Raw genomic sequence first — 911,136 nt, forward strand, 5'->3', positions numbered from 1 at the left:
CCTTCGTCCTCGCCACCACCGACCACCCGGGGCTCGCCCAGGCACGAGCGGCCACCGCCGACGGCACCGCCACGGTCACCCGCCGAGGGCTCGACGCCGCCCACCGCCGCATCGACCGACACCAGCAGCCGCATTACGCCGAGTACGACCTCATCTGCGGACTGACCGGGCTTGGCGTCGTCCTACGCCGGCTCGGCGATCACGACCTGCTCCGCCAGGTCCTGGAATACCTCGTCCGGCTCACCGAACCACGGGGCGAACTACCCGGCTGGTGGTGCTGGAACGGGCCCGAACGCCGCCAGCCACCGCCCCCCGGCGGTCACGCGAATTTCGGCATGGCCCACGGCGTCACCGGCCCACTGGCACTGCTCGCCCTCACCCTCCGCGATGGCATCACCGTCGCCGGACACACCACAGCGATCACCCGCATCAGCCGATGGCTGGACACCTGGCAGCAGCACACCGACGGCACGATCTGGTGGCCGCAAACCATCACCCTCACCGACCTACATTGCGCAACACCGGCCCAACAAACCCCGCTCCGGCCGTCCTGGTGCTACGGCACCCCCGGCATCGCCCGCGCCCAGCAACTCGCCGCACAAGCCCTGCGCGACACCACCCGTCAGCACCTCGCCGAGACCGCATTCACCACCTGCGTCACCGACCCCGAACAGACTCGGCGGCTCACCGACCGAGGCCTGTGTCACGGCACGGCCGGACTGCTGGCCACCGCCCGCCGCATCGCTGCCGATGCCCTCACCCCCATACCCCTCGATCTCGTCAACGATCTCCACCGGCAGGCCACCCCCACCACCAACGAGGCCGACGGACTCCTCGACGGGAAGGCAGGAGCCGACCTCGTCACCACCGCCACCACCGCCTGGGATGCCTGTCTCCTCCTCACCTGACGAAAGAGTCACTGTGGACCACACCCCCTGGCACCAGGTCAACATCACCTACCCCGGCCAGACCGCCTGGGAGCGCGAGCAACAGGCACTCGGCCACCTCAGCCGAGTGCTTCCCGCCGCCGAGAACGCCGGCCTGATCACCTCTTGGTGGTTCATCCGCAAAGGCGCCTGGCGCATCCGCTACCTACCCACCAACAGCCCAGACAGCGGAGACCAGGCCCGCCGGCTACTCACCGAAGGAGTCACCTGGACCGGCGACATCTACGAACCCGAAACCCACGCGTTCGGCGGCCACGACGCCATGACCACCGCGCACTCGCTGTTCCACCACGACAGCCGCCACCTCCTCACCTACCTCTACCAGCACCCCACCACCCGGCGCGAAAACTCCCTGATCTTGTGCACTGCGCTGATGCGCGCAGCAGTACTGGACCTCAACGAACAAGGCGACGTATGGGCACAAGTCGCCGAGCACCGCGCAGCACACCTCAACCAGGCACCCCCAACCGATGCCCGCACGTGGGAGCGGTTCACCGGAGACGTTCGGAGCCTGCTGCTCGGCGTGCCTCACACCAGCGGCGCCTGGCACACCGCATTCGAGAACGCCGGCGCAGCCCTACACCGCCAACGAAAAACGGGCACCCTCACCCGTGGCATCCGGGCAGTGATCGCACTGCACGTGATCTTCCACTGGAACAGGCTCGGCCTACCCGCCACCACCCAGGCCACCATCGCCCAAGCGGCCCAGCACGCCATCTTCGGCCTGCCTGGCTCCTCACGGACCTGATGATCATCGAGTCCCGGCGTGCCAGCACGGCCGGACTCCTGCGCGTGCACACCAGCGACCACATCCAGCACATCAAGACCCAGAGCGACCTGCGTGGGGGAGGCGACGCCGGAGATGGCCTTTCCCCGGTTGGTCCCGGCAGCTACGACATCGCCCGCCGCGCCGCGCGGGCGGCCTGATCGAACTCGTCACGGCCGTAGACAACGGGACATCACCAACGGGTAGGCGCTCGACATCCGGCCCGGCCACCCCGTCGGAATTTGGCACCAGCAGATCACCGCCCCAACTGGTCGCCCGCCTGGTCGGCCGACGGGACACGGTCAGCGCTGTCGACGAGGACACCAGCTGCCTCCTGCCGGCTGTGGGTGTTTCAACCGTCAGTAGTCGCTGAAGTGGTTTACCCAGTCGGGTAACTGTTCGGGCGGAAGGAAGGCCTGGAGGTCCCCGACAGTCTGGGTTGCCGTGCCGCGCACCTCGTACGGGCTCCCGGCGCTGATGGGGGTGCGGTCGGTGAGCAGGCCGTGGAGCAGTTCCACGGTGGTGGCATCGACTCGGCCGTGGAGGCGGGCGGTGTGCATCAGGGCAAGCAGGCTCTGCCTGCGGGTCTCCGGGTTGGGTGAGCGCAGCCCTCGGGCGACCCTGGGTAGGACCGCGTCCGTGTCGGGGTGGTTGTAAACCAGGGCGATCAGCGCGACCCCGACGTGTTCCTCTGCACGGTCGAAGGCCGCGTCGACATCCCCGGGTTCCCGGCAGTGGTTGAGGTTGCCGCCCCGCTCCCAGTCGAGGTCGACGGACTCGACGTCGTCGTCTTCCGGGGCGCCTGCTGCCGCATGGATCACGTGTCGAGTATCAGCTGGCCGGTACGTCACCGCCAAGCAGTACGTGGATCAGGGGTTGAGGTCGGCCCACTGCGCCTGCGTCAACAGGTCCCCATGCTCCAGCCGGTGGGCGATCTTGGTCTTCGTGGCCGCGTCCAGTGTCTCGGGTAGATCCTCGAACGAGGCGGGCAGGACATCCAGCAGGGAGAAGATCTGCTGGCCGTCTTGCACCGTCAACAACAGCATGCACCGCCAGTGTGGCGAGAACTCGGGCCGGTGCCCCGCCCGGTGGACCAGCACCGGCCGCAGGTAGTGCACCGCTGCTGGATCGGCGAACTCCGCCAGCCATCCTGCCCCGTGATTGCGGTTCAGTCCGCATTCGATCGCCTCGGTGTCGAGCCCGATCAACTCCGACGTGTCGACTGCCTTGACAGTACGGGGAACACCTGAGCTCACGGCGCGAGTTTCCCATGCGAAACGAGCGCCCCAACACGCCGATCCCCGCCCGCCCGGCAACCGGCGAGGAAAGGTCAGCATCAACCCGCGCCCAGGACCAGCCGGAGATCCCGGGCGATGGCACGACCGCTCCGCCGAACGCCGGCACACGCCGACCTCGTGCCTGAGCCAGCGCTCGAACTCCGCGGACGGTTGCCGCCAAGCCCCGTTTCTGCCGGCTGGCGGCTCCCGTGCCAGGGAGCGGGCGGCACAACATGATCTTGCATGATGTGCGCGGTGTGTGCTCTCCAGCAGATGCCAACCCGGGTCAACCGGTGCCAACGCGGGTCACCGCGGCCGACCGCCGGTCGCAAACCGGGGTACGTGTGCTCGAGCTGTGGTCTGGGCTGGGCAAACAGGGGTCCGGCGAACATGGGTGAACGTGGGCCACTCCCTGCCACCCCAGGTGAACCCGCAGGTCGCTAGACTAGGCCCTCGCGCCCTCGTAGCTCAGGGGATAGAGCATCGGTTTCCTAAACCGTGTGTCGCAGGTTCGAATCCTGCCGGGGGCACCAGTTCAAGGCGCTGAACAGCAAGAACTTTGACAAGGTATAGATGTCCAGCTATGAAGTTTTGAGTCACCCCCCGAGAACCCCCCAGTAACGCAGGCGGTCGACCAGGTTCGGCAGTCTAGGCGGACCGCGACATGGGCCAGCGTGAGCGACGGCTGACATGGCGGTTGCTGGCGGGTTGGCCGCTTTTCCCACACCTTGATCTTGGTCCCACTCACCCCGCGCGAAACTCCGGGAACGTGTCGTACGCCCGCCGTAACATTGGCGCGGACATCGGAGGTCAAGGTGCCACGAAAGATCACCCCTGCGCAGTACAAGCGTATGGTCGACGACGAGAACCGCAGGCGGAAGAAGGTCGTCGATGACTACAACCGCCAGGTTCGGGCGTACAACCGTGAGGTGCAGCGGGTCGTCGACAAGCACAACCGCGAGGTGCGCGCGTACAACGCGCGGGTGCGTTCCAACCGGCAGCGACTCGCGACCGAGATCGCGCGGCTCAACCGTCAGCGGTCGGCGACCCGCTACGTCACGGTGCAGACCTCCACCATCGCGCTGCACTCCTGCTCGACCTTCTCGACCAACACCGAACCTTCACCACCGACCAGCTCGTCGACCTCGCCTTCGGGTCGGTCGGCCGTGCCCGCAACCGCCTCAACACCCTCCACGATCGAGACATCCTCGACCGGTTCCGCCACTACCAGCGGCCCGGCTCGCAATCGTGGAGGTGGACCCTCGGCCCGGTCGGCGCGGCCCTCATCGCTGCCGGACGAGACGAGACGCTGCCCCGTCCGGCCGTTGTGCGCGACGCCACCGCACGGCTGGCCATGTCTCCGACACTGGCGCACCTGCTCACGGTGAACGGGTTCTTCGTCGCGCTCACGGCTCATGCCCGTACGCACCCCGGGGCGCGGTTGGTGCGGTGGTGGAACGAGGCACGCTGTCGGGAGGCGTGCGGCAACCTGGTCCGCCCGGACGGACACGGCGTGTGGGCCGACAACGGGCGTGCGGTGCCGTTCTGGGTCGAGGCCGACCTCGGCACCGAAACCCTTGCCCGGGTGGCGGGCAAGCTGACCAGCTACGCCGCACTACCGCCCCGCCGCGCGTACCCGGTGCTGTTCTGGCTACCCACCACCGCCCGCGAGACTAACCTGCACACCCACCTCCAGCGGTCAGTGGTGCCGGACGGGCTGGCCGTGGCCACCGCCGCCGCCGACCACGCCGCCGCGTCCGGCGGCCCGGCGGGGCCGGTCTGGCGCATCGTGGGGCACCCCGACCGGGTGCGTCTGGCCGACCTACCGACACCGACCGGGGGCGGCGCGTCGTGGGACGGGTAGCCCTGTGGGTCGCGACCGGGGCAGCCGTCGCGCTGCTGCTGCTCACCTCCGCTACCGCCGGTGTCGTCTCATCCGTGTTCGAGGGCGGCGGAGGCGGGGGTAGCTGCGCCGGGGCGGTCACTGCACCGGGCGCAACCCCGGCGGGGTTGTCGGCGGAACAGGCCCGGTACGCCTCGGTGATCGTGACCGTGGGTGAGCGGATGCGGGTACCTGTGCGCGGGTGGGTGATCGCCGTGGCGACCGCCCTCCAGGAATCCTCGCTGATCAACCACGGGCACCTCGGCCCGAACAACGATCATGACTCGTTGGGACTGTTCCAACAGCGACCGTCGCAAGGATGGGGCACCCCGGAACAGATCATGAACCCCGAGTACGCCGCCGCCACCTTCTACGAGCGTCTCCTCGCCGTGCCGGGGTGGGAACGGCTACCGCTCACCGACGCGGCACAGAAGGTGCAACGGTCGGCGTACCCGGACGCCTACGCCAAACACGAGACACGAGCAACCGAGATCGTCGCCGCGTACACCGGCGGCACGCTGCCCGTGTGCGACGGTGCGCCGATCAGTGCCTCCGGGTGGACCCGCCCCGTGCCGGGAACGGCCGGTTCCGGCTTCCGCACGGCCGACCGGCCCGGCCACGACGGGGTCGACATCATGGCCCCGAAAGGCACCGTCATCCGTGCCGCGTCCGGTGGCGTCGTGGTGCGCGTCCGGTGCATCGTCGGCGGCGAGTCGTGGGAACCCACCGGCGGCCCGATGCCATGCGACAGCGACGGCTACCTCGGGCTCGGCGGGTGCGGCTGGTACGCCGACATCCGACACTCTGGCGACATCACTTCGCGCTATTGCCACATGGTCAGGCAACCCACGGTAACGGTCGGTCAAACGGTGATCGCCGGACAACCGATAGGCCACGTCGGAAGCTCCGGAAACTCCTCCGGCCCGCATTTGCACTACGAGATCCACGAAGGCGGCAGCAGTCCTGTTGACCCGGTGCCGTTCATGCGCCAAAGAGGCGTACCGCTGTAAAGCCGTGAAGTGATTTCCCGCACAATCTGAATGCGCTTACGTGAGGGCGTGGTGCTGCCGCGTGTCTGCCCTACCGGAGGAGCGGCGCCGTCGTAGACGCCCCGAAAACGGCATCCCGTAGGGCGGCGCGTGCGGCTCATGCCGCACCGACCCTAGGTGGGGTAGGGAGGTGTGCGGAACGTGGCGCAGCGTCGAATGTGGGCCGTTAAACGGCCTGTCATGTGGCGATAGGTTTTCTGAAAGGAGGGCCCCGGAGGGTGTGGTGTCGCCCCGGTAAAGAGTCTTGGGCGGCGGGGTTGACAACCATCGGGCATCGAGCGTCCATGGACGTGGGCAACAAAAACCGCCCGGCGGAACCGCAAACAATGCGCATCATGCGTACGCGGAATCGCTATTCGTCGACCCCATTTTGTGGAGGTGTATTGCCATGACCGCAAACATCGTTCTCACCCCCGGCACCGACGAGGCCCGGTCCGCCGTCGCCGAGGCCCTGCGCGACCACCCCGGCGTCACCGCCCGCAAGCTGGCCGGAACGGCGAACCTGCCGCTACCGGTCGTCACCGAGGCACTCACCGCCATGGAAACCGCCGGGACCGCCACCCGCACCCCCGACCCCGCCAAGGGCAACCGCAAGAGCGCCGACACCTGGCAGACCACCACCGCCGACCCGAGCGCCAACGACGAGCCGACGCCCACCGGCGACACCCTGGCCACCGGCCCGGCGACGGGCACCGCCGACGAGGAGGCCCCCACGGACGCGACGCCGGACGCGGCCGACGAGCCCACCGCCGACAACGACGGCCTGGCCACCGCCGACGAGCCAACGGCCGAAGACGCCCCGCCGACCGACCCGACGCCGGACACGGCCGATGACGAGGCCGGCACGGACACGACGCCGGACACGGCCGACGAGGCACCCCTGCCCGAGGCCCCGGTGTCCGGTACCCCCGTGTCCGGGGCACCGGTCGGCCCGCGTCAGCCCGACCTCAAAGTTTTGATCATGGCGGGTGTGTTGGGTGGGCACCCGGACGGCATCACCGCCGACGCGGCGATCGGGGAGAGCGGCCTGTCGGTGGCGATGGGTGACACGATCCTCGCCGCGATGGAGGTTGCCGGGGCCGCGCGCCGCCTGCCGGTTGACGACGACGGTAACGAGTTGTGGCTGATCGGAAACGGTGACCTCGCCACGGTGGACCTGGCCAACGCCCCGACGCACTCCACGTGCCCCACGTGCGGTCACACCCGCAAGATCCGCCGTCCCTCGGCCCGGCGCACCACCGGCACCGGCCGCACGACCGGCGAGATCAACAGCGACGGGTCGATGAAGCTGGCTAAGAACGAGTTGCGGCACCGGGTCGAGGCGTTCATGCGTGACCTCGGCACCGGCCACGACGTGACCCCCGGCACCGTCGCCCGTGAGATCGGCGGACGCAGCCCCGGCGCGGTCCGCAACGCCATGGAGAAGCTGACCGGGTTCGGGGTGCTGATCCTGACCCGTGAAGCCCCGGAAACCTACGCCCTCGCCGACAACCCGCCCGCCCCGACCGCCGAGGTCCGCGCGTTCATGGCCTCGCCGCAGACCGACACCACCCCACCCGCCGACGACGAGGCCGGCACCGATGAGGCCGCCGCCGCGCCGGTAGCGGCCTGACCGACCGCCCCGCCGGGGCCGGGCACCATGCCCGGCCCCGGCACCCGTATGCCCACCCACCAGCGCCACGGAAGGAACAGGCGATGACCACCTCCCACGACTACCTCAACCACCACCGCGCCGCCCATGGCCCGACGCACGCGCCGGGGTCGCTGCGCTGCCCCGAATGCGGGGAACCCGCCAGGACCATGCCGCCGCGTGACTGGCCCCTCGACGGGTTCGCCCCGCGCCCGGCCACGTCCCACCACGACGGCACCCCGCTATGCCCGGTGCCCGGCCCGAACGGCTCGCAACCGTCGGATCCGATCGGCGCTCCGGCACGTCTGACCACCCGTGCGGCTGGTGACTCGTGACCGGCCCATCGGCCACCGGCCCGGCTGCCAACGGGCCCGACATCCCACCCTCGCTGGCCGCGCGTCCTCACGACGCGCGGCGCGGCCTACCCATCCCGCCGGTCAACATCCACCCCAACCCTGGCGGCGGGTCGCACGTGGACTTCACCACGATCAACACCACCGCCTCGACCCGCCTCGCTGTCGAACGGAGGTGCTCGCTGTGCGGTGAGCCGATGGGCTATTGGGTGGCGTTCCTCGGCGGTCCGAGGGCCGCCGAGCTGATGCGTTACGCGGACCCGCCGGGGCACCCCGAGTGCATGACCGCCGCCCTGTCGCTGTGCCCGCACCTCGCGCTCGGTCGGCACCGCCGCGCCCGCGCCGACCGACCCGGGGCGGGCATCATCCCGCCGGGGTCGCACGGTGACAAACCCGACCGGTACCTGTTGGGCGTCACCCGCACCTACCGAACCCGGTTCATCCCCGAACACGGGTTCACCGTGTACCTACCGGCCCCGTTCACAACCGTCCGCGCGTACCTGTACGGGCCGGACGGGCGGCTACACCCGGCCACCGACACCCGGTAGGCCGCGCCCGGCGGCGGCCGTCAGATTCGCCGCAGAAACCTCCATCGACTCGAACCGATCGTCTTGATCGGCGGATAGAGGTAGGAAACATTGTTTGTGGCGGCACGGTCAGGGTTGGAATCCCCTGACCGTCCCGCCCAACCGAACACCACACGACCGGGAAGGGGTGCCACCGTGGCACACGAACTGGAAACCCTCGCCAACGGCCAGACGGCCTTCGCCTCCGCACGGTTGACCGCCTGGCACCAACTCGGCACCGTCACCGACGCCTGCATGACCGCACAGGAGGTCATGAGCAAGGCGTGGCTCGGGGGCTGGGAGGTCCGCAAGATCGCCCTTCAGGGCATCGAGGTTACCGAGCGGGGGGTGACGAAGGTTGACTGCCCCGACAAGTACATGACCGTCCGCACCAACCCGGCCACGGGCGAGACCGAGTACCTCGGCGTGGTCGGCGAGGACTACAGCGTGGTCCAGAACGAGCAGGTCGCCGAGACCCTCAACCTATTGGTCGACGCCTCCGGCGCGCACTTCGAGACCGCAGGCTCCATGCGTAAGGGCCGGTCGGTGTTCGTCACCATGAAGCTGCCCACCGCGATGCGCATTGCCGGGGTGGACGACATGGACCTGTACCTCGCGGCCACCACCTCGCACGACGGCACCGCCGCGCTTCGCCTCGACGCGACCCCGGTGCGGATCGTGTGCGCGAACACCCAGGCCCTCGCCTATCAGCGGTCGCGTAGCTCGTACACGTTCCGGCACACCTCGAACGTGACCAGCAAGATCGCCGAGGCGCGGCAGGCCCTCGGCCTGATGTGGAAGGCGTTCCACGACTTCGAGACCGAAGCCGAGAAGATGATCAACGAGTCGTTGACCATGGGCGAGTTCGAGAAGATCGTCGCCCAGGTGTGGCCCCTCGCGGACGACGCCTCCGACACCGCGAAGAACAACGCGAAGCAGCGCACGAACACGTTGCGATACCTGATCCGAGACGCGGACACGCAGAAGGCGATCAAGGGCACCCGGTGGGCCGGCTACCAGGCCATCACCGAGTACGTGGACCACTTCGCCCCCGCCAAGACCGACCTCGCCCGCGCCTCGCGGGCGCTGACCGGTGCCGGTGCGGACCTGAAGGCCCGCGCGTTCGAGTTGCTGGCGGTCTGAGATGCGCTGGCCATGGTTCCGACGCCGGAAGAAGAGGAACAAGCCCGGCCCTGTCACCGGGGCGCACCACGCCACCGGCACGGCGAAAGTCCGTACCGAGCCGGTCGTCGCGCCACCGCCCGCCTCGGTGCCCACCGACTCGGCCGTGATCGCGCTGGCCAACGATGTGTGTGCCCAGTTCGCGCGGGCTGAGGTCGCTCGCGCGTTGGCCGGACACTCCACCAGTCACGCCGAACACGCCACCCTGACTGAACGCGCCGCCCGATTCGACGCACTCGTTGACGAGCGTTGGCGGGAGCTGGTCAAGGCGATCCGCGCGGGACTGCCCCGCGCGGCGCAGGTCGAGCGGTTCATGCCGGTCCGACCGCTGACCAACGGTCACGTCGAGCTGCACGTGCACGACACCTCGGCCCGCCGCCTCGTCGTGCTGCTCACCGGCGCGCAGGCCCTCGCCGTGGGCGCGCACCTGACCGCGTACGGGGCAACCAGCCTCGACCGCATCGGGCAAAAGCTCGACCCCGGTCTGCCGCACGTGAAGGCCGCCCCGCCGTTCGTCCCGCCCGGAGTCGCCGCTCAACCGGCCACCCCGGACGGTTCCGCCGGTCAACCGCTCGCCTGGTCCTGACCGTTGCCGGTGTGCCGCGCGGCCAGGGTCCACCCCCACGGGCCGCGCGGCACACCACCCGACATCCCCTCTGACTCACCACGGAGTACCGATGTACCGATCCATGGAGTACGGCGACACCGCGCGAGTGATCAAGCCGGCCGACCCGGTCGAGTACCGCCTCGGCACCGTCATCGACGTCCGCTATTCCACCCCGCACACCACCTACGCCCGCCGCTACACCCTTCGATTCCCCAACGGCGACGAGCGCACCTACCCAGCCGCGCACGTCAAGCGAGCCACCCGGGCCGACGACCGCGCCGCCCTGGAGGCCGCGCTCACCACGGCGGCCGAGGCGGTACGCGACGCCTGCCGCATCGCCCACGACTACGACGCCGACCTCAGCACCGGAACCGCGAGCCTGCTGCGGCGGCTGATCGACCTCGCGAGCCTGCGCCTCGGACTCACTTTCAACCCCGCCAACCCCACCCGGCCGCAGCTCACCCGCCACCAGGACGGAGGCGACCAGTAATGCCACCGAATTCCCCGCCCCCCGAGGAATCCGCCCGACCTCCCGAAGTGGCAGCGCTCGACGCGAGCACGGGGCCGGTCCCGGAGTCGCTCTACTGCCGCCGCTGCCGTCGCGCACTCAACGTCCGCTTCAACAACCTGGGCATGGTCGTCGAGTACCTGCACGCGGCCGAGCAGCGCGGCCAACGCAGCGACCACCGCCCCGAGCCCGTACCCATCACCGAGATCCCCGATCCGATCATCGAGTGCGACTTCTGCTCCGCACCTGAGGCCGCCTGGATCTACCGGTGCGCCAACCAGATCACCGACGCCCGCCGAGTCACCGCACAGGTCATCGCCGTAGGCGACTACCAGACTCGACACCACGCGGCACGGGTACGCCGCACCGACACCGAGCATGCCTTCACCCAGGCGTGGGGCGAAGGCTGGTCGGCGTGCGACGGCTGCGCCGACTTCATCGAGGGCCGGGACCTTTACGGGCTGATCGGCCGGGTGGTCGAGTCCCTGCCCGTGAAGCTCACCCGAGGCAAACACCTCATGCGCACTCGGGGCCAGCTCCACGAGCGGTACTCCGAGGTGTTCGACACCCTCGCCCCCGGCCGAGGCCGGATCGCACCGGGCCACACCCTCGGCATCTGGACCCACCCGGCGGGGGAGGTGCCATGACCGACACCACGGGGCGCCACGGGTGGCCCGCCTTCACCCATGCGAAGGCCCGCCGCCGGATCGGGCCGGTGTGCGGCGCAGAGGGCGTGCCGTTGAGCCGCGTCACCGAGGACCCACACCTCGTCACCTGCCCGGACTGCGAGTCGCTGGCCGAGATCGAGGCGCTTCCCGACGACGCGACCGCTGGCGACCCTCGCGTCATCGAGCTGTTGCGGGAGGCGAGAAGCGGCAACTCCCGCAAGATCGACGGGGTGGTGGTGGACGCGACCACCGCCGCCGCGATCCTGACCGTCTATGACGCGATCAAACCCGCCACCCGCGCGAAACTCGCCGCACTACCAATACACCTGATGGCGCAGACAGCGTGGCGGGTGCTGCGTCCCCCGTCGTAACGAGGCGGGTCGGTGGCCGGCGGGCACACCCGAGGGTGCGTGGAATCCCCGACCGGCCACCTCGCCCCGCTGCAGGCCAACCTGCGGACCACACGACCGCTCCTGCCCGAGCCAGGCGTACCGCCGATCCTACGACCGCGCGCCCTGCCCGCCTCGCCTCGACCGCACGGCGCAGGCCACGAAGCACCCGGGGGAGGATGAACGGCGTGGCACGACACGTGATCGACGGACGGCCCGCCCTCGACCGGGCCGGAGTCGCCGCGCACACCGGCGCGGCGTACTCCACGGTCAACCACTGGCACCGCCACCGCGCCCGGTTCGGCTTCCCCGAAGGTTTCCCGCACGACGGCCGCGAGTGGTTCTGGCTCGACGACATAGAGGCGTTCCACGCCGCGCACCAGGTCGCGAAGCGGGCCGAGCTGACGAAGGTCGACCGCCGCGGCGACTCCGACGACCTCATCGGCTCGGGCACGGCGGCGAGGGTCCTCGGCTACGGCTCGTACCGCAACCTGCCCGACACCCTGTACGACCACCCCGACCGAGTCGAGACGCTGCCGGACGGGCGGGTGCGCCGACTATGGTTCCGGCGCACCGTGTGGGCCGTGGCCGACGCCCGTACGGGCCGCCAGTCCACCGGCCGCACCCCCGGCACCACCGGTGCCCGCAAACCGCACCCGTACGCCGACGACCCTCGACTTCCCGCCGCCATCGCTCTCCTGACCGAGGCCGACCGCGCCGGGTGCGACCGACGCGGCCTCGGCGTCGCGCTCGCTCAGCAGCTCAACATCACTGAACGCACGGCGCAGCGACTGCTTGCCGCCGCGTACGCGGCAAGCGGCACCTCTTCCGGGCAAACAGCCTGAGTACGGCAGGTGCCGCCGAGTCGGGTCAGCCCGGCCCGGCGGCATCCGCCGTACGAGCGGTTCAGTCTTCGTCGTCGTCCTCAGCGGCAGCCCGAGGCGTCGGAACCTCGAACAGGTAGCGCAGCGCGCCGTTGATGTCGGTGTCTCGACTGTCGGCCGTGCGCTTCAGCACGTCGTACACATCGTCGGCGACCTGGATCGTACGGAGGCCGGGCGTTGCGTCGGTCATGGTGATCCCTTCTGGCAGCGTTCGGCGTGCCCGTTCGGGCAGCCGTGCCTATCCACGCTGACCTCGACGACGCGATCAAGACCGCCGCCGGTGCCAGGTCGGGGTGCGGCTGAACGCTCTGTCTAAAAGTGCTAGGCGTAGCATTGGCGCCTATGGAAAAAGGCGAACGCGGCTACACGGGTGCCCCCGTGGTTGCGATTATGCATCGTGCGGTCGCTGATGCGGCCCGCGCAGTGTCGCAGCTCCCCTCCGAGCAATTGGCTGGTCTCGACGTGCGCGCTGGGGAACACTTAGCTGCTATCTTGGCCACTGCATTTCTGGGCGTTGTGCCGTTCAAAGTCGACACGGATGGCGATGTCGACCTGCGATTCCGGCTTCCCGATACCTCGGCATTCCCGCTACTGGCTAGCGGTGAGATCGCATTCGAAGTCAAGTCGACTCCAGGCCCGTTCCGTAAGTTCGATCACTCGATCGGTGTCGCTATTTCCCGCGGAGATGCTGATGGGTTGTCCATATCGGTGAAGGTGGAAAGCGCCGACGGTATCCTGGCCAGCAGTCGTCCCATGTTGGATCGAGCGCAGATCAGCTTGCAGAGGAAAACGTCAAATGATGTGTCACGTAACATATTCCTCGTGATTCACCCGTTTGACCGCTTTGCAGTGGAGATCTATGAATCACCGATTATCGGCCCCGCCCTCGCGCCACTGGATGTAGACGCCGACACCGTATGGGTGTTGTGGGTTCCCGACCATCTCGTGGTGTGGTCGAGAAGAGAAGGGCGTTGGACCGACCTGCTCTTTAACGGGATGGACAGAGATGAGATGACCGCGGCTAGGTCAGAGTCCCTCGCGGTTCTCCAGGAAGTGGAGTTAAAGTTCCTCGCTGATGTGGGCTACCAGGCCGGCTCGCCCTATTTATTTGGACTGGCGCAGCGTGGCGAGTAGTTGTGAGACAGCGCTGTTGCGTATTGAGTGGCCGTTCTGGCGTAGCCGCCGGGCGAGGGCATCCCGGCTGACGGTGTGGCCTTCGCGGGTCAGTTCGTCGCGGGCCGTGCGGGCGGCGGGTAGTAGCGGCACCAGGTCCCGGGCGAGGTCGACGTCGGTAACGTCGGATGGGCCGTCATCGTCAGGCTCCGCGCCGAGGTCAGCATCAGTCTCGCTGCCGTCTGCTTCCTGGGCGTCGTCCCGGGGCCCGGCAGCGTCAGGAGTCCTGCCGTGGGCAGATTCGTCGGCATCGGCATGGTGGGGAGATGGTTCCAACAGTGGACTCTGGCGGGGTGGCCTGGTGTCGCTGGTCCCAGGCGTGGGCTCGACGGGTGAGGATGCGATGGGCTGGCCTGGAGGTGGTGCCGCGGATACGTCAGCCGGCACGGTGTGTGGTTGACGTTCGGCTTCGCGGCGACGGGCGGCGAGTTCCACGAGCGATACCGACGCGACGACGATCAGCCCGTCCACCGAGAGCGGCAGGAGGTAGGGGACGGTGCCTGTTTCGCCGTACCGGGCGACGACTCCGACCATGTGGTGGTAGCTGATCCAGGCGGCGATGGCGGCGATGGCCGAAGCGGCGACGATCCGGATGACGCCGAGCGCACGGCGGTAGACAGGGATGCGGGTAACCAGCTCGACGGTGATCAGGAGGGCCATAGGCGGCCACGCCGCGATGGTCTGGGAGATCGGGTTCGGTTGGGCGTGCAGGATGTTCGCGGTGACCGAGGCGGCCACGCCCAGGGCCAAGGTCGCCCGCACCGCCCATTGCATCCGTTGGAGCTGACGGTGGTTCATGGCCGTCCTCCACCCGCGGGGGCGATGGGGCGGAGTTGGCGTTCGGCGATGCGGCGGGTGGCCTGGGACGGTTCGGCGTCGCCGAGGTCGGCGAGGCGTTCCTCCAGCCGGCTCAGGGTGCGCCGTACGGCGTCGGGTCGCTGCTGTCGGCCGTGGATGCGCATGATCCGCTGGTACAGCTCCTCGTTGACGGGGTCGAGGTCGGCGGCGCGTTCGAGGGCGGCAACAGCTTGGTCGGGGTGGTCGGGTTCGAGGATTTCGGCGATGCGGACGTAGGCGGTGAGGATCTGGTGGCGGTAGCTGGTGGCGCAGTCGGTGGCCCACGGGTGGTCGTGGCCTTCGGCGAAGTCACCTCCGTACAGCTCGGTGGCCCGGCGTAGCGCGGTGAGCATCGCCGTTTCGTCGTCGGTGGCGGTGGCCTGGTCGATGGCGGTGAGCATCTGCCAGAGGTCCACGGTGACGGTTGCGGGGTCGAGCTGGTATCGGCCGGTGGCCGGGTCGTAGACGATGAACATGGGCTCCTCGTGGCCGGTGGCGGCGCGCAGCACCCGCCGGGCGGAGGTGATGTCCGTGCGTACGCGTTTGACGGCGGCGGTCGGGTCGGCGTTGGGGTGCAGGTCGGCGGCGAGTTGGTCGAGGGTGCGGCCGGCGGGGTGGGCGGCGAGGACGGCGAGCGCGGTGTAGGAGCCGCTGCGCATTCCGGTGGCGATCGTTCCGGCGTCGGTGGCGACGGTGACCGGGCCGAGGACCCGGAGGCGGACCAGGGCCGCCGCGTCGTCGGGCTGGACCGGTACGGCCTCGTTTGTTTCGACGGTCACCGCGGCCGGCGAGGTCTCGGTGGGCGGGTCGTCAACGTCGGTACCGGCCTCGGGACGGGCTATCGCGTCGGTGAGCATGGAGAGGATGGCGGCGAGGTCGTCCGCGCCGAGGGCGGACAGCCGTCCCACCGAATGCAGTTCATTGCCGGTGGCGGTGCCCTCGGCGCTGATCTCGATGGTGGGGATGCCGTCGTGCGGGCCGAGGATGACGGGGTGCAGGTTCAGGGTGGCGCGGTGGGTGGCGACGGCGTGGAGGCGTGCGGCGTGCCGGGGGTTGGAGTCGATGAGTAGCACGTAGGGCGGCTGGGTCTCGGCGTGGTCGGTGCGGGCGTTGAGGTCGGTGATCGTCTCGGCGTCGAAGGTGTCCAGCAGCCGGCACCGGCCGATCATCTCCTCCTCGGCGTGGGTGACCGCCGCAGCGGTGTCGGCGAGCACGATGAGGCGTTCTCCGTCGTAGGCGGTGCCATCGGGGTCCAGCCCGACCGCCGGGGCGTTCTCGGGCAGGAGCCGGGCGAGTAGGTCGGCGGTGGTGACGACCACCGGGCGGGCGGCGGCGGACTCCACCGCGCCGCTGGTCAGGACGGACGCGAGGATGGCGCGGGCCGCTGGCACGGCTCCCTCGCCGTGCAGGGCCACGCCGGGACCGGGCAGGTGGAACAAGCTGATCTCGGTGCCGTCCGAGGCGACGCCGATCGGCGCCGCCACGAGAGGGCTGGCGGGGCGGTGGTCGCTGCTGCGGCCGAGGTAGCGGCTGCCGATCTTGTCGACGGGGGCCAGAGAGAGCGGCATCGGGGACGGTTGCGGCGCGGTGCTCACCGATGCGGGGAAGGCCAGTCGGGCGCGGCGGCGTCGTTGGAGGCGTAGCAGAGCGGCTACGGCGGCGATGGCGGCGGCCAGACCGAGGCTGATCCAGCCTCGCGTGGGCAGTGTGGCCCCCGCCTCGCCATACGGTGGCTCGTCAGCTCGATCCGAGTCCGGGGTGGGTGTGGTTGCGTCTGCTGTGCTGGTGGGGGTGCGGGGTGAGGCGGTGTGCGGCGATGGCGGGCGGGGTTGACCATCGGGCGTTGGGCTGGTGGGTGGCGCGGCGGGTGCCGTGTCGGGCGTGGGGGCGGCGGTGCCGGGGTCGGCCGTAGCGGGGTTTTGAGGGCTGGGAGAGGCGGGGGTCGGTGTGGCTTGGCGGGCGGGAAGAGCGAGCGTCCATCCGACGTGGAGGAGATCGGGGTTGGTGAGGGCGTAGCCGTTGGCCTGTTCGTGTCCCCGGTTGAGGGTGTAGATCTCCGGCCAGCGTTTCGGGTCGCCGAGGTGCTTCGCGGCGAGGTCCCACAGGGTGTCTCCGGCTTCGACGCGACAGGTCCCGCTTCGGGTGTACCGTGCCTCGGAAGGTGCGGTGGCACCGGTTAGGTGCGGAGTCGGCGGTGCGCTGGTCTGAGTGAAGAGGGACACAGGACGCGGTGTCGCTGAGGCTGGTGTTGCGGCGGTCGTGACGAATGACGTGTCGACACGTCCGTACTCGAAAGATGGGGAAGTGCCAGTTCGATCAGGTGTTGTAGGTAGCCGATCATCGTCAGCTTTGGTGCCTTTGCCCGCCGACGGTGGTGTCTCTGGTGGCCGGTCGGCGTCCGTTGTCGTCGTGGTCCCGGCGGTGGCGGGCAGCGCTGCGACGGTGCTGACGGCGGTGGTGCCCAGCAGCGCGGCCGTGAGAGTTTGCAGGGGCCCAGGTAGACGCAGCGTGAGCAGCCATCGCATGCGACGGGCGAGGTGGCGGTGGAGGTGATCGGCGATGGCGGCCACGAGGAGCAGCCACAGCAGCCAGGCCCCACCCTGCCCCAGCAAGGTGATGAAGCCGGCGGTCAGCGGTTGACTGTGCCACGCCAGTAGTTCGTTCATGGACAGCCCGTCGAGGGTGAGCCATCCTGCCAGGTAGAGCAGCACCGGCGGGGCCAGCGCGAGTACGGCGGTGCAGGCGCGCACGAAGGGTGCTGAGGCTCGTTTCGCCATGATCCGTCTCCCTCCGAAAGGCGTGGCGGTCGGTGAGAAGGACCGTAAGTGCGAGTCGCGTTGCTGATGCCGATGTCGGTGCTTACAACACCTCACACGTCCTTACACGGCTTTACACGCGCAGGTCACGGCCGTGCGGACTTGGTGGGTGATGGGGTGATGCCGCCGGGGCAACCTCGCGATCACTGCCAGGCGCCGGACGCAGCGCGCGTACCACCAACGCCGCTGCGAGTGCGGGGCGGTGACCGAACGCGGACGTTTTCCACAGGCTGTGGATAGATCGCGCTCAGATCCAAGAGGGGCCGGACGTCGTCGGCGGGCTGTCCGGGCGAAGGGTTCCTGGTGCGCCGTACCGGACTCCGCGCCTGTGCGGGTTGACCGTTTGTGGGAACGGGGCGGAGGCCTACTGCCGCCGGCTGGCGGTTCCGTGTTCGCGGTCGAGCGGGGGATGTGGGGTGTCGTCGAGGCCGGCGTGGGCGAGGTTCCGGAGGTAGCGGTGGTGCATTTCGGTGGCGGCGTGATGGTCGCCGTGGGTGATGAGGGCGTTGCGGGCGCGGGTGTGGAGGTTGGCGTTGTACGGGTCGATGTGGATGCCGGTCTGCAGTAGGGCGAGTGTGCGTTGTGGGTCGGGTTCGGTGTCGGCGAGGGCGACGCAGGTGTCGATCACGTGTCGGCGGATGGCTTCGCGTTGGGGGTCGAGCCATGGCCAGGTGCGTCCTGCTGCGAGGTCGGCGGGGTAGGCGTCGAGGATGGTTTGCCAGGCGGTGGTGGTGTCGGTGACGGTCGCGGCGGCGCGTTGGATGGCGGCGTGCAGGTGCCACAGGTCGACGTCGATGTGTGTGGGGTTGAGGCGGTATCGGTCGTCGGTGTGGTCGATGACGTGTAGTCCGGTGGCGGTGCGGATGCTGCTGCGTAGGTCGCTGAGGGTGGTGTAGAGCCGGCCGGTGGGTGAGCGGCGGGGTAGGCCCGGCCAGATGGCTTCGGTGAGTTGGCGGGTGTCGGCGCCGGTGGGGTGGGTGGCGAGGTAGACGAGGATTTGGAGGGCGGCGCTGCGGCGGATGGTGAGGGGCTCGCCGTCGATGAGCAGTGTGGGTTCACCCAGGATGCGCAGTTGCAGTCTCTGTCGGGGTGCGGTGGACGGTCGAGGCTGCTTCCCGCGTGTGGTCTGCCGTGGCAGGCGCGGTCCCGGCGGCATCGCCGGCGGGAGGTGGGGGCGCGGTGCGCTCAAGGCGGGTGGTGTCGGGTCCGGGTGGGCAATGATGGTGAGCAGGTCGGTGGCCGCCACCTGGTCCAGGACACACAGCCGTGGTCGGGGTGTTTCGGGGCGGGACGGGTCGTGGAGGTGGCCGGTGGAGTCGGCGTGCCAGGTCGGGCCGCCGGGCCCTTCTCCCAACACGACCAGCCTGCTGGCGCCCGTGGTGGCCGCGCTGATCAGGTGGGTCATGTCGTGCCGGTCGTAGTCGTCGGCGGCCAGGATCACGATCCGTGAAGTGTCTGCGGATTCGATGATCCGCGCAGCGTCGTCGAGGTCTTCCACGATCGTCAGGTGTGGCAGACGCCGACCGAGTGTTTCCGCCTCCGGGCCGAGGAGGCTGGTCAGCGTGGTCCGGGTGGTGACCAGCGTGGTGTTGGGGTGGCGTGGCCCGGCCAGGAGAACGGTGACAAGTAACCCCCGGCCAATGGGCAGGGCGCCGGGTCCGGTGAGGCCCAGGCCGCCGGCCGGAAGGATCCCGGTGAGGGCGGCAAGGCTGTCCGCTGGCATCTGCGCAGCCGGCGGGGCGGGAGCGTCGGCGAGGGCGGCTTGGACGGCCGTGACGGTGGGGGGTAGCGCTTCGGTGTCTGGTTCCTGGCGGCGGTGCGGGCCGGGTGGGCGAGGGACGTAGTCGCGGCGGCGGCGGAGCCAGATCAGCGCTGCGGCAGCAGCGACCTGCTCGGCTACCTCACGGGGCAGCCATCCGCCGGACACCACGATTCCGTCATCGCGTGCCGCGCTGTCGTCATGCAACGGGCTGGCCCGCTCGGGCTGCTCCGATACTCCCGTTGTCGGCGGTGGTGGTGGGGGCGGGGTGGTCGTGGCGGTGTTGGTGGTGACGCCGAAGACTGCCGCTCCGGCCATTCCGCTGGCCGTCGCCTGTAGTGGTGTCGGTAGGGGAAGCCGCCGGAGCCAGACCACGGTCGCGCGGAGGCGGGTCAAGACCCGTACGGCGACGGTGTAGGCGAGCAGCAGCCACAACAGCCACGCCCCGATCGTCAGCCCGGCGGTGAGGGTCTGCTCGGTCAGCGGTTCCTGCAACCACGCCCGCGCTTGTTCCCTGGTCGGCCATCCGCGTACGGGTGGGCCGATCAGAACCAGCAGGACCACGGGCGGGCCCGTCAGGAGCGCGAGGACGAACAGCAGCGACATCAGCTGTCGCGGCCACCGCACCTCATCCACCCCCGCCCGCAGCGGGGAAGGTCGTTGCTGGCGTCGTGGCGGCGGGGGTGATCGTGGGCGGACGGATGATCTGCGTCCACAACCGGCCCGCCCACCACACCGCCACGGCCACGGCGTAGCTGATGGCGAGGATGCGGGATGCCTGCATGCTGACGATCGCCGCGCTGATCACCCCGACCGGAGCGCAGAGGACGAGGCGGAACATCAGCGGGGTCACCAGCGCCATGACGATTCCGACACCGACCAGCAGCCCACCCACCCGACCGGCGATGTCGATCCACACCACCAGTTCCGGCCACCTGTCGGCGGTCAACGAGTACTGAACCAGCCCCATACCGAGCCCGGCGGCGATGATCGATCCGCTTGGTGCGGCCAGCAGCGCCGACCACCCGCCGGGCGGGGTGCGCCACTGCCGGGCGGCGACCACCGCCGTCGCCACCGCCAGCACCGTGAGGGGAGTGAGCGGCCACAGGGCCCAGCCGAGGAACGGGCCCACCGGCAGACCGAAGTACTCGCTGGTGACCACGGCGTACAGACCGGCGATCGCCAAACCCAGCGAGACCGCAGCGAGGATGCCGATGCTGACCTTCCCACCCTCGGTCCGCGTACTTGGTGTGGGGCTGCGCGCGGCAATCAGGGAACCGAGGACGGTACCTGCGGCGAGGCAGGCCAACAGAGCGAACACGGCGGCCATCGTGAACTCGCCCCAGTTCAGCTGCACCCAGTAGTGCACGCTCAGCGTGTTGTGCTGCTCCGCAGTCGACAGGCACTGCCAGATCAAGGCCAGGGACGCGAAGCCCGGCACCGCGATCGCCACCGCCCGCCGCACAGGCGGCACCGCAACCTCCACCACCTCCGCAGGCCCCGCGTTCGCTGCCCCCGCGTCCGCAGCGCCTCGGACCGCGACAAGCTGAGGATCGACCACGACTGTGGGGGCGATACCCGTGCGCTCGGCGACGACCGTAGCCAGATGCGGCAGATGCGCACTGCCGCCCACACAGTAGATTCCCGCCAGGTCATCGGCACCGAGTTCGGCCGCGGCGAGGGTCTCCCCGACCAACTCCGCCACACGTCGCACCACCGGCCCGGCAGCCTGGTCGAGCATGGCGCTGTCCGCGATGACCGGTGCCCGCCCGGCAAGCGGTACCGCAACGGCCGGGTGCGTCCCCAAGCTCTCCTTCGCGGTACGGACCACCTCCGCCATCGCCCAATCGCCCCTGCCGTCGCCGGCCACCCCCCGACCACCCGCGAGAGCGGCAGTCAAGGCCAGGTCAACGGCGGTGCCACCCGCCGCAGGATCGGCGAGGGTCGCCAAGACCTCGAAACCAGCAGCGCCGCGACGCAACACCGTCACCTCCGCGCCCGCCCCCACGTCACACACGACGATGAACGCCCCCACCGGAAACTGCACACCCGTGGCCAGCAGATGCCCGGCAACGGCTACCGGAGCCTCGACAAGACGCGGCTGAGCCAGACCCGCCCGGTGCGCGACCTGCCGCATCCACGTACGCCGACGAGGCCCCCACCCCGCCGGCACCACCAGCCGCACATCCCGCACCGGCTCACCAACGACCCGCTCCGCCTCGACCGCCACCCTGCGCAACGGCGCAGCCGCCAACGCCAGAGACTCCACACGAGCAGCACCCACCGTCTGGTCACCGTCAGAGGGGCGACGCGAGCTCGGGATCAACCCGCTCGGCTGCTCCCCGGCGGCCTGCCAGGCCCGCCTCCCGGTCCACACCTGCCCATCATCGGCCACGTAGACAGCGCTGGGCAGATACGGCAGCCCGTCGAACGACAACGTCGACGAACTGCCATCAGCCCAGGCCAGAACAGCCACGGTGCTGGCGCTACCGCAGTCGATCGACAGCCGCGCTTCCCCCGCCTGCATAGACACAGTCAAACATGAAGATCTGATTCACGTCACCTGTCGATCACGCACAGGTAGTCGAGCCGCGTCCCGTTCTGCCGCTGGCCCTAGCCCACCCTTACGGACCGGGACGGCGCACCAGCACAGCACGCGGATAACTCGCTGTGGGGCGCCCGAGGGGCGTAGCGCTTGCTCGGCGGTCCTTGAAACTGTGAGGAGCTGTGGATCGTCAAAGCTGGTGAACCGACCCGGCGACACGACCGCGGCCCGCCATGCCGAGCTGGATGGAGGATCGCGGTTGCTCGCCGGTCACAGGCCGGCCACAGCCGCCTCGACCTTTCTGGCCAGTGACGGCTTCACCTTCCCCGACACACGTACCAGCACCCGCCCCTGATCCGCCCGGTAGTGGTACTCGGTGCCCAACATCGGCATGTTCTTGAGCGTGTCCTGGATGAACTTCGACCGCCGGTCTGCGTCATCGGTGGTCGGCCATACCTCGATCACAAGGCCGCGGTCGATGCCGTACTTGTCGGTCTCGGTGTCACCTCCAGGCAGGTCGGCGGAGGCGCGTGTCGTGTAGCCGTTCGGGCGGCCGAGCAGGTCGTTGGGGTCGTTGTCCTCGTGCTGCACCGCGCCGTGGGTGGCGCCGAGTCTCGCGGCGGTCAGCTTCGCCAGTACCGCCTCCGCGTCCATCGGCGGGGCTGGCGCAGGCGTCATCCCCGCGCTGGTGGCCGCAGCGGGGCCAGCGGCCTGGGGGCTATTGGCGGAGTTGTCGCCGCAGCCGGCGAGCATGAGCGTGACGGCGGTGAGGATTACGAAGGTGTGTCGCAGTCGCATCGGACGATCATCCGACCAGCCGGGCTCGTTCGGTGGCCAACGACCGGGCGGCAGGGTGTCGTGTGGCCGACAGCTTCTATCCTGCCGAGCAGTTCCAGGCGACGGCGGCCACCACCGGCGGCGAGGCAAACCTGCGGTTACGTGCCTGTGAAGCGGACAAGTCATTTCTATCGATGATCTTTCATAATGTTCGGTGTAAAGATCATCGATTAGGAGGTCTTGCTTCTGTTGTGGAGGTCTCGCATCGGCTGAACGGTTGGTTTGGGTCGGTCGGGCGATCTTGGGCGGCGCCAGGTCTTGTGGTGGTTCCGTGGCCGTGACTACGGTGGCGAGCAATTTTTCATGATCGACGAGGAGTCGTTGTGGACGTTGCTGGTCGCCGTGGGGGCACCTCGTTCGATCGCTTTGGCGCGCGTGGGCGGGTGCGCGCGAGTGTGGTGGCGTTGGCGGTGTTGGCGGGGTTGTTGCCGGTGGTGCAGTTTCCCGCCGTGGCGGTGGCGTCGCCGGTGACGGAGCCGGGGGAGTCGGTTTCGGTGGGGGGTGTTCCGCTGCCGGCGGTGCGGCAGGGGCCGGATCCGGATGACGAGTTCGCGGTGACGGTGCCGCTGCCGGCGGCGACGTTCCCGCCGGCTGGCGAGGCGGTCCTCGACCTGACCGCCGACGCGGAGCAGCGTGAGGCGTTCGGGCTGACCGTTGAGGCCGCGACGGATCCCCAGCCCTCCGGTGCGAACGCGGGGGGTCTCGCGGACTCGGGTGTGGAGTCGGTGCGGGTGCGTGCCTTCGACAAGGCGTCGTCGTCGGCGTTGGGAAACTCCGGCCGCCTGTTCACCGTGGCCCGTGCGGACGGGGCCGCGTCGGCGTGGCCCGTGCGGGTCATGGTCGATTACGGTGATTTCGCGCAGGCGTACGGGGGGTCGTTTGCTGACCGGTTGGCGTTGGTGCGGTTGCCGGGGTGCGCGGCGACGTCTCCGGAGGTGCCGGAGTGTTCGGCGGGGCCGGTGCACGTGCCGGCGGTCAACGACCCGAAGACCCAGACTTTGACGGCGGTTGTTGACGCCGGTGGTGATGCCACGGCGACGCAGTCGCTTCGGGGCGCGTTCGAGGGTTTCGCGGCCGAGACCGCGGTCGCGTCGGCGGGTGTGTACGCGTTGACGTCGACGGCGTCGGGTGGGTCGACCGGTGACTACCGGGCCACGGACATGAAGCCGTCGGACGCGTGGCAGGTCGGTTTGAGTTCCGGGGCCTTCACGTACAGCTATCCGTTGCCGGAGCCTCCGCTGCCCTACGGCGGCGGGCTGGGGCTGTCGTTGGGTTACTCGTCGAGTGCGATTGACGGGGTCACGTCGGGGACGAACAACCAGGGCGGTTGGGCTGGTTTGGGGTGGAGTTTCAGCCCGGGGTTCATCGAGCGCACCTATCGGTCCTGCGCGGACGACTACCCGAGCGACCAGTTGCTGGCCGCGGAGATGTGTTGGCAGGCGCCGGACATGAACGACGGCGACAGCGCCACCAACGACGTCACGTCGGCGCAGATGACGATCTCGCTCAACGGGCAGTCGACGAAGCTGGTCAAGACCACCAGTGGGGAGTGGAAGACCAAGGACGACTTCGGTTGGCGGATCGACTGGCGTACCGGCGGTGCCGAGGCCGACGGCTACTGGGTGGTGCGTACTCCGGACGGCGCCTACTACCGGTTCGGGCACAACCGGGACGCGGTGTGGAAGACGAACTTCCTCGGTGACGACGCGGGTGAGCCGTGCCACGGGTCGTTCCCGGGTTCGTGTCGGGATCCGTGGCGGTGGAACCTGGACCGGGTTGTCGACAGCAACGAGAACATGACGGAGCTGTTCTGGACCCGGGAGACGAACCACTACAAGCGGGCGAAGACCGGCAGCATCCTGGAGTACGACCGCGGTGGCTACCTCGACCGCGTTGAGTACGGCCGCAACACCACCGAGTCGGGTGCGGTGCCGGTCGGGAAGGTGGAGTTCCACTCGGTTGGCCGGTGCGTCGAGTACACCACCCGCGAGGACGTGGTCGGTGACCCGTACCCGAGTGACCCGTGCCCGTCGATCTCGTCGAGCCCGTCGTCGTATCCGGACGTGCCGGCGGACCTGCTGTGCGGGTCGTCGTCGTGTGGCAACTACTCCCAGGCGTACTTCACCACAAAGCGTCTGGAGCGGGTTACCTCCTACAAGTGGAACACCAGTGGCAGTTGGGAGAACATCTCCCGGGCGCACATGCGGTACAAGTTCCTCAACCCTCCCGGCCTGACCGGCGAGGTGTTGTTCCTGGACTACATCCGGCCTGTCGGGCTGGCCGGCGCGGACGCCGACCAGATCGCACTGCCGGTGGTCAATTTCGACGCGATCGACGGTGAGCTCATGCCCACCTACCTTGATGGCCGCGTCGACTACGACGAAGGCCTCGGGGTGGCGGCGATGCGGATGCCTCGGGTGGTGCAGATCCACAACGGGTTCGGTGGCCGTATCGACGTCACCTACGGCAGGGACGACCCCTGCCCCGACGGCGGCTCAGACCAGCCCGGCTACACCACCTGGCACAACGGCAAAGACGGCAACTGGGACGCCAACAACGAGGACTGCTACCCGATCTTTCACGCCCCGGAAGGCAGCGAGGGCGGCTTCGGGATCTTCCACAAGTACCTGACGAAGAAGGTCGTCTACAAGGACCTCGTCGGAGGATCCCCGGACCAGGTCACCCGCTACGACTACTCGCCGTCGACGGCGACGTGGGCGAACCCGAAGGAGTACTTCGTCCCCGCGGACGAGGAGTCCTGGAGCGACTGGCGCGGCTACCGCACCGTGCGTGTCCTGCACGGCTCCGGCACCGACCCGTCCCGCTACTCCGTGTCGACGCACACCTTCTACCAGGGCATGTACCACGACAAGAACGCCGCCGGTGCCCTTCGCGGCACCATGATCACCGACTGGGACGGTGTCTCCCGCGTCGACCACCACGCGCTCGCCGGCCGCACCCTGCAGGTCCGTCAGTACAAGATGACCGCCTACAACGCCAACCCCGCCCTGGCGACCTACCAGGAAGTCGGCTCGAACCGCATCGAGCACGGCTACCAGTCGCTCGGCAACGGACCCGGCCTGAACAACCCCTACCGCGTGCTCCACCAGCTGGAGAAGAACCGCACGGCGGTCAGCGGCGGCTGGCGGTCCACCCAGACCCAAACCACCGCCAGAGACACCTACGGCTACCCGACCGTCGCCCTCTACGAGGGTGACCTCGCCACCACCACCGACGACACCTGCGTCGAGACCACCTACACCCAGCGCGTCGAGACCGACTGGTACATGGTCGGTTTCCCCGTCCGCGTCACCACCCGCGCAGGCACCAGCTGCGCCACGGCAACCCCCGGCACGGAACTCGCCCGCACCGTCACCTTCTACGACAACGCCACCACCGAAACCAGCCAGGGCCTCTACGACGGCAACGTCACCCGGGCCCGCGCCCACCGCGACGCCACCACTCACACCGACACCACCACCACGTACGACAACTTCGGCCGGGCCACCTCGACCACCGACCCGGCCGGACACACGACCACCACCACCTACACCCCGGCCGTGAACTGGCCCACCGACGGCATCACCACCAGCAACAACCTGCCCGACCCGCACGTCACGACCACCTACCTGTCGCAGTACAACGGCCGACCGCTGCGCATCGTCGACGCCAACAACAAGACCACCGAACTGGTCTACGACCACCTCGGCCGCATCACCGCCGTCTACCTGCCCGACGACCCCCGACCCACCGACGGCAGTCCCGGCCAGAGTTCACACAGCTTCGGCTACCACATCCCCTACGACGGAGCCACCGGCCAGCCGCACGCCGCCCCGTCAACAACCAGCAGCACCCTGAAATCCGTGAACGGGACCACCACGTCCCGGCTGTCGTCGGCCACGTTCCTCGACGGCACCGGACGCCCCCGCGAGACCCAGGCCAAAGGCCCTCACGGCGGCCGGATCGTCACGACCACCACCTACGACGCCCGAGGAAACGTCGCCGCCACCGGCGCCCCCGTCCACAACAGCGACAACACGTTCTCCGGGCTACTCAACCCGGCCCTGAACGACCTGCCGTCCTCGACCCGCACGACGTATGACCACCTGTCCCGGCCCACCCACATCTCCGACTACCGCCTCGACACGCTGTGGCGGACCACGACCCACGCTCACCACGGCGACTACACCGTCACCACCCCGCCGGCACCCGCCGAAAAGACCACCACCTACACCGATGCACACGGCCGGACCACCACGCTGGCGCAGTACACCAACGCCACCGACCACCTCGACACCCACTACGCATACGACCGGCTCGGTCGCCTGACGACCGTCACCGACCCCGACAGCAACACCTGGTCCTACACCTACGACTGGACCGGCGGGAAGAAGACCGCGACCGACCCCGACTCCGGCCTCACCACCACCGCCTACGACACCGCCGGCCGCGTCAGGTCCACCACCAACGCCCTCGGCGACACCATCACCCTCACCTACGACCAACTGTCCCGGGTGACCTCACGCTGGCACGGCGACGCCGACACCGGCACCAAGATCGCCGAGTACAGCTACGACACCATCGCCAAGGGCCAACCCACCGCGTCCACCCGCTGGCACGACGGCGCCGCCTACACCACCACGGTCACCGGCTACACCGACCGCTACCAGCCCACCGGCACGTCCGTCACGATCCCCACCACCGCCAAGACCAGCGCCCTCGCCGGCACCTACACCCACACCCACACCTACGACAAAGCCGGCGACCTCGCCACCAGCACCCTGCCCGGCGTCGGCGGACTCCCCGCCGAAACCCTCACCTACAACTACAACGGCAACGGCTACGCCACCACCCTGACCGGAGCCAGCACCTACGTCTCGGCGACCAGCTACTACTCCCACGGCCCCACCCACCAGGTCGTGCTCGGAGGCATCGGCAAACGAGTCCGCCTCACCCAGACCATCGACCAACCCACCGGCCGCCTCACCGCCACCAGCGTCGACCTGGAAAACTCCGCCCAAGGCGGGATGTTCAACTCCAAGTACGCCACCACCTACGGCTACGACGACAACAACAACGTCACCTCACTGCTCGGCGCCACCAACGGCACCGCCGACCAGGTCGAATGCTTCCGCTACGACACCCTGCGCCGCCTCACCGACGCCTGGACCGGTGACACCCCCACCACCACCGCCTGCGACCAGACCCCCCGCAGAGGCGGCACCATCGACCCCTACTGGCGATCCTGGCAATTCGACGACGTCGGCAACCGCAAACAACAAACCGACCACAACCCCACCGGCAACACCGTCTGGACCTACACCCACCCTGCCCCCGGCACCAGCCAACCCCACACCCTGACTGGTATCACCGCCACCGGCCCACTCGCCACCACCCCCACCCGCACCTTCACCCACGACACCGCCGGCAACACCGTCACCCGACACACCGACACCGGCACCCTCCAACACCTCGACTGGACCCCCGAAGGCCGCCTCGACACCCTCACCGAAGGCACCAACGAGACCTCCTACATCTACGACGCCGACGGCAACCGACTCCTGCAACACACCCCCGACAACACCACCCTCTACCTCGGCCCCACCGAACTCACCCTCACCACCGGCAGCACCCAACCCGACGGCACCCGCTACTACACCGCCGCCGGCACCACCATCGCCGTACGCACCATCACCGGCCTCACCTGGAGCGCAGGCGACCACCACGGCACCGAACACACCCAAATCGACGCCGCCACCCACACCACCACCCGCAAACGACTCCTGCCCTACGGCGAAAACCGCACCCCACCCCCAACCCCCTTCCTCGGCACCAAAGGCTTCGTCGGCGGCACCCAAGACCCCACCGGCCTCACCCACCTCGGCGCCCGCGAATACGACCCCACCACCGGCCGCTTCATCAGCCTCGACCCCATCCAAGACCTCACCGACCCCCAACAATGGAACGGCTACAGCTACGCCAACAACAACCCCACCACCCTCGCCGACCCCACCGGCCTCCTCGCCTGCGAAGACAGCGACTGCAAGCGAACCGAGCCAAAAAAGCCGCCGGGAGGCGGTGACGGCAACGGCGGTGGCGGGGGCAACGGCGGTGGCGGCAACGGCGGTGGCGGTGGCGGCAACGGCGGTGGCGGGGGCAACGGCGGCGGAGGCGGAGGCGGCGGACTCGGCAACTCCAGCCTGGGAGGTGAAGAAGGGGTCCGACAGATCTGGACACCCAACCACATCTCCTTCCACCTCTACGGAACATACTTCGACGACCTGCCCTCATACCACCAAAACGACGTGCTGCGCAGAGTCTGGTGCAACAACAACCCGAAAGCCTGCGCCAAAGCCGACCTGAGTGGATCCGCATCCGCATCGGAGTTCATGGCGCAAATCACCGGATACGCCGACGTAAGAGACTGCGCAAAAGGCAGTGGATCGAGCTGCCTATGGGCGGCAACAATTCTCATTCCCGGCGCCGGTGCCGCCGCCAGTACTATCCTGAAACTTGTAGCGAAAGCGCTGCGCGGCGCGGATAACGCCGTTGATGCAGCCAGACTCGCATGTAGTTTCAGCAGCGACACGAAGGTCTTGCTCGCGGACGGAACCGCAAAGGCCATCAGTGAACTGAAGGTCGGCGACACAATCTACGCAACCGACCCACAGACCGGAGAAAGCGGCAAGCGAAAGATCACCCACGTCTGGGTCCACGAAGACGACCTCCACACCCTCGGCATCGAAGGAACTGCCCTCGCAACAACCGAAGACCACCCCTTCTGGAATGAAACAGACCGCGAATGGCAGCCCGCCGAGGACCTCGAACCCGGCGATCGACTCGCCACCCCCTCAGGCAAGCTCGCAACGGTCACCCAGCACGTATCGGCAACCACATGGCGCGCCCTTGCCTACAACCTCACGATCGCAGACATCCACACGTACTATGTGCTCGCCGGCAACACGCCGGTCCTCGTGCACAATACGGGTCCGTGTCTTGGACCTGTGCAAAATCCATCGCGGGGCAGTACTGCGCGACGACCTCACGTTAACTGGGAGGAGGATTTGCTGCTGGAGGTGAGACACAATCCGGAAGCCGGTGAAAGATTGGTTAGGGTTCCGCAAACTGATCCGAGATGGCCGGCCGATAAAGGTTGGCAAAAGATGACTCAGACGATTGATGACGTGGAAATTCATTACCAATACCAGACTACAACAGGTGCAGTTGACGACCTCAAGGTGAAGGACTGGATTCCGGGAGCGGTCGACTGATGGTTATGCGTGTAATCTGTGTTGGAAATCGTGGCAGCGACTTGTCGGAATCAGCCCTAAGTCGAAGTGGAAACTTCAAGTCAACTAAATTTCAGTTAACGGTCGACGGTGCCTACGCGGTTTACGCAATGGCGATCAGTCGAGGAAGCCTTATGCTCCTTGTTCTGAATGACGGTGTTCGGCCGATCTGGGCTCACGTTGAACTGTTCGATTTTACCGATGCCAAACTTCCTTCTGGCTGGAGCTTCGTTAAGCGAGATGAAGGGATATTTGGAATTAGTGCACTGTGGGGGTATCGCAGTATGATTGAAAACCCTTCGCACAATGATGACTTGATGGAGCGTGAGCGTAGCGCGTGGAGGGACTTCCTGGCCGACAATGAACAGGCCTTCGAGGAAGGGCCGGATCAGGAGAAGATCCGGACGCTGAGCAAAGCATTCAACTCTGGTCTTACCTTTTCAAAGCCTCCCAGTGCGGGATAGCGTGTCGGGCCGATATTCGCGTTAACCCAGATTGAGATGCTTTTGTAACTGTCAAGCGGTGGTTTCTGCCGTGTGGGTGGCGGCCAGGGTCCGGAAGAGTTACCTGCTGATGTAGCGCTTGAGGTTGCGCATGACCTCGCGTTTGGTGCGGCCTTTGACGGTGCGGCGGGTGACGTAGGCCCGGGTGCGGGGTCGTGGCCCATGCGGACCAGGGCGACGGTGTAGAGGGCTCGGTTGAGGCGGCGGTCGCCGCCCGCGGTTGAGTCGGTGTCGGGTGGTGTTGCCTGATGAGGCTGGTAGTGGTGATGCGCCGGCCAGGGCAGCGAACGCGGCGTCGGAGCGGATGTGTCCGGGATGTGACCAGGCCAGCAGGACGGTCGCGGCGACTGCGGCGCCGACGCCGGTCAGGTCGAGCAGTTGCGGCGCCTGCATGGTGACGGCTTCGTGCAGGGCGGTGTGGTTGGCGGCGAGTTCGGCGTCGAGGGCCCTGATGCGTCGGGCCAGGCGGATGGCTCGGCTCGGCAGACGGCAAGGGCCGGATCCTCTCCTCGGGTGCGCCAAGCCGCGATGGGTGGTGATGGTCGTGGTGGTCAGGGCGCGACGGGCGTCGACGTTGAGATCGACGGTCCGCAGCAGGGCGGTCAACGCGTTGACGGCTCGTAGCGGTTGGGTTTGACGTGGTGTAGAACGAGGATGGCCTGCGCGATTGTGGTCGCACGCCGTGGGCAGCAGCGCAGCTTGTTGAGGATCTTGCAGGTCTTGAGGGCGGCGATCGCGCGTTCGCCGCGGGCGCGGATCTTCGCGTGGGCACGGTTCGCTCTCTGCTGGCGTGGCAGCTTCGGGCGGCAGCGGCGTCGCTTGAACGGAGTGCGCACGCTGCCGCGGGCTCCTTGGCAGCCCTAATGGGTTAGGGCCCCGGCAAAATCGCGGGGTGCCGGCTTGGAGTGGCTAGTGTGGACGCGCCCTTGCTGGTGGTAGCAGGGCGGGCATGACCGATTCAGATGATCATCGAGGCTCCGACGCCTCAAATGGTAGCTCGCTCGGTGAGCATCTTCCCCGCGCCACGGGGAAGAACGGGGTGCCGTGCGAACGTATGGTGGTGCCCGTGACCGACGTGACGTACACCCGCCACAGCGCCGAGGATGCCGCCAGCCTGATGGACGAGTTGTGCGAGGTGTACGCCGACGCGTACGGCCATGTGGCGGGTGAGGACACGACAGTCAAGGCCGCCGCGTTTCGGGACCGTGCCACCGGTGCGCTGGGTGCGCGCAACTACGAGCTGGTCGCGGCGCGGGCGGGTGGCGAGCTGGTCGGGTTCGTCTTCGGCTACAGCTTGCGGCAGGATCGCGGCTGGTTCGCCGGCCTGGAGCCGGCTCCCGAGGCTGGTTTCACCGACGAGTACGGCGGTGAGCGGACCGTCGTCCTGGCCGAGATCGAGGTCCGCAAGGCGTGGCAGGGTCAGGGGATCGGACGCACCCTGCACGACACGTTCCTCAAGGGCCGCCACGAGCAGCGTGCCACCCTGACGGCCAACCCGGTCGCGACGGCAACCCATGCACTTTACGAGGGATGGGGCTGGCAGCGGGTCGGCACTAAGCCTGGTAGGCCGGGCGCCTACTACCGCGAGTACGCGGTGTTCGTGCGACCGCTTCCACTACGTGGTGGGCGCTGAGCGGTAGGCTTCGATTGCTTGATCGAGTTGTTTGACGGCACGGCTACGCTTCCACGGGTCGAGGCCGCGACGGAGACCTTGTAGTCGTTGTTCGATTCGGCGCGTTGAGCTAAGCGAGGTCAGCTCGACTACCTCGGTGATGGTCTGGCACGCGAGCCCGATGTTCTGCTGACGTGTGAATGCCTCGGCTCGGTACAGCAACCGGAATGAGCGATTGTGCAGGTTGCCCTGGTCGCTGAGCTTGAGGGCCTTTTCTGTTGCGTCGAGTACCTGGGCGCTGTCGTGGAACTTGAGTGCGTTCTGGGCGCTGGTGCTCCAGAAGAAGGACTCGTCGTAGAAGTACCACCATGACTGGCGAGGGCTGTGGTCGGCGAGCGCTGCCTGCAGGGCTGTGTACTCGCGGTCGAGGGCGTCTTTCGACCTGTCTGCTTGGCCGTCGGCGGTGAGGGCGCGCACGGCCACGTCGGCGGCGTAGGCGCGGGCGTAGGGGCTGCCGCTCTGCTCGGCCCAGGCGGCTGCGGCGACGGCGTGATCGATGCCGACTCGTGGTTGGCCCTGCCAGGTTGCCAGATGGCTCATGGTGCAGAGGATGTAGGTCACCAGCTCGACTGCTCGGGCTTCGTGTGCGGCGCTGCGGGCGTCGTCGTAGAACCGCTGCGCGGATCTGTAGTCGCCCATGTTGAAGCACAGCCAGCCGGTCAGTTGAGTCAGCTCGGCGTAGGCGACCACCGCTCGGTCGCGGTGCTGGCCGTCGAGGGCGGCTTTGGCCTGCTGTTCGGCGATGCGCCGGTAGGCCAGTGCGCTGGGCAGGGTGGAGCTGGCCCCGAGGACGTCGCCTTGCTTGCGGAGGTTGGGCATCATGGCCTCGCAATGCGCGAGCGTGGCGGGATCGAACCTTCTGGACTCGACGAGCAGCGGTACGGCGTCAGCTCGCCCGGCTGCGCTCGCCAGATCGGTCAGTGGCGTTGCCGCTGCGACCGCCAACGCTGCGGTCAGTTTGCCCAGCATGTCCCTGCGGGCCCGGGAGTGCGGTATCCGTTGCATCCACATGACGATGACCTGCGCCAACTCTCCGAAGTCGACCTCCTCGGTCAGGCCGCTCAGAGCGGTGGTGTCCGCCTGTGACGGAGCACTCGCCTCGGTGTTAGGGCGCCGGCCGAGCAGGTCGCGAAGCAGGATCTCCGCTCCGCTCGGCACCACCGCAGATGTGCCTACTCTCGTCGGAATGCTACGTGAGCTGTCTCTGCGGCAGCGCGCATCGGATGAGCGCGTTCTGCAGCTCTTGGGAGGTTTGGCGAAATGATTGGGTGGCGCGACACGGTGCTCGGTGATGAGATCGAGCTGGCTTACGGCAAAGCGCTTCCCGCTCACTCCCGCCGGCCTGGAAACTATGGCGTCTACGGATCGAACGGGCAGGTTGGTGTACACGACGAACCCCTCATCAAGGGCCCGGGCATCGTGGTGGGGCGCAAGGGCTCGGTCGGTGCCCTCGCATACACGGTGGAGCCATTCTGGCCCATAGACACGACCTACTACGTCGTTGACAAGGGTGATCACAACTGGCGCTACCTTTACTACCTGTTGGGTAGTTGCGGGCTGACGGGCTTGAATAGCCACAGTGCTGTACCGGGACTGAACCGTGAAGATGTCTACTCAATCGCTGTCCGGATCCCGCCGCGCGATGTACAGGACGATATTGCACGAGTGCTGGACTGTGTGTCGGACGCCATTGAGCTCGAGCGTATAGCTCTGAGCAATGGCGAGGAACTGCTTCGAGCTGTGGCTGGCGAACTTTTCACCCGGGGCCTGCGTGGCGAGCCGGTCAAGGAGACCGCTCTCGGGCCATTGCCAGAGAGCTGGTCTGTCGTCGATTTTGCTGACGTTCGCGAGTGGCTCCAGTATGGGACATCGGTCCATTGCACGCTCGAAGAGCGTGGCTACCCGGTGCTTCGCATTCCGAATATCAAGACCGGTCATGTCGATCCATCTGAGTTAAAGTACGCCGATCTGCGCGAAGTCGACGCTGTGCGTTACCTCCTGAGGCAGGGCGACCTGCTTTTCATCCGCACCAACGGCGTGCTGGAGCGTCTTGGTGCTTGCGCGGTGTACCAGGATGAGCCGGCTGAAGCTCTTTTCGCCTCCTACCTAATTCGCGCTCGCCTCAAGGATTTTGTCGACCCGCGGTACGTGGCCTACTTCTATGGCTCCCCTGTGGGGTCGGCCATGGTTGCTGGCAGGGCGACGCCGGCGGCCGACGGAAAGTACAACCTCAATACCGGCACTATCGATGGTCTGCGGCTCCCGCTTCCGCCGACCAAGGAAGAGCAAGAGGAGATCGTGAGCGTCTTTGAGTCCGTTGATCACAAGATCAACCTGCACCGCAGTCGCCTGCGGGTCCTGGAGGAGCTGCTGTTGGTGATGACCCGTCAGATGGTGTTCGAAGAGGTCAGTCTCGGTGAGCTTGACCTAAGCGTCCTTCCGGCCATGGAAGTCAAGCTTGAGGAGGCGACCGTATGACCGTGCTCAAGATCAGCGAGGCGTACACCGCGCAGTTCCCGATGGTCGCCCATGCCGAGGAGGTCGGCTGGACGCCACTTTCGCCAGTCGACGCCGAGGTGTTCCGGCGTGGGCGCGAGACGATGCTCTTGACCTCGGTGCTCGAAGACAAGCTGCAGGCGTTCAACCCGTGGCTGACTTCCGACCAGGCGCGGGCCATCGTGGAGACTATCGAGGCGTTGCCGCCGACCATCGAGGGAAACTGGGAAATTCTGCGCTGGATGCGCGGCGAGCACAAGTGGTACGACGAAGGCGAGAAGCGCAACCGCTCCGTCCAGCTCGTTGACTTCAACACCCCAGACAACAACGAACTCCAGATCACCTGGGAGTGGAAGATCGAGCCAGTGGCCCGCAAGGGAAATCGCGCTGACGTCATCTTCTTGGTCAACGGTCTGCCGGTGACCATCGTGGAGCACAAGAACCCGACCTCAGGCGACGCTCTGACGCGCGGCATCACGCAGCTGCGGCGGTACGAGAAGGAGACGCCCGAGCTCATCGCCCAAACCCAGCTCTACAACGTGACCCACATGCTGGGGTACTGGTACGGCGTCACCTGGAACGTCTCTCGGCGCTTTGTCTTCAAGTGGAAGTACACCGAGGACGAGTCCTACAAGAGCGCTACCCAGGCGTTCTTCGAGCCGCACGCCTTTTTGCGTACCCTGAAGGACTGGATCCTCTTCTATGTGGAGGACTCCGAGACTCGCAAGTCGGTCCTACGCGAACACCAGCGCAAGGCCGTCGACAAGATCGTCGCTCGCTGCTCTGACCCCGAGAAGAACCGTGGCCTGATTTGGCACACACAGGGCTCGGGTAAGACCTTCACACTGCTGACCGCAGCCCGTCAGATCCTCGAAGACAAAGCGAGCTTCGACAACGCCACAGTCATCCTAGTCGTTGACCGCAACGAGCTGGAGGGCCAGCTCAAGGGCTGGGTCGACCGTCTACTCGGCGAGATGCAGGCCGCCGACATTAACGTCGAGCGGGCGGAGAGTAAGGCCGACCTCCAGCGCATCTTCGACTCCGACCGGCGCGGCTTGATCGTGTCGATGATCCATAAGTTCGAGAGAATTAAGGCCAACTCTTCGCTGCGGGACAACATCTTCGTCTTCGTCGACGAGGCCCACCGATCGATCGCTGCTGACCTCGGCACCTATCTCATGGCCGCAGTCCCGAACGCCACGATCGTCGGCTTCACTGGTACCCCGATCGGTGACTCCCAGGCAGGGTCGGGCTCGTTCAAGATCTTCGGCCGCGACGACGAGGACGGGTATCTCGACAAGTACTCGATCATCGAGTCGATCGAGGACGAGACCACCCTCCCGATCCGCTACAAACTCGCGCCGTCGAGCATGCGGCTTCCGGTCAAGGACCTCGAAGAGCAGTTTTACGCCCTGGCCGGGGAAGAGGACGTCACTGACGTCGATGAGCTCAACCGGGTGCTGGAGCGGGCAGTCAACCTGCGGGCGTTCCTCGGGGCGGTAGACCGGGTCGACCAGGTCGCTCAGTTCGTTGCCGGTCACTTCAAGGAGAACGTCCTGCCGCTTGGCTACAAGGCGTTCGTGGTGGCGGTCGACCGGGAGACCTGCGCCAAGTACAAGCGGGCGCTCGATCAGTACTTGCCACCGGAGTGGTCGGAGGTCGTCTACTCGAAGAACGTCAATGACGTCGTCGACCGTCCTGCCGTGGCTGACCTCCAGCTCTCCGAGACCCGCGAGCAGGAGGTCCGCAAGCTCTTCAAGAAGGCAGACCAGGAGCCCAAGATCCTGATCGTTACCGACAAGCTCCTGACCGGCTACGACGCCCCGGTGCTATACGCCATGTACCTGGACAAGCCGATGCGCAACCACGTGCTGCTGCAGTCGCTGGCCCGGGTGAACCGCCCATACATTGACGGCGAGAACGTTAGCAAGAAGGTCGGGCTGGTCGTCGACTTCGTCAGCGTGCTGGAGGACATGAAGAAGGCACTGACCCTCGATGCAGGGGCGATCAAGGGTGCGCTGGAAGACCTCGACATCCTCATGGTTGACCTGCATCAGAAGATCACAGCGGCTGCAGGAGAGTACCTCCGGGCCGACGGCGCCAAGACGCCCGATGCCCAACTGGAGGCCGCAGTCTTCGGTCGGTTTATCGACCCGGCCGCCCGGAAGGTCTTTTACGACGCCTATAAGGACATCGAGGCTCTCTGGGAGATCCTGTCGCCGGACCCGGGCTTGCGCGACCACATCCAGACCTTCAAGGATCTGTCCAAGCTCTACGCCGCTGTCCGGGCCAACTACTCGGAGTCGGGGAGCTTCCTCGGCGACTTGGAGCACAAGACCCGCAAGCTTATTGAGGACAGCGCTACCCAGGAAGGACTCGGCCGTTTCTCCAAGGTTGTGGACTTCGACGTCGAGACGCTGGAGCAGCTTAAGGGCGACGACGGTCCGGACGAGGGCAAGGCCTACAACCTACTTCGCGGCCTCCGGAAGGAGATGGAGGAGGATCCGGCCGGCGCCGTGGTGCTCCAGAGCATCAAGGATCGGGCCGACCGCGTCATGCGGAATCTTGAGGACCGCAAAATCAACGGTATCGCTGCCATGGTAGAACTCGAAGCTTTGGCTAAGGAGAAGGCGAAGGCCAGGCAGAAGGCGAAGGACAGCGGTCTCTCGGACGTCGGCTTTGCCATTTACTGGGTTATTAGCCAGGGCAGCGCCGCCGTGGCTGCAGCCTTCGACAGCATGGCCGCCTCACGGGAGATCGAGACAATGCTCGCCAAATTTCCGAGCTGGCGCGAGAACCCGGACGAGAGACGCCGTCTGCGAGCCAGTCTCTACAAGCCGCTGCTGACGCTCAACAAGGATGAACGCGCTGCCGTCATCGAGCGGATTGTGCTTGTGCTGGAGCAGGCGGCGTGAGGATGGCGCACATGTCGCTTTACCCTGAGCAGCAGCTCCGCCGGCGCGCCATGGGCTGGGCGGTCAAACTCAAGGTAAATCCTGAGCAGGTCCAGATCAAGCGGCTGCCAGGTAAGTGGGGTTCGTGTGCGCCCGGCGGCGTTGTGGCATTCGCCGATGACCTCGCGACCGAGCCTGAAGACTTTCAGGACTACGTCATCGTTCACGAGCTGCTGCACCTTCGCTACCGCGACCACGGCAAGCAGTTCAAGGCCATGATGACCGCACTGGTGCCGAACTGGCGCGAGCTGGAGCGGCGAAGCCAGCACACAACAGAGAGCGCCGGCCAGCGTCGGCAAGAGAAGGAAGACTGACAGGGGGCTCAAGGAGAGCCGGAAGCTGGGTTGGTGCCGACACCCCCCCGGTTGCTCCTCGTTACCTTCTCAATCAGTCCCCAGCCGGGGACTGATCGGTCGCCCGGCCCGGTATGACTTACTGCCCCTGTCGTACGCATGATCCGGGGGTGTCGTCGCCGGGTCGGGTGGCGTCGGCGGACCGCTGATAGGGACCGGGCCGCCCCGATCCACCCCCGCCCTGGAACGGGTCATCGGCCCGAAAGTGCCGCACAAGGCTGTCCTGGAGCTGCTGTCGCGCTGCGGCGGACCAGCAGGGCTACGTAAGGCCGGCCGCCGCATCCTGCTATCCATCGCCCCACCAGCGAGCGCTGCTGTGTTAACACTCTGAGTGTTAACAGGTGGGCGCTTCTTGCGACGTCGCTCGCTGGCATATCGCCAGTACAGGGGGCTGTGAAGTGCTTGCAATCGCAGAGTGATCATCGCTTCCCGCCAGTGCATATGGTAGTGCTCATCGTTGCGCGCGGCTGTAGCGCGTTCTAGCTTCTTCCTCGTCCACTGTGGCGAGTTGGAGGAACGATGCAACGGATTACGCGTGCGGAGATCGCTCGGTTGGCCGGAGTCAGCCGGGCGTCGGTAACTCAGTGGGGCAAGCGGCACGCCGATTTTCCCCGCCCAGGCGACGACAAGCGATTCGCGCTCGCCGACGTTCTGAGATGGCTGGAATCACGGCAGGCGGTCACCCGGACCCGGGACGCTGGTACCCGAGTCGACAGGTACGCCGATCGAGTCCGGCGCAACCTCGCCGCCGCCGCGCCGGTCGAACCGCCCAACTTGCAGCTGCCCGGTGACGGCCGGACAGCCCAAGCCGACAACCTCACGCTGCGCCTGGCACTGATCCTTCTACGTACTCGAGACCCGCAGGCCTGGGCCGAGGTGGACCGGTTGATTCCCCCGGACCTCACCGCCGTCGGTGCCCGATGGCTGCTCAAGCAAATCGCCGCGGCCGTCGCGCGGACCGCCCGGCGCGACGGCGTACGCCCGGAGGTCTTCGCTGCCCTGCAACGGCTGGCACCGGAGCGGGTCTCGCAGGTCCGGGGAATCATGGCTCGCTGCGCCGGGCTTGGCGCAGCGGATGTGCAAGCAATAGCCGATGAGTACGAGACCGCGCTGCCTTCAGGGTCCTTTCTGACACCGCGCGCGGTGGCGACCCTGCTCGCCGAGGCACTGATCGACGGCACCGCGGAGTCGATCTATGATCCCTACCTGCGTGGCGGCGAGTTGCTCGCCGCAGCGGCCGCAGCAGCGCCGAACAAGGTGAGTCTGTACGGACGCGGAGCCCAGCCCGCCGCGCTCAGCCTCTCCGGAGTCACCCTGCTCGCCCGTGGCGAAACGGCCGACCTGCGCGCTGCGGAACAGGACTTCCCTCCGCCGGTCACCCACATCCTGGCCAACCCGCCGTTCGGCGGTGACTCCTGGATCGACCAACTGCCCGACACTCAGTGGCGGCCATTTCCGGCACCGCCGGCACGGTCCGCGTTCCGGTGGCTGCTGCACTGTCTCCAGCGGCTGTGTAACGGAGGCCGGATCGCGATTATCATGCCGCCGACCGCCGCCACCTCGGCCAACACTCGCGAAAGCGGAATCCGCCGCCAGTTGATCGAGCAGTCCATGGTCGAAGCCGTGATCGCACTTCCGTCCGGCCTTTACGCCGGGAGCCACATCGCCACCAGCATCTGGATCGTCCGCCACCCGCCCGGCTCAGACCAGCCGATCCTGTTCATCGACGCCACGCACCCGCGGACCCCCGACGACCGCCCTGCCACCCTCGACGAAGCCCGGCACACCGACATCCTGCAAGCCTGGCGGTCGTTCCTCATCGACCGCGACGCCCGCCGATCCCACCCAGGCAGCGAACGTTTCAGCGTGGCCATCCCCAAAACCGACATCCGAACCGACACATGCTCACTCAACCCCGCCGAGTACGTGCGCCGCCGGATCGAATCGCCACCCGCCGGCCGCCACGACACCCGCACCGACCTCCACCAGCTCTACCAGCGCTCCTTCGACTGCCAGCTCGCCGCTGACGAAGCAACCGCGTTGCTGTCCGAGCCGTCCGGCGCCCGAACGGTCAATATCGGTGAGTACTGCGCGGTGAAGACCGGCTATTCGTACTCCCGCCTACCGGCCAAGGACCGTTCCGACCACGGGGTCCCCATCGTTCTGCCCCGGCACCTACGCGACGGCCGGATCGTGGCTGACGACCCGCCGTACGCCCCGCACCACCTCGCCGCAAGCCTGGTCGACTACGAGGTGCGTACCGGTGACGTGCTCTGCGTGCGAACCGGGGCGCTCACCCCGCCCGCCCTCGCTCGGCCCGCCGACGACGGCCGCCTGGTCAGCACCAACCTGCTCCGACTACGGGTCCACGACACTGACGTCCTTGACCCCTACTTCCTCTACGCCTACCTGCGGTTGGTCACCCAAACCAAGATGACGACGTTCGCACGTTCCACCGCGACCGCGTACGTTGCTGCCGCACACATCGCGCAGACGAAGATCCCTCTGCCGCCGCCGCACCAACAGCAGGCCATCGTCGCAGCCCTACGCGCCCTCGACGACGAGGTGACCGCCGCGCGGGCACTGGCCGTCGAAGCCACATCCGCCCGGGATGCGATCAACCGCAGGCTTCTCGGTGGTGCGTGATGACCGCACGTCCCCGACGCGCCGCCACGCAGCCTGAACCTCCGCGCGCCCGCCGTGTCCCCGCTAACCGAGAACCTCGGTCCCGAGATCGGGCTACCCATCAGTCCGGAAAGGTTCAGCCGTTGAACGCGTCCACTCGGCCCCTCTGGTTGGCCGTCATGATCCTTGTCAGTCTGATGGCCGGTGTCGCCGCGGGCGTGATTGCCTGGATCGGCAACCTCACCCCCCAAGCTGCGATCTTGGTGGGTGGCAGCACCTTCGGCGGCAGCGTCCTGCTCCTACTGGCCATGGCCGGTTTCCTCACGGCCGGATCCTGACTCTTGGCCCGGCGGGTACGCGCAGCTCGAACGAGAGCGGTCGGCGTAACGGTCACACGCTGGCGGCCGACATCGTGTGTGAGAGGTCGCAGCGCCGAGGAACCTCAGTGGACCCCTCAGTCGGGTGCCTGCCCTGCGTGGCTTCCGTTTAGTAACGCTGCGGTTCCAGCTCTGGTGTTGGCTTCCGATCTAGCTCTGCGAAGCTTGTAGAACAGGTTCGGCACGCGAGGTCCGTTACGGCGGAGTAGAAAAGCGGCGTCCTGGACCTCTCGACAGTTGCTGATGGCGAGTGTGTCGGGCTGGGTGACGTATGCCTGCCAGAGGTCGTCGATCTTGTGTTCGGCCTGTTGGCGCGCGTTGGCGTGTTGCCAGTGCTGTCGGGCGAGTTCGATGGTGTCGAGGAAGGCCGGGGCACTGGGCAGGAAGATTTTGATCAGGTAGTCGGCGAGGCTCAGGTCGCGTACGAGGGCGATGACGAGGCCGATGATGAACCAGATCACGCCGGTGGTCAGGATGGTGGCGCTGTAGGCGCGGTGTTCTTGGCGGCTCCACACCATGCTTTGGCGTTGGCAGAGCAGCACGTCGGCGGGCCAGGGTGTGGTGCCTAGGTCGACGCTGTACCAGTTGCGGTATTTGGTGTCGTCGGTGATGTGGCGGGCGGAGGCGGCCACGTCTTCGGGCGCGGGTTTGCGGCCGGCGAGGGCGGTGTTCCACGGTAGATGGAAGAGGTTGGTGTCGTAGAGTTCCTGGACTCGGGCGGCGTGGTGGGTGGCTCGTTGTTCCATTCCGGTTAGCAGGGTGCGGCCGAGGACGAGCCATCCGGCGCTGATGGCGGCGACCAGATCGGTGGTGGCCGGGATGAACAAGGAGATGAACGGGCCGACCGCGGCGAGCGCGAACGTGCCGAGGGCACGTGCGCGCCGCCATCGGTGAGCGATCTGGTAGTCGCGGCTGTAGGCGAGGAGTCGATTAAGGTGCTGTGGCTCGTCTTGGCGCTGGGTGATGCGGGCCGTGGCTCCTTCGGGTACTGGCCGGGCCGCATGGGTGCTGGTCATGAGAGCGGGAACAGTGGTCCGAACAGTGCGCGCCATGCGGTCAGGGCTTCGCCGGTGCGTCCGGTCCGGTCGAAGTTGATCGCGGCGGTGCAGGCCGCCTCGGCTGCGCGGAGCGCCTTGCGGGCGGTGTCCATCTTCGCTGGGTCATTGTCCACTACGTCGGAGACGTCAGGTCCGATGTTGGCCGGGTCCGGCCAGCCCTCGTCGATGCGGCTGGCGGCGCTGGCGAAGAACTGTCGTAGCTCGCGGGGGTGGCTGCCGGTCCATGGGCCGGTGATCAACTTCAGGGCCATCACCTCGATGAGGAAGGACGGCTCAACCGGGTGACCGGCGACCTGGTTCCATTTCTTGATCATTTTGACGAGCGGCTTCCACTGTTCCGCGAAGTCCTTGTTGGCGTCCCGTGCCGCGTCGTAGTGCAGTTCGGGGTTGGTGTGTACCCACTCGCCGGTGACGTCGTCGGGGATCAGATAGTGGTCGTCGTTGACGAAGGCGGGCACGACGTCGAAGGACACGACCTCGTCGGCGTCGCTGACGTCGTCGACAATCCTTACCCCGAAGTCCACCCGGACGGCGCGCCGGTCGCAGCACACCCGGGCTTCGCCGTAGTAGGGGACTAGCGCTGCCCGGACGACTTCGAGGATGTCGTGGGGGTGCCGGCCGAGGTACTCGGTGTTGCCCAGCACGATCATGATGTCGACGTCGCGCAGCGGTTTGGTCTTCGTGTGTCGGCGGTAGGCGCCGGTGAGGAAGTCCCTGGTGATGTCGAGGGTGTCGTCGGCGTCTAGCTGCTCCCGGATGCGTTTCTGCCGGGCGCTCGCGGACGCGTCCTCGGTGTCGGTGGTCTCCAGGTTGCTGCGGAACTTGTAGAACGCATCGTTGACGCTGATCATCCGTTGCTCCTGGTGTAGTAGTGCAGGCCAGCACCGAGGCTGCCGCCGCCGATCGCAGTGCCGACAGAGTGTCGGGTGAAGCCGGCGGTCGAGCGGAACGTGGTGGTGGACCAGCCGTCCACCGCTGGATATCCGGGGGCGGTGTCGGCGATCAGCCGGTAGCTGCAGCGCGACGGGTACGAGCCGTTCTTGAGCACGGTGTAGGAGACGGTGTCCGGGTCCAGCCACAACTCGCCGTCACCGTCGCCGTAGTAGCTGTAGTCGATGGTGAAGTCGAAACGCCCCGCCAGATCGTCGCCGGCGCGCTTGCCTGGGTCGTAGATCTCCAGCACCAAGCCGTTGAGGTGCCCGGAGTTGAGCCACGCAGCGATGCCCGCCTCCAGCACCGCCCAGTCGCCCATGATTTTGCTGGTGCTCAGGCCGCTCTGCTGGATGATCTGCTTCATCCCGCGCAGCATGTTCGTCGCGACGTGCGTGGTCGTGTGAGCGTAGGTGTTGACGCGGACGGCAGTGGTCACGACCGCTCCAATTCCGCATAGTCGATCACGACGTGACCGCTGGTACCCCGCTGCTTCGCTGTGCTAGCCGTGGCGATGCCCTCGGTGACATCGCGAACCTCGAAGTGCGGGTAAGGCTCCAACGCGGTACGGACATCGTCCAGGTCGGCTGCGCCGCACGGCAGCGAGATCCGCCAGCCGGCCTCGGCCAACGGCCAGGTCGCCAGAGCCGCTGGGTCCTCGGCCTCGACCGCGGCTGCGCCGTGCAGCGTGTAGATCCGCACCCGGTCGCCCGCGACCGGCATGACCACTATCGGAGCCTCGCGGGCGTACTCCTCGGCGATCAGCATGGCCACCGTGCTCGTGACCGCCTCCAAGTCAGCGCGAGCGCTGGCATCCGGTGGGGTGAGCAGGCCGATGATCGTGGTCCATGTGGCGACCGACGTGCGGACGGGCACGGACGGCACCTGCCGTGTTACGACGCTCATCAGTGGCCACCCTCCTCGCGCAGCACCGCCAGCAGATCCTGACCAGTCACCCGGTCGGGATCGCCCTGCGCTTCCGGCCGGTACGCGCAGGCGGTAGCGACAGCTTTGCGCAGCCGGCGGCCGTCGATGCCGGCCGCTTCCTCGGCGGCCGCGTCCAACAGCGCTGGTTCAAGCAGCCGACATGCTCCGGGGAACGCGGCGGCGACCGCCGCAGCGGCGTGCTCAAGGATCTGCCGGCGCGCGGCGCGATCCGGTAGCGGCACCTCGACGATCCAGTCCGCGCGCGAAGCCAACGCCGGATCGAGCGCGTCACTGAAGTTGGTCGTCGCCACGATCAGCATCTGCGGGTGGCGACGGGCGAGCCGATCAAGCCCGACGAGCGCGGCGTCCACCGCCCGGTGCACGTCGACCGGGTTGGCCTCCATCGACAGGGCCGCCCGGTCAGTGAATAGGGTCTCCACCTCGTCGAGCAAGACGATCATCGGGCCGGCGGCGGCGTGCTCGTTCAGCAGAGTGCCGAACAACTGCTCCACCGCACGCTGGCTGCGTCCCAAGGACGAGCTGGCCAGGCTGTGCGGATCGACCTCCACGAACAACCACTGAGCAGCGTGTGTGACCGCGCGCGCCACCTGGTTAGCCAAACCGCGCGCCACCGTCGTCTTGCCGACGCCGGGCTTGCCCGTCAGGAGAACGACCCCGTGCAACGGCAGCGCGTCGAATGGCACTGCCGCGCGTAGATGCGCTTCGGCGACCGCCGTCCGCAGCAACCGCTGCTTCATGTCGTCCGGCAGCACGATCGCCGACCACGCGGCAGCGAAGTCGTCGTTCGGCAGCAGCCGCGTGTCGGCCACCCCCGGTGCCGCATCGTCCGGCAGCCGCCTGATTTCAGACCCGCGAAGACTGCGCGTCATGGTCCCCCCAATATCCGCAACGAGCGCCAGTTGACGCCCCTCCCGCGTCGACTCGCGCATGGATGTAGCCCGACGCACGGACGCGTCGAGCTACGCTAACGTTGAGGACTGTACGGCATGTACCGATCAAGGTACAAGCGGGAGGGAGCGGGTGAGGACCGCACAATCTCCGCCCTCGCGTTCGCGCAAGTTCGCGGAAGAGATAGTTTGATCTCGACGGTCAGTCCAGCTCAGGCGGTGGAGGTGCAGGTGAACGACCCGATCGACATCGAGCTACTGGGGCGGCTCGTGCACGCCGAGCGCCTCAGGCGAGGACGGCTCAGCCTCCGCGCTGCCGCCGAGCAGGCCGAGGTGCCGTTCAACACGCTGGCCCGGGTGGAGAAGGGCGACCTACCCGACCTAGCGAACTTCCGGCGCATCGTGCACTGGCTCGGCCTACCGCCCGAGCGGTTCTTCCAGCCGCCCCGGATCAGAACCGAGAACACCCCCGAACTCATTGCCCACCACCTCGCCCGCGACCCGAATCTGACCGACGCCGCCGCCGAGAAGATCGCCGGGCTCGTCCGTGAGCTATACACCAGCCTTGTCGGCAAGCAGCAGCCGATACGCGTACACCTTCGGGCCTCGGCAACGTTCAAGCCAGAAGCCTCGCGTAAACTCTCCAGCCTACTTCAGCAGTTGCAGCAGAAGCTGGAATCCATGCCGCGAGCGGAACACTAGGCGGACGAGGCGGGACTTCAATGCGACGAGGCTTCAAGACCGAGGCCGAACGACTAGCCGACCGGACCCGAGCTGAACTCGGGCTTGAACCGCATGCTCACATGTCGATCCGTGACCTCGCCGCGCACCTCGATATCAAGATCTATCCTGCGGACCATCTCGTTGACCGTGCAGATCTTGAGGAGCTGGACGAATTGCAGCACGGGGCGTTCTCGGCGGCGACGTTTCACCTGCCCGGCGGCCGGACCGTCATCGTATGCAACCCGCTCAGCGAGATCGGGCGGACCAACAGCGACATCGCGCACGAGATCGCCCACGTGCTCCTTAACCATGAGGTCCGAGAGATCCAGCAACTCGCCGGTCACACCTTCTTCACCTGCAACCCCGAACAGGAAGAAGAAGCGAACTGGCTTGCCGGCTGCCTGCTTCTACCTAGGTCGCTACTGCTCCGAGAGGCGTATGCCGCGTCAACCCCCGACCTGATTGCGGCAAAGCATCACGTGAGTGTGCCAATGGCCAGATATCGCCTGAATGCGAGCGGTGTGCTCCTGCAAGTCCAACGCTCTCGCCCCCGCCGCAGTTCACGACAGTAGCATCAAGATCGGAACACTCGGGACAGGCGCAATGCCTTGCCCCGGCGGCATTCTGGGGTCTACGTCCCCCGTTTACCCCCCGAAAACCCCTGCCTACGGGTGACAAGAAGTGATCGCGAACGGTTATTGATCGCTCGTGTCTGAGCAGCTCAGCGCACAGTTTCGATAGCCAATGACAAGTCTGGCACCGCTACTTTCGGTAACCGTGTGTCGCAGGTTCGAATCCTGCCGGGGGCACCTCGAAGATCAGTCAGAACGCCGTCTGAGCAGCGAAGACGTTCCCGTGTCGATCGGGCGGCCTGCGCAGCCGAATGCCACCCGCCGAAGGTCACCCCGTCGCCGCCGCTTGCAGCCATGCGTGCAGAGACGGCGCGATCTTGGCCGCACGGGGACGGCTGTTCGTGCAGGTCAGCGCTCTGTCGAGGATTTGCTCGCCTTTGTGATCATCATCGACCCGCCAGGAGCCGGAGTTGCGGTACTTCCCGGCTCACCATGAGCGGCGCGGAGCAGTGCTGACAGGACCCGGATGAAGGCCGGACGAGGTTGGTCTGGGTGTGGAACTCGCCCGGGGTCTCTGTTTCGGGACAGTAGTAACCGAGGTGGAGCCGAATCCAGGGAACTCGGGTGAGGGCAGCGCCGGGCTCATTCCGTTTGGCGTCGTGGAACGGCGCCCACCAGTAGTCGACCACCGTACGCAGGCTGGTCTGGTCACGTTCTTCCGAACGATGTCTCGGCATGCCCGCGTGCCGTGGTCCCTGCCACAGCAGCGGCAGAAACCACGGCGCCCAGGTCGTCACCGCGACCGTCCAGATGATGACCCCGGTGTTCGCCTGCCTCAAGCCTGCTCGACGGCCATGTCAGCGCGGGTAGTAGACGACCGCGCGGCTGACACCCGGAACCAGGCGGATCGACGCTGCTATGCGGCCGCGGTCATCGAGGTCGACGACCTCGCCGTCCCTGCTGACCCCGGCGAGGCTGAGGTCGTGCAGGACGCCGCGCCGCCACAGCGCCGGGCGGGCGCTTCCGTCGGCGGCCTCGGAGGTGGCCAGGATCTCGCCGCGGTTGTTGATCGCCTGCAGTTGGGTGAAGCTGCCGCCGAGGGTGCCGACGTCCAGGGCACGGCCGTGCCGCCAGAGGATGCCGCGCACGGACTGATCGGACGAGAAGTGCCAGCCGATCATCCAGCCGCGGTCGTTGAGGGCGTACGTGTTGCTGCGGTCGAAGGGGCCGGCACCGAGGTCGGTGACCCGGCCACGGTGCCACCAGGCGGCGTGGAAGCCGCCTGGCACGTGCACCCCGCCGGAGACCTGGCCGCGCTCGTTGACGTCGGACACATCGCCGAGGGGCAGGGGCCGGACGCGGCCGTTCGTCCACAGGAAGGTGCCCGCGTTGGTGCGGCCCACGACCTGACCGCGGTCGTTGATCGCCGCGGGCAGGGCGGACGGGTCGCCCAGCGGCCGCAGGACACCGTGGTGCCAGACATACCCGCCGGAGCCGCCGCCGAGGTAGCCGACGACCTGGCCGCGGTCGTTCACGTCGACCGGGTACAGGGCGCCGAGATCGATCATCCGGCCGTTGCGCCAGAGGAAGCCGCGGTAGGTGCCGTCGGCGGTCTGGGCACGGCCCACCACGTCGCCGCGGTCGTTCATGGCGCTGGCGTAGCTTGTGTCGCCGCCGAAGGTGCCGAGGTCCACCAGGCGGTAGCCGGCCACGGCACTGGGCGCGGCGGACGCGGCGACTGCGGTGGGTGCGACGGCGGTGGGCGCGGCGGGTGCAGCCGTCAAGGCGGCCGCGAGCAGAGTGGTGGTGAGGATGGCTGGCATGGGACGGCTCCCTCCGGAGCGTCGCCGGGCAAACGTGCGCTCAGCGTAGGCGCGCCACGCCGCTGCGCCAGGATGCTGTCACACAGCCGACAGCGGAGTTGGCCGGTGACTTCACCTTCTCCGGGTGAGGCGGTGACGGCTTGTCAGAAGGCATGGTGGCTCTGAGGAGGGGTTGCGATGGCCGACGTCACGCAGGAGTTCTTCCGCAGCCTTGCGCAGCGCGGGCACGATCGCCGGTTGTCGGCGATCCACCAGGGCAGCGTGCGGTTCGACATTGGCCGGGACGGGCAGGTCGACCATTGGCTTGTCTCCATCGCGAAGGGCGACGTCACGGTCTCTGAGCAGGAAACGGGCGGGGACGCCGTCGTTCGGGCAAATCGGGCGGTCTTCGACCGCATCGCCAGCGGGGAGGCGTACTTCCTGACCAGCGTGCTGCGTGGCGAGGCGATCGTGGAGGGCAGCCCACGAATCTTCGCGGCCGTCCGGAGGTTGTTTCCGCCGCCGCCTGATTCGCTGGGCCGCGCGAGGCGGGGCGATGACCATGGCTGAGGACCAGGTCGGCATCCTCGACGGCACCACGTTCATCGTCTGCGACCGAACGGGGGACATCGTTCCGTCGGCGGACGCACCGCACGGCCTCTTCGCTGACGACATCCGACTGTTGTCGAAGTGGGTGCTGACAATCAACGGGGAGCGCCTGAGCACCCTCTCTATCGACGACGTCCACTACTTCGAGAACCGGTTCTATCTGGTCCCGGGCGGCCAGGACGTCTATGTCAACAGCACGGTGACCGTGCTCCGGACACACAACCTCAACACGGGCCTGTACGAGGATCTCGTCATCGTCAACAACGATCGGCGACCGGTCGACCTGACTCTCAGAGTCGAGGCGGACGCCGACTTCGCTGACATTTTCGAGGTCAAGGACGGGGCAACGCCGAAGAAGGGCCGGTACTATCGACGTACCGACGACGGACGACTGGTGCTCGGCTACGAGCGGGAGCGTTTCCGGCGGGAGACGATCGTTTCTTCCTCCGTGCCGGCGACAGTGGACGACGACGGCCTGACACTCGAGGTGCACATCGGGCCGCACAGCCAATGGTCTGCCCGACTCAGCGCCCTGCCGGACCTTCCCATGCCACGAGGGCTGGAGCGGCTCACGATTCCCGGCCGAGCAGTGCGAACGGGAAGAGACAAGCAAGGCGATCTCCTGGAATGGTTGGACCAGGCACCCCAACTGGAGTGCGCCTGGGAGCCACTGCGCGCCACGTACCGGCAGAGCCTCATAGACCTGGCCTCCTTGCGGTTCAGCCCGTTCCTCGCCGAGGACAAGAGCGTGCCCGCCGCCGGGCTGCCCTGGTTCATGGCGCTGTTCGGTCGCGACAGCATCCTCACCAGCTTCCAGGCGCTGCCGTTCGCGCCCGAACTCGCCGCCACCACCCTCCAGGTGCTCGCGTTCCGGCAGGGCAGCCGCGTCGACAACTTCCGGGAGGAGGAACCCGGCCGGATCCTGCACGAGCTGCGGTACGGCGAGATGACCATCTTTGAGGAAAGCCCGCACAGCCCCTACTTCGGCAGCGCGGACGCCACTCCGCTGTTCCTCGTGCTGCTCGACGAATACGAACGGTGGACCGGTGACGAGGACCTCGTCCGCTCGGTCGAACAGGAAGCCCGCACCGCGATCGACTGGATCGACACCTACGCCGACCTGACCGGCACCGGGTACATCTCCTACCAGCGGCGCAACACGAGGAACGGCCTGGAGAACCAGTGCTGGAAGGACTCCTGGGACAGCATCTCCTACCGCGACGGCCGCCTGCCGGACTTCCCTCGCGCGACCTGCGAACTGCAGGGGTACGCCTACGACGCGAAGAGGCGCACCGCCAGGCTCGCCCGCACCTTCTGGAACGACCCGGCGTACGCCGACCGGCTGGAGCGGGAAGCCGCCGACCTCAAGCAACGCTTCAACCGCGACTTCTGGATCGCCGACGGCGAGTACGTCGCCCTCGCCCTGGACGGTGACGGCCGCCAGGTGGACGCCATGTCGTCGAACATGGGTCACCTGTTGTGGAGCGGCATTCTCGAGGAGCCGAAGGCAGCGGCCGTGGTGCGGCACCTGATGTCACCTGCCCTCTTCAGCGGCTGGGGCGTGCGCACCCTGGCCCAGGGCGAGGCCCGCTACAACCCGATCGGGTACCACGTGGGCACCGTCTGGCCCTTCGACAACTCGTTCATCGCCTGGGGGATGCGGTGCTACGGCTACGCCGAAGAGGCGGCCCGGATCGCGGCCGGAATCCTGGACGCGGCGGCCTTCTACGACGGCCGTCTGCCCGAGGCGTTCGCCGGGAGCCCCCGCGCTGAGACGAGGTACCCGGTCAACTACCCGACGGCGTGCAGCCCTCAGGCGTGGTCCTCCGGGGCTCCGCTCCTCCTGCTGAGAGCGATGCTCGGACTCTGGCCGATCGGTGAAGACCTGGTGACCAGGCCTGCTCTGCCCGCTAAGCTCGACTGGGTGGCGCTGCTCGACATCCCCGGCCGGTGGGGGCGCCTCGACGCTTTCGGCAGAGGGCCGCGCGCCGGCCGTGGCCGCGGACACCAGCCGACGCCGCAACAGCTCTCCGCCCCCTGATAAGAGGGGGATACTTGCCCGAGATCGACCCGACACGGACGGCCGTCCTCGCCGTTCACTGGCAACACGAGGTCGTCAGTCCGGACGGACTGTTCGGCTCTCTCTTCGCCGAACAGGTCACCCGGCACCGTGTCCCGTCGTACGCGGCACGGATCGCCGACGCCGTCCGGTCCGGCGGGGGCCTCGTCGTCTACACGCGTGTCGCATACCGACCCGGCTATCCGGACCTCATCCCCAACACGCCCGCCTTCGCGTTGATCCGGGAGCAGAGGGCCTTCCTCGAAGGAAGCCCGAAGACCCAGATCATCGACGAAGTCGCGCCGCGGGCGGGCGACGTCGTCGTCACCCATGCCCGGCTCACCGGGTTCTTCGGCACCGACCTGGGTACGATCCTGCGCGCCCGGGGAATCGAGAACGTCCTCTTCACCGGCGTCGCCACCAACCTCTCCATCACCGGCACCGCCTTCGAGGCGGTCAACCACGGGTACCGCATCCTGATCGCGTCCGACGCCTGCACCGCGGCGACAGACGAGATCCACCAGGCGAGCCTGGCGACCCTGGGCCAGGTCGGTGAGGTGGCGAACGTCGACGACATCGTCCTCGCGGTCACCTGACCAGAGACCGGATCCTGTGGAGGACGCTTCACGTCCCGCACCCGGCGAGGTGGTGGCCTACGGCCCCACCGCTGGCTCAGCGGCCCCGTCACCCTGGTCGCGACGGGGCGCCGGGCGCCCCGCCGAACGGCGGGCCAGCGGATACGGCCCAGGTCCAACCGGGGGCCGGGGCGCGGGTCAGCGGTCCACCGACGCCACCCGTCCGGTGACGGAATTCCCGGTCAGCTCGCTCACGCCCAGCGCGGGATCCGGTTCGGGGATGGCCCATTCCCGGGCGGCCACGGTGACCGCCGCCTCGGTCTGTGCGGCTGCGCCGGCACCCCAGCCGCACAGTTCACCGACGAGCCGCGGCGGTACCAGGATCCGGCGGTGCACGGTGCCGGTCGCCGGGTCGGGCGCCGGCGGTCCGACGGTGGTGACCGCAGCCGCCATCCGGACCCGGGCCACCGGCCGGCGGCCGGGTTGGTCGTCCACCAGGTATCCGATGTGTACGGGGTCGGTCATCCCGAGCTGGGTCTCCTCGGCGACCTCCCGGATCGCGGCGGCGACGGCGTCCCGCCCTTCGTGCGGTTCGAGGGTGCCGCCGGGAAGACCGACCGTCCCGGCCACGTCGACGTAGCCGACGACCCTTCCGTCGGGGACGAAGAGCCACACCCAGCAGTGCCGGATCGGCAGCTCCGCCGGGACCGGTCCGGTGTGCCAGGTCCAGGCGGCGCCGCTGTGCAGTCGCGGGGCGATCCGGTAGCGGCCCATGGCAGCCAGCACCGCCGGCACCTCGCCCTGTTCCAGGTACGCCGTCGTGCCCCCGGCGCGGGCCCGCAACGCGGTGTCGATCCGGTACGCCTCGACGGGCGCGGTCCGGGTGGACAGTTCTCCCGGCGACACCAGGACCGCTCTCCCGCCGGCCTCGATCCGCCGGACCGCGGAGCCGCCGACGTCACCGCCGTCGAAGATCTGGTACGCGCCCTCGTTCGTCCAGTCGAGCAGGAGCGGGCCGCCGACGCGGGGGGTGAGCCCCACGGCCTCGTCGACCGCCCGGGTCGCCGTCTGGCGCGGCGACTCGCCGGCCGTCGGTACGGCGGTGGGCAGTGTCCAGTGCCCCGCCCTGGTGGGCACCAGGAGTATCCGGCCGTCGGGGTGGGTCACCAGGACGGCGACGGCCGGTGGGCCGGCGGGCCCGGTCATTCCGGCACGCCGACCGCGCCGATCTCCCGAAGGAGCATCGCGGTCGCCTCGGGCAGTCGCCGCATGTCCTGGGTGAGCCGGTAGCAGGGAACGGACGTCAGGATCTGGTCGATCAGCCGGCGACGGCGAACCGTGTCGGTCCGGGGGAACCAGTCGGCGAGGAACGGGTCGTACTTCGTGCCCTCCCGCTCGACGTGCTCGGCGAGGGCGTCGGCTGCGGCGGGTCGGCTCAGTCTGGTCAGCTCCGGCTCGCCGTTATCGGCGAACGTCGGAAAGACCAGGGCGTCGACAGCGGCGGTGGCCCGTAGCTCGGCACCGACGGTCGCCGCCAGTTCCGTGGCGCGTACCCAGATGGAGCCGGGCAGGCGGGTGCCGGTCTCCGTGTTGATCGACTCGACGGTGCGGTGCCGCCCCTCGAAGGCGTTGGTCGGGTGGCGGGCGTCGGCGAGAAGGCCGGCCAGGGCCGGGTACGTGCGGGCGAGCGCGAGCAGCGAGTCGGTGCGGACGTTGACGGTCCGAGGGGAGCCGTAGCCGAGGAGGCCGGATTCCGGTCCTTCGACGACGGCGAGGTCGTCGTTGGAGACGAAGGCTGCCCCACCGTGGACCAGTGCGCTCAGGATGCTCGACGTCTTGCCGGATCGCTTGCCGCCGACGAAGCCGACGCCCCGCCCGCCCGCGATCACCAGTCCACCGTGCAGCAGCAGGTCACCGGCGGCGTAGGCCTGCCAGCGCAGCAGGTGCCGGACGGAACGCAGCAGGTGCTGGGTACGCCAGTCGCCCGCCTGCCCGACCACGGTGACGGCCTGCCGCTCGTCGTGCACCCAGAGCACCCGGTCCGGCTCGTACGCGGAGGTCGTGACGATCCTTCGCCAGCCTGGTCCGGTCGGCGCCTCCCGGGTCACGTGCACCGACGGCAGGTGCGGTGATGGGTCCTGGTCAGGCACGAGGTCGACGAAGGGGCCGAACAGGGCGGCGAGGTCCGTCAGGTCGTCCGCCGGGGCGGTCACCTGCACCGCGCCGGAGACTGTCCGTGCCCGCGCAAGGAGGTGGTCGCTCACAGCGGCAGCGTCTCCCAGTGTCGGTCCCGGAAGATCATCGACTTGCGGGGACCGGCCGAGCCCTGGTACTTGCCGGAGTAGAGGGTGATCTCCCCCTGCGGCTTCCAGAAGCTCATCTGCGCGATCCGCATCCCCGGGTAGACCCGCAGGGCCAGGGTCGAGAAGAGTTGGAAGGTGATGGTCCCGATCGAGCCGATGTCGATCAGGTCCGCGGTCACGTGGACGAAGAGTCCGGCGCGGGCCGTGCTCGACTTGGCGTGCACCATCGGCACGTACCGGGTGCTGCCGACGATCTCCCGGGACGATCCGAGGCAGAAGCTCATCGGTTCCAGCAGCAGCCCCTCTTCGGGGATCTTGTGCTCGGTGACCTCCGGCTCCACCCGGGGATCGATGATCGGATCCCGGTAGCGCAGGATGGTGTCGTCCAGCGACAGGTCGATGCTGTTCGGGTTGAGGCACCCGGGGTCGAACGGCGTCACCGTGATGTGGTTCTCGTCGATCTGACGCCGGATCTCGTGGCCCGTGAGGATCACCGTAACCCCCGTACCTTCTCCTGGTACCGCACGTTCTCGTGCAGCTTCGACGGCATCGGTCGGTCGTGTTGCCCGTACCAGCCCTGGTAGGGCAGGACGTCCCCGGTGACGGACCAGAAGGACACCTGTCCGATGATCTGCCCGGGGTAGACGTAGATGTCCAGCGCGGGAAGCAGTTCGAGCGTCCACCGGTGTACCGCGCCGCAGTGCCCGAGGTCCGCCGAGAGCTGCACGAACAGGCCCAGCCGGCCGATCGAGCTGCGCCCGATCAGCGAGGTGACGTACCGGGTGCTGCCGATCCGCTCCAGTGTGTGGCCGAGGTAGAACCAGCCCTTGCGGAGCAGGAAACGACCGTTGGTCGGTTCCATCCGTTCCTGCTGTGGCCCCTCGCCGTCCTCGCTGCCGGAGCGGACCCGGTAGATCTCGGGTCCCAGCCGGTAGTTGTAGCTGTTCGGGTTGACCCGGGCCTCGTCGAAGGGGTCGATGACGATGTCACCCCGCGTGACAGCTTCGGTGATCGCCGAACCGGTGAGGATCATCGGCCCACCAGGGTCGCCAGGTTGCTCTCCACCAGGGCCCGGAAGTCCTCGTCGAGGGTGACCGGCGACCCCCAGTTGCGCCACTCGTGCTGTCGCTGTGGCTCCCGTACCGCGTAGAACGACAGGATGCCGAGCAGTGCCCAGAGCTCGAAGTGGGGTACCAGCTCAGCGTCGTGCGGGCACACGGTCCGGCTCGCCGCCGCCAGGAACGGCGCGTGCTGTTCGCGGTTGCGCAGGTGGGCGCTGATCGCACCGACAGCCTGCGCCGGGGTGGACCGCCCGGCGATCGGCACGTTGAGCACCACCAGCCGGCCGTCCGGCACCACGACGAAGTTCTTCAGGTTGGCGTCGATCGCCACGGTCCGGAACGGGGCGGGGTTACGGGCCGCCGCCGCCGCGAAGCCGCCGGAGAGCCAGTCGTCGACGGCCGCGCCGACCTTCGTGCCGTCGTAGAAGGGGCGCACCCGGCCCCAGTAGCGGTTGGCGTAGTGCTCGACGAACTCCCGGTGGGTGCCGAGCACCACCGGCTCCCGCTTGTACAGGCCGAAGCCGTCGTACATCTCGGGTAGTTCCCGGCAGGCGAGCGCGAACGCGCAGAGCTGGTCGACCAGCTCCGGCGTGGGTGGCACGCCCTGCCCGTCGGCGATCAGCGAGGCGAGGTCGCGCCCCGGCAGGTACTCGGAGAGCACGGCGTCGAACGGGTCCCCGTTGCCGACCTCCCACACCCGCAGGATCCGCTGCACCGGCACCAGACCGGCGAGCCGTTCGTTGGCCTCCGCGAGGTAGGACAGCGGGATGTCGGTGTCGGTGACGTGTTTGACCACGGCCACCCGTCCGGCCGTCGCCACCCGGTACACGACGTTGTTGGAGCCGCTCAGCTCGCTGACCTCGGCGTCGGGGAACTCCGCCTCGATGAAGGCCCGGAACGTGTCCACTCAGTCACCAGTCCCCACGGTGCGGTCGTTGCTCTTGGCGTTCGCCCACTTGGTGCCGACGTACTTGTGCGGCAGCATCTCGGCGAGGCGGACGAGTTCGTACCCGTCGCCGGAGCCGAGCACGACCCGGATCTCCGGGCCGTAGTCCAGGAGCAGTTCCCGGCAGAGCCCGCACGGCGGCACCAGTTTGATCTCACGGTGCGGCTCCGAGGGTTTCGGATGCCGTACGGCGAGCGCCACCCGCAGGTCCGTGACGCCCGCCTCGCAGGCCCGCCCCAGCGCCACAGCCTCGGCGCATATCGATGCCCGGCCGACCATCGCCTCCAGGTGGATGCCGGTGAAGACCCGACCGTCGCCCGCGACGAGCACCGCACCGATCTGGTGGCGGTTCTCGACGTACCGGGCGGAGATGGTGGCGCGGGCCCGCGCGACGAGCCCGCCCAGCCACTGGTCGCGTTCCTCGTCGCCGTGCGCCCGGGTGGTGTCGGCGACCAGCTTGTTCGCCAGGTCGGCCAGCTGGGCCCGCAGGTCGTCGAGGGTGCCGGAGTTGTCCACCTCGAAGTCCGCGACCACCGATTCGCCGCCTGCCTCGGTGGGGTGGTCGTCCTGCCCGGCGATCCGGTCGCCACGGCCGTACTTCCGTGTGCGGCGCAGCTCGTCCGGCGCGGTGATCCGGACGATCCGGAAGCCCTGCTCCGCCAGGCCGGGCAGGTCGACCGGCCTGGCGTCGTCGCAGAGCAGCGTGTCCGCTCCCGCCAGCAATGCGGTGCCGCACCGCTCGGTGAAGTCCGCCAGCAGGAATCCGGGTACGGCCCGGCGGAAGTGCGTGCCCAGGAAGTTGAGCAACGCACCGTCCTGCTGGCCGGGGTCGAGTGCGCTCCCGGCCCGGTCGTAGAAGCGCTCCTGCACGTCGTAGAGCGGGGCGGCGGTCTTCACGACAGCGACGGTGCGCCCCGTGCCGGCCAGGGCCTCGCGGAGCAGACCCGCGCTGGTCGACTTACCGGCCCCGGGCAGGCCGAACAGAGCGACCCGCAGCGGGGCCAGGAGAGCGGTGGTCATCGGTATCCCGTTCCTCAGGAGCAGACGAACACGGAGTTCTGCTTGCTGAGTTCGAAATAGCCCACTTCGGCGATGCGTGCCTTGACCTTCGCCTCGACCTCGGCGTAGAGCTGGTCGAACATCGAGTCCGGGTAGTCGTCCGCGGCCATCGCCCGGGCGCCGCAGAACCTGTGTCCGGTCGCGTAGAACGTCATGTAGGGCTCGGCTGACTCGAACCGCAGCGCATCGACGTACGGGCGCTCTTCGACCGTGCCGAACTGCCGGGACAGGATCTCCTGCGCGTTGTCGAGCACCATCTTGCCCCGTCGGGTGCGGGGCAGGCGTGCGATGAACTCGGCCGGGAATCCGACCGTCTCCATGGCGTCGAAGTGCATCTGGTACATCTCCGGCATCGAATGCCGGGCTTCGATCGTCACGATGGCGTGGCCGCCGGGCTTCACCAGTCGGGCGATCTCGCCGCACACCAGGTCGGGGTCCTCGATGTAGTGGAAGATGAAGTTGGCCATGACGCGGTCGAACGTTCCGTCCGGGTACCGCGACAGGTCCTCGGCCCGGCCCTCGACGAACTCCAGCGGGGCCCAGGAGATGGTGACGTTGCGCTGCGCCAGCTCCAGCATCGCGGGGGAGATGTCCACCGCCACGGCACGACCGCCGTAGCGCAGCCGGCTTGCCACGTCCCGGAGGATGAAGCCGTTGCCGCAGCCCAGGTCGAGCACGGCCTCCCGGCCGGTGAGGTCGAGGCAGTCGAGGATGTGGTCGACCATCGTGGCGCGGTTCTGCCGGTACACGTTGTGGGTCATCTGTTGCGTGTAGAGGGCCGTGTTGCTGCCGAAATGCACGCGGATGTAGTCGAGCCCGAAGTCAAAGAGCTGTGTCGGAGTCGAATGTGCATTATCGACGTTCATGGATCCTCGCTTCGTGTCGGGTCTGCGTGACGCGGAGGCCGCGTCAATTCCATCCGCGCATGCTATTGACGGAGGTATTACAGAACCACAAGACGGTTCGAGTCAAGGGCGCAACCGGCTGCCGTTGATCGTGCCGTCTTTGTGAATCCCCGCGAGCCGGCCAGCTCCGCCTGGCCGGTGGGGGCAAAGTGACCGAGACGCTAGCACCCGCCAACCCACCTCGGTACCCCCTATTGGTAGCCGACAATACTACTGGTCGGTAGGTCGGCCAGGTGTTTTAGGGGTGCGGGGTGACCGAGGTGGGGTCGCGGGCCGCCAGTGCCGGCGTAGGGTGCCTCTGTCGCGGCGTTTATGCAGGTCGCACAGGGACGGTGATCGGATGCGGCTGTCTGATTGACCGGCAGGGGGTACGAAAGTATGAACGAAGGGCTCGACGGAGCCGTGCTAGAGTCCCCGACTACCCCGGGTGGCGTGTTGCCCAATCGCAATGGCGTTGGGAACGCGACGTGATTCGGGATTGAGTGGGCGGGTTTCCGTGACGACGGGTCGACGCATACGACGGAAACGTTCTGTCGTCGCTTCGCGCAGCCCTGTCGGGCCGAACTGGGACGGAGGTGGGGAGAACTGTGCTCAGAATCGACAGCCTCTCGGTCACCTACGCCGACCGCACCGCTCTGCGGGACGTTTCGCTGACCATCGACCCCGGTCAGGTGCTGGGTCTGCTCGGCCCGAACGGGGCCGGCAAGACCACCCTGATGAACGCCGTGGTGGGGGCGGTGCGACCCAGTGCCGGTACGGTCACGGTCGATGGACTGGACGTGGCCCGACACCCGAGGCGGGCCCGCGGTCGCATCGGCTACGCCGAGCAGGAGATGGCGGTCTTCCCCACCCTCACCGCCCGCGAGAACGTCAGTGACTGGGCGGCGATCTGCGGAGTCGGCCGGCGTCAGCGGGCCGAGGCCGTGGCCACCACCCTCAGCGCGCTCCTGCTCGACGAGGTGGCCGACCAGCCGGTCCGGACGCTGTCCGGTGGTCAGCGCCGCCGGGTGCACTGCGCGATGGCGACCGTGGCGCGACCACCCCTGCTGCTGCTCGACGAACCCACCGTCGGCGTGGATCCGGCCACCCGTCGGGCCGTGCTCGGCCATGTGCGCGACCTCGCCGCCGCCGGCACCGCCATCTGCTACTCCACGCACTATCTGCCCGAGGTCGAGGCGCTCGACGCCGATATCGTGCTGCTTGCCCGGGGCGCCATCGTGACCCGGGGGGCGGTCGCCGAACTCATCGACCGGTACGGCAGCACGGTCATCGACCTGCGGCTGCTCTCCGACGACGGTGGGATCCGTGCGGTGTCCCGGCAGGTGACCGGGGCGGAGGCACTCCCCTCCGTCCTCCAGGAACTCGGTTCCGACCTCGACCACCTCGTCGGCGTCGAGGTGCGGCGGTCCACCCTGGACGAGGTCTTCGACCGCGTCGTCGCCACCGCCGCACCGGCGGACGGACCGCCCGGCGAACCCGCAGAGGTGCCCGCCGATGCGTCGTGACCTCGCCACCGCCGGCCTGCTCGTCGCCCACGAATGGCGGCTTCAGCGCCGGGACCTCGTTCCGCAGCTCATCCTCACCGTGATGCCCCTGGTGCTCATGGCGTTCCTGCTGCCCACCTACCGGGACGCGATGACGCTGGCCGGTTCGGCCCCCGGCCCCGGCCCCATCACCGGTGCGGAACAGGCGGTGCCCGGCCTGGCGGTGATGTTCTCGATGTTCCTCGTCGCGCACGTCGGGATGGTGTTCTTCCGGGACCACGGCTGGAACACCTGGAACCGGCTGCGGGCCACGGCGGTCGGTGTTCCGGTGCTGGTGCTCAGCAAGGCCGCCGTGCCGCTCGGCCTGCTGGTCGCCCAGTTCGCCATTCTCCTCACCGCCGGCCGGGTCCTCTTCGGCCTGCGGATGCGTGGTTCGCTCGTCGCCCTGGCCCTGGTCGTCGGCATCTTCGCCGCCTGCCTGGTCGCACTCGGTGTGCTCGGGTTCGCCGCCTGCCGGACGGTGGTGCAGATGACCTCTGCCGCGAACGTGCTGGCGCTGGTGATGGCCGGCCTGGGCGGCGCACTCGTGCCGCGGGACCTGCTGCCTGCGTGGGCCGCCCCGTTCGCTCCGGCCACCCCGTCGTACTGGGCGGTCCGTGGGCTCCAGGAGGTCATCTCCGGAGGGGCCGGCGTCGCAGGGGTGGCCACCGAACTGGCCGTCCTGGCAGCCTTCGCCACCGTCTTCGCGCTCCTCGCCCTCGTCATGCTCAAACCGGACCAGCGGAAGGTGTCGTGGTCATGACCGGTCAGGTCAGCGTCGAGCAGGCGCTCGGCGTCGTCGGGCTCACCCTCTCCGAGGTCGTCACGTTGGGCGGGACCGTGCTGACCGCCGGCCCGGCGTACCTGGTGGGATCGCTGGCCGGCGGGCTCGGCAACCAAGGCAGTGACGTGGACATCCACCTCCTGGTGCCCGGCATCGACAAGCCCAGCCCGGCGTTCCTGTTCTTCGCCGGCCAGACTCCGATCGACATCGAGCACTACCCGGAGAGCATGCCGGCCGCCATGGTCGCCGGTGCGCTGGCGTACCCGGCCCGGAAGCTGCCGATCGGGCCGGTCAGTCTCGCCCCGGCGCCCGGCCGGCGGACCCGCCGCACCGCCTCCCGATGGCTCAACGCGCTGCCGTTGGAGCCGGACCAGGGCCCGATCTTCGACCGGACAGGTGCCGAGGCGGTCCGCGCGGTCCTGGTCCGCGCCTCGCTCGACCAGGTGCTCCAGCTCTGGGCCATGGCCCGGCTGGCCACGCAGGTCGACGCCGAGGCCGCCGGCTACCTGTGGGGCAGGACCGGCCGGGAGGTGCTTGAGCTGCGCTGCCGGGCCCGGGGTGACGTGCTCACCAGCGAGAAGTGGCTACCGGACCGGGCCGCCCGGCTCGGGTTCGGCCCCGCGTTCAGCCGGTCCCACTACACCTGCGGCAGCGAAGCCGACCTGCGGGAACTCGTCGCCGACGCCGGTCTGGCCGACTGGGACCCGTGGCGGCTCACCGCCGGGCGGACCGAGCCGCAGCGGCGCCGGATCCGCCTGGGGCGGACGGACTACGCGTTGACCCGCCACGGCCGGCTGATCGCCGACGCGTTGACGGCCGAGACGAGCGTGGCCGACCTCGCCGCGCGGGTGCCGGCGCAGCGGCTCCTGCACGCCATCCGCAACGGCGAACTCGCGCTCGAGGTTTCCGGTGACGCACTGGGAGAGGTGCTCCATGACTGACGCCCGTGCCGGAGGCACCGACCTCACCTGGCTGATCACCCACGGCGCCGGGATGGCCTGGCAGTACGCCATGGCGGTCCAGACCGCGCTGACCGACATCGACGCGGCGTTGGCCGCCGAGAACCACCCGGCCTGCGTGGAGTCCTGCGCGGTGGCGCTGCGGGCGATCACCTACTGCGAGCAGGTCGGGGCCGGATACCTGGGGCGACCCACGCACGTCGAGCACCACGTGCACCTTGCCCTCACCGACTCACCGGCCGCGCGGGCGCTGCGGCGTCTCCCGCCGCCTGCCGGGGCGACCCGGGCAGAGGCGGAGGCGGCCCGTCAGGTCGTCCGCGAACAGGACGAACGGCTGCGAGCGTCGTTGCCGGTGGACATCCCGGTGCTCCGGACCGCGTCGGGGTTCTTCCCGACGGTGGGAATCGCGGGAGCGCTGGAGAAGCTGCGTACCGAGCACGGCCTGGGCCCGATGGACTGGGACCAGTGGGGGATCTAGCACCGACGACGGAGGACACATGCCGACAGTGACGACGAGCCACACCAGTGACGCGGATCCCGGCGAGGTGTGGAGCGCACTGCTCGACAGCGAGTCGTACGCGAGCTACATGGCCGAGGTACGCGCGATCAGCATCGTCGAGTGGACGGGCGACCGGCGGGTGAGCCGGTGGTCGGTGCTGCTCAAGGGCTCCGAACTGGAGTGGGAGGAAGAGGAGTTCATCGACCACGAACGCCGCCGGATCGAGTTCCGTCAGATCGACGGTGACCTTGCCTACTTCACCGGGCACTGGCAGGTCAGCACCGACGAGCGGGGCACCACCGCCGAACTGCACGTGGAGTTCGACATCGGCATCCCGATGATGAGCGAGATGCTGAATCCGGTGGCGGCCCGGGCGCTGGAGGACAACTCCCGGGCCATCCTGGAACACCTCGGGGACCGGGCCCGCGCCGGCACCGGCACCCAGGGGCAGCCGTGAGCGACCCGCGTACCGGCGACGCCTCGCCGGAGCGGCTCGCCCGGGAGACCTTCCGCCGGTTGCGGACGCACATGTCGCCCGCCATGGCGCTGGCCGGCCGCTTCGCCGGCCGGGGCGCGGTGGAGGTGGCCGGCGAGGGCTGTGTCGTGCGGCTCTCCGACGGCAGGCGGGCGCTGGACTTCGGGTCGTACGCCGTCACCCTTCTCGGCCACCGCAACCCGGCGGTGGTGGCGGCGGTGACCGAGCAGTTGACCACCATGCCGGTCTCCACCAGGGCACTGGGGAACCCGGTCGCCGCCGTCGCCGCCGAGGAGGTGGTGCGCTACCTCGGCGGGGTCCTGCCCCGGGTCTACTTCGGCACCAACGGTGCGGACGCGGTGGAGGTCGCCGTCAAGCTGGCCCGGCTGGCCACCGGCCGGCAGACGGTGCTGGCCGTGCGCGGCGGGTACCACGGCAAGACCATGGGGGCGCTGGCCCTGACCTGGCATCCGAGGTTCCGGGCCGGACTGGAGCCACTGCTCGGCGGGGCCGCCCACGCCGACCCGGCCGACCCCGACGCGGTACGCCGGATCGCCGCCGCGGGAGACCTGGCCGCCGTGATCTTCGAGCCGGTGCAGGGCGAGAACGGTGTGGTGCCGCTCGATCCCGCCGTGCTGGCACAGTGGACGACCGACGCGCACGCGGCCGGAGCCATGGTGATCTCCGACGAGATCCAGGTCGGTCTGCGCCGGGGCGGGGTCCGTTCGATCGCCCTCGACCTCAATCTGCACGTGGACGCGGTGCTGCTCGGCAAGCCGCTCGGCGGCGGCGTGGTGCCGGTCTCGGCGGCCGTCTGCGCCGAACGCCTCTACCGGCCGCTGATCGAGGACGCCTTCCGGCACAGCGCGACCTTCGGCGCGCAGCCGCTGGGCATGGCGGCCGTGCCCGCGGCGCTGCGGACGATCGAGGCGTACGCCGACGACGGCGCCCGGATCTGCGCCGCGCTGGCCGACGGGCTGGCCGGGCTGCGCACCCGCCACCCCGACGTGGTGACCGAGGTGCGCGGCCGGGGCCTCATCTGGGGCGTGGACTTCGCCACCGCGGAACACGCCGGTGAGGTCGCGTTCGGGTTGATCGAGCGGGGCCTGCTCGTTTCGCACTGCCTGAGCCGTCCCGAGACGCTGCGGCTGCTGCCCCCGATCATCACCACCGACGCCGAACTGGCGCAGGCCCTCGACGCCCTCGACGGCGCGGTCGGTCACGCCCGCGAGGCCGTGCTCACCGCCCGACCGGTCGCCGCCGACGCCGGGGTGACGTCGTGAGTGAGCTTCTCGACCAGGCCGACGACGGGTGGCCGGACGTCTCCGCCGACCTGCCGGCCGACGCGCTCGCCCAGATCGCCGCCGGGGCCGAGGAGGCCGACCGGACGGGCCGGCCCGCGCCCGGTTCGCTGGACCTGCTCCGGTCCCTGAACTGGCCGGGCCTGGCGGTGCCGGAGAAGTTCCTGGGCGGCGGGGCGGACCTGCTGCGCTGTTGTGCGCTGCAACGGGCCCTCGGGGCGGCCGACCCCGGCCTGGCGGTCGCCGTGAACATGCACCTGTTCTCGGTCGGCCTGATGGTCGAGCACTGGCGTCGCCGTGGCGACACCTCGTGGCTGCTGATGGAGGCGATCGCCACCCAGAACCGCCTTCTCGCCTCGGCCTTCGCCGAGCCGAACCTCGGCGGCTCCACCACCCGTTCGACGATGCGCGCCGCAGAGGTGGAGGGCGGCTGGCGGGTCTCCGGCCGCAAGCGGCCGTGCTCACTCGCCGGCGAGGCGGACCTGATCTGTCTCCAGGTGCAGACCGCGACCGTGCCCTCCCAGGTGCTCGTCGCGCTCCTGCCCACCACCGCACCGGGCCTGTCGGTGGTGCGGGACTGGGACGCGCTGGGCATGCGCGGCTCGGCCTCGGACACCCTGGTCCTCGACGAGTGCTTCATCCCGAAGGAACTGGTCTTCTACCAGGCCCGCGCGGGCTCCGAGGAGGACGACGTCTTCGCCGCCGGGGTGATCTGGTTCGCGTTGACCGCCACCTCCTGCTACCTCGGGCTGGCCCGCAGCGCCCTGCGGCACGCCGGCGGGTTGCTGCACCGGCTGCGGATCGCCCACCTCGGGCAGAGCCGCGCCGAACTTCCCAGCTACCAGGCGACCCTGGGAGACCCGGTGGCCGACCTGCTGACCCTGGAGGCGGCCTGCGCCGACGTGGCCCGCCGGATGGACGCCGGGGCGGCCCCGGAACGGCTGGTGGCCACCGCGCTCGCGGTCAAACAGCAGGCGGTCCGGGTCGTTCCCGCGCTGGTGGGCGCCCTCGCCGAAGCCTGCGGTGGTGCCTCGTACGCCCGGTCGCTGCCGCTGGAACGACTGTGGCGGGACGCGCAGGCCATCCGCTTCCACCCACCGACGCCGGCCGCCACCCGGCAGTACCTGGCCCGTACGGCGCTCGGCATCCCCTCCTCCCTGGACCTCGACGAGGCGGCGCCGGGCCTGCTGGCGCGGGACGACGAGAAAGGCAGCGATCATGCAGCGAGCTGAGCTGGCGGAGGTCGTCCGCGAACGGGTCGCCGGTGTGCTGGGTGTGCCGGTCGAGGAGATCGACGAGACCACCGACCTGCGTCAGACGTACGACGTGGACAGCCTGGAGTTGATGGAGATCGGCGCCCGGCTGGAGAACTCCCTGGACACCCGGTTGGCCGCCGAGGACCTGCTGGGGATGGAGAACGTCGGGAACGCCATCGACCTGCTGCACGAACGCCTTCGGGAGCGGCCGTGACCGGGCGGATCCGGGTCGCGGTGACCGGCATCGGGGTCAAGACCCCGGCCGGCAACGACGTCAAGGAACTGGCCGACCGGCTGGCCGAGGGCCGGTCGACCGCCGCCACCGTGCCGGAACTGGCCGCGCACGACCTGGCGGTGACGTTCGCCTGCCGGGTTCCCGAGTTCGACCACACCCCGTACGTCACGCTCCGCGAGCTGCGACAGCTCGACCGGACGACGTACCTGGCGGTGGCCGCCGCCACGGACGCGGTCACCGCCGCCGGGCTGAACCCGCTACCCGACCCCGAGCGGGTCGGAGTCAGCGTCGGCATCGGCGCGGGCGGTCTCGTCGCGGCCGAGGAGCTGATGGGCGAGTACGGCGACCGGCCCACCCGGGTGCCCGCGTACACGGTGCCCCGGATGATGGCGAACGCGGCGGCGGCCCGGGTGGCGATCCGGATCGGGGCGCGCGGTCCCGCCCTCACCTACGTGTCGGCCTGCGCCAGCGGCGCGGCGGCGATCGGCGAGGCGATGCAGAAGATCCGCTCCGGCGAACTCTCCGTGGTGGTCGCCGGGGGCAGCGAGGCCCCGGTCTCGCCCGTGGTCGTCTCCTCGTTCGCCCGGATGCGGGCGATGTCCGAACGCAACGACGACCCGGAGGCGGCGTCGCGGCCCTTCGACGCCGCCCGCGACGGCTTCGTGATGGGCGAGGGCGCCGCCTTCCTGGTGCTGGAGAACTGGACGCACGCGCGGGCCCGGGGCGCGGAGATCCTGGGCGAGCTGCTGGGGTACGGCGCCAACTCCGACGCCCACCACATCGTGGCCCCCCGGCCCGACGGGACGGTCGCGGCCACCTGCATGCGCCGGGCGCTGGCCGACGCCGGCCTCACCCCGGCGCAGGTGGGCCACGTCAACGCGCACGGCACGGCCACCCCGCACAACGACCTCGCCGAGGCACTGGCGATCGTGGACTGCTTCGGCCCGGAGGGTCCCCCGGTCACCGCGTCGAAGGGGGTGCTGGGGCACTCGCTCGGGGCGGCCGGCGCGGTGGAGGCGGTGGTGACGCTCCTGTCGGCCGTGTCCGGGGCGGTGCCGCCGGTGGCAAACTTCGTCCGCGGCGACGAGACCACCGCCCTGCTCGACGTGGTCTCCGGTGCGCCCCGGTCGATTCCACCGCAGCCGGCGCTGTCCAACTCGTTCGCCTTCGGCGGGCACAACGTGTCGCTGGTCCTCGCGCCGGCCGTCAACGGGGAGGGAAGCTGACATGCGAGTGTTGATCACCGGTTCGGCCGGTGTGGTCGGCCAGGAGGTGACCCGGGAGCTGGCCGCGCGGGGTGTGGAGTTGACCCGGGTGACCCGCCGTCCGGCCGGCCCGAACGACGTGGGCTGGACCCTGGGGGCCGAGGCGCCACCGGCTGCGGCACGGGGGCCGTGGGATGTCGTGGTGCACACCGCCGCGTCGACCCGCTGGAGCATGAGCCGCGACGAGGCGGTGGCGGCGAACGTCCGACCGCTGGAAGCCGTGCTCGACCTGGTCGACGACCGGACCCACCTGGTGCACGTCTCGACCGCGTACGCCGACGGGGCGGAGCCGGACGAACATCCCGTCCCCTCCGCCTTCGGCCGCTACCGCAACGGCTATGAGTGGTCGAAGGCGGAGTGCGAGACGTTGGTCCGGTCCGGTCACTCCGGGCCGCTGACCGTGGTGCGCCCCCCACTGATCATCGGGGCTCGCGCCGACGGGGCGATCGGCCGGTTCACGGGCCCGTACACCCTGATGCAGACGCTGGTGTCGGGGCTGGCCGCCGCGGTCGTCGGCGACCCGGACGGCTACGCCGAGCTGGCTCCGGTGGACCAGGTCGCCGAGGTGGTCGTCGCGGCGGTGCTCGGCGTGCCGCCGACCGGGCAACGGACCGAGGTGATCGCCGGGGGGACGGAGTGCCTGCGTCTCGGCGACCTGCTCGACATCGTCTGCACGACGATCAACCAGTGGCGTGCCGAACGGGGGATCTCCCCGATCGCGGCACCGCCGTTCATCGCCACCCGGCGGTGGCACCGCTTCTTCCTTCCCCTCGCCGAGCAGCACCTGTCTCCGATCCAGTTGCAGGTGGTGCAGCTCCTCGGGATGTTCGAGAGCTACACCAGCCTCGGTAAGCCGTTCGAGCCGACCCGGCAGGTCGAGGACCCGGGCGCGGTGCTGGCCCGTTCGGTCCGCTGGTGGGCCGACCGGAAGCCCCGGCTGGCCGCGCGCATCCCGGAGCCGTGGAAGCTGATCGACTGAGGGCCGGGGCGCCGGACCCGCTACGACGCGGGTCGGGCGGCGAGCTGGGCGGCGGTGCTGATCACCTGGTCGATCAGGCCGTACTCGCGGGCCTGCTCTGCGGTGAACCAACGGTCCCGGTCCCAGTCCCGCTGGACGTCGTCGATGCTGTGCCCGCTGTGCCGGGCGATCAGTTCCTGCATCGTCCGCTTCACGTGCAGCATGTTCTCCGCCTGGATGGTGATGTCGGCGGCGGTGCCACCCATCCCGCCGGACGGCTGGTGCATCATGATCCGCGCGTGCGGCAGCGCGTAACGCTTGCCGGCCGTGCCCGCGCACAGCAGGAACTGCCCCATCGAACCCGCCATGCCCAGCGCCAGCGTGGCGACGTCGTTGCGGACGAACCGCATCGTGTCGTAGACCGCCATCCCCGCGCTCACCGAGCCGCCCGGCGAGTTGATGTAGAGGCTGATGTCCCGCTTCGGGTCCTCCGCGGCGAGCAGCAGGATCTGGGCGCAGATCCGGTTGGCCGACTCGTCGGTCACCTCGGTGCCGAGGAAGACGATCCGCTCCTTCAGCAGCCGCTCGAACACCTGGTCGCCGAAGCCGCGCTGCCCCTCGTCGAACATCCTGATCATCGCTCCGCCCTCCGCCGCGCCGGCGGGCGACCTGGCGCCCGGCTACCGGCTTCCCCAAGCCTGCGTCGGTCGGCGGATGGGCTCCCAGCGATTCTGCCCGCGGCAGATCGGCCCACGGCAGAACCACATGGCCACCTACCGGGCGGTCAGACGGCGTCGGCCCGACCGGGCCCGCCGTCGCGCCAGCGCCCTGGCGGTACGCGGGCCGGTGCGCCCGCCCGCAGCGGAGGGGAGCAGCCGGACCCGCAGGCCGGTGGCACCCGCCAGGCCGATCGGCGCAAGGGACGGAACCGACCCGGGGGTGCCCGCAGGCGCCCCGCCCACGTGCAGCAGCCGACCGGTGGACACCGGCCACGGCAGCGGACCGCAGTCGCCGACCCGCGACGGCCCGGCCCCCACGTGTGCCGCCGGCCCGCCCGGATGGAAGCCGATCCGCAGGCGCGGGCCGGTGGTCCCGCCGCGGGCGGTGGGTACCCGGTCGACGGGGACGGCACCAGTTGCGTAGCCGACCGGGGCGCGCCGTTCCACCCGGCGCAGGTCGTCGCGCGCCTCCTCCAGCAGGTCGGACAGCCCGATCCCCAACGCGCGGCAGATCGCGGCCAGCACCTCCGAGGATGCCTCCTTGCGCCCGCGCTCCACCTCGGAGAGGTACGGCAGCGACACGCCGGCCGCCTCGGCCACCTCGCGCAGCGTGCGGCCCTGGCGCTGGCGCACCCTGCGCAGCACCTGACCGATCACCCGTCGCAGCAACGACATGCGTGCCTCACTCTCGCCGGTCGGCCGGTGACCCCTCCCATCATGCCCGCCCACCGGCCGGCACGTCGTCCCCGTCGACTCGCCACCCCGCCGTGTGCGACAGCGCGTACCGGCTATGTTGTGGGCGTGCAGGCGACGGAGGCGGGGCAGGTCCAACAGTGATCCACTTTCCCGCGCAGCGGCGAGGGCCGCTCAGCGCGCTGAGTCTGCGGTTGGCCGCCGCCCTCGGCCTGGTGCTCGCCGTGGTCGCGGTGGTCTACCTGGAACGGGACCAGTACGGCGACAACAACGAGGACGGCCTGACCCTGCTGGACTGCTTCTACTACGCGGTGGTGTCGCTGTCCACCACCGGGTACGGCGACATCGTGCCGGTCACCCAGGAAGCTCGGCTCGTCAACGTCCTGTTCGTCACCCCGGCCCGGGTGCTGTTCCTGATCATCCTGGTCGGCACCACCCTGGAAGTCCTGACCGAGCAGTACCGGACGGGCCGGCGCCTGTTGCGGTGGGAGAGAACCGTGAAGGATCACGTCATCATCTGCGGCTACGGGACCAAGGGTCGCAGCGCCGTCTCCGCCCTGATGGAGAACGGGCTGGAGAAGTCCCGCATCGTCGTCGTGGAACGCGACGGGCCGGCGTTGCGGCAGGCCACCTCCTCCGGCCTGGTCGCCATCGAGGGATCGGCGACCCGCTCGTCGGTGCTCAACCAGGCGCACGTGCGCACCGCCAAGGCGGTGATCATCGCCACCGACAGCGACGACGCGTCGGTGCTGGTGGCGCTGACCGTACGCCAGCTCACCGCCGGGCAGGTGCGGATCATCGCCGCCGCCCGGGAGGCCGAGAACGCCCCGCTGCTCAAGCAGAGCGGCGCCCACCACGTGATCGTCTCCTCGGCAACCGCCGGCCGCCTGCTGGGCCTGTCGACCTCGGCGCCGCCCCTGATCGACGTGGTGGAGGATCTGCTCACTCCCGGCCAGGGGATGGCGCTGGCCATGCGGTCGGCCGAGCGCCACGAGGTCGGCAGGTCGCCCCGCGAACTGGAGTCGCTGGTCATCGCCCTGGTGCGGCGCGGGAAGGTGGTCACCCTGGCGGACAAGGCGGGCGCACTGATCGAGACCGGCGACATGCTGGTGCACGTCCGCGACGACCGCCCCGCCAGCAACCCCACCTGACCGGCGTACCGGCAGCGCCACCACCACCTGACACCGACGCGACGGCCGCGCGCCCGGCCCCGCCCGGGGACGGCGCAGCGGCCGGCCCGACGTCGGGCCGGCCGCTGCGGGGGAGCCTCAGGTCAGTTGATGGTCCAGGTGTCGCCGCTGGCGAGCAGGCCGGCGAGCTGCTCCTCCGGCGTCCCGGTCGCCTTGGCCTTGGCAGCCTCGACCTGCGACTGCACCACGCTGTCGTACGAGGGCCGGTCGACGGAGCGGAACACCCCGATCGGCGTGTTGCGCAGATCCAGGCCCGGCAGCCGGGACAACGCGAACGCGTAGGCCGGTTCGGTGACCGTGGCGTCGTGCACGACGATCTGCTCGGCAGGGGTCGACGCGGTCTCGCGTACCTCCAGGCCGAAGCCGCCCGGCGGGTGCACCACGCAGAACTGCCCGTCCCTGCCGAAGGTGATCGGCTGGCCGTGTTCCAGCCGGATCAGGTGGTCGTCGCGGATGCCCGGGTCCTTGAGCTGGTCGAAGGCGCCGTCGTTGAAGATGTTGCAGTTCTGGTAGATCTCCACGAACGCGGAGCCGGAGTGCTCGGCGGCGGCCCGCAGCACCGACTGGAGGTGCTTGCGGTCGGAGTCGATGGTGCGGGCCACGAAGGTGGCCTCCGCGCCGAGCGCCAACGACAGCGGGTTGAACGGCGAGTCCGCCGAGCCGGCCGGGGTCGACTTGGTGATCTTGCCGACCTCGGAGGTCGGGGAGTACTGCCCCTTGGTCAGTCCGTAGATCCGGTTGTTGAACAGCAGGATCTTCAGGTTGACGTTGCGGCGCAGCGCGTGGATCAGGTGGTTGCCGCCGATGGACAGCGCGTCGCCGTCACCGGTGACCACCCAGACCGACAGGTCCGGCCGGGACACCGACAGGCCGGTGGCGATGGCCGGGGCGCGGCCGTGGATCGAGTGCAACCCGTACGTGTTCATGTAGTACGGGAACCGCGACGAGCAGCCGATGCCCGAGACGAAGACGATGTTCTCGCGGGGGATGTTCAGCTCCGGCATGAACTGTTGGACGGCCGCGAGGATCGCGTAGTCGCCGCAGCCGGGGCACCAGCGCACCTCCTGGTCGGACTTGAAGTCCTTGGCGGTGAGCTTGAGGGCGACGGGCTCAGACATTCTTCAGGACCTCTTCCAGCATCGTCTCCAGCTCGGCGGCGGTGAACGGCAGGCCGCGGACCTGGTTGTAGCCGATCGCGTCGATCAGGTAGCGGGCCCGGATCACGTGGGCCAGCTGACCGAGGTTCATCTCGGGGATGACCACCCGGTCGTACGAGCGCAGCACCTGACCCAGGTTCGCCGGCATCGGCGCGAGGTGTCGCAGGTGGGCCTGCGCGACGGACAGCCCCCGCTGACGCAGGCCACGGCACGCCGCGCCGATCGGGCCGTACGTGGAGCCCCAACCGAGGACCAGCACGCGGGCGTCGCCGTCCGGGTCGTCCACCTCGACGTCCGGCACGGGGATCGTCTCGATCCGGGCCGCCCGGGTACGCACCATGTAGTCGTGGTTCGCCGGGTCGTACGAGATGTCGCCGGTCTTGTCGGCCTTCTCCAGACCGCCGATGCGGTGCTCCAGACCCGGGGTGCCGGGGATGGCCCACGGCCGGGCCAAAGTCTCCGGGTCCCGCAGGTACGGCAGGAAGGTGGTGCCGTCCTCGCCGTTGGGCGCGGTGGCGAACTCGACCCGCAGGTCGGGCAGCGACTCCACGTCGGGCAGCAGCCACGGCTCGGAGCCGTTGGCGACGTAGTTGTCCGACAGCAGGATCACCGGGGTGCGGTAGGTCAGGGCGATCCGGGCCGCCTCGATCGCCGCGTGGAAGCAGTCCGCCGGCGACTTCGGCGCGATCACCGCGACGGGGGCCTCGCCGTGCCGTCCGAACAGCGCCATGTTGAGGTCGGCCTGCTCGGTCTTGGTCGGCATGCCGGTGGACGGCCCGGCCCGCTGCACGTCGACGATGAGCAGCGGCAGTTCCAGCGCCACCGCGAGGGAGATCGTCTCGCCCTTGAGGGCCACACCGGGGCCGCTGGTGGTGGTCACGCCCAGCGCACCGCCGTACGATGCGCCGAGCGCCGCCCCGATGGCCGCGATCTCGTCCTCGGCCTGCATGGTGACCACGCCGAGCCGCTTGTGCTTGCTCAGCTCGTGCAGGATGTCCGAGGCCGGGGTGATCGGGTAGGCGCCCAGGAAGACCGGCAGCCCGGAGCGCACCCCGGCGGCCACGATGCCCAGCGACAGGGCCGCGTTGCCGGTGATGTTGCGGTAGGTGCCGGGCTGCATCCTCGCCGGCTTGACCTCGTACCGGACGGCGAAGTCCTCAGTGGTCTCACCGAAGTTCCAGCCGGCCTTGAAGGCGGCCACGTTCGCCGCGACCAGTTCGGGGCGGGCGGCGAACTTGCGTTCCAGGAAGCGCAGGGTCGACTCGTAGGGCCGGGAGTACATCCAGCTCAGCAGGCCGAGAGCGAACATGTTCTTGGCCCGCTCGGCGTCCTTCTTCGACACGTCGTTCTCGGCCAGCGCGCCGACCGTCATCGAGGTCAGCGCGACCGGGTGCACGACGTAGCCGGCCAGCGAGTCGTCGTCGAGCGGGCTGGTCGCGTAGCCGACCTTGGCCAGGTTGCGCCTGGTGAACTCGTCGGTGTTGACGATGATGTCGGCGCCCCGGGGCAGGTCGGCGAGGTTGGCCTTGAGTGCCGCCGGGTTCATCGCCACCAGCACGTTCGGCGCGTCGCCGGGCGTGAGGATGTCGTAGTCGGCGAAGTGCACCTGGAAGCTCGACACGCCCGGCAGGGTGCCGGCGGGAGCGCGGATCTCGGCGGGGAAGTTGGGCAGTGTGGAGATGTCGTTGCCCAGTTGCGCCGTCTCCGAGGTGAACCGGTCGCCGGTGAGTTGCATGCCGTCGCCGGAGTCACCGGCGAACCGGATGACGACCCGGTCCAGTTGACGGATCTGCTTGTTCACTGTGCCACCTTCGTTCGCGACTGCGGGGCTTGCAAAACCGGCAGACTCCTCGCGCTCACGCCTGCACCTCACTTTGCTGCGCGCGATCGCGCGGGCGGCTGAACTCGATGATGACCTCGCCTTGCCCGGCCACGTGACCTCCTTGACGCGCCGCCGCAGCGGGCCGCCCCTGGGTGGCCCGCTGACCTTCCTCACTGAGAGCGTACGGCCAATCGCTCGTGGAACTTGCCCGTAGGTCCGCCGACTGGGATCGAAGGGTGCTGCCTTATGTCCCAGCTTAGGGTGTTACGCCCAGGACACCGTTAGGCAGATCACCGACTCGCGACCGTACCGCCGGCAGGTCCGGCAATCTGGAGGACGGCGGGGCCGACCCGGCGGGCAGCCTCAGTCGGCGGGGGTGGGACCCGGCCCGATCGGCGCGGGGGCCGACCGGCGGCGCAGCGAGGTGGTGGCCAGCGCCAGCGCCAGCACCACGAGCAGGATCGACACCCCGATGAGCGCGGCGGCCGTCCGCTGCGTCGAGGTCAGGCCCCCGCCGCCCGGATCCTGCCTGGCCACGGCGAGGACCCCCTGCGAGCCGGTCGGTGCGGGGGGCGACACCACCGGCGTGGCCAGGGCCGCGGCGGCGGTGATCCGGAAGGTCATCTGCACCTGCCTGCTCGGGCCCGCGCGCGGGTCGAGCCGCCCGACCACCCCGCCGGCCAGCGGGGCCGCCCGTTGGGCCTCGGGTGTGGCGGTCACCGGCAGCCGCAGCTCGGCGGACCTGCCCGCCGGCACCGTCCCCAGGTCGCAGCGGGTGCGGTCGTCCGCCGTGGTGCAGCCGGGCGGCGGGGCCGGCACCGAAACTCCCGCCGGCAGGACGATCTCCACCCGTCCGGCCGCGTCCACCGTCCCGGTGTTCCCCAGCCGGACGGTGAGGCCGCTGGTCGTGCCGCTGATGTCGAAGGTGACCTCGTCGGCCCGCAGCGCGATGCCGGGCACCGGGGGACCGGGCGGGAACAGCACCGCGAACCCCTCGTCGTCGCCGGCCGTGGCGCCGGTGCCGGGAGCGGTCGCGGTGACCCGCACGGTGCCACCCAGCGGCATCTGCCGCCAGGCGTCGCCGTCGACGCGTACCCGGAGCAGGGCGCTGAACCGCGCCCCGGGCGCGGCGCTCCACTCCCCGCAGCGGTGCTCGCCGCCGCCGGTGGCCGTGCAGCCCTTCGTGCCGGCGTCGGTCAGCCCCGCCGGCAGGGTGTAGGCGAGCCGGACCCCGGCCGTCGCCGCGCCCGTGTTGGTGACCGTGACGCGCAGCCGGGCCACGGTGCTGGGGGCGTTCCAGTAGGCGGCGGGCAGAGTGACGTCCTCGGTAGTCACCCGCACCCCGACCGCGACCTCCTGCGGTGCCGTGGTGCGCGTCGGTGGCGGTGGCAGCGCCGGCGGCGTCGTGCGGGTGGGCGCGGCCGAGGTGGGCGTCGGCACGCCGGGCGTCGCGGTCGGCACCGGTGCGGTGGTCGACGCGGGCGGGGTGGTCTCCGCGGGCGGCTCGACGGTCGGCGGCGCGGTGGTCGGCACCGGGTCGGGTTCCGTGGGTTCCGTGCTCGGGGTCTCGTCGGGTTCGGTCGCCGGCTCGGTGTACTCGGTGCCGGCCGGGGCGGCGCCGGCCGCCGGGGCGGCGGCCCAACCGGGCAGCGCCGCGACGGCGATGCCGGCCACCAGCGCAGCCACCAGCAGGCGGGCGGTACGCCGGTCGCGTCGCCGCCGACCGGGGCGTACGTCCGAGCGGGCCATGTGACCTCCGGTGCCGGGGGGATGTCGATCCCTCGTAACAATTGCCTGAGGACACTAGTCCCGTCGAGTAACAACTTCGTCATGAGCCCGGGGCGGGCGTCGGGCCGGTAGGCTCCCGGTCGTGACCGGTTACCTGGGCTCGTACGCGACGCTCGGGCTGTTGCTGCTCGCCAGCGTCCTCTTCTTCGTTACGGCGTTCTCGGCCAACCGGGTGTTACGTCCCGCCCGTCCGGCCGATCCGCCCGGCAAGCGTGCCAGCTACGAGTGCGGGGTGGACCCCGTCGGGGGTGACTGGGCGCAGATGCAGATCCGCTACTACGTGTACGCGTACCTCTACGTGCTGTTCGCCGTCGAGGCGGTGTTCCTGTTCCCGTGGGCGGTGGTCTTCGACCGCCCCGGCTTCGGGCTCGTCACCGTCGTGGAGATGGCGATCTTCGTGGCCGTGCTGGCCCTCGGCATCCTGTACGCCTGGCGTCGCGACATCCTCCGCTGGACCTGAGCCACCCGCCGCGCTCAGGCGAGGCCGCGTCGGGTCAGGACCGGCGGACGGTCCCCCCGGATCGAGGCGACCATGTCGAGCACCCGGCGGGTCGGGAGGACCTGGTGCGCACGGAACACCCGCGCGCCCAGCCAGGCCGACACGGCCGTCGCGGCCAGGGTCCCCTCCAGCCGCTCCGCCACCGGCACGTCCAGCGTCTCACCGACGAAGTCCTTGTTCGACAGCGCCACCAGCAAGGGCCAGCCCGTGCCGGCCAACTCGCCGAGTCGACGGGTGATCTCCAGCGAGTGCCGGGTGTTCTTGCCGAAGTCGTGCGCCGGGTCGATCAGGATGCCGTCGGGCCGTACGCCGAGGGCGACCGCCCGCTCCGCGAGCCCGGTCACCGTGGCCACCACGTCCGCGACCACGTCGTCGAAGGCCGCCCGGTGCGGCCGGGTACGCGGGGCGAGTCCGCCGGCGTGCGAGCAGACCAGCCCGGCCCCGGTCTCGGCCGCCACCCGGGCCAGGGCCGGGTCGGCCCCCGACCAGGTGTCGTTGAGCAGGTCGGCACCGGCGGCCACGGCCTCCACCGCCACCTCCGCGCGCCAGGTGTCGATCGAGATGACCACGTCGGGGAACGCCGCCCGGACGCCGGCGATCGTGTCGACCGTACGCCGGATCTCCTCGGCCACGTCCACCTCGGCACCCGGGCCCGCCTTGACCCCGCCGATGTCGACGATCCCGGCACCTTCCGCCACCGCCCGCTCCACGGCACGCAGGGCGCTGTCGGCGGCGAAGGTGGACCCCCGGTCGAAGAACGAGTCCGGGGTCCGGTTCACGATCGCCATGACCACCAGCTCGCCCGGCGCGAACGTCCGCCCGCCGAGCCGAAGCGCCCCGGCCATCCCGCCTCCTCGCGTGCGCGCCGTCGACCGGGCTGCCGCCGGTCGCCCCCGACGCTATCCGGTCGACCTCCGATGACCCGCTGCGGGACGCCGCGCCGGGGTGGGGGTCGCCCCGAGGGCTCCGCCGTGCCACGATCTGTGCATGGGTCAGGGTTTGCTCCTGCTGGTCGTGGCGTTGACCGTCGCGGCGGTCGTGTTCGGGGTGACGGTGCTGGTCTCCGGCCGGGATCCCGGCCTGGCGCCGGCCGAGCCGGACGATCGGGCGGTGCCGCTGCCCGGTGACCGGCCGCTGCGCGAGTCGGACGTCGGCGAGGTCCGTTTCGACACCGCGCTGCGCGGCTACCGGATGGCCCAGGTCGACCAGGCGATGCGGCGCGCCGCGTACGACATCGGCTACAAGACCGAGCTGATCGGCGTCCTGGAGGCGGAGGTCGCCGCGCTGCGCGCCGGCCGCACCGCCGACGCGGACGCCCTGCGCCGGTCCCGCGAGCAGGCGGCCGGTGCCGCCGCCGGGGCGGTGCCCGTCGACGGCGCGGCCACCCCGACGCCGGCCGGCGTCGACGTCGCCAGCCCTCCGGAGGTCGATGTCCGGGCCGCCGGCACGGTCACCGGTCCCGAACCGTCGGTCGCGTCCGGCGACCCGGACCGCGCGACGACCGGTCCCGACCCGGACGCACCCGGAACCGGGGCCCGCGCCGAGGTCACGACCGTGCAGGTCCGGCAGGCCGACCCGGGCGCCGACGCTCCGGGCGGGCAGGGTGCCGACGACCCGGCCGGTGGGGCCCGCACGGTCCGGTCGGAACCGGCGTGACCGGCGCGGACGAACCCGACGATCTGCGCGAGGCGGCGCAGCCCGGTGCCGGCGAGGTGACCGCCACGGTGATCGTCGACGCGCCCGCCGACCGGGTCTTCGCCGCCCTGATCTCCTGGGAGCGGCAGTCCGACTGGATCCCCTTCACCACCGTCCGGGTGGTCGAGGGCGACGGCGGCGAGGGCAGTCTGGTCGAGGCGGTCACCGCGATCGGCCCGGCGGTGCTGCGCGACGAGATGCGGGTCGTGCGGGTGGACGAGCCCTACGAGATCGGGGTGGTGCACTGCGGCCGGCTGTTGCGCGGTCCCGGCGTGCTGCGCTGCACCCCGGTCGAGGGCGGGCGGACCCAGGTCGTCTGGCACGAGTGGTTCCACCTGCCCGGCGGCCGGGCCGGCCGGGTCGCCTGGCCGGTGCTGTGGCCGGGCTCCAAGGTGAGCCTCACCCAGGCGCTCAGGAAGTTCGCCCGTCAGGTCGAGCAGGGCCGCCTGCCCTGAACCCGCTCTGAACCCGCTCCGGGCCGCTCTGAACCCGCCCTGGGCCCGCTCCGGGCCCGGCCGGTGGGTTCGGGCGTGCGCCCCCCCGTAGGGCGGTACGCCCGTCGGTGGGCGTGCGCTTCCGCTCCGGTCCCCCGCCGTGGAGGCACCGGCGCACGGGGGACACCGCGGGATGCCGTGACCCGTGCGGCTCGGCGCCCTCCGGGGCGGCGGTCGGTCAGCCGGTCGGCCTAGCCTGGACGACGTGACCAACCTGGTGATCGGCGCCGACGGGGCGCCCCGCTGCGGCTGGGGGGCGAGCACCCCCGACTACACCGTCTACCACGACACCGAGTGGGGTCGTCCGCTGCACGGTGACGACGCGCTCTACGAGCGGATGACCCTGGAGGCGTTCCAGTCCGGCCTGTCCTGGCTGACGATCCTGCGCAAGCGCGCCGCGTTCCGGCTCGCCTTCGACGACTTCCGGATCGCCGACGTCGCCGATTACGGCGAGGCCGACGTCGCGCGGCTGCTCGGCGACGCGGGCATCGTCCGGAACCGCGCCAAGATCGAGGCGGCGATCGGGAACGCCCGGGCGGCCCTCGACCTGCCCGAGGGGCTCTCCGCGCTGCTCTGGTCCTTCGCCCCGCCGCCCCGGTCGACGCGCCCCGGTTCGTTCGCCGAGGTGCCGTCGTCGACCCCGCAGTCCACGGCGATGGCGAAGGCGCTCAAGAAGCGCGGGTTCCGCTTCGTCGGCCCGACCACGGCCTACGCGCTGATGCAGGCCACCGGGATGGTCGACGACCACCTCGCCGGCTGTCACGTCGTGGCGTGATGGGATAGGCCCATGACGACCGACACCGCGCACCGGGTGAACGGGGCGAGTCACGCCGACGGCACGGGCACCTGGGCCGTGCTGCTGCCGGCCGACCGGTACGACGCCGAACGGCTGGTACACCACGAGACGCTGGAGCTGACCGGTCTGCTCACCGGGCCCCGGCCGCGCCCCGGTGACCAGGTGGCGGTGCTGGTCGACGCACCGCCCCGGCTCGTGGCGTTGGGGCGGGTGGCCGGTCCGACCACGCAGCGCCGGGAGGATCCGGACGACCCGCAGTCCGAGCCGGCCGACGGGTCGCTGGTGGTCACGTACACCCGGCGGTCCTTCGACGAGCCTGCGCCGGCCGACGCCCTCACCCTCGACGGGCCGGTGACCGCCCTCGATCCGGCGACGTTCCGGGCCCTCGCCGACCGCCTCGGGCCGCCGCCCGAGCGCCGATCCTGGCTCGTCAGCCTGGATCTGCCGATCGAGGCCGACTCGGCGGCCGAGGCGGTGCGGCTGTTCTGGTCGTACGTGCAGGAGTTGGGCCCGCGTGAACTGCCCGCCTTCGTCTCGCCCTCCGGCGACGAACTGGCGATGCAGGCGTTCGTGCTCGGTGCCGAGGCCAACCAGGATCCGGAAGAGGACGACTGACCGACTCAGCGGCCTTCGAAGGTGGGCTGCCGCTTGCCGACGAAGGCCATGGTGGCCGCTCGGTGGTCGGCGGTGGCACCGCAGATGGCCTGCGCCTGCGCCTCGGCGGCGAGCGCATCGTCGAGGGTGCCCGCGTCGGCGACGGACAACTGCCGCTTGATCGCCCCGTACGCCACGGTGGGGCCGGCGGCCAGCCGGGCGGCCAGTTCCTGGGCGGCCGGGAGCACCTGCTCGTCGCCGTCCACCACCCGGTTGAGCAGGCCCAGGCTGCACGCCTCCTCGGCGCGCACCGGCTCGGCCAGCATCAGCAGCTCGATGGCCTTGGCGTGACCGACCAGCCGGGGCAGCGTCCACGACGCCCCGGTGTCGGCGGCGAGGCCGACCCTGGCGAAGGCCATCAGGAAGCTGGTCGACGGGCCGCCGATCCGGATGTCGGCGAGGAAGGCCAGCGAGGCGCCGGCCCCGGCGGCCATCCCCCGCACCGCCGCCACGACGGGCTTCGGCAGGTTCGCCAGCCGGGCGGCGATCGGGTTGTAGTGGGCTCCGACGGTGTCCAGCGGGTTGCCGGTGGTGGATTCCAGGGTCTGCACGTGCTCGCGCAGGTCCTGGCCCGCGCAGAAGGAGCCGCCCGCCCCGGCGAGCACCACCGCCCGGCAGGAGCGGTCGGCCTCCAGCTCGGCGAGGGTGTCCCGCAGCGCCTCCTTGAGTGCCACGTCGAGCGCGTTCATCGCCGTCGGGCGGTTCAGCGTCAGGGTGACGACGGCGTCGGTGCGGTCGACGAGCAGCGGCTCGGTCACGTCTCTAACGACCCTTCTCTCGGGTGTGGCGGTTGCCACCGTCGAGGCACTGCTCGACGTAACGGTCGGCGGCCGGCCGCAGCCGGGCCGCGTGCCGGTCGAAGAAGCTGGCCGCGGCCGTGCCCGGCCAGCGTTCGGGCAGCAGTGCCGGAGGCAGCTGCGGATCCCGGAACAGGAACGTACGCCACGCGTGCACCAGCCGGAACCGGGCGGCGTACGCGTCCTCGTCGTTGCTGCGTACGGTGATCGAAGCCAGCAGGGGTCGCTGCTCGGCGACGAACTGCTCGTACGCCCGGCCGATCTCGGCCAGGTCCCAGGCGCGCCGGACCAGGCCCATCGCACCGGGGGTGCCGGCGGCGTGGGCGGCACTGAACCGCTCGAACCGCACGCCCGCCTCGGTGAGGAGCAGGTCGACGTCCTCGGCCGGTCGGGTGGCCACCCAGGTCTGCTCGTCGAGCGTGCCGTAGCCGAGGAAGGTCAGGTTGGCGGCGAGCCGCTGGCGCTCCCGGCGGGACGCGGGCCCGTCGAGCACCAGCAGGTCGAACCGGCCGTCCCAGGTGACCCGGCCGGTCCGGTAGATGCGGGCCGCCGCCTCGTCCAGCCGGCGGGCCGCCCTCGGCGTGATCGAGTAACCCGGCCCGGAGGCGAGTCTGAGGGGTTCGAGCCAGCCCTGACGCACCATCCGGGAGACCGCCGTCCGCACGGCGGGCGGGGCTATCCCGAGCGGCGCCAGCAGCTTGACCAGGGCGGCGACCGGTGCCCGGCCACCCCGCGGTCGGAGGTGGTCGCCGTACAGGTCGAAGAGTGCCGACCGTGCCTGCATGACCGCACATTGTGACAGGCCTTTCCAAGATAAGCTAGCTGCTGTTACATCAATGCTGCTCCGGTTTGGGTCCGGCGGTGTTCATCAGGGAAAATCGTCAGTCGACAGTCCCGCGAGGTTGCGGGTGGGTCGTGACGAAGTGGCTGTGGGGCAACCCACTCACCCTGGTGTAGGTCTGAGGGGAGACAACATGGCGGCGATGAAGCCGCGGACGGGCGACGGTCCGCTGGAAGTCACCAAGGAGGGCCGGGGCATCGTCATGCGGGTCCCGCTGGAGGGCGGTGGCCGGCTCGTCGTCGAGATGACTCCCGACGAGGCGACCGCACTCGGTGACGCGCTGAAGGCAGCCGCCGGCTGACGAAGAAGCGCCTCCGCCGATCAGCTCACCTCGGCGGACAGTTCATCGGACCCTGAGCCACCGGCCCGCCGGTGGCTCAGGGGCCTTCACCCTCTCGCGGGCACCGCACCCGCGACCTTTCCCGGGAGGTACGGCCCCGCGTGCTCGCCATCCGTCTGACCGCCGAGCCGGAGCGGCTCGACGTCATCGCCCTGCCCGTCCGGTCGGTTGCCGACTCGTCGGCCGAACCCGTGCCGGCGGGCGTCGCCCTGCCCGACGGGGTCGCCGAGGAGGCGGCTGCGCTCGTTCCGCTGGCCCGGCTGACCGGCCGGGCGGGGGAGACCCGGATGCAGCTGCGCCCAGGCCGGACCCCCGAGCGGCTGCTGCTGCTCGGGGTCGGGGAAGGGGACGAGGCGGGCTGGCGGGCGGCCGGGGCGGCGCTGGCCCGGGCAGCCGAACGTGAGACATATGTCACCCTCTCCCTGCCCGCCGGGGTGTCCGGTGCGGCCGTGCGCGGGCTGGTCGAGGGCCTGCTCCTCGGCTCGTACCGGTTCCGGCTGACCGACGCCGCCGACGACGCCCCCGCGTTGGCCGGGGTGGACGTGCTGGTCGCCGACCCGGACGCGTACGCCGGGGCCCTGCGGTCGGCCCGCACCACCGCCGAGATGACCCGGCTGGCGCGGGACCTCACCAACACCCCCTCCTCCACGAAGAACCCGCAGTGGTTCGCCGGTCAGGTCGCCACCGCCGCCGCCGGGGTGGCGGACCTGCACCTTCGGGTACGCGAACCCGAGCAGCTCGCCGCCGAGGGCTTCGGCGGAATCCTCGCCGTCGGCGGCGGCTCCGCCAGCGGGCCGCGCCTGGTCGAGCTGGACTGGCGGCCGGCCGACGCCCGGACCCACGTGGTGCTGGTCGGCAAGGGGATCACCTTCGACACCGGCGGCATCTCGATCAAGCCCGTGCAGGCCATGACGCTGATGCGCAAGGACATGGCCGGCGCCGCGGCCGTGGTCGCGGCCACCCTGGGCGCGGCGGCACTGCGCCTGCCGGTCCGGGTCACCACCCTCGCCCCGTTGGCGGAGAACATGGTCAGCGGGTCGGCGTTCCGCCCCGGCGACGTCGTCCGGCACTTCGGCGGACTGACCAGCGAGACCACCAACTCCGACGCCGAGGGCCGGCTGGTGCTCGCCGACGCGCTGGCGTACGCCGTCCAGGAACTCAAGCCCGACCTGCTGGTCGACCTGGCCACGCTGACCGGTGCCAACGCCGTCGCGCTCGGCAAACGCACCGGTGCCCTGTACAGCGAGAACGACCAGCTCGCCGCCGACATGCTGGCTGCGGTCGCGGCGGCCGGTGAGTCCGCGTGGCGGATGCCGCTGCCCGCCGACTACGTCGAGTACCTCGGCAGCGACCTCGCCGACCTGCACAGCGCCCCGACCCAGGGGGCCGGCTCCGTGCTGGCCGCTCTCTACCTGCGCGAGTTCACCGGTGAGCTGCGGGACCGCTGGCTGCACGTGGACATGTCCGCCCCCTCCTGGGCGGAGGCCGCCGACGCGGAGCTGACCCGGGGCGCCACCGGCTGGGGCGTACGCGGGCTGCTGCGCTGGCTGGCGACGCTGGCCTGACCGGCGGGCCGAGGTCCGCCCCGGCGGACCTCGGCCCGGGGTTCAGCACTTGACGGCGGCGAGCAGCCCGTGCCCGACGGGCAGCAGCGCCGGCACCCAGTGCTCCGACTCCCGGATCGCCTTCACCGTCTCCCGGACGGTCACCGTCTCCACGTCGCGGGCCGCCGGGTCGGCGATCCGCCCGCCCGCGAGGGCGCCGTTGAGCGCCAACACCCCGCCGGGGCGCAGCAACCGCTGGGCGGCGTCGACACAGGCGTGGAAGCCCGTCGCCTCCGCGTCGACGAAGACCAGGTCGTAAGCCCCGTCGGCGAGCCGGGGCAGCACGTCGAGCGCACGGCCGGTGATGATCCTGGTGCGACCGGTGGCGAAGCCGGCCTCAGCGAAGATCCGGCGGGCGATCCGCTGGTGCTCCACCTCGACGTCGATGGTGGTGAGCACCCCGTCGGCCCGCATGCCGCGCAGCAGCCACACGCCACTGACCCCGGTGCCGGTGCCGATCTCCACCACCGCCCGGGCGCTGCCGGCGGCGGCGAGCAGACGCAGCGCCGCACCGGCACCGGGCGTGACCGCGTCGAGGCCGACCTCGCGGGCGAGGCTGCGGGCGGTCCGCAGGACGAGGTCCTCGGTGACGTACGACTCGGCGAAGTGCTGGGCCGGGGTCGTCGAGGGGCCGGAACCGGCGACCGTGGCGATGGGACACCTCCGGGCGGCGCGAGTGGTGCGGGGCGATGGGCACTGTGAGCCTAGAGGCGACCCCGTTCGGGCGCAGCCGCGCGTTCCCCCGTGCGATCGCCGCGCGTCCCCCCGTGCGATCACGGAGGCAAGCGGTGACCCCCTGCGGCACATCCGTGCAATCCTGGAAGCGGTATCCCGCCGGCTGCCGCCGGGCGGCCCCTCGCCCCGGCGCGCGGGCGGGATCCGGGGACGGACTGGGAGGCACCGACGTGACCGACGGCTGGGACTGGCGCCGGCCCGGTGGGACACCGGCCTCGGCGGGGCAGCCGGGGCCGGGGAGCCCGTCGGCGAGTTCACCGACGGCACCGCACGGCACCGCGTACGGTTCGGCGTCGCCCTGGTGGTCCGACGCGCTGGCCGACCCGTGGCGCGACCCGGCCGCCCCGGCGGCGGTGGTGGTGCCCGCCGCCCCGGTTCCCGGGGCGCAACCGGAACCGGTGACCGACCCCGACGCCCCCGGCCGGCCGTCCCTGCGGCAGGTGCTGCTCGTCCCCCTGATCATCGCGCTGCTCGCCGGCTCCCTGGGCGGCGCGCTCGGGTACGCCTTCGCGGTGCGCGGCGGCGCGGCCACCGGCCCCGTCCTGGGTGCCGGCCCCGTCGACCCGCCGGGGCTGGCCCAACGGCCGCCCGAGTCGCTGGCCGGGGTCGCCCAGCGGGTGCTGCCCAGCGTGGTGACCGTGCGGGTGGCGAGCCTCGGTGGCACGAGCGAGGGGTCGGGCTTCATCGCCAGCGCCGACGGTCACGTGATCACCAACGACCACGTGGTGGCCGGGGGCAGCGGCAAGGCGTCAGTGATCTTCAACGACGGCAGCACCGCCGCGGCGACCGTGGTGGGACAGGACCCGGAGTCGGACATCGCGGTCATCAAGGTGGCCCGCACGGGTCTGCGGCCGGTGGAGTTCGGCAACTCGGACTCGCTGGCCGTCGGCGACCCGGTGCTGGCCATCGGCTCGCCCCTGTCGCTGGCCAACACGGTCACCGCGGGCATCGTCAGCGCCCTGGACCGCACCATGCAGGCGGGCGAGCCGGGCGGCCCGGTGCGCTACTACGCGGCGATCCAGACGGACGCGGCGGTCAACCACGGCAACTCCGGTGGCCCCCTGGTCGACGCGGCCGGACGGGTGGTCGGTGTCAACTCGACCATCAAGTCGCTGGTCGCCGACGGTCAGGAGGCCGGCAACATCGGCCTCGCCTTCGCCATCCCGATCAACCAGGCGAAGCGGATCACCCAGGACATCATCGGCACCGGCAAGGCCCGGCGTACGGTGATCGGCGCCCAGGTCGGCGGGCCGGGCTCGGCGGCCGGCGGCGCGGGCGTACGGCTGGCGGCGGTGGAGCCCTCCGGGCCGGCGGCCGGTGCCGGGCTGAAGGCCGGTGACGTGATCCTCAAACTCGACGGGCGGCCGATGACCGAGCCCACCGACCTGATCGCCCTGGTGCGCAAGTACGCACCGGGGTCGGTGGTGACCGTGGAGTACCGGCGGGGGTCCACCAGGCAGAACGCCTCGGTGACCCTCGCCGCGGACGCGAAGTAGGGCCGCACCCCTCCCGTACGGGTCCGTGACGTGCGTAGTCTTGGCGCGGGAGCCCGAGGAGGAGGCACGCGGTGCTGGAGAACCTGAACATGTGGGAGTTCGTGGGGCTGCTGCTCCTGGCGCTCCTGATCTTCGGTGACCGGCTGCCGAAGGTGATCGGCGACGGCATGCGTCTGGTCCGCAATCTGCGCAACATGGCCCGTAGCGCCACCACGGACCTCAGCAGGGAACTCGGCACCGACATCCAGTTGGAGGACCTGCACCCGAAGGCGTTCATCCGCAAGCACCTGCTCAGCGAGGAGGAGGAGCAGGCGATCCGGAAGCCGTTGCAGGGTGTCTACGACGATCTGCGGTCCGACGTGACCGGGGTGCACGACGAGCTGAAGGACGTGGCCGTCGCCGCCGACCCGCGGGGCACCGCCGGTCGTCCGGCCGCCACGTCCGGGACGGCCCCGGCCCAACGCGTCGCCAGCTACGACGACGCCACCTGAGCAAAGCCGACCCGACCTACCGAAAACCGCGGTGTCCCTGGCTCAGGACACCGCGGTTCTCCGTGTGTCGAGGTGCAACCGGCCGGGTACGGCGAGGTGAGACCGGGACGGCGGGCGTCAGCGGCCGGCCGGCTTGAGGCCCAGCGGCTTGCCGAGCAGCGACTCGCGGCGTACGGCGAGACGGTCGGCGACCTGACCCAGCGCCCGCGCGGCCGGGGAATCCGGCTCGGCCAGCACGATCGGGTTGCCCTCGTCGCCGGCCTCCCGGACCCGGGTGTCCAGCGGCACCTGACCCAGCAGCGGCACCTGCGCGCCGATGGTCTGGGTCAGCGAGTCGGCGACCGTCTGGCCGCCCCCCGAGCCGAAGACCTCCATCCGCGAACCGTCCGGCAGTTCCAGCCAGGACATGTTCTCGATCACCCCGACGACCCGCTGGTGGGTCTGCAGGGCGATCGCGCCGGCCCGCTCGGCCACCTCGGCGGCGGCGGCCTGCGGCGTGGTGACCACCAGGATCTCGGCGTTGGGCAGCAACTGGGCCAGCGAGATCGCCACGTCACCGGTGCCCGGGGGAAGATCCAGCAGCAGCACGTCCAGATCGCCCCAGTAGACGTCGGCGAGGAACTGCTGCAACGCGCGGTGCAGCATCGGGCCACGCCAGACCACGGCGGCGTTGCCGGCGGTGAACATGCCGATCGAGATGACCTTCACGCCGTGTGCCTGCGGCGGCATGATCATGTCCTCGACGCGGGTGGGACGGCCGTCGGCGCCGAGCATCCGGGGCACCGAGTGGCCGTAGATGTCGGCGTCGACCACGCCGACGGCGAGCCCGCGGGCGGCCAGCGCGGCGGCCAGGTTGACCGTCACACTGGACTTGCCGACGCCACCCTTGCCGCTGGCCACGGCGTACACGCGGGTGCGTGAGCCGGGCTGGGCGAACGGGATGACCGGCTCCTCGGTCGCGGTGCCGCCGCGCAGCTTCGCCTGGAGTCCCTGGCGCTGTTCGGGGCTCATCACCCCGAACTCGATCTCCACGCCGGTGACCCCGGCCACCGTGCCCAGGGCGGCCGTGATGTCGCTGCGCAGCTTGTCCTTCAGAGGGCAGCCGGCCACGGTGAGCAGCAGCTCCACCCGAACCACGCCGTCGTCGCCGAGCTCCGCGGAACGCACCATGCCCAGCTCGGTGATGGGCCGGCGGATCTCCGGGTCGTTGACGGTGGCCAGGGCGGCCTGGATCGCGTCGTTGACGGTGCTGACGGGTGCTGACATGCCCGCAATGCTACGTCGGTCCAGCCCGGTCCCCGCCGGCAGCGGGGTCGGGTGTGAGCGATTCGATGGGCGACGATCAGCCCTCCGACGACCGGGACGAACCGGATTCGCGGGGATGATCGCCGTCCAGCTCGTCGCGGGGTTCGTCCAACCCTTCCGCGCCGGTCCGGCGGGGGCCGCGCGTCTGGTGCCGGCGTTCCAGCCGCTGCCGCCGGGTAGCCGCCTCGTCCATCTCCTCGGCCAGCCGCGCCAGCTCCGAGCGCAGGAAGTCCCGGGTGGCCACCTCGCCGAGCGCGATCCGCAGCGCGGCGACCTCCCGGGCCAGGTACTCGGTGTCCGCCTTCTGCATGGTCGCCCGCCGCCGGTCCTCCTCCAACGCCACCCGGTCCCGGTCCGTCTGCCGGTTCTGCGCCAGCAGGATCAGCGGGGCCGCGTACGAGGCCTGCAACGACAACACCAGGGTGAGGAAGGTGAAGGTGTACGGGTCGAAGCGCAGGCTCGCCGGGGCCAGGGTGTTCCAGAGGAACCAGGCCGCGATCACCACCGTCATGTAGACGATGAAGTTCGCCGTCCCCATGCCCCGGGCGATCCCCTCCGACCAGCGCCCGAACGCCTCCGGGTCGAACCGGGGCAGCTTCAGTCGCCGAGGCTCACGTGGCTGGTCGAGCCGTTCACTCCGCCGCTGGTCGGCACGCCGCTGGTCAGCCATCCGCGCCGTCCAGCAACGCGTCGGCGGAGGCCGGGAGAGGCCCGGCGTCCCGGTCCCGCCAGTCGCGGGGCAGGGAGTGGTCGAGCACGTCGTCCACGGTCACCGCGCCCACCAGGCGGTTGTTCCGGTCGATGACCGGCATCGCCACCAGGTCGTACGTGGCCATCCGGCGGGTGATCTCCGGTAGCGGGGTGGTCGGGTGCAGCGGGTCGATGTCGTTGACCACCACCCCGCCGAGCAGATCCGCCGGGGGTTCCCGCAGCAACCGCTGGAAGTGCACCATGCCCAGGTAGCGGCCCGTCGGAGTGGTCAACGGGGCGCGGGTGACGAACACCTGCGCGGCCACGGCGGGGGACAGCTGCGCCTCCCGGATACGCGCCAACGCCTCCGCCACCGTCGCGTCCGGCGGCAGGATCACCGGCTCGGAGGTCATCACGCTGCCCGCCGTGCCGGGCGTGTACTTCAGCAACTGGCGTACCGGGTCGGCCTCGTCCGGCTCCATCAGGTCCAGCAGCACGTCCTGCTCCGGCGGCGGCAACTCGTTGAGCAGGTCCGCGGCGTCGTCCGGGTCCATCTCCTCCAGCACGTCGGCGGCCCGCTCCCGGTCCAGCGCGGCGAGGATCTCCACCTGGTCGTGCTCCGGCAGCTCGCTGAGCACGTCGGCCAGCCGCACGTTGTCCAGCGCCGCCGCGATCTCGTTACGCCGGGCGTCGGGCAGATCCTGCAACGCGTTGGCCAGGTCGGCGGGGCGCATGTCCTCCAACACCGCGAGCAGGTTCGCCGTACCCCGGGCGTCGGCGATGCCGCTGAGCCCGCGGACCTGGTCCCATTCGACCTGGTGCAGGTGGCCGCGGCGGGTGAGCCGACCGGTCTGCTCGCGGACCGCGACCCGGCTCAGCGACCACTCACCGCCCCGGCTGGCCTCCATGGCCACGTCCACCACCGACCCGGCCTGCCCGCCCGGCGCGATCTGCACCCGGCGGTCCAGCAGTTCCTGGAGCACCAGCAGCTCGTTCGGGCGCTTCTCGAAGCGGCGCAGGTTGAGCGTGCCACTGCCGAGCACCACCGCGTCGGCGTCGATCGTGGTGATCCGGTTGATCGACAGGAAGATCCGCCGGCGCATGGGCATCTCCGCGACCAGTCCCACCACCTCCGGGGGGCGCTGGGTCGGCCGCAGCCGTGCCACTGCGTCACGGACCCGCCCCACCAGGTCACCGTTGGGGTCGAAGACGGCGACTCCGGCGAGACGGGCGATGTAGACCCGGGTCGGCGTACTCACGGGCACCAGCCTAAGGGCCTAGTGTTTGTCACCATGTCGACCTTGTCCTACGAGATCGTGGACGTCTTCACCGACCGCCCGTTCGCCGGCAACCCGCTGGCGGTGGTGTTCGGTGCCGAGGGCCTGGCCACCGGCCAGATGCAGGCGCTGGCGCTGGAGTTCAACCTCTCCGAGACGGTGTTCGTGCTGCCGCCCACCCAGGTCGGCGCCACCTACCGGGCGCGGATCTTCACCCCGGTCGAGGAACTGCCCTTCGCCGGGCACCCCAGCGTCGGCGCGGCGGTGACCGCCAGCCGGCGCGGGATGTTCCCCGCCGGTCCGGTCACCCAGGAGTGCGGCGCCGGGGTGCTGCCGATCGAGGTGACCGGCACGGGAGCGACGCTCACCGGCGGCACCCCCACCCTCGGCCCCGAACTCGACCCGGAGCCGTTGCTGGAACTGGCCGGGCTGACCGCCGACGACCACGCCGGGCCGCCGCCCAGGGTGGCCGGCTGCGGGCTGGAGTTCCCCTACCTGCCGGTGCACCCGAGCGCGGTGGCGCGGGCACGGGTCAACCCGGTCGCGGCGGTTCGGTACGGAATTGCGCACGTCAGCGTCTTCTCCTGGGACGCCGCCGCGCAAACCGCGCACGCCCGGGTCTTCGTTCCGGGCCTCGGGGTTCCCGAGGACCCGGCCACCGGCTCCGCGGCGCTGGGCCTGGGCGTGTGGCTCGTGGCCAGCGGGCTGCTGCCCGGCGAGGGGCGCTCGTCGTACGCCGTGCGCCAGGGTGTGGAGATGGGCCGGCCGTCCGCCCTGGCCTGCACGGTCACGTCGGCCGACGGGGCGGCGGTCGGCGCGACCGTCGCCGGTCAGGTCGTGCCGGTCGCCCGGGGCGAGATCATCGCTCCACCGTTCGTCGGCTGAGAGGATGGTCCGGTGACCGACGCGAGCAGGTTCCTGGTGGACGAGGCGGCGAAGAAGGCCGCCGTGGCGTGGGTGGCCGTCGGCGGCGGTCCGGCGCGTGCGCTGTGGTGCGTGCCGCTGGAGGGCGCCCTCCTGGTGGTCTGCGGCCCGGGGGAGCAGTCGGCACCGGGGTTGGCCGACGCCGCGACGGCGCGGGTGACGCTGCGCGGTGACCACGGCGGGCGGGTGGTGACCTGGCCGGCCGAGGTGGCGCGGATCGCCCCCGGCACGCAGGAGTGGGAGACGGTCGCGCCGCTGGTCGGGGCGAAGCGCCTCAACGCGTCGGGCCCGACCGCCGATCTCGTCGCCCGGTGGGCCGCCGACGGCTGTGCCCTGGTTCGGCTCACCCCGGCCGGGGAGCCCGCCGCCGGGGCGGATCTGCCGCACGACTCCCTCGCGGAGCCGCCCCGCGAGTCGCCCGCCGTCCGGGTCACCCGCAGACCGTTCCGCCTGCACCGGGTCCGTCGCCGCTGAGGGCCCGCCCGCAGCAACCCGACGGGTCCGCGGTCATCGTGCGGTGCCCACCGGCCTCGCCGCCGGGTCCACCAGATCGAGCACCTCCGTCAGGGAGCGGAGCGCCGGCCCGCGCCAGGCCAGGTCGGCGTTGAACACCAGATGCCCCGCGAGGTCGGGCGCGGCGAGCCGGACGGCGGTCATCCCGGTCCGTTCGGCGCCGGTCAGTTCCTGACTGCCGCCGTCGCCGACGTAGAGGCAGTCCTGCGGCGCGAGCCCCAGCCGTCGGCAAGCGGCCAGGTAGAGCGCGGCGTGCGGTTTGCAGCGTCCCACCTGGACGGAGAAGACCCGCGCGTCGAGCAGCGGGGCCACGGGCAGGTCCGGCAGGAACGCCGGCAGCTCGTGGGTGCAGTCGCTGACCACGGCGGTACGCAACCCACGCCCGCGCAGCGCGGCCAGCGTCGGCACGGCGTCGGCGCGCAGCCGCGTGTCGGCGCGGATCGCGCGCTGCCGGGACGCCACCGCCGCGCGCACCGCGGCCTTCGACGGGTGTACGCCGACCTGCCGGCACACCCAGCGCAGGGTGGCTTCGGCCGAGCCGAGGCGGCCCGTGGCGCGGCGGTAGAAGGTGCGGTCCAGCACCTTCACGAGCCGGTCGACGGGGCAGCCGAGCAGGGCGGCGGTCTCGTGGTGGGCTGCGCCACGCTGGACGGCGCGGGTCAGCGTGCCGAAGAAATCGAACAGCACCGCCCGGAAGGTGGGCATGAAGGAGCGCCTCCGGGGCGGGTGAGGGTCGCCGGCGCGGACGAGCATGATCGTAACGGACCGTTGATGCGTTGCTCCGCTCGGTGTCGTGTGAGGATTGCTCTCCGTGTCCCTCGATGCGCACCGCCCGCAGCTCGACCCGCTGACCACCGGGGCGCTCGCCCTGGCGGTGGTCGCCGTGTCGTCGTCGGCCCCGCTGATCGCCTTCGCGGCGGCTCCGGCGCTCGCCGTGGCCTTCTGGCGCAACCTGCTGTCGGTCGCGGTGCTGGGGCCGGTGTCCCTGGTCCGGCGGCGGGCCGAGTTCCGGTCGTTGACGGTGGGCCTGGGCCGCCGGGAGGGCTGGTACTGCGTACTCTCCGGGGTGGCCCTGGCCGCCCACTTCGCCACCTGGATGCCGAGCGCGAAGCTCACCTCGGTGGCCGCCGCGACCGCTCTGGTCGCCACCCAGCCCGTCTGGCAGGGGCTCATCGCCCGTGCACAGGGTCGTCGCCTGCCGCTCGGGGTGTGGGCCGGCGTCGGGGTGGCCGTGGCCGGGGCGGTGCTGGCCACCGGGGCCGACTTCACGGTCTCGGGGCGGGCCTTCGCCGGTGACCTGCTGGCCGTGGTGGGCGGGATGTTCGCGGCCGTCTACACCGCCCTGGGCGAGCGGGCGCGGGCCACCGTCAGCACCACCACCTACACCACCATCTGCTACGGGGTGTGCGCGCTGATCCTGCTGGTCGTCTGCCTGATCGGCGGGGTCCGACTGACCGGCTTCGACGGTGGCACGTGGCTGGCGATCCTGGCCCTGGTGGCCGGTGCCCAACTGCTCGGCCACTCGATGTTCAACTACGCGCTGCGCCGGATCTCGGCCACCACGGTCAGCGTGCTGATCCTGCTGGAGGCTCCGGGTGCGGCCCTGATCGGCTGGGCCTGGTTGGGGCAGTTGCCCAGCCCGGTGACATTGCCCGGGCTGGGACTGCTGCTGGTGGGGGTGGCCGTGGTGGTGCTCGCCGGGGCCCGCGCCGCCCGTCGCGCGTCGGTCACCACCGCCGCGCCGGCCGACGCCGCTCCGTTGCCCGACTGATTCGCGGCGGCCCGACCGCCGCCTCGGTGGATGGATGATTGCGGTGTTTAGTCCCTATTGCGGCGATTGGCATGTAAAGGTCATTCTGCACCTGTTTGCAGTCCGGTGCGGAGGTCGTCGGTGTCGTGGCAGCGACTGCCGGGAACGCGCCATGAGAGGGCCAAGATCATGCCAGTTTCTCTGATCCGCCGCCGTCGGGGCCTCACGCTGTCGGCCATGACGGCCATCGTCGCCGCCGGCGTGGGCGTCGCTACACTGATCTTCAGTGCGACCGGTGCCAGTGCTCAGCCGGCGCCGGTCGGTCTGGGCACGGCGGCGAACTTCTCTGTGTTGGCCGGATCCACCGTCACCAACACCGGGCCGAGTTTCCTGGCCCAGGATCTCGGTGTCCATCCGGGTAACACGGCGACGGGCTTTCCACCGGGCATCGTCGCCGGTGAGGTCCATCTCGGTGATGCTGTGGCCCTGCAGGCCAAGGATGACCTGACCACCGCCTACAACGACGCCGCCGGGCGTACCCCGTTCACCAACCTTCCCGCGGAGCTCGGTGGTCTGACGCTGACACCCGGCGTCTACCGGATCGGTGCCGCGCAACTGACCGGCACGCTGACCCTCGACAGCCAGAACAACCCGGCGGCGGTGTTCATCTTCCAGATCGACTCCACGCTCACCACCGCCTCGAACAGCAGCGTGGTGTTCATCAACGGCGTCTCCGCCTGCAACGTCTACTGGCAGATCGGCAGCTCGGCCACGATCGGCACCGGCACCCAGTTCGTGGGCAACATCCTGGCGCAGACCTCGATCACCATCAACACCGGCGCCACCCTGCAAGGCCGCGCCCTGGCCCGAACCGGCGCCGTCACCCTCGACACCAACACCATCACCACCCCCCTCTGCATCCAACCAACCGGCACCCCCACGGCGACGCCCACCGCCACCCCCACGGCAACTCCGACGGTGACGCCCACGGTCACCCCCACGGCCACGCCGACCGTGACGCCCACGGTCACCCCCACGGCCACGCCGACCGTGACGCCCACGGTCACCCCCACGGCAACTCCGACCGTGACGCCCACGGTGACCCCGACGGTGACGCCCACGGCCACGCCGACGGTGACTCCGACGGTGACGCCCACGGTCACCCCGACCGTGACGCCCACGGTCACCCCGACGGTCACCCCGACGGTGACGCCCACGGCCACGGTGACGCCCACGGTCACGCCCACGGCCACGGCCACGGCGACCGTGACGCCCACGGCCACGCTGACGGGCGCTCCGACCGGCCAGCCCACGCGAGCGCCCACCGCGCGCCCGACCGCCACCCGCACGGAACTCCCGGTCACTGGTGGTAGCGGCAGCGGCACGCTGACCGTACTCACCGGCATCGGCGGGACCGCCGTCGCCACCGGTGCCGCCCTGCTGCTCCTCTACCGCCGCAGGACATCGCAGTCCTGACCGGATGGACCCCGGTGGCCGGTCACCGGCCACCGGGGTCCGCACCGGGTGTGACCCGGTCAGACCTCCCGCACCTCCAGCACCCGGGTGGTGGGGGCGACGTGTCGGTCACGGCGGGGAGTATCGCAGCGCCGCCCGCCGCCCGCCGCCCGCCGCCCCCGGACGCGGTCCTGCCGGATCAGCCGGGAAGACCGACGGCCTTCGCGCTGGCCGCCCAGAGGCGGGCGGCGAGCTGGGGATCGGCCGCCCTGCGCAGCGGTCGGCGCAGCCGGCGATCGTGGTAGTAGCCACCGTCGGTGAGTCGGGACCGGTCCTGGTGCGCGAGCCAGACCAGCGTCTCGGCGCCCTTCTCGGGGCTACGCAGCAGCGGCAGCATCCGCATGCCCCACTCCACCAGTCGGCTGTCGCTGCCGAACCGGGTCCGCACCACGCCCGGGTGGAAGCAGTACGCGCCCACGTCCGGCCAGCGTCGGGCCGCCTCGGCGGTGAACAGGATGTTCGCCTGCTTGCTGGTGCCGTACGCGCTCATCGGGCGGTAGCGGCGCAGCGGGGCGTTCAGGTCGTCCGGGTCGAGGCGCCCGCTGCGGTGGGCACCCGAGGCGGTGACCACCAGCCGGCCGACCCGGTCGGCGAGCAGGTTGCTGAGCAGGAACGGGGCCAAATGGTTGGCCTGGATCGACAGCTCGAACCCGTCGACCGTGGTGAGCGGCTGGAGCACGATCGCGCCGGCGTTGTTGACCAGCACGTCGATCCGGTCGTACGCGGTCCGAAGCCGCTCGGCCAGGCCGCGTACGTCGTCGAGGGCAGCGAAGTCGGCGCGGAACAGTTCGGGGCGCTCCCCGGAGACCTCCCGCACCTGTTCGGCTGCCGCCTGCAACCGGGCGGGGTCGCGACCGACGAGTACCACCTGGTCACCGCGGTACGCCAGGTCCACGGCGGCGGCCAGGCCGATGCCGGAGCTGGCTCCGGTCACCACCACGAGTCGACGCCCAGTGAGATCTTCCACAGGTCCATTCACCCCGGTCACGGCACGAGGTTACCGTGGCGTCACCACGCCCTTTGGGATCGTTAAGTTTCCGGAACCTCGTCTGTTTGGCGTCGGCGTGCCCGCCGGACGCTGGAAGGAGCGCATCCATGGCCGCAGTCGGTCGTCCCCGCCGGTCCTGCCTCGCCGTACCCGGCTCCAGCGTCAAGATGCTCGGCAAGGCCCAGGGGCTGCCTGCCGACCAGGTCTTCCTGGACCTGGAGGACGCGGTCGCCCCGCTGGCCAAGCCGGACGCCCGCAAGAACATCGTGGCCGCGCTGAACGAAGGCGACTGGGCCGGCAAGACCCGGGTGGTCCGGGTCAACGACCTCACCACCCCGTGGACGTACCGGGACGTCATCGAGGTCGTGGAGGGTGCCGGTGCCAACCTCGACTGCATCATGCTGCCGAAGGCGCAGAACGCCGCCCAGGTGCACTGGCTGGACACGACGCTCACCCAGATCGAGAAGACCCTCGGCCTGGAGGTCGGCCGGATCGGCATCGAGGCGCAGATCGAGAACGCCGCCGGCCTGGTCAACGTCGACGCCATCGCCGCCGCCTCGCCCCGGGTGGAGACCATCATCTTCGGCCCGGCCGACTTCATGGCCTCGATCAACATGAAGTCGCTGGTGGTGGGCGCGCTCATCCCGGACTATCCGGGCGATCCGTACCACTACATCCTGATGCGGATCCTGATGGCCGCCCGGATGCACGACAAGCAGGCCATCGACGGCCCGTTCCTGCAGATCCGGGACACGGACGCGTTCCGCGAGGTGGCCAAGCGTTCGGCCGCGCTGGGTTTCGACGGCAAGTGGGTGCTGCACCCGGGGCAGATCGACGCCGCCAACGAGGTCTACCAGCCGGCGCAGGCCGACTACGACCACGCCGAACTGATCCTCGACGCGTACGACTACTACACCTCCGAGGCCGGCGGCAGGCTCGGCGCGGTGATGCTCGGTGACGAGATGATCGACGAGGCGTCCCGCAAGATGGCGCTGGTGATCGCGGCCAAGGGTCGGGCCGCGGGGATGACCCGTACCTCGACCTTCACCCCGCCCGCCGAGTAGGGCCCGGACGTCGGTGCCGCCCCCGCTCACGGCCGGGGCGGCCGCCGTCGTCGCACAGGGGCGGCACCCGCCGTCTCAGTAGCTGCTCGTCGAGGAGGACGAGATGGCGAAGAGGAAGATCCCGACGTAGAACAGGATGAACACGACCAGCAGGGCGGTGACGATCCAGCCGACGATGATGGCCGCCTTCGCCAGCCCTTCGCCGCCCTCGCCCGTCTCGCGGATCTGCCGCATGGCGACATGTCCCATGATCGCGCCGACCGGGCCGGTGATGCAGGACGTGAACCCGACCAGGGACAGCACCAGGGCGGCGATGGCCAGGCCGTTGGTCTTCGGCGGCGGCGCGTACCCCGGGTAGGGGGCGTAGCCGGGGGCGGGGTGACCGGGGGCGGGGTAGCCGGGAGCCGGGTAACCGGAGGTGGGATAACCGACGGGCGGCGGGGGCCCGTCGACCTTCGCCCCGGCGTACGGGTCGACCGGCGCGTACGGGTCGGCAGACAGGTGTGACTCGACCGGCACGTGGGACTCGGCCGGCACGGGTGAGTCCGGTCCCGCCGGCTGGGTGGGGACGGGCGGACCGCTGGCCGGCAGGGTCGGGTCGACCGGCGGGCTCGGGGGCGGGGCCGACCACGGATCGTTGGTCGGCGGCGGGTACGTCATGGGGGCTCTCCGTTGCGTCGCGGGTGCGCCGTCAGGGTAGTCACCGGAGCAAAACCGGTGGCCCGTCCACCGGGTGCCGCGTTGCCCGGACCGCCGGCATTGGGCAGGATCTCGGCATGGCGATTGACGCGCGTGCGGCGGACCGTCCGGGGAGCCGGCCGAGGCGGGACGCGAGCCGTCCGGGGGTGGCTCGGCGCAGCCGCGCCTCCACCGGCCCGGCCGCCTCGTCCGACTCCGACCAGCCCGTCGCCCTGCCGGAGCCGGTGACCATGCGCCTCGACGGCAGGGTCGCGCTGGTCACCGGGGCCGGCAGCCCCGACGGCATCGGCTACGCGACGGCCCGCCGACTCGCCGACCTGGGGGCGCGGGTGGCGATCGTCTCCACCACGCGTCGGATCCACGAGCGGGCCGGTGAGCTGGGCGTGACCGGTTTCGTGGCCGACCTGACCGACGAGTCGGAGGTCGGCGCGCTCGCCGACGCGGTCACCGAGCAGCTCGGCGACGTCGAGGTGTTGGTCAACAACGCCGGTCTGGCCAGTCGCGCCTCGCCCGAGGTGCTGCGCCCGGTCGCCCAGCTCAGCTACGAGGAGTGGCGTGCCGAGATCGACCGGAACCTCACCACGGCGTTCCTGTGCAGCCGGGCGTTCATCGGCGGGATGGCCGAGCGGGGCTGGGGGCGGGTGGTCAACCTCGCGGCGACCGCGGGCGCGGTGAACGCCCTGCCCACCGAGTCGGCCTACGCGGCGGCGAAGGCCGGGGTGGTGGGGCTGACCCGTGCGTTGGCGATGGAGATGATCGCCGACGGGGTGACGGTCAACGCGGTGGCCCCGGGGACGATCCACACGGCCGCCTCGACCATGGCCGAGATCAAGCAGGGCCTCGGCACTCCGGTGGGCCGCCCCGGCACCCCTGACGAGGTGGCGGCGGCCATCGCTTTCCTCTGCTCGCCCGCCGCGTCGTACATCACCGGCCAGATGCTGGTGGTCGACGGCGGCAACAGCGTCCGCGAGGCGCAGTTCCGCTGAGCCTCACACGGTCCTCTGGTCCACTCCCACCCAGAACATCAGCGTCAGCAGGCCGCAGCACACCAGCAGGTACAGGGCGGTGACGACATAGCCGAGGACGAGACCCCACGTGGCGAGCTGGTCGCCGTCCTCGCCGCTCGTGCGCAGCTGCCGCTTCGCCAGGTGGCCGAGGACGATGCCGGCGGGCGCGAACACGAAGGCGAAGATCAGCGAGAGTACGGCCAGCACGTTCGTGCCGCCCCGCCTCGGCGGGGACGGCGGGCCGTACTGCCCGTAGGGGACCTGCGGCACGTACGGCGGCTGCTGCCCCCACTGCTGACCGGGTCCGTGCTGCTGCTCCCATCCCGACGGGCCGGGCTCGTCGGATGGCGGTTGCGCCCACGAACCCGGCGGCGGTTCGTACGGCGAGGGCGGCGCCTCCTGCGGGCCGGGCGGCTGGTCCGGGTCCGGCGGGAGGGGCGGCGGTGGCTGACTCATGGTCGTCCTCCTCCTGCCGGACGCTACCCGCAGCGGTGAACCTTTTCACAGCCGTTGTGTGGACTGGTCACCTTGGCGTCGTCGTCCGCACAGCCGATACTGACCGAGCGTTTAGTTACCCTTGAGTAAGGTGCCGATCCCCCGGAGGCTGAGATGGCTCGACTCGCCCAGACGCCCGGCCTGACCGACGAGCAGCGGTCGATCCTGGAGACTGTCCGGGAGTTCGCCGACAAGGAGATCATCCCGCACGCCCAGCGGCTGGAGCACGCCGACGAGTACCCAACCGACATCCTTGACGGGATGAAGGAGATGGGACTCTTCGGCATCACCATCGCCGAGGAGTACGGCGGCCTCGGTGAGTCCCTGCTGACCTACGCCCTGGTGGTGGAGGAGCTGTCCCGGGGCTGGATGTCGATCTCCGGAATCGTCAACACCCACTTCATCGTCGCGTACCTGATCTCGCAGCACGGTTCCGCCGAGCAGAAGGCCCGGCTGCTGCCGAAGATGGCCACTGGCGAGGTGCGCGGCGCCTTCTCGATGTCGGAACCCGAGTGCGGCTCGGACGTCTCGGCGATCAAGTCGAAGGCCGTCCGCGACGGCGACAACTACGTCCTCAACGGCCAGAAGATGTGGCTGACCAACGGGGCGTACTCCTCGGTGGTGGCCACCCTGGTCAAGACCGACACCGGGGCCGACTCGGTCTACGGCAACATGAGCACCTTCCTGTTGGAGAAGGAGCCCGGCTTCGGCGAGACCGCCCCCGGCCTCACCATCCCCGGCAGGATCGACAAGATGGGCTACAAGGGCGTCGAGACCACCGAGATGGTGCTCGACGGCGTCACCGTTCCCGACTCGGCCGTGCTCGGCGGCGTCGACCAGGTCGGCCGGGGCTTCTACCAGATGATGGACGGCATCGAGGTCGGCCGGGTCAACGTGGCCGCCCGCGCCTGCGGAATCTCGATCCGCGCCTTCGAACTCGCTGTGCAGTACGCCCAGCAGCGGAAGACCTTCGGCCAGCCCCTCGCGAAGCACCAGGCGATCGCCTTCAAGCTCGCCGAGATGGGCACGAAGATCGAGGCCGCGCACGCCCTGATGGTCAACGCCGCCCGGCTCAAGGACGCCGGCCAGCGCAACGACGTCGAGGCCGGCATGGCCAAGCTGCTCGCCTCCGAGTACTGCGCCGAGGTCGTCCAGGAAGCGTTCCGCATCCACGGCGGTTACGGCTACTCCAAGGAGTACGAGATCGAGCGGTTGATGCGCGAGGCCCCGTTCCTGCTCATCGGTGAGGGCACCTCGGAGATCCAGAAGACGATCATCTCCCGGGGCCTGCTCAAGGAGTACAAGCTCTGACCGGCCCTACCCGAAGCGCCTGCGGCCGTTCCCGGTACGCCTCGATCGCCGCCGCGAGGCGTACCTCCGGCACCGCCACGTCCCGGCCGCCGACCACCGGCGCGGGGGCCAGCGACCGCCACACCCGTGGGCGCAGCCGTACGCCGTTGAGCCGGCCGTCCTCGCGGTGCAGGCTGACCCGGTCGATGTTCGACCAGTCGTAGCGCCGGCCGCCGTGCCGGATTCCGCTCGCGGTCAACGCCAGCAGCCCGGTGAACCGAGCCTGCCGGTAGCTGGCGACGCCGACCGCCACCGCCGCCGCCGCTCCCAGGAACACCAGTCGTAGCGTTCGGGCCCACGGCGGGTCGGTGGGCAACAGTGTCGTCACGATCAGGGCCACCGCCACCACCCAGGCCGCCCTGACCACCTGGTCGATCCAGCCGGCCAGGGAGCGGCGGGCGACCAGGCCCGGCTCCACCCCGTCCACTCCGACCACCCGCTCCCGCCAGACCAGGCGGGAGTCCTGGTGTGGCCGCCAGCGGCGGAGCATCGCGGTCAGGATGACGAAGAGCCAGAGGACGCAGGCGAAGCTCTCGACCTCGAACCGGGGCACCCGGAGCAGCGCCAGCGTGGTCGCCACCGTCACCGCGCCGGCCACCGATGCGGCGAGCAGCCGCCGGGACCAGAGACCGTCGTCGCTCCTGGGCAGCGGACCGGTCCGCAGAGAGAACACGCTCGCAGCGTAGGGGTCGGGGCCAAAGGGGTCGGGCGTCCTGTCGAGCTGAGAGCGAGGACGGAGCACCCCCGGCCGCGTCCGCAGCGTCACGAGCGACGTCAGCGGCGGCCGGATCACGTCGGCGCCGGCCGGGCCAGGGCCGGCAGGGTCAGGCCAGGCGGGTCAGGCCGGCGGCGGCGCGTTCCACGATGAGACAGCGGTCCTCGACGTAGTCGACGCCGGCCTCCCGCGCGATCCGGCGTGCCTCGGCCGAGACGATCCCCAACTGCAACCAGACCGCCGGGGCGCCGATCGCCACCGCCTCGCGGACCACCTCGACGGCGTCGTCGGCCGGCCGGAACACGTCGACCAGGTCGACCGGGTGCGGAATGTCGGACAGTGAGCGGTAGACCGGCTCGCCGAACAGTTCGTCGGCGGTCGGGTTGACCGGGATGATGCGCCAGCCGTACCGCTGCATCTGCAACGGCACACTGTGCGCGGCCTTGCGCGGGTCGCGGGACGCGCCCACGACGGCGATCACTGCGGAGTCGGCGAGGATCTGCTGGGCGGAACGCATCCGTCGAGCCTAGCCCCGGATCGGGGTGCGCCGGCCCACCCGGGCGGGCGGCCGCGCCCTACAGGAGCGAGAGTTGTTCGGCGGCGGTCGGCGGCGGGGCCCCGGTCGGTCGGCGGTCGTCGCTCGGGTCGGCGCGGTGCAGTCCGTGCCGCCGGGCCGCGATCCGCACCCGCGCCGTCAGCTCCCGCTGGTACGACTGCGGCGCGTAGGCACCCGCCCGGTACAGCTCCCGGTAACGGGGCACCAGTTGCGGGTGCTCCCGTGCGAGCCAGTGGGCATACCACTCGCGGGCTCCGGGGCGCAGGTGCAGGGCCAGCGGGGTCACACTCACCGCCCCGGCGGCGGCGACCGCCGCGACGGTGGCGTCGATGGCGGAGTCGGAGTCGCTCAGAGCGGGCAGGATCGGTGCCATCAGCACCCCCACGCCGAAGCCGGCGTCAGCGAGCTGTCGCACGGCGTCGAGCCGGCGGTGAGGGCTGGGAGCGCCCGGTTCGACCGCCCGCCACAGGGACTCGTCGACGAAGCCGATGGAGAACGAGAGACTGACCCGGGTCGCCTCGGCGGCCTGCCGCAGCAGAGGCAGGTCGCGCAGGATCAGGGTGCCCTTGGTGAGGATGGAGAACGGGTTGGCGAAGTCGCGCAGCGCCTCGATGATCGGCGGCATCAGCCGATAGCGGCCCTCCGCCCGCTGGTAACAGTCGACATTGGTGCCCATCGCGACGTGCGAGCCCCGCCAGCGTGGTGCGGCCAGCTCGCGGCGCACCAGCTCGCCCGCGTTGACCTTGACGATCACCGTGCGGTCGAAGTCCGCTCCCGCATCGAGGTCGAGGAACGTGTGGGTGTTCCGCGCGAAGCAGTAGACGCAGGCATGGCTGCATCCCCGGTACGGGTTCACCGTCCACTCGAAGGGGACGCGCGAGGCGCCGGGCACCCTGTTGATGATCGACTTTGCGCGCACCTCGTAGAAGGTCATGCCCGCGAAACCGGGGGTGTCGAAGGTGCGCACGATCGCTCCGGGCAGCGCCAGCGGCAGGGGTGGTGTCGCTGGCGCTGCCCGGTCGGGAACGCCCTCCACCGGGGGAGCGGCGAGGTTGTCCCAGCGCATGACCATCATTCGAACATGCGTACGACCGGAGTGCAAGTGACGTGCCGGACACCGCTGCGGGCGGCCCGTCCGCTCCGGGGCAGGATGGGGGTATGGAGACGTCGACCTTCGTCTACGACGGCGACTGCGCGTTCTGCACCCGTTGCGCCGAGTTCATCCAGCGCCGGATCCCGACCGGAGCCCGCGTGGTGCCCTGGCAGTTCGCCGACCTCGACCGGCTGGGCCTGACCGAGGCGGAGTGCGAGGAGGCGGTGCAGTGGGTGGGAGCCGACGGCCGGCGTGCGGCCGGCCCGGACGCCATCGCCGCCCTGCTCCGCAGCAGCGCACCGCTCTGGCGGGCGGCCGGGGCCGGCCTGCGCTTCGGGCCGGTTCGGGCCGCGGCCTGGCCCGCGTACCGGTGGGTGGCCCGAAACCGGCACCGGCTGCCCGGCGGTACGGCCGCCTGTGCCCTGCCGCAGGAGACGCGGGAACGCCTCTACGGCCCGTCCGGGAGCTGATCGGGAGCTGACCGGGCCCCGGTCCGTGCCAGCCGGGTCCCACTGCACAGGCGTGGCCGGGCCGGCTCGGGCTGTGGCGCTGCGGGCCGGTGTGACCAGCCCGGCTACGGTCCTGCGGATCCGCGAGGGCCGGGCCGACCGGCTACGGCGTCGCGGGGTCCCGAACCGGTATGCCCGGGCCGGTCGACGCCGGCGGGCCCGGGGGGCCGGGATCCTCACCCACCCGGCCGGCACCCACGGGACGTGCCCGCCACCGGTGCCACAGGAGCCGTGCCCGGAGCACCGGGCGGACCTTCTCCAGCGGCAGGAAGCTGGTCATGGCGACCAGGTGCGGCGCGAACGAGATGGTGATGGTGGCCACCGTGACCAGGTGGAACGAGTAGAAGAACCCGACCGTGGCGATTCGCCACCGCTCGGGCAGCACGAACACCAGCGGGCTGAGCAGTTCGAAGGCGAGGATGCCGAACTGGGCGACGAGCAGCAGGTGGGGCACCTGGGCGACGAGGTCGGCGAGGTCGGTGCCGCGCCTGATGATCGCCTTCGCGAGCACCGAGCCGGTCGCCCAGTCCAGGCCGCCGAAGCGGAACTTCGCCCAGGCGGCGAGGAAGTAGGTGCAGACGACGGCGAGTTGGGTGACCCGTAACGCCCAGCCGCCGGCCTCGGTGCGGGTCGGATCACCGTGCCGGGCCCGGCCGGCGGTGGGCAGCACGGCCAGCGCGACGAGCAGGGCGAACCGGTCGTGGTCCACCTTCCCGTAGCTCATCGCGATGATCATCCACTCCAGGTAGAGCGCGAAGACCGCCCAGCCCGCCAGCCGGGGGGCCCGACCGGTCGCGGCGAGCGCAGCAAGCGCCAGCAACGCCCAGAAGATCACGCTCACCAGCGCCGGAGTGGGGGTCGGTAGCGGTAGCACCCGCCCGACGAACAGCGGCTGGTACAGGTCGCCGGGCACGTCGACCCGGGCCCGCACCCACGGGGTGAACACGACCAGGTCGCCGGCGACGAACAGGTAGACCAGGGTACGGAAGGCGGCGACACGCCCCCGCGGCACCGCCTCGGTCAGCCAGCGGCTCACGGCGTGGCCTGCCAGCGCACGACGGTCTCGTCGGTCCACCGTCCGGTGGGCCGGCGGTCGGTGATGTCGTGCCACCGGATCACGATCCTGACCTCGACCAGTGCCGGAGCGTCGGGTCGGTTCCGGGAGTACGCCTCGGCCACCTCGCGCAGCAGGGCGGGGTCGGCCGTGTAGCGGTCCTGCTGGCCCTCGATCTCGGCCCGGCGGATCCCGGTGACGGCCTCACCGAGGTCGACCAGATCACCGGTGACGTCGACTCCCTCCACCCGGGTGTCGGGGGCGTCCGCGTCGGGCGAATCCGAGGTGGAGTACATCCGGAAGGGGCCGAACGGGAAGTGGTCGTCCTCGCCGTAGAGCGTGCCGGCGAGCAGGACAGCCAGACCGAGCCCCGTGACCCCTACCCGGATCGCGCGGCCGCGGTCTGTCAACGCACCCACGAACAGAGAACATACGGCACGTCGAGGCCCCGATGCCGCCCCTGATCACGGTCGGTGGCCGTCGGGACCTCGCGCTGCCGGGCGGAGGCGGCCGGACACGCCGGTGGCCGGGCCCGGGGTGGGCCCGGCCATCGGCACCGGTACGCGTCAGTGCTTGTGGTCGGCGAGCTTCTTGCGGACGTCGTCCATGTCCAGGGCCCGCACCTGCTCGATGAGGTTCTCCAGAGCGGACTCCGGCAGGGCACCCGGCTGCGAGAAGACGATGACGCCGTCGCGGATCGCCATGATCGTCGGGATGGACCGGATGTCGAACTTGGCCCCCAGTTCCTGCTGCGCCTCGGTGTCCACCTTGCCGAAGACGATGTCGGAGTGCTTCTCCGACGAGCGCTCGTAGACAGGGGCGAACCGCTTGCAGGGGCCACACCACTCGGCCCAGAAGTCGAGCAGCACGATGCCGTCGCTCTCGGTCACCTCATCGAAGTTCGCCGTGGTCAGCTCAACGGTTGCCATGGAAGTCTCTCCGATCACGCGGAACAGCTACGTCTGGTGGAACGAGGGTGTACCCCGTCGCATTCCCGGACAGGTGACACCGAAACCCCGGCCGTGGTCGGCCCCGCCCCCGCGCGGTGGCCCGCCGCACCTCCGGCGGTGGCCCCCGCGCGGTGGCCCGCCGCAACCCGTCGGCGGCGCCCGGCCGGGGTGCCGCCGACGGCTGGCCGCACCCTCGGCGGCATCCCCGTCGGTGCCCGGGGTCGCGGCAGTCGATGTGACGAAACATGTTGGTGTGCCGCCGTCCTGCGTCACGCAAATGCATGACGCATTTGCGTGACGAGGGGTGATGGGAGCGTTTCCAGGGTGATCGGCGCGAAGGTGCGCTACGGGCCGGTAACTTGAACAGTGACTAGGGTGTATGCAAGCTGGAAAGATCGCCCGAACATTGGTTGATCATCACCCTCCGTAGTGTTACAAAACGATAAATGTGATCCCGGTCTCTGTCGACGTCGGACGTGCGTACGGCAGAATCTTGGGCATCAGAGCGTGGGCGGCGGGTGCCGGGGAGGGCCCCGCCGCTCATTGCGTCCGCTCCCGGTTTCCCCGGTCGGTGTGAGATTTCCACCCGCCGTGCGCCCCGACCGGAGCCTTAACCCTCGATAAGGCATGCTGTGCCGAACTCCATCGCCGCCCGTCGAAGGGGACACGAATGCAGTTCGGCCGCTACTACGAGGAGTTCGAGGTCGGCGCGGTCTACCGGCACTGGCCCGGCAAGACGGTCACCGAGTACGACGACCACCTCTTCTGCCTGCTCACCATGAACCACCACCCGTTGCACATGGACGCGCACTACGCCGAGACGGCGAGCCAGTTCACGCGCAACGTCGTGGTCGGCAACTACATCTACTCGTTGCTGCTCGGCATGTCGGTGCCCGACGTCAGCGGCAAGGCGATCGCCAACCTGGAGGTCGAGTCGCTGCGGCACGTCGCTCCGACCTTCCACGGCGACACCATCTACGGCGAGACCACCGTGCTGGACAAGCGGGAGTCCGGCTCCAAGCCCGACCGGGGGGTGGTGTCGGTGGAGACCCGCGGCTACAACCAGGACGGCGTGATGGTCTGCGTCTTCCGCCGCCGGGTGATGGTCCCGAAGAAGGAGTACGCGGCCGCGGCCGTGCCGGAGGGGGTCGACCCCGAGCGGCCGAGCTTCCCCGAGCCGCGCTGATCCGGTGGCTGGTCGCCGCAACCCGACGGTCCAGCCGACGAGCGGTGTTGGGCCCCTTCCCCCGGGTTCCGGGTGGTAGGGGCCCTTTTTGTGGTTTCGGGGCATATGCTGGCGCCGGAGGTGCCCATGAGCCACTCCCTCGCCGGAGAGCCGTCCGCTGCCGGTCACCGCGCCGTACCGCTGACCACCGCGCGCTACTCCGCCGCCGAATGGGATCTGCTGACCGGCCTGCCCGGCCGGGTGGTCGTGGCCGCCACCGCGCCGGCCCCGGGGCGATCCCACCGGGGGGTGTCAGCCGGGCTTGCCGGTCTCGAGGCGGTCGCCGCCGGCCGGGGCTTCGACAGCGATCTCGTCCGGGCGGTCGTCGCCACCATCTACGCCCGACACGACGGGGCCCCGCCGCGCGTCGAGCGCCTCACCGACGTGGTGGACCTGCTCGCCGCGTGCCGGGCGGCCGTGCGGGTCCTCGACCGGCGGGCCGACCCCGCCGACTCGGCGGCGTACCGGCAGTGGGTGCAGTCGGTCGCTGCCCGGGTCTGCCAGGCCGGCCCACCCGAGGCGCCGGCTTGCGACCGGCCGCTCGCGCCGGCCGACCGCCGCTTCCTCGACCGTCTCGGCGGCGCGCTCGGCCTGCGCTGACCGCCCTCCGGCCTCCCCGGCCCTCGCCCGTGCTTCCCGGCCCTCGCCCGTGCTTCCCGGCCCTCGCCCGTGCTTCCCGGCCCTCGCCCGTGCTTCCCGGCCCTCGCCCGTGCTTCCCGGCCCTCGCCCGTGCTTCCCGGCCCTCGGCTGGGCACCAGTTCGCGGCGCTGTCGCCGGCCGCGCTCCGGTGGCCCGGTGTGGCCGCGTACCCTGCGAGTCCGTGACCGGTGAGCAGCTCGACGTCGGCGTGGGACCGTGGCCCGGCGACCCGCCGGACGACCCGCGGTACGACCCCGACCTGCTCGCGCAGGGCGATCGCCGCAACGTGGTGGACCGCTACCGCTACTGGCGCCGGGAGGCGGTGGTGGCCGACCTGGACCTGCGTCGACACGACTTCCACGTGGCGATCGAGAACTGGCAGCACGACTTCAACATCGGCACGGTCGTCCGCAACGCGAACGCCTTCCTCGCCGCCGAGGTGCACATCGTGGGTCGCCGCAGGTGGAACCGGCGGGGTGCCATGGTGACCGATCGCTACCAGCACGTGCGGCACCACGAGAGCATCGAGGATTTCGTCGTCTGGGCGGCGGGGCTCGACCTGCCCGTGGTCGGCATCGACAATCTGCCGGGCTCCCGGCCGCTGGAGACCACCACCGTGCCGCGCCGCTGCGTCCTGCTGTTCGGGCAGGAGGGGCCCGGCCTGTCGGACCCGGCCCGCGCCGCCTGCGCGCAGCTGTTCTCCATCGCCCAGTACGGCTCGACGCGGTCGATCAACGCCGGTGTGGCCAGCGGGATCGCCATGCACGCCTGGATCCGCGCCCACGCCGGGCCACCACCGCCCTGAGGGCCCGTGTCGCTCGGCACCGCCCCAGGGTCGGTCGACGCCGAGCGGCACCCGACCGACATTTCGCCTGCCGCCGATCTGCGCGCTCCGCTTGACGTGCCGCTGGTGTGGGGTGACGGTGGAGTAGTGAGTGTCGCGGTGAGTTGTCCGAGATGTGGCGGTCCGGTGCGGCCGCCGGACCTGATGCACTCCGAGTCGCGCTGCCCCGACTGCGGGCCGGTGGCCCCGCTGCACGTGCCCGAGAACATCGGCGCGGACATCGTGGCCAGCGTGGTCGACCGGATCACCGCCGGGGCGGATCCCCCCCGCCGGCCGGTCGCGCCGTTGTGGTGCCCGTGGCCGCTGCCGCCCGGTTGGACCCTGACCGGAGTGGCGTGGGCGGGGGACGACCACACGGGGGTGCGGGCCACCGCGCTCTCCTGCGCCGGCCCGGAGCCGCTGAGCGGTGGGCCCGCCGACCTGGTCTTCGTGGCCGAGGAACCGGGCGTGGGGCTGGGCAGCCGCCTCGCCGGGGTGGCGGGCCCCGATCCGGGCCCGCAACTCGCCGAGGCGCTGGACGATCCGGGCCCCGGACACCCGGGCCACGTCGGTCGGGCGGGGGTCCGGGCGGCCGGTCACCCCACTCCACTGTGGTTGGTGAGTTCGCTGACAGATCGAAGCGCGTACGCCGGTGAGGCTCGGGGAATGTGGCTACATGCGATAGCCTGGCCGGCGGGTGCGGGGCATCTGCTCGCGGAGGATGTGGAACTTCACGACCTGACCGAGTGGACGCCGTCCGAACTCGTGTACGGCGCACCGTCCCCGTACTTGCACGGGAAGGCTTGACACGCCACCGGATTGTCGGGGAACGGACGCAGATCTTCACTGTACGACACCACACTGATACTCTGGGTGCCGCTGCGGTAATGGGACCCGGCGCCGCGCGAGAGGATGGCCCGCCATGGTCAAGAAGGTCCTCACCTGGGCCGGAATCGCTTTCTTGATCTTCTTCGTCGCCTATCGGCCAAACTCGGCGGCGGATGTGTTCAAGTCTCTGGGCGGCGGCATCGTGGACATCGCACAGGGCTTCGGCGACTTCTTCACCAGTCTCGTCGCCTAGCCGCCGATGGGAAGCCCCTCCGGCCCCCCCTTCGACCCGGACGACCCCGACCGGGAGCGGCGCGAGCGCGACACGGAGCCGATCCCCAGGATCGGCCCCGACGACGGCCCGGGCTACGGCTCCGGTCCGGGGTTGTCCGACGGTCCGTCCCTCTCGGACGACGCCGGCTACGGTGACGGCCCCGGCTACGCAGGTCAGGGTCGGTCCGGCAGAACCTGGGTCCGTGATCCCGAGGCGGGTTACCAGCCGCCGCAGATCTCGGAAGACGAGCTGGCCGGGCTGCGCGCCGACGCCGCCGGCATGGCCCCCCGCCGGGTACTGCCCCTGGAGGACGAACCGAGTTCCCTGGTGGCCCGCTACCTGTTCCCCACGGAGCGGTACCGGGGCGAGTGGAAACGACACTGGATCCACCTGTCCACTCCGATCCTCGTCGGCATCGCCGCGACCTTCGTGCTCGGCTACCTGTCCGGCTTCCTCGCCGGCCAGGACGTGGGTGCCCTCACCACCATCGCCGTGCTCGCCTGGTTCGCGGTGATGGGCTGGGTGGCCTGGAGGGTCGCCGACTGGTGGTACGACCGGTTCATCCTGACCAACAAGCGGGTCATGGTGGTCAACGGGATCATCACCCGCCGGGTGGCCATGATGCCGCTGGTCCGCGTCACCGACATGAAGTACGAGCAGACGCCGACCGGCCGCGCCCTCAACTACGGGACATTCGTGCTGGAGTCCGCCGGCCAGGAACAGGCGCTCCGCGAGATCAAGAACCTGCCCAACCCGAACGAGCTCTACCTGCGCGTCGTCGAGGAGATGTACGAGCCGCAGGCGGTCGAGGCGCGGCTGGGCAAGGAAGCCGACGAGGCCAAGGCCGACGACGGGGCCTGAAGGTTTTCGACCGAACATCGGAGCGATCGCGCACCTTTCGCCAATCGACCGCGCTCGTCGGTCGTGGCAGGCTGCCAGCAGGCCGGGGTTCGGAGGTGGCGGGTGACGGGCAGGGATCCTCTGGAGGAGGAGTTCCGGGATTTCGTCGCGGCCCGCTCCGGTGCCCTGCTGCGTACGGCGTACCTGTTGGCCGGGGACTGGGCCACCGCCGAGGACCTGGTGCAGACCGCGTTGACCAAGACGTACCTGGCCTGGAAGCGGCTCGGCGGCATCGAAGCTGTCGAACCGTACGCCCGCCGGGTCATGGTCAACACGTCGACCAGTTGGTGGCGGCGGCGCTGGCACGGTGAACGCCCCACAGAGGTGCTGCCCGAACGGGCCGGTGTCGACGAGATCGAGCACCAGCTCGATCGTGACCTGCTGTGGCGCCACCTTCGTGCGCTCCCGGCCCGGCAGCGGGCGGTGCTGGTCCTGCGCTACTACGAGGACATGTCCGAGGCGCAGACCGCCGCGCTGCTCGACATCGCACCGGGCACCGTCAAGAGCCAGACCTCCCGCGCCCTCACCACCCTGCGACAGCGGCTGGGTGCAGACGCCTCCGTCGACCTGCCGGTGGCGGAGCCGCCGCCCGCGCCGCGCCCCGGTCCCGGCGGCGGTCGCCGGACCGCTCCCGCCGTACCCCGGACACCCGCTGCGGCAGGCCCGCCCCTGCCGGGCGGCGGGTCCGCGACCGGGTCCGCCGCCCGGACGGACGACCGTGCTCCGGCCGACGGCCGTGCTCTGGCCGACGGTTGTGGCTCGGTGGACGGTCGTGCCGAGGCCGACGCAGCGCCGGTCCGGCCCGCCCCCGACGCGCGGCCGGCGGACCCGCCCGGGGCCGGCGAACTGGTCCCCGCCGGTGTCCGGAGTGCGCCCGACGGCCCCGGGCCGGGCCGATGAACACCTCGGCCGGTGCAGGCGACAACCGGAAGCCGGACCCGGAACGTCCATTCGACGTGCCGCAGACCCCGTTGGAACGTGCCCTCCGGCGAACCCTCGCCGACCGGGTCGCCGTGCCGCGACCGCTCGCCGCCGACCCGGCCGGTGTGGTGCTCCGCCGAGCGCGCGCCGTCCAGCGCCGCCGGGCCGTGGCCGGGGTCGCGCTGGCCGCCGTGGCCACCGTGCTGGTCAGCACCGGGGTGGCGCAACTGCACCGGGAACCCGGACGGAACACGCCCCCGGTCGTGGTGGTCGGCGACCCGGACCGGCCGGTCTGGCCGGCCCCCACGGCGTCGACGGCCCGGCCCGTGGGCCCGGACACCGTCCCGGCCGTCGCCGAGGTCGACCTGGTCGTGGGCGCGGTGATCGCCACCGCGCAGGGCCGCCGGGTCACCCTGACCGGGGTCGGCCCGGTCGAGCGGGCGCAACGGTTGCCCGACGGGGCGGGCTGGCTGGCGGTGGGCCCCCGGACGGCGGCCGGCCGGTTCCTCTGGCGGATCGCCCCCGGTGGCGCGGCCGAGGTGCTGCTGGCCGGTGCGGACGAGATCGTCGTCGACCGGGCGGGCCACCGGGTCGCCTGGCGACAGGGCGCGGAACTGGTCACCGCAGCCGTGCTGCGGGGGCAACTGACCGATTCGGTGCGGACGGCCGTACCCGCCACCGCCGACCCGGTCCTCGTGGTGGGTGAGGCCGTCCTGGTCCGCCTCGACCGGGGCCGGTCCGGTCTGGCGCTGTGGCGTCCCGACGCCGGTGCGCCGCGACCGGCGGTCGACCGGTCCGCCGTCGCCGTCGTCGGCGCACTGCCCGACGGGCGGGTGGTCGCCCAGCAGGCCGGGGCCCGCCCCTGTCTCGCCCTGCTCGACCCGGCCCGGAGCCTGGCGGCCACCCGGATCGGCTGCGTCGCCGGGCTGGGCACCGCCGGGCGGGGCGCGGTCTCGCCGGACGGACGGTGGGCCCTGGTCGACGGCACCTCGAACGGGCAGGCCGCGGCCCTCCTGGTCGACCTCGACGACCCGGCGTCGGCGCGAACCGCATTGCCGCCGGTGGCCGGTACCGCGGCCTGGACCTCCGACGACGCGGTGTTCTACCCGGACCCCGACGGCCGGCTCGTCCGGGTCGAGCCGCTCGCCGGAGCGACCGCCAGGACCACGCCGGTGGCCGGGCTGCCGTCGGGCACCCGGCCGGTCGTCGTCACGGGCAGCTGACCCGCAGCGACGTGACCCACGGGTGGCACCCGGCCCGGCGGCGGCAGGTCGGGCTGATCGCACCACCCGGCCAGGCCGCCGGTCCACGGGCAGCGCGGGGCCTGGTGGCGGCACGGCCACGGGTGGCAGGTCGCCCGGCGGCGTGGCCACGGGCGGGTTGACCCGCCGCGAGCAGCGAGCGCGTGCCGAGCAGGACGAGCAACCGGTAGCGTCGGGCGGTGACCTCGCCGCGCATCGACCTGCACACCCACTCCACGGCCAGCGACGGCACCCTCAGCCCCGAGGAACTGGTGCGCGCGGCCGCCCGCACCGGGCTCGACGTCGTGGCGATCACCGACCACGACACCACCGCGGGTTGGGAGCCGGCGCTGCGGGCGTTGCCGCGCGGGCTGCGCCTGGTCCGCGGCGCGGAGATCTCCTGCCGGTGGTACGGCGAACAGCCGGCCGTGCCGCTGCACCTGCTGGCGTACCTCTTCGATCCGGACCACCCCGACCTCGTCGCGGAGCTGGCCCGGGTACGGGCGGCGCGGGAGGAACGGGGCGAGCGGACCGTGGCGTTGCTGCGCGCCGACGGGGTCGACGTCAGCTGGCCGGAGATCCTGGCCGGCGCGGCCGGCGGGACGGTGGGACGCCCGCACATCGCGCAGGCGCTGATCCGCGCCGGACTGGTGACCACCACGACGGAGGCGTTCGGGCGGGACTGGCTGGGGGAGCGGTACCGGCTGCCCAAGGAGGACATCGACGTGTTCCGGGCGGTGCGGCTGATCCGGGCCGCCGGTGGGGTGCCGGTGTTCGCCCACCCCCGGGCCACCCGGCGGGGCCGGATCGTGCCCGACCGGCTGATCGCCGAGCTGGCCGAGGTCGGACTGGCCGGACTCGAAGCCGACCACGAGGACCATTCGCCGGCCGAGCGGGCGCACGTGAGGGCCCTGGCCGACGAGCTGGGCCTGCTGGTCACCGGCTCGTCGGACTTCCACGGCACGCACAAGACCGTCCGGCTGGGCGCCTGCACCACCGCCCCGGAAGCGTACGAACGGATCGTCGCCGAGGCGTCCGGAGTGACCGAGGTCGCTTCCGGCTGATCCGAGTTTCCGCCGCAGCCGGCGCGGCTACGTTGTCCGGGTGGATCTCAAGCTCTTCGGCGAGGTCTTCGTGACCCTGCTGGTCATCGTCGACCCGCCGGGCATGATGCCGATCTTCCTCGCGCTCACCGGTCCGCTGGCCGCCCGGGACCGTAACCGGGCCGCCTGGCAGGCGGTGGCGCTGGCGCTGGGCGTCATCGTGATCTTCGCGGTGGCCGGCCAGACGCTGCTCGACTACCTGCACGTCGACCTGCCGGCGTTGCAGGCCGCCGGCGGGTTGCTGCTCGTCCTCGTCGCACTGGAACTGCTGACCGGCAAGGCCGACGACCCGAGCCACCAGACCACCTCCAACATCGCCCTGGTGCCGCTGGGCACCCCGCTGCTGGCCGGGCCGGGCGCGATCGTGGCCACCATGCTCTTCGTGCAGCAGGCCGACGGCGCGGCGGAGTACGTCGCCATCGCCGCCGCCATCGTCGCCGTGATGCTCACGGTGTGGGTCGTGCTGCGCTACTCGGGCGGCATCGTGAAGGTGCTGCGCCCCGGCGGCATCGAGGTGCTCACCCGGATCGCCGGCCTGCTGCTGGCGGCCATCGCCGTGCAGCTCATCGCCGACGCTGTCGCCGCGTTCGTGACCCAGTACGCCACGACGACCTGACCGCCTGCGCGACACTGTCGGGGGTGGATGGCAGGATCTTCAGGCGTGCGACGACCCTCCCCACCCGGCCGGAACTCCGCGGCGGGCGGCCGGGCGCCCCGGCCCCGCGACGCCCAGCCCGAGCAGCTCGGCTTCGAGGGCATGCCCGAGCGGCTGTTCGTCTGCACCCCCAGCAAGCTGGGCGCGTTCGAAGACTGCCCCCGCCGCTACCGCTACGCGTACGTCGACCGGCCCGCGCCGCCCAAGGGCCCGCCGTGGGCACACAACTCGCTCGGTGCGAGCGTGCACACCGCCCTGAAGAACTGGTATGCGCTGCCCGTCGACCGCCGGCGCCCGGAGGTGCTGCCCACCCTGCTCAAGGGCACCTGGGTCCGCGAGGGCTACCGCGACGACGAGCAGGAGCGCGCCGCGTACCGGCGGGCGCTGGGCTGGCTGGAGGCGTACGTCGACGGGCTCGACCCGGCCGACGAACCCGTCGGCGTGGAGCGGGTGGTCGCGGTGAAGACGGGGGTGCTGGCGTTCAACGGCCGCACCGACCGGATCGACTCCCGCCCGGGTGAGCAGGGCTCCGAGCTGGTCATCGTCGACTACAAGACCGGCCGCACCGGGTTGGACGCGGACGACGCGCGCGGCTCTCAGGCGCTGGCCCTGTACGCGTACGCGGCGGAGCGGGTCTTCCGCCGGCCCTGCCGGCGGGTCGAGCTGCACCACCTCCCCACGGGCACGGTCGCCGGGCACGACCACACCACCGACTCGCTGGCCCGCCACCTGTCCCGCGCGGAGGGCGCGGCCCGCGACATCATGGCCGCGGAGCGGGAGGTCGCCGACGGCGCGGACCCGGACGCGGCCTTCCCGACCGCGCCCGGCCCGCGCTGCGGCTGGTGCGACTACCGGCGCGCCTGCCCGGCCGGCGCGCAGGCCCCGGGCAAGGAGCCGTGGGCGGCCGTCGAGCGGTTGGCGGAGCCGGCGGCCGGCGAGGGCTGACGCGCTCGTTCGGGACGCGGGAAGGGGTCAGGCCCGGAGGGGTGACCGGTTCAACCGGCGACCGTGCCGGTGAGACGGGCCGCCCGCTCCTTCGCGGCCTGCTGCATCGGCCCCTCCCGGTAGCGGCGGGGCACGGCGGCCAGAGCGAGCCGCAGCGTGCGGACGGTCAGGTCGGCGGACAGCGCGGTCGTGGGTAGGCCGAGCCCTCCGTAGAGCCGCCGGGCCCAGGCCGGCAGCAGCGCGAGGGCGGTCCCGGCGATGCCCAGGTACGCCCACCGGGGCGGCCCCAGGTTGAGCCCCACCCTGGCTGGCAGGCTGAGCTTCCACGGCAGCGGCGGAGCGGTCAGGAACAGTGCCGTCTCGGCGGCCTCGCGGGTCATCCGCAGTTCGGGTCGTACGCTGCCGTAGTAGGTCGCCACCTCGGCGGCGGTGCCCGGCACGCTGTCCGGGTCGAGACCGACCAGGGCGGCGGCACGGCGCTGCTCGCCGTAGTAGCGGTCCACCTCGTCGTCGGTCAGCGACAGGCCGGCCCGGCGGGCGGTGTCCAGGAACGATTCCACCTCGGTGACGTGCACCCACCGGAGCAGGTCGGGTTCGTCGACGCGGAACCGCTCCCCGGTGGCGGGATCGACAGCGGTCATCCGGGCGTGCAGCCGGCGCAGCCGGCTCCCTGCTGCCTCCGCCTCGGCGGTGGTGCCGTAGACGGTGGTGCCCACGTAGGTGGCGGTGCGCACCAGCCGGCCCCAGGCGTCCGTTCGGTAGTTGCTGTTCTGCGCCACCCCCGCCATGGCCCGGGGGTGCAGCGCCTGGAGGTAGAGCGAGCGCAGGCCGGCGACGATCAGGATCGGCTCCTCGTGCAGTTTCCACGTGACCGATCCGGGACCGAAGAGGCCGAGGTCGTCGGATTCCACCGCCCAAGCGTGCCACGCCCGCGGCGGGTCTGCCCGGCCTGCGTGGCCTGCGGCTGTCCCGACGGTCGACCGCGCGGCGGCGGGACCGGCCGGCGTCGCCTGAACCGTGCCCACCCGTGCTGCGGGTAGCCGGATGACGACTCTGGGCGGGGAGGCCGGTTCGCCGTACGCTGGCACCTCCGCGACCCGCGACTACCCCCGGAGATGGCGATGTTCGAACAGGTGTTGGGCCTACCGATGCACGTCCTGGTGATCCACGCCGCAGTGGTGTTCGTGCCGCTGCTCGTCGTCCTCGCCGTGGCGTACGCAGTGCTGCCCCGGTTCCGCAGGCGCCTCGACTGGGCGGTGGCGGCGTTGGTGGTGGTCGCGCCGCTGACCACGTGGGTGGCGGTGCAGTCCGGCGAGGCCCTCCACCGGCGGCAGATCGAGCGCGGTTTCTCCGGCGAGATCCTCGACAAGCTCGCCGAGCACCAGCGTTACGGCGACGCCCTGTTCCTCTACACCGTGCCGCTCGCGGTGGTGGTCGCACTGCTCCTGGTGGCGACCAGTGGGCACGCCCGGGTGCCGGCGCTGCCCCGGTGGGTCGTCCCCGTGCTGGGCGTGGTGATCGTCGTGCTGGGGGTCGTCACGCTGGTCCACCTCTACCTGACCGGGCACTCCGGAGCCGACGCGGCCTGGGGCAACACCTGGTGAACCGCCGTTCGGCCGCCTGGCCGGGCCGCCCGTCGCGGGCGCGTGCACGTGTCGGCCGTTGTCGGCCGTCTGGTCAGAAGACGACCCGGGTGCAGAGTAGGCAGAGCAGCCCCAGCAGTACGACGCCGGCGACCGCGCCGACGCTCCAGGTGAGCCGCTGGGCCCGCTGCTCGTCGGCGTCGAGCGCGTCCATGTCCTGAGCCGGCAGCCGGCGGGGCGGGGGGACCTGCACGTGCACCGGCGGACGCCAGCCGGCCGGCGGCGGAACACTGGCCGGTGGGCCGCCGTAGCCTCCGGACCCACCGCGGGGACCGTCGGGTGGGCTGCCGGTGGCTGTGGGGTGGAACCCGGAACCCGGAGCCCGGTCCGGGGATCCCGTGACGTGCGGCCCGTCCGCGTCGGAGCCGGGCCGGCGCCACGGGTCGTCGGGGGCCGGTTCGGGTCGGGGGGTCGTCACGCCGTCCGACGCTACCAACCGGGGGCGTCGCCCGGCCGGCGGTACGCGACCGCCGCGCCGAGCCGCCGTTGATCGTGCCCGGTCCCGCAGCGGGTGGTATCGGCGAGCGGGTGGAGTCGGCGCGACAATGTCCGGGGCGCCGGGTGGGCTGCGCTAACCTTGCCGATCGTGAGGACCGAGGATCCCGGGGCGCGCGGCGACGACGACCGCACGGTCGACCTGAGCGACGATTTCGTGGTGCTGCCCGAGCAGACCGCAGACGACACCGACCGTGGCTGGGGTGAACGCGTCGACGGCAACGACGACTGGCTGCTGGCCGAACGTCCGCCCCACTGGGGCTGACCGCCGGGTGCCTGTGGAACTGCTGGCGGCCGGCGTGCCTCAGGAGCTGCTGGCGGCCGCCGGTGCCTTGGCCGCCCCGCCGCCCGAGCCCGACCCGGATCCGCCCGACCCCGAACCGCTCGACGTCGAGCCACCACCCGAGCCACCCGACGAACCGGACGAGGCCGAGGACGAGGACGACGAGCCGGAGTCCCCGCCGGACGGGGCGTCGGACTTCGCGGGCTTCGCGCCGTTGCCCTTGCCGCCGTTCTCGGAACCGGAGGAACGGGAGTCGGTGCGGTAGAAGCCGGAGCCCTTGAAGACGACGCCGACGGAGTTGAACACCTTCCGCAGTCGCCCCTCGCACGCCGGGCACTCGGTCAGCGGATCGTCGGAGAAGGACTGCACCGCCTCGAGCTGGTTGCCGCACGCGGTGCAGGCGTACTGGTACGTGGGCACGTTCTCCTCCGGATCGGACGCGGCCGGTTTGGCACTCGACGTATTCGAGTGCCAATGGTGCGTCATTGCCCCCCGGTTCGTCCAGCGGACGTGTGGGGCACGACACCCGGCTTCCCGTTCAGCGTACGCAGGCCGTCGGTGGGGGTGACCACCGCGCGTACGGCACGGTCGTGCGGCGCGGCGGGAAGACGGTCGACCAGTTCGCCGTCGTGCAGGGGAACCACGGTGAGGGTGTCGGCCGGCACCCTCACCAGGGCCCGGTCGTAGGAGCCGCCGCCCCGACCCAGGCGCAGCCCGCGCCGGTCCACCGCCACCGCCGGCACCACGACCAGCTCCGCCCCGGCCACCGCGGTCATCCCCAGGCGTGGCCCGGCCGGTTCGCGCATGCCCCGCCCCGCCGCGACGAGGTTCTCGGGGCCCGTCCACGCCCCCCAGTCCAGGTCGAGGTCGTCGCGCAGCACCGGAAGCAGCAGCCGCGCCCCTGCCGGCAGCGCCCCGGCCAGCACCCCCGGCAGGTCCGGTCCGCCGGGCTCGGTGCCGACCGGCACGTACGCCGCGACCAGGCGCGGGCGCAGCCGGCGTACCAGGGCCACCAGCTCGGCCTGGACGCGCGCCGCCGCCGTCGCCCGCTGGTCGGCGGTCGAGGCCCGGCGGCGGGCGAGCACCGCGACCCGCACGGCCCGCTTCGCATCAGCGGTCACTTCTGCTTCTTCCGCAAATTCCGGCACGCAACACTCCTCACGCAACGCCTGTCTCGTGGTCGCGCTGTGTCAGCATCGCAGGCATCGGTCGCGCAACTTCCGGGGGGAAAGCGTTGACGCTACGCGGGCGGTTGACCGCAGCCTTCCTGGCTGTGGTGCTCGGCCCGGTGCTGCTCGGCGCGATCTTCATCGCCGCCACCGTCGCCGCCATCGACCGTGGCCGCGCCACCGAACGTCTCGCCGTCGCCGCCGGCGCCGTACGCACCTCGGTCGACGCCCTCTGCCAACAGCTCCGCGCCGCCGCCGACGCGGTGGCCCTCGCCGATGACCCGGCCAGGGCCGCCGGTCAGGTGGTCAGCCGGGGGCTCGCCGCCGCCGTGCTGGTCACCGACCCCACCGGGCGGGCCGTGCACGCCACCCCGGACCCCCCGCCCGCGCCCTGGCGGGACTGCGCGGCGGCCGGGCGGACCGGCGAACCGGTGGGGGCGCTCACCGTCCGGGTGGAGCTGCGCGACACCGCCGGCACCGCGCTGGGTGGCGTCGTCGTCGCGCAGCCGGTCGATCCGGCCTTCGTGGCCCGTCTCGCGGCGGTGACGGGGGTGGCGGTCACCCTCCTCGACCCCGCCGGGACGCCCGCCCGGGTCGCCCACACCACCGAGGCGACCGGGGCGCGCGAGGCCGTACTGGCCGCCGCCGGCACCCTGCGCGGCGAGCGCGTCACCGAGACCGACGACGGCCGGTACGTCCGCCTCGCCGGCCCGGTTGAGGGGCAGCCACTGCCGTTGGTGCTGTCGGTGCCCAGCGGCCAGCCGCCGGGCCTGCACGCCACACTGGTCACGCTGGTGCTGCTCGCCGCCCTGGCGGCGGTCGCCGTCGCCTGGCGGCTGGCCCGGGTGACCACCCGACCGCTGGTGGAACTGGCCGCCGCCGTGGACCGGGTGGCCGGCGGTGACCTGACGCCCCGCGTCCCGGTGCGCACCCACGACGAGATCGGTCGGCTCGCCGGGGCCTTCAACCGGATGACCCGGGAGACCGGCAGTTACGTGGCGGCGCTGACCAGCAGTCGCGACCAGCTACGGGGCCATCTCGCGGTGCTCGGTGACACCCTGGCCAGCACCCACGACCTGCAACGCATCCTGCGGGTGATCCTGCACAGCGCGATCGCGGCGACCGGCGCGCGGGCCGGTGCGGTGCTGCTCACCGACGACGCGGGGACGCTGGTCGCCCGCTGCACCGAGGGGCTGGACGACCGGCCGACGCCGGACGGGCCGGTCCGGGTGCCGCTGGGCAGCGGCGTGGTCGGGGTGGTCGCCACCACCGGGCAGCCCCGCCGGGGGCGGGTGGAGGCGTCCTCCGTCCCGGTGGGCGAGCCGACCTGCCGGACGTACATCGCGGTGCCGTTCGCCGCGCCCGGTGACGACCCGGCGGGTCGCGGCGGCGAGCCGGGCGGACCGGCGGACCCGGAGCCGACCGGGCGACGTCCCGACGTTGCGCCCGACGGCTGCGGCGGGGGGGCGCTGGGCGTGCTGGCGCTGTACGACCGGCTCGGGGCGGACGAGTTCGACGACGACGACCTCGTCACCCTGCGCACCTTCGCCGGGCACGCGGCCGTGGCGGTGGACAACGTCCGGATGCACGAGGAGGCGCAGCGGCTGTCGCTGACCGACCCGCTGACCGGGCTGTGGAACTACCGCTACCTGCGCGAGTCCCTTCGTCGGGAGGTGGAACGGGCGAGCCGGTTCGGCCGGATGCTCAGCGTCCTGGCGCTCGACCTGGACCGCTTCAAGCAGGTCAACGACAGCTACGGCCACGCGGCCGGCGACGCCGTGCTGGCCGAGTTCGCCCGCCGGGTACGCGGCGAGATCCGCGAGGTCGACCTCGCGTTCCGGCAGGGCGGCGAGGAGTTCGTGGTGCTGCTGCCGGAGACCGACGCCCGGGGGGCGGCCACCGTCGCGGAACGCCTCGGCGCGGCGGTCCGCGGCACGCCCGTACCCGTCGAGGGGCACGCGGACGCCCGACTCGCCGTGCCCATCACCGTCTCCATCGGCATCGCCGTCTACCCGGACCACGCCACCACCGGTGGGCAGGTGCTGGAGGCCGCCGACGAGGCCCTCTACGCCGCCAAGGCGGGCGGCCGGGACACCTGGCGGGTCGCCGCCGTCAGCGCCGCACCGCCGACCCGCGAGATCCCGCTGCCGACGGGGGCGCACAGCCCCGACGACGGGCTGCCCCGGGCCGGTGGAACGCCCACCACCGGCGGCGCGTCTTCCGGTCCTCACCCGCCGCGGCAGAGCCGTGGCCGATAGTCTCGCGACATGTCGGAGCACTCAGCGAACCCCTCAGCGGCCGCCGCGACCGGCCGCCCCCGCGCGGTCAAGGCCGTCATTCCGGCCGCCGGCCTGGCCACCCGGTTCCTGCCGGCCACCAAGGCGGTGCCCAAGGAACTGCTACCGGTGGTCGACCGGCCCGTGTTGCAGTACATCGTCGAGGAGGCGACCCAGGCCGGGATCGGCGACGTCCTGCTGATCACCGGCCGTGGCAAGACGTCGATGGTGGACCACTTCGACCGCCGACCCGACCTGGAGGAACGGCTGGCGAAGAAGCCCGAGCTGCTCGCCGCCGTCAAGCGGACGGAGGAACTGGCCGCCATCTACACCTGCCGGCAGCCCGAGCAGCTCGGCCTGGGCAACGCCGTCGGGTACGCCGAGTCGCACGTGGGCGACCAGCCGTTCGCGGTGCTGCTGGGCGACGAGTTCGTCAAGCCGTCCGAACCGCTGCTGCCGGCGATGCTGGAGTTGCAGGCCCGCACCGGCGGCGTCGTGCTGGCCTTCTTCGAGGTCGACCCGGCCGAGACCACGCGCTACGGCATCGCCTCGGTGGAGCCGGCCGAGGCGGAGCTGACCGACGTCGGCGAGGTCGTCCGGGTCACCGGCATGGTGGAGAAGCCGAAGCCGGAGGACGCCCCCAGCAACCTCGCCGTGCTCGGCCGGTACGTGCTCCCGGGGCGGATCTTCGACGCGATCCGGCGCACGGGGCCCGGCAGCGGCGGCGAGATCCAGCTGACCGACGCGATGGAGTTGCTGCGCAGCGAAGGCGTCCCGGTGCACGCCATCGTCTACCGGGGAACCCGCTACGACACCGGCATGCCGCTGGGCTACCTCCAGACCGTCGTCCAGATCGCCGCCGAACGCGACGACCTCGGCCCCGAGTTCCGCAAGTGGTTGGCCGAGTTCGTCAACACCGACGCGTCGGGCGGTCCGAGTAGATGACCGCGACGGCCGACGCCGAGGCGGCCGCGAACGAGTTGACGCCGCTCGCCGACTACCTGGGCAGTGTGCTGCGCAGGTTGCGCGCGCTGCCTCCGCTCGACCTCGACCTCACCCAGGCCCACGGCAACGTCCTCGCCGAGGACGTCGTGGCGCCGCACTCCTTCCCGGCGTTCGACCAGGCGGCGGTCGACGGGTACGCCGCCCGCTGGGAGGACATCGCCGGCGGGGGCCGGGGCGTCGGATACGTCCCGGCCCAGGCCGGTCGGCCGGCCCGCAGCGTACGGCTCAACGTGGTCGGTGACCTCGGCGCGGCGAGCTGGCGGCCGGTGCGGCTGACTCCCGGCTCCTGCTTCTCGGTGGCCGCCGGTGCGCCGCTGCCGATCACCGCCGACGTGGTGGTCCCCGTGGAGTGGACCGACCAGGGCATGGCGGCGGTGGAGATCTTCCGCGTCCCCAAACGGGGGTACGGGGTCCGCAAGGTCGGTGAGGAACTGCCGGCCGGCAGCCTGCTCGCCCGGGCCGGCACGTACGTCTCCCCGGCGCTGGTGGCGGTGCTCGCCGCCACCGGCATCGGGCACGTGGTGGTGCGGCCCAGCCCTCGGGTGGTCATCGTGGCCACCGGCGACGAACTGGTCGACGTGGGCCGGGGCAGCCAGCCCGGCCAGGTGGTGGACGCCAACTCCCACGCCCTGACCGCGGCGGCGGCGGAGGCGGGCGCGCTGGCGTACCGGGTGGGCATCTGCGACGACGACCCGGAGGGGCTGCGCGGCCTGCTGGAGGACCAGACGCTCCGCGCCGACCTGATCATCACGACCGGCGGCACCGGGACCGGACCGGGGGACATGGTGCGCCGGATCCTGTCCCGGCGGGACGGCGGCCGGGCCGGGCCGGTCGTGTTCACCGAGGTGGCCCTCTATCCCGGCACCGCCCTGGGTTTCGGCACGGTCGGCGCGGAGGAGGTGCCGGTGGTGTGCCTGCCCGGTGACCCGGGGGCCGCGCTGATCGGCTTCGAGGTGTTGGCCCGCCCCGCCATCAACCTGCTGGCCGGGTCGGAGCCGGTGTTCCGGCCCAGCGTCCGGGCCCACCTGCTGGAGACGGTCTCCTCGCCCGGCGGGCTGCGCGAGTTCCGCCCGGCACACGTCGCAGAACGACGCGGTGGAGGTTACACTGTGCAGCCGCTCAGCGGCGGGCCGTTCACCCTGTCCGGCCTGGCGGAGGCGAACGGCCTGCTGGTGCTCGGCGAGCGGGTGACCACCGCCGCCGCCGGGTCCACCGTGGACGTCCTGCTGCTGGACCGTCGCCGGTGAGCGCCACCGACGGCTGATGGAGGATGGGGCCAGGTGAGTCTGTTCCGGAGCCGGCGAACACCGGGCTGGCCGGCCGTCCTGGTGGACGGTCCGGTGCTGCTGCGGCCGTACCGACGTTCCGACGCGGCGGCCTGGTCGGAGATCCGACGCGCCAACCGGGCGTGGCTGGCTCCCTGGGAGTCGTCCCTGCCGGGCAGCTGGGACGAGCTGAACTCGCCGACGTCGTTCCGCTACGTCCATCGTGACCAGCGCCGATCGGCGCGCGTCGGCGAGGGGATGCCCTTCGCGGTCTGCCTGTACTCCGAGGGTGTCGAGCGGCTGGTGGGCCACCTCAACGTGGGCAACATCGTGCGGCGGGCATTCTGCTCCGGCTACGTCGGATACTGGGTCGATTCCCGGGTGGCCGGTCGCGGGGTCATCCCCACCGCACTGGCGCTCGCCGTGGACCACGCGTTCGGCCCCGGTGGCCTGCACCGGATCGAGGTGAACATCCGACCCGAGAACCGGCCGTCCCGCCGGGTGGTGGAGAAGCTCGGCTTCCGCGAGGAGGCGTACCACGCGCGCTACATGCACATCGACGGCGCCTGGCGCGACCACATCGGATATGCGATGACCTGCGAGGAGATCTCCGCAGAAGGCGGCCTGCTGGCCCGGTGGCACCGGCGGCGCGCGCACGCCGCGTGAGTCGTCCCACGCGCGTGACTCGGCGCGGCGTGTCCTTTGTCGGCCGCCCGTCCCCGTAACCTCAGGTAACTGCAAGCTGCGGCAAGCGCCGCCCGTCCGTAGGATCCTCGCACTCGGCCCCGCTCGGGAGAAGATCCTTCGACCGGGGGGTGGTTGCCCCGAACCAGGTGACGGGAGGGGTGAGGGTGCCGACGTCGGTGCTCCTCGCCGTCCTCGCCGCCGCCGGCCTGCTCGCCCTCGCCCCGGCGCTGGTCCGCCGGTACGACGCCACCGAGCGGTTGGTGGCGGAGCGGGCGCAGTCGACCGCGCGGGTGCTGCCGCGCCGTCGGCGGCGGCGCACCGTACCCGGCCGGCGGCCCGTCAACCCGTCCCGCACCCTGCGGGTCACCCTCGCCGAGAACGCCGGCGGCACCCTGGCTGCCCCGGTCTCCGGCCCACCCGTGCCCGGCGCCTCGACCGGCCGCCGGTCGCGCCGGTTACGGTCGGTGCCGCCGGCCGGCCGCTCCCGCCGCCGCCCACCCGCCGGCCGCCACACCCCGGCGATCTACCGCCGCCGCCGGGTACTGGCCGCTCTCCTCCTGCTCAACGCGGTCGAGCTGGTCGGCGTGGCGGTCGTCGGTCCCGGCTTCTGGATCAGCTTCTCGGTCACGGTCGCCCTCCTGGTGATCTATGTGGCCCGCCTGCGTGCGCACGCCCTGGCCGATCGTCGTCGTCGCCGGGCCCGCGCCCGCGAGGCCGCCTGGCTGGCCGCCCGCCAGGCCGAGGTGCGCCGCGAGCAGGCCCGCCGGGCGGCGGCCCGTCGGGAGGCGCAGCGCCGCCTGGCGGCCCAGCGCGAGGCGGTACGTCGTGCCGCCATGGGTCTCGACCGGCCCTCCGATCTGCCGGCCGCAGCCAGTGGAGGCTCGGTGTCGTACCGGCGCAGCGGCGGGCTGCGGGGCCGCCCTTACCAGTCGGGCCGTACCTCCCACCCGGCCTGACCGGGCCCGCACTGTGCCCGACGGGCGGGGGCGGGACGGGGCCGGGCGGGGGTGGTGTCGGGCAGGGCGGTGTCGGGCCGGGGTGATTCGCGGCGGGAGCTGTCGACCTGTTAGCCTTAGCGCCGGCCCGCCCGGTGCAAGCCGGGTGGGACCGATGCTGGTACGCCAGCGGAGGGGCTGTGGCGCAGACCGGTAGCGCACCTCGTTCGCATCGAGGGGGTCAGGGGTTCAAATCCCCTCAGCTCCACCCAGTTCAAAGGCCGTTCCCCATGATGGGGACGGCCTTTTGATCGTGTGACTCTCCCACGGGCGGTAGCGGGGGGCGGCCACGGCGAGCGGGTTCACGTGTGTGGTTGGTCGACCGGGCAGGCGTACGCCGAACGGCCACCCAGCTTCCACACCCGCACGGGCGCGGCGCAACGCCGGCACGTCTGCCGCTTGTACACCCACCGCTCGCCCGGCACCAGCGGGTCGCTGACCACCTGCCCGACGTCCCGGCCGAGGGCCAGGTGGCGCACTGCGAGGTCCCACAGTCGCCGCGCCGTGGCCGGCCCCACACCCCTGGTGTCCGGGTCGAGGCCGGCGAGGAAGAGCAACTCGGCCCGCCAGGCGTTGCCGATGCCGGCCCAGATCGCCTGGTCGAGCACGGCGGCACCGACCGCGCCCCGCACGGCGACGAGCCGGCGTACCGCCTCCGCCGGGTCGGCGTCGGCGCGCAGCGGGTCCGGCCCGAGCGATTCGCGCAGCGCCCGCTCGCCGTCGGGCGGCAGCGGCTCGCACCGGATCGGGGCGATCAGGTCGTACGCGACGGCCGCCCCGGCCAGCCGGAGCCGCACCCCGGAGCGCGGGGCGGCGGCGGGGTCGTCGTACCGCAGGAACATCCCGCGCATGCCGAGGTGCACGTGCAGGGTCGGGCTGTCGTCCAGGTGGTAGAGCAGATGCTTGCCGTACGCCTCCACCGCGCGCAGCCGCCGTCTGTCGTACGGGCCGGGGTCGAAGCGGCCCTGCGGGCTGGAGACGGCCAGCACCTGCCCGGCGAGCGCGGCGTGCTGCTCGCGGGCGTACCGGTGGATCAGGTGCCCCTCGGGCACGTCAGCGGCCTGGGCGGCGGGTGGCGGGCACGGCGGTGGCTACCCGGCGGGAGTGGCCGAAAACTCCGGTCATCGGTGGAATGAGGGCGGTAGGCCCGTATTTGTACCTGTTCGTGACCCACGCCGTCCCTCCCTCGCGGCTGCTCGACATCCGGCGGATCTTCGCGGAGCCGGAGGCGGCCGCGCTCCCGCGTGGCCGGCAGGTGCTGGCCCGGTTCCCCGACGCCGAGATCGTCGAGATCGACAGCCACACCCGCATCGCCGAGCTGTACGGCGACGAGACGAACGTGGCCCGCTGGGTGCGGATCAAGACCGAGACCCTCGTGCTCGGAGTGAAGAAGTCGCTCACCGCCCGGCCCAACGGCCGATCCAGCGACTTCATCGCCCCGTCGACCGCGAACGGCTGCGCCATGGCGTGCGCCTACTGCTACGTGCCTCGTCGCGGCCGGCCGGGTGCGCGACGTGGCACGATCACGAAGGTGACCGGCAGCTCCGCTTCGGAACAGCGCCTGCGCGACCTCGCGCGGCTGCGTCGCGTCCGGGACCGGATGGATCGGGAGTACGCGCAACCGCTGGACGTCGAGGCGCTCGCCCGTGGCGTGAGCATGTCGGCCGGGCACCTCAGCCGCCAGTTCCGGCAGGCGTACGGCGAGTCTCCGTACGCCTATCTGATGACCCGGCGCATCGAGCGCGCGATGGCGCTGCTGCGGCGCGGCGACCTCAGCGTCACCGAGGTCTGCTTCGCGGTCGGCTGCGCCTCACTGGGCACCTTCAGCAGCCGCTTCACCGAACTGGTCGGCGTGCCGCCCAGCGTCTACCGGCGCCAGGCGGCGCAGGCGCACACGCACACGACCGAGGGGATTCCGCCGTGCTTGTCGAAGCAGGTGACCAGACCGGTCAGGAATCGAGAAGCGCTGGTCACGGAGCCGTAACTAGCCTGGCTGACATGGACATCACCATTCACTCGACCTTCCTGCCGCACACCGACGCCGACGCGTCGCTGGCCTTCTACCGCGACACTCTCGGCTTCGAGGTCCGCAACGACGTCGGTTACAGCGGGATGCGCTGGATCACGGTCGGCCCCGCCGGCCAGCCGGGCACGTCGATCGTCCTGCACCCGCCGGCCGCCGACCCCGGCATCACCGACGCCGAGCGCAGCACCATCGCCGAGCTGATGGCCAAGGGCAGCTACGCCAGCATCATCCTGGCCACCAGGGATCTCGACGGCGTCTTCACCCGCTTGCAGGCCGGCGACGCCGAGGTCGTCCAGGAGCCGACCGAGCAGCCGTACGGAGTGCGTGACTGCGCCTTCCGCGATCCCGCCGGCAACATGGTCCGCATCCAGGAGCTGCGCTGAGCGGCCCGGCGACCCGACGGCGGGCCCGTCCGACAGATGGAGACATGATGAGTACGGCCACGAGGGCGGCGCGGCGGTCGGCTGCGCCGCATCCCGCCGACGACCATGATCTGATCCGCGTGCACGGGGCGCGGGTGAACAACCTCCGGGACGTCAGCGTCGAGATCCCGAAGCGTCGGCTGACGGTGTTCACCGGTGTTTCCGGCTCCGGCAAGAGTTCGCTGGTGTTCAGCACGATCGCCGCCGAGTCCCAGCGGATGATCAACGAGACCTACAGCGCCTTCGTCCACGGCTTCATGCCGACGCTGGCACGCCCCGAGGTCGACGTCCTGGAAGGGCTGACGACCGCGATCATCGTGGATCAGCAGCGGCTGGGTGCCGATCCCCGCTCCACGGTCGGCACCGTCACGGACGCCAACGCGATGCTGCGCATCCTGTTCAGCCGCCTCGGGCAACCGCACATCGGCCCGCCCGGCGCGTACGCCTTCAACGTCGCCTCGGTCCAGGCGAGCGGGGCGATCACGGTCGAGCGTGGTGCCGGCAGGACCAGAGCCGTGAAGCAGACCTTCAGCCGCACCGGCGGCATGTGCCCGCGCTGCGAGGGTCGGGGGACGGTTTCCGACATCGACCTCAGTCAGCTCTACGACGACTCCAAGTCGCTCGCCGAGGGCGCGTTCACCATTCCCGGCTGGAAGTCGGACAACTTCTGGACGGTGCGGGTCTACGCCGAGTCGGGCTTCGTCGACCCCGACAAGCCGATCCGCGCGTACACGAAGAAGGAACTGCACGACTTCCTCTACAAGGAACCGGTCAAGGTGAAGGTCGACGGTGTCAACCTCACCTACGAGGGGCTGATCCCGAAGATCAAGAAGTCCTTCCTGGCCAAGGACAAGGAGGCGATGCAGCCGCACATCCGGGCGTTCGTCGAACGGGCGGTCACCTTCACCACCTGCCCCGACTGCGACGGCACCCGGCTCAGCGAGGCGGCCCGCTCCTCACGGATCAGCGGGATCAACATCGCGGACGCCTGCGCGATGCAGATCAGCGACCTCGCCGCCTGGGTGCGGGGCCTCGACGAGCCGACGGTCGCCCCGTTGCTCGCTGCGCTGCTGCACACCCTCGACTCGTTCGTGGAGATCGGGCTGGGATACCTCTCGCTCGACCGGCCGTCGGGCACCTTGTCGGGCGGTGAGGCGCAGCGCACCAAGATGATCCGCCACCTCGGGTCGGCGCTGACCGACGTCACCTACGTCTTCGACGAGCCCACCGTCGGGCTGCACCCGCACGACATCCAGCGGATGAACGACCTGCTGCTGCGGCTGCGGGACAAGGGCAACACGGTGCTCGTGGTGGAGCACAAGCCGGAGGTGGTCGCGATCGCCGACCACGTCGTCGACCTCGGCCCCGGGGCCGGCACGGCGGGCGGCACCGTCTGCTTCGAGGGCACCGTCGAGGGGTTGCGGACCAGCGGCACCGTCACCGGCCGGCATCTCGACGACCGGGCCACCCTCAAGGAGAAGGTGCGTACGCCCACCGGCACGCTGGAGATCCGGGGCGCGACGGCCCACAACCTGCGCGACGTCGACGTCGACATCCCGCTCGGGGTGCTCTGCGTGGTCACCGGCGTGGCGGGATCCGGCAAGAGTTCGCTCGTGCACGGGTCGATCCCCGGCGGGGCGGGGGTGGTGTCGGTCGACCAGGGTGCGATCCGTGGCTCGCGCCGCAGCAACCCGGCGACGTACACCGGTCTGCTCGATCCGGTCCGCAAGGCGTTCGCCAAGGCCAACGGCGTCAAGCCGGCCCTGTTCAGCGCCAACTCCGAGGGTGCCTGCCCCACCTGCAACGGTGCCGGTGTCATCTACACCGACCTGGCGATGATGGCCGGTGTCGCCACCACCTGCGAGGACTGTGCGGGCCGGCGGTTCCAGCCGGCGGTGCTGGAATACCGCCTCGGCGGCCGCGACATCAGCGAGGTGCTCGCGATGCCGGTGACCGAGGCCGGGGAGTTCTTCGGCTCCGGTGAGGCGCGTACGCCGGCCGCCCACGCCATCCTCGACCGGCTCGCCGACGTCGGGCTCGGCTACCTCACCCTCGGCCAGCCGCTCACCACGTTGTCGGGTGGCGAGCGGCAGCGGCTCAAGCTGGCCACCCACCTGGCCGACAAGGGCGGCGTCTACGTCCTCGACGAACCGACGGCCGGCCTGCACCTCGCCGACGTCGAGCAACTGCTCGGCCTGCTCGACCGGCTGGTCGACGCCGGCAAGTCGGTCATCGTGGTCGAGCACCACCTGGCGGTCGTGGCGCACGCCGACTGGATCATCGACCTCGGTCCCGGCGCCGGCCACGACGGCGGCCGGATCGTCTTCGAGGGCACCCCCGCCGACCTCGTCGCCGCCCGCTCCACCCGCACCGGCGAGCACCTCGCTGCCTACGTCGGCACCAGCGGTTGAGACCGCCGGAGGTGCCGTGGCCCAGCCGGTCCGGATCTGGCGGCACGCCGCGACGGCGGTGACCACCCACGGGCCGGGCCGGTGGCCGCGTACCCCTGCGGGTGCGCGGCCACCGGGCCTGCGTCAGCGGCGCGCGGGCCTTCTGGTCAGCGCGAACCCGACGACACCCGCGACCGCCGCGAGCACCCCGCCCGCGGTGGTCCAGATCCACCGTGAGCCGGCGTCGGGCAGCCAGGCCGTGAAGCTGAACTCCTCGTCGTCGGCCTCCGCGGCGGCGGTCGGTTCGCCGGCCAGCACCTGCCCCGCCCTGGTGTTCGGCACCAGCGGTGCGGCGAGTTCCCCGTCCTCGCGGGACGCGCCGCCCTCGCCGTCGGCGGAGACCAGCAGCTCCACGTCGACCGGCTGGCCCAGGTCGGCCTCGGGCAGGTCGGTGACGGCCAGCCTGACGTAGTAGGTGCCGGGCAGCGGGTCGGCGGACCACGGCTCGGCCCAGGGGCGAACCTGGCGGAGCGTGCAGCCCAGGGCCACGCTGGTCGCGGCGGCCGTGGCGGTCGGGGTCTGTGCCCCGGCGGTGCACGCCTGCCGGCGGCGCAGCCCGTCGAAGACGTCGACGGTCCAGGTGGACGCGCCGCTGCGGCCCTTGCCGAAGGTGACGGTCGCGGTGATCTCGTGGGTCTGTCCGGCCGCCGCCGGGAACGACCAGTACAGGTGCTCGCCCGTCGACGCGCCGACCCGCACGGGCTGGCCGGCGGCGACGGTGGTGGCGGTGAGGAACGACGTGCCGGCCTTGGTGACGGTGGTCGCACCGGGCGAGGGGGTGGGCGCGGCCAGAGCCGTGCCCGGCGTCAGCGGCAGGCCGGCGGCGAGCAGCGTGGCGACCCAGACGGGGGTACGCATCTCAGTTCTCCCTCCACGTGGCGACCCACCAGCGGGTGAGCAGCCCGGCGAGCAGGCCGGTGAGCAGACCCGCCAGGGTCAGCAGGAGCAGCAGCGTCCAGCCCCGGCCGAGATCCGGCCCGTCCGGGGCGGGGGACGCGGCGACCACGTCGACGGTCAATTCGATCGGCATGCCGGGGCTGGTCTCGGTGCCCGGCCGGGGAGCGAGCGAGTTGCTGACCACCAGGCAGACGACGGCCGGCGCGGCGGCGCTGGCGCCCGGTGTCGGCCCCGCCTCGTCGGGTTCGGCCCCGTCGGGTTCGGCCTCGGCACCCGACCAGCGCAGACCCGCCGAGACGACGTCGGTACGCCCGCTGCCCGCGTCCACGCCCCGTACCAGTTCCCGCCCGTCGGGAGCGGTGGCTCGCAGCAGCACCCCGTGGTCGGGGTTCACCGGCCGGTCGACGGCCAGGCTGACCGAGGCGCGCAGCTCCTGCCCGGCCCGCACCGGCACCCGGTACCAGCGGTGCTCCGAGAACTTCTCCCGGTCCGTGTAGACACCGGGGGCGAGCAGGGGCGCACCCGCGCATGCCGCCGAGCCGTCGACCTGGGCGGGGGTCGCCGTGTACGTGTCACGGGCCCGGTCGACGAGCTGCTTGATCCGCCCGGTCAGCTCGTCGGCGCTCTGCGCCGCCGTGTACGTCCCGCCGGTGGCGGCGGCGATGCACAGCAGCTGCCGGCGTACCTTCTCGTCAGGGGCCAGGCCGAGGGTGTCGACCACCAGCCGGGTCCCCTGCGCGGCCAGTTCCCGGGCGACCTCGCACGGGTCCGGCGGGGCGCAGGTGTCCTCCCCGTCGGTGATCAGCACGATCCGCCGGGCGGTGCTGCCGGTGCCGAGATCCTTCGCGGCCTCCCGCAACGCCAGCCCGACGGGCGTGAACCCGGTCGGGCGCAGGGTGGCCACCGCTGCCTTTGCCCGCACCCGGTCCACCGGGCCGACCGGCACGATCTGCTGGGTGTCCCGGCAGCCCTGGGCCTTGTCCTTGCCCGGGTAGGTCGCGCCGAGCACCCGGATGCCGAGCTGGGTGCCGTCGGGCAACGCGTCGACCACCTCGCCGAACGCCTGCTGCGCCACGTCGATGCGGCTGCGCCCGTCGATGTCGCGGGCCCGCATCGAGCCGCTGACGTCGAGCACCAGCTCGACCTTCGGCGGCTCGGCGGGGGTCTCGTCCGGCTCGTCGCGGGCCGCGGCGGGCGCCGGACCGGTCAGTGCGGCGGCAGCCAGGAGTCCGAGGACGACGGCTGCCGATCGTCTCTTGTTGATCACCGGGGGCAGTGTAGTGACGTCCACTCTGGACGATCATCGGGGTGCGCCACCGACGCCGGACCCGCGCCGACGTGACCGTGCCCACCCCTGGCCCGGTCAGGGCTGCCAGGAACCCTCGGTCTTGAAGTTGTGCCGGTACTCCAGCGTGCCCTTGTCGTCGGTAACGTCGAAGGCCAGCGTGCCCGCCCGCTTGCTGCCGGCGCGCAGGTTGGTGCCGGAGCTGAGCGGATCGCCGCAGCCGGCGAAGATGCCAGCCAGCCCGTTGGTCGTGGTGCCGTCGTCGGCCACCCACTCGAAGAAGAACGGATTGATCGAACTGGTGCCCGTGGTGATCGTGGCGGTCACCTCGGCGATCAGGTAGAGCCCCTTCTTCGGCTTCGGGGAGAAGGACAGGCAGCCCTCCTTGACGGTACGGAAGCTCGTCACCGTGATCTCGATCGTGCCCTTGTCGTCCTCGATGATCAGGGTGTCGCCGGGCTTCATGCCGAAGGTCTCGCCCTGCGTGGCCGGGCGGGAGGGCTCACCGCCGCGCGGGGTCGGGGCGTCGCCGGGCGCGTCACGGGCAGGGCCCGGGGTGGGAAGCGCCTCGGCGGCCTCGTTGGCAGCCCGGCCGGCGACGAGGAGGGCGGCCACGCCGCCGGCGCAGCAGAGCAGCGCGACCACGACCGCCACGATCGCGATGATCAGGCCGGTCTTCTTCCCGCCCCCGCTCTTCGCGACCGGCGGATAGCCCGGTGCACCCGCAGGCGGGTAGCCAGGGCCGGGGTGACCGGCCTGGGGAGGACCGGGCGGGTACGGGGCACCCGAGGTGGGCGGGTAGTGGGGGCCGCCGGAGGTCGGCGGGTAGTGCGGGGCACCCGAGGTGGGCGGGTACGGCGCACCCGAGGTAGGTGGGTGATGCGGGGCGCCCGAGGTCGGGGGTTGCGGTGCGCCCGACACCGGTCCCCACGGTTGCCCGGACACCGGGGGTTGCGGTGCGCCCGACACCGGTCCCCACGGTTGCCCGGACACCGGGGGTTGCGGTGCGCCGGACACCGGTCCCCACGGTTGCCCGGACACGGGGGGTTGCGGTGCGCCGGACACGGGCGGCGGGGGAGGGGCCCAGCGATCGTCCGGCGACGGCGCGGCCCACGGGTCGTCGCCCTCGGCCGGCGACTGGGCGGCCGCCCAGGGGTCGCTCGGGGCATCGGTGGCCCACGGGTTGGCCTGGGCCCTGCCGGGGGCGGGCTGCCCGACCGGCGGCAGCGGCGTCCACGGATCCCCGGGCATCCCCGCCGTCGGTGCGGGCGGCTGGGCTGCCGGCGGCTGCGGTGCGCCGGACACGGGCGGCCGTGGTGCACCTGACGTCGGGGCACCCGAGGTGGGAGCGGCCGGCTGCGGCGGCGTCGGGGGGTGCGGCTGCTGCCCCGGGTGGGGCTGGTGGGGGTCCTGCGGGTGGCTCACCGTGCTCCTCGACGTGTGGCGACAGCGCGAACCGCCTGACGCTACCGTGCGCCCCCGCCGCCTGGCGCCCGCCGTCGGGGGGAGGCGCGGGTCAGCCGAGCAGCAGCGCAGCGGCCGTACGGACAAGGGTGGCATCGACCGCGAACCGTCCGGCCACCACCGGCGGCGGGTCGACCACGGGCGACTCGGCGAGACGGGCGGGGGCGATCCGGGCCAGGAACGTCCCGGCGTCGGGGTCGATCTCCACCAGAGCGTCGTGGAAGTCCAGCCAGGTGCCCACCAGCGGGTGCCAGACCTTGTAGACGGTCTCCTTGGCGCTGAACAGCACCGTCGGCCACGAGGTGCCCGCCGGCAGCCGGGCGCACCGGTCGTCCTCCTCCGGCAGGCAGATCAGCCGGCGGACGTCCGGCGTGAGGTCACGATGTCGTTCGGCGTCCAGGCCGACCGCCCGGACCTGTGCGGCCCGGGCCGCCGCCGCCGCACAGTAGCCACGGGTGTGGGTGATGGCCCCGACCACGCCCGCCGGCCACACCGGCGAGCGGTCCTCGGCGGAGGGCACGGCCACCGGGGGGAGGCCGAGGGCGCCCATCGCCCGGCGGGCGCAGACCCGACCGGCGGTGAAGTCGCGCCGCCGGCTCTCCACCGCGCGGGGGCTGAGGCAGTCCCGTTCGGCGGGAAGCAGGTCACCCGTCCAGTCGGCCGGGCCGGCCACCGCCACGGCCACCGCCGGGGGCAGCAGGTCATGCACCGTGGCCTCCCCGGAGGTACGCCAAACGGGCGTCGGCGGTCGGGCGTGACGCGTGCGGGTGGGTGGGGTGGGGCGACGGCGTCGGGGCGGCCATGGTTGGTCAACGTACCGCAACGATGTGACATCGGAGGGTCCGTGGACGCTGTAGGCGTCGTTACCAGCAGTGCGGCGATCGGTCGCTGTCGACGGACGGTGTCCACCCGGGACCGGGCGGGCCGGGAGGGAAGAGCGATGGCGGCGGATCGTTCGGAGGGCGGCGCGGCTCGGCCCGGTGACCACGCCCCGCTGACCCCCGGCTGGGCGTGCGACACCTGCGGCGAGGAGTGGCCCTGCGCCCCGAAGCGTGACCTGTTGCTGGCGGAGTACCGGCGGGACCGGGCGATGCTCAGCGTCTACCTGGGCGCGTGCCTGGCCGCCGCGACCCAGGACCTGCACGTCGGGGGTCCGGCCACGGTCACCTGTCTCCAGCAGCGGTTCATCGGCTGGCTACCCCGGCGGGCGAAGGGCTTCTGAGTCGGTACGCGGGTGGGCGGACGGCCGCCTGCCGTCCGCCCCGCATCGTCAGTACGCGTGGGTGACCGTGATCGTGACGTTGGAGCAGGAGTTGGCGAGGCTCGTCAGGGTGTTCTTCTCGGCGCTGTTGACGCTGAGCCGCCACCGGGTCTTCACCGCCGCCCACTCGCCCACGTAGCGGCACCGCTGGTTCGTCGGCAGCCACTCCGCCGGGTCCTGGTCCCCCTTGGCCTGGTTGACGTTGTCGGTGACGGCGACCAGGGAACGGACGTCGCCCAGGTCGTTGGCGAACGCCTGGCGGCGTGAGGTGGTCCAGTTCCGCGCCCCCGAGTCCCATGCCTCGGCCAGCGGCACCAGGTGGTCGATGTCCAGGTCGGACGGCTGGGTCCAGTAGACGTTGTCGTAGTACGAGTACCAGCGCCCGCCGGTGAGGTAGCAGCCGGAGCCGACACTCGGGCGGGTGGTGGCCTCGGCGATGAGCACCTCGTACCGCGTGTTGCAGCCGTCTCGGTCGGCGTCGATCCAGTGGGGGAAGAGGTCCCGGCTGTAGCCGGTGCGGACCTCGGTGGACACCGGCAGGTTGGCGACGAGGGTGCGCAGCGGCACCGAGATGGTGGCGGCGTGGGCGGGGGCGGCGCCGCCGAGTGCGGCGGCGGTCACGGCGGCCAGCAGGCCACCGATCCAGCGGAGGGGGCGGGTCATCGCGGGACTCCATCTGTCGGGTGGGTGTGACGACAGTGCAGTGGCGCCGGGTGTTGGCGGATTCGCCTCCGGGTGACCGGAAAGCGAAATCAATCGATACGATGGGGGAACTGGTGGCCCGGTGGCAAGAGGCTCCGTGGCGGGTGTGGTGCGCTGTCCGTCCGGGCCCCTCGCGATCGCCTCGCGGCGCAAAGTGCGCGAAAGGGCACCGAGCGGTGACCGTCGGACGGGCACCGTCCGACCGGGCGCGGATCGTCGGAAATCTGACCCGCGCCGCCCCGTTGTGCCTCTGGTCGAGGCTGGCTAAGCTTCAGGTGCGCGCCCCAATCGCCCGCTTCCCCCGTGGCAGGCGATCGGGGCGCGTCTTACTTTTCGCGAAGGGCCCGCACGCCGGTCGGCGTACTGGCCCTTCGTGCTGTCACCCACGTGGCGACGGCGGTCCGGCGGGTGGCCCGCCGGGACCGTCGCGTCAGATCCAGCGGCCGTCGAGCCACATCCGCGCCGACCACTCCGCGTACGGCAGCAGGGTGCCGACGAAGACCGGATAGAAGTACGCGAAGCAGAGCGCCACCAGCGACACGTACGCCCCGGCGATCACCCCGCCGACCAGCCGGCGGTCCCGGGTCGCCTGTTCGTCCACGACGGCGGCCGGGCCGTCCGGCGGCCCCGCCGGCGACACGATCGCCCCGAGCACGTAGACCACGGCCAGCACCAGGAACGGCAGGGCGGGCGCGGCGTAGAAGGAGAACATCGTGCGCCCCTGGAGGGCGAACCAGAACCAGGGCAGCAGGCCGGCGGCCACCGGCAGCAGGATCGCCCCGGCGCGCCAGTCCCGCCGGGCCAGGCCCAGCCAGGCCACCGCCGCCAACGCCGGCAGGAACGACCACCACAGCAGCGGGGTGCCGAGCAGCAGGATCTCCGCCGCGCAGCTGGACGCCCCGCACGACCCGTCGCCCGACCAGTAGAACGCCACCGGCCGACCCAGCAGCAACCACTGCCACGGCCAGGACTGGTACTTGTGCGAGTCGTCGAGCTGGTTGTGGAAGCCCAGCGCGGCGGAGTGGTATTCCCACAGGTTGCCCAGTGCGCCGATCACCGGCGTGTCGCTCAGCCCGGAGTTCGGATAGCGCTCGGCGAGCCGGTAGTAGCCGTCGTCGCCGAGCAGCCAGCCCGACCAGGTGGCCACGTAGGTGACCGCGATCAGCACGCCGGCCAGCACCAGCCAGGGCACCTCGTCGAGAAGGGTGTCCCGCCACGGGCGGCGTACCCCGGCCGAGCGGCGGACGCCGACCTGCCACAGCACGGCCAGCAGGGCGAACGCCGGCACGAAGTACAGGGCGCTCCACTTCACCGCGAAGGCGCAGCCCAGCAGTACCCCCGTCGCCAGCCGCCACCAGGGCCACGTACGCCAGCCGCCGGCCGGACGCCCGGCCCGGCCCGGCGCCGTGGGGTCGAGGCCCGCGTCGAGCGCCCGGGCCCACCGCCGTCGGCTGGCGTCCCGGTCGAGCACGAGGGCACCGAACGCGGCCAGCACGAAGAAGAGCAGGAAGATGTCCAGCAGTGCGGTGCGCGACAGCACCAGGTGGAAGCCGTCCAGCGCGAGCAGCAGACCCGCCGCGCAGCCCAGCACCGTCGAGTGGAACAGCCGGCGTCCGATTCGCACCAGCAGCAGCACCGACAGGGTGCCGATCAGCGCCGCCGAGAAGCGCCAGCCGAACTCCGGCGCGGTGGTCGTCAGGGCGCCGGGCACCGAGATGCCGTGCTCGGCGTCGGAGTAGCCGAAGGCCCACTCGCCGAGCCCGATGAGCCACTTGCCCAGCGGCGGGTGGACGACGTACGACGGGCCGCCGTCCTTGTAGTTCCACTCGACGCCCTTGTCGACCAGCCCCCAGGCGTCCCGCGCGTAGTAGACCTCGTCGAAGATCTTGCCCGGTGGGTGGCTCAGCCCGACGAACCGCAGGATCGCCGCGACGGCCACCACGAAGCCGGTGGCCAGCCAGGAGCGGCCGTCCAGGCGGGCGTCGACGGTGGCCAGCCGGCGGCGTACCACCCCGGCCACCCCGCCTCCGGCCGGGCCGGCACCGGCGGAAGAACCCCCGGCCACGCCGCCACCGGCACCGGGAGAACCCCCGGGCCCGTCGCCCGGCGGCTGCTGCGCCGCCGGCTCGCCCGCGCTCGCGCTCTGTGCTGTCGACGCACTCGTCACCCGGCGATCGTAGGCTGAGAAGGTGCCCGGTGGCGTCCACCGTCCCCGATACCGGTACGAACGTCGATGAAGGAGTGCCGATCCGTGGGTGACATGTCCGATAACGGAGGATTGGTTCTCCTGGGTGCGCCGCTCGGCAACCCCGCCGACGCCTCGACCCGCCTCCGGGAGGTGCTCGCCGTCGCCGACGTGGTGGCCGCCGAGGACACCCGCCGGCTCACCCGGCTCGCCCGGGACCTCGACGTGACGATCCCCGGCCGGATCGTCTCCTACTTCGAGGGCAACGAGGAACGACGTACCCCCGAACTGGTCGACGTGCTCGCCGCCGGATACCAGGTCGCGCTGGTCACCGACGGCGGCATGCCCAGCGTCTCCGACCCCGGCTACCGGCTGGTCCGGGCGGCACTCGACGCCGGCGTGCCGGTCACCGCCGCCCCGGGCCCCAGCGCGGTGACCACCGCCCTGGCGCTGTCCGGGCTGCCCTGCGACCGGTTCTGCTTCGAGGGGTTCCTGCCGCGCACCCCGGGTGCCCGCCGCGCCCGGCTGCGCGCCCTCGCCACCGAGGAACGCACCCTCGTGCTGTTCGAGGCGCCGCACCGGGTGGCGGCGGCGCTGGCTGACCTGGCCGCTGCGTTCGGCGACGACCGGCCCGCCGCGCTCTGCCGCGAACTGACCAAGACGTACGAGGAGGTGCTCCGCCGCCCCCTCGGGTACCTGGCCCGCTGGGCCGCGGAGGGGCAGCCGCGCGGCGAGATCACCCTCGTGGTGGCCGGTGCCCCGGCGGCTGCCGCCGAGCGACCCGACGACGACACGCTGCGCGCGGCGGTCGCCGCCCGCGAGGCCGCCGGCCTGACCCGCCGCGACGCGATCACCGAGGTCGCCACCGAGTACGACCTGCGCCGCCGCGACGTCTACACGATCGTCCACGCCTGAGCGCCCCCCGCACCGAACGAGCGGCGGCCCGGATCGGGCGCGCAGCCCCGGCGGCGGTCACCTGGCGGCCGTCACCAGGCGGCGGCGAGGAAACCGGCGGTGATCAGCAGGGGAGCCGTCACCGCGACCCCCACCGCCCAGCGGCGGTGCCGGGGGTCCGGCAGTCGGGTGGCCCCCGTCGCGCGGGCCACCCCGACCCCGCAGCCCACCACCGCCAACAGGCCGAGCAGCCAGCGCAGGTGGGCCCCGGCCCCGTCGTCGGCGTACGCGGTGCCGCCGTCCGGGCCGGTCATCCGCGCCGCCAGCCGCGCCCCCGGGACCGCCCGGTCACCCGGCACGCCGCTGACCCGCACCCCGTGTGCCAGGAAACCGTCGTCGGCGGCCCGGAAGATGCCCCGGCACCGCTGGGTCAGCCCACCCCCGGAGCAGTCCAGCACCACCACCGTGCCCGGCCGGGCGTGCCCCACCGCGATCCAGAACGGTTCGGCGCTGACCCAGGAGAAGAACGCCCCGGCCAGGCTCAGCGCCAGCAGGGCGGCCAGACCGCGTACCGGCTCCGGTGGGTGGGTCGCCCGTCGCGGCCGGACCCGTCGTGGCAGCCACCGCCGCCACCGGTCGGTCCCGGTGCGTGTCTCCTCGCGAACCGGGGTGCCGTCCCAGTGCACCTCCTCGATGGGCGCCCAGAACACGCCACCGTCGTCGTCCGGCGTACCCACCTCCCCACCACGGTCGCGGCGCACGCGCAGCGGCACCCGACGGGGCAGGGCGTCGACCGGCGCGCCCGTCGTCGGCTCCACCCGCGTCGCCGGGCCCGCCGCGTCGGGCGGCTGCCCCGGCGGGGCGGGCACCGCCCGGGGGTGGGGGGCCACCGCGCCGGACCGCGCCGGGTCGGGGCACCCGTCGGTGGGAAAGGGCCCGCCCTCGTGGTCCGGGGCGGCTCGTCTGCCAGTCACGGATGTCATTGCACACCGTGACCGGAGCGCGGCAGGGCAGGTCACGCCGCGTGTCGGCGACAAATCGGACCAGCTCGCGGGGGTGGTCGACCGCATCGCCGGCCCGTTGGGCCTGTTGGTTCGCAGCCGCCCGGCACGGGTCACTAGGCTTGCTGGTCATGAGTCACGTTCTCGCCGCGGTTGCCTGGCCGTACGCCAACGGCCCGCGCCACATCGGCCATGTCTCCGGTTTCGGCGTTCCCTCCGACGTCTTCGCCCGGTACATGCGCATGGCCGGGCACGACGTGCTCATGGTCTCCGGCACCGACGAGCACGGCACCCCGATCCAGGTGCAGGCCGACGCCGAGGGGGTGACCCCGCGCGAGCTGGCCGACCGCTACAACCGGGTGATCGCCGAGGACCTGAAGGCGCTGGGGCTGTCGTACGACCTGTTCACCCGCACCACCACCCGCAACCACCACGCCGTGGTGCAGGAGCTGTTCACCGGGCTGCACCGCAACGGCTACATCGTCCCCAGGATCACCACCGGGGCGATCTCGCCGTCGACCGGCCGCACCCTGCCCGACCGCTACATCGAGGGCACCTGCCCGATCTGCGGCTACGACAGCGCCCGCGGCGACCAGTGCGACAACTGCGGCAACCAGCTCGACCCCGTCGACCTGGTCAACCCCACCTCGAAGATCAACGGGGAGACGCCGGAGTTCGTCGAGACCGAACACTTCTTCCTCGACCTGCCGGCGCTGGCCGACGCGCTGCGCCGCTGGCTCGACACCCGTGAGGGCTGGCGGCCCAACGTGCTGCGCTTCTCGCGCAACCTGCTCGACGACCTCCAGCCCCGGGCCATCACCCGCGACCTCGAGTGGGGCGTGCCGATCCCCCTCGACGGCTGGCGTGAGCGCGGCGACAAGCGGATCTACGTGTGGTTCGACGCGGTGATCGGCTACCTGTCCGCGTCCATCGAATGGGCCCGCCGCACCGGCGACCCGGACGCCTGGCGCAACTGGTGGTCGGCCGACGCCGAGGGCAAGGACGCCCAGGGCCACTACTTCATGGGCAAGGACAACATCGTCTTCCATTCGGTGATCTGGCCGGCCCTGCTCGGCGGCTACTCCGGCGAGGGCACCCACGACGGCGAACCCGGTCAGCTGGGCCGGCTCAACCTGCCCACCGAGGTCGTCTCCAGCGAGTACCTGACCATGGAGGGACGCAAGTTCTCCTCCTCCCGCAAGGTCGTCATCTACGTCCGGGACTTCCTGCAACGCTACGACGCCGACGCGTTGCGCTACTTCATCGCCGTCGCCGGGCCGGAGAGCAACGACACCGACTTCACCTGGGCCGAGTTCCTGCGCCGCAACAACGACGAACTGGTCGCCGGCTGGGGCAACCTGGTCAACCGGTCGGTGTCCATGGCGGCGAAGAACTTCGGAGCCATCCCGCCCGTCGGGGAGGCCGGGCTCACCGAGGCGGACGAGGCCCTGCTCGCCACCGCCCGGGCCGGCTTCGCCGTCGTCGGCGACCTGATCGCCCGGCACCGGCAGAAGCAGGCCATCGGCGAGGCCATGAAGGTCGTCGCCGAGGCCAACAGGTACCTGTCCGAACAGGCCCCGTGGAAGCTCAAGGGCGCCGACGACAAACCGCGGATGGGCACCATCCTGCACGTCGCCCTCCAGGTGGTCAGCGACGCCAACACGCTGCTCACCCCGTTCCTGCCGCACTCCGCCCAGAAGATCCACGAGCTGCTCGGCGGCACCGGCGTGCACGCCCCGATGCCCGTGCTCGAAGAGGTGGACGACCTCGACGGCGGGCCCGCGTACCCGGTGCTCACCGGCGACTACGCGGTCGGGGCGCGCTGGGAGTCCGTACCCCTGGAGGCCGGCCGGCCCCTCGCGGCGCCCACGCCGGTCTTCCGCAAGCTCGACCCGTCGATCGTCGACGAGGAACTGGCCCGGCTCGCCGGCTGACCCGACCGCGACCGGCGGCCCCCGGGACCACCCGGGGGCCGCCCTCGGCTCAGCCCCGGACCGGCTCAGGCCCTCGCCATCGCCGGTGTCCCGATGAACTCCATGATCGCCTGGTTGACGTCCGCCGCGTTGGTCCAGGGGATGCCGTGCGGTGCGCCCTTCAGCGTGACCAGCCGGCTGTCGGCCAGCATCGGCTGCAACCGCTGACCCGTCTTCGGGTACGGCAGCACCGCGTCCGCGTCGCCCTGCACGATCAGCACCGGCACGTCGATGCGGGGCAGGTCTTCCCGGAAGTCGGTCTGCCAGGCGTCCACGCTGTCATGGGTGGCCTTCGCCGAGGCCTGGGCCCCGATCTGCCAGTGCGCGCGGAACGCCTCCTCGCTGACCAGCGTCCCCCGGTTCTGTTGGTAGTTGAAGAACGCCTCGCAGAAGGTCGTCAGATAGGCGAACCGGTCCTCCAGGATGGCCTGCTGGAAGCCCTCGAACAGGCTCTTCTCGACCCCCTCCGGGTTGCCGGTCGTCCTGAGCAGGTACGGCGCCAGCGGGGCCAGCAGCACCGCCCGGTCCACCCGGTCCGAGCCGTACGCGCCCAGGTAGCGGGTCACCTCGCCGGTGCCCATCGAGTGGCCGACCAGGATCACGTCCCGCAGGTCCAGTTCGGTCATCAGCACGTCCAGGTCGGCGGCGAACGTGTCGTAGTCGTACCCGAAGGCAGGTTGCGCCGACGCGCCGAAACCCCGCCGGTCGTACGTGATCGTCCGGTAACCGGCCGCGAGCAGCGCGCTGGTCTGTTTCTCCCAGGTCGCCCCGTTGAACGGGAACCCGTGGATCAGCACGACCGGTCGACCGCTGCCGTGGTCCTCGTAGTACAGGTCGATCGGTGCGGAGTTCTCCGTGCCGACGGTGATGAAAGGCATGTGGGCTCTCCTTGTCGGGCCAGGGGCGCGGAACAGCCCCGCGCTTTCCCACCCGCCGCGCCGCTATGCGCCCCTCAGAGCCGGTAGGGCAGGTCCAGCACCCGGTCGTCGGTCACCTCGGTAGCCGGGGCCCACGTCTCGTAGACACCCCGCTCGTGGCACTGCGCCCCGGTCGCGGCCACCGTCTCCGGCCCCGGCCGGCGCAGCCGCAGCCGCAGCCAGCCCGCCTCCTCCCGCAGCACCAGACAGCCCACGCCGCGCCAGTCGGCGAACCGCAGCCGCCGCGCCACCGCCTCCACCGGATAGCGGGCCGCCCGGGTCATCGCCAGCACCCGGAACCCGCCCGGCAGGTCCGCCACCGCCTCGTACTCGCCGCCCGCATAGGCCCCGACGAGCTGCGTCGCGCGGGGCGTCTCACCCGTCGGCACGTACTCCTGGTCGGGGGACAGGCCCGGCACCGCGGCCAGCAGATGCCGCCACTGCGGCCCCACCATCCGCAGCCAGCCGCGCTGCTCCGCCTGGTACGCGTACAGCACCACCTCCACGCCCTCCGCCGGATAGGCCAGCAGGGTGGCGTTCGCCGGCATCGGCAGGTCCGCGAAGTCGCGGGTGACGAACTCCGGGATCAGGTGGTTGCTGCTCGGCGTGAACCCGGTGCCGAGCACCGCCGCGCCCAGCCGGTCCCGCAGCGCCAACCTGGTCAGGCCCGCGTGGGCCGCCCCCACCGGCACCTCGTAGTCGGCCGGGTCGGCGGCCCGCCACCGCAGCGCGTACGTGACGTCGACGCCCTCGCGGCCAGCCTCGCCGTCGGTACGCAGCACACTCGTCGTCGCCGGGGTGCGCAGGTGTGCCACGTCGTGTTCCCGGTAGCAGAAACCGTGCGGCAGCCAGCCCCGCACGTACCCGGCGAGCTGCCGGGCTGAGATGATCTTCATCATCCGGGTGCCCCGACGCAGCCGCGCCGAGGCGCGGACCCCGGCCAGCAGCGGATCGTCCGCCGCCCCCGGCTGCTGGCTGAGCTGATGCACCCGGGCCCAGCCGTGCTCCCGGTGCAACGGCACCAGCAGCGGCGCCTCCGGCTCCTCCGCCGGCTCCGCCGCCCCGTGCACCGCGGTCACCTCCGTCGCGTGCACGAACCGACGCCACGGCAGCGCCGACCCCGGCCGCGGCGCCCACTCGAACCCGGCTGCCTCCTCGGCGCTGAACAGCTCGTAGGCGGCCCCCCGGGCAAGCTCCTCCGCCGGGTAGACGGCCCCGCCGTACGCCACCCGCAATCCGGTCCGCTCCTGGGCGGTGCCACTGGTCGCCGGGGTGACACTCACGTCGTACCACCTTCCCTGGGGCGTCCCCATCCGGCGACGGTAGAGCCGCCCGACGTAGGCCAGGTGAACGTCGGGTGGCGGGCCGGTGGAGCCGGCGGGTGTGTGATGCTGTCGGCGATGACCGAGCCGACCGAGTCCCGCCGGCAGCGCGCCGCCCGCCGCGCCGGGGAGTTCCCGCCCGCACCCGAGCCGTTGCCCCGGCCCGTGCCGGACAGCCACACCCACCTCGACATCACCGTCAGCGAGGCCGGCGTACCCAGGCCCACCGCCGGCCCGCCGGCGTCGCCCACCGCCCCGTCGGCAACCGCCACCGCCGCCCCGCCGGCCGGGGCCGCCGGTGGCCCTGCGAACGCGCCCGCCACCGACCCGGTGCCCGCCACCGACCCGGTGTCCGCCGCCATCGCGGTCGCCGCCGCCGTGGGCGTCGACCGCCTCGTCCAGGTCGGAGTGGACGTCGCGTCGTCCCGTTGGGGCGTCGACACCGCCGCGCGGCACCCGGCCGTCGTCGCCACGGTGGCCCTGCACCCCAACGAGGCGCCCCGCCTCGCCGACCTCGACGAGGCGCTGCGCGAGATCGAGACCCTCGCCGGCCACGACCGGGTGCGCGGCGTCGGCGAGACCGGAATGGACTTCTTCCGCACCGGCGACGAAGGCCGCGCCGCGCAGGAGGAGAGCTTCCGGGCCCACATCGCCATCGCCAAGCGGTACGGCAAGGCGCTGGTCATCCACGACCGCGACGCCCACGCCGACGTGCTGCGGATCCTCGACGACGAGGGCGCGCCCGACACCGTCGTGCTGCACTGCTTCTCCGGTGACGCCGAGTTCGCCCGCGAGTGCGTCCGCCGGGGCCACCTGCTCAGCTTCGCCGGCACCGTCACCTTCGGCAGCGCCACCGCCCTGCGCGAGGCCGCCGCCCTGACCCCGCTGGACCAGATCCTCGTCGAGACCGACGCGCCGTACCTGACCCCGATGCCGCACCGGGGGCGACCCAACGCGTCCTACCTGATCCCGCTGACCGTCCGGTCCCTCGCCGCGACCACCGGCGCGGACCTCGACGAGCTGTGCGCGGCCATCTCCGCCACCGGCGACCGCGTCTTCGGCCCCTGGCACTGACCACCCGCCGGCCCCTGGCACTGACCACCGGCCGGCCGTGCACCGGAACCCGCCCGCCCGGCCGACCGGGTCGCTGCGGCCCGTACGCTGTCGGGTTATGGCCGCAGACCTGCTCGGCCCGGCCGAGATCCGGGACCTCGCCGCCCGCCTCGGCGTGGCCCCCACCAAGAAGCTCGGCCAGAACTTCGTGCACGACCCCAACACCGTCCGCCGCATCGTCACCGCCGCCGGCCTCACCGGAGACGACGTGGCCCTGGAGGTCGGCCCCGGCCTCGGCTCGCTGACCCTCGGCCTGCTGCCCGTCGCCGCCCACGTGCACGCCGTCGAGATCGACCGGGCGCTCGCCGGGGCGCTGGCCGACACCGCCGCGCGACACGCCGGCCCCGACGCCGCCCGGCTCACCGTGCACCACGCCGACGCGCTGCGCGTACGCGCCGCCGACCTCACCGACCCCGCGCCCACCGCCCTGGTGGCGAACCTGCCGTACAACGTGGCCGTTCCCGTCGTGCTGCACCTGCTCGCCGAGCTGCCCAGCCTGCGCCACGGCCTGGTGATGGTGCAGAAGGAGGTCGCCGACCGGCTCGTCGCCGGCCCCGGCTCCAAGGTGTACGGCGTGCCCTCGGTCAAGCTCGCCTGGTACGCCCACGCCCGCGCCGCCGGCCGGGTGCCCCCGAACGTGTTCTGGCCGGTGCCCAACGTCGACTCCGGCCTGGTCGCCTTCACCCGCCGCGAACCGCCCCGCCCCGACGTACCCCGGGAACGGGTGTTCGCCGTCGTGGACGCCGCCTTCGCCCAGCGCCGCAAGACCCTGCGCGCGGCTCTCGCCGGCTGGGCCGGCAGCCCCGACCGGGCCGCCGGAGCACTCACCGCCGCCGGGGTCGACCCGGGCGCACGCGGGGAGTCACTCACCGTCGACCAGTTCGCCGCCGTGGCCGCGTCGGCCCCCGACCGCCCGACCGCCGCCCACTAGGCTGACGCCGGTGCCGGTGCGCGGCGCCGCCGGGCCGTCGCGCACAATCCGGGTGACGTGTACGCGTGACGGCGGTGGCCCCGACCACCGCCACCGTCTGACGGCGGCCGCCCTCCGGGCAGCCGCCGCTGCCGCCGAGGAGCTGACCGTGGAGATGCCGCTCGACATCCGGCTGCGTTCCCGGGGCGGCACCCCGTGACCGAGGCCTGGCGACCGGACGACGACGGGCGACGGGGCGCCGCCGGGCCGGTCCGGGTGCGGGTGCCCGCGAAGGTCAACCTGCACCTCGGGGTGGGGCCGCTGCGCCGCGACGGCTACCACGAGTTGAACACCGTCTACCACGCGATCTCCATCCACGACGAGCTGACCGCCCGCCGGGGCGACACCCTCGCCCTGACCATGGAGGGCGAGGGTGCCGGCGAGCTGGCGCTCGACGACAGCAACCTGGTCATCCGGGCCGCCCACGCCCTCGCCGGGTACGCCGGCGTGATGCCCCACGCCCGGCTGCACCTGCGCAAGCAGATCCCGCTCGCCGGAGGGCTGGCCGGTGGCAGCGCGGACGCCGCCGCCGCCCTGGTCGCCTGCGACGCCCTCTGGGGCACCGGGCTGTCCCGCGACGAGTTGGCCGGGATCGCCGCCGACCTCGGCTCCGACGTGCCGTTCCTGATCCACGGCGGCACCGCCCTCGGCACCGGCCGCGGCGAGGCGGTGAGTCCCGTGCTGGCCCGCCCCAGCTCGTGGCACTGGGTGGTCGCCATCGCCGACGGCGGCCTGTCCACCCCCGCCGCCTACCGGGAGTTGGACCGGCTCCGTGACGCCGGCACCGCCGGCGTACCCCTGGGCAGCACCGACGCGCTGCTCGCCGCGCTGCGCCAGCGTGACCCCCGGGTCCTCGCCGCCACCCTCGGCAACGACCTCCAGGACGCGGCGCTGGCCATGCGTCCCGCCCTGGCCGACACCCTCAAGGCGGGCGAGGCGGCGGGCGCGCTCGCCGGCATCGTCTCCGGTTCCGGGCCGACCTGCGTCTTCCTCGCCGCCGACGCGTCCGACGCCGAACGGATCGCCGGCGAGCTGGACACCGCGGGGGTGTGCCGGCAGGCCCGCACCGCACACGGCCCGGTGGCGGGCGCCCGCATCGTCTGACCCCAGCCGCATGCCACGGCGTGCGGGACGCGGCGGCGGGCGTGGCGTGCGGTGCGCGGTGGCCGGGGTCGTCGGGGCGTGGCGTGCGGAGCGCGGGTGGCCGGGGCCGCCGCGTACCCTGGAAGGCCAGGCGTCCCCAGGTGCCCGCCGGCACCCGGGACGCCTTGATCATGGAAGGTGGGGTCGTGGCCAACATCGTCAACCTGGACCGGGTGTCCAAGGGCTACGGCGCGGCCGGGCCGCTGCTCACCGAGGTGTCCCTCGGGCTCGACGACGCCGACCGGATCGGCGTGGTCGGCCTCAACGGTGCCGGCAAGTCGACCCTGCTGCGGCTGCTCACCCGCGGCGAGGAACCCGACGACGGTCGGGTCACCCACCGGCGTGACCTGCGGGTGCTCTGGCTGCCGCAGAACCTGACCCTCAGCCCCGACGCCACCGTGCGGGACGTGGTCCTCGGCACCGAGTGGCTCGCCGAGAGCATGGGCGCCGAACACGAGTGGGCCGGCGACGCGGGCGTGCGGGCCATCCTCGACGGCCTCGGCATGCCCTACCTGGGGCTCGACCAGCCCGTCGGCCCGATGTCCGGTGGCGAGCGCCGCCGGGTCGCCCTCGCCGCGCTGCTCGTCCGCGAATCCGACCTGCTCATCCTCGACGAGCCCACCAACCACCTCGACGTCGGCGGGGTCGACTGGCTCGCCCGGCACCTCGTCGCTCGCAAGGGCGCGCTCGTCGTGGTCACCCACGACCGGTGGTTCCTCGACGCGGTCTGCACCACCACCTGGGAGGTCGCCGACCAGACCGTCCGGGCGTACGAGGGCGGCTTCGCCGCCTGGACCCTCGCCCGCGTCGAGCGGGAACGCGTCGCCGCCGCCACCGAGGCCCGCCGGCAGAACCTGCTCCGCAAGGAGATCGCCTGGCTGCGCCGGGGACCACCCGCCCGCACCTCCAAGCCGAAGTTCCGCATCGACGCGGCCAACGAGCTGATCGCGGACGTGCCGCCGCCGCGCGACACCATGTCCCTGCAACGGCTCGCCACCGCCCGGCTGGGCAAGCAGGTGTACGACCTGGCGCAGGTCACCCTGCACGCCGGCCCGAAGGAGATCCTGCGGGACGTCACCTGGCAGGTCGGTCCCGGCGACCGGATCGCCATCCTCGGCCGCAACGGCGCGGGCAAGACCACCCTGCTGCGGATGCTCGCCGGAGTCACCCGCCCCGACGGCGGGCGCTTCGCCGTCGGCTCCACGGTGCGTCCGGCGTTCCTCTCCCAGGAACTCGCCGAACTCCCCGCCCACCTGCGCGTCCTCGAAGCCGTCGAGGAGGTCGCCCGGCGCGTCCAGCTCGGCGACCGGGAGATCTCCGCCGCCCAGCTAGCCGAGATCTTCGGCTTCGACGACCGGCGGCTGTGGACCCCCGTCGGGGACCTCTCCGGCGGGGAACGTCGCCGCCTCCAGATGCTGCGGCTGCTCGCCGGGGAACCGAACGTGCTGCTGTTCGACGAGCCCACGAACGACCTCGACACCGACACCCTCGCCGCGCTGGAGGACCTGCTCGACTCCTGGCCCGGCACCATCGTCGTCGCCAGCCACGACCGGTACCTCGTCGAACGGGTCGCCGACGCCACGTACGGCATGTTCGGCGACGGCCGGCTCGTACACCTGCCGGGCGGCGTCGACGAGTATCTGGCCCGGGCCGACCCGACCCCGTCGGGCGGTGCCGCGCCCGCCGCCCCCGGGGACCCCGCCGCGCCCGCCGCCGGCATGTCCGCCGCCGAGGCCCGGCAGGCCCGCAAGGACCTGGCCCGGCTCGAACGCCAGGTCGCCAAACTGGAGCAGAAGGAGCAGACGCTGCTCGGCCAGCTCGCCACACACGCCACCGACTACGCGAAGGTCGCCGAACTCGACGCACACCTCAAGGAGGTCCGCGCCGAACGCGAACAGGTCGAGGAGGCGTGGCTCGCGCTCGCCGAGGAGATCCCGACGGCCTGACCGGTGCGCGCGTGCGACCCGTGTGCGGCGTCACACGGCCACGTGCGGGAGAATCCTGATCGACCCCCCACCGAACGGTCTTGGAGACTCAGACATGGCCCACACCCCCGTCAACCACCCCGCGCGGCCGATCTACCGGGCGATCGGCGGGCTGACCGGTCTGTACCTGGTCGTCTTCGGGGCGCTCGGCATCATCGCCAGCGCCGGCAACGAACTGCTCGCCCAGGACGACACCCTGGTCCTCGGGCAGGGCACCAACCTCGGCTTCTCGCTGCTGAGCACGCTGCTCGGGGTCGTGGTGCTGGCCGGCACGGCCCTCGGCCGCAACATCGACGTCGCGATCAACCAGTGGCTGGCGTACCTGCTCATGGTGGTCAGTCTCGCCGGGCTCGCCTTCCTCCGCACCGAGGCGAACATCTTCAACCTCAACGTGCTGACCGTCGTCGTGCTCATGGTGGCGGGTCTGGTCCTGCTGATGGCCGGCATGTACGGCAAGGTCGGCACCGACGAGGAGAAGGAAGCCTGGCAGAAGGCCCGCCTCGTGCTCTGACCGCCCCGACCCGCGCCACGTCGTCCCGCCCCGCCGGCAGACCCACCGCCGTGCCGGGCGGGACGACGGCGTTCCAGGGCCCGTCGTGCCGGACCCGTCCTCCAGGGGCCCGTCCTCCATGGGCCCGTCGGGCCGGGGCCCGTCGCTCCAGGGGCCGGTCGGGCCGGGGTCCGCCGATCCTGCCCGGACGGTCTGCGGCGGTTCGGGCGACACCAGGCGGGCGGTGCGCGACAATTCGTCCCAAAGCCTGCACCCGGCCACAGGAGGGGCGATGCCGCACTTTCCGATCAACCATCCCGCGCGGCCGCTCTACCGGGTCCTCGCCGGCCTGATCGGCCTCTACATCCTGGTCTTCGGCGTGTGGGGGGTCGCCCAGACCCTGGGCGACCCTCTGTTCGACCGGGGCAGCAACTGGGTCCTCGGACTCCGCACCAACCTGGCCTTCTCGCTGGCGTCCGTGCTCTTCGGGGCCGTGCTCATCATCGGGGCGTCGCGCCGGGGCAACCTCGGCCACTACATGAACCTCACCGCCGGCGTGGTCTTCCTGGTCACCAGCATCCTGATGATGTCCGTGCTGCAGACCGACGCCAACATCCTGAACTTCTCGATGTCCACCGTCATCATCTCGATGGTCTTCGGCCTGGTCCTGCTCGGCACCGGCCTGTACGACAAGGTCGGCCCACCCGAGCACGCCGAGGAGGCACAGCGCCACCGCAGCCACCCCGTCTCCCAGGGCGAACGCTGACCGGAACTCAGCGCCCCCGAACCGTGATCAGACCCGGCTTCGCCTCCAGATGGGACAGCCCGTTCCAGGACAGGTTCACCAGGTGCGCGGCCACGGTCTCCTTGCGCGGCTTGCGCACCTCCAGCCACCAACTGCCCGTCAGCGCCACCATGCCCACCAGGGCCTGTGAGTAGAGCTCGGCCAACTTCGGGTCGTACCCCCGGCTCGAGAACTCCGCACCGAGGATGTGCTCCACCTGGTGCGCCACGTCGTTCATCACGCTGCTGAAGTTCCCGGCCGCCGACATCACCGGCGACTCCCGGACCAGCACCCGGAACCCGCTGGTCTCCTCCTCGATGTAACCGAGCAGGGCCAACGCGGCCTGCTCCAGCAACTCGCGTGGGTGCCCGGCGGTCAGGGCCGTGGTGATCCGGTCCAGCAGCGCCCGGACCTCCCGGTCCACCACCACCGCGTACAGGCCCTCCTTGCCGCCGAAGTGCTCGTAGATCACCGGCTTGGAGACCTTGGCGCGGGACGCCACCTCCTCGATCGAGGTGGCGTCGAATCCGCGTTCGGCGAAGAGCTGCCGACCGATCGAGATCAGCTGCTCGCGGCGTTGCGCCGCCGACATGCGTACCCGGGAGGTGGGCTTGGTCGCGGACACCGCCCGGCGGCGGCCCGCGGCCCCCTCGTCGCTGGGGACGTCCGCCATGTCGCCGCCTCGCCGGCGCTCGGTGACGCCCTGTCGTGGGATGTTGCCTGCGTCGTGCCCGGTCACCCGGCCATCCTGCCAGGTGGACCGACCGAACCACCGCCCGGTTCAGCCGCGCGGGGGCGGTTCCACCAGCTTGGCCGTGATCCGCTCCGGCTTCGGCCAGCGCACGTCCGAGGCCGCTCCCACCCTCTCGAACAGCCAGATCGTCCGGGCCGAGATGTCGATCTGACCACGCAGCACACCGTGCCGGGCGCTGGTGGGGTCGGCGTGGTGCAGATTGTGCCAGCTTTCCCCGAACGACAGGATCGCCAGCGGCCAGAAGTTGGCCGCCCGGTCGCCCTGCCGCACCGCGAACGGACGCTCACCGTAGACGTGGCAGATCGAGTTGATCGCCCAGGTCACGTGGTGCAGCAACGCGATGCGGACCAGACCCGCCCAGAACAGCGCCGTCAGCGCGCCCGACCAGGACCAGGTCAGCAGCCCGCCCATGGCGGCCGGCCCGAGCACCGAGACGGTCACCAGCAGCGGGAACAGCCGGTCGACCCGGCGGATGTCACGGTCGGCGAGCAGGTCCGGGGCGAACCGCTGCCGGTTGGACAGCTCGCGCCCGAACAGCCAGCCCACGTGTGCGTGGAACAACCCCCGGGTCAGCCCCCACACGCTCGCGCCGTACCGCCACGGCGAGTGCGGGTCGCCCTCCAGGTCGGAGAAGGCGTGGTGACGCCGGTGGTCGGCCACCCACTGGATGATCTCGCCCTGCACGGCGAGGGACCCGCATGCCGCCAGCGCCACCCGCAGCCACCGCTTCGCCTTGAACGACCCGTGGGTGAAGTAGCGGTGGTAGCCGACGGTGACGCCCAGCCCCGACAGCACGTACCAGAACAGGGCCACGCCCACGTCCGTCCAGCTCAACCAGCCGCCCCAGGCCACCGGGACGGCAGCCGCCAGGGCCGCGAACGGGACCGTCACGAACGCCCAGAGCGCGACCAGGATGCCCCGGGACTGGCTGCCCTGGGTGAGCGGTCGAGGGCCGGCGGAGTGGGGATCGAGCAGGGCGCTGGACATGGACACCTCGCAACGGGACGGTGACGACGATCACAAGCTACGCCTACGTCACCGTAACTTAGGGGCTCCGGGATCGCAGCGGACAGCGGCGGGAACGAATCTTGTCGTACCCCCGCCCTGGCCTGATCCGGTGACCGGTCCGCTCGCCGCCGAGGTCCGTCGCCTGCGCACCGAGAGCCAACTCACCGTCCGCGAGATCCGGGCCCGCACGGGGCCTGGGCCGCAACCGGGTGTACGCGCTGCTGCGCGGCGTACCGCCGCCGCAGCGGTCGCGCCGCCCGAACGCCAAGGACGAGTTGCGCGCCGAGGCGCTGGCGCTGCGGGCGACGGGGTGCTCGGTGCCGCAGATCGCGCAGCGGTGGGGGTTGAGCCGGTCCACGGCCTACCTGTGGGTGCGGGAGGTGTCACTGGTTCGGGACGGTGAGCAGGAACGGGAACGCCGTAGGGCCCATTCGGAGGTCATGACCGATGGGCATCTGGAGGATCGATGGGATCATGAAGGGAATGGGACATGGCGCGGCCGGTGGGGGGCGCTAGAGTGTAGGGGTTCGGCAAGCAGCTTTTGTCCGTTATAGACCGTCCCGGGTCGTCTAATGGCAGGACGTCAGGTTTTGGTCCTGATTATAGGGGTTCGAATCCTCTCCCGGGAGCTTCCGCTGATAAGCGGCTGATGTCTGGTTAGCATGGCCGCGAGACTGTCCGCCGTTCCGACTGGAGCCACGTCGTGTCCCAGCCCCACCTCCGCACCGTCGTCGTGCTCGCCGCCGGTGAGGGCAAGCGGATGAAGTCGGCGCTGCCCAAGGTGCTGCACCCCCTGCTCGGCCGCACGCTGCTGGGTCACGTGCTCACGGCGGCGGCGCCGTTGACCGCCGACCGCACGGTGGTCGTGGTCGGCCACGGCGCCGACCAGGTCCGCGCGCACCTCGCCGAGATCGCGCCGACCGCGACCCCGGTGCTCCAGGCCGAGCAGCTCGGCACCGGCCACGCGGTGCGGATCGCGCTGGAGGCCGTACCGGAGACCGCCGGCACCGTCGTGGTGATCAACGGTGACGTGCCGCTGCTGCGCGCCGAGACGATGGCCGCGCTGGTGGCCGCCCACGAGGGTGACGGGGCGGCGGCGACGGTGCTCGCCGCCGAGGTGCCCGACCCGACCGGCCTCGGCCGGATCGTGCGGGGTGCCGACGGGCGGCTGGAGCAGATCGTCGAGGAGCGGGACGCCACGCCCGCCCAGCGGGCGCTGCGCGAGATCAACGCGGGCATCTACGCGTTCGACTCGGCGCGGCTGCGCGACGCGTTGGGCAAGCTGTCCACCGACAACGACCAGGGCGAGGAGTACCTGACGGACGTGTTCGGGCTGCTCGGCTCGGCCGGCGAGCCGGTGACGGTGCACGTGGCGCCCGACCACACGGAGACGCTGGGCTGCAACGACCGGGTCGAGCTGGCGGCGCTGCGGCGGCTGCTGCGCGACCGGGTCAACGAGCGCTGGATGCGCACCGGGGTGAGCCTGCTCGACCCCGAGACCACCTGGATCGACGTGACGGTGGCGTTGGACCGCGACGCGGTGGTGGACCAGAACACCCAGCTGCGGGGCGGCACGGTGGTCGGCGGCGGTGCGGTGGTCGGCCCGGACGTGACGCTGATCGACAGCGTGGTCGGCCCCGGGGCCACCGTGCTGCGTAGCCACGCGGTGGGCGCGGAGGTGGGCGCGGGGGCGAGCGTCGGGCCGTACGCGTACCTGCGCCCGGGCGCGCGCCTGGCCGAGAAGTCGAAGGTGGGCACGTTCGTCGAGGTGAAGAACTCGGAGCTGGGGGCGGGCGCGAAGGTGCCGCACCTGTCGTACGTGGGGGACGCGACGATCGGGGCGAGGGCGAACATCGGCGCGGCGACGATCTTCGTCAACTACGACGGGGTGGACAAGCACCGGACGACGGTCGGCGAGGCGGCCTTCATCGGCTGTGACACGAGCCTGATCGCGCCGGTCGAGGTGGGTCCGGGAGCGTACGTGGCGGCGGGCAGCGCGATCGCCCAGGACGTGCCGGCGGGCGCACTGGGGGTGACCCGTGCGCCGCAGCGCAACATCGACGGTTGGGTGGCCCGCAGGCGGGCGGGTACCCGCTCGGCGGAGGCGGCGCAGCGGGCCCGGGAGAGTGCGACGGGCGGGGCCTCTGCCGCAAGGGAAGGTGAGGCAATCCACGACCGCGCCGAGGGGGGCGGACCGGCGTCCGGCGCGGGGCATACTGCATCCGACTAGTTCCCGGGCCACCACCACCGCGCGCCGGGCACCACCGACCAAACGGGAGCAGACGGGCCCATGGGCAGCATCGTCGCCGAAAACCGCAAGAGCCTGATGCTCTTTTCCGGACGTGGCTTTCCGGAGCTGGCCAAGGAGATCGGTGAGGTGCTCGGCGTCGCGCCGACGCCCACCGACGCCTACGAGTTCGCCAACGGTGAGATCTTCGTGCGCTACCGGGATTCGGTGCGTGGTTCGGACGCCTTCGTGGTGCAGTCCATCACGCACGGGGTCAACACCTGGGTCATGGAGACCCTGATCATGATCGACGCGTTGAAGCGTGGTTCGGCGAAGCGGATCACGGTCGTGCTGCCGTTCTACCCGTACTCGCGGCAGGACAAGAAGCACCGGGGCCGGGAGCCGATCTCGGCGCGGCTGGTGGCCGACCTGATGAAGACGGCGGGGGCGAACCGGATCCTGACGGTGGACCTGCACACCGCGCAGATCCAGGGCTTCTTCGACGGCCCGGTGGACCACCTGTTCGCGATGGACATCCTGGCCGAGTACGTGGAGCGCAAGTACGCGGGCCGGCCGATGACGGTGGTCGCGCCGGACTCGGGTCGGGTCAGGGTGGCGGAGCGGTGGACGGACCGCCTGGGTGGTTGCCCGCTGGCGTTCATCCACAAGACCCGGGATCCGTCGAAGCCGAACCAGGTGGTGGCGAACCGGGTGGTGGGTGAGGTCGAGGGGCGGGTGTGCCTGGTCGTCGACGACATGATCGACACCGGTGGCACGATCTGCAAGGCGGCCGACATCCTGCGGGAGGCGGGGGCGGCGGACGTGATCGTGGCGTCCACCCACGCCCTGCTGTCGGATCCGGCGACGGAGCGGTTGAAGAACAGCCCGATCAGCGAGGTCGTGGTGACCAACACGTTGCCGCTGCCGCCGGAGAAGCAGCTCGACAAGATCACGGTGCTGTCGATCGCGCCGCTGCTGGCCCGGGCGATCCGTGAGGTGTTCGACGACGGCTCGGTGACCACCCTCTTCGGTGGCCTGAGCTGAGGTCCGGGGCCGGCCTCCGGGCCGGCCCGGCACCCCTGTCGCGGCAGGGTGTTCACCGATGGTGACGGTGGTAGGGGACTGCCGGGAGGCCCGGAATCCGCTCGGGTAGACTGGTGCGGTTGCCACGGCGAGGGTGCCCTGCGGGCCGCTGAAAAGCACCGTACGGAGACACCGTCATCGACGCGGTGCTCCGGGCAGTCGTTCATGACGCATGAGCCCCCAGCGAGCCCCTCGCCCCAGCACCGCCAGACGACAAGCCGCCGCAGCGAAGCATCAGGAGTTTCCCCGTGTCCGAGGTAAAGATCAGCGCCGAGCCCCGTACCGAGTTCGGCAAGGGTGGTGCCCGCCGTACCCGCCGGGCCGGCATGGTGCCCGCCGTGCTGTACGGCCACGGCGAGAAGCCCCGTCACATCGCGCTTCCGGCGCGGGAGTTCGCCGCCGCGATCCGCAAGGGCGGCGCCAACCAGCTCTTCGCGATCGACGTCAGTGACGGCACCCAGGTGCTGGCCCTGCCGAAGGCGATCCAGCGTGACCCGATCAAGGATTCGTTCGACCACGTCGACCTGCTGCTGGTCCGCCGGGGCGAGAAGGTCACCGTGGAGGTCCCGGTCCACCTCACCGGTGAGGCCGCGAAGGACACGCTGATCGTGCACGACCACGACACCCTGTCGGTGGTCGCCGACGCCACCAAGGTGCCCGACCACCTGGAGGCCTCGATCGAGGGCATGGAGGCCGGCACCCAGGTAACCGCCGGCGACGTGGCGCTGCCGGCCGGTGTGGAGCTGGCCGTCGAGGCGGAGCTGCTGGTCGCCGCGGTGACCGCCGCGCCGACGGCCGAGCAGTTCGAGGCGAGCCTTCCCGAGGCCGAGGAGGCCGCCGAGGAGGCCGAGGTCACCGAGGAGGCGGCGCCCGCCGAGGCTCCGTCCGCCGAGGGCGAGGAGAAGGCCGAGGCCAAGACCGAGGCCTGACCGGTCCGTACGCGTTGCGACAGGCGTCCCCGTCTTCGGGGACGCCTGTCGGCGTACCGGGGGTGGTGGGCGCGTCGCGGCTTCGGTGGTGCGGCGCGTCGCGGTCTGGTGGTGCGCGCGTCGCGGTCCCGGTGGTGCGGCGGGTCGCGTGGCTTCGGTGGTGAGAGCGGAAGGGGCGGACGGTGACGGACGAATCGGGGCCGTGGCTGGTGGTGGGCCTGGGTAACCCGGGTCGGGAGTACGCCGGCAACCGGCACAACGTGGGTTTCATGGTGGCCGACCTGTTGGCGGCTCGTCTCGGTGCGAAGTTCGGCCGGCACCGGCGGGCCGTGGCCGAGGTGGCGGAGGGCCGGCTGGGTTTCGGTGGTCCGAAGCTGGTGCTGGTGAAGCCGTTGACGTACATGAACCTGTCGGGTGGCCCGGTGGCGGGGCTGGCCCAGTTTCACAAGGTGCCGCCGGGCCGGGTGGTGGCCGTGCACGACGAGCTGGACATCGGCTATGGGCAGGTGCGGGTGAAGTGCGGCGGCGGTGAGGGCGGGCACAACGGACTGCGGTCGATGTCGAAGTCGCTGGGCACGAAGGACTATGTGCGGGTGCGGTTCGGGGTGGGTCGTCCGCCGGGGCGGCAGGATCCGGCGGACTACGTACTGTCGGATTTCGGCGCGGCGGAGCGCAAGGAGCTGGAGTTCCTGGTGGACCGGGCCGCCGACGTGGTGGAGTCGGTGGTCGTGCGGGGTGTGGAGCCGACGCAGAACCTGTACCACGGCGGTTGACGGCGGCGCCGGCCCGGGTGCGGGCGGCGTGGGCCGTGGGGCCGGGCGGAAACAGTCGGCCGGTAGTCTGCGGTCCTGGCGGTGACCAGGGTGCGGGTGGGGGCCCGGGGCGGCGCGGGGTTCTGGCGAGGTGACGGGAGCGGGAGTGATGGGCAGTCCTCCGATGATCGACGGCGCGTTCGCCCGGTGGTTGGCCGACCGGGCGGGGCAGGCGCTGCTGGGTCTGCGGGCCGAGATGGGTTTCGCGGATCCGGGGGCGTTGAAGTCGGCCGGCGACAAGGTCTCGCACGACCTGATCCGCACCGAACTGGCCAGGTGGCGGCCGGGGGACGCGGTGCTGTCCGAGGAGGACGAGGGGTCCCGGCTGGCGTGGGCGGCGGACGTGAACGCCGAGGCGGTGTCCCGGCTGGCGGCGGACCGGGTGTGGATCATCGATCCGTTGGACGGTACCCGCGAGTTCAGCGAGGAGGGCCGCGCGGACTGGGCGGTGCACGTGGCGCTGTGGGCGCGGAACGCGGTGTCGCCGCACGGCCTGGTGGCGGGGGCGGTCGGGTTGCCGGCCCAGCACCGGGTGCTGGGCACCGACTATCCGCCGGCGTACCCGCCGATGACGGCGGCGACGGCGGGCGGCGGCCGGACGATCCGGCTGGCGGCGAGTCGGAGCCGGCCGCCGGTGTTCCTCACCGACCTGGCTGAGGACGTGGGCGCGGAGTTGGTGCCGATGGGGTCGGCGGGGGCGAAGATCGCGGCGGTGGTGACCGGCGACGTGGACGCGTACATCCACGCGGGCGGGCAGTACGAGTGGGACTCGGCCGCGCCGGTGGCTGTGGCGACGGCCACCGGGCTGCATGCTTCCCGGATCGATGGTTCTGCGCTGAAATACAACGAGGCGGATCCGCGCCTGCCGGACCTGCTGGTCTGCCGCAAGGATCTCGCCAGTCGGTTGCTTGCAGCGTTGCAGAAGCATTCCGGGTAACCTGACCGCTACTTCTTGGCATACCCGACCGGAAAGGTCTGGAACGGATGAGCGAGCGAATCGAGCCCGTGTCATGACCGCCACCGCCGCGTACCAGGTCTCCCACCTCGACGCTCTGGAGGCGGAGAGCATCTTCGTGATGCGCGAGGTGGTCGCGGAGATGGAGCGGCCCGTGCTGCTCTTCTCCGGCGGCAAGGACTCGATCGTCATGCTCCGGCTGGCGCAGAAGGCTTTCGCGCCGGCCAACGTCCCGTTTCCGGTGATGCACGTCGACACCGGCCACAACTTCCCGGAGGTTCTGGAGTACCGCGACCAGCGGGTGGCCGAGCTGGCCCTGCAACTGGTCGTGGCCAGTGTGCCCGAGGCCCTGGCCAGCGGGCTGGTCCGGGAGTCGGCCGACGGCATGCGCAACCGGATCCAGACCCCGGTGCTGTTGGACGCGGTCGAGAAGCACCGCTTCGACGCGCTGTTCGGCGGTGCCCGGCGTGACGAGGAGAAGGCCCGGGCCAAGGAGCGGGTGTTCAGCTTCCGCGACGAGTTCGGCCAGTGGGATCCGAAGAACCAGCGTCCCGAGTTGTGGTCGCTGTACAACGGCCGACACCACCCCGGCGAGTCGATCCGGGTGTTCCCGCTGTCGAACTGGACCGAGCTGGACATCTGGCACTACATCGCCCGGGAGCGCATCCCGCTGCCGTCGATCTACTACGCGCACGAGCGTGAGGTCGTCGAGCGCGACGGCATGCTCTACGCGGTCAACGAGTTTATCCGCCCCCGCTCCGGCGAGGAGCGGTTCAAGGCACGGGTGCGCTACCGCACGGTCGGCGACGCCTCCTGCACGGCGGCCGTCCGCTCGGACGCCGACACGGTGGAGAAGGTCATCGAGGAGGTCGCGGCGACCCGGATCACCGAACGCGGGGCGACCCGCGGCGACGACCGGGTCAGCGAGGCCGCCATGGAGGACCGCAAGCGGGAGGGCTACTTCTGATGACCACCGAGATCCGGCCTCCGGCCGACGCGACCGCGGCGCAGACCGAGACGCAGGCTCGGACGGCAGGTGGGGCCGGGCCGGAATCCCGGCCGATGGACCTGCTGCGCTTCGCCACCGCCGGTAGCGTCGACGACGGCAAGTCGACCCTCATCGGTCGGCTGCTGTACGACACGAAGTCGCTGTTCACCGACCAGTTGGCCGCGGTGGAGGCGGTCAGCGCGGCCCGGGGCGACGAGTACACGAACCTGGCGCTGCTGACCGACGGCCTGCGTGCCGAGCGGGAGCAGGGCATCACCATCGACGTGGCGTACCGCTACTTCGCCACCCCCCGGCGCAAGTTCATCATCGCCGACACCCCCGGGCACATCCAGTACACCCGGAACATGGTGACCGGAGCGTCCACCGCCGACCTGGCGTTGATCCTGGTCGACGCCCGCAAGGGCCTGGTGGAGCAGTCCCGGCGGCACGCGTTCCTCTGCTCGCTGCTGCGGGTTCCGCACCTGGTGCTGTGCGTCAACAAGATGGATCTGGTCGACTGGTCGCAGGAGGTCTTCGAGCGGATCGCCGACGAGTTCGCGGCGTTCGCGGCGAAACTCGACGTGCCGGATCTGACGGTGGTGCCGATCTCGGCGCTGAAGGGCGACAACATCGTCACCCGCTCGGAGAACATGCCCTGGTACGAGGGCCCGTCGCTGCTGCACCACCTGGAGCGGGTGCACATCGCCTCCGACCGGAACCTGGTCGACGTGCGGTTCCCGGTCCAGTACGTGATCCGGCCGCAGTCGACCACGGTCACCGACTATCGCGGCTACGCGGGCCAGGTGGCTTCCGGCGTGCTCAAGCCGGATGACGAGGTGATGGTGCTGCCGTCGGGCTTCACCAGCCGGATCGCGGCGGTGGAGACGGCTGACGGCCCGGTGGCCGAGGCGTTCCCGCCGATGTCGGTGACGGTTCGGCTGACCGACGAGATCGACATCTCGCGGGGCGACATGATCTGCCGGCCGAACAACTCCCCGTCGGTGTCGCAGGACATCGAGGCGATGGTCTGCTGGATGGACGAGACGCGCCCGTTGCAGGTCGGCGGCAAGTACGCGATCAAGCACACCACCCGGTCGGCGCGGGCGATCGTCCGTGGGCTGCACTACCGCCTGGACATCAACACCCTGCACCGGGACGAGGCGGCGGGCGAGCTGAAGCTCAACGAGATCGGCCGGGTGCGGCTGCGCACCACGGTGCCGCTGCTGGCTGACGAGTACCGCCGCAACCGCACCACCGGCGGTTTCGTGATCATCGACGAGTCCACCAACCGTACGGTCGGGGCCGGCATGATCGTCGAGGCCGCCTGACAGCCGCCCCGGGTCACCCCGGGGCGGCTGCGCGGGTCAGTCCAGACGGGTGACCCCGCCGGACGGGCGGACCGTGACGTGGCCCGGGGCGGTGAAGCCCCGCCGCGCGTAGGCGGCCGTGACGGCCGCCGCCACCGGGTCGGCCCCGTCGGCGTCGACCAGCGCCAGCACGCAGCCGCCGAATCCGCCACCGGTCATCCGGGCTCCCCACGCCCCGGCTGCCAGCGCCGCCTCGACCGCGGTGTCGATCTCCGGAACGGTGATCTCGAAGTCGTCCCGCATCGAGGCGTGCGAGGCGGTGAGCAGGGGCCCGACCTCCCGCACCCGGCCGGCGCGCAGCAGGGCCACCGTGTCGAGGACCCGCTGGTTCTCGGCGACGACGTGCCGTACGCGGCGGCGGATCTCGTCGTCGGGCAGCCGCTCCCACGCCTCGGTGAGGCCGTCGGCGGGCACGTCGCGCAGAGCCGCGACCCCGAGCAGCGCGGCGGCCTGCTCGCAGGACGCCCGCCGGGAGGCGTACTCGCCGTCGGCGTGGCGGTGCGGGGCGCGGCTGTCGACCACCAGCACGGCGAGCCCGGCTGCGTCGAGATCGAACGGGATGTGCTCCACGGACTCGTCCCGGCAGTCGAGGAAGAGGGCGTGGCCGGCGCGGCACCGGATCACGGCCGACTGGTCCATGATCCCGGTCGGTGCCCCGACGTAGTCGTTCTCGGCCCGCTGGGCGAGCCGGGGCTGCTGTTCCGCCGGCAGGTCGAGCCCGCCCAGGTCGACGAGTGCGGCCAGCACCGCCGCCTCCAGCGCGGCGGAGGAGGACAGGCCGGAGCCGAGCGGCACGTCGGAGGCGACCGCCAGCCGGGCACCGGGCAACCGGTGACCGGCCGCCCGCAGCGCCCAGACCACCCCGGCGACGTACGCCGCCCAGCCGCCGACGCGGCCCGGCTCGCTGGCGTCGGCAGCGGTGAAGGTGACCGCCTCGCCGGACAGCTCGGACCAGACGGTCCACTGGTCGTCGGGCCCGGGCGCGGCGGCGACGACGGTGCGCAGGGGCAGCGCGAAGGGCAGCACGAAGCCGTCGTTGTAGTCGGTGTGTTCGCCGATCAGGTTGGCCCGGCCGGGAGCCGCCCAGCGGCCGGTGGGCTCGCCGGCGTACCGGCTGCGGAAGCCGACGGTGGCGCGGTCCGCGACGTCGCCGGGTGGTGCCGAGGCGGCGACGCGGGCCGCCGGTGCCGGTGTGTCGGGGCGGTCGGCCGGGGCGGCGGGACTGCCGGCCGGGGCGGCGGGGCCGGTCATGACCGCCCCAGGAGGTGGGTGCGGTAGAAGGTCCACGCGTCGCCGACCATGTCGTGCAGGGTCGGCTTCTCGGGCGTCCAGCCCAGCCCGGTGCGGGCGAGCGCGGCGGAGGCGACCAGTTCGGCGGGGTCGCCGTCGCGACGAGGTGCGATCTCCACGGGCACCGGCTCGCCGGTGACCTCGCGGACGACGTCGATGACCTGGCGGTTGGTGAAGCCGTTGCCGTTGCCCAGGTTGTAGATGCGGTGCTGGCCGGGCGTGGCCGCGTCGAGGGCGAGCAGGTGGGCCCGGGCCAGGTCGGCCACGTGGATGTAGTCGCGGACGCAGGTGCCGTCGACGGTGGGGTAGTCGTCGCCGAAGAGTTGGAGTTTCTCCCGCCGGCCGGCGGCCACCTCCAGGGCGATGGGGATGAGGTGGGTCTCCGGGTCGTGCCGCTCGCCGAGGGCGACCCGGCCGGTCAGGTAGGCCCCGGCGACGTTGAAGTAGCGCAGCGAGACCGCTGCGAGCCCGTGCCCGACGGCCTCGGAGGTGAGTGCCATGTCGACGGCCAGCTTGGTGGCGCCGTACGTGTTGGTGGGGGCCTTGACCGCCGTCTCGGGGATCGGCAGTTCGGTGGGGTTGCCGTAGACGGCGGCGGTGGAGGAGAAGATCAGTTTCGGCACTGCGGCGGCGCGCACCGCGTCGAGCAGGGCCAGGGTGCCGACGGTGTTGGTGTGCCAGTAGAGCTCCGGCCTGACCATCGACTCACCGGCGGCGATCAGCGCGGCGCAGTGCAGCACGCCGTCGAAGCCGGCGTCGGGGGTGAGCACCCGTGCGGCGTCGTGGATCCCGGCCTCGACGTGCGTGGCGTCGGGGGCGAGCGCCTCGCGGTGGCCGGTGCGCAGGTCGTCGAGGACGACGACCTCGTGGCCGGCGTCGAGCAGCATCCGGGTCACCACACTGCCGATGAACCCGGCACCGCCGGTGACGAGCAGTTTCACGGTTGTCTCCTTCTCCACGGGCCCGGTGGTCACCCTATGGTGACGACGGGTGGCCACGCGTACCCTCAGCCCGCCATCATCCCACCATGAAACACCAACTATGAACAGAGTCGAACATCCGCAGCGCTGCCCAGCGCTGTCTACCATCTCTGTCATGGGCACAGACGGTCGCCCCCGGCTCCGCCGCCGCTCCCGGAGCAGACTCCGGCACGAGCCCGGGCCGGTGGCCCGCGTGGTCGCCCGGGTGGTGGTACGGGCCGCCGACGCCGCCACCCGACTGGTGACCCACCTGCTGCGGGCCGGGCCGGCGGCCGGCCGGGAGCGGATCAGCGAGGCCGAGCTACGCGACCTCGTCGCCGCCAACACCCTGCTCGACCCCGTCGAACGGGGCATCATCGACGAGGTGCTGGTCGCCGGTGCCAGCCTCGTGCGTGAGGTGATGATGCCCCGCACCGAGGTCGTCTTCCTCTCCGCCGGGCTGACCATCGCCGAGGCCCGGCGGGTGGTCCGGGAGGCCACCCACACCCGCTACCCGGTCGCCGACGGCACGCACGACGACGTCGTCGGGTTCGTGCACCTGCGGGACGTGCTGCTCCGCCCCGACACCGACCCGCGCACCACCGTCGGGGAGCTGACCCGCGAGGTCAAGCGGCTGCCCGGCAGCAAGCGGGTGCTGGCCGCGCTGAGCGAGATGCGCCGCGAGCGGCACCACCTGGCCGTGGTGGTCGACGAGTACGGCGGCACCGCCGGCATCGTCACGCTGGAGGACCTGATCGAGGAGCTGATCGGGGAGATCCACGACGAGTACGACACCGCCGAGGAACCCGCCCACGCGGGTCTGCCCGCCGTGGTGGACGGTCGGCTCAACCTCGCCGACTTCGCCGAACGCACCGGCGTGAGCCTGCCGGTCGGCCCGTACGAGACGGTCGCCGGGTACGTCATGGCGGCGCTCGGCCGGCTGCCGGTGGCCGGCGACGAGGTGGCGGTGGCCGGTGAACCCGCCGGGGCCGGGGGCGAGTCGGCAACCGGGTGGTCGCTGCGGGTGCTGGCCCTCGACGGGCGGCGGGTGGCCCGGCTCGCGGTCACCGCCGGCCGGCTGCCCGAGCAGCGCACCGTACCGCCACCGGCGGCGGGCCGGGCGACAGGCGCCCGCCGCGGGGCGGCGGGCCGGGCGGGTCGCGCCCGCCCCGAGGCGACGGTGCGGGCGCGATCCGCCGGCCCGTCATGACGGCCGCCGGGGGTAGCTGACAGAATTGCCGGCATGTCCGACGTCACCGCCCGCCCCCGCGTGTTCTCCGGCATCCAGCCGACGGCCGACTCGTTCCACCTCGGCAACTACCTGGGCGCGGTGCGGCACTGGGTGGCCTTGCAGGACAGCCACGACGCGTTCTACTGCGTGGTCGACCAGCACGCGATCACCGCCGGGCACGATCCGAAGGTGCTGCGGCAGCGCTCCCGGCTGGCCGCCGCGCAGCTGCTCGCCGTCGGGCTGGACCCGGAGCGCTGCACCCTGTTCGTGCAGTCGCAGGTGCCCGAGCACGCCCAGCTGGCCTGGGTGCTGGGCTGCATCACCGGGTTCGGCGAGGCCAGCCGGATGACCCAGTTCAAGGACAAGTCGGCCCGGCAGGGCAACGAGCGGGCCAGCATCGGCCTGTTCACCTACCCGATCCTGCAGGCCGCCGACATCCTGCTCTACCAGGCCAACGCGGTGCCCGTCGGTGAGGACCAGCGCCAGCACCTGGAGCTGTCCCGGGACCTGGCGCAGCGTTTCAACAAGCTGTTCGGCCGGACCTTCACCGTGCCCGCGCCGCACATCGTCAAGGACACCGCGAAGATCACCGACCTGCAGGACCCGACGGCGAAGATGTCGAAGTCGTCGTCGTCGCCGGGTGGCATCGTCGACCTGCTCGACGACCCGGCCCGCTCGGCCAAGAAGATCCGCTCCGCGGTCACCGACACCGGCCGCGAGGTCGTGTTCGACGCCGAGACCAAGCCGGGCATCGCCAACCTGCTCACCATCTACTCGGCGTTGAGCGGGCGGAGCATCGACGACCTGGTCGCCGCGTACGACGGCAGGGGCTACGGCGACCTGAAGAAGGACCTGGGCGAGGTGGTGCGCGACTTCGTCGGCCCGATCCAGGAGCGCACCCGAAGTCACCTGGCCGACCCGGCGCAGCTCGACAAGCTCCTCGTCGCCGGCGCGGAGAAGGCCCGACAGGTCGCCGTCGAGACGCTGGGCGTCGTCTACGACCGGGTCGGGTTCTACCGGCCGGTCCGTGGCGAGTAGTCGTCGCACGACGGACGGGTGGGGGCGGCAGCCGGTGGCCGAAGGGGCGGCGCGGAGCGTGGACGACGGTGACGGGGCACCGGTGACCGGCGAGACCATCCAGATCGGGATCGCCGTGGACATCCCGGAGCCCTGGGGCAGCCTGTTGACCCGGCGTCGACTGGAGGCCGGTGACCAGCAGACCGTACCCGCCCACGTGACCCTCCTCGGGCCCACGGAGATCCCGGTCGACGCGTTGCCCGCGGTGGAACGCCACCTGGCCGGTGTCGCCGCCACCCACCTGCCGTTCGCCCTGCACCTGCGGGGCACCGGCACGTTCCGGCCGGTCACCCAGGTGGTGTTCGTGGCCGTCGCCGCCGGGATCAGCGAGTGCGAGCTGCTGGCCGCCGCCATCAACGCCGCCCCCGAGCTGCGCCGGGAGTTGCGCTTTCCCTACCATCCACACGTGACGGTGGCCCAGGATGTCGCTCCCGAGGCGCTGGACCGGGCGTACGAGGATCTGGCCGACTTCTCCGCCATGTTCGAGGTGGAGGCGTTCACCCTCTTCTCGCACAGCGGCAAGACCCGGTGGCAGCCCCGGCGGGACTTCCGGCTGGGGGGCTGAGCGGTCCCGGTCCGGCTGTGCCGGGGTTACGCACGCGGCGACGACGACGGATCGGCGAGGATGACGACGTGAACCTCCTGGGTCGGGTGACGACGGGCATCGACCGCCGACTGAAGGCCGCCCGCCGCCGCTCCCCGGCCTTCAGCCACCTGTGGCGCGCCGTCGAGCTGTACGCCGACCTGCTCGGTGCCCGGCTCGCGGCGGCCATCGCCTACTACGGGTTCTTCGCGGTGTTCGCGCTGGCACTGGTCGCGTACTCGATCTTCGGCGCGATCCTGGAGGACAACGACGAGGTCAGCGCCGCCGCCGCGGACTTCCTGGAGGAGAACCTCCCCTTCATCGACCCGGCGCAGGTGGCCGAGAGCAGCGGCACGGTCGGGGTGGTCGGCCTGGTCATCCTGGTCTTCACCGGGATCGGCTGGGTGGAGGCGATCCGCTCCTCGCAACGCCTGATGTACGGCCTCAACCAGCAGCCGGGCAACCTGGTGGTCCGCCGCCTGGTCGACCTCGGCGTGCTGGTCGTCTTCTTCGTGCTGCTCGGGATCTCGGTGGCCGCCGTCGACACGCTGGAGTCGCTGCTGCGGTTCCTGCTGCGCAGCACCGGCTCGATCGGGCTGACCACGGTCAGCGCGGCGCTCAGCGTGCTGGTCAACGCGGTGCTCGCCACCCTGCTGCTGGTCGCGGTGCCCCGGCTGCGGATGAGCCGGGTCCGGCTGCGCCCCGTGGTGCTGCTGGTCGCGGTGGGCATCACGCTGCTCAACACGGTCGGACGGTTCTACGTGGTACGCACCGAGCGGAACCCGGCGTACACGGTGGTGGCCGGCGCGGTGGGCCTGCTGCTCTACCTCTACCTGCTGAACCAGTTGGTGCTCTTCGGCGCGGCGCTCGCCGCGACCAGCCACCGCGGCCGGGTGGTGGACCTCGCCGAGCAGCCGACCCCGCGCGATCTCGACGTGGACACCGGTCCGGGCACCCCGGGCGGCGCCGGGTGAGGGAGGACGGGGGAGGTGTCGTGCTGATCCCGGTCGACCCGGCGTCGCCGGTGCCGCCGTACGAACAGGTGCGCGGCCAACTCGCGGAACAGGTGGGCGACGGCCGGCTGCCGGTCGGCACCCGGCTGCCCCCGGTGCGGCAGCTCGCGGCGGATCTGGGTCTGGCGGTGAACACCGTGGCCCGCGCCTACCGCGAGTTGGAGGCCGCCGGGCTGCTGGAGACCCGGGGCCGGCACGGCACGTTCGTCGCCCCCGGCCGCGACGACGCCGTCGACCGCCTCCAGCGCGCGGCGGTGGCCTACGCCGCCGAGGCGATCCGTCTCGGCGTGCCGTCGGACACGGCCCTGTCCCTGGTCCGCGCAGCCCTGGCCGCCCCACCTCCGCCCCCGCGGTAGGGCGGGTCTCCCGAGCACCCGCCGGCTGCTGCCGACCGGGACGCCTCGCGCTGCTGCCGACCGGGACGACTCGCGGCCCCTGCCGGCCGGCGACGACCTGCGGCCCCTGCCGGCCGGGGCGTTGCCCGGCGGCGTTGGCGGTTCGGGCGTGGCCGGTCGGGCGACGGGCCAGGATGGGAACGTGGGGGCACTCGTGACGTTGGACCTGCCGGAAGACTCGCCGATGCACGACCTGCCGTGGATCATCACCTTCGGCCCGCTGGGTGACGTCGACGAGTGGGAGCCGGTGGTCTGCGGCCCCTACGAGCGGGGGCACGCGCTGTCGCTGGCCGAGGCGGTGGTGGCCGAGGAGCAGTTGATGGCGGTGGTGGAACCGATGCTGCCGGCGGTCTCCGCGGATCAGGTGCGGGGTGAGATCGCCGCGGCGCGGACCGCGGCGCGGGACGAGGCGGCCCGGGCGGAGCAGGCCGACCTCTACGGCGACTTCGAGGACGTGCGGGACGAGGAGTTGGCGGACTCCGCCGCCCGTGCGGAGCACCCGCCGCAGCCACGGGCCGCGCCGAGTGAGGCGGAGCTGCGGGCCGGGTTCGCCCGGATCGCCGAGCTGCTGACCGGCGAGCAGGTCGGCGGGCCGGAGGATGGCGGCCGGCGCCCGGGAGATCGGATTCTCCCGGGCGCCAGCGCCACCTCGCCCCCCACCACAAGGGGTCGGCAGGTCGGTCGCCCGGCGGCGCGGAGCACGCCGGACGACCAGGTTTCGTGACGAGTCACCCGGTCAGTGCCGGGCGAACCAGGCGGCCGAGTCGACCGGGAGCAGGTGGGCGGCGCCCTGGTCGGTGAGGGCCGCGCTGGCGACGACCGGTTCGCCGTACCCGTCGATCAGGACCGGCGCACCGCTGATGTTGACCACGCAGGTCAGCACGGCGTCGCCGGCGGAGCGGCTGAAGGCGAGCACACCGGGCTCGGTCTCCAGCCAGGTGATGGTGCCCGTGCCGGCCAGCGCGGGGTGCGTGTGGCGGATCCGCAGCGCCGCCCGGTAGAGCTCCAGGGTGGAGCCGGGGACGCCGGTCTGGGCGGCCACCGAGAGGGCCCGCCAGGTCGCGGGGGCCGGCAGCCAGCTCAGCTCGCTGCCCTCCGGGCCGAAGCCGTACGGGGCCAGCTCGCCACTCCACGGGATCGGCACCCGGCAGCCGTCCCGGCTCTCGCCGGTGCGCAGGAACGCCGGGTCCTGGCGCAGCTCGTCGGGGAGTTCCAGCACCTCGGGCAGGCCCAGTTCCTCGCCCTGGTAGAGGTAGGCGCAGCCGGGCAGGGCCAGCATCAGCAGGGCGGCGGCCCGGGCGCGGCGCAACCCGACCTCGCCGTCGCCGTAGCGGGTGACGTGCCGCTGTCGGTCGTGGTTGGACAGCACCCAGGTGGTCGGCGCGCCGACGATGGTCGACTCGGCGAGCGCGGTGTCGATGACCTTGCGGAAGGAGTCGGCCGACCACGTGGCGTCGAGGAAGTCGAAGCTGAACGCCTGGTGCAGCTCGTCGGGGCCGATGTAGCGGGCCAGTCGCTGCGGGGTCTCGGCCCACGCCTCGGCGACGGCCATCCGGCCGCCGGGGTAGCTGTCCAGGATCGGCCGCCAGGCGCGGTAGATGTCGTGCACCTCGTCCTGGTCGAAGTAGGGCAGCCGGCCCTTGCCGAGCAGCTCCGACTGGCGCTGGCCGGTGGTCATCGAGTTGAAGCCGACGTCCGGCAGGCCCTCGGCCTTGATCATGCCGTGGGCCACGTCGATGCGGAACCCGTCGACGCCCCGGTCGAGCCAGAAGCGGAGCACGTCCTCGAACTCGGCGCGCACCTCGGGGTGACGCCAGTTCAGGTCGGGCTGGGCGGGGTCGAACAGGTGCAGGTACCACTGGCCGTCGGGCAGCCTGGTCCAGGCGGGGCCGCCGAAGATGCTCTCCCAGTCGTTGGGCGGCAGCTCGCCGTCGTCGCCGCGGCCGTCGGCGAAGATGTAGCGCGCCCGCTCGGGGGAGCCGGGGGCGGCGGCGAGGGCGGCGGCGAACCACGGGTGCGCGCTGGAGGTGTGGTTCGGCACGATGTCGACGATGATCCGCAGGCCGAGCGCGTGGGCGTCGGTGATCATCGCGTCGAAGTCGGTGAGGGTGCCGAACATCGGGTCGACGTCGCGGTAGTCGGCGACGTCGTAGCCTCCGTCGATCATGGGGGAGGTGTAGAAGGGGGTCAGCCACAGGGCGTCCACCCCGAGGTCACGCAGGTACGGCAGGCGCTCCCGGATGCCCGCCAGGTCGCCCGTGCCGTCGCCGTTGCTGTCGGCGAAGCTGCGGACGTAGACCTGGTAGACGACCGCGGACCGCCACCAGTCGGCGTCGGAGATCGGCGGCGTGGCGGTGCTGACGGTCATCGGTGACTACCCCGTTCTGTGGCGCGGGACGGCGGCACCCGCGCGGTACGGGTGAGGGGAGCGCGGGTGTGACCAGAAGGATGCCGCCCGGGTGCTGCAAGAGTCAAGCAGTTCTTGCGCAAGAAGCGTCGGCGGCTGCTGCGGGTGCGGGCTGACTCACGCGGGAACGACGAGCGCCGGCGGCGCCGGACGAGAGTGTCCCGGGTTGCCGGGGGCGGGGCGGGCGCCGGCCGGCGGGGCGACCGCCGTCGAGCCGCGCACCACCAGTTCCGGGCGGAACACGTACTCCGAGTGCGGTGCCCCGTGGCCGTTGATCTCGTCGACCAGGGCCCGCACGGCGGCCACCGACATCCGGTTCACCGGCTGACGCATCGTGGTCAGCGGTGGGTCGGTGAAGGCCATCAGCGGCGAGTCGTCGTACCCGACCACCGACAGGTCGGCCGGCGCGGCCAGGCCGCGCTGCCGGGCCGCGCGGATCGCCCCGAGCGCCATAAGGTCGGAGCCGCAGACGATGCCGGTGACGCCGCGTTCGATCAGCCGCCCCGCGGCGGCCTCGCCGCCCTCCACGCCGAACAGCGACAGTTCGGCCAGCTCGTCCAGGTCGGCCTCGGCGACCCCCAGGCGACCCATCGCGGCCCGGAAGCCGGCCACCCGGCGCTGGACCGGCACGAAACGGTCCGGGCCGGTGATGAGGCCGATCCGGTGGTGCCCGAGGGCGGCCAGGTGGGCCACCGCCAGTTCGGTGGCCTCGCCGTCGTCGCAGGAGACGAAGGGCGCGGCGATGCCGGGGGCGAACCCGTTGATGAACACGACCGGCAGCGGCCGGGCGATCAGGGCCCGGTAGCGGTCGTGGTTGGCGGCGGTGTCGGCGTGCAGGCCGGAGACGAAGACGATGCCGCTGACCTGCCGGTCGAGCAGCATCTCGACGTACTCGTCCTCGGTGACACCGCCGGGGGTCTGGGTGCAGAGCACGGGGGTGTAGCCACTCTGGGCCAGCGTCGACTCGATGACCTGGGCGAAGGCGGGGAAGATCGGGTTGTCGAGCTCCGGCACGACCAGGCCCACGAGGCCGGCGCTGCGCTTGCGCAGTCGGGCCGGGCGCTCGTAGCCGAGCACGTCGAGGGCGGTCAGGACGGCCTGCCGGGTCTCGGGGGCCACGCCGGGGCGGTCGTTGAGCACCCGCGACACCGTGGCCTCGCTGACTTCGGCCTGCTGGGCGATGTCGGACAAACGAGCGCGCATGGCGGCACTTTAGCTTACGGGCAACTTCTTGCGTACGCTCCTGCAAGCCCTTCCATTCTCTGCAACCCCTTGCTAACGTCCCCGCAACATGCGAGAGCAGCGGCGCAGCAACCAGCGCCGGGCAGCAAGAACTTACAGAGGTTTCCACTGGCGGCCGCCCTTCCCCCGGCGGGCCGCCATGACGACAGGAGTACCGATGCGCATCCGTACCGCGGGTGTGGTCGCCGTCTTCGGCCTGGCGCTCGCCGCCGCCGGCTGCGGCAGCGACAGCAACAGCACCGAGCCGGCGACGTCCCAGTCCCCCCAGGCCGCCGGCGGCAAGCTGGTCATCTGGGCCGATGACAAGCGGACCGCCGCCCTCCAGCCGTTCGCGGAGAAGTTCGGCCAGGAGAACGGCGTCACCGTCGAGGTGCAGGCCGTCTCCAAGGATCTCCAGACCAACTTCGTCACCGCCTCCCAGCAGGGCAGCGGCCCCGACGTCGTGGTCGGCGCGCACGACTGGATCGGCAACCTGGTGCAGAACGGCGCCATCGACCCGGTGCAGCTCGCCGCCGACCAGAAGAGCGGCTTCAGCGAGAACGCGATCAAGGCGGTGACCTTCAACGGTCAGCTCTACGGCGTGCCCTACGCCCAGGAGAACATCGCCCTGATCCGCAACACCGAGCTGGCCCCCGAGGCGCCGAAGACCGTCGAGGACCTGGTCGCCGCCGGCAAGAAGCTCAAGGCCGACAAGAAGGCCAGCGAGATCCTCTGCCTCCAGGTCGGCCAGAACGGCGACGCGTACCACATCTACCCGCTGTACACCTCCGGTGGCGGCTACCTGTTCGGCACCACGGCCAACGGCGACTACGACCCGAAGGACCTGGGCGTCGGCAAGCCCGGATCGATCGAGGCGTTCAAGAAGATCGCCGCGCTGGGGGAGAAGGGCGAGGGTGCGCTGAAGCGCTCCATCAGCGGCGAGAACTCCATCGCCACCTTCACCGGCAAGAAGTGCGCCTTCCTGGTCTCCGGTCCGTGGGCGATCACCGACGTCAAGAAGGCCGGCATCTCCTACGACATCTCCCCGGTCCCCGGCTTCGCCGGCGGCAAGGAGGCCCAGCCGTTCATCGGCGTCCAGGCGTTCTACGTGGCGGCCAAGGGGCAGAACAAGGCCCTGGCGCAGGAGTTCGTCGCGAACTACACCACCACGCCGGATCTGGCCGTGGCCCTCTACAACGCCGAGCCGCGCCCGCCGGCGCTGACCGCGGCGCTCGACCAGGTCAAGGGCAGCGACCCCGACCTGGCGAAGTTCCTGGAGGCCGGCCAGAACGGCCAGGTGCTCCCGGCGATCCCGGCCATGGCCGCGATCTGGGACCCGTTCGGCAAGGCCGAGGCCGCCATCATCGGTGGCGCCGACCCGGCCAGGACCGTCACCGCCGCCGGCAAGACGATCGCCGAACAGATCAAGTAATGAGCACGCCGCTGTCCGGCCCGGGGTCCGCACCAGGGACCCCGGGCCGGGGGCCCGTCCGCTCCGGGCTCCCGCGCTCGTCCCGTACCGCGCGGAACCACGCGCCGATCACCGCCACCGGCCTCGCGGTCAAGGTGATCCTGCTCGGCCTGGTGGCCGGGATCGCGATCTGGGCGGCGTTCCCGCTCATCGAGGCCGAGTACTGGATCGGGCTGGCCCTGCTGCTCGGCACCACCGCCGGCCTGTTCTACCTGTACCTGACGCCGCGGCACATCCCGGCCAAGTATCTGATCCCGGGCACGCTCTTCCTGATCGTGTTCCAGATCTTCCCGGTGCTCTACACCGCGAGCACCTCGTTCACGAACTTCGGCGACGGTCACCGCGGCGACAAGCGGGACGCCATCGTCGCCATCCAGTCCGCCTCGGTCACGCAGGTGCCGGGCTCCACCGAGTACGCCCTGTCGATCGCCACCACCGGCGACGCGGCCACCGGCCCGCTGGTCTTCCTGGTCACCGACCCGGCCACCGGCGAGGTCTCCGTCGGTGACGCCGACGGCCTGCGCCCGCTCGACGCCGACGCCGCCACCGTCGCGCCGGGCGGCAGGGTCACCGCCGCCGAGGGCTACACCGTGCTCAACGTCGGCCAGGCCAGCCTGCGCAGCCAGGAGATCACCGACCTCGTCGTGCCGACCGACGACGGCGCGCTGCGCTCGTCCGGCCTGTCGCGCGCCTACGAGGGCAAGGCGGTCCGGGCGTACGAGCGGGCGTGCGACTGCATCCGCGACTCCGAGAGCGGCCGGACGTGGACCGCCGACGAGACGGTCGGTGCCTTCGTCTCCCCCGACGGCGAACGGCTGGCCCAGGGCTGGAAGGTCAACGTCGGGTTCGACAACTTCCAGCGGGTGCTGACCAACCCGGCGATCTCCGAGCCGTTCTTCTCCACCCTGGTCTGGAACTTCGCCTTCGCGATCGGCTCGACCGGGTTCACCTTCCTGCTGGGCATGGCCATCGCCCTGGCGCTGCACTCGCCCAGGATGCGCGGCACCAACTGGTACCGGGTCCTGCTGATCCTGCCGTACGCGATGCCGTCGTTCGCGATGTTGCTGGCCTGGCGGGACATGTTCAACACCGACTTCGGCCTGATCAACAACATGTTCGGGCTCGGGGTCGACTGGTTCGGCCAGCCCTGGTCGGCCCGGATCGCGGTGATCCTGGTGCAGCTCTGGCTCGGCTACCCGTACATGTTCCTGGTGGCCACCGGCGCGTTGCAGGCCATCCCCCGGGAGTTGACCGAGGCCACCTCGGTCGACGGGGCCTCGCCCTGGCAGTCCTTCCGGTCGGTGACCCTGCCGCTGCTGCTGGTGGCGCTGTCGCCGCTGCTGATCGCGTCGTTCGCGTTCAACTTCAACAACTTCAACGCGATCTACATGACCACCGAGGGTGGGCCGTTCCCGGCCGACAACACCACCGCCGGCGCGACCGACCTGCTGGTCACCTACTCGTACCGGCTGGCCTTCGGCGCGCAGGGCGCCGAGTACGGCCTGGCGGCGGCGGTGTCGATCTTCATCTTCGCGATCGTCGCCACGGTCTCCGCGATCAGCTTCCGGCGGACCCGGCAGCTGGAGGAGGTGTACTCATGACCGCGCTCACCGGTCCCCCGGTCGCGGCCGACCCCGCCGCTTCGGCCGCCAGGCGCAACGCCGACCGGCGCAGGAGGAAGCGCTGGTTCGCCCAGGTCGGCTGGCGGCACGTCGTCGGCGTGCTGGCGGTGGCGTTCAGCCTCTTTCCGATCATGTTCGTCATCTCCGCCGCGGTGAACCCGCTGGGCACCCTGTCCTCCACGGCACTGGTGCCCACCGAGGGCGTGTCGTTCGGCAACTTCGGCGAGCTGTTCGAGCGGACCGAGTTCGCCTGGTGGTTCCTCAACTCGCTGCTGCTGTCCGGCGTGGCCACCTTCGCGTCGATCTTCCTGTCGGCGCTGGCGGCGTACGCCTTCTCGCGGATGCGGTTCGCGGGCCGGCGGGTCGGTCTGCTCGCGCTGCTGCTGATCCAGATGTTTCCGCAGTTCCTGGCGATCACGGCGATCTTCCTGATCTTCACCACGGTCACCGACCTGTGGCCGGCCATCGGCTTCAACACCCCGTGGGGCCTGTTCCTGCTCTACATGGGTGCCGCCCTCGGCGCGAACACCTGGCTGATGAAGGGCTTCTTCGACACCCTGCCGAAGGAACTCGACGAGTCCGCCACCGTGGACGGCGCGAGCCACGCCCAGGTGTTCTTCCGGATCATCCTGCCCCTGGTGGCACCGATCCTCGCGGTGACCGGCCTGCTGGCCTTCATCGGGTCGATCAACGAGTTCCTGATGGCCAACGTGTTCCTCACCGACCCCGAGGCGAAGACCCTGGCGGTCGGCATGTTCGGCCTGGTGGCCGGCGAGCGCAACAACAACTTCGGGATCTTCGCGGCGGGCACCCTGCTCACCGCGATCCCCACGGTGCTGGTGTTCCAACTCCTCCAGCGCTACATCGTCTCCGGCCTCACCTCCGGAGCGGTCAAGGGCTGAGCCTCCTCGGCTCACGCTGCGGCAAGGGCGTCGGCGTCCGACGTACACCGGAGCAGTCACGGGCTGACCGCCGCGGCCGGGAGACCGGCCGCGGCGGGCGACCCCATCCTCTCCCTGTCCGGCCGACGCGAAAGGTCGCCCCATGTCCCTCACGCCGCACCACGACGGCTCCGCCCTGTACGTCCCCGAGCAGGAACCCGCCCTCGGCGACACCGTCGACGTCTTCGTCCGGGTGCCGGCCGGCACCGACGTCCGGCAGGTGCACGTGCGCACCACCGGCGACGGCGAGCCTCGGTTCGCCGAGGCCGTCGTGGACCGCCGCGACGGCGACGAGGTCTGGTGGCGGGCCCCGGTCGAGGTCCGCAACCCGGTCAGCAACTACCGCTTCCTGCTCACCGGAGCGCGCGGCACCCGCTGGCTCACCGCCGCCGGCACCGTCGACCACGACGTGCCCGACAACGGCGACTTCAAGCTCGTCAGCTACGCCCCACCGCCCGCCTGGGCCCGCGACGCGGTCATCTACCAGATCTTCCCCGACCGGTTCGCCCGCTCCGCCGCCGCCGACGCCCGCGCCGTGCCCGACTGGGCCGTCCCCTGCGACTGGGACACCCCGGTCGTCGGGCGCGGCCCGCAGACCCCGTACCAGTTCTACGGTGGCGACCTCGACGGGATCACCGAGCGCCTGGACCACCTCGACCGCCTGGGCGTCAACACCGTCTACCTGACACCGTTCTTCCCGGCCCGGTCGAACCACCGCTACGACGCGGCCAGCTTCGACGCCGTCGACCCGCTGCTCGGCGGGGACGCCGCCCTGGCCCGGCTCGCCGAGGCGGTGCACGCCCGGGGCTGGCGACTGCTGGGCGACATCACCAGCAACCACACCGGCGACGCCCACCGGTGGTTCACCGCCGCAGCGTCCGACGGGTCCGCGCCCGAACGGGAGCTGTACTACTTCGACGAGGCGACCGGCGACTACGAGTCCTGGAACGGCGTCCGGTCGCTGCCGAAGCTGAACTGGGGCAGCGCCGAGCTGCGCCGCCGGTTCGCCACCGACCCGGACTCGCTGCTGCGACGATGGCTGCGCCCGCCGTACGCCCTCGACGGCTGGCGGGTCGACGTGGCCAACATGACCGGCCGGCGGGGTGCCGACGCCCACACCCACGAGGTGGCGCGGCTGCTGCGCTCGGTGGTGGCCCAGACCCGCGCGGACGGTCTGCTGCTCGCCGAGCACGGCCACGACCACACGGGCGACCTGGACCGCGACGGCTGGCACGGCACGATGAACTACGTGGGGTTCACCGACCCGGTCTGGTCCTGGCTGCGCCACGGCGACGAGCCGCTGCCCCACTTCCTCGGCACCCCGACCGGGGTGCGGCGGCGGGACGCGCCGGCCGTGCTGGCGACCATGGACGCGTACCGGTCGCTGGTGTCCTGGCGGTCCTACACCCACTCCTGGCAGCTGCTCGGCTCGCACGACTCGGCCCGGATCCGCACGGTGGTCGGCGACGCCGCCCGCCAGGAGGTCGCGGCCGGGCTGCTGGCCACCATGCCCGGCACGCCGGTGGTCTTCGCCGGTGACGAACTGGGCCTGACCGGTGCCAACGGCGAGAGTTCGCGGACGCCGATGCCGTGGCACCGGCCGGAGAGGTGGGACGCCTCGACGTTCGCCGCCTACCGGGCGCTGCTCGCGCTGCGTCGGGGTGAGCCGGCGCTGCGCCACGGCGGCCTGCGCCGGGTGTACGCCGACGCCGACACCCTGGTGTTCCTGCGGGAGTCGACCGCCGGTGGCGTCCTGGTGCTGGCCCGGCGCGCTGCGGGTGCGCCGGTGCGCCTGCCGGGCCTGCCACCCGCCGAGAACCTGTACGGCGGCGCGCCCGCACTGCGCCCCGACCCGACCGGCGCGGTGACCCTGCCCGCCGACGGCCCCACCTTCCAGGTGTGGCGGTTCTGAGAACAGGGGGCCACGGCTCTGAGAACAGGGGCCACGGCTCTGAAACAGGGGGCCGTGGCTCTGGACAGGGGGCCACGGCCCACCGGTTCCGGACAGGTGGGCACGGCCCACTACTACATGACGTCGTTGATAGGGCAGGATGGTGGCCGTGGAAGCTCTGAGACTGATTCTCCTCTACGTGCACCTGGTCGGTTTCGCGCTGTTGCTCGGCGGCGCGGTCGCCCAGCTCGTCAGTGGCCCGATCCGGATCAACAAGGCGATGCTGTGGGGTGCGGTGGTGGCCCTGTTGGCCGGCGTCGGCCTGTCCGCACCGCTGCGCGACGGCGACGAGCCCGCCCCGGCGAAGATCGTGACGAAACTGGTCATCGCGCTGCTCATCTTCGTCATGGTCTTCTTCTCCCGGAAGCGCGACGAGGTCAACCGCGGGCACTTCCTCGCCATCGTCGGTCTGACCCTGGTCAACGCGGCGGTGGCGGTCTTCTGGCGGTGACGTTCCGGGGCGGGCGAGGGCACCCGGAACCGGACGTTCACGACACCCGTACGTATGCGTAACAGCGCCCGGGGTGATCTGCCCCACCCAAGGGTTACGTAGGGGTAACAGGCACCCAACAGTCGTGCACGATTGTCGGCCGGTAGGTGGGCGCGGGCGTACGCTCCCGTCCGTAACGTGGGACGCCGGCGGCACAGCGCAAGCCGGCTCAAGGGCTGCCACCGCGCAGGACGCGGTGTGCAATGGGAAGGAGACGTCTTGCGCTCGATGCGTGGGATGCGGATCGCCTCGGTCGTCGCGATGGGTGGGCTCGTGCTGAGCGCCGCCGCGTGCGGCGAGGCCCCCGATGAGGACAACAACGCCGGTACCGGTGGCGACAAGTACAGCGCCTGCATGGTGACCGACGTCGGTGGCATCGACGACAAGTCGTTCAACACCTCGGCCTGGCAGGGCCTGGAGGACGCCAAGGCCGAGAACGGCGACATCGACATCAAGTACGTCGCGTCGAAGGCGGAGGCGGACTACGAGGTCAACCTGACCCAGTACGTCAACCAGGACTGCGACTTCATCCTGGCCGTCGGCGGCCTGATGTCCGAAGCCACCAAGAAGATCGCCGAGGCCAACCCGGAGCAGCAGTTCGGCATCGTCGACGCCGACCCCGGTGTCGCCAACGTCTACCCGATGCAGTTCGACACCGCTCAGGCCGCCTTCCTCGCCGGCTACGTCGCCGCCGGCATGACCAAGACGGGCAAGGTGGGCACCTACGGCGGTCTGCCGATCCCGCCGGTGACCATCTTCATGGACGGCTACGCCGACGGCGTCGCGCACCACAACCAGGTCAAGGGCACCAACGTGCAGGTCCTCGGGTGGGACAAGGCCACCCAGAAGGGCTCCTTCACCAACGACTTCGTCAAGCAGGACGAGGGCAAGAAGGTCAGCGACGCGCTGGTGGCCCAGGGCGCGGACATCATCATGCCGGTCGCCGGCGGCGCCGGCCTCGGCACCACCAGCGCGGCCAAGGCGTCCGGCGGCAAGTACAACACCATCTGGGTGGACGTCGACGGCTGCAAGAGCACCCCGGACTGCTCCGTGATCATCACGACCGTGGTGAAGAACATCCCGGGCGCCGTCAAGGAGGCCGTGCTCAAGGCCGCCGGTGGCGAGAAGCTGGCGGCCGACCCCGGCTTCGTCGGCACCCTGGCCAACGACGGGGTGTCCATCGCCCCGTACAACGAGTTCGACAGCAAGGTGCCGGCCGAGCTCAAGGCCGAGGTCGACAAGCTGAAGGCCGACATCTCCGCGGGCACCGTCAAGGTCGAGTCCGCCGCGCAGCCGAAGTGACCTGTCGCCGGCAGCCACGGTGAGACGATCATCGCGGCGGCCGGCGCACGGTTCAGCACCACGTTCCGGCCGCTCCGGCGCCGCGCGGACCACTCCGTCGGCGACCGGGGCGGCCGGTCCACTCCACCGGCCGGCCACCCCTCGCCGGTACCGGGTCCGCGGCGGCTACGCTGCACCATCGCTTCGCACTCCAGGAGGTTGCGCTGAGACTCGAACTGCGCGGCATCACCAAGCGGTTCGGTGATCTGGTCGCCAACGATGACATCGACCTGACGGTGGAGCCTGGAGAGATCCACGCCCTGCTCGGCGAGAACGGTGCCGGCAAGTCGACCCTGATGAACGTCCTCTACGGGCTGTACCAGCCCGACGAGGGCGAGATCCTGGTCGACGGGAAGCCGTTGAAGCTGCGGGGCCCTTCGGACGCGATCGCGGCCGGGATCGGCATGGTGCACCAGCACTTCATGCTGGTGCCCGTCTTCACCGTCGCGGAGAACATCATGCTCGGCGCCGAGCGCACCCGGGGCGGCATCGCCGGCTTCCTGGACCGCCGCCGCGCCCGTCGCGAGGTCGCCGAGGTCTCCGAGCGGTACAACCTGCGGGTCGACCCGGACGCGGTGATCGAGGACCTGCCCGTCGGCCTCCAGCAGCGGGTGGAAATCGTCAAGGCGCTGACCCGCGACGTCGACCTGCTGATCCTCGACGAGCCGACCGCGGTGCTCACTCCGCAGGAGACCGAGGAACTGCTGACGGTCATGCGGTCGCTCAAGGCGGCCGGCAAGTCGATCGTGTTCATCACCCACAAGCTCGGCGAGGTCAAGGCCATCGCCGACCGGATCACCGTGATCCGGCGCGGGAAGACCGTCGGCACCGCCTCCCCGACGGCCAGCCGGGACGAACTGGCCGCGCTGATGGTCGGTCGCAGCGTCCGGCTCACCGTCGACAAGACCCCCGCCACCCCCGGCCGCCCCGTGCTGGAGGTCTCGGGCCTGGTGGCCGACGACGACCGGCAGTGCCGCGCGGTGCGCGGCGTCGACCTCACCGTCCGTGCGGGCGAGGTGCTGGGTGTCGCGGGCGTGCAGGGCAACGGGCAGACCGAGCTGATCGAGGCGATCATGGGGCTGCGGCCGGTGCTGGCCGGCTCGGTCACCGTCGACGGCCAGCGGATCGACGGCTGGTCGACCAAGAAGGTGCTCCGCGCGGGCGTCGGCTACGTGCCCGAGGACCGCAGCGTCGACGGCCTGGTCAAGGAGTTCTCCGTCGCGGAGAACCTGGTCCTCGACGTCTACGACCGCCCGCCCTTCGGCCGGGGCCTGGCGCTGCGGCCGGAGGCCATCGCGTCGTCCGCCCGGGAGCGGATCGCACAGTTCGACGTGCGGACGCCCTCCGCGGACTCCCCGGTCGGCACCCTCTCCGGCGGCAACCAGCAGAAGGTGATCGTGGCCCGGGAGCTGTCCCGGGAGCTGAAGCTCCTCATCGCCGCCCAGCCCACCCGCGGCGTGGACGTGGGCTCGATCGAGTTCATCCACGGCCGGATCGTGCGTGAGCGCGACCAGGGCACCGCCGTGGTGGTGGTCTCCAGCGAACTCGACGAGGTGATCGGCCTGGCCGACCGCATCGCGGTCATGTACCGCGGCCGGATCATCGGCGTCGTCGGCCCGGACACCCCCCGCGAGGAGATCGGTCTGCTGATGGCCGGCGTCACCCCGGACACCGCGCCGGCGGACCGCCCGTCACCGGGAACCGGGGCCACCACGGCCACCACGAACGGCGACGCGGCGACCACCACCGACGCCACGGCGGCCACCACCGACCGCGACGTCCCGGCCACCGACGGCGCGGCTCCGGCCCCCGAGGGCCCAGTCAACGAGGACAAGCGATGACCGACAACCCCCAGGCGGGCTCGCCGGACAAGGAGCCGGCGAGCGAGGAGCAGGCCGGGCGGACCGCGCTCGGCAACACCGAACGCGCCGAGGTGGCGACCACGCCGAAGCAGCCCACCCCCGAGGCCCGCCCGACTCTGGGCCGGCTGTTCCTGGACAACCTCTGGGCGGCGAACACCGTCACCGTGACGGTGCTGTCGCTGCTGCTGGCGATGCTCGTCGGCGCGGTGCTGATCATCGTGTCCGACCCGGACGTGCTCGGCACGTACAGCTACATCACCGCGCGGCCCGCCGACGCGATCAACTCCAGTTGGACGTTGGTCAGCGAGGCGTACGGCAACCTGTTCAAGGGCGCCGTCTTCGACCCCGACGCCGTCGGGTTCCAGGCGGCGATGAGCCCGATCTCGGAGACGCTCACCTACACCGCCCCACTGGTGTTCACCGGCCTGGCGGTGGCGCTCGCCTTCCGGGGCGGCCTGTTCAACATCGGTGCGCAGGGCCAGGCCACCATGGGCGTCATCCTGGCCGCCCTGGCCGGTTTCCTGCTGCCCCTGCCGCCCGGCCTGCACCTGCTGGTCGCGGTGCTCGCGGGCGCGCTGGGCGGCGCGATCTGGGGCTTCGTGCCGGGCATCCTCAAGGCGCGTACCGGCGCGCACGAGGTGATCAACACGATCATGCTCAACTACATCGCGGTGTACTTCCTGACCTGGATGATCGTGCAGAACGGCGTCCGCGACCCGGACCGCGCGGACGCGATCAGCAGGTCGGTGGACCCCTCCGCGCAGCTGCCCCGGCTGCTCGGTGACGGGCTGCGGGTGCACGCCGGCATCATCCTGGCGGTGCTCGCCACCTGGGCGGTGGCCTGGCTGCTCAACCGCTCCACGCTCGGCTTCGAGCTGCGCGCCGTCGGTGCCAACCCGGACGCCGCCCGCACCGCCGGGATCAGCGTCACCCGCACCTACGTGCTGGTCATGGTGTTCGCGGGTGCGCTTGCCGGGCTCGGCGGCTCGCAGATGGTGCTGGGCACCACCGCGAGCGCTCTCACCCCGCTGGTGGTCGCCCAGATCGGCTTCGACGGCATCCTGGTGGCGCTGCTCGGTCGGGTCAAGCCGTGGGGCGTGGCGCTGGCCGCCCTGCTGTTCGGCGCGTTGCAGGCCGGCGGCAACCGGATGCAGTCGTACTCGGGGATCTCGCTGGAGCTGGTCACCGTGCTCCAGGCGCTGATCGTCATCTTCATCGCCGCGCCTGCCCTGGTGAAGGCGATCTTCCAGCTCCGGGCCGCCCGCGCCGCCCGGCCGCAGACGAGCCTCGCGAAGGGCTGGTGACAGATGTCCACGATGGCTGTCGAGGACGTCGCGGTCGCGCCGGTCGACGAGGGATTCTGGACCCGTACCCGCAAGGTGGGCCTGGTGCTGGTCGGGCTCGGCCTGCTCGGCGCGGTGCTGTTCGGGGCCCTGGCCACCGACCAGCAGGCCCGCTTCACCCTCAGCGAGGACTCGGCCGGCGCCGCGCTGGAGGTCAACGGCACGATCGGCGCGATCGGATTCGGGATCCTCGCCCTCGCGGCCGGCGCGGCCATGCTGGCGGGCCTGCCGAAGCGCTGGTTCATCCCGGTGCTCGGTGCCGGTCTGGTCGCGTTCGTGCTGTCCTTCCTGTGCTGGCAGGTCTCCGCCGCGCCGGCCGGGCAGAACTTCATGCCCATGGTCAACATCATCCGGGGCACCTTCATCCTCGCCCTGCCGCTGATCTTCGGTGCGCTGGCCGGGGTGCTGTGCGAGCGCTCGGGGGTGGTCAACGTGGCCATCGAGGGCCAGTTGCTGATGGGGGCGTTCAGCGGCGCGCTGTTCGGCAGCATCTCCGGCAGCGTCTGGGTGGGCCTGGTGGCCGCCGCGATCGGCGGCGCGCTCATCTCGCTGCTGCTGGCCGTGTTCGCCATCCGCTACCTGGTCGACCAGGTCGTCATGGGCATCGTGCTCAACCTGCTCGCGGTGGGCGTCACCGGCTTCCTCTACGAGCGGCTGATGCAGACCGACGCGCAGCGCTACAACAGCGCGCCCCGGTTCAGCAACTGGGAGATCCCGCTGCTGTCGGACATCCCGCTGCTCGGTCCGGCGCTGTTCCGCGGCAACATCTTCCTCTACCTCGGCCTGCTGCTGGTCCTGGTGATCCACATCGCGTTGTTCCGCACCCGCTGGGGGCTGCGGACCCGCGCGGTCGGCGAGCACCCGACCGCCGCCGACACCCTCGGCGTCCGGGTGCTCCGGCTGCGGTACCTGAACGTGCTGGCCGCCGGCATGGTGGCCGGTATCGGTGGCGCGTCGTACACGTTGGCGCTGTACTCGTTCACCAAGAACATGATCGGCGGTAAGGGCTTCATCGCCCTCGCGGCGTTGATCTTCGGCCGGTGGAGCCCGACGGGGGCGCTGCTGGCGGCGCTGTTCTTCGGCTTCGCCGACCAGCTCGCCACCTACCTGAGCGCCATCAACAGCGTGATCCCCAGCCAGTTCCTGGCCATGCTGCCCTACCTGGCGACCATCCTGGCCGTGGCCGGGCTCGTGGGCCGGGTGCGCGCACCGGCCGCGGATGGTAAGCCGTACATCAAGGGCTGACGGGAGCTGGCATGGAGATCGACTGGGTGCGGCTGCGGGCCGCCGCCACCGAGGTGATGCGGCACGCGTACGTGCCGTACTCGAAGTTCCCGGTCGGGGCGGCGGCGCTCGTCGACGACGGTCGGGTCGTGGTGGGCTGCAACGTCGAGAACGCCGCGTACGGCGTGGTGCTCTGCGCCGAGTGCGGGGTGGTCTCCTCGCTGCACGCCACGGGCGGCGGGCGGATCGTGGCGCTGTCCTGCGTCGACGCCACCGGTGAGCCGTTGATGCCGTGCGGGCGCTGCCGCCAGCTGTTGTGGGAGCAGGGTGGGCCGGAGTGCCTGGTCGAGGCCGCCGAGGGCCCGCTGCGGATGGCCGAGCTGCTGCCGCACGCCTTCGACGTGGCCGACATCGAGGCGGTCACCGGGGCGCACCCGGTGCCGGAGGTGCCGGGCCGGCTCGCCGCCTGGCGCGGCCGGGGCACCGTGTTCGTGCACCCCGACCTGTCGGCCGGGCAGCAGGTCTGGACGGCGTACTGGGAGAGGTCCGCCGGGGACGACGCGGATGCCGAGACCGGGGTGCTGGAGGAGGGGCCGAGCTGGGGCGACCCGGCGGAGGCGATCGCCTGGGGACTGGCCCGTACGCCCCGCGTGGTCGTGGTGGACGCGGGCGGGACGATCTTCTGGGCCGGCGAGGGTGAGCCGCCGATGGAGATCCCGGTTCGTTGGAGCTGAGGTTCAGGCCGCGGGTCGGTATCCGTCATGCGACTGGGGGGAGATCTGTTCATGAGTAGTGGCTTTGCCGCTGTCGACGTCATCCGGGTGAAGCGGGACGGGGGAGTGCTGTCCGACGCGCAGATCGACTGGGTGGTGGACGCGTACACCCGGGGGGCCGTGGCCGACGAGCAGATGTCGGCGCTGGCCATGGCGATTCTGCTGAACGGGATGACCGGTGCGGAGATCGCCCGGTGGACGGCCGCGATGATCGCCAGCGGCGAGCGGCTGGACCTGTCGTCGGTGCCCCGTCCGACCGTGGACAAGCACTCGACCGGGGGTGTCGGTGACAAGATCACCCTGCCGTTGACGCCGCTCGTGGCGGCCTGCGGCGCGGCCGTGCCGCAGTTGTCCGGCCGGGGTCTCGGGCACACCGGCGGCACGCTGGACAAGCTGGAGTCGATCCCCGGCTGGCGGGCCGGCCTGGGTAACGCGGAGTTCATCGCCCAGCTGCGCGACGTCGGCGCGGTGATCTGCGCGGCCGGCGACGGCCTCGCCCCCGCCGACCGCAAGCTGTACGCGTTGCGCGACGTCACCGCCACGGTGGAGGCCATCCCGCTGATCGCCAGTTCGATCATGAGCAAGAAGATCGCCGAGGGGACCGGCGCTCTGGTGCTCGACGTGAAGGTGGGCTCCGGCGCGTTCATGAAGTCCGTCGACGACGCCCGCGAACTGGCCCGCACGATGGTGGAGCTGGGCGGTGCGCACGGCGTGCGGACGGTGGCGCTGCTCACCGACATGTCCACGCCGTTGGGGCTGGCCGTCGGCAACGCGGTCGAGGTCACCGAGTCGGTCGAGGTGCTGGCCGGCGGTGGCCCCGCCGACGTGGTCGAGCTGACCCTGGCACTGGCCCGGGAGATGCTGGACGCGGCCGGCCTGCCGGACGCCGACCCGGCGGCGGCGCTGCGCGACGGCCGGGCGATGGACTCCTGGCGTGCCATGGTGCGGGCCCAGGGTGGTGACCCGGACGCCCCGATGCCGGCGGCGGGCGAGGTCGAGGTGGTTCGTGCCGAGGCGGACGGCTTCGTGGCGTCGGTCGACGCGTACGCCATGGGGGTGGCCGCGTGGCGGCTCGGCGCCGGGCGGGCCCGCAAGGAGGACCCGGTCAGCGTTCCCGCCGGAGTGGTGCTGCACCGGCGGCCGGGCGATCCGGTGCGCGCCGGTGACCCCCTCTACGAGTTGCGCGCCGAGCGGGCGGACCGGCTCCCGGCGGCGCTGGCCGAGGCGGCCCGCGCCGTGACCGTGGCACCCGCCCCGCCGGCGACGGCACCCCTGGTCATCGAGCGGATCGGCTGAGCCCGTCCGGGCCGTGCCCCATGGTGCTGACCTCCGAGGAGCGCTATCCTCCCAGGCCAGGGGGGACAACCGGCGCCGTGCCGTCGTGAGCAGACAGGATTATCCGCCGTGATCGTTCCTGCCCCGGACCCCCGAGAGGTGCGCGAGGCCAGCCTGGACGAGCTGACCCGGCTGCACCTGCCCCTACCGCCGTCGCAGTTCCCCCTCGTGTGGGAGCCGGGCGACGAGATCGAGCTGCGCCCGACGGCGGACATCGAGGCGCGGATCGCCGTGCTGCACCTGATCCTGGCCCGTTGCTTCGGCATGCCCCCGCAGGCGGCGATGAGCTGGCTGCTCGCCTCGCACCTGGTGGAGAGGGTCACCCCGCCGGAGTTCCAGTTCGTCACCGGCGGCAAGGGCGACCACCGTTCGTTCGTGCTGCACCACGACGCGTTGTTCTCCCTGGCCTGGGTGCTGGGGCTGACGAAGATCCTGGACCCGACGCTGCCGGTGGACGAGCGACTGGTGGAGCGGCTGCCGCACATCGCCGCGGGGGAGACCTTCGGGCAGTGGCGCTCGCGCATCCTGACCGCTCCGCAGCACCCGGCCGACGCGGCGGCGCTGCTCGACCTGCACTACTGCCTCGACTGGGCGTACCTGGAGGTGGAGCGAGCGGGCCGGTCGCTGCCGGGACTGGTCGACGCCAACGCGATCGGCCAGCGCCGGTGGGCGCTGGAGTGGGCGGTGATCCTGCGCGGCCCGTACCACGACGAGCCGCCGGGCTGGGAGGAAGTCGACCTGTCGACCTAGCGGGCGCGTGGCGGGGGCGCCTGGCGGGGGCGGTACACGCCGAGCCGCACCGCCACGGTGACCCGGACGGGCTCGCCGAGGACGGCGATCCGGTCGGCCAACCCGGCGGGGTCGGTGTGCCAGGCACTCGGGCCCATCCCGACCAGGGTGGCGACCTCCGTGCCCGTCAGGGTCAGCTCCCGGCGGTGCACGGCCGTCGACTCCTCGGTGAAGTGCCCGCCGAGGCTGTCGGCCACCCGGTCGGCCTTGGCCGGGTCGACCCGCAGCAGGCCGAGCGCGGCGACGAGTTCGCCGAGGTGGTCCTCGGCGGGGGTGACGACCAGCAGCCGTCCGGCCCGGTCGAGCACCCGGTGGAACTCGGCGCCGTTGCGGGGGGCGAAGACGTTCAGCAGCACCGTCGCGGCGGCGTCCGCCAGCGGCAGCCGCTGCCAGGTGTCGGTCAGCGCCGCCGCCGCGCGTGGGTGGGCGCGGGCGGCGCGACGCAGCGCCGGCTTGGCGACGTCCAGCGCCAGGCCGACGGCGTCCGGCAGCGCCGCCAGCACCGCGGCGAGGTGCCGGCCGGTTCCGGCCCCGGCGTCCACCACCAGCGGGTACCCGTGTGCCGTGGGTGCGGGTGGCTGCGGGTGGGCTTGATCCGTGGCCGCCGTCGCGGCGCTGGCGTGCCTGGCGTGAACCGCGGCGGTGGCGAGGACGGCGGAGATCAGGTCGAAGTGCCCGGCGGCGAGAAAGTCGGCGCGGGCGGCGACCATCTCGGCGGTGTCCCCGGCGTGCGGGGCGCGCCCGGCCAGCAGGTTGACGTACCCCTGGCGGGCGATGTCGAAGCTGTGCCGGCGCGGGCAGCGCAGGACGCGGGCGTCGCCGACCTCGGCCAGCGGATCGTGGCAGACGGGGCAGCGCAGCCGTCCGACGACGCGGGGGTCCATCACGCCTCCCCGGGCCCGGTCGCGCCAGCCACCCCGGGGCCACGGCCCCGACGGGCCACCAGTTCCGTCACGCCGCCGAACATACCGGGCTGGTCGACGGGGAACGGCAGGCGTCCGTCCCGGTGACGAGCGTCCTCCGGCGGGCCGACGCCCTCCGCCGACCGGGTCGCACCGCCGCCGACTAGGGTCTTGGCATGGGTGCGACTATCCGGTACGAGGACATCGTCAAGGTCCCGAAGGCGCTGCTGCACGACCACCTCGACGGTGGTCTGCGGCCCGCGACGATCATCGAGCTGGCCGCCGAGGTGGGGCACGAGCTCCCCACCACCGACCCCGGGGCGCTGGGGCGCTGGTTCGTCGAGGCCGCCGACTCGGGTTCGCTGGAGCGCTACCTGGAGACGTTCGCGCACACCGTCGCGGTCATGCAGACCGCGTCGGCGCTGCGCCGGGTGGCCCGCGAGTGCGCCCTGGACCTGGCCGCCGACGGGGTGGTCTACGCCGAGGTGCGGTTCGCCCCGGAGCAGCACCTGGAGGATGACCTGACCCTCGACGAGGCGGTCGAGGCGGTGCTGGCCGGCTTCGCCGAGGGCAGCGCAGAGGCCGCCGGGGTGGGCACCCCGATCCGGGTGGGCACCCTGCTCACCGCGATGCGGCACGCGGCCCGCTCGCAGGAGATCGCCGAGCTGGCGGTGCGGCACCGCGACCACGGCGTGGTCGGCTTCGACATCGCGGGCGCGGAGGCCGGCTTCCCGCCCACCCGCCATCTGGACGCCTTCGAATACCTCCAGCGGGAGAACTTCCACTTCACCATCCACGCCGGCGAGGCGTTCGGGCTGCCGTCGATCTGGCAGGCGATCCAGTGGTGCGGGGCCGACCGACTCGGCCACGGCGTACGGATCGTCGACGACATCACCACCACCGGCGACGGGCCGGTGCTCGGGCGGCTGGCGGCGTACGTCCGGGACAAGCGGATCCCGCTGGAACTGTGCCCGTCGTCGAACGTGCAGACCGGTGCCGCGGCCTCGATCGCCGACCATCCCATCGGGGTGCTGCGCGATCTGCGCTTCCGGGTCACGGTGAACACCGACAACCGGCTGATGAGCGGCACCTCGATGTCGCGGGAGATGGCGCTGCTGGCGGACGCGTTCGGCTATGGCTGGAAAGAACTCCAGTGGTTCACCATCAACGCCATGAAGAGCGCCTTCATCCCGTTCGACGAGCGGCTGCGGATCATCGACGAGGTGATCAAGCCGGCGTACGCCAAGCTGGTGTCCTGATCATCGAGGGGTGGTGTCCCGGGCGCGACGGGGGTGGCCGGCGAGCAGGGCCGCCACCCCGCGCAGGACCTCGCGGGCCCGGGCCGCCTCCGCGCCGAGGCCGGTCTGGCGGCGCAGCACCGCCGGCTCGGCACGCAGCAGAGCCAGCCCGCGCCGCACCAGCACCCGGGGAGCCTTGCGCTGCTCGGCCAGGTCGCGGGACAGCCGCCGGAGGAACGTCGCCCCGCGTGGCCGACGCAGGGCGTACGCGCCGGCGAGCAGACCCCGTCGGCGACACTCCTCAACGATCTCAGCAGCAAAGATCCCTTCGGCGACGAAGAGTGGCGAACCGGCTAGTTCGAATGACCGGGTGGCCACCCGGCGATCCGCGCCGAGTTCGTAGACCGGGACGTCCGCCCGGCCCTGTCGGGCCAGCCGGGCGATGACCTCCACAGCGGCATCGGCGTCCCAGGACAACGGTGACTCCCAGTCAACCTGCCCGTTCCGTCGCGGCAACGTAGGGTCACTGCCATCTTTGTAGAAGTCGTCCAAACAGAGCACCGGAAGACCGGTTCGTTGCGCTATATACGACTTTCCGGAGCCGGAGGGGCCGGCGAGGAGGACAACGCGATGCGGATGTTCCATTACCTTCAGTAGCTCCGGACAGACGGAATGCGATCAGATTGTCTCAACATCTCATCACACCCCGAGCCGGGGCCAACCTGGGCTTTCTCTTTCCTCGGTGGCGTGATGGAATCTCGGATGGTCTGACCCGCCGGGTCGGCCGCTGGGTGTTGTCCGGGGTGACGCCCGGCGCGGAAATCACGAGGGCGGTGACGTGAGCAAACGGCCGAAGACGGCGGGTTCCTTCCTGTCGCGTCTACGCCGGCCCGCAGGTCGGCTCCGTGACATGCCGATCTGGTCCAAGCTCGGTCTCATCATGATCGTGCCGACCATCGCGACTGTGGTCGTGGGCACCAGCGGACTGATCGACCACCTGGAGTCCCTCAACGACGCCAACCGCGCCGGTGACCTCGCCGAACTCATCAGCTCCTCGGGCAACCTGGTCGACGGCCTGCAGGACGAGCGCACCACCGCCGTGCTGCTGCTCGGTGTGCCACCCCAGCAGGCCGGCCAGCCGGAGTCGGAGCCGAAGAAGAAGTACACCGCCCTCTACAACCAGGTCGCCCGCCGGGTGGACGACGTCAAGGCGCCGTACTCCCAGCAGCGGGGCGACCTGGAGGATCTGCCGGCCAGCCTGGAGAGCCTGCTCGACGAGATCGACCAGGGCCTCACCGACGTGCCGGGCATCCGCAGCCAGGTACTCAACGGCAAATACAAGATCGTTGAGGCCATTCAGCAGTACGACGCGCTCATCGACCAGCTGCTGTCCGTCCGTGACTCGGCCAGCCAGCTCGCGGGCGACAACGAACTCAGCGACCAGATGCGGGCGGCGGCCGCCGTGGCGCGGGAGAAGGAGGCCCTGGCGGACCGCCGGCTGGTGGTACACCGGGCGCTGATCGCCGGCGGCATGAGCGCGACCCTGCGCGAGGACTTCATCTTCAGCAAGACCGCCGAGCAGCAGGCCGGGCAGGCGTTCTCGACCGTCGCCGTCGACTCGCAGGAAGAGTTCCACGACCAGACCATCTCCGGCCCCGACCTGCGTCAGTCGATCCTCTACACGAGCCAGGTCGCCTCGGACAACTCCGACAACCTGGCCGGTGTCGACTTCAACGCCGACCAGTGGGACGCCGCCATGGCCGCCCACGCCGGGCTGGTCCGCAACGTCGAGGCCACCTTCGACCGGAACGTCGTGAACCAGGCCGCCGAGCTGCGCTCGGACGTGCAGCGCCAGGTGTTCCTGGAGACCGGCCTGCTGCTGAGCATGCTGCTGCTGGCCATCCTGTTCGCGTACCTGGTCGCCCGCTCCATGGCCCGATCGCTGCGGGACCTGCGGCAGGGTGCCCTGTCCATCGCCCAGTACGGTCTGCCGCACGCCGTGGCGCGGCTGCGGGACCCGAAGGTCACCGGTCAGCTCTCCCCGGTGCAGCTGGCCAACCAGATCGCCGAGCCGTTGCCGGTGCGGAGCAGGGACGAGTTCGGTCAGGTGACCGAGGCGTTCAACGCCGTCCACCTGGAGGCTGTCCGCACCGCCGCCGAACAGGCCGCGCTGCGCTCGTCGGTGTCCACCATGTTCGTCAACCTCGCCCGCCGCTCGCAGATCCTGGTCGACCGCCTCATCGGCCACCTGGACCGGCTGGAACGCGGCGAGGAGGACCCGGACCGGCTCGCCGAGCTGTTCCAGCTCGACCACCTGGCCACCCGGATGCGCCGCAACGACGAGAACCTGCTGGTCCTCGCCGGTGCCGACTCCACCCGCGTGCAGCGGGAGCCGGCCGCCCTGATCGACGTCCTGCGGGCCGCCCAGTCCGAGGTCGAGCACTACACCCGCATCGAGTTCGGGGTGATCGACCGGGACATCGAGGTCTCCGCCCACGCGGTCAACGACCTGGTGCACCTCGTCGCCGAGCTGTTCGACAACGCCACCGCCTTCTCGCCGCCCGACTCGCAGGTGCTCGTGGAGGCCCGCCGCGTCGGCGACCGCGCCTCGCTCTACGTCGAGGACCGGGGCATCGGCATCAGCGGCGAGCAACTCCACGACCTCAACGAGCGACTGGCCACACCGCCGCAGGTGGACGTCACCGTCTCCCGGATGATGGGCCTGGTCGTGGTGGCCCGGCTTGCGTCCCGACACGGGGTCAAGGTCGAACTGCGTCCGGGCGGCGAACGGGGCACGGTGGCGGAGGTCATCCTTCCCCTGTCGGTCCTGGTACCCCGCGCACTGTCCGGCCGGGCCGGGCAGCACGCCCCCGCCCTGCCCGGCGGCAGCGCCGCACCCTCCGGTCCGACGCCGGCCTTCGGCGCGCTGCCGGCGCTGTCCGGTGCCCCGTCGGGGCCCCGCCCCGGTGAATCCGGCAACCAGGTCACCCTCGGTGGCCGGCCGTTCGACCCGGCCCCGCGTAACGGTGCCGGCACGTCCGGCGCCAGCGGCGGTGCCCGGGCCCTGCCGGCCTGGTCGGACCTGACCGGTGCCTCGGCCGCGAACGGAGTCAACGGCGGCGGGTTCGCGTCCCGGCCGACCAACGGCCAGCCCGTCGACCCGCTGCCGCAGCGGCGGGCGTCCGACGACGACCCCGACACGACCGGCCAGCAGCCCACCATCCCCCGGCAACTGCCGAGCAGCCCCGAGGCCCGGACGTACACGCCGCCGGCGGTGTCGGCACCGCCGGTCCCGCCCGTGTCCGCCCCCCGGTGTCGGGTATGCCCGTGTCGGCGTCGCCGGTGTCCGGTCACCCCGTGTCGGGCGCGCCGGTCTCGGTGCCGCCGGGCAGCCCGCTGCCGCAGCGTCCGGTCTCCGCAGCCCCGGCCGCCGCAGCCCCGCCGAACACGCCGGCCCCGCCGGCCTGGCCGCCGGTCGCCGGTGCCGAGACCGCGCCCCCGCCGGTGCCCGAACGCCTGGCGGCGGCACTGGACATGACCACCGAGCTGCCCCGCGTGCCGCGCACCGCCGCACCGGTGGCCACCCCGGCACAGGCACCGGCCCGCCCCACCACGCCCGCCCCGCAGAACCGGCAGCGGTACGCGGACGAGACGATGGAGCTGCCGATCTTCCGGGAGCTGGAGTCGGCCTGGTTCCGCACCCGGCGCCCCGGCACCGAGGAGTCGGCCAGCGCGCCCCAGGCGGCGCCGGCGGCGGATGCCGCGGCGACGCAGCAGTTCGCGGCCGTGGACGTCACGGGTCGCCCCGCTCCGCAGCCCTCACCCCGCACGGTAGGGAACGCACCGATGGCAGACACCCCGACAGCCGCCGGCGCGCCCCAGGGCAACGGGTCGGCGGCGACCCGTGGCGCCCGTCCCGGCGCTCCCGAGACCCCGCACCGCCCGGCCCCGACCAGCGGTGGCTGGCAGACCGCGGCCGACGACGGCTGGCGCGCGGCCTCCGCAGCCAGCGAGGCACCGGTGTCGGGAACCACATCGACCGGTCTGCCGAAGCGGACCCCGATGGCACAGTTGGTGCCGGGTGCGGTGGAGAAGCCCACCACCTCGGTGCAGCGGCGCTCCCCGGAGTCCGTCCGTGGGCTGCTCTCCGCATACCACCGGGGCGTCCAGCGAGGGCGTAGCCACCCCTCGGACAGCAACTCGACCAGCCCGGAGGCGACTCCGGGAGGGCAGCAATCCTCGCAGTCTGGCTCAGGCCCGGTGGCCGGGAGCGGGCAGAAGGAGCAACAAGGATGACTACTACGCAGGATCTCGGCTGGCTGCTGGCCAACTTCGCCGACCGGGTGCCCGGCGTCGCGCATGCGGTCGCCGTCTCCGCGGACGGCCTGCTCCTCGCGTCGTCACGTGACCTTCCGCGGGACCGGGCGGACCAGTTGGCGGCGATCGCCTCCGGTCTGGTCAGCCTGACCCAGGGCGCGGCCCGCTGCTTCGAGGGCGGCGCGGTGCTGCAGACAGTGGTCGAGATGGACAACGGTTTCCTGTTCCTGATGTCCATCTCCGACGGCTCGTCCTTCGCCGTGCTCGCGGCCCGCAGCTGCGACGTCGGGCAGGTCGGCTACGAGATGGCCCTGCTCGTCGACCGGGTGGGTGACGCCCTGACCCCGCAGCCGCGTACGGCTGTGGGGATGATGGGCTGACCGTCGCGCCGACCGGTGGGTCAGGCGGGGTGGGAACGCAGCGAACGTGGGGAGTCGCCGGTGCGAACCGGTGCCGGGTACGAAGGAGGTGAACGGCGACATGGCCGATCGTGACGAGCCGACCGGAGCGTTGGTCCGTCCATACGCCGTGACCCGCGGACGTACCCGCCCCCGACTCGACATCGCGCTGGAGGCGCTCGTCGAGACCACGGTGCGCGGTCGGAACGCTGCCAGTGGCAATGGCGGCGGCCAGGGCCGTGAACACCAGTACATCGCCGCGCTGTGTGACGGACGCGTGCAGTCGCTTGCCGAGATCGCGGCGCGGATGCAGCTTCCACTCGGCGTGGCCCGGGTGCTCATCGCCGACATGGCGACGGACGGCCTGGTCGCGGTCCACGAGCCGACCATCCTGGACGACTCGGACGACGCGGTGGGCACTGAACTGCTGGAGAGGGTGCTGAGTGGACTTCGCAGGCTCTGACATGTCGCACCGCCCGCCGACCCCGAGCGGGCGCGTGACGTCGGCGAAGATCGTGATCGCTGGCGGTTTCGGCGTCGGGAAGACGACGCTGGTCGGCTCGGTCTCGGAGATCACGCCGCTGACCACCGAGGCCATCATGACCTCCGCCGGAGTGGGCGTCGACGACACCCGGCAGGTGCCGGGCAAGACGACCACCACCGTCGCCATGGACTTCGGTCGTATCTCGATCGACCGGGACCTGATCCTGTACCTGTTCGGTACGCCCGGTCAGACCCGGTTCTGGTTCATGTGGGACGAACTGGTGCGGGGCGCGATCGGCGCGGTCGTGCTGGTGGACACCCGCCGGCTCGCCGACTGCTTCGCGGCGATCGACTTCTTCGAGCATCGCCGGCTGCCGTACCTCGTCGCGATCAACTGCTTCGACGGGATGCAGTACCACGACCCGCAGGACGTCCGGGATGCGCTCGCTATCCCCGTCGACGTACCCGTGGTGGCGTGCGACGCCCGTAACCGGGAGTCGACCAAGCACGTGCTGATCTCGCTGGTCGAGTACGTGCTGACCATGCGCCGTTCGCGCGCGGTCGCACCCGCCTGACATCCCGACCGCAGCGCCCGGCGTCGACCTCGGTCGACATCGGGCGCTGTGTGCTGTGCGCGCCCTCGACTGGTCGGCGGACGACCAGGTCGTCGGGTGTCGCTGGCGGCGCTGTGGGAGTCCTCCGCAGCCGGCCGGGCGGCGGAGGTGCCGGCCCTGACCCGGAACCCCGTCCGGGCCCTGACCCGGAACCCCGTCCGGGCCCTGACCCGGAACCCCGTCCGGGCCCGAGCCGGCAGCCGGGCGGGGGCGAGAGGCGACGCGCGGCAGTCGGGGTGTCACCGGCCATGGGCAGCCCTCGACCCGGTGGGTGCCAGGCGGCCCGACCGGAGGCGCAGCGGAGTTCAGGACCGGTAGCCGGCCGAACGGTACTCGTACTCCCGGTCGTCGTCGCGGTCTCCGGTGTCCCGGGTGAAGTCCCAGCCGCCGGCGGCCTCCCGCCCGGGGCGGCCACCGACCGCGAACCCGCCGATCTCCTGTCCCCGACGCCAGCCACGGAAGTAGCCGGTGGTGTTCTCGGCGAGGCTGGCCGCGTCGCGCACGATCCGCAGCGGACGTTCCTCCCGCAGCGGCGAGCCGGGCACCAGGTTGGCCTGGGGCACCCGCTTGGGTAGACCGGCGGTGGTCTCCGCGCCGACGGCGGGCCGGGCGGCCTGCTCGGCGGCCTGCCAGCCGGTGTCGGCGGTGGTCGACCAGTCAAGGTCGTTGTCCTCGCCGTGGCCGACGAACCAGGCCGACTTCGCCTGCGCGAAGATGAGCAGGTCGCCGTCGCCCTCGTCGGAGACCGGCGGCGGTCGCCGCTCCACCGGCGGCGCGGGCCGGTGCTCGGCCGCCGGACGCTCCGGCCTGGGCGGGGGCTGTGGGCCACGATCGGCGTTCGTCCGGTCGACCAGTCGCAGCGGTGGCGTCTCCAGCTCGTCGGGCCGGGCCGGGCCGGGCCGGGGGGACCGGACGGGCAGCGGCGGCTCGACCAGCCGCAGCACCGGCGGCTCCGGCGGCAGGTCGTCGGCGAGCCACGGGGGAGTGACCCGGCGCTCGGCGCTCGGCTGCGTCGGCGCATCGGTGCCCCGACCGTCGCGTGCGGTGTAGGGCGGCGCGACCGGGTCGCGGGGGGCGGCGTCGGCCGGCTCCTCCGCGTTGTTCACCAGCGGCCAGTTGGCCCGCGAGCCCGGCGCCGGCGGCTCCTGCCCGGGGCGCTGGGCGGACACCGGCACGTTGAGGTCGGTGGCGCTGAAACCGCCGGTCGGGGGTTCGACGTTGGTCTTCGGCCGGGGCGGGATGACGGTGCGCTGCCGCTCCGCGCGGGCGTTGGCGATCGCCGCGGTGGTCAGCGTGGGACGGAACGGCTCACCCGCGTCGGCTGGCGGGACGGTTCCCCGCTGCGTCGGGGCGATCGGCGTGATGCCCGGCGGTGGGGGCGGCGGCGCCGAGACCGGACGGTTGGCGGGCGCGTCCATCCGGGACGGTGCGGGTTCGGGGCGCGCCGCCGGAGGACCGGCGACCGCGGCCGGCGCGACGGGCGGCGGGGCCACGGGCGGCGGAGCGACCGGCATCGGGGCCGTCGGCGGTGGACCCATCGGCCGGAGGGCCGGTGCCGGGGCGTTGCTGGGAACCGGCTCCGGGCGACTGCGCCGGCCGGTGGTGTGCTCGGGCCCGGCCGGCCGGAGCGTACGCAGTCCGGCGTCGGCCGTGGCGCTGTGACCGGGCAGGTCGCCGACGGGTTCGCCACGGCGGGCTGCGGCGCGGCGTCCCGGTGCTGGATTCGGCGCGGCGACCCGGGCGTCCAGGGCACCGACCAGGGCCTCGCAGCCCGCGTCGCAGGCGCGCACGGAGGCGACGGCCTGCCGGACGGTCTCCGCCACGGCAGAGGTCAGCGCCCGGTTCACGGTGGCCCGGCGGGGCGTCTCGGAAATAGCCACCCGCAGCGCGGTGACCGCCTCGTTGATCTCCTCCGCGTCGCCGAGACCCTCGGCGGCGAGGTGCGCCGCGACCGCGTCGGCGGCGACGGCCACCTCACGACCCCGGGCGACGGTGCCGGTCAGCATCCCGGGCTCCGGCAGGGCGTCCAGGACGGCCAGCGGGATCGGTTCGGCCGGGTCGGGGTAGGCGCGTAGCGCGGCAGGGTAGAGCTCGCGAAGGACCTCGCGCAGCGCGACCGCGGCAGAGTGCCGGCCGCTGGCCAGTGCGGCGTGCGCGGAGAGGACCTGCTTGTAGCCGGCCAGGTCGCGGGGTGCCGGCAGGGTGACTGCGGACAGGGCACCGGCCTGCAGGGCGCGGGCCAGGCCGACGGCCTGCCGGACGACCGGCGGCGCCTGCATCTCCTCCAGCGAGTCGTCGTCGGCGAACCGCTCGGCGAAGTCGTCGACCGAGTCGTCGTCGGCGATGGCCAGGGGACGGCCCGCGGCGCTGAGCAACGAGGTGACGGTGTGGTCGTCGCTGTCGGCGGCGATCGCCACGCCGCTCGGCCCGCCGGACCGCTCCACGAGCAACGTGACCAGGCGGGCGTAACCCGCCGCGTCGTCACCGACCTCGTGGACATGCAGCAGACGGCCTGCGTCGTCGACCACAGCGGACGTCAGCGTCGAACCGGCCGAGGCCGGTCGGTCGGCCGGATCCGCCGACGCCAGACCGCAGTACACGCGCACGAGCGCCACAGCGTCGTCCTCCTCCCGGGACACAGGTCCTTGCTCTGCCAGAGACTGATGCTCCCCGCTCGGGGTCAGTCGCGCCAGTCCACCACCGCAGAGATCTTCCCGACAATGGTGCGCCAACCCAAACTTGCGGTTTGTGCCCCGATTTTCTTGAGCCGCCGCCGGCCGAGGAAACCGCCGATACCGCCGTCGACGGTGGCCCGCAGGGCCTCGTCGAGGTCGTCGAGGCTGGACCCGGCGGAGAGCATGTCCAGCACCGCGGGCAGGCGCAGGGCGTACGCGAGGTCACGGGCGACCTCGCCCGCCTCGATCAGCAGCGTCGAATCCCACGTGTCGTGGCCGCCGCGCAGGTTCTCGACGACGAGGTCCAGCTCGTAGACGTCCTCGTCGAGCGGTGCCACGTCCGCCGGTTCCAACCGTTCGGACAGTTCATTCCAGCTGTCCAGCTGGGACATGTCGGTGGGGGCACCGGAACGGACGAAAGTGACCAGCGACTCCGGCGACTTGAACAGCAGGAGCCGGCCGCGGTGGCTGAGGAAGACGGGCACCTCCTCGTCGTCGGCCTTCTCGTCGTCCTCGTCGGCCTGGTCGTCGCGGGTGGACGCGTCGCCATCCGACGTGCGCCCGGCCCGCTCGTCCTCGTCGCTCTCGGCGAACTCCTGGGCGACCTCCTCGTCGAGGATGACGACGGACTCGTCGTCGTCCTCGTCGTCGGTCTCGACCACCTGGCGACGGGCCAGGAAGGGGTCGTCGGCGTCGCGCTCGGCCACGTCGGTCGGGGTGAGCTCACCTGCCGGCCGGTACGCCCGCAGCGTGTAACCCGTGCCGGCGGGGAGGGCGATCTCCACCGGGTCGATCCGCACGTCGTCCCAGAGCGCGCGGGCCGTCACGGCGGAGGCGGTTGCGGTGTCGGGCTCGGCGGTGGCGTCGTCGAGCTCGGGCTCGTCGGCGTCCGGCCGTTGGGGCGACTGGCGGGCCACGCTGACCTCCGTGTGCTTCGGGCTGCCCACCCGCCGCGTCCATGTCGGCGAGTGACTCTGGGCACATACCCTAGTGGGCGGCTCCGCAACGGTGATGCCCGCACCCCGGTCGCGGTCCGGGTTCAGCGTCACGATCGCTTGTTTCCTCGACATCGACGCCGGCAACGCCGCGCCCGGATCGTCCACCGATCCGCTGCGGCGACCCGCGGCGCCGGACCGGGTCAGGGGCGCAGCGCCAGGTATCCCCGCTCGGCCGCCTCCTGGAGCTGCCACTGGTCGCGGTACCAGCCAGGGGTGGCGACCAGGTCGGCGTGCCGGCCCCGCTGCACGATCCGGCCGGCGTCGAGCACCAGGATCTCGTCCAGGTCGGCCAGCCCGCTGAGCCGGTGGCTGATCACCAGCACCGAGTGCCCGGCCGGCGTGGCTTCCAGCGTCGAGGCGAGCACCGCGTCGGCGGCGGACGGGTCGAGGCCCTCCGTCGGCTCGTCGAGCACCAGCACGGCCGGCGCGGCGAGCAGGGCCCGGGCCAACGCCAGCCGCTGCCGCTGGCCGCCGGAGAGCTGTCCGCCCTCCTCGCCGACCACGGTGTCCCAGCCGTCCGGCTGCGCCCGCACCCAGTCCCGCAGCCCGGCCGCCGCGACGGCGGCGTCCTGCGCGTCCTGGTCCGCGCCGGGCCGGCCCAGCAGCAGGTTCTCCCGCACCGTGGTGTGGAAGACGTGGGCCTCCGCCAGCAGGCCGCCGACCAGGCGGGGCAGTTCGTCCGGCGGGTACGTCGACACGTCCCGGCCGGCCACGGTGATCCGGCCCTCGTCGGGGAGCACGGCACCGGTCAGCGCGGCGGCGAGGGTGCTCTTGCCGGCGCCGCTGGGGCCCACCACCGCGACCCGCCGCCCGGCGGGCAGGTCCAGGTCGAAGCCGTCCAGCGCGGGGGCCGCCCCGGGCCGGTAGCGCACCGTGACCCCCGCGAACCGCACCGGCACGCCGCCGGTCGGGGCGGGTGCCGGGCCACCGTCCCCGCGGCCGGTGGCGACCGCGTCCCGGGCCGCCGGGCCGGTGGGGTCGTCGAGCAGGGCGGCCACCCGGGCCAGGCCGGCACGCAGGCCGGTCCACTGTCGGGCGGCGCCCACCAACGCCAGGGCGATCTCCACCGCGGCGAGTGTGCCGACCGCGAGGACGCCGACCAGCACGCCGTCGACGCCGGCCCGGAGGGCGGCGAACACCACCGCCCCGGCGGTCAGCCCGGCCACCAGCACTCCGGCCGCGTCGACGGCGAATCCGGTGGCCGCGAGCCGGCGTTCCAGCCGGGCGAGCCGCCGGGCGCGGTCCCCGGCGGCGCGCAGGGCGTCACCCGTGGCCCCGAAAGCGGCCAGTTCGGCGGCGCCGTGGGTGAGGTCGACGGCGTCGGCGGCAAGCGCTCCGCGCAGCGGAGCCACCTCGTCGGCGGCCCGCCGGGTCAGGGCGGTGGCCAGCGCGGGCAACGCCACCCCGGCCAGCAGCAGGCCGAGGGCCAGCATCCCGGCGGCCGGCGGCGAGATCAGGGCGGCGAGGCCGACGGCCAGCACGCTGACCAGCGCCGCCGCGGCACCCGGCACCAGCGCCCGCAGCAGCAGGTCCTGGACCGCCTCCACGTCGGACACCAGCCGACTCAGGGTGTCGCCGGTCCGGGTCGCGCCGCGCCGGGCGGCGAGGGTCGCGAAGACGCGGGCGCGGACGTCGGTGACCAGTCGGAGCACCGCGTCGTGGCCGGCGAGACGTTCGGTGTAGCGCAGCACGCCCCGGCTGATCGCCAGGGCCCGTACGGCCACGATCGCCACCGTCAGCCGGTCCAGCGGGGGCCGCTCGGCGGCGCTCATCAGCAGCCAGGTCGCGGTGGCCATCAGGGCCAGGGCGGCGAACTCGGTGGCGGCCGCGAGCAGCCCCGCGCCGACCAGCCGGTTCAGGTACGGCCGGGCCAGCCGCAGGACCGCCCGCTCCGCGCCGAGCCGCCCGGCGACGTCGGGGAGCGGTCGCTGGGCGGTGGTGCCCGCCGAGTGGTCTCCGGGACCGGGTCGGCGGGTGCTCATCGGGTGGCCTCCCACGCCGGGGCGGGGGTGAGTTCGGTGACCCGACCGTCGACCACCCGCAGGACCCGGTCGGCGTCGGCCAGCAACGCCGGCCGGTGCGCCACGAGCAGGGCGGTCCGCCCCGCCACGAGCCGCTCGGTCGCGGCCAGCACCGTCGACTCGGAGGCGCTGTCCAGCCTGGCGGTCGGCTCGTCGAGCAGCACCACCGGGGCGTCCCGCAGGAACGCTCGGGCCAGCGCCACCCGCTGCCGCTGCCCGCTGGACAGGCCGTGGCCGCGCTCGCCGAGCACCGTCGCCAGCCCGTCGGGCAGCCCGGCGACCACCTCGTCGAGCGCGGCGGCGTGGACGGCGGCGCTGACGGCGGCCTCCGGGGCGTCCGGTCGGCCAAGCCGGACGTTGTCCACCAGCGAGGCGGCGAACAGGTGGGCCCGCTGTGGCACCCAGGCCACCTGCCGGCGCCAGGCGTCGAGGTCCGCGCCGGCCAGGTCGACCCCGCCGACGGTGACCCGGCCGGTGGTCGGCGTCACGAACCCGAGCAGCAGCGCGAGGAGGGTGCTCTTGCCCGCGCCGCTGGGCCCCACCACGGCGATCCGCTCGCCGGGCCGGACGGTCAGCGTCACGTCCCGCAGCGCCGTCGTACGCTCGTACTCGACGGTCACCGACTCGAACCGGATCTCGCCGCGGCCGTCGGGGACGGCCGCGGCGTCGCCGGTGCGGGCGGGCGGTGCGCCGGCGGTGAGGGTCAGCGCCTCGTCCAGCGCGGTCAGCCCCTCCATGCTGGCGTGGAACCGGCTGCCGGCGGCACGCAACGGCAGGTACGCCTCCGGGGTCAGCAGCAGCACCAGCAGCGCGGTCTGGAGCGTCAGGCCGCCGCCGAGCAGCCGCACCCCGACGGGCACCGCGACCAGCGCCACCGACAGGGTGGCCACGAGTTCCAGCACCAGGGCGGACAGGAAGGCGATCCGCAGGGTCTTCATGGTCGCCGTGCGGTGCCCGTCGGCCATCCGGCGGACGGCCCCGATCTGTGCCCGGGCCCGACCGAAGGCGCGCAGCGTCGGCAGGCCCGCCACCATGTCGAGGAAGTGCCCGCCGAGCAGCGACAACCGCCGCCACTGCCGCTCGGTGGCGGCCTGGGCCTGCCAGCCGAGCAGTGCCCCGAAGATCGGGATCAGCGGCAGGGTGAGGGCGATGACGACCGCCGAACTCCAGTCGGCCACGAACACCCGGGCCAGCACGGCCACGGGAACCGTGACGCTGAGCACGAGTTGGGGCAGGTAGCCGGTGAAGTAGGCGTCCAGGGCGTCCAGTCCCCGCCCGGCCAGGGTGGCCAGTTGCCCGGCGCGCTGGCCGGCGACCCAGCCGGGGCCGTGCCGGCCGACCGCGCCGAGCAGGTCGACCCGCAACGCCGCCTTGACCGTGGCGGCGACCCGTGCGGACACCACGCCCTGCGCCCAGGTCAGCAACGCCCGGGCGGCGACGGCGGCGACGAAGCCGGCCAGCGCGGGCCGGTCCAGTCGGCCGGTGAAGGCCGTGGCCAGCAGCGCGGCCAGCGCGGTGGCCTGGGCCAGGATCAGCCCGGCCGCGAGTACGCCGAACAGCGCGAGCACGCCGAGGTCGCGCCGGGCCGCGGGGACCCGGCGCACCAGACGCGGGTCGAAGGGGCGGCGGCTCACCGGTACACCGGTGCCCTGCCCACGGTCCGTTCCCGGAGAATCCGCCAGCACATCGCCTGGAAGCCTAGTAGGGCCGGAACGCGGCACACCGTCAGCCGACCCGTCCGGTGCCCGGAACTCCCGCCGACGAGGTGCGGCATGCGGCGGCGTCCCGTGCCCCGGGCCCCCTCGACCTCCTGCCGCCCGTCCCGCACGGTCAGCTCAGGAAGAGGGAGATCGGCAGGGCCACCAGGGCCGTCGCCACGGTCAGGGCGGCGGCCCCGAGCAGCCGGGGCGGCCGGTCGGCGACCAGCAGCCGCTGCACGCGCACGTCGAGGTCCCGGTCGCCCATGCCGAGGGCCCCGGCGGGGGTGACGTGGGTGCCGGCGGCGGCGAACCGCCGCAGCGCACCGGCCAGGGGCGCGTCGGCGTGCGTCTGTCGGGCCTTGTCGTCGGCCCGCATCTCGACCAGCAGGGCGACCCGCTCGTGGGCCTGGCGCACCCACCGGAACCAGGGCAGGGCCCGGCACAGGGCGGTGAACGGCAGCAACACCAGGTCGTGTCGCTCCCGGGCGTGGGCCCGCTCGTGGGCGAGCACCGCCGCCAGTTCGGCCCGGTCGAGGAGGCTGAGCGCCCCGGCACTGACCACCACGCGGGGCTTGACCCCCGGCAGGCAGTACGCCGCCGCGCTGGGATGGTCCAGCACCAGCGCCCCCGGCACGGTGGGGTCGCGTCGGGCGACCAGGGCGAGCAGGTCCCGGTGGCGGCGCTGGACGCGGACCGTGCCGTGGATGCTGCGTACCGTCGTGGTGAGCAGGACCACGCCGATGCCGAAGCCGACCCCGACCAGGCCGAGTTGTGCGGCGCCCACGCCGACCGGCAGCGTCCCGTGGGCCAGGTCGTCGGCCAGCGCCAGCAGGGCGCTGCCGGTGGCGCGGTCGTACGTGGTCAGGCCGAGCGCCATCGGCAGGCCCATCGCGGACAGCCCGACGGCCAACCCGACCGCCTGCCAGCAGAGGATCGCCACCCGCGGGCTGCGCCACGGCCAGGTGGAACGCGACAGGACCTGCGCGGTCAGCCAGCAGGCCAGCATCGAGGCGGCGAAGTGAGCGGCGTATGCCACGGTGGGCTCCCTACCGTTCCACGGCCTCGTCGGCCCGCCGGCCCGGCTCGGGCACGGGCGCGTCGACCCGGTCGGTCAGCTGTTCCCCGCCGGTCAACCCGGCCTCCGCGCCCAGGGCGGCGCGCAGCACCTCCGCCTCGGTGCCGGTGACGGATCGGGCGAAGCGCACCAGCGCCGCGTCCCGGCTGCCCCCCAGGTCGAGGGCGTCGAGCATGAGCTGGGCGATGTGCGCCTCGCGGCTGGCGGCGGCGCGGTAACGCCACGCCCGGCCCTCCCGCTGCCGTCGCACCATGCCCTTGCCGGCGAGGCGGTCCAGCACCGTCATGACCGTGGTGTAAGCCAGTTCCCGCCCCCGCAGGGCGTCGGCGACCTCGCGCACGGTCACCCCGTCGGACGTGGCGGGGACCGCGTCCCACAACACGTCCATCACCGCACGTTCGAGATCGCCCAGCCGAGTCACGCCGCCAATCCTACCCCCCGTAGTAGATCTCGGCCGAGGTCGGGACGGGCCTCAGCCGCCCTTCGGGTGCCAGACCGTCTTCGTCTCCAGCAGCGCCGTCATCCGGGTCAGCCCCGGGTCGGCGTACCAGTCGTGGTCCGCCGCCACCGGCCGGAGCACCCGCTTGAGGTTCTCCGCCGCCCTGACCTCCAGGTCGGCCGCCAACTCCGGATCGCCGACCCCGGTGAGGTCGATCGCGTTGACGTCCATGTGCGCGGCCAACGTCGGCACGGTCTCCGGCAGGCGGCCGGTGAGGATGTTGACCACGCCGCCGGGCAGGTCCGAGGTGGCCAGCACCTCGGCCAGCGTCACCGCCGCGAGGGGCCGCTCCGGGGAGGCCGCCACCACCACCGTGTTGCCGGAGACGATCGCCGGGGCGATCACGCTGACCAGGCCGAGCAGCGCCGGGGACTCCGGGGCCACCACGGCCACCACGCCGGTCGGCTCCGGCGCGGACAGGTTGAAGTAGGGCCCGGCGACCGGGTTGGCGCCGCCGTACACCTGGGCGAGCTTGTCGGCCCAGCCGGCGTACCAGACCCAGCGGTCGACCGCCGCGTCCACCTCGTCGCCGGTGACGCCCAGGGCGACGAACTGTTCGCGCCGCCCCTCCAGCATCTCGGCGGCCCGGTAGAGGATCTGCCCCCGGTTGTACGCGGTCGCCCCGGCCCAGCCCCTGACGGCGGCGCGGGCGGCGACGACGGCGTCCCGCGCGTCCTTGCGGGAGGCCAGGGAGACATTCGTGTCCTGCACGAGATACGACCGTCCCGATTCGCTGCGCGGGAACTTCCCGCCGATGAAGAGCTTGTACGTCTTGCGTACCGCGACCCGCTCAGACATCGAGGTATGCCTCCAGCCCGTGCCGGCCGCCCTCGCGACCGTAGCCCGACTCCTTGTAACCACCGAACGGCGAGGTGGGGTCGAACTTGTTGAACGTGTTGGCCCAGACCACCCCGGCGCGCAGCCTGTCGGCCAGCCAGAGGATCCGCGAGCCCTTGTCGGTCCAGATCCCGGCCGACAGCCCGTACGGCGTGTTGTTGGCCTTCTCGACGGCCTCGGCCGGGGTGCGGAAGGTGAGCACGGACAGCACCGGACCGAAGATCTCCTCGCGGGCGATCCGGTGTGCCTGGGTGACCCCGGTGAAGATCGTCGGCGCGAACCAGAAACCCCGGTCGGGCAGCTCGCACGGCGGCGACCAGCGCTGCGCGCCCTCGGCGGCGCCCGCCTCGGACAGCTCCCGGATGCGGGCGAGCTGGGCGGCCGAGTTGATCGCCCCGATGTCGGTGTTCTTGTCCAGCGGGTCGCCGACGCGCAGCCGGGCCATCCGCCGCTTGAGCGACTCCAGCACCTGCTCGGCGACGTTCTCCTGGAGGAGCAGCCGGCTGCCGGCGCAGCAGACGTGCCCCTGGTTGAAGAAGATGCCGTTGACGATGCCCTCGACGGCCTGGTCGACGGGGGCGTCGTCGAAGACGATGTTGGCGGCCTTGCCGCCCAGTTCCAGGGTGAGCTTCTTGCGGGTGCCGGCGACCGAGCGGGCGATGGCCCGGCCGACCTCGGTGGAGCCGGTGAAGGCGACCTTGTCGACGTCCGCGTGCTCGACCAGGGCACGGCCGGTGTCGCCGGCACCCGTGACGATGTTCACCACGCCGGCCGGCAGGTCGGCCTGCTGGCAGATCTCCGCGAACAGCAGCGCGGTCAGCGGGGTGGTCTCGGCGGGCTTGAGCACCACCGTGTTGCCGGCCGCGAGCGCCGGGGCGACCTTCCAGGCCAGCATGAGCAGCGGGAAGTTCCACGGAATGACCTGCGCGGCCACGCCGAGTGGCTGCGGGTCCGCGCCGCCGTGCCGGCTCGTCGGCCGCCGGCCGAACCCGGCGTACGCCAGCTTGTCGGCCCAACCCGCGTAGTAGAAGAAGTGCGCGGCGACCAGCGGCAGGTCGACGTCGCGCGACTCCCTGATCGGCTTGCCGTTGTCCAGCGACTCCAGCACCGCCAGTTCGCGGGAGCGCTCCTGGATGATCCGGGCGATCCGGAACAGGTACTTGGCCCGGTCCCGGCCCGGCATCGGTCCCCAGACCTGCTCGTACGCCGCTCGGGCGGCGCGGACCGCGCGGTCCACGTCCTGCCCGCCGGCCTCGGCGACCTCGGCGAGGACCTCCTCGGAGGCGGGGTTGACCGACTTGAAGCTGCCGCCGTCGGTGGGGTCGACGAACTCGCCGTCGACGAAGAGCCCGTACGAGGGCCTGAGGTCAACCACCGCGCGTGACTCGGGGGCGGGTGCGTATTCGAACATCGCGGTCAGTCCAGGGTGAAGTAGTCGGGGCCGGCGTAGACGCCGGTCGTCAGCTTGGTGCGCTGCATCAGCAGGTCGTTGAGCAGGCTGGACGCGCCGAACCGGAACCAGTCCGGGTCGAGCCAGTCCGGGCCGACGGTCTCGTTGACCATGACCAGGTACCTGATCGCGTCCTTGGTGGTCTTGATGCCGCCGGCCGGCTTCACGCCGACCTGCCGGCCGGTGGCGGCGCGGAAGTCGCGGACCGCCTCCAGCATCACCAGCGTCACCGGGAGGGTCGCCGCGACGGGCACCTTGCCGGTGGAGGTCTTGATGAAGTCACCTCCGGCCAGCATGGCCAGCCAGGAGGCGCGCCGCACGTTGTCGTAGGTGGCCAGCTCGCCGGTCTCCAGGATGACCTTGAGGTGCGCCGCCCCGCAGGCCTGCTTGACCGCGACGATCTCGTCGTGGACCTCGGTGTAGCGGCCGGCCAGGAACGCGCCCCGGTTGATCACCATGTCGATCTCGTCGGCACCCGCCTCGACGGCCGCCCGGGTGTCGGCGAGCTTGATCTCCAGCGGCGCCTGCCCGGACGGGAACGCCGTCGCCACGCTGGCCAGGTGCACGCCCGAGCCCCGCAGCACCTCGGCCACGTGCGGGACCATCGCCGGGTAGACGCAGACCGCCCCGACGTGCGGGCAGGACGGGTCGGCCGGGTCGGGGCGCAGGGCCTTCGCGGCGAGCGCCCGCACCTTGCCCGGGGTGTCGGCGCCTTCGAGGGTGGTCAGGTCGACCATCCGGGTGGCCAGGTCGATCGCCTGGGCCTTGGCGGTGGTCTTGATGGAGCGGGTGCCGAGCTGTGCCGCCCGCTGCTCCGCGCCGACCTGGTCCACGCCGGGCAGGCCGTGCAGGAAGGTCCGCAGAGCGGTCTCGGATCGTCCCAGCTCGGAGAGGTCCGACCGGGCCGACGTCGCTGTCGCCGTCATGCCCCGAAGTCTACGCACGCCCGAGTGGAGTGATCTTGGTCACGGGGGAGTGCCCGTCGTCGTACGTGAGCGTCGTCGCTGCCGGGCCGCACCCACCGTGCCGACCCCCGCGGACCGGTAGGTTGACCAGTCGTGGACGTACTCGTCATTGACCACCCGCTCGCCCAGTCGCGGCTGACCGCCATGCGGGACGCCCGGACCGATTCCGCCGCGTTCCGGGCGGCGCTGCACGAACTCACCACCATGCTGGTGTACGAGGCCGCGCGCTCCTTCCCGATCGAGACGTACCCGGTGCAGACCCCCGTCACCGGCACCGAGGGCACCCGGCTGGCGAACCCTCCGCTGCTGGTGCCGGTGCTGCGGGCCGGGCTCGGGATGGCCGACGCCGCGCTGGGGCTGCTGCCCGAGTCCTCGATGGGCTTCGTCGGGCTGGCCCGCGACGAGGAGACGTTCGAGCCGCGCGCCTACATGGAGTCGCTGCCCCGGGACCTGTCGGGCCTGCCGGTGCTGGTGCTGGATCCGATGCTCGCCACGGGCGGCTCCCTGGAGCACTGCTGCCGGCTGCTCGCCGACCGTGGGTGCACCGACATCACCGTGCTCTGCGTGCTCGCCGCTCCCGTGGGCATCGAACGGCTGGACCGCTCGGGTCTGCCGCTGCGCCTGGTCACCGCCTCGATCGACGAGGGCCTCAACGACCGGATGTTCATCGTGCCGGGTCTCGGCGACGCGGGGGACCGTCAGTTCGGCGGCATGCCCCGTTTCTGAACCGGGATCGGTTCGGCGGGTCGGTGTCCGGGCGGGCGCGCAGGCGCTAGCGTTCCGGGCCATGACTGGTGTTGCGCTCGCCGAGGAACTGCTGCTGCTGGCGTACGACGACGAGACCGGCAAGGCGACCATGCCCAGGATCAGCCTCGACCTGGGCATGGCCGCCGCCGTGCTGGTCGAGTTGGCCCTGGCCGGCCGGATCGCGTACGCCGACGGGAACCTGACGGTGACCGACCCGACGCCGGTCGGCGAGCCGGTGATCGACGGGGTGCTGGAGCGGATGGCGGCCGACGATCCGAAGAGCCCCTCCTCGTGGGTGCAGCGGCTGCGCCACGGGCTGCGGGACCGGATCCTCGGCGACCTGGTGTCCCAGGGGGTGGTCCGCGACGTCGAGGAGACCGAGCTGGGCTTCATCGTGGTGCACCGCTACCCGCTCGCGGACCCCGCCGTGGAGGAGGACACCCGGCTGCGACTCAGTGCCGCGCTGGCCGACGGGCAGCTCCCGGACGAGCGGACCGCCGCGCTGGCCACCCTGGTGGCGGTGCTGCGGATGGAGCCGGCGCTCGGCCTGACCGGCGAGGCCGCCGTCGACGCCCGCCGTCGGCTGGAGGAGATCGCCGGTGGCGCCGGGTTCTCCGGCAACGTCAGCCTCGACGACTCGGTGGTGCGGCCGTCGGTGGGCCTGGTCATCACCGCCCTCGGTCAGGCCGTCGACGCCGCCCTCGGCAAACGCCGCTGACGGGCGGACCGGCCGGGGCGGCGGGGGCGCCCAGGTCCGCCGTGGATGGTCCGCCCGGGCCGAACCGGTCGGCCCGGGCGGCACAGTGCGGCGTCGGGGCCGGCAGCGGCGTCAGAGGCCGAGGATGGTGGCGATCTCCGTGCGGAGGTCGGCGACAGCCGCCCGGGCGCGGGTACGGGCCGAGGCCACGTCACCTTCCGTCACCGGCTCCACCACCTCCAGGTACGCCTTCAGCTTCGGCTCGGTGCCCGACGGGCGGATCACCACCCGGGCCGAGGCGGTGCGCAGGATCACCACGTCGGCCTCGGGCGACAGGTCGCGCGCCCCGGTGACCGGCTGCCCGAGCAGCGCGGCGGGGGCGGCTGCCCGGACCCGGGCCATCGCCTCGGCGATCACCCGCAGGTCGTCGACCCGCACCGAGAGCTGGTCGGTGTGGTGCACCCCGAACTCGGCGGCCAACTCGTCGAGCCGGTCGGTGAGCGTCCGCCCCCGCGTCTTCAGCTCGGCGGCCAGCTCGGCCACCGTCAGGGCGGCCGTGATGCCGTCCTTGTCCCGGACGTGCTCCGGGGCGACGCAGTAGCCGAGGGCCTCCTCGTAGCCGAAGACCAGCGGCTCGGTGCCCCCGCCGGCCCGGACGATCCACTTGAACCCGGTCAGCGTCTCGTCGTACGGCAGGTCGCGGGCGGCGCACATGGCCTGCAGCAGGGACGACGACACGATGGTGGTGGCGTACAGGCCGGTCACCCCGCGTCGCATCAGGTGGTCGGCGAGCAGCACCCCCACCTCGTCGCCGCGCAGCATCCGCCACCCGCCGTCACGCACCGCCACGGCACACCGGTCCGCGTCCGGGTCGTTGGCGATCGCGATGTCCGCGCCCGTCGACTCGGCGAGCGTGACCAGCCGGTCCACCGCGCCGGGTTCCTCCGGGTTGGGGAAGGAGACGGTCGGGAAGGCCGGGTCCGGCTCGGCCTGGTCCGGCACCACCCCGGGCACGGGGAAGCCGGCGCGGGCGAACACCGCCGTCAGCACCGCCGCGCCCACGCCGTGCAGCGGGGTGTACGCCACGGCCAGGTCCCGGGGACCGTCGGGCGCGATCACCGCGACGGCCCGTTCCACGTAGGAGGCCACCAGGTCGTCGCCGAGCACCTGGCCGGGGGGACCGAGCGGCACCTCGGCCAGCGGCCCGACCGCCCGGATCGCGGCCTCGATGCCGGCGTCAGCGGGCGGCACGATCTGTGCGCCCGCGCCCTGCCGGCCGCCCAGCTCCGCGCCGAGGTAGACCTTGTAGCCGTTGTCCTGGGGCGGGTTGTGGCTGGCGGTGACCATGACGCCGGCCACGGCCGACAGGTGCCGCACCGCGTACGCCAGCACCGGGGTGGGTAGCGGGCGGGGCAGCAGCAGCGCCGGCCGGCCCGCCCCGGTTGCCACCCGGGCGGTGCGCTCGGCGAACTCGCGCGAGCCGTGCCGGGCGTCGTACCCGATCACGAGCGGGCCGGTGCCGCCCTCGGCGGCGAGCCACCCGACCAGCCCGGCGGCGGCCTGGGTGACCACGGCCAGGTTCATGCCGTTCGGGCCGGCGCGCAACGGGCCGCGCAATCCGGCGGTGCCGAAGGTCAGCGGCCCGGCGAACCGGTCGGCCAGCTCCGGCGCGCTCGCCGGCATCCGGTCGAGCACCGCCCGAAGCTCCGCCCGCGCCGCCGGGTCGGGGTCGTCGGCGAGCCAGCGTTCGGCCCGCTCGCGGATGGTGTCGATGTCAGTGGTGTCCGCCGCCATTGCCTCTTGATAGCACGGCGGCGGAGCACCGCGTCATTCCCCGGGCTCAGCCCGCCTCGGTGAGCTGGAACGACTTCACCATCTCGTCGAAGATCGGCTTGCTCTCGTCGAACCGCTCGGCGGTGGCGGTCAGGTAGAACGAGTAGGCCGTGCCGTCCTGCGCCACCCCCCGCCACACGCCGCGCCGCATGGAGTCGCCCTCGCCGCAGGTGTATTCCAGTTCGGCGGCCTGCGTACCCGCGTACTCCATCTCGTTCAACGCGACCTGCCTGTACGGGCGGGCGCAGACGTTCTCCCGCGAGCGCAGTCCGTCCGACGCCACCTCGGCCCACCGGACGGAGGTGGTGCTCCACTTCTCGGTGATGATCCGCACCTTGCGCCCGGAGTCCTCCGGGTCGACGTAGTCGACGTAGGAGCCTCCGGTGGCGCGCTTCCAGCCCTTGGGCACCATCACCCGCACGCCGCGAGCCGAGTGTTCCTGCAACGGGATGCCCGCGCCGGTGGGCTCGGCGCTGGGCGCGGCGACCGGGCCGGCGGGCGGCGGCTCGTCGCCGCCGGCCAGAGCCACCACGCTGATCAGCAACACCACCGCCAGGCCGCCGGCCGCCGCGAGCTGCACCCTGCGGGGCCAGCCCCTGACGGCGTCCACCAGTCCGCGTCCCGCCGTCCGGGCGCGGTCGAGCGCGCCGCCACCGGTGGGGGCCGGTGCGGCGGCCTGCGGGGTCCACGCCTGGCCGGTGCCCGGCACCGACCACTGCCCCCCGCCGTAACCGCCGCCGGCGCGCTGGTCGGCCTCGGGCCCGCCGAACCTGGCGGAACCGGCCGCGATCTGCTGGGTGGCGTCCGCCGCGCCGAAACCTCCCGCACCGACGCGCGGGGTCGCCTGGGGCCCGCCGGCCCCGATGCGTTGGGTGGCCTCGGGTGCGCCGCCGTACGTGTGGCCGGTCGCCGGGCCGGAGGATCGGGCCGGCGGGGCCATCACGCCGGTGGGGGTGTGCAGGGGGCCGGCGAGCGCGTCGGCGCTCGTGTCGTCCATCGCCGAGGTGCCGGCCACCGCCCGGCCCGGTCGTTCGCCCCGGCGCAGCGCGGCCAATCGGTCGGTCAGCGACTCGCCCGGTGCGAGCATCGCCCGGCCGCCGATCTGTCCGCCCGAGGTGGCCTGCTCGGCGGGAGCGGGCAGCGACACCGGCACGGGGCGCGGCACCGGCACCACCGAGTAGGGGTCGGTCATCGAGTTGACCGCCGCCGCGTTGCTGGTCAGCGGCCCGGCGAGCAACTCCCGCAGCATCGCGCGGGCGGTGTGCACGTCGAGCCGGCGGGCCGGGTCCTTCTCCAGCAGGCCCATGAGCACAGGCACCATCGGCCCGCTGCGTTGCGGCGGGGCCGGCGGATCCTCCACCACCGCGTGCATGGTCTCGATCGGGTCGCCCTTGTCGAACGGCGGCCGCCCCTCGACCGCCGTGTAGAGCGTGACGCCGAGCGAGAACAGGTCGCTCGGCGGGCCGAAATCCTGCCCCATGGCCCGCTCCGGCGAGATGAAGTGGGGTGAGCCGAGCACCATCCCCGGGGTGGTGAGCTGCACGTCGGTGGGCATCCGGGCCACGCCGAAGTCGGTCAGCACGCACCGGCCGTCCGAGCAGATCAGCACGTTGGCGGGCTTCACGTCGCGGTGCAGGACACCGATCGCGTGGGCCACCTCCAGCGCTCCGAGCAGCGCGATACCGATCTTCGCGACGACCCGCTGGGCGACGGGACCGTCCTCGATGACCATGTCGGCCAGGCTGCGGGCGTCGAGCAGCTCCATCACGATCCAGGGCCGGCCGCCCTCGGTGACGACGTCGTACACCTGCACCACGGCGGGATGCTGGATGGCCGCGGCGGCGCGGGCCTCGCGGAGGGTGCGCTCGTACATCGCGTCGCGGTCGCTGGGGGCCAGGCCCGGGGGTAGGACGACCTCCTTGACCGCCACGTCCCGGCGCAGCAACGTGTCTGTGGCACGCCAGACCGTGCCCATGCCGCCGTTGCCCACCGCCGAACGCAGCGAGTACCGGTCACCGATCGTGGTGCCGGGTGTCGCACGTCCGGTGGGGGGCTTGGATTGTCCGCCGCTCCACGTCGGGATCTGAGTCACAGAAAAGCCACCGGGGGAAATCGAGGGGGGCTGGGACACAACCCCCCTATCTTGCTGGGTCAGACGCCCGATGCGAAAGCCGACGCGGCGGACGTTTACCGTACCGAACGGTAGGTGGTCGATAGCTCACCGTCCGTCACTGTCGGCGGACGGAGTGTGCGGTATCCCTCACCCGCCGCCCGGCCCGCTCGTCCTACCATCCGGTGATGAGCGAACGGCGCAGCGAGTCCGGTTTCCCCATCAAGGGCGTCTACACGGCGGCCGACCTGCCCGAGGGCCTGGACTCTCGGCTGGGCGACCCGGGCGAGTTCCCGTACACCCGTGGGGTCTATCCCACCATGTACACCTCCCGTCCCTGGACGATGCGCCAGTATGCCGGCTTCGGCACCGCTACCGAGTCCAACGCCCGGTACCACCAGTTGTTGCGGGCCGGCACGATGGGCCTCTCGGTCGCCTTCGACCTGCCGACCCAGATGGGCTACGACTCGGACGACCCGATCGCCCACGGCGAGGTCGGCAAGGTCGGGGTGGCCATCGACTCCATCGAGGACATGCGGCTGCTGTTCGACGGCATCCCGCTGGACAAGGTCTCCACCTCGATGACCATCAACGCGCCCGGCTCGGTGCTGCTGCTGCTCTACCAGCTCGTCGCCGAGGAGAACGGGGTGCCCGGCACGGCGCTCAACGGCACGATCCAGAACGACATCCTCAAGGAGTACATCGCCCGGGGAACCTACATCTTCCCGCCGAAGCCGTCGCTGCGGCTGGTCGCCGACACCTTCGCGTACTGCCGCGCGGAGGTGCCGAGGTGGAACACCATCTCCATCTCCGGCTACCACATGGCGGAGGCCGGCGCGACGCCCGCGCAGGAGGTGGCGTTCACCCTGGCCAACGGTGTCGAGTACGTGCGGGCCGCGCTGGCCGCCGGGCTCGCCGTGGACGACTTCGCGCCCCGGCTGTCGTTCTTCTTCGTGGCCCGCACGACGCTGCTCGAGGAGGTCGCGAAGTTTCGCGCGGCCCGACGGATCTGGGCCCGAGTCATGCGCGAGGAGTTCGGGGCGAAGAACCCGAAGTCGATGATGCTGCGCTTCCACACCCAGACCGCCGGCGTGCAGCTCACCGCCCAGCAGCCCGAGGTCAACCTGGTCCGGGTGGCGGTCCAGGGGCTCGGCGCGGTGCTCGGCGGCACCCAGTCCCTGCACACGAACAGCTTCGACGAGGCCATCGCGCTGCCCACCGAGAAGGCGGCCCGGCTCGCGCTGCGTACCCAGCAGGTGCTGGCGTACGAGACGGACCTGACCGCGACGGTCGACCCGTTCGCCGGGTCGTACGTGGTGGAGGCGATGACGGCCGAGGTCGAGTCGGCGGCCGACGAGCTGATGGTGCGGGTGTTCGACCACGGCTCGGCCGTGGACGCCATCGAGGCCGGCTTCCAGAAGCGGGAGATCGAGCAGTCCGCGTACCGGATCGCGCAGGAGATCGACTCGGGTGAGCGGGTGGTGGTCGGGCTGAACCGGTTCGCGGTCGACGAGGAGGAACCGTACGAGCCGCTGCGGGTCGACCCGACGATCGAGGCCGCCCAGGCGGAGCGGCTGGCGAAACTGCGCGCGGGGCGCGACAACGCGGCGGTCGAGACGGCGCTGGCGGAGTTGCGGGGCGCGGCCACGGGCGACGACAACGTGCTCTACCCGATGCGCAGGGCGCTGTCCGCCAGGGCCACCGTCGGCGAGGTCTGTGGAACACTGCGCGAGGTGTGGGGGATCTACCGCCCGTCCGACCGGTTCTGAGTCGTCGCCGGGCGCTGCATGCCGGGCCGCTCACGGGCGGACGCGCCGCGCGGTGCGGTGTGCGCCCGGTGTCCAGCGGGTAACCCGTTCGGGTGATCCGGGACGCACACGGTGTGCGGTCGGCCGGTGTCCGTCCGTGTCAGCGTCTGCGGGTCCCGCTCGCCGCTGTGGTCGGGTAGTTGTCGGAGTGTCGGTTCATCGCACCGACTAATGCGACAATTCGGAACAGTGGCGGTGTGGGGTCGGCTCCGATTCGATGACGCCGGATCGCTACGCGGTGTAGGAGGTGTGGGTGGCATGGCAGCGTTCGACCGCGATCTACCTGCTGTCCCGCAGATCCAGGAGCGCTCTCAGCAGGGCGTTCGTGACGCTGTGCGCTCCGATCACTACCGTAACGATGTTGCGCAGCGTCACCGTCGGAGGTCTAGGCTGTCTGCTGTCCCGGAAGATCCATCCGTTTCTAGTGATCGAGAATTCGACGTGACGAGTGCGTTGACGCTGCCCACCGGCAGCCTGCTGGCGTCGTCCTGGCCGGAGACGCCGTCCGGTTCCCAGCCGCTGCCCTTCGAGCTGGACCACCTGCTCGCCCTGCGGGTACCGGGGCTGATCGCGACCCGACGCCACATCCACTCGCACCCGGAGCTGTCCGGCGAGGAGTTCGAGACCGCTTCGCTGATCGCCCGGGAACTCTCCCTGGCCGGGCTGCGGCCCCGGATGCTGCCCAAGGGCAACGGGGTCGTCTGCGACATCGACGGCCGCCCCGACGGGCCGGTGATCGCGTTGCGCGCCGACATCGACGCGCTGCCGCTGACCGACGTCAAGGACGTGCCCTACCGCTCCACCGTGGACGGTGTCTGCCACGCCTGCGGTCACGACGTGCACACCGCCGTCCTGCTCGGCGTCGGCATGCTGCTGGCCCAGCTCGCCGACATCGGCGAGCTGCCCGGCCGGGTCCGGCTGATCTTCCAGCCCGCCGAGGAGATCCTGCCCTGCGGCTCGCTGGAGGTCATCGAGGCCGGCGGCCTGGACGACGTCGTGCAGATCTTCGCCCTGCACTGCGACCCGAACCTGCCGGTGGGCAAGGTCGGCCTGCGGGTCGGCCCGATCACCGCCGCCGCCGACAACGTCACCGTGCGCCTCACCGGCCCCGGCGGGCACACCGCCCGGCCGCACCTGACCGTCGACCTGGTCGACGCCCTCGGCCGGCTGATCACCGAGGTTCCCGCGCTGGTCAGCCGCCGGGTGCCGGCCAACAGCGGACTGCTGCTGGTGTTCGGCCACGCCTCGGCCGGCACCCGCTACAACGTCATCCCCTCCGAGGCGTGCGCCTCGGGCACCCTGCGGGTGATGGACCGCGACACGTGGGAGCAGGCCCCCAAGATCGTCGCCCAGGTCGTCCAGGACGTGATCGCCCCTACCGGCGCCACCGTCGACCTGGAATACCTGCGCGGTCGCCCGCCCGTCAGCAACGACTCCCGTGCCATCGACGTGCTCACCGCTGCCACCGTCGAAGCGCTCGGCCCGGAGGGTGTCGCGGAGACCCCGCAGAGCATGGGCGGCGAGGACTTCTCCTGGTATCTGGAGTACGTCCCCGGGGCGCTCGCCCGGCTCGGGGTCGGTCGCTCCGCGCCGAACATCGACCTGCACCGGGCGTCCTTCGACGTGGACGAACGCGCCATCCCGGCCGGCGTACGGCTCATGGTGCAGACCGCGCTCCGGGCACTGGCGGCGGTGCGCTGACCGCCGCCTCCACCGGCGGCGTCGGCTGTTGACCGGGGGTGGGCCGACCCGCCGGGGCCGCGTCGGCCCGCAGTCGCTGCCGGCGGCGGCGGGTCACCCACCACAGCAGACCCAGCGGTACGCCGAACGCGAGCAGCCACGGCAGGACGGCCCCCAGCACGGTCAGCAGCACCGTCACCGAGGTCAGGAAGACCCGCCAGCCGGCGGACAACCCCACCAGGAAACCGGCCTCGTCCTCCTCGTCGCTGGTGGTGGCGTCCGGCCCGACCAGCGTCACCGTGATCGTCGACAGCGCGGTCAGGTCGGCCAGCCGCCGCTTCTTCGCCTCCAGCGAGGCGAGGTCGGACTCCCGCCGGGCCAGTTCGTTCTCCAGGGACACCAGGTCACTGATCGAGCTGGCCCGCGCCAGCAGTCGCCGCGCACTGTCGACCCGGGCCCGCTGGCTGGCGATCCGGGCGTCGAGGTCGATCGTCTCCTCGGTGACGTCCTGCGTGCCGATCTCCCGCCGCTGCTGGCGACCCAGCCCGGCGATCTCCTCCACCACCGGGGCGAACGCCGCCGCCGGCACCCGCAGCTCCAGGGTGGCCACCGCGTCGGCGGCGGTGCTGCGGCGCTGGTCGCCGCCGACGAAACCGCCGGCCCGGGTGGCCGACGAAATCGCTTCCCGGGCCGCGGCCTCCACGTCGTCCACCTCGACCCGCATCGTTCCGGTGTAGATGATCGCCCGCTGCTCCACCCGCGTGTCGGTCGCGCCCGAGCCACCCTGCTGGGCGGGTGCGTCCGCCCCGCCCCGCTCGCCCGCGCCCGCCCGGGAACCGGCGTCCTCCGCCGCCACGCCCTGTTCCGGCCCTGCCGCCGAGTCGACGCCGCCGTCCGATCCGCTGCCGCAACCGGCCAGCGCCAGCAGGGTGACCAGCGTCGCCACCGTCCATCTCGTACCGTGCCGTCGCACGCTTCGTCCGTCCATCCCCGTCCCTTCGTCGACGCCCCGGCTCCGGGGCGTCTGTCAGACGTGACACGTGGGCACGCCGGTTCCGGCAGACTGCGCTGGGGACATCACGATTCGATATGGGAGGAGTCACGATGCGGCTCACCAAGTACGCCCACTCCTGTCTGCGGGTGGAACACGACGGGGCAGTGCTCGTCGTCGACCCCGGGGTGTTCAGCGACGCCGAGTCGGCGCTCGACGGGGCGGACGCGGTGCTGATCACCCACGAACACCCCGACCACGTCGACGTCGCGGCGCTCGACCGGCACCTGCGGCGGCGGCCCCTCGTCGTGCACGCGCCGGCCTCCCTCGCCGGCACCCTGGGCGACGCCGCCGAGGCCCTGCGCCCGGTGGCTCCGGGCGAGCAGTTCACGGCCGCCGGCATCACCGTGCGCGCCTACGGCGGCCGGCACGCCGTCATCCATCCCGACATCCCGGTCGTCGACAACCTGGCATACCTGATCGGCGACCGCGTCTACCACCCTGGCGACTCCCTCGTGGTGCCCGAGGACGTGCGGGTCGACACCCTCTTCGCGCCCATCCACGCCCCCTGGTCGAAGTTCTCGGAGGTCGTCGACTTCATCCGGGCGGTCGCCCCGCGGCGGGCCTTCGCGCTGCACGACGCGCTGCTCAACGCCAACGGCCTCGGTGTGCTCGACCGGCAGTACACGGCCCTGTCGAACTGCGAGTACCGGCGACTGGAGCCGGGCACCCGGATCGACGGTTGAGCCTCGTGCCCGCTCCCGCCCGCGACGTCGTCCGGCAGCTCTACCGCACGCCTCCGGACCGGTTCGTGGCCGCCCGCGACGCGGCGGTCGCCGACGCCCGGCGCGCCGGGGACCAGGCCGCCGCCCGCGAGATCGCCCGGCTGCGCCGCCCCACGCTGGCCGCCTGGCTGGTGAACCTGCTGGCCATCGAACGCCCCGCACTGGTCGCCGACCTGACGCAGCTCGCGGAGGCGCTGCGGGCCGCCCAGCGTGAGCTGAGCGGGCCCCGCCTGCGGGAACTGTCCGCGCAACGGCGGGCCGCCGTCGGCGCGCTCGTCGCCGAGGTACGCCGGCTCGCGGCCGACACCGACGGTGCCCCGTCGGCAGGCAAGCTGCCGTTGGCCGAGGTCGAGGCGACCCTCAACGCCGCACTGTCCGACACCCGGGTCGCCGAGCAGGTACGCGCCGGCACCCTGTTGCGCGCCGTCAGCCACTCCGGGTTCGGCGAGGTGCCCCGCCCGCAGCTGCGCCTGGTCACCGGTGGGGAGGAACCGCCCGCCCCGGACACCGGCGAGCGGCGGGCAGACCGGGCAGCCCTGCGAGCCGAGCAGGCGCAACGCGCCGCCCGCGCCGAACGGGAACGCCGCCGCCGCGCACTGGAGAAGGAGCTGACCCGGGCGCGTACCGACGAGGAACGGGCGGAGGCTGAGCTGGCCGACGCGACGGCGGCCGAGCGGGACGGCAGCGCCGCCCTGTCGGCGATCGAGGCCCAACTGGCCGAGCTGGAACGCCGCCGGGCCGTCGCCGAGCAGGACCTCAGCCGGTCGCGGCTGGCCCGTCGGGCCGCCGAACGGACCGCCACCGCCGCCCGCCGCCGCACCGGCGAGGTCGAGGCGGCCATCGAGGCCGTCGACGCCGAGGAGGATGACGCCGGTGCCGACGCCGAGGGATGACGCCGGTGCCGACCGACCGGCAGACTGATCCACCATGGACGATCGGGTCGGCCACGGAGTGAACCGATGACCCCGGAACAGGTCGCCGCGGCCAGCAAACCCCTGGTGCTGGCGTTGGGCGAGGCGTACACCCGGTGCCCCACCACGCTGCGCCGGGCCCGGCTGCTCGGCATCTCCGGCTGGGCCTTCTACGTCGCCGGGCGGGCCGGTGCCCTCGGTGACGTCCGGGCCGGCACGGCCGCCGCGGCGCTCGGCTTCATCGCCCCCGACGCGGTCGCCGACGGGTGGGACGCCGCCGCCCGGACGGTCCGCCCCGCCGAGGTCGCCGCCGTGAACCTCGCCGAGTGCTGCCGCTGGGGCGACGAGCAGCTCGGCCGGCTGCCGGGAGTGGACCGCCTCGCGGCGCTGCTCGACCGCGCGGTCGCCGCCGCCGACGCCAGCGGACTGCCGTTGTTCGCCGCCTGGCGGGCCATGCCGGCCCCGGACGGTGGTCCCGGGGCGCGGGCCGCCGCCGCGCTGCGCCTGCTCCGCGAGCACTTCACCGGGGCCCACCTGCTGGCCGTCCGGGCCGCCGGGATGACCCCGCTGGAGGCGGTGCTGGCCGGGCCCGACGGGCAGTTCGGCGCCGCAGCGTGCGGTTGGCCGCCGCCGTACCCGGCGGTCGGCCCCCTGGTGCGTCGGCGGTTGTGGGCCGAGGCGGTCACCGACCGGCTCGCCGCGCCCGCCTTCGCCGCCCTCGGCCCGGCCGCCGGGGCGGAACTGGTGGAACTGCTGGCGGCGGCCCGCCCGCAAGCCCGGCCGGGCAGCCGGTCGCCCGGATGAACGGGCGGTGCCCGCGATGGGCGGCTGCACGGGCGGTGCCCGCGCCGGGCGGAGAAAAATTGGGCGGCGCGCGGGTCGCGCGGCTGCCAGGATCCCCCCGTGACTCTTCCCGCCGGCTGGTCGGCCCGCCGACCCACCCTCGACGACGTGCCCGCGATCCTGACCGTGGTGCACGCCGCCGACACCTTCGCGATCGGCCACCCCGACTTCACCGCCGAGGACGTCGCCGACGCCCTCACCGCCAACTTCCACGACCCGGCCCGCGACGCCTGGCTGGTCACCGCCCCCGACGGGGTGGTGGTGGCCTGGGCCACCATCGACAACCCGACCGGGGTGGGGCGGGAGTTCGTCGAGGTGTACGTCGACCCCGACCGGGCGGCGGCGCTGCGCGCCCCACTGCTGGATCGGCAGCTGCGCCGGGTCGCGGAACGCGCCGCCGAGCGGGGCCTGCCCGGGCTGACCGCGCGCTGCGCCCGCTACGCCCCGGAGGAGCGCTGGGCGGGGGAGCTGGCTGAGGCCGGCTTCACCCTCGTCAAGCGGTACGTGCGGATGACCCGCCCACTGGCCGACCTGCCCGCCGAGCCGCCACCCCCGGCCGGCGTCACCGTCCGACCGCTGCGCGCGGGAGACGAGGCCGACCTGCGGACCGTGCACCGGATCATCGACACCGCCTTCCGGGACACCGCCGACCACGAACCGCTGGACTTCGACCGCTGGCGGGCGAACATCCCGCACCACGGCCGCGACTGGGACGAGTGGTTCGTCGCCGAGGTCGACGGGCTGCCGGCGGGGGCGCTCCAGTCCACCGGGCAGGCGTTGGACCAGGACAGCGGCTGGGTGCGTGCCCTGGCCGTGCTGCCCGCGTACCGGCGGCGGGGAGTGGGGGCGGCCCTGCTGTGGCGGGCCTTCGCCACGTACGCGGCCAAGGGCCGGGCCCACGCCGGGCTGGGCGTCGACCTGAGCAACCCGACCGTCCCGGTGACGCTCTACCGTTCCGTCGGCCTGGCCGAGGTGTTCTGGACCGACATGTACGAGCGGTTCGTCCCCGCCGCCGGTGTGGGATTGGCGACCCCGACCGGGCCCGCCGGGACCCGGCCGGGTGCCCGGTAGCACACTGGACGGGTGGGAGACGCGCTACGCGGACGCGGTGCCGGTGGGGCGGGACCGCAGCTCGGTGACGTAGTCGTCCGGCGCGCCCGCCTTCTCGGCGGCGTTCGCGATCTCCGACAGGTACCACGAGGTGGGCAGACCGCCCTCGTAGCCGTCGAAGACGTAGACCCAGGCCGTGACGTCGCCCTCCAGCGTCGAGACGCGCACGGTGAGCCTCCGGTACGTGCCGGCGGTCACGCCCTCGATCTCGTCGAGCTGTGCGGCGTCGTACGGGTGGATGTCGTAGAGCGCCACGAACACCCGGTCGCCGGGCGATTCGACGACGGTGCTGACCGCGCCCTCCCAGCCGATGACGTCCTCGCCGGCGAACGTGAGCCGCCAGCCCTCCAGCCAGCCGGTGCCCACTATCGGCGAATGCGGACAGTAGGCCCGCATCCGGGCGGGGTCCAGGTTTGAGCCGTAGGCGGCGTAGTGACGCACGGCGATGACGATAGCCCGGTCCGCCGGTGGGGGAGAATACGACGGTGCGTGTCGGACGCGTTCGGGAGAAGAAAGTCACTGTGAGCATCGGTCGGGGGCGAGCGCGGTGAGCGCGAGGAGTGCAGCGGAGCGGAGCCCCGCAGTCGCGAACGAAAGGACGGCGCTGTGAGCCGGATCGTGATCATCGGCGGGGGACCGGCGGGCTACGAGGCGGCGTTGGTCGCCGCCCAGCTGGACGCCGACGTCACCGTCGTGGAGGCCGAGGGCGCGGGCGGGGCCTGCGTGCTGTCCGACTGCGTCCCGTCCAAGACCTTCATCGCCAGCTCCCAGGTGGTCACCGGCTACCGGGACACCGAGGAGTTCGGGGTGCACTCCGACGGGCTGGAGGCCGTCACCGTCGACGCCGCCGCCGTCAACGAACGGGTCAAGCGGCTCGCCCTCGCCCAGTCCGCCGACATCCACGCCAAGCTGGTCAAGGCCGGCGTCACCTTCGTCGCGGGCACCGCCCGGCTGGGCGAGGACACTCTCGGCCACACCCACCGGGTGGTCGTCACCCCGGCCGACGGCTCCGGCGAGTACTCGGTCGCCGCGTCGACCGTGCTGGTCGCCACGGGCGCCACCCCGCGCCAGCTGCCGACCGCCGTGCCCGACGGCGAGCGCATCCTGACCTGGCGTCAGGTGTACGACCTGGCCGAGCTGCCCGAGCACCTGATCGTGGTCGGCTCCGGCGTCACCGGCGCCGAGTTCGCCAGCTCCTACCTGGCGATGGGGGTCGAGGTCACCCTCGTGTCCAGCCGCGACCGGGTCATGCCGCACGAGGACGCGGACGCGGCCATGGCCATCGAACGGGTGTTCCGCAGCCGGGGCATGAGCATCCTCAACAACTCGCGTGCCGACGCGGTGCGCCGCACCGACGCCGGTGTCGAGGTCGAACTGTCCGACGGCCGCCGGGTGTCCGGCTCGCACGCGCTGATCGCCGTCGGCTCCATCCCCAACACCGCCGACCTGGGGCTCGCCGAGTACGGCGTCGAACTGGCCCGGGGTGGCTACGTCACCGTCGACCGGGTGTCCCGCACCAACGTCCCCGGCATCTACGCCGCCGGGGACTGCACGGGGGTGCTCCCGCTGGCCAGCGTCGCCGCCATGCAGGGCCGCATCGCCATGTGGCACGCGCTGGGCGAGGCCGTCCGGCCGCTGCGGCTGCGCACCGTCGCCGCGAACGTCTTCACCGATCCGGAGCTGGCCACCGTGGGGGTCTCGCAGGACGAGGTGGACGCGGGCCGGACGCCGGCCCGGCAGGTCATGCTGCCGCTGTCGGGCAACGCCAGGGCGAAGATGGACGAGGTGGTCGACGGCTTCGTCAAGCTGTTCTGTCGACCGGCCAGCGGCCAGGTCATCGGTGGAGTGGTGGTGGCTCCGAAGGCCAGTGAGCTGATCCTGCCGATCACCATGGCGGTGGAGAACAACCTGACGGTCAACGAGCTGGCCCAGACCATCACCATCTACCCGAGCCTGTCGGGTTCGATCACGGAGGCGGCCCGCCAGCTCATGCTCCACGAACTGGAGTGACCCCGCCTCCCGTCGGGCCGGTCAGTCGGCCCGGGTCTCGACGGTGCTCCGCTGACTGCGGGTGGCGACGAGGGTCATCGCCCAGCCGGCGGCGGCGAAACCGAGGGCGGCGACCCCCGCGATCAGCGCGAGCCGCCAGGCCGAGCTGGTCAGCGCCGTCCCGCCCAGGTGACCGACCAACCCCCCGTACGTCGCCCAGCCCAGCGCCGCCGTGCCCTCGTACAGCAGGAACAGCCGGTACGGGTAGCGGCTGCGCCCGGCGGCGAAGCAGGCCGCCATCCGGCCACCCGGCACGAAACGGCAGAGCAGGATGACCAGCGGCCCCGGACGGCGCAGGCCCCGGGTGACCCGGCCGGCGACCCGGCGGGCCCGGCCGACGGGGCCGGCTCGGGGCTCGCGTCGCCCCGGCGTCCCCCGCCCCAGCAGGTAGCAGGCCAGGTCGCCGGCGAACACGCCGACCGCGCCGACGGCTATGGTCAACGGCAGGTTCAGCCCGCCGTAGACGGTCAGGGCACCACCGGTGATCATCAGAAGCTGGGTGGGGATCACCGGCACGAAGGCGTCGGCGATCAGCAGGCCGAGCAGCGCGAGGTACGCCCAGACCGGCGACGCGACCTCAGTGAGTAGTTCGGGCACCACTGCCACCTCGCGGAATACGGCCGATCGGGCGTACGGAGCCTGACGGCATGTCCGGCGGCACCGGCGGCGACCCCGGCCCGTGGTGACCGTCGACACGGCGGGGGCCTCCCGCATCCGACGAACCGGTGACGGTCGCGGGTCGGCGGGTGCGTCCCGTGATCAACGAGCCGAGGTGGGTGGTGGTTGCGGGTCGGTGGTCGCCGGATCGGCGTGGCTCGGCGTACCGTGGTCCTCGCGCGGCCCCACGACGTCGGGTCCCCGTTCCTGACGGCCGGGCCGCCGGGCCGCCGGCAGGTCCCGTGCCGGCGGCCCTTCCCCTGTCCGGGCTGGGTCGTCGTCCCCGTGCCGACGCCCCGTTAACCGGGTGCGGTGCGGGCCGCCGCGCCGGTACCGTCGCCGCATGCGCAGCGCGGCCGTGACCACGACGTCGGGAGTCCCCGGCGCGCCGCACTGACACATCCGTCGACCAGGCCCCGGGGCGATCCGCCCCGGGGCCTCGCGCGTCCGGACCGGGTCGCCTTCGGGCCGTACCCGAACGAGGAGCGCGACATGATCGACCACCGGAGGCTCGGCCGCGAGCTGGAACTGTTCCTCTCCGACCCACTGGTCGGGGCGGGACTGCCGATCTGGCTGCCGGCCGGCGCCGCGGCCCGGCACGCCGTCGAGGAGTACGTCCGCGAACTGGAGCGGCAGGCCGGTTATCAGCACGTCTACTCGCCTGCGCTGGGTCGGCGGGAGATGTACGTGCGCTCGGGACACCTGGAGTTCTTCGCCGACGACATGTTTCCGCCGATGTCCCTCGGTGGCGACGAGGTGATGCTGCGTCCTTCGCTGTGCCCGCACCACGCCCTGGTGTTCGCAGCGCGCGGGCGTTCCTGGCGGGAGCTGCCGTTGCGGGTGGCGGAGCTGGGCGGCATGTACCGGGCCGAGCGGTCCGGCGTGCTCGGTGGGCTGTCCCGGGTGCGGGCCATCTCGCTCAACGACGCCCACACCTTCTGTGCCGTCGAGCAGGTGGGCGAGGAGGTCGAGGCCGTTCTCGGGCTGATCCGCGAGGCGCACGCCGCGCTCGGCGTACGCCCGGCCGGGTACCGGCTGTCGCTGCGCGGACCGGGCCGGCAGTACGTCGGCGACGAGGCCGGCTGGGCGCTGGCCGAGAAGCTGCTCCGGGCCGCGCTCGCCGGGCTCGACTACGCCGAGGCACCCGGCGAGGCGGCCTTCTACGGTCCCAAGATCGACATACAGATCCGCGACGCGGCCGGGCGGGAGTCCACCATCTCCACCCTTCAACTCGACTTCGACAAGCCCGAGCGGTTCGACCTGTCGTACACCGGCCCGGACGGGGCCCGGCGGCGGCCGGTGATGGTGCACCGCAGCCTGGTGGGCAGCATGGAGCGGTTGTTCGCGTATCTCATCGAGGTGCACGAGGGAGCCTTTCCCGCCTGGTACGCCCCGGTGCACCTGCGGGTGCTGCCGGTCGACGACGGGCAGTCCGGCGCGGCGGCCGACCTGGTCCGTCGGGCGGTAATCGGTGGCCTGCGGGCCGAGGTCGACCGGGGCGGCTCGCTGGGCGCGCGGATCCGCGACGCCGCCCGCCGGAAGACCCCGTACGTCGCAGTGGTGGGCCCGCGCGAGGCGGCCCGGGGGGAGGTCTCCCTGCGCCTGCGCGGCGGGCGTGCCCTCGACCCGGTGCCGGTCGCGGAGGCGCTCGCGCTGATCGGACGGGTGGTCGACACCCGCGCGGCGTCCCTGTTGCCGGCGGGCTGAGCCGGGCGGTGCCGGGGCGGCGATCCGGGGCTGCTCCCCGCCGGCCAGGCCCGTCACCCCGCCGGCCGGCGGTCGGCGGGGTGGCAGGCCCGGCGGGGGGTGGCGACGTCCATGACGTCAGGGTAGGCGCAGGACCGCCACGGACCCAGGGCAACCGAGCACGGCGTCACCAGCTCGTGGGCAGCGGCATGCCCTCGGTGTAGCCGGCGGTGCTCTGCACCCCGACCAGTGCCCGCCGGTGGAACTCCGCGAGGTCACGGGCACCGGCGTAGGTGAACGCGCTGCGCACCCCCGAGATGATCTCGTCGATCAGGTCCTCGACGCCGGGACGGGCCGGGTCGAGGTACATCCGGGCCGAGGAGATGCCCTCCTCGAAGATCGCCTTGCGGGCCCGGTCGAACGGGCTGTCGTCGGCGGTCCGCGCGCTGACCGCCCGCGCCGACGCCATCCCGAAGCTCTCCTTGTACCGGCGGCCGTCGGCGTCGGTGTAGAGGTCGCCGGGAGACTCGTAGGTGCCGGCGAACCAGGAACCGATCATCACGTTCGACGCGCCCGCCGCCAGGGCCAGCGCCACGTCCCGGGGGTGCCGTACGCCACCGTCGGCCCACACGTGCCGGCCCAGCTTCCGGGCCGCAGCCGCGCAGTCGAGCACCGCCGAGAACTGCGGCCGGCCCACCCCGGTCATCATCCGGGTCGTACACATCGCGCCCGGTCCGACGCCGACCTTGACGATGTCCGCTCCCGACTCGACCAGGTCGCGCACCCCGTCGGCGGTCACCACGTTGCCGGCCGCCACCGGCACGCCCGGGTCCAGCCCCCGCACCGTACGCAGCGCGGAGAGCATCCGCTCCTGGTGCCCGTGGGCCGTGTCCACCACCAGCGCGTCGACCCCGGCCGCCAGCAGCGCCGCCGCCTTGCCGGCCACGTCGCCGTTGATGCCCACCGCCGCCGCGACCCGCAGCCGACCCCGGTCGTCCACGGCTGGTCGGTACAGCGTCGCGCGCAGCGCACCCTGGCGGGTGAGCACCCCGACCAGCCGACCCTCGTCGTCCACCACCGGCGCGAGACGCCGCCGGCCCGCCGAGAGCCGGTCGAACCCGGAACGTGGGTCCGCGTCCGCCGGCACCGTGTGCAACTCCGTCGACATCACGTGCCGTAGCTGGGCGAACCGGTCCACGCCGACCGTGTCGGCCTCGGTGACCACGCCCACCGGGCGCCCGGCGTCGTCGACCACCACCACCGCGCCGTGGGACCGCTTCGGCAGCAGATGGATGGCGTCGCCCACGGTGTCGGTCGGACCGAGCGTGATGGCCGTGTCGTGCACCAGATGCCGCCGCTTGACCCAGGCGACCACGGTGGCGACCACCTCGATCGGAATGTCCTGCGGTATCACCGCCATCGCGCCCCGCCGGGCCACCGTCTCGGCCATCCGCCGACCCGCCACCGCCGTCATGTTCGCCACCACCAGCGGGATGGTGGTGCCCGTGCCGTCGGTGGTGGCGAGGTCGACGTCGAGGCGCGAGGCCAGCTCCGAACGGGCCGGTGCCATGAACACGTCGTTGTAGGTGAGGTCGTACGCGGGAATCGTGTCATTCAGGAAACGCACCCGGTCATCATTCCTGGCTACCGCCGCCCATGCCGCCGGTGGTAGCGGAAAGCACCCGCTCAGCCGAGCAGCAGCAACGCCGCCACGACCGCCATCACCAGCGCGATCGTGCCGTCGAGCACCCGCCACACGACAGGGCGGGCGAGCAGCGGGGCGAGCCGGTACGCGCCCGCACCGAGGGCGGCGAACCACACCACGCTGGCCGCCATCGCGCCGATACCGAACAGCCACCGGTGCGCGTGCTGCTGGGCGATGCCACCGAGCAGCAGCACCGTGTCCAGGTAGACGTGCGGGTTGAGGTAGGTGAACGCGAGGCAGGTCAGCAGCGTCGCGCCGAGCCGGGACGGGGGACGCTCGGTCGGCGCGAGTGTGCCGGGACGCAGCGCACGACGCGCGGCGAGGACCGCGTACCCGGCCAGGAAGGCCGCCCCGCCCCAGCGTAGAGCGGTGAGCAGCGCCGGCCGCCCGGCCACCACCGATCCGACCCCGGCGATCCCGATGCTGATCAGCAGGGCGTCGGACACCGCGCAGGTCACCACGACCGGCACGACGTGTTCCCGGCGCAGGCCCTGGCGCAGGACGAAGGCGTTCTGCGCACCGATCGCCACGATCAGGGCGACGGACAGCGAGAAGCCGGCGAGGACGGAGGTGAGCACGCACCGACGGTAGAAGTGTGGACCTGCACCAGTCCAGCTAATGATTCTGACGATGGTTAAGCTCAGCTTGTGACGGGACTGGACTTCACCCAGCTACGTACGCTCACCGCGGTCGTCACCGAAGGCAGCTTCGAGGCGGCGGCCCGGTTTCTGCACGTCACCCCGTCGGCCGTGAGCCAGCGGATCAAGGCGTTGGAGGAGACGGTCGGGCAGGTGCTCGTCCGACGGCACCACCCGTGCGAAGCCACCGAAGCCGGCCGCCCGCTGCTACGCCTCGCCGGGCAGCTCGCCCTCCTCGAGCGCGAGGCGCTGGCCGACGCGCGGGGCCCGCTCGGCGGCGGCCGGGGCCGCACGCGCGTCGCCGTGGTGGTCAACGCCGACTCGCTCGCCACCTGGTTCCCCGCCGCGCTGGCCCGCCTGCCCGCCCGGCCCGAGCTGTCCTTCGACATTCGGCAGGACGACCAGGAACACACCGCCGACCTGCTGCGCGCCGGATCGGTCACGGCCGCGGTGACCGCGCAGCGCGAGGCCGTGCAGGGCTGTCGGGTACGGCGGCTGGGCGCGATGCGCTACCGGGCGCTGGCCGCACCGGCACTGGCGGACCGATGGTTCCCCGACGGGCCCACCCGCGCCGCGCTGACCACGGCACCGGTGATCGTCTTCGACCGCAAGGACCGGGTGCAACACCGGTTCATCCGCTCGGTGACCGGGTGTGCGTTGGAACCACCGGTGCACTACGTGCCGTCGGTGCCGGCGTTCAGCGAGGCGGTGCGGCTCGGGCTCGGCTGGGGCATGGTGCCGGACCAGCTCGCCGCCGCCGACCTGGCTGCCGGGCGCTGCGTCGACCTCGCACCGGGCCGGACGGTGGACATCCCGCTGCACTGGCAGCACTGGCGGCTCGACTCGCCGGTGCTGACCGCGCTGACCGCCGCCGTGTGCGAGGTCGCCGTCGACGCGCTCCACTGACACCGCCCACGCGGCGGAGCCGTTCGGCTCAGGCGATGGTGCAGATCGCGGCACCGGCGGTGATCACCGCACCCACCTCGGCGGACAGGCCGCCGACCGTACCCGCCTTGTGGGCGTGCAGCGGCTGCTCCATCTTCATCGCCTCCAGCACCACCACCAGGTCACCCTCGGCCACCGTGTCCCCCTCGGCCACCGCGATCTTCACGATCGTGCCCTGCATCGGGGAGGTGAGGGCGTCTCCGCTGACCGCCGCGCCGGCCCGGGCCCCGCCGCCCCGGCGGGCCGGCTTACGCGCGGCGGGCGCCGCCGTGGTCGTACCCCCGCCGAAGCCGGTGGGCAGGCTGACCTCCAGCCGCTTGCCACCCACCTCGACCACCACGGTCTCGCGTTCGGCCGGACCCTCGACGGCGCCACCGGGCGCGGTGAACGCCGGCACGGTGTTGTCGAACTCGGTCTCGATCCACCGGGTGTGCACGGTGAACGGCTCGGCGGTGAACGCCTCGTCGCGCACGACCAGCCGGTGGAACGGCAGGGCGGTCGCCATCCCGTCGACGACCATCTCGTCCAGCGCCCGGCGGGCCCGCTCGATCGCCTCGGTCCGCGTCTCGCCGGTGATGATCACCTTGGCGAGCAGTGAGTCGAAGTTCCCGCCGATCACGTCCCCGGCGGAGATCCCGGTGTCCACCCGTACGCCCGGACCGGTCGGCAGCCGCAGCGCGGTGACGGTGCCCGGGGCGGGCAGGAAGTTGCGGCCCGGGTCCTCGCCGTTGATCCGGAACTCGATGGAGTGCCCGCGCGGCGTCGGGTCGTCGGTCAGCCGCAGCTTCTCCCCGGCGGCGATGCGGAACTGCTCGCGGACCAGGTCGATGCCGGCGGTCTCCTCGGTGACCGGGTGCTCCACCTGGAGCCGGGTGTTGACCTCCAGGAAGGAGATCGTGCCGTCCGCGCCGACCAGGTACTCCACCGTGCCGGCGCCGTGGTAGCCGGCCTCCCGGCAGATCGCCTTCGCGGACTCGTGGATCTGCCGGCGCTGGGCATCGGTGAGGAACGGCGCCGGGGCCTCCTCCACCAGCTTCTGGTGGCGGCGCTGGAGCGAACAGTCCCGGGTGCCGACCACGATCACGTTGCCGTGCTGGTCGGCGAGCACCTGCGCCTCGACGTGGCGGGGCTTGTCCAGGTAACGCTCGACGAAGCACTCGCCCCGACCGAACGCGGCGACCGCCTCCCGGGTGGCCGACTCGAACAGGTGCGGGATCTCCTCCATCGTGCGGGCCACCTTGAGACCGCGCCCGCCACCACCGAAGGCCGCCTTGATGGCGACCGGCAGGCCGTGGTCGACGGCGAAGGCCATCACCTCGTCGGCGTTGCCGACCGGGTCCGGCGTGCCGGGCACCAGGGGCGCGCCGGCGCGCTGCGCGATGTGTCGGGCGGTGACCTTGTCACCGAGGTCGCGGATCGCCTGCGGGGTCGGGCCGATCCAGGTCAGCCCGGCGTCGACGACGGCCTGGGCGAAGTCGGCGTTCTCCGAGAGGAAGCCGTAGCCCGGGTGCACCGCGTCGGCACCGGCCTTCGCGGCCACGTCGATCAGCTTGTCGATGCGCAGGTACGACTCGGCTGCGGTGTCGCCGCCCAGCGCGTACGCCTCGTCGGCGAGGGTGGCGTGCAGGGCGTCCCGGTCGGAGTCCGCGTACACGGCGACGCTGCCCAGACCGGCGTCGCGGCAGGCGCGGATGACGCGGACGGCGATCTCGCCACGGTTGGCGATGAGAACCTTACGCACCTTCGAGGCTCCTCCCGGGAGGTTACTGACCGGGAGTGTATCGGCCGCCCCGGTGACCCTAACGATCGCTCAGTGTGGGATGCCGCACTGTCACGCCACGCCCCGGAGGAACGCGCCCTGCCCCGGACGGAGTGGTGTCACACCGCTCTGATGGACTGGCAGCGACGATGGATGCCGACGACGGCGCGAGCGGGGAGCACGGATGATCGAGACCAGAGGGTTGCGGAAGTCGTTCCGCTTCCGGGCCGGTCGGGAGACGAAGACCGTCGACGCGGTACGCGGCGTCGACCTGACGGTGGGGGCCGGGGAGATCTTCGGCTTCCTCGGGCCGAACGGTGCGGGCAAGACGACCACCCTGCGGATGCTCGCCACGCTGATCGAGCCCGACGGTGGCGAGGCCACCATCGCCGGCGTCGACCTGCGCCGGGCCCCGGGTGAGGTGCGCCGCCGCATCGGCTACGTGCCCCAGGGCGGCAGCACCTGGGACGAGTCCACCGCCCGCGAGGAACTGGTGCTCCAGGCCCGGATGTACGGCATCGGCAAGGCCGACGCGCACCGCCGGGCCGCCCGCTCCCTGACGGCCTTCCAGCTCGCCGAGTTCGCCGACCGCAAGTGCAAGACCTACTCCGGCGGTCAGCGTCGGCGGGTCGAGATCGCCCTCGGCATCATCCACGAGCCGAAGATCGTCTTCCTGGACGAGCCCACCACCGGGCTCGACCCGCAGAGCCGGGCACACATGTGGGACGAGATCCGCCGCCTGCGCACCGACGGCATGACGGTCTTCATCACCACCCACTACCTCGACGAGGCCGACGCGCTCTGCGACCGCATCGCGATCATGGATCACGGCGAGGTGGTGGCCGAGGGCACCCCGGCCGGTCTCAAGCGGGAGATCTCCGGCGACGTGGTGCTCGTCGGCCTCGACGCGGCCACCACCCCGCAGGCCGCGTCGCTGCTCGACGGCGAGGAGTTCGTCAACAAGCTGGAGACCTCCGACGCCGGTGGCGTACGGCTGTTCGTCGACGACGGTGCCACCGCCATCCCGCAGATCCTGCGCCGCATCGACAGCGCCGGGATCGACCTGCGCTCCATCGAGCTGCACCGGCCCAGCCTCGACGACGTCTTCCTCACCAAGACCGGCCGCTCGCTGCGCGAGTCCTGACCGACGGAGCCCTGATGAAACTCGCCCGCGACACCTGGCTGATCTTCCAACGGCAGCTTCACCTGCTGCTACGCAACCCCGTCTGGGTCATGGTCGGCATCTTCCAGCCGGTGATGTACCTGCTGCTGTTCGCCCCGCTGCTCAAGCCCGCCCTCGGCGCGGCCACCCAGGCCGAGGCCTACAAGATCTTCGTGCCCGGCCTGCTGGTGCTGCTGGCCATCTTCGGTGGCCTGTTCCAGGGCTTCGGCCTGATCGCCGAGCTGCGCGCCGGGGTCATCGAACGATCCCGGGTCACCCCGGTCAGCCGCCTGGCGCTGCTGCTCGGCCGCTCGCTGCGGGACGTGGTGTCGCTGCTCGTGCAGGCCGTGATCATCACCCTGCTGGCGTTGCTGTTCGAACTGCGGGTGTTCATCGGCGACCTGCTGCTGGCCTACCTGATGCTGGCCCTGATCGCGCTGATGACCTCCGCCGTCTCCTACGGTGTCGCACTCAAGGTCAAGAGCGAGGACGCGCTGGCCCCCCTGGTTAACACGGTCGCCCAGCCGGTACTGCTGCTCTCCGGGATCCTGCTTCCGCTCACCTTCGCCCCGGGCTGGCTCCAGGGCATCGCCAAGTGGAACCCCTTCTCCTGGGCCGTCGACGGCACCCGCGCACTCTTCTCCGGTGACCTCGGCAACGACCGGGTCTGGCAGGGGCTGGCCATCATCGCGGTGCTCGCCGCCGCCGGGGTGGTCTGGGCGGCCCGGCAGTTCGCCCACAGCATCCGCTGACTGGTGGCCGGGCTTCAGTGCACCCGGGCCAACGTCAGCCCGTCGGCGATCGGCAGCATGACGGCCTCCACCCGCACGTCGGCCAGCACGTCGTCGTTGAACGCGGCGATCGCCCGGTCGTCGGCGTTCTGCGGCGCGATCACCCGGCCGTGGCGCAGCACGTTGTCCACTGCGATCACCCCGCCGGGGCGCATCCGTGGCACCAGCTCGGCCCAGTAGATCGGGTAGCCGGTCTTGTCGGCGTCGATGAAGGCGAAGTCCAGGTACCGCTCGTGCGGCAACTCCCGCAGGGTGTCGGCCGCCGGACCGATGCGGAGGTCGATCCGGTCGTCCACGCCCGCGCGGGCCCAGTAGCCCCGGGCGATGCCCGTGTACTCCGCTGAGATGTCGAAACAGGTCAACCGGCCGTCCTCCGGCAGCCCCCGGGCGATGGCCAGCGACGACAGCCCGGTGAACGTACCCACCTCCACCGCCTGACGAACGCCGAGCAGCCGGGTGAGGAAGGTCAGGAACGCGGCCTGCTCCGGGGCCACCTGCATCGTCGCCCGGTCGGGCAGCACGGCCAGCGTCTCCGCAGCGAGGTCACGAATGATCTCGTCGGGCGGGGAGCCGTGAGCCACCAGGTACGCGTGCAGGTCGTCGGTGAGCGGGATCGACTTGAGTGTCATGACCGGACGCTAGCCGAGCGGTTCGACCGTCTGGTTGCCGGGCGCGACCTTCGTCCACAGATCGGTGATCCGCAGGCCGAGTTCCGCCAGCAGCCGCCGCAGCAACGGCAGGCTCAGGCCGACGACCGTCCCGTGGTCACCTTCGATCCGCTCCACGAAAGCCCCACCCAACCCGTCGATGGTGAACGCACCGGCCACCGCGAGCGGTTCGCCCGTGCCCACGTACGTGGCGATCTCCGCATCGTCGATGTCCGCGAAGTGCACCACCGTGGACGCCACCGCCTCGGCGCGATGGCCGGTCACCATGTCGATCAGGCAGTGCCCGCTGTGCAGCACACCGCTGCGTCCCCGCATCCGCTCCCACCGTCGAGTAGCGTCCGCCGCGTCGACCGGCTTGCCCAGGATCTCGCCGTCGAAGGCAAGCACCGAATCACAGCCCAGCACCAGCGTCTGTTGCACTCTGCCCGAGCCGCCGACGGGCGTCGCACCGTTCGCGGTGGGCGGCTGCAGCCGCGTCACCACCGCCTGCGCCTTGCGCCGAGCCAGTTCCAGGCACAGGTCCTCGGCCCGCTCGGTCACCACCAGCGATTCGTCCACCCCGCTGACCAGCACGTCCGGCTCGATGCCAGCGGCTTGAAGCGTCCTGCGACGAGCGGGGCTCGCCGAGGCGAGCACGAGACGGAGCGGCAGCGATTCGGACATGCCGCCGACGTTACCGGCTCACCCCTCGCGTCGGTCCCGCGCCACCGCTGCCCTACGCCAGGAAGCCGGTCAACGACTGATCCGAGGTGGAGGATCATCCGCGCGGCGACGGCGGCGGGCGTAGAGGGCCCAGCCCCCACCCGCAGCCAGAACGACGCCGAGGGTGGCCCAGCCTCGTACCGTCCCACCGTCACCCCCGCCGTTCGAAGGCCCCGCCGCTGTGGTGGAGGTGGCAGCGGTGGCCGCTCCCGTCGGCGGTGACGTGAAACCCCTCGGCGGTACGTCCGCAGTCAACGCCGCCACCAGGTCGATGACGCCGTGGCCGTACTGGTCGTCGCGCCCGGGCGGTCCCTTGTCGATGGCTGTGGCGGTCAGGCGGTGTACGACCTCGTCTGCCGGCAGGTACGGATACTTCGCCCTGATCAACGCAACCGCCCCGGCAACAATAGCCGCAGAGTTAGATGTTCCACTGCTCCTGCGGTACTTCGCGCCGGTGTTGGTGCTGTAGATGTTCACTGCTGGCGCGACCACGTCAATTTGTGGTCCAGTAACTGATATCTTTGCGTGGTTTCCGTGGCGGTCGATGCCTCCTACTCCTACTACGCCGTCAGCGGCTGCTGGGAAGATCACGGTCGAGTCTTCTGGTATGTTGCCGGCTGCTGCGACGACAACGACATTGGCTGCTCGGGCGGCCTGTAATGCGCGGAAAAGATGCGGGCTTCCTGCGCCTCCGCCGGAGACGCTGACTACATCTGCACCCGCTGCAATGGCATACTCGATGGCGATTGCTAGACGGTCGGCATTTCCCTCGTTGGTGGCGGTGGAGGTCTTTAGTGGAATTATGCGCGCCTTAGGTGCTATCCCTAAGGCCCCGGTTTCGTCCGGTTGTCCATGAGCGCCTATGAGGCCAGCCATTGCTGTTCCATGTCCGTTTGGGTCCTTCATGCCTTCCTTGGCATCTCCTGGCAGGAAGTTGGCGCCGGGAAGGAGATTCAACCGAAGGTCCGGATGGGCATCGACGCCCGTGTCGGGAAGTGCCACAACCACACCTTCGCCCCGACTTATCTGATGAGCCTGCGCAAGCTTAAGAAACTGGAGATGCCATTGATCTCCACGAACCTGGCTGGTACCATGCGGTGCTGCCGCGTGGGCGCTTCCGCTGGCTGGCGTGGCAGTACAGACTGCGACAGCGAGAGTTAACAACACAAGGCTGCCCAACGCCCTGCGAATGGTCACCTGTTAAAGCCGATAGCGGGACCGGGGTCGATGGGACCGTCGTCCTTAGGTGGACGAACCACGGGATCCACCCCTTGGTTGGTCTCCCAAGGATGATCAGGGTCCCAGGTGCGTGGTTCGTCATCTCTGCGTTCGGGCCTCAACGGTCGGCCGCTATTCAAGCCTACTCCTGTACTGCCGGGAAAACCGCCGATTGGCGGAATTGCCTGAGCTCCTGGAAAGGATCTTCCGCCACCAGGGCGGGAACCGGCTCCGCCGGTAGGCGCAGTGCCTGCGCCGCCGCCTCCAATCACTCCACCGATCGGATTGACCCGACGCGGTTGAGGGCCCCCGGACGCAGGCTGGCCCAGGCCGGTGCCGGGGAGCCCACCGATTAATCCGCCCGGAGGCATCGCGCGAGACACATTCGTCCCTCGATGCGACGGATTATTGGCATCACCGACGGTAGGACGTCCGAGTGGGCCTGGGCCACTGCTGCTAGGCCTACCGCCTGTGCCGATCGGAGGGCTCGGCGGAACGCCTATGGCGGGCGGCGTGGTCGGCCCGGGCGGAGGAGGGCTAGGTAGGCCAGGATGGGTGGGTGCCGGAGCCAGGCCAGGGTTCGCGCCCCCAAGAACTGGGCCGACTGCAGGTGTTAGAGATGCGGGTACATGACGGGATGACTTCGGTCCAGTAGCTGAGGGGGATGCGACTGTCGGCAAGGGCACTGGCACAATGGGTGGAATCACCGGTATTGATGCGGCGCCATAAGGTTCTGAGAATTCAGGAGCGCGATCGAACTGTCGGGGTGATGTCGGGGGTTGGCGGAGCATTACTTGGGCTTGCTGAAGTTCACCGCTGAGCCCGTACATGATGCCGCGTGCCTGGACGTTCAACCGTTCCAGATCCGCATCCGTCACCGGCGGCTGGGAGGTCCGGCTTCCTGCGACCGCCTTCGGGTCCGCCGCCGTCTCCTCCCAGGCCAGCTTCTGTTGCCGCTTCGCGGCGTACTGGTCGAAGATCTCCCGGAGCTTGGCCCGGCTAGCGCTGATCGCCTGGACGGCCGCCGACAGGGCGGTGTAGTTGCTGGCGGCGGCGTCGTGCGTTTGCTGCACCTGTTCGATCAGCTCGTCCAGTTCCCGGATGTATGCGCGGGCCGCCTCGTTGGTGTCCGGTGGCCACGCGTCGGCGAGGCCACGGCGGTACTCCTTCAGGCGGCTCAGATGGGTGCCAGCCAGGTCGCAGATCTTGCGCCAGCCGGCCACCTGCCGCCACTGGTTCTCGGTCTCCTGGCCCTCCAGGCAGGCCCACATGCTGGCGACGTCCATCAGGTGCCAGTCGGTGCGGGCGGTGCCGCCGGTCCCGCCGACGCCCGGTTCCCTCACGGGAGCACCACCGGAGGCTCGTCGGGGCCGGTGGGATCACTGAGCACCAGGGGCGCGGGGGTGGCTCGGGGGGTGCCCGGGTGGGCGAGCGCCCGTTCGACGTCGGCGACACGGGCGGCGGAGAAGGCGTCGGTACCCGCGTACGTGCTGGCGACCGTCTCGGCCGCGCCGGCGAGCCGGCCGGTGACCGCACCCACGCCCCAGACGGCGTTCGTCGCCGCCTGCTGGGTCTCCCAGTGGGCGCGGAGGAACTGCACCAGTTCGAGGAACGCGTCGGCGGGGTTGGGCACCGGGGCCTTCATGTCGTGCTCGATGTATCGCAGGTGGGGTGCGTAGTTGCGCTCCACCTCGCCTCTGAGTCGGTCGGCGAACTCCCGCAACTGTCGGATGTCTGCCTCGATGCCACCGTAGCCGTGCAGCCAGGACGCTGGACGGTCCTCCTCGGGGATCATCGGCCCTCCCTACCTGTTACGGCGCCGTTTCCCTGAGTGAGGTTAGTGGCTGTCGCCCAACCCCGGCAGCCCTGCGTCCGTCGGTACTGGCCCCCGGGGCCGTCGACCAGCGGGTACGCGTACCCGAAAAGTCAGCGGGGCAGGCCAGAGGCGCGCCACGCGCCGGGACCGGCGGCGGAGCCCGCGCCGGCCGGGCGGCTGCTGCGGGCCCACGCGGACGCGGCGACCGGGGGGCGCGCGGCGGGACGGGACCGAACGATGACCGCGCCCACCAGCGCGGCCAGTTCCTCGGCGGTCGGTACGCCGCGGACGACCCGGAACAGCGGCTCTTCGGCAGACATGAGCCCAGGGTACGCGTCCCATGAGCTGGCCCACACCCACCGTGTGGCGTGCCGACGGTGTGAGCGTCGTGGCTGCCGGGTACGGTTCCAGCGATGTCCGACGCGCTTCCCCAACTCGTCGCCGACCGGTACCGGCTCCTCGCGCCGCTCGGTCAGGGTGGCATGGGCAGGGTGTGGAGAGCGCGGGACGAGGTGCTGCACCGCGACGTCGCGATCAAGGAACTGGTTCCACCCCCCGGTCTCACCGACGACGAGCGCCGGGAGATGCGCGAACGGTCGCTGCGTGAGGCGCGGGCCATCGCCCGGCTCAACAACATCAACGTCGTCCGCATCTTCGACGTGCTGCGCACCGATGGCGACCCGTGGATCGTCATGGAGTACGTGGAGTCGAAGTCCCTCCAGGACACTCTCGCCGATGACGGGCCCGTGCCGGCGGCCCGGGCGGTCGAGATCGGACTCGGGGTGCTCGGTGCGCTCAAGGCGGCGCACAAGGCCGGCGTGATGCACCGCGACGTCAAGCCGGGCAACGTGTTGCTCGGCACCGACGGCCGGGTGGTGCTGACCGACTTCGGCCTGGCCACCATCCCGGGCGACCCCAATGTCACCCGCACGGGCATGGTGCTGGGTTCGCCCGCGTACATCGCCCCGGAGCGGGCCCGCGACGGCACCGCCGGGCCGGAGGCCGACCTCTGGTCGCTGGGCGCCACCCTCTACGCGGCGGTGGAGGGCAAGTCGCCGTACGCCCGGTCCTCGGCGATCGCCACCCTCGCCGCGCTGGCCACCGAGCCGCTTCCGCCGGCCCGTAACGCGGGGCCGCTGAAGCCGGTGCTGAACGGGCTGCTGCGCAAGGATCCGCAGGAGCGGATCACCGCCGAGGTGGCGGAACGCATGCTGCGCCGTGCGGGCGGCAAGCGGACCCGCACGATCCCCCTGCTTGACGGCGTACGCCGGCCGGGGCCGAACGGGCCCCGGGAGCCGCGCCCGCCGCTGGTGCCTGCTCCGCGTCCAGCGGGGGAGACATCGGCCGCGACCGCCACCCCGCCGGCACCCCGCGCGCCGCAGGCGTCGGTCGGCACGGCTGCGGCCTCAGCCGCCGACGAGACCAGGGCGGAGGCCACCGTCACGGACGCCGCGCCGGCGGGCGTTTCCGCGCCGGCCACCGACACCGACGCCACGAAGGCCATGGCCGGGCCCGCGCCCACCTCCGCCGAGTCCACCTCCGCCGGGGCCGAGCCCACCACCAAGCCCGAGCCGGCAGCGCAGGCCGAGCCCGCCACGCAGTCCGGGCCGGCAGGGCAGGCTGAGCCGGCGACCACGGTTGAGCCCGCCGCGAAGGGTGACACCGGCGGCGCGAAGGGCGGGCCGGCCACGGATTCGGAGCCCACCGCGAAGGGCGAGCCTGCCGCGAAGGCGGGGTCCGCCGCGCAGCCTGCCGCCGTGAAGAGCGCGCTTTCGAAGCCGGCCGCCACGTCGGTGCTGCCGCCGGCCGCGCCGGTGAGTCCCGCGCCCGAGCGGGGCAGGGTCTTCGCCTCCGGCACGTCGTCGCGGGGACGACGCCACCGTCGGCTGATCCTGATCGGGGCGCTCGTCGGGGTGCTGTTGCTCGGGCTGGCCGTGGTCGTGCCGCTGCTGTCCGGCGGCGACGAGGACGACGCGGGCGACACCCCGCAGGGCGCCCCCACCGCCCCCACCGCCGCCCCGACCAGCGCCGCGGCACCGCAGACCTCGCAGCCGGCCGCACCACCGCCCACCAGCGCCGCGCCCAGCCCCACTCCGTCGTCCACGCCCCCGGAGACCCCCTCCGCGCCGGCAGATGGTCTGCTCCCCGGCTGGGAGCTGCGCAGGGACCCGGTCGGCTTCTCCGTTCCGGTGCCGCCGAACTGGCGTCGCAGCGCGGGTGACACCTGGGTCAAGTACGAGGAGCCGGACGGCGTCCGCGAGTTGGTCATCGACCGGACGGACAAGCCGCAACGGGACGCTGCCGCCGCCTGGCGGGCCATCGAGTCGGGCCGGAGCAGCATCGTCAACGACTACGAGTTGATCGGTATCCGGTCCGTCGACTGCGCCTGGCGGACGTGCGCCGACTGGGACTGGCGGGAGACCCGCGACGGGACGCGAATCCGGGTGCGCAACCGGGGCTTTGTCACCGCCAGCAACCGGGGGTTCGCCATCCGCTGGGAGGTCGCCGACAAGGACTGGAAGGCCAATCTCGACGAGTTCGAGATGATCTTCCGTGAGTTCGTGCCGGACCGCCGGGACTGACCTCTTCCCACCGCGACCACCCGTCCCCTCCGGGACTGATCCCGTCAGGTCAGGCCGGTCCGCGCCGGCCCGTACCTCCGAGACCGCCCGTGCCGTCCCGGACCGACCTCGTCGGGTCAGGCCGGTTCGCGCCGGCCCGTACCTGCGGAACCGCCGTACTCCGGCCGAGGCCGTCCCGGCACCGCAAGGTGGGCATGCCCCGGCGGTGGACGGGGTACGTGCTCTTCCACGATGGAGGGAGGCGCGACATGGGTCACCGTTACCGGGACTCCCGGCCACGCCTGGCACTGTGGATGCTGGTCGCGTTCGGCGACGTCGTCCTGCTGCTCGTCAGCGTGGGCCTGTCGGTGCTGGCCGCGCTGGTGTCGGTCCTGGCCGTGACGGTCGCCGGGGTGGCCGGCTGGTGGCTCGCCCGCCGCGCCGCCGCGGTCGGCGGGCCCGCGCTGCCGGTCCCCGCCGGCCAGTCGGCACCGTCCGCCGTCGGTCGGCGGCCGAGCCCCCGGCGGGCCTGAGCGCGGTACCGGCCGGCGTGGCACGCCGCCGGTGGCCCGTGTCGTCGATGTCCGGCTCCCGGGCTCCGGCACCATGGGCGGGCGGCGGCACCAGGTGGCTCGGCGAGGTGTTCGCCGCGACGGCCGGCGGCACCAGGTGGCTCGGCGAGGCGTTCGCCGCGACGGCCGGCGGCAGGCCCGGCCCGCAGGCCCGCCCCACCGCCGGCCACCGGGTCACCGCGTGTTGTTGGCCAGGGCGATCAGCCGGCTCCGGTCACCGTTCCAGTAGTTGCGGTCCACGGGCCCGCTGATGCCCGAGACCCGCCCCGAGTCGGTGTACTGCCAGAAGCTCCACACCGATGCGCCGGCCGGCAGGGTGCCCGGCGTGCTCGACCAGCGGGCCAGCCACAGCGGGTGGTTGGCCCACGGGCCGGTCCACCGACCGGTGCACTGGTTCCACCAACTGGTGGTGGTGTAGATGACCGCGTACCGGCCGGTGCGGGAGCGGTAGGTGTTCAGGAAGTCCTGGATCCAGTTGCGCATGCCCGTGGTGCTCAGGCCGTAGCAGTAACCGCCGCTGTACGGGTTCCCTTCGATGTCCAGCGCCGCCGGCAGAGTGCGGCTGTCCGCCGACCAGGCACCACCGTTGGAGGCCAGGTAGTTGGCCTGGACCGCGCCGGAGGAGATGTTGGGTCGGGCGAAGTGGTACGCCCCTCGGATGACCCCGGCGTAGTAGGCGTTGGTGTAGTTCGAGTTGAAGTTGGGGTCCTTGTAGCTCGTTCCCTCGGTGGCCTTGATGAAGGCGAACTGGACGCCCGAGTTGCGGACGCTCGTCCAGTTGATGGTGCCCTGGTAGCGCGAGACGTCGATCCCCGGCACGGTGGCGGCGGCCGCCGGCCCGGTGGTCGCGACCAGGGTGGCCGCTGCGGTGGCGAGGGTGGCGAGGCCCGCGGCGAGCAGCCGGCGAAGCGACGATCTGGTACGGCTCATGGCAGCCTCCCGAAGGTGTCTGTCGATTGACAGCCATCTTTGAAGGTGAATGCCTCTGCGCGCAAGAGCGATAGAGAAAACTTTCAGGGAGGGTGGGGTGGATGCTGCGGGCGGGTTCCGCCCGCCACCTGAACGAACGACGGCCGGGAAGCCGCCCCGAACAGCCCGGTAGGCTCCCCGCCCATGGTGTCGATCGACGGGTTGACCGCACTCTGGGACCGGCTGCTCGACGCGCAGCCCGATCCACCCCCGCTGCTGGTGGTGCTCACCGCGCTGGTCGCGCTGGTGGTGGTCGCCACCCGGCTGCCCTGGCAGATCGCCCGCAACGCGGTCACCATCGCCCACGAGGGCGGACACGCGCTGGCCGCCCTGCTGACCGGCCGCCGGCTGCACGGCATCCGGCTGCACTCGGACACCTCGGGGCTGACGCTGTCGGCCGGTCGGCCCACCGGGCCCGGCATGATCCTCACCCTGCTCGCCGGCTACCTCGCCCCGCCGTTGGTGGGCCTGGCCGGGGCCTGGCTGCTCGCCGGCAACCGGATCACCCTGCTGTTGTGGGTGGCCGTGGCGCTGCTGCTGGCCATGCTGGTCATGGTGCGTAACGCCTTCGGGGTGCTGTCGCTGGTGGTCACCGGAGGCGTGGTGCTGGTCGTCTCCTGGTACGCGACCCCGCAGGTGCAGGCCGCCTTCGCCTGGACCGGCGTGTGGTTCCTGCTGCTCGGCGGCGTACGGCCGGTGGTGGAGCTGCAACGGCTGCGCTCCCGGGGCCGGATGCCCGCCTCTGACGCCGACCAGCTCGCCGGCATCACCCCGTTCCCGGCGTTCTTCTGGGTCGCCGTGTTCGCGCTGGCCAACCTGGCGGTGCTCGGCACCGGTGCGCTGCTGCTCGCGGGCCCGATCCTCACCGAGGCCGGGATCACCGGCTGAGGGTGGTGCCCGCCCGCACTACTGCGCCCCGGTGCGGACCATGAGGTGCCCGGTTGCCGGGAAGTCCTCGTTCCCCTCCAGGCGACCGGTCTTCGTCTCCACGATCGTGAACCCCTCGGCCTGGTAGAGGGCGAGCGCGGCGTCGTTGCCGGCCAGGACATCCGTCTCGACCGGCCCGTCGCCGGCCGCGTCGATCGGCCCGGGAGACAACCCTGACGTTCCCGGTCCACGACGGGCCACGGGTGGTCGAGGTTCGGCTTCCGTCCGCAGTGGCTGGTCGTCCCGACGGGCTCCTCGGGCCAGCCGGCGCAACAGAAAGCTGTGGTGTGCAACCGGCGGGGCTCGCTGGCGCGTGTCTTTTGGGACCGCCACGGGGGAGGTAGCACGTGCCCGACGTCGACGGGTTCGACGAGTTCTACCGGGGCAGCCGGCAACGGCTGCTCGGATTCGTGTACGTGCTGACCGGGGACCTGACGGAGGCGCAGGACGCGGTGCAGGAGGCGTACATCCGGGCGTGGCAGCGGTGGTCCACCGTGGGCGGGTACGACGACCCGGAGGCGTGGGTGCGGGTGGTCGCCAGCCGGATCGCGGTGAGCCGCTGGCGCAGCCTGCGCAGTCGGGCCCGCGCCTACCTGCGGCACGGCGCCGTCGACAGCGTCCCCGGGCCGGGCACCGACACCGTCGAGGTGGTCGCCGCACTGCGCCAGCTGCCCGAGGAGCAGCGCGTCGCGATCGCGCTGTACTACCTGGTGGGCCTGCCCGTCGCCGAGGTGGCCCGGGAGACCGCCGCGCCGGTGGGCACGGTGAAGGCCCGCCTGTCCCGGGGGCGCGCCGCGCTCGCCGGCCTGCTCGCCGTTTCCGACCTGGGGGAGGCCGCCGATGCCTGACGAGATGACCTTCGCCGAGCGGGTGCACCGGGAGCTGCGCGACGTCCGCTGGGCGGAACCCGCCGAGCTGCGGGTCCGCGCCCGCCGCCGGGGCCGGCGTACGGGGGCGGCGACGGCGCTGGCCGTCCTGGCGGTCTCGGTGGTGGTGGTCGTGACGCTGCGCCCGGCGGAGGACGCCCCGCGACAGTCCGCCGCCGGGGTGCCGGTCAGCGTGTTCGCCGAGGTGCCGAAGGACGTCCTGCTGGACCCGGCCGAACTGCCGGTGTCCAGCGACGTCCGGTTGGGCGAGGCCGGGCTGGGTGCGGCGGTACGGGTCGACATCCTGCTGGACGCCTGCGCGACGTCGAAGGGCCTTCCCCGGGTGGAGACGGTGTCGCGCTACTCCCGGTCGCAGACCCTCCTGCAGAGCACCGCGATCACCGGGAACTCCGGCCAGTATCCGGTACTCAGCCAGGACGTGTACCGACTGTCGTCCGCCGCGGCGGCCGGCCGGTTCTTCGACGACCTCGACCGCAAGATCGCGGCCTGCGCGCAGTGGCGCACCGAGGAACGGCGGCTGGTCCGGATGGGCGTGACGGCGCAGGCCGAGGTGGTGCGCCACTGGCGGCCGGTCGTTCGTGACTTCGCCGGTGACCAGGCGGTGCTGTTGCGTCAGGCCACCGTTCAGCCGAGCGCGCTGACGACCGGCGAGCCGGTCGGCACGGCACCCGCAGCGGAGACGACGGTCGTCGTCCGGGTCGGGGACCTGGTCACCGTGATGAGGCCGGACGGGGAACTGGGCAGCGTCAGCCCCGGGCCGGAGAGGAAGGCTGCGCTGGCCCGGCAGGAAGAGGAACTGGTCAGCCTCAGCCGGAAGGCGGCGCAACGGATGTGTCCGGCTGCCAACCCGTCCTGCTGAGCGTCACCGGGCGGCCGGTGCGCCGCCTGTCAGCGGGGGCACCGGCCGCAGGGCCGTGGGCCGGGGCGGGCAGGCTGTCGCCGCCTCCCTGACGAGGGCGGCGACAGCCCCGACACCGGGATTCCCGGGCGTCTACAGCGGGATGTTGCCGTGCTTCTTCGGGGGCAGGGTCTCCCGTTTGGTACGCAGCACCCGCAGGGCCCGGACGATCTGGGTGCGCGTCTCGTGCGGCGGGATCACCGAGTCCACGTAACCCCGCTCTGCGGCGATGTACGGGTTGGCCAGGGTGTCCTCGTACTCGGTGATCTTCTCGGCGCGGACGGCGGCCGGGTCGGCGGCGGCGGCCAGTTCCGAGCGGTAGAGGATGTTCACCGCGCCCTGCGCGCCCATCACCGCGATCTGCGCGGTCGGCCAGGCGAAGTTCAGGTCCGCCCCGAGGTGCTTGGAGCCCATCACGTCGTACGCGCCGCCGTACGCCTTGCGGGTGATGACGGTGACCTTCGGGACGGTGGCCTCGGCGTACGCGTAGATGAGCTTCGCGCCCCGGCGGATGATGCCGTCCCACTCCTGACCGGTGCCGGGCAGGAAGCCGGGAACGTCCACGAAGGTCAGCACCGGAATGTTGAAGGCGTCGCAGGTGCGCACGAAGCGGGCGGCCTTCTCGCTGGCGGCGATGTCCAGGGTGCCGGCGAAATGCATCGGCTGGTTGGCGACCACGCCGACCGGGCGGCCCTCGACCCGACCGTAGCCGACGACGAGGTTCTGCGCGTACAGCGGCTGGACCTCCAGGAACTCGCCGTCGTCGAGAACGTGCTCGATGACCCGGTGGATGTCGTACGGCTGGTTGGCCGAGTCCGGGATCAGCGTGTCCAGTTCCCGGTCGAAGTCGGTCACCGTCAGCTCGGCCGGGGCGTCGAACACCACCGGCTCGTCGAGGTTGTTCGACGGCAGGTACGACAGCAGCGCCTTGACGTAGTCGATGGCGTCCTCCTCGTCGGAGGCGAGGTAGTGGGCGTTGCCGCTGCGCGAGTTGTGGGTGCGGGCGCCGCCCAGGTCCTCCATCGCCACGTCCTCGCCGGTGACCGTCTTGATCACGTCGGGCCCGGTGATGAACATGTGCGAGGTCTGGTCGACCATCACCGTGAAGTCGGTGACCGCGGGGGAGTACACCGCGCCGCCCGCACAGGGACCCATGATCAGGGAGATCTGTGGGATGACGCCGCTGGCCCGCACGTTGCGGAAGAAGATCTCGCCGTAGAGGCCGAGGGAGGCCACGCCCTCCTGGATGCGGGCTCCACCGGAGTCGTTGATGCCGACGACCGGACAGCCGATCTTCATGGCCAGGTCCATCACCTTGACGATCTTCTCGCCGAAGACCTCGCCGAGGGAGCCGCCGAAGACGGTGAAGTCCTGCGCGAAGACGCAGACCTGCCGGCCGTCGACGGTGCCGTAGCCGGTGATCACACCGTCGCCGTACGGGCGGGTGCGGTCCAGGCCGAAGTTCGTGGACCGGTGCCGGGCCAGCTCGTCCAACTCGACGAAGGAGCCCTCGTCGAGCAGCAGCTCGATCCGCTCCCGGGCGGTCTTCTTGCCCCTCGCGTGCTGCTTCTCCACGGCGCGCGCCGACCCGGCGTGCACCGCCTCGTCGACCCGTCGCTCCAGGTCCGCCAGCTTGCCCGCCGTGCTGTGGATGTTGATCCCGGTCTCGGTAGTCACCCAGGGAATATAACGATGGTTCAGGCCGCCGCCGCTGTGCAGTTCGCCTCAGTGCCGCCCGTAGGCTGGCGGGATGCCGGGTTCCCCGTACACCGATCTGGACCGCCCGCCGCTGTCGGCGGCCCGGCTGCGCCGCGCGCTGGTCTTCCCCCACGGACCGTGGACCCGGCTGGAACTGCACGCGGAGACCGCCTCGACCAACGCCGACGTGGCCGAGGCGGCCCGCTCGGGCGAGCCGGAGGGGCTGGTGGTGGTCGCGGAGCGACAGACCGCCGGTCGCGGCCGGCGGGGCCGGACCTGGCAGTCGCCGGCCCGGGCGGGCATCGCGACCAGCGTCCTGCTGCGGCCCGGGGAGGCGGTTGCGGAGCGTCGCTGGCCGGCGGTGCCACCCACCGGGTACGGCTGGCTGCCGCTGCTCGCCGGTGTCGCGCTGGTCGAGTCGGTGACCCGGCTGGCGGAGCTGGACGCCGCCCTCAAGTGGCCGAACGACCTGCTGGTGGGCGGCGCGAAGTGTGCCGGCATCCTCGCCGAGGCGGTGCCGGGGGGGTCACCGGCGCAGCCGCCCGCGATCGTGCTCGGCATCGGGCTGAACGTCACGCTGCGCGTCCACGAGTTGCCGGAGAACCCGACGGGTCTGCCGGTCACCTCGCTGCACCTGGCCGGCGCGGCGGCCACCGACCGCGATCCCCTGCTGCGGGCCCTGCTCCGGTCGGTCGCCGACTGGTACGACCGCTGGCGAACGGCCGGCGGCGACGCGGTGGTCAGCGGCCTGCGGGACGCGTACCTGGCGGTGTGTGCCACGGTCGGCCGGGAGGTACGCGCGTTGCTGCCGGACGGCGGTGAGCTGACCGGCACCGCGACGGGCATCGACCCGGACGGCCAACTGCACCTGGTCACCCCGTCGGGCGAGCACCGCCTGGCCGCCGCCGACGTGGTGCACCTCCGCTGACCCCGCCCGGTATCCGCCCGCTCCCCGCCGACCGTACGGGTACGGCCGCGTGGCGGATCCCGCCACGAGCGTGGACCGGTTACGGTCTGCGCGTCCGTTGTCTGCTGGAGGTTGCCGTGGCGTTTCCCGAGGACGTGCTCACCGAGGACGAGCACGTCGTACTGCACCTGCACCCGCACGGGAAGGCCCTGGTCCGGCCGGTGGCGGTGCTGGTGGTCGCGGTCGCGGCGGTGGTGGCCGGCGTCGTGTTGCTGCCCTCGGGGTCCGGTGGCCCGGTCGCCCTCGCGGTGATCGGCGGCCTGGCGCTGCTGGCGGTGCTCTGGCTGTCGCTGTGGCCGTTCCTGGTCTGGCGCACCACGCACTACGTGTTCACCAACGAGCGGGTGCTGCTCCAGCACGGGGTGTTCTCCCGGGACCGGCGTGACCTGCCCCTCAGCCGGATCAACGACCACGCCATGAACCAGCAGTTCGTCGAGCGGATGCTCGGCTGCGGCACGCTGACCATCGAGTCGGCGGGCGAGCGGGGCCGGTCGGTGCTGCACGACGTCCCCGGGGTGGACCGGGTGCAGACGACGCTCTACGAACTCGTCGAGGCCCACCACGACAAGCACTCGCTCGGTGACGGGGAGCTGAGCGAGATCATCGCCGAGTCGCGCGGGGCCGAGCCCGAGCCGAGATCCTGACGGGCCGGGCCGACACCCCGCGCGGGCCCGTGCGACCCGCCGGTTGACGGCGGTGCTTCGGTGCCGGGTGGCCGGTCACGGCCGCGCGTCAGGTCCGTACCCGTGCCGGGTGGTCGGTCAGCGGCGGCGGGGACGGCGGGTGACGGCCTGGAGTTGGGCGGCCAGTTCCGCCTCCAGTTCCTTGTCCAGGTTCGCCGCGAGCCCCGCGTCGAGCGGCAACGGTCGCGGCTGTGGTGGCGTGGCGGCTGTCGGCTGCTGCCGGCCGGGTGCCGGCTGGGCCTCCTCCAGCTCGGACACCGACTCGGCGAGCTCCGCCACCGGGTCCATGCCGGCCATGGTGTCCCACTCGTCGCGCGGCAGTCCGTGCCAGGTCCTGCCGTCCGTGGCGGTCGCCGGCGCCGCCGGTGCGGCCTGGAAGACGAAGGTGCGGTACGACCAGAAGCGGAACAGCGTCGCCAGCAGCACGCCCCCGGTCTTCGCCACGTTGAGCGCGAGCAGGCTGGTCACGCCGAGGCCGTACTTGGCGGCGGCCAGGACGCCCAGCTCGATCAGCAGCCCGGCCCCGTTGAACAGGAAGAAGAGGACGTATTCGCGCTGCATGGCCGATTTCGGCCGATCCCGGTACGTCCAGTGACGATTCATCAGATACGACGTGATCGTCGCGACGATGGTCGCGATGACGGTCGCCTTCAACTGGCCGTCGACGAAAACGGTCAGTGCGAGCGCATTGAACACGGCGTAATTGATGACGGTGTTGATGCCTCCCACAAGGCCGAATTTGAGCGCCTCGTGGACGAACTTCTGCCAGCGTTGCGGCAGCAGACGGACAAGACGCATGCGGAACACCTTAGGACAGGACGGGGCCGGCAGGTTCCGGCCGGACGGGGTGGGCGCGGTCACGCCCTGCGGTCCGGGTCGACGTCCGGAACGGGGGGAGTTCCCGCTTCGACGAAGACGAACCGTCGGTAGGACCAGAACCGGAAGAGGGTCGCGAACCCGGTGCCGACGACGTAGCTGGCGATGTTGTCGGCCAGGCGCGTCTGGAAGACCGCGGGCCAGATGCTGCCCAGCCCGTAGTAGCTGATGCCCAGGCAGGCGACGGTGATGCCGAGGCCGACGGCGTTGAAGAAGAAGAACAGGGCGTACTCGCGGGCCGGATGGGAGCGCTGCCGGTGGCGCCACGTCCAGAACCGGTTGCCGAGGAAGGCGAACGTCGCCGCGATGACGGTGGAGATCGTCTTCGCCGTGATGCGCTCGACACCCTGTGTCGTCAGCACGTTGAAGATGGCGAAGTCGACGAGGAACGCGAAACCGCCGACGGTGGCGAACTTGCTCATCTCCCGTACGAGGTGGCCGAAGCGGTCGATCAGGGAGCGGACGAGACCTCCACGGGTCTGCCCGGCACCGGGCTTACCGGTCATCGTCGCGGCCACCCCGCGAGCGTACCGGCTGTCGGCATCGGGCACGGGTAGTGACGGCGGTCGGAGTCGTCACGGACGTCACGGACGGGCGGAAGGCTGATGAGCCGAGCGTAACCGGGCGGCTGCGGATCCGGCGTGGATCGCCGTAACCGCCCACCGAGCCGCAGAACGCCGGCGGCTGTGCCGTGGGTCGCACGCCCACCGACCTTCCCCGAAGGATTTGCGTGAAACTGCGCGCGAAAGCGGGTATTAGCTCGTGATGCCGCAGCGTGGCCGGACCTTGTGCAGTTCTTCACAACCAGTACCACTGACTGGCGAGGGCCACCGGTTTACGCTGAGTTCAAATCCCAGGTTTCCACGAAGGCGACGCGCGACGCGCCGCTGAGACTCGTGCACTCCATAGACAGGTCAGCGTCGACCACAAGGAGATGTGTCATGGTTGCTCCGGCCACCGTTCGCGGTATCGATCAGGCCCCGACGTCCCACCCCGAACTCCTCGCCTGGGTCCGTGAGGTCGCTGAACTGACCACGCCCGACCGGGTCGTCTGGGTGGACGGGTCCGACGAGGAGTGGCGTCGCCTCACCGACGAGCTGGTCGAGGCAGGCACCCTCGTGCGGCTGAACCCCGAGAAGAAACCCAACTCGTTCTACGCCCGCACCGACCCCACGGACGTGGCCCGCGTCGAGGAGCGCACCTACATCTGCTCGGTCGACGAGGCGGACGCCGGCCCCACCAACAACTGGATGGCACCGGCCGAGATGAAGCGGACGATGACGGAGCTGTACCGCGGCAGCATGCGCGGGCGCACCATGTACGTCATCCCGTTCTGCATGGGGCCGGTCGAGGCCGAGAACCCCATGTTCGGCGTGGAGATCACCGACAGCCCGTACGTGGTCGCCTCGATGCGCATCATGACCCGGATGGGCACCGCGGTGCTGGAGGCGATGGGCGAAGACGCCGGGTTCGTGCACGCGCTGCACTCGATCGGCGCCCCGCTGGCCCCCGGCCAGCAGGACGTGGCCTGGCCGTGCAACGAGACGAAGTACATCTCGCACTTCCCGGAGACCCGGGAGATCTGGTCGTTCGGCTCGGGCTACGGCGGCAACTCGCTGCTCGGCAAGAAGTGCTACTCGCTGCGGATCGCCAGCGTCATGGGCCGGGACGAGGGCTGGCTCGCCGAGCACATGCTGATCCTCAAGATCACTTCGCCGGAGGGGCGGGTCTACCACATCGCCGGGGCCTTCCCGTCGGCGTGCGGCAAGACCAACCTGGCCATGTTGGAGCCGACGATCCCCGGCTGGAAGGTCGAGACGATCGGCGACGACATCGCCTGGATGCGCTTCGGCCCGGACGGCCGCCTCTACGCGGTGAACCCGGAGTACGGCCTGTTCGGTGTCGCGCCCGGCACCGACTGGAAGACCAACGCCAACGCCATGCGGACGCTGGACCGGGGCAACTCGATCTTCACCAACGTGGCCCTGACCGACGACGGGGACATCTGGTGGGAGGGCATGGGCGAGCCGCCGGCGCACCTGGTCGACTGGAAGGGCAACGACTGGACGCCGGAGAGCGAGAACCTCTCCTCGCACGCGAACAGCCGGTTCTGCACCCCGATCACCCAGTGCCCGATCCTCGCCGAGGACTACTACGACCCCAACGGCGTACCGATCGACGCGATCCTGTTCGGCGGTCGCCGTCGTGACACGATTCCGCTGGTGGCCGAGGCCCGCGACTGGGTGCACGGGGTCTACATGGGCGCGACGCTGTCCTCGGAGACCACCGCCGCCGCGTCCGGCGCGGTCGGGGTGGTGCGCCGCGACCCGATGGCCATGCTGCCGTTCATCGGCTACCACGCCGGTGACTACTTCCGGCACTGGATCGAGATGGGCAAGGGCGCCGACGGCGACGAGTCGAAGCTGCCGAAGATCTACTACGTCAACTGGTTCCGCAAGGACGCCGAGGGCAACTTCCTCTGGCCGGGCTTCGGCGAGAACTCCCGGGTGCTCAAGTGGGTCATCGAGCGGATCGAGGGGCGCGCCGACGCCGTCGAGACCCCGGTCGGCATGGTTCCCACCCAGGACTCGCTCGACGTCGACGGACTGGACATGACCCCGGAGGACGTCCGGATCGCGCTCAAGGTCGACGCCGAGGAGTGGCGCCGGGAGCTGCCGCTGGTGACCGAGTGGTTCGAGAAGTTCGGTGACAAGCTGCCCGGCGTGCTCTGGGCCGAGTTGGACGCCCTGCGCGCCCGGCTGGACGCGGAGCCCCAGAAGCAGGTGTGACGGTCGCCCGGCACGGGCACCATCGGATTCCATGAGGACGGCCGCCGAAACCCGCATCCGGCGGCCGTCCGCCGTCCGGGCGCTGATCGCCCTGCTCGCCACCACGGCGGCGACCACCGTCGTGGTCGAGGTGCTCAACTGGTGGTACGCCCCGGAGCAGGGCCTCGCCCTCGCTGTCCGGACGGGCTGGGCGATGCTGCGCTCGCTCGGTTTCCTGTTGCTGATCGGGCACGTGCGGCGCGGCCGGACGGTGGCCCGCCCGTTCGGGCTGATCCTCGCCGTCACCACGGTCTTCGCGGTCGGCCGGCTGGTCGTACCGCGTCAGGGTGTGCCGCCGCTGCCCGGCCTGCTCGGGTTCGGGCTGCTCACCGCGCTCTGCGCGGCGGTGGTGTGGTTGCTGTACCGGTCCTCGGCGCTCGCCGGGCACCTGGTGCGGCACCGCGCGCGCCTGGTCATCGACAGGTCGGGAATCTCCTGGCAGGAAACCCCGCCCCGCCGACCGGAGGTCAGCGGCTGGCTGCTCACCAGCCGGGTGGCCGCCTTCACCTACAGCCCGCTGATGCTGGTGCCCGCCCTGGTCGCGGGCGGCGAGATCCTGGACGGCCGGCTCGCGGCGGCGCCCGCTGTGCTGCTCTGGTTCGGCGCGGGCATCGCGACCAGCTACGCGGTGCTGTTCTGCACCGCCTTCCTGATGCGTGACAAGCGGTGGGCGCGCACCCTGCTCGTCGGGGTCACCGTCGTCGTGCTGGCCGTCGACCTGCCCCTGTGCTGGTGGCTGCTCGGCGTCGACGGCCTGGTCCGCGACGGTGCCCCGCTGGTGGCCGCCGCCGCCCTCACCGGCTACGGACTGTGGCGTGCCGCCCGTGCCGAACACGGCAACGCCCCGGTCTGAGCGCCGTCGTCGACCGACCGTCGTGCCGGTGCCCGCCCGGCCCGCGGCGCGGATCGACGGTTCGGAGGTGACCACCGGCGGCAGCCGGGTGGGCACCCCGGTGCGCACGGGCTCCGCCCGCTGCGCTGCCGCGACCCACGCAACGAATCCGCGCCGATTGCGTTGCGCTGGTTGAGGCAGCGCGGAGGCATGCTGGGAGGGTCCGGGGGCCGGCCCGGCGTTGGCCCCCGGGGCGGCCCGACCCGCCCGGTGCGGCGGCACGGCGCGTGGCCTCGTCGGCACGGTGCGCAGCCCGGCAGCCGCCGCCGGGCAGTGGTGCAGGGCGAGGGGAGGACGCGATGACCGACGAGTTCGACGTGGTGGTGGTCGGAGCGGGGCCGGCGGGGTCCGCCGCCGCGCTGGCCGCCCGACGGGCCGGGGCCCGGGTGCTGCTGCTCGACCGGGCGGACTTCCCACGGGACAAGGCGTGTGGGGACGGGATCGCCGCACACGCGCTGGACGTGCTGGCCGACCTCGGGGTGCCGGACGCGGTCGACGGCTATCCGCCGCTGCCGGCGTTGCGGCTGGTCGCGCCCGGCGGTGGCGCGGTGGCGCGGGCGCTTCCCCGGCCCGCGTACACGGTGCCCCGGGCCGTGTTCGACGCCCGGCTGGTGGCGGCGGCGGTCGCGGCGGGCGTGGTGTTGCGCCGCCGGGCGGTGCGTCGGGTCGAGCCGGGCGCCCGTGTGGTGGTGCTCGACGGGGAGATCGCCGCGCGGGCCGTGGTGGGGGCGGACGGCGCGGGCTCCGTCGTGCGCCGCGTGCTGGGACACCGGCCGAACCCGGACCGCCACCTGGCGCTGGCCATCCGGGGGTACGCCCCGGCACTGCCCGGACCGCCGGAGCAGCTCATCGTCACCTCGGCCGCCCGCTGGCCGGCGTACGCCTGGTCGTTCCCGATCGGTGACGGCCGCGCGAACGTCGGGTACGGGGAGGTGCTGCGGGGTGAGCCGCTGACGCGGGCGCACCTGGTGGAGCGACTGGGGGCGCTCCTGCCCGGCGGCGATCCGGCCACGGTCACCGGGCTGCGGGCGCACCACCTGCCGTTGTCCACCCACCGCCCGACACCCGGCCGGGGGCGGGTGCTGCTGGCCGGGGACGCGCTCTCGCTGATCAACCCGTTCACCGGCGAGGGCATCTTCTACGCCCTGCTGTCCGGGGCGCTGGCCGGGGCGGCGGCGGCCGGGGCGCCGGAGCAGGCTGCCCGGCGGTACGCGGCGGCCCTGCGCCGCCGCCTCGGCACCCACCTGCGGCACAGCTCGGTCGCGGCCTGGCTGGCCCGGCGTCGTCGGGTGGTCGACGCGGCGGTCCGCGCGGCGCGGCGCGACGAGCAGGTCTTCGGCACGGTCGTTGAGCTGGGGTTGGGCGACGGCCGGCTCGACGCGCGGACGCTGGGCATGATCGGCGTCGGCCTGCCCGTGCGGGATCGGCCACCGCGACACCGGCCCGGTTGACAGGTCGTTACCCTGCAAGGTGATGACTCTCCGGAACCTCCTCTACTCCGTCTACGAGCGCCGGCTGACGGCCCGGCTCGCGGGCCGGCCGGTGCCCCGGCACGTCGGCGTCATGTGCGACGGTAACCGCAGGTGGGCCCGGGAGATGGGCTTCGTCGACCCGAACGACGGCCACCGGATGGGCGCGGAGCGGATCAAGGAGCTGCTGCGCTGGTGCGACGCGGCCGGCGTGGGGCACGTGACGCTGTGGCTGCTGTCCACCGACAACCTCTCCCGGCCGGCGGCGGAGCTGGATCCGCTGCTCCAGATCATCGAGGATCTCACCACCGAGCTGGCCGAGGAGGGCAACCCCTGGCGGCTGCGGATGGTCGGGGCGCTCGACGTGCTGCCGGCGCACCACGCGGTGGCCCTCAAGGCGGCCGAGGAGCGCACCCGGGACCGTAGCGGCGGGGCCCAGGTCAACATCGCCGTGGGGTACGGCGGCCGGCGGGAGATCGCCGACGCGGTGCGGTCGCTGCTGCTGGAGCACGCGGCCAAGGGCGGCACGATCGAGGAGCTGGCCGGCACCCTCGACGTCGACCACATCTCCGAGCACCTCTACACCCGGGGTCTGCCGGATCCGGATCTGATCATCCGGACCAGCGGCGAGCAGCGGCTGTCGGGCTTCATGCTCTGGCAGTCGGCGCACTCGGAGTTCTACTTCTGCGAGCTGAACTGGCCCGACTTCCGCCGGGTCGACTTCCTGCGGGCGCTGCGCTCGTACGGCACCCGGCAGCGGCGGTACGGGGCCTGACCGGTCGCCCCGGTCAGGCCAGCTGGTGGACGGCGCGGGTGAGGAAGTCGCCCAGCGCGGCGGGGGACTCGATGGTGAGGTCGGCTGCTTCGGCGACCTCGTGACCGGTCTCCGGGTTGGCGACGGCGACGCAGACGCCGACGAACTGCGGGTCGGCGTCGGCCCGGGCGCGCAGTGCCGCGAACGCCTTGATGTCGGAGACGTCGTCGCCGAAGTACCAGGCACCGGCCGCGTCCCGGACCACCTCGTCGATCACCATGCCCTTGTCCCGGTCGACGGGTGGTTTGATCTCCAGCACCATGCGGCCGCCCTGCACCCGCAGCCCGAGCTGGTCGGCCTGCGCCCGGCCCCACCGCTCGACCGGCTCGGCGAGCTGCGGTGCGGTGCGCCAGTGCAGCGCCACGGAGAGCCGCTTGTATTCCACCAGGGCACCGGGGGGCAGCTCGGCGCGGGCGCGGTCGGCCAGCTCGACCATCGTGGGCATCCAGGGCAGCGCGGCGGGCTCGGTGACGGTGTCGCCACCGGAGTGCGAGTGCTCCAGCCCGTACAGGCCGTAGAGGTCGACGCCGGCGAGCGTGCCGAAGTGGGCACGCAGGAAGTCCACCGGGCGTGCGGAGACGATGGCGATGCGCCGTACGGCCGGAGCGAGCGCCTCGAGCGCGGCCAGCACCTTGGGCGCGGGCTGCACGGCGGTGGGGTCGTCGTCGACCGGCGCGAGCGTCCCGTCGAAGTCGAAGAAGAGCACGGTTCTGGCCGCCCGGTCGGCGGTGGCCCGCCATGCCTGGTCGGCGTCCAACGGGGTCCTCGGCTGCTGGTTGCCCAGATTCAACGGCGGCACGCGCGACAGCGTACCCCGCGCGGCGCGGCTCAATCCCGGCGCGGAAGCGACGTGCGGCGGGCAGGGGTCAGCGTTCGGCGGCTCCTCGTCCCCGGCGCCCGAACGGCACCACGGCCGCGTCCTGGCCGTGGCTGAGCAGGTAGCCCTCCACGAACCCGGTGTTCCGGTCGCCGGCGCGCTCCTCGATCTCCCGCAGTCGCTCCACCAGGAACTCGGTGAGCGCGGTGACCCGGTTGTCGAGCCGGTCGTGCAGTTCGGCGACGACTGCCAGGACGACCGCGGTGCCGGCGGTGGTGAGCGCGAACAGGTTGACGAGCAGCGGTAGCTGCCCGCCGTTCACCGCGAGGGTGACCACGTTCCCCGTCGCGCACAGTGTCATCGAGACCGTGGCGACCACGACTGTCAACCATTTGAGGGTCATGGACAGACCCCTCCTTCTGTCCCGCAGGGCTGGGTTCGGCCTTGTCCCGTCCCCCCGCCGACGACGAGCCCAAGCAGTACGAACAGGACGCTAGCGCGCCCGTTCCGGCCCCGGAGCGAAACGAATGGGTCTGACCTGCCGTCTTTCGCCATCTGAGAACTAGCCGGCCTGTTTGCCCCGCTTGCGGCTGTCGAGGGGCAGAGTCGGGCGGTACGCGAGATATCTGATTGTTTCCCGGATGTGGAACTTCTCCGCGTCGGAGACCTGCGGGTCCACCAGCCGGCGCAGCAGCGCCTCGACGTCGGGGTCCATCGGGGGCGGAGCGGCGTCCCGTGGTGCGCCGGCCCGGTCCCAGCCCAGCGCGGCGAAGGCTGCCGTGGGACTCAGGCCGAGCCCCTCGCAGAAGGCGACCACCCGCTCCGCCTCGGGATCGCTGGCCCAGTCCCCCCGGACCCAGCGGTTGATGGTCTGCCGCGAGACCCCGGTGCGTCGGGAGACCTCCGTGCCGCTCCAGGCCCGGGTCGCGCGGGCCTCGTCGAGGGCGCGGCGGACGAAGGTGGCGAAGGCGATCTTCCGTGCGTTGGTGGTCTCGGTCACCTCGTGACGGTACGACCAGGCGGGTCCGCAGGGCTGCCCCGGCACGCCCATGTCACGCCTGCGGGACGGAGGGTGCGGTGGGCGGGTAAACGATCCAGCGGCGCTTCTGAGGGGGTGTCACCTGGTCAGGATAGCTGGACGTGGGGGTGGGAGAACCGGACGAAAAGCTGATACTGTAACGCTCGTGGGACAATCTACGGTGTGTCACGTGCATGAGACGATCAGTGCTCACATGTGTCACGCTGCCGGTGCGAGGAGGGCGGGGTGACCGAACTGGCTACTCGTGCCCAGGCGTTCGGCCTGGTCGCGAAGGGGGTCGCCGCCGGGCTGAGCGCGCCGTGGCGCCTCTACCTCGCCCAGGGCTGCCGATTCCTCTCGCTCAGCGTCGCGGACCGGGCCGAGTGGGACGCCTGGCGCACCCACCTCGGCTGCCCGGAACTCAGCGTCCGGGTCTACGACGCCGGAGGTGAGATCCGCCGCGCCTCGGTGGCCGAGGTGGTGCTGGACAACTGCCGGATCAGCGTCGAACTGATCGAGGAGATCAGCACCGCCGACATCGACCGGCTCCTGGTCCCCGACCCGGTGGTCGGGCCGGAGGAGCGATGAGTCGTCCGAGACCGGCCGGGGCCGCCGGATGAGTCCCTTCCTCGCCCTCTTCCTCGTCCTGCTGCTGGGCGCGACGAGCTACGCCGCCGGCAGGCTGCACGGCCAGCTCAGTTACCGGATCGGCTACCGGTTCGGCTACCGGCAGGGCTACTTCGACGGCGACCGGGGCGCCTGGAACCGCCGCCGCCGCGACGCCCAGGCCGCCATCGCGACCGCCCTGTCGGTCACCGCCGCGCCGGCCTCCGCCCGGGTCACGGGCACGGTGGTGCGCGGTGGCACCACGTACACCGGATCGTCGTTCGCCACACCCGCCGCCCCCGTCACCGGGCGGCACCCGGCTGGCGCCCTCGCCCGCCGGACCGGCTGACGGGTCGGCCCGGCCCGGGAAGGCCCGGACCGGGCCACGCCGGATCGGTGACGAGATGGTCCACCGGCCGGGATGCGCGCAGGGGGCATGCATCCCGGCCGGTCCCGTGCGGGTGGTGCCGCGGGGCGGTTCACGTGCGGGTGGTGCCGCGCGGCGGATCGCGTGCGGGTGGTGCCGCCCGGCCGGTGGGACGCGCCGACCCCGGCTGCCCTGCCGTGCGCGCGGCGCACGACCACCCTCTAGTCGGGACGGGCTCCGGCGGCTAGCGTCTAGGCATGGCACGGGGTTGTCCCGGGCCAGCCGGCCCGCCCGGCCTGCGACCTCGCGCACGGGGCACGCATCCGACCCCGTTCCGCCGGGCACCGGAGGAGGCGGACCGCGGGTGGCCGGGTGCCCATCCGCCGGAGCAGGCCTGTGACGACTCGTCGTACCAATGCCGGGGCCGACCAGACCCCGACCGCGACTGCCACCCGCCGGAGCGCCCGCAGCCGCCGCGCCGCGGCCGCAACGCCCGCGGACTCCCGGGAGCCTCGACCAGCCGGCCAGGCATTCGTCCTGGACACCTCGGTGCTGTTGTCCGACCCGGCGGCCTTCCACCGCTTCGCCGAGCACGAGGTGGTCCTGCCTCTCGTGGTCATCTCCGAGTTGGAGGGCAAGCGGCACCATCCGGAGCTGGGCTGGTTCGCCCGACAGTCCCTGCGCATGCTGGACGAGCTGCGGGTACGCCACGGCCGGCTGGACCAGCCGGTTCCGGCCAACGAGGCCGGCGGCACCCTGCGGGTCGAGCTGAACCACACCGACGACGGGGTGCTTCCGCCCGGCTTCCGCACGGAGTCCAACGACGCCCGGATCCTCTCGGTCGCCCTGAACCTGGTTGCCGAGGGGCACGACGTCACCCTGGTCAGCAAGGACATGCCGCTGCGGGTGAAGGCCGCCTCCGTCGGCCTGCGCGCCGACGAGTACCGGCACGGGCAGGCCAGCGACCCGACCTGGACGGGGATGTCCGAGCTGGAACTGGCCGAGGAGCAGATCGGTCGGCTGTACGCGGGCGAGTCGCTCGACGTGGACGCCGCCGCCGGCCTGCCCTGCCACACCGGGCTGGTGCTGCACTCCTCGCGGGGGTCGGCCCTGGGCCGGGTGCTGCCCGACAAGACCGTACGGCTGGTGCGCGGCGACCGGGAGGCGTTCGGACTGCACGGCCGTTCCGCCGAGCAGCGGGTGGCGCTGGACCTGCTGCTCGACGAGTCGATCGGGATCGTCTCGCTCGGCGGCCGGGCGGGCACCGGCAAGTCCGCGCTCGCCCTCTGCGCCGGGCTGGAGGCGGTGATGGAGCGCCGCCGGCACAAGAAGGTGGTCGTCTTCCGTCCCCTGTACGCCGTGGGTGGCCAGGAGCTCGGCTACCTGCCCGGCTCCGAGTCGGAGAAGATGTCGCCGTGGGCCCAGGCGGTGTTCGACACCCTCGGCGCGGTGATCCACGAGAACGTCCTGGAGGAGGTGACCTCGCGGGGGCTGCTGGAGGTGCTGCCGCTGACCCACATCCGGGGTCGCAGCCTGCACGACGCCTTCGTCATCGTGGACGAGGCGCAGTCGCTGGAGCGGGGGGTGCTGCTGACGGTGCTGTCCCGGATTGGTCAGGGGTCCCGGGTGGTGCTCACCCACGACGTCGCGCAGCGGGACAACCTGCGGGTGGGGCGGCACGACGGCGTGACCGCGGTGATCGAGGCGCTGAAGGGCCATCCGCTCTTCGCGCACGTCACGCTCAGCCGTTCGGAGCGGTCCCCCATCGCCGCAATGGTGACGGATCTGCTGGAGGACATCCCGCTCTGATGCCCTTTTCGTGGGACTCCATGCGTATTATCTTAGTGACCCACATCACAAATGAGGCTCACCGTTTCCCAAGGGCCTCACTGTGCGCGATGGTGTCCTGCGGGCGCCCACGCACCGGGCACACCACCGCTGATCGTTCGTCACGCGACGAACGGGACGCCGGTGCCGGTGCGTCGACGGTGACCGGTACGCCGGTCACGGGCGCCCGCAGCGCGCGTGCGGCCCGCTCTCCGGGCCGTCCCGCGCAGTGCCCATGCCCCCGACGAAGGGACCACTCCGTGAGTCGGCTCTCCCGCCGGTTCGCCGCCCGCGCGGCCGCCGTGGCGCTGCTCTCCGTGGGCGTCGCCGGCGGCTTCTACCTCGGCGAAGACGACCGCGAGTCAACCCGCCCGGGCCCGGCCGAGCACGTCGCCGGTGCCGTCGCGCAGGTGGACGTCGACTACCGCCAGGAACAGCGGGTCTCCCGCCAGGTGCGCACCGCCCGGCAGCAGGCCGCCGAGGTCCGCCAAGCCGCCCGAGCCGCTGCCGAGAAGGCCCGCAAGGCCGAGGTGGCCCGCAAGAAGGCGGCGGCGGAGAAGAAGGCCCGGGAGGCTGCGGCCAAGGCTGCGGCGGCTGCCAGCAAGCCGTACGACGGCCCGATCCCCGAGTCGTGCACCGAGTTCAGCGGCAACCGCGAGGTCGGCTGCGCGTTGATGCTCAAGGCCGGGTTCGGCATCGACCAGTTCCCGTGCCTCGACAAGCTCTGGACCAAGGAGAGCGGCTGGAACCACAAGGCCCGCAACCCGTCGTCCGGGGCGTACGGCATCCCGCAGGCGCTGCCCGGCAACAAGATGGGCTCGGTCGGCAGCGACTGGCAGACCAACCCGGCCACCCAGATCACGTGGGGACTCGGCTACATCAAGGGCCGCTACGGCACCCCCTGCAAGGCCTGGTCCCACTCACAGAACGTGGGCTGGTACTGAGCCGGCCTGACTGCGATCGAGCCGGACCCGATCCGACGGGGGCGGGGTGTGGACGACGTCCACACCCCGCCCCCGTGTCGGAGGGCCAGCACACCGTCGCCACGTCGGGGACGACGGCCGCCGGCAGAAGTGGCGGTTGCGGCGGAATGCTGATAGCTCTTGACGGGTGACCCTGCAACCCGGAAGCGGTGACCCGCACCGGTTCGGCACCGAGGCCTTCTACGGGTCCCTCGGCCGGGCCTTCGTCGCCATGTGCGCCGTGGTGCCGGTCCTGTTCCTCATCGAGGCCGTCGACTACTGGCTGGGCGCCGGCTTCGACGCCGCTGCCGGCATCGCCCCCCAGCGCATCGACGGGCTCGACGGGGTCTTCTTCTCACCGTTCCTGCACCACGGCTTCGACCACCTCTACAGCAACAGCATCCCGCTGATCCTGCTCGGCACCTTCGTCCTCGCCGCCGGTGCCCGCCGGTTCCTCTGGTCGACCCTGGTGATCGTCCTGGTCAGCGGGCTGGGTGTCTGGTTCACCGGGTCGCCCAACACCGTCGTGGTCGGCGCCAGCGGGGTGATCTTCGGCTATCTCGGCATCCTGCTCACCCGGGGCATCGTCGAACGCAGCTGGTGGAACTTCGCCGTGTTCCTGCTGGTGGGTCTCCTCTACGGCGGCCAGTTGGTCGGGGTCCTGCCGACCGACGCGCGCATCTCCTGGCAGGGGCACCTGTTCGGGCTGATCGGCGGCATCGTGGCGGCGGTCATCTTCCGTCGCCGCCGCGACGACTCCGGGGGGCCCTACCGCTCGGAGTCCTCGCTCACCATGCCCTGAACCACGCCGTACCGGGATGTCCTTGCCCCCGGGCAGGTGTCGGCCCTACTGTTCTGAAGATCAGCGCACGTTGATCCGTGGAGCGAAAGCGACGGTACGCCCATGCGCGAGGTCGATGTCGCCGTGATCGGGGCCGGGCCGACCGGTCTCTTCGCCGCCTACTACGCCGGCTTCCGTGGGCTGTCCGTTGCCGTGGTCGACGCGCTGCCGGAGCCAGGTGGGCAGATCACCGCCATGTACCCGGAGAAGCTCATCCACGACGTGGCCGGGCTCCCCGCGGTCAAGGGGCGGGACCTGGTGGCCAACCTGGTCGCCCAGGCCGCCCCCTTCGACCCCACCTACCTGCTCGGCACCCGCGCGGAGAAGCTCTCCCACGTCGACGGCCGCCCGGTGCTCGGGCTGGCCGGTGGTGAGCAGCTGACCTGCGGGGCCGTGATCGTCACGGGCGGGTTGGGCAGCTTCACGCCCCGACCGTTGCCCTGCGCCGACGGCGTTGCGGGCAGCAGCATCGTCTACTTCGTGCCCCAGCCGGCCGAACTCGCCGACCGGGACGTTTTGATCGTCGGCGGCGGCGACTCCGCCTTCGACTGGGCGGCCACGCTCGTGCCGATCGCCCGCTCGGTCACCCTGGTGCACCGGCGGGAGAAGTTCCGGGCCCATGCGGCGTCCGTGGCCCGCGTGCTGTCCATGCCGGTGCGGGTGGTGGTGAACGCCGAGGTGACCCGGCTGCACGGCGAGGGCGAGATCACGGCCGCCGAGATCACCGTACGCGGTGGCGAGACCGAGACGCTGCCGGTCGACACGGTGGTGGCCGCGCTGGGCTTCACCGCCGACCTCGGGCCGCTGGCCGAGTGGGGGCTGCGCCTGGACCGGCGGCACATCCTGGTGGACAGCGCGATGGCGACCAATCTGCCCCGCGTCTTCGCCGCCGGGGACATCACCGAGTACCCGGGCAAGGTGCGGCTCATCGCCACCGGCTTCGGCGAGGCCGCCACCGCCGTCAACAACGCGGCGGTGGCCATCGACCCGTCCGCGCACCTGTTCCCGGGGCACTCCTCCGACGGGACCTGACGCCGACGACGGTGACCGGGCTTCCGGGCCGGCGAGGTGGCCTGCACAGCCGGGCCCGGCTGGGCGTCCGGAGCGTCGGCGACGGGCCGGTCGAGCGCTCAGCGGCGGATCCACCGGTGCCGGGGGCCGAGCGCCGCGATCGCGACGGCCATCAGGGTCAGGGCCGCGCCGAGCAGGGTCGTCGGCCCCGGGCGGGACGCTTCGGTGGGCAGGACGACGTCCAGCAGCACCGCGCCCACGATCTGCCCCGCGATGGTCGCCAGCCCCAGCAACAACACCCCGGTGAACCGGACGATCGCGGCGGCCACCGCGATGAACACGACGCCGATCGGCCCGCCCAGGTAGTACCAGAACTCGGGTGGCAGGCTGCCCGGCGGGCGGCCCCGGATCGCGAGGTCCACCGCGAACGCGACCAGCAGCGCCAGCGTACCGACGGTGAAGTTGACCAGCGTGGCGGTGAGCGCACTGCCGGCGGCCGCCCGCACCCGCCCGTTCACCGCCTGCTGCCAGGCGATCGCCACACCGGCCAGCAGCGGCAGTACGGCCAGCCCGAGGGTGCCCGGCTCGCCGAGGCGGTCACCCACGGCGAGCAGCACCGCCACCACGGTCAGCGCCGCGCCGGCCAGCCGCGATCCGGTGACCGGCTGGCGTCCCGCCGGACCGATGCCGGCCCGGTCGACGGCCAGGCTGCTGCCCGACTGGCCGGCCACCACCGCGACGGTGAACACCGCCACGCCGAGGGTGCCGACCGTGACTCCCTGGGTCACCACCAGGAACGCGCCGCACATCCCACCGAGGCACTGCCAGGGGCGCAACGCACCCGAGACCAGCGCACGACGCAGGGTGAGCACGCCGCGTCGCCCGGCCGGCAGGGCGGGAACCAGCACCAGCAGCAGCACCAGGCCCACCCCGAACGAGATCACCGCGGTGGCGATGCCGTCGCCCAGGCGTACGCCCAGTGCGCCGTTGATCCGGGACTGCACGGCCACGGCCACCCCGGAGGCGAGGGCGACCGTCACGCCGGTCACCCGGCGGGCCGCCGACAGGGGCGGCAGGGCGGTCGTCCCGGCGGTGATCACTCCTGTTCGGCCAGGGGGCGGCCGTCGAAGTCGACAGCCGAGTAGAGGGCCAGCTTCTCCAGGCGGTGGTAGGAGTCGATCACCCGGATGGTGCCGCTCTTCGAGCGCATGACGATCGACTGGGTGTACGCCCCACCGGCCCGGTAGCTCACCCCGCGCAGCAGGTCGCCGGAGGTGACGCCGGTGGCCACGAAGAAGCAGTTGTCCCCGGTGACCAGGTCGTCGGTGGTCAGCACGCGGTCGAGGTCGTGCCCGGCGGCCAGGGCCCGCTCCCGCTCCTGCGCGTCCTTCGGCCACAGCTTGGCCTGCAGCATTCCGCCCATGCACTTGAGGGCGCAGGCTGCGGTGATGCCCTCCGGGGTGCCGCCGATGCCCATCAGCACGTCCACGTCCGACTCGCTCCGTGCGGTGGCGATCGCACCGGCGATGTCGCCGTCGGAGATGAACCGGATGCCGGCGCCGGTACGCCGGATCTGCGCCACCAGGTCGTCGTGCCGGGAACGGTCGAGGACGCAGACGGTGACGCCCGACACGTCGGTGCCCTTGGCCCTGGCGATCCGCCGCAGGTTCTCGGTCGGCCCGGCCTCGATGTCGACCACGTCGGCGTACGCCGGACCCACGGCCAGCTTCTCCATGTAGAACACGGCGCTCGGGTCGAACATCGCACCCCGCTCGGCGACCGCGAGCACCGCCAGGGCGTTCGGCATGCCCTTGCTCATCAGCGTGGTGCCGTCGACCGGGTCGACCGCGACGTCGACCTCCGGGCCGGTGCCGTCGCCGACCTCCTCGCCGTTGAACAACATCGGCGCGTTGTCCTTCTCACCCTCGCCGATCACCACCACGCCCCGCATCGGGATCGAGTTGATCAGCTTGCGCATGGCGTCGACGGCCGCCCCGTCGCCGCCCTCCTTGTCGCCCCGGCCGACCCAGCGGCCGGCGGCCATTGCCGCCGCCTCGGTGACCCGGACCAGGTCGAGGGCGAGGTTGCGGTCGAGATCCTGCGGGGTCCGCGTCGTGGTGTTCGTCATGACGGCTCCTCCTCGCGACGATGCGGGGTAGACCGGACCGGCGGGGCTCGGCGTCGCCCTGCCGGCTTTGTCGCTGATCCTCACACGATCGCCGACGCGGGGTGGGGGCGGGGCGGCGATGGCGTGGATACCGCCGGTCGGACGGCTGCCAGAATGGCGAGGTGGAACCCGCACAGCCTGCCGACCGCGTACCCGCCGAGCACCCGTCGGCCGACGGCCAGCCGCCGGCCGACCGCCCGTCGCCGTCCGCGCCCGCCGACGGACCGGACCAGGCCGGCCCACCGGCCGCGCCCGGAGCGCTGCCGGTGGGCCCGGCGGAGACCGGCGAGTGGCCCGCGCCGCCACCCGCCGCCGACCGCGGCAGGTCGGAACGGTCACCCAAGGACATGGCGATCTCGCTGCTGGTGCTGCTGATCCCGATCGCCCTGCTGCTCGCCTTCTACCGGGGCTTCCTCGGCGGAGACCAACCGACCACGGTCGACCCGGCACCTGCCGTCGACCAGGCCCGCTCGGCCGGGGCGTTCCCGGTGAGCGTGCCGAGCGGGCTCGGTGAGGACTGGCGCACCGTGCGGGCCGCCTACCGGACCGCAGACGGCGGCGCCATCCTGCGGATCGGGTACGTGACCCCGGAGGGGCGCGGCGCCCAGCTCGTGCAGAGCGACGTGCCGCCGGAGCAGCTGCTGCCCGCCGAGCTGACCGACGCGGCGCAGCCGCAGGGGCAGACCGACCTCGGTCCGCGCACCTGGCAGCGGTACACCGCCCGGGGCAACGAACAGGCCCTGGTTCTCCTGGAGCCCGACCGTACCGTGATCGTGGTCGGTGACGCCCGGGACAACGAGCTGCGGGAGCTGGCCGGTTCCCTCGAATGAGACACGGCCAGCGGGCTCCCGGGCCGGCCGGTGGCCGCCGTTGGCTGCCCCTGGGCGTTCCGACGCCGGGACGCCGACCGCGCGGACCGGACGACGGGTGATTGCCCGACGGCCGGGCAGGGAACAACAGGAGGTGGCATTCTCCGGCGCCACCAGATGCGTCGGGTGACCTCCTTGGAGAAGCGCATGAAGGTTCGACGGCTGAGCGCCGGCCTGATGGCCGCCGCACTGTTCACTCCCGGCCTGGCCGCCTGCACCGCCGCCGACGACGGTCCGGCGGGCAGTTCCGCCTCGCCCACCACCGCCGCGCCCGCGACCGCGCCCACGTCGGGCGGACCGGTCGACGGCTCGGCCGAGCAGGCGCTGCTCGACTCGACCCGGGAGATCAGCAACGGCAACTTCCGGTTCACCATGTCGGCTCTGGGCTCCACCACCGAGGGGCAGGTGCACGAGCCGAGCCAGAGCGCCGAGATCACTGTCCGCATCGGCGAGCCGGGCGACGACCTGGCGATGAACCTCGACCTGATCCACACCCGGTCGGACAGCTGGGTCAAGGTCGACCTCGGTGGCGCGGCGGCCGGCAGCGTACCCGGCCTCGACAAGCTGAACCTCGGCAAGTACCAGCACCTCGACCAGAGCCGGATCAAGGGCGACCGGAACCTCGGCTTCGACTTCGACAAGGTCGACCCGGCCGGCAGCGACGTGCTGATCCAGGGCATCACCGAGGCGCGGCGGACCGGCGACGGCACCTACGCGGGCACACTGGACCTGTCGAAGGCCGCCGAGGCCGGCTCGCTGGACCCCGCCACGATCACGGCGCTCGGCGGGCAGGCACAGGCCGTCCCCTTCACCGCCGAGCTCGACCCGCAGGGTCGGCTCAGCGAACTGGTGCTGGAGATCCCGGCTGCCGGCCAGGTGGCGGCCCAGCAGATCCGGATGACCTACAGCGACTACGGCAACGCCACCGCGGCCCGGAAGCCGCCCGCGGACCAGGTCGTCGAGGCCCCGCCGGAGCTGTACAGCCTGGTGGACTGATGCGTGTGGGCCGGCCGCCGACACAGCGCGGAGCGCCGGCGGGCCCGCACCGGGCCCGTCAGGATGACCGGGCCCGTGAGGAGCACCGGGTTGCCGCTCGCGGCGGCGACCGACGCGGCGGGCGTGCCGTCAGGAGGCGGAACCCTGGCGGGCGGGGTCCTGGCGGGCGGCGTCGATCCGGGCCCGGGCGCCGTCGAGCCAGCCCTGACAGACGTCCGCCAGTTCCTCCCCGCGCTCCCACAGCGCCAGCGACTCCTCCAGCGAGGTGCCGCCCGCCTCCAGCCGCTCCACCACCGACGCCAGTTCGGCGCGGGCCTGCTCGTAACTGAGCCGCTCGTCCGGCCCGGCGTTCTTGTCGCTCATCCCACCCATCTCAGCACACCCGGCTCCAGGGCCGTGTCAGGCGTCGACGGTGGCGGTGAGTTCCCCGTCGGCGAGGCGTACCCGCAGGGAGTCGCCGGCCGCGACGTCGCCGGCCGCGCGGACGACGTCGCCGTCGGCGCGCTGGACGATGGCGTACCCCCGGTCGAGGGTCGCGGCGGGCGACAGCGCCCGCAGCCGGGCGAGGGTGTGGCGCAGGTCGTCGTCGGCGGCGGCGAGCCGGTGGTCGAGGCAGCGCCCGGCGCGCAGGCGCAGCCCCGTCACGTCGACGGCCCGCTGTTCCACCATGACCTGGGGCCGGGCGAGCACCGGTCGGGAGCGCAGCGCGTCGAGACGGTGGGTCTCCCGGTCGACCAGGTGACGGACGGCCCGTTCCAGCCGGTGACGGGCGTGGCCGATGAGGCGTACCTCCTCGGTGAGATCCGGCACCACCCGCTTGGCCGCGTCGGTGGGGGTGGACGCGCGGACGTCGGCGACGTAGTCGAGCAACGGGGTGTCCGTCTCGTGGCCGATCGCGCTGACCACCGGGGTACGACAGGCGAAGACAGCCCGGCACAGGGCCTCGTCCGAGAAGGGCAGCAGGTCTTCGATCCCGCCGCCGCCCCGGGCAATGATGATCACGTCGACGCCCGCGTCGGCGTCGAGGACCTTCAGCGCGTCGACGATCTGCGGCACCGCGCCCGGCCCCTGCACGGCGACGTTCACGGTACGGAAGTCCACGGCGGGCCAGCGGCGGCGGGCGTTGGTGAGCACGTCCCGTTCGGCGGCGCTCGCCCGGCCGGTGATCAACCCGACGCGGCGTGGCAGGAACGGTGGCCGCCGCTTGCGCGCCCGGTCGAACAGCCCCTCCGCGGCGAGCAGCTTCTTCAGTTTCTCCAGCCGGGCCAGCAGCTCGCCCAGCCCCACCTGGCGGATCTCGTCGGCCCGTAGGCTCAGCGTGCCGCGTGCGGCGTAGAACTCGGGTTTGGCGTGCAGCACCACCCGGGCGCCCTCCCGCAGCTCGGGCGCGCCGGTGTCGAGGACGTCCCGGTTGGTGGTGACGGTGAGGCTCAGGTCGGCCGACGGGTCACGCAGGGTGAGGAAGACAGTGCTCGCTCCGGGGCGGCGGCTGATCTGCGCCACCTGCCCGTCCACCCAGACCCATCCGAGCCGCGCGACCCAGGCGCCGATCTTCTGGCTGACCACCCGCACCGGCCACGGCTCGTCGGAGCTGCTCTTCCCGCCCGTCTCCGCCACACTCACCCGCCCACCCTACGGTCGCCGGCGGTGATCAAGAAGTTCGCGTCTCCGGTGGGCGGGGCGGGCCGGGCTTGTGGTACCGGTCGCAGGCGCTGCCGACCGCGCGGGGGGCACGTACGATGGGCGGGTGACCCAGGCTGAAGCGACCCCACGGACCGGTAAGCGCGTGCTCCTGGCCAAGCCCCGCGGCTACTGCGCGGGCGTCGACCGGGCGGTGCAGACCGTGGAGGAGGCGCTGCGGCTCTACGGTGCGCCGATCTACGTGCGCAAGCAGATCGTGCACAACAAGCACGTCGTGCGGACGCTGGAGGCTCAGGGCGCGATCTTCGTGGAGGAGAACGAGGAGGTGCCCGAGGGCTCCACCGTGATCTTCTCCGCGCACGGCGTGGCCCCGGAGGTCTACGAGCAGGCGAAGCAACGGTCGCTGAAGGCGATCGACGCGACCTGCCCGCTGGTGACCAAGGTCCACCAGGAGGCCAAGCGCTTCGCCGCCGAGGACTACGACATCCTGCTCATCGGTCACGAGGGCCACGAGGAGGTCGTCGGCACCGCTGGCGAGGCCCCCGCCCACATCCAGCTCGTCGACGGCCCGGAAGGTGCCGACAAGGTCACCGTCCGCGACCCGAACAAGGTCGTCTGGCTCTCCCAGACCACTCTGTCGGTCGACGAGACCATGGAGACCGTGGCCCGGCTCAAGTCCCGCCTGCCGCTGCTCCAGTCGCCGCCCAGCGACGACATCTGCTACGCCACCAGCAACCGGCAGCACGTGGTGAAGGAGATCGCTCCCGAGTGCGACGTGGTCATCGTCGTCGGCTCGCGCAACTCCTCCAACTCCGTGCGCCTGGTGGAGGTGGCCCTCGACGCGGGAGCCCGGGCGGGTCACCTGGTCGACTTCGCCCACGAGATCGACGACGCGTGGCTGGATGGCGCGGCCACGGTGGGCCTGACCTCCGGCGCGAGCGTGCCGGACGAACTGGTCCAGGAGGTGCTCGCTCATCTCGCCGAGCGCGGTTTCACCGACGTGGACGAGGTGGTGACCGCCAACGAGCGGCTCACCTTCTCGCTGCCGCAGGAGCTCAAGCGGGACATGAAGGCCGCAGCCGCCGCTTCCGGCCGGTGAGCCGGCGGGAACGGTTCGGGCCGGTCGTGCGTCTGAAGGGTATGAGAAGCCTTCGTATCGCCGCCACCGCGCTGATCGTCTGCGCCGCGCTCGCGGCGTGCGGCGGTCAGGAAGCGGGTAACGGCCCCACCGACCCGACCCCGACTGGAGCGCCCACGGTGACCGACCTGCCCACCCCGGATCCGACCGGTTCGGTCACCCCGCCCACCGACCCGGCCGACCCGGTCGACCCCACCGCGCCGGTGTCCCCGCCGGTCACCAAGCGGCCGGCGAGTCCGTCGGCCACGGCCGGCTCGATGCTGACCGGCACCGTCGAGTCGGGCGTGGAGCCCGGCTGCCTGCTGCTCGACGGGTACCTGCTGCTGGGCGGACCACGCGACATCATCACCGAGGGTGCCCGGGTCACGGTCACCGGCCGTCCCGAGCCCGGCATGTTGACCACCTGCCAGCAGGGCATCCCGTTCCTGGTGACGACCGCCAAGCGCGCCTGAACCCGGCCTGACCGCCCCGTCGCTGCCGCCGCGACCTGCTTGCTGCACGGCGTGCCCCTTCTTGGGCTGCACCGTGCGTGCGGCGGGTGCCGGCTGCTCCGTTTGTGCCCTCAGCTCGACAGGGGCCACTGTGAGCACCCGGGGCCGGAACCCCCGCCGCCGGCGCCACACCTGCACCGCCACACCGGCGCACACGGCTGGCACCCGCGACCCCGGCCGTCCGATGGCAGGAGCCCGCCCCCGGCGGACCGGGGACGGGCTCCTGGGGTGTTACCGAAGGGTCAGTTGACCGCGCCGATGGACACCGCGCCGCGGCCGACGACCGCGCCCTCGGTGGTCACCACGGTCAGCTCGCCGTAGAGCTCCCGGCCCGCACCCGGGGTGGACAGGGCGGTCACCGCACCGGTGAGGGTGCCGGTGGCGCCGTGCGCCAGGGTGAGCGGGGTGGCCGACGCCGAGAGGGTGCCCAGCGACGGGGAGGAGAACGAGTCGCGGTAGTCGTAGGCGGTGCTGCCACCGGCCCCGTCGACCGCGTACGCGTCCACCACGACCCGGTAGGTGCCGGCAACCGGGTTGGTGACGGTCACCGCCTCCTCCGAGTCACCGTCGGCCTGCTGCCCGACCAGGGTGGCACCCCGGTAGACGAACAGGTCCAGGTCGGCGCTGGCGTTGGACGGGTTGCCGACGCGGGCGGTGAAGCTGGTCGCCCCCTCCGGCACCTCGACGGTGAACTCCTGCTGCTCCAGCTCGACGATGGTCGGCCGCTCCGAGTTGACGCTGGACAGCGGGCCGCCCTGGCCGGTCACGGCGACCGGGCCGAAGGTGTTGGTCAGCGACCAGGTCACCGGGGTCGCCGCACCGGCGGCAACCGACGGCAGCTCGACGACGGCCGGCTCGACCGCGACGCCCTGCACCCGCGCCTGGAGCTGGAACGGGTTGTTCAGCGCCGGCGAGGTACGCCGCGACTCCACCTCGATCTCCCAGACCCCGGCGATCGGGTTCTGGTAGTCCCGCTCCTGCGGCTTGCAGGTGGCGGCGTTCGAGAAGTTGGTGAAGCAGACCAGGCTGGAGGTGCTCTCCACCGGGACGCCGTACGGGTTGAAGGCGATGAACCGGGTCTGCGACCCGGTGGCGATGCCGGAGAGGTTCACCTGCAGCGCACCGGCACCCGGGGGCACCGTCACGAAGTACGACGTGGTGCTGTTGCGGTCCACCGAGCCTTCGGCCGAGTAGGAGAAGGCCGGCTTCTTGACGTCGTTCGAGGCGATCACGACGGCGGACACCTCAAAGTCGATCATCGCGGTGGCCGGGTCGTCGATCGTCACGATCGTGCTGTGCGCGCCCGTGGTCTTGGGCTTGGCGGTGACGTTGAGCGCGACGGTCTGGTTCAGCGGCAGCGAAATGGACTTCCGCGTCGAGAACGTGCCGTCGTTGCCCCGCAGGCCGACGTTGTGCCTGATGGTGCCGGCCGGACCGCTGGTGCGGGTCAACTTGACCTGGTAGGTCTTCGCCTGCTTGACCTTGTGGCCGCCGTCGGCGGAGCCGCAGCGGTTGTAGATGCCGGTGCCCCGGTTCGGGGTGCCGAGCTGGCCCGACAGCACGGTGCAGACCGCCGCCTCGGAGGTGTACGACCGGGTGGTCAGGTCCTTGCGCAGCAGCTTCCAGGCACCCGGCACGTTGAACATGCCGTAGCCCTGGCCGTACGTCGGGACGTCCTTGATCGGCTTGGCCGAGGAGTAGATCGCCCGGCGCAGTGCGGCCGGCGTGATGCCACGGTCGGTCGCCTTCGCGGCCGACAGCAGCAGTGCGGCGCCGCCGGCGGCCTGCGGGGAGGCCATCGACGTGCCGTTGAACATCGAGTAGCCCGGCGGGAGGGTGTACCCGGCCTCGGCGACCGGGCTGCCCGGCTGCCAGGTCAGGGTGGTGGAGATCGCGGAACCCGGCGCGGCGATGTTCGGCTTGGCGCCGCCGTCCTCACGCGGGCCGCGCGAGGAGAAGTTGAACAGGGCGTTCTTCTTCCGCACGGCCGAGCCGTAGTTGGCCAGCCAGGTGTCCTTGCTGACGCTCGCCGCGACGCTGACCACGTCGGTCGACGCCGACGGGTCGCCGATGGTGTTCACACCCGGCCCGGAGTTGCCGGCCGAGATGAACATCTGCACACCGTAGGTGTTGATCAGGTTGTTGTAGAGCTCGGCGCGGGCGTTGTTGCCGTCGTTCAGGGCCGGCAGGCCACCGATCGACATGTTGATGACGTCCACACCGCGGTTGATGACCAGGTCGGCCATGCCGGTGGTGAGGGCGGCGTAGGTGCAGCCACCACCCCACGAGCAGGCCCGGGCGGAGACCAGCTTCGCGCCGGGGGCCGCGCCGTCGAACGCGCCGTTGCCCAGCATGTCGTTGGCGGCGGTGATGCCGGCGACGTGCGTGCCGTGCGCGCTCTCCACGAGGCCGATGTTGACGTAGTCGACCAGGCCCGGACCGCCGACCGGGGTGGTGTCCACGCCCTTGCGGTACTCGACCACGAACGACATCCGCTCGGCGATCGCGGTCGCCGGGTCGTCGGTGCCGAAGTGGCCGATGTCGAACTTCTCCTTGTAGGGCCGCATCACGGCCTCGTCGGTGAAGTCGTTGTCCTGGTCGGTGTCGACCCAGATGTTGTTGGTGGCCGGGTCGAACAGGATGCCCCACGTGTCGGTCTTGTCACCGTCGCGGTTGACGTCGCCGGCGGCATCGCTGTTGTTCGTGACCGACTCGCTGAACCGGTTGAAGCGGTAGGTTCCGGCCGGGGCGGTCCAGGTGGCACCGGCGGCGCTGAAGGACGGGCCGCTCACCTCGGTGATCATCGGACGCCAGGTGGCGTCCTCGAACGGGTCCGTCGCGGTGACCCAGTCGACGATCTTGCGCTCGCCGGTGGTGGTCTTCTGCAACGCCGGGTGTTCGAGGTCGACACCGGAGTCCATGATTCCGATGGTGACGCCGCGGCCGTCCCACTCCGGGTGCTGCTTGACGAACTTGACCGCGCCGATCTCGTTCGTCGGCATGTAGGGGTTGTTCGCCCTGGTGTCCTCGCCCGGACCGCTGAACGTGCGTCCCTGCTTGGCGCCCTTCCTGCCGCCCGGGGCGACCTCGGGCCTCGGCTCGGGCAGCTGGATCGTCTCGTCGAGGTCAGCCGCCGAGACGCCGGGCAGCGTCGCCGCCTTGACGGCCTTGCCGGTCGGCACCTTGGCCAGGACGTACCCGATGGTGTCGTAGCGCTCGGTGACGGCGGCGCCGAGTCCCTTGAGGTCCTCCGCGACGTCCTTGGCCTCGCCCTTCTCGGTGGCGACGATCATGGTGACGGTCGGGGCCTTCTTGGCCTCCGCCTCGGCGAGCAGCTTGGCGTCGTGCGCGCCCAACGCCTCGGCGGGGGTGGCCTGCGCGGCGTCGGGGTTGGCGGGAGCGGCACTCGCGGTGGCGGCACCACCCGCCACGGTCACGGCGCTGGCTGCCATGACCGACGCGAAGAGCGCGGCGGAGGTACGCCGGCTCAGGTTTCGGGGTTTACTCACGTTCTCTTTCCTCCAGAGAACAGGGCCCTCAGATACAGGGCACGCGTGAGCGAAATACTTCGCGCTCCCGACCTTCGATGTCACTACCGCTTGGTAGGTTGTGACCATCTCGTGATACGGGCAGGCGCGCATTGTCACATCGATAATGTTAGAAGAGTTGACCGGTTGACCGGCTTCGATCATCCATTTCGGACTCCGACCCGACCTCGACATCGTCGAGCAGCTCGGGGGCCTGCGGCTGCCGGGGCGCCAACTCCACCTGGGCCGGGCTCGCCAACTCCTGGTCGGAAACCCCCAGGTCGGCGAGCTTGCGGGCGCTGACCAGCACCCGAGCCTCCAACGACCCCACCGCCCGGTTGTACGCGGTCACCGCCCCGCCCAGCGACGCGCCCAACTTGCCGACGTGATCGCCGAGTGTGGACAGCCGCCCGTACAGCTCGCGGGCCAGGGAGTGGACGGCCACCGCGTTGCGGGCGAGGTGCTCCTGCCGCCACGACCACGCCACCGTGCGTAACAGGGCGACGAGGGTCGCCGGGGTGGCCAGCACCACATTACGCCGGAACGCGTGCTCAAGAAGCGTCGGATCACGTTGCAACGCGACGTCCAGAAACGGGTCGGCCGGGACGAACAGGACCACAAACTCCGGTGTGGAATCAAATGCCGCCCAGTAGGACTTCGCCGCCAGAGCGTCGACGTGTGCCCGCAGATGCCGGGCGTGGGCGTCGAGGTGACTGTCCCGACCCCGCTCGTCGCGGGCCTCCATCGCCGTCAGGTAGGCGTCGAACGGGGCCTTCGCGTCCACCACCACCGACCGGCCACCGTGCAGGCGTACCACCAGGTCGGGGCGTACCCCCGGTCGTCCGTGGCGGCGGTGACCTGCTCGTCGAAGTCGCAGTGCTCCAGCAGTCCGGCCGCCTCCACGATGCGGCGCAGCTGGTGTTCCCCCCACCGACCCCGCACCTGCGGGGCGCGCAGCGCCGCCACCAGCTGCTTGGTCTCCGTCCGCAGCTCACCCGAGACGGCACCCATCGCGCGGACCTGTTCGCGCAGCTCCGCGTACGCGTCCACCCGGTCGCGCTCCAACTCGGCGACCCGCTGCTCGTAACGGAGCAGCGTCTCGTGCAGCGGCGCCACCGCCCGCGCCACCGCCTCCTGCGACTGGGCGGTGGCCTCGTAGTTCAGGGCCCGCATCGACTGTTCCAGCCGACCCTCACCCGCGCGGGCGGCGCGCAGCGTGGCGTCCAGCCGGGCGATCTCGGCCGCCGCGCGGGACCGGGCCGCCAGCCAGCCCACCGCACCACCGGCACCGAGGCAGACGACCACCACGGCCAGCGTCGAGAAGTCCACCCCCGGAGCTTGCCAGAACATGGCGTACGCCGCCGGGAGCGCCGGCCCGACCGGAGGCGATCGGTCGGCCGCGTACGCCCCACCCGCCCTGGGTACCGTCAGGCCATGAGATATCTCCTGCCGCTCGTCCTCGTGGCACTGCTGGTGGGCGGGTTCGTCTGGTGGCGGCGGGAGAGCGCCGCCCGGCAGGCCCGGTCCCTGGCCGACGTGCGGGCCGACGCCCAGCGCTGGTACGAACGCCTCGGCGGGCAGGTGCTGAACCTGCACGGTGACGAGCCCGCCGTCCGTCAGGCGCTCGCCGACGCGGGTGAGCGGTACAACGCCGCCGGCGGCCAGCTTGAGCAGGCCCGGACGGTGCAGCAGTACCGGCTGGCTCGGGAGACGGCACTGGAGGGTCTCGTCTACGTTCGGGCGGCCCGGCTCGCCCTCGGCATCGACCCCGGTCCCGAACTGCCCCCGCTGGCGGCGGCACAGGGCGCCGGCGAGCTGACCGTGTCCCGGCAGGTCCAGGTGCAGGGGCAGACCCTGCGGGCCGGTCCGCAGCCCGGCCGGGACACCCCGTACTACTACCCGGGCGGGCGGATCCAGGGTCGGCCGGTGCCGGCGGGTTGGTACTCGACGCCCTGGTGGAAGACCGCGTTGGGCACCGGCGCGGGGGTGCTCGGCGGAATGCTGATCGCCGACGCCCTGTTCTCGCCGGGCTCTGCCGATCCTGGCCACGACGCCGGTCAGCCGGGGGACTTCGCCGGCGGTACGGAGACCGGGGACCCGGGCGGGGACTTCGGCGGCGGCGACTTCGGCGGCGGGGACTTCGGCGGCGGCGACTTCGGCGGCGGCGACTTCTGACCCCGCCGTCGGGGCGAGGCGGCGGCGACCGTGGCGACGGTGGCGACGGCGACGGTGGCGACGGCACGGAGATGACCGGAGCCTGCGATCATCCCCGTGCCGCCGAACACCGATGGGCCACGGCGGGCCCGGGGCGGACGTCGGTCAGCCGGTGTTGCGCATGCCGGCGGCGATGCCGTTGACGGTGGTGAGCAGGGCCCGTTCCAGAGCCGTACCGTCGCTCGGGGCCCGCCGGCCGCCCGGAGCGGTGGCCACCGCCCGGCCCGCCGCCCCCGACTCGCGGTACTGCCGCAGCAGCGCCACCTGGAGGTGGTGCAGCGGCTCCAGGTAGGTGTCACGCACCGCGAGGGTGCGCTGGAGCACCGGAGAGTTGTCCAGCAGCTCGGGGGAGGCGGTCACCGCCAGCACCTCGCGCCGGGTCAGCTCGTACTCCTCCTCGATCTTCGCGAAGATCGGGTGCAGCTTCTTCGGCACCAGCGTGTCGACGTACCGGCGGGCGATCGTCAGGTCGGTCTTCGACAGCATCATCTCCACGTTCGACAGGAACGTGCGGAAGAAGTGCCAGTTGCGGTGCATCTCGGCCAGCACGTCGGCGTGGCCGGCCTCCCGCGCCGCGGCCAGCCCGGAGCCCACCCCGAACCAACCGGGGACGATCTGCCGGGTCTGCGTCCACCCGAACACCCACGGGATGGCGCGCAGGCCGGCCAGGCCCGCCCCGGTGTTCGGTCGCTTCGCCGGCCGGGAACCGATGTTCAGCGCGCCGAGCAGCTCCGTCGGCGTCGACGCCCAGAAGTACGCCGGCAGGTCCGGATCCTCCACCAGCGACCGGTACGACCGGAACGCGGACTCGGACACCACGTCCATCGTCGCGTCCCAGCGCTCCAGCATCTCGGCCGGCTGCCGGGGCCCGGTGTGCAGCAGCGTCGCCTGGAGCACCGCCGCCACCGACAGTTCCAGGTTCTCCCGGGCCAGCGCCGGCAGCGTGTACTTGTCGGAGATGACCTCGCCCTGCTCGGTCACCTTGATCGCGCCGTCCAGCGTGCCGTACGGCTGGGCCAGGATCGCGTCGTGCGTCGGCCCGCCGCCCCGACCCACCGTGCCGCCCCGGCCGTGGAACAGCCGCAGCCGCACCCCGTGCCGGGCGGCCACGTCGCGCAGCGCCCGCTGGGCCCGGTGGATCGACCACTGGCTGGTGGTGATGCCGGCCTCCTTGTTCGAGTCGGAGTAGCCCAGCATCACCTCCTGCACGTCGCCCCGCGCCGCCACCAGCGCCCGGTACGCGGGCAGTGACAGCAGCTCGTCGAGCAGCTCACCGCCGGCGTTCAGCTCGGCCGGCGTCTCGAGCAGCGGCACGAAGCCGATCCGGGCCCGCCCGCTGTTCACGTCGACCAGGCCGGCCTCGCGGGCCAGCACCACCGCGGCGAGCACGTCGTCCACGCCCAGGGTCATCGAGATGATGTACGACTCGATCACCTCGGCGCCGAAGCGGTCCTGTGCCTCACGGATCGTGCCGAACACGTCGAACGTCTTGCGGGCGGACTCGCTCAGCGGGGTGTCGGCGGTGGACAGCGGTCGACGGCCGGCCAGCTCGTCGGCGAGCAGCTTGGTGCGCTCCAGCCGGCTCAGCGACGGGTAGTCGTCGACCTCGCCCACCGCCCCGTACAGCTGGGTGAGCACCTCGTGGTGCTTCTCGGCGTGCTCCCGCACGTCCATCGTCGCCAGGTGCAGGCCGAACGCGGACACGGTGCGGATCGTCGAGGCGAGCCGGCCCACGGCGGTGAGCTGACCGGAGTTGCGGGCCAGCGAGGCGCGCAGCAGCTCCAGGTCGGCGACCAGCTCCGCCGAGCCCTTGTAGTCGCGCCCCGGCACGTGCGGGGTGCCCTGGCGCAGCCGCGCCCGGGTGTTGGCCAGCTTCGCCCGTACGCAGCGGGCCTTGAGCCGGTACGGCTCCTCCGCGTTGACCCGGCGGAACCGGGGCGCCACCTCGGGCAGCGCGTCGAGGTCGGTGGCGAGGCTGGCGGACAGGTCCAACGACACCCCGCGCAGCCGGCGGGACACCGACACCTCGTTGATCAGCTCGTCCATCGCCGCCTCGGTGGCCGCGAGGCCGTGCTCGTGCTGGATCACCAGCACCTCGCGGGTCACCGAGGGCGTGACGAACGGGTTGCCGTCGCGGTCGCCGCCGATCCACGTGCCGAAGGTCAGCGGGCGGGCGGTGGGGGAGGTCTCCACGCCGAGGGTGCGCAGCGTCTCGGCCAGGTCGTCGAGCACCTGGGGCGCGGCTTCGGCGTACAGGTCACGCAGGTAGTAGATGGCGTTGCGGGCCTCGTCGGTCGGGTCGGGCCGGTCCAGTCGCAGCTCGTCGGTCTGCCACATCAGGTCGAGCAGTTCGGCGAGGCGGCGGTTGGCGGGGCCCTCGTCGCTGGCGCCGTAGAGGATCGCGTTGGCGGTCTCGGCGTCCAGCTCGTCGGCGATGGCGCGCAGCTTCGACAGGATCGACCGGCGGGCCGCCTCGGTGGGGTGGGCGGTGAAGACGGGACGTACGGCCAGGCGGCGGGCCGCGGCGGCGATCTCCTCCGCCGGCACCCCCCGCTCGGCGATCATCTTGGCGGCCTGGTCGAGCCAGCCGCCCTGGACCGCCCGGCGGCGACGCAGGTCACGGGCCCGGTGCACCTGCTCAGTGATGTTGGCCAGGTGGAAGTAGGTGGAGAAGGCCCGGGCCAGCTTCGTGCCGGTCGTCACGTCGAGCCCGCCGAGCCGCTGCGCGGCGGCCGGGGCGTCGGTGCGGACCTGGGCGCGGATCTCCTCGACGAGGTCGAGCAGCGGTCGGCCTTCCTGGCGGGCGAGGGTCTGCCCGAGGAGGGTGCCGAGGCGGCGGATGTCGGCGCGAAGGGCGGCGTCGGGGCCGTCGTGGTCGTGCTGGTCGGTCACGATGCGCTCCTTACGTGAGTACGAAGGACAGCGCTGTCCGACTCCCTCGATCGTATCCATGGTGACCCGGCTGTCAGGAGGGGCCCCGGGTTGTCGCCTTCGTCATGCCCCCAAGCGTTGACGCCGACTCCGTTCTGTGGGGGTGATTCGCGCGGGCCCGCCAGTCCCGGACCGGCAGCGCCCGGTTCGTGGCGGTTTCCGGCCCGGTGAAGCGGCTGCTCCCACCGCTTCTACCGGGTGGACGCCGACCCGAGGCGGCGGATCGGGTACGCGCTTCCGTCAGTCGACGACGGCGAAGGCGCGGACCGGGAAGGTGCCCATCCCGGCCACCCTCGGCGGGGCGGCGGTGAACCGGAACCCCTCCGGGGGCAGGGCGTCCAGCCCGGTCAGGTGCTCCACGATCGGGATCCCGGCCGCCAGCAGGATGCTGTGCGCGGGGCGCTCGCCGGCCGCGACCGGGCCCATGTCGTCGATGTTGATCGAGTCGATGCCCACCAGGGCGGCGCCCGCGTCGACCAGGGCACCGGCACCGGCACCGGTCAGGTACGGAGCCTCGGGTGCGCCGTAGCGCTCGGTGCCGAAGTGCGCCGACCAGCCGGTGTGCAGCAGCACCGCCCTGCCGGCCACGTCGTACGGGGCCAGCAGCAGCCGGTCCACCGCGCGGACGTCGGCCGGCACCCGGACCACGACTCCGGGCAGTTCGGCGAGCCGGTCCAGCGGGGTGCCGGTGAGGTCGACGCCGTCGGCGTAGCGGTGTGCCGGGGTGTCCACGTACGTGCCGGTGTTGGCGATCATGTCGATCCTGCCGACGTGGAACTCGGTGCCCGGCGCGTAGTTCGCCCGGGACGCCTCGAACGTCAGCCAGTCGGTGATCCGTGGCGCCGGCCACCCGGGCAGGGTGACCATCCCGTCGGTGACGGGGTGGCTCAGCTCGACCAGTCGAGGGGCTCCGCCGGGCGACCGGGTGCCGACGCCGCGACCGCCCTTGTGCGGTTCCTCGATGATCGTCCTGTTGCTGATCCGGACGTCGGCCACCATCAGCAGGCCGAGGTGCCGGACGAAGAGCGCGGCGAGGTCCGCCTCGTCGACGTCCCGCCCCGGGATGTCCAGCCGGAAGCCCTCGGTCCGCAGCCTGCCACCGTTGGCGAAGCTCACCTCCGCGTCGAACCGCGCGCGCCACTGTCCGCTCATCCCGCCAGCGGATCATGGGACGGTGGCCTGGTCAAGGTCCGTTGCCGCAGGTCCACCCGGGGAGCGGGGAGCTGCGGGCCTCCCCGAACAGGTCCGCCCACCCCCGGCCCTCCCGGGTCGACGTACCTCATTCTCGGGCTGGTCCGGAGCGTGGTCTTGAAGATCCTTGTTCGTTCCCCGAAGTTCGGGGGAGCAGCCGCGCTCAGGCGGTGAGCAGGGCGCGGAGGCGGGCGGGCGGGTGGCCCACGTGGTCACGGACGACCCGGGTCAGGTGGGCCTGGTCGGCGAAGCCGTACGCCGAGGCCAGCTCACGCAGCGGCGGCCCGTCCGCCTCGGCGAGCGTGTCGAGGACCGCCCGGACCCGCAGCCGGTTGCGGTAGGCGGTGAGGCTGCTTCCGGTGACCCGCTGGAAGACCCGGCTGAGGTGGTGCGGTGACGTGCCCAGCCGCTGTGCCACGTCGTTCAGGCCCAGCGCGAAGTCGCCGGCGGTGAGCACCTCCCGCGCCCGGTCGGCCAGCTGGCGGTGGGCCGCCAGGGTGGCGGGCCGGCGCCGCACCGTACGGTCCAGGGCCGCGTCGGGCGGTTCGCCGTCGCCGCTGCCGCCGCTGTGCTGCAGCAGCCGGTCGAGGAAGCGGTGCAACCGCTCGGCCATCTCGAAGCGGTCCACTCCGCGGCGCAACTCGGCGATCAGCAGGCGGTGCGCCAGGTCGAGCCGGTCGTCGGCGGACCCGTCCCAGCCGGTGCGGTGCAGCCAGCCGTCCGCGTCGGGCCGGGCGGCCAGCACCTCCGGGTCGACCTCCAGGCAGGTGTACGAGTCGCCGCAGCCCAGCGGATGGGCCACCGCCAACTCGTCGCCCGGTCTGAGCATCAGCACCGAGGTGGCGTCGGCGAACCGGGTGCGACCGTTGACCCGCCGCCGGTACGCGCCGGACCGACCCAGGACCACCTTGTGGCTCTCCTGCTCGGCGGGCTCGGACCAGCCGTGGTGCTCGACGATGCAGCGCACCTGGTAGGCCAGTATCCCGTCCGGGTGCCCCAGCACCCGCCAGCGGGCGGGGGTGGTGTTCTGGCGCGGGTCGCTGCCCACTCCCTCCGGCATTCCTGCCTCCCCGGGTCGTCGGTCGCGCGGCGACGTGTCGGTTCCACGCGGGTGGGGGTCACGCCGTGGACTGCGATGCGACGTCCCACCGGAGAGATAGTGTCGACCTTCGTGCCCCCCGTCCAGGCGGACGAGGGGCGATCGTCGTGTCCCCGCCTCGGAAGTGATCATGACTGCGCTGATCGGACTGTTCGCCGCCGCCCTGGCCGATCCGGGTCTGGCCCGGGCGCGGGACCTGGCGCGCTCCGGCGCGGCCCAGGTCGACGGCCTCGACCTGACCGCCCCGCCGGCGCTGCGCCCGTTCGCGGTCGCCGCCGTCGCGGCGGATCCCGGCGACGCGGCGGGCGGGGGTGCGGGCCGCCCGGTGCTCGCCGTCACCGCGACCACCCGGGAGGCCGACGACCTCGCCGCCGCACTGGGCAGCCTGCTCCCACCCGGGCAGGTGGCGGTGTTCCCGAGCTGGGAGACGCTGCCCCACGAACGGCTCTCACCCCGGTCGGACACCGTCGGCCGGCGGCTGGCCGTGCTCCGCCGGCTGGCCCACCCGGACTCCGCCGACTCGCACGGGCGCACCGGCCGGCTGCGGGTGGTCGTCGCCCCGGTCCGCTCGGTGCTGCAACCGCAGCTCAAGGGGCTCGGCGACTTGGAGCCGGTGCAGCTCGCCGCCGGCGAGGAAGCCGACCTGGAGGACGTGGCCCGCCAGCTCACCGGCATGGCGTACGCGCGGGTCGACCTGGTCACCAAGCGGGGCGAGTTCGCCGTACGCGGCGGCATCCTGGACGTCTTCCCGCCGACCGACGAGCATCCCTCCCGGGTCGAGTTCTGGGGCGACGAGGTGGAGGAGATCCGCACCTTCGCCGTGGCCGACCAGCGCACCATCGAGCAGGTCGCGCAGCTCTGGGCACCGCCGTGCCGGGAACTGCTGCTCACCCCGTCGGTGCGCCGGCGGGCCGCCGCGTTGGCGCAGGAACACCCCGAGCTGACCGAGATCCTCGACAAGCTGGCCGAGGGCATCCCCGTCGAGGGCATGGAGTCCCTGGCCCCGGCGCTGATCGGCGCGGACTCGATGGAGCTGTTGCTGGACTGCATGCCGGCGGGCACCCACGTGCTGTTGTGCGACCCGGAGCGCATCCGCACCCGGGCGCACGACCTGGTGCGTACCTCGGCGGAGTTCCTCGCGGCGAGCTGGGCCGCCGCCGCCGTCGGCGGCCAGGCCCCGGTCGACCTCGGCGCTGCCGCCTTCCGCACCCTGGCCGAGGTGCGCGCCGCCGCCGGGCGGCTGCGCCAGCCCTGGTGGACGCTGTCGCCGTTCGGTCTGGCCGAGCCCGACGCGGAGCCGACCCGGCAGCCCTGGGAGGACGAGCCGGAGACCGCCGACGTCATCCCCGACGACGCGGTCGCGGTGGCCCTGGCCGCCCAACCGGCTCCGCTCTACCACGGCGAGACCGCACGGGTGGTCGACGACCTCAAGCGGTGGACAGGCGAGGGCTGGTCGGTCGCGCTGGTCTTCGAGGGGCACGGCCCCGCCCAACGGGCCGTGGAGGTGCTCCGCGACGCCGGGCTGGGCGCCCGGCTGACCGAACAGGTGCCGACCGCCCCGGCCCCCGGTGAGGTGCTGGTCACCTGCGGCTCGCTGGCCAGCGGCTTCGTCGACGAGGCGTCCCGGTTCGTGCTGCTCACCGGCAACGACGTCACCGGCGGGCGGGGCACCTCCACCCGCGACATGCGCAAGATGCCCAGCCGGCGACGCAACACCATCGACCCGCTGGAGCTGAAGGCCGGCGACCACGTGGTGCACGAACAGCACGGCATCGGCCGGTACGTCGAGCTGGTGCAGCGCGTCGTCAACGGGGCCAGCCGGGAGTACCTGGTCATCGAGTACGCCGCCAGCAAGCGCGGCCAGCCCGGTGACCGGCTGTTCGTGCCCACCGACCAGCTCGACCAGCTCTCCCGCTACGTCGGCGGTGAACAGCCCACCCTGCACAAGATGGGCGGCTCCGACTGGCAGAAGTCCAAGGCACGGGCTCGCAAGGCGGTCAGGGAGATCGCCGCGCAGCTCATCCAGCTCTACGCGGCCCGCAAGGCGTCCAAGGGGCACGCGTTCGGGCCGGACACCCCGTGGCAGCGGGAGCTGGAGGACGCCTTCCCCTGGCAGGAGACCCCCGACCAGCTCGCCGCGATCGAGGAGGTCAAGGGGGACATGGAGCAGACCGTCCCGATGGACCGGCTGATCTGCGGCGACGTCGGGTACGGCAAGACCGAGATCGCGGTGCGCGCGGCGTTCAAGGCGGTGCAGGACGGCAAGCAGGTCGCCGTGCTGGTGCCCACCACCCTGCTCGTGCAGCAGCACTACAACACGTTCGCCGAGCGGATGAGCCAGTTCCCGGTGGAGATCAGGCAGCTGTCCCGGTTCCAGACGCCGAAGGAGGCCGAGCAGACCCTGGCGATGGCCGGCGACGGCACCGCCGACATCGTCATCGGCACCCACCGGCTGCTCCAGGCGGCCACCCGGTTCAAGTCGCTGGGTCTGGTCATCGTCGACGAGGAGCAGCGCTTCGGCGTCGAGCACAAGGAACACCTGAAGTCGATGCGGGCCTCGGTGGACGTGCTGAGCATGTCGGCCACCCCGATCCCCCGAACGCTGGAGATGGCGATCACCGGCATCCGGGAGATGTCCACCATCGCCACCCCGCCGGAGGAGCGGCACCCGGTGCTGACCGCCGTCGGGGCGTACGACGAGCGGCAGGTGGCTGCCGCGATCCACCGCGAGTTGCTGCGCGACGGGCAGGTGTTCTACCTGCACAACCGGGTGGAGTCGATCGAGCGGACGGCGCGGAAGCTGCGCGAGCTGGTGCCGGAGGCGCGGGTGGCGGTGGCGCACGGCCAACTGGGTGAGGAGGCGCTGGAGAAGGTCATGGTCGGCTTCTGGGAGAAGGAGTTCGACGTGCTGGTCTGCACCACGATCGTGGAGTCCGGCATCGACATCCCGAACGCCAACACCCTGATCGTGGAGCGCGCCGACCTGCTGGGCCTGGCCCAGCTGCACCAGATCCGGGGCCGGGTGGGCCGTGGGCGGGAGCGGGCGTACGCCTACTTCCTCTATCCGCGGGACAAGCCGCTGACCGAGCACGCGCACGAGCGGCTCGCCACCATCGCCCAGCACACCGAGCTGGGCGCGGGCATGTACGTGGCGATGAAGGACCTGGAGATCCGGGGCGCGGGCAACCTGCTCGGCGGTGAGCAGTCCGGCCACATCGAGGGCGTCGGCTTCGACCTGTACGTGCGCATGGTGGGCGAGGCGGTGCAGGCGTTCAAGGGCGAACGCCCCGAGGAGGAGACGGACGTCAAGATCGATCTTCCGGTCGACGCGCACCTGCCGCACGACTACGTCGCCGTGGAGCGGCTGCGCCTGGAGATGTACCGCAAGCTCGCCGAGGCGCGCGACGAGGAGCGGCTGCGCGAGGTGGCCGCCGAGATGACCGACCGGTACGGCGAGCCGCCCGCTCCGGTGCAGAACCTGCTGGCGGTGGCCCGGTTCCGGCTGCTGGCCCGCTGCTATGGCCTCACCGACGTCAGCATGCAGGGCAGGCACCTGCGGTTCGGCCCGCTGCCACTGCCGGACTCCAAGCAGCTTCGGCTCAAGCGTTACCACCCCGACTCGGTCTACAAGGCGGCCCTCGACCAGGTCAGCGTGCCCCGTCCGACCACCCGCCGGGTCGGCGGCGAACCGCTGCGCGACCAGGCTCTCCTGGACTGGTGCGCCCAACTCCTGCACGACGTCCTGGGCTCCCCCACCCCCGCCGGCTCTCGTCGATCATGAAGTTGTTCCGGTCCCGCCCGACGTGTCGCGGTCACAACTTCGTGGTCAGTCGGGGCCGGGTGGGGCGGGATGGGAAGGGGCCGGGGTGGGCAGGTGGGCGGGGGCGGGGTGGGGGTGGGTGGGGGGCATGAGAGAGTGACGGGCATGCGTGCTCGCCGTCTTGTCGCCGTCGCCAGCGTGGCGGTCGGCCTCGTCGCCCTCTCCGGTTGCCGTACCGAGCCCGGTGTCGCCGCGTATGTCGGCGATCACCGCATCACCGAGGACGCGGTCACCGCCGTCCTCGACGACGCGCGGGCGAAGAACCCGGCACCGACGGCGGCTCCCGAGAACGGGCAGCCGCCCCAGCAGCCGGTTCTGCCGGGGCGCAGCCAGGTGGTGACCACGCTGGTGCTCGCCGAGGTGTGTGAGCGGGTGTCGGCGGAGGAGGGCTACCAGCCGCAGGGCCAGGCCCCTCCGGGGCAGATCGCCCAGCGCTTCGGCCTGTCGCCCGAGACCGACTACGTGCAGCTCCTCGCCGATCTCGGCACCTGCCTGTCGGGCATCCCGGCGGGCCAGCCGGTCGAGCCGACGCCGCAGGAGCTGGCGGATCTGGTGGCTGCCGGCAAGCGGGCCAGTCCCGAGCTGGCCGCGCAGCCCGACGAGGCCGTGGCCCGGCAGCTCGACGTGCCGACCCTGCGCAACGCCCTGGGCAGCCGGGACTCCCTGGCCGCCGTGGTGGAGCGCTACGACGTCACCGTCAACCCGCGCTACCGTCCGCTGGAGTACCCGCTGCTCAACCTCACGGTGGACATCCCCGCGGTGACGGTGCCGCTGGGCGAGCCGGCGTCCGACGTCGTCACCGACGTCTCCACCCCGGATCCGCTGCCGGCCGGCAGGGGAACCGGCCCGACCGACGGCTGAGATGACTCCCCGGATCGTCCTGCTGGTGACCTCGCCCCGGTTGCCGGCCGGCCTGCTGACGGCCGCCGCCTGGGACGTCGTCCGCGCCGCGGCGGTGTTCGCCGGCGAGGAGACCGAGCTGACCACGGCGGTACGGGCGGCGGGCGCGCAGGTCACCGTGCCCGACGGGCCGGCGGTCCCGGTGCTGCTCGACGCGGCCCGGGGGAGTGGCACGGCCGTGTGGCTGGCCGGGCCGGCCGGTGACGAGTCCCTGGCCCGGGAGTTGGGCCTGCGGTTGGCCCGGGAACCGGGGCTGGCCGAGCTGGAGTTGATGTACGGCTCCTGGGATCCGCCGGGCGCCCGGCTGCTCGACGCGGTGGCGGTGATGGACCGGCTCGCCTCTCCCGGCGGTGATCCGTGGAAGCGGGCGCAGACCCACCGCAGCCTCGCCGGCTTCCTGTTGGAGGAGTGCTACGAGGCGTACGACGCGATCAGCGCCGACGACACCGACGCGTTGCGTGAGGAACTGGGCGACGTGCTGCTCCAGGTGGTGCTGCACGCGCGCCTGGCCGAGGAACTGCCCGAGGGCGCACGCTGGTCGATCGACGACGTGGCCGGCGGACTGGTCGACAAGATGGTGCGGCGCAATCCGCACGTCTTCGCCGACGACGCCGCCGACTCCATCGAGGAGATCGAGGCCAACTGGGAACGCATCAAGCGGTCCGAGAAGGCCCGCGACTCGGTGCTCGACGGCATCGCCCTGAGCCAGCCGGCCCTGGCCCTGGCCGCGAAGGTTCTCGACCGGGCGGCCCGGGTGGGTCTGGCGGTGCCGCCGCCACTGGCCGACTCCCAGGTTGACGCGGAGGCTCGGCTCGGCGCGAGCCTGCTGGCGGCCGTCGCCGCCGCCCGCGAGGCCGGGCTGGACCCGGAGGCGGCGCTGCGTCGCACGACCCTGGCGTACGCCGACGCCGTCCGCGCCGTCGAGCGGGGCGACACCGGCTGAGGCCGCGCACAGGCCTCGATCCGGCGGAGGTGCCGGCCGGGCGCTCGGGACGCTCGAGGACCTGCCCGCCGACGGCGGGGGCCCGCACGGGCCCTCGGCGGTACCGGAGCGCCGTGGCGTCGACACCGTTAAGGTCGGCGGATGGAAGAGTTCGCCCCTCTTGCCGAGCGGATCGTCGAGGCGTTGCTGGCGTCCCGGCCGCGCCTGGCCGCCTCGGCGGGAGATCACCGGTGGGACGACCGGCTGCCGGACCTGTCCGTCGAGGCGGTGGCGGCGGACCGGGCGATGCTCGTCGACGCGTCCGACGCGCTCTCCGAGGTCGACCCCGATGCGCTGGACGTCGACGAGCGGGTGGACCACGCCATGCTCAGCGCGCTCGTCGACCGGGAACTGTTCGAGGCGGACGAGATCCGGGCGTACGAGTGGGATCCGCTGGCGCACAACCCCGGCCCGCTGCTGCACGCGTTGGTGGCCCGGTCCTATGCGCCGCCCGACGAGCGCCTGGCCCGGCTCGCCGGTCGGCTGGCCGCCGTACCGGATGCTCTGGCGACCGCCCGGGCGACGCTGCGGGACATGCCGCGGGTGCACGCCGAGACGGCGGTGGGGCAGTTCACCGGCGCGGCGGCGCTGGTTCGCGACGAGGTACCGGCGCTGCTGGCCCAGGTGCCGGCGCTGTACGACCGGGTGGAGCCGGCGGCGACGGCGGCGATCGCCGCGTTGGAGGAGTTCGTGGCCTGGCTGGGTGCCGGCCTGGCGGCCGACGCGGGTCCCGGTCGTGACCCACGGCTGGGTCGGCGGCGCTGGGAGGCGCGGCTGTGGCACACCCTCGACACGGAGTTGGGGGCCGCCGAGATCCAGCGGCGGGCCTGGGCCAACCTGGACCGGGTCACCGGGGAGATCCGGGCGGCGGCCGTCGAACTGGTGGGCGGCCCGGCCGACGACGAGACGGTACGCCGCGCCCTGGGCCTGCTCGCCGCCGAGCATCCCGACGACCACACCATCGTGGAGTTGGCCTCGGTCACCCTGGACGAGGCGAGCGACTTCGTCCGCGCCCACGACCTGGTGACGGTGGTCGAGGATCCGTGCGTGATCCAGGAGATGCCGCAGTTCGCCCGGGGCGTGGCGGTGGCGTACTGCGACGCGCCGGGCCCGCTGGAGACGGCTGACGTGCCGACGTTCTACTGCATTGCGCCGACCCCGGCGGACTGGCCGGCGCACCGGGTCGAGTCGTTCTACCGCGAGTACAACGACCACATGATCCGCAACCTGACGGTGCACGAGGCGATGCCGGGGCACTTCCTCCAGCTCGCCCACGCCCGCCGGCACGCCGGCCCGACGCGGGCGCGGGCGGTGGCCCGTTCCGGCCCGTTCATCGAGGGCTGGGCGGTCTACACCGAGGAGCTGATGGCCGGGCTGGGCTTCGGCGGGCTGCCGGTGCGGTTGCAGCAGCTCAAGATGCAGCTGCGGATGACCATCAACGCGCTGCTCGACCAGTTGGTGCACTGCGATCAGATGACCGAGGCGGACGCGTTGGCGCTGATGACCGAACGCGGCTTCCAGGAGGAGGGTGAGGCGGCCGGCAAGTGGCGTAGGGCGTTGCTCACCTCGACCCAACTGTCGACGTACTTCGTCGGGTACAGCGAGGTCGCGGGGATCGCCGCGGCCCGGCCGGACGGCGTGTCGCACCGCGAGTGGCACGACGCGATGCTGGCGCACGACTGCCCGCCGCCGCGGCACCTGCGCACCCTGCTCGGCGTCTGATCCGCCGTTAGGACGGGCGACGGTCCACCGTTCCCGCCGGGTTGGACGGGCGGCGGTCGACCGGGCCGCCCAGGTCAGGACGGGCGGCGGTCCACCACGCCGGCGCCCGGCGGCACCGTGAAGGCCGCCGAGTCCACCGCCTCCTGGTAGCGGGTCAGCGCCACCTCGACGGGCTTGCCGTCGACCTCGCCGCGGAAGCTGCCCAGCGCCCCGTCGGTGGTGACGCAGGCGGTGAAGTCGTCGGCGCTGCGGCGCACCTCGACGCAGGTGGCGTGCAGCCCGGCCAGCGTGGTGTCGCTCTGGGTGATGACGGCGGCGGAGTCCAGGGCGGCGGTGGTGAGCCTGCCCATCACCATCGGTGGAGTGACCAGCCCCTGGCGCTCGACCTCGTCGAACACCACGACGGACGGCTTGGCGTTCGGCGCGGGTGGTGGCTCCAGCGTGCAGACGGTCCGGTCGTCGGTCGTCTCGCAGCGGGTGGTGGCCTCCTCGGTGACGGTCACCCTGCCGCCGGGCCAGGTGTACGCCGACCGCGCGGGTTGCTGCCCCTGGGTGATGGTGGCGGTCTGCCCGCCGGGTAGCTGGTAGTCGGCCGAGTAGGTCAGCGTCAGCGCCTGATCCATCCGGGCGGCGAGTTCGTTGACCACGTCAGCCCGTTCCAGTGCCCGCCCGGCGTCGTCGAGGGCCTGACACCCGGTGACGGTGAGCGACGCGATGACCGACAGGGCGAGCACACGGAGAGTGGTCGTGGCGGCGGGCATGGCGCCCAGCCTGATCGATCGCGTCCTCCGGACGCAAACCGGTTGTCGGTTGAGGCCCGAGAATACGGGAATGTCCGTCTTGGTGGGCCCCGGACCGTGGGCTGTGGCACGCCCGGGCACCGTGCCCGGCCGCGCGGACCGATACGCTGCGTTCAACACCTGCCTCAGCCGCACCGTCGCGGCCCATGCCGGACCGGACCACACGAACGAGGAGCGACTCAGTGGCAACCATCGAGGGAATCGTCGCCCGGGAGATCCTGGACTCCCGGGGCAACCCGACCGTCGAGGTCGAGGTCGGGCTCGACGACGGCACGATCGCCCGCGCCGCGGTGCCGTCCGGCGCCTCCACGGGCGCCTTCGAGGCGATCGAGCTGCGCGACGGTGACAAGTCCCGCTACCTGGGCAAGGGCGTCGAGAAGGCGGTCGCCAACATCGAGGACAAGATCGTCGACCAGCTCATCGGGTACGAGGCCAGCGAGCAGCGGCTGATCGACCAGAAGATGCTCGACATCGACGGCACCGACAACAAGGGCGAGCTGGGCGCGAACGCGATCCTCGGCGTCTCCCTCGCGGTGGCGAAGGCGGCGGCCGGCAGCGCCGAGCTGAGCCTGTTCCGCTACCTGGGCGGCCCCAACGCGCACCTGTTGCCGGTGCCGATGATGAACATCCTCAACGGCGGCGCGCACGCGGACTCCAACGTCGACGTCCAGGAGTTCATGATCGCGCCGATCGGCGCGCCGAGCTTCCGTGACGCGCTGCGCTCGGGTGCCGAGGTCTACCACGCCCTCAAGTCCGTGCTGAAGGCGAAGGGCCTGTCCACCGGCCTGGGCGACGAGGGTGGCTTCGCGCCGAACCTGCCCACCAACGCCGCCGCGCTCGACCTGATCGCCGAGGCGGTCGAGAAGGCCGGCTACCGGCTCGGCAGCGACATCGTCTTCGCCCTCGACGTGGCGGCCACGGAGTTCTTCGAGGCCGGCACCTACACCTTCGAGGGCACGGCGAAGACCGCCGAGGACATGAGCAACTACTACACCAAGCTGGCCGGCGACTACCCGATCGTGTCGATCGAGGACCCGCTGGCCGAGGACGACTGGAGCGGCTGGGCCACCCTGACCGCCGCGCTCGGCGACCGCGTCCAGATCGTCGGCGACGACCTGTTCGTCACCAACCCGCAGCGCATCGCCCGGGGCATCGCCGAGAAGGCCGCCAACGCGGTGCTGGTGAAGGTCAACCAGATCGGCTCGCTGACCGAGACCCTGGACGCGGTCGACCTGGCCCACCGGGCCGGCTTCCGGTGCATGATGAGCCACCGTTCCGGCGAGACCGAGGACACCACCATCGCCGACCTGGCGGTGGCCACCGGCTGCGGCCAGATCAAGACCGGTGCCCCGGCCCGCTCCGACCGGGTGGCGAAGTACAACCAGCTCCTGCGCATCGAGGAGGAGTTGGCCGACGCGGCGCGGTACGCCGGGGCGGGCGCCTTCCCGCGCTACCGTTCCGCCTGACGACGCCGAACCTCGGGGGAGGGGTGTGACGATGCAGCAGCGCCGCACACCGGGCGGCCAACGCCCCGCCCGCCGGCCGGGTCAGCCCGGCCGGCCGGGCGGGGTCCGCAGTGGACGGCCGTCGGCCCGGGACGGCGGCGTCCGCGCCGACCCCCGGTCGACCGCCGGTCGCGCTCCGGGCGCGGCCCGGGGTGCCGAGGGCGTACGCTCCGCGAACCGGCCCGCCGCCGCCCGGCGTACGGCGGCCGGGGGCACGGTCACGCGGCTCGCCGCACCCCGGTCCCGAGGTGTCACCGGGCGGGCCACCGTGCTGTTCGCGGTGCTGATCGCGCTGGCCCTGGCGTACACCTATCCCGTCCGGGTCTACCTCGACCAGCAGGCCGACATCGAACGGATGGAGGCGTCCCAGGCGGCCCAGCGGGAGCTGATCGCCGAGCTGGCCGCCGAGGCCGCCAAGTGGGAGGACGACGCGTACGTCGAGACGAAGGCCCGGGAGCGGTTCTTCATGAGCCGCCCCGGGGAGAAGATCGTGATCCTCCTGGACGACCCGGCGGGCGCCGCCCGGGACGCGGGTGAACCGGCCGGGCCGGCCGCGGCGGACGTGCCCGACCCCTGGTACGACACGCTGTGGTCGAGCGTGCGGGCCGCCAACGGCGAGCAGACCGACAACTAGGGCACCGAACGAGAGATGGGCACCGTGACTGTCGTACCACCGCAGGAGCCGGCGGCGGAATCCGTACCCCCGCCGGAGCGTGAACCGGCCAGCGAGGCCGACCTGGCCGCGGTGGCCGCGCAACTCGGGCGCCCGCCCCGGGGCACCCGGGCCGTGGCCCACCGGTGCCCGTGCGGCCTGCCCGACGTGGTGGAGACGACGCCGCGACTGGCCGACGGCACCCCCTTCCCGACCCTGTTCTACCTGACCTGTCCCCGCGCGACGGCGGCCTGCAGCCGGCTGGAGTCGGCCGGGTTGATGAAGGAGATGGCGGACCGGTTGGCGGCCGATCCGGAACTGGCCGCCCGCTACCGCGCCGCGCACGAGGACTACCTGGCCCGGCGGGACGCGATCGGCGAGGTGCCGGAGATCGCCGGCACCTCGGCCGGCGGGATGCCCGGCCGGGTCAAGTGCCTGCACGTGCACCTCGGTCACGCCCTCGGCGCCGGGCCCGGGGTGAACCCGTTCGGCGACGAGACCCTCGGGCTGGTGGAGAAGTGGTGGGCGGCCGGCCCCTGCGTGGACGTGCCGGCGGGCGGGTGAGCGCGGGTGAGATCCTGGTCCGCCGGGCCCGCACCTCGGACGTGCGGGGCATCCGGCGGCTGGTGGACACCTACACCGACGACCGGCGGCTGCTCAGCAAGGCCACGGTGACCCTGTACGAGGACGTGCAGGAGTTCCGGGTGGCGGTGACCGGCGGCGGGGCCGTGGTGGGCTGCGGCGCGCTGCACGTGATGTGGGAGGACCTGGCCGAGATCCGGACGGTGGCGGTCGACCCGACGTACCGGGGCCGCAGCATCGGGCACCGGATCGTCCGCGAACTGATCGACTCGGCGCGGGAACTGGGCGTGTCCCGGATCTTCGTGCTCACCTTCGAGACCTCGTTCTTCGGGTCGTTCGGCTTCACCGAGATCGACGGTGCGCCGGTGCCGCAACCCGTGTACGAGCAGCTGCTGCGCTCGTACGACGAGGGCGTCGCCGAGTTCCTGGACCTGGAACGCGTCAAGCCGAACACCCTGGGCAACACCCGCATGCTGCTGCGCCTCTGACCCGCTGTCGTAGGGTTGCCGGTGTGACGTCGCGCGTGGCCGCCATCGACTGCGGCACCAACTCGATCCGACTGCTGGTCGCCGACCTGCCCGACCCGGCGGCGGGCCCGCAGGCGCCGCTGACCGACCTGAGCCGCCGGATGGAGATCGTCCGGCTGGGGCAGGGCGTCGACCGGACGGGCCGACTCGCGCCGGAGGCGATCGAGCGCACCCGGGTGGCGTTGGCCAGCTTCGCCGCCGACATCGACCGGCTCGGCGCGGGGCGGGTCCGGATGTGCGCGACGTCGGCGTCCCGCGACGCGCAGAACGCGGCCGAGTTCCGGGAGATGGTGCAGCGGACCCTGGGTGTCGCCCCCGAGGTGGTCACCGGCGACGAGGAGGCGCGGCTGTCCTTCACCGGCGCGGTGCGCGGCCTGCCCGCCGACGCCCGGCCGCCGTACCTGGTGGTGGACATCGGCGGCGGCTCGACCGAGTTCGTGGTCGGCACCCGCGAGGGCGGGGTCGAGGCGGCGATCTCGATGGACATCGGCTGTGTCCGGATGACCGAGCGTCACCTGCACGGCGACCCGCCGGGCCCGGACGAGGTGGCCGCCGCGCAGGCCGACATCGCGGCAGCCGTGGACCGGGCGCTGGAGGCGGTCCCCGGGCGTTCGGCGGCCACCCTGGTCGGCCTGGCCGGTTCGGTCACCACCGTGGTGGCGATCGCCCAGGGCCTCACCGCGTACGAGCCGGAGCGCATCCACCACGCCCGGGTGTCGTACGACCGGGTGGCGGAGGTGACCGCCGACCTGCTGGCGAAGTCCCGCGAGCAGCGGCTGGCCATCCCGGTGATGCATCCGGGCCGGGCCGACGTGATCGGGGCGGGAGCCCTGGTGCTCCGCGTGATCATGGAGCGTTCGGGGCTGGGCACGGTGGTCGCCTCGGAGCACGACATCCTCGACGGCATCGCCTGGAGCCTCGCCTGACGGGTCGGCGAGGCGGCGGCACGCGCCAACCTGGGAAATGGCTGAACGGATGAGTCCGAGGGGACAGCGCCGGAAACGGCCGGTCGCTACGGTGTCGTCTGCTCATCAACCCCTCGGAAGGACAACTTCGTGTCAGAGCAGGTCGCACCGCCCCCCACTTCGGACGCTCCGCAGGCCCCGCCGGCCGTGCAGGCGCCGCCCCCGGCGGAGCCGGAGCACAGGTCCGGCGGCAAGAAGAAGGCGTTCGGCATCATCGGCGCGGTCGTGGTGTTCCTGGTCGTCCTGGGCCTCAAGTTCGGCCTCGGCTCCGTGCTCGGCAACGTGTTCAACGCCGACGAGACCGCCGACGCGAAGGCCGGCGACTGCATCGCCGAGCTGCCCGAGGTCACCGGCACCGCGCAGGAGGAGGTCGACAGCGCGAAGGTCGTGGCCTGCACCGACACCGACGCCGCGTACAACGTGGTCGGACGGGTCGACGGGCAGACCGAGGCGCAGGCCCGCTCCGGCGAGGCGTGCAACACCTTCTTCAAGGAGGGCGACGAGGGCTACGTCTTCTACAGCATCAAGCCGGGCAGCACCGGCTACCTGCTCTGCCTGACCAAGAAGGTCTGAGCAGGCTGGCGTACGACCCCGACGGCGGCGCGACACCCGCGCCGCCGTCGGTGTACCCGGGCCCCGACGGCAGCGCGAACAGGAGGTGAACGCCACTCCTACCTCGTCTTCCCGGCACGGTCACGGCGTGGCAGGCTACCGGCACGTAGCACCACTGGGCGACCAGCCAACGTTGACTGACCGCTAGGAGGACGGCCGATGGGCGACATGGTGACCTTTCCCGGCACGGGAATGACGAGCCAGGGGTACCTCGCGATACCCTCCACCGGTGCGGCCAGCCCCGCGGTCATCGTCATCCAGGACTGGTGGGGCCTGGTGCCCCACATCCGGTCCGTCGTCGACCGGTTCGCCGAGGCCGGATTCGTCGCCCTCGCCCCCGACTTCCGGCACGGCGGCCCCGCCGCGAAGCCGAGTGAGCCGCGGCAGATGCTGAACAGCGCGCAGCTCGACGAGGCGGCGGCGGACATCGCCACCGCCGCCGACTACCTCGCCGGCCGACCCGAGGTCACCGGCAAGGTCGGCTGCGTCGGGTTCTGCGCCGGTGCCAGCCTGGCGCTGTGGTCGGCGACCCGCACCGAGCGGATCATCGCCACCGCCGCCTTCTACCCGCGGCTGCCGTGGGACGGCATGCCGGCCCGGTGGCCCGCCTACGCGGGCAAGGCCGCCCTCGTGCACTGCGCCGAGGCCGACGGCACCTCCACCGACGACGGCGTCCAGGCCGTACGGGGGGCCGTCGAGGCCGCCGGCGGCACCTGCCAACTGCACGACTACCCGGGCACCGCGCACGCCTTCTTCAACGAGGACCGTCCGGAGCACTTCGACCAGCGGGCCGCCACCAGCGCCTGGGCCCGGACCCTCGAACACTTCCGGGCGAAGCTTGGCTGAGCCGCGTACCCCCGCAGAGGTGGTCGCCCGCGCGGCGCGGGCGACCGACGTGGCCGACCTCGACGCGGCCGTCGCCGACTGCTTCGCGTGCCCGCGCCTGGTCGACTGGCGGGAGGACGTGGCCCGCACCAGGCGGGCCGCCTTCCGCGACCAGCGGTACTGGGGCCGGCCCGTGCCGGGCTTCGGCGACCCGGCGGCCCGGATCGCGATCCTCGGCCTCGCCCCGGCCGCGCACGGGGGCAACCGCACCGGTCGGATCTTCACCGGCGACCGCTCCGGGGACGTGCTGTTCGCCGCCCTGCACCGGGCCGGGCTGGCCAACCAGCCGACCAGCGTGGCCGCCGACGACGGGCTCACCCTGACCGACACCCGGATCTTCTCCGCCGTGCGCTGCGCCCCACCCGACAACAAGCCCACCCCCACCGAACGGGACACCTGCGCGCCCTGGCTGCACCGGGAGGTCGCGCTGGTCAGGCCCACGCTGCGCGTCGTGGTCGCGTTGGGTGCCTTCGCCTGGGCGGCGTGGTGGCCCACCCTGCGCCATGTGTACGGCGTCCGCCCGCCCAGCCCGCGCCCCGTCTTCGGTCATGGGGCACACTGGTCCGGCACGGCCGCACCGGAACTGTTCGGCTGCTACCACGTCAGCCAGCAGAACACCTTCACGGGGCGGCTGACGCCAGGGATGCTGGACGACGTGTTCACCCGGGCGAAGCAGGTGGCCGGGGCGGACTGAGACTGCGGGGCGATGCTGATGACGGACGGGACACGCCGACCTGAGTCGCCGGCCCGCCTGGTGCGCGGCTGGTGGCCCGTCGTCGCCGTGGCCGCCCTGCTCGCCGCCGCCACCCTGGCCTCCGCATACTCCTCGATCGGCGCGAGCCGGATCCCGCCGGCCGTCGAGGAGGCCCCGTTCGTGCTGGAGTACCCGAGCGGGGAGGCCCAGCCGTCCATCCCCGCCGAGCCGAGGGAGGTCGCCGAGCAGACCGGTGCCCAGATCCCGGCCTGGCTCGGCAAGGCCGCGCTGGCGCTGCTCGGTGCGGTCCTGCTCGCCGGGCTCGGCTATCTGACCTGGGTGCTGGTACGCGGCGTCGCGAGCCGGGTCACCCGTCGGCTGCCCGCCGGGCGGCCCGCCCGGCCCACCCCCGAGGGCACCGCCCTTGAGGTCGTCGCCGCTCTCGACGCCGGACTGGTCGAACTGGACGACCGCTCGACCGACCCGCGTACCGCCGTGATCGCCTGCTGGGTTCGCCTGGAGGAGACCGCCGCCGCGGCGGGCGTGCCCCGGCTGGCCGGTGACACCCCCACCGACCTGGTCACCCGGCTGCTGCGTGGCGACTCCGCCGCCGGCGTGCCGGCCATCGTCAGCGCCGACGTGCTGGCTGAACTGGCCCACGTCTACCGGGAGGCCCGTTACGCCACCCGCCCCGTCGACGAGCACACCCGCGACCAGGCCCGCGCGGCCCTGCGTCGGCTGCGCGGTGAACTGACCGCGGTGGTCGCCGAGGGGGCGGCGTGAGCACCAGCATCGACGACCTGCTCACTTTCGAGGAGGAACGACCGTCGCGCCCCGAACGACGGCAGACCGGGCCCTGGTGGGCCCTGCTCCGCGGGGCTGCGATCGCCGCAGCGGTGGTCGTGGTGCTCATCGCCGGGCTGCGTGCCGTGGGACTGCAGGTGTCGCTGCTGGTGCTGGTCGCCGGGGTGGTCACGCTGCTGGTGGTCCGTCGGGTCGTCGGCACGCTCGCGCCGCCGCCCCGCTCGCCCGGCCGGGCCCGCCTCACCGAGGACGACGGCACCTGGAACTGGGCGCACCAGGACGCGCTGCGCGCCGCCATCAACGGCTGGGAACGGCCGCTGGCCTGGGCGGCCGGCGACCAGGACCGGTTCGGCGTGCGCATCCTGCCCCGCCTCGCCGAGCTGGCCGACGAACGTCTGCGCCAGCGGCACGGGCTGACCCGCGAGTCCGATCCCGTCCGGGCCCGGGCGCTGCTGGGCGATCGTCTGTGGACGTTCCTCGACACCCCGTCCCGCCGCCCCCTGTCGCCGCGCGACCTCGCGGCGATCGTCGCCGAACTGGAGAAGATCTGATGAACGACGTCGACCGGACTATGCCCGCCACCGAGGTCGGCCACCTCGCCCGGGCGGTGCTGGACGCGGTCGGCCAGGTCGTGGTCGGCAAACGGGACGCCCTGGAACTGGTGCTCGCCGGCATCCTCGCTGGCGGGCACGTCCTGCTGGAGGACCTGCCGGGCCTGGGCAAGACGCTGACCGCGCGTTCCTTCGCGCAGGCCCTCGGCCTGGACTTCCGCCGCCTCCAGTTCACCCCGGACCTGCTGCCCGCCGACGTCACCGGCTCGTTCCTCTACGACCAGCGCAGCGGCGACTTCGCCTTCCGCGCCGGGCCGGTCTTCACCAACCTGCTGCTCGCCGACGAGATCAACCGGACCCCGCCGAAGACCCAGTCGGCGCTGCTGGAGGCGATGCAGGAGAAGCAGGTCTCCGTCGAGGGCGTCACCTACCGGCTGGACGAGCCGTTCCACGTCCTCGCCACCGCCAACCCCATCGAGTACGAGGGCACCTACCCGCTGCCCGAGGCGCAGCTCGACCGGTTCCTGCTGCGGGTGTCGTTCGGCTACCCGGAGCACGAGGAGGAGTGGGAGGTGCTGCGCCGGCGGATGGCCCGCCGTCGCGAGGAGGCCGAGATCAAGCCCGTCGTCGACGCGGCCACCCTGCGCGCGATGCAGGCGGCGCTGGAGGATGTGGTGGTGGAGGACTCCGTCGGCCGGTACATCGTCGCCCTGACCTCGGCCACCCGGGAACACCCGTCGGTGCTGGTGGGCGCCTCCCCGCGCGGTTCGCTGGCGCTGCTGCTGCTGGCGCGCGTACGGGCCGTGCTCTCCGGCCGCGACTACGTGGTGCCCGAGGACGTCAAGGACGTCGCCGCCCCCGCCCTCGCCCACCGGATCACGTTGCGCCCGGAGATGTGGCTGCGCCGGGTCGATCCGTCCTTCGTGGTCGGTGAGGTTCTCGACGCCACCCCGGCCCCGGCCAGCGGGGCGTTGCCAAGCTACGCCGCCGGCCAGCCGGGGTACCCGGCGCCGTGACCGGCACGGACCGACCCGACGGCGGCTGGGCTCCCACCCGGGCGCTGGGCCGGGCCGTGCTCCTCACCGGCCTGCTGCTCGTCGCCGCGGTGCTGCTCGGCCGGGTCGACCTGGTGGTGCTGGCCGCTCCGTTCGCGCTCGGCACCGCGTACGCGCTGCGTCGCCGGCCCGCCGCGCCGCCCCAGGTGTGGATCACCGCCGAGGAGGCCCACCTGGTCGAGGGCGGCGAGGTGACCAGCACGGTCACCGTCGGCAATCCCGACGAGCTGACCTACGACGCGGTGGTGCTGCGGGCCCGCGTGTCGCCCTGGCTGCGGATCGAACGGGCCAGCCTCGCCGGCACCGCCCTGGCCACGGGCCGGCCGGGCGACACCGGCTCGGTGGCCGACCGGCCCTTCGTCACCTCGGTCGCTCCGGCGACCGCCGTCGACCTGGAACTGGCCGGCACCGCCCGGCGCTGGGGCCGGCATCCGGTCGGGCCCGCCGGGGCGCGGGTCGCCGCCGCCCAGGGGCTGCTGGTGTCCCGCGCCGTGTACGCCGAGCAGGCCCGCACCCGCGTGTATCCGAGGACCGAGCCGTTCGACGCGGTCGAGGCCATGCCCCGGGCCGCCGGGCTCGTCGGCGCGCACCACTCCCGCCGGCCCGGAGAGGGCGGTGAGCTGGCCGGGGTGCGGGTCTTCGCCCCCGGCGACCGACTGCGCCGCGTCGACTGGCGGGTGTCGCTGCGGACCCGGCAGCTGCACGTGGCGGCCACCCTTTCCGACCGGGACGCCGAGGTCGTGGTGCTGCTCGACGTGCTCGCCGAGGCGGGCCGCTCCGGCGGGGTGGACGGGGCGGCGTCGGTGCTCGACACCACCGTGCGTGCCGCCGCCGCGATCGCCGAGCACTACCTGCACCGGGGCGACCGGGTGGCACTGCTGGAGTACGGCCCCACCGCCCGCAGGCTGCGTCCCGCCACCGGTCGACGGCAGTACCTGACCGTCCTGGAGTGGCTGCTCGACGTCGAGGCCCGGTCCTCCCCGCACGAGCCCTACGACCAGGTCTTCGGCCCGCAACTGCTCTCGGCCGACGCGCTGGTGGTGGTGCTCACCCCACTGCTGGACGAACGGTCGGCGCAGATGCTGGCCCGGCTGGCCCGCTCGGGCCGCTTCGTCGTGGCCGTGGACACCCTGCCGGTGGACCTGCCGGCACCGAAGGACCGGGGCTGGGCGGAGGTCGCGTACCGGCTGTGGCGGCTCGACCGCGACACGATGGTCGCGCAGTTGCGTGAGCACGGCGTACCCGTGGTGCCGTGGGCCGGCGCGGGCAGCCTGGACCAGGTGCTGCGGGACGTGGCCCGCCTGGCCACCGCGCCCCGGGTCGGTGCCCGGTGATGTCCGCCGTCACCGGCCGGGTCCGGGCCGCCCGGCACGTCGCCGGCCGGATCAGCCTGACGCCTCTGCTGGTGCGCGTCGGCGTCTTCCTGCTCGCGCTGGCCGGCCTGCTGCTCGCGTACCCCGCGCAGGTGTTCACCGGGCAGACGGTGCTCGCCCTGGCGGCAGTGGCGCTGCTGCCGGCGGTCGCGCCGCGCCGGGTGTGGCCGACCTTCGCGGCGCTGGTCACCGTGGGCGGTTGGCTGCTCGCCACCGACGGGTACGGCCGGTCGGTCGCGTTGTGGCGGTTGTTCGCCGTGGCGGCCCTGCTCTATCTCACGCACACCCTCTGCGCCCTGTCGGCGATGCTGCCGTACGACGCGGTGGTCGACCCCGATCTGATGCTGCGCTGGCTGATCCGGGCCGCCGGTGTGCTGCTCGCCACCTGTGTGCTGGGCGTCCTCCTGGTGGGACTGGCCGACCTCGGCAGCGGTCAAGGGCTCCAGGCCGCCACCCTCGCCGGCCTGCTGGTCGCAGCCGTGGTGACCGCGTTGCTGGCGTGGCTGCTGCGTCGTCAGTGACCCCGTGGAGCTGACGTTGCGCAGGTCACAGGGGTTGTGCTCCGTCACAGAAGGGGGGCGCGAAGGGGATTAGCGCGGCCCCCGGGGGAAAGATGGAAGACGTGAATCCGAAGCGGATCCTTGTGGTGGGTGCCGGGCACGTCGGTCTCTATGCGGCCCTGCGCCTGTCGAAGAAGCTCAGCTCCCGTGAGGCTGAGGTCGTGGTGGTGGACCCGCAGCCCCACATGACCTACCAGCCGTTCCTGCCCGAGGCGGCAGCCGGCAACATCTCCCCGCGGCACTCGGTGGTGCCCCTGCGGCGGGAGTTGCGGCGGTGCAAGGTGGTGGCCGGCGCGGTGACGCGGATCGACCACGACCGCAGGACCGCCGTGGTGCAGCCGATCGCCGGCCCCGTCCGCGAGATCACCTACGACCACATCGTGGTGGCCCCCGGCTCGGTCTCCCGGACCCTGCCGATTCCCGGCCTGCACGAGCACGGCATCGGTTTCAAGACCATCGGCGAGGCCATCTACCTGCGCAACCACGTGCTGGACCGGCTCGACGTGGCAGCCGCCACCCCGGACCCGCACGTCCGCCGCTCGGCGTTGACCTTCACCTTCGTGGGCGGTGGGTACGCCGGCATCGAGGCGCTCGCCGAGATGGAGGACATGGCCCGGGACGCCCTGAAGTACTACCCGGAGCTGAAGCCGGAGGACATGCGCTGGGTGCTGGTCGAGGCCACCCAGCGGGTGCTGCCCGAGGTCGACCGGGACATGGGCGCCTACACGGTGCAGCAGCTGCTGAAGCGGAACATGGACATCCGGCTGGACACCCGCCTGGAGTCCTGCGTCGACGGGGTGGTGAAGCTCTCCGACGGCGACAGCTTCCGCTCCGACACCATCGTCTGGACGGCCGGCGTGAAGCCGTCGCCGATGCTCGACGCGACCGACTTCCCGCGGGACGAGCGTCGCCGGGTCACCTGCCTGCCGACCCTCCAGGTCGTGGACGGCGACCGGGTCGTCGACGGGGCGTGGAGCGCGGGCGACTGTGCGGCCGTGCCGGACCTGACGAAGGAGCCCGGCAACTTCTGTTCGCCCAGCGCCCAGCACGCGGTGCGGCAGGCGGCCCGGTTGGCCGACAACATCGTCAACGTGGTCCGTGGGCGTGAGCCGGTGGACTACAAGCACAAGCATGCCGGCAGCGTGGCCAGCCTCGGCCTGCACAAGGGCGTCGCCCAGGTGTACGGCATCAAGATGACCGGCTGGCCGGCCTGGTTCATGCACCGGACGTACCACATGAGCCGGATCCCGTCGTTGAACCGCAAGGTGCGGGTCGTGGTCGACTGGTCGCTGGCGTTCTTCCTCAAGCGCGAGGTGGTTGCCCTCGGGCAGCTGCACGACCCGCGGGAGGAGTTCGCCGAGGCGTCCCAGCCGGTCGGCGCCGGCCGCGTCTGACGACCGACGATCGGGGCCCACCGCGCGAGCGGTGGGCCCCGACGCGTCCGGTGGTGGTGCGGCCGGAAGGACTGCGGTCGTGTCGTGGGCAGATCAGGCCGGGTGCCCCGGCCCGGGGTGCCCGGTCAGACGCGCCAGGTCCAGGCGTCGGCCATCCGGGTGGCGGGGCCGTAGAGCTGTTCCAGGGTGAGCCGCAGGCTGTCCGCGTGGGGGGTGCCGACGGCCACCGCGACGCACGACGCACCCCAGAAGTCCGCGTCGGCTGCGGCCTGTCGGCGCTGCTCCGCGCCGATGACCGGTCGCAGCCCCGTCCGGGCCACGTCGTCCAGCAGCTTCGAGGTGGGGCGTTTGACCGTGCCCATCGCCGCCGTGCCGCCCCTGCCGTGCGGTCCGATGAAGAACCCCTCGGGCATCGCGAAGCCCGCGTCGGCGGCCGTCGCCCAGCGCATCGGCCACGGATCCTTCGGGGTGGCCAGCGGGACCGGCACCAGCACCCCGCCCGGCTCGACGCATCCCCGCCAGTGCCCGCCGGTGACGAACTCCGGCAGGGCCGGCCGGTCGGCGCTGGGCAGCGGGGTCGGGAACAGGGGCAGCAGCGCTACGGCCGCCGCCACCGGCACCAGCCGGCTGGCCCGCCCCGCGGACCGCAGCGCCCGGTCCACCGCCAGCACCAGGATCGTGGCGGCCAACGGCAGCACCGCGAGGGCGAACCGCATCGGCAGGGCACCGTCGACCACGGGCAGGCCGCCGAGCAGGGCGTACGGGCCGGGCAGGGCGGTGGCCTGGCCGTCGACCACCACCCGGGGACCGAGGGAGAGTGCAGCCATGACCAGCGCGGCCACCGCGCAGGCGAGCACCGCCGGGCGACGGCCCAGCCAGAGGGCGCAGCCGGCGGTGACCAGCAGCAGTGGCCAGCCCAGGAAGGTGTTGTACTCGGCGGGGCCGGTGGTCAGCCGGGCCGCCGATTCGCTGCCCGCCACCGACAGCGGTGACATCGCCGTCCAGCTGCGCAGGTCGGCCGAGAAGTAGTGCGGGCTGAAGAGGCCGTCGGCGACACCCTGCGGGCCGCTGAACTGGAACCAGAGCGGCCAGGCCAGGGCGACCAGGGCCAGCCCGGCGGCGGCGAGCAACCCGCCGGCGAAGGCGGGCAGGGCGCGGCGGGCCAGTCGCCTGTCGGCGGCCGCCCAGGTGAGCGCCATCACCATCAGGGTGACGGCGGTCAGGAACAGCACCTCCTCTCCGACGAAGACCTGCGCGGACACGACGGCGGCGAGCCCGGCGGCGGAGGTGGCCAGCCGCCGGAGGTCCGGGCCGCCGGTGCTGCGAGGGCCGGCCGTGCTGGCCGGGTCGGTGGTGCGGGTCGGCGGCCGGGTGCCGGCCGGCCGAGTGGCACTGGCCGGGTCGGCGGCGCGCAGCAGGCGGGCCACCAGCCAGACGATGACCGGGACCAGCCACTGCGCGGTCATGTGCAGGTGACTGTTGCTCTGCGACACCATGCCGGGGCCGAATCCGCACAGCGCCGCACCCAGGCCGGCGGCGACCGGGTGGGCGCGCAGCAGCCGGGTGTACAGCAGGTACCAGGCGACGGCGGTGCCGGCCAGGTTCGCGGCCACCAGGAGGGCGAAGGTGACAGGCGCACCCAGCAGGAGCGTGACGGGAGCGAGCAGCACGCCGAGCGCGACGACCGACGTGTTGGCCATCAGGTTGACCCCGTCCGGGGCGTTGAGCCGGTCGGTGAGCAGGCTGAAGTCGCCGAGCAGGGCACGCGAGTCGACGGCCAGGAACCACTCGTACAGGGTCTGGTCGGCCGGGTTGAGGGCCAGCGTGCGGGCGGCCGGGTCGGGCCACAGGCCGTGGGTGAGCCACCCGGCGAGCGCGACGAACAGCAGTCCCACGACCAGGTCCGTCCGGTGCCGCGCGGCAGCGGCGTGCAGTCGGGCCGGCCACGGCCGGGCCGGTCGGACGTCGGGGCGGACAGCCAGTTCGGGGCTGGCGTCGGGGGCCGCGGAAGCGGGGCTGCTCACGCCTGCGACCCTAGTGCGACCGGCGCGAGCGGGTACGCCCGGCGGAGGTGTACCCGCTACGGTGACACTGCACCGCGCGTGTCGGCGCGCCGGTGTCACCCGCCCGGGTGGTGGAACGGCAGACACGGCCGCCTTAAAAGCGGCTGCCGAGAGGCGTGCGGGTTCGACCCCCGCCCCGGGCACTCCCAGCTTCTCCTCAGCCTGGTGATCACCACGAACTGGCCGGTGCGTTTACTCTTGTAGCGCACGTTCACGTGCAACGACCCCCTGAGGGAGGCCTGACAGTGAAGACTTCGAACCCGGTGCTCGCCCGGCTCGGCCAGGCGGCCGAGCGGGAGCGCTCCGCCGGGTACGCCCCGACCGGGCCCTACGGACAGCCCGGCTACCCCCAGCAGTACCCGACGGGTGCCGGCTACCCGGCCGCCCCGCCGGCCGTCACCCCCATGTCGATCGACGACGTGGTGGTCAAGACCGTCACGCTCCTCGGCATCCTCGGCATCTCCGCCGCGGCGGCCTGGGTGCTGGTGCCCGACGCCCTGCTGGGCGTCGCCTGGATCGGCGCGGCCGTCGTCGGACTGGTGCTCGGCCTGATCATCTCGTTCTCGCGGATGGCGAACCCGGCGCTGGTCGTCGCGTACGCCGTCGTCGAGGGCGTGCTCGTCGGCGCGCTCAGCAAGTTCTTCGAGTCGATGTACGACGGCATCGTGCTCCAGGCGGTGACCGCGACCTTCGGCGTCTTCTTCGTGATGGCGATGCTCTACAAGGCGAAGGTCATCCGGGCGACCCCGAAGTTCGTCAAGGGCATGATCGCGATCATGGCGGGCCTCTTCGCCGTGATGATGATCAACCTGGTGCTGGCGTTGTTCGGGGTGAACACCGGCCTGCGCGACGGCAGCCCGCTGGCCATCGGCTTCAGCATCGTCTGCATCGTGGTGGCCTCGCTGAGCTTCGTGCTCAGCTTCAAGGAGGTCGAGGACGGCGTCCGGATGGGGCTGCCGCAGCGCTACTCCTGGGTGGCTGCCTTCGGCATCCTGGTCAGCCTGATCTGGCTCTACATCGAGATGCTGCGTCTGTTGAGCTACTTCCAGGGCGACGACTGATCCTGTCGCCCTCCGACCGCCGGCGCCTGTCCCCCCGGGGACGGGCGCCGGCGTCGTTTCGCTCGCCGTCGCGCCAGCGCCGTCGTCCCAGCGCCGTCGCCGTCACCCGTCGGCGGGAACGCGGTCCGTAGACTCGCTGCGGTGAGCGCAGGGGAGTTGGGGCGAACCGTGGATCTGCTGGTCCGTCAGGTGGGGCACTGGCAGCAGCCGCGCTGGGCGATGGCCGGCACCGCGCCCGGCGCGGAGTCCCGCGCGGATCTGGTGTACCGGCTGGTGCAGACGCTCGCCGACCTCGGGGCCGACGCGGAGGGTGGGCCGCGCCGTCACGTACCCAGGTTGGACAACGACCTGGTCCTGATCGACCAACTGCGGGTCGTCACGGCCGACCTGCTGGCTGCCGGCCCACCGGACGACGTGCTCGCCCGGGCCGCAGCCGCGACGGCGGCGACCCGCGACGCACTGTAGGGCCGAGGCGCACGATCGTGGCCGACGGCTCACGGACGCCCGACCCCCGACGGCGACAGGACGCCCGACCCCCGACGGCGACAGGAGAGCCGACCCGCCACGAGCGGACGGGCCGACCCTCCGACGTCAGCTGAGCCGCTCCAGCACCATCGCCATGCCCTGGCCGCCGCCGACGCACATGGTCTCCAGGCCGATGCTCTTGTCGTGCCAGTCGAGCGCGTTGAGCAGGGTGCCGGTGATCCGGGCGCCGGTCATGCCGAACGGGTGGCCCACGGCGATGGCGCCGCCCATCACGTTCAGCTTCTCCTCGGGGATGCCCAGCTGCCGGTACGACGGGATGACCTGCGCGGCGAACGCCTCATTGATCTCCACCAGGTCGACGTCGTCGATGGTCATGCCGGCCCGCCCGAGGGCCTGCTGGGAAGCCTCGACCGGGCCGAGGCCCATGATCTCCGGCGACAGGGCGGTGACGCCGGTGGAGACGATCCGGGCCAGCGGAGTGAGGCCCAGGTCCTTCGCCCGCTGGGCGCTCATGATGACCACCGCGGCGGCGCCGTCGTTGAGCGGGCAGCAGTTGCCGGCGGTGATCCGGCCGTCCGGTCGGAAGACCGGCTTCAGGCCGGCGACCGCCTCCAGCGTGACGCCGGCCCGGGGGCCGTCGTCGGTGCTGACGACGGTGCCGTCCGGCGTGGTCACCGGGGTGATCTCCCGGGCCCAGAAGCCGTCGGCGATGGCCTTCTCCGCGAGGTTCTGGCTGCGTACGCCGAACTCGTCCATGTCGGCGCGGGTGACGTCGTACACCTGGGCCAGGTTCTCGGCGGTCTGCCCCATCGTCAGGTAGATGTCGGGCAGCTCACCGGACTCGCGCGGGTCGGTCCACACCTCGGCACCGCCCTGCGCGCGGGCCTTCGAGCGTTCCTGGGCGGCGGCGAAGCGCGGGTTCTCCCAGCCGCCGCCGACCAGGGCCTGCGCCTCCGGGGGCAGGCCGTCGGAGTTGCCCCGGGCATACCGGGAGACGGTCTCGACGCCGGCGGAGATGAAGACGTCACCCTCACCGGCCCGGATCGCGTGCATCGCCATCCGGGTGGTCTGCAGGGAGGACGCGCAGTATCGGGTGAGCGTGGCTCCCGGCAGGCCGTCGAGGCCCATCAGGGTGGCCACCACCCGGGCCATGTTGAAGCCCTGCTCGCCGCCGGGCAGGCCGCACCCGAGGTAGAGGTCGTCGATTTCGGTCGGGTCGAGCTGGGGCACCTTGTCCAGGGCGGCCCGGACGACGGTCGCGGCGAGGTCGTCCGGGCGGACGTCGCGCAGGGACCCCTTGTGGGCCCGGCCGATGGGGGAGCGGGCGGTGGCGACGATGACGGCGTCGCGGGACGACTCAGTCGGCATGAACCAACGTTAACCCGCCGGTAACTTGGCGCGGAACCCGTGCCCGCGGCGGGAAATGTCACCCCGGCTGCCCGCCGTGGCGGACGGACGGGATCAGTTCCGGGACGCCACGGCGGCGGCTGCCGCCACCGCTGGCAGCAGGGCGTGCGCCCACACGCGGTATCCGTCCGCTGACGGGTGATAGCCATCGTGGCAGAGTGTCCCCGGGTCGGCCCGGAAGACCGGTCCCGTCTCCGTGGCCAGGTCGACCACCGTGCCGCCGGCGTCGAGCACGGCGGCCGTCTGGGCCCGCGCGACCTGCCGTCCGAACCAGCCGACCACCTGCCGCAGCGGCGGCGCGATGGCGCGTACCGCCCCGAGGTCGGGACAGGTGCCGACCACGACCTCCACGTCCGCGTCGCGCAGCCGGTGCACGGCCGCGCCGAGGTAGGCGGCGGCATCGGCCGGCCGCCGGGCGCTGGTGGCGTCGTTCGCCCCGACCAGGATGACAGCGACGTCGGGCCGCTCGCCGAGCAGCGCGCGGGCGACCTGGGTGGCGAGGTCGGTCGACCGGGAGCCCGAGACGCCGACGCTGGACAGGTGGACCCGCCGGCCCGTGGGCCCCTCGGCGAGCAGGTTGGCCAGCTGCCCGCCGATTGTGTCGTCGAGGCGCTCCACCCCCACGCCGAGGGCGGACGAGTCGCCGAGCAGCACCAGGCGCAGCGGCGGCGCGCCGGCCCGACCGATCGTGGCGCGCAGCGCCAGCCCCAGCTCGGGTTGGGCGTACCGCCGGCTGCGGGCCACGACCGCCTGCCCCGCGAGCACGGCCGCCCCGCCCGCCGTGCCGGCGAACAGGGAGATCGCCGCCGCGCGACCGAACCGGGCCACGAGCTGCCGGGCCACCGGCTGCCCGGTCACGCCGGCACCGCCTGGTGATCGACGCCCCGGCGCCACCACCTGATGATCCGCTCGGTCATGCCAGTCCCTCCACTGTGGGTGAGTCGGCCCGGGAGTCTCGTTGTGCCTCCGCGCCGACGCCGAAGAACCCCCGTCGACGCAGTTGCGCCCACCGGCCCGCCGGACCGCGTTCGTGCCCGCGGACCCGGGTGCCGCTGACCTCCGTACCGGGGTGCCGGGCCGCCTGCTGAGCGGCCTTCGGCAGCGACCGTACGCCCTCGCCGCGCTCCGGGGCCGAACGTCGCTCGGGCCTCGCCCCGAGTGCCCGCAGCACCGTCGGCAACAGCGCGGCGGCCGCCATCGCGTACCCCTCGGCCGACGGATGGAACCGGTCCCAGGCGAACATCCGGTGCGGTTCCGCGTTGAACCGGGGACCCAGCAGGTCGCCCAGCGACACCGTCCAGCCGCCCGCCTCGACCACCGCGATCGTCTGGGCCGCCGCGAGCTGCCGGCTCCACCGGCGGGCCAGCCAGCGCAGCGGTGGCTGGATCGGGCGGATCGCCCCCAGGTCGGGGCAGGTGCCGACGATCACCTCGCAGCCCACCGCCCGCAGCGCGCCGACCGCCTCGACCAGGTGGCGCACCGCCAGCGAGGGCGGCGTGCGGTTGGTCACGTCGTTGCCGCCGATGAGGACGACGGCGACGTCCGGGTGGGTGTCGAGGGCCGCCTCGACCTGGTATCTCAGGCCGGCTGAGATGGCACCCACCACGGCGAAGCGGTGCAGCCGCACCGGGCGTCGCAGGCGACGGGACAGGCCGGTGGCCAGCAGCGCCCCGGGGGTCTCCCGGCGCCGGTGCACGCCGTAACCAGCGGCGGACGAGTCGCCCAGGACGACCATGGTGACGGGTGGGCCGGGAAACTTGGCACCGTAGACCCCGTCGCAGCGCGGCGGCGGCGCCTCGGCCATCGGGATCGTCCGTCGTGCCTGGCGGGCCTGGCCGAACAGCACGCCACTCGACGCCACCACGGCCGCCGCGGTGGCACCCGTGCCGATCGCCGCCAGCCGGGCGACCCGGCGGGCGCGCTGCCAGCGCGGACCGGCGGGTACGACGGGAACAGGCATCACCCCCATGAGCCGACACTAGCGCGCCGGCCCGACACCCCGCTGTCGTCGTCGCCCCGGCACGGGGTGCCTGGAATCCGACGGTTCTGGGTACCACCTCCTCGCGGGTTGCGCCGGGGCGGCACCCTGCACGTGGAGAGGAGCGGACGATGGGGAAGTCACTGAAGCGCGGGGCGGCGTTCGCCGCGCTGGGTCGGGCCATGATGTCGGGAGCGCGGGGTGGGCCGTCGCTGGGTGCCCGCCTCGCGGCGCTGCCCCGGATGATCGCCGCGACGGCCCGGGGGGAGTACGACGGGGGCCTGCGCCTGGCGATGATGACGGCGGCGACGGCGTACATCCTGTCACCGCTGGACCTGGTGCCGGAGATGTTCCTGGCGGTGTTCGGCCTCCTCGACGACGCGGTGATGGTCACCTGGCTGGCGGGTGCGGTGCTCGGCGAGACCGAGCGTTTCCTGGAGTGGGAGACGCGGCGCAGCTCGACGGTCCCCGGCCACGTCGTGTCCTGACCCACGTACCCTGAGCCCGGGAATCCGCGATCCAGCCGCCCGGCGACCCCGGTGCCGGCGCCGGAGGAGAAGGGCACAACGAGGTGCAGTACTACGACAACGTCGTCGACATGATCGGCAACACCCCGCTGGTGCGGCTGCGCAACGTCACGGAGGGCATCCGGGCGACGGTCCTGGCCAAGGTGGAGTACCTCAATCCGGGCGGTTCGGTCAAGGACCGGATCGCGCTGCGGATGGTGGAGGACGCCGAGCGGGCCGGGATCCTGAAGCCCGGCGGCACCATCGTCGAGCCGACCAGCGGCAACACCGGCGTCGGCCTGGCCCTGGTGGCCCAGCTGCGGGGCTACCGGTGTGTCTTCGTCTGCCCGGACAAGGTCAGCCAGGACAAGCAGGACGTGCTGCGGGCGTACGGTGCCGAGGTGGTGGTCTGCCCGACCGCCGTCGCGCCGGAGGACCCGCGTTCCTACTACAACGTCTCCGACCGGCTGGCCCGGGAGATCCCCGGCGCGTGGAAGCCGAACCAGTACGCCAACCCGGCGAACCCGCGCTCCCACTACGAGACCACCGGCCCGGAGCTGTGGAAGCAGACCGAGGGGCGGATCACCCACTTCGTGGCGGGCGTCGGCACCGGCGGCACCATCTCCGGCATCGGCCGCTACCTGAAGGAGGCGTCCGAGGGGCGGGTCCGGGTCGTCGGCGCCGACCCGGAGGGGTCGGTCTACTCCGGTGGCACCGGCCGTCCCTACCTGGTGGAGGGCGTCGGCGAGGACTTCTGGCCGGAGACGTACGACCGGAGCGTCGCCGACGAGATCGTCGAGGTCTCCGACAAGGCGTCGTTCGAGATGACCCGGCGCCTGGCCCGCGAGGAGGGGCTGCTGGTCGGTGGCTCCTGCGGCATGGCCGTGGTGGCCGCGCTGGAGGTGGCCCGCAAGGCCGGGCCGGACGACGTGGTCGTGGTGCTGCTTCCGGACAGCGGCAAGGGCTACCTGTCCAAGATCTTCAACGACGCCTGGATGGCCCGGTACGGATTCCTCGACCACGGCGGCACCGAGCCGACCGTCGCGGACGCCCTGGACAGCAAGCCCGGTGGCCTGCCCGAACTGGTGCACGTGCACCCCACCGAGACCGTCCGGGACGCCATCGACTACATGCGCGAGTACGGCGTCTCCCAACTGCCGGTCCTCAAGGCCGAGCCGCCCGTGGTCACCGGGGAGGTGGCCGGTTCGATCGCCGAGAAGGACCTGCTCGACGCGCTGTTCACCGGGCAGGCGCAACTGCACGACACCATCGAGCGGCACATGGCCGACCCGCTGCCGATGATCGGTGGCGGCCAGCCGGTGCACGAGGCGGTCAACCTGCTGGAGAAGTCGGACGCGGCGCTGGTGCTGGTCGACGGCAAGCCCAAGGGCGTGCTGACCCGTCAGGACCTGCTGGCCCACCTCGGCGCCCGCTGACCCGCCGCTGCCCGCGCTCCGCCCGCTGGGGTCACAGCGGGCGGGCGTAGCGCAGTTGCGGGGTGCTCACCGGGCCGATCATCTCCGGCTGCTGCACCCCCGTCGGCTGCCAGCCACCACGCTCGTAGAAACGGCGGGCGTGGGCATTGTCCCGCAGCACCCACAGCACCGCGCGCCGCCAGCCCCGCGCCCGCATGTCGGCCAGGGCGTCGACCATGAGTTGCCGGCCGACGCCCCGGCCGCGTTCAGCCGGGGCGAGGTGGATGGCGCACAGCAGCCCCGTGTCGGGCTCGTCCTCGTCGTCGGGGCCGAGGTAGCTGAACCCCGCCAGGACGCCGTCGCGTTCGGCCACCGTCATCCGGTGGGTGCTCTGCTCCCAGACCCACCGCTCGACCCAGTACCGGCCCATCGCCTCCGGCGTCGGGTCGGCCAGGGCCTCGGGCGGCAGGAACGACGAGTACGCGGCGACCCGTGAGCGCTGGTGCAGGGCACCCACGGCCATCAGGTCGTGCGGTGTCGCGGAACGCAGCGTGACGGTCACCCGTCCGACGGTACCCGCCGGGGCGGGACCTGCACCGTGGTCAGATCCTCGGCGATCACCAGGTCGCCGTCGAAGTGGGCGCGGGCCTCGTCGGCGAAGCGGCGGGTGTCGGCGTACCGCTGGGAGAAGTGGGTGAGCACGAGCCGGCGTACACCCGACTCGGCCGCCACCCGAGCGGCCTGGGCGGCCGTGAGGTGACCGACCTCGGCGGCCAGCGCGGCCTCGGACTCCAGGAACGTCGACTCGATGACCAGCAGGTCGGCGTGCTCGGCGAGGGCGTACACCCCGTCGCAGAGGCCGGTGTCCATCACGAAGGCGAACCGCTGCCCCGGCCGGGGCACGCTCACCTCCTCGCGGGTGACGCGGCGGCCGTCGAGGTCGAGGTGACCGACGCGCTGCACCTCACCGACCGCCGGGCCGGCGATGCCGTACGCGGCCAGCCGCTCCGGCAACATCCGGCACCCGTCGGGCTCGACCAGCCGGTAGCCGTACGTCTCGATCGGGTGCCGCAGCCGGCGGGCCTCCAGCGTGCCGCGGCGCAGCGCGATCCGCTGCCCGTCCGCCCCGATCGGCTCGACGGCCAGTTCGGCGGTCTCGTGGAAGGAACTGGCGTGCCGCAGCCGGGCGAAGTAGTCGGCACCACCGGCGGGAAAGTGCACCGCCACCGGGTGGGGCACCCGGTCCAGTGAGAGCCGCTGGATCGTGCCGGGCAGGCCGAGGCAGTGGTCGCCGTGGAAGTGGGTGACGCAGATCCGGGTCAGGTCGGTGGCGGTGACCGTGGTGTGCAGCAGCTGCCGTTGGCTGCCCTCGCCCGGGTCGAAGAGGATCACCTCGTCGTCCCAGCGCAGCACGTACCCGTTGTGGTTGCGCGCCCGGGTGGGGGCCTGGCTGGCCGTCCCGAGCACCACCAGCTCGCGCATCGACACCTGGTCGCTCCCGCCGGCGGAAAGGGTCGACCCCCGGGGCTTCCGCGCTCACGCGCGGGCCGGCTGGACTGGGCCGGCACCCCGGGGGTCGGGTGGCTGTCGTGGTTTCGCCGCACCGCTGCCACACGGTCTCGACGATCGGTTCCTTGCTGCCCGCCCCGCAGGAGCGGACGGATCACTGTCGAGGACAGCGGCTAGCGGACAGCCACCTCACGAGTCCGATTGCTATACAAGTCTGGACCACCTCCTTTCCCGTGTACCGCCACGCTATCCAGCCCGCGGCGGCCTCGGCAACGGATTTCGATCACAGGACCGTCAGGAGGGGTCGGCGATGCCGATCGGGCCCTCCCGGGGGCCGTCCTCGCTGGCCGGCTGCACCGCGAGCGACGGGAAGTCCGCCAGGATGCCCTCCGGTTCGGCGTCCCACTCGGGGAACACCAGGTCGCTCTGGAGATACAGGCAGAGCAACTGGGTGAGCTGGCGCAGACCCTCGATGTGGGTGCGCTCGTGGCCGTGGGTGGCGTCCACGCCGAAGCCGAGCAGCGCCACCCGGGCGTGCGCCCCGGCCTCCACCGCCGCCGCCACGTCCGAGCGGTAGTACTCGAACACGTCCCGCACCAGATCCACCCCGTGCTCCCGGGCGATCGCGGCCAGGTTGCGGGTCAGGTGGTAGTCGAAGGGTCCCACCCCGTCGCCCATGGCGAGGGTGGCCGCGTCCTCCCGGGACTGCTGGCCGGGGGCGGCCACCGCCGCGTCCACCGAGACGATCTCCGCGACGTCCGGGTCGAGGCCGTGCGACGCCCCGTGGCCGATCTCCTCGGTGACGGTGACCAACAGGTGGGCGGTGACCGCCGGGGTGACACCGGCGTCGACCATCGCCTTGAACGCGGTCAGCACCGCCGCCACGCCGGCCTTGTCGTCGAGGTGCCGGGACTTCACGTACCCGGAGGGGGTGATCTGCGGGTTGGGCAGGAAGGCCACGAAGTCGCCCGCGTCGATGCCCAGCGCCCGCAGGCCCGCGATGTCGTGTACGGGCTCGTCCACCCGCACCTCGACCTGCTCCCAGCCGATGCCCTGGAGGTCGACGCCCTCGTTGTAGCGGTGCCCGCTGGCCTTGAGCGGCAGCACCTGCCCGGTGATCACCCGATCCAGGTCGTCGGTGAAGATCCGCACGTGGGCGCCCTCGGCGAACCGGGCGCTGTGTGTGCCGATCTGGTTCAGTTCCAGCCGCCCGTTCTCCTTCAGCCGCTTCACCATGCCGCCGATCGTGTCGGTGTGCACGACGATCGCCCGGTCGGCCCCGGTCTCCCGGGGGCCGGGCAGGCAGGCGCTCAGCGCACCCCGACGGGTGAGGGTGGAGCGGATCCCCAGGGCGAAGAGGCGTTCGCCCACGTACTGCTGCACGTGGTCGGTACGCCCCGACGGACTGGGGATCTCCAGCAGTTCGATCAGCACCTGCTGGAGGTAGTCCATGTCGAGCTTCAGTGGAGCGGGAACGGGAGTGCGAGCGGTCATGCCCCAGAGCTTGCCGCACCCGCCGGCGACCACAGCCGCTGAGGTGCCCGTGTCCCGGGGAAGAGCAGGTCGACGAAGCGCTCGGCCGTGGGCTGCGGCTCGTGGTTGGCCAGGCCGGGCCGCTCGTTGGCCTCGATGAAGACGTGCTCGGGCTGGTCGGGCGCGGGAACCAGCAGGTCCAGACCGGTGACCGGGATGTCCAGTGCCCGGCTGGCGGTCACGCACGCCTCGGCGATCACCGGGTGCAGTTCGCCGGTGACGTCGTGGATCGTGCCGCCGGTGTGCAGGTTCGCGGTCCGGCGTACCACCAGCAGCTGCCCCTCGGGCAGCACGTCACGCAGGTCGTACCCGGCCTCGGCGACCACCTCGCGGGTCATGTCGTCCAGCGGGATGCGGGACTCACCGCCCGTCGCGGCGGCACGGCGGCGGCTCTGCCGTTCGATCAGCTCGGCGATGTCGTGCACCCCGTCCCCGGTGATCGCGGCGGGCCGGCGCACGGCGGCCGCCACCACCTCGTGGTCGATCACGATCACCCGCAGGTCGTCCCCGGTGCACAGCTCCTCCAGCAGCACCTCGGGGCAGAACCGGGCGGCCAGCTCGACGGCGGCGGACAGCGCCTCCGGCGTCCGTACGCCGACGGTGATGCCGTTGCCCTGCTCACCCCGGGCCGGCTTGACCACCAGTTGACCCACCTCGGCGAGGAAGGCCGCGTCGGCCTCGTCACCGGTGGCGGTGCGCCCGCGCGGCACCGCCAGGCCGGCCTCGACGAGGATCCGGCGGGTGACCCGCTTGTCGTCGCACCGGCTCAACGCCACCGCCGAGGTCAGCTCGGACAGCGACTCGCGGGTGAGGATCGTCCGGCCGCCGTTCGACAGCCGCAGTTCCCCCCAGGTCGGGTCGGTCACCTCCACCCGGATGCCCCGGCGCATCGCCTCGTCGGCCACGATCCGGGCGTACGGGTTGAGCCGGTCGTAGCCCTCCGGCAGGGCCGGCAGGAACAGCCGCTCGTTGATCGGGTTCTTCCGCTTCACGCACAGCGTGGCGGTGCGGTAGAAACCGAGCCGCTCGTAGAGCCGGATCGCTCCGTCGTTCTCGGCGAGGACCGACAGGTCGACGTACGCGCGCCCCCGCGCGACCAGGCGGGTCGCCAGTTCGGTGATCAGCGCCTGGCCGGTGCCGGGTGGGGCCTGGTTGAAGTCGACGGTCAGGCACCACAGACTCGCGCCGTTGTCCGGGTCGTCGAAGACCGCCACGTGGTCGATGCCGGTGATCGTGCCGACGATCTCCCCGGTGGCCGATTCGGCCACCAGGTGCAGGAACCGGTCGGTGCGGGCGTTGTCGACGAGCACGTCGACCGGGGCGGTGACCATGCTGTTCGCGGCGTAGATCCGGTTCACGGCGTCGGCGTCGGCGGCGTCGCGGAGCCGGCGGATGCGTACCCCGGGCAGGTCGTTCTGGTCGCCGAGGGGGGCCGGGGTGTCGGCGGTGCCGGCCTCCTCGCTGGTCCCGCTGCCGGTCCCGGGGCCGCGCCGGGTGCCGCCCAGCGGCAGGCGGTAGGTCAGCGACGGGTCGATGAACAGCTCGTCAGGCAGCCGGGAGACCAGCACGTGCGGGTCGCGCAGGTAGATGCAGATGTCCCGGGCGCCGGCTGCTTCGGAGCGCAGCACGTCGGCGACGGCCGCCTGGTCGGCGAAGGTCTGCCCGAAGACGAGCCGCCCCCAGCCGCAGTCGAGCAACACGCCGTCGCCGCCGCTGCGGCGCGGACCGGCGGGGGACTCGGTGTCGCTGCTGGCGGCGATCGGATCGCCGCCCGGCCCGACCCGCTCGTACCGCCGGCCCTTGCCCCGGCTCCGGTCGGCGCGGGCGACCCCGGTCGCGAGGGTGTCGCTCACGGTCAGTCGATTCCGTGGCTCTGGAGCCACATTTCCAGGAGTCCGAGTTGCCACAGTTTGTTTCCGTTCAACGGGGTCAGTTCGGCGTTCGGGGCGTCGAGCAGGGCGTTGACGTAGTCGGCACGGAACAGATCGCGGCGGCGGGCTTCGGGCGCGGACAGGGCGTCGCGTACCCGGTCGAGGAGCTTGCCCTCCAGGTGGGTGAGACCCGGCACCGGGAAGTAGCCCTTCGGTCGGTCGATGACCTCGTGCGGCAGCACCCGGCGACCGATCTCCTTGAGTACGCCCTTGCCGCCCTGGGCGAGCTTCAGGTCCGGCGGGCAGGCGGCGGCCAGTTCCACGAACTCGTGGTCGAGGAACGGCACCCGGGCCTCCAGCCCGTGCGCCATGGTCATGTTGTCGACCCGCTTCACCGGGTCGTCGGTGAGCATGACCTGCGTGTCGAGCCGCAGGCCCGCGTCCACGGCGGTGTCCGCGCCGGCGCGGCCCAGGTGCGCGGCCACGAACTCCCGGGCCGGGTCGCCGTCGGCCAGCCAGGCGGGGTTGAGCACCCGGGCCAGCCCGGCCGCGTCACGGTCGAAGAACGCCTTCGCGTACGTCTCGACGGCCTGCTCGCGGCCGACGCCGGCCAGCGGCGGGTACCAGTGGTAACCGCCGAGGATCTCGTCGGCGCCCTGCCCGGACTGGACCACCTTGACGTGCTTCGACACCTCCTGGCTGAGCAGGTAGAAGGCCACGCAGTCGTGGCTGACCATCGGCTCGGCCATCGACTCGACGGCGGCCTCCAGCGGCGGCACCAGATCCTGCGCCGCCACCCGGAGCTGGTGGTGGTCGGTGTCGAAGGTCTTCGCCACCAGATCGGAGTAGACGAACTCGTCGCCCTCCCGACCACCGACGGCGTCGAAACCGATGGAGAAGGTCGACAGCCCGCGCTGCCCCTCGCCGGCGAGCAGGGCGACGACCAGGCTGGAGTCCAGGCCTCCGGAGAGCAGCACGCCCACCGGCACGTCGGCGACCATCCGCCGGCGCACGGCGGTGGTCAGCGACCCGAGCAGCGCGTCCTGCCAGTCCCGCTCCGACCAGTCGGCGTGCTCGGCCCGCCGGGTGAACGACGGATCCCAGTAGACCCGCTCCCGCATCCGGCCGTCAGGCTCGTAGACCCGGACCGTGGCCGGGGGCAGCTTGCGCACCCCGCGCAGGATGGTGCGCGGCGGCGGCACGATGCTGTGGAAGCTGAGATAGTGGGCCAGCGCCACCGAATCGATGGTGGTGTCGACGCCGCCGCCGGCGAGCAGCGCGGGCAGGGTGCTGGCGAAGCGGACCGTGCCCGGCGTCTCGGCGAGGTAGAGCGGCTTGATGCCGAGCCGGTCCCGGGCCAGCACCAGCCGGCCGGTGTCGCGCTCGGTGATCGCGACGGCGAACATGCCGACCAGGTGGTCGACGAAGTCGAGCCCCCACTCGGCGTACGCCTTGACCACGACCTCGCTGTCGCCTGTGGAGAAGAAGCGGTGCCCCTTGGCCTGCAACTCCGCGCGCAGCTCACGGTAGTTGTAGACGCAGCCGTTGAAGACGCCGGTCAACCCGGCGGCGGAATCGACGATCGGCTGGCCGCTGGCCGCCGACAGGTCGATGATCTTCAGGCGGCGATGTCCCAGGGCGACCGGCCCCTGGGACCAGACCCCGCTGTCGTCCGGGCCCCGGTCGCTCATGGTCGCCGCCATGCGCTCCACCACCGCGACGTCGGCCCGCGATCCGTCCCGTCGGAACTCCCCAGCCAGTCCGCACATGGCAATCGACTCTGCCAGACGATGTTGCGATTCGCCTGTTGAGACCATGACAGTCGTGTAACAGGGTTGCTAGAATCCGCGCCCGCGCGCCTGAAAGCGGGTGACGGGAACGGTGATCCACCGCCCACCCGATGGCTTTCGTGTCACCGGTCGTCACGCTGCGAGGATCCCCCCGGCCCCGGCTGTGTGACGAACGCCGCAGTACCGCTCACGTGGCGCCGGTCACGCCCGGCGCCCGGTCACGCCCGGCGACCGGCTACGCCCCCGGCGGCCGGTCACGTCCCGGCACCGGTCACGCCCCCGGCATCGGTCACGTCCCGGCGGCCGGGCCCGCCAGGGGGCCCGGCCGCCGGGAGACGGTCAGCCGGCGGTGCGGGCCACGCCCACCGGGCAGCTCAGCCCGTTCGGGCCGTGGTTGCAGTAGCCGTTCGGGTTCTTCGTCGGGGCCAGGTACTGCTGGTGGTGGTCCTCGGCGAAGTAGTAGTCACCCAGCGGCCCGATCTCCGTGGTGATCTCACCCTTGCCGGCGCGCGCCACGATCGGTGCGAACGCGTCCCGGGACGCCTGTGCGGTGGCGAGCTGTTCGTCGCTGGTGGTGTAGATCGTCGACCGGTACTGGGTGCCCACGTCGTTGCCCTGGCGCATGCCCTGGGTCGGGTCGTGGTTCTCCCAGAAGACCTTCAGCAGGTCCTCGTAGCTGATCGTGGTCGGGTCGTAGACCACCTGGACCACCTCGGCGTGCCCGGTGCGGCCGGAGCAGACCTCCTCGTACGTGGGGTTCGGGGTGTAGCCGCCCGCGTAGCCGACGGACGTGGTGACCACGCCCGGCAGGCCCCAGAACAGCCGCTCGGCACCCCAGAAGCAGCCCATCCCGAAGACCGCGACCCGCGACCCCTCGGGGAACGGGCCCTTCAACGAGCTGCCGAGCACCTCGTGCCGGTCACCGATCGGCATGGCGATCGGACGGCCGGGCAGCGCCTGGTCGGAGGTGATCATGTCGGCCTTCATGTGGCGCAGGAACACGGTGGGACTCCTCTCGTACCTCTCGCCGCGTGCAACGCCGGCGGGCCCCGCTTCCTTACCCGCCCCGCCGCCACTCAGCCACGGACAGCGGGGCGCCACGGACCTGACCGGGTTCCACCCCACCGCCGCCCGAGATCTTGGACGATCTCGGCCCCTCCCAGGGCCCTTTCCTACCAAGATCTCTCCGCTCACAGAACCACGGCGATTCCGCTCACAGAACCGCGGCGATGCGGTCGGCGTGGGTCTGCGCGTCGACGTCGTCGGCGTAGCGGGTACGGGGCCAGAAGAAGCCCCGCAGCCCGTCGCCCTTCGTCCGTGGCACCACGTGGGTGTGCAGGTGCGGCACCGACTGGGACACCTTGTTGTTCATCGCCACGAACGTGCCGCCCGCGCCCAGACCCGACTCCACCGCCACCGCCAGCCGCCGCACCAGCCCGAAGTAGCCGGCGAGCGCCTCGGGTGGCAGGTCGGCCAGGGTCACCAGGTGAGGGCGCGGCACCACCAGCACGTGACCCTTGAACACCGGCCGGGTGTCCAGGAACGCCAGCCCGTCCGGCTCGTCGGCCACCCGGAAGGCCGGCACCTCGCCCGCCACGATCCCGCAGAACACACACCCCGCCACCTGCTCAGGGTAGGGCGACGGTCCGCCGCCCGGCGACAGGCGTCCCCTCTCCACCGGGCCGACGGTCCGCCTGCGTGACGCCGGGGTGGGTTCCACCCGGTGGGAAGAACTCGACGACTAACGTCTGCGGAATGAGTCACGGCTTCGAGACGCTCGCCATCCACGCCGGCCAGGACCCGGAGGCCCGCACCGGTGCGGTGATCCCTCCGATCTACCAGACCAGCACGTACGCCCAGGACGCCGTCGGCGCGCCCCGGCTCGGCTACGAGTACAGCCGCTCGGGCAACCCCACCCGGGACGCCCTCCAGGAGTGCCTCGCCGCGCTGGAGGGCGGACCGGTCGCGCTCGCCTTCGCCAGCGGTCTGGCCGCCGAGGACGCCCTGCTGCGTACGGTGTGCGCCCCGGGCGACCACGTGGTGATCCCCGACGACGCGTACGGGGGCACGTACCGGCTGTTCGCGAAGGTCGCCGAGCGCTGGGGGCTCGCGTACACCCCGGCGAAGGTCTCCGACCCCGACGCGGTGCGGGCCGCGATCCGCCCGGGCAGCACGAAGATCGTCTGGCTGGAGACGCCCACCAACCCGCTGCTCGGCATCGCCGACATCGCCACCCTGGCGGGCGTCGCGCACGACGCCGGGGCGCTGCTGGTGGTCGACAACACCTTCGCCTCGCCATACCTGCAGCAGCCGCTGGCGCACGGGGCGGACGTGGTGGTGCACTCCACCACCAAGTACATCGGTGGACACTCCGACGTGGTCGGTGGCGCGTTGGTGGCCGCCGACCGGAACCTCGGCGAGGAACTGCGCTACCACCAGAACGCGATGGGCGCGATCAACGGCCCGTTCGACGCCTGGCTCACCCTGCGCGGCATCAAGACCCTCGGCGTCCGGATGGACCGGCACTGCGACAACGCCGAGCGGATCGCCGCGTACCTGGACGGGCACGCCAAGGTCGGCCAGGTGATCTACCCGGGCCTGCCCGCGCACCCCGGTCACGGGATCGCGGCGAAGCAGATGCGTCGGTTCGGCGGGATGATCTCCTTCCGCGCGGCCGGCGGAGAGGAACACGCCGTGCAGATCTGCAACCGGGCGAAGCTCTTCGTGCTCGCCGAGTCCCTCGGTGGGGTGGAATCCCTGATCGAGCACCCGGGCCGGATGACACACGCAAGTGCTGCCGGCTCGCCGCTTGAAGTTCCCGGCGATCTCGTGCGACTGTCTGTCGGCATCGAGACGGTCGACGACCTGCTCGCCGATCTGGAGCAGGCGCTGGGCTGACCGCTGGCTGGAGAGGGTGGCCGTGCAGGACATCATGCCGACCTGGGTCGGGGCGACAGCCAAGCAGATCGCCCGGGGCGTACGCCGGGGTGACGTCTCCGCGACCCAGGTCGTCGCCGACCACCTCGACCACGTCTCCCGGGCCGACGTCGACCTCGCCGCGTTCCGCACGGTGCGCGGCGGGGAGGCGGTCACCGAGGCGGAGAAGGTCGACGAGCAGGAGGACCTGGCCAACCTTCCGCTGGCCGGGGTGCCGGTGGCGGTGAAGGAGAACACCCCTGTCGCGGGTCTGCCCACCTGGAACGGTTCGGCGGCGGTGCGTACCGGCGTGGCGGAGGCCGACCACGAGGTGGTCCGGCGGCTGCGCGGCGCCGGCGCGGTCATCCTCGGGGTGACCCGCATGCCGGAGCTGGGCCTGTGGGGCCTCACCGACGACGACACCGCCGTCACCCGCAACCCGTGGGACACCCGGCGCACCCCGGGCGGATCGTCCGGTGGCGCGGCGGCGGCGGTGGCCGCCGGCCTCGTGCCGATCGCGCACGGCAACGACGGGCTCGGATCGATCCGCATCCCCGCGGCCTGCTGCGGCCTGGTCGGGCTCAAACCCGGGCGGGGCGTGGTGCCCTGCCAGCTCGGCGCCGAGGACTGGTTCGGTCTGACCGAGCACGGCATGCTCACCACCACCGTCGCCGACGCGGCCGTGGGCTTCCAGGTGCTCGCCGGCCGGCCCCAGGCAAAGCTGGTGCCGCCGCAGCGGCTGCGGGTCGGCGTCTCCCTGCGCTCCCCGGTGCGCGGCGTGTCGCCGGACGCGCCGAACCGGGACGCGGTGGCCGCCGCCGGACGGCTGCTCGCCGCCGCCGGCCACGACACGGTGCCGGCCGACCCGACCTACCCGACGGCGCTCGGCCTGCAGGGCATCGCCACCTGGTTCGCCGCCGCGGCGGCCGACGTGCGCGCCGCCGGGGTCGACCCGCGCGACCTCCAGCGGCGCAGCCGCCGGCACGTCGCGTTGGGCGACTGGGCGCAGCGGCGTGGGTACGTCCGCCAGTCCGACCGCGCGGCCTGGCGGCAACGGTCGATCGACTTCTTCGCCGACCACTCGGTGGACGTGCTGCTCACCCCGGCGCTGGCCGGCGCGCCGCCGGAGGCCGTCGGCTGGTCCGGCCGGTCCTGGTTGGCGAACATGAAGGCCAACATCCGGTACGCCCCCTACGCCGCGCCCTGGAACATCGCCGGGCTGCCGGCGCTGGTGGTGCCCGTGGGGCGCCGCCCCGACGGGCTTCCGTTGGCCGTGCAGTTCGTCGGGCCGCCCGGTTCGGAGCTGCTGCTGCTCGGCATCGCCGGCCAGTTCGAGATGGCGAGCCCGTGGCCTCGGCACGCCCCCGGTCACCCGCGGGTCGGAACGGGCTGGCCAGCCAAGGCGTGATCATCTACGCTCCCGGTGCCATCACCAGGGAGGACGTCGACCATGCGCTGCCACACCTGCGACACCGACCACGACGGACGCACCGGGGAATGCCCGACCTGTCGTACGCCGGTCGGATCGCCCGCTCTGCGCCCGGGTGTCCGGGTGCGCCCGGTCCGGGGGGTCGGTCGGGCCGCCTCGGTCGCCGTCGCCGCGACCACCCTGTTCCTGTTGCTGACGGTGGCGGTCCAACCGGTCAACGCGTTGCTCGCCGAGCGGGCGGCCGACTCCCTCGACAGCGAGGCGTTCCTGCTCACCGCGGGGGTGCTGGATCTGGCGGCGGGTCTGCTGTATCTGGTCGCGTTCCTGGTCGCGGTCGTGCTCGTCATCGTCTGGACGTGGCGGGCCCGGACGAACCTGGACGCCTTCCCGGGCACCGGGCCCACCAACTCCGGCGGGTGGGCGATCGCCGGGTGGCTGGTGCCGTTCGTCAACTTCGTGATGCCGCACCGGGTGGTCGCCAACATCGCCCGGGAAAGTCTGTGGCGGCTGAGCACCCCGCTGCTGGTGCACCTGTGGTGGGGCGCCTGGCTGGTGTTCCTCCTCGCGGAGCGGTTCATCGCGCGGTCCTCCGTCGCCGAGTACGAGGCGCTGCCGTTCCCACAGACCTCGGCGGACTTCCGGGCGTACGCCGACCACTACGCCTCGGCCACCGGTGAGTACCTGGTTCCGGCGGTGTTCTGCGTGGTGGCCGGGGTGTCGCTGATCGTGCTGATCCATCGGATCTCGGCGGCCCAGACCGCCCGGATCACTCGGTCGATGCCCACCGGCCCGATCCTGCCCGGCATGAGCATCGCGGAACCGGCGGCAACGTCCGGCATCGCCGCTGATCCGGCATCCGCCGCGTCGTCCGCACCGGCCGCGTCGTAGAACGTCACGCCGGTGCCGGCTGTGCCGGGCCGGTGCCGGGCCGCTGCCGGCCGGTGCCGGGGCCAGGCGTCGCCGGCGTCACCGGTACCGAACCAGGTCGCCGGTGCCGGGCAGGGCGGATGGCACGATCTAGGCATGACGGAACTGGTCAGCCTGGACGAGGTACGCGCGGCACGGGACCTGCTCGACGGGGTCGTCCGTACCACTCCGCTGGAGCCGTCCCGGCCGCTGAGCGCCGCGCTCGGCGGGCCCGCGTGGCTCAAGTGCGAGAACCTCCAGCGCGCCGGGTCGTACAAGGTGCGCGGCGCGTACGTGCGCATCTCGCGGCTGTCCGAGGCGGAGCGGGCCGGCGGGGTGGTGGCCGCCAGCGCCGGCAACCACGCCCAGGGGGTGGCGCTCGCGGCGGGGCTGGTGGGCATCCACGCCACGGTCTTCATGCCGGTGAACGCGCCGCTGCCGAAGGTCGCCGCGACCAAGGGGTACGGCGCCCAGGTCGAACTGGTCGGCAACACGGTCGACGAGTCGCTGGTGGCCGCGCAGGCCTTCGCCGAGCGCTTCGGCGCGGTGCTGATCCACCCGTTCGACCACCGGGACGTGATCGCCGGGCAGGGCACCGTCGCGTTGGAGATCCTCGAACAGTGTCCCGAGGTGCGCACCATCGTCACCGGCGTCGGCGGCGGTGGGCTGGTCTCCGGGATGGCGGTGGCCGCCAAGGCGTTACGCCCCGACGTGCGGGTGATCGGGGTGCAGGCCGCCAGCGCGGCGGCGTTCCCGCCCTCCCTGGCGGCCGGGGAGCCGGTACGCCTGCCGTCGTTCAGCACGATCGCCGACGGCATCGCCGTGGGGCGGCCGGGCGAGCTGACGTTCACCCACGTCCGCAAGCTGGTCGACGAGGTGGTCACGGTCGCCGAGGAGGACATCTCCCGGGCCCTGCTGATGCTGCTGGAGCGCGGCAAGCAGGTGGTGGAGCCGGCCGGCGCGGTGGGCGTGGCCGCGCTCATGTCGGGTGCGGTGCAGGTGGAGACGCCGGTGGTCGCCGTGCTCTCCGGCGGCAACATCGACCCGCTGCTGATGCTTCGGGTGATCGAGCACGGGCTGGCCGCCGCCGGACGCTACCTGCGGGTCACCGTCCGCTGCTCGGACCGGCCCGGTCAGCTCGCCTCCCTGCTCGGGGAGATCGCCGAGCACCGCGCGAACGTGGTCGACGTGGAGCACCAGCGGGCCAATCCGCACCTGCGCCTGGGTGAGGTGGAGGTGGCGCTGTCGGTGGAGACCCGGGGGGTGGCGCACTCGGACTCGCTGATCAGTGCGCTGCGAGCGAGCGGCTACCAGGTGGTCTTCGCCGCGGAGGTGTGACACCGGACGGTGCCACACCTCCGCGCGTTCGGTGCCGGTTCGGTCGTCGCGGGGGCAGCCCGTGCAGGGCGGCGCGGCGAGCAGCTCCACGCCGGTCCCCCGCGCCCCGCACCTTCTCCTCCCACGCCCCGACGACGTGTCGGTTCAGCCGGAGAACGGCTCGAAACTGACCACTGTCACCTTGATGTCCGCGCCGCTGGGCGCCGTGTAGGTGCAGGTCTGCCCGGCCCGGCCGCCCAGGATCGCCTGGCCAAGGGCCGACTCGGGGCTGTAGACGGTCAGCTCGGTGGTCGAGGCGATCTCCCGCGACCCGAGCAGGAATGTCTCGGTGTCGTCCTTGTCGTCGTCGAAGTAGATCGTCACGACCATGCCGGGGGCGACCGCGTCGGCGGTCGGCGCCTCGCCGACCTGCGCGGTGCGCAGCAACTCCTGCAGGTACCGGATCCGTCCCTCGGCCTTGCCCTGCTCCTCGCGGGCGGCGTGGTAGCCGCCGTTCTCGCGGAGGTCGCCCTCCTCGCGCCGGGCGTTGATCTCGGCCGCCATCGCCGGCCGGTTGGCGATCAGCTCGTCGAGCTCGGCCTGCAGGCGGTCGTACGCCTCCTGGGACAGCCAGGTGGCGGACGCCTCGTTGCCAGTGGACACAGGCGATCTCCCTAATGTGCGTGCTGGCTGACAGGTGAAATTCCAAGTTACCAGTGCCCCACGACACGGGGGTGTCCGTGATCACCATGAGCCCCGAGGCCGGCACCGGGCAGGAACAACACCCCGGGTGCGGCCACCCGGCGACGGTCGCCGGGTGTGGTTCCACCGGGACCGTGGTCAGCCGGCGGGCCGGCAGCGCACCACCTCGCCGATGAAGGGACGGGAGTCCGTGGCCAGCCGGTGCCGGGCGATGATCTCCCGCTCACCCTGGGCGGCGGCCACGGTGACGGTCTCCCGGCCGACCTCGGCGCCGTCGCGGTCGCGGGCGCGCAGCAGGCAGACCGCCGACCCGCCCGGCGGTACGGTCACCCGGAAGTCGACCACCACCTGGCCGTCCGTGATCTCGGTGTAGGTGATCACCTGGGCGTCGTAGGCCGGGTTCCCGTACTGCTGGTAGAGCCGCAACGAGACCAGGCCGAGGGCCGCGACGGCGGCCAGCGCCAGCAGCGTGGTCAGCACCGGCCGGCGGCGCCCCGGCTCGCGGCGGCGGCCGTACCGGCCGGGCGGGAACACCGGCGCGCCCGGCGGTACTGTGGCGTGCGTCTCGGTCACCGGCGGGTATCTCCTGGCGTGGTTGTCGGGGGCATCGGCAAGAATGGCTAGAGTCCATTCTCCCACCCGCCCGGTCGTCACAGCTGGCAGGCCCGCCCTGGCCCGCCCGCGAGCGGGGGAGGATTCCGACAGGTCAGCCGGGCGACCCGGACGGGCGACCGGTGGGCAGAGACGAGGAGCGCCGACGTTGGCAGAGCAACTGCGACTGATGGCCGTCCACGCGCACCCCGACGACGAGTCGAGCAAGGGGGCCGCGACCACGGCGAAGTACGTCGCCGAGGGGGTGGACGTCCTCGTGGTGACGTGCACCGGTGGAGAGCGCGGCAGCGTGCTCAACCCCAAGCTCGACCGGCCGGAGGTGTGGGCCGACATCGCCGAGATCCGCCGCGCGGAGATGGACGCGGCGCGTGCCATCCTCGGCATCGAGCAGGCCTGGCTGGGCTTCGTCGACTCGGGCCTGCCCGAGGGCGACCCGCTGCCGCCGCTGCCCGAGGGCTGCTTCGCGTTGCAGGACGTGGCGGTCGCCGCCGGTCCGCTGGTGCGCCTGATGCGTGAGTTCCGTCCGCACGTCGTCACCACGTACGACGAGGAGGGCGGCTACCCGCATCCCGACCACATCATGTGCCACAAGATCAGCGTGGCCGCGTTCGAGGCGGCGGGCGACCCCGAGCGCTATCCCGACCTGGGTGAGCCGTGGCAGCCCCTGAAGCTCTACTACGACATCGGCTTCTCCAAGGGCAAGATCATGGCGCTGCACGGGGGCATGCTGGCCGCCGGTCTCCAGTCGCCGTACGAGGAGTGGCTCACCCGTTGGGAGGACCGCCCCGACAAGGGGCCCCGAATCACCACCCGGGTCGAGTGCGCGGACTACTTCCCCGTCCGCGACGACGCGCTGCGCGCCCACGCCACCCAGGTCGACCCGGACGGCTTCTGGTTCCACGTGCCGATGGAGCTGCAGAAGCGCGCGTGGCCGACGGAGGACTTCGAACTCGTCCGCTCGCTGGTCGACAGCCCGCTGCCCGAGTCCGACCTCTTCGCCGGGGTGCGCGAGACGGCCCATGCCCGCTGACCTGGGGCCGGGCTACCCTGGGAGCAAACCAAGAGCCGAAGGAACGACATGCTGACCGCTGCCGAGGTGCTCGCGCAGAACAACTTCGGGAACACCCGCACGGGCGGCCTGGCCGGGCCGATGGGGCTGTTCCTGATCCTGGTGCTGGCCACCGCCACCGTCCTGCTCATCCGGAACATGAACGCCCGACTGCGCCGGCTGCCCGACCGGTTCCCCACGGAGACGGGTGCCGCCGACCTCGACCGGGTGGACGCCAGCGTCGTCGATCCGACAGACGGGACCGCCACCCAGGATTCATCCGGGAGCGCTCCTATCCGTTCCCAGCAGCGCCGGGACGGTTGATCGGGGCATGATTCACGTCGAAGCCGGTTGTCGACCCCTGTTGCGGCCACCGGCTTTGGCTTAGCCTTCCGCCGGGGGACCAGAACGTCCTCTGAGTCGTGCGCGGGAGGGGGCGCTGATGGCCGTCACAGTCGTGTCCGCCCGCCGTGCGTCCGGTCTCCCACCACACGTACCTCCGGCCGGCAGGGCCGCCTCCGCGGGAGCGGGTCGGTGACCTCCGGTAGGGCCGGTTCCCCGACAGATCGGCCAGAGGCCCGCGGCCTACCGCCCCGGGTCCTCGTGCTCACCGCCGCCGTTGCGACAACCGCCCTGGTGGCCGTGGTGGTGGGTCTGACGCTGCCCGTCCGGTTGCCCGCCGACGATCCCCTGGGCGGTCCCGCCCGGTTCGGCCTGGCGGTCGCCGTGCTCGCCGTGGCCCAGTTGGCCCGTCTGCGGTTCCGGGCCGCCGCCGGCATGGTCAGCATCACCTGGGGCGAGGCCGCCCTGGTCGTCTGCCTCTACCTCGCCCCGCCGGGCTGGCTGCCCGCCGCCACCCTGGTCGGGGTGGGGCTCGCCTGGACGGGCCTGTCCGTGTTCGGCGAGCGCCAGCCCGTGCTGGAGGTCGTCCGCATCGCGGCCTCGCTGACGGCGGCCACCGCCCTCGCCGTCGTGGTCACCACCGCGCTGGGCCAGCCGCTGCTGGCCACCGCCCCCACGCCCCCGGCCGCTGCGGCCGTGGTGGCCGGTGCCGTCACCTACCTGCTCGTCACCGCCTGGCTGGGCGGCGTGACGCTGTCGCTGCGACACGGCATCCCCCTGGGCCGGCCGCTGCTCGCCGCCCTGCACGGCAAGCTCAACATGTTCGTCGGCAACGTGGTCGTCGGGCTGGTCGTGGTGGCCCTGGTCGAGATCGATCCGCGCTGGCTGCTGCTGCTCCCACCGCCGCTGTGGCTGCTCCAACAGACCTACCGGCACCGGCTGCGCGCCGACCGGGAACGGCGGACGTGGCGGGCGTTCGCCGAGGCCACCGCCGCACTGAACCAGCTCGACGAGCGGGGGGTGGCCACGGCGGCGGTCAGCGGAGCCCTCACCCTCTTCGACGCCGAACTCGTCGACGTGGAGGTGATCCGGGGCGACGGTCGCTGGCGACGCTACCGGGGGGACGCCGGTGGCCAGGTGGTCGACCGGGAGACCACCCCGCCGGCCGACACCGAGCCCGATCCGCACGAGATCGTGCGACCGCTCACGGTCAGCGGAACCCAGGTGGGCCGACTGCGGATCCGGTTCCCGCACGCGGCGCCGCCGAGCGGGCGGGAGCGCGACGCCGTGGCCGCGTACAGCGACGCCGTCGCGGCGGCGCTGCACGACGCGGCGACCCACCGCGAGTTGCGTCTGGTCACCGCCCGGTCGTCGTACGAGGCCGTGCACGACCCGGTGACCGGGCTCGTCAACCGGGCCGCGATGCTGGGCAGGGGCGACGAGGCGTTGCGGCAGCTCGCCCACAACCACCCGGTGGCGCTCCTGCTGCTCGACATCGACCAGTTCAAGGAGGTCAACGACACGCTGGGGCACGCCGCCGGCGACCAGTTGCTGCGGCTGACCGCGAGCCGGTTGACCGCCCTGGCCCGCCCCGGTGACCTGCTGGCCCGCCTCGGCGGCGACGAGTTCGCCCTGCTGCTGACGTCGGTGCCGGTGGTGGACGACCGTGCGGCCCCCATGGCGTACGCGCTGCGCCAGGCGCGGGAGATCGCCGAGCGGCTGGCCGTTCCGACGGAGGTGGCCGGGGTACGGATGTCCGTCGAGGTCTCCGTCGGGGTGGTGGTGGCCGGGGCGGGCACCGCCGACCTGACGGAGCTGCTGCGCCGGGCCGACATCGCGATGTACCAGGCCAAGGAGGGCGGCGGCAGCGTCGCCACGTACGACAGCTCCCGCGACGCGGCCAGCACCGACCAGTTGGCGCTGCTCGCCGAGCTGCGGGAGGCGTTGAAGACCGACGACCAGCTGGTGCTGGCCCTGCAACCGGCGGTTGACCTGGCCACCGGTGCGCCGACGGGGGTGGAGGCGCTGATCCGGTGGCGGCACCCGCGCCGGGGTTGGCTCGGGCCGGCCGACTTCATCCGCCCGGTGGAGAACAGCGAACAGCTCGGCGCCTTCACCCGCTACGTGGTCGACAAGGCCCTCGGGGTGGCCGCCGGTTGGGCCAGGCAGGGGCTGACCGTGCCGATCTCGGTGAACCTGTCGGCCCGCAGCCTGCTCGACCCCCGGCTGCCCGGTGAGATCGCCGAGGCGCTGCGCCGGCACCAGGTGCCCGCGCACCGGCTGGTCCTGGAGATCACCGAGACGGTGGTGATGAGTGAGTTGGAGGTCATCGACCAGGTGCTGACCGCCCTGCGGTCGATGGGCGTGCAGCTCGCGGTGGACGACTTCGGCACCGGTTTCTCCTCGCTGACCTTCCTCACCCGGGTGCCGGTGGACGAGCTGAAGGTCGACCGGTCCTTCGTGATCCGCATGGCGGACTCGCCGGAGGCGGCGGCGATCGTGCGTACCACGGTGGGGTTGGCTCACGAGTTGGGCCTGCGGGTGGTGGCCGAGGGGGTGGAGACGGCCGCCCAGCGGGCCGCACTGGCCGAACTGGGCTGTACGGCGGCCCAGGGCTACCACTTCTTCAAGCCGATGCCCGCCGACAAGATCGGTGCGGTGCTGGGCTCGCTGCTCGACGAGGCCCGCCCCAACGTCTTCCCCCTCCGCGCCGACGGCGCCTCCTGAGCGCTTCCCGGCCCCGCCTGCCGCTCCTCCCGGCCGCCCGGGAGGAGCGGCAGGCGGGGTGGGTGGGAGGGATCAGGCGCGGGGGAGGAGGGTGGGGATGACCGTGGGCAGGGTCGCCCAGTCGGCCGAGGCGATGCTGGCGTGGCGGGCGGCCAGTTCGCCGACCCGGGCACGGGCCGCGTCCGGGTCGGCGCCGACGGCCGGAGGGACGTTCTGCGCGTCAGTCATGATCAGCAGGTAGTTGTTGGCGGAGTACCAGGCCGTGTCGATGCCACCGCCGACGTACGCGTTCGCGTCGCCGTCGAACATCACGAACCAGGGGCGCAGGCTCACGTCGGCGTACCGGCTGCGGGGGTCGCCGGCCTGGGCCCGGTGCACGGCGGGGAACGCCTGCGCCCGGGCCAGGGTGCCGGCGGCGGCGAGGCCGGCCAGGTGTCGGGCGTACTCGACGTCGGTCCACAGGGTGTCGGTCGGGTTGCCCTCCTCGACCGTGCCGGGGATCAGCTCCACGATCACCTTGCCGGCGAGCTGCCGCCGGGTGGGCCAGGCGTCGGCGCGGGCGGCGGCGTCCAGGGTGGCGTGCGACCCGCGCAGTTGGGCGGGGGTGAACACCCGGTCGCCGAGCCGGGCGGCGAGCAGCGCGTCGAGCTGCACCGGCCCCTGACCCGTACGGCTGCTGAATCCGGTCTTCAGTTCCAGCTTGAGGATCAGTGGTCCGGCGTCGGGGTGGGCGGTCAGCCAGAGCCGGATGTTGTCCAGGCAGTGTTCCAGGTTCTTGTTGCGGGTGCCGGTGTAGAGCTGCGCGGGGCTGGTGGCGGCCACGCAGTTGTTGTCGTTGCCGAAGGGGTTGGAGTGGCTGACCCGCCACTGCCGGGTGAAGATGTCCGGCCAGACGTCCAGCTCGATCAGGCCGGGGCGGGCGTCGAGCGACTGGGCCAGGTAGGTGTAGGTCGCCTTCTCGTACGCGTTGTGGGTGCCCACGCCCGTCGTGGCCGACACCCGCCGGTCCGGGTCGACGGCCGCCGTGGCGGGGGTGGGGGCGAGCAGCGATGCGGCGAGCGCGCCGGCGGCGAGGGCGGACAGGGCCCGGAGTCTGCGCATGGTGCCTCCTCGGTGGGGGTCCCGCCGGCGCCGGGCCGGCGGCCATGCACAGATCTAAATAGACGGAGGTTAATGGGGGAAGGCCTGTCGGCGTCGGGCGGTCGGCCGTGCCGCCGGCTGGATATGGTCGTCGGGTGAACCGACTCGCGAGCGCCACCAGCCCCTACCTGCTCCAGCACGCCGACAATCCGGTCGACTGGTGGCCGTGGTGCGACGAGGCGTTCGCCGAGGCGAAGCGTCGCGACGTGCCGGTCATCATCTCGGTCGGCTACTCGGCCTGCCACTGGTGCCACGTGATGGCCCACGAGTCCTTCGAGAACGCCGAGGTCGGGGCCCTGATGAACGAGGGTTTCGTGTCGATCAAGGTGGACCGCGAGGAGCGCCCCGACGTCGACGCGGTCTACATGACCGCCACCCAGGCCATGACCGGCCAGGGCGGGTGGCCGATGACCGTCTTCGCCACCGGCGACGGCACCCCGTTCTTCTGCGGCACCTACTTCCCGCGCCCCCACTTCCTGCGGCTGCTCCAGTCGGTCTCCACCGCCTGGCGCGACCAGCGGGAGGCGGTGGAGAAGCAGGGTGCCGCCGTGGTCGAGGCGATCGGCGGCGCGCAGGCCGTCGGTGGCCCCACCGCACCGCTGGACGCCGGGCTGCTCGACGCCGCCGCGGCACAGCTCGCCCGGGAGTACGACCAGACGAACGGCGGCTTCGGCGGGGCGCCGAAGTTCCCACCGCACATGAACCTGTTGTTCCTGCTGCGCCACCACCAGCGCACCGGCGACCCCCGCAGCCTGGAGATCGTCCGGCACACCTGCGAGGCCATGGCCCGGGGCGGCATCCACGACCAGCTCGCCGGCGGCTTCGCCCGGTACTCGGTCGACGCGCACTGGACCGTGCCGCACTTCGAGAAGATGCTCTACGACAACGCACTGCTGCTGCGCGTCTACACCCAGCTGTGGCGGCTCACCGGCGACCGCCTCGCCGCCCGGGTGGCCCGCGACACCGCCCGGTTCCTCGCCGACGAGCTGCACCGGCCCGGGGAGGGCTTCGCGTCGGCCCTCGACGCCGACACCGAGGGCGTCGAGGGCCTCACGTACGCCTGGACCCCGGCCCAGCTCGTCGAGGCCCTCGGCGAGGAGGACGGCCGGTGGGCAGCCGACCTGTTCGGGGTGACCGACGAGGGCAACTTCGACGCCCATCCCTCCTCCGGGTCGCAGCACGGCCCTGCGGGCGGTCACGGCGGGCAGGGGATGAGCGTGCTCCGGCTGGCCCGGGACGTCGACGACGCCGACCCGGAGATCCGCGCCCGCTGGCAGGACGTCGCCCGCCGGCTGCTGGCCGCCCGCGACGCCCGTCCCCAGCCGGCCCGCGACGACAAGGTGGTGGCCGCCTGGAACGGCCTGGCGATCACCGCCCTCGCGGATTTCGTCCGGCTGGTCGAGGTGCGCGGCTTCACCGGCGACGAGGCGGAGGCCAACCTGCTGGAGGGGATCACCATCGTCGCCGACGGGGCGATGCGCGACGCCGCCGAACACCTGGCCCGCGTACACCTGGTGGACGGGCGGCTGCGGCGGGCCTCGCGGGACGGCCGGGTCGGCGAGCCGGCCGGCGTGCTGGAGGACTACGGCTGCGTCGCCGAGGCGTTCTGCGCCCTGCACGAGCTGACCGGCGAGGGCCGCTGGCTGACCCTGGCCGGTGAGCTGCTCGACGTGGCCCTGGCCCGGTTCGCCGCGCCCGACGGCGGCTTCTACGACACGGCCGACGACGCGGAGCGGCTGGTCACCCGGCCCGCCGACCCCACCGACAACGCCACGCCGTCGGGGCGCTCGGCGATCGTCGCGGCGCTGGTGGCGTACGCGGCACTCAGTGGCGAGACCCGCTACCGGGAGGCGGCCGAGGCGGCGCTGTCGACCGTCGCGCCGATCGTCGGCCGGCACGCCCGGTTCACCGGGTACGCGGCCACGACCGGGGAGGCTTTGCTGTCCGGACCGTACGAGATCGCCGTGGTCAGCGCCGACCCGGCGGGGGATCCGCTGGTCGCCGCCGCTCACCGGCACGCCCCGCCCGGTGCGGTGCTGGTGGTGGGTGAGCCGGACCGGCCCGGGGTGCCGCTGCTCGCCGACCGGCCGATGCGCGACGGGCGCTCCACCGCGTACGTGTGCCGGGGTTTCGCCTGCCAGCGCCCGGTGACGACGGTGGACGAACTGGTCGCCCAACTGGGCTGACCCGTCTGCCCCGGCTGGGGGCCGCCCCGAACGAGGGGCGTGTCGGCCGGCACCGATAGGCTGGCCGCGCTATGGATTCCCGTACCGGTCTGCCCGTTGTCGGCATGGTGGGCGGCGGCCAGCTGGCCCGGATGACCCACCAGGCCGCGATCGCCCTCGGCCAGTCCCTCCGTGTGCTGGCGCTCGCCCCCGACGACGGCGCGGCCCTCGTCGCCGCCGACGTCCAGTACGGCGACCACACCGACCTGTCCGCGCTGCGCACCTTCGCCAAGGGCTGCGACGTGGTCACCTTCGACCACGAGCACGTCCCCACCGCGCACATCCGCGCCCTGGCCGAGGAGGGGGTGCGACTCTTCCCGCCGGCCGACGCGCTGCTGCACGCGCAGGACAAGCGGGTCATGCGGGAGCGGCTCGGTGCGCTCGGCGCGCCGAACCCCGCGTGGCGGCCGGTGGGCTCGCCCGACGACCTGGTCGGCTTCGGCGACGAGGTGGGCTGGCCGGTGGTGCTCAAGGCGGCCCGGGGCGGGTACGACGGCCGGGGCGTCTGGATGGTCGACGACGCCGCGCAGGCCGCCGAGCTGGCGACGACCCTGCTCGCCGGCGGCACGACGTTGATCGTCGAGGAGCGGGTGGCGCTGCGCCGGGAGCTGGCCGTGCAGGTGGCCCGATCGCCGTTCGGTCAGGTCGCCGCCTACCCGGTGGTGGAGACCGTGCAGCGTGACGGCATCTGCGTCGAGGTGCTGGCCCCCGCCCCCGGGCTGGCCGAGGAGTCGGCGGTGGCGGCGCAGCAGCTCGCCATCGACCTGGCCACCGCGCTCGGCGTGGTGGGGCTGCTGGCGGTGGAGCTGTTCGAGGTGGCCGACCCGGCCGCCCCCGGCGGTGCCCGGATCGTCGTCAACGAACTGGCGATGCGTCCGCACAACTCCGGTCACTGGACCATCGAGGGGGCCCGCACCTCGCAGTTCGAGCAGCACCTGCGGGCGGTGCTCGACTATCCGATGGGCGACACCGGGCTGACCGCACCGGCCGTGGTGATGGCCAACGTGCTCGGCGGAGCGCCGGGCGGCATGTCGATCGACGAGCGGCTGCACCACCTGTTCGCCGCCGAGCCGGGCGCCAAGGTGCACCTGTACGGCAAGCAGGTGCGGCCCGGCCGCAAGATCGGGCATGTCACGGTGCTCGGCGACGACCTGGACGACGTACGGGCGCGGGCTGCGCGGGCGGCCCGGTGGCTGCGCGAGGGCGAGGGAGAACCGGCATGAGCACCGTCGGACTGATCATGGGTAGTGACTCGGACTGGCCGACCATGAAGGCCGCCGCCGAGGTGCTCGACGAGTTCGAGGTGCCGTACGAGGTCGAGGTGGTCTCCGCGCACCGCACCCCGGTCAAGATGATCGACTACGGGCGGGCCGCCGCCGGTCGAGGGATCAAGGTCATCATCGCCGGGGCCGGTGGCGCCGCAGCCCTGCCCGGCATGGTCGCCTCCGTCACCCCGCTGCCGGTGATCGGCGTCCCGGTGCCGCTGAAACACCTCGACGGCATGGATTCGCTGCTGTCCATCGTGCAGATGCCGGCGGGCGTGCCGGTGGCCACGGTGTCGATCGGCAACGCCCGCAACGCCGGGCTGCTGGCCGTCCGGATGCTGGGCGTCGCCGAACCGGCACTGCTCGACCGGATGTCGGCCTACCAGGCCGACCTGGAGCAGCTCGTCGCCGAGAAGGACGCCGCCCTGCGGGCCTCCCTGCTCTGACCACGCCGCACGGCCGGTCTCATCTCATGCCGCGCAGGGCCGTCTGCAACCGCTCCTGGGCGCGTCGGCGGCGCTCGTTGCTCGCGCCCAGCACCAGCAGCACCAGGCCGACCGGGAGCAACGCCAGCCACGGCCCCAGACTGAACAGGGCGTGCACCGCCGCGACTGCCGTCACCACGGCACCCACGATCACCGGTGCCTGCTGCTGCGTCATCGAACCGAACACCAGCACCGTCACCGCGCCGAGCAGCAGCAGCACCTGTCGCAGGGTGCTCGAATCGGTGGTCAGCACGATCGCCAGGGTGGGCACGAACGCCGCCACCAGTGCCGGCCCGTACGCCACCCAGCTGCTCAGGTCGGCGCGCTGCCGCAGCTCCAGCATCCCGACCAGCAGGGCCAGCGCCGCGAACGGCAGCGTGTACGCCTCGGGCAGCGCCACGTCGGCCACCCGCATCAGGATCCACCAGGCGGTTATCTCGCACAGCACGACCCCCCAGAACAGGATGCGCCGCTCCGCCGGCCCGCGACCGGGCCGGACCGCCGCGAGGCCGAGGACCGCCCCCCAGGCCGCCAGGAGCGCGGCGACGTGCCCGGGCGAGTCGAACGCCAGCGCCAGGGCGATCAGCGCGGCGGCGTAGCCGCTCCACTCCACGGTGGCCGCCTCGCGCTGCGCCTCCGGACGGCGCAGTCGTGGCAGGGTCGCCGCGAAGACCTGGAGGACCGCGCCGACCGCGAGCACCCCGAACGCCGCCCACACGGCCGCGAGCCCGGCGACCAGTGCGGCGGTGAGGACGAACAGCTGGGCCATCAGCGAGGCGAACAGCCAGCCGAGGATGCGCGCCCGCTGGGTGCTGCCGAACAGTGCGGCCACCACCCCCACCCCGACGGCCCCGCCCAGGGTGAACAGGGTCAACTCCCGGGTGGCGAGGCTGCCGGCCAGCCCGGCACCGCCGGCGGCCAACCCGATCGCGAACACCAGCACCCTGGCCAGGCGCAGCGAGCGGGCCCGCTCCACCAGGGCCGGGGGCGGCGTCAGCGCCAGCCCCAGCATCGAGACCGTGAACACCGCCAGGGCGGCCAGGGCGCTCGCCGGCCAGCCGTTGCCCACCGCGATCGGCGTGATCAGCAGGGTGACCGCCGCGCCCGGCAGCACCACCGGCACCGCCCGGGACCGGCGCCCGCCGCTGAATCCGGTGGCCGCCAGGGCCGCCGTCGCCGTCAGCAGCAACGCCGTCAGCACGTGCGTCGGATCGGCCGCGTCCGGCGGCGGGATCCGCAGCTCCGGCGGCGGGCCCTGCCACACCCGACCGAGGGCGGCGTACGGCTCGACCAGCGCCACCAGCAGCGCCGGGGTGAGCGAGACCAGGGCCAGCAGGGTCGGCAGGGCGGCGGCGGCCAGCGCCCCGGCGGCCGGGCTGACCCCCCAGCGGCGGCGGGAGTCGTCCTCGGGCAACCGGCGCATGGCTCCGTCCAGCAGCACCGCCCAGTGGCGGACCGGCCGGGACGCCAGCTCGGGTGGTTCGGTGGCGCCCCGGACCAGTTCCGCGAGCACCCCGAGCAGGGCCGCCGCCGCCGCGTACACGCCGAGCGGCAGGCCGGACAGGACGGCGGCGACGGCGGTCACCGTCGCCCCGCCGACCACCGCCGCGCTGGCCCACGGCAGGAACTGCGGAACCTGCCGGCGCACGGCGGCCACGGCCGCGAGGCCGAGGCTCGACGCGGCCAGGCTGGCGGTGAGCACCACCTGTGGCGAGTGGCCGAACTCGGCGGCCAACGCGGCCACGGCACCGGGCAGCGCGAACAGGGCCGCCCCGGCGGCCACGCCGCCGATCTGGGCCAGGTGCGGTGGCATCCCCTCGGTGGACAGGTCGTCCACCAGAGGTTCGGCCAGCGACCGGGCCAGTGCTGCCACGACGAATCCGATCAGCGCGATGCTGCCGAGCGCCAGCGCGGTCGTCCACGGGCGGACCAGCCCCGCGCCGGCGGCGTGCAGCGCGACCACCCCGGCCACGGTGGCCCGGGACAGACCGGCCCTCGGGTCCACGGAGGCCACCGCAGCCATGCCGTACACCGTGGCGACCATCGCGCCCACCAGGACGGGCGACCACCAGGGCAGGTCGAACGCGGCCGGGGCGCCCACGGTGGCCAGCACCGCGGCGACCCCCGAGACGTCGTAGCGCCAGGGTGGCGGCAGCAGGATGCCGGCGGCGACGGCCAGCAGGGCCAGCGCGACCGGCGCCTGCCAGGTGGCGCCGCCGGTGGGTGCCGCCGGCCAACCGCTCAGGTCGCCCGCCCAGATCGGGCCCGGGGTGGCCAGCACCCCCAGCCCGCCGCGCAGCGCCATCCAGCCGGCCAGCACGCCGACCAGTAGTCCGCCCACGGCCAGGCCGAGTACCGGCCCGCGCCGCCACTGCTCGGGCATGGCGCGCGCCGCGACGGCGACGACCAGCACCAGGCCGGCGGCGACGGCGAGCTGACCACCCGGCGCCAGCACCGCCCCGATCCGCAGCAGGGCGGCGACCAGCGCGGCGGTCACGGCGGCGGCGGCCAGGTCGGAGCCGTCGAGGGTGAGATCGGAGCGACGGCCCGCGTCGATCGACGGGGCCAGGAACAGCAGCACGGCGGCCACCAGCAGCAGGGCGCCGACCCACGCGTCGGCCACCGTCGCGCCGGGCGCGCCGAACGCGGCGGCGGTGACCACGAGGGTGCCGAGGCCGGTTCCGGCGGCCAGCGGCATCGGAATGTGTCGCTGGGAGACCTGCACGACGGCGGCGTAGCCGAGCGTGGCGCAGACGGCGAGGAAGCTGGCCGCCAGCACCGGGACCGTCATCTCGCGCAGTTCCGCCGGGGTGGGCGTCGGGTGGGCCGGGACGGTCGCGGCGACGAAGGCGGCCACCGCGCCGGGCAGCGCGAAGGCCGCGCCGCCCGCCGCCCAGGCGGAGACCGTGTCGGCCGCCGCACCGGCGAGCCGGACCCGGGGCGCCACCGCCACCGCCACGCCGGCGACGAACAGCACGAGCAGCACCGCGCAGGTCAGCGCCGGGCGGGCCAGACCGGCACCGGCCCCGAGCAGGCCCACCCCGGCGGCAGCCACCGCGTGCGCCAGCGCGGCCCGGGTGGTGGCGGCGGACAGGCCGACCACGCCGATGCCGACGGCGGCCAGCACCATCGGCCACGGGGCGGCCGTCCACCCCAGGCCGAAGGAGGCGGGCACCGCCATCGCGGTCAGCGCCGTGCCGACCACCGCGAACTCCCGGCGGATCTCCGGCGGCAGGGCCAGTACGGCCGCCACGGTCAGCAGGAAGGCGCTGGCGGCGACCTGCCAGGCGGCGGGGCCCACGGCGGCGGCCAACTCCGCCGGGTAGCGGTCGAGGTCCGCCGCCCAGGCCGGCAGGGCGGCCCGGACCGGTGCCACCCCGGCGCGCAGGGCACCGCCCGCCACCACCACGCCGGCGACCGTCAGCGCGATGGCGGAGGCGAACTGGGGGCCCCGCCGGGCGGCCTCGGGCACGGCCCGTACGGCGAGGCCGGTCAGCGTGATCACCGCGGCGATCAGCAGGAGCGAGCGGCCCGGCAGCGCCACCGAGGCGACCCGCCCCAGCGCACCGATCACGGCCAGGGTGAAGACCGCCGCACCGAGGTCGGGCAGCGGCGGTCGGCGCAGCACCATGGTCCCGGCCAGGCAGACCCCGGCCGCCAGCAGGAGCGCCGCCCCGGCGCCGGTGGCGGCCGGCACGGTGCCGGCCCGCAGCAGGGCGGTGACCGCGTACGCGAGGGCGAGGGTGACCGCGACGCCGTGCAGCATCCAGGTCAGCTCCCGCAGCCACGGCACCGGCCGCGTCGGCGGTGCCGTCGGGGTTTCGCCCACGGTGGGGTCGAGCACCTCGCCGCGCTCCTCCGGTGCGCCTTCCGGTCGGCCGTCGCCCTGCCGCTGCCGGGGGGCGGCCGGGGAGACCGGGGCGGTGGGCAGGTCGGCCCGGACCGGCCGGTCGAGGGTGATCGCGGAGCGGGCCAGCCAGAGGTCCAGGACGGCGACCGTGGACAGCACCAGGGCCCAGCCGGCCGGTCCGGCGACCCGGTCGTACGCCAACAGCGGAAGCACGGGCTGCGCGGCCAGTACGGTGGCGAAGCGGGGTGCGCGCAGGCCCGTCCAGATGGCGTACGCGACGGACACACCCGCCGTCACCGCGAAGATCAACCCGGCGAACGTGGCCCCGGAGGCGTCGCCTCCGCCGATGCGGTCCACGGCCCACAGCGCGTACCCGGCCAGCGGCACCAGCAACAGGCCCACGGCGGAGATCGTCTCCGCGGTGCTGGTCAGGCCACGCCGGGCCAGCACGGGCGGGGCGAGCAGCAGCAGCACGGTGGCCAGCAGCAGGATGCCGAGGCGGGCGAGGGCGTCCATCGAACTGGTCGCCACCGCCGCGAAGACGACGGCGGCCACGCCGAGCAGCAGACCGCCCAGCCCGAGGGGGATGTTCTGCACCTCCCGCGAGGAGGCCTCCGGGGGGTGCTCGGGGTCGTCGGCGTCCAGCCAGGTGGCGGTCGGGTGGGGTGCCGGCTCGTCGGGCGGCGGCGGTGGGCCCTGCCGGGGGACGCGGGGCGGTCCGGTGGTCGTCGTGGTGGTGGCGTTCGGCGGCGGCCGGCGCCCCGCGCGTCGGCGCAGCACCCGGCGGGGCCGGTTGGCCTGCCTCAGCCGGTCGTCACCGGTCTGCCCGGCGTGCGCCAGGGTGTCCCGCTGGAACAGCGCCGCCTGCATCTTCGAGGCGATCTGCTTCTGTTCCTTGGCGATCGCGGCGTCCCGTGCCTTCAGTTCCGCGATCGAACGTTCGATGTCGGCCAGGTGGGCGGCCCACTGCGGCTGGTGCGCGCCACAGCGCGGGCAACGGACGGCCGGTTTGATCTCCCGGCCGCACGAGGGACACTGAAAGGTCGCCACGACACCCCTCCACCCGCACTGTGGACCTCCACTGTCGCAGCATGCCCAATGGCGGCGCGGATTTCGACAGTTGTCGGCGGGTCCCGCCGGGGTGTCCACCGGCGACGAGGGGCCATCGGGGCGCGGAGGTGTCGCCGGGCAGGTCGCCGCCGGGCAGGTCGGAGACGGCGGTGCGGTCGGTGGTGCCACGCGCCGGCCGGTCGCGAGAACGGGCTTCCCGACCGGCCGTCCGGCGTGTCGCCGGTCAGGGGCGGCCCATGCCGCGGTACTCCCAGCCGGCCTGGGTCCACAGTGGGGCGTCGAGGCAGTTGCGGCCGTCGACGACGCGGCGGCCGGCGACCAGCTCACCGAGGGTGACGGGATCGGCGTTGCGGAAGTCGGCCCACTCGGTGAGTACGCAGACGAGGTCGGCGCCGGTCACCGCTTCGGGGATGCCGGCCTCGTAGCTCAGCTCGGGTACGACGCGGCGGGCGTTCTCGATGCCCTGCGGGTCGTACACGTGCACGTCGGCACCCGCTTTGTGCAGGAGGGCGGCCACGGCGAGGGCGGGGGCGTCGCGGACGTCGTCGGTGTTGGGTTTGAAGGTGGCGCCGAGGACGGCGATGCGGGTGCCGGACAGGTCCGGGCCGGCGGGGCCGGAACGGCGGCCGAGTAGTTCCGCGGCGAGTTGGAGCACCCGGGTGCGGCGGCGCAGGTTGATCAGGTCGACCTCGTGCAGGAAGCGGAGGGCCTCGCCGGCTCCCAGTTCCTGGGCGCGGGCCTGGAAGGCGCGGATGTCCTTGGGCAGGCAGGCGCCCCCGAAGCCGAGCCCGGACTGGAGGAAGCGGTTGCCGATCCGTGGGTCGTAGCCGATGGCCCGGGCCAGTTGGGTGACGTCGCCGCCGGAGGCCTCGCACACCTCGGCCATCGCGTTGATGAAGGAGATCTTGGTGGCGAGGAAGGCGTTCGCGGCGACCTTGACCAGTTCGGCGGTGGCGAAGTCGGTGACCACCAGGGGCACCTCGCGGTCCTCGGTGGCGGCCAGGTCGAACACGCCCTTGTGCGCGGCGTAGAGCATGCCGTTGGCCCATTCGCTCTTGACCCCGACCACGATGCGGTTCGGCCGCAGCACGTCGTCGACGGCGAAGCCCTCCTGGAGGAACTCCGGGCTCCACGCCACCTCGACGCCCAGGTCGGTGGGGGTGTGCTTGCCGACGAGTTGCTCGACCCACTCGGCGGTGCCGACCGGGACGGTGGACTTGCCGACGATCAGGGCCTTGCGGGTCAGGTGCTGGGCGAGGCTGGTGACGGACGCCTCGACGTACGACAGGTCCGCGCCCATGCCGTCGGCCCGCTGCGGGGTGCCCACGCAGATGAAGTGCACGTCGCCGAACTCGGCGGTCTCGGCGATGTCGGTGCTGAACCGCAGCCGCCCGGCGGCCAGGTTGCGCTTGAGCAACTCGTCGAGGCCCGGCTCGTGGATCGGCACCTCACCCGCGTTGAGTTTGGCGATCTTGTCGGCGTCGACGTCGAAGCCGAGCACGTCGTAGCCCAGCTCGGCGTAGCAGATGGCGTAGGTCGCGCCGAGGTAGCCCGTGCCCAGGAAGGTCACCCGCGGCCGGGGAGCACCCGAGGGCGGCGTCACCGCGGCGATGACGGGCATCGGCTGGATGTTCGGGTACGGGATCGTCACGCCTGTCTTCTCCGCTCGCACTGGCGGCGCTTCTCGTCGCGTCGCATCTGCTCTGCGGCGCCTAACCGGGCACCGGAGGGAATTGTTCCGTCTGTCGTTCCATCGTCGCCGGTCGGCGTCGGCAGTCCGACGCCGAGGGGGGCCTACGCGCCGGTAACATCTTCTGAACCGTGGTCGCTATCCTTCAGTCTGCGCGGTCGGCGGTCAGCAGACGCTACAGACTGCGGATGATAGCGGTGAAGGGGAGGGGCCGACATGGCCGCAGAGCAGTCGTTCGACGTCTACCGGTTGCCCGAGGAGCACGAGGCGATCCGGGAGGCGGTCCGTGAGGTCTGTGAGGCGAAGGTCGCCCCGCACGCGGCTGAGGCCGACGAGACAGGTGAGTTCCCCAAGGCGTCGTACGACGCGCTGCGGGCAGCCGACTTCCACGCACCACACATCCCCGAGCAGTACGGCGGTGCGGGGGCGGACGCCCTGGCGACCGCCATCGTGATCGAGGAGGTGGCCCGCGCCTGCGCGTCGTCCTCGCTGATCCCGGCGGTCAACAAGCTGGGCACCATGCCCCTGCTGCTGGCTGGCTCCGAGGAGCTCAAGCGGGCATACCTGACGAAGGTGGCCTCCGGCGACGCGATGTTCTCGTACTGCCTCTCCGAGCCGGAGGCGGGCAGCGACGCGGCCTCGATGACCACTCGGGCGGTGCCTGACGGGGATCACTGGGTGCTCAACGGGGTGAAGCGCTGGATCACCAACGCCGGAGTGTCGGAGTTCTACACCGTCTTCGCCGTCACCGACCCGTCCGCCCGGTCCCGGGGGATCTCGGCGTTCGTGGTCGAGAAGTCCGACCCGGGGGTCAGCTTCGGCGCCCCCGAGAAGAAGCTCGGCATCAAGGGCTCGCCCACCCGCGAGGTCTACCTCGACAACGTCCGTGTCCCGGCCGACCGGATGATCGGCCCCGAGGGCACCGGCTTCGCCACGGCCATGAAGACCCTGGACCACACCCGCGTCACCATCGCCGCGCAGGCCGTCGGCATCGCGCAGGGCGCGCTCGACTACGCCAAGGGGTACGTGCGGGAGCGCAAGCAGTTCGGCAGGCCCGTCGCCGAGTTCCAGGGCATCCAGTTCATGCTCGCCGACATGGGCATGAAGTTGGAGGCGGCCCGGCAGCTCACCTACGCCGCCGCCGGCAGGTCGGAGCGCGGTGACGCCGACCTGACCTACTTCGGCGCGGCGGCCAAGTGCTTCGCGTCGGACGCCGCCATGGAGATCACCACCGACGCGGTGCAGCTGCTCGGCGGCTACGGCTACACCCGGGACTACCCGGTCGAGCGGATGATGCGGGACGCCAAGATCACCCAGATCTACGAGGGCACCAACCAGGTGCAGCGCATCGTCATGGCGCGACGGCTGCTCAACGACTGAGCCCGAGCGGGCGTCCCGCCCGCCCGGGCGGGCGGGACGCCCGACGTGCGGCTCCGGCACTCCGCCGCCGGGTTCTCGTGCGGGCCGGGGCCGGCCGGCTGGCCCGGCACCTGCCAGGGGCCGGTCAGCGCAGGTCGGTGGTGGTGTCCTCCGGCCGGCCCCCGCCGCGCGGCGGCGCCGACCAGGGAGACTCGCCTCCGACCCGCCGCGGCAGTGGCTCCGTCGGCGTCGGGTCGGGATAGCCCAGGCTCATCGGGGAGGTGTCCCGCTCCGCCGTGGCGGGCGACCAGTCGGTCAGGGTGTGGTCCTGCTGCTCCGGCCCCTCGGCCGGCGTCGGGGCGGTCGTGGTCGCCGCCGCCGGGCGGGGCCAGCGCCGCCAGCGCTGCCCGCTGAACGTGGCAACCACCAGCATCATGCCGATCAGGAAGAGCGTGCCGTTCTCCACGGGCAGCCACAGGGGCAGCGGGTCGCCCAGGAAGCTCCTGTCGGCGGGCACGGCCTCGCGCACGTCGAACGGCGAGACGAACAGCCCCGCGTACGGGGTGACCAGCAGCAGCCCGGCCACCAGCGGGCCGAGTGGGGAGATGCGCAGCGTGCCGAGCAGACCCAGCAGGATGCCGCCGACGGCCAGGTAGACGGCCGGTTCGATCAGGTTCGCCGTGTTGGCCGTGCCGATCTCCACCCATCGGGTGACAGCCCGGGTCGACCCGTCCTGCCCGAGGGTGAGCAGCACCCACGTGACCGGTGCCACCACCAGACCGGCGAGGAAGCTCCAGAGATGTCGCATCCGCGCACCGTACCGTTTCCGACATGACCGAGCACCCCTCCGCCGCTCCGCCGGGCAAACCCACGTCGTACTCCCGGGTCACGCTGAGCCGGATCATGACGGCTGTCGACGTCAACCTCTACGGCACCGTGCACGGCGGGGTGCTGATGAAGTTCGTCGACGACGTGGCCGGAGCGGCGGCGGCCCGGCACAGCGGCGGCCCCGCGGTCACCGCCGCGATCGACGAGATCGTCTTCTCCGAGCCGGTTCGGGTCGGGGACCTGGTGCACGCGTACGCCCAGGTGAACTGGACCGGGCAGACCTCGATGGAGGTCGGGGTGCGGGTGACGGCCGAGCGGTGGGACTCCGCGGACGCCGAATCCGTGCGGGTGGCCACCGCGTACCTCGTCTTCGTCGGCATCGACCTCGGCGGCGCGCCGCTGCCGGTCCGCCCGGTGCTGCCGGAGTCCGCGGAGGACGAGCGCCGCTGGCGGGAGGCGGAGATCCGCCGCGAGCACCGGCTGGCCAAGCGTCGCGCGATCCAGGCCCACCGGGCCGGCTGACCGCCGCGCCGCGCCGCCACCCGATCCGGCCCACACCCCCTTCCGGCGGGTCGTGTGGGTCGGCCACGCCCCGTCCCGGTGACCCGGTGCGCAGAATGGCGTCGTGAGGTAGGGCAAGATGGCGCCACGGCCCACCGCACAGAGTCGTGCCGGGCCGGGGGAGGGGTGGAGACAGTGGATCACGTGCTGTGGACGCCGCCGGCGGACGTGCGCGAGCGGTCCCGCATCGGTGCGTACCTGCGCTGGCTGGCCGAACACCGGGGCCTGGAGTTCGCCGACTACGACGCGCTGTGGCGCTGGTCGGTGACCGAACCGGCGGCGTTCTGGGGGTCGGTGTGGGACCACTTCGGCGTCGTCGCGCACACCCCGCCCACCGCGACCCTGGCCGACCGGACGATGCCCGGCGCGCGCTGGTTCCCCGGTGCCACGCTCAACTACGCCGAGAACGTGCTGCGGATGCCCGGCCGCGCCGACGACGACCCGGTGGTGATCGCCCACGGGCAGACCCGCGCCCCGGTCACCCTGTCCGTCGCCGAGCTGCGCGGGCAGGTCCGCCGGGTGGCGGCGGGGCTGCGTCGGCTCGGCGTGGGCGCCGGTGACCGGGTGGCGGCGTACGCGCCGAACATCCCCGAGACGTACGTGCTGCTGCTGGCCACCGCGAGCCTGGGCGCGATCTTCTCCTCCTGCGCCCCGGAGTTCGGCACCCGCAGCGTGACGGACCGCTGGCAGCAGATCGAGCCCACGGTGCTCGTCGCCGTGGACGGCTACCGGTACGGCGACAAGCCGGTCGACCGGCGCGGCGAGGTGGCGGCGATCCGGGCCGCGCTGCCGTCGCTGGCGCACACCGTGGCGGTCCCCTACCTCGACCCGGCCTCGGCGCCGCCGGAGGGCGCGCTGACCTGGGCGGAGCTGGCCGCCGACACCGACGAGCCGTTGACGTTCACGGCCGTCGACTTCGACCACCCGCTGTACGTCTTGTACTCCTCGGGCACCACCGGGCTGCCGAAGCCGATCGTGCACGGCCACGGGGGCATCCTGCTGGAACACCTGAAGATGCTGGCCCTGCACCACGACCTGGGCCCCGCCGACCGGTTCTTCTGGTTCACCACCACCGGCTGGATGATGTGGAACTTCCTGGTCTCGGGGCCGGCCGTCGGCGCGACGATCGTGCTGTTCGACGGGAACCCGGGCCACCCGGATCTGGGCGCGACGTGGCGGCTGGCCGAGCAGACCGGCACGACGTACTTCGGCACCTCGGCGCCGTTCCTGCTGGCCTGCCGCAAGGCCGGCCTGGTGCCGAAGGAGATCGCCGACCTGTCCGCGCTGCGCGGTCTCGGCTCGACCGGCGCGCCGCTGCCCGCCGAGGGGTTCACCTGGGTGTACGAGACGGTCGGCGACCAGCTCCAGCTCCAGTCCCTGTCCGGCGGCACCGACGTGTGCACCGGCTTCGTCGGCGGGGTGCCGCTGCTGCCGGTGCACGCCGGGGAGATCGCCTGCCGGGCGCTGGGCGCGAAGGTGGAGGCCCGCTCCACCGACGGCACCCCCGTGATCGGGGAGCTGGGTGAGCTGGTCATCACCGAGCCGATGCCCAGCATGCCGGTGGGGTTCTGGAACGACACCGACGGCAGCCGCTACCGGGAGGCGTACTTCGACCTCTACCCGGGGGTGTGGCGGCACGGTGACTGGATCACGATCAACGAGCGGGGCGGGTGCGTGATCACCGGCCGGTCCGACGCCACCCTCAACCGGGGTGGGGTGCGCCTCGGCACGGCCGAGTTCTACTCGGTCGTCGAGGGGCTGGACGAGGTGCTCGACTCGGTGGTGGTGCACCTGGAGGACGACGAGGGCGGGGCGGGGGAGCTGCTGCTGTTCGTGGTGCTCGCCGAGGGCCTGGAACTGGACGACCCGTTGCGGGCGCGCATCTGCCGCGAGCTGCGCACCGCCCTGTCGCCACGGCACGTGCCCGACGAGATCCACCAGGTCCGGGCCGTGCCGCGCACCCTGTCGGCGAAGAAGCTGGAGGTGCCGGTGAAGAAGATTCTCACCGGCACCCCGGTGGAGCACGCCGCCGCCAGGGGCGCGCTGGCCAATCCGGAGTCCCTGACGGCCTTCGCGCGGTTCGCCCAGCGCCGCTGACGCCCACCCGCGACGTCAGGGGACGGCGCGGGTGACCTTCTCCGTGGCCCGGCGGGCCGGCAGGCGGGCGGGGTCGGGGTTGGCGCAGAGCACCAGGGTCGCGCCGCCGGCGAGTGGGGCGAGCAGCCAGTCCAGGGGGTCGGGGTGCGCCGACACGTCGACCAGGAGGCGGTCGCCGGGGCGGATCCCCCACTGCGTCGCCCGGGCCGCCGCGCGGGCCCGCAGCGCCACGTGCCCGGGCCCACCCGGGGGGTACGCCCCGAAGTGGTCGCCGTGGGCGCGTACCTCGGTCACGTAGTCGGCGAAGCCGGCCGGCACCTGCCGCAGGGGCAGGGCGAACGGGTCGAGGGCGAGGGCGTACCGGTCGCCGGCCGACCAGCCGTCGACCTGCGCCGCCCGGTCGACGGCGGCGAACAGCACGTCGACGTCGGCCGGCTCCCCGGCCACGGTCAACCCCGCCGACCAGCAGCCCAGCAGCACGGCGGCGGTCTGCCAGTGCGGCGGCAGCAGCACCCCGGCGGTGCTGCCCGGCCCGAGGGCCAACTCGTCGACGAGCAGGTTGGCCGTCTTGGCCACCCAGTTCGCCAGCGTCGCCCCGGACAGTTCGGTGCGCTCGCCGGTGGCGTCGTCGTACCAGGTCAGCAGCGGGCGTGTCGGGTCGGGGGCGATCGCGTCGGCGAACACCCGCGCAAGGTTCTCGGCCATCGACGCGAAGGATACGCCCGGCCGCCCGGGGAAGATGACAACGACAACTCGGCACAGCGTCGGGTCGCGGTCAGCGTCCGCGGCGGACATCGGCGTAGGCTTGCCCGAAGTGTTGTTCCCCACAGGCCCGCCAGTGCAAGGAGTCGCCCCGTGACCGCCGGTCGCCCGCCCCGCGTGCTCATCGACGCCACGAGTGTCCCCGCCGACCGTGGCGGCGTCGGTAGATACGTCGACGGCCTGCTCGGCGCGCTCGGCACAGTGTGCGGTTCGGGGGTGGAACTGGCGGTGGTCAGCCTCCGCACCGACCTGGAGCGCTACAGCAGGATGCTGCCCGGCGCGGAGATCGTTCCCGCGCCCGCCGCCGTCGCGCACCGCCCCGCCCGCCTGGCCTGGGAGCAGACCGGCCTGCCGCTGCTGGCCCAGCAGGTCGGTGCTCAGGTGCTCCACTCGCCCTTCTACACCTGCCCGCTGCGGGCCGGCTGTCCGGTCACGGTCACCGTCCACGACGCGACCTTCTTCACCGAGCCGGAGCACTACGACAAGTCCCGTCGCACCTTCTTCCGCAGTGCCATCAAGACCTCGCTGCGCCGCGCCAACCGGGTGATCGTGCCCAGCAAGGCCACCCGCGACGAGCTGATCCGGCTGCTCGACGCCGACCCGACCCGCATCGACGTGGCCTACCACGGCGTCGACCACTCGGCGTTCCACGCGCCCAGCGAGGAGGAGAAGGCCCGGGTCCGCGCCCGCCTGGGGCTCGGCAACGGCAGCTACGTGGCCTTCCTCGGGGCGAAGGAGCCCCGCAAGAACGTCCCCAACCTGATCCGGGGCTGGGTCCGTGCGGTCGCCGACCGGCAGGATCCGCCGGCCCTGGTGGTGGCCGGCGGCCAGGGGCACGACGACGACATCGACTGCGCCGTGGCCGAGGTCCCGTCCCACCTGCGACTGCTGCGTCCGGGCTACCTGCGCTACGCGGACCTGCCCGGCTTCCTCGGCGGCGCGCTGGTGGCCGCCTACCCCTCGTACGGCGAGGGGTTCGGCCTGCCGATCCTGGAGGCCATGGCGTGCGCCGCCCCGGTGCTGACCACGCCCCGGCTGTCGTTGCCCGAGGTGGGTGGCGACGCGGTGGCGTACACCAGCGAGGACCCGGACCAGATCGCCACCGACCTGGCCGCCCTCCTCGACGACGAGCAGCGCCGGCATTCGCTGGCCAAGGCCGGTTTCGACCGGGCCAAGGAGTTCACCTGGGAGTCCAGCGCCGAGGTGCACATCGCGGCGTGGACCCGCGCCCGGGCGTGACCGGCCCGGCGACCGGCAACCGGGCGTCCGGGCGGAGCCCGTCGGGCATGATGTCCTGGTGATCTACGCCGTCATTCCGGCGGGTGGCAGCGGCACAAGGTTGTGGCCGCTGTCCCGCGCCGGCCACCCCAAGTTCCTCCACCCGCTCACCGGGACCACCGCGTCGCTGCTCCAGGCGACCGTCACGCGGCTCGGGCCGCTGACCACACCGGAGCACACCCTCGTGGTCACCGGCGCCGCCCACGCCGCGGCGGTGGCCCGCCAACTGGCCGGCGTGCCGGAGGAGAACATCCTGGTGGAGCCGTCGCCACGGGACTCCTGCGCCGCCATCGCGCTGGCCGCCGCCGTGATCGCGCGACGCGACCCGCAGGCGGTGATGGGGTCGTTCGCCGCCGACCACCTGATCGGTGACCCGGCCCGCTGGGTGGAGGTGGTGCGCGGGGCGGTCCTCGGCGCCGAGGAGGGGCTGCTGATGACGGTCGGGATCACCCCCACCCGCGCCGAGACCGGCTACGGCTACCTCCAGACCGGCGACCCCGTGGCGGGTGGACCGCTGCGGCCGGTCGCCGAGTTCAAGGAGAAGCCCAGCGCCGACGTGGCCGAGGCGTACCTGCGCTCGGGGCGTCACCTGTGGAACGCGAGCATGTTCGTCTGGCGGGTGGACGTGTTCCTCGCCGAGCTGGCCCGGCAGCAGCCCGCGCTGCACGCCGGGGTGCTGGCGATCGCCGCCGCCTGGGGCACCGACGACCAGGACGACGTGCTCGGCACGGTCTGGCCGACGCTGCCGAAGATCTCCGTCGACTACGCGGTCATGGAGGGCGCGGCCACCGCCGGCCGGGTCGCCACGGTGCCCGGCGACTTCGGCTGGAACGACGTCGGCGACTTCCACACCCTCGGCGAGGTGCTGCCCGCCGACGGCGACGGCAACGTGGTGCTCGGCGGCGACGCCACTCCGGGCGTGCTGCTGCGCGACAGCTCGGGACTGGTGGTGGTGCCGCAGTCGGGTCGGCTGGTGGCGACCGTCGGCGTCCGGGACCTGATCGTGGTCGACACCCCGGACGCGGTGCTGGTCTGTCCCCGCGACCGTGCCCAGGACGTGAAGAAGATCGTCGACGAGCTCAAGGAGCGGGGCGAAGAGGGCCTCGTCTGAGGGCGGTCAACCCCGGCGCGACGAGCCGGGCGGTCCCGCCGGCCAGCGGCTCGGGCAGCCGGTCCGGCGGGAACCAGCCCAACGCCTGCGACTCGGCGCTGACCCGTTCGACCGCGCCGGCCGGGGCGACGACGGCGAACCGCACGTCGTAGTGCAGCGAGCCGCCCTGGCAGGCCACCGGGTGGACGTCCACGTCGATCGGGTCCGGGTCCACCCGCAGGCCGGCGATGCCGGACTCCTCGGTCGCCTCCCGCAGGGCGGCGGCGGCCAGCGTCCGGTCGACGGCCTCGCAGTGCCCGCCGAGCTGCACCCACTTGTGGAACTTGCCGTGCAGGCAGAGCAGCACCCGGTCGCCGGTGGGATCGAGCACGAGCGCGCTGGCGGTGACGTGCCCGGCCCGGTGTTCCCTCGTCACGGCCACCGGCCCGGCGGCCAGCAGGGCCAGGGTGCGGTCCCGGGCCGCGCCGCCGGCCGGGCTGGTGGGCGTCCATCCGCGCAGCAGGGCCACCGCGTCGGCGTGCAGTGCGGTGTTCGGGGCGGGGCCGGTGGTGGGGGCGGTCCGGGTGTCGGGCATCCCGTCACTGTACGAGCGGACGCTTCGTACCCTGGCGCGGTGACCCTGCAACTGTTGGAGTTCGTGGTCGGCGGCAACGAGGCCAGCGACCTGCTGCCCGTACGCTCACCGGCGCTGTTGCGTGCCCACGGCGCCCGTCGGGGCTTCTGGACGGTGCTGGACGAGGGCCCGGTGGAGCACTGCCTGGCCCTGCTGTTGGAGTTGACCGACGGCCGTTGGACGGCCCATCACGTGCGCGCCGACGCGGGTGTGGAGAACGGCCGCACCGAGGACGGCGAGGCGCTGGCCCACCACGACGGCTGGGTGTACGTGTTCGGTTCGCACTTCGGCTCGAAGGCCGGGCCGCTGCGTCCCCGACGGGCGTTCGTGGCCCGGTTCCGGGAGGACGAGGCGGCGGGTGGCGTCGTGCCCGTACGGGTGGTGCGCAACCGGTTCCGGCTGCACCGGGCGGTCAACGACGCGTTGTTGAAGGCTCCGTTCGAGGCGCTGCCGCCCGGCGAACGGGTGCGGGCCCGGTTCATCGGGGAGACGGTGGCGCGGGGCACGGCGCGGGCGAAGGGCTGGGTGGACCGGCTGGTTCTCGACGACCTGCCGCTGAACGTGGAGGCGGCGGCCTTCACCCCACGCGGTTCGGTGCTGCTCGGGCTGCGGTTCCCGGTGACCACCGACGGCGAGCCGGTCCTGGTGGAACTGGCCGGCGTGGAGGGCATGTTCGAGCCCGAGGTGAGCTGGCCGACGGCCGTGGCGACGTACGCGCTGTCGGGGGTGACCCCGCCCGGGTCGCTGGCCGGGTTCCGGGCCATCGCCCCTCTCGGCGACGACGGGTACGCGGCGGTGGTCGGTTCGATCGACGCGCTGGGCAAAGGGTCGGTGCTGTTGGACGACCACCCGACCGGTGGCGAGGTCACCTCGCGGCACGTGCGGTTCCGGTTGCCGTCGGCCGGGCACGTGGCGGTCGGCGAGGTGGTGGCGGATCTGGCGCCGTTCCATCACGTGGAGGGCCTGGCCGAGCTGGACGGCCGGTGGTTCTACGTCACCGACGAGGACCACCGGGTGGCGCTGTGGGCCGGGTGACCTGACCGGGTCACAGGGCGAGGGTGGCGGCGGCGGTGGTGGCCGTGGGGGGCGGCAGCAGGACGGTGGGGATGTGTTCCGCCGCCAGGGCGGCCCGCAGCCGGTGCACGTCGCCACCGAAGCGGACCAGGTCCGGCGGGTTCACCGGGGTGGGCGGTGAACAGAGCACCAGTCCGCTCGCGTCGGCCGGCCAGCCCGGCACGGTGGCGACCAGGCCGGCGCGTACCCCGGCGTCGGTCACGTGGGTGAAGACCGTACCGGGCGCGACGGCCCCGGCCACCGCCGTGATCGCCCGCCCGACCGCCGCCGGGTCGGCCGGGGCCTCGCCCGTGCCGTCGGGCAGGGTCGCGGCGGCGCTCAGCCCGGCGGCCCTCGCCTCGGCGGTGCCCAGCGAGAACAGGTCCATCGAGGCGTCCCGGATCAGGGCCCGCGCACCAGTGTCGTCGTCGGTCAGGGGCGCGTTGAGGTAGCCGCGCACCACCGCCACCGGCACCTGGTCGCACTTGCCCTTGATCAGCTCGCCCGCCCCGGCCAGTTCGTCGACGACGGCCATCTGGGTGAGCTGGAGCTCGTTGCCGTACGGGTCGACCTCGCCCCGGTGGTCGCGGATGGCGGGCAGGCCCGCGACGCCGAGGGCCACGTCGGTGAGCCCGTTGCGCCAGGGGCGGCCCATGGTGTCGCTGACGACCACCGCGACGTCCACGCCGTACCGCTCGCGCAGGGCGGCGCGCAGCGCCCGCGCGGAGGCGTCCGGATCCTCCGGAAGCAGCACCAGGCGGGTCTTGTCGACGTTCGAGGCGTCGATGCCGGCGGCGGCCATCACGAAGCCGTGGTGGGTCTGCACGATCCGGGTCGCGCCCCGGGCGGCCACCACCCGGGCCGTCTCGGCGGCCAACACCTCGTCCCGCGCGGCCAGCCGCTCCGGCCCGTCGGCGGGGACGTCCACCAGCCGGCCCTCCGCCTTCGACACGATCTTGCTGGTGACCACCAGCACGTCGCCGTCGCGCAGCCAGGGTGCGGCGGTGCCGATCAGCACCGCCAGGTCGTCGCCCTCGGTCACATGGCCGATGCCCGGCACCGGCAGGATCTCCAGCCTCACGTCAGCTCCACCGCGGCGCGGACCATCGCCGCCGTCGTCGCCTCGTCGGTCATCCGCAGCGGAACCGCGCGGACCGTCACCTCCGGCACCACCGTTCCCGCGTCCTGCGGGTCGACCAGCCAGCCGTCGAGCAGGCCACCGGCCCGCCGGCCCCCGTAGAGGCGGCCCACGCCGGCCGCGCTGCACTCCGCGTCGATCACCGCCAGGCAGCGGTCCGCCATCCCGCGGACCGGCGCGCCACCGATGATCGGCGACACCCCGACCACGGGGGCCGGACCGTCGGTGACGGCCTCCCGCAGGCCGGGCACGGCCAGGATCGGCGCGACGCTGACCACCGGGTTGCTCGGCGCGATCAGCACCAGGTCCGCCCCGGTGATCGCCTCGACCACGCCGGGAGCGGGCTTCGCGGTCTCCGCGCCGACGAAGACGAACCGGTGGGTCGGAACCTGCGCTCTGTACCGTACCCACCACTCCTGGAAGTGGATGGCCTTCCGCTCGCCGTCGACGTCGGCCACCGCATGGGTCTCCAGCCGGTCGTCGGTGGCCGGCAGCAGCGGTACGCCGGGTTGCCAGCGCTCGGCCAGCGCCCGGGTGACCTGTGAGAGCCGGTAGCCGGCGGTCAGCATGGTGGTGCGGACCAGATGGGTGGCGACGTCCCTGTCGCCCAGGCCGAACCAACTCGGCTCGACGCCGTACGCAGCCAGTTCCTGCCCGACCGTCCAGCTCTCGTCGGCCCGCCCCCAGCCGCGCTCCGGGTCGGCCCCGCCGCCCAGGGTGTACATCACGCTGTCCAGGTCCGGGCAGACCTTGAGCCCGTGCAGGTACAGGTCGTCGCCGACGTTGACCACGGCGGTCACCTCGGCGTCCACCTCGCGGGCGTACGCCCGGACGCCGAGCAGGAACCGGGCACCCCCGATCCCGCCGGTCAGAACCACGATGCGCATGCCGACCATCCTCGCGTACCGGACGCCTCCGGCACGCCGCCGGACCGGGAGACTAGGCTCACGTCGGCATCCGTCCGCTTTCGCCCCCAGGGAGGGCCCGTGACCAGCCCCGCCGAGCCGGCGTCCACCGACGCGACGCCGGCCAGCAAGCTGACCAGGCCGCTACGCGAACTCGCCGCCCTCGTGCTGCTCGGCGCGAACGCGCTGTTCCTCTTCGTCGGCCTCATCCAACTGCTGGCCCCCCGGGGCTCCTACAGCACGCTGACCGGGCGTGCCGGGAGCGCCTTCTACGCGTTCGTCGGGATGGAGACGATCGTGCTTCCGGTGCTGGCCGTGCTGCTGGCCACGCACGTAAGCCCGGTGGTGTCGAGGGCGAAACTGGTCACCCAGGTGGCCCTGGTCGAGTACGCGGTCAGCGCCGGCCTCGGCGGGCTGAGCTTCCTGATCTGGGCCGTGGGCCGGCTGGCCGAGGCGGAACTGCTCGACGGGTTCCTCGGCACGCTCAGTCGGCTCGCGATGCTGGCCGTGTTCGCGGTGGCCGCGTACGTGGTGTGGACCGTCTGGTACTCGCTGTACCGTACGGCGAAGCCCAAACCCCCGCCGGGGGTGTACGGCACCCCGCAGCAGGGCTGGGGCCAGCCGGGCTGGGGTCAGCAGCAGCCCGGCCACCAGCAGCCCGGCCACCAGCAGCCCGGCCACCAGCAGCCCGGCCAGCCGGGGCCGGCCGGCGGCTGGCCGGTGCCGGGCCAGTACGCCCCGTCGGGCCAGCCCGGCACGCCGTTCGCGGGCGGGCCGCCGCCAGGGCCGCCGTACGGGCAGCCGCCGGCACCCCGGTCGGCTCCACCGTTCGGGCAGCCGTCGGCCCCGCCGTTCCCGGCCCCGCCGCAGTCCGCGCCGCCGGCCCCGCAGTCCGCGCCGCCGGCCCCGGCCCAGCCGGGCGTCCCGTCGTCGGAGCCGACCTTCCAGGCCCCGCCGTTCGGGCAGCCGCCGTCGGCCGACCCCACCCAGGCGATTCCCCGTCAGGGTGCCGAGCCCACCCAGGCCGTCCCGCGCGACGACGTCGACCGCACCCGGGCTGTCCCGCGCGACGACGTCGACCGCACCCGGGCTGTCCCGCGCGACGACGCCGACCGCACCCAGCGTTTCTCGTCGGACGAGCACCCCGACCCGCCCCGCTGACCGGCCACCGTCCCGAACCCACCACCGTCCCGGCCCCACCACCGTCCGGGGACGGTCACCGTCCCCGGTCCGGTCACCGTCCCCGGTCCGGTCACCGTCCCCGGTCCGGTCACCGTCCCCGGTCCGGTCACCGTCCCCGGTCCGGGTCCGTTTCGCGCCAGGCAGTGCGGTTCCCCACGGAGCGGTGGGGGTCGCGCGGAACAGCACCTAGGCTGAGCGGATGGTTGATCGCACCGAGTCCGGACCGGGCGAGGCGGGGCTGCGGCGGGCGTTGCGGCGGGCCGCAGCGGGGCGGGCGCTCGACGTCGACGAGGCCACGGCGCTGCTGGCCGCCCGGGGCGGGGCTCTGGCCGAGCTGCTCGCCGTCGCCGGGGCGGTCCGTGACGCGGGCCTGCGCGACGCGGGTCGGCCGGGCGTGGTCACGTACTCGAAGAAGGTCTTCGTCCCGCTGACCCGGTTGTGCCGGGACCGCTGCCACTACTGCACGTTCGCCACCGTGCCGCACCGGTTGCCGGCAGCCTTCCTCGAACAGGACGAGGTGCTGGCCATGGCCCGCCGGGGCGCCGAGCTGGGCTGCAAGGAGGCCCTGTTCACCCTCGGCGACCGGCCGGAACAGCGCTGGCCGGCGGCCCGCCGGTGGCTCGACGAGCGCGGCTACGACTCCACCCTGGACTATCTGCGCGCCTGCGCGGTCGCGGTGCTGGAGGAGACCGGCCTGCTGCCGCACCTCAACCCGGGTGTGCTGTCGTGGTCGGAGCTGCACCGGCTCAAGCCGGTCGCGCCGAGCATGGGAATGATGCTGGAGACCACCGCCAGCCGACTCTGGTCGGAGCCGGGCGGCCCGCACTTCGGCTCACCGGACAAGGAACCGGCGGTCCGGCTGCGGGTGCTCGACGACGCCGGCCGGGTGAACGTGCCGTTCACCACCGGCATCCTGATCGGTATCGGCGAGACCCCCGCCGAACGGGTCGACGCGCTGTTCGCGATCCGGCGGGCGCAGCGGGAGTACGGCCACCTCCAGGAGGTGATCGTGCAGAACTTCCGCGCCAAACCGGACACGGCGATGCGCGGCATGCCCGACGCCGAGCTGCACGACCTCGCCGCCACCGTGGCGGTGGCCCGGCTGCTGTTGGGTCCGGGGGCCCGCATCCAGGCCCCGCCGAACCTGATCGCCGGCGAGTACGATCTGCTGCTGCGGGCCGGCATCGACGACTGGGGCGGGGTGTCCCCGCTGACCCCGGACCACGTCAACCCCGAGCGGCCCTGGCCGCAGCTCGACGAGCTGGCCGCGCACACCGCCCGGGCGGGCTTCACCCTGCGCGAGCGGCTGACGGTCTACCCGGAGTACGTCCGGGCCGGCGATCCGTGGCTCGACCATCGGCTGTTGCCGCACGTGACGGCGCTGGCGGATCCGCGGACCGGGCTCGCCGTCGAGTCGGCCCGCCCGGAGGGCCGACCCTGGCAGGAGCCCGACGAGACGTACGGCGGGCGGGTCGATCTGCACGCCACCATCGACACCACCGGTCGCACCGGCGACCGGCGGGGCGATTTCGACCACGTGTACGGCGACTGGTCGGTGGTCGCCGGTGCGGTTCCGGCCCCGGCCGGCGGAGGGCGGCCGTCGACCCCGGGAACCGGCGACGCCGACCTGCGGGCGGGGCTGCGGTTGGCGGCGTCCGACCCGGCGGCCCTGCTGGAGCCCCGGCACGCCGAAGCCGCGCTGGCGCTGTTCGGCGCGGCCGGGCCGGCCCTCGACGAGCTGTGCCGGGTCGCCGACGACCTGCGCCGGGACGCGGTGGGCGACGACGTGACCTACGTGGTCAATCGCAACATCAACTTCAGTAACGTCTGCTATGTCGGCTGCCGGTTCTGCGCCTTCGCCCAGCGTGAGCGCGACGCCGACGCCTACCGGCTGTCGGTGGAGCAGGTCGCCGACCGGGCGCAGGAGGCATGGGCGGCCGGGGCGACGGAGGTGTGTCTGCAGGGCGGCATCGACCCGAAGCTGCCGGTCACCGTCTATGCGGACATCGTGCGGGCGGTCAAGGCGCGGGTGCCCGGGATGCACGTGCACGCCTTCTCCCCGATGGAGATCGCGACGGCGGCGGCCAAGGCGGGCGTCGGCGTGCGGGAGTGGCTGGCCGGTCTGCGGGAGGCGGGGCTGGACACCATTCCCGGCACCGCCGCCGAGATCCTCGACGACGAGGTGCGTTGGGTGCTGACCAAGGGCAAACTGCCCACCGCCGCCTGGGTCGAGGTGGTGACCGCGGCCCACGAGCTGGGCATCCGGTCCAGCTCCACGATGATGTACGGCCACGTCGACCACCCCGGGCAGTGGCTGGCACACTTCCGGGTGCTGGCCGGGGTGCAGGACCGCACGGGCGGGTTCACCGAGTTCGTGGCGTTGCCGTTCGTGCACACGAACGCCCCGATCTACCTGGCGGGCATTGCCCGGCCCGGCCCCACCTGGCGGGAGAACCGGGTGGTGCACGCGATGGCCCGGGTGCTGCTGCACGGCCGAATCGACAACATTCAGTGTTCCTGGGTGAAGCTCGGCGACGAGGGCACGGTGGCGATGCTGCGGGGCGGCTGCAACGACCTCGGCGGCACCCTGATGGAGGAGACGATCTCCCGGATGGCCGGCTCGGGCAACGGGTCGGCGCGCACCGAGGAGCAGTTGCGGTCCATCGCGGTGGCGGCGGGGCGGCCGGCGCGGAGGCGGACGACCGCGTACGGCCACATTGGCGCGTAGCTCCCACCGTCGTCGCCGCGAAGCGTCGGGTACCCGACAGAACGTTCCACAGTGCGGTCCACCAGCACGTTCCGCTGCGTGGCCCGGCCGACCTTCCGGGCCGGCCCACCGGCGTTCGTCCCGTTTGGTGGGACGATGATCGGTCGACCGTGAGGTCGTCGTGGCCGGTGGCGCAACTGCCGGACACGTATGCCCTGGCAGCTCATCAGCGAGTGCCGGCGGGCCGGCGGGGCCCGTCCGGCAAGCGTGCTGTGTCCACATCATGGGCGGGGCGCGGTCGGCGTCTGACGCTCGACGGGCGGTGGTGCGTGACAGGCGTTAGTCTTTTCCGTCAAGATCACTAAGTCTTGTCGGGTGATCTTCCGTTGGAGGTCGTTTCGCCGGCTCGGTCGGGCCGGTGGAGCGTGCGCCACGGGAGAAAACTCGGGCAACTCGCCGGAGAGGGCGTTACTCGGCCGGGGTCTGAATCGATTGGGCAGGTTGCGGGACCGGGTGGCCCGGATGGCTGTCCGGATGCGTGTCGGGAGGACGACTCCATTATCAAGTCTGGCTTGACGACGCACGTATGACACGCGTGTAATTTGAATGGGGTTGTTCGCACGGAACGCAGCAAAAGGGACCGGACGGACACGCACGCCTTTCGCGTGGGGGTTGCAGCGGCGACGACGCCGGTGCGCGACAAGGAGGCAACTGATGGACGGCCAGCTTGAGGTGGCCGACCTGCTCGGAAACGCGCCGGAGTGGCAGGAGCGGGCACTGTGCTCGCAGACCGACCCGGAAGCGTTCTTTCCCGAGAAGGGCGGTTCCACCCGCGAGGCGAAGCGGATCTGTTCGCGCTGCGAGGTCAAGACCGAGTGCCTCGAATACGCTCTCGGCCACGACGAGCGGTTCGGAATCTGGGGTGGACTCTCCGAACGGGAGCGGCGCAAGCTCAAGCGGCGGGCCGCCTGAGTGGACGTCAGGCCGGGGCGGTTGGGGGCCGCCCCGCTCGGACGCCTCACGGTGAAGGCCGCGGGCGTCGCGGTGGGGGCCGCAGGCGTCGGCGGCGGCCGGTGCCGCCAGTGGCAGGTGGTGCCGTCAGTGGCAGGGCCACCAGCGGCAGGTGGTGTCAGGCAGAGGTGGTGCCGGGCAGGTGGTCGTCAGGCCAGCTCGTCGGGGTCCACCCCCAGCAGGTTCGCGACCTGCTCGATGATCACGTCGTGCACCAGGTCGGCGAGGTCCTCACGGTCCATCGCGCGGAACTCCAACGGCCGGCGGTAGAGCACGATCCGGGGCGGCACCTCCTGACGACCCGGACGGCCGGGCAGCAGCCGGGCCAACGGCACCTCGCCGTCCTCCAGCACGTCGGAGTCGTAGACGTTCAGGTCGGGCGGCACGTCCTCCACCGCGAACTCGACCCCGGCCAACTCCTTGGCGAAGCGGCGCTCCAGGGTCTCGACCGTGTCCAGCACGAGGTCGTCGAAGATCTCCGCCTTGGTCCGCGCCAGCGGCACGGTTGCCGGCACCAGCCGCCCGCGCAGGCCGCGCCCGTGGCGGTCGCGGTGCGTCCGCCGGCCGGGGCCGGGTCGGCGGTTCTCCGGGCTTGTCATGAACGACAGAGTATCTTCCGGTGTGACCACCGCCGCGTCAGCGGCCGATCCGTGGCGCGCCGTACCCCGACTTCCGAATTGTGATCACGGTGACGGGCGTGTCGTAACGCGAAGCGGTGCGCCGGACCCGGTAATGGAGATACCCTGCGGCCGTGAGGTCACCACGGCGCTGCTCCCGTAACGGCTGCCCCCGGCAAGCGGTCGCCACGTTGACCTATGTCTACAACGAGTCGACCGCGGTCGTGGGCCCGCTGGCCGCCTTCGCCGAGCCGCACACCTACGACCTCTGCGAGCCACACGCCCGCAGCCTCACCGCCCCGCGCGGTTGGGACGTGGTGCGCCACGAGGGCGAGTTCGAGCCGCCGCCGCCCACCACCGACGACCTGGTGGCGCTGGCCGAGGCCGTCCGGGAGGCCGCCCGCCCGGCCCCCCGCCCCCCGCAGGACGACCAGGGCCAGCCCCCGGCACCCCCCACCTCGTCCCGCCGGGGCCACCTGCGCGTCATCCCCCCGACCCACTGACCCCCCCGGCGCAGCCGCGCGTGCCGACCTGACCCTCCGCTGCGCTTGCCGTGAAGGCCGACCGGGCATCGGGACAGCGCCCCGGAGGGCTTCGGGAGGTGCCGGATCCGCCAACTCCGCCACGGCCTTTGCCGGGCGTTTCACGGGCCTTCGAGACGTCCGCGAACCGCTTTCCCGCGACACGCCGGGCGACAGCCGACAGCTCTGCGCTCCGTAGCTAGCGTGCTCCGCAGTGTGCATCCGGTGGGCGGGAGGGTCCGGTGGCGAACGAGGTGCTGCGGGTCGCGATGGCCGAGGCAGGGGAGACGGTCGAGTCGCTGGCCGAGAAGGTCCGCGTCGACCCCAAGACAGCGGCGCGGTGGCTTGCCGCGGGGCGCATCCCGCACCCGCGTACCCGGCTCGCGGTCGCCGACGTCCTCAGGCGGGACGCCGCCGACCTCTGGCCCGAGGCGTTCCGCCGCCGCGACCTGCCCTGGTTCCGCCCCTGGGCCGAACTCGAACGGGATGCCACCGGCCTTCGGTGGTACGAGCCGCTGCTGGTGCCGGGCCTGCTCCAGACCGAGGGGTACGCCCGCGCGGTGCTGGGCACCGGCGGGCTGGTCCCGCCGTCCGAGGTGGACCGGATCGTCGCCGGCCGGATCGAGCGGCAGACGGTCCTGACCCGCGCCGATCCACCGCAGCTCGTGGCGGTGATCGACGAGGTGGTGCTGCGCCGGAGGGTCGGCGACCGCTCCGTGATGGCGGAACAGTTGGCCCACCTGGCGGCGCTCGCCGAGTGGGAACACGTGCAGGTCCGGGTGATCCCGGCCGAGAGCCCGTGGCACACCGGGCTGGCCGGGCCGTTCGTGCTGGGTCGGCTGCCCGACGGGACGGAACTGGCCTATCTCGACAACCAGCTTCGCGGTCAGGTCGTGACCGATCCCATCGACATCGCTAACCTGGGACGCAGGTGGGAGAGCGTCACCGGCGAGGCGTTCCCCCGACGCCGGTCGATCGAGCTGATCAGGGAAGTGGCCACGACATGGACATGACCGACGCGCGCTGGCGCACCGCCACCCGCAGCAGCAACAACGGTGGCGCGTGCGTCGAGGTGGCCGACAACCTGCCCGGCCGGGTGCTGGTGCGCGACAGCAAGGACCGCGACGGCGGTGCCCTCACGTTCGCCCCCGACGCGTGGCGGGCCTTCGTCGCCGCCACCCCGCGCCACGCGCCCTGACACCACCCGCACACCAGACCAGGGTGGGCCGGGCGGACCGGCCGATGGCCGGGCGGCCCGGTCAGACGATGTGCCGCTCCGGTGACCGCCGCAGGGCGACACATTAGGGCCTGGCGATCCGCACCGGCGCCTCACGTCTGCTTGCGCAGCTCCAGGCAGACGAACGTCTCGGTGGACAGCACCCCCCGCACCGCGCGCAGCCGTTGCAGAAGCTCCAGCAGGTGGGCGTCGTCGCGGCAGACCACCTCGGCCAGCAGGTCGAACGAGCCGGCCGTGATGACCACCCGGTCGACCTCATCGAGTTCCGTGAGGCGATCGGCGACGGCCGCCGGGTCACCGTCCGTGCGCAGACCGATCGTCGCCTGCCGGGAGAAGCCCAACCGGAGCGGGTCGGTCACCGCCACGATCCGCATCACGCCCGCGTCCAACAGTCGCTGCACCCGCTGGCGTACGGCCGCCTCGGACAATCCGACGGCCTTGCCGATGGCCGCGTACGGGCGGCGACCGTCCTCCTGGAGCTGCGCGATGATCTGTCGCGCCACGCCGTCGAGCAGGACGTGGCTGGCACTCTCGCGCACGGTGATCCGCCGTCCGCCGCTGCCCTGCTGCCGGTTCGTCATCGACCGCTCCCCATGTCCGTTGCCGGGCCGAGCCTAGTGCACCGGGATCTTTGCGCGATCCGTCGCTTGGTGCTGTCGCCGCAACGGAATCCCTTGTCGGGAGGAGTCACGATGTCAGGATCAGTCGCTCGTCGCCTATGATCCTCCCCGCCGGCGCGCCACCCGTCCTGCCGCCGACGATGACCCCGAGGAGTGGTCACATGCGTAGCAACCCCCGGCCCCTCACCCGGCGTGGGCTGCTCACCGGCACCCTCGGCTCGGCCGCCCTCCTCACCGCCGCCGGCACTCTCGCCGGGTGCGGCATCGAAGGCGGCCGGCAGACCGAGGCCGACTGCGTCAGCCGGGACCTGTCCGGCACGGAGAAGACCCTGGCGTTCTCCAACTGGCCCCAGTACGTGGACGTCAACGACGACTGGACGAAGCGGCCCAGCCTCGACGAGTTCACCACCCGGACCGGCATCAAGGTCACCTACACCGAGGACATCAACGACAACAACGAGTTCTTCGGCCGGGTGCAGAACCAGTTGGGCGCCTGTCAGGGCATCGACCGGGACCTCATCGTCCTCACCGACTGGTTGGCGGCCCGGATGATCCGCCTCGGCTGGATCCAGCAGCTCGACCCGGCGAAGCTGCCCAACGTCCACGCCAACCTGCTGCCCTCGCTGCAGAACCGCTCCTTCGACCCGGAGAACCGGCTCGCCATCCCCTGGCAGTCCGGCCTGACCGGCCTCGCGTACAACGGCAGCGTCACGAAGGAGATCCGCACCGTCGACGAACTGCTCACCCGGCCCGACCTCAGGGGAAAGGTGACGGCGCTGAGCGAGATGCGCGACACCATGGGCCTGCTGCTCCAGTCGAACGGACACGACCCGGCGAACTTCACCCCCGCCCAGTTCGACGACGCGCTCACCAAGCTCCGCCGGGCCGTCGCCGCCGGACAGATCCGCCGGTTCACCGGCAACGACTACGCCGCCGACCTGGCCAGGGGCGACATCGCGGCATGCGTCGGCTGGTCCGGCGACGTCATCCAGCTGGCGAAACGGAACGAGAAGATCCGATTCGTCACGCCGGACTCCGGGGGCCTCCTGTTCAGCGACAACATGATGGTGCCGATCAGGGCCACCCACCGGGCGAACGCCGAGAAGCTGATCGACTACTACTACGAACCCCCCGTCGCCGCGCAGCTCGCGGCCTCCGTCAACTACATCTGCCCCGTCCAGGGCGCGCAGGCCGAGATGGAGAAGCTCGACCCCGGCCTGGCCGCCAACCCGCTGATCTTCCCCGACGAGGCGATGCTGTCGACGTCGACGGTCTTCATGACCCTCGACGAAGCGGCCGAACGCGAGTACGAGCGCAAGTTCCAGCAGGTCATCGGGGCGTGACGGAGATGGCGGAGCCACCGGCCGGCGACCTTCGCCTGGTCAACCTCACCAGGACCTTCGGCAGCGTCACGGCGGTCGACGGCCTGTCGCTGACCGTTGCGCGGGGCAGCTACTTCGCCCTGCTCGGCGCGTCCGGCTGCGGCAAGACCACCACCCTACGGATGATCGCCGGGCTGGAGGAGCCGACCAGCGGGCGGGTGCTGCTCGGCGACCGGGACGTCACCCGGCTGCGGCCGTACAAGCGGCCGGTCAACACGGTGTTCCAGAGCTACGCGCTCTTCCCACACCTGGACGTCTTCGAGAACGTGGCGTTCGGGTTGCGCAGGCGTGGCATCCGCCACGACGACGAGGTGCCGCGGATGCTGTCGTTGGTGCAGCTCGACGGCTTCGGCCACCGCCGCCCCGCCCAGCTCTCCGGCGGCCAGCAGCAGCGGGTCGCCCTGGCCCGTGCTCTGATCAACCGTCCGCAGGTGCTGCTGCTGGACGAACCGCTCGGCGCACTCGACGGGCAACTGCGCCGCCGGATGCAGATCGAGCTGAAGCGGATCCAGACCGAGGTCGGCGTCACCTTCGTGCACGTCACCCACGACCAGGAGGAGGCCATGACCATGGCCGACACGGTCGCGGTGATGAACGCCGGCCGCATCGAGCAACTCGGCACCCCGGCCGGCAGCTACGAGTTCCCGGCCACCGCCTACGTGGCGAACTTCCTCGGCCAGTCCAACCTGCTCGCCGGGGACGCCGACGGCCGCAGCGGCGACCATGTCGCCGTCACCGCCCACGGCGCGCGCTTCTCGGTGCCCGTCGGCCGGTCCCGCGCCGACCGTGGGCCGGTCCACCTCGGCGTACGCCCGGAGAAGATGCACCTGGTCGACACGAGGGACCAGGTGCCCGGCGGCTGCCAGCACGTCACCGGGACGATCACCGACACCTCGTACGTCGGGGTGAGCACCCGCTACCTGCTGCGCACCGGATGGGGCAGCGAGCTGACCGTCTTCGTGGCCAACAACGGTGCCCACGACCCGCTGCCGCAGGGCGGCGAGGCGGTGGCGTACTGGCACCCTCGGCACGCGTTCCTGCTGCCCCGCGAGCCGGGCAGACACGACCGGGTCAACCCGCTGTTCGACGAGCCGGTCAGCGTCGGCTCGTGAACGCGGTCGCACACGCACCCGCCGGGCAACGGCCGGCAACGGAGCCGCCACCGGCCGCCAGGCGCCGGCGGCACCAACTCCTGCCGTACCTGCTGCTGCTGCCCGGCGCGGCCTGGCTGCTGCTGTTCTTCGCCGCGCCGATGCTCCAGCTCGGCGCCGCCAGCCTCTACGACCCCACCGGCTCGCTGTCCACCGGGTACGCGCTGACCTGGGCGTTCGGCAACTACCCGACGGCGTTGCAGGCGTACTGGCCGCAGTTCGGCCGGTCCTTCCTCTTCGCGGGAACGGCCCTGGCGCTGGCCCTGCTGATGGGCTACCCGCTGGCGTACGTGATCGCCCGGAAAGCCGGCCGGTGGAAGAACCTGCTGCTGGTCTGCGTGATCGCGCCGATGTTCACCAGCTTCCTGGTGCGCACCCTGGCCTGGAAGACCATCCTGTCCGACAACGGTGTGCTGGTCGGGCTGCTGCGTGACATCCACCTGCTCGGCCCCGACGGCCGACTGCTGGCCACCCCGCTCGCGGTGGTGCTCGGCCTGACGTACCACTTCCTGCCGTTCCTGGTGCTGCCGCTGTACGCGAGCCTGGAACGGCTGGACCACCGCCTGCTGGAGGCGGCCGGTGACCTGTACGCGAGCCCCCTGCGCACCTTCCAGAAGGTCACCCTGCCGCTGTCCAGGCCCGGGTTGACCGCCGGCATGCTGCTGTTCTTCATCCCCGCCACCGGCGACTACATCAACGCCGAACTGCTCGGCACGCCCAACGAATACATGATCGGCAACGTGATCGACTCGGCGTTCCTGGTCAGGCTGGACCACCCGCAGGGGGCGGCGCTGTCGTTCCTGCTGATGGCGGCGATCCTCGCGGTGGTCTTCGTCCACCTGCGCCGGGCCGGCACCGAGGACCTGCTCTGATGAGGTTCTCCCGCTGGTTCGCCGACCGCTGGGTCGTCGGCGTGGCCCTGCTGGTGCTGGGCTACCTGTTCCTGCCGATCGCCGTGGTGACCGCCCTGTCGTTCAACCGGCCGTCCAGCCGGCTGTCGTACGACTTCAACGAGTTCACCCTGGACAACTGGCGTAACCCGTGCGCCACCTCGGACATGTGCGACGCGGTTCTGCGCAGCGTGCAGATCGGGTTCGTCGCCACGGTCGCCGCCACCGCCCTGGGCACGCTGATGGCGTTCGCGCTGGCACGCCACCGGTTCCGGGGCCGCTCCGGCATCAACCTGCTGGTCCTCCTGCCGATGGCCACCCCCGAGCTGGTGCTGGGCACCTCGCTGCTCGCGCTGTTCGTCGCCGGTGGGGTGCCGCTGGGCTTCTGGACCGTCGTCGTCGCCCACGTCATGTTCTGCCTGTCGTTCGTCGTCGTGACGGTCAAGGCGCGCCTGGCGGGCATGGACCGGCGGCTGGAGGAGGCCGCGATGGACCTGTACGCCAGCGAGTGGCAGACCTTCCGCCGGATCACCCTGCCGCTGGTGCTGCCCGGCATCGTGGCCGCCGCCCTGCTGGCGTTCTCCCTGTCCTTCGACGACTTCATCGTCACGAACTTCAACTCCGGCACCACCGTCACGTTCCCGATGTACGTCTGGGGTGCCGCCCAACGGGGCATCCCGCCGCAGGTCAACGTGATCGGCACCGCGATGTTCGCGATGGCGTTGCTGCTGGTGCTGGCCAGCATGGTGCCCGGCCGTCGCTCACCCACGACCGTCAACTGCCCGACCCGGGGACGTGATCCGTGACCTGGACCTGACCGTCCCGGTAGTCTCCCGGCGTGACACCGAAGGGAACGGGAGTGCGGCCTGGCGGGCCATCTTCCACCAGATTCCCCAACCGTGTCGGCCTCGGCCGGCTCGGTGTCCACGGTGGTCGGCTGACCCGGTCCTCCCCGCTGGCCGCCGCCGACCTGACCGCCCGAGCCCGGTCGGCCCTGGAGCGGCACGGTTTGCTCACCGTCGGGGACCTGCTGGACGCCGAGCCCTCCAAGCTGACCAGGGCGAAGGGGGTTCCGGACGTAACCCGTAAGGAGATCCTCGCCCAGCCTCGGGTGCTGCGGGCTCTGCTGCCGGCTGGTGTCCGTGATGCGCGACTTCTTCCGGCGGCGTACCGAAAAACGTGGGTAGTCACCACCGACCGCCCCGGCAGCGGCCGGTGCGCGGCCGGCTCTACCGGTCGGCGGCGTCTGCGCCGCTGCGCCCCGCCCAGGTGCGGGAGCGGGTGTTCGGCACCACCCGGTTCGGTCGGCGTGGTCTCGACCCGGCGGAGGTGGCCGACTTCCTCGCGCGGGTCGCCGGTGACCTGGCCGGGCTCTACGCGGCGTTGGAGCAGGTGCGGGAGGAGAACCGCCGGATCAAGGCCGCGCTGCGGGAGTGGCAGAGCGAGCAGGCGCGGCAGCGGCCGCGGCACGTTAACGCGGGGAGGTACTGATGACGGAGCGCTTCGTGGTCCACCTGCCGGTGGTCGTCACCGACCTGGACTGCGCCCGGCGGATGGGCCGGATGGTGGCCCGGTCGATGAGCTTCCTGTCGCTGGTCGACCCCGGCGAGACAACCGTCTCCTACGAGGACGAGCAGGGCGTGCGGCATCGGGTCTTCCGCGACCTGCGACTGTCGACCGGCCGCCGCTGCCTGCTCGCCGCCAGCCACGACGGCGACTGCACCCGCCGGCTGCCTCGCTGACCCGTGCTACCCGTCAGCGTCGTCGACCGCTACGCCGGTGGCCAGTATTCGAGGAGACGCTTCGTGCTCGCCAGGCGGCGCACCGCACCGGCCTGGGTGGCTACCCCGCAATCGACGGTGACCGTTGCCTGTGGTCTGTCGTCGTAGTCGAACACGATCTGTCGTGCCATACCTCCGCCGAGGAGGCAGCCGGCGGCTTCTCCGTCTGCGGCTCGCCACTCGGGGAGGCCGTTGAGGTGGGAGACCAGCGAATCGACCCGGTCGCCAGGAAGCTCCGTCGACTCTGCCAGGGCCCAGGCTGTGCCCCCATCGGGCAGCGCGTATGTGCAGAGGAGCACATCGCGGGCACCTGCGGTCACGAGGTCGCCATCCCTCGTTTGGTGGGGCTTCTCGTCGAGCGGTTGGAAGGCCTCCGCGCAGACACCGGGGGCGGTGGTCGCGTCAGCGGCCACGGTGGTCGCCGGAATCGGTTCGCTGGTGCACCCGGTTGCGCCGATCAGCGTCGCGGTGGTGAGGAGAGCGGCCAGTGCCGTACCGACGCGGCGAGGCGTGGCGGAGCCCGTGGCGCTGATGTGCTGACGACCCGAAGTCATCTCGTCTCCATTTCCTCAACCATCGTCGCTTCTGCCCGCCGCCTCGCACGTAAGGGACAGCAGAGGCTTGCTCGGGAGTCTATCCAGTGTCGTGGGTGGTCGCGGCGCGGACGCGACCACCCACAAAGTCCGTCTGTCTGATCACGGAGTCCGCGGGTAGGCGCCCCAGAGTCGGATCACGTCAGCCCAATCCTGGAAGTACATCGTGCTTCCGCCACCACCGATCAGGATGCCCTTGGCTCGGACCCCTCCGGTCATCAGCGAGAACACCGGGCCGCCGCTGTCTCCACCGGCGGCAGCGGTCAGTCCGTCGACCTGGGTCGTCTTGATCAGGCCGTGCCGGTTGAAGCAGTCGCCGTCGGAGTCGCATCCGTAGAGCGCGTAGTCGCCACCGACGGTGCGCAGGTTGCAGCGAGTGCCGGTGGTAGCACCGGAGTGACACAGGTACTCGCCGGAAGCGTGGTAGCCCCAACCCATGACGTTCTTCGTGGTGGACGTCGTGGGGGATCCATCGAAGATCTTGTAGAATCCGCGAGCATTGATCAGGAGCAGATCCTTGTCCCAGTCCCCGGCGTGCACCCCGCCCATGAGTTCCAGCCGGTTGTCGAAGATCTGGTCTGGCGCGGTGGCGCAGTGGTCAGCGGTCAGCACGTAGGTGGTCGAGCCCTTGGTGACGCCGAAGCCGGTGGTGCACAGGTAGTAGGGGTTGGCAACGTCCGCGTCGGGGTTCAGGGTGCGGGTGCCGCCGTTCCAGGCTGACGTGTCGTCAAGTCGGCTGCAGGCACCCGCGCAGGCCAACAGGTCAAAGGGTGACGATGCCACCGTGACCTCGACCGGCACCCCGACGTCCGTCCCGTTGAGCTTCGAATTGACCTCGGCGAAGGGGCGGCCGTTTCGGGCGGCGTTCGCTCGGGCCGCCTCCACTCGAGCCGCCGGCATCTTCTCGACACCCAGTCCTGAGCCGTCGTGCTTCACTTCGATCGCCTGGATGTCGCTGCGACCGACAAGGTTCGCCTCAAGTCGAGCTGCGGCAGTCTGGAGTTCAGCCCGGGAGAAGCGGGCGGATTCGACGACGACCTTCCCATGGGCGCGCGCCTCGGTCAGTGCGTGCTGCATGCCCGCCGAGATTGCGCCTTTGTAGTACAGGGTGAGACCTTCGCCCTTGAAGGCCACGCCCGCATACCCCGACGATGTCGCGTGCATGGCTTCTTCGGTAAGGATCTTGACGGCGGGCTGGAGGGTGTCCTGCCGACGCATCTCCACCATGAGAGCTGGGTCGATGTTGTCGCTCGACTGCGGGTCGAACGGCGGCTGCTCGATGGCCGGACCGGCGAGTGCCGCCGAGCCGAGAGGTGAAAGCGAGATCAACAGGGTGACAGAGGCCAGGAAGGCAAGTCTTGGTCGCTGTATGAAGGCCCTGCGTCGGACTGGCGTCGGGCTGACCGCTCGGTGCACGCTGCTCCCTTGATGGTGATGAATGCGAACAGCCGGTCACCTTACGGAAGCCGAGAGGAACGCGGCGTCCGGGCTTCACAAGTGCCGTCCTTTAGATCAAAAGGATGTGCTGGAGCAAGCGCGGCATTGCAGACCTGGGCAGCAGTGACACGAGTAGGTCCATCACCCGGAAAGGCCACGGGCCCCACCACCGACCAGCGGGTCGCGGTGGCGACCGCCGCCGCGCGAGCCCGCCTCGAACCCCGCTTCGGTGGCGTCCCACCCACCCCGGACCAGGCCACCGTGCTGCACGAGGCCGCCGAAGCCTGGGTCTACCGCACCGTCGACGCCGGACCGGACGGTCGGGAGGAGGCGATGCGGCTGCTCCACCGCGCCGAGGCCCTTGCCGAGGAGATCAACGTCGGTGCACTGCTCGGCGGCTCGGCCGTGCTGCCCACCGGCTTCGTGCACCGGCTTCGGGCCTTCGCCGCCGCCGTCCGGTTCGCCGTACCCGCCGGTGACCTGGCCATCCCGACGCTGGTGGTGAAGGCGCAGCAGGCGCTCGCCACCGTCGAGGCACACCGGGCGGCCGAGCCGGAACGGGTGAAGACCGCGCGGATGGCGGTACGCCTGCTGCGGTGGCTCAGCACCTCCGACGACACGCCACCGGCGACGCTGCTCGAGGCGACGCGCCGGCACGTCCGGCAGGACGGGTGGGTCGACCGGGCCCGCTTGGACGTCCTCGCCGGGGACCGCGACGCCGAGGTCGCCGAGGCGTACCGGATGCTCTGCCACGCGGTGGATGTCCGTCGCTCGCGACACGATCGGCAGTTCGCCACTCTTCTCACGGAGGCCACCACCGCCGAGACGGATCCGGGGACGCTGCTGCATGTTGAGGACGTGCTGGACCGGGTGGTGCAGCCGATCCTCGACTGCGGTCAGCGGGTGCTACTGGTGGTTCTGGACGGCATGGGCGTCGCCGCCGCCACCGAGATCGCCGAGTCGCTCACCGAGAGCGGCACCTGGCTGGAACTCACCCTGCGGGGCGCCCCCCGGGAAGGGGTGCTCGCCGCCCTGCCGACGGTCACCGAGGTGAGCCGGTGCAGCCTGCTCAGCGGCCGGATCGTCACCGGCGGACAGCAGGCCGAACGAGTGGCCTTCCACCACCGTTACCCCGACGGTGTGCTGTTGCACAAGAGGCACCTGCGCGCCAGGGCCGGCGCGACCCTGGACCGGGAGGTGCTCGACGCACTCGACAGCCGTGAGGTGCCGCTGGTCGCGGCGGTCGTCAACACCATCGACGATGCGCTGGACCGCAGTGAGCCGGGAACCGTCGTGTGGGGCGAGGAGACCATCCCCGGCCTGCGGGAACTGGTCGCCTCCGTCACCGACCGGGTGGTCGTCCTCGTCTCCGACCACGGCCACGTCGTCGACCGTGGACCCGAATCGTCGGTCCTGCCCGAGGCGGCCCCGAACGGCGTGCCCGGTGGCGGCCGGCCACAGTGGCCGCCACCGAGTCGGAGGTGGCTGTCAGCGGCAGCCGGGTGGCACTCGGCGGCGGCCAGGTGGTCCTGCCATGGCGGGAGGACGTCCGGTACGGGCCGCGCAAGGCCGGCTACCACGGGGGAGCGAGTCCGGCCGAGGCTGTCATTCCGCTGCTGGTGTTCAGTCGGGGCGACGACCGGGTGGTGCCGGGTTGGGAGGGTGCCCCCGTCGCCAGCCCCGACTGGTGGCGGGAGCCGATCATCGCCGAGAACGGCACGATGCGGGCTCGTGTGAATGCGGCTATGAAGCGTGTACCGGTACGCGCCGCGACTCCACCGGAGAGCCTATTCGAGCTGGACACCGCCCAGGCGTACGAGCCCGCTGCCCTGGAGCCGGTCCGTGCCCGGCCAGATCTCGTCGACGCCCTGCTCTCCAGCGAACGGTATGCCCACCGTCGGGACGCTCGGCTCTCCCTGCCCGACCAGCGGGTGGCGGCACTGCTGCAGACGCTGCTCGCCAATGGCGGACGGGCCACCCTGGAGACACTCGCCGCCCGGTCCGGCGTACCGGCCCACCGGATCACCGGCACGGTGACCGTGCTGCGGCGGCTGTTGCAGGTGGAGGGCTATCCGGTCGTCACGCTCGATGCTGACCGGCGTACCGTCCACCTCAACCGTGAGCTGCTCGTCGAGCAGTTCGAGCTGGACCAGTCGTGACCGGGGACATCTCCGCCCGTCGTCGCCGGGACATCATCGACGCTCTCCGTCGCGGAGTCGTACCCACCAACGGCCTGACGCCCTGGCCGTCGGACTCGACCGGTTCATCACCACAGTCGACGACGACCTCGACCGGGTGGCCGGCGGCGGCAGCCTCTTCAAGGCCGTCCGGGGTAAGTACGGTGCCGGCAAGACGTTCTTCACCCGCTGGCTAGCCGAACGCGCCAAGCGGCGCGGGTTCGCCGCCGCCGAAGTGCAGATCTCCGAGCTGGAGACCCCGCTGCACCGGATGGAGACCGTCTACCGCCGGCTGGTCGAACACCTCAGCACCGAGCAGTTTCCGCCGAGCGCGTTCCGCCCGATCCTCGACGGCTGGATCTTCGCCCTCGAAGAGGACGCACTGACCGGCGGAGGGCTCGCCGAGGACGACGCGACAGCGCTCGACGCCGCCGTGACCGAACTGCTGGAACGCCGACTTGGCGACATATCTCGCAGCACCCCCGGCTTCGCCGCTGCCCTGCGCGGCTATCGTGGCGCAACCACAGCCGGTGACCACGGCAGCGCCGACGGGCTGGCCGCCTGGCTCGGTGGGCAGCCGCACGTCGCCGCTACCGTCCGGCGGGTCGCCGGGGTCAAGGGGGACCTCGACCACTTCGGAGCATTGAGCTTCCTCCAGGGGCTGCTCACCGTGCTGCGCGACAGCGGACACCAGGGGTTGCTGCTCGTGCTCGACGAGGTGGAAACCTTGCAGCGGGTCCGCTCCGACGTCCGGGACAAGGGCCTCAACGCCCTCCGGCAGCTCATCGACGAGGTGTACGCTGGTCGGTTCCCCGGCCTGTTCCTCGTCATCACCGGGACGCCCGCCTTCTTCGACGGTCCGCAGGGGGCCCAGCGGCTCGCACCGCTCGCCCAGCGCCTGGCCACCGACTTCGGCCCAGAACCCCGCTGGGACAATCCCGCGCAACCCAGGTGCGGCTGCCGGGCTTCACCCTCGACGCGCTGGTGGAGCTGGGCCGCAACGTCCGGCAGATCTACGCGAGCCCGGCGGTGACCAGCCGGGTCGACGACGACTACCTCGACCTGCTGGCCCGGGCGGTCACCGGTCGGCTGGGGGGTCAGGTCGGGGTGGCGCCCCGCGTCTATCTCAAGAAGCTCGTCGCCGACGTCTTTGACCGAGTCGACCAGTTCGCCGAATGGGATCCGAGGCGGCACTACGAGCTGACCCTGCGGGCCGACGAACTGACCGCCCTGGAACGCAACACCGCTGCGTCCGCAGGCGACGTCGACCTCCCCGTCTGACGTCGGTGCGCAGCCTTCACCCGGTGGTGGTGCACCACATCGTCAACACCCTGGGCTGGCCTGACCTGCGTCCCTTGCAGCAGGCCGCCGCCGGTCCGGTTGTAGGCGGCGGCGACGCGCTCCTGCTCGCCCCGACCGCCGGTGGCAAGACGGAGGCGGCGATCTTCCCACTGCTGTCCAGCATGGCCGGGCAGGACTCGAACGGCACATCCGTGCTGTACCTCTGTCCGCTGAAGGCACTGCTGAACAACCTCCAGCCACGCCTCGAGCGGTACGCCGGGTGGCTCGGTCGGCAGGTGGCTGTCTGGCACGGCGACGTGTCCGCCTCACGGCGGCGGGCGATCCTCGTCCAACGACCGGACGTGCTGCTGACCACCCCGGAATCTGTGGAGTCCATGCTGGTGAGCACCGGTGTAGACCACCGGCTCTTCTTCGCTGGCCTGCGGACGGTCGTGGTGGACGAGGTACACGCCTTCGCCGGCGACGACCGGGGATGGCACCTCGTCGCCCTGCTGGAACGGCTGACCCGGGTGGCCGGTCGGCCGCTGCAACGGGTCGGCCTGTCCGCCACTGTCGGGAATCCCGCCGAGCTACTGACCTGGATGCAGGGTTCGGGCGTGACCAGCCGACCCGGCCGGGTGGTGGCACCCGGGCTGACTCCGGCCACCGTACGGCCTGCCCCGGCCGGCAACATCGAGTTGGACCATGTCGGCTCCCTCGCCAACGTCGCCACCGTGATCGCCGCGCTGCACCGGGGCGAGAAGCGACTCGCCTTCTGTGAGTCCCGGCAGACCGTGGAGGAACTCGGCCAGTTGCTGCGGGCGAAGGGGCTGAACGTTTCCCTTTCCCACGCCTCGCTCTCCGCTGACGAACGGCGTCGCGCCGAGCAGGCCTTCGCCGAGGCAAGAGACTGTGTCATCGTCTCCACGAGCACGCTCGAACTGGGTGTCGACGTGGGTGACCTGGACCGGGTGATCCAGATCGACGCACCGGGGACCGTGGCGTCGTTCCTGCAACGGCTCGGCCGCACCGGACGGCGTACCGGTACCAGCCGCAACTGCCTATTCCTCACGCTCTCCGGCGAAGCGCTGACCGAGGCGGCGGCGCTGCTGCTGCTCTGGTCCAAGGGATGGGTCGAGCCGGTCGTCGCACCGCCCGAGCCGCGGCACATTGTCGCCCAGCAGATGCTGGCGCTCTGCCTGCAGGAAAACCGAATCGGCGACCGTCAGTGGATCGAGGAGTGGAATGGCCTGGAGCCGTTCGGCCGCAGCGCCGAGCCCGTGCTCCACCACCTGGTCGAACACGGCTACCTGAACCGGGACGAGGGGATGCTCTTCATCGGTTCGACCGCCGAGACCCACTTCGGTCGTCGGCATTTCATGGAGATGACAGCCGTCTTCACGGGACCGCCCGAATTCACGGTGCTACTCGGGAGATCGGAACTGGGCCGGATCGACCCCAGCCTGCTGACGGACGAAGTGCGGGGAGACCGCCGGCTGCTGTTGAGCGGCCCGAGTTGGCGGGTGACGTATGTCGACTGGCGTCGTCGCCGCTGTTTCGTGGAACCGGCAGACGATGGTGGACGGGCGCGCTGGTGGGGCGCGGGTGCGGCTGGCCTGGGCTTCGAGTTGACCCGGGCGGTCCGTGACGTGCTGCTCGGGGCGGATCCGCCGGTGCGGCTCACCGGCCGGGCAGTGGATCGCCTTGCCCGGGAACGCGAGGAGCGACTGCACCTTGTTCACTCCGGCGGCAACGTCATAGCTCGCGAACCGGACGGCGACCTGCACTGGTGGACCTTCGCTGGAAATCGGGCTAACGCCACATTGGCCGCAACTCTCAGTGCAGTCGTCGATCCGGTGAACCGTTACGACGACCAGGCCATGAAATTGCGGGAGAACCTCGCACCGGGCCAGTGGCGCGCGCTGGCAAGTGACGCCCGTGAACGGCTCTGCCTGCCCGGACTCGACGAAAAGGCGCTGACTGGACTCAAGTTCAACGCCGCACTGCCAAGGCGGCTGGCCCTGCGGACGCTGGCCGCTCGACTCGCTGACCTAGAGTCGGCCGCAGCAGTGTTCGCCGAGCCGACGCGCTTCGTCTTCACCTGACCACAGGTGAAAGCCGTTGCTGCCCTTTCGGCTTCTCCGCTGCTGTTGAGAAACGACTCCTGAAGCCGACCAGTGCCGGGCGGGCACCGCATTCCAACACATCAGGCGTCGACCACTTTGGATAAGCGGGCGACAGATGCCGACGATGGGACGGCGGGAGCCAGCGTCGAGTCCGTTGGTCAAGCTGAGCCGCCATCAAGCTCGCCTGATCAGTGCCGACTGCCGGCAGTCCGGTGGTTACCGGTCGGGCTGATGCTGACCACGGTCCATGTAGCACCCGACCATGTAGCCATGCGGGGCGACAGCAGCGCCGTGCCGGCTGTGCTGTTCCTTCCGACGATGCCACAGGCGCTCCCCCAACGTGAGCGGCGTCAGCCGTCGATGTGGTGCATGACGTGCTTGATCCGGGTGTAGTCCTCCAGGCTGTAGACCGACAGGTCCTTGCCGTGCCCGGAGTGCTTGAACCCGCCGTGCGGCATCTCGGAGACGAACGGGATGTGGGTGTTCACCCACACGCAGCCGAAGTCCAGCCGGCGGGTCATCCGCATCGCCCGGCCGTGGTCGCGCGTCCACACCGAGGCGGCCAGGCCGTACTCGACGCCGTTGGCCCAGCGCACGGCCTCGTCCTCGTCGGTGAACCGCTGGACGGTGATGACCGGGCCGAACACCTCCTCCTGGATGATCTCGTCGGCCTGCCGCAGCCCCGACACGACGGTGGGGGCGTAGAAGTAGCCACGGTCGCCCTGACGCGCCCCGCCGCTCACGATCGACGCGTGGTCGGGAAGACGGTCGACGAAACCGCCGACCCGGGCGAGCTGGTGGGCGTTGTTCAACGGGCCGTACCGCACGTCCGGGTCGTCCGGCGTGCCCGTCCTGGTGCTCCGGGCCTGCTCGGCCAGCGCCGCGAGGAAGTCGTCGTGCACGCCGGGGCCGGCGAGCACCCGGGTCGCCGCCGTGCAGTCCTGGCCGGCGTTGAAGTAGCCGCCCGTCGCGATCGCCTCGGCCGCCGCGACCACGTCCGCGTCGTCGAAGACCACCACCGGGGCCTTCCCGCCCAGCTCCAGATGGGTTCGCTTCAGGTCGGTCGCCGCCGCGGCGGCGACCTCCGTGCCCGCGCGGGTCGAGCCGGTGATCGACACCAGCTGCGGGGTGGGGTGTGACACGAGCGTACGACCGGTGTCCCGGTCGCCGCAGACCACGTTGAACACCCCCGGCGGGAGGAACTCGGCGGCGATCTCGGCGAGCAGCAGCGTCGACACCGGTGTGGTGTCGGACGGCTTGAGCACCACCGTGTTGCCGGCGGCGAGAGCCGGGGCGATCTTCCAGACCGCCATCATCAGCGGGTAGTTCCACGGGGTGACCTGGGCGCAGACGCCGATCGGCTCACGCCGCACGTACGAGGTGTGCCCGGCCAGGTACTCGCCGGCCGAGCGACCTTCGAGCAGACGAGCGGCACCGGCGAAGAAGCGGATCTGGTCCACCGTCGGGGGCAGTTCCTCCTCGGTGGTGAGCTGACGCGGCTTGCCGGTGTTGCGTACCTCCGCGTCGACCAGCTCGGCGGCCCGGGACTCCACGGCGTCGGCGAGCTTGAGCAGGGCCCGCTGCCGCTCGGCGGGAGTGGTGTCCCGCCACCCCTCGAAGGCGGTGGCGGCGGCCCGCATCGCGGCGTCCACATCGGCGGCACCGGAGACGGGGGCCTGAGCGAACACCTCGCCCGTGCAGGGATCGATCAGGTCGGTGTAACCGCCGTCGGCCGGCTCGACGTACCGGCCGTCGACGAAGTTGCGTAGCTGCTGTTGGTCACTCATGACAGCCTCCTGTGTGGTCTACGCTGCGGAGCGTGCAGCCCGTACCGTTCTTCGTCGCCGGCCGTCCCGACCACGGCGAGGGCGACCTGACCGTCCACCACCCGTACGACGGGCGCACCGTCGGTCGTACCACCTTCGCCACGCCCGCCCAGGTCGACGCCGCCGTCGCGGCAGCCACCCGGGTCGCCGCGGAGGCCGCGGCCCTGCCCGCGCACGCCCGCGCCGCCGCCCTGGACCACGTCTCCCGCCGTCTCGCCGAACGGGCGACGGAAATCGCGGCGTCGATCACCGCGGAGAGCGGCAAACCGATCAGGTGGGCGCGGGCCGAGGTGGGGCGGGCGGCGTCCACGTTCCGCTGGGCGGCCGAGGAGGCCCGGCGGTTCTCCGGCGAACTGCAACGCCTCGACACCGACCCCACCGCCACCGGCCGGATCGCGCTCGTGCGGCGCGTGCCGAAGGGAATCGTCCTGGGCATCACGCCGTTCAACTTCCCACTCAACCTGGTCGCCCACAAGGTCGCCCCCGCCATCGCCGTCGGCGCACCCGTCGTCGTCAAACCGGCACCGGCCACGCCGCTCACCGCGCTGCTGCTCGGCGAGATCCTGGCCGAGACCGACCTGCCCGAGGGCATGTTCTCGGTGCTGACGCTGCCCGACGAGCGTGCCGCCGACCTGGTCGCCGACCCTCGACTGCCGGTCGTGTCGTTCACCGGCTCCGGGCCGGTCGGCACGGCCATCCGCCGGGCCGTACCCGACAAGCACGTCACCCTCGAACTCGGCGGCAACGCGGCGGCGGTGATCTGCGAGGACTGGAACACCGACGGGGACCTCACCTTCGCCGCCCACCGGATCGCCACCTTCGCCAACTACCAGGCCGGGCAGTCCTGCATCGCCGTGCAACGGGTCTACGTGCACGAATGGCTCTACGACGCGTTCCTGCCCCGGCTGGTGGCCGCCGTACAGGAACTGCGCACCGGCGACCCCGCGTCGGAACTCACCGACGTCGGGCCGTTGATCTCCGTCGAGGCGGCCGAGCGGGTCGAAGCCTGGGTGGACGAGGCCGTCACCGCAGGCGCCACCATCGAGGTGGGCGGCCGGCGCGACGGCGCGACCTACCCGCCGACCGTGCTGACCGGGGTGCCACCGACCGCCAAGGTGTGTACGCGGGAGATCTTCGGGCCGGTGCTCGTCGTGGCCCGCGTCGAGGACGACGAGGCCGCGTTCGTCGCCGTCAACGACTCGGCGTACGGGTTGCAGGCCGGCGTCTTCACCCACCGCCTCGACGTGGCCTTCCGTGCCGGTCGGGTGCTCGAGGTCGGCGGCTTGATCGTGGGCGACGTGCCGTCGTACCGCGCCGACCAGATGCCGTACGGCGGGATGAAGGGCAGCGGCGTCGGTCGGGAGGGTCTGCGCAGCGCGATGGAGGACTACACGGAATCGCGGGTCGTGGTGTTGACCGGGGTGGCGCTGTAGGGCCGGCTCACCAGGTGCCATCGTCGCGGACCCGGGCCGGGGCTCGACCCAGCAGGAGAGTGGTCAGGGCGGCGTCGATGTCGTCACCGAGGAACCACTCGCCGGCCTGGTCGAGCGCGAAGATCCGCCCGTGCTCGTCGACGGCGATGATGCTGTCGCCGTGTTCGGAGCCCATCGGGAACAACCTCACGTCGAGCAGCGTGCCGAAGTCGGCGAGCGTGTCGGCGGAGTGCGCACTGCGCAGCGGATTCGTGGTGAACTGACTGATCCACACCTGTTGGCCAGGGCCCCGCCGGTGGCTGACGATGGATGGAAACTCCGTCAGCGCGCGTACCGCGGCGGCGAACGGTTCGTGCCGATGCAGGCGACCGGAGACGTCGCAGGTCTCCTGAATCGCCCCTCGGGCCAGCGCGGCGTTGAACATGCCCGCCTCCCAGCCCGCATCCATCAACGCGGCCGCCACCTCAGGTGGGAACCGGCCCGGATGATGAGGCTGCCCCGGGGACTGGGGGCGCACCACCGAGGTGAACGCCAGCTCGGCCCAGGGCAGCACGTTGACGTGGACGAGGAAGTTGAGGCAGCTGTCGCACGGGCGCTCTGCGCGACCACCCTGCGGGTCGCCCGCTTCCCGCACCCGGGTCACGTCGAAGCGAACGCGTCTCAGGAGAGCCTCCGCGTCCGCCGTGCCCATCGGGGCGATGCCTTCGGCGGCACGGCGGTGGTCGTACTCGTGCAGGACGTCGGAGACCACGATGATCTCGGCGTGCCGTTCGCCGCCACGCACCAGGTGCCCCGGTGGCAGGTCGTCGAGGTACGCCCGGACCAGCGGATGGTGATCGAGTTCGACGTCGCCCTTCGCGCCGTGTGCCGTGAAGATCTTCCCCTCCACGACCAGGTGCGCGGCGGTGGTGGGCGTGGGCAGGCGTCGTATCTCGCGGAGCAGTTGACTCGCCGGGTCGACCGTACGGGGCGGGCGCGGGCCGGTCGGCCGGCTGCGGCGCCAGAGCTGTTCCACCGTCTCCGGGGGCACCCGGGGCCAGGTGGTGACCTCCCCACTGGCCTTGTCGACCACAGTGGTCGGCAGGTCGCCGGGTAGCGCCCGGACCTGAGTGGACACGGTGGACGTGATGACGTAGCCGAGGTCGAACTCGGTGACCACGGGGGTGCATTCGTGGCCGAGGCGTAGCGAGTCGCGGCTGGCCCAGACGGCGGCGAGCTGCTCGGCCTGCTGGCGGTCGATCACAGCGACGAACCTACCGGACACCGGGATTCCGTGGCGCCCGGTATGGTTCGCCCTACCGAGGGTGATGGGGAGGATTGTCGGTGACCGAGGGGGTGGACCGGGCTGCCAACCACGCGCTCCGGGCACGGTTCGATGAGGTGTACGGGCAGTACCAGCAGCTCCGGTCCGGTTTGGACGAACTGCGTCGCCAACTCGCCGAGCTGCGGGTCACCGAACGTTCCGACGACGGCCTCGTCACGGCGACGGTGGGAGCCCGGGGTGAACTGGTGTCGGTCGACCTGCACCCGGCGGTGTACCAGGACCGCGACGCGAAGGCGCTGAGCCGGAAGATCACCGGCACGGTGCAACGGGCCGGGGCCGCCGCTGCGGCGGCCACGCAGCAGCTCGTCGCCGGCTACCTGCCAGCCGGTTCGGGGACCGCCGACTTTCTGCGTACCGGTGACTTCGGGTCGTTGCTCGGCCGGGCCGACGCGGTGCTGGGGCGCGGCGAATGACCGACGGTCAGCTGTGGCTCGATCCGACGCGGGCCCGGCGCGGCGGAGCCGACCTCATCCTCGCCGGGGAGGCCGTGACCGCGCGGCGGGCGCAGGAGGGGGCTGCGATCGCGGCGGCGAGTGCCCAGCGGCCGTGGGGTCGCGACGACATCGGGGCGGCGTTCGAGAAGCAGTACCGCGGCTTCGAGGAGACGGTGCTGCGCGCCTGGGCGGGCATCGGCCGGCGGGTGTCCGAACTGGGCACCGACGTGGTCCGCTCGGTCGAGGCCAACCAGCAGACGGACGCGGCCAGTTCCCGTCGTCTCGACCGGGTGGCCGATCAGCGTCACCAGCGGTGAGCGCCCCAGGAGAAGCCGATGACCCTGTTGCCGAGCCCGATCCCGCACCCGCTCGACTACTCGCCCTGGGAGCTGCCCGGCTGGGTCTACGAGGCGCTCGACTGGGTCATCGGGGTGGAGTGGCCGAACGGGAACGAGAAGGCGGTCTGGGACCTGGCCGACCAGTGGTACGCGGTTGCCTCCGTGCTCGCCGGCCCGCAGGCCGACGCCGGGGCCGCCGCGACCGAGGCACGTGGCGGGTACGGAGGTGTCGGCGCGGTCGCCGAGGCGTTCGACTCGGCCTGGCGTCGGGTCGCCGAGGGCGACGAAGCGCCACTGCCGGTGCTGCTGGCCGTCAGCCACGACCTGGGACGGTTGGTGGAGGAGTGCGGCTGCGACATCGAAGGTGCCAAGATCGAGGTCTGGATCGAACTCGGCATCCTCGTCGTCGAACTGCTGTCCCTGGCGGTCGCGGCAGTGCTCACCGCCGGCGCGGCCTCACCCGCCGCCGCGGGCGCGATCGCCGCCACCCGCTTCCTGGTGCAGCAGATCTTCAAGCGCCTGACGGCGCAACTGGCGCGCAAGAGCCTCAAGGCCGGTCTCAAGGAGGCCGGTGAGCGGGCGGCCAGCCAGGTCGCCGAGGGCGGAGTGCGGAGCCTGGCCCGCCGCGGCGCGATCGGGGGCATGTGGGAGGCCGGCCAGGAGGGCGGCGTCAACCTGGCGATCCAGACGCACCAGAACTCCACCGGGCGGCGCGACGGCGTGGACCTGGGCGACCTCGGCACTGCCGCGCTCGGTGGCCTGGCCGGAGGTGCCGCCGCACCCCTGGCCAGCCTGGGACGGCACGCCACCGGGCGCGGCGCGCAGATCGGCGAACACCTGGCCCGCGAGATGACCGGCGAGATGATCGCTGACCAGGCGGCGAGCCTCGCGACCGGTCAAGGGCTGACGTCCGTGGAGGATGCGGCACGAGCCGCAGCGTCCGGTGCCCGCGCATCCGCCACCGGCCAGCTCGACGTGACGCTCCAGACGCGGCTGGACGCCCAGCTGGGCATTCCCGGAGGTGCCGGCTCCACGACAGTGGGCCCGGACGCCGATGCTCGCAGTGCCCCGCCTCCATCACTCGCACCGCAGACTCCGTCAACCGCACCGCACGCTTGGTCATTCGCACCGCAGGAGCATCCGACGCACCAGGCAGCCGGATTGCTCGCGCCGGGCGTCCCGTCCACCGCCGATTCCGCTCCGCCGGCATCGTCGCGGGCGGAAAGCCCGCCGTCGGAGGTGCGTGCCGTGACGCCTGCGTCCATCCAGGCCAACCTCGATGGAGCGCCAACCACGGCGGGTCCCGTGCATCCGCCCGCAGGCAACTCCATGACGGACATCCCTGCCCCTCGTGGGGACACTCCGGCAGCCGAATCGGTCACCGACGGGTTGCCCGCGAAGGCACTGACGTTCTCTTCAGAACAAGTCGGTCCGGCATTGTCCGCGACCGCTGCGACGACCGCCGTCGCGGCACACGGCATGGCGGGTACGGATGCCGGGCATGCCGGTCATGCCGGTCCGGCTGGGCAGAGTTCGCTCGGCGTCACCCCCGCAGCGGGGTCGGCCGCCACGTCCACTCACCCCGCAGGTCAACCATCGAGCGTTCCACTGGCGGGACCCACGGTCACGGCCCCGTCCGCCGGCTCCGGCCCCATTCACCAGGTCGTTCGTGGTGGACCCGAAACAGAACCGGGCACGGTACCGCCAAGCGCGGAGAGACCCGCCGTCGGCAGCCACCGGCCTCGCAGCCCGGAGTGGTACGCCGCCCGCGCGGCGGCGGACCGGGAAGGACTCGAACGTCGCCGCTACCGGGGTCACCTCGATTTCCAGCGATCCAACTACGAGGAGAACCGACGCCGTGACACCGCTGCCCGGCTTCGGACGGCTGCGGAGTGCAGCTACGACGAGGCCAGGTGGCTGGTCAGCGAGAGCCGTCGTCTCGACGGCCTGAACCGGCGCGCAGCGTCCGAGCACCATCACCGCGCAGGGCGAGAGCGTGAGCGGCTGTCGCATGAGCAACGGGATCTGGCAGAGGCCGTGCTCTCCGGCACGGTGACGCCCCCGATCGTCCGGGTCGACGCATGGGAGGACTTCCACCAGATCAACGACGACGTCGGCGATCTGGCCCTCGCGGGCGTTACGGCGGATGACCGCTCCGCTCTCACCGGAGACGGTCAGCCCCCGCCCATCGACCGGTCCCGACGGTACGGGCTACCCGGGGGCCTGCGGCCACCGCTTGCCCTGCATCAGTCCGATGTCGAGCGGCAGATGCCCCGGGAATCCGACGGGAGTGTCACACGCACGGCCGATCCGCGTCGTGGAGCATGGTTTCGACTGCTCAACGACGGTGGTCCGAACGCTGATCCGACCAGGGGTATCAACTGCATCGACTGCACTCTGTCCCTGTTCGACACATGGGTCCACGGTCGTCCACGCGTTTCAGCTCCCCGCACCTTCGATGCCTATCTCCACGGTGACGTGACCCGTCCCATCGACGGGGAGTTCGACGGCATGGGTCGGATCGAGGACGTCACCGGGGGAAGATTCCAGCGGCTCTGCGACGGCAGTGGCACATCGCCGGGCAGCCGGCAGGCCGCTCTCGACACCGGTTATCGCAACCTGCACGACCAGTTGCTGCTCGGCGGCCACGGGAGCTTCGCCTTCGTCGCCAATCAGTGGGAGGGCGGAGGGGCGCACATCTGGGTCGCCCTCAATCAACACGGCACGGTCCTCTACCTCGACCCACAGACCGGAGCCGTCGCACCGCAGCCCCTTTACCGCCACCAGGGGCGGCCGTACCACTGGAACGCCGTCGACGCCGATGTCCTCATCCTGGATCCCCAGGGCCGGCCCATGCCCCTGGCGGGCTTGCGGCGGGGAAAGTACAGCTCGCGTGCGGAGCTTCCCGCATACCCGCCTTCGAATGCCGATCATGGATACGGCGAGCCGTACCTCAACCGGATGCATCTCCTGGGCACCCCCGGCGCAGCTCCGGCGAGTGACAGAGAGCGGCCCAGGACGGATGACGCGGTTCCTCAGACCGGCGACAAGATGCGGTCGAGTCGCATTCGGGCACAGGAGGCCAGGCGCGTCGGTGCCATGCCGGTCCGGCCCGTTCTCCGGGCCAGCGGAGAACTCGACGAGGTCTTCGCCGCAGGAGTGACGGCCGCTGAGTTCGTTGCCGAGGTCGACGGGTCGTCGCTGCGCCGCCTCGTGCCGACGCTCGACGAGCAGGCGGCGGACGATTTGGTGGAACTGTTCGCCGAGCCGCGCATCCGGGCAATGCTCGACCACACCTGGCGGGAGCCGCCGAGGGGCGAGCCGATGCTCGCCGAGACCCTGGTGCGTCAACTGGTGGAAAGTCCTGACCTCGTCCGGGTGATCCTGACGACGCCGGAGCTGACGGCCTCGCTGACTGCCCGCCCACTCACCCTGCATCATCTCGCCAACCATCGGGAGGCAATCGAACTTCTAACCGCTGCGCTCGCGGACCTGGGCCGACCCGACATCGTCGAAGCTGAGCCAACTCCACTGCCGGCGCGGTTGACTGAGCGGCAACGAGAAATCAGTAGCAGGGTCGCTGCTCGCGGGACCCTGCCCAGCCAGCCTGACTTCGACATCACCCGCCGACATGACGCGGCGTATAGGGACAGCTATGTCCGCGAACTCCGTGCGAAGGCGGTGGAGGCCCAACGCGAATTGAACCAACTAGCAGCTCGATCGGCCGGCGCCGGCGGCCGACCGGGCTGGCGTACAGCGCCAAAGGGGGATCGTCGAGTGCGCGACAAGCTTGTTGAGTATGACAACGACGCCTCTCGACTCAAGGATCTAGCGGCGGCGAAAGTTGAGTTCGACAGCCTCGATCATCTGTATGATGCATTGAATGCAATCAGCGACAGCTCCGCCGTCGTAGTGGTAGGGGTCAAGGATCGGTTCATCAACCCGCAAGGTAGTGGTTACCGAGATGTTCTGGTGAACCTGCGCATGAGTAACGGACATATCGCCGAGCTTCGGTTGCATTTAGCGCCCGTCGATGTGGTGGCGAAGTGGGAGCACGCCCTCTATGAGGTGCGCCGGGACATCGAGGCGTTGGCCGACGCGGCGGACCGTCCACTTACTGTCAGGGAGCGGGCGGTTGTGGACGGTTTGCTGCGAAGGTCGCAGGAGGCATACTGGCGGGCGATGGGCGGCGATGGAACTGGGGTGTCTGGATCATGAGTGCGCAAGCAGGGCTTGAGTTGCCCGCCTTCTATAGCTATCACGACGCGCCGGTCAAACTGGTTGAAGCTACCGATGGCGGTGTAACCGCATGGAAACTGTCGCGCGATTCCGGCGGCTGGTTGCCGGCGAACCATCTTATTCGGAAGTTGTTGTTTGAGAGTTCTGGTGAGATTGAACGCCTGACACGGGAGGAGTTTATCCAGCTTACCGAACACTGTCGAGGGTACTATCTTCGTGGCGACAGTGCGCTGCACGCACTCTACGAGACCGTGCGTGCGATAGAGGAAAACCAAGCCCGCGAGAGGCGCTATCCCACAGAAAAAGAGGTTTCACTCGTCCGTGAAATCCATCGTCGGACTTTTGTGATCTTTGAGGAGGGTCTGCTGGCCGGCGGAGATCCCGCTGCCGACCCGAGCCTCGGCGGTGCCGACACGAGGCGCTGAGGTGATGAGGCGATGTGTGGAGACCTGCCTGGTGCGACGAAGCGGACGTCTATGCCGAGGTGACAATCCGTGACTCCAGCTGCACGGGTGCGCGAGGCTCAACAGGCTTGCGTCGGGCCTGTGGACGCGTGAGGGTTGCACCATGACGCCTCCTGACGTGTCGACGACGCCTGTTGACGGGTCGATGTCCGAGCAGCCCGCGCGTGCCTTCGGCTGGTCGGACATGTTCGTGCATCCCGACGAGGACCCGCGTGCCGACGGTGGCTTCGAGGGGGAGCGGGGCACCCTCGTCGGTTACCTCCGCGACCAGCGTCTGACGCTGGAACTGAAGTGCGCCGGCCTCGACGCGGAGCAGTTGGCCCGCCGGTCCGTACCGCCGTCGACGATGTCGCTGCTCGGCCTGCTGCGGCACATGGCCGAGGTGGAGCGGGGGTGGTTCCGCCGGACGATGGCAGGTCTGGACGCCCCTCGGATCTGGTGTACGGAGGCTGATCCGGACGCCGACTTCGACGGTGCGGTGGCGGACCCCGAGGTGGTGACCGAGGCGTGGCGGGCCTGGCGGGCGGAGGTGGAGTTCGCCGAGCGGTTCGTCGCGGAGGCGGTTGACCTGGGTATCGCGGGCCGGCGGGGTGAGGAGGACCATCCGCTGCGGAGCGTCCTGGTGCACATGATCGAGGAGTACGCCCGGCACAACGGCCACGCCGACCTGCTACGCGAGCGGATCGACGGGCGCGTCGGGCAGTAGCGGCCCGTCGGCGGTGAGGCGGGGGCAGGGGCAGGGGTCTCTGTCCGACGGGACGGCGTACCCTCGCCCCATGTCGAACCCGGACAAGGACGACAGCAAATCCGCCCTGTGGGCCTGGCCCGTCGGAATCATGCTCGGCCTGGTGATCGGCCTGGCCGCGTTGGACGGTGCCGCAGGTGTCGGCGTGGGTGTCGGCCTCGGGGTCGCGTTCGCCCTGGCCTTCACCGCCGGCACCCGCAAGCGGCCCACCGGTGACGAGCCGGCGGCGGTTGATTCCACCGCGCCGCCCGGACCGCCCACCGGTGACGAGTCCGGGACGGGCAGGCAGGCCACGGGTACGTCCGACGCGGGCCGGCCCGTCGAGGACGCTCCCGATCCGGGGAGCACCGATCCGGGCCACCCCGACGTCGAACGCGGGCCGACGGACCGTCCGTGACGCTGGGATCCGGGGCCGGACCGTCCGTGCCGGTCGACTCCGGGGGCAACCCGTGAGGGTCGGTCACGAGCCGCCGGGCAGCGTCGCCGAGGCGATGGCCGTGCAGGACCGGCTGCGTCCGCTGGTGGATCTGGTCGGCCCGGGTCCTGACACCCCCGCGACGGTGGCCGGGCTGGATGTGGCGTACGCCGAGGGGGACGACCTGTTGGCGGCGGCCGTCACGGTGCTGGACGCCGGCACCCTGGCCGTACTCGACAGCGCGGTCAGGGTGGGCCGGCCGACGTTCGGGTACGTGCCCGGGCTGTTCGCCTTCCGTGAGTTGCCGGCGCTGCTCGACGCCCTGGACGGGCTGACCGTCCGGCCGGAGTTGCTGATCTGCGACGGGCACGGGCTGGCGCATCCGCGCCGGTTCGGGCTCGCCTGCCACCTGGGGGTGCTGACCGGTCTGCCGGCAATCGGTGTCGGCAAGACGCGACTGGTGGGCGAGTGGACGCCGCCCGGCCCGGCCAGGGGCGACGGGAGCCCGCTGCGGGACGGGGGTGAGGTGGTGGGGCGGGTGCTGCGAACCCGGGACGGTGTGCGGCCGGTCTTCGTCAGCGTCGGCCACCGGATGAGCCTCGACAACGCGTGTGCGCAGGTGCTGGCGGTGACGCCACGGTTCCGGCTGCCGGAGAGCACCCGTACGGCCGACCGGCTGTGCCGGGACGCGCTGACCGCCGCCCGGCGCTGACCGCCGCCCGCTGGCGCCCCCGGTCCCGCACCGCCCTCGACCGCGGGCACCCTGTCCCAGGTCGCCAGGTCGCCAGGTCGCCAGGTCGCCAGGTCGCCAGGTCGCCAGGTCGCCAGGTCGCCAGGTCGCCAGGTCGCCAGGTCGCCAGGTCGCCAGGTCGCCAGGTCGCCAGGTCGCCAGGTCGCCAGGTCGCCGGGCGGCTGGGCGCGTGGCGAGGCGCACATCTGGTCCGTTCGATGACCAGCCGGTCGACCGGCCCGGTAGTAGCCTGGCCGACGGTCCCCCCGCCGGGGGGAGGAACGGTGGGATGATCATGGCGGTACGGCGGCACGCGGCGCGGATCGCGACGGTGTGCGCGGTGCTGGGTGGTGTGGTGGCGTTCGGCGCGACACCGGCGCACGCCGACGGGGATCAGGTCCGGGCCCGCTCGGCGGGCAGTTTCACCGCGGGCCGTTCGGCGGAGGGCGTGACGGTCGAGGTACGCAAGCGCACCGACGGTTGCGTGCTGGCGCGTACCGCGCTCGGGCTGACCCTCATCGGTCTGCGTGCCGACCAGGTGGCCGTGCAGGCCAACGTCGGTGGGCGCTGGGTCGCGGTCGCGGTCAGCGGCAGCCGGGGCACGGTACGCACGGCTCCGGTCGTGCCGGCCAACGGGCGGCTGTGCAAGGGCAAGGGCCTGGCCGCCCGCTACCGGGTGGCGTTCGCCGCGACGGCCCCGAACGGCCGGCTGGTCGTGGTGGGTGAGGCCACCACCGCCCAGCGGCAGGTCATCGGCCGGGGTGCCGTCGCGTCGCGGGTGGTGGGTGGGGTGGCCTCCGCCTCGCCGACGCCGTCGCGCAAGCCGTCGCCGACCCCCACGCCCAGCGACACCGGGGAGCCGACCGTCGAGGGCACGGTCCCGGCTGTGGCGCTGGCGGACCAGGCAGGCGGAACCGCAGTGGCGCTGGCGGCGGAGGAGGGCGGGGAATCGTCGGGTGGACTGCCCCCGGTGATGTTCTTCGGCATCGGCATGGTCGCCGTCGGGTTCCTGTTGATCGTTCTGCTGGTGCGCCGCTCCCGGGAGGACCGCCGCCCCCGCGGTGACGTTCCCCCGCCCCCGCTGCCCCGTAACCCCGGTGGCACCACCTACCGCTCGGGGCAGGGGCCGGCCACCGCGCCGGTCCCGCCCGGCCAGGTGTACGGCCAGCAGCCCTCCGCCCGGCCGGCCACCCCCGGGGTGTACGGCGGTGGTGGCGCCCGCCCGTCCGGCAGCGTCTACGGGGCGCCGGCGGTCGACCGTACGCAGGCGATGCCGCCGGGCGGTCCGGTTCCGGGCGGTGCCGCGCTGCCGCTGGTCGTCCCCGGGCAGCCCACCGGGCCGGTGTCCGGGCCGCCGTCGGCGCCCGGGGCGATGCCGCTGGGGGACACGCCTGGGGCGATGCCGCCCGGTGCCGTGCCACCCGGCGCGACGACGCCGGGGCAGCCGGGTGCCGTACCGCCGCAGGGGCGGCGCGGCGAGCCGCCGGCTGAGGCGGGCGGGGGTGACCACACGGTGTTCATGCCCCGGCTCCCCGGCTGAGCCGAGACGGGCGTCACCCCTCCGATACGCTCAGGTTCGTCGAGCAGTTGCATGGAGGAGTGGAACCTGTGTCTGATCTGTCCCAGATCGTAAAGGCCTACGACGTTCGGGGGACGGTGCCGGACCAGTGGGACGAGCGCGTCGCCGAGGCGTTGGGTGTCGCCTTCGCGCAGGTGCTCGCCGCGTCGGGCGAGCCGGACGGGGCCGTCGTGATCGGGCACGACATGCGGGCCACCGGTCCGGGCCTCGCGGCGGCTTTCGCCGCCGGCGTCCGTGCCGAGGGCCGCGCGGTCGTCGAGATCGGGCTCGCCTCGACGGACATGCTCTACTACGCCTCCGGCGCGCTGGGCCTGCCCGGCGCGATGTTCACCGCCAGCCACAACCCGGCGCAGTACAACGGCATCAAGCTGTGCCGCTCGGGGGCCCGCCCGGTGGGGCAGGACACCGGCCTGGCCGAGATCCGGCAGCGGGCGCAGCGGATGCTGGACGCGGGCACCCGCGCCGGCGCACCCGTCGGCGCGGCGGAGCGCCGGGACCTGCTCGGCGACTACGCGGGGCACCTGCGCAAGTTGGTGGACCTGTCCGGCGTCCGGCCGCTGAAGGTGGTCGTGGACGCCGGCAACGGCATGGGCGGTTACACGGTGCCCAGCGTTCTCGGTGAGGCCGCGCTGCAGGCGTTGCCGCTGGAGATCGTGCCGCTCTACTTCGAGCTCGACGGCACCTTCCCTAACCACGAGGCCAACCCGTTGGACCCGCGGAACCTGGTCGACCTGCAACGCGCGGTGGTCGAGCACGGGGCCGACGTCGGGTTGGCCTTCGACGGCGACGCGGACCGTTGCTTCGTGATCGACGAGCGCGGCGAACCGGTCTCGCCGTCGGCCGTCACCGCGCTGGTGGCCGCCCGGGAACTGGCCAAGCATCCCGGTGCCACGGTGATCCACAACCTGATCACCTCCAGTGCCGTACCGGAGATCATCCGGGAGCACGGCGGTGAGCCGGTGGTGGCCCGGGTGGGGCACTCGTTCATCAAGGCGGAGATGGCCCGCACCAACGCGGTCTTCGGCGGGGAACACTCGGCGCACTACTACTTCCGGGACTTCTGGTTCGCCGACACGGGGATGCTGGCCGCGATGCACACCCTGGCCGCGCTCGGCGAGCAGTCCCTGCCGCTGTCGGTGCTGGCCGCCGAGTACGAGCGGTACGTCGCCTCCGGCGAGATCAACTCCACGGTGGCCGACCAGGCGGCGAAGGTGGCCGAGGTGCGTGCCGCGTACCCGGACGCGGAGGTCGACGAGCTCGACGGGCTCACCCTGCGCTTTCCCGACGGCGCCTGGGTGAACCTGCGCGCGTCCAACACGGAGCCGTTGCTGCGGCTCAACGTCGAGGCTCCCACCGTGGAGCGGATGACCGCCCTCCGGGACGAGGTGCTCGACCGGGTTCGCCGATAGGATCGCTCGGCCGGTCGGCACCGTCGACCGGTGACACCGCATACGTGGAAGGAGCCGCGCCGTGGCCCTGGACCCGCAGTTGCTGGAAATCCTCGCCTGTCCGGACACACACCACGCTCCGCTCGACTACGACGCGCAGGCGCAGACGCTGACCTGCACCGAGTGCGGCCGGATCTTCGAGGTCCGCGACGACGTGCCGGTGCTGCTGCTGGACGAGGCGCGACGTCCCGCGGAGCGGTCATGATCGACGGTACGGCCGGCGTCAGCGGCCACCGCCACGCCGACGAGTCCCTTCTCGACAACCCGGACGCGCTCGCCGAGCGGGATCCGGGAGGCATGCTGCGACACACCGCCTCGGGCGGCGCGCAGGTGCGTGAGTCGGCCGCGCTGGCCGCCGAGGCGAACCTCCAGGTGCTCGCCGACGACGGGCGGCCCCGGGCGGTCGTCATCGCCGGTATCGGCACCGCCGGCCGGACGGGGGACGTGCTCGCCACGGTCGCCGGGCCGCGCTGCCCGGTGCCGGTCATCCCGCACCGCAGCGCCGGCGTGCCCGGCTGGGTCGGTGCCGCCGACGTGGTCATCGCCGTCAGCGCGTCGGGGCGCAGCCCGGAGGCACTGGGCGCGGCCGAGGCGGCGCACCGGCGGGGGGCCCGGCTGGTCGCGGTCGGCGCGCCGGACTCGCAGTTGCAGTCGGTGGCCGAGCGGGCCCGCGCCCCGTTCATCCCGGTGCCCCGACGGGCTCCGGCCCGGGCCAGTCTGTGGGCGCTCACGGTGCCGGTGCTGCTCGCCGCCCGTGCGCTCGGGCTGGTCAAGGTCAACGAGGCGGACCTGGCGGAGACCGCGGCCCGGCTGGACGCGGAAGCCGACCGCTGCCGGCCCACCGCCGAGTCGTTCGTCAACCCGGCGAAGTCGCTGGCGCTGGGTCTGGCCGGTTCGGTCCCGATCGTCTGGGGCTCGTCACCGCTGGCCACGGTGGCGGCCCGCCGCTTCGGTGACACGCTGTCAGCCAACGCCCGCTACCCCGTGGTCAGTGGGGCGCTGGGCGAGGCCGGCCGGGGCCGGGTCGGTCTGCTCGACGGCGTCTTCGGTGGTCTGGCGGAGGGGGAGCGGGACATCTTCGCCGACCCGGACGAGTCCGACGAAGACGGCACCCGGCTGCGGTTGGTGCTGCTGCGGGACGGCGGCCTGAACGCCGAGGACGACACCGACGAGCCGCTGGCCGTGGAGGAGCGCCGCGCGGACGCGGTGCAGACCCTCGCCGAGCGGCGCGGGGTGCGTTGCGACGTGGTGACGGCCGAGGGCGGGTCGGCGTTGGAGCGCCTCGCCTCGCTGGTGGCCGTACCGGACTTCGCGTCGATCTACCTCGCCCTGGCCCACGGCCTCGACCCGATGGCGGTGCCGGCGATCACCGAGATGAAGGAGCTGGCCAACCCGTGAGCGCGCACGGCGGCACGAAGGCGGTCGTCGCCGCGCCCGGGAGTTGACGGGTGGAGTTGCTGCACGGCCCGATCAGGGACTACGCCTGGGGATCCCGCACGGCGATCGCCGCATTGCAGGAGCGGCCGGTGCCCAGCGAGGGCCCGGAGGCCGAGCTGTGGCTGGGTGCGCACCCCGGCGCGCCCGCGACGGTCGGGCGTGCCGGTGGTGGGGTCGCGCTGACCGACCTGCTGGCGGGGGAGCCGGGGCCGTGGCTGGGTGAGCGGGTGCTCGACCGGTTCGGCCCCCGGCTGCCGTTCCTGCTCAAGGTGCTCGCCGCCGACGCGCCCCTGAGTCTCCAGGCCCATCCGGACGCCGAACAGGCCCGCATCGGATACGCCGCCGACAGCGCCCGCCGCGACGGGGGGCCCCGCAACTACGTCGACCCGTACCACAAGCCGGAGCTGCTGGTCGCGTTGTCGCCGACGGAGGCGCTGTGTGGTTTCCGGGATCCGGCGGCGGCGGCGGAGGCGATCGCCGCGTTCGGCGTACCGGAGCTGGGGCCGGTGGTGTCGGCGTTGCGTGCCGGGCCGGCGGGCCTGGCCGAGGCGGTGCGCCGTCTGCTGACCTGGCCGACCGGGCAGCGGGACGCGCTGGTGTCGGCGGTGGTCGCCGCCCCGGTCGGGGGCGGGGACGCGGAGCTGGCGCGGACGCTGGCGGCGGCGTACCCGGGCGATCCGGGGGTGTTGGTGGCGTTGCTGCTGAACCGGGTGCGGCTGGCCCCGGGGGAGGCGATCTGGATGCCGGCGGGCAACCTGCACGCCTACCTGCGGGGCACCGGCGTCGAGATCATGGCGGCGAGTGACAACGTGCTGCGGGGCGGGTTGACGCCGAAGCACGTGGACGTGGCCGAGCTGCTGCGGGTGCTGCGCTTCGAGGTGCTCGACGATCCGGTGGTGCGACCGCGCCCGGAGGCGCCGGGGGTGGTGACGTGGCCGGTGCCGGTCGACGACTTCGCGTTGCGCCGGGTCACCGTGAGCGCGGAGCGGCCCGGGGTGACGGTGCCCGTGGTCGGCCCTCGGGTGGTGCTGTGCACGTCCGGCGAGGTGTCGGTGGGCGACGACGTCGCCGCGGTGGTGCTGCGTCCGGGGCGGGCGGCGGTCGGCGCGGCGGCCGGTGGGCCGCTGGTGGTCGGCGGCGTGGGCGAGGCGTACGTCGCCACCACCGGGCTGCACTGACCGCCACGAGTCCGACTTTTCCGGAATAGCTTGACTCGACAGTTGCCAAGTGTGACTCTATGGGTGCGCAGCGTTATCGCGACGACGGTCCGGGAACGCGCGGGGAACCAAACCGGGGGGATGCACGGGGCGGCCGGTTGGTGGACGACATCCGTTCACCACCGACCGCCCCGTGCGCTGTCCACGACCGGCCCCACCCGCCGTCGCGCGGCGCGCGTAAGGTGGGAGGTCGCGCAGCACCATCGTCCGACAGGAGCTTTCATGACCAGCACCCTCCCGGCGTCCGCCAGTGGCACGCCGTCCGAGGCCCGGCCGCGCACCCTCGCCGAGGGCGACTACAAGGTGGCGGATCTGTCGCTCGCCGAGTTCGGGCGCAAGGAGATCCAGCTCGCCGAGCACGAGATGCCCGGTCTGATGGCGATCCGCCGCGAGTTCGCCGACGCGCAGCCCCTGGCCGGGGCGCGGATCACCGGGTCGCTGCACATGACGATCCAGACCGCCGTGCTCATCGAGACCCTGGTCGCGCTCGGCGCGCAGGTCCGCTGGGCGTCGTGCAACATCTTCTCCACCCAGGACCACGCCGCCGCCGCGATCGTGGTCGGCCCGGACGGCACCCCCGAATCCCCGGCCGGTGTTCCGGTGTACGCCTGGAAGGGCGAGACGCTGGAGGAGTACTGGTGGTGCACCGAGCAGGTGCTCGCCTGGCCCGACGGGCAGGGCCCGAACATGATCCTGGACGACGGTGGCGACGCCACCCTGCTCGTCCACAAGGGTGTCGAGTTCGAGAAGGCCGGCGTCGTCCCGCCGGTCGAGTCCGCCGACTCCGAGGAGTACGCCGTCATCCTCGGTGTGCTGCACCGCAGCCTCGCCGAGGACGGTCAGCGGTGGACCCGGATCGCGTCCGGTATCAAGGGCGTGACCGAGGAGACCACCACCGGCGTGCACCGGCTCTACGAGATGCACCGGGCCGGCACGCTGCTGTTCCCGGCCATCAACGTCAACGACTCGGTGACCAAGAGCAAGTTCGACAACAAGTACGGCTGCCGCCACTCGCTCATCGACGGCATCAACCGGGCCACCGACGTGCTGATCGGTGGGAAGATGGCGGTCGTGCTCGGCTACGGTGACGTGGGCAAGGGCTGCGCGGAGTCGCTGCGCGGCCAGGGTGCCCGGGTCGTGGTGACCGAGGTCGACCCGATCTGTGCCCTCCAGGCGGCCATGGACGGCTACCAGGTCGCCACCCTGGAGGACGTGGTCGAGATCGCCGACATCTTCATCACGGCGACCGGCTGCTACGACGTCATCACCAACGAGCACATGGCCCGGATGAAGCACCAGGCCATCGTCGGCAACATCGGCCACTTCGACAACGAGATCGACATGGCCGGCCTGGCCAAGCGTTCCGACGTCGAGCGGGTCAACATCAAGCCGCAGGTCGACCTGTGGCGCTTCGCCGATGGCCACGCCATCATCGTGCTGTCCGAGGGGCGCCTGCTGAACCTCGGCAACGCCACCGGCCACCCGAGCTTCGTCATGTCGAACTCGTTCGCCAACCAGACGATCGCCCAGATCGAGCTGTACACCAAGACCGACGACTACCCGATCGGCGTCTACGTGCTGCCCAAGCACCTCGACGAGAAGGTCGCCCGGCTCCACCTGGGCGCGCTCGGCGCGAAGCTGAGCACCCTCACCAAGGAGCAGGCCGCCTACCTCGGCGTCTCCGTCGAGGGCCCGTTCAAGCCGGACCACTACCGCTACTGAGCCACACTGTCGAACCGGGCCGGCGCCGCGCGCCGGCCCGGTTCGCCGTCTCCCCGCCCGCCCGGTGATCGCCTCGCGTCGGCCGACTCGCGAGGTGCGGCATGTCGCGCTGTCCGAGGCCGGAGACAGCGCACCTTGCCGCATGTCGGATCGGCCGGAGGCACTGACACGCCGAGCTGCCGCAAGCGGCACCGTGCTGGCGGGTCAGGGACGGTGGTTCCGGCGGGCGGGGCGGACCCAGGTCCAGACGCACCAGGCCAGCCAGGCCAGCGACACCACCGTGGCCAGGGTGCGCAGCCGCAGCGCGCTGAGCAGCAGCACCACGGCCAGGACGGCCAGCCACGGCCCGAAGCCCCTCACCGCCGCCGCCCCTCGGCCACGCCCGGATCCGCCGGGGCGGCAACCTCGACCGGGTGCGCACCGCCGACCCCCGCCGCGCTGACCTCCGCACCGCCGACCCCCGCCGCGCTGACCCCCGCGGCGCCGACCTCCGCCGCGCCGGCTCCGGGTGGGCCGGCGGGATCGGGCGGGCCTCCCTGCGGCGGGCCGGCCGGGACGGACTGCGGGGGAACGGTCCGCTGCACACCGGATGCCGGCGGCACCGGGTGCGGCGGGACGGCCGGGCGTACCCACAGGGGCGTGGCGGGGGTGGGGGCCGGGTCGGGGGCGGGTGGCGGCGCGGGCGTCAGCTCCGGCCACAGTCGTGCCATCACGGCCCGCTCGTGGCCCAGCCGCTCGCGGGCCCGGCGGTGCCGCTCCCCGAGCACCGCGGCCAGGTACACCGGCTCCGGCATGCCGGCCGGGGGCGGCGGAGTCGTCACGGCGGCGACCTCCGTCCACAGCCCCCGGGCGAGCAGCCCGCGCGCCGGCTCGGCGAACTGGTGGATCCGCGCCAGGTACTGCCGGGCGGCGAGCGCCAGGGCGTCGTCGAGACGGCTCAGATCCAGGGTGTACGCCCAACCGGCCAGCGCCGGCACCGCCGTCGGCACCGGCCGCCAGGCCGCCGCCGTGCGAACGTGCACCACCTGGGTGCCGGCGACCAGGTCGCCGAGCCGGCGGCCACGCCGATCGCTCAGCATCACCGTCACCCCGGCCACCCACGACAGCAGCGGCAGGATCAGACCGGGCCACTCCACGGCCACCCCGACCAGGGCCCGGGTCAGGGACTGGCGCAGCCCGACCCGCGCGCCGTCCACGCTGACCACACGCAGTCCCACGGCCATCTTGCCCGGGGTCCGGCCGTCGTTGAGCCGCTCGAACAGCACCGGGTAACCGACGAGCACCAGGACCAGCCCGACCGTCAGCGCCGCGTTGCTCAGTGCGCCGTCGAGCAGCCCGTACGGCATCGCGGCGAGCGCCATCCCGGCGACCGCCACCAGCAGGAGCGCGGCCAGCGCCTGGAGCAGGATGTCGAGCAGCAGGGCGAGCACCCGGGATCCGATCCGGGCCGCCCGCACGTCCAACCCGACAGCATCCCCGCTGACCAGGCCGGCGTCACCCCAGCCGGGCACCGGCCGGGGTCGTGGTTGTGCGCTCACCCCGACAGTGAACACTATGATCGCGCAGACGGGGGTGGCCGGTGGATCTCGACGCGTACGTCGCGGAGCATGGCGGGCAGTGGCGACGGCTGGAGCACCTCGTCGACCGGGCCCGGCTCGACGCCGCCGAGGTGGACGAGCTGGTGGTCCTCTACCAGCGGGTGAGCACCCACCTGTCCGTGCTGCGCAGTCGTTCGCCCGACCCGGCGCTGGTCAGCCAGCTCTCCCAGCTGGTGCTGCGGGCCCGGGCCCGGCTGACCGTGCGACCCCGCGCGTCCTGGGCGGCGGTCGGCCGGTTCCTGCTGGTCGGCTTCCCCGGCGCGGTGTGGCGGGCCTGGCCGTGGTGGTGCGCGGTGGCGACCGGCTTCACGGTGCTGTCGTTCGCCCTCATCTGGTTCGTGGCCGACAACCCCGACGCCGTGCCCGCGCTGGTCGGCGAGGAGGCCGCCGCGCACCTGGTGGAGTCCGGGTTCGCCGGCTACTACACGGAGTTCTCCGCGCCCACGTTCGCCTTCCACCTGTGGACGCACAACGCCTGGCTGGCGGCCCAGTGTCTGGCGGCGGGGGTGCTGATCGTGCCGGTGGGCTACCTGCTGTGGCAGAACGCGCTCAACATCGGCGTCGTCGGCGGCGTGATGGTCGCCTACGGCCGGGCCGACGTGTTCTTCGGCCTGATCACCCCGCACGGGCTGCTGGAGTTGACCGGCGTGTTCGTGGCCGCCGGCGTGGGTCTGCGGATCGGCTGGTCGTGGATCGCGCCGCCGGCCCAGCTGAGCCGGGGGGCCGCGGTCGCCCGCGCGGGGCGGGACGGGATCGTCGTCGCGGTGGGGCTGGTCGGCGTGTTCGCGGTCTCCGCGCTGGTCGAGGCGTTCGTGACGCCGGCTGCCGTGCCCGTGCCGCTGCGCGTCGCCGTCGGCGCGGCCGTCTGGGTGGCCTTCCTGACCTACGTGGTGGTCCTCGGCCGGCGCGCCCCCGGCCCCGCCGACCACGACGGTGCCGACGTCCTCGACCCCGTCAGCGCCCGCTGACCGTACGCCTGTGCCGGGCGGGCGGCGGCCCGGCTCCGCTGCGCGGACCGGCGGTCAGAGGCGGCCCTGCGCCTTGAGCCGGAGGTAGGTGTCGGCCAGGGCCGGGGCCAGCGCCGGGGCCGGGGCGTCGACCACCGTCACCTGGTGCCGGGCGAGAGCGGCCCGTAGCCGGTCCCGCTCCGCCACGGTCCGCCAGGCCGCCGCCGCGGCGTAGGCGTCCTCGGGGCGGGTCGGCGGCGCGACCGTCAACGCGGTCAGCAGCGGATCCTGGATCCCCGCGACCAGCACGGTGTGCCGGGCCGCGAGGCGGGGCAGCACCGGCAGCAGGCCCTCGCCGAGCGGCCCCGGCTCCAGCGCGGTGAACAGCACGACCAGGCTGCGCGGGTGCCGGCGGCGCAGCAGCTCCCCGGCGATCAGCCGGAAGTCCGTCTCGACCAGGGCCGGCTGCAACGGCGCCAGCTCGTGCACCACCCGGGCGAGCCCCGCCCCACCCGCGCCGGTCACCGACGCGCGCAGCACCGCGTCGGCGGCGAGCAGGTCGACCCGGTCGCCGGCCCGGCCGGCCAGCGCGGTGAGCAGCAGCGCCGCGTCGATGGCGGTGTCCAGCCGGGGCAGGTCGCCGACCCGGACGGCGGAGGTGCGGCCCGTGTCGAGCACGCAGACGACCCGCCGGTCCCGCTCGGGTCGCCAGGTGCGCACCATCACGTCGGCCCGGCGGGCGCTGGCCCGCCAGTCGATGGACCGCACGTCGTCGCCGACCACGTACTCGCGCAGGGTGTCGAACTCGGTGCCCTGACCGCGTCCCCGGGTTACCTGGGTGCCGGCGATGACCCGCAGGCGGGCCAGCCGTTCCGGCAGGTGTCGGCGGGAGTCGAAGCGGGGCAGCACCCGCAGCGTCCACGGCGGGGTGGCCGGCCGGCCGGCGCGCTGCCGGAACGCCAGGCCCAGCGGACCCACCGAGCGGACGGTGACAGCGGCGGCCGTCCGGTCACCGCGCCGGATCGGGGTCAGCCGGCTGGGCAGGGCCACCGCCTCCCCGGGGGCGACCCGCACGAGCCGGTTCGGCGGCACGTCGGGGTGGGCGCCGGCCGACGGCGGCCACGCGTCGCGGACCCTGGCGCGCAGCGTCCGGCCCGAGGTGTGGTGCAGGACCAGTGTGACCGTCGCCGTGCCCCCCAGCCGCACCGTGCGGTCGCCGTGGCGCTCGGCGAGCACCGCGGCGGGCGGGACGGCCAACGCGTGGTCCACGGCGAGCAGCACCAGCAGGGCGGCGGTCATCACCGCCACCCCGACGAACGGCGACGGCCAGGCCGGCAGGGTCAGCGCGCCCGCCGCCAGCAGCGCCGCCGCCCGCCAGGTCATCGCGGTGTGGGCACGGTGGCCAGCACCGTGTCCAGCACGGCGTCGACGGCGACGCCCTCCAGTTCGACCTCCGGGCGCAGCCGTAGCCGGTGCCGCAGCGTCGGTCGCGCCACCGCCTTCACGTCGTCGGGTACGACGTGCTCGCGGCCGGCCAGCCAGGCCCACGCCTTCGCGGTGTTCAGGATGGCCGTGGCGCCGCGCGGGGACGCTCCCAACTCCAACGCGGGCGTGACCCGGGTGGCCCGGCACAGGTCCACGATGTAGCCGAACAGCGGCTCGGCCAGGTGCACCCGTGCCACCGCGGCCCGGGCCGAGGCCAGGTCGGCGGCGGTGGCCACCGGGCGTACGCCGGCGGCGGCCAGGTCGCGGGGGTCGAACCCGGCGTGGTGCGCCCGCAGCACACCCAGTTCCTCCTCGCGGCTGGGAGTGGGCACGGTGAGCTTCAGGAGGAAGCGGTCCAGCTGGGCCTCGGGCAGGGGGTAGGTGCCCTCGTACTCGACGGGGTTCTGGGTGGCGGCCACGATGAACGGGTCGGGCAGCGCGCGGCGTTCCCCCTCCACCGACACCTGCCGCTCCTCCATCACCTCCAGCAGCGCGGACTGCGTCTTCGGCGGCGTGCGGTTGATCTCGTCGGCCAGCAGCAGGTTGGTGAACACCGGCCCCTCGCGGAAGGTGAAGGCGGCCGTACGCGGGTCGAAGATCATCGAGCCGGTGACGTCGCCGGGCATCAGGTCGGGGGTGAACTGCACCCGCTTGGCGTCCAGGTCCAGGGCGGCGGCCACCGTACGCACCAGCAACGTCTTGGCCACGCCGGGCACCCCCTCCAGCAGCACGTGCCCCCGGCAGAGCAGGGCGATCACCAACCCGGTGACCACGGCGTCCTGGCCGACGACCGCCTTGGCCACCTCGGCGCGCAGCCGGTGCAGGGCGGCGCGGGGGTCGGCCGGGTCGGCGGCGGGCGGCTCCACGGTTCCGGCGGGTCGGGTCACCGGGGGTCTCCTTCGGGTCGGTGCGGCAGGGGGACGGTGCCCGGCGCCACCGTACGGGTGGTGCGGTCCAGCCGCTCGGCCAGCTCCACCAGGTCGCGGTCGGTCTCGGGCGGGTCGCCGTACAGCAGGTCGTGGGTGGCGTGGGGATTCTCGCCGGTGCGGGCGGCGACGGCGGCGGCCACCCCGGCGGGCGGGGTGTCGGCGGGCAGGCCCAGCCGGGGCAGCAGCCGGGCCCGGGCGGCGTCCCGCAGGGTCGACGCGGCGGCGTCGCGGGCACCGGCCCGCTGGTAGAGGCGGGCCCGGCCGAGCACCGTCTCGGCGTTGCGGACGGTCACCGGTAGCGCGTCCGGGGCGGGCGGACCGAGCCGGCGGGCCCGCCACAGGGCGGCCAGCACGGCCGCCAGGAGGAGTTGCGCCAGCAGCGCCCAGAACCAGGCCGGGAAGACGCTCCACAGCGGGTTCGGTGCGTCGTCCGGCGCGTCCGCCCGGCCCCGCCCGTCGTCGTCGCCGCCGTCACCGGGCCCGCCGTCACCGTCGGGGCCGCCGGGTCGCCCAGGGTACGCGTCGTCGGGCCGGTCCTCGCCCGACTCCCCGAACCCGGAGGGGTACGCCTCGGGTGTGCGCACCGGCGCGCTGAGCGTCGGCGTCGGCGGCGGTGGCTCCGGGCCGTCCAGGTCGAGCCACACGACGCGACCGGTGGTGCCGAGCAGGCCGGTGGCGAAGGCGCGGTTGTCCCACTCGTCGATCCGGTCGTTGCGGAACGGGTCGCTCGCGCCCACCACCAGCGTGTCGACGACGCCGGGCAGCAGGGCCACCCCGCCGGCGAAGCAGAAGTCGGTGTCACCGCCCGACGGGGGCTTCGTCGTCCACCGTTGCCGGTCGACGGCGGCGGCGCGGACCCGCGCGACCTCGGGCAGCAGGCAGGGCCGCCCGTACGCGGACGGTTCCACCGCCCGTGCGGCCCAGCGGCGGGGCCCCGGCGCCACCCGCAGGCCGGCGCCCTCCAGAACCCGGCGGGACGGGTCGACCAGCACCACCCGTCGGCCGGTGGGCAGCATGCCCAACCTGTCGAGGGAGGCGGGGTGCAGCAGGTCGGGCGCGGGTACGAGCAGGGTCGCCGGGCCGGAACGGGTCGCCCGCAGCGCCGCCCCGGTGTCGGTCTCCCGCCGCACCTCGACGCCGAGTTCCCGCAGCGCGTCGGCGAGTCGGCTGCCGCCGTCGGCCCCGGTGGCCGTGGGGGAGAGGAACCCGGGGGCGTCCTGGTCGGGCTGGTCGACCTCGTGCGTGACCAGGGTGGTGGCGACCAGCAGGACGGCCAGCCCCACCGGCAGCAGGATCCGGTGCCGGCGGCGGCGTCGCCGGGCGGGCGCGGCGGGATCGGGGCGGTTCGTGGTGGCCGGCGCGCCGCTCATCGGGCCCCCTCTCCCGGCCGCGCCGGCTCGTCGAGGATCCGGCGCAGGTCGGCGGCGTGTTCCCGCATCCGCCGGTCGTGGTCGGCCGTCGCCACGTGCTGGGCGTACCAGAGGTCGGAGAAGACCGCCCCGGCGGCGGCCAGCGGCGGGCCGGCCGCCGGGCGGGCGACAGCCGTCGCGGCGACCAGTTCGGTCACCGTCATCCCGGGCCGGACCCGGACGACCCGGCGGGCGGCCAGCTCGCCCACCATGCCGCGCAGGCGCTCCCGCACCGACTCGGCGTAGCGGCCCTCGGCGGCGAGCCGGTCGGCCAGGGAGAGGTGCACGGCCGGGGGCGGGTCGGGTTCCGCCGCCCGGGGCAGGGGCACGGCCGGGCCGGCCTTCGCGGGCCGGGGGGTGCGCCGGGGCCGGCGGAGGAGGGCCGGCCGGCGCAGCCGGGGCAGCCGGCGGGGCACCCAGGCCGGCCAGGTGTACCAGGCGGTGGCGACCAGCGCGGTCGCCAGGACGAGCAGCAGCGCCGCGAGCGGCAGCGGGAGCCGGTCGCCGAGGGCAGCGGTGGTCTCGGTCCACCACCGGCTGAAGCTCATCGTGGCACCGCCAGCAGGGTGGCCTCGGCGGCGGTGGGAGCGGCCCGCGAGAGGCGGATGTCCAGCCCTTCGGTGCGGGTGCGGGTCTCCAGGTGCAGCACGGCGTCCAGGCAGGCCAGCGCCGGGTAGGCCACCGCGTTCACCCCGGCCCAGATCGCCAGGGACAACAGGTCGCCCCAGCCCGGGTCGAACAGATCGAGACCCGTCACGGCGTACCAGACACCGAGGCCGAGCCCGATCCGGACGATCCACCACACCAGGTACGCCAGCAGGCGGATCCACCCGGCACGGCCGCCGAGGCGCAGCGCGAGGGTGGCCGACCGGACCGGGGCGCGCAGTGCGGGCACCCGGTCCACCACCAGCGCCGGGGCGACGGCCCCGAGCAGGGCGAAGCCCACGAACCAGGCCGGCCCGAACAGCGACATCCCGAACATCAGCACCCCGACCAGCGCGGCGAGCGCCCCGGTGACGCCCCACCGGGCGCCGGCGGGCCGCAGCAGGTCCCGCGCGGCGACCGTACGGCCGAACAGCGTGCCGGCGGCGGCCCGGGCGGCCGGGTTGCCGAGCAGGGTCACGATCACCGCCTCGGTGGCCGCGCCCACGGCCAGCAGCAGCCAGTACGCCCCGAACGAGTCCACCCGCAGCCACCAGGCCGGCGGCGCGGTGCCCGCGCCGAGGCGCAGCGGGAACAGCAGGAACTGCTCGGCCACGGCCAGCACGAGGGCGAGGGGGATCAACACCCGGGCCTGGTTGCGCAGCAGCAGGACGGCGGAGTCGAGCAGCTCACCGACGGTCAGCGGGCGGCGGGGGAGCACGACGGTCGGGCCTGCGTCGGGCACGCGTACTCCTGCAAGGGCTGACAGCGGTGGCGCGTGACGACGCACGCGGGGATCATGGTGTCACGCGCGCCCCGCTGAGGTGGACCCGCAGGCCCCCCGGTGGCGGCTCGCGCCCAGGTTTTGCTGGGCTGGAACCACCGACGGGCAATACCATGCCGAAGGTGAGGCGAGCCCACCGACGGACGGGATGACAACATTAACCCCATGAGAGCCCGGGTACTGGTGGTCGACGACGACCCCGCGCTCGCCGAGATGCTCGGCATCGTCCTGCGCAGTGAGGGCTTCGTGCCCTCCTTCGTCGCCGACGGTGAACGGGCGTTGGCCGCGTTCCGCGACAGCCGGCCCGACATCGTCCTGCTCGACCTCATGCTGCCCGGAATGAGCGGTATCGACGTGGCACGGGCGATCCGGGGTGAGTCGGGCGTGCCGATCGTGATGCTGACCGCGAAGAGCGACACCGTCGACGTGGTCCTGGGGCTGGAGTCCGGGGCCGACGACTACGTGGTCAAGCCGTTCAAGCCCAAGGAGCTGGTGGCCCGGATGCGGGCGAGGCTGCGCCGGGGCGAGGACGTCGCGCCGGAGATGCTGTCCATCGGGCCCCCCGACAACCAGATCACCATCGACGTGCCGGCCCACACGGTCAGCCGCAACGGCGAGGAGGTCAAGCTCACACCGCTGGAGTTCGACCTGCTGGTGGCGTTGGCCCGCAAGCCGCGCCAGGTGTTCACCCGCGAGGTGCTGCTGGAGCAGGTCTGGGGCTACCGGCACGCGGCGGACACCCGGCTGGTCAACGTGCACGTGCAGCGGCTGCGGGCGAAGATCGAGCCGGATCCGGAGCGGCCGGAAATCATCCTCACCGTGCGGGGCGTGGGCTACAAGGCGGGCACCGGATAGCCTGGTCGTACTGTGACCAGCTCCCCGCTCTCCGATCCCCCCGCCACCCCCGCCCGCCGGCGCGTCGCCGTGCGGGAGCTCTGGCGTGGCGTCACCGGCCGGGCCTCGGGGCTGGTGTCGGTGGTGCGCCAGACGTGGCGGCGGTCGTTGCAGGTGCGGGTGGTGACCATCACGCTGGTGGCCTCCAGTCTGCTGGTGGGCGGTTTCGCCTACCTCATCGCCGACAAGATCACGAACATCCTGCTGGAGAACGCCAAGAGCGACGTGCGGCAGCGGCTGACCAGCGGGGCCGACTACGCGGCCAAGCAGTTCAGCCTCTACAGCCAGCCGCAGGAGGCCCAGCTCCAGGAGACCATCGACGGCACGGTCAGCTACCTGGCCGGTGGCGACCCGCAGACCAGCGGTGTCGTGGTGGCGCTGACCGCCGACGACTGGGCCGGGGTCATCCAGCCGCGCACCTCCCCGTCGGTGGACGTCCAGCCGTTGATCAGCCCGCAGCTGCGGGCGGCGGTGGCCGACGGCAACGTGGCCACCCAGATCCGCACCGGCCGGCTGACCGGCGACAGCGACCGGAAGTACCTCGTGTACGGCTCACCCGTGCCGACCAGCTTCGGCCAGGTGGAGCTCTACTACTTCGTCCCGTTGACCCTGCAGGACTCGACCGCTGCCCAGGCCACGGCGACGGTGGTGGCCACGGGGGTGGCCCTGGTGCTGCTGCTCGGCCTGCTGGCCGCGTTGGTGACCCGCCTGGTGGTGACCCCGGTGCGGGTGGCCGCGCGGACGGCGCAGCGACTCTCGGCGGGCCTGCTCGACCAGCGGATGGCGGTCGACGGCGAGGACGACCTGGCACTGCTCGCCGCGTCGTTCAACCAGATGGCGACGAACCTCCAACGGCAGATCCTGCGGCTGGAGGAGATGTCGCGGTTGCAGCGCCGGTTCACCTCGGACGTCTCCCACGAGCTGCGCACCCCGCTGACCACCGTCCGGATGGCCGCCGACCTGATCTTCGCCGAGCGCGACGAGTTCGACCCGGCGGTGGCGCGCAGCGCCGAGCTGCTCCAGGCCGAGCTGGACCGGTTCGAGGAGCTGCTGACCGACCTGCTGGAGATCAGCCGGTTCGACGCCGGCTTCGCGGTGCTCGACGCCGAGCCGACCGACCTCGTGCCGGTGGTGCACCGGGTCGCGGACCGGCTGTCGGGGCTGGCCGACCGGGTGGGGGTGACCATCGAGCTGGACGTGCCGTCCGCGCCGGTGATCGCCGAGGTCGACCCCCGGCGGGTCGAGCGGGTGCTGCGCAACCTGGTGGGCAACGCCGTCGAGCACGGCGAGGCCAAGCCGGTACGGATCACCCTGGGCGTCGACGACACCGCCATCGCGGTGACCGTCCGCGACCACGGGGTGGGCCTCAAGCCGGGGGAGGAGAAGCTCGTGTTCAACCGGTTCTGGCGGGCGGACCCGTCGCGGGCCAGGCAGACCGGCGGCACCGGCCTCGGGCTGTCGATCAGCGTGGAGGACGCCCGGCTGCACGGCGGCTGGCTGGAGGCGTGGGGCGCGCCGGGGCAGGGCGCCCAGTTCCGGCTCACCCTGCCGGCGCGGGCCGGCGACCGGCTCACCACCTCCCCGCTGCGACTGGTGCCGGCCGACGCCGCGCTGCCGTTCGGCGGTCCCGACGACGACGGTGTGCTGGCCATCGAGCCGGCGAACGCGGGGGTGTTGGCGATCGGGCCGGCCCCGGCGGGCGAGGAACGACGGGCGGAGGTGGGCTCGTGATCCGGCGGCTGCTGGGCGGAGTGCTGCTGGTGTCCCTGGCGGCCGGGTGCGGCATCCCCGGCAGCACCGAGGTGCAGGTGGAGCAGCGCGGGCCGGCGGCGGAGACGAGCTGGTCCCTGGGGCGGGGCAGCGAGCCGCCGGCGCGGGCGGCCAGCGGCAGTGACGCCGGGGAGTTCGTCGAGAACTTCCTCGCGGCGGCGGCGGGCGAGCCGGACCGGGCGTACGACCGGGTGAAGCAGTTCATCGCGCCGGCCGACCGCAACGGGTTGCAGGAGAAGCAGGGCAGCGAGGTGGCGCTGTCGGTGGTGCGGCTGACCGACGCGCCGGTGATCGAACCGGACATCGACAGCATGCAGGTCACCATCACCGTGCAGCAGGTCGGTGTGCTGCGCGCGAACGGCACCCTGGCGACGCCGGTGTCCACCGAGCCGACGTACGAGTTCCGTCTGGTCAGCGCCGGTCCTCCCGGGCAGGAGGACGCCGGCTACTACGTCGCCGACCCACCGAACGTGCTGTTGCTCAGCGACGAGGCGCTCGACCGCTACTACCAGCGCGAGACGATCTACTTCTGGAACTCCGGTCGCACCCGGCTGGTGCCCGACCAGCGGTACCTGCCGCTGGCGGTACCGGCGGAGCGGCGGGTCAGCGAGGTGGTCCGCTGGTTGACGGCGGGCCCGTCGGACTGGCTCGGCTTCGCGGCGGCCCGCCTGCCCGACCGCACCGAGATGATCAACAATGCCACCGGCTCGGACGGCCGGTGGGAGGTCAACCTCGACATGCCCACCGCCGACGACCAGCGGCTGGAGCAGTTCGCCACCCAGCTCGCCTGGTCCCTGGCCGCACTGGAGGGCGAACTCGAGATCAAGATCCTGAACCAGTCGCGGATGGAGATCGACCTGGCCCGGCAGCGGCTGGCGAACCCGGTGTACGCGCTGGGCGACGACCCCCAGCGGTTCTGCGTGTACGAGGGGGCGGTCCACCCCCTCGCGTTCCACGACGGGATCGGCGGGCCGGTGCCGGTGGTCGAGGCGGTCAACCAGGACGCGCTCTCCGCCGGGATGATCCGGGTCGGTGACGAGGTGCTGGCCGCGCTGGTGGTCGCCGGTGACGACGGGAAGCAGCGGCTCAGAGTGGGCCGGGGTGGGGCGCCCCCGGAGGCGTTCCAGGTCAGCGAGGCGTACGGGGCGGTCGGCCGCCCGGTGTGGGTGCGGTCCACCGGTGACCGGCCACACGGACTGGTGGTCGCCGACCGGCGGCTGCACCGGTTCGACGAGCGCGGCGTCATGCGGCCGGTCCAGTTGACCGTCGCCGGCGACGTGACGGCGGTGGCGGCGGCGCTGGACGGGCACCGGGTGGCGCTGGTCGTCGGTGGCCGGCTCTACGTGGCGGCGGTGACCGCCGAGGGTGGCGTACCCGTGGTCGGTCCCACCCGGCCGCTGGTCACCTCCCTGGTCAGCCCGACGGCCGTGGACTGGCTGGGCGAGAACCGCCTTGTCGTGGCCGGTTCGGCGGGCCGGCCGGCGATCTACGAGATCAGTGTCGACGGGGCGTTGGAGACCGCGCTGCGCCAGGACGTGGGCACGCCGGTGACGCACCTGGCCTCGTACCCGGCCAACCCGATGTCCCCCCTGGTCTCCGGGGCGTACATGTACGAGGCCAACGGGGTGTCGTACCGCAGCAACCCGGTCGAGCGGATCCAGCGCGAGCAGGTCCAGCAGGTGACTCCGCCGCCGGCCGGGGCGCGGCCGGGCAACCCGACCGCGCCGTTCTTCCTCTTCTGAGCCGATGGGCGGCGTCGGCGGGCTCTGGGCGGACCTGACCGACCTGGTGCTGCCCACCGTGTGCGCCGGCTGCCGGGACCGCCGGGACGGGCTGCGCCACGGCGTGTGCCCGGACTGCGTGGCGGAGTTGTCGGCGTTGCGGCCCCGCCCCGTGCGGCCGGTGGCGGCCTCGGTGGGACTGCCGTCCTGCCACGCCCTCGGCCCGTACGCGGGGCCGCTGCGGGAGGCGCTGATCGCCTACAAGGACCACGGCCGGCACGGCCTGGCCCGCCCGCTGGGCGGCCTGCTGGCCGGGGTGGTGGCGACGGCCGTCGACCCGGCGCGTCCGGTGACGCTGGTGCCGGTGCCGGACACGGCTTCCGCCGCTCGGGCCCGCCACGGCGACCACCTGGCGCGGCTGGCCCGGCACTGTGCCCACCGGCTACGCCGGGCGGGCTGGTCGGTGCGGGTACGCCGGCCGCTGCGTGCCCTGCCCCGACCGGACTCGGTGGGGTTGGACAGCGTCGCGCGGGCGGCGGCGGCCGGGGCGGCCTTCCGGGTGAAGGCACGCGTGGGCGGCCCGGACGGCGCGACCGTCGTGGTGCTGGACGACATCGTCACCACCGGGTCCACCCTCGCGGCGGTGAGCCGGGCGCTGTTCGGCGTCGGTCTCGCGCCGGCCGGGGCCGCGGTGCTGGCTGCGACGGTGAAACGACACCCGAGGTGACTGTTCGTGTTTCCGTTTCACCCCTTGGTGTATGGCCTGTGAAAAATGTTTGGCCGGCTCGGCAACGGGGGGTGACGGCCGGGCGTACAGGGGTTAGCGTTTGGCTGTCGGGGTAGGAGGTTCACCCACCCGCCCCGGCGGTGAGAGGAGGCGTAGCCGCATTCAACGGTCGACGCCGAGTGGGGGCCAACCCCGGACGCGCGACCGGAGTCAATCCAGCACGACCGTCCGAACGAGGGAGGTCACGTGGACATCGTGGTCAAGGGTCGTAACGTCGAAGTTCCGGACCACTACCGGGTGCATGTAGCAGACAAGCTCGCCAAGGTCGAACGCTACGATCACAAAATTATCCGAGTCGATGTCGAGCTGTTCCACGAGCGCAATCCGCGCCAGGCCGACCACTGCCAGCGGGTGGAGATCACCTGCGTGTCGCGGGGTCCGGTGATCCGGGCCGAGGCCTGCACGAACGACTTCTACAGCGCGCTCGACGCAGCCATCGCCAAGCTGGACGCCCGCCTGCGCCGGGCCGCCGACCGGCGCCGCGTCCACCGGGGGCGGCACGCCCCGCTGTCGGTCGCCGCCGCCACCGCCAACCTGCCGGTCGCCGACCTGCCCGCCGCGCCGCTGGGTGCCGCCGGCGGGTCCGCCACCGCCGTCGCGGAGCGGGCCGACGAGGAGTACGACGAGCAGCCGTGGCACATCGCGCGGGAGAAGGTGCATCCCGCCGAACCGATGACCGTCGACGACGCCCTGTTCCAGATGGAACTCGTCGGGCACGACTTCTACCTGTTCCAGGACAAGGAGTCCGGTCGGCCCAGCGTGGTCTACCGTCGGCACGCCTACGACTACGGCATCATCTCGCTCGCCATCTGACCCGCCGGCGTGGGTCGGGGACGCCCCCCGACCCACGCCGCGGGCCGCAGCACGAACCGACCTCGCCGAACCGCGCCGCCCGCCCGGCACTCATCCGGTGCGGTGCCGCGCGAGCAGGCCGAACACCAGGTCGTCGATCCGGTCGCCGGCCAGCCCGGGCAGCGCGCCGCGCAGCAGCCCCTCCCGGCGGAAGCCCGCCCGCTCGAGCACCCGGTGGGAGGCGGTGTTGTCGGGCAGCGTGCCCGCCGTGAGGCGGCTCAGCCCGACCGGCCCGAACGCCCAGTCGCGCAGCAGGACGACCGCGCGGGTCGCCACGCCACGTCCCCGCGCCTCGGGCAGCAGCGCGTAGCCGACCGTGCCCTCTGCGGCGGCCGGCGTGGAGTACGTCAGGCCGCAACTGCCCAGCGGTCCGCCGGTGGCCGCGTCGAGGATCAGCAGCCGGGCGACCTGTCCGGCGAGCCATCCGCCCTCCGACAGCCGGCAGCGTCGCTCGATCGTCTCCCGGCCCGGGGGCACCGGCGGGGCCTGGTTGGCGTACACCTCCGGGAGGGTGTGCAGCCGGAACATCACCTCGGCGTCGTCGGGCGCGAGCCGGCGCAGGGTCACCACGCCGTCGGTGAGCGCACCGCCGGGCAGGTCCGGCAGCAGGCGCGGCGTCGGCCCCGGCAGGTCGTCGGCCAGGCGCGCCCACACCGTCAGGTCGCGCCGCCCACCCTGCCGGACCGGTCCGGCCTGTCTGCGTACCCCCTCGTGTCGGAAGCCGGCGGCGAGCGCGACCCGCTGGCTGGCCGGGTTCTCGGCGGCGGTCAGCAGTTCCAGCCGGGCGGTCCCGGTGGCGAAGGCGTGCGCGGCGAGCGCCCGGGTGGCGGCGGTGGCGACGCCCCGCCGACGCGCCCACGGCGCGACCCAGTAGCCGACCTCGGCCTGGCTCCGGTAGGGCACCGGGTTGCTGAGCCCGATGCCGGCGAGCAGCCGGTCGGTGGCCGGGTCGACGACGGCGTAGGCGCAGCCACCGGTGGCGAAGGCCGCCGGTGCGGCCTGCGTGATCCACTGTTGGGCGTCCGCCTCCGTGTAGGGGGCGGGCAGGCCGTCGAGTGACCGCTGGGTCACCGGGTCGGCGCAGGCCGCGGCCACGTCCGCCACGTCGTCCAGGCGGTACGGCCGCAGCCGCACCCCGTCGCCCTCGACGGTCGGGCCGGTCACGCCAGGTCCCCCGGCAGCAGCGCGGCGACCCACGCGTCCGTGCGTACGCCCCGGTGGTGCAGCGCGTCCCGGGCCACGCCCTCGAAGCGGAAGCCGGTCTTCTCGGCTGCCCGCCGGGAGGCGGTGTTGCCGACGTTGGCCCGCCACTCGATCCGGGCCAGGCCGAGCGAGGCGAAACCCCAGGCGCAGAGCGCGGCCAGGGCGGCCGGCTGGTAGCCCCGGCCACGGGCGTGCGGCGCGGTCATGAAGCCGACGTCGGCGACCAGGGGGTCGCCCGGGGAGATCCGCAGTTCCACCGAGCCGGCGTACGCGTCGTCGGGGCCGGCGATCGTGAAGTACGCGCCGGTGCCGCGCGCCCAGGCCATCTCGACGACGTCCCGGAGGAAGCTCTCGGCGTCGGCGCGCCCGTACGGGTCGGGGACGGTGGTCCACTCGACCGTGTGCGGGTCCCGGCAGGTCACCACGATGGCGTCGAGGTCGCCGTCCTCCACCGGGCGCAGCCGCAGCTCGGTGTGGTCGGCGTCGGCGAACAGGGTGGGCTGGGCGGTGCCGAAGACGGCGGCCCGCCGGGCGGGCAGGGTGCCGGGGCCGGCCGGCCCCGGTGTGCCGGGGGCGGGGACCTCGCCCGGCAGCAGCGCGCCGGTCCACATCGCCCGGCTGCCCGACCGGGTGGGTCCGGGCAGCCGCAGCTCGCCCTCCGGCCGGAAGCCGGCGCGGAGCGCGACCAGGCGGGAGGCGTGGTTGCCGACGTCGGCCCGCCAGGTCAGCCGACGCAGCCCCAGCGTGTCGAACGACCAGCGGGCCAGGGCCCGGGTGGCGCGGACGGCCACGGCCTGTCCGCGCGCCCAGGGGGCCGTCCAGTAGCCGATCTCGCCTTCCGTCGGGTCGAGCCGCACCAGGCCGCAGCTGCCGAGCAGGTCGCCGGTCTCGGCGTCGCAGACGGCCAGCGGCGCGCCCGTCGCGTCCCGCCACTGCGCGGCGGCGAACCCGGTGACGAACTCGTGGGCGTGTTCGGGCAGGTACGGGCGAGGTACGGTGGTCCAACGCTGGATGTCCGGATCCTGGCAGGCCCGGTGCACCGGGTCGGCGTCGGTCGCCCGCCAGGGGCGCAACACCAGACCGTCCTCGACGATCTCCACAGGCTCCATCGGGTCATGGTGCCGGATCGTTCGCCGATGGCGTAACGGGATAACGGGGACAGCGGCGCGTCGGTCGTGTGTTATGTCGGTTTCGCGATGACGGACCCCCGCCACCAGTGACCATCGCGCCGATGGAACGCCTACGATGGGTCGAGACTGTCTAGGGGAGCGTTGATCCGTGTCGATTCTGGAAAAGGTCCTCCGCGCCGGCGAGGGCCGTATGGTGCGCCGGCTGAAGGCCATCGCCGCCGCCGTCAACTCGATCGAGGACGACTACGTCAACCTCACCGATGACGAGCTGCGCGGCATGACCGAACAGTTCAGGGAACGGCTCGCCGACGGTGAGACCCTCGACGACCTGCTGCCGGAGGCCTTCGCGGTGTGCCGCGAGGCGGCTGCTCGGGTGCTCGGCCAGCGACCGTACGACGTCCAGGTGATGGGCGGCGCGGCGCTGCACTTCGGCAACATCGCCGAGATGAAGACCGGTGAGGGCAAGACCCTGACCTCGGTCATGCCGGTCTACCTCAACGCGCTGTCGGGCGACGGCGTGCACGTCGTGACGGTCAACGACTACCTGGCCCAGCGTGACGCGGCCTGGATGGGCCGGGTGCACGACTTCCTCGGCCTCACCGTCGGCGTGGTGCTGCCCAACCGGCCGGCCGCCGAGCACCGCGCGGCCTACGAGTGCGACATCACCTACGGCACCAACAACGAGTTCGGCTTCGACTACCTGCGCGACAACATGGCCTGGTCGAGGGACGACCTGGTCCAGCGCGGCCACAACTTCGCCGTGGTCGACGAGGTCGACTCGATCCTGATCGACGAGGCGCGTACCCCGTTGATCATCTCCGGTCCGGCGGAGCACTCGGCCCGCTGGTACGGCGAGTTCGCCGCCGTGGTGGCCCGGCTCCAGCCCGGCAAGGACGGCGAGGGTGACTACGAGGTCGACTACGCCAAGCGCACCATCGCCGTCACCGAGCGCGGTGTGGCCAAGGTCGAGGACCGCCTCGGCATCGACAACCTCTACGAGTCGGTGAACACCCCGCTGGTCGGCTACCTGAACAACGCCATCAAGGCCAAGGAGCTGTACAAGCGCGACAAGGACTACATCGTCAGCGACGGCGAGGTCCTGATCGTCGACGAGTTCACCGGTCGTATCCTGCACGGCCGCCGCTACAACGAGGGCATGCACCAGGCGATCGAGGCCAAGGAGGGGGTGGAGATCAAGCAGGAGAACCAGACCCTGGCCACCATCACCCTCCAGAACTACTTCCGCCTCTACGGGAAGCTGTCCGGCATGACCGGCACGGCCCAGACCGAGGCCGGCGAGTTCAACAAGGTCTACAAGGTGGGCGTGGTGTCCATCCCCACCCACCGGCCGATGGTCCGCCAGGATCGGGCCGACGTCATCTACAAGACCGAGAAGGCCAAGTTCAACGCCGTCATCGAGGACATCGCCGAGCGGCACCAGGCCGGCCAGCCGGTGCTGGTGGGCACCGTCTCGGTGGAGAACTCCGAGATCATCTCGCAGTTGCTGCGCCGCCGGGGCATCCCTCACTCGGTGCTGAACGCCAAGTTCCACGCCCGGGAGGCCGAGATCGTCGCCCAGGCCGGGCGCAAGGGTGCGGTCACCGTCGCCACGAACATGGCCGGCCGGGGCACCGACATCCTGCTCGGCGGCAACCCCGAGTACCTCGCCGCGAACGAGCTGCGTCAGCGCGGCCTCGATCCGCTGGAGAACGAGGAGGAGTACGCCAAGGCGATGGAGGAGGTCCTGCCGAAGTGGAAGCAGGCCTGCGACGCCGAGGCGGAGGAGGTCGGTGCCGCCGGCGGCCTGTACGTGCTGGGCACCGAGCGGCACGAGTCGCGCCGCATCGACAACCAGCTGCGCGGCCGGTCCGGCCGGCAGGGTGACCCGGGTGAGTCCCGCTTCTACCTGTCGCTGCAGGACGAACTGATGAAGCGGTTCCGCTCCGGGGCGGTCGAGGCGGTCATGGAGCGCTTCAACATCCCGGAGGACGTGCCCATCGAGTCGAAGATGGTCACTCGCCAGATCAAGAGCGCGCAGGCCCAGATCGAGGGCCAGAACGCCGAGATCCGGAAGAACGTCCTGAAGTACGACGAGGTCATGAACAAGCAGCGCCAGGTGATCTACGCCGAGCGGCTGCGCGTGCTCAACGGGGAGGACCTCTCCGACCAGGTGCGCAACATGATCGACGACGTGATCGGGGCGTACGTGGTCGGTGCGACGTCCGAGGGCTACGCCGAGGACTGGGACCTGGAGCAGCTCTTCACCAGCCTCAAGCAGCTCTATCCGGTGGGTGTCACCATCGAGGAACTGGAGGAGGAGGCGGGCGGCGCCCGCAGCGCCATCGACGCCGACTTCCTCCTGGCCCGCCTCCGGGAAGACGCGCACGCCGCGTACGGCCGGCGCGAGGAGCAGCTCGGTGAGGAGGGCACCCGCCAGTTGGAGCGGATGGTCCTGCTCCAGGTGATCGACCGCAAGTGGCGTGAGCACCTCTACGAGATGGACTACCTCCAGGAGGGCATCAGCCTGCGGGCGTACGCCCAGCGCGACCCGGTGGTGGAATACCAGCGCGAGGGCTTCGACATGTTCGCCACCATGATGGACGGCATCAAGGAGGAGACGGTCGGCTTCCTCTACAACCTCGAGGTGCAGGTCAACGAGCCGGAGCCCGAGGCCGAGGAGGTCGCCCTGCTCGACAAGCCGGTGGAGATCCGGGCCAAGGGCCTGGGCCGCGCGCCGCAGCAGCAGGGGCTCCAGTACTCGGCGCCGACCATCGACGGCGAGGCCGGTTCCGGTGCGGTCGCCGTGGAGCGGCCCGAGGAGCAGGCCCCGGCGCTGGGCATCGGCGGGCCCGCCCCGGCCGGTCGGGGCGGTGCCCCGGCCAACGGGCGTGCCTCGTCACCGCGCCGGCCCTCGCCCGGCGTTGGCGGCCAGGCCGCCGCGGCGGGCTCGGTCCGACGCACCGCGCCCGGCCAGGCAGCCTCCGGCAGCGGCCCGTCGCGCAACGCACCCTGCCCGTGTGGCTCCGGCCGCAAGTACAAGCGTTGCCACGGCGCTGCGGGCGGCGGCGCCTGAGTCTCGCTCGCCCGGTCTGACCGGGCCAGCCAACGGTCGAGCCGCGCACCCCGACGGGGTGCGCGGCTCGACCGTTGGTGCGCACAGTGCCGGCCGCACCCGCGCACCGGAGGGTGTGGTTGACGCACGTCCTTGCGAGCTGGGTGGTGTGAACGGAGGGGCGGGTTGGGCGGTCCAGTTGCGGCACCCTGCGGCATTCCCGGCACCAGATAGCCCCATCTGCCGCGAACCGTGTCCTAACCCGCGACCGGTGGGGAGTCAGGGGCCACAGGAATCGTGGGCCTGTCGCCGTCAGAGCACCTGGAGGGCGGTGCAGAGCCAGGTGCCCCGCCGCTGCTCCAGCCGCAGCGCCACCGCCCAGGTGAGACCGGCGGGGCCGGCGAGCACGGCGGCGGCCTCGACAGCCCTGGCGTGCGGTTCGCACACCCGTAGCCGCCGCAGGTGTACGCCGGGCCGGGTCGAGCGGCGTCGGGGGGCGCCCACGCGGCTGGTGGCTCGGGCGAGTTCGGCCAGCAGGTCGGCGGCCCGGGTGGGGTCGAGCAGGGGCCGTAGCTGCCCCGGCGGGCGGTAGCCGTTCAGCACCTCCAGCCAGGTGGCGACGAAGCGGTGCGCCACCCGCGTCGTGGTGGGCGTGGCCGTGGTCAGCGCGTCGGGCGGCAGCCTGGTCGGTTGGCCGGGGCGGCGGGGCAACGGCGCGGCCCGGTGCCGGCGGTCCGGTGGCCGGTCGTGGCGTTGACCGGCGAACAGGTCGAGGGCGAGTTGGGCGTGGCCGGGCCAGTTCGAAGGATCCTCGTCGGTGCAGGGCGGCTCGCAGGACGGGGCCGGACGGATCCGCACGGGCGGCCGGCTCGGCCCGGGACGTCGGGGGTCGGACATCTGAGGTCCCCTCGATCTTGTGTTTGCCTACGTTTGCCTTCGACAGTCTCGATTCTCCGGCATGGCAGAGCCGATGGTCAATACACGCGGATCACTCGGGCTCACGGTCGGTGAGCGGGTTGCCGCGTACCCACTCGGCGGTCTCCGCGTACTTGTGCTGGATGTACTCCTCCAGCCGTGTGCGCTCCACGCGCCACTGACCGCGCCCACCGATCTTGATGGCGGGCAGTTCGCCGCTGCGGACCATGTGGTAGACCTGCGAATCCGACACGTTGAGCTCCGCCGCCACGTCGGACAGCAGCAGGAACCTCGGCTCCACGGAGACTCCCCACGTTGACGTCGTTTGGTTCAGTTTGCCACCGACAGCCCGCACGGCCCAGTCCCGGCGAGGTGCGGGTGAGCGGCCGGAAGCCGGACCCACGGCGGGGGAACTTCCGCCAGGGTCGGTGCGGGGTGTATGACGGTCGGGGCGTACGGCATGATCGGCGCCCGGACCGGCGACGCGGCCGGCGGAGGAGCGACAGCGGGGAGACGACCGGTGACCGACGAGCGGGTCCGGGTGTACGTGCCGGCGACCGTCCCGATGCTGGCCCGGCTGCGCGAGCACGGCCTCGCCGCCGCCGAGGCACACGCCGTGACGCCCGGGCTGCGGGAGTGGTACGCCGAGGGCGACGAGGAGGAACTGGAGTACGTGGCCTTCACCCGGGCCGCGCAGGACGCCCTGCAACTGCTGCGGCACGACCCCGCCGCGCCCCGCCGCCGGGTGGTGGTCTCGGCCGACCTGCCCGCCTCGGCGCTCGGGCGGGGCGACGGCGAGCTGGGATCCAGCGTGCTGGACCTGGCGGGGCCGGTGCCGGCGGCTGCCGTGGCGGCGATCCACGTCGACGGTGCCGACGCCGTGGCCGACGTGGGCGCGGCGGTCGACGTGGTGCTGGAGGCGGTGGCGGGCGACGCCGACGCCCAGTTCACGGTCGACGGCGTCGAGGACCACGAGCTTGAGTGGTACGACCCCTCAGAGTTGAACGAGGTCCTGCGCGCCCTGTCCTGAGGCGGCCCTGGCGGGCTACTCCTCGTCCTGAGGCGGCCCTGGCGGGCTACTCCTCGTCGTCGGCCGGGGCCGGGCCGAGGGTCCGGCCGAAGGCGACCAGGGTGGTCAGCGCGCCGACGAACAGCACCCAGATGCCGTTGTCGACCCGCGAGGTGCCCAGCGACGTCTGGGCCACGGCGTCGGCTTCGCTCAGCGCGCTGGCCAGGTCGAGCAGGGAGCGCCCGCCGACCCGGATGATCACCTCGGCGAGCAGCAGCAGCAGGCCCGTGCCCGCCCCGGCGAACAGGTACGCGGGCCAACGTGGCGCGGCCGCGGCCGGGTCACGTCGCTGTGCCCGGCGGCTGGCCCAGGTCAGGTAGCCGAAGGCCAGCAGACCCGCCACCAGGCCGGCCAGCAGCGACTCCGTCCGCGACACCCACTTCGCCGCGCCGACCAGGGCCTCCTGGGTGCCCCCGTCGCCGCCGAACAGGTCGAACAGCGGGTCGCGGGCCCGGCTGAACGCCACCACGAAGAGCAGCGCACCCAGGGCCGCGGCGACCACCGCGCCGACCACGGCACCGTCACGGGCTCCGGCGAGCGCACCGCCGATGACCGCCGCCGCGGCGGTGGTGCCGGCGATCACGTTGGTGGTGGCGTTGTCGGCGTAGGTCAGGTTGATCGCGATCGCGGTGACCAGCCCGACCACCATGCCGACGCCGATGGCCCCGACGAACCGGAGCGTGGCCCGGTCGCCGTACCGTCGGGTCAGCGGTTCCGCCCCGGCCAGGGCGAGGGCCGCCCCGGCGACCAGTGCCGCGGAGATCACACCGGGCAGGGCGAACGCGGAGAGACTGACGGCGGTGACGCCGGCGGCGGCCGACTGGATCGCCTCCCGGGTCGACCACAGCATGGCGGCCAGCCAGCCGCTCGCCAGCAGCGCGAGCAGGGGGGCGAGGGGGGCGGCCGGTGTCCCGGGCGCGGTGCCGGCGGCCGGCTCGTCGGTGTCCGGCTGGTCCGGCTCCGCGGCGGTCGAGCTGCCGGGCTGGTTGCTCATCGTCTCCCCTTCGCCAGCCACCCGGCCCCTGACCGGCCGGGACGTTCCACGGCAACCCAGCGTACGCGCCCGCCGACCCCCACCCCCGAACCCTCGCCCACCTGTCTTCCTTCGGCTCGTCGATGCCTGCGGGTAAGGATCTGTGCCCGAAGCGGACGGAAACCTCGCGATCGACGGTGTGGCGGCCGGCGGGGCGTGCTGCCGGTGCGGGCGTCGTGGGAGAATCGTGCGGGGTCCCGCCGTGGGCGGGACCGGTTTCGCCACCGCTGTCGAGATCGCCAGGAGCCTTGATGGACGCCGTGTTCTCCGTACCCGAGCCGCGCAACGAGCCGGTCCGCACCTACGAGCCCGGCAGCGTCGACCGGGAACGGCTCCAGCGGCGGCTCGCCGAACTGGCCGCCGAGCGGATCGAGCTGCCGATGACCATCGCCGGCGAGCAGCGGATGGCCGGCGGCGACCCGATCGACGTGGTCCAGCCGCACAAGCACGCGCACGTGCTCGGCGTCACCGGGCACGCCACCCACGACGACGCCCGCGCCGCCGTCCGGGCGGCGGGGGCCGCCGCCCCGATGTGGCGGGGCCTGCCGTTCGAGGAGCGGGCCGCGATCTTCCTGCGCGCCGCCGAACTGCTCGCCGGCCCGTGGCGCGACACCCTGAACGCCGCGACGATGCTGGGGCAGTCCAAGACCGTCGTCCAGGCGGAGATCGACTCGGCCTGCGAGTTCATCGACTTCCTGCGGTTCAACGTGCACTTCGCGCGCGAGCTGCTGGCCGAGCAGCCGATGTCGTCGCCCGGCGTGTGGAACAGGTTCGACCACCGGCCGCTGGAGGGCTTCGTCTACGCGGTCACCCCGTTCAACTTCACCGCCATCGCCGGCAACCTGCCCTCGGCGCCGGCCCTGCTCGGCAACACGGTGGTGTGGAAGCCCGGCCCGACCCAGCAGTTCGCGGCGCACTTCACCATGCGGCTGTTCGAGGCGGCCGGCCTGCCGCCCGGCGTGATCAACATGGTCACCGGCCGGGGCGAGGAGGTCTCCGACGTGGTGCTGGCCGACCCCGACCTGGCCGGCATCCACTTCACCGGCTCCACCAAGGTCTTCCAGCAGCTGTGGCGCACGGTCGGCGACAACATCGCCCGCTACCGTGGCTACCCGCGCCTGGTCGGCGAGACCGGCGGCAAGGACTTCGTGGTCGCGCACCCCAGCGCTGACGTGGACGCCCTGCACACGGCGCTGATCCGGGGCGCCTACGAATACCAGGGCCAGAAGTGCTCGGCGGCCTCCCGCGCGTACGTGCCGCGCTCCCTCTGGGAGAGCGGTCTGCGTGACCGGCTGGCCGCCACCGCCGACTCGCTGACCTACGGCGACGTCACCGACTTCCGCAACTTCGGTGGTGCGGTGATCGACGACAGGGCCTTCTCCCGGCACACCGCCGCCCTGGAGCTGATCTCCGGTGACGACACGTGCCGGATCCTCGCCGGCGGCACCGCCGACGACTCCGTGGGCTGGTTCGTGCGGCCCACCCTGTTCGAGTGCACCGACCCGGCGCACGAGACGTTCACCACCGAGTACTTCGGGCCGATCCTCGGGGTGCACGTCTTCGACGACACCCGCTTCGACGAGGTCGTCACGCAGGCCGAGGCGATCGCCCCGTACGCCCTCACCGGGTCCATCTTCGCGACCGACCGTACGGTGGTCGACGCGGTGGCCGAGCGGATGCGGTACGCGGCGGGCAACTTCTACATCAACGACAAGCCCACCGGGGCGGTGGTCGGGCAGCAGCCGTTCGGAGGCGCCCGCGCCAGCGGCACCAACGACAAGGCCGGGTCCTGGCACAACCTGGTCCGCTGGATGTCGCCCCGGACCATCAAGGAGACCTTCGTCCCACCGACCGACCACACGTACCCCCACATGGGCTGAACCGGCGACGGCCGTCGGTGGCGCACGATGCGTCACCGACGGCCGGGTCGGTCCCTTGCGGAACCGTCTCCCGCCGACAGTGCACATAGGAAACCCCAACGGGTGGCGAAACTGTGAAATCCTGGACGCCGCGTCGGCAAAGTGGCAGCGTAAGGGGCATGGCGGAATCCGGAGTCAACCCCACGGCGGCAGCTCTGCTCGGGCTGCTCCACGAGGGCCCGATGACAGGCGGCCAACTGATGGCCGCCGCCGAGCGCCGGCTGGCGCCGTACTGGTCGATGACCCGCAGTCAGGTCTACCGCGAGCTGCCGGTGCTGGCCGAGCGCGGGTTCGTCCGGATGGGCAAACCCGGCCCGCGATCCAGCCAGCCGTACGCCCTCACCGCCGCCGGCAAACGGACCTTCTCCCGCTGGCTCGCGGAGGACCCGGGGCGCGACACCATCCGCAACCCGATCGCGCTGCGCATCGCGTTCGGGTCCCTGCACTCGCCCAGTCAGCTCAAGAACCTCCAGGCGGCGGCCAACGAATACCACACCGAGGCCCTGGCCCGGGTACGCGAACAGGTCAAGAACGCCAAGAAGGAGGGCGAGACCTACGACGCGTCCGCGCTGGAGTTCGCCGTGGCCTACCACAAGGCCGCCCTGTCCTGGCTCAAGAGCGCCCCGGTCGGCTGATCGGGTGACGCCTCCGCCCCACCCGCCGCGACCACCCCGCCATGATCGACGGCCGGGACTGCGGGGCTCGCAAGCTCACTCCTCTCCCGAGCGGGGTCGGTTTGGCTCGGGACTGCGGGGCTCGCAAGCTCACTCCTCCCCCGAGCAGTACCCTTGGCTGTCGTGACCGCTGCCGATTACGCCGAACAGCTCAAGGACCTCGACGCCACCCTGCGCAACATCGAGGCCGTGCTCGACCTCGACCGCCTGCGCGCGGACAAGGCACGGCTGGAGCAGGAGGCCTCCGCGCCCGACCTGTGGGACGACCAGGCGAAGGCGCAGCAGGTGACCTCCCAGCTGTCGTACGTCAACGGTGAGATCGACAAGCTGGGCAGCCTGCGTTCCCGGCTCGACGACGCCGGGGTGCTGCTGGAACTGGCCGAGGCGGAGTCCGACCCGGGGGTGCTCTCCGAGGTCGAGACGGAGATCACCGGGCTGGGCAAGGCCATCCAGGAGATGGAGGTCCGCACCCTGCTCTCCGGCGAGTACGACTCCCGGGAGGCGCTGGTCGCCATCCGGGCCGGCGCCGGTGGCGTGGACGCGGCGGACTTCGCCGAGATGCTGCTGCGGATGTACCTGCGCTGGGCGGAGCGGCACGGCTACCCGACCGAGGTCTACGAGACCTCGTACGCGGAGGAGGCCGGGCTGAAGTCGGCCACCTTCACGGTCAAGGTGCCGTACGCGTACGGCACGCTCAGCGTCGAGTCGGGCACCCACCGGCTGGTCCGGATCAGCCCCTTCGACAACCAGGGTCGCCGGCAGACCAGCTTCGCCGGCGTCGAGGTGCTGCCCGTCGTGGAGCAGACCGACCACATCGACATCCCCGAGAACGAGATGCGCGTCGACGTCTACCGCTCCTCGGGCCCCGGCGGGCAGAGCGTCAACACCACCGACTCGGCGGTGCGGATCACCCACGTCCCGACCGGCATCGTGGTGACCTGCCAGAACGAGAAGTCCCAGCTGCAGAACAAGGCCTCGGCGCTGCGCGTGCTCCAGGCCCGGCTGCTCGAACGCAAGCGGCAGGAGGAGCAGGCCAAGATGGCCGGGCTCAAGACCGACGCCGCCGGTTCCTGGGGTGACCAGATGCGTTCGTACGTGCTGCACCCGTACCAGATGGTGAAGGATCTGCGCACGGAGCAGGAGACGGGCAATCCGAGTTCGGTCTTCGACGGCGACCTGGACCCGTTCATCGAGGCGGGCATCCGCTGGCGCAAGCAGCAGCAGCTCGCCGGCGACGGTGCGTGACGGGTCGTTGGCGGAGCGCGCCGTCGATCTCCAGGTGGCGGGCCGATCCGATGACTCGCGCCGCAACGGCGGGGCGTAGGACTTGGCAGGTTGGTTACACCGCGTAGACTCACCACCCGTGATTCAGCTTGAGCAAGTGACGAAGACGTACCCGAAGGCGTCCCGGCCTTCGCTCGACAACGTGTCCGTCTCGATCGAGAAGGGCGAGTTCGTCTTCTTCATCGGTCCCTCCGGCTCCGGCAAGTCCACGATCATCAAGATGCTGCTGCACGAGGTCAGCCCCAACAAGGGGCGGGTCGTCGTGAACGGCAAGGACGTCACCTCGATGCGGTCCTGGAAGCGACCCCACTTCCGCCGCTCGATCGGCTGCGTCTTCCAGGACTTCCGGCTGCTGCCGAACCGCACCGCGTACGAGAACGTGGCGTTCGCCCTCGAAGTGATCGGCAAGACCAAGGCGGTCGCCCGCCGGGTCGTGCCGGAGGTGCTGGAGCTGGTCGGGCTCGGCGGCAAGGAGCACCGTTACCCGCACGAGCTCTCCGGTGGTGAGCAGCAGCGGGTCGCCGTCGCCCGGGCGTTCGTGAACCGTCCGCTGATCCTGCTCGCCGACGAGCCGACCGGAAACCTGGACCCGGACACGTCCATCGAGATCATGCGCCTGCTGGACCGGATCAACCGCACCGGCACGACCGTCGTGATGGTCACGCACGACTCCAACATCGTGAACCAGATGCGCCGCCGGGTCATCGAGATCGAGAGTGGCCGGATCGTGCGCGACCAGGCCCGCGGTGTCTACGGCTGACGCGGCCCACCCGCCGCCGAGATCTGACGACGAACACCTCACGCCGGAGAGCCGGAGGAAAACCCGATGCGCGTGAAATACGTCCTGTCCGAGGTACTGGTCGGACTGTGGCGCAACGTGACCATGACCATCGCGATGATCATCACGATGGCGGTCTCGCTGACCATGCTCGGTGCCAGCGGCCTGATCTACAGCAAGGTCGCCGACATGAAGGAGCTGTACTTCGAGAACATCGAGGTCTCGGTCTTCCTCAAGTCCGACGTGACACCGGAGCAGAGCGAGGCCATTCGCGCCCGGCTCGACGCCGACCCCCTGGTCGAGGAGGTCACGTTCGTCAACAAGGAGGAGGCGTTCAAGCGCTTCCAGGAGATGTTCCGGGACTCGCCGGACCTGTTGAGCGCGGTCAAGGCCGACGTGCTCCCCGAGTCGTACCGGCTGAAGCTGGTCGACCCGCAGCAGTACAAGACGATCTCCGAGCAGTACGGCGCGGTCGAGGGCGTCGACCAGGTGGTCGACCAGAGCCAGGTGCTCGACAAGATCTTCGACCTGTTCACCGCGGGGCAGAACATCGCGCTGGTCGCCGCGATCGCCATGGCCGTGGCGGCCCTGCTGCTGGTCGCGAACACCATCCAGGTCGCCGCGTACAGCAAACGGCGCGAGGTGGCGGTCATGAAACTGGTCGGCGCCTCCAACTGGTTCATCCAGGCACCGTTCGTGCTGGAGGCGGTGGTCGCCGGGCTGATCGGCTCGATCCTGGGGCTCGGGGCCCTGATCGCTCTCAAGGTGTTCCTGTTCGACGGCGCGTTGAGCACGTTGCAGGGCCTGTTCGCCCCGGTCAGCTGGGGTGAGGTGTTCCTGACCTTCCCGGTGATGGCCGGTGTCGGCGGCCTGATCAGCGCGATCACCGCCTGGGTCACCCTCCGCTTCTACCTGCGGGTCTAGTCGCCGGTACGACCCCAGGGTCGTCTTGCGCGGCTGAGGTTCGTAGGCCGCGTTCAAGGACCCTTCCGCGCCGGAACAAAGGGCACGGGAGGGTCCTTGTCGTTCGGGTAGCATGATCTCCGCTCTCCGGCCGACCGGGGAGCGGCCAGAAAGGGGGTGTCACCGATGCCACGGGAGAAGGGGCGAAAGGTAGTCGCCTCCAACAAGAAGGCGCGCCACGACTACGCCATCCTCGACACCTACGAGGCGGGCATGGCGCTGACCGGCACCGAGGTCAAGTCGCTGCGGGCGGGGCGGGCGTCGCTGGTCGACGCGTTCGCGCAGGAACGTGACGGCGAGCTCTACCTGCACGGGATGCACATCCCCGAGTACACCCAGGGCACCTGGACCAACCACGAGCCCCGGCGTACCCGCAAGCTGCTGCTCAAGCGGCTGGAGATCGACCGGCTGATCGGCAAGACCCGCGAGGGCGGGCTGACGATGGTGCCGTTGCAGGTCTACTTCTCCGACGGTTGGGCCAAGGTGGAGATCGCCCTGGCGAAGGGCAAGAAGTCCTACGACAAGCGGCAGGACCTCGCCAAGCGGGACGCGGACCGGGAGATCGCCCGGGTCGTCGGCCGGCGCGGCAAGGGCATGGACGACTGAAAAGTCCGCTTTGTCTGGTTCGGTGTCCAGGTCGGTGAACCTCGGGATGAATCCCGTTGCGGCAGGCGTTAGGCTTGGTGTGGCCGCCGTCAGGAGCGGCCCGTCGAGGGGGTGACTGGTTTCGACTTCGTACGTTGCGGTAGGGGAAGCGAGCCGAGGAAGCCGACGTCGTCTCGTGAATCGGTCGTCGGAAACTTATAAGCGCCAAGAACAATCGCGCTGACTTCGCTCTCGCCGCCTGAGGCGAGTAGCTAAGTCTGTCGGCCTGGGAGCGCCTTCGACCCAGTAGCCGGCATCAGCTAGAAGGCTGGCCAATCGGACCCGGTCGCGGGGTCCGTGCGGCGAGATCAATCAGCGACTGGGCCCGTCACACCGACTCGCTCGCGTGATCGGAGGGGCCGAGTAGAGGCACAGCGAGCTGCGCTCGGAGAAGCCCTGCCAAACCGGCGAAGGACCCGGGTTCGATTCCCGGCACCTCCACCACCTGAACTGTGCGCCCCGGCCCACTGGCCGGGGCGCACAGTCGTTCCACCCCCGCACGATCGCCACCCCGGCAGGGAACCCGCCGAGGTGCCGTCGGTCCACCCCTGGACAGGACACCGCCTCCGGGGCCACCATCGGCGTACGCGGTCAGCGACGCGGGAGGTGCCCCATGGCCACCGATCCGATCCGGCAACCGTCCACCGCCCCCGGTCTGGTGGGTGCCGGCCACACTCTCAGGCTGCTGCTGCTCGACCCGGCCGAGCCGGTACGGCGGGATCACCTCCGCCGCGGGCTCATCCCCCTGAGCCGGAGTTTCGTCGAACACGTGCAAGCCACCGAAGGCCCCGACGGCCGGTACGCGGAACTCGTCCACGCCGCACCCCGACTCGACCGGGGAGTGCGGCTGCTGGTGCGGGAACACGCCGTGATCGCCGCCAGCCTGGACGCGCTGCACGAGACGGTCCGGCGGCCCGGGGTGGGCGCGGACGAGCTGCGCCACGCCGTCGCGCAGCTCCTCGGGGCGCTGCACCGGCACCGGCAGCGCGGCGCGGATCTCATCTGGCAGGCGTACCAGACGGATCTCGGTGGGGAGACCTGAGCGGCCCGGAACCGACCGGCTGACCCGTGCGTCCAACCCGTATGCGTCGATTCATCGCCCTGCTGGGCCTGCCACTGCTGCTGATGGCCGCCGGCTGCGCCTCCGGTGGCGACGACACCGCCGACGGGTCCGCGAGCCCCGACCACCTCGACGAGGCGTTCCACCAGCGCGCCGCCGAGGTGGCCGGGAACTGGCGGCCGGGCCCGACGTGGACGGACGGGTACGTGCCCCTCCAGGGCCCCACCGTGCTCGTCGGTGACCCCGATTTCACCCCGGACACCGAGGCGGCGTTCCGTGCCGGCTGGTTCCGCGCCCAGGTCGCCCTGCCCGGCGCGCGTCCCGCCGACGGGGTCGTGCGCTTCCCCGACGGTCGGCTCACCGTGCCGCTGGTCAGCGCCGAGGAGGCGTACCGGCAGCTCGACCAGGGTGACCCGCCGCCGTGCGCCGGGCGCCCCAAGGAGCCCGCCACCCCGCCGCCGGCCGGCCCCTCCGACGGGCCCGACGCCGCGACCGGCGACGCCGCGTCGTTCGCCTGCATCCCGCTCACCGTGACCAGGGTCGAGCTGGGCGCGGCGACCGTGCGGACCAGCCGGGGTGAGGCGCAGGTGCCGGCCTGGCTGTTCACGGTCGAGGAGATCGCCGCGCCGGTCGCCCGGCTCGCCGTCGCCACCGAGGCCGTCGCGGAACCCCCGCAGCCGACCGGCCCGAAGTCCCCGGCCCCCGAGGAGCTGGTCGGCGCACAGGACCTGGTCTCGGTGGACGGTGCGACCTTGACCTACCACCTGGGCGTGGGTAGCTGCGACACCGGGATCACCCCGCTGGTGCGGGAACAGGACGGGACGGTCGTGGTCGGCGGATCGGTGGTCCGTTCCACGGGTGTCTGTGACGAGATGCTGAATCTGGAACCGGTGACCGTCACCCTCGACGCGCCGCTGGCCGCGCGGCCGGTGCTCGACGTGGTGACCGGCGCGCCGCTCCGATTCACCGGGAGGTGACCTGGCGGGCGCGGCGGGCGGCTGGTCAGAGAATGGGCGGCACGTCGGTGCGGATGGGCACCGGCAGCACGGTCGGCCGGTCGGCGGCCAGCCCCTCGGCCAGGGCCGCTCCCAGCCGGTCCAGGTCTTCGACCACCTCGGTGGCACAGCCGTAGCCGCGGGCGATCGCCGTGATGTCCAGGCCCGGCAGGTCCAGCCCCGGCACCCCCGGCGTGTCCTTGAGGGCGGCGAACGACTTGAGGATGGCGTACTGCTGGTTGACCGGCACCACGACGACCAGCGGCAGGCCCAGCCGGGCGGCGGTCCACAGGGCCTGCACCGAGTAGTGGAACGAGCCGTCGCCGATCACCGCCACCACCGGCCGGCGACGGCCGGTGTCACGCTGCGCGAGGGCGATCCCGACCGCCGCAGGCAGCCCGTAGCCGAGACCGCCGCTGGCCACGGTGAAGTACGACCCGGGCCGGGTGATCCGCAGTCGGCGGCGCAGCGCCGGCAGGTTGGACGGTGACTCCTGCACCAGCACCCCGTCGACGGGCCAGTGCGCGGCCAGGGCGGCGAACAGTGCGTCGGCGCTCGGCGGGGAACCCGCCTCGGGCGGGGGCGGGGGCGGGCGGGCCGGCGGCGCGGGGCGGTCCGTGGCCGGCACGAGGTCGAGCAGGTCGGCCAGGGTCAGGCCGGCGTCGCCGAGCAGGCTGTCGCCGACCGGGGCGCGGGCCGCCTCGTCCGGGTCGTCGGTGACGTGCAGCAGCCGTACCCCGTCGGGCAGGTACTCACCGGGCACGTGCGGGTAGTACCGGAACACGGGGGCACCCACCACCAGCACCGTGTCGCACCCGCGCAGTCGTTCCGCAAGGGGTGCGATCGCGTAGGGCAGCACCCCCTGGAAGTGCGGATGGTCCTCCGGGAAGACGGCCCGCTCCGGGGCGGGCGCGGCCCACACCGGGGCGGCGATCCGTTCGGCGAGGGCGACGGCGGCGGGCCAGGCGTCGGCCCGGTCCACAGCCCCTCCCAGCACCAGCGCGGGCGCGCGGCTGGCCGCCAGCACCGCCGCGAACTGGCCCAGCCGGTACGGGTCGGGGGCGATCCGGGTGGAGACGCCGCGTACCGGCCGGGGCGGGTCGGCGGGCTGCGCCCAGTCGTCCAGCGGCAGGGAGAGGAAGACCGGCCCGGCGGGTGGCTGGACCGCCGTCGCGTACGCGCGCATGACCGCGGCTGGGACGTCCTGCGCGCGGACGGGCTCGTGGGCCCACTTCACGTACGGCCGGGGCAGGTCGGTGGCGTGTCGGGCGGCCAGCCGGGGCTCGATCAGCAGCATCTCCCGGGTCTGCTGGCCGGCGGTGACGATCAGCGGGGTCCGGTTGTGCCAGGCGGCGACGAGGTTGCCCATGCCGTTGCCGGTGCCCGGGGCGGTGTGCAGGTTGACGTGCGCCGGCCGCCCGGTGGCCTGCGCGTACCCGTCGGCCATTGCGACGGCCGACGCCTCGTGCAGCGCGTGCACGTAGTGCAGGTCGGCGGGGAAGTCGCGCAGGAACGGCTCCTCGGTGGAGCCGGGATTGCCGAACACGGTGGTCATGCCCAGGTCGCGGAGCAGATCGTAGGTGGTGTCGCGGACCGTTGCCATCGCCTGCGAATCTATCGGGGCAAGGCCGGCCTATCGGGCTTTTCGCCCCGGTGGTCGCCGGTCCGAGGTCACGGACGGCAGCGGTGGCGGGCCCCCGGTTGCCGGCCATTCTCCCGTGCGCATTGTCGATCACCTCGCCGCCAGACCTTAGCCAGCGCCGGGGGTGCAGGTTAAGGTGCCAGACATGGCGTTGACAGCGCGGATGGTGCCGATGGACCCTGCCGTCCCGGTGTGCGCCGCAATCCGTGCCCGAGCGTGGTTCCTGGTAGGTGCGTGACATGCAGGGAGAGGGGCGCGCGATCAGCGGGCGGACGGAGTCGATGACCGGGAAACTGCTGGTCGCGACACCCGCGCTGAAGGATCCCAACTTCGACCGTACGGTCGTGCTGCTGGTGGCCCACGAGGCCGGCGGCGCGCTCGGGGTGGTGCTGAACCGGGCCACCGAGGTGCCGGTCGCCGACGTGCTGGGCGACTGGAGCGACCTGGCCCGCGACCCGGCGGTGCTCTTCGAGGGCGGCCCCGTGCAACCCGACTCGGCCATCTGCCTGGCCCGGATGCGCAACCCGGTGAAGCGGATGCGCGGCTTCCACCAGGTCTCCGGTGCCGTCGGCACCCTCGACCTGTCGGTCGACCCCGAGCGGCTGCGGGAGAGCATCGGCGGCATCCGCGTCTTCGCCGGCTACTCCGGCTGGGGGTCGGGCCAGTTGGAGCAGGAGATCGCCGACGGCTCCTGGTTCCTGCTGGACGCGCTGCCCGGAGACGGCTTCGTCGACCGGCCCGACGACCTGTGGCCGATGGTGCTGCGCCGGCAGGGCGGCATGATGGCCGCGGTGGCCCACTTCCCGCCGGACGTGGCGCTGAACTGACCCGGCACCGCCGGCTGGCGGCCCTCGCCCGGGTGGCGGTGCCGGGTGGCTCGGGGGCCCCGCCTCGGAGGGGGCCCCGCGAGATGACCATGCGGACGGTCGTGTGTATAGTTCTTCCAGTGCCCGGGTGACCGGGCAAGGCAAGGGGCCGTGGCGCAGCTGGTAGCGCACCACACTGGCAGTGTGGGGGTCAGGGGTTCGAGTCCCCTCGGCTCCACCCTTGGAACAGCAGGTCAGCGGCCTGGTCGAAAGTCTGTCGACCAGGCCGCTGATGTGTCTACCGACCCGGCCGCATCACCGCTTCTCACACCTGCTGCGCGTGTCACATCCCGGCACGGAGCACCAGCCCGCGGGGCGGGGGGAGCCCGGCTCAGCCGTAGTAGACGATGACCGTGCCGACCGCGGCGACGTTCCACAGCATGTGGGCCACCACGGCTGCCGTCAGCCGGCGGGTGGCCAGGAACAGTCCAGTGTAGACCAGGCCGGCGACGGCGATGGAGAGCGTGTTCAGCGCGTTGGCCGGCAGGTGCAGCAGGCCGAACAGGAGCACCGAGACGACCGCCGCCACCCGCAACGCCACCCGTGGCCGGGCAGACCGTTGCGGGATCGCCCCGAGCAGGAATCCCCGGAAGTAGAGTTCCTCGGCGATGCCACCACCCACGATGCCCAGAACGAGTGTGGCGGCCACGGCGGCCGCTCCGCCGGAGGTCATCCGAAGGATCTCCTGGACTTCCGGATTGGCGGCGCCGCCGGCGGCGGGCAGCAGCACCCCGAACTCCAGCAACAGGCGCGGCGGAACGGTGGCCACCGCGATCAGCGCGTCCCGCTGCCAGTGCCGCGATGTCAGGCCCAGACTCCGGTGGGTCAGCCCGTGGCGGCGCAGCCACCAGGCGATGAGGGCGGTGGCCGACACCAGTTCGGCGCCGGCAACGGCGAGCAGCGCCACCGGCGCCCCGTCTGCCGCGAACAGGCCCGCGGCGAGCGGCGGACCGACGAAGCAGATCAGCGCGCCAGCGAGGAACAGTCCGGTGGTGCGGACGGGTGCGGGTACGGTCACGGCTGGTCCAGCCTCTCAGTCGGCGGCTCGAGTCGATCGGCGTACCGGTAACCGGGATGGCCGGCCGGCGGGATATCGACTTTCGATATCCTAGACGAGGTGCATATCGAATTTCGATGTGGGGGGCGTTGTGCGCACTGACGTCGGGGGGCGTCGTCCCCCTACCGGTCCGGCGGGCCAGTGGGCCTTCGAAGCGGCCACGGCGGGTGCCGTGGCGCCCTGCTGGCTGCCGCCTCGGCGCTGGGTGTGCTGGTCGCAGACCACCTGATCGTGCCCGTGACAGTGACGCCCGACCTGGGGCCGCAGGTCACGGCCGGTCGCTTCGCGCTCGTCCCCCAGGGCACCGCCATCCTGACCGTGACCGAGCCGACCGCCGGCGACCGGCTCTGGGTCTTCGGGCCGGCGCTGCTGATCGCCGCCGTCATCGCGGCGGCCGGAGCGTTGCTGTGGCGGGTGGCGCGGTCGCTGCGCACCGCGCGGCGGCAGAGTTCCTGCGCCGGGGCGCGGCGCTGCGCGCCGACCTCGACGGCCTGGTGTGATGGTCCCGGCCGACGACGAGCAGTTCACCGGTCACCGGGTGGTCTGCCACCTCGACCGACTGCTCACTGAGCGCCGGATGACTCTCACCGAACACACCTATGCTGAGAATCCATCTGACCTTCGCCGACCTGGCTCAGTCTCGCATGCTCGAGGGACTGGGGCCGGACGTCGAGAGTGCCTTCGCGTTGCACCTGTTCGGCACCGACGGCGACCTGGCCTTCCATCGCTGGCGGCGACTCGTCCGCAACCAGCTCGGTCAGCTGCTCGGGCCGGTCGCCGAGCTCGCCGCCCGGCGTACGCTGCCCCAGCTGCTGGAGCTGGCCGCGGACGAGTCGCCGGACGCTCAGCAGGGTGACCACGCGGTCCTGCGGGCCTTCGGCGCGGTCGCGGTGCGGCCGTACTGGCCGCGAATCAGCGCTCAGCTGGGCGAAGCTCGCGACGCCGGCGGTCGTACGGTGATCGCCAACGGGATGGAACGCCTGCTCAGCAGCCTCCACCCACGGTTGCATTGGCAGCCGCCGGTGCTGGAGTTCCGCGCCGGCCCGGACCGTGAGGTGCGGCTCGGCGGGCACGGGCTTGCCTTGTGCTTCGGCTTCTTCCTGACGGAGAAGAAGTGCTACCTGCTCGATGGCGAGACCCCGGCGCTCGTGCTTCCGCTCAATGCAGCGCTTCGCGGTGAGTTCTGCGGTCCGCAGGAGTCCGACATGCCTGGAATCGGCGATCTGATGGGGCATACCCGCGCGGCTGTCCTGCACGCCTTGTGCGAAAGCCGGACCACCGGCGAACTGGCTGAGCTCGTCGGCCTCTCGCTGGCCGGTGCCAGCAAGCACGCCGCGGTCCTGCGCCGCGCCGGCCTGATCACCACGCGTCGCCACGGCAGCGCCGCGCTGCACCGCATCACCACGCTGGGCGAGGCGCTGATCGAGGGACGCCGGCTGCCGCCCGCGTCCCGCACCACTTCCAATTGCCGGTCCTTGGCCCGCGCCTGCTGAGCGTGCGCTGTTTCTGAGGAGAAGAGAACTATGACGATGAATCCCTTCGACGATCCCGGCGGGCGCTTCCTGGTGCTGGTCAACGACGAGGGCCAGCACTCGCTCTGGCCGGCGTTCGCCGAGGTGCCCGCCGGCTGGCGGGTCGCCCAGGGCGAGACCGACCGCGACGCCGCGCTCGAGTACGTCACCAACAACTGGACCGACATGAGGCCGGCCAGCCTGATCGAGGCGGAACGGAGATGACCGCGACCTCGCCACCGCCGAACCTGCCGGCTCTGGCCAGCCTGCGTTTCCTGGTCGCGATCGCGGTCTTCCTGGCGCACGGCGCCCTGGAGATCCTCTTCCTCAACCAGATGGTCGGTGGCATCTATCTGTTCGGGATCATGCCGATCGCGCTGTCCGGGGTGTCCTACTTCTTCATCCTCAGCGGGTTCGTGCTGACGTGGTCGCACCGGGAGAGCGACACCACCATCCGGTTCTGGCGGCGCCGCCTGTTTCGGATCTTCCCGAACCATCTCGTCACCTATCTGGTGGCGCTCGGCCTGATGCTCGGGACCGGAGCGGCGGTCGGGTTCACCCCGGCACTGGCCCAGCTCTTTCTGGTGCACTCGTGGGTTCCGGATCCGGAGTACTACAACAACATCAACAGCCTCAACTGGTCCCTGTCCGTCGAGGTGTTCTGCTACCTGCTCTTCCCCCTGCTGCTCGGATTCGCCAGAAAGATCCGGCCGGAGCGGCTCTGGTACTGGGCCGGTGCGGCGGTCACGGTGGTGCTGGCCGCGCCCGTGGTCGCCGGAAGCTTCCTGCCGAATGAGCCGGTGCACCCGCTCGGCGACGTGTCGTTGGTGCAGTTCCTCAGTGCGCTGAACAACCCGGACCAGCCGGCGGACGCCTGGGGCCACGCCTCCCTCACCCAGGTCTGGTTCGTCTACCACCTGCCGATCATCCGCGCCGCCGAGTTCTTCCTCGGCGTACTACTGGCCCGGATCATCCTGAACAGTCGCTGGATCGGTCTGCGCCCGTTGCCGGCCGCGCTGCTGCTCGGCGCCTTCTACGTGGCCGACGTCTTCGTGCCGTACCTCTACCAGCTCAGCGCCTTCACCATCGTCCCGATGCTGCTGCTGTTGGGGTCCGTCGCGGCTGCCGACCAGCATGGCCGAGCCGGCTTCTTGCGGGCCCGCGGCCTGGTCTGGCTGGGCGATTTGACGTACGCCTTCTACCTGGTGCACGGGTCGGTGCTGATCTACGGCCACCGGGCGTTCGGCACCGTCGAAACCGAGTTCGGACCGGAGCCGAAGAGCTGGGAGATCCCGGGTGCGCTGGCGTTCCTGGCCGGAGCTTTCCTGGTGTCGCTGCTGTTGGCTTGGCTGCTGCACAATCTCGTGGAGAAGCCGGCCATGCGGCGCTGGGCCCGGCCGAAGCCGCGGCCTGCGCCTCCACCGGTGCATCCCGAGCCGGAGACGGCGGAGCAGCGGATCGCGGCGGAAGTGAGAGGGTAAGAAAGGCCATCCGGCATCGAGTGGCCTCTCCGGGGCGGCTCGTCCGAGCCGCCCCGGACCTTGGCGAGCAGATATCCGCACAATGGCAGATTTCTGCGAGCATTTCTAATGCTAGCGAGGGCATACACCGAATCCGCTGTCTACCCTGGGCGCATGCAAAGCGGAACGGTTTCAGCGTGGCGCGACCGACATTCGTGGGCCGGACTGCTGGCTTTCCTGGTGCTCTGTCCTGCTTCCATCGCCCCGCTGTCCGGCTGGGTGGTCGCCGTCACGGCAGCGGTCGCCACGGCCGTGGCGCTGATCCGGTGGCCGTTGCGAAGAACTTCGTTGGCCCATGCGGCGAGTGCCACGGCCGCTCTGTCGTTGCTGGTCGACGTCGTCTATCCGGGGCCCGCCGGACTGGCGTTGTTCTGGATGCTGTTCGAGATGCCGGCGCTGCTGACTCTGCTCGTCCGGGCGATATGGTTCGTGCCAGACCGGCAGGTGGTGGTGGTGGCGGTGGCATGCGGTGCCGCGGCGCTGCTGCTGCCGCTGCGGTTCACCGTGCGGGACGACGGTCCGGCACTGAGCGCCTCGGTCATCCTGGTCGCCCTGGCGCTGTTCCCGGTCGCCGCCGCGGCTGGCATCGGCGGCTACCTGCGGTCGCAGGACAAGCGGCGAGTGCGCGCGGTCACCGAGGCCCGCCGTCACCAGCGCCTGCGTTTGGCGGGCGACCTGCACGACTTCGTCGCCCACGAGGTGACCGGCATCGTCCTGGAGGCGCAGGCGGCCCAGTTGGAGCCGCTCGATGCCGAGCAGGCGCGGGCGTTGCTGGCCCGCATCGAGGTGGCCGGGCTGCGGGCGCTGGACTCGATGGACCACACCGTGCAGACCCTGCGTGACCCCGGCGGCGACGGCGACGACGTGGCGTCGGCCCGGGTCTATCGGCTGGCCGACCTGCCGGAACTGGTGGAGCGCTTCTCCTCCGGCTCATCGATAAGGGCCACCTTGGACCTGGCGGGCCAACTGGACGGCGCGATCGGAGCCGAGCGGGAGGCAGCCGGGTACGCGGTGGTGCTGGAGGCGCTGACCAACGTGCGCCGGCACGCGCACCGGGCCACCGAGGTGCTGGTCTACGTGCGAGCTCTCGCAGGCCCTGCCGTGGAGATCGGTGTGGTCGACGACGGCCGCGCCGGAGGCAGCCTCACCGGTCCGCGGACAGGCGGCGGCACGGGCCTGGTGGGGCTCGACGAGCGGGTGCACGCGTTGGGCGGGGAGTTGAGCGGGTCGCACCGACACCGGCTGGATGGTCCGGTGCACGTTCCCTGCGCCCGGGCTGACCGAGCCGCCGACCGCCCCGCTGCCGGCCGAGCAGCCCTGGACCGGCTGAGGCGGCAGGTTGGGCCAGGCACCGGTGGGGAGGCGCGACATATCTGCCGATCGGCAGATGTCCAGCGGTGCGTGAATGCCGATGATTGAGCTCACGGCAACCATGTAAATCGGAGGACCTGCATGATTTCCCCTAAGGTATCGGGCTATCTGTTGGCGGCGCTCGCCATCACCCTCACGGCTGGGATATCCGGCTGCGGCGACGGTGAGAGCAAGACCGAGTCACAGAGTTTCCCGCTGTCGGGGAATACCCTGAAGATCGACGCCGCGGAAACGTCCGTCCTGGTCAAGAACGGATCCGGTCGGACTGTCGAGGTGGAGCGGGTCCTGAGAGGAAAGGCGGCCGACGATGGAAATGCCGTATGGTCGATGGAAGGTGACACGCTTCAGTTGCGGATCAGTTGCTCCGGCGTGGTGGTCAACTGCGAAGGTCTGCACACCGTCGCCGTTCCCGAGGGCGTTCAGGTTCAACTGAAAGCCTCTGGCAGCGCGGTGGAGGTTGACTCCGTCACCGGGGACCTGGACGCCACGGTCACCGACGACGGCTCACTGCGGATCAGCGAGCCGGCGGGCAATCTGAAGCTGGTCAGCCACGGGGGCGCGATCACCGTCACGAAGGCGCGCTCGGCCGAGGTGACCGCCCGTACGAGCAACGACGGCAACATCCGTCTCGAGTTTGCCCGTTCGCCCCAGCAGGTCGAAGCCAGCGCGAGTGGTTCGGTCCAGGTGACCGTCCCCAAGGACGAGCAGACCTACCGGATCGTCGGCGCCGACGCGGGCAGCCTGTCGTCGGACGGCGGCAGCGACCGTTCCATCACCGTCGCGGCTGCGGACGGCACCGCGCGTGTACAGCGCGCCGAATAGGAGTTCCCATGCTGCAACTGATCGACATCACCAAGGTCTACGCCAAGGGCAAACGCGCCGTGGACAGCATGAGCCTGCGGATGGAGCCCGGAATGCTGGGCCTGCTCGGCCCGAACGGCGCGGGCAAGTCGTCGCTGATGCGGATCGCCGCGACGGTGACCAAGCCGACTTCCGGGCAGGTGCTGTTCAACGGCGACGACGTGGTGGCCAAGCCTGACCTGCTACGCCAGGCCCTCGGTTATCTGCCGCAGGACTTCGGCGTCTACCCGAACCTGACCTCCAGGGAGTTCCTGCGTTACCTGGCCGCCGCCAAGGGCCTGTCCGCCAGGTCGGCCACAGCGCGCATCGACGAGCTGCTGGAGATGGTCAATCTCACCGAGGCGCTGAAGCGGCCGCTCGGCAAGTACTCGGGCGGCATGCTGCGCCGGGTCGGCATCGCTCAGGCCCTGCTCTCTGACCCTCAGGTCATCATCGTGGATGAGCCGACCGCAGGGCTGGATCCGGAGGAGCGGGTCCGCTTCCGCAATCTGCTCAGCGATCTCGCCGCCGACCGCGTCGTGATGCTCTCCACGCACATCGTGTCGGACGTGGAGTCGGTCGCCTCCGACATCGCCATCGTCTCGCAGGGCCGACTGTTGCGCCGCGACAGCCCTGAGGAACTGCTCCGCCAGGTGGAGGGGCACGTCTGGGAGCTCGTCGTGCCGTCCAGCCAGGTATCGGTGCTCCAGCACCGATTCGTGATCAGCCGGATGGTTCGCACCGCCGCCGGCGTCCGAGCCCGACTGCTCTCCCCCGTGGCGCCGGGCGCGGACGCGGTTCCGGTCGCCCCCGATCTCGAGGACGCGTACCTGGCCGTGATCAACCAGGCCTCCGGCCGGTACGTGGACGAAGGGGCGGTGCGTAGATGAGTCTCGCGACCATCGGCGGACTGGCCATCGCCGACTGCAAGGACCGGATCCGTCGCCCCGCTTACGCGGTCACCCTGCTGGCCGCCGTCGGCCTGGGATACGTCGCCGCGCCGGACGGCGATGCCCGCTGGGTGGTGATGTACATCGGCAACCACCGCGGCGTGTACAACTCCGCGTACATCGGGACGCTGATCGCGCTGGCTAGCGCGTTGTGGCTCACTCTCGGCGGGTTCTACGTGGTGCGCAACGGGATAAGCCGGGACGAGAGCACCGGCGTCGGTCAGCTGCTCGCCGCCACGCCGGTGCGTACGATCACATATCTGTTCGGCAAGTTCGTGAGCAACTGCCTGATCCTGGCGTCGATGGTCGGGGTGCTGGCGATCACCGCGATGGTCCTGCAACTGGCCCGTGGCGAGGACCGGGCGATCGACCCGATCGCGTTGCTCACCCCGTTCGTGGTGATCGCGCTTCCGCTGGTCGCGTTCACTGCCGCCATGGCGCTGCTGTTCGAGAGCGTGCCGCTGTTGAAGGCGGGTCTCGGGAACATCCTGTGGTTCTTCGTCTGGCTGGTGGTCGCCATCGGCGGCCAGTCGCCGGGTGCCCCGCTCGGCGGCATCGGGGTGCATGCCGTGGCGGACTCCATGGCCCGCGCGATGGTGGACCAGGGCATCGACATCTCCGAGGGCGGCTTTAGTCTCGGTCTGGTCTACCTCGACAATCCCCTGCGTACCTTCTCCTGGGACGGCCTGGACCTGTCCGGGGGCTACCTGGGCGGGCGGCTCGCGATGATCGTGGTCGCGATGCTGCTGGCCTTGGTGCCGGCCTTGTGGTTCCCGAGGTTTGACCCGTCCCGCGGCCATGGCGCGGCGCCGGCGCCGGGCGCGGCGCAGCCGGTCGGGCCAGTAGCCCCGAGAGGTTCGGCGCCCCGTCCGCCGGCGCCCCGTCCGCCGGCGCCCCGATCGCCGTCGTCCCGTCCGCCGCCGCCCGACCGGCGGCAACTGCGGTGGCGACCCTCCCCACCGCCGTAGCACAGCGCGGTGGCGGGTACGGCCGGCTCCTCGTCGGCGAGTTCCGAATCCTGATCCAGGGGGTGTCCCGCTGGTGGTGGGCGGGTGCCCTGCTGATCACGGTGCTCGGCCTGGTCATGCCCTTCGGTGGGGTGATCCTGGTGATTCTGCCGCTGAGCTGGGTCTGGCCGGTGTTGGTCTGGTCCCGACTCGGCACCCAGCGGTACGAGTACGGCGTGGACGCGATCCTCGGGGCGTACCCGTGGGCGCGTCGACGGCTGATCGCCGAGTGGGCCGCCGGGGTGGTGCTCACCGCACTGACCGGCATCGCCCCGGCCGTACGGATGCTGGCCGTGGCGGACCGGCCGGGCCTGGCCGCCTGGGTCGCCGGTGCGCTGTTCATTCCATCGTTGGCGCTGGCCCTGGGCGTGCTGAGCCGCACCCACCGGCTGTTCCAGGCGATCTTCGTGATGTGGTGGTACGCCGCCGTCAACGGCATCGTGTTCCTGGACTTCATGGGCACCGCCCGCAGTGGCGGCGAGCCGGCCGGGCCGAGTCCCCTGCTGTTCGGCGGTGCTGCCGTGATCCTGGTCGTCCTCACGTTCGTGGTCGGCAGCCTGCGGCGGAATGCGCGGACGTGATGGCGCGACCGGCCGCAGGCCGGCGGTGAGCGATAGGCGATGAGGTGCCGGTACCCGCGAAAGGAGGCTGTATCGTGCCGCTCACTGAGGACGAGCGCGATGACGACGAAGGCCGCCCCCGGTTGGAGCCGGTGCCCCCGGCGACCGGTGAGGTGCCTGAGGATCAGCGCATCGCCCGGCTGGAACGGGAGGTCGAGGAGTTGCGCAGCGCGAACGAGATCCTGCGTCGGATCGCCAGGTTCCTAGCCCAGATCCCGAGCCGGCGCCTCGCCGAAGAGGAGGCGGACTGACCGGCCCAGGTCGGGAGCATCGCACACGATCGGCATTGGCCGGAGCCGGGTCCGGCCGGTGACCGTCTGTCCAGGGCGGACTGTGCCACGATGTGCAGGATGACCATTCGAGTCCTGATCGCCGACGACCAGCAGATGGTACGCAACGGCATGCGACGCATCCTTGAAAGCCAACCGGACATCACCGTGGTCGGCGAGGCAGCGGACGGCGTGGCCGGCGTCGAACTCGCCCGTAGTCTGCGTCCCGACGTGGCGTTGGTCGACATCCGCATGCCACGGATGGACGGCATCGAGGTGACCCGACTGCTCGCGGGCTCCGCAGCGACCCGGAAGACGAAGGTCGTGGTCGTCACGACGTTCGACCTGGACGAGTACGTGTACCCGGCGCTGCGCTACGGCGCGTCCGGCTTCCTGCTCAAGCGGTCCGGACCGACCCTGCTCATCGAAGCGGTCCGGGCCGCGGTGGCGGGCGACAGCATGATCAGCCCGTCCATCACGGTGCGCTTGCTGAAGCACGTCACCCAGCCGACGCCAGCACTGCCCAAGCCGATGGAGAGGCTGACGGCGCGTGAGGTGGAGATCGCCGGCCGGGTGGCGGAGGGTAAGACCAACGCCGACATCGCCGCCGAGTTGTTCATCAGCGCCGGTACGGTGAAGACCCACATCGCCAGCATCCAGCGCAAGCTCGGGGCGCGAAACCGGGTCGGGGTCGCGGTGTACGCATGGGAGTGCGGCTACGCCAGCCAGCCCCCTGTCGAATGACTCACCGGCAACATCTGCCGAACGGCAGATGTGCTCGCCACGCCCTGTGATCGAGGCTGAAGGCGAGCTTCGATCCCTCCGGGAGGGGCACGTGATGCGACGACAGACGATGGCGATGGTGCTCACGGCGGTGGCCTTGCTGCCGTTCGCCGTGGGCTGCGAGGAGAAGGCCAAGACCGGGCCGAAGCAATCCGACTCCCGTACCTTCGAGTTTTCGGGTGACCGGCTCAAGGTGGTCGGCATCGAGGCTGACGTGCAGATCGACGTCGGCTCGGGAAGTGGTATCCAGGTCAGCCGCACCGTCCGTGGCGAGGTGGCCAAGGGTTCCGGGTGGTCCATGAAAGACGGCGTGTTGACGTTGAAGGCTGTCTGCGGTGGAGTGGTCCTGGATTGTTCGGCGAAGTACTCGGTGAAGATTCCATCGGCGACGGCGGTGGAACTGGAAGGCTCCGGGAGTTCGATCAAGGTCTCCGGGCTGCGCGAAGGTCTCACCGCGAGGCTGCGGGCCGACGCGTCGCTGCGGGCCGAGAAGTGTTCCGGCACGATGCGGGTGACGAGTGACGGCGGCGACATCACGGTGAGCCGGTCCAGTTCAGCTCGTCTGACCGCCACCGCGGCGAACGACGGCAACATCAAGCTGGCCTTCGACGCCGCGCCCCGACAGGTGGTGGCCCGGACGTATGGCGGATCGATCACCGTGGTGGTGCCGGGCACGGAGACCTACCGGGTCGACGCCAAGGGCGACGGTGGCGATCGATTGCGTTCCGACCCGTCAAGCAGCCGTACCATCACCGCGATCGCCAATGATGGCCGGGTCGTGGTCCGCAGGAAATGAGCCTCCTCGTCCTCGCGACGCGGGCACGACCACCTGTGTGCTGAGACCCCGCACCGACCCTGCATGCTCGGGTCCGCGCCGGGCGCAAATACCACCCAACTCTTGCTATCATCGTCGATGCCTGTCGCCTGAAAATTATTGACAGTAATCGCTGCGGCGTACGATCTTCCGACTGTTATATATCCGACAGAAAATCCACGGCAAGCCTTGTTCTGGCTTGAGGGTTCGGCTGCGTCGCTGATTACGGGGGAATGGCGTTGCGTATTCACTTCACGCTGGAAGACCTCGCCCGTGTGCACATGGGGGAGAGTGCCGGGCCGGTCCTGGAGAGCGTCTTCGCCCTGCAGGCGCTGAGCCGCGCCGATGAGCGGGTGTTCCACGAGTGGCGCCGGCACGCCGTCGCGGCCCTCGGAGGCAGGATGACCGAGGTAACCGACCTGCTGCGCCGGTACCGACCCGTGCCGGACCTGCTCTGGCTCGGCCAGCGTGAGCTACAGCGACCGCTCGTCTCGGCCCTCGCCGCCGACGAAGCCGCACGTCATGCGGTGTCCGGCGTGGTCTTCGAGTTCTGCCGGGTGGCCGTGTTGCCGTACTGGAACTCGCTCCGGGGCTTCCTGCAGGCGGAGCGCGAGGAGCGCGGCCGGGACGTCATCAGGTGGGGGTTGGACGGCTTGCTACGCAGCTTGCATCCCAAGATGAGCTGGGATCCGCCGGTGCTGACCGTACCCGGTGGGGAGGAGCGTGACGTCCATCTGAACGGACGTGGCCTGGCACTGAAGATGTCGCTGTTCCTACGAGGTGTGCCGTGTGTGCTGGTTGACGACGCGGGCGGGGACGGAGTGCCCACGCTCGTGGTCTCCGTGCCGCCCACCCCGGCGATTTCCGCGGTGCTGCAGGCGCCCTCCGGTCACGAGGAGCAGGCGCTCCAGGCGCTGATCGGGCACACCCGGTCTGCGGCTCTGCAAGTCATGGTCGGAAGCTGCACCACTGGTGAGCTCTCCGACCGGCTCGGCATCTCTCTCGCGGGAGCCAGCAAGCATGCGAAGATTCTGCGGAAGGCTGGGCTCGTCACCACCGCCAGGAACGGGAACAGCGGCCTGCACACGCTCACCACCCTTGGCATGGCGTTGTTGCAGAGCCGCCCCGAGGAACGGCGGAACTCCAACTGAGGAATCGGGTCTTCGCGGTCACCAGGTCCGCCTGGGTCGTCTGGGCGTCGTCGTCCTGACCGACGCCGCCGGGCTGGAGCCCTGTGGGTTGCCGCCGTGCAGCGGGCCTGGGTGGCACCAGTACACCCAGCTCTTTCCAGCCGAGTTCCTCCGCTTCCTGGGCTACGAGGCCGGCGCATGGCTGGTCCGCGGCTACCACCGTGAGTTGGTGGACGGTCTGTTGCAGACCGAGGAGTACACCCGCGCCGTCATCCGGGGCGGCAACACCTACGTGCGGCTCACCATCGACCAGTCGACCCGGGTGGTGGACCACGCGGTGACCTTCGCGGAAGCGCGGGAACGGGCGTCAAGCTCGGCGGAGTCGCTGGCGCTGATCCGGCGGACCGCCAAGGAGATGACATGGTCGCCCCTCGCCCCACCTCGATCGTGGCTGGTTCAAGTCGTCCCGCATGCGGGTGAGCTGACTCAGCAGACCCGGGCGGGGCCGGTGACGGCGTCCGGGCCGCCGCGTTCGAACGCGGTCAGGTGGGCGATCGTGGTGCCGGCGATGTTGTGCAGCGCCTCCTCCGTGAAGAACGCCTGGTGCCCGGTGACCAGCACGTTCGGGAACGTGTTGAGCCGGGAGAAGTCGTCGTCGCCGAGCACCCGGTCGGAGAGGTCCTCGAAGAACAGTTCGGTCTCCTCCTCGTACACGTCGAGGCCGAGGTAGCCGATCCGGCCGCTCTTGAGGCCGTTGATCACCGCCTGGGTGTCGACCAGCGCGCCCCGGCTGGTGTTGATCAGCATGACGCCCTCGCGCATCTGCCCGATCCGTTCGGCGTCGATCAGGTGCTGGGTGTCCGGGGTGAGTGGGCAGTGCAGCGTCACCACGTCCGACTCGGCGAGCAGCTCCTTGAGCGGCACGTACGTCACCCCGGCGGCGAGCGCCTCGTCGCTGGGGTACGGGTCGCTGGCGAGCACCCGGCAGCCGAAGCCGGCGAGGATCCGGGCCACGCACACGCCGATCTTGCCGGTGCCGACGACGCCGACGGTGCGGCCGTGCAGGTCGAAGCCGAGCAGCCCGGTGAGGGCGAAGTTGTGCTCGCGTACCCGGTTGTACGCGCGGTGGATCTTCCGGTTCAGGGCGAGGATCAGCCCGACGGTGTGCTCGGCCACCGCGTACGGGGAGTATTCCGGCACCCGCACCACGGCCAGGCCGAGCCGGCGGGCCTCGGCCACGTCGACGTGGTTGAAGCCCGCCGAGCGCAGCGCCACGACCCGCACCCCCGACCGGGCCAGCTCCGCCAGCACCGGCGCGCCCAGGTCGTCGTTGACGAAGGCGCACACCGCCTCCGCGCCGGCCGCCAGGCTCGCGGTCTGTGGTGAGAGCCGGGGCTCCAGGAACGTCAGGTCGTGACCGTCCGCCGCGTTCGCCGCAGAAAGGAAATCCCGGTCGTAGGGCTTCGTGCTGAACACCGCCACCCGCATGAGGTCACCTCCACCCCCGACCCTACGGGTGGGCCGGGGCTGGCGGGCAGGGCCCATCGGCCCGTCGGCGGGTGGCCTTCGAACTGTCGGTTCTCGTGGTTCAGCCCAGGTGGCCGTCGATCTCGGTCAGCTCCTCGGCGGTGAACTCCAGGTTGGCCAGCGCGGCGACGTTGGCCTCCAGTTGCGCCACGCTGCTCGCGCCGATGATCAGACTGGTCATCCGGGGATCGCGCAGCGCCCAGGCCAGCGCCAGCTGGGCCAGGGACTGGCCGCGCCGCCGGGCGATCGCGCCGAGCGCGCGGACCGTCGCCATCCGCTGCTCGTCGAGGTCGCTCTCGTCGAGGAACACGCTGGTACGCACCCGCGAGTCGGCGGGGATGCCGTCGAGGTACCGGTCGGTGAGCAGCCCCTGGGCGAGCGGGCTGTAGGCGATGCAGCCCGCGCCGACCCGCTCCAGGGTGTCCAGCAGGCCGTCGGCCTCGGTCCACCGGTTCAGCATCGAGTACGACGGCTGGTTGATCAGCAGCGGCGTGCCCAGGTCGCGCAGGATCGCCGCCGCGCGCTCGGTCTGGGCCGAGTCGTAGTTGGAGATGCCCACGTAGAGCGCCCGGCCGGAGCGCACGATGGCGTCGAGCGCGCCCATCGTCTCCTCCAGCGGGGTGTCCGGGTCGAACCGGTGGCTGTAGAAGACGTCGACGTAGTCCAGGCCGAGGCGGCGCAGCGACTGGTCGAGGGAGGAGATCAGGTACTTGCGGGAACCCCACTCGCCGTACGGGCCGGGCCACATCAGGTAGCCGGCCTTGCTGGAGATCACCAGCTCGTCGCGGTACGGCTTCAGGTCGCCGGCGAGCATGCGGCCGACGTTCTCCTCGGCGGCACCGGCCGGCGGGCCGTAGTTGTTGGCCAGGTCGAGGTGGGTGATGCCGAGGTCGAAGGCGCGGCGGACGATGTCTCGCTGCCGCTCGAAGGGGCGGTCGGGGCCGAAGTTGTGCCACAGCCCGAGCGAGATCGCCGGCAGGCGCAGCCCGCTGGCCCCGCTGCGCCGGTAGGTCATCTCGTCGTAGCGTGTGTCGGCGGCAAGGTAGGTCACGACCGTCGACCCTAACGGCCGGGCTGGTCGCGGCTGCGCGGGTACGGTCGGAACATGCGCTACGTCGAGCTCGACACCCCGAAGCCCCTGTCCAAGATCGGTCTCGGTACCTGGCAGTTCGGATCCCGGGAGTGGGGTTACGGCCCCGACTACGAGCGTCGGGCGGCGGACATCGTCCGTCGGGCGGTCGACCTCGGGGTCACCCTCTTCGACACCGCCGAACTGTACGGGTTCGGTCGCAGCGAGCGGATCCTCGGCGCGGCCCTCGGCGAGGACCGGGCCAAGGTCGTGGTGGCCACCAAGATCTTCCCGGTGCTGCCGGTCGCGGCGGTGGTGCAGCAGCGGGCGGTCGCCTCGGCGGCCCGGCTGGGGGTCACCACCATCGACCTCTACCAGGTGCACCAGCCCCACCCGCTGGTCGCCGACCACACCACCATGCGCGGCATGCGCGCCCTGCAGGCCGTGGGGCTCGTCGGCGAGGTGGGGGTCAGCAACTACGGCCTGCGCCGCTGGCAGGTGGCCGAGGCCGCGCTCGGCCGGCGGGTGCTGAGCAACCAGGTCCGCTACAGCATGCTCGACCGCAAGCCCGAGGAGGAACTGCTGGCGTACGCGCAGCAGGCCGGCCGGGTCGTCATGGCGTACAGCCCGCTGGCGCAGGGCTTCCTGTCCGGCCGGTACGACGCGAAGAACCCGCCGTCGGGGGCGGTGCGCCGGGCCAACCCGTACTTCCTGCCGGAGAACCTGGAGCGCGGCGCGACGCTGATCGAGACGCTGCGCCAGGTCGCCGACGCGCACGGGGCCACGCCCAGCCAGATCGCGCTGGCGTACCTGCTGCGCCACCCCAACGTGGTCGCCATCCCGGGCGCCTCCAACGTGGAGCAGATGGAACGCAACGCCGCCGCCGCCGAGATCGACCTCGCCGAGGACGAGTACCACGCCCTGGTCAACGCCGCCCGGGCGTTCCGGCCGGTGACGGGGCTCGCCGCCGTACCGAAGCTGGTGCGGGCCCGCGTCGGACGCTGAGCGTCGGGGTGCCTCGCGGGAACGTGGGGCGCCCGCGCGTGTGCGCGCTAGCGTGGGTCGGGTGACTGCGCCTCATCCGGTGACCCCGGTACCCCCGGTCGACCTGCCCGGCACGCTCGGTGAGCTGCGCGCCGCCGGCCACCGCCACCGCACCGTCAAGCAGGAACTCCGCGACAACCTCCTGGCCCGGATGCGGGCCGGTGGGCCGCGGTTCCCGGGCGTCGTCGGCTACGACGACACGGTGCTGCCGGAGGTCGAGCGGGCGCTGCTCGCCGGGCACGACATGGTGCTGCTCGGCGAGCGGGGCCAGGGCAAGACCCGACTGATCCGGTCCCTGGTGGCGCTGCTGGACGAGTGGACCCCGGTCGTCGCCGGCTCGGTGCTCAACGAACACCCGCTGCACCCGGTCACGCCGACCTCCCGGGCGCTGGTGGCCGAGGCGGGCGACGACCTGCCGATCGGCTGGCTGCACCGGTCGATGCGGTACGGCGAGAAGCTCGCCACCCCGGACACCAGCGTCGGCGACCTGATCGGCGACGTCGACCCGATCCGGTTGGCCCAGGGGCGCACCCTCGGCGACCCGGAGACCATCCACTTCGGTCTGGTGCCGCGCACCAACCGGGGCATCTTCGCCGTCAACGAACTGCCCGACCTGGCCGAGCGGATCCAGGTGGCGCTGCTCAACGTGCTGGAGGAGCGCGACATCCAGGTCCGCGGCTACCAGCTGCGGCTGCCGTTGGACCTGCTGCTGGTGGCCAGCGCCAACCCGGAGGACTACACCAACCGGGGCCGGATCATCACCCCCTGAAGGACCGGTTCGGCGCGGAGGTGCGCACCCACTACCCGCTGGACCTCGACCTGGAGCTGGCGCTGATCCGGCAGGAGGCGGACCTGGTCGCCGAGGTGCCGGAGCACGTGCTGGAGGTGCTCGCCCGGTTCGCCCGCGCGGTGCGCGAGTCGCCGTCGGTGGACCCACGCTCCGGGGTGTCCGCCCGGTTCGCGATCGCCGCCGCCGAGACGGTCGCCGCCGCCGCGCTGCGCCGCGCCGGTCTGCTCGCGGCCCCGGGGTCCGGCCCGGCCGACCCGACGGCCCGGCCCGAGGAGCCCGTGGCCCGGGTCGGCGACGCCGTGTCGGTCACGTCCACGCTGCGCGGCAAGGTCGAGTTCGAAAGCGGCGAGGAGGGCCGGGAGGCCGAGCTCCTCGGCCATCTCCTGCGCACCGCGACGGCCGACACGTTCCGGGCCCGGCTGTCGGGGCTGGACCTGTCGGGCTTCACGGCCCTGGTCGCCGAGGACGGTGTGGTCGAGACCGGGGAGCTGGTCTCCTCGGCGGAGCTGCTGCGCCAGGTGGGCACGGTGCCCGGCCTGGCGAAGGCCCTGGACCGGCTGGGCCTGGGCGACGCGCCCACCCCGGAGCAGGCCGCCGCCGGCGTCGAGTTCGTCCTGGAAGGGCTGCACCTGACCCGTCGGCTCGGCAAGGACGTCACCGACTCGGGGCGGACCCGCTACGGCAACCGGGGCTGACGTGTCGGGCAACCGGTTCCGTTACGGCCAGTGGCGCGGCGGTCCCGATCCGCTGGCGCCGCCGTACGACGTGCGGGCCGCCGTCGACCAGGTCGGCGCGGAGGTGCTGGCGGGCGGCAGTCTGCGGGAGGCGCTGCGCGACCTGCTGCGGCGCGGTCCGCAGGGGCACGGCGGCCTGGACGACCTGGCCGCCCGGGCGCGGCGGCTGCGGCGGGAGACGCTGCGCCGGGGCGACCTCGACGGGGCGGTGACCCGGGCGCGGGCGCTGCTCGACCAGGCCCTCGCCGCGGAGCGGGACGCGCTGCGGGGCCGGGACGACGACGCCGCCCGGTTCGCCGAGACGGTGTTGGACAGCCTGCCCCGCTCGACGGCGCGGGCGGTGCAGGAGCTGGCCGGCTACGAGTGGGCCAGCGCCGAGGGCCGGCAGTCCTACCAGCGGATCCTCGACGGCCTGCGCGACGACGTGCTGGGGCAGCGGTTCGCCGGGCTGCGGGACGCCGCCCGCGCCGCCGCCGACCCGGCGGCCCAGGCTCGGCTGGCCGAGATGATGCGCGACCTCAACGACCTGCTGGCCCGGCACGCCCGGTCGGAGGACACCACGGACGCGTTCGCCGAGTTCATGCGGCGGCACGGGGAGTTCTTCCCGGAGCGGCCCCAAGACGTGGACGAACTGGTCGACGTGCTGGCCCGGCGGGCGGCGGCCGGGCAGCGGCTGGTCAACTCGCTGACCGACCGGCAGCGCGAGGAACTGTCCGACCTGATGCGTCAGTCCCTCGGCGACCGGCTGGCCGGCGAGCTGGCCGACCTCGACGCGAACCTGCGTGCGCTGCGACCGGATCTGCGGTGGGGGCGCGGCGAGCGGATGCGCGGCGAGCAGCCGCTCGGGTACGGCGAGGCGGCCGACGCGCTCGGCGAGATCGCCGAGCTGGACGACCTGCTCGACGCCCTCGACCAGGAGCACCCGGGGGCCACCCTGGACGACGTGGACGTCGACGCGGTGGCCCGGACGCTGGGCCGCGACGCCGCCGACGACGTGCGGCGGCTCCGGGAGCTGGAGCGGGAGCTGCGCCGGCAGGGCTGGGTCAACCGGGACGCCGAGGGGCTGACGTTGAGCCCGAAGGCGCTGCGCCGGCTCGGTGGCACCGCGCTGCGGCGGGTCTTCGCCGACCTGACCGCCGGGCCGCGCGGCCAGCACGACCTGCGTACGGCGGGCGCTGCGGGCGAGGTCAGTGGTGCGTCGCGGCCCTGGGAGTACGGCGACGAGCAGCCCCTCGACGTGGTGCGTACCCTGACCCGCGCGGTCCGCCGGGCCGGGCCGGGGCTGCCGGTGCGGCTCGCGCCCGACGACTTCGAGGTGGTGGAGACGGAGCGGCGGGCCTCGGCGGCGGTGGCGCTGTGCGTGGACCTGTCGTACTCGATGATCTCCCAGGGGCGGTGGGGGTCGATGAAGCAGACGGCGCTGGCCCTGTCGCACCTGATGGCGACGCGGTTCCCCCAGGACGCGTTGCAGATCGTCGGGTTCGGCCGGGAGGCGATGCCGCTGACCCAGCAGGAGTTGGCCGCCGTGGAGCCCGACCAGCGACAGGGCACCAATCTCCAGCACGCGCTGCGGCTGGCGGCCCGGCACCTGCGCCGCCATCCGGACGCCGAACCGGTGGTGCTGGTGGTCACCGACGGGGAACCGACCGCCCACCTGGATCCGGACGACGGTGCGGCGCTGTTCCACTGGCCGCCGCTGCCGGAGACGATCGAGGCGACGGTCCGGGAGGTGGACCGGCTCGTCCGGCAGGGCGCGACGCTGAACCTGTTCATGCTCGGGGAGGACGAGGGACTGCGCCGGTTCGTCGACGCGGTGGCCCGCCGTTGCCGGGGGCGGATGTTCACCCCCGACACCGACGACCTCGGCGAGTACGTGGTGAGCGACTACCTGCGGGCCCGCCACGGCCGCCGCTGACACGGGGGTCGGGGGACCACCTGCCGGCTCGCCTCGGGCGGCGCTGACGATGCCGTATCCCGCCCGGCGTGGGCCGGTCGCGGCTAGCCTGGCTCAGTGGAGGTCGACGGACTGCGGCGGGCGTACGACGAGCTGCTCGTCGAGGTGGACACGGGCGGGTTCGTCGATCCGCCGCCCGGCCGGTGGACCGCGGAGCAGATCGTCGCGCACCTGGTGGCCAACGACACGCTGATGAGCGAGGCCACCGAGGCGGTGCTGGCCGGTTCCCCGTACGCCTTCTACGACCTGGAGAGTGTGCACCGCCCGGAGCTCGACGCGCTGGTCGTCGAGTGCGGCGGCCTGGACGGGCTGGCCACCCTGCTGCGGGCCACCAGCCTGAAGCTGGTCGCCCTCGTGGGACGGCTCGGTCCGGTGGCTGACACCCCCGTGGAGACGCACCTGCGGGAGGGCTTCGACCTGGTGGTGGACGAGCCGCTGCCCTGGGGGCGCGTCCTGGACCTGCACACCCGGGTGCACCTGCCCAAGCACCTGGCCCAGCTTCGGATGCTGCGCGCCGGCTGAGCGGGCCCGGTCGGCTCCTGCGCGGTGCGGCCGGTCAGGCCGGCGTCCACTGCTGCGTGGCGGCGCCGGTGCAGGCGGCCTGGCGGATCTTGTCGCCGTCCTCCGTGCCGCCGTCCTCGGGCTGGGCGCACCGGCCGCTGTGCGCGGCGACCAGCAGCACCGCGCCGGAACCGGCGGGGGTGAGCCGCCACTGCTGGTTGGTTTCGCCGTGGCAGCCGAACTGCTGGACCTTCGCGCCGTCGTCGCCGCTGCGGCCCTCCACGTCGAGGCAGTGCCCGTGCGCGGCGTTGGTGAGGGTCACCGTGTCCGCGCCGTGCGGGTTGACGACCCACTGCTGCTCCGGCCCGCCGGTGCAGCCGGCCAGCACGGCCTCGGCCTTCTCGCCGTCGCCGTCGACGCCGAGACACAGGCCGGAGGCCACGGCGCGGAACACCCGGGGCCCGGTGAGCTGGGTGGGTGCGCTGCTGCTGGGGGCGGCGGTGGGGGTCGGCGAGGGCTCCTCAACAGTGGGGGACGGCTCCTGGGCGGCGGTGGCGGCCGGGGTGGGCGTCAGGGCGGCTGTCGGGGTCGCCGGCCCGTCACCGCCGCCGAGCACCCCGGTGGCGAAGAAGACCCCGAGGAGTACGCCGACCAGCCCGATCGCCAGCGCCCCGCGCATCAGCGGGTCCCGCGGCAGGCGGGGACGCGGCGGGCGGGGGCGCGGCGGGGGGTGGCCGCCGTACGTGGTGCCGCCGGGGCCGGGACGGGCATCGGAGACCGACATGCCCGCATCCTCACCCACCGCGCCCGTCGACGACCAGCCCGCCCCCGGCGCGGGTGACGCAGTAGACGGGCGGGCGACGCGCGGAAGCCACCCGTGAGCGTCCCCCCACCGTCCGCTATCCGTGCGTAAAGTGACCTCATGCGCGCGGTGCGTGTAGATCGTTCGTCGGTGGACCACGACGGGGCGGTGGCCCGACTACGCCGTTCATATGCGGCGGTGCCGCCGGGGCAGCCCGTCCGGCTGGCCAAGCGCACCTCGAACCTGTTCCGGCCGCGCAACGCCCCCCGGGCGCCGGGGCTGGACGTGTCCGGGCTGACCGGGGTGCTCAGCGTCGACCCGGCCAGCCGCACGGCCGACGTGCAGGGCATGTGCACCTACGAGAACCTGGTCGACGCGACCCTGCCGCACGGGCTGATGCCGCTGGTGGTGCCCCAGCTCCGCACGATCACGCTGGGCGGGGCCGTCACCGGCCTGGGCATCGAGTCGACGTCGTTCCGCAACGGGCTGCCACACGAGTCGGTCACCGAGCTGGACGTGCTGACCGGGGCCGGTGAGATCGTCACGGCCCGCCCCGACGGGCCGCACGCCGACCTGTTCGCGGCCTTCCCGAACTCGCTGGGCAGCCTCGGCTACGCCACCCGACTGCGCATCGAGCTGCAACCGGTGCGCCGGTTCGTGGCCCTGCGCAACGTGCGGTTCCGCCGGTTGGCGGAGCTGACCGACGCGGTCGCGCAGATCGCGGCAACCCGGTCGTACGCGGGCACGCCGGTCGACGCGATGGACGGGGTGATGTTCAGCCCCGGCGAGGCGTACCTGGTGCTGGGCACCTTCACCGACGACGCGCCGGCGGCGTCCGACTACACCGGCCGGGAGATCTACTACCGCTCCCTGCGCCGGCGCACCCACGACACGTTGACCACCCACGACTACCTGTGGCGGTGGGACACGGACTGGTTCTGGTGCTCGGCCGCGTTCGGTGCGCAGCATCCGGTGCTCCGCCGGATCTGGCCGGCCCGGTGGCGGCGCAGCGACGTCTACCACCGCATCGTGCGGCTGGAGCACCGGCACGGCGTGGCCGCCCGGATCGACCGCTGGCGGGGGCAGCCGGCCCGCGAGCGGGTGGTGCAGGACGTGGAGATACCGCTGGAGCGGACGGCGGAGTTCCTGCGCTGGTTCGCCGGCACGGTGCAGATGACCCCGGTGTGGCTGTGCCCGCTGCGGCTGCGCGAGCCGACCGGCCCGGGCTCGGCGCGGGGCTGGCCGCTGTATCCGCTCCGGCCGGGGCAGGACTACGTCAACATCGGGTTCTGGGGCAGCGTGCCCATCACCGGGGGCGCCGCCGACGGCGACGTCAACCGGGAGATCGAGCGCGCGGTGTCGGAGGCGGGCGGCCACAAGTCGCTGTACTCCGACGCGTACTACGACCGGGATTCCTTCGACCGGCTCTACGGCGGTGCCGCCTGGCGGGCGGCGCGGGACCGCTACGACCCGGAGGGCCGGCTGACCGGACTGTACGAGAAGGCGGTGGCACGAGCATGAGCCTGACCGATCGGGACCGGGGAGCGGCGAGCAGCCCCGCGCCGCCGCCGGGCGGTGGCCGGCAGGGTCGGCCCCGGGTGGCCGACGTCGTCCGGGCGTTGACGGCCGGGCCGCTCCCGGTGCGGGTCACCGGGTACGACGGCAGCGCAGTCGGCCCGGCCGACGCCGGGATCACCCTGTCGATCCGATCCGAGCGGGGCCTGTCGTACCTGCTCACCGCCCCGGGCGACCTGGGGATGGCGCGGGCGTACGTCAGCGGCGACCTGGCGCTGGACGGGGTGCACCCGGGCGACCCGTACGAGGCGCTGCGCATCCTCAAGGACGAACTGCGGGTGCGTACCCCGGCCGTCGCCGAGGTCGTGCACCTGGTGCGGGGGTTGGGCTGGGAGCGGCTGCTGCCGCCGCCGGTGCCGCCGCAGGAGGCGCTGCCCCGCTGGCGGCGGGTGATGAACGGGCTGCGGCACTCGCGCGCCCGGGACAGCACGGCGATCTCCCACCACTACGACGTGTCGAACGCCTTCTACGAGAGGGTGCTCGGCGAGTCGATGACCTACACCTGCGCGGTCTTCCACCGCCCTACCGACACGCTGGAACAGGCGCAGACGGCCAAGTACGAACTGGTGGCGCAGAAGCTGGCGCTGAGGCCGGGGATGCGGCTGCTCGACGTGGGCTGCGGCTGGGGCGGCATGGTCCGGCACGCGGCCCGGGAGTACGGCGTGCAGGCGCTGGGGGTCACCCTGTCGGGGGCGCAGGCGCGGTGGGCGCGGGCCGCGATCGAGCGGGAGGGGTTGACCGGGCTGGCCGAGGTGCGACACCTGGACTACCGGGACGCCCCGCGGGAACAGTTCGACGCGGTCTCGTCGATCGGGCTGACCGAGCACATCGGGGTGCGCAACTATCCGGCGTACTTCGGTTTCCTGCGCGACCGGCTGCGGCCCGGCGGGCGACTGTTGAACCACTGCATCACCCGGGCCGACAACCGGGCGCCGCACCGGTCCGGGGCGTTCATCGACCGGTACGTCTTCCCGGACGGGGAACTGGCCGGGCCTGGCCGGCTGATCAGCGAGATCCACGACGTGGGTCTGGAGGTGCAGCACGAGGAGAACCTGCGCCGGCACTACGCGCTGACGCTGGCCGGCTGGTGCCGCAACCTGGTCGCGAACTGGGACGCCTGCCTGTCGGAGGTGGGGCCGGGCACGGCCCGGGTGTGGGGGCTGTACATGGCGGGGTCGCGGTTGGCGTTCGAGCGCAACGCCATCCAGCTGCACCAGGTGCTCGCCACGCGCACCGGGCCGGACGGGTCGCACGACACCTATCCGCTGCGCCCCGACTGGCTGCCCTGACCTTCTGCCCTGCCCTGACCCTCCGCCGGCCCGGGTCCGTGCAGCTCCATCATCCGGCGACGTGCCTCGACGGCCGCCGGATGGTGGGGGACGAGCACCACCACCGCCTCCCCGAACGCGACCCAGGCGCCCAGGTGTCGGTACCGCCACAGGGTCGTGAGCACACCGACGAGGTCGGGGCGGGCGGCGGAGTTGCGTGGCAGGTGCGGCGCGACCCGGTCCGGGAGCAGGCCGATCAGGAGTTGCCGGAAGTCCGGGGTGACCATCCCGGGCACGTCGAGCAGCAGGTCCACCAGTGCCTGGTACTCCTCGCTGGTGGGTTCGCCGTCGGGCATCCGGGGAGCCGGGACCGCACCGTCGGCCCGGCGGGTTCCGCCTGTGTGGTCTGTTCCGCCGGCCCGGCTTGTTGTGTCCCGTCGCCCGTCGTCCGGGTGGTGGTCGACGTCGAGCAACGCCCGTCGCAGCACCACGTAGGAGCGGTGCCGGTGCGAGTCCGGCCGGATGATCGAGGAGTGGTCGCCCGGGAGCACCTCGGCGTGGGGAAAGACGCTGCGCGCCGAGGCGGGCGGGACCACGCCGTCGCTCTCGCCCGCGTACGCGTCGATGCGCAGGTGGTTGCCGGGCGCGTGGACGATCCGGTTGAGCACCAGCCGCTGGGCGTCGACCACGGCGGCGTGCAGTGGGCGCAGCTCCGCCTCCTGGGGGTTGCGCCGGAGCATGGTCCGCCGCAGCCCCAACGCCAGGTCCGAGCCGGCGTTGGGGCAGGCGTACATGACCACCCGACGGATCCGCCCGAGGAGGGCGTCGTCACCGTCGGCGAGCATCCGGGCCAGGGATCGTTGGACGACCAGCCCGCCCTGGCTGTGGGTCACCAGCACCAGCCGGGTGGCGTCGGCCAGGTCGTGGGTGAGGAAGGTCCGTAGGCTGTCGGCGGCATCGTCGATGCGCGGAATCCGGCGTGTCGGTTTCGGGGAATAGAGCGGCGATTCGTACGCGAACGTGTGGACGACGACACCGCTGAGCGCGTCGTCGTCGGCCAGGAGGTCGACGAATTGCGACCAGACGCTCGGCGAGGACAGAAATCCGTGCACGAAGACCACGACTGTTCCGGCCACGCCGCCACGCTAGCACCGGCCGGCGAACCTCCGGCCCGTCGCGCGACCCGCCCGGCGACCACCTACGTCCTGGAAACGCCGGAATGCTGTCAGGTTTTTGACCATACACCGTGGACCACCGCCTGAGTGTGCCGGCGAAGGACCCTGATGTCGTTTTCCGGGGTCGCCGTGCAGCGGATCGAGGCGTCGGGCGTGGATAATGGTAAGTCGTGAATCAACCGTTCGCTGTCGAGGTCGACTCGGAACTCGTCGACCTCGCTGATGTGTCCCTCGACCGTCTGGTCGACTACGACCAGGAGATTCTCGGCCCTGTCATGCGGCGTCTCCTCCGCCGCGTCGAGGATCCCGAAAGCATCACCAGTGGCTACAATCCCCAGCGACTCGACTGACGGATGCCGGCCGTCCTTGGAGGAGTAGTGACCGCTCAGAGGTTGGCGGCGGAACCGGTCGGTCGGCCCGCCCGGCATCGCCTCGATCGTCGCCAGTTCGCGGCCCTCGCCACCGGCGCGGGCGACGAGCAGACGATCACCGAACTGCTCGCGGCGGAGTGCAGCTGGCGCAAGGTGCAGCTCCGCGCCGTCCTGGACGCCGTCCGGTCGGTGCCCGACGCCGCCGGTCCGCTGCCGCCGGTCGTCGACGCGTGGCGGCTGCTCGTCGCCGCGCAGGACCGCGACCGCGACACCGTCGACAGGTTGGTCCTGCATCCCCAGGTGGGCACCTGGGCGGGATACACGTTGCGCCGGATGCGCGGCACGACCGCCACCTCGCAGGGGCCGCTGTGGGTCGACCTGGGCTACCTGCACGCACTGGCGGCGGCGGCGGGTGTACGTACCGGCCTGGACTTCACCATGCGGGTGCCGGTGCGGGACGGCTTCGCCGTGCTGCCCACGCTGGGCGGCGCAAGAGTGCCGGCGGCGGGGCGATGGGACGAGGCGGAGGTACGCGGTCGCGACGGCCGGGCGACGATCACCGTGGCGGGCACGACGGTCGAGTTCGACGCCGCCGGAACCGGCGGTGCGGGTTGGGTGCCGCTGCCCACGGTGCGCGCGACCGCGGGCGGGCACACCCTGGAGGTCACCCTCGACTTCGTCGACCCGTACCGCAATCTCCGCACGCCGACCCCGCCGCATCTGGACATCGCCGACGACGTGCAACGCTGGCAGGCGTTGTTCGAACAGGCGTGGGCGTTGCTGGTGCGGGTCTGCCCCGAGATGGCGGTGCCGATCGCCCACGGGCTCACCTCGGTGGTGCCGCAGCCGGCGGCGGAGCGCTTCCGCACCATGAGCGCGTCGGCGGGTGACGCCTTCGGCAGCATGATCATGTCCGAACCGGAGGACGCCCCGGAACTGGCCGTCACCCTGGTGCACGAGTTCCAGCACATCAAACTCGGCGGCCTGCTGCACCTGGCTCCGGTCACCGACGGCGAACCACCGCACCGGCTGTACGCGCCGTGGCGGGACGACCCCCGGCCGCTCGGCGGCCTGATCCAGGGGGTGTACGCCTTCGTCGGCATCACCGCCTTCTGGCGTGCCTACCGGGAGGTGGCCGCCGGGGCCGGTGCGGCTCTGGCGCACTTCGAGTTCGCCCGTTGGCGGGAGCAGGTCTGGGCGACCCTGGAGATGGTGCGCGGCCTGCCACAGCTCACCGACGTCGGACGGCACCTGGTGGACGGGTTGACCAGCCGCGTTGCCGACTGGCAGGACGAGCCCGTTCCGGCAGCCGCCCTGGCGGCGGCCCGGGGCGCGTTGGCCGACCACCGGGCCCGGTGGCGGATCCACCACCTGCGTCCGGCGGCCGAACTGGTCACGGAGCTGGCCGCGGCCTGGCCCACCGAGCACCGGCCGCCGGCCGTGGGTTCGCCCGCGCCAGCCGTGGTGCCGGACGACTCGGCCCGCCGCCTCGACGTGCGGGCCGTGCTCGAACTGTGGCGGCTCACCGACAGGGCGGGCTTCGACGAGTTGCACGCCGATCCGGCGGCGGTGGGTGACCGGGTCTCCGGTGCGTGCCCGGCCGACCTGGCCCTCGCGGCCGGAGACCACGCCCGCGCCGAGGAGCTCTACCTCACGGAGCTGGCCGACGACCCGGCGTCGCCCACGGCATGGGCCGGGCTGGCGGCCACCGCCGCCGTGCGGCGTCCGGGACCCGGTGCCGATGCGCTGCGGGACCGGCCGGAACTGGTGCGGGCCGTGTACCGCGCGGTGCGGGAGCGGCCGGGCCGGATCCCGCCCGATCCGTTCGAGATGGCGGCCTGGCTGGGTTCCGCTCCGGTCACCACCTGACGGCGGCCGGTGTCACCCAGCCGGGCACCCCGGCGGACCGACGCCGGGGTCCACCGCCGCGCCGGGGGTGGGCGCGGCGGTGGACGGCTCCTCACAGCGGCATCGGATCCAGGTCGCAGTCGCCGCGTATGGTCAGGTCGGTGCCGGCGATGGTGGCCGGGTGTCGCTCGCCGAGCAGCGCGGTGATCGTCGGCGTGATCCGGTCGTGGAGGACCTGTGCCTCCTCGTCGCGGCCCAGCGCCATCAGGTCCATCGCCAGGTTGCCCAGGCAGATCAGTGTCGTGGGATGTTCGTCGCCGAACACGGCGGCGCACCGGTCGGCGGTCGTCCTGTCCCGCTCGTACGCCTCCTCGTGGCGGCCGAGGTCGTACAGGTCGTTGCCGAGGTTGATCAGCGCGGCGAGGGTCAGGGGATGGTCGGCGCCGAGCCGTCGGGTGAGAACCTCGATGCCCACCTCGTTGGTGACCCGGGCCTGCTCCGCGTCGCCCCGGAGCCGGTCCACGATCGCCCCGCTGAGTCGGGCGGCCACCGTGTACGGATGTTCCTCGTCGAACAGTTCCGTGTAGAGGGTGACGATGTCGGCGGTGAGCCGGGCGGCGGTGTCGTAGTCGCCGGTGGCCCGCAGGTCGACGGCCAGTCCGAAGCTGGCCAGCAGGGTGTCGGGGTGCTGCGGGCCGAAGCGGCTGGCGAAGCCGTCGCGTACCTCCCGGGACAGCTCTAACGCGGCCCGGTGGTCGCCGGCCTTGCGGACCGCCGACGCGAGCCGGCGGCGGGCGGTCAGGACCTGCGTCTGCGCCGACCCCCAGACCTGCGGCAACCGGTCCACGACGTTCTGCATCTCGGCGCGGGCGGGCAGGTACTCACCCAGCTCCCGCCGGTCGATGATCAGGTTGAGGTGGGATTCGAGGGTGTGGGCGTGGTCCTCGCCGAACAGCAGCACCCGGTGGCGGTGGGTCTTCTCGTCGACCTCGTACGCGCGCCGGATGTCGCCGGTGAGGCGGAGGCTGACGGCGAGGTTGTGCGCCGCGTTGAGGGTGGTCGGCTCATCCTCGCCGAGCGCCCGCAGGTGCCGGCGGTAGAGGTCCTCGTCCATCTCCAGCGCCTGCTGGAACTCGCCGGCGGCCCGCAGGTCGGCGGCGACCGCGCCGATGGCCCGCAGCAGGTCCTCGTTGTCGTCCTCGCCGCGCCTCTCGTGCAGGTCGCGGATCCGGGCGTTCAGTTGGGCCGCCTCCCGGTGGCGGCCGAGCCGGTACAACATGAACCCCAGCCAGTGGCCGATCGCCAGGGTCATCGACGCGTCCTCACCGAGGGTGACCCGCCAGACGTCGTACGCCTGCCGACTCAGGTCCAGCGAGGTGGAGAAGTCACCCCACCAGTAGAGGTACTTGGCCTCGTTGAGGATGAGCTGCTGCACCCACGGATTGTCGGAGTGGACGGCGTCGGAGGCCATGACGTGGGGATACAGCTCGGCGTAGCTCTGCCAGTTCTGCGGCGAGTCGGGGTCGTTGCGGTCGGCTGAGGCGAGCAGCAGGTGGGCGCTGCGCCGGATCGTCACCCGCTCCTGTTCGGACATCCGGTCGATGAGGACAGCCTGGATCAGCCGGTGCATCTGCAGGGAGTTGGTGCGGTGGCTGACCCGGGCCAGGGCGTACCGGCCGATGTCGCGGGTCGCCTTGCTGAGCCGCATCGGGTCCCGCAGGGCCACGTTCAGGTCGGGGTGGATGTCGTCGTTCTGGGCTCCCTGGAACAGGGTGCGGGGGATCGGATCCGGGGCCAGGAACGAGCAGAGCTGCAACAGCCGGAACGCCGCCGGATTCGACGACTCGAGCCGGTCGAGCGACACGTTCCAGGCTGCCGCGACCGGCAGTTGGTAGTCCATCGGGGGTGCCTGTTCGAGCAGGTCGATGCGCTTCTGGTCGAACAGCCGCAGGTACTCCTCCGCCGGCATTCCCGTCGCGGCCCGCCAGGCCGCCGCCTGTTCGAGCGCCAGCGGCAGGTCACCCAGCTGTTCGGCGAGCCGGTCGGCCTCCGCGTCGCTGAGTTCCGGGCCCCGCCGCCGCAGCAGCTCGACGCTCTCCGCCCGGGAGAACACGTCGACCTCGAGCGTGCGGGCCACCGTGGCCCACTGGGGGTTGCGCGAGGTGATGATGATGTCGCCGGAGCCGCCGGAGGGCAGGAAGGGCCGCAGTGACTCCGGGCTCTCGGCGTTGTCGAAGATCAGCAGCCAGCGCGGGTAGGGGCGGCCCAGCCGCAGGGCTTCGTGCACGGCGGCCCGCGCGCTGCCGATGTCCGCCTCGGCGGTGGTGAGGTTCAGCCGGGCGGCCAGCTCGACGAACGAGGCGTTGATCTGGGTGGACCGCTCGGCGGGTATCCACCAGATCAGGTCGTAGTCACCCCGGTGCCGGTGGACGTACTCGACGGCCAGTTGGGACTTGCCGACACCGCCCATGCCGTGCAGGGCGTGCGGCAGCAGCGCCGTGGTCCCGCCCCGGACCTGCTGGTGCAGGTCGGCGAGCAGCTCCCGGCGACCGGTGAAGTGCGCGTTGCGCAGTGGGATGTCGCCCCAGACGGCCGGGATGCGGGCCGGGGCGGTGGCGTCTTCGGGCATGCTGGACGACAAGCCGGCTCCTTCGATACCTACGCTACGGTCTGCGTTGGCGGCTGTGCCGACAGTCATCATCCCACTCGGGGAGGGTGTTGGGGGAGTCCCGTGGGCCGGACTTTCCGGCCTGGACGGTCGGCGGGGGGCGGGCAGGGCGTCGAGGGCCGCGTCGAGCTGACGGGCCCGGGCCAGGTACCGGCCGGACAACGCCCGCAGCACGGCACGTTCGACGCGTACCAGCGGGGCCGTCTCCGTCGTGACGGGCGGCAACGGCCGGGTCGGGTCGTCGAGAATCCGACCCCACTCGGCCAGCGCCGGCCGGTTGGCCCCCAGCCGCTCCGCGAGCAGCCGCCACACCCGCACCGTGTCGGCGCGCCGGCCGGTGGCGAGCAGTTCCGCGCGGACGCCCGGGCCGAACTCGTACTCCGGTCGGCCCCGGTCGTCGCGGCTCGCCCGGACCAGCGGGCTGGTCAGCACCTCGGACAGGTCCAGGGTGGTCGACCTGGGCAGCAGCGCATCCTGGACGAGGCGGATGACGGCCCGTTCCAGCGGTGCCGCGGCCAGGTGTGTGGCCAGCCGCTGAGCCTGCGGCGAGGCATGGGAGACGAACTCGCCGACACGGGCTGCGGCATCGGGTTCCGGGCCTGCCGGCGCCGGTGGCGGCGCGACCGGATGGTCGGCGACCAGGAGCGCCGGCATCTCGATCCACCGTGGCGGGTGACCGGCGAGCAGCTCCGTCCAGGCGCGCAGCCAGCGTGAACGCAACTCCACCACCGGCACCGGGATCTGCCCGGCCGGGGTCGCCCGGTCCGGTGGCCACGACGCAGGGGCCTCCCGGTACTGCCAGTCGAGCCGGGCGTTCGGCGCGGCGGCCAGGGCGGACCGCAGACGCATCCGCAGCGGGTACACGCCGGTGCGGTGCCACATCTGCTGGGGCAGCAGGTGGACCAGGGCGACCGGTTGCCGCCTGGCCCACTCGTGCAGGTGCGGGGCGACCGCGTCGACCTGCCAGGCCGGGGCCGCCCCGTCGGTGAGCACCAGCACGATCCGCCGCCGACCGACCGCCGGCAGGCTGGTCCGGCGGGTCGCGGCCACCAGTCCGCTGCCCCGCCCCCGCAACATCACGGCGGCCGGGTCGGTGGTCGTGGTGACCAGCCGGCACAGCCGCACGTCGTGGAACGCGGTGTGCCGGCGGAGCAGGCCGACGAACCGGCGGATGTGCCCCGCCCAGACACTCATCGACACGTGGTCGTCGACGACCACGACCACGTCCCAACCGGCCCGTGGGACCCGGCGCGCCGCCGGCCACCGGACGCCTGCCGCCAGCTGGCGTGCGGTGGCCTGCTCGTCGAACTCGTGCCGCTCGCGCGCCGGGACGAGTTGGCGAAACGGATCCAGCACCTCGGCCAGTGGTTCTTCGATCCCTGCCTGCGGGGCCGGCGGCGGCGTCCCGGGGCGGGCGGCGAGCACGGTCTCCGGGTCGAGCCGGGTGGCCAGCCACAGTGAGTCGGCCAGCTCCGCACCGGTCACCCCGCCCGACAGACGGTTCACTCCGGGCCGTCCGGCGGGATCCGGCGCCACAGGGCGTCCACGAGCCGCCGCCACTCGGCACGGTCGCCGGTGTCGGACGCCCCGGCGGTACGCAGGTGTACCGCGTCGAGGAGCTGGTCGACGGCGGGTGAGTCCCACTCGCCGCCCCGGGCGAGGTACTCCTCGATGAGTTCCGCCGAGCCCTGCGCGCCCTGCGGGAAGTGGGCGGCGACCATGGCCGCGAGACGCTCCGCGCCGGCCTCGGGCAGCCGCAGCCGAAGACAGTGCCGCAGGAACGCGGCAGGGAAGTCGCGGTCGTCGCTGCACGTCATGATGACCAGCGGGAACTCGTGGCAGACCACCCGCCCCTCCCGGACGGTGGCCGTCCGGCCGGGGTCGGCGGTGCGGACGGTCGCCACCGGGGTACGGCCGGCGGTCCGCACCAGTTCGGGGATCTCGAACGCACCGTCCTCGAAGACGCTGCGGAGCTGCTGCGGCAGGTCGATGTCGCTCTGGTCCAACTCGTCGATCAGCAGTACCCGGGGGCGCAGGTACGGCAGCAGTGCCGTGCCGAGTGGACCGAGCCGGACGTGGTCCCCGACGGCAGGCGGCTCGGCCCCGGCGTCGTGCGCCCAGCCGGTGGCCTGGACGAGACCCACCGCGTCGTGGTCGTACAGGCCGTCGCGGAGGCCGACCTGGGTGGTCACCGGCCAGCGCAGCACCCGGCCGAGCCCCAGATCCCGGGCGATGCGGTAGGCGAGGCTGGAGCGCCCGGTGCCGGGGCGGCCGGTGACCAGCAGGGGCCGACGCAGGTGCAGGGCGGCGTTGACGACGTCGACCTCGTGCTCGTCGGCGGGGATGTCGACCACGGTGCGGCCGAGCCGTCGGTCGAGGTCCGGGTCCTCCTGTGGGGGCGGTGGCTCGTCCGGCCCGCCGTCGAAGCTGCGCCAGGGCGGTGCGGGCGGCCAACCGTCCCGGTCGTCCGGGTCGGGGGCCCGGCCCGTGCCGGTGTAGATCCGCCAGCTCCGGCGGGCGTTGCCCTCGGGTCCGTCGGTCTGCGTCATGCGATCACCTCCGGGCTGCCACGGCTGTCGGTCTCCGGCCGGCGCTCCGGGTCGTCCCACAGCACGACCAGGTGCCGGCCGTGGTGCTGGTCCTGTTCCGCCTGCGGCGACCGCAACGCGGCCAGCCGGGTGCGACGGACGAGGGCCGGCAGGTCGGCGAGCCCGTGGGCGGTCAGTGTGCTCACGTGCTCGTACAGGTCGCCGTCGGAGGGGGCGAGACGGTGCCACAGCACCACCGGCAGGCCGGCCCGCAACGCGGTCAGCAGCTCCGTCGGCCGGGCGTCCGGGTCGCTCGACGGCGGTTCACTGAGGAGGATCGCCGCGCAGTTCTGCTCGTCGCTGAGCAGCGCCTCCAGGCGGGTCGGGTATTCGGGGCCGTCCGGCTGGCTGCGGTAGAGCCGGGTGTCGCGAGGGCTGGCCTGGAGCTTCTCCCAGCGCAGCCGCCACATTCGCCGCCAGGCGGGCCGCCGCAGCCGTTGCAGGCTACGGACGACGATCGTGTAGTCCATCGCCAGCACCTTGTGCTCCCCGTCCTCCCCGGCGGCCTCCTTGCGCCACCAGGGAAAGTCCTCGTTGAGCAGGTGGGTCTCCAGGACGAGTTCGATGGCCACCTCGGCGGGCCGGTCCGCCCACTCGATCTCCATCAGCTGCACGATCTGCTCGACGGCGGGTTCCAGCTCGTCACGGGCGACGCCGGCGGCCCGGCCGCGCAGCCGTGAGTGCCACCGCCCGTCGCCGTGCCACTGCCGGTAGTGCGAGACGGTGTAGCTCGTGCTGCCCGGCTCCAGGTCGCGTTCGATCTGGATGACGAGGTACGCGTAGCGCTGCGTCCGCTCCGGGCCGGCCCGTACGGCGACCCGCTGCCGGTCCAGTTCGTCGGTCAGCTCGAACTGCCGGGCCTCGCGCCGGTTGCGACGGCGGATGAGGTCGGCGGTGACGTCGTCGACCTCGGGTTCGAGCAGGGTCAGGAAGCGGATGGTGGGCGGCAGGTCCGTACCGGCGTTCAGCCCGGCCAGGTGCACCAGGGCGTCCCACGCGTTGGCGCACCAGGTGGGCAGGGCGTCCTCCCGGTGCCCGCTGGCCTCCTGCACCAGACGGGTCAGCGGCACCGACCGCACGGCGGTCAGGGCCTCCCGCAGGGTTCCCCAGTCGTCCTCCGGCAGGACGGCCAGCACCTCGGACTCGTACCTCAGCCGTCGCAGGGTGGGCAGTTCGGGCGCTGCCTCGTCGTACAGCCGGACCACGGCGATCAGAGCGGCCATCCCGTCCGGCAGGTCCAGACAGTCGGCGGCGATCTCCTGACTCTGCCCCAGGGGAGTGGACATGTCGGGGATGATGTCGTTGCGTCGCAGTTCCTTGCGGAGCCGCCGCACCATTTGTTGGCGTCTATCCGGGTATTGCATCAGCGGCATCTCGGCGAGCACGTTGGCCAGCTCTCTCTCGATGCGGTGGCGTTGATTTCCGCCCGGCGGATGGTCCATAGCCGTCCGGTCTGTCGAACGTTCCGATCGGGGTGTGTAGCGGACAGGTTACCCGCGGACGCGAGGGGGCAGGTGCCCACGGAATTCCACTGCGGACGACGGTCGTCGAGGTGGTCGGGCCGGGGGTCGGCGGCGGTACCGGACCCCGTGCAGGTCGTCCCGCCGATGAGACCCGGCGGGGCTGGTCGGCGCCCGGCCCGTCACCTCCCACGCGCGCCGTCCGGCTGTCCAGATTCCGACAGGTCTGCTGGTCGCGCGGAGTTGGCTGGCGGCTCCGTCGCCGCCGGCGGCTCCCGGGTGGCGAGGACGATGTCGATGAGCGAGCGGGTGAGGAGGGTGCCCAGGGTCAGCAGGACGCACCCGCAGACGAAGGCCCGCAGCACCGGCCCGTCGGGCAGTGCCTCGGCCAGGACGAGCACCGCCACGCCGGTGCCGACCACGCTCATCGTGGCCACGAAACCGGCGTAGAACCGCACCCGGCGTTTCGTCCAGAAAAGCACGCCCCGGGCCGGGTCGAGCCGTCGCGGAAGCCGTGACTGTTGTCGGACCCGCTCCAGGAAACGGGACTCCCAGAGCAGGGCGAGCATCAATACCGGCAGCACCTGGGCGCTGGTGGCGTAGAGGTCTGGGAACACGGCGTCAGACTCCTCGGATCACGGTTGCGCGGCGGGCGGGACGGGCGTTGCGGGGGTGCGGGCCCCGCCGGGGCCAGCCGTCGGAGCACCGTGACCATCCCATCACTCCGGGTGACGCCGAGATCATAGACGTGAGTCGACGTCCGGTCGATCCACATCCGGACAGTGAGCCCGCCCGACTGGCCGACCCGGCCCGACCGGCCGACCCGGCCCGACGGCGAGCGGGCCCGATCGGCCGAACCCGTGCCCGGACAGTGATCCGGCCGACAGTTCCCACCAGTCAGGTGAGGCGACGGTCCCGGCGGGGTAATGGCGGGCGATGTTCTTCATCTTCGGGCTCCGGACCAAGGTCACCCGCTCGGGTGTGGTGCAGCAGGTCTGCCGCCACTGCGGCAACCACGCCGCCCAGGTCGTCAGTCGACGTGCCACCCGGTTCACCCTGTTCTTCGTCCCGCTGATCCCGATCCGCACCCGGTACGTGCAGCAGTGCAGCTTCTGCGGTGCCGAGTACCAGGTGTCGAAGGCCGACGCGCAGCGCCTTCCGGTCGGCTGAGGTGGCGCGCTTCCTCTGCTGGCTGATCGGCTGGCGTTCCGCCGACCCGGTCGTTGGGCAACCGGGCGACTGCGCCGCGGTGCGACCCGCCGACCCGGCCGTTGGGCGACCCGGCGGCTCCGCCGCCCGGCCGCCGTGCACGCCCGGCCGGCGGTGGCGTCGTCGCGTCCGGCGGCCGACGGCCGGCACCGGCCTGCCCCGCTCGCCCCGGAACAGGTCCGGAGGTCGGTGACACGGCACCGCTCGACGGGTCGTGCCAGGATGTCGGCGTGTCGTACCCCCCTCCGCCGCACGCGTACCCGCAGCCGCACCCGGTCGCGCCCCTGGCGGCGTACCCCTATCCGGTCGCGCCGCCACCCGGCCACGCGGTCCTGGTCGTGTCGGTGAACCGAGGCCCCTACATCGTGCCCGTCCCCACCACCTCCCGCTTCAAGATCGACCGCAGGGAGGTGCCGATCCCCGGCGCGGGCACCTGGCACGTGGCCGTGCCGGCCGGTCCGCACGACGTGCGGTACACCGACTTCACGGGGATGCCCCTGATAACGACGACGCTGCACGCCCATCCGGGCGCGGTGCACCACCTGTCGTTCGACTTCGGCCGCTGGCGCAACCGGGTCCGCGACGGGCGCGGCGTCGACGTGACCTCGTTCGGCCTGTGGTCGAACTACACGATCATGCTGGTGACCCTGGCCGTGGTCGGGGTGCTGTGCTGCGGCGGCTTCGGCCTGTTCGCGGTGCTGGCCGGCACGTCCTCCTGAGGCCCGTGGACGTGGCCGCGGCTGTCGTACCCGATCGTGACGAGCACTATCGTGGCCGCTCGTGACGAGCATGCAGCGGAGACTGGCCACGATCCGCGGTGACGTGCCGCCGAAGCGGCACAACGCCCGCACGATCGCCGCGCTGACCGGCAACCCCGGCTGCACCCGCCGCGCGGTCCTGGACGGGGCGGGGGTGGACAAGCCGGCGCTCGCCGAGCGGATCGGGTTCCCGGCGCGGTTCGGGCAGTCCCGCTTCGCGATCAGCCGGGGCAACGCGTTCGAGGCGCAGGTCAAAGCCGACGGCGGGGCGGAACTGCTGCGGCTGGTGGCACAGCGGCTGGGCGTACCGGTGCCGGCGACGGCCAGTTGGACGGACCTCGGCGTCGGCGCGGACGACACCGCCGCCCGGCAGCGCCGCTCGGCCGAGGTGCTGCTCGCCGCGCCCGGGGCCGGCGACGCCGCCCTGTTCGACCACCCGATGCTGGGGCTGGATGTGGCCGGGCAACGGGTGCACCTGGAACCCGACCTGGTCGCCGCCCGCCTCGCCGGCCGGTTCCACGTAGTGGAGATCAAGTCGTTCCCGGTGATCGACGGGCAGGCCGACCCGTCGAAGGTGACCGCCGCCGCGATCCAGTCCGCCGTCTACGTGCTGGCCCTGCGGGACCTGCTCGCCGCGCACGGCCACGACCCCGAACTGGTCTCCCACGACGTGGTGCTGGTCTGCCCCCGCGACTTCGCCAACCAGCCGGTGGCGAGCCTGGTCGACGTGCGCCGGCAACTGCTGGCGCTGCGCCGGCAGCTCGACCGGATGGCCGGGCTCGACGCGCTGCTGGCCACCGTCCCCGACGACTTCACCGCGGACCCGGACGCCGACCCGGCCACGCTGGCCGCCGCACTGTCCGGCGTGGAGGCCCGCTACGCCCCGGAATGCCTGGCCGCGTGCGAGCTGGCGTACTTCTGCCGGCAGGAGGCGCGCGGACGGACCGCCGCGTTGGGCCGCGCGGTGCGCGAGTCGCTGGGCGGTGTCGCCGACGTCGACGACGCCCTGGCGCTCGCGGCCGGCGACCGCGACCCGACCCCGGAGCAGGCCGAGGCCGCCGCGCTGCTGCGCACCGCCGGCCGGTTGCGCGCCGAGGCGCTGGGCGTCGCCCCGTGAGTACGCTGCGAGCGCTGGCCCGGGCGCAGGCCGTCGCCGCCGGGGTGGCCCAGCCGGTGGCCACCGTACGGCACCTGCACCTGTCGACCCGGCCGCTGGTGCTGGTGCCACTGGCCATGGCGGGCGAGGCGAACGCCCCCCTGGCGGTGCTCGCCGGAACGGCACCGGGCGACGCGCGCCTGCTGGTCGTGCCGCAGCCCCGCAACCGGGACCAGCGGTTCGCCTTCGCGGCCGAGCTGGCCGGGATCGTCCTGCCGTACGTGGACGCCCACCGTGGCGCCAACGAGGCGGTGCCCGTGGACCGGGGTCGGGACGTGCGCCTGCGGTATCTGGACGCGCCGCAGGTGGTGGTGCCGAACACGGCCGGGGTGACGTTCCTGCGGCTGCTCGGCCGCTCCACCCGGTTCCGCCGGCCGGACGGCGACTATCCGGTGCACCCGTCGGTGCCGCTGCTGGGGCGCTGGTTGACCTTCCTCGCCGAGCGGGCCGAGCATCCGGGCTCGTCGGCGTTGGTGGCGTTGACCGACGCGCTGACCCTGCACTGGGCCACCGGGCAGAGCGCCGTGGAGGACCAGCACCTGCCGGCGCTGCTCGGCTGGATCGCCCCGCCGGCCGGCTCGACGGGCCCGCAGGCGGCGGCCCACGCGGAGGACCCGCTGCGGTGCCCGCCGGCCGGGCCCACCACCGACCCCGACTTCGACAACCGGCTCCTCGGCCCGGCGATCGAGGCGTACGCGGCGGCGGGGGACGACGAGGTGGCCCGCGCCGGGGCGTACGCGGAGCTGGAGAAGCTGCTGCGCGACCAGCTCGCGCCCACCTGGGAGCTGGTGTGGCGCGGCCTGGGACTGCTGCGTGCCCTGCCGCCCGGCCCCCGGGTGGCGGGACGCTGGGACGCCGACCGGGACGCCTTCACGGCGTACTGCGACCACCTTGACGCCGACGGTGGGCCGCAGCCTCGGGTCGACGGCGCGGTGGCCGCCGCGCAACGGCTGCACCGGCTGGAACGGGCGGCGGCCTCCTACGCGGTGCAGCGCGCCTTCGACGACCCCCTGGTCATGGCGGAGCACCGGCTGACCGGGGAGGCGTTCGTCGGCGACGTGACGCTGGCGGACCCGGACCGGATCGACGACAGCGGGAAGCGGGCGGTGCTGCGGCCCCGGATCCAGGTGGTGACCGCCGATCCGGTGGGGGTGCCGGTGGGCGCGACGCTGTCGTCGCCGGTCCGACCCGCGCAGAAGGCACGGGTGGTGTTCGTGACCCGGGTGGCCGAGGGGCACACCGAGGTGGTGCTGGAGCTGTCCGGCGGAATGGGGCGCGGCCGGAAGGCGACCCCGGGCAGCGTGCCGCTGGTGGGGGAGCGGCTGTGTTACACCGCCCTGTCGGACGCGTACCTGCCCGCGGCGGACTTTCCGGCGGTGGAGGAGACCCCGTGGACGCACGGCGGCCCTCCACCGTCCCCCGCCGGCACGGCAACCTGACTGAGCCCGCGACGGGTGCGGTAGCCACGGTCAAGGGCCGGGGCGCGTCGGATTGGTGACTCCGTGTCCGGATGGCCCTGGCGAGGGGTCGGGTGCCTGGCTAGTCTTTCGGGGTTTGCCGGGACCGCTCCTCGCCTTCGGGGCTGCCCGCACGAGAGCCGTCGAGGCTGCCCTTACGAGAGCCTTCGGGGCGGCACGCACGAGAGCCGTCGGGGCGGCACGCACGAGAGGGAGCCGGAACGATCGCTGGGTCGCCACAGGACGTCGAGCGGGCCGGCGCGGCATCGTCCGCCGCGAGGCGTGTCACGCGCTGGGGTCTGCCCGTCGCGGGCGGCGCGCTGACCGTCGAGGCGATCTGGCTCGTCGCCGGGTTGCCCGGAGCCGCACTGGCCAGCGACCTCGGCGCGCTGACCGTCGCGGTCTGGTCCATGGTGGCGTGTGCCGACGCGGCCCGGCGGCATCCCGCCGCGCTGCGCCGGTTCTGGCTGCTGCTGGCGGTCACCATGGGTCTCGCCGCCGTCGGCCGGGCGCTGTGGACGGTGTTCCGGCTCACCGGTGACGACCTGCCGCACACGCCGCTGATCGGCGCGGTGTTCACCGCCGGGATCGTCACCGGCACCGCCGCGTTGCTGTGCGCCGGGTCCGCTCCCCGAAGTCTCGTCGGCCGGGCCCGCACCGTGCTCGACGGGATGATCGTCGCGCTGGCGCTCATCCCGATCGGCTGGGTGCTGGTGTTCCGGGGCATCGCCGCCGCAGACCTGAGCGATCCACTGCGCACCTTCGGCCTGCTCTACCCGATGCTCGACCTGATGCAGCTGACCATTCTCGTCGCGGTCGCCGGGCCGGGTCGGCCGGTGTGGCTACCGATGACGCTGATCGGTGTCGGGCTGGCCGTACGCGTCGTCGCCGACGCCGCGTACGTCTCGCTGTTCGCCGCCGGCGAGTACGCCCCCGGCCACCCGATCGACGTGTGCTGGCCGCTGACGTACCTGCTGATCGGGGTGGCGACCCGCCATCCGCCGCCGCACCGCGACGCCGGTGACGACAAGCGCGATTCGCCGCTGCCGCCGCGGTGGCGGGTGGCACTGCCGTACCTGCCGGTCGGCGGGGCCATCGTGGCGGTGGTGCTGACCCGGCGGCCGACCGGGCAGACCCCACCGCTGGTCTTCGCCGCCCTGATGGCGCTGCTGGCGGCACTGGCGCTGCGGCAGGGCCTGGCCGCCAACGAGAACCTGCGGCTGGTGGCCCGGCTGCGCCACCTCGCGTACGTCGACCAGCTCACCGGGCTGCCCAACCGGCTGACGTTCGTCCGGCGGCTGCGGGCCGGCCTGCGGGACAAGCCCGCCGTGGCCGTCCTGCTCCTCGACCTGGACGGGTTCAAGCAGGTCAACGACCGGTTCGGGCACACCGCCGGGGACACCCTGCTGGCCGGCCTGGCCGCTCGGATGCGCGCCGCCGTCGCCGACGACGGGATGATCGCCCGGCTCGGCGGCGACGAGTTCGCGGTGTTGCTCGCCGGGGGCCGCCCGGTGACGCCGGAACGGCTGGCCGAGCGGCTGCTCGCCGCGCTGCACCCGTCGTCGGGGGAGGAGGTCGTCGGGGTGCATCCGTCGGCCAGCATCGGCATCGCCGAGTACGGTCCCCGGCACACCTCGTACACCGACCTGCTCCGGGACGCCGACATCGCGATGTACGCGGCCAAGGCCGCCGGCAAGTCCGCGTACCGGCGGTGCACGCCGGCGCTGCGGGAATCGGCGGTCAGTCGCGCCGAGCTGATCGCCGACCTGCGTCGGGCCGTCGACGAACAGCAGCTGCACCTGGACTTCCAGCCCATCGTCGACCTGTCCACGGGCACGGTGCGCAGCGCCGAGGCGCTGGTGCGGTGGCGGCACCCCCGGCTGGGGCTGCTCAGCCCGGCGCGGTTCCTGCCGCTGGCCGAGGAGACCGGGCTGGTCGTACCCATCGACCGGTGGGTGATCCGGGAGGCGTGCCGGGCGGCGGCCAGTTGGCGCGACCGGCTGCCGGAGGCGACCGTGGCGGTGAACATCGCCGCGGCCCACCTGCGCCGCCCCGACCTGGTCGCCACGGTCACCGCCGCCACCGGCGAGGCGGGCCTGGCGCCGCAGGCGCTGACCCTGGAGCTGACCGAGTCGGCGTTGATCGAGGACACCGATGCGGTGCTGGACCGGCTGGGCCGGCTGCGCGAGCTGGGGGTGCGGATCGCGATCGACGACTTCGGTACCGGCTACTCGTCGCTGAGCTATCTGCATCGCATCCCCGCCACCGAGTTGAAGATCGACCGCTCGTTCGTGTCGCGGATCCCCGAGGACGCCCGCGCGTACGCGACCGTGGAGATGGTGACCCGGCTCGCGGGCGCCTTCGATCTGCGCGTGGTGGCCGAGGGGGTGGAGACCGACGGGCAGCACGCGGCGGTCGCCGCGATCGGCTGCGCCCAGGGCCAGGGCTGGCGGTACGGCCGCCCGGCCAGCCTCGCCGAGTTGCATGGCCGGGCCGGTTCGGGTGCCGGTGCCGCGCCCGGCGGGGGTTCGGGTGCCGGGGCCGTGCCCGGCGGTGGGCTGAAGGCCGGGGCCGTGTCCGGCGGTGGACCGGACCCCGCGGGGCGGGTGACCGGTGCCGCAGAATCGGGCTTGACCCTCACGTAACGGCAGGCGGGACCGTGGTTCCCAGGAAGGGAGGGAACCATGGCGTACACCGTGGGCCAGGTCGCCCGGTTCGCCGGGGTGACCGTGCGGACGCTGCACCACTACGACGAGATCGGGCTGCTGTCGCCGAGCGGGCGCACCCCCGCCGGCTACCGCCGTTACGACGACGTGGACCTGGAGCGCCTCCAGCTCGTGCGGTACTACCGCGAGCTGGGGTTCCCGCTGGAGGAGATCGCCGTGATCCTCGACGACCCGGCGAGCGACCCGGCGGTGCACCTGCGCCGCCAGCACGAGCTGCTCAGCGCGCGGATCGCGCGGTTGCAGGAGATGGTCGCGGCGATCGAGTTCGCGATGGAGGCGAGCAAGTTGGACATCAGGCTGACCCCACAGGAGCGGTTCGAGGTCTTCGGCGACTTCGAGCCGGAGGCACACGAGGAGGAGGCGCGGCGGCGCTGGGGCGACACCGACGCCTACCGGGAGTCGATCCGGCGCGCGTCGGGCTACTCGAAGGAGGACTGGCTGCGGATCAGGGAGGAGACCGAGGACTGGGGGCGGCGGATCGTCGCGCTGATGGCCTCGGGCACGCCCGCCGACAGCCCGGCGGCGATGGACCTGGCCGAGGAACACCGGCAGCACATCGTCCGCTGGTTCTACGACTGCCCGTACGAGGTCCACACCGGGTTGGCCGACATGTACCTGGCCGACGAGCGGTTCCTCGGGCACTACGAGGCGATGGCCCCCGGGCTGGGGGCGTATCTGCACGAGGCGATCCACGCCAACGCGATCACCCGGGCGTGACGATCGGAGCGGTGAACGGGTCGGCCCGTCGGGGGGTGGTGGTCCCGGCGGGTCGGCCCGGGGGAGGATGGCCGTGATCGTCGTTACTCCCGGGAGGTCCTCGCTCGTGTTCATCGTCGCCGGCACCCTCTACGTCGACCCCGCCGAGCGGGACGACTATCTCGCGTCCTGCGAGGAGGTCGTCCGTCAGGCACGGTCCGCTCCCGGTTGTGTCGACTTCGCGATCAGCGGCGACCTGGTCGAGCCGGGGCGGATCAACGTCTACGAGCGGTGGGAGTCCGACGAGCAGCTGCTCGACTTCCGTGGCTCCGGCCCCGACCGGGAGCAGACGGTGGCCATCATGGGCGCCGAGGTGCACAAGTTCCGCATCTCCACGGTGGAGTCGCCCTGAGTCGACGCGTCGCGCCCGCCGCCGACGCGCCATCCACGACGCGCCACCGCCGACGCGCCCTCGTCGCCACGCCCACCGAACCTGAATCGACGCACGAAAACCCCCTTATCGTCCGATTTCGTCCGCCGTTCGGGTAAATCGTGCTGATCCGGCGTGTCCGCAGCCGCCTGCCTCCGAGTTGACCCAGGTGACACCCCCGTTGGTGGCCTGCTCGGCGAAGGAGTCGGCGTGGCAAGGACAGATTCGACGGGTTCCACCTGGCGCTACCGCTGGGCGCGTCAGCAGAACGAACGCCGGCTGCGGGCGTACCGCGGCGCGGACGACGCGTGGCGACGCCGCGACGAGGAGCTGCGCCGGCTGCGCACCCTCGCCGAGGACTGCCACGGCACGGTCGAGGCCGGCAGCGGGCTCGCCCTGGAACTCGCCTCCGACGAGGTGGTCTTCCGGGTCCTGCCGGCCGTGCACCTGGTGGAGGTGCGGCACACCGCGGTGCTTCCCGCGCCCGACCTCACCGTCACCCCGCAGACCGGGCCGCTGCGCGCCCGCCGCCCCGACGGGGTGCGCGTGGCCGACACCGGGATCGCCGTCATCACCAACCGCCGGCTGGTGCTGCTCGGCGGGCGGGGCCGGCGCGACTGGGCGTACGGCCGGATGACCGGCCTCGCCCACGACCCGCACGCCCCCGTCACCCTGCTCCAGGTGCTCGACCGCCGTCGAGCCTCCGGGCTGATGCTGCCCGTCGACGCCGCCGCCGACTTCCGGTTCGTGCTCACCCTGGCCTTCGCCGACGCGATCGAGCAGCGTCACACGGTTGTCGCCCAGCTCGACGAGCTGATCGCCGAACACGCCCAGCTCAAGCCGTTCCGGCCGACCATCGCCACCCCCGCCCAGGCCCGGCTGTCGTCGTTGGTGCCCGGCGGCCGGCGCACCGTCGCGGTCGCCGCCGGCCTGGTGCTGATGGTGCCGGTGGCGCTCGCCACGTCGGATCCGTCGGACCCGACCGGCCCGGAGCTCGCCGTCGCGGCCACCCCCGCCCCGCCCGGCTCCCCGGCCGCCGCGAAGACGACCCCGAAACCGCGCGGGGCCACCGGCTCGGCGAAGCCGCGACGCGGTGGCACCTCGCCCTCGCCGACGCGCGACCAGCTCTGCGGTGCCCCCGCCAATCCGATGGGGTACGGCTTCTGCGGCGGCGACCGCATCCGCAGGCCGGCCGCCGAGGTGTGCGACTGGTTCGACTGCGTACCACAGTTCTGGGCCGGACGCGGCTACCTGGTGCAGTGCCGCGACGGCTCGGTCAGCCTCGCCGGTGGCAGCCCTCGGGCCTGCGCCGCACACGACGGGGTACGGCGCGCCGTCCGGGACTGACGCCCGGGCGCCGGCGGCTGCCCTGCCGCCCCGGCCGGACCGACCCTGACGCTGCCCCTCACCGTGACTCCGGCACTCCGGCCCGTTGGGCTGCGGGTCAACCGGGCAGGTGGCAGACCGCCTCGACGTTGTTGCCGTCGGGGTCGCGGACGAACGCGCCGAAGTAGTGGGGGTGGTATTCGGGCCAGGTCCGGGGCGCGTGCAGCACCTGTGCGCCGGCCGCGACCGCCGCGTCGTGGAACGCCTGCACGGCGGCGCGGTCGGGCGCGGTGAACGCCACGTGGTTCTCGCGGCCGGGGCCCTCGTCGGTCGCCGGGCTGACCCAGAAGTCCGGCTCGGTGGTGCCGAAGCCGATCGCCTCCGGATAGTCGAGCAGCCGCCTGCCGCCCAGCGGGGCGAGGACGGTGTCGTAGAACGCGGCGCTGGTGGCCAGGTCGCGGACCTGGATGCCGAGGTGGTCGATCATCGGAGACTCCTCCGTCGTCGCTGTCGGGCGAGGTGTCATGGTCGAACTCGACGCTAGGCCCGGGGTACGACACCTTTCCGGCCCATGATCCGTTCCCCGCCGGGCCAGGGCGCGAAGCGGGCGGGGAGCCCGGTGTGCGGCAGATCGGGGTGTCGACGGCCGGGGGCAGCGCGAGACGCCGCATGTCGGGCTTGTCGGTCGTCAGACTCGTCCCGGTGGGCCGACGGCGCTCCTGGCCTGGTCGGCGACCCGGTCGGCGAGGTGCCGCAGGGCGGGGGCGGCGGCCAGGAGCTGTTCCCGCTCCGGGGCGTCCAGCCCGGCGAGCGCGGCGGCGAGCAGGTCCCGCCGGTGTCGCTGGTGGGCGGTGATGCGGTCCCGCGCCGCGTCGGTCAGGTCGAGTCGGACGCTACGCCGGTCGGCGGGGTCGCGCTCGCGGCGCAGCAGGCCCGCGCCGGTCAGCTCGCCGACCAGCGTGCTGACCGTGTTGGGGGCGGTGCCGAGGCGTTCGGCGGCCTCCCGGACGCCGATCCCCGGTTGCCGCTGCACGAGCAGCAGCACCTCGACCTGGGCGTCGGGCAGGGCGACCCGGCCGGCGCGCTGGGTCGCCGCCCGGCGCAGCACCCGGTGCAGGTCGCCCAGTGCCCCACCGAGCAGGCCCAGCGTCTCCTCCGTCACACGGAAGTCCCTTCGCGATGCAACAACTCTGTAGCCAGAGCTATCGTAGCCGGGATCACCGATCCGGAGGGACCCCGCACCATGCCGCACGCCGCCGCGCCGCCCGCACCCCCGGACGCCCGGGTCGCCGCCCCCACCGGCCGGGCCGCCGTCGTGCTGCTCGTGCTGCTGGGTTCCCTCACCGCCGTCGGGCCGCTGTCGCTGGACACCTACCTGCCGGCCTTCCCCGAGATGACCGGCGACCTGTCGGCCAGCCAGGCGCAGATCCAGCTCTCCCTGACCACCTGCCTGGTCGGCATGGCCCTCGGGCAGCTCGTCACCGGCCCGCTGTCCGACCGCTGGGGGCGGCGACGACCGGTGCTGGTCGGCGTCGGGGCGTACACGATCCTGTCGCTGGTCTGCGCGGCCGTACCCACCGCCGAGACCCTGGCCGCGGCGCGTCTCGCGCAGGGCTTCGCCGGCGGCATGGGTGTCGTCGTGGCCCGCGCCGTCGTCCGCGACCTCTACCAGGGGCGGGACGCCGCGAAGTACTTCTCCCGACTCATCCTGATCTTCGGTGTCGCGCCGATGGCCGCCCCCGCCTTCGGCAGCCTCGTGCTGCGCTTCGGCGACTGGCGTACCGTCTTCGTCGCCCTCGCCGTCATCGGCGCGCTCCTCACGGCCGCCGTCGCGACGCGACTGCCCGAGACGCTGCCGGCGACCCGGCGCAGCGCCGGTGGCCTGACCGCCGTCGCCGCCGCCGGCCGCGCACTGCTCACCGACCGGATCTTCGTCGGGTACGCGCTGACCCAGGGCCTCGCCTTCGCCGGGCTGTTCGCCTACATCTCCGGATCGTCGTTCGTCCTCCAGGACGTGTTCGGCCTCTCCGGCACCGCGTTCAGCCTGATCTTCGGTGCCAACGCCCTCGCCCTGGTCGCCGTGGGCCAGCTCAACGCCCGGCTGCTCGACCGGTTCGACCCGCGCCCCCTGCTCGTGCGTACCCTCGGCGTCAGCGTGGCCGCCGCCCTCGCCGTGCTCGCCGGGGCGATGCTCGGCAGCCTGCCGCTGGTGATCGTGGCGCTGTTCGTCTTCGTCGGCACCCTGGGCATGGTGATGCCCAACGGCACGGCCCTCGCCCTGGACCGCCACCCGGCCCGTGCCGGCACGGCCGCCGCGCTGCTCGGCGCGATCCAGTCGGTGGTCGGCGCGGTGGCGGCACCGCTGGTGGGGCTCGGCGGGGAGGGCAGCGCGGTGCCGATGGGGGTGGTGATCGGCGCGTCGACGGTCGCGTCCCTCGCCGTCCTGCTCACTGTCGCCCGTTCCGCGCGGCCGGTGACCGGTCACCGGCCCTGACGGGGGTCACCGGCCCTGACCGGTCGCCGGCTGCGGGACTGTCGGATCAGCGGCAGAACGGTGAAACTCCGGCGACGCCGCGTGGCCTGCGCCAATACGCTCCGGTTGAGCGGTGCGTGAGGCGCCGCCGACATGTTCGTCCGCACGGTGAGGAGACCCCGTGACCGACGCAACCTCCGACGAGATCCGACCCGCCGCCCTCACCCCACCGTCCAGCTGCGCCATCGGCTGGCAACCGAGCGCCCTGGCCCCCGTCTTCTGGGGCTGGCACGAGTACGGGCCCGCCGACAGCGCGCCCACCCGCGTCCGGGTGTTCCACCCGAGCATCGACACCAGCCCGAACACGGCGCAGCTGCTCAGCGGCTGCGGCCGGTACCCGCTGATCGTCTTCGCCCACGGCTACTGTGCCCAGGACACGAACCACTACCAACGCTGGTTCCGCACCCCGGCGGCGCTGGCCCGCTGCGGCTACATCGTCGCCGTACCCGAGCTGCCGGACATCCACGTGCACCCCGCCCGGAGCCCCGGCACCCAGCAGGTGCTCGCCGACACCGTGACCTGGATGCGGCAGGGCTGGCCCGGCAAGGCCGTGCTGCTCCCCGCCGCGAAGACCGGCCTGGCCGGCCACTCCTACGGTGCGTTGCACGCCGGCATCCTCGCCACCCGCATCCAGGTCGCCGCCGTCGCGTCGCTCAGCGGCGTGTGGAACGACTGGCAGCCCGGCTACGGCACCAAACCCATCCACCAGGGCACCGTGCCCCGCCTGCTGACCTGGGGCGTCGACGACTTCGGCGCCACCCTCGACGCCCCGAGCTGGAACGCCATCGCCAAGCCCAAGCACCGGGCCGTCTACGGCAACGCCGACCACTACGACTACTTCCCGTACAACCAGAACGTGCCCTGCCGGACGAGCAGCGGGCCGTGCCCACACGTCGGCATCGCCACCGACGACCTGCTGATGATGTTCTTCGCCAACTACCTGCCGCCGGAGCTGTGGCCCGACCTGCCCGGCCGCATCCCCGACAACCTCGTCCCGCCGCCGCTGAACCTTCCCCCCGAGAAGGCGTTCTACGCCGGCAACCATCTCAACGGCCTGTCCATCTTCAACGGCAACTCGTCGTGCAGCGTCTCCCTCTCGGTGGAGCTGCCGCTGGACAAGACCGTCCCGAACGTTCGCGAAAGCCTGCGCCCGCAGGCCGACCAGGCCGTACGGGCCGCCGGCCTGGTGCCCGTCTTCACCGGGTCGACCAGTCCGGGCGCGTGGGTGGCGAGCCAGTCACCGGCGGGCGGGACGAAGGTGGTCGCGAACAGCACGGTCACCATGACCATGCAGAGCGGCCCACTTCCGTAACGGCCGTGCTGTCGGGCAGGGCCGCCACCTTCCGGACGACGGTCCTGCCACGCCCGCAGCCCTGGCCGCCCGCCCGGCTGGACACAGGTTCGAATCACTGAGTATCGCCAGCATGCATGGGAGCTGCGAGCTCGGAACCTACGAGGGCAACCGCTGACCCACGGTGCGGCCGGATCTCGTGGTGTTCGATACCGGCTGCGCCCCGGGCTGCCGGGCGGCACTCAGCGAACACACGATCGCCATCACCGACGACGGAGCCGAGATCCTCACCCTGCCGCAGCAGGCATGACCGTGAGAGCGGTCGGCCCTTCGATGCGCTGAGCTGCATGACGCGGGGGCCGTCGACGATCTGCCTCTGGCATGCCCCCTACCTGACGGTTCAGGCGGTCGACGAAGAGAGAGCCGGCAGTAGCCGGGCTTGCATGAGCCGCTCGTAGACAGTGGTGATGTGTGCGCGGGTGAACAGGCGGGCCTTACGCCTGCTCCACCCCTGGACGCGCTCGATCAACTCGTCGAGGTCGTGAGTCGGGGGATTCGTCTGCGCGGCGAAGTGTACGGTGGCCAGGAGTTCGAGGCTGTACGGCGCCTCGAAGCCCTCAACGAGATCGGCCAGGCGATCGAGGGCTGCCGGCGACTGGTTCGCTGATTCGCACCAGCGAGCCACTGCCTCGCCGGTGCCCTCGGTGAGCACGATGGGCTGGAAATCCTCGACGCGGGACGAGCGGTCGCCGAAGCCGACGAGGTAGTGCCCCTCGAGTAGATCGAGCACGTGGTTCAGGCTCTCGGCGTAGGGGCCGTACTGCCCTTGGGTGAAGCGGAGACGCAGCGGCTCCCCCAGCACTTGGAGGAAATAGCTGAGTTTTTGGATCTCCAGGGTGGTGACGCCATCCCGGGGTTCCAGGGTGCGCGACTGTTCAAGGTAGCGCTCGATGGCACGCAGGAGTGTGGCGCGTCCGGGCGTAAGCGGCGGCTTTGGAGTGGCGACCGGCATTTCAGCCGGTGCGGGAGCGCCCTCGGGCGGGAACAGCAGCACCCGTACGTCGGGCAGTGCGGCGAAGGCACGCTCGATCAGGGGGCGAACCTGTTCCCAGTCGAGGCCGCCGTTGCCGCAGCCGAGCGCGGGCACCGCGACGGAGCAGATCTCCAACTCGCGGACGACCCGGACGAGATCGACGATGCCGGACTCGATGTCAGTGATCTTCGAGGCGGCGCGCCAGTGCCCCTTGGTCGGAAAGTTGATCACATATCGGCGGGCACCGAGGCGGGCGGAGTCGAACACGAACATCTTGCCGAGCTCGACGTCCCCGGCGGCGCAGGCCGCCCGGTAGGCCGCGTAGTTCGCGGGGAAGGCGCGCTTGAACTGGAGAGCGATGCCCTTGCCCATGACCCCCACCGTGTTGACGGTGTTGACGAGGGCTTCGGCGTCGGCGGTCAGCAGGTTGCCATGACTGACGACTATCACTCAGCGCACCTCCCCTCTGCGGTATCCGTAGTACCAGTCCCCCCTGACACCAACGTATGCGTCGATGATGCCAGCCGTACGCAGGACGCGCGTCACCTGTTCCCGCCGTTCCTGCGTGCGTACGGCGTAGCCGGTCAGCAGGTCGAGAGGAAACTCACGGTGTACGAGGAACTCGGCCGACCGTCTCCGGACCCGGTCCCCGTCCGGATAACGCCCCACTACTCCGTCGCGGTGCTCGCAGGCGATTCGGTACATCATCGGCGAGCGGCCAGCGAAGTAGAACGGGACATAATCTGACACGAAGCCACCGGGCAGGCAGGGAACCGGGCGGCTTCGTCGACGCGCCTTGATGTCGATTGCGCCGACGTCCGTGGCTAGGCGCTGCCCGACTGCGCCGTCGGGGAACAGTCGACCGGCGGCGAGGATGCCCGGCAGATTGTCGACGTGGGTGAAGTGCAGGATCAGGGTATTGGTGCTCACTCTGGTCCTATGTGTAGTGAGGGTCGGAGCCCGACACCATAGCTGCCGAGTCATCGTGCGGACACCCTTTGTCATGTCAGCCGGTGCCCCTTACGGGCGGGTGCACGATGATTTGCACGCACCCCTGGCGGGTCTGTTGTCGGAATCGGGACTGTCGGGGGCGTGGGATAGGGTCCGGGCGTCGGGTGGGGAGGTGGGGTCATGTCGGCGCTGGGGGTGCCACCCGCCGTCGAGGCCGAACGGGTGATCGCCGCCGTGCTCGCCGACCTGCGCTCCGGCGCGCACCGGGGCGTGGTGGTCGACTCGCCGCCCGGGGCCGGCAAGTCGACCCTCGTGGTGCGGGCCGCCGTGGAGCTGGCTGCCGCCGGCGAGTCGTTGATCATCGTCGCGCAGACCAACGAGCAGGTCGACGATCTCATCGACCGGCTGGCCGGCAAGGCCCCCGAACTGCGCATCGGCCGGCTGTCCGCCACCGACTACCAGCCCTCGGCGCGGGTGCGGGCCCACGAGCAGGTCCGGGTCGGTGCGAAGGTCACCGACCTGGGCGGCCCCACTGTCGTCATCGGTACGGCCGCCAAGTGGGCCACGGTCAGCGAGGGATCCTGGCCGTGGGCGATCGTGGACGAGGCGTACCAGATGCGCTCGGACGCCCTGTTGCGCGTGGCCGGCAGGTTCGACCGGGCCCTGTTCGTGGGCGATCCCGGGCAGCTCGATCCGTTCTCGACGGTGGAGACGGTGCGTTGGGCGGGGCTCACCTGGGATCCGATGCAGTCGGCGGTGGCGGTGCTGCTGCGACACAACCCCGACCTGCCCGTGCACCGGTTGCCCGTGTCGTGGCGGCTGCCCGCGTCGGCGGCGCCCGTGGTCGCGCAGGCGTTCTACCCGTTCACCGGGTTCCGCGCCGGCACCGGGCCCCGGGAACGCGCCCTGCACCTGCCCGGACCAGGTGCCGGTGACGCGCTGGACGTGACCGTCGAGACGGCCGCCCGCACCGGCTGGGCGTTGCACGAACTGCCGGCCCGGCACACTCCGCGTACCGACTCGGAGGCCGCCGCCGCGTGCGCCGCGCTCGCCCTGCGGGCGTTGGCGCGCGGTGCGGTCGCGGTCTCCGAGCAGGCCCCCGGCGGCGCACCCGTGACGGCGGACCGGATCGCTGTCGGGGCTGCCCACCGCGACCAGGTCGCGGCCGTCCGCGCCCAGCTCGGCGAGGCCGGCGCGGACATCACCGTCGACACCGCCAACCGGCTTCAGGGCCGCGAGTACGACCTGACGATCGTCCTGCATCCGCTGTCCGGGCGCCGTGACGCGACCGCGTTCCACCTGGAGTCGGGGCGGCTGTGCGTGCTGACCTCCCGACATCGGCACGCCTGCGTCGTGGTGGCCCGCGCCGGAATCGCCGATCTCCTCGACGCGCATCCGTCGACGGAACCGGCGCGCCTCGACCTGCCGGTGAAGTTCCCCGACGGGTGGGTGGCGAACCAGACGATCCTGGCCCTGCTGGAGAGCCGGTAGACAACGGCCTCGTCGTGCGGTGTTGCGTGAGGTACGGCATCCTGTGCGACGTGTCGCGAGGTGCGGCATCTCGCGGTATCCCGTTCGTGGGACACCGCGAGATGCCGCAGGTGGCGGTGCCCGGCGCGAGGTGCCGCAGGTGGCGGTGCCCGGCGCGACCCGGGGTGCCCGGATGAGGTGTCAGTCAGGGCCGTGGTGGCCCTTCGCCCTTCGCGGCCGTCAGGAGTAGGTGTCGCCGAACTCGCGGACGCCGTCGACGTCGAGGGTGATCCGGGTGTTGTCGAGCCACCGGCCGGTGGCCTGCTGCCAGCTGCGGTCGTCGCGCTCGTCGATCGCGGTCCAGTTGTGCCGGTGGTGGCGGAGGTGGATGGGGCCGGTGGAGGCGCCGGGGGCGAGGGTGCCGGTGGCGAACCCGATTTCGATCCAGCCGGGGATCGGCGTGCCGGGCGGCGGGTAGACGGTCGCCGACGGCCCCGGCGGCGAGACGGTCGCCGGGGGGCCAGGCGGCGGTGGCGCGGTGGTCAGCGTGGCGGGCGGTGGCGAACTCGTCGGTCCGCCGCCCGGGCCGCCCGGAGGTAGCGGCGGCGGGAAGAACTGGATCGTGCGGGTCACGGTGTCGCAGCCGACCGCTGCCCAGTCGCAGTTGGCGACCAGAGAGGTGTTCCCGCCCTCGAAGGTCACGTGGTAACGCACCCGCACGGAGGTCAGGTCCAGTGGCGCGGCTCCGGTGTTGACGACCTGGACGGCGTGCTGGATCTGGTTGTCGGTCGGCGACCAGTCGAGGTTGAGGTAGCTGACCTTCGCCAACCCGTAGGCGGTTCGCACCGGGGTGGCGGGCGAGTCGAACGAGTATCCGTTGTTCGTGTACGCCCCGATGGTGAGCTGGTAGTCGCTGCCGGGGGCGATGGTGGTCAGCGTGATGCTGGTGCCGGTGGTGGTGCCGAGACTGCGGTAGACGTTCGGGCCGAGTTTGGCGCGTACCTCGTGGACGATGGGTGCGTCACCGGCCGGCTCGCCCGCCCAGGTCGACGGGGTCCAGGTCAGCGTGAGCCGGTGGGGTTCGTTGGCGACCACGACCGGCGCGCCGGGGGTGGTCAGGGCCGGCTCGTCTGCCGCGTGGGCGACGCCGACGGCGAGGACGCCGAGCAGCCCGGCGACGGCGACTGCGATGGTGGTGACGCGACGGGCACGCATGGTGCCGATGATAGAGAATTGCATGCATGCTTATCAATTCGCAGCATCCCGTCACCGGCATCCGGTGTGGAGCGCCGGTCACCGGCACCCGGGGTGGGGCGCCGGTGACCGGGTGCTGCGGGGTCAGCGGGCGATGAGCAGCAGCAGTCCCCGCCCGCGCAGCAGGTAGTTGGTGCCCTGGCCGCCGAGGTGCGTCTCGGCACCCGGCTGCGCCACCTGGTCGGGCCCCTCCGCCCAGTTCGACGTGTCGGTCACCCGGTACCACTGCCGGCCTGCCCCAGGTGACGGCAGGACGAAGTTCACGTCGCCGGACCAGCCGTTGTAGGCGGCGTAGATGGCCGCCGCCGGGTCACCGAACTCGGTGCCGTCGATCCGCCAGGCGATCGCGTGGTTGTCCGGGTTCTGCCAGTACCCGCCGTCGGGTGCCGTACCGGCCGGAGTGAACCAGGCGAGCTGGGCCATCCCGTTGCCGTTGCCGTCGGCCGCGGAGTAGAACGATCTCGGTCGCAGCGCGGGGTGGGCCAGGCGGAACGAGGCCAGCCGGGAGGCGAAGGTGCGGAAGGTCGCCTGCTCGGCCGAGGGGCTCCAGCCGAGCCAGTTCGCCGACGAGTCCACGTTGTACGGGTTGTTGTTGCACCGCGTTGTACGCAGCACCTCGTCGCCGCCGGTGACCATCGGGGTGCCGGCGGACACCATCAGGAAGGCGTGCCCGTTGCGGGCGGCGCGCCGCTGGTCGGCGGCCACCCCACCCTGGTCCCAGGAGGCGTTGTCGTCGGTGCCGCCGTCGGACGGGCCGTACGGCCAGGGTTGGGCGTTGTTCTTGGCGTTGCAGGCGTACAGGTCGCGCAGCGTGAAGCCGTCGTGGGCGACCATGAAGTTCACCGAGTTCCACGGGCGGCGGCCGTCGTCGCCGTACAGGTCGGCGGAGCCAGCGAACCGGTCGGCGAGCTGCCCGGGAGTGACCGCCTGGTAGCCCATCCGGTTCTGGTCGCGGCGCAGCGTGTCCCGGTACCGCCCGTTCCACTCCGACCAGCCGGCCGGCATGTTGCCGACCTGGTAGGTGCCGGCGCCGATGGCCCACGGCTCGGCGATCCAGTCGACGCCCGAGCCACCGGCGGCCGGGCGGGGCGGCATCTCCCGGGTGATCCGGTTCAGCGCGGTCCCCGGGTCGGTGCGGCTGTAGGAGAAGCAGCCGTGCTGGCAGGTGTTGCCGAGCATGGCGGCCAGGTCGTGGCGGAACCCGTCGACGCCGAGGGTGTTCTTCCAGTACGCCAGCGAGTCGACGATGAGGTCCTGGGCCACCGGATTGTAGGTGTTGTAGTTGCCGCCGACGCCCGTGTTGTCCCAGGACGCCTGCCGGTCGGCGGTCAGCGAGTAGTAGGTGGGGTTGTCCAGGCCCCGCCAGGACAGCAGGTTGTAGACCTGCGCGCCGCCGGCCTGGTAGACCCCGCCCTCGCCGGTGTGGTTGTAGACCACGTCGACGAGCACCTTGATCCCGGCGTCGTGGAACGCGCGGACCATCTCCTGGAACTCCCGGGTCGGCCCGCCGGGGCTGCGGTCGGCGGCGTAGCGGCGGTCGGGGGCGAACCAGTTGAGCGTCATGTAGCCCCAGTAGTTGTCCCCGGCCGTGCCGGTCGGGTCGACGTCGTTGGCGTCGTTCAGGGTCTCCTGCAGGGGGAGGAACTCCACGGCCGTCACGCCCAGCGACGCCAGGTAGGCGGCCTTCATGCCCGCGCCGCGGTAGGTGCCCCGGTACGCGGCCGGCACGCCCGGGTCGTTCATGGTGAGCCCGCGGACGTGCACCTCGTACACGATGTCGTCGGCGAAGGCGCGGGCCGGTTTCGTGCCGACCGACGCGGTGGTGGCGGGCAGCACGATGCCCTTCGGGGCGTGTGGCCCGCTGTCGATCGTGCGGTACGCCGGCCCGGAGGCGTAGACGGTCTCGGTGGTCATGCCGGGGCGCAGCGGGTCGTGGCTGATCTCCCGGGCGTACGGGTCGACGAGCAGCTTGTTGGGGTTGAAGCGGTTTCCGGCGGCGTCGACGTCGGCGACGAAGCCCGCCGATGAGCCCTTCGTCCAGGCGCTGCTGTACGGCCAGTTCGGCCCCCAGGCCCGGTATCCGTAGTAGACGGTGCCGGTGATGCCGGCCGCGCGTATCGAGGCGACGCTGACGGTGGTGGCGAACACCCCGGCGGCGTCCCTCGTGAGGACGTGGCTGGCCCGTTCCGCCGCGCCGGTCGGGGTGGCGTAGAGGTGCACGACCATCCGGGTGGCGGCGGCGGAGCGGATCCGGAAGGTGATGGCGGAGCCGGCGCTGTCGTAGCGGGCGCCGAGGGTGTGGGTGTCGATCGAGGCGGCGGCGGGGGGACTGGTCGTGGCCGCCAGGCCGGTGGCGGTCAGGACGGCGGACAGAAGCAGGGCGGTGACCCTGCGGCGGTGTCGGCGCATGGTGGACTCCGGACGGAACGCGCGGGGCGCGGCGGTTGACGGTGGGGCGCTCCTCCGGATGCCGTGCCGACCCGACATCCGTGCAAGACCTTGCAATCCTTGCTGAAAAGGTAACAGTCGATTTCGGGGACGTAAAGACTCGTGGCGCAACCGTCTCCACCGGCGGACCTGCCGCTACCGTCCGCCGCGACGGTCAGTTGCGTAATCGGGTTGACGTCGACGAACGCACCCCGAGCAGCCCGCCGTCGGGGCGGAGATCCAGCGCCAGCCCGACCCTGAGGATCATCACGGCCGTGAGGAACGCTTTCTGGCCCGCCCTCTCACGCGGCGATCGCCCGAGCGGTCGAATAGACGTCGGCGGGCAACGGGTGCGTCAACTGCCAGATGATCCGCATGGGCCGGTCCCCGGTGTGCTCCCGGTAGGTCATCGGGCCGGCGTACAGGTACGCGGGTGCCCCCAGGTCACGGTCGGGCACCCGGGATTCGCGGACGAACAGGTGCACCGTCGAGCCCCGCGCGGCGTGGTGGATGTAGCGCTGCCCGGTGGCCGACGCCGCCGACGTGGTGCTCTGCGACTCCCACTGGAACAGCTCGTCGGTGATGGCCCGGTCGGCGTACATGGTGGTGGGGGAGTAGTGGTGCTCCGACTTGACGAGGGTGACGAAGAACAGGTCCGCCTGCTCCGACTCCAGCCACTTCACGCCCTCGCGCAGCGACCCCGGGTTGGGCATGCCGAAGGCGGCGCACGCCTCGTTGCGGCTGTACCGGGCGTGCACCCGCAGCGGCACCGCACCCGGCAGCGGCGCCGGGGTGACGCGGTGGATCCGGTCCCGCAGCACGTCGGCGACCTGGCGTAGCTCGACGCAGCGGGCGGGCTCCGCCCAGAGCCGCGCCAGCCGCTCCTCCCGGAAGGTCAGCGACGCGTTCGGCCCCCACAGGTCGAAGTGCAGCATGTCCCACAGCCGCCCCGCCGCCGGCCGCTCACCGGAGGCCACCCGCGTCAGCAGGTCCAGCCGGTCGACGTCGTCGATGTGCAACATCCGCCCGATGGCCCGACCCAACTCCCGGTCGTACGCCCCGGGAGGCGTCGTGTCCCGTCCGGCGAGCCGCCGCAGCCCGGTCCACCCGCCGACGCTGGCCGACCGGTACACGTCCTCGATCTCCACCCCGGTTTCCCGAAGGAAGTCGGCCAGGCTGACGTCCCCGAGTTGCCGCAGCTCCGCGACCAGGCCGTTCTTCGACGTCGGCAGCGCCGAACGCAGGTTGGCGAGCACGACGTCCTTCGCGACCCGGTCCAACTGCACGTGGCAGCCGCTCGGCAGCGACGGGAAGTCCTGCTCGACGGCTTCCCGCACCGCCCGGCGGCTGACCCCGGTCAACGCCCGCCAGCGCAGGTCGAAGCGGAAGTTGGCGTGCTGCCCGCCGATGAAGTCCAGCACCGTCAGGCAGGGCTTGTCGTCGTCGAGGCGCAGCCCACGGCCGAGCTGCTGAAGGAAGATCGTCGCGCTCTCGGTGGGCCGCAGCATCAGGATCGTGTCGACCATCGGCAGGTCGACACCCTCGTTGAACAGGTCCACGGTGAAGAGCACCTTCTGGATGCCCTTCCGGAACTCCGTGAGCAGCGTCTGGCGACCGGCTGCGTCCACCCGTGAGGTCACCGCCGCCGACGGCACTCCGTGCCGGGTGAACCAGTCCGCCATGAACTCGGCGTGCCCGATGCTCACGCAGAACCCGAGCGCCCGCATCCGCCCGGCGTCGACGGTGTCCCGTACCGCCCGCAGCACCATCCGCGCCCGAGCGTGATTGCCGGTGTAGACGCCGTCCAGATCCGTCGGGTCGTAACCCTGCCCGCGCTTCCAGCGAAGCTGCGACAGGTCCGTGTCGTCGTGCAGCCCGAAATACTGGAACGGCGCGAGTAACTGCCGCTCCAACGCGTCCCACAGGTGCAGCTCCACGGCGGCGCGGCCGTCGAACCACCGCCGCACGTCGCCGCCGTCGCTGCGGTCGGGGGTCGCCGTCAGTCCCAGCAGTACGCGGGGCCGCAGCCGGTCGAGCAGGCGGGCGTACGTCGGCGCTTCCGCGTGGTGGAACTCGTCGACGACGACCATGTCGTACGCCTCGGGGTCGATCTCCCGCCGGTGTAGCGACTGGATGGAGGCGAAGACGTGCCGCCAGTCGCGCGGGGTGTGCCCGCCGACGAGCGGCTCGCCGAAGCTCCCGTCGCCCAGCACCTGCCGGAACGTCGCCAGGCTCTGCCGCAGGATCTGCTCCTGGTGGGCGACGAACAGCAGCGACTCTGTCGTGCCGGCCCGGCGCAGCCGCCGGTAGTCCAGGGCGGCGACGATGGTCTTGCCGGTGCCGGTCGCCATCACCACCAGGTTCCGGTGCCGGCCGTGCACCTGCCGCTCGGCGTCCAGGTCGGCGAGGATCTCCGCCTGGTACGGGTACGGCCGCACGTCCAGGTTGGCGATCGGGGTGGGTGCCTCGCCGGGCCGCTCCCCGGACAGTGCTCTCCGGAGGCGCTCACCATCCCGGCCGGGGTGATAGTCCTCGAACGCCGGGTCGTTCCAGTAGTCCTCGAACGTGGCCGTGAACGTGTCGATGACGTGCGGCTGCTCGATGTTCGAGATCCGCACGTTCCACTCCACGCCATCGACCAGCGCGGCCTTCGACAGGTTCGACGAGCCGACGTACGCGGTGGTGGTGCCGTTGGGCCGGCGGAACAGCCACGCCTTGGCGTGCAGCCGGGTGGTCCTGGTCTCGTAGGACACCTTGATCTCGGCACCCAACTCGGCGAGCCGGTCGAGGGCCCGCTGATCGGTCGCCCCCAGGTACGTCGTGGTGATGACCCGCAGCTTCCCCTGCCTCTGCATCAGGTCCCGGATGGCCGGCTCGATGATGCGCAGGCCGTGCCACTTGATGAATGCACAGAGCAGGTCGACCTGCTCCGCCGAAGCCATCTCGTGGGTGACCTCGTGGCCGATGCGGGGCTGGTTGCGGCCGTTGACCAGGAGCGCGCCGGTGCTCAGCGGGGTGGTCGGCCGTGTTGGGAAGGTCGGTTGTGCGGGTGGGGTGGGTGGGGCGGCGATCGCGTGCAGGAGGTGCCTGGCGTCGGTGACCTGGTCCTGTGCCGTTGCTGCCTGCGGGCTGAATGCCGCGATGGTGTCGGCTATGCGGTTGGCCAGGTCGATCTGGTTCTGGAGCTTGTCGTCGCCGCCTGGGACGGACTTGAGGGCACGGTGGGCGAGGGTGGCTATGTGACGGGCGAGGGCGTCGGGGGCGTCGGCGGGGTCGAGCTTGCCGGGCTGGACGAGGGCGGGGTCTACGCGCTGGAGGCGGGTGGCGAGGTCGCGGGTGATGAGGTGCTCGTAAATGCCCCGCTCAAGATCCTTCATCTTGCGGGTACGAAGACGGCGTCGGGGACCAGCGAAGCGAAGCCGCAGAACGAGGGAACAGCGGGTACGGCCAGCACGGGCGACTCAATCATCCGTCCTCCCCGTCGTCGGTCTTGCGCAGTTCCTCCCTGAGCGCGGCCAGCGGGCGCAGCCCGGCCGGGGTGTCGGCCAGCCAGTACGCCCAGCCGTTCGTACTGTTGCCGTGGGCCACGTCGCCCGCGCCGGAGGGGGAGTCGTATGGCACGCCGTCGAACTCGATCCGACCGTCAGGGAGAACGTGCGCCTCGACATCGTCCGACGGGTTGATCAACACTGCGCCGACCGGTAGCAGGCCGGCGTCGATGAGGTCGACAACCCGCACGCCGTACCAGGTACGGGCCGGGGCTAGAGGCGCGGTCGGCTTGCCGGCCCTGGGGTAGACGGGCGCGTAGCCGGCATCGGTCAGCCGGTTGAAAGCGTCCCGGACAACGGCGGCCATCAACTTGCGACGCTGACTTAAGAACATGTCGTATGGCAGCTTGGTCCACTTGTCGGGCAGGGCGTGCCAACGAGACTGGACGTCCAGCACACCTCGGCCGAGAGCCTTTTTGCGAACCTGGTCCGGCCAGTATTTCGCTGGCGGCTGGTCGGAGATACTGATGTTGTCGTACCACTCGACTAGTGCCATGTTGGCGATCTGGTTGACTTTCTTGGTGTTGGTGATGCCCTGCGTGCGTAGGTAGGCGCGGGGAAATAGGTGATGTCGTTCGATGCCCTTCTTGGCGGTGACTGCCGGGTCGAGCCGAGCGCGCACCTTGCCAGTGGAGAGCAGTGCGTCGGCGTCCACGATGTTCAGGGCGGCGATATACGCCAGTAGCGCCGGTGACTTGGCGGCCGAGCTATCCAGTTCGTTGGGTAGGCGGATCTCCCAGTAGTCGGTGGTAAGGGTGTCGTTGACAATCTTTGTCAGCACCGCAACGAACCCGTTAGCGTCACCCTTTGCCAGCGTGGCGAACTGGGCCAGGTCTCGCTCGACCTGACTCTCAAACGAGCCGGAATAGCGCCCGGTTGTGTGTGCCATGAAGAACCAACGGGCCATCACCTCCCGCAGTCGGGCGATCGGGACCTGGTAGTCCACCCGCCCGATCAGCCAGATCGCGTACGAGAAAACGATTGCGTTCTCGCTGGAGATCATTTTCTTGCCGCGGAAACCGGCTCGCTCCAGGCAGAGTAGGAACTCGTGCCAGTTGGTCAGGTTCAGTACCTGCTCCTGTGCCTCGGCGAGCCGGGCGAACTGGGCCTCCCGCTTCTCCGGTGATGGCTTGCCGGTCTCCACGTCCTTGCCCCGCAGAAGCACGTAGATCTGCTTGAGTACCGCGCGTCGCATGGCCAGCGCGACGGTGGCACGCAGCAACTGTGGCGGCTGAGGCTGGATGTACCAGTTGAACGGGGCGGCCTCGCCGAGACTCGGCACTCGGCAAGCCCGGCAAAAGTCCTCTAGGTCCCGCCGGCCTTTCTCCCAGAAGACTGACATGAGGGTGAGGATGAAGTCGGCTTGAACCAGCGCGACGCCCTCGCTGTTGATTCTGACAAAGATCTCCGCGACCTGCTCCTCATTAGCAGCCGAAGACAGCTCGATCACCTTAAACGGGTATTGCTGGAGGTCGTGCAGGCGATGAATCGCCTGCTCCAATCGCTGCTCCTCGCCATCGTCGACTACCCGGCGTGCGCTGAGCGCCTTCAGGTAAGCCTTCTTGGTCGTCCAGAGACCGCTGGGCTGCCAGAGCACGCTGATGTCCGGGATAAACTCTGGGTCCTTCTCGATGGCCGCGTCAGTGACAGCGAATGTGGCGTCGGTCGGTCGGAAGGCGATTCGGATCCGCGACTCGGAGTAGTCGTCGTGCAGCACTGTCGCTCCGGTCATCACCGCAAAGAGCGACGTGAGGCGCTGTTGCCCATCAACGATAAGATGGTTCGGGGCGGTCTTGACGGTGTCTACCCCGATCTGCCGGGCTCCTACCTCAGCGCCGGTATCCCAGAAAAGCAGGTACCCAACGGGAAAGCCCTTGTACATTGAGTCAAACAGCGCCCGGACCTTCGTGGCCTGCCAGACGAAGGGTCGCTGAATGTCCGGCAACGCAATCTTCCCTGTCTTGATCAGCTCGACCAGCAGCGAGACCGGGTAGGTGGTGTCCTTGTAGAGCGTCTCGGCCATTCGTTGTCCTTAGTCGATTGGCAGTTGCTCGGAATCAGCGGTGACGGAATCGGCACCTATGCCGCCTTGCCGTGGGCGGGCTCACCCTTGTCGTGTGGGCCGCTGATCTTCCTCGCCGAATTATTGGGAGATCAATTCGAACAGGCGGTTAAAAATCCCTGCTGGATCGTCGGACCCGCCGTGGAGCGCCGTACATCTCGGTCATGGCGTGATTGATTCGACGTGGATTGCCAACAGACCGGCAACGTCGGCGTCGCGTCGTCCGGGAATTGCACCCGGTCGTACGTCTCGTCAGCCCCGTTCTCCTCCCCTGCGGCCGGCTCGGTCGCCGTGGGATTGATCTCCTGTGTAGATGGTCACTCGATCTCCGGTCACGGCACGTTACCGGGACCCTGCCGGCTCTACCAGTCCTCGAGATCATGGAAGCTGCAGGCCGGTAGTGCGGGAGCCCGACGGTCGGATGGATTCCGACAGAAAGGCTGGCAGTTTAAGCTAAGATGTCCATGTTTGGTCCGTCGAACCATCAAGTAAGAATTATCCTGGCCAGGTGCGTGGCAGATATCCGACAGGCCATTGGTCGGTTCATAGCACTTAGCGGCTGGGCTAACACTCCGCGCGGTGTTCGCGGGTGTCACCTTCGATCTCGTAGTCGAGCGGAGGCGATGTCACAGTCGCCGTGACGGTCAGCGCGCTGGGTGGCCGCAGCACACGGTTGCTGACGCACCGCTTGAATCGGGGTGGGCAGAAGACCAGCGTGGGCACTCAAGGCTGTCGTTCCCGATCGGAGTCGGTCAGGTCAGCGAAGGGCGTCCAGCGTGCCCCCGTGATCATCCTGTTGCACCGACCGGAGGCGGGTGGCGAATTCGGCAGCGACGGCCGGTGAACCGGCCAGGAGCGGTACGGCGGCGACGATCATCTTCAGCTCACGAGCCTCGCGTAGCAGTGGCCAGGACGGGTCGGTGGTGACATCGGAGCCGTAGGCAGCCGCCAAGGCGCGGTGCCCGTTCGCGACTCCGAATCTGGCCTCTCCCACGGCAACCGCCACCAGGTCGACCTGCCACGGCCCAACACACGTGGCGTCGAAGTCGCACAGGACGGCCCGCCCCGAGGGGTCGCGTAGCAGGTTGCCGACGTACGCGTCGCCGTGCACCAGTTGCCCGGTGGCGCGCTCGGCGAGGGCTTCGACCCGTGTCTCCAGGCGGTCACACCAGTCGGCCAGGTAGTTGCGGTCGCGTCCGTTGAGACCTTCGGCGTCGACAAGGCGGCGCCGTGCGTCGCTGATCGGATCCCATCGCGGGAGGGCCAACGGTGGGACGTCGAGTGCGTGGAACTCCCGCAGCACCGAGCCGAGTTCTTGCACCGTCGGCGCAGGTGACCGTGGCGGAACGTACGCCCACACCGAGGCGGCCAGGTTCCCAACTTCGATCGGCTGCTCGACGCCCGGTGCCAGGCGGATCGTCGGTGCGTCGATCTTCTCGAACCAGCGTCCGAGCTGAACGACCTTCGTCACCCGTTCGCTAAGCCGATGGGTGCGCCCGATCCGGATGACGATGCCCTGTCGGGGCAGGGCGAAGACAGCGTTGTTGGTCAACCGCAGCAACTGCGCACCCTGCGAAGGGACGCCCAGGACGGCGGCGACCTGCCGCATGGCCGCCGTCATCGCCTCCTCGGAGAACCGTCCACTCATCTGGCTGCCGCAGCGTCAGCGGTGAGACGGCGCTCGGAGGGCGGCTCCCGTCATGGAAGGTGCTTCACCATGACGGCGAAGGTGGGGGAGCCGTCCCACGAGGGCGTGAGGTGGGTGATCTCCTGCCAGCCCCATGAGCGGTACGCCGCCTGAGCAGCCGTGTTGTCCGGTCGGACGAGCAGAGTCGCCCGAGTTTCGGGACGGCTCCCCACCAACTCGTCATGCAGCGCTCGGGCAACACCTTGCCGACGCCACTCGCTCCCTACCATCAGCTCGCTGATGGCGAAGGTCCGCTTTCCGTCCTCCGCAGTGAAGTCGACCGAAACCGGCTCCTGGATGCCGTTCCACCAACCGGTGTCCGGCGCCAGCGGAAACCCGTAGATGTAGCCGATCAACTGGCCATCCGTCGTGGCCGTCACCAGCGTCCACCCGTCGCGCTGCCGGTGTGCCCCCAGCTGCCGGCGGTAGCGATCTTCGCTGTAGAACTCGCCGGCGTCTGCGTAGACCTCCAGGTAGAGCGCCACCAGCCGATCGGTGATGCCTTCGGCCTGCGCGGCGTCGTAGCGCTCAAGGCGCAGGTCGTCCCTCACAGCGTCACCTGCTGGTCGTACGCGTCGATGAACTCCCGGACCGCGAGGGTGGAGGATGCGTTTCTCCCCATGTTGGCCCTGATCTGCCCGAGATGCCGCGTCACCCGCTGCGAGCTGATCTGCCTCACCTCCGGTAGGACGGCCAGCGCCATGCGCGCGGCCTGGTTGACGTCGCCCTGCCGGTACGTGGCCTCCGCGAGATGCACCGAGTAGGAGACCTGGTTGCGCCGAAGCTGGGTCGACGGGTTCTCCGTGGCGAGGCGGTGCGCCTCCGCCGCACGACCCGGGTTGCCGAGCGAGAGGTAGCAAGAACCTCGAATGGAGTGCATCTCCTGGACGTTCACGAAGTGCACGAACCCCTGGTCGTCCTCATGCGCGCCATGATCCAACTCGCGGCGGGCCTTGGCGATCTCCCGTTCGAACCCGCCCGAATCTCTCAGCACGGAAAACGCGTGAGCCCGGCGCAGGTGAAGGAGCGCCTTCAGCCGAGGCGTTCCCCAGCCGGCGGACACCCGAAGCGCCGCCTCGGCGCAGTCCAGCGACTCACGCGGCTGGGTGTCACGCACGAGCAGGGAGAGCTGGGCCAGCGCCCGTGCCTCGACCCGGGGATCGTCGGCGATGCGCGCCCTCGTGATCGCCTCGTTGAGGTAGGGCCGTGCCTCAGCTCTGCGCCCGGAATCGATCGCCAGCCACGCGGCCTCGATCGAGAGGTCCGCTATCGCGCTCTGGAGTGCTTCCCCGACCTCCCGGCCGTACCGCGCCTTCTCGGCCCACGCGGCCAACCGGGCGTGGACCTTGATCGCGACGTCGCAGAGTTCGTTGGCGCCGACTGCGGCGTCGGTCTGCCTGAGCTGCTCCACCAGCGTGCTGGTGAGGCGCACGTGTTCCATGCCGATCGCCGGAGCGGCGTCCGCAGGTGCCGTCAGAAGGCCCAGGTGGTCGCCGGCCGTGAGCCCCGCCAGGGCGGCCAGCACGGTGAACTGTCGGCGGTCCGTGGTGACCACCTCCTCATTCGACTCCTCGACAACGATAGACGGCACTGCCGGTCGCGCATCGGTGCCGCCGCTTCCGGAGGGAAGCTGGAACCACAGCAGGTGCGCCGGAACTCGCAGGAGCTGCGCCCAGTGCGTCAGACGGTCCAGGTGCACCAGGGGTGGCCCATTCTCGACCCGGCTCAGCTGGGCCTGCGTGATCCCCAGCCATCCCGCCACGACGGTTTGAGGCAATGCGCTCCGGCCGTGGTACGGATGGCACCGGTACGCCCGGATCACCCGTCCGAGGTGCCGTTCCGCCAACGCCCGCCGGAGCGGCTCGTGCTTCCAGAAGGTCGCCGGCACCGTCGGTGGCGCGCTTAGCCGGTCGCGTTCGGCGGCCTGGCACGGTGCACAGCGTCCGCTGTCGTTGTCGCGGGCCAGCCGTCCCCCGCATCGGGGGCAGTTCGCATGTGTCACCGGCAACCTCGCCATGCGCAGGTGGCTCCGTCCATTCCGACTCGTCGAGCCTAACCATTGAAGCCGCTCCGCGGCTGCCCGGTATACGCAGCGCGCATACCGACCAACCTCGCGGCGTCATCCGACCGCGATGGACCGAGCCGGAGCCTGGGGTGCAGACCTACCTCAGGGAAGGAGCCCCATGCTGGCGACCGTCGCTGCACAGACCGGCCGTGCCCTCGTACCCGATGCGCTCTTCGACCGGTTGACCGCCCGCATCGCCCGCGACCATCCGGAACTGGCCGCGGACCTGCCCGCCAGGATCGTGGACCAGGCGCTGGCGTTCCTCGCCGCCTGCGCCGTCACCGCTGAGCCGATCGGCCCGTCGAAGCTGGTCGACATCGGCTGGCACACGTTCATCCTCCACACCCGCGACTACGCCGACTTCTGCCACCGGCTCGCCGGTCGCTACATCCACCACCAGCCCGAGCCCACCCCCGACGACGAGCGCCCCGAACCGATCGGCGCACCGATCTCCCGCACCGTTGCGGCGATCCGGGCCGCCGGCCTCGCCGTCGATCCCGCGCTCTGGACCACAAGCGGCGCGGCCGAATGCTCGCAGTGCCATGCCGGCTGCCACGACAGTCCCAAGACGTAGCACGGCTGACCAGCGGATCCGGGCGTAAACTGCCCGGGTCCGCTCGCCACCGGGAGACACCGCATGCCGCGCCGCCACTGGAACGAGCTTCCCGACGCGGTACGCCGTGAGGTCGAGCGGCACACCGGACGGGTCCACGCGTCGTACGCGATCCCGACCGGTGCCTCCTGCGACGTCGCCGCCACCCTCGACACGGCTACCGGGCGGGTCTTCTGCAAGGGTGGCGAGGCCGACGCGCCGACCGCCTGGCTGTATCGCAACGAGGCACGCCTGAACCCGTGGCTGCCGGCCGTCGCACCCCGCCTGCGCTGGACCGTCGATTGCGAGGGGTGGCTGCTCCTCGGCTTCGCGTACGCGGCCGGCCGCCACCCCGACCTGGCTCCCGGCTCGCCCGACCTGGCCCCGCTCGCCGATCTCCTCGGCGACCTGAGCCGCCGGCTCACGCCCGGCCCGCTCGTCGAGGTGCCCCGCTTCACGCACCGGTGGGGCGCTCTCATCGCTCCCAAGCTGGTCGACGGAGACACACTCCTGCACACCGACATGACGCCCCGGAACTTCCTGCTCAGCGAGGGTCAGCCTGGTGATGTCTTGCTGGTCGACTGGTCCGGGCCAGCCCGTGGGGCCGCCTGGATCGACAGCGCGTTCCTGCTGCACCGGCTGATCCGCGCCGGCCACACCCCGGCCGCTGCCGAGGAATGGGCCGCGCGGGTGCCCGTCTACGCCCGAGCGCCCGAACCCGCGGTGACCGCCTTTGCCGACGCCCTGGTCCGCCTGTGGCAACGCAAGCAGCGCAACGCGCCGGCACCCCACCACGGGCCGCTTCTCGACGCTGCCCGCCGCTGGGCGGCCTACCGACAGCGCTTCATCGGTGGGGCAGCTTGACAGCCTCGAACAACCAGCGGCTCTCACTGCCACCCATCAACGACCGCCCGGCAAGGAGGGCTTCAGGCAAGGCTGCAGCTCGTCGCCGACGTCTACAGTGGCCAGATGGCCAATGCTCGAGTTGATCGGACCGCCCCGGCGCTGGCCCCAGCGGGCCTCGAAGCGGAGATGCGCGCTGACCCGAAGAAGCAGGAGAAGTTCGCCAGGCTGGCGGCCGATCCCTACTTCGCGCAGGTCGTCTCGGCCAACCAGGCGTACCTCCGGGCTGCCGTGCCCCACCCGGCGGCGACCGAACGCGATCACTGGGCCTTGTCCTGCTTGCCTGGCACCAACGGGGGACGTCGGTTCTCGACCGTGAACATGATGCGGATGGAGGTCTTCGTCCTGTTTCGGCACGAGGAGCCCGAGGATGACACCGCCGTACACGGGTTCGTGGTGGTGCGCGAATCAGTCCTGCGCCGGTACGCCCACTCGGGGCAGGGCATCGAGGAACTCAACCCGAACCTGACCTTCGATCGGAGTCGGCCCTACCAGGATGCTGGTGACGACCAGGTCAGGATCTGGGGTTGGTACGACCAGCTGATCGCCGCTCTCGCCGAGGAGCCGTTCGCCGTCGCCGCCCGGGAACTGGCGGCCTCGCTCCTGACGGGTGTCACCAACAACGCCCGGCACCACAACTACCAGCTCGCCGACCAGGTGCTCGGCCGGGCGGTGCTGCCTCTCCAGGCGGGTTGAACGGCTCGGCGAGACGCGTGAGGCGGTGCAAGGAAATCCGCAACAGGTGGTGGCAACGTGTATAGAGTTTCCCTGTGGGGTTGAGGGAGGAATCGGAGCCTGAGGGCGTGCTACTTGGCATGCTCCCAACCACCTTCACCTACTCCGAAGCCCTGCAAGCTGGCCTCTCCGAGTGGCAGCTGTACCAGCTGCGGGATCAAGGACTCATCGAACCCGTTGGTCGAGGTCTCTACCGGCGCCATGACGCCGAGACAGCGGATCTTGATCTGATTGAGGTCGTCCGTCGGGCGCCGCCGGCCACGCTGTGCCTGACTTCCGCCCTGGCCCGGCACGGTCTCACTGACGAGATCCCCTCCCGCATCGATGTCGCACTGCCTCGCGGGCGGCATCGGCCCAGCACCCTCGCGCCGGTCGCCTGGCACTCGTTCGACCCGGCCACGTTTGAGATCGGCCGCTCCGAGCTGCCGCTCGACTCGAACACCTCGATCGGGCTCTACGGCCCGGAACGCAGCATCATCGACGCCGTCCGCCTGCGTCATCGGGAAGGGCCGGAACTGGCGTACGCGGCGCTACGGCGTTGGCTGAGGCACCGCGATGCATCACCGTCACAACTGCTGACCATGGCTCGGCGGTTCCCCAAGGCTGAGCGGCCACTGCGAGAGGCACTGGAGATCCTGCTGTGACCGGACGTCCGACCCGCGCCACTGTCGCTGGCCGCGCCTACCTCGACCTCCAGAACCTCGCCCGCAGCACCGGGCGTCCCACCGATGAGCTGCACCAGGTCTATGCACTGGAAGGCTTCCTTGCCCGCCTGGCCCAATCTCCGTACGCGGACAATCTCGTTCTCAAGGGAGGTGTGCTGCTGGCCGCCTACGCCGCCCGCCGGCCGACCCGTGACGTAGATCTTCAGGGCCGATGGATCTCGAATGACAGCGATCAGGTTCTCGGCATCGTCTGCGACATCGCGGGCCGGCACCTCGATGACGGCCTGGTGTTCGACGTGCCGACCGCAACCGCGCAGACGATTCGGGACGACGACGTCTACGCGGGGGTGCGCGTCAGCCTCACCGGCCGTCTGTCCGCCGCGCGGCTGGCCTTTCACGTCGACGTCAACGTCGGCGATCCGATCTGGCCCGACCCGCAGCCGATCAAGCTGCCCCGGCTGCTCGACGGAGAGCTTTTGGTAACCGGGTATCCGCTTCCGATGGTGTACGCGGAGAAGCTGGTGACGGCGTTGCAGCGGGGCGAGGCAAACACCCGCTGGCGCGACTTCGCCGACGTTTATCTCCTGTCAGGTCGGCACGATGTCGACGGGGACGAGCTGGCGGCGGCTGTGCAGCGGGTCGCCGAGTATCGCGAGGTGACGCTCGAGCCGCTGAGCCGGGCCCTCGACGGCCTCGCCGCGCTCGCCCAGACACGGTGGGCGGCCTGGCGGCGCAAGCATCGTCTCGACGACCGCCTTCCGCAGGACTTCGACACGGTGTTGCAGCGGGTGTTCGCGCTCGCCGATCCGGCTGTGACCGGGGCCGCTGGCGGGCGCACCTGGGTCGCAGCATCCGCGGCCTGGGGGAAGGCCATATGACAGGCAGGCGCGGCTGTTCCAAACCACCCGCTGCGTCACCGCGCCGCGACTGGCAAGAGCTTGTCGATGCGGTACGCCGTGAGGTCGATACGCAGTCAGGGTTCGATCGCACCTACGGTCGTCGCCCATGCCTCGCTCGCGTCGAGCCTGCCCCGGCCCAGGCACGCCAGATTGATTGGCACCGTCTTGGGCATGCGGCCCGTCACCGCGCCGCTCGTTGGACCGGAGTGGGCAAAGTTCATAGCTGCCATTCCCGGTGCAAATCGGTCAGATCGGCGAAGGGTGTCCAGCGTGTCCCGTGGTCAGCCTGCTGCACCGACCGGAGGCGGGTGGCGAATTCGGCAGCGACGGCCGGTGAACCGGCCAGGAGCGGTACGGCGGCGACGATCATCTTCAGCTCACGAGCCTCGCGTAGCAGTGGCCAGGACGGGTCGGTGGTGACATCGGAGCCGTAGGCAGCCGCCAAGGTGCGGTGCGCGTTCGCGACTCCGAACCTGGCTTCTCCCACGGCAACCGCCACCAGGTCGACCTGCCACGGCCCGACGCACGTGGCGTCGAAATCGCACAAGACAGCCCGCCCCTGAGGATCGCGTAGCAGGTTGCCGACGTGCGCGTCGCCGTGGACCAGTTGTCCGGTGGCGCGCTCGGCGAGGGCTTCGACCCGCGTTTCCAGGCGGTCACACCAGTGCGCCAGGTAGTCGCGGTCGCGTCCGTCGAGACCCTCAGCGTCGACAAGTCGGCGCCGTGCGTCGGCGATCGGATCCCACCGCGGGAGAGGAAGAGGTGGGACGTCGAGTGCGTGGAACTCACGCAGCACCGAGCCGAGTTCTTGCACCGTCGGAGCAGGTGACTGTGGCGGAAGATATGTCCACACCGAGGCGGCTAGGTCCCCAACTTCGATCGGCTGCTCGACATTCGGTGCCAAGCGTATTGTCGGCGCGTCGACCTTCTCGAACCAGCGTCCGAGCTGGACGACCTTTGTCATCCGGTCGCGGAGCCGATGGGTACGCCCGATCCGGATGACGATGCCCTGTCGGGGCAGGGCGAAGACAGCGTTGTTGGTCAACCGCAGCAACTGCGCATCCTCCGACGGAACGCCCAGGACGGCGGCGACCTCCCGCATGGCCGCCGTCATCGCCTCCTCGGAGAACCGTCCACTCATCTGGCCGCCACAGCGTCAGCGGTGAGACGGCGCTCGAACTCGGCAACCTGCGGGAGCCCTCGGTGTCGTCCCAGGTCGCGGCGCAGGTTGACAACCCGATCGATCACCCGCTTGGAGCTCATCGTTCGCGCCTGCTCCACTACGCGGGCACCTACCGCAAGTGCCTGCTCGGGCTCGTCGGCGAGGAACAACGCGCTGCACAGGCCAACCTCGTTGAGAACCGTGCTCCGAACGTTCGCCGGTCCGAAGGCGGCGATTGCGTCCTGGACCCAGCGAACTGCCTCGGGCGCGTGTTTGCTGTCCTGCCGGGCCTTGTCCCGGTAGACGCGGCCGTACTGGGCGAACAACTCCCCACGGTCGTAGAAGGCCAACCAGCCCGGCTCGCGTTCGCTGCTGATCCGCTCGAAATGATCGCTCGCCTTGCCGAGGGTGGCCACGGCGGCCCGGTGGTCGCCGAGTGCCGCGACGGAGGCGGCTTCCGCACCCCAGAGCAGGGCCTTGATCGCCGGGGTGGCGTGTGACCCGAGCTGCGCGTGAGCGAGTTGCAGAGTCGCGAGTGCGTCCCGGTTGTGTCGGAGGTGTTGAAGCTGTTTGGCCTGAGAGTATCGGATCATTGCGGCCAGTAGACCGTCCTCAGCGGTCAGCGCAGCCCGCTCGCCTGCGACGAAGTGCCGCTGCGCGTCATGGTGGCGACCCGCGTCGAGTGCCGTCCAGCCGGCCAGTTGTCGGGCCGCCGCCACCGCCGCAACAAGGCGTGGAGTCAGCCCGGCCGGGTGCGACCAGTCGAGCATGCGGTACACCGACTCGGCGAACCGGGCCACCTCCTGGTAAAGCAGCCCGCCGCCGCATTCGTAGTCCACCGAGCGGTACAGCTCCAGCACGGCGTTCAGGCGAGTGACATCCGCAGCGCCGATCCTTCGAGCCTGAACGAGGCCCGTACCGCCGATGAGCCCCGCTCCGGCGGCGACGGCGGCGATACCGGCCAACAGCGCCCGCCGACCCTCGTCTGGTCCCGAAATCTGCTGGTCAGACACAGGGGCCACAGCTACAGCATTGTCCCTCATACGATGGACCCGGCCCGGAAGTGTGAACCACAGATGCTCCATGGGGATACGAAGCACCTGCGCCCAGTGCGTCAGTCGGTCCAAGTGCACCAGCGGAGGTCCGTTCTCCACCCGGCTCAGTTGCGCCTGCGTGATTCCCAGCCACCCCGCCACCACGGTCTGCGGCAACGCGGTCCGGCCGTGGTACGGATGGCACCGGTACGCCCGGATCACCCGCCCGAGGTGTCGCTCCGCCAACGCCCGCCGGACCGGCGCGTGCTCCCAGAAGGTCGCCGGCACCGTCGGCGGCGCACTCAACCGGTCACGCTCGGCGGCCTGGCACGGGGTGCAGCGTCCGCTGTCGTTGTCGCGGGCCAGCCGTCCCCCACACCGGGGGCAGTTCGCGTGTGTCACCGGCAACCTCGCCATGCGCAGGTGGCTCCGTCCATTTCGACTCGTCGAGCCTATCCATTGAAGCCGCTCCGTGGCGGCCCGGCATACGCAGCACGCATACCGACGATGCTCCCGCCGTCAATCACCGCACGGCAGCCGGGCTGGCAGGCTCAGCGGCCAGCCCGACCCGCGACGACCACAACCGACGGTTCCTGCCCGCATGGCGATCTGCCGTCCCTGGCGCGGTGCCGCCTACGCTGCCAGGGTGCAGATCGACCTGGTGGCGCTGATCGTCGAGGAGTACGACCCGGCGATCGAGTTCTTCACCGAGACGCTCGGCTTCGAGCTCATCGAGGACTCCCCATCGCTGACCAACGACGGGCGACCCAAGCGATGGGTGGTCGTCCGGCCGCCGGGCGCGCAGACCGGGATTCTGCTCGCCCGCGCCGACGGGGAACACCAGCGCGCGGCTGTCGGCAACCAGGCGGCCGGCCGGGTCGGCTTCTTCCTGCGCGTTGACGACTTCGACGGCGTATACCAGCGGATGGCCGGGGCCGGCGTCACCTTCGTCCGCCCACCGCGCACCGAGCCCTACGGCCGGGTCGCGGTCTTCCTCGACATCGCCGGCAACCGATGGGATCTGCTCGGGCCCGCGGATTGAACTGCGGCTCGCCAGCGGTGCACCGCGCGGCGGTGCGGCTGCAGAGGCGCCACACTCGCTGAGTAGTTGGCGCGATACGCCCCGTGTATCGCCAAAACGATCATCACGGCATCACCACACCCCGGCACAACCGCGAGAGTCGGCGCATGGCCAGGGGCGGGTGCTGGGCTCCGGGGCCGCGTCGACCCGAACGACGCAGCCCCGACCCCGCCCGCTCCGGCGCCACTCCAAAAGACCCAGAACCCCGGAGCCGCGCATGCCCACCCGGCTCGACAACGTCCCGGTCCACACGCCCGTCACCGACAACGTCCCGGCCCACACGCCCGTCACCGACGACTTTCCCGTCCTCATGCCCGTCACCGACGAGGATCTCGCCCTCGCCGTCCGGGCCGTCCGCACCCACGCACCGGAGAGCTGGCCGGAGGGCGAGCTCTGCCGCAGCGAACGCGTCCCGTACCCCTGCCGCCTCGCCCGCTGGGGCAGGGCCACGCTCGACGCCGCCGGCCTCACCGAGGCCCAGCTCGCCGACGGCAACCGGCACCCCGGCACCCCGGCATGACGGCTCCGGAGGTGGTGACCCGTTGGCTGCGGCTGGTGGTGGCGGACGCCGAGCTGTCGCCGTACCTCATCGGGGTCGATCTTGACCGGCTCGCCGCGCACCTGACGGCGAGCCTCGACGCGGCGCTCGGCGACGAGCCGGCGGCGGACGCGTGGCGCGGCCTGGGCCTGTCCGAGGCGCAGCACCGACGCGTCGTGGACTACCTGATCGGGGTGCTGTGGGCGCTGGACCTGCCCGACGACCGGATCGCGCGGGTGCGGCGGGCGTTCGCCGGCGAGGTGGACGCGTGACCCTCACCGCCGCCTGGGAGGCGGCCGTGGGAAGGATCGTCGGCGATGCCTGGCGCACGCTGGAGGACCGTCGCCCCGGGCTGCTCCCCGAGCGGGACGCGCCGCTGCTCCTCGCTGCCCTCGGCCGGCTCACCGTCGGCGGCGACGACCCGGCCGGGCGGGCGGCGCTGCTGGCCGTGCTCGGCCGCGCGTACCGCCGCCACCGGCTGCTCCCGCACGCCGCCACCGTCGACGACGCCCTCCTGGCCGCCGTGGCCCGGCACGCCCGTCCACGGTGGACGCCGTCGCACACCGCCGCCTGGGAACGCGCCGGCCGCCGCGCCGCGCGGGCCGTGCGGCGCGCCGCCGGCCACGTCGGCGACGGCCCGGCCTGGTGGCCCGCCGAGGTGGTCGACCACGACCGGCCGTGCGACACGATCGCCATTCTGACCGTACGCCCGCGACGTCCCCTGCCCCACCGGCCCGGCCACGCCGTGCCGGTCTGCACGCCGCGCCACCCCGGCCGGTGGCGCTGGTTCTCCCCGGCGAACGCCCCACGCCCCGACGGCACCGTCGAGCTGCACGTCCGCGCCGTCGGCACCGTCTCCCGTAGCCTCGTCCACGAGGTACGCCCCGGCGAGCCCCTCTGGCTCGGCCCACCCTGCGACACGGGCCTGCGGCTCGAACCGCACTCCTCGGCGGACCTGCTGCTCGTGGCCGGCGGCACCGGGCTGGCGCCGCTGCGCGCCCTGGTCGAACAGGTCGCCCGCACCCGAGGGAGTCGACGGGTGACCCTGGTCGTCGGCACCCGTACCTTCGTCGAGCTGTACGACGCGATCACCCTCGACCGGCTCCAGAACGCCCACGACTGGCTGACCGTCGTGCCCGCCTTCAGCCACGACCCGTGCGCCGAGCCGATTGAGCGGGGCGACGCCCTCACCATCGCCCTCGACCATCACCACCCCGATCAGGACGTCCACCTCTGCGGTCCGCCGGCCATGCTGGCCGGTGCCCGACTGCGACTGCTCGCCGTCGGTGTCCCGGCCGACCGCATCCACCTGCCCGACATCCCCGGTCACTGATGGCCGTCTACCGAAGCCGGCACGCCCTTAGCGGCCACGCCCTCACCGGTCCTTTCCTGAACGGCCCGCTGACCCCCGACCGGATCGCCGCCGTCGAGCTGCCCCGAACCCGGCTCGGCCGTCGCGGCTACGAACCGGACGCCGTCCACGCCCTGCTGGAGCGCCTGGCCCACGAACTCCAGCACCGCGCCCGCCAACTCGACCTGGTTCGCGACGAGAACCGCCGCGTCAAACACGCCCTGCGCACCTGGCAGAGCGAGCGGTTCGAGGCGGCCGAAAGAGTCGGTTTCCGGTCAGGCGCGAGGCACTCGGTGCAACTTCCATGTAATTGACAGTCGGCAATAGGTAAAGCGCCCGAGCCTGCCCGATTGGCGCGTTGTCAATATGGCGGCAAGTAGCTCCACCTGCTCGAACTGGTGATCAGAGAAGTCCGGTCCATATGCTCGTTCCGGCGGGGGTCCACCCATTCCTCGCGCCGCACGACCCCGACTGACCCGGTCGTGGGTGTTCGTTCCGTCCGTTCCTGCGCGCCACCACCGCGAGGTGTCGAATGGTCAGTATCCATCCAATTCGTACAGTGCTCGCCGCCGCGCTCGTCTGGCTCCTGGTCGCCGTCTCGGCACCGGCCGCCGCGCGGGCGGCCCAGGGCGGCGACCAGACCACCGCCGACCGGTTGCTGGCGAACTACCTGGCGACTCATCCCGGCGGCACCGTGCTCAACGACAACGAGATCAGCTACGGCGACGGGACCTTCGTCGTGACGCTTCGCGCACCGGTGGGGACCCTCGGCGTCGCCGACTGCCCGTGGGGCTGGTACTGCTTCTACGAGTGGCCCAACTACGGGTATCCCCGGGGCCGGCTCTCCGACTGTGGCCGACAGAGCCTCGCCACCTGGAAGTGGCAGTTCCGGGTGGAGTCGGCGCACTACAACCTCTCCAGCGGCTCCGTCTCGTTCTACTACTACGACACCCGGCTCTTCGACGTCGGCACGAGCAGGCGGGTCAGCAGCGACGTCACCCCCTACCGCAACTGGGCCAACTACGTGGTGCGCCGCTGCGTGTGACGTCACGGTCGGTGGTCACCGCCCCGCGACGGCGAGGTGGCCCGAAGTCCGGGCCCCGGTCAGGCGCAGCGGGGGCCGTCGGTCGTGTCGGTCCGTGTCCTGGTCAGGAAGAGCTGGTAGCCGAGGGTCTGCTCGCCGGTGACCGAAGTCGTCTCGTGGCTGAGCAGTTCGCCGCTGGCCGGGTCGAACAGCAGCGTCTCGCGGCGGCCCTGGCTGTCGTCGGCGCTGAACGCCAGCCCCGGCCGGTCCGCCCGGTCCGGGTACGCGCCCCGGTACCGGATGCCCGGCGTCGCCGCCAGCTCGTACAGCAGCGCCGACCGCTGGCCCGGGTCGAGGAGGTGGTATCGGAAGAGCCGGCTGACGAGGTGCAACATCCCGGCGGTGCTGCGCAGTTCCGGCGGCAGCTCGCCCAGTTGCGCGGCAAGCTGTTCACGCAGTTCCGCGGGGTCCGCCGACGGCAACGACGGGATCTCCGTCAGGTCACCCTGCCGGTACCGGGACATCGTCGGGCCGGATGACCGGCGACCCTTCACGACCGGAGTGACCACCCGGCGGCCGGACAGCCGCGCGCTCCACCACAACTGCTCGTCCCGGTACCTCGCCGGGTCGATTCCGGGTGCCAGGTCGTTCGGCGACCAGATCCGCCGGCAGACGACGGTGTACGTCCCCGCGACGGGCGTGGGTCGCAGTCCCGCCACCATCAGCGCCAGGTCGGCGAGTCGTGCCGGCGCGTCGCTACCGCCCGGCGTTGCCGACGGCGGTGTCACGCCGGGCGGCGCACCGGTGGCCGGCGGCGCCGGCTCCTCGCCACGGTCCCGCACCGTGGCCGTCCCCACGGTCACCAGCGACGCCAAGGAGGCACCGCCCAGCAGGATCACCAGCAGGACCCGCAGCCGGGGCGCCAGCCGGGTCTGGGGTGGGGGCGGCGTACCCGGAAGCGACTCGCCCTCCACGGGCTGCCGGGGCCGCGGAATCGCCTGTGGGCTGCGGGCCACGGCGTGCCGGGGTTCCGATCGGATCCCACGCCGCTTCCCGCCACGCACGGTGGACCGACCTGTTCCGCCGACCCGGTCGGCACCGGCCGCGTTGCCGGTCGCCGTGCCGGGCAGGTCGCCGGTCACCGCGCCCGGCGCGTTGCCGGTCGGTGCGGCACCCTCGTGGAAGCGGGGGGTGTTGCCCTCCTCCGCCGGCCGGGCGGAAGACGACGTGGTCACCTCGTGCCACCATGCGGGAACGCCCCCGTCCGAGATGATCACCGGATCGAACGGCCACGGCGGTAGCCCGATGTCGACGGACTGCTTCGCCTGCTCGGGTCGCGCCCGGTCCAGGGGGCCGCCCCGGTTCTGCTGGCTCGGCTGCGGCCCCGTGCCTTCGAACCGCACCGACGGGTCGTTGCGGGTGCGTGACGGTCGGGTGGCCCCGGCCGACCCGACTGACGGCACGGCCGGCAGGGACTCCGCCGGGGGCGGGACGACGGTCGGCCGAAACTCCCGGCGGTACGCCTCCGCCGCGTGGGCGGCCAGTCGGAAGTACCAGGCCCGTCCCGCCGGCCCCGCGTCGTCGTACGTGCAGCAGATCAGGGCCTGGCTCGCCAGCGAGAGCAGGTACTGGGCCCGCCACTCCCCGCGCCAGTTGCCCTCGCTGGCAGCGGCCAGCCCCACCTGGTAGCAGGACCGGATCACGCCGGCGGGCAGCGGGGGCAGCCGGTCCGACGCCCGCTCGGCCGGGTCGATCAGCAGTGCCCGCAGCGCGTCGGCCTGGACGGTCGTCATCCCTGCCGCGATGTCGGGCAGGACGGCGTCCAGCATCAGGCTGACCAGGTCCCGGGTGAGAGGGGCGTCGGTGGCGAAGCGGTCGGTGTCCACCAGGCAGAACTTCGTGACCTCCACCCTGCCCCGGCGGGAGCACGGAAAGAGGACATTGCGGCTGTGCAGGTCTCCGTGCGACACCGCGCACAGCTGGTCGAGCGGGTCGTCGTGGAAGGGGGAGTGCGGCTCCGGCAGGCGGAGCGGGTTCGGGACCACCGTCCCGGTCGCCTCGTCGACGAGCCAGTCCGCGTCGAGGTCCCGCAGACCGAGCGCGCGGACCGATTCGCGTACGTCCACCAAGGCCCCGGCGTCGGTCAGTTCGCGACGCACGAACTCGCCGACGGTCGTCCGTCTCCTCCGTCGACCCTGTCGGTGCCAGCCGGACTGGATCCGGTCCAGGACGGTCCGGTAGGCGTCGATGAGCTGCTCGTCCTCCACCTCCGCGAGCGGGACGACCTGCTCCGCGCCGTGGGCGATGTCCTGGAACATCAGGTAGCGGCCGTCACCGACCGGGTGTCGTGGGTACGGCTGCCGGACCAGGTGACGTTCGGCGAATCCGGGGTCGACGTCCCGCGCCGCCGCGTGCCGGGCGGTCTCCCGGGCCGCCTCCCGGGAGGGCAGCACCTTGACGTACAACTGCGCGGCGTCCCGACCGTCGTGCCTCTCCACGATGACCGGAACGAGGTCGGCGTCGCTGCGCCCGCGCCGCCTCGCCGTGCGGGACGGCGGGCTCACGGTGACGCCGAGGCCGGCCGCCCAGTCCCGCAACGCGGCCGAGACTGTCGCATCCTGCACATACTCTTCGAACTCGTCGGCGGGACCGTCGCCCAAGCCCATCGTTGGACCTTCCACGAGTGGTGAAAGTGGACGCGGACGAGCGGGGGTGACTCGTCCGAATGAGGGATGCGCGGTGGGCGCGGAGGTCAAGCTACCTCAACTTTCGGGCGAACGCGGTATTTGTTCGTAGAAACTCTTTTACCTACTCAAAAGTAGCTAGTTGATCGCTTTGGGCGCGCGATTCGATGCTGTCGGTCACATCAAGCGTTCTGGATATAGAATCGTCACGGAACGGGAGGCTGACGTGACGGAGTGCACTGATTCCCTGCTCAGGCGCCAGAACGAGCCCGAGATGATGTCCCTTCTCCACGCGATGTCGGTCTGCCATTCGCGGGCGCAACGGCTCGACAACCTCCGGCTGGCCATCTCCGTGGCCATCGGTGCCGCCGGAGCGGTGGTCGCCCTGACCGGCGTGTCGGCCACCGCCGTCACCGCGGTGGGCGCCCTCTGGGCGGTCGCCAACGCGATCGGGCTCGGCACCTGGTCGCGGGGGCAGGTTCGCCGGGCAGCCGTCCTTCAGGAGATGTTCGACGTGCGGCTGTTCGGCCTGCCCTGGAACGCCGTGGCAGCCGGTGACCAGCTCGCACCGGAGGAGGTCAGCCGCCTCGACCGCGCCTACCGGGGCGGTGAGAAGTACCTCCGCGACTACTACGAGGTGCCGCCGCTGCCCCGACCGTACGACGTGCTCGCCTGTCAGCAGCAGAACCTCGGCTGGGGATCCCGGCTGCGGCGCCGCTACTCCTACGCGGTGCTCGCCGGGGTGGCCCTCTGGATGGGCGTCGGGGTCGTCTTCGCGGTGACCGCCGGCCTCACCGTGTCGCAACTGCTGGTGCAGTGGTTCGTACCGTCGCTCGGTGCTCTCCTGCTCGGTATGGAGATCTACCGGGGGCAGCGCGACGTCGCCGCCGAGCGCGAGCGTGCCCAGACCATCCTGCAACGCCGCGTCACCGCGGCCGTCCGGCACGGCGACGACCCGTCGACCGCACCGGACCTGCTGACCCTCGCCCGGCAGACCCAGGATCTGATCTTTCACAGTCGGCAGGGGCAGGCACGCGTACCCGACTGGTTCTTCCGGCGCTTCCACGCCGCCGACCGCGTCGACTTCCAGGCCGCGATGGCGAGCCTCGTCGACCTGCTGGGCACGCGCACCTCGGTCGCCCCCACCGACTGACGAGCGCCGCCGTGCTCCACGGCGGGCCGGAGCTGTGGCTGCGGTGCGCGGGGCTACGTCAGGCCGGAATGTAGTCGAAGGTGTCCGGGTGGGGTCCCTGCCGGCCCGCCTCGCCCCTGTCCAGGGCCGTGATCCGCGCCATCGTGGCCTCGTCCAGCTCGAAGTCGAAGACGCGGAAGTTCTCCTCGATCCGCGCGGGGTTGCTCGACTTCGGGAAGACGATGTCGCCGCGCTGCACGTGCCAGCGCAGCACCACCTGCGCCGCCGTCCGGTCGAGCTGGCGGGCGATGTCGACCACGGTCGGGTCGTCGAGCACCGCGCCCTGCGCGATCGGCGACCACGCCTGGGTGGGGATGCCGTGCTCCCGCCCGTACGCGCGCACCTGCTCGTTGCCGAAGTACGGGTGCACCTCGATCTGGTTGACCGCCGGCACGGTGTCCGTCTCGGCGGCCAGCCGCTCCAGGTGGGCGACCTGGAAGTTGGACACCCCGATGGAACGGGCGCGGCCGTCGGCCTTGAACTCCTCCAGCACCCGCCAGGTGGAGACGAAGTCGCCGTCGTACCGGGTCGGCAGCGGCCAGTGGATGAGGAACAGGTCGATGTGGTCCATCTTCAGCGCGTCGAGGGTCGACTCGAACGCCTTGCGGGCGTCGTCGGGCCGGTGGAAGCCGTTGTTGAGCTTGCTGGTGATGAAGACGTCCTCGCGCTTCAACCCGGAGGTGCGCACCGCCTGGCCGAACCGGCCTCGTTGCCGTACATCTCGGCGGTGTCGACGTGCCGGTAGCCGACGTCGAGGGCCCTGCGGACCGCGTCGACCGTGTCCGGGGGCTCGATCTGGTACACCCCGAAGCCCAACTGCGGGATGGTGTTGCCGTCGTTCAACCTGATGTCGGGGATCGTGTTCGCCATCTCATCCGCTTACCCGCCCGCAGCCGCTCGTCAACGCCAGGTGACCGGACTAACCGGGCGGGTCCGGTCCAGGACATCCGCCCGGGTCCGGCGGTGCCCGCCCGCGTCCGGTCCGGCGGCGTCCGCCCGCGTCCGACGGCGTCCGTTCGGGTCCGGCGGTGCCCGTCCGTCCGCCGTGTTGCACGGAAGTACGTACCTTCGTAGTATCGAATGATGGCGAGTGTGGAGGACCGACTGGCGGCGCTGGAGACGCAGGTCGCCGAGTTGACCGAACGAATCGCGACGGGAACTCCCGGCGAACCGCCGCCCACCGCGAGCGGCACGTTCTGGGCCCTCGACGGGCTCAAGCAGCGGCTGCCGCCCGGCAGTTCCGGCGCGGTGCTCTACACCGGCACGGTCCGCGTCGGCGAGCTCAACTACGACTGGCAGTACGGCCGCACCGTCGACGACCTGCTCGCCGACGACTGGTCGGGCCTGGCCCCGACCCTTGCCGCCCTGGCCCACCCCGTGCGGCTGCGGCTGCTGCGGGAGGTGCTCGGTGGCCGGCACGGCACCGGTGAACTCGCCGACATCGAGGAGTTGGGCACCACCGGCCAGCTCCACCACCACCTGCGCCAACTCGCCGCCGCCGGTTGGCTGCGCAGCTCCGGCCGGGGCCGCTGGGTCGTCCCCGCCGAACGCGTCGTGCCGTTGCTGGCCGTCCTCACCGCCATCGGCCGCTGACCCCACCGGCCGAGCGACGTACCTCGGAGGCGGTCCGGCCGCTGACCGCCACCCGTACCTGTCCGCCCGCCGGACGCCCACCGCCGCCGTCCACCGGCCCCGGTGACCTCTGGCCCCCTCGCTCCGACGGAAGGAACCCCTCATGCGTATGCCGACCGTCCTCACCGTCGTCGCCGGGCTCGTCGCCGGCCTCGTCGGGTTCGCCCTCATGCCCCGCGCGCCCCGGCTCGGCGCGCAGACCACCGGGGACGCCGACCTCGCCGGCACCGTCCGCGCGGCCGTGCCCGACCCGCAGGGCCACCGCGGTCTCGCCGTCGCCCTCGTCGAGGACGGCCGGGTCCGGGTCGCCGGCCTCGGTGACCGGAACCCCGCCGGCGGGCCGGTCGAGCCGGGCACCGCCTTCGAGATCGGCTCCGTCACGAAGGTCATGACCGGCATGCTGCTCGCCGACCAGGCCGCCGCCGGAGTCGTCCGTCCCGACGACCCGCTCGGCGTCACCTGGCCGGAGATGACCGGCCCCGCCCGCGACGTCACCCTCGCCGAGCTGTCCAGCCACCGGGCCGGCCTGCCGCGCCTCGCCTTCAGCACCCCCCTGCACTGGGTCCGGGTCCTGTGGGCCAACATCTCCGGCGGCAACCCCTACGCCGGGCAGGACGTGGCCGGCATCCGCGCCGCCGGCAACGACGTCGAGCCCGGCGACGGGCGGGGCACGGTCGACTACTCCAACCTCGGCCCCTCCCTGCTCGGCCACGCGCTCGCCGCGAAGGCCGGCGTCGCGTACCCCGAGCTGCTGCAACGCCGGCTGCTCGCGCCGCTGGGCATGACCGCCACCGTGATCGCCACCGACGACGGCGACCTGCCGGCGGGGCGCGCCCGGGGAGCGAAGGCCGGCGGCGGATCCCTCGACCCCTGGGTGAGCAGCGGGTACGCCCCGGCCGGCGTCGGCCCGTGGTCCACCGCCGAGGACCTGGCCCGGCTGGTCGGCGCGACCCTCGCCGGCACCGCCCCGGGCGCGGACGCCGCCACCGCCCGCTTCGACGACGAGGGGCACCGCCGCGTCGGGTACGGCTGGTTCACCACCCGCTACGCGGACCGCGAGATCGTCTGGCACAACGGCGCGACCAGCGGCTTCCGGTCCTACGTGGGCTTCGAACGGGCCACCGGCCGGGGGTGGTGGTGCTCGGCAACACCGACAAGGCCGTCGAGCCGATCGGGCTGCGGCTGCTCGGCGTACCGGAGAAGGAGGCCGGGTCGGGGGTGTCGGCGGTTCCGGTGTGGATCGGCGGCGGGCTCGCGGTGGCCTTCACCTTCCTCGGCGGGCTGGCGCTGCTGACGACCGCCCGCCGTCGGCAACTGGACCGGGTGACCGTGGTGCCGGCGGCGGTGTGGGCCTTCGTGTACCTCGGGCTGGGGCACCGGCTGGGGGACTGGTCGGTGGTTCCCGCCTGGCTGTGGCCCGTCGGCGTCGCCGTTTCGGCGGTCGGGGTGGCGTTGGCCGCGAACCGGTGGCGTGACCTGCCGACAATCGACGCGAAGGCGCGGTGGCGGCGGATGCTGTCGGTGGCCGGCTCCCTCGCGGTGGCCGCCGTGGCGGTGGCCTTCGTCGCCACCTGACGACGGCGCGGCCGGGCCACGGTGGACCCGGCGACGGCGCGCGGCGGACAGCGGCACGCGGCGGACGGGGTCGACCCGGGGGCTGACCGCGCGTCGCGGTCAGGGCTCCCCGGCGGGCGGATCGTCCGGCGGGGGCACCAGCCGCCAGTACTGGCGGCGGCGCGCGTCGCGGACCACCACCCCGAGGCGGCCCAGCTCGTCGCGCAGTTCCCGGGCCTCCCCGTGCCGGTCCCGCTCGACGGCCCGCTGCCGGGCCCGCAGCAACGCGTCAGCCCCGGGTGGCAGGCCGGGCAACTGTTCGACCCAGCGTCGGAACTCGTCCCGGTGCGGATCCTGCTCCGCCCAGGGGTGGTCGTGGGCCTGGAACGCGGCCCGCAGCCGCCGGGTGCTCAGGTCCGACGGTTCCCGGAACAGTTCCCGCCCGCCGTCGCCCACCAGCACCAGATCCGGACCGTCGCGGAACACCGCCCGCAGCCGCCCCCGGTCGACGTGCCACCGCAGGCCCTGCCTGCGCAGGTCCACCCCGGCGGGACCGACGGTGACGACGAGACGATCCCGGGTGCCGACGAGCGCGACCAACAGACCGACCAGGACGCCCACCACCGTCGCCCCGATGGTGGACTGCGGCTCGGGCGCCTCCGCCAGCAGCCGGAACGGACCCCACAGCGGCAGCCAGGAAAGCGCGGCGGCCCGATTCGTCGCCAGGGCGAGCAGCCAGCCGGCACCCGCGCCGAGCAGCGGGAAGCCGGCCCACATCACGACCAGCTCACCCACGCCACCGCCGACCCTGGTGGGGGACTTCGGCCCGCGTACCATCACACCACCTCGCGACGCAGTGTGCGCACCAGGCCGACGGCCAGCGGCACGACCAGCCACACCAGCAGGGACACCGCGAGCCGCCCCCACTGCCCGGCGGTCACCTCGGGGGTGAACAACGGCTCCGTGGTACGGGCGGTGTCCAACCATTCGGCGGGGCCGCGCAGCGGCCGGACGATCTCGCCGAGGATCGACCACCCGGTGGGCAGCAGCAGATAGCTCACGATCGCCAGCGGCGTGTTCAGCAACAGCAGGCCGAAGCCGGCACCCATCAGCACGCTCGCCACCTGGAACACGACGGCGTGCAGCAGCAACGCCGCGTCGAACCGCCAGGTGCCCGCGCCACCCGTCGCCCCTCCGACCAGCGTGCCCGCGGCGGCCACGACCAGGCTGGCCACCACCGACGCCACCGCCGCCAGCACCACCGCCGCGAGCTTCGCGGCGACCACCCGCTCCCGGCGGGGCACCAGGGCGAAGGTGGTCAGCGCGGTCCGCTGCGACCACTCGCTGGTGATCGACAGGATGCCGAGCACCGGCAGCAGCACCCCGACCGGCAGCAGCGACGGGAGGAAGAACCCGACGAAGGTCTGCTCCGCCTCCGGGGACCAGACGAGCTGGGCCACCACGATCACCACGACGGCCAGGCCGATGGTGGCCAGCAACCATCGGCCGGCCCGGGTGTCGACGAGCTTCCGCAGCTCCACCGCCGTGAGCCGGAGCAGCGACGGTCGCCGTACCACCGGGTGGTGTGCGGAGGCGACGGATCGCGTGCCGCCGGTCATCGGACGGCCTCCCGGGTCGGGGTGTCGGCGGTCAGGGTGAGGAAGAGCTGCTCCAGGCCGGCGCTGCCCGCCGGGCGCAGTTCGGTGAGCACGACCCCGGCGTCGACGGCGGCCCGGCCGACCACCTCCGCCGGGGCCCTGACCAGCAGCCCGTCGGTGCCGTCGGCGACGGTCAGGCCGGCGGAGTCCAGCGCCCCGCGCAGCGCCGCGGTGTCCCGGGCGCGGACCAGCGTGCCCCCGCCGGCCAGCAGCTCGTCCTTGTCGCCCTGTGCCACGAGCCGGCCGCCCCCGATGACCAACAGCCGGTCCGCGACCGCCTCCACCTCGCGCAGCAGGTGGGAGGAGAGCAGCACGGTGCCGCCCCGGTCGGCGAAGTCGCGCAGCAGGCCGCGCATCCAGAAGATCCCCTCCGGGTCCAGGCCGTTGGCCGGCTCGTCGAGGATCAGCACCCGGGGGTCGCCCAGCAGCGCCTGCGCCAGGCCGAGGCGCTGCCGCATCCCCAACGAGTACGCCCGCACCCGGCGACGCGCGGCGGTGGCGTCCAACCCGACCCGGCGCAGTGCCGGCAGCACCGCGTGCCGGTCGACCCCCATCGTGGCGGCGGCCACGGCCAGCGACTCCCGGCCGGTGCGCCCCGCGTGCTGCGCGGAGGCGTCCAGCAGCACCCCGACGACCCGGCCCGGACTGGGCAGCCGCCGGTACGGCAGCCCGTCGATGGTGGCTCCACCCGCGCTCGGCGGAGTGAGCCCGCAGATCATCCGCATGGTGGTGGACTTGCCGGCCCCGTTTGGGCCGAGGAACCCCGTCACCGTGCCCGGCGCACAGTGGAACGACACGTCATCGACGGCGGTGTGTCGTCCGTACCGTCTGGTGAGGTGTTCGACCGCGATCATGCCCGGTAGCCTGCCCCGGCCGCCCGGCTTGGCGCAGCGGCCGACGGGCTGCGGTGATCTGCACCAAGGTCGGCATTCCGGCATCGACTTTGGTAGCTGTCGGCCGGGCCGTCCGGCTGCCTAGCATGGTCGCGTGACCAGTGCGGCCGTCCCGGAGTATCCCTGGCTGCTGCCCGGCTCGCTGTCCGTCGAGCAGGCGCCGGCAGGGCGGCGGGCGCGGCGCACCACCCGGGACTGGATCGTCGACACCCTCTGCTTCCTGGGCTCCGTGGGCTGGGTGCTGCTGGTCACCGCGGACGCGCAGCGGGCAGCGCCCGAGTTCGCCGTCGCGCTGCCGGAACGGTGGATGATCCCGGCGGACGCGGCACTCGGGCTGGTCACCAGCGTGCTGCTGTGGTGGCGGCGACGGTGGCCGGTCGCGTTGGCGGTGGCCACCCTGCCGCTGACCTTCTTCTCGATGGCGGCGTCGATCGCCCTCGTGATCATCTACTTCACGGTGGTGGTGCACCGGCCGTGGCCGGTCGCGATGCTGTTGACCGGTGCCGGCCTCGTCACCAACCTGGTGTTCGCCCGGCTGCGACCGGACCCGACCCTGTCCTACTGGGAGACGGTCGTGTTAGGGGTGATCATCAGCGCTGCCGTGCTGGCGTGGGGCATGTTCGTGCGCGCCCGGCGACAACTGGTGGTGTCGCTGCGCGAGCGCGCCGAACGGGCCGAGGCAGAGCAGCAGTTGCGGGTGACCCAGGCCCGGCAGTTGGAACGCAACCGGATCGCCCGGGAGATGCACGACGTGCTCGCCCACCGGATCTCCCTGCTCAGTCTGCACGCCGGGGCGTTGGAGTTCCGCCCGGACGCGTCGCCGGAGGAGGTGGGCCGGGCCGCCGGGGTGATCCGGAGCAGCGCCCACGCCGCCCTGCGGGACCTGCGGGAGGTGATCGGCGTGCTGCGGGCGGAGAACTCCCTCGGCGGGCGGCCGGAACGGCCCCAGCCCACGCTCGACGAGTTGCCCGCACTGGTCGAGGAGTCCCGGGCGGTCGGCGTACGCGTCGGGCTCGACGACCGTCTCGTCGAAGCCGGCCGGGTTCCCGAAGCCGTCGGCCGCGGTGTCTACCGGATCGTGCAGGAGGGGCTGACCAACGCCCGCAAGCACGCCCCCGGGACCGCCGTCACCGTCACCCTGGCCGGCGGGCCGGGGAAGGGCCTGAGCGTGGAGGTCCGCAACCCGTGGCCGGTCGGCGGGACGGCCCGGGGGCGGATCCCCGGCACCGGCACGGGGCTGGTCGGCATCGGCGAACGGGTCAGCCTGGCCGGCGGGCGACTGGAACACGGCCGCGACGACACGGGTGACTTCCGGCTCGCCGCCTGGCTGCCGTGGCCGGCGTCGTGAGCGGGCCGGCGGGGTCGCCGCCCGTGTCGGTGGGCGGGGCGGGGCGGAACCCGACGGGCGCGGAGCAGGCACCGACGGATCGGCCGGTGCGGGTCCTGATCGTCGACGACGACGCGCTGGTCCGGGCCGGGCTGTCGATGATCCTCGGCGGGGCGTCCGACCTGCTGGTGGTGGGCGAGGCGACGGACGGCACCGAGGTGCCCGCCGCCGTGGCGGCGTGCGCGCCGGACGTGGTGCTGATGGACATCCGGATGCCCCGGCTGGACGGCCTGGCGGCCACCGAGGCGCTGCGCGCCGGCCCCCGGTCGCCGGAGGTGCTGGTGCTGACCACGTTCGACGCCGACGAGGAGGTGCTGGGTGCCCTGCGCGCCGGGGCCAGTGGCTTCCTGCTGAAGGACACCCCGCCGGTGGACATCGTGCGGGCGGTGCGGCGGGTCGCGGTGGGGGAGGCCACCCTGTCACCGACAGTGACCCGGACGCTGATCTCACACGTCACCGCCGGTCCTGGCCCCGATCCGCGCCGCGAAGAGGCGGTCCGGCTGCTCGCCGGGTTGACCGAGCGTGAACGTGCGGTCGCCGTGGCGCTCGGCCGGGGACTGACCAACGCCGAGATCGGCAGGGAACTCTTCATGAGCGTGGCGACGGTCAAGGCGTACGTCTCGCGGCTGTTGACCCGCCTCGACCTGAACAACCGGGTGCAGGTGGCGTTGCTCGTGCACGACGCCGACCTGGCCTGACCGCCGCCCTCGCCGGTCGGCCGGACCTGCTGTCACCTCACGGGTCGGGCGGACCTGCTCTCGCCCCTGGGTCGACGGACGCCCGGCACGGGTCGGCGGGTCGGCGGGTCGGCGGGTCGGCGCGAGCCTCGACCGTCGGGCACCGGGTTGAACCTTCCCGGGTCGGGAACCGTACCAGTGGCCGAGGATGTGGCGCGTCCGCCACCCACCTACCACAGCTGCGGGAGGCCTGCCGTGCGAGTTGGTGAGCAGTCGACGGATCCCATCGATCAGATTCTGGGCGAGGTGCCGGTGCCGGCGTCGTTGACCCCCGAAGACGTCCGGCTCGCAGTCCGGGCGGTGGTCGTGCACGCGGCTGAGGAGTGGCCGAGTGGGCCGCTGTGCCGCAACGACGGCGCGACATTCCCGTGCCGGCTGCACCGCTGGGGCCGGCGGGTGCTGCTGGCCCACGGGCTCAACGAGCGGCAGCTCGACGCTCTCATCCGGCACGGCAATCCGTTCGTGCGCGTGCCGTTCCCGTTCCTGGTCAACGGCCCCCGGGTCGCCGCGACCGGGGCACGCCCGGGGGTACGGCCCGTAGCCGCCGGCCGGCCGGCGGCACCGCCTTCCGTCGCGCCGCGCTGGCCGCGGGCGAGCTGACTTCCGTCGCGCCGCGTTGGCCGCGCGGGCGGCTGAGCGGGTTGCCGGCGCTGGCGGCGGGCTGAGTGGCCACCGGCCGCGGTGGCGGGCTGAACGCCAGCCAGCCGGCGCGGGGACGGCACGACGCCGGCCCGGACGCGAGGGGTGCCCTCCGCGTCCGGGCCGCGTGGCAGGCCCGGTTCAGTTGTTGCCGACCCCACAGTTCGGCGCGGACCAGCTGGTGGTGTTCGAGGTGCGGTCCCGGTTGTTCTCGCGCCGCGAGTCCAGGTGGACGTGGTCGCCGTGGTCCCGGGTGCCGGGGCCGAGGATGCCGCTGAAGCCCCGGTAGCGGGCGTCGCGGGCGAGTTGGCACAGCGAACGGCTGCGGGAGACCACGTCGGCGGCGTTGCCGTACAGGTGCTGGCTGTCCGACGCTCCGCCGACCCGCGCGTTGCAGGTGCGGCTGCGGAAGCCGCTGGTGACGATGATCGGGCGGTCGCCGAGGCTCTTGCGCATCGCCTCCAGCTTCCACATGGTGCGCAGGGCGTTCTGCCGGGTCTGCGCCTCGGTCAGCGGGCCCCCGCGCCAGCCGCCCCGGCCGCAGCCGTCGTCCATCTCGCTCCAGCTGAAGTGTCGCGGCGTGCAGTCGTCGTCCTGGATCTGGTAGAGCTTGCCGAAGGTCTCCGGCCCGGCGATCCCGTCGACCCGCAGCGCGTACGCGGCCTGGAAGCGGCGCACCGCCGCCGCGGTCTTCGGCCCGTAGATGCCGTCGTTCTCCACGATGTCCCGGTAGCCGGCCCACCCGGCGACCCGGATCTGCAACTGCCGGACGTCGGCCCCCGAGGTGCCCTGACCGAGCATGCGGTTCCAGGTGTAGCAGCTGTCGGCATGGGCCGCTGGCGCGGCGACCACCGCGGCGATCGCGGCACCCGGCAGGGCCAGGGCGAACGCGACGACGGCCCGCTTCAGGTTGTTTACACGCACAGAAGTCCTCCCGATAGGAGAGCGAATGGGGTGTCGACCCGGGACTCCGACATGCCGTCCCGCGAATTACACCCTCGCACCCGAGAGGTCCGGTGGTGGCCGATAACGAGAATTGTCCTCGCGATTCGCGGTTCCTGGTACTTATCTGGGAATTGGGGCCAAACGCGAACCGCCCATTCCACGGCAATGGCGTACGCGGCAACACAGCCGGGTCGCAGTGACGCGCAACGACGCAGACAGGGCCAGCCGGGGCCATGTTCCCGGTGGCCGGCCGGCCGGTAACGTCAGCCCGGGTCGACCCGGGAGGTGGCGGTGGCGCGCGGCGGAATCTTCTGCGTCGAGGGGCAGTGGCACCGGGACCTCAACGAGCGCGGGTCGGTGCTGCCGACCCTGGAACTACTGGAGCGTCTCGGTCGGGTCCGGTTCATCCACAAGGACGCGGCCACCCGCGACGAACTGTTCTACTTCGTCGACCGCTGGCTGCTCAAGCAGTACGCCGACCACCGGGTGGGCTTCTTCGCCATGCACGGCGAACCGAGCCGGCTCTGCCTCACCGACCGGCACTCGGTCGAGTTGGCCGACCTCGCCGACCTGATGGCCGGCCGGTGCGAGGGCCGACGGCTGTACTTCGGCAGTTGTTCGGTGCTGCGCGCCTCCGATGCCGCGCTGCGGGAGGTCCTCGCCGTCACCGGCGCGGCACTGATCTGCGGCTTCACCCGTGAGGTCGACTGGGTCGAGTCGGCCGCCTTCGAGACGGTGTTGCTGGACGTGCTCGCCAACGGTCAGCGGCACAACGCCGCCGAACTGCGGATGGGCTCGGCGCACTGGTCGCCGCTGGCCTCGTACCTGGGTTTCCGGGTGATCTACGCCAACGGCCGGGCCTGGCGGCCGACCGGACGGCTCCGGGTGCCGGCGCAGGCGCAGGTACGCCGCGCCGCCGCGCGGCCCCGCTGAACCCGGCCGGCGGCCCCCGCGCCGCCGCGCGGCCCCGCTGCACACCGGCCCGGCCCGCCGTTGAACCGGCCGGCCGCCCGGCGGGCCCGGCACCGCCGGCTGGTAGAAACGAACGATGGCACGCACCATCGCGACGAACACCCGGGTCGACCGGGCCGGCCTGCTCGACTTCATCCGCCCCCGGCACCGGGTGATCCTGATGACCACCCGCGCCGACGGTCGCCCCCAGTCGTCCCCCGTCTCGGCGGGCGTGGACGCCGAGGGCCGGCTGGTGATCTCGACCTACCCGGAGCGGGCCAAGGCCAGCAACGTCCGCCGCGATCCGCGGGTCTCCGCGTGCGTGCTCTCCGACGACTGGGACGGCCCGTGGGTGCAGGTGGACGGCACCGCCGAGGTGCTCGACCTGCCGGAGGCGCTGGAGCCGCTGGTGGAGTACTACCGCAGCATCTCCGGCGAGCACCCCGACTGGGACGACTACCGACAGGCCATGGTGCGTCAGGGCAAGTCGTTGATCCGGGTGACCATCGACGCGTGGGGCCCGGTCGCCACCGGTGGCTTCCCCGCCCGGCTGGCGGACTGACCCGGCGGGTGGGTACGGCCGGACCGCACCCACCCGCCGCCGGGGTCAGCGGGCCGTGGCGTACGCGGCGCAGCCGATCAGCTCCATCGACACCTGGAGCCGCTCCAGGCTGATGTTCTTGGCGATGGTGTCCTCCGGGCTGTGGTACGGCGGTTCCAGCAGCGCCGGCGACTCCTCGCCCCGCCAGGAGAAGTTCGCGCTGGCGATGCCGACCTCCTGGAACGACTGGTGGTCGCTGGCACCACGGCGGGTCACCGGCGAGATCCGGGGTTCGTAGCCGAGCCGGGTGGCCGCCGCGCCGACCTCGTCGGTGGCCCGGTTCGCCTCGCCGGTGAACGACAGCAGCCAGTAGCGGGTGGCCGGGTCCCAGCTCGTGGCCACCATGTCGTTCTGATAGACGGCGAGGATCCGGTCCCGCTCGGGCTGCGGCAGCTGGGCGACGTAGTGGCGGGAGCCGATCAGCCCCTGCTCCTCGGAACCCCACAGCGCGAAGCGGACGGTCGCGTCCACCGGCACCGCCCGCAGCACCCGGGCCAGTTCCAGGCACAGCACCGTGCCGGAACCGTCGTCGTTCGCGCCCGGCGCACCGATCACCGAGTCGTAGTGGGCGCTGACCATGACGACCGGGCCGTCCCGGCCGGACCGGCCACGCCGCTCGCCGAGCACGTTGTGCGAGGTGAGGTTGCGATGCGCCGTCGTGGCGACGGTCAGCTTGAGTGGGCCGGCGGACAGCAGGTCCCGCAGCCGGTGCTTCTGCGCCTGCGCCACGCCGACCACGGGGATGGGCAGCGGCGTGGTCGCCGACGCCGGCAGCGTGGGCGAGAAGGCCGAGGCGCGTCGGGGCGCCACCAGGTCGGCCGGCAGGAACACCAGGGCCGCGGCGCCCCGCGCCACCGCCGTGGCGGCCAACTGCTCCCGCTGAGCCGCGAGGTAGTCGACCAGCACGATCCGACCGGTGACGTCCGGCGGGTAGTCGTCGGGCGTACCCGCCCCGACGTCGACGACACCGCCGGTGACGGCGGTGTCCAGCGCGGCGTGCGGGCTGGCGCCGACCTGCCAGTTGAGGTCGGTGGGCAGGCCCGCCGGCGAGCTGAGCTGGGCGAGGAACTTGTCGGCCACGGGGAAGGGTTGCAGGCTGGTGTCGTAGCCGAACCGGTCGAGCTGGCAGGCGATGTAGTGGGCGGCCCGGCGTTCGGACGTCGTGCCGCCGATGCGGGGGCCGATCTCCTCGGACAGCTCCCGCAGGTGTTGCAGGGCCCGTCGGGTGGACAGGCGGGCGACGACCCGGCGGTCCTGCGGCGTGAGCCGGGGCGGCCGGTGCGCGCCGGGGCGCTGGTCGTCGGCGGCCCAGGCGGGGGCGGGCAGCGCCACGGTGGCGGCGCCCCCGAGGGCGACGGTGAGCATCCGGCGCCGGTTCAGAGCGGTGGACGGGGACGAGTCTCGCGGGGGTGGCACGGTGTCGTCGAGCGAAGCCACTGGGGCGCCCTCCTGATCCGGGTGGGCCCCGGACGTCAGGGGTGCGACGCCCGGAGCACAGAGACCCGAATCTATCCGGTGGGCTCCCGCTGCTCAAGATCCTCAGTAGCCGGCGGTGAAACGCGCGTTACCGAAGCGCGGATTCTCGATCTCGTCGACGACCGCCACCGCCAGGTCCTCGTAGCTGAGCACCGAGCGGCCCTGGCCGTCCACCACCGGGTGGTCGGTGCCGGTCCGGTAGTGGCCGGTGCGCTGCCCCGGATGGAACTCCAGCGGCGGAGGCGACAGGTAGGTCCAGGTCACCCCGTCGGCCGAGGAGCGGTAGAGGTCCAGAGCCGCCGCCTGGCCCAGCGCCGCGTCCCGGTACTCCGCCGGGAAGTCCGGCTCGTCGAGGAACCGGCCGCCGCTCGGGGCGATCAGCGTGGCGCCGCCACCGACGTGGACGACGCGCGGGGCCGCCGGCATGTCGCGCAGCACCCCGACGATCGTGGCGGCCGCGTCCCGCCACAACTCCCGGTCACCGCCCCCGATCGCCACGACCAGGGCGTCGGCGTCGGGAGCCAGCTCCTGGACGCTGCGTTCGCTGGTGGCGTCCCCGGTGACCACGCGGACACCGGCCGGCAGGTAGGTCACGGCCTCGGGTCGGCGGACGGCCGCGGTGACCCGGTGCCCCCGCTGGTACGCCTCCACGACGATCCGCGACCCCGCGGTGCCACCGGCCCCGAACACGACGACGTTGCTCACGACCCCAGGCTAGGTAGCCGGCCCGCCGGCCGTCCGCGGAACGCCGATCCCGCGTCAGTCGACCAGGGCCGCGTACACGAGTTGGCGTAGCTGCGAGCGCAGCGGCCAGGTGCTCGACGGCATGAGCTGGGTGAAGAACAGGGCGGTCAGCTCCTCCGTCGGGTCCACCCAGAACGCGGTGCTGGCCACCCCGCCCCAGTAGAACTCGCCCACGCTGCTCGGCCCCCGGCTGGGGATCGGGTCGTCGACCACCGCGAAGCCGAGGCCGAAGCCGATGCCGTCGAAGGTGGTCTCGGCGAACCCGCCGGTGGACAGGGTGCCCAGGTCCTGCCCGCCGGGCAGGTGGTTGCGGGTCATGAGGCGCACGGTGCGGGGGGCGAGCAGGCGCACCCCGGCCACCTCGCCACCGCGCAGCAGCAACTGGGTGAACCGGTGGTAGTCGGCGGCCGAGGAGATCAGCCCGCCGCCGCCGGACAACAGCATCGGTTTCGTGTACGCCGCGTCGCCGAGCTTGTCGAAGCGCACCGCGCGGCCGGTGCGCGGGTCGGGGGCGTGCAGCGCGGCCAACCGGGCGGACTCGTCGCCCTCGACCCACCAACGGGTGTCGGTCATGCCCAGCGGGCGCAGGATCCGGTCGGCGAAGAAGGCGTCGAGGCTCTGCCCGGAGACGACCTCGATCAGCCGCCCCAGCACGTCGGTGGCGACCGAGTAGCCCCAGGCGGTGCCGGGCTGGAACAGCAGCGGCAGCTCGCCGAACACCTGGCAGGCGGTCGCGAGGTCGACGTCCGCCGGGGGGTGCAGGTCGTAGCCGGCCGCCCGGTACAGGCTGTCGACCACCGAGGTCTGCATGAAGCCGTACGTGAGGCCGGCCGTGTGGGTGAGCAGGTGCCACACCCGGATCGGCTCGACCGCCGGCACGGTGTACGGCTTGAGCGTCGAGCCTTTCGAGTAGACCCGCAGGTCGGCGAACTCGGGCAGCCAGCGGCTGATCTCGTCGGTCAGCTCGAAGCGGCCCTCCTCCCACAGCATCATCGCCGCGACCGAGGTGACCGGCTTGGTCATCGAGTAGATCCGCCAGAGGGTGTCCGCCTCCACCGGCAGCCCCGCCTCGCGGTCCCGCAGCCCGTGGGTCGAGGAGTGCGCCACCTCGCCGCGGCGGGTGACCACCACCTGCCAACCGGCGAGCCGGCCGTCGTCGACGTACCTGCCGAAGTGTTCGTCGATGCGCGCCAGCCGCGCCGGGTCGAAGCCGATCTGGTCCGGGTCGATGCTGCGTGCCACGCTCACGAGCAGAACCTACCGGCGGGTACGCCGGTGCCGGAAGACCGGTACGTCGGTGACCGCCGTTAGCCTCGTCGCATGCCGGAGCTGATCGAGGGCGTGGCCTTCCGCGACGAGGACTGGTACGCCGAGGAACTGGTCGACCGGCACTTCGTCGGCTGCTCGTTCCAGCGGGTCGACCTCACCGAGGCGGTCAGTCGGGGTGCCGTGTTCGACGGCTGCACCTTCGGCTCGGTGTCGTTCAACGTCTCCCGGCACACCGATTCCGCGTTCACCCGCTGCGTGTTCACCCGCTGCAACCTCTTCGAGGCCGAGTTCACCGGCTGCAAGCTCGTCGGCAGCACCTTCGACCGCTGCGACCTGCGTCCGCTGGTGGTGACCGGCGGTGACTGGTCCTTCACCACCCTCGCGGGCGCCGACCTGCGGGGGGTGCGGATCACCGGCGTACGGCTGCGGGAGGCCGACCTGGCCGGGGCCGACCTGACGGGCGCGACGCTGACCGGAGCGGACCTGTCCGGCGCGCAGTGGCGGGGTGCCCGGCTCATCGACGCGGACCTGCGCGGCAGCGACCTGACCTCGCTCGACCCGGGCGGGGCGCAGGTGGCCGGCGCGGTGATCGACGCCGCGCAGGCCGTGCTGGTCGCCCGAACCCTCGGCTTCGAGGTGCGCTGACCCGCGCACCCCGCAGGGTGAACCTGCCCGGCATCGCCCGTCCGGCGGGCCGGTCCACTCCTAGGGTGCGGTTATGGCGACAGGGACGCGCGACCGGTACAGCGGGCTGCGGTGGTTCAACGTGGCCGTCGGGGTGCTGCTCGCGGCCGAGGCGGCCTGGATGTGGGCGGCGAGCAACGACCTGGAACTGCCCGTCACCGCGTCCTACCTGACGGCCGACCCGGTGACCCTGCGCGACCCCACCCTGCCGGAGACGGCGTTCCGCATCCCCATCGGTCCGGCGGTGGCGGTGTTCCTGCTGCTCGCCGCCGTCGACCATTTCCTGGTCGCGGCGCCCGGCATCAACCGCTGGTACGCGCGCCACCTCGACCGCCGCGCCAACTACGCCCGCTGGATCGAGTACTCGGTCAGCGCCTCGCTGATGATCGTGCTGATCGGGCTGTTCGTCGGCATCCGCGACCTCGCCGCGGTGATCGGGCTGTTCGCGGCGAACACCGCGATGATCCTGTTCGGACTGCTGATGGAACGGCAGCAGACGCCGGGCCGGGCGGACTGGAGCGCCTTCTGGTTCGGCACCCTGGTCGGCCTCGCCCCCTGGCTCGCGATCGCCCTCTACGTCGCCCAGCCGCCGGAGATTCCCGGCTTCGTGTGGGCGATCATCTTCGTGCAGCTCCTGCTGTTCGCCAGCTTCGCCGTGGTGATGGCCCTCCAGTACGCCCAGATCGGCCGCTGGCGCGACTACCGGGTCGGCGAGGTGTCGTACATCCTGCTCAGCCTCGGGGCGAAGTCGGCGCTGGCCTGGATGATCTACTCGAACGTGTTGCGGAGCTGAGCCGTCGCACAGGAAGCCGTCGGGTGACAAAGGGGACCCCCCTTGGCGGCGAAGCCCACCCGGTGCGACTGTGGAGCGCTCAGACAGTCGCCGGAGTGTGGAGGATCCGTGCCGCACGACCGTTTCCCGCATGCGCGCTCCCGCGCGTACCGTGCCGTCCGGGCGGCGCGTCGCCGCGTCCCCCGGCACCGGCCCGGCCCGGCGCACGACCCGGTTCCGCCGACGGGGACCCGCAGCGCCGAACGGCGCACCGCCCGCGCGCGGCAACGCCGCCGGTGGGCGGCGGAGGGAACGCTGGCGTTGCTGTGCGTGGCGGCGCTCGTCGCGTACGCGGCGTCGACCGGCCCCGACGAGCCCACCGGCGATCCGGGCGGCGTTCCCGCCGAGGCGGGCCCACCCGGTCTCCCCGTCCTGCCGAGCCGGGACACGTCCGCCGGCCTCGTGTCGCCGGGTCTGCAACCCCGCGAGCGGTCACCGAGCCCCAGCCCCACCCCCGCGTCGCCGTCACCGGTGCCGCACCTGCTCACCCTGAGCCACGCCGACGTGCCGGCCCGCGTCGACCTCACCGCGAGAGGTGGCCGCGACTGGCTGCACTTCGGCCTGCGCGGCGCGGGGGCGACGGTTCGCAAACGGGACGGCTCGGGCGAGATCCGCGACGACGGCGGCAGTGGCGACCGGGCCGCGTGGGACGCCAACCAGGAGACCGTCGGCTGGCGCGACGGGGTGCCCGTCCGGTCGGTCGCCGAGACCACCACGGGCGTCTTCACCTGCGGGGTGGGCAGCGGTTTCGCCCTGGCCGTCACCGCCGACGGGCAGCCGCGCACCGCGCAGGTCTACCTGGGGGTGTGGATGGCCGGGGGGCGACTGGCGGCGCGGCTGTCCACCGGCGGCCCGACCCGCACCGTCCGGTTGTCCGAGCCGCACACGAGTCGGTCCGCCGAGGTCACCGTCCGGTTCCAGGCCCCGCCGGGGGCGCGGTTGGTGCTGACCTGGATCGCCGAGGAAACGCACAGCCCCGACTGCGGCGCGGTCACCCTCCAGGCGGTCGCGCTGCGCTGAGCGGTGACGCCACCCGGCGGGCGACGTCGGCGGGGGGTAGCGTGGGTGCCGACACCACGGACGACCCGGGAGGACCGATGACGGCCGGCGAGCAGGTGCTGGACAGCCCCGAGGGCTGGGTGGCCGACCACATCCAGCGGTACGTCGCCACCGATGGCGCCGACGGTCACGAGTGGCGTCCGGGCGTCTTCACCCTGCTGCTGACCACGCGGGGCCGCCGCAGCGGCACACTTCGGCGCACGGCCCTGATCTACGGTCGGGACGGCGACTCCTACCTGATCGTCGCCTCGCAGGGCGGCGATCCGAAACATCCGGCGTGGTATCTGAACCTGCTGGCCGAACCGGAGGTGCTGGTGCAGGTCGGTGCCGAACGGTTCACCGCACGGGCGCGTACGGCCACGGCGGCGGAGAAGCCGCGGATGTGGACGACGATGGTCTCGATCTGGCCCCCGTACGACGACTACCAGGCCAAGACCGACCGGGACATTCCCGTGGTGGTGCTCGACCGGGTCTGACCCGGAAGGCGAACGGGGACAGTTTGTCCGTCGCGGGCGAGCCGTTGCGGCCTACCGTTCCGCTGTCCCTGACCGACCGTCCACTCAGGAGCTGAGCCCGATGAGCAGCAGTACCCCGCGTCCGTCCACCTCGCCCACCACCGGTGAGCCGGCGGGGGCGGTGCTCCAGGACATTCCCCTGCCGCCGTACGTGACCGCCGAGGACGCGCAGTTCGCCGTCCGGGCCGTGGTGGTGCACGCACCCCGCCGGTGGTCCGGCGGCACGGTCTGCCGCAACGACGCGAGCCCTCACCCGTGCCGGCTGCACCGCTGGGGCGCCCGGGTGCTGGCGCTGCGCGGGCTGCGCGACGCCGACATCGCGGCCCTGGTCGAGCGGGGCGACCCGACGGCGGTGGCTCCCCGCCCGCACCGCCCGGGCGCCTGAGCCCCCGGGCGGTGCAGACGGAGCCGACCGGCCACAGCCAGGAGAGTCGGCCGGCCACATGACCGGTCGGCCACAGCCAGGATGACCTGGCCGCCGGCAGGATTGACCCGTCTGCTTACCCCTTCCAGGCGGGACCATGCCACCCTCGATGGAATGATCGATCTCTATTTGACGGATGCTCCGACACGGGGCAACGTGGGCGGTGCAGGGGCCTCTCGTCTGCCCCGACGCGACGGCCGTAGCCGCTCGCCCGCCCCGGAGCAGGGGCACCGGCCCGCCGGGCCGGCCCGGTCCGTGCCGCGATCCGCCACATTCCACGAGGAGTTCCGCCATGCTCACCATGACCGACAACGCCGTGCTGGTCATCCGTGACCTCGCCGCCCAGCAGGACGTCCTGTCCGACGGGGGCGTGCGCATCGCCGCCGACATGACGGCGGGCTCACTCACCGTCGAGTTGGTCGAGGCACCCGCCGACGGTGACCAGGTGGTCGACAACCAGGGTGCCCGGATCTTCCTCGACTCCGACGCCGCCGAACTGCTCGGCGACGCCTCGGTTGACGCGTCGGTCGACGACGAGGGCATCATCCAGTTCGGGTTCACCGAGAAGGAGTGACAGTCGCGGGCCGGCCGGGTGACTCCGGTCAGTCCGCCCGTACCGTGCCGCCGGCCTCCCCGTTCCTCCTCCGCGAGCCATCCCGGCCGACCGGGGGGCGGTGCGGGTTCGACCGGGCACGCGGCGCGACGGCAGGGCGACTAGGGTGGTCCGGATGACCGACGAGCCGCACCGCTACCGGTCCCCCGACGAGGACAGCGCCCGGTGGCGCGGATTCCCGTTCCGCGACGGTGACATCGTGGTCAGCACCCGCTCCAAGAGCGGCACCACCTGGATGCAGATGATCTGTGCGCTGCTCGTGCTGCGCACCCCGGAACTGCCGGTGCCCCTGGCGGAGCTGTCGCCGTGGCTGGACTGGCTGGTCGAGCCGCGCGACGACGTGTTCCGGCGGCTGGCGGCCCAACGGCACCGCCGGATCGTCAAGACCCACACACCCCTCGACGGCGTGCCCCTCGATGCCCGGGCCCGCTACGTGGTGGTCGCCCGCCACCCGCTGGACATGGCGGTGTCCCTCTATTACCAGGCCGCCGACAACCTGGACCAGCGGCGGTTGCGGGAGTTGACCGGCTCCGCCGCCTTTGCCGACCGGCCGAAGCCCCGGCCCACCGTGGACGAGTGGCTGGCCCGTTGGGTGGACGACGACCCCGATCCCCGCGCCGAGCTGGACTCCCTGCCCGGAGTCCTGTGGCACCTGGGCGATGCCTGGGGCCGCCGGCACGAACCGAACGTGCTCCTCGTGCACTACGACGACCTGTCGACCGACCTGGCGGGGCAGATGGGCCGGCTGGCGGCCTGGCTGGAGCTGGACCCGCCCGCCCCGGAGCTGGTCGAGGCCGCCACCTTCGACCGGATGCGGGAGCGGGCCGACCGGCTCGCCCCCGACCCGGCCGGGATCCTCCTCGATCGACGGGCCTTCTTCCGCCGGGGCCGGTCCGGGCAGGGCCGGGAGGTCCTCGCCGCGCCGGCGCTCGCGCGCTACCGGGCCCGCGTCGCGGACCTGGCTCCGGCAGACCTGCTCGCCTGGTTGCACCGCGCACCCTGACCCACGGCCGGCACCACAGCCAGCATCGGCCGACACCCGTTCGACCGCGTCGGGGCCGGCACGGCGCAGAGCGACCCGGGGCCGAGCGCACCGGGGCGGCACGGCGCAGAGCGACCCGGGGCCGGCACGGTGCAGGGCGCACCGGCGTGGCTGAGCCCACCGGAGCGCCCTGGTGCCGCGTCACCGGTCAGTCGTCGTCCCGGTCGTCGTCCTCGTCCTCGTCGTCCTCGTCGTCCTCGTCGTCCTCGTCCTCGTCGTCCCGGTCGTCATCGTCGTCGTCCTGCTCGGAATCGACCACGGTGCCGCTGCCCCGGTCGACGTCGACCTCGTACTCGGTGCCGTCCCGGACGATCTCGACGTCCCATACCGGGCGACCGTCCTCCGTCTCGGACTCGACCTCCTCGATCTGGCCGCCACCGACGTGGGCCAGGGCGATCTCGCCGGCCCGCTCCCGGCTGACCGCGTCGCCACCACCCGCCGGGCCGGTCGGCGTCCCCGTCGGGCCGCTGCTGGTCGGGCCGGTGGTCGGCGTCCCCGTCGGGCCGCTGCTGGTCGGGCCGGTGGTCGGCGTCCCCGTCGGGCCGCTGCTGGTCGGGCCGGCGGTGCCTGCCGGGGTGGTCGGGGCGGCCGTGGCCGCCGTCAACCTGGTGGGCCCGGCACGGTCGGCGTCGGCCGCCGTGACGCCCAGGAACACGCCGGTGGCGGCCAGCACGGCCGCCGCCCCGCCGACCGACGCCGTGATCACGTTGCGTTTCATCAATTCCACCCTCTCCTCGGTTGTTGCGTCGAGGATCGGTCGTGGCGGGATAGCGGCGCGCTGCCCGAACGCTAAGCCCGGGTTAAGCTCGCCCGAGCCGGAGCGACACCTCCGCGCCCCCGCCGGTGCCCGAGCGCAGATCCAGGTCGCCGCCGCTGGCCTGCGCCGCCCGGCGGGCGATGTCGAGTCCCAGCCCCGTCGACCCGGCCAGGCTGGCGCCCCGGCGCACCGCCTCCGGGGAGATTCCCGGCCCCTGGTCGGCGACGGTGAGCACCACCCGCTCGCCGTCGACGGCCAGCCGTACGCCGAAGGGGGTGCCGTCGGGGGTGTGCGCGAAGACGTTGCCGAGCAGGGCGTCCACGGCTGCGGCCAGCTCGTCGGCGGGTACGCCGACCGGCAGCGGGCCGGGGGCCAGATCGAGGCGTACGGCCCGGCCGGTGTCCTCGGCCAGGACCGACCAGAACGCCACCCGCTCGGCGACGATCGCCGCCGCGTCGCCGGTGACCGTCCCCGCCGCCGGCGACCGCCAGCGGGCCTGCCGGATCAGGCCGGTGACGGCCCGTTCCAACCCGTCGACGGCGGCGGCCACCCGCGCGGCGTCCTGCGGGTCGGGCAGCGACTCGGCCTCCAGACGCAGGGCGGTCAGCGGGGTACGCAGCCGGTGCGACAGGTCGGCGACCTGTTCGCGCTCCTGCACGAGCAGTTCCTGGATGCGTCCCGCCAGGTGGTTGAGGGCGCCCGCGACCTCGCGCAGTTCGGGCGGGCCGGCCGGGGTGACCCGTGCGTCCAGTTCCGCGTTGGCCAGCCGGTGCGACACCGCCGACAGGTCGGTGATCGGCCGTACCAGGGTGCGGGCCAGCCGGTCGGCGACCGCCAGGCCGATCAGCACCAGCAGGACACCGAGCAGGGTGAGCACCAGCCAGGCCCGGCCCACCCCTTCCGTGAGGTCCGCGCGCGGCACCACCGTGCGGATCACCCAGGTGCCGCCGGGCCTGCCCTGCACGGCGATGACGATCTCCCGGCCGGCCGCCGACTCCGCGGTGAGGCTCTGCCCCCGTTCGGCGAGCGCGACCGCCGGTGTACGCGCAGCGGTGGAGCCGAGGACAGTGCCGTCGGGCAGGAAGACGCTGACCTCCCGCTCGGAGTCGGCGACGAGCTGCTCGACGGTCAGCCGCACCGCCTCCGGGTCGGCGGTGCCCACGACGGGCACCAGGCTCTGCGCGTCGGCCGTGGCGCGGACGGTGGCCCTGTCCTCGGCCACGGTGCGTACCAGCAGCGCCAACGGCACCAGGAACGCGACCAGGATCAGCACGCTGACGGCGGCTGCCAGCAGCGTGAGCCGGGCCCTCACGCGGGCTCCCCGGGGGCCTCCAGCCGGACCCCGACCCCGCGCACGGTGTGCAGGTAGCGGGGCTCCTGGGCGTTCTCGCCGAGCTTGCGGCGCAGCCACGACAGGTGCACGTCGACGGTCTTGTCCGCGCCGCCGTACGGGATCCGCCACACCTCCGTCAGCAGCTCCCGCTTGGTGACGACCTCCCCGACCCGGGCGGCCAGGTGCCGCAGCAGCTCGAACTCGCGGGGCGTCAGCTCGACCGGCTCGCCGTCCAGGCTCACCTGCCGGGATCGCGGGTCGATGCGCAGCCCGCCGACCACCAGCGTCGGGTCCCCGGCCGCCGCGCCGGCCGGGCCGCGCCGCAGCACCGCCCGTACCCGGGCGTCGAGCTGTGCGGCGGTGAACGGCTTGACCACGTAGTCGTCGGCACCGGCGTCGAGGACCCGGACGATCTCCGGCTCGTCGTCGCGAGCGGTGGCGACGATGACCGGGACCGCGCTGACCGCCCGTAGCATCCGCAGCAGCTCGCGGCCGTCGAGGTCGGGCAGCCCCAGATCGAGCACCACCAGGTCGGGCCGGTCGTCGAGGGCGTTCTGGAGGCCGGCCATGGCGGTGGACGCCGCCGCGACCGCGTGCCCCCGCTCGCGCAGTGCCCGCACCAGGGGCGTGCGGATGGTCAGGTCGTCCTCGACGATCAGCAGGCGGGCCACAGCAGGCAGGCTATCCGGGCAGCAGGGACGACGCCGGGCTGGTTAACCCTCCCTTAGGGTTGCCCGAAGGTGCGCCCAACCCGGGGTCGGGGATAGTCGGGTCATGGGTCGTCGTTCGTTCCTCGCCGTCGCCGGGTGGCTGGCCACCGCCGTCGTCGCCACCCTGATCGGCGTCGCCGCGATCAGGCTCGTGGGGGAGAGCCTCACCGGCACGCCAGGTGGGGTGCGCAGCCAGGAGGAGGTCGCGCGGGCGCTGGCCGAGCCGATGCCGGGTGCGGCCCTCCCGACGAGCTCCGCGCCGGCTGGGGCCACCACGTCATCGCCCGCTGCCGCCTCGGCCACCCCGTCACCCGGGGCCGGTGCGCGGCGCGGCTTCGCCACCACGGGCGGCACGGCGATCGCGGAGTGCCGACTCGGCGGCGTGTTCCTGATGAGTTGGACGGCCGCCCCGGGGTACCGCGTCGACGACGTCGACCGGGGTCCGGACGACGACGTCGAGGTGAGTTTCGTCGGCCCGGGCGGCGAGTACGAGCTGTCGCTGCGCTGCGTCGGCGGGCAGCCGGTGGCAGTGCCCGACGATGACGACTGAGCCGTCATCCCCGCACACGAGCGCACGGCGCCGTACGACCATCGGGTCGTGACGTCGCCGCGCTCCGGCCGTCTCCCACCACCGCAGCCATCCGGCGGTACGCCAGCGGGGACCTGGCCCGACCGGTCTCGCCGGTCTGGTGATGTCGATCCCCACCCGGGTGGGATCCAAACCTGCCCGGCGTGTCGAATCGCACCATCTGTCAGGCCGGCGTGGAGCGGCCCGCGACGGGGTATGTGCGCGACATGGAACATTTCACGATCGCGACCGTCGCCGAGAAGAGCCCGGACTTCCGGCGGGTCCTGTGGACCGGCAAGAACACCCAGCTGGTGATCATGACGATCCCGGCGGGCGGTGAGATCGGCGAGGAGGTCCACGAGGACATCGACCAGATCCTCACCTTCGTCAGCGGCACGGGCGAGGCCCGGGTCGCCGGCAGCAAGCGCAAGATCGCCCAGGGTGACCTGGTGGTGGTGCCGGCCGGCACGAAGCACAACTTCGTCAACACCGGCCCCAACCCGCTGGTGCTGTACACGGTCTACGGCCCGCCGGAGCACGCCGACCAGGCCGTGCACCGGACGAAGGAGGAGGCCGACGCGGCCGAGGAGGCCGGCAAGGACGAGCCCCCCACCTCCTGATCATCCGCCGCATCCACCCACCGGCGACTCGGTGGGTGGGTGCGGACGCGGGACGCGGGTATGCGGGGCGGGTGGCGCACCCTGCGATCTCCGAGTACGCGTACCTGTCCGACTGCCGGTCCGGGGCACTGGTCACCCGGGACGGGTCGGTCGACTGGTGGTGCCCGGACCGGTTCGACACCCCGTCGGTCTTCAGCCGACTGCTCGACCTCGAAGCCGGGCACTGGCGACTCGCCCCCGTGGCCACCGGACGGCCCGGTCACCGGGTGGAGCGGGCGTACCTGCCGGACACCCTCGTGCTGCGTACCGTGCACCACACCCCGGAGGGCAGCGTCGCGGTCACCGACGCGCTCGCCGCCGAGCCGGGCGCGCGTGGTCACGAACTGGGCATGAACTCGCCCGCCGTGCTGGTACGGGTGGTCGAGGGGCTGTCCGGTCGGGTGCCGATGGCGCTGGACTTCCGGCCCCGCCCGGAGTACGGGCTGCTCACGCCCTATCTGCACGAGGAGGCCGACGGGTCGGTGCTGGCCGACGCCGGTCCGGTGCTGCTGGTCCTGCGCGCGGGCGGGCTGCCGCTGCGGGTGGACGGGGACCGGGTACGGCACGACTTCGAGATGTCCGCCGGCCAGGTGGTCGGCCTGGACCTGGCGTACGGCCGGGCGTACGGCTCGCCGCCGGCCCGCCTCGATCCGGTGACCGCTGTGGCGGAGACCGTGCGGGCGTGGGAGGCGTTCCGGGAGACCCACAGGTACGAGGGCGAGTATCCCGATCTCGTCCGGCGCAGCGCGACGGTGCTGACCGGCCTGACGTACGCCCGCAGCGGCGCGGTCGCCGCCGCGGCGACGACCTCCCTGCCGGAGTTGCCGGGCGGGGACCGCAACTACGACTACCGCTACTCCTGGTTGCGGGACTTCGCGATGACCATGCGTGCCCTGTGGGTGGCGGCCTGCCCGTCGGAGGCGTCCCGGCTGTTCGCGTGGGCGGCCCGGTCGATCGGTCGGGTCGGGTCGGAACCGGTGCCGGTGCTGTTCGGGCTGGAGGGGGAGCGGGACGTCTCCGAACACGAGTGCCGGTATCTGACCGGGTACGCGGGCAGCCGCCCCGTGCGGACCGGCAACGATGCCTGGCGGCAGCGGCAGCTCGACGTGCCGGGTGAGGTGGTCGCGGCGGTCTGGCGGCTGCGCGACCACCTCGGCGACCGGTTCGACCTGGAGTTGCGGGAGATGGTGCTGGGTCTGACGGAACAGGTGGCGGCGACGTGGCACCTGCCCGACCAGGGCATGTGGGAGACCCGGGACGCCGAACGGCACTACCTGTCGTCGAAGGTGCTGTGCTGGGTGACGATGGACCGGGCGGTGCAACTGGCGCCCCGGCTGGGGGAGCGGGCCGACCCGCGCCGCTGGGCGGGCATCCGGGACGAGATCCGCTCGACGGTGCTGCGGGAGGGCTTCGACGAGCGGGTCGGCGCGTACACCGGCGCGTTCGGTTCGCCGGAGCTGGACGCCTCGGCGTTGCTCCTGCCGGTGATGCGCTTCCTGCCGGCCACCGATCCCCGGATGCGGGCGACGATCGAGGCGGTGCAGCGGGATCTGGGCACCGACAGCGGGTTGGTGCGTCGCTGGCGCACCGACCCGGCGGGCTTCCTGCTCTGCTCGTTCTGGCTGGTCGAGTGTCTGGTGCTGGCCGGCGAGCGGGCGCGGGCCCGGGCGCTGTTCGAGCGGGTGGTCGGCCACGCCAACGACGTCGGCCTGCTCAGCGAACAGGTCGACCCGGTGACCGGCGCGCAGCTGGGCAACACCCCGCAGGCGTTGTCGCACATCGGTCTGATCAACGCGGCCTGGCGGCTGACCGACCCCGCGGACTTCTGACCCGCCGCGTCAGGCGGGCAGCACCGGCACGTCGCTCACGTCGACGGTCTCGGGATACTTCAGGCCCGCTCCGGTGTTCAGCACCACGACCCGCTCGTCGTCGCGGATCCAGCCGCCGGCCCGCAGCTGCCGGGCGGCAGTCAGGCAGGCCGCCCCCTCCGGGCACAGCAGCAACCCCTCCCGGGCGGCGAAGTCCCGCAGGTCGGCCAGGATCTCCGCGTCGTCCACCGCCACGGCCGTACCGGCGGTGGCCCGCAGCGCCGACAGGATCAGCTCGTCGCCGAGCGGGGCGGGCACCGTGATGCCGAACGCGACGGTCCGCGCGTCGGCCCACGGCCGGACCCGGTCCTCCCCGGCGGCGAAGGCCCGCACCACCGGCGCGCACCCGGTCGACTGCACCGCCACCAGGCGCGGCAACCGGTCCGACACCCAGCCCAGCTCACACAGCTCCAGCAGCGCCTTGTGGATGCCGATCAGCCCCACCCCGCCGCCCGTCGGATAGATGATCACGTCGGGCACCTGCCAACCGAGCTGCTCGACGATCTCGTACCCCATGGTCTTCTTGCCCTCGAGCCGGTACGGCTCGCGCAGCGTGCCGGCGTCGAAGACGGTGCCCCCGGACGCGGCGACCAACGCGGCCACCTGCCGGCCGGCGTCGCCGATCAGCCCGTCGACGAGGCGCAGGTCCGCTCCGGCGGCGACGCACTCGCGCCGGCAGATGGACGGCGCGTCCACCGGCATCACGATGGTCGCGCCCATCGCGGCGCGGGCGGCGTACGTCGCCCAGGCCGCGCCCGCGTTGCCGTTGGTCGGCATGGCGATCCGCCGGACGCCCAGTTCCCGGGCCCGGCTGATGCCGACCGCGGCCCCCCGCGCCTTGAACGAGCCGGTCGGGGTGAGCCCCTCGTCCTTGACCAGCAGGTCGGCGACGCCGATCTCCGCGCCGTAGGCCGGGGCGCGCAGCATCGGCGTCCACCCCTCGCCCAGCGTGGTGACGTTGCGGGGGTCGGCGACGGGCAGCAGCTCCCGGTAGCGCCACAGGTCGGCGGCGCGCAGCCCGAACCGCTCCGGCTCCACCGCCCTCGCCGCCGCGGCCAGGTCGTAGCGGGCCAGCAGGGGAGAACCGCAGTCGCACAGGTTCTGCGGGACGCCCGCGTCGTGTTCCCGCCCGCAGCGCGGGCACTCCAGATGGGTCAGGTACACGGTGCTCCTCGCCGTCTCAGCTCGGGTCGACAGTGCGCCAGGAACGGCTGCGCCGGCCCGGCTCGTACGCCGAGTCCAGCCGCTTCGCCACCACGCCGGGCAGCCCCTGCGCGCGGGCCGTGCGCAGCGCCTCGGCTCCGGTGCCGGGAAACCACGGGGGAGTCTGCCAGTGCGGCCCGGTCAGTGCCAGGCCGTCGAGCAGTTCCCGGCGCTGCGCGTACGGCAGGTCGAGGCAGCCGACCCCCTCCAGCCACAGCAGGTCGAACAGCAGGTACTGGGCGTCGCGGTCGGGACGTCCGCCGGGTGCCGGGCGGACCCGACCCGCCCGGTCGATGCGCACCAGCACGCCGTCCAGCACCGCCTCCGTCGGGGCCATCGCCGCGCCGAGGTCCCGCAGCCAGGGGTACGCCCCGGTGATCTCGCCGCCCGCCCCGGCCAGCAGCCGCAGCCGGCCCCCGGAGACGTACGCGACCGCCCGTACGCCGTCCCAGCGCAGCTCGTACCCCCAGGCCGACTGGTCCGACGGCAGCCGGGCAGCCGGGGTGGGACGCATCGGCGCGACCTGCTCCGGCATGCTCGTCCAGCCCGGCGGGGGCGGGTCGGTGCGGCGCACCATCCAGTCCCGGCCGTCGCGCCCACCGGTGGCGAACAGCACGTACCGCCCGGTCGTCCGCTCGCCGTCGAGCACCACGACGACCTCGTCGTCGCGCCACTTCTCGCAGCGGTAGGTGCCCCGGTCGTGGACGGTCATCGTTCCGCCGCCGTACTCGCCGGCCGGGATCTCGCCGGAGAAGTCGAGATACTCCATCGGGTGGTCCTCGGTGTGCACGGCGAGGTGGTTGCGGCCGGTGTCGCGGGGCAGGCCGCGCGGCACCGCCCAGGAGGCCAGCACGCCGTCACGTTCCAGCCGGAGGTCCCAGTGCAGGCTGCGGGCGTGGTGCTGCTGGATGACGAACCGGGGCTCGCGGTCCGCGCCACGCCGCCGGCGCGGCCGGTCCGCCGGCACCGGTTCCGGGGTACGCGCGGCGTCCCGCCTGCGGCGGTACTCCTCCAGCCGGTCGCCCACACCCGCATTCTCCGGCACCCGGGGCCCGTCCGCCGGCCGGTGCCCCGCCGTCCCCCCCCCCCACGGCGGGGGCGGTCGTTCCCACGGCGGGGCGGTCGTCGGTGCGGCGTGGTGGTCGTTCCTGCGGCATGGCGTTGCCGTTGAGGGGTAGAACGGTCGGTATGAACCACGCTGACCAGCCCACCGTCACGCTTCCCGGTGACGTGCAGATGCCCCTGCTCGGTTTCGGCACCTGGCAGGCCACCGGCCAGGCCGGGTACGACGCCGTCCTGGCCGCGCTCGACGCCGGCTACCGGCACGTCGACACCGCCACGATGTACGGCAACGAGGAGGAGGTGGGCCGGGCGGTCACCGAGAGCGACCTGCCCCGGGAGGAGGTCTTCCTCACCACCAAGCTGCCGCCGGACCGGGTGGGCCGGGAGCGGGAGACCATCGAGGCGAGCCTGACCGCCCTCGGCGTCGACCAGGTCGACCTGTGGCTGGTGCACTGGCCGCCGTCGGATCCGGGCGATCTGATCCCGGTGTGGCGGGAGATGCTCGCCGCCCGCGACGAGGGGCTGGCCCGCGCGGTCGGGGTGAGCAACTACCGCACCGACCAGATCGACGAGCTGATCCAGGCAACCCGGGAGGGCCCGGCGGTCAACCAGATCAAGTGGAGCCCGGCGCTGTACGACCGGCAGCGTCACGCCGAGCACCGGGACCGGGGCGTGGTGCTGGAGGGGTACAGCCCGTTCAAGGCCAGCGACCTGTCCGATCCGGTGCTGAGCCGGATCGCCGACGCGCACGACGTGTCCCCGGCCCAGGTGGTGCTGCGCTGGCACGTCGACCACGAGATCGTGGTGATCCCCAAGTCGGTGACACCGGACCGGATCCGCACCAACGCCGACATCTTCCACTTCTCGCTCACCGCCGAGGAGATGCGCGACATCGACGCGCTCGGCAGGTCCTGAGCGGTCAGGCGGGGCCCGGCGACGTCGGGGCCCGGTGCTCCCACCGGTGCAGCGCGTAGCGCCGGCCCTTGTCCTCGACGTACTCGGGGGCGGAGTCGACCGGCTGGTAGCCGGTGGCCCGGGCGACGGCGAGGCTGCCGGCGTTGTCGGCCTCGATCTGCAAACACACGGTCGGCAGGGCGAACACCTCGTGGGCGTGCCGGGTGAGCAGGCGGACCGCCCGGGAGGCGAGCCCCAGGCCGCGGTGGGCCGGGCCCACCACGTACCCGATGCTGCGGGTGGCCAGCGCGAGCATCACCTCGCCGCGGGCCCGGTCGTCGTCGGCCGTCGTGATGGCCAGGCACAGCCGCTCGCCCGCCGCCTGCGCGCGGCGCGCGACGTCCAGGTGCGCCTCGGCGGCCCGCCGGTCGAACGGCGTGGCCACGGGAACCCGGTAGGCGATCTCGGGATCGTCGAAGATCTCGACCATCCGGTCGAGGTCGCGTTCGGACCACTCGCGTAGGACGACGCCGTCGCCGTCGAGCCGCACCCCGGCGGGGATCATCCGTCGACCTCCCCTCGCCCGGCCCTCATCGTCTGGCCCCGGTTGTCCGGCCCCGTCGGCCGGTCACGCCGCCTGGCCGCGTCGGCCGGCCCCCGCAGTGTGGGCGACGTGGCCGTGCGTCGGCAACGGCTTCGGCGAACCCGGCGATCGGCGGCGGATTCCTTCATGCCCCCTGATTGTGGTGAAGGGTATCGACATAGACGGGCGCGAGGTTGTAGCGTCTCGGCAACCCATTGATGTTCGTCACCTTCCTCCGGAGGACCGCCATGGACGCTGCCCGCACCACCCGCCTGCGACGACGAGGTCTGCTCGGCGTGCCGGCCCTGGTGGCCGCCGCGCTGACCCTCGTCGCCCGGCCCGCCCCGGCGAACGCCGCCGCCCCGGCCGAGTGCCTGGCCGACCTGTTGCGGGAGTCCTGATGGCGACGATTCCGTGGCTCGTGGACGTGCTGCGCGGCGCCGGCGTACAGGTCGTCGTCGAGGGCGACTGGCTCAACCGGATGCGCCCCGGCAGCTTCAACCCGATCGGCGTGCTCTGGCACCACACCGCCGCCACCTCCAGCGCCAGCAACCCCCACCCGGCGCTGAACATCTGCATCAACGGCCGCTCCGACCTGCCCGGCCCGCTGTGCCAGGCACTCGTCGACTACCACGGCGTCTTCCACGTCATCTCCGCCGGCCGGTGCAACCACGCCGGGGTCAGCGGCGGCAGCGGGCCCATCCCCGCCGGGGACGGCAACACCCTCATGATCGGCTGGGAGATCGACTACAACGGGGTCAGCCAGCAGATGACCGCCGCCCAGTACAACGCCTCGGTCGCCGCCACCGCCGCCGTGCTCAAGCGGCTGGGCCGGGACGCCAGCCACGCCCGGGGACACCGGGAGACCAGCACCACCGGCAAGATCGACCCGTCCTTCATCGACCTCAACTCGATGCGCGCCGACGTCGCCGCGCGGATGGCCGGCGGGGGTACGGCGTGGAGCGCGACGGTGGACAACACCACCGCGGGCCGGTTCACCGCCAGCGCCAACTGGGGTGTGTCCACGTACTCCGGCCAGCGCTACGGCACCAACTACCGCTACGCGAACCCGGTCGCCGCCAGCGATGCGGCCTGGTACAAGTTCAACGTCCCGGCGACCGCCACCTACCGGGTGGAGGCGTGGTGGCCGGCCAACGCCGGCTACAACAGCTCGACGCCGTACGTCGTGGCCACCACCACCGGCAACCGGACGGTGTACGTGGACCAGCGGGTGAACGGCGGGCAGTGGCGTGTCCTCGGCACGTTCACGTTGCCGGCGGGGGACGCCAACCGGGTCGGGGTCAGCCGGTGGAGCGGCGCCGCGGGATACGTCATCGCCGACGCCGTACGACTCACCCGGGTCTGACGGGCGAACGGAGCGAAGTTCCGGCGGGCGGCCTCCCGCACCGGCGCTGGACGCCGCCCGCCGGATCTTCCGGCCCCGTGCGTGAGCGCGGCATGGCGGATCCGGGGCAGATGTCACTCTTCGGGCCTCGAAGTCGGCGGGTACGGCTGGACGTTCCGGCCGTACCCGCCGATTCTGCTTCGTCAGGAGCGCGTGCAGGGCACCCCGTTGAGGGTGAAGCTGGTCGGCGACGAGTACGCGCCGCTCAGCGTCCCCTGGTAGCCGAAGCTGGCGGTGCCGCCCGGGGCGAGCGTGCCGTTCCAGCCGATGTTGCGGGCCGTCACCGCCTGGCCGCTCTGGCTGACCGTGGCGTTCCAGGCGTTGGTGACCTGCTGCCCGGAGGGCAGGGTGTAGGCCAGCGTCCAGCCGTTGATCGTGTTCGAACCGGTGTTGGTGATCTGCACGTCGGCGGTGAAGCCGCTGTTCCACGAGTTGGGCGTGTACTTCACCGCGCACCCGTTACCGCCCGGCGGCGGCGTGGTCGGCGGGGGCGTGGTGGGCGGCGGGCTGCTCGGCGGCGGAGTGGTCGGGTTGCCGCCGCCGTTGACGGCCGCCGAGAAGCTGGTCACGGCCAGCCCGGTGCCGCCCTGCCACGGCTCGAACCCGGCCTGGATGCTGGTCAGGTACCAGCTGTTGGTGATCGCACCCCGGTTGCGGGTGTCGGTGATGAAGGCCAGCAGGTTGAGGTTCGCGCTGCTGATCGCCGACGGTGCCAGGTACGAGATGACGTTGTTGGAGCCGTTGCTGCCGCGCCAGACCTCCCAGGTGCGGCCGTCGATGGTGGCGGTGCCGACGGGGGAGCCGATGGGCTGGATGGGGCCCTGCCGGTTGAGCCAGATCATGATCTCCATCTGGTTGACGCCGTCCCGCTTGGGCGACGGGTCGAGCCAGATGTCGTACGAGGCGTTGTAGGTGGCGCCGCTGACGTACCGGTAGTTGATGCTGCTGTTGGCGCTGCTGATCTGGCTGACCTGGATCGGCAGGTTCGTGCCGGGGGAGCAGTTGGTGTAGTGGCAACCGAGGAAGACCGACGGGTACGCCGTGGGTGCGCCGTTGGTGGGGCTGCTGCCGTTCTGGGTGGTGATCTCGAAGCCGGTGCCCGTGACGTTGATGCACTGCTGGGCGGTGGTGCCCCAGCGGTTGTTCTGCACCACGTACCGGTTCTGGATGACCGTCGATCCGTACTGCTCGCAGATCTGGGTGTCGGCGGAGGCGGTGCCCCCGTACGCGACGGACACGATGGCCCCGGCGGCGAGCAGCGTGGCCGCCGCGAGGGCCCGGAGGGAACGTCTCATGGATGCTCCTTGCTTTCGGCGTACGACGCCGAGTGGGTCGGGACGGGCCGTGGGATGCTCCCGACGCGTGACCGGGAGCGCTCCCACGCTCAGCGACACATTTACACTCGTGAAACAAGAACGCAACTATCGGCGGCTATTGCGCAAATAGTGAATTCTGTCACGTCCGCCACCCTCGGTCCCCTGGTGATGGTCCTGTGGTCACCGGGACCCGCCGACAGAGTTACCGGCGGGTCCGATCGACCCTGGCGTGCGGCGATCGCTCCGAGTAGTGTCTTGCCTCCAACGCGTGCCGAACCCCTCCGGAGGCGGACAAAAACCATGCGTAGCTCCCCCCTGCGCATCCTCGTCGTCGGTGCGGGCATCGCCGGTCTCGCCGTGGCCCGAGCCCTGCGGATGGCGGGCTTCCGGCCCGACGTCACCGAGAAGCTTCCGCCGGGTGAACTCGCCGACACCGGGCTCTACCTCCCCGGCAACGCCGCCCGGGCGCTGCGGCACCTCGACCTCGACGGTCCGGTCCGCCCGCTCGGCCAGATCGTGCACCGGCAGCGCTTTCTCGACGCCACCGGCGCACCGCTGTGCGAGGTCGACCTCGACGCGCTCTGGGCCGGGGTCGGCGAGTGTCGGGCCCTCCCTCGCGCCGACCTGCACCGGGTGCTGCTCAGCGGGGCCGGTGGAGCCGTCCGGCACGGCGCCGAGGTGCGCGCCATCGACCTGCTGCCCGCGAGCGTGGGCGTCACCTTCGTCGACGGCACCGCCACCGAGTACGACCTGGTCGTCGGTGCCGACGGCCCCCGCTCCTCGGTCCGCGCGCTGGCCGCCCTCGGCGGCCCGGCCCGCCCCGCCGGGCAGGTCGTCTACCGCAGCGTGGTCCGCGACGGGCCGCCCGTCGACGAGTGGACCGCGCTGCTCGGCCAGCGCGCCGGCTTCCTGGTCGTGCCCATCGGCGCGGGAAGGCTCTACTGCTACGCCGACGAGGCCGGCACCCGGCCCCCGGCCGACCCGGTCGCCCGGATGCGCGAGCTGTTCGGCGACTACGGCGGCCCGGTGCCCGAGGTGCTGGACGCTCTCGACCGGGTGCGCGTCGGCGCGACCGACGAGGTCGAGCTGGGCCGCTGGCACCGGGGTCGGGTGCTGCTGGTCGGCGACGCCGCCCACGCCACCGCGCCCACCCTGTCCCAGGGGGCGGCGATGGCCCTGGAGGACGCCGTCGTGCTCGCCGAGTCGCTCAGGGCCGCCGGCAGCGTCGAGGCGGCGCTGACGGCGTACGAGAGTCGCCGTCGTCCGCGTACCCGATGGGTGCGGGACCGGACCCGGGACCGCAACCGGACCCGGGACGTGCCGCCGGCGCTGCGCGATCCGCTGCTGCGCGGACGCGGCGACCGGATCTTCGGCGAGCACTACCGGTTACTCACCGGTCCGCTGTAGGACGACGGGGTTCGGCGGGAGTGCGGGCCGGCAGGCTACCCGACCACCCCACGCGGCGCAGCCACCTGCCGGGGACTATCCTCCTTGCGGATGACGGCCGCAGAGACCAGCGCGTGCCGAGCGGGACAACCCAGAACCGGAGGCCACTCGTGACCACCGTCGCACCCAAGCCGGTCGTGACCCGGCCCTGGCCGGTCCGAACGCCGGTCAAGGGGTCGGCCATCGCGCGGCTGCTGCGTACCACGGACGCGAAGCAGATCGGGATCATGTACATGGTCACCGCGTTCGTGTTCTTCATGATCGGTGGCCTGATGGCCCTGATCATGCGGGCGGAGCTGGCCCGTCCCGGGCTGCAGTTCCTGTCGCCCGAGCAGTACAACCAGCTGTTCACCATGCACGGCACGATCATGCTGCTGTTCTTCGCGACGCCGATCGTGTTCGCCTTCGGCAACTACGTCGTGCCGATCCAGATCGGCGCGCCCGACGTCTCCTTCCCCCGGCTGAACAGCTTCGCCTACTGGCTGTACCTGTTCGGCGGCACGATGGCCACCGCCGGCTTCCTCACCCCCGGCGGCGCGGCGGACTTCGGCTGGACGGCGTACACCCCGCTGAGCACCATGGAGCACTCGCCCGGCGTGGGCGCGAACCTCTGGGTGATGGGCCTGGCCATCTCCGGTCTCGGTACGATCCTCGGCGCGGTCAACCTGATCACCACGATCCTGACCCTGCGCGCCCCCGGCATGACCATGTTCCGGATGCCGATCTTCACCTGGAACATGCTGGTCACCAGCCTCCTGGTGATCCTGGTCTTCCCGCTGCTGGCCGCCGCGCTCTTCGCGCTCGCCGCCGACCGCCTCCTCGGCGCGCACGTCTACAGCCCCGAGACCGGCGGGCCGATGCTGTGGCAGCACCTGTTCTGGTTCTTCGGGCACCCCGAGGTCTACATCATCGCGCTGCCGTTCTTCGGCATCATCAGCGAGATCATCCCGGTCTTCTCCCGCAAGCCGATCTTCGGCTACAAGGGCCTGGTGGCGGCCACCATCGCCATCGCCGGCCTGTCGATGAGCGTGTGGGCCCACCACATGTTCTCCACCGGTCAGGTGCTGCTGCCGTTCTTCAGCTTCCTGAGCTACCTGATCGCCGTGCCGACCGGCATGAAGTTCTTCAACTGGCTCGGCACCATGTGGCGCGGTCAGATCAGCTTCGAGTCGCCGATGCTGTTCGCGGTCGGCTTCCTGGTCACCTTCCTCTTCGGTGGGCTGACCGGTGTGCTGCTGGCCAGCCCGCCGCTGGACTTCCACCTGCACGACTCGTACTTCGTGGTGGCGCACTTCCACTACGTGCTGTTCGGCACGATCGTGTTCGCGGTGTTCGCCGGCATCTACTTCTGGTTCCCGAAGATGTTCGGCCGGATGCTCGACGAGCGCCTGGGGAAGATCCACTTCTGGCTGACGATGATCGGCTTCCACACCACCTTCCTGGTGCAGCACTGGCTGGGCAGTGAGGGCATGCCCCGCCGGTACGCCGACTACCTGCCCGGCGACGGTTTCACCACGCTGAACATGATCTCCACGGTCGGCGCGTTCATCACCGGCATCTCGACGCTGCCGTTCCTGTGGAACTGCTGGAAGTCGTACAAGGCGGGCCCGGTCGTCGAGGTCGACGACCCCTGGGGCCACGGCAACTCCCTGGAGTGGGCCACCAGCTCCCCGCCGCCGCTGCGTAACTTCGACCGGATGCCGCGCATCCGCTCCGAGCGGCCGGCGTTCGACCACAAGTTCCCCGAGCTGGCAGCCGGCCAGACGCTGGCCGGGCCACCGGAGGGCGGTTCGAAGCCGCTGACCAGCGAGTCGGACGGCGGCGCGAGCTACGACGAGGACGTGGCGAGCGACATCGACCGCCGCTGAACATGCCCACCACGGACGACGGGCGCCGAACCCACCCGGGTTCGGCGCCCGTCGCCGTCGTGCTCCCCGTGCCGTCCGTGCTCCCCGTGCCGTCCGTGCTCCCGTGCGTCCCTTCGCCGGGTCTCCTCCCCGGCTGGTCGGCCCCGTTGGCCGCCTCAGCCGGTCAGACCCAGGCTGACCAGCTGGGCCCCCTGACACCGGGTCACCGGGTCGCCGGTGCCGTCAAGCCGGACCAGCACGATCTCGCTGCCATCATCGCGGCTGCCGGCAACCCCGTCGATCCGCGAGCAGCGGGGGGTGGCTCGGGCGGGTCAGTGGGCCGTGGCGAACTGCTGGACCTCCGGGGCCTGTGCCGGCGGTTCGCCCCGGCGGCGGCGGATCTCCGTCGGGAGGACGGCGAGCGCGATGACCAGGCCGACCGCGCCGGGCACCGCGAAACCCCAGGCCGGGCTGCTGGCGTCGATCACCGCGCCGGCCAGTGGCGCACCGACCGCGATGCCGACGGTGACCGCCGAACCGTGCAGGCCCATCGCCTCGCCACGCACTGCGGCGGGGGCCAGCCGACTGACCGCGTCCGAGGTGGCCGCGATGGTGGGAGCGCACAGGGCACCCGCCGGGATCAGCGCGAGGCAGAGCAGCCACCAGTGTGAACCGCCCAGCCCGACGGGCACGGTGCACAGGGCCAGCGCGCCCATCAGGGCCACCGGCGAGAACGAACGGTGGACCGCCCCGTACGCGAAGCCGCCCACCAGCGACGCGATCGCCCAGCTGGCGAGCACCACCCCGGTCCAGCCCGCGTCACCGTTCTCCCGCAGCACGGCGATGACCGCGACGTCGGTGCCGCCGAGCACCAGGGTGGCGGCGGCGCTCACCGCGAACACGGCGACCATCCGCGAGGTGAGCCACTGTCGCCGGGCGATCCGGGGCTGCGGCCCGACGGCCTCGCCGGCCGCCCGTACGGGCGGGTTGAGCAGCCACAGCGCGACGCCGGCGGCGACGATGCCGGCACCGACCAGGTAGAGGGTGGTGCGGGCGGAGATCGCGGTCACGCCGACCGTGGCGAGGGCGGGGCCGACCATGAACGACAACTCGACCGACATGGAGTCCAGCGCGTACGCGGGGCGTCGCTGCTCCGGCGGGACGATCGCGGCGATGGACTGGCGGATCACCGAGAAGATCGGCAGGGCCAGCGAGCCGGCGAGGAAGGCGGCCGGCAGCAGCAGCAGGTACGACAGCAGGGGCGCGGCGGACCAGAAGACGGCCTCGGCGACGGCGGTGAGCACGAGGACGGGTCGCAGCCCCCGCCGGTCCACCAGCCGGCCGAGCAGCGGCCCCCCGACCGCCGCGCCGACGGTGATCGCCGCGCCGACGAGGCCCGCCGCACCGTAGCCCCGCCCGAGGTCCTCGACGACGTAGAACGTCAGCGTCACCCCGGTCGCGGTGAGCGGGATGCGGGCGAGAACCGCGACGAGCAGCAACGATCGCAGGCCGGGCAGGGCGAGTGCCTCCCGGTAAGGCTTCATGTTCAATTCGGTCCGTACCTCCGTCGGTCATCCTCGACCCCCGGTACGACACCCGCCAACGAATTACCGCATCATGCGGCCCTGATCACAGGCTTCCCCGCACGGTGACCCCGGCACCTTCGAAGGCCCGCAACGCCACGTCGGCGGTGTCCGGCGCGACGGCGGCGGTCAGGTCCAGCAGCACCGTGGTGGCGAAACCCTCCCGGGCGGCGTCCAGGGCGGTGGCCCGCACGCAGTGGTCGGTGGCGATGCCCACCACGTCGACCCGGTCCACCCCGTGCCGGCGCAACCAGTCGGCCAGGCACTCGCCGTCGTCGGCGTGGCCCTCGAACCCGGAGTACGCCGCCGCGTACTCGCCCTTGTGGAAGATCGCCTCGACGCGGTCGGTGGCCAGCTCGGGGTGGAACTCGGAACCGGGGGTGCCGACCACGCAGTGCCGGGGCCAGGAGTCGACGAAGTCCGGCGGGTCGCCGAAGTGGGCGCCCGGGTCGACGTGGTAGTCCTTCGTCGCCACCACGTGGTCCCAGCGGTCGGGCTCCGCGGCGAGCAGCCGGGTGATCCCGGCGGCCACGCCCGCCCCGCCGGTCACGGCGAGGGAGCCGCCCTCGCAGAAGTCGTTCTGCACGTCCACGATGATCAGCGCGCTGCTCACGGCGTGGTTGCCCCTTTCAGTCGACAGGTATGACGGTGACCGGCACGGCCGGGTCGCCCGCGGAGAGCTTCAGCCCCTCCCACGGGATGGAGATCAGGCACTGGCGCAGGTGTTCCCGGGACTCGTCGAGCGTCGGCCGCGCGACCGGCTCACCCTCGACGACGTACGACCGTTGCAGGAGCCGGTCGTGGGGCCGCCGGTCCGGCACGCCCTGCGGGACGATGACCTCCTCGGTCGCGGTGCCGGTCGGCTTGTGCCGCCGGACCGCCACCTTGCGCCCGCCGATGGTGGCCTTCCGCTCGGAGCGCTTGACCACCGGGCGGCCGTCGACCTCGACGAGCTTGTAGACCAGGCTGGCGGTGGGTGCGCCGGAGCCGGTGACCACGGCGGTGCCCGCGCCGTACATGTCGACGGGTTCGGCGGCCAGCGCGGCGATCGCGTACTCGTCCAGGTCGCCCGACACGATGATCTTGGTCTCGGTGGCACCGAGCGAGTCCAGCAGCTCGCGGGACTGCTGGGCGATCACCGCCAGGTCGCCCGAGTCGATCCGGACGGCCCGCAGCTCCGGCCCGGCCACCTCGATGGCGTTGCGGATGCCCTGGCTGATGTCGTACGTGTCGACCAGCAGGGTGGTGTCCCTGCCCAGCGTGGCCACCTGCGAGGCGAACGCGGTCCGCTCGTCGTCGTGCAGCAGGGTGAACGCGTGCGCCGCGGTGCCCGCGGTGGGGATGCCGTAACGCTGCCCGGCGGCCAGGTTCGAGGTGAACCGGAAACCGGCCAGGTACGCCGCCCGCGCCGCCGCCACCGCCGCCTCCTCGTGCGCCCGGCGGGCCCCCATCTCGATCAGCGCCCGGCCCCGGGCGGCGGTGACCATCCGCGCGGCGGCGGCGGCGACCGCGCTGTCGTGGTTGAGCACGGACAGCACGAGCGTCTCCAGCAACACGCACTCGGCGAAGCCGCCGGAGACGGTGAGGATCGGCGAGCCCGGGAAGAACAGCTCACCCTCGGCGTAACCGTCGACGTCGCCGGTGAAGCGGTAGTTGGTGAGCCACTCGGCGGCGCGGTCGTCGACCACCCCCGTACGCCGCAGGAAGTCCACCTCGTCGGCGTCGAAGCGGAAGTCGCGGATCAGCTCGATGAGCCGGCCGGTGCCGGCGACCACCCCGTAGCGGCGACCGGTCGGCAGCCGCCGGCTGAACACCTCGAAGACGCAGCGGCGGTCGGCGGTGCCGTCCCGCAGGGCGGCGCTGACCATGGTCAGCTCGTAGTGGTCGGTCAGCAGCGCGGGGCGAAGGGTGCTCACCACCCCAGCCTAGAGTTCAGTGGGCATCCGTGCCGTCGGGGCCCGGGATCGTCCGCAGCGCCGCGAGCAGCTCCGCCCGGCCGGCCACCCCGAGCTTGCTGTAGACGCGCTGGAGGTGGTTCTCCACCGTCCGTGCCGACAGGAACAGCTGCTGGGCGATGGCCCGGCTGGTCACCCCGTCGGCAGCCAGCCGGGCCACCTGCCACTCCCGGGTGCTCAGGTTCGGCGCGTCCAGCTGCAGTGCCGGGGTCCGGACGACGTCGCAGCGCCCGAGCAGCGCCGCGAGTCGTTCCCGGGCCGGCCCGGCGGCGGCGGAACGCCGTCGCCGCAGCAGGCGCACGGCGGCTGCGGTCGCCTCGGCGGCCGGCAGGGTCAACCCCCGGCCGTCCAGGTCGTCGGCGACCGTCAGCAACTCGTCCGGGGAGCCCTGCGCCGCCGCGCGGGCGTGTCGGGCCAGCAGCGGCGGCAGCGCCCCGTCGACCCGGTCGGAGAGTTCGGTCAGCCGCTGGGCGACGGTGCGCCGGCCGCCGTCGGAGCAGATCGGACCGACCGGCGCGCTGGCCCGGTCGAGGCGGACCAGGTCGTGCAGCACCAGCGTCTCGTGCCCGGCGAAGCCGTCGGCCCGCAGCCGGTCGGCCAGCCCGGTGAGGTGGTCGACGGCCCCGGACAGGTCGCCGCCCACCGCCAGGGTCGCCCCACGCGCCTGCTCCAGCCACGGATAGAGCACCGCCATGCCCGGCGCGTGCGTCCGGTCGGCTTCGGCCATCGCCTCCGCCGCCTGCCCGGCGTCCCCGCGCAGCGCTGCGGCCTGAGCGCGTTCGGCCTGGGCCAGCCCGGCGTAGACCCGGCTGGTGGCGAGCACCGCGCAGGCGCCGAGCGCGGCCCGCAACGCCGCGTCGCTGCGGCCCCGGAGCCGGGCCGCGTACGCGGCGAGAATGCCCAGGTAGCCGCTGCCGAGCCGGAAGTCGCCCGCGTCGGCCAGGTCGGCGAACTCGTCGGCCACCAGGGCGTCGATGCCGGCCAGGTCGCCGGCGAGGGTCAGCCGGGTCCCGCGGGCCAGCTCCACCGCCAGTTGCAGGTACGGCATGTCGGCCCGCCAGTTCGCCACCTCGGCCTGCACCAGGTCGACGGCCACGGCGCTGCGGTGCAGCTGCCCCTGCATGGCCTGGAGGTGGGCGACGGTGCAGCGGGCCAGCTCCCGGGCGGCGGCGCTGGCCGCCGGTCGGTCCAGCACGCCCTGCGCGAGCCGGAGCGCGGCGGTGGTGTCCAGCCGGTGCAGGCGCATGATCGCCTCGAACGCGCGGATCCGGGCCAGATCCGCCGAGTCGGTCAGCTTCCCGCCCCGCCGCGCCATCTCCTCCACGGTGGACTCCCGGCTCAGCCCCCAGTAGCTGACCATGGCCCGGACGGTGAGCCAGCGGGCCAGCCGCTGGTTGTCGGGGATGTCCGCCGCCACCGCGTCGAGCACGCCGAGGGCCTCCGTCGGCCGGTCGGCGAACATCAGGATGGTGGCCAGCAACTCGGCCGCGTCGATGCCCCCGCCTGCGTCGAGGGCCGCCCGGGCCAGCCGGGTCGCCAGCGGCACGTCGTAGCGGGCGAACGCCTGCCCGGCGGCCCCCAGCAGCATCGCCGGATCCTGGGCGGTGCCCGAGGCGAGCCGCCACCCGGCGACCTTCAGCAGATCGTCGCGGCGCCGCTTGCCGACCGACTCCAGCAGCTCGGCGAGCTGCGCCTGCAACCGGCGGGTCCGGCTGACGGGACACTGCCGGCGCATCACCTCGCCGTAGAGCGGGTGGGCCAGCCGCACGTTCAGCCGCCGGTCGGAGTGCGCGACGGCGACCAGCCCGCGTTCCTCGGCGGTCTCCACGTCGACCGGGTCGACGGCCTGTTGGAGCAGGTGCAGGCCGAGCGGCTCGCCGAAGGCGACCAGCTCGACCACCGCCCGCACGCCGGGGGTCAGCCGACCGATCCGGGTGTCGATCAGGTCGGTCAGGCTGGGGGCCAGCTCCAGCACGCCCGTCCAGGTCCAGAGGCCGTACGTGCTGGCCAGCTCGCCGCTGCTGCGGGCGGCCTCGACCAGCTCGCGCAGCAGCAGTGGGTTGCCGGCGCTGAGCCGGCCCAGCCGGTCGGCGCTGCCGTCGTCGACCGGCCCGTCGAGGATCGCGTGCAGCAGGCCGGTGGTGTCGGCGGGTGGCAGGGGAGGCAGCACGGCGTGGTCGACCAGCCCGTCCGTCCACAGTGCCCGGATGGGCAGCGGGACCTGCTCGCCGTCGCGCAGCGTGCCGACCACCACGGAGTTGTCGACCCGGGCCACCAGGTGGACCAGGGCCGCCGACGGCGGGTCGAGCAGGTGGGCGTCGTCCACCGCGAGCACGATCCGCCGCCCGGCCGCCTGCTGCTGCAGCACGTCCACCGCCCAGCGCAGGATGCCGGCGGGGGAGAGCCCCTGGGGCTGCTCGGCGGGCAGCACCTGCACGAGGCCCCCGAAGGGCAGGGCGGCGGTGGTCGCGCTGGCGGCGATCGTCCAGGAGGCGTACTCCCCCTCGGGCAGGGCGGCGACCCCCTCCCGCAACAGACGGCTCTTGCCGATGCCGGCGCTGCCGCTGAAGAAGACCCCCCGACCCTGGACGCCGGTCACCGCCGAGGTCAGGCGGTCGAGCTCCTCGGTCCGGCCCACGAACCTCCACCGCCTCATCGGGGCAGCATATCGACGCGGATCCGTCCGCGTGCGCACCGTGACGCTCCGAAGTTGAGTACCCTCGTCGTTACCGGTAAGTACTCGAAAGCTCCGGCGGGTGACCCCGCCGGTCGTACTCTTCCGGCATCCGGGTGCCGTCACCGGATCCTTTCCGCGGCCGGGCCAGTCGGCCGCCTGCCCCGGGAGGCCGTGTGAACAAGCCGGGTCCCCTCCCCGCCGCGGCGGTGTCCGGGCCGATCGACCTGCCGCGCCACGGCTCGTTCCCGGCTCGCCTCGGCGTGACCGTGCCGAGCCCGCACGAACCGCTCGCCGTGGTCGTCGCCGGCCCCGCCGGGGCGGGCCGCACCGAGGTGCTGGCCGCCCTGCTGCACCTCGAACCCGGCATGTTCACGGTGCCGGCCGGCAGCCTGCTGCTGGTGCGGCACGCGAAGACACCGAGCCGGTCGGCGTACGTGCCCGGCTACCGGCAACCCCACTCGTACCGTCCCGACCTGCCGGCGGCCGGCCCGGCGCTGGCCCGCCCGCCGCGCCGCGTCGAGCTGGCCGTGGCCGAGCCGCTGCTGCGACACTTCTCGCTGGTCGACACGCCGGAGACGGGCTCGCTCGGCGTGGCCGGCGCGAAGCTGCTCGGCGACACCGTCGGCCGGGGCGGCGCGCTGCTCTTCGTGATCGCGGCCGACCAGGGGTTCACGGCCGCCGAGCTGAACCTGCTCGCGGAGGTGGCCCGGGCCCCGGTCGAGGTCTTCTTCGCGGTCACTCCCGGCATGGCCGGCTGGGCGCCGGTGTCCGAGGGCACGGCGGCACCGGAGGGCACGGCGGCACCTGAGGGCACCGGGGCGTCCGTGTCGTCGGCCGACGCCCGGGTCGACGCGGTCGCCGTCAGCGTCGAGGCCCATCGGGCAGCCCTGCTCGCGGCGGTGCCCGAGCTGGTCCGCGCGGGCTGGTACCCGGTGCACCGCGACGGTGGGGCCGAGCTGCGCCGCGCCCTGGTCGGCTGGGCGGCCGGCGAGGGTCTGCGGCGGGCCAGCGCGGAACCGCCCGTGCTGCCCGGCGCGCACGGCCGGGTGCCGGTGGTCGCCGAGCCGGGGCAGTGGTCGGAGCAGCTGGACCGGCGGTCCCGCTCGTGCGCCCAGCGCATCCGCCAGCACCTGTCGCTCGAGTTGGCGAACACGCACCTGCGACTGGTCCAGGAGATCGTCCACGGCAGCGGCTGCGCCGGCCTGCCGAGGCTGCTCGACCGCGAGTTGGAGGCGCTGTCGCTGCTCGTCACATACCAGTGCGACCACGCGGTGCGCGGCCTGGTGGCCGAGGCGGCGGGCCGGGTGCTCGGCACGCCGCTGGCCGAGGGGGTCCGGCGGCGGCTCAACGCCGCGGTGCGCTTCGGCCTGACCGAGCAGCCGGGCGGCCACGAGCTGGACCGGGTGTTCCTGGTGACCAGCACCGCCGGGGTGGCCGGGCTGACCGGAGCCGGGGCCATCGACGCGACGGCCAGCCACCCGACGGTGGCTCGCGACGAGATCCTGCCGCCCGTGGCGGTCGCCCTGTCCGGCGGCTGCTGGCAGCACTGGCGTACCCCCGGCAACGGTGACCCCGGCGCGGCCCGGGTCTGGGCCCAGCGGGCACTGCGCGAGGTGGAGCTGGAGCTGTCCCGCGAGGTGTCCCGCCGGTTCGAGGTGATCCGACTGTCCCTCAACGTGGTGCTCGGCGATGCGACCGACCACGGCATCCTGCTCGCCTGACGGCGCCGCCCGTCGGGCCGGTACGGGCACGCCCGGGGCTGTCCACCGGGGTGCGCGTGCAGCAGATCCGGGGCGGGCCGGCGTTCCGGTTCCTCGGTTCGCCGGATCCGGTGGCACGATGGGGGGCATGGCGGCTCCGCAGGTTGCACCGGTCGAGACGCCGGACACCGATGAGGTGCCGGCTGCCGACCGGCCGTGGGTGACGATCGTGTGGGACGACCCGGTCAACCTCATGACGTACGTGACGTGGGTGTTCCAGAAACTCTTCGGATACAGCCGGGAGAAGGCGGAACAGTTGATGCTGGACGTGCACCACAAGGGCCGGGCCGTGGTCTCCAGCGGCGCCCGCGAGCGCATGGAGCACGACGCGTCGCAGCTGCACGCGTACGGGTTGTGGGCGACGGTGGACCGGTCGTGAGCATGTTCCGTCGCCAGGGCGACTGTTACGTGGCCAGCTTCGCCGTCGACGAGGCGCGTGTGCTGCGCAAGGTGGCCGCCGAGGTGGTGGGCCTGCTCACCGACGGGTTCGACCACACCGATCCGGTGGTCGGGCGGCTCTTCCCCGAGGTCTATCCGGAAGACTCGGCGAGCACGGCCGAGTTCCGCCGGTACACCGAGGGCGACCTGAAGACCGCCAAGATCGACCAGGCGGGTGCGGTGCTGGCCGCGTTGCCCGACGAGACCGGTGGCGAGGTGCGGCTGGACGCGGAGGCGGCCGAGGCGTGGCTGCGGGCCCTCAACGACGCCCGGCTCGCGATGGGCGTCCGGCTGGAGATCAAGGACGGCACGGACCTCGGGGCGGAACTCGACGGGGCGGTCGCGGCGGACCCGACGTCGAGCCGGGTGTTCCAGCTTTCGGTCTACGCATACCTCGGTTATCTCCAGGAGTCCCTGCTCAACGCCCTGATCGGCGAGGTGTGACCGTCGCCGCCTCGCGGACGGCGGTCGACGGGCGCTAGGCTTGGCGGCGTGCTGAGCATCGACCGGTCGATCGTTGACGCGATCGTCGCCCACGCCCGTCGGGACCACCCCGACGAGGCCTGCGGCGTGGTCGCCGGCCCCGCCGGCAGCGACACCCCCACCCGGCACATCCCGATGGAGAACGCGGCCCGCTCCATGACGTTCTACGAGTTCGACTCGATGGAACACCTGCGGGTGTGGCGCGAGATGGACGACCGGGACGAGGAGCCCGTCGTCATCTACCACTCGCACACGGCCACCGAGGCGTACCCGTCGCGCACCGACATCTCCTTCGCGGGCGAGCCGGGCGCACACTACCTGCTCGTCTCCACCCGCGAACCGGACACGGAGGAGATCCGTTCCTTCCGGATCGTGGACGGTGTGGTGACCGAGGAGCCGGTCCGCATCCTGGACCCGGGGGTGGATCCGCACGCCGTGCAGTCGTACATGTTCGGGCAGAGCCCGGCGACGGTCGACTACGAGTGTTCCGGCCGCTGACCCGTCAGCGCCCGCCGAACACCCGCCCTCCCGTCACCGAGCACACCGACTCAAGGAGTACGTCACCATGGCCATCGAAGTTCGTATCCCCACCATCCTGCGCAGCTACACCGGCGGCGCGAAGGTCGTCGAGGGCACCGGCGACACGCTGGGCGACCTGCTCACCGACCTGGACTCCCGGCACGCCGGCCTGAAGGGCCGGCTGGTCACCGACGCCGGCGCGCTGCACCGCTTCGTCAACGTGTACGTCAACGACGAGGACGTCCGTTTCCTCGGCGCGCTGGAGGCCAAGCTCAACGACGGCGACAGCGTGACCATCCTGCCGGCCGTGGCCGGCGGCGCGTTCGGCTTCGCCGCCGCCGCGGCGATCGCCGGTGCCGCGCGCCGCGCGCCGGTCACCGCCCGCTGAGGGCCGCCACCGTGGCGCGGTACGACAGCCTCCTGGACGCCTGCGGGGGCACGCCCCTCGTCGGGCTGCCCCGGCTCTCGCCGACGGTGCCCGAGGGGGCGCCGCCGGTGCGGCTGTGGGCCAAACTGGAGGACCGGAACCCGACGGGCAGCATCAAGGACCGGGCGGCCCTGTTCATGGTGCGCGCGGCCGAGGAGTCGGGCCGGCTCCGGCCGGGCGACACCATCCTCGAACCGACCAGCGGCAACACCGGCATCTCGCTGGCCATGGTCGCGAAGCTGCGCGGCTACCGGCTGGTCTGCGTGATGCCGGAGAACGTCTCGACCGAGCGGGTGCAGCTCCTGCGGATGTACGGGGCGGAGATCATCTTCTCGCCGGCGGCCGGCGGCTCCAACCAGGCGGTCGCCACGGCGAAGCAGATCGCCGAGGAACACCCCGACTGGGTGATGCTCTACCAGTACGGCAACGAGGCCAACGCCCGGGCGCACTACGAGACGACCGGCCCCGAACTGCTGCACGACCTGCCCACGATCACCCACTTCGTGGCGGGCCTGGGCACCACCGGCACCCTGATGGGCACCGGCCGCTACCTGCGGGAGAAGGTCGACGGCATCCAGGTCGTGGCGGCGGAGCCGCGCTACGGCGAGCTGGTCTACGGGCTGCGCAACATCGACGAGGGGTACGTCCCCGAGCTGTACGACGCGACCGTGCTGTCCCGGCGGTTCTCCGTGGGCACCCGCGACGCGGTGCTGCGGACCCGGCAGTTGGTGGAGGTGGAGGGCATCTTCGCGGGGTTCTCCACCGGGGCGATCCTGCACGCCGCGCTCGCCGTGGCCCACGAGGCGGCGCGGGCGGGCCGGCGGGCCGACGTGGCGTTCGTCGTGTGCGACGGCGGCTGGAAGTACCTGAGCACGGGCGCGTACGGGGGCACCCTGGCCGACGCCGAGGAGGCCCTGGAGGGTCAGCTCTGGGCATGACCCGACGGCGCGACGACCGAAGGCCACCGGCGGATGCCGGTGGCCTTCGTCGCGTCCGACCCGGTACGGGTGTCACGTTCGTGACAACTTCCAGCGGACCGTTCTTGCGCCCGCGCCCCTGCGCGTAGGCTGCGCAGCGTGGCGTACCCGTCGGTAGAGATCATCACCGTCGAGGCGGATACCGCCGCGATCACTACCCACCGTGACAGCGAGACGACTCGATGAAGCTGACCGTCCTGGGCTGCGCGGGAAGCTTCCCCGGGCCGGAGTCCCCCTGCTCGGCCTATCTCGTCGAGGCCGACGACTTCCGGCTCCTGGTCGACTTCGGCCCCGGCTCGTTGTCCACCCTCCAGCGCTACGCCGGCCTGCACGCCCCGGACGCCATCCTCCTGACCCACCTGCACTGCGACCACATCCTCGACGCCACGTCGTACGTGGTGGTGCGCCGGTACGCCCCCGAGGGCCCGTACCCGGCCCTGCCCGTGTACGCCCCGGCCGGCGCGCCCGACCGGCTCGCCGCCGCGTACGCGCAGGACGACAACGCCGTCGACGACGTCTACCAGTTCTACGCCCTGCAACCGGGCACCTTCCCCATCGGCCCGTTCCAGTGCACCGTCGACCGGGTGCTGCATCCTGTCGAGACGTACGGGGTGCGCCTGGAACACGACGGCCGGACGCTGTGCTACTCCTCGGACACCGCGCCCTGCGACGCGCTGCTGCGTCTGGCCCAGGACGCCGACACGTTCCTCTGCGAGGCCAGCTACCTCGACGGGGTCGACAACCCCCCGGACCTGCACCTCACCGGCCGGGAGGCCGGCGAGGCGGCCACCAAGGCGGGCGTGGGCCGGCTGCTGCTGACCCACCTCGTGGCGGCCTGGGGCAGCGAGGCGCACACGGTGGCCGCCGCCGCCAGCGCGTACACCGGCCCGCTGGAGGTCGTCCGGCCCGGCGCCACCTACGACATCTGACGCCGTCGACGGGGGGTCGGTCCCCGTACCGGCGAGGAGGGTGCACCCCGGGACGGTCCGCGCACCGGACCACATAGGGTGCAGGGATGGCGCGACCTGACGGGCGGGAGCCCGACCAACTCCGACCGGTGACCCTCACCCGTGGCTGGAGCACCCACCCCGAGGGCTCCGTGCTGGTGGAGTTCGGGGCGACCCGGGTGCTGTGCACGGCCAGCGTGACCGAGGGGGTGCCCCGGTGGCGCAAGGGCTCCGGGCTCGGGTGGGTCACCGCCGAGTACGCCATGCTGCCCCGGGCGACGAACACCCGCTCGGACCGGGAGAGTGTGCGGGGCAAGGTCGGCGGGCGTACCCACGAGATCTCCCGCCTGATCGGCCGGAGCCTGCGCGCCGCCGTCGACCTCAAGGCGCTGGGGGAGAACTCGATCGTGCTGGACTGCGACGTCCTCCAGGCCGACGGCGGCACCCGCACCGCCGCCATCACCGGCGCATACGTGGCCCTGCACGACGCCGTCACGTGGCTCGCCGCGCGCAAGGCCCTCGCGGGCAGGCCGGAGAAGGTGATGCACCGCTCCGTGGCGGCGGTCAGCGTCGGTGTGATCGCCGGCGAGCCGCGGCTGGACCTGTGCTACGACGAGGACGTGGCGGCCGAGGTCGACATGAACGTGGTCTGCACCGGCACCGGAGACTTCGTCGAGGTGCAGGGCACCGGCGAGGCGGGCGTGTTCGCCCGCGACCAGCTCGACGCCCTGCTCGACCTGGCCGTGGCCGGCTGCGTCGACCTGGCCGAAGCCCAGCGGAAGGCTCTCGGGTGAGCGCGAGGAGTGAGCTCGCGAGCCCCGCAGCCGCGAACGAAGGTGACTCAGAATGAACAAGGTGCTGCTCGCCACCCGTAACCGTAAGAAGCTCATCGAGCTGCAACGGATCCTCGACGGCGCGCTCGGCGCGCACCGGGTCGCCCTGATCGGCCTGGACGACGTCGAGGAATACCCGGAGCTGCCCGAGACCGGGCTCACCTTCGGGGAGAACGCCCTGATCAAGGCGCGGGAGGGGTGCCGGCGCACCGGCCTGCCCACGATCGCCGACGACTCCGGGATCGCGGTCGACGCCCTCAACGGGATGCCCGGGGTGTTCAGCGCCCGGTGGGCCGGCCGGCACGGCGACGACCACGCCAACCTCCAGCTGGTGCTGGACCAGATCGCCGACCTGCCGGACGAGCACCGGGGCGCCTCGTTCGTCTGCACCGTCGCGCTGGTGCTGCCGGGCGGCAAGGAGCACCTGGTCGACGGCCGGCAGGCCGGCCGGCTGCTGCGCGCCCCGCGCGGCGAGGGCGGCTTCGGCTACGACCCGATCTTCCTGGGCGACGGGCAGGACCGCACCAACGCGGAACTGACGCCGGAGGAGAAGGACGCGGTCAGCCACCGGGGCAAGGCACTGCGCGAGCTGGCCCAGCTGGTCGCGAAGGTGCTCCCGCCGGCCGCCTGACCCGCCGCGCAACGCCGGCGCGGCGGGTCGAGCGAAGCGGGGCGGGCGCGGCGGGGTCAGGCGAGTGGACCGATCCTTCGTTCGATCGCCGCGCGGAGTTCGGGGGTGCGCAGCACCTCCCGGGCCGCCTCCATCAGCGGGGCGAGGAACACGTCCGGGCCCGGTTCGCCGATGGCCCCGCCCAGCGCGTCCAGCGCCGCCCGGCCGGCCGGGGACGGCTCCAGCGGGGCCCGCAGTTGCAGGCCACGGACGGCGGCCAGCAGTTCCACGGCGAGCAGGCTGGTCAGGTTGTCCAGCACGGTGCGCAGCTTCCTGGCCGCCGCCCAGCCCATCGAGACGTGGTCCTCCTGCATGCCGCTGGTGGGCAGGGAGTCCACCGAGGCGGGCGCGGCCAGCCGGCGGTTCTCGGCGACGATGCCGGCGGCCGTGTACTGGGCGATCATCAGGCCGGAGTTCACCCCGGCGTCGGGGGACAGGAACGCCGGCAGTTCGCGGGAACGGGTCACGTCGAGCAGCCGGTCGACCCGTCGCTCGGCGATCGCGCCCACCTCGGCGGCGGCGATGGCCAGGAAGTCGGCGGCGAACCCGAGCGGCGCACCGTGGAAGTTGCCGGTCGACTCGACCTGCCCGTCGGGCAGCACCACCGGGTTGTCGACCACCGAGACCAGTTCCCGGCCGGCGACGGTGCGGACGAAGTCGAGGGTGTCCCGGGCCGCGCCGGCCACCTGCGGGGCACACCGCATCGAGTACGCGTCCTGCACGGCGTGCGCCAGGTCGTCGCGGTGGGAGTCCATGACCCGGGAGTCCTGGAGCAGCCGGTGGATGTTGGCCGCCGACACACCCTGGCCGGGGTGCGGGCGGATGGCGTGCAGCTCGGGCAGGAACGGTCGCTCGGAGCCGAGCATCGCCTCGATGGCCAGGGCGGCCGTCACGTCGGCCATGGTGAACAGGTGCGCGGCGTCGTGGATCGCCAGCAGCAGCATGCCCAGCATGCCGTCCGTGCCGTTGATCAGGGCCAGCCCTTCCTTGGCGGCCAGTTCGACCGGGCGCAGGCCGGCCTGGTGCAGCGCGTCCGCGGCGGGCAGCCGCTCGCCCGCCGGACCGAGCACCCAACCCTCACCGAGCAGCACCAGCGCGCAGTGCGCCAACGGTGCCAGGTCGCCGGACGCGCCGAGCGAGCCGTGCTCCGGCACCCACGGCGTGACGTCCTGGTTGAGCAGGTCGACCAGGGCCTCGGCGACCAGCGGCCGAACCCCGGAGCGGCCGAGGGCGAGGGAGCGTACCCGCAGCAGCATCATCGCCCGCACCACCTCCCGGGGCATCGGGGCGCCCACCCCGGCGGCGTGGGAGCGGATCAGCGCGTGCTGGAGTTCCGCCCGCCGTTCGGGCGCGACGAAGGTGTTCGCGAGGGCACCGAAACCGGTGGACACGCCGTAGACGGGGCGGCCGGCACGTTCGATCCCGTCCACGATGGACCGGCTGGTGGCCATCGCGTCCACGGTGGCGGGGGCGAGGACGACCTTGGCGGTGCCGCGCGCCACGGCGAGCACGTCGGCGGGGGTGATCCCGGTGGGTTGGACGGTCACGGTCATCGCGGCACTCCGTTGTGCAGAACCTTGCGGATCAGGGGAACTCCCGGCCGGTAGGCCAGGTGCAGGTGGGACGGGGCGTCGAGGATCATCAGGTCGGCGCGGGCCCCGGGCCGCAGCACCCCCACGTCGTCGCGGCGCAGCGCCCGCGCACCGCCGGCGGTCGCGGCCCACACCGCCTCCGCCGGGGTCATCCGCATCTCGCGTACGGCCAGCGCGACGCAGAACGGCATCGACGACGTGTACGACGACCCGGGGTTGCAGTCGGTCGCCAGCGCGACGGTCACCCCGGCGTCGAGCAGCCGGCGGGCGTCCGGGTACGGCGACCGGGTGGAGAACTCCACGCCGGGCAGCAGGGTGGCGACGGTCTGCCCGCCGGCCAGCGCGTCGACGTCGGCGTCGTCGAGGTGGGTGCAGTGGTCGACGCTCGCCGCCTCCAGTTCCACCCCGAGCCGCACCCCCGGCCCGGGGCCGAGCTGGTTGGCGTGCACCCGCACGCCCAGCCCGACCGCCCGCCCGCAGGTCAGGATCGCGCGGGTGTGGTCGGCGTCGAACGCGCCCCGCTCGCAGAACACGTCGATCCAGCGGGCGTGCGGGGCGGCGGCGGCGAGCATCGGCCCGCACACCAGCGACACGTAGTCGTCGGGGCGGTCGGCGTACTCGGCGGGGACGACGTGCGCCCCCAGGAACGTGGTCTCGTCGGTGACCTCGGCGGCGATCCGCAGCGAACGGGCCTCGTCGGCGACGGTGAGGCCGTACCCGCTCTTGACCTCGATCGTCGTGGTGCCCTGCCGCAACGCCTCGGCGTGCAGCCGGCGTACGGTGGCGCGCAGTTCGCCGTCGGAGGCGGCGCGGGTCGCGCCGACGGTGGTGCGGATGCCCCCGCCGGTGTACGGCTGCCCGGCCATCCGGGCGGCGAACTCGGCGGCCCGGTCCCCGGCGAAGACCAGATGGGCGTGACTGTCCACGAAACCCGGCAGCACCGCCGCCCCGCCCGCGTCGACGCGTCGGTCGGCGGCCGGCGTGTCCCGCGCCGAACCGACCCACGCGACGCGGCCGTCCTCGACCAGCAGGGCGGCGTCGCGGCGCAGCCCCAGCGGGCCGCGCCCGTCGGGGGAGTTGGTGACGAGTTCGCCGATGTTGTCGACCAGCAGGCTGCCGCTCGCGCTCACCGGGGGTCACCGCCTCGATCGCGTCGTGCAGTTCCACGGGCACGTCCACGGTCAGGTGCCGGCCGTCGACGACCACCGGCCGCCCGTCGACCAGCACGTGGGACACGTCGGCGGCGGTGGCGGCGAAGAACGCGCCGACCGGCGGCACCCCGGCGGTACGGGCGCTGTCGAGGCGTACCGTCACCAGGTCGGCCCGGTCGCCCACCGCGAGCCGGCCGGCGTCGCCCCAGCCCAGCGCGGCGTGGCCGGCGGCGGTGGCGGCGGTGAGCAGTTCGGCGGGGGTGAAGTGGCCGCGGCGGCGGGTGCGCAGCCGCTCGTCCAGTTCCACCGCCCGAGCATCCTCGAACAGGTCGACCACGGCGTGGCTGTCGCTGCCCAGGCTCAACGGGATACCGGCGTCGGCCATCCGCCGGGCCGGGCCGATCCCGTCGGCGAGGTCCCGCTCGGTGGTGGGGCAGAGGCAGACGCCGGCGCCGCTCTCGGCGAGCAGCGCCACGTCGGCCCCGGTGGGGTGGGTGGCGTGCACGGCGGTGGTGCGCGGCCCGAGCACCCCGTGCTCGGCGAGCAGCCGGGTCGGGGTGACGCCGTGCACGGCCCGGCAGGCGTCGTTCTCGGCGGGTTGCTCCGACAGGTGCACGTGCAGCGGCAGGCCGTTCCGGTCGGCCCAGCCGGCGACGGTGGCGAGCTGCGCCACCGGAACCGCTCGCACCGAGTGGATGGCCGCGCCGACGAGGGCGTGGTCGTCGCCCGGGGTGAACGCGTCCACCCGCTGCGCCCAGCGCAGCGCGTCGCCGTCGCCGAAACGCCGCTGCGGCCCGGTCAGGGCCTGCCCGTCCACGCTGGCGGTCAGATAGCAGGTGTCGAGCAGGGTCAGCCGGATGCCGGCGTGCGCGGCGGCCTCGACCAGCGCCCCGCCCATCGCGTTCGGATCGTCGTACGGGGTGCCGTCCGGGCCGTGGTGCAGGTAGTGGAACTCGCCCACGCAGGTGATCCCGGCGAGGGCCATCTCGGCGTACGCGGCCCGGGCCAGGGCCAGGTACGTCTCCGGGTCGAGCCGGCCGGCGACGGCGTACATCTTCTCGCGCCAGGTCCAGAAGTCGCCCCGCCCGTGCTGGGTGCGTCCGCGCAGCGCCCGGTGGAAGGCGTGCGAGTGGGTGTTGGCCAGGCCGGGCAGGGTAAGGCCGGGCAGGCGTACCGCGTCGGTCAGCACCTCCACCCCGGCGTCGGGCCGGCTGCCGGCGGTCAGTGGCGTGACGCCGGTGATCCGGCCGTGCTCCGTCTCGATCAGCACGTCGGGCGTGGGCGCATCGGCCTGTCCTGCCCCGGTGGGGGCGGGCAGCCAGGCCCACTCGGCGAGCCAGCGGGTCGCGGTCATCTCTCTCGCCCCCTTTCGAGCTGCATCGTCTGCGCTCTCACAAGCCAGCGTGTCGGGTGCGGGCTCGCCGCGCGGTGTTTCGTCTGCGCTCTCAGCTCGGGAGGGCGCGTGGGCTGAGGGATCGCGGTGCGGTGCTTCGTCTGCGCTCTCAGCTCGGGAGAGCGCGCACCGGAGCGTCGTCGGTCGGCGGGGTGGGGGTGCTGGTGCACGGCGGCGTTCACCCGCACGTCAGCTCCCCGATCACCCGGGCCAGAGCGGCCACCCCGGCGGCGCAGTCGTCGTCGGTGGCCGACTCGGCGGGTGAGTGCGACACCCCGGTCGGGTTGCGCACGAAGAGCATCGCGGTGGGCAGGTGCGCGGCCAGCACCCCCGCGTCGTGACCGGCCCCGGTCGGCAGCACCGGTGCGTCGAGCAGCGCCGCGAGGCGCGTGGCCAGGCCGCCGTCGAACGCCACCAGGGGGGTCGCCGACTCCTCGGTGACGGTCAGGTCGGTGCCGTCACGCCGGGCCCGCTCGGCCGCCTTGGCCTGCACCGCCTCGACCAGCGCGCGCAGCGTCTGCGGCTCCGCGGCCCGCGCGTCCAGCCAGCCGGTCACCGTCGACGGGATCGCGTTGGTGGCGTTCGGCTCCACCGCCACCCGGCCCACCGTGGCGTGGGCGTCCCGCAGCCGGGCCTCCTTGTTCGCGGCGAGCACCGTGAACGCGTACGTCAGCATGGGGTCGCGGCGGTCGCCCATCCGGGTCGTACCGGCGTGGTTGCCCTCGCCGCGCACCTCGAAGCGCCACCGGCCGTGCGGCCAGATCGCGCTGGCGACCGCGACCGGCGCGGCCTGCCCGGCCAGCGCACGCCCCTGCTCCACGTGCAGTTCCACGAAGGCGGCGAACCGGCCGAGCAGCGCCGGATCAGCGCCCGCCGGTCGGTCGCCCAGCGCCTCGGCGAAGCTGACCCCCGCCGCGTCACGCAGGCCGGCCGCGCGATCCACCGCGATCTGACCGGTGAGCAGCCGGGACCCCAGGCAGGGTACGCCGAACCGCGCCCCCTCCTCCTCCACGAACGCCGCCACCGCGACCGGCCGGGCCGGCGCGACACCCGCGGCGCGCAGCTCGTCGACCGCGAGGAAGGCGCTGACGATCCCCAACGGACCGTCGTACGCCCCGCCGTGCGGCACCGAGTCGAAGTGGCTGCCGGTCAGCACGGCGGCACCGGCATCGGGGTCACCCCACCAGGCGAACAGGTTGCCGTTGCCGTCCTCGGTGACGGGCATGCCGCGACCGTCGGCCTGCCCCCGGAACCACTCCCGCAGCCGCAGTTCCGGCCCGGTCAGCGCGTAGCGCAGGTAGCCACCGCTGCCTGCGTCCCGCCCGACCGGCGCGATCTCGTCCCACAGCGCCCGGAACCGCGCGGTCAGGTCGCTCATGCCGGGCCCTCCGTCATCGGAACCCGCACGCCGGTGCGGTCCGCGACCTCGCGGGCCGCGTCGTAGCCCGCGTCGACGTGCCGGACCACGCCCATCGCCGGGTCGTTGGTCAGCACCCGTTCGATCTTCTGCCCCGCCAGGGCGCTGCCGTCGGCCACGCAGACCTGCCCGGCGTGGATCGACCGGCCGATGCCCACCCCGCCGCCGTGGTGGATCGACACCCAGGAAGCCCCGCTGGCCGTGTTGACCAGCGCGTTGAGCAGCGGCCAGTCGGCGATCGCGTCGGAGCCGTCGGCCATCGCCTCGGTCTCCCGGTACGGGCTGGCCACGCTGCCGCAGTCCAGATGGTCCCGACCGATCACCACCGGGGCGGACAGCTCACCCGAGGCGACCATCTCGTTGAACCGTACCCCGGCGACGTCCCGCTCGCCGTAGCCCAGCCAGCAGATCCGCGCCGGCAGGCCCTGGAAGGCGACCCGCTCCCCGGCCAGCCGGATCCACCGCGCCAGGGGCTCGTTCTCCGGGAACAGCTCCAGGATCGCCCGGTCGGTGGCGGCGATGTCGGCCGGATCACCGGACAGCGCCGCCCAGCGGAACGGGCCCCGGCCCTCGCAGAACAACGGCCGGATGTAGGCCGGCACGAAGCCGGGGAAGTCGAACGCCCGCTCGTACCCGCCGAGACGCGCCTCGTCGCGGATCGAGTTGCCGTAGTCGAACACCTCCGCGCCCGCGTCGAGGAAGCCCACCATCGCCTCGACGTGCGCCGCCATCGACGCGCGGGCCCGGTCGGTGAACTCGGCGGGCTTCGCCGCCGCGTAGTCGCGCGCGTCGGCCAGCTCGACGCCCATTGGCAGGTACGACAGGGGATCGTGCGCGCTGGTCTGGTCGGTCACGACGTCGACGTCGACACCCCGGCGCAGCAGCTCGGGGAAGACCGTCGCGGCGTTGCCGACCACGCCCACGCTCAGCGCCCGGCGCTCCCGCTTCGCGGCGAGCACCCGCTCGACCGCGTCGTCGAGGGAGTCGGCCACACCGTCCAGGTAACGGTCGTGCACCCGCCGGTCCAGCCGGCTCCGGTCGACGTCGACGATCAGGCATGCGCCACCGTTCATGGTGACCGCGAGGGGCTGCGCACCGCCCATCCCGCCGCACCCGGCGGTCAACGTCAGTGTGCCGGCCAGGGTGTCACCGAACTTCCGGGCGGCCACCGCCGCGAACGTCTCGTACGTGCCCTGGAGGATGCCCTGCGTGCCGATGTAGATCCACGAGCCGGCGGTCATCTGCCCGTACATGGTCAGGCCGAGCTGCTCCAGGCGGCGGAACTCCGGCCAGGTGGCCCAGTCGCCGACCAGGTTCGAGTTGGCCAGCAGCACCCGGGGGGCCCACTCGTGGGTGCGCATCACCCCGACCGGTCGACCCGACTGCACCAGCATCGTCTCGTCGTCCCGCAGGTCGGTCAGTGTCCGCACCAGCGCGTGGTACGACGGCCAGTCCCGCGCCGCCCTCCCTGTCCCGCCGTAGACCACCAGGTCGTCGGGGCGTTCGGCGACCTCCGGGTCGAGGTTGTTCATCAGCATCCGCAGGGCGGCCTCCTGCGGCCAGCCACGGGCGGTGCGCTCGGTGCCGCGAGCGGCGCGGACGTGTCCGGTGCCGCCCGCTGCCTGGGTGGATCGCGTCATTCGGGCCTCCTCCTAACCGAGGAACAACTGTCGACGGGCGGCGGAGGCTTCGAACGCCTCCAGTCGCCGCTGGGTTTCGGCCGGGGCGGCGTCACAGATCGCCTGCAACAGCACCATGGCCAGCGTCATCGGAGCGGTGTGCAGGTCGAACACGAGCTGCGCGCCCACCGCGGCGGGCAGCACCACGTCGGCGTGCTCGGCGGCCGGGCTGACCGGCGAGTCGGTGATCGCCACCACGGTCAGGCCGGCGTCGCGGGCCGCGCGCAGCGCGTCCAGGGTCTCCCGGGGGTAGCGGGGCAGCACGAACGCCAGCAGGGCGCCCGCTCCGGCCTCGGCGGCCTGTTCGAGGCGGTCGGCGAGCAGACTGCCGCCGCAGTCGAGCACCCGCACGTCGGGGTGCACCTTCGCGGCGAAGTACGCGAAGTACGCGGCCAGCGGGGCGGCGGCCCGCAGCCCGAGCACCGGCAACGGGCGGCTGGCGGCCAGCAGCCGGCCCGTCCCGGCGATCCGTTCCCGGTCGGCGAGCTGCCCGGCGAGCCGGTCGAGGTTGCCGATCTCGGCGCGTACCGCCTGTTGGAGTTCGTTGCCGGCGGTGGTCGGGTCGGGCGCGGTGGCGGTCAGCTCCCGCAGCCGGCGGCGCAGGGCCGGGTAGCCGTCGTGACCCAGCGCGACCGCGAACCGGGTCACCGACGGCTGACTGACCCCGGCCAGCTCGGCCACCTCGGCGGCCGACAGGTAACTCACCGCGGGGGCGTGCTGCACGAGACAGTGCGCGATGCGGCGCTGCGTCGGGGTGAGTCGCACCCCGTCGAAGAGGCCGAGCACCCGGTCGGTGGGCACGACGGCAACTCCTTCATTCATGCGCTGACTCTATGCATGAAATCTTTCAGCAGGCAAGCCTACCGGCGACTCCACCGAGGACGACGCTCTGACCTGCCCGGGAAGGTGGATCGCCGGCCGCCGGTCGACCGACGGACAGAACGGGGTGTGCCCCCTCTGTAGGATCCGCTCGGCGGTCGAGCAGAGGAGTGGTCATGCAGCCGGACGGCCCGTACAGGTTCACCCACTTGCTGGGTGGATCGCCGGTCGGCAAGGCGTGGGCAGCCGTCGACAGCCAGGGACGGTTCGTCACGGTCGCGGTCCTCGACGCCGTGGTCGCCGCCACACCCGGCTGGCGCGAGGCGTTCGCCGCGGCGGTGAACAACCAGGCGCAGGTGACGCCGCACGCGTACGCCGACTTCTCGGCGGCAGCGCCGTGGGTGGCGTACCCCGCCGAGGCCGGGCCGGCCGTGGAACGGCTGTTCCGGGCGCTCGGCGTGGACTACCAGCCCGTGCCCGCCGGTGTCCCGGTGTCCGCCCCGCCGGTGTCGGCCCCGCCACGGTCCGTCTCGGCTCCGCCGCAGCCCGTTCCCGCGGTCCCCGGGCCTCCGGCACCGGTGAGCGCCGAGGGGGCGTTCCCCGACCCCTTCGCCGCACCGGCCCGCCGCATCCAGCCCACCACGCGCCCGCCACGGCGCACCGGCCTCTGGGCCGGCGTCGTCGCCGCCGCGCTGGCCGTCGTTCTCGGTGGCGGAGCCGCGGTCTGGGCCCTCAGCGGTGACGAGGAGGCGCCGCCCCGCGCGGATCCGACCTTCTTCCCCACCACGTCGACGGTCGATCCCGGCCTGAAACCCTGGGCCGAGGCTGCGCCGTTCAGCCCGGAAGAGCGCGCCCTCGCGGTCGCGACACCGGCGGTGGTCTTCGTCGAGGCCGTCTTCACCGGCTACGTCCGTGACGCCGCCACGGGAAAGCCGATCCGGCGCGCGCCGATCACCTTCACCCGCCGGTGCAGCGCCTTCGTGGTCAACGCGGACGGGCACGCCCTCACCAGCAGCTCCTGCGTCGAACCGACCGAGGAGAACGCCCGGCAGATCGCCATCGACGCGGTGGCCCGGATGCTCGTACGCGAGAACCAGCTCACCACCGTCCAGGTGCCGGAGTACATCCGTACCACCCTGCCGAAGGTGCGGTTCACCGGGCCCGATCCGGGGACGGAGCCGGCCAGCGAGGTGTACGCGCAGCTCAACGCCGCCAAGGGCAACCTGACGACCGAGCCCGCCATCCCCGCCACGGTCGTCCGGACCCTGCCCGCCGAGACCGGCAACACCGCCCTCGTCAAACTGGCCCGGGGCAACCTGCCCGCCGTGGAGCTGAACCCGGGGGCCGAGCTCGCCGAGGGCGCGCCGGTGCTCGTCCTCGGGTTCGCCACCAGCGACGTCGACTTCCGCACCGCCACCTACCAACCCCGGTCGAAACTGGTCACGATCACCGGAACCGGAAGGCGGGGGCCGGTCTCGATCTACCGGATCAACGAGGACATCGGGGCGGCGTCCCACGGCGGCATCGCCCTCGACGCCAACGGCCGGGTCGCCGGCATGCTCGACCAGGACCAGGCGCGACCCGACCGGGCGAACCGGGTGGTGCTGCCGGCCGCCACCGTCGCAGGGCTGCTCGCCGAGGCCGGGGTCGCCAACGCGCTCAGCGACACCGACAAGCGGTACCGCAGCGGCCTCGACGCGTACTTCGCCGGAGAGAACGCGACAGCGATCACGGAGCTGGACGCCGCGGCGCAGGGTGCCCCCACCAACCTGCTCGCCCAGGCGTACCGGCAGAACGCCGTGGAACGGCAGCAGAACGAACGGCAGGAGGCCGAAGGGTCGACCTGGCCGACGGTACTGCTCGCGGGGGTGGGCGGTGCCCTCGTGGTCGGCCTGGTCCTGGCGGCGCTGCTCATCGCGCGTCGCCGCCGGCACGGCCGATGACCGCCCCGCCCACCGTCGCGCCGGCCGACGCGGGGCACACCAGGGGGACCCGGTCCCTGTCCCGGCTGCTTACCGTCGCCATCGTGACGCTGGTCGGCGTTCTCCTGGTGCACGTCCTGTTCGAGACCTGGGCCCAGGTGCTCAGTGGACCGACCAGCACCGACCCGAGGGCCAACCTGCGGGAGGCCGCGCAGTGGCCGAAACACCTCAAGACGGCGCTCTACCTCGGGCTCGCGGCGCTCGCCGTCGTCAAGGTGGCCGTCGACCGGCTGTGGCACCGGTTCCGCACCACGGCGGATCTCGCCCTGGTGGTGCTGGTGCTGGTGATGGTGCTCGCCGGGGCCGTCAACGACTCGTCGGCGACCCTCATGGGCGAGGCGCTCTTCGTCTACTTCCGGGGTGCCGTCGTCTTCTACGCGTTGCGGGCCGCCGACCTGGATCGCGTCCTCGTCCGGCGGATGCTCCTTCCCGCCGCGGTGGTGGTGGGCGTCAACGTGGTCATCGCCCTCGTCCAGATGGTCGTCGGCGCACCCGCGCACAGCGCGCTCGGGTGGGTCGACCTGACCTGGGCCGACCAGAGCCGGGCGCAGGGCCTGCAACCGCATCCCAACCACCTCGGGCACCTGCTCGGGCTGTGCCTGCTCGGCTTCCTGGCCTGGGTCGCCGTGAACCGGTCCGTCCCGCGACGGTGGTGGGCCGTGGCCACGGTGGTCGCCGTCGCGATGTCCGCGACCCAGTCCCGGGAGTCCCTGCTGGGCGTGCTGGCCGCCGGTGGCCTGGTGGTGCTCCTGGTCCGCGGCAACACCCGGCGCGTCCTCGCCGTCTGCCTCGTCGTGGTGCTCTGCACCGCGGCGCAGGTCGCCGTGCGGCCCGACAACCGCGCCGAGTGGGAGCGGCGGTGGGACAACGCCTTCTCCGGGTTGCGCAACCCGGCCGGCAGCGAGTCGACGGCCGCCCGTCCGAGCGCCCCCACCAGCCCGGCGGCCCGTCCGAGCGGGCCCACCAGCCCGACCGCCCGTCCGAGCGGGTCCCCCGCCACCCCGACGGCCGGCACCCGTCCGTCGGGTGCCCCGACCGTGACCGCCAGGCCCTCGCCCACCAGGGAGGGTGCCACGACGCCCCCGGGCCGTAAGCCCACGTCCGGCGCGTCCCTCCGCCCGTCGGCACCCGCCGCCACCCGGCAGCCGGCGGCGTCCCCGCAGCCCGCAGCGAGCCGAACCCCCGCCCCGGTGCGCGAGATCCGGGTGCTCTACCTGCAACAGGTCGCGCGGATCCTGCCCCGCCAGCCGGTCCTCGGCTTCGGCATCGGTCAGTTCGGCGGCGTGGTGGCCGAGAAGAACGACCCCAACTGGCACCGGAACCCGAAGTTCGGCCCGGCCGGCTTCAACCGGTACGGCTTCCACGCCGTGCAGGTCGACTCGTTCTGGTTGCACCTGGTCATGGAGGTCGGACTGCTCGGCCTCGTCGTGTACCTGGTGTGGCTGGCGGCGGTCGCCCTGCCGCTGCTGCGCCGGATCCGGCAGGCCCGCCGTGGGGCTGCCGCACCCGCACAGTCGACGGTGTGGGGCGTGACCGCGCTGGTGTTCGCCTGTGTCGTCGGCTTCCTCTCGCCTTCCCTGGAGGATCCGCTGCTGCCGCCGCTGCTCTGGACGGTCGTGGGGGTCGCCTGGTGGGTCACCCGGTCGGCGCCGGAGCCGGCCACCGGGGGCACTGTTCCCGCACCACGCGAGCCGGACGACGGAACGGCGGAGACCCGGATCCTCTCGACGGACGAGATCCTCGCGCAGGCCCGGCTGGTCCGGCGACCCACGCCACCGAGGTCATGACACTGTCTGCTGTGGAGCGCCTTTCGGCCACCGAGGGTAGGTGTGGCGCTACGGCGCTGGCTAGAATCCCCGTGCCGTCGGACGGGCGGCGTCCGCCGGTGGCACGGGCGACCGGCCACGCGGCGTACGCAGGGGCAGCACGGGGGTGCGGTGTCATGGCAGGAGGGGACGGGCGTCCACCGGCATACCCCGAGGTGCCGGGGGTCGAGTCCGCCCCGGTCGGCCTTCTGCCGTCCGAACCGCCGCTGACCCCGGCGATCTCCGTGTGCATCGCGGTTCGTGACCGCCCCGAGCTGCTCGTGAAGGCGATCCGCAGCGTTCTGGCCGGGCGGTTCGACGACTACGAGGTCGTCGTGGTCGACGACGGGTCGGTCGTACCCGCCCAGGAGTCACTGGCCGAGGCGGGTCTGCTGGCCGACCAGCGGATCCGGCTGGTTCGGCGCAGGCCGCGCGGGATCAGTGCCGCCCGCAACACCGCTCTCAGCGTCGCGCGCGGGCGGTGGATCACCGTGTTGGACTCCGACGACGAACTGTCGGAGGACGCCCTGAGCCGGATCCAGGAGTTCCTGGCCACCTCGGGCGCCTCCTGGGTCTACACCGACTACCAGGAGCTGGTGGCGGGCTCCGAACGCACCATCAGGCTGCCCGCCTATCCGAGCGCCAGCCGGATGCGCTGGTCGATCCTGACCCGGCCACGGCTGCCGTTCAAGCACTCCGGCATGTCGATGGACCGCAACCTCCTGGTCCGACTCGGCGGATACGACGAGCGTCTCCCGATCAAGGTCGACGTCGAGCTGGTGCTGCGGGCGCTCAGCCACGGAGTCCGGCCACGACACCTGGCCCACCCGGTCGTCCGCTTCCGCCGGCACCCCGGCAGTGTCAGCCGGAAGCGGTTCGCCGGCCTCGCGGTGTGGTTCGACCTGATCGACCGGTACAGCCGGCCCCGACTGCCCGGCCTGGCCCTGGGCGTCAAGGTGGTGCGGGCGACCAGCGAGGTCGCCAAGTGGCTGGTGTCGGTCGCCGGGCGTTAGGCGTCCGGCAGGAAACCGGCCGGGTTCTCGCTGAACAACCTGTTCGCCAGGGCGTAGTCGTCGACCCGGCCGATGTCGAGCCAGAAGCCCTCGTGGCGCCGACTGGCGACCCGCCGGCCCCTGCCGAGCAGGTCGAGGACGAGCTGGGGCATGTCGTAGCTGCCCTCGGCGGGAATCTCCGCCAACGCTGCCGGTGACATGGCGTACGCGCCCATCGACACGTCGAGCTTCAGGGTGGGCTTCTCCTCGTAGCCGACGACGTGCTCCGCCGGGTCGAGATGGAGGATGCCCAGGTCGATCTTCTCGGCACGGGTGTAGACGCTGACGGTGACCGGGGCGTCGGCCGCGCGGTGCCGGGCCATCAACGCGGTGAAGTCGAGGTCGGTCAGCAGATCACCGTTCAGCACGAAGAAGTCGTCGTCCAACGTCCCGGCGAGCTGCCTCAGCGGCCCGGCGGTCCCCAGTGGACGCTCCTCGCGCAGGTAGTCGATGCGGAGACCGAGCCGGCGGCCGTCCTCGAAGTATCCCTCCAGCAGGTACGCCAGATGCCCCGTCAGCAGGGTCACGTCGGTGACCCCGTGGGCCCTGAGCTGCCGCAGCAGGATCTCCAGAATCGGGATGTCACCGACCGGCATGAGCGGCTTCGGGAAACTCGTGGTGAACGGCCGCAGCCGGGTGCCGCGGCCCCCGGCGAGGATCACCGCCCTCACACCGTGTACCGGTCGACGTCGAACCGGTCCAGGTGCGCCCGCACGTACTCCACGACGTCGGCCAGCCCCTCGCGCAGCGGGACCGTCGGCTGCCAACCGCACCGCTCGCGGGCCCGGCCGGTCGCCGCCACCAGCTCGAACACCTCACTGCGCGCCGGACGCAGGCGCTGGTCGTCCGCCACGATCTCGACGCCGGGGCGCCCGGCGACCTCGGCGACCAGTCGGGCGAGGTCACCGATGGCGATACCCCGACCGCTGCCGATGTTGGTGACCTGTCCCACGCAGGCGTCCGCGCCGGCCACGGCGAGGAAACCGGCGGTCGTGTCCGCGACGTGGGTCAGGTCGCGCACCGGCCGCAGGTCGCCGAGTGCGATCCGGTCCCGGCCCGCCACGACCTGCGCGGCCACCGTCGGGATGACCGCGCGGGCGCTCTGCCGGGGCCCGTACGTGTTGAAGGGGCGGATGACGGCGACGGGCAGGTCGAAGGAGCGGTGGAAGGACTCCGCGAGCGCATCGGCGCTGATCTTCGAGGCGGAGTACGGGGACTGCGGCTGCATCGGGTGCTGCTCGTCGATCGGCGTGTAGCGGGCGGTGCCGTACGTCTCCGACGTGGAGGTGTGCACCACCCGCGTCACGTCGAGGTCGCGGGCCGCCTCCAGCACGTTGAGGGTGCCGGTCACGTTGGTCGCGACGTAGGACGCCGGCGCGACGTAGCTGTAGGGAATCGCGATGAGCGCGGCCAGGTGGAACACGGTGTCGCAGCCCGCGACAGCGCGCCGCACCGCGAACGGGTCGGTGACGTCCGAGTGCACGATCTCGACGGACCCGCGTACCTCGGCGGGCACGTCGGCGAGCATGCCGACGTCGGAACGGCCGTTGTAGCGGACCATCGCCCGCACCCGGGCACCGGCGCGGACCAGGCGTTCCGTCAGGTGCGAACCGATGAAGCCGCCGGCGCCGGTGACGAGGACACTCCGGCCTGCCCAGTCGTCGGATGTCCGTACCGCCGTCATCGCTTGCTCTCCTCGTCCGTGGGGTGTCTGTCGACCAGTTCCCCGAGCAGGTCACCGAGGCTCTCCCGGAGCTCCCGCTCCGGTTTCCAGCCCACCTCGGCGGTCAGTCTGTCGGCGGAGCCCACCTGGTAACGGACGCCACCTGCGCCGCCGTCGGCGACGTCGACGACCGACTCGTCGAGACCTGCCACGTCGAGCAGCACGCGAAGCACCGCCCCGACGGACACGGCCCGACCCGAGCAGACATTGTAGGTACGACCGGGTCGACCGGCGTCGGCAATGTCCGCGTAGGCCCGCGCCACGTCGCGTACGTCGGTGAAGTCCCGGACCGCGTCCAGGTCGGCGACGCGGACCCGGGCGAGTCGGCCCGTCGCCACGTCGGCCACCCGGCGGGCCAGCGCACCCGCGACCGTCGCCGTCCCCTCACCCGGCCCCACGTGGTTGAACGGTCGCGCGGCCGTGACGGAGATCCGCCCGTCCGCCCCCATGGCCAGGGCCAGCGACTCCGCCGCCGCCTTGGCGTGGCCGTAGGCACCCAGGGGCAGTGCCGCGACCTCCTCGGTCACCGGGTTGCGCTCCCTCGGCACGGCACCGTACTGCGCCGACGAGCCCACGACCACCAGGCGCGGGGGCCGGTCGACGCCCTCGACCGCCCGCAGCGCCCGGCACAGGTGGTAGGTCGGTGGGACCACGTCCGCGATCAGTTCGTCCACGTCGGCGACCCGTTGCGGGAGTGCGCCAGCCAGGTGGACGACGACGTCGGGCCGGACGGCGGCGACGGCGGCGGCGGTCGCCCGCCCGTCGCGCAGGTCGACCTCCAGGTAGCGTTCGGCGGTCCCGGCGGTACGTGGTCGCCGGCCCGCCCCGACGACCTGGTGACCCCGTTCGGCCAGGATCCGTCGCAGATGACCGCCGACCCACCCGTGCGAGCCGGTGACCAGAAATGTCGTCACGACCGCAGCACCGTGCGGTAGATCTCGGTGATCCTGCGGGCGACGCGGCTCTCGTCGAGCCAGGCGTTGCGGTCCCGGCCGTCCGCCCGGGTGCCGGCGGCCAACACGTCGGCCACCCGCCCGGCGAGGTCCCGGACGAGCCGCGTGCGGGCCTCGCCGTGCGACGGCCCGTCGGGGAACCGCACCACGGCCCCCGGTCGTACGCCGTCCAACACCTCCGCCACGTCGCCGACGTCCACGGAGACGACCGGCAGCCCCATCGCCGTGGCCTCCTTGACCACCGTCGGCGACCCCTCGCTCCCCGGCCGGGAGGTGAACAGCAGCAGGTCGGCCGCGTCGTACTTGCGGACCAGGTCCGCCTCGGGTTGACCCGGCGCGGAGAGGACCAGTTCGCGTACGGGCAGGCCCTGCCGTCGTACCTCGCCCACCACCTCGGTGAACAGGTCGTACCCCTTGACGGGCCGTGCCGGGTCGGCACCGAACAGCACCACCCGGTCGGTCGGGGCGATGCCCAGCGACGCCCGTGCGGCGGCCCGGTCCGCCGGGCGGAACAGCGCGAAGTCGACCCCGTTGGCGACGACGTGCCCGGCCGGATCCCCGGCCGCCTCGGCCAGGCGGCGGGAGACGTAGATCCGGGCCCGCGTACCGCCCCAGCCGAGCCGGGTGATCCGCCGCTGACGGGGCTCGTTGACATCACTGCCGTAGAGCGACAACACCCGCGCGGGATGACCGGCCAGCCGGGCGGCCGGCGCGGTCATCCCGTAGTGGACGTGCACGATGTCGTAGCGGCCGGTGCGGGCCCGCCGTCGTACCCGAGGGGCGGCCAGCACGTAGTCGGCCCTGCCTCGGGACTGGGCGACGACCTCCACGTCGACGTGGTGGCCCAGGGCGCGCAGTGCCGTCACCTGCCGGTGGACGAAGATCCCTCGGTAGCCACCGTTCTCGGGCCACAGGTTGGTGACGGCCAGGATCCGCAGCGGGCGCTCCGCCGTCGCCGGTTCGGTGTCGTTCACAGGGTCCTCTCGGAGGCGGTCGCGGCGGCCACGGGTGGTGCGGCCGGCAGGGGGTCGCGGCGGGCGCGCAGCAGCCGTCGCAGCAGGTTCAGGTCACGGCCCAGGACGATCAGTGCCCCCACCAGCAGCGCGGCACCGACGCCCAGGGTGGACCAGGACCAGCCGGCCAGTACGTCGAGTCGGCTCACCACGAGCCCGACGGCCAGCAGGCCGGCGCAGCGGGCCAGCAGGCCGGCCCAGGGGAGGCGGTGGATGCGCCGCACCGCGAGGACGGGCAGGGCCGCGGTCACCGCTGTGCCGACCAGGTAGCCGAGCGCCACGCCCTCCGCCCCCAGCCGGGGCGCGGTCACCCACACCAGGACCAGCCCGACGAGGCAACCCGTCACCGCGGAGGCGACCGGTATCCGGGTCCGGGCGACGCTGCCGCTGGCGAGGGCGTTGACGGACGGCACCTGGACGATGCCGAAGAACGCCGCGCAGAGCATGAGCCGGAGCACGTCCGCGCCCGCCGCGTACCGGGCTCCGCCGAACAGGCTGAGGACGACCGGCGCGACCAGCAGGCCCAGCAGCAGGACCGGCGTCATGGTCGTGGCGAGCAGTCGGGTCGCCGAGTCCACCTGTCGCCGGACGGCGGAGGTGTCCCCGGCTCCCTGCGCGCCCGCCATGACCGGGAACAGGGCGAGGGCCAGGCCCCGGGGCAGGAAGTAGAGGGGCGCGATCAACGTCACCGCGGCCACGACGTGGGCGACCTCGGACGGCTCGGCGAACCGCCCGGCGAGCAGTTGCGTGCCCTGGAGGAAGCCGGCGCTGGCAACCGTGCCCACGCTGCCGAGCAGCACGAAGGCCATGACCTCCCGGCGCGGGAACCGGCCTCCGGCCGGGCGGCCCTCGGCGCGGTGGTGGGAGCGCAGCCGCCATCTGCTCAGCACGACGAACGACCCGTATCCGACGCAGAGCGGCAGCAGGTAGGTGGTCGTGCCCGTCAGGACGACGACCGCCGTGCCGGCGACCGCCAGCAGCGAGGTCACGATCTCGATGCCGGCGTAGCGGGCCACCAGGCCGTGACCGTACAGGGCCGCCTTGTCCATCGTGTACATCGAGTAGCTGACGGTCAGGGCCAGCAGCGACAGCGAGTCCAGCACGTCGGGTCGGTACGCCCAGTGCACCACGCCCGTCGCCGCGACGCCGAGCAGCACCGCCGCCACCGTTCCCAGTCGGGACAGGGACCGGTGCACCGCCCACGCGGACGCCGGGTCGCCGGCCCCCCGGTGGAAGGCGATGAACTTCGACAGGCCGCTGGAGATCCCGCCGGGCAGCAGGAGGCTGGCCACCAGGCTGGCCGCCAACATGATCCCGACCAGACCGTAGGTGGCGCGGTCGGTCGCGTGACTGGTCAACGAGCCGTGCACCAGTCGCGTCCCGCCGACGGCGACGAGGGCGACCATGGACAGCGCGCCGGCGCGGACGATGGACGGGGTCTGCCCGGCGCTCACCGCCCCGGCCCCGGCTCTGCCCCCGTTGCCCGCGCCCGCCCTGGTGCCTGCATCCGCCCTGGTGCCCGCGCCCGGTCGGCCGCGCCGGACGCCGTAGGATCCTTCGGGCACATCAGGTGGACTTCGTCATGCTGGCGTCGCTACTCCGTCGGGGGTGTTCATGGCCGAGGAGGTCCAGGCCAGGTCCGCCGCCCGAAGATCCGCCCGAGAATCCGCCCGGCCCGCCGCCCGAGAGTCCGCCCGGCCCGCCGCGCGGGCCGTGCGCCGCCCGTCGGCGACTGCTTCCGCCACCAGGTCGCGGCCGCCCGTGCGCCCGGGCCGACTGCTGGCCACCGTCTCGTCGGCCGTGGTGCTGGTCCTCATCGCCTGCGCAGCATACGTGGGTTGGTGGCGCGGCGGGGGACAGCCCGACCCGTGGTCGGCCCCGCAGCCGGGGGCCGGTCAGGAACCGTCGGGTCCGGTGCTTCGTGCCCTCATGCCCTCGAACGTCCGGATCGGCAGCGCGGTGGACGGAGGGCTGCTCGCGTCGGACGAGCGGTACCGCGCGAGGCTCGCCGCCGACTTCAACGCGGTGACCGCCGAGAACGCGATGAAGTGGGCGAACCTGGAGCCCGGGCCGGGCCGCCACGACTGGACGGCGAGTGACCAACTGGTCGACTTCGCCCAGGCCAACGGGCAGGCGGTCTATGGGCACACGCTCGTCTGGCACAGCAGCGTGCCGTCCTGGGTGGTGGAGGGTTGGCCCCGGGAGCGGCTCAGAGCTGTGCTCCGGCAGCACGTGACCACCACCGTCTCCCGCTATCGGGGCAAGGTGTGGGCCTGGGACGTGGTCAACGAGGTGCTGGCGGAGAACGGCACCCTGCGCGACTCCCTCTGGCTGCGCAGGCTCGGGCCGGGTTACATCGCCGACGCCTTCCGGTGGGCGCACGAGGCCGATCCCGACGCCCGGCTCTTCATCAACGACTACGGCGCCGAGGGGCGGGGCCGCAAGGCCGACGGCCTGCACCGGCTGGTCCGGAATCTGCGTGCCGGTGGTGTGCCGGTGCACGGCGTCGGCTTCCAGGGGCACCTGCGCGCGGACGCGCCGCCGAAGGACCCGACCGGCAACCTCCGGCGGTTCGCGGCCCTTGGCGTCTCCGTCGCCATCACCGAACTCGACGTGCGGATCCAACTGCCGACGAACACCGAGAAGCTGCTGAACCAGGCGCTGCTCTACCAGCACATGCTCCGCGCCTGCCTGACCGTGGCCACCTGCGAGTCGTTCACCGTCTGGGGCTTCACCGACGCCAGCAGTTGGATCTCCTCGCACTACCCCGGCTACGGCGCGGCCTGCCTCTACGACGAGCAGTTCAGGCCGAAGCCGGCACGGGACGCCCTGCTGCACGAGTTGCGGGCCCGCGCGACGGCCGCATCCGACTGACGATCCCGGGGGCCCGTGGCGGTCGGGTCGACCGACCCTCCTGTCCGGACCCGCTGTAGCAGTGCCGGGTCCGCGGAGCATATGGTGCACGACGCGATCTCCGCTCGGGGCAAGGAAGGGAAGGTCGTGTCCGCGCACACGCAGATCCTGTCGACCGTCGTGCCGTCACCGAGATACGACCCGGAGCTGGGGGTGATCACACCGCCGGCCAACGGCATGCCCCGGCTGATCTTCGGCCGCCCGGTCGCGCCGCGGGCCCGCTGGCGCCGCCGGTACGTGGTGGTGCTGCTCCTGCTCGACCTGCTCGCCGCGATGGCGGCCACCCGTACGGTGGTGGCCCTGTTCGAGAAGGCCGACGCGGGTTTCTGGGACGACCGGTTCCTCGGCGGGGCGGTGAGCACCTTCGCGTTGGTGGCCAACGTCGGGGTGCCGCTGCTGTGGATGACCATCCTCACCGCCTCCGGCGCGTACGACCGGCGGGCGTTGGGTCGGGGCACGGAGGAACTGCGGCGGGTCGTACGGGCCAACGTGGCGATGGCCGCCGCCGTGTCGTTCCTCGCGCTCGGCTTCAAGAAGGACGTGTCCCGGGCCACGGTCGCCGGTGTCATCGTCGCCCTGCTCCTCTACACGGTGGCGACCCGGGTGGCGGCCCGGATCGTGCTGCGCCGCATCCGTCGGTCGACCCAGCGGGCGTCGCAGAAGGTGCTGCTGGTGGGCCGGCTGGGTGACGCGCTGGCCGTGCACGAGGTGATGATCCGCAACGCGGGCGCGGGCCTGCGCCCCGTCGCCATCCATCTGCCCCGCCATCCACGGCCGGGGGAACGGGTCGAGGCGCCGGTGCCGGTCTACGTCGGTTGGGATCTGGTGCCCCTGGTCCAGCAGCTCGGTGCCGACACGATCGCGGTGTGCGGCCCGGCCAGCCTGGAGTCGTACGAGCTGCGCAAGCTGGCCTGGCAGTTGGAGGGCACGGGCCTTGACCTGGTGGTGGTGCCGCAGGTCACCGACGTGACCGGCCCCCGCATCCACGTCCGCCCCATCGAGGGGCTGCCGCTGCTCAACGTCGAGGAACCGACCATCTCCGGTCTGTCCCTGCTGGCCAAGAGCCTGCTGGACCGGGTCACGGCGCTGGTCGGCCTGGTGTTGCTCAGCCCGGTGCTGCTGGGCATCGCGCTGGCGATCAAGGTCACCGACCCGGGGCCGGTGCTGTTCCGGCAGAGCCGCATCGGCCACCAGGGGCGGGCGTTCAAGGTGTGGAAGTTCCGCACCATGTACACCGACGCCGAGCAGCGCCTGGAGGCGTTGCGGGACCGCAACGAGAGCGACGGCCTGCTGTTCAAGATCAAGGACGATCCGCGGGTCACCCCGATCGGCCGGCACCTGCGGGGCCTGTCGCTGGACGAACTGCCCCAGCTGGTCAACGTCCTGCTGGGCCAGATGTCCCTGGTCGGTCCGCGCCCGCTGCCCACCGAGGACGACGACTACCGCGGCGACGTGCGGCGGCGGCTGCTGGTGCGGCCCGGCATCACCGGGCTCTGGCAGATCTCCGGTCGATCCGACCTCACCTGGGAGGACGCCGTGCGGCTCGACCTGCACTACGTGGACAACTGGTCGCTGGTCTACGACCTGGGGATCCTGTGGCGTACGGTCAGCGTGGTGCTCGCCCGGCGGGGCGCGTACTGACGGTTCACCGCCCCCCGCCGGCGCGGACGATCTCCTTCGCCGCGTCCCGGCGCACCGCGTCGTAGAACTCCCGGGCCCGTGCGGTGTCGGCGAAGACCACGCTTTCGGTGCCCACCCGCCCGGTGCCCTTCGTCGGGCTGGTCACGAAGAACAGGTCGCCGCTGCGCAGGTTGCGCAGCTCGGCGGCCAGGTCCAGCAGGGACAGCTCCCGGTCCACCGACACGGCGTCGGAGGTGGCCCGCAGGAACGAGTTGAGCCGGGCGGGGTTGGTCAGGATCCCGCCCGAGGTCGCCTCGTCGAGGATCGCCTTGATGACCTGCTGCTGGTGCCGGATGCGGGCGAAGTCGCCGTCGGTGAACTGCTTGCGCTGCCGCGAGTAGTCCAGCGCGGCTTCGCCGTCCATCCGCTGCCGGCCCTGCGGGAACGTGCGGAACGGCGGGTGGATGGAGGTGAACCGCTTCTCCGAGCTGACCTCGATGCCGCCCAGCGCGTCGATGATCTCCTTGAAGCCGCCGAAGTCGACCATCACCACGTGGTCGACGCGGACCCGGGTGAACTTCTCCACGGTCTGCACCATCAGCGGCACCCCGCCCCACGCGTACGCGGCGTTGATCTTCGCGTCCCGACCGCCGTGGTTGCCGTCCGTCGATCGGGGCACGGGCACCCAGGTGTCCCGGGGGATCGAGATGAGCTGCGCGCTGGAACGGTCCTTCGGCAGGTGGGCCAGGATGATGGTGTCGGTGCGCGAGCCGCCGGTGCCGTCCGGGTCACGGGAGTCGCTGCCCAGGATGAGGATGTTCGTCGCGCCCCGGGCGACCGGCTCCGCCTGCGGACGGTCCGCCTCCGGCACACCGTCGAAGGCGTCGACCCGCTCGATGTCGGACTCGACGGACTTCAGGTAGAAGCCTGCGGCCACCATGCCGCCCACCCCCACCAGCGTCAGCGCCAGCAGGCCGAGCAGGGTGATCCGGCCCCACCGCCGACGCCGCCGGGGAGCCGGGTGGCCGGCGTCCGGGGCGTCCGTCGGGTCGGACCCGGCCGACTCCGCGACGGGTGCGGAGGATTCCTCACGATCAGGCATGCCGCGATGCTACTGAGCCGCGGTGCCGTCCACGTACCCTCCGCCGGGGGCGCTGCACCGGGGCATCGACGGTGGAAGTGCTGACCTGTTTCCCTTCACCTGGTACAACCTGTCCGTGGACGCAACGAAGCTTCGCCGGGCCGTCGCCCGTACCCCCCTCGCTCCCGTCGCCGCCTTCCCGAAGCGCCTCGCCCGGGTCGCCCGCCACGACGCCAAGGTGCTGCGCGTCTCGGCGCGCTGGCTGTTCACCTCCCGCGAGCACCACAACTACACCTACGAGCTGACGAAGCTCAGCCGCCAGCACCTGGCCTGGTTCGTCGCCGTCGTCTGCGACCTGCCGGTCAAGCAGGTCCGCGGATACCTCGCCGAGATCGAGGCCGACGAGGCGCTGCGGCGGCACATCGAGTCGGCCACCGCCGGCGCCGCCCGGCGCGGCCTGGCCGACAAGCGGGTCCGGTACGCGCGGCGGGTCGGCTGGTACGCGCTCGTGCGCGCCCGCAAGCCCGCGCACGTGGTGGAGACCGGCGTCGACAAGGGGCTGGGTAGCTGCGTGCTGGCCGCCGCCCTGCTGCGGAACGCCGCCGAGGGGCACCCGGGCCGGGTCACCTCGCTGGACATCAACCCGGAGGCCGGCTACCTGGCCCGCACCGCCCCCTGGTCGGAGGTGGTCGACCTGGTGGTCGGCGACAGCATCACCTCGATCGCGGCGCTCGACCGGCCGGTGGACCTGTTCCTGCACGACAGCGACCACAGCCGCGCCCACGAGAAGCGCGAGTTCGAGGCGGTCGAGCCGAAACTGGCGCCCGGCGCGATCCTGCTGACCGACAACGTCACCACCACCAACGTGCTCGCCGACCACGCCGAGCGCACCGGCCGGCGGTTCCTCGCCTACCGGGAGACCCCCGCCAACCACTGGTACCCCGGCGACGGCATCGGCGTGGCATGGTGACCGGATGCGACTGAGCGCCGTCCACACGTACCCGGTCAAGGGTTGTCACCGGCTCGACCACGACGAGGCCGCGGTCGAGCCGTGGGGCCTGGCGGGGGACCGGCGGTGGATGATCGTCGACGACCGTGGGGTGGGCGTCACGCAGCGGGAGACGACCGCGCTGGTGCGGCTGCGCGCCCACCCGTACCCCGGTGGGGTCCTGCTGCGCGCCGACGGCCGTCCCGATCTGGCGGTGGTCGAGCCGGCCGGCGTCGGCCCGGTCGCGGTGCGCACCTTCGCCAACCGCACGCTCACGGTGGACGCGCTGCCCGCCGGCCCGGCCGCCGACGACTGGCTGGCGGCGCTGCTCGGCGGCCCCGTCCGGCTGGTCTGGCTGGCCCGCCCGGCCAGGCACATCGAACCCGGCAGGCAGTACGACCCGGGCGACCGGGTCAGCTTCGCCGACGCCTATCCGCTGCTGCTGGCCAACACCGCGTCCCTGGCGGCGGTGGGCGACTGGCTGGTGGCGGCCGGCGAGGAGCCGGTGCCGATGACCCGGTTCCGGCCCAACCTGGTGGTCGAGGGCGCGCCCGCCTGGGCGGAGGACGACTGGGCGGGTCGGCCGCTGCGCGTCGGTGGGGTGCGGTTCCGTGCGGCCGGGCCGTGCGCCCGGTGCGTGGTCACCACCACCGACCAGGAGACCGGGGTACGCGGCCGGGAGCCGCTGCGAACCCTGGCCCGGCACCGGACCGTCGACCGGAAGCTCCTGTTCGGACTGCACCTCGTCGCCGAGGAAGCCGGCACGGTCGCGGTCGGCGACCCGGTCGAGCTGGGCGGCTGACCCGGGCGGCCGGCGTCCCGGCTCCCGCCCGGTCGGCTTGTCGACCAGAGCGCGGTAGGGCAGCATCTGGCGTCGTGATCGACGGTACCGCTCCCACGGAACACGTCCGCTCCGCCGCAGAACGGGGCCGGCGACGTGCGCCCCGCTCCGGCCGGGGGCGCTGGCTGGTCGGCGGCGCGGTCGCCGCGCTGGCCACGGTGCTCGGGCTCACCCTCGCGCTGCGCTCCGGCGCCGCTCCCGCCTGTGCCGCCCCCGGGGCCGGGCGGAACCTGCCGTTGGTCGCCGCCCCCGGGGCCGGGCGGAACCTGCCGTTGGTCGCCGCCCCCGTGGCCGCGAAGGCCCCGCCGACCGCCGGGACGGTCGTTGAGGGCAAGGCAACCTTCTACGACTCGCGGGGCGCCGGCGGGAACTGCTCCTACCCGTCCGCACCCGCCGACCGGCTCTACGTCGCGCTCGGTCCCGACGAGTACGCGGCGGGTGCCGCCTGCGGCGGATACCTGACGGTGACCGGCCCGAAGGGCAGCGTCCGCGTCCTGGTGATGGACCAGTGCCCGGAGTGCGCGCCCGGCCACATCGACCTGTCGAAGGAGGCGTTCGCCCGGATCGCCGACCCGGTGCAGGGCATCGTGTCCGTCAGCTACCGGCTGCTCGCCGACCCGCCGCTGCGCGGCCCACTGGCCTTCCGGATCAAGGAGGGCGCGTCGCGGTACTGGTTCGCCGTGCTCGTCGCCGACCACGGCAACCCGCTGCGGGCAGTGGAGGTGCGCCAGGGCGACCCGGGCGGGTGGCGTGCGGCGAACCGGGCCAGCTACAACTACTGGCTGATCGACGCGGGCGCCGGGCCGGGGCCCTACCAGATCCGGGTCACCGACACCCGGGGTCACCGGGTCACGGCCACCGGCATCCGGATGGCCCCCGGCCAGGTGCAGCGCGGCAGCGTCCGGATGTACGGCGCGGGCAGCGCGCCCGCCCCGTCCGCGAAGCCGTCGCGACCGCCGTCGGCGTCGGCCAGCCCGACGCCCCGGCCGAGCGTCCCGAGCGCCACCGCGACGCCGACACCGGCCGGCCCGGCGGGCACCACCCCGGCCGTCGCCGCGCCACCCGGCGAGCCGCCGGTGGCCGACGTGCCGGCGGAGCGCTGCGGCTGACCGCCCGGCGCACCACTGTGGCTGACCGCCCGGCGCGGTCAGACCGGGCGGCCCGCCGGCTCGGCCCCGGTGAGGTCGAGCCACATGAACACCTCGTCGCGGTCGTCGCCGGTGGCGACCCGCAGCGCGCCGGGCAGCCGGCCGACCTCCCGGTAGCCGAGCCGCCGGTAGAAGGTGTCCAGGCCCAGCCCGTCGCGCACGGTCACCTGCAACGCCGTCAGTCCCAGTTCGCGGCCGAGCCGTTCGGCCTCGCGCATCAGCGTCACGCCGTGCCCGTGCCCCTGGGCGTCCGGGTGGACCATCACCCGGGTCAGGACCCGGTAGTGGGCCTTCAGGTGGAAGCGGTTGTCGGTGAGGACCGCCATGGCGACGGGGCGGTCACCGGCGTACCCGATCAGCAGTCGGTCGGTGCCGGCGGCGACGCCTGCCAGGGTCGGGTCGGCGATGGTCCGCACCTCGGCGGCGGTCACCGGCGCGACGAAACCCACGGCACCGCCGGCGTTGGTCACGTCGACCCAGAGCGCGACGATCCGGTCGCGTAGGTCGGGGGTCAGGTCGGGGTCGAGGACGAGGCGCAGGCTCACGTCGTCATCCTGACCGAACGGCCCGGGACCGGGCTCGCGATGGTGACGCGCCCGACAGGCTGCCGAGTGCGGGAGGGGGGATTCGAACCCCCACGTCCTTTCGGACAATAGGACCTAAACCTACCGCGGCTGCCGTTACGCCACTCCCGCCGACCCAGAGAGTCTAGAGGCTCGGGGAGCCGGGGGTCAGTCCAGGCCGAGGTCGCGACGCAGCTTGGCGACGTGGCCGGTGGCCTTGACGTTGTAGAGCGCCCGTTCGACCTTGCCGTCGGCGTCGATGACGAAGGTCGAGCGGATCACGCCGGTCACGGTACGGCCGTACATCTGCTTCTCGCCGTACGCGCCGTAGGCGGTGAGCACCGCCTTGTCGACATCGGACACCAGCGGAAAGGTGATCGCGTCGCGGGCGCGGAACTTCGCCAGCTTCTCCGGCTTGTCGGGGGAGATGCCGACCACCTCGAAGCCGGCGGCCTGGAGCGAGGCGAGCGAGTCGCGGAAGTCGCAGGCCTGCTTGGTGCAGCCGGGGGTCATGGCGGCCGGGTAGGCGTACAGGATGACCCGACGGCCGCGCAGGTCGGCCAGCGTGAGCGTGTCACCGGTGTCGGTGGGCAGGCTGAACTCGGGCGCGGGGTCACCGGGGGTGAGGCGGTCGGGCGCGGTCATGGCCCGACCATACCGCCGCCCACGTGTCGCCCGCCGCAGGCGGTACGGGCCCGCGGCCCGCCGCAGGTGTCACCGGTCGTGTCGCCCACCGCGAACGGCACCCGCCTCGCTGCGGGGGCGAGATCATGCTCCTGGCCTGTTGCCAACTATTGGCAACAGCATCGAGTGAGAAATAGGCTGACGCGGCCGGCGTGGACGAGCCCGCCGGCGCGTGGGAGGTCGCGTGGAAACCCTGGCGATGCACATCTCGAACGGGATCATCGACGGTCCCGTCGCCGCGGCCTTCGCGGTCCTCGCGCTGGCCGCGACGGCCTACTGCGTCCGACGCGGCCGGCAGGACCTCGACGACCGGCTGGCCCCCATGGCGGGCCTGGTCGCCGCCTTCATCTTCGCCGTGCAGATGCTCAACTTCCCGATCTTCACCGCCGGGGTGAGCGGTCACCTGCTCGGCGGCGCGCTCGCCGCCATCCTGGTCGGCCCCTGGGTGGGCGCGCTCTGCGTGGCGGTCGTGCTGGTCGTGCAGGCGCTGGTCTTCGGCGACGGCGGGGTGGCGATGCTCGGCCTCAACATCACCAACATGGCGGTACTCGGCACCGCCGCGGCGTACCTGCTGATCGCCCTGCTGCTGCGGGTGCTGCCGCGCACCCCGGCGGGCCTGGCCGTCACCGCGTTCGTCTCCGCTCTGGCCAGCGTGCTGGTCGCGGCCATGGGCTTCGTCGTGCAGTACCAGCTCGGCGGCACGGCCGACCTCGGCGGCAACCTGGCCGGCCTGGCCGGCACCATGGCCGTCTCGCACCTGCTCATCGGCATCGGCGAGGGTCTGATCACCGCCACCACCGTGGTCACCGTCGCCAAGGTCCGCCCGGACCTCGTCTACGCGCTGCGTGCCCTGAAGCCGGCCACACCGGCGCCCGTCCCGGTTGTCGGAGGTGCCCGGTGAGGAAGCGTTCCTGGGGTTTCGTGCTCGGCGGCCTGCTGGTCGCGCTGCTGCTGGCCGGCGTGGTCAGCAACTTCGCCTCCTCACACCCCGACGGGCTGGACTCGTCGCTGCGGGAGGGCTGCACCTTCGACGCCGACGACACCATCACCGGCGGCAGTTGCCCGGCGCAGCAGGAGAAGGAGCACGAGATCGGCGGCCCGCTGGCCGACTACGGGGTGGCCGGCGTCGACAACGACTTCCTGTCCACCGCGCTGTCCGGGGTGCTGGGTGTCCTGCTCACCTTCGCCGTGGCCGGCGGCGCTTTCTGGCTGGTGCGCCGTCGGGACACCCCGGCGGAGGCCGGCCCCGCCGAGCGGGACGACGTCCGCGCCGGGACCGGGAGCTAGGGGTACGCAGTGGGGGCCGGCCACGCGCACGTGCTGTACCGGGAGTCCGACTCCCCGGTGCACCGGCTCCCGCCCGAGGTCAAGATCACGGCGATGGTGGTGTTCACCGTCGCCGTGGTCGCCACCCCCCGCGAGGCGTTCTGGGCCTTCGGCGCGTACGCCCTGCTGGTCGCCTGCGTCGCGGCGCTGGCCCGGGTGCGGCCCGGGTGGCTGCTGACCCGTACGGCGATCGAGCTGCCGTTCGTGCTGTTCGCGTTCGCACTGCCGTTCGTCGCGACGGGGCAGCGGGTCGAGGTGCTCGGCGTGGGCCTGTCCGTCGAGGGCCTGTACGGCGCCTGGAACATCGTCGCCAAGGGAACCTTCGGGGTCTGGGCGTCACTGCTGCTGGCCGCGACGACCACCACCAGGGACCTGGTCGTCGGGCTGGACCGGCTGCGCTGCCCGCAGATCCTCACCCAGATCGCCACATTCATGCTGCGTTACCTCGACGTGCTGATCGGCGAGACCCGTCGGATGCGGGTGGCCCGGATCTCCCGGGGCGACGACCCGCGGTTCCTGTGGCAACTGCGCGGCTTCGCGGCGGGCGTCGGCGCGCTGTTCCTGCGGGCCTTCGAACGCGGCGAGCGGGTCTACCTGGCGATGCTCGCCCGCGGCTACACCGGCCGGATGCCGGCGGTGTGGCAGGGCGCGGGCGCGGCCACCGCCGGGCAGTGGCTGGCCGGGGCCACCGTCCCTGCCCTGGCCGGCACCGTCGCCGCCGCCGCGCTCGTCCTGACATGATCGGTACGTGCAGCCCGCCTCTCTCGACCTCCGCGGCATTCGGTACGCGTACCCGGACGGGCACGTGGCCCTGCACGGGGTCGACCTGACGGTCGGGCGCGGCGAGCGGGTTGCCCTGCTCGGGCCCAACGGCGCGGGCAAGACCACCCTGGTGCTTCATCTCAACGGCATCCTCACCCCCGCCGAGGGGAGCGTTACCGTCGGCGGTCTCACGGTGCGCCCGGACCGACCGACCCTGGCCGAGATCCGCCGCCGGGTGGGCATCGTCTTCCAGGACCCGGACGACCAGCTCTTCTTGCCCACCGTCGCCGAGGACGTGGCGTTCGGGCCGGCGAACCTGGGGCTGCGTGGGGCGGAACTGGCCGTCCGGGTCGACGAGGCCCTGGCGGCGGTGGGCATGTCGGAGCACCGGGGCCGGGCGCCGCACCACCTGTCGTTCGGCCAGCGGCGGCGGGTGGCGGTGGCCACCGTCCTTGCCATGCATCCGGAGATCCTGGTGCTCGACGAGCCGTCGTCCAACCTCGACCCGGCCGCCCGGCGGGAGCTGGCGGAGATCCTGCGCGGCCTGCCGGTGACGCTGCTGATGGTCACCCACGACCTGCCGTACGCCCTGGAGCTGTGCGACCGCTCGGTCATCCTCGACGCCGGCCGGATCGTCGCCGACGCCCCCACCCGGACCCTGCTGGCCGACGAGCCGCTGCTGTCGCGCCACCGCCTGGAACTTCCCTACGGCTTCACCCCCCGCTGACCGCCACGCCCTTGGGAGTGCGGCCGGTGGCGTGCAGGCGCAGCGCGGCGGCGGCGAGAACCCCCGCGCCGGTGATCAGCGTGACCGCGACCAGGAGGCGGGCCAGTGTGGCGGGCCAGGGACTGGGGGCGACGGCGGTGCCGAGGACGGCGGCGTTGGCGACCCCGGCGAACAGCGCCAGGCACGCGCCGGCCAGGGCGACCGCCAGTTCGGCGGCGGGCCGGCGGGCCAGTGCCCAGCCCCCGGCGACGACCGCCCCGACGGCGGTGAGCAGTGCCCACACCTGGCCGCCGAGCAGCCCGAGCAGCACCCCGCCGACGCCCTCGGCCCCGGCGTCCAGTTCCCGCCCGACGACGAGCACCACCCCGGCCGTCCCACCGGCGACCAGCAGCCCGCCGAGCCCGCGCAGGGCCCGGCCGCCCGGTCGGGACGCCGCGGGCAGCAGCCCGGCCGCGCCCACCGCCAGCGCCCCGAGCGTGATCCCGACCCACCAGGTGTACGCGTCCGGTGGCGGCACCCAGTCGAGGGCACCGCGGATCTGCCCCGCCTCGCCGCCGACGCGCAGCGGCACCACCCAGTCGCGTACCCGGTGCTCCCGGTCGGGGTCGGCGCGCACCGGCGCGGGCGGGGCCGCCTCGAGCCACAGTGCCCGCTGGTCGTGCCAACGGGCGGTCGGTCCGTCGCCGATCCGCCGCCAGTCCGGCGGGGCCGCCGGGTTGGCCTCGGCGGGCACCCGGGTCTGCCCGGCGATGGTGCGGTTGAGGTACGTGGCGGGGGAGCGCAGGTTCTCGTACACGCCGTCTGGCCCGACCCGCAGGTACGGCTCGCCGGAGTAGCCGACGACCTCGACGGTCCGGCCGCCGGTGCTGGTCAACTCCAGCCGGGCGCCCGCCTCGACGACCCGGACGCGCAGCCCGGCGTCGGCCGGTTCCAGCGACGTGACGCTCACCCGGTAGTCGGTGCCGTCGGGAGCATCGGCACCGTGGGCGAGGGCCGGCGCGGCGGTGGCCGCGAGGGCGGCGAGCATCCCGACGACCACCAGGGCGGCACGGGCGGCCAGGGCCACCAGGGCGGCCACGGCGGCACGGGACGCCGGGTTCACCAGGGCGGCACGGGCCGCCGGCGGGGTGTGGCTCACCGGCTGGCCGCCTCCACGGCCGCCCGGATGTTCTCCGGCGTCCAGTCCTGGACGCGTTGCCCATCGACCAGGATGGTCGGGGTGCCGGCGATTCCGGCCCGGCTGGCCTCCTCGGTCACGTGCTCGGTCCACCCGGTGTAGGTGTCGTCGCGGACGCAGGAGCCGAAGGTGTCGCGGTCCAGCCCGACACCGACACCGATGTCGATCAGCTCGTCGTCGCTCAGCCCGGCGCCACCCTCGGGCGGCTGCCGTTCGAACAACGCTTCGCTGAACTCGCTGAACTTCCCGCCCTCGGCGGCGCAGCCGGCGGCCGCGGACGACCGGGTCGAGTACTCCGTGCTGGAGTAGCGGTTCAGGTAGGCGACCGGGTGGTAGACGACGCGGACCTTGCCCTCGGTGACCAGTTCGTCGAGGGTGGCCCCGCTGGCCTGCTCGAACTGCTTGCAGGCCGGGCAGAGGTAGTCCTCGTAGACGTCGACGGTCACCGGGCCGGAGCCGACCACGATGCCCGTGCCGCTGTCGTTGGCCCCGGGCGGGGCCGTCCAGTCGTCGGCGCGCTGACTCGACCAGACGCCCCAGCCGATCAGTCCGGCGACGACGAGGACGGCCACGGCCGCCGCCGTCGTCCACAGGGTGCGCCGACGACGCCTCTCCCGGGCGATCTGCTCGCGTACGACCCGGGCCGCGTCCCTGCGGTCCTTGCGGCTACTCATCCTCGTCCTCCACCGGTCCGCCCGCGAGCACGCCGTCGACCGACAGCGGGGTGCGGGGTCGCAACAGCAGGAACCCGGCCAGCGCCAGGAATCCCAGGTCCCGGAGGATCTCCGGAAGGTAGCTCGGGGACTGCCCGGGGGGCAGCTCGCCGCCGGTGCCGAAGCAGCCGCAGTCGATCGCCAGGCCGCGCGCCCAGGCCGAGGCGATGCCGGCGACGAACACCGCCAGCAACACCGCGGACACACCGGCACTCAACCGGGTGGCCAGTCCGAGCAGCAGCAGGACGCCCAGCGCCAGCTCCACGAACGGCAGCGCGGCACCGACGGCGGTGGCCAACTCGTACGGCATGACCTGGTACGCGTTGACGGCCCGACCGGAGGCGGCCAGGTCGCCGACCTTCGTCGCACCGGCGTACAGCCAGACGGCGGCCAGGCCCAGCCGGACGGCGAGGCCGATCCAGGGGGCGACGGCGGCCCACCGGGTGGTGGTCCGTGGGCGGGCTGGTGCGGTCATGGTCATTGGTCGTCCCGTTCCGGCCGGCGGTTCCCGTTCACCCCGCGATGGCCTTGCCGACGGCGTCGACCAGGTCAGCCCGGGCGCGGGCGACCCGGGAGCGGATGGTTCCCACGGGCACTCCCTCCACGGCGGCGGCCTCGGCGTAGGACAGGCCGAGGAGCTGGGTCAGGACGAACGCGCTGCGCCGCTCGGCGGGCAGCCGGCCGACCAGGTCGGCGGCACCGAGCTGACCGGCCGGGTCGGGGTGCGGCACGTCGGTGTGGGCGTGTGCGGTGAGCCGGTCGTCGAGCCGGCGGCGGCGGACCACGGTGCGCAGGTGGTCGGCGCAGGCGCGGCGGGCGATGCCGAGCAGCCAGGTGCGGGCCGAGGAACGTCCCGCGAAGGAGGGGAGCGCCCGCAGCGCTCGCAGGTAGGTCTCCTGGGTGAGGTCGTCGGCGCTGTCGGGGTCGACCAGGGCGGCTGTGAACCGCCACACGTCGGCCTGGGTGGCGCGCACGAAGGCCGCCTGGGCGGCCGGGTCGCCGTCGCGGGCCGCCAGCGCCCACGCGGTCGCCGGGTCCTCCCCCGGGTTGGCCGGGCCGGGGACGGAGACGTCACGCGGGGCGGGGATCACGTCAACCGAGAGTACGCCGCGCAGCCGGGCGGGACAGGGTCCTTCGGCCCCTTCATGGCCTGCGCCACGCCGGGAACTTTTCCCGCGCCGGGTCCGACTACCCGAACGTGACCGCCGACGACAAACCCGCCCCGCAGCCGCCCACCGGCGAGCGGGGTGTCCCGGAGCGTGTCGGGGGCCGCCCCGGTTCTGCGGCGCGGGCCTGTCCGCGTTCGGGTCGCACGGCGCGTCGCGCCGACGGGAGGCATCGGCGTCCGTCGACGGCCGAGGGTGGTGGCGACGCGCCGGGCCGGGTCGCCGAGGACGGGTGTCTTCGGCGAGCATGACCGTCATGACTGCCGCCCTCCGCCGCCGGCTCGCCGCCCTCGCCGGCCTGCTGGTCACTGTCGTCGCCCTGCTGGTCGCCCCGGCCACCCCCGCCAGCGCCCACGCGGTGCTGGTCAGCACCAGCCCCACCGCGTCGGCGGTGACGCCCAGCGGGCCCAGCGAGGTGGTGCTGACCTTCAGTGAGTCGGTGCGGAAGGTGCCCGGGAAGATCCGGGTGATCGCGCCGGACGGGTCCCGGGCGGACCGGGGCGAGCCGCGGTTCGACGGCCCGGTGGTGACCGTGCCGGTCGACCCGGCCGGTGGGCGGGGCACCTATCTGGTCACCTACCGGGTGATCTCCGCCGACAGCCACCCGGTGTCCGGAGCGTTCACCTACTCGGTGGGTTCGCCCTCGCCGCCGCCCGTGGACTCCGGCGACGACAGCCGCGCCGATCCGGTGGTGGGCGTCGCCGTCAAGGTCGCCAAGTTCGTCGGCTACGTCGGCCTGCTGTTGCTGGTCGGCGCGGCACTGGTGCTGGCCGTGCTGTGGCCGGGTCGGCTGCCCCGGCGGGGTCCGGCCCGGCTGGCCTGGACGGGCCTCGGCCTGCTGGCGTTCGCCACGGTGGCGGGCCTGCTGCTCCAGGTGCCGTACACCGTCGGCGGCGGGGTGTTCGACGTCACCGGCGAGGGCCTGGGCGCGGTGCTGGGCAGCACGTTCGGCGCGGCGCACCTGGTGCGGCTGGGCCTGTTGGCGGCGGCGGCGTTCCTGCTGCGTCCCCTGCTGGCGGGGCCGGTCGGCCGGACGGACCTGGTCATCCTGGGCATCCTCGGCACGGTGGCGCTGCTCACCTGGCCGCTGGCCGGGCACCCGGCGGCCTCGCCCGCACCGGCCGTGTCGGTGGTGGTCGACGCGGTGCACCTGGGCAGCATGGCGGTCTGGCTGGGCGGGCTGGTGATGCTCGGCGGGTTCCTGCTGCGCCGCGCGAACGAGCGGGAACTGGAGGCGATCCTGCCGATCTGGTCGCGGTGGGCCGCTCTCGCCGTCGCCGCGCTGCTGCTCGCCGGCACCGTGCAGGCGTTGATCGAGGTGGCCACCCCGAGCGCCCTCGTCGGCACCACGTACGGGCGGCTGGTGCTGGCCAAGGTCGTGCTGTTCGCGCTCGTCGTCGGGGTGGCCGCGTACTCCCGGCAGTTGGTGCGGCGGCGCACGGCGGCGGGCTCGCCGACGTCGATGCGCCGGGCGGTCTGGGCCGAGTTGGGGATCACGGCGGTGGTCCTCGCGGTCTCCGCCACGCTGGTGCAGACCACGCCCGCCCGTTCCGCCGACACCGAGGGAGCCGGCGCGGACAGCGGCTACTTCACCACCACCGTGACCAGTCCGCTCTACTCCCTCCAGGTGGAGGTGGACCCGGCGGAACCGGGCAACAACTCGGTGCACTTCTACGCGTACTCGCTCGACAACCGGCCGCTTCCGGTGCAGGAGTGGAGGGCCACCGTCGCGCTGCCGTCGGCGGGAATCGAGCCGATCACGATCCCGTTGCTGCCGTTGACCGACAACCATGCCACCGGCGAGATCGCCCTGCCGGCGGCCGGCGACTGGGAGCTGTCCGTCACCGCCCGTACCACCGAGATCGACCAGGCGACGGTGACCGTCACCGTGCCCGTCCGTTAGAAAGGATCTCCGTGATGACCCGTCTCCGGCGTACCGCAACCGCCGCTGCCGCCCTGACACTCGGCGTCGTCGCCACGGCCGTGTTCGGCTTCGTGGCGCCCGCGTCGGCGCACGTCACGGTCAACCCGAAGGAGGCCACCCAGGGCGGGTACGGTCGCTTCGCGTTCCGGGTGCCGAACGAGAGCGACACGGCGTCGACCACGAAGGTCGAGGTGTTCCTGCCGGAGAACGCGCCGGTCGGTTCGGTGAGCACCATGCCCGTGCCGGGCTGGACGACGGTGGTGGACAAGCGGACGGTCGACCCGCCGGTCGAGGTGCACGGGGCCCAGCTCACCGAGGTGGTGTCGAAGGTGACCTGGACGGCGACCGAGGGTGCCGCCATCGCGCCGGGCACCTTCCAGGAGTTCCCGGTCTCGATGGGCCCGCTGCCGCAGGTCGACACGATGGTCTTCAAGTCGTTGCAGACGTACTCCGACGGGGCCGTGGTGCGCTGGATCGACGAGCCGGTCGCCGGCGGGGAGGAGCCGGCCAACCCCGCGCCCGTGCTCACCCTCACCGCCGCCGACGCCCCGGCCGACCCGGCCGCGGCCGACGCGCCCGCTGCCGCGGCGGGCACCGACGACGGGGACGGCGGCGACGGACTCGCCGTCGGGCTCGGCGTCGCCGGGCTGGTCGCCGGCCTGGGCGGGCTCGTGCTCGGCGGGCTGGCGTTCACCCGTACCCGCCGGGAGCCGAACCCGCAGCAGCCCTGACCCGTACCGCGTCGTCCCGGCCCGTCGGACCTTCCGGCGGGCCGGCTGCCTTCCGGCCCCCGTGTCGTGGATATCCGCTGATCAGCGGCTCCGCGTCGGTAAGGTCTGCCGGGTACCTGGCTACGGAGGGGGACGAGGCGGATGCGGGTCGTGCGCGTGCTGGCCGGAATGCTGCTGTTGGCCGCCGGGGTTCCGGCGCTGTTCGTCGCCGCCGGGCTCGGCCTGCTCACCGGGCACGCCGAGCCCGACGGGGCGTTCTCGGCCCGGTTCGAGACCGTGCAGACCGCCGGCCACGCCGTCGTCGTCGACGACCTGGACAAGCTGCTGCGCGCCGAGGCGCCGTTCGTCCGGGCGGGGCGGGCCGAGCTGCGGTTGCAGGCGCGTACGCCGGACGGGCCGGCCTTCCTCGGCCTGGCTCCCACCGCTGAGGTCGAGCGCTGGCTCGCCGAGGTGCCGCACGCCGCGGTGCGCCGGGTGGCGCTGGCCCGTGGCCCGCTGCCGGTCCGCCTGGCACCCGCCGGGCCGTCGAGGGCGTCGTCCGCCGCGCCCGTGCGGCCCGCGACGGCTCCCTTCTGGGTACGCGACGGCGTCGGTGCCGTGGAGTGGAACCCGGCTGACCTCCAGGATCGGCGGCTGAGCCTGGTGGTGATGCGTCCGGACGGTCGTGCCGATCTCACCCTGGACCTGCGCGCCGAGTGGGAGGCCGGGTGGATCGCCCCGGTGACCTGGGGGACGTTGACCGCAGGACTGCTGCTGGTGATGGTGGCGGGGCTGCTCCTGCTGCGCCCGGTGGGCCTGCGCGAGGTCGTCTGGGTGGTCGAGCCCGACCAGGTGCCGGTGCTCGCCGGCCGGCTCGGGGTGACGTCGCTCAGTGGGCTCGGCGCGCAGCCGACCGGGCCGCGTCCCGGGGTGGAGCGTCAACTGGTGGCGGTGGGTGCCGCCAGCCGTCCGGCGCTCGGGCCCGTGCCGGCACGCCGCCCGGCCACCCTCGCCGACCTGCCCGCGCCGCAACGCCCCGCCCCGGCCGGTGGTGCCGTTGCTGCGGGCGGTTCCGCTCCGGCCGCTCCCGCCGGTGCGGCTGGTGGTGGTGCGGCTCGTGGCGGCGAGTCGATCGCCCTCACCCTGGCCTGGCCGCCGCTGTCCGCCGCCGAACAGTCGGATCGGCTTCGCCCTGCCGTCCCACCGGACGGCCGCCGACGGTGACGTCGCTGAGCCGGCGGTGCCGCCGCTGAGCCGCCGGGTGACCCGTTGAGCCGGCGGTGCCGCCGTTGAGCCGCCGGTGCCGCCGTTCAGCCGACGGGTGACCCGCTGAACAGCGGCGGACGGCCCTCCGCGCTGCCGACGCGGAGGGCCGTCCTGCCACCGGGGGATCGGTGCCTGTCCGAGAAGAGTCCGGGGCAGGTGTGACCAGGTTAGCGGCAAAGGGCCGCTGTCGGGAAGAGTGTCCCTTTCGGTGGTCTCGTCCGGCTAACGCCCCGGACGGGCTCCGCCGCCCGACGGGGTCGCGCCCCGTGCCCCTGACCGGCCCGCCTGCCGCCCGCGCCGTGACCCGACGACCCGCACCCCGCCCGTCGGCAGCGTCACCAGCAGCAGCAGCGCCAACAGGACGTACGTGTTGCGCAGCAGGAACTCCACCGGCGAGTCGGTGCGTACCGGAGCCACACCCCAGTCCTGGAAGGACACCACGCCGTACACGATGATCGCCGACGTGCCCACGGCGAGCGTGGCCCAGCCGCGTCGCCGCCGCGCACCCGCCGGGGTCGACCGGTCGGCGCTCAGAGCCGCGTCGGTGAGCACCACCACCGCCGGGATGAACCAGTAGATGTGGTGCGTCCAGGTGATCGGGCTGACCAGCGCCCCGACCAGGCCGGTCAGGGTCAGGGCGACCAGTGGCCGCCCGGCGCGGGTGGCCCGCACCGCCCGCCACAGTCCGTAGGCGACCACGACCGCGACGAGCACCAACCAGGGCAGCCGGTGCGGCTCGGTCGGGGCGGTGATGCGGCTGAGCAGGCCGAACAGCGACTGGTTTCCCGTGTAGTCCGTGCGGCCCACCCGGTCGGTGGCCCACAGCTCGTGTGTCCAGAAGCGCCAGGAGTCGCGGGGCGCCACCGCCGCCGCGAGCAGCGTCGCCACCGCGGCCGTCGCGCTCGCCACCGCCGCCGCCCGCCACCGCCGGGTCGCCAGCAGGTAGACGATGAAGATGCCCGGGAAGAGCTTGAGCGCCGTCGCCAGCCCGATGCCGACGCCCGCCCAGCGCCCGTTGCGGGGTACGGCGAACAGCACGTCGGCCAGGATCAGCACGACCAGCAGCATGTTGATCTGGCCGAAGGTGATCGTCTCCCGGGTGCTCTCCACCGCGAACACCAGCAGTACGCCGATGCTGAGGATGAACAGTCGGGGCAGATGGTGCCGGGCGGCCAGCGGTTCGACCAGCCATCGGGTGGTGACCACCACGCCGACGCAGGTGAGGGTCGTGAAGATCGCGATGGTGGCGCCCAGCGGCAGCACCGCGAACGGCCGCAGCAGCAGCGCGGCGAAGGGCGGATAGGTGAAGTACAACTCGCCCTGCACCCGGTCCGGCTGCACGTAGTCGTACAACGGGTTGCCGGCCGCCCACCAGTCCATGGCCCGCATGTAGATCTTGAGGTCGAAGAAGTCGTGTACGAGACCGGGCAGGTAGAGCGCCGGGAGCACGGCCGCCAGCGCCAGCACGGCGACCACCCGGCGGACCTTACGGCCGCCGGAGTCGTGGTCGGTGTCGGCGGGCGGCGCGGCTGTTTCGGCGGACACGGGGAAACCCTAGCGGTCGGTCGCGCCGACGGCGCGGTGCCACGGGTCGTGCGCTGCGCGTAGGCTTGGCCGGTGGCTGATCTTCTCGTCTGGATCGACTGTGAGATGACCGGGCTCGACCTTCGTGGCGACAAGCTGATCGAGGTCGCCGCGCTCGTCACCGACCCCGACCTCAACGTGCTCGGTGAGGGTGTCGACGTGGTGATCCACGCCGACGAGGCGGCGCTGGAGGCGATGCCGGAGATCGTGCGGACCATGCACGGCAAGTCGGGGCTGACAGAGGAGGTGCGCCGCTCCGCCGTCACCCTGGCCGAGGCCGAGGACATGGTGCTCGACTACGTCACCAGTCACGTGAAGGATCCGCGCAGCGCGCCGCTGTGCGGCAACTCCATCGCCACCGACCGGGGTTTCATCGCCCGGGACATGCCCCGTCTCGACGCCCATCTGCACTACCGGATGATCGACGTGTCCTCGATCAAGGAGTTGTGCCGCCGCTGGTATCCGCGGGTGTACTTCGGCCAGCCGCAGAAGGGGCTGGCGCACCGGGCCCTGGCGGACATCCGGGAGAGCATCCGGGAGCTGGAGTACTACCGGCGTACGGTCTTCGTCCCGCTGCCCGGTCCGGACGTGGAGACCGCCAAGGCCATCGCCGCCGAGTTGTGACCCCCCGCCGACAACCCGGTGGACGCGGTCGGCAATGGTGGGGGTATGATTTCTCCGCACCCGCCCGGGGCGTTCGACCGGGTGCGGCGGCATGGTGGCTGTAGCTCAGTTGGCAGAGCACCGGGTTGTGGTCCCGGTTGTCGTGGGTTCAATTCCCATCAGTCACCCCAGGTAAGACCCAGGTCAGGGCCGGTTCTCACCGGCCCTGACGCATTTTCAGGGGCATGGTGGGGGCGCTACCGGGGGTGGGGTGTCTCACCGCGAGCCAGCATCTCGATCAGGCGATCGAGCCGGCGCTGCCGGGTCTGTGGGGTGCGCGCCGTGGTCACCCGGAACAGGACGGCGTAGCGGTTCTGGGCGTTCAAGGTGTCGAACGTGCGCCGAGCGGCCTCGACCTCGCCGAGGGCCGCGACGAGGTCGTCCGGCATCTCGATGGTCGCTGACCCGGCGTAGGCGGCGTCCCAGCGGCCGTCGGCTCTGGCTCGTTCGATCTCGGAGAACCCGCGCGGGCGCATTCTCCCCTCGTCGATGAGCCGCGCCACGTGCGTGACGTTGCGGGCGGACCACAGGCTGCGCTGCCGGCGCGGGGTGAAGCGTCGCTGGTACGTCGCGGTGTCGACGGTCCTGGACTGGCCGTCGATCCACCCGCTGCACAGTGCCTCGTCGAGGGCCTGCGCGTAGGTCAGCGACGTGGGAGTGGTGACGCCCTTCTTCGCCAGCGTCAGCCAGACCCCGTCGGAGGCGTCCTCGTGGTCGTCGAGCCACGCCCGCCACGCCCCGGCGTCGGCAACGACGAGCGGGCCGCCATCGTCCGCGCGGTGCTCTGCCCGATCCGGTGGCTGATCGGTCATCCGGCGCTCGATGCCTCCTGCGTTGCCGCCCACGCGGCGATCCTACGCGCGCTCTCGGCCTCGGAGAGATCCTCGACGCGGGACATGATCGACCAGCGGACACCGAACGGGTCGCGGATGGAGGCGAACCTGTCGCCGGAGACGAAGGTGCTCACCGCTTCGCGGACCGTCGCTCCGGCCTGTTCGGCACGCTCGACGACCGCATCGACGTCCGCGCAGTACAGGCCCATCGAGTAGCAGGCACCATCCCCTCCGGGTGCAGGCACCAGACCGTGGTCGGGACTGGGCTCGCCGAGCTGGAGCCTGCCGTTGCCGAAGTCGAGCTCCGCGTGCACCGTGACGCCCCCGATCTCGGTGACGTCGACCACCCGAGCGCCGAACACCGACCGGTAGAATTCGATGGCGTCCGACGCACCTTCGACGGCCAGGAACGGGGTCAGACTCGTCGAGCCGTGTGGGATGCCGTCGGTGGTGTGCTCACCCGTCGCCCCGCGACGGGGCGTGTCGTGTTCGTCCATGAATCGACCGTACGTGTGTGCTCGCGGCACCGGCTTGAAGATTCGCGACGACCCGGCGGGAGGGCACCACCATGACCAGCCTCGGCAGCGGACGCGGCATCCTCTACCCCGCCCGGCTGCCGTCCTTCCACCGCGTCCCGGCCCCTGCGGAACTGAGCGAACTCGTCCGGTGGTTCTGGATTCCGCGGTGGAACCTCGCGCCCGGCAGAACCTCCCGCCAGGAACTGTTGCCGTTCCCGGCTTCCAACCTCGTGGTCGAGCCCGGCGGCGTGTCCCTCGTCGGCCCCACAACCGGGGTGTCGCACCGGGATCTCCGTGGCCGCGGTTGGGCGGTCGGCGCCCTGCTGCGACCAGCCGGGATCGCGTCGCTGCGCACCGCCCCAACCGACATCCGGGACACCCACGTGCCCTTCGACGCCCCGGACCTGCACCACACCGTCTCGGCCGCGATGCGCGACGACGACGAGACGGCTGGTCGGGACCGCGCGGTCCTGGCCTGCACGGAGTTCTGGGCGGCTCGGGCCCTGACACCGCCCGACGAGGGCGGCGCGCTGGCCAACGCGATGGAGGACCTCATCGCCTCCGATCCGTCGATCGTGCGCGTCGACCAGGTCGCACAGCACCTCGGCATCTCGACCCGTGGCGTGCAGCGGCTGGCACAGCGTCATGTCGGGCTGACACCCCTGGCCATCATCCGCCGCTACCGGCTGCAGGACGCCGCGCAGCGACTACGCAACGACCCCTCGGCGACCATCTCGCAGGTGGCCGCTGAACTCGGCTACGCCGACCACGCGCACCTCAGCACCGACTTCCGGCGCGTCCTCGGCTTCACCCCGAACTCCTACCGCAAGGGCGAGAACGCCCCGTCGAGGTAGGCGGAACGTCGCCACCTCGACGGGGCGGAGGAGACCGTCCCGGGCCGGTGCGGCGAACGGCCCACGTCGTTGGTCGCCCGGGTCACGGGTTCGGGGTGACCTCCGGGTCGGCCGTCTCCGGGTCGGCCGTCTCCGGGTCGGCCGTCTCCGGGTCGGCCGTCTCCGGGTCGGCCGTCTCCGGATCCGCTGCCGCCGGCTCGTACGGCAGGGCGCTGCCCTTGACGTACTGCTCCCAGCTCATGTTCCAGTCGGTCCAGCCGTTGCCGTTCTGGAGCTTCCGCTCGGTGCCCTTGACGGTCACCGGATCGCCGATGTGGGTGTTCTTGAACAGCCAGGCACCGTTGGCCATGGACACGTTCACGCAGCCGTGCGAGACGTTCCTGGTGCCCTGCTGCCCCTCCGACCAGGGCGCGGCGTGGATGAACTCGCCGCCCCAGGTGAGCCGCTGGGCGTAGTCGATCTTCGTGCGGTAGCCCTCCTCGGGGCCCAGTTCCTCGTACGTGTCGAAGACCGTCTTGCGCAGTTTCTCGATGACGACCATGGTGCCGCTGGACGACGGCGTGCTCTTCTTGCCCAGGCTCACCGGGATGGTCCTGACCACCGAACCGTCCTTCGTGACGGTCATCCGCTTGGTGCGGTTGTCGACCGTCATCACCACCGCCGGACCGATCTTGATGTCGACGGTCAGGTCGGCGCGGCCGTACCAGCCGTCGCCGAGCGGCAGGCCCCCGGCCTGCACCCGGTACGACACGGCGCTGCCCGCCTGCCAGAACTCCTTCGGCCGGTAGCGGATCTCGGTGGGGCTGGCCCAGTGCCAGATGCCCTCCTGGGCGGGCGTGGCGGTGACGGACATCCGGCGCTGCACGTCGTCGCGGTGGCTCTCCGGGATCGCCCGGCTGAACCGCACGATCAGCGGCATGCCCACCCCGACGGTCTGGTCGTCGCCGAGGAAGCTCATCACCCGTACCTGGTTGGCGGGCTTCGCCATGGTGGTGAACGTGCTGGTGGCCGTCGCCGGTCTGCCGTCGTCGCCGGTCGCCGTCACGGTCGCGGTGTAGGTCTCGCCGTACTCCAGCGCGCCGGTCGGCAGCCAACTCGCGCCGTCGGCGGCGAGAGCACCCTCGACACTCTCGCCGGCGGCGTCCTTCAGCTCGACGACCGTGTCCTCGGCGTCCTTCGTGGTGAACGTGATCGAGGTCGACGCCGGCACATCCGTCGCGTCGGCGGCCGGTTCGGTGATGGCGGCCGACGCCTTCGGTGCGGCCGGCTGGTCGACGCCGCCGTGCCAGCCCGAGGGTTCGTCGCCGCCGCCGGTGCAGCCGGAGGTCAGTGCCAGGGCGACGGCGAGCACTCCTGCCGCCAGTACGCTGCGCCGCCGGTTCGTGTCCCGAACTCGCATGGTGTCCTCACAGTCGTGGTCCTGATCGCCCATCGTCTCTCACAGACGCACCGGAACACCTACCCGTTGCCGAACGTGAACCGAAACACGTTAGGGCGGATTGTCCGGATGGTGACAGGACTCCGGTCGTGGCCGACCCTCCCGCGCCGACGACGGCTCAGAACGCCGGGCCCGCGCCACCCTCCGGCACCGGCAGGGCGCTGCCCTTGACGAACTCCGCCCAGCTCAGGCTCCACGCCGTCCACCCGTTGCCGGCGGCAAGCTTGCGCTCGGTGCCCGTGATGGTGATCGGGTCGCCGACCCGGGTCTTGCCGAACAGCCAGCGGGCGTTCGCCATGGAGACGTTCACGCAGCCGTGCGAGACGTTCTGTCGGCCCTGCACGTTCTCCGACCAGGGCGCGGCGTGGATGTACTCGCCGCCCCAGGTGAGTCGCTGGGCGAACTCGATGTCGGTGACGTAGCGGTTCTCCGGATCCGGGTCGTCCATGGTGTCGAAGACCGTGGCCTCCTTCTTCTCCATCACCACCATCGTGCCGCTGGAGGAGGGCGTCTTCTTCTTGCCGAGGCTCACCGGCACGGTGCGGACGACCTGGCCGTTCTCGTACACGGTCATCTGCTTGGTGGCGTTGTCGACCTTCATCTCGAAGGCCCGGCCGATCTTCGCCGTGGCGCCGCGGTCCACGTTGCCGTAGCGGCCGTTGCTCAGCGGGATGCCGGCCAGCGCGATCCGCACGCTCAACGTCGTGCCGGGCTTCCAGTACTCCGGGGCCCGGTAGTACGCCTGGGTGCCGTTGTCCACCCAGTGCCACGCGCCGGGCTGCGGCGGATCCGTCCGGACGAACATCCGCTTCTGCACGGCCGCCCGATCCTTCTCCGGAATGCCCGGATGGAACTCGGCAACCACCGGCATCGCCACGCCGTAGGTCCGGTCGTCGAACAGGTACAGCCCAGAGTTGATCATCGACGACGGTTTCCTCATCGTCGTGAAGCTGCTGGTGCCCTGGCCGGCGGTGCCGTCGGGTCGGGTCGCGGTCACCGTGGCGGTGTAGCGCGTGGCCCACTTCAACGGTGCGGACGGCACCCACGAGGAGCCGTCCGCGCGCAACCTGCCCTCGACCTCCTTGCCGTCGGAGGTGGTCAGCGTGACCTGGGACACCTTGCCGCCGTCCGGTAGCTGCGCGCTGATCTCGGCGCTCACCGGGCGGTTCTTCGACCCGTCGGCCGGGCTCACCACCAGGGCCGCCCCTGACGGTGTCGTCGCCGGATCCGGGCTGGCGGTCGAGCTGGGTGCCGCACCGTCCACGAACTGCACCTGGCCGCGGTCCTCACCGCAGCCGGTCAACGCCATCGACGCCACCAGGCCCAGGACACCCACGATCGTCCCGGCCCGCGCGAACCCGCCCATCCGTACCTCTGTCTCTCCGGCACGCCGGCTCACCCGCCGCCGCACGCCTTCCCGCACCTGGCGGACATCGTGCCGCATGACGCTTGCCCGGCCAGCCCTGGTCGTCGACATAGCGGGGTGTTTGTCCCTTACGTGTGGGAAAGATCGACCAAAGGGTGGACCCGGGGATCGGATTGGAACCCCGCTCACGGGGCGTGCTAATCTTCTCCCCGTTGCCGACGAGCGCCGCTAGCTCAACTGGCAGAGCAGCGGACTCTTAATCCGCGGGTTCGGGGTTCGAGTCCCTGGCGGCGCACCAACGATCAAGGCCCTGACCTGGTGGTTATCACCGGGTCGGGGCCTTTTTCGCGTACGTCGGTGGTGGGTGGTCGCTCGGTGGGTGCTCGGGAGCCGTTGGACCGTGCCGGCGTTGCTGGGACGTGTCGTTGTTCCGTGGACGCCTGCGCTCATCGCAGTTTCTGGTGACCGAGGGCAGTCACGAGCAGCGAGACGCATTGCTGGGCGCCCACCTCGGGCGGGGCGTCGGTGACCATTCCCATCCGGGCAGGCGACTGGACAAGGCGATCTACGTGGCCGAGGTGATGCCGCTGCTGGTGAATGTGCGTCGGTGCTGGCCACTGTCGGGGGTGGAGTACCAGCGGGCAGGCACAGTCCCCAGCTTCACGCGTACGATACCGTCCCTGGACCCCCTCGATCCGCGGTGAGCATGAACAAGACGGAGCGCGAACAGACTCGTCGCCTTGCGGCGGATCTCAGACGGTGGAGCCAACGCGCGGCGGACGTCCAGGCCTGGCACCAGGCTGTCCAGGACGCGGCCAGCGGCGACGAACAGGCCCTGCGCTCACGGAGTGTCATGGTCGGCCGTGCGGGCGAAGCCGCCTGGCGCGTGCTCCCACTGCGGATCAGCGACGTGGCGGTCGTCCGGCGGCTGTGGCAGAGAGCCACGCTTCCCGTGGCGACGACCGACGACCGCGCACTGCTGCGCCTGCTCACCAGGGACGTACCCCGGGCCATCGCCGACGTCGCACCCGTGCTCGGCGTGCGCCGTTTCTTCACCGGCTCGGCGAGGAGACAGTCGGCCGTCGTGGCAGGCGAGTTCCTGCGCCGGCACCACGCTGCGGTCGTCGGCAACGGCGGGCCTGGTCGCCTGGAACGCCTCGGCGCTTTCACCGCGCCGGCCGAGCCGGGCAGGCTCGGGTTGGCGGCGCTGCTCGACCCGGCTCTCCGCTTCGACCTCGTCTCCGGAACGGCCACACCGGCGCCCGAGATCCTGGACCGGCCGGTCGTCGACGGACTACCCGACGCGCTGGACACCATCGCCAAGGTCGTCGCAGGCGAAGCCTCGTACCGGTCAGCGGCGCGCGATGCAGGTGAGCAGGTCAGACGCGCCGGGGTCCGACAGGTCCTCGGCGAGATGCCGGTGGAGGCGTTGAAGACCGCCACCCGCGACCGGCTCCGGCTGGGGCCGCTCACCGAGGCGGGCATCAGCACCGTGCAGGAGGTGCTGGACGACGGTGTGAACCTGCAGGCGCTTCCGGGCGTCGGGGAGACGTCAGCCCGGCGCATGCTCGGGGCGGCACAGACCCTGTGGCGGACGACGTACGACGAGATGCCGATCCGGATCGACATCGACCACCGTCGCCCGGAGACCACCCGGCTGCTGCACTGCCTCGCCGAATGGGACTCGTGCCGGCAGACCCGAGGAGCGGCTGCCGACCTCGAACGGGCAGCCGAACTCGAACCGCTACGGGCCGCGATCACCTCCGGTGTCACCCACCTGCTCGTCATCCCGGCCCGGCAGCTCGCCGCCGCAGGGCTCGCCGAGAGCATCCAGCTGGTCAGACGGCGAGCCAAACTGCTCGGCACGTCGTCCGCGTCCGGCCGGCGGAACGTCGGCGTGGACCCGTGGGACGACTTCCTCGCCCGACCCGCCGACTACTTCGCCATGCTCGCCGAGCTGGGGTTCGTCACCGAGGATGACGACGCGGTGCACGGCGACCTCCCGGAGGAGATCATCCAGGCGGTACGCGACCAGGTGCTCGACGGTGAACACCTGACCGCGTCGCTGCGCGGCTACCAGAGCTTCGGCGCCCGCTTCGCGCTCGTGCAGCGCAAGGTCGTCATCGGGGACGAGATGGGCCTCGGCAAGACCGTCGAGGCGCTCGCGGTCCTCGCTCACCTGCACAGCAGGGGGAAGACCCACTTCCTCGTGGTCTGCCCGGCGGCGGTGGTGACCAACTGGGTGCGCGAGGTCTCGAGCAAGACGAAGCTGCGGGCGTGCCGGGTCCACGGACCGGAACGCGACCGCGCCGCCCGCACGTGGCTGCGCGACGGCGGCGTCGCCGTCACCACCTACGAGACCCTGGCGTGGTGGGAGCCCGCGCTGCGGGAACTCCGCGGCCTGGCGTGCGTCGTCGTCGACGAGGCCCACTACATCAAGAACCCGCAGGCGCAGCGGACGATCAGGACGAAGCGACTCGTGGAGGAGTCGGAACGCGCGATCCTGCTCACCGGTACGCCGCTGGAAAACAGGGTCGACGAGTTCCGCAACCTGGCCTCCTACGTACGCCCGGATCTCACCGTGGACGCCGACGACCTGTCACCGCGGACGTTCCGCCGGCAGATCGCACCGGCGTATCTGCGCCGCAACCAGGAGGACGTGCTGGCCGAACTTCCGCAGCTCATCGAGGTCGAGGAATGGCTACCCCTCTCCGCAGCGGACCGCTCGCGGTATCGGGGCGCGGTCGAGCGCGGGAACTTCATGGAGATGCGCCAGGCGGCGATGCTCGGAGCAGCCCAGTCCACCAAGATGCAGCGCCTCGTCGAGATTGTCCGCGAAGCGGCGGAGAACGAGCGCCGCATCATCGTGTTCTCCCACTTCAGGAACGTGCTCGACCTCGTGGCCCGATCGTTGCCGGGGCCGGTGTTCGGGCCCCTCACGGGCTCTGTGCCAGCCGGCCGACGCCAGCAGCTGGTGGACCAGTTCTCGTCCGCCAGGCACGGCGCCGTCCTGGTGGCCCAGATCGTGGCCGGTGGCGTCGGGCTCAACATCCAGTCCGCGTCCGTGGTCGTCATCTGTGAACCGCAGCTCAAGCCGACGACCGAGGCGCAGGCGATCGCCCGCGCGCACCGGATGGGCCAGGTGCAGTCGGTGCAGGTCCACCGGCTGCTGTCCGAGGACGGCGTCGACCAACGGATCACCGAACTGCTGGCGGGGAAGAGGCGGATCTTCGACGACTTCGCACGGGTCAGCGACATGGCTGACTCGAGCCCGGAGGCGGTGGACCTGTCCGAGGCTGAGCTCGTCCGAGAGGTCGTGGCCGCCGAACGCCAACGCCTGTTCGAGCGTGACTCTGCCGAGGCGTGAGCCGCAGGTCAGTCAGGCGGCTCGCGATCGTCGACCAGGGCGACCGTGATGTCGGCACCCGACTGGCCGACCACTCGCACCCGGTGCGGCATGGCACGGAGAAGGTCACGGAACCGGGCGAAGCCGAGGGTCTGTTCGCTGAACTGCGGATCGAGGCGCAGCATGGCGGCCTTGACCGCGCTGGCGGTCGGGGTACGCACCGGCAGGGTGTCGATCGCGCGGACCAACAGGTTCTCCGCCGCCGCCAGGTCGCCGACCTGGATCGGCCGCACGACCGTCGGGTGATTTCCCGCTCCCGTACGCGCGTCGTCGCCCTGTCGAGGCTCCTCGGCCGGCGGGTTTCCACGGTCGAGGGGAACAGCTCCTGCCGCCGTCGGGGACCCCGGCTGCCGACTGTGGAAGTAGCCGGTGAGGTCGTCGACAATCCGCAGACCGGGGCGGGGCGCGGCGGCGACGGCGGCGAGGATCTCGGCCCTTCCGCTGACCAGCAGCACCTCGCCGTGCCGCAGCACGTCATCGACGACCCGTACGATGTCGGCCACCCGCAGCACCGCGTCGGCTGCGACATCCGCGACGTGCCAGTCGAGGTGCCGCGCGGCCTGCCGGAGCCGATGCAGGCCAGGAACGTCGGCGGATGCGAGCACCGCCACGTTCGGGCGTCCCGCCGCCAGGTACGTCCGCAGGGACGCGAACTCCAGGCGCTGTGTCCGGGCGATCGCGCGGGTCCACACCTGGTCCACGACGATGGTGAGTCCACCCGGTTGAACAACCGGTATCGCCACCGGCGGTGGCGTGGCGGGCAGGCGGGCAGCGGGATCGAAGACCGGCAGGGGCATCGGTGGCCCGTCGGCCGGTGCGGTCGGCGCGGCAGGTGCGGTCGCCAGGGGCGTCGACGTGCTGGTCGAGGCGGCCGGTACGCCGCGTACGGCGGATGATCCGGGAGCGGGCAGAACGTCGACCAGGGTCAGCCCGCCGTTGCGGTCACCGATGAGGATCTTCCCCGCACCGGTGACCACCGTCCTGGGTAGGGCCGCCGGAACGAGCACGGCCAGCGGCCCGCTCGCGTCCATCGCCCAGCAGCAGACGTCGCCGTCGTCGGCGATGGAGACCACCCAGGAGCCGTTGTCGCCGACCGCCAGCGACCGGACCTTCTGGTCGGCGCGGTGCCGACCCAGCTCAGTGGATCCGAAGCCGTTGACGCTGAGCCGGCGTACCGTCCCGGCGTCGTCCCCGAGGACCACGTCGTTGCGCGTCACCGCGATGCACCGGATCGGGCGGGGACGGCTGTCCGCCGAGCCGAGGGGTCGCCAGTTGAGCACCTCGTCGTCGGAGGGATCGGAGCGCCACCGCAGCAACCGCCGGTAGTCGTCGGTGCTGATGACGAACTCCCCGTCGGGCGACACGGCCACCCGGCGTACCCGGTTGCTGTTGTGGAAGCCGATGGTCCTGGGCGGCTGGGGCGACGTGAGGTTCCACCGCTGGATACTGCCGTCGTCGCCGGCGGTGATGACGGCCCGTCCGTCGGGCGTGACCGCCAGGTCTTGGTACGTCCCCTGGTAGCGGCGAGCGTTGATCAGCCGTGGCGTGTCCGGGTTCGCCAGGTCGTGCAGGAGCAACTCGTTGTCGTAGGTCAGCGAGACGAATCCGCTTCCGTCGGCGAGCACGGCGATCTTCCTGACGCTCGCGTCGCTGAGGCGTACCGGCTCCGGCGGGGTGGCGGTGCCCAGGTCCCACAGGTACACGCCGTCACGCCCGGCGGTGACTGCGGCGGAACCGTCGGCCAGGCAGCGGACCGTCCAGATCTCGAAGGTGTGCCGCTGACCGGCGTTCGCCGGTGCGTCGTCGGCGAACCGGTATCTCAGCAGCAGCCCGTCCTTGCCGGCGCTGATCAGGTTGCCGGACCGGTCGCACGCCAGCGCGGTCACCGACCGGTCGTGTATGCCGAGCACGGTCGGCCCGGCGCCGGTCGGGAGGTTCCAGGCGAGCACCTGCCCGTCGGTGCCACCGGCGATCACCTGGCCGTTGTCGGTCACCACCACCGCCCAGAGTTGCAGGCTGTGCCGGCCGAGTAGCCGGGCCACCGTCTCGCCGGTGGTGACGTCCCACACGTAGACACACCCGGTGCGGGTCACCGCGGCGACGACGGTGCCGTCCGGGCTGACCGTGACGGCGGTGTACGCGTCCTCGGCTTCGGCGACGAGCTGGCGGGCGGCAGGGTCCTCCGTGGTCAGATCCCAGAACCACACCCCGCTCCGGCCCTGCGAGGTGACGGCGAACGAGCCGTCGGGGGCGATCGCCGCAGCTCGGACACCCCCGAACGTGGGTTGCCGCAACGCCCGTGGTGCCTCTCCGGGGCGTCCGACCAGAGTTGCCCCGTCGTCGCTGCCGGAGACGACCGTGGTGCCCTGCGCGTCCATGGCGACAGCGCGCACCGCCCGCTCGTGCCGCCAGAGCAACTGCGGCGGTCGACCCGGCTTCAGCACGTGCCAGAGGTGGACCGATCCCTCGTGGTCGCCGGTGACGGCCCGGTCGGCGGCGGCGGTTCCGGAGACCGTCGAGATGCGGTGCCGCAGCACCCCGAGGCTCTCCGGCCAGGCGGCGGAGGATCCGCCCTGCCACCGGTGCAGGGTCTGGTCTTCGCCACTGAACAGCACCACCGACCCGTCGGCGGACACGTGCAGTCCGGTGATCTGCCCGCGGTTGGGTCGGATCCGTTCCCGCAGCACGCTGGTCGACCAGCGGGTGGCCAGGGTCAGGCCGACATCAGGGCGTCGGCCGAGTTGCCGTAGTCGCCGCATCGCCGGGCCGGCCAGCGTGGCGGACGCCGGGTCGAGCCGGCTCTGGTAAAGCAGCTGCTGGGCCACCGTCTGCGGCTGGTTGCGCAGTTCCGGCGCGGCCAGCTCGCTGGCCTGCCTGACCAGCGCGAGGTGCAACTGCGCGATCGACACGGTCATCGGCTGCTGGCCTCCTCCGGCCTGTCGTTCGGATACGCCGCGATGACGTACGACTTCTCGCCGGCGGCCTGGATCTCCAACCGGAACTTGCGGACGACCGGTTGCTGCCGGCGGTCGTACACCATGAGGAAGAGCAGACCGTCGTTGAGGATCGAGGTCGTCGGGTACTCCCGTTTGAGCTGCACGAGCTCCGCCTGCGCCTGCGCGTACGACGCGTACCGCTGGGGTCTGCCGCCGTCGCGCGGATTGCCCTTGACCCGGACGAGGATGGGATGGTGCCAGTTCGGGTGGGCTTGGGCCTGGGCACGGCGCCCCTTCTGTGGATGGCGGGCAAGGTCGACGGCCAGCTTCTCGGCCGCGATCGTCCACGAGCCGTCGGCCAGTTGCCGAACGCTGAGCCTCGCGTAGTTGCCCAGGTAACCGTTGCCGACCTCGCGTGGGTGCAACGAGTAGCCCCGGATCCACAGCACACGTTCGTCGGGGCCCATGTCCGGCGGCACGATCCGGGACGGAGTGAAGTCCATCGCCAGCTCCGCCAACCGCCGTTGCGCCTCCTCCCTGGTGGCGCGCCGTTCGTAACCATTGACGACCTCCGCTACGCGTGCCATCTCGACGGACGCGTAGAACGGTCTGCCGGTGCGCCCTGTCGTAGGTCGCGGCGTGGGGACGTGGGCGCCGGGTGAGACGAATCCACTCGAACGTGGACCGGCGTCGATGTCATCGGGATCCGCGGCACTGCCCGAGGTGTGCCGCCACAGGATCGGCTGATCGGTGTCGAAGTTCGCAAGTCGCACCAGCCGGCCCAGCCCGTCGATCACGACACCGAGCCCGAGCGTGATCGGATCGTGTTCGCGGGCGTGACGGACGCAGGTCTCGATCCACTCCCAGTCCTCGAAGAGCAGACCGAGAAGCCGGTGGCACTCGGCGATCACCGCCTCGTCCGGGCTGTCATCGAGAGCCTGCTCGGCCAGGTCGTGCACGACCGAGAGGGTTTCCGCCAGTGCGAGGCGGCCGGTCGTCGGATCCCACCCTGGCCCCTGCCCGTAGAGGGGGGTCAACGCGGTGAGGAAGCGCAGTCGTTCCGCGGTGAGCCCGATCGCCTCGTACGGCGGTTGCAGGGCCGGCACCGTCGGTTTCGCCCCGCCCGGTCGGCGAGGGTAACGCAGCAGTGCCTCGCGCAGCGTCGGATGCAGCAGTCGGAACCGGTCGGTCGCGGGATCCTCGGGCGGTACGATGTACCGCCGCTCAGGTCCCTCACCGATCGTCGCCGACACGTGTTCCCAGCTGGAGCAGGGCGGCCGTGCGGAGATCCTCGACAGGTTCGGTGTGGCCTGCCAGACTGCGGCCAGCTCGGCTGACGTCATGCCCTGCCGGGTGAGGGCGAGAATGCGCAGGAACCGCTCCACGTCGATGCGCGTGGTCGATGCCGCAGCAGCCTGGCCGGCTTCGATGCCGTCCAGCAGCCGGCGGACGGCCGCCACGAAGTAGTCGGCGGCGGCCGTGACCGGGGTGGCCGTGGAGAGCCAGCCCGCCATCGCCAGCGGATCGACCGACTCGATCTCGTCGAGGTATCCCGAGGCCACGATGAACAGGCCGTTGGACAGCTCGACGAGCCGGTCCGCCAGCAGGTCGGCGGTCTGCTCGGGCACGCCGTTGTACGTCAGCCTGGTGACCGCGTAGGAATGGATGTCTGCCTTGTCCTCGCCGTCCAGGTCGAGGGTTGCGGTCGGAACGTCCACCGCGTCGTGCCCGGAGAGCAGGACCTTGACGTTCCAGCGCATGAGTTCGTCCGGAGCGATGAGAAGGTTGCGGAGTTCGGCGAAGTCCGCGCTGCCCGTTTCCGCCAGTTCGTTGATGCCGTCCACCACGAGCAGCAACGGCGTCTCCGCTCGGCCTGCCGCCACCCGTTGCTCCAACTGTGCCCGAAGCACCGCCATGGTCGCCGACGACGGCGGCAACGACACCTCGTTGACCTGGATCCCGACGACCTTGTGGTGGGCAGTTCCCACCTGGACGTTGGCGAGCAGGACCGGGTCGGACCGGGCGTCGCCGAACGAGAGTCCGTCCTGTGCGAAGGCCCTGGCGAACCCCGCCACGAGCTCGGGCACACCCAGAGGTCTCGGCCGCGTGGCGTCGCGGAGCAGGGTGTAGGCGACGCGCAGATCGGTGCGCCGGTCCAGTCGTCGTGCCGCCTCGGCCAGCAGCCGGGTCTTGCCCGTGCCCGGTCGGCCGCGCACGAGCAGGACGGGCTCGTCCCGCGGATCGCCCGCCCACGCGCCGATCCGGTCCAGCAAGTCGTTACGAGCGTGGATGTACGGCACCGCCATCGACTGGGACGCCGCCGGTGCCACGGCCGTCCGGCACCCCACGACGACGCGCAGTCCGGCCTGGTCCAGCCGGTCGGGATCGGCGACGAGCCGCAGCAGTCGGATCGCCAGGTCGGGCCGCTGCGCACCGAGCTGCTCGTCGTCGTCCACGAGGACGATCCGCACGGACCTGACGGCGGAATCCTGGGGCATCCGCCGGCCCGGTGCCCCGGCCGACTCCTCGGCCGTCGCCAGCAGCCCGTCGAACGCCGCCGCCGGATCCTCTGCGGAGCTGGCGAACGAGCCGTCGGCCGACAGTCTCGCCCACTGCACACGGGCCGGCTCCGCCACGGTCCGGTTCATCGTCACGACGGACAACGCGAAGTCGTCCAGGATCTGTGTCTTCTCGGCGCAGGGTGGCCCGGTCAGGGCGAGGACGGGACGCACCTGGCCGATCGGCTGATTCCACCAACGGTTCAGCTTGACGCGCTCGGCGGAGGTGAGTGTGGCGGGCAGTGAGTGCATCGACTGTCCTCGTTCCCGCGAGTCAGGGGCCGATCCGTTCCGCACGGATGCCGGTGACCGTGCCCTTGGCTTTCCTGATGTCCTGCTCGGACTCGGCGCGCCCCTGAATCGAGCCGGCATCGATTCCCACGGCATCGCCATCGAGCTCGTCGATGCGCTGCACGGCCCGAACGCCCGACCGCTCACGTGCCTCGCCCCTGAAGGTGATGCGCTGGCCGACCACCGCCTCCAGGGCCAGCCGGAGCTGGTCGACAGCGGCGAGCGAGGCTGGGTCGTCCGGCGTGACCGGGTCGATGCCCTGTGCGTACGGGGCAGCTCCGGCCCACGCTGCCCGCAGCACGGGGGTCGCTTCCGTCAGCCGCTGCCCATCGACTGACGGCTCGGTCAACTGTCCGTCGAATGTGTCCTGCGGCAACTCGATGCGGTGCGTGACGTCGTCGGAGGGCTCGCTGGTTCGCTCCCGGCGCTGGCGGAGCAACTCGCCCGCCTGGTCGTAGAGGAACCGCACACCTTCGGTCAGAATCGCCCCGCCCACCAGCGCAAGCGTGATCGGCTCCGGCATGGTTCCCCCTGTTCGCGGGTGCTGGTAGCTCTCTGGCACCGAGGCTAGCCGCGCCACCTTGGAGGGAAGCCAGGGAAAGTCGTCATCCTGACTCAGCGTCCGCCCGATCCACATAGGAATTACGGGGTTTGTGAGTTGGTGTGGTGGGACACACTGGGCTCCGCCGTCGGCCGCTGCCGTCGGCGGACTCTCCGACAGGAGCGAGCATGCAGGCCAGATCGATCATCTCCGCTGCCACCGTGTTCACCCTGGCGCTCACGGTCACGTTGCTGCCGGCTGGTCCGGCGATGGCCGACACCGCCCTGGGCAGCTGTTACGACTCGGCCCCCATGCAGCATCAGGATCCCGTTGCCTGGCTCGCGCCGGGGAGGCAGCAGGCGACGTGGACGTCACCGATCAACATCATCCACAGCGACGCCTTCCGGGTGCGGGCGCAGGGCACCGTCCAGGTCGATCTGTGGGGCACCACCAAGAGCATCGCCGGCGAGCTGCCGGCCGCGCCCACCGCCGGCGGCTGGCCGGCACCCGGTGCTCCCCGGTACGCGCTCATCGCCCGGGTCACCACGGGCTCGATGTGGGTGAAGAAGACCCGCCGGGACCACGGGCCCAACTCCTGGTTCCCGGTCGGCACTGACAGCGACTGCATGCTGTACTCCAGCAACGGCGGTCCGGCGCCGCAACTGGTCTTCACCTACAACGACAACAACCTCGGCGACAACAGCGGCGGCGCGGCGGTCGTCGTACAGCAGTGGTTCTGAGGCTCGTCGCTCCGGAACGCCCGTCGGCTCGGCGCTCCGAGCGAGGGCGCAACGTGACCGGTGCGGGCGGGTCGAGGTGGGTCTGCCCGGTCGGGGTCGCGTCGGGATCGCGGCGGGTCGTGGCCGGTCACGGGTTGTCGCAGCCGGCCGAGCTGCGCCGATCACTGGGATCGACGAGCGGGCGGCAGTCTGGGTGGTGCTGGGTGTTTCGGCTGGTCAGGGATGCTTTCAGCCGAACGGGTTCACCATCACCGATTGTCATTCCGGGGGCTCCTGCGAGCTGCTTTCATGTTGCTGGGACCGATCGGAGGCTTTCGGTCTATCCGTGACAGGAAGGTACTCAACATGAAGTATCTACTCAACAGGCGTGTGCTGGTCGCTGGCCTGTCAGTCGCTGTCGGCGTCGGGGCGTTCGCCGGCCCGGCCGCCGCCGATGGCGGGTCGTGGGACGACGGGAAGCACGACCGCGACAAGGCGTGTCACTCCAACTACGGCCACGACAAGAACCGCTACGACAAGGGTGAGGACCACGAGTCGCGGTACGACGACGACAGGAGCGGCTACTGGTCGAAGTACGACGACCACAAGGGCGAGGACCGGTCGACGTACGACAGGAAGGGCGGCCGGGATGGGCTCAAGGCCATCGGGCTGACCGACGACCAGAAGCTGATCACATTCGACGTCGACAAGCCGTGGGACGCCTGCACCATCGGGCGGGTGTGGCTGGAGGACGGCGAGAAGCTCGTGGGCATCGACTACCGGGTCCAGAACGGCCACCTGTACGGCGTCGGTGACGAGGGCGGGATCTACCTGATCTCCACCCATGACGCGAAGGCCACCGAGGTGAGCCAGCTCAGCGTCCCGCTCAGGGGCCGCTACTTCGGTGTCGACTTCAACCCGGCCGCCGACCGGCTGCGGGTCATCAGCGACCAGGGCCAGAACCTGCGGCACAACGTCAACGACGACACCACCGTCGAGGACGGCACGCTCACCTACCCGCCGTCGACGGACGTCGCCATGGGCGTGACCTGTGCCGCGTACACCAACAACGACCTCGACCCGGACACCGCCACCACCCTGTTCGACATCGACACCGACCTTGACCAGGTCGCGGTACAGTCTCCCGCCAACGCCGGTCAGTTGGCCGCCACCGGCAGGCTCGGCGTCGACGCCGGCATCTGGGCCGGCTTCGACATCTACAGCAGCATCCGCGACGACAGGGCCGTCTACAACAAGGGCTACGCCGTTCTGCAAGTCGACCACGACAGCCAGCTCTACAAGATCGACATGCTGACCGGTGACGCCGACAAGCAGGGCACCTTCGGCGACTACACGGTCGTCGACCTCGCATTGCCACTCGACCAGCACTGAACCTCTGCGACACACACGTGGCGGGCGAAGGGGAGGCCGGGGCGTAACGGCCTCCCCTTCGCGCTGCCGCACCTGAACGGCCGGCTCGATGGTGGCGGCCGACATACCAACGGGGTGCCGCCGCTGAACTGGAGCCCCGGCCGGACACGATCGGCAGGAGTGTCCGGCCGGGGTCCGGAGGTCGGGTTACCCGGTGGTGGGGAAGTTGGTCAGCCCGTTCACCGCGTTGGTGACGGTGTTGGAGGAGTACACGACGTTGGGGTTCGAGGAGCATTTCGACGTCGACGTGACGTAGATGGCGTACCGGCCGACGTCGCCGAGGTCTGACGTGTTGATGCGCCAGGTGTTGCCGCAGCCGTAACCGTCGAGCAGGTTGTGCGTCTCGTAGCCGTTGGCGAAGGTGCCGGGCGTCCGGAAGGTGCCGGTGTTGCCCTCGATCAGGTAGTTCCTGCCCTTGACGTCGACCCACGAGTCGGCGGAGTTGGCTCCGGAGATGCCCCGGCCGTCGAACTGGTTGCCACGGATCACGCCGCCTTCGGTGCCCTCCTTGACGTTCACGTGTTCGGCGGTGACGTTGGGGCCGAGCTGATTGTTGAGCACCTGCACCCGGTCGGAGCGGTCCATCCCTGGGTGGCGGTGTCGTCGGTGGCGTGGTGGGCGGTGGTGGCGTGGTGGGCGGTGGTGCCGTCGGGGCCGCGCCATCAGCGGGGCCTTCCGTTGATGGTGCAGTTGGTGGGGATGCCGGTGCCGGAGGCGTTGCAGCCGAGTTCTCGGTGGCGGCAGGTCGCGGCGAGCGTGGCCGGCATGGTGGCGAGGAGCGCAGCTGTGCCCACCAGGAGCACGAGCCAGAGTAAACGGGTACAGGACCCGAAACCACGACCCGAGGACCCCACAGCGGGCATCGCCGGGATGGCGCAGGTCGCCGCCCGGGCACGTCGGCACCGCCGCCGTACGTCGGTTCCTGCGCCCGGTGGCACTGCGGCGCGTACCCGCCGATCTCGCGGCTATGGTGGTTTCCGACATGACACTGCGCCCCGGCCTGGTCTCGGTGACGTTCCGGCAGCTCACCCCCGCCGAGGTGGTGGCCCTGGCCCAACCGGCCGGCCTGCGTGGGATCGAGTGGGGTGGCGACGTCCACGTGCCGGCCGGCGACGACGAGGCGGCCCGCCGGGTCGCCGCCCTCACCGCTGGTGCCGGGCTGGAGACAGCGGCGTACGGGTCGTACTACCGACTGGGCCACTCGGCGGCCGAGGGCCTGTCGCCGGAGTCGGTCGTGCGGACGGCCGAGCTGCTCGGCGCACCCGTCGTCCGGGTCTGGGCCGGACGACGGCCCAGCAGCGAGGCCGACGCCGCCTACCGCGCCAGCGTCGTCGAGGACGCGCGCCGCATCGCGGACCTGGCTGGGGCGGTGGGCCTCACCATCGCTTTCGAGTACCACCGCGACACGCTCACCGACACCCGCGAGTCGACGGCGCGGCTGCTGGAGGCCGTGGCCGACCTGCCAATCCGCACACTGTGGCAGCCGCAGCCCGAGCGGGACCGCGCCGAGAACCTCGCCGACCTGCGCGCCGTACTGCCGTACCTGGCCAACCTGCACGTCTTCGCCTGGACACCGCAACGCAGACGCCTGCCGCTGCGGTGTCGATACTCCGACTGGGCGGCATACCTCGCCGTGGCCAGGACCGCCCCCGGGCAGCGGTACGCCATGCTGGAGTTCCTCGTCGACGACGACCCCGACCTGCTGGGTGCCGAGGCAGCCACCCTGCGCCGCCTGCTGGCCGACGCCTGACCGGCGCATTCGAAGCTCAGGGGACCAGATCCTGTCGGACGCCCACGCCGCCTGGCCGCCGTCGGTCCGGGTCGTCGTCCGACCGGTCAGGCTAGGCGCGGACCTGGGTGACGAACGCCTTCCAGGCGGACGGCCGGAACGCCAGCGCCGGCCCGGTCGGGTCCTTCGAGTCGCGTACGCCGACCACGCCGGGCAGGTTGTCGGCGACCTCGACGCAGTCGCCGCCGTTGTTGCCGCTTCTCGTGCTCTTGCGCCACGTCGCGTCAGTCAGGTTCAGGTCCATGATGCTGCCGCTTCCCTGAGGAGGTCGAGGGACTGTGCCCGGGACAGGGCTTCTGCGCGCACATGTTCCCAGCGCCGGTCCAGCGTAGCAACGTCCGCCGTTCGATCGATGATCTGCGCTTGTGCTTGGCTGTCGACGTGGGCGACCCGTCCGCCGTCCGGCATCTCGGCGATGGTGAAGGGGCCGCCGAGGCCGGGGTACATCCCCGTGCCGGCAGGCACGATGAACACCTGGACAGCGGGCCGGGTGGCGCACTCCGCCAGGTAGGCGATCTGTTCGGCCATCATGGCCCGCTCACCATTGAGCGTGCGCCGCAGGACCGATTCGTCGAGGATCGCGACGAGGAGTGGCGGACGTTCCCGGCGCAGGACCGCCTGGCGGCTGATCCGCGCGGTGACGAGATTGTCGACCTCTGCCGGCGTCAGGGGTTCGCCCGCGAGCGTCGCCCGCGCGTACGCCTCGGTCTGGAGGAGACCTGGAATCCAGGCGAGCTGGAAGCTGCGTAGGGAGAGCGCCTCCCGTTCGATCTCTGCCCAGGGCCGGAACCAAGCCGGCTCTCTTCGTTTGAGAGCGTCCGGCCAGAGTTCGGTGACGTCCTTCCCAAGGAGCTTTGCAACTGCGGCCCGATGCCGGGTCTGAGGAATTCGTCCGTGACTCGACCAGCGAGCGGCAGTCTTCGGGTCGACCCCTATCTGAGCTGCGAGGCTGTCGGCGGTCAGTCCAGCCTCGACCATCGCGGCTTGAACGGCCCGGTTCATCCGCGCTCCTCTCTGGAACGTCCCGTACGTAAGGTGTTCATTCTGCAACGCGGTGTGATTGCTCCGCAATCGTCGGCAGGGTGGGTTCGAGACGGCGCGACCGGTGGAGGCTGGTCCCCCCGGCCCGGTGGTCGCGTTCGTCGCCGGGGGCCGCTGCCGGGCGAGCATCCGCAGTGGCCCCCGGCCCCAGCCTTCCGACGATCGGGGACGCCTGTGCCGCCAACGTCAGACCCCCCACCGATCAGGCCGGGCGACGTGTTCCGGCTGACGCGGGCCGCGTCCCCGCAGTTCGTCACGCCGATCACCGTTCGGGTGATCCGGCACCGGTCGGACTGGTCCACCTACCAGGGCTGGGCGTGGATCGAGTGCTATCAGCTCGACGACCGGGGAGACGCGACCGCCCGCCGCGAGCTGTACGTCATGCCTGCGGGCATGATCCGGCAGACGGAATCGCCCTCGCCCGTACGACGGAAGCGCCGCACGCCGGCGCGGCGTACCTCCGTGCGGGCCGAGGGATGACCCGCCGCGACGGGCCGCACGTGCCGCTGCGTCCCCTGTGGTTGTGTCGGGTCTGCGCGCGACCCTGGCCCTGCGGACGCGCGAAACTCGATCTCCTGGCCGAGTACGACGGCAACCGCATCGGCCTGTTCCTTCACCTGGCCGGCTGCCTGCACGCCGCCATCGACGAGCTGCACCGGTGCGACCCTGTCGTGACGGGCAGCGCCGCCACCATGTACGACCGGTTCCTCGGCTGGCCCAGCCGATCGGGGCGGGTCGGCCGGGTCGGAAAGGATGCGGGATCGGTCGGGTGACGGCGGGCGGGCGCATCTCCGCTGCCGGAGCGCGCTGCCGCCGGACCGCCCCGGCCCGCACGCGCCCTTCAGAACAGGGTCAGCGGCTCGACGGGGATCGGTTCGGGCAGCGGTGCCAGTTCGGGAACGCGGGCGCGTATCTCGTCGTGGAAGCGGCGGGCGAGCGTCGGCGCGTCGGCGTTGTCGGGGGTGTGCACGAACATGGTGGGGGAGCGCCCCTCGCGCAGCCACCCGACGGTGAGGTCGACCCAGCGCTGCCAGCCCTCGACGGTCCGTTCGGTGGCGTCGCGGCCGAGGTAGCGCACGATCGGGCGGTCGGTCAGCGCGGTCGTGCGCAGCGGCAGGCGCGGCTTCTTCGTCCAGGCGTCCCGCTCCGCGTCGCTGGTCGGCGGGCTGGCGAAGAAGGCGGTGGTGTCGAACGGGATCCACTCGGCGGCCACTGCGGCGAGCACGGCTTCGAGCCCGGCCGCCGTCGCGGTGTCGGTGAAGAAGGCGGGGTGTCGCACCTCGACGGCGTACCGGTGGGTGGTGGGCAGCCGGCGCAGGAAGCGCCCGAGGGTGGCCACGTCGGCGGGGCCGAACGAGCCGGGCAGTTGGATCCACAGGGTGTCCGCGCGTGGGCCGAGTGGCTCGATGGCGTCGAGGAAGGCGCGCAGCGGGGCGTCGACGTCGGTGAGGCGGCGCTCGTGGGTGACGGTCTTCGGAAGTTTGAGGACGAACCGGAAGTCGGGGTCGGTCTGCTCGGCCCAGTTCGCCACGGTCTGCCTGGCGGGGGTGGCGTAGAAGGTGGTGTTGCCCTCGACGGCGGTGCACCGGGCGGCGTAGTCTCGCAGGCGCTCGTGCGGGGGCAGGCCGTGACCCGGCCACGCCCGGTGGCTCCACATTGCGCAGCCCACGTGCAGACGCACGACCCCTCCCCACCTCGGCCTGGGCCGGGACTGAAGGTCCGGCGTCACCACGGTAGCCGGGTGGTGGACGGCCCGGCGCGGGAGGCGGGCGGCGTGGGGCCTACGCGGGGTCGCGGCGGATGGCGTGGCGGAGCCTGCGCCGCACCCCTCCAGCGGCGCGGGCTCCGAGTCGCGAGAGGACCTCCTCGGGGTGGCGGTCCGCGCGGCGACCGAGCGCGTCGGCGTGCCCCAGCATGCCGACGATCGTCTGGATCGCCGCGTCGAGGACCTGCGCGTCGGCGAGGTCGTCCGGGATGAGGGTCTGCTTCATGCCGGTCGGCCGCAGTTCGGCGAGGTCGCCCACGACCTGGCACGGGTAGTCCCGCAGCTCCTTGATCTGCTGGTCGGCGAGGTCGCTCACCCACTCGGCCCGCTCCAGACCGACGCCGAACTTCAGCTCGTTCGGCCGTCGCTTGAGCACCGCGTCGACCAGGTGACGCTGGACGACCTTCTGGTACGGCGTCCGCAGCGGATACCGGTCGCCGAGAGCCTGGTTGACGCGGCGCAGCACCTCGGCCTCGGCCGCGCCGAGGGAGGGGTTCGAGGTGGGCACGTCCAGTTCGCACAGCCCGTCGGGGATGCCCAGGACGCCGGCGAAGCGCCGCCACAGCAGGTCGTGCGGGGCGCCGGAGGGTGGGACCGTGACCAGGTGACGGCGCTCGGCGGGGACGAGGTCGCCCCACCGGCGCAGCATCCGGGGAGCCGTGTAGTTGTCCCAGAAGGTGTCGAACTTCCCGGCTTCGACGGCCCGCAGGAAGTCGCCGAAGCGCCAGGCGCTGCGGGCCCGGATGCTCTGCTGCCAGGTGGACGGGAAGGTGCGCCACAGGTCGCGTCCCGCCACGACGACGTGGACCTCGGCGGGTTGCAGGCTCTCGACCGCGCGTGCCGCCTGCTCGCCGGTGGCCGCGCCCAGCCCCTCGTTGCTGATGATCACGTCACCGGACCACTTGCGGCACTTGGCGGCCAGGCGGTCCCACGTCCATCGGGCGTCGCCGTCGCGCCAGTACACCTCGCGCAGGTCGGCCATGGCCTGGTCGTGGGCGGTGGAGCTGCCGGGCAGCAGGATGCCGGCGTCCCGCAGGGCGCTCCAGTTCTTCCAGAGCACGTGCTGCACGTAGGTGCTGCCGGTCTTCGGCGCGCCGACGTGCAGGTAGACGCGTCTGGCCATGCTGCCTCCCGGGACGGACGGACGGCCGGCGGTGGTCGGTTCCGCAGGCCGACCCACCCTGGCACAGGGGGGTCGGACGCAGGCTGAACACCGGTTTGCGGCTCGGTGGCGGGCCGGTAACCGCGAATAGCTGCCGTCAACTCAGGGTTGACGATTATGGTCCGTCAACCTATGGTTGACGCATGACGGATCCCGTGCAGATGAGCAACCCCGTACGCCTGGACGACCTGATCCAGGGCATCAAGACGGCGCGTCCCGACGTGCTCGACCAGCTCGCCGACGCGGTGGTCGTGGGCGAACACCTCGGCGACGTCGCCGACCACCTGATCGGTCACTTCGTCGACCAGGCCCGCCGCTCCGGCGCCTCGTGGACCGACATCGGCCGCAGCATGGGGGTCAGCAAACAGGCGGCGCAGAAGCGGTTCGTGCCCAAGGCCACCGACGCGCCCCTGGACCCGCAGCAGGGCTTCGCCCGGTTCACCCTGCCCGCCCGCAACGTCGTGATGATGTCGCAGGAGGAGGCGCGGGCGGGCGGGCACGCCGAGATCCGCCCCGGTCACCTCCTGCTCGGCCTGCTCGCCGAGCCCGAGGCGATCGCCGCGCGGGTGATCGTGGCGGCGGGGGTGCCGCTGGAGCGGGTCCGGCAGGCCGCGACGGCCGCGCTGCCGCCGCCGGTCGGCGGCGAGGTGCCGGCCCTGATCCCGTACGACGGGCAGGCGAAGAAGGCCCTGGAGCTGACCTTCCGGGAGGCGCTGCGCCTGGGGCACAACTACATCGGCACCGAGCACATCCTGCTGGCCCTGCTGGAGCAGGAGGGAGGCGACGGGGTGCTCACCGGCCTCGGTGTCGACAAGGGCGCGGCCGAGACCGCGATCGCCTCGGCGATCCGGGACGCCGTGCGGACCGCCGAGGGGTGAGCATCGGGGAGCTGGCGGGGTGGCCGGGGAGTGTCAGGGCTCGGTCGGGAAGCCGTACCGGGCGGCGTGCTCGGGGTCGGTCGGGTCGACCTGGCGGATCCCGGCGTCGGCGAGGCGCTTGTTGACCTCGTCGAGCCGCTCCCGCACCAGCCGGGCCTCCTCCTCGGTGACCCGGCCCCGGTGCGGCCTGCCGGCGTGCTCGATCGTGCTGTAGTCGACCTTCTCGGCGCCCCGGCGGGCCTTCGGCGGACGCACCCGCTCGGCGGTCTTGAGTAGCTGCGCCATCGGCACGTCGGTGGCCATCGCGTCGAACTCGCTCGCGGTCAGCACCACCCGGCGCGGCTCGCCACCACCCAGCCGGTCGTGGATCTCGACGACGGCCACGTCCAGCGCCGCGTCGTCGATGTTCTCCACCTCCGTCGGGGTGGCGTCCAGTTGCACGGGCCCGGCCACCAGGTCAGGGTGCTCCAGCACGACGACCTTGACGACCTCGTCGTCGGGCCGCAGCACGGTGCCGCTGAAGTCGGAGACCTGGATCGTCTTCTTGCCCATGCGCGGAGCTTCTCCTGTCGGTGGCCGGGTGCCGGACCAGAAGAAGTTACCCGACAGGTGTGCGAACGGTGCCGCTGGACCGCCGGGTGTGTCGCCGCCGTGCCGGCAACGTCAGTGGGCGCCGAGGTTGCGGGTGGACGTTCCGGCCGGCAGTCGGTTCAGCTCCCCCCAGGGGAGGTCGGCGCGGGTGCCCCGGTACGGCGGCTGCGCCGGGAAGCGCCCGGCGACCCCCGTTCCACGCCAGATCTGTCGGATGTCCTGGTGGTGCCGGTCGTTCGGGTGATTTGGCATGACCCCTACCGTCCCAGACAAAGTTGGCCATGTATGGAAATGAATATGACGTACAGTCGATGCGTCAGGTTCCCGCTGGTCGGAGCCGAACCACGAACCGGCAGCCGCCCGCGACGTTGTGAACCTCTACCCGCCCGCCATGCGCTTCAACCAGACCGCGCACGATTGCCAGGCCCAGGCCGCCGGACGGGGCCGCCCCGCCGTCGCGTGGCCGCGGGGTACGCGCCGGCTCACCCCGGAACGCGACCTCGAACAGCCGGGACAGGTCCCGCTCCGGGATGCCGCCGCAGGTGTCCGTGACGGCCAGCCAGGCGCTCTCGGCGTCGCGCCCGGACTCCACCCGGACGGTGCCGTCGTCCGGCGTGTAGCGCACGGCGTTGACCAGCAGGTTCCCCACCACCCGGGCCAGTTCCGGCTCGCTGGCCACCACCGTCGGCCAGCCCTGCTCGGCGGCCTCCAGCCGGATCCGGCGGGCGGCGGCCAGCGGCGCCGTGCCGGCCAGGGCGTCGGAGACCACGTCGCGCAGTGGCACCGCGGCCAGGCTCAGTCGCAGTGCGCCCGCGTTGATCCGGGACAGCTCGAACAGGTCGTCCACGAGCCGCGCCATCCGGTCGGTCTCCACCCGGATCCGGCGGTGGTACTCGGCGACAGTCGCCGGGTCACGCACCACCCGGTCCTCCAGCGCCTCGGCCATGGCCCGGAGCCCGGCGAGGGGAGTGCGCAGGTCGTGCGACACCCAGGCCACCAGGTCCCGCCGGCCCTGCTCGACCCGACGCTCCCGCTGCCGGGCCTGGTCGGCCCACACCGCCGCGGCAGCCAGCCGGCGACCGAACAACCAGCCCATCGCGAGACTGACCACGGCCGCCGCCGACACGGTGATCAGCACCACCTCCAGGTCGTGGGCGGAGAGGAACATCGCCTCGGCGACCACCACCACGCCCGCGACCACGGCGGCGACGGTCACGGTGAGCAGTGCCACGACGTGCACGGTGACCGACCGGCCCCGCAGCGCCCGCAGCGCCAACGCACCGGCCGCCCCCACGCCCGACGCCGCACCGAGCGCCGCCGCGAAGATGAGCAGCAGGTCACCCATCGGTCGGCTCGTACCGGTAGCCCACGCCCCAGACGGTGACGATCCGCCGGGGCCGCGCCGGGTCGGCCTCGATCTTCTCCCGCAGCCGCCGCACGTGCACCGTCACCGTGGACTGGTCGCCGAAGCTCCAACCCCACACCCGTTCCAGCAGCTCCGCCCGGCGCAACGCCCGGCCGGGATGGCGCATCAGGTGCGCCAGCAGGTCGAACTCCCGCAGCGTCAGGGTCAGCTCCCGGCCGTCCAGCCGTGCCACCCGGGGCCCGGTGGCCACCTCCAGGCCACCGTCGGTCAGCACCGCGGGGCCCGCGCCGAGTGGCTCCCCGCCGACCCGCCGCAGCACCGAGCCGACCCGCAGCACCAGCTCGCGGGGAGAGAACGGCTTGCCCAGGTAGTCGTCCGCGCCCAGTTGGAGCCCGAGGATCCGGTCAGCCTCGTCACCCCGCGCGGTCAGCATGATCACGGGTACGCCGTCCGGCCGGGCCCGCAGTCGCCGGCAGACCTCCAGCCCGTCGAGCACCGGCAGCATCAGGTCGAGCACGACCAGATCAGGGGGCTCGGCGGCGACGGCGGCCAGGGCGGCGGCCCCGTCGCCGACGTGGTCCACCCGGTAACCGGCGTGTTCCAGGTAGCGGCACACCACGTCACTGACCGTCCGGTCGTCGTCGACGACCAGCACCCGCTGCGCCACCGGGCACCTCCCTCGCGTGCCGGCCAGCGTAGCGGCGCGTACCCCCTCGGGGTCTTTCATGCTTCTTACGGTGGCTGCGGGGGTCGGCACGCCCGCCGTGGCGGTCCGTCGTACCGTGATCTACGGAACGGGTCGGCGCGGACCGCGCGGGGAGGTGGGTCGATGCTCGACCGGCGACTGCACCAGCACCTCGCGACCTGGCTCGGCCAATGGCCTGCCGGCCCCGGCCTGCACGTCGTGCGCTCCTACCGGCGGGCCCGGCCCGCCTGGGACGGCCGGCTGCGCCCGGCCCTCGCGGTCGGCGTCGGGGCGAGCACCGTGCTGTCGGTGGCCCCGGACCGGGTCGACGCGGTGCGTGCCCTCGTCGGCGACTCGGTCCGGGCCGTGGGCGGCGAACCGGCCCCGGCCGTGGGTGCCGATCCGGCGCGGCTGCTGTCGGCGCTGCCCGCGGCGGTCGGTCACCCGGCCTGGGAGGTGCACGACGACGTGTTCCGGTGGTGTGCGACGGCGGCCGACCTGCCGGACGCGGGCGAGTGGGTGCCGCCGGATCTGCCGGGGCTGCCGTCCTGGCTGCGACTGTTCGACCGGGCGGTGCTGGTGGCGCGCGACGGGCGGGGCCGCTACCTGTCCGGGGTGGGGATCAAACGGCACGACGCGTACGGCCACGAGCTGGCGGTGGGCACCGTCCCGGTGGCGCGCGGCCGGGGACTGGCCCGGCGGCTGGTGGCCCAGGCGGCCCGCCGGGTGCTCGCCGAGGGCGCGGTGCCGACCTACCTGCACGCGCGGGGCAACCTCGCCTCCGCGCGGGTCGCCGAGGCGGCCGGGTTCCCGGACCGGGGTTGGCGGTCGTTCGGCGTCTACCCGAGCTGAGTGCGGCGTCCACCCGAGCTGAGTGCGGCGTCCACCCGAGCCGAGTTTGGCGTCCACCCGAGCCGAGGGACGCGTCGGCAGGGCGCGGACCGTGGATCCCGGGCCGGATCCACGGTCCGCAGCCTCCCCCCAGGTCCCCGGTGCGGGTCAGTCGCTGGCGATCACGCTACGTATCGAAAGGGTGTGGGGCAAGTGGCGTACGGCTGGTCATGACTGTCCAATAGTGGACTCGACCTGGGCGGGCTGTTTCGGCCCGACGCCGGGCGTCAGTGACGCAGCGTGCGAATGAGGTCGATCGCCTGCCGGGTGACGGGGCGGAGTACCCGCAACCGGGACAGTGCCACCAGCCGGTCGACGAGTGGCACCGCGCCGTCGATCAGTCGTCGGGTCTTCGCCTGCTCCGGTGAACGGTCGTGCACCCAGTACAGGACCACCCCCATGTACGCCAGCCACAGCAGCTCGGGCAGCTCGGCGCGCAGCTCGGGGTCGACCTTGGCGGTGGAACCGGTGAGCACCTCCGCGAACAGGGCGATCGACGCCTGCCGGGGGGCCGACGACTCCACCGAGAAGGGGCTCAGCGGCGAGGTGGGCTCGGCGGCGGTCTTGAAGAAGGAACCGGCGAACTCGTGCGAGGGGGTCAGCACGTCGATGCCGGCGTGCAGCACCCCGGCCAGCCGCGCGGCGAATCCGCTTTCCCGGGTCAGCACGAGCCGGGCCGCCGCCCGGTGTTCGTCCTGCGTGCGGGCGTAGAACTCCTGGATCAGGTGGTCCTTGGACGCGAAGTAGTAGTAGGCGTTGCCGACCGCGACACCGGCCTCCTGCGCGATCGCCCGCATGGTGGTGCGGGCGTACCCGCGCTCGCGGAACAGCCGCATCGCGGTGTCCAGGATCAGCCGCCGGGTCTGCTCGCCGCGCGCGGTCGCCGGTTCACCCGCAGCGGTCGTCGGCGCAGTCTGGTCGGTCATCGGCGTCACCGTATCCCGTCGGGTCGTCGACCGTCCGTTGCTGCGGCTCGCGGAGTCGTTCCCGCAGCGCGGCGGCGGTGACGATCAGCCGGCGGGCCAGTGGCAGCAGGCGGGGGCGGGCCAGCCGGTCGGCGGTCTCCCGGTGGTCGGCGAGTGCCCACAGGCAGGCGAACCACGCGCCGTCGCCCGCGTACACCGCGCCGGTGTCGGCCACCACGGTCAGGTCGCGCAGGGTGGCGTCGTGGTCCAGGCCGGGAAAGCGCCGCCGGGCCTGCGCCGAGCCGGCCGGCACGAACTCCAGGGGTACGAGCTGGGGGCGCTCGGCGAGCCAGCGGCGGGCGGTGCGGCACAGCGGGCAGTGCGCGTCGTAGAGGACGGTGAGTGCCCGGATCCCACCGCCCCCGTGTGCGGTGGGATCCGGCGGCCCGTCCGGCCGGGGCGGGTGACTCACTGCGGCGGTGGGAACGCGGTCGGTCGCCCGCCGGCCTGCGGGTGGTGACCGCCCTGGGCCGGGACGGGGGTCTGCGGGAGGTGGCCGACCGGGGCGAGCGGGGGATGGGTGGCGGTCTGGCGCAGTCGGCCGCGCCGGTAACGGTTGAGGGCGTACACGTTGAAGAAGTGCAGCGCGCCGAGCACCAGCAGCACCAGGCCGATCTTCAGCGACAGCTCCTCCATCGCCTCGCTGGCGGTGTGCACCGGGTCGGCGTGCCGCATGGCGACGGTGACGTAGCCGAGGTTGAGCAGGTAGAAGCCGACGACCAGGAGGTTGTTCACCGCGCGGGCCAGGCGTTCGTCGGCGAACACGTCGTCGAGGAAGACCATGCCGTTGCGGGTCAACGCGCGGGCCACCCAGACGGTCAGCCCGATGCTGACGGCCAGGTACGCCAGGTACATCCACACCTTGATGTCCATCTCACGCCCTTCTTGAACCTGTTCAAGTTCCTCGGGTCAGCGTATGACAGAACTTGAACGCGTTCAACACTGGGGTGGCCGGGACCACGAGGGGCGGTGCCGGACCTCCGGCACCGCCCCTCGTGGGTCGACGTTCAGCCCGCCAGGCCGAGCGCCTCCGCCGCGGCGCGGCCGTTGGCGTGGCTCGCCCCGTAGGTGGTGACGAACGCACGGACGCCGGCCGGTCGCCAGGTCGCGGGCCAACCCATCTCCACCACGGCGACCGGGTGCTCGGCGGCCAGCGCGGACACCAGCCCGACCCCACCGGGCAGCCGGTGCAGGTGCCGGCCCACCAGCACGATCGGCCGGTCGCCCGCGAGCCGGCGCAGCGCGGCGGCGTCGGTCTCGGTGGCCACGACGCGTACCTGCTCGGTGTCGGCGAGGTGAGGGCCGAGCCCCCACGGGACGCGCCCCTCGGCGATCGTGGACGCGGCATGCAACTGCACGACCAGGGGCCGGTGCCACCCGGGCGACGCCCCCTCGACGCGTACGGCGCGGCGGGCCGCCGCGTACCCCAGCTCGGGTGCCGGGGCTGCGGGCCGGCTGTCGGCCCGCAGCCCGGCCGCCAGGTCGGCGGCGCGGCCGGCGGCCTGCTCGACGCGCCCCCGGTCGAGGCTGCCGTCGCCCAGGGCGGCCACGATCGCGGCGACGACGTGCTCCACCAGGCTCGCGTCGACCTTCGCACCGATGCACAGCAGGTCGGCTCCGGCCGCGAGGGCCCGCACGGCGGCGGGACCGATCCCGCCGGCCGCAACCGCCGCGCCCTTCATCTCCAGGGCGTCGGTGACCACGGCCCCGGTGAAGCCGTACTCCCCGCGAAGCAGGTCCACCAGGACGGCCCGGCTGAAGGTGGCCGGGTCGTCGCCGGTGAGGGCGGGCACCCGGATGTGGGCGGTCATCACGGCCCGGGTGCCGGCGGCCACGGCGGCGGCGAAGGGTGGCAGGTCGCGGCGGCGCAGCACGTCGAGGGGCGCGTCGACGAGCGGCAACTCGTGGTGCGAGTCGGCGACGGTCGCCCCGTGGCCGGGGAAGTGCTTCGCGCAGGCTGCCACTCCGGTGTCCTGGAGGCCGCGTACCGCCGCCGCGGTGTGCGTCGCGACCCGCTCCGGATCGGCCCCGAACGAGCGGGTGCCGATCACCGGGTTCTCGTCGGCGGTGTTGACGTCCACGGTCGGGGCCAGGTTCACGGTGATGCCGGCGGCGGCCAGTTCCGCGCCGATGGCCGCGTAGACCTCGCGGGTGAGGGCCGGGTCGTCGATCGCGCCCAGCGCGGCGTTGCCCGGGTAGGGGCTGCCGGTGGCGTGCGCCAGCCGGGTCACGTCGCCGCCCTCCTCGTCGATGGCGACCAGCACGTCCGGGCGGCCGGCGCGCAGTGCGGCGGTGGCCGCCGCGAGTTGGGCCGGGTCGTGGACGTTGGTGCCGAACAGGGTGTGCCCGGCCAGGCCGTCGGCCACCAGGCCGACCGCCCAGGCGGGCGGAACCGGCCCCGGGTACGCGGCCAGCAGCGTGCCCAGCACGAGGCGGCGCAGTCCTGCATCGAGCCCCAACGTGATCTCCCCTTCCGGTGTGCGGTGTCGTGCCGGGTCGGCCGAGCGCAGCGCTCCCACGTGGCCGATACGCTACGGCTACCCGTTCCCAGGTCGGTTTACAGTTAGCAAAGTTTACTAAAACTAGAGGACGTGGCATGAGTGCGACCAGGCTGCCCGGCACCCCCCGCCTGTTACGGGCGCTCAACGACCGTGCGGCGCTGGAGCTGCTGCTCGAGCAGGGGCCGCTGACCCGCGCCCGGCTCGGCGAGCTGACCGGATTGTCCAAGGTCACCGCGTCGCAGCTGGTGGAGCGCCTGGAGGAGCGCGGCCTGGTCGCCCGGGTCGGCGAGCAGGCCGGCGGGCGGGGCCCGAACGCCCAGCTGTACGCCGTGCGACCCGGCAGTGCCCACGTCGTCGGCGTGGACGTCGGCCCGGACCGGGTGGTCGCCGCGTGCGCGGACATCACCGGAGCGGTCCTCGGCCGGGTGGAACAGTCCACCCGGGACACCGACGACCCGGTGGGCGTGGTGCACAACGCGGTGGTGCAGGCCGCCAGCAGCGCCCAGGCACCGCTTTCCAGCGTCCGCCGGATCGTGCTGGGAACCCCCGGTCTGGTCGACCCGCACACCGGCGACATCACCTTCGCGTTCAACCTGCCGCGCTGGCACACCGGTCTGCTCGCCGCGCTCCGCGACGACCTGGACACTCCGGTGGTCTTCGAGAACGACGTCAACCTCGCCGCGATCGCCGAGGCGCAGTCCGGCGCGGCCCGGGGTGTGTCGGACTTCGTGCTGGTCTGGGTCGGTGCCGGCGTCGGCCTGGCGATCGTGCTCGGTGGTCGGCTGCACCACGGCAGCAGCGGCGCGGCCGGCGAGATCGGTTACCTGCCGGTGCCCGGTGCGCCCATCCCGCGGGACGTCTCCCGCCGGGCGAAGCCCGCCTTCCAGCAGCTCGCCGGAGCCGACGCGGTGCTGGCCCTGGCCCGCGAGTACGGCTACCCCGACGACACCGCCGCCGGGGCGGTGCGGGCGGCCATCACCGACGGCGCTGGCGGCGCGCGGGTGGTCGACGACGGCGGCCCGATGATCGACGAGGTGGCCCGCCGGCTCGCTCTGGGTGTGGCGAGCACCTGTGTGGTGCTCGACCCGCCCCTGGTGGTGCTGGCCGGCGAGGTCGGTCAGGCCGGCGGGACGGCGCTGGCCGAGCGGGTGCAGCGCGAGGTCGCCGCGATCACCCTGGTGCGGCCCCGGGTGGTGCCCACCGGGCTGACCGAGGAGCCGGTCCTGCACGGCGCGCTGCGCACCGCCCTGGACGCCGTCCGCGACGAGGTGTTCGGCTCCACGGTGGGCTGATGCTCCACGGTGAGCTGATACGCAGCCGGCGGCCATGTGAAGGAATTCTTCGCCGCCGAACCTGCCCGCGCAAGATGGCGCCGCCCCGGGGGTGGTGCGCCGGGCCGGCGCGGCCCCGTGTGCGGGTGGCTCACATCAGGTCGCGCCGACGGAACACGGCGAATGCCGCCGTCGTCAGCCCGCCGGCCAGCAGCAGCAGGACGGCCAGGCCGGTCGGCCAGGTCAACTCGTACATCAGGTCACACGAGCCGTAGGACGTGGGGACGCAGGGTCGGCCGTCCCAGAACTCGACCCGCCCCGCCAGCCACGCGCCGACGTAACTGGACAACATCAGCTGGTCGGGTCTCGCCGTCTCCAGGATCTCCATCACCAGGCGGGCACCCAGCTCCCACACCACCACGTAGGCCGCGACCGCCCCCAACGCCGCCGAGGTGTGCCGGCCCAGGGTCGCGACCGCGAAACCCGTCGCCGCCGCCAGCAGCACCACCAGCAGGCCCCGTCCCCAGATCGCGCCGATCTCCGACCAGAACGCGGCGTCCAGCGTGCCGGGCAGGCCCGTGGCCCGGGCCACCGTCCAGAAGGTGCCGAGATAGACCACCGAGGCGACCAGCGACAGTGCCAGCACCGCCCCCAGCAGGGCGGCGAGCTTCGTGCCCAGCACCGTCATCCGGCGTGGCCGCCACAACAGCAGGTTCACCACGCCCCCGGAGTTCAGGTCGGCCCCGATGTAGGACGCGCCCACCAGGAAACCGAACAGCACCAGGAAGGCGATGAGGAAGTACAACAACGGGAGCGCCTCCTGGGAGAAGACGAACACCCCGGTCAGGTAGTCGGTCGCCACCGGCAGCCGCTCCCGCAACGCCGGGTCGACCTCGCTGCAGTCGCGCGGCAGGTAGCCGCCCTCCTCGCCGGGGGCGGTGGGCAGGGCACCGCGTTCCCGCGCCAGGCACCGTTCGTACCGGGCCTCCAGGTCGCGCAAGTTGTCGGCAGCCTGCCGCTGGGCGGCCGCCAGCTCCGCCGCCGTCGGCTGGTGTGACCCGGCCACCGTCGTCGCGGTGGTCACTCCGAACGCCAGCACCAGCAGCACCACCATGAGCTGCACGAAGCGGCGCGCACCCAGGCGCTCCAGCTCGGCACGGACCAGGTTCACGCGTCCACTCCCTGTGCGTCGAGGTCGATCACGTCGCCGCCGGTGCGTGTCCCTCGACTCTCGTCAGCGTTCGACAGGTCCCGGCCGGCCGCCGGGGTGGGACCCTCGGTCTGCCGGGGCACCCCGGGGCCGGTGGGAGCGCCGGTCAGCTCCAGGAACACGCTCTCCAGATCCGGCCGCAGCGGCGTCAGCTCGCGTACCCAGACGCCCTGCTCGCCGAGGGTGCGGCTGACCGTGGTGGCGTCGTCGACGCCGGTCACCACCAGGTGGTCGTCATGCCCGGCGACGCCCATGCCCGCCGCGTGCAGCAGCTCACCGGCGTGGCCCAGGTCGTCGGCCCGGACCAGGAACTCGTGCCGGTCGAAGCCGGCCAGCACCTCGCTCACCGGCCCGGCGGCCACCCGGCGGCCCCGCGAGATGATCGTGACGTGGTCGCAGATGAGCTGGATCTCGGCCAGGATGTGGCTGGACACCAGCACCGTCACCCCCGAGGCGGCCAGCGAGCGCATCAGGTCCCGCATCTCACGGATCCCCGCCGGGTCCAACCCGTTGGCCGGTTCGTCGAGGATCAGCAGCTCCGGGTCCTTCAGCAGCGCAGACGCCACCGCCAGCCGTTGCTTCATGCCCAGCGAGTAGCTGCGTACCCGCTCGTCGGCGCGGTCGCGCAGGCCGACCTGCTCCAGCACCGCGTACACCCGGTCGGTCGGCACCCCGCCGGCCCGGGCGAGCAGGCGCAGCGTGCGTTCGCCGGTGAAGTTGCCGAAGAACTGGGGGCTCTCCACGATCGCCCCCACCCGGCCCGCGACCCGGGGCAGCCGCTCCGGTGAGCTCTCGCCGAGCACCGTCAGTCGGCCCTCGTCGGCCCGGACGAGCCCGAGCAGGGCCCGCAGCGTGGTCGTCTTGCCGGAGCCGTTGGGGCCCAGGAAGCCGTGCACCTGCCCCGCCTCGACCCGCAGGTCGAAACCGTCGACGGCCACCCGCCGGCCGCGCCGCAGGCTGCGGAAGGTCTTCCGCAGGCCCTCGATCTCGATGACCGCGCTCATCCGCGTGGCCTCCAGCGTCGTCGCAGCACGGGGCGCCCTCCGGGTACGGTGATCAATGACACGCCGCCCCACCCTAGGCCCGGGTCGCCGCCCATGGGGGCAGTGCGGTGCTGCGTGGTTGGATGGTCGGGTGACTGGTGACCTGATCCCCGGCGCGACCGGCGCCGCCCCCGCCCCCTCGCCCGTGGACGCGGATCTGGTGGTCAGCCTCGACGGCGTCGGCGTGCGCCGGTCCGGCACCGCCCTGCTGCACGACGTCGACTGGCGGGTCGAACTGGACGAACGCTGGGTCGTGCTGGGCCCCAACGGGGCCGGCAAGACCACCCTGTTGAACCTGGCCGCCGGGCTGCTGCACCCCAGCACCGGCACCGTCCACGTGCTCGGTGAGCGCATCGGCCGCACCGACGTCACCGAGCTGCGTACCCGCATCGGGCTGTCCACGGCCGCCCTCGCCGAGCGCCTGCCCACCGACGAGAAGGTCGTCGACGTCGTGGTCACCGCCGCCTGGTCGGTGGTCGGCCGCTGGCGGGAGAACTACGACGCCGGCGACGAGGCCCGGGCCCGTACGCTGCTGGGGCAGCTCGGCATCGGCGGCCTCGCCGACCGTCGCTACGGCACCCTCTCCGAGGGCGAGCGCAAGCGGGTGCAGATCGCGCGGGCGTTGATGACCGACCCGGAACTGCTGCTGCTCGACGAGCCGGCCGCCGGTCTCGACCTGGGCGGCCGGGAGGACCTGGTGGCCCGCCTCGCCGAGCTGGCCCTCGATCCGGACGCCCCGGCGCTGGTGCTCGTCACCCACCACGTGGAGGAGATCCCGCCGGGCTTCACCCACGCGCTGCTGCTGCGCGAGGGCGGCGTCGTCGCCCAGGGCCTGTTGCACGAGACGCTGACCGGCGACAACCTCACCAAGACCTTCGGGCTGCCGCTGCTGGTCGACCGCGCCGGCGGCCGGTACACGGCCCGCGCCGCCTGAGCCGGCCGGAAGGAGCGACCGTGCGGCAGACCCGGGTCGTCGTGGTCGGCAGCGCCAACATGGACCTGGTGGCCACCGCCGGCGCCCTGCCCCGGCCGGGCGAGACCCTGCTCGGCACGGACTTCGTCACGGTGCCCGGCGGCAAGGGGGCCAACCAGGCCATCGCCGCCGCCCGTGCCGGCGCGTCCAGCGCGTTCCTCGGCGCCATCGGCTCGGACGCGTTCGGGGTGACGCTGCGCGCCCGCATCACGGCGGCCGGCGTCGACACCGAGCAGATGCGTGTGGCGTACGGCGCCTCCGGGGTGGCACTGGTCATGGTCAACGCGGCCGGCGAGAACGCCATCCTGGTGACCCCGGGGGCCAACGCCACGTTCACCGAGCTGACGGCAGCGGAGCTGACCGCCGTCCGGGAAGCCGACGTGCTGGTCGCCCAGCTGGAGATCCCGGTCGAGACGGTGACCGCGGCGGCCGTGGCCGCCCGGTCCGCCGGCACCCGGGTGGTGCTCAACGCCGCCCCGGCGATGCCGCTGCCGGCGGACCTGCTCGCCGCCGTGGACCTGCTGGTGGTCAACGAGACCGAGGCGCAGTTCCTCACCGGCGGCCGGGGCCGCGACGAGCCGGGGGCGCTGCTGGAACTGGTGCCCCGCGCGGTGCTGACGCTCGGTCAGCAGGGTGCCTGGTACGTCGACCGCGAGGGCGGCCACGTGCACGTGCCGGCGGTCGAGGTCGACGTGGTGGACTCCACCGCCGCCGGGGACGCGTTCACCGGCGCGCTCGCCGTCGCCTGGGGTGAGGGCCGCGACCTGGTCGACGCGGTGCGGTGGGCGGCGGCGGCCGGCGCGGCCTGCGTACGCCGGCTCGGGGCCAGCGTCTCCCTGCCCCACCGCGTCGAGATCGACCAGCTCTATCGGCCGGCCACCTGACGCCCGTCCCGCGTCACCTCACCCGGCGGGCCGGCGGCCGTGCGGAAGGCGCGGCGGTAGGCCGACGGGGACGTGCGCATCGCCTTCGTGAAGTGGTGCCGGTAGGTGACGGGGCTGTCGAAGCCGACCGCCGCGGCGACCCGTTCGACCGAGGTCTCGCCGGTCTCCAGCAGGGGCAGGCTGGCCCGCACCCGCTGGTCGACCAGCCAGCGGATCGGGCTGGTGCCGGTGGCCCGGGAGAAGTGCCGCAGATAGCTGCGCGACGACATGCGGGCCTGCCCGGCCAGCCGGGCCACGGTCAGCGGCTCCGCCAGGTGGGCCACCGCCCAGGCCATGCTGGCGGCGATCCGGTCGTCGTCCGGGTCGGCGGGGACCGGCGTCTCGATGAACTGCGCCTGCCCACCGTCGCGGTGCGGCGGGATCACCAGCCGTCGGGCGACGGCGTTGGCGATCGACGCCCCGTGGTCGTGGCGCACCACGTGCACGCACAGGTCCAGGCCGGCGGCGCTGCCCGCGCTGGTCAGGATGTCGCCGTCGTCCAGGTAGAGCACGTCGGGGCGGACCCGGACGCGGGGGTGGCGGCGGGCCAGCCGGTCGGCGTAGCGCCAGTGGGTGGTGGCTGCGCGCCCGTCGAGCAGGCCGGCCCCGGCCAGGGCGAACGCGCCCGAACAGATGGACATGATGCGGGCACCACGGGCGTGGGCCCGGCGCAGGGCGGTGACCAGCAGGGGGGACGGGTCGGCGGTGACGTCGGCGACCCCGGGTACGACCACCGTCGCGGCGGCGGCCAGGGTGTCCAGCCCGTACGGGGTGTGCAGGCGCGCGCCGCCGAGCACCGGCACCTCGCCGGGCTGTTCGGCGCACACGGTCACGTCGTACCAGGGCACGCCGAACTCGGGCCGGGGCAGCCCGAACACCTCGGTGACGATGCCCGTCTCGAACACGGACATGCCGGGGTACGCCAGGACGGCGACGCTGCGCTCGACCACTGCCATGGCGGAATGTTAGCGGTCAGCGGCGTCGACGCCACTCGTGCCCGGCCGCGACGCCGACGATGATCGGTGACATGAGCCGCACCTTCGCCGTACCGGCCGCCGACCCGGTCACCGCCACCGCCCACCTGCTCGCCCGTCTGCGCGCCGAGACCGACGTGGCCGACGTGCACGCCGACCTCACCGCCGGGGTTCCGGATCTGGTGGTGGTCGACTCGCGGGGCGACCTCGCCTGGGCGCGGGGCCACCTGCCCGGCGCGGTGCACCTGCCCACCGCCCGGATCGCCGGGCACGCCGCCGGCCTGGTGCCCGCTGGCGCACGGGTGGTCACGTACTGCTGGGGGCCGGGCTGCGACGGGGCCACCCGTGCGGCTCTGGAGTTCGCCCGGCTCGGTTACGCCGTCAAGGAGATGCGCGGCGGCTACGAGTACTGGGTCCGCGAGGGGCTGCCGGTGGTCACCGCAGCCGGGACGGTACGCCAACCGGTCGACCCCCTGACCGCCCCCGTGCCGGCCCCCGTTTCCGCCCCCGCGCCGGCCTCCGCTTCCGCCCCCGCGCCGGCCGGCGGCTGCGACTGCTGACCGGGTGCCCGCGTCGAACTCGCCGTGCCTGGTCTTCAGTCCCCGTCCTCGCCCAACCGCTCGCCCCGGCGGCGCAGCATGCCCAGCCCGGGGATGCCGGCGACGGCCAGCTTGAGGTCGCGGGTCACGTCGAGCAGGTCGTGCAGGTCCGGTCCCACCCGGTCGAGGGTGGCCAGTATCGGCAGGATGTCCGCTGTCAGGTGCTGCTTCAGCTTCGGCAGCTCGTCGACCAGCCGGATCGCCGCGGTGACCTCCTCGTGGCTGAGCTGCTCGACGAAGTGGTTCGCCATCGGCGCGGCCCGGCGCAGCGCCGGCTCGTACGCGGCCAGTAGTTCGGCGGCGGTCGCGGCGGCCTCCGCCGCCTCGCCCACCGTGGTCGCGGCCCGACCGGCCACCGACTCGGCGCCGGCGACCACCGTGGCGGCGGCCCGGGACACCCGGCCGGCCTCGGCGACCACCGTCGCGGCGGCGGCCGACACCTGTTCCGCCTCGCCGACCACCACGGCCGCAGCGGTGGCGACCTCGGTGGCGGTGTCGATGGCCCTGGTCGCGGCGGCGCTGATCACGGCCACCTCGCGGACCGCGGTCTCGGCGTCGTCGAGCACCCGGTCGGTGCGGTCGAGGGTCTGCTCGATCCGGTCCACCACCCCGTTGATCCGGGCCAGCAGCGCCTCCACCCCGTCGAGCACCGCGAATGCGCGGGTGGGCACGGCGGCGAACGACGCCGCCGAGTCGAGGGCGGAGCGGGTGAGACCGACCACGGCGGTCGGGCGGGGGAGTGGGATCGCCATGGCACCAAGTGTGCGCTGCCGGCGCCCGTCCCGCCGGCCGCGGCAGCCCCGGCCGCAAGCTGCGCGTCAGCGGTCGTGCTGCTCGACGGCCCGCTGCACGGCCCGGTAGATCTGGCCGAACCGCAGCGCGTCGGGTGTCCGCAGCATCATCACCTCCCGGCCGTGGTGCTGCACCCACAGCTCGTGCACCCGGTTGCCGCGCTCGTAGGAGCGGTCCAGCCAGCCGAGGGGCAGTTCCAGGAAGGGGGCCAGGGCCAGCGCCCCGACCACGCAGGCGGCCAGCACGACCAGCGCGGGCACCCAGTCGCCCCGGTCCTGCGCCGACCAGGCCAACGACAGCACACAGACCAGCGCCACCAGCGGCGGCAGCGACAACAGCAGCACCAGTACGCCCCGACCCAGCACCCGGCCACGGACGGCCATCGTGGTGCGGCCCCGGTCGTGCCACACGTACGTGACGTCGGCGATCGGCACGACGTGCCCGCCTGCCCGGATCGCCTCCGAGGTCACCTGCACCGAGTCGTCCCGGTAATAGAGGGTCATCATTAAGCCTAACCGCTCCGTCGCCCTCTGTGGACGGACGGACACCCGACAGTCAGATCCGGTGGGCTGCCCCTAGAGTCGGCGGCGTGCGACCCGACCCCACCACCCCACCCTGGACGATCGACGACGTGCCCGACCTGGACGGCCGAACCGTCCTCGTCACCGGCGCCAACACCGGCATCGGCCGGGCGACCGCCCTGGCCCTGGCCGCCCGGGGCGCGCACGTCGTGCTTGCCTGCCGCGACGCCGGCAGGGCGGACGCGGCCCGGGTCGCCATCGGCGCGGCGGCGCCCCGGGGGACGGTCACCACGCTCCCCCTCGACCTGGCCTCGCTCGACTCGGTACGCCGGGCCGCCGGTCAGTTCCGGGCCCGCCACGACCGGCTCGACGTGTTGGTCAACAACGCGGGTGTGATGACGCTCACCGGCGGTGTCCGGTGGACCCGCGACGGGTTCGAGCAGCACCTCGGCATCAACCACCTGGGCCACTTCGCGCTGACCGGGCTGCTGCTGGAGCCGCTGCTGGCCGCGCCCGCCGGCCGTGTCGTCCAGGTCAGCAGCCTCTCCCAGGCCGGTGCGCGGATCGACCGGGCCGACCCGCACTGGCGCACCCGCCGGTACCGGCCCTTCCGGGCGTACGGTGCCAGCAAGCTCGCCAACCTGCTGGCCGCGTACCGGCTGCACGAACTGCTGGCGGCGGGCGGTGCCCGCGCGGTGGCGCTGGCCGCGCACCCCGGCGCATGCCGCACCGAGATCTCCCGCGACGGGCCGCCGTGGCTGCGGCTGCTGGAACTGCCGGGGCTGCGCTGGTGCACGAGCTGGTTGACCCACGAGGTGGCCGCCGCCGCGCTGCCGACGGTGCGGGCGGCCACCGACCCCGCCGCGCGGGGCGGCGACGTCTACGGTCCCGACGGATGGCGCGGGCTCACCGGCCGCCCGGTGCGGGTCGACCCCGGCGCGGGCGCCCGGGACGAGGCCGCGCGGCGGTGGCTGTGGGAGATGTCGGAGGAGGCCACCGGCGTGACCTACCGGGTAACGTCCCCCTGATCCGGCGCTCAGGCCGGGCCCCGACGCGACCCGCGGGGCCGAGGTGGGACAGTCGGGCATGCCGCGACCTTGAGGGACGCATCCGGGCGCTGCTACCGTTTCCGCGCGCTCTCGGGCCGCCACTCTCAGCAGCGGGAGCCGGCGAAGCGAGCGTCCGACGCGTTCTCCAACCCGCACGGGGACGGTGAGATGGGCTCCCGCACGATCAACCTGCGCCAGATGGTTGCGCTCATGGTCGCAGCGCTGATTCTGCTGTGGGCGTTCGCCGCCTGGATGACTCTGCGCGACGGCGCCCACACGCTGGGTGCCAGCGAGGTCAACGGCAGCATCTACGAGCCGAGCGAGCCGCTGATCGTCAGCCTCCAGCACGAGCGGAGGGCCAGCGCGGTCTTCCTCGCCGACTCCGACCGCGACCGGACGGACCTCGACGCCGTCCGCCGCGACACCGACGCCGCCACCGCCGTCTACGCCGAGCGGACCCGGCGCTGGCAGGCCCGGCTCGCCGCCAGTGACGAGACGCAGCGGCTGATCTCCGCCGCCCTCGACCGGCTGGACGCCCTCACCACGACCCGGCAGTCCGTCGACGCGCTGGCGATCGACCGGCCGACCGTGGTCGCCGACTACACCTCGGCCATCGACAGCCTCTTCCGGATCTACGACTCCCTGAGCAAGATCGACGACGAGCAGATCGCCAACATCGCGAGCGCGCTCATCGACGTCAAGCGCGCCTGGGAGGTGATGTCCCAGGAGGAGGCCCTGCTCGCCGGGGCACTGACCGCCGGCCAGCTCGACCAGGCCGAGCACGCCCAGTTCACCAAGCTCGTCGGCGTGTGGCGGTTCCTGGTGGAGGACACCGCCCACAAGCTTCCCGCCGAGGACGCCGCCGCGCTGCGCCAGCTCGTCGACAGCGGTCCACTGGTCCGCCTCCGGCAGTACGAGGACCGGGTCGTCGCCGGCGCCGACCGCCCCCTGCGGCTGAGCCCCGGCGACTGGCAGGCCGCCGTCCAGGACGCCCGCACCGGCGTCAACGACGTGATCCTGGCCCGCGGCGATGCCCTGGTCGCGCAGTCCGTGCCGGTGGTGCTGGGGGTGGCGGCGCGGCTGCTGTTCGCCACCGGCCTCGGCGCGGTGATGGTGGCGGCGGCGCTGATGGGGGCCCGGCACCTGATCCGGCGGATGGAGGGTCTGCGCCGGGACGCCCACCGGCTCGCCACCGACACCCTTCCCGACGTCGTGGACCGGCTCGGCCGGGGCGACAAGGTCGACGTCGAGGCCGAGGCGCCCGACCTCGCCTACGGTCGCGACGAACTCGGCCAGGTGGGGGAGGCGTTCAACGCCGCCCGGCGGACCGCCGTCCGGGCCGCCGTCGAGCAGGCCGAGCTGCGGCGCGACGTCGCCGACATGTTCCTCAACATCGCCCGCCGGACGCAGGCGCTGGTGCACCGGCAGTTGAGCGTGCTGACCGACATGGAACGCGCGGAGGAGGACGCGGACGCGCTGGAGAAGCTGTTCGACGTCGACCACCTCGCCACCCGGATGCGCCGCAACGCGGAGAACCTGATCGTGCTGACCGGAGCGAACACGCCCCGGCAGTGGAAGCGTGACGTGCCGATGCTCGACGTGGTGCGCGGCGCGGTGGCCGAGGTCGAGGACTACACCCGGGTGACCGTCGCCCCGATGCCCGACGTGCGGCTGGCCGGTCGGGCGGTGGCCGACGCCACCCACCTCGTCGCCGAGCTGATCGAGAACGCGCTGTCCTTCTCGCCGCCGAACACCCCCGTCCAGGTCACCGGGCAGGTCGTCGCGAACGGGTTCGCCATCGAGATCGAGGACCGTGGGCTCGGGATGCCCGCCGAGGACATGGCCACGGCGAACACCCGGCTGGCCGCGCCCGGCGAGTTCCGGCTCTCCGACAGCTCACGGCTGGGCCTGTTCGTGGTCGGCCGGCTGGCGACCCGGCTCGCCGTGCGGGTGCATCTCAAGGAGTCCGCGTACGGCGGCACCACCGCGGTGGTGCTCATCCCCGCCGAGCTGCTCGGCGAGGCCCCGGCCGAGCCACTGCCGGTGGCGGCGCTGCGTGGCCCCGACGCGCAGACCCAGCCGCTGGCCGTGGTCGCCGCCCGTCCCGCGCCCACGGTCGACGGGCAGCGGGCCACGCCCGGGGTGCGGGAGGCCCGGCCGGTCGCCGATGGCGGTGAGTCCGCCGCGTCGGTCGACGATGTGCCGGGCACCGTCACCGAGGCCGGGCTGCCGAAGCGGGTACGCCGCACGACCCGGTCCGACCCGCCCGCCACGGCGTCGCCGCCCCGGGCCGCTCCCGCACCGAGGGCCGCGACCGCCGCGTCGCGGGACCCGGAGGCGGTACGGCGGAAGATGAGCGCGTTCCAGGACGGCACCCGCAAGGGTCGGGCCGCCGCCGACGACGAGCAGCCCGGTGCCCCGCAGTCCCCGGCCGACAGCTGACCGCCGAACTGGAAAGAGACACACAGATGACCACAGCGGTTAACACCGACCTCGCCTGGCTGCTCAACGACCTGGTGAACCGGGTCAGGGAGGTCGAGAAGGCCATCGTCCTCTCCAACGACGGCCTGCTGCTGGCCGCCTCCACGAGCATGAGCCGCGACGACGCCGAACATCTCGCGGCGCTCGCGTCGGGGGTGCAGAGCCTGGCCCGGGGGGCGAGCAGCCGCTTCGGCGGCGGCCCCGTGCAGCAGACCATCATCGAGATGGAGTCGGCCTACCTGTTCGTCACCGCCGCCGGGTCGGGGGCGTCGCTGAGCGTCCTCGCCACCGACCAGGCCGACATCGGACTGATCGCGTACGAGATGGCGATGCTCGTCAACCGGGCCGGCCGGCACCTGTCCGCCCCGGCCAGGGCCGGCGGCGCAGCCGAACCGGGCAGCCCCGCGTGACGTCGTCCCACGACGAGCCGGGGCCGGTCGTCCGGCCGTACGCGGTGACGGGCGGCCGGGCGCGGCCCGTCACCGGCACGTTCGACCTGATCGCGCTCGTCGCGTCGGCAGGGGGGCGGGCGGTTCCGGCGCACGGGCTGGCCCCCGAGCATCTGGCCATCCTGGACCTGTGCCGTAGCGTGATGTCCGTCGCCGAGGTCTCGGCCCACCTCGACCTTCCGGTCGGGACGGTCCGGGTGCTGCTCGGCGACCTCCTGGTCCGCAAACTCGTCGACGTCTGGCCGCCCACCCCACGGATGGCCAACACCGAAGACCGTACGCTGGAGGCAGTGCTCCATGGGCTACGCGCGCTCTGACGCACCGGGTCCGGCCACACCCACCGCCGTCAAGATCCTCATCGCCGGCGGCTTCGGTGTCGGCAAGACCACGCTCGTCGGGTCCGTCAGCGAGACCCGCGCCCTCACCACCGAGGAGGATCTCTCGGAGCGGGGTGCGGACGTCGACGACCTGTCGGGGGTCGGGACGAAGTCGACCACCACCGTGGTGATGGACTTCGGCCGCATCACCATCAGCGACACCCTGGTGCTGTACCTGTTCGGCACGCCGGGGCAGAACAGGTTCGCGTTCCTGTGGGACGAACTGGCCAGCGGGGCGCTCGGCGCGGTCGTGCTGGCGGACACCCGGCGGCTGGCGGACTGTTTCCCCTCCCTGGACTACTTCGAGCAGCGCGGCATGCCGTTCGTCGTCGCGGTCAACCAGTTCGACGGTGCCCGCCGCTACACGGTGGACCAGGTGCGCCAGGCCCTCGACCTCGATCCGGTGGTGCCGGTGCTGCTCTGTGACGCGCGGGTGCGGGAGTCCAGCCGGGAGACGCTGATCACGCTGGTCGAGCACGTCCAGCGGGTGCACGCGGTGCGCCGGCAGACCGTCCAGGTGTGACCCTCACCCGGGACGGAGGCCGGGGCCGGGACGATGGCGGAGGCCAGGGCCGGGGCCAGAGACAGGGCCGGGGTCAGCGGCGTGCCGGTTCGGTGGCCTCGACGGCGCGCTGCACCGCGCGGTAGATCTGCCCGAAGCGCCGCGCGTCGGCCGTCCGCAGCAGCCGCACCGGCCGGCCGCGCCAGCGGACCCACAGCTCGCGCTGGCGGCTGCCGCGCGCGTACGAGCGGTCGAGGTGTTCGAAGAGGAAGTCGGCGGCCGGCCCGACGGCGAGCCCGACCAGGGCCGAGGCACCCACGATGGCGATGGTGACGGTCAGGGAGCGGTTCCACCAGATCGCGAGGGCGACCCCGGCGACAGCGGCCACGAGGGGGCCGGCCAGGGCCGCGCCGATCGCGCCCCGGCCGGCGAGGACCCGCCAGGACCGGCTGCCCCGCTGATGCCAGACCAGGGTGATCTCGGCCAGCGGGTAGACCCGGTCGTCGGCCCGGATGGCGGCCGAGGTGACCTGGACAGACCTGTCGTGGTAGTAAGTGATCATGGCGTCACTCCCGGTGGCGGGACTGGCACCAGACTACTGGTGGCGCGGCGGGGGTCGTAAGGTTGGCACGCGACTTCGACGAGGAAGTGAGGGTGCGACGTGGGTGAGTTCGTGCGGCTGGAGACCGGGGACGGCATCGGCACCATCCGGCTGGAACGGCCGCCGATGAACGCCCTGAACACCCAGGTGCAGGAGGAGTTGCGTGCCGCCGCGGCGGCCGCCACCGCGGACCCGGACGTCCGGGCCGTCGTCGTGTACGGCGGGGAGAAGGTCTTCGCCGCCGGCGCGGACATCAAGGAGATGGCCGACATGTCCTACGTGGACATGGCGCAGCGGGCGGCCAACCTGTCCAGCGCGCTCGGCGCGATCGCCCGGATCCCGAAGCCTGTCGTCGCCGCGATCACCGGGTACGCCCTCGGGGGCGGCTGCGAGCTGGCCCTGGCGTGTGACTGGCGGGTGGTGGCCTCCGACGCCAAGCTCGGCCAACCCGAGATCAAGCTCGGCATCATTCCCGGAGCCGGGGGCACCCAGCGGCTCGCCCGGCTGGTCGGTCCCGCCCGCGCGAAGGATCTGATCATGTCGGGCCGGATGGTCGACGCCGAGGAGGCGCTGCGGATCGGTCTGGCCGACCGGGTCGCCCCGGCCGGCGAGGTGTACGCCGCCGCCGTGGAGCTGGTCCGGCCCTACCTGACCGGGCCGGTGCAGGCCCTGCGGGCGGCGAAGCTCGCTGTGGACGGCGGCCTGGACATGGACCTGAACTCCGGGTTGGCCTGGGAGAGTCAGCTCTTCGCGGCGCTGTTCGCCACCGATGACCGGCGCGAGGGCATGGCCGCCTTCGTGGCGAAGCGCAAGCCGGACTTCACCGGCCGCTGAGCCGGCGGGGCCGGCGGCGTCCCCGACCGACCCGAGGGCTGTTCACATTCTTTCTACCGGCCAGTAACGTGTGACTCCGGTCAGGCGACGAGAGGGAGCGGTGATGACGGAGCGGATCGAGGGGCACGGCGGGGAGCTCGCGCTCGCGGCGCTGCGGGCGTACGGGGTGCGGGAGATGTTCACCCTCTCCGGCGGGCACGTCTTTCCGCTCTACGACGCCGCCCACAAGGCCGGCTTCCCCCTCTACGACGTACGGCACGAGCAGTCGGCGGTCTTCGCCGCGGAGGCGGTGGCCAAGCTCCAGCGCCGGCCCGGCCTGGCCGTGCTCACCGCCGGCCCCGGCGTCACCAACGGCATCTCCGGGCTCACCAGCGCCTACTTCAACGCCTCGCCGGTGCTGGTGATGGGCGGCCGGGCCCCGCAGTTCCGCTGGGGCTCCGGCAGCCTCCAGGAGATGGACCACCTGCCGCTGGTCGCCCCCGTCACCAAGCACGCCGAGACGGTGTTCGGCCCCGACGACATCCCGCGCGCCGTCACCGCCGCGCTGACCGCCGCGCTCACCCCGCACCGGGGCCCGGTCTTCCTCGACTTTCCCCTGGAGGCGATCTTCTCCGTCGCCGTCGCCGAGCTGCCCGCCCTGCCGGGGATCCCGCCGCTGGAAGCCGACCCCGACGAGGTGGCCAAGGCCGCCGGCCTGATCGCCGCCGCCGCGCGGCCGGTCGTCATCGCCGGCTCCGACGTGTACGCCGGCGACGCGGTCGACGCGCTGCGCGCCGCCGCCGAGGCGTTGCAGGTGCCCGTCTTCACCAACGGAATGGGTCGCGGCGCGCTGCCGCCGGAGCACCCGCTCGCCTTCGCCAAGGCCCGCCGGGTGGCGCTGAAGGGTGCCGACGTGGTCGTGGTCGTCGGCACCCCGCTCGACTTCCGCCTCGGCTTCGGCGACTTCGGCGACGCCACGGTCGTGCACGTCGTCGACGCGCCCAGCCAGCGGGCCTCGCACGTGCAGCCCGCCGCCGCCCCGGCCGGCGACCTGCGGGCCATCCTCACCGCGTTCGCCGGGCACACCGGTGACCGGGCCGACCACGCCGACTGGGTGGCGCAGCTGCGCGTCGCCGAGGACGCCGCGAAGGCCCGCGACGCCGAGGAGATGGCCGCCGACACCGACCCCATCCGCCCGGCCCGCGTCTACGGCGAGCTGCGCCGGGTCCTCGCCCGCGACGCGATCACCATCGGTGACGGCGGTGACTTCGTCTCGTACGCGGGCAGATACCTGGAGCCCGCCCAGCCCGGCACCTGGCTCGACCCCGGGCCGTACGGCTGCCTCGGCACCGGCATGGGCTACGCCATGGGGGCGCGGGTCAGCCACCCCGACCGGCAGATCTGCGTCCTGATGGGCGACGGCGCGGCCGGCTTCTCGCTGATGGACGTGGAGTCCCTCGTCCGGCAGAAGCTGCCCGTGGTGATCGTGGTCGGCAACAACGGCATCTGGGGCCTGGAGAAGCACCCGATGCGGGCCATGTACGGCTACGACGTCGCCGCCGACCTTCAGCCCGAACTGCGCTACGACCGGGTCGTCGAGGCCCTCGGCGGGGCCGGCGAGACCGTGGCGAAGGCCGCCGACCTCGGGCCGGCCCTGACCCGGGCCTTCGACGCCGGCGTGCCCTACCTGGTCAACGTGCTCACCGACCCGGCCGACGCGTACCCCCGCTCCTCGAACCTGGCCTGACCCGCCCCCACGCCGCCGCTCCCGTCCGGGGCGGCGGCGTGTCACGTTCTCCCGTCCGCTAATTCGGCGGTCCTGCGTCGTCCGGCGTCGTAACGTAGCGCGGTGCCGGCAAAAGTGTCAGGGCTGTCGGTCATGGTGGCGTCACCGAAGTTGACGACAGGAGACGTGATGGACCACGCGATCCGCGCGGAGGGGCTGGTGCGCCGGTTCGGCGACACCACCGCCCTCGCCGGAGTTGACCTGGCCGTGCCGACAGGCACGGTCTTCGGCCTCCTCGGGCCGAACGGCGCGGGCAAGACCACCACCGTCCGGGTGCTGGCGACCCTGCTGCGCGCCGACGAGGGCCATGCCACGGTGGGCGGCTACGACGTGGTCCGCGACGCCCACCGGGTACGCCAGATGATCGGCCTCACCGGCCAGTACGCCTCGGTCGACGAGACCCTCACCGGCGTGGAGAACCTGCTGCTCATCGGCCGGCTGCTCGGCCTGTCCCGGGTCGACGCCCGGGCCCGGGCCCGGCAGTTGCTGGCCGACTTCCACCTCACCGACGCCGCCGACCGGCCGGCGAAGACCTTCTCGGGGGGCATGCGCCGCCGCCTCGACCTCGCGGCGAGCCTCGTCGGTCGGCCGCAGGTGCTCTTCCTCGACGAGCCCACCACCGGCCTCGACCCGCGCAGCCGCAACGAGCTGTGGGACATCGTCCGGGGGCTCGTCGCCGACGGGGTGACCGTGCTGTTGACCACCCAGTACCTGGAGGAGGCCGATCAGCTCGCCAGCGAGATCGCCGTGGTCGACCACGGCCGGGTCATCGCGCAGGGCACGCCGGAGGAGCTGAAGACCAAGACCGGCGGGCAGGTGCTGACGGTCCGCCCGGCCGACCCGGCGGAACTACCCACCGTGGTGGCCGTCGCCGGCGAGGTGGCCGGCACCGTGCCGGAGGTCACCCAGACCACGGTCACCGTGCCCGTCAACGATCAGGGGGTGCTGCCCGCCGTGGTGCAACGCCTCGACGCGGCGGGGATCGCGGTCGCCGAGCTGGCGCTGCGCGGTTCCAGCCTGGACGAGGTCTTCCTGTCCCTCACCGGCCACCGCGCCGAGGGGTCCGTGGAGACCGACAGCGACCTGGAGAGGACCCCGGCATGACCGCCGTGACCGCCCCGCTGGTGCCGGCCCGTCGGCTCGCCCCGACAGCCGGCCTGCGACACACGGCCACCCTGGCCTGGCGCAGCCTGGTGCAGATCAAACACAACCCGATGGAGCTGCTCGACCTGAGCATCCAGCCGGTGATGTTCGTGCTGCTGTTCACGTACGTCTTCGGTGGCGCGATCTCGGGCAGCCCCGGCGAGTACCTGACGTTCGCCCTGCCCGGCATCATCGTGCAGAACGCCTTCTTCGCCACCATGACCACCGGTTTCGGGCTCAACACCGACCTCACCAAGGGCGTGTTCGACCGGTTGCGTTCGCTGCCGATCGCCCGCTGGGCCCCGCTGGCCGGGCGGATCCTCGCCGACACGGTCAAGCAGGCGTGGTCGGTCGCGCTGCTGATCGGCGTCGGCATGATCCTCGGGTTCCGCCTCGGCAACGGCGTGCTCGGGCTGGTCGCCGCGTTCGCCCTCCTGCTCGGCTTCTCGCTCGCCGCGGCCTGGATCGCGGTGCTGGTGGGCGTGCTGGTCGACGAGCCGGACAAGGTGCAGATCTTCGGCTTCACGGTGATCTTCCCGCTGACCTTCACGAGCAACGCGTTCGTGCCCACCGAGACCATGCCCGGCTGGTTGCAGGCCTGGGTGGAGGTCAACCCGGTGACGATCCTCGCCGACGCGCTGCGCGGCCTGCTGGTCGGCGGCCCGGTGGCCGCTCCGGTGGTGCAGACGTTGGCCTGGGCGGTGGTGATCGCCGCGATCTTCGCCCCGCTGGCGGTGCGGGGCCTGCGGCGCAGACTGTGACGGCGGGCTGACCGGGCACGCCCGGCGGGCTGGCCGGGCACGCCTGGCGGGCTGGCCGGGTACGCCTGGCGGGCTGGCCGGGTACGCCTGGCGGGCTGGCCGGGTACGCCTGGCGGGCTGGCCGGGTACGCCTGGCGGGCTGGCCGAGGAGCATGGAGGAGGTTCGCCTCCGGCCCCCCCGGCCGTTGACGGGCCGGGTGGGGCTACACCTCCGGGCGGGGCTCCTCGCGGGGGCCGCCGTCCTCGCGCCGCAGGTCGTTCCCGCGTTGGCCGAGGTCCTCCTCCCAGCGACGGAACAGCTCCTGGTCCTGGGGGCGGGTCCGGCCCTCGATCGAGCGGAGGAACTCCGGGTCGTCGTCCGGGGCGGCGGGGCGGGACGATCTGCGCGCCGCGCCCCGTGTCGTCGGCCAGCCGCCCCGCAGGCGCCCGGCGGTGGACTGGCGGCCGGCCAGGAACCAGGCGATCGGGCCGATCAGCGGGAAGAGGAGGATGACCAGCACCCAGGCGAGCCGGGGCAGGGCCCGCACGTCGCCCTTCTCGGCGGAGAGGCAACTGATCAGGGCGCAGGCGGCGAGCACGACCTGCACGGCGAAGAGGAGGAGGAAGACCCGGGCCATACACCCATCATGACGCACCCGCGCCGCCGCTCACAGTCCGTAGATCACCAGGAGCACGCCGAGCAGGGCGTAGCCCGTGGTGGCCAGGGCGGTCAGCGGCAGCGTGGCTCCGCCCACGCCGACCGATCCGGTGCGGGCACCCCGCCGACGGCAGGCCGTCACCGCGACCGCCCACAGCGCCAGGGTCGGCACGGCCAGTGCCACGGCGACGGGCGAGCCGGTGAACGCCGGCCGGACGGCCAGCACCGTCACGATGGTCAGCGCGAGCGCGGTACGCCGCCACGCCAGTCGGGTGCGCTCGGGTTGCAGCCCCGGGTCGCGCCGCGGGGGTGGTGCCGGTGCACTCACCGGTGCCCGAACGCCTGGGCCAGCACTGCCGCGACCAACAGCAACGAGCCGAGACCGACGGCGAGGGAGAGCACGGCCGGGAAACGGGACACGGGCAGTTCCTCGCCGAGCCGGATGGCCCGCTCGGTGCGGGCCCAGTGGTCGACGGCCCGCACGGCGACCGTGCCACCGAGGACCAGCAGCGCGACGGCGATCGCCTCACGCAGGTGCGCCACCGGCAGGGGCGGAAGGAACTGCGCGGCGGCGAGCCCGCCCGCCACCAGCGCCAGGCCGGTGCGCAGCCAGGCGAGGAAGGTGCGCTCGTTGGCCAGCGAGAAGCGATAGTCGGGGGTGCGGCCGACCGACCGCATCTCCTGCGGGTCGAACCAGGTTCGGATGGTCTGCCACACGCGCCCGATTATTCCGGGTGGGCAGCGGGCCTAGGGTGGTGGGATGACGGATCTTGACCCGATGGCGTTGCGGGCCGTGTACGACGCCGAGTTGCGTCCGGACCTGCCCGATCCGGTTCCGGCGGGGGTGGGCGTGGAACGGGACGGGCCACTGTACCGGGTGGTGGGCCTCGACAGTCGCGGCTTCCTGACCTACCGCGACCTGGGCGGATTGACCGGCGAAGGGCTGGACGCGTTGATCGACCGTCAGGTGGCGGCGTTCCGGGCCCGGGGCGAGGCGGTGGAGTGGAAGCTGTACGCCCACGACGAGCCCGCCGACCTGCCCGACCGGTTGCGGGCGGCCGGGTTCGTGCCGGAGGACGAGGAGACGGTCATGGTCGGTCCGGTCGCGCAGTTGGCGGCCGCGCTGCCGCTGCTGCCCGAGGGCGTACGCCTGCGGGAGGTCACCGGGCGGGCGGACCTGGACCGGATCGCGGACCTGGAGTCGCGGGTGTGGGAGACCGACCGAAGCCACCTCGCCGAGGCGTTGGAGCGGGAGATCGCGACGGACCCGGGCTCGATCACCGTCGTGGTGGCCGAGGCGGAGGACGCGGTGGTCAGCGCGGGTTGGGTGCGGTACGTGACCGGCACCGGGTTCGCCACCCTGTGGGGTGGCTCGACCCTGCCCACCTGGCGGCGGCGGGGCATCTACCGGGCCCTGGTCGCCCACCGGGCCCGGCTGGCCCGGCAGCGTGGCCGGACCCTGCTCCAGGTGGACGCCTCCGCCGACAGCCGGCCGGTCCTGGGGCGGCTCGGGCTCGTCGCGGTCACCTCCACCACGCCGTACGTCTACACTCCGTGATCATGGAGCAGCGGCTGACGGATGACGAACGGCTCACCCTCAAGACCGGCGCGTTCGGCGCGGTGTTCCTGGTGTCGAACGCCGATCCGGGTGTGGTGGCCCTGTTCCGGGAGAGCTTCGCCGCCTCCGGGGCGATGGCCGATGCCAGCGGCCTGGTGAAGGAGGCGCTGACCACGGGTCCGCTGCCGAAGCTGCCCCGGGCGTCGACGCCGGAGATCGCAGCGGTGGTGCTGCCGGCGCTGAGCCGGGCGGTGGAGGTCCTGGCGGCCCGGTCGCCGCAGGACGTGGAGTCCTACCGGTCGGTGGTGTTGGCGGCGGCCGACCGGACGGCGCGGGCCCACCGGGGGGTCGTTCCGGCGGAGGTCGAGGCGATCGCCCGGATCAGGGCGGCGTTGGACGGGTCGTCCTGAGCGTGGCGACGGGTTGCGGCGGGTCGGTGCGGCCCGCCCCACTCGCCGAGTTCGACGTGCTCGTCGTGTGGCGCCGGGGGAGGGCGGGCCGGGTCGGACGGCCCGACGCGGGTGACCTGTGTCACCCGGAGCTCTCCGGAGCTCCAACCTACTGACAGGTAACATTGCGCCGTGGGCAACTGCACAACAGCGCGCGGTTGACCGGGCGTCAACGGACGCGCGAGGCTGCGCCCCAGACCGGGCGAGTGATCGCAACACCAACAGGAGGGTCGTCGAAGCGCGATGAACATCGTCGTACTCGTCAAGCAGGTGCCCGACTCGGGCGCGGACCGCAACCTGCGTACTGACGACAACACCGTCGACCGCGGTTCGGCGAACAACGTCATCAACGAGATGGACGAGTATGCCATCGAAGAGGCGTTGAAGATCAAGGAGGCGCACGGCGGCGAGGTCACCATCCTGACCATGGGACCGGACCGGGCGACCGAGTCGATCCGCAAGGCCCTCTCCATGGGCCCGGACAAGGCCGTGCACGTCGTGGACGACGCCCTGCACGGTTCCTGCGCCGTGGCCACCTCGAAGGTGCTCGCCGCCGCGCTGGGCCAGCTCAACGCCGACCTGGTGCTCTGCGGCGCGGAGTCGACCGACGGTCGGGTCCAGGTCATGCCGCACATGCTCGCCGAGCGGCTGGGCGTCGCGGCGCTGACCGGCGCCCGCAAGCTCACCGTCGACGGCGGCACGCTGACCGTCGAGCGGCAGACCGAGGAGGGCTACGAGGTGGTCACCGCCGCCACCCCCGCCGTGGTCTCCGTCTGGGACACCATCAACGAGCCGCGCTACCCGTCCTTCAAGGGCATCATGGCCGCCAAGAAGAAGCCGGTGCAGACGCTCTCCCTGGGTGACCTCGGCGTCGCCCCCACCGAGGTGGGCTTCGACGGCGCGACCAGCAGCGTGCTGGAGCACACCAAGCGCCCGCCGCGCTCCGGCGGCGAGAAGATCACCGACGAGGGCGAGGGCGGCGTGAAGCTGGTCGAGTTCCTCGCCACCGAGAAGTTCGTGTGAGAGGTCTGGGACATGTCTGAGGTTCTCGTCGTCGTCGAAGCCACCCGTGAGTTCGGCGTCAAGAAGGTCACCCTGGAGATGCTCACCCTCGCCCGCGAGCTGGGCACCCCGAGCGCGGTGGTGCTCGGTGGGGCCGGTGCGGCCGAGGCGCTGAGCGCCAAGCTCGGCGAGTACGGCGCGGCGAAGATCTACGCCGCCGAGAGCGAGGAGATCGACGGCTACCTGGTGGCTCCCAAGGCCACCGTGGTCGCCGAGCTGGTCAGGAACGTCCAGCCGGCCGCCGTGCTGCTCGCCTCGTCGCAGGAGGGCAAGGAGATCGCCGCCCGCCTCGCCGTCAAGCTCGACAACGGCATCCTGACCGACGTCGTCGGCCTGGCCGCCGACGGTACCGCCACCCAGGTGGCGTTCGCCGGCTCGACCATCGTCAAGTCCAAGGTCACCAGGGGCCTGCCGCTGGTGACCGTGCGGCCGAACTCGGTGAACCCGACCCCGGCCGCCGCCACCCCGGCGGTCGAACAGCTGACCGTCACGGTGCCCGACACCGACAAGCTGGCCACGGTCGTCGAGCGGGTCGCCGAGCAGAAGGGCTCCCGCCCGGAGCTGACCGAGGCCGGCGTGGTCGTCTCCGGCGGTCGCGGCGTCGGCAACGCCGACAACTTCAAGCTGGTCGAGGAACTGGCCGACCTGCTCGGCGGTGCCGTGGGCGCCTCCCGGGCGGCCGTCGACTCCGGCTTCTACCCGCACCAGTTCCAGGTGGGCCAGACCGGCAAGACCGTCTCCCCGCAGCTCTACCTCGCGCTGGGCATCTCCGGCGCGATCCAGCACCGGGCCGGTATGCAGACCTCGAAGACCATCGTCGCGGTGAACAAGGACGCCGAGGCGCCGATCTTCGAGCTGGCCGACTTCGGCGTGGTGGGCGACCTCTTCAAGATCGTCCCGCAGGTCGCTGAGGAGATCCGCAAGCGCAAGTAGGCTGACGCGTCAGCCGTCGGGGGCCGGTACCGCCAGTCGGTGCCGGCCCCCTCCTCGTCACCGGGCGGTCGTTGCGCCCCGAACCACCCCGGCACCGTCGCCGAGCTGCGACGATGACAGTGCACCCCCGGCACCGTCGCGACCGATGTGGGAACGAGGAGTGCGCCATGGCGGCCAGGACGACTCAGAGTGGCCACCACGCGCTGGCCGTGCACGAGGTCGTGCTCCTGCTGGAGACCGACACCGAACACGGGCTGACCGAGGAGGAGGCCGCAGCCCGCCGGCAACGGTTCGGGCCCAACGTGCTGCCGGCCGCGACCGGTGGCGGCGTCCTCCGCCGGCTGCTGCGGCAGTTCCAGAACCCCCTGGTGTACGTCCTGATCGCCGCCGGGGTGGTCACCCTGCTGCTGGCCGAGTACGTCGACTCGGCGGTGATCTTCGGGGTGGTCCTGGTCAACGCCGTCATCGGCTTCCTCCAGGAGTCCAAGGCCGAGGCGGCGCTGGACGCGTTGCGGGGAATGGTGCGCACCGAGGCCCGGGTGATGCGCGGTGGGCGACAACGGCGGGTGCCGTCCGACGACGTGGTCCCCGGCGACGTGGTGCTGGTCGAGGCGGGCGAGAAGGTCCCCGCCGACCTGCGCCTCGTCCGCGCCGACGAGCTGCGCGCGGACGAGTCGACGCTGACCGGGGAGTCCCAGCCCGTACGCAAGGACGAAGTCGTCGTCCCGAACGAGACACCGGTGGCCGACCGCCGCAACTCGCTCTACTCCGGCACCCTGCTCACCGGCGGGCAGGCGGCCGGCATCGCGGTGGCGACCGGGGCGGAGACGGAACTGGGCCGCATCCATCGGCTGGTCGGTGGCGCACAGGTCCTCGACACCCCGCTGACGGCGAAGCTGGCCCGCTTCAGCCGTCTGCTCACCGTGGCGATCCTGGTGCTGGCGGGTTTGACCTTCGCCATCGGGCTCCTGCGCGGGGAAGGGGCGGGGGAGATGTTCACCGCCGCCGTGGCGCTGGCCGTGGGGGCGATCCCGGAGGGCCTGCCCGCGGCGGTGACGATCACCCTGGCGATCGGCGTGAGCCGGATGGCCCGCCGGCAGGCGGTGATCCGGCGGCTGCCGGCCGTGGAGACCCTCGGCAGCACCACGGTCGTCTGCACCGACAAGACCGGCACCCTCACCGAGAACCAGATGACGGTGCAGTCGCTGTGGACCTTCGCGGGCCGCTACCAGGTCAGTGGCGGCGGCTACACGCCCACCGGCGACATCAGCGACCCGGACGGCGGGCCGGCCCCCACCGGCGAGGCCGGTGCGCTGCGCTGGTCACTGCTGGCCGGGGTGGCCTGCAACGACGCCCGGCTCGACGAGCGCGACGGGCGCTGGACGGTGCTCGGCGACCCCACCGAGGGCGCGATGCTCGTGGTGGGCGCCAAGGTCGGGCTGGGCCCGGAGGAGGTCGCCGACGAGCTGCCCCGGTTGACGGCGATTCCGTTCACCTCCGAGCGCCAGTTCATGGCGACCCTGCACGAGCAGCGCGACGGCGGGCGGGTGGTGCTGGTCAAGGGCGCGGTGGAGCGGGTGGTCGAGTGGTCCACGGCGGCGCTCGGTGCCGACGGCGACACCGTCGCGCTGGACCGGTCCGCCGTCCTGGAAGCCGCCGGTGACCTGGCCGGCGAGGGCCTGAGGGTGCTCGCCACCGCGATGCTGCGGGTCGACGCCGGCGGCGAGCTGGTGGAGGAGGCGTTGCCCGGCACCCTCGTGTTCACCGGCCTCCACGCGATGCTCGACCCGCCCCGGGCCGCCGCCGCCGACGCGATCGCGTCGTGCCGCCGCGCCGGCATCGCGGTGAAGATGATCACCGGCGACCACGGTGTCACGGCCAGCGCCATCGCCGGACGCCTCGGGTTGCTCGCGGGCGATCCCGGGCCGGGCGAGGTGCTGACCGGCGCGGACCTCGCGAAGCTGTCCGACGCGGACCGGCCGGAGGCGGTGCGACGGGCTTCGGTGTTCGCCCGGGTGTCGCCCGAGCAGAAGCTGCGCCTGGTGGAGGCGTTGCAGGCCGACGGGCAGGTGGTGGCGATGACCGGCGACGGCGTCAACGACGCCCCCGCGCTGCGTCAGGCCAACATCGGGGTGGCCATGGGGCGCAGCGGCACGGAGGTGGCCAAGGAGGCCGCCGACATGGTGCTCACCGACGACGACTTCGCCACCATCGAGTCGGCCGTCGAGGAGGGGCGCGGCGTCTTCGCCAACCTGACCAAGTTCATCACCTGGACGCTGCCCACGAACACCGGCGAGGGACTGGTCATCCTCGTCGCGATCATCCTCGGGACGGCGCTGCCGATCCTGCCCAGCCAGATCCTCTGGATCAACATGACCACCGCCGTGGCGCTCGGCCTGACGCTCGCCTTCGAGCCGAAGGAACCCGGGATCATGGACCGCCCGCCCCGCGACCCGGCCCAGCCGCTGCTGACCGGGGCCCTGATCGCCCGGATCCTGCTCGTCGCCGGTCTGCTCGTCGGAGGGGCCTGGTGGCTGTTCCAGTGGGAGTTGGATGCCGGGGCGGAACTGCCGGAGGCCCGCACGGCGGCGGTGAACCTCTTCGTCACGGTGCAGGCGTTCTACCTGTTCAGCTGCCGATCGTTGACGCTGTCGCCGTGGCGGCTCGGGTTCTTCAGCAACCGCTGGTTGATCGGCGGGGTGCTGGTGCAGGCCGTCGGTCAGGCGGCGCTGACCTACCTGCCCGTGATGAACACGTTGTTCCGCACGGCCCCGATCGGTGCCGACGTGTGGCTGCGCATCCTCGGCATCGCTCTGCTGGTCAGCGCTGTGGTCGCGCTCGACAAGCGGTTCGGCTGGTTCGGCCGCCGGCTCGGCTGACCGAACCGGACCAGCGGCCGCCGGTGAGAGCGGCCGCCGGTCAGGGCGGTCGTCGGTGGGTAGGGAGCTGATCGGCGGGCCGGGGAGCTGAGCCGGCCCGCCGATCAGCCCGTCAGGGAGCCCCTCAGGAGGCTGTCGCCGGAGTGGGCCGTGTCGTTGTCGTACTCCTCGGCGGAGATGTCGACGACCGAGTAGGCGTCGAGGTCGACGTTCGGGGGCAGCGGCAGCAGGACGTCCGACCCGTCACCGAGCACACCGACCGAGAACATCTCCATCGACCGGGGGTTGATCAGCCATACCTCGTAGTACCCCGGGACGGCCGGGAGATTCACCACGTGCAGGTGCAGTTGGCCGTCGGCGAGGACGCGGGCGTCGCCGTGGGCCTGCGCCGGGGTCGTGCCGAACGCGGCCAGCGGGGCCTCGGCCACCACGACCTGCGGCGGGGCCGGCTCGGGCCCCGCGCGCCCCAGCACCACGGCGGTGCCGACGACGCCGATGGTGGCCGCCGCGACCGCCGTCACCGCGCCCGCCGCCCAGCGCGACCAGCGGCTGCGTCGATGCGGCGGCGGGAACAGGACGGCGGCGTCGGGCCGGTCCGGCCCGCCGGAGCCCTCCGCGTCGCCGGTACGGGCCGGGGGCACCACCGGCTGCGACCGGCGAGCCTCGTGCAGCGACGGCAGGTTCTCCGCCGCCCGGATCTCGGTCACGATCCCCTGCCAGACCTGTTCGGGCGGGTCCGGCAGGTCCCGCAGGGCTTGGGTGGCGCTGCCGAGCCCCGCGACGTGCTGGAGGGTCTCCATCTCGACCCGGCAGGGTTCGCAACCGGCGAGGTGGGTGCTCTCCCCGTTGTCCGCCTCGCTCTCACCGAGCGCCAGAAAGACCAGCCGGTCGTGGTCCAGGTGCTGCACCGTCCACCTCCCATCTGCGTTTCAGGCTCTGCATGCCCCGTCGGATGTGACTCTTCACGGTGCCGAGCGGCACTCCGGTCATCGTCGATATCTGCTGGTGTGTCAGGTCGTCGAAGAACGCCAGTTCCAGCATGCGCCGCTGGTCGGCGGGCAGCCGGGCCAGCTCGTCTGCGACGACCAGCCGGTCGACCACCGTGTCCGGGTTGGTGCCGGTCGGCGCCGCGTCCGGTAGCTGCTTGACCGTCTCGACCACCCGGGTCTCCCGGGCGGAGGCGCGCAGGCGGTCGATCACCTTGCGCCGGCCGATGCCGAGCAACCAGCCGATCAGCGATCCCTTCGCCGGGTCGAAGGTGTCACGGCCCAGCCACGCGGCGACGAACGTCGCCTGGGTGACGTCCTCCGCGTCGCTGCGGTTGGCCAGCGTGCTGCTGGCCAGGTGGAACACGGCCCGACCGTACCGGTCGTAGACCTCGCGAAGGGCCAGCTCGTCTCCGGCGCGGAACCGGGCGGCCAGCTCGACCTCGGGAGGCGGATCCGGCTCCTGCACCGCCGTCACGGGGCGGCTTGCCTGGTGTGGGGCATGCCCGACTGTAACTCGCACCGGCATCGCCCCCCTCCACAGCCCCGGTGTGTGCTCAACCGCTATTCGTCGCGGAGCCGGCCGGCGGATGCGTCCCCGGGGTCGGAAAAAGAATCTCTCCGAGGCGCATCCGGCCGGCGCGAACCGGGCGTAACCCGTTCTGCAAGCAAGCCTGACCAACCAGCACCAATCAGCAGGAGGCAGACATGCAGCTCACGTCCTTGCGTCGGATCGCCGCAGGCGGCGCGGTCGCCGCGCTGACGTTCGCCGGCGTCGGTGCGCTCACCGCGACCCCCGCGTACGCCGCCACGTCGAAGGTCTCCGTCGTGCACGGCATCCCGGACACCCCGGTCGACGTGTACGTCAACGGGGAGAAGACGCTGGACAACTTCGCCCCCGGTGACGTGGCCGGACCGTTGGACCTGGAGGAGGGCCAGTACGACATCGCGCTGACCAAGCCGGGCGAGCCCATCGGCCAGGCGATCCTCACGGTCGACGACGCCGAGGTGCCGGGCGGGGCGAACATCAGCATCGCCGCCCACCTGGACGCCGGCGGCCAGCCCAAGATCACGCCGTTCGTCAACGACACCTCCAAGGTCGAAGCCGGCAAGGCCCGGCTGATCGTCCGGCACACCGCCGCCGCCCCGGCGGTCGACGTGCGGGCCGGCGGGACCCCGGTGTTCGAGGACCTGACCAACCCGAACGAGGCCAAGGGCGACGTGGACGCGGGCACGGTCTCCGCGGACGTGGTGCTCGCCGGCACCGACACCGTGGCCATCGGCCCGGCCGACCTGAACCTGCGCGAGGGCACCGCGACGATCGTCTACGCGATCGGCTCCGCCGAGGCCGACAACCTCGACATCGTGGCGCAGACCATCACCGGCCTGCACTCCGCGCCGTCCGGCGTGCCGAGTGGCACCGGCGGCCAGGCCGGCACCGGCGTCGACACCTGGTGGTACGTGCTGACCGGGGCGGGTGTGCTGCTGCTGGTCGGTGGTGGGGTGCGGATGGCCACCGCCCGGACCGGGCGCAGGTGACCGTACGGCACCGCGGCGCGCTGGCGGCCATGGCCGCCGGCGTTGCCGCGCTCACCGTCGCCGCCCTGGTGGCCTGCGGTTCCCGGCCCGTCGAGGACGTGGGGGCCGAGGACGCCGCCGCGCTGGCCAGTCCCACCCCGCCCAGAGCGGGCGGCGGCTCGTCGGTGCCGGTGACCTCGGGTGACCTGCCCGAGGCGGGGCGGACCGTGCCCCCGGTGCGGCTGCGCATCCCCGCCATCGACGTCACGGCCTCGATCAACGCGGTCGGCATCAACCGCCGCACCGGCGAGTTCGAGGTGCCGCCCAGCGTCGACGAGATCGGCTGGTACCGCTTCGGCCCCGGCCTGGAGGCCGAGGCGGGCTCGGTGGTGATCGCCGGGCACGTGGACAGCGCCGACCAGGGCGAGGGTGCCTTCTATCGGCTGCGTGAACTCGACCGGGGAGACACCGTCACCGCCACCGGCAGCGACGGCGAGGAGCGCACCTACCGGGTCGTGGCCCGGGAGGAGTACGACAAGACGAAGATCCCGCTGGAGCGCTACTTCGCCCGCGACGGGCAGCCCCGGCTGACGTTGATCACCTGCGGTGGACCGTTCGACGCGCAGGAGCGCAGGTACCGCGACAACATCGTGATCACCGCTGTGCCGGCCTGACCCTCCGGCGGCGGCCGGGCGCGGCGACAGCCAGCGTCAGGTTGACGGCCGGGCCGCCGCACCACGGGCCGGGTCGGGAAGTGGGCACTTCCCGGCCCGGCCCGCGTGCCCGGCCCGGCCGCACCCGCCGGCGCACCGCCGTCGCCACCCGCCGCAACACCGCCGCCGCAGGGCCGCCGCCCGCCGCAGCACCCTCGGCACCGCCGCCGCCCGCCGGCCCCTCCGGCCCGCGAGGGCTGGCCCACAGGTCGTTAGGCTGAACCGTGATGGCATACCTGGATCACGCGGCGACCACTCCGATGCTCGACGAGGCACTGGAGGCGTACGTCGCCGCCGCCCGCGAGGTCGGGAACGCGTCCTCGCTGCACGCCGCCGGCCGCCGGGCCCGCCGCCGGGTGGAGGAGTCGCGGGAGCGGGTGGCCGCCGCCCTGGGAGCCCGCCCCTCCGAGGTGATCTTCACCGGGGGTGGCACCGAGAGCGACAACCTGGCGGTCAAGGGCATCTTCTGGGCCCGGCGCCGGGCCGCGTCGCAGCGGGACCGGGTGGTGTCGAGCGCGGTCGAGCACCACGCGGTGCTCGACGCGGTCGACTGGCTGGCCGACCACGAGCACGCCGACGTGGCCTGGCTGCCGGTCGACGGGGCGGGTCGGGTCAGCCCGGAGGCGTTGCGGGCCGAACTCGCCGCGCACGGCGACCGCGCCGCCGTGGTGACCGTGATGTGGGCCAACAACGAGGTCGGCACGGTCCAGCCGATCCCGGAACTGGCCGCGGTGGCAGCCGAGTACGGGGTGCCGGTGCACACCGACGCCGTGCAGGCGGTCGGTCAGGTGCCGGTGGACTTCGGTGCCAGCGGTGTCGCCGCGCTCACCGTCACCGGCCACAAGCTCGGCGGCCCCACCGGCATCGGTGCGCTGCTGCTCAACCGGGACACCGCCGTGGTGCCGTTGCAGCACGGCGGCGGGCAGGAACGCGACGTGCGTTCGGGCACGCTGGACACCGCCGGCATCGTGGCCTTCGCGGTCGCGGTGGAGACGGCCGTCAAGGGCCAGCAGGAGTACGCGGCCCGCGTGTCGGCGCTGCGCGACGACCTCGTCGGGCGGGTCCGCCACGCCGTGCCGGAGGTGGTGTTCAACGGCCACCCGGACGACCGGCTGCCGGGCAACGCCCACTTCTCCTTCCCCGGCTGCGAGGGGGATGCCCTGCTGCTCCTGCTGGACGCGCAGGGCATCGCCTGCTCCACCGGATCGGCCTGCTCAGCCGGCGTGGCCCAGCCCTCACACGTGCTGCTCGCCATGGGCGCCGACGACGACCGGGCCCGGTCGTCGCTGCGGTTCTCCCTCGGCCACACCAGCACCTGTGCCGAGGTGGACGCCCTCGTCGCCGCGCTCCCGGCGGCCGTCGACCGGGCCCGCCGCGCCGCCGCCCTGCGCACTCCCCGCTGACCCGGCTCGGCCCGGCGCGGTTCGGCGCGGCTCGGCCCGGCCCGGCCCGGCGCGGTCTGGTTCGGCCCACCCCGCCCCCGCCCTGCCCGGCACCGGCGGCTCGCCCGGCGTCGGCCGGAGCGACAGCGGGGATAGGCTCGACGCGAAGGGAGCGTGGTGTGGTGAGGGTTCTGGCGGCCATGTCCGGCGGGGTCGACTCCGCGGTGGCGGCGGCGCGTGCCGTCGAGGCGGGGCACGAGGTGACGGGCGTGCACCTGGCGCTGGCCCGTAACCCGCAGACCTACCGCACCGGGGCCCGTGGTTGCTGCACCCTGGAGGATTCGCGCGACGCCCGCCGCGCCGCCGACGTGATCGGCATCCCGTTCTACGTGTGGGACATGGCCGACCGGTTCCACGACGACGTGGTGGACGACTTCGTCGCCGAGTACGCGGCCGGTCGTACCCCGAATCCGTGCCTACGCTGCAACGAGAAGATCAAGTTCGCCGCGGTGCTGGACCGGGCCGTCGCCCTGGGCTTCGACGCCGTGGTCACCGGCCACCACGCCCGGCTCGGCCCCGACGGGCTGCTGCGCCGCAGCGTCGACCTCGCGAAGGACCAGTCGTACGTGCTCGCGGTGCTGACCCGCGACCAGCTCGACCGGTCGATCTTCCCGCTCGGCGACTCGACCAAGGCCGAGGTGCGCGAGGAGGCCGCCCGACGCGGGCTCGCCGTGGCCGACAAGCCCGACTCGCACGACATCTGCTTCATCGCCGACGGCGACACGCGGGGCTTCCTCGCGCAGCGGTTGGGCGAAGCGCCGGGCGACGTGGTCGACGCCGCCACCGGGGCGGTCGTCGGCCGGCACGCGGGCGCGTACGCCTACACCGTCGGCCAGCGCAAGGGCCTGCACCTGGACCGGCCGGCCCCGGACGGCCGCCCCCGTTACGTGCTGTCGATCACGCCCAAGACCAACACCGTCACCGTCGGCCCGGCCGAGGCGCTGGAGGTCACCCGGGTCCGCGCCGAACGTCCCGTGTGGACGGGCGGGCCGCGGCCGGCCGGCCCGCTGGAGTGTGACGTGCAGCTACGGGCCCACGGGGACGTGGTCCCGGCCGCCGTCACCGTCGACGGCGACACCCTGCGCGCCGAGCTGCGCCGTCCCGTCCGCGGCGTGGCCGCCGGGCAGGCGATCGTGGCGTACCGCCCGGATCCGGCCGGCGACGTGGTCCTCGGCTCCGCGACCATCGGCGCGCCCGACACGACGCCCGGTACCCTTCGGCCGTGACAGATCAGGCGTGGCCCTGGCCGGCCGGCGCGGCGACCGGCATCGGTTCGCTGCCCGGCACCGACGTCGCCGAGGCCCAGCGGGTCGTCCTCGGTGAGCTTCCCGCGTTGCCCCACCTGCCCGAGCTGCCGGCCCGGGGGCCCGGCGCCGACCTCGTCGGCCGCACCGGCGGTCTGCTGGCGGAACTGCCCGTCGAGCTGTACGCGGGCCGCTGGCGGGTCGCCCCGCGCCCCGGCCGGGACCTGCGACGGGCCCGCGACCTGATGGAACGTGACCTGGACCAGCTCGCGGAGCAGGCCGAGGAGTACGCCGGGCCGGTGAAGGTCCAGGCCGCGGGGCCGTTCACCCTGGCCGCGTCGGTGGAGTTGCCGATCGGCGGCCGGATGCTGCGGGATCCGGGTGCGGTTCGCGACCTGACCGGCTCGCTCGCCGAAGGCCTGCGGTCGCACGTCGCCGCCGTCGCCCGGCGGCTGCCCCGCGCGTCGGTGCTGCTGCAACTGGACGAGCCGTCGCTGCCGACGGTGTTGGCCGGCCGGGTGCCCACCGAGAGCGGCCTGGGCGCCTACCGGGCCGTCGAGCCGGAGACCGCGCGGGCGTTGCTGCGCACCGTGGTCGAGGCGGTCGGCGTCCCGGCGGTCGTCCACTGTTGCGCGCCCGACGTGCCGCTGGAGCTGATCCGCTCGGCGGGGGCGGTGGGCGTCGCCCTGGACCTGACCCTGCTGAGCGACTTCGACCCGCTGGGCGAGGCGGTCGACGCCGGCCTGGGCCTGCTGGCCGGGGCCGCACCGACCCGACCGTCGCCGGCCGGTCGCGCGCCGACCTCCGCCGAGGTCGCCGACCGGGTACGCCAGGTGTGGGACCGTCTCGGCTTCCCGCGCCGGCGGCTCGCCGAGCAGGTGGTGGTCACCCCGGCCTGCGGCCTGGCCGGGGCCACGCCCGAGTACGCCCGGGCGGTGCTGGCCGCCTGCCGGGACGCCGGCCGGCGGCTCCACGAGGACTGACCCTGTCGTCCCGTCGGGGCACCGATCCGGCGGGCCGTCCCGGGTACCGGCCGCCCGGCCCCACAGCACCGCCGGGACCGACGGCGGGTGCGGCGGCGGGGCATGATCGTTGCATGACCGACTCCCCGCTGCGCCGCGCGTCCGGTTCGCTGTTCGGGCTCGCCTACGGCGACGCCCTGGGCAGGCCCACCGAGTTCCTGACCGTCGCCGAGATCGACGACCGCTTCGGCCCGGCCGGGCCCCGCGACCTCGACGGTGACCCGGCCCCGGTCACCGACGACACCCAGATGGCGCTGGCGGTGGGCTGGGCGTTGCGCGACGCGCCCCGGTGGACACCGGAGGCCGTCGAGCCGCTGCTGCGGCAGCGCTTCCTGGACTGGGCGGTCAGCCCCGACAACAACCGCGCACCGGGCATGACGTGCCTGCGGGCCTGCGGTGAGCTGGGTCGGGGACTGCGCTGGCAGGAGGCCACCGAGGCCGGCTCGAAGGGCTGCGGGGCGAACATGCGGGTCACCCCGGTCGGGCTGCTCGACGTCGACCTCGACACCCTCGCCGGGCTGGCCCAGCTCCAGGCGGGGTTGACGCACGGGCATCCCACCGGCCTGGCGGCGAGCGAGCTGACCGCGTACGCGGTGCGGGTGCTGCGCGACGGCGCGACCCTGGCGGAGCTGCCCGCCCTGCTCACCGACCGGGCCCGCACGCAGCGCGACGTCTACCGGGGCGACTGGCTGGGCGACCTGTGGCAGCGGCCGGGCGCGTCGACGCCGCAGGAGTTCGTCGCCCGGGGCTGGGACGAGTGCCTGGCCGTGCTCGACCGGCTCACCGCCGCGTTGGCCGCGCCGGACGACGGCGGTGACCCGTGCCGGCACACGGGCGAGGGCTGGATCGCCGAGGAGGCCCTGGTCACCGCGCTGTACTGCGCGGTCCGGCACGCCGACGACCCGGTCGCCGCGCTGACCCGGGGCGCGCGTACCGCCGGGGACTCCGACTCGATCGCCGCGCTGGCGGGCGCCTTCGTGGGCGCGGCGCACGGGATGGCCGCCTGGCCCGCCGGCTGGGCCACCCGCATCGAGTACGCCGACCAGCTCACCGCCCTCGCCACCGGCTGGGACTGACCCACCGACCGCCGGTCGACGACGGGGCACGGTGCGGTCGGGAGGCCGAGTCCCCGGGAGGCGCCGTCGGGTGGGTGGTCAGCCGGTGGGGAGGTGGGGAAGGCGGCGGAGCCGACGCCACAGGGCGGGGTCGCAGGTGCCGGCGCGGTCCTGGAAGTCCGCGCGGTCCACCTCGACGGCCTCGGCGACGTCGAGGAAGCTGTCGTGTTCCGCCCCGGGATCCCAGTCCCGGGTGGGGATCCGGACGTGGTCGTCCCGGTCGCTGCGGTCCCGGCTGGTGATCTTGAGGACGTCCGCCGCGCTGCCGTCGACCCGCAGCACCAGGCAGGGGCGCACCTTCGAACCGGTGCCGTCGGCGTACGGCACGTCGGCCCACCAGATCTCGCCCGGCCGGGGCGCGTCCCCGGCGGTCGTGCCGCCGGCCCGGGGCCGGGGCGGGGTGCCCGACCGCCCCGGGACACGGGTGCCGCGACCACCCGCCGGTCGGGTCCGGGGTCGGGGTCGGGTCGTGGTGCCGCGCCCGCCCGCCCGGTCGGGCCTCCTGCGGGCATCACCCCCGGCGCGTCGTCGCCAGTCGCCCCACGCCCAGCCGGCGGCCACGGCCAGCACGATCACCAGCCCCCAGAGCAGCCACTCGGGCATCGCGTACCCCCATCCGGTGGTGTGTCGCGGCGTGGCCGCCGGGTTCGCGGGCCGGGGTGCCCGGTCACCTCGCGGGCGGCCCGCCGTCCGGCGATCCTCGCACGACGGCGGCGGCATCGTCGGGTGGGACGGCGAAGTGTCCCACCCGACCGATACGGTGCCGGGGTAGCACGTCACGGGAGGTCGCAGCGTGTCCGAGGAAGCCATCGACCAGCAGGTCAGTCCGGCCCAGGAGGCGGCTGCGGGGGCCGAGCCGCCGCCGCAGGCGCGGGAGCGGCACGCCACGTTGAGCCAGGAGCTGACGGAGCACCAGTACCGCTACTACGTGCTCGACGCGCCGACCGTCTCCGACGCCGACTTCGACCGGCAGCTACGGGAACTGGAGGCGCTGGAGGCGGAGTTCCCGGCGCTGCGCACCCCCGACTCGCCGACCCAGCGGGTCGGCGGCACCTTCTCCACCGACTTCACCCCGGTGGCCCACGCCGAGCGGATGATGTCGCTCGACAACGCCTTCGCCGACGAGGAACTGGCGGCCTGGGCCGAGCGGGTCGAACGGGACGCGGGCGGCCCGGTGCCCTACCTGTGCGAGCTGAAGGTCGACGGACTGGCCATCAACCTCACCTACGAGCACGGCCGCCTGGTGCGGGCCGCGACCCGGGGTGACGGGCGCACCGGCGAGGACGTGACGGCCAACGTGCGCAGCATCCGCGACGTGCCCGGTCAGCTCACCCCGTCGGCCGAGTTCCCCGACGTGCCCGAGTTCATCGAGGTGCGCGGCGAGATCTACTTCCCGGTCGCCGGGTTCGCCGACCTCAACGCCGGGCTGGTCGAGCAGGGCAAGGCGCCGTTCGCCAACCCGCGCAACGCCGCCGCCGGCAGCCTGCGGCAGAAGGATCCGCGGATCACCGCGTCGCGGCCGCTGCGGCTGGTGGTGCACGGCATCGGGGCCCGGCGCGGCTTCCAGCCGGCCACCCAGTCCGAGTCCTACACGGCGCTCAAGGCATGGGGGCTGCCCACCAGCGACCGCTGGCGGGTGGTGCCCGACCTGGCCGGCGTCGCCGACTACATCGCCCACTACGCCGCCCACCGCCACGACGTCGAGCACGAGATCGACGGGGTGGTGGTGAAGGTCGACCCCGTACCCATCCAGGGCCGGCTCGGTTCGACCAGCCGCGCGCCCCGCTGGGCGGTCGCCTTCAAGTACCCGCCGGAGGAGGTCAACACCACGCTGCTCGACATCGAGGTCGAGGTCGGCCGCACCGGCCGGGTCACGCCACGGGCCCTGCTCCAGCCGGTGAAGGTGGCCGGCTCCACCGTCGCGTACGCGACCCTGCACAACGCCCGCGAGGTCGAGCGCAAGGGGGTGCTGATCGGCGACACGGTGGTGATCCGCAAGGCCGGCGACGTGATCCCCGAGGTGCTCGGCCCGGTGGTCGAGCTGCGTCCGCCCGACGCCCGGCCGTTCGTCATGCCCACCACCTGCCCGGCCTGCGGCACGCCGCTCGCCCCGGCGAAGGAGGGCGACGTCGACATCCGCTGCCCGAACAGTCGAAGCTGCCCCGCCCAGTTGCGTGAACGGGTGTTCCACCTGGCCGGCCGGGGTGCCTTCGACATCGAGGCGCTCGGCTACAAGAGCGCCGCCGCGCTGCTCGACGCGCAGATCATCACCGACGAGGGCGACCTCTTCGCGCTCGACGCGGAGCAGCTGGCTCGCTCGCCGTTCTTCGTCAACAAGGACGGCAGCCTGGGCGGCAACGCCACCAAGCTGCTGGCGAACCTCGTCGAGGCCCGGCAGCGCGACCTGTGGCGGGTGCTGGTGGCGTTGTCCATCCGACACGTCGGCCCGACCGCCGCGCAGGCCCTCGCCCGGCACTTCCGCTCGGTGGAGGCGATCGACGTCGCCTCCGAGGAGGAACTGTCCTCGGTCGACGGGGTCGGCCCGACCATCGCCGCGAGCATCAAGGAGTGGTTCGCCGTCGACTGGCACCGCGCGGTGGTCCGCAAGTGGGCCGAGGCGGGCGTCCGGATGGCGGAGGAGGCGGTCGACGAGGGGCCGCGTCCACTGGAGGGGGTGACCGTGGTGGTCACCGGCACCCTGACCGGCTTCTCCCGCGACCAGGCCGCCGAGGCGGTCCAGCTCCGGGGCGGCAAGGTCAGCGGCTCGGTGTCCAAGAAGACCGGCTTCGTCGTGGTGGGCGAGAACCCGGGCTCCAAGGCCGACAAGGCGGCCGGCCTCAAGGTGCCGATCCTCGACGAGGACGGCTTCCGGGTGCTGCTCGACGCGGGGCCGGACGCGGCCCGCGAGGTCGCCCGCGTCGAGGAGTGACCAGACACCGGGCCCGGTCGCGTATACCAAGTTAGTTACGACTACGACCGATTCGTGGCTGTCGTACCGGGAATTCGGCCACGGAGGGCGTTTCATGGGTGCACGGCGCGTGCACGGCGCGTCGGGGGCGTCCCGGGAGGTGTGATGGAGCCCGCCGATCCGCGCAACCTCGTCCCACCGAGGCGGCTTGCCCAGTTCTCCGCCTTCGTGGTCGGGGTGCTGGCCGTGGCGGCGGCCCTGTCGGCCGGATCGCTGGCGGCGCTGCCGGGGCGGCTGCCCGACCTGCCGCCCGCGTTCTGGACGATGGCCGCGCTCGCCGTGGCCTGCGACGCCCGCCCCTTCGTCCCGCCCGGCCGCCGACAGACCTCGGCGGTGTTCCCGTCCACCTGCTTCACCTTCGCGATCCTGCTCGGGTGGGGGCTCGGCCCGGCGGTCGCCGTGCAGGCGGTCGCCGTGCTCGTCTCCGGTTGGCGACTGCGGTACGCCCTGTGGCGGACGGCCTTCAACGTCGGCCAGTACGCCTGTGCGCTGGCAGCCGCGTACGCGATCACCCGGCTCGGGCCCGGCGGCGTCTTCGAGGGCGGCAGGCTCAGCGGGCCCGATGTCGCGGCCGTGGGCGCCGCCGCAGCCGCCTGGTTCCTGGTCAACTACGGCCTGGTCAGCGCGGCCGTGCGGCTGCGGTTCGGGGAACGGTGGTGGCCGAACGCCCGGCGGGGGCTGCCGATCGAGCTGTTGTCCACCGGGTCGCTGCTGCTGCTCGCCCCGGTGCTGGTGACCGCCGCCCGGGCCAGCGCGATGCTGATCCCGCTGGTGCTGGTGCCGCTGTTCGCGGTCTACCGGATGGCCCGGCTCACCGTCGAACAGCAGCAGCTCGCCGCCCTCGATCCGCTCACCGGCCTGCCCAATCGCAAGGCGTTGCTGGCCGAGGTGGGGGAGCAGGTGCACCGGCACGCCGAACGGGCCGCCCGTGGTGCGCCGGACGCCCGCCTGGCCCTGCTGCTGATCGACCTGGACCGGTTCAAGCACGTCAACGACGCCCTCGGCCACGCGGTGGGCGACCGGCTCCTGGTGGAGGTCAGTGCCCGGCTGACCGCCGCCGTCGACAGCGACGACATGGTGGCCCGGCTCGGTGGAGACGAGTTCGCCATCGTCAAGACCGACCTGGCCGACGTCGGCGAGGCCCGAGCGTTGGCTGACCGGGTGGTCCGTGCGCTGGCCGCCCCGGTGCCGCTGGACGGGTTGCCGCTGGACGTCGGCGGCTCCATCGGGATCGCGTTGTTCCCCGACCACGGCGAGGACTTCGCCACCCTCATGCGGCACGCCGACGTGGCAATGTACGACGCGAAGAACCGCGACGACACCGTCGCCGTCTACACCGCCGAGTCCGACCACAACTCCGCCGAGCGGCTGGGGTTGCTGGCCGATCTGCGCCGGGTCCTGGAGTCCGGGCCGCCCACGGGCCGGGGTGGGCCGGCCCGGATCGGGGCGGTGGGCGGGGACGGGGCAGCGCTGCCGGCGGTGCCGGGACTGCCGGGGGAGGCCCTGACGAGCGGCGGCGACGGGCTGCCGGGGGAGACCCTGACGAGCGGCAACGACGGGCTGCCGGGTGGGGTGCGCGGCCGGCGGCGGTCGCCCGGACGACCGACGATCCGGTGGTGGCCACGCCGTCGGCAGTCGCCCGAGCCGGTCGACGACGAGCTGATCAGTCGGATCGTCACCGGAGCGGACCCGATCCGGCGGCGCACCGCGGCCGGGCGGGCCACCGAAGGGGCGGGCGTGGACCGGCGGGCCACCGAAGGGGCGGGCATGGACCAGCGGGCCGCCGAAGGGGCGGGCGCGGCGGCGACGGAAGCAGTGGCAGCGGGCGCGGCGAGCGCCGACGCCGGTGAGATCACGATGTACTACCAGCCGCAGGTCGCCATCGCCACCGGCGAGGTGGTGGGCGTCGAGGCGCTGCTGCGCTGGTGGCATCCCGTGCGGGGCATGGTCGACCCGGGTGAGCTGATCCAGGTGGCCGAGCAGAGCGCGGTGATGCGGCTGCTCACCCGGCGCGTCGTCGACGACGTGGTGGCGCAACTGGCGAAATGGTCGGCCGCCGGGATCGCCCTGCGCGCCGCGCTCAACGTCAGCGTGCGCGACCTGCACGACGGCGAGATCGTCGACCACATCGCCGACCGGCTCACCCGCTACGGCGTACCTCCGCAGCGGCTGCAACTGGAGATCACCGAGGGGGCGCTGATGGCCGACCCCCGCCGGGTGCTGGCCACCATCTCCCGGTTGCACCGCATCGGCGTGGGCATCGCCCTGGACGACTTCGGCACCGGCTACTCCTCCCTCCAACACCTGCGGCGGCTGCCGCTGGCGGAGGTCAAGGTGGACCGTTCGTTCGTCCTCGGCATGGCCGACGACGCCGACGACGCCGCGATCGTCCGGTCGACGATCGAACTGGCGGGGGCGCTGGGGCTGCGGGTGGTCGCCGAGGGCGTCGAGGACGAGCGGACCTGGCGGATGCTGCACGCCGCCGGCTGCGACGCGGCCCAGGGCTGGTTCTACGCGCGCCCGATGCCGGCGGACGAACTGGTGGGCTGGTTGGCCCGGTACCGGCCGGTGCGCCCCCTGACCGCCCACGACGAACCGGACCTGCCCCGCCGCCACCCCCGCTGAGCCCTCCCGGTCGCCCCGGCCGTCCCGACCCGGGCACGACACCCCCGCAGGAGCGGGGGGAGGGGGCAACGGCGGGGCGCGGACGGAGCAATAGACTCGCTGCGGTCACCGCGCGTCACGCTCCACCGGCCGCGGCCGGCCCACCCAGAACAGGACAGCCGACGAAGGGGGCACCGATGGCCGCCATCTCCCGCGAGGAGGTCGCGCACCTCGCGCGACTGTCGCGGCTCGCCGTGACGGAGGAGGAACTCGACACCTTCGCCGGCCAGCTCGACGTGATCCTCCAGGCGGTCGCCCAGGTCGGCGAGGTCACCGCCGCGGACATCCCGCCGACCTCGCACTCCGTGCCGCTGACCAACGTCCTGCGGGACGACGTCGTGGTGCCCGGCCTCGCCCCCGAGGAGGCCCTGTCGGGCGCACCCGACGCCGAGCAGCAGCGGTTCCGCGTCCCGCGGATCCTGGACGAGGATGTGGCATCGTGACTGACCTGACCAGGCTCACCGCCGTCGAGATCGCCGCGCTGGTGGCGGCGGGAGAGACCTCCGCCGTGGAGGTCACCCGGGCCCACCTCGACCGGATCGCCGAGGTCGACGACCGGGTGCACGCGTTCCTGCACGTCGACACCGACGGCGCGCTGGCCGCCGCCCGCGCGGTCGACGCCCGCCGCTCCGCCGGCGAGCCGCTCGGCCCCCTGGCCGGCGTGCCGGTGGCCGTGAAGGACGTGCTCACCACGAAGGGCGTGCCGACCACCGTCGGGTCGAGGATCCTGGAGGGCTGGCGCCCACCGTACGACTCGACGATCGTGCGGCGGCTGCGCGAGGCCGGCACGGTGATGCTCGGCAAGACGAACATGGACGAGTTCGCGATGGGCTCCTCCACGGAGTACTCGGCGTACGGGCCGAGCCGTAACCCGTGGGACACCGACCGCATCCCGGGCGGCTCCGGGGGCGGCAGCGCGGCGGCCCTGGCCGCGTACGAGGCCCCGCTGGCCATCGGCTCCGACACGGGCGGCTCGATCCGCCAGCCCGGCGCGGTCACCGGCACGGTCGGCGCGAAGCCCACCTACGGCGGCACCTCCCGCTACGGCCTGGTGGCGTTCTCGTCCTCGCTGGACACTCCCGGCCCGTGTGCCCGGACGGTGCTGGACGCCGCCCTGCTGCACGAGGTGATCGGCGGCCACGACCCGCGTGACTCCACGTCGATCCCGGCTCCGGTGCCGGGCGTGGTGGCCGCCGCGAAGCTCGGCGCGACCGGTGACCTGACGGGCGTTCGGCTCGGCATCGTCACCGAGTTCACCGGTGAGGGCGCCGAGCCGGGCGTCCTGGCCGCGTTCCGCGAGTCGGTGGACGCGCTGGCCAAGCTGGGTGCGGAGATCGTCGAGGTGTCCTGCCCGAACTTCACCTACGCCCTGCCGGCCTACTACCTGATCGCCCCGAGTGAGTGTTCCTCCAACCTGGCCCGGTTCGACGGCGTCCGGTTCGGCCTGCGGGTCGGCGACGACGGCAACCGGTCGCTGGAGGAGGTCATGTCGATGACCCGGGAGGCCGGCTTCGGCCCCGAGGTGAAGCGGCGCATCATGATCGGCACGTACGCGCTGTCGTCGGGTTACTACGACGCCTACTACGGGCAGGCGCAGAAGGTCCGCACGCTGATCACCCGGGACTTCACCGCCGCGTTCGAGCGGGTCGACGCGCTGATCTCGCCGACCACCCCGTCGGTGGCGTTCCCGCTGGGGGCGCGCACCGCCGACCCGTACCAGATGTACCTGGCCGACCTCTACACGATCCCGACGAACCTGTACGGCGGGCCGGGCATCTCGGTGCCGTGCGGGCTGTCCGACGGGCTCCCGGTCGGCCTGCAGGTCATGGCCCCGACGATGGCCGACGACCGGATGTACCGGGTCGCCGCCGCGCTGGAGAGCGCCGTCGGCACGTTCACCCCACCGGCACTGTGAGGCAGGAGCACCGATGACCACGACACTGCCCGCGTACGAGGATGTCGTCGCGCGCTACGAGCCGGTGATCGGCCTGGAGACCCACGTCGAGCTGGGCACGAACACCAAGATGTTCTGCGGCTGCCCGACCGACTTCGGCGGGGAGCCGAACACCCGGGTCTGCCCGGTCTGCCTGGGCCTGCCCGGCTCGTTGCCGGTGGCCAACAGGGCGGCCATCGAGGCGACGATCCGGATCGGCCTGGCGCTGAACTGCTCCATCGCGCAGTGGTGCCGGTTCGCCCGGAAGAACTACTTCTACCCCGACATGCCGAAGAACTTCCAGATCAGCCAGTACGACGAGCCGCTCTGCGTCGACGGCTACCTGGACGTCGAGGTGAACGGCGAACTGGTGCGGATCGGCATCGAGCGGGTGCACCTGGAGGAGGACACCGGCAAGACGCTGCACGTGGGTGGCGCGACCGGGCGGATCCACGGTGCGACGGAGTCGCTGGTGGACTACAACCGGGCCGGCATCCCGCTGGTCGAGATCGTCACCAAGCCGGTTCCCGGCACGGCCGCGCTGGCTCCGGAGGTGGCCCGCGCGTACGTCGCGGAGCTGCGGGACGTGATCCGGTCGCTGGGCGTGTCCGACGTGCGGATGGAGGAGGGGTCGCTGCGCTGCGACGTGAACACCTCCCTGAACCTGCCCGGCCAGGAGTGGGGCACCCGCACGGAGACGAAGAACGTCAACTCGCTGCGTTCGGTGGAGCGGGCGGTGCGTTCGGAGATGCTGCGCCAGGCGTCGGTGCTGGACGCGGGTGGCCGGATCACCCAGGAGACCCGGCACTTCCACGAGGACACGGGCGACACCACGCCGGGGCGGTCCAAGGAGACCGCGACCGACTACCGGTACTTCCCGGAACCGGATCTGGTGCCGCTCGCACCGGACCCGGCGTGGGTGGCGGAGCTGAAGGCCGCCCTGCCGGAGCTGCCCCGGCTGCACCGTCGGCGGCTCCAGCAGGACTGGGGCCTGTCCGACCAGGACATGCAGTCGGTGCTCAACGCCGGCGCGGTGGAGCTGATCGAGGCCACGATCGCCGCGGGCGCGACCCCGGCGGCGGCCCGCAAGTGGTGGCTGGGCGAGTTGTCCCGCCGGGCCAACGAAGCCGGCGTGGAGCTGGCCGATGTCGGGGCCACCCCGGCGCAGGTCGCCGAGCTTCAGGGCCTGGTCGACGCCGGCAAGCTCAACGACAAGCTGGCCCGCGTCGTCCTGGAGGGCGTGGTGGCCGGTGAGGGCTCGCCCACCGAGATCATGACCAACCGCAACCTGGAGGTCGTCTCGGACACCGGCGCGTTGACCGCCGCCGTGGACGAGGCGATCGCCGCGAACCCGGCCATCGCCGACAAGGTGCGCAGCGGCAAGGTCGCCGCGGCGGGCGCGCTGGTCGGCGCGGTCATGAAGACCACCCGCGGCCAGGCCGACGCGAAGACCGTCCGTGAACTGATCCTGGAGCGCCTCGGCGTCCAGGGCTGAGCCCCGCCGGAAGGCCGTCGCCGTGATCCGGTGGCGGCCTTCCGTCGAGTACGCGCACACCCCGCGCACCCCGATGGAGGGCGTCAACGGCGACGCCCGGATGGAGTCACCGTGAACCAGCACGACCTCGACGTCCTCGACGAGATCCAACGGCGGGTGCTCTGGCTCGCCACCCGCATCGTGGACGCGGCCAACCACGACCGGGACACGGGCGACGGGGTGAAGGTCGGTGGGCACCAGGCGTCCAGCGCCTCCCTGGTCACCGCGATGACGGCGCTGTGGTTCGCGCACCTCGACGCCGAGGACCGGGTCGCGGTGAAGCCGCACGCCTCCCCGGTGTTCCACGCCATCCAGTACCTGCTGGGCAGGCTGGACCGGTCGTACCTGTCGAGGCTGCGCGACCGGGGCGGTCTCCAGTCGTACCCGTCGCGGACGAAGGATCCGGACGAGGTCGACTTCTCGACGGGCTCCGTGGGCCTGGGTGCCGCCGCGCCGCTGTTCGCCGCCGCCACCCGGCGCTACGTCGACGCGCACTTCGGCGCGCGGCCCCGTTCCCGGTTCGTGGCGCTGATCGGCGACGCCGAACTGGACGAGGGCAACATCTGGGAGGCCGTGGCCGATCCGGCGACCACGGGTCTGGGCTCCGTGATGTGGTTGGTCGACTTCAACCGCCAGTCGCTGGACCGGGTCGTTCCCGGCATCCGCATCGACCAGTGGCGCGGCCAGTTCGAGGCCGCCGGCTGGCATGTCGTGGAGGTCAAGTACGGCCGCCGGCTCGCCGAGGCGTACGCCCGGCCGGGCGGTGACGTGCTGCGTACCTGGATCGACCGGATGCCCAACGAGCAGTACCAGTCGCTGTTCGGCCTGGCCGGTGCCGACCTGCGCAAGCAGTTCCTCGACGGCGCGCCGGACGAGGTGGCGGCGTTCGTCGCGAGCGTGCCGGACGACGAGCTGGGGCCGCTGGTCACCGACCTGGGCGGGCACGACCTGGCGGCGATGCTCGACGCGTACGCCCAGTGTGACGCGGTCACCGACCGGCCGAGTGTGGTGTTCGCGTACACCGTCAAGGGTTGGGGTCTGCCGATCGCCGGCAATCCGCGCAACCACTCGGCGCTGCTGACCCGACCGCAGGTCGACGCCCTGCGGGCGGCGCACGGCCTGACCGCCGAGACCGAGTGGGATCGGCTCGACCCGGCCACCCCGGCCGGCATCCGGGCCGGCGAGCGCCGGGAGGCGCTGTCCCGCGCGCCCCGCGAGCGGGCGCTGGGGGTCACCGTTCCGGAGACCACGAGGGTACGCACGAACAAGCCGATCTCCACCCAGGAGGTCTTCGGGCGGGTGCTCGTCGAGCTGGCCCGCGACCCGCAGGTGGGCCGCTACCTGGTGACCACCGCCCCCGACGTGGCGACGTCCACGAACCTGGCCGGCTTCATCAACAAGACGGGTGTGTTCGCCCCGACGGCGCAGCGGTCCTGGTCGGAGGATCGGATGCTGCGCTGGACGGAGAGCCCCTCGGGGCAGCACATCGAGCTGGGCATCTCGGAGATGAACCTGTTCCTGCTGCTGGGGCAGCTCGGCCTGGCCTGGGACCTGTCGGGTCAACCGCTGCTGCCGGTCGGCACGGTCTACGACCCGTTCGTGCTGCGTGGGCTGGACGCGTTCCTGTACGGCACCTATTCCGGGTCCCGCTTCGTGGTGGCCGGTACCCCGTCGGGCATCACCCTCGCCCCGGAGGGCGGCGCACACCAGTCCACCATCACCGCCAGCGTGGGGCTGGAACTGCCCGGGGTGACCTTCTGCGAACCCGCGTACGCGGCCAGCCTGGACTGGCTGCTCTGCGACGCCCTGGGCCAGATCGCGCAGGGAGCGGCCCCGGCGGCGACGGCCGCGCCGGCCGAGGACGGGGCGTACTACTTCCGGCTCAGCACCCGCCCGCTCGACCAGGCGCCGTTCGAGGCGGCCCGCGCCCGGCTCGGCGACGCGGTGCTGCGCCGGCAGGTGGTGGCCGGGGCGTACCGGCTGGTGGATGCGCACCAGGCGTACCCGGATCTGGTCGACGCGCCGGTGGTGCAGTTGGCCGCCTCGGGGGCGGTGCTGCCGGAGGTGCTCGCCGCGGCGGCGGAGCTGGCCGAGGAGGGCGTGGCCGCGCACGTGGTGGACGTGACCAGCCTGGAACGGCTCTACCGGGCCTGGCAGCGCACCCTGCGTCAGGGGGTCCGCACCGCGACTGTGCCGAGCGTGCCGGGCGCGCTGCGCTCGGCCTTCGCCGACCGGGTGCCGGTGGTGACGGTGCACGACGCGGCGTCCCATGCGATGGCCTGGCTGGGATCGGCGGTGGGTGCCCCGGCGGTGCCGCTCGGGGTGGACGAGTTCGGTCAGTCCGGCAGCGTCCGCGACCTGTACGAGCTGCACGACCTGCTGCCCGGCAGCATCGTCAACGCCGCCCTCGCGGCCCTCGCCCTGCGCTGAGCCGCCCGCCGACGCCAGCCGTCAGCCGGTCGGGGTGGGGCCGGCGGCGGTGCCGGCGGGGGTGGGTGCGGTGGGGACCGGGGTGCCCGGGGTCGGGGTGACCGGCGTCGGCAGGGCCGGCCCGCGCGTCGGGGTGGGGGTCACCGGGGCCGACGGACCCTCCGCCGGCTGCTCGATGACGCTCCGCTCCAGGTTCACCTGGGCCCGGCCGGTGCCGCCGACGGTGATGTCGTCGTAGGCCTGGAGCATCCGCTCCTCGTCGAAGTAGAGCACGGTCATCGACAGCGGCGTGGGCTCCTCGCCCTCCAGCCCGCGCAGCCCCGCCCCGCCGGTGGAGCCCTGCACCATCAGGGTGGTGGGCTGCTGGCCGGCCACCGCCGGCAGCTTCGAGACGACCCGCTTGTGGGTGTGCCCGGCCAGCACCAGCGGGCTGGCGCCGGACAGCGGGCCGGCGGAGGCGGGGTCGTGCACCAGCGCGATGTCGATCTCGCGGGGCGCCTTGCGGATCGTCGCCGACAGCGTCTCGCCGGTGGTGATCAGGTCGTTGACCGTGGGGGAGGTGAGGCCGCCGGTCGCCGGTGAGGTGCTCTTGTCCGGCGTGAAGCGGGGGTCGCCGATGCCGGCGATGGTCAACCCGGCGACGGTGGTGGTCGAGTCGTTCAGCACGATCGCGTTCGGCTGCCGGGCCACCGCCGCGGCGGTCCGCTCGGAGTCGTGGTTGCCCCGGATGTAGACGTACGGCACCTTCAGCAGGCTGATCGAGCCGACGTACGACGCCTCCGGCTCGCTGCCCCAGTCGGTGATGTCTCCGGTGTCGATGACCACGTCGATGCCGAACTGCTGCACCACGGTGCGGATGACCTGCCAGCCCGCCGGGTTCAGGTGCATGTCGGAGACGTGCAGCACCCGGGTCGTGCCGGGCTCCGGCTCGTAGACCGGCAGCGTCGAGACGGTGGTGTAGAGCTGGCTGACGTTGCCGACGATGCGCTGGAGCTGCTCCGCGTACTTCGTGTAGTCATTGGCGATCTTGCGGGCGTCGCCGACGATGGCCGGAGCGTTGACCAGCAACCCCTCGTAGCGCGGCTCCTCGATGGCCTGCGGTCGCAGCGTCGCCACCGCGGTGCCGAGGCTGCCGGCGGTGACCGTGAAGGCGAGCGCCCCCGCCCAGGCCGCCCGGCGGGTGTCCCGGAAGACCAGCAGCGCCAGCAGGAGGGTGGCCAGCACGGCGGCGCCGAGCGTCCGCAGGCCCAGCCGGAACACGCCCTCCCGGACGTCCGCGACGGCCGACTGGCTGGCCCGGTTGAGGTTCGCCGGGTCGCCCAGCAGCGCCTGGGTGCGGCCCTGGTCGAGCGCTCCCAGCTCCACCGTCAGGTGGGTGGGCCCGTCATGGCTGTCGAGCAGCAGCGCACCCAACGGCGGAATGTCGATCGTGGTGCCGCCGCTGGCCGAGGGGGCGACCCGCAGGTCCGCCCGGAACGGCCCGATGTCGGTGCTCACCGACCCGCCCGCGAACACCCCCGCCACCACACCGGCCACGGTGACCGCCAGCACGGCCAGCGTCACACCGACCCGGCGCGCGGCCCGGCCACGGCTCACCGTCCGCAGGCGGCCGATGAAACGACGGACACGACCGCCCGGCGGGACGACCCCGCCCGCGGGGTGGCGCTGCTCGTTGTCCTTGCCATCCATGGTGAGTTTCTGACCTGCCCCTAGAAGGATCTTGGCAAACCTGTCCCGTGCAGTGTGCCCTGCCGGACCTGACCGACGCGGGTCAGCTCCGACCGGCACCGCCGTCGGCGAAGACCAGACGCAGCAGCCGGTCGTCCTCGGGCGCCGGTCGGCCCCGCCCGTCGTGGTTGGAGGTGCCGACCCACAGCGAGCCGTCCGGCGCGGCGGCCACCGCGCGCAGCCGCCCGTACCGTTCGGTCAGCAGGTCGCGCGGCTGACCCAGCACCGTACCCGTGTCGGTCAGCTCGACCAGCCAGAGCCGTTGGCCGCGCAGGCACGCGGTGACCAGCAGACGGTCGACCGCCGCGAGGCCCGAGCAGGACGCCTCATCCGTGCGCCACTGGACGATCGGGTTGACGAACCGCTTGTCGTCACCGCGCCCCTCCACCTCCGGCCAGCCGTAGTTGCTGCCCTTGGTGATCTGGTTGATCTCGTCCCAGGTGTTCTGGCCGAACTCGACGGCGTACATCCGGTTGCCGGGATCCCAGGTGAAACCCTGCACGTTGCGGTGGCCCAGCGACCAGACCGGGGAGTCCGGGAAGGGGTTGCCCGGGGCCGGCCTGCCCTCGGCCGTGATCCGCAGGATCTTGCCACCGAGGCTCCTGACGTCCTGCGACTTGTCGGTGTCGCCGGCGTCACCGGTGCTGGCGTACAGCTGCCCGTCGGGGCCGAACCCCAGCCCGCCGCCGTTGTGGATGCCCGCCTTCGGGATGCCGGTCAGGATCGGGGTGGGCGGCTCGCCCAGCCGCAGCCGGGCGATCCGGTTGTCCCGTTCCGCCGTGTAGTAGACGAAGACCGTCTGATCCTGCTCGTAACGCGGGGAGACGGCGATTCCCATCAGCCCGCCCTCGCCGGCCGCCACCACCTCGTCGATGGTCTGCACCTCGGTGACCTTCAGCCCGTCGGGCCCCGACTCGGGGCCGACCCGCAGGATGCGGCCGCTGTTGCGTTCGGTGACCAGCGCGCCGCCGTCGGGCAGGAAGTCGAGCCCCCAGGGCACCCGCAGCCCCTGGGCCAGCACGGTGGTGACGACCCCCTGGCCGGGGCCGCCGCTGGCGGTCGCCGAGGGGGTCGGCAGATTGGGCGGTTGCCCGGCGGGATCCGGCTGCGGCTCGCCGAAGCTGCATCCGGCCAACAGCAGCGCCGCGCAGGACGCCGCGAGGGCCGACCGCAGGCGGCGGGTGCGGGGGTACGGGAGACGGGCGCTCACCCGGCCCAGGGTAGCCCGCGTACATGACGGTTTGCGCACGACGGATCGGCGGGCGAGCCGCGGGGCTGACCCGGGTCGGCCGGGGGCCACTCAGCGGACCCGCACGGCCAGCAGCGCGACATCGTCCTCGCGGCCCTGTTTCGTGTCGAGCAGCAGCTCGCACAGCTCGTCCAGCGGCAGAGCCTGGGCGTCGCGCAACCGGTCGACCAGCTCCGCCAGGCCCTCGTCGATCGTGCGGTCCCGGCGCTCCACCAGCCCGTCGGTGTAGAGCAGCAGCGTGTCGCCCACGCCCAGACGGGTCGTCCGGCTCGTGCGGGGCACCGGCCGGGCAAGGCCGAGCAGCGGCTCGCGTACCTCGGCGAGCACCTCCACCGGGCCGCCGGCCCGCAGCACCAGCGGCGGCGGGTGCCCGGCGCTGCACCAGGTGACCTGCTGCCCGCCGCTGTCGTCGGCCCGCAGCCGGGCCAGCACGGCGGTGGCGGCCGTGCGGATCGGCAGCCCCCGGATGGCGTCGTCGAGGTGGATCATCAGCTCCTCGACGCCGTCGGCGCGGCCGTACGCGTTGCCCCGGACGAGGTTGCGCAGCTGCCCCATCTGGGCGGCGGCTTCGATGTCGTGGCCGGCGACGTCCCCGATGGCGGCGATCAGGTCGCCGTCGGGCTGGACGAAGGCGTCGTACCAGTCGCCGCCCACCGCGACCCGGTCGGCGACCGGCTGGTAGCGGGCGGCCAGTTCCAGCCGCCCGGGGGCGGGGAGCTGCGGGAGCATGCTGTGTTGCAGCACCTCGGCGACGTGGCGCTGCTCGCCGTACATCCAGCTGTTGCCGACGGCCTGCCCCGCGCGGCGGCCGACGTCGACGGCGGTGAGCAGGTCCCCCTCGTCGAACGCCCGCCGGCCGGGGCCGTTGACCAGGGTGATGCAGCCGAGCACGGCACCGAGGCGGGTCAGCACGACGGGCACGCTGAGGTGCGAGGCGATACCGAGCCGCTCGGCGATCACGGCCAGTTGCGGGTCGTTGGTGCCCCGGCGGACGTCGTCGATCCCACCCGACGCGGCCAGGATGGGCGCTCCGGTGCGCAGCACCCGCCGGGTGGCCGACTCCGGGCCCAGCCGGGTGCGCAGCAACGCGGCGAACCGCCCCGCGTCGGCCGCGAGGGCCGGGTCGCGGTGGGTGGCGGCCACGTCGCGGGGCTCCCCGTCGGGACCGACCAGCGTCACCAGGCACCAGTCGGCCAGCAGCGGCACCATCGTCTCGCCGAGCCGGCGCAGGGTGTCGGCGACGTCCAGCGTGCCCGCGAGTGTCTCGCTCAGCCCGGCCAGCAGGGCCAGTCGCTCATGGGCCTCCTCGGCACGTTGACGGGCCTGCTCGGCGACGGCCAGGGCGATCCGCAGGCGCAACTCCGACGAGCAGGCGGCGGCCAGGTCGGCCAGCGTCCGCAGCTGGGCGGCGGCCCACGCGCGGGGTTGGCTGTCGATGGCGCACAGCGAGCCCAGCACGCGCCCGTCCAGGTCGGTCAGCGGCATTCCCGCGTACGCGACCACGCCCAGTTCGGGAATCGCGAGGTTGCGCCGGACCGGCGGGTGGAGCCGGGCGTCGGGCAGCACCATGGGGAGCCCGATGTCGACCACGTGCTGACAGAACGAGTGGCTCAGCGGCGTCTCGCGGCAGGCAGCCCACGGCTCGCCCAGCCCGACCGCGCCGGGGAAGAACTGGCGGACCTCGTCGACGAGGGAGACCAGCGCCACCGGCACGTCGAGCAGGTCCGCCACCAGGCGGGCGAACCGGTCGAAGGTCTCGTCGGGAGCGGCGTCGAGCCGGGTCTCGGCGAGTGACCGCAGTCGATCCGGATCCCCCAGCCCGGTGATCGGGGCGGCGTCGTGTGTGCCTGAGCCGTCGGTCATCGGTCACCTGTCTGCCCGGGGCGGGGCCGACTGGCCCCGACTCCCTGTTATACCCGCTCTGTCTGACAGTGCGTCCGGTCGGTGAGCCGTCCCGTCGTCCCACCCGTCCGGGTGCCGTCGCGCACCCCGCCCGGCATCCGGCCGGGCGGGGGCCTATCGTCAGCGGGCGTGAAGGTGTGGATCCCGCAGGAGACCGGCGTGGCCCTGCTCGGCGAGGTGCCGCCGGGGGTGACCGTGCAGGTGCTGACCGATCCGGCCCGGCCGCCGTCGCCGGTGGCCGACGTCCGCTTCTGGGTGCCGCCGTTCCTGGCCGGGACGGACGCCACGGCCCTCGTCGACGACCTGCCGGACCTGGCCGTGGTGCAGCTGTTGTCGGCCGGGGCGGACGCCTGGGTCGACCGGGTGCCGCCGGGGGTGACGCTCTGCGACGCCCGTGGGGTGCACGACCCGGCCACGGCGGAGTGGGTGGTGACCGCGATCCTGTCCCAGCTGCGGGCCTTTCCCGCCCTGGCCCGTGCGCAGGCCCGCCGCGAGTGGGCGTATGCCGAGGTGGCCCCCACCGACGAGGTGACCGGCAAGCGGGTGCTGATCGTGGGTGCCGGCTCGATCGGCACGGCGGTCGCCGCCCGGCTCGCGCCGTTCGACGTGGAGCTCACGATGGTGGCCCGCACGGCCCGGCCGGACGAGGGGGTGCGCGGCGTCGACGAGCTGCCCCGGCTGCTGCCCGGGGCCGACGTGGTGGTGCTGCTGGTGCCGCTGACCGACCGGACGCGGGGCATGGTGGACGAGCGGTTCCTCGCCGCGATGCGCGACGGCGCGTTGCTGGTCAACGCCGCCCGGGGGCCGGTGGCCCGGACGCCGGCCCTGGTCGCCGAGCTGGCGACGGGGCGGATCTCGGCCGCCCTGGACGTCACCGACCCGGAACCCCTGCCGGCGGACCATCCGCTGTGGTCGATGCCCAACGTCCTGCTCACGCCGCACGTGGCCGGGTCGGTGCGCGGCCTGCTGCCGCGGGCCTACCGGCTGGTCGGGGAGCAGGTGCGGCGGTTCGCGGCCGGCGAGGCGCTGATCAACGCGGTGGTCGACGGCTACTGACGCGTGATGGTCGACGGCTACGGGCGCACGTGGGTCGACGGCTACGGGCGCGCCGTGGTCGACGGCTACTGACGTCAGGCGGCCCGGTCGGTCAGGTCCTGCCCGGAGGCGGCGACCAGCCGGGGCAGGTCGGCACCCCGCACGGCGGGGAGCGGGACGTGCCGGCCGTCGGTGAGGCGGGCGACCGCCCGGCCCCGCGAGTCGGTGGCGAACTCGGCGATCTGGTCCCAGGCGAGGTGGGCCTGGCCGGTGAGGGCCCGAAGGCGTAGCCCCCGGGCGTCGGCGTCGGTGCCCGCGCGCCACGCCCAGATGCCGACCGCCAGCGGGACGAGCAGCACCGGCAGCAGCCAGCTGCGGGCGCTGGCCAGGGGCAGGGCGCCGATGGTGGCGACGATCGCCGCCGCCAGGATTGCCTGGTTGTGGCGGAAACGGACGGTGTCGGAGCGGCTCACCCTCCGATGATCCCACCTGCCGGGAGACCCCGGTCGGGCGGGCCGTGTGCAGGTCGGGCGGAGCCCGCGCGTCCGAGACCTGGGAGTGACGAGCGTCACTGTCGCCTCGGCGTCACCTGTTCCGGCTCCGTTCGTTCGGGAAGGGTGGGCAGCGGACTGACCCCGCGCCCACCACACCGCCGCAACACCGCACCACCGCACCGCCGCAACACCGCACCGCCGCCCTTGAGCACCGTCGCACCAATGCACCGCCGCACCGCCCCCGTGCCCCCTCACGAAGGCGACCGTCGTGCCCGTCGCGTACCCCTTCCGAGCCCTCGCCCGTCGTCCGTCCCCGGAGGCCGTGGTCCTCGCGGTGGCGGCGCTGCTGGTCCTGGCCGGTGCCGCCGGCCCGGTGCCCACGCTCGCCGTGGTGGCCCTCGCCGGAGCCGCGGGCTCCACCCTCGCCGGGGTGCGGCTGTCCCGCCTCGCCGCCGGGGTGGACGCCGCGCCGACGGCGACCGGCGGGCGGGTCGCCCGGCGGCGTGCCGTCCGGCCACGCCGGGCCGCCGCCCTGTTCCAGGCGGCGGTGGTGGCTGCCGGGCTGACCACCGCCGTGCTGCCGCTCACGCCGACGGCGCACCGGTCCACCGCCGCCGCCGTCGGGCTGGGTGTCGCGGCGGTGCTGCTCGCCGCCGGGTCGGCCCTGCTGCCCGTCAGTTCCCGGCCACCGAACTGGCCCGCCGGCGCCACCACGACGGCCCCGGCGCGGGTCCGGCTGCGCCGCCTCGCCGAGGCCGGGGCACCGGGCGGGTGCCTCGTGCTGGCGGCCTGGCTGCTGCTGCCCCACGCGGGGGTCGCCGCGTCCGGCCGGCTGCCGGTGACGGTGGCGCTCGGCGTCCTCGCCACCGTCGCGTTGACCGCCTCGACCGGCCCGCACCGGCTCGGAGGGGTGGCCCGCTGCCGGGGCGGTGCGGCGCTGACCCTGTTCGGGCTGGTCCTGCTGGCGGCCCTGTCCACCGGGTCGGCTCCCGGCCGGGCCGCGCTGCTGGCCGTACCTCCACTGGTGGTCGGGTTGCTGCTCACCGCGGCGGGGGTGCGGCGGGTGGTGCGGGCGCAGGTCGATCCGCCCCGCCGGCCGGTACGGGTGTGGCCGCGGGCGGTGGTGCCGGCTGCGGCGGTGGTGCTCGCCGGCGGGCAACAGGTCCTTACCGGCGTCGCCCCGGACCGGACGGCGGTGGTGCTGGCCCTGGCGGTGGTGCCCCCGCTGGTGCTGCGGGAGCTGCTGCGTGCGCCCCGCCGACCACCACCGCCCGCGACGGTCCCGGCGGTGGCGAACCCATCGGTGGCGAACCCGTCGGTGGTGGGGCCACCGGCGGCGGTCCCGGCGATGGCGCCACCGGCGGTGGACGCGCCGGCGGCACCGACGGCGAGCTGTGCCGCCGCCCTGGCGTCCCGACCGGGTGGGCCCGGCGCCGCCGTCCCGCTGGTCGCCGCGCTCACCGACGGCGAGGCCGGCGGCCGGGCGGCGTTGCTGCGGGCCGTGCGTACGCGGGGGGAGGCGACGCACGGCGGGGCGTTGCTCGTGGTCGACCTGCACCCGGACGGGCAACCCGCTGCGGCGGGGGACGACCTGACGGCGGAGGCGGTCCGGCGGGTGCGGGCCGTCGTCGCCCCGGACGACGCGGTGCTCGGCCTGCCCGACGAGGCGTTGGCGGTGGTGACCTCGGCCGGTCCGATGCTGGCCTACGCGCTGGGCGTGCGGCTGGTCGCGGTGCTGGCCGAGCCCTACCTGCTGGCCGGTGCGGTGGTTCGGGCCCGGGTCAGCGTCGGGCTCGCCGAGTTGGCCGGTATCGACCCGGTGGCCGCGCTGCGCCAGGCGGACCTGGCCCGGCGGCGCGCGGTGCAGCTCGGCCGGGACCGGGTCGAGTGGTACGACGCCTATCTGGAGGAACAGCTCGTGCGCCGGCTCGACCTGGAACGGGAGCTGCCGGGGGCGGCGGCCCGGGGCGAGCTGGACCTGGTCTACCAGCCGGTGCTCGGCCTCGCCGACCGCCAGCCGGTGGGCGCGGAGGCGCTGCTGCGCTGGCGCAGCCCGGTGCTCGGCACGGTGCTGCCCGCCGAGCTGCTGCCGGTGGCGGAGGACCTCGACCTCCTGGGCGAGCTGGGGGCCTGGGTGCTCGACCGGGCCTGCCGGCAGCTCGCCGCCTGGTCCGTCTCGGGGCGGCAGGTCTGGATGGCGGTGAACGTGACCATCCGCGAGTTGACCTCACCCGACTTCGTGACCCGCACGGCGGCGGTGCTGGACGCGTACGGGGTGCCGCTGGATCGGCTGGTCGTGGAGGTGGCGGAGCCGCGGGTGGCGGCCGAGCTGCCGACCGTGGTGGCCCGGTTGGCCGGGCTGCGGTCGCTGGGCATCCGCACCGCGCTGGACGGCTTCCGCGCCGAGCACGCCTCGCTGGCCCAGCTCCGCCGGCTCCCGATCGACCTGCTCAAGGTCGGCCCCGAGCTGGTCGGGGCGACCGCCGACCCGCAGCGCCAACTACTCGACGTGGTGGTCAGCGTCGGCGACCGTCTGGGGTTGGAGGTCGTGGCGGGGGAGTTGGAGTCCGAGCGCCAGGTGGCGGGGGCGCGGCGGGCGGGCTGCCACTACGGGCAGGGGTTCGCGCTGGCCCGTCCGGCCACCGCCGAACGGGTCGAGGCGTACTTCGAGGAGTTCCCGGCCAGCCGCTGAACCAGCACCGCCGACCCCACCCGCTGAACCGGTTCATCTGGGCCGGGGCGGTGCGGTGCTGCCCCGGGGGGTCAGATGTGCCGCCTCGTCCTGCACGGTGGTGCCCTGCGCCCCGCCGATCACCGCCAGCAGCTGCCGGGCGGCGTGCGCCCCGTACGCCGGGATGTCGCGGCTGAGCGCTGTCAACGGCGGGTGCACCAGTTGGCACAGCGGCGAGTCGTCCCAGGCCACGATGGACAGGTCGCCGGGCACGGCGAGGCCCATCTCCTGGGCGACCGACAGCCCGGCGATGGCCATCACGTCGTTGTCGTAGATCACGGCGGTGGGCCGGCTGGCGGAGCTGAGCAGCCGTCGGGTGGCCCGCGCCCCCTCCTCCCCGGTGTAGTCGGAGGAGACGGTGGCCGCCCCGGCGAGCCCGAGGCGGTCGCACACCTCGGTGAACGCGGCCGTCCGGACGGCGGTGTGCAGCAGGTCGGGCAGCCCGCCGACGCGGGCGATCCGCCGGTGGCCCAGGGCGTACAGGTATTCGACCGTCTCCACCAGGGCCGCCGCGTCGTCGACCCAGACGCTGGCCAACGCGCCGGTGCCCCGGGGGCCGCCGATCACCACGGCGGGCAGGCCCAGTTCCTCCAGCGCCGGGACCCGCCGGTCGTCGACACGCAGGTCGCAGACGAGCACCCCGTCGACCCGCCGCTCGCCCCACCAACGCCGGTAGACGGCCAGCTCCGCGTCCTGGTCGCTGACCACCTGGAGGGTGAGCGCGTACGAGCGGGCGGACAGTTCGGCCTCGACGCCGCTGATCAACTCCATGAAGAACGGCTCGATGCCGAGGGTGCGGGCGGGCCGGCGCAGGGCCAGGCCGACGGCCTCGGCGGTGGAGCCGGACAGTGCCCGCGCGGCGCTGCTCGGGTTGAACCCGATCTCCGCGGCGATGGCCAGGATGCGCTGCCGGGTGGCCTCGGAGACCCCGGGTTGGCCGTTCAGGGCGTATGAGACCGCCCCCTTGGACACCCCGGCGCGCCGGGCGACGTCGGCGATGGTCGGCCGCTTCACCGGCGTGCTCCTCCTGCTCTCCCGCCCCCGTGGCGGGCTGCGGCACCGCCGGGTCGACCGGCGGAGGACCACGATAGGCCACCGGCCGGGGCCGACCCCCCGGTGCCACGTCGGCGATCCTGGGGCCGGCGCCGCGCGAGGTCACGGATCGCCGCCACGCTTGCTCGGTTAAGCGTACGGGAGGCGGCCTGCGCGTGAGTCGCCCGGTCGTGTGCCGGAGTGCTGCGAAACGGCCCCCACCCCTCGTGATCGCGCTCCCGTGCGACGGGGAAGTTGCCGGCTGGTCTCGGAATTGATCGACCGTTGACAGTGCGGATGCCCGCCCGTACGGTGGCTTCACTTATCCGGTTCAGTCAACGTTCCTCGATGTCCGGGAGCGTTTCTTTCAGCGCGGAGGATTGACATGAGACGGTCCGTGACGCACTGGGCGAGGGTGGCTGCCGCCGGCGCGGTCAGCCTGGCCCTGGTGGCGGCGTGCAGCGGCAACAGCGGTGGCGACTCCGCGTCGGGCGGCCAGGTCACCCTGAAAATCAACTTCTGGGGCGACTTCGGGCTCGACGAGCTGAAGGCCGCCTACGAGGCGGACAACCCCCACGTCAGGATCAGCCTGAACACCGGCGAGTACAACGCCCAGCACGAGGACCTGCAGAAGAAGATAATCGCCGGTTCCGGGGCCCCCGACATCGCCGCCATCGACGAGGGCTTCGTGGTGCAGTTCCGGGGCCAGGCCGACAAGTTCGTCAACCTGCTCGACAAGGGTGCCGGCCAGTACGAGAGCAGGTACCTGCCGTGGAAGTGGAAGCAGACCCTCACCCCGGACGGCAGCACCCAGATCGGCCTCGGCACCGACGTCGGCGGCCTGGCCATGTGCTACCGCACCGACCTGTTCGAGGCGGCCGGGCTGCCCACCGAACGCGACGCGGTCTCCGCGCTCTGGCCGACCTGGGACCAGTTCATCGCCACCGGGCAGCGGTACACCGCCCGGAGCGGTAAGAAGTTCGTCGACTCGGCCACCAACATCTTCAATCCGGTGCTCGGCCAGCAACCCGTCGGCTTCTACGACGACAGCGAGACCCTGAGGATGGCGGGCGGCCCGAAGGTCGCCTTCGACGTCGCGGCCCGGCTGCTCGGCGCCGACCTGTCGGCCAACCTCGCCGCCTTCTCGCCCGAGTGGAACAGCGGCTTCGTCAAGGGCGACTTCGCCGTCCTCGCCTGCCCGGCCTGGATGCAGGGGCACATCAGGAACACCGCCCCCGGCACCGCCGGCAAGTGGGACGTGGCCGCGATCCCCGGCGGCGGCGGCAACTGGGGGGGCTCGTTCCTGACCATCCCCAGGCAGGGCAAGAACGTGGACGAGGCATACCGGTTCCTGGAGTGGCTGGTCCAACCCGAGCAGCAGATCGAGATCTTCAAGCAGGTCGGCAACCTGCCCTCGCAGCCGGCGCTCTACCAGGACCCGGCGATCAGGGACTTCACCAACCCGTTCTTCAACAACGCCCCCGTCGGCCAGATCTTCTCCCAGACCGCCGAGAACCTGACCCCGCAGTATCTGGGCAGGAAGAACGGCCCGACCCGGGTCGCCGTGGAGAACGTCATCAACCGCCTGGCCACCGGCAACCTCAAGGGCAAGCCCGACCAGGCGTGGACCGAGGCGATCAAGGAGGCCGAGAAGGCCGCGAAGTCCTGATCGTCCACCAGCGCCGGCCGGACGGGTCCGACCCACCCCCGCGACCCGTCCGGCCGTCCCCCGGTCCCGGAGGTTCCCCATGTCCACCACCCGCGCCGCCCCGGACGCCGGCCGCCCCGCCGGCTCCGCCCCGGGCGGCCCCCGCCGCCCGCAGGTGTCGCTGCGCGACCGGCTGTACCGGTTCGACGTGCGGTACGTGCCGTACCTGCTGATCGCCCCCTTCTTCCTGCTCTTCGCGGTCTTCGGGCTCTTCCCGATCATCTTCAACGCGGTCGTCGCCCTGCGGCACTGGCGGCTGGACGACCCGACGCTGACCGGCTGGGCCGGCACGGAGAACTTCCGCCGGCTGGTCACCGACGACGACTTCGGCAACGCCCTGTTCAACACGTTCGGCATCTTCATCCTGTCCACGGTGCCGCAGCTCGTGCTGGCCCTGATCGTGGCGTCGCTGCTGAACCGCAGGCTGCGGGCGCAGACCTGGTTCCGGGTGGGTGTGCTGCTGCCGTACATCACGCCCGTCACCGCCTCGACATTGATCTTCTCGGTGGTGTTCGCACGGGACACCGGCATCGCCAACTGGGCGCTGTCGCTGCTGGGCATCGGGGAGACCGAGCCGATCGACTGGCGCGCGACCAGGTGGGCCTCCTGGACCGCCATCGCCGCGATGGTCAACTGGAAGTGGATCGGCTACAACGCACTGCTCTACCTGGCAGCCATGCAGTCCATCCCCCGCGACGTCTACGAGGCCGCCGCCGTGGACGGCGCGGGGCCGTGGCGGCAACTGTGGCGCATCACCGTGCCGATGATCCGGCCGGTGGTGATCTTCACGGTGGTGCTGTCCACCATCGGCGGCCTGCAACTGTTCACCGAGCCGATGCTGTTCGAGTCCAATCCGGCGCTGGCCACCGGCGGCGCGGACGGTGAGTGGCAGACCATCGCACAGTTGATCTACAAGGTCGGCTGGCGGGACCTGAACCTCGGCTACGCCGCCGCCATGTCCTGGGCCCTGTTCCTCATCATCCTGGTCGTCGCGGCCGTCAACGCGACGATCACGAACCGGCTGGGCGGTGGTGGGAGATGACGGCCACGATGCCACCTGCGCCGCAGCGCGACCGCCGCCGGGCGGCCCTGATGGGCCGGGCCCCGCAGAACACCCCCGGCAGTCGCTGGAACTACCTGTTCCTGGTGGTGGTGATCGCCTTCTCGGCGTTCCCGCTCTACTGGATGTTCGTCATCGCCACCAACACCGACGAGGCGCTGGCGAAGATCCCGCCGCAGGTGCTGCCCGGCGACCAGCTCGTGACGAACCTGCGTGAGGTCTTCACCATGCAGGATGTCTACTTCATCCAGTCTCTGGTCAACAGCGTGATCGTGTCGTCCGTGGTGACCGCCTCGGTGCTGTTCTTCTGCTCCCTGGCCGGGTTCGCCTTCGCCAAGCTGCGCTTCAGGGGCCGCCACGGCCTGATGGTCATGGTGATCCTGACGATGACCGTGCCCAACCAGCTCGGCGTGGTGGCGCTCTACATCCTGATGGGCAGGATGCCCGGCGAGGGCGGCTGGAACGGCACCCTGCTGGCCGTGATCGTGCCGGGCCTGGTCAGCGCGTTCGGCGTGTTCTACATGCGGCAGTTCATCCTCGACGCGGTGCCCGACGAACTGGTCGAGGCCGCCCGGATGGACGGCGCCACCACCATGCGTATCTTCTGGAGCGTGGTGGTCTCGGCGGTGCGGCCGGCGATGGCGGTGCTCGGCCTGCTCACCTTCGTGGCGACCTGGAACGAGTTCCAGTGGCCGCTGATCACCCTGGGCGGCACCGACTACCCGACCTCGATGGTCGCCCTGTCCGACCTGGCCAGCGGAAACTACGTGCTCTACCGGCGGGTGCTGGCCGGCGCGCTGGTCGCCACCCTGCCGCTGCTGGTGATGCTGTTCATCGGCGGACGGCAGATCGTCCGCGGAATCATGGAAGGTGCGGTGAAGTCGTGACCCCGTTGCACGAGGGATGGACCCTGCGGGCGGTGACCGGGCCGCAGGTTCCGGCCGGGATCGCCGACCGGGTGGTGCCGGCCACCGTTCCGGGCTGCGTCCACACCGACCTGCTCGCGGCCGGGCTGATCCCCGACCCCTACCTCGACGCCAACGAGACCACCCTGGCCTGGATCGGGCGCACCGACTGGGTCTACGAGACCACCTTCGACCGGCCCGACGGCGACCACGAACACCTCGACCTGGTCTGCGCCGGCCTGGACACGGTGGCCACGGTGACCCTCAACGGGGTCGAGGTCGGTCGCACCGAGAACATGCACCGCGCGTACCGGTTCGACGTGTCCAGCGCCCTGCGGGCCGAGGACAACACGCTCGCCGTGCGGTTCGACTCCGCCTACCGGTACGCCGAGGCGCACCGCGACCGGCTCGGCGACCGGCCCAACGCGTACCCGGAGCCGTTCCCGTTCATCCGTAAGATGGCCTGCAACTTCGGCTGGGACTGGGGACCCACGCTGGTCACCGCCGGCATCTGGCGCCCGATCGGGCTGCACGCCTGGTCCACCGCCCGGTTGGCGACCGTGCGCCCCCTGGTCACCGTCGCCGGTCGCGACGGCCACGTCGAGGTGCACGTCGAGGTCGCGCGGGCCGCCGAGGGCCCGGTGACGGTCCGCGCCGAGGTGGCCGGGCAGACGGCCGAGGCGACCGTCCCGGCGGGCGAACGCACGACCGTGCTGGCCGTCACCGTCCGCGACCCCGAGCGCTGGTGGCCCCGGGGGTACGGCGAGCAGCGCCGCTACGAGCTGGCCGTGACCCTGCACGGGCCGGACGGGGAACGCCTCGACGACTGGACGCGGCGGATCGGGTTCCGGTCGGTGCGGCTGGACACCACCCCCGACGCGCACGGCACGCCGTTCGCCCTGCACGTCAACGACATCCCGGTGTTCGTACGGGGCGTCAACTGGATCCCCGACGACGCCTTCCCCACCCGGGTCACCCGCGACCGGCTGGCCCACCGGTTCGACCAGGCCGCCGGGGCCAACGTCAACCTGCTGCGGGTGTGGGGCGGCGGCCGGTACGAGTCGGAGGACTTCTACGACCTGGCCGACGAGGCGGGGCTGCTGGTGCAGCAGGACTTCCTGTTCGCCTGCGCGGCGTACCCCGAGGAGGAACCGTTCGGCGCGGAGGTGGCCGCCGAGGCCGCCGAGCAGGTGACCCGCCTCGCGCCGCACCCGTCACTGGTGCTGTGGACCGGCAACAACGAGAACATCTGGGGCTGGCACGACTGGGACTGGCAGGAGCCCCTGGCGGGACGGTCCTGGGGGCGCGGCTTCTACCTCGACGTGCTGCCCCGCGTCGTCGCCGAACTGGACCCGACCCGCCCCTACTGGCCGGGCAGCCCCTGGTCGGGAAGCGAGGAGATCCACCCCAACGACCCGGCGCACGGCACGACGCACATCTGGGACGTGTGGAACACCGACGACTACACCAGGTACCGGGAGTACGTGCCCCGGTTCGTCGCCGAGTTCGGCTACCAGGCCCCACCGGCATACGCGACGCTGCGCCGGGCGCTGTCCGACGAGCCCCTCGCGCCCGACTCGCCCGGCATGGCCCACCACCAGAAGGCCGCCGACGGTGACCGGAAGCTCCGGCGGGGCCTCGACGCGCACCTGCCCGCGCCGCGTGACTTCGACGACTGGCACTACCTGACGCAGCTCAACCAGGCCCGCGCCATCGCGCTGGGGGTGGAACACTTCCGCTCCCACCGGGGGGTGTGCACGGGCACCATCGTCTGGCAGCTCAACGACTGCTGGCCGGTGACCTCCTGGTCGGCCGTCGACGGTGACGGCCGCCGCAAACCGCTGTGGTACGCGCTGCGTCGCGCGTACGCCGACCGGCTGCTCACCGTCCAGCCGCGCGACGGCGGGCTGGCCGTGGTGGCGGTCAACGACGGCGGTCAGCCCTGGCGGACCCCGGTCACCGTCACCCGCGTCGACCTGACCGGGGAGCCCCGGGCGAAGACCACGCTGGAACTGGACTTGCCCGCGTACGCCTCGGTGACGCTGGCGCTGCCGGCGGAGCTGGCGCTGCCGGACGAGGCCCGGCGGGAGTTGCTGGTCGCCGAGGCCGACGACCCGGCCGGGCGGGCGTTGTGGTTCTTCGCGGAGGACCGGGAGGTGGACTATCCGGCGGCGGAGTTCGACGCGGTGGTGGAGCCCGTCGACGGCGGGCAGCGGGTGCGGGTCACCGCCCGCACCGTGCTGCGCGACCTGACCCTCTTTCCGGACAGACTCGACCCGTCGGCGCAGGTCGACGAGGCGCTGGTGACCCTGCTGCCGGGGGAGTCGACGACCTTCACCGTGTGCGCCGACGCGCCGCTGGACCCGGTGGCGCTGACGGCCCGGCCGGTGCTGCGCTGCGTCAACGACTGAGCCGGGGGTTCCGGGGCACCCGGGGCGGTGTGTGCCGGTGCCACCTGCACAGCGGGTGGGGCCGGGCCGGCGCGTGATCCCGTGACGCGCCGACCCGGCCCGGTGCAGCCGGTTCGGATCCCGTTGCCAGCGCCGGCTGGCCGGCGGCCCGGTCACCCGCGAGCCGGGCTGCTGTCACCGGCACGTCGACCCTGTTCGCACCTCGGGGCCGACGTGCCGGCACGCCGTCAGGCGCAGAGCGGTGAGCTGGTGAGGGTGCCGGAGGGCGTGATGACCTCGCCGACCGCGCAGACCGTCATGCCCTCGCCGTAGAGCTGGTCGCCGTAGTACTGCCGGCCGGTGCCGCCGTACCACGCGGTGTTCTCGTACGGGTTCGGCCGGTAGACGCGTACCCGTACGGAGTTCTGCGGGCTGACGCGGTTCGAGATCCGTCCCCAGTTGGTCTTGCAGGAGTCGCTCCAGCGCAGTTCCACGACGGCCAGCTCAGTGGCTCCCTGCACGATGCGCGCCGGGTGGGGCGTGATGTTGCGGGCATCGGCGGAACAGCCGGTGTTGATCGGGTCGGTGTCGTCGCAGCTGTAACCGCTGCACGTCGCGGCGCTGGCGGGTGACGCGATCAGGAGACTGGCCGCCACGAGGGCGGCTGCCGCAGCGGCGGTCATCCGCCGGACGTTCCGGATCATGGTCTCTCCTCCGTTTCGTGGGCTGGGCCAGCCCCGGGTGTCGGCTCCCATCTCTACCGTCCGTCTACGTTGTTCTCTACGCTGTGTCGCGTCGGACAATGAATCCCGGTTGTGGTCAATCAATTCGAGGAGCCATCCATGGCCCGGGCGGAACGCCCCCTGGACCCGACCGCCGGCCCGCTTCAGGCGTTCGCCGCCGACCTGCGGGCCCTGCGCGACAGGGCCGGCCGTCCCACCTATCAGGCGCTCGCCCGTCGGGCCCACCGCTCGGCGAGTTCGCTGTCGGAGGCAGCCGGCGGGCGGCGGCTACCGACCCTCGACACGACTCTGGCCTATGTGCGGGCGCTCGGCGGCGACGAGAGGGAGTGGACCGCACGGTGGCGTGCGGTCGCCGGCACGGTCGAGCCGGAGCCGGAGCCGGAGCCGGTACCGGAGCCGGTACCGGAGCTGAAGCCGGTGCCGGAGCCGGAGCCGAAGTCGGGGCAGCCGAAGCTGGAGTCGGAGTCGAAGTCGGGGCCCGAATCGGAGCCTGGGCCGAAGTCGGGGCCCGAATCGGAGCCTGGGCCGAAGTCGGAGCCTGGGCCGGAGTCGGAGCCACGGCCGCGGCCGGCGAGCCAGCCCGGCGACAGCCCGGAACCGTCCCGCCCGAACCAGGTCCCGGGCCCCGCACGGTCATGGACAGCCACCCGCTCGGGCCGCCACATCCGGGTGCTGGCCGCCGGGGTGCTCCTGGCCGGGCTCGTCGCGGTGCCGTGGCTCGTCGGCGGGTTCCGGACACAGGGCGACGGAACACCGTCCCCTGCGGCGGTCGGGTCGGGATCTCCGGCCGGGGGTGCGTCGGTGTCCCCTGACGAGGGCGGGTCGGTGGCCGTGCCGACGGGCATCCGCGACGGCGCGGACCCGAAGGACGCCGGCTGCGCCACCGATCCGGGCGTCACCACGGTGGACAGTGCTGCGGTGTTGCTCGACGAACGGGTGGTCGGCACGGTCGAGCTGCGGTACGCCCCGGCCTGCGGAGTGAGTTGGCCGCGGTTCGTGCCGGTGCCGGGCGGCGCCGACGTCGTGCCCCGACCCGCCCGCATCCAACTCGCCGTCACCGACGGCGACCAGCCGACCCGCGTGGCCGACTTCGCCATGGACTACGGCGGCATCTCGACGTTCGGCAACCTGCTGACGAGCACGAAGACCTGTGTGTACGCGCAGGTGCAGCTCTCCGGAGCGGGATGGCGTTCGGCCGTGGGCCGCACCGGCTGCTGGCGGGGCGCCACCGAGGTGCGGCCGATCCCGTGAGCCCGCTGCCGGCCCGTGCTTCGGGTCAGGAACGCGCCACAGGCCGATTGGTGACAAGCGCCTGTCCACCAACAAATTCATGCGCTTGGATAGCGTCGCAGGTAGTGCCCCTTCTCGCAGGAGGTATCACATGGGTCGCGTTCGACGAATACTGCTCGCGCTGGCGCTTGTCGTCTCCGCCACACTGCTCGTGCCGGCTGCTCCGGCCAGTGCCGCCGGTCAGCCGGTGACGGTCTGCTTCAAGGTCGGTGAGTTCGGCGGAGTGCCGATCTTCGACTGCCACACGATTCTGCTGCCGGACTTCAAGCCGCACCCGATCGGGCCGGACGAATGTCTGAGCTGCCCGCCGGTGTTCGACCTGTGGGACCGGATCGACCCGGAGAAGCGGTTCGAGTATCTGGACCGGCTGGGTAGGGGCCTGTCACTGCTGGGGGAGTCGGCGCAGGCCGTCGACCCGGACAAGGCGAAGCACCTGCGGGAGTTGGCGACGGAGAACCTCTGGTCGTCGGCGAAGCTGCTCGACGGCTCCGAGGTCAAGCTCGGCCAGGTCGGCTGGGCGGATCTGAAGAACGGGAAGTTCCACGGCGACCCCGATCCGCAGCCGTCGCTGGTGACGAGCGGGGAGAACCTGACCGGTGGGCTCGAACTGATGCAGAAGGCGCTCGGTGATCCGCAGCCGGAGCCCAACATCGAGGCGGCGATGGCACGCTTCGACGAGGCGTACAAGGATCTCGGGACGCTGTTCGCCGGCTGATCTTGCTACGGATACGGCGGTCCCGGCCAGGGGCCGCCGCACCCGGCTGCCCGTGGAGTTCGACGGCATCGCCGGCTCCGGCGCCGACGGCCACCCGGAAGCACCGTTGTGTGAGGATCTGCGGCATGGGCACCCGTACGGAACCGGGATCAGCCGCAAATGGTGTCACGCAGCTCGCCGATCGGCTCCGGCGGTTCGCCGAGGAGCGTGACTGGCAGCAGTTCCACACGCCGAAGAACCTGGCGATGGCGCTCGCCGGCGAGGTCGGGGAACTGTTGGCGGAGTTGCAGTGGCTGACGCCGGAGCAGGCGGCCACAGTGATGGCGGACCCGGAGGCGGGCGACCGGGTGCGCGCCGAGATCGGGGACGTCATGATCTATCTGGTCCGGCTCGCCGACGTCCTCGACATCGATCTGGTAGAAGCGGCGACCGACAAGCTGACGGACTCCGCCCGGCGTTACCCGGTGGAGAGCGCGAAGGGATCGGCGGCCAAGGCGCGACGGTCGTAGTCGCTGATTGATCTTCTCGGTACAGTCGTCGCAGTAAGGCGGTCCGACGGGCTTCCGGTGCACGGATATGCCCCCCATCCGCACGATCATTTCGTGCTGCCCGGGGGCACCTGTCGATGTCGGCGTACCGTACGTCTGCTGCTGGTCTGTTGCGTTCCGCCACCGGCGGCACCCTGGTCGAGGTGCTGACGGAGCAGGCCCGGCACAGCGGCCACGGCGTGAGCCCCGCCGAGAAGCGGTCCTGGGCACGCAGCCTCCCGGTGCTCGCGCAGGATCTCGCCGACGCCGGCCTCACCGGGGTCGAGGTGCTGGTCGAGTACCAGCTTCCGTTGACGAGCCGGCGGGTCGACGCGGTACTGGCCGGCGTCGATCCGCACACCGGCGACGACTCCTACCTTGTCGTCGAACTCAAGCAGTGGTCCTACGCCACGGCCTACGAGGACTCCGACACCCTCGTCGCCGTCGAACAGGCCCGGGGGCCGCGCCTGCATCCCGGCCTGCAGGTGCAGGACTACTGCCGCTACCTCACCGACTTCCTGGGCGTGTTCGGCCGCGACCAGAGGTTGTTGCGAGGTGCCGCGTACCTGCACAACGCGGTGGACCGGGACGTCGCCGACCTGCTCGACCGGCCGGCCACGGAGCAGAGCCGGATCTTCACCGGACAACGTCGGGGGCAGTGGCTCGATCACCTGCGTAGCCGGTTCGCACCCGCCTCGGGAGCGGGCGCGGCGGATCGGTTCCTGACCAGCACCGTACGCCCCAGCCGGCACCTGCTCGCGTACGCCGCCGCCGAGTTGAAGGAACGCTCGCACTTCGTCCTGCTCGACGAGCAGCACGTGGCGTACGAGCTGGTCATGCACGCCATCGAGCGGGCCCGGAAGGCTAACCAGAAACGTGCGGTGGTGGTGGCGGGTGGACCGGGTAGCGGCAAGAGCGTCATCGCGCTGACGGTCCTCGGGGAACTCGCCCGGCGGAACAGGTCGGTGCTGCACGCCACCGGCTCCAGGTCGTTCACCCAGACGCTGCGCCGCTACGCCGGCCGGGGATCGACCCGCCTCCAGAGCCTGTTCAAGTACTTCAACAGCTTCATGGACGCCGAACCGAACGACATCGAGGTGCTGATCTGCGACGAGGCGCACCGGGTGCGGGAGAACTCGGTCAACCGCTACACCCCCAGAGCGCGCCGGGATGTCGCCCGCCCACAGTTGGAGGAACTCATCTCCCTCGCCCGGGTGCCGGTCTTCCTGCTCGACGAGCACCAGGTGGTGAAGCCGGGCGAGTTGGGCAGCGTCGACGTCATCTCCGCCTTCGCGCGCAGGATCGGCGTGGACGTCGACGTGGTCTCCCTGCACGACCAGTTTCGCTGCGGTGGCAGCGAGGCGTACGAGGAATGGGTCCTCGACCTGCTCGGCCTCGACGGTGACGAGCCGTCGGTCTGGACCGGTGACGGCCGGTTCGACGTGCGGATCGCCGAGTCGCCGCAGGAACTGGAGGCATATCTCGCCGATCGGCAGGAAACCGGTGGTACGGCCAGGATGTCGGCCGGCTACTGCTGGCCGTGGAGCGACCCGGGAACCGACGGCACGTTGGTGCCGGACGTGACGATCGGTGACTGGGCCCGGCCGTGGAACGTCAAGAGTGAACGCAGCGTCGGTGCGGCACCGGGTAGCGCGTTCTGGGCCACCGATCCGAACGGCTTCGGCCAGGTCGGCTGCGTGTACACGGCGCAGGGCTTCGAGTACGACTGGTCGGGGGTGATCATCGGCCCCGATCTGGTGGCGAGGGACGGCCGGCTGGTGACCCGCCGCGAGGAGTCGAAGGATCCGGCCTTCCGCAGTCGCAGGTCGCTGAGCGACGAGGAGGCGGACCGGCTCATCCGCAACACCTACAAGGTGCTGCTGACCCGGGGCATGCGCGGCACGGTGCTGTACGCGACCGACCCGCAGACGCGGGAGTTTCTGCGCGGACTGGTGCGGGTGCGGCGGGCCCCGGAGATCAGATTCGAGGTCGAAGCCGGGTAACGGCAGTAGTCAGCCGTCAGGCGGGCCTGCCGGTGTCGGATACCGGATTGCACTGTCCGAGAGCGACGGTACCGTCCACAGGACCAAAATCGGGGTGTGGGTGGGAGTGACTGTCATGGCTGCGCGGGGGCGCACGGTGCCGGATGCGTGAGGACTCGCCGCGCTGGGAGCAGATCAATCCGAGCGCGTACCCGCACGAGCAGGACGGTCTGCGGGAACTGGCGTCGTACCTGCCGGACGCCGAGCCGTACCACGTCTGGGCGAACGTGGAGTTCGTCGGCACCGACGGTTCGATCAACGAGGTCGACGCGCTGGTGCTCACCTCCCGCGGCCTCTACGTGCTGGAGCTGAAGCACTGGCAGGGCGTTGTCGGCGGCGACGGCCAGCAGTGGCGACGGCGGCTGCCGGGCGGTGGCCGGCGAGTGTTGGACAGCCCGCTCATCCTCGCCAACCGCAAGGCCAAACGGCTGCGCAGCGTGATGCAGCAGTACGCCCCGCACGGTGCCCGGATCCCCTTCGTCAACGCGGCGGTGTTCCTGCACGCGCGGAACATGACGTCCGAGCTGGACGACATCGGCCGCCAGCACGTCTACGGGCTCGACGGCACGTCGTCGCGGCTGCCCAGCCTGAAGGAGATGCTGCTGGCCCGGCCCGTCGACGCGAAACATCACGTCGACGCGGTACGCGGGCGGCAGATCGTGGAGCTGGTGCGCGGCGCGAAGATCCGCCCTTCGGTGGCCGACCGGCGGGTCAACCAGCTGGTGCTGCACCAGCGGCCGTTCGCCGAGGGCATCGGCTGGCAGGACTTCCTGGCCGACCACACCGTCGACACCTCCCTGCTGCGCCGGGTGCGGTTCTATCTGACCAGCCGCGCGGCCGAGGAGGACGTGCCGGCGATCCGGCGGGCCGCCGAGCGCGAGTTCCGCCTGTTGCAGGGCATCCACCATCCGGGGATCGCGCGCGCGTTGGATCTGGTGGAGCATCCGTGGGGGCCGGCGGTCGTCTTCGACCACCGGCGGGAGTGGGTGCGCCTGGACCAGTGGCTCGGCGAGCGCGACGGCCGGCTGCAACTGGCCCAGCGGCTCCAACTCGTGCAGGATCTCGCCGAGATCGTCGACCACGCGCACTCCCGGCGGCTGTCGCACCGGTCGCTGAACCCCCGGGCGGTCTATGTCTGCGACCCGGACAGCGCCCGACCGACCCTGGTGGTGACGGACTGGCAGACCGGGGGCCGGTTGCCGGGCACCCGGCTCACCTCGCTCGGCTCACCGACCGACCCGGCCAGCCTGGAACTGTTCTTCGACGACGCGGTCCGCCGTTACCAGGCACCGGAGGCGGCCACCCTGGACGAGCTGCCGGGGCACCAGCTCGACATCTTCTCGCTGGGCGCGCTCGCCTACCGGATCGTCGCCGGCCGGGAACCGGCGACGTCGGCGGAGGAGTTGCTCGCGGCGGTGGCCGACGGCGGCCTGCACCTGGACTCGGTCGCCGACGGCATGCCGTTCGACCTGGTGAAGGCGATCTACGACGCGACCCGGGGCGACCCGGCGCAGCGGATGAAGCGGATCGCCGACTTCCTGGCCTACATCGACATGGTGTGGGAGAAGCTGACCGCCCCGGAGCCGGAGCCGGTGGTCGACCCGTTGCAGGCGCATCGCGGCGACGTGCTCGACGGCGGGTTGACGGTGCTGCGCAACCTGGGCAGCGGCGCCACCGCCATCGCCCTGCTGGTCGCGCAGGAGGGGCCGGAGGGTCGCCGGGAACTGGTGCTGAAGGTGGCCCGGGACGAGCAGTTCGCCGACCGGTTCGCCGCCGAGGCCCGCACGGTCGACCAGCTCCGCGACTCGCGGGTGGCGGCCCTGGTCCAGGGGCCGATCAAGGTCGGCGGCCGGACGGCCCTGCTGCTGGAGAACGCCGGCCCACGCACCCTCGCCGAGGATCTGCGCGGTGGCCGGCTGGCCCTGGACCTGCTGGAACGCTACGGCCGTGACCTGCTGGAGATCGTCGCCTTCCTCGACGGGCAGGGGGTGTGGCACCGCGACATCAAGCCGGCGAACCTGGCGTCCCGGCCCCGCCCGAAGGACAAGCAGCCGCATCTGTGCGTCTTCGACTTCTCGCTCGCGGCGGTGCCGGCCGACCAGCTCACCGCCGGCACGACCGCCTACCTGGATCCGTTCCTCGGGCCGCCGCGCCGGCTGCGGTTCGACGCCGCCGCCGAGCGGTTCGCCGTCGCGGTGACCCTCTACGAGATGGCCACCGGCACGCTGCCCCGGTGGGGTGGGGGCGCCAACCCGGCGGCCATCTCCGACGAGGTCACCCTCGACCCGGCCGCCTTCGACGCCGCCGTCGCCGACCGGCTGGTGGCGTTCTTCGCCAAGGCCCTGGCCCGCGACACCGCGCACCGCTTCGACACCCTCGACGAGATGACCGACGCGTGGCGGGCGGTGTTCCGGGAGATCCCGGAACCGGCGGCCACCGACGACACCGGCGTGGTCGCGCCGTTGGGCCGGACGTCGCCGCTGGAGGCCACCGAGCTGACGGCCCGCGCCCGGTCGGCGTTGGAACGGCTCGGCATCCTCACCGTGGGGGAGCTGCTGGACGCCGAACCGTCGGCGTTGACCCGGGCCCGGGGGGTGCCCGACGCCACCCGCAAGGAGATCCTGGCCCGCACCCGGGAACTGCGTGACCTGCTCGGGGCCGACGCCGAGCCGACCCCGGCCCGGCCGCACGCGCAGGGCATCGAGGCGCTCTGCGCCACCCTGCTGCCGGCGGAGACCAGCCGCAGCGCCGGGCAGCGGGCCACGTTGCAGGTGCTGCTCGGGCAGACCGCCGTCGACGGCACCTTCCTGCGCTGGCCGTCGCAGGCGGAGGCGGCCCGCGCCACCGGCAGGCAGCAGCCGCAGATCTCCACCCTGCTCAGGCGGGTCATCGGCCGGGACTGGCAGCCGAACGCCGCACTGGGCCTGGTGCGCGACGAGATCGTCGCGCTGCTCGACGCGCGGGGCGGGGCGATGTCCGGCGAGGAGGTCGCCGAGGCGCTGATCGCCGCCCGTGGCTCCTACTCCGCCGAGCCGAGGCGCACCGCCCAGGCGATCGGCCTGGTGCGCGCGGCCGTGGAGACGGAACTGGCCCGGGGCGGCGACGCCCGGCTGGCCATGCAGCGGCTGCGCGGCAGTGACTGCGTACTCATCGGTCGGGAGCCCGACGACCCGGGCACCGAGCGGACAGCCGCGGACCTGCTCGGGTACGTGGTCCGGCTCGGCCGCCGCGCGGTGGCGCTGGCCGGCGCGGACCCGCTGCCCACGCGGGCACGGGCCGTCGAGGAACTGCGGGCGTTGGAGCCGCCGCCGTCGGGCATGCCGGCGCTGAGCGACGCCCGGCTGTTGCAGCTTGCCGCCGCCGGCAGCGGCGGGGAGGCCGCCGTCAACGCGCAGGGCCAGCTCTACCCGGTGGGGATGCCCGCCGAGCGGGCGCTGCGGCTCGCGGCGGGCGCGCTGGTCGGGCAGAAACTCGACCCCGAGACGGTACGCGCCAGGGTGCGCACCCGGTTCCCGCACGCCGCGCACCTGCCGGCCCGGCCGGCGCTGGACGCGCTGCTGCGCGGGATCCCGCTGGTGTGGGACGCGGTGACGGGCCGGTTCACGCCGCCGGACCGCACCTCGTCGGTCACCGGAACCCGGATGCGTACCACGGTCGGCCCGCTGCTGGAACCCGACGCCGCCGCGCGGGCAACAGCCCGGCTGGCGGGGGTGATCGACCGGCGCGGTTTCCTGGTGGCGCTCGCCTCGATCCGCCGGCTGGGCCGGGCCCGGCGGGCGCTGCTGGACCGGCTCGACCTGGTCGAGGTCGACGTCACCGCGATCCTGCTGCGGGAACTGCGCACCCTCGGCTTCCCGTGGGAGGCGATCGTCGCCGCCGACACCGGCTCGTCGACCGACCCGGATTTCCGCTCTCTCGTGGAGTTGGTGCAGCACGAGGTGGTTCCGGCGATCGACCGGGTGCTCGCCGAGACGGACCGCCCGGTGTTGATCACCGAGGCCGCGCCGCTGGCCCGCTACCAGCAGCTCCGGCTGATCCAGGAGCTGGCCGACCCGACCCGGCCCCGCCCGGCGGCCCGCCTGCTGCTGGTGCCGGCGCGGCGCACCGAGCCGGTGCTGCTCGACGGGCAGCAACTGCCGTTGACCTCGCCGGCCAGCCAGTCGCTGTGGCTGCCCGAGGACTGGCCGACCACCCCCGCCCTGGAGAGGACCACCCCCCGATGATCGCGCTGAAGGCGCTGCAAGGCCAGGTCACCGCCCTCACCGACGACCTGCGCGGCCGGGTGGCCGAGGATTCCGTGCTGGCGTCGTCGCTGGCCAAGGAACACGCCCAGGCGATTGAGGCGCGGCGCACGGCGGGCACGTTCGAGACCTGGCTGGAGGACGTGCTCGACCAGGCGGCGGTGGCCTGGGTGCTGGGCTGCGTGTTCGTGCGCTTCTGTGAGGACAACGGGCTGGTCGAGCCGCTGTGGATCGGCGGCCCGGAGCCGGTGGCCCCGGTCGGCCGAGCCGTGGGGGAGCGCCAGCAGTATCTGATCGACAACCCCCGGCACAACGACCGGCACTGGCTGCGTAAGGCGTTCGGCTACCTGCGCGGCCTGCGCGCCACCGGCAAGATCTTCGACGAGCACAACCCGGTGTGGCGGTTCGACATCTCCGGTGCGGCGGCCGAGAAGCTGTCGGAGTTCTTCCGGCGCGGGCCGGGCCTGGTGTCACTGCGGGTCGACGACCTCGACACCCGCTTCCTCGGCGACCTCTACCAGGATCTGTCGACGCACGCGAAGAAGACGTACGCGCTGCTCCAGACGCCGGACTTCGTGGAGGAATTCATCCTCGACCGCACCTTCGAGCCGGCGGTCAAGGAGTTCGGCCTGCCCGCCACCTCGGTCATCGACCCCACCTGCGGGTCGGGCCACTTCCTGCTGGGGGCGTTCGCCCGGCTGGTGAGCAAGTGGCGGCAGCGGGAACCGGCCACCGACGTGCGGGTGTTGACCGAGCGGGCGCTCGGGCAGGTCACCGGGGTCGACATCAACCCGTTCGCGGTGGCAATCGCCCGGTTCCGGCTGCTGGTCGCCGCCATGAAGGAGTGCGGCCTGACGTCCCTGGAACGCACGCCGGCCTGGCCGGTGCGGGTGGCGACCGGCGACTCCCTCCTGCACTGGGGCGTAACCTCGCGCCACCAGGGCGACCTGTTGGCTCTTGTCGACGGGCAGGCGGGTTTCGCCTATGCCAGCGAGGACGCCGACGTGCTCGCCGACTACCTGCGCGAGGGGCAGTACACGGTGGTGGTCGGCAACCCGCCCTACATCACCGTCGCCGACTCGGCCCGCAACAAGCTCTACCGGGAGATCTACCCCGACGTCTGCCACCGGCAGTACGCGCTGACGGTGCCGTTCGCCAAGCGCTTATTCGACCTGGCCAAGCGGTCGGACGAGCACGGCGACGGCGCGGGCCACGTCGGCCAGATCACCGGCAACGCCTTCATGAAGCGCGAATTCGGCAAGAAGCTCATCGAGGACTACTTCGCGCACAAGGTCGAGCTGACCGAGGTCATCGACACCTCGGGGGCCTACATCCCCGGCCATGGCACCCCGACGGTCATCCTGATCGGCCGCGCAAAGGACCGTCGACACACGCAGAAGGTTCTGGCGGTGCTCGGGGTTCGCGGGGAGCCCGCCCAGCCGGACGATCCGGCAGCAGGGTTGGTGTGGTCTGCGATCAAGGCGGGCGTAGAAAGATCGGAGACCAGCTCAGACTGGGTGACCGTGATCGACCTGGAACGCAGGCGGTTCGCAACGCACCCCTGGAGCCTCAGTGGCGGCGGCGCGAGCAGCCTGGTGGCCTCGCTGGAGGCCACTACTGGTCGGATGTCGCATGTCATTGACCTGCCTGTGGGCCGGGCCATCCGTGCTGGCGCGGACGAAGCCTTCATGCGACCGCTGGGTCGGAACCTGCGGACGGCGGCCGATGCCCGAGCGCTGCGTCCGCTGATGATTGGTGAAGTCGTCAGAGACTGGGGTTCATCACCAGAGGACGCGATCTGGTATCCGTACGATCCGAGTCTGGATGAGGCCGGTCTTTCCGTTGAGCTGTGGCCATGGCGGACCATGCTGGCCGCCAGGCGGACCTTCCAGGGCAGCATGGCCGACGCTGGATTGCGCTGGTGGGAATACCATCAGCACACGGCGTCCGCTTATCGGACTCCGCTGTCGATGGCGTTTGCTTTTGTGGCGACGCATAACCACTTTGTGTTGGATCGGGGTGGGAAGGTCTTCAAGCAGTCGGCACCGGTGATCAAGTTGGCGGAGGGGGCGACGGAGGACGATCACCTGCGGTTGCTCGGGGTGCTGAACAGCTCGACCGCCTGCTTCTGGCTCAAGCAGGTCTGCCACGACAAGGGCATCCGTGGGGAAGGTGGCGGCTTCACCAGCGATGACTGGGAGCACTTCTACGAGTTCACCGGGACCAAGTTGCAGGAGTTTCCGGTGCCGGGGGCGTACCCGTTGGAGCGGGCGCGGCTGCTCGACTCGCTGGCTCAGCGGCTCGGCAGCCTGACCCCGGCGGCGGTCGCGGAGTCCGGCGTGCCGACCCGGAAGCGGCTGCGGGCGGCGCATGCCGACTACGACGCGACGCGGGCGCGGATGATCGCCGTGCAGGAGGAGTTGGACTGGGAGGTCTACCGGCTCTACGGGCTGCGTGACGACGACCTGACCTGCGCCGAGCCACCGGAGCTGGCGCTGGGGGAGCGGGCGTTCGAGATCGCGCTGGCGCGGAAGAACGCCGAGCCTGAGTGGTTTGTGCGGCATGGGTCGACGCCGATCACGGAGCTGCCGGCGCACTGGCCGGATGACTACCGGGCGCTGGTGCAGCGGCGGATCGAGGTCATCGAGTCGGATCGCCACATCGCGCTGATCGAGCGGCCGGAGTGCAAGCGGCGCTGGGCCACCGACGGCTGGGACGCCATGCAGGCCAAGGCGCTGCGCGGCTGGCTGCTCGACCGGCTGGAAACGCCCGAGCTGTGGGGGGATCGGCCGGTGCCGCAGTCGGTGGCGCAGCTCGCCGACCGGGTGCGCCACGACGAGGACTTCCGTTCGGTGCTGGAGCTGTGGGTCGGCCGCGACGACCACGACCTGACGAAGACCCTCGCCAAGCTGGTCGCCGACGAGCACGTGCCCTACCTGCCGGTTCATCGCTACAAGCCGTCGGGGCTGCGCAAACGGGCGCAGTGGGAGCGCACCTGGGCGCAGCAGCGCCTGGAGGACGCGGGCGAGGACGTGCAGGTCGCCGTGCCGCCGAAGTACACCTCGGCGGACTTCGTGAAGGCGTCGTACTGGCGGGCGCGGGGCAAGCTCGACGTGCCGAAGGAGCGCTTCATCTCGTACCCGAAGGCGGGTCGGGACGGGGACGCCACGGAGCTGCTCGGGTGGGCGGGGTGGGACCACCTCGCCCAGGCCCAGGCGCTGGCGACCGTCTACCTGGACCGGAAGTCGCAGGCGGCGTGGCCGGCGGACCGGCTGCTGCCGCTGCTGGCCGGCATCGCGGAGCTGGAGCCGTGGCTACACCAGTGGTACGCCGACGAGCGCCCCGGTTTCCCCGGCTCGCCGGCCCAGTTCTTCACCGACCTGGTGGACGCGGAGCTGTCGCAGCTCGGTGCCGACCGGAGCGCCATCGAACGCCTGCGGCTGAGTTGATGGTGACGCAGCTGTGCTGTTTGTCGTTGGCGACAGTTTCGGAGCTGTGCTTTCTGTCTTGAGTTTCGCTGAACGTATGAGGCTGGGGCTGCCGCATGCTTCCCGAGACAACTCGTCTTCTTGGTTTTCGGACGCCCTTGTTTGGGTGGGCACTTACCTGTGCTGTCCACTCCTGTCGTTGCTGATCTTCTTTGTCATAGTAGTGGCTGTTCAGAAGGGGGGTGAAGAAAACAGAAGGAGAGCTGAAGCGCAAGAAAGATTACTCCGTGAGGCCAAGCGGGAAATTGAGAGCTTGACGGGCGCAGCGAGAATAGAGCATCAATTCTCTCTGTTGACGCAGTTCTACGAGAGTGCTAGTGAGTGGTGGACTGTAGATCAGTTGTCCGCCGCTTCATCGATGAATCCGCACGTGGTGCAGGAGTTGTTGCCGAGGCTTGTTGAAATCGCATATCTGAAGAAAGGAAGTCATGGCGAGGGTTACAAGATAACTGCCCAAGGTGGGCGCGCTGTCATCAACTGGCACGAGAAGGGAAGGGCGCAAGTGGGCGACTTCATCTATGCGGCCGAAGGTTCAACGGTCAACAATAGGAGCCTCATTCAAGGCTCCTTCAACAAGGTGGAGGGCAAACTCGGCGAAGAGGTAGAGAAGGCGCTGCGGAAGATCGGCGAAGCGGTCTCTGCGTCTGGTGATGCCGAGGCGGCTGAGATGTACGCCGCATTCCTTGAGGAACTTGGGGCTGAGAAGCCTAAGAAGTCGGTTCTCCGGGTGCTGTTCGAGGGTGTCTGCGCGGCAGTACCTGCGGTGTCGTCGTTGACGTCCGCAGTGGCAGCGGTAGTCACGCTGATGAAGTAGGTCTTTGTGACATCAGTGACCGCTGACGCCAAACTCGCTCGGGCTGCGACGGCGCAATAGTCCACAGCGTACGCCGCAGGTCACTTCGGTCCCGAGCGGTACTGGTCGTCGGCGGCAGAGTGATAGGCCTCGCTCCATGCGCTCACACAGAACGCAAGGGCGATGATCATCGCGATGCCGGTGACGACCTTGCTTGAGGTGTCGAGTTCCGGGTCGGACAGACGATTGAGCCCCCAGACGGACACCGCGATCTGCCCGAGCTGGACGACTGTGGCGATGAGGTAGAGCCGCTTCGTCTCGCCCGAGGCGTGGGGCGGAATCGCGTCGAGTTCGCTCGGGACGAGGTCCGCGAAGGCGTGGCCCTCCTGCTCGTCGGCGCGATCCTTGTCGTCCACATATTCATGGTAGACGATTGATTGGGTTGGTGTACCTGAGGCTAAGACGGCCGGTGTCGGCTTTCCGACTGATTTTGAGTCGGACGGGCGGATCCGGTTGTTGGCGGATATCTGATAGAACGTTTCCTGGATGCGGCGTCCTTTTCCAGATCCAGATCCAGTCTTGACTCAACGTCTGACGGTCGGGTCGCCGGATCGGGTGCTTTCTGGGCTGACCCGTCGCCTGTTTCAGGCCACCCGGACGACTATTGCCAACCGTCAACCATGGCATCGTGCGAAGCGCTTTGCTCATTACGCGGCACCGCGAATCAAGACCGGGAGACTCCACTCGATGACGGCCCCCTACGATCCTGCCCAGAATCAGCCGCCCGCCGGGCAGTTCCCGCCGCCCCAGGCGGGCCAGTTCCCCCCGCCGCCGCCCGGCCAGTTTCCTGCACCGCCCGCCCCCAGGAAGCGTGCCGCCTGGCTGGTGCCCACCCTCATCGGTGTCGGCGCATTCGTGGTGCTGTGCTGTGGCGGCGTCACCGTGCTCAGCCTGACCGGCGGGGACGGCAAGACCGAAACCACCTCCGCCAGCAGTGGCGCTCCCGCCGACACGAGTACCGACCCTGCGGGCGCAGCCGCACCGGCGGAGAGTGCGGCGGCACCCAAGCCGGAGAAGACGACTGCGGCTCCCGAGCCGGCGAAGCCGAAGAGCCCCGGCATCGGTGACAAGGTGCGCGGCGGCGACTTCGAGTTCACCGTCAAGAGCGTGAAGTGTGGGATCTCCCAGGTGGGCAGCGAGTTCCTCAACACCAGGGCGCAGGGCACCTTCTGCAGGGTCAGCGTGACCGTCAAGAACGTCACCAAGAGCGCGCACTCCTTCCACGCCGACGGCAGTCTCACCGCCCAGGACGCCAGCGGCCGGAACTACTCGGTCGACGGGGAGGCCGGGATCTACGGCAACAGTGACGGGCAGGGTTTCCTCGACGAGATCAACCCGGGCAACTCGGTGACCGCGAACGTCTATTTCGACGTGCCGAAGGGCACCAAGCTCAAGACGATCACGCTCGACGCCGGCCTGTTCACCTTCGCCGAGGACGCCGTCGTCACCCTGTGACCGACCGTTGAGCTAGGGATGGCCAGCCTCGGCTGCCCTGCTTCCGACGCTGGCCATCTCCGATCGCTTGGTGATGTGAATAGCTCCCATGTTCCGAGTTGTCCGCCTATGCGATTAATGCCCGACAAGGTCGGGCTGCCTCCTCGACGGTCGGGAGGGCTGAATGAGCAGAGGCGAGAACGTGAGACCAACCCGGCGAATTACCGCCACCGGAGCGATGGCGATTGCCGTCGGTGCCGTAGCACTGCCCAGTGCAGCCCCGGCGCTCGCCGCGCCTGGCGACGCCAGCGCCCGTGGCGTCCTGGTGGACCTGTCCGCAGTTGTGGCCGGCGAGCCGGTGATCGCGGCCGAGGTGGTCATCGGCAGCGCTACCGCACCGGCAGGCGGGGGGCACAGACCGAGCCGACCGTGCCGCCCACGGTTGACCCGACCCAGCCTCCGACGGTCAGCCCGAGCCCGACCCTTCCCGTGACCGGCGAGAACACGACCCCGCTGTGGTGGCTGTTCGGCATCGGCACCGCGATGGTGGCCATCGGCGGCACCGTCTCGCTGATCCTGCGGCGGAGCCGCACGTCACCTGTCGCGTGACGGAAGCCCTTCGGCGTAGGTCACCGCGAGGGGTTTCCAGCCGACAGGCTGGAACCCCTCGTTGCGTCGCGCTGAGGCCCGTTTCCGCACCAGATCGAGATCACGCCTCCGGTCGGCTGACGTCTCCGCCGTGGCTGTCGTGCCTTGCCGGCGCGGTGTCGAACTCCGGGCTGTCCTGGGATGAAATGGCGGTGGACACGGCGCGGCCGCTACGCACCCTCGACCACGATCGCCGATGGTATGGGTGCCGAGCGCGATTGGTATTAGCCAGAACGGCGTGTTGCTGATCGGATTACATCTATGCAGCCGATCGGTGGAGCGTCCACGCCCGCCATTGAACGAAGGAGGCTTCGTGAAGAACCGACAGCATTCCCGCAGGTCACTGAGAGTTGTGGGTCGAGCCCTGACGGCACTGGTGCTCGCCACCGCTGCTGCCGGTTTCTCTCTCGGTGTCGCCAGTCCCGCGCAGGCGGCCAGCACCACCATGTGTTCGACCTCGCCGGTGCCCGCAGGGTGGGTGGTGACGGAGGTGAACACGAATGCGGGCGCCATCTGTGGGCCGTTCCTGTTCTTCCGAATCACCAACGATCTGTGGAACGGCATGCACATGTGTTCGGTCACGCAGCCGCCTGCGGGTTGGGTGGTGACGGAGGTGCAGACGAATGCCCGCGCCATCTGTGGGCCGTACCTGTTCTACCGCATCAAGATGCTGGGCTGACGTCTCGTACCGACGGCAGGCATTGGGCAGTTCGGTGCAAGAGGTCAAAGGAAGGGGTCTGATGGAGACAATTCAGCGACAGTCGGGCGGGGTCCGTCGAGTCTTTCACCGGTCGTTGCTGGCGGTGGCGCTCGTTGCTGCCAGCTTCGGCGTGTCCCTTACTGCTGCCAGTCCCGCCCAGGCGGCCAGCACCACCATGTGTTCGACCTCGTCGGTGCCCGCAGGGTGGCTGGTGACGGAGGTCCAGACGAATGCGGGCGCCATCTGTGGGCCGTACCTGTTCTTCCGAATCACCAACGATCTGCGGAACGGCATGTACATGTGTTCGGTCACGCAGCCGCCTGCGGGTTGGGTGGTCACGGAGGTGCAGAGGAACGCGGGCGCCATCTGCGGGCCGTACCTGTTCTTCCGAATCACCAGTGATCTGCGGAACGGCATGTACATGTGTTCGGTCACGCAGCCGCCTGCGGGTTGGGTGGTCACGGAGGTGCAGACGAATGCGGGCGCCATCTGTGGGCCGTACCTGTTCTACCGCATCAGTCGACTTGCCTGACATTCGGTCGCGACAGGCGAGGAGAGGGATCTGATGGAGACAGTTCAGCGACAGCATTCAGTCATGTGTTCTTTCTCGCCGGTGCCTGCGGGTCGGGTGGTGACGAACGCAGTGACGAGTTCGGGTGTCTGCGGGCCGTTCGTGTACTACCAGATCACCAGAGCTGCTGACGTCTGACCTGTGGAGAGTGCCGGCATACTGTCGGGACCGTCGCGAGCGGATGCGACGGTCCCGACAGCCTGGCACCGGGTTCGACTGTGCTCGCCATCCGCCACCAGACGTTGATGTAACCACTGGCCGGCCTTGATCCTGGTCGCGACGGATGTCGTTCGGCCGGTGGTGGATTAGGACCTGGGGACGCTGTCCGCCGGATAGTTCCTTCGATCGGCTGGGCGTGGTGCTTCTGGTGTGGGGGTGCCGTGTGCGATGGCGAGTCAGGGTCGCGAACGCCCACGGCTCGCGTGCGGGTCCGCCAGGGCGTCAAGTGGTCCGGGTGTGCCGTCAGCGGCGGATCGTGCCGACGAATGTGGCCCACGCGGACGCCGGGAAGGCGAGTGCCGGGCCGTGTGGGTCCTTGCTGTCGCGTACGGCGACGATGCCGGGCAGGTTGTCCGCGACCTCGACACACTCGCCGCCGTTGCCGCCACTGCGGGTGCTCTTGCGCCAACGAGCGTCGGTCAGATCAACCATGGTGGACCTCCCCGATGATCTTGTTGATCAGATGCTTCGATTGTTCCTCATCAAGGGCGAGTGAGAGCAGCCCCGACCAGACTTTCTCGTAGGCGGCCACCTCGGCGGGCCTGTCGAGGTACAGCGAGCCCGTCCACGACTCGCTGTAGACGACGGGTGGCTCGGGGGTGCTGCGGTTGCCGGGTGGGAAGCCCAGAAGAACGAACTCGCCCCCGACCGCGCCGTGGTGAGGGCCTGCGGCGAGGGGCAGGACCCGGATCGACACGTTCGGCAGGCGGGCCATCGCCAGGAGGTGGCCCAGTTGCCCGGCCATGGTTCCGGTGTCGCCGACTGGCCTGAGGAGCACCGACTCGCAGAGCACCACCTGCACCTGCGGGGCCTGCGGCAGGCGGCGGGTCAGCAGGGACTGTCGTTGCAGGCGAAGCTCGACCGCGCGCTCCCGGTCGTCGTCGCTCATGTCGGGCTGATCGATGCGGTAGATGCCCCGGGCGTAGTCGCGGTTCTGAAGGATGCCCGGCACGAGGCTGTTCTTGTAGAAGCGGAGTCTCGACGCGGCGGATTCGAGGCCGACGTACAGCTCGAACCACTCCGGGATGGCGTCGCCGTAGGCGTGCCACCACCCCCTCGCCCTGGTCTCGCTCGCCAGGGCGGCCAACGCTCGCGTCAACTCCGGATTCGTGTCGTAGAGCTGGCACATTGCGCGGACGTCCACCGCGCGCACCGAGCCGAGCCCGCTTTCGATCCGCCACACCTTCTGCCGGCTGCACTCCAGCGCCTCGGCGGCGGCGTCGAGGGTCACCCCCGCCTCGGTGCGCAGGTCACGCAGGGCCCTGCCGAGCTGGCGTCGGGGCACCGTCGACCCCATGTCATCGGTCACGCGGCTCTCCTTCCCGTTGAGTTCTGCAACATCCCGACGGCTGTTCTGAAACAGGGGAATGTTGCCCACAAATAATCGAACAGTATGAGTCGCCATTCATTGCGATGGTGGCCCTGACCTTACAAGATAGGTCCGACAACGGCGATGACCGTGGAACTCCCATTGCCCGACAATTGTCGAACGCACCTGTCATCGAGTAAGGGTGGTGCTGCTTCGTGCGCGCGTTCTTCCGATACTTCCGGGCCGGGTCGCCCCGGCCCGCGGCCTACCGGGCCGCCATTTACCGGCCGTCGAAGCCCTGGCAGGTGCGCGAGCGCCGGTTCACCCGGCGGGGCCGACGCGGCGTGGACGTCGGGGACGTCACCGAGGATCTGGCGGCCCGCCGGTGAGCCCACGATTCGTGGCGCACCTGCCGTTCACCGCCGCCGACCTGCCCGCCGCCCGGCAGTTCGCCGGCACCCTGGCCCGCTCCCTGAGCTTCCTCACCGAAGTCGACGGCGGCGAGACCACCGTGTCGGCCGAGGACGCCCAGGGCGTACGCCATCGGGTCTTCTGCGACCTGCCGCTCGATGCCGGCCGGCGGTGTGTGCGCCGCGTCGACCACGACGGGGCCTGCGCGCCCCGGCAGCGCCGATGACCGCCGCCCCCACCGTCGTCATCTGCCCCGACTGCGACGGGATGACGTTCACGCTGGATCCGTGCGCGTGCACCGCCTACGGCGACCGATTCTTCGCCGACGCCGACGCCGACGCCGACGGCTCCGCTGCCGCCGGCTCGGACGTGCCCGCGCCGCGCCGGGAGGCGTACCGGGGCTGCGAGCAGTGCCGGGGCGTGGGCAGCGTCGCGTACCCCTGTCACCGCTGCGGTCGACGCGGCCGGCGGCGGGCGCAGCTCGTCGTCACCGTCGCCAACCTCGACACCGGCGCGGTCGCCTCCCAGCGGGTCGTGCCCGGCGGCCTCGACGCCCGCCGCGACCCGGCGGGCCGCTGGGTGGTCGACCTCGCCTCCCGGGTACGCGAACTCGCGACCAGCGTCGGCGCGGTCGTGCCCGCCACCGACGTGCCGACGCTGTGGCTGGACGGGCAGTGGCGGCCCGACCTGCCTGCCGCGCGACGGTACGAGCTGGAGGCCCACGCCATCCTGCGCGCCGACCACGCCCCCTGGCGGCTGCTGCTCGGCCGCACCACCGCCGCACCCCCGGTCGACCCCGCCGCCCGGCTGGCCCGGCTCTGCGCGCTGGCCGACCTGCTGCTGCTCGACCTGGTCGTGGAGGCCCGCCGGCAGGGCGCGGGGTTCGGCTGGGCCATCCGGTACGAGGTGCCCGGCACCCCCGTGCCGTCCGGGTCGCCCGGCCGGTGCCACGGCCTGCCGGAGGCGCTGACCCGCACCGACGAGGCCGCCGCGCTCACCGGCCTCGCCGAGCGTGGCCTCGCCGCCCCCGCCCGGCTGCTGCGCCCCGGATCGCCGCGCCCGCCCGTCGCCCCGGCCGTCGACGTCGACCAGCTCGAACGCCGGATCCTCGGCGACTGCGTCGACCCGACCGGCGGCGACGAACTGCCCGGCGCGCAGGCCCTCTGGCGGGACGGCCGCTGGTGGCACACCACCCTGCGCGCCGGGGAACCCGTCGACGACCTCGCGGAACGGCCCACCGGCCAGGTCGTCCGCCGCGTGCGGGTGCCGTTGACCCGCGGCCACCAGCCACCCGACCCGCCGTGGCTCGGCGAACCCGTCGGCTGGCGGCCCTGCCCCGACTGCCGCCCCCACAACCGGCTGCGCGTCTGCACCTGCCGGCTCGGCGGGCGTCCCGCCGAACCCGACTGCCCGCACTGCTGCGGCGCGGGCCTGCGCCCCTCGGCGCTGCGCTGCCTCACCTGCGGCGACACCCACCGCCTCCACGAGGCCCTGCTGGTCACCGTCACCGACCTGCGGCACCGGGTCGTGCACCTCGTGTGGCGGGCCGGCACCCCCGAGGACGCTCCGCTGGTCGCCATCCAGCCGGGCGGCAGGCCTGTCGTCCGACTCCCCGACCGCTACCGGCTCGGTGCCTGGGCGGCCGTGCTCGGCGGGCGGCCCGAAGACCTCGCCGACGCCGACGGCGGACACGAACTCGGCAAGGGACTGCGCGACGGGTACGTCACCCTGCCCCGGGCCGGAGCCGACCCCGTCGCCGAACACGTGCGCGACGCCGGTTGGGGCGTGGCAGCCGGCCGCCTGATCGTGACGACGGCACCCCCCGACGCGCCGCCGCTGCCCGAACTGCTGCGCCTCACCCTCGGCCTCGACCTGGCCCTCGTGGTCGGCATGCACGACCTGCGCCACCACGCCGCCGACCCGTTGCTGGCCGACGGCCTGAGCTGGTCGGTCGACGTGAGACCGCGCGACGCCCCCGTCCACCCCGACGACCTGCCCTGCCGGCCGAGCCTGGAGGCCGCGCTCGCCTGGTGCTGGGAACTGCTGCCCGACACCGTCGCCGGGGCCGCCCCCGCCGACCCGGCCGCCCCGATCCCGCAGCCCCGGTCGGGGCCACGCGACCTCGACCCCGATCCCGTGCCGCACCTGCTGCGGCTTGCCGCCAGGCACGCCGGGCAGGTGGTCACCGTGCGCTTCACCCGCACCGGCTGCACCGTGCACCGGCACGACGACGACGGCGTACGCCTGCTCGCCGAAGCCCTCGACCTCCCTGCCGCTCTGGCTGCCCTGCGGCAGACATGACGTGTAGGGGAACCTGCGCTCCGGCCGCCTGGGCTGCCCTCAGAGCGACGGCGACGAGCCGGGGGACTGCCCGCCGTGCCGGGCGAAGAGGTTTCGCAACTCCTCCCGCCCCCGCACGAGGGTCCGCAGCAGGCTCGCCGTGTCCGTCTGCGGCGGGAGGGGCAGATCCGTGGTCAGGTCCCGGACGCCGAAGCTCGCAGCCAGCCACGCGCGAAGGGCGCGAAGGTGCTGCGCCTTCCTGTCGGTGGTCGGCAGGGCCCAGACATCCGTCTCGTACGGTGTGTCGTCGTGCCCGACGCCTGCCAGCAGGCCGGACTGCCGGATCAGGCAGGGGTAGCAGTGCCCACAGTGGTGCGGTCTGCTGGCACCGCCGAACTTGCAGGGGGACTGGCCGCAGCTCACCGTCACCATCAGGGCCGCGAGCGGCAGGCCGAGATCTCTGGCCCGACGACAGACCTCACCCTTGGTGGCGGGTAACAGCGGATTCTCCACCCGGACATCGCCTTCGGCGGAGTTGATGAGGTCGTTGACCAGATCCAGGGTGCGCGGATGGACGGACCGCGTGGAGCAGGCGGCCACCCGAGCGGCGGTGAGCGGAGGATTCACCGCCAACTGCCCGTTCTCGGGTACGGCAACCTGTCGGGCCCGATGGGCGGCGGCAGCGAAGACCGCAGTGGCAAGGAACAACAGCCCGCGGGACCGTGAACTCCGATCGAGTCGTACGCCGTTGGCCCGTGACTGCAACAGCACCGCCCGGTGCTCGACAGGACGGGACCTCAGGCGACGTAGGTGGTCGAGGATCTGCTCCTGGCGGCGTTTGAGCGTTGGGTCGTAGTAGGACACCAGCAGCAGCGGACCCCCGGCCTGCTGGACCCGTTCCGCCGCATAGGCAGTGGAGTCGAGACCTCCGGAGAAGAGCGACACCTCCTCGACCCGAGCGTCGTCCAGCAGCCGCCCCTGCACGCCCGGGTGCCTGGCCGCGCCGCTGTGGAAACGGATGCTCCATCGATCGGCCGTGAGTATCTCCAACAGGGCGGTGAGCGTCGGCGCGGCGTGATGCCACCGGTCCGGATCGATCACCTGCACGGACAACTCGATGGTCCGGGTCCATCGGTCCGGTGCGAGTTCGCGCCCGGAGAGCTTGTCGGCCAGATACACGGCCTTCGCGATGCGGAGAAGGTCCTGGGCCCAATCCGGCGGCGGCGGCGCGGGCGACAGATTGCGTTCGATGGCACTGCCCCTGGCCCGGAAGAGTCGATCATCGAGCGGCTGGTGAGAGGATGAGAACCGCACCCTGCCGTCGGTCGTGTAGTGGTAGGCGTACCGGCCCGTCTTCACGGCTGTGCCTCCCATGTGCCGAGCGCTGTCTCCACCGTCCGGGTCAGCAACTCGTGAGCGGTCTCCACGAGCAGGCCCCCGCGTGGGGGCCTGCTGGCAGCCTCAGCGCACGGGTCGGGCAGCACATCGAGAACATGGGCGGCCACGGTGCTGGCGACCAGTCCGGTCGGGTCGAGTGGAACCGCGAGCGACATCGCCAGCGGAACGCCCTCCGCGATGGCGGTGTCCACGTAACCGGCGACGATGTCTCCGAAGAAGAACCGGTAGATCCTGCAGAACAGGTCACCGGTAATGCGTACGGAGCCCTCGCCCGTGCGCAGCGCGGTGGTCACCGGCGAGTCGTCGGCCAGCAGTTCCTCGGCGGCTCGCCGGGCTGCCCGGCGTGCGACGGCATCTCCGACCAGCCCGCCGTCTCCGCCTACACCGGCGACGAACCGGGCAACGAACTCATCCTGGCGCTGCGGGACGGTCTCACCCGGGACAGCCACCAGCCTCGACGTGCCCCGCAGCAGATCTCCCAGAACATCGACCAGGTCGTTGCCCGCCCGGAGCGCCGCAGGGCGGAGACCTGACATGTCAGGGTCCTCGTCAAGTGATTCGGCCAGCGCCCGGCGGTACTGCAGGGCAACCTGTTCCGCCCAGTCGTGACCTGCCCCGGCAGGGCTGTCAGCCGTCCACTGCCCCAACCGGCTGCGGGCGGGCTTCCAGGCCCCACCGCGAGGCCCGGGTAACGTCGTCGACGTGCCCATCGTCACCTCGCACGGCATAGGCGGCCAACGATCAAAGCTTATGGGTACGCACAGTGTCCGTCCATGTTCTCAGGGTTGTCTGGCGACTGAGGGTGTGGCTGACCACTGGGGAGAGTGAGGCCGTTCACCGGTCTGTCGGGTTGTCGACTCTCACGCCGTAGGCATCCGATCCGATCGCCGATCTGAGCTTGCCGCTAGCCGGGCCTGACCTGGGATGCCTCGGACGTCCGGCCACAGTGGTCGGTGGGAGGGCCTGGCCGAGCCGGTCAATCAGTCCGCTTCGGGGCCAACCAAGCCGGTACCCGGACATCGGGGTCGATGGGTAGCGTGTCGGGCACCCTGGGGAGGCTGGAGGACCACCTGTGACGCTGCTGCGCGACCTGATCGACATCCCGACGTCGGTCGGTGAGGGCGACTTCGTGGTGAAGGCGGCCGAAGGTGCCGACCTGAAACGCTACGTCGTCACCGACCAGCTCAAGGAGAACTTCACCAGCGCGTTGCAGCGGATCGGCCACGCCGTCACCACCGGCCGGTCGCAGGCGATGTTCCTGCACGGCTCGTTCGGCTCCGGCAAGTCGCACTTCATGGCCGTGCTGCGGGAGATCCTGGCGCACAACCCGCAGGCCCGGCAGATCAGCGGATTGGAAGGACCCGTCGTCGCCGCCGACGCGTGGCTGCCGCAGCGGACGTTCCTCACCCTCACCCTGCACATGCTCGACGCGCGTTCCGTGGAGCAGGCGATCCTGGAGGGCTACCTGCGCCAGATCACCGCCCGGCACCCGGACGCGCCCGTCCCCGCCGTGCACCGTTCCGACGCGCTGCTGGTCAACGCGGCCGACCTGCGCGCGACGCTGGGCGACGACGCGTTCTTCGCCAAGCTGCGCGGCGGCGGCGCGGGACCCGGGGCCGGTGGCGGCGGGCTGGCCGCGCTGCGTGCCCGCGCCGAGGGCTGGACCCCCCAGCGGTACGCCGACGCCGCCGCCCAACCGCCCGGCACGAAAGACCGCGACGCCCTGGTCAGCGCCCTCACCGAGACCTTCTTCAGCGGCGCGGTGCACAGCGCCGAATACCTCGACCTGGACACGGGCCTCGCCGTCATCACCCGGCACGCCAAGGCCCTCGGCTACGACGCCATCGTGCTCTTCCTCGACGAGCTGATCCTGTGGCTGTCCGGGCGGATCGCCGACCACACCTTCGTCAACACCGAAGGTGCCAAGCTCAACAAGCTTGTCGAGTCGGCCGACGCCGCGCGTCCGCTGCCACTGGTCTCGTTCGTCGCCCGCCAGCGCAACCTGGAGGAGTTCCTCGGCCCGCAGGTCGGCGGCACCGAGCGGGAGGCGCTCGCGCACGTCATGCGCAGCGTGCAGGGCCGGTTCGGCGAGATCGTCCTCGCCGACACGAACCTGCCCGAGATCACCGAGAACCGGCTGCTCAAACCGAACGACGCCGCCGCCCGCAACGTCATCGACAACGCCTTCGCCGCCGTGCGGCACAACCGCGAGGTGTGGGACATCCTGCTGCTGGGCGCCCAGTACGGCGACGCCGGCATCGGCTCCGACGCGACCGCGTTCCGGCAGCTCTACCCCTTCTCGCCCGCCCTCGTGGCGACGCTGGTCGCGCTGTCCCAGGCGCTGCAACGGGAACGGACCGCGCTGAAGGTGATGACGGAGCTGCTGGTCGACCGGCGCGACAGCCTGCGGGTCAACGACCTGATCGGGGTCGCCGCCCTGTTCGACCCGCTGGTGCTGCACGGGGAACTGCCCGACCGGCCGAAGCTGCGGCAGCAGTTCGAGGCGGCCCGGTCGCTCTACCTGCGCAAGCTGCGTCCGATCCTGCTGACCCTCAACGGCGTCGACGAGGAGAAAGCCGCCTCCCACACCCAGTTCCACCTCGACGACAAGCTGGTCAAGACGGTGCTGCTCGGCGCGCTGGTGCCCGAGGTGCCGGCCCTGCACAACCTGACGGCGGCGAAGCTGCACGCCCTGAACTTCGGCTCGATCGCCGCGCCGATCCCCGGCTACGAGAACACCATGGTGCTCAACCGGCTGCGCAAGATCGAGCAGGACGCCGGTGAGCTGCACCTGACCGACGACCACGATCCCGTCGTCTCGCTGAAACTGCACACCGTCGACTTCGACAAGCTGCTCGACCTGGTGCCGCTCGGCGAGACCTCCGCCGGCGTACGGCAGCAGTTGCTGCGCGAACTGATCAGCGCGGAGATGGGGCTCGCCGGCAGCGAGGGCAGCCACGGCGAGCTTCAGCAGCCCCGCGACTGGCGGGGCCGGCGACACGTCGTGCAGGTCAAGTTCGGCAACGTCCGCGACCCCGACACCATGCCGGTCGCCGCGCTGATCGCTCCCGGCGAGTCGTGGCGGATCGTCGTCGACTATCCGTTCGACCCGCAGGACTACCCGCGCAGCGCCGACCGGGCCCGCATCGAGGAGCTGCCCCGGGGCTCACACACCGTCTTCTGGCTGCCGCTCTATCTGACCGACGACATGATGGGCCGGGTCGCCCAGCTCGCGAAGATCAACTATCTGCTCGGGGTCGGCGGTGCCGGGGAGCGGTTGAACACCCTCGCCGCCGACTGGCCCAAGGCCGACCGGCAGCAGGGGCGGGTCTATCTGCTGCAACGGCAGACCCAGCTCCGCGACGGCCTGATCACCGCCCTCAAGCAGGCGTACGGGGCGGCGAACCCGCAGCCCTCCGAGGTGCACGACGACACCGTCGGGGTGCTGCACACCCTGGCCGACGGGCTGCGCATCGGCGACCCGCGCGGCGGCACCCTGGCCGACGCCTTCCGCAACCTCACCGGGGAACTGCTGGAATGGTCGTACCCGGGCACCCCGGCCCTGCCCGTCGACGAGAAGCCGCTCACCCGGGCGGACCTGGCGAAGGTGTTCGAGTACGCGGGCAAAGCCGCCGCCGACCCGACCCACGGCGTCTCCGTCGCCTCCCCGGCCGACCAGAAGATCCTCCGCCGCATCTGCAACCCGCTCCAGCTCGGCGAACTCGTCGACCACCGGTACGTGCTCGACATCAGCACCTGCTTCTGGAGCCGACACCTGCTCCAGGAGGCGGCCAGGCAGGACTACCGCGACCACTTCCCGGTGCACGTGCTGCGCAAGCTGCTCGACGTGCCCAAGGCCCGCGGCTTCGACCGCGACCTGCAGAACCTGATCATCTCGGTCTTCGCCCTCGAACAGCAGCTCAGCTGGTACGACAACGGCGGGAAGATCACCGTTGCCGCCGTCAACGGGGTGGAGGACCGCTTCGAGCTGCGTCACCCCCCGATGCCCGACGACGACACCTGGAAAGCCGCCGTCCGGTTCGGGCAGCCGTTCTTCGGCGAGGTGCTGCCACTGTTCCGCAACCCCGCGAACCTCGGCACCCTCGCCAGCACCATGCGGAAGGTGGCCAGGGCGTACGCCGACGTCGCCGGGCAGCTCGTCACGCACCTCGAAAGGCACGCCGACCTCCTGGGACTGGACACGGCGGCCACCACCGGCCGGCTCGCCACCGCCCGACGGGTCGCCCACCTGCTCACCCAGGTCGCCCACGAGCAGGACGACGTGGTGCTCGTCGCCGTGGTCGCCGGGGGCGACCAGCACCTCGGCGGGCTCGACGGGCACGCCGCCAGTGGCGTCTACAAGCAGGCGCAGAAGCTGATCACCGCACTCACCACCACCCAGTGGCCGCTGGTCGCCGCGCTCGTCACCCTGGCCGACAACGACGACCGTGCCCGGCGTACGGTCGAGCAACTGCGCGGCGCGGCCCGCGACGAGCAGCACGGCTCGGACCTGGTCACGGCGCTCCAGCAGGCCGTCGGTGCCGCCGCCGCCCTGCTCGCGCAGAGCAAACCCACCGTCGACCCGGAACCGGCCGTCGACACCGGCCCGACGGCCGGCGCGACGCCGTCGGACGGGCAGCAGGCGAATCCCGAGCCGCCGCAGGTCGCCACCTCGTTCGTCATCCCCGGTCCGCGCCCTGCCGCCGACCCGATGACCGGGGTGACCACGAGCGGGACGGTGGTGGTCACCGACGACGACGAGCTGAACCGGCTGACCGAGCAGCTCCGGGCCGAGATCACCGCCGGCCGGCGGGTCGAGGTGACCTGGCGGGCGCAGCGGCAGGAGCTGCGCCGGTGAGCATCACCCGGGTGGCCGTGCGTCCGGCGGCCGTGCGTCGCAAGGTCGAGGCGTGGCTCGCCGAGCGGGACGACGCCAACGCGATCGTGCTGCTCGCCCGTCCGGAATGGACGGACGAACCTGTCCTCACCATCGACGACACGCAGGTACGGGTCGTGCCGTGTCCCACACCCATCGCGGCGCGGGCCGCACTGGCCGACCGGGCGGCACACGAGAAGCTCGTCCTGCTGACCGACCTCACCGACACCGAACTGGGCGACGGGCTGCTCGCCCACGTCAGCCTCCAGACCGGGCGCAGCGTCGACCCCTGGGATCTGGTCGGGCAGGCGTTCGGCGGCCAGGTGCAGCCCGACTCGACCCTGGTGCGTACCGGTCGATGGGTGGCCGACGCGCTCACCGAACTGGCCCCCACCGCCGGCTGGCCGCCGCCCGCCGGCACCATCCTCACCCGCGACCACGCACTGCGGCACCTCGCCGGCGCGGTCCTCGGCCTCGATCCCGACGAGCTGGACGGTGCCGGGCTGCTCCACTGGAGCACGGACGCACCCACCCAGCTGCGATTCGGCGAACTGCCCGCCGACTGGGCCGAGGGCATCGCCGACTTCCTGGTCGAGGTGGCCGGGCCGGTCGCCGTCCCGGTGCTGGCCGCCGTGCGGGCCGGACACGGCACCGACGCGATCCCGCTCGGCCTGCTGGCCGGTGTGCTCTGGCCACGCAGCTCGGCACAGACGCCGGACGTGGAGATCGCGGTGGCCCGGACCCGGCTGGAGCCGCGCTTCGGCGGCACCCGACTCACCGACTGCCAGGCCAACCTGTTCCTCGAGGCCGCCGAGGCGTGGATCTACCGGGCACTCGACGGCGACGACGCGGTGCGGCACGACGCGCACCGCATGCTGCGCCGGGCCGAGGAGATCGCCGCCGAGATCGACGTGACCGAGCGGCTGGTCGCCTCCACCCTGCTGCCGGTCGGGTTCACCCAACGGATGCGGGCCTTCGGCGCCGCGGTCCGGCTGGCCCTGCCCGGGTCCGCCGCCGGCACACCCCCGCCCGACCTGATCGGGAATGCACAGGACCGGCTCGCCGAGGTCGAAGCCCACCGGTCCGCCGACCGCTCCCGGGTGGAGACCGCCCGGATGGCCGTGCGGCTCCTGCGTTGGCTGGCGATCGGCGACGGGCGGGGACCGGCCACCATGCTCGCCGCCGTGCACCGGCAGGTGCGCGACGACGGCTGGGTGGACCGGGCCCGACTGGACGTGTTCGCCGGAGACGTCGACCAGCAGGTCGCCCAGGCGTACCGCGCGCTGCACGCGGCCGTCGACACGCGGCGCGCCGAGCACGACCGGGAGTTCGCCGAGCTGTTGCAGGACATGACGGGGGCCGAGCGGGAGCCCGGGACGCTGTTCCGGGTGGAGGACGTCCTGGACCGGGTGGTCCGGCCGATCCTCGACAACGGCCGCCGGATCCTGCTGCTGCTCCTCGACGGCATGAGCGCGGCAGCGGGCATCGAGATCGCCGACTCACTGGGGCGCAGCGGCGCCTGGACCGAGCTGACCCCCGGCGGAGGGCCCCGAACCGGGGTGCTCGCCGCCCTGCCCACCATCACCGTCGTCAACCGGTGCAGCCTGTTCAGCGGACGCATCGCCGTCGGTGACCGCGCCGCCGAACTGAGAGCCTTCACCGGCCAGTTCCCGGGCAGCGTCCTGCTGCACAAAGCCGACCTGCGCACGCCTGCCGGCCTGGCGGTCGACCCCGAGGTCGCCGGCGCGATCGACGACCCGGCCGTGCCGATGGTGGCGGCCGTCATCAACACCATCGACGACGCACTCGACCGCAGCGACCCGGGCACCATCGAGTGGAGCACCGACACCGTCAACGGCCTGCGCGACCTGCTGGCGGTCGCCCAGGACCGGGTGGTGGTGCTGGTCTCCGACCACGGTCACGTGGTCGACCGTGGCTCGGAGGCGGTGCTGCTGTCGTCAGACTCCGGCGAGAACCGCTGGCGACCGGCGACCACCGCCCCTCGCGACGGGGAACTGCTCTACGCCGGCACCCGGGTGGCGCTCGGCAACGGTCGGGTGATCCTGCCGTGGCGGGAGGAACTGCGGTACGGCCCCCGCAAGGCCGGCTACCACGGTGGTGCCACACCCGCCGAGGTCGTCATCCCCCTCCTCGTCTTCGCCGCCCAGGACGAACACGCCGTGCCGGGCTGGGCCGGCGCTCCCGTCCCCAGCCCCGAATGGTGGCGGGAACCGATCCGGCAGACGACCTCGGGCGGCTCCACCACCGTCGCCGCCCGACCCGGGGCCAGACCCAGCGGCCGGCCGGGCCGCCGGCACCGGCCACCGGCACAGGACGAGGGCCTGTTCGACCTGCCGTCGCCCACGTCCGCCGCTGCGCCACCGCCGGCCACCACACCCGCCCCGGTAGAGCCCGCCTCGGCGCTCGTCGACGCCCTGCTGGCCAGCCCCGTGTACGCGGACCGCCGTGACGCCCGAGCACCGATCCCCGACGAGCGGGTGGCCGCCCTGCTCGCCACCCTGGTCGTCGGCAACGGCCGAGCCACCCTGGACACCCTCGCCACCCGGGCCGGCATCCCGGCCCACCGGATCCACGGCACCTTCACCGCCCTGCGCCGACTGCTCCAGGTCGAGGGGTACCCGGTGCTCAGCCTCGACCCCGACGGCCGGACGGCGAAGCTGGACATTCCGCTGCTGGTCGAGCAGTTCGGGCTGGAACCATCATGACGGTCGAGGTGAGCGCCCGCCGGAGACGGGACATCATCGACGCCCTGCGGCGGGGAGCCGTGCCCGCCAACGGCCTGGACGCCCTCGCCGTCGGCCTCGACCGCTTCACCACCGCCCTCGACGAGGACCTCGACCGGGTCTCCGGGGGCGGCAGCGTCTTCAAGGCCGTGCGCGGCGAGTACGGCGCCGGCAAGACCTTCTTCACCCGCTGGCTGGGGGAGCGGGCCAAACGACGCGGGTTCGCCGTCGCCGAGGTGCAGATCTCCGAACTGGAAACCCCACTGCACCGGATGGAGACCGTCTACCGGCGACTCGTCGAACAGTTGGCGACCGAACAGTTCGCCCCGAGCGCGATGCGGCCCGTGCTGGACGGCTGGATCTTCGCGCTGGAGGAGGACGTCCTGGCCGGTGGCCGGGTCGCCGAGACCGACGCGGAGGGCCTCGACCGGGAGGTCGGCGAACTGCTCGAACGCCGCCTGGCAGACATCTCCCGGCGTACCCCCGGCTTCGCGGCGGCCCTGCGTGGCTACCGCACCGCCGTCGCCGACGGCGACCAGGCCACCGCGGGCGGGCTCGCCGCGTGGCTCGGCGGGCAACCCCACGTCGCCGCCTCCGCCCGGCGGGCGGCCGGGGTCAAGGGCGACCTCGACCACTTCGGTGCGCTGAGCTTCCTGCAGGGCCTGCTCGCGGTGCTGCGGGACAGCGGGCACCCCGGCCTGCTCGTGGTGCTCGACGAGGTGGAGACCCTGCAACGGGTCCGCTCGGACGCCCGCGACAAGGCGCTCAACGCGCTGCGGCAACTCGTCGACGACATCTACGCCGGCCGGTTCCCCGGCCTCTTCCTCCTGATCACCGGAACCCCGGCATTCTTCGACGGCCAGCAGGGTGTGCAGCGACTCGCCCCGCTGGCGCAGCGGCTCGCCACCGACTTCGGGGCGGAGCCCCGCTGGGACAACCCCCGCGCCACCCAACTGCGACTGCCCGGATTCAGCGAGGACGCGCTGGTGCAGCTCGGCGTACGGGTGCGGGAGATCTACGACAGCGGCCGGGTCTGCGACGTCGTCGACGACGACTACCTCGGCGAACTGGCTCGCGCCGTGGCGGGTCGCCTCGGCGGCCAGGTCGGCGTGGCACCCCGGGTCTACCTCAAGAAGCTCGTCGCCGACGTGTTCGACCGCGTCGACCAGTTCGACGACTGGGACCCACGTCGCCACTACGAGCTGACGCTGCGTCCCGACGAACTGACCGAGGTGGAACGCAACGCCGCCTCGGCCGACGACATCACCCTGCCGATGTGAGCGAGGAACGTCTGCTCGACCCGGTCGTCCTGCACCACGTCGTCAACAGTCTCGGCTGGTCCGACCTGCGGCCCCTGCAACGCGCGTCGATCGGGCCCCTGACCCGGGGCGACGACGCGCTGCTGCTCGCCCCGACGGCCGGCGGGAAGACCGAGGCGGCCGTCTTCCCCCTGCTGTCCCGCATGGCCGGGCAGGGTTGGACCGGCACCTCGCTGCTCTACCTCTGCCCGTTGAAGGCGCTGCTCAACAACCTGCTGCCCCGACTCGAGCGGTACGCCGGCTGGCTGGGACGCGGTGTGGCGCTGTGGCACGGCGACGTCGCCACGTCCGCCCGCCGGGCCGTGCTCTGGCAGCGCCCGGACATCCTGCTCACCACGCCCGAGTCGCTGGAGTCGATGCTGGTCAGCGTCAACGTCGACCACCGGCTGTTCTTCGCCGGCCTGCGGGCGGTGGTGGTGGACGAGGTGCACGCGTTCGCCGGGGACGACCGGGGATGGCACCTGCTCGCCGTACTCGAACGGTTGACGAGGGTGACCGGCCGGCCACTGCAACGGGTGGGCCTGTCCGCGACGGTCGGCAACCCCGACGAGCTGCTGACCTGGCTCCAGGGTTCCGGGGCAGGTGCCCGGCCGGGCAGCGTGGTCGCCCCCGAACTGGCGACGACGCCACCGGCTGCGGAACCCGCCGCGCCGCCACCCGGGCAGATCGAACTCGACCACGTCGGGTCACTCACCAACGCCGCGACGGTCATCTCCGCCCTGCACCCCGGCCAGAAGCGGTTGGTCTTCTGCGAGTCCCGGCAGACCGTCGAGGAACTCGGGCAGCTGCTGCGCGAGCGGGGCACCACCACCTTCCTGTCCCACGCCTCCCTCTCCGCCGACGAACGACGCCGGTCCGAGCAGGCGTTCGCCGAAGCCCGGGACTGCGTCATCGTCTCCACCAGCACCCTCGAACTCGGCATCGACGTGGGTGACCTCGACCGGGTCATCCAGATCGACTCCCCGGCGACGGTGGCGTCGTTCCTGCAACGGTTGGGGCGCACCGGCCGCCGGCCGGGCAGCATCCGCAACTGTCTCTTCCTCTGCCGCAGCGCGGCGGAGCTGACCAGAGCGGCGGCGCTGCTGCTGCTGTGGGGACGCGGGTGGGTGGAGCCGGTCGTCGCGCCGCCCGAACCCCGGCACATCGTCGCCCAGCAGATGATGGCGCTCTGCCTCCAGGAACACCGCGTCGGCGACCGGCTCTGGCCGACGGCGTGGAACGGGTTGGGACCCTTCGGACCCGGCGCCGAGCCGATCGTCCGTCACCTCGTCGACCAGGGATATCTCGATGGCGACGGTGGGCTGCTGTTCATCGGCCCGGAGGCGGAACGGCGCTTCGGTCGTCGGCATTTCACGGAGATGACAGCGGTCTTCACCGGCCCGCCCGAGTTCACCGTGCTGCACGGCCGGACCGAACTGGGCCGGGTCGACCCGAGCCTGCTCACCGAGGAGGTACCCGGGGAACGGCGGCTTCTGCTCGGCGGACGCGGCTGGCGGGTGACGTACGTCGACTGGCGTCGTCGCCGGTGCTTCGTCGAGCCGGCGGACGGGGGTGGGCGGGCCCGCTGGACCTCGTCGGGCTGGGTCGGCTCGGGGCATGCGTTGACCCGCGCGATGCGCGACGTCCTCCTCGGCGCGGATCCACCGGTCCGGCTGACCGCTCGGGCGAAGACCCGGCTGGCAGCTGAACGGGACGAGCGGTCGGCGCTGGTACACCCGGGCGGCAGCCTGATCGTTCGCACCGACCGCGGAGACCTGCTGTGGTGGACCTGGGCCGGTCTGCGGGCGAACGCGACGTTGACGGCGACCCTCGGCGAGGTCGTCGACCCCGTGCAGCGCTTCGATGACCACGCCATCCGGCTCCGCGAGAACCTGACGCCGCGCGAGTGGCGGTCCCTGGTCGCCGACGCCGCGCACCGACTGTGCCTACCGGAGGTGAATGACCGGGCCCTCGCCGGGTTGAAGTTCAGCGCCGCCCTGCCGGAACGCCTGGCGCGGGCCACCCTCGCCGCCCGCCTCGCGGACCTCCCCGCAGCGGCGGCCGTCCTGGACGAACCCGTCCGGTTTGTCACCGTCTCCCGCTGACGCGGCGCAGAAGCGTGGAGATCTTGGTGAGAAACAGCCCCTAGAGGGGCCGAAACCTACCAAGATCTTTGAGTGCCCAGCGCCCAGCGCTCAGCGCTGGGCGCTGGGCGCTGGGCGTTCGCGGCGGCTGCCTCGCGGGCGTCCGGGTGCCGGGTGTCTACTCCGGGACGCGGCGGTACGCGCCGTCGCTGGCCGAGGTGGCCATCGAGGCGTACGCGCGCAGCGCCGCGGACACCGGCCGCTGCCGGTCCACCGGCGTGTACGGGCGGTCCCGCTTCTCCTGCGCGACGCGGCGGGCGTCCAGCACGTCGGCGGGCACGTTCAGCTCGATCGACCGGTTCGGGATGTCGATGACGATCTCGTCGCCGGGCTCGACCAGCGCGATCAGCCCGCCGGAGGCCGCCTCCGGGGAGACGTGCCCGATGGACAGGCCCGAGGTGCCGCCGGAGAACCGGCCGTCGGTGAGCAGCGCGCAGGCCCGGCCCAGCCCTCGGCCCTTGAGGAACGAGGTGGGGTAGAGCATCTCCTGCATGCCGGGTCCGCCCTTCGGGCCCTCGTAGCGGATCACCACGACGTCACCGGCGACGACCTGCTTGGCGAGGATGGCGGTGACGGCGTCGTCCTGCGACTCGTAGACCTTCGCCGGGCCGCGGAAGGTCAGGCACTCCTCGGGCACCCCGGCGGTCTTCACCACGCAGCCGTCGGGGGCGAGGTTGCCGGACAGGATGGCCAGCCCGCCGTCGGCGCTGTAGGCGTGTTCGAGGTCGCGTACGCAACCGTCGGCCGCGTCGGTGTCCAGTGACGACCAGCGGTTGGTGGTGGAGAACGGCTCGACCGTACGCACTCCGCCGGGCGCGGCGTGGAACAGGTCGACGGCCTGCGGGGTGGCGGAGCCGCCGCGCACGTCCCAGTCGGCGAGCCAGCGCTCCAGATCGGGGGAGTGCACGGCGTGCACGTCCCGGCGCAGCAGGCCGGCGCGGTCGAGTTCGCCGAGGATGGCGGGGATGCCGCCGGCCCGGTGCACGTCCTCCATGTGGTAGTTCGGGGAGTTCGGGGCGACCTTGGCCAGGCAGGGCACCCGGCGGGAGATCGCGTCGATGTCGGCGACGGTGAAGTCCAGTTCGGCCTCGCGGGCGGCGGCGAGCAGGTGCAGGATCGTGTTGGTGGACCCGCCCATCGCCACGTCCAGGGCGACGGCGTTCTCGAACGCGGCCCGGCTGGCGACCGCCCGGGGCAGCACGGAGGCGTCGTCGCCGTCGTACCACCGCTTGGCGATCTCGACGACGGTGCGGCCGGCCTCGACGAACAGCGACCGGCGCGCGGCGTGGGTGGCCAGGGTCGAGCCGTTGCCGGGCAGCGCCAGCCCGACGGCCTCGGTGAGGCAGTTCATCGAGTTGGCGGTGAACATCCCCGAGCAGGAGCCGCAGGTGGGGCAGGCGGAGCGTTCGATCTCGCCGAGCTGGTCGTCGGTGACGGCCTCGTTGGACGACGCGATCATGGCGTCGATCAGGTCGATTTTCGAGTGCACCACGCCCTCGATCGCCACCGTCTTGCCGGCCTCCATGGGGCCACCGGAGACGAAGACCGTCGGGATGTTCAGCCGTAGCGCGGCCAGCAGCATCCCAGGGGTGATCTTGTCGCAGTTGGAGATGCAGACCAGGGCGTCCGCGCAGTGCGCGTTGACCATGTATTCGACCGCGTCGGCGATCAGTTCCCGGCTGGGCAGGGAGTAGAGCATGCCGCCGTGGCCCATGGCGATGCCGTCGTCCACGGCGATCGTGTTGAACTCGCGGCCCACCCCGCCGGCGGCGGCCACCGCGTCGGCCACCAGGCCGCCCATGTCCTTGAGGTGGACGTGGCCCGGAACGAACTGGGTGAAACTGTTCGCGATGGCGACGATCGGCTTGCCGAAGTCGTCGTCGGTCATCCCGGTGGCCCGCCACAGGGCCCGGGCACCGGCCATCGTCCGACCGTGCGTGGAGGTCCTCGACCGCAGCTCAGGCATGTGTACCAGTCTGACACCGCCCGGGAGGGCCGGCACCGCCCCGCGCCCCGTGTCCCAACAGATGCACACCCGGCCCCCACGCCGGGCGCGGATCCGGCACAGTTGAGGGCGTGCACACACCCCCCGGCATGGTAGGCGTGGCGCTGTCGAGCGCCGTGGTCGCCGTGCTGGGCGTCGGTCTGCTGACGGTCGCCGCCCGCCGCCGCGGCTCGCCGCACCGCCAGGCGTACACGCTCTTCGCCGCCGGCGGCGCGGTCACCGTGGTCGGCCTGCTGCTCGCGCTGGCCGCCACGCTCGCCGCGGCCGAGCACTGGGAGCACGAACAGGGCCGCCGGGTGGGGTGGGCGACCGTGCTCGCGGTCGGGACGGCGGTCAGCGCGCTGCTGTTCGGCATGGGCCTGCTCCGGCTCCCCGGCATCGCGGCCAACCGCTCGGCGGCGGTCCGGCTCGCCCTCGACGGGTTGGTCGTCGCCGCCGCACTGTGGTTCGTCGGCTGGGTGCTGCTGTCCGAGCCGACCCGGCTGCTCGGGGCGGACACGCCCGCCGGATGCCCCTCCGTCCTGATCGCCTCGGTGAGCGCCGCCCTGATCACCGGGCTCGCCGCGATCGTCGTGATCCGGTCTCCCGCGCCACGCCCCGGTCTGACCGCGCTCGGCGCGGGCGTGACGGCCGCTTCCACCGGCGGGCTCGGGCTCGCCACCGGGCTCTGCCAGTCCGGCGCGGGGCTGGCCCTCGTCGGCGCGGTCGTGCTCGCCCTGGGGCTGCTCGTCGCCGCGGTGGCGGCGTTGCGTAGCGCCGCGCCCTGCGAACTCGACCACGACGTCACCCGCCGCGACGGCGAGTACGCGGTGGTGCCGATGTTCGCCATGGCCGCCTCGGCGATGTACCACCTCCTCCATGACGGCCGCTTCGACGCGCTCGGCATCGTCGCCGGCAGCGTGGAGGGCTTCGCCCTGGTGGCCCGGCAGTACCTGACCCTGCACGACGTGCGCGGCTACGCCCGCCGGCTCGCCGAGCGCGAGGCGCACTTCCGGGAACTGGCCCACACCGACCCGTTGACCGGCCTGGCCAACCGGCGCGGGCTGCTGCGGGCGCTGCACCGGGGCGCGGCAGCCGGCGTCCCCTGCGTGCTGCTGGGCCTCGACCTCGACGGCTTCAAGAACGTCAACGACATGCGTGGGCACGACGTGGGCGACGCCGTGCTGGCCGAGGTGGGCCGGCGGCTGCGCGGCAACCTGCGCCCCGGCGACCTGGCCGCCCGCCTCGGCGGCGACGAGTTCGCGGTGCTGATGCACGGCGGCCCGGCCGAGGCCGGCGTCGTCGCCGAACGGCTGCTCGGGGTGCTGGGCCACCCCTACGACCAGCCCGAGGGCCCGGTGTTCCTGTCGGTCAGCATCGGGCTGGCCGGGTGGGCCGGCGAGCCCGACGTGGAACTGCTGCTGCGCCACGCCGACCTGGCCCTGCGGTACGCCAAGCAGCGCGGCAAGAACCGGGTCGAACGCTACGACGGCGCGTACGACCGGCTGCTGCGCCGCCGCACCACCGTGGAGCACGAGCTGCGGGGCGCGATCGAACGTGACGAGCTGCGGCTGGTCTTCCAGCCGGTGGCCTCGCTGCCCTCGGTCCGCCCGGTCGGGGCCGAGGCCCTGCTGCGCTGGCACCACCCCGAGCTGGGCACCGTCCGCCCCGACGAGTTCATCCCCCTCGCCGAGGAGTGCGGGATGATCGCCAAGCTGGGCGCCTGGGTGCTGCACCAGGCCTGCTGGCAGCTGTCCCGCTGGCTGGCCGACGGCCACGACGTCTGGGTGTCGGTGAACGTCTCACCCCGCGAGCTGCACGCCCCGGAGTACGTCGTCCAGGTCGCCGAGGCGCTGCGCGCCCACCACGTGCCGCCGCAGCGCCTCGTGCTGGAGGTCACCGAGCACGCCGTCGCCACCGACCTCGACGAGCTGATCCGGCGGCTGACCGCGTTGCGGCTGACCGGCGTGCGGATCGCGTTGGACGACTTCGGTGCCGGCTACTCGTCGCTGGGGCAGCTGCGCCGGTTGCCGATCGACATTCTCAAGATCGACCACGGTCTGGTGGCCGAGCACGAGCCCGTCCGTCCCGTGGGTCGGGACGGGCCGGCGTTCGCCCCGATGGTCGACATCGTGATGCGGCTCGGGCACCAGTTCGGGTTGGAGGTCATCGCCGAGGGGGTGACCACTCCCACGGAACTGGCCGCCGTCGTCGCCGCCGGCTGCCGGTTCGGGCAGGGCGCGCTGTTCGGTTGGGGCGTCCCGGCGGAACACCTGGAGGCGATGCTGGAGGCCGCCACGTCGCCGGGCGCCCGCCCGGCGGCGCTGCCGCCGCCCCCGCCGCCCGCGCCCGCACGACCCGCGCCGTCGCCGCTGCTGCCGCGCCTGCGGTCGAACCCGCCGGCCCCGTCGGTGCCCGCCCCGCGCGCCTCCCAGGAGGGTCACGAGCAGGCCGAACGTGGCCGCCAGGGCGCGTCGGGTCCCGACACGCCGACGTCCGTTAACCAGAATATGGGATGAGTTGACTCATCGCGTGAGATGCGTCAGGCTTGGTCGCATGTCGTCGTACCGGTCGCTGCGAGTACTTACCTGAGCGCACTCTCCCGAGCGAGAGTGCGCTGGCCCCGTGCATCTGCACGTGGGCTTTTTTGTTGCCGTCGGACCATCGGGGCGGGCTTCGCCCGCGTTCCACCGCCTGACCAGCCCCAGCCACTTCAGCCGAAGGCCTGAACCGTCATGACGAGACCCACGCCAGAGACCCTCGCCCACTCCGCCCGGCGCCGCACGGCCGCCGAGGCCGCGACCGACCCCGGCCCCGCCGGTGCGGTCCGCCCCGCCGTCCCGTCCGCCGCCCCGGGGGTACGCGCCCCCGCCCCGACCCAGGTCTCCGGCGCCGGCTCCCTGGTGCGGTCCCTCGAGGCGCTCGGTGTCGAGGTCGTCTTCGGCATCCCCGGCGGGGCGATCCTGCCCGCCTACGACCCGCTGTACGACTCCACGGTCCGCCACATCCTGGTCCGCCACGAGCAGGGCGCCGGTCACGCGGCCACCGGCTACGCGCAGGCCACCGGCCGGGTCGGGGTGTGCATCGCCACCTCCGGTCCGGGCGCGACGAACCTGGTCACCCCGATCGCCGACGCGTACATGGACTCGGTGCCGATGGTGGCGATCACCGGCCAGGTGCCGCGGCCCGCGATCGGCACGGACGCCTTCCAGGAGGCGGACATCCAGGGCATCACCCTGCCGATCACGAAGCACAACTTCCTCGTGCAGAGCGCCGAGGAGATCCCCCAGGTGCTGGCCGAGGCGTTCCACCTGGCCTCGACCGGTCGGCCCGGCCCGGTCCTGGTCGACATCCCCAAGGACGTCCTGCAGGCCGCCACCACGTTCGCCTGGCCGCCCACGCTGGACCTGCCGGGCTACCGGCCGACCCTGCACCCGCACGGCAAGCAGATCCGCGAGGCGGCCCGGCTGATCAGCGCGGCCCGCCGGCCGGTGCTCTACGTCGGCGGCGGCGTGCTCAAGGCGGGGGCCACCGAAGGGCTGCGCAAGCTGGCCGAGCTGACCGGCATCCCGGTGGTCACCACCCTGATGGCGCTGGGCGCGTTCCCCGACTCCCACCGGCAACACCTGGGCATGCCCGGCATGCACGGCACCGTCGCGGCGGTCTACGGCCTCCAGAAGGCCGACCTGCTCATCGCCCTGGGGGCGCGGTTCGACGACCGGGTCACCGGCCGGCTCGACTCGTTCGCTCCCGACGCCACCGTGGTGCACGCCGACATCGACCCGGCCGAGATCGGCAAGAACCGGCACGCGGAGGTGCCGATCGTCGGTGACGCCAAGCACGTCATCGACGAGCTGCTGGCGGCGGTCACCGCCGAGCGCGCGGCGGGTCACTCCGCCGACCTGTCCGACTGGTGGACGCAGCTCGACGACCTGCGCAGCCGCTACCCGCTGGGGTACGAGGAACCCGCCGACGGCACCCTGGCCCCGCAGTTCGTGATCAAGCGGCTGGGCGAGATCGTCGGCCCGGACGCGATCTACGTGGCCGGGGTGGGCCAGCACCAGATGTGGGCCTCCCAGTTCATCTCGTACGAGAAGCCCCAGACCTGGCTGAACTCCGGCGGCGCGGGCACGATGGGCTACGCGGTGCCGGCGGCGATGGGCGCGAAGGTCGGCAGGCCGGACACGACGGTCTGGGCGATCGACGGCGACGGCTGCTTCCAGATGACCAACCAGGAGCTGGCGACCTGCGCCCTGGAGGGCATCCCGGTCAAGATCGCGGTGATCAACAACGGCAACCTGGGCATGGTCCGCCAGTGGCAGACCCTGTTCTACGGGGAGCGCTACTCCAACACCGAACTCGGCACCCACAAGCACCGCATCCCCGACTTCGTGAAGCTGGCCGAGGCGCTCGGCTGCATCGGGCTGCGCTGCGAGAACGCCGAGGACGTCGACAAGGTGATCGAGGCGGCCATGGCGATCGACGACGCGCCGGTCGTCATCGACTTCGTGGTCGGCAAGGACGCCATGGTGTGGCCGATGGTCGCCGCCGGCACCAGCAACGACGAGATCATGTTCGCCCGGGACGTCCGCCCGGCCTTCGACGAGGACGACATCTAGTCATGACCGATCGCACCGAACGTAGTGAGGGCCGTGAGGGCATGACGAGGAAGGCACTGCGATGACCATTCACACTCTGTCCGTCCTCGTGGAGAACAAGCCGGGCGTGCTGGCCCGCGTCTCCGGGCTGTTCTCGCGGCGCGGCTTCAACATCGACAGTCTCGCCGTCGGCGAGACCGAGAACCCGGACGTCTCCCGCATCACCATCGTGGTCAACGCCGAGTCCTCACCGCTGGAACAGGTCACCAAGCAGCTCAACAAGCTGGTCAACGTACTCAAGATCGTCGAGCTGGACCCGTCGACCTCGGTCTCCCGGGAGTTGCTGCTGGTCAAGGTGCGCGCCGACCGCAACGCCCGCGCCCAGGTGCTCGAGACGGTCAACCTGTTCCGGGCCCGGGTGGTCGACGTCGCCTCCGACACGCTGACCATCGAGGCCACCGGCACACCCGACAAGCTCGACGCACTGCTGCGCGACCTCGAACCCTTCGGAATCAAGGAGATGGTCCAGTCCGGGCTCGTGGCGATCGGGCGCGGCTCGCGTTCCATCACCGCCGGCCCGGCACTGCGGGCCGCCTGACCCACCCGCGGGTCGGGTCGCCGGCCCCGCACCGCACAAACCACGACGAGCCACTGCGGCCGCCGTACGAAAGGGAAGTCATGAGCGTTGAGGTGTACTACGACGACGACGCCGACCTGGGTCTGATCCAGGGCAGGAAGGTCGCCGTGATCGGGTACGGCAGCCAGGGCCACGCCCACGCGCTGTCGCTGCGCGACTCCGGCGTCGACGTGGTGATCGGCCTGCCGGAGGGCTCGAAGAGCCGTGCCAAGGCCGAGGAGCAGGGCCTGCGGGTGCTCACCCCGGCCGAGGCGGCCGCCACGGCCGACGTGATCATGATCCTGGCGCCGGACACCGCCCAGCGCAGCCTCTACGCGGAGTCGATCGCGCCGAACCTGGCCCCCGGCAAGGCCCTGTTCTTCGGCCACGGCTTCAACATCCGCTACGGCCTGATCAAGCCCCCGGCCGAGGTGGACGTCGCCATGGTCGCGCCGAAGGGCCCCGGTCACCTGGTCCGCCGCCAGTACGCCGACGGCAAGGGCGTGCCCTGCCTCGTCGCCGTCGAGCAGGACGCCAGCGGCGGGGCGCTCGCCCTGGCCCTGTCGTACGCCAAGGGCATCGGCGGCACCCGGGCCGGCGTGATCCGTACCTCCTTCAAGGAGGAGACGGAGACCGACCTGTTCGGCGAGCAGGCGGTGCTCTGCGGGGGTGCCGCGGCGCTGGTGCAGTCGGGCTTCGAGGTGCTGACCGAGGCCGGTTACGCCCCCGAGGTGGCCTACTTCGAGTGCCTGCACGAGCTGAAGCTCATCGTCGACCTGATGTACGAGGGCGGCATCGCCAAGATGCGCTACAGCATCTCCGACACCGCCGAGTACGGCGACCTGTCCCGTGGCCCGCGCGTCATCGACGGCCGGGTCAAGGAGGAGATGCGCAAGATCCTCGGTGAGATCCAGTCCGGCGAGTTCGCCCGGGAGTGGGTCGCCGAGGACGAGTCCGGCCGGCCGAACTTCCGCAAGTGGCAGGCCGAGGGCGCGGCGCACCCGATCGAGGAGACGGGCGCGAAGCTGCGCGGAATGATGAGCTGGGTGGACCGCCCGATCACCGAGACCGCCTGAGCGACGTCCCACCACGGCACCCCGGGCCGGCGCTCTCCCCAGCGCCGCCCCGGGGTGCCTGGCATCCATGCCCCCTCGGAGTGGATGTCGGGCGGTGACCGTCGGCGGTGGGGCCGGGGGCGGGGCGCCGCGACCTGCCGCGCCTGCTGGCTAACGATCGTTAACTCGCACGTCACATGCGGTTTGTGAGGGCACTCACCCCGCAAGCGCGGACCTGCCGGCGGGCCGGCCCCCTACGATCGCGGGTAGGTGTGCAGCCGGCACCTGACGGCCATGGCCCGGACCAGCGCCGGGCGCAGCGCAGCGCCCCGCAGCCCCGGCCGACCGCTCTGACGACATCTACGAGGACCAATGACTCCTGTCGTACTGATCGCCGAAGAACTCGCTCCCGCCGCCATCGAGGTGCTCGCCCACGACTTCGACGTCCGTCACGTCGACGGCACCGACCGCCCGGCCCTGCTCTCGGCGCTGTCCGAGGCCGACGCCGTGCTCGTGCGCAGCGCGACCCAGATCGACGCCGAGGCGATCGCCGCCGCGCCCCGACTGAAGGTCGTCGCCCGGGCCGGTGTGGGGCTGGACAACGTCGAGGTGCCGGCCGCCACCGCGCGGGGCGTCATGGTCGTCAACGCCCCGACCTCCAACATCGTCTCCGCCGCCGAGCAGGCGGTCGCGCTGCTGCTCGCGGTGGCCCGCAACACCGCCAGCGCCAGCGCCGCGCTCAAGGCGGGGGAGTGGAAGCGGTCGAAGTACACCGGCGTGGAGATCCAGGGCAAGACCGTCGGAGTGGTCGGCCTCGGCCGTATCGGCGTGCTGTTCGCGCAGCGCATCGCCGCCTTCGGCACCCGGCTGATCGCGTACGACCCCTACATCCAGCCGGCCCGCGCCGCCCAGCTCGGAGTGCGTCTGGTCGGTCTGGAGGAGTTGCTGCGGGAGAGCGACTTCATCTCGATCCACCTGCCGAAGACCCCCGAGACGGTCGGCCTGATCGGTGAGAAGGAACTCGCCCTGGTCAAGCCGGGCGTTCGGATCGTCAACGCCGCCCGGGGCGGCCTGATCGACGAGCAGGCCCTGGCCGACGCCATCGCCGAGGGCCGGGTCGCCGGGGCGGGCGTGGACGTCTACGCCAAGGAGCCGTGCACCTCCTCGCCGCTGTTCGCGTTCGACAACGTGGTGGCCACCCCGCACCTGGGCGCGTCCACCGCCGAGGCGCAGGACAAGGCGGGTCTGGCCGTCGCCAAGAGCGTCAAGCTGGCGTTGCAGGGCGAGTTCGTACCGGACGCGGTCAATGTGCAGGCCGGCGGCGTGGTCGCCGAGGACGTCCGCCCGCTGCTGCCGTTGGCCGAGAAGTTGGGTCGGGCCTTCACCGCCGTCGCCGGTGGGGTGGCCGCCAGCGTCACCGTCGAGGTGTGTGGTGAGATCGTCGACCACGACGTGACCGTGCTCAAGCTCGCCGCGACCAAGGGGCTGTTCAGCTCGGTGGTCGAGGAGCAGGTGACCTACGTCAACGCGCCGCACCTGGCCGCCGAGCGCGGTGTCGAGGTGTCGCTGGCCACCCAGGCCGAGACCACCGACCACCCGGTCCTGGTCACCGTCCGGGGTGCGCTGCCCGACGGTCGTACGGTCAGCGTCTCGGGCACCGTCACCACCACGGGCCCCGGTCGGGACGTCATCAAGCTGACCGAGGTGGACGGCTTCGACGTGGAGATCGGCGCGGAGGGCATCCTGCTCTTCCTCCGCTACGCCGACCGGCCCGGCGTGGTCGGCACCGTCGGCACCCTGCTCGGCGAGGCCGGCATCAACATCGCCGCGATGCAGGTGGCCCGTCGGGAGGCCGGCGGCGAGACGCTGATGACCCTCACCGTCGACCAGGCGCTCGGTGCCGAGCTGCTCACCTCGGCGGCCGACTCGATCGGCGCGACGGCGGCCAGCGCCGCCGACCTGCGCGACGAGTAGTCGACGCGCGACGAACGGAGGGGCCCGGCCGGACACGGCGGGCCCCTCCGCCGTCGCGGGCTCGGTCCGCCGCTGGTCTCCCCGCCCCGCTGCCCGCACCCCGGCCGGGATGGCGGGCGGCTCGGGCAGGGTCGTCACCGCACCCGTGCGCAGCCCGGCGGTGCCGCTCGTCCGCAGCCCGGCGGTGCCGCCCGACCGTCAGCCGGGCATCCGGGCCGGCGGCGGGTAGACCGAGCCGTCCTGCGCGTCGAAGAGCATCAGGGCGTGCTCGGCGGCCAGCCGCTCGATGTCGAGCAGGACCTGGTCGGGGCAGGCCGGGTCGAGGTTCAGTTCGACGTGGTCGGACGCGGCGTGCAACGGGAGCACCGCCCACGGCGAACCCGGCCCGGTCGCCCGGTCGGGATAACTGGCGGTGATCGCCCGGTAGAAGCCGACCACCCGGGGGTCCGGCTGCCGCTCCGGATGCCGTCCCTCCCGGCATCCCCGCACGGCCGTCCGGACGTCCTCGGGCGTCGCCCCGTCTGCCAGGGCCCATACGCTGAGATCGAAACTCACGGCGGACAGCGTGCCATCCGTCGTTCGTGATGTCGAAGTCGACCCGTCGCAGGCCAGCCGTCCGGCTGACACCACCGTCGTCCGCACGGTCCGCTGTGGAGGCTCTTGCCGCGAATCGCGCCGAACGGATAGCGTACCGGTGCGGTTACTGGCTGAGCTCGTGGCGCCGGCCCGTCTTCGGGTGGCGCGGTCGACGTCCGGCCGACCGGCCCGCACCCCTCGATTGCGCGAGCCACGCGCACTCGTCGCTGACCGGCCCCCACGGCCGTTGCCGCGGCCGTGGGGGTCGATCGCGGTCTGCCTCACCCTGGGGGCCGGTCGCGGTCCGCCTCACCCCGCGTCGCCTCAACCCCGGTCACCTCGGGCCTCAACTGCGCCGTGCCCGGCAACCTGGGTGGTGCCGGCAGCGATGTCCGCGCCGATCTTCCCCGCCGCGACACCTCGTGGCTCGCGCCGGGACCGGCCGGGGGTCCGGTGAGTCGCGGTCAGCCGGCCGGATTTCCGGTGCGTCGCTGCCAGCCGGCCGCCGAATCCTCAGCGCTGGTGGGCGAGCAGAGACCGGTAGGGGGAGTTCCCCCGGAACCAGGCCAGCCCGGCCGGGCCGGCCGCGTAGAGCGCGGTGGCGTAGGCGTCGGCCACGGCCAGGTCGGGGCCCACCACGGTGGCGGCGACGAACTGGTCGGCCGGCTCGCCGGTGTGCGGATCCACCACGTGCCCCTGCCGCCCCGACACGCCGGAGGTGCCCACGGCGCCGGCCGTCATCTCCAGCACCGTCGGGGTCCGACGCCGGTCGGTGGGGTGGTGCACCGCGACGCGCCACGGGCCGCCGTGCGCGGCGTGGCCGCGTACCACCAGGTCGGCGCCCGCGACCACCGCGTAGTCGTGGATGCCGGCGGCGCGCAACCGGGCCGCGGCCCGCTCCACCGCCCACCCGCCGAGCAGGCCGCCGGGGTCGAAGCCGCCGGGCACGGCCCAGGCGTCGAACCAACCGTCGGTGGCGGCCCGCATGGCGGCGCAGCGGTCGACCAGGTCGGCCAGCGGTGGGTACGACTCGGGACTGATCTCGTTCCGGCGCAGCCGGGACACCAGGCTCTCCGGTCGGCTGGGACCGTAGGTGAGATCGACGGCCCGCAGTTCGGCGACGGCGTCGCGCAGCGCCTCGACGACGCCTCGCCGGCCCAGCCGTGTCGGGGCGTTCAGCAGCAGCGTGTAGCCGGCGGTGGAGGTGCGCACCGAGTGCCGCACCGCGATCCGGTCGCCGGGGACGGTGCCTGACGGGTCGGCGCGGTGCCCCAGCCGGCCGAGCCGCAGGTCCGGCCGGCGGAAGGCCGAGGTGTCCACCCAGCGTGTCCGTGGCTGCTCGTCGGTCCGCATGGCACCCGCTCCCTCGTCGACGCTGCCGCGCTGCGGCGTCGCGTCGGGCCACCTGGCCCGGCGCGTTCCACGCTATTCGACGGAGATGACCACTTCGTGAATGCCGCCTGGGTAGTTGCTGTGCATCGGGAGGTCCCGAGATGTGGACGATTCGTACCGGGAGGCGGGACGTCGGCGTACCGTCGACCGGACGGTGGAGCGAAGGAGCTGACGGTGGCACGGATCGCGGTGGTGGCCGGGGACGGGATCGGACCCGAGGTGGTCGCGCAGGCCCGCAAGGTCGTCGACGCCGTGCTCCCCGGAGTCGAGGCCACCGAATACGACCTGGGCGCCGCGCGCTACCACCGCACGGGCGAGGTGCTGCCCGAGTCGGTGCTGGAGGAACTGGCCGGCCACGACGCCATCCTGCTCGGTGCCGTCGGCGACCCCACGGTCCCGCCCGGGGTGCTGGAGCGCGGGCTGCTGCTCAAGCTGCGCTTCGCCTTCGACCAGTACGTGAACCTCCGGCCGTCGCGACTGTGGCCCGGCGTGGCCGGTCCGCTGGCGGCCGTCAAGCCCGGCGAGGTCGACCTGGTCGTGGTCCGGGAGGGCACCGAGGGCCTGTACGCGGGTGCCGGCGGCGCGCTGCACCGGGGCACCCCGGCCGAGGTCGCCACCGAGGAGAGCCTGAACACCCGGCACGGGGTGGAACGGGTGATCCGGGACGCGTTCGCCCGCGCCCGTCGCCGCGAGCGCCGCAAGGTCACCCTGGTGCACAAGACCAACGTGCTCACCCACGCCGGTTCGCTGTGGGCCCGCGCCTTCGAGGCGGTCGCCGCCGAGCACCCCGACGTCACCACCGAGTACCAGCACGTCGACGCCGCGGCCATGTTCCTGGTCACCCAGCCGCAGCGGTACGACGTCGTCGTCACCGACAACCTGTTCGGCGACATCCTCACCGACATCGCCGCCGCCGTCACCGGCGGGATCGGACTCGCCGCCAGCGGCAGCATCAACCCCGACGGGGCGTACCCGTCGATGTTCGAGCCGGTGCACGGCTCCGCGCCGGACATCGCCGGTCGCGGAGTGGCCGACCCGGTCGCTGCGGTGCTGTCGGCGGGGCTGCTGCTCGACCAGCTCGGGCACGCCGAGGAGGCGGCCCGGATCACCGCCGCCGTCGGCTCGGAGCTGGCCGCCCGCACGCCGGGCGTACCGGTACGCACGGTCGAGGTCGGCGACCGGCTCGCGGCGTACGCCGCCTCCTGAGCGCCCGCCGCGCGAGCCTGCGCGGGCTGCCCCGGATTCCCCGGTCGACGCGTCGGCGGTTCCGTCGTGACGCCCCTGCGCCCGGATGGAGCTACCCGCTGAACGACCGTTCGGGGTAAGTTTTGGCTCACAGTCCCCGGCGCGCGGTTCCGTGCGCCGTTCAACCCCCAGGGAGGTCAGCGCGATGAGCGGTGGTGACACGCTCGAATTCGAGATCCGTCCGAATCCCGCGCCGGTAACCGCCGCCGACCGGGCCGCCCTGCTGGCCAACCCGGGGTTCGGCCGGGTCTTCACCGACCACATGGTGACCATCAGGTACGCCGACGGCAAGGGCTGGTACGACGCCCGGGTCGAGGCGCGGGCCCCCATCCCGATGGACCCGGCCAGCGCGGTGCTGCACTACGCGCAGGAGATCTTCGAAGGCATGAAGGCGTACCGCACCGCCGACGGTGGGGTCACCATGTTCCGGCCGGAGGCCAACGCCGCCCGGTTCAACACCTCCGCCCGGCGGATGGCGATGCCCGCGCTGCCCGAGTCGACGTTCGTCGAGTCGCTGCACCGGCTCATCGAGATCGACCGGGCGTGGATCCCCGAAGGCGAGGACGGCAGCCTCTACCTGCGGCCGTTCATGTTCGCCAGCGAGGTCTTCCTCGGGGTGCGCCCCGCCAACGAGTACCTGTACGTGGCGATCGCCTCGCCGGTGGGGGCCTACTTCTCCGGCGGGGTCAAGCCGGTGACGGTGTGGGTGTCACCGGACTTCACCCGGGCCGCGCCCGGCGGTACGGGGGCGGCGAAGTGCGGCGGCAACTACGCCGCCTCGCTGGCGGCGCAGGCAGAGGCCATCGAGCACGGCTGCGACCAGGTGGTGTTCCTGGACGCGGTGGAGCGCCGCTGGGTCGACGAGTTGGGCGGCATGAACGTCTTCTTCGTCTACGACGACGGCTCCGTCGCCACCCCGCCGCTGACCGGCACGATCCTGCCGGGGATCACCCGTGAGTCGGTGATCACCCTGGCCACGGCGGCCGGTCACCGGGTGCAGGAGCGACCGGTGAGCTTCGCCGACTGGCAGGCCGACGCGGCCAGCGGTCGGCTGCGCGAGGTGTTCGCCTGCGGCACCGCCGCCGTGGTCACCCCGATCGGGCAGGTCCGCTTCCCCGACGGGGAGTTCACGATCGGTGACGGTGAGCCCGGGCAGGTCACCATGGCCCTGCGCCAGCAGCTCGTCGACATGCAGCGCGGCAAGACCGCCGACCCGCACGGCTGGGTCCACCGGGTCCTGTGAGTCGGCGGCCCGCCCGCGTGAGTCGGCGGCCCGCCCGCGTGAGTCGGCGGCCCGCCCGCGTGAGTCGGCGGCCCGCCCGCCGTCGGATCATTCGAGCAGGTGGGTGCGCAGGGCGGTGAGCTGAGCCGACGAGACCCCGGCGTGCCGCAGGTAGTCCTCCACGGAGCCGTGGCCCTCGCGCAGTTCGGCGAGGAACAGGCGCATCGTCTCGGCGGGGGAGGCGAGGAACGGCGCCGGCACGTCCTGCACCTCGGGCAGGGTCTGTCGCAGCCAGGCGCTGAACCGCTGCGACGCCTCGGTGCTCAGGGCGTAGTCGGCGACGATGTCGTCGTCGTGCACGCCCAGCACCGACAGGGTCAGGGCGCAGACGATGCCCGTGCGGTCCTTGCCGGCCACGCAGTGCACCACCACCGGGGCGGCGGTGCTGTCGGCGATCAGCCCGATCGCCTCCGCCAGCCCGGCCGTCCCGGTCTGCGCGAGGTCGGCGTACCGGTCGGCGAGGTAGCGGGCGAGGTCCGCGCCGGGGGCGTACGGCTTCTCGGCCCAGTCGGCGTGTTCGGGGTGGATGTGCCGGTAGGTGAGCCCGTCGAGGTCGGGTACCCGACCGTCGCGGGCGACCTCTTGTGGCCGGCGCAGGTCGATGACGGTGCGGACGCCGAGGGCGGTGAACGCCTCGTGGTCGTCGGGCCCGATCCGGTGCAGCGAGTCGGAGCGGTACAGCCGGCCCCACCGCACGGTGCGACCGGCGTGCCCCCGGTAGCCACCGACGTCGCGGAAGTTGAAGGCGGAGGAGAGGGCGATCCTGCGGTTCAACTCGATCGGTTCCACGCAGACACGGTTACGGCCTCCCGCGTCGCGCGGGAGGCCGTAACCGTGCCGATGATCAGCGGGCGGTGCCGGGGGGCGTCGCCGTGTAGGTGTCGCCGTAGTAGCCACCGAGCTTGTCCCGGTAGGCCGGGTCGGTGTCGGTCTCGTCGTACTCCGGGGCGGCCTTGATCTGGTCCTTGCTCCGGTCGACGAAGACCTTCTTGTCGTCGTGGTCGACGCGGTTGACGGTGCCGGCCGGCAGCATGACCTTCTTGCCGAAGATCCACGGACCGGTGTCCACGACGAGGTAGCTGGCGTTCACCTCGTGGCTCGCCTCGTCGATCTTGCCGATCGAACCGTCGGTCGCCTCGACCTTGTATCCGACGAGGTCGGTGTCGGCGACCCCGGCGTCGTCGCGGTAGCGCCACGGGTCGAACGAACCGGCGGGGGCGCCACCGGCGAAGGCACCCTGGCCGCCGTGCAGCATCGGGTCCGGCGTGGCGTGCGTGGCGTTTGTGTCGATCCTGTCCATGGGATGTCTCCTGTCCCGACTTGGTAGTCGTCTCGGAGGTAGGTACTTCGTCGTCCCGAAACTTCCTACCCGGGCTCCCACGTCATACACACCGCGCCGGGATCCGATGTCAGATCCGCCGTCGTCCCGGTATGTGGATTCTGCCTCCCACATGTGCTCCGGGGTGGCAGAGTACCGAGCGTGACCAGCACCGTCCTCATTATTGGCAGCTAGCGCGCCGGCCCCCCTCCGCCGAGCGCGCAGACCTCCCGCATCCGCGGGGGGTCTTTTTGTTGCAGGTAGCAGGCTGGTCCGGATGAAGGGATCCCCATGACGTTCCAGGTCTACGACACGACCTTGCGCGACGGCGCCCAGCGTGAGGGCCTCAGCTACTCGGTGGTCGACAAGCTCGCGGTGGCCCGACTGCTCGACGAACTGGGCGTCGGCTTCATCGAGGGCGGCTGGCCGGGGGCCGTGCCGAAGGACACCGAGTTCTTCCGCCGGGCCCGCACCGAACTCGACCTGCGGCACGCGGTGCTGGTGGCCTTCGGCGCCACCCGCCGGGCCGGCGTCACGGTCACCGACGACCAGCAGGTGCGCGGCCTGCTCGACGCCGAGACCCCGGCGGTGGCGCTGGTGGCCAAGGCCGACCTGCGCCACGTCGAGCGGGCGCTGCGCACCACCGCCGAGGAGAACCTGGCGATGATCCGCGACACGGTGACCCACCTGGTCGCCGAGGGCCGGCGGGTCTTCGTCGACGGCGAGCACTTCTTCGACGGGTACCGGCACGACCCCGCGTACACCGCCTCGGTCGTCGAGACCGCGCTCGCGGCCGGCGCCGAACGCTTCGTGCTCTGCGACACCAACGGCGGGATGCTGCCCTCCCAGGTCACGGCGGCCGTCGCGGACCTCGTCGCGCGTACCGGCATCAACCCGGAACGGTTCGGCATGCACGCCCAGAACGACACCTCCTGCGCGGTGGCCAACACCATCGCCGCCGTCGAGGCCGGCGTACGGCACGTGCAGGGCACCGCCAACGGGTACGGCGAACGGCCCGGCAACGCCGACATCTTCGCCGTCGTCGCCAACCTCCAGCTCAAGCTCGGGATGCCCGTCCTACCGCAGGGCTGCCTGGAACAGATGGTGCGGGTCTCGCACGCCATCGCCGAGATCGCCAACATCGCCCCCGACACCCACCAGGCATATGTCGGGGCCGCCGCCTTCGCCCACAAGGCGGGGCTGCACGCGAGTGCGATCAAGGTCGACCCGGTGCTCTACAACCACGTCGACCCGTCGGTGGTGGGCAACGACATGCGGATCCTCGTCACCGAGATGGCCGGCCGGGCCAGCATCGAGCTCAAGAGCCGCGAGCTGGGTCTGGACCTGGCCGGCCATCCGGAGACCCTGTCGCGGGTGACCAGCCGGGTCAAGGAACTGGAGGCCGGCGGCTGGTCCTTCGAGGCCGCCGACGCCTCGTTCGAGCTGCTGGTGCGCTCCGAACTGCCGGACGCCGCTCCGGTGCGACCGTTCGCGCTGGAGTCCTACCGGGTGCAGGTCGAGCACCGCGAGGACGGCGCGGTGGTCTCCGAGGCCACGGTCAAGATCCGGGTACGCGGGGAGCGCGTGATCGCCACGGCGGAGGGCAACGGCCCGGTCAACGCCCTCGACGAGGCGCTGCGGGTCGGCCTCGGTCGGCACTACCCGCAGCTGCGGGACTTCGAACTCGCCGACTACAAGGTGCGCATCCTGGAGGGCAGCCACGGCACCGGAGCGGTCACCCGGGTGCTGGTGGAGACGGCCGACGGCCGGGGTGGCGACTGGACCACGGTCGGCGTGCACCCGAACGTCGTGGAGGCCAGCTGGCACGCCCTGGTCGACGCGCTCACCTACGGCCTCGACCGCGCCCGCGTCTGACGCGGCCGCCTGCCCGGCTCACGGCCGACCGCGAGGTCTGCCCGCGCCACGTGGTCTCACCGGCCGGGCAGGCGCAGGTCGGCCAGCACGGCACGATGGTCGCTGCGCGCCAGCCCGTGCACCTCGACCGCGCGAACCGCGATCCGGCGGTCGACCAGCACGTGGTCGATGGTCACCGGCGGGATCAGGTCGCCGTCGTAGGGGCCCCAGGTGCCGACCAGCCCGGCCCCGACGGCGGCCGCCGCGTCCGTGTATCCGGTGTCGATGAGAGCGCGTAGCGGTGAGTGGTCGAGGGTGGCGTTGAAGTCCCCGGCCAGGATGCTCAGCGGGCCGCGCGGGGTGGCCGGAGGCTGCGCGGCAAGGTCGGCACGCCAATGGCCCACCTGGTCCACCGCGTACGGGGCGGCGGGGTGCACCGACTCGACCCTGATCGGGGGCGACCCCGCAACGGCGAGCGTCGCGTACGCCTGCGTGAAGCCCCATGCCCCGCGCAGGTGACGGATCCCGCCGTCGGTCATCGGGTGGCGGCTGTACAGACCCGAGCCGGTGGTGCCCTCCACCGGGTGGGTCTGGCGGTGGGGCAGCAGGTCGGCCAGCCCGAGCCCGTCCAGAGCGGTCGCCGCCTGCGGGGTGAGTTCCTGCACCGCCAGCACGTCGACCCGCTCGGCGCGTACCAGGGCCACGAGCAACGCCGGGTCGGCCGATCCGGCGAGCAGGTTCGCGGTGAGCACCCGCAGTGCGGGACCGTCCACCTCGGGGGCGGGGGAGGGCAGCGCGCGGGGTGCCACCGTGGCCGCGAGTGCGATTGTGGTCAGCGCCGCCACGAGCACCGGCCCTCGCCGCCGCAGGACGGCCGCGAGCAGCAGCGGCACGAGGCTCGCCCCGCAGGCGTAGGGCGTGAATGCCAGCGCCTGCACCAGCGGTCCCCGATCGAGGTCGAAGAACCGGACCAGTGCCCACAGCACACCGGGTGTCACGAGCAGCCAGGCGACGACCGTCCACCGTGGTTTCCTCCGGGCGGGCGACGGCGCAGGGTCGACGGTCACGGGCGGATGCTAGCCCCGCTTCGCGTGGGGGCCGGTGCCGACCTCGGGGGAAGGAGCCCGCCCGCAGTGCAGTTCGTGAATGGTCACACTTTCGCGTTTCACAATTACCTGTCGGTTGGAAGACGCGCCGAAAATGGGTGATCAACTATTGACGTACGCATTTTTCCAGTGCTACGTTCCACCTGGTCGGAACCCGCAACTGTGAGTAGTAATACCAGCTCAGAGTGGGTCTGATCCGGTGGTGCGGCGGCTTCGCAGAGGTGCGAACTGAAAGTCGTTGTTCCGACTTCGGCCGCCATTGTCGCCTCACCTGGAATGGCAACATCCGCCCCGCGCATTGCGGGTCGGCTCTATCCCCACGGTCACACGAGGGAGACCTGTCATGACCAGAATCCTCCGACGTAAGGCAGCGGTCGTCACGCTTGCCGCCCTGGCACTGGCCCTGGCCGGCGGCGGGGTCGCCGTCGCCAAGCCTGCGGCGAAGGCCCCGACCGAGGTCGTCCAGCCGGGCGCCCGGGGCACCCAGCCGCCGGTCACGGCCGAGGCCCAGCGCAGCGCCAAGGCAGAGATCGCGCGGGCCGCCGACGAGGTGGGCGCCAACCTGCACAACGTCTACGGCACGGTGGTCAACGCCAACGGCACCAAGGCCCGTGGCTGGGGCACCGTCATCAAGTACGGCGTCGGGCAGTACGAGGTGCAGTTCGGCGTCAACGTCGCCAGCGGTGTGTACGCCGCCACCATCGGCCGGGCGGACTCCTGCTGCATCCCGCCCGCCGGCGAGGTGTCGGTGGCACCGCGGCTGCTCACTCCGACCGCGGTGTTCATCCAGACGTACAACTCGGCCGGCGTCCCCGCCGACCGGCCGTTCCACCTGATCGTCCACAGCTGATCCACCTGACGCCGCCGGCCCCTGCCACTTCCGGCAGGGGCCGGTGGGGCGTCCTGCCACCCGGAGCAGGCGCCAGCGCGGCGGCGCGGCGGGACGGCGGCGGGAGCTTCGGGGGCGGCGGCGCGATGGGACGGCGGCGGGAGCTTCGGGGGCGGCGGCGGGAGCTTTGGTCGACGACGGCCAGGGGAACGCAGATCCGACCCCCGCACGCCCTCTGGGGTCGACCGCCCCGGCCGTGCCGTCTGTGCCGCCCAGGGTCGGTAATTCCGACGTTTGTCCGAGGGGTGCCCCGGGAAGCAAGCACCGTGACGGACATCTCGGACACCCTGGCCAGCACGCCCACCCCGGTCCACTCCGAGGCGGGCCCGGCCGAGCTGGAACAGACCCTGCACGAGGTCAAACGCGTGATCGTCGGGCAGGACCGGCTCGTCGAGCGGTTGCTCACCGCCCTGGTCGCCGACGGGCACTGCCTGCTGGAAGGCGTACCCGGGGTGGCCAAGACCCTCGCCGCGCACACCCTCGCCACCGTCGTCGGCGGCACCTTCTCCCGGATCCAGTTCACCCCCGACCTCGTCCCCTCCGACATCGTCGGCACCCGCATCTACCGGGCGTCGAAGGAGAGCTTCGACATCGAGCTGGGCCCGATCATGGCGAACCTCGTGCTCGCCGACGAGATCAACCGCGCGCCGGCCAAGGTGCAGTCGGCGCTGCTGGAGGCCATGGCCGAGCGGCAGGTCTCCATCGGTGGACGCAGCTGGCGGGTGCCGGAACCCTTCCTGGTGCTGGCCACCCAGAACCCCATCGAGTCCGAGGGGGTCTACCAGCTCCCGGAGGCGCAGCGCGACCGGTTCCTCATGAAGGTCGTCGTGGGCTACCCGAGCGACGCCGACGAACTGGCCATCCTCTACCGGATGAGCGCCGACCGGCCGACCCCGCGCCGGGTGCTCGACCCACGCCGACTACGTGACCTCCAGGACCGGGCGGCCGCCGTGTTCGTCCACCACGCCATCGCCGAGTACGTGGTGCGACTCATCCTCGCCACCCGCGACCCGCAACGGTTCGGGCTGCCCGAGATCGTCCCGCTGCTGGCGTACGGGGCCAGCCCCCGGGCCACCCTCGGCCTGGTCGCCGCGGCCCGGGCCCGAGCGCTGCTGCGCGGCCGGGAGTACGTGCTCCCCGAGGACGTGCGGGAACTCGCGGTGGACGTGCTCGCCCACCGGCTGGTGCTGACCTTCGACGCGATCGCCGACGGGGTGACCGCCGAGTCGGTGGTGCGCCGCCTGGTCGACGCGGTGCCGCCACCCCGGATCGCCACCAGCCAGCCCGAACACGTCGGCGACCTGGCGGCGGCATGACCCGGCGGAACCAACCGGCCGGGCCGGGCCTGGCCGACCTCACCCCCGACCAACGGCTGCGCCGCCTCGAACTCACCGTCACGCGTCGCCTCGACGGCATGCTGCACGGCCAGTACCGTGGCCTGCTGCCCGGCCCTGGCAGCGAACCTTCGGGCAGCCGGGAGTACCGCCCGGGTGAGGACGAGGTGCGCCGGATGGACTGGGCGGTGACCGCCCGCACCGCCGTGCCGCACGTCCGTGAGGTCGACGCCGACCGGGAGCTGACCACCTGGCTGCTCGTCGACGCCAGCCCGAGCATGGAGTACGGCACCGCGGAACTGGACAAGCGGGAACTCGCCGTCGCCGCCGTCGCCGCCGTCGGATTCCTCACCGCCGGGGCCGGCAACCGCCTCGGCGCGCAGGTGCTCGGGCCGGCGGGGCTGCGCCGGTTCCCGGCGCTGTCGGGGCGTACCCATCTGCTCGGGGTGTTGCGCACGCTGCTCGCCGCGCCCCGCCACGGCGGTCACGACGCGGGCGCCGCGCCCCGCCGTGGCGGTCACGCCGCGCCCGCCGCCCCACCCGACCTGTCCGACGCCCTCGCCGCCCTGGCCCGGGTCGCCAACCGGCGTGGCCTGGTCGTGGTCGTCTCCGACTTCCTCGACGGCCTGCCCGACGACCCCCGACACCCGCCGGTCTGGGAGCGGGCGCTGCGCCGACTGGCCGTCCGCCACCAGGTGCTCGCCGTCGAGATCACCGACCCGCGTGAGCTGGAACTGCCCGACGTCGGCCTGATCACGCTGACCGACCCGGAAACCGGCCGGCGGCGCGAGGTGTGGACCGGCGACCGCCGGCTGCGCGAGCGGTACGCGGCGGCGGCCAGCGCCCAGCGTGACCAGGTACGCCAGGCGCTGCGCCGGGCCGGGGCGGGCCACCTGCCACTGCGTACCGACTCCGACTGGGGGGCCGACATCGTGCGCCACGTACACGCCCAGCGTCGCCTGGCGGCGACCCGGGCCGGCACGCCACCGGTAGGTGTGGCGTGATCTGGCAGTCCCCGGCCCGGCTCTGGCTGCTGCTCGGCGTGCTGGCCCTCGCGGTGGCCTACCTGCTGGTGCAGCGCCGCCGCAGCCGCTACGCCGTCCGGTTCACCAACCTGCGGTTGCTCGACCGGGTCGCCCCGCAACGCCCCACCTGGCGGCGGCACCTGCCCGCCGGACTGTTCCTGGCCATGCTGGGGCTGCTGGTGGTCGGCTTCGCCCGGCCCACCGACGAGGTCCGGGTGCCGAGGGAACGGGCCACGGTGATGGTGGCCGTGGACGTGTCCACCTCGATGCTGGCCGGCGACGTCGAACCGGACCGGCTCACCGCCGCGAAGGACGCCGCCCACCGGTTCGTCGACGGGCTGCCCGACGAGTTCAACGTCGGACTGGTGGCGTTCGCCGGCAGCGCGGCGGTGCTGGTGCCGCCGAGCACCGACCGGGAGGCCCTGGACGAGGGCATCGACCGGCTGGCGGAGGGCGTGACGGGAGTGCAGGGCACCGCCATCGGCGAGGCCATCAACACCTCGCTGGGCGCGGTGAAGGCGCTCGACGCCGACGCCGCGACCGCGCCGCCGCCGGCCCGGATCATCCTGCTGTCCGACGGCGCGAACACCTCCGGGATGGACCCGCTCGAAGCGGCGGCCGAGGCGACCACCGTGGAGGTGCCCGTGCACACCATCTCCTTCGGCACCCCCGGCGGCTACGTCGACCGGGGCGGCCGGCCGATCCAGGTGCCGGTGGACGGGCAGACCCTGCGCGCCGTCGCCGAGGAGACCGGCGGCATGTTCCACGAGGCCAGCACGAGCGACGAGCTACGGGCCGTCTACGACGACCTCGGCAGCTCGGTCGGCTACCGCCTCGTGCGGCAGGACGTCTCGGCCCGGTTCATCGGCCTGGGACTGGTGTTCGCGTTGGGGGCGGCGTTCGGCTCGATGCGCTGGTTCTCCCGCCTGCCCTGACCCGTACGGCCGGCACCGGCCGGACACGTGAGGAGCGTACGCATGGCAGTGCAGACCGGACTGGGCGAACCGCGTGGCCCCTGGTTCGTCTCCCCGGAACTCGGCCGTGACGGGTGGGATCCGTGGGACGGCCCCGGCTCCGGCCGGGACCCGGGCGGCGGCCGGTGGAAGCGCACCCTGCTGGCCGGGCTGGCGGTGGTGGCGATGTCGACCGGGTCGGGAGCGGTCGCCGGCGGTTGGGTGGCCGGCCGTGACGCCGAGCCCGGCCCGGCGGCGGCCTCGGCGGCACCGGTGCCGGCGGAGCTGGTCACCGCCGCCGGCAGGACCGTGCCCGGGGTGGTGTCGGTGCTGGTCGGTGGCGCCGGTGGCAGGTCGGCCACCGGGTCGGGATTCGCCGTCGACGACGAGCAGCACATCATCACCAACGACCACATCCTGGCCCGGGGGCGGGGTGACCGGGTCACCGTCGAACTGCCCGACGGCCGTCGGTTCGCCGCCGAGGTGGTGGGCCGGGAGCCGCGCAGCGACCTGGCCGTGCTGAAGGTGCCGCCGTCGGCCGGGCTCGCGGCGCTGCCGCTGGCCAAGCCGAACGCCACCCGGGTGGGCGAACCGGTGCTGGCGGTCGGGTCCCCGCTCGGACTGCCCGGCACGGTCACCGCCGGCATCGTCAGCGCCCTCGACCGGCAGGTGCGACTCGGCGACAACCGGCACCGCGCCGTGCAGACCGACGCCTCGATCAACCCGGGCAACTCCGGCGGGCCGCTGGTCAACGCGCGGGGCGAGGTGGTCGGCGTGAACACGGCGATCGCCACCATCGACGGCAACGGCTCGATCGGCATCGGCTTCGCCATCCCCATCGAACAGGTGCAGCAGACGGCCGACACGATCATCGGGAAGGGAGGCTGACCGGCGAGCGTCTCCTTCCGTCGGGTGGCGTCCGGCCGACCGGCCATCGGCGGGGAGCCGGCCGACCGGCCACCCCGGGAAGCCGGCCGGGCGCTAGCCTCGGGGCATGGACGACGGCGTGCGGGTGACCGACAGGTGGATCGTTCCCGCCGCCGAACTGCGGGAACGGTTCTCCCGTTCGTCCGGCCCCGGCGGGCAGGGGGTCAACACGGCCGATTCCCGGGTGGAGCTCAGCTTCGACCTCGCGGGCTCGTCCAGCCTGCCCGAGGCCCTACGCGGGCGTGCCCTGGCGCGGTTGGCGAACCGGCTCGTCGGCGGCGTGCTGACCATCGCCGCCAGCGAACACCGGACCCAGCTCGCCAACCGGGAGGCCGCCCGGGAGCGGCTGGCCGCCCTGCTGCGCGAGGCGGTCGCCCCGCCACCGCCACCCCGGCGGCCCACCCGCCCCTCGCGGGGTGCCAAGGAACGGCGGCTCGCCGAGAAGAAGCGTCAGGCCCAGCGCAAGCGCGACCGCCGCGTCGACGGCGAATGACCCGCAGGCCGAGCTGCGCGACGGTGGGTGGACAGGGTCGCAGGGGGCCGGCGTCAGCCGTCCAGGGCCGCGAGCAGTCGCGACCGCAGCACCGCGGCCCGCTGCGCGAACGACCGTTGCGCCTGCGCGTACTCGTGCCGGCCCGCCACGGTCTCCACCCGCACGGGCGGGTAGCCCAGCGCGGCCAGGTCGTAGGGCGAGGCCCGCATGTCCAGCGTGCGGATCTCCCGGGCCAGCGCGAAACAGTCCGCCACCAGCTCCGACGGCACCAGCGGCGACAACTTGTACGACCACTTGTAGAGATCCATGTTCGCGTGCAGGCAGCCCGGCTGCTCCAGGGCGTGCTGCGTGTCGCGCGTGGGGTTGAGCACGTTCAGGGGCCGGGCCGGCGCGGTGAAGAACCGGTACGCGTCGAAGTGGCTGCACCGCACGCCCCGCTCCTCGACCACCGCCGCGGTGTCCTCGGGTGACAGCCGCAGCGGCCAGGCGTTGTGCCGGATCTCCTCCTGGGTCTGCCGGTAGACCATGGCCCACTCGTGCATCCCGAAGCAGCCCAGCTGTGCCGGCCGACCCGCGGTCGCCGCCAGCAGCGACCGGATCCAGTCGACCGACTCGCCGCGTCGCGCGCGTACCGCCGCCCTGTCGACGGTGACCCCGGCGGGGCCGACCCGGTAGTCCCGGCCCCACTCCGCCGGGTCCGCGTCGCGCAGCACCACCCCCGCACCCGGATGCCAGCGGCGCAGCTGCGCCGGGCGGAACGAGTAGTAGGTGAAGAGGAAGTCCTCCACCGGATGCCGCTCGCCCCGCCGCCGGCGGGCCAGGTGCGGTGCCAACCAGGTGTCGACCCGCTCCTCGTGGGCCCGCCGCCGGGCACGCCAGGCCGTCGCGTCGAGCACGGCGGCGAGGGCGGCGGTCACCAGCCAAGGGTACGACCGCCGCCCGGCCCGCCTCAGGGCACGTCGACCCGCACCCCGGCGGAGAACACCCCGCTGCGCAGCTCCACCTGCTCCGGCTGCCCGTCGACCGTGAACACCAGCGGCAACACCAGTCGGCTGCCGGCCGCCAGGGGCGCGGCGAACACGTCCTGCCCCTGGTTGGCCGCCCGGGTGGCCTGCTCGTCGGTGCTCACCCAGGTGCCGTCCGGCAGGTACACCCGTTGCAGCTTCCCGTGCCAGGTCTGCCGCTCCGGGCTGACGTTGCGGACCCCGACCGTGGCCTGACACTGCCGCGCCGAGTCGCCCGGCTCGCAGGCGATCCGGTAGACGGTGAACTCGAACGCCGCCTCGCGCAGCGGCACACCGACCGCACCGGAGACGCCGGTGCCCTGCCACGCACCGCTGGTGGGCTGGGCTTCGGGGCCGACGCCGGCAACCTGACGGGTGGCCGCCCAGGTGGCCGCGCCGACCGTGCCCGCCAGCACGCTGGCGGCCACCGGCACGACCAGCCACACCGACGGGCTGCGTCGCCGGGGCGGCCGAGCGTTCTCCGGCCGCGGGTAGACCGTCCCCGGCCCGCCGGCGGCCAGCGCGGCGGCGACCGGCCGACGCCGACGGCGCCGGGACCAGAGCGCGCCGCCCGCCACCACCAGCACGGCCGCCGATCCGCCGAGCAGCACCGGCGCGCGACGCCACACCGGAGCCGGCGCGTCGTCCCGCGCCGGGGTCGCCGCCGACCAGGTGGCGGTGGCGCAGTCCAGCGGCTGCTGGCCGTCAGCGGAGTACGCGCAGGCCGGCGCCGTCAGTGGCTCGTCCGGCGCGGTGGTGCTGATCGCCGTGGCCAGGGTCGTGGTGCTGCGTGGTGCCAACGTCAACCGCCAGGTCACCTCGCTGGCCCCCGACGTTCCCGCCGAGGTCTCCCGCCCACCGTCGGTGATCGCCGTGGCCATGGCACCCGGCGGCAGCTCCTGCCTGACCGTGGCGGTCACGGGTGAACCGCCGTCGTTGCGCACCTCGATCCGGTAGCGCGGTGCGGGTGTGCCCTCCGGTGCGACAGCCACCGTGACCGGTGAGGGTTTGGTGGTGGTCGCCTCCTTCGGCGGGACCGGCACCGCCGGTGGTGCCGACGGCGTCGCCGGTTCGGGCGCGGGCGCCGCCGCCGGGTGGGGCGTGGTCCCCAGGTCCGGGGCCGCCGCCGGCAGGAGCGGTAGGGCGCTGAGCAGGCCGACGCAGTGTACGAACACCGCGAGGGCCCTGTGGTGTCGTGTCGATGCAGGCATGCGAACGAACCTCCGTCGCCGACGCTAGGTGCGGGGCCGAGCCGGGCGGGTACGAAGTGTCGAACCCGGCCCGGGCGGCACGCGGGCCGGGTAGGGTGCCGCGGCGGAACGCGCGGTTAGATTGGCTGCGTGCGTATCGCTCGTTTCGCTCATGCCAAGGGAATGTCGTTCGGGGTCGTCGAGGGTGAGCCGGAGGCGGGCCCCTCGGGCCTCACCGTCGCCGAGATCGACGGCCACCCGTTCGGCCAGGTCACCTTCAGCGGGGCCCGGTGGGCCCTGTCCGACGTCCGGCTGCTCTCGCCGATCCTGCCCAGCAAGGTCGTCTGCGTCGGCCGCAACTACGCCGAGCACGCCGCCGAACACGGCAGCGAGGTGCCGAAGGAGCCGCTGCTGTTCCTGAAACCTTCCACGTCGGTGATCGGGCCGCGCGACGCGATCCGGCTGCCGATCTTCAGTCGGCAGGTCGAGCACGAGGCCGAACTGGCCGTGGTGATCGGCGCCCCGGGGGCGCGGCGGGCCGACCGGGCCGCCGCCGAGCGGGCCATCTTCGGTTACACCTGCGCCAACGACGTGACCGCGCGGGATCTCCAGCGCGCCGACGGCCAGTGGACCCGCGCCAAGGGCTTCGACTCGTTCTGCCCGATCGGGCCCTGGATCACCACCGGGCTCGACGTCACCGATCTGGAGGTCCGCTGCGAGGTGGGCCGCGATCCGGAGGAGATGGAGGTGCGCCAGCTCGGCCGTACCCAGGACATGGTCTTCGACGTGCCGGCCCTGGTGTCGTACGTCTCCCACGTCATGACGCTGCTCCCCGGCGACGTCGTGCTGACCGGCACGCCGGCGGGGGTTAGCCCGCTCGTGGCGGGGGATACGGTCACCGTCCGGATCGAGGGCATCGGTGAGCTCAGCAACCCGGTCGTCCCGGTCGGCTGATCCGGGCCGCGAACCGGCGCGACCGCCTGTTCGTGCAGCTCAGGGGTGGTATCGGAGGGTTCGATTTGGCCTCCGGGGCGGGGGAGGGTAAGGTTTGTTCCCGGCACCGCAAGGGGCCAATGGGGTATGGGGTAATTGGCAGCCCGACTGATTCTGGTTCAGTTAGTCTAGGTTCGAGTCCTGGTACCCCAGCGCAGCCGAGATTCGCAAGGATCCCGGGTCGCTGGATTCTGATGGAGTTCGGCACTCGCCCCCTCGGGGCGGGCGACGGGTCTGGTAGGGTTCGGCGGCACCGCCCACGGGCGGTCGCAAGAAGGTTCTGGCCCCGTCGTCTAGCGGCCCAGGACGCCGCCCTCTCAAGGCGGTAGCGCCGGTTCGAATCCGGTCGGGGCTACAGCAGGTGAACGGCTCGTACCGCGCAGGCGGACGGGCCGTTTTCGCTTCCCTGGCCTCTAGCCCCTGGCCGTCGGGCTGGCTCCTGGCCTTGGGTCGCCTGGTCCCTGGGCGCCCCCGGTGCACTCCGGCCCGACAGCGGCCCTCGTGGTCAGGAGAGGGTCGCAGTGGTCAGGAGAGGGTCGGAACGCAGGTCGGGTGTGGGCCCGTACCCCGATTCGTGCCGTGGCCTGAGCGCCGCTAGACTACAGCCGCGTCACCCCGCTGGGGTGTTCAGCAGAAGTTCTGGCCCCGTCGTCTAGCGGCCCAGGACGCCGCCCTCTCAAGGCGGTAGCGCCGGTTCGAATCCGGTCGGGGCTACAGGTCAACCACGGCTCGTTCCGCCAAGCGGAGCGAGCCGTTCCTCTTCCCCCACCCCCGGTGCTCGGCCCCACCCCCCGTCACTCCGGTGAGCTGAGGTTGTTGCTCTCGCCAACCGGCAGTCGACGCAACAACCTCATGCTCAACGGGGAGAGGGGGAGGTGGCGGGTGGGGGTCAGAGTCCGGAGAGGCGTTGACCGGCGCGTACCACCGCCATGGCGTGGCGCTCGCCGGGGCGGCGGCCGAGGCGTTCGATGGGGCCGGAGATGCTGATCGCGGCGATGACCCGGCCCGTCCGGTCCCGGATGGGTGCTGAGACGCTCGCCACGCCGGCCTCCCGTTCGGCGACGCTCTGCGCCCATCCCCGGCGGCGCACCTCGGCGAGGGTGCGGCCGGTGAACTTGGAGCGGGGCAGCAGCGGCATCACCGCCTCGGGCGGCTCCCAGGCCAGCAGGATCTGTGCCGCCGAGCCGGCGACCATCGGCAGTACCGAGCCGACGGGCACCGTGTCGCGCAGCCCGCTGGCCCGTTCGGCGGCGGCCACGCAGATCCGTTCGTCCGCTCTGCGAAGGTAGAGCTGGGCGCTTTCGCCCGTGGCGTCCCGCAGGGCGGCCAGCAGGGGCTCGGCGGCGGTCAGCAGCACGTCCGGGGCCGCGTTGGCGAGTTCACCGAGGCGCGGGCCGGGTCGCCAGCGGCCCTGGGTGTCCCGGACCAGCATCCGGTGGATCTCCAGCGCCTGCGCCAGCCGGTGCGCCGTGGCCCGGGGCAGCTTGGTGCGTTCAACGAGTTCGGCCAGGCTGGCGCCGTCGACACAGGCGGCCAGGATGACCACCGCCTTGTCGAGAACGCCGACACCGCTCATACTGTGTCCCACAAGCCGAAACTTACCTCCCAGAATTTAGGATGTCCAGATGGTGGGAGTCACTCCTGAGCCGAGGACCCTGGCCGAGAAGGTCTGGGACGCGCACGTCGTCCGGTCCGCCGATGGTGAGCCCGATCTGCTCTTCATCGACATGCACCTGCTGCACGAGGTCACCAGCCCGCAGGCCTTCGACGGGCTGCGGCTCGCCGGCCGCCCGGTGCGGCGCCCCGACCTCACGCTCGCGACCGAGGACCACAACACCCCCACCGGGTACGCCGACCCCTCGTTCCAGACCCGGCGCGGTGACCTGCTCACCATCGCCGACCCCACCTCGCGGACGCAGATCGAGACACTGCGCCGCAACTGCGCCGAGTTCGGGGTGAAGCTGCACCCGCTCGGCGACGAGAACCAGGGCATCGTGCACGTCATCGGTCCGCAGCTCGGCCTCACCCAGCCCGGCCTGACCATCGTCTGTGGCGACTCGCACACCGCCACCCACGGCGCGTTCGGGGCCCTGGCCTTCGGCATCGGCACCAGCGAGGTCGAGCACGTGCTGGCCACCCAGACGCTGCCGCAGGCCCGGCCGAAGACCATGGCCGTGACGGTCAACGGCACGCTGGCTCCGGGCGTCACCGCCAAGGACCTGGTGCTCGCGCTGATCGCCAGGGTCGGCACCGGCGGCGGTCGCGGACACATCGTGGAGTACCGGGGTGAGGCGATCCGGGCGCTGTCCATGGAAGGCCGGATGACGATCGCCAACATGTCCATCGAGTGGGGCGCCAAGGCCGGAATGATCGCGCCGGACGAGACGACCTACGCGTACCTGAAGGGGCGGCCGAACGCCCCCCGGGGGGCGGACTGGGAGGCGGCGCTCGCCTACTGGCGGACGCTGCCCACCGACGAGGGCGCGACCTTCGACGCCGAGGTGGTCCTCGACGCGGCGGAGATCACCCCGTTCGTCACCTGGGGCACCAACCCCGGCCAGGGGGTGCCGCTGGGCGCGGTCGTGCCCGACCCCGAGCAGTTCGACGGCGAGCCGGAGCGGGCCGCCGCCCGCCGCGCCCTGGAGTACATGGACCTGCGCCCCGGCACGGCGTTGCGTGACCTGTCGGTCGACGTGGTGTTCGTCGGCTCCTGCACCAACGGGCGGCTGGAGGACCTGCGGGCCGCCGCGGACGTGCTGCGGGGGCACCAGGTCGCCGGTGGCGTCCGCATGCTGGTGGTGCCCGGCTCCGCCGCCGTACGCGAGGCGGCTGAGGCCGAGGGGCTGGACAAGGTCTTCACCGACGCCGGGGCCGAGTGGCGTTTCGCCGGCTGCTCCATGTGTCTGGGCATGAACCCGGACACGCTGTCCCCGGGGCAGCGCTCCGCCTCGACCTCGAACCGGAACTTCGAGGGCCGCCAGGGCCGGGGCGGGCGTACCCACCTGGTCTCCCCGCCGGTCGCCGCCGCCACCGCCGTGGTGGGCCGGCTGGCCGCCCCCGCCGACCTGTAGAAGGGCAGCACCGACAGATGGATAAGTTCACCGTGCACACCGGCACCGCCGTGCCGCTGCGCCGATCCGATGTGGACACCGATCAGATCATTCCGGCGGTGTACCTCAAGCGGGTGACCCGGACCGGTTTCGCCGACGGACTGTTCAGCGCGTGGCGGGAGGACCCCGCATTCGTGATGAACGATCAAGCTTATTCGGGCGCGTCGATTCTGGTGGCGGGCCCGGAGTTCGGCACCGGGTCGTCCCGGGAACACGCGGTGTGGGCGTTGCGGGACGGGGGCTTCCGCGTCGTGGTCTCGCCCCGGTTCGGCGACATCTTCCGGGGCAACGCGCTCAAGGAGGGGCTCCTGCCGGTCGAGCTGGAATTGCCGGCCGTCGAGAAACTGTGGGCTCTGCTCGAATCCGCGCCGGACACCCCGGTGACCGTCGACCTCACCGCCCGCGAGCTCCGCGCCGGGGAGGACACCTGGACCTTCCCGCTGGACGACTTCAGCCGCTGGCGGCTCATGGAGGGCTTGGACGACATTGGACTCACCCTCCGCCACGAGGCGGAGATCAGTGCCTTCGAGCGGACCCGGCCGGGGTTCCTGCCCACCGTCGCCTGACGTACGCCCGATCCCACAGCGGTTTCCGCCCCCACCGGCCCGTCCGGTGGGGGCGAATCCGTTGCGACACAAGGGCTTTTTTCCACCGAATGTTTGTGTCCCGGCAGCACAGGGCATACCGTGCGCGCAGAATGGCTCGCGTCGAGTCAGTTGCATATTCGGGAGGAAGTCGTGAACAAGGCCGAGCTTATCGAGGCCCTCGCCGTTCGCCTGGGGGACCGGAAGACGGCGACGGCCGCGCTCGACGCGGTTCTCGCTGAGGTCCAGGCGGCGGTCACCAGGGGCGAGAAGGTGGCGATCACCGGTTTCGGAGCGTTCGAGAAGCGCGTACGGGGTGCACGAACAGCCCGCAACCCCCGGACCGGCGAGGCGGTGAAGGTCAAGAAGACCTCCGTCCCGACCTTCCGTGCGGGTGCCGGATTCAAGGAGATGGTGGCCAGCGGCAAGGTGCCGAAGGCCACGGCGGCGGCGAAGAAGACCGCCACGGCCGCCGCCAAGACGACCGGGGCCAAGACGACCGGCGCGAAGGCGACCGGGGCCAAGACGACCGGGGCCAAGACGACCGGCGCGAAGGCGACCGGCGCGAAGGCCGCCGGCGCGGGGGCCAAGAAGACCACCGCGGCGAAGGCGACCAAGACGACCGCCGCGAAGACCACGGCGACCAAGGCCGCCACCAAGAAGGCCGCCCCGGCGAAGACCGCCGCGGCGACCAAGACCGCCACGAAGAAGACCGCCCCGGCGAAGAAGAGCGCCGCGGCGAGCAAGACCGCCACGAAGAAGGCCGCCCCGGCGAAGAAGACCGCGGCGGCCAGCAAGAGCGCGGCGGCCAAGAAGTCGACTGCGAAGAAGTCGCCGGCGAAGAAGGCGTCCAAGCGCTGACGGCAGCCGTACGACAGGGGCGCCCGCCACCACGGCGGGCGCCCCTCGTCGTTGCCGGCCCGGTGCGCCGGGACGTTGACCGGCTCCGGGCCGGGCGGCCAGAATCGCCGCACCGCCCCCGGTGCTGAGGAGACGTCCGTGCTGCGCCACCGCCATTCCGGCACCCTCGCTCTCGCCCTCGGCGTCGTCGTGCTGGTCGACGTGCTGCGGGTGTTCCTGCCCTCGGTCATCACCATCTTCGGGCAGGCCGCCGCCACCCCGGCCGAGTTGCTCGGCGTGTTCGCGCTGGGTTGGTTCGTCCTGGCCTTCGCCGCCCCGCCGCTGGTCGCGAGGATCGGCGCCAGACCGGTGACGGTCGTCGCGGGGGCGGCGCTGGCCGGTGCGCGGCTGGCCCTCACGGCCGCGCCGGGCGGGCGCTGGCAGCTCTGGCTCGCCGCCGCCGGGCTGCTCGCCGGCCTGGTCTGGTTGGCCGGCAGCGCCGCCCGCACCGCCCGACCCGTGCCGGGCCTGGCGCTCGGGCTGGCCGCCGGGGCGCTGCTGCACACCGCACTCGCCACGCACGACCTGGTGTGGCGGGGCGGCTGGTTGGCGTGGACCGCCAGCGCGGCCCTGGTGGCCGCCTTCGTCGCCGGCCTGCCCGGCCCGCGACCCCAGCCCGACCCCCGTCCCCAGCCCGGCACGGGGCCGGGCTCCGGGCCGACCGTCACAGGGCCGGGATGCGGCCCGACCCTCTCGGGTCCGTTGTCCGGCCCGACCGTCACAGGCTCGGGTTCCGGCCCGACCGTCGCGGGGGCGGGGCGGGGTGCAGGCGGTGCGCGGGCGTGGATGGTGGCCGGGCCCGCGCTGCTGCTGGCCGGCATGCTGGCCCTGTCCCCGGCGGTCGCCGGGACCGCGATGTCGTACCTCCAGGGCCGCGCCGGCACCGGCGGTACGCCACTGTTCGCGCTGGCGCCGATGGCACCGGCGGTGGCGGTGTTCGTCGGGGGCGCGCTGACGCCGGTACGCGGCCGGTGGCGGCCGGTGCCCCCGGCCGTGCTGCTCGCCGGGACGCTGCTGGCCACCTACGGTCCGCCGAGACTGCTGGTCGTCGCCATGGTGCTGGCGGCTGCGGGGCTCGGCGGCTGCCTGGCCCTGCTCGACGAGCCGGCGGACGGCCGGCAGGCGCGGCCGGAGGCCGGCCGCCGGCGGGCGTACGCGGCCCTGGTCGGCATGCTCGGCTTCGCCGTCGCCACGGTGCTCCACTACGCCGCCTACGACCTCGGCTATCCCAACGGGTGGCTGCCGCCGGTCGTGGCCGCCCTGGTGGCCGTCGCCGCTCTGCGCACGCCGCCCACGGCGGGACGCGTCCGGGTCCTGCCCAGACTGGCGGTCACCGCCGTGACCGTCCTCGTCGCCCTCGTCGCCACCGTCGGGCACGGGCCGTGGATGGTCATCGACAACCGGCCGGGGCCGCCCCGGCAGGTCCGGCTGGTGGCGTACAACATCCGGATGGGGTTCGGCCTCGACGGGCGGCTCGACCTCGACGCCCTCGCCCGCGCCGCCGGCCGCGCCGACGTGGTGGTGCTCAGCGAGGTGGACCGGGGTTGGCTGCTCAACGGCGGCCACGACACCCTGCACCTGCTGGCCGTACGCCTGGGGATGCCCTACGTCTTCGCGCCCGCCGCCGGCCCGCTCTGGGGCGACGCGGTGCTCAGCCGCTGGCCGGTGCGCGCCCCCCGGACCCGGGCGCTGCCGGCCGTGGGCGCGCCCACCGGCGCGCAGGCGCTCGCCGTCACCGTGGACTTCAGCGCCGGGGTACGCCTCGCCGTGGTCGGCACCCACCTCCAGCCGCCACCGGACGGCGGCCCGGTGGCGCAGGCCCGCGCGGTCGCCGCCTTCGCCACCGGGTACGCCGCCGGGATGCCCCTGGTGGTCGCCGGGGACCTCAACACCGAGCCGGACGACCCGGCGTACGCCGAGTTCATCCGGGCCGGCCTGGTCGACGCGCTGGCGGCGGCCCGTCCGCTGCCCACCTCCCCGGCCGACGACCCGCGCGAGCAGATCGACCACGTCCTCGTCTCACCGGATCTCGGGGCGACCGATGCCGGGACGATCCCCGGCACGGCCAGCGACCACCTGCCGGTCGCGGTCACCCTGGCCCTGCCGGCCCGCTGACCGGTCCGGGACCCGGCGGGGGCGTGCCGGCCGGCGGCGGCACGCGCGGGCCGGTCGTCCTTCGGGCCGGTCGTCCTTCGGGCCGGTCGTCCTCCGGGCCGGTGGGCGGCCGTAATCAGAGGCGGTCGGCGGCGAGCAGGTGTTCCCCGGCGAAGGCCAGCAACCAGCCGCCGCCCTTGGGGGTGACGAAGTCGTCCGCCGCCTCGTGCGGGCCACCGGTCAGGTGCGCCAGCGCGCCCGGGATCACCTTTCCCTGGCTGCACACGACGGCCGGGTCACCCGCCGCCGCCAGCACCACCAGCCGGGCGGCGGCGGCCAGGGCCCGCTCCTCGGCCTGCTGCCCCGGCAGGGGTTCGTCCAGGTCGCCGTTCACCTCGATCGGCAGGTCGAGCAGCGCGGCGACCGGGTCGAGGGTCTGCACGCAGCGGCGGGGCGACGCCGACAGCAGCCGGGTCGGACGCAGCAGCGCCACCAGCGGTGCCAGGCCCTCCGCCTGCGACCGGCCCCGCGCGTCGAGCGGACGCGCCCGGTCCGGACCCGTCCAGGTGCCGCGCCTGCCGGCTTGGGCGTGCCGCACCAGCGCCACCGTCGCGGTGACCGTCGGCAGCGCGGCGAAGGCCGCCAGCACCTCCGCGTCGTGCGGGTAGCTGACCAGCCGGACCGCCTCGTCCACCGGCAGCCAGCGCACGTCGTCGACCTCGGTGCCCGGTTGGAAGCCGCCGGTGCCGACCGCCCGCATCGACCAGAACTCGACCGTCTTGGGTCGGCCCTCGCTGTGGTAGTGGACGGTGGGCAGGCGCACCTGGGGCACGGCCTGCGCGTCGGCTTCCTCCGCGACCTCGCGGACGGCGGCGAGCAGCGGATGCTCACCCGGATCCAACTTGCCCTTCGGCAGCGACCAGTCGCCGTAGCGCGGCCGGTGCACCAGGCACACGTGGGCACCGTCGGCGTCGGCCGGGCGCCACACGACGCCCCCGGCCGCCCGGATCGCGGTCACGCCAGCCACCGGGTGGGGCGGGGACGGCGGCCGGCGCGGTGCCGGGCGTCGGGGAAGGCAGCCATCTCGTCAGCCTATGTCCCGCCCGCTCATCCGGCCGTGCCACCGACGCGACGCAGCAGCAACTCCTGGAGGTCGGCCAACGGGGCCTCGCCGGTGCCGGTGCGGCGGGTCCAGGTGCCGTCGGAGGCCAGCTCGAACGCGTCCACGTCGGGACTCATCGCGGCGGTCAGCACGTGGTCCAGCTCGGCCCGGGCCACCGGGTCGGTCACCTGCACCAGCGCCTCGACCCGACGGTCCAGGTTGCGGTGCATCAGGTCGGCCGAGCCGATCCAGAACTCCGCGTCGCCGTTGTTGCCGAACCGGAACACCCGCGAGTGTTCCAGGAACCGGCCGAGGATCGATCGGATCCGGATGTTCTCCGACAGCCCCGGCACTCCCGGCCGCAGCGTGCACATGCCGCGGATCATCAGGTCGACGTGCACCCCGGCCCGGGAGGCCCGGTACAGCGCGTCGACGATCTCCTCGTCGACCAGCGAGTTCACCTTGACCTGCACCAGCCCCGGCATCCCCAGCCGCACGTGGGCGATCTCCCGGTCGATCCGCTCGACCAACCCGCTGCGGATGCCCTGCGGTGCCACCAGCAGCCGCCGGAACGCCGTCTGTCGGCTGTACCCGGTGAGCACGTTGAACAGGTCGGTCAGGTCGGCCCCGATCTCCGGGTCGGCGGTGAGCATGCCGAAGTCCTCGTAGAGCCGGGCGGTCTTCGGGTGGTAGTTGCCCGTGCCGATGTGGCAGTACCGGCGGATCTGGTTGCCCTCCTGGCGGACCACCAGGGCCGTCTTGCAGTGGGTCTTGAGCCCCACCAGGCCGTACACGACATGGCAGCCGGCCCGTTCCAGGGTGCGCGCCCAGCCGATGTTGGCGACCTCGTCGAAGCGGGCCTTCAGCTCGACCAGCACCACCACCTGCTTGCCGGCGGCGGCGGCGTCGACCAGCGCGTCGACGATCGGGGAGTCACCGCTGGTGCGGTAGAGGGTCTGCTTGATGGCGAGCACGTTCGGGTCGGCGGCGGCCTGCTCGACGAAGCGCTGCACGCTGGTCGCGAACGAGTGGTAGGGGTGGTGCACGAGGATGTCCCCGTCGCGCAGCGTGGCGAAGACGCTGCGCGGCACCTCCCCCTCGGCGAGGCGCGGGTGGGTGGCCGGCACGAACGGCGGATCCTTCAGGTCGGGCCGGTCGGCCTCGCCGTAGAGCTGCCACAGGGCGGACAGGTCGAGCAGCCCGCGCACCCGCAGCACGTCCTGGGCGTTCATGTCCAGTTCGCGGACGAGCAGTTCCAGCATGTGGTCGGAGATGGAGGCGGCCACCTCCAGGCGCACCGGCGGGCCGAACCGACGCCGCGCCAGCTCGCGTTCCAGCGCCTGGAGCAGATCCTCGTCGCGGTCCTCGTCGACCTCCACCTCGGCGTTGCGGGTCACCCGGAACAGGTGGCACTCCACCACCTGCATGCCGGAGAACAACTGCCCCAGGTGCACCGAGATGAGGTCCTCCACGGGCAGCACCCGCACGCCGGGCTGGTCCCGGTCGACCCGCACGAACCGGGGCACGTTGTTGGGCACCTTCACCCGGGCGAACAGCTCCGAGCCGCCGTCGGGGTCGCGTACCGACACCGCCAGGTTCAACGACCGGCCCGAGATGTACGGGAAGGGGTGCGCCGGGTCCACCGCGAGGGGGGTGAGCACCGGGAAGATCTGCTCGCGGAAGTAGGTGCGCAGCCGCTCCCGCTCGGCGTCGCCCAGATCGGACCAGCGCAGCACGCGGATGTCCTCGGCGGCCAGCCGGGGCAGCACGTCGTCGACGAAGCAGGCGGCGTGCCGGGCCACCAGCGCGGCGGCCTTCTCCGAGACGAGGTCGAGCTGGGTGCGCAGGGGCATCCGGTCGCCGCCGCGCACGGGCAGGCCCGCCTGGAGGCGTCGCTTCAACCCGGCGACCCGCACCATGTAGAACTCGTCGAGGTTGCTGGCGAAGATGGCCAGGAACTTCGCCCGTTCCAGCAGCGGCGTACGCCGGTCCTCGGCCAGGGCGAGCACCCGGGCGTTGAAGTCGAGCCACGACAGCTCCCGGTTGAGGAATCTGTCCTCGGGCAACGGTGCGGCCGGGGAAGCGTCCGGGGCGGGTTCGTCCGCCGGATCCGGATCCGGGTCCAGGACCTCCTCCAGACCGGCGGAGGCCGCTGCCGGGTCGGTGCCGGCCCGGTCGACGCGGTCGAGGGCCGGCCGGAACCGTCCGTCGGCGCCCCGGGGGCGGGTGCCGTTGCGACGGACCCCCGGGTCGGCGGTGGTGGTGGGCTGGTCGGCGGGGTGTTCGCGAGGGGTGCTCACCCCCTCATAATCACCCGATCCGGGTTAACGCAATCTGAACTTGGGGGTCTCGGATCAGCCCATGGTCGGCAATGTCACCCGCACGACCGTCCCGTCGGCGTCGGTGTCGACCCGGACCCGCTGGCCCAGTCGCAACAGGCGCAGCCCCGAGGCGTCGAACGCCGGAGCGGGGAAGGACAGCTCGGTGCCGTCGTCGAGCAGCAGCGTGCCGCTGCGGGTCGAGGCGTCGTAGGTGGCCACCGTGCCCTGCATGCCCAGCACCGTACACCGGCGGGGCGGTCAGCCGGCGGTGGAGCCGGCCCGGGTGCTCAGCCGGCGGTGGAGCCGGCCCGGTTCTCGGCCGCCACCAGCGCCGCCGTGCGCGGGCCCAGACCGAGCCGGACCGCCGCCGCGAGGTCGTCGGGGGTGTCCACGTCGCGGCGCAGGCTCGGCCAGTCGCCGGCCAGCCGCCGCGCCCCGCTGGCGGCATGCGCCTCCGCCGAGCCCACGCCGAAGCGCGGATCGAGAGGTACGCCGGGCGGCGCGGCCAGCAGCACGGTGCCGCAGCCGGGGGCGTCGGCCACGAAACCGCGTACGCCGGGCGGGCCGGTCCGGGCCGCGCGCAGCGCCGCCGCCAACTCGGCGGGACGCAGCGCGGGCAGGTCGGCGGTGAGCCCGGCCACCCAACTGTCGCCGGCGGCCGACGCGCCGCGCCGGAACGCGGCGTTCAGGCCCGCGCGGGGAATGTCCGGCACCACCCGCGCGCCCGCGGCGCGGGCGGCGGCGACAGCCAGCGGGTCGTCGGTGACCACCAGCACCTCCGTCACGGCGGGGCAGGACCGCACCGCGTGGAGGGTGTCGGTGGCCAGGGCGAGGGCCAGGGCCTCGTGGGGTACGCGCGGCAGCGCCCCCCGCAACCGGCTCTTCGCGGCGGTGAGGTGCTTGATCGGCACCACCGCGGTCCATGGCTGGCTCACGCCCGTCATCCTGCCAGCCGCGGGGCGGTACCCTCACTGGCCGTACCAGGGGCGAGCAGGCATGATTTCGCTGCGGGTGTGACCGGGCTCGCCCGGTGGGCAGGTCGGGGCGGTACGAGGAGGCGCGGTGACACGGCGGAGGCTGGGTTTCTGGCAACGGTTCGCCGTGGTGCTGATCAAGCCGGTGATGACCGTCTGGACCCGACGCACCTGGCGCGGCATGGAGCACCTGCCGCGCACCGGCGGCGTGATCATCGTGCCGAACCACATCTCCCACGCCGACCCGCTGGTCTCGGCGCACTTCGTCTACGACGCCGGCCGGTGGCCCCGGTTCCTGGGCAAGGCCAGCGTGTTCCGCGTGCCGGTGATCGGCTGGATCCTGCACCGCTGCCGGCAGATCCCCGTCGAACGGGGCACCGCTGACGCGGTCAAGTCGCTGGACACCCTGATCGAGGCGCTCGCCGAGGGCGGGGCGGTGGTGATCTACCCCGAGGGCACCACCACGCGGGAACCCGGGATGTGGCCCATGCGGGGCAAGACCGGGGCCGCCCGGCTCGCGTTGACCACGGGCGCGCCGGTGGTGCCGGTGGCGATGTGGGGCCCCGAGAAGATCTTCGACCCCCGGACGGCCCGGCTGAACCCGCGTCCGCGCATTCCGGTGACAGTCGTCGCCGGCCCGCCGGTCGACCTGAGCCGGTGGGCCGGCGCGGAGCCGAGCCGGCAGGTGCTGGAGGAGATGACCGACGCGATCATGCTGCGGCTGCGGGACCTGCTCGCCGAGATCCGCGGCGGCACCCCGCCGCCGTTGTGGGAGCGTCCCGGCCGGGGTCGGGAACAGCGCCCGGAGGCGGCGGCATGATCGGGTCGGTGGCCGGGCCCGGTGGGGCGTTCGAGGGTGGAGGGGTGAGGGCATGAGCGGGCACGTCGCGGTCCTGGGGGCCGGCTCGTGGGGGACGGCGTTCGCCAAGATCCTCGCCGACGCCGGCCGGGACGTCACCGTCTGGGCCCGTCGGCAGCAGGTGGCCGAGGTGTTGCGGGCGCAGCGGCGCAACCCCGAGTACCTGCCCGACCTGGTGCTGCCGCAGCGGGTCACGGCCACCGGGGACGCCGCCGAGGCGATCTCCGGTGCCGAGCTGGTGGTGCTGGCCGTGCCCTCGCAGACCCTGCGCGGCAACCTCGCCGAGTGGGCCGGGCACCTGCACCCGGACGCCACGCTGGTGTCGCTGATGAAGGGCATCGAGCTGGGCACGACGAAGCGGATGAGCGAGGTGATCGTCGAGACCGCCGGGGTGGCGGCGGACCGCGTCGTCGTGGTCTCCGGCCCGAACCTGGCTCCCGAGATCGCCGCCGAGCAACCGGCCGCCACGGTCGTGGCGTGCACCGACGTCGACCGGGCCACCCTCGTGCAGAACGCCGTCACCACGCCGTACTTCCGGCCGTACACCAACGACGACGTGATCGGCTGTGAACTGGGCGGGGCGGTCAAGAACGTGATCGCCCTGGCGTACGGCATCGCCACCGCCATGGGTTTCGGTCACAACACCCGGGCGATGCTCGTCACCCGGGGACTCGCCGAGACCGCCCGGCTGGGGGTGGCGCTCGGTGCCGACCCGCTGACCTTCGCCGGCCTGGCGGGCATGGGCGACCTGGTCGCCTCCTGCTCGTCGCCGTCGGCCCGTAACCGCACCTTCGGCGAGCACCTGGGCCGGGGCGCGACCCTGGAGGAGGCCCGGGTCGCCACCCGGCAGACCGCCGAGGGGGTCAAGAGCGCCCTGGCGATCCGCGACCTGGCCCGCGCGCACGGCGTGGAGATGCCGATCACCGAACAGGTCGAGCTGGTCTGCCACGAGGGCGTCGACCCCCGACGGGCCGTCCAGGCGTTGATGAGCCGCACCACGAAGCCGGAGTGAGGGACATGACCGACCAGCACGACGGCACCCGGTGCGTACACGCCGGCCTGCCGGACCCGTCACCCGGGCAGCCGTTCCTGCCGGGGCCGGTCTTCGCCGCGCCCTACCACCTCGATCCACGGCAGGGGCCGGCGGCGGCCCCGAACGGGTACGGCCGGCCCGACAACCCCACCCGGCGGCTGCTGGAGGCCGCCATCGGCGAACTGGAGGGCGGCGAGTGCCGCACCTTCGCCAGCGGGCAGGCGGCCATCACCGGGCTGCTGCTGGCCCTGCTGAAGCCCGGCGACACGGTGGTGCTGCCCACCGACGGCTACTTCCCCGTGCGCGCGTTCGCCACCGACACCCTGCAACAGGTGGGGGTGACGGTGCGCTTCGTCCCGACCGCCGGGCCGTACCCCGACCTCGACGGCGTCCGGCTGGTCCTGGTGGAGACCCCCGCCAACCCCGGCCTGGACGTGGTGGACCTGCCCGCACTGGCCGCCCGGGTGCACGCTGCCGGGGCCCTGCTCGCCGTGGACAACACCACCGCCACGCCGCTCGGGCAGCGCCCGCTGGACCTGGGTGCCGACCTGGTGGTGGCCTCCGGCACCAAGGCGCTGACCGGCCACTCCGACCTGCTGCTCGGCTACGTCGCGGCCCGCTCGGCGGACCTGGTGGAGACGGTCACCGCATGGCGTACCGTCACCGGGGCCGTGCCGGGGGCGTTCGACGCCTGGCTGGCGCACCGTTCCCTGGCCACCCTCGACCTGCGGCTCGGCCGGCAGACCGCCAACGCGGCGGCGCTGGCGGACCTGCTGGCCGGGCGGGACGACGTGACCGGGCTGCGCTGGCCGGGCCGGCCGGGAGACCCGGCGTACCCGGTGGCGTCGGCCCAGATGCGTCGGATGCCGGGGGTGCTCTCCTTCGATCTCGGCGACGCCGACCGGGTCGCCCGGTTCCTCGACGCGGCCCGGCTGGTGGCCGCCGCCACCTCCTTCGGCGGTCTGCACACCAGCGCCGACCGGCGGGCGCAGTGGGGCGACGACACCCCACCGGGCTTCGTCCGGCTCTCCTGCGGGGTGGAGGACACCGTCGACCTGGTCGCCGACGTGACGGCGGCGTTGGACGCCTCGCGGTGACCGGTCCGTCCGCCGTGTGCCGCGAGGTCGTGGTGCGCCGGTTGCGGACCGCGGGCTGTGTCCGGGCCGAGGAGGAGGCCGCCTGCTGGTGGCCGCCGTCGGCACCCCGACGGAGCTGGATCTGCTGGTGACGGTGGCCCTGGCGTGTCGGACCGGCTCGCTCCGGGCGGTCACCTGGTGGTGGAGAGCGGCCGGGAGCAGGCCGGGGCCCTGTGCGCGGCGCTGTCCGCCGCCGGCCTGGTGCCGCAGATGCGACGGGACGCCGACCTGGACGCGACGGTGGTGCTGGCCCGTAACTGACGGGCCGCGCCGCGTCCGTGCCCGGTCCGTCCTGCCGAGCCGCCCGGCAGCCCGCCGCACCGCAGGCATGGCGGGAGCGGGTACGGGAAACTAGCCTCACGTCAGCACATCGACGAGAGGCGGACGACGTGGGCAGCGTGGGTGTGCCGGTGGTCGTGGGGCTCGACAACGGCGGCACCAGCAACAACGCCACGGTGCTGACCGTCGACGGCCGGTTCCTGGTCGACGGGCTGGTGGAGATCCCCAGCGAGGTCCGGGTCGGTCCGGTGGCGGCGGTCGAGGCTCTCGCCGCCGCCTTCGACGGGGTGCTCGCGTTGACCGGGGTGCCCCGTGAACTCGTCCGGGCCGTCGGGCTGGACACGCCGGGGCCGGCCAGCGCCGACGGGGTGATCTCCTCGAAGGGGTCGACGAACTTCGCCCAGCCGGCCTGGCGTGGCTTCGACGTGCGGAGCGCGCTGCAGCGGCGGTTGGGGCTTCCGGTGGTCTACCACAACGACGGCAACGCCGCCGCGCTGTACGCCCACCACGCGTACTTCGGCGCGGCGGCGATGCGCCGGTCGTCGGTGTCGGCGATCGTGGGCACCGGGCTCGGTGGCGGCCTGGTCAACGACGGCCGGGTGATCGCGGGCGCGGCGGGAATGGCCGGCGAGCTGGGCCACGTGCACCTGCCGCTCGACGGGCTGCTCGGCCCCGGTCAACCGGTGCCTACCTGCGCCTGCGGCTTCGCCGGGGACGCCGAGAGCGTCGCCTCGTTGACCGCGATCGCGCGCAACCTGCTGCCGTACTGGCTGACCCGCTTTCCCGGCCATCCCCTCGCCGCCGAGCCGGTGGAGCGGGCGGCCAAGCTGGTCCGGGGCTACGGGGAGCGGGGCGACCCGCTGGCCCGGGAGATCTTCGCCCAGCAGGCCCGGGCGCTCGGCCGGCTGTTCACGCTGGCCGCGAACGTCACCGATCCGCACGCGTACTTCGTCGGCGGGGGTGTGGTGGAGGCGGCCCCGGAGTTCCGTGACTGGTTTCTGGCGATCGTCCGGGAACACACCGTGCTGCGGGCCGAGCAGGCGGCCGTGGCCACGTTCGCGCTGGTGCCGGATCGGGACATGGCGGGCGCTCGGGGGTGGCGATCGCCGCGCTGGAGGCGCTGCGTGCCGGTTCCGCGTCGGCGCCCCTGACCGGGGACCGGAGCGCGGGCGGAGCCGGCCCGGGGGCCTGAGGGCGGGACCGGCCCGCAGGTCTGCGGGCGGGACCGGGTCGGGGGGTCTGCGGGCGGGACCGGGCCGGGATCTGCGGGCGGAGCGGCCCGGGGGCGGGGTGCGGCAGGGGCTGAGGGCTGACCGGGCCGGCGGTGCCGTGACCGGCCCGGTCAGCGATCTCGGGCGGGACGCGGTGGACGCGCCACGGGTGGGGGACGGGCTACGGTCGCGGGGGCGCGCCGGTGAAGGCGGCCCAGGCCGTGGGCGGGAAGAGCAGCACGGCGCCGGCCCGGTCCTTCGAGTCCCGGACGGCCACGGTGTCGGGGATCGCCGCGATCTCCACGCAGGCCCCCTCGTCACCGCTGTGGCTGCTCTTGCGCCATCCGGCCGCGGCCAGCGCCGTGCTGATCGTCGGTGTCATGCTCTACCGTCCCTTCAGGAGTGTGACGAGTTCGTCGCGGCTGGCCGCAGGGCTGAGCGCGACGGTGCGCAGATGTTCCATGATCTTGGTGCAGGTTCGCAGGTCACCCGGTCTGTCGAGGACCATCTGCCCGGCCACGGTCTCGACCGAGGCGATGATCGGGTCCTCCGGGTCGGCGAACTCCAGGATGTGCAGCGAGCCGCGGGTGCCCCGGTGGTAGCCAGCGGACAGCGGGATGACCTGGACGGTCACGTTCGGCAGCTCGGTCATCTTCAGCAGGTGGCGCAGTTGCCCGTCCATGACCGTCCGGTCGCCGACCGGCCGCAGCAGCGCCGCCTCGTCGAGGATCGCGTCGAAGATCGGCGGGGTGTCGCCGGTGAGCCGCTGCTGGCGGTCCAGCCGCAGGTGCACCCGTTGTTCGACCTGTTCGTCGGTGAGGGTGTGGGGCCCGCCGCGCATGACGCCGCGGATGTAGTCGGCGGTCTGCATCAGACCGGGCACCACGGACGGCTCGAAGTTGGCGATGCCGGTGGCCTCGGCCTCGAGGGCGATGAAGTCGATGGTGCGCCGGTCCAGCAGGTAGGAGTACGACACCCACCAGCCCGGCTTGCGGGCGTCCTTGGCGAGTTGCACGGCGGCCGCCACCTCGTCCGCGCCGACCCCGTAGAGGGTCAGCAGGGCTCGGACGGTGGCGGGGTTGACCAGCGTCTGGGCGTTCTCGTAGCGGGACAGCGTGCTGCGGGTGCTGTTGATCTCGTCGGCTGCGGCCTCCAGGGTGAGGCCGGCGGCCTCCCGGTGGCTGCGCAGGGCGATCCCGAGCCGGCGCGCCCGGGCGGTCTTGGGTGCCATGCGTCGATGTTCTCACGTATCTGGGAGCATGTACATGAGAGAACGTCGGTGAGAGTTGCATTCACGGCCATGGAGGTGTCAATCTGTGTTGGCGTCCTCACCGCCGGTTGTCGTGGCGACGGTGGCGGTGGGTGACCGGAGGGGATGGGGCGCGTGGCGATCGGGTTTCTCCCCCGTACCCGATCGTCACGTGCCCCGCGCCGACCAGGCCCGACCACTGTGGAGGGATCGACGTGCGTACTGTTGGACAGGGGTACGGCGAGCGCACGGGCCGCCCACGGTGACCCGCTTCCTGGTGGTCCTCACCGACGTGCGCGCCGACGTCGCGGGCGGCCGTGACGAACGCAACTGGCCGGAGCGTCGCCGCCAGGTGGTCGGGGCGAGCAGCCGGGAGGCCGCCGACCGGATCGCCGGGGCGTTCATGGCGCTGGGCATGGTACGGGCCGGCCGCCAGCGGGTGAAGGTGATCGCGATCGGCCGCCGGCACGCCCGCCTGGACCGCGAACCCGCCGGCCAGGCGGGCGCCTAGAGCAGACGCCGCCGCTTCAGGTAGGCGACCAGGTCGTCGTAGACGCCACCCTCGTTGGCGAACATCGCCACGTTGCGGGCGGTGGCCAGCCACGGCCGGGTCGACGGCCGCACCTCCTTCAGCGCCCGTTCCAGGTCCCGCTGCTCGATCATGCGCACCTCTCCGGTGCGCACCGAGTCGGCCATCGCGAACTCGGCCGCCGTCTCGCACAGGTGGGCCAGATCCGCCCCCGAGAAGTCCTCGGTCGCGGCGACCACCGGCCGCAGGTCGATGCCGGCGATCGGCCGGTCCCGCAGGTGGTATTCCAGGACGGCCCGCCGGGCGTCCGGGTCGGGCGGCAGCACCAGCACCACCCGGTCCAGCCGACCCGGTCGGCGCAGCGCCGGGTCCACGTCCCACGGGGTGTTGGTGGCGGCCAGCACGAAGACTCCCTCGTTGTCGCCCTCCATGCCGTCCAGCTCCGCCAACAGCTGGTTGCCCAGAGTGCGCATCGAACTGGAGCTGGCCTGGGACCGCTTGTGGCCCAGGGCGTCGATCTCGTCGAGGAACAGCACGCAGGGCGCGTTGCGCCGGGCCGCCTGGAACAACTCGTGCAGGTTGCGTTCCGAGTTGCCCATCCACATGTCGAGCACGTCGACGATGGACAACGACAGGAACTTCGCGCCCATCTCGCCGGCCACCGCCCGGGCCAGGAAGGTCTTGCCGCAGCCGGGCGGGCCGTACAGCATGAGGCCACCGCGCAGGCTCTTGCCGTACATCCGGCGCAACTGCGGATTGCGTAACGGGCCGAGGAAGGCCAGCTCAAGGCGCTCCTTGACCGCCGCCATGCCGCCGACGTCGGTCAGCCGGACCCCGGAGGTCTCCACGTCGAACACCCGGTCGGCGTCGCCCGTCACCGGCTCGGGTTCGTCGCCGGCCCGGACGAAGCGGGGCGGCACCACGTCGGCCAGTTCCCGTTCGTAGGCCGCGAGCGGGTCGACGGTGCCGTCACCGCCCGCCCCCGTCGGCGGCGGGACCGGCGGAGCGGGCCGCGCCCCCGCCGGCGGCGCGGTGGGCTGTGGGCCCGCCGGTGGCGCGATGGGCTGTGGGTCCGCCGGTGGCGGAGCGGCCGGTGGATCCGCCGGCGACAGGGTCGACTCCGGGCCCGTGGGCCCGGACGACGACGGGGATGCGGCCCCCAACGCCCGGTGCATCAGCTCCTGCGCCTGCCCGTTGCCCGGCTCCCGGGCCAGCGCCTGGCCGATCTGTGCGATCGCCTCCGCCCGACGACCCGCGTCGAGCAGCAGGTCGGCCAGGTGCAGCCGCAGCGGCAGGTCGTCGGGACGGGCGTCCAGGGCCGCCGTCAGGGAGGCGATGAGAGGATCGGCGCTCATGGGACGGGTAGCGTAGTGCCCCACCCGCCAGCCCGGAATCCCGCGCCCGAACCGCCCCGCCCGATTACTGTGCGTATACGACGAGTTGACCGGTTGCCGTGGGATGAGGCCTCTCGCCGGGTATCGGCAACCGGCTGCGGCCACCCACAGTAAGGTCAACCGGGTGAGGGCCCGCCCGCAGTCGTGTACCGAGAGGTGACCGGAGTGACCACCCCAGGCAAGACCCGTGTCGCGATCGTCTTCGGCGGTCGCAGCCCGGAACACGGCATTTCCTGCGTCAGCGCGGGCAGTGTGCTCGGCGCCCTCGACCCCGACGAGTACGAGGTCGTCCCGGTCGGCATCACCCGCGCCGGGCAGTGGGTGCTGACCAGCGGCGACCCCGCCGGGCTGGCGATCACCGCCCGGCGGCTGCCGGAGATCACCGCCGCGTCCGGCACCGACGTCGTGCTGCGCGCCGACCCGACCGGCAACGGGCTCGTGGTGCTCGATCCCACCGAGGGGCCCCGGGCGCTGGCCGACGTGGACGTGGTCTTCCCCGTGCTGCACGGCGCGTACGGCGAGGACGGCACCATCCAGGGCATGCTGGAGATGGCCGGCCTGCCGTACGTGGGCGCGAACGTGTTCGCCTCCGCCGCCGCCATGGACAAGGAGTTCACCAAGAAGCTCTGCGTCGCCGAGGGCATCCCCGTCGGCCCCTACGCGGTGCTGCGCAACGGCATGACCCTCAGCGAGGAGGACAAGCAGCGCCTCGGGCTGCCCGTCTTCGTCAAGCCCTCGCGCGCCGGTTCCTCCTTCGGCATCACCAGGGTCAGCGACTGGGCGGACCTCGACGCCGCCGTGGCCACCGCCCGACAGATCGACCCGAAGGTGCTCGTCGAGGGCGCCATCGTCGGCCGCGAGATCGAGTGCGGCGTGCTGGAGGGCGAAGCCGCCGGGATGCCCGAGGCGTCGGTGCTGGCCGAGGTGCGGGTCGTCGGCGACTACGACTTCTACGACTTCGAGGCCAAGTACATCGACTCGGAATCCGCCTGCGAGTACGACATCCCCGCCGACCTGCCCGACCCGGTCACCCGCCAGGTGCGCGAGTACGCCGTCCGGGCCTTCGCCGCCCTGGACTGCGCCGGCCTGGCCCGGGTCGACTTCTTCGTCACCCCGGAGCTGGACGTCTACCTCAACGAGATCAACACCATGCCGGGCTTCACCCCGACATCGATGTTCCCGCGGATGTGGGCGGCCGCCGGCCTGGAGTATCCGAAGCTGGTGGACCGTCTCATCCGGACCGCCCTGACCAGGGGCACCGGCCTGCGCTGAGTGGCCCGGCAGCGTCCCCGGTCAGCCGCCCGGCACCGTGACCGGGGTGACCGGCCCGGCACTGCCGTCGGGTGACCGGCCCGGCACCGGCGGCGGGCCGGTGCTCCCGCCGGGCGCGGCAGCCACGGCGGTCGTCACCGCCACCAAGGCGAAGGCGGCCACGTCGTCGGGGGTCAGTCCCGGCAGCCGTCGGGGGCGGGACCGGCGGACGGCACCGAGGCGACGACCGTGTCGGCGATCGGGCTGATCCGTTGCAGGGCCGGGCCGTGCTCCCGGGGCACCCGCACCGAGACGGCGGTCTCCCGGTCGACGGTGGTGAGCACCGTGGCGTCGGGCCCCTCGACCGGGTGCCAGCAGACCGAGTTGACCACCCACACGTCGTCGGTGGCGCCCACCTCGGGCTCCGCGCCGCCGCAGGCCACCGTGAGCGCCGGATCGCCGTAGGCGGCGTTCTGTTCCGGGCCGGCGGTGACCGGCCGCTGCGCCAGACCGCCCACGCTCGCGGGCAACTGGGACAGCAGGGCCCGGCACACCGTGGCGGGCCGCTCGGCCAGCGGCGGGGCAGCCATCTCGACCGGGGCGGTGGACTGCGCGCGGGTGGTCGACGGCGACGGCTCGGGCGCGGCGACCGGCGTGCCGGGGGAGAGCTTGGCGAACGCGAGCCCGCCGACCAGCAGCGTCACCGGCAACGCCACCGCCGTGGCGATCAGCGCCGCGCTGCGGGTCGTGCGGTCCCGCGCCGGGCCGGTGGCGTCGTCGGAGCCGGCGGCGGGAGTTTCGGAGATCGTGAGCACTTACAGCCGCACCACCGAACACGTGAGGGTGCGGGTGATGCCCGGCACCATCTGGACCTTGCTGACGATCAGTTTACCCAGTTCGTCGACGGTGTTCGCCTCGGTGAGCACCACCACGTCGTACGGGCCGGTGACGGCGTCGACCCGGACCACGCCGGCAAGATCGGCGATGAGACCGGCCACGTCACGCGCCCGACCGACCTCGGTCTGGATGAGGATGTACGCCTGAACCACGACTCGACCTCCGTCCGTCGCCGCCAGTGGGCGGCCCGAAGGGAGAAAGTACCGTACGGACCAGGTGTGATCCCTTTCGGTGGTCGGGGAGCAGCGGTGAGCGACAGGAAGGGCGGCCCGATGGGCATCGCGGGTGTCGGCGAGTTCGGCCTCATCGACCGGGTGACCGCCCGGTTGTCGTACGGGACGTCCGTCCTGCTCGGCCCGGGCGACGACGCGGCGGTGGTGGCCGCCCCCGACGCGCGGGTGGTCGCATCGACCGACGTTCTGGTGGAGGGACGGCACTTCCGCCGCGACTGGTGCGGCGCGCAGGACGTCGGCCACCGGGCGGCGGCGGCCAACCTCGCCGACATCGCGGCGATGGGAGCCACTCCGACCGCGCTGCTGGTGGCGCTGTGCGTACCGGCCGACCTGCCCACCGAGTGGGCCGAGGGCCTCGCCGACGGGCTGGGCGCGGAGGCGGCCCTGGTCGGCGCGAGCGTGGTCGGCGGCGACATGTCGGCCAGCGCCACGCTGACCGTCGCGGTCACCGCCCTGGGCGACCTCGGCGGCCGGCCGCCGGTGACCCGATCGGGGGCCCGCCCCGGCGACCTGGTCGCCCTCGCGGGGCGCACCGGGTACGCAGCCGCCGGCCTGACCGTGCTGTCCCGCGGATTCCGCACCCCCCGACTGCTGGTCGAGGCGTACCGCCGGCCGGAGGTGCCGTACGCGGCCGGTCCGGCAGCCGCCCGGGCCGGGGCCACCGCGATGATCGACGTCTCGGACGGGTTGCTCGCCGACGTCGGACACGTGGCCAGGGCCAGTGGCGTCGCCGTCGACCTGCGACGGGACGCTTTCGAGGTGCCCAGGCAGATGCGCGACGCCGGGCAGGCGCTCGGCGTCGACCCGTACCACTGGATCCTCGGCGGCGGAGACGACCACGCCCTCGTCGCGACCTTCCCGGCGGGGACGGCGCTGCCCGACGGGTGGCGGCCGGTGGGCCGGGTCACCGACGGCACCGGCGTGACGGTGGACGGCGCGGCCCCCGACGGGCCGACCGGCTGGGACCACTTTCGTGCGTGACGCGGCCCCGGTCACCCAGACCGGGACCAGGTCCGGTCGGGGGCGGAGCCGGTCGTACCCTTCATCCGTGAGGGAACTGGAGATCCACGCGGTGCGCTTCGACTCGCCGGTGGCGCAGGGGCTGATCGCCGCGGCGCTGGCGGACCTGGGTGCCCGCTACGGCGGCAACGGCGACGAGACCCCGGTCCACGCGGCGGAGTTCGCCCCGCCGTCGGGCGCCTTCCTGGTGGCCCGGCTCGACGGGGAACCCGTCGGCTGCGGCGGCTGGCGCAGCCACGGCGACGCGGGCGACACCGCCGAACTCAAGCGGATGTACACGGCCCCGCAGGCCCGGGGACGCGGCGTGGCCCGGGCGATCCTCGCGGCGGTGGAGCGCTCGGCGTGGGAACAGGGCCGCAAACGGATCATCCTGGAGTGCGGCGACCGGCAGCCCGAGGCGATCGCCATGTACACCGCAGCCGGCTACGAGCGGATCCCCAACTTCGGCTTCTACCGGGACGAGCCGGGCTGCCTGTCGTTCGGCCGCACCCTCTGACGGGCGGCCGGGTACGGCGGACCGACCCGGCGCGGGAGGTCGGCGGCCCGGCGCGGGAGGTCGGCGGCCCGGCGCGCACGCCAAAACCGGCGGACCCGGGTGGGCCCGCCGGTGGTGACGAGTATGAGGTTGCGGCGCTACCGCGTCAGGCGCGGGTGACCTTGCCGGCCTTGATGCACGACGTGCAGGCCTGGACCTTCTTGGTGTTGCCGCCACCGGCCGGGGTGCGCACCGACTGGATGTTCGGGTTCCAGCGGCGGTTGGTCCGCCGGTGCGAGTGGGACACGTTGTGGCCGAAGCCCGGCCCCTTGCCACAGACGTCGCACACGCTAGCCACGGGATACTCCTGGGATTGATACGTTCATGAGGTCGCCGGCAGGCGCTGCCCGGACAACCTGGCCAGGTTACCCGATGCCCCGGCCGGCCGCCCAACCGGGCCGCCCGGCGACCTGCCGAGCGCGGGACACGCCCGCCGACCCCGGCGGCTGTCCGGGCGCGCCAGTAGGCTTCCCACCGTGCTGGACACCCTCGACGCCGCCGCGGTGCGCCGCTGGTGCGCGGGCGGACTGGCCGCGCTGCGCCGACACCAGGGCGAGATCGACGACCTGAACGTCTACCCCGTGGCCGACGGCGACACCGGCACCAACCTCGTGCTCACCCTCACCTCGGCCCAGCAGGCCCTGGCGATGGACCTCGACACCCTGCCCGACGGCGGCCCCACCGCCCACGGCCACGCCCTGCGGCTGATGGCCCGGGGCGCGCTGCTCGGCGCGCGGGGCAACTCCGGGGTGATCCTGTCGCAGATCCTGCGCGGCTTCGCCGACGCGGCCGCCGCCGTGCCCGCCGTGCGCGGTCGCGAGCTGGCCGCCGCGCTGCGGGCGGCGACCACCGCCGCCTACACCGCCGTCGCCCAGCCGGTCGAGGGCACCCTGCTGACCGTGGCCGCCGCCGCCGCGCGGGCGGCGGAGGCAGCCGACACCGACGACCTGCGGGCCGTGGCCCGGGCGGCGGCCCGGGCCGCCGCCGAGGCCCTGGCCCGCACCCCGCAGCAGCTGCCGGCGCTGGCCCGCGCCGGGGTGGTCGACGCCGGGGGGCGGGGCATGTGCCTGCTGCTCGACGTGCTCGTCGAGGTGCTCACGGGGCAGAGCGCGGACCACCCGGCGACCCCACCGCCCGCCCGCCCGGCGCTCACGGCGCTGCGGGAGACCGGCTCCGAGGCGTACGCGTACGAGGTGCAGTTCCTCCTCGACGCCGAGCCGCAGGCGGTGGCCCGGATGCGGGAGAAGCTCGCCGCGCTCGGTGACTCCCTGGTGGTGGTCGGCGACGGCGCCGCGTCCACGGGCACCTGGAACGTGCACGTGCACGTCAACGACGTCGGCGCGGCGGTGGAGGCGGGTGTGGAGGCCGGGCGTCCCCATCGCATCTCGGTCACCCGGTTCGCCGACCAGGTTCCGCCGGCCGGGTCCCCGGGCGGCCGGGCCGCGGTGGTGGTGGCGGCCGGCACCGGCATCGCCGAGCTGTTCGCCGGCGAGGGGGCCACCGTGGTGCCCGCCAACCCGTCCACCGGCGAGCTGCTGAGGGCCATCCGCGACACCGGCGCGGCCCGGGTGGTGGTGCTGCCCAACGACCCGGACACCCAGGCGGTGGCGAGCGCGGCGGCGAAGGAGGCGCACGCGTTCGGCATCCGGGTCAGCGTCGTGCCCACCCGCTCCCCGGTGCAGGCGCTGGCCGCCCTCGCCGTCCGCGATCCGGGCCGCCGGTTCGAGGACGACGTGATCGCGATGGCCGAGGCGGCGGGCGCCTGCCGCTCCGCCGAGGTGTGCCAGGCCAGCCGGGAGGCGCTCACCGTCGCCGGCCCCTGCCGGCCGGGCGACGTGCTGGCCATGGTCGAGGGGGAGGTCCACCTGATCGGCGACGACCTGGTGGGCACCTCGGTCGCCCTGGTCGACCGGATGCTCGGCGGGGGCGGCGAGCTGGTCACCCTGCTCTCCGGCGCCGAGGCCCCGGCCGGGCTGGCCGACGCGGTCCGCGCACACATCGCGAGGCGCTGGCCGTTCGTGGAGGTGCAGATGTTCCCGGGTGGGCAACCGCACCATCCGCTGCTGGTGGGGGTGGAATGACGTCCGAGCCGTCGGCGGTGGACACGCCGCTGAAGAAGCTGGTCGGGGACAAGACCGCGAAGGCGCTGGCCAGCCACCTCGACCTGCACACCGCCGGTGACCTGGTCTACCACTTCCCCCGCCGCTACGACGAGCGCGGCGAGCACACCGACATCCGCTCACTGGACGTGGGGGAGCAGGTCACCGTCCTGGCCCAGGTGCAACGCACAGCCGTACGCCCCATGCGCCAGCGGCGGGGCAACCTGCTGGAGGTGACCGTCGGGGACGACTCCGGCGGCACCCTCACCCTCACCTTCTTCGGCAACCAGGCGTGGCGGGAGCGCGAGCTGCGTCCCGGCCGGTGGGGGATGTTCGCCGGCAAGGTCACCGAGTTCCGGGGCAGACGCCAGCTCAACGGCCCCGAGTACGTGCTGCTCGGCGACTCGACCGACGGCGAGGCGGCGGCCAGCGAGGAGGTCGAGGAGTTCGCCGGGGCGCTGATTCCCGTCTACCCGGCCGCCGCGGCCGTGCCCACCTGGGTGATCGCCCGCTGCGTGCGGGTGGTGCTGGACACGTTCACCCCACCGGAGGATCCGTTGCCGGCGACCCTGCGGGCCGGCCGCAACCTCGTCGGCATCGGCGTCGCGCTCCGGGAGATCCACCGGCCGTCCAGCAAGGAGGATCTGTACCGGGCCCGCCGCCGGCTCAAGTGGGACGAGGCGTTCGCCGTGCAGCTGACCCTGGTGCAGCGCAAACGCCGCGCCGCCGACCGGCCGGCCCGCCCCCGGCCGGCGGCGACCGGCGGTCTCCTGGACGCCTTCGACGCCCGGCTGCCGTACGAGCTGACTCCGGGCCAGCGTCAGGTCGGCAGCGAGATCGCCACGGACCTGGCCGCCCCCCACCCGATGCACCGACTGCTCCAGGGCGAGGTCGGCTCCGGCAAGACCGTCGTGGCGCTGCGTGCGATGCTCCAGGTGGTCGACGCCGGCGGGCAGGCCGCGCTGCTCGCGCCGACCGAGGTGCTCGCCGCCCAGCACCACCGGGGCATGCTGGACCTGCTGGGCCCGCTCGCGCAGGCGGGCGAGCTGGGGTCGGCGGAGCACGCCACCCGGGTGGAGTTGGTCACCGGCTCGCTCGGCGCGGCGGCGCGGCGACGGGCCCTGGCCGAGGTGGCGAGCGGGGCCGCCGGCATCGTGCTCGGCACGCACGCCCTGCTCTACGAGGGCGTCGACTTCGCCGACCTCGGTCTGGTGGTGGTCGACGAGCAGCACCGGTTCGGGGTCGAACAGCGCGACGCCCTGCGCGCCAAGGCCGAGCAGCCGCCGCACGTGCTGGTGATGACGGCCACCCCGATCCCCCGCACGGTGGCCATGACCGTCTACGGGGACCTGGAGATCTCCACCCTGTCGCAGTTGCCGAAGGGCCGGTCGCCGATCGCCTCGCACGTCGTGCCGGCGGCCGACAAGCCGGCCTTCCTCGACCGGGCCTGGCGGCGGTTGCGTGAGGAGGTGGCCGCCGGCCACCAGGCGTACGTGGTCTGCCCCCGCATCGGCGAGGCGGGGTCCGGGGCCGAGGAGGAACCGCCGGTCGACGACAACGGGCGGCGTCCGCCCCTGGCGGTGACCGAGGTCGCGCCGCTGCTGGCCGAGGGGCCGTTGCACGGGCTGCGGATCGGGGTGCTGCACGGCCGTCTGCCGGCCGACGAGAAGGACGCGGTGATGCGCTCCTTCGCCGCGGGTGACCTCGACGTGCTCGTGGCGACCACGGTGGTCGAGGTCGGTGTGGACGTGCCCAACGCCACGATGATGATCGTGCTGGACGCCGACCGGTTCGGCGTGTCCCAGCTGCACCAGTTGCGTGGCCGGGTCGGCCGGGGCGCCGCCGCCGGGCTGTGCCTGCTGGTCACCGAGACGGCCGAGGGTTCGTCGGCGCGGGAACGGCTGGATGCGGTCGCCTCCACGACCGACGGCTTCAAGCTGGCCGAACTCGACCTGGAACAGCGCCGGGAGGGCGACGTGCTGGGCGCGACCCAGTCCGGGCGGCGGTCCCACCTGCGGCTGCTGTCCCTGCTGCGCGACGCCGAGCTGATCCGGGACGCCCGGTCCGAGGCGGTCACGCTGGTCGAGGACGACCCGGAACTGGACCGGCACCGGGCGCTGGCCGCCTCGGTGGCCGCGCTGGTCGACGCCGAGCGCGCGGAGTACCTGGAGAAGGGCTGACCGACGGGCTGGCGGTGCGCCGAGGGCGCGCCGACCGGGTGGTCGACGCGCCCTCGGATCAGGTCAGCCCGGCTCAGGCGGTGAAGTGCACCCGCCGCCGCCGCGCCATCACGAACAGCACCGCGCCCAGCGCCAGCAGGGCCACGGCACCGGCGGCGATGCCGCCGGCCGCCGCGCCGGTCACCGGCAGGCCCGGCTCCTCGCCGCCGCCACCCTCGCCGCAGCCCTCGGGGGCGTAGACGACCTCGAGCTCCAGGTCGAGCTCGGGCAGGACGACCAGCGCCGTCTCGTCGTCACCGGCCTTGAAGGTGACCTTCTCGGCGGTGCCCGGCTTGACGGTCCGGGTCTCGGTCTTGTCGCCGTAGGTGAACGTGGCGGTCACCGGCATGGCACCCTCGGGGTTCGACGCGGTCAGCGCGAAGGTGTCACAGTCCGCGTCGGCGGTCACCGTGGGCAGCGGGCAGTCCTCGGGACGCTCCCAGGTGTACGTGCCGTTCTCGATGACCTTGCCGTCGACCAGCACCTCGATCTTGCCGGCGTCGGCGGCGGGCACCACGAGGCCGTTCTCGGCCTTGCCCGGCTCGACGGTCACCGTCTTGGACCAGCCGTTCTCGGCGCGGACCTCGAACTCGACCGCGTACTTGGAGATCGAGCCGTCGTTGCTCAGGGCCACCGTGACGGTGCCGTCGCAGTTGGACGTGAAGGCCGCAGCCGGGGTGGTGCAGCTCTTGTCGCCGCCGTTGTACCAGCCCTGCGGGCCCTTGGACCGGTTGCCCGGGGCACCCTTGTCGCCCAGCTTCTTCGAGCCGTAACGGGGGCCCTTCTCGACCAGCGGGTCGATGACCTCGTCGGCGTCGCCCCAGATCAGGTCGACCTGGGTGTGGCAGTCCGGAACGTCGACGGTCAGCTCGATCTCGTTCTGGCCGGCGCCCAGCCAGTCGCTGTCGGGGGTGCCGTGCACGTACTGCGGGGTGGCGAACTGCGGCCGGGGCGCGAAGTACGACACCAGCGTGAACCACTGCTTGGCCTCGCCGCAGAGCGGCAGGTCGCCCTCCAGCTTGACGGTCGCCGTGCCCTTGGGGCCGTCGAAGGTGTGGCTGTAGGACGCCTTGTCGGCGTCGACGCACTTCGGCGCGGGGGTGCACGGCTGGTCGGTGGCCAGGTCGATCCTGCCGCTGTCGGTGGACTTGGCGTTGTTGCGCTGCCAGAGGGCGTCCACGGTCAGGGTGGCGCGGGCGGTGTCCCCGGGCACCCGCTGGACGGCCTCGACGTGGCCGCCCTTCGGGATGACCACCTCGCTGAGGGGCTTGCTCTCGGCGCCCTCGACGGCGACAGTCACCGCGGTGGCCGGGTCGGCCGTGACCTTCGTGATCGTGGCGGCCTTGTTCCGTTCGCTGTTCACGACCTTCCACGTGATCACGCGCTCGCCGCTGAGCTGGTCGCAGGCGGCGGTGGCGGTGATGGTGGTGTGGTGTGCGCTGGCCGGAGCGGCGGCCACGGCGACGGCTCCGGCGAAGCCGACGACCGCGGCTCCCAGAACGGCCAGTGGTCGCCGCAGCGACAGCTTGGTACGGATCACGCGTACTCCCAGGGTGAAGAAGCTCTGAGGGGGGCGCGGACGGGGGCGGCGGTGCGGACCAGCGGTGCGTACGCCGGTGAGGGGGCGTTCGGCGTACCGCGGGCCGGCGGACTCCCGTCGGCACCGGCAGACCCTAGCGACATCGCGGCGGGCGGCACAGCGCACAGTGACCCTTAAGAATGATGTTATGGATTCGAGATCATTGATGTACCGATCGTGATCGTCCGGAGGCGTAGTGGCTACCCGGGGTGTCTCCGGCGGAGCCCGCCGGTCGCGTAGCGTCGGGGGCATGAGCAGGTGGACGCGGTGACCCGGATCGTCGCCGGCGCGCTCGGTGGGCGGCGGATCGCCGCGCCACCCGGCGCCGGCACCCGACCGACCTCCGACCGGGTTCGGGAGGCGCTGTTCAGCGCGGTGCAGTCCGAGGTCGACCTCGACGGGGCGCGCTTCGCCGACCTGTACGCCGGGTCCGGCGCGGTCGGCCTGGAGGCGATGTCCCGGGGGGCCGCGCACGTGCTGCTGGTCGAGTCCGATCCGCGTGCGGCCCGGGCGATCCGGGAGAACGTCGCCGCCCTGCGCGCCGCGCCCGCCGTCCGCCTGGTCACGGGCAAGGTCGCCACGGTGCTGGCCGCCGGCTGCGACGGCGACCCCTACGACGTGGTGTTCGCCGACCCGCCGTACGCGCTGCCCGACGCGGACCTCACTGCGGTGCTCGCCGCCCTCGTCGACGGCGGGTGGCTGGCCCCGCGGGCGCTGGTGGTGGTGGAGCGGTCCAGCCGCACCGGCCCCGTGGGCTGGGTGGAGGGGGTCACCGCGCAGCGCAGTCGTCGCTACGGCGAGACCACCCTTTGGTACGGTCGCCGATCATGAGACGTGCGGTGTGTCCCGGCTCGTTCGACCCGGTCACCAACGGGCACCTCGACATCGTCGGCCGGGCCAGCCGGCTGTTCGACGAGGTGATCGTCGGTGTGCTGATCAACCAGTCCAAGAGCGGCCTGTTCACCGTCGAGGAGCGCATCGACATGCTCCGCGAGGTGACCTCGTCGTACGACAACGTTCGGGTGGAGTCCTTCCGGGGGCTGCTGGTCGACTTCTGCCGGGCGCAGCAGGCGAGCGTGCTGATCAAGGGCCTGCGGGCGGTCAGCGACTTCGACTACGAGTTGCAGATGGCCCAGATGAACATCGGCCTGGCCGGCGTGGAGACGCTGTTCATGCCGACCAACCCGCTCTACTCCTTCCTCTCCTCCAGCCTGGTCAAGGACGTGGCCAAGTGGGGCGGCGACGTCTCCGCCCACGTTCCCGAGCTGGTTCGCGAGGCCCTCGCCACCCGCCTGACCCAGCCCTGACCGACCCGCCGGGTAACCGGTGCCCCCGCGCCCCCGTCGGGGTGGGCGAGGGCTGCGGGTGGGGGTCTCGACGCGCCGGGCCGCAGGGGTGGGATGCGGCGTGGCGGGTTCGCGACATGATGGGTGCGAGCGGGAAACCGGCCGGAGCCCGCATGATGTAGGTCGGCCGACGAACGACAGGGGTGAGGTACCGGTGGACCCGCTCGACCGCATCGACGAACTGATCGCTCTGGTGGAGCAGGCCCGCTCCGTCCCGATGTCGCGCAACAACTGCATGGTCGACCGGGGTGAGATGATCACGGCTCTCGACGAGCTGCGCGCCGAGTTGCCGGCGGACCTGCGCCGGGCCGCGGCCCTGCTCGAGGAGCGGGACAAGATCATGGAGGCCGGCAAGCGGGAGGCCGACCGGATCATCAGCGAGGGTGAGGCGGAACACGCCCGCCTGGTATCGGTGAACGAGATCACCGTTTCCGCCGAGCACGAGGGCGCGCGGATCGTCGCGGAGGCCAGGGCCGAGGCGCAGCGCCTGCGCGAGGAGGTCGACGACTACGTCGACACCGCGCTGGCCAACTTCGAGCAGTTCCTGACCCGGGCCCTCGCGTCGATCGAGCGCGGCCGGGACAAGATGCACGCGCTGCGGGAGATCGGCACCTTCGCCGGGGACGAGGCCGAGCGCCCGCTACCCTTCTGAGCGGCACCTCACCAGCCGACACGTCGGGGGTGGGCGTCGCCCCCGGTTCGACGGTGGGGCGGCCGCCCAGGTAACCTCTTTTGTCGGCCTCTCACCGGCCGGAGTCTGACTATGCCCAAGAACTCGCCATCGACACTCGACCCCAGGTCGCCGCTGGTCCTCGACACGAGGGACCTGCCGCGTCGGCCTGGAGCGATGCGTACGGTCAAGCGGGTGGCGACGGCACCGGCGGACCTCGGCGTGGAGTTGATCGGCGTGCCGGAGGGCGCGGACCTCGACCTCGATCTGAGGCTGGAGTCGGTGTCCGAGGGCGTGCTCGTCTCGGGGACCGTCACCGGTCCCGTGCGGGGCGAGTGTGGTCGCTGCCTTCGCGAGATCGACGACTCGGTGGCCGTGACCGTCCAGGAGCTGTACGCGTACGAGAACAGCACCACGGACGACACGACCGACGAGGACGAGGTGGGCCGGATGCAGGGAGACCTGATCGACCTGGAGCCGGCGTTGCGGGACGCGGTGGTGCTCGCGCTGCCGACCAACCCGCTGTGCCGGGAGGACTGCCCGGGCCTGTGCCCCGAATGCGGGGTGCACCGGGACGACCTGCCGGCCGACCACAGCCACCAGCAGGTCGACCCGCGTTGGGCGGGCCTGTCGCAACTGACCCGTAAAGAGGAGTAGGAACCGTGGCCGTCCCCAAGCGCAAGATGTCGCGCAGCAACACCCGCGCCCGCCGGGCGAACTGGAAGGCCACGGCGGTCGCGACCGTGGCGTGCCCGCAGTGCAAGTCGGCGAAGCTGCCGCACGCCGCCTGCTCCGTCTGCGGCACCTACAACGGCCGCCAGGTCCTCGAGGTCTGACCTGGACGCCGAGTGACGTCCCCGGCCCCTGGTCGGGTGACGCGCGCACCCTGGCAATCGCCCGGTTCCCCGGCTCCCTCCGACGCCGGCCGGCCCGCTGCGGCCGGCTCTGGATCGGAGCCGGGGACCGCGCGGATCGCCGTTGACCTCCTCGGCGGGGACGACGCTCCCGCCGTGGTGGTGGACGGCGCTCTGCGGGCCGTACGCGCCGACCCGGACCTGCACCTGCTGCTCGTCGGCCCGACCGAGGTGGCCGGCGCGGTGGTCGACGCCCTCGATCCGGTGCAACGCGCCCGCATCACGGTGCGTCCGGTGCACGCCGCCGTGGGAATGGCCGACCATCCCAGCGCGGCCCGCGGTGAGTCGACCGTGCGGGCCGCCGTGGCCGCCATCCGGGCCGGCCTCGCCGACGCCCTGGTCTCGGCCGGTTCCACCGGCGCCACCGTCACCGCCGCCTCGCTCGGCCTCGGCCGCTGGCCCGACGTGCGGCGACCGGCCCTCGTCGCCACCCTCCCCGCCGTCGGTGGTCCCGTCGTGCTGCTCGACGTCGGCGGGTCACTGGAACCCCGTCCGGGCACCCTGGCCCGGCACGCCCTGTTCGGCGCCGCCTACGCGGCCGTCGCGCACGCCGTGGCCGAACCCCGGGTCGGACTGCTGTCCGTCGGCACGGAGACCGGCAAGGGTGACCGGGCCCGCCGGCAGACCGATCCGGCGTTGCGGGCCGCCCTGCTGCCCTGCGACGCCCGCTACGTCGGCCTCGTCGAGGGTTACGACGTCTGCCTCGGCACGCGCGCCGATGTGGTCGTCACCGACGGGTTCACCGGTAACGTCCTGCTCAAAGCCGTCGAGGGCGCGTACGCCATGGCCGGCGGCCCGCCCGCCGGTGGCCGGGCCCCCCGGGCTGCCGCCCTGCTCGGGGTGGCCGGGACGGTCGTCGTCTGCCACGGCGCGGCCGTCGGTGAAGACGTGGCCTCCGGCATCGCCCTCGCCGCTCACCTGTGGCGCCGGGGCGCCACCGACCGGGTCTCCGCGCTGCTGTACGGCGGCGGCACGGAGGACCGCACCGACCGCTCCACCGACACCGAGGTACGCACATGAGCTACGACAAGCGGCGGCGAGCGTCCGTCGGCCACCTGGAGGCCGCGTTCGGCGTGTCCCTCGACCCGGACCTGCTGGAACGGGCCCTGACCCACCGTTCGTACGCGTACGAGAACGGTGGCCTGCCCACGAACGAGCGGCTGGAGTTCCTCGGCGACTCGGTGCTCGGCGTGGTGATCACCACCGCCCTGTTCCACAACCACCCGGACCTGCCCGAGGGGCAGTTGGCGAAGCTGCGGGCCAGCGTGGTCAACATGCGGGCCCTCGCCGATGTGGCGCGGGGCCTCGGACCGGACGGCCTCGGGGCGTACCTGCTGCTCGGCAAGGGGGAGGAGAGCACCGGCGGCCGGGACAAGGCCAGCATCCTCGCCGACACCCTGGAGGCGTTGCTCGGCGCGATCTACCTCCAGTACGGGCTGGACACCGCGGCGGCGGTCATCCACCGGCTGTTCGACCCGCTGATGGCCGAGTCGGCGGGCCGGGGCGCGGCGCTGGACTGGAAGACCAGCCTCCAGGAGCTGACCGCCGCGCTGGGGCTGGGCGTGCCCGAGTACCGCATCGAGGGCACCGGCCCCGACCACCTGAAGACCTTCACGGCGTGGGTGGTGGTGGCCGGCAACCGGTACGGCGGCGCCGAGGGGCGCAGCAAGAAGGAGGCCGAGCAGCGCGCGGCCGAGGCAGCCTGGCGGACCCTGACCGAGCAGGCCGAGGCCGAGGCCGCCACGGCCTCCGCGGCGGTGCCGGACACCGTGACCGGGGACGGGCACGGCGCGGCCGAGCCCGCGGAGGCGCGCCGTGCCTGAGCTGCCCGAGGTGGAGACCGTCCGGCAGGGCCTGGCCCAGTGGGTCATCGGCCGCCGGATCGCCTCGGTCGAGGTGCGCCACCCCCGGGCCGTGCGCCGGCACGTCCCCGGCGGCGCGCACTTCGCCGCCGTGCTGGCCGGCCGGTCGGTGCTCGACGTCCGCCGTCGGGGCAAGTACCTGTGGCTGCCGCTCGACAGCGGCGACGCGGTGGTCGGTCACCTCGGCATGTCGGGGCAACTGCTGCTGCAACCGGCCGTCGCCCCGGACGAGACGCACCTGCGGGTCCGGTTCCGGTTCGCCGACGACGGGCCCGAGCTGCGCTTCGTCGACCAGCGCACGTTCGGCGGGCTGTCGGTCAGCGAGGGCGGGGCGGAACTGCCGGCGGAGATCGCGCACATCGCCCGGGACCCGATGGACCCGCAGTTCTCCGACGCCGGGTTCACGACGGCGCTGCGCCGCCGGCGTACGGAGGTCAAGCGGGCCCTGCTCGACCAGACCCTGATCTCCGGGGTCGGCAACATCTACGCCGACGAGGCGCTGTGGCGGGCCGGGCTGCACGGCCTGCGACCCACGGACGCGCTGACCGGCCCGGCCGTGGGTCGGCTGCTCGGGCACGTGCGGGACGTGCTCGGCGAGGCCGTCAAGGAGGGTGGCACCAGCTTCGACGCCCTCTACGTCAACGTCAACGGCGAGAGTGGCTACTTCGACCGGGCACTGAACGTGTACGGCCGGGAGGGCCAGCCGTGCCGTCGGTGCGGTACGCCGATCCGCCGCGAGGCGTTCATGAACCGGTCGTCGTTCAGCTGCCCACGCTGCCAGCCGCGTCCTCGGGGTGCGCGCCGGGGTTGACCCGGAGCGCTCTCCGGGTCGCCGTCGGCGCGTCGGCGTCCCCGGTCCGGGAGGTGCCCGCACGTCGGGTGTCGCGCCCGGGCCGGTGCCCGGCCCGGGCCGCCCACGGGGATCCGGGGGCGGGCGGGGTGATCCCCGATGTGCCTGCCCGCCCACGCTCCTAGCGTCAGCACAGGTCGGCAGATGGCCGACCTGAAGGGGGGCCCGGCGGATGAGGGCGAGACCGGTGACGGTGCGGCTGGCGCGGTGGAGCGCCGAACACCCGTGGCGGGCGATCGCGATGTGGGTGGTGTTCGTGGCCGTGTGCTTCGTCGGCGGGAACGCCGCCGGGCTGAACGAGGCCACCGACGCCGACCAGGCGATCGGTGAGTCCGGCCGGGCGGGACTGATCGTGGCCGACGGGGACTTCACCGACCCGGCCACGGAGAACGTGCTGATCACCGCCCGGGACGGGCGGCTCGACCCGGCCGCCGCGCGGGCCGCCGCCGACGACGCGTCGGCGCGGCTGCGCGGGGTGCCGGGGGTCGCCGGGGTGGCCGCACCGGTGCCGTCGCGGGACGGCTCGGCCCTGCTGGTCGCGATCACCATGTCCGGGGACCCGGAGACGGCGTCCGACCGGGTGCAGCCGTTGCGCGACGCCACCGCCGAGGTCCAGCGGGCGCACCCGGCGCTGCGGGTGGAACAGGTGGGCGGGCCGTCGATCGGCAAGGCGCTGGACGACACGCTCGGCGCCGACTTCAAACGGGCCGAACTGCTCAGCCTGCCGGTGACCCTGGCCATCCTGATCGTCGCGTTCGGTGCGCTGATCGCCGCGAGCGTGCCGGTGCTGCTGGCGCTGTCCTCGGTGGCCGCCGCGATGGGGTTGTCCACCCTCGCCTCCCACCTGGTGCCGGCGACCGACACCACGGCCAGCGTGATCCTGCTGATCGGCCTGGCGGTCGGGGTGGACTACTCGCTGTTCTACGTGCGACGGGAGCGGGAGGAGCGGGCGAAGGGTCGCTCCGGCCTGGACGCGGTGGAGATCGCCGCGGAGACCTCCGGCCACGCCGTCGTGGTGTCCGGGTTCGCCGTGATCATCTCGATGGCCGGTCTGCTGTTGGCCGGCGACGCGGTCTTCTCCTCCCTCGCGGTGGGGTCGATCCTGGTGGTCGCGGTCGCGGTGACCGGCTCGCTGACCGTGCTGCCGGGGCTGCTGGCGAAACTCGGGCGCTGGGTCGACCGGCCCCGGGTCCCGTTGCTGTGGCGGTTGACCGCCGCGCGTACCGGGCGGCACGGGGCGCCGGGCACGCCGCGGTTCTGGCCGGCGGTGCTCCGGCCGGCCCTGCGGGCGCCGGTGGCCACCCTGGTCGTCTCGGTCGGGCTGCTGCTGGCGCTGGCCGCGCCCGCGCTGGGCATGAAGCTGAAGTTCCCCGGCATGGAGGACCTGCCGCGCAACACCGCGGCCATGCAGGCGTACGACCGGCTCACCATCGCCTTCCCGAGCACCGGCACCACGCACACGGTGGCGGTACGCGCGCCGGCCGCCGAGGCCGAGCGGGTACGCGCGGCGCTGACCACGCTCGCCGGCCGGGCCGCCGCCGACCCGCTCTTCGCGCCGGCCGAGGGGGACGGTCCGGAGGTCGAGGTGTCGGCGGACCGCCGGGTGTCGGTGCTCCAGGTCGCCACCCCGTACGCCAGCCGTACCGACGAGGCGGTGCGTTCACTGGAGCGGCTGCGCGGTGACCTGGTTCCGGCCGCGCTGGGCGGCCTGCCGGGCGTCGAGTACGCGGTGGGCGGCGGGGTGGCCGCCAGCGAGGACTACGCGGGGCACATCGGGAGGAAGCTGCCGATCGTGATGGGTTTCGTGCTGGCGCTCACCTTCCTGGTGATGACCTGGACGTTCCGGTCGGTGGTGGTGGCGGTCAGCTCCATCGCGTTGAACCTGCTGTCGGCGGGTGCCGCGTACGGCCTGCTGGTGCTCGTCTTCCAGGGCGAGTGGGCGGAGGATCTGCTCGGCTTCACCTCGATGGGCGCGATCGTGTCCTGGCTGCCGTTGTTCCTGTTCGTGGTGTTGTTCGGGCTGTCCATGGACTATCACGTCTTCGTGGTCAGCCGGATCCGCGAGGCGGTGGGGGCCGGCATGTCCAACCGGGACGCCGTGGCGCACGGGATCACCTCGTCGGCCGGGGTGGTGACCAGCGCCGCGGTGGTGATGGTCGCCGTGTTCTCGATCTTCGCCACGCTGAGCACGGTGGACATGAAGCAGCTCGGCGTCGGGCTGGCGGCGGCGATCCTGTTGGACGCGACGATCATCCGGGCGGTGGTCCTGCCGGCGCTGATGACGATGCTCGGTGACGCCAACTGGTGGGCCCCGCGCTTCCTGCGCCCCCGTCCGGCCCCGGCCGCGCCACCGCCGGCCCCGGCCCCGGAACTGGTCACGGCCACCTGACCCGGTCGCGCCCACCCCGTCCGCCGCTCCGGGGCGGGGTGGGCGCGGTCAGGGGCAGGGCAGCCGCCAGGCGTCCAGGGCACGGTTCTTGCGGATCGAGACGAAGCCGTAGCCCACCGACGTGACGCAGAAGTCGGCGGTCGATCCGGTGTACTCGACGTGGAAGACCGGCTTGCCGGCGTCGACGAACGGCAGCAGCTTCTCGCACCGCCGCAGCCGGACACACTCCGCGTCGACGGCGAAATCCAGATCGGGGGCGAGGGTGGCCACCTGGGTCAGGTTCCCCAGCAGCCCGGGGGAGAGATCCAGCGAGCGGGCCAGGTCGGCCAGCCGGCGGACGTGGCGCACCTGGTCGTCGAAGCTGAGCGGGAAGCCGGTACGCCGGGTGTGGCCGTCCGCGTCGGCGAGCAGCACCCCGCCGAACCCCTTGCCCCGGCACAGCCGCAACCGGTCGGCCAGGACCGGCCGCAGCACGTCCCAGTTCCGCACGTCGAGCCAGCGGCCTCCCGGGTGACGGTCGGTCGCGGTGCCCCGTACCGCGGCGGGGAATCGGTCCGTGTCCGGGTCGGTGTCGCGTACCGAGCCGACGTGCACCTGGCAGACCAGCCGGCGGCCCCGGGAGCGCAGCTCGGCGGTCTGCGCCGAGGTGGTGGTGACCGGGTCGAGCACGAACACGTCGGCCTCGACCGTGGTGTCCAGCTCCCCGGTGAGCTGCCACTGCCACTGCCACTGCCGGGCGGAGGCGGTGGGCCACGGGTCATCCGGCTCGGCCAGTTCCACCCGGCAGGCGGACAGTGGGGCCGCCAGGGCGAGCGTCAGGGCGGCGGGCAGCGCGCGGCGCAGCGTCCGCCCGACGGTGGCCAGCCGGATCCGCATCGGCAGCTCCCGGGTCACAGGTGGCGGACCCGCCACCCTGCCGGTACGCCGGGCCCGGCGCACCTCACCCGGTCGAACGAGTGCCGACCCGGCGACGACTCGCCGTCAGCGCGGCGTGGCGAAGACCTGGGTCCAGTACGGCCCGTTGCTGTTGGCCACGCCCACGCCGATCTCGGTGAACGAGCAGTTGAGGATGTTGGCACGGTGCCCGTCGCTGTTCATCCAGGCAGCCATCACCGCCTCGGGGGTCTTCTGGTTCCAGGCGACGTTCTCGCCGTAGGTACGCCACTGGTAGCCCACCCGCTCGATGCGGTCGCCAGGATTGCTGCCGTCACTGCCGGTGTGTGACATGTTCCGGTGGTCGGCCTGGTCCTGGCTGTGCCGCTGCGCGGCGGTGGTCAGCTTGTCGTCGATGCTGAGCGGGTCGCAGCCGGCCTTCGCCCGCTCGGCGTTGGCCAGCTTGACGACCTCGGCGGCCTGGCCGCCGGTCCCGGCCCCGGCCACGCCCGTGCGGGTGGGGCTGGCGCTGGGGGCCTTGCTGCGCTCGGTGGACTGCCGCGACGGCGCGGTGGTGCGCGACGGCGCCGGCTTGGCCTTCTTCGACGGCGACGGCGACGGGGAGGGCGAGGCCGTGCTCGGCGAGGCGCTCGGCGTCGGTGTGGCCAGGGCGTCCAGCGGGGACTCCTGCGGGCCCGTGGGCCCCTCGACGACAGCGATCGGTTCGTCGCCGGCGGTCGGGGCGGTGTGCCCGTCGTCGCCACCGGGCAGCGCGAGGGCGGCCACGCCCAGGCTGACCACGAGGGTGGCCGCCGCGGCTGCCCCGCCGAGCACGACGGGGCGGGAGAGCCGTCGGTCGGCGCGTCGCCCGGCCCCGGCCCGTCCGGCTCGGCGGATCGGCGTCGTGGCGGCCGGTGCGTGGTGCGCGGGCAGTTCGACGGGGGCGGTGGGGTCCTCCGCCGGCCACGCGCCGGCGGCCTGCTCGAACCGGCCGTCGCCGCCCGGGTACGGGTCGGGGTGCCGCTCGGCCGGGTACCAGCCGGTGTCCCGGGCGTCGGGACCGTCAGCCGGGTGGGGTGCCTGGCCGGCGACCGGGTACGGGTCCTGCCCGTGACCGGCGTGACCGTCCGGGTGGTACGGGGCGTGCTCGGACCCGCTGCTCCGGTGGCCGGTGGTGTCGGCGCGACCAGCACCGTGCCACCGCGACGCCGCCTGTTCGTCGGCGGTCCACTGGGCGGTGGCCCGGTCGTCGGCCGGCCACCGCTGCTCGTCGGCCCGCCACTGGTCGGTGGGCCGGTCGTCGGGCTGCCAACGTGCGGTGGGCTCGTCGCGGTGCCACTGGTCGGCGGGTCGGTCGGGCTCGTCGCCGAACAGGTAGGACGACCGGGGGGCCGGGCGGTCGGTCAGCCACTCCGGGTCCTCGCCCGCCGGCTGCTCCGGGTGTCGGGAGGCCGCCGGGTCGAACGGATCTGTCCAGCCGTACACGCCTGTCGCCTCCACGGGTCGGTTGCGGGCCGGGGTGACGCTACGTGCGCGCCGGGAGCCGGAGCAACGTGGCTAAGGAAGAGTTAAGGGGAGTGCGGACGGGTGGGTGGAGTGTTCCGCCGTTCCGGAGCGTAGAGTGAAACTGTCCGGACAGTGCGTGTCCGCGCCTGGTGGCAGCCCCCCGACAGGTGGTCAGGTGGACGTGGAGATGATCTACGGCCTGCGAAAACTTGACGAAGGAGGGGGTTGCGACTCAATATGTAGATGTCGCCAGTCGCGCCCAGTCATGCCCAGAATTCGCTGGGAAGGCAGCCGCGTACGAATGGGCGCGCGTTGGCCGGCCCTTCCGGCAGCGCATATCAAGGAGTAGTCATGGCTAAGGCCCTCTACGGCCACGTAAGCGCGGCGCCCGACCGGCGTCTGCTCGACGAGGTCACCCGACTGCGTGCCCGGGTCCAGTCGCTGGAGTTCGAGATCACGCGGCTGCGTGCCGAGAACGATCGGCTCGCGGCGGCCGCTGCGGAGGCGGACGACCTGCTCCGTCTCACCGAGCCCGCGCTGACCTGAGACCGCAGGTCGCCGACAACTGAATCGCACCACGTAACGAGCGCGCCGACACGTCATGTGCCGGCGCGCAGCTCTGTCCGGCCCCGTGCGCGGCTCTGTCCGGCCCCCCGTGCGCGGCCCCGCCCGGCCCCGTGCGCGGCCCCGCCCGGCCCCGTGCGCGGCCCCGCCCGCGGCCCGTCCACCAGGGCACCGGCCCGGCCGGCGGGGCGGGTCGCGTACCGTGACCTCCCCGGTCAGGGGTTAGTCTGCGGGTTCGCCACCGGGTCCCCGCAGTCGGCGACGGGTACGGCGGCCACCGGACGAGGATCGAGAAGGTGCATCTCAAGAGCCTGACGGTGAAGGGCTTCAAGTCCTTCGCCTCCGCGACGACGCTGAAGCTGGAGCCGGGCATCACCTGCGTGGTCGGCCCGAACGGCTCCGGCAAGTCCAACGTCGTCGACGCCATCGCCTGGGTGCTCGGCGAGCAGGGCGCGAAGGCGCTGCGCGGCGGCAAGATGGAGGACGTCATCTTCGCCGGCACCGCCGGCCGGGCCCCGCTGGGCCGGGCCGAGGTGACCCTGACGATCGACAACACCGACGGTGCGCTGCCGATCGAGTACACCGAGGTCTCCATCACCCGTCGGATGTTCCGCTCCGGCGAGAGCGAGTACGAGATCAACGGCGACACCTGCCGCCTGCTCGACATCCAGGAACTGCTCAGCGACTCCGGCATCGGCCGGGAGATGCACATCATCGTCGGGCAGGGCCGCCTCGACGGCATGCTGCACGCCAAGCCGGAGGACCGGCGGGCGTTCATCGAGGAGGCGGCCGGCGTCCTCAAGCACCGCAAGCGCAAGGAGAAGGCGCTGCGGAAGCTCGACGCGATGCAGACCAACCTCAACCGGCTCACCGACCTCACCGCCGAGCTGCGCCGCCAGCTCAAGCCCCTGGGCCGGCAGGCCGAGGTGGCCCGCCGGGCCGCCGCGATCCAGGCCAACCTGCGCGACGCCCGGCTGCGCCTGCTCGCCGACGACCTGGCCACCCTGCGCGCCACCCTCGACCGGGAGATCGCCGACGAGACGGCGGTGCGGCAGCGGCGGGAGCAGGTCGAGGCCGAGCACACGGAGGTCCAGGCCCGCCTCGGCGAACTGGAAGCAGCGCTGGCCGAGGACGCCCCGCTGCTGGCCGCCGCGCAGGACACCTGGTACAAGCTCTCCGCCCTGTCCGAACGGTTCCGCTCCATCGAACAGCTGGCCCGGGAACGCCTGCGCCACCTCAGTGCCACGCCCGACGACGAGCGCCCCGGCCGCGACCCCGACCAGTTGGAGGCCGAGTCGGAGCGGGTCCGCGAGCAGGAGGAGGAGCTGCGCGCGGCCCTCACCGACGACCAGATCCGACTTGCCGAGGCCGTCGAACACCGGCAGGAACTGGAACGGCAGCTCGCCGCCGCCGAACGGGAACTGGTGGCCGCCGCGAAGGCGATCGCGGACCGTCGGGAGGGCCTGGCCCGACTCACCGGCCAGGTCAACTCCGCCCGCGCCCGCACCACCAGTGCCGGGGAAGAGATCGAACGGCTCGCCGCCGCGCACACCGACGCCATGACCCGCGCCGAGCAGGCCCAGGCCGAGCTGGACGCGGTCGCCGAGCAGTCCACCGAGGCGGACCGCGACAACGCCGACCTCGACGCCCGGCACGCCGAGGCGGTGGCCGCCCAGGAGGGGGCGCAGGCCACCGTGCGGTCGCTGACCGACGCCGAGCGGGCCGCGGAGAAGGACGCCGCGAGCTGGAAGGCCCGGGAGGAGGCCCTTGCGTTGGGGCTGCGCCGCAAGGACGGCGCGGGCGCCCTGCTCGCCCGCGCGGACGAGGTGCCCGGCCTGCTGGGCAGTCTCGCGGGGCTGCTCACCGTCGCTCCCGGGCAGGAGGCGGCGCTGGCCGCCGCGCTGGGTGGGCTCGCCGACGCGGTGGCCGTCACCGGGGTGGACGAGGCCGTCGAGGCGATGCGGCTGCTGAAGATCGCCGACGCGGGGCGGGCCGGCCTGCTGGTCGGTGGTCCCGAGGGGCCGGGCATGGTCGGCGGCGCGGACGCGTTGCGCCCGGCACTGCCCGACGGGGCCCGGTGGGCACCCGACCTGGTCGAGTGCCCGCCACAGATCCGCCCGGCGGTGCACCGGGCGCTGCGCGACGTGGTGGTGGTCGCCGACCTGGCCGCCGCCGCCGACCTGGCTGCCGGCAACCCGCAGCTGCGTGCGGTGACCCCGGACGGTGACGTGGTCGGGGCGTACGCGGCGGCCGGCGGCTCGGCGAAGGCACCGAGCTTCATCGAGGTGCAGGCGGCTGTCGAGGAGGCCCGCACCAACCGGCTCGCCGCCGAGCGGACCGCCGCGGAGCTGCGCGAACAACTGGTCGACGCGCGGGCCGAGGTGGCCGGCGCGAAGGAGGCGGTGCAGCACGCCGCCGCCGCGAAGCGGGAGGCCGAGAGCCACCGCAACGCCGCCGCGCGGCGACTGGCGGAACTGGGGGCCGCCGCCCGCTCCGCGAAGGCGGAGACCGACCGGCTCGGCGAGTCCCGGTCCCGCGCCGAGGCGGCCCGGGAGCGGGACCTGACGGCCCTGACCGAACTGGAGGAGCGGCTGCGGTTGGCGGAGTCGACGCCGATCGACGCCGAGCCCTCCACGGAGGAACGCGACCAGCTCGCCGCGACGGTGCCCCGCGCCCGGCAGAACGAGATGGAGGTGCGGCTGGCGGTGCGTACCGCCGAGGAGCGGGTCGCCTCGATCGCCGGCCGGGCCGACTCGCTGCGTCGGCAGGCCGCCGCGGAGCGGGCCGCCCGGGAACGGGTGGCCGCCCGGCGGGCCGCCCGGGCCCGTGGCGCGGGCATCGCGAAGGCCGTGGCCGGCGGTGCGCGGGAGGCGTTGACCCGGCTCGCGGTCTCCGTCGCGCGGGCCGAGGAGCAGCGCGACGCCGTCGCGCGCGAGCGCGCCACCCGCGAGGCCGAGTTGCAGGAGGTACGCGGGGCGGCCAAGCGGCTCGGCGCGGAGCTGGAACGGCTGACCAGCCAGGTGCACCGGGACGAGGTGGCCCGCGCCGAGCAGCGGCTGCGCATCGAGCAGTTGGAGGCGAAGGCGGCCGAGGACTTCGGGCTGGACGTGGAGACCCTGGTCGCCGAGTACGGCCCGACGCAGCCCGTCCCGCCCACCCCGGCCGACGTGGCCGCCGCCGAACGGGACGGCCTGCCGGTGCCCGAACCGGTCCGCTACGAGCGGCCGGTCCAGGAGAAGCGGGCCGCCAAGGCGGAACGGGAGCTGGCCCTGCTGGGCAAGGTCAACCCGCTCGCCCTGGAGGAGTTCGCCGCGCTGGAGGAACGCTTCAAGTTCCTCTCCGAGCAGCTGGAGGACCTCAAGGCCACCCGGCGGGACCTGCTCACCGTGGTCAAGGACGTCGACGAGCGGATCCTGGAGGTCTTCGCCAGCGCCTTCGCCGACACCGCGCGGGAGTTCGAGCAGGTCTTCACGGTGCTGTTCCCCGGCGGCGAGGGCCGGCTGGTGCTCACCGAACCCGACGACCTGCTCACCACCGGCGTCGAGGTGGAGGCCCGGCCGCCCGGGAAGAGGATCAAGCGACTGTCGTTGCTGTCCGGCGGCGAGCGGTCGCTGACGGCGGTGGCGATGCTGGTGGCGATCTTCCGGGCCCGGCCCAGCCCGTTCTACATCATGGACGAGGTCGAGGCGGCCCTGGACGACGTGAACCTGGGCCGGCTCATCACGCTGCTGGCGCAGCTGCGGGAGAAGAGCCAGCTCATCGTCATCACCCACCAGAAGCGCACGATGGAAGTCGCCGACGCGCTCTACGGCGTGACCATGCGCGGCGGCGTGACACAGGTGATCAGCCAGCGGCTCAACCGGGCCGACGACGGGCAGGAGAACAACGAGTGAGTCGGGAACGCGCCACGGCGCTCCTGGTGGACTTCGACGGCGTGCTGCGCCGCTGGGACCCGGCGGTGGCCGCCGGGGTCGAGCGGGAGTACGGCCTCACCGAGGGCGTCCTCGGGGAGATCGCGATGTCGTGGGGGCTGCTCCAGCCCGTGCTGACCGGCCGGGTCAGCCACGCCGGCTGGATGGCCAGCGTCGCCGACGCGTTGATCCCGTCGGTCGGTGACCCGGCGCGGGCCCGCGCGGCGGTCGAGCAGTGGCAACGCTACCGGGGCGAGGTCGACGCCGACGTGCTGGCGTTCGTCCGGGACGCCCGGGCGGCGGGGATCCGGGTGGGGTTGGGCACCAACGCCACCGACGTGCTCGATGACGACCTCGCGGCGCTCGGGCTCACCGGCGAGCTGGACGTGGTGGTCAACTCCTCCGTCGTGGGCGTGCACAAGCCGGCGAAGGAGTACTTCGAGGCGGCCTGCGCCGCGCTGGAGACCCCGCCGTCGCGGGTGCTGTTCGTCGACGACGAGGACCGGGCGGTGCGCGGTGCCCGGGTCGCCGGCCTGTCCGCGCACCGCTGGAGCGGGCCGGGCGACCTGGGCTACCTGCGGCGGGCCCTGGCGTCCTGAACCACCCACCGGCGAGCGCCGTGGACACCGCTCGCCGCCGAGCGCCGTCGACGCGGTCCCGGATCAGGTCCGCCACGTGCCCCGGGGCTCAGTCGGCGGTGGCGAGCTGCTGCCGGGCCACCTCGCGCAGGTGACCGTCGGAGGTGGTGCCCTCGATCACCACCTCCGACGCCCGGCCGGAGTGGGTCAGCGTCGCCACCGCGTTGCCGAAGTAGGGGCCGGCCAGCTTCCTCCACCGCACCGAGGGGCGGCGCACCCCGGCCGAGCGGGCCAGGGCCCGGGTCACCCCCGACGGGCCGGCCGACCAGCCGAGCCGCATCAGCGGTCGCAGGCCCGCCGGCACCTGGTTGTGCAAGGGTGAGCAGGTGAGCTGGTGCACCGGGGTGCGGACGGCGGCGTCGGTGAACCGGGCCCGGGCCACGTACGAGTGGTGCACGTCACCGGACAACACGCTGATCGACGCCGGGGGCGGGTACGCCGGCCCGGAGCCCTTGCGGTCGTCGGGTGCGCCGGGGGTGCCGCTGCCCAGCCGGGCGAACAGCGCGCCGAGGGCTTCGAAGGAGCGCCGGAACGCGGCCCAGTGTTCGAGGTCGATCCCGCGGCGCAGCTTCTCGGCCAGCCCGGCGACCCACGGCCGCCGGGAGTCGGCCAGCTTCTCGTTCCACGACTCGACGTGGTGGATGCCGGGCGGCAGCAGCCAGGGCAGCGAGGAACCGACCACCAGGTGGTCGTAGACGCCGTGCGCCCGGTCGAGGAACCAGGCCCACTCGCCCGCCGGAAGCATCGCCCGCCGGGTGGGTTCCAGGACCCGGCTGCACCGGTTGTCGAGCATGACCAGCCGGGTGCGGCCCAGGTCGAGGGAGTAGCTCCACTGGTACTGCACGGCCCGCCAGCGCTCCGTGTCGTGGGCGAGGTCGGCCTCGGTGTCGACGCGTCGGCCGAACTCGTGCAGCACGGACGTGGCGTCCCCGGCGGCGGTGACCTTCGCGTACAGGGGGTCGGCGGCGATCTCGTCCGGGTCGAGGTTGCCCAGGTGCTGGTACACCCAGTAGGAGGCGAGGCCGCTGGTGATCCGCTCGGCCCACCAGGGCTGCTCGCGCATGTCGGCCCGCCAGGAGGCGGAGGTGTTCCAGTCGTCGATCACCTCGTGGTCGTCGAAGATCATCACGCTGGGCACGGTGGAGAACAGCCAGCGGATCTCCGGGTCCCGCCACGACTCCAGATAGAGCTTGGTGTACTCGTCGAAGGTCACCACCTGGGTGGCCGGCGCGCCCTCCGGCCGGCGGCGGCGTCGCTTGAGCAGCCGCCGCACCGTGGGCGAGGTCTCGTCGGCGTACACCTGGTCGCCGAGCAGCACCAGCAGGTCGGGCCGGTCGGCGCGCTCGGGCGCGGCCAGCAGCCGGCGGGCGTACGCGTCGAGGGCGTCCGGCGGCAACCTGCGGGTGGTGGCGTGCTGGGTGGTCTCCCGACACGAGCCGAAGACCAACCGGACCGGCTGGTCGAGGTCGTCGGCCGTCCGGGTGCGGATCAGGCTGGGCGGGAACCGCCCGTCGGGCAGCGGCCACACCACCTGGTCGTCGAGCAGCACCTCGTAGCTGGTGGCGCTGCCGGGGGTGAGACCCGCCACGACGACGAGGGCGTAGTGGTGCTCGTACGCCGAGAAGGTGGGCGCGGAGCCGGTGGCGCCGTCGGCCGTGCGGACGGTCACCACCGCGGGCCCGCTGGTCTCCACCCAGACGGTGGCCCGCGTGCCGACGACCCGGCGCAGCAGGGGGCCGATGAGCAGCTCGGCGGGCATGCGGACCTCCAGGGGTGAGAGTGCTTCGTCCTTACTACCCGACCGGCGGTCGCGTCACTGCTGGGTGTGGGCGAGACTACCGTCGCGGTTCTCGCCGGTTCGCCGGGAGCGGTGGCTGAGACGCGGTCGCCGCCATCTGACAGGATTTCGGCATGACGGAATACCTCCTCATCGCTCTCGCCCTGCTCGGCGTGCTGATCATCGGCGGCATCGGGCTGGTCGTGCCGAAGCTGCGCCGGCGGCCGGAACCGCCGCTGCCGCGTACGGAGGTCGACACCCGGGCGGAGGAGGACCTGGCCGGCCCGCCGGTGCAGGTGCCGGAGTCCGACCTGTCCACCGGGATCCTGGTCGAGCCGCCGGTCGTCGCACCCCCGCCCGTGGAGGTGCCCGAGCCCACCGCCGGCCGGCTGGTGCGGCTGCGCTCCCGGCTGTCCCGTTCCCAGAACGTCTTCGGCCAGGGCCTGCTCGGCCTGCTCAGCCGCGACCGACTCGACGAGGACGTCTGGGAGGAGATCGAGGACAGCCTCATCACCGCCGACGTCGGCATCGACGCCACCCGCGAGATCGTCGACCGGCTCCGCGAGCGGACCCGGGTGCTCGGCACCCGCTCCGCCGCCGAGCTGCGTGCCCTGCTCGCCGCCGAGCTGGTCAACGCCCTCGACCCCGGCATGGACAGGTCGCTGCGGACCATCCCGACGCAGGGCGTGCCGGCGGTGCTGCTCGTGGTCGGGGTCAACGGCGCCGGCAAGACCACCACCTGCGGCAAGATCGCCCGGGTGCTGATCGCCGACGGCCGGACCGTGCTGCTCGGCGCGGCCGACACGTTCCGCGCAGCCGCCGCCGACCAGTTGGAGACGTGGGCCGGCCGGGTCGGCGCGGAGACCGTGCGCGGCCCGGAGGGCGCCGACCCGGCCAGCGTCGCCTTCGACGCGGTGAAGCGCGGCATCGACACCGGGGTGGACACCGTGCTCGTCGACACCGCCGGCCGCCTGCAGAACAAGATCGGCCTGATGGACGAGCTGGGCAAGGTCAAGCGGGTGGTGGAGAAGCACGGCCCGATCGACGAGACCCTGCTGGTGCTCGACGCCACGACCGGGCAGAACGGCCTGGAGCAGGCCCGGGTGTTCACCGAGGTGGTCAACGTGACCGGGGTGGTGCTGACCAAGCTCGACGGCACCGCCAAGGGTGGCATCGTGATCGCCGTGCAGCGCAAGCTCGGCATCCCGGTAAAGCTGGTCGGCCTCGGTGAGGGCCCCGACGACCTGGCCCCGTTCGACCCGGCGCAGTTCGTGGACGCGCTGCTGGGCACCGAGGCCCCCGGCCGGGACGCGTAACCTTCCAGTGGCGAGCGACGATCGCGCGTACGCGGGCTGGCGCGACCCGAGCCAGCCGACGCAGCGCCTCGGGAGACCGTACGTGACTTCGCAGGAGATTCCGCTGCACGGCGGGAACGTCAGCACCGTGGTGCGGGTGGGCGACACCGTCCGGCGCAACGTCGGGCCGTGGACGCCGTCGGTGCACGCCCTGCTGCGGCACCTGGAATACGTCGGGTTCACCGGCGCGCCCCGCGCCCTCGGCATGGACGAGCGCAACCGGGAGGTGCTGTCGTACCTGGAGGGGGAGTGCGGGGAATACCCGCTGGCCCCGCACTGGGTCACCGACGAGGCGCTGGTGACCGTCGCCACCATGCTGCGGATGTTCCACGACGCCCAGTACGGCTTCGTGCCGCCGCCGCAGGCGGTGTGGCGCTCCTTCGGCCCGCCGCCGCCGGACACCGAGGTGATCTGCCACCACGACGCCGCCCCGCACAACGTGATCTGGCGGCCCGACGGCACGCTGGGGCTGATCGACTTCGACCTGGCATCGCCGGGCGCGCGGATCTACGACGTGGCGTACGCGGCCTGGACGTGGGTGCCGATCTTCTCCGACCGGGACTCGATCACCCTCGGCTGGAAGCGTCCCGACCGGCCCCGCCGACTGCGGCTGTTCGCCGACGCGTACGGGCTGATCCCCCGGGACCGGCACCGGCTGATCCGCACCATCCGCAAGCGGATCGTCGACCACGTCGAGGGCATCCGCCGGATGGCCGCCGCCGGTGAGCCGGCCTTCGTCCGGATCGTGCACAAGGGCCACCTGCGCCGGCCGATGCGGGATCTGCGGCTGCTCGACTACGAGCGGCACGCCCTGGAGTACGCCCTGCGCTGAGTGGACGGCGGGTGAACGGCCGGTTTCGGGCACCCGCCGCCCGCTCTGCCGGGGCTGCCCGTGGTCCGGTGGACCGGCCGTGACCGTACGGCCGATCCACCCCCGGCCATGCGCCCGAGGTGTGCGGTCTTCTTCACATGTTCGAAACAACCCGTCACCGTCCGGAAACCGGGCGGGGACCGAAGGTGAAACAGGCGGCGGCGAGGCTTCCGCGCAACCGGTGGACGGGCGACGCTGCCCCGGAAGCCGCGAAGGAGGGAACTTCACCTTTTAGGAGGCCAGCGTGCCTGACGCACCGACGATCGACACCGGCAACACCGCGTGGTTGCTGGTGTCGAGCGCGATCGTGTTGCTCATGACGCCGGGTCTGGCGCTGTTCTACGGCGGCCTGAACCGGTCCAAGGGCGTCCTCAACATGATGATGATGAGCTTCTCGGCGATCGGGCTTGTCAGCATCCTTTGGCTGTTCTACGGCTTCTCCATCGCCTTCGGCGACGACAAGGGCTCGGTCATCGGCGACCCGGCCCAGTACCTCGGCACCAAGACCTTCATGGCCGAGACCGACCTGTGGGGCGAGACCGGAATCCCGCTCTACGTGTTCATGGCGTTCCAGATGATGTTCGCGATCATCACGGTCGCGCTGATCAGCGGGGCGATCGCCGACCGCGCCAAGTTCTCCGGCTGGCTGCTGTTCGCCTTCGGCTGGGCCACCCTGGTCTACTTCCCGGTGGCGCACTGGGTGTGGGGCGGCGGCTTCATCGGCGCGGGCCTCGGTGCCCTGGACTTCGCCGGTGGCACCGCCGTGCACATCAACGCGGGCGCCGCGGCGCTGGCGCTGGTGCTGGTGCTCGGCAGGCGGCTCGGTTGGCCGCGCGAGACCATGAAGCCGCACAACGTCCCGATGGTGGCGCTCGGTACCGGTCTGCTGTGGTTCGGGTGGTTCGGCTTCAACGCCGGCTCCGAGCTGACCGCCGACTCCACCACCGGCATCGCCTTCCTCAACACCCAGGTCTGCACCGCCGCCGCCGTACTCGGCTGGCTGGTGGTGGAGAAGATCCGCGACGGCCGTCCGACCCTGGTCGGCGCGTCCTCCGGTGCCATCGCCGGGCTGGTCGCGATCACCCCGGCGTGTGCCTTCGTCGCCCCCTGGGCGGCCGTGCTGCTCGGTGTCGTCGCCGGTGCGGTCTGCGCCCTCGCGGTCGGCCTGAAGTACCGGCTCGGCTACGACGACTCGCTCGACGTGGTCGGCGTGCACTTCGTCGGCGGCTGGATCGGCTGCCTCTGGATCGGCCTGTTCGGCACCACCTCGGTCAGCTCGCTGGTCGAGAACGAGGGCCTGTTCTACGGCGGCGGGGTGGCCCAGCTCGGAGTGCAGGCGCTCAGCGCGCTGATCGTCACCGTGTACTCCTTCGTGGTGGCCTTCGCCCTCGGCTTCGCCATCGAGAAGACCATCGGCTTCCGGGTCTCCGCCGAGGCCGAGGTGCAGGGCATCGACATCGCGGAGCACGCCGAGACCGGCTACGACCTGTCGTCCGCCGGCGGCACCAGCGGTGGCGCGTTCGCGATGGCCGGAATCGGTACCCCCGCTCCTGGTGAGGATAAGCCGGCCGTGGCGGAGACCGCCGCGCCGGTCAACGAGAAGGTCGCCGGTTAACGTTCCTGGGATGGAGGGGTTGGACATGAAGCTGGTGACCGCGGTCATCAAGCCGTACCAGCTGGACGCGGTGAAGGAGGCCCTGCACGCCCTCGGCGTGGCCGGCCTGACCGTCAGCGAGGTCCAGGGGTACGGCCGGCAGAAGGGGCACACCGAGGTCTACCGGGGTGCCGAGTACACGGTCGAGTTCCTGCCCAAGATCCGGGTGGAGGTGCTGACCGATGAGATCGACGTCGAGAAGATCGTCGACGCCATCGTCGGTGCCGCCCGGACGGGCAAGATCGGCGACGGCAAGGTCTGGGTGACCGGGGTCGAGGAGGTCGTCCGGGTCCGCACCGGCGAGCGCGGCCTGGACGCCCTGTAGCTGGACGCCCTGTAGGAGGAAGGCCGCAGATGACCTCGTTGATCAAGAAGAGCACGGACGAACCGGACCTCTTGATCAACGAGGTCGTCGGCGTGCCCGGCGGCATCGGCCAGGCCGCCCGCACCGCCCGTGCGGACGCCTTCGACCGGTGGCTCGCCGGGCTGCTGCCCCCGCGCGACGGGGTGGCCCTGGTCGCGGTCGGCGGCCTCGGTCGGCGGCAGTGCGCCCCGTACGGCGACCTGGACCTGGTCCTCCTCCACGCCGGGGTGCCCGGCATCGACGAGTTGGCCGCCGCCCTGTGGTATCCCGTCTGGGACGCCAATCTTCGGCTCGACCACTCGGTGCGCACCGTCGCCGAGGCGCTGTCCGTCGCCCAGGACGACGTCAAGGTGGCCCTCGGCCTGCTCGACGCCCGGCTGGTCGCCGGCGACCCCGCCCTCGCCGAGACCCTCGCGCGCAGCGCCACCGACCACTGGCGGCGCACCGCCGTGCGGCAGCTCGGCCCGCTGCGCGAACTCACCACCGCCCGCTGGCAGGCCCACGGTGAGCTGGCCTTCCTGCTGGAGGGTGACCTCAAGGAGGCCGCTGGCGGGCTGCGCGACGTGGGCATCCTGCGGGCCGTCGCCCTGGCCGGCGTCACCGACGCGCTGCGGCCCGCCGTCCGCGCCGCCCACCTGCGTCTGCTCGACACCCGCGACGCGCTGCACCACCAGGTCGGCCGCCGGGTCGACCGGCTCGTCGCCCAGGAGCGCGACGGGGTGGCCGCCCGGCTCGGGTTGCGCGGTGCGCCCGAGGCCGCGCAGGGCACGGGCAGCGACGGGGACGCGTTACTGCGCCGGATCGCGGGCGACGCCCGGACCGTCCGGCACGCCCTCGACGACGCTTTCCGGGCCGCCGACCGGCTCCGTGCCGGCCGCCGCCGGGGGGCCGACGGCCGGCCGCTGCGCCGCCCGGTCGCCCGGGACGTGGTCGAGCACGACGGCGAACTGGTGCTGGCCCGGACCGCCATCGGAGCCCGTCCCGACCCGAGCCTGTCGCTGCGGGTGGCCGCCGCCGCGGCGACCACCGGCCTGCCGATCGCCCGGGCGACCTGTGAGTGGCTGGCCGCGTACTGCCCGCCGCTGCCGACGCCCTGGCCGGTCGAGGCGAGGTCCGCGCTGGTCACCCTTCTCGGCGCCGGCCCCGGCCTGTTGCCGGCCTGGGAGACCTGCGACCGGTACGGGCTGATCGACGGCTGGCTGCCGGAGTGGACCCGGATGCGCAGCCTGCCCCAGCACAACCCGGTGCACCGGTTCACCCTCGACCGGCACCTGGTGCAGGCGGCTTTCGAGGCGGGCCGGCGCACCCGCGAGGTCGACCGCCCCGACCTGCTGCTGCTCGGTGCCTTCCTGCACGACATCGGCAAGGGGCTGCCGGGCGACGAGCCCGGCGCGGCGGCCGACCACTCCGTCGTCGGTGCGCCGATCGCCGAGGCGGTGGCCACCCGGATCGGCCTGCCCGAGGACGAGGCGGCGCTGATCGGCACGCTGGTCCGGCTGCACCTGCTGCTGCCCGACGTGGCCACCCGCCGGGACCTCGCCGACCCGGTCACCATCGGCCGGGTCGCCGAGGCCGTCGGCGACGTGACCACCCTCGACCTGCTGCACGCCCTGGTCCGCGCCGACGCCGCCGCCACCGGCCCGGCCGCCTGGTCGGACTGGAAGGGCCGGCTGGTCGCCGAACTGGTCGCCCGGGTCCGTACCACGCTGGACACCGGCGCCGTGCCGCAGCCGCCCGCCCCGGATCCGGCCCTGGTGGCGGGACCGCTGCCGGTCGTCCACCTGACGGGGGACCGGGTGGCGGTGGCCGCGGCGGACCGGCGGGGTCTGCTCGCGACGGTGGCCGGCTGCCTGGCCCTGCACCGGCTGGAGGTGCTCGCCGCCGACGCCTCGACCGTCGACGGCCGGGCGCTGGTCGAGTGCCGGGTGCAACCCCGGTACGGGCTGCCGGCCGACCCGGTGGCCCTCAGCGCAGACCTGCGACGCGCGGTGGGCGGTGACGTCTCGGTGACCCAGCGGCTGCGCGGCCGGGCGCTGGCCGCCCGGGGGTCCGGGGCCGAGCCGAGGGTGGTCTGGCACCGCGACGCCGCCACCGACGCGGTCCTGCTGGAGTTGCGGGCGGCCGACGCGGCCGGCCTGCTGTACCGGGTGACCAGCGCGTTGGACGCCGCCGGGGCGCACGTTCGCGCGGCCCGGATCTCCACCCTCGGCGGCGACGTGGTGGACGCCTTCTACCTGGTCGGTGGCTGGCCCGACGACGACGAGCGGGACCGCCTGGAGGCGGCCGTCCTCGCGGCCGTCTGAGCGTCTGCGGTGTCGGTGGAGCCGGCGGTGCTGACGGTGTCGGCGGTGCCGGCGGTGCTGACGGTGTCGGCGGTGCCGGCGGTGCTGACGGTGTCGGCGGTGCCGGTCGCCACGTCCCGCCCGGTCGGCGCCCCGGAGGGCCCGGTCGGCGGCCGGCCCGCTCACCGGACGGGCGCGGGCGGCTGTGGCCGGGCCGGAGCGCCCGCCGGGGCGGCGGGCTACCCTAGCGGTGGCCGGACGTCTCGCCCGGCCGCGCCTGTGCCCGCCGGAACACTGACAAACGGGATGTTCGCGTGTTTGACACCTTGAGTGACCGCCTCTCCGGGATCTTCACCAAGCTCCGCGGCAAGGGCCGGCTCACCGACGCCGACATCGACGCCACCGCGCGCGAGATCCGCCTCGCGCTGCTGGAGGCCGACGTCGCGCTGCCGGTGGTCAAGGGCTTCATCGCGAACGTCAAGGAACGCGCCCGTGGGGCCGAGGTCTCGCAGGCGTTGAACCCGGCCCAGCAGATCATCAAGATCGTCAATGAGGAACTGGTCACCGTCCTCGGCGGCGAGAACCGGCGGCTCCAGTTCGCCAAGCAGCCGCCGACCGTGATCATGCTGGCCGGTCTCCAGGGTTCCGGCAAGACCACCCTCGCCGGCAAGCTGGCCCGCTGGCTCAAGGCCCAGGGCCACCAGCCGCTGCTGGTCGCCGCCGACCTCCAGCGTCCCAACGCCGTCGGGCAGCTCCAGGTGCTCGGTGGCCGGGCCGGCGTCGAGGTGTACGCCCCGGAGCCCGGCAGCGGCGTCGGTGACCCGGTGCAGGTCGCCCGCGCCTCGATCGAGCACGCGAAGCGGGCCGCCCGCGACATCGTCATCGTGGACACCGCCGGCCGACTCGGCATCGACGCCGAGATGATGGCGCAGGCCGCGAACATCCGCGACGCCGTCCAGCCCGACGAGGTCATCTTCGTCATCGACGCGATGGTCGGGCAGGACGCGGTGCGTACCGCCGAGGCGTTCCGCGACGGCGTCGGCATCACCGGCGTGGTCCTGTCCAAGCTCGACGGCGACGCCCGGGGTGGCGCGGCGCTGTCGGTCCGGGAGATCACCGGGCAGCCGATCCTGTTCGCCTCCACCGGCGAGAAGCTGGAGGACTTCGACGTCTTCCACCCCGACCGGATGGCCAGCCGGATCCTCGGCATGGGCGACGTCCTCACTCTGATCGAGCAGGCCGAGCAGGCCTTCGACACCGATCAGAAGGACAAGATGACCGCCAAGCTGATGGGCGGCGAGCAGTTCACCCTGGAGGACTTCCTCGACCAGCTCATCGCGGTTCGCCGGATGGGCCCGATCGCCAACGTGCTGGCGATGATGCCCGGCATGGGGCAGATGAAGGACCAGCTCGCCGAGCTGGACGACAAGCACTTCGACCGGGTCACCGCGATCATCCGGTCGATGACCCCCGCCGAACGCACCAACCCGAAGATCATCAACGGCTCCCGCCGGGCCCGCATCGCCTCCGGTTCGGGCGTCACGGTGATGGACGTCAACCAGCTGCTCAACCGCTTCACCGACGCCCAGAAGATGATGAAGCAGATGGGCGGCATGATGGGCCTGCCCGGCGGCGGGCGGCGCAAGGCGACCAAGAGCCCGAAGAACAAGCGCAAGGGCACCAAGGGCGGCAACCGGCCGCGCACCGGGGCGGGCGCCGGGATGCCGGGCGGCTTCCCGGGCGGCATGCCGCAGCTCCCGCCGGGGATGAACCCGGACGACCTGGCCGCGGGCCAGGGGCTGCCGCCGGGCTTCAAGCTTCCGAAGATCGATTTCAACAAGCTCGGCAAGGGCGACAAGCCGCGCTGACCGCGCGCCGGGCGGGGCTGCTCACGCACGACGGGCCGTGATCCGGTAGGACTGTCACATGGCTCTGCATGTGCGCGGTGTGCTCCTGCCCGACGACGAGGTCCGGGATCTCTGGCTGGTCGGCGACCGGGTCACCTTCGAACCGGTGCCCGGCGCGGAGACCGTCGCCGACGGCGGGTTCGTCCTGCCGGGTCTCGTCGACGCGCACTGCCACATCGGCATCGCCCGGGGCGGCGCGCCGATCGCCTCGCTCGACCAGGCCCGCGAACTGGCCCGCACCGACGCCGCCGCCGGGGTGCTCGCCATCCGCGACGCCGGGTCGCCGTACCCGTACCCGGAACTCGACGACGAGCCGGAGCTGCCGCGACTGGCCCGCGCCGGCCGGCACATCGCCCCGCCCAGGCGCTACCTGCGCGACATCGGCGTAGAGGTGGGGGCGGCGGAGGTCGCCGCCACCGTCGCCGAGCAGGCCACCGCGGGCAACGGGTGGGTCAAGCTGGTCGGCGACTGGATCGACCGGGGTGTCGGCGACCTGGCGCCGGCCTGGGACGCCGACACCATGACGGCGGCCGTCGAGGCCGCCCACGCCGCCGGGGTGCGCGCCGCCGTGCACACGTTCAGCGAGTCCGCCGTGGAGATCATGGTGCGCGCCGGAGTGGACTCGGTCGAGCACGGCACCGGCCTGAGCCTCGACCTGATCGACCTGATGGCCCGGCAGGGCACCGCGCTGGTCCCCACGATGATCAACATCCGGACCTTCGGCGGCATCGCCGAACAGGCCCGCGCCAAGTTCCCCGGGTACGCCGACCACATGATCGCCCTGCGCGACCGCTTCCCCGAGGTGGTCCGCGCCGCGTACGAGGCGGGCGTGCCGATCTACGTGGGCACCGACGCGGGCGGCGGCATCGACCACGGGCTCGCCGCCGAGGAGATGCTGCTCCTGCACGAGCAGGCCGGCATGGCGGCCGAGGACGTCCTCGCCGCCGCGTCCTGGGGCGCACGCGGGTGGCTCGGCTTCGCCGGCCTGGTCGAAGGCGGCCTCGCCGACCTCACCGTCTACCCGACCGATCCGCGCACCGACCTCTCCGTCGTGCGGGCCCCGTCGCGGATCGTCCTGCGCGGGCGCGTCGTCCGCTGACCGGGCGGGCAGGCGGCGCGAGTCGCGGTAGGCGGGCGCGTCCGCCGCGCCGGACGGCCCGACCTGCCGCACGCTGGGCTGAGCGTGACGCGCCTGCCCGGCCGCGTCGGCGGCGGGGGCGGCGCATAGGATGTGCGGTCATGGCACGCGTGCTCACTCCCCGTGCGGAGGACTTTCCCCGCTGGTACCAGGACCTGATCGCCAAGGCGAAGCTGGCCGACAACGGCCCGGTGCGCGGGACGATGGTCATCCGACCGGCCGGCTACGCCATCTGGGAGCGGATGCAGTCCGAGATGGACGACCGGATCAAGGCGGCCGGCGCGGAGAACGCGTACTTCCCGCTGTTCATTCCGGAGAGCTACCTCAAGCGTGAGGCCGAGCACGTCGAGGGCTTCTCGCCGGAGCTGGCCGTGGTCACCCACGGTGGCGGCAAGCAGCTCGCCGAGCCGGTGGTGGTGCGCCCCACCAGCGAGACGGTCATCGGTGAGTTCATGGCCAAGTGGATCGACTCCTACCGGGACCTGCCGCTGCTGCTCAACCAGTGGGCGAACGTGGTCCGCTGGGAACTGCGCCCCCGCATCTTCCTGCGCACCAGCGAGTTCCTCTGGCAGGAGGGGCACACCGCGCACGCGACCCGCGCGGACGCCCGCGCCTACGCCCGGCGGATCCTGCACGAGGCGTACGAGGACCTGATGGTCAACGTGCTGGGCATCCCGGTGGTGGTGGGCCTGAAGACCGCCCGGGAGCGGTTCGCCGGGGCCACCGCCACGTACACCTGCGAAGGCATGATGGGCGACGGCAAGGCCCTCCAGCTCGGCACGAGCCACGAGCTGGGGCAGAACTTCGCCAGGGCGTTCGACATCAGCTACTCCTCGGCCGAGGGCGGCCGGGAACACGCCTGGACGACCTCCTGGGGCACCTCGACCCGGATGCTCGGCGGCCTGATCATGTGCCACGGCGACGACAACGGCCTGCGGGTGCCGCCGCGGCTCGCGCCGATCCAGGCGTACGTCATGGTGGTCAAGGACGGCGAGGGTGTCGGCGCGGCGGCGGCCGAGCTGCGCGACGCGCTGCGCGACGCCGGTGTCCGGGTCGCGCTCGACGACCGCACCGACACCCCGTTCGGCCGCCGGGCCGTCGACGCGGAGCTGCGCGGCTATCCGGTACGCGTCGAGGTCGGCCCCCGCGACCTGGCCACGGGCAACGCGGTCGTGGTCCGGCGTACGGACGGCTCGAAGGCTCCCACGCCGGTGGCCGACGTGGTCGGGGCGGTGCGGGCCGCCCTGGAGGCCGACCAGCGGGCGCTGCACGACCAGGCCCTCGCCCACCGGCAGTCCCGCACCGTGGAGGTCGCCACGCTGGACGAGGCGATCGAGGCGGCGGCCACCGGTTGGGCGCGGGTGCCGTGGTCGGCGGTCGGGGTCGACGGCGAGGCGAAGGCCAACGGTCAGGGCGTCACGGTGCGCTGCCTGCTCCGCGCCGACGGCTCGGTGCCCGACACGGAGGACGAGTCGGACCTGGTGGCGATCCTGGCACGCGCCTACTGACCCACGGGTGGTGTCGATGGTCGGCGGGGTCGCGTGCCGCCGGTAGGGTTCGGGGCGTGAGGTTCGAACCAGGGCGGCTGGTGGTGCACCGCAACGTGCGGCGGGGGCGGATCGGCTGGGTCCGGCCCGCCCGGGTGGTCAGCGACGACGAGCGGGGTCTCCTGCTCTGGGTCGCCCGCGACACCCCGGTGGCCAGCGAGGTCACCGAGGCCGGCCTGGGGATGCGGGCGGTGCCGTTCACCGAGTGGATCTCGTCTTCGTACCGGCTGGCCGAGGGGCGGTGGAGCGGTCCGCCGCTGCTGAAGTTCCTGCCCACCGGGGCGGCCCACTCCGTCTGGTGGTTCCGGGGCGACGACGGCCGCTTCGTCGGCTGGTACGTCAACCTGGAGGAGACCGGCGTTCGCTGGGACGACGGCACGCTGGCCGGCGTCGACGTGGTGGACCAGGACCTCGACGTGCTCGTCCGCCCGGACCGGGGCTGGGAGTGGAAGGACGAGGACGAGTTCGTCGAGCGGCTGGCCTTCCCCGAGCACTACTGGGTGTCCGACCCCGATGCCGTCCGGGCCGAGGGCAAGCGGGTGATCGCCCGCGCCGAGGCGGGGGAGTTCCCCTTCGACGGCACCTGGTGTGACTTCGTGCCGCCCGACGGGTGGACGACCCCCGACCGGCTACCGCCCGGCTGGGACCGGCGGCCCGTCCGGTAAGGTGTTCTCCGTCACTACCGACCCCTCGTCGGGTGGTCCGGGTGGTCCGGTGCGAGCGATCCGGCGTCGATCTGGCAGAATGGCTGGCTGGTATCCGGCGTGTGTTCGGCGCCCTCTAACCCGGGCACGTCGCCAGTCCACCGAGTTGTCTCCGGCCCAACCCCACTGTGCCGGTCGGCGCTCACCCGTGCACCGCCCGTCGTCGGGCCGGTGAGATCGCAACAGGAGCGAAACAACTGTGGCCGTAAAGATCCGGCTCCTGCGGATGGGCAAGATCCGCAACCCGCAGTACCGCATCGTCGTCGCCGACTCGCGCACCAAGCGCGACGGCCGGGCGATCGAGTTCGTCGGTGTCTACCAGCCGAAGGAAGACCCTTCGGTCATCGAGGTCAGGTCGGAGCGGGTCCAGTACTGGCTGTCCGTCGGCGCCCAGCCGAGCGAGGCGGTGCAGCGGCTGCTGGAGCTGACCGGTGACTGGCAGAAGTTCAAGGGCCTGCCGGCCCCGCCGCCGCTGAAGGTCGCCCCCGAGCGGGCCGACCGCAAGGCGGCCTACGAGGCCGAGGCGAAGGCTGCGGCCGGTCTGGCCGACGCCCCGACCAAGCCGGCCAAGAAGGCCGCCAAGGCCGAGGCGCCGAAGGCTGAGGAGCCGAAGGCCGAGGAGCAGGCCCCTGCGGACTCCGGCGAGCAGGCCTGACATGGCTCTGCGTCCCGCGTTGGAGCACCTGGTCAAGGGCATCGTGGATCACCCCGACGACGTGCGCGTCCGGATGGTCGACTCCCGTCGGGGCAAGCGGCTGGAAGTCCGCGTGCACCCGGAGGACCTGGGTACGGTGATCGGGCGGTCCGGCCGGACCGCCAAGGCGCTGCGCCAGGTGATCGGCTCCATCGGTGGGCGCGGCGTGCGCGTCGACATCGTCGACTCGTACTGATGCTGCTCATCGTCGGCAGGATCGGCAAGCCGCACGGCATCCGCGGTGAGGTCACCGTGGAGGTGCGGACCGACGAGCCCGAGACGCGGTTCGCCCCCGGCGCGGTGCTGCGCACCGAGCCGGGGGCGACGCCCTCGTCCAGGCCGCGTGACACCGGGCCGGCGGCGCCGCCGGCCGGGCCGCCCAGCGGAGCACCGGCCGCCGGTGCCGCGTCGCCGCAGCCCGCCACCGACACCGGCGTGCCGTTCCGGGTGCCCGCCGAACTGACCGTGGAGGCCGCACGCTGGCACCAGGGCCGGCTGCTGGTCGCCTTCGACGGCGTGTTCGACCGTGACGTCGCCGAGGCGCTGCGTGGCACCCTGCTCGCGGTGGACAGCGCCGACGTCGCCCCGCCGGAGGATCCGGAGGAGTTCCACGACCACCAACTCGTGGGGCTGGCCGTGGTCACGACCGACGGCGAGCGGCTGGGCGAGGTCGCCCGGATCGACCACGCGCCGGCCTCGGACCTGCTGGTGCTGCGCCGGCCCGAGGGGCGTACGGCGCTGATCCCGTTCGTGAAGGCGATCGTGCCGAAGGTCGACCTCGCGGGTGGCCGGGTCGTGGTGGATCCGCCGGCCGGCCTGCTCGACCTGTAGAACGGCGGAACACCCCCGATGCGCGTCGACATCGTGTCGATCTTCCCTGAGTACTTCGCGCCGCTGGAGCTGTCGCTGATCGGGCGGGCCCGGAACAGCGGCACGCTGCGGCTGGCCGTGCACGACCTGCGGGGCTGGACCCACGACGTGCACCGCACGGTCGACGACACCCCGTACGGCGGCGGCCCCGGCATGGTGATGCGGCCGGAGCCGTGGGGTGCGGCGCTGGACGCCCTCGCCCCGGCGGACCTGACCCCACCCCGGCTGCTGGTGCCCTCGCCCACCGGCGTGCCCTTCAGTCAGGCGCTGGCGCACGAACTGGCCGCCGAGCCGCACCTGCTGTTCGCCTGCGGCCGGTACGAGGGCATCGACCAGCGGGTGCTCGACCACGCCGCGACCCGGATGCCGGTGACCGAGGTCAGCCTCGGCGACTACGTGCTCTTCGGCGGTGAGGTCGCGGTGCTGGTGATCATGGAGGCGGTGACCCGCCTGCTGCCCGGGGTGCTGGGCAACGCGAGCTCGCTGGACGAGGAGTCCCACGCCCACGGGCTGCTGGAGGCTCCGATGTACACCAAGCCGGCCACCTGGCGCGGGCTGGATGTGCCCGAGGTGCTGCGCTCGGGCGACCACGGGCGGATCGCCCGCTGGCGGCGCGACGAGGCCCTGACCCGTACGGCCGCGCGACGGCCCGACATGCTGGCCGCCCTCGACCCCGCCGGGCTGGACAAACGGGACGTCGAGACCCTGCGTCGGGGTGGGTTCACGCCGCCGCTGGGGGATGTGGCAAAGTAGGGAGGTTGCCGCATCCGACCGCGCCGCGGCCGGATGCGAGGATCCCCGACCGGGGTCGGCCCCGGCCGGCAGCCACCCGGGGATCAGAATCACCCATCCGCGCACCGATTGACGGTGCGCCGTGAGCCTCACGAGGACGCAGCGATGAACATCCTGGACGCCCTTGACGCCCAGTCGAAGCGGGTCGACCTCCCTGACTTCCGTGCCGGTGACACCGTCAAGGTGCACGCCCGGGTCGTCGAGGGCAACCGGTCCCGTGTCCAGATCTTCCAGGGCGTCGTCATCCGCCGTCAGGGTGACGGTCTGCGCGAGACCTTCTCGGTCCGCAAGATCAGCTTCGGGGTCGGCGTCGAGCGGACGTACCCGATCAACAGCCCGGCCATCGACCGCATCGAGGTCGTGACCCGTGGCGACGTTCGCCGGGCCAAGCTCTACTACCTGCGCGAGCTGCGGGGCAAGAAGGCCAAGATCAAGGAGCTGCGGGAGAAGCAGCCCAGCTGACCGTCGCTCTACGCCACGCCGCCCGAGCTGCGCGTATGCCGTACCGTCCAGGTCGCACTACCCTGGGCGGTAACGGGCGCAGCGGGGCGACGAGCCGTCGACACGGCGGCGAGACGTCCACTACCGCCCGGGGAGCCTGTCGCACAGGCTCCCCGGGCGGTAGTGTCATTCTGCGGACCAGGGAGTGGGCGTGGTGCAGACGCTGGACGAGAGCGGTGCGGTCGACCCGTGGCGCCGACGGGTCCGCCGTCCCCGCCGGCAGATGCCCCTCTGGCAGGAACTGCCGCTGCTGCTGGTCGTCGCGTTCTGCCTCGCCGTGCTGATCCGCACCTTCCTGCTCCAGGCGTTCTTCATCCCGTCCGGCTCGATGGAGGACACTCTCCTCGTCGGTGACCGGGTGCTGGTCAACAAGGTCGTCTACGACGTCCGCGACCCGTTGCGCGGCGAGGTGGTGGTCTTCAAGGGCACCGACCGGTGGGTTCCCCAGGTCGCCCAGGAACCGGCCCCGGGGTTCGTCGGCAAACTCGGCCGCACGGTCGGCGATCTCGTCGGCGTCAGCCGCCCCGGCGAGAAAGACTTCATCAAGCGGGTCATCGGGCTGCCCGGCGACCGGGTGAGCTGCTGCGACGAGCAGGGCCGGCTGCTGGTCAACGGCACCCCGCTCGACGAGACGTACGTGGTCCGCGACTCGCCCCTCGACCTGCCGCCGAACCCGCGGGAGTGCCGCTCGCGGCGGTTCGAGGAGATCGTCGTCCCGCCCGGTCAGATCTTCGTGCTCGGCGACCACCGGCTGGTCTCCTACGATGCCAGGTGCCAGGGCACCGTGCCGATCGACAACGTGGTCGGCCGGGCCTTCGCGGTGGTGTGGCCGTCGGCACGCTGGCACTCCCTGCCCGTACCCGAGACGTTCGCGGACGTGGCGCCGCCCTCGTCCGCCGTCGACACCCTGACCCCGACGCAGACCCGGGAGGGCGGCGCGGTCCTCGTGCTGCCCGTCGCGATCATGCTGTCCGTTTACGCGCGTTCCGGGCGGTGGCGTCCTGTCGGGCGACGTAGGCTCTCAGCGTGATTGACGAGCAGACCGACAAGCCCCGCAGTTCCTTCTGGAAGGAGCTGCCGATCCTCCTGGGTGTGGCGATCCTGGTCGCGGTGCTGGTGCGGGCCTTCGTGCTGCAGACCTTCTTCATCCCCTCCCCGTCGATGGAGAACACCCTCATGATCGACGACCGGGTGCTGGTGAACAAGTTGGTGTACGACTTCCGCTCCCCGCAACGGGGCGAGGTCATCGTCTTCAAGGCCCCGGTCGAGTGGAGCGGCAACCCCGACGGCGAGGACTTCATCAAGCGCGTCATCGGCGTGGGCGGCGACCGGGTGGTCTGCTGCGATCCCGAGGGCCGGCTGGTGGTGAACGGCACCCCGCTCGACGAGCCGTACATCTACTCCGTCGACGGCCAGCGCGACAAGCCGGCCGACCAGGAGTTCGACGTGGTGGTCCCGCCGGGCCGGCTCTGGGTGATGGGCGACCACCGCTCCGCCTCCGGCGACTCCCTGGAACACTGGCAACAGTCGGGTCAGAACATCACAGCTGCGACCATTCCCGAGGACCAGGTCGTCGGGCGTGCCTTCACCGTCTTCTGGCCGGTGGACCGGGCCACCTGGCTGACCGTGCCGGAGCCGTTCGACCGCATCCCGGAGCCCTGAGCCGGCGTCCCGGGCTGGTGCCGCGGGCCGGAGCGGCGTGGGCGATGTCGGCGACGTCTGGCAGTCTGGTGCGGTGACCGTCTACACCCCCCGGCGCGCGGCCCGCGTGCTGCTCGTCGACGCGGCCGGCCGGGTGCTGCTCTTCTGCGGCACCGACCCGGCTCGCCCCGGGCACGGCCGTTGGTGGTTTACTCCCGGCGGCGGGCTCGACGCCGGTGAGTCGTACGCCGACTGCGCCGCCCGGGAACTGGCCGAGGAGACCGGTCTGCGGCTCGCCGCCCCGGCGTTCGGCCGACCGGTGCACACCGACTCGACCGAGTTCCCGTTCGACGGGGTGTGGTACCGGCAGGAGCAGGAGTTCTTCCTGGTCCGGGTGGTGGCCCACGAGGTCGACACCTCGGGTTTCAGCGACATCGAGCGGGCCAGCGTGAAAGGTCACCGCTGGTGGGACCCGGCTGAGCTGCTCGCCTCCGGCGAGCGGTACTACCCGACGGACCTGCCGCAGGTGCTGGCCGCGGCGCTGGCCGGCGGGGTCGACGGAGCGGCGGCGCGGGCCTCAGGGATGCCACCGACTGCCGGGTCGGACGGCGCGGCAGGCCCGGCGTCCGGGGGTGCGCCGTGTTGACGCCCCCGCGCACGGTGGTGCGCCGCGACGGTGGCCTGTACGCGCTGGAGCGGGCCCTGCAACGGCGTGGCTTCCGGCACGTCGCGGGTGCCGACGAAGCCGGACGGGGTGCCTGCGCGGGGCCGCTGGTCGCCGCCGCCGCGGTGCTGCCCGAGGGGCGGCGCGGCGAGATCGACGGGCTGGCCGACTCGAAGCTGCTCACCCCGGCCAGCCGGGAGCGCGTGTACGACCAGGTGGTGGCGCGTGCCCTGGCGTACGCGGTGGTGGTCGTCCCGGCCGAGGAGGTGGACGCCCGTGGGCTGCACGTGTGCAACGTGGCCGCCATGCGCCGGGCGCTCGCCTCGCTGAGCATCCGGCCCGAGTACGTGCTCACCGACGGTTTCGGCGTGGACGGGCTCGACGTGCCCGGCCTGGCCGTCTGGAAGGGCGACCGGGTGGCCGCCTGCGTGGCGGCGGCCAGCGTGCTCGCCAAGGTCACCCGGGACCGGATCATGGTGGACCTGGACGCGGCGTACCCCGGCTACGGCTTCGCCGAGCACAAGGGCTACATCACCGCGGAGCACACGGCCGCGCTGCGGCAGCTCGGGCCGTGCCGGGAGCACCGGTTCTCCTACGTCAACGTGGCCGCCGTGTCCGGGCGCGACGGCCGGCCAGCCCGGTCCCGGCGGCCGTTGAGCGCAAGCCTGGACGAGCCGATGGAGCGCTCCGAGGCGTCAGGGGGTACCGTCGGCGTGGCGTTGGGCGAGCGGCCTCGGCCCCCGGCGCCGGTGGGGGAAGATGTGGCCATGGAAGGCGGAGTGCGATGAGCGCGGAAGATCTCGAGAAGTACGAGACCGAGATGGAGCTGCAGCTCTACCGGGAGTACCGCGACATTGTCCGCCAGTTCTCCTACGTGGTGGAGACCGAGCGTCGCTTCTACCTGGCCAACCAGGTGGACCTGCACGTGCGCAACTCCGACGGCGAGGTCTACTTCGAGGTCGAGATGCACGACGCCTGGGTGTGGGACATGTACCGCCCTGCCCGGTTCGTGAAGAACGTCCGGGTGATGACATTCAAGGACGTCAACGTCGAGGAGCTGGAGAAGCCCGACATCTCGCTCCCCGCTGACTCCGGCTTCGGCGGCTGAGGCTCCCCGGGCCCCCGAGGGCCGGCTTCGCGGCGCCTCCACCCGCCGCACCGACCACAGCTCACTCCGCGAGCACCACGACCTCCACCCGCTGCACCATGTTGTTGGCGAAGCCACCCCGGTTCCACGGCTGCTCCACCGGCTGGACACGACCCGACGCATCGGCGGCCCGGGCACCGAGCACGTACCGCCCCGGTGTCGCCGGCCAGTCCATCCGCCACCGTCGCCAGGAGAACTCGCCGCCCGCCTGATCGTCGAGCTCCGCCGGGTTCCACGTCGCCCCGCCGTCCGTGGTCACCTCCACCGACACCACCGGGGCATGCCCCGACCAGGCCCGACCGTCCAGCGTGCACGGTCCCGGCCGTAGCACCCGGGTGCGGGACATGAAGTCCGGGAAGCCGGGCGGCCGCACCAGGGCCCGGGGTTCGATCCGGGTGACCGGCGTGCCCGGATCGTCGGCGTCGCGCCGCAGCCGGTACGCCACCGCGTTCTGGTAACCGTCGAACGGCTCGGTGCGCACCTCTATCGTGCGCAGCCACTTCACGTGCGCCATGCCGTACCAGCCGGGCACGATCAGCCGCAGCGGCGCGCCGTGCTGCGGCAGCAGGGGAGCGCCGTTCATCTCGTACGCCAGCAACACCTCCTCGCGCAGCGCGTCGGCCACCGGCAGTGCCCGCTGGTAGTCCTGCTCGACACCCCGCTCGACGCCGTGGTCCGCGCCGGTGAAGACCACGTCCACGGCGTCGGGGGACAGCCCGGCCTCGCGCAGCAGCGGTGCCAGTGGCGTGCCCGTCCACTCCGCGTTGCCGACCGCCTCGACCAGCCAGGGCTGACTCACCGGACGGGGACGCAGCAGGGCCCGCCCGTTTCCGGCGCACTCCAGCGTGACCCGCCGGGTGACCCGGGTGCGCCCGCGCAGGTCGGCCAGGTCGACGGTGAGTGGCCGGTGCACCGCTCCGGTCACCGCCAGTGTGTGCGCCGCCGCGTCGACATCCGGGATGTCGTAGTGGATGAGCAGATAGTGCAGACCGGCGGGAGTGACGTCGTAGCGCAACGCCTCCAGCGGAATCCCGTGGTTGCGCGCGGCCAGTTGCAGCTCCTCGGGACCGATCGCCTCCTGTGGCCCGGCGACCCGGGCCGCAGGGCTGGCATCGGCCAGGGTGGGCGCCTGCGGTGCCGCCGTCCGGCGCGATTCATCCACTGTGGTCATGGTGGTGGCCTCCCGGTCCCGGCGGCGGTGCCCGCGTACCCAGCCTAGGCCCTCGGCGGGCGAACCCACCGGCCGCCGTCACGTCTGCGATGGGGTCGTCGCGCCTGCGCGGCCACATCCGCGCCGATCCGGTCGGCGGATCGAGTGCTCGCGGTCGGTCCCGGTCCGGCCCGTCGGCTGGCCCGCCCGACCTCGGGGGGCTGTCCGCTCAGCCCTGCGTGGGGCTGTCCGCTCAGCTTCCGAACCTGAACATCGTCACGCCCGCCGGCAGGGGGCGAGGAGCGCCGAGCAGGCGGTGGACGCCCACCCCGACCCCGTCGGCCGGGCTCACCACCGTCACCAGCGCGAAGCCCTCCTCGGCGAACCAGCCGCAGATCGCGGGCACCAGGTCGGGCTCGTGTCGATGCCGGGTCCAGATCACCGTCCCGCCGGTCGCGCACAGCGCCGCGCAGTGCCGCACGGTGCGACGGACGTCCGCGTCCGACACGTTGCCGAAGACACCGCACACCAGCACCAGATGGGCCGGGACGAGACCGATGTACCCGTCGGTGTGGGCCGCGTCGGCCACCACCACCTCGACGCGGGACAGTCCTGCCGCGCGGGCGGCGGCACGGGCCACCTCGGCGTTGCGGTGATCCGCCTCGACCAGCCGCGCCGTCACCTCCCCGCCGCGCGGGTGTGTGGCGAGAACCGGGATCAGGTCCCGGCCCTGCCCGGCGCACAGACTCACCGCGCGTAATGGACCGGCGGGCGCGTCGTCGAGCGCCCCAGCGATGTGCCTGCGCACCTCGGCCAGACGGTGAGCCAGCGGCGAGGCCGGGTCGTCGTAGTCGTCGTGCCAGGTGTACCAGTCGCGGCTCACCGCCTGAGCTTAGGCCGGCGGCCATAGCAGGTCACCGGGGGCGACGGGTGGTCGTCCACAGCACCGTTCCTCGTCCACAGGGGACGTGGTTCGGACCACGTGCCATGCTTTCGTCCCGGCAGGCTGGGCCGATGCGACTCGCGTACTCCACCGTCCCCCTGGCCGGCGTCGCCCTGCTGGTGATCGCCCTGTCCGGCACCGTTCCCCGACCCGGCCGCTCCGACCCGGCCGCTGTGGCTCCCGCCCATACGGCCCTGGCTGGTTCGATCCGGGGTGGTTCGGCCCCCGCTGACGGCGCGGCCCCGGCAGGTTCGGCCCGGGGTGCTTCGGTCCCGGCTGGTGGTCCTGCATTGACTGGTTCGGTCCCGGCCGGGCCCGCTCTGCTCGGGCCGTTCACCGTCCGGGCCGATGCGCGCAATTCGGTGCGGTTCCGCTGGCCCCTCGACGGCGTCCCCCGGCCGGTCCGCCGGTTCGACCCACCGCCGCAGCCGTGGCTGCCCGGCCACCGCGGCGTGGATCTGGCCGCCGTGCCCGGTGCCACGGTCCGTGCCGCCGGGGCCGGCATCGTGTTGTTCGCCGGCCCCGTCGCCGGGCGCCCGGTGGTCACCGTCGGGCATGCCGATGGCCTGCGGACCACCTACGAGCCGGTGCGCCCCACGGTCCGGGCGGGCGACACCGTGCCGGCGGGCGCGCTCCTCGGTGAACTGCTCGCCGGGCACGCCGGCTGCCCGGCTCCCGCATGCCTGCACTGGGGGCTGCGCCGCGCCGCCGACTACCTGGATCCGTTGGTGCTGCTCGGCCTCGGCCGGGTTCGGCTGCTCCCGCTCACCGAACCGTAGGGTCGTCACACCGGCCCGACCTCCAGAGCTGTACAGCCGCCACGCCGCCAGGCCGGCACCCGGCTGTCACGCCCGACCCGGCTGTCACGCCCGACCCGCCCGGCATGGCCGACCCGCCCGGCATGGTCGACCCGCCCGGCATGGCCGGTCCCATTCGGCCCGCCGGCCACGGGGGTCAGCGCTGGGAGAGCAGGGCGGGCAGGCGAGCGGCGAGCCGCTCGTACTCGTCGGCGGTGTTGTAGACCTGACCGCACAGCCGCAGCCAGCCCCGCCCCGACCAGGCGTTCACGGCCACCTCGGTGGCGAGCCGCTCGGCGATCCGGGTCCGCAACGCGACTGCCCCGTCCAGGGTGGTGGCCAGCCCTGCCGGCAGCGGCACGATCCGCATCGCGACCGCGCGTCCGCCGGGATCCGGCAGGTCGGCCGGCGCCACCCCCAGGCTGTCCCCGACCACACCCTGGCCGTACGCCGCCAGCGCCGCATTGTGTGACCGCACCCGGTCGACGCCCAGGCTGCGCAGCGTGTACAGGCCGGCCGGGGCACTCAGCCACGCCGTGTAGTCCATGGTGGCCTGCCATTCGACATTGCCGGGGAAGCCGGCGTCCTGCTCCCAGGAGACCACCAGTGGCTCGATCCGGTCCCGCCACGCCGGCGCCACCACCAGCACGGCGGTGCCGCGCGGGGCGTACCCCCACTTGTGCAGGTTGCCCACCCAGAAATCGGCGCCGGTGTCGGTGACCGGGGCGGGCAGCATCCCCGGCGCGTGTGCCGCGTCCACCAGCACCGCCACCCCGTGCTCCCGGGCCACCGCGACGATCGCGGCGACCGGGAACAGCCGCGCGGTCGGCGAGGTGAGCTGGTCGACGACCAGCAGTCTCGTCCGTCCGGGTCGTAGGCCGACGCGGACGATCTGGGTGATCTCCTCGTCGGTGGCGGTGAGTGGCACCCGCAGCACCCGGTGGGTGGCCCCGCTGCGGCGGCACTCCCGCCGGACGGACAGGTCCACCGCCCCGTACCCGTGGTCGGTGGTGAGCACCTCGTCGTCGGGGCCGAGCCCCAGCGACCGGAGCACCACGGCCACCCCGGTGGTCGCGTTCGTGGTGAGGGCGGTGCCGTCGGGGTCGGCACCCAGGAATCCGGCGAGGTGCCGGCGGGTGTGGGTGATCCGGTCGACCAGCCCCCGGGTGAAGAAGCGCAGGGGATTCGCCTCGACCTCGTCCCGCAGTCGTTGTTGGGTTCGCTGCACGCCGACAGGCACGGCACCGAACGAGCCGTGGTTGAGGTGGCTCACCGCAGGATCCAGCGAGAACAGCAGGCGAGCCCCGGCGATCGGCTCGGGCGGCTGCGGGAGGCTCATCCGACGAGCGTAGCCGTCGGCGCGGTGGCGGCTGAGGGATGCGTCCCTGTCGACCGGGTCGGCCCGGACTCAGGCGCGGGGGTGGGCCTGACGGTAGGCGGACCGCAGCCGCTCCACCGACACGTGCGTGTAGATCTGGGTGCTCGCCAGCGAGGAGTGGCCGAGCAGCTCCTGCACCGCCCGCAGGTCGGCCCCACCTTCCAGCAGGTGGGTGGCGGCAGAGTGACGCAGATCGTGTGGGCTGGTCCGGGGCAGGCCGGCGGCCTCGGCGTACGCACCGACGATCCGCCGGGCCGTGGTCGGGTGCAGCCGTCCACCCCGGGCGCCGAGCAGCAGGGCGGCCCCGGAACCCGGCTTGGCCAGCACCGGCCGCCCCCCGCGCAGCCACTCGTCGAGGGCCCGCTGCGCCGGTGTCCCGTACGGCACCGATCGCTCCCGTCCGCCCTTGCCCAGGACCCGGACCACCCGCCGGGCGTCGTCGACGTCTGTCACGTCCAGGCCGCACACCTCGCTGACCCGGACCCCGGTGCCGTAGAGCAGTTCGAGCAACGCCCGGTCCCGCAGCGACACCGCCTCAGCGGCCTGGTCGCGCACTCCGCTGGCCGGCGGGCTGCCCGCCGCCGCGTCGCCCACCGGACTGCCCACCGGACTGTCCGTCGCGCTGCTCGTCGCGCTGCTCGTCGCGCTGCTCGTCGCGCTGCTCGTCGCGCTGCTCGTCGCGCTGCTCGCCGCGTCGTTCGCCGCGGCGGCCGGCGAGGGGTCGTCCGGGGCGAGCACCGACGGCGGGCCGCCCACCAGGGGCGGTCGCGGTGCGGAACGGGTGTTCATCAGCAGTGCCGCCTGGTCGGCGCGGAGCACCGTGGGTAGCTCCCGGTGCGGGCGGGGACTGGCCAGGGCCCCGGCCACGTCGGTGGGCAGCAGGCCCTGCCGGTGGGCCCAGGCGCTGAATGCCCGCGCCGACGCGGCCCGCCGGGCGAGCGAACTGCGCGCCGATCCCATCGTCCGCTGCTTCGCCAGCCAGCTGCGCACCGTCCCCAGGTCCAGGTCCGACACCTGGGTGCTCCCCGATCGGGCGGCGTGGTCCAGCAGTGACACCAGGTCGCCGACGTAGGCCCGTACGGTGTGCGCCGAGCGGTTGCGCACACCCGCCAGATACCCGGCGAAGTCGTCGACCGCCGCACGCAGCGGCAGGGGTAGCGCCTCGTGGGCCGCCCGGGTGCTGCGGGTATCGCCGCGTGCCGACCGGGCGGCCGGTGGTGTCGCGTCCCCTGCCGGCACGATTCCACCCTACGACCGCCGACCACCACCCACCACACATCACCCGCCCCCCGTAGCCCGCCAACCACCACCATGCGTCAGCCACCACCCGTAGCCCGCCTCGTCGCGTCGTTGTCCCGACGCCCGTTGCTCAGCGTCCTCCGCTGCTCTACGTCCGCTGCCCGCTTCACCTGCCGGACGCCCGTCTCTGCCGGACGCCCGTCGCCTGCCGGCCAGCCGGTGTCCGTCAGGTGGTCGGTGTTGGAAATCCGGTGGTGTGGGAGCCCAGACTTGTTGTGACACCACCGGCGGGCACGCCCGGAAGGGCCGTTCCGCCGGCCGGACGTGCCGAAGGGGGACCGGTCGTGGGGATGGACGTGGTCCTGTACCGGACGGTTGAGGAGCCCGGCCCGGGCCGTCGTCGCGTGTCATACGTGGCCGTCGACGTTGTGCCCGACCCCGACGACGTGCTCGCCGACCTGCTCGCCAGGGTGCGGGGCCGGGGCGCCACCCCGCTGCTGGACCGAGCCGACCCGGTGGGCGAGTTCGTCGTACCCGCAAGCCGGGCACCTGGGCTGCTCGCCGAGCTGCCCCACCTGGCGGCGGCAGCCCGAGACGCCCGCGAAGCCGACCACGTTCGCCACCTTGCCCGGCTTGCCCGACGGTGCCCCTCCGACAGCCTGATGGAGATCCGGTTCGAGGGCGACTGACCTGCGCACCGACACCTTCACCCGGGCCATCTTCGTCGCCGGTTCCCGGCGTTCGGCTGCCCGCCGCACATCGGCGGTGAGCGCCCCGATTCACCGCCGAGGCCGAGCGCCCTTGCGGTGCTCACCGTCCCCGGGCGGTCGAGCGGGGCATGGACACCAGGGCGTACCCGTCGTCGCGGCGAACCACCAACGTCAGCTCCTCCAACAGGGACAGCTTGCGCAACACCGTCCGCACCCCGACACCCGCCCGTGCGGCGAGGGTGTCCACCGCCACGGTTCCCCGTCGGGGCATGGCCTCGATGATCGCCCGAGCCTCGTCGTCGAGCAGGTCGGTCGGCCGATCCGGCCCGCGCGGGACCGGGGCCAGTTCGCCGATCCGTCCCACCTCCTCCAGCACGTGTGCCAGGCCCGTGACCAGCCGAGCCTCGCGGTTCTCCCGCAGCATCTCGTGCGCCCCCACCGACATCGCCGAGGTGACCGGGCCCGGCACCACCATCGCCCCGCGCCCCAGGCCGAGCGCCCGATGCGTGGTCTGGGTCGCACCGCTGCGGGCTGCCGCCTCCACCAGCACCGTGCCGAGCGTGCTGGCGGCGATCACCCGGTTTCGGATCAGGAAGCGCGGGCGCAGCGGCTCCGCTCCCGGCAACCACTCGCTGACCAGCAGTCCCGTGTCGGCGATCCGGTCGAACAGGGCCGCGTTACCCATGGGGTAGGGGCGGTCGATCCCACAGGCGAGAACCGCCACCGTCACGCCTCCCGCTGCCAGCGCGCCCCGGTGGGCAGCGGCGTCGATGCCGAACGCCCCACCGGAGACCACCGTCCAGCCCCGGTCCGCCAGCCCGTACGCCAGGTCCGTGGCCACATGGGTGCCGTACGCGCTGGCGGCCCGGGCCCCGACCACGGCCACGGACCGGTCCAGTGCCTCGGCCAGGGGCCATGGTCCGCGTACCCAGAAGCACAGCGGCGGTGCGGTCTCCCGGTCGACCCGTCGCTGCTTGCCGGACAGCCGCAGCTTCCGCAGGTCGGCCACCCGACGGGGCCACTCGTCGTCACCCGGCACGACGACCCGGGCACCCAGGCGGGTGGCCCGGCCCACCGCCTCGGCGGCCACCGCCCGCGCGTCGCCGCCGCTCAGGCGTGCCGCCACCCCGTCGCGTAACGCCTCCTCGGGGGCCCCGCCGTCGAGAAGCAGGTCGAGGGCACCCACCGGGCCGAGATCGTCGACCAGTTGGTGCACCGACCGGGTGCCCGGCTCCGCGAGCCAGGTGAGGGCCACCCGAGCCAGTGTCTGCTCGTCCTCGCTCACAGTCCCTCTCCCGTCCTGAGTTGGATGGCCTCCGCGACGTCCGCCCGGCCGGGGCGGACCCGCCCGTCCAGATCGGCGACGGTCCAGGCCAACCGGATGATCCGGTCGAAGCCGCGGGCGGAGATCGACCCGGAGTCGAGCCGGGCCCGCAGGTCGACGGTGTCCCGCGCCGGCAGCCGCCAGGGCACGCGGCGCAGGTGGGGGCCCGGCATCTCCGCGTTGAGCCGGCAGCCGACACTCGCCCAGCGTTGCGCGGCGGCCTTCCGGGCGGCGGCCACCCGCTCCGCCACCGTCGCCGACGACTCGCCACTGAACCCGGGCTCCATCAGCTCGGCCGCCCGCAGCGCCGGCAGGCGGACCTGGACGTCGATGCGGTCGAGCAGTGGACCGGAGAGCCGACCGAGGTAGCGTCGCCGGGTCAGCGGCGGGCACTCGCAGCGTGCGTCGCCGGCCGGGCTCGCGCAGGGACAGGGATTCGCCGCCAGCACCAGCTGCGCCCGCGCCGGATACTCCGTGCCACCCCGGCTGCGGGCGAGGTGCACCCGGCCGTGCTCCAACGGCTGGCGCAGTGCCTCCAGAGCGGCCCTGCTGAACTCGGGTGCCTCGTCGAGGAAGAGGACGCCCCGGTGCGCCAGCGACACCGCGCCCGGCCGGGCCAGCCCCGAACCGCCGCCGACCAGCGCCGGCACCGACGCGCTGTGGTGTGGGGCCTGAAACGGCGGGCGGCGCAGTAGTCCACCGTCGGCCGGCAGCAGGCCGGCGATCGAGTGCAGCGCGGTCACCTCCAGGGCCGACTCGTCGTCAAGCTCCGGCAGGATGGACGGCAGCCGCTCGGCGAGCATGGTCTTGCCGGCGCCGGGCGGACCCACCAGCGACAGGTGGTGCCCACCGGCCGCGGCCACCTCCAGGGCACGCCGACCGAGCTCCTGCCCCGCCACCTCGACCAGATCGGGGCCGGACAGCGGCGGCCGGGGCTGCGGCGTGGGCGCGTCGATCAGGGGCGCGGCGTCCCGGACGAAGCCGACCAGACGGTGCAACGTGTCGACCCCGCGGACCCGGACCCCGGGAACGACCGCTGCCTCGGCGACGTTGTCGACCGGCACGATCACCCGGGCGACGCCGGATCTCGCCGCCGCCGCGACCATGGGCAGCACGCCCCGCACCGGCCGGACGGTGCCGTCCAGGCCCAGTTCACCGAGGACGACGACGCCCTCCAGCGGAAGCAGTGGCAGCTCACCGGAGCCGCCCAGCAGCGCGACCGCGATCGCCAGATCGAAGGCCGAGCCGAACTTGGGCAGGGTGGCCGGCAGGAAGTTCAGGGTGATGCGCCGGTTGGGCCAGCGCTGCCCGGAGTTCACCACGGCGGCCCGGACCCGGTCGCGTGCCTCGTGCAGGGCGGTGTCGGGCAGCCCGGAGATGACCACCGCCGGCAGGCCGGGCGCGAGGTCGGCCTCCACCTCGACCAGGTGGCCGCTCACCCCGACCAGACCGACGGAGAGCACTTTCGCGTAGCTCACACCGCCACCGCCCGGAGCGCCGTCGTGCCCTGCCGGGTGACCCGGGCCCGGTCGGCCGCGTCAGCGCCCGCGACCTGATCCGTCTGCCGCATCAGAAGGCTCCCGGAACGTGTTCGACCCGGGCGGGACCGCCTTCGGTCAACAGCACCGAGATCACGTCGAAGCGGATCTCGTCGGCCGTGGTGCCGGTGTCGGCCAGCCAGTGCGCGGCGAGCCTTCTCAGCCGGCGTGCCTTGCTTGGCACCACCGCCTCGGCCGGACTGCCGTAGGTGTCGGTACGTCGGGTCTTCACCTCGCAGAACGCGAGGACCGGCCCGTCCCACGCGATGATGTCGATCTCGCCGGCGGCGCACCGCCAGTTTCGGGCGACCGGCCGCAGGCCCGCCCCGATCAGGTGTCGGACCGCGCACCGTTCGCCGTACGCGCCGACCGCCTGGTTCCACGTCGTCATGCCGGCACCCTGCTCCCTTCCGCGACGTCGTGCCGGTCCGGACGGTGGGACTGTGGACAACCGACCGCCCTGTGGACGGGCCGACGATCATGCTGTCGGTGTGTTAGGGGCACCCACCGGGTCCCCACCCGGGTGATAAGGGCATCCGCCCGGTGGGTCCGGCCACGGGGAGTCGTGGTCATCGATGACCTGCTTCGGGGCAGTGCGGCGCCGGGCGGGTGCGGTGAGCCCGGCCCAGGTGGGCCGGATGGCGCGGGCGTGGTCCGTCGCATACGGTGCCGGTCGTGGAAGGACGACGCAGCTTCGCCGACGATCAGGAATCGCGCTGGTATCCCGGTGAGGGTGGCCGTGGCTACGGTGAGCCGGACTGGCGGTCCGGTGCGGGAGCGCGGTACCGCGACGAGGAGCCGCGCACCGTCCCCGAGCAGCGCGTCGACGAGGACGAGCGGTACGGCTCGCCGCGGCGGTTCGCCGTGACGGACCCGCTCGGGGACACCGGCGCGGAGAACGAGCGTTACCGGGCGTCCCGGTCGCGCCGAGCCGACACCGATCCGGAGGTCTCCGGAGAGCTTCCCGTCGACCGTACGGGGCGGTGGGCCGCCCGGGACGCGTCGCCGGCCTCGGGCGTGCCGGGCGGGCAGGAGGCGGCGATCCGGGCAACCGGACCAGCCGACCCGGACGTCGATCCGGCCCGCGTCGCCGCCCTGGCCGACCCGACCCGCCCCGCGCCGCTGACCGGCTACCCGGTCGTCGACGTCAAGCGCGAGGGCTATCCGGCGGTCGACGTCAAGCGGGACGGTTACCCGGTCGTCGACGTCAAGCGGGACGGCTATCCGGTGGTCGACGCGCGCGACGGCTACCCGGTGGTCGACGCCACGCGCGACACCGAGCGGGACGGATTCGGCAAGGGTGCGGCCACGCGCGAGACCGAGCGCCCGGCGTCGGCACCGAACCCGCTGGAGATGCCGACCGGCCCGATGCCCCCGGTGGCTCCCCGCACCGACCTGCCCGTGGGGGAGCCGCCGTACCCGCCGGTGGCCGGTGCACCCGTGGGCGACGGCGTCTACCGCACCCGACGCCCGGCGTTGGCGGCGTTGCTCGCCGTGCTGGTGGGCGTGACGGAGGTGCCCGCCCTGCGGCTGCTGCTGCACGGTGCGACCGGCGATCCGGTCTCGCCGCCCGCCGTGGTGGCGGGCATCCTGTTGGTCGTGGGGCTGCCGATCTTCGCGATGGGCCTGTACGGCCTGCGTACGGGTGGGCTGGCGCTGACCGACGGCAGCCGGGGCTGGTTGCGCCCGCCCACGGCGTACCTGACGGTGGGTCTGGTGCTTCTCGTCGCCGCCGCCCTCGCCGCCGGCTGAGCAGCGGCGCCGGGGGCGACCGGGCACGGCAGAAGGGATCCACGGGGCGAAACCGGCAACCGGGATCCTTCCGCCAGTACCCGCGGCACCGGCGTTGGGGAGGACGCGTACACTGGTCGACTGGCGACCGCCTCGCGCGGTCGACCTCGCGTGCCCTCCTCACGAATCGCCGTGGGGCGACGGCCTCCCTGGTCCCGATCTTGGTCGGGCCCGTCATGGCCGGGGACCGGGCGCCAGGACGCCCGGCCGCCGGCCGGGCGGAACAACCAGGGATCGCACCAAGGAGTACCCACCATGGCCGTCGTGACCATGCGTCAGCTGCTGGAGAGCGGTGTCCACTTCGGACACCAGACCCGGCGCTGGAACCCGAAGATGAAGCGCTTCATCTTCACGGAGCGCAACGGTATCTACATCATCGACCTGCGTCAGACCCTCGACTACATCGAGAAGGCGTACGACTTCGTGCGCAACACGGTGGCCGAGGGCGGCAGCATCCTGTTCGTCGGCACCAAGAAGCAGGCCCAGGAGGCCATCGCCGAGCAGGCGACCCGGGTCGGCCAGCCGTACGTCAACCACCGCTGGCTCGGTGGCATGCTGACCAACTTCCAGACCGTTTACAAGCGCCTTCAGCGGATGAAGGAGCTGGAGGCCCTGGGTGACCTGAGCGGCACCGCCGCCGGTTACACGAAGAAGGAGACCCTCCAGCTCTCCCGCGAGAAGATCAAGCTGACCAAGACCCTCGGTGGCCTGCGGGACATGCAGAAGCTCCCGGCCGCGGTCTGGGTGGTCGACACCAAGAAGGAGCACATCGCCGTCGACGAGGCCCGCAAGCTGGGCATCCCGGTGATCGCGGTGCTCGACACCAACTGCGACCCGGACGAGGTCGACTTCCCGATCCCGGGTAACGACGACGCGATCCGTTCGGCCGAGCTGCTGACCAGGGTCGTCGCCGCGGCTGTCGCCGACGGTCTGATCGCCCGTTCCGGCCGGCGCCGGGGCGGCGACGAGAAGCCGGAGGCGGGCGTGGCCGCCGACGAGCCGCTGGCCGAGTGGGAGCGCGAGTTGCTCGAGGAGCCGAAGAAGGCCGACGAGCAGCCGGCGGCCGAGCAGCAGCCGGTGGCGGCCGAGCAGCCGGCGGCCGAGCAGTCGCAGCAGCCGGCCGAGCAGCCGGCGACCGCCACCGCGGAGTGAGCGCATCCGCCGCCGCCCCGCCGTCCGGTTCCGCGGGCGGTGGGCGGCGGCGGTACGCCGGGCGGCACGTGGCGCCCGGATCCGGGTAACCGGTACCTCAGACCATCCCACCGCAGTCTCAACTTCCGAAGAGAGAGCCATGTCCAACTTCACCGCCGCGGACGTCAAGAAGCTCCGGGACCTCACCGGCGCCGGCATGATGGACTGCAAGAAGGCCCTGACCGAGGCCGAGGGCGACTTCGACAAGGCCGTCGAGATCCTGCGCGTCAAGGGCGCCAAGGACGTCGGCAAGCGGGCCGGTCGCACCGCCGCCAACGGTCTGGTCGCGCACTCCGGCCAGGCGCTGCTCGAGCTCAACTGCGAGACCGACTTCGTGGCCAAGAACGACGCCTTCATCGCGCTCGCCCAGCAGCTGGTGGAGCACGGCGAGCGGTCCGGTGTGACCAGCGCCGAGGAGCTGCTGGCCAGCGAGATCGACGGCAGGAGCGTGGCCGACCTGGTCCAGGAGCAGTCTGCCAAGATCGGCGAGAAGCTGGTGCTGAACCGCTTCGCCAAGCTCGACGGCACCACCGCCGTCTACCTGCACCGCAAGAGCCAGGACCTGCCCCCGGCGGTGGGTGTGCTGGTGCAGTACGCCGGCAAGACCGACGAGGCCGCCGACGCGGACGCCCGCGCCGTGGCCATGCAGATCGCCGCGATGCGGCCGAAGTACCTGACCCGCGACGAGGTTCCGGCCGAGGTCGTGGAGTCGGAGCGGCGCATCGCCGAGCAGACCGCCCGCGAGGAGAACAAGCCCGAGGCGGCGCTGCCGAAGATCGTCGAGGGCCGGGTGAACGCCTTCTTCAAGGACTACGTCCTGGTCGAGCAGGCGTCGGTCGCCGACAACAAGAAGACGGTGAAGCAGGTGCTGGCCGAAGCCGGTATCGAGGTCAGCCGCTTCGTGCGGTTCGAGGTCGGCCAGGCCTGAGCCGCCGCCGGGCGCGTGGGGTGCCCGTGGGCTGAGCAATGAAAGCGAGGAGGCCGCCGGTGTACGCGACAGGCACCGCGGCCTCCTCGTCCCATAAGGTCGGCAACGGCAGGTACGCGCACACCCGACGTGCGCGACGGAAGGGCGGGGCGGATGACGCAGGTTGTGGGTGACCGGACTCGGGCGGCGGACGATCCGACGGCTCCGCCGCCCGGCAGGTCCCGCCGGGTGGTGCTCAAGCTGTCCGGAGAGGTGTTCGGCGGCGGCGCGATCGGCGTGGACCCGGACGTCGTGCAGGCCATCGCCCGGCAGATCGCCACGGTGGTGCGTCGCGGTGTGCAGGTCTCCGTGGTCGTCGGCGGCGGTAACTTCTTCCGCGGGGCGGAGCTGCAGAAGCGCGGCATGGACCGCGCCCGGGCCGACTACATGGGCATGCTCGGCACGGTGATGAACTGCCTCGCGTTGCAGGACTTCCTGGAGAAGGAGGGCATCGAGACCCGCGTGCAGAGCGCGATCACGATGGCCCAGGTCGCCGAGCCGTACATTCCGCTGCGCGCCATCCGGCACCTGGAGAAGGGCCGCGTGGTCATCTTCGGTGCGGGTGCCGGCATGCCGTACTTCTCCACCGACACCGTGGCCGCCCAGCGGGCGCTGGAGATCCGCGCCGACGTGGTGCTGATGAGCAAGAACGGCGTGGACGGCGTCTACAGCGCCGACCCCCGGATCGACCCGACGGCGAGTAAGTTCGACTCGATCACCTTCTCCGAGGTGCTGCGTCGCAACCTTCGGGTCGCCGACGCGGCGGCGTTCAGCCTCTGCATGGAGAACGGCCTGCCGATGCTGGTCTTCGGTGCCCAGGGCGCCGACACCATCGTGCGGGCCGTCGGCGGCGACAAGATCGGCACCCTGATCACCACCTGAGCGGCCCGACCCGACCGGCCTGGTCGGGTGCGAACCGGCGACGGTCCTCCGACACGACAAGCCCACGACGAACACAGAAGGAGGCGAGGAGACCGGTGATCGACGACACCCTCCTCGAGGCCGAGGAGAAGATGGAGCGTGCGGTCGAGCACGCCAAGGAGGAGTTCGGCGCCATCCGCACCGGTCGCGCCAACGCCGCCATGTTCTCCAAGATCATTATCGACTACTACGGCAGCCCCACGCCGCTGCCCCAGATGGCCTCCATCGGGGTTCCCGAGCCGCGCATGGTCATCATCAAGCCGTACGACAACTCGCAGATCAACGCCATGGAGAAGGCGATCCGCGACTCCGACCTCGGCGTGAACCCGAACAACGAGGGCAACCAGCTGCGCATCCTGCTCCCGCAGATGACCGAGGAGCGCCGCCGCGAGATGATCAAGGTCGCCCGGCACAAGGGCGAGGAGGCCAAGGTGGCCATCCGCAACATCCGCCGCAAGGGCAAGGAAGAGTTGGACCGCATCGTCAAGGACGGCGAGGCCGGCGAGGACGAGGGGCGGCGCGCCGAGAAGGAACTGGACGACCTGACCCAGCGCTACGTCGCCCACGTCGACGAGCTGATCAAGCACAAGGAAGCTGAGCTGCTCGAGGTCTGAGTCCCGCTTCCGTCGCGGCACCGCCACGCCGTTCCCCGTCGCGGGGGCGGTATGGCGGTGCCGCCGTCGTTCGCGGCTGTGCCCGGGCATGGTGCTGACCGGCCGCCGCCGCCCGTCCCGCGTCGACCTCGGCCGTCAGGCGGGTGCGAGCGGGCCGCCGTCCGCCTGCCCCACGTCGCCTTCGGCCGTCAGGCTGGTGCAACGGTCGCCGGGAGATCGTCCGCACCCTCCGACGGCCGGGTGCAGTAGGCTCGGCAGGATTCCCGGCCACCCTGCGGTGAACAGCGGGGATCGACCGGCCGTCGGGCCGGGGAACCGGACGGTGTACCTCGCGTGGGTAGGGGAATGGTTGTGCTTGTGCGTCATGTGGTGGATCCCGTCACGCCCCCGCTCGGTGCGTGATGACCCACCTCGACCCCTATCGCAGCGCCGAGGCCCGTAGCGTGGACCGGCCGGACTCACCCGCCCTGCCCTGGCCGGAGGCCGAGATCGAGCCGGGCCCGTGGTCGCGCGGTGTGACGCCCGGCGTCGGCCGGTACGCCGATCCGCGACCGCGCCCCGGGTGGGATCCCGCCGCCATGGCGACCGACCGCCGCGTACCCGATCCGGACGACGCACCCACGGCGCAGTTCGCCCCGGTACGCGACACCGACCCGGACGAGCGACCCACCGCCCAGTTCGCGCCGGTACGCGACCCGGCGGAAGCCACGCCGACCGCCGACGGGCCGGACCGGCGCCAGCCCGGCCGACGCCGTGCCACGGCCGGTCGACAGCCCACCCAGCCGGCCGCCCCCAGCCGGGCGGGCCGCAACCTGCCCGCCGCCATCGCCGTCGGGTTGGGTCTCGGCGCCCTGATCGTGCTGCCACTGTTCCTCTACCGGCCCGCCTTCCTGGTGGTGCTCGCCGCGGCCGTCGGCGTCGGCATCTGGGAGATGGCCCGCGCGGTGGGCCGAAGCGGCGCCCGTCCCCCGCTGGTGCCGCTGGTCGTGGGTGGGGTGCTCACCGTGGGGCTGGCCTGGTTCGCGGGCCCCGACGCCCTGATGCTGGGGCTGCTGGTGACCATCCTCGGTACGGCGGTGTGGCGGCTCGGAGACGGTCTGCCGGGCCTGCGGCGGGACCTGATCGCCGCGACCCTCATCGCGGTGTACGTGCCGTTCCTCGGCGGCTTCGCCGCGCTCCTCGCGGCGGTGCCCGACGACGGGCCGCTGCGGGTGCTGGTCACCCTCGTCGCGGTGGTCCTGTCCGACACGGGAGGTTACGCGGCCGGCGTCACCTTCGGTAAGCGCCCGATGGCCCCCACGATCAGTCCGAAGAAGTCCTGGGAGGGTTTCGCCGGCTCGGTCAGCGCGGCGGCGCTGGGCAGCGCGGTGCTGCTGGGGCTGATCTTCGACGTCGCACCCTGGTGGGGTGCGCTGTTCGGGGTGGCCGTCTCCGGAGCGGCTGTCCTGGGCGACCTGGCCGAGTCCATGATCAAGCGAGACCTGGGCGTGAAGGACATGAGCAACCTGCTGCCGGGGCACGGCGGCCTCATGGACCGGCTCGACTCGATCCTGTTCGCGGTACCCACCGGCTACCTGCTGCTGGCGGTCTTCGTGCCGGTGGTGAGCTGAGGCATGAAACACGTCGGCGTCGACCGCACCGTCGGCGGGTGGTGGTCGATTCGACCCCTCCGGACGGGTCCGTCCCGCTGCCGCCGTGACAGACTGGACTCGCCATGACGAGCCTTCCCCTGATCTCCGTAGACCCCGACGGCCCTGGCCGGCGGCCCTCGATGCCGCCCCGTCACCTCGCCGACCTGGATCTTCCGGGTCGCCAGGCGCTCGTCGCCGAGCTGGGCGAGCCGGCCTTCCGCGCCAAGCAGGTCTCCCAGCACTACTTCGGCCGGCTGGTCCGTGACCCGGCCCTGATGACCGACCTGCCGGCGGCCACCCGGGAGACGCTCGCCGACCGGCTCCTGCCCCGGCTGCTCACCCCCGTTCGCGAGCTGGCCTGCGACGACGGCGCGACCCGCAAGGCGCTCTGGCGACTGCACGACGGCGCGCTGGTCGAGAGCGTGCTGATGGGCTACCAGGACCGGGTCACCGTCTGCATCTCCAGCCAGGCCGGTTGCGGCATGGCCTGCCCGTTCTGCGCCACCGGCCAGGCCGGCCTGACCCGCAACCTGTCCACCGCCGAGATCGTCGACCAGGCCGTCTACCTCGCGGGGGTGGCCGCCTCGGGCGTGGTCGCGGGATCACCGGCGCGGCTGTCGCACGTGGTCTTCATGGGCATGGGCGAGCCGTTGGCCAACTACAACCGGGTGGTCGCGGCGATCCGTCTACTGGTGTCGCCCGCGCCGGAGGGGCTGGGCCTGTCCCAGCGGCACATCACCGTTTCCACGGTGGGCCTGGTGCCGGCCATCCGCCGACTGGCCAGCGAAGACCTCTCCGTGACCCTTGCGTTGTCGCTGCACGCCCCCGATGATGAGCTGCGCGACGAACTTGTGCCGGTCAACCAGCGCTGGAAGGTAACCGAGGTGCTGGACGCGGCGTGGGACTACGTGGCCCGAACGGGACGTCGCGTGTCGATCGAGTACGCGATGATCAAGGACGTGAACGACCAGCCGTGGCGAGCGGATCTGCTCGGGCGGCTACTGGCCGGCAGGCTGGCCCATGTCAACCTCATCCCGCTCAACCCGACTCCGGGCAGCCGGTGGGACGCCAGCCCGAAGCCGGTCGAGCGGGAGTTCGTCCGGCGGTTGCGCGAGGCCGGGGTGTCCACCACGGTGCGGGACACCCGGGGCCGCGAGATCGACGGTGCGTGTGGGCAGCTGGCCGCTGCCGAGGACAGGGACATCGACCGAGCCGGGGAGACGTCGGCGTGACCGGGCGCGGCGAACGAGACCAGGAGACATAGTGGCGAGTCAGGGTCAGCGTTTCCGGCGTAAGGCACTCCGCCGGGGCTACAAGGTCGACGAGGTGGACGCCTTCCTGGACCGGGTCGAGGCGACGCTCGACGGCCAGCCGGTCGGCGCGCCCGTGGCCTCCCAGGAGGTCCACGACGTCGTCTTCCGGGTTCGTTTCAACGGCTACGACGAGTGGCAGGTCGACCTGCACCTCGACCGGGTCGAGCGTCAGCTGGCCGAGTTGGAGGAGCGCGGCGGCCCCGCCCGGGGCGGTGACCCCCGGATGGCCGACCGGCTCGGTCCACCCGAGCGGATGGGCCCGCCGATGCGCGACGAGCGCGGCATGTCGCCCGTCCCGCAACCGCCGATGCCACCCCGCGCGATGCCCGCCCAGGCCGGCTCCGGCTACGGCCGCTACGACGAGCCGACCGGCGCCTACGCCGGAGGCTACGACGCGCCGCGGGGTGGGCGCGGGCCGGCCGGCCCCGGCGGGCCGATGGGCCCGGGCGGCCCGATGGGGCACGGCGGGCCACCGCCGCGCGGTCTGCCGGCCGGGCCGGGCGGATACGGCCAGGACGAGCCGGGCGGGCCGGGCGGTTACCGGCCGGGCGGTTACGGCCAGGACGGCCCCGGCGGCTACGGCCAGGACGCGCCGGGTGGTTACGGCCAGGACAGGCCGGGCGGTTACGGGCAGGAGGACCGGTTCGACGGCTTCGAGGCCGGCCGGCACGGGCGTACCGACATGACCGCGGAGATCCGGTTGCCCGACCGGGACATGCGCCGTGGCCCGGCGGTCCCGCCCCCCGGCGGACAGCCGGCGCTGGGTGGCCCGCCGATGGGCGGCGGCCAGCCCCCGCTGCCGGGCCCGCCCTCGATGGCTGGTCCCCCGATGGCCGGTCCGCCCGGCAGTGACCTCTACCGGGTCGACCAGATCCGCCGGAGCTTCCAGGTGCGCCGCTTCGGCAGCGGCTACGACCCGGACCAGGTCGACCGGTTCTTCGAGACGCTGCTCGGCGGCATGGCCGGCCGCAACCCGATGCCGGTCAACCCGAAGGACCTCGACACGCTGCGCTTCGGGCTGGTGCAGGGCGGCTACTTCGAGGCCGAGGTCGACGCCGCGCTCAAGAGCGTGCAGGACATCCTCTTCGGCCGCTGAGCCGGTACGCGGAAGGGCCCATCCCCGGTGGGGACGGGCCCTCGCGCGTGTGTCGTGGGTTGTGCTGACCGGTGCCGGTCGATCGGTCAGGAGCGCAGGCCGTTGCGCCGCAGCACAGCGTCGCCGATGACGATGACCAGCAGCAGCACGGCCAGGCCGACCAGCCAGAGATCCTCGACCCTGCCCTCGTGGTTGCCGCAGAGCATCGCCAGCAGCGCCAGCGCGGTGACCACCGCGCCGATCTGCCCGGCCTTGCGGTGCCCGGGCTTGTGCTGGTCTGGCGACGTTACCGGCTCGCTTCCTGCCACTGTCGGTCCTTCCCTCGCGATCGGATCTCCGGCTAGTCTGGCACGCCGCCCACCGGGGCCGGTGCGGGGTCCGACCTGATGGGGGCCGCGTGACCCGCCAGGCGACCGCGACCGCGGGGAGACGCCCGGGCCGGGCGGGTGCGGGGCGTGGCGGGTGGAGCCCGCCGGGCGTGCCCGCGGAGGTGTCCAGGTGGTGGGTGACCGGGCCGTTGGTCCTGATCCAGGCCCGGCACAACGGCACTACCGGCGTCGCGGGGCGGGGAGCAGACTGCCTCCGGTAGCGTTTCGGCGTACACCTTGTTTGTCTTTATCCGAGGGGGAACTGCGGTGCGAGTGACCGGTACCGGGCACGCGAGCATGCGGATCGACACTGCGGCGGGCAGCATCCTGTGCGACCCGTGGGTGAATCCGGCCTACTTCGCCTCCTGGTTCCCGTTCCCCGACAACTCGCTGCTCGACTGGGAGGCACTGGGCGACGTCGACTACCTCTATGTCTCCCACCTGCATCGGGACCACTTCGACGCGGCCCACCTGAAGCGGTACGTGTCGAAGTCCGCGACCGTGCTGCTGCCGGAGTTCCCCACCTCGGAGATGGCGGACGAGCTCCGGGAGTTGGGCTTCACGAAGTTCCTGAAGACCCGCAACGAGGAGGTCGTCGAGCTCGACGGTGGCCTGAAGATCATGATTCAGGCGCTGACCAGCCCGACCGACGGCCCCATCGGCGACTCGTCGCTGTGGGTGGAGTACGACGGTGTGCGGCTGCTCAACCAGAACGACGCCCGGCCCACCGACCTGAGTGTCTTCGCCGAACTGGGTCACGTGCACGCGCACATGCTCCAGTTCTCCGGCGCGATCTGGTATCCGATGGTCTACGAGCTGCCGCAGGCGGCGAAGACGGCGTTCGGCAAGCAGAAGCGGGAGCGGCAGTTCGACCGCACCTGGCGCTACATCGACGACCTGAAGGCCGACCACGTCTTCCCGATCGCCGGCCCGCCGTGCTTCCTCGACGACGAGTTGTGGCAGTTCAACGACATCCACGGCGACGAGGGCAACATCTTCCCCGACCAGTCGGTGTTCCTGTCCGAGTACGCCAAGGTCGGCGGCACCAACGGCATCGTGCTGCTGCCGGGCAGCGTCAGCGAGATCACCGTCGACGGCGCGCACACCACCCATCCGGTGCCGGTCGAGGAGTTCTTCGCGAACAAGGCCGCCCACCTGGCCGAGATGCGTGAGCGCAAGCGCGGTGTCATCGAGGCCGAGAAGGCGTCCTGGCGGCACCCCGAGGTCGACGTGCTCAAGGAGATGAAGCGCCGCGTCGAGCCGCTGCTGGAGGAGTCGATCTACCTGGCGAACGGGGTCGGCGGCCCGGTCCGTTTCGACCTGGTGGGCTACGACGGGGAGAGCGTCGAGTCGATCGTGGTGGACTTCCCGGGCAAGCAGGTGCGGCCGTACGCCGACGAGAAGGTGCGGTACCGGTTCCGCACCGAGCGGGCGCTCATCGAGCACCTGCTGCACATCGGCGAGGTGGACTGGGTCAACTCGCTGTTCCTGTCGTGCCGGTTCTCGGCCGCCCGGATCGGCCAGTACAACGAGTTCGTGTACGCCTTCTTCAAGTGCCTGTCGACCGAGCGCCTCCAGTACGCCGAGGGCTGGTACGACGAGCACGAGCGGGCCGTCGACGCCGAGGACATCACGCTGGGCGACTGGGTGGTGCAGCGGCGCTGCCCGCACCTCAAGGCCGACCTGAGCCGGTTCGGCATCGTCGACGGTGACCAGCTCACCTGCCAGCTGCACGGCTGGCGGTTCGACCTGCCCAGCGGACGCTGCCTGACCAGCGTCGGCCACAAGGTCCGCGCCCAGCGCGCCGACGCGGAGGCACCCACCCCCTGACACGGCCCGGACCGGGTCGGCGGCGCAGACCGGGGGCCGCCCGGACCGGGTCGGCAGGTCGACCGAATCCGGGCCGGGGTCGGCGGGTCGGGTCGGTCGGCGGTGCAGGTCGGGTCAGCGGCCCAGGTCGGCGAGGATGCGCTGGGCGGCGTTGTGTCCGGCCGCGCCGATCACGCTGCCTGCCGGGTGGCAGCCGGCGCTGCCCGCGTACACGCCGTCGACGCCGGTCGCGTAGGGCATCCGCTCGGTGAACGAGACCGTGTTGTCGACGTGGTGGATGTGCCCGCCGGTGATGCCGAAGTGCGCCTCGATGCCGGGTGGGGGCAACGGCACGGCGTCGGCGACGAGGTCGGTGGTGCCCGGGGCGTACCGCTCGCAGATGTCGAGCAGGCGGTCGGTGTAGCCGGGCAGCGCCGCCTCCCAGGTGGTGCCGGCCAGTTCGTACGGCACCGACTGCACGAACAGCGCCGACGAGTGGTGCCCGGCCGGGTCCTGCAACGAGGGGTCGACGGTGGTGTGCAGGTACCACTCGATCGTCGGCTCGTCGGGCAGCCGGCCGGCCCGCACGTCGGCCCACATGGCGCGCAGCGCCGCCATCGGCGCGGCCGAGTCCGCGCCGACCAGCGACGCCGAGCCGGGCAGCAGGTGGATGGTGGACCCGAACGGGCTGGGTGCGCCCGGCGGCAGGCAGGCGAAGCGGGGCAGGCCGGTCAGCGCCAGGTTGAGCTTGAGCGTGGTGCCGGGGCGGCGGACCGCCGTCATCCGCTCGCGCAGCGGGGCCGGGAGCGCGCCGTCGGGCAGCAGGTCCATCAGCCGGTACGGGTCGCACGCGCCGAGCACCACGGACGCGCCGACCTCCCGGCCGTCGGCGAGCACGACCCCGCTGGCCGCTCCGCCGTCGAGGGTGACCGCGGTGACCGGGGCACCGGTGACGATCCGCGCGCCGGAGGCGCGGGCGGCCTCGGCGAAGGTGCGGGAGACGGTGCCCATACCACCTTCGGCGATCATCCAGGTGCCACCGGAGCCGGGCAGCCGGCACATGTTGTGCACCAGGAAGTTGTGCCCGGTGCCGGGGTCGTCGGGGCCGGCGTTGAGCCCGGACAGCCCGTCGGTGACCGCGTACATGCTGACCAGCAGCTCGGAGCGGAACTCGAAGCGGGCCAGGTGGTCGGCCACGGAGCCGCGTACCAGGTCGACGAAGACCTGCCGCAGCGCCGGCCGCACGTACCGCTCGGCGGTCTCCTCCACCGGTAGCGGGTCGGCGAGCCAGGCGGGGGCGAGGTCGTCGCGCAGGGCGGCCAGTTCGGCCTGGAGCGCGTCGTCGGCGGCCACGTCGGCGGGGGAGAAGAACTCCGCGAGCTGTCGTCGGGTGGCGGCGGTGTCGCTGCCCATCAGCAGGTACGGCGAGCCGGGACCGCCCGGGGTGGGCAGGAAGTAGTGCGGGTCGCGGCGCAGTACGGGAATGCGTACGTCGAGCGTGGCCAGCAGCTCGGGCGGCGTCAGCCCGAGCAGGTACGACCCGGTGGAGTGGCGCAGCGCCGGTACGTTCGCGAACGGCGTCTCGGTGCGGGCGGCACCGCCGATCACCCCGGCGGCCTCCAGCACCAGCACGTCGAGCCCCGCGCGGGCCAGCAGGATCGCGGAGACCAGCCCGTTGTGCCCGGCCCCGACGACGACCACGTCCACCCGCCCCGGCACCTGATCCACCATTCCCGCACCCTAACCCTCGACCAGGGTTGCCAGGAAGGTGGTCAGTTCCAGGTCGAAGAGGGGTCCGGGGTCGGTCAGGGCCCAGCTGAGCTGGCCGAACACCTCCATGGCCACCAGGCCGTAGAGGCGGGTCCAGCCGGCGAGGAAGGCGTACGTGACCTCGATGGGGATCTCGCCGTGGCTGGCCCGCAGCGGCTCCAGCCGGTCGCCGAGGCGCTCGCGGAGCAGCTCCGGCGGGGGACCGGGCCAGGGGTTGCGGTGCCACAGGTCGAGGAAGGGCTCCACGAACACCGCGCCGAACCGGGCGCCCGGGTGGTCGGCGTCGGCGCAGCCGGCCACGAACGCCTCCAGGGCGGGGGTCGGCGCGCCGAAGATCAGCCCGAACTCGGCGGGATGGGCCACCGACCAGGCGCGGAACGCCCGGGCCATGGCCGTCAGCCGGGCGACGGGATCGTCGGCCTCGTCGCGGGCCTGCTCCAGCCGGTGCCGCAGCTCGTCGTACAGGTCGCCGGCGACCCCGGCGACGAGTGCCTCCAGGCTGGGGAAGTAGCGGTAGATGGCGGGGGCGGTCATGCCCATGTCGCGGGCGATCGCGCGTAGCGACACGGCCTCGACGCCGCCGGCGACCAGCAGCTTCCGGGCACCGGCCTTGATCTCGGCGACGGTCGCCGTACGCAGCCGCTCGCGCCGCGTCGGTGCGGTCATCCGTGGCCCCCTTGACCGGAGCGAACGCCGTTGTCATAGTTAACGCCGTTCACTGTGCTGAGTGATGCTTACTTGCAGCGTAGCTGCCGATCGAGGGGGAAGCGATGTTCGTCTGGTGGGGAAGAGCGGTGGTGCGGTTGCGCTGGGTCGTCCTGTCCGCCGCCGCCGCGCTGATGGTGCTCGGCGCGACGTGGGGAGCCGGGGTCTTCGGCCAGCTGACCGGCGGCGGGTTCGACGACCCGGCCAGCGAGTCGAGCCGGGCCGCGCAGCGGATCACCGACGAGCTGGGCCGGCAGGGGGCCGACCTGGTGGTGCTCTGGTCCAGCGACACCGCCACCGCCGACCAGCCGGCCTTCCGCGACCCGGTCACCGCGACCGTCACCCGGCTGCGCGAGCGCGCCGAGGTCGCCGACATCACCACCTGGTACGACACCTGGGCCCCCGCGCTGCTGTCGGCCGACCGCCGGGCCACGTACGCGCTGGTCCAGCTACGCGGGGCCGACGAGGACGCGCTGACCGCGTCGTACGAGGCGGTGCGGCCGGCGCTGGACACCCCCGGACTGCGCACCGAGACCGGCGGCCAGGTGGCCTTCCTGCACGAGGCGAACACCCGCACCACCGAGGACATCACCCGCGCCGAGCTCCTGTCCATGCCGGTGCTGCTCGTGCTGCTCGTGGTCATCTTCGGCGGACTGGTCGCCGCGTCCACCCCGCTGCTCGTCGGCGGCCTGGCCATCCTCGGCGCGTTCGTCGCGGTGCGGCTGGTCACCCTGGTCACCGACGTCTCCCTGTTCGCCATCAACGTGATCACCCTGATCGGCCTGGGCATGGCCGTCGACTACGCGCTGTTCGTGGTCAGCCGGTTCCGGGAGGAGCTGGCCGCCGGTCACGACACCCCGACCGCGATCTCCCGCACCATGCTCACCGCCGGGCGCACCGTGTTCGTCTCCGGGCTCACCATCGCCCTCGCCATGGCCAGCCTGCTGATCTTCCCGCAGTCATTCCTGCGCTCCATGGGGCTCGGTGGGGTAGCCGCCGTCCTGGTGGCGATGCTGGCGGCGCTGACCGTGCTGCCGGCCCTGCTCGCGGTGCTCGGCCCGAGGATCGACGCGGTGCGCGTACCCCTGCCGTGGCGGCGGGGGTCACGCGGTGGGCGGCCGGCGGCGGGTGCGGGAAACGGCGCCTGGGCCCGGATCGCCCGCAGCGTGATGCGGCGTCCGGTGCGCTACCTGGTCGGGGTCGTGGTGCTGCTCGGGGTGCTGGCGGTGCCGGCCCTGCGGATGGAGTTCGGCGGCTTCGACGAGCGGGTGCTGCCCGTCGACGCCGCCCCCCGGGTGGTATCCGAGCGGATCGCCGAGGAGTTCCCCGGGGCCACCCTCGCCCCGGTCGACGTGCTGGTCTCCGGTGCCCCGGCCGAGGCGGTGCCGGCCTTCGTCGAGCGGGTCACGGCGGTGCCCGGCGTGACCGGCGTGCGGGTCGCGGCGCAGCGCGGCGACTCGACACTGCTGACGGTGAGCTACCCCGGCGAGCCCACCGGCGACACCGCCGAAGGCGTGGTCGGCGCGCTGCGGGCGCTGCCCGCCCCGGCCGGGGCGGAGGTGCTCGTCGGCGGCCGGCCCGCCGCCGAACGGGACCTGCTGGACAGCCTCTCCGGCCGGCTGCCCTGGATGGCGCTGCTGATGGCCGTGGCCACCCTGGTGCTGCTGTTCCTCGCCTTCGGCTCGGTGGTGCTGCCCGTCAAGGCGGTGCTGATGAACCTGGTCTCGATCGGCGCCTCGTTCGGCGTGGTGGTCTGGATCTTCCAGGACGGCCACCTGGCCGACCTGCTCGGCTTCACCCCGACGGGCTTCATCGAGCCGAGCAACCCGATCCTCATGCTGGCGGTGCTGTTCGGCCTGGCCACCGACTACGAGGTGTTCCTGCTCTCGCGGGTCCGCGAGGAGTGGGACCGCACCGGGGACAACACCTCGGCCGTGGCCACCGGACTCCAGCACACCGGCCGGATCATCACCGCCGCCGCGCTGCTGCTGATCATCGTGGTGGCGGGCTTCGCGACCGGCAGCATGTCCTACATCAAGCTGATCGGGATCGGCATGATCGTGGCGATCGTGGTCGACGCGACCCTGGTGCGGGCGCTGCTGGTGCCGGCCACCATGCGGCTGCTGGGCCGGTACAACTGGTGGGCACCCGGGCCGCTCGGGGGTCTCTACCGCCGCTGGGGCATCCGGGAGACCGCCGACCCCGAGCCGGAGCCTCGTCACCCCGCGCTGACCACCTAGCGCCCGCCCAGCGCCAACTCTCCCGCGCCCTGCCCTCGCTGCCGCCTGCCCTCCGCAGTGCCCTGCCCCCTGCCGCCTGCCGCCGGCGCCCTGCCTGTGGCCCGCTGCGCCCTGCGGCGTCGACCCGTTGTGTCGATCATGGAGTTGTTGCTCCGAAGGCGCGCGCCCGTAGCGACAACCTTCATGATCGACAGGGTCGGGCGGGGGGCGGGGGAGCGGGGCCGGGGTGGGTGCGCCAGCGGGACAGGGCCAGGGTGGCCGAGTAGCCGGCCAGGACGATCACGTGGAACAGGTAGAGCCAGAGGAGCACCGCCACGCCCGCGCCGATCGCGTCGAAACCCCCGAACGGAACGCCCAGGTCGATCGGCAGGGAGGCGAACAGCACGAAACCGTGCAGGAAGCCGGACAGGTTCGCCGCCGTGAACGATCCGACCGCCAGCGTGGACAGCCAGTCCGGCGACGCCGGGCCGACCACCCGGAACACCCACAGCAGCACCGGGGTGAGCACCAGCCACACCGCCAGGAACGACAGCACCACCCCGAGCGCACCCACCCAGCCGCCCTGCCGCACCAGCCGGGTGGTCACCGGCAGCGCGAGCAGGATCGACAGCAGTAACGCCGGGGCGGGAGCGAGCAGCGGCAGCAGCAACAGCCGTCCCCGCCAGCCGACGAAGGACTCGCCGGTGTGCGACAGCGCCACCGACACGAACGCCCGCCGCAGCCCCTCGCCGTACAGCGACGCGGGCAGCAGCGAGGCCAACGCGAGCAGCGGGGTCAACCCCACCCCGGCCTCGACCAGCGCGGCCACCGCGCGGGGCGCGCCGATCGCGTCGGGCAGCGTCTCCACGGCGTACGACGTGAGCCGGCGTACCCGGTCGGCTCCCGCCACCAGCGAGGTGAGCCAGATCGCCAGCAGCGCCACCGGCACCACGGCGATCGCCCCGTAGAACGTGATCGCGGCGGCGTGCAGCGACAGGTCCCGTCCCCGTACCGGCCGGAACGCGGCACTGGTGATCCGCTTCGTCCGCCGCCATCCGTCGCCCATCGCCGTTTTCTTCCCCGTCGCTCCGCCCGTCAGTCATTAGGATCGCCGCCCATGACCGTAGTCACGACCGACCGCCTGGTGATCCGTGCGTGGACCGACGCGCCGGCCGACCTCGACCGGTTCTACGACATCTACTCGCGGGACGAGGTGATGCGCTGGCTGGGCGGGGGAGCGGGGCGGCTGACCGATCCGGCGCAGGCCGCTCCGCGGCTGGCCGCCTGGAGTGCGCGGTTCGACCGGTACGCCGGCCGGTACGGCCTGTGGGCGGTGCAGGTGCGCGCGACCGGTGTGGTGGCGGGCACCGTGCTGGTCAAGCCCCTGCCGGGCTGCGACGGCGAGACACCGACCGGGGACATCGAGGTCGGCTGGCACCTGCACCCCGACGCGCAGGGCCACGGGTACGCCACCGAGGCCGCCCGCGCCATGCTCGACCGCGAGTTCGCGCTCGGTGGCCGTCGGGTCTACGCGGTGGTGGCCCCCGGCAACGAGCGCTCGACGGCGGTGTGCCGCCGCCTCGGCATGACGCCGGTGGGCCGGCGCACGAACTGGTACGGGGGCGTGGAGGTGGAGACCTTCGTCGTCGACGCCCCCTGACCGGCGACGACACCGTCGTGCTGCCCGGCCTTTCGGCCCCGCGCTCACCGTACCGTCGTCGTGCAGCCGGGCCGGGCGGTCGACACCGCCCGGCCCGCGGGTCGCGGTGCGTGTGCTCAGCCGAAGGTCTTGTGGATCCGCCAGTCGTCACCGAGAACCAGCTTCACGGCCGGGCCGGTGTTGGTGGTCGACGGGTGGTAGACGCGCATCTTGCCGTCCGACTCGTACCGCACCCACATGTCGGGCACGTTGTCGCCGCTGATGTCGGGGATGCTGACGACGACGGCCATGTTCGCCGCCGACCAGCCGGTGCCATAGCTGACGTCACCGTCGCGGGAGTTGGCGGCCAGCATCAGCGAGACGAGGTCAACGCTGCCCGGCGTCGCACCCGGCCGGCCGTGCCGGATGTACATGTTGCCGTTGACGAGGTTGCGCCACAGCAGGTCGGGTGTGCCGTCGAGGTCGATGTCGGCGATGTTGAGCACCTCCCGGTCAGCCCAGGCGTTGTGGTTCATCCGGGTGGCCTCCTGGAAACCGGCCCCGGTGTAGCCCGACAGCACCCAGAACTCGCCGCCGGAGCGCAGGGCCAGGTCGGGCCGACTGTCACCGGTGATGTCGCCGAGAGCCTTGATCTGGGTCCAGGTCGACGGGTTCGGGGCGTTGCCGGGCAGGATGATCCGCAGCCGTCGGTCGACGTCGAAGCTGCCGTACCCGTCGCCGGGGTAGAGCCAGAAACCGCCGTCGGGGGCGACCGCGAACAGGTCGGTGATGCCGTCCCCCGGGTACGCGTCGGAGTGCTTGGTGATCAGTGCCGCCTTCGTGCCGTTCCACCAGTGCCCGGGCGGGTTGAGGGTGCCCTCGTTGTCGTACGAGGAGTACAGCCAGGCGTACAGCTCGCCGTCGCTGGTGGTGTCGTTCTCGTCGACGTCACCCGCGTAGGTGCGCAGGTTGCCCGCGTTGTCCACGAACATCAGGTCGGGGATTCCGTCGCCACCGGTGTCGCCGGGGCCGTCACCGGAGTCGCGTGGTGGCACATACATGGCGTAGTCGGTGCGGGCGCTGCGGTTGCCGACCACGTCGTAGGCGTAGACGTGCAGCGTGGTGGGACCGGCGTGGCGGGGCCGCAGGTCGGGCACGGTGGCCTCACCGGCGACGGCCGGCACGTACGTGTGGCGGATGCCCTCGAAGGCGTAGCTGAACTGCACGGCGCCGGTGGCCTTGAAGGAGATGGCTCCGGTCTCGCCGAAGTTCACCGTCGTCCAGGTGGCCCCGTCGGGGGTGGCCCGCAGGAACACGTCACTGGTGACGTCCGGCGCCGGGGGTGCGGCCGCGTCGACGGTGAGGCGGCACGGGTCGGTGCCCGGCGGGAAGTACGTGGAGGTCGCGCCCGGAGGTGTCCTCGGCCCGCACGTCCCACGAGTAGGTGGCCTGGTCCTCCAGGCTGGTGCATTTCCGCCACCAACAACCAGGCGTCGTGGATCGGCGACGGTTGGGACTACGCGGCCGGTGCCATCACCCGCTCGTACGCCAACTGTCGGCAGGACTCCAAGAAGGCCGGTGCGAACAACACCACGCACCGCACCGCCGACCTGTGCTGGGGCTCCGACAACGCCACCCTGTCCCTGGGCGGCATGACCACTGAGCTGGTCTGGGACAGTGGCACGTGGACCACCGCCAACGGCGACGGTTCGAAGGTCGAACTGAAGACGGGCGGGGTCAACGGCGACGCCGACGGCGAGTACTGGGTCGTCACCACCCGGGACGGCACGAAGTACCACTTCGGCCGCAACCGCCTGCCCGGCTGGTCCGAGGGCAAGCCGGTGACCAACTCGGTGCTCACCGTCCCGGTCTACGGCAACCATGCCGGTGAGCCCTGCTACCAGGCGGGCGACTGGCACGGGTCGCACTGCACGCAGGGTTGGCGGTGGTCGCTGGACTACGTCGAGGACGTCCACGGCAACGCGATGAGCCTGTGGTGGGCCAAGGAAACCAACAACTACGCCCGGAACTTCAACTTCAAGTCCCCCGTGTCGTACGACCGCGGCGGCTACCTCACCCGGATCGACTACGGGCAGCGCAAGGACACCGTCTACACGGCCGCGCCGCTGGCCCGGGTCACCTTCGACGTCGCGGAGCGGTGCTTCGCCGAGGGCGGGCTCACCTGCTCCGAAGCGAACTTCAACAGCGAGATCCCCGACGACTACCGCATCTGGTACGACACCCCCGCCGCCCTCAACTGCGACGCGGACGGCAAGTGCTGGGACGTGTCGCCGTCCTTCTTCACCCGCAAGCGCCTCGACAAGATCACCACCTTCGCGCAGCGGCGCAGCGGTCTCACCGACCTCCAGAAGGTGGACGAGTACCAGCTCACCCAATCCTTCCCGACCCTGCTGACCGGCCCCAACACGGCCCTGTGGCTGGAGTCGATCCAGCGCACCGGTCACGGCGCCAGCGGCACCGCCGCCGACCGGATCACGCTCAACCCGGTGCGGTTCGTGCACAACCGCGAGGACATGCCGAACCGCGTCGAGGACGACGACCGCCCCGGCTTCTCCCGGCTGCGCATCGAGCGGGTGGTCAACGAGTACGGCGGCGAGACCGTCGTCACCTACAGCGCGCCCGAGGGCGCGTGCGACACCGGCGTCGGACTGCCCACCACCACGGCGGGCTACCAGGCCAACACCCGCCTGTGCTACCCCAGCTTCTGGCACCCGGATCCGGCCGCCGACGACGAGATCGACTGGTTCCACAAGTACGTCGTCAAGGCCATCGAGGAACTGCCGGCCATCGACGGGGCCGCGAACTCCACCCGCACCGAGTACGCCTACGCCAACGCCGCCTGGCGGCTCGCCGAGCAGGAGTTCACCAAGAAGTCCCGCCGCACGTACTCCCAGTTCGCCGGCTTCGAGCAGGTCACCGTGCTCACCGGCCCGGAAACCCCGGAGCTGGGCAGCGAGCGGACCAAGTCCGTGACCCGTTACTTCCGCGGCATGGGCGACACCGTCGAGGTCACCGACATCACCGGCGCGCGGATCGCCGACGACCGGGAGCCCTTCGCCGGCCGCGTCGCCGAGGAACTGACGTACGCCAGTGCGGGCGACCCGGCCGCGGACTGGCTGACCCGCAGCGTCACCTACCCGGCGGCCACCGAACTGGCCTCCCGCGCCCGCGACGACGGCCTCGACCCGCTGAAGGCCTGGCGGGTCACCGACGCCAGGCAGAAGGCGTGGGCCAGGTCGTCCGGCGACGGCGACGACACCCGGACCCTGCGCGTGGTCGAGACGAAGACCACCTACGACGCCGTGTACGGCCTGCCGGTGACGATCGAGTCCCTCGGCGACACCCAGGAGTCGGGCGACGAGTCCTGCACCACCGTCGACCACCTGCACGACACCGGCAAACACATCATCGGCCTGACCAGGCAGATCCGAACCAGCGCCACGACCTGCGCCGCAGCCACGTTCGAGGACCTGACGACGCTGGCCTCGGCGGGCCGGGTCGCCTACGACGGTCAGGCGTACGGCGCGGCCATCCCCGCGACCGGGCGTGGCCTCGCCACCCAGACCTGGTCGCTGAAGGCGGACGGCTCCGGCTTCCAGAACGAGGGCACCACCGCCTTCGACCCGATCGGGCGGGTGACGAGCCGGACCGACCCCGACGGCAACGTCTCGCAGATCGAATACCTCCCCGCCTCCGGGCAGGCCCACTCGGTGCGGGAGGAGAACTCCCTCGGGCACGAGCAGACCCGCGAGCTGGACCCGGGCCGCGCCGTCACCCTGAAGACCACCGACCCCAACGGGCACGTCAGCGAGGCGAAGTACGACGCCCTCGGCCGCCTGGTCGAGGCGTGGGGAGCGGGGCGTACGCCGTCGCCGACGGCTGTGCCGGACTTCCGCGCCGAGTACGCCCTGCCCGCCGTCACCGTCGACCCCGAGGACGCCGAGGACCAGGACCGCAAGCCGCCGTACGTCACCACGTTCAGCCGTGGCCACGACAATCGGATCCAGACCTCCGTCACCATCTACGACGGTCTGGGCCGCGAGCGGCAGAGCCAGGTCGAGGCCACCGGCGGCGGTCGGCTGATCACCGACACGCTCTACAACTCGGCCGGCGAGGTGTGGCAGACCAACAACGCCTACTTCGCCGAGGGCTCCCCGACCGGTCAGTTGTTCACGCCACTGTCCGACACGGTGGTGCCCAACGCCACCCGCTACACCTACGACGGGCTCGGCCGGGTCACCCTGGAGATGCCGCTGCTCGCCGGGGTGGAAAAGCCGGAGCGGGCCACCCGCTACGTCTACGGGCTCGACCACTCCACCGTGGTCAACCCCGACGGGGCGGCCTCGTACCGGCTGTGGACCGACGCCCTGGGTCGCACCTCGCGGGTGGACACCTTCCGCGACGCCGCCCGGACCGACTTCACCTCGATGCGGTACGAGTACGACCAGCGCGGCCAGCTGGTGGAGGCCACCCACTCCGCCAAGGCCACCCACCCGTGGACCTGGGAGTACGACGGGCGCGGCCGGCTGAAGAAGGCCACCGACCCCGACGCCGGGATCTCCACCTTCACCTACGACCACCGCGACCGGCAGCTCACCACGACCCACGCCCGTGGCATCACCATCTGGAACGGGTACGACCAGCTGTCCCGCCCGACGCAGCAGCGCCTCGGCGACAGCACCGGCAACCTGCTGGCCGAGTACACCTACGACACGGTGTCCGGCGGCAAGGGCCTGCCGGCGACGTCGACCCGCTACACCGACGGCCTGCCGTACACGCAGTCGATCGGCGGCTACACCTCCGACTACCAGCCCACGTCGACGACGCTAACGCTGCCGCAGTCGATCGCCGACACGTGGGGCCTCGACCGCGACTACCGGTACGACTACTCGTACACCGACACGGGCCTGCCGGAGGCGACGACGCTGCCGGCGGTCGGTCCGCTGCCCAGCGAGAAGATCCTGGTCCGCTACACCAAGGACGGCCTGCCGCTGTCGGTGTCCGGCAAGGACTGGTACGGCTCGGAGACCGTCTACTCGCCGTACGGTCAGGTGCTGCGCTCGACGCTGGGCGCGCACCCGTACCGGGTGTGGACCATGGCGACCTTCGACGACGCCAGCGGCGCACTGACCCGCCAGCAGGTGTTCCGCGAGGTCAAGGACGCCCACGTCGTCTCCGACCGCTCCTACGACTACGACGACGCCGGCAACGTCACCACGATCCGCGAACACGCCACCGCCCACGCGGAGCGGCAGTGCTTCCGCTACGACGCGCTCGGTCAGCTCCGCAACGCCTGGACGTCGGCTGACCAGGACTCCTGCGCCGCAGGGCCGGGCAGCGCCACCGGCACCGTCAACGCCATCCCCGGCGTCGACGGCACCGGCTACTGGCAGGAGTACGACTACGACCTGCTCGGCAACCGGCAGAAGCTGGTCGAGCGGGACCTGACCGGCAGCACCTCCACCGGCCCGATCGAGACCACCTACGGGTACGGCCAGCCCAGCGGCGCCCAGCCGCGCACCCTGACCACGGTCACGAAGACCTGGACCACCCCGCAGGGCGCGGCGATCGTCTCCGAGGCGACCCGCCTGTACGAGCTGACCGGCGAGACGAAGTCGGTGCAGTCGACCCAGAACGGCGACGAGCAGGAACTGTCCTGGACGTACGACGGCCAGGTCGAGCGGATCACCGGCTCGGGCAGCAAGGGCCGCACCGCCTACCTGGGCATGGGCGACAAGTGCCTGGACCTGGACCAGGGGCAGGCGCAGCCGAACCAGGCGGTGCAGCTGTACCCGTGCAACGGCGGCGCCTGGCAGAAGTGGGCCTTCACTCCGGTCGAGGGCCAGCCCAACGGCGACCTGGGCACCCTGTCGGTGTACGACGACACGTGGTGCGTCCAGCCGTCCGGCACGACGACGACCGCGCTGCTGCAACTCCAGGCGTGCGACGGTTCGGCCGCTCAGCACCTGGAGCGGCTGTCGACCGGCCAGTTGAAGCACCCCGCTTCGGGGTTGTGTGTCGTGGCGAAGAGTTCCGCGACGGACGCCCATGAGATCGGGTTGGCGACCTGCGACGCGGGTTCCTCGGCGCAGCGGTGGGACGCGCAGGACGAGACGCAGCACATCTACGGCCCCGGCGGTTCGCGGCTGTTGACGGTGCAGGGCCGTCAGGCGACGTTGAACCTGGGTGAGGCCCAGTTGACGGTGCGCCTCGGTGGTGCGCCGGTGAACACCCAGCGGTCGTACTCCACGCCGGGTGGCGCCGTGGTGCGGCATGTGGCGGGCACGGTCGAGCAGGCGTTGACCGCGATGGCGGGTGATCATCAGGGCAGCCCGTACGCCGAGGTGGGTCTCGCGGCGGGCATGGCGGTGGGGATCCGTAAGCAGGATCCGTTCGGCAACGTCCGGTCGGGCACGGTCAGTGGTGATCTGAAGACGAACCGGGGCTTCCTGGGCGCGGTACGCGACGACGCGTCGGGTTTCGTGCCGCTGGGTGCTCGGTTGTACGACCCGGAGGTGGGTCGGTTCCTGTCGGCGGACCCGGTCCTGGATCTGACTGACCCGGTGCAGAACAACGGTTACACGTACGCGCACAACAACCCGGTGACGCACTCGGACCCGACTGGTCTGTCTGTGTCGTTGACGCAGTCGGAGCTGAACGCGGCGCTGGCGGGTGCGGGTCTGTCGCCGGCGATGGTGGCGCAGGCGCAGGCTGACTGGAACAGGTCGCTGGTGTCGGTGATTCTGGGTGCGGCATGGCACGTGCTGAAGGAGTTCCTCGGAATCAACGACGCGATCAACTGCTTCGGCGGTGATCTGTGGGCGTGTGGAAGCCTGATCATCGGTTCGATTCCGGTATTGAAGTTGACCAAGGCTCCGAAGATCAAGAGTGCGATCAGTGCCACGATCTCGGCGATCAAGGCGTGGCAGGCGGCGAAGAAGGCCGCCGAGGTGGTGCTGAAGGCGGCGCGGGCGGCGGAGGAGGCGGCGCTCGCGGCGAAGAAGTTGGCGATCGAGCGGGCAAAGAAGGCCGCGCAGGCGGCGAAGAAGAAGGCCGCCGACATGGTCAACTCGACGAGCAACAAGGCGACGCAGTCGTCGAAGAAGACCGGTAACCCGATCCAGAAGGAAGCGCAGGCCAGGTCGAATCCGAAGAGTTCCTCGGCGGCCTCGGGTGGTGCTGGCAAGGGTGCCTCCAGCGCAGGCAAGGGCAACTCGAAGCCGGGCGGCTCGGAGGGGGCGTCGTCGCGCAGCAACGGCGGCTCCAGCGGTAACGAGGCTTCCGGTGCTGCGGACGGGGGTGGCGGTTCCTGCCCTGTACCCAACAGCTTCGTGCCGGGCACACGGGTCCTGATGGCCGACGGTTCGACCAAGCCGATCGAGGACGTCGAGACCGGCGACCGGGTCGTGGTCACCAATCCGGAGACCGGTCGTACCGAGGTCGACACTGTCACCGCGACGATCACCGGCGACGGCGTCAAGCAGCTGGTGAAGGTCAGCATCGACACCGACGGCGACAACGGCGACGCCACCGCCGAGGTCACGGCCACCGACGGCCACCCGTTCTGGGTGCCTGAGCTGGGCGAGTGGATCGACGCCACCGACCTCCAGCCGGGCCAGTGGCTCCAGACCAGCGCCGGAACGTTCGTCCAGATCACCGCCATCGAGCGGTGGGCCGTCCCGCGCGCGGTCGTCCACAACCTCACCGTCGCCAACACCCACACCTACTATGTGCTAGCCGGCAACACCCCGGTCCTCGTACACAACTGCACTATTGATCCGAGCGAAGTCCGGTTTACCCAAGACAGCGTTGGTAGTCACTTCAAGTCGGGTCATTCGATCGATGAAACTGCTGCTGCGCTTGCTGATGGTAGCCTTGATTCGAGTGTTCTCGACCCCATTCGTCTAGTCGATAAGGAGGGTAAGCTCTACACGCTGGACAACCGGAGATTGGTTGCTTATCAAAAGGCTGGAATCGAGGTCCCCTACAGGATGGCGACTGGGGCGGAGATTCGCAAGGAATGGCGTAAAAAGTTCACTACCCAAACCGATGGGATTGGCATCTTAATTCGGAAGGTTGGCTGGCATGGACCTAGAGGATGAGGCTGGCCGCGTTGTCACGCGGCAAGACCTGGTTGAACTTGTCACTCGTATGGCTTCTGTCTCTAGTTCGCCGGAGATGCTGGAATGGGAGAACAACACGCTACCGCGGTTCCTGGATGGGCTGGCGGCATGGATAGCTGGTATGGATGGGTATTTCCGAAACCAAGGCTTGGAAGTCCCCGACCAGCCATCCTGGCGGCTGGTTGGCGACATGCTAGTTGCTGCGACCCTTTACGAATAGGTCTACATCGAGCACTTTTCATCGTGAGTTTTGGCTGGTCGGGCCGTGATGTAGAGCGAGGATGGCCTTGATGATCGCGGTGGCGCGTCGGGGGCAGCAGCGGAGCTTGGTCAGGATCTTCCAGCCCTTGAGGGTGGCGACGGCGCGTTCGCCGACGGCGCGGATCTTGGCGTGGTGCCGGTTGACGGTCTTCTGGCGCTGGGACAATCGTGGTCGGTGACGACGGCGTTTGAACGGCGTGCGGATGCTGCCGCCGGCGCCTTGGTACGCCTTGTCGGCGAAGGTCATGACGTTGGCGCTGCTCAGCGCGTCGATCAGGCCGTGGGTGCGGGCGGCGGTCAGGTCGTGCACGGCGCCGGGCAGGCCGGCTGAGGCCCAGATGAGACGTCCCTTGCAGTCTGCGATGACCTGCACGTTGACCTCGTGGCGTTTGTGTTTCCCGGAGTAGTACGGCCTCTGGTCCGCGACCCGATCGATCGGGATCAGGGTGCCATCCAGGATCGCGTACGCGAGCCGGGCGATGCGCCGCATGGCCGCGTTCAGGCTCTCGGCGTGCGTGGCGAGCAGGTCGATGGCTTCCCGGACGTACCGCCAGGCTGTCGTGACGCTGACCGTGAAGCCGCAGGCAAGACGGGCGATGGTGTCCCCGTTACGCAGATGGGCCAGGGCGAGCAGGGCCTGCCGGCCGGCGTCGAGGCGTCCCACCGGCCGCGGCGGCGGGTGCGTTCGGCACGGATGAGGTCGGCCAGGTGGTTCAGGGTGCGGCTGGACAGCGCGACCGCGGACGGGTAAGACAGCACAGCGAGGCTCCCGGTTGGGGCATCGGATCTTGGTCGACTGCTGTCTTACCGGGAGCCTCGTCCTATGTCGACACAGCCTCCCCGCACGACCGTGACCAGCGCCATCACGATGAAAAGGCGGTCTTGTTCCTGCTTCCAGCGCCACTACTTTCTTGGCATCGCGTTGCTGGCTGCCATGACCTCTGGTCTGGATCCGGCCGCAGATTTGGGATCGGTTCTCGTCGTAGGTGACGTCCCGTACCCAGTGGATTTTGGTCTCGATGTTTCAGTGGCCGCGGTGCATGCCGCCAGCTGTGCCGGTTTGGCGTAGTGCACGCGCAGGTTGGTGATGGCGTAGACGGTCTCGGGGTGAAGCGTTTTGGCTGGTGCAGGTATCGTTTCCGGCGGCCGATCTGCAGGGCCTGGTGGCGTGTGGGAGGCTGATGCCGGTGATTGTCGTCAGGCACTTCAGATGTGCGCGCCGCGTTCGACGAGGTAGGTGACGTGCTCGCGTTGGCAGTGCAGGGCGTCGGCGGTGAGTCATGGTGTGGCGCAGGTCGCTGCGGCAAATTGACGTCGGGAGCTGTCGATGCGGAGTTGCCGGATGACTACAGTAGGCTCGTTGGCAAATGTGGCGGCGGCTGCTTCGATAAGTGCCTTGGTTGCTGGAGCCGTTCTCAACAGGCCTAGCGTACGATCTTCTGGTGATCGCAGGAGAAGCAAGGCGATTCGCTGAGGATGGTTTGGGGTATAGGAGAGCCAAAACCCGATATCGCTGGGCCTGAACTCTATACCGGCGTGTCATGCGCGTGTGTCAGCGCGCGACGATCTGATGGGCATGGCCGTGTCGGTCAGGCAAAGTCCTGAGGAGCGGGTCCAGCCGATGAATCGTCTGAAGTATTCCGCCGGATCGACCCCGTCAGGATCGATCCGCAGGCGGTCACTGATTGCGTCGTGCATCAACACGCACAGATAGATCGCCAGCCCCGGACGGTCGTGGGCGTACTCCGCGCGTAGCCGCAGTTTCGCGGCCGGGCACGGCCATGCGGCGGCACATTCTCGGCAGCGCCAGACGGGCCGGACGGCCAGGTGCCGTTCCAGGTGCGCCCTCGCGTGCTGCTTCACCGCGCACCCACTTGAGGCGGGGCGTCGAGAACAGGGCGGGCGCGCAGGGCCGCCACCCGCACCAGGGCGCGACGGATCCTTCCGTCGTCCGGGCGGCCGTCAAAACGTAGCTGCTGGCCGGTCAGTTCGACCCATTCCAGCGCGGGATGTTCCGCGCGGTCGGGCACGTGTGTGACCCTTAGGCGCAGCGGGCCGGTGCCGTAGCAGTAGTCGGCCTCCGCGGTCGTGATGAAGTCTCCGACGACGACCAGGGGCCGGGGTGGAGCCAGTGCCGGTCCGTCAGGCCCACCTGCCGGCGCCCGCCGACCCGGATCGGCTATTCCGGCGGCTCCGGCATGCTGAGTGCTGCTGGTCACCGCACCCTCCGAAACCGGTCGGACCGGTGGGATGTCGGCTCCGCCGGGGATACGCGGGCAGTGTGGTCCGGGCAGCGCCAGCGCAGCCCGCACACGCAGTGTCGCCCCCACCGGGACCAGTCGCGTCGGTGCCGAGGCGCTGCGGGCACCGGCTGCTCCCTGCGACGAAGCGCAAAGAGCCACTGGAGCGCGAAGAGCCACCAAAGCGCGTGCAGACGACGAAGCGCGAACAGGCGCACGATTACCTCCACGTGGGAATTGCGTGCCGAATGGGTGCCAGGGGCGGGAATCGGGGGAATGAGGTTCGGGACGTGACTCCCGCCCCTGGGTCGACCACCGCCGCGACGCGGGGTCGGAAGAATGGTCGGCCGGCCCACTGGCCTCGGGCAATCTTTCGGAGAAGAATGCGGACCAAGGGATGAGGTGCATTACGTGGCGACAGGCAGGGAGACGACGTGGACGACCCGGGCAGCACCGTTCCCCGCAGGCAGTTGGGAAGATATCTGAATGAACTTCGAGAAAACGCGTACGTGACCGTCTCGGCGGCGGCGAAACAACTCGAATGGTCGACGCCCCGGATCTGGCGCTACGAGACCGGTCAGGTTTCGATGCACCCGAACGACGTCGAGGCCATGTGCCGGGTCTACGGCGCGACCCCGGAGACCATCGAGACGATGCGGTCGCTGGCCCGCGAGACCAGGGCGCACGGCTGGTGGCACAGCTACGGCGAGGCGATCAAGGACTGGTTCAAGCTGTACGTCGGCCTGGAGGCCGCCGCCACCCGCATCCGCAAGTACGAGGCAGACCTGATCCCTGGCCTGCTCCAGACGGTCGAGTACATGACCGAGGTGATCGCCACCGACAACCCGCAGCTCACCGAGGCGGAACGCCGGGCGAAGGTCGACGTCCGCCTCCAGCGGCAACGGCTGCTCGCCCGTGCGGTGCCCCGACCCCCGCAGATCGACGTGATCCTCAACGAGGCGGTGCTGCGCCGTCCCCTGCGCGACCAGGGGGCGATGGTGCGCCAGCTCGACGCGTTGGTGGTGAACAGCCGGCGACACAACGTCACGCTCCGGGTGCTGCCGCTGCGCGCCGGCCTGTTCCGCTGGGCCCAGGCCGGCACCTTCACCATGCTCGACTTTCCCACCCACGTGCGGGAGCCCGAGCCCACCACCATCTACATGGACGGCCCCTGCGGGGCTGTCTACCTTGACAAACCCCACGAGATCCAGACCTATGAGGACGCCTGGCAGTCCCTCGGGGAACGGGCGTTGAATGTCGACGAGTCCCGCGAGCTGGTCGCGGCGCTGACGAAGGAGATGACCGATGGTGCGTGACGGGGTGTGGCGGACGTCGTCCCGGTCCGGCGGCGAGGGCGACTGCGTGGAGGTGGCGGGGTTGGCCGACCTGATCGGCGTACGGGACAGCAAGGACCGCACCGGCCCGGTGCTCAGCTTCGACGCGGCGGCCTGGACGGCGTTCGTCGCCGGGGCCCGGTCGACCCGCTTCGGCAGCGACCGCTGACCCGACCCGCGTCCGGCACCGGCCCTGAGCTGCGTCCGGCGCGGGCCTGATTCGTGCCCGGCACCGGCCTGACCCGGCCGGTGCCGGGCCAGGTCGGCGGGCGAAGGGCCACTGAGCCGACCACCCCACCCCGACGTGCGGCATGTCGGCCTGTCCCGGCCCTCGGATACCGCGATTCGCCGCACCTCGCGCCGTCAGGCGGCCGGGATACCGCAAGGTGCCGCAACCTGTGCCACGCCGGCGCACCCCGTGACCCGCACCCCGTGACCCGCACCCCGTGAGCCGCACCCCGTGACCCGCACCCCGTGACCCTGGCCACCCCGGCGACCCGCGACGACGCCCGGGCTCCCAGTCGGGGCACAGGGAGGGTGGGGAAGAATGGGCCGGTGACCTCCCCCCGTGACCTTGTCCTGCTGGGCTCGACAGGATCCATCGGCACCCAGGCCATCGACATCGTGCGCCGCAACCCAGACCGGTTCCGGGTGGTGGCCCTCGGGGCCGGTGGCGGCAACGTCGCCCTGCTCGCCGCCCAGGCTCTGGAGTTGAGCGTCGACGCGGTCGGGGTGGCCAAGGCCTCGGCCGCGCAGGATCTCCAGCTCGCGTTCTACGCCGAGGCGAGCCGGCGCGGCTGGGCCAGCGGCGAGTTCAAGCTGCCCAAGATCGTGGCCGGGCCGGACGCGATGACCGAGCTGGCGCAGTGGCCGTGCGACGTCGTGCTCAACGGGGTGGTGGGGTCGTTGGGGCTCGCGCCGACCCTGGCGGCGCTGCGGGCCGGGCGTACCCTCGCGTTGGCCAACAAGGAGTCGCTGGTGGCCGGCGGCTCGCTGGTCAGGGCCGCCGTGACGCGGCCGGAGCAGATCGTGCCCGTCGACTCGGAGCACTCGGCGCTGGCCCAGTGCCTGCGCGGCGGCGCGCGGGGCGAGGTGCGGCGGCTGGTCGTCACCGCCAGTGGGGGGCCGTTCCGGGGGCGGCGACGCGACGAGTTGACCGACGTCACGCCCGAGCAGGCCCTCGCTCACCCCACCTGGAACATGGGGCCGGTCGTCACGATCAACTCGGCGACCATGGTCAACAAGGCGTTGGAGGTGATCGAGGCGCACGAGCTGTTCGACGTGCCCTACGCCGACATCACCGTGACGGTGCACCCACAGTCCGTGATCCACTCGATGGTCGAGTTCGTCGACGGCTCCACCCTCGCCCAGGCCAGCCCGCCCGACATGCGGCTGCCCATCGCCCTGGGCCTCGGCTGGCCCGACCGGGTCGCCGACGCGGCCCCCGCCGTCGACTGGACCACCGCCCACACCTGGGAGTTCACCCCGCTGGACGACGACGCGTTCCCCGCCGTCGCCCTGGCCAAGGCCGCCGGCCGGGCGGGCCGGTGCCGCCCCGCGATCTACAACGCCGCCAACGAGGAGTGCGTCGCCGCGTTCGTCGCGGGGCGGCTGCCGTTCCTCGGCATCGTCGACACCCTCGAACGGGTGCTGGACGACGCTCCCGACTTCGACGAACCAGGTACCGTCGGGGACGTGCTCGCCGCCGAAACGTGGGCGCGTGCGCACACCCAGAAGATCATCGCCGCTGCGGCGGAAGGAGCCTGATGTCGTTCGCGTTCGGGGTGGTGCTGTTCGCCCTCGGCATCCTCGTATCGGTGAGCCTGCACGAGGCCGGTCACATGCTGACCGCCAAGGCGTTCGGCATGAAGGTCACCCGCTACTTCGTCGGCTTCGGCCCCACCCTCTGGTCGTTCAGGCGGGGCGAGACCGAGTACGGCATCAAGGGCATCCCGCTCGGCGGCTTCTGCAAGATCGTCGGCATGACGCCGCAGGACGACGACGTCGAACCCGCCGACCAGAAGCGGGCCATGTGGCGCTACCCGGTGTGGAAGCGGACGATCGTGATGTCCGCCGGCTCGGTGACCCACTTCGCCCTCGCCGTCGTCGCCGCGTGGCTCGCCGCGATGACCCTCGGCCTGCCCAACCCCAACTTCCCCTCCACCCCCGAGCAGGTCCGCAACGAGCCGGCGGTGATCGCCATCCAGGACTGCGTCCTGCCGGACACCACCTACCGGGCCTGCGCCCCCGGCGACCAGGCCAGCCCCGCCGCCCAGGGCGAGCTGCGCGACGGCGACCGGATCACCTCGGTCAACGGCACGCCGGTCGACACCTACGGCGAACTGGTCAGCGCCCTGCGGGCCGTCGCCCCGGGCACCACCGCGACCATCGGGTACGAGCGCGACGGCACGACCGGCACCACCGAGACGGTCCTGGCGTCCACCAAGCGCCCGCCCCTCGACAACCCGGACGGCCCGGTCACGGACGTCTCCGCGCTGGGCATCCAGCTCGTCATCACCACCCCCGGCCTGGTCTCCTACGGCCCGGTCGAGTCGGTCGGCGCGACCGCCGACTTCATGGGCGACCTGGCCGTCGGCACCGCCCAGGCGCTGCAGCGGCTGCCGGAGAAGATCCCCGCCCTGTGGAACTCCATCACCGGCGGCGAGCGGGACATCGACACCCCGATCAGCGTCGTCGGCGCCAGCCGCCTCGGCGGTGAGGCCGTCGCCAACGACGCCTGGGAACTGTTCATCATGCTGTTCATCTCGCTGAACTTCTTCATCGGGGTGTTCAACCTGCTGCCGCTGCTGCCACTCGACGGCGGCCACATCGCCATCGCCTGGTTCGAACGGGCCCGCTCCTGGGTGTACGCGCGGCTGCGCAGGCCCGACCCCGGCCGGGTCGACTACTTCAAACTCATGCCCTTCACGTACGCGGTGATCCTGATCGGTGGCGCGTTCACGCTGCTCACCATCACCGCGGACGTCGTCAACCCGATCAGCTTCTTCCCAAGGTGAGTGCCTGAAGTGACCGCTGTCAGTCTCGGTATCCCCGCCATGCCGCCCCCGCCGCTGGCTCCCCGCCGGGCCAGCCGCCAGATCATGGTCGGCCCGGTCGCGGTCGGTGGCGGCGCGCCGGTGTCCGTGCAGTCGATGACGACCACGCTCACCTCCGACGTCAACGCCACCCTCCAGCAGATCGCGGAACTGACCGCGTCCGGCTGCCAGATCGTCCGGGTCGCCGTCCCGTCACAGGACGACGTGGAAGCGCTGCCGGCCATCGCCCGCAAGTCGCAGATCCCGGTGATCGCCGACATCCACTTCCAGCCGAAGTACGTCTTCGCCGCCATCGACGCCGGTTGTGCCGCCGTCCGGGTCAACCCGGGCAACATCCGGCAGTTCGACGACAAGGTCAAGGAGATCGCCAAGGCGGCCGGCGACGCGGGTGTGCCCATCCGCATCGGCGTCAACGCCGGCTCGCTGGACAAGCGGCTGCTCGCCAAGTACGGCAGGGCCACCGCCGAGGCGCTGGTCGAGTCGGCGCTGTGGGAGTGCTCCCTGTTCGAGGAGCACGGCTTCCGCGACATCAAGATCTCGGTGAAGCACAACGACCCGGTGGTCATGATCCGGGCGTACCGGCTGCTGGCCGAGAAGTGTGACTACCCGCTGCACCTCGGCGTCACCGAGGCCGGGCCCGCCTTCCAGGGCACCATCAAGTCGGCGGTCGCGTTCGGCGCGCTGCTGGCCGAGGGCATCGGCGACACCATCCGCGTCTCGCTGTCCGCCCCGCCGGTCGAGGAGATCAAGGTCGGCAACCAGATCCTGGAGTCCCTCGGCCTGCGCGAGCGCGGCCTGGAGATCGTCTCCTGTCCCTCCTGCGGCCGGGCCCAGGTCGACGTCTACAAGCTGGCCGAGGAGGTCACCGCCGGCCTGGAGGGGCTGCCGGTGCCGCTGCGGGTGGCCGTCATGGGCTGCGTCGTCAACGGGCCCGGCGAGGCCCGCGAAGCCGACCTGGGGGTGGCCTCCGGCAACGGCAAGGGGCAGATCTTCGTCAAGGGCAAGGTCGTCAAGACCGTGCCGGAGGCGCAGATCGTGGAGACCCTGATCGAGGAGGCGTTGCGCATCGCCGACGAGATGGGCGCCGAGATCCCCGAGGACCTGCGGGACATGCTCCCCGGGGCCACCGTCACCGTGCACTGAGCCGGTACCGGGCCGGGCGGGGCGGTAGTCGTCACTAGCCCCGCGAGGCTCCAGCCCATCTGGCAGGCTGGTAACCGTGCTGACGGTGCCGGTACGCCAACTGGGGGAATCGGAACGGCGCGCGGTCGAGCGGCTGCTGGACCTCGACCCGTACGCGGGCGCGCAGGTCGCCGAGCGGGTCGCCGCGCGCGGGCTGGCCTGGTGGCGTGCCGAGGGGCGGGTGCTCGGATACGGCTCCCGGCGCAGCCTGGAGTCGCTGTGCTGGCTCGGCGGCAACCTCACCCCGGTGCTCGCGTCCGGCCCCGCCGTAGCCGCGTTCGCCGAGCAGCTCGCCGGCGAGGAGCGGCTCTGCTCGTCGATCGTGGGGCGGGCCGACGCCGTACTCGGCCTGTGGGACCGCCTCTCCGCGGCCTGGGGGCCGGCTCGCGACGTACGCCCGAACCAGCCTCTGCTCGCCACCGACGCCCCGCCGCCGCTGCGGCCCGACCCCCGGGTGCGCCGGGTGCGCCCCAGCGAGGTCGACCTGCTGTTCCCGGCGGCCGTGGCCATGTACACGGAGGAGGTCGGCGTCTCGCCGCTGGTCGAGGACGGCGGGCGCGGCTACCGGCGGCGCGTCGCCGAGCTGGTGCGCGCCGGCCGGGCGTACGCCAGGATCGCCGACGGCCAGGTGGTGTTCAAGGCCGAACTGGCGGTCGTCACCCGGCGCACCGCGCAGGTGCAGGGGGTGTGGGTGGCGCCCGAGTGGCGGGGCCGGGGCATCGCCGCCGCCGCGATGGCCGCCGTCGTCAGCGACGCGCTCGCCCGGGTCGCGCCCACGGTCAGCCTGTACGTCAACGACTTCAACCGGCCCGCCCGGCGGGTCTACGAGCGGTGTGGCTTCCACCCCGTCGGCACGCTCGCCACGATCCTGTTCTGAGCCGGGCCGCCCGGTTGGGCGTCACTTCCGGCGTGAACGCTGCCGGGGCCATCCGGCCCACCCCTGGGCGGGACATCCTGACCGGGCCAGCCTGACCACGGCAGCCCGCACCACACGGCATCGCACACCCGGTCCGTCAGCGGATCCGGCGGCTTCCGGCCCGGTACGGGCGCGGCTCTGCCCGCCGCGTAATTGCGTTGAGCGACCGACCCTGCACGGGGGAGGGTGAAGGGCACCGCCAGCGACGACCACCGGGGGACCACCGTGCGCCTGTTCCGTGACCTCTGGGCCGCCGCACCCCGGCGGATGGGGTTCGTGGTGTGCCTCATCGTCCTCGGCGCGGGCGGGGGCACGGCCGGCGCCGCGCTGGCCGGGCCGGTGCTGGCGCACCGCTCGGTCGGGTTCTTCGCCGCCCTGGCGGTGGCACTGGTCGTGGCGGTGGCGGCCGACCTGGTGGTCAACCTGGTCATGGCGGGGGTGACCGCCGACTGGTCGGCCGGCGTGCGTCGGCGGTTGTGCCGGGTCGCCCTCGGGCAGGACCTGCCCACCCTGGAGACCACCCCGGTGGGTGAGCTGCTCGACCGGATCGACGGCGACGTCTACCAGGTGGCGTCCGCCCTACGGGGCACCGGTGTGCGGCTCGCGCAGGGGCTGGCCATGGGGCTGCTGTCGGTGCTCGTCGCGGTCCTGGTGTGGTGGCCGGCCGGGGTCGCCATGCTGCTGCTCACCGTCGTCATCGTGGTGGCGCTGCGCCGCCCCACCGCGCGGATCGCCCCCGCCCGGATGGCCGAGGAGGAGGCGTGGTCCGACCTGGCGGCGACGATGGAGGAGGCCATCCACGGGCAGGACGACGTCCGGACCAGCCTGGCCCGCCCGTACGTGCTGCGGCTCTACGCCCGGCGTGCGGCGGAGGTCCTGGCGCGCGGGCGGCGGGTGTGGCGGCTGTCGGCGGGGGTGACCACGGCGGCGGTGGGCGTGATCCGGGTCGGCGTGGTGGCGGTGGTGCTCGGCGGGGCGTGGGCGCTGGCCGCCGGCCGGCTCGACACCGCCCGACTCACCTCGGTCTGGTTGCTGGCCCTGGCCTACGCGGCGACCGTCGAGCACGTCAGCCGGATGGTGCCCGAACTCCAGTACGCCCTCGGCGCGTGGGGGCGGGTGCGGCTGCTCCAGGACGCCCCGCAGGAACCGACCGGCGGGGCCGAACCCGTCGACGGTGACCTGCTGATCCGAGGGCTCACCTACCGGTACCCCAGTGTGGACGGCGTCCGGGGCCCCGCCCTGCGCGACGTGCACCTGACCTTCGTTCGGGGCCGCTCGTACGCGCTGGTGGGGCGCACCGGCTCGGGCAAGTCCACCCTGGCCAAGGTGCTGACCCGGGCGGTGGAGCTGCCCCCCGGCACCGTCTTCCTCGCCGACCGTGACCTGCGTGACCTCGACGTCGAGCAGCTGCGCCGGTGGGTCGCGGTGGTGCCGCAGCGCACCGAGATCCTCGCCGGCACCCTCGCCGAGAACGTGGCCCTGTTCGATCCCGACCTGCTCGCCACGGCGGCCCGCGCGTTGCACGAGCTGGGCCTCGACCCCTGGATCGCCGAGCTGCCCGACGGCCTGCACACCCGGCTCGGCGAGGGCGGGCACGCCCTGTCGGCCGGCCAGGAGCAGTTGGTGGCCTTCGCCCGGATCCTGGTCCGCGATCCCCGGGTGGTGATCCTCGACGAGGCCACCGCCCGGCTCGACCCGGTCACCGAGGCGCGGGTGCAACGGGCCACCGAGCGGCTGCTGCGCGACCGGATCGGCATCGTCATCGCCCACCGGCTGTCGTCGGTGCGGGGCTGCGACGAGGTGGTGGTGCTCGCCGACGGGGCGGTGGTCGAGGCGGGGCCGCTGGCCCGGTCGCGGCGGTTCGCCGAACTGCTCGCCACCAGCCACGCCACCGCGTACGCCGGGGCGGCCCGCGCGGGTGGCGGCCTGGACCTGCTCACCGGGCCCGGCCCCGACGGCACGGTCCCACCGCACCCCGTCGGGGTGACCCTGCCGTCCCCCGCCGCCGGAGCAGCCGGCGACCGGGCTGTGCCGGTCCCCGCCGACGGGCGGGAGCCGGCGGCCCGGCCGCTGCCGCCGGACGGCCTGCTCGCCCCCGACGAGCTGATCGTGCCCGGCGGCCTTGACGGAGCCCATGCCGAGCTGACCGGGCCCGTCGGCCGGGACGCGGTCCCCGCCGACCCGACCCCGGACGGCGGGGCCGGTGTGCCGCCGACGGCCACGGTCGGGCGTACGCTGCGGGAGATCCTGCGGCTGTGCCTGCACGACCCCCGCTACGGTGTCGTCACGGTCGGGATGTGGGCCGTCATGGTGGTCGTCGGCACGGACGGCGCGCTGCTGCCGTGGCTCTGGGCCGACGTCGTCGACGGGGTCGACGATCCCTACCTGCCGGCGGTGGGCATCGGGGTGGCGCTGATCGCGACCATCCCGCTGCACTACCTGACGAACCTGCGGTTCCCGAACTGGTGGGTCAGGCAGATGCTGCGGATCAGCGCCCGCCTGGTGCACGGGCAGACCGGCCCGCGCCGGATCAGCGCCCACAGTCCCGCCGAGGTGGTCGCCCAGGGTGGTGACACCGAGCGGGTGGTGCAGCTCGCCGACCATCTCCTCGACCAGTTCCTCTGCCTGCTGCTGCTGGTGTCGATGACGGTGGTGACCGGCAGTGTCGTACCCGCGCTGTTCTTCCTCGGCGCGATGGGGTTGTCCGGGCTGGCCGCGACCCTGTTCGGTCGGCGGCTGGAGCGTTCGGCGCGGGCCACGGTCGAGGCGCGGGCGAGGTTCGCGACCGCGCTGGTGTCCGCCCTGTCGGCGGCCCGCACGGTGAAGCTGGCCGGGGCGACCGATCCGGTGCTGGGTCACCTCGCCGGCCTGGACGTGACGCGCAGCGAACGGCAGCGGCGGGAGATCGTGGTGCAGGTGTGGTCGCGGTCCACCCCGGCGGTCGCCAGCGGGCTGTTCCCGATCGGCGTGTGGGCGTTGTTCCTGACCGGTGGGCTGTCCGCCGGGGCGGCGCTGGTGGCGGTGTCGACGCTGGCGGCGGCCCGCTGGTTCGCCTGGACCACCGCGTCGCTGATCTCCCAGATCCCGTCGGCACGGGTGTGGACGCGGCGGACGGCGCAGATGACGGGGCAGCGGGCGTACGCGGCGGCGGTGCCCGGAGTGGACTTCGCCGCCGGCACCGCCCCACCGCCGGAGCTGCCGTCACGCCACCCGCTGCGCCGGCTGGAGCTGACCGGCTTCGGGGTTCGGCACGGCGACGGGACGGTGGCGGTGCGGGACGTGGACCTGACCGTGGAGCGCGGGCAGTTGGTGCTGGTCGTCGGGCCGGTGGGGTCGGGCAAGACGTCGCTGCTGCGGGCGCTCGCCGGCATCGTGGGGCACACCGGCCGGCTGGCCTGGAACGGCGAGCGGGTGACCGAGCCGGAGCTGTTCCTGCGCCCGTACCAGGTGGGCTACGTGGGGCAGCTGCCCCGGGTGCTGTCCGGCACCGTCGCCGAGAACATCGCGCTCGGCCACGACGTGGACGTCACCCGGGCGGTGACGACCGCGCAACTCGACCACGACCTGGCGGTGGCCGGCGGCGGGCTGGACCTGCTGATCGGGCACAAGGGGACCAGGCTGTCCGGCGGGCAGCTCCAGCGCCTGGCGCTGGCCCGTGCCCTGGCCCCGCGAACCGAACTGCTCGTCGCCGACGACGTCTCCTCCGCGCTGGACGTCACCACCGAGCTGGCCCTGTGGCAGGCGCTGCGGGCCGACGGGGTGACCGTGATCGGGTCCACCTCGAAACGGGCCGCACTGGTCCGCGCCGACCACGTGGTGGTGCTGGTCGCCGGTGCCGTGGTGGCGCAGGGGCCGTGGGATGCGTTGGAGCCGGACTTCGGGCAGCTCGCCGGTTGACCGGCGGTCGCCCGGCCGGCCGGGCCCGGCGGGATCTCGGGCCGCCGACGGATCTCGGCCCGGGGGCCGGCCGGCCCGCCGCCCCGGCGGCTGTGACCGGCCGGCCCGGCGCACGGGTCAGCCGGCGCGGAGGTACTGGTCCGGCCAGCCGGGGGTGACCCCGAGCTTCGCGGCGGCCTGGTGCGGCCAGTACGGGTTACGCAGCAGTTCCCGGCCGAGCAGCACCACGTCGGCCTCGCCGGCGGCCACGATCGCCTCGGCCTGCTCCGGCTCGACGATCAGCCCGACCGCGCCGGTGGCCACGCCCGCCTCGCGGCGGACCCGGGCGGCCAGCGGCACCTGGTAACCGGGGCCGACGGGGATGGACGCGGTCGCCGACGCCCCGCCGGAGGAACAGTCGACCAGGTCGACCCCGGCACCGGCCAGTTCGGCGGCGAGCACGACGCTGTCGTCGACGGTCCAACCGCCGTCCACCCAGTCGGTGGCGGAGATGCGGGCCAGCACCGGCACGTCCTCGCCCACGGCGGCGCGGACCGCGCGGGCCACGTCCAGGGTGAGCCGCATCCGGCCGGCCCGGTCCCCGCCCCAGGCGTCGGTGCGCCGGTTGGTCAGCGGGGACAGGAACTCGTGCAGCAGGTAACCGTGCGCGGCGTGGATCTCCACGGCGGTGAAGCCGGCATCCACCGCCCGACCGGCGGCCACCGCGAACGCCTCCACCACGGTGGCGATGCCGGTGGCGTCCAGGGCGGTCGGGATGCGGTACGCCGGCAGGAACGGCTCGTCGCCGGGGCCGACCGGCGTCCAGCCGCCCTCGGCGTCGGGCACCCCGCCCCGGCGCGGATCCCACGGCCGGTACGTGGACGCCTTGAACCCGGCGTGCGCCAACTGCACGGCCGGCACCGCGCCCCGGGCGGCGAGGAAGCGGGCCACCGGCCGCCACGCGTCGACGTGCCGGCCGGACCACAGGCCGGTGTCCTGCGGACTGATCCGACCCTCGGGCGTCACGGCGGTGGCCTCGGTCATGACCAGCCCGGCGCCTCCGGCGGCGCGGGTGCCGAGGTGCACCAGATGCCAGTCGGTGGGCAGGCCGTCCGGGCCGGCGCTGTACTGACACATCGGGGCCAGGGCGATCCGGTTGGGCAGGGTCACGGCGCGCAGGGCCAGGGGGGTGAAGAGGGGGCTCATGCCGCCATTGTCCCGCCGCCCCGGGCGGCCCTCCCGGCACGCCGCCCGGGGGCCGCGAGGATGGCCGCGGTGCCCAGCCCCCATGCGGCGGCCACCGTCAGCAGCACCCGCTCCAGCACGCCGACCAGCGAGCCCCGCCCGACCACCAGCATCGCCAGCCCGACCGCCCCGGCCAGCGGCAACGCCACCCCCGCCGCCCCGGCCGCCAGCCGCCGCAGCGGGCCGTCCGCGCCCGGGGAGAGGGCGATCGTGATCATCGCGAAGACCACCGCGGCCGTGGCCACCACGCTCGCCCCACCGTGCACCAGGTCGGCGACCGTGGCCCGCTCGAAGGGCGGCAGCGGACAGCCCGCGCTGCACGTCACCGCACCCGACAGCAGCGTGCACACCGCGCCGGTGGCGAGCAGCACCGCCGCCGGGCGCAGCGTCGCCGGCAGCGCCGCCGCGAGCAGCGCCAGCGCCGCCGCCAGGGCGAACACCCCGAGCCGGTACGTCCAGGCGTACCCGCTGTCGGTCACTCCCGCCTCGCTGACGTACCCGGTCAGCCCCGGACCGGGACCGGCGACCACCGCGACGGTCACCGCGACCACGCCCACCACGACGCAGGCCCCGGCGACCGACGCGGCGGCGGCGCGCAGGCCACGGACGGCGGTGCCGGTCGTGGCGCCGTCAGCCACGCCGGTGCGGAGCGGCCCGGTCGGTGAGCTGGTGGGGCTGAACGGCGGACTCGCCGCCGCTGGTCTCTGCGCTGAACTGGGCCCGGGTCATGCCGTCAACCTATCCGGCGCGGACGCCGATATCCTGGCGGCGGTGCGTTCCCCGCGACCCGGGTGCGCTCCGCCCCGCCCTTCCCACCCCCGAAGGACTTCAGCGATGACCGTGGCATACCTGGTGGCCGGTGTCCGCACCCCGATCGGCCGGTACGGCGGCGCCCTGTCCGGCGTCCGCCCCGACGACCTGGCCGCCCACGTGATCCGCGAACTGGTCGCCCGGCACCCCTCGGTGGACTGGGCGCGCACCGACGACGTCGTGCTGGGCTGCGCCAACCAGGCCGGCGAGGACAACCGCAACGTGGCCCGGATGGCGGCCCTGCTCGGCGGCCTGCCCGAGCAGGTGCCCGGCAGCACGGTCAACCGGCTGTGCGGCTCGGGGCTGGACGCCCTCGCCACCGCCGCGCGGTCGATCGTCGCCGGGGAGGCCGACCTGGTGGTGGCCGGCGGGGTGGAGAGCATGAGCCGCGCCCCGTTCGTGATGCCCAAGGCGACCACGGCGTTCTCCCGGGCCGCCGAGGTGTACGACACCACCATCGGTTGGCGGCTGGTCAACCCGCTGATGGAGCAGGGGTGGGGCACCGACTCGATGCCGGAGACGGCGGAGAACGTGGCCGCCGAGCACGGCGTGGACCGTCGCGCGCAGGACGAGTTCGCGTACCGCTCGCAGCAGCGTGCGGCGAAGGCGCAGGCCGACGGTCGCCTGGCCGAGGAGATCGTGCCGGTTTCCGTGCCGGCGGGCCGCCGTGGCACGACGCTGGTGGCGGTCGACGAGCACCCTCGGGAGACGTCGCTGGAGAAGCTCGCCGCGCTGCCCACCCCGTTCCGGGCCGGCGGCACCGTGACCGCCGGCAACTCCTCGGGCGTCAACGACGGGGCGGTCGCGCTGCTGGTCGCCTCCGCCGCGGCCGTCGAGCGGTACGGGCTGACCCCCCTCGCGCGGGTCCGGGGTGCCGCCGCGGCCGGCGTCCCGCCGCGCACCATGGGCGTCGGTCCGGTCCCGGCCACCCGCCGGCTGCTCGACCGGTACGGCCTGGGCCTGGCCGAGGTGGACGTGGTGGAGTTGAACGAGGCGTTCGCCGCGCAGGCGGTGGCCGTGCTGCGGGAACTGGGTCTGCCCGTGGACGCCGAGCACGTCAATCCCAACGGCGGGGCGATCGCGTTGGGGCATCCGCTGGGGGCCAGCGGCGCCCGGCTGGCGCTGACCGCCGCGCTGGAGTTGCGTCGGCGGGGTGGCCGGCGGGCCCTGGCGACCATGTGTGTCGGGGTCGGGCAGGGCATCTCCCTGCTGCTGGAGGCGGCCTGACGGAGCCCGGCCGTGTCTGGGCGGCCCCGCAGCGTCACCGCGGGTGGCGAGTCGGTGAAGAGACCATTGTGGATCTTCTGTCGGGCAGGGTGCGGGCCTACAGTGGTGAGCACCAGGCCCACGGTGACGACATGGGGTGCAGCAGTGCAGAAGCCGGACGGACTTCCCGCCGAGATCGACCTCTCCCGGCCCAGCGCGGCCCGGGTGTACGACTACTTCCTCGGCGGCGCGCACAACTTCGAGATCGACCGGCGGCTCGCCGAGCAGATCGCCAGCATGACGCCGAACCTGGCGGCCACCATGCGTGCCGGTCGGGAGTTCCTGCGCCGTGCCGTGCGGGTGCTGCTCGACGCGGGCATCGACCAGTTCCTCGACGTGGGCTCCGGCATCCCCACCGTCGGCAACGTCCACGAGGTGGCGCAGAACGCCAACCCGAAGGCCCGGGTCGTGTACGTCGACATCGACCCCGTCGCCGTGGCGCACAGCCGTGAGCTGCTCGCCGGTAACGACCTGACCGGCGTCATCCACGGTGACCTGCGTGACCCGGAGCGGATCCTCGCGCAGGCGCGGCGGCTGGATCTGCTCGACTTCGACCGGCCGGTGGGCATCCTGCTCGCCGGGGTGGTGCACTTCGTGGCCGACGCCGACCGGCCCGGCGACATCCTCGCCACGTTGCGGGCCGCCGCCGCGCCGGGCAGCTTCCTGGTCATCTCGCACTCCACCTTCGAGGACCAGCCGCAGGAGATGCTCGACGCGCAGCGGCTGTCCGCGCGCACCGACACCGAGATCAGTCTGCGGTCCCGTGCCGAGGTGACGTCGTTCTTCGGCGACTGGACGCTGCTGGAGCCGGGGGTGGTGCACATGGAGCTGTGGCGGCCCGACTCGCCGACCGACGTGGACGAGGCCGGTCAGCGGTTCGGTGCCTTCGGCGGGGTCGCGCGGTACGACCGGTCCGACGGCTGACCCGTGTCCACCGTCGGTTGTCCCGGTGGCGACGCCGTGGACCGGGCCGGCGCTGCGCGGTACGCGGCCGAGTGGGCCCTGACGGTACGCCGGCTCGGGTTCGTGCCGCTGAGCCCGGCCGAAACCGAGCGGCTGCTGCTCGCGCACACCGTACGGCTGGCGCACGCCCTGCTGTCGGCGGAGCCGGCGGGCCCGCCGGCCGAGGAGGTGGGGCGGGCGTTGGTCGAGGCGCACCTGACCGACCCCCGGATGCTGGACTGGTCGGTGCGTACGCTGGCCGACCGGTTCCCGGCTCTGGTGCTGCGCGAGCCGGTGGACCCGGCGGAGCTGGCCGGGCGGATCGCGCAGGTGCAGGGCGGGCTGGCGACGGGCTTCGCCCGGGGACTGCGCGACCGCACCTTCACCCAGCAGGAGCGGATCGCCCGCTCGGCCTGGCAGGCGCGGGACGCCGTCGAGCAGGCCCTGCGCGACAGCGAGGCCCGGTTCCGGGCGGTGTTCACCGGCGCGGCCATCGGCATCGGCATCGCCGACGTGAACGGGCAGATCATCGAGGTCAACCAGTCGTTCGCGGAGATGCTCGGGTACACCGTCGACGAGCTGCGTGAGATCAACGTGGCGTCGCTGTTCCATCCCGACGACGCGACCGGCATGTGGGAGCTCTACCAGGAGCTGATCGAGGGCAAGCACGACGCGGCGCGGGTCGAGAAGCGGTACTACCGCAAGGACGGCAGGGTGGTCTGGACGGACCTGGCCGTGTCGCTGATCCGTCACCACGACGGCCGTCCCCGGTTCACCGTCGCGATGATCGAGGACATCACCGAGCGGTACGAGCTCCAGCAGCGGCTGCGCTTCCAGGCGCTGCACGACCCGTTGACCGGCCTGCCCAACCGGACGCTGTTCTTCGAGACCCTGCACCGGGTGGTCGACACCGCGGATCCGGCCCGGCGGATCGGGGTCTGCTTCCTCGACCTCGACGGGTTCAAGGCGATCAACGACAGCCTCGGGCACGACCTGGGCGACCGCCTGCTTGTCGTGATCGCCCGGCGGCTGGCCGGTTGTGTCGCCGAGCAGGGCCATCTGGTGGCGCGGATGGGCGGCGACGAGTTCGTCATCCTGGTCGACGGCGGTCGGGGGATCGACGACGCGATCGCCGTCGCGGAGACCGCCCTGGCTGCCGTCGCCGCCCCCGTCCACGTGGGTGACCAGCAGCTCGCCGTGTCGGCGAGCGTCGGCATCGTCGAGTCGGCGGTGGCGGGGGCCAGCGTGTCGGAGCTGATGAAGGCGGCCGACACGACCCTCTACTGGGCCAAGGCCGAGGGACGGGGCCGCTGGGCGGTGTTCGACCCGGAACGCAGCGCCCGCGACATCGCCCGGTCGGCGCTGGTGGCGGGCCTGCCGGCCGCCCTCGACCGGGGCGAGTTCGTGGTCCACTACCAGCCCATCGTGTCCCTGCTCGACGGGCAGATGCTGGCGGTGGAGGCGCTGGTGCGGTGGCAGCATCCCGAGCTGGGGTTGATCGGCCCGGCCCGGTTCATCGGGCTGGCCGAGGAGACCGGGATCATCGTGCGGCTCGGCGAGTGGGTGCTGCGGCAGGCGTGCCGGGACGCCGAGGCGTGGCGGCGGGAGTTCCCGGGGACCCGGCTCGTGGTCAGCGTGAACCTGGCCGCCCGGCAGGCCGACGACGCCGGCATCGTCGACACCGTCGCCGACGCGCTGGTCACCACCGGTCTTCCGGCGGACCTGCTGCAACTGGAACTCACCGAGAGTGCCGTGATGGGCAGTGCCGGGGAGCCGTTGCGTTCGCTGCACCGGCTCGCCGCGCTCGGTGTGCGGTTGGCCATCGACGACTTCGGTACGGGCTACTCGAACCTGGCGTACCTGCGCCGGCTGCCCATCCACTGCCTGAAACTGGCGGGACCGTTCGTCGAGGGCATCCGTGGCGACGGGCCGGAGGTGACGGTCGACCACCGCGACGAGCGGATCGTGGACGCCCTCGTCCGGCTCGCGCACGCGTTGGAGCTGTGGGTCACCGCCGAGGCGGTGGAGACGCCGGTGCAGGCCGAGCGGCTGCGGGCGCTGCGCTGCGACACGGGTCAGGGCCGGTTCTTCGGCGCGCCGGGGCCGGCCGGTGAGATCGTCGCCCGGCTGCGCGACAGCGGAGCGGCGGCGTGAGCCGGGTCGTGTCGGCCGGCGGCGTGGGCCGGGTCGTGTCGGCCGGCGGCGTGGGCCGGGTCGTGTCGGCCGGCGGCGTGGGCCGGGTCGTGTCGGCCGGCGGCGTGGGCCGGGTCGTGTCGGCCGGCGGCGTGGGCCGGGTCGTGTCGGCCGGCGGCGTGGGCCGGGTCGCGCTGGCCGGCGGCGCGTCGCGAGCGGTGGCAGGCTGACCCGCATGAGCCTCACGGACACGTCCACCGCGGTGTCGGTCGTCGCCGCCCTGGCCATCCTCGCCGGCCTGGCCGGGGTGGTGGTCCCCGGCCTGCCGGCCCTGCCGCTGTGCTGGGGCGGGGTGCTGGTCTGGGCCCTGTTCGGCGACGCGGGCGCCGGCCGCTGGGCGGTGCTCGCCGCCGCCACCGTGGTGGCCCTGGGTGGCACCGTGGTCAAGTACGCCTGGCCCGGCCGCAACCTGAAACGCACCGGGGTGCCCACCTCCTCGCTGCTGGCCGGGGGCCTGCTCGGGCTGGTGGGGTTCTTCGTGATCCCCGTGGTGGGTCTGGTCATCGGTTTCGTCGGTGGTGTCTTCGTGGCGGAGCGGTTGCGTCTGGGTACCAACCGGCTGGCCTGGCCCGCGACGAAGCACGCGGTCGCCGCCGCCGGGTTGGCCATGTTCGTCGAGTTCCTCGCCGGCCTGGTCGTCGCCGCGCTGTGGGTCGCCGGCCTGCTGCTGGCCTGACGACGCCGGGTGCGCCGGGTGGCCGCCGGGCTCGGGTGCGCCGGGTGGCGCGGGGTGGCCGCCGGGGTCGGGTGCGGCGGCGCGGAGCGGGGTCGGGCACGGCGGAGCGCCGCACCGGTGAGAGAGAGGTGACGTGCCCCGCGCCGCCGCGACGCCGGGCCGTTCCGAGGGCCCGGGTGGCCCGTCGTAGGGCCTGGTCACAGGCTCAAGGATGCCCCGGGCAGGTGGCCGGCGGCAACGCAATTCGCCGTCGGCCGCAGGACCCCGTCGCAGGATGCGGCGATCGGCGTCGACCGGAGCGTGACGAGACGGTTAGCCACCGGCGGCGCGGGGCATTGACGGTGATCGCCCCAGCGAGTAGACCATGATGATGGAGGCCCGCCGATGAGGAAAGCTCCGCTCTCGCTGGAACAGCTGCGGGTCGCCGTCGACTCGGGCGAGATCGACACCGTGGCCCTGGCCCTGACCGACATGCAGGGCCGGTTGCAGGGCAAACGGTTCCACGCGCCCTACTTCCTCGACCAGGTGGTCGCGCACGGCAGCGAGGGCTGCAACTACCTGCTCGCCGTGGACGTCGACATGAACACCGTCGACGGGTACGCCATGTCGAGCTGGGAGCGGGGCTACGGCGACTTCGCGATGCGCCCCGACCTGACCACCCTGCGCCGGGTGCCGTGGCAGCCGGGCACCGCGATGCTGCTGGCCGACCTGGAGTGGCTGGACGGCTCGGGCCCGGTGTCCGCCTCGCCCCGGCAGATCCTGCGCCGCCAGCTCGACCGGCTGGCGCGGCACGGCCTGACCGCGTACGCCGGCACCGAGCTGGAGTTCGTGCTCTACCGCGACTCGTACGAGGACGCCTGGCGGCGCGGCTACCGCGAGCTGACCCCGGCGAACCAGTACAACGTGGACTACTCGCTGCTCGGCACCGCCCGGGTGGAGCCGGTGCTGCGCCGCATCCGCACCGAGATGGCCGGTGCGGGACTCGTACCGGAGAGCGCCAAGGGCGAGTGCAACCTGGGGCAGCACGAGATCGCGTTCCGCTACGACGAGGCGGTGGCGTGTGCCGACCACCACGTGATCTACAAGAACGGGGCGAAGGAGATCGCCGCCCAGGAGGGCATGTCGCTGACCTTCATGGCCAAGCCGAACGCCCGGGAGGGCAACTCCTGCCACGTCCACTTCTCGTTGCGTGACCGCGCGGGCCGCTCGGCGATGCTCGGCGACGGCCCGGCCGACCTGAGCGTCACCGGCCGGCGGGTGTTGGCCGGGCTGCTCGCCACCATGCGCGAGTTCAGCCTGCTGTTCGCCCCGAACGTCAACTCGTACAAGCGGTACCAGCCCGGTTCGTTCGCCCCGACCGCGCTGCGCTGGGGCACCGACAACCGCACCTGCGCGCTGCGGCTGGTGGGGCACGGGCAGGGCATGCGGGTGGAGAACCGGGTGCCGGGGGCCGACGTCAACCCGTACCTGGCGATCGCGGCGCTGGTGGCGGGCGCGGTGCACGGCATCGAGCGGGAACTGGAACTGGGCGAGGAGTGCACCGGCAACGCCTACGACGACGCGGCGGCCGAGCGGGTGCCCGGCACGCTGCGTGACGCGGCGGCGCTGTGGGAGTCCTCGGAGCTGGCCCGCGAGGCGTTCGGTGAGGACATGGTCGCCCACTACGCCAACGGTGCCCGCGTCGAGCTGGCCGCCTTCGACGCCGCCGTCACCGACTGGGAGCTGACCCGTGGCTTCGAACGCCTCTGACCCGCCGCCCGCACGGCGGGCACACCGGTCCGCCCGACCGGGTCCCCGTTCGGCGGCGGTGGGCCCCGTGCCGGGGTGGCCGGACGGGCCGGGTCGACGGGATCGGGGGTGGCCCGCGTGGGTGAGGTGATCAACCCCGCCACCGGGGAGGTCGTGGCCGAGGTGGAGTCGACGCCGGCCGCCGAGGTCGACGCGGCGATCGCTCGGGCCGCGGCGGCGTACCGGTCGTGGCGGGACGTCGCGCCGGGGGACCGGGCCCGGCTGCTGCGGCGGTTCGCCGCCCTGGTGGACGCCCACCTGGAGGAGTTGGCGCTGCTGGAGGTGCGCAACGCCGGGCACACCATCGGCAACGCCCGCTGGGAGGCCGGCAACGTCCGCGACGTGCTCGACTACTACGCCGGGGCGCCGGAGCGGCTGACCGGCCGGCAGATCCCCGTGCCGGGTGGACTGGACGTCACCGTCCACGAGCCGCTCGGCGTGGTCGGCGTGATCGTGCCGTGGAACTTTCCCATGCCGATCGCGGCCTGGGGCTTCGCGCCCGCCCTCGCCGCCGGCAACACGGTGGTGCTGAAACCCGCGGAGCTGACCCCGCTGACCGCCCTGCGCCTGGCCGAGCTGGGGCGTGCGGCCGGGCTGCCCGAGGGCGTGTTCACCGTGCTGCCCGGCGCGGGCCCGGTGGTGGGGGAGCGGTTCGTCACGCACCCGGCCGTGCGGAAGATCTGCTTCACCGGCTCCACCGAGGTCGGCACCCGGATCATGGCCGGCTGCGCCGCGCAGGTGAAGCGGGTCACGCTGGAGCTGGGCGGCAAGAGCGCCAACATCGTCTTCGCCGACGCCGACCTCACGCAGGCCGCCGCGACCGCGCCGGCCGCCGTGTTCGACAACGCCGGCCAGGACTGCTGCGCCCGGTCGCGGATCCTGGTCCAGCGCCCGGTCCACGACCGCTTCCTCGAACTGCTCGAACCGGCGGTACGCGGGTTCCGGGTGGAGGATCCGGCCCTGGAGACCGCCGAGATGGGCCCGCTGATCTCCGCCGGCCACCGCGACCGGGTCGCCGCCCACGTCGACGGGGCTCGCGTCGCCTTCACCGGCGTACGTCCCGACGGCCCCGGCTACTGGTACGCCCCGACGGTCCTGCTCGCGGACTCGCCCGCCGATTCGCACTGGCGTACCGAGATCTTCGGTCCGGTCGTGTCGGTGCTCCCGTTCGACGACGAGGCCGACGCGGTCCGGCTCGCCAACGACACCGAGTACGGGCTGTCCGGCTCGGTCTGGACGCGGGACGTGGGCCGGGCGCTGCGGGTGGCCCGGGCCGTCGAGTCGGGCAACCTCAGCGTCAACTCGCACTCCTCGGTGCGCTACTGGACTCCGTTCGGTGGGATGAAGCGCTCGGGGCTGGGCCGTGAGCTGGGCCCAGACGCGTTGCACGCCTTCACCGATGTCAAGAACATCTTCATCTCGACGAGGGAGTGAGCGTGCAGGGTCGACTGTCCGGCCGGGTGGCCGTGGTGACGGGGGCCGCCAGCGGGATCGGGCTGGCCACGGTGCGGAGGTTCGCCGACGAGGGCGCCCGGGTGGTGTGCGTCGACGTCGACGTCGAGGCGGGCACACGGGCCGCCGCCGAGGTGGGCGGCGAGTTCGTCGCGACCGACGTCGCCGACGAGCCGGCGGTGCGGGAGCTGTTCGACGGGGTGGTGGCCCGGCACGGCCGAATCGACGTGGCCTTCAACAACGCCGGCATCTCCCCGCCGGAGGACGACTCGATCCTGACCACCGGACTGGAGGCCTGGGAGCGGGTGCTGCGGGTCAACACCACCAGCGTCTACCTGTGCTGCAAGTACGTGATCCCGCACATGCGCCGGCAGGGCCGGGGCTCGATCATCAACACCGCCTCGTTCGTCGCCCTGATGGGGGCGGCCACCTCCCAGATCGCCTACACGGCGAGCAAGGGCGGGGTGCTGGCGCTGACCCGGGAGCTGGGGGTGCAGTTCGCCCGCGAGGGCGTCCGGGTCAACGCGCTGTGCCCCGGTCCCGTCGCCACGCCGCTGCTGCGGGAGTTGTTCGCCGCCGATCCGGAGCGGGCCGCCCGGCGGCTGGTGCACGTGCCGATGGGCCGGTTCGGGGAGCCGTCGGAGATCGCCGCCGCAGTGGCCTTCCTGGCCAGCGACGACTCGTCGTTCATGACCGCCTCGCAGTTCGTCGTGGACGGCGGGATCACCGGCGCGTACGTCACCCCTGTGTGACAGGTGCACTCCGCAGTGGAGCGGAGCGTGACATGCGTCACCGTCACGCCACCGCGGGGTGACCTGCCGGCCGGTGCGGGCGGGGTATCGACCGACGACGCGATGAAGGTAACCAGCGCCGCCCACCCCTGATGCGTTACGTTGCTCGTCCGCCGGGGTAGAAGGCGGGCGCAGGGATCGGAAGATCGGGACGTCGCGGGCGATGGCCGGAGCGGAGGCTGAATGAGCTCGGCCCAGGGGGGCGTGGACGGTGGCTCTCCGTCCGGCACCGTCGACGCGATCCCCCCGCTACTGGTGGCGGCGTTCGCCGGCGGTGGCGAGATGGGTGCCCTGATCCGTGACCACGACTGGGCGGTCAGCCCGCTCGGCACCCCCGACCGATGGCCCGCCGCCCTGGTCAGCGCCGTGGGCATGATGCTGGCCTCGAAGTCGCAGATCGCCATGTTCTGGGGCGAGGACCTGCGCGCCTTCTACAACGACGCGTACCGCCCCACCATCGGCGACAAGCATCCCCACGTCCTCGGCCAGCCCGCGCGCGAGCACTGGGCGGAGACCTGGGAGATCCTCGGCCCCGTACTGGCGGGGGTGTTCCGCACCGGGGAGTCCTACCAGGGGCGCGACCACCACTTCCTGCTGGACCGGCACGGCTTCGTCGAGGACGTGTACTTCGACGTCTCGTACGACCCGATCCGGGAGGCCGACGGGTCGATCAACGGCGTGCTGTGCATCTGCAGCGAGACCACCGGCCGGGTGCTCGGGGAACGCAGGCTGCGGACCCTGGCCGAGCTGGGCTCGAAGCTGGCCGACCTGGACAGCGGCGCCGAGCTGGGTCGGGCGGCCGCCACGGTGCTCGACCGGCACCGCGCCGACGTGCCGTTCGGGCTGCTCTACCTGCGTGACCACGACGGTCACCTGCGGCTGGCCGGGCGCAGCGGGCCGGCCCCGGGTGTCGCCGAGCCCACCAGGGCACTGGTCGAGGCGGCGGCCACCGGCGTCGCCGGGACGATCTCCGTGGCGGACCTGCTGGGTCACGTGCCGCCCGACGCCGCCGACGAGGCGGTGGTGTTGCCGATCAGCGCCACCAACGAGCGGGCCGGGGTGCTGGTGCTCGGCGTGGCCCGTCGGCTGCCGCTCGGCGACGAGTACCGGGACTTCCTCGAACTGGTCGCCGCGCAGATCTCCCGGGCCGTGGGTCAGCAGCGGGCGTACGAGCAGGAGCGGGCCCGCGCCGCCGAACTCGCCGCGCTGGACCTCGCCAAGACCAACTTCTTCGCCAACGTCAGCCACGAGTTCCGCACCCCGCTGACCCTGGTGCTCGGGCCGCTGGAGGACATGCTCGCCGACCCGGAGCTGCCCGAGGCGTACCCGCAGCAGCTGACCATGATGCACCGCAACGCGTTGCGGCTGCTCAAGCTGGTCAACACGGTGCTCGACTTTTCCCGGCTGGAGTCGGGCCGGCTGGCGGCCCACTACGTGCCGACCGACCTGTCGAACTACACGGCCCGTCTGGCCAGCACCTTCCGCTCGGCCACGGAACGGGCCGGCCTGCGGCTCGTGGTGGACTGCCCGCCGCTGCCCACCCCCGTGTACGTGGACCGGGACATGTGGGAGAAGGTCGTGCTCAACCTGGTGTCCAACGCCGTGAAGTTCACTTTCGACGGCAGCATCCGGGTCAGTGTCCGGGCGGTCGACGGTGCGGCGCGGTTGGAGGTCGCCGACACGGGCGTCGGCATCCTGCCGGAGGAGATGCCGCACGTGTTCGAGCGTTTCCACCGGGTCCCCGGGGTGCGGGCGCGCACCCACGAGGGCACCGGCATCGGCCTGGCCCTGGTCCGCGAGCTGGTCGAGATGCACGGCGGACGCGTCGAGGTGCGCAGCCGTGTCGACGAGGGCAGCACCTTCACCGTCACCGTCCCCTTCGGGTCGGCCCACCTGCCCGCCGAGCGGCTCGGCGACGGTTCGCCGGCCGAGGACGAGCTGCACCAGGCCAGGCTGTTCGTCGCCGAGACGGCGTTGTGGAGCGCCGGGGCCGACGCCCCGCAGCCGGCCGCCCGTCCCGCCGCTGGCGCCAGGGGCCGCATCCTGGTCGTCGACGACAACGGCGACCTGCGCGACCACGTCACCCGGTTGCTCGCGCCCTCCTGGGAGGTGGTCACGGCCGGCGACGGGCTGGAGGGGCTGCGGCTGGCCACCCACGACCCCTTCGATCTGGTGCTGACCGACGTCATGATGCCCCGCCTGGACGGCTTCGGCCTGGTGACGGCCCTGCGGGCCGACCCGCGCACCCGGTACGTGCCGATCGTGCTGCTGTCGGCGCGGGCCGGCTCGGCGGAGGCGGTCGCCGGGCTGGCGGTCGGTGCCGACGACTACCTGACCAAGCCGTTCTCGGGTGAGGAACTGGTCGCCCGGGTCCGGGCCAACGTCGAGCTGGGCCAGCTACGTGGGCAGATCATCCGGCGGCTGCGGGCCCTCGCCGACGCGGCCGTGGCGGTCAACACCGCCCGCTCCACCGCTGACGTGCTGCAGGTCGCCGCCCGGCACGCGTTGAGCCTCGCCGAGGCCGACCGGGTGGTGGTGTCGGCGACCGGAGCCCGGTGCGAGGCCGACGCCGGGGACGCCAGCTCGGTCGAGCCGTCGTTCGTGCTGCCGCTGACCGCGACGGCCGGCGAGCAACTCGGCGAACTGCGGGTCTGGCGGCCCGTCACCGACGAGGTGGGCACCGACGAGGCGGCGCTGGCCCAGCTGGCCCGGCTGGTCGGCGTGCGGCTGGAGAACGCGCAGCTCTACGAGGCGGAACACCACATCGCGACCACGCTGCAGCACAGCCTGCTACCCCGGACGCTGCCCCAGCTGCCCGGCGCGGTGGTGGCGAGCCGCTACCTGCCCGGCAGCGCCGACGTGGAGGTCGGTGGCGACTGGTACGACGTGGTGGCCGTCGGCGAGGACGAGCTGGTGCTGGTGATCGGCGACGTGGTCGGCAAGGGCGTACGGGCGGCGGCGGCGATGGGTCAGCTGCGTAACGGCCTGCGGGCGTACGTGCTGGAGGGCTTCGACCCGGGCGAGTCCCTGACCCGGCTCAACCGGCTGGTCGGCTCGACCGAGGTTCGCTCCTTCGCCACCGTCTTCTGCCTCTGGTACAGCCCTCGTACGGGTCGACTGCGGTACGCCAGCGCCGGCCATCCCTCACCCCTGGCGATCAGAGGAGGCGACGTGGCGTTCCTGCACGACCGGGCGCTCGGGCCGCCCGTCGGCGCGCTGCCCGACACCGTCTACCCGACGGTCTCCGGCGAACTGGCCGTGGGTGACCGGCTGCTGCTCTACACCGACGGCCTGATCGAGGACCGCCACCTGGGCATCGACGCGGCCCTGGCCCAGTTGCGGGTCGACGCGACGCGGCCGGGTGAGCACGTCGCCGACCTGATCGACGCCGTCGTCGAACGGGTCGCGGGGCAGCCCCGCCGTGACGACGTGGCGGTGCTGGCGATGGAGGCGGCCGAGTTGAACCGGTTCGCGCTGTGCCTGCCGGCCGAACCGACGCGGCTCAGCGTGCTGCGCAAGCGGCTGGAGGACTTCCTCCTCGCCCACGGCGTCGGCGAGACGGACCTGTTCGACCTGACGGTGGCGGTTTCCGAGGCGGCGGCGAACGCGATCGAACACCCCGTCGACCCGGCCGAGCCGACGATCGACGTCGACGTGCGGATCGAGGACCGGACGGTGATCGCCACGGTGCACGACAGCGGGCGGTGGCGGGAGTCGACCGGCGCGGGGTTCCGGGGGCGGGGGCTGTCGCTGATCCGGGCACTGGGGGAGTTGACGGTCAGCCGTACCGCCGAGGGAACGGACGTGACGCTGCGCCGACGCCTGCGGGACTGAGCCACGACCGGGCGCGTCGGCTCGGCGCCCGGCGGCCCCTGCTCCGCGCCCGGCGTTCCGGCCGGTGCGGCACCCGAACCGGTCAGGCGGTGTGCAGCCAGCTCTGGTCGCCCAGCCCCGCGATGTCGAGAACGCGACTGACCTGCCGGGACGGCAGCACGGCCAGGGTGCCGGGGTGCCGCTGGGCCAGCCGGACCACCGCGTGGATGGCGGCCGAGTCGAAGAACGTCACGGCCCGCAGGTCGAGGGTGATCCGCTCGGCGGGGTCGCGGAGCGCGGTCTGGAACATCGTGTCGGCGGTCGCCATGTCGACCTCGCCGGTCACCACCACCCGGAGATGGCCGCCGTCGACCTCTGCGCTGGCGGAGAAGACGGGAGGTACTCCCCCTTGATCCACGCTGACACCTTGACACAGGCGGGCGGAGGGAGCAACAACCCGGCCGGGCGCACGGTGGCGGGAGTCACCCGACGCCACGGCGATAGGCTTGGCGCATGACCGCCCGTGCGCCCCTGACCCCCGGCACGCTCTCCCCGTGGCGTCCGGTGCCCGCCCACATCGTCCGCCCCGAGTACGTGGGCAAGAAGCGCCCGCAGGAGTGGCGCGGCGGGCACGTGCAGACCCCCGAGACGATCGAGAAGATGCGGGTGGCCGGGCGGATCGCGGCGCGGGCCGTGCAACTCGCCGGGGAACACTGCAAACCGGGCGTCACCACCGACGAGATCGACCGGGTGGTGCACGAGTTCCTCATCGACCACGACGCCTATCCGTCGACGCTCGGCTACAAGGGCTTTCCGAAGTCCTGCTGCACCAGCCTCAACGAGGTGATCTGCCACGGCATCCCCGACTCGACCGTGATCCAGGACGGCGACATCGTCAACGTCGACGTCACGGCCTACCTCGACGGGGTGCACGGGGACACCGACGCCACCTTCTGTGTGGGCGAGGTCGACGAGGAGGCCCGGCTGCTGGTGGAGCGCACCCACGAGGCCATGATGCGCGGCATCCGGGCGGTCGCCCCCGGGCGGCAGATCAACGTCATCGGGCGGGTCATCGAGTCGTACGCCAAGCGCTTCGGCTACGGCGTGGTGCGCGACTTCACCGGTCACGGCATCGGCGAGGCGTTCCACAGCGGCCTGTACGTGCCGCACTACGACAGCCCTCGCCCCACCGACGTGATGGAGCCGGGCATGACGTTCACCATCGAACCGATGATCACCCTCGGCACCCACCAGTACGACATGTGGGACGACGGCTGGACGGTGGTCACCAAGGACCGCAGGTGGACGGCGCAGTTCGAGCACACCATCGTGGTGACCGAGGACGGCCACGAGATCCTGACGCTGCCGTGACCGACACCCCGGCCGCCCTGCGCGAGGCGCACCACGCGGATGTCTCCGGCGGCTGGCTGCGCCCCGCCGTGTTCGGTGCGATGGACGGGCTGGTCACCAACATCGCCCTCATCGCCGGTGTCGGCGGTGGCGGCGTGTCGCCGCGCAGCATCGTGCTGACCGGCACCGCCGGGCTGGTCGCCGGGGCGATCTCGATGGGGCTGGGGGAGTACACCAGCGTCCGCTCCGCCAACGAGCAGGTCGCCGCCGAGGTGGCCAAGGAACGGCGGGAACTGGAACGCCACCCCGAGGCCGAGGCCCGCGAGCTGGCCGAGATGTGGGTCGCGCGTGGCCTGCCGGCGGACCTGGCCCGCCAGGTCGCCGCCGCCGTACGACGCGACCCCGAACTGGCGCTGCGCATGCACGTACGGGAGGAACTGGGCGTCGACCCGGACGACCAGCCCAGCCCGTGGGCCGCCGCCACCTCCTCGTTCCTGTTCTTCTCCGTCGGCGCCCTGGTGCCGCTGCTGCCGTACCTGCTGGGGGCCACCAGCCTGGCCCTGGCCCTGGCCGTGGGCGGCCTCGGGCTGTTCCTGGCCGGCGCGGTGGTGTCCCGGTTCACCAACCGCGCCTGGTGGTCCGGTGGCCTGCGGCAGTTGCTGGTCGGCGGGGCCGCCGCCGTGGCGACGTACCTGATCGGCATGCTCATCGGCGTGCAGGGCGGGTTGGGCTGATTTCCGCGCCGACCGGTGCGCGGCGGCGGGTCAGCCGTCGAGCAGATCGTCGACCGTGCCGTCCACCGGCCGCCCCCGGGCCGCCAGCTCCGTGGCCTGCCTGGTGAGCACCACGCCCACCTCGGTCATGTCCGCCCCGGCCAGTCCGGTGCGCCGCACCGCGTCACCCGGGTCGCGGAAGTAGGTGCGGCTGAGCAGGCCGGTCACGGTCGCCGCGGCCAGGCGGGCCTCGCCCAGCATGAGCAGCGCCTGGTCGGTCTCGTACCACTCGGCCAGCCGCGCCGCCCGCGCGTGCGCCGCGCTGCCCCGGTACCACGCCTGCCGGGCGGCGGCGCTGAACTCCGCCGGGCGGGCCCGCGCCAACCGGCCCAGATGCTCGTCGCGCAGGGTGCACAGCCATCCGGTCGGGTCGTGCAGCGGCCGGGTGGCGACGTAGCGGTCGGCCGTCAGCGGCCACAGCGGCGTCAACGTCCGGGCCTGGCGCAGGTACTCGTCGGCGGCGGCCACGGTCAGGTCGACCAGCACGCCGTCCACCCGGCGGGTGGCGGGCGGCGGCCCCGTGCCGGGCCGGTACGTCGCCACCAGCAGGCCCACCTCACCGGTTCCGCCGCCGTCGTCGTCGCCGTGGGCCAGCGGCCCGTGCACCGCCACCGCCAGCACGTCGGCCGGGAAGCGTCGCCGGACCGCGTCCGCGACCCGCTGCGCCACGGTCCACCGGGGATCGTCCGGGTGGTCCGGCGCACCGTGCACGTCGACCACCCTCCCACCGACCCACCGACCCACCGGCCCGGCGCCGGACGCCCCCGAGTGCGACCCTAGTCGCGGTGGGGCGTTCCACCCGGTCAGCCGCGCCCGGTGGGCACCAGCCGGAAGATGCGGATCTCCCGCCCGCCGGCCCGTTCCACGTACGCCCGGTACGCCGGCCATTCCGTGACGAGAAGCTGCCACAGCCGGTCCCGCTCCGGGCCGGTGGCCAACTCGGCGCGCACCGGCAGCCGGCGACCCCGCACGTCGACCTCGGCGGCCGGGTCGGCGAGCAGGTTGAGCGCCCAGGCGGGCTGGTGGGTCTGACCCCAGTTGGAACCGATCACCACGTACGCGTCGCCGTCGGGCACGTAGAGCAGGGGATTGCTGCGGGGCAACCCGGAGCGCCGGCCGGTGGTGGTGACGACAAGCGACGGGACGAGCCCCAACGCCACGACCCGGCCCCTGGTCAGCCGGCCGACGAGCCGGTCGACGGGGACGAGCAGGCGCATGGTGGCACCGAACCACGGGTGGTGACCGACCCGACGGGTGAGGGTTCCCAGCACGGACACGCCGACAGTGTGCCCGCTGCCGCGTCCCGGCGACAGCCTCCGCCCGGTGGACCGGGTCGGCCCACTCAGTCGAGGCGTCGCTCGACGGGCAGCCGGGACCGGGTGAACAGACCCGCGCCGAGCATCGCCACCAGCGGCACCACCGCCAGCGCCCCGAGCACCGCCCACGGCACCAGCAGCGGGTACGGCGGCTCGAAGGGCCAGGTGACGGCGTACCGGCGGTTGGCCGCGACGAGGATGATCAGGGCGGAGGTGAGTCCCGCGACGATGCCCAGCAGCGAGCCGAGCACGGCGATCACCCCGGCCTGGCAGAGCGACAGCAGCCGGCGTACCCCCGGCCCGGCGCCCACCGCCGCGAGCGTGGACAGGTCCGCGCGGCCCTCGGCGGCGGCGAGCCCCGTCGCGGTGCCCGCGGCACCCACGGTGACCACCCCGGACACCGCGGTGAGCAGGAGCAGCACCTGCGGCCCGTCGTCGGAGGGCAGCCAGTGATCCGTCTGGAGGCTGACCTCCTCGGCGGCGCGCAGCGCGCTGACGAACCGCTCCTGGTGCGGGCGGTCGGGTACCCCGTCGGCGGCGATCGCCCAGCCGAGAGGCCGGGCGGACAGGTCGAGGCGTTCGGCGGCGGCGGGGGACAGCAGCAGCCAGTCGGTGGACAGGCCGGTGCGCAGGGCGTACCCGGGCACGACGGCCGACCGGGTCGGCGACTGCCCCTCCCCGGCGGGGGTGACGTCGAGCTGGAGCCGGCCGTCCACCAGGTAGCGGGGGTCGGTGGCCACCGCTCCGCCGGCCCGCAGCACGGCGGTGGCGGCGGCCACGTCGGCCGGGTCGGCCCCGGTGAGCACCGGCAGCGCCGACCCGTCGTCCACGACGGCCTGGAAGGGCGTACCGAAGTGGTCCTGCCAGCCGCGCCGGCAGCGCTCGTCCGCGCGGGCCCGTAGCTGGTCGCGCGGGCTGACGGCGTCGGGCGTGTACGGGCAGGCCCGGTCCGGCGGCAGCGCCGCGCCGACGGTGCACTCGTCCTCGGGCCCGTCCGGGCAGTCGGCCGCGACCAGCGGCACCAGCGCGGTCGCGCCCAGGTGCTCCCGCGCGGGGCCGGCGACCTGGGCGAAGGTCAGCGAGCTGCCGGACCCGTCGGGGGCCGCCGAGGTGACCAGCACCGTCCCCGACGGTAGTTGCGGCGGGTAGCGGGCCTCGGCGCGGGCGTCATCGCTGGCCAGGAAGACGCCCAGCGCGACGCTGCCGGCGACGGCGGCCATCACCGCCGAGATGGCGGGCGCCGTGGAGGAGCGGTTGCGGCTGGCGTCGCGCAGCGCGATGCGGGGGGCCAGCGGGAGGAACCGGCCCAGCCGGGCGAGCAACCCGACCAGGGTGGGGGTGGCGAACACCAGCCCCAGTTCGCCGAGGATCAGACCGGTGAGGATCACCGGTTGGTTGGTCCGGACGGCCCCGAGGGCGGCGACGGCGGCCCCGCCGGCAGCCAGGACGACGCCGACGACCAACCACCGCCGCCGGTGCCTCGGCGGGTTGCGTCGACCGGCCAGCCCGGCCACCACGTCCTGCCGGGCGGCGGTGAGCGCCGGCGCCAGCGCGGCGAGGACCCCGGCCAGCACGGCCACGGCGGCGATCACGGCCAGCGCCTGCGGCCAGACGCGGTACCCGCCGAACCGGGACTCGAAGACGAACTCCTCGACCAGTGGCCGGGCGGCGAAGGCACCGACGATGCCCAGCGCCACGCCGGCCGCCGCCCCGACCCCACCCAGCACCACACCGTCGGCGAGGACGACCCGGCGCAGGTGGGCGGAGTCCCCGCCGGCCACCGCGACCAGGGCGAGGTCGCGTCGTCGGCGGCGTACGCCGACCGCGAACGCGGGCCCGACCAGCAGGACGACCTCCAGCAGCCCCAGCCCGCCGACCAGCACGGCGCTGCTCAACTGCGTCACGTTCGACCCGTCGGTGCGCCACGTGTCGGCGGACGCCCCGGGGCGGGGCGGGGCGGGCGTCCGCGCGGTCATCACCACACCGCCGTCGTTGAGCCGACGGAACACCTCCGGGCCGGCGGGCCCCGGCAGGTCGACCAGCCAGCTGACCTCCGCCGCCCGGCCCGGGACGGTGCCGTCGGGGTGCAGGGTGACCAGCGGGTCCAGCCGGTCGGGGAACTCGACCACCCCGACCACCGTCCAGGTGCGGCTGCCGTCGCCGGCGGTGACGGTGTCGCCGGTCGCGACGCGGAGGCGGCGCAGGGCGGCCGGGTTGGCCGCGATCTCGCCGGCGCCGGCCGGCACCCGTCCGGCGTGCACCCGGGCCAGGCCCCGCGCGAGCGGGTCGGTCAGGTCCACCGTCCGGGCGGGCACGGTGTCGTCGACCCGGTCGCTCATCCGGGCAGCGAACGAACCCCACCGCTGTAGCCGCAGGATCCGGCTGCCGGCGGGCAGCAGGGCGGTGAGCTGCTCCTCGCTGCCGCCGTTACGCGTCCTGGGTTGCTCTCCGAGGTGGTTCCAGTTGTCGGCGTGCGCGTCCTGCACGACGGGGCCGCCGGCGACCACGAACAGTTCCGCGTCGGCGCTGCCGAGCTGCCGGTCGACCCGTTCCGCCGTGGTCAGCTCGGCCATGTCCAGGCTCACCGCGACGAAGGTGAGCGCCAGCACCGGCAGTGTGATCATCGCCAGCACCAGCGCGGTCCGCCCGCGTGCCCGGCGGGCCTCCCGTCGGGCGACGCGCAGCGCCGTACGCCAGGAGCCCGTCCAGCCGGCCAGCCGGTCCGTCCACCAGGGTCGTTCCGGCGGCCCGCCGGCCGCCCCCGTCGCGGCGGGGGCGGCCCCGCGCGGTGCGGTGGCGGGTCGGGCGTGGAGGCGGTCCGCGCTCACCGACCCGTGCCACTCAGCAGCGACTCGACGCCGGCCATCGGGGCCGTCTGGTCGACGGCCACGCCGTCGCGCAGGAAGAGCACCCGGTCCGCCCACGCGGCGTGCCGGGCCTCGTGGGTCACCAGCACCCCCGCCGCGCCCGCGTCGACGCGGCGGCGCAGCAGCAGCAACACCGCCTCACCGGTCTGCGAGTCCAACGCGCCGGTGGGTTCGTCGGCGAGTATCAGCCGCCGGTCGCCCACCAGCGCCCTCGCGATCGCCACCCGCTGCTGCTGGCCGCCGGACAACTGGTCGGGGAAGCGGTCACCGAGTTCGGGCAGACCCACCTCGGTCAGCGCCGCCAGGGCCAGGCGCCGGGCCCGGCGTACGCCCGCGCCGTCGAGTTCCAGGGGCAGGGCGACGTTCTCCACGGCGGTGAGACCGGCCAGCAGGTTGAGGTTCTGGAAGACGTACCCGACGCGCCGGCGGCGCAGCCGGGCCAGCCCTCGGCGGTCGAGCAGGTGCAGGGGCTGACCCTCGACCCGCACCTCGCCCGAGGTGGGGCCGTCCAGGCCACCGGCGATGGTCAGCAGGGTCGACTTGCCGGAGCCGGACGGGCCCATCACGGCGACCAGTTCGCCCGGACGCACCACCAGGCTCACCCCGCGCAGCGCGTGCACGGCGGCCGGGCCGCTGCCATGGGTGCGGTGCACGTCACGCAGGTCGAGCACGGGCGCACCGTCCGCCGTCGTCGCCGTGGTCACCGTCGGACCTCCTCGTCGCTGCGATCCACCACCCCGTGCGGCAGGTCCGTCGGCCCCGGGGTGGGCGGCCGGTGCCGCACCAGGCTGGCCTCGCAGTGGTCCAGCCACCGCACCTCGGCCTCGGCCTGGAACACCATCGCGTCCAGGACCAGCCGCCACGACAGGTCCTCGGGCTGGTCGCTGGTGTACTTCAACCGGGTCAACTCCTGCAGCGTGCGCATCGTGGCGGTGCGCTGCGTCTGCACCACCGTGCGGACGTCCACCCCGGGGGTGGTCAGCGCGAGGGCCAGCTTGATGGCCAGTTCGTCGCGGGGCCGGTCGGCACGGCTGAGCGGGGTGGCGAACCACAGGGCCAGGTCGGCCCGCCCGGCGTCGGTGATCTCGTACGGGCGCTGGCCGGAGCCGATTTCCGGCAGGGCGCGCACCAGACCGTCCCGTTCCAGGCGGGACAGCGTGGTGTAGACCTGCCCGATGTTCAGCGGCCAGGTCGAGCCGGTCGACTCCTCGAACGCGGCGCGCAGCTGGTAGCCGTACATCTGGCCGCGTTCGAGCAGGGCGAGCAGCCCGTGACGGATGGACATGGCACCGGAGTATGCATACCTGGTATGCCTCCCCGCAACCGCAGGGTGGGCCGCCGGTCCCGTCAGGCCGGCCGACCGGGGAACGGCACGGTCAGCGGAGTGGCCCCGGCGAACCTGCGGAACCGGGTCGCCCGGACGGCGTAGTCGACCAGGGCGGCCAGGGCCTGTTCCCGGTCCGAACCGGTCGTGGCGGGCAGGGCCGCCCGCCAGAACGCGGCGACGCGCTCCTCCACCGTCACGGCGAGCCGCAACGCGTCGGCCTGGTCGGTGACCGGGTACGGCAACGCGTAACCCGCCCGGTCGGGCGGGACCGTCGCCCCGGTCGTGCTCAACTGCACCACGAGGGCGTCCCGGCGGCGGCGGTGCGCGGCCTCCGCCTCGGCGGCGGCGGTGCGGGCGGCGCCGGTGAGGCGTACCCCGATCGGCCCGTACGCCCAGATCGCCGCGTACTCGGCGGTCAGCGCCGCGGTGAGCGCCTCGGTGGGTTCGGTGGGCGCGGTCACCGCAGCGCCTCCAGGTGGCTGGCCCGCGCGGCGGCGACCGACCCGACCAGCGCGGCCCGCTCCGCCGGTGCCGCCGTGGCGGCCGCCACGGCGGAGTCCCGGCCGGCCCGCTCGGCCCGGCGCAGCGCGGCGACGGCCCGGTCGGGGTCGATGGGCGCGGCGACGGTCACCGTCGGCGTCGGGGCGGCCGAGGGCGACGCGCCGACCAGTCGCCCCAGTTCGGCGGCGTGGATCTCGTGCGCCTCGGCGAGCGGGATGAGCCGCCCGGCCAGGGCCGGGTGCGCGACGGCGGTGGCCCGCAGTCCGGCGGCGAGGCGCAGCGACTCGTCGACCAGCGGCGCGAGCGGGTCGGGGGCCGGTGCGGGACCGCCGTCGCCGTCGAACAGGTCACAACCCGTCAGCGGTACGACGGCGCTCCCCAGCGCCAGCGCCGCTGCGGCCCGTAGCACCCGTCGCCGGGTGTGACCCGCCGTCGGGTCGCCTCGCCTCGCCATTCCCATCGCCACCGGACAAGTCAACACCATCGACGCGATCGTGGGGCGGGAGGCGTCGGTGCGCCGCCGGGGTCGTGACACGGCCGGCGCGTTACGCTCTGCGCAGCCACCGGCGCGTCCGCCCGGTGGCGTGCCGGCATGGCGGCCGGTGACCAGCAGGAGGGTCCGAAAATGACGCAGCGTGGCCGTGCCACCAGAGCGACGGGGCGACCCCGCGGTGGCCAGGCCTCCCGCGGCGGGCCGGCGCCCCGGGGCGGCGACGCCTCCCGCGCGCCGCGCGGCGACCTCGCCGGCCGGCGTGAGCGACTGCGGGCCGTGATCGAGCCGGTGGTGGGCGCGGCCGGCTACGACCTGGAGGACCTGTCCGTCTCACGGGCCGGCCGCCGACATGTCGTGCGGGTCATCGTGGACGCCGACGGCGGAATCAACCTCGACGCCGTGGCCGACGTCTCCCGGGCCGTGTCCGCCGCTCTGGACGCCGCCGAGGAGGCCGGTGGCGACATCGTCGCGGGTGAGTACCAGCTGGAGGTCAGTTCCCCGGGGGTGGACCGGCCGCTGACCCTGCCCCGGCACTGGCGGCGCAACGTCGGCCGGCTGGTCAGGGTGACCGTCCGTGGCGACGGCGATCCCGCCGGCCCCGACCGGCAGGTCACCGGGCGGGTGGTGGCCGCCGACGACGAGCGGGTGAGCCTGGAGACCGACGCCGGTCGCGCCGACCGGGCGTACGCGGACCTCGGCCCCGGCCGGGTGCAGGTCGAGTTCAGCCGGCTCGCCGAGCTGGACGAGGCGGACGAGCTCGACGAGTCAGAAGACTTCGACGACGACGATGACGATGTGGAGGACGAGGAGAGGTGAACATCGACCTCGCGGCGCTGCGCGCACTCGAGCGCGAGCGGGAGATCCCGTTCGACACGATCCTGGCGGCGATCGAGACCGCGCTGCTGACCGCGTACCGGCACACCGAGGGCGCCGAGGCGCACGCGCGGGTGGAGATCGACCGCAAGACCGGCGCGGCACTGGTCTACGCGCAGGAACTCGACGCCGACGGCTCGGTGGCGCGGGAGTGGGACGACACCCCGCACGACTTCGGTCGGATCGCGGCCATGACCGCCAAGCAGGTGATCCTCCAGCGGCTGCGGGAGGCCACCGACGAGGTGCACTTCGGCGAGTACGTGGGCCGCGACGGTGACCTGGTCACCGGCGTGGTGCAGGCGCACGAGGCGCGGGCCGAGAAGGGCATCGTCAGCGTCGACCTCGGCAAGCTGGAGGGCGTCCTGCCGCAGTCCGAGCAGGTGCCCGGTGAGCGGTACACGCACGGCGAGCGGATCCGCTGCGTGGTGGTGCACGTCGCCAAGGGCATGCGCGGGCCGCAGATCACCCTGTCCCGGTCCCATCCGGCGCTGGTGAAGAAGCTGTTCGCGCTGGAGGTTCCCGAGATCGCCGACGGCACCGTCGAGATCGGCGCGATCGCGCGGGAGGCGGGCCACCGGACGAAGATCGCGGTCCGGTCGACCACGCAGGGCGTCAACGCCAAGGGCGCGTGCATCGGGCCGATGGGCCAGCGGGTGCGCGCGGTGATGAGCGAACTGCACGGCGAGAAGATCGACATCATCGACTGGTCGGACGATCCGGCCACCTTCGTCGGCAACGCCCTGTCCCCGGCGAAGGCGCTGCGGGTCGAGGTGGTCGATCTGGCCACCCGGGCGGCCCGGGTGACCGTCCCGGATTTCCAGCTTTCGCTCGCGATCGGCCGGGAAGGGCAGAACGCCCGGCTCGCGGCCCGACTGACCGGTTGGCGGATCGACATCCGGTCCGACGCCGAGCAGGCGGGGGTGGCCGGCCGGGGCGGAACCGATCACGTCCCGGAGCCGGGCGGCGCGATCTCCGGAAGCTAGGGGTAGACTTACCCCAGTGGTACGACGCGAGCAACCGGAGCGCACCTGTGTGGGCTGCCGGCGGCGCGCGCCGGCCAGCGAACTGCTGCGAATCGTCGCGATCCGGGAGGAGACTGGATTCAGTCTCCGACCTGATCCGACCCGCAGCCTGCCGGGTCGGGGAGCTAATCTGCACCCGGATCCGGCCTGCTTCGCGCAGGCGGTGCGGCGGCGGGCCTTCGGCCGGGCGCTGCGTGTCACCGGGGTCCCCGACCACGGTGCGCTCGCGGAGCATGTTCACGCGCCAACCACTACGTCCGGTCAACCCGACCGGACGAGGGTCGCTAGCAAGGTAGGACGACCGACATGAGCACACGATGAAGTCCCAGAAATGACCAGGCTTCAAGTGCACGAGTGAGGTCGCTGCGGGTGCTGCCCGCACGACCTCGGAGTGAGGAGTGCAGTGGCAGGAAAGGCCCGCGTACACGAGCTTGCCAAAGAGCTCGGGGTCGAAAGCAAGACCGTTCTCGCCAAGCTCAAGGAGATGGGCGAGTTCGTCAAGTCCGCGTCCAGCACCGTCGAGGCGCCCGTCGCCCGGAGGCTGCGTAACGCGTTCGTCGCCTCTTCCGGTGCGCCCGCGCCGGCCGCCCCCTCGGCGGCCGCTCCGGCACCGGCGGCGGCACCGACCCCTTCGCCGACCCCCGGGGAGCCCCGGATCACCGCCAAGCCGATGCCGCCCCGGCGGCCGGCCGTGCCCGGTCCGAAGCCCAAGGGTCCGGTTCCCGGCCCGCCGCAGCCCGCGGCCCCGGTCGCCAAGCCGGCGAGCGCCCACGACATCGAGGTGGCGGCCGCCGAGGCGCGTGCCGCCGCGCTGAAGGCTGAGCAGGAGGCCGCGGTCAAGGCCGCGCAGGCCGCCCGCCAGCAGCAGCGGGAGAACGTCCGTCGCGAACCCCCGACCGAGGGTGGTCCGCGTCCCAGTCCGCGTCCTGGGCCGAACGCCATGCCGCCCCGTCCGGGTTCCCCGGCCGCCGGTCGGCCCGGCGCACCGGCCCCGGGTCCGGGTGGTCGACAGGGTGGCCGTCCGCCGGCGCGCGGCGCCGGCAACAACCCGTTCGGCATCCAGGGCAGCCAGCGGCCCCCGGCCGCCGGTGCCGGTGGTCAGCGGCCGAGCCCGGCGTCCATGCCGCCCCGGCCCAGTCCGGCGTCCATGCCGCCCCGGCCGAGCCCGGCGTCCATGCCGAGTCAGCGTCCGGGTCGTCCGGGCGGTCCCGGTGCCGGTCGTCCCGGCGGTGGTGCCGGTCGTCCCGGCGGCGGTGGCGGCGGCGGTGGTTACCGCGGCGGCCCCGGCGGTGGTGGCGGCGGCGGTGGTTACCGCGGCGGTCCCGGTGGCGGTGGCGGCGGTGGTGGTTACCGCGGCGGTCCCGGTGGCGGTGGCGGTGCCCCCGGCGGTGGTTTCCGTCCGGGTGCCCCGGCCGGCGGCGGCGGTCGCCCCGGTGGCGGCGGTCGTGGCCGTGGCGGCGGCGCCGCGGGTGCCTTCGGGCGTCCGGGTGGCCGGCCGACGCGTGGCCGCAAGTCCAAGAAGCAGCGCAGACAGGAGTTCGACAACCTGTCGGCTCCGACCATGAGCTCGGGTGCCCCCCGGGGTCAGGGTCAGGCCGTCCGGCTGTCCCGTGGCGCTTCGCTGTCGGACTTCGCCGACAAGATCAACGCCAACCCGGGTTCGCTGGTCCAGGAGATGTTCAACCTGGGCGAGATGGTCACCGCGACCCAGTCCTGCTCCGACGACACCCTGCTGCTGCTGGGTGAACACCTGGGCTTCAACGTCCAGATCGTCAGCCCGGAGGACGAGGACCGCGAGCTGCTCGCGCAGTTCAACATCGACCTCGACGCCGAGGTCGCCAGCGAGCGGCTGGTCAGCCGGGCGCCGGTGGTGACCGTCATGGGTCACGTCGACCACGGTAAGACCAAGCTGCTCGACGCGATCCGCAAGGCCAACGTCGTGGCGGGCGAGGCCGGTGGCATCACCCAGCACATCGGTGCCTACCAGGTCCACGTCCCGCACGAGGGCGAGGACCGGGCGGTGACCTTCATCGACACCCCGGGTCACGAGGCGTTCACCGCCATGCGTGCCCGTGGTGCCCAGGTGACGGACGTCGTGATCCTGGTGGTCGCGGCCGACGACGGCGTGATGCCGCAGACGATCGAGGCGTTGAACCACGCCAAGGCGGCTGAGGTGCCGATCGTGGTGGCGGTCAACAAGGTCGACAAGCCGGACGCCAACCCGGACAAGGTCCGCCAGCAGTTGACCGAGTACGGACTGGTCGCCGAGGAGTACGGCGGTGACACCATGTTCGTCAACGTGGCCGCCAAGCCGGGCACCGGCATCGAGGAGCTTCTCGAGGCGGTTCTGCTCACCGCCGACGCGTCGCTGGAGCTGACCGCTCCGATCGACGGGCCGGCGCAGGGTGTGGCCATCGAGGCGCACCTGGACAAGGGCCGCGGCGCGGTGGCGACGGTGCTGGTGCAGAAGGGCACCCTGCGGGCGGGCGACTCGATCGTCGCCGGTGGGGCGCACGGACGGGTCCGGGCGATGCTCGACGAGAACGGCAACCAGCTCTCCGAGGCGGGTCCGGCCCGTCCGGTGATGGTTCTCGGCCTCACCGCGGTGCCGGGTGCGGGCGACACCTTCCTCGCCGCGGCGGACGACCGCACGGTGCGGCAGATCGCCGAGCAGCGGCAGGCACGGCGGCGGGCGGCGTCCTTCGCCAACTCCCGTGGCCGGGCCACCCTCGAGACGCTCATGGAGCAGCTCAAGGAGGGCGAGAAGACCTCGCTCAACCTCATCCTCAAGGGTGACGTCTCCGGTTCCGTGGAGGCCCTGGAGGACGCGCTGTTCAACCTCGACATCCCCGAGGAGGTCCAGCTCAAGGTCCTCGACCGGGGCGTCGGCGCGATCACCGAGAGCAACGTCATGCTCGCGAGCGCGTCGTCCGAGCCGGTCACGATCATCGGCTTCAACGTGCGGGCCTCCAACAAGGTCCGCGAGATGGCCGACCGCGAGGGCGTGGAGATCCGGTACTACACGGTCATCTACCAGGCCATCGAGGAGATCGAGGCGGCGCTCAAGGGCCTGCTCAAGCCGGAGTACGAGGAGGTCGAGCTCGGCACCGCGGAGATCCGCGACGTGTTCCGCTCGTCCAAGATCGGCAACATCTCCGGTTGCATCGTCCGGTCGGGCGTCATCCGGCGCAACGCCAAGGCGCGTCTGCTGCGCGACGGCGCGGTGGTGGCGGACACACTCACCGTCAGCTCGCTCAAGCGGTTCAAGGACGACGCCACGGAGGTTCGCGAGGGCTTCGAGTGTGGTCTGACACTGGGCGGATACAACAACGTCCAGGTCGGCGACGTCATCGAGACCTTCGAGATGCGGGAGAAGGCACGCGCCTGATCCAGCACTGACACTGGTCAAGGGGTTTACGCCGGTCGGCGTAAACCCCTTGATCACGTCGGGGGTCGTCCGTAACGTCCTCAGGTGATGTTCACCGGAACCGCGGTATTCGACCTGTTGCTGCCGGGTGACTCCCGGTCGCTCAAGGCCAAGAGATCGTATGTGCGGCCGATCGTCGCGGCGCTGCGGCGCTTCGAGGTCTCGGCCGCCGAGGTGGGGGCGCTCGACCTGCACGGTCGGGCGGAGATCGGGGTGGCCGTGGTGGCCGCCGAGGCGTCGCACGTCCGCGAGGTGCTGGATTCGTGCGAACGGCTGGTGGCCGGTCGTCCCGAGGCCGAACTGCTGTCGGTGCGCCGGCGGTTGCACGGCGAGGACGACTGAGCCCGGGGGTGTCCCGGGCCACCGGCCGCGCCGCGCGCCGCGCGGCACCGCGCAGGTAGGGTTCGAGGTGTTGGCCGGGCGGTTCCGGTGGGCGCCCCGTGCGTCACCGGTGCCGGTCGGGAACGGAGCGCGGTGGAGGTACGAGATGTCTGACCCGGCCAGGGTACGCCGGCACGCGGAGCGGATCCGCGAACTGGTCGCGTCGGTGGTGCGGAGCCAGATCAAGGACCCCCGACTGGGGATGATCACCATCACCGACGCCCGGATCACCGCCGACCTGCGTGACGCGACGGTCTTCTACACCGTGCTCGGCGACGCGGCTGCCCAGGCGGGCACCGCCGCGGCGCTGGAGAGCGCGAAGGGGCTGTTGCGCAGCACCGTCGGCAAGGCGCTCGGGCTGCGCCACTCACCGACGCTCACGTTCGTCCTCGACGACGTGCAGGACCAGGTCAAGCACATCGACGACCTGCTCGCGGCGGCGCGCAACGCGGATGCCGAGGTGCAGCGGCTCGCCGCCCAGGCGCAGTACGCGGGTGAGGCCCAGCCGTACCGCCTCGACGAGGACGACGAGGCAGCCGACGACGAGGCGGCCGACGACGATGCCGACGACGACGCCGCTCCCCGCGCCGGGGGCGACACGCCGGACCGGGGCGGGGAGCGACGGTGACCGGGCCCGCCGGTGTTCCGGCCGGCGGGGCCTCGGACGGCCCCGGGGAGGCCGACTGGGCGGCCGCCGTGGCTGCGATCCGGGGTCTGCCCGCCGACGGGCGGGTGCTGTTGATCTGTCACGTCAACCCGGACGGCGACGCGCTGGGCAGCATGCTCGGTTTCGCGCTGGGCCTGCGCCGCCTCGGCGTACGCCGGTTGCAGGCCACCTTTCCCGGCCCGCCGGAGGTGCCCGAGCCCTTCCGTGGCATGCCGGGCCTGGATCTGCTGGTGTCCGAGGCTGACGCGGATCCGGAGCCGGACCTGGTGGTGTGCTTCGACGCGGCGGGTGCGTCCCGGCTCGGCGGGCTGGCCGACCGGCTCACCGGGCCCGGCCCGGCGCTGGTGCTCGACCACCACGCCTCCAACACCGGTTTCGGCGACGTCAACCTCGTTGACCCGGCTGCCGCCGCCACCTCCGTGGTGGCGGAGGAACTGCTCGCCCGGTTGGGCGTGCCGCTGGACGCCGGCATCGCCGAGTGTCTCTACGTGGCGCTGACCACGGACACCGGCTCGTTCCGCTTCGAGGCGACCACCCCGGCGGTGCACCTGATGGCCGCCCGGCTGCTCGCGACCGGGATCCGTCCCGGCGACATCTCCCGGCGGATCTTCGACAGCCGGCCGTTCGGCGCGGTCCGCCTGTTCGGCGAGGTGCTGGGCCGGGCCCGGCTCGAGCCGGCTGCCGCTGCCGGCCACGGCCTGGTCTGGACGTACGCGACGCAGGACGACCTGGCCCGGCACGAGCAGCGGCCGTACGTGCTGGAGGCGTTGATCGACTCGGTCCGGTGCACCGCGGAGGCCGACGTGAGCTGTGTGGTCAAGCAGACCGGGGCCGCCGAGTGGGCGGTGTCGATGCGCAGCAAGGGGGCGGTCGACGTGAGCCGGGTCGCGGTCGCCCTGGGCGGTGGCGGGCACCGGTTCGCCGCGGGTTTCACCGGCCGGGGCACGGCCGAGGACGTGGTGAACTCGATCCGGGCCGTGCTGCCGGGAGCGTTGATCGGAGACGGAACGAGCTGAGTCAGGACGGAGATCAGGGTCGATACCGGGGGTGTTGACCTTCCCGCCCTGCGTGACGACGGGGAGAATCGCAGGATGGAGCAGCCACACGACCTCACCGTCGCCGCACCACGGGCCTGGGACCGCCCGGTCGTCTGCGTACCCGTGCTGGTGGTCCTCTCGGTGGTCGGTGGTCGGTTCCCGTCGTTCTCGACGGAGGCCAACCTCTGGACCCTCGGCACCGGCGGCGTGCTGATCTGGCTCGGGCTGAGCAACCGGGTGCCCCGGCGGGCCACACCCGATCGGATCGGGTCCGGGGTCGCCTGGTGGGCGCTGCCGGTGGTGGTCTTCGGGGTCTTCGAGGGGGCCACCTTCGTGGCTGCGGCGGGCGACGACTTCCCCACCCTCTCCCGGCTGGCCGATCCGCTGCTGGAGGAGCAGTTGATCCGGTCGGCCGCCTGGTTGGCCTGGCTGTCGGCGTTCTGGGGGTTGGTGCGGCGATGATGCGGACGTTGGCTATCGCGGGCTTTCTCCTGGCCCTGGCGCTCTTCGTGGTCGTCGAGTGGGCGGCCCGGCGGGAGGGCTCCCGGATCCCGACCCTCGGCGACGTCTGCGCACACCTGATGCGCTACGAGGTCGGTCCCGTGCCGGTGGGTCGGATCGGGCTGTTCGGCTTCTGGTGGTGGCTGGGGTGGCATTTCCTGGCCCGCTGAGGGGCGGGGGAACCAGCCGACCCGGCTGGGCTGTTGGTGCTGTTCGCGGCCCCCGCCCGGGGCGGGACGAACTCCAGGGTGCGGGTGACTCGTGCCGAGTTGGTCGCCGCGCTCCCGGACTTGTCCAGATGGCGGGAACCGTGGGCACCATGTGGACCTGAACGATAACTTGGGAGACGACCGGCGTCGTCTCGGCGCAGGTCGTGGGCGGTGGAGCCACACCCGGCGTCGCCTCCCTCCAGGGTCTGACCGACCCGGGCACCACGCTGCCCCGCCGATTGCTCCGGTGACCCCGGAGCGTGATCGGGGAGCGCCACGCAGCACCGCCCGTGACAGCCGCCGCAGGTCGGCGGCGCGGCCCTGGAAGGGGACCACCATGCCCGGCAAGTCCAAGCCTGAGACCACCGACGAGGCACGTGAGCTGGCGCGTCGCGCCCTGCAGACCTCCATGGACACCCGTCAGTGATCCAGACCGACCGGCGGTGACGCCGCCGACGTCCACGTCGGCCGCGTCACCGCCGGAGTCTGTGCCGGCGACGTCCGCGCCGGCCGGGTCGCCGGCCGGTGGTCCACCCCGACCACCGCGCCGGTAAGTGGCCCCGCACTTGGCTGTCCTTACCGAGTCGTGCCAGGATCGGCGGCGATGACTCAGTCCGCCGCCACCACCGTCCGCGTGGCCTCCCCGCGCCGGATCGCCGCCCTCGCCCTGCCGGCGCTGGTCGTGCTGGCCGCCGAGCCGCTCTACGTGCTCGTCGACACCGCCGTGGTCGGCCACCTCGGGCGGGTGCCGCTGGCCGCCGTCGCCGTGGGCGGCACCGTGATGACCCTCACCGCCTGGCTCGGCACCGTGGTCGCGTACGGCACCACCGGTCGGTCGGCCCGGCGGTACGGGGCCGGTGACCGGGGGGCGGCGGTGGCCGAGGGGGTGCAGGCGTCCTGGCTGGCCCTGTCGGTGGGGGTGCTGGTGGCGGTCGCCATGCAGGTCGGCGGGGGTGCGTTGACGCGTACTCTCGCGGGGCCCGGCGAGGTGGCCGACGCCGCCGCCGGCTGGTTGCGGATCGCGGCGCTCGGCGCACCCGGCCTGCTGCTGGCCGCTGCGGGCAACGGGTGGCTGCGCGGCGTGCAGGACACCCGCCGACCGTTGTGGTTCGTGCTCGGGCCGAACCTGCTCTCCGCCGTACTCTGCCCGCTGCTGGTCTATCCGGCGGGCCTCGGACTGGTCGGCTCGGCGGTGGCCAACGTGGTCGCGCAGACCCTCTCCGGCGCGCTGTTCGTCGCCGCACTGGTCAGCGAGCGGGTGACGCTGCGCCCGCGACCGCAGGTGATCCGCCACCAGCTGGTGCTCAGTCGGGACCTGCTGGTGCGGGGCGTCGCCTTCCAGGCCAGCTTCCTGTCCGCCACGGCGGTCGCCGCCCGGTTCGGGGCCGCCGCCGTGGGTGGTCACCAGATCGTCGTACAACTGTGGTTCTTCGCCGCCCTGGTGCTCGACGCGTTGGCCATCGCGGCGCAGGCGCTGGTCGGTGCGGCGCTCGGTGCCGACGACACCGCCGGGGCGCGTGCCCTCGCCGGCCGCGTCGCCCGGCTCGGTGCCGCCTGCGGCGGGGCCTTCGCGGTGCTGGCGGTCGCGGGCACCGGCGTCGTGCCCGGCCTGTTCAGCTCCGATCCGGGGGTACGCGAGCAGGCCCTGGTGGCCTGGCCGTGGTTCGTGGCGATGCTGCCGCTGGCCGGGATCGTGTTCGCGCTCGACGGGGTGCTCATCGGCGCGGGCGACGTGCGCTACCTGCGCAACCTGACGGTGGCCGGTGCGTTGGGTGGGTTCCTGCCGGCGATCTGGCTGGCCCACGCGTTCGACCTCGGGCTGGGCGGCATCTGGGCCGGCCTGATGCTGTTCACGGTGATCCGCCTGGTCGCCCTGCTGCTGCGCCTGCGCGTCGACGCCTGGGCCATCCCCGGCGCCACCCGCCCACACTGACCCACCCGCTGCCGCCGCCCCGGCCTGCCGGGTTGGTCGTGGAGTTGTGCCGGGCCTGTCGGAATCCGTAGGTGGACAACTTGATGATCGAGGCACCCGGGGTCGGGAGGCGGTCAGCGGACGGTGTAGAGGGCGTAGAAGGCGAGGACCAGGAGGAGGGCGACCGCCCAGGAGAGGAAGAACGCCGCGATCCGGTAGGTGGTCGGGAAACGTTCGTGGAGACGGCGCCGGCCCTGCCAGTTCCGCCACCGGTGCCGTACCCGCCGGGCGCCGGGAACGGCGAGCACGGCCGCTTCGAGCCGCCGGCCGAGGGTGCGTCGGGGCGGGGGCGGGTCGAGCATCCAGGCGGGCAGGGACGAGGGCTGCTCCGGGGTACGCATTCCTGGTCGGTTCTCGGCGCTCATGGTCGTCTCCCCGTGGTGGTACGCCGGACGCGTCGACCGGCGTCGTCGCCTCATGGTGACACCCGGCCGGTGGTCGGCACGACCCCCGTTTCCGCCGGGCCGCGCCCCGGCGGCGGTCAGCCCGACGCAACCCGCTGAGCCGGCACCGGGCGGTCCGGGGCGGTCTGGCAGGCTTGCACGTCGTGAGCACAGACGGTCTGATCGTGGTGGACAAGCCCGGCGGCATGACGTCGCACGACGTGGTGGCGCGGATCCGCAGGCTGGCCCGGACCCGTCGGGTGGGGCACGGCGGCACCCTCGACCCGATGGCCACGGGCGTCCTCGTCATCGGCGTGGGACGGGCCACCCGCCTGCTCACGTACGTGATCGGCGCGCGCAAGAGCTACACCGCCACCGTCCGGCTCGGGCAGTCCACCGTCACCGACGACGCCGAGGGCGACGTGATCGCCACCACGCCGGCCGGACAGCTCACCGACGAGGCGATCCGGGCCGCCCTCGTGCCGCTCACCGGGGAGATCGACCAGGTGCCCAGTGCGGTCAGCGCGATCAAGGTCGACGGCCGGCGGGCGTACAAGCGGGTGCGGGACGGGGAGAGCGTCGAGCTGCGGGCCCGCCGGGTGACGATCTCCCGGCTCGACGTGCTGGCCGTGCGTCGGGACACCCCCGACCTGGTCGACGTCGACATCGACCTGACCTGCTCCTCCGGCACCTACGTCCGGGCCGTCGCCCGGGACGCCGGTCTGGCGCTCGGCGTGGGCGGGCACCTGACCGCGCTGCGGCGTACGGCGGTGGGGGGTTTCCGCCTCACGGAGGCCGCCACCCTCGACGACCTGGAGCGGCGGGCGCCCGAGGTGGTGGGCCTGCCGCTCGCGGCGGCGGCCGAACGGTTCTTCCCGCGCCGCGACGCGAGCGCCGACGAGGCGCGGGTGCTCTCCCACGGCGGGCCGCTCGACGCGGTCGGCGTCACCGGCCCGTACGCGGTCTTCGATCCGGCCGGCGGACTGGTCGCTATCGTCAGCGAGCGGGACGGCCGGGCCCGCGCGGAGATCGTCCTCGCCCCGGCCTGAGGGCGGTGGCGGCCCGCAGCCGGTGGGGCCGCGGGAACGGCGGCGGGAGGAGCAGCATGCAGCGGTGGCGGGGGTACGACGCGGTGCCCGGTGGCTGGGGACGGTCGGTCGTCACCATCGGTGTCTTCGACGGGGTGCACCAGGGGCACCAGGCGACCATCGGGCACGCCGTGTCCCGGGCCCGGGAACTGGGCGTGCAGTCGGTGGTGGTGACCTTCGACCCGCACCCGGCCGAGGTGGTCCGGCCCGGCTCGCACCCGGCGGTGCTCACCGAGCCGGCCCGCAAGGCGGAGCTGATCGAGGCGCTCGGCGTGGACGTGCTGTGCGTGGTGCCGTTCACGCCGGAGTTCTCCCGGCTGCCGGCCGAGGCGTTCGTGCACGACATCCTGGTGGAGAACCTGCACGCGGCACTGGTGGTGGTGGGGGACAACTTCCGGTTCGGGCACCGGGCCGCCGGTGACGTGGCCCTGCTGGAGACGCTGGGCCGCACCTTCGGCTTCGGCGTCGAGGACGCCCCGCTCGTGGCGGAGTCGGGCACGGTCTTCTCCTCGACGTACATCCGTTCCTGCGTCGACGCCGGTGACGTGGGCGCGGCCGCGACGGCACTGGGTCGGCCGCACCGGATCGAGGGCGTGGTGGTCCGGGGCGACCAGCGTGGCCGGGAACTGGGCTTTCCGACGGCGAACCTGCTGTGCCACCGGTACGCGGCGGTGCCCGCCGACGGCGTGTACGCGGCCCGGCTGGTGCGCCGGGGGGACACCGAGCCCCTGGCGGCGGCGGTGTCCGTCGGCACGAACCCCACGTTCTCGGGACGGGAGCGGCGGGTGGAGGCGTACGCGCTGGATTTCAGCGGTGACCTGTACGGTGAGCGGCTGGCGCTGGACTTCGTGGCACACCTGCGCGGGCAGGTCCGGTACGACTCGATCGAGCCGCTGGTGGCGCAGATCGCCGAGGACGTGGAGCGGACCCGGCGGGCGCTGGCCTGAGCTGCCCCGGGTGGTCGCCCGACGGGCCGTCGACCGCCCTTGCCGGGCCGGCCCTGGTCCGGGCTGGTAGGCTGGCAGGGACGTCGGCTGACCGACGTGGGGCCTCGCGTGCCTGCTCGACGCCGCGGGTGCGAGGAACCGGTCCGTCCCCGGTGCGTGAGCCCGACCCGACGGACATCACCGAACAACCCATCGAACAGGGAGAACATGGCGCTCGACCAGGAAGCCAAGGCCAAGATCCGCGCGGAGTACGCGACCGCCGAGGGCGACACCGGTTCGCCGGAGGTGCAGGTCGCGGTCCTCACGAAGCGGATCGCCGAGCTGACCGAGCACCTGAAGGTGCACAAGCACGACCACCACAGCCGCCGTGGGCTGCTGCTGCTGGTCGGCCGTCGCCGTCGGCTGCTCAACTACGTCCAGAAGAAGGACATCAACCGCTACCGGTCGCTCATCGAGCGGCTCGGCCTGCGCCGGTGACGTGACGGGGGAGCAGCCGCCTGGCCGCTCCCCCGTTCCGGTTCACCACCGAGGAAGAAACCAGGGCCGCGCGACCACAATCGTTCGGGAGTCGGCTCAGCGTACCGGTCTCCGGTAGTGGCCCCCGGGCATTCGGCATCCGCCGGTCGCCCGGGCGCTTCGATCGAAGACCGGCCGTCTGAGCAGCTCCCGCGTCGTGGGCCCCCGACGTGAAGGAGCACGACAGAAACATGACCGAGACCAACCTCGGCACCGAGTCCCGCACCGCCGTGATCGACAACGGGTCCTTCGGCACCCGCGAGATCACCTTCTCCACCGGCCGCCTGGCCCGCCAGGCCGCCGGTTCCGTGGTCGCCCAGCTGGGCGAGACGGTCGTCCTGTCCGCCACGACCGCGAGCAAGCAGCCGAAGGAGTTTCTCGACTTCTTCCCGCTCACCGTCGACGTGGAGGAGCGGATGTACGCCGCGGGTCGGATCCCCGGCTCGTTCTTCCGCCGCGAGGGCCGGCCCAGCGAGGACGCCATCCTCACCTGCCGGCTGACCGACCGGCCGTTGCGTCCCTCGTTCGCCAAGGGCCTGCGCAACGAGGTCCAGATCGTGGCGACCGTCCTCGCCCTGGACCCGGCGCACCCGTACGACGTGATCGCGATCAACGCCGCCTCGATGTCGACCAAGCTCTCCGGCCTGCCGTTCTCCGGTCCGATCGGGGCCACCCGGGTCGCCCACATCGACGGGCAGTGGGTCGCCTTCCCGACCCTGGAGGAGCTGGCCCGGGCCACCTTCGACATGGTCGTGGCCGGCCGGTCGCTGCCGGACGGCGACGTCGCCATCATGATGGTCGAGGCCGAGGCGACGCCGCACGCCGTGGGCCTCATCGCCGGTGGCGCGACCGCGCCGACGGAGGAGGTCGTGGCCAGCGGCCTGGAGGCCGCCAAGCCGTCGATCCGCGAGTTGTGCCGGGCGCAGAGCGAACTGGCCGAGGTGGCCGCCAAGCCGGTCGCCGAGTTCCCGGTCTTCCTGGACTACGCCGACGACGTCTACGAGGCGGTGACCGACCTGGCCCGTGCCGAGGTCGCCGAGGCGCTCCAGATCGCCGGCAAGGCGGATCGCGAGGAGGCCCTCGACCGGGTCAAGGCCAAGGTCGCCGAGGAACTCGGCGGTCGTTTCGAGGGCCGGGAGAAGGAGCTGTCCGCCGCCTTCCGGTCGCTGACCAAGTCCGAGGTCCGCAACCGGGTGCTGCGCGAGCAGATCCGTATCGACGGCCGTGGCCCGCGCGACATCCGGCCGCTGACCGCCGAGGTCGGTGTGCTGCCACGGGTGCACGGCTCGGCGCTGTTCGAGCGGGGCGAGACCCAGATCCTGGGCGTCACCACGCTGAACATGCTGCGCATGGAGCAGATGGTGGACACGCTGTCCCCGGAGAACCGCAAGCGCTACATGCACAACTACAACTTCCCGCCGTACTCCACGGGGGAGACCGGGCGGGTCGGCTCGCCGAAGCGGCGGGAGATCGGTCACGGGCTGCTCGCCGAGCGGGCGCTGATCCCGGTGCTGCCGTCGCGCGAGGAGTTCCCGTACGCGATCCGGCAGGTCTCCGAGGCCCTCGGCTCCAACGGTTCCACCTCGATGGGTTCGGTCTGCGCCTCGACCCTGGGCCTGCTGTCCGCCGGTGTGCCGCTGAAGGCTCCGGTCGCCGGCATCGCGATGGGTCTGATCTCCGACGAGGTCGACGGTAAGACCGAGTACGTGACGCTGACCGACATCCTCGGTGCCGAGGACGCGTTCGGCGACATGGACTTCAAGGTCGCCGGCACCCCGGAGTTCGTCACCGCGCTCCAACTCGACACCAAGCTCGACGGCATCCCGTCGGACGTGCTGGCTGCCGCGTTGCAGCAGGCGCACGAGGCCCGGCAGACCATCCTCGGCGTGATGCAGGCGGCGATCGAGGCCCCGGCCGAGATGTCGGAGTACGCCCCGCGGGTCACCACCGTCAAGATCCCGGTCGACAAGATCGGCATGGTGATCGGCCCGAAGGGTCAGACCATCAACGCCATCCAGGACGAGACCGGTGCCGAGATCTCCATCGAGGACGACGGCACCATCTACGTCGGCGCGACCAACGGCCCGTCGGCCCAGGCCGCGGTGGACCGGATCAACGGGATCGCCAACCCGACCCTGCCCAAGGCGGGGGAGAGGTTCCTCGGCACGGTGGTGAAGACCGCCGCGTTCGGCGCGTTCATCTCCCTGCTGCCCGGCCGTGACGGCCTGCTGCACATCTCCAAGGTGGGCGACGGCAAGCGGGTCGACAAGGTCGAGGACTTCCTCAACGTCGGCGACCGGGTCGAGGTGGAGATCGCGGACATCGACGCCCGCGGCAAGATCTACCTGGACAAGGTCCGCCCGGAGGGCGCCGAGGCGCCGGCCGCCGGTGAGGCTGCCGGGGGCGACCGTCCGGCCGGCCGTGACCGCGGCGACCGGGGCCCGCGTGACCGGGGCGACCGCGGTGACCGCGGTGACCGTGGTGGCGACCGTGGTGACCGGGGTGGTCGTGGTCCGGGCGGCGGCGAGCGCGGCCAGGGCGGCGGCGAGGGCGGTGAGGGCGGCGAACGCCCGCGTCGCCGCACCCGGCACAGCTGAGCCGAAGCAACCGCACCCCACCCCTCGTCGATCTGGGAGCACCACGTGAGTCGGGCCAGCGCGCCGTTTCCACAGAACCGACGGGGGGTGGCGGCGCTCGGGAACACCGGCGTGCCGGGCGCCGGGTCCGCCCGCGCGGTCACCCGCACGTTGAGCGACGACCCGCTGGGCGGCACGGTACGACGTACCGTGCTGCCCAGCGGGCTGCGCGTGCTCACGGAGGCGATCCCGGCGATGCGCAGCGTCTCGTTCGGCGTCTGGGTGGCGGTGGGCTCCCGGGACGAGACCGGCCCACAGGCCGGCGCGGCGCACTTCCTGGAGCACCTGCTGTTCAAGGGCACCCACAAGCGCACCGCCCTGGACATCTCCTCGGCGATCGAGGCGGTCGGCGGCGAGACCAACGCCTTCACCACGAAGGAATACACCTGCTACTACGCGCGGGTGCTCGACGAGGACCTTCCGCTGGCCATCGACGTCATGTGCGATCTGGTCGCCGACTCGGTGCTGGAGCCGGCCGACGTCGAGACCGAACGGGGCGTGATCCTCGAAGAGATCGCCATGCACGACGACGAACCCGGCGACGAGGTGCACGACCTGTTCGCGCGGGCCGTCTACGGCAACCACCCGCTCGGCCGGCTGATCTCCGGCCCCGAGCAGTCGGTCACCGCGATGACCCGCCGACAGATCCAGACCTTCTACCGGCGTCGCTACGTCGCCCCGCAGATCGTCGTCGCGGCGGCCGGCAACCTCGACCACACGGCTGTGGTCAGGCTGGTCCGTCAGGCCCTGCGCGGTACCCCGCTGGACACGGACCCGGCCGCGCCGGCCCCGCACCGGCCGTCCACCCCGGCGGTACGCACGAAGCCGGCCAGCACCGTCGTGGAGCAGAAGGAGACCGAGCAGGCACACGTGATCCTCGGCTGCCCCGCCATCGACCGGCTCGACGAGCGGCGGTTCGCCCTCGGTGTGCTCAACAACGTGCTGGGCGGCGGCATGTCCAGCCGCCTGTTCCAGGAGATCCGCGAACAGCGTGGCCTCGCGTACTCGGTCTACTCGTACGCCAGCCAGTACGCCGACAGCGGCCTGTTCGCCGTCTACGCCGGGTGCGCCCCGGGCAAGGTCGACGAGGTTCTCGACCTGACCCGCGCGGAGCTGGCCCGGGTGGCCGCCGACGGGGTCACTCCGGCGGAACTGGCCCGGGGCAAGGGCATGAGCAAGGGCTCCTTCGTGCTCGGCCTGGAGGACACCGGTTCCCGGATGAGCCGGCTGGCGAAGGGGGAGCTGCTCTACGGCACCCTGATGCCGGTCGACGAGCTGCTCACCCGGGTGGACGCGGTGACCCTCGACGACGTGAACACTCTCGCCGCCGAACTGCTGGCCCGACCGATGTCGCTGGCCGTGGTCGGCCCGTTCGGCGATTCGGACTTCGCCACCTGACCCGGCGACGCCTGCGCGTCCGGGGCCACCGTCCGCGCCCTACGGGCGGTCGGCGCGGCGACCGTGGGACAGGGTGGGCCCCGCCGGTGCCGGCGTCCCGATTGGGATAGGTTGTGCCCCGTGACTGACGAGCAGGAGAAGGGCGTGGCCGAGCCGATCCGGGTCGGTGTGCTGGGCGCCCGGGGCCGGATGGGCGTCGAGGTGTGCAGGGCCGTCGACGGGGCCGCCGACATGGACCTGGTGGCGATGGTCGACCAGGGGGACTGGCTGTTCAACGCCTCCGACGCCGGCGCCCAGGTGGTGGTCGACTTCACCACTCCCGACGTGGTCATGGACAACCTGCACTGGTGCATCGACCAGGGCATCAGCGCGGTGGTCGGCACCACCGGCTTCACCGAGGCGCGGCTGGACCGGGTGCGGGGCTGGTTGGCACACAAGCCTGACGTGGGCGTGGTGATCGCTCCCAACTTCGGCATCGGCGCGGTCCTGATGATGCAGTTCGCGGCGCGGGCCGCCCGGCACTTCGAGTCCGTCGAGATCGTCGAGCAGCACCACCCGCGCAAGCTGGACGCCCCCAGCGGCACCGCGACCCACACGGCCCGGCTGATCGCCGCCGCCCGCGCCGAGGCCGGTCTGGGCCCGTCGCCGGACGCCACGGCTGCCGAGATCGCGGGTGCCCGTGGCGCCGACATCGACGGGGTACGCGTGCACGCCGTCCGGGCCACCGGGCTCGTCGCGCACCAGGAGGTGCTCTTCGGCACCACGGGCGAGACGTTGACCATCCGCCACGACTCGTACGACCGGGCGTCCTTCATGCCCGGCGTGCTGCTGGCCGTGCGCGCGGTGCGCACCCGCCCCGGCCTGACCATCGGCCTGGACAGCCTGCTCGACTGAAGCTCAGGGGCCACCAGGGGCCCGCCGGCCGGGCACGGGGTCAGTTGTTCTCGATGACCGACAGGACGTTGCCGGCCGGATCGGTGAACCAGGCGATCGCCGGCCCGTTGCCCCGCATGACCCCCCTGTCGTCCTGGCCCATGCCCTCGTAACGGGCGAGCCGCACGCCGCGGGCGGTCAACTCGTCGACGGCCCGGTCGATGTCCTCGACCGGGAAGTTGAGCACCGTGTAGGTCGCCGGGACGTGGTCGTCCTTGGGGTAGACCAGCACGTCACGGTTGCCGGCGAGGTGGAGCGTCAGCATGCCGCCCATCTCGTCGCCCCGCGACACCCGCAGGCCGAGGGTGTCGGCGTAGAACCGCATGGCCCGGTCGGTGTCGTCCACCGAGAAGCCACTGAAGGCCAACGTGTCACTGAACATGGACCCACCGTAGGCGATGCCCCTGACAGTTCCCGCGGATCCGGGCAGGTGTGACCGATCGTCGGCCCGGACCCGCCGTCAGCCGGCGCGGACCCGCCGTCAGCCGGCCGGCTCGACCGGCTCGGTCGGGACCGCCACGTGCAGCCGCAGTTGGGGGACGAGCATGTCGTCCACGTCGAGGGCGCGGGCCGCCCCGTCGGGCTCCCAGCCGGTGGTGGTGAGGAACTTCCGGGACGCCTCGTCGCCGTCGAACACCCACGCGACCGCCCGGCCGAAACCGTCCTCCCGCCACAGGTCCACGCTGGCGGCGAGCAGTCGGCTGCCGTGGCCCCGGCGGCCCCAGCGCGGCTCGACCAGCAGGTCGGTCACGGCCACCACGTCGGCCCCGAGCGACCCGGCGGGCTCGTTCGGGGCCAGGGCCTCGGCGTCGGCCGGACCGGAGGCGGCGAACCCCACCAGATACGATTGCTCGGCCTGCTCGACGGCGACCAGCACCCGGTGGGTGCCACCGGGAGGCTGGCGCACGGCGGCGTCCCACCGCCGCGCCAGATACGCCTCGTCGAGGTTGTCCAGCACGTGCCGGGGCAGGATCCGCCGGTAGGCGGCCCGCCAGGTCGCGAGCTGGATCCTTGCGATCTCGCCGGCGTCGTCAGGACGCGCCGGGCGGACGTACCCGAGAGCCATGGCACGAGAGCCTACGCAGGGTGGAGGAGGCGACGGTGGCGCAGGGTGCCGCACGGACGTACCGGCAGGTGGCCGTCGTGGTCGGTCTCGCCCTCGCGGTGACCGGTTTCCTGTCCGTCGCGGCGGTGCGGCACGGCTACTTCGACCTCCAGGTCTACCAGGGGGCCCTCACCTGGTGGGCGCGTGACGGCGGGGAACTGTACGACTTCCTCCGCCCGCGCACCCAGTACGGCTTCACGTACCCGCCGTTCGCGGCGCTGCTCATGCTGCCGATGGCGTACCTGCCGTGGAACGCGGCGATCGCCGTCAGCGTGACCGCGGGGGTGGCGGCCGCCGCAGTGGTGATCTGGTGGCTGCTCGACCCGGTATCCCGCCGGGCCGGCTGGACCCGCTGGTTCGCCTTCGCCGTCGTGCTCTGCCTGGCCGCCGCGTTCGAGCCGATGCGCGAGACGATCAACTTCGGCCAGGTCAACACGCTGCTGCTGTTCCTGGTGGCGGTGGACCTGCTGCGGCTGCTGCCGCGCGGGGACCGGTGGGCGGGGGTGGGCATCGGCCTGGCCACCGCGATCAAGCTGACGCCGGGCATCTTCATCGTCTACCTGCTGGTGACCCGCCAGTGGCGGGCCGCGCTCACCGCGATGGCCACGGCAACCGGGGTGACGGTGCTGGCCGCCGCGTTGTTCCCGGACGCCTCCCGGGAGTTCTGGACCGAGGCGTTGTGGAACACCAACCGGGTGGGTGAGCTGTCGTTCGTCTCCAACCAGTCGCTGCGTGGCGTGGTGGCCCGGCTCGATCCGGAGAGCCCCAGCACCCTGGCCTGGTTGGTGCTGGTCGCCGCGACCGTGGCGCTGTGGGTGTGGCGGTCCCGCGCCGCTGCCGCCGTCGACGACCACGCCACCGGCCTGGCGCTCACCGGCGCGGTGATGTGCCTGGTCAGCCCGGTCACCTGGGTGCACCACCTGGTGTGGCTGCTGCCGGCGCTGCTCCTGCTGCTGGACAGGGCGATGGCTGCTCCCGCGGGTGGCCGCCGCCGTCGCGGCCTGCTGACCGCCACGCTCGTCGGGTACGGGTTCCTGACGAGCCGGATCGTGTGGGCCTGGGAGAAGGACTTCACCGGTGTCGACGGGTTCCTGGGCAGCAACGTCTACGTCTGGATCAGCCTGACGCTGCTGGCCTTCCTGCCGATCCGCCGTCGGAGGTCGCCCACCGGGTCAGCCGTCGAGGCGGCCGGCGTACCGCAACTCGACCAGTCCGACCGGCGGGCGCCCGCCGGACAGTGGCACCGGATAGGTCGACCGCTCGCCGTCCGGTGACAGGCCGGCGCGCTGGTAGAAGCGGCGGGCCCGGTGGTTGTCCGCCAGCACCCACAGCCGGTACTCCGTCCAGCCCCGCTCGGTCAGCCCCGTCCGGGCCGCCGCGAGCAGCGCCCGGGCGGTGCCGTCGCCCCAGTGGACCGGCTCGACGTACAACGCGACCACCTCGCCGTACGCCGGGTCGAGGTCACCCCGGTCCTGGTTGTTCCGGTAGGGCCCGAAGGTGGTGAACCCGACGGGTCGGCCGTCGACCTCGGCCAGCAGGGTGGCGAAGGGGTGCTCCGGGTCGGCGGTGCCGAGGTCGCGCCGCCGCTGCGCCCAGGCCGCCGGGTTGAGCCGCGCCAGCACCTCCGCCGGCATGATCCCGGCGTAACCGGCCTGCCAGCCGTGCACGTGCACCCGGGCGACGGCGTCGGCGTCGGCGGATTCCTCGCGGCGGATGGTCAGCATGCGTCCGTTGTATGCCCCCTCGGGCGATCGGTCCAGTGTCCGCTCCGGTGTCGTACGGCTGGTCTAGGGTGCTCGGCGATGACCGCACCCGATTCACTCTCGCTCGCCCAGGCGCGCCGGGTGGCGCTCGCCGCCCAGGGCTTCACCGACCCGCCGCCCGCCGGCGTGCCCACCCGACGGCACCTGCGCCGGGTGCTCGACCGGGTCGGGCTGATCCAGATGGATTCGGTCAACGTGCTGCAACGCGCCCACTACCTGCCGCTCTACAGCCGGTTGGGGCCCTACCCGACGGCGCTGCTCGACACGGCGGCCTACCGCCGGCCCCGGGAACTGTTCGAATACTGGGGCCACGAGGCGTCGCTGGTGCCCGTGGAGCTGCACGCGGCGCTGCGCTGGCGGATGGCGCGGGCCCGCGACGAGGCGTGGGGCGGCATGCGCCGGATCGCCACCGAGCAGCCCGGGCTCGTGGCCTGGGTGCGCGACGAGGTGGCCGCCCGGGGGCCGTTGACCGCCGCCGAGATCGAGCACGACGCGCCCCGGGAAACGGGCAACTGGGGCTGGAACTGGTCGGCGGTGAAACGGGCGCTGGAGTTCCTGTTCTGGGCCGGTGAGGTGTGCGCCGCCGATCGCACCGCCGCCTTCGCCCGTCGCTACGACCTGCCCGAGCGCGTGCTGCCGGCCGCCGTGCGGGACGCGCCCACCCCGACCGACGCCGAGGCGTACCGCACTCTGGTGGGCGTGGCTGCCCGCGCCCTGGGCGTCGCGGCGGAGCCGGAACTGCGCGACTACTTCCGGCTGCCGCTGGCCGGTGCCCGGCAGGCGGTCGCCGACCTGGTCGAGGCCGGCGACCTGCTGCCGGTGACCGTGCCGGGCTGGCGGCAGCAGGCCTGGCTGCACGCCGGCGCCCGGCTGCCCCGCCGGGTGAGCCGTGCCACCCTGGTCAGCCCGTTCGACCCGCTGGTGTGGGAGCGGGGGCGCACCGAGCGGCTGTTCGGGTTCAGCTACCGCATCGAGATCTACGTGCCGGCCCCGCAACGGGTGCACGGCTACTACGTGCTGCCGTTCCTCCAGGGCGACCGGTTCACCGCCCGGGTCGACCTGAAGGCCGACCGCAGGGCCGGGGTGCTGCTGGTGCCGGCGGCGTGGGTGGAGCCGGGCGTCGACCCGGGGGAGACGGCGGTGGCGCTGGCCGCGGAGCTGTACCGGATGGCGGGCTGGCTCGGGCTGGACGCGGTCGCGCCACCCGCCGCCGGGGACCTGGCGGAGCCTCTAGCCGCCGCACTGGCGGGCGTCGCCGGTGTACGGTGAGATTCGTGACGAGCGTTGACGGACCGGCCACCCCGCCGCCCCCTCCGGTCGACTCCGCGCCCACGGGATGGCCGGCTACGCAGACGGGGCCCTACCCCGTCGTCGAGTCCGACCGGTTCACCCGCTTCGTGGTGCGGCTCCACGAACGGTCACCCCGCTGGGTCGTGCCCCTGGCCGCCGTGGGTTGTGTCGCCGCCGGCATCGGTTACACCATGCTGAGCGACCCCACCCGCTCGGCGCCCGACGCCGCGCCGACCTGCCTGCTCAAGCTCACCACGGGTCTGGACTGTCCGGGCTGCGGCGGCACCCGGGCGATGTGGTACGTGCTGCACGCCGATCTGCCGGCCGCCGCCCGTCACCACTTCCTGCTGGTGTTCGCGATGCCCTTCCTGGCGTATCTCTTCGTGGCCTGGGCCGGGCGACAGGCGTTCGGTTGGCGGCTGCCGGAGCTGCGGATCAGCCCCAAGATGATCGGTGGGTTCCTGGCCGCCTGGCTCGCCTTCTCGGTGGTGCGCAACCTGCCCTGGGCCCCGTTCACCGCGCTCTACGTCTGACGGGCGGGCGGCAGACCCGTCGGCGGCGCGGGCGGGTCCGGTTTGGGTCGGCTGGGCGCCGCCGCTACAGTCCCAGGAATGCCGGAGATGGTGCACCCCCAGGTCAAGCTCGTCGCGTGGACCCACTTCGAGGCGCCGGACGACGTGCCGTGGTCCACGGATGCCGAGGGCGGTCAGGCGCTCGCCGAGTTCGCCGGGCGCGCCTGCTACCAGAGCTGGAAGAAGCCGAACCCGGCCACCGCCACCAATGCCGGCTACCTGGCGCACATCCTGGAGGTCGGTCACCTGTCCGTGCTGGAGCACGGCTCGGTGAGCTTCTACTTCACCGGGGTGTCCCGCTCGTTCACCCACGAGCTGATCCGGCACCGGCACTTCTCGTACTCGCAGTTGTCCCAGCGGTACGTGCCGGAGCGCGACGCCGCGATGGTCGAGCCGACGGTGATCGCCGAGGACCCGGAGCTGCACAAGCGGTTCGTGGAGGCGTCCGAGGCGGCCGTGCGGGCGTACAACGAGTTGCTGGAGGGGCTGGAGCGGCGCTTCGTCGATGTGGCGAACCCCACCCTGCGGCGCAAGCAGGCCCGGCAGGCGGCCCGGGCGGTGCTGCCGAACGCCACGGAGACCCGCATCGTGGTGACCGGCAACTACCGGGCTTGGCGGCACTTCATCGCGATGCGGGCCACCGAGCACGCCGACGTGGAGATCCGCGAGCTGGCCGTGGAGTGCCTGCGCCAGCTCCAGGGGGTCGCTCCGCACGTCTTCGCCGACTTCGTCATCTCCACCCTGCCCGACGGCTCCGAGGTCGCGGCGAGCCCGCACGCCCAGGGGTCCTGAGCCCTTCCCCGGCGGGCGGCCGCGGGCCGTCCGCTAGGTTGTCACCATGACGCACGACCACCCTGACACCCCGGCCCGGGCGGCCTCCCGTCCCTTCGGGCGGCTGATCACTGCCATGGTGACGCCGTTCACGGCCGACGGCGCGCTCGACCTGGACGGCGCGGCCCGGCTGGCCGCCCACCTCGTCGACGAGCAGGGCAACGACGCGCTGGTGCTCAACGGCACCACCGGCGAGTCGCCGACCACCACCGACGCGGAGAAGGAACGTCTCGTCCGCGCCGTGGTGGAGGCCGTGGGCGACCGGGCGCGAATCCTGGCCGGGGTGGGCACCAACGACACCCGGCACACCATCGAGCTGGCCGCAGCCGCGGAGAAGGCCGGCGCGCACGGGCTGCTGGTGGTCACGCCGTACTACAACAAGCCGCCGCAGGCCGGGCTGCTGCGGCACTTCACCGCGGTCGCGGACGCCACCGGCCTGCCGGTGATGCTCTACGACATCCCGCACCGCGCCGGTGTGCCCATCGAGACCGAGACGCTGGTGCGTCTCGCCGAGCACGGCCGGATCGTCGCGGTCAAGGACGCCAAGAACGACCTGACCGCGACCAGCTGGGTGACCAGCCGCAGCAGCCTGGCGTTCTACAGCGGCGACGACTCCTGCACCCTGCCCGCGCTGGCCGTCGGCTGCGTCGGCGTGGTGGGCACGTCGACGCACTTCACCGGCGTACAGACCAAGCGGATGATCGAGGCGTACGACGCGGGGGACAACGCCGCCGCGCTCGCCCTGCACCGGCAACTGCTGCCGCTGTACACGGGGATCTTCCGTACCCAGGGTGTGATCCTGGTGAAGGCGGGTCTCACGGCCACGGGTCTGCCCGCCGGCCCGGTGCGGTCGCCGCTGGTGGACGCGACCGCCGACCAGCTCGCCCAGCTGCGCGCCGACTGCGCGGCGGCGGGCCTCGCACTTCCCGAATGACCGAACGACACGACGGACGCCGGTTGACGGCGTCGCAGAATGAGGTGGACGCGTGACCGAGGCGCACATCGAGACCGAACTTCCCCCGCCGCTGCCGGAGGGCGGCCTGCGGATCATCCCGCTCGGTGGGCTCGGCGCCATCGGTCGCAACATGACGGTCTTCGAGTACGGCGGGAAACTGCTGATCGTCGACTGCGGAGTGCTGTTCCCCGACGTGGAGCAGCCCGGCGTCGACCTCATCCTGCCCGACTTCGGGCCGATCCTGGACCGGCTCGGCGACGTGCAGGCGATCGTGCTGACCCACGGCCACGAGGACCACATCGGCGCGGTGCCGTACCTGCTGGCCCACAAGCCCGACATTCCGCTGGTCGGTTCGCAGTACACCCTGGCGCTGGTCGAGGCGAAGCTGGCCGAGCGGCGCATCCAGCCGTACACGCTGACCGTCCGGGAGGGCGGCCGGGAGCGGCTCGGCCCGTTCGAGTGCGAGTTCTTCGCCGTCAACCACTCCATCCCGGACGCCCTGGCGGTGGCCATCCGCACACCCGCCGGGCTGGTGCTGCACACCGGCGACTTCAAGATGGACCAGCTCCCACTGGACGGGCGGATCACCGACCTGGCCGGCTTCGCCCGGCTCGGTGCCGAGGGCGTCGACCTGCTGCTGTCGGACTCCACCAACGCGGAGACTCCCGGGTTCGTCACCCCGGAGCGGGACATCGGACCGGTGCTCGGCTCGATCTTCGCGAAGGCCAAGGGGCGGATCATCGTCGCCTCGTTCGCCTCGCACGTGCACCGGGTGCAGCAGGTCTTCGACTCCGCAGCCGAGCACGGCCGCAAGGTCGCCCTGATCGGCCGCTCCATGGTCCGCAACATGGGTATCGCCCGGGACCTGGGCCTGCTGAACATCCCGGCCGGGCTGATCATCAGCATCGAGGAGGCCACCAACCTCCCGCCCGATCAGATCGTGCTGATGTCCACCGGCTCGCAGGGGGAGCCGATGAGCGCTCTCGGCCGGATGGCCAGCGGCGACCACCGGCACATCACGATCGCACCCGGTGACACGGTCGTGCTCGCATCCTCGTTGGTGCCGGGCAACGAGACCTCGGTCTACCGCGTGATCAACCGACTGGCCCGGGCCGGCGCGGTCGTCGTGCACAAGGAGATCGCGAAGGTCCACGTCTCCGGGCACGCGCCGGCTGGTGAGCTGCTCTACCTGCTCAACGTGGTGCGTCCCAGCAACCTGATGCCGGTGCACGGTGAGTGGCGACACCTGCGCGCCCACGCCCGCCTCGGCATCGAGTCGGGCGTCGCGGCCGACCGGGTGGTGCTCTGCGAGGACGGCGACGTCGTCGACCTCGTCGAGGGCCGCGCCAGTCTGGTGGGGCACGTGAAGAGCCGGTACGTCTACGTCGACGGCCTCGCCGTCGGTGACGTCTCCGAGTCGCTGCTGACCGAGCGGCGGATCCTCGGTGACGGTGGGTTCATCGCCACCACCGTGGTGGTCGACTCGGTCACCGGCAAGGTGGTCGCCGGGCCGACCCTGTCGGCGAAGGGCTTCTCCGAGGACCCGGAGGCCTTCAACCCGGTGATTCCGCTGGTCACCGAGGCGTTGAACCGGGCGGCGGCGGACGGGATCACCGACCCGCACCAGCTCCAGCAGATCGTCCGGCGCACCGTCGGCCGGTGGGTCAACGACGCGTACCGGCGCCGTCCGATGATCGTCCCGACCGTGGTCGAGGTCTGATCGCCGGTTCCTTCAACCTTCGGGCCGTTTCGTCCGTACCTCGTGTCGGTAGGCGTACCCACGCCCGCCGGGAGGAGCATGGCGGATGGACCGCAGACGATTGACAGCCATCGGTGTAGTGGTGGCGGCGGTGGGCGCGGCGGCAGCGGTGACCCTGCCGTCGTTCGCGGGTGACGGAGCCGCCCCGCGTGGACCCGTCGCGACGGCGGGAACGGTGGACGGGGCCGCGCCGGAGGTCGTCGACGCGATGCGGCGGGACCTGCGCCTCGACCGGCGGCAGGTGGTGGCGCGGCTGAAGACGGAACGCTGGGCGTCCGGCGTGGTCGAGCAGCTGCGCTCGGACCTGGGCGCAAGCTACGGGGGCAGTTGGCTCAGCGCCGACGGCAGCCAACTCACCGTCGCCGTGGCGGACCGGGCCGAGGCCGACCGGGTACGCGCGGCCGGGGCGGTGCCGAAGGTCGTCGTACGGGGCGTGGCGCAGCTCGACGCGCTGAAGACCCGGATGGACCGGGCCGCCGCAGGTGCGGCGGGCGTCACCGGCTGGTACGTCGACGTGGCGTCCAACTCCGTGGTGGTGCTCGCCCGGCCTGGTGCCGAGGACGCCGGCTGGGGCTTCGTCGCCCGCACCGGCGTGCCCCGCCAGGCCGTACGCGTGCAGGTCTCACCGGAACAGCCCCGGCTGTTCGCCGACGTGCGGGGCGGCGACCCGTACTTCATCGGCTCCGGCCGCTGCTCGGTGGGCTTCGCGGTCGTCGGCGGGTTCGTCACCGCGGGGCACTGCGGGCGGGTGGGGGACCGCACCACCGGGGCCGACCGGGCCCCACAGGGAGTCTTCCGCGCCTCGTCGTTCCCCGGTGACGACTGGGCGTTCGTCCAGGTCAACGCCAACACGAGGGTCCTGCCGGAGGTCACCGACTTCCGGGGCGGCTCGGCGCTGGTGGCGGGTTCGCGGGAGGTGCCGGTCGGGTCGTCGATCTGCCGCTCCGGCTCCACCACGGGGGTGCGCTGCGGCACCGTCCAGGCCCGCAACGCCACCGTCCGGTACCCGGAGGGTGCGGTGAGCGGCCTGGTCCGCACCAACGTGTGCGCCGAGCCCGGTGACTCCGGCGGTTCGTGGATCTCCGGCAACCAGGCGCAGGGCGTGACGTCCGGCGGATCCGGCACCTGCACCGTCGGTGGCACCACGTTCTACCAGCCGGTCAACGAGATCCTCCAGCGCAACAACCTGACGTTGGTCACCGCCGGCTCGGTGGCGCGCGGCCGGCGCTGACGCATCCCCCTCGTGCGGGGGCTCCGGCCCGCTTCCCCCTCGTGCGGGGGCTCCGGCCGGATGCCGGGGCCCCCGCCGGCGGTCAGGGCAGCGCGGCGACCGCCCGCACGTACGCGAGGCCGGTCCGTACGGTCGCCTCCACCAGCACGGCGAGCTGTTCCGGGGCCACCCCGTACGCCAGGTCGGTGGTCACGTCGCCCGCGAGCACCAGATCGTCGTCGACCTCGTGCACGTACGCCTTGGGCAGCAGCCGGTCCCGGTTCCAGGCGTTGCAGAACGCGTACGCCTCGGCGCGGCGGCCCGCCGGCAGGCGGCGTGCCGCGACCACCCGGGCGTGCAGGATGTCGCCCCGCCGCCCGGCCCGCCGGAAGTCGACCACCGCGTCGTCCCAGCGGCCCCGCACCGTCCCGTCGTCGACCAGCGTGTACCGGTCGCCGCGCCGGTCGAGGACGGCGGTGAGCATCGCGACGGTGAGGGACCCGATCTCGTCCGGCGCGGTGCCGGCCGTGCTGGCGTCCGTCGCGTCGCTGCCGGCATCGTCGGGGCCGTCCTCGTCCGGGTCGGTCCCGTCCGGCGGGTCGGGGGCGGGCAGTGGTGTGGCTGCGGCCAGTGGACGCTGCGCCAGCCACGACGCCATCCGCCCGGACTGGTGCCCGGTGCCGTTGCGGGCGTCGAAGCTGCCGGCCAACGCCGATGCCGCGGCCAGCAGTCGGGTGCCGAGCGCGGCCACGGCGATGTCCGCCGCGGGCCGTTCCGGGCCCGCCGGCCAGTGCACCGGCCGGTGTCCGAGGCCCGCCTCGACGGCGAGAGCGCAGACCAGCGCCCCGGCGGCGGCGAACTCCATCGCCGACAGGTCGTCGGGTGGCCGGTCCCAGCGGGGCAACTGCTCGGCCAGGATCGCCAACCCCCGCTCCGGGTGACCGCCGAGCGCGCAGAACCGCAGGTGCGTCGCGAGGTGGTCGAACGTCCCCGGATCCCGCCGGTGCCGCCGGTACGCCCGCAGGTGCGCTTGCGCCGCCCGGTCGGGCTCGCCCGCGTGCAGCAGGGGCAGCAGCGCGCCGGTCAGGGCCGCCTCCGGCTGGCCGGTGCAGCCGGCGGGACGCGCGATCAGCGGCTCGAGCAGGGCGAGCGCCTCGGCCCAGTCGCCCCACCCGGCCAGCAGCTCCGCCTGGCGCACCGGCAGGCAGTCCGGGCAACCCGCGGCCGGGTCCGGGCCGGCCACCCGCCACCGGTGCCACCAGCGCCGGGCGGCCGGCTCGTCGCCCACGTGGTCGGCGACCCGGCAGCGCAGCTGGGCCACCAGCGCCCCGTCCTCCCCGTCGGTCGCGGTGAGGCCGTCCAACAGGGTCCACGCCTGGTCCAGGCCGACGCGGGGCGTGCCCAGCAGCGACTCGACCGCGTAGCGCCGGTACCGGCGCAGCGTCTCGTCCAGGCCCATCCCGGCGCGGGCCGCCCGGACGGCGGCGGTGCCGCCGCCGGAGAGGGCGGCGGCCCGGGTGGCCGCGTCGAGGCAGCGGCGCACGGGCTCGCACAACCGCCACCGCTCGCCGTGCAGCAGATGCGCCTCCACCAGGTCGGCCCAGGCGTCCACGGCGCAGCCGAGGTCACCGGCCGCCTCCGCCAGGGCCGCCACGCGTTCCAGTTCGGCGGTACGCGCGTCCCCGTCGGGCATGTCGCGGGCGTCGGCGAGCAGCCCCGCCGGGCCGGGGCGCGGGGAAACCCCGGCGGTGCCGGACGCCCCGACGCGGTCGGCGGCCGGTCCGCCGCGTTCGCCGCGCCCCGTCATCCGGTGACCGATCCCGGGAGGTGACCTGTGGCCGCCGCCAGCCGGCGACCCGTGGCGACGCCCCGGTCGAGCAACCGGGCCAGCTGGTGTGTCGTCGCCCCCCGCTCCAGGTCGGTGATGACCTCCCCGCAGACCCGGGCCCGGCCGGCGTCGTCGACATGCACGAACGCCTTGGGCCAGAACCGGTCCCGGTTCCACGAGTTGCAGAACGCGTGCAGGGCCGGAACGTGGTCGATGGCGAACGCCGGCGCGGCGAGGGTACGCACCTGGAGCATCTCCCCGGCCGCGCCGCACAGCAGGAACCAGATCAGGGCGTCCTGCCAGCGGCCGACGAGGTCGCCCCGGTCGTCGGGGGTGACCGCGTGCCCCTGGGCGGCCAGCACCTCGGCCACCAGGTCACGGGTCAGTGGCCGCAACGGCCCCGGGTGCCCGGCCAGGGGGCCGTCAGGTCCGTCCTCGGGCGACACCATCGGGCACCCCTTCGCCTGGCGGATATCACGACCGTCGGCGATGCCCGCGCTGTGACACGCGGAAGCGACCCGGAAAGCGGCGATACCCGGGCCACGCCGTTACGGTGATGCTATGGCGGGCCGTACCTCTCAGGCGAGCCGGCGACGCGGCGCGTCGCCGCGTGGCACCACGAACAGTCGTGCCCGCCAGCCGGCGAAGTCCACCCGTGCCCCGGCCCGGCGGCGCACCGCCGCCGCCCGGCCCGGTCCCGCCGCCCTCGTCGGGCGTGCCGTCGGGGCACTGTGGATGGGCCTCGCCCACGGGGCCGGCTGGGCCGTGCGCGCCGTGGGCCGGCAGGCCGCCTCCGCCCGCGACCTCGACCCGGAGCACCGCCGCGACGGGGCCGGCCTGCTGCTGATCGGCCTGTGCCTGCTCAGCGCCGTGGCGATCTGGTTCTCCGGCGCGGGCCCGGTCGGTGAGCGGCTGGCCGACAGCGTGCGCCTGTTCCTGGGGGCCATCTCGATCGTGGTGCCGGTGCTGCTGGGCATCGGCGCGTGGCGGTTGATGCGCCAGCCCGGCGACCCGGAGCACCGGGGCCGAGGGCTGGTCGGCTGGGGTTCCATGCTGGTCGCCACCGCCGCCATGCTGCACATCGGGCAGAACCCGGTCGACCCGGTGCAGCGTGACTTCGCCGGCGGGCTGATCGGTGCCGGGGTGGGCAGCGTGCTGGAGCGGGCGGTGACCGCCTGGGTCGCGGTGCCGTTGCTGGTGCTGTTGCTGCTGTTCGGCCTGCTGGTGGTGACCGCCACCCCGATCAACAGGATCCCCGAGCGGCTGGGCCTGCTCGCCGGCACGGTCGTCGGCCAGCCACCGGTCGACGGGGCGGCCGACGAGGAGGCCCCGGCGAAGCCGGCCCGGCGGCGGCCGGCCAAGCGGCAGTCTCCGCCGCCGCCGGATCCGGAGGACTTCGACGCCGACCTCGACGGGGTCGACCTGCAGGACACGCTTGTGCTGCCGCGCAAGCCACCGGGGAAGGTGCCCGCCACCCGCCGGCCGGCCGAGCCGCCGGAGCACTCGCCCGCGCCCACCCGGGCCGAGCAGTTGGCGTTGACCGGGATGGGCGGCGACTACACCCTGCCGCCGGCGAACATGCTGGGCAACGGCGCCGCGCCGAAGACCCGCAGCAAGGCCAACGACGAGGTGATCGCCGCCCTGACCGGGGTGTTCGACCAGTTCGACGTGGACGCCGCCGTCACCGGCTTCACCCGGGGCCCCACCGTCACGCGCTACGAGGTGGAGCTGGGGCACGGCGTCAAGGTCGAACGGATCACCCAGCTGTCGCGCAACATCGCGTACGCGGTGAAGTCGCCGGACGTGCGGATCCTCAGCCCGATCCCGGGCAAGAGCGCCGTCGGCGTGGAGATCCCGAACGCCGACCCGGAGAACGTCTCGCTCGGCGACGTGCTGCGGTCCCGGGCCGCCACCAGCGACCACCATCCGATGGTGGTCGCCCTCGGCAAGGACATCGAGGGCGGCTTCGTGGTGGCGAACCTGGCGAAGATGCCGCACATCCTCATCGCGGGAGCCACCGGGGCCGGCAAGTCGTCCTGTCTGAACTCGCTGCTGGTGTCCATCCTCACCCGGGCCACGCCGGACGAGGTGCGGCTGCTGCTGATCGACCCGAAGCGGGTCGAGATGACCGGCTACGAGGGCATCCCGCACCTGGTCACCCCGATCGTGACCAACGCCAAGAAGGCGGCCGACTCGCTGGAGTGGGTCGTACGCGAGATGGACATGCGCTACGACGACCTCGCCGCCAACGGGGTCCGGCACATCGACGACTTCAACCGCAAGGTCCGCAACGGCGAGATCAAGGCCCCGCCGGGCAGCGAGCGGGAGCTGCGCCCTTATCCGTATCTGCTGGTGATCGTCGACGAGCTGGCAGACCTGATGATGGTCGCGCCGCGCGACGTCGAGGACTCGATCGTGCGGATCACCCAGCTCGCCCGGGCCGCCGGCATCCACCTGGTGCTGGCCACGCAGCGCCCCTCGGTCGACGTGGTCACCGGCCTGATCAAGGCCAACGTGCCGTCCCGGCTGGCCTTCGCGACCTCGTCGCTGTCCGACTCCCGGGTCATCCTGGACCAGCCGGGCGCGGAGAAGCTGCTCGGCCGGGGCGACGGCCTGTTCCTGCCGATGGGCGCCTCGAAGCCCGTCCGGATCCAGGGCGCCTGGGTGACCGAGCGCGAGATCAACGACGTGGTGAAGTTCTGCAAGGACCAGCGCGAGCCGGAGTTCCGCCCCGACGTGCTGACGGTCGCGCAGGACAGCAAGAAGAAGATCGACGAGGACATCGGCGACGACCTGGACCTGCTGGTCCAGGCGGTGGAGCTGGTCGTCACCTCGCAGTTCGGGTCGACCTCGATGCTCCAGCGCAAGCTGCGCGTCGGCTTCGCCAAGGCCGGTCGCCTGATGGACCTGATGGAGAGCCGGGGCGTGGTCGGTCCGTCGGAGGGTTCGAAGGCGCGCGACGTGCTGGTCAAGCCGGACGAGTTGGAGGAGGTCCTGGCCGGCCTACGGGGCGGCGAGGAGTAGCAGCCCCCCGGACGTGCCACGGGCCCGCCGCAGGTGCGGCGGGCCCGGTGGGCGGATGGGCGGACGGCGCCTCAGAGCGCGCTCAGAATCAGCATGCTCAGCAGCATGGCGACCACGTTGGCACCGGCGGCGTACCAGCCGAGCGGCTTGTCCCCGAGCACCGCGCCGACGACGCCGAGGACCAGCCCGACGACGCCGAACAGGACGGGGTTGAGCAGTAGGGCGAGGACCGCGAACACGAAGCTGACGATCGTGCAGATGCGGGCGGCGCTGATCGAGCGGGCGGTGCTGGTGGCCATGTCTGCCTCCGGTGTCGAGAGCCTGTCGTTGCCGACCCCGTCTCTACCCACTGTGTCCGTCCGCCACGCCTGCCCGCCCCGGTGACGGATCTTCAGTGGTAGATCTTCAGCCCGACCACACCGGCCACGACCAGCAGAAGGCACAGGATCCGGGGGAGGCTGGCCGACTCGCCCAGCGCGAGCATTCCCACCAGGGCGGTGCCGACCGCGCCGATGCCGACCCACACCACGTAGCCGGTGCCGACGGGGATCTCCCGCAGCGCGTACGCCAGGCCCGCCATGCTCAGCACCAGCGTCACCACGAACACCGCCGACGGGACGGGCCGGGTGAAGCCGGCGCTGCGGTCCAGGGCGATCGCCCACGCGGTCTCCAGCAGGCCGGAGACCACCAGCACGAGCCAGGCCATCGGGTCACCTCTCCGGGTCGTCCGGCCGTCGGGGTGGGTGTTCGTCGGCTGACCGTAGCACCGCCGGGTCGGGCCGTCGGGTGGCTGCGCCGGCCGGCCGGACGGGGCAGGATTGGGCGGCGGCTGTGAGGCAGGTCACTCAGGGGTGGACTTCAAGGTTCCTTGAGGGCGCACGATGATCCGCATGACTCTGTTCCTCTCCGATCCCGAGGTGGCCGCCGGCCTCGACGCACCCACCACCGTGGACGCCATGCGGGCGGCACTGCTGGCCGCGTACGCGGGACGCCTCGCCGCGCCGCCCCGGGTCGCCGCGCCCCTGGGCGGCGGCCGGATGGTCCTCACCGCCGGGCACCTGACCGGCGAGTGGTACGGCTACCGGGCGTACGACACCTTCGGGCACCCGGAGGCGGCGCAGGTGGTGGTGCTGCACGACGCGCGTACGGGCGCGGTGCGGGCGGTGTCCGTCGGCGACGAGCTGGGCTCCCGGCGTACCGGTGGGCTCGGTGGCGTGGCGGTGGACGCCCTGGCCCGGCCCGACGCGGCCACCCTGGGGGTGATCGGCTCCGGCCGGCAGGCGTGGACGCAGGTGTGGGCCGCGGCGGCGGTCCGTCCGCTGCGGGAGGTGACCGTGTTCAGCCGCTCGGCGGCCCGTCGTGCGGCCTTCGCGGCCCGGGTCCGGGCGGACCTGGGCGTGCCGGCCCGCGCGGTCGACTCGGCCGCCGCCGCGGTCCGCGACCGCGACGTCGTGGTCCTCGCCACCACCAGCACGACTCCGGTGCTCGACCCGGCGGACCTGGCTCCCGGCACGCACGTCAACGCGGTGGGCTTCAAGCAGCGCGACCGGACCGAGTTCGGGCCCGACCTGCTCGACGCCGCCGCCGTCCTGGTCACCGACTCGCCCGCCCAGGCGGGGGCGTACGTGCCGCCCATGCTGGCCGCCGAACCCCCGTACGCCGACCGGCTGGGTGACCTGGGCGCGGTGCTGGCGGGCGCGGAGCCCGGCCGGACCACGGCGGAGCAGGTGTCGCTGTTCTGCTCGGTCGGTCTCGCCGGCACCGAGGTGTTCCTCCTGGACCGCCTGGTCCGGGTCGGCGCGGCGGTCTGAGCGACGCCGGGTCGACGGGCGTCGGCGCCTGCGTCGAGCGGGGGACGGCGTGCGGGGACGGCGTGCGGGGATCGCGTGCGGGGACGGCGTGCGGGACGGCGGCACCGGGCGTCCGGGCCACGGGGACGGGCGCCCGGTGCCGCGCTGCCTGGCAGCCCCGCCGTTGCGGGCCGGCGTGGGGCGGCCCGGTACCCTCGGGTGGTGTCTGCCACCTCCCCTTCCGAAGCCGCCGGCCGCCGCGTCGCCCTGCTGACCCTGGGCTGTGCCCGTAACGAGGTCGACTCGGAGGAACTGGCCGCCCGGCTGCACGCCGACGGCTGGCAGGTCACCACGGACGGTGAGGGCGCCGACGTGGTGGTGGTGAACACCTGTGGCTTCGTGGAGAAGGCCAAGCAGGATTCGATCCAGACCCTGCTGGCCGCCGCCGACACCGGCGCGCGGGTCGTCGCCGCCGGCTGCATGGCCGAGCGGTACGGCCGTGAGCTGGCCGACAGCCTGCCCGAGGCCCAGGCGGTGCTGAGCTTCGACGACTATCCGGAGATCTCCGCCCGGCTCGGCGCGGTGGTGGCCGGCGAGACGGTCGACGCACACACCCCGCGGGACCGGCGCGAGCTGCTGCCGTTGACCCCGGTCTCCCGCCGCGACAGCGCGGTCTCGCTGCCCGGCCACGGCACCCCGGCGCGGGGCGTGGTGCAGGCCGACGAGCACACGCCCGCGCACCTGCGTCAGGTGCTGCGCCGCCGCCTCGACACCGGCCCGGTGGCCTCGCTGAAGCTCGCCAGCGGCTGCGACCGGCGGTGCACCTTCTGCGCCATCCCGGCGTTCCGGGGCGCGTTCGTGTCGCGGACCCCGGACGAGCTGCTGGCCGAGGCGGAGTGGCTGGCCAGGACCGGCGTCCGCGAGCTGGTGCTGGTCAGCGAGAACTCGACCTCGTACGGCAAGGACCTGGGCGACCCGCGGGCGCTGGAGAAGCTGCTGCCGCAGCTCGCCGCGATCGACGGTGTCGTCCGGGTGCGGGCCAGCTACCTCCAGCCGGCCGAGACCCGTCCCGGCCTGGTCGAGGCGATCGCGACCACTCCCGGCGTGGCCCCCTACTTCGACCTGTCGTTCCAGCACTCCAGCGAGCCGGTGCTGCGCCGGATGCGCCGGTTCGGCTCCACCGACCGGTTCCTGGAGCTGCTGGCCGCCGCCCGCGCCCTGGCCCCGCAGGCGGGGGCGCGCAGCAACTTCATCGTCGGCTTCCCCGGCGAGACGCGGGCCGACTACCAGGAGCTGGTCCGGTTCCTCAGCGAGGCGCGGCTCGACGCGATCGGGGTGTTCGACTACAGCGACGAGGACGGCACGGAGGCCGCCGGGCTGTCCGGCAAGATCTCCGCCGCGACGATCAAACGTCGGTACGACCGCCTGGCCGCCCTGGCCGACGAGCTGTGCTCGCAGCGGGCCGAGGAGCGGCTCGGCTCGACGGTCGAGGTGCTGGTCGACTCGGTCGACGACGGCGTGGTCGAGGGCCGCGCCGCGCACCAGGCCCCCGAGGTGGACGGCTCCACCACCCTCGTCGCCCCGACCGGCGGCGGCGTCGACCTGGCGGCGCTGCGCCCCGGTGACCTGGTGCGGGCGACGGTGACCGGCACCGAGGGCGTCGACCTGCTGGCCGTGCCGGATGAGATGATCTCGGCGGCGCCCGGCGCGGCACGGTGACGACGGGCCCGGACGGAGCGGGGGAACCAGGTGGGGCGGTGCCGGGTACGCCACGGCGGGCGGAGCGGAGCGGGCCGATGACCGGGGCGACGGAGTCGACGGCGCCGGTGGTCGCCCGGGTGCCGGTGCTCAACGCGGCCAACGCCCTGACGGCGCTGCGCCTGGTGCTGGTGCCGGTCTTCGCCGCCGCGGTGGTCGTCTCCGGGATGAGCCACGCCGGATGGCAGATCGTCGCCTGCCTGATCTTCGCGGTGGCCTCGGCGACGGACCTGGTCGACGGCTGGATCGCCCGCCGGTTCGCGCTGGTGACCGCCGTGGGCAAGGTGGCCGACCCGATCGCCGACAAGGCGCTGACCGGTGCGGCCCTGCTGCTGCTGTCCTGGTACGACCGGCTGCCCTGGTGGGTCACCGTGGTCATCCTGGCCCGGGAACTGGGCATCACGGTGCTGCGCTTCTGGGTGATCCGGCACGGCGTCATCGCGGCCAGCCGGGGCGGCAAGCTCAAGACCGCGTTGCAGATACTCGCCATCACCTGGTACCTGTGGCCCATGCCCGCCGCCCTCGCCGCCGTGGGCCCCTGGATCATGGCCGCCGCGGTCGCCGTGACGGTGCTGACCGGCTTCGACTACGTCGTCCGGGCTCTGCGGCTGCGCCGTCCCGCCCGCTGACCTTCGTCCGGGTGATCAGCGACGACAGCACCGGACACCGACCCCGTTCCGGCGTGGAACGTGCATGATCGGCGGGCGCGTGGGCAGGATGTGCGCGCGGGGCATCGGACGGGCGCACGGAGGTCGGCACATGGGCGGGGACGCGGACGACGAGCGGACGATGGGTTCCGCCGCGGCGGCTGTGGTGCACCAGCTCGCCCAGCGGCGGGAGACCCTGGCCACGGTCGAGTCGCTCACCGGCGGGCTGCTCGCCGCCACCGTGGTGGAGATCGCCGGGGCGAGCGCGGTCTACCGGGGCGGGTTCGTGGTCTACGCCACGGAACTGAAGGCCACCCTGGCCGGCGTACCCGAGGATCTGCTCGACGCTCGCGGCCCGGTCGACCCGGACGTGGCGGTGGCTCTCGCGGAGGGTGGTCGTCGGCGCTGCGGTGCCGACTGGGGTCTGGCGACGACGGGCGTGGCCGGCCCTGAGCCGCAGGACGGCAAGCCCGTCGGGCTGGTCTACGTCGCGGTGGCCGGCCCGGGCGGCACCGACGTGCGGCGGCTGGACCTCGACGGTGGGCGTACCCACATCCGGGACGAGGCGGTCACCGCGGTGTTGCGGCTGCTCGTGGAGCACATCCGCGTCGTCAGGGTGGACGGCTGAGCGCCGCGGGGGTCGGTGTCCGTGCCCCGGCGGGGCCGCCCGCCGATCCGGACGCCGGGTGCCCGGGTGGCGACAGGGCGCACCGGACACCCAGATCGGACGCCGGGGTGGGATGTCGCGAGAGCCCGTAACGGGTACGGTTGCGGGAAAGCTCCGACGTCCGGAGCCGGGGCGGCCCACCGCGCCGGAACGGCCGACGGCTGCGACAGTGTGACCCTCAGGGGGAGGTGCGATGGTCCTGCTACGCCGGGTGATCGGTGACGCACTGCGGGCGCGCCGGCAGGGGCAGCACCGCACCCTGCGCGAGGTCTCCTCCGCCGCCAACGTGAGCCTCGGCTACCTGTCCGAGATCGAGCGCGGCCAGAAGGAGCCGTCCAGCGAACTGCTGGCCGCGATC

General features: G+C 72.6%; 811 protein-coding genes, 11 tRNA genes, 1 other RNA gene and 18 pseudogenes (2 of these 841 cut by a window edge). 528 read left to right on the forward strand and 313 right to left on the reverse strand.

All coding sequences use genetic code 11. The features are described from left to right. The 3 genes in view from GA0070616_RS16120 to GA0070616_RS16130 are tightly spaced (at most 13 nt apart) and all read left to right on the forward strand, a layout consistent with a single transcriptional unit that may run on beyond the window. Nucleotides 1-908 carry the 3' portion of a lanthionine synthetase C family protein gene (locus GA0070616_RS16120; RefSeq protein ID WP_091082795.1) on the forward strand. It extends 163 nt beyond the left edge of the window, so 908 of the gene's 1,071 nt are visible here — the last part of the coding sequence; its start codon lies beyond the left edge, outside the window; the stop codon is at nt 906-908. A 13-nt stretch (nt 909-921) separates the two neighbouring features. Further along, the gene (locus GA0070616_RS16125; protein WP_091082798.1) at nt 922-1,695 is read left to right on the forward strand and encodes a thiopeptide-type bacteriocin biosynthesis protein; all 774 of its coding nucleotides are present in this window, start codon (nt 922-924) and stop codon (nt 1,693-1,695) included. Further along, on the forward strand, nt 1,695-1,874 hold the full coding sequence (locus GA0070616_RS16130) for a hypothetical protein (protein WP_245712798.1): 180 nt from the start codon (nt 1,695-1,697) through the stop codon (nt 1,872-1,874). The genes GA0070616_RS16125 and GA0070616_RS16130 overlap by 1 nt, the downstream gene beginning before the upstream one ends. Nucleotides 1,875-2,072: 198 nt before the next feature. Here GA0070616_RS16130 and GA0070616_RS16135 read toward each other — a convergent pair whose 3' ends face one another. Next, the gene (locus GA0070616_RS16135; RefSeq protein WP_091082800.1) at nt 2,073-2,534 is read right to left on the reverse strand and encodes a hypothetical protein; all 462 of its coding nucleotides are present in this window, start codon (nt 2,532-2,534) and stop codon (nt 2,073-2,075) included. A 48-nt stretch (nt 2,535-2,582) separates the two neighbouring features. After that, on the reverse strand, nt 2,583-2,969 hold the full coding sequence (locus GA0070616_RS16140; RefSeq protein ID WP_091082809.1) for a hypothetical protein: 387 nt from the start codon (nt 2,967-2,969) through the stop codon (nt 2,583-2,585). A gap of 478 nt (nt 2,970-3,447) precedes the next feature. On the opposite strand from GA0070616_RS16140, the gene GA0070616_RS16145 reads away from it, so the two are divergent. From GA0070616_RS16145 to GA0070616_RS16200, 11 genes are all read left to right on the forward strand, one after another. Continuing rightward, nucleotides 3,448-3,523, forward strand: a tRNA-Arg gene (locus GA0070616_RS16145). A 557-nt stretch (nt 3,524-4,080) separates the two neighbouring features. Beyond that, a complete protein-coding gene (locus GA0070616_RS16150) occupies nt 4,081-4,854 on the forward strand; it encodes a replication-relaxation family protein (protein WP_091082811.1) in 774 nt (257 codons plus the stop codon). Continuing rightward, nucleotides 4,842-5,882 (forward strand): M23 family metallopeptidase, encoded by a 1,041-nt coding sequence (locus GA0070616_RS16155; RefSeq protein ID WP_091082812.1) that lies wholly within the window; start codon nt 4,842-4,844, stop codon nt 5,880-5,882. Before GA0070616_RS16150 ends, GA0070616_RS16155 begins: the two co-directional genes overlap by 13 nt. A 427-nt stretch (nt 5,883-6,309) precedes the next feature. Continuing rightward, nucleotides 6,310-7,533, forward strand: coding sequence for a hypothetical protein (locus GA0070616_RS16160; protein ID WP_091082813.1), 1,224 nt, complete (start codon nt 6,310-6,312; stop codon nt 7,531-7,533). Between the two features lie 349 nt (nt 7,534-7,882). After that, nucleotides 7,883-8,452 (forward strand): hypothetical protein, encoded by a 570-nt coding sequence (locus GA0070616_RS28885; RefSeq protein ID WP_245712799.1) that lies wholly within the window; start codon nt 7,883-7,885, stop codon nt 8,450-8,452. 174 nt (nt 8,453-8,626) lie between these two features. Then, entirely contained in the window at nt 8,627-9,613 is a 987-nt protein-coding gene (locus GA0070616_RS16175; RefSeq protein WP_091082815.1) for a DUF932 domain-containing protein, read from the forward strand. A 127-nt stretch (nt 9,614-9,740) separates the two neighbouring features. After that, a complete protein-coding gene (locus GA0070616_RS16180) occupies nt 9,741-10,238 on the forward strand; it encodes a hypothetical protein (RefSeq protein WP_245712800.1) in 498 nt (165 codons plus the stop codon). Nucleotides 10,239-10,329: 91 nt separating this feature from the next. Further along, on the forward strand, nt 10,330-10,749 hold the full coding sequence (locus GA0070616_RS16185) for a hypothetical protein (protein ID WP_091082818.1): 420 nt from the start codon (nt 10,330-10,332) through the stop codon (nt 10,747-10,749). 47 nt (nt 10,750-10,796) lie between these two features. After that, entirely contained in the window at nt 10,797-11,414 is a 618-nt protein-coding gene (locus GA0070616_RS16190; protein ID WP_245712801.1) for a hypothetical protein, read from the forward strand. Further along, a complete protein-coding gene (locus tag GA0070616_RS16195; RefSeq protein WP_091082825.1) occupies nt 11,411-11,806 on the forward strand; it encodes a hypothetical protein in 396 nt (131 codons plus the stop codon). The genes GA0070616_RS16190 and GA0070616_RS16195 overlap by 4 nt, the downstream gene beginning before the upstream one ends. Before the next feature lie 197 nt (nt 11,807-12,003). After that, on the forward strand, nt 12,004-12,669 hold the full coding sequence (locus GA0070616_RS16200; RefSeq protein ID WP_175440097.1) for a hypothetical protein: 666 nt from the start codon (nt 12,004-12,006) through the stop codon (nt 12,667-12,669). 61 nt (nt 12,670-12,730) lie between these two features. Here the strand turns inward: GA0070616_RS16200 and GA0070616_RS28180 are convergent, their stop codons facing one another. Continuing rightward, on the reverse strand, nt 12,731-12,898 hold the full coding sequence (locus GA0070616_RS28180; RefSeq protein ID WP_175440098.1) for a hypothetical protein: 168 nt from the start codon (nt 12,896-12,898) through the stop codon (nt 12,731-12,733). 152 nt (nt 12,899-13,050) lie between these two features. Between GA0070616_RS28180 and GA0070616_RS16205 the strand changes: the two genes are divergently transcribed. Beyond that, nucleotides 13,051-13,842 (forward strand): hypothetical protein, encoded by a 792-nt coding sequence (locus tag GA0070616_RS16205; RefSeq protein ID WP_139128919.1) that lies wholly within the window; start codon nt 13,051-13,053, stop codon nt 13,840-13,842. On the opposite strand, the gene GA0070616_RS16210 is transcribed toward GA0070616_RS16205, so the two are convergent. From GA0070616_RS16210 to GA0070616_RS16230, 5 genes are all read right to left on the reverse strand, one after another. Next, nucleotides 13,813-14,679, reverse strand: coding sequence for a DUF2637 domain-containing protein (locus GA0070616_RS16210; RefSeq protein ID WP_091082833.1), 867 nt, complete (start codon nt 14,677-14,679; stop codon nt 13,813-13,815). The two genes, GA0070616_RS16205 and GA0070616_RS16210, sit on opposite strands and share 30 nt — an antisense overlap. Continuing rightward, entirely contained in the window at nt 14,676-17,495 is a 2,820-nt protein-coding gene (locus tag GA0070616_RS16215) for an AfsR/SARP family transcriptional regulator (protein WP_091082836.1), read from the reverse strand. Before GA0070616_RS16215 ends, GA0070616_RS16210 begins: the two co-directional genes overlap by 4 nt. A gap of 403 nt (nt 17,496-17,898) precedes the next feature. Beyond that, nucleotides 17,899-19,920 (reverse strand): AfsR/SARP family transcriptional regulator, encoded by a 2,022-nt coding sequence (locus tag GA0070616_RS16220; RefSeq protein ID WP_245712802.1) that lies wholly within the window; start codon nt 19,918-19,920, stop codon nt 17,899-17,901. A 1-nt stretch (nt 19,921) separates the two neighbouring features. Beyond that, nucleotides 19,922-21,577, reverse strand: a complete 1,656-nt coding sequence (locus GA0070616_RS16225) for an Hsp70 family protein (RefSeq protein WP_245712803.1) — start codon at nt 21,575-21,577, stop codon at nt 19,922-19,924. Nucleotides 21,578-22,108: 531 nt separating this feature from the next. Then, a complete protein-coding gene (locus GA0070616_RS16230) occupies nt 22,109-22,636 on the reverse strand; it encodes a hypothetical protein (RefSeq protein ID WP_139128920.1) in 528 nt (175 codons plus the stop codon). A gap of 62 nt (nt 22,637-22,698) precedes the next feature. On the opposite strand from GA0070616_RS16230, the gene GA0070616_RS27665 reads away from it, so the two are divergent. From GA0070616_RS27665 to GA0070616_RS27700, 3 genes are all read left to right on the forward strand, one after another. Next, nucleotides 22,699-22,956, forward strand: a complete 258-nt coding sequence (locus GA0070616_RS27665; protein WP_139128921.1) for a hypothetical protein — start codon at nt 22,699-22,701, stop codon at nt 22,954-22,956. A gap of 102 nt (nt 22,957-23,058) precedes the next feature. Next, complete coding sequence (locus GA0070616_RS28185) at nt 23,059-29,946, forward strand: polymorphic toxin-type HINT domain-containing protein (protein WP_091082849.1); 6,888 nt, start codon at nt 23,059-23,061, stop codon at nt 29,944-29,946. A gap of 152 nt (nt 29,947-30,098) precedes the next feature. Continuing rightward, a complete protein-coding gene (locus GA0070616_RS27700; protein WP_139128922.1) occupies nt 30,099-30,428 on the forward strand; it encodes a hypothetical protein in 330 nt (109 codons plus the stop codon). A gap of 99 nt (nt 30,429-30,527) precedes the next feature. Here GA0070616_RS27700 and GA0070616_RS16240 read toward each other — a convergent pair whose 3' ends face one another. Both GA0070616_RS16240 and GA0070616_RS16245 read right to left on the reverse strand, forming a co-directional pair. Further along, complete coding sequence (locus GA0070616_RS16240; RefSeq protein ID WP_245712804.1) at nt 30,528-31,073, reverse strand: transposase; 546 nt, start codon at nt 31,071-31,073, stop codon at nt 30,528-30,530. Beyond that, nucleotides 31,070-31,327, reverse strand: a pseudogene (locus GA0070616_RS16245) (transposase family protein); the annotation flags it as partial. The pseudogene GA0070616_RS16245 and the gene GA0070616_RS16240, both read right to left, overlap by 4 nt. Nucleotides 31,328-31,533: 206 nt before the next feature. On the opposite strand from GA0070616_RS16245, the gene GA0070616_RS16250 reads away from it, so the two are divergent. Continuing rightward, nucleotides 31,534-32,100 carry a GNAT family N-acetyltransferase gene (locus GA0070616_RS16250; protein ID WP_245712805.1) on the forward strand — a complete coding sequence of 189 codons (567 nt, stop codon included), beginning with the start codon at nt 31,534-31,536 and terminating at the stop codon, nt 32,098-32,100. Here the strand turns inward: GA0070616_RS16250 and GA0070616_RS16255 are convergent. Next, nucleotides 32,083-33,300, reverse strand: a complete 1,218-nt coding sequence (locus GA0070616_RS16255) for an NsdA family TPR-like regulatory protein (RefSeq protein ID WP_091082856.1) — start codon at nt 33,298-33,300, stop codon at nt 32,083-32,085. The genes GA0070616_RS16250 and GA0070616_RS16255 overlap by 18 nt on opposite strands. Nucleotides 33,301-33,399: 99 nt before the next feature. On the opposite strand from GA0070616_RS16255, the gene GA0070616_RS16260 reads away from it, so the two are divergent. From GA0070616_RS16260 to GA0070616_RS28190, 6 genes and pseudogenes are all read left to right on the forward strand, one after another. Beyond that, the gene (locus GA0070616_RS16260; RefSeq protein WP_091082861.1) at nt 33,400-34,617 is read left to right on the forward strand and encodes a restriction endonuclease subunit S; all 1,218 of its coding nucleotides are present in this window, start codon (nt 33,400-33,402) and stop codon (nt 34,615-34,617) included. Then, nucleotides 34,614-37,550, forward strand: a complete 2,937-nt coding sequence (locus GA0070616_RS16265; RefSeq protein WP_091082865.1) for a type I restriction endonuclease subunit R — start codon at nt 34,614-34,616, stop codon at nt 37,548-37,550. The genes GA0070616_RS16260 and GA0070616_RS16265 overlap by 4 nt, the downstream gene beginning before the upstream one ends. 11 nt (nt 37,551-37,561) lie before the next feature. After that, complete coding sequence (locus GA0070616_RS16270) at nt 37,562-37,903, forward strand: M48 metallopeptidase family protein (protein ID WP_217628209.1); 342 nt, start codon at nt 37,562-37,564, stop codon at nt 37,901-37,903. A gap of 214 nt (nt 37,904-38,117) precedes the next feature. Next, a pseudogene (locus tag GA0070616_RS27705) lies at nt 38,118-38,240 on the forward strand (IS110 family transposase); the annotation flags it as partial. A 254-nt stretch (nt 38,241-38,494) separates the two neighbouring features. Next, the gene (locus tag GA0070616_RS16275; RefSeq protein WP_175440099.1) at nt 38,495-40,588 is read left to right on the forward strand and encodes an N-6 DNA methylase; all 2,094 of its coding nucleotides are present in this window, start codon (nt 38,495-38,497) and stop codon (nt 40,586-40,588) included. A gap of 158 nt (nt 40,589-40,746) precedes the next feature. After that, nucleotides 40,747-40,905, forward strand: a complete 159-nt coding sequence (locus tag GA0070616_RS28190; protein ID WP_175440100.1) for a hypothetical protein — start codon at nt 40,747-40,749, stop codon at nt 40,903-40,905. Between the two features lie 116 nt (nt 40,906-41,021). Here the strand turns inward: GA0070616_RS28190 and GA0070616_RS16285 are convergent, their stop codons facing one another. From GA0070616_RS16285 to GA0070616_RS16305, 5 genes are read right to left on the reverse strand one after another with little or no spacing between them, the layout of a single operon-like run. Further along, entirely contained in the window at nt 41,022-41,960 is a 939-nt protein-coding gene (locus tag GA0070616_RS16285; protein ID WP_091082879.1) for an S-4TM family putative pore-forming effector, read from the reverse strand. Further along, nucleotides 41,957-42,853, reverse strand: a complete 897-nt coding sequence (locus GA0070616_RS16290) for a CBASS oligonucleotide cyclase (RefSeq protein WP_091082881.1) — start codon at nt 42,851-42,853, stop codon at nt 41,957-41,959. Before GA0070616_RS16290 ends, GA0070616_RS16285 begins: the two co-directional genes overlap by 4 nt. Next, nucleotides 42,850-43,371, reverse strand: coding sequence for a hypothetical protein (locus tag GA0070616_RS16295; RefSeq protein ID WP_091082884.1), 522 nt, complete (start codon nt 43,369-43,371; stop codon nt 42,850-42,852). The genes GA0070616_RS16290 and GA0070616_RS16295 overlap by 4 nt, the downstream gene beginning before the upstream one ends. Next, nucleotides 43,368-43,838, reverse strand: a complete 471-nt coding sequence (locus tag GA0070616_RS16300; RefSeq protein WP_091082888.1) for a hypothetical protein — start codon at nt 43,836-43,838, stop codon at nt 43,368-43,370. Before GA0070616_RS16300 ends, GA0070616_RS16295 begins: the two co-directional genes overlap by 4 nt. Next, nucleotides 43,838-44,809 carry an AAA family ATPase gene (locus GA0070616_RS16305; protein ID WP_091082892.1) on the reverse strand — a complete coding sequence of 324 codons (972 nt, stop codon included), beginning with the start codon at nt 44,807-44,809 and terminating at the stop codon, nt 43,838-43,840. Before GA0070616_RS16305 ends, GA0070616_RS16300 begins: the two co-directional genes overlap by 1 nt. Nucleotides 44,810-44,998: 189 nt before the next feature. On the opposite strand from GA0070616_RS16305, the gene GA0070616_RS16310 reads away from it, so the two are divergent. Beyond that, nucleotides 44,999-45,469 (forward strand): XRE family transcriptional regulator, encoded by a 471-nt coding sequence (locus tag GA0070616_RS16310; protein ID WP_139128924.1) that lies wholly within the window; start codon nt 44,999-45,001, stop codon nt 45,467-45,469. A gap of 101 nt (nt 45,470-45,570) precedes the next feature. Then, a complete protein-coding gene (locus GA0070616_RS16315; RefSeq protein WP_217628210.1) occupies nt 45,571-46,062 on the forward strand; it encodes an ImmA/IrrE family metallo-endopeptidase in 492 nt (163 codons plus the stop codon). A gap of 857 nt (nt 46,063-46,919) precedes the next feature. On the opposite strand, the gene GA0070616_RS16320 is transcribed toward GA0070616_RS16315, so the two are convergent. Continuing rightward, nucleotides 46,920-47,885 carry a hypothetical protein gene (locus GA0070616_RS16320; RefSeq protein ID WP_091082903.1) on the reverse strand — a complete coding sequence of 322 codons (966 nt, stop codon included), beginning with the start codon at nt 47,883-47,885 and terminating at the stop codon, nt 46,920-46,922. A 177-nt stretch (nt 47,886-48,062) separates the two neighbouring features. On the opposite strand from GA0070616_RS16320, the gene GA0070616_RS16325 reads away from it, so the two are divergent. The 3 genes from GA0070616_RS16325 to GA0070616_RS16335 are packed head-to-tail and all read left to right on the forward strand — an operon-like array spanning nt 48,063 to nt 51,128. Further along, nucleotides 48,063-48,434 (forward strand): SCP2 sterol-binding domain-containing protein, encoded by a 372-nt coding sequence (locus GA0070616_RS16325; protein WP_091082906.1) that lies wholly within the window; start codon nt 48,063-48,065, stop codon nt 48,432-48,434. Beyond that, nucleotides 48,427-50,514, forward strand: coding sequence for an amylo-alpha-1,6-glucosidase (locus GA0070616_RS16330; protein ID WP_091082910.1), 2,088 nt, complete (start codon nt 48,427-48,429; stop codon nt 50,512-50,514). Before GA0070616_RS16325 ends, GA0070616_RS16330 begins: the two co-directional genes overlap by 8 nt. Nucleotides 50,515-50,528: 14 nt before the next feature. Further along, a complete protein-coding gene (locus GA0070616_RS16335; protein WP_175440101.1) occupies nt 50,529-51,128 on the forward strand; it encodes a cysteine hydrolase family protein in 600 nt (199 codons plus the stop codon). A 177-nt stretch (nt 51,129-51,305) separates the two neighbouring features. Here the strand turns inward: GA0070616_RS16335 and GA0070616_RS16340 are convergent, their stop codons facing one another. The 7 genes from GA0070616_RS16340 to GA0070616_RS16370 are packed head-to-tail and all read right to left on the reverse strand — an operon-like array spanning nt 51,306 to nt 57,237. Next, nucleotides 51,306-52,313 (reverse strand): NUDIX hydrolase, encoded by a 1,008-nt coding sequence (locus GA0070616_RS16340; RefSeq protein WP_091082915.1) that lies wholly within the window; start codon nt 52,311-52,313, stop codon nt 51,306-51,308. Further along, nucleotides 52,310-53,371 carry a hypothetical protein gene (locus tag GA0070616_RS16345; protein ID WP_139128926.1) on the reverse strand — a complete coding sequence of 354 codons (1,062 nt, stop codon included), beginning with the start codon at nt 53,369-53,371 and terminating at the stop codon, nt 52,310-52,312. The genes GA0070616_RS16340 and GA0070616_RS16345 overlap by 4 nt, the downstream gene beginning before the upstream one ends. Beyond that, a complete protein-coding gene (gene dcd, locus GA0070616_RS16350; protein WP_091082921.1) occupies nt 53,368-53,904 on the reverse strand; it encodes a dCTP deaminase in 537 nt (178 codons plus the stop codon). The genes GA0070616_RS16345 and dcd overlap by 4 nt, the downstream gene beginning before the upstream one ends. Continuing rightward, nucleotides 53,901-54,443 carry a dCTP deaminase gene (locus tag GA0070616_RS16355; protein ID WP_091082925.1) on the reverse strand — a complete coding sequence of 181 codons (543 nt, stop codon included), beginning with the start codon at nt 54,441-54,443 and terminating at the stop codon, nt 53,901-53,903. The genes dcd and GA0070616_RS16355 overlap by 4 nt, the downstream gene beginning before the upstream one ends. After that, nucleotides 54,440-55,378, reverse strand: a complete 939-nt coding sequence (locus GA0070616_RS16360; RefSeq protein ID WP_091082929.1) for a phosphotransferase family protein — start codon at nt 55,376-55,378, stop codon at nt 54,440-54,442. The genes GA0070616_RS16355 and GA0070616_RS16360 overlap by 4 nt, the downstream gene beginning before the upstream one ends. Next, nucleotides 55,379-56,437, reverse strand: coding sequence for a cytidine deaminase (locus GA0070616_RS16365; RefSeq protein WP_091082933.1), 1,059 nt, complete (start codon nt 56,435-56,437; stop codon nt 55,379-55,381). A 14-nt stretch (nt 56,438-56,451) separates the two neighbouring features. After that, the gene (locus GA0070616_RS16370; protein ID WP_175440102.1) at nt 56,452-57,237 is read right to left on the reverse strand and encodes a class I SAM-dependent methyltransferase; all 786 of its coding nucleotides are present in this window, start codon (nt 57,235-57,237) and stop codon (nt 56,452-56,454) included. A gap of 731 nt (nt 57,238-57,968) precedes the next feature. Here GA0070616_RS16370 and GA0070616_RS16375 point away from each other — a divergent pair. From GA0070616_RS16375 to GA0070616_RS16420, 10 genes are read left to right on the forward strand one after another with little or no spacing between them, the layout of a single operon-like run. Then, nucleotides 57,969-58,886, forward strand: coding sequence for an ABC transporter ATP-binding protein (locus GA0070616_RS16375; protein ID WP_139128927.1), 918 nt, complete (start codon nt 57,969-57,971; stop codon nt 58,884-58,886). Continuing rightward, nucleotides 58,876-59,667 carry an ABC transporter permease gene (locus GA0070616_RS16380; RefSeq protein WP_091082941.1) on the forward strand — a complete coding sequence of 264 codons (792 nt, stop codon included), beginning with the start codon at nt 58,876-58,878 and terminating at the stop codon, nt 59,665-59,667. The genes GA0070616_RS16375 and GA0070616_RS16380 overlap by 11 nt, the downstream gene beginning before the upstream one ends. Next, a complete protein-coding gene (locus GA0070616_RS16385) occupies nt 59,664-60,629 on the forward strand; it encodes a hypothetical protein (protein ID WP_139128928.1) in 966 nt (321 codons plus the stop codon). The genes GA0070616_RS16380 and GA0070616_RS16385 overlap by 4 nt, the downstream gene beginning before the upstream one ends. Then, the gene (locus GA0070616_RS16390; protein ID WP_091082947.1) at nt 60,622-61,125 is read left to right on the forward strand and encodes a hypothetical protein; all 504 of its coding nucleotides are present in this window, start codon (nt 60,622-60,624) and stop codon (nt 61,123-61,125) included. The genes GA0070616_RS16385 and GA0070616_RS16390 overlap by 8 nt, the downstream gene beginning before the upstream one ends. A 19-nt stretch (nt 61,126-61,144) precedes the next feature. Then, the gene (locus GA0070616_RS16395; protein WP_091082950.1) at nt 61,145-61,603 is read left to right on the forward strand and encodes a type II toxin-antitoxin system RatA family toxin; all 459 of its coding nucleotides are present in this window, start codon (nt 61,145-61,147) and stop codon (nt 61,601-61,603) included. Then, the gene (locus GA0070616_RS16400) at nt 61,600-62,904 is read left to right on the forward strand and encodes an aspartate aminotransferase family protein (protein ID WP_217628211.1); all 1,305 of its coding nucleotides are present in this window, start codon (nt 61,600-61,602) and stop codon (nt 62,902-62,904) included. The genes GA0070616_RS16395 and GA0070616_RS16400 overlap by 4 nt, the downstream gene beginning before the upstream one ends. Next, on the forward strand, nt 62,901-64,154 hold the full coding sequence (locus GA0070616_RS16405; RefSeq protein ID WP_091082952.1) for an acyl-CoA dehydrogenase family protein: 1,254 nt from the start codon (nt 62,901-62,903) through the stop codon (nt 64,152-64,154). The genes GA0070616_RS16400 and GA0070616_RS16405 overlap by 4 nt, the downstream gene beginning before the upstream one ends. Next, a complete protein-coding gene (locus GA0070616_RS16410; RefSeq protein ID WP_091082955.1) occupies nt 64,141-64,392 on the forward strand; it encodes an acyl carrier protein in 252 nt (83 codons plus the stop codon). The genes GA0070616_RS16405 and GA0070616_RS16410 overlap by 14 nt, the downstream gene beginning before the upstream one ends. Further along, a complete protein-coding gene (locus tag GA0070616_RS16415; RefSeq protein ID WP_175440103.1) occupies nt 64,389-65,639 on the forward strand; it encodes a beta-ketoacyl-[acyl-carrier-protein] synthase family protein in 1,251 nt (416 codons plus the stop codon). The genes GA0070616_RS16410 and GA0070616_RS16415 overlap by 4 nt, the downstream gene beginning before the upstream one ends. A gap of 1 nt (nt 65,640) precedes the next feature. Then, a complete protein-coding gene (locus GA0070616_RS16420) occupies nt 65,641-66,657 on the forward strand; it encodes an SDR family oxidoreductase (RefSeq protein WP_091082959.1) in 1,017 nt (338 codons plus the stop codon). Between the two features lie 20 nt (nt 66,658-66,677). Here GA0070616_RS16420 and GA0070616_RS16425 read toward each other — a convergent pair whose 3' ends face one another. Next, complete coding sequence (locus tag GA0070616_RS16425) at nt 66,678-67,274, reverse strand: ClpP family protease (protein ID WP_091082963.1); 597 nt, start codon at nt 67,272-67,274, stop codon at nt 66,678-66,680. Between the two features lie 135 nt (nt 67,275-67,409). Beyond that, nucleotides 67,410-68,030 (reverse strand): helix-turn-helix domain-containing protein, encoded by a 621-nt coding sequence (locus tag GA0070616_RS16430; protein WP_091082967.1) that lies wholly within the window; start codon nt 68,028-68,030, stop codon nt 67,410-67,412. A gap of 158 nt (nt 68,031-68,188) precedes the next feature. Here GA0070616_RS16430 and GA0070616_RS16435 point away from each other — a divergent pair, with 158 nt between their 5' ends. Then, entirely contained in the window at nt 68,189-69,199 is a 1,011-nt protein-coding gene (locus GA0070616_RS16435) for a potassium channel family protein (protein WP_091082970.1), read from the forward strand. A 122-nt stretch (nt 69,200-69,321) separates the two neighbouring features. Here GA0070616_RS16435 and GA0070616_RS16440 read toward each other — a convergent pair whose 3' ends face one another. From GA0070616_RS16440 to GA0070616_RS16450, 3 genes are all read right to left on the reverse strand, one after another. Continuing rightward, nucleotides 69,322-70,356, reverse strand: coding sequence for a 2-oxoacid:ferredoxin oxidoreductase subunit beta (locus GA0070616_RS16440; protein ID WP_091082973.1), 1,035 nt, complete (start codon nt 70,354-70,356; stop codon nt 69,322-69,324). Next, on the reverse strand, nt 70,349-72,196 hold the full coding sequence (locus GA0070616_RS16445) for a 2-oxoacid:acceptor oxidoreductase subunit alpha (RefSeq protein WP_091082976.1): 1,848 nt from the start codon (nt 72,194-72,196) through the stop codon (nt 70,349-70,351). Before GA0070616_RS16445 ends, GA0070616_RS16440 begins: the two co-directional genes overlap by 8 nt. Nucleotides 72,197-72,580: 384 nt before the next feature. Next, nucleotides 72,581-73,966 (reverse strand): hypothetical protein, encoded by a 1,386-nt coding sequence (locus tag GA0070616_RS16450; protein WP_091082979.1) that lies wholly within the window; start codon nt 73,964-73,966, stop codon nt 72,581-72,583. Nucleotides 73,967-74,087: 121 nt separating this feature from the next. Between GA0070616_RS16450 and ndhC the strand changes: the two genes are divergently transcribed. After that, entirely contained in the window at nt 74,088-74,465 is a 378-nt protein-coding gene (ndhC, locus tag GA0070616_RS16455) for an NADH-quinone oxidoreductase subunit A (RefSeq protein ID WP_091082983.1), read from the forward strand. Between the two features lie 14 nt (nt 74,466-74,479). On the opposite strand, the gene folP is transcribed toward ndhC, so the two are convergent. After that, on the reverse strand, nt 74,480-75,349 hold the full coding sequence (gene folP / locus GA0070616_RS16460; protein ID WP_091082987.1) for a dihydropteroate synthase: 870 nt from the start codon (nt 75,347-75,349) through the stop codon (nt 74,480-74,482). Between the two features lie 142 nt (nt 75,350-75,491). Here folP and GA0070616_RS16465 point away from each other — a divergent pair, with 142 nt between their 5' ends. The 4 genes from GA0070616_RS16465 (at nt 75,492) to GA0070616_RS16480 (ending at nt 78,104) form a co-directional block, all read left to right on the forward strand. Continuing rightward, entirely contained in the window at nt 75,492-76,160 is a 669-nt protein-coding gene (locus GA0070616_RS16465) for a DivIVA domain-containing protein (protein ID WP_091082990.1), read from the forward strand. Beyond that, entirely contained in the window at nt 76,157-76,654 is a 498-nt protein-coding gene (locus GA0070616_RS16470) for an SRPBCC family protein (protein WP_091082993.1), read from the forward strand. The genes GA0070616_RS16465 and GA0070616_RS16470 overlap by 4 nt, the downstream gene beginning before the upstream one ends. Nucleotides 76,655-76,898: 244 nt before the next feature. Next, entirely contained in the window at nt 76,899-77,468 is a 570-nt protein-coding gene (locus tag GA0070616_RS16475) for a DNA-3-methyladenine glycosylase I (RefSeq protein WP_091082996.1), read from the forward strand. 12 nt (nt 77,469-77,480) lie between these two features. Next, complete coding sequence (locus GA0070616_RS16480) at nt 77,481-78,104, forward strand: hypothetical protein (protein WP_091082999.1); 624 nt, start codon at nt 77,481-77,483, stop codon at nt 78,102-78,104. A gap of 5 nt (nt 78,105-78,109) precedes the next feature. Here the strand turns inward: GA0070616_RS16480 and GA0070616_RS16485 are convergent, their stop codons facing one another. After that, nucleotides 78,110-78,901, reverse strand: coding sequence for an enoyl-CoA hydratase-related protein (locus GA0070616_RS16485; RefSeq protein WP_091083003.1), 792 nt, complete (start codon nt 78,899-78,901; stop codon nt 78,110-78,112). Nucleotides 78,902-78,905: 4 nt separating this feature from the next. Further along, nucleotides 78,906-79,724, reverse strand: a complete 819-nt coding sequence (locus tag GA0070616_RS16490) for a PaaX family transcriptional regulator (RefSeq protein ID WP_091083006.1) — start codon at nt 79,722-79,724, stop codon at nt 78,906-78,908. A gap of 190 nt (nt 79,725-79,914) precedes the next feature. Between GA0070616_RS16490 and GA0070616_RS16495 the strand changes: the two genes are divergently transcribed. Further along, nucleotides 79,915-80,082: a DUF3117 domain-containing protein gene (locus tag GA0070616_RS16495; protein ID WP_013283866.1), complete on the forward strand. Its 168-nt coding sequence runs from the start codon at nt 79,915-79,917 to the stop codon at nt 80,080-80,082. 140 nt (nt 80,083-80,222) lie between these two features. After that, the gene (locus GA0070616_RS16500; RefSeq protein WP_091083009.1) at nt 80,223-81,686 is read left to right on the forward strand and encodes a leucyl aminopeptidase family protein; all 1,464 of its coding nucleotides are present in this window, start codon (nt 80,223-80,225) and stop codon (nt 81,684-81,686) included. A gap of 42 nt (nt 81,687-81,728) precedes the next feature. Here the strand turns inward: GA0070616_RS16500 and GA0070616_RS16505 are convergent, their stop codons facing one another. Continuing rightward, nucleotides 81,729-82,298 (reverse strand): O-methyltransferase, encoded by a 570-nt coding sequence (locus GA0070616_RS16505; protein WP_091090938.1) that lies wholly within the window; start codon nt 82,296-82,298, stop codon nt 81,729-81,731. A gap of 317 nt (nt 82,299-82,615) precedes the next feature. Here GA0070616_RS16505 and GA0070616_RS16510 point away from each other — a divergent pair, with 317 nt between their 5' ends. Both GA0070616_RS16510 and GA0070616_RS16515 read left to right on the forward strand, forming a co-directional pair. Beyond that, nucleotides 82,616-83,956 carry a S1C family serine protease gene (locus GA0070616_RS16510; protein ID WP_175440271.1) on the forward strand — a complete coding sequence of 447 codons (1,341 nt, stop codon included), beginning with the start codon at nt 82,616-82,618 and terminating at the stop codon, nt 83,954-83,956. A gap of 71 nt (nt 83,957-84,027) precedes the next feature. Continuing rightward, nucleotides 84,028-84,447: a twin-arginine translocase TatA/TatE family subunit gene (locus GA0070616_RS16515; RefSeq protein ID WP_091083016.1), complete on the forward strand. Its 420-nt coding sequence runs from the start codon at nt 84,028-84,030 to the stop codon at nt 84,445-84,447. A gap of 117 nt (nt 84,448-84,564) precedes the next feature. Here GA0070616_RS16515 and GA0070616_RS16520 read toward each other — a convergent pair whose 3' ends face one another. From GA0070616_RS16520 to GA0070616_RS16530, 3 genes are all read right to left on the reverse strand, one after another. Further along, nucleotides 84,565-85,713, reverse strand: a complete 1,149-nt coding sequence (locus GA0070616_RS16520; protein WP_091083020.1) for an Mrp/NBP35 family ATP-binding protein — start codon at nt 85,711-85,713, stop codon at nt 84,565-84,567. 76 nt (nt 85,714-85,789) lie between these two features. Then, the gene (locus GA0070616_RS16525) at nt 85,790-86,422 is read right to left on the reverse strand and encodes a DUF1003 domain-containing protein (protein WP_091083024.1); all 633 of its coding nucleotides are present in this window, start codon (nt 86,420-86,422) and stop codon (nt 85,790-85,792) included. Then, nucleotides 86,415-87,701, reverse strand: coding sequence for a magnesium transporter MgtE N-terminal domain-containing protein (locus tag GA0070616_RS16530; protein ID WP_091090942.1), 1,287 nt, complete (start codon nt 87,699-87,701; stop codon nt 86,415-86,417). The genes GA0070616_RS16525 and GA0070616_RS16530 overlap by 8 nt, the downstream gene beginning before the upstream one ends. A 33-nt stretch (nt 87,702-87,734) precedes the next feature. Between GA0070616_RS16530 and GA0070616_RS16535 the strand changes: the two genes are divergently transcribed. Together GA0070616_RS16535 and GA0070616_RS16540 are read left to right on the forward strand one after the other, a co-directional pair. Further along, nucleotides 87,735-88,604: a PhzF family phenazine biosynthesis protein gene (locus GA0070616_RS16535; protein WP_091083028.1), complete on the forward strand. Its 870-nt coding sequence runs from the start codon at nt 87,735-87,737 to the stop codon at nt 88,602-88,604. Between the two features lie 12 nt (nt 88,605-88,616). After that, the gene (locus GA0070616_RS16540; protein ID WP_091083033.1) at nt 88,617-89,117 is read left to right on the forward strand and encodes a hypothetical protein; all 501 of its coding nucleotides are present in this window, start codon (nt 88,617-88,619) and stop codon (nt 89,115-89,117) included. A 33-nt stretch (nt 89,118-89,150) separates the two neighbouring features. On the opposite strand, the gene GA0070616_RS16545 is transcribed toward GA0070616_RS16540, so the two are convergent. Continuing rightward, the gene (locus GA0070616_RS16545) at nt 89,151-89,861 is read right to left on the reverse strand and encodes an HAD family hydrolase (protein WP_091083037.1); all 711 of its coding nucleotides are present in this window, start codon (nt 89,859-89,861) and stop codon (nt 89,151-89,153) included. A 106-nt stretch (nt 89,862-89,967) separates the two neighbouring features. Here GA0070616_RS16545 and GA0070616_RS16550 point away from each other — a divergent pair, with 106 nt between their 5' ends. Then, entirely contained in the window at nt 89,968-90,927 is a 960-nt protein-coding gene (locus GA0070616_RS16550) for a DMT family transporter (RefSeq protein WP_091083040.1), read from the forward strand. Nucleotides 90,928-91,143: 216 nt separating this feature from the next. Further along, complete coding sequence (locus tag GA0070616_RS16555) at nt 91,144-92,382, forward strand: ice-binding family protein (RefSeq protein ID WP_245712806.1); 1,239 nt, start codon at nt 91,144-91,146, stop codon at nt 92,380-92,382. A 178-nt stretch (nt 92,383-92,560) separates the two neighbouring features. Here the strand turns inward: GA0070616_RS16555 and GA0070616_RS16560 are convergent, their stop codons facing one another. Then, nucleotides 92,561-93,388: an SDR family NAD(P)-dependent oxidoreductase gene (locus GA0070616_RS16560; RefSeq protein WP_091083043.1), complete on the reverse strand. Its 828-nt coding sequence runs from the start codon at nt 93,386-93,388 to the stop codon at nt 92,561-92,563. Between the two features lie 128 nt (nt 93,389-93,516). Here GA0070616_RS16560 and GA0070616_RS16565 point away from each other — a divergent pair, with 128 nt between their 5' ends. Continuing rightward, a complete protein-coding gene (locus GA0070616_RS16565; RefSeq protein WP_091083046.1) occupies nt 93,517-94,473 on the forward strand; it encodes an HpcH/HpaI aldolase/citrate lyase family protein in 957 nt (318 codons plus the stop codon). Between the two features lie 75 nt (nt 94,474-94,548). On the opposite strand, the gene GA0070616_RS16570 is transcribed toward GA0070616_RS16565, so the two are convergent. After that, nucleotides 94,549-95,133, reverse strand: a complete 585-nt coding sequence (locus GA0070616_RS16570) for a DUF4190 domain-containing protein (RefSeq protein WP_091083049.1) — start codon at nt 95,131-95,133, stop codon at nt 94,549-94,551. 185 nt (nt 95,134-95,318) lie between these two features. On the opposite strand from GA0070616_RS16570, the gene GA0070616_RS16575 reads away from it, so the two are divergent. Beyond that, nucleotides 95,319-96,158, forward strand: coding sequence for an SDR family NAD(P)-dependent oxidoreductase (locus tag GA0070616_RS16575; protein ID WP_425413000.1), 840 nt, complete (start codon nt 95,319-95,321; stop codon nt 96,156-96,158). A gap of 3 nt (nt 96,159-96,161) precedes the next feature. Here the strand turns inward: GA0070616_RS16575 and GA0070616_RS16580 are convergent, their stop codons facing one another. Beyond that, nucleotides 96,162-96,635: a DUF4190 domain-containing protein gene (locus GA0070616_RS16580; RefSeq protein WP_091083056.1), complete on the reverse strand. Its 474-nt coding sequence runs from the start codon at nt 96,633-96,635 to the stop codon at nt 96,162-96,164. A 153-nt stretch (nt 96,636-96,788) separates the two neighbouring features. On the opposite strand from GA0070616_RS16580, the gene GA0070616_RS16585 reads away from it, so the two are divergent. After that, on the forward strand, nt 96,789-97,985 hold the full coding sequence (locus GA0070616_RS16585) for an acyl-CoA dehydrogenase family protein (RefSeq protein ID WP_091083060.1): 1,197 nt from the start codon (nt 96,789-96,791) through the stop codon (nt 97,983-97,985). On the opposite strand, the gene GA0070616_RS16590 is transcribed toward GA0070616_RS16585, so the two are convergent. The 3 genes from GA0070616_RS16590 to GA0070616_RS16600 all read right to left on the reverse strand — a co-directional run bounded on the left by GA0070616_RS16590 (nt 97,966) and on the right by GA0070616_RS16600 (nt 100,361). Then, on the reverse strand, nt 97,966-98,697 hold the full coding sequence (locus GA0070616_RS16590) for a hypothetical protein (protein WP_091083063.1): 732 nt from the start codon (nt 98,695-98,697) through the stop codon (nt 97,966-97,968). The two genes, GA0070616_RS16585 and GA0070616_RS16590, sit on opposite strands and share 20 nt — an antisense overlap. 151 nt (nt 98,698-98,848) lie before the next feature. Further along, nucleotides 98,849-99,256, reverse strand: coding sequence for a CoA-binding protein (locus GA0070616_RS16595; RefSeq protein WP_091083067.1), 408 nt, complete (start codon nt 99,254-99,256; stop codon nt 98,849-98,851). A gap of 58 nt (nt 99,257-99,314) precedes the next feature. Continuing rightward, complete coding sequence (locus tag GA0070616_RS16600) at nt 99,315-100,361, reverse strand: Rv2578c family radical SAM protein (protein ID WP_091090945.1); 1,047 nt, start codon at nt 100,359-100,361, stop codon at nt 99,315-99,317. Nucleotides 100,362-100,453: 92 nt separating this feature from the next. On the opposite strand from GA0070616_RS16600, the gene GA0070616_RS16605 reads away from it, so the two are divergent. After that, nucleotides 100,454-100,858, forward strand: coding sequence for a thiol-disulfide oxidoreductase DCC family protein (locus tag GA0070616_RS16605; RefSeq protein ID WP_091083070.1), 405 nt, complete (start codon nt 100,454-100,456; stop codon nt 100,856-100,858). Between the two features lie 142 nt (nt 100,859-101,000). Here GA0070616_RS16605 and GA0070616_RS16610 read toward each other — a convergent pair whose 3' ends face one another. From GA0070616_RS16610 to trxA, 3 genes are all read right to left on the reverse strand, one after another. After that, entirely contained in the window at nt 101,001-101,933 is a 933-nt protein-coding gene (locus GA0070616_RS16610) for an HTTM domain-containing protein (RefSeq protein WP_139128929.1), read from the reverse strand. After that, a complete protein-coding gene (locus tag GA0070616_RS16615; protein ID WP_091083076.1) occupies nt 101,930-102,370 on the reverse strand; it encodes a hypothetical protein in 441 nt (146 codons plus the stop codon). The genes GA0070616_RS16610 and GA0070616_RS16615 overlap by 4 nt, the downstream gene beginning before the upstream one ends. Nucleotides 102,371-102,517: 147 nt before the next feature. Continuing rightward, nucleotides 102,518-102,880 carry a thioredoxin gene (trxA, locus tag GA0070616_RS16620; RefSeq protein WP_091083080.1) on the reverse strand — a complete coding sequence of 121 codons (363 nt, stop codon included), beginning with the start codon at nt 102,878-102,880 and terminating at the stop codon, nt 102,518-102,520. Between the two features lie 691 nt (nt 102,881-103,571). Here trxA and GA0070616_RS16625 point away from each other — a divergent pair. The 11 genes from GA0070616_RS16625 (at nt 103,572) to GA0070616_RS16675 (ending at nt 112,455) form a co-directional block, all read left to right on the forward strand. Further along, complete coding sequence (locus GA0070616_RS16625; RefSeq protein WP_091083083.1) at nt 103,572-104,087, forward strand: MaoC family dehydratase; 516 nt, start codon at nt 103,572-103,574, stop codon at nt 104,085-104,087. 105 nt (nt 104,088-104,192) lie between these two features. After that, on the forward strand, nt 104,193-104,726 hold the full coding sequence (locus GA0070616_RS16630) for a hypothetical protein (protein WP_175440104.1): 534 nt from the start codon (nt 104,193-104,195) through the stop codon (nt 104,724-104,726). Nucleotides 104,727-104,946: 220 nt separating this feature from the next. Continuing rightward, nucleotides 104,947-105,570 (forward strand): TrmH family RNA methyltransferase, encoded by a 624-nt coding sequence (locus GA0070616_RS16635; RefSeq protein WP_091083086.1) that lies wholly within the window; start codon nt 104,947-104,949, stop codon nt 105,568-105,570. A 138-nt stretch (nt 105,571-105,708) separates the two neighbouring features. After that, the gene (locus GA0070616_RS16640) at nt 105,709-106,395 is read left to right on the forward strand and encodes a DUF6758 family protein (protein ID WP_342672275.1); all 687 of its coding nucleotides are present in this window, start codon (nt 105,709-105,711) and stop codon (nt 106,393-106,395) included. Between the two features lie 115 nt (nt 106,396-106,510). Beyond that, nucleotides 106,511-106,669 carry a hypothetical protein gene (locus tag GA0070616_RS28195; protein WP_165942702.1) on the forward strand — a complete coding sequence of 53 codons (159 nt, stop codon included), beginning with the start codon at nt 106,511-106,513 and terminating at the stop codon, nt 106,667-106,669. Nucleotides 106,670-106,675: 6 nt separating this feature from the next. After that, nucleotides 106,676-107,551: a PH domain-containing protein gene (locus tag GA0070616_RS16645; protein ID WP_091083089.1), complete on the forward strand. Its 876-nt coding sequence runs from the start codon at nt 106,676-106,678 to the stop codon at nt 107,549-107,551. Nucleotides 107,552-107,653: 102 nt separating this feature from the next. Then, nucleotides 107,654-108,490, forward strand: a complete 837-nt coding sequence (locus GA0070616_RS28890) for a SigE family RNA polymerase sigma factor (RefSeq protein WP_245712807.1) — start codon at nt 107,654-107,656, stop codon at nt 108,488-108,490. Nucleotides 108,491-108,546: 56 nt separating this feature from the next. Further along, complete coding sequence (locus tag GA0070616_RS16655; protein WP_139128930.1) at nt 108,547-109,734, forward strand: hypothetical protein; 1,188 nt, start codon at nt 108,547-108,549, stop codon at nt 109,732-109,734. 218 nt (nt 109,735-109,952) lie between these two features. After that, complete coding sequence (locus GA0070616_RS16665) at nt 109,953-110,816, forward strand: PHP domain-containing protein (protein WP_091083098.1); 864 nt, start codon at nt 109,953-109,955, stop codon at nt 110,814-110,816. Between the two features lie 40 nt (nt 110,817-110,856). After that, entirely contained in the window at nt 110,857-111,471 is a 615-nt protein-coding gene (locus tag GA0070616_RS16670; RefSeq protein WP_091083101.1) for a MarC family protein, read from the forward strand. 141 nt (nt 111,472-111,612) lie between these two features. Then, nucleotides 111,613-112,455: a RecB family exonuclease gene (locus tag GA0070616_RS16675; RefSeq protein WP_175440272.1), complete on the forward strand. Its 843-nt coding sequence runs from the start codon at nt 111,613-111,615 to the stop codon at nt 112,453-112,455. 50 nt (nt 112,456-112,505) lie between these two features. Here GA0070616_RS16675 and GA0070616_RS16680 read toward each other — a convergent pair whose 3' ends face one another. Next, nucleotides 112,506-113,366, reverse strand: coding sequence for an oxygenase MpaB family protein (locus tag GA0070616_RS16680; RefSeq protein ID WP_091083109.1), 861 nt, complete (start codon nt 113,364-113,366; stop codon nt 112,506-112,508). A 210-nt stretch (nt 113,367-113,576) separates the two neighbouring features. Here GA0070616_RS16680 and GA0070616_RS16685 point away from each other — a divergent pair, with 210 nt between their 5' ends. After that, a complete protein-coding gene (locus GA0070616_RS16685) occupies nt 113,577-114,059 on the forward strand; it encodes a DUF2231 domain-containing protein (protein WP_091090957.1) in 483 nt (160 codons plus the stop codon). Nucleotides 114,060-114,132: 73 nt separating this feature from the next. On the opposite strand, the gene GA0070616_RS29460 is transcribed toward GA0070616_RS16685, so the two are convergent. Further along, nucleotides 114,133-114,297: a hypothetical protein gene (locus GA0070616_RS29460; RefSeq protein WP_425412954.1), complete on the reverse strand. Its 165-nt coding sequence runs from the start codon at nt 114,295-114,297 to the stop codon at nt 114,133-114,135. 387 nt (nt 114,298-114,684) lie between these two features. Here GA0070616_RS29460 and GA0070616_RS28200 point away from each other — a divergent pair, with 387 nt between their 5' ends. Further along, nucleotides 114,685-114,858 (forward strand): hypothetical protein, encoded by a 174-nt coding sequence (locus tag GA0070616_RS28200; protein WP_175440105.1) that lies wholly within the window; start codon nt 114,685-114,687, stop codon nt 114,856-114,858. A gap of 39 nt (nt 114,859-114,897) precedes the next feature. Here the strand turns inward: GA0070616_RS28200 and GA0070616_RS16695 are convergent, their stop codons facing one another. Beyond that, nucleotides 114,898-115,296 carry an FmdB family zinc ribbon protein gene (locus tag GA0070616_RS16695; RefSeq protein WP_091083115.1) on the reverse strand — a complete coding sequence of 133 codons (399 nt, stop codon included), beginning with the start codon at nt 115,294-115,296 and terminating at the stop codon, nt 114,898-114,900. A gap of 62 nt (nt 115,297-115,358) precedes the next feature. Continuing rightward, nucleotides 115,359-115,997, reverse strand: a complete 639-nt coding sequence (locus GA0070616_RS16700) for a 5-formyltetrahydrofolate cyclo-ligase (RefSeq protein ID WP_245712808.1) — start codon at nt 115,995-115,997, stop codon at nt 115,359-115,361. 113 nt (nt 115,998-116,110) lie between these two features. Here GA0070616_RS16700 and GA0070616_RS16705 point away from each other — a divergent pair, with 113 nt between their 5' ends. From GA0070616_RS16705 to GA0070616_RS16730, 6 genes are all read left to right on the forward strand, one after another. Continuing rightward, nucleotides 116,111-118,303 (forward strand): diguanylate cyclase, encoded by a 2,193-nt coding sequence (locus tag GA0070616_RS16705; protein WP_175440106.1) that lies wholly within the window; start codon nt 116,111-116,113, stop codon nt 118,301-118,303. 9 nt (nt 118,304-118,312) lie between these two features. Then, nucleotides 118,313-119,266 (forward strand): UTP--glucose-1-phosphate uridylyltransferase, encoded by a 954-nt coding sequence (locus GA0070616_RS16710; RefSeq protein ID WP_091083125.1) that lies wholly within the window; start codon nt 118,313-118,315, stop codon nt 119,264-119,266. Continuing rightward, nucleotides 119,263-120,573, forward strand: coding sequence for a molybdopterin molybdotransferase MoeA (locus tag GA0070616_RS16715; RefSeq protein ID WP_091083129.1), 1,311 nt, complete (start codon nt 119,263-119,265; stop codon nt 120,571-120,573). Before GA0070616_RS16710 ends, GA0070616_RS16715 begins: the two co-directional genes overlap by 4 nt. A 33-nt stretch (nt 120,574-120,606) precedes the next feature. Further along, the gene (locus GA0070616_RS16720; protein WP_091083132.1) at nt 120,607-121,257 is read left to right on the forward strand and encodes a GNAT family N-acetyltransferase; all 651 of its coding nucleotides are present in this window, start codon (nt 120,607-120,609) and stop codon (nt 121,255-121,257) included. A 179-nt stretch (nt 121,258-121,436) separates the two neighbouring features. Then, a complete protein-coding gene (gene sepX, locus GA0070616_RS16725; RefSeq protein WP_175440107.1) occupies nt 121,437-122,234 on the forward strand; it encodes a divisome protein SepX/GlpR in 798 nt (265 codons plus the stop codon). Nucleotides 122,235-122,407: 173 nt separating this feature from the next. Then, nucleotides 122,408-122,481 (forward strand) — tRNA-Ala (locus tag GA0070616_RS16730). 94 nt (nt 122,482-122,575) lie between these two features. Here the strand turns inward: GA0070616_RS16730 and GA0070616_RS16735 are convergent. Beyond that, nucleotides 122,576-123,325 (reverse strand): DNA-formamidopyrimidine glycosylase family protein, encoded by a 750-nt coding sequence (locus GA0070616_RS16735; protein WP_091083134.1) that lies wholly within the window; start codon nt 123,323-123,325, stop codon nt 122,576-122,578. Nucleotides 123,326-123,405: 80 nt separating this feature from the next. On the opposite strand from GA0070616_RS16735, the pseudogene GA0070616_RS29335 reads away from it, so the two are divergent. The 4 genes and pseudogenes from GA0070616_RS29335 to GA0070616_RS16750 form a co-directional block, all read left to right on the forward strand. Next, nucleotides 123,406-123,747, forward strand: a pseudogene (locus GA0070616_RS29335) (spore photoproduct lyase family protein); the annotation flags it as partial. 126 nt (nt 123,748-123,873) lie between these two features. Beyond that, nucleotides 123,874-124,257 (forward strand): helix-turn-helix transcriptional regulator, encoded by a 384-nt coding sequence (locus GA0070616_RS28480; protein WP_245712986.1) that lies wholly within the window; start codon nt 123,874-123,876, stop codon nt 124,255-124,257. Between the two features lie 14 nt (nt 124,258-124,271). Then, nucleotides 124,272-124,682 carry a VOC family protein gene (locus GA0070616_RS16745; protein WP_091083137.1) on the forward strand — a complete coding sequence of 137 codons (411 nt, stop codon included), beginning with the start codon at nt 124,272-124,274 and terminating at the stop codon, nt 124,680-124,682. A gap of 47 nt (nt 124,683-124,729) precedes the next feature. Continuing rightward, nucleotides 124,730-127,132: an ATP-binding cassette domain-containing protein gene (locus tag GA0070616_RS16750; RefSeq protein WP_091090967.1), complete on the forward strand. Its 2,403-nt coding sequence runs from the start codon at nt 124,730-124,732 to the stop codon at nt 127,130-127,132. Between the two features lie 123 nt (nt 127,133-127,255). Here the strand turns inward: GA0070616_RS16750 and GA0070616_RS16755 are convergent, their stop codons facing one another. From GA0070616_RS16755 to GA0070616_RS16770, 4 genes are all read right to left on the reverse strand, one after another. Further along, nucleotides 127,256-128,029: a peptidase gene (locus GA0070616_RS16755; protein ID WP_091083140.1), complete on the reverse strand. Its 774-nt coding sequence runs from the start codon at nt 128,027-128,029 to the stop codon at nt 127,256-127,258. Between the two features lies 1 nt (nt 128,030). Beyond that, complete coding sequence (locus GA0070616_RS16760) at nt 128,031-129,335, reverse strand: VWA domain-containing protein (RefSeq protein ID WP_091083144.1); 1,305 nt, start codon at nt 129,333-129,335, stop codon at nt 128,031-128,033. Between the two features lie 96 nt (nt 129,336-129,431). Further along, the gene (locus tag GA0070616_RS28895) at nt 129,432-130,007 is read right to left on the reverse strand and encodes a DUF4352 domain-containing protein (protein ID WP_245712809.1); all 576 of its coding nucleotides are present in this window, start codon (nt 130,005-130,007) and stop codon (nt 129,432-129,434) included. A gap of 862 nt (nt 130,008-130,869) precedes the next feature. Next, entirely contained in the window at nt 130,870-131,526 is a 657-nt protein-coding gene (locus GA0070616_RS16770) for a 4'-phosphopantetheinyl transferase family protein (RefSeq protein WP_091083152.1), read from the reverse strand. Nucleotides 131,527-131,757: 231 nt separating this feature from the next. Here GA0070616_RS16770 and GA0070616_RS16775 point away from each other — a divergent pair, with 231 nt between their 5' ends. Further along, nucleotides 131,758-132,039, forward strand: coding sequence for a hypothetical protein (locus tag GA0070616_RS16775; RefSeq protein WP_091083155.1), 282 nt, complete (start codon nt 131,758-131,760; stop codon nt 132,037-132,039). A 48-nt stretch (nt 132,040-132,087) separates the two neighbouring features. On the opposite strand, the gene GA0070616_RS16780 is transcribed toward GA0070616_RS16775, so the two are convergent. Both GA0070616_RS16780 and GA0070616_RS16785 read right to left on the reverse strand, forming a co-directional pair. Further along, nucleotides 132,088-132,741: an HNH endonuclease family protein gene (locus GA0070616_RS16780; RefSeq protein WP_091083159.1), complete on the reverse strand. Its 654-nt coding sequence runs from the start codon at nt 132,739-132,741 to the stop codon at nt 132,088-132,090. 469 nt (nt 132,742-133,210) lie between these two features. Continuing rightward, nucleotides 133,211-134,845, reverse strand: a complete 1,635-nt coding sequence (locus GA0070616_RS16785; protein WP_245712987.1) for a dolichyl-phosphate-mannose--protein mannosyltransferase — start codon at nt 134,843-134,845, stop codon at nt 133,211-133,213. Nucleotides 134,846-135,013: 168 nt separating this feature from the next. Here GA0070616_RS16785 and rsmI point away from each other — a divergent pair, with 168 nt between their 5' ends. Continuing rightward, nucleotides 135,014-135,880 (forward strand): 16S rRNA (cytidine(1402)-2'-O)-methyltransferase, encoded by an 867-nt coding sequence (gene rsmI / locus GA0070616_RS16790; protein ID WP_425412955.1) that lies wholly within the window; start codon nt 135,014-135,016, stop codon nt 135,878-135,880. Nucleotides 135,881-135,951: 71 nt separating this feature from the next. On the opposite strand, the gene GA0070616_RS16795 is transcribed toward rsmI, so the two are convergent. Next, nucleotides 135,952-136,842, reverse strand: a complete 891-nt coding sequence (locus GA0070616_RS16795) for a hypothetical protein (RefSeq protein ID WP_245712810.1) — start codon at nt 136,840-136,842, stop codon at nt 135,952-135,954. Between the two features lie 149 nt (nt 136,843-136,991). On the opposite strand from GA0070616_RS16795, the gene metG reads away from it, so the two are divergent. After that, nucleotides 136,992-138,794 (forward strand): methionine--tRNA ligase, encoded by a 1,803-nt coding sequence (gene metG / locus GA0070616_RS16800; RefSeq protein WP_091083168.1) that lies wholly within the window; start codon nt 136,992-136,994, stop codon nt 138,792-138,794. A 65-nt stretch (nt 138,795-138,859) separates the two neighbouring features. Here metG and GA0070616_RS16805 read toward each other — a convergent pair whose 3' ends face one another. Next, on the reverse strand, nt 138,860-139,711 hold the full coding sequence (locus GA0070616_RS16805) for an alpha/beta fold hydrolase (RefSeq protein ID WP_091083172.1): 852 nt from the start codon (nt 139,709-139,711) through the stop codon (nt 138,860-138,862). Nucleotides 139,712-139,785: 74 nt separating this feature from the next. Next, a complete protein-coding gene (locus GA0070616_RS16810; RefSeq protein WP_091083177.1) occupies nt 139,786-141,033 on the reverse strand; it encodes a hypothetical protein in 1,248 nt (415 codons plus the stop codon). 105 nt (nt 141,034-141,138) lie between these two features. Between GA0070616_RS16810 and GA0070616_RS16815 the strand changes: the two genes are divergently transcribed. From GA0070616_RS16815 to GA0070616_RS16845, 7 genes are all read left to right on the forward strand, one after another. After that, nucleotides 141,139-142,146 carry a TatD family hydrolase gene (locus GA0070616_RS16815; RefSeq protein WP_091083181.1) on the forward strand — a complete coding sequence of 336 codons (1,008 nt, stop codon included), beginning with the start codon at nt 141,139-141,141 and terminating at the stop codon, nt 142,144-142,146. Between the two features lie 97 nt (nt 142,147-142,243). Then, nucleotides 142,244-143,116, forward strand: coding sequence for a 16S rRNA (adenine(1518)-N(6)/adenine(1519)-N(6))-dimethyltransferase RsmA (rsmA, locus tag GA0070616_RS16820; protein WP_091083184.1), 873 nt, complete (start codon nt 142,244-142,246; stop codon nt 143,114-143,116). Between the two features lie 52 nt (nt 143,117-143,168). Further along, nucleotides 143,169-143,315 carry a hypothetical protein gene (locus GA0070616_RS28210; RefSeq protein WP_175440108.1) on the forward strand — a complete coding sequence of 49 codons (147 nt, stop codon included), beginning with the start codon at nt 143,169-143,171 and terminating at the stop codon, nt 143,313-143,315. Then, entirely contained in the window at nt 143,312-144,259 is a 948-nt protein-coding gene (locus GA0070616_RS16830; protein WP_091083190.1) for a 4-(cytidine 5'-diphospho)-2-C-methyl-D-erythritol kinase, read from the forward strand. Before GA0070616_RS28210 ends, GA0070616_RS16830 begins: the two co-directional genes overlap by 4 nt. Nucleotides 144,260-144,444: 185 nt before the next feature. Continuing rightward, complete coding sequence (locus GA0070616_RS16835) at nt 144,445-146,244, forward strand: ABC-F family ATP-binding cassette domain-containing protein (RefSeq protein WP_091090974.1); 1,800 nt, start codon at nt 144,445-144,447, stop codon at nt 146,242-146,244. A gap of 94 nt (nt 146,245-146,338) precedes the next feature. After that, nucleotides 146,339-146,794 (forward strand): DUF4383 domain-containing protein, encoded by a 456-nt coding sequence (locus tag GA0070616_RS16840; RefSeq protein WP_091083195.1) that lies wholly within the window; start codon nt 146,339-146,341, stop codon nt 146,792-146,794. Nucleotides 146,795-147,065: 271 nt separating this feature from the next. Further along, complete coding sequence (locus GA0070616_RS16845) at nt 147,066-147,539, forward strand: DUF4383 domain-containing protein (protein ID WP_091083199.1); 474 nt, start codon at nt 147,066-147,068, stop codon at nt 147,537-147,539. Between the two features lie 7 nt (nt 147,540-147,546). Here GA0070616_RS16845 and GA0070616_RS16850 read toward each other — a convergent pair whose 3' ends face one another. Together GA0070616_RS16850 and GA0070616_RS16855 are read right to left on the reverse strand one after the other, a co-directional pair. Next, on the reverse strand, nt 147,547-148,230 hold the full coding sequence (locus GA0070616_RS16850) for a TetR/AcrR family transcriptional regulator (protein WP_091090977.1): 684 nt from the start codon (nt 148,228-148,230) through the stop codon (nt 147,547-147,549). A 108-nt stretch (nt 148,231-148,338) separates the two neighbouring features. Further along, nucleotides 148,339-149,298 (reverse strand): acyl-CoA desaturase, encoded by a 960-nt coding sequence (locus GA0070616_RS16855; RefSeq protein WP_091083203.1) that lies wholly within the window; start codon nt 149,296-149,298, stop codon nt 148,339-148,341. 338 nt (nt 149,299-149,636) lie between these two features. Between GA0070616_RS16855 and GA0070616_RS28900 the strand changes: the two genes are divergently transcribed. The 9 genes from GA0070616_RS28900 to GA0070616_RS16900 all read left to right on the forward strand — a co-directional run bounded on the left by GA0070616_RS28900 (nt 149,637) and on the right by GA0070616_RS16900 (nt 157,641). Continuing rightward, nucleotides 149,637-149,873, forward strand: a complete 237-nt coding sequence (locus GA0070616_RS28900) for a hypothetical protein (RefSeq protein WP_245712988.1) — start codon at nt 149,637-149,639, stop codon at nt 149,871-149,873. 4 nt (nt 149,874-149,877) lie between these two features. After that, nucleotides 149,878-149,948 (forward strand) — tRNA-Gln (locus GA0070616_RS16865). Nucleotides 149,949-150,022: 74 nt separating this feature from the next. Next, the gene (gene glmU, locus GA0070616_RS16870; RefSeq protein WP_091083206.1) at nt 150,023-151,549 is read left to right on the forward strand and encodes a bifunctional UDP-N-acetylglucosamine diphosphorylase/glucosamine-1-phosphate N-acetyltransferase GlmU; all 1,527 of its coding nucleotides are present in this window, start codon (nt 150,023-150,025) and stop codon (nt 151,547-151,549) included. A 60-nt stretch (nt 151,550-151,609) separates the two neighbouring features. Beyond that, on the forward strand, nt 151,610-152,590 hold the full coding sequence (locus tag GA0070616_RS16875) for a ribose-phosphate diphosphokinase (RefSeq protein ID WP_091083210.1): 981 nt from the start codon (nt 151,610-151,612) through the stop codon (nt 152,588-152,590). Between the two features lie 287 nt (nt 152,591-152,877). Continuing rightward, a complete protein-coding gene (locus GA0070616_RS16880) occupies nt 152,878-153,558 on the forward strand; it encodes a 50S ribosomal protein L25/general stress protein Ctc (RefSeq protein WP_091083213.1) in 681 nt (226 codons plus the stop codon). Nucleotides 153,559-153,740: 182 nt separating this feature from the next. Beyond that, nucleotides 153,741-154,331: an aminoacyl-tRNA hydrolase gene (gene pth / locus GA0070616_RS16885; RefSeq protein WP_091083217.1), complete on the forward strand. Its 591-nt coding sequence runs from the start codon at nt 153,741-153,743 to the stop codon at nt 154,329-154,331. A 148-nt stretch (nt 154,332-154,479) separates the two neighbouring features. Further along, entirely contained in the window at nt 154,480-155,307 is an 828-nt protein-coding gene (locus tag GA0070616_RS16890) for an inositol monophosphatase family protein (RefSeq protein ID WP_091083221.1), read from the forward strand. A gap of 73 nt (nt 155,308-155,380) precedes the next feature. Continuing rightward, on the forward strand, nt 155,381-156,292 hold the full coding sequence (gene cysD / locus GA0070616_RS16895) for a sulfate adenylyltransferase subunit CysD (RefSeq protein WP_091083225.1): 912 nt from the start codon (nt 155,381-155,383) through the stop codon (nt 156,290-156,292). Next, complete coding sequence (locus GA0070616_RS16900; protein ID WP_091083228.1) at nt 156,292-157,641, forward strand: sulfate adenylyltransferase subunit 1; 1,350 nt, start codon at nt 156,292-156,294, stop codon at nt 157,639-157,641. Before cysD ends, GA0070616_RS16900 begins: the two co-directional genes overlap by 1 nt. Nucleotides 157,642-157,677: 36 nt before the next feature. On the opposite strand, the gene galK is transcribed toward GA0070616_RS16900, so the two are convergent. Continuing rightward, nucleotides 157,678-158,931 carry a galactokinase gene (galK, locus tag GA0070616_RS16905; protein ID WP_091083232.1) on the reverse strand — a complete coding sequence of 418 codons (1,254 nt, stop codon included), beginning with the start codon at nt 158,929-158,931 and terminating at the stop codon, nt 157,678-157,680. After that, a complete protein-coding gene (gene galE / locus GA0070616_RS16910) occupies nt 158,928-159,911 on the reverse strand; it encodes a UDP-glucose 4-epimerase GalE (RefSeq protein WP_091090979.1) in 984 nt (327 codons plus the stop codon). The genes galK and galE overlap by 4 nt, the downstream gene beginning before the upstream one ends. Nucleotides 159,912-160,143: 232 nt before the next feature. On the opposite strand from galE, the gene GA0070616_RS16915 reads away from it, so the two are divergent. The 6 genes and pseudogenes from GA0070616_RS16915 to GA0070616_RS16940 form a co-directional block, all read left to right on the forward strand. Beyond that, entirely contained in the window at nt 160,144-161,139 is a 996-nt protein-coding gene (locus GA0070616_RS16915) for a hemolysin family protein (protein ID WP_245712991.1), read from the forward strand. A 33-nt stretch (nt 161,140-161,172) separates the two neighbouring features. Continuing rightward, complete coding sequence (gene trpS, locus GA0070616_RS16920; RefSeq protein ID WP_091083238.1) at nt 161,173-162,198, forward strand: tryptophan--tRNA ligase; 1,026 nt, start codon at nt 161,173-161,175, stop codon at nt 162,196-162,198. Continuing rightward, complete coding sequence (locus tag GA0070616_RS16925; RefSeq protein WP_425412956.1) at nt 162,188-162,802, forward strand: 2'-5' RNA ligase family protein; 615 nt, start codon at nt 162,188-162,190, stop codon at nt 162,800-162,802. Before trpS ends, GA0070616_RS16925 begins: the two co-directional genes overlap by 11 nt. A gap of 68 nt (nt 162,803-162,870) precedes the next feature. Continuing rightward, nucleotides 162,871-163,794: a YihY/virulence factor BrkB family protein gene (locus GA0070616_RS16930; protein WP_091083244.1), complete on the forward strand. Its 924-nt coding sequence runs from the start codon at nt 162,871-162,873 to the stop codon at nt 163,792-163,794. Between the two features lie 20 nt (nt 163,795-163,814). After that, nucleotides 163,815-164,189, forward strand: a complete 375-nt coding sequence (locus tag GA0070616_RS16935) for a GntR family transcriptional regulator (protein WP_091083246.1) — start codon at nt 163,815-163,817, stop codon at nt 164,187-164,189. Between the two features lie 181 nt (nt 164,190-164,370). After that, nucleotides 164,371-164,811 (forward strand): annotated as a pseudogene (locus GA0070616_RS16940) (hypothetical protein); the annotation flags it as partial. 153 nt (nt 164,812-164,964) lie between these two features. Here the strand turns inward: GA0070616_RS16940 and GA0070616_RS16945 are convergent. Both GA0070616_RS16945 and GA0070616_RS16950 read right to left on the reverse strand, forming a co-directional pair. Further along, on the reverse strand, nt 164,965-166,596 hold the full coding sequence (locus GA0070616_RS16945) for a glycoside hydrolase family 13 protein (protein ID WP_091083249.1): 1,632 nt from the start codon (nt 166,594-166,596) through the stop codon (nt 164,965-164,967). Nucleotides 166,597-166,752: 156 nt separating this feature from the next. Beyond that, a complete protein-coding gene (locus GA0070616_RS16950) occupies nt 166,753-167,838 on the reverse strand; it encodes a LacI family DNA-binding transcriptional regulator (RefSeq protein ID WP_091083253.1) in 1,086 nt (361 codons plus the stop codon). Nucleotides 167,839-168,034: 196 nt separating this feature from the next. Between GA0070616_RS16950 and GA0070616_RS16955 the strand changes: the two genes are divergently transcribed. The 12 genes from GA0070616_RS16955 (at nt 168,035) to GA0070616_RS17010 (ending at nt 182,959) form a co-directional block, all read left to right on the forward strand. Continuing rightward, entirely contained in the window at nt 168,035-169,288 is a 1,254-nt protein-coding gene (locus GA0070616_RS16955) for a sugar ABC transporter substrate-binding protein (protein ID WP_091083256.1), read from the forward strand. Beyond that, a complete protein-coding gene (locus tag GA0070616_RS16960; protein ID WP_091083259.1) occupies nt 169,288-170,928 on the forward strand; it encodes an ABC transporter permease subunit in 1,641 nt (546 codons plus the stop codon). Before GA0070616_RS16955 ends, GA0070616_RS16960 begins: the two co-directional genes overlap by 1 nt. Then, entirely contained in the window at nt 170,925-171,851 is a 927-nt protein-coding gene (locus GA0070616_RS16965; RefSeq protein ID WP_091083263.1) for a sugar ABC transporter permease, read from the forward strand. The genes GA0070616_RS16960 and GA0070616_RS16965 overlap by 4 nt, the downstream gene beginning before the upstream one ends. Nucleotides 171,852-171,993: 142 nt before the next feature. Then, entirely contained in the window at nt 171,994-173,802 is a 1,809-nt protein-coding gene (locus tag GA0070616_RS16970; RefSeq protein ID WP_091083266.1) for an alpha-amylase family glycosyl hydrolase, read from the forward strand. 148 nt (nt 173,803-173,950) lie between these two features. Next, nucleotides 173,951-174,292 carry a hypothetical protein gene (locus GA0070616_RS16975; RefSeq protein WP_091090982.1) on the forward strand — a complete coding sequence of 114 codons (342 nt, stop codon included), beginning with the start codon at nt 173,951-173,953 and terminating at the stop codon, nt 174,290-174,292. Nucleotides 174,293-174,568: 276 nt separating this feature from the next. After that, nucleotides 174,569-175,633 (forward strand): BMP family lipoprotein, encoded by a 1,065-nt coding sequence (locus GA0070616_RS16980; protein ID WP_091083269.1) that lies wholly within the window; start codon nt 174,569-174,571, stop codon nt 175,631-175,633. 263 nt (nt 175,634-175,896) lie between these two features. Next, nucleotides 175,897-177,513, forward strand: a complete 1,617-nt coding sequence (locus tag GA0070616_RS16985) for an ABC transporter ATP-binding protein (RefSeq protein WP_342672304.1) — start codon at nt 175,897-175,899, stop codon at nt 177,511-177,513. Next, nucleotides 177,510-178,838, forward strand: coding sequence for an ABC transporter permease (locus tag GA0070616_RS16990; protein WP_091083276.1), 1,329 nt, complete (start codon nt 177,510-177,512; stop codon nt 178,836-178,838). The genes GA0070616_RS16985 and GA0070616_RS16990 overlap by 4 nt, the downstream gene beginning before the upstream one ends. Nucleotides 178,839-178,841: 3 nt before the next feature. After that, the gene (locus tag GA0070616_RS16995; protein ID WP_091083279.1) at nt 178,842-180,122 is read left to right on the forward strand and encodes an ABC transporter permease; all 1,281 of its coding nucleotides are present in this window, start codon (nt 178,842-178,844) and stop codon (nt 180,120-180,122) included. A gap of 11 nt (nt 180,123-180,133) precedes the next feature. Beyond that, on the forward strand, nt 180,134-180,835 hold the full coding sequence (locus GA0070616_RS17000) for a cytidine deaminase (protein WP_091083281.1): 702 nt from the start codon (nt 180,134-180,136) through the stop codon (nt 180,833-180,835). A gap of 51 nt (nt 180,836-180,886) precedes the next feature. Beyond that, the gene (locus GA0070616_RS17005) at nt 180,887-182,170 is read left to right on the forward strand and encodes a thymidine phosphorylase (RefSeq protein ID WP_091090984.1); all 1,284 of its coding nucleotides are present in this window, start codon (nt 180,887-180,889) and stop codon (nt 182,168-182,170) included. A gap of 108 nt (nt 182,171-182,278) precedes the next feature. Further along, nucleotides 182,279-182,959: a DUF4272 domain-containing protein gene (locus GA0070616_RS17010; RefSeq protein WP_091083284.1), complete on the forward strand. Its 681-nt coding sequence runs from the start codon at nt 182,279-182,281 to the stop codon at nt 182,957-182,959. Here GA0070616_RS17010 and GA0070616_RS17015 read toward each other — a convergent pair. Further along, complete coding sequence (locus GA0070616_RS17015) at nt 182,956-183,882, reverse strand: putative RNA methyltransferase (protein ID WP_091083288.1); 927 nt, start codon at nt 183,880-183,882, stop codon at nt 182,956-182,958. The genes GA0070616_RS17010 and GA0070616_RS17015 overlap by 4 nt on opposite strands. Nucleotides 183,883-184,076: 194 nt before the next feature. On the opposite strand from GA0070616_RS17015, the gene GA0070616_RS17020 reads away from it, so the two are divergent. Further along, complete coding sequence (locus GA0070616_RS17020; RefSeq protein WP_091083293.1) at nt 184,077-185,159, forward strand: adenosine deaminase; 1,083 nt, start codon at nt 184,077-184,079, stop codon at nt 185,157-185,159. Here the strand turns inward: GA0070616_RS17020 and GA0070616_RS17025 are convergent, their stop codons facing one another. Beyond that, a complete protein-coding gene (locus GA0070616_RS17025; protein WP_245712811.1) occupies nt 185,160-185,615 on the reverse strand; it encodes an ATP-binding protein in 456 nt (151 codons plus the stop codon). A 361-nt stretch (nt 185,616-185,976) separates the two neighbouring features. On the opposite strand from GA0070616_RS17025, the pseudogene GA0070616_RS17030 reads away from it, so the two are divergent. From GA0070616_RS17030 to GA0070616_RS17045, 4 genes and pseudogenes are all read left to right on the forward strand, one after another. Then, a pseudogene (locus GA0070616_RS17030) lies at nt 185,977-189,434 on the forward strand (sensor histidine kinase). Further along, the gene (locus GA0070616_RS17035; protein WP_013283992.1) at nt 189,431-189,835 is read left to right on the forward strand and encodes a roadblock/LC7 domain-containing protein; all 405 of its coding nucleotides are present in this window, start codon (nt 189,431-189,433) and stop codon (nt 189,833-189,835) included. Before GA0070616_RS17030 ends, GA0070616_RS17035 begins: the two are co-directional and overlap by 4 nt. Before the next feature lie 100 nt (nt 189,836-189,935). After that, entirely contained in the window at nt 189,936-190,316 is a 381-nt protein-coding gene (locus tag GA0070616_RS17040) for a DUF742 domain-containing protein (protein ID WP_091090988.1), read from the forward strand. Between the two features lies 1 nt (nt 190,317). Then, nucleotides 190,318-190,911, forward strand: a complete 594-nt coding sequence (locus tag GA0070616_RS17045) for a GTP-binding protein (RefSeq protein ID WP_091083299.1) — start codon at nt 190,318-190,320, stop codon at nt 190,909-190,911. A 344-nt stretch (nt 190,912-191,255) separates the two neighbouring features. Here the strand turns inward: GA0070616_RS17045 and GA0070616_RS17050 are convergent, their stop codons facing one another. The 9 genes from GA0070616_RS17050 to deoC all read right to left on the reverse strand — a co-directional run bounded on the left by GA0070616_RS17050 (nt 191,256) and on the right by deoC (nt 203,131). Then, nucleotides 191,256-193,589 carry a transposase gene (locus GA0070616_RS17050; protein ID WP_091083302.1) on the reverse strand — a complete coding sequence of 778 codons (2,334 nt, stop codon included), beginning with the start codon at nt 193,587-193,589 and terminating at the stop codon, nt 191,256-191,258. A 41-nt stretch (nt 193,590-193,630) separates the two neighbouring features. Further along, nucleotides 193,631-194,572 carry a DNA primase gene (locus tag GA0070616_RS17055; RefSeq protein ID WP_091083305.1) on the reverse strand — a complete coding sequence of 314 codons (942 nt, stop codon included), beginning with the start codon at nt 194,570-194,572 and terminating at the stop codon, nt 193,631-193,633. A 191-nt stretch (nt 194,573-194,763) separates the two neighbouring features. Further along, a complete protein-coding gene (gene cydC, locus GA0070616_RS17060; protein ID WP_091083307.1) occupies nt 194,764-196,605 on the reverse strand; it encodes a thiol reductant ABC exporter subunit CydC in 1,842 nt (613 codons plus the stop codon). Then, nucleotides 196,602-198,278, reverse strand: coding sequence for a thiol reductant ABC exporter subunit CydD (gene cydD / locus GA0070616_RS17065; protein ID WP_091083311.1), 1,677 nt, complete (start codon nt 198,276-198,278; stop codon nt 196,602-196,604). Before cydD ends, cydC begins: the two co-directional genes overlap by 4 nt. A gap of 196 nt (nt 198,279-198,474) precedes the next feature. Then, nucleotides 198,475-199,380, reverse strand: coding sequence for a M56 family metallopeptidase (locus GA0070616_RS17075; protein ID WP_091083318.1), 906 nt, complete (start codon nt 199,378-199,380; stop codon nt 198,475-198,477). Between the two features lie 10 nt (nt 199,381-199,390). Next, nucleotides 199,391-199,840 carry a BlaI/MecI/CopY family transcriptional regulator gene (locus GA0070616_RS17080; protein WP_091083322.1) on the reverse strand — a complete coding sequence of 150 codons (450 nt, stop codon included), beginning with the start codon at nt 199,838-199,840 and terminating at the stop codon, nt 199,391-199,393. 51 nt (nt 199,841-199,891) lie between these two features. Then, nucleotides 199,892-200,716 carry an aldehyde dehydrogenase family protein gene (locus GA0070616_RS17085; protein ID WP_091083328.1) on the reverse strand — a complete coding sequence of 275 codons (825 nt, stop codon included), beginning with the start codon at nt 200,714-200,716 and terminating at the stop codon, nt 199,892-199,894. Continuing rightward, a complete protein-coding gene (locus GA0070616_RS17090; protein WP_091083332.1) occupies nt 200,709-202,166 on the reverse strand; it encodes an aldehyde dehydrogenase family protein in 1,458 nt (485 codons plus the stop codon). The genes GA0070616_RS17085 and GA0070616_RS17090 overlap by 8 nt, the downstream gene beginning before the upstream one ends. Nucleotides 202,167-202,171: 5 nt before the next feature. Beyond that, nucleotides 202,172-203,131 (reverse strand): deoxyribose-phosphate aldolase, encoded by a 960-nt coding sequence (deoC, locus tag GA0070616_RS17095; protein WP_091083335.1) that lies wholly within the window; start codon nt 203,129-203,131, stop codon nt 202,172-202,174. Nucleotides 203,132-203,263: 132 nt separating this feature from the next. On the opposite strand from deoC, the gene upp reads away from it, so the two are divergent. Both upp and GA0070616_RS17105 read left to right on the forward strand, forming a co-directional pair. Further along, nucleotides 203,264-203,896, forward strand: a complete 633-nt coding sequence (upp, locus tag GA0070616_RS17100) for a uracil phosphoribosyltransferase (protein WP_091083338.1) — start codon at nt 203,264-203,266, stop codon at nt 203,894-203,896. Nucleotides 203,897-203,957: 61 nt separating this feature from the next. Then, a complete protein-coding gene (locus GA0070616_RS17105; RefSeq protein WP_091083340.1) occupies nt 203,958-204,635 on the forward strand; it encodes a GOLPH3/VPS74 family protein in 678 nt (225 codons plus the stop codon). 111 nt (nt 204,636-204,746) lie between these two features. Here GA0070616_RS17105 and GA0070616_RS17110 read toward each other — a convergent pair whose 3' ends face one another. Together GA0070616_RS17110 and GA0070616_RS17115 are read right to left on the reverse strand one after the other, a co-directional pair. After that, nucleotides 204,747-206,408, reverse strand: a complete 1,662-nt coding sequence (locus GA0070616_RS17110) for a phospho-sugar mutase (RefSeq protein WP_091083344.1) — start codon at nt 206,406-206,408, stop codon at nt 204,747-204,749. Nucleotides 206,409-206,454: 46 nt separating this feature from the next. Next, a complete protein-coding gene (locus tag GA0070616_RS17115) occupies nt 206,455-208,539 on the reverse strand; it encodes a serine/threonine-protein kinase (RefSeq protein WP_091083348.1) in 2,085 nt (694 codons plus the stop codon). A gap of 206 nt (nt 208,540-208,745) precedes the next feature. On the opposite strand from GA0070616_RS17115, the gene GA0070616_RS17120 reads away from it, so the two are divergent. Both GA0070616_RS17120 and GA0070616_RS17125 read left to right on the forward strand, forming a co-directional pair. Further along, entirely contained in the window at nt 208,746-210,326 is a 1,581-nt protein-coding gene (locus tag GA0070616_RS17120) for an acyl-CoA mutase large subunit family protein (protein ID WP_091083352.1), read from the forward strand. A gap of 480 nt (nt 210,327-210,806) precedes the next feature. After that, the gene (locus GA0070616_RS17125) at nt 210,807-212,066 is read left to right on the forward strand and encodes an amidohydrolase (protein ID WP_091083355.1); all 1,260 of its coding nucleotides are present in this window, start codon (nt 210,807-210,809) and stop codon (nt 212,064-212,066) included. Here the strand turns inward: GA0070616_RS17125 and GA0070616_RS17130 are convergent. Beyond that, entirely contained in the window at nt 212,023-213,033 is a 1,011-nt protein-coding gene (locus tag GA0070616_RS17130; RefSeq protein WP_091083358.1) for a DUF4349 domain-containing protein, read from the reverse strand. The genes GA0070616_RS17125 and GA0070616_RS17130 overlap by 44 nt on opposite strands. A gap of 116 nt (nt 213,034-213,149) precedes the next feature. On the opposite strand from GA0070616_RS17130, the gene GA0070616_RS17135 reads away from it, so the two are divergent. The 4 genes from GA0070616_RS17135 to GA0070616_RS17150 all read left to right on the forward strand — a co-directional run bounded on the left by GA0070616_RS17135 (nt 213,150) and on the right by GA0070616_RS17150 (nt 216,646). After that, the gene (locus GA0070616_RS17135) at nt 213,150-213,782 is read left to right on the forward strand and encodes an MBL fold metallo-hydrolase (protein WP_091083360.1); all 633 of its coding nucleotides are present in this window, start codon (nt 213,150-213,152) and stop codon (nt 213,780-213,782) included. A 5-nt stretch (nt 213,783-213,787) separates the two neighbouring features. Next, entirely contained in the window at nt 213,788-214,714 is a 927-nt protein-coding gene (locus GA0070616_RS17140; protein WP_091083365.1) for a hypothetical protein, read from the forward strand. Between the two features lie 66 nt (nt 214,715-214,780). Continuing rightward, on the forward strand, nt 214,781-215,536 hold the full coding sequence (locus tag GA0070616_RS17145; RefSeq protein ID WP_091083367.1) for an SCO6745 family protein: 756 nt from the start codon (nt 214,781-214,783) through the stop codon (nt 215,534-215,536). A gap of 99 nt (nt 215,537-215,635) precedes the next feature. Beyond that, nucleotides 215,636-216,646 carry a GNAT family N-acetyltransferase gene (locus GA0070616_RS17150; protein ID WP_091083371.1) on the forward strand — a complete coding sequence of 337 codons (1,011 nt, stop codon included), beginning with the start codon at nt 215,636-215,638 and terminating at the stop codon, nt 216,644-216,646. Nucleotides 216,647-216,670: 24 nt separating this feature from the next. On the opposite strand, the gene GA0070616_RS17155 is transcribed toward GA0070616_RS17150, so the two are convergent. Beyond that, nucleotides 216,671-217,126 carry a gamma-glutamylcyclotransferase gene (locus GA0070616_RS17155; RefSeq protein WP_091083375.1) on the reverse strand — a complete coding sequence of 152 codons (456 nt, stop codon included), beginning with the start codon at nt 217,124-217,126 and terminating at the stop codon, nt 216,671-216,673. Between the two features lie 165 nt (nt 217,127-217,291). Between GA0070616_RS17155 and GA0070616_RS17160 the strand changes: the two genes are divergently transcribed. Next, nucleotides 217,292-218,695 carry an NAD(P)H-quinone dehydrogenase gene (locus tag GA0070616_RS17160; protein WP_091083381.1) on the forward strand — a complete coding sequence of 468 codons (1,404 nt, stop codon included), beginning with the start codon at nt 217,292-217,294 and terminating at the stop codon, nt 218,693-218,695. Nucleotides 218,696-218,716: 21 nt separating this feature from the next. Here the strand turns inward: GA0070616_RS17160 and GA0070616_RS17165 are convergent, their stop codons facing one another. Then, nucleotides 218,717-219,331, reverse strand: coding sequence for a DedA family protein (locus GA0070616_RS17165; protein WP_091090991.1), 615 nt, complete (start codon nt 219,329-219,331; stop codon nt 218,717-218,719). Between the two features lie 372 nt (nt 219,332-219,703). Between GA0070616_RS17165 and thrS the strand changes: the two genes are divergently transcribed. After that, on the forward strand, nt 219,704-221,098 hold the full coding sequence (gene thrS / locus GA0070616_RS17170) for a threonine--tRNA ligase (RefSeq protein ID WP_342672276.1): 1,395 nt from the start codon (nt 219,704-219,706) through the stop codon (nt 221,096-221,098). 166 nt (nt 221,099-221,264) lie between these two features. On the opposite strand, the gene GA0070616_RS17175 is transcribed toward thrS, so the two are convergent. Both GA0070616_RS17175 and GA0070616_RS17180 read right to left on the reverse strand, forming a co-directional pair. Continuing rightward, nucleotides 221,265-222,704, reverse strand: coding sequence for a GuaB1 family IMP dehydrogenase-related protein (locus GA0070616_RS17175; protein WP_091083385.1), 1,440 nt, complete (start codon nt 222,702-222,704; stop codon nt 221,265-221,267). A 59-nt stretch (nt 222,705-222,763) separates the two neighbouring features. Further along, nucleotides 222,764-223,360, reverse strand: a complete 597-nt coding sequence (locus tag GA0070616_RS17180) for a LysE/ArgO family amino acid transporter (RefSeq protein ID WP_091083389.1) — start codon at nt 223,358-223,360, stop codon at nt 222,764-222,766. A 69-nt stretch (nt 223,361-223,429) separates the two neighbouring features. Here GA0070616_RS17180 and GA0070616_RS17185 point away from each other — a divergent pair, with 69 nt between their 5' ends. Continuing rightward, nucleotides 223,430-224,326 carry a LysR family transcriptional regulator ArgP gene (locus GA0070616_RS17185; RefSeq protein ID WP_091083392.1) on the forward strand — a complete coding sequence of 299 codons (897 nt, stop codon included), beginning with the start codon at nt 223,430-223,432 and terminating at the stop codon, nt 224,324-224,326. A gap of 28 nt (nt 224,327-224,354) precedes the next feature. Here GA0070616_RS17185 and GA0070616_RS17190 read toward each other — a convergent pair whose 3' ends face one another. Further along, on the reverse strand, nt 224,355-226,106 hold the full coding sequence (locus tag GA0070616_RS17190; RefSeq protein ID WP_091083395.1) for an acetyl/propionyl/methylcrotonyl-CoA carboxylase subunit alpha: 1,752 nt from the start codon (nt 226,104-226,106) through the stop codon (nt 224,355-224,357). A gap of 202 nt (nt 226,107-226,308) precedes the next feature. Between GA0070616_RS17190 and GA0070616_RS17195 the strand changes: the two genes are divergently transcribed. Both GA0070616_RS17195 and GA0070616_RS17200 read left to right on the forward strand, forming a co-directional pair. Then, complete coding sequence (locus GA0070616_RS17195; RefSeq protein ID WP_091083397.1) at nt 226,309-227,268, forward strand: ATP-binding cassette domain-containing protein; 960 nt, start codon at nt 226,309-226,311, stop codon at nt 227,266-227,268. A 14-nt stretch (nt 227,269-227,282) separates the two neighbouring features. After that, complete coding sequence (locus tag GA0070616_RS17200) at nt 227,283-228,038, forward strand: ABC transporter permease (RefSeq protein ID WP_091083400.1); 756 nt, start codon at nt 227,283-227,285, stop codon at nt 228,036-228,038. 14 nt (nt 228,039-228,052) lie between these two features. Here the strand turns inward: GA0070616_RS17200 and GA0070616_RS17205 are convergent, their stop codons facing one another. The 5 genes from GA0070616_RS17205 to GA0070616_RS17230 form a co-directional block, all read right to left on the reverse strand. After that, nucleotides 228,053-228,706 carry an O-methyltransferase gene (locus tag GA0070616_RS17205; RefSeq protein ID WP_091083402.1) on the reverse strand — a complete coding sequence of 218 codons (654 nt, stop codon included), beginning with the start codon at nt 228,704-228,706 and terminating at the stop codon, nt 228,053-228,055. A 9-nt stretch (nt 228,707-228,715) separates the two neighbouring features. Next, on the reverse strand, nt 228,716-229,408 hold the full coding sequence (locus GA0070616_RS17210) for a Maf family protein (protein ID WP_091083407.1): 693 nt from the start codon (nt 229,406-229,408) through the stop codon (nt 228,716-228,718). A gap of 69 nt (nt 229,409-229,477) precedes the next feature. Continuing rightward, the gene (locus tag GA0070616_RS17215; RefSeq protein ID WP_425413001.1) at nt 229,478-230,638 is read right to left on the reverse strand and encodes a S8 family serine peptidase; all 1,161 of its coding nucleotides are present in this window, start codon (nt 230,636-230,638) and stop codon (nt 229,478-229,480) included. A 1,366-nt stretch (nt 230,639-232,004) separates the two neighbouring features. After that, nucleotides 232,005-232,460, reverse strand: coding sequence for a hypothetical protein (locus tag GA0070616_RS17225; RefSeq protein ID WP_091083414.1), 456 nt, complete (start codon nt 232,458-232,460; stop codon nt 232,005-232,007). Between the two features lie 131 nt (nt 232,461-232,591). Further along, complete coding sequence (locus GA0070616_RS17230) at nt 232,592-232,801, reverse strand: acyl-CoA carboxylase subunit epsilon (RefSeq protein WP_091083417.1); 210 nt, start codon at nt 232,799-232,801, stop codon at nt 232,592-232,594. A 93-nt stretch (nt 232,802-232,894) separates the two neighbouring features. Here GA0070616_RS17230 and GA0070616_RS17235 point away from each other — a divergent pair, with 93 nt between their 5' ends. Both GA0070616_RS17235 and GA0070616_RS17240 read left to right on the forward strand, forming a co-directional pair. Continuing rightward, nucleotides 232,895-235,063: a serine/threonine-protein kinase gene (locus tag GA0070616_RS17235; RefSeq protein WP_091083422.1), complete on the forward strand. Its 2,169-nt coding sequence runs from the start codon at nt 232,895-232,897 to the stop codon at nt 235,061-235,063. Nucleotides 235,064-235,311: 248 nt separating this feature from the next. After that, nucleotides 235,312-235,575 (forward strand): hypothetical protein, encoded by a 264-nt coding sequence (locus tag GA0070616_RS17240; RefSeq protein WP_091083426.1) that lies wholly within the window; start codon nt 235,312-235,314, stop codon nt 235,573-235,575. Nucleotides 235,576-235,788: 213 nt separating this feature from the next. Here the strand turns inward: GA0070616_RS17240 and GA0070616_RS17245 are convergent, their stop codons facing one another. Further along, entirely contained in the window at nt 235,789-236,544 is a 756-nt protein-coding gene (locus GA0070616_RS17245; RefSeq protein WP_091083430.1) for a GH25 family lysozyme, read from the reverse strand. Nucleotides 236,545-236,727: 183 nt separating this feature from the next. Here GA0070616_RS17245 and GA0070616_RS17250 point away from each other — a divergent pair, with 183 nt between their 5' ends. Further along, nucleotides 236,728-237,471, forward strand: coding sequence for a M50 family metallopeptidase (locus GA0070616_RS17250; protein ID WP_091083435.1), 744 nt, complete (start codon nt 236,728-236,730; stop codon nt 237,469-237,471). 18 nt (nt 237,472-237,489) lie between these two features. Here the strand turns inward: GA0070616_RS17250 and GA0070616_RS17255 are convergent, their stop codons facing one another. Continuing rightward, nucleotides 237,490-237,681, reverse strand: coding sequence for an N-acetyltransferase (locus tag GA0070616_RS17255; RefSeq protein ID WP_091083439.1), 192 nt, complete (start codon nt 237,679-237,681; stop codon nt 237,490-237,492). A gap of 176 nt (nt 237,682-237,857) precedes the next feature. On the opposite strand from GA0070616_RS17255, the gene GA0070616_RS17260 reads away from it, so the two are divergent. Together GA0070616_RS17260 and GA0070616_RS17265 are read left to right on the forward strand one after the other, a co-directional pair. Continuing rightward, nucleotides 237,858-238,358, forward strand: coding sequence for a SigE family RNA polymerase sigma factor (locus tag GA0070616_RS17260; RefSeq protein WP_091083443.1), 501 nt, complete (start codon nt 237,858-237,860; stop codon nt 238,356-238,358). After that, nucleotides 238,351-239,256, forward strand: coding sequence for a hypothetical protein (locus GA0070616_RS17265; RefSeq protein ID WP_139128931.1), 906 nt, complete (start codon nt 238,351-238,353; stop codon nt 239,254-239,256). Before GA0070616_RS17260 ends, GA0070616_RS17265 begins: the two co-directional genes overlap by 8 nt. Nucleotides 239,257-239,388: 132 nt before the next feature. Here GA0070616_RS17265 and GA0070616_RS17270 read toward each other — a convergent pair whose 3' ends face one another. Then, nucleotides 239,389-240,972 (reverse strand): acyl-CoA carboxylase subunit beta, encoded by a 1,584-nt coding sequence (locus tag GA0070616_RS17270; RefSeq protein ID WP_091083450.1) that lies wholly within the window; start codon nt 240,970-240,972, stop codon nt 239,389-239,391. Nucleotides 240,973-241,045: 73 nt separating this feature from the next. Here GA0070616_RS17270 and GA0070616_RS17275 point away from each other — a divergent pair, with 73 nt between their 5' ends. After that, nucleotides 241,046-241,921, forward strand: coding sequence for a biotin--[acetyl-CoA-carboxylase] ligase (locus GA0070616_RS17275; protein WP_091083454.1), 876 nt, complete (start codon nt 241,046-241,048; stop codon nt 241,919-241,921). A 116-nt stretch (nt 241,922-242,037) separates the two neighbouring features. Continuing rightward, a complete protein-coding gene (locus GA0070616_RS17280; protein ID WP_091083457.1) occupies nt 242,038-242,604 on the forward strand; it encodes a PH domain-containing protein in 567 nt (188 codons plus the stop codon). A gap of 117 nt (nt 242,605-242,721) precedes the next feature. Here GA0070616_RS17280 and GA0070616_RS17285 read toward each other — a convergent pair whose 3' ends face one another. Together GA0070616_RS17285 and GA0070616_RS17290 are read right to left on the reverse strand one after the other, a co-directional pair. Then, entirely contained in the window at nt 242,722-243,441 is a 720-nt protein-coding gene (locus GA0070616_RS17285; RefSeq protein ID WP_091083461.1) for a GtrA family protein, read from the reverse strand. Nucleotides 243,442-243,500: 59 nt separating this feature from the next. Next, entirely contained in the window at nt 243,501-244,070 is a 570-nt protein-coding gene (locus GA0070616_RS17290; protein WP_091083465.1) for a GtrA family protein, read from the reverse strand. A gap of 390 nt (nt 244,071-244,460) precedes the next feature. Between GA0070616_RS17290 and GA0070616_RS17295 the strand changes: the two genes are divergently transcribed. The 4 genes from GA0070616_RS17295 to GA0070616_RS17310 all read left to right on the forward strand — a co-directional run bounded on the left by GA0070616_RS17295 (nt 244,461) and on the right by GA0070616_RS17310 (nt 249,483). Next, the gene (locus GA0070616_RS17295; protein ID WP_091083469.1) at nt 244,461-246,308 is read left to right on the forward strand and encodes a phosphoenolpyruvate carboxykinase (GTP); all 1,848 of its coding nucleotides are present in this window, start codon (nt 244,461-244,463) and stop codon (nt 246,306-246,308) included. A gap of 31 nt (nt 246,309-246,339) precedes the next feature. Beyond that, nucleotides 246,340-247,200, forward strand: a complete 861-nt coding sequence (locus GA0070616_RS17300) for a hypothetical protein (protein WP_091083472.1) — start codon at nt 246,340-246,342, stop codon at nt 247,198-247,200. Nucleotides 247,201-247,538: 338 nt separating this feature from the next. Then, nucleotides 247,539-248,690 (forward strand): geranylgeranyl reductase family protein, encoded by a 1,152-nt coding sequence (locus GA0070616_RS17305; protein ID WP_091083478.1) that lies wholly within the window; start codon nt 247,539-247,541, stop codon nt 248,688-248,690. A gap of 22 nt (nt 248,691-248,712) precedes the next feature. Beyond that, a complete protein-coding gene (locus GA0070616_RS17310; RefSeq protein WP_091083480.1) occupies nt 248,713-249,483 on the forward strand; it encodes an isoprenyl transferase in 771 nt (256 codons plus the stop codon). A gap of 13 nt (nt 249,484-249,496) precedes the next feature. Here GA0070616_RS17310 and otsB read toward each other — a convergent pair whose 3' ends face one another. The 3 genes from otsB to GA0070616_RS17325 all read right to left on the reverse strand — a co-directional run bounded on the left by otsB (nt 249,497) and on the right by GA0070616_RS17325 (nt 251,339). Further along, on the reverse strand, nt 249,497-250,321 hold the full coding sequence (gene otsB, locus GA0070616_RS17315) for a trehalose-phosphatase (protein WP_091083483.1): 825 nt from the start codon (nt 250,319-250,321) through the stop codon (nt 249,497-249,499). A gap of 67 nt (nt 250,322-250,388) precedes the next feature. After that, complete coding sequence (locus GA0070616_RS17320) at nt 250,389-250,742, reverse strand: hypothetical protein (protein WP_091083487.1); 354 nt, start codon at nt 250,740-250,742, stop codon at nt 250,389-250,391. A gap of 159 nt (nt 250,743-250,901) precedes the next feature. Beyond that, the gene (locus GA0070616_RS17325; protein WP_091083490.1) at nt 250,902-251,339 is read right to left on the reverse strand and encodes an XRE family transcriptional regulator; all 438 of its coding nucleotides are present in this window, start codon (nt 251,337-251,339) and stop codon (nt 250,902-250,904) included. Nucleotides 251,340-251,603: 264 nt separating this feature from the next. Here GA0070616_RS17325 and GA0070616_RS17330 point away from each other — a divergent pair, with 264 nt between their 5' ends. The 6 genes from GA0070616_RS17330 to GA0070616_RS17355 all read left to right on the forward strand — a co-directional run bounded on the left by GA0070616_RS17330 (nt 251,604) and on the right by GA0070616_RS17355 (nt 256,992). Then, nucleotides 251,604-251,945, forward strand: a complete 342-nt coding sequence (locus GA0070616_RS17330; protein WP_091083494.1) for a hypothetical protein — start codon at nt 251,604-251,606, stop codon at nt 251,943-251,945. Nucleotides 251,946-251,973: 28 nt separating this feature from the next. After that, the gene (locus GA0070616_RS17335) at nt 251,974-252,312 is read left to right on the forward strand and encodes a hypothetical protein (protein WP_091083497.1); all 339 of its coding nucleotides are present in this window, start codon (nt 251,974-251,976) and stop codon (nt 252,310-252,312) included. A 414-nt stretch (nt 252,313-252,726) separates the two neighbouring features. Next, entirely contained in the window at nt 252,727-254,139 is a 1,413-nt protein-coding gene (gene phoH2 / locus GA0070616_RS17340) for an RNA 5'-3' helicase PhoH2 (protein ID WP_091083501.1), read from the forward strand. Nucleotides 254,140-254,417: 278 nt separating this feature from the next. Beyond that, nucleotides 254,418-255,101, forward strand: coding sequence for an aggregation-promoting factor C-terminal-like domain-containing protein (locus tag GA0070616_RS17345; RefSeq protein ID WP_091083505.1), 684 nt, complete (start codon nt 254,418-254,420; stop codon nt 255,099-255,101). A 166-nt stretch (nt 255,102-255,267) separates the two neighbouring features. After that, nucleotides 255,268-255,921, forward strand: coding sequence for a rhomboid family intramembrane serine protease (locus GA0070616_RS17350; protein WP_091083509.1), 654 nt, complete (start codon nt 255,268-255,270; stop codon nt 255,919-255,921). Between the two features lie 102 nt (nt 255,922-256,023). After that, nucleotides 256,024-256,992: an NAD(P)/FAD-dependent oxidoreductase gene (locus GA0070616_RS17355; RefSeq protein WP_091083512.1), complete on the forward strand. Its 969-nt coding sequence runs from the start codon at nt 256,024-256,026 to the stop codon at nt 256,990-256,992. A gap of 98 nt (nt 256,993-257,090) precedes the next feature. Here GA0070616_RS17355 and GA0070616_RS17360 read toward each other — a convergent pair whose 3' ends face one another. Together GA0070616_RS17360 and glpX are read right to left on the reverse strand one after the other, a co-directional pair. After that, nucleotides 257,091-258,047 carry a DMT family transporter gene (locus GA0070616_RS17360; protein WP_245712993.1) on the reverse strand — a complete coding sequence of 319 codons (957 nt, stop codon included), beginning with the start codon at nt 258,045-258,047 and terminating at the stop codon, nt 257,091-257,093. A 20-nt stretch (nt 258,048-258,067) separates the two neighbouring features. Continuing rightward, a complete protein-coding gene (glpX, locus tag GA0070616_RS17365) occupies nt 258,068-259,099 on the reverse strand; it encodes a class II fructose-bisphosphatase (RefSeq protein WP_091083515.1) in 1,032 nt (343 codons plus the stop codon). Nucleotides 259,100-259,260: 161 nt separating this feature from the next. On the opposite strand from glpX, the gene GA0070616_RS17370 reads away from it, so the two are divergent. Next, complete coding sequence (locus GA0070616_RS17370; protein WP_091083517.1) at nt 259,261-259,968, forward strand: DUF4245 domain-containing protein; 708 nt, start codon at nt 259,261-259,263, stop codon at nt 259,966-259,968. Between the two features lie 186 nt (nt 259,969-260,154). Then, entirely contained in the window at nt 260,155-261,003 is an 849-nt protein-coding gene (locus GA0070616_RS17375) for a hypothetical protein (protein ID WP_091091004.1), read from the forward strand. A 129-nt stretch (nt 261,004-261,132) separates the two neighbouring features. On the opposite strand, the gene GA0070616_RS17380 is transcribed toward GA0070616_RS17375, so the two are convergent. Then, nucleotides 261,133-261,366 (reverse strand): exodeoxyribonuclease VII small subunit, encoded by a 234-nt coding sequence (locus GA0070616_RS17380; protein WP_091091007.1) that lies wholly within the window; start codon nt 261,364-261,366, stop codon nt 261,133-261,135. 36 nt (nt 261,367-261,402) lie between these two features. After that, nucleotides 261,403-262,626, reverse strand: coding sequence for an exodeoxyribonuclease VII large subunit (gene xseA / locus GA0070616_RS17385; protein ID WP_425412957.1), 1,224 nt, complete (start codon nt 262,624-262,626; stop codon nt 261,403-261,405). A 124-nt stretch (nt 262,627-262,750) separates the two neighbouring features. Between xseA and GA0070616_RS17390 the strand changes: the two genes are divergently transcribed. Further along, nucleotides 262,751-263,743, forward strand: coding sequence for a 4-hydroxy-3-methylbut-2-enyl diphosphate reductase (locus GA0070616_RS17390; protein ID WP_091083524.1), 993 nt, complete (start codon nt 262,751-262,753; stop codon nt 263,741-263,743). A 41-nt stretch (nt 263,744-263,784) separates the two neighbouring features. Continuing rightward, nucleotides 263,785-264,234, forward strand: coding sequence for a hypothetical protein (locus GA0070616_RS17395; RefSeq protein WP_091091012.1), 450 nt, complete (start codon nt 263,785-263,787; stop codon nt 264,232-264,234). 281 nt (nt 264,235-264,515) lie between these two features. On the opposite strand, the gene GA0070616_RS17400 is transcribed toward GA0070616_RS17395, so the two are convergent. Further along, nucleotides 264,516-267,782 carry a S8 family serine peptidase gene (locus GA0070616_RS17400; RefSeq protein WP_091083526.1) on the reverse strand — a complete coding sequence of 1,089 codons (3,267 nt, stop codon included), beginning with the start codon at nt 267,780-267,782 and terminating at the stop codon, nt 264,516-264,518. A gap of 148 nt (nt 267,783-267,930) precedes the next feature. Next, nucleotides 267,931-269,150, reverse strand: a pseudogene (locus GA0070616_RS17405) (DNA recombination protein RmuC). 84 nt (nt 269,151-269,234) lie between these two features. On the opposite strand from GA0070616_RS17405, the gene GA0070616_RS17410 reads away from it, so the two are divergent. Continuing rightward, on the forward strand, nt 269,235-269,975 hold the full coding sequence (locus GA0070616_RS17410; protein ID WP_091083529.1) for a DUF2076 domain-containing protein: 741 nt from the start codon (nt 269,235-269,237) through the stop codon (nt 269,973-269,975). Between the two features lie 144 nt (nt 269,976-270,119). On the opposite strand, the gene ppc is transcribed toward GA0070616_RS17410, so the two are convergent. From ppc to GA0070616_RS17425, 3 genes are all read right to left on the reverse strand, one after another. Further along, on the reverse strand, nt 270,120-272,906 hold the full coding sequence (ppc, locus tag GA0070616_RS17415) for a phosphoenolpyruvate carboxylase (protein WP_091083533.1): 2,787 nt from the start codon (nt 272,904-272,906) through the stop codon (nt 270,120-270,122). Nucleotides 272,907-273,185: 279 nt separating this feature from the next. Further along, nucleotides 273,186-274,097 (reverse strand): cyclase family protein, encoded by a 912-nt coding sequence (locus GA0070616_RS17420; protein ID WP_091083537.1) that lies wholly within the window; start codon nt 274,095-274,097, stop codon nt 273,186-273,188. Between the two features lie 202 nt (nt 274,098-274,299). After that, the gene (locus GA0070616_RS17425; RefSeq protein ID WP_175440109.1) at nt 274,300-275,196 is read right to left on the reverse strand and encodes a helix-turn-helix domain-containing protein; all 897 of its coding nucleotides are present in this window, start codon (nt 275,194-275,196) and stop codon (nt 274,300-274,302) included. Between the two features lie 169 nt (nt 275,197-275,365). On the opposite strand from GA0070616_RS17425, the gene mfd reads away from it, so the two are divergent. The 4 genes from mfd (at nt 275,366) to GA0070616_RS17445 (ending at nt 282,659) form a co-directional block, all read left to right on the forward strand. Beyond that, on the forward strand, nt 275,366-279,016 hold the full coding sequence (mfd, locus tag GA0070616_RS17430) for a transcription-repair coupling factor (protein ID WP_091083543.1): 3,651 nt from the start codon (nt 275,366-275,368) through the stop codon (nt 279,014-279,016). Nucleotides 279,017-279,160: 144 nt separating this feature from the next. Next, nucleotides 279,161-279,916, forward strand: coding sequence for a hypothetical protein (locus GA0070616_RS17435; protein ID WP_091083549.1), 756 nt, complete (start codon nt 279,161-279,163; stop codon nt 279,914-279,916). Between the two features lies 1 nt (nt 279,917). After that, nucleotides 279,918-280,898 (forward strand): nucleoside triphosphate pyrophosphohydrolase, encoded by a 981-nt coding sequence (locus GA0070616_RS17440; protein WP_091083554.1) that lies wholly within the window; start codon nt 279,918-279,920, stop codon nt 280,896-280,898. A gap of 141 nt (nt 280,899-281,039) precedes the next feature. After that, nucleotides 281,040-282,659, forward strand: a complete 1,620-nt coding sequence (locus tag GA0070616_RS17445; RefSeq protein WP_091083557.1) for a DUF885 domain-containing protein — start codon at nt 281,040-281,042, stop codon at nt 282,657-282,659. A gap of 74 nt (nt 282,660-282,733) precedes the next feature. Here the strand turns inward: GA0070616_RS17445 and GA0070616_RS17450 are convergent, their stop codons facing one another. Beyond that, complete coding sequence (locus tag GA0070616_RS17450) at nt 282,734-283,420, reverse strand: hypothetical protein (protein WP_091083561.1); 687 nt, start codon at nt 283,418-283,420, stop codon at nt 282,734-282,736. Nucleotides 283,421-283,641: 221 nt separating this feature from the next. Here GA0070616_RS17450 and eno point away from each other — a divergent pair, with 221 nt between their 5' ends. The 14 genes from eno to GA0070616_RS17520 all read left to right on the forward strand — a co-directional run bounded on the left by eno (nt 283,642) and on the right by GA0070616_RS17520 (nt 295,618). Next, nucleotides 283,642-284,925: a phosphopyruvate hydratase gene (gene eno / locus GA0070616_RS17455; protein WP_091083565.1), complete on the forward strand. Its 1,284-nt coding sequence runs from the start codon at nt 283,642-283,644 to the stop codon at nt 284,923-284,925. A 31-nt stretch (nt 284,926-284,956) separates the two neighbouring features. Continuing rightward, nucleotides 284,957-285,598, forward strand: coding sequence for an FtsB family cell division protein (locus GA0070616_RS17460; RefSeq protein ID WP_091091015.1), 642 nt, complete (start codon nt 284,957-284,959; stop codon nt 285,596-285,598). A 24-nt stretch (nt 285,599-285,622) separates the two neighbouring features. Beyond that, nucleotides 285,623-286,180, forward strand: a complete 558-nt coding sequence (locus GA0070616_RS17465) for a DUF501 domain-containing protein (protein ID WP_091091022.1) — start codon at nt 285,623-285,625, stop codon at nt 286,178-286,180. Next, on the forward strand, nt 286,177-286,686 hold the full coding sequence (locus tag GA0070616_RS17470; RefSeq protein ID WP_091091019.1) for an amino-acid N-acetyltransferase: 510 nt from the start codon (nt 286,177-286,179) through the stop codon (nt 286,684-286,686). The genes GA0070616_RS17465 and GA0070616_RS17470 overlap by 4 nt, the downstream gene beginning before the upstream one ends. A gap of 35 nt (nt 286,687-286,721) precedes the next feature. Beyond that, the gene (locus GA0070616_RS17475) at nt 286,722-287,651 is read left to right on the forward strand and encodes a Ppx/GppA phosphatase family protein (RefSeq protein WP_091083569.1); all 930 of its coding nucleotides are present in this window, start codon (nt 286,722-286,724) and stop codon (nt 287,649-287,651) included. A gap of 129 nt (nt 287,652-287,780) precedes the next feature. Next, nucleotides 287,781-288,263, forward strand: a complete 483-nt coding sequence (locus tag GA0070616_RS17480; protein WP_091083572.1) for an LppU/SCO3897 family protein — start codon at nt 287,781-287,783, stop codon at nt 288,261-288,263. A gap of 198 nt (nt 288,264-288,461) precedes the next feature. Beyond that, on the forward strand, nt 288,462-289,148 hold the full coding sequence (locus GA0070616_RS17485) for a dienelactone hydrolase family protein (protein WP_091083576.1): 687 nt from the start codon (nt 288,462-288,464) through the stop codon (nt 289,146-289,148). After that, nucleotides 289,141-289,881: a uracil-DNA glycosylase gene (locus GA0070616_RS17490; RefSeq protein WP_342672278.1), complete on the forward strand. Its 741-nt coding sequence runs from the start codon at nt 289,141-289,143 to the stop codon at nt 289,879-289,881. The genes GA0070616_RS17485 and GA0070616_RS17490 overlap by 8 nt, the downstream gene beginning before the upstream one ends. Nucleotides 289,882-289,899: 18 nt before the next feature. Continuing rightward, on the forward strand, nt 289,900-290,664 hold the full coding sequence (locus GA0070616_RS17495; protein ID WP_091091026.1) for a DUF4129 domain-containing protein: 765 nt from the start codon (nt 289,900-289,902) through the stop codon (nt 290,662-290,664). Continuing rightward, on the forward strand, nt 290,661-291,236 hold the full coding sequence (locus GA0070616_RS17500; protein ID WP_091083584.1) for a hypothetical protein: 576 nt from the start codon (nt 290,661-290,663) through the stop codon (nt 291,234-291,236). Before GA0070616_RS17495 ends, GA0070616_RS17500 begins: the two co-directional genes overlap by 4 nt. Continuing rightward, nucleotides 291,236-292,252, forward strand: coding sequence for an AAA family ATPase (locus tag GA0070616_RS17505; protein ID WP_091083588.1), 1,017 nt, complete (start codon nt 291,236-291,238; stop codon nt 292,250-292,252). The genes GA0070616_RS17500 and GA0070616_RS17505 overlap by 1 nt, the downstream gene beginning before the upstream one ends. Then, nucleotides 292,249-293,625, forward strand: coding sequence for a DUF58 domain-containing protein (locus GA0070616_RS17510; RefSeq protein WP_091083592.1), 1,377 nt, complete (start codon nt 292,249-292,251; stop codon nt 293,623-293,625). The genes GA0070616_RS17505 and GA0070616_RS17510 overlap by 4 nt, the downstream gene beginning before the upstream one ends. Further along, nucleotides 293,625-294,185: a hypothetical protein gene (locus GA0070616_RS17515; RefSeq protein WP_091083595.1), complete on the forward strand. Its 561-nt coding sequence runs from the start codon at nt 293,625-293,627 to the stop codon at nt 294,183-294,185. Before GA0070616_RS17510 ends, GA0070616_RS17515 begins: the two co-directional genes overlap by 1 nt. Before the next feature lie 101 nt (nt 294,186-294,286). Continuing rightward, nucleotides 294,287-295,618 (forward strand): NAD(P)/FAD-dependent oxidoreductase, encoded by a 1,332-nt coding sequence (locus GA0070616_RS17520; RefSeq protein ID WP_091083599.1) that lies wholly within the window; start codon nt 294,287-294,289, stop codon nt 295,616-295,618. Between the two features lie 125 nt (nt 295,619-295,743). Here the strand turns inward: GA0070616_RS17520 and GA0070616_RS17525 are convergent, their stop codons facing one another. Continuing rightward, nucleotides 295,744-297,642 carry a hypothetical protein gene (locus tag GA0070616_RS17525; RefSeq protein ID WP_091083602.1) on the reverse strand — a complete coding sequence of 633 codons (1,899 nt, stop codon included), beginning with the start codon at nt 297,640-297,642 and terminating at the stop codon, nt 295,744-295,746. Nucleotides 297,643-297,743: 101 nt separating this feature from the next. Here GA0070616_RS17525 and GA0070616_RS17530 point away from each other — a divergent pair. The 3 genes from GA0070616_RS17530 to GA0070616_RS17540 all read left to right on the forward strand — a co-directional run bounded on the left by GA0070616_RS17530 (nt 297,744) and on the right by GA0070616_RS17540 (nt 299,207). Continuing rightward, nucleotides 297,744-297,824 (forward strand) — tRNA-Leu (locus GA0070616_RS17530). A gap of 102 nt (nt 297,825-297,926) precedes the next feature. Then, nucleotides 297,927-298,742: a Bax inhibitor-1/YccA family protein gene (locus tag GA0070616_RS17535; protein WP_091083607.1), complete on the forward strand. Its 816-nt coding sequence runs from the start codon at nt 297,927-297,929 to the stop codon at nt 298,740-298,742. 141 nt (nt 298,743-298,883) lie between these two features. After that, entirely contained in the window at nt 298,884-299,207 is a 324-nt protein-coding gene (locus GA0070616_RS17540; protein WP_091083612.1) for a hypothetical protein, read from the forward strand. Nucleotides 299,208-299,333: 126 nt separating this feature from the next. On the opposite strand, the gene GA0070616_RS17545 is transcribed toward GA0070616_RS17540, so the two are convergent. From GA0070616_RS17545 to GA0070616_RS17555, 3 genes and pseudogenes are all read right to left on the reverse strand, one after another. Beyond that, entirely contained in the window at nt 299,334-300,596 is a 1,263-nt protein-coding gene (locus tag GA0070616_RS17545; protein ID WP_091083616.1) for an acetyl-CoA C-acetyltransferase, read from the reverse strand. A gap of 93 nt (nt 300,597-300,689) precedes the next feature. After that, the gene (locus GA0070616_RS17550; protein ID WP_425412959.1) at nt 300,690-301,493 is read right to left on the reverse strand and encodes an SGNH/GDSL hydrolase family protein; all 804 of its coding nucleotides are present in this window, start codon (nt 301,491-301,493) and stop codon (nt 300,690-300,692) included. After that, nucleotides 301,490-302,604, reverse strand: a pseudogene (locus GA0070616_RS17555) (SGNH/GDSL hydrolase family protein). The gene GA0070616_RS17550 and the pseudogene GA0070616_RS17555 overlap by 4 nt, the downstream one beginning before the upstream one ends. Nucleotides 302,605-302,744: 140 nt before the next feature. Here GA0070616_RS17555 and GA0070616_RS17560 point away from each other — a divergent pair. Continuing rightward, nucleotides 302,745-303,101, forward strand: coding sequence for a YkvA family protein (locus GA0070616_RS17560; protein ID WP_091083622.1), 357 nt, complete (start codon nt 302,745-302,747; stop codon nt 303,099-303,101). 83 nt (nt 303,102-303,184) lie between these two features. Continuing rightward, nucleotides 303,185-304,555, forward strand: a complete 1,371-nt coding sequence (locus GA0070616_RS17565; protein WP_091083626.1) for a cystathionine beta-synthase — start codon at nt 303,185-303,187, stop codon at nt 304,553-304,555. Nucleotides 304,556-304,586: 31 nt separating this feature from the next. On the opposite strand, the gene GA0070616_RS17570 is transcribed toward GA0070616_RS17565, so the two are convergent. From GA0070616_RS17570 to GA0070616_RS17600, 7 genes are all read right to left on the reverse strand, one after another. Next, complete coding sequence (locus GA0070616_RS17570; protein WP_091083630.1) at nt 304,587-305,096, reverse strand: GNAT family N-acetyltransferase; 510 nt, start codon at nt 305,094-305,096, stop codon at nt 304,587-304,589. Then, a complete protein-coding gene (locus GA0070616_RS17575; RefSeq protein WP_091083634.1) occupies nt 305,093-306,022 on the reverse strand; it encodes a ribonuclease Z in 930 nt (309 codons plus the stop codon). Before GA0070616_RS17575 ends, GA0070616_RS17570 begins: the two co-directional genes overlap by 4 nt. 315 nt (nt 306,023-306,337) lie before the next feature. Continuing rightward, the gene (locus tag GA0070616_RS17580; protein ID WP_091091032.1) at nt 306,338-307,537 is read right to left on the reverse strand and encodes an osmoprotectant NAGGN system M42 family peptidase; all 1,200 of its coding nucleotides are present in this window, start codon (nt 307,535-307,537) and stop codon (nt 306,338-306,340) included. Next, a complete protein-coding gene (gene ngg / locus GA0070616_RS17585) occupies nt 307,534-309,429 on the reverse strand; it encodes an N-acetylglutaminylglutamine synthetase (RefSeq protein ID WP_091083638.1) in 1,896 nt (631 codons plus the stop codon). The genes GA0070616_RS17580 and ngg overlap by 4 nt, the downstream gene beginning before the upstream one ends. Before the next feature lie 2 nt (nt 309,430-309,431). Beyond that, entirely contained in the window at nt 309,432-311,216 is a 1,785-nt protein-coding gene (locus GA0070616_RS17590; RefSeq protein ID WP_091083642.1) for an N-acetylglutaminylglutamine amidotransferase, read from the reverse strand. 360 nt (nt 311,217-311,576) lie between these two features. Beyond that, the gene (gene msrA / locus GA0070616_RS17595) at nt 311,577-312,239 is read right to left on the reverse strand and encodes a peptide-methionine (S)-S-oxide reductase MsrA (RefSeq protein WP_091083645.1); all 663 of its coding nucleotides are present in this window, start codon (nt 312,237-312,239) and stop codon (nt 311,577-311,579) included. A 211-nt stretch (nt 312,240-312,450) separates the two neighbouring features. Next, complete coding sequence (locus GA0070616_RS17600) at nt 312,451-312,861, reverse strand: HIT family protein (protein WP_091083648.1); 411 nt, start codon at nt 312,859-312,861, stop codon at nt 312,451-312,453. A 131-nt stretch (nt 312,862-312,992) separates the two neighbouring features. On the opposite strand from GA0070616_RS17600, the gene GA0070616_RS17605 reads away from it, so the two are divergent. The 4 genes from GA0070616_RS17605 (at nt 312,993) to ilvA (ending at nt 317,826) form a co-directional block, all read left to right on the forward strand. Then, nucleotides 312,993-314,135 carry a cystathionine gamma-synthase gene (locus tag GA0070616_RS17605; protein WP_091083650.1) on the forward strand — a complete coding sequence of 381 codons (1,143 nt, stop codon included), beginning with the start codon at nt 312,993-312,995 and terminating at the stop codon, nt 314,133-314,135. A 16-nt stretch (nt 314,136-314,151) separates the two neighbouring features. Further along, nucleotides 314,152-315,561: an amidase gene (locus GA0070616_RS17610; protein ID WP_091083654.1), complete on the forward strand. Its 1,410-nt coding sequence runs from the start codon at nt 314,152-314,154 to the stop codon at nt 315,559-315,561. A gap of 144 nt (nt 315,562-315,705) precedes the next feature. After that, a complete protein-coding gene (locus GA0070616_RS17615) occupies nt 315,706-316,470 on the forward strand; it encodes a DUF4328 domain-containing protein (protein WP_175440110.1) in 765 nt (254 codons plus the stop codon). Nucleotides 316,471-316,605: 135 nt separating this feature from the next. Next, nucleotides 316,606-317,826 carry a threonine ammonia-lyase gene (ilvA, locus tag GA0070616_RS17620; protein ID WP_091083660.1) on the forward strand — a complete coding sequence of 407 codons (1,221 nt, stop codon included), beginning with the start codon at nt 316,606-316,608 and terminating at the stop codon, nt 317,824-317,826. A gap of 144 nt (nt 317,827-317,970) precedes the next feature. Here ilvA and greA read toward each other — a convergent pair whose 3' ends face one another. Together greA and GA0070616_RS17630 are read right to left on the reverse strand one after the other, a co-directional pair. Next, nucleotides 317,971-318,468: a transcription elongation factor GreA gene (gene greA / locus GA0070616_RS17625; RefSeq protein ID WP_091083663.1), complete on the reverse strand. Its 498-nt coding sequence runs from the start codon at nt 318,466-318,468 to the stop codon at nt 317,971-317,973. Between the two features lie 177 nt (nt 318,469-318,645). Continuing rightward, nucleotides 318,646-319,080, reverse strand: coding sequence for a DUF4307 domain-containing protein (locus GA0070616_RS17630; RefSeq protein ID WP_091083667.1), 435 nt, complete (start codon nt 319,078-319,080; stop codon nt 318,646-318,648). Between the two features lie 187 nt (nt 319,081-319,267). Between GA0070616_RS17630 and mca the strand changes: the two genes are divergently transcribed. The 3 genes from mca to GA0070616_RS17645 all read left to right on the forward strand — a co-directional run bounded on the left by mca (nt 319,268) and on the right by GA0070616_RS17645 (nt 323,236). Beyond that, nucleotides 319,268-320,149 (forward strand): mycothiol conjugate amidase Mca, encoded by an 882-nt coding sequence (gene mca, locus GA0070616_RS17635; protein WP_091083672.1) that lies wholly within the window; start codon nt 319,268-319,270, stop codon nt 320,147-320,149. A 48-nt stretch (nt 320,150-320,197) separates the two neighbouring features. Continuing rightward, nucleotides 320,198-320,491 (forward strand): hypothetical protein, encoded by a 294-nt coding sequence (locus GA0070616_RS17640; RefSeq protein ID WP_091083677.1) that lies wholly within the window; start codon nt 320,198-320,200, stop codon nt 320,489-320,491. A 279-nt stretch (nt 320,492-320,770) separates the two neighbouring features. Then, nucleotides 320,771-323,236 carry a putative bifunctional diguanylate cyclase/phosphodiesterase gene (locus GA0070616_RS17645; RefSeq protein ID WP_425412960.1) on the forward strand — a complete coding sequence of 822 codons (2,466 nt, stop codon included), beginning with the start codon at nt 320,771-320,773 and terminating at the stop codon, nt 323,234-323,236. A gap of 72 nt (nt 323,237-323,308) precedes the next feature. Here the strand turns inward: GA0070616_RS17645 and GA0070616_RS17650 are convergent, their stop codons facing one another. Continuing rightward, nucleotides 323,309-324,337 (reverse strand): phosphatidylinositol-specific phospholipase C domain-containing protein, encoded by a 1,029-nt coding sequence (locus tag GA0070616_RS17650; protein ID WP_091083684.1) that lies wholly within the window; start codon nt 324,335-324,337, stop codon nt 323,309-323,311. A gap of 134 nt (nt 324,338-324,471) precedes the next feature. Here GA0070616_RS17650 and GA0070616_RS17655 point away from each other — a divergent pair, with 134 nt between their 5' ends. The 3 genes from GA0070616_RS17655 (at nt 324,472) to purE (ending at nt 328,312) form a co-directional block, all read left to right on the forward strand. Continuing rightward, complete coding sequence (locus GA0070616_RS17655) at nt 324,472-326,562, forward strand: thioredoxin domain-containing protein (protein ID WP_091083687.1); 2,091 nt, start codon at nt 324,472-324,474, stop codon at nt 326,560-326,562. A 71-nt stretch (nt 326,563-326,633) separates the two neighbouring features. After that, nucleotides 326,634-327,824: a 5-(carboxyamino)imidazole ribonucleotide synthase gene (locus GA0070616_RS17660; RefSeq protein ID WP_091083691.1), complete on the forward strand. Its 1,191-nt coding sequence runs from the start codon at nt 326,634-326,636 to the stop codon at nt 327,822-327,824. Beyond that, the gene (purE, locus tag GA0070616_RS17665; protein ID WP_091083694.1) at nt 327,821-328,312 is read left to right on the forward strand and encodes a 5-(carboxyamino)imidazole ribonucleotide mutase; all 492 of its coding nucleotides are present in this window, start codon (nt 327,821-327,823) and stop codon (nt 328,310-328,312) included. Before GA0070616_RS17660 ends, purE begins: the two co-directional genes overlap by 4 nt. A 19-nt stretch (nt 328,313-328,331) precedes the next feature. Here purE and GA0070616_RS17670 read toward each other — a convergent pair whose 3' ends face one another. Beyond that, entirely contained in the window at nt 328,332-333,251 is a 4,920-nt protein-coding gene (locus tag GA0070616_RS17670) for an SCO7613 C-terminal domain-containing membrane protein (RefSeq protein ID WP_091083697.1), read from the reverse strand. A gap of 244 nt (nt 333,252-333,495) precedes the next feature. Then, nucleotides 333,496-334,923: a UDP-glucose dehydrogenase family protein gene (locus tag GA0070616_RS17675; protein ID WP_091083700.1), complete on the reverse strand. Its 1,428-nt coding sequence runs from the start codon at nt 334,921-334,923 to the stop codon at nt 333,496-333,498. A gap of 255 nt (nt 334,924-335,178) precedes the next feature. On the opposite strand from GA0070616_RS17675, the gene GA0070616_RS17680 reads away from it, so the two are divergent. Further along, a complete protein-coding gene (locus GA0070616_RS17680; RefSeq protein WP_091083703.1) occupies nt 335,179-336,342 on the forward strand; it encodes an acyl-CoA dehydrogenase family protein in 1,164 nt (387 codons plus the stop codon). A gap of 124 nt (nt 336,343-336,466) precedes the next feature. Here GA0070616_RS17680 and GA0070616_RS17685 read toward each other — a convergent pair whose 3' ends face one another. Then, on the reverse strand, nt 336,467-337,129 hold the full coding sequence (locus GA0070616_RS17685; protein WP_091083708.1) for a hypothetical protein: 663 nt from the start codon (nt 337,127-337,129) through the stop codon (nt 336,467-336,469). Between the two features lie 23 nt (nt 337,130-337,152). Between GA0070616_RS17685 and GA0070616_RS17690 the strand changes: the two genes are divergently transcribed. Both GA0070616_RS17690 and GA0070616_RS17695 read left to right on the forward strand, forming a co-directional pair. Next, nucleotides 337,153-337,671: an acyl-CoA thioesterase gene (locus GA0070616_RS17690; RefSeq protein ID WP_091083712.1), complete on the forward strand. Its 519-nt coding sequence runs from the start codon at nt 337,153-337,155 to the stop codon at nt 337,669-337,671. A gap of 174 nt (nt 337,672-337,845) precedes the next feature. Continuing rightward, nucleotides 337,846-339,807, forward strand: a complete 1,962-nt coding sequence (locus GA0070616_RS17695) for an acetoacetate--CoA ligase (protein WP_091083715.1) — start codon at nt 337,846-337,848, stop codon at nt 339,805-339,807. A 15-nt stretch (nt 339,808-339,822) separates the two neighbouring features. Here GA0070616_RS17695 and GA0070616_RS17700 read toward each other — a convergent pair whose 3' ends face one another. Beyond that, a complete protein-coding gene (locus tag GA0070616_RS17700) occupies nt 339,823-340,512 on the reverse strand; it encodes a TIGR03089 family protein (protein WP_091083719.1) in 690 nt (229 codons plus the stop codon). A gap of 150 nt (nt 340,513-340,662) precedes the next feature. On the opposite strand from GA0070616_RS17700, the gene GA0070616_RS17705 reads away from it, so the two are divergent. Both GA0070616_RS17705 and GA0070616_RS17710 read left to right on the forward strand, forming a co-directional pair. After that, nucleotides 340,663-341,808 carry a glycosyltransferase family 4 protein gene (locus GA0070616_RS17705; RefSeq protein ID WP_091083724.1) on the forward strand — a complete coding sequence of 382 codons (1,146 nt, stop codon included), beginning with the start codon at nt 340,663-340,665 and terminating at the stop codon, nt 341,806-341,808. Between the two features lie 58 nt (nt 341,809-341,866). Further along, on the forward strand, nt 341,867-342,958 hold the full coding sequence (locus GA0070616_RS17710) for a mannose-1-phosphate guanylyltransferase (RefSeq protein WP_091083728.1): 1,092 nt from the start codon (nt 341,867-341,869) through the stop codon (nt 342,956-342,958). On the opposite strand, the gene GA0070616_RS17715 is transcribed toward GA0070616_RS17710, so the two are convergent. After that, entirely contained in the window at nt 342,927-343,532 is a 606-nt protein-coding gene (locus GA0070616_RS17715) for an NUDIX hydrolase (protein ID WP_091083734.1), read from the reverse strand. The two genes, GA0070616_RS17710 and GA0070616_RS17715, sit on opposite strands and share 32 nt — an antisense overlap. A 39-nt stretch (nt 343,533-343,571) precedes the next feature. Between GA0070616_RS17715 and GA0070616_RS17720 the strand changes: the two genes are divergently transcribed. Beyond that, nucleotides 343,572-344,606: a hypothetical protein gene (locus GA0070616_RS17720; protein WP_091083738.1), complete on the forward strand. Its 1,035-nt coding sequence runs from the start codon at nt 343,572-343,574 to the stop codon at nt 344,604-344,606. A 10-nt stretch (nt 344,607-344,616) separates the two neighbouring features. Here the strand turns inward: GA0070616_RS17720 and GA0070616_RS17725 are convergent, their stop codons facing one another. Both GA0070616_RS17725 and cofD read right to left on the reverse strand, forming a co-directional pair. Next, nucleotides 344,617-345,705 (reverse strand): coenzyme F420-0:L-glutamate ligase, encoded by a 1,089-nt coding sequence (locus GA0070616_RS17725; protein WP_091083742.1) that lies wholly within the window; start codon nt 345,703-345,705, stop codon nt 344,617-344,619. Continuing rightward, entirely contained in the window at nt 345,702-346,649 is a 948-nt protein-coding gene (gene cofD / locus GA0070616_RS17730) for a 2-phospho-L-lactate transferase (protein WP_091083746.1), read from the reverse strand. Before cofD ends, GA0070616_RS17725 begins: the two co-directional genes overlap by 4 nt. A 99-nt stretch (nt 346,650-346,748) precedes the next feature. Between cofD and GA0070616_RS17735 the strand changes: the two genes are divergently transcribed. The 3 genes from GA0070616_RS17735 (at nt 346,749) to GA0070616_RS17745 (ending at nt 351,528) form a co-directional block, all read left to right on the forward strand. Beyond that, on the forward strand, nt 346,749-347,828 hold the full coding sequence (locus GA0070616_RS17735) for a hypothetical protein (RefSeq protein ID WP_091083749.1): 1,080 nt from the start codon (nt 346,749-346,751) through the stop codon (nt 347,826-347,828). A gap of 220 nt (nt 347,829-348,048) precedes the next feature. Next, nucleotides 348,049-350,577, forward strand: coding sequence for a bifunctional FO biosynthesis protein CofGH (locus tag GA0070616_RS17740; RefSeq protein WP_091083752.1), 2,529 nt, complete (start codon nt 348,049-348,051; stop codon nt 350,575-350,577). A 693-nt stretch (nt 350,578-351,270) separates the two neighbouring features. Beyond that, nucleotides 351,271-351,528, forward strand: a complete 258-nt coding sequence (locus tag GA0070616_RS17745; protein ID WP_007455784.1) for a WhiB family transcriptional regulator — start codon at nt 351,271-351,273, stop codon at nt 351,526-351,528. Nucleotides 351,529-351,716: 188 nt separating this feature from the next. Here the strand turns inward: GA0070616_RS17745 and GA0070616_RS17750 are convergent, their stop codons facing one another. Next, nucleotides 351,717-352,166, reverse strand: a complete 450-nt coding sequence (locus tag GA0070616_RS17750) for a metallopeptidase family protein (protein WP_091083756.1) — start codon at nt 352,164-352,166, stop codon at nt 351,717-351,719. Nucleotides 352,167-352,318: 152 nt separating this feature from the next. On the opposite strand from GA0070616_RS17750, the gene GA0070616_RS17755 reads away from it, so the two are divergent. From GA0070616_RS17755 to GA0070616_RS17765, 3 genes are all read left to right on the forward strand, one after another. Continuing rightward, a complete protein-coding gene (locus GA0070616_RS17755) occupies nt 352,319-352,687 on the forward strand; it encodes a DUF3499 domain-containing protein (protein ID WP_091083759.1) in 369 nt (122 codons plus the stop codon). A gap of 287 nt (nt 352,688-352,974) precedes the next feature. After that, a complete protein-coding gene (locus tag GA0070616_RS17760; protein ID WP_091091035.1) occupies nt 352,975-353,718 on the forward strand; it encodes a Scr1 family TA system antitoxin-like transcriptional regulator in 744 nt (247 codons plus the stop codon). Beyond that, nucleotides 353,709-353,903 carry a DUF397 domain-containing protein gene (locus tag GA0070616_RS17765; protein ID WP_091083763.1) on the forward strand — a complete coding sequence of 65 codons (195 nt, stop codon included), beginning with the start codon at nt 353,709-353,711 and terminating at the stop codon, nt 353,901-353,903. The genes GA0070616_RS17760 and GA0070616_RS17765 overlap by 10 nt, the downstream gene beginning before the upstream one ends. Nucleotides 353,904-354,034: 131 nt before the next feature. Here GA0070616_RS17765 and GA0070616_RS17770 read toward each other — a convergent pair whose 3' ends face one another. Further along, nucleotides 354,035-354,523, reverse strand: a complete 489-nt coding sequence (locus tag GA0070616_RS17770; RefSeq protein WP_091083766.1) for an Lrp/AsnC family transcriptional regulator — start codon at nt 354,521-354,523, stop codon at nt 354,035-354,037. Between the two features lie 200 nt (nt 354,524-354,723). On the opposite strand from GA0070616_RS17770, the gene GA0070616_RS17775 reads away from it, so the two are divergent. From GA0070616_RS17775 to GA0070616_RS17800, 6 genes are all read left to right on the forward strand, one after another. Continuing rightward, a complete protein-coding gene (locus tag GA0070616_RS17775) occupies nt 354,724-355,905 on the forward strand; it encodes a polyamine ABC transporter substrate-binding protein (RefSeq protein WP_091083770.1) in 1,182 nt (393 codons plus the stop codon). Nucleotides 355,906-355,910: 5 nt separating this feature from the next. Next, on the forward strand, nt 355,911-357,056 hold the full coding sequence (locus GA0070616_RS17780; RefSeq protein WP_091091037.1) for an ABC transporter ATP-binding protein: 1,146 nt from the start codon (nt 355,911-355,913) through the stop codon (nt 357,054-357,056). Beyond that, nucleotides 357,053-357,967: an ABC transporter permease gene (locus tag GA0070616_RS17785; RefSeq protein ID WP_091083774.1), complete on the forward strand. Its 915-nt coding sequence runs from the start codon at nt 357,053-357,055 to the stop codon at nt 357,965-357,967. Before GA0070616_RS17780 ends, GA0070616_RS17785 begins: the two co-directional genes overlap by 4 nt. Continuing rightward, nucleotides 357,967-358,791, forward strand: a complete 825-nt coding sequence (locus GA0070616_RS17790; protein ID WP_091083778.1) for an ABC transporter permease — start codon at nt 357,967-357,969, stop codon at nt 358,789-358,791. Before GA0070616_RS17785 ends, GA0070616_RS17790 begins: the two co-directional genes overlap by 1 nt. A 373-nt stretch (nt 358,792-359,164) precedes the next feature. After that, a complete protein-coding gene (locus tag GA0070616_RS17795; protein ID WP_091083783.1) occupies nt 359,165-359,476 on the forward strand; it encodes a DivIVA domain-containing protein in 312 nt (103 codons plus the stop codon). Continuing rightward, nucleotides 359,476-359,727 carry a hypothetical protein gene (locus tag GA0070616_RS17800; protein WP_091083787.1) on the forward strand — a complete coding sequence of 84 codons (252 nt, stop codon included), beginning with the start codon at nt 359,476-359,478 and terminating at the stop codon, nt 359,725-359,727. Before GA0070616_RS17795 ends, GA0070616_RS17800 begins: the two co-directional genes overlap by 1 nt. Before the next feature lie 29 nt (nt 359,728-359,756). On the opposite strand, the gene GA0070616_RS17805 is transcribed toward GA0070616_RS17800, so the two are convergent. Continuing rightward, nucleotides 359,757-360,320, reverse strand: coding sequence for a hypothetical protein (locus GA0070616_RS17805; protein WP_091083790.1), 564 nt, complete (start codon nt 360,318-360,320; stop codon nt 359,757-359,759). Between the two features lie 141 nt (nt 360,321-360,461). Next, nucleotides 360,462-361,688, reverse strand: a complete 1,227-nt coding sequence (locus GA0070616_RS17810; RefSeq protein WP_091083794.1) for a chymotrypsin family serine protease — start codon at nt 361,686-361,688, stop codon at nt 360,462-360,464. A gap of 105 nt (nt 361,689-361,793) precedes the next feature. On the opposite strand from GA0070616_RS17810, the pseudogene pglZ (GA0070616_RS29175) reads away from it, so the two are divergent. The 4 genes and pseudogenes from pglZ (GA0070616_RS29175) to GA0070616_RS17825 form a co-directional block, all read left to right on the forward strand. Next, nucleotides 361,794-363,143: pseudogene (pglZ, locus tag GA0070616_RS29175) on the forward strand (BREX-2 system phosphatase PglZ); the annotation flags it as partial. A gap of 134 nt (nt 363,144-363,277) precedes the next feature. Further along, the gene (gene pglZ, locus GA0070616_RS29180) at nt 363,278-363,955 is read left to right on the forward strand and encodes a BREX-2 system phosphatase PglZ (protein WP_281188172.1); all 678 of its coding nucleotides are present in this window, start codon (nt 363,278-363,280) and stop codon (nt 363,953-363,955) included. Beyond that, nucleotides 363,885-365,254 (forward strand): annotated as a pseudogene (brxD, locus tag GA0070616_RS17820) (BREX system ATP-binding protein BrxD). The gene pglZ (GA0070616_RS29180) and the pseudogene brxD (GA0070616_RS17820) overlap by 71 nt, the downstream one beginning before the upstream one ends. Before the next feature lie 23 nt (nt 365,255-365,277). Further along, nucleotides 365,278-367,359: a DEAD/DEAH box helicase gene (locus GA0070616_RS17825; RefSeq protein WP_245712814.1), complete on the forward strand. Its 2,082-nt coding sequence runs from the start codon at nt 365,278-365,280 to the stop codon at nt 367,357-367,359. Between the two features lie 371 nt (nt 367,360-367,730). Here GA0070616_RS17825 and GA0070616_RS17830 read toward each other — a convergent pair whose 3' ends face one another. After that, complete coding sequence (locus GA0070616_RS17830; protein WP_091083798.1) at nt 367,731-369,167, reverse strand: gamma-aminobutyraldehyde dehydrogenase; 1,437 nt, start codon at nt 369,165-369,167, stop codon at nt 367,731-367,733. A gap of 32 nt (nt 369,168-369,199) precedes the next feature. Between GA0070616_RS17830 and GA0070616_RS17835 the strand changes: the two genes are divergently transcribed. Next, the gene (locus GA0070616_RS17835) at nt 369,200-370,639 is read left to right on the forward strand and encodes an aldehyde dehydrogenase family protein (protein WP_091083803.1); all 1,440 of its coding nucleotides are present in this window, start codon (nt 369,200-369,202) and stop codon (nt 370,637-370,639) included. A gap of 7 nt (nt 370,640-370,646) precedes the next feature. On the opposite strand, the gene GA0070616_RS17840 is transcribed toward GA0070616_RS17835, so the two are convergent. Continuing rightward, nucleotides 370,647-371,882 (reverse strand): SUKH-3 domain-containing protein, encoded by a 1,236-nt coding sequence (locus GA0070616_RS17840; RefSeq protein ID WP_091083807.1) that lies wholly within the window; start codon nt 371,880-371,882, stop codon nt 370,647-370,649. 80 nt (nt 371,883-371,962) lie between these two features. On the opposite strand from GA0070616_RS17840, the gene GA0070616_RS17845 reads away from it, so the two are divergent. The 13 genes from GA0070616_RS17845 to ahcY all read left to right on the forward strand — a co-directional run bounded on the left by GA0070616_RS17845 (nt 371,963) and on the right by ahcY (nt 386,731). Beyond that, a complete protein-coding gene (locus tag GA0070616_RS17845; RefSeq protein ID WP_091083810.1) occupies nt 371,963-372,376 on the forward strand; it encodes a YbaB/EbfC family nucleoid-associated protein in 414 nt (137 codons plus the stop codon). Further along, on the forward strand, nt 372,373-372,714 hold the full coding sequence (locus tag GA0070616_RS17850; protein WP_091083813.1) for a hypothetical protein: 342 nt from the start codon (nt 372,373-372,375) through the stop codon (nt 372,712-372,714). The genes GA0070616_RS17845 and GA0070616_RS17850 overlap by 4 nt, the downstream gene beginning before the upstream one ends. 18 nt (nt 372,715-372,732) lie before the next feature. After that, nucleotides 372,733-376,953 carry a toxin glutamine deamidase domain-containing protein gene (locus GA0070616_RS17855; RefSeq protein WP_091083817.1) on the forward strand — a complete coding sequence of 1,407 codons (4,221 nt, stop codon included), beginning with the start codon at nt 372,733-372,735 and terminating at the stop codon, nt 376,951-376,953. Next, on the forward strand, nt 376,950-377,399 hold the full coding sequence (locus GA0070616_RS17860) for a hypothetical protein (protein WP_091083822.1): 450 nt from the start codon (nt 376,950-376,952) through the stop codon (nt 377,397-377,399). The genes GA0070616_RS17855 and GA0070616_RS17860 overlap by 4 nt, the downstream gene beginning before the upstream one ends. A 142-nt stretch (nt 377,400-377,541) precedes the next feature. Further along, nucleotides 377,542-378,144 carry a DinB family protein gene (locus GA0070616_RS17865; protein ID WP_091083827.1) on the forward strand — a complete coding sequence of 201 codons (603 nt, stop codon included), beginning with the start codon at nt 377,542-377,544 and terminating at the stop codon, nt 378,142-378,144. A gap of 70 nt (nt 378,145-378,214) precedes the next feature. Then, entirely contained in the window at nt 378,215-378,580 is a 366-nt protein-coding gene (locus tag GA0070616_RS17870) for a hypothetical protein (protein ID WP_091083831.1), read from the forward strand. Between the two features lie 94 nt (nt 378,581-378,674). Continuing rightward, complete coding sequence (locus GA0070616_RS17875) at nt 378,675-379,310, forward strand: endonuclease V (RefSeq protein ID WP_091091044.1); 636 nt, start codon at nt 378,675-378,677, stop codon at nt 379,308-379,310. Between the two features lie 307 nt (nt 379,311-379,617). Further along, a complete protein-coding gene (locus GA0070616_RS17880) occupies nt 379,618-380,868 on the forward strand; it encodes a YML083C domain-containing protein (protein ID WP_175440113.1) in 1,251 nt (416 codons plus the stop codon). Nucleotides 380,869-380,936: 68 nt separating this feature from the next. Beyond that, entirely contained in the window at nt 380,937-382,316 is a 1,380-nt protein-coding gene (locus tag GA0070616_RS17885; RefSeq protein WP_091083834.1) for a phosphomannomutase/phosphoglucomutase, read from the forward strand. 61 nt (nt 382,317-382,377) lie between these two features. Further along, the gene (locus GA0070616_RS17890; protein ID WP_091083838.1) at nt 382,378-382,560 is read left to right on the forward strand and encodes a Trm112 family protein; all 183 of its coding nucleotides are present in this window, start codon (nt 382,378-382,380) and stop codon (nt 382,558-382,560) included. Further along, nucleotides 382,557-383,753: an SIS domain-containing protein gene (locus GA0070616_RS17895; RefSeq protein ID WP_091083841.1), complete on the forward strand. Its 1,197-nt coding sequence runs from the start codon at nt 382,557-382,559 to the stop codon at nt 383,751-383,753. Before GA0070616_RS17890 ends, GA0070616_RS17895 begins: the two co-directional genes overlap by 4 nt. 50 nt (nt 383,754-383,803) lie before the next feature. Then, entirely contained in the window at nt 383,804-384,970 is a 1,167-nt protein-coding gene (manA, locus tag GA0070616_RS17900) for a mannose-6-phosphate isomerase, class I (RefSeq protein WP_091083844.1), read from the forward strand. Between the two features lie 261 nt (nt 384,971-385,231). After that, a complete protein-coding gene (gene ahcY, locus GA0070616_RS17905) occupies nt 385,232-386,731 on the forward strand; it encodes an adenosylhomocysteinase (RefSeq protein ID WP_091083848.1) in 1,500 nt (499 codons plus the stop codon). Nucleotides 386,732-386,935: 204 nt separating this feature from the next. Here ahcY and GA0070616_RS28215 read toward each other — a convergent pair whose 3' ends face one another. Both GA0070616_RS28215 and GA0070616_RS17910 read right to left on the reverse strand, forming a co-directional pair. Then, complete coding sequence (locus tag GA0070616_RS28215; protein ID WP_175440114.1) at nt 386,936-387,091, reverse strand: hypothetical protein; 156 nt, start codon at nt 387,089-387,091, stop codon at nt 386,936-386,938. Then, nucleotides 387,088-388,269 carry an RDD family protein gene (locus GA0070616_RS17910; protein WP_245712815.1) on the reverse strand — a complete coding sequence of 394 codons (1,182 nt, stop codon included), beginning with the start codon at nt 388,267-388,269 and terminating at the stop codon, nt 387,088-387,090. The genes GA0070616_RS28215 and GA0070616_RS17910 overlap by 4 nt, the downstream gene beginning before the upstream one ends. A 41-nt stretch (nt 388,270-388,310) precedes the next feature. On the opposite strand from GA0070616_RS17910, the gene GA0070616_RS17915 reads away from it, so the two are divergent. Beyond that, nucleotides 388,311-389,297 (forward strand): stage II sporulation protein M, encoded by a 987-nt coding sequence (locus tag GA0070616_RS17915; protein WP_091083851.1) that lies wholly within the window; start codon nt 388,311-388,313, stop codon nt 389,295-389,297. A 54-nt stretch (nt 389,298-389,351) separates the two neighbouring features. Here the strand turns inward: GA0070616_RS17915 and GA0070616_RS17920 are convergent, their stop codons facing one another. Genes GA0070616_RS17920 through GA0070616_RS17940 form a run of 5 tightly spaced genes read right to left on the reverse strand, consistent with a single transcriptional unit; the run spans nt 389,352 to nt 394,486 of the window. After that, nucleotides 389,352-390,659, reverse strand: coding sequence for a DUF58 domain-containing protein (locus tag GA0070616_RS17920; protein ID WP_091083854.1), 1,308 nt, complete (start codon nt 390,657-390,659; stop codon nt 389,352-389,354). Continuing rightward, nucleotides 390,656-391,627 carry an AAA family ATPase gene (locus tag GA0070616_RS17925; RefSeq protein WP_091091047.1) on the reverse strand — a complete coding sequence of 324 codons (972 nt, stop codon included), beginning with the start codon at nt 391,625-391,627 and terminating at the stop codon, nt 390,656-390,658. The genes GA0070616_RS17920 and GA0070616_RS17925 overlap by 4 nt, the downstream gene beginning before the upstream one ends. A gap of 17 nt (nt 391,628-391,644) precedes the next feature. Continuing rightward, nucleotides 391,645-393,060 carry a DUF4350 domain-containing protein gene (locus GA0070616_RS29185; protein WP_091083860.1) on the reverse strand — a complete coding sequence of 472 codons (1,416 nt, stop codon included), beginning with the start codon at nt 393,058-393,060 and terminating at the stop codon, nt 391,645-391,647. Beyond that, nucleotides 393,057-393,647, reverse strand: coding sequence for a DUF4129 domain-containing protein (locus tag GA0070616_RS17935; RefSeq protein ID WP_091083864.1), 591 nt, complete (start codon nt 393,645-393,647; stop codon nt 393,057-393,059). Before GA0070616_RS17935 ends, GA0070616_RS29185 begins: the two co-directional genes overlap by 4 nt. Then, a complete protein-coding gene (locus GA0070616_RS17940; protein WP_091083868.1) occupies nt 393,644-394,486 on the reverse strand; it encodes a hypothetical protein in 843 nt (280 codons plus the stop codon). The genes GA0070616_RS17935 and GA0070616_RS17940 overlap by 4 nt, the downstream gene beginning before the upstream one ends. A 204-nt stretch (nt 394,487-394,690) precedes the next feature. On the opposite strand from GA0070616_RS17940, the gene mtrA reads away from it, so the two are divergent. From mtrA to hpf, 5 genes are all read left to right on the forward strand, one after another. Continuing rightward, nucleotides 394,691-395,380, forward strand: a complete 690-nt coding sequence (gene mtrA, locus GA0070616_RS17945) for an MtrAB system response regulator MtrA (protein WP_091083872.1) — start codon at nt 394,691-394,693, stop codon at nt 395,378-395,380. 12 nt (nt 395,381-395,392) lie between these two features. Then, nucleotides 395,393-397,150 carry an MtrAB system histidine kinase MtrB gene (gene mtrB / locus GA0070616_RS17950; RefSeq protein WP_091083877.1) on the forward strand — a complete coding sequence of 586 codons (1,758 nt, stop codon included), beginning with the start codon at nt 395,393-395,395 and terminating at the stop codon, nt 397,148-397,150. Continuing rightward, on the forward strand, nt 397,147-398,931 hold the full coding sequence (locus GA0070616_RS17955) for an LpqB family beta-propeller domain-containing protein (RefSeq protein ID WP_091083880.1): 1,785 nt from the start codon (nt 397,147-397,149) through the stop codon (nt 398,929-398,931). The genes mtrB and GA0070616_RS17955 overlap by 4 nt, the downstream gene beginning before the upstream one ends. A 4-nt stretch (nt 398,932-398,935) precedes the next feature. Continuing rightward, nucleotides 398,936-399,637, forward strand: a complete 702-nt coding sequence (locus tag GA0070616_RS17960) for a ComF family protein (protein WP_091083885.1) — start codon at nt 398,936-398,938, stop codon at nt 399,635-399,637. A 246-nt stretch (nt 399,638-399,883) separates the two neighbouring features. Then, nucleotides 399,884-400,510, forward strand: coding sequence for a ribosome hibernation-promoting factor, HPF/YfiA family (gene hpf, locus GA0070616_RS17965; RefSeq protein WP_091083889.1), 627 nt, complete (start codon nt 399,884-399,886; stop codon nt 400,508-400,510). A 90-nt stretch (nt 400,511-400,600) separates the two neighbouring features. Here hpf and GA0070616_RS17970 read toward each other — a convergent pair whose 3' ends face one another. Further along, the gene (locus tag GA0070616_RS17970; RefSeq protein ID WP_091083894.1) at nt 400,601-401,713 is read right to left on the reverse strand and encodes a GNAT family N-acetyltransferase; all 1,113 of its coding nucleotides are present in this window, start codon (nt 401,711-401,713) and stop codon (nt 400,601-400,603) included. After that, nucleotides 401,710-402,861, reverse strand: a complete 1,152-nt coding sequence (locus GA0070616_RS17975) for a GNAT family N-acetyltransferase (RefSeq protein ID WP_091083898.1) — start codon at nt 402,859-402,861, stop codon at nt 401,710-401,712. The genes GA0070616_RS17970 and GA0070616_RS17975 overlap by 4 nt, the downstream gene beginning before the upstream one ends. 169 nt (nt 402,862-403,030) lie before the next feature. Here GA0070616_RS17975 and secA point away from each other — a divergent pair, with 169 nt between their 5' ends. Next, nucleotides 403,031-405,955: a preprotein translocase subunit SecA gene (secA, locus tag GA0070616_RS17980; RefSeq protein ID WP_091083902.1), complete on the forward strand. Its 2,925-nt coding sequence runs from the start codon at nt 403,031-403,033 to the stop codon at nt 405,953-405,955. Nucleotides 405,956-406,246: 291 nt separating this feature from the next. Here secA and GA0070616_RS17985 read toward each other — a convergent pair whose 3' ends face one another. Together GA0070616_RS17985 and GA0070616_RS17990 are read right to left on the reverse strand one after the other, a co-directional pair. Next, nucleotides 406,247-406,831: an Rv3235 family protein gene (locus GA0070616_RS17985; RefSeq protein ID WP_091083907.1), complete on the reverse strand. Its 585-nt coding sequence runs from the start codon at nt 406,829-406,831 to the stop codon at nt 406,247-406,249. Between the two features lie 91 nt (nt 406,832-406,922). After that, nucleotides 406,923-407,150, reverse strand: a complete 228-nt coding sequence (locus tag GA0070616_RS17990; protein ID WP_091083910.1) for a helix-turn-helix domain-containing protein — start codon at nt 407,148-407,150, stop codon at nt 406,923-406,925. Nucleotides 407,151-407,369: 219 nt separating this feature from the next. On the opposite strand from GA0070616_RS17990, the gene GA0070616_RS17995 reads away from it, so the two are divergent. After that, nucleotides 407,370-407,879, forward strand: a complete 510-nt coding sequence (locus GA0070616_RS17995; RefSeq protein ID WP_091083915.1) for a DUF6912 family protein — start codon at nt 407,370-407,372, stop codon at nt 407,877-407,879. A gap of 46 nt (nt 407,880-407,925) precedes the next feature. Here the strand turns inward: GA0070616_RS17995 and GA0070616_RS18000 are convergent, their stop codons facing one another. Beyond that, complete coding sequence (locus GA0070616_RS18000; RefSeq protein WP_091083922.1) at nt 407,926-408,912, reverse strand: hypothetical protein; 987 nt, start codon at nt 408,910-408,912, stop codon at nt 407,926-407,928. Between the two features lie 290 nt (nt 408,913-409,202). Here GA0070616_RS18000 and pruA point away from each other — a divergent pair, with 290 nt between their 5' ends. The 9 genes from pruA (at nt 409,203) to GA0070616_RS18045 (ending at nt 417,251) form a co-directional block, all read left to right on the forward strand. After that, nucleotides 409,203-410,831 carry an L-glutamate gamma-semialdehyde dehydrogenase gene (pruA, locus tag GA0070616_RS18005; protein WP_091083926.1) on the forward strand — a complete coding sequence of 543 codons (1,629 nt, stop codon included), beginning with the start codon at nt 409,203-409,205 and terminating at the stop codon, nt 410,829-410,831. 158 nt (nt 410,832-410,989) lie between these two features. Then, complete coding sequence (locus tag GA0070616_RS18010) at nt 410,990-411,505, forward strand: PadR family transcriptional regulator (protein ID WP_091083930.1); 516 nt, start codon at nt 410,990-410,992, stop codon at nt 411,503-411,505. Between the two features lie 162 nt (nt 411,506-411,667). Then, nucleotides 411,668-412,789 (forward strand): peptide chain release factor 2, encoded by a 1,122-nt coding sequence (prfB, locus tag GA0070616_RS18015; RefSeq protein ID WP_091083933.1) that lies wholly within the window; start codon nt 411,668-411,670, stop codon nt 412,787-412,789. A 118-nt stretch (nt 412,790-412,907) separates the two neighbouring features. Next, entirely contained in the window at nt 412,908-413,588 is a 681-nt protein-coding gene (gene ftsE, locus GA0070616_RS18020) for a cell division ATP-binding protein FtsE (RefSeq protein ID WP_091083937.1), read from the forward strand. A 66-nt stretch (nt 413,589-413,654) separates the two neighbouring features. Continuing rightward, nucleotides 413,655-414,530: a permease-like cell division protein FtsX gene (ftsX, locus tag GA0070616_RS18025; RefSeq protein ID WP_091083940.1), complete on the forward strand. Its 876-nt coding sequence runs from the start codon at nt 413,655-413,657 to the stop codon at nt 414,528-414,530. Nucleotides 414,531-414,695: 165 nt separating this feature from the next. Next, nucleotides 414,696-415,175 (forward strand): SsrA-binding protein SmpB, encoded by a 480-nt coding sequence (smpB, locus tag GA0070616_RS18030; protein WP_091083942.1) that lies wholly within the window; start codon nt 414,696-414,698, stop codon nt 415,173-415,175. 107 nt (nt 415,176-415,282) lie between these two features. Continuing rightward, nucleotides 415,283-415,658, forward strand: a transfer-messenger RNA (tmRNA) gene (gene ssrA, locus GA0070616_RS18035). A 169-nt stretch (nt 415,659-415,827) separates the two neighbouring features. After that, on the forward strand, nt 415,828-416,256 hold the full coding sequence (locus GA0070616_RS18040) for a hypothetical protein (RefSeq protein ID WP_091083945.1): 429 nt from the start codon (nt 415,828-415,830) through the stop codon (nt 416,254-416,256). Between the two features lie 41 nt (nt 416,257-416,297). Continuing rightward, on the forward strand, nt 416,298-417,251 hold the full coding sequence (locus GA0070616_RS18045; protein WP_091083949.1) for a hypothetical protein: 954 nt from the start codon (nt 416,298-416,300) through the stop codon (nt 417,249-417,251). 25 nt (nt 417,252-417,276) lie between these two features. Here GA0070616_RS18045 and mdlC read toward each other — a convergent pair whose 3' ends face one another. Beyond that, nucleotides 417,277-418,872 carry a benzoylformate decarboxylase gene (gene mdlC / locus GA0070616_RS18050; protein WP_091083954.1) on the reverse strand — a complete coding sequence of 532 codons (1,596 nt, stop codon included), beginning with the start codon at nt 418,870-418,872 and terminating at the stop codon, nt 417,277-417,279. A gap of 278 nt (nt 418,873-419,150) precedes the next feature. On the opposite strand from mdlC, the gene GA0070616_RS18055 reads away from it, so the two are divergent. Beyond that, nucleotides 419,151-419,738 (forward strand): YqgE/AlgH family protein, encoded by a 588-nt coding sequence (locus tag GA0070616_RS18055; protein WP_091083959.1) that lies wholly within the window; start codon nt 419,151-419,153, stop codon nt 419,736-419,738. Nucleotides 419,739-419,882: 144 nt separating this feature from the next. After that, a tRNA-Ala gene (locus GA0070616_RS18060) sits at nt 419,883-419,955 on the forward strand. Nucleotides 419,956-420,108: 153 nt separating this feature from the next. Here the strand turns inward: GA0070616_RS18060 and GA0070616_RS18065 are convergent. After that, nucleotides 420,109-420,795 (reverse strand): CPBP family intramembrane glutamic endopeptidase, encoded by a 687-nt coding sequence (locus tag GA0070616_RS18065; protein WP_217628212.1) that lies wholly within the window; start codon nt 420,793-420,795, stop codon nt 420,109-420,111. Between the two features lie 270 nt (nt 420,796-421,065). Here GA0070616_RS18065 and GA0070616_RS18070 point away from each other — a divergent pair, with 270 nt between their 5' ends. The 14 genes and pseudogenes from GA0070616_RS18070 to GA0070616_RS29465 all read left to right on the forward strand — a co-directional run. Next, nucleotides 421,066-421,404: a hypothetical protein gene (locus tag GA0070616_RS18070; RefSeq protein ID WP_139128933.1), complete on the forward strand. Its 339-nt coding sequence runs from the start codon at nt 421,066-421,068 to the stop codon at nt 421,402-421,404. A 29-nt stretch (nt 421,405-421,433) separates the two neighbouring features. Then, the gene (locus tag GA0070616_RS18075) at nt 421,434-422,327 is read left to right on the forward strand and encodes an ArsR/SmtB family transcription factor (RefSeq protein ID WP_091083968.1); all 894 of its coding nucleotides are present in this window, start codon (nt 421,434-421,436) and stop codon (nt 422,325-422,327) included. A gap of 30 nt (nt 422,328-422,357) precedes the next feature. Continuing rightward, complete coding sequence (locus GA0070616_RS18080; RefSeq protein WP_091083973.1) at nt 422,358-422,570, forward strand: MbtH family protein; 213 nt, start codon at nt 422,358-422,360, stop codon at nt 422,568-422,570. Further along, nucleotides 422,567-423,826 carry an acyltransferase family protein gene (locus tag GA0070616_RS18085; protein ID WP_091083978.1) on the forward strand — a complete coding sequence of 420 codons (1,260 nt, stop codon included), beginning with the start codon at nt 422,567-422,569 and terminating at the stop codon, nt 423,824-423,826. Before GA0070616_RS18080 ends, GA0070616_RS18085 begins: the two co-directional genes overlap by 4 nt. Before the next feature lie 153 nt (nt 423,827-423,979). Then, nucleotides 423,980-425,284 carry a sensor histidine kinase gene (locus GA0070616_RS18090; protein WP_175440116.1) on the forward strand — a complete coding sequence of 435 codons (1,305 nt, stop codon included), beginning with the start codon at nt 423,980-423,982 and terminating at the stop codon, nt 425,282-425,284. 33 nt (nt 425,285-425,317) lie between these two features. Beyond that, on the forward strand, nt 425,318-426,058 hold the full coding sequence (locus tag GA0070616_RS18095; protein WP_139128934.1) for a DUF4097 family beta strand repeat-containing protein: 741 nt from the start codon (nt 425,318-425,320) through the stop codon (nt 426,056-426,058). An 8-nt stretch (nt 426,059-426,066) separates the two neighbouring features. Further along, nucleotides 426,067-426,966, forward strand: coding sequence for an ABC transporter ATP-binding protein (locus tag GA0070616_RS18100; protein ID WP_091083991.1), 900 nt, complete (start codon nt 426,067-426,069; stop codon nt 426,964-426,966). Next, nucleotides 426,963-427,994, forward strand: a complete 1,032-nt coding sequence (locus tag GA0070616_RS28485; protein WP_217628213.1) for an ABC transporter permease — start codon at nt 426,963-426,965, stop codon at nt 427,992-427,994. Before GA0070616_RS18100 ends, GA0070616_RS28485 begins: the two co-directional genes overlap by 4 nt. Continuing rightward, complete coding sequence (locus tag GA0070616_RS28490; protein WP_217628214.1) at nt 427,970-428,614, forward strand: hypothetical protein; 645 nt, start codon at nt 427,970-427,972, stop codon at nt 428,612-428,614. Before GA0070616_RS28485 ends, GA0070616_RS28490 begins: the two co-directional genes overlap by 25 nt. A 74-nt stretch (nt 428,615-428,688) precedes the next feature. After that, nucleotides 428,689-428,904 carry a hypothetical protein gene (locus GA0070616_RS18110; RefSeq protein ID WP_091083994.1) on the forward strand — a complete coding sequence of 72 codons (216 nt, stop codon included), beginning with the start codon at nt 428,689-428,691 and terminating at the stop codon, nt 428,902-428,904. 99 nt (nt 428,905-429,003) lie between these two features. Next, nucleotides 429,004-429,666 carry a response regulator gene (locus GA0070616_RS18115; protein WP_091083998.1) on the forward strand — a complete coding sequence of 221 codons (663 nt, stop codon included), beginning with the start codon at nt 429,004-429,006 and terminating at the stop codon, nt 429,664-429,666. A 94-nt stretch (nt 429,667-429,760) separates the two neighbouring features. Then, complete coding sequence (locus GA0070616_RS18120) at nt 429,761-430,501, forward strand: DUF4097 family beta strand repeat-containing protein (protein ID WP_139128935.1); 741 nt, start codon at nt 429,761-429,763, stop codon at nt 430,499-430,501. Between the two features lie 257 nt (nt 430,502-430,758). Beyond that, nucleotides 430,759-431,670, forward strand: a complete 912-nt coding sequence (locus GA0070616_RS18125) for a winged helix-turn-helix domain-containing protein (RefSeq protein ID WP_175440117.1) — start codon at nt 430,759-430,761, stop codon at nt 431,668-431,670. An 88-nt stretch (nt 431,671-431,758) separates the two neighbouring features. Then, nucleotides 431,759-431,917: pseudogene (locus GA0070616_RS29465) on the forward strand (Scr1 family TA system antitoxin-like transcriptional regulator); the annotation flags it as partial. Nucleotides 431,918-432,135: 218 nt separating this feature from the next. On the opposite strand, the gene GA0070616_RS18130 reads toward GA0070616_RS29465, so the two are convergent. Both GA0070616_RS18130 and mgrA read right to left on the reverse strand, forming a co-directional pair. Next, nucleotides 432,136-433,137, reverse strand: coding sequence for a 2-hydroxyacid dehydrogenase (locus GA0070616_RS18130; protein WP_091084008.1), 1,002 nt, complete (start codon nt 433,135-433,137; stop codon nt 432,136-432,138). Between the two features lie 100 nt (nt 433,138-433,237). Then, the gene (gene mgrA / locus GA0070616_RS18135; protein WP_091084012.1) at nt 433,238-434,227 is read right to left on the reverse strand and encodes an L-glyceraldehyde 3-phosphate reductase; all 990 of its coding nucleotides are present in this window, start codon (nt 434,225-434,227) and stop codon (nt 433,238-433,240) included. Nucleotides 434,228-434,281: 54 nt separating this feature from the next. Between mgrA and GA0070616_RS18140 the strand changes: the two genes are divergently transcribed. The 4 genes and pseudogenes from GA0070616_RS18140 (at nt 434,282) to GA0070616_RS18155 (ending at nt 439,289) form a co-directional block, all read left to right on the forward strand. Then, nucleotides 434,282-435,250 (forward strand): aldo/keto reductase, encoded by a 969-nt coding sequence (locus GA0070616_RS18140; RefSeq protein WP_091084016.1) that lies wholly within the window; start codon nt 434,282-434,284, stop codon nt 435,248-435,250. A 52-nt stretch (nt 435,251-435,302) separates the two neighbouring features. Next, a pseudogene (locus tag GA0070616_RS18145) lies at nt 435,303-436,774 on the forward strand (magnesium chelatase ATPase subunit I). 1 nt (nt 436,775) lies between these two features. After that, nucleotides 436,776-438,728 carry a vWA domain-containing protein gene (locus GA0070616_RS18150; RefSeq protein ID WP_091084020.1) on the forward strand — a complete coding sequence of 651 codons (1,953 nt, stop codon included), beginning with the start codon at nt 436,776-436,778 and terminating at the stop codon, nt 438,726-438,728. Nucleotides 438,729-438,824: 96 nt separating this feature from the next. Next, the gene (locus GA0070616_RS18155) at nt 438,825-439,289 is read left to right on the forward strand and encodes a hypothetical protein (RefSeq protein ID WP_091084023.1); all 465 of its coding nucleotides are present in this window, start codon (nt 438,825-438,827) and stop codon (nt 439,287-439,289) included. 34 nt (nt 439,290-439,323) lie between these two features. Here GA0070616_RS18155 and GA0070616_RS18160 read toward each other — a convergent pair whose 3' ends face one another. Then, nucleotides 439,324-440,052: an RICIN domain-containing protein gene (locus tag GA0070616_RS18160; protein ID WP_091084027.1), complete on the reverse strand. Its 729-nt coding sequence runs from the start codon at nt 440,050-440,052 to the stop codon at nt 439,324-439,326. A 138-nt stretch (nt 440,053-440,190) separates the two neighbouring features. Between GA0070616_RS18160 and GA0070616_RS18165 the strand changes: the two genes are divergently transcribed. After that, nucleotides 440,191-441,591: an FAD-binding oxidoreductase gene (locus GA0070616_RS18165; protein WP_091084031.1), complete on the forward strand. Its 1,401-nt coding sequence runs from the start codon at nt 440,191-440,193 to the stop codon at nt 441,589-441,591. Next, nucleotides 441,588-442,934 carry a class I SAM-dependent methyltransferase gene (locus GA0070616_RS18170; RefSeq protein ID WP_091084033.1) on the forward strand — a complete coding sequence of 449 codons (1,347 nt, stop codon included), beginning with the start codon at nt 441,588-441,590 and terminating at the stop codon, nt 442,932-442,934. The genes GA0070616_RS18165 and GA0070616_RS18170 overlap by 4 nt, the downstream gene beginning before the upstream one ends. Here GA0070616_RS18170 and GA0070616_RS18175 read toward each other — a convergent pair. Beyond that, on the reverse strand, nt 442,904-444,049 hold the full coding sequence (locus tag GA0070616_RS18175; protein ID WP_139128936.1) for an alpha/beta fold hydrolase: 1,146 nt from the start codon (nt 444,047-444,049) through the stop codon (nt 442,904-442,906). The genes GA0070616_RS18170 and GA0070616_RS18175 overlap by 31 nt on opposite strands. Before the next feature lie 209 nt (nt 444,050-444,258). Between GA0070616_RS18175 and GA0070616_RS18180 the strand changes: the two genes are divergently transcribed. Together GA0070616_RS18180 and GA0070616_RS18185 are read left to right on the forward strand one after the other, a co-directional pair. Beyond that, a complete protein-coding gene (locus GA0070616_RS18180; protein ID WP_091084037.1) occupies nt 444,259-444,438 on the forward strand; it encodes a hypothetical protein in 180 nt (59 codons plus the stop codon). 27 nt (nt 444,439-444,465) lie between these two features. Beyond that, nucleotides 444,466-446,328 (forward strand): HEXXH motif domain-containing protein, encoded by a 1,863-nt coding sequence (locus tag GA0070616_RS18185; RefSeq protein ID WP_175440118.1) that lies wholly within the window; start codon nt 444,466-444,468, stop codon nt 446,326-446,328. 91 nt (nt 446,329-446,419) lie between these two features. Here GA0070616_RS18185 and fxsT read toward each other — a convergent pair whose 3' ends face one another. The 4 genes from fxsT to GA0070616_RS18205 all read right to left on the reverse strand — a co-directional run bounded on the left by fxsT (nt 446,420) and on the right by GA0070616_RS18205 (nt 453,640). After that, nucleotides 446,420-450,481 (reverse strand): FxSxx-COOH system tetratricopeptide repeat protein, encoded by a 4,062-nt coding sequence (gene fxsT, locus GA0070616_RS18190; protein WP_139128937.1) that lies wholly within the window; start codon nt 450,479-450,481, stop codon nt 446,420-446,422. Further along, nucleotides 450,478-451,524 (reverse strand): MoxR family ATPase, encoded by a 1,047-nt coding sequence (locus tag GA0070616_RS18195; protein WP_091084052.1) that lies wholly within the window; start codon nt 451,522-451,524, stop codon nt 450,478-450,480. The genes fxsT and GA0070616_RS18195 overlap by 4 nt, the downstream gene beginning before the upstream one ends. After that, nucleotides 451,521-453,005, reverse strand: a complete 1,485-nt coding sequence (locus GA0070616_RS18200) for a VMAP-C domain-containing protein (protein ID WP_281188180.1) — start codon at nt 453,003-453,005, stop codon at nt 451,521-451,523. The genes GA0070616_RS18195 and GA0070616_RS18200 overlap by 4 nt, the downstream gene beginning before the upstream one ends. Nucleotides 453,006-453,205: 200 nt before the next feature. Then, a complete protein-coding gene (locus GA0070616_RS18205) occupies nt 453,206-453,640 on the reverse strand; it encodes a hypothetical protein (RefSeq protein WP_091084059.1) in 435 nt (144 codons plus the stop codon). Nucleotides 453,641-453,959: 319 nt separating this feature from the next. On the opposite strand from GA0070616_RS18205, the gene GA0070616_RS18210 reads away from it, so the two are divergent. The 8 genes from GA0070616_RS18210 to GA0070616_RS18245 all read left to right on the forward strand — a co-directional run bounded on the left by GA0070616_RS18210 (nt 453,960) and on the right by GA0070616_RS18245 (nt 462,802). Beyond that, a complete protein-coding gene (locus tag GA0070616_RS18210) occupies nt 453,960-454,193 on the forward strand; it encodes a zinc-ribbon domain-containing protein (protein ID WP_091084062.1) in 234 nt (77 codons plus the stop codon). 269 nt (nt 454,194-454,462) lie between these two features. Beyond that, the gene (locus tag GA0070616_RS18215) at nt 454,463-454,951 is read left to right on the forward strand and encodes a hypothetical protein (protein WP_091084065.1); all 489 of its coding nucleotides are present in this window, start codon (nt 454,463-454,465) and stop codon (nt 454,949-454,951) included. A gap of 70 nt (nt 454,952-455,021) precedes the next feature. After that, nucleotides 455,022-456,107 (forward strand): hypothetical protein, encoded by a 1,086-nt coding sequence (locus tag GA0070616_RS18220; protein WP_091091054.1) that lies wholly within the window; start codon nt 455,022-455,024, stop codon nt 456,105-456,107. Next, on the forward strand, nt 456,104-457,585 hold the full coding sequence (locus tag GA0070616_RS18225; RefSeq protein WP_091084070.1) for a hypothetical protein: 1,482 nt from the start codon (nt 456,104-456,106) through the stop codon (nt 457,583-457,585). Before GA0070616_RS18220 ends, GA0070616_RS18225 begins: the two co-directional genes overlap by 4 nt. 371 nt (nt 457,586-457,956) lie before the next feature. Continuing rightward, nucleotides 457,957-460,248, forward strand: a complete 2,292-nt coding sequence (locus GA0070616_RS29190; protein ID WP_281188181.1) for a putative bifunctional diguanylate cyclase/phosphodiesterase — start codon at nt 457,957-457,959, stop codon at nt 460,246-460,248. 39 nt (nt 460,249-460,287) lie between these two features. After that, on the forward strand, nt 460,288-461,046 hold the full coding sequence (locus tag GA0070616_RS18235) for a MerR family transcriptional regulator (protein ID WP_091084073.1): 759 nt from the start codon (nt 460,288-460,290) through the stop codon (nt 461,044-461,046). A gap of 67 nt (nt 461,047-461,113) precedes the next feature. Next, on the forward strand, nt 461,114-461,437 hold the full coding sequence (locus GA0070616_RS18240) for a putative quinol monooxygenase (protein ID WP_175440119.1): 324 nt from the start codon (nt 461,114-461,116) through the stop codon (nt 461,435-461,437). Nucleotides 461,438-461,665: 228 nt separating this feature from the next. Beyond that, nucleotides 461,666-462,802 (forward strand): hypothetical protein, encoded by a 1,137-nt coding sequence (locus GA0070616_RS18245; RefSeq protein WP_091084081.1) that lies wholly within the window; start codon nt 461,666-461,668, stop codon nt 462,800-462,802. Nucleotides 462,803-462,899: 97 nt separating this feature from the next. On the opposite strand, the gene GA0070616_RS18250 is transcribed toward GA0070616_RS18245, so the two are convergent. Next, complete coding sequence (locus tag GA0070616_RS18250) at nt 462,900-463,268, reverse strand: VOC family protein (RefSeq protein WP_091084086.1); 369 nt, start codon at nt 463,266-463,268, stop codon at nt 462,900-462,902. Nucleotides 463,269-463,469: 201 nt separating this feature from the next. Then, entirely contained in the window at nt 463,470-463,943 is a 474-nt protein-coding gene (locus GA0070616_RS18255) for a MarR family winged helix-turn-helix transcriptional regulator (protein ID WP_091084090.1), read from the reverse strand. Between the two features lie 81 nt (nt 463,944-464,024). On the opposite strand from GA0070616_RS18255, the gene GA0070616_RS18260 reads away from it, so the two are divergent. Both GA0070616_RS18260 and GA0070616_RS18265 read left to right on the forward strand, forming a co-directional pair. Beyond that, on the forward strand, nt 464,025-465,275 hold the full coding sequence (locus tag GA0070616_RS18260; RefSeq protein ID WP_091084094.1) for a multidrug effflux MFS transporter: 1,251 nt from the start codon (nt 464,025-464,027) through the stop codon (nt 465,273-465,275). Nucleotides 465,276-465,435: 160 nt separating this feature from the next. After that, nucleotides 465,436-466,626: an alpha/beta hydrolase family protein gene (locus GA0070616_RS18265; RefSeq protein ID WP_091084099.1), complete on the forward strand. Its 1,191-nt coding sequence runs from the start codon at nt 465,436-465,438 to the stop codon at nt 466,624-466,626. Nucleotides 466,627-467,005: 379 nt separating this feature from the next. Here the strand turns inward: GA0070616_RS18265 and darG are convergent, their stop codons facing one another. After that, nucleotides 467,006-468,088, reverse strand: coding sequence for a type II toxin-antitoxin system antitoxin DNA ADP-ribosyl glycohydrolase DarG (darG, locus tag GA0070616_RS18270; protein WP_091084102.1), 1,083 nt, complete (start codon nt 468,086-468,088; stop codon nt 467,006-467,008). After that, on the reverse strand, nt 468,089-468,568 hold the full coding sequence (locus GA0070616_RS18275; RefSeq protein ID WP_175440120.1) for a DUF4433 domain-containing protein: 480 nt from the start codon (nt 468,566-468,568) through the stop codon (nt 468,089-468,091). It abuts the gene before it with no gap. A 201-nt stretch (nt 468,569-468,769) separates the two neighbouring features. On the opposite strand from GA0070616_RS18275, the gene GA0070616_RS18280 reads away from it, so the two are divergent. Beyond that, nucleotides 468,770-470,080 (forward strand): AAA domain-containing protein, encoded by a 1,311-nt coding sequence (locus tag GA0070616_RS18280; protein ID WP_091084109.1) that lies wholly within the window; start codon nt 468,770-468,772, stop codon nt 470,078-470,080. A gap of 219 nt (nt 470,081-470,299) precedes the next feature. On the opposite strand, the gene GA0070616_RS18285 is transcribed toward GA0070616_RS18280, so the two are convergent. From GA0070616_RS18285 to GA0070616_RS28920, 7 genes and pseudogenes are all read right to left on the reverse strand, one after another. Next, on the reverse strand, nt 470,300-471,274 hold the full coding sequence (locus GA0070616_RS18285) for a cellulose binding domain-containing protein (protein ID WP_091084112.1): 975 nt from the start codon (nt 471,272-471,274) through the stop codon (nt 470,300-470,302). A gap of 123 nt (nt 471,275-471,397) precedes the next feature. Beyond that, the gene (locus GA0070616_RS18290) at nt 471,398-473,722 is read right to left on the reverse strand and encodes an isoamylase (protein ID WP_091084116.1); all 2,325 of its coding nucleotides are present in this window, start codon (nt 473,720-473,722) and stop codon (nt 471,398-471,400) included. 320 nt (nt 473,723-474,042) lie between these two features. After that, nucleotides 474,043-477,117 (reverse strand): DEAD/DEAH box helicase, encoded by a 3,075-nt coding sequence (locus GA0070616_RS18295; protein ID WP_091084120.1) that lies wholly within the window; start codon nt 477,115-477,117, stop codon nt 474,043-474,045. Nucleotides 477,118-477,205: 88 nt separating this feature from the next. Beyond that, complete coding sequence (locus GA0070616_RS18300) at nt 477,206-479,311, reverse strand: GmrSD restriction endonuclease domain-containing protein (RefSeq protein ID WP_091084126.1); 2,106 nt, start codon at nt 479,309-479,311, stop codon at nt 477,206-477,208. A 762-nt stretch (nt 479,312-480,073) separates the two neighbouring features. Continuing rightward, nucleotides 480,074-480,998, reverse strand: a pseudogene (locus GA0070616_RS18305) (phosphotransferase family protein). A gap of 50 nt (nt 480,999-481,048) precedes the next feature. Next, entirely contained in the window at nt 481,049-481,588 is a 540-nt protein-coding gene (locus tag GA0070616_RS18310) for a GNAT family N-acetyltransferase (protein ID WP_091084131.1), read from the reverse strand. Further along, nucleotides 481,585-483,054: an NsdA family TPR-like regulatory protein gene (locus GA0070616_RS28920; RefSeq protein WP_245712816.1), complete on the reverse strand. Its 1,470-nt coding sequence runs from the start codon at nt 483,052-483,054 to the stop codon at nt 481,585-481,587. The genes GA0070616_RS18310 and GA0070616_RS28920 overlap by 4 nt, the downstream gene beginning before the upstream one ends. A 166-nt stretch (nt 483,055-483,220) precedes the next feature. Here GA0070616_RS28920 and GA0070616_RS18320 point away from each other — a divergent pair, with 166 nt between their 5' ends. From GA0070616_RS18320 to GA0070616_RS18340, 5 genes are all read left to right on the forward strand, one after another. Continuing rightward, complete coding sequence (locus tag GA0070616_RS18320) at nt 483,221-483,676, forward strand: glycine-rich domain-containing protein (protein WP_091084136.1); 456 nt, start codon at nt 483,221-483,223, stop codon at nt 483,674-483,676. 63 nt (nt 483,677-483,739) lie between these two features. Continuing rightward, nucleotides 483,740-484,558 (forward strand): hypothetical protein, encoded by an 819-nt coding sequence (locus GA0070616_RS18325; RefSeq protein WP_091084141.1) that lies wholly within the window; start codon nt 483,740-483,742, stop codon nt 484,556-484,558. 105 nt (nt 484,559-484,663) lie between these two features. Next, nucleotides 484,664-485,293, forward strand: coding sequence for a hypothetical protein (locus GA0070616_RS18330; protein ID WP_139128938.1), 630 nt, complete (start codon nt 484,664-484,666; stop codon nt 485,291-485,293). 107 nt (nt 485,294-485,400) lie between these two features. Beyond that, on the forward strand, nt 485,401-485,976 hold the full coding sequence (locus tag GA0070616_RS18335) for a type IV toxin-antitoxin system AbiEi family antitoxin domain-containing protein (protein WP_245712817.1): 576 nt from the start codon (nt 485,401-485,403) through the stop codon (nt 485,974-485,976). Continuing rightward, on the forward strand, nt 485,973-486,875 hold the full coding sequence (locus tag GA0070616_RS18340; protein WP_091084148.1) for a nucleotidyl transferase AbiEii/AbiGii toxin family protein: 903 nt from the start codon (nt 485,973-485,975) through the stop codon (nt 486,873-486,875). The genes GA0070616_RS18335 and GA0070616_RS18340 overlap by 4 nt, the downstream gene beginning before the upstream one ends. Nucleotides 486,876-487,113: 238 nt before the next feature. Here GA0070616_RS18340 and GA0070616_RS18345 read toward each other — a convergent pair whose 3' ends face one another. Both GA0070616_RS18345 and GA0070616_RS18350 read right to left on the reverse strand, forming a co-directional pair. Continuing rightward, on the reverse strand, nt 487,114-488,037 hold the full coding sequence (locus GA0070616_RS18345; protein ID WP_245712818.1) for a phosphotransferase: 924 nt from the start codon (nt 488,035-488,037) through the stop codon (nt 487,114-487,116). Continuing rightward, complete coding sequence (locus tag GA0070616_RS18350) at nt 488,034-489,509, reverse strand: helix-turn-helix domain-containing protein (protein ID WP_483819051.1); 1,476 nt, start codon at nt 489,507-489,509, stop codon at nt 488,034-488,036. Before GA0070616_RS18350 ends, GA0070616_RS18345 begins: the two co-directional genes overlap by 4 nt. A 229-nt stretch (nt 489,510-489,738) precedes the next feature. Between GA0070616_RS18350 and GA0070616_RS18355 the strand changes: the two genes are divergently transcribed. From GA0070616_RS18355 to GA0070616_RS18380, 6 genes are all read left to right on the forward strand, one after another. Beyond that, nucleotides 489,739-490,134, forward strand: coding sequence for a VOC family protein (locus GA0070616_RS18355; protein WP_245712820.1), 396 nt, complete (start codon nt 489,739-489,741; stop codon nt 490,132-490,134). A gap of 256 nt (nt 490,135-490,390) precedes the next feature. Further along, nucleotides 490,391-490,693: a hypothetical protein gene (locus GA0070616_RS18360; RefSeq protein ID WP_245712821.1), complete on the forward strand. Its 303-nt coding sequence runs from the start codon at nt 490,391-490,393 to the stop codon at nt 490,691-490,693. Next, nucleotides 490,690-490,983, forward strand: coding sequence for a globin family protein (locus GA0070616_RS18365; RefSeq protein WP_091084156.1), 294 nt, complete (start codon nt 490,690-490,692; stop codon nt 490,981-490,983). The genes GA0070616_RS18360 and GA0070616_RS18365 overlap by 4 nt, the downstream gene beginning before the upstream one ends. Further along, entirely contained in the window at nt 490,980-492,044 is a 1,065-nt protein-coding gene (locus GA0070616_RS18370; RefSeq protein ID WP_091084161.1) for an oxidoreductase, read from the forward strand. Before GA0070616_RS18365 ends, GA0070616_RS18370 begins: the two co-directional genes overlap by 4 nt. Next, nucleotides 492,044-492,376: a DivIVA domain-containing protein gene (locus GA0070616_RS27715; protein ID WP_139128939.1), complete on the forward strand. Its 333-nt coding sequence runs from the start codon at nt 492,044-492,046 to the stop codon at nt 492,374-492,376. Before GA0070616_RS18370 ends, GA0070616_RS27715 begins: the two co-directional genes overlap by 1 nt. A 245-nt stretch (nt 492,377-492,621) precedes the next feature. Further along, the gene (locus GA0070616_RS18380; RefSeq protein ID WP_091084164.1) at nt 492,622-493,107 is read left to right on the forward strand and encodes a hypothetical protein; all 486 of its coding nucleotides are present in this window, start codon (nt 492,622-492,624) and stop codon (nt 493,105-493,107) included. A 59-nt stretch (nt 493,108-493,166) separates the two neighbouring features. Here GA0070616_RS18380 and GA0070616_RS18385 read toward each other — a convergent pair whose 3' ends face one another. After that, a complete protein-coding gene (locus GA0070616_RS18385) occupies nt 493,167-495,752 on the reverse strand; it encodes a hypothetical protein (protein WP_091084168.1) in 2,586 nt (861 codons plus the stop codon). Between the two features lie 244 nt (nt 495,753-495,996). Between GA0070616_RS18385 and GA0070616_RS18390 the strand changes: the two genes are divergently transcribed. Then, nucleotides 495,997-496,923 carry an S-4TM family putative pore-forming effector gene (locus GA0070616_RS18390; RefSeq protein WP_281188186.1) on the forward strand — a complete coding sequence of 309 codons (927 nt, stop codon included), beginning with the start codon at nt 495,997-495,999 and terminating at the stop codon, nt 496,921-496,923. Nucleotides 496,924-496,981: 58 nt separating this feature from the next. Here GA0070616_RS18390 and GA0070616_RS18395 read toward each other — a convergent pair. Continuing rightward, nucleotides 496,982-497,832 (reverse strand): annotated as a pseudogene (locus GA0070616_RS18395) (aldo/keto reductase). 213 nt (nt 497,833-498,045) lie between these two features. Between GA0070616_RS18395 and GA0070616_RS18400 the strand changes: the two are divergent. From GA0070616_RS18400 to GA0070616_RS18410, 3 genes are all read left to right on the forward strand, one after another. Further along, the gene (locus GA0070616_RS18400; RefSeq protein ID WP_245712822.1) at nt 498,046-498,555 is read left to right on the forward strand and encodes an ArsR/SmtB family transcription factor; all 510 of its coding nucleotides are present in this window, start codon (nt 498,046-498,048) and stop codon (nt 498,553-498,555) included. Nucleotides 498,556-498,697: 142 nt separating this feature from the next. After that, a complete protein-coding gene (locus GA0070616_RS18405) occupies nt 498,698-499,888 on the forward strand; it encodes a serine hydrolase domain-containing protein (protein WP_091084179.1) in 1,191 nt (396 codons plus the stop codon). Continuing rightward, complete coding sequence (locus tag GA0070616_RS18410; protein ID WP_139128941.1) at nt 499,852-500,169, forward strand: hypothetical protein; 318 nt, start codon at nt 499,852-499,854, stop codon at nt 500,167-500,169. Before GA0070616_RS18405 ends, GA0070616_RS18410 begins: the two co-directional genes overlap by 37 nt. A gap of 99 nt (nt 500,170-500,268) precedes the next feature. Here the strand turns inward: GA0070616_RS18410 and GA0070616_RS18415 are convergent, their stop codons facing one another. The 3 genes from GA0070616_RS18415 to GA0070616_RS18425 are packed head-to-tail and all read right to left on the reverse strand — an operon-like array spanning nt 500,269 to nt 502,660. Then, entirely contained in the window at nt 500,269-500,985 is a 717-nt protein-coding gene (locus tag GA0070616_RS18415) for a YqeB family protein (RefSeq protein ID WP_091084186.1), read from the reverse strand. Further along, nucleotides 500,985-501,767, reverse strand: a complete 783-nt coding sequence (locus GA0070616_RS18420; protein WP_091084189.1) for an ABC transporter permease — start codon at nt 501,765-501,767, stop codon at nt 500,985-500,987. Before GA0070616_RS18420 ends, GA0070616_RS18415 begins: the two co-directional genes overlap by 1 nt. Then, nucleotides 501,764-502,660, reverse strand: a complete 897-nt coding sequence (locus GA0070616_RS18425) for an ABC transporter ATP-binding protein (protein ID WP_091084194.1) — start codon at nt 502,658-502,660, stop codon at nt 501,764-501,766. The genes GA0070616_RS18420 and GA0070616_RS18425 overlap by 4 nt, the downstream gene beginning before the upstream one ends. Before the next feature lie 133 nt (nt 502,661-502,793). Between GA0070616_RS18425 and GA0070616_RS18430 the strand changes: the two genes are divergently transcribed. The 3 genes from GA0070616_RS18430 to GA0070616_RS18440 all read left to right on the forward strand — a co-directional run bounded on the left by GA0070616_RS18430 (nt 502,794) and on the right by GA0070616_RS18440 (nt 505,423). After that, nucleotides 502,794-504,047: a sensor histidine kinase gene (locus GA0070616_RS18430; protein ID WP_091084198.1), complete on the forward strand. Its 1,254-nt coding sequence runs from the start codon at nt 502,794-502,796 to the stop codon at nt 504,045-504,047. Nucleotides 504,048-504,070: 23 nt separating this feature from the next. Continuing rightward, nucleotides 504,071-504,784, forward strand: coding sequence for a response regulator (locus GA0070616_RS18435; protein WP_425413002.1), 714 nt, complete (start codon nt 504,071-504,073; stop codon nt 504,782-504,784). A gap of 234 nt (nt 504,785-505,018) precedes the next feature. After that, nucleotides 505,019-505,423, forward strand: a complete 405-nt coding sequence (locus tag GA0070616_RS18440; protein ID WP_091084206.1) for a hypothetical protein — start codon at nt 505,019-505,021, stop codon at nt 505,421-505,423. Nucleotides 505,424-505,603: 180 nt separating this feature from the next. Here GA0070616_RS18440 and GA0070616_RS18445 read toward each other — a convergent pair whose 3' ends face one another. Further along, nucleotides 505,604-506,386 (reverse strand): D-Ala-D-Ala carboxypeptidase family metallohydrolase, encoded by a 783-nt coding sequence (locus tag GA0070616_RS18445; RefSeq protein WP_091084210.1) that lies wholly within the window; start codon nt 506,384-506,386, stop codon nt 505,604-505,606. Between the two features lie 312 nt (nt 506,387-506,698). Between GA0070616_RS18445 and GA0070616_RS18450 the strand changes: the two genes are divergently transcribed. Beyond that, a complete protein-coding gene (locus GA0070616_RS18450; RefSeq protein ID WP_091091072.1) occupies nt 506,699-507,340 on the forward strand; it encodes a DUF6642 family protein in 642 nt (213 codons plus the stop codon). Nucleotides 507,341-507,455: 115 nt separating this feature from the next. Continuing rightward, the gene (locus tag GA0070616_RS18455; RefSeq protein ID WP_091084257.1) at nt 507,456-507,920 is read left to right on the forward strand and encodes a PPOX class F420-dependent oxidoreductase; all 465 of its coding nucleotides are present in this window, start codon (nt 507,456-507,458) and stop codon (nt 507,918-507,920) included. A gap of 45 nt (nt 507,921-507,965) precedes the next feature. Here GA0070616_RS18455 and GA0070616_RS18460 read toward each other — a convergent pair whose 3' ends face one another. The 3 genes from GA0070616_RS18460 to GA0070616_RS18470 all read right to left on the reverse strand — a co-directional run bounded on the left by GA0070616_RS18460 (nt 507,966) and on the right by GA0070616_RS18470 (nt 511,427). Continuing rightward, entirely contained in the window at nt 507,966-509,396 is a 1,431-nt protein-coding gene (locus GA0070616_RS18460; RefSeq protein WP_245712823.1) for a M28 family peptidase, read from the reverse strand. 102 nt (nt 509,397-509,498) lie between these two features. Next, a complete protein-coding gene (locus GA0070616_RS18465) occupies nt 509,499-510,140 on the reverse strand; it encodes an NAD(P)-dependent oxidoreductase (protein WP_091084260.1) in 642 nt (213 codons plus the stop codon). Between the two features lie 54 nt (nt 510,141-510,194). Then, entirely contained in the window at nt 510,195-511,427 is a 1,233-nt protein-coding gene (locus tag GA0070616_RS18470; protein ID WP_091084264.1) for a serine hydrolase domain-containing protein, read from the reverse strand. 72 nt (nt 511,428-511,499) lie between these two features. Here GA0070616_RS18470 and GA0070616_RS18475 point away from each other — a divergent pair, with 72 nt between their 5' ends. The 7 genes from GA0070616_RS18475 (at nt 511,500) to GA0070616_RS18505 (ending at nt 516,578) form a co-directional block, all read left to right on the forward strand. Then, complete coding sequence (locus tag GA0070616_RS18475; protein ID WP_091084269.1) at nt 511,500-512,093, forward strand: pentapeptide repeat-containing protein; 594 nt, start codon at nt 511,500-511,502, stop codon at nt 512,091-512,093. 73 nt (nt 512,094-512,166) lie between these two features. Then, nucleotides 512,167-512,925: a heliorhodopsin HeR gene (heR, locus tag GA0070616_RS18480; protein WP_091084273.1), complete on the forward strand. Its 759-nt coding sequence runs from the start codon at nt 512,167-512,169 to the stop codon at nt 512,923-512,925. Between the two features lie 108 nt (nt 512,926-513,033). After that, nucleotides 513,034-513,984, forward strand: a complete 951-nt coding sequence (locus tag GA0070616_RS18485; protein ID WP_175440122.1) for a hypothetical protein — start codon at nt 513,034-513,036, stop codon at nt 513,982-513,984. Between the two features lie 77 nt (nt 513,985-514,061). Continuing rightward, the gene (locus GA0070616_RS18490) at nt 514,062-514,499 is read left to right on the forward strand and encodes a nitroreductase family deazaflavin-dependent oxidoreductase (protein ID WP_091091076.1); all 438 of its coding nucleotides are present in this window, start codon (nt 514,062-514,064) and stop codon (nt 514,497-514,499) included. A gap of 100 nt (nt 514,500-514,599) precedes the next feature. Continuing rightward, a complete protein-coding gene (locus tag GA0070616_RS18495; protein ID WP_091084278.1) occupies nt 514,600-514,923 on the forward strand; it encodes a hypothetical protein in 324 nt (107 codons plus the stop codon). Between the two features lie 331 nt (nt 514,924-515,254). After that, nucleotides 515,255-515,536, forward strand: a complete 282-nt coding sequence (locus GA0070616_RS18500; RefSeq protein WP_091084283.1) for an adhesin — start codon at nt 515,255-515,257, stop codon at nt 515,534-515,536. Between the two features lie 154 nt (nt 515,537-515,690). Next, nucleotides 515,691-516,578, forward strand: a complete 888-nt coding sequence (locus GA0070616_RS18505; protein ID WP_091084286.1) for a sulfotransferase domain-containing protein — start codon at nt 515,691-515,693, stop codon at nt 516,576-516,578. A 187-nt stretch (nt 516,579-516,765) separates the two neighbouring features. Here the strand turns inward: GA0070616_RS18505 and GA0070616_RS18510 are convergent, their stop codons facing one another. The 3 genes from GA0070616_RS18510 to GA0070616_RS18520 all read right to left on the reverse strand — a co-directional run bounded on the left by GA0070616_RS18510 (nt 516,766) and on the right by GA0070616_RS18520 (nt 519,378). Continuing rightward, nucleotides 516,766-517,335: a PepSY domain-containing protein gene (locus GA0070616_RS18510; RefSeq protein WP_091084290.1), complete on the reverse strand. Its 570-nt coding sequence runs from the start codon at nt 517,333-517,335 to the stop codon at nt 516,766-516,768. 82 nt (nt 517,336-517,417) lie between these two features. Beyond that, nucleotides 517,418-518,686 carry a sensor histidine kinase gene (locus GA0070616_RS18515; RefSeq protein ID WP_091084293.1) on the reverse strand — a complete coding sequence of 423 codons (1,269 nt, stop codon included), beginning with the start codon at nt 518,684-518,686 and terminating at the stop codon, nt 517,418-517,420. Then, nucleotides 518,683-519,378 (reverse strand): response regulator transcription factor, encoded by a 696-nt coding sequence (locus tag GA0070616_RS18520; protein WP_091084296.1) that lies wholly within the window; start codon nt 519,376-519,378, stop codon nt 518,683-518,685. Before GA0070616_RS18520 ends, GA0070616_RS18515 begins: the two co-directional genes overlap by 4 nt. Before the next feature lie 103 nt (nt 519,379-519,481). On the opposite strand from GA0070616_RS18520, the gene GA0070616_RS18525 reads away from it, so the two are divergent. From GA0070616_RS18525 to GA0070616_RS18535, 3 genes are all read left to right on the forward strand, one after another. Continuing rightward, a complete protein-coding gene (locus tag GA0070616_RS18525; RefSeq protein WP_091084299.1) occupies nt 519,482-519,967 on the forward strand; it encodes a septum formation initiator in 486 nt (161 codons plus the stop codon). Between the two features lie 245 nt (nt 519,968-520,212). Next, nucleotides 520,213-520,605, forward strand: coding sequence for a cupin domain-containing protein (locus GA0070616_RS18530; RefSeq protein ID WP_091084306.1), 393 nt, complete (start codon nt 520,213-520,215; stop codon nt 520,603-520,605). 71 nt (nt 520,606-520,676) lie between these two features. Continuing rightward, a complete protein-coding gene (locus GA0070616_RS18535; protein WP_091084311.1) occupies nt 520,677-522,473 on the forward strand; it encodes a glycoside hydrolase family 15 protein in 1,797 nt (598 codons plus the stop codon). Between the two features lie 9 nt (nt 522,474-522,482). On the opposite strand, the gene GA0070616_RS18540 is transcribed toward GA0070616_RS18535, so the two are convergent. Then, a complete protein-coding gene (locus GA0070616_RS18540) occupies nt 522,483-523,676 on the reverse strand; it encodes a threonine synthase (protein ID WP_091084316.1) in 1,194 nt (397 codons plus the stop codon). A 16-nt stretch (nt 523,677-523,692) separates the two neighbouring features. Beyond that, nucleotides 523,693-524,742 carry a DNA polymerase ligase N-terminal domain-containing protein gene (locus GA0070616_RS18545; RefSeq protein ID WP_091084319.1) on the reverse strand — a complete coding sequence of 350 codons (1,050 nt, stop codon included), beginning with the start codon at nt 524,740-524,742 and terminating at the stop codon, nt 523,693-523,695. A 161-nt stretch (nt 524,743-524,903) separates the two neighbouring features. Between GA0070616_RS18545 and GA0070616_RS18550 the strand changes: the two genes are divergently transcribed. Beyond that, the gene (locus GA0070616_RS18550) at nt 524,904-525,692 is read left to right on the forward strand and encodes an aldo/keto reductase (protein ID WP_091084322.1); all 789 of its coding nucleotides are present in this window, start codon (nt 524,904-524,906) and stop codon (nt 525,690-525,692) included. A gap of 4 nt (nt 525,693-525,696) precedes the next feature. On the opposite strand, the gene GA0070616_RS18555 is transcribed toward GA0070616_RS18550, so the two are convergent. Beyond that, a complete protein-coding gene (locus GA0070616_RS18555; protein WP_091084326.1) occupies nt 525,697-526,236 on the reverse strand; it encodes a GNAT family N-acetyltransferase in 540 nt (179 codons plus the stop codon). Between the two features lie 266 nt (nt 526,237-526,502). Here GA0070616_RS18555 and GA0070616_RS28220 point away from each other — a divergent pair, with 266 nt between their 5' ends. Further along, a complete protein-coding gene (locus GA0070616_RS28220) occupies nt 526,503-526,655 on the forward strand; it encodes a hypothetical protein (protein ID WP_175440123.1) in 153 nt (50 codons plus the stop codon). Next, nucleotides 526,655-527,620 carry a golvesin C-terminal-like domain-containing protein gene (locus GA0070616_RS18565; protein WP_091084333.1) on the forward strand — a complete coding sequence of 322 codons (966 nt, stop codon included), beginning with the start codon at nt 526,655-526,657 and terminating at the stop codon, nt 527,618-527,620. The genes GA0070616_RS28220 and GA0070616_RS18565 overlap by 1 nt, the downstream gene beginning before the upstream one ends. Before the next feature lie 182 nt (nt 527,621-527,802). Here the strand turns inward: GA0070616_RS18565 and GA0070616_RS18570 are convergent, their stop codons facing one another. After that, nucleotides 527,803-528,954: a glycoside hydrolase family 12 protein gene (locus GA0070616_RS18570; RefSeq protein ID WP_091084336.1), complete on the reverse strand. Its 1,152-nt coding sequence runs from the start codon at nt 528,952-528,954 to the stop codon at nt 527,803-527,805. Nucleotides 528,955-529,275: 321 nt separating this feature from the next. Here GA0070616_RS18570 and GA0070616_RS18575 point away from each other — a divergent pair, with 321 nt between their 5' ends. Next, nucleotides 529,276-530,382 carry an FAD-dependent monooxygenase gene (locus GA0070616_RS18575; RefSeq protein ID WP_091084340.1) on the forward strand — a complete coding sequence of 369 codons (1,107 nt, stop codon included), beginning with the start codon at nt 529,276-529,278 and terminating at the stop codon, nt 530,380-530,382. A 149-nt stretch (nt 530,383-530,531) separates the two neighbouring features. Next, a complete protein-coding gene (ctaD, locus tag GA0070616_RS18580) occupies nt 530,532-532,289 on the forward strand; it encodes an aa3-type cytochrome oxidase subunit I (RefSeq protein WP_091084343.1) in 1,758 nt (585 codons plus the stop codon). 311 nt (nt 532,290-532,600) lie between these two features. On the opposite strand, the gene GA0070616_RS18585 is transcribed toward ctaD, so the two are convergent. From GA0070616_RS18585 to GA0070616_RS18600, 4 genes and pseudogenes are all read right to left on the reverse strand, one after another. Further along, nucleotides 532,601-533,812: an MFS transporter gene (locus GA0070616_RS18585; RefSeq protein ID WP_091084346.1), complete on the reverse strand. Its 1,212-nt coding sequence runs from the start codon at nt 533,810-533,812 to the stop codon at nt 532,601-532,603. A 71-nt stretch (nt 533,813-533,883) separates the two neighbouring features. Continuing rightward, nucleotides 533,884-534,464 (reverse strand): annotated as a pseudogene (locus tag GA0070616_RS18590) (nicotinamidase). Nucleotides 534,465-534,480: 16 nt separating this feature from the next. Next, complete coding sequence (locus tag GA0070616_RS18595; protein ID WP_091091078.1) at nt 534,481-535,767, reverse strand: nicotinate phosphoribosyltransferase; 1,287 nt, start codon at nt 535,765-535,767, stop codon at nt 534,481-534,483. A 16-nt stretch (nt 535,768-535,783) separates the two neighbouring features. Then, on the reverse strand, nt 535,784-538,462 hold the full coding sequence (locus tag GA0070616_RS18600; protein WP_091084350.1) for a helix-turn-helix transcriptional regulator: 2,679 nt from the start codon (nt 538,460-538,462) through the stop codon (nt 535,784-535,786). Between the two features lie 194 nt (nt 538,463-538,656). Between GA0070616_RS18600 and GA0070616_RS18605 the strand changes: the two genes are divergently transcribed. From GA0070616_RS18605 to rdgB, 9 genes are all read left to right on the forward strand, one after another. After that, complete coding sequence (locus GA0070616_RS18605; protein ID WP_245712824.1) at nt 538,657-540,204, forward strand: P-loop NTPase family protein; 1,548 nt, start codon at nt 538,657-538,659, stop codon at nt 540,202-540,204. 127 nt (nt 540,205-540,331) lie between these two features. Continuing rightward, nucleotides 540,332-540,622, forward strand: coding sequence for an ATP-dependent Clp protease adapter ClpS (gene clpS, locus GA0070616_RS18610; RefSeq protein ID WP_091084354.1), 291 nt, complete (start codon nt 540,332-540,334; stop codon nt 540,620-540,622). A 2-nt stretch (nt 540,623-540,624) separates the two neighbouring features. Further along, a complete protein-coding gene (locus GA0070616_RS18615; RefSeq protein ID WP_175440279.1) occupies nt 540,625-541,125 on the forward strand; it encodes a DUF2017 domain-containing protein in 501 nt (166 codons plus the stop codon). 48 nt (nt 541,126-541,173) lie between these two features. Next, complete coding sequence (locus GA0070616_RS18620) at nt 541,174-541,662, forward strand: M67 family metallopeptidase (protein WP_091084356.1); 489 nt, start codon at nt 541,174-541,176, stop codon at nt 541,660-541,662. Nucleotides 541,663-541,729: 67 nt separating this feature from the next. Then, on the forward strand, nt 541,730-542,071 hold the full coding sequence (locus GA0070616_RS18625) for a MoaD family protein (protein ID WP_091084360.1): 342 nt from the start codon (nt 541,730-541,732) through the stop codon (nt 542,069-542,071). Between the two features lie 11 nt (nt 542,072-542,082). Continuing rightward, nucleotides 542,083-543,048: a PLP-dependent cysteine synthase family protein gene (locus tag GA0070616_RS18630; protein ID WP_091084363.1), complete on the forward strand. Its 966-nt coding sequence runs from the start codon at nt 542,083-542,085 to the stop codon at nt 543,046-543,048. A 221-nt stretch (nt 543,049-543,269) separates the two neighbouring features. Beyond that, nucleotides 543,270-544,016, forward strand: a complete 747-nt coding sequence (locus GA0070616_RS18635; RefSeq protein ID WP_091084368.1) for an MBL fold metallo-hydrolase — start codon at nt 543,270-543,272, stop codon at nt 544,014-544,016. Between the two features lie 86 nt (nt 544,017-544,102). Next, nucleotides 544,103-544,828: a ribonuclease PH gene (gene rph, locus GA0070616_RS18640; protein WP_091084374.1), complete on the forward strand. Its 726-nt coding sequence runs from the start codon at nt 544,103-544,105 to the stop codon at nt 544,826-544,828. Nucleotides 544,829-544,880: 52 nt separating this feature from the next. Next, a complete protein-coding gene (gene rdgB, locus GA0070616_RS18645) occupies nt 544,881-545,498 on the forward strand; it encodes an RdgB/HAM1 family non-canonical purine NTP pyrophosphatase (protein ID WP_091084378.1) in 618 nt (205 codons plus the stop codon). A gap of 56 nt (nt 545,499-545,554) precedes the next feature. Here rdgB and hutH read toward each other — a convergent pair whose 3' ends face one another. From hutH to GA0070616_RS18675, 6 genes and pseudogenes are all read right to left on the reverse strand, one after another. Then, entirely contained in the window at nt 545,555-547,090 is a 1,536-nt protein-coding gene (gene hutH, locus GA0070616_RS18650) for a histidine ammonia-lyase (protein ID WP_091091084.1), read from the reverse strand. Beyond that, nucleotides 547,087-548,259 carry an imidazolonepropionase gene (gene hutI / locus GA0070616_RS18655; RefSeq protein WP_091091086.1) on the reverse strand — a complete coding sequence of 391 codons (1,173 nt, stop codon included), beginning with the start codon at nt 548,257-548,259 and terminating at the stop codon, nt 547,087-547,089. Before hutI ends, hutH begins: the two co-directional genes overlap by 4 nt. Before the next feature lie 4 nt (nt 548,260-548,263). Beyond that, nucleotides 548,264-549,634: pseudogene (locus GA0070616_RS18660) on the reverse strand (formimidoylglutamate deiminase); the annotation flags it as partial. Between the two features lie 217 nt (nt 549,635-549,851). Then, nucleotides 549,852-551,051: an allantoate amidohydrolase gene (locus tag GA0070616_RS18665; RefSeq protein WP_091084380.1), complete on the reverse strand. Its 1,200-nt coding sequence runs from the start codon at nt 551,049-551,051 to the stop codon at nt 549,852-549,854. Then, nucleotides 551,048-552,730: a urocanate hydratase gene (hutU, locus tag GA0070616_RS18670; RefSeq protein WP_091084385.1), complete on the reverse strand. Its 1,683-nt coding sequence runs from the start codon at nt 552,728-552,730 to the stop codon at nt 551,048-551,050. The genes GA0070616_RS18665 and hutU overlap by 4 nt, the downstream gene beginning before the upstream one ends. A gap of 12 nt (nt 552,731-552,742) precedes the next feature. Then, nucleotides 552,743-553,591, reverse strand: a complete 849-nt coding sequence (locus tag GA0070616_RS18675; protein WP_091084388.1) for a MurR/RpiR family transcriptional regulator — start codon at nt 553,589-553,591, stop codon at nt 552,743-552,745. A 173-nt stretch (nt 553,592-553,764) separates the two neighbouring features. Here GA0070616_RS18675 and GA0070616_RS18680 point away from each other — a divergent pair, with 173 nt between their 5' ends. From GA0070616_RS18680 to GA0070616_RS18690, 3 genes are all read left to right on the forward strand, one after another. Beyond that, a complete protein-coding gene (locus tag GA0070616_RS18680; protein WP_091084392.1) occupies nt 553,765-555,531 on the forward strand; it encodes a trypsin-like peptidase domain-containing protein in 1,767 nt (588 codons plus the stop codon). Nucleotides 555,532-555,614: 83 nt separating this feature from the next. After that, nucleotides 555,615-557,357, forward strand: a complete 1,743-nt coding sequence (locus GA0070616_RS18685; RefSeq protein ID WP_175440124.1) for an O-antigen ligase family protein — start codon at nt 555,615-555,617, stop codon at nt 557,355-557,357. A 155-nt stretch (nt 557,358-557,512) separates the two neighbouring features. Continuing rightward, complete coding sequence (locus GA0070616_RS18690; RefSeq protein WP_175440125.1) at nt 557,513-558,388, forward strand: glycosyltransferase family 2 protein; 876 nt, start codon at nt 557,513-557,515, stop codon at nt 558,386-558,388. Here GA0070616_RS18690 and GA0070616_RS18695 read toward each other — a convergent pair. The 6 genes from GA0070616_RS18695 to GA0070616_RS28225 form a co-directional block, all read right to left on the reverse strand. Beyond that, nucleotides 558,385-559,089 carry a nucleotidyltransferase family protein gene (locus GA0070616_RS18695; RefSeq protein WP_245712825.1) on the reverse strand — a complete coding sequence of 235 codons (705 nt, stop codon included), beginning with the start codon at nt 559,087-559,089 and terminating at the stop codon, nt 558,385-558,387. The two genes, GA0070616_RS18690 and GA0070616_RS18695, sit on opposite strands and share 4 nt — an antisense overlap. 5 nt (nt 559,090-559,094) lie before the next feature. Further along, complete coding sequence (locus tag GA0070616_RS18700; RefSeq protein ID WP_091084410.1) at nt 559,095-560,111, reverse strand: SDR family NAD(P)-dependent oxidoreductase; 1,017 nt, start codon at nt 560,109-560,111, stop codon at nt 559,095-559,097. Continuing rightward, nucleotides 560,108-561,064: an NAD-dependent epimerase/dehydratase family protein gene (locus tag GA0070616_RS18705; RefSeq protein ID WP_175440126.1), complete on the reverse strand. Its 957-nt coding sequence runs from the start codon at nt 561,062-561,064 to the stop codon at nt 560,108-560,110. Before GA0070616_RS18705 ends, GA0070616_RS18700 begins: the two co-directional genes overlap by 4 nt. Beyond that, nucleotides 561,061-562,077, reverse strand: a complete 1,017-nt coding sequence (locus GA0070616_RS18710) for a glycosyltransferase family 4 protein (RefSeq protein WP_091084418.1) — start codon at nt 562,075-562,077, stop codon at nt 561,061-561,063. The genes GA0070616_RS18705 and GA0070616_RS18710 overlap by 4 nt, the downstream gene beginning before the upstream one ends. Next, the gene (locus GA0070616_RS18715) at nt 562,074-563,570 is read right to left on the reverse strand and encodes a lipopolysaccharide biosynthesis protein (protein WP_091084423.1); all 1,497 of its coding nucleotides are present in this window, start codon (nt 563,568-563,570) and stop codon (nt 562,074-562,076) included. Before GA0070616_RS18715 ends, GA0070616_RS18710 begins: the two co-directional genes overlap by 4 nt. 126 nt (nt 563,571-563,696) lie before the next feature. Then, nucleotides 563,697-563,933 carry a hypothetical protein gene (locus tag GA0070616_RS28225; RefSeq protein WP_175440127.1) on the reverse strand — a complete coding sequence of 79 codons (237 nt, stop codon included), beginning with the start codon at nt 563,931-563,933 and terminating at the stop codon, nt 563,697-563,699. A 112-nt stretch (nt 563,934-564,045) separates the two neighbouring features. Between GA0070616_RS28225 and GA0070616_RS18720 the strand changes: the two genes are divergently transcribed. Then, nucleotides 564,046-564,990 (forward strand): endo-1,4-beta-xylanase, encoded by a 945-nt coding sequence (locus GA0070616_RS18720; protein WP_175440128.1) that lies wholly within the window; start codon nt 564,046-564,048, stop codon nt 564,988-564,990. A 216-nt stretch (nt 564,991-565,206) separates the two neighbouring features. Continuing rightward, nucleotides 565,207-566,670 (forward strand): sugar transferase, encoded by a 1,464-nt coding sequence (locus tag GA0070616_RS18725; protein ID WP_091091090.1) that lies wholly within the window; start codon nt 565,207-565,209, stop codon nt 566,668-566,670. A gap of 4 nt (nt 566,671-566,674) precedes the next feature. On the opposite strand, the gene GA0070616_RS18730 is transcribed toward GA0070616_RS18725, so the two are convergent. After that, entirely contained in the window at nt 566,675-567,751 is a 1,077-nt protein-coding gene (locus GA0070616_RS18730) for an LCP family protein (protein ID WP_091084429.1), read from the reverse strand. Between the two features lie 22 nt (nt 567,752-567,773). On the opposite strand from GA0070616_RS18730, the gene GA0070616_RS18735 reads away from it, so the two are divergent. The 3 genes from GA0070616_RS18735 to GA0070616_RS18745 all read left to right on the forward strand — a co-directional run bounded on the left by GA0070616_RS18735 (nt 567,774) and on the right by GA0070616_RS18745 (nt 570,668). After that, entirely contained in the window at nt 567,774-568,700 is a 927-nt protein-coding gene (locus tag GA0070616_RS18735) for a class I SAM-dependent methyltransferase (RefSeq protein ID WP_245712826.1), read from the forward strand. A 4-nt stretch (nt 568,701-568,704) separates the two neighbouring features. Continuing rightward, nucleotides 568,705-569,520, forward strand: a complete 816-nt coding sequence (locus tag GA0070616_RS18740; protein WP_091084431.1) for an MOSC domain-containing protein — start codon at nt 568,705-568,707, stop codon at nt 569,518-569,520. A 74-nt stretch (nt 569,521-569,594) separates the two neighbouring features. Then, nucleotides 569,595-570,668 (forward strand): expansin EXLX1 family cellulose-binding protein, encoded by a 1,074-nt coding sequence (locus GA0070616_RS18745; protein ID WP_245712827.1) that lies wholly within the window; start codon nt 569,595-569,597, stop codon nt 570,666-570,668. Nucleotides 570,669-570,706: 38 nt separating this feature from the next. Here the strand turns inward: GA0070616_RS18745 and GA0070616_RS18750 are convergent, their stop codons facing one another. The 3 genes from GA0070616_RS18750 to bcp form a co-directional block, all read right to left on the reverse strand. After that, nucleotides 570,707-571,252 (reverse strand): GNAT family N-acetyltransferase, encoded by a 546-nt coding sequence (locus tag GA0070616_RS18750; RefSeq protein ID WP_091084434.1) that lies wholly within the window; start codon nt 571,250-571,252, stop codon nt 570,707-570,709. Nucleotides 571,253-571,319: 67 nt separating this feature from the next. Next, nucleotides 571,320-571,402, reverse strand: a tRNA-Leu gene (locus tag GA0070616_RS18755). A 36-nt stretch (nt 571,403-571,438) separates the two neighbouring features. Continuing rightward, the gene (gene bcp, locus GA0070616_RS18760) at nt 571,439-571,915 is read right to left on the reverse strand and encodes a thioredoxin-dependent thiol peroxidase (protein ID WP_091084439.1); all 477 of its coding nucleotides are present in this window, start codon (nt 571,913-571,915) and stop codon (nt 571,439-571,441) included. Nucleotides 571,916-572,138: 223 nt separating this feature from the next. Between bcp and GA0070616_RS18765 the strand changes: the two genes are divergently transcribed. From GA0070616_RS18765 to GA0070616_RS18780, 4 genes are read left to right on the forward strand one after another with little or no spacing between them, the layout of a single operon-like run. Continuing rightward, nucleotides 572,139-572,855 (forward strand): energy-coupling factor ABC transporter permease, encoded by a 717-nt coding sequence (locus tag GA0070616_RS18765; protein ID WP_091084444.1) that lies wholly within the window; start codon nt 572,139-572,141, stop codon nt 572,853-572,855. Continuing rightward, a complete protein-coding gene (locus tag GA0070616_RS18770; protein ID WP_091084447.1) occupies nt 572,852-573,241 on the forward strand; it encodes a PDGLE domain-containing protein in 390 nt (129 codons plus the stop codon). Before GA0070616_RS18765 ends, GA0070616_RS18770 begins: the two co-directional genes overlap by 4 nt. A 9-nt stretch (nt 573,242-573,250) precedes the next feature. After that, on the forward strand, nt 573,251-574,021 hold the full coding sequence (gene cbiQ, locus GA0070616_RS18775; RefSeq protein ID WP_091084453.1) for a cobalt ECF transporter T component CbiQ: 771 nt from the start codon (nt 573,251-573,253) through the stop codon (nt 574,019-574,021). Nucleotides 574,022-574,028: 7 nt separating this feature from the next. Further along, nucleotides 574,029-574,769: an energy-coupling factor ABC transporter ATP-binding protein gene (locus tag GA0070616_RS18780; protein ID WP_091084458.1), complete on the forward strand. Its 741-nt coding sequence runs from the start codon at nt 574,029-574,031 to the stop codon at nt 574,767-574,769. Here the strand turns inward: GA0070616_RS18780 and GA0070616_RS18785 are convergent. The 4 genes from GA0070616_RS18785 to GA0070616_RS18800 are packed head-to-tail and all read right to left on the reverse strand — an operon-like array spanning nt 574,756 to nt 577,750. Then, nucleotides 574,756-575,907: a hypothetical protein gene (locus GA0070616_RS18785; RefSeq protein ID WP_245712828.1), complete on the reverse strand. Its 1,152-nt coding sequence runs from the start codon at nt 575,905-575,907 to the stop codon at nt 574,756-574,758. The two genes, GA0070616_RS18780 and GA0070616_RS18785, sit on opposite strands and share 14 nt — an antisense overlap. Beyond that, nucleotides 575,904-576,620: a DsbA family protein gene (locus tag GA0070616_RS18790; RefSeq protein WP_091084463.1), complete on the reverse strand. Its 717-nt coding sequence runs from the start codon at nt 576,618-576,620 to the stop codon at nt 575,904-575,906. Before GA0070616_RS18790 ends, GA0070616_RS18785 begins: the two co-directional genes overlap by 4 nt. After that, nucleotides 576,613-577,134 carry a MauE/DoxX family redox-associated membrane protein gene (locus GA0070616_RS18795; protein WP_091091106.1) on the reverse strand — a complete coding sequence of 174 codons (522 nt, stop codon included), beginning with the start codon at nt 577,132-577,134 and terminating at the stop codon, nt 576,613-576,615. The genes GA0070616_RS18790 and GA0070616_RS18795 overlap by 8 nt, the downstream gene beginning before the upstream one ends. Nucleotides 577,135-577,171: 37 nt before the next feature. Continuing rightward, a complete protein-coding gene (locus GA0070616_RS18800; RefSeq protein ID WP_091084466.1) occupies nt 577,172-577,750 on the reverse strand; it encodes a sigma-70 family RNA polymerase sigma factor in 579 nt (192 codons plus the stop codon). 322 nt (nt 577,751-578,072) lie between these two features. On the opposite strand from GA0070616_RS18800, the gene GA0070616_RS18805 reads away from it, so the two are divergent. From GA0070616_RS18805 to GA0070616_RS29470, 3 genes are all read left to right on the forward strand, one after another. Further along, entirely contained in the window at nt 578,073-579,728 is a 1,656-nt protein-coding gene (locus GA0070616_RS18805; protein WP_091084469.1) for a copper resistance CopC/CopD family protein, read from the forward strand. Between the two features lie 14 nt (nt 579,729-579,742). Beyond that, nucleotides 579,743-580,480 (forward strand): YcnI family copper-binding membrane protein, encoded by a 738-nt coding sequence (locus tag GA0070616_RS18810; RefSeq protein WP_091084474.1) that lies wholly within the window; start codon nt 579,743-579,745, stop codon nt 580,478-580,480. 141 nt (nt 580,481-580,621) lie between these two features. Beyond that, entirely contained in the window at nt 580,622-581,683 is a 1,062-nt protein-coding gene (locus GA0070616_RS29470) for a hypothetical protein (protein ID WP_091084477.1), read from the forward strand. Between the two features lie 264 nt (nt 581,684-581,947). On the opposite strand, the gene GA0070616_RS18820 is transcribed toward GA0070616_RS29470, so the two are convergent. After that, a complete protein-coding gene (locus GA0070616_RS18820) occupies nt 581,948-583,270 on the reverse strand; it encodes a glycosyltransferase family 87 protein (protein ID WP_091084481.1) in 1,323 nt (440 codons plus the stop codon). A gap of 72 nt (nt 583,271-583,342) precedes the next feature. On the opposite strand from GA0070616_RS18820, the gene orn reads away from it, so the two are divergent. Together orn and GA0070616_RS18830 are read left to right on the forward strand one after the other, a co-directional pair. Further along, a complete protein-coding gene (gene orn / locus GA0070616_RS18825; RefSeq protein ID WP_091084485.1) occupies nt 583,343-583,933 on the forward strand; it encodes an oligoribonuclease in 591 nt (196 codons plus the stop codon). 94 nt (nt 583,934-584,027) lie between these two features. Then, nucleotides 584,028-584,103: transfer RNA gene (locus tag GA0070616_RS18830), tRNA-His, on the forward strand. Between the two features lie 66 nt (nt 584,104-584,169). Here the strand turns inward: GA0070616_RS18830 and GA0070616_RS18835 are convergent. Both GA0070616_RS18835 and GA0070616_RS18840 read right to left on the reverse strand, forming a co-directional pair. After that, nucleotides 584,170-584,784 (reverse strand): YdeI/OmpD-associated family protein, encoded by a 615-nt coding sequence (locus GA0070616_RS18835; RefSeq protein WP_091084488.1) that lies wholly within the window; start codon nt 584,782-584,784, stop codon nt 584,170-584,172. Next, on the reverse strand, nt 584,781-585,302 hold the full coding sequence (locus GA0070616_RS18840) for a VOC family protein (RefSeq protein ID WP_091084493.1): 522 nt from the start codon (nt 585,300-585,302) through the stop codon (nt 584,781-584,783). The genes GA0070616_RS18835 and GA0070616_RS18840 overlap by 4 nt, the downstream gene beginning before the upstream one ends. A 71-nt stretch (nt 585,303-585,373) precedes the next feature. Here GA0070616_RS18840 and GA0070616_RS18845 point away from each other — a divergent pair, with 71 nt between their 5' ends. Beyond that, the gene (locus GA0070616_RS18845) at nt 585,374-586,177 is read left to right on the forward strand and encodes a helix-turn-helix transcriptional regulator (RefSeq protein ID WP_091084497.1); all 804 of its coding nucleotides are present in this window, start codon (nt 585,374-585,376) and stop codon (nt 586,175-586,177) included. Nucleotides 586,178-586,259: 82 nt separating this feature from the next. On the opposite strand, the gene GA0070616_RS18850 is transcribed toward GA0070616_RS18845, so the two are convergent. Together GA0070616_RS18850 and GA0070616_RS18855 are read right to left on the reverse strand one after the other, a co-directional pair. After that, entirely contained in the window at nt 586,260-587,576 is a 1,317-nt protein-coding gene (locus GA0070616_RS18850; RefSeq protein WP_091091110.1) for a L,D-transpeptidase, read from the reverse strand. 157 nt (nt 587,577-587,733) lie between these two features. Next, complete coding sequence (locus GA0070616_RS18855) at nt 587,734-588,981, reverse strand: L,D-transpeptidase (protein ID WP_091084501.1); 1,248 nt, start codon at nt 588,979-588,981, stop codon at nt 587,734-587,736. A 222-nt stretch (nt 588,982-589,203) separates the two neighbouring features. Here GA0070616_RS18855 and GA0070616_RS18860 point away from each other — a divergent pair. Both GA0070616_RS18860 and GA0070616_RS18870 read left to right on the forward strand, forming a co-directional pair. Further along, nucleotides 589,204-589,279: transfer RNA gene (locus GA0070616_RS18860), tRNA-Lys, on the forward strand. A 555-nt stretch (nt 589,280-589,834) separates the two neighbouring features. Next, the gene (locus GA0070616_RS18870) at nt 589,835-592,348 is read left to right on the forward strand and encodes a DEAD/DEAH box helicase (RefSeq protein WP_245712829.1); all 2,514 of its coding nucleotides are present in this window, start codon (nt 589,835-589,837) and stop codon (nt 592,346-592,348) included. 8 nt (nt 592,349-592,356) lie between these two features. Here GA0070616_RS18870 and GA0070616_RS18875 read toward each other — a convergent pair whose 3' ends face one another. Genes GA0070616_RS18875 through GA0070616_RS27720 form a run of 3 tightly spaced genes read right to left on the reverse strand, consistent with a single transcriptional unit; the run spans nt 592,357 to nt 598,695 of the window. Continuing rightward, complete coding sequence (locus GA0070616_RS18875; RefSeq protein WP_091084512.1) at nt 592,357-595,302, reverse strand: OST-HTH/LOTUS domain-containing protein; 2,946 nt, start codon at nt 595,300-595,302, stop codon at nt 592,357-592,359. After that, the gene (locus GA0070616_RS18880) at nt 595,299-598,133 is read right to left on the reverse strand and encodes an AAA family ATPase (RefSeq protein WP_175440129.1); all 2,835 of its coding nucleotides are present in this window, start codon (nt 598,131-598,133) and stop codon (nt 595,299-595,301) included. Before GA0070616_RS18880 ends, GA0070616_RS18875 begins: the two co-directional genes overlap by 4 nt. Before the next feature lie 22 nt (nt 598,134-598,155). Continuing rightward, nucleotides 598,156-598,695, reverse strand: coding sequence for a hypothetical protein (locus tag GA0070616_RS27720; protein ID WP_139128944.1), 540 nt, complete (start codon nt 598,693-598,695; stop codon nt 598,156-598,158). A 206-nt stretch (nt 598,696-598,901) separates the two neighbouring features. On the opposite strand from GA0070616_RS27720, the gene GA0070616_RS18885 reads away from it, so the two are divergent. Continuing rightward, a complete protein-coding gene (locus tag GA0070616_RS18885) occupies nt 598,902-599,453 on the forward strand; it encodes a hypothetical protein (protein WP_091084518.1) in 552 nt (183 codons plus the stop codon). Nucleotides 599,454-599,798: 345 nt separating this feature from the next. After that, nucleotides 599,799-600,824, forward strand: coding sequence for a DUF4394 domain-containing protein (locus GA0070616_RS18890; protein ID WP_091084521.1), 1,026 nt, complete (start codon nt 599,799-599,801; stop codon nt 600,822-600,824). Nucleotides 600,825-601,010: 186 nt separating this feature from the next. Here the strand turns inward: GA0070616_RS18890 and GA0070616_RS18895 are convergent, their stop codons facing one another. Then, nucleotides 601,011-601,448 (reverse strand): hypothetical protein, encoded by a 438-nt coding sequence (locus GA0070616_RS18895; protein ID WP_217628215.1) that lies wholly within the window; start codon nt 601,446-601,448, stop codon nt 601,011-601,013. 77 nt (nt 601,449-601,525) lie between these two features. Then, entirely contained in the window at nt 601,526-601,657 is a 132-nt protein-coding gene (locus GA0070616_RS29195) for a hypothetical protein (protein WP_281188201.1), read from the reverse strand. A gap of 188 nt (nt 601,658-601,845) precedes the next feature. On the opposite strand from GA0070616_RS29195, the gene GA0070616_RS18900 reads away from it, so the two are divergent. Next, nucleotides 601,846-602,613: a sugar phosphate isomerase/epimerase family protein gene (locus tag GA0070616_RS18900; RefSeq protein WP_091091115.1), complete on the forward strand. Its 768-nt coding sequence runs from the start codon at nt 601,846-601,848 to the stop codon at nt 602,611-602,613. 91 nt (nt 602,614-602,704) lie between these two features. On the opposite strand, the gene GA0070616_RS18905 is transcribed toward GA0070616_RS18900, so the two are convergent. Both GA0070616_RS18905 and GA0070616_RS18910 read right to left on the reverse strand, forming a co-directional pair. Beyond that, nucleotides 602,705-602,890 (reverse strand): DUF397 domain-containing protein, encoded by a 186-nt coding sequence (locus GA0070616_RS18905; RefSeq protein ID WP_091091119.1) that lies wholly within the window; start codon nt 602,888-602,890, stop codon nt 602,705-602,707. Next, complete coding sequence (locus GA0070616_RS18910) at nt 602,887-603,654, reverse strand: helix-turn-helix domain-containing protein (RefSeq protein WP_091084525.1); 768 nt, start codon at nt 603,652-603,654, stop codon at nt 602,887-602,889. Before GA0070616_RS18910 ends, GA0070616_RS18905 begins: the two co-directional genes overlap by 4 nt. 255 nt (nt 603,655-603,909) lie before the next feature. Here GA0070616_RS18910 and GA0070616_RS18915 point away from each other — a divergent pair, with 255 nt between their 5' ends. Both GA0070616_RS18915 and GA0070616_RS18920 read left to right on the forward strand, forming a co-directional pair. After that, nucleotides 603,910-604,173 carry a hypothetical protein gene (locus tag GA0070616_RS18915; RefSeq protein WP_245712830.1) on the forward strand — a complete coding sequence of 88 codons (264 nt, stop codon included), beginning with the start codon at nt 603,910-603,912 and terminating at the stop codon, nt 604,171-604,173. Continuing rightward, a complete protein-coding gene (locus GA0070616_RS18920; RefSeq protein ID WP_091084534.1) occupies nt 604,170-604,466 on the forward strand; it encodes a hypothetical protein in 297 nt (98 codons plus the stop codon). Before GA0070616_RS18915 ends, GA0070616_RS18920 begins: the two co-directional genes overlap by 4 nt. Nucleotides 604,467-604,534: 68 nt before the next feature. Here the strand turns inward: GA0070616_RS18920 and GA0070616_RS18925 are convergent, their stop codons facing one another. Both GA0070616_RS18925 and GA0070616_RS18930 read right to left on the reverse strand, forming a co-directional pair. Then, nucleotides 604,535-605,350, reverse strand: coding sequence for a DUF72 domain-containing protein (locus GA0070616_RS18925; protein WP_217628267.1), 816 nt, complete (start codon nt 605,348-605,350; stop codon nt 604,535-604,537). Between the two features lie 124 nt (nt 605,351-605,474). Continuing rightward, entirely contained in the window at nt 605,475-606,581 is a 1,107-nt protein-coding gene (locus GA0070616_RS18930) for a hypothetical protein (protein ID WP_091084541.1), read from the reverse strand. Nucleotides 606,582-606,763: 182 nt separating this feature from the next. Here GA0070616_RS18930 and GA0070616_RS18935 point away from each other — a divergent pair, with 182 nt between their 5' ends. Continuing rightward, nucleotides 606,764-607,498 (forward strand): Clp protease N-terminal domain-containing protein, encoded by a 735-nt coding sequence (locus GA0070616_RS18935; protein WP_091084546.1) that lies wholly within the window; start codon nt 606,764-606,766, stop codon nt 607,496-607,498. A gap of 33 nt (nt 607,499-607,531) precedes the next feature. Here GA0070616_RS18935 and GA0070616_RS18940 read toward each other — a convergent pair whose 3' ends face one another. The 4 genes from GA0070616_RS18940 to GA0070616_RS18955 form a co-directional block, all read right to left on the reverse strand. Next, entirely contained in the window at nt 607,532-608,050 is a 519-nt protein-coding gene (locus GA0070616_RS18940; protein WP_091084550.1) for a hypothetical protein, read from the reverse strand. 111 nt (nt 608,051-608,161) lie between these two features. Next, nucleotides 608,162-608,341, reverse strand: a complete 180-nt coding sequence (locus tag GA0070616_RS18945; protein WP_091084554.1) for a hypothetical protein — start codon at nt 608,339-608,341, stop codon at nt 608,162-608,164. Between the two features lie 64 nt (nt 608,342-608,405). Then, nucleotides 608,406-609,434 (reverse strand): sensor histidine kinase, encoded by a 1,029-nt coding sequence (locus tag GA0070616_RS18950; RefSeq protein WP_091084558.1) that lies wholly within the window; start codon nt 609,432-609,434, stop codon nt 608,406-608,408. After that, complete coding sequence (locus GA0070616_RS18955; RefSeq protein WP_091084561.1) at nt 609,427-610,122, reverse strand: response regulator transcription factor; 696 nt, start codon at nt 610,120-610,122, stop codon at nt 609,427-609,429. The genes GA0070616_RS18950 and GA0070616_RS18955 overlap by 8 nt, the downstream gene beginning before the upstream one ends. Before the next feature lie 162 nt (nt 610,123-610,284). Between GA0070616_RS18955 and GA0070616_RS18960 the strand changes: the two genes are divergently transcribed. Continuing rightward, nucleotides 610,285-610,992 (forward strand): GNAT family N-acetyltransferase, encoded by a 708-nt coding sequence (locus GA0070616_RS18960; RefSeq protein ID WP_091084564.1) that lies wholly within the window; start codon nt 610,285-610,287, stop codon nt 610,990-610,992. A 266-nt stretch (nt 610,993-611,258) separates the two neighbouring features. On the opposite strand, the gene GA0070616_RS18965 is transcribed toward GA0070616_RS18960, so the two are convergent. The 4 genes from GA0070616_RS18965 to GA0070616_RS18980 all read right to left on the reverse strand — a co-directional run bounded on the left by GA0070616_RS18965 (nt 611,259) and on the right by GA0070616_RS18980 (nt 614,455). After that, entirely contained in the window at nt 611,259-611,957 is a 699-nt protein-coding gene (locus tag GA0070616_RS18965; protein WP_091084567.1) for a TetR/AcrR family transcriptional regulator, read from the reverse strand. Further along, nucleotides 611,920-612,408: a thiol-disulfide oxidoreductase DCC family protein gene (locus tag GA0070616_RS18970; protein WP_091084570.1), complete on the reverse strand. Its 489-nt coding sequence runs from the start codon at nt 612,406-612,408 to the stop codon at nt 611,920-611,922. The genes GA0070616_RS18965 and GA0070616_RS18970 overlap by 38 nt, the downstream gene beginning before the upstream one ends. Next, a complete protein-coding gene (locus GA0070616_RS18975) occupies nt 612,405-612,869 on the reverse strand; it encodes a hypothetical protein (protein ID WP_245712831.1) in 465 nt (154 codons plus the stop codon). Before GA0070616_RS18975 ends, GA0070616_RS18970 begins: the two co-directional genes overlap by 4 nt. Nucleotides 612,870-613,003: 134 nt before the next feature. Continuing rightward, a complete protein-coding gene (locus GA0070616_RS18980; RefSeq protein ID WP_091091123.1) occupies nt 613,004-614,455 on the reverse strand; it encodes a glycoside hydrolase family 3 N-terminal domain-containing protein in 1,452 nt (483 codons plus the stop codon). A gap of 137 nt (nt 614,456-614,592) precedes the next feature. Here GA0070616_RS18980 and GA0070616_RS18985 point away from each other — a divergent pair, with 137 nt between their 5' ends. Further along, nucleotides 614,593-615,789 (forward strand): ROK family transcriptional regulator, encoded by a 1,197-nt coding sequence (locus GA0070616_RS18985; protein WP_091084572.1) that lies wholly within the window; start codon nt 614,593-614,595, stop codon nt 615,787-615,789. Nucleotides 615,790-615,919: 130 nt separating this feature from the next. On the opposite strand, the gene GA0070616_RS18990 is transcribed toward GA0070616_RS18985, so the two are convergent. Together GA0070616_RS18990 and GA0070616_RS18995 are read right to left on the reverse strand one after the other, a co-directional pair. Then, entirely contained in the window at nt 615,920-616,939 is a 1,020-nt protein-coding gene (locus GA0070616_RS18990; protein WP_091084575.1) for an ABC transporter permease subunit, read from the reverse strand. Further along, complete coding sequence (locus GA0070616_RS18995) at nt 616,936-617,982, reverse strand: ABC transporter ATP-binding protein (protein ID WP_091084578.1); 1,047 nt, start codon at nt 617,980-617,982, stop codon at nt 616,936-616,938. The genes GA0070616_RS18990 and GA0070616_RS18995 overlap by 4 nt, the downstream gene beginning before the upstream one ends. A 55-nt stretch (nt 617,983-618,037) precedes the next feature. Here GA0070616_RS18995 and GA0070616_RS19000 point away from each other — a divergent pair, with 55 nt between their 5' ends. Together GA0070616_RS19000 and GA0070616_RS19005 are read left to right on the forward strand one after the other, a co-directional pair. After that, nucleotides 618,038-618,955: an ABC transporter ATP-binding protein gene (locus GA0070616_RS19000; protein ID WP_091084581.1), complete on the forward strand. Its 918-nt coding sequence runs from the start codon at nt 618,038-618,040 to the stop codon at nt 618,953-618,955. 20 nt (nt 618,956-618,975) lie between these two features. After that, entirely contained in the window at nt 618,976-619,878 is a 903-nt protein-coding gene (locus GA0070616_RS19005; RefSeq protein ID WP_091084584.1) for a ribokinase, read from the forward strand. Here GA0070616_RS19005 and ftrA read toward each other — a convergent pair. Continuing rightward, a complete protein-coding gene (ftrA, locus tag GA0070616_RS19010; protein WP_175440130.1) occupies nt 619,860-620,873 on the reverse strand; it encodes a transcriptional regulator FtrA in 1,014 nt (337 codons plus the stop codon). The genes GA0070616_RS19005 and ftrA overlap by 19 nt on opposite strands. Before the next feature lie 71 nt (nt 620,874-620,944). On the opposite strand from ftrA, the gene GA0070616_RS19015 reads away from it, so the two are divergent. Beyond that, nucleotides 620,945-621,451, forward strand: coding sequence for a rhodanese-like domain-containing protein (locus GA0070616_RS19015; protein ID WP_091091126.1), 507 nt, complete (start codon nt 620,945-620,947; stop codon nt 621,449-621,451). A gap of 35 nt (nt 621,452-621,486) precedes the next feature. Here GA0070616_RS19015 and GA0070616_RS19020 read toward each other — a convergent pair whose 3' ends face one another. Then, a complete protein-coding gene (locus GA0070616_RS19020; RefSeq protein ID WP_091084591.1) occupies nt 621,487-622,242 on the reverse strand; it encodes a hypothetical protein in 756 nt (251 codons plus the stop codon). Nucleotides 622,243-622,308: 66 nt separating this feature from the next. Continuing rightward, nucleotides 622,309-622,785, reverse strand: a complete 477-nt coding sequence (locus GA0070616_RS19025) for a DUF6232 family protein (RefSeq protein ID WP_091091129.1) — start codon at nt 622,783-622,785, stop codon at nt 622,309-622,311. Nucleotides 622,786-622,871: 86 nt separating this feature from the next. Between GA0070616_RS19025 and GA0070616_RS19030 the strand changes: the two genes are divergently transcribed. From GA0070616_RS19030 to GA0070616_RS19050, 5 genes are all read left to right on the forward strand, one after another. Next, nucleotides 622,872-623,831 carry an oxidoreductase gene (locus tag GA0070616_RS19030; protein ID WP_091084594.1) on the forward strand — a complete coding sequence of 320 codons (960 nt, stop codon included), beginning with the start codon at nt 622,872-622,874 and terminating at the stop codon, nt 623,829-623,831. Nucleotides 623,832-624,020: 189 nt separating this feature from the next. Next, on the forward strand, nt 624,021-626,294 hold the full coding sequence (locus GA0070616_RS19035; protein WP_091084597.1) for a sensor histidine kinase: 2,274 nt from the start codon (nt 624,021-624,023) through the stop codon (nt 626,292-626,294). Nucleotides 626,295-626,320: 26 nt separating this feature from the next. Next, nucleotides 626,321-626,743 (forward strand): roadblock/LC7 domain-containing protein, encoded by a 423-nt coding sequence (locus tag GA0070616_RS19040; RefSeq protein WP_091084602.1) that lies wholly within the window; start codon nt 626,321-626,323, stop codon nt 626,741-626,743. Further along, nucleotides 626,740-627,099 carry a DUF742 domain-containing protein gene (locus GA0070616_RS19045; RefSeq protein WP_091084606.1) on the forward strand — a complete coding sequence of 120 codons (360 nt, stop codon included), beginning with the start codon at nt 626,740-626,742 and terminating at the stop codon, nt 627,097-627,099. Before GA0070616_RS19040 ends, GA0070616_RS19045 begins: the two co-directional genes overlap by 4 nt. Beyond that, the gene (locus GA0070616_RS19050; protein ID WP_091084609.1) at nt 627,080-627,682 is read left to right on the forward strand and encodes a GTP-binding protein; all 603 of its coding nucleotides are present in this window, start codon (nt 627,080-627,082) and stop codon (nt 627,680-627,682) included. Before GA0070616_RS19045 ends, GA0070616_RS19050 begins: the two co-directional genes overlap by 20 nt. A gap of 73 nt (nt 627,683-627,755) precedes the next feature. On the opposite strand, the gene GA0070616_RS19055 is transcribed toward GA0070616_RS19050, so the two are convergent. After that, nucleotides 627,756-628,223 (reverse strand): DUF6232 family protein, encoded by a 468-nt coding sequence (locus GA0070616_RS19055; protein WP_091084613.1) that lies wholly within the window; start codon nt 628,221-628,223, stop codon nt 627,756-627,758. 99 nt (nt 628,224-628,322) lie between these two features. Here GA0070616_RS19055 and GA0070616_RS19060 point away from each other — a divergent pair, with 99 nt between their 5' ends. The 4 genes from GA0070616_RS19060 to GA0070616_RS19075 all read left to right on the forward strand — a co-directional run bounded on the left by GA0070616_RS19060 (nt 628,323) and on the right by GA0070616_RS19075 (nt 632,765). Then, on the forward strand, nt 628,323-629,096 hold the full coding sequence (locus GA0070616_RS19060; RefSeq protein WP_091084617.1) for an enoyl-CoA hydratase/isomerase family protein: 774 nt from the start codon (nt 628,323-628,325) through the stop codon (nt 629,094-629,096). A 103-nt stretch (nt 629,097-629,199) separates the two neighbouring features. Then, nucleotides 629,200-630,822 (forward strand): acetolactate synthase, encoded by a 1,623-nt coding sequence (locus GA0070616_RS19065; RefSeq protein ID WP_091084621.1) that lies wholly within the window; start codon nt 629,200-629,202, stop codon nt 630,820-630,822. Nucleotides 630,823-630,990: 168 nt separating this feature from the next. After that, a complete protein-coding gene (locus tag GA0070616_RS19070; protein WP_091084625.1) occupies nt 630,991-631,965 on the forward strand; it encodes an ATP-binding cassette domain-containing protein in 975 nt (324 codons plus the stop codon). Beyond that, nucleotides 631,962-632,765: an ABC transporter permease gene (locus tag GA0070616_RS19075; RefSeq protein WP_091084628.1), complete on the forward strand. Its 804-nt coding sequence runs from the start codon at nt 631,962-631,964 to the stop codon at nt 632,763-632,765. The genes GA0070616_RS19070 and GA0070616_RS19075 overlap by 4 nt, the downstream gene beginning before the upstream one ends. A gap of 203 nt (nt 632,766-632,968) precedes the next feature. Here GA0070616_RS19075 and GA0070616_RS19080 read toward each other — a convergent pair whose 3' ends face one another. From GA0070616_RS19080 to GA0070616_RS19090, 3 genes are read right to left on the reverse strand one after another with little or no spacing between them, the layout of a single operon-like run. Next, the gene (locus tag GA0070616_RS19080) at nt 632,969-633,382 is read right to left on the reverse strand and encodes a PLD nuclease N-terminal domain-containing protein (protein WP_091084632.1); all 414 of its coding nucleotides are present in this window, start codon (nt 633,380-633,382) and stop codon (nt 632,969-632,971) included. Nucleotides 633,383-633,412: 30 nt separating this feature from the next. After that, nucleotides 633,413-633,730 carry a DUF202 domain-containing protein gene (locus GA0070616_RS19085; RefSeq protein WP_091084636.1) on the reverse strand — a complete coding sequence of 106 codons (318 nt, stop codon included), beginning with the start codon at nt 633,728-633,730 and terminating at the stop codon, nt 633,413-633,415. After that, nucleotides 633,727-634,080 (reverse strand): YidH family protein, encoded by a 354-nt coding sequence (locus GA0070616_RS19090; protein ID WP_425413003.1) that lies wholly within the window; start codon nt 634,078-634,080, stop codon nt 633,727-633,729. Before GA0070616_RS19090 ends, GA0070616_RS19085 begins: the two co-directional genes overlap by 4 nt. Before the next feature lie 82 nt (nt 634,081-634,162). On the opposite strand from GA0070616_RS19090, the gene GA0070616_RS19095 reads away from it, so the two are divergent. The 5 genes from GA0070616_RS19095 to GA0070616_RS19115 all read left to right on the forward strand — a co-directional run bounded on the left by GA0070616_RS19095 (nt 634,163) and on the right by GA0070616_RS19115 (nt 640,283). After that, a complete protein-coding gene (locus tag GA0070616_RS19095; RefSeq protein WP_091084643.1) occupies nt 634,163-634,960 on the forward strand; it encodes a GNAT family N-acetyltransferase in 798 nt (265 codons plus the stop codon). 2 nt (nt 634,961-634,962) lie between these two features. Continuing rightward, entirely contained in the window at nt 634,963-635,370 is a 408-nt protein-coding gene (locus tag GA0070616_RS19100; RefSeq protein ID WP_091091132.1) for a hypothetical protein, read from the forward strand. A gap of 282 nt (nt 635,371-635,652) precedes the next feature. Continuing rightward, nucleotides 635,653-636,432: an electron transfer flavoprotein subunit beta/FixA family protein gene (locus tag GA0070616_RS19105; RefSeq protein ID WP_091084646.1), complete on the forward strand. Its 780-nt coding sequence runs from the start codon at nt 635,653-635,655 to the stop codon at nt 636,430-636,432. Nucleotides 636,433-636,444: 12 nt separating this feature from the next. Next, nucleotides 636,445-637,404, forward strand: coding sequence for an electron transfer flavoprotein subunit alpha/FixB family protein (locus tag GA0070616_RS19110; protein WP_091084650.1), 960 nt, complete (start codon nt 636,445-636,447; stop codon nt 637,402-637,404). Nucleotides 637,405-637,571: 167 nt separating this feature from the next. Next, nucleotides 637,572-640,283, forward strand: coding sequence for a cation-transporting P-type ATPase (locus GA0070616_RS19115; protein WP_091084655.1), 2,712 nt, complete (start codon nt 637,572-637,574; stop codon nt 640,281-640,283). 104 nt (nt 640,284-640,387) lie between these two features. On the opposite strand, the gene GA0070616_RS19120 is transcribed toward GA0070616_RS19115, so the two are convergent. After that, nucleotides 640,388-641,191, reverse strand: coding sequence for an anti-sigma factor (locus tag GA0070616_RS19120; RefSeq protein ID WP_091084659.1), 804 nt, complete (start codon nt 641,189-641,191; stop codon nt 640,388-640,390). Continuing rightward, nucleotides 641,145-641,798, reverse strand: coding sequence for an RNA polymerase sigma factor (locus tag GA0070616_RS19125; RefSeq protein WP_091084663.1), 654 nt, complete (start codon nt 641,796-641,798; stop codon nt 641,145-641,147). The genes GA0070616_RS19120 and GA0070616_RS19125 overlap by 47 nt, the downstream gene beginning before the upstream one ends. 179 nt (nt 641,799-641,977) lie before the next feature. Between GA0070616_RS19125 and GA0070616_RS19130 the strand changes: the two genes are divergently transcribed. From GA0070616_RS19130 to GA0070616_RS19155, 6 genes are all read left to right on the forward strand, one after another. Then, a complete protein-coding gene (locus GA0070616_RS19130) occupies nt 641,978-642,808 on the forward strand; it encodes a DUF4397 domain-containing protein (RefSeq protein WP_091084667.1) in 831 nt (276 codons plus the stop codon). Then, nucleotides 642,805-643,461, forward strand: coding sequence for a class F sortase (locus GA0070616_RS19135; RefSeq protein WP_091084671.1), 657 nt, complete (start codon nt 642,805-642,807; stop codon nt 643,459-643,461). Before GA0070616_RS19130 ends, GA0070616_RS19135 begins: the two co-directional genes overlap by 4 nt. A 266-nt stretch (nt 643,462-643,727) precedes the next feature. Further along, a complete protein-coding gene (locus GA0070616_RS19140; protein WP_091084674.1) occupies nt 643,728-644,903 on the forward strand; it encodes a cysteine desulfurase family protein in 1,176 nt (391 codons plus the stop codon). A gap of 161 nt (nt 644,904-645,064) precedes the next feature. After that, nucleotides 645,065-646,168 carry a tRNA 2-thiouridine(34) synthase MnmA gene (gene mnmA / locus GA0070616_RS19145; protein ID WP_091091135.1) on the forward strand — a complete coding sequence of 368 codons (1,104 nt, stop codon included), beginning with the start codon at nt 645,065-645,067 and terminating at the stop codon, nt 646,166-646,168. Continuing rightward, on the forward strand, nt 646,165-647,169 hold the full coding sequence (locus GA0070616_RS19150; protein WP_091084679.1) for a methionine synthase: 1,005 nt from the start codon (nt 646,165-646,167) through the stop codon (nt 647,167-647,169). The genes mnmA and GA0070616_RS19150 overlap by 4 nt, the downstream gene beginning before the upstream one ends. A 113-nt stretch (nt 647,170-647,282) precedes the next feature. Continuing rightward, nucleotides 647,283-648,284, forward strand: a complete 1,002-nt coding sequence (locus GA0070616_RS19155; RefSeq protein ID WP_091084684.1) for an ADP-ribosylglycohydrolase family protein — start codon at nt 647,283-647,285, stop codon at nt 648,282-648,284. 78 nt (nt 648,285-648,362) lie between these two features. Here GA0070616_RS19155 and GA0070616_RS19160 read toward each other — a convergent pair whose 3' ends face one another. Next, nucleotides 648,363-648,926, reverse strand: a complete 564-nt coding sequence (locus GA0070616_RS19160) for a type II toxin-antitoxin system PemK/MazF family toxin (RefSeq protein ID WP_091084687.1) — start codon at nt 648,924-648,926, stop codon at nt 648,363-648,365. Between the two features lie 190 nt (nt 648,927-649,116). On the opposite strand from GA0070616_RS19160, the gene ligA reads away from it, so the two are divergent. The 6 genes from ligA (at nt 649,117) to GA0070616_RS19190 (ending at nt 659,852) form a co-directional block, all read left to right on the forward strand. After that, nucleotides 649,117-651,252 (forward strand): NAD-dependent DNA ligase LigA, encoded by a 2,136-nt coding sequence (ligA, locus tag GA0070616_RS19165; RefSeq protein ID WP_091084692.1) that lies wholly within the window; start codon nt 649,117-649,119, stop codon nt 651,250-651,252. Between the two features lie 144 nt (nt 651,253-651,396). Continuing rightward, a complete protein-coding gene (locus tag GA0070616_RS19170; protein WP_091084696.1) occupies nt 651,397-653,916 on the forward strand; it encodes a putative bifunctional diguanylate cyclase/phosphodiesterase in 2,520 nt (839 codons plus the stop codon). A 176-nt stretch (nt 653,917-654,092) separates the two neighbouring features. Beyond that, nucleotides 654,093-654,398, forward strand: coding sequence for an Asp-tRNA(Asn)/Glu-tRNA(Gln) amidotransferase subunit GatC (gene gatC, locus GA0070616_RS19175; protein WP_091084700.1), 306 nt, complete (start codon nt 654,093-654,095; stop codon nt 654,396-654,398). Further along, the gene (gene gatA / locus GA0070616_RS19180) at nt 654,395-655,870 is read left to right on the forward strand and encodes an Asp-tRNA(Asn)/Glu-tRNA(Gln) amidotransferase subunit GatA (RefSeq protein ID WP_091084705.1); all 1,476 of its coding nucleotides are present in this window, start codon (nt 654,395-654,397) and stop codon (nt 655,868-655,870) included. Before gatC ends, gatA begins: the two co-directional genes overlap by 4 nt. Before the next feature lie 13 nt (nt 655,871-655,883). Next, nucleotides 655,884-657,383 carry an Asp-tRNA(Asn)/Glu-tRNA(Gln) amidotransferase subunit GatB gene (gatB, locus tag GA0070616_RS19185; RefSeq protein WP_091084709.1) on the forward strand — a complete coding sequence of 500 codons (1,500 nt, stop codon included), beginning with the start codon at nt 655,884-655,886 and terminating at the stop codon, nt 657,381-657,383. 111 nt (nt 657,384-657,494) lie between these two features. Further along, complete coding sequence (locus tag GA0070616_RS19190; protein ID WP_091084712.1) at nt 657,495-659,852, forward strand: transketolase-like TK C-terminal-containing protein; 2,358 nt, start codon at nt 657,495-657,497, stop codon at nt 659,850-659,852. A 21-nt stretch (nt 659,853-659,873) separates the two neighbouring features. On the opposite strand, the gene GA0070616_RS19195 is transcribed toward GA0070616_RS19190, so the two are convergent. The 3 genes from GA0070616_RS19195 to GA0070616_RS19205 all read right to left on the reverse strand — a co-directional run bounded on the left by GA0070616_RS19195 (nt 659,874) and on the right by GA0070616_RS19205 (nt 664,692). Continuing rightward, a complete protein-coding gene (locus GA0070616_RS19195; protein WP_091084714.1) occupies nt 659,874-661,541 on the reverse strand; it encodes a metallophosphoesterase family protein in 1,668 nt (555 codons plus the stop codon). Between the two features lie 82 nt (nt 661,542-661,623). Continuing rightward, nucleotides 661,624-662,790 (reverse strand): PQQ-dependent sugar dehydrogenase, encoded by a 1,167-nt coding sequence (locus GA0070616_RS19200; protein WP_091084717.1) that lies wholly within the window; start codon nt 662,788-662,790, stop codon nt 661,624-661,626. A 90-nt stretch (nt 662,791-662,880) separates the two neighbouring features. Then, nucleotides 662,881-664,692 (reverse strand): GAF domain-containing SpoIIE family protein phosphatase, encoded by a 1,812-nt coding sequence (locus GA0070616_RS19205; RefSeq protein WP_091084721.1) that lies wholly within the window; start codon nt 664,690-664,692, stop codon nt 662,881-662,883. A gap of 168 nt (nt 664,693-664,860) precedes the next feature. Here GA0070616_RS19205 and GA0070616_RS19210 point away from each other — a divergent pair, with 168 nt between their 5' ends. Beyond that, nucleotides 664,861-665,787 (forward strand): 2-hydroxyacid dehydrogenase, encoded by a 927-nt coding sequence (locus tag GA0070616_RS19210; protein ID WP_091084724.1) that lies wholly within the window; start codon nt 664,861-664,863, stop codon nt 665,785-665,787. A gap of 74 nt (nt 665,788-665,861) precedes the next feature. Here GA0070616_RS19210 and GA0070616_RS19215 read toward each other — a convergent pair whose 3' ends face one another. Next, the gene (locus GA0070616_RS19215; protein ID WP_091084729.1) at nt 665,862-666,239 is read right to left on the reverse strand and encodes a PH domain-containing protein; all 378 of its coding nucleotides are present in this window, start codon (nt 666,237-666,239) and stop codon (nt 665,862-665,864) included. Nucleotides 666,240-666,528: 289 nt separating this feature from the next. Here GA0070616_RS19215 and GA0070616_RS19220 point away from each other — a divergent pair, with 289 nt between their 5' ends. Further along, a complete protein-coding gene (locus tag GA0070616_RS19220; RefSeq protein ID WP_091084732.1) occupies nt 666,529-668,952 on the forward strand; it encodes a bifunctional diguanylate cyclase/phosphodiesterase in 2,424 nt (807 codons plus the stop codon). Between the two features lie 33 nt (nt 668,953-668,985). On the opposite strand, the gene GA0070616_RS19225 is transcribed toward GA0070616_RS19220, so the two are convergent. Further along, nucleotides 668,986-670,005 carry a LacI family DNA-binding transcriptional regulator gene (locus GA0070616_RS19225; protein WP_091084737.1) on the reverse strand — a complete coding sequence of 340 codons (1,020 nt, stop codon included), beginning with the start codon at nt 670,003-670,005 and terminating at the stop codon, nt 668,986-668,988. Nucleotides 670,006-670,408: 403 nt separating this feature from the next. Here GA0070616_RS19225 and GA0070616_RS19230 point away from each other — a divergent pair, with 403 nt between their 5' ends. From GA0070616_RS19230 to GA0070616_RS19245, 4 genes are all read left to right on the forward strand, one after another. Further along, nucleotides 670,409-671,692 carry an ABC transporter substrate-binding protein gene (locus GA0070616_RS19230; RefSeq protein ID WP_091084742.1) on the forward strand — a complete coding sequence of 428 codons (1,284 nt, stop codon included), beginning with the start codon at nt 670,409-670,411 and terminating at the stop codon, nt 671,690-671,692. Between the two features lie 79 nt (nt 671,693-671,771). After that, nucleotides 671,772-672,773 (forward strand): carbohydrate ABC transporter permease, encoded by a 1,002-nt coding sequence (locus tag GA0070616_RS19235; protein WP_091084747.1) that lies wholly within the window; start codon nt 671,772-671,774, stop codon nt 672,771-672,773. Beyond that, a complete protein-coding gene (locus GA0070616_RS19240) occupies nt 672,770-673,678 on the forward strand; it encodes a carbohydrate ABC transporter permease (protein WP_245712832.1) in 909 nt (302 codons plus the stop codon). Before GA0070616_RS19235 ends, GA0070616_RS19240 begins: the two co-directional genes overlap by 4 nt. Then, entirely contained in the window at nt 673,675-676,107 is a 2,433-nt protein-coding gene (locus tag GA0070616_RS19245; RefSeq protein ID WP_091084752.1) for a glycoside hydrolase family 2 protein, read from the forward strand. The genes GA0070616_RS19240 and GA0070616_RS19245 overlap by 4 nt, the downstream gene beginning before the upstream one ends. A gap of 227 nt (nt 676,108-676,334) precedes the next feature. On the opposite strand, the gene GA0070616_RS19250 is transcribed toward GA0070616_RS19245, so the two are convergent. Next, a complete protein-coding gene (locus GA0070616_RS19250; RefSeq protein ID WP_175440132.1) occupies nt 676,335-676,790 on the reverse strand; it encodes a DUF2690 domain-containing protein in 456 nt (151 codons plus the stop codon). A 138-nt stretch (nt 676,791-676,928) separates the two neighbouring features. Here GA0070616_RS19250 and GA0070616_RS19255 point away from each other — a divergent pair, with 138 nt between their 5' ends. The 7 genes from GA0070616_RS19255 (at nt 676,929) to GA0070616_RS27725 (ending at nt 689,946) form a co-directional block, all read left to right on the forward strand. Next, the gene (locus GA0070616_RS19255) at nt 676,929-678,080 is read left to right on the forward strand and encodes a helix-turn-helix domain-containing protein (RefSeq protein ID WP_091084758.1); all 1,152 of its coding nucleotides are present in this window, start codon (nt 676,929-676,931) and stop codon (nt 678,078-678,080) included. A 130-nt stretch (nt 678,081-678,210) separates the two neighbouring features. Beyond that, complete coding sequence (locus GA0070616_RS19260) at nt 678,211-678,834, forward strand: hypothetical protein (protein WP_091084761.1); 624 nt, start codon at nt 678,211-678,213, stop codon at nt 678,832-678,834. A 125-nt stretch (nt 678,835-678,959) separates the two neighbouring features. Next, nucleotides 678,960-679,343, forward strand: coding sequence for a nucleotide pyrophosphohydrolase (locus tag GA0070616_RS19265; protein WP_091084764.1), 384 nt, complete (start codon nt 678,960-678,962; stop codon nt 679,341-679,343). Nucleotides 679,344-679,459: 116 nt separating this feature from the next. Continuing rightward, nucleotides 679,460-681,364: a DUF2075 domain-containing protein gene (locus GA0070616_RS19270; RefSeq protein ID WP_091084767.1), complete on the forward strand. Its 1,905-nt coding sequence runs from the start codon at nt 679,460-679,462 to the stop codon at nt 681,362-681,364. 143 nt (nt 681,365-681,507) lie between these two features. Next, nucleotides 681,508-685,626 (forward strand): BREX system serine/threonine kinase PglW, encoded by a 4,119-nt coding sequence (gene pglW / locus GA0070616_RS19275; RefSeq protein WP_091084771.1) that lies wholly within the window; start codon nt 681,508-681,510, stop codon nt 685,624-685,626. Further along, nucleotides 685,623-689,093: a BREX-2 system adenine-specific DNA-methyltransferase PglX gene (gene pglX, locus GA0070616_RS19280; protein ID WP_091084774.1), complete on the forward strand. Its 3,471-nt coding sequence runs from the start codon at nt 685,623-685,625 to the stop codon at nt 689,091-689,093. Before pglW ends, pglX begins: the two co-directional genes overlap by 4 nt. 178 nt (nt 689,094-689,271) lie before the next feature. Then, nucleotides 689,272-689,946, forward strand: coding sequence for a hypothetical protein (locus tag GA0070616_RS27725; RefSeq protein ID WP_139128945.1), 675 nt, complete (start codon nt 689,272-689,274; stop codon nt 689,944-689,946). Between the two features lie 80 nt (nt 689,947-690,026). On the opposite strand, the gene GA0070616_RS19290 is transcribed toward GA0070616_RS27725, so the two are convergent. Beyond that, nucleotides 690,027-690,341, reverse strand: a complete 315-nt coding sequence (locus GA0070616_RS19290) for a hypothetical protein (RefSeq protein ID WP_091084777.1) — start codon at nt 690,339-690,341, stop codon at nt 690,027-690,029. A 331-nt stretch (nt 690,342-690,672) separates the two neighbouring features. On the opposite strand from GA0070616_RS19290, the gene GA0070616_RS19295 reads away from it, so the two are divergent. Then, nucleotides 690,673-691,440, forward strand: coding sequence for a DUF4352 domain-containing protein (locus GA0070616_RS19295; RefSeq protein ID WP_091084779.1), 768 nt, complete (start codon nt 690,673-690,675; stop codon nt 691,438-691,440). A 940-nt stretch (nt 691,441-692,380) separates the two neighbouring features. Continuing rightward, nucleotides 692,381-692,746: a hypothetical protein gene (locus GA0070616_RS19300; protein WP_139128946.1), complete on the forward strand. Its 366-nt coding sequence runs from the start codon at nt 692,381-692,383 to the stop codon at nt 692,744-692,746. 105 nt (nt 692,747-692,851) lie between these two features. Here the strand turns inward: GA0070616_RS19300 and GA0070616_RS28230 are convergent, their stop codons facing one another. The 3 genes from GA0070616_RS28230 to GA0070616_RS19315 form a co-directional block, all read right to left on the reverse strand. Then, complete coding sequence (locus GA0070616_RS28230; protein WP_175440133.1) at nt 692,852-693,256, reverse strand: hypothetical protein; 405 nt, start codon at nt 693,254-693,256, stop codon at nt 692,852-692,854. A 544-nt stretch (nt 693,257-693,800) separates the two neighbouring features. Continuing rightward, nucleotides 693,801-693,989, reverse strand: coding sequence for a DUF397 domain-containing protein (locus GA0070616_RS19310; protein WP_091084789.1), 189 nt, complete (start codon nt 693,987-693,989; stop codon nt 693,801-693,803). After that, nucleotides 693,982-694,866 (reverse strand): helix-turn-helix domain-containing protein, encoded by an 885-nt coding sequence (locus tag GA0070616_RS19315; RefSeq protein WP_091084792.1) that lies wholly within the window; start codon nt 694,864-694,866, stop codon nt 693,982-693,984. The genes GA0070616_RS19310 and GA0070616_RS19315 overlap by 8 nt, the downstream gene beginning before the upstream one ends. Nucleotides 694,867-695,081: 215 nt before the next feature. On the opposite strand from GA0070616_RS19315, the gene GA0070616_RS28235 reads away from it, so the two are divergent. Genes GA0070616_RS28235 through GA0070616_RS19325 form a run of 3 tightly spaced genes read left to right on the forward strand, consistent with a single transcriptional unit; the run spans nt 695,082 to nt 697,578 of the window. Further along, complete coding sequence (locus tag GA0070616_RS28235; RefSeq protein ID WP_175440134.1) at nt 695,082-695,255, forward strand: hypothetical protein; 174 nt, start codon at nt 695,082-695,084, stop codon at nt 695,253-695,255. Further along, nucleotides 695,252-695,503, forward strand: a complete 252-nt coding sequence (locus GA0070616_RS19320; protein ID WP_091084796.1) for a hypothetical protein — start codon at nt 695,252-695,254, stop codon at nt 695,501-695,503. Before GA0070616_RS28235 ends, GA0070616_RS19320 begins: the two co-directional genes overlap by 4 nt. Continuing rightward, the gene (locus tag GA0070616_RS19325) at nt 695,500-697,578 is read left to right on the forward strand and encodes a hypothetical protein (RefSeq protein WP_091084800.1); all 2,079 of its coding nucleotides are present in this window, start codon (nt 695,500-695,502) and stop codon (nt 697,576-697,578) included. The genes GA0070616_RS19320 and GA0070616_RS19325 overlap by 4 nt, the downstream gene beginning before the upstream one ends. 39 nt (nt 697,579-697,617) lie before the next feature. Here GA0070616_RS19325 and GA0070616_RS19330 read toward each other — a convergent pair whose 3' ends face one another. Together GA0070616_RS19330 and GA0070616_RS19335 are read right to left on the reverse strand one after the other, a co-directional pair. Further along, entirely contained in the window at nt 697,618-698,931 is a 1,314-nt protein-coding gene (locus tag GA0070616_RS19330; protein ID WP_091084805.1) for a 7-cyano-7-deazaguanine synthase, read from the reverse strand. Beyond that, nucleotides 698,913-699,665 carry a hypothetical protein gene (locus GA0070616_RS19335; protein ID WP_139128947.1) on the reverse strand — a complete coding sequence of 251 codons (753 nt, stop codon included), beginning with the start codon at nt 699,663-699,665 and terminating at the stop codon, nt 698,913-698,915. The genes GA0070616_RS19330 and GA0070616_RS19335 overlap by 19 nt, the downstream gene beginning before the upstream one ends. 362 nt (nt 699,666-700,027) lie before the next feature. Between GA0070616_RS19335 and GA0070616_RS19340 the strand changes: the two genes are divergently transcribed. Genes GA0070616_RS19340 through GA0070616_RS19355 form a run of 4 tightly spaced genes read left to right on the forward strand, consistent with a single transcriptional unit; the run spans nt 700,028 to nt 709,978 of the window. Beyond that, nucleotides 700,028-703,813: a BREX-2 system ATPase PglY family protein gene (locus GA0070616_RS19340; protein WP_091084811.1), complete on the forward strand. Its 3,786-nt coding sequence runs from the start codon at nt 700,028-700,030 to the stop codon at nt 703,811-703,813. After that, on the forward strand, nt 703,810-706,557 hold the full coding sequence (gene pglZ / locus GA0070616_RS19345) for a BREX-2 system phosphatase PglZ (RefSeq protein ID WP_091084813.1): 2,748 nt from the start codon (nt 703,810-703,812) through the stop codon (nt 706,555-706,557). The genes GA0070616_RS19340 and pglZ (GA0070616_RS19345) overlap by 4 nt, the downstream gene beginning before the upstream one ends. Then, the gene (gene brxD, locus GA0070616_RS19350; RefSeq protein ID WP_091084816.1) at nt 706,554-707,855 is read left to right on the forward strand and encodes a BREX system ATP-binding protein BrxD; all 1,302 of its coding nucleotides are present in this window, start codon (nt 706,554-706,556) and stop codon (nt 707,853-707,855) included. The genes pglZ (GA0070616_RS19345) and brxD (GA0070616_RS19350) overlap by 4 nt, the downstream gene beginning before the upstream one ends. Next, nucleotides 707,852-709,978 carry a DEAD/DEAH box helicase gene (locus tag GA0070616_RS19355; protein WP_091084821.1) on the forward strand — a complete coding sequence of 709 codons (2,127 nt, stop codon included), beginning with the start codon at nt 707,852-707,854 and terminating at the stop codon, nt 709,976-709,978. Before brxD (GA0070616_RS19350) ends, GA0070616_RS19355 begins: the two co-directional genes overlap by 4 nt. 157 nt (nt 709,979-710,135) lie before the next feature. Here the strand turns inward: GA0070616_RS19355 and ilvD are convergent, their stop codons facing one another. After that, nucleotides 710,136-711,983 carry a dihydroxy-acid dehydratase gene (gene ilvD, locus GA0070616_RS19360; protein ID WP_091084824.1) on the reverse strand — a complete coding sequence of 616 codons (1,848 nt, stop codon included), beginning with the start codon at nt 711,981-711,983 and terminating at the stop codon, nt 710,136-710,138. 110 nt (nt 711,984-712,093) lie between these two features. Here ilvD and GA0070616_RS19365 point away from each other — a divergent pair, with 110 nt between their 5' ends. The 5 genes from GA0070616_RS19365 (at nt 712,094) to serA (ending at nt 720,244) form a co-directional block, all read left to right on the forward strand. Beyond that, nucleotides 712,094-714,520, forward strand: coding sequence for a putative bifunctional diguanylate cyclase/phosphodiesterase (locus GA0070616_RS19365; protein WP_091084828.1), 2,427 nt, complete (start codon nt 712,094-712,096; stop codon nt 714,518-714,520). A 216-nt stretch (nt 714,521-714,736) separates the two neighbouring features. Beyond that, nucleotides 714,737-716,620 carry an acetolactate synthase large subunit gene (locus GA0070616_RS19370; RefSeq protein ID WP_091084831.1) on the forward strand — a complete coding sequence of 628 codons (1,884 nt, stop codon included), beginning with the start codon at nt 714,737-714,739 and terminating at the stop codon, nt 716,618-716,620. 61 nt (nt 716,621-716,681) lie between these two features. Beyond that, nucleotides 716,682-717,197 (forward strand): acetolactate synthase small subunit, encoded by a 516-nt coding sequence (ilvN, locus tag GA0070616_RS19375; protein WP_091084834.1) that lies wholly within the window; start codon nt 716,682-716,684, stop codon nt 717,195-717,197. 80 nt (nt 717,198-717,277) lie between these two features. Then, nucleotides 717,278-718,291, forward strand: a complete 1,014-nt coding sequence (gene ilvC, locus GA0070616_RS19380; RefSeq protein ID WP_091084837.1) for a ketol-acid reductoisomerase — start codon at nt 717,278-717,280, stop codon at nt 718,289-718,291. Between the two features lie 351 nt (nt 718,292-718,642). Further along, nucleotides 718,643-720,244, forward strand: coding sequence for a phosphoglycerate dehydrogenase (serA, locus tag GA0070616_RS19385; RefSeq protein WP_091084841.1), 1,602 nt, complete (start codon nt 718,643-718,645; stop codon nt 720,242-720,244). 198 nt (nt 720,245-720,442) lie between these two features. Here serA and GA0070616_RS19390 read toward each other — a convergent pair whose 3' ends face one another. Both GA0070616_RS19390 and GA0070616_RS19395 read right to left on the reverse strand, forming a co-directional pair. Beyond that, entirely contained in the window at nt 720,443-720,799 is a 357-nt protein-coding gene (locus tag GA0070616_RS19390) for a hypothetical protein (protein WP_091084846.1), read from the reverse strand. 534 nt (nt 720,800-721,333) lie between these two features. Next, on the reverse strand, nt 721,334-722,173 hold the full coding sequence (locus GA0070616_RS19395; RefSeq protein WP_091084849.1) for an FAD:protein FMN transferase: 840 nt from the start codon (nt 722,171-722,173) through the stop codon (nt 721,334-721,336). 213 nt (nt 722,174-722,386) lie between these two features. Here GA0070616_RS19395 and GA0070616_RS19400 point away from each other — a divergent pair, with 213 nt between their 5' ends. Together GA0070616_RS19400 and GA0070616_RS19405 are read left to right on the forward strand one after the other, a co-directional pair. Further along, nucleotides 722,387-723,418, forward strand: a complete 1,032-nt coding sequence (locus GA0070616_RS19400; protein WP_091084854.1) for a 3-isopropylmalate dehydrogenase — start codon at nt 722,387-722,389, stop codon at nt 723,416-723,418. A 184-nt stretch (nt 723,419-723,602) separates the two neighbouring features. Beyond that, a complete protein-coding gene (locus GA0070616_RS19405) occupies nt 723,603-724,700 on the forward strand; it encodes a branched-chain amino acid aminotransferase (RefSeq protein WP_091084859.1) in 1,098 nt (365 codons plus the stop codon). A gap of 87 nt (nt 724,701-724,787) precedes the next feature. On the opposite strand, the gene GA0070616_RS19410 is transcribed toward GA0070616_RS19405, so the two are convergent. Then, nucleotides 724,788-725,528, reverse strand: coding sequence for a tyrosine-protein phosphatase (locus GA0070616_RS19410; protein WP_091084864.1), 741 nt, complete (start codon nt 725,526-725,528; stop codon nt 724,788-724,790). A gap of 55 nt (nt 725,529-725,583) precedes the next feature. Then, nucleotides 725,584-725,994, reverse strand: coding sequence for a PRC-barrel domain-containing protein (locus GA0070616_RS19415; RefSeq protein ID WP_245712998.1), 411 nt, complete (start codon nt 725,992-725,994; stop codon nt 725,584-725,586). A 354-nt stretch (nt 725,995-726,348) separates the two neighbouring features. Between GA0070616_RS19415 and cimA the strand changes: the two genes are divergently transcribed. Continuing rightward, complete coding sequence (gene cimA / locus GA0070616_RS19420; RefSeq protein WP_091084874.1) at nt 726,349-727,932, forward strand: citramalate synthase; 1,584 nt, start codon at nt 726,349-726,351, stop codon at nt 727,930-727,932. Nucleotides 727,933-727,988: 56 nt separating this feature from the next. Here cimA and GA0070616_RS19425 read toward each other — a convergent pair whose 3' ends face one another. Beyond that, a complete protein-coding gene (locus tag GA0070616_RS19425) occupies nt 727,989-728,978 on the reverse strand; it encodes an endonuclease/exonuclease/phosphatase family protein (RefSeq protein ID WP_245712833.1) in 990 nt (329 codons plus the stop codon). Nucleotides 728,979-729,360: 382 nt separating this feature from the next. Between GA0070616_RS19425 and GA0070616_RS19430 the strand changes: the two genes are divergently transcribed. The 6 genes from GA0070616_RS19430 to arfB all read left to right on the forward strand — a co-directional run bounded on the left by GA0070616_RS19430 (nt 729,361) and on the right by arfB (nt 734,638). Then, a complete protein-coding gene (locus tag GA0070616_RS19430) occupies nt 729,361-729,867 on the forward strand; it encodes a hypothetical protein (RefSeq protein WP_091084878.1) in 507 nt (168 codons plus the stop codon). A gap of 305 nt (nt 729,868-730,172) precedes the next feature. Further along, entirely contained in the window at nt 730,173-731,222 is a 1,050-nt protein-coding gene (locus GA0070616_RS19435; protein WP_091084881.1) for an AAA family ATPase, read from the forward strand. Further along, the gene (locus GA0070616_RS19440) at nt 731,219-732,244 is read left to right on the forward strand and encodes a DUF58 domain-containing protein (protein WP_091084883.1); all 1,026 of its coding nucleotides are present in this window, start codon (nt 731,219-731,221) and stop codon (nt 732,242-732,244) included. The genes GA0070616_RS19435 and GA0070616_RS19440 overlap by 4 nt, the downstream gene beginning before the upstream one ends. Further along, nucleotides 732,241-733,200 (forward strand): VWA domain-containing protein, encoded by a 960-nt coding sequence (locus GA0070616_RS19445; protein WP_091084888.1) that lies wholly within the window; start codon nt 732,241-732,243, stop codon nt 733,198-733,200. The genes GA0070616_RS19440 and GA0070616_RS19445 overlap by 4 nt, the downstream gene beginning before the upstream one ends. Before the next feature lie 42 nt (nt 733,201-733,242). Then, complete coding sequence (locus tag GA0070616_RS19450; RefSeq protein WP_091084895.1) at nt 733,243-734,106, forward strand: S1C family serine protease; 864 nt, start codon at nt 733,243-733,245, stop codon at nt 734,104-734,106. A 106-nt stretch (nt 734,107-734,212) separates the two neighbouring features. Further along, nucleotides 734,213-734,638, forward strand: a complete 426-nt coding sequence (gene arfB / locus GA0070616_RS19455; protein WP_091084897.1) for an alternative ribosome rescue aminoacyl-tRNA hydrolase ArfB — start codon at nt 734,213-734,215, stop codon at nt 734,636-734,638. A 53-nt stretch (nt 734,639-734,691) separates the two neighbouring features. On the opposite strand, the gene GA0070616_RS19460 is transcribed toward arfB, so the two are convergent. Together GA0070616_RS19460 and GA0070616_RS19465 are read right to left on the reverse strand one after the other, a co-directional pair. Next, nucleotides 734,692-735,555, reverse strand: coding sequence for a 3-methyladenine DNA glycosylase (locus GA0070616_RS19460; protein ID WP_091084900.1), 864 nt, complete (start codon nt 735,553-735,555; stop codon nt 734,692-734,694). Between the two features lie 32 nt (nt 735,556-735,587). After that, nucleotides 735,588-736,853 carry a hypothetical protein gene (locus tag GA0070616_RS19465; RefSeq protein WP_091084904.1) on the reverse strand — a complete coding sequence of 422 codons (1,266 nt, stop codon included), beginning with the start codon at nt 736,851-736,853 and terminating at the stop codon, nt 735,588-735,590. A 129-nt stretch (nt 736,854-736,982) separates the two neighbouring features. On the opposite strand from GA0070616_RS19465, the gene GA0070616_RS19470 reads away from it, so the two are divergent. The 4 genes from GA0070616_RS19470 to GA0070616_RS19485 all read left to right on the forward strand — a co-directional run bounded on the left by GA0070616_RS19470 (nt 736,983) and on the right by GA0070616_RS19485 (nt 738,539). Beyond that, nucleotides 736,983-737,786 (forward strand): fumarylacetoacetate hydrolase family protein, encoded by an 804-nt coding sequence (locus tag GA0070616_RS19470; RefSeq protein ID WP_091084909.1) that lies wholly within the window; start codon nt 736,983-736,985, stop codon nt 737,784-737,786. A 120-nt stretch (nt 737,787-737,906) separates the two neighbouring features. Continuing rightward, nucleotides 737,907-737,978: transfer RNA gene (locus tag GA0070616_RS19475), tRNA-Gln, on the forward strand. Nucleotides 737,979-738,107: 129 nt separating this feature from the next. After that, a tRNA-Glu gene (locus tag GA0070616_RS19480) sits at nt 738,108-738,180 on the forward strand. Nucleotides 738,181-738,466: 286 nt separating this feature from the next. Next, nucleotides 738,467-738,539: transfer RNA gene (locus GA0070616_RS19485), tRNA-Glu, on the forward strand. Between the two features lie 175 nt (nt 738,540-738,714). Here GA0070616_RS19485 and GA0070616_RS19490 read toward each other — a convergent pair. Then, nucleotides 738,715-739,401: an IclR family transcriptional regulator gene (locus GA0070616_RS19490; protein ID WP_091084913.1), complete on the reverse strand. Its 687-nt coding sequence runs from the start codon at nt 739,399-739,401 to the stop codon at nt 738,715-738,717. Between the two features lie 49 nt (nt 739,402-739,450). Between GA0070616_RS19490 and leuC the strand changes: the two genes are divergently transcribed. The 4 genes from leuC to GA0070616_RS19510 all read left to right on the forward strand — a co-directional run bounded on the left by leuC (nt 739,451) and on the right by GA0070616_RS19510 (nt 744,534). Beyond that, nucleotides 739,451-740,896, forward strand: coding sequence for a 3-isopropylmalate dehydratase large subunit (gene leuC, locus GA0070616_RS19495; protein ID WP_091084918.1), 1,446 nt, complete (start codon nt 739,451-739,453; stop codon nt 740,894-740,896). A gap of 17 nt (nt 740,897-740,913) precedes the next feature. Then, complete coding sequence (gene leuD / locus GA0070616_RS19500; RefSeq protein ID WP_091084923.1) at nt 740,914-741,501, forward strand: 3-isopropylmalate dehydratase small subunit; 588 nt, start codon at nt 740,914-740,916, stop codon at nt 741,499-741,501. A 171-nt stretch (nt 741,502-741,672) separates the two neighbouring features. Further along, nucleotides 741,673-742,380 (forward strand): HU family DNA-binding protein, encoded by a 708-nt coding sequence (locus GA0070616_RS19505; RefSeq protein WP_175440135.1) that lies wholly within the window; start codon nt 741,673-741,675, stop codon nt 742,378-742,380. Nucleotides 742,381-742,521: 141 nt separating this feature from the next. Further along, the gene (locus tag GA0070616_RS19510) at nt 742,522-744,534 is read left to right on the forward strand and encodes an endonuclease/exonuclease/phosphatase family protein (RefSeq protein WP_091091145.1); all 2,013 of its coding nucleotides are present in this window, start codon (nt 742,522-742,524) and stop codon (nt 744,532-744,534) included. A 115-nt stretch (nt 744,535-744,649) separates the two neighbouring features. Here GA0070616_RS19510 and GA0070616_RS19515 read toward each other — a convergent pair whose 3' ends face one another. From GA0070616_RS19515 to cofC, 4 genes are all read right to left on the reverse strand, one after another. Continuing rightward, nucleotides 744,650-745,540 (reverse strand): NUDIX hydrolase, encoded by an 891-nt coding sequence (locus tag GA0070616_RS19515; RefSeq protein WP_091084931.1) that lies wholly within the window; start codon nt 745,538-745,540, stop codon nt 744,650-744,652. 80 nt (nt 745,541-745,620) lie between these two features. Further along, entirely contained in the window at nt 745,621-747,915 is a 2,295-nt protein-coding gene (locus tag GA0070616_RS19520) for an RNA degradosome polyphosphate kinase (RefSeq protein WP_091084936.1), read from the reverse strand. Between the two features lie 54 nt (nt 747,916-747,969). After that, the gene (locus tag GA0070616_RS19525) at nt 747,970-748,167 is read right to left on the reverse strand and encodes a cold-shock protein (protein ID WP_175440136.1); all 198 of its coding nucleotides are present in this window, start codon (nt 748,165-748,167) and stop codon (nt 747,970-747,972) included. Nucleotides 748,168-748,223: 56 nt separating this feature from the next. Beyond that, entirely contained in the window at nt 748,224-748,871 is a 648-nt protein-coding gene (gene cofC / locus GA0070616_RS19530; RefSeq protein WP_091084943.1) for a 2-phospho-L-lactate guanylyltransferase, read from the reverse strand. A 127-nt stretch (nt 748,872-748,998) separates the two neighbouring features. Here cofC and GA0070616_RS19535 point away from each other — a divergent pair, with 127 nt between their 5' ends. The 5 genes from GA0070616_RS19535 to GA0070616_RS19550 all read left to right on the forward strand — a co-directional run bounded on the left by GA0070616_RS19535 (nt 748,999) and on the right by GA0070616_RS19550 (nt 753,368). Continuing rightward, on the forward strand, nt 748,999-749,730 hold the full coding sequence (locus GA0070616_RS19535; RefSeq protein ID WP_091084948.1) for a lysophospholipid acyltransferase family protein: 732 nt from the start codon (nt 748,999-749,001) through the stop codon (nt 749,728-749,730). Nucleotides 749,731-749,782: 52 nt separating this feature from the next. After that, on the forward strand, nt 749,783-750,781 hold the full coding sequence (locus GA0070616_RS19540; protein ID WP_091084952.1) for an NAD(P)H-dependent glycerol-3-phosphate dehydrogenase: 999 nt from the start codon (nt 749,783-749,785) through the stop codon (nt 750,779-750,781). Between the two features lie 5 nt (nt 750,782-750,786). Then, nucleotides 750,787-751,899 (forward strand): cystathionine gamma-lyase, encoded by a 1,113-nt coding sequence (locus tag GA0070616_RS19545; RefSeq protein ID WP_091084956.1) that lies wholly within the window; start codon nt 750,787-750,789, stop codon nt 751,897-751,899. Nucleotides 751,900-752,043: 144 nt separating this feature from the next. Beyond that, nucleotides 752,044-752,199 (forward strand): hypothetical protein, encoded by a 156-nt coding sequence (locus tag GA0070616_RS28240; RefSeq protein ID WP_175440137.1) that lies wholly within the window; start codon nt 752,044-752,046, stop codon nt 752,197-752,199. 128 nt (nt 752,200-752,327) lie between these two features. Next, on the forward strand, nt 752,328-753,368 hold the full coding sequence (locus GA0070616_RS19550) for an ROK family protein (protein ID WP_091084959.1): 1,041 nt from the start codon (nt 752,328-752,330) through the stop codon (nt 753,366-753,368). A 241-nt stretch (nt 753,369-753,609) separates the two neighbouring features. Here GA0070616_RS19550 and GA0070616_RS19555 read toward each other — a convergent pair whose 3' ends face one another. Both GA0070616_RS19555 and GA0070616_RS19560 read right to left on the reverse strand, forming a co-directional pair. After that, entirely contained in the window at nt 753,610-753,810 is a 201-nt protein-coding gene (locus GA0070616_RS19555; protein WP_091084962.1) for a DUF397 domain-containing protein, read from the reverse strand. A gap of 3 nt (nt 753,811-753,813) precedes the next feature. Continuing rightward, nucleotides 753,814-754,659 (reverse strand): helix-turn-helix domain-containing protein, encoded by an 846-nt coding sequence (locus tag GA0070616_RS19560; RefSeq protein ID WP_091084967.1) that lies wholly within the window; start codon nt 754,657-754,659, stop codon nt 753,814-753,816. A 280-nt stretch (nt 754,660-754,939) separates the two neighbouring features. Between GA0070616_RS19560 and GA0070616_RS19565 the strand changes: the two genes are divergently transcribed. After that, entirely contained in the window at nt 754,940-755,188 is a 249-nt protein-coding gene (locus tag GA0070616_RS19565; protein WP_091084971.1) for a hypothetical protein, read from the forward strand. Here the strand turns inward: GA0070616_RS19565 and GA0070616_RS19570 are convergent. Next, a complete protein-coding gene (locus GA0070616_RS19570) occupies nt 755,185-756,561 on the reverse strand; it encodes an ATP-binding protein (protein ID WP_091084974.1) in 1,377 nt (458 codons plus the stop codon). The genes GA0070616_RS19565 and GA0070616_RS19570 overlap by 4 nt on opposite strands. A gap of 204 nt (nt 756,562-756,765) precedes the next feature. On the opposite strand from GA0070616_RS19570, the gene GA0070616_RS19575 reads away from it, so the two are divergent. Next, on the forward strand, nt 756,766-757,872 hold the full coding sequence (locus tag GA0070616_RS19575) for a D-alanine--D-alanine ligase family protein (RefSeq protein WP_091084977.1): 1,107 nt from the start codon (nt 756,766-756,768) through the stop codon (nt 757,870-757,872). Between the two features lie 21 nt (nt 757,873-757,893). Here the strand turns inward: GA0070616_RS19575 and GA0070616_RS28245 are convergent, their stop codons facing one another. From GA0070616_RS28245 to GA0070616_RS19585, 3 genes are read right to left on the reverse strand one after another with little or no spacing between them, the layout of a single operon-like run. After that, nucleotides 757,894-758,034: a hypothetical protein gene (locus GA0070616_RS28245; RefSeq protein WP_175440138.1), complete on the reverse strand. Its 141-nt coding sequence runs from the start codon at nt 758,032-758,034 to the stop codon at nt 757,894-757,896. An 11-nt stretch (nt 758,035-758,045) separates the two neighbouring features. Further along, nucleotides 758,046-758,666: a DUF3515 family protein gene (locus GA0070616_RS19580; protein ID WP_091084981.1), complete on the reverse strand. Its 621-nt coding sequence runs from the start codon at nt 758,664-758,666 to the stop codon at nt 758,046-758,048. After that, the gene (locus GA0070616_RS19585) at nt 758,667-758,900 is read right to left on the reverse strand and encodes an Lrp/AsnC ligand binding domain-containing protein (RefSeq protein ID WP_013284547.1); all 234 of its coding nucleotides are present in this window, start codon (nt 758,898-758,900) and stop codon (nt 758,667-758,669) included. A gap of 120 nt (nt 758,901-759,020) precedes the next feature. Between GA0070616_RS19585 and GA0070616_RS19590 the strand changes: the two genes are divergently transcribed. Further along, a complete protein-coding gene (locus GA0070616_RS19590; RefSeq protein WP_091084983.1) occupies nt 759,021-759,962 on the forward strand; it encodes a thiamine-phosphate kinase in 942 nt (313 codons plus the stop codon). A gap of 67 nt (nt 759,963-760,029) precedes the next feature. After that, on the forward strand, nt 760,030-760,497 hold the full coding sequence (locus GA0070616_RS19595; protein ID WP_091084986.1) for a GNAT family N-acetyltransferase: 468 nt from the start codon (nt 760,030-760,032) through the stop codon (nt 760,495-760,497). 145 nt (nt 760,498-760,642) lie between these two features. Here GA0070616_RS19595 and rpmB read toward each other — a convergent pair whose 3' ends face one another. Continuing rightward, nucleotides 760,643-760,834 carry a 50S ribosomal protein L28 gene (gene rpmB, locus GA0070616_RS19600; RefSeq protein ID WP_091084990.1) on the reverse strand — a complete coding sequence of 64 codons (192 nt, stop codon included), beginning with the start codon at nt 760,832-760,834 and terminating at the stop codon, nt 760,643-760,645. Nucleotides 760,835-761,012: 178 nt separating this feature from the next. Here rpmB and GA0070616_RS19605 point away from each other — a divergent pair, with 178 nt between their 5' ends. Both GA0070616_RS19605 and recG read left to right on the forward strand, forming a co-directional pair. Then, nucleotides 761,013-762,617, forward strand: a complete 1,605-nt coding sequence (locus GA0070616_RS19605) for a DAK2 domain-containing protein (RefSeq protein WP_091084993.1) — start codon at nt 761,013-761,015, stop codon at nt 762,615-762,617. Then, complete coding sequence (gene recG, locus GA0070616_RS19610; protein WP_091084997.1) at nt 762,614-764,815, forward strand: ATP-dependent DNA helicase RecG; 2,202 nt, start codon at nt 762,614-762,616, stop codon at nt 764,813-764,815. Before GA0070616_RS19605 ends, recG begins: the two co-directional genes overlap by 4 nt. 73 nt (nt 764,816-764,888) lie before the next feature. Here recG and GA0070616_RS19615 read toward each other — a convergent pair whose 3' ends face one another. Next, nucleotides 764,889-766,394, reverse strand: a complete 1,506-nt coding sequence (locus GA0070616_RS19615; protein ID WP_091085002.1) for a cell wall anchor protein — start codon at nt 766,392-766,394, stop codon at nt 764,889-764,891. Nucleotides 766,395-766,700: 306 nt separating this feature from the next. Here GA0070616_RS19615 and rsmD point away from each other — a divergent pair, with 306 nt between their 5' ends. The 9 genes from rsmD to GA0070616_RS19660 all read left to right on the forward strand — a co-directional run bounded on the left by rsmD (nt 766,701) and on the right by GA0070616_RS19660 (nt 774,464). Further along, nucleotides 766,701-767,264 (forward strand): 16S rRNA (guanine(966)-N(2))-methyltransferase RsmD, encoded by a 564-nt coding sequence (gene rsmD, locus GA0070616_RS19620; RefSeq protein ID WP_091091148.1) that lies wholly within the window; start codon nt 766,701-766,703, stop codon nt 767,262-767,264. After that, a complete protein-coding gene (coaD, locus tag GA0070616_RS19625) occupies nt 767,261-767,740 on the forward strand; it encodes a pantetheine-phosphate adenylyltransferase (protein ID WP_091085007.1) in 480 nt (159 codons plus the stop codon). Before rsmD ends, coaD begins: the two co-directional genes overlap by 4 nt. A gap of 193 nt (nt 767,741-767,933) precedes the next feature. Continuing rightward, a complete protein-coding gene (locus tag GA0070616_RS19630; RefSeq protein ID WP_091085010.1) occupies nt 767,934-768,431 on the forward strand; it encodes an SPFH domain-containing protein in 498 nt (165 codons plus the stop codon). A gap of 111 nt (nt 768,432-768,542) precedes the next feature. Next, nucleotides 768,543-769,106 carry a YceD family protein gene (locus GA0070616_RS19635; protein WP_091085015.1) on the forward strand — a complete coding sequence of 188 codons (564 nt, stop codon included), beginning with the start codon at nt 768,543-768,545 and terminating at the stop codon, nt 769,104-769,106. 5 nt (nt 769,107-769,111) lie between these two features. Continuing rightward, the gene (rpmF, locus tag GA0070616_RS19640) at nt 769,112-769,285 is read left to right on the forward strand and encodes a 50S ribosomal protein L32 (protein WP_046569543.1); all 174 of its coding nucleotides are present in this window, start codon (nt 769,112-769,114) and stop codon (nt 769,283-769,285) included. 135 nt (nt 769,286-769,420) lie between these two features. Then, nucleotides 769,421-770,383: a phosphate acyltransferase PlsX gene (locus GA0070616_RS19645; protein WP_245712999.1), complete on the forward strand. Its 963-nt coding sequence runs from the start codon at nt 769,421-769,423 to the stop codon at nt 770,381-770,383. Beyond that, nucleotides 770,380-771,186 (forward strand): ribonuclease III, encoded by an 807-nt coding sequence (gene rnc / locus GA0070616_RS19650; protein WP_091085019.1) that lies wholly within the window; start codon nt 770,380-770,382, stop codon nt 771,184-771,186. The genes GA0070616_RS19645 and rnc overlap by 4 nt, the downstream gene beginning before the upstream one ends. Then, nucleotides 771,179-772,036, forward strand: a complete 858-nt coding sequence (gene mutM, locus GA0070616_RS19655; RefSeq protein ID WP_091085023.1) for a bifunctional DNA-formamidopyrimidine glycosylase/DNA-(apurinic or apyrimidinic site) lyase — start codon at nt 771,179-771,181, stop codon at nt 772,034-772,036. The genes rnc and mutM overlap by 8 nt, the downstream gene beginning before the upstream one ends. Before the next feature lie 211 nt (nt 772,037-772,247). After that, nucleotides 772,248-774,464 carry an MMPL family transporter gene (locus GA0070616_RS19660; protein ID WP_091085028.1) on the forward strand — a complete coding sequence of 739 codons (2,217 nt, stop codon included), beginning with the start codon at nt 772,248-772,250 and terminating at the stop codon, nt 774,462-774,464. 48 nt (nt 774,465-774,512) lie between these two features. Here GA0070616_RS19660 and GA0070616_RS19665 read toward each other — a convergent pair whose 3' ends face one another. Together GA0070616_RS19665 and GA0070616_RS19670 are read right to left on the reverse strand one after the other, a co-directional pair. Beyond that, on the reverse strand, nt 774,513-775,340 hold the full coding sequence (locus GA0070616_RS19665; RefSeq protein ID WP_091091152.1) for an endo alpha-1,4 polygalactosaminidase: 828 nt from the start codon (nt 775,338-775,340) through the stop codon (nt 774,513-774,515). Nucleotides 775,341-775,445: 105 nt separating this feature from the next. Then, nucleotides 775,446-776,822, reverse strand: coding sequence for a CAP domain-containing protein (locus GA0070616_RS19670; RefSeq protein ID WP_091085032.1), 1,377 nt, complete (start codon nt 776,820-776,822; stop codon nt 775,446-775,448). Nucleotides 776,823-777,194: 372 nt separating this feature from the next. Between GA0070616_RS19670 and GA0070616_RS19675 the strand changes: the two genes are divergently transcribed. From GA0070616_RS19675 to GA0070616_RS19685, 3 genes are all read left to right on the forward strand, one after another. Next, nucleotides 777,195-777,389: a hypothetical protein gene (locus tag GA0070616_RS19675; RefSeq protein ID WP_091085034.1), complete on the forward strand. Its 195-nt coding sequence runs from the start codon at nt 777,195-777,197 to the stop codon at nt 777,387-777,389. Between the two features lie 314 nt (nt 777,390-777,703). Then, nucleotides 777,704-781,300 (forward strand): chromosome segregation protein SMC, encoded by a 3,597-nt coding sequence (gene smc / locus GA0070616_RS19680; protein ID WP_091085041.1) that lies wholly within the window; start codon nt 777,704-777,706, stop codon nt 781,298-781,300. Next, the gene (locus GA0070616_RS19685) at nt 781,297-781,917 is read left to right on the forward strand and encodes an HAD family hydrolase (RefSeq protein ID WP_091085044.1); all 621 of its coding nucleotides are present in this window, start codon (nt 781,297-781,299) and stop codon (nt 781,915-781,917) included. Before smc ends, GA0070616_RS19685 begins: the two co-directional genes overlap by 4 nt. Nucleotides 781,918-782,005: 88 nt before the next feature. Here the strand turns inward: GA0070616_RS19685 and GA0070616_RS19690 are convergent, their stop codons facing one another. Further along, nucleotides 782,006-783,715: an alkaline phosphatase D family protein gene (locus GA0070616_RS19690; RefSeq protein WP_091085048.1), complete on the reverse strand. Its 1,710-nt coding sequence runs from the start codon at nt 783,713-783,715 to the stop codon at nt 782,006-782,008. A gap of 152 nt (nt 783,716-783,867) precedes the next feature. Here GA0070616_RS19690 and ftsY point away from each other — a divergent pair, with 152 nt between their 5' ends. From ftsY to GA0070616_RS19790, 19 genes and pseudogenes are all read left to right on the forward strand, one after another. Beyond that, a complete protein-coding gene (ftsY, locus tag GA0070616_RS19695; RefSeq protein ID WP_091085051.1) occupies nt 783,868-785,049 on the forward strand; it encodes a signal recognition particle-docking protein FtsY in 1,182 nt (393 codons plus the stop codon). 7 nt (nt 785,050-785,056) lie between these two features. Next, nucleotides 785,057-785,920 (forward strand): aminoglycoside phosphotransferase family protein, encoded by an 864-nt coding sequence (locus tag GA0070616_RS19700; RefSeq protein ID WP_175440140.1) that lies wholly within the window; start codon nt 785,057-785,059, stop codon nt 785,918-785,920. A 283-nt stretch (nt 785,921-786,203) separates the two neighbouring features. Next, nucleotides 786,204-787,574 (forward strand): ammonium transporter, encoded by a 1,371-nt coding sequence (locus GA0070616_RS19705; protein WP_091085055.1) that lies wholly within the window; start codon nt 786,204-786,206, stop codon nt 787,572-787,574. A gap of 25 nt (nt 787,575-787,599) precedes the next feature. After that, the gene (locus tag GA0070616_RS19710) at nt 787,600-787,938 is read left to right on the forward strand and encodes a P-II family nitrogen regulator (RefSeq protein ID WP_007456507.1); all 339 of its coding nucleotides are present in this window, start codon (nt 787,600-787,602) and stop codon (nt 787,936-787,938) included. A gap of 29 nt (nt 787,939-787,967) precedes the next feature. Next, complete coding sequence (locus tag GA0070616_RS19715; protein WP_091085060.1) at nt 787,968-790,280, forward strand: [protein-PII] uridylyltransferase; 2,313 nt, start codon at nt 787,968-787,970, stop codon at nt 790,278-790,280. 293 nt (nt 790,281-790,573) lie between these two features. After that, a complete protein-coding gene (gene ffh / locus GA0070616_RS19725) occupies nt 790,574-792,127 on the forward strand; it encodes a signal recognition particle protein (RefSeq protein ID WP_091085068.1) in 1,554 nt (517 codons plus the stop codon). Between the two features lie 58 nt (nt 792,128-792,185). Continuing rightward, on the forward strand, nt 792,186-793,265 hold the full coding sequence (locus GA0070616_RS19730; RefSeq protein ID WP_091085072.1) for an amidohydrolase family protein: 1,080 nt from the start codon (nt 792,186-792,188) through the stop codon (nt 793,263-793,265). Between the two features lie 140 nt (nt 793,266-793,405). After that, nucleotides 793,406-794,812 (forward strand): proline--tRNA ligase, encoded by a 1,407-nt coding sequence (gene proS / locus GA0070616_RS19735; protein ID WP_091085075.1) that lies wholly within the window; start codon nt 793,406-793,408, stop codon nt 794,810-794,812. A 56-nt stretch (nt 794,813-794,868) separates the two neighbouring features. After that, nucleotides 794,869-795,516, forward strand: coding sequence for a ribonuclease FAU-1 family protein (locus GA0070616_RS19740; protein ID WP_091085078.1), 648 nt, complete (start codon nt 794,869-794,871; stop codon nt 795,514-795,516). Nucleotides 795,517-795,754: 238 nt separating this feature from the next. Then, nucleotides 795,755-796,210, forward strand: coding sequence for a 30S ribosomal protein S16 (rpsP, locus tag GA0070616_RS19745; protein ID WP_091085082.1), 456 nt, complete (start codon nt 795,755-795,757; stop codon nt 796,208-796,210). Next, nucleotides 796,185-796,445 (forward strand): RNA-binding protein, encoded by a 261-nt coding sequence (locus GA0070616_RS19750; RefSeq protein ID WP_175440282.1) that lies wholly within the window; start codon nt 796,185-796,187, stop codon nt 796,443-796,445. The genes rpsP and GA0070616_RS19750 overlap by 26 nt, the downstream gene beginning before the upstream one ends. Nucleotides 796,446-796,447: 2 nt before the next feature. Next, the gene (gene rimM / locus GA0070616_RS19755; RefSeq protein ID WP_175440283.1) at nt 796,448-797,080 is read left to right on the forward strand and encodes a ribosome maturation factor RimM; all 633 of its coding nucleotides are present in this window, start codon (nt 796,448-796,450) and stop codon (nt 797,078-797,080) included. 18 nt (nt 797,081-797,098) lie between these two features. Beyond that, nucleotides 797,099-797,872: a tRNA (guanosine(37)-N1)-methyltransferase TrmD gene (trmD, locus tag GA0070616_RS19760; RefSeq protein WP_091085092.1), complete on the forward strand. Its 774-nt coding sequence runs from the start codon at nt 797,099-797,101 to the stop codon at nt 797,870-797,872. 144 nt (nt 797,873-798,016) lie between these two features. Next, the gene (rplS, locus tag GA0070616_RS19765; RefSeq protein ID WP_091085096.1) at nt 798,017-798,373 is read left to right on the forward strand and encodes a 50S ribosomal protein L19; all 357 of its coding nucleotides are present in this window, start codon (nt 798,017-798,019) and stop codon (nt 798,371-798,373) included. A gap of 190 nt (nt 798,374-798,563) precedes the next feature. After that, nucleotides 798,564-799,429 (forward strand): annotated as a pseudogene (gene lepB / locus GA0070616_RS19770) (signal peptidase I). Between the two features lie 9 nt (nt 799,430-799,438). Further along, a complete protein-coding gene (lepB, locus tag GA0070616_RS19775; protein ID WP_091085099.1) occupies nt 799,439-800,074 on the forward strand; it encodes a signal peptidase I in 636 nt (211 codons plus the stop codon). 73 nt (nt 800,075-800,147) lie between these two features. Beyond that, nucleotides 800,148-800,699, forward strand: coding sequence for an NUDIX hydrolase (locus tag GA0070616_RS19780; protein ID WP_091091164.1), 552 nt, complete (start codon nt 800,148-800,150; stop codon nt 800,697-800,699). Next, nucleotides 800,693-801,505: a ribonuclease HII gene (locus GA0070616_RS19785; protein WP_091085101.1), complete on the forward strand. Its 813-nt coding sequence runs from the start codon at nt 800,693-800,695 to the stop codon at nt 801,503-801,505. The genes GA0070616_RS19780 and GA0070616_RS19785 overlap by 7 nt, the downstream gene beginning before the upstream one ends. Beyond that, nucleotides 801,502-801,825, forward strand: coding sequence for a DUF2469 domain-containing protein (locus GA0070616_RS19790; protein ID WP_007075222.1), 324 nt, complete (start codon nt 801,502-801,504; stop codon nt 801,823-801,825). The genes GA0070616_RS19785 and GA0070616_RS19790 overlap by 4 nt, the downstream gene beginning before the upstream one ends. 61 nt (nt 801,826-801,886) lie before the next feature. On the opposite strand, the gene GA0070616_RS19795 is transcribed toward GA0070616_RS19790, so the two are convergent. Together GA0070616_RS19795 and GA0070616_RS19800 are read right to left on the reverse strand one after the other, a co-directional pair. Next, nucleotides 801,887-803,035, reverse strand: coding sequence for a sulfite oxidase (locus tag GA0070616_RS19795; protein WP_091091167.1), 1,149 nt, complete (start codon nt 803,033-803,035; stop codon nt 801,887-801,889). A 232-nt stretch (nt 803,036-803,267) separates the two neighbouring features. Beyond that, on the reverse strand, nt 803,268-803,897 hold the full coding sequence (locus tag GA0070616_RS19800) for a class I SAM-dependent methyltransferase family protein (protein WP_091085104.1): 630 nt from the start codon (nt 803,895-803,897) through the stop codon (nt 803,268-803,270). Nucleotides 803,898-804,028: 131 nt separating this feature from the next. Here GA0070616_RS19800 and GA0070616_RS19805 point away from each other — a divergent pair, with 131 nt between their 5' ends. Beyond that, nucleotides 804,029-804,736 carry a murein hydrolase activator EnvC family protein gene (locus tag GA0070616_RS19805; protein ID WP_091085109.1) on the forward strand — a complete coding sequence of 236 codons (708 nt, stop codon included), beginning with the start codon at nt 804,029-804,031 and terminating at the stop codon, nt 804,734-804,736. Between the two features lie 175 nt (nt 804,737-804,911). Here GA0070616_RS19805 and GA0070616_RS19810 read toward each other — a convergent pair whose 3' ends face one another. Both GA0070616_RS19810 and GA0070616_RS19815 read right to left on the reverse strand, forming a co-directional pair. Next, entirely contained in the window at nt 804,912-806,093 is a 1,182-nt protein-coding gene (locus GA0070616_RS19810; RefSeq protein WP_091085112.1) for an aminotransferase class V-fold PLP-dependent enzyme, read from the reverse strand. Between the two features lie 69 nt (nt 806,094-806,162). After that, the gene (locus GA0070616_RS19815; RefSeq protein WP_425413004.1) at nt 806,163-807,284 is read right to left on the reverse strand and encodes a tyrosine recombinase XerC; all 1,122 of its coding nucleotides are present in this window, start codon (nt 807,282-807,284) and stop codon (nt 806,163-806,165) included. A gap of 500 nt (nt 807,285-807,784) precedes the next feature. Between GA0070616_RS19815 and GA0070616_RS19820 the strand changes: the two genes are divergently transcribed. Continuing rightward, nucleotides 807,785-808,060 (forward strand): hypothetical protein, encoded by a 276-nt coding sequence (locus GA0070616_RS19820; RefSeq protein ID WP_245712835.1) that lies wholly within the window; start codon nt 807,785-807,787, stop codon nt 808,058-808,060. A gap of 121 nt (nt 808,061-808,181) precedes the next feature. Here GA0070616_RS19820 and GA0070616_RS19825 read toward each other — a convergent pair whose 3' ends face one another. The 3 genes from GA0070616_RS19825 to GA0070616_RS19835 form a co-directional block, all read right to left on the reverse strand. Beyond that, nucleotides 808,182-809,453, reverse strand: a complete 1,272-nt coding sequence (locus tag GA0070616_RS19825; RefSeq protein WP_091091171.1) for a DNA-processing protein DprA — start codon at nt 809,451-809,453, stop codon at nt 808,182-808,184. Beyond that, nucleotides 809,363-810,883: a YifB family Mg chelatase-like AAA ATPase gene (locus GA0070616_RS19830; protein ID WP_091085121.1), complete on the reverse strand. Its 1,521-nt coding sequence runs from the start codon at nt 810,881-810,883 to the stop codon at nt 809,363-809,365. Before GA0070616_RS19830 ends, GA0070616_RS19825 begins: the two co-directional genes overlap by 91 nt. Before the next feature lie 91 nt (nt 810,884-810,974). Then, the gene (locus GA0070616_RS19835) at nt 810,975-811,334 is read right to left on the reverse strand and encodes a YraN family protein (protein WP_091085125.1); all 360 of its coding nucleotides are present in this window, start codon (nt 811,332-811,334) and stop codon (nt 810,975-810,977) included. A 275-nt stretch (nt 811,335-811,609) separates the two neighbouring features. Between GA0070616_RS19835 and GA0070616_RS19840 the strand changes: the two genes are divergently transcribed. The 8 genes from GA0070616_RS19840 to GA0070616_RS19875 all read left to right on the forward strand — a co-directional run bounded on the left by GA0070616_RS19840 (nt 811,610) and on the right by GA0070616_RS19875 (nt 820,467). After that, nucleotides 811,610-812,695 (forward strand): hypothetical protein, encoded by a 1,086-nt coding sequence (locus GA0070616_RS19840; protein WP_139128948.1) that lies wholly within the window; start codon nt 811,610-811,612, stop codon nt 812,693-812,695. A 294-nt stretch (nt 812,696-812,989) separates the two neighbouring features. Then, complete coding sequence (gene rpsB / locus GA0070616_RS19845; RefSeq protein ID WP_091085130.1) at nt 812,990-813,886, forward strand: 30S ribosomal protein S2; 897 nt, start codon at nt 812,990-812,992, stop codon at nt 813,884-813,886. Nucleotides 813,887-814,025: 139 nt separating this feature from the next. Then, a complete protein-coding gene (gene tsf / locus GA0070616_RS19850) occupies nt 814,026-814,853 on the forward strand; it encodes a translation elongation factor Ts (RefSeq protein WP_091085135.1) in 828 nt (275 codons plus the stop codon). Between the two features lie 153 nt (nt 814,854-815,006). Then, nucleotides 815,007-815,774 carry a UMP kinase gene (gene pyrH / locus GA0070616_RS19855; RefSeq protein ID WP_091085138.1) on the forward strand — a complete coding sequence of 256 codons (768 nt, stop codon included), beginning with the start codon at nt 815,007-815,009 and terminating at the stop codon, nt 815,772-815,774. 95 nt (nt 815,775-815,869) lie between these two features. Then, entirely contained in the window at nt 815,870-816,427 is a 558-nt protein-coding gene (gene frr / locus GA0070616_RS19860) for a ribosome recycling factor (RefSeq protein ID WP_091085142.1), read from the forward strand. A 401-nt stretch (nt 816,428-816,828) separates the two neighbouring features. Further along, nucleotides 816,829-818,037: a phosphatidate cytidylyltransferase gene (locus GA0070616_RS19865; protein ID WP_091085146.1), complete on the forward strand. Its 1,209-nt coding sequence runs from the start codon at nt 816,829-816,831 to the stop codon at nt 818,035-818,037. A 104-nt stretch (nt 818,038-818,141) separates the two neighbouring features. Continuing rightward, nucleotides 818,142-819,290, forward strand: coding sequence for a dual-specificity RNA methyltransferase RlmN (gene rlmN, locus GA0070616_RS19870; RefSeq protein ID WP_091085151.1), 1,149 nt, complete (start codon nt 818,142-818,144; stop codon nt 819,288-819,290). A gap of 31 nt (nt 819,291-819,321) precedes the next feature. Further along, nucleotides 819,322-820,467, forward strand: a complete 1,146-nt coding sequence (locus GA0070616_RS19875; RefSeq protein ID WP_091085156.1) for a DivIVA domain-containing protein — start codon at nt 819,322-819,324, stop codon at nt 820,465-820,467. 86 nt (nt 820,468-820,553) lie between these two features. Here GA0070616_RS19875 and GA0070616_RS19880 read toward each other — a convergent pair whose 3' ends face one another. Beyond that, nucleotides 820,554-820,775 (reverse strand): DUF2631 domain-containing protein, encoded by a 222-nt coding sequence (locus GA0070616_RS19880; RefSeq protein WP_091085160.1) that lies wholly within the window; start codon nt 820,773-820,775, stop codon nt 820,554-820,556. Between the two features lie 327 nt (nt 820,776-821,102). Here GA0070616_RS19880 and GA0070616_RS19885 point away from each other — a divergent pair, with 327 nt between their 5' ends. After that, the gene (locus GA0070616_RS19885) at nt 821,103-822,665 is read left to right on the forward strand and encodes a Rieske 2Fe-2S domain-containing protein (protein ID WP_091085164.1); all 1,563 of its coding nucleotides are present in this window, start codon (nt 821,103-821,105) and stop codon (nt 822,663-822,665) included. Between the two features lie 114 nt (nt 822,666-822,779). Here the strand turns inward: GA0070616_RS19885 and GA0070616_RS19890 are convergent, their stop codons facing one another. Further along, a complete protein-coding gene (locus GA0070616_RS19890; protein WP_425412961.1) occupies nt 822,780-824,375 on the reverse strand; it encodes a phytoene desaturase family protein in 1,596 nt (531 codons plus the stop codon). Nucleotides 824,376-824,384: 9 nt separating this feature from the next. After that, complete coding sequence (locus tag GA0070616_RS19895) at nt 824,385-825,080, reverse strand: TetR/AcrR family transcriptional regulator (RefSeq protein ID WP_091085167.1); 696 nt, start codon at nt 825,078-825,080, stop codon at nt 824,385-824,387. 104 nt (nt 825,081-825,184) lie between these two features. Here GA0070616_RS19895 and GA0070616_RS19900 point away from each other — a divergent pair, with 104 nt between their 5' ends. Beyond that, nucleotides 825,185-827,359, forward strand: a complete 2,175-nt coding sequence (locus GA0070616_RS19900) for an MMPL family transporter (RefSeq protein ID WP_091085170.1) — start codon at nt 825,185-825,187, stop codon at nt 827,357-827,359. Between the two features lie 181 nt (nt 827,360-827,540). On the opposite strand, the gene GA0070616_RS19905 is transcribed toward GA0070616_RS19900, so the two are convergent. Then, complete coding sequence (locus tag GA0070616_RS19905) at nt 827,541-828,404, reverse strand: YhjD/YihY/BrkB family envelope integrity protein (RefSeq protein ID WP_091085174.1); 864 nt, start codon at nt 828,402-828,404, stop codon at nt 827,541-827,543. 51 nt (nt 828,405-828,455) lie between these two features. Between GA0070616_RS19905 and GA0070616_RS19910 the strand changes: the two genes are divergently transcribed. Further along, the gene (locus tag GA0070616_RS19910; protein WP_091085178.1) at nt 828,456-828,998 is read left to right on the forward strand and encodes a GNAT family N-acetyltransferase; all 543 of its coding nucleotides are present in this window, start codon (nt 828,456-828,458) and stop codon (nt 828,996-828,998) included. Between the two features lie 116 nt (nt 828,999-829,114). On the opposite strand, the pseudogene GA0070616_RS19915 reads toward GA0070616_RS19910, so the two are convergent. Beyond that, nucleotides 829,115-830,444, reverse strand: a pseudogene (locus tag GA0070616_RS19915) (FG-GAP repeat domain-containing protein); the annotation flags it as partial. 185 nt (nt 830,445-830,629) lie between these two features. Here GA0070616_RS19915 and GA0070616_RS19920 point away from each other — a divergent pair. Then, nucleotides 830,630-837,100, forward strand: coding sequence for a ricin-type beta-trefoil lectin domain protein (locus GA0070616_RS19920; RefSeq protein WP_425412962.1), 6,471 nt, complete (start codon nt 830,630-830,632; stop codon nt 837,098-837,100). After that, on the forward strand, nt 837,084-837,341 hold the full coding sequence (locus GA0070616_RS29475) for a DUF7660 family protein (protein ID WP_425412963.1): 258 nt from the start codon (nt 837,084-837,086) through the stop codon (nt 837,339-837,341). The genes GA0070616_RS19920 and GA0070616_RS29475 overlap by 17 nt, the downstream gene beginning before the upstream one ends. A gap of 18 nt (nt 837,342-837,359) precedes the next feature. On the opposite strand, the pseudogene GA0070616_RS19925 reads toward GA0070616_RS29475, so the two are convergent. The 3 genes and pseudogenes from GA0070616_RS19925 to GA0070616_RS28250 form a co-directional block, all read right to left on the reverse strand. Further along, nucleotides 837,360-838,141: pseudogene (locus tag GA0070616_RS19925) on the reverse strand (transposase family protein). A 780-nt stretch (nt 838,142-838,921) separates the two neighbouring features. After that, nucleotides 838,922-839,245: a hypothetical protein gene (locus GA0070616_RS19935; RefSeq protein ID WP_245712837.1), complete on the reverse strand. Its 324-nt coding sequence runs from the start codon at nt 839,243-839,245 to the stop codon at nt 838,922-838,924. Continuing rightward, entirely contained in the window at nt 839,242-839,412 is a 171-nt protein-coding gene (locus tag GA0070616_RS28250; RefSeq protein WP_175440142.1) for a hypothetical protein, read from the reverse strand. Before GA0070616_RS28250 ends, GA0070616_RS19935 begins: the two co-directional genes overlap by 4 nt. A 644-nt stretch (nt 839,413-840,056) precedes the next feature. Here GA0070616_RS28250 and GA0070616_RS19940 point away from each other — a divergent pair. From GA0070616_RS19940 to GA0070616_RS19970, 7 genes are all read left to right on the forward strand, one after another. Continuing rightward, nucleotides 840,057-840,938: a helix-turn-helix domain-containing protein gene (locus tag GA0070616_RS19940; RefSeq protein ID WP_091085187.1), complete on the forward strand. Its 882-nt coding sequence runs from the start codon at nt 840,057-840,059 to the stop codon at nt 840,936-840,938. Nucleotides 840,939-840,942: 4 nt separating this feature from the next. Further along, complete coding sequence (locus tag GA0070616_RS19945) at nt 840,943-841,125, forward strand: DUF397 domain-containing protein (protein WP_091091181.1); 183 nt, start codon at nt 840,943-840,945, stop codon at nt 841,123-841,125. A gap of 386 nt (nt 841,126-841,511) precedes the next feature. Continuing rightward, the gene (gene dxr, locus GA0070616_RS19950) at nt 841,512-842,723 is read left to right on the forward strand and encodes a 1-deoxy-D-xylulose-5-phosphate reductoisomerase (protein WP_091085191.1); all 1,212 of its coding nucleotides are present in this window, start codon (nt 841,512-841,514) and stop codon (nt 842,721-842,723) included. Further along, nucleotides 842,723-843,973 carry a M50 family metallopeptidase gene (locus GA0070616_RS19955; protein ID WP_091085195.1) on the forward strand — a complete coding sequence of 417 codons (1,251 nt, stop codon included), beginning with the start codon at nt 842,723-842,725 and terminating at the stop codon, nt 843,971-843,973. The genes dxr and GA0070616_RS19955 overlap by 1 nt, the downstream gene beginning before the upstream one ends. Nucleotides 843,974-843,982: 9 nt before the next feature. Continuing rightward, nucleotides 843,983-845,155, forward strand: a complete 1,173-nt coding sequence (ispG, locus tag GA0070616_RS19960; RefSeq protein WP_091085200.1) for a flavodoxin-dependent (E)-4-hydroxy-3-methylbut-2-enyl-diphosphate synthase — start codon at nt 843,983-843,985, stop codon at nt 845,153-845,155. A gap of 76 nt (nt 845,156-845,231) precedes the next feature. Further along, complete coding sequence (locus GA0070616_RS19965) at nt 845,232-846,071, forward strand: GNAT family N-acetyltransferase (RefSeq protein ID WP_091085203.1); 840 nt, start codon at nt 845,232-845,234, stop codon at nt 846,069-846,071. A 264-nt stretch (nt 846,072-846,335) separates the two neighbouring features. Further along, complete coding sequence (locus GA0070616_RS19970) at nt 846,336-850,007, forward strand: ATP-binding cassette domain-containing protein (RefSeq protein ID WP_091091184.1); 3,672 nt, start codon at nt 846,336-846,338, stop codon at nt 850,005-850,007. Between the two features lie 117 nt (nt 850,008-850,124). On the opposite strand, the gene GA0070616_RS19975 is transcribed toward GA0070616_RS19970, so the two are convergent. Next, the gene (locus tag GA0070616_RS19975; protein ID WP_091085206.1) at nt 850,125-851,192 is read right to left on the reverse strand and encodes an NADH:flavin oxidoreductase/NADH oxidase; all 1,068 of its coding nucleotides are present in this window, start codon (nt 851,190-851,192) and stop codon (nt 850,125-850,127) included. Beyond that, entirely contained in the window at nt 851,189-851,869 is a 681-nt protein-coding gene (locus tag GA0070616_RS19980) for a DUF998 domain-containing protein (protein WP_245712838.1), read from the reverse strand. The genes GA0070616_RS19975 and GA0070616_RS19980 overlap by 4 nt, the downstream gene beginning before the upstream one ends. A gap of 196 nt (nt 851,870-852,065) precedes the next feature. Between GA0070616_RS19980 and pcaF the strand changes: the two genes are divergently transcribed. From pcaF to GA0070616_RS20025, 9 genes are all read left to right on the forward strand, one after another. Beyond that, nucleotides 852,066-853,268: a 3-oxoadipyl-CoA thiolase gene (gene pcaF / locus GA0070616_RS19985; RefSeq protein WP_091085208.1), complete on the forward strand. Its 1,203-nt coding sequence runs from the start codon at nt 852,066-852,068 to the stop codon at nt 853,266-853,268. Nucleotides 853,269-853,412: 144 nt separating this feature from the next. Next, nucleotides 853,413-854,231 carry an SAM-dependent methyltransferase gene (locus tag GA0070616_RS19990; protein WP_091085211.1) on the forward strand — a complete coding sequence of 273 codons (819 nt, stop codon included), beginning with the start codon at nt 853,413-853,415 and terminating at the stop codon, nt 854,229-854,231. Nucleotides 854,232-854,234: 3 nt separating this feature from the next. Further along, nucleotides 854,235-856,403, forward strand: a complete 2,169-nt coding sequence (locus GA0070616_RS19995; RefSeq protein WP_091085216.1) for a putative bifunctional diguanylate cyclase/phosphodiesterase — start codon at nt 854,235-854,237, stop codon at nt 856,401-856,403. Next, complete coding sequence (locus tag GA0070616_RS20000) at nt 856,400-856,612, forward strand: YdhT family protein (RefSeq protein WP_091085219.1); 213 nt, start codon at nt 856,400-856,402, stop codon at nt 856,610-856,612. The genes GA0070616_RS19995 and GA0070616_RS20000 overlap by 4 nt, the downstream gene beginning before the upstream one ends. 5 nt (nt 856,613-856,617) lie before the next feature. Next, nucleotides 856,618-857,118 (forward strand): DUF456 domain-containing protein, encoded by a 501-nt coding sequence (locus GA0070616_RS20005; protein ID WP_091085224.1) that lies wholly within the window; start codon nt 856,618-856,620, stop codon nt 857,116-857,118. Between the two features lie 384 nt (nt 857,119-857,502). Beyond that, nucleotides 857,503-858,867 (forward strand): glutamine synthetase family protein, encoded by a 1,365-nt coding sequence (locus GA0070616_RS20010; protein ID WP_091085227.1) that lies wholly within the window; start codon nt 857,503-857,505, stop codon nt 858,865-858,867. A gap of 117 nt (nt 858,868-858,984) precedes the next feature. Further along, entirely contained in the window at nt 858,985-860,340 is a 1,356-nt protein-coding gene (locus GA0070616_RS20015; protein WP_091091192.1) for an aldehyde dehydrogenase family protein, read from the forward strand. A gap of 2 nt (nt 860,341-860,342) precedes the next feature. Then, nucleotides 860,343-861,110, forward strand: coding sequence for a 3-oxoacyl-ACP reductase (locus GA0070616_RS20020; RefSeq protein ID WP_091085232.1), 768 nt, complete (start codon nt 860,343-860,345; stop codon nt 861,108-861,110). 222 nt (nt 861,111-861,332) lie between these two features. Beyond that, nucleotides 861,333-864,983 (forward strand): SpoIIE family protein phosphatase, encoded by a 3,651-nt coding sequence (locus GA0070616_RS20025; RefSeq protein WP_091085237.1) that lies wholly within the window; start codon nt 861,333-861,335, stop codon nt 864,981-864,983. Between the two features lie 82 nt (nt 864,984-865,065). On the opposite strand, the gene GA0070616_RS20030 is transcribed toward GA0070616_RS20025, so the two are convergent. Further along, nucleotides 865,066-865,380: an STAS domain-containing protein gene (locus GA0070616_RS20030; protein WP_175440143.1), complete on the reverse strand. Its 315-nt coding sequence runs from the start codon at nt 865,378-865,380 to the stop codon at nt 865,066-865,068. A gap of 95 nt (nt 865,381-865,475) precedes the next feature. Between GA0070616_RS20030 and map the strand changes: the two genes are divergently transcribed. Together map and GA0070616_RS20040 are read left to right on the forward strand one after the other, a co-directional pair. Next, complete coding sequence (gene map, locus GA0070616_RS20035) at nt 865,476-866,333, forward strand: type I methionyl aminopeptidase (RefSeq protein WP_091085240.1); 858 nt, start codon at nt 865,476-865,478, stop codon at nt 866,331-866,333. Continuing rightward, entirely contained in the window at nt 866,330-867,046 is a 717-nt protein-coding gene (locus tag GA0070616_RS20040; protein WP_091085246.1) for a VIT1/CCC1 transporter family protein, read from the forward strand. The genes map and GA0070616_RS20040 overlap by 4 nt, the downstream gene beginning before the upstream one ends. A 30-nt stretch (nt 867,047-867,076) precedes the next feature. Here GA0070616_RS20040 and GA0070616_RS20045 read toward each other — a convergent pair whose 3' ends face one another. From GA0070616_RS20045 to GA0070616_RS20075, 7 genes are all read right to left on the reverse strand, one after another. Then, nucleotides 867,077-867,805: a hypothetical protein gene (locus tag GA0070616_RS20045; protein ID WP_091085250.1), complete on the reverse strand. Its 729-nt coding sequence runs from the start codon at nt 867,803-867,805 to the stop codon at nt 867,077-867,079. An 83-nt stretch (nt 867,806-867,888) separates the two neighbouring features. Continuing rightward, the gene (locus GA0070616_RS20050) at nt 867,889-868,362 is read right to left on the reverse strand and encodes a nitroreductase/quinone reductase family protein (protein WP_091085253.1); all 474 of its coding nucleotides are present in this window, start codon (nt 868,360-868,362) and stop codon (nt 867,889-867,891) included. Nucleotides 868,363-868,427: 65 nt separating this feature from the next. After that, nucleotides 868,428-871,229, reverse strand: coding sequence for an FtsX-like permease family protein (locus GA0070616_RS20055; RefSeq protein WP_245712839.1), 2,802 nt, complete (start codon nt 871,227-871,229; stop codon nt 868,428-868,430). Then, nucleotides 871,226-871,972: an ABC transporter ATP-binding protein gene (locus tag GA0070616_RS20060; RefSeq protein ID WP_091085257.1), complete on the reverse strand. Its 747-nt coding sequence runs from the start codon at nt 871,970-871,972 to the stop codon at nt 871,226-871,228. Before GA0070616_RS20060 ends, GA0070616_RS20055 begins: the two co-directional genes overlap by 4 nt. Beyond that, nucleotides 871,969-872,553, reverse strand: a complete 585-nt coding sequence (locus GA0070616_RS20065; RefSeq protein ID WP_091085260.1) for a PadR family transcriptional regulator — start codon at nt 872,551-872,553, stop codon at nt 871,969-871,971. Before GA0070616_RS20065 ends, GA0070616_RS20060 begins: the two co-directional genes overlap by 4 nt. Before the next feature lie 62 nt (nt 872,554-872,615). Then, nucleotides 872,616-873,056 carry a ferritin-like domain-containing protein gene (locus tag GA0070616_RS20070; RefSeq protein ID WP_091085264.1) on the reverse strand — a complete coding sequence of 147 codons (441 nt, stop codon included), beginning with the start codon at nt 873,054-873,056 and terminating at the stop codon, nt 872,616-872,618. Then, on the reverse strand, nt 873,053-873,505 hold the full coding sequence (locus tag GA0070616_RS20075; protein ID WP_091091203.1) for a hypothetical protein: 453 nt from the start codon (nt 873,503-873,505) through the stop codon (nt 873,053-873,055). Before GA0070616_RS20075 ends, GA0070616_RS20070 begins: the two co-directional genes overlap by 4 nt. A gap of 216 nt (nt 873,506-873,721) precedes the next feature. Between GA0070616_RS20075 and rimP the strand changes: the two genes are divergently transcribed. From rimP to GA0070616_RS20125, 10 genes are all read left to right on the forward strand, one after another. Further along, nucleotides 873,722-874,405, forward strand: coding sequence for a ribosome maturation factor RimP (rimP, locus tag GA0070616_RS20080; protein ID WP_091085267.1), 684 nt, complete (start codon nt 873,722-873,724; stop codon nt 874,403-874,405). Beyond that, nucleotides 874,402-875,445 carry a transcription termination factor NusA gene (nusA, locus tag GA0070616_RS20085; RefSeq protein ID WP_091085272.1) on the forward strand — a complete coding sequence of 348 codons (1,044 nt, stop codon included), beginning with the start codon at nt 874,402-874,404 and terminating at the stop codon, nt 875,443-875,445. The genes rimP and nusA overlap by 4 nt, the downstream gene beginning before the upstream one ends. A gap of 16 nt (nt 875,446-875,461) precedes the next feature. Then, nucleotides 875,462-875,794 (forward strand): YlxR family protein, encoded by a 333-nt coding sequence (locus tag GA0070616_RS20090; RefSeq protein WP_091085275.1) that lies wholly within the window; start codon nt 875,462-875,464, stop codon nt 875,792-875,794. Between the two features lie 93 nt (nt 875,795-875,887). Further along, complete coding sequence (gene infB / locus GA0070616_RS20095) at nt 875,888-878,872, forward strand: translation initiation factor IF-2 (RefSeq protein WP_091085279.1); 2,985 nt, start codon at nt 875,888-875,890, stop codon at nt 878,870-878,872. Nucleotides 878,873-878,959: 87 nt separating this feature from the next. Beyond that, nucleotides 878,960-879,253 (forward strand): DUF503 domain-containing protein, encoded by a 294-nt coding sequence (locus GA0070616_RS20100; protein ID WP_091091207.1) that lies wholly within the window; start codon nt 878,960-878,962, stop codon nt 879,251-879,253. 145 nt (nt 879,254-879,398) lie between these two features. Next, nucleotides 879,399-879,920, forward strand: coding sequence for a 30S ribosome-binding factor RbfA (rbfA, locus tag GA0070616_RS20105; protein WP_091085283.1), 522 nt, complete (start codon nt 879,399-879,401; stop codon nt 879,918-879,920). After that, entirely contained in the window at nt 879,917-880,975 is a 1,059-nt protein-coding gene (locus tag GA0070616_RS20110; RefSeq protein ID WP_091085288.1) for a DHH family phosphoesterase, read from the forward strand. Before rbfA ends, GA0070616_RS20110 begins: the two co-directional genes overlap by 4 nt. 75 nt (nt 880,976-881,050) lie before the next feature. Further along, nucleotides 881,051-881,458 carry a hypothetical protein gene (locus tag GA0070616_RS20115; RefSeq protein ID WP_091085293.1) on the forward strand — a complete coding sequence of 136 codons (408 nt, stop codon included), beginning with the start codon at nt 881,051-881,053 and terminating at the stop codon, nt 881,456-881,458. Further along, nucleotides 881,458-881,667, forward strand: coding sequence for a DUF6186 family protein (locus tag GA0070616_RS20120; RefSeq protein WP_175440285.1), 210 nt, complete (start codon nt 881,458-881,460; stop codon nt 881,665-881,667). Before GA0070616_RS20115 ends, GA0070616_RS20120 begins: the two co-directional genes overlap by 1 nt. A 643-nt stretch (nt 881,668-882,310) precedes the next feature. Then, the gene (locus GA0070616_RS20125; RefSeq protein ID WP_091085300.1) at nt 882,311-883,639 is read left to right on the forward strand and encodes an MATE family efflux transporter; all 1,329 of its coding nucleotides are present in this window, start codon (nt 882,311-882,313) and stop codon (nt 883,637-883,639) included. A gap of 113 nt (nt 883,640-883,752) precedes the next feature. Here the strand turns inward: GA0070616_RS20125 and GA0070616_RS20130 are convergent, their stop codons facing one another. Continuing rightward, a complete protein-coding gene (locus GA0070616_RS20130; RefSeq protein ID WP_091085303.1) occupies nt 883,753-884,043 on the reverse strand; it encodes a hypothetical protein in 291 nt (96 codons plus the stop codon). A gap of 224 nt (nt 884,044-884,267) precedes the next feature. Here GA0070616_RS20130 and truB point away from each other — a divergent pair, with 224 nt between their 5' ends. The 6 genes from truB (at nt 884,268) to dapB (ending at nt 891,540) form a co-directional block, all read left to right on the forward strand. After that, nucleotides 884,268-885,110, forward strand: a complete 843-nt coding sequence (truB, locus tag GA0070616_RS20135) for a tRNA pseudouridine(55) synthase TruB (RefSeq protein WP_245713001.1) — start codon at nt 884,268-884,270, stop codon at nt 885,108-885,110. A gap of 56 nt (nt 885,111-885,166) precedes the next feature. Further along, nucleotides 885,167-886,096 (forward strand): bifunctional riboflavin kinase/FAD synthetase, encoded by a 930-nt coding sequence (locus GA0070616_RS20140; protein WP_091085310.1) that lies wholly within the window; start codon nt 885,167-885,169, stop codon nt 886,094-886,096. Between the two features lie 207 nt (nt 886,097-886,303). Next, nucleotides 886,304-886,573: a 30S ribosomal protein S15 gene (gene rpsO, locus GA0070616_RS20145; protein ID WP_043962418.1), complete on the forward strand. Its 270-nt coding sequence runs from the start codon at nt 886,304-886,306 to the stop codon at nt 886,571-886,573. Between the two features lie 230 nt (nt 886,574-886,803). Beyond that, the gene (locus tag GA0070616_RS20150; RefSeq protein WP_091085313.1) at nt 886,804-889,209 is read left to right on the forward strand and encodes a polyribonucleotide nucleotidyltransferase; all 2,406 of its coding nucleotides are present in this window, start codon (nt 886,804-886,806) and stop codon (nt 889,207-889,209) included. Between the two features lie 45 nt (nt 889,210-889,254). Beyond that, on the forward strand, nt 889,255-890,646 hold the full coding sequence (locus GA0070616_RS20155; protein ID WP_091085319.1) for a M16 family metallopeptidase: 1,392 nt from the start codon (nt 889,255-889,257) through the stop codon (nt 890,644-890,646). 120 nt (nt 890,647-890,766) lie between these two features. After that, nucleotides 890,767-891,540: a 4-hydroxy-tetrahydrodipicolinate reductase gene (gene dapB, locus GA0070616_RS20160; RefSeq protein ID WP_091085325.1), complete on the forward strand. Its 774-nt coding sequence runs from the start codon at nt 890,767-890,769 to the stop codon at nt 891,538-891,540. Between the two features lie 40 nt (nt 891,541-891,580). On the opposite strand, the gene GA0070616_RS20165 is transcribed toward dapB, so the two are convergent. Then, nucleotides 891,581-891,961, reverse strand: a complete 381-nt coding sequence (locus GA0070616_RS20165; protein ID WP_091085328.1) for a VOC family protein — start codon at nt 891,959-891,961, stop codon at nt 891,581-891,583. Between the two features lie 99 nt (nt 891,962-892,060). Further along, entirely contained in the window at nt 892,061-892,645 is a 585-nt protein-coding gene (locus tag GA0070616_RS20170) for a GNAT family N-acetyltransferase (protein WP_091085333.1), read from the reverse strand. A 35-nt stretch (nt 892,646-892,680) separates the two neighbouring features. On the opposite strand from GA0070616_RS20170, the gene GA0070616_RS20175 reads away from it, so the two are divergent. Next, nucleotides 892,681-893,958 carry a glycosyltransferase family 87 protein gene (locus tag GA0070616_RS20175; protein ID WP_091091211.1) on the forward strand — a complete coding sequence of 426 codons (1,278 nt, stop codon included), beginning with the start codon at nt 892,681-892,683 and terminating at the stop codon, nt 893,956-893,958. Here the strand turns inward: GA0070616_RS20175 and GA0070616_RS20180 are convergent. Next, on the reverse strand, nt 893,857-894,408 hold the full coding sequence (locus GA0070616_RS20180) for a GNAT family N-acetyltransferase (protein WP_091085336.1): 552 nt from the start codon (nt 894,406-894,408) through the stop codon (nt 893,857-893,859). The genes GA0070616_RS20175 and GA0070616_RS20180 overlap by 102 nt on opposite strands. A gap of 78 nt (nt 894,409-894,486) precedes the next feature. Here GA0070616_RS20180 and GA0070616_RS20185 point away from each other — a divergent pair, with 78 nt between their 5' ends. The 6 genes from GA0070616_RS20185 (at nt 894,487) to GA0070616_RS20210 (ending at nt 901,085) form a co-directional block, all read left to right on the forward strand. After that, the gene (locus GA0070616_RS20185; protein ID WP_091085339.1) at nt 894,487-895,716 is read left to right on the forward strand and encodes a winged helix-turn-helix domain-containing protein; all 1,230 of its coding nucleotides are present in this window, start codon (nt 894,487-894,489) and stop codon (nt 895,714-895,716) included. Further along, complete coding sequence (locus GA0070616_RS20190) at nt 895,713-896,270, forward strand: DUF2752 domain-containing protein (protein WP_175440144.1); 558 nt, start codon at nt 895,713-895,715, stop codon at nt 896,268-896,270. The genes GA0070616_RS20185 and GA0070616_RS20190 overlap by 4 nt, the downstream gene beginning before the upstream one ends. A gap of 87 nt (nt 896,271-896,357) precedes the next feature. Continuing rightward, the gene (thyX, locus tag GA0070616_RS20195) at nt 896,358-897,101 is read left to right on the forward strand and encodes an FAD-dependent thymidylate synthase (RefSeq protein ID WP_091085347.1); all 744 of its coding nucleotides are present in this window, start codon (nt 896,358-896,360) and stop codon (nt 897,099-897,101) included. Between the two features lie 46 nt (nt 897,102-897,147). Then, entirely contained in the window at nt 897,148-898,074 is a 927-nt protein-coding gene (gene dapA / locus GA0070616_RS20200) for a 4-hydroxy-tetrahydrodipicolinate synthase (protein WP_091085353.1), read from the forward strand. Nucleotides 898,075-898,126: 52 nt separating this feature from the next. After that, on the forward strand, nt 898,127-899,815 hold the full coding sequence (locus GA0070616_RS20205) for a ribonuclease J (RefSeq protein WP_091085358.1): 1,689 nt from the start codon (nt 898,127-898,129) through the stop codon (nt 899,813-899,815). Between the two features lie 85 nt (nt 899,816-899,900). Further along, on the forward strand, nt 899,901-901,085 hold the full coding sequence (locus tag GA0070616_RS20210) for a S1 family peptidase (protein WP_091085362.1): 1,185 nt from the start codon (nt 899,901-899,903) through the stop codon (nt 901,083-901,085). 82 nt (nt 901,086-901,167) lie between these two features. Here the strand turns inward: GA0070616_RS20210 and GA0070616_RS20215 are convergent, their stop codons facing one another. Beyond that, on the reverse strand, nt 901,168-902,871 hold the full coding sequence (locus tag GA0070616_RS20215) for a type III secretion system chaperone family protein (protein WP_091085364.1): 1,704 nt from the start codon (nt 902,869-902,871) through the stop codon (nt 901,168-901,170). Beyond that, the gene (locus GA0070616_RS20220; RefSeq protein ID WP_091085368.1) at nt 902,868-903,341 is read right to left on the reverse strand and encodes a YbjN domain-containing protein; all 474 of its coding nucleotides are present in this window, start codon (nt 903,339-903,341) and stop codon (nt 902,868-902,870) included. Before GA0070616_RS20220 ends, GA0070616_RS20215 begins: the two co-directional genes overlap by 4 nt. Before the next feature lie 112 nt (nt 903,342-903,453). On the opposite strand from GA0070616_RS20220, the gene GA0070616_RS20225 reads away from it, so the two are divergent. Next, on the forward strand, nt 903,454-905,916 hold the full coding sequence (locus GA0070616_RS20225; protein ID WP_091085371.1) for an FtsK/SpoIIIE family DNA translocase: 2,463 nt from the start codon (nt 903,454-903,456) through the stop codon (nt 905,914-905,916). A 71-nt stretch (nt 905,917-905,987) separates the two neighbouring features. Here GA0070616_RS20225 and GA0070616_RS20230 read toward each other — a convergent pair whose 3' ends face one another. After that, nucleotides 905,988-906,215 carry a hypothetical protein gene (locus GA0070616_RS20230; RefSeq protein ID WP_091085374.1) on the reverse strand — a complete coding sequence of 76 codons (228 nt, stop codon included), beginning with the start codon at nt 906,213-906,215 and terminating at the stop codon, nt 905,988-905,990. Between the two features lie 92 nt (nt 906,216-906,307). Continuing rightward, nucleotides 906,308-906,622 carry a DMT family transporter gene (locus GA0070616_RS20235; RefSeq protein ID WP_091085379.1) on the reverse strand — a complete coding sequence of 105 codons (315 nt, stop codon included), beginning with the start codon at nt 906,620-906,622 and terminating at the stop codon, nt 906,308-906,310. Nucleotides 906,623-906,806: 184 nt separating this feature from the next. On the opposite strand from GA0070616_RS20235, the gene GA0070616_RS20240 reads away from it, so the two are divergent. The 5 genes from GA0070616_RS20240 to GA0070616_RS20260 form a co-directional block, all read left to right on the forward strand. Then, a complete protein-coding gene (locus GA0070616_RS20240; RefSeq protein ID WP_091085382.1) occupies nt 906,807-907,727 on the forward strand; it encodes an ornithine cyclodeaminase family protein in 921 nt (306 codons plus the stop codon). A gap of 198 nt (nt 907,728-907,925) precedes the next feature. Further along, on the forward strand, nt 907,926-909,425 hold the full coding sequence (gene rimO, locus GA0070616_RS20245) for a 30S ribosomal protein S12 methylthiotransferase RimO (RefSeq protein WP_091085385.1): 1,500 nt from the start codon (nt 907,926-907,928) through the stop codon (nt 909,423-909,425). Between the two features lie 77 nt (nt 909,426-909,502). Next, nucleotides 909,503-910,093: a CDP-diacylglycerol--glycerol-3-phosphate 3-phosphatidyltransferase gene (pgsA, locus tag GA0070616_RS20250; RefSeq protein WP_091085388.1), complete on the forward strand. Its 591-nt coding sequence runs from the start codon at nt 909,503-909,505 to the stop codon at nt 910,091-910,093. 130 nt (nt 910,094-910,223) lie between these two features. Further along, complete coding sequence (locus tag GA0070616_RS20255) at nt 910,224-910,739, forward strand: CinA family protein (protein WP_091085391.1); 516 nt, start codon at nt 910,224-910,226, stop codon at nt 910,737-910,739. A gap of 232 nt (nt 910,740-910,971) precedes the next feature. After that, nucleotides 910,972-911,136 carry the 5' end (the start) of a helix-turn-helix domain-containing protein gene (locus tag GA0070616_RS20260; RefSeq protein ID WP_091085394.1) on the forward strand. It continues 285 nt past the right edge of the window, so only the first 165 of its 450 coding nucleotides appear in the window; it begins with the start codon at nt 910,972-910,974; the stop codon falls past the right edge of the window.

It is taken from the genome of Micromonospora nigra (genome assembly GCF_900091585.1).
In the GTDB taxonomy this organism is placed as follows: Bacteria; Actinomycetota; Actinomycetes; order Mycobacteriales; family Micromonosporaceae; genus Micromonospora; species Micromonospora nigra.

What these genes read in the sequence shown, in the direction of transcription:
- GA0070616_RS17265 (WP_139128931.1), top strand. Translation starts at nt 238,351, where the DNA reads ATGCCTGACGAGATGACCTTCGCCGAGCGGGTGCACCGGGAGCTGCGC.
- GA0070616_RS18045 (WP_091083949.1), top strand. Translation starts at nt 416,298, where the DNA reads ATGCGTCGATTCATCGCCCTGCTGGGCCTGCCACTGCTGCTGATGGCC.
- serA (WP_091084841.1), top strand. Translation starts at nt 718,643, where the DNA reads ATGACTCCTGTCGTACTGATCGCCGAAGAACTCGCTCCCGCCGCCATC.
- GA0070616_RS28480 (WP_245712986.1), top strand. Translation starts at nt 123,874, where the DNA reads ATGGATCGGGAGTACGCGCAACCGCTGGACGTCGAGGCGCTCGCCCGT.
- purE (WP_091083694.1), top strand. Translation starts at nt 327,821, where the DNA reads ATGAGCACCGTCGGACTGATCATGGGTAGTGACTCGGACTGGCCGACC.
- GA0070616_RS16385 (WP_139128928.1), top strand. Translation starts at nt 59,664, where the DNA reads ATGACCGGTCAGGTCAGCGTCGAGCAGGCGCTCGGCGTCGTCGGGCTC.
- leuC (WP_091084918.1), top strand. Translation starts at nt 739,451, where the DNA reads ATGGTGGGAGTCACTCCTGAGCCGAGGACCCTGGCCGAGAAGGTCTGG.
- GA0070616_RS16340 (WP_091082915.1), bottom strand. Translation starts at nt 52,313, where the DNA reads ATGACCGGGCCCGCCGGCCCACCGGCCGTCGCCGTCCTGGTGACCCAC.
- GA0070616_RS19790 (WP_007075222.1), top strand. Translation starts at nt 801,502, where the DNA reads ATGAGCGCGGAAGATCTCGAGAAGTACGAGACCGAGATGGAGCTGCAG.
- GA0070616_RS17020 (WP_091083293.1), top strand. Translation starts at nt 184,077, where the DNA reads ATGGGTGCGACTATCCGGTACGAGGACATCGTCAAGGTCCCGAAGGCG.
- GA0070616_RS17935 (WP_091083864.1), bottom strand. Translation starts at nt 393,647, where the DNA reads ATGAGCTTCAGCCGGTGGTGGACCGAGACCACCGCTGCCCTCGGCGAC.
- GA0070616_RS29470 (WP_091084477.1), top strand. Translation starts at nt 580,622, where the DNA reads ATGCGGGTCGTGCGCGTGCTGGCCGGAATGCTGCTGTTGGCCGCCGGG.
- GA0070616_RS20100 (WP_091091207.1), top strand. Translation starts at nt 878,960, where the DNA reads ATGTTCACCGGAACCGCGGTATTCGACCTGTTGCTGCCGGGTGACTCC.
- GA0070616_RS16845 (WP_091083199.1), top strand. Translation starts at nt 147,066, where the DNA reads ATGCCGCACTTTCCGATCAACCATCCCGCGCGGCCGCTCTACCGGGTC.
- GA0070616_RS16185 (WP_091082818.1), top strand. Translation starts at nt 10,330, where the DNA reads ATGTACCGATCCATGGAGTACGGCGACACCGCGCGAGTGATCAAGCCG.
- GA0070616_RS19125 (WP_091084663.1), bottom strand. Translation starts at nt 641,798, where the DNA reads ATGCCGGTGCGAGTTACAGTCGGGCATGCCCCACACCAGGCAAGCCGC.
- GA0070616_RS18260 (WP_091084094.1), top strand. Translation starts at nt 464,025, where the DNA reads ATGCCGCACGCCGCCGCGCCGCCCGCACCCCCGGACGCCCGGGTCGCC.
- GA0070616_RS19155 (WP_091084684.1), top strand. Translation starts at nt 647,283, where the DNA reads ATGACCGACTCCCCGCTGCGCCGCGCGTCCGGTTCGCTGTTCGGGCTC.
- GA0070616_RS18285 (WP_091084112.1), bottom strand. Translation starts at nt 471,274, where the DNA reads ATGCGTGCCCGTCGCGTCACCACCATCGCAGTCGCCGTCGCCGGGCTG.
- GA0070616_RS16260 (WP_091082861.1), top strand. Translation starts at nt 33,400, where the DNA reads ATGATTGGGTGGCGCGACACGGTGCTCGGTGATGAGATCGAGCTGGCT.
- GA0070616_RS16600 (WP_091090945.1), bottom strand. Translation starts at nt 100,361, where the DNA reads ATGCGCTGGGACAACCTCGCCGCTCCCCCGGTGGAGGGCGTTCCCGAC.
- GA0070616_RS17035 (WP_013283992.1), top strand. Translation starts at nt 189,431, where the DNA reads ATGACTACTACGCAGGATCTCGGCTGGCTGCTGGCCAACTTCGCCGAC.
- GA0070616_RS17210 (WP_091083407.1), bottom strand. Translation starts at nt 229,408, where the DNA reads ATGTCCGAATCGCTGCCGCTCCGTCTCGTGCTCGCCTCGGCGAGCCCC.
- GA0070616_RS18730 (WP_091084429.1), bottom strand. Translation starts at nt 567,751, where the DNA reads ATGCCTGATCGTGAGGAATCCTCCGCACCCGTCGCGGAGTCGGCCGGG.
- GA0070616_RS19065 (WP_091084621.1), top strand. Translation starts at nt 629,200, where the DNA reads ATGACGGAGCGGATCGAGGGGCACGGCGGGGAGCTCGCGCTCGCGGCG.
- trmD (WP_091085092.1), top strand. Translation starts at nt 797,099, where the DNA reads ATGCGCGTCGACATCGTGTCGATCTTCCCTGAGTACTTCGCGCCGCTG.
- mdlC (WP_091083954.1), bottom strand. Translation starts at nt 418,872, where the DNA reads ATGGCAACGGTCCGCGACACCACCTACGATCTGCTCCGCGACCTGGGC.
- GA0070616_RS18510 (WP_091084290.1), bottom strand. Translation starts at nt 517,335, where the DNA reads ATGAAACGCAACGTGATCACGGCGTCGGTCGGCGGGGCGGCGGCCGTG.
- GA0070616_RS19235 (WP_091084747.1), top strand. Translation starts at nt 671,772, where the DNA reads ATGTCCACCACCCGCGCCGCCCCGGACGCCGGCCGCCCCGCCGGCTCC.
- GA0070616_RS18090 (WP_175440116.1), top strand. Translation starts at nt 423,980, where the DNA reads ATGCAAAGCGGAACGGTTTCAGCGTGGCGCGACCGACATTCGTGGGCC.
- dapA (WP_091085353.1), top strand. Translation starts at nt 897,148, where the DNA reads ATGACGCACGACCACCCTGACACCCCGGCCCGGGCGGCCTCCCGTCCC.
- GA0070616_RS17395 (WP_091091012.1), top strand. Translation starts at nt 263,785, where the DNA reads ATGAGAAGCCTTCGTATCGCCGCCACCGCGCTGATCGTCTGCGCCGCG.
- GA0070616_RS16215 (WP_091082836.1), bottom strand. Translation starts at nt 17,495, where the DNA reads ATGGCGAAACGAGCCTCAGCACCCTTCGTGCGCGCCTGCACCGCCGTA.
- GA0070616_RS18575 (WP_091084340.1), top strand. Translation starts at nt 529,276, where the DNA reads ATGCGTAGCTCCCCCCTGCGCATCCTCGTCGTCGGTGCGGGCATCGCC.
- GA0070616_RS19170 (WP_091084696.1), top strand. Translation starts at nt 651,397, where the DNA reads ATGGAGCCCGCCGATCCGCGCAACCTCGTCCCACCGAGGCGGCTTGCC.
- GA0070616_RS17960 (WP_091083885.1), top strand. Translation starts at nt 398,936, where the DNA reads ATGGGCGGCGTCGGCGGGCTCTGGGCGGACCTGACCGACCTGGTGCTG.
- GA0070616_RS18875 (WP_091084512.1), bottom strand. Translation starts at nt 595,302, where the DNA reads ATGACCGTGTCGATCGCGCAGTTGCACCTCGCGCTGGTCAGGCAGGCC.
- GA0070616_RS19895 (WP_091085167.1), bottom strand. Translation starts at nt 825,080, where the DNA reads ATGACCGCACCGACGCGGCGCGAGCGGCTGCGTACGGCGACCGTCGCC.
- cofD (WP_091083746.1), bottom strand. Translation starts at nt 346,649, where the DNA reads ATGCGCATCGTGGTTCTGACCGGCGGGATCGGGGGTGCCCGGTTCCTG.
- GA0070616_RS18130 (WP_091084008.1), bottom strand. Translation starts at nt 433,137, where the DNA reads ATGCGGGTGGCGGTGTTCAGCACGAAGCCCTACGACCGGGATTTCCTT.
- GA0070616_RS18000 (WP_091083922.1), bottom strand. Translation starts at nt 408,912, where the DNA reads ATGAGCAACCAGCCCGGCAGCTCGACCGCCGCGGAGCCGGACCAGCCG.
- GA0070616_RS18810 (WP_091084474.1), top strand. Translation starts at nt 579,743, where the DNA reads ATGACCCGTCTCCGGCGTACCGCAACCGCCGCTGCCGCCCTGACACTC.
- GA0070616_RS18960 (WP_091084564.1), top strand. Translation starts at nt 610,285, where the DNA reads ATGCTCGACCGGCGACTGCACCAGCACCTCGCGACCTGGCTCGGCCAA.
- GA0070616_RS17985 (WP_091083907.1), bottom strand. Translation starts at nt 406,831, where the DNA reads ATGTCCGACCCCCGACGTCCCGGGCCGAGCCGGCCGCCCGTGCGGATC.
- rnc (WP_091085019.1), top strand. Translation starts at nt 770,380, where the DNA reads ATGAGCTACGACAAGCGGCGGCGAGCGTCCGTCGGCCACCTGGAGGCC.
- GA0070616_RS18725 (WP_091091090.1), top strand. Translation starts at nt 565,207, where the DNA reads ATGCCCCGGCTGATCTTCGGCCGCCCGGTCGCGCCGCGGGCCCGCTGG.
- truB (WP_245713001.1), top strand. Translation starts at nt 884,268, where the DNA reads ATGACGTCGCACGACGTGGTGGCGCGGATCCGCAGGCTGGCCCGGACC.
- GA0070616_RS18040 (WP_091083945.1), top strand. Translation starts at nt 415,828, where the DNA reads ATGGCCACCGATCCGATCCGGCAACCGTCCACCGCCCCCGGTCTGGTG.
- GA0070616_RS16290 (WP_091082881.1), bottom strand. Translation starts at nt 42,853, where the DNA reads ATGATCAGCGTCAACGATGCGTTCTACAAGTTCCGCAGCAACCTGGAG.
- GA0070616_RS19810 (WP_091085112.1), bottom strand. Translation starts at nt 806,093, where the DNA reads ATGAGCCTCCCGCAGCCGCCCGAGCCGATCGCCGGGGCTCGCCTGCTG.
- trxA (WP_091083080.1), bottom strand. Translation starts at nt 102,880, where the DNA reads ATGGCAACCGTTGAGCTGACCACGGCGAACTTCGATGAGGTGACCGAG.
- GA0070616_RS17515 (WP_091083595.1), top strand. Translation starts at nt 293,625, where the DNA reads ATGTCCGCCGTCACCGGCCGGGTCCGGGCCGCCCGGCACGTCGCCGGC.
- rlmN (WP_091085151.1), top strand. Translation starts at nt 818,142, where the DNA reads ATGACGAGCCTTCCCCTGATCTCCGTAGACCCCGACGGCCCTGGCCGG.
- GA0070616_RS16960 (WP_091083259.1), top strand. Translation starts at nt 169,288, where the DNA reads ATGAGCACGCCGCTGTCCGGCCCGGGGTCCGCACCAGGGACCCCGGGC.
- GA0070616_RS18795 (WP_091091106.1), bottom strand. Translation starts at nt 577,134, where the DNA reads ATGACCGCACCAGCCCGCCCACGGACCACCACCCGGTGGGCCGCCGTC.
- GA0070616_RS16780 (WP_091083159.1), bottom strand. Translation starts at nt 132,741, where the DNA reads ATGACCCGCCCCCTCCGCTGGATCGGTGGCCTGCTGGCCGCCGTGACC.
- GA0070616_RS20180 (WP_091085336.1), bottom strand. Translation starts at nt 894,408, where the DNA reads ATGCTGACCATCCGCCGCGAGGAATCCGCCGACGCCGACGCCGTCGCC.
- GA0070616_RS19395 (WP_091084849.1), bottom strand. Translation starts at nt 722,173, where the DNA reads ATGCGGACCGACGAGCAGCCACGGACACGCTGGGTGGACACCTCGGCC.
- GA0070616_RS19370 (WP_091084831.1), top strand. Translation starts at nt 714,737, where the DNA reads ATGACGAGACCCACGCCAGAGACCCTCGCCCACTCCGCCCGGCGCCGC.
- GA0070616_RS16565 (WP_091083046.1), top strand. Translation starts at nt 93,517, where the DNA reads ATGGCCGCAGTCGGTCGTCCCCGCCGGTCCTGCCTCGCCGTACCCGGC.
- GA0070616_RS18220 (WP_091091054.1), top strand. Translation starts at nt 455,022, where the DNA reads ATGCAGCGGAGACTGGCCACGATCCGCGGTGACGTGCCGCCGAAGCGG.
- smpB (WP_091083942.1), top strand. Translation starts at nt 414,696, where the DNA reads ATGCCACGGGAGAAGGGGCGAAAGGTAGTCGCCTCCAACAAGAAGGCG.
- GA0070616_RS18665 (WP_091084380.1), bottom strand. Translation starts at nt 551,051, where the DNA reads ATGAGCGACCTGACCGCGCGGTTCCGGGCGCTGTGGGACGAGATCGCG.
- GA0070616_RS17560 (WP_091083622.1), top strand. Translation starts at nt 302,745, where the DNA reads ATGGGGAAGTCACTGAAGCGCGGGGCGGCGTTCGCCGCGCTGGGTCGG.
- GA0070616_RS16380 (WP_091082941.1), top strand. Translation starts at nt 58,876, where the DNA reads ATGCGTCGTGACCTCGCCACCGCCGGCCTGCTCGTCGCCCACGAATGG.
- GA0070616_RS18085 (WP_091083978.1), top strand. Translation starts at nt 422,567, where the DNA reads ATGACCGCGACCTCGCCACCGCCGAACCTGCCGGCTCTGGCCAGCCTG.
- gatB (WP_091084709.1), top strand. Translation starts at nt 655,884, where the DNA reads ATGACCACGACACTGCCCGCGTACGAGGATGTCGTCGCGCGCTACGAG.
- GA0070616_RS19450 (WP_091084895.1), top strand. Translation starts at nt 733,243, where the DNA reads ATGGCAGTGCAGACCGGACTGGGCGAACCGCGTGGCCCCTGGTTCGTC.
- GA0070616_RS28190 (WP_175440100.1), top strand. Translation starts at nt 40,747, where the DNA reads ATGATCCTTGTCAGTCTGATGGCCGGTGTCGCCGCGGGCGTGATTGCC.
- coaD (WP_091085007.1), top strand. Translation starts at nt 767,261, where the DNA reads ATGAGACGTGCGGTGTGTCCCGGCTCGTTCGACCCGGTCACCAACGGG.
- ahcY (WP_091083848.1), top strand. Translation starts at nt 385,232, where the DNA reads ATGACCAGCACCCTCCCGGCGTCCGCCAGTGGCACGCCGTCCGAGGCC.
- GA0070616_RS20220 (WP_091085368.1), bottom strand. Translation starts at nt 903,341, where the DNA reads ATGGTGTCGCCCGAGGACGGACCTGACGGCCCCCTGGCCGGGCACCCG.
- GA0070616_RS17200 (WP_091083400.1), top strand. Translation starts at nt 227,283, where the DNA reads ATGAAACTCGCCCGCGACACCTGGCTGATCTTCCAACGGCAGCTTCAC.
- GA0070616_RS16585 (WP_091083060.1), top strand. Translation starts at nt 96,789, where the DNA reads ATGGCTCGACTCGCCCAGACGCCCGGCCTGACCGACGAGCAGCGGTCG.
- GA0070616_RS16950 (WP_091083253.1), bottom strand. Translation starts at nt 167,838, where the DNA reads ATGCGCGCTCGTTTGTCCGACATCGCCCAGCAGGCCGAAGTCAGCGAG.
- GA0070616_RS19690 (WP_091085048.1), bottom strand. Translation starts at nt 783,715, where the DNA reads ATGCCCGCCGAGCTGCTCATCGGCCCCCTGCTGCGCCGGGTCGTCGGC.
- GA0070616_RS17245 (WP_091083430.1), bottom strand. Translation starts at nt 236,544, where the DNA reads ATGAGCCGTACCAGATCGTCGCTTCGCCGGCTGCTCGCCGCGGGCCTC.
- GA0070616_RS17830 (WP_091083798.1), bottom strand. Translation starts at nt 369,167, where the DNA reads ATGAGTGACCAACAGCAGCTACGCAACTTCGTCGACGGCCGGTACGTC.
- GA0070616_RS27720 (WP_139128944.1), bottom strand. Translation starts at nt 598,695, where the DNA reads ATGCCGGAGCCGATCACGCTTGCGCTGGTGGGCGGGGCGATTCTGACC.
- GA0070616_RS19265 (WP_091084764.1), top strand. Translation starts at nt 678,960, where the DNA reads ATGGGCACCCGTACGGAACCGGGATCAGCCGCAAATGGTGTCACGCAG.
- GA0070616_RS16420 (WP_091082959.1), top strand. Translation starts at nt 65,641, where the DNA reads ATGCGAGTGTTGATCACCGGTTCGGCCGGTGTGGTCGGCCAGGAGGTG.
- GA0070616_RS16580 (WP_091083056.1), bottom strand. Translation starts at nt 96,635, where the DNA reads ATGAGTCAGCCACCGCCGCCCCTCCCGCCGGACCCGGACCAGCCGCCC.
- GA0070616_RS16355 (WP_091082925.1), bottom strand. Translation starts at nt 54,443, where the DNA reads ATGATCCTCACCGGTTCGGCGATCACCGAAGCTGTCACGCGGGGTGAC.
- cydC (WP_091083307.1), bottom strand. Translation starts at nt 196,605, where the DNA reads ATGAGCACCCGCCGACCCGGTCCCGGAGACCACTCGGCGGGCACCACC.
- GA0070616_RS17800 (WP_091083787.1), top strand. Translation starts at nt 359,476, where the DNA reads ATGACGGAGCGCTTCGTGGTCCACCTGCCGGTGGTCGTCACCGACCTG.
- GA0070616_RS17895 (WP_091083841.1), top strand. Translation starts at nt 382,557, where the DNA reads ATGATCGACGGTACGGCCGGCGTCAGCGGCCACCGCCACGCCGACGAG.
- GA0070616_RS29475 (WP_425412963.1), top strand. Translation starts at nt 837,084, where the DNA reads ATGGACCTAGAGGATGAGGCTGGCCGCGTTGTCACGCGGCAAGACCTG.
- rimP (WP_091085267.1), top strand. Translation starts at nt 873,722, where the DNA reads ATGACGCAGCGTGGCCGTGCCACCAGAGCGACGGGGCGACCCCGCGGT.
- thyX (WP_091085347.1), top strand. Translation starts at nt 896,358, where the DNA reads ATGGTGCACCCCCAGGTCAAGCTCGTCGCGTGGACCCACTTCGAGGCG.
- GA0070616_RS20165 (WP_091085328.1), bottom strand. Translation starts at nt 891,961, where the DNA reads ATGTTCAGTGACACGTTGGCCTTCAGTGGCTTCTCGGTGGACGACACC.
- GA0070616_RS18170 (WP_091084033.1), top strand. Translation starts at nt 441,588, where the DNA reads ATGAGCCTGACCGATCGGGACCGGGGAGCGGCGAGCAGCCCCGCGCCG.
- GA0070616_RS17790 (WP_091083778.1), top strand. Translation starts at nt 357,967, where the DNA reads ATGAGGTTCTCCCGCTGGTTCGCCGACCGCTGGGTCGTCGGCGTGGCC.
- ilvC (WP_091084837.1), top strand. Translation starts at nt 717,278, where the DNA reads ATGAGCGTTGAGGTGTACTACGACGACGACGCCGACCTGGGTCTGATC.
- GA0070616_RS20170 (WP_091085333.1), bottom strand. Translation starts at nt 892,645, where the DNA reads ATGGCTCTCGGGTACGTCCGCCCGGCGCGTCCTGACGACGCCGGCGAG.
- GA0070616_RS17375 (WP_091091004.1), top strand. Translation starts at nt 260,155, where the DNA reads ATGAAGGTTCGACGGCTGAGCGCCGGCCTGATGGCCGCCGCACTGTTC.
- trpS (WP_091083238.1), top strand. Translation starts at nt 161,173, where the DNA reads ATGTCCGACGTCACCGCCCGCCCCCGCGTGTTCTCCGGCATCCAGCCG.
- GA0070616_RS20215 (WP_091085364.1), bottom strand. Translation starts at nt 902,871, where the DNA reads ATGACGGGGCGCGGCGAACGCGGCGGACCGGCCGCCGACCGCGTCGGG.
- GA0070616_RS17440 (WP_091083554.1), top strand. Translation starts at nt 279,918, where the DNA reads ATGACTCCCCGGATCGTCCTGCTGGTGACCTCGCCCCGGTTGCCGGCC.
- recG (WP_091084997.1), top strand. Translation starts at nt 762,614, where the DNA reads ATGACGTCCGAGCCGTCGGCGGTGGACACGCCGCTGAAGAAGCTGGTC.
- GA0070616_RS16410 (WP_091082955.1), top strand. Translation starts at nt 64,141, where the DNA reads ATGCAGCGAGCTGAGCTGGCGGAGGTCGTCCGCGAACGGGTCGCCGGT.
- GA0070616_RS17855 (WP_091083817.1), top strand. Translation starts at nt 372,733, where the DNA reads ATGACCCTGTTGCCGAGCCCGATCCCGCACCCGCTCGACTACTCGCCC.
- GA0070616_RS17860 (WP_091083822.1), top strand. Translation starts at nt 376,950, where the DNA reads ATGAGTGCGCAAGCAGGGCTTGAGTTGCCCGCCTTCTATAGCTATCAC.
- GA0070616_RS17005 (WP_091090984.1), top strand. Translation starts at nt 180,887, where the DNA reads ATGAGTAGTGGCTTTGCCGCTGTCGACGTCATCCGGGTGAAGCGGGAC.
- mtrA (WP_091083872.1), top strand. Translation starts at nt 394,691, where the DNA reads ATGAGAGCCCGGGTACTGGTGGTCGACGACGACCCCGCGCTCGCCGAG.
- GA0070616_RS17355 (WP_091083512.1), top strand. Translation starts at nt 256,024, where the DNA reads ATGCGCGAGGTCGATGTCGCCGTGATCGGGGCCGGGCCGACCGGTCTC.
- GA0070616_RS17240 (WP_091083426.1), top strand. Translation starts at nt 235,312, where the DNA reads ATGGGTCACCGTTACCGGGACTCCCGGCCACGCCTGGCACTGTGGATG.
- GA0070616_RS17740 (WP_091083752.1), top strand. Translation starts at nt 348,049, where the DNA reads ATGGTTGATCGCACCGAGTCCGGACCGGGCGAGGCGGGGCTGCGGCGG.
- GA0070616_RS17015 (WP_091083288.1), bottom strand. Translation starts at nt 183,882, where the DNA reads ATGGACCCCCGCGTCGTCGGACGGCTGCGCTGCCCCGTCTGCCACGAT.
- GA0070616_RS17105 (WP_091083340.1), top strand. Translation starts at nt 203,958, where the DNA reads ATGACTGGTGTTGCGCTCGCCGAGGAACTGCTGCTGCTGGCGTACGAC.
- GA0070616_RS18920 (WP_091084534.1), top strand. Translation starts at nt 604,170, where the DNA reads ATGACCCGCCGCGACGGGCCGCACGTGCCGCTGCGTCCCCTGTGGTTG.
- GA0070616_RS17090 (WP_091083332.1), bottom strand. Translation starts at nt 202,166, where the DNA reads ATGTTCGAATACGCACCCGCCCCCGAGTCACGCGCGGTGGTTGACCTC.
- GA0070616_RS18140 (WP_091084016.1), top strand. Translation starts at nt 434,282, where the DNA reads ATGCGCTACGTCGAGCTCGACACCCCGAAGCCCCTGTCCAAGATCGGT.
- glpX (WP_091083515.1), bottom strand. Translation starts at nt 259,099, where the DNA reads ATGACGAACACCACGACGCGGACCCCGCAGGATCTCGACCGCAACCTC.
- GA0070616_RS19405 (WP_091084859.1), top strand. Translation starts at nt 723,603, where the DNA reads ATGAGCGGTGGTGACACGCTCGAATTCGAGATCCGTCCGAATCCCGCG.
- GA0070616_RS18890 (WP_091084521.1), top strand. Translation starts at nt 599,799, where the DNA reads ATGAAGTATCTACTCAACAGGCGTGTGCTGGTCGCTGGCCTGTCAGTC.
- GA0070616_RS18585 (WP_091084346.1), bottom strand. Translation starts at nt 533,812, where the DNA reads ATGAAGCCTTACCGGGAGGCACTCGCCCTGCCCGGCCTGCGATCGTTG.
- heR (WP_091084273.1), top strand. Translation starts at nt 512,167, where the DNA reads ATGGCGACAGGGACGCGCGACCGGTACAGCGGGCTGCGGTGGTTCAAC.
- GA0070616_RS18525 (WP_091084299.1), top strand. Translation starts at nt 519,482, where the DNA reads ATGGGTCGTCGTTCGTTCCTCGCCGTCGCCGGGTGGCTGGCCACCGCC.
- pgsA (WP_091085388.1), top strand. Translation starts at nt 909,503, where the DNA reads ATGACCGGGGCGACGGAGTCGACGGCGCCGGTGGTCGCCCGGGTGCCG.
- GA0070616_RS17425 (WP_175440109.1), bottom strand. Translation starts at nt 275,196, where the DNA reads ATGCCGGAGGGAGTGGGCAGCGACCCGCGCCAGAACACCACCCCCGCC.
- GA0070616_RS19555 (WP_091084962.1), bottom strand. Translation starts at nt 753,810, where the DNA reads ATGACACCGACGATCAGCACGGCGCTGGCCGCGGCCGGATGGCGCAAG.
- GA0070616_RS18840 (WP_091084493.1), bottom strand. Translation starts at nt 585,302, where the DNA reads ATGGACGAACACGACACGCCCCGTCGCGGGGCGACGGGTGAGCACACC.
- GA0070616_RS16430 (WP_091082967.1), bottom strand. Translation starts at nt 68,030, where the DNA reads ATGTCGTTGCTGCGACGGGTGATCGGTCAGGTGCTGCGCAGGGTGCGC.
- GA0070616_RS20120 (WP_175440285.1), top strand. Translation starts at nt 881,458, where the DNA reads ATGCGGACGTTGGCTATCGCGGGCTTTCTCCTGGCCCTGGCGCTCTTC.
- GA0070616_RS17680 (WP_091083703.1), top strand. Translation starts at nt 335,179, where the DNA reads ATGGCCGCAGAGCAGTCGTTCGACGTCTACCGGTTGCCCGAGGAGCAC.
- GA0070616_RS18195 (WP_091084052.1), bottom strand. Translation starts at nt 451,524, where the DNA reads ATGACGCAGACCGACGGACCCGAGGGCAACGCCCGCCGGAGCTGGCGG.
- GA0070616_RS20255 (WP_091085391.1), top strand. Translation starts at nt 910,224, where the DNA reads ATGGGCGGGGACGCGGACGACGAGCGGACGATGGGTTCCGCCGCGGCG.
- GA0070616_RS16495 (WP_013283866.1), top strand. Translation starts at nt 79,915, where the DNA reads ATGGCGGCGATGAAGCCGCGGACGGGCGACGGTCCGCTGGAAGTCACC.
- brxD (WP_091084816.1), top strand. Translation starts at nt 706,554, where the DNA reads ATGACGGTCGAGGTGAGCGCCCGCCGGAGACGGGACATCATCGACGCC.
- GA0070616_RS18350 (WP_483819051.1), bottom strand. Translation starts at nt 489,509, where the DNA reads ATGGCGAGGTTGCCGGTGACACACGCGAACTGCCCCCGGTGTGGGGGA.
- GA0070616_RS17715 (WP_091083734.1), bottom strand. Translation starts at nt 343,532, where the DNA reads ATGCCCGACACCCGGACCGCCCCCACCACCGGCCCCGCCCCGAACACC.
- GA0070616_RS17380 (WP_091091007.1), bottom strand. Translation starts at nt 261,366, where the DNA reads ATGAGCGACAAGAACGCCGGGCCGGACGAGCGGCTCAGTTACGAGCAG.
- GA0070616_RS18570 (WP_091084336.1), bottom strand. Translation starts at nt 528,954, where the DNA reads ATGAGACGTTCCCTCCGGGCCCTCGCGGCGGCCACGCTGCTCGCCGCC.
- GA0070616_RS19260 (WP_091084761.1), top strand. Translation starts at nt 678,211, where the DNA reads ATGGGTCGCGTTCGACGAATACTGCTCGCGCTGGCGCTTGTCGTCTCC.
- GA0070616_RS18565 (WP_091084333.1), top strand. Translation starts at nt 526,655, where the DNA reads ATGGCGACGATTCCGTGGCTCGTGGACGTGCTGCGCGGCGCCGGCGTA.
- GA0070616_RS19975 (WP_091085206.1), bottom strand. Translation starts at nt 851,192, where the DNA reads ATGAGCCCCCTCTTCACCCCCCTGGCCCTGCGCGCCGTGACCCTGCCC.
- GA0070616_RS18455 (WP_091084257.1), top strand. Translation starts at nt 507,456, where the DNA reads ATGGCACGCACCATCGCGACGAACACCCGGGTCGACCGGGCCGGCCTG.
- GA0070616_RS16525 (WP_091083024.1), bottom strand. Translation starts at nt 86,422, where the DNA reads ATGGCTGACCAGCGGCGTGCCGACCAGCGGCGGAGTGAACGGCTCGAC.
- cimA (WP_091084874.1), top strand. Translation starts at nt 726,349, where the DNA reads ATGACGTTCCAGGTCTACGACACGACCTTGCGCGACGGCGCCCAGCGT.
- GA0070616_RS16900 (WP_091083228.1), top strand. Translation starts at nt 156,292, where the DNA reads ATGACCACCGAGATCCGGCCTCCGGCCGACGCGACCGCGGCGCAGACC.
- rbfA (WP_091085283.1), top strand. Translation starts at nt 879,399, where the DNA reads ATGTCTGACCCGGCCAGGGTACGCCGGCACGCGGAGCGGATCCGCGAA.
- GA0070616_RS17880 (WP_175440113.1), top strand. Translation starts at nt 379,618, where the DNA reads ATGATCATGGCGGTACGGCGGCACGCGGCGCGGATCGCGACGGTGTGC.
- GA0070616_RS16805 (WP_091083172.1), bottom strand. Translation starts at nt 139,711, where the DNA reads ATGCCTTTCATCACCGTCGGCACGGAGAACTCCGCACCGATCGACCTG.
- rsmA (WP_091083184.1), top strand. Translation starts at nt 142,244, where the DNA reads ATGGCCGCAGACCTGCTCGGCCCGGCCGAGATCCGGGACCTCGCCGCC.
- proS (WP_091085075.1), top strand. Translation starts at nt 793,406, where the DNA reads ATGGCACGCGTGCTCACTCCCCGTGCGGAGGACTTTCCCCGCTGGTAC.
- GA0070616_RS19805 (WP_091085109.1), top strand. Translation starts at nt 804,029, where the DNA reads ATGCGACTCGCGTACTCCACCGTCCCCCTGGCCGGCGTCGCCCTGCTG.
- GA0070616_RS18880 (WP_175440129.1), bottom strand. Translation starts at nt 598,133, where the DNA reads ATGCACTCACTGCCCGCCACACTCACCTCCGCCGAGCGCGTCAAGCTG.
- GA0070616_RS18200 (WP_281188180.1), bottom strand. Translation starts at nt 453,005, where the DNA reads ATGGACCATCCGCCGGGCGGAAATCAACGCCACCGCATCGAGAGAGAG.
- GA0070616_RS16570 (WP_091083049.1), bottom strand. Translation starts at nt 95,133, where the DNA reads ATGACGTACCCGCCGCCGACCAACGATCCGTGGTCGGCCCCGCCCCCG.
- GA0070616_RS16955 (WP_091083256.1), top strand. Translation starts at nt 168,035, where the DNA reads ATGCGCATCCGTACCGCGGGTGTGGTCGCCGTCTTCGGCCTGGCGCTC.
- GA0070616_RS18295 (WP_091084120.1), bottom strand. Translation starts at nt 477,117, where the DNA reads ATGAAGGATCTTGAGCGGGGCATTTACGAGCACCTCATCACCCGCGAC.
- GA0070616_RS19330 (WP_091084805.1), bottom strand. Translation starts at nt 698,931, where the DNA reads ATGGGAGGCACAGCCGTGAAGACGGGCCGGTACGCCTACCACTACACG.
- GA0070616_RS19295 (WP_091084779.1), top strand. Translation starts at nt 690,673, where the DNA reads ATGACGGCCCCCTACGATCCTGCCCAGAATCAGCCGCCCGCCGGGCAG.
- GA0070616_RS19545 (WP_091084956.1), top strand. Translation starts at nt 750,787, where the DNA reads ATGACCGACCAGCACGACGGCACCCGGTGCGTACACGCCGGCCTGCCG.
- GA0070616_RS18235 (WP_091084073.1), top strand. Translation starts at nt 460,288, where the DNA reads ATGGCGTACACCGTGGGCCAGGTCGCCCGGTTCGCCGGGGTGACCGTG.
- GA0070616_RS17775 (WP_091083770.1), top strand. Translation starts at nt 354,724, where the DNA reads ATGCGTAGCAACCCCCGGCCCCTCACCCGGCGTGGGCTGCTCACCGGC.
- GA0070616_RS27700 (WP_139128922.1), top strand. Translation starts at nt 30,099, where the DNA reads ATGCTCCTTGTTCTGAATGACGGTGTTCGGCCGATCTGGGCTCACGTT.
- GA0070616_RS18280 (WP_091084109.1), top strand. Translation starts at nt 468,770, where the DNA reads ATGTCGGCGCTGGGGGTGCCACCCGCCGTCGAGGCCGAACGGGTGATC.
- map (WP_091085240.1), top strand. Translation starts at nt 865,476, where the DNA reads ATGACCGCCCGTGCGCCCCTGACCCCCGGCACGCTCTCCCCGTGGCGT.
- pruA (WP_091083926.1), top strand. Translation starts at nt 409,203, where the DNA reads ATGGACGCCGTGTTCTCCGTACCCGAGCCGCGCAACGAGCCGGTCCGC.
- GA0070616_RS17230 (WP_091083417.1), bottom strand. Translation starts at nt 232,801, where the DNA reads ATGTCTGCCGAAGAGCCGCTGTTCCGGGTCGTCCGCGGCGTACCGACC.
- GA0070616_RS16965 (WP_091083263.1), top strand. Translation starts at nt 170,925, where the DNA reads ATGACCGCGCTCACCGGTCCCCCGGTCGCGGCCGACCCCGCCGCTTCG.
- GA0070616_RS16995 (WP_091083279.1), top strand. Translation starts at nt 178,842, where the DNA reads ATGTCCACGATGGCTGTCGAGGACGTCGCGGTCGCGCCGGTCGACGAG.
- GA0070616_RS17310 (WP_091083480.1), top strand. Translation starts at nt 248,713, where the DNA reads ATGACTCTCCGGAACCTCCTCTACTCCGTCTACGAGCGCCGGCTGACG.
- GA0070616_RS16685 (WP_091090957.1), top strand. Translation starts at nt 113,577, where the DNA reads ATGTTCGAACAGGTGTTGGGCCTACCGATGCACGTCCTGGTGATCCAC.
- GA0070616_RS18675 (WP_091084388.1), bottom strand. Translation starts at nt 553,591, where the DNA reads ATGAATGAAGGAGTTGCCGTCGTGCCCACCGACCGGGTGCTCGGCCTC.
- GA0070616_RS19195 (WP_091084714.1), bottom strand. Translation starts at nt 661,541, where the DNA reads ATGGATGGCAAGGACAACGAGCAGCGCCACCCCGCGGGCGGGGTCGTC.
- GA0070616_RS19115 (WP_091084655.1), top strand. Translation starts at nt 637,572, where the DNA reads ATGGCGGCCAGGACGACTCAGAGTGGCCACCACGCGCTGGCCGTGCAC.
- GA0070616_RS19890 (WP_425412961.1), bottom strand. Translation starts at nt 824,375, where the DNA reads ATGGTGGATCAGGTGCCGGGGCGGGTGGACGTGGTCGTCGTCGGGGCC.
- GA0070616_RS18845 (WP_091084497.1), top strand. Translation starts at nt 585,374, where the DNA reads ATGACCAGCCTCGGCAGCGGACGCGGCATCCTCTACCCCGCCCGGCTG.
- GA0070616_RS28485 (WP_217628213.1), top strand. Translation starts at nt 426,963, where the DNA reads ATGAGTCTCGCGACCATCGGCGGACTGGCCATCGCCGACTGCAAGGAC.
- GA0070616_RS16815 (WP_091083181.1), top strand. Translation starts at nt 141,139, where the DNA reads ATGCTGTCGGCGATGACCGAGCCGACCGAGTCCCGCCGGCAGCGCGCC.
- GA0070616_RS16490 (WP_091083006.1), bottom strand. Translation starts at nt 79,724, where the DNA reads ATGCAGGCACGGTCGGCACTCTTCGACCTGTACGGCGACCACCTCCGA.
- GA0070616_RS19080 (WP_091084632.1), bottom strand. Translation starts at nt 633,382, where the DNA reads ATGGCCCGGGTCTTCCTCCTCCTCTTCGCCGTGCAGGTCGTGCTCGCC.
- GA0070616_RS16675 (WP_175440272.1), top strand. Translation starts at nt 111,613, where the DNA reads ATGCCCGAGCGGCTGTTCGTCTGCACCCCCAGCAAGCTGGGCGCGTTC.
- GA0070616_RS18995 (WP_091084578.1), bottom strand. Translation starts at nt 617,982, where the DNA reads ATGAGCGCGGTCATCGAGATCGAGGGCCTGCGGAAGACCTTCCGCAGC.
- GA0070616_RS19865 (WP_091085146.1), top strand. Translation starts at nt 816,829, where the DNA reads ATGACCCACCTCGACCCCTATCGCAGCGCCGAGGCCCGTAGCGTGGAC.
- GA0070616_RS19665 (WP_091091152.1), bottom strand. Translation starts at nt 775,340, where the DNA reads ATGCGGATCCGGCTGGCCACCGTCGGGCGGACGCTGCGCCGCGCGCTG.
- GA0070616_RS18475 (WP_091084269.1), top strand. Translation starts at nt 511,500, where the DNA reads ATGCCGGAGCTGATCGAGGGCGTGGCCTTCCGCGACGAGGACTGGTAC.
- GA0070616_RS16750 (WP_091090967.1), top strand. Translation starts at nt 124,730, where the DNA reads ATGAGTACGGCCACGAGGGCGGCGCGGCGGTCGGCTGCGCCGCATCCC.
- GA0070616_RS18850 (WP_091091110.1), bottom strand. Translation starts at nt 587,576, where the DNA reads ATGCGAGTTCGGGACACGAACCGGCGGCGCAGCGTACTGGCGGCAGGA.
- GA0070616_RS16285 (WP_091082879.1), bottom strand. Translation starts at nt 41,960, where the DNA reads ATGACCAGCACCCATGCGGCCCGGCCAGTACCCGAAGGAGCCACGGCC.
- GA0070616_RS17335 (WP_091083497.1), top strand. Translation starts at nt 251,974, where the DNA reads ATGAGTCCCTTCCTCGCCCTCTTCCTCGTCCTGCTGCTGGGCGCGACG.
- GA0070616_RS18895 (WP_217628215.1), bottom strand. Translation starts at nt 601,448, where the DNA reads ATGGACCGCTCCGACCGGGTGCAGGTGCTCAACAATCAGCTCGGCCCC.
- GA0070616_RS19430 (WP_091084878.1), top strand. Translation starts at nt 729,361, where the DNA reads ATGACCAGAATCCTCCGACGTAAGGCAGCGGTCGTCACGCTTGCCGCC.
- GA0070616_RS28180 (WP_175440098.1), bottom strand. Translation starts at nt 12,898, where the DNA reads ATGACCGACGCAACGCCCGGCCTCCGTACGATCCAGGTCGCCGACGAT.
- GA0070616_RS18505 (WP_091084286.1), top strand. Translation starts at nt 515,691, where the DNA reads ATGACCGACGAGCCGCACCGCTACCGGTCCCCCGACGAGGACAGCGCC.
- GA0070616_RS19440 (WP_091084883.1), top strand. Translation starts at nt 731,219, where the DNA reads ATGACCCGGCGGAACCAACCGGCCGGGCCGGGCCTGGCCGACCTCACC.
- GA0070616_RS18855 (WP_091084501.1), bottom strand. Translation starts at nt 588,981, where the DNA reads ATGGGCGGGTTCGCGCGGGCCGGGACGATCGTGGGTGTCCTGGGCCTG.
- GA0070616_RS18690 (WP_175440125.1), top strand. Translation starts at nt 557,513, where the DNA reads ATGGCAGGAGGGGACGGGCGTCCACCGGCATACCCCGAGGTGCCGGGG.
- pcaF (WP_091085208.1), top strand. Translation starts at nt 852,066, where the DNA reads ATGACCGTGGCATACCTGGTGGCCGGTGTCCGCACCCCGATCGGCCGG.
- GA0070616_RS17545 (WP_091083616.1), bottom strand. Translation starts at nt 300,596, where the DNA reads ATGCCGACTGAGTCGTCCCGCGACGCCGTCATCGTCGCCACCGCCCGC.
- GA0070616_RS17320 (WP_091083487.1), bottom strand. Translation starts at nt 250,742, where the DNA reads ATGACCCTCAAATGGTTGACAGTCGTGGTCGCCACGGTCTCGATGACA.
- GA0070616_RS19715 (WP_091085060.1), top strand. Translation starts at nt 787,968, where the DNA reads ATGACCTCGTTGATCAAGAAGAGCACGGACGAACCGGACCTCTTGATC.
- GA0070616_RS19490 (WP_091084913.1), bottom strand. Translation starts at nt 739,401, where the DNA reads ATGAGCGGTGTCGGCGTTCTCGACAAGGCGGTGGTCATCCTGGCCGCC.
- GA0070616_RS16855 (WP_091083203.1), bottom strand. Translation starts at nt 149,298, where the DNA reads ATGTCCAGCGCCCTGCTCGATCCCCACTCCGCCGGCCCTCGACCGCTC.
- GA0070616_RS19160 (WP_091084687.1), bottom strand. Translation starts at nt 648,926, where the DNA reads ATGCCCGAGTGGCTGCTCTGGGGGCTGGTGATCGTGCTGGCCGTGGCC.
- GA0070616_RS28225 (WP_175440127.1), bottom strand. Translation starts at nt 563,933, where the DNA reads ATGAGGACCAGCACCACGGCCGACGAGACGGTGGCCAGCAGTCGGCCC.
- GA0070616_RS19255 (WP_091084758.1), top strand. Translation starts at nt 676,929, where the DNA reads ATGGCCCGGGCGGAACGCCCCCTGGACCCGACCGCCGGCCCGCTTCAG.
- GA0070616_RS16265 (WP_091082865.1), top strand. Translation starts at nt 34,614, where the DNA reads ATGACCGTGCTCAAGATCAGCGAGGCGTACACCGCGCAGTTCCCGATG.
- GA0070616_RS17690 (WP_091083712.1), top strand. Translation starts at nt 337,153, where the DNA reads ATGACCGAGCACCCCTCCGCCGCTCCGCCGGGCAAACCCACGTCGTAC.
- GA0070616_RS18365 (WP_091084156.1), top strand. Translation starts at nt 490,690, where the DNA reads ATGACGGCTCCGGAGGTGGTGACCCGTTGGCTGCGGCTGGTGGTGGCG.
- GA0070616_RS16200 (WP_175440097.1), top strand. Translation starts at nt 12,004, where the DNA reads ATGAACGGCGTGGCACGACACGTGATCGACGGACGGCCCGCCCTCGAC.
- GA0070616_RS19240 (WP_245712832.1), top strand. Translation starts at nt 672,770, where the DNA reads ATGACGGCCACGATGCCACCTGCGCCGCAGCGCGACCGCCGCCGGGCG.
- GA0070616_RS19795 (WP_091091167.1), bottom strand. Translation starts at nt 803,035, where the DNA reads ATGACCACAGTGGATGAATCGCGCCGGACGGCGGCACCGCAGGCGCCC.
- GA0070616_RS20065 (WP_091085260.1), bottom strand. Translation starts at nt 872,553, where the DNA reads ATGTCCATCCGTCACGGGCTGCTCGCCCTGCTCGAACGCGGCCAGATG.
- GA0070616_RS18250 (WP_091084086.1), bottom strand. Translation starts at nt 463,268, where the DNA reads ATGATCGACCACCTCGGCATCCAGGTCCGCGACCTGGCCACCAGCGCC.
- GA0070616_RS19540 (WP_091084952.1), top strand. Translation starts at nt 749,783, where the DNA reads ATGAGCGGGCACGTCGCGGTCCTGGGGGCCGGCTCGTGGGGGACGGCG.
- rdgB (WP_091084378.1), top strand. Translation starts at nt 544,881, where the DNA reads ATGAACAAGGTGCTGCTCGCCACCCGTAACCGTAAGAAGCTCATCGAG.
- GA0070616_RS18405 (WP_091084179.1), top strand. Translation starts at nt 498,698, where the DNA reads ATGCGTATGCCGACCGTCCTCACCGTCGTCGCCGGGCTCGTCGCCGGC.
- GA0070616_RS17850 (WP_091083813.1), top strand. Translation starts at nt 372,373, where the DNA reads ATGACCGACGGTCAGCTGTGGCTCGATCCGACGCGGGCCCGGCGCGGC.
- GA0070616_RS16875 (WP_091083210.1), top strand. Translation starts at nt 151,610, where the DNA reads ATGGGCAGCATCGTCGCCGAAAACCGCAAGAGCCTGATGCTCTTTTCC.
- GA0070616_RS28195 (WP_165942702.1), top strand. Translation starts at nt 106,511, where the DNA reads ATGGTCAAGAAGGTCCTCACCTGGGCCGGAATCGCTTTCTTGATCTTC.
- GA0070616_RS19465 (WP_091084904.1), bottom strand. Translation starts at nt 736,853, where the DNA reads ATGCCTGCATCGACACGACACCACAGGGCCCTCGCGGTGTTCGTACAC.
- mfd (WP_091083543.1), top strand. Translation starts at nt 275,366, where the DNA reads ATGACTGCGCTGATCGGACTGTTCGCCGCCGCCCTGGCCGATCCGGGT.
- GA0070616_RS17650 (WP_091083684.1), bottom strand. Translation starts at nt 324,337, where the DNA reads ATGCGCAGACTCCGGGCCCTGTCCGCCCTCGCCGCCGGCGCGCTCGCC.
- GA0070616_RS19035 (WP_091084597.1), top strand. Translation starts at nt 624,021, where the DNA reads ATGGGCTCCCGCACGATCAACCTGCGCCAGATGGTTGCGCTCATGGTC.
- GA0070616_RS16755 (WP_091083140.1), bottom strand. Translation starts at nt 128,029, where the DNA reads ATGCGTACCCCCGTCTGGGTCGCCACGCTGCTCGCCGCCGGCCTGCCG.
- GA0070616_RS17875 (WP_091091044.1), top strand. Translation starts at nt 378,675, where the DNA reads ATGGCCGTGCAGGACCGGCTGCGTCCGCTGGTGGATCTGGTCGGCCCG.
- GA0070616_RS16625 (WP_091083083.1), top strand. Translation starts at nt 103,572, where the DNA reads ATGCAGTTCGGCCGCTACTACGAGGAGTTCGAGGTCGGCGCGGTCTAC.
- GA0070616_RS17275 (WP_091083454.1), top strand. Translation starts at nt 241,046, where the DNA reads ATGCCGGGTTCCCCGTACACCGATCTGGACCGCCCGCCGCTGTCGGCG.
- GA0070616_RS18300 (WP_091084126.1), bottom strand. Translation starts at nt 479,311, where the DNA reads ATGGCCGAGACGCTCTACAAGGACACCACCTACCCGGTCTCGCTGCTG.
- GA0070616_RS17195 (WP_091083397.1), top strand. Translation starts at nt 226,309, where the DNA reads ATGATCGAGACCAGAGGGTTGCGGAAGTCGTTCCGCTTCCGGGCCGGT.
- GA0070616_RS19075 (WP_091084628.1), top strand. Translation starts at nt 631,962, where the DNA reads ATGACCGCCGTGACCGCCCCGCTGGTGCCGGCCCGTCGGCTCGCCCCG.
- GA0070616_RS19070 (WP_091084625.1), top strand. Translation starts at nt 630,991, where the DNA reads ATGGACCACGCGATCCGCGCGGAGGGGCTGGTGCGCCGGTTCGGCGAC.
- GA0070616_RS19020 (WP_091084591.1), bottom strand. Translation starts at nt 622,242, where the DNA reads ATGGCGATCCCACTCCCCCGCCCGACCGCCGTGGTCGGTCTCACCCGC.
- GA0070616_RS19015 (WP_091091126.1), top strand. Translation starts at nt 620,945, where the DNA reads ATGAGCCGCACCTTCGCCGTACCGGCCGCCGACCCGGTCACCGCCACC.
- ftrA (WP_175440130.1), bottom strand. Translation starts at nt 620,873, where the DNA reads ATGGCAGTGGTCGAGCGCAGCGTCGCCGTCCTGGCGTACCCCGGCATG.
- pyrH (WP_091085138.1), top strand. Translation starts at nt 815,007, where the DNA reads ATGACGCAGGTTGTGGGTGACCGGACTCGGGCGGCGGACGATCCGACG.
- GA0070616_RS18490 (WP_091091076.1), top strand. Translation starts at nt 514,062, where the DNA reads ATGACGGCCGGCGAGCAGGTGCTGGACAGCCCCGAGGGCTGGGTGGCC.
- GA0070616_RS16795 (WP_245712810.1), bottom strand. Translation starts at nt 136,842, where the DNA reads ATGACATCCGTGACTGGCAGACGAGCCGCCCCGGACCACGAGGGCGGG.
- GA0070616_RS17205 (WP_091083402.1), bottom strand. Translation starts at nt 228,706, where the DNA reads ATGACACTCAAGTCGATCCCGCTCACCGACGACCTGCACGCGTACCTG.
- GA0070616_RS17420 (WP_091083537.1), bottom strand. Translation starts at nt 274,097, where the DNA reads ATGAGCGGACAGTGGCGCGCGCGGTTCGACGCGGAGGTGAGCTTCGCC.
- GA0070616_RS19130 (WP_091084667.1), top strand. Translation starts at nt 641,978, where the DNA reads ATGCAGCTCACGTCCTTGCGTCGGATCGCCGCAGGCGGCGCGGTCGCC.
- GA0070616_RS20005 (WP_091085224.1), top strand. Translation starts at nt 856,618, where the DNA reads ATGAGCCTCACGGACACGTCCACCGCGGTGTCGGTCGTCGCCGCCCTG.
- GA0070616_RS19230 (WP_091084742.1), top strand. Translation starts at nt 670,409, where the DNA reads ATGAGACGGTCCGTGACGCACTGGGCGAGGGTGGCTGCCGCCGGCGCG.
- GA0070616_RS16395 (WP_091082950.1), top strand. Translation starts at nt 61,145, where the DNA reads ATGCCGACAGTGACGACGAGCCACACCAGTGACGCGGATCCCGGCGAG.
- GA0070616_RS18080 (WP_091083973.1), top strand. Translation starts at nt 422,358, where the DNA reads ATGACGATGAATCCCTTCGACGATCCCGGCGGGCGCTTCCTGGTGCTG.
- GA0070616_RS17110 (WP_091083344.1), bottom strand. Translation starts at nt 206,408, where the DNA reads ATGGCGGCGGACACCACTGACATCGACACCATCCGCGAGCGGGCCGAA.
- GA0070616_RS19105 (WP_091084646.1), top strand. Translation starts at nt 635,653, where the DNA reads ATGAACATCGTCGTACTCGTCAAGCAGGTGCCCGACTCGGGCGCGGAC.
- GA0070616_RS17120 (WP_091083352.1), top strand. Translation starts at nt 208,746, where the DNA reads ATGAGCGAACGGCGCAGCGAGTCCGGTTTCCCCATCAAGGGCGTCTAC.
- GA0070616_RS19140 (WP_091084674.1), top strand. Translation starts at nt 643,728, where the DNA reads ATGGCATACCTGGATCACGCGGCGACCACTCCGATGCTCGACGAGGCA.
- GA0070616_RS17505 (WP_091083588.1), top strand. Translation starts at nt 291,236, where the DNA reads ATGAACGACGTCGACCGGACTATGCCCGCCACCGAGGTCGGCCACCTC.
- GA0070616_RS18330 (WP_139128938.1), top strand. Translation starts at nt 484,664, where the DNA reads ATGGCCAATGCTCGAGTTGATCGGACCGCCCCGGCGCTGGCCCCAGCG.
- GA0070616_RS18870 (WP_245712829.1), top strand. Translation starts at nt 589,835, where the DNA reads ATGGTCGGCCGTGCGGGCGAAGCCGCCTGGCGCGTGCTCCCACTGCGG.
- GA0070616_RS17805 (WP_091083790.1), bottom strand. Translation starts at nt 360,320, where the DNA reads ATGACTTCGGGTCGTCAGCACATCAGCGCCACGGGCTCCGCCACGCCT.
- GA0070616_RS18935 (WP_091084546.1), top strand. Translation starts at nt 606,764, where the DNA reads ATGACGGATCCCGTGCAGATGAGCAACCCCGTACGCCTGGACGACCTG.
- GA0070616_RS16450 (WP_091082979.1), bottom strand. Translation starts at nt 73,966, where the DNA reads ATGGCCCGCTCGGACGTACGCCCCGGTCGGCGGCGACGCGACCGGCGT.
- GA0070616_RS17130 (WP_091083358.1), bottom strand. Translation starts at nt 213,033, where the DNA reads ATGGACGGACGAAGCGTGCGACGGCACGGTACGAGATGGACGGTGGCG.
- GA0070616_RS18075 (WP_091083968.1), top strand. Translation starts at nt 421,434, where the DNA reads ATGCTGAGAATCCATCTGACCTTCGCCGACCTGGCTCAGTCTCGCATG.
- rpsB (WP_091085130.1), top strand. Translation starts at nt 812,990, where the DNA reads ATGGCCGTCGTGACCATGCGTCAGCTGCTGGAGAGCGGTGTCCACTTC.
- GA0070616_RS19525 (WP_175440136.1), bottom strand. Translation starts at nt 748,167, where the DNA reads ATGCAGGGCACGGTGGCCACCTACGACGCCTCGACCCGCAGCGGCACG.
- GA0070616_RS17045 (WP_091083299.1), top strand. Translation starts at nt 190,318, where the DNA reads ATGTCGCACCGCCCGCCGACCCCGAGCGGGCGCGTGACGTCGGCGAAG.
- GA0070616_RS17305 (WP_091083478.1), top strand. Translation starts at nt 247,539, where the DNA reads ATGACCGACGAGTTCGACGTGGTGGTGGTCGGAGCGGGGCCGGCGGGG.
- GA0070616_RS16315 (WP_217628210.1), top strand. Translation starts at nt 45,571, where the DNA reads ATGTCGATCCGTGACCTCGCCGCGCACCTCGATATCAAGATCTATCCT.
- GA0070616_RS17745 (WP_007455784.1), top strand. Translation starts at nt 351,271, where the DNA reads ATGGACGGCCAGCTTGAGGTGGCCGACCTGCTCGGAAACGCGCCGGAG.
- GA0070616_RS16365 (WP_091082933.1), bottom strand. Translation starts at nt 56,437, where the DNA reads ATGACCACCGCTCTCCTGGCCCCGCTGCGGGTCGCTCTGTTCGGCCTG.
- GA0070616_RS18965 (WP_091084567.1), bottom strand. Translation starts at nt 611,957, where the DNA reads ATGACCGACCAGACTGCGCCGACGACCGCTGCGGGTGAACCGGCGACC.
- GA0070616_RS16440 (WP_091082973.1), bottom strand. Translation starts at nt 70,356, where the DNA reads ATGTCTGAGCCCGTCGCCCTCAAGCTCACCGCCAAGGACTTCAAGTCC.
- ilvA (WP_091083660.1), top strand. Translation starts at nt 316,606, where the DNA reads ATGACGGAACTGGTCAGCCTGGACGAGGTACGCGCGGCACGGGACCTG.
- rpsO (WP_043962418.1), top strand. Translation starts at nt 886,304, where the DNA reads ATGGCGCTCGACCAGGAAGCCAAGGCCAAGATCCGCGCGGAGTACGCG.
- GA0070616_RS17445 (WP_091083557.1), top strand. Translation starts at nt 281,040, where the DNA reads ATGGAAGAGTTCGCCCCTCTTGCCGAGCGGATCGTCGAGGCGTTGCTG.
- GA0070616_RS19730 (WP_091085072.1), top strand. Translation starts at nt 792,186, where the DNA reads ATGGCTCTGCATGTGCGCGGTGTGCTCCTGCCCGACGACGAGGTCCGG.
- GA0070616_RS19335 (WP_139128947.1), bottom strand. Translation starts at nt 699,665, where the DNA reads ATGGGCACGTCGACGACGTTACCCGGGCCTCGCGGTGGGGCCTGGAAG.
- GA0070616_RS17295 (WP_091083469.1), top strand. Translation starts at nt 244,461, where the DNA reads ATGGTTGCTCCGGCCACCGTTCGCGGTATCGATCAGGCCCCGACGTCC.
- GA0070616_RS17975 (WP_091083898.1), bottom strand. Translation starts at nt 402,861, where the DNA reads ATGGAGCCTGTGGAGATCGTCGAGGACGGTCTGGTGTTGCGCCCCTGG.
- GA0070616_RS16980 (WP_091083269.1), top strand. Translation starts at nt 174,569, where the DNA reads ATGCGGATCGCCTCGGTCGTCGCGATGGGTGGGCTCGTGCTGAGCGCC.
- metG (WP_091083168.1), top strand. Translation starts at nt 136,992, where the DNA reads ATGAGTCACGTTCTCGCCGCGGTTGCCTGGCCGTACGCCAACGGCCCG.
- GA0070616_RS18555 (WP_091084326.1), bottom strand. Translation starts at nt 526,236, where the DNA reads ATGATCCCCGCCGGGGTGCGGCTCGACGGCGACGGCGTCGTCCTACGC.
- GA0070616_RS18400 (WP_245712822.1), top strand. Translation starts at nt 498,046, where the DNA reads ATGGCGAGTGTGGAGGACCGACTGGCGGCGCTGGAGACGCAGGTCGCC.
- rsmI (WP_425412955.1), top strand. Translation starts at nt 135,014, where the DNA reads ATGAAGGAGTGCCGATCCGTGGGTGACATGTCCGATAACGGAGGATTG.
- GA0070616_RS18975 (WP_245712831.1), bottom strand. Translation starts at nt 612,869, where the DNA reads ATGGACATCAAGGTGTGGATGTACCTGGCGTACCTGGCCGTCAGCATC.
- GA0070616_RS19920 (WP_425412962.1), top strand. Translation starts at nt 830,630, where the DNA reads ATGACCACTGAGCTGGTCTGGGACAGTGGCACGTGGACCACCGCCAAC.
- GA0070616_RS20130 (WP_091085303.1), bottom strand. Translation starts at nt 884,043, where the DNA reads ATGAGCGCCGAGAACCGACCAGGAATGCGTACCCCGGAGCAGCCCTCG.
- GA0070616_RS19560 (WP_091084967.1), bottom strand. Translation starts at nt 754,659, where the DNA reads ATGGCACCCAAGACCGCCCGGGCGCGCCGGCTCGGGATCGCCCTGCGC.
- GA0070616_RS16300 (WP_091082888.1), bottom strand. Translation starts at nt 43,838, where the DNA reads ATGAGCGTCGTAACACGGCAGGTGCCGTCCGTGCCCGTCCGCACGTCG.
- GA0070616_RS17685 (WP_091083708.1), bottom strand. Translation starts at nt 337,129, where the DNA reads ATGCGACATCTCTGGAGCTTCCTCGCCGGTCTGGTGGTGGCACCGGTC.
- GA0070616_RS18360 (WP_245712821.1), top strand. Translation starts at nt 490,391, where the DNA reads ATGCCCACCCGGCTCGACAACGTCCCGGTCCACACGCCCGTCACCGAC.
- folP (WP_091082987.1), bottom strand. Translation starts at nt 75,349, where the DNA reads ATGGCCGGGGCGCTTCGGCTCGGCGGGCGGACGTTCGCGCCGGGCGAG.
- GA0070616_RS18700 (WP_091084410.1), bottom strand. Translation starts at nt 560,111, where the DNA reads ATGACGGCGGTACGGACATCCGACGACTGGGCAGGCCGGAGTGTCCTC.
- GA0070616_RS17920 (WP_091083854.1), bottom strand. Translation starts at nt 390,659, where the DNA reads ATGACCTGGCGGGCGGCGGCGCTGCTGGCGGCGGGCGCGCTGACCCTG.
- GA0070616_RS17780 (WP_091091037.1), top strand. Translation starts at nt 355,911, where the DNA reads ATGGCGGAGCCACCGGCCGGCGACCTTCGCCTGGTCAACCTCACCAGG.
- GA0070616_RS19310 (WP_091084789.1), bottom strand. Translation starts at nt 693,989, where the DNA reads ATGGTTGATCTGACCGACGCTCGTTGGCGCAAGAGCACCCGCAGTGGC.
- GA0070616_RS18385 (WP_091084168.1), bottom strand. Translation starts at nt 495,752, where the DNA reads ATGGGCTTGGGCGACGGTCCCGCCGACGAGTTCGAAGAGTATGTGCAG.
- GA0070616_RS18945 (WP_091084554.1), bottom strand. Translation starts at nt 608,341, where the DNA reads ATGCCAAATCACCCGAACGACCGGCACCACCAGGACATCCGACAGATC.
- GA0070616_RS16745 (WP_091083137.1), top strand. Translation starts at nt 124,272, where the DNA reads ATGGACATCACCATTCACTCGACCTTCCTGCCGCACACCGACGCCGAC.
- GA0070616_RS18210 (WP_091084062.1), top strand. Translation starts at nt 453,960, where the DNA reads ATGTTCTTCATCTTCGGGCTCCGGACCAAGGTCACCCGCTCGGGTGTG.
- GA0070616_RS19910 (WP_091085178.1), top strand. Translation starts at nt 828,456, where the DNA reads ATGACCGTAGTCACGACCGACCGCCTGGTGATCCGTGCGTGGACCGAC.
- GA0070616_RS16325 (WP_091082906.1), top strand. Translation starts at nt 48,063, where the DNA reads ATGGCCGACGTCACGCAGGAGTTCTTCCGCAGCCTTGCGCAGCGCGGG.
- galK (WP_091083232.1), bottom strand. Translation starts at nt 158,931, where the DNA reads ATGACCGGCCCCGCCGCCCCGGCCGGCAGTCCCGCCGCCCCGGCCGAC.
- GA0070616_RS27715 (WP_139128939.1), top strand. Translation starts at nt 492,044, where the DNA reads ATGGCCGTCTACCGAAGCCGGCACGCCCTTAGCGGCCACGCCCTCACC.
- GA0070616_RS16990 (WP_091083276.1), top strand. Translation starts at nt 177,510, where the DNA reads ATGACCGACAACCCCCAGGCGGGCTCGCCGGACAAGGAGCCGGCGAGC.
- GA0070616_RS19270 (WP_091084767.1), top strand. Translation starts at nt 679,460, where the DNA reads ATGTCGGCGTACCGTACGTCTGCTGCTGGTCTGTTGCGTTCCGCCACC.
- GA0070616_RS16850 (WP_091090977.1), bottom strand. Translation starts at nt 148,230, where the DNA reads ATGGCGGACGTCCCCAGCGACGAGGGGGCCGCGGGCCGCCGCCGGGCG.
- GA0070616_RS20010 (WP_091085227.1), top strand. Translation starts at nt 857,503, where the DNA reads ATGAGGAAAGCTCCGCTCTCGCTGGAACAGCTGCGGGTCGCCGTCGAC.
- GA0070616_RS16480 (WP_091082999.1), top strand. Translation starts at nt 77,481, where the DNA reads ATGACGACCGACACCGCGCACCGGGTGAACGGGGCGAGTCACGCCGAC.
- GA0070616_RS20235 (WP_091085379.1), bottom strand. Translation starts at nt 906,622, where the DNA reads ATGGCCTGGCTCGTGCTGGTGGTCTCCGGCCTGCTGGAGACCGCGTGG.
- ilvD (WP_091084824.1), bottom strand. Translation starts at nt 711,983, where the DNA reads ATGCCTGAGCTGCGGTCGAGGACCTCCACGCACGGTCGGACGATGGCC.
- GA0070616_RS17870 (WP_091083831.1), top strand. Translation starts at nt 378,215, where the DNA reads ATGTCGAACCCGGACAAGGACGACAGCAAATCCGCCCTGTGGGCCTGG.
- GA0070616_RS18930 (WP_091084541.1), bottom strand. Translation starts at nt 606,581, where the DNA reads ATGGCCAGACGCGTCTACCTGCACGTCGGCGCGCCGAAGACCGGCAGC.
- GA0070616_RS18530 (WP_091084306.1), top strand. Translation starts at nt 520,213, where the DNA reads ATGGAACATTTCACGATCGCGACCGTCGCCGAGAAGAGCCCGGACTTC.
- GA0070616_RS18010 (WP_091083930.1), top strand. Translation starts at nt 410,990, where the DNA reads ATGGCGGAATCCGGAGTCAACCCCACGGCGGCAGCTCTGCTCGGGCTG.
- GA0070616_RS20115 (WP_091085293.1), top strand. Translation starts at nt 881,051, where the DNA reads ATGGAGCAGCCACACGACCTCACCGTCGCCGCACCACGGGCCTGGGAC.
- pglX (WP_091084774.1), top strand. Translation starts at nt 685,623, where the DNA reads ATGATCGCGCTGAAGGCGCTGCAAGGCCAGGTCACCGCCCTCACCGAC.
- GA0070616_RS16195 (WP_091082825.1), top strand. Translation starts at nt 11,411, where the DNA reads ATGACCGACACCACGGGGCGCCACGGGTGGCCCGCCTTCACCCATGCG.
- GA0070616_RS18345 (WP_245712818.1), bottom strand. Translation starts at nt 488,037, where the DNA reads ATGAGTGGACGGTTCTCCGAGGAGGCGATGACGGCGGCCATGCGGGAG.
- GA0070616_RS17285 (WP_091083461.1), bottom strand. Translation starts at nt 243,441, where the DNA reads ATGCGTCTTGTCCGTCTGCTGCCGCAACGCTGGCAGAAGTTCGTCCAC.
- hutU (WP_091084385.1), bottom strand. Translation starts at nt 552,730, where the DNA reads ATGACGCGATCCACCCAGGCAGCGGGCGGCACCGGACACGTCCGCGCC.
- GA0070616_RS17700 (WP_091083719.1), bottom strand. Translation starts at nt 340,512, where the DNA reads ATGGCCGAGAACCTTGCGCGGGTGTTCGCCGACGCGATCGCCCCCGAC.
- GA0070616_RS19025 (WP_091091129.1), bottom strand. Translation starts at nt 622,785, where the DNA reads ATGACCCTCTATTACCGGGACGACTCGGTGCAGGTGACCTCGGAGGCG.
- ftsY (WP_091085051.1), top strand. Translation starts at nt 783,868, where the DNA reads ATGACGGAATACCTCCTCATCGCTCTCGCCCTGCTCGGCGTGCTGATC.
- GA0070616_RS16205 (WP_139128919.1), top strand. Translation starts at nt 13,051, where the DNA reads ATGGAAAAAGGCGAACGCGGCTACACGGGTGCCCCCGTGGTTGCGATT.
- hutH (WP_091091084.1), bottom strand. Translation starts at nt 547,090, where the DNA reads ATGACCGTGACCGTCCAACCCACCGGGATCACCCCCGCCGACGTGCTC.
- GA0070616_RS17495 (WP_091091026.1), top strand. Translation starts at nt 289,900, where the DNA reads ATGACGGACGGGACACGCCGACCTGAGTCGCCGGCCCGCCTGGTGCGC.
- GA0070616_RS17435 (WP_091083549.1), top strand. Translation starts at nt 279,161, where the DNA reads ATGCGTGCTCGCCGTCTTGTCGCCGTCGCCAGCGTGGCGGTCGGCCTC.
- GA0070616_RS18160 (WP_091084027.1), bottom strand. Translation starts at nt 440,052, where the DNA reads ATGTCGGTCTCCGATGCCCGTCCCGGCCCCGGCGGCACCACGTACGGC.
- GA0070616_RS20150 (WP_091085313.1), top strand. Translation starts at nt 886,804, where the DNA reads ATGACCGAGACCAACCTCGGCACCGAGTCCCGCACCGCCGTGATCGAC.
- GA0070616_RS18625 (WP_091084360.1), top strand. Translation starts at nt 541,730, where the DNA reads ATGGCCATCGAAGTTCGTATCCCCACCATCCTGCGCAGCTACACCGGC.
- GA0070616_RS17660 (WP_091083691.1), top strand. Translation starts at nt 326,634, where the DNA reads ATGGATTCCCGTACCGGTCTGCCCGTTGTCGGCATGGTGGGCGGCGGC.
- GA0070616_RS28220 (WP_175440123.1), top strand. Translation starts at nt 526,503, where the DNA reads ATGGACGCTGCCCGCACCACCCGCCTGCGACGACGAGGTCTGCTCGGC.
- clpS (WP_091084354.1), top strand. Translation starts at nt 540,332, where the DNA reads ATGGCGGCTCCGCAGGTTGCACCGGTCGAGACGCCGGACACCGATGAG.
- rph (WP_091084374.1), top strand. Translation starts at nt 544,103, where the DNA reads ATGGCGCGACCTGACGGGCGGGAGCCCGACCAACTCCGACCGGTGACC.
- GA0070616_RS20185 (WP_091085339.1), top strand. Translation starts at nt 894,487, where the DNA reads ATGACCGCACCCGATTCACTCTCGCTCGCCCAGGCGCGCCGGGTGGCG.
- GA0070616_RS16210 (WP_091082833.1), bottom strand. Translation starts at nt 14,679, where the DNA reads ATGAACCACCGTCAGCTCCAACGGATGCAATGGGCGGTGCGGGCGACC.
- GA0070616_RS16465 (WP_091082990.1), top strand. Translation starts at nt 75,492, where the DNA reads ATGGGTCAGGGTTTGCTCCTGCTGGTCGTGGCGTTGACCGTCGCGGCG.
- GA0070616_RS17235 (WP_091083422.1), top strand. Translation starts at nt 232,895, where the DNA reads ATGTCCGACGCGCTTCCCCAACTCGTCGCCGACCGGTACCGGCTCCTC.
- GA0070616_RS16645 (WP_091083089.1), top strand. Translation starts at nt 106,676, where the DNA reads ATGGGAAGCCCCTCCGGCCCCCCCTTCGACCCGGACGACCCCGACCGG.
- GA0070616_RS19570 (WP_091084974.1), bottom strand. Translation starts at nt 756,561, where the DNA reads ATGAGCGCCGATCCTCTCATCGCCTCCCTGACGGCGGCCCTGGACGCC.
- GA0070616_RS17040 (WP_091090988.1), top strand. Translation starts at nt 189,936, where the DNA reads ATGGCCGATCGTGACGAGCCGACCGGAGCGTTGGTCCGTCCATACGCC.
- GA0070616_RS16630 (WP_175440104.1), top strand. Translation starts at nt 104,193, where the DNA reads ATGCTGGCGCCGGAGGTGCCCATGAGCCACTCCCTCGCCGGAGAGCCG.
- GA0070616_RS17640 (WP_091083677.1), top strand. Translation starts at nt 320,198, where the DNA reads ATGCTGACCGCTGCCGAGGTGCTCGCGCAGAACAACTTCGGGAACACC.
- GA0070616_RS16425 (WP_091082963.1), bottom strand. Translation starts at nt 67,274, where the DNA reads ATGATCAGGATGTTCGACGAGGGGCAGCGCGGCTTCGGCGACCAGGTG.
- GA0070616_RS18600 (WP_091084350.1), bottom strand. Translation starts at nt 538,462, where the DNA reads ATGAGGCGGTGGAGGTTCGTGGGCCGGACCGAGGAGCTCGACCGCCTG.
- GA0070616_RS17145 (WP_091083367.1), top strand. Translation starts at nt 214,781, where the DNA reads ATGACCCCGGAACAGGTCGCCGCGGCCAGCAAACCCCTGGTGCTGGCG.
- GA0070616_RS19590 (WP_091084983.1), top strand. Translation starts at nt 759,021, where the DNA reads ATGGGCATCGCGGGTGTCGGCGAGTTCGGCCTCATCGACCGGGTGACC.
- GA0070616_RS17410 (WP_091083529.1), top strand. Translation starts at nt 269,235, where the DNA reads ATGAGATATCTCCTGCCGCTCGTCCTCGTGGCACTGCTGGTGGGCGGG.
- GA0070616_RS16715 (WP_091083129.1), top strand. Translation starts at nt 119,263, where the DNA reads ATGACCGCGACGGCCGACGCCGAGGCGGCCGCGAACGAGTTGACGCCG.
- GA0070616_RS16555 (WP_245712806.1), top strand. Translation starts at nt 91,144, where the DNA reads ATGACGGCCATCGTCGCCGCCGGCGTGGGCGTCGCTACACTGATCTTC.
- GA0070616_RS20210 (WP_091085362.1), top strand. Translation starts at nt 899,901, where the DNA reads ATGGACCGCAGACGATTGACAGCCATCGGTGTAGTGGTGGCGGCGGTG.
- GA0070616_RS17460 (WP_091091015.1), top strand. Translation starts at nt 284,957, where the DNA reads ATGCAGCAGCGCCGCACACCGGGCGGCCAACGCCCCGCCCGCCGGCCG.
- GA0070616_RS19905 (WP_091085174.1), bottom strand. Translation starts at nt 828,404, where the DNA reads ATGGGCGACGGATGGCGGCGGACGAAGCGGATCACCAGTGCCGCGTTC.
- GA0070616_RS16520 (WP_091083020.1), bottom strand. Translation starts at nt 85,713, where the DNA reads ATGTCAGCACCCGTCAGCACCGTCAACGACGCGATCCAGGCCGCCCTG.
- GA0070616_RS16595 (WP_091083067.1), bottom strand. Translation starts at nt 99,256, where the DNA reads ATGCGTTCCGCCCAGCAGATCCTCGCCGACTCCGCAGTGATCGCCGTC.
- GA0070616_RS18095 (WP_139128934.1), top strand. Translation starts at nt 425,318, where the DNA reads ATGATTTCCCCTAAGGTATCGGGCTATCTGTTGGCGGCGCTCGCCATC.
- GA0070616_RS16890 (WP_091083221.1), top strand. Translation starts at nt 154,480, where the DNA reads ATGGGCAGTCCTCCGATGATCGACGGCGCGTTCGCCCGGTGGTTGGCC.
- gatC (WP_091084700.1), top strand. Translation starts at nt 654,093, where the DNA reads ATGGCCGCCATCTCCCGCGAGGAGGTCGCGCACCTCGCGCGACTGTCG.
- GA0070616_RS19000 (WP_091084581.1), top strand. Translation starts at nt 618,038, where the DNA reads ATGACACGCCGCCCCACCCTAGGCCCGGGTCGCCGCCCATGGGGGCAG.
- rplS (WP_091085096.1), top strand. Translation starts at nt 798,017, where the DNA reads ATGAACATCCTGGACGCCCTTGACGCCCAGTCGAAGCGGGTCGACCTC.
- GA0070616_RS18550 (WP_091084322.1), top strand. Translation starts at nt 524,904, where the DNA reads ATGAACCACGCTGACCAGCCCACCGTCACGCTTCCCGGTGACGTGCAG.
- pglW (WP_091084771.1), top strand. Translation starts at nt 681,508, where the DNA reads ATGCGTGAGGACTCGCCGCGCTGGGAGCAGATCAATCCGAGCGCGTAC.
- GA0070616_RS18740 (WP_091084431.1), top strand. Translation starts at nt 568,705, where the DNA reads ATGCGACTGAGCGCCGTCCACACGTACCCGGTCAAGGGTTGTCACCGG.
- GA0070616_RS17760 (WP_091091035.1), top strand. Translation starts at nt 352,975, where the DNA reads ATGGCCGAGGCAGGGGAGACGGTCGAGTCGCTGGCCGAGAAGGTCCGC.
- GA0070616_RS20140 (WP_091085310.1), top strand. Translation starts at nt 885,167, where the DNA reads ATGCAGCGGTGGCGGGGGTACGACGCGGTGCCCGGTGGCTGGGGACGG.
- GA0070616_RS28230 (WP_175440133.1), bottom strand. Translation starts at nt 693,256, where the DNA reads ATGGCGCCCGCATTCGTCTGCACCTCCGTGACCACCCAACCCGCAGGC.
- GA0070616_RS18950 (WP_091084558.1), bottom strand. Translation starts at nt 609,434, where the DNA reads ATGGGTGACCTGCTGCTCATCTTCGCGGCGGCGCTCGGTGCGGCGTCG.
- GA0070616_RS20225 (WP_091085371.1), top strand. Translation starts at nt 903,454, where the DNA reads ATGGCGGGCCGTACCTCTCAGGCGAGCCGGCGACGCGGCGCGTCGCCG.
- GA0070616_RS18100 (WP_091083991.1), top strand. Translation starts at nt 426,067, where the DNA reads ATGCTGCAACTGATCGACATCACCAAGGTCTACGCCAAGGGCAAACGC.
- GA0070616_RS20230 (WP_091085374.1), bottom strand. Translation starts at nt 906,215, where the DNA reads ATGGCCACCAGCACCGCCCGCTCGATCAGCGCCGCCCGCATCTGCACG.
- GA0070616_RS18120 (WP_139128935.1), top strand. Translation starts at nt 429,761, where the DNA reads ATGCGACGACAGACGATGGCGATGGTGCTCACGGCGGTGGCCTTGCTG.
- GA0070616_RS18495 (WP_091084278.1), top strand. Translation starts at nt 514,600, where the DNA reads ATGAGCAGCAGTACCCCGCGTCCGTCCACCTCGCCCACCACCGGTGAG.
- GA0070616_RS18900 (WP_091091115.1), top strand. Translation starts at nt 601,846, where the DNA reads ATGACACTGCGCCCCGGCCTGGTCTCGGTGACGTTCCGGCAGCTCACC.
- arfB (WP_091084897.1), top strand. Translation starts at nt 734,213, where the DNA reads ATGGACGACGGCGTGCGGGTGACCGACAGGTGGATCGTTCCCGCCGCC.
- GA0070616_RS18165 (WP_091084031.1), top strand. Translation starts at nt 440,191, where the DNA reads ATGCGCGCGGTGCGTGTAGATCGTTCGTCGGTGGACCACGACGGGGCG.
- GA0070616_RS19710 (WP_007456507.1), top strand. Translation starts at nt 787,600, where the DNA reads ATGAAGCTGGTGACCGCGGTCATCAAGCCGTACCAGCTGGACGCGGTG.
- GA0070616_RS18415 (WP_091084186.1), bottom strand. Translation starts at nt 500,985, where the DNA reads ATGGTACGCGGGCCGAAGTCCCCCACCAGGGTCGGCGGTGGCGTGGGT.
- GA0070616_RS18420 (WP_091084189.1), bottom strand. Translation starts at nt 501,767, where the DNA reads ATGACCGGCGGCACGCGATCCGTCGCCTCCGCACACCACCCGGTGGTA.
- GA0070616_RS19955 (WP_091085195.1), top strand. Translation starts at nt 842,723, where the DNA reads ATGTCGTTCGCGTTCGGGGTGGTGCTGTTCGCCCTCGGCATCCTCGTA.
- GA0070616_RS28920 (WP_245712816.1), bottom strand. Translation starts at nt 483,054, where the DNA reads ATGGCGAGGTTGCCGGTGACACATGCGAACTGCCCCCGATGCGGGGGA.
- GA0070616_RS16230 (WP_139128920.1), bottom strand. Translation starts at nt 22,636, where the DNA reads ATGCGACTGCGACACACCTTCGTAATCCTCACCGCCGTCACGCTCATG.
- ilvN (WP_091084834.1), top strand. Translation starts at nt 716,682, where the DNA reads ATGACCATTCACACTCTGTCCGTCCTCGTGGAGAACAAGCCGGGCGTG.
- GA0070616_RS19635 (WP_091085015.1), top strand. Translation starts at nt 768,543, where the DNA reads ATGCCCAAGAACTCGCCATCGACACTCGACCCCAGGTCGCCGCTGGTC.
- GA0070616_RS16390 (WP_091082947.1), top strand. Translation starts at nt 60,622, where the DNA reads ATGACTGACGCCCGTGCCGGAGGCACCGACCTCACCTGGCTGATCACC.
- GA0070616_RS19835 (WP_091085125.1), bottom strand. Translation starts at nt 811,334, where the DNA reads ATGACGACGTGGAACCAGGCGGTCGGCGCGTACGGCGAACGGTGCGCG.
- GA0070616_RS17750 (WP_091083756.1), bottom strand. Translation starts at nt 352,166, where the DNA reads ATGACAAGCCCGGAGAACCGCCGACCCGGCCCCGGCCGGCGGACGCAC.
- GA0070616_RS19050 (WP_091084609.1), top strand. Translation starts at nt 627,080, where the DNA reads ATGGGCTACGCGCGCTCTGACGCACCGGGTCCGGCCACACCCACCGCC.
- GA0070616_RS18635 (WP_091084368.1), top strand. Translation starts at nt 543,270, where the DNA reads ATGAAGCTGACCGTCCTGGGCTGCGCGGGAAGCTTCCCCGGGCCGGAG.
- GA0070616_RS17580 (WP_091091032.1), bottom strand. Translation starts at nt 307,537, where the DNA reads ATGACCGCTCGCACTCCCGTTCCCGCTCCACTGAAGCTCGACATGGAC.
- GA0070616_RS16840 (WP_091083195.1), top strand. Translation starts at nt 146,339, where the DNA reads ATGGCCCACACCCCCGTCAACCACCCCGCGCGGCCGATCTACCGGGCG.
- GA0070616_RS17085 (WP_091083328.1), bottom strand. Translation starts at nt 200,716, where the DNA reads ATGTCTGAGCGGGTCGCGGTACGCAAGACGTACAAGCTCTTCATCGGC.
- GA0070616_RS18290 (WP_091084116.1), bottom strand. Translation starts at nt 473,722, where the DNA reads ATGCGCCGACACCGCCGCAGGGTCACCGCCCTGCTTCTGTCCGCCGTC.
- GA0070616_RS16710 (WP_091083125.1), top strand. Translation starts at nt 118,313, where the DNA reads ATGTCGGAGCACTCAGCGAACCCCTCAGCGGCCGCCGCGACCGGCCGC.
- GA0070616_RS17000 (WP_091083281.1), top strand. Translation starts at nt 180,134, where the DNA reads ATGGAGATCGACTGGGTGCGGCTGCGGGCCGCCGCCACCGAGGTGATG.
- GA0070616_RS17300 (WP_091083472.1), top strand. Translation starts at nt 246,340, where the DNA reads ATGAGGACGGCCGCCGAAACCCGCATCCGGCGGCCGTCCGCCGTCCGG.
- GA0070616_RS17865 (WP_091083827.1), top strand. Translation starts at nt 377,542, where the DNA reads ATGACGCCTCCTGACGTGTCGACGACGCCTGTTGACGGGTCGATGTCC.
- GA0070616_RS16605 (WP_091083070.1), top strand. Translation starts at nt 100,454, where the DNA reads ATGGAGACGTCGACCTTCGTCTACGACGGCGACTGCGCGTTCTGCACC.
- GA0070616_RS18425 (WP_091084194.1), bottom strand. Translation starts at nt 502,660, where the DNA reads ATGATCGCGGTCGAACACCTCACCAGACGGTACGGACGACACACCGCC.
- GA0070616_RS17450 (WP_091083561.1), bottom strand. Translation starts at nt 283,420, where the DNA reads ATGCCCGCCGCCACGACCACTCTCCGTGTGCTCGCCCTGTCGGTCATC.
- GA0070616_RS19090 (WP_425413003.1), bottom strand. Translation starts at nt 634,080, where the DNA reads ATGCGGTCGGTCGGCCGCACCCCCGACTATCGCTTCTCGCTGGCCAAC.
- GA0070616_RS19415 (WP_245712998.1), bottom strand. Translation starts at nt 725,994, where the DNA reads ATGCTGCACGGCGGCCAGGGTGCCTTCGCCGGTGGCGCCCCCGCCGGT.
- GA0070616_RS16545 (WP_091083037.1), bottom strand. Translation starts at nt 89,861, where the DNA reads ATGCCCACCTTCCGGGCGGTGCTGTTCGATTTCTTCGGCACGCTGACC.
- GA0070616_RS17770 (WP_091083766.1), bottom strand. Translation starts at nt 354,523, where the DNA reads ATGACGAACCGGCAGCAGGGCAGCGGCGGACGGCGGATCACCGTGCGC.
- GA0070616_RS20025 (WP_091085237.1), top strand. Translation starts at nt 861,333, where the DNA reads ATGAGCTCGGCCCAGGGGGGCGTGGACGGTGGCTCTCCGTCCGGCACC.
- GA0070616_RS16160 (WP_091082813.1), top strand. Translation starts at nt 6,310, where the DNA reads ATGACCGCAAACATCGTTCTCACCCCCGGCACCGACGAGGCCCGGTCC.
- GA0070616_RS16970 (WP_091083266.1), top strand. Translation starts at nt 171,994, where the DNA reads ATGTCCCTCACGCCGCACCACGACGGCTCCGCCCTGTACGTCCCCGAG.
- GA0070616_RS18720 (WP_175440128.1), top strand. Translation starts at nt 564,046, where the DNA reads ATGCCCTCGAACGTCCGGATCGGCAGCGCGGTGGACGGAGGGCTGCTC.
- tsf (WP_091085135.1), top strand. Translation starts at nt 814,026, where the DNA reads ATGTCCAACTTCACCGCCGCGGACGTCAAGAAGCTCCGGGACCTCACC.
- GA0070616_RS18240 (WP_175440119.1), top strand. Translation starts at nt 461,114, where the DNA reads ATGGCCGTGATCGTCGTTACTCCCGGGAGGTCCTCGCTCGTGTTCATC.
- GA0070616_RS18325 (WP_091084141.1), top strand. Translation starts at nt 483,740, where the DNA reads ATGCCGCGCCGCCACTGGAACGAGCTTCCCGACGCGGTACGCCGTGAG.
- leuD (WP_091084923.1), top strand. Translation starts at nt 740,914, where the DNA reads ATGGATAAGTTCACCGTGCACACCGGCACCGCCGTGCCGCTGCGCCGA.
- GA0070616_RS18680 (WP_091084392.1), top strand. Translation starts at nt 553,765, where the DNA reads ATGCAGCCGGACGGCCCGTACAGGTTCACCCACTTGCTGGGTGGATCG.
- GA0070616_RS18805 (WP_091084469.1), top strand. Translation starts at nt 578,073, where the DNA reads ATGACCGTCATGACTGCCGCCCTCCGCCGCCGGCTCGCCGCCCTCGCC.
- GA0070616_RS16535 (WP_091083028.1), top strand. Translation starts at nt 87,735, where the DNA reads ATGTCGACCTTGTCCTACGAGATCGTGGACGTCTTCACCGACCGCCCG.
- GA0070616_RS17225 (WP_091083414.1), bottom strand. Translation starts at nt 232,460, where the DNA reads ATGATCCCCGAGGAGGACCGTCCAGCGTCCTGGCTGCACGGCTACGGT.
- GA0070616_RS19095 (WP_091084643.1), top strand. Translation starts at nt 634,163, where the DNA reads ATGACGGATCTTGACCCGATGGCGTTGCGGGCCGTGTACGACGCCGAG.
- GA0070616_RS17765 (WP_091083763.1), top strand. Translation starts at nt 353,709, where the DNA reads ATGGACATGACCGACGCGCGCTGGCGCACCGCCACCCGCAGCAGCAAC.
- GA0070616_RS18115 (WP_091083998.1), top strand. Translation starts at nt 429,004, where the DNA reads ATGACCATTCGAGTCCTGATCGCCGACGACCAGCAGATGGTACGCAAC.
- GA0070616_RS16370 (WP_175440102.1), bottom strand. Translation starts at nt 57,237, where the DNA reads ATGACCCACAACGTGTACCGGCAGAACCGCGCCACGATGGTCGACCAC.
- GA0070616_RS19040 (WP_091084602.1), top strand. Translation starts at nt 626,321, where the DNA reads ATGACCACAGCGGTTAACACCGACCTCGCCTGGCTGCTCAACGACCTG.
- GA0070616_RS18910 (WP_091084525.1), bottom strand. Translation starts at nt 603,654, where the DNA reads ATGAACCGGGCCGTTCAAGCCGCGATGGTCGAGGCTGGACTGACCGCC.
- GA0070616_RS17605 (WP_091083650.1), top strand. Translation starts at nt 312,993, where the DNA reads ATGAGTCACGGCTTCGAGACGCTCGCCATCCACGCCGGCCAGGACCCG.
- GA0070616_RS19900 (WP_091085170.1), top strand. Translation starts at nt 825,185, where the DNA reads ATGTTCGTCTGGTGGGGAAGAGCGGTGGTGCGGTTGCGCTGGGTCGTC.
- GA0070616_RS17135 (WP_091083360.1), top strand. Translation starts at nt 213,150, where the DNA reads ATGCGGCTCACCAAGTACGCCCACTCCTGTCTGCGGGTGGAACACGAC.
- GA0070616_RS29185 (WP_091083860.1), bottom strand. Translation starts at nt 393,060, where the DNA reads ATGAGCGGCGCGCCGGCCACCACGAACCGCCCCGATCCCGCCGCGCCC.
- GA0070616_RS18940 (WP_091084550.1), bottom strand. Translation starts at nt 608,050, where the DNA reads ATGGGCAAGAAGACGATCCAGGTCTCCGACTTCAGCGGCACCGTGCTG.
- GA0070616_RS16320 (WP_091082903.1), bottom strand. Translation starts at nt 47,885, where the DNA reads ATGCCAGCCATCCTCACCACCACTCTGCTCGCGGCCGCCTTGACGGCT.
- GA0070616_RS17590 (WP_091083642.1), bottom strand. Translation starts at nt 311,216, where the DNA reads ATGTGCGGACTGGCTGGGGAGTTCCGACGGGACGGATCGCGGGCCGAC.
- GA0070616_RS18925 (WP_217628267.1), bottom strand. Translation starts at nt 605,350, where the DNA reads ATGTGGAGCCACCGGGCGTGGCCGGGTCACGGCCTGCCCCCGCACGAG.
- GA0070616_RS16270 (WP_217628209.1), top strand. Translation starts at nt 37,562, where the DNA reads ATGTCGCTTTACCCTGAGCAGCAGCTCCGCCGGCGCGCCATGGGCTGG.
- GA0070616_RS20240 (WP_091085382.1), top strand. Translation starts at nt 906,807, where the DNA reads ATGACTCTGTTCCTCTCCGATCCCGAGGTGGCCGCCGGCCTCGACGCA.
- GA0070616_RS17485 (WP_091083576.1), top strand. Translation starts at nt 288,462, where the DNA reads ATGGGCGACATGGTGACCTTTCCCGGCACGGGAATGACGAGCCAGGGG.
- GA0070616_RS19660 (WP_091085028.1), top strand. Translation starts at nt 772,248, where the DNA reads ATGAGGGCGAGACCGGTGACGGTGCGGCTGGCGCGGTGGAGCGCCGAA.
- cysD (WP_091083225.1), top strand. Translation starts at nt 155,381, where the DNA reads ATGACCGCCACCGCCGCGTACCAGGTCTCCCACCTCGACGCTCTGGAG.
- GA0070616_RS18835 (WP_091084488.1), bottom strand. Translation starts at nt 584,784, where the DNA reads ATGACCGATCAGCCACCGGATCGGGCAGAGCACCGCGCGGACGATGGC.
- GA0070616_RS16130 (WP_245712798.1), top strand. Translation starts at nt 1,695, where the DNA reads ATGATCATCGAGTCCCGGCGTGCCAGCACGGCCGGACTCCTGCGCGTG.
- GA0070616_RS18790 (WP_091084463.1), bottom strand. Translation starts at nt 576,620, where the DNA reads ATGAGTAGCCGCAAGGACCGCAGGGACGCGGCCCGGGTCGTACGCGAG.
- GA0070616_RS16775 (WP_091083155.1), top strand. Translation starts at nt 131,758, where the DNA reads ATGGCGGCGGATCGTTCGGAGGGCGGCGCGGCTCGGCCCGGTGACCAC.
- GA0070616_RS18320 (WP_091084136.1), top strand. Translation starts at nt 483,221, where the DNA reads ATGCTGGCGACCGTCGCTGCACAGACCGGCCGTGCCCTCGTACCCGAT.
- GA0070616_RS18885 (WP_091084518.1), top strand. Translation starts at nt 598,902, where the DNA reads ATGCAGGCCAGATCGATCATCTCCGCTGCCACCGTGTTCACCCTGGCG.
- GA0070616_RS19205 (WP_091084721.1), bottom strand. Translation starts at nt 664,692, where the DNA reads ATGACCGACGGCTCAGGCACACACGACGCCGCCCCGATCACCGGGCTG.
- ftsX (WP_091083940.1), top strand. Translation starts at nt 413,655, where the DNA reads ATGCGCGTGAAATACGTCCTGTCCGAGGTACTGGTCGGACTGTGGCGC.
- GA0070616_RS19110 (WP_091084650.1), top strand. Translation starts at nt 636,445, where the DNA reads ATGTCTGAGGTTCTCGTCGTCGTCGAAGCCACCCGTGAGTTCGGCGTC.
- GA0070616_RS16945 (WP_091083249.1), bottom strand. Translation starts at nt 166,596, where the DNA reads ATGACCGTCAGCACCGCCACGCCGCCGATCTCCGACGCCGACTGGTGG.
- bcp (WP_091084439.1), bottom strand. Translation starts at nt 571,915, where the DNA reads ATGACCGCGCCCGACCGCCTCACCCCCGGTGACCCCGCGCCCGAGTTC.
- GA0070616_RS16305 (WP_091082892.1), bottom strand. Translation starts at nt 44,809, where the DNA reads ATGCGCGAGTCGACGCGGGAGGGGCGTCAACTGGCGCTCGTTGCGGAT.
- GA0070616_RS20125 (WP_091085300.1), top strand. Translation starts at nt 882,311, where the DNA reads ATGACTCAGTCCGCCGCCACCACCGTCCGCGTGGCCTCCCCGCGCCGG.
- GA0070616_RS19250 (WP_175440132.1), bottom strand. Translation starts at nt 676,790, where the DNA reads ATGATCCGGAACGTCCGGCGGATGACCGCCGCTGCGGCAGCCGCCCTC.
- GA0070616_RS19325 (WP_091084800.1), top strand. Translation starts at nt 695,500, where the DNA reads ATGACCGCCGCCCCCACCGTCGTCATCTGCCCCGACTGCGACGGGATG.
- GA0070616_RS19100 (WP_091091132.1), top strand. Translation starts at nt 634,963, where the DNA reads ATGGAGCAGCGGCTGACGGATGACGAACGGCTCACCCTCAAGACCGGC.
- GA0070616_RS18500 (WP_091084283.1), top strand. Translation starts at nt 515,255, where the DNA reads ATGCTCACCATGACCGACAACGCCGTGCTGGTCATCCGTGACCTCGCC.
- GA0070616_RS19055 (WP_091084613.1), bottom strand. Translation starts at nt 628,223, where the DNA reads ATGATCACTTACTACCACGACAGGTCTGTCCAGGTCACCTCGGCCGCC.
- GA0070616_RS19675 (WP_091085034.1), top strand. Translation starts at nt 777,195, where the DNA reads ATGGCTAAGGCCCTCTACGGCCACGTAAGCGCGGCGCCCGACCGGCGT.
- deoC (WP_091083335.1), bottom strand. Translation starts at nt 203,131, where the DNA reads ATGACGGCGACAGCGACGTCGGCCCGGTCGGACCTCTCCGAGCTGGGA.
- GA0070616_RS18055 (WP_091083959.1), top strand. Translation starts at nt 419,151, where the DNA reads ATGCAGGGAGAGGGGCGCGCGATCAGCGGGCGGACGGAGTCGATGACC.
- GA0070616_RS16330 (WP_091082910.1), top strand. Translation starts at nt 48,427, where the DNA reads ATGGCTGAGGACCAGGTCGGCATCCTCGACGGCACCACGTTCATCGTC.
- GA0070616_RS17250 (WP_091083435.1), top strand. Translation starts at nt 236,728, where the DNA reads ATGGTGTCGATCGACGGGTTGACCGCACTCTGGGACCGGCTGCTCGAC.
- GA0070616_RS18615 (WP_175440279.1), top strand. Translation starts at nt 540,625, where the DNA reads ATGTTCCGTCGCCAGGGCGACTGTTACGTGGCCAGCTTCGCCGTCGAC.
- GA0070616_RS18985 (WP_091084572.1), top strand. Translation starts at nt 614,593, where the DNA reads ATGAGTGCGACCAGGCTGCCCGGCACCCCCCGCCTGTTACGGGCGCTC.